Source organism: Enterococcus sp. JNUCC 77 (assembly GCF_054819945.1).
This window is the reverse complement of the sequence record NZ_JBTHIG010000001.1, coordinates 1,832,057-2,616,578: the sequence shown is the minus strand read 5'-3', so window position 1 is coordinate 2,616,578 and position 784,522 is coordinate 1,832,057. Positions and strand designations below refer to the sequence as shown.

759 protein-coding genes, 1 other RNA gene, 7 pseudogenes, 3 riboswitches and 6 other annotated features (1 of these 776 only partly in view) are annotated in these 784,522 nt (G+C 35.6%); of the genes and pseudogenes, 609 read left to right on the top strand and 158 right to left on the bottom strand.

Annotated features, from left to right (window positions below; translation table 11 throughout):
• Window positions 1–503: 503 nt before the first annotated feature.
• From rpmH to jag, 4 genes are all read left to right on the top strand, one after another.
• The gene (rpmH, locus tag ACVWNY_RS12785; protein ID WP_002293121.1) at window positions 504–638 is read left to right on the top strand and encodes a 50S ribosomal protein L34; all 135 of its coding nucleotides are present in this window, start codon (window positions 504–506) and stop codon (window positions 636–638) included.
• Between the two features lie 140 nt (window positions 639–778).
• Window positions 779–1,114, top strand: coding sequence for a ribonuclease P protein component (gene rnpA, locus ACVWNY_RS12780; protein WP_218327402.1), 336 nt, complete (start codon window positions 779–781; stop codon window positions 1,112–1,114).
• 49 nt (window positions 1,115–1,163) lie between these two features.
• Window positions 1,164–1,955: a YidC/Oxa1 family membrane protein insertase gene (locus tag ACVWNY_RS12775; RefSeq protein WP_218327428.1), complete on the top strand. Its 792-nt coding sequence runs from the start codon at window positions 1,164–1,166 to the stop codon at window positions 1,953–1,955.
• 12 nt (window positions 1,956–1,967) lie between these two features.
• The gene (gene jag, locus ACVWNY_RS12770) at window positions 1,968–2,735 is read left to right on the top strand and encodes an RNA-binding cell elongation regulator Jag/EloR (RefSeq protein WP_218327401.1); all 768 of its coding nucleotides are present in this window, start codon (window positions 1,968–1,970) and stop codon (window positions 2,733–2,735) included.
• Window positions 2,736–2,756: 21 nt separating this feature from the next.
• Here jag and ACVWNY_RS12765 read toward each other — a convergent pair whose 3' ends face one another.
• Window positions 2,757–3,455 carry a CPBP family intramembrane glutamic endopeptidase gene (locus tag ACVWNY_RS12765; protein WP_454071477.1) on the bottom strand — a complete coding sequence of 233 codons (699 nt, stop codon included), beginning with the start codon at window positions 3,453–3,455 and terminating at the stop codon, window positions 2,757–2,759.
• A gap of 101 nt (window positions 3,456–3,556) precedes the next feature.
• Between ACVWNY_RS12765 and ACVWNY_RS12760 the strand changes: the two genes are divergently transcribed.
• From ACVWNY_RS12760 to mnmG, 3 genes are all read left to right on the top strand, one after another.
• Window positions 3,557–4,426, top strand: a complete 870-nt coding sequence (locus tag ACVWNY_RS12760; protein ID WP_454071476.1) for a helix-turn-helix domain-containing protein — start codon at window positions 3,557–3,559, stop codon at window positions 4,424–4,426.
• A 160-nt stretch (window positions 4,427–4,586) separates the two neighbouring features.
• Window positions 4,587–5,984 (top strand): tRNA uridine-5-carboxymethylaminomethyl(34) synthesis GTPase MnmE, encoded by a 1,398-nt coding sequence (gene mnmE, locus ACVWNY_RS12755; protein WP_438719141.1) that lies wholly within the window; start codon window positions 4,587–4,589, stop codon window positions 5,982–5,984.
• 20 nt (window positions 5,985–6,004) lie between these two features.
• Window positions 6,005–7,897, top strand: coding sequence for a tRNA uridine-5-carboxymethylaminomethyl(34) synthesis enzyme MnmG (gene mnmG / locus ACVWNY_RS12750; protein ID WP_438719143.1), 1,893 nt, complete (start codon window positions 6,005–6,007; stop codon window positions 7,895–7,897).
• Between the two features lie 37 nt (window positions 7,898–7,934).
• Here mnmG and ACVWNY_RS12745 read toward each other — a convergent pair whose 3' ends face one another.
• The gene (locus tag ACVWNY_RS12745) at window positions 7,935–8,888 is read right to left on the bottom strand and encodes a sugar-binding transcriptional regulator (RefSeq protein ID WP_438719144.1); all 954 of its coding nucleotides are present in this window, start codon (window positions 8,886–8,888) and stop codon (window positions 7,935–7,937) included.
• A gap of 137 nt (window positions 8,889–9,025) precedes the next feature.
• On the opposite strand from ACVWNY_RS12745, the gene ACVWNY_RS12740 reads away from it, so the two are divergent.
• From ACVWNY_RS12740 to ACVWNY_RS12720, 5 genes are all read left to right on the top strand, one after another.
• On the top strand, window positions 9,026–9,862 hold the full coding sequence (locus ACVWNY_RS12740; protein ID WP_454071475.1) for a class II fructose-bisphosphate aldolase: 837 nt from the start codon (window positions 9,026–9,028) through the stop codon (window positions 9,860–9,862).
• Window positions 9,863–9,878: 16 nt separating this feature from the next.
• Window positions 9,879–10,571 carry a triose-phosphate isomerase gene (locus tag ACVWNY_RS12735; RefSeq protein ID WP_454071474.1) on the top strand — a complete coding sequence of 231 codons (693 nt, stop codon included), beginning with the start codon at window positions 9,879–9,881 and terminating at the stop codon, window positions 10,569–10,571.
• A gap of 4 nt (window positions 10,572–10,575) precedes the next feature.
• A complete protein-coding gene (locus ACVWNY_RS12730) occupies window positions 10,576–11,094 on the top strand; it encodes a YjbQ family protein (RefSeq protein WP_218327394.1) in 519 nt (172 codons plus the stop codon).
• Window positions 11,095–11,160: 66 nt separating this feature from the next.
• A complete protein-coding gene (locus ACVWNY_RS12725) occupies window positions 11,161–11,583 on the top strand; it encodes a hypothetical protein (RefSeq protein ID WP_454071473.1) in 423 nt (140 codons plus the stop codon).
• Window positions 11,584–11,946: 363 nt separating this feature from the next.
• Window positions 11,947–13,008, top strand: coding sequence for a WxLIP family cell surface protein (locus tag ACVWNY_RS12720; RefSeq protein ID WP_454071472.1), 1,062 nt, complete (start codon window positions 11,947–11,949; stop codon window positions 13,006–13,008).
• Between the two features lie 275 nt (window positions 13,009–13,283).
• Here ACVWNY_RS12720 and ACVWNY_RS12715 read toward each other — a convergent pair whose 3' ends face one another.
• On the bottom strand, window positions 13,284–14,165 hold the full coding sequence (locus ACVWNY_RS12715; RefSeq protein WP_218327391.1) for a shikimate dehydrogenase: 882 nt from the start codon (window positions 14,163–14,165) through the stop codon (window positions 13,284–13,286).
• A 219-nt stretch (window positions 14,166–14,384) separates the two neighbouring features.
• Here ACVWNY_RS12715 and rsmG point away from each other — a divergent pair, with 219 nt between their 5' ends.
• From rsmG to ACVWNY_RS12645, 14 genes are all read left to right on the top strand, one after another.
• Window positions 14,385–15,101 carry a 16S rRNA (guanine(527)-N(7))-methyltransferase RsmG gene (gene rsmG, locus ACVWNY_RS12710; RefSeq protein ID WP_218327390.1) on the top strand — a complete coding sequence of 239 codons (717 nt, stop codon included), beginning with the start codon at window positions 14,385–14,387 and terminating at the stop codon, window positions 15,099–15,101.
• Window positions 15,102–15,235: 134 nt separating this feature from the next.
• Window positions 15,236–16,003 carry a ParA family protein gene (locus ACVWNY_RS12705; RefSeq protein ID WP_218327389.1) on the top strand — a complete coding sequence of 256 codons (768 nt, stop codon included), beginning with the start codon at window positions 15,236–15,238 and terminating at the stop codon, window positions 16,001–16,003.
• The gene (locus tag ACVWNY_RS12700; protein ID WP_218327388.1) at window positions 15,990–16,880 is read left to right on the top strand and encodes a ParB/RepB/Spo0J family partition protein; all 891 of its coding nucleotides are present in this window, start codon (window positions 15,990–15,992) and stop codon (window positions 16,878–16,880) included. The genes ACVWNY_RS12705 and ACVWNY_RS12700 overlap by 14 nt, the downstream gene beginning before the upstream one ends.
• A gap of 16 nt (window positions 16,881–16,896) precedes the next feature.
• On the top strand, window positions 16,897–17,082 hold the full coding sequence (locus ACVWNY_RS12695) for a DUF951 domain-containing protein (RefSeq protein ID WP_218327387.1): 186 nt from the start codon (window positions 16,897–16,899) through the stop codon (window positions 17,080–17,082).
• Between the two features lie 101 nt (window positions 17,083–17,183).
• Complete coding sequence (ychF, locus tag ACVWNY_RS12690) at window positions 17,184–18,284, top strand: redox-regulated ATPase YchF (protein WP_218327386.1); 1,101 nt, start codon at window positions 17,184–17,186, stop codon at window positions 18,282–18,284.
• A 17-nt stretch (window positions 18,285–18,301) separates the two neighbouring features.
• Window positions 18,302–19,009, top strand: coding sequence for a DUF1129 domain-containing protein (locus tag ACVWNY_RS12685; RefSeq protein ID WP_218327385.1), 708 nt, complete (start codon window positions 18,302–18,304; stop codon window positions 19,007–19,009).
• Between the two features lie 109 nt (window positions 19,010–19,118).
• Window positions 19,119–19,490 carry a GntR family transcriptional regulator gene (locus ACVWNY_RS12680; protein ID WP_218327384.1) on the top strand — a complete coding sequence of 124 codons (372 nt, stop codon included), beginning with the start codon at window positions 19,119–19,121 and terminating at the stop codon, window positions 19,488–19,490.
• Between the two features lie 2 nt (window positions 19,491–19,492).
• Window positions 19,493–20,338 carry an ATP-binding cassette domain-containing protein gene (locus ACVWNY_RS12675; RefSeq protein WP_218327383.1) on the top strand — a complete coding sequence of 282 codons (846 nt, stop codon included), beginning with the start codon at window positions 19,493–19,495 and terminating at the stop codon, window positions 20,336–20,338.
• Entirely contained in the window at window positions 20,335–21,000 is a 666-nt protein-coding gene (locus ACVWNY_RS12670) for an ABC-2 transporter permease (RefSeq protein ID WP_218327382.1), read from the top strand. The genes ACVWNY_RS12675 and ACVWNY_RS12670 overlap by 4 nt, the downstream gene beginning before the upstream one ends.
• A 25-nt stretch (window positions 21,001–21,025) precedes the next feature.
• Window positions 21,026–21,268, top strand: a complete 243-nt coding sequence (locus ACVWNY_RS12665; protein WP_218327381.1) for a hypothetical protein — start codon at window positions 21,026–21,028, stop codon at window positions 21,266–21,268.
• Window positions 21,269–21,354: 86 nt separating this feature from the next.
• Window positions 21,355–22,716, top strand: a complete 1,362-nt coding sequence (gene dnaB, locus ACVWNY_RS12660) for a replicative DNA helicase (protein ID WP_218327380.1) — start codon at window positions 21,355–21,357, stop codon at window positions 22,714–22,716.
• 75 nt (window positions 22,717–22,791) lie between these two features.
• Window positions 22,792–23,589: a helix-turn-helix domain-containing protein gene (locus ACVWNY_RS12655; RefSeq protein WP_454071863.1), complete on the top strand. Its 798-nt coding sequence runs from the start codon at window positions 22,792–22,794 to the stop codon at window positions 23,587–23,589.
• A gap of 71 nt (window positions 23,590–23,660) precedes the next feature.
• Window positions 23,661–24,083 carry an SRPBCC family protein gene (locus ACVWNY_RS12650; RefSeq protein WP_218327378.1) on the top strand — a complete coding sequence of 141 codons (423 nt, stop codon included), beginning with the start codon at window positions 23,661–23,663 and terminating at the stop codon, window positions 24,081–24,083.
• A 167-nt stretch (window positions 24,084–24,250) separates the two neighbouring features.
• On the top strand, window positions 24,251–25,543 hold the full coding sequence (locus ACVWNY_RS12645; RefSeq protein WP_218327377.1) for an adenylosuccinate synthase: 1,293 nt from the start codon (window positions 24,251–24,253) through the stop codon (window positions 25,541–25,543).
• Between the two features lie 23 nt (window positions 25,544–25,566).
• Here the strand turns inward: ACVWNY_RS12645 and ACVWNY_RS12640 are convergent, their stop codons facing one another.
• A complete protein-coding gene (locus ACVWNY_RS12640) occupies window positions 25,567–26,457 on the bottom strand; it encodes a LysR family transcriptional regulator (protein WP_246601567.1) in 891 nt (296 codons plus the stop codon).
• A gap of 98 nt (window positions 26,458–26,555) precedes the next feature.
• Between ACVWNY_RS12640 and ACVWNY_RS12635 the strand changes: the two genes are divergently transcribed.
• From ACVWNY_RS12635 to ACVWNY_RS12590, 10 genes are all read left to right on the top strand, one after another.
• Window positions 26,556–27,101: a prolyl-tRNA synthetase associated domain-containing protein gene (locus ACVWNY_RS12635; RefSeq protein WP_218327376.1), complete on the top strand. Its 546-nt coding sequence runs from the start codon at window positions 26,556–26,558 to the stop codon at window positions 27,099–27,101.
• A gap of 83 nt (window positions 27,102–27,184) precedes the next feature.
• Window positions 27,185–28,051, top strand: a complete 867-nt coding sequence (locus ACVWNY_RS12630) for a DegV family protein (RefSeq protein WP_218327375.1) — start codon at window positions 27,185–27,187, stop codon at window positions 28,049–28,051.
• Window positions 28,052–28,350: 299 nt separating this feature from the next.
• Window positions 28,351–30,426, top strand: coding sequence for a BglG family transcription antiterminator (locus ACVWNY_RS12625; RefSeq protein WP_218327374.1), 2,076 nt, complete (start codon window positions 28,351–28,353; stop codon window positions 30,424–30,426).
• A gap of 22 nt (window positions 30,427–30,448) precedes the next feature.
• On the top strand, window positions 30,449–30,757 hold the full coding sequence (locus tag ACVWNY_RS12620; RefSeq protein ID WP_218327373.1) for a PTS sugar transporter subunit IIB: 309 nt from the start codon (window positions 30,449–30,451) through the stop codon (window positions 30,755–30,757).
• Window positions 30,758–30,779: 22 nt separating this feature from the next.
• Window positions 30,780–32,063, top strand: coding sequence for a PTS sugar transporter subunit IIC (locus tag ACVWNY_RS12615; RefSeq protein ID WP_218327372.1), 1,284 nt, complete (start codon window positions 30,780–30,782; stop codon window positions 32,061–32,063).
• Between the two features lie 16 nt (window positions 32,064–32,079).
• On the top strand, window positions 32,080–32,499 hold the full coding sequence (locus ACVWNY_RS12610) for a tetratricopeptide repeat protein (RefSeq protein ID WP_454071471.1): 420 nt from the start codon (window positions 32,080–32,082) through the stop codon (window positions 32,497–32,499).
• A 22-nt stretch (window positions 32,500–32,521) separates the two neighbouring features.
• Entirely contained in the window at window positions 32,522–33,388 is an 867-nt protein-coding gene (locus tag ACVWNY_RS12605) for a class II fructose-bisphosphate aldolase (protein ID WP_218327370.1), read from the top strand.
• Window positions 33,388–34,002 carry an AAA family ATPase gene (locus tag ACVWNY_RS12600; protein WP_218327369.1) on the top strand — a complete coding sequence of 205 codons (615 nt, stop codon included), beginning with the start codon at window positions 33,388–33,390 and terminating at the stop codon, window positions 34,000–34,002. The genes ACVWNY_RS12605 and ACVWNY_RS12600 overlap by 1 nt, the downstream gene beginning before the upstream one ends.
• A gap of 306 nt (window positions 34,003–34,308) precedes the next feature.
• Window positions 34,309–34,608, top strand: a complete 300-nt coding sequence (locus ACVWNY_RS12595; RefSeq protein WP_218327368.1) for a helix-turn-helix domain-containing protein — start codon at window positions 34,309–34,311, stop codon at window positions 34,606–34,608.
• Window positions 34,592–34,783, top strand: coding sequence for a hypothetical protein (locus tag ACVWNY_RS12590; protein WP_218327367.1), 192 nt, complete (start codon window positions 34,592–34,594; stop codon window positions 34,781–34,783). Before ACVWNY_RS12595 ends, ACVWNY_RS12590 begins: the two co-directional genes overlap by 17 nt.
• A 41-nt stretch (window positions 34,784–34,824) precedes the next feature.
• Here the strand turns inward: ACVWNY_RS12590 and ACVWNY_RS12585 are convergent, their stop codons facing one another.
• Window positions 34,825–35,706, bottom strand: coding sequence for a LysR family transcriptional regulator (locus ACVWNY_RS12585; RefSeq protein ID WP_218327366.1), 882 nt, complete (start codon window positions 35,704–35,706; stop codon window positions 34,825–34,827).
• 210 nt (window positions 35,707–35,916) lie between these two features.
• Between ACVWNY_RS12585 and ACVWNY_RS12580 the strand changes: the two genes are divergently transcribed.
• A complete protein-coding gene (locus ACVWNY_RS12580; protein ID WP_218327365.1) occupies window positions 35,917–36,882 on the top strand; it encodes an AEC family transporter in 966 nt (321 codons plus the stop codon).
• A gap of 41 nt (window positions 36,883–36,923) precedes the next feature.
• Here the strand turns inward: ACVWNY_RS12580 and ACVWNY_RS12575 are convergent, their stop codons facing one another.
• Window positions 36,924–38,552, bottom strand: coding sequence for an ABC-F family ATP-binding cassette domain-containing protein (locus ACVWNY_RS12575; protein ID WP_218327364.1), 1,629 nt, complete (start codon window positions 38,550–38,552; stop codon window positions 36,924–36,926).
• Between the two features lie 130 nt (window positions 38,553–38,682).
• Here ACVWNY_RS12575 and ACVWNY_RS12570 point away from each other — a divergent pair, with 130 nt between their 5' ends.
• From ACVWNY_RS12570 to scrK, 8 genes are all read left to right on the top strand, one after another.
• Complete coding sequence (locus ACVWNY_RS12570) at window positions 38,683–39,060, top strand: PTS sugar transporter subunit IIA (protein ID WP_218327363.1); 378 nt, start codon at window positions 38,683–38,685, stop codon at window positions 39,058–39,060.
• 262 nt (window positions 39,061–39,322) lie between these two features.
• Entirely contained in the window at window positions 39,323–40,810 is a 1,488-nt protein-coding gene (locus ACVWNY_RS12565; RefSeq protein ID WP_438719167.1) for a BglG family transcription antiterminator, read from the top strand.
• Window positions 40,811–41,278 carry a PTS sugar transporter subunit IIA gene (locus ACVWNY_RS12560; RefSeq protein ID WP_218327361.1) on the top strand — a complete coding sequence of 156 codons (468 nt, stop codon included), beginning with the start codon at window positions 40,811–40,813 and terminating at the stop codon, window positions 41,276–41,278.
• Between the two features lie 4 nt (window positions 41,279–41,282).
• On the top strand, window positions 41,283–41,594 hold the full coding sequence (locus ACVWNY_RS12555; RefSeq protein WP_218327360.1) for a PTS fructose transporter subunit IIB: 312 nt from the start codon (window positions 41,283–41,285) through the stop codon (window positions 41,592–41,594).
• Window positions 41,595–41,613: 19 nt separating this feature from the next.
• Window positions 41,614–42,699, top strand: a complete 1,086-nt coding sequence (locus tag ACVWNY_RS12550) for a PTS fructose transporter subunit IIC (RefSeq protein ID WP_218327359.1) — start codon at window positions 41,614–41,616, stop codon at window positions 42,697–42,699.
• A 14-nt stretch (window positions 42,700–42,713) separates the two neighbouring features.
• Window positions 42,714–43,568 carry a class II fructose-bisphosphate aldolase gene (locus ACVWNY_RS12545; protein ID WP_218327358.1) on the top strand — a complete coding sequence of 285 codons (855 nt, stop codon included), beginning with the start codon at window positions 42,714–42,716 and terminating at the stop codon, window positions 43,566–43,568.
• Window positions 43,569–43,581: 13 nt separating this feature from the next.
• Window positions 43,582–44,481, top strand: a complete 900-nt coding sequence (locus ACVWNY_RS12540) for a ketose-bisphosphate aldolase (RefSeq protein ID WP_454071469.1) — start codon at window positions 43,582–43,584, stop codon at window positions 44,479–44,481.
• A gap of 88 nt (window positions 44,482–44,569) precedes the next feature.
• Window positions 44,570–45,448: a fructokinase ScrK gene (scrK, locus tag ACVWNY_RS12535; RefSeq protein WP_438719168.1), complete on the top strand. Its 879-nt coding sequence runs from the start codon at window positions 44,570–44,572 to the stop codon at window positions 45,446–45,448.
• A 42-nt stretch (window positions 45,449–45,490) separates the two neighbouring features.
• On the opposite strand, the gene spxB is transcribed toward scrK, so the two are convergent.
• Window positions 45,491–47,212 carry a pyruvate oxidase gene (spxB, locus tag ACVWNY_RS12530; protein ID WP_454071468.1) on the bottom strand — a complete coding sequence of 574 codons (1,722 nt, stop codon included), beginning with the start codon at window positions 47,210–47,212 and terminating at the stop codon, window positions 45,491–45,493.
• A gap of 193 nt (window positions 47,213–47,405) precedes the next feature.
• Between spxB and ACVWNY_RS12525 the strand changes: the two genes are divergently transcribed.
• Complete coding sequence (locus tag ACVWNY_RS12525) at window positions 47,406–48,224, top strand: ZIP family metal transporter (protein WP_218327354.1); 819 nt, start codon at window positions 47,406–47,408, stop codon at window positions 48,222–48,224.
• A 92-nt stretch (window positions 48,225–48,316) separates the two neighbouring features.
• Here the strand turns inward: ACVWNY_RS12525 and ACVWNY_RS12520 are convergent, their stop codons facing one another.
• The 3 genes from ACVWNY_RS12520 to ACVWNY_RS12510 form a co-directional block, all read right to left on the bottom strand.
• Entirely contained in the window at window positions 48,317–48,811 is a 495-nt protein-coding gene (locus ACVWNY_RS12520; protein WP_454071467.1) for a DNA-deoxyinosine glycosylase, read from the bottom strand.
• 16 nt (window positions 48,812–48,827) lie between these two features.
• Entirely contained in the window at window positions 48,828–49,988 is a 1,161-nt protein-coding gene (locus ACVWNY_RS12515; protein WP_454071862.1) for a site-specific integrase, read from the bottom strand.
• Between the two features lie 92 nt (window positions 49,989–50,080).
• A complete protein-coding gene (locus ACVWNY_RS12510) occupies window positions 50,081–50,836 on the bottom strand; it encodes a helix-turn-helix domain-containing protein (RefSeq protein ID WP_461211734.1) in 756 nt (251 codons plus the stop codon).
• Between the two features lie 127 nt (window positions 50,837–50,963).
• On the opposite strand from ACVWNY_RS12510, the gene ACVWNY_RS12505 reads away from it, so the two are divergent.
• The 23 genes from ACVWNY_RS12505 to ACVWNY_RS12395 all read left to right on the top strand — a co-directional run bounded on the left by ACVWNY_RS12505 (window position 50,964) and on the right by ACVWNY_RS12395 (window position 62,312).
• Window positions 50,964–51,152 carry a hypothetical protein gene (locus ACVWNY_RS12505; RefSeq protein WP_454071465.1) on the top strand — a complete coding sequence of 63 codons (189 nt, stop codon included), beginning with the start codon at window positions 50,964–50,966 and terminating at the stop codon, window positions 51,150–51,152.
• A 3-nt stretch (window positions 51,153–51,155) separates the two neighbouring features.
• On the top strand, window positions 51,156–51,863 hold the full coding sequence (locus ACVWNY_RS12500) for a BRO family protein (protein ID WP_454071464.1): 708 nt from the start codon (window positions 51,156–51,158) through the stop codon (window positions 51,861–51,863).
• A gap of 12 nt (window positions 51,864–51,875) precedes the next feature.
• Window positions 51,876–52,190, top strand: a complete 315-nt coding sequence (locus tag ACVWNY_RS12495) for a hypothetical protein (protein WP_454071463.1) — start codon at window positions 51,876–51,878, stop codon at window positions 52,188–52,190.
• A 109-nt stretch (window positions 52,191–52,299) separates the two neighbouring features.
• Window positions 52,300–52,887, top strand: a complete 588-nt coding sequence (locus ACVWNY_RS12490; protein ID WP_454071462.1) for a hypothetical protein — start codon at window positions 52,300–52,302, stop codon at window positions 52,885–52,887.
• Between the two features lie 140 nt (window positions 52,888–53,027).
• Window positions 53,028–53,192, top strand: a complete 165-nt coding sequence (locus ACVWNY_RS12485; protein ID WP_454071461.1) for a hypothetical protein — start codon at window positions 53,028–53,030, stop codon at window positions 53,190–53,192.
• Entirely contained in the window at window positions 53,192–53,731 is a 540-nt protein-coding gene (locus ACVWNY_RS12480; RefSeq protein ID WP_454071460.1) for a hypothetical protein, read from the top strand. The genes ACVWNY_RS12485 and ACVWNY_RS12480 overlap by 1 nt, the downstream gene beginning before the upstream one ends.
• On the top strand, window positions 53,724–53,897 hold the full coding sequence (locus ACVWNY_RS12475) for a hypothetical protein (protein ID WP_454071459.1): 174 nt from the start codon (window positions 53,724–53,726) through the stop codon (window positions 53,895–53,897). Before ACVWNY_RS12480 ends, ACVWNY_RS12475 begins: the two co-directional genes overlap by 8 nt.
• On the top strand, window positions 53,894–54,097 hold the full coding sequence (locus ACVWNY_RS12470) for a hypothetical protein (protein WP_454071458.1): 204 nt from the start codon (window positions 53,894–53,896) through the stop codon (window positions 54,095–54,097). Before ACVWNY_RS12475 ends, ACVWNY_RS12470 begins: the two co-directional genes overlap by 4 nt.
• Before the next feature lie 43 nt (window positions 54,098–54,140).
• The gene (locus ACVWNY_RS12465) at window positions 54,141–54,914 is read left to right on the top strand and encodes a hypothetical protein (RefSeq protein WP_454071457.1); all 774 of its coding nucleotides are present in this window, start codon (window positions 54,141–54,143) and stop codon (window positions 54,912–54,914) included.
• 4 nt (window positions 54,915–54,918) lie between these two features.
• A complete protein-coding gene (locus ACVWNY_RS12460; protein ID WP_454071456.1) occupies window positions 54,919–55,332 on the top strand; it encodes a hypothetical protein in 414 nt (137 codons plus the stop codon).
• Window positions 55,333–55,343: 11 nt separating this feature from the next.
• The gene (locus ACVWNY_RS12455) at window positions 55,344–55,664 is read left to right on the top strand and encodes a hypothetical protein (protein ID WP_454071455.1); all 321 of its coding nucleotides are present in this window, start codon (window positions 55,344–55,346) and stop codon (window positions 55,662–55,664) included.
• A 17-nt stretch (window positions 55,665–55,681) separates the two neighbouring features.
• Complete coding sequence (locus ACVWNY_RS12450; RefSeq protein WP_454071454.1) at window positions 55,682–55,840, top strand: DUF2292 domain-containing protein; 159 nt, start codon at window positions 55,682–55,684, stop codon at window positions 55,838–55,840.
• A 159-nt stretch (window positions 55,841–55,999) separates the two neighbouring features.
• Complete coding sequence (locus tag ACVWNY_RS12445) at window positions 56,000–56,245, top strand: hypothetical protein (protein WP_454071453.1); 246 nt, start codon at window positions 56,000–56,002, stop codon at window positions 56,243–56,245.
• Window positions 56,235–56,603 (top strand): phage replication protein, encoded by a 369-nt coding sequence (locus ACVWNY_RS12440; protein WP_454071452.1) that lies wholly within the window; start codon window positions 56,235–56,237, stop codon window positions 56,601–56,603. The genes ACVWNY_RS12445 and ACVWNY_RS12440 overlap by 11 nt, the downstream gene beginning before the upstream one ends.
• Before the next feature lie 6 nt (window positions 56,604–56,609).
• Complete coding sequence (locus ACVWNY_RS12435) at window positions 56,610–56,891, top strand: hypothetical protein (RefSeq protein ID WP_454071451.1); 282 nt, start codon at window positions 56,610–56,612, stop codon at window positions 56,889–56,891.
• A gap of 24 nt (window positions 56,892–56,915) precedes the next feature.
• Window positions 56,916–57,647, top strand: coding sequence for a hypothetical protein (locus ACVWNY_RS12430; RefSeq protein WP_454071450.1), 732 nt, complete (start codon window positions 56,916–56,918; stop codon window positions 57,645–57,647).
• Window positions 57,648–57,652: 5 nt separating this feature from the next.
• Window positions 57,653–57,895, top strand: a complete 243-nt coding sequence (locus ACVWNY_RS12425; RefSeq protein ID WP_454071449.1) for a hypothetical protein — start codon at window positions 57,653–57,655, stop codon at window positions 57,893–57,895.
• A 22-nt stretch (window positions 57,896–57,917) separates the two neighbouring features.
• Complete coding sequence (locus ACVWNY_RS12420) at window positions 57,918–58,091, top strand: hypothetical protein (protein ID WP_454071448.1); 174 nt, start codon at window positions 57,918–57,920, stop codon at window positions 58,089–58,091.
• Between the two features lie 19 nt (window positions 58,092–58,110).
• Window positions 58,111–58,314: a cold-shock protein gene (locus ACVWNY_RS12415; protein ID WP_454071447.1), complete on the top strand. Its 204-nt coding sequence runs from the start codon at window positions 58,111–58,113 to the stop codon at window positions 58,312–58,314.
• Window positions 58,315–58,970: 656 nt separating this feature from the next.
• On the top strand, window positions 58,971–59,216 hold the full coding sequence (locus ACVWNY_RS12410; protein WP_454071446.1) for a hypothetical protein: 246 nt from the start codon (window positions 58,971–58,973) through the stop codon (window positions 59,214–59,216).
• 352 nt (window positions 59,217–59,568) lie between these two features.
• Window positions 59,569–60,375 (top strand): hypothetical protein, encoded by an 807-nt coding sequence (locus ACVWNY_RS12405; protein WP_454071445.1) that lies wholly within the window; start codon window positions 59,569–59,571, stop codon window positions 60,373–60,375.
• Between the two features lie 179 nt (window positions 60,376–60,554).
• The gene (locus ACVWNY_RS12400) at window positions 60,555–61,058 is read left to right on the top strand and encodes a hypothetical protein (protein WP_461211733.1); all 504 of its coding nucleotides are present in this window, start codon (window positions 60,555–60,557) and stop codon (window positions 61,056–61,058) included.
• A gap of 690 nt (window positions 61,059–61,748) precedes the next feature.
• On the top strand, window positions 61,749–62,312 hold the full coding sequence (locus ACVWNY_RS12395; protein ID WP_454071443.1) for an STM3941 family protein: 564 nt from the start codon (window positions 61,749–61,751) through the stop codon (window positions 62,310–62,312).
• Between the two features lie 622 nt (window positions 62,313–62,934).
• On the opposite strand, the gene ACVWNY_RS12390 is transcribed toward ACVWNY_RS12395, so the two are convergent.
• Window positions 62,935–63,693, bottom strand: a complete 759-nt coding sequence (locus ACVWNY_RS12390; protein ID WP_218327353.1) for an SDR family NAD(P)-dependent oxidoreductase — start codon at window positions 63,691–63,693, stop codon at window positions 62,935–62,937.
• Window positions 63,694–63,891: 198 nt separating this feature from the next.
• Here ACVWNY_RS12390 and ACVWNY_RS12385 point away from each other — a divergent pair, with 198 nt between their 5' ends.
• Both ACVWNY_RS12385 and ACVWNY_RS12380 read left to right on the top strand, forming a co-directional pair.
• On the top strand, window positions 63,892–64,674 hold the full coding sequence (locus ACVWNY_RS12385; protein ID WP_438719170.1) for a C39 family peptidase: 783 nt from the start codon (window positions 63,892–63,894) through the stop codon (window positions 64,672–64,674).
• Between the two features lie 71 nt (window positions 64,675–64,745).
• Entirely contained in the window at window positions 64,746–65,510 is a 765-nt protein-coding gene (locus tag ACVWNY_RS12380) for a C39 family peptidase (protein ID WP_454071442.1), read from the top strand.
• 32 nt (window positions 65,511–65,542) lie between these two features.
• Here ACVWNY_RS12380 and ACVWNY_RS12375 read toward each other — a convergent pair whose 3' ends face one another.
• Complete coding sequence (locus tag ACVWNY_RS12375) at window positions 65,543–65,737, bottom strand: hypothetical protein (protein ID WP_218327350.1); 195 nt, start codon at window positions 65,735–65,737, stop codon at window positions 65,543–65,545.
• 140 nt (window positions 65,738–65,877) lie between these two features.
• Here ACVWNY_RS12375 and ACVWNY_RS12370 point away from each other — a divergent pair, with 140 nt between their 5' ends.
• Complete coding sequence (locus ACVWNY_RS12370) at window positions 65,878–66,450, top strand: TMEM175 family protein (protein WP_454071861.1); 573 nt, start codon at window positions 65,878–65,880, stop codon at window positions 66,448–66,450.
• Between the two features lie 1,005 nt (window positions 66,451–67,455).
• On the opposite strand, the gene ACVWNY_RS12365 is transcribed toward ACVWNY_RS12370, so the two are convergent.
• Window positions 67,456–67,692 (bottom strand): hypothetical protein, encoded by a 237-nt coding sequence (locus ACVWNY_RS12365; protein ID WP_454071441.1) that lies wholly within the window; start codon window positions 67,690–67,692, stop codon window positions 67,456–67,458.
• Between the two features lie 882 nt (window positions 67,693–68,574).
• On the opposite strand from ACVWNY_RS12365, the gene ACVWNY_RS12360 reads away from it, so the two are divergent.
• Both ACVWNY_RS12360 and ACVWNY_RS12355 read left to right on the top strand, forming a co-directional pair.
• Window positions 68,575–69,216, top strand: a complete 642-nt coding sequence (locus ACVWNY_RS12360; protein WP_461211732.1) for a GHKL domain-containing protein — start codon at window positions 68,575–68,577, stop codon at window positions 69,214–69,216.
• Window position 69,217: 1 nt separating this feature from the next.
• A complete protein-coding gene (locus ACVWNY_RS12355) occupies window positions 69,218–69,970 on the top strand; it encodes a LytR/AlgR family response regulator transcription factor (protein ID WP_461211731.1) in 753 nt (250 codons plus the stop codon).
• Window positions 69,971–70,038: 68 nt separating this feature from the next.
• On the opposite strand, the gene ACVWNY_RS12350 is transcribed toward ACVWNY_RS12355, so the two are convergent.
• Window positions 70,039–71,550, bottom strand: coding sequence for a helix-turn-helix domain-containing protein (locus ACVWNY_RS12350; protein WP_454071438.1), 1,512 nt, complete (start codon window positions 71,548–71,550; stop codon window positions 70,039–70,041).
• 158 nt (window positions 71,551–71,708) lie between these two features.
• On the opposite strand from ACVWNY_RS12350, the gene ACVWNY_RS12345 reads away from it, so the two are divergent.
• Window positions 71,709–72,365, top strand: a complete 657-nt coding sequence (locus ACVWNY_RS12345; protein WP_454071437.1) for an HAD family hydrolase — start codon at window positions 71,709–71,711, stop codon at window positions 72,363–72,365.
• 41 nt (window positions 72,366–72,406) lie between these two features.
• Here ACVWNY_RS12345 and ACVWNY_RS12340 read toward each other — a convergent pair whose 3' ends face one another.
• A complete protein-coding gene (locus ACVWNY_RS12340) occupies window positions 72,407–74,770 on the bottom strand; it encodes a phosphoketolase family protein (protein WP_454071436.1) in 2,364 nt (787 codons plus the stop codon).
• 495 nt (window positions 74,771–75,265) lie between these two features.
• Between ACVWNY_RS12340 and ACVWNY_RS12335 the strand changes: the two genes are divergently transcribed.
• From ACVWNY_RS12335 to ACVWNY_RS12255, 17 genes are all read left to right on the top strand, one after another.
• Entirely contained in the window at window positions 75,266–77,347 is a 2,082-nt protein-coding gene (locus ACVWNY_RS12335) for a BglG family transcription antiterminator (protein WP_454071860.1), read from the top strand.
• A complete protein-coding gene (locus tag ACVWNY_RS12330; RefSeq protein WP_438719175.1) occupies window positions 77,340–77,816 on the top strand; it encodes a PTS sugar transporter subunit IIA in 477 nt (158 codons plus the stop codon). The genes ACVWNY_RS12335 and ACVWNY_RS12330 overlap by 8 nt, the downstream gene beginning before the upstream one ends.
• A 15-nt stretch (window positions 77,817–77,831) precedes the next feature.
• The gene (locus ACVWNY_RS12325) at window positions 77,832–78,128 is read left to right on the top strand and encodes a PTS sugar transporter subunit IIB (protein ID WP_218327342.1); all 297 of its coding nucleotides are present in this window, start codon (window positions 77,832–77,834) and stop codon (window positions 78,126–78,128) included.
• 45 nt (window positions 78,129–78,173) lie between these two features.
• On the top strand, window positions 78,174–79,445 hold the full coding sequence (locus tag ACVWNY_RS12320) for a PTS galactitol transporter subunit IIC (RefSeq protein ID WP_218327341.1): 1,272 nt from the start codon (window positions 78,174–78,176) through the stop codon (window positions 79,443–79,445).
• A gap of 69 nt (window positions 79,446–79,514) precedes the next feature.
• On the top strand, window positions 79,515–80,576 hold the full coding sequence (locus ACVWNY_RS12315) for a galactitol-1-phosphate 5-dehydrogenase (RefSeq protein WP_454071435.1): 1,062 nt from the start codon (window positions 79,515–79,517) through the stop codon (window positions 80,574–80,576).
• On the top strand, window positions 80,573–81,631 hold the full coding sequence (locus tag ACVWNY_RS12310; RefSeq protein ID WP_454071434.1) for a zinc-binding dehydrogenase: 1,059 nt from the start codon (window positions 80,573–80,575) through the stop codon (window positions 81,629–81,631). The genes ACVWNY_RS12315 and ACVWNY_RS12310 overlap by 4 nt, the downstream gene beginning before the upstream one ends.
• Before the next feature lie 38 nt (window positions 81,632–81,669).
• Window positions 81,670–82,467: a sorbitol-6-phosphate dehydrogenase subunit gene (locus tag ACVWNY_RS12305; protein ID WP_438719180.1), complete on the top strand. Its 798-nt coding sequence runs from the start codon at window positions 81,670–81,672 to the stop codon at window positions 82,465–82,467.
• A gap of 16 nt (window positions 82,468–82,483) precedes the next feature.
• A complete protein-coding gene (locus ACVWNY_RS12300) occupies window positions 82,484–83,158 on the top strand; it encodes a fructose-6-phosphate aldolase (protein ID WP_454071433.1) in 675 nt (224 codons plus the stop codon).
• A 479-nt stretch (window positions 83,159–83,637) separates the two neighbouring features.
• Window positions 83,638–84,177 (top strand): YagU family protein, encoded by a 540-nt coding sequence (locus ACVWNY_RS12295; RefSeq protein ID WP_218327336.1) that lies wholly within the window; start codon window positions 83,638–83,640, stop codon window positions 84,175–84,177.
• A 589-nt stretch (window positions 84,178–84,766) separates the two neighbouring features.
• Window positions 84,767–85,873: a tyrosine-type recombinase/integrase gene (locus tag ACVWNY_RS12290; protein WP_454071432.1), complete on the top strand. Its 1,107-nt coding sequence runs from the start codon at window positions 84,767–84,769 to the stop codon at window positions 85,871–85,873.
• Between the two features lie 468 nt (window positions 85,874–86,341).
• Window positions 86,342–86,569, top strand: a complete 228-nt coding sequence (locus tag ACVWNY_RS12285; RefSeq protein ID WP_438719184.1) for a hypothetical protein — start codon at window positions 86,342–86,344, stop codon at window positions 86,567–86,569.
• Window positions 86,570–86,619: 50 nt separating this feature from the next.
• On the top strand, window positions 86,620–86,871 hold the full coding sequence (locus ACVWNY_RS12280) for a helix-turn-helix domain-containing protein (protein ID WP_218327734.1): 252 nt from the start codon (window positions 86,620–86,622) through the stop codon (window positions 86,869–86,871).
• Window positions 86,872–86,957: 86 nt separating this feature from the next.
• A complete protein-coding gene (locus tag ACVWNY_RS12275) occupies window positions 86,958–89,141 on the top strand; it encodes a hypothetical protein (RefSeq protein ID WP_454071431.1) in 2,184 nt (727 codons plus the stop codon).
• A gap of 311 nt (window positions 89,142–89,452) precedes the next feature.
• Window positions 89,453–90,070: a recombinase family protein gene (locus tag ACVWNY_RS12270; RefSeq protein ID WP_438720448.1), complete on the top strand. Its 618-nt coding sequence runs from the start codon at window positions 89,453–89,455 to the stop codon at window positions 90,068–90,070.
• 291 nt (window positions 90,071–90,361) lie between these two features.
• Entirely contained in the window at window positions 90,362–90,919 is a 558-nt protein-coding gene (locus ACVWNY_RS12265; protein WP_438719186.1) for a 5-bromo-4-chloroindolyl phosphate hydrolysis family protein, read from the top strand.
• Window positions 90,916–91,713, top strand: coding sequence for a hypothetical protein (locus ACVWNY_RS12260; protein ID WP_438719187.1), 798 nt, complete (start codon window positions 90,916–90,918; stop codon window positions 91,711–91,713). Before ACVWNY_RS12265 ends, ACVWNY_RS12260 begins: the two co-directional genes overlap by 4 nt.
• Window positions 91,706–92,515, top strand: coding sequence for a hypothetical protein (locus ACVWNY_RS12255; RefSeq protein WP_438719188.1), 810 nt, complete (start codon window positions 91,706–91,708; stop codon window positions 92,513–92,515). Before ACVWNY_RS12260 ends, ACVWNY_RS12255 begins: the two co-directional genes overlap by 8 nt.
• Before the next feature lie 415 nt (window positions 92,516–92,930).
• On the opposite strand, the gene ACVWNY_RS12250 is transcribed toward ACVWNY_RS12255, so the two are convergent.
• The 3 genes from ACVWNY_RS12250 to ACVWNY_RS12240 form a co-directional block, all read right to left on the bottom strand.
• Window positions 92,931–94,025, bottom strand: coding sequence for an ABC transporter permease (locus tag ACVWNY_RS12250; RefSeq protein ID WP_454071429.1), 1,095 nt, complete (start codon window positions 94,023–94,025; stop codon window positions 92,931–92,933).
• The gene (locus ACVWNY_RS12245) at window positions 94,022–94,750 is read right to left on the bottom strand and encodes an ABC transporter ATP-binding protein (RefSeq protein ID WP_454071428.1); all 729 of its coding nucleotides are present in this window, start codon (window positions 94,748–94,750) and stop codon (window positions 94,022–94,024) included. Before ACVWNY_RS12245 ends, ACVWNY_RS12250 begins: the two co-directional genes overlap by 4 nt.
• A gap of 155 nt (window positions 94,751–94,905) precedes the next feature.
• Entirely contained in the window at window positions 94,906–95,469 is a 564-nt protein-coding gene (locus ACVWNY_RS12240; protein WP_438719192.1) for a TetR/AcrR family transcriptional regulator, read from the bottom strand.
• Between the two features lie 541 nt (window positions 95,470–96,010).
• Between ACVWNY_RS12240 and ACVWNY_RS12235 the strand changes: the two genes are divergently transcribed.
• Together ACVWNY_RS12235 and ACVWNY_RS12230 are read left to right on the top strand one after the other, a co-directional pair.
• Window positions 96,011–97,027 (top strand): linear amide C-N hydrolase, encoded by a 1,017-nt coding sequence (locus tag ACVWNY_RS12235; protein WP_454071427.1) that lies wholly within the window; start codon window positions 96,011–96,013, stop codon window positions 97,025–97,027.
• Window positions 97,028–97,333: 306 nt separating this feature from the next.
• Complete coding sequence (locus ACVWNY_RS12230) at window positions 97,334–98,050, top strand: hypothetical protein (protein WP_454071426.1); 717 nt, start codon at window positions 97,334–97,336, stop codon at window positions 98,048–98,050.
• Window positions 98,051–98,305: 255 nt separating this feature from the next.
• On the opposite strand, the gene ACVWNY_RS12225 is transcribed toward ACVWNY_RS12230, so the two are convergent.
• On the bottom strand, window positions 98,306–99,334 hold the full coding sequence (locus ACVWNY_RS12225) for a hypothetical protein (protein WP_438719195.1): 1,029 nt from the start codon (window positions 99,332–99,334) through the stop codon (window positions 98,306–98,308).
• 752 nt (window positions 99,335–100,086) lie between these two features.
• Between ACVWNY_RS12225 and ACVWNY_RS12220 the strand changes: the two genes are divergently transcribed.
• The 5 genes from ACVWNY_RS12220 to ACVWNY_RS12200 all read left to right on the top strand — a co-directional run bounded on the left by ACVWNY_RS12220 (window position 100,087) and on the right by ACVWNY_RS12200 (window position 106,018).
• A complete protein-coding gene (locus ACVWNY_RS12220; RefSeq protein ID WP_438719196.1) occupies window positions 100,087–100,788 on the top strand; it encodes a potassium channel family protein in 702 nt (233 codons plus the stop codon).
• A gap of 861 nt (window positions 100,789–101,649) precedes the next feature.
• The gene (locus ACVWNY_RS12215) at window positions 101,650–101,904 is read left to right on the top strand and encodes a hypothetical protein (protein WP_438719197.1); all 255 of its coding nucleotides are present in this window, start codon (window positions 101,650–101,652) and stop codon (window positions 101,902–101,904) included.
• A gap of 62 nt (window positions 101,905–101,966) precedes the next feature.
• Window positions 101,967–102,269: a hypothetical protein gene (locus ACVWNY_RS12210; protein ID WP_218326705.1), complete on the top strand. Its 303-nt coding sequence runs from the start codon at window positions 101,967–101,969 to the stop codon at window positions 102,267–102,269.
• Window positions 102,270–102,535: 266 nt separating this feature from the next.
• On the top strand, window positions 102,536–103,879 hold the full coding sequence (locus ACVWNY_RS12205) for a hypothetical protein (protein WP_438719198.1): 1,344 nt from the start codon (window positions 102,536–102,538) through the stop codon (window positions 103,877–103,879).
• A gap of 363 nt (window positions 103,880–104,242) precedes the next feature.
• The gene (locus ACVWNY_RS12200) at window positions 104,243–106,018 is read left to right on the top strand and encodes an oleate hydratase (RefSeq protein WP_454071425.1); all 1,776 of its coding nucleotides are present in this window, start codon (window positions 104,243–104,245) and stop codon (window positions 106,016–106,018) included.
• A gap of 554 nt (window positions 106,019–106,572) precedes the next feature.
• On the opposite strand, the gene ACVWNY_RS12195 is transcribed toward ACVWNY_RS12200, so the two are convergent.
• Window positions 106,573–107,715 carry an FtsW/RodA/SpoVE family cell cycle protein gene (locus ACVWNY_RS12195; RefSeq protein WP_454071424.1) on the bottom strand — a complete coding sequence of 381 codons (1,143 nt, stop codon included), beginning with the start codon at window positions 107,713–107,715 and terminating at the stop codon, window positions 106,573–106,575.
• Between the two features lie 109 nt (window positions 107,716–107,824).
• Window positions 107,825–107,992: riboswitch (M-box (ykoK) riboswitch) on the bottom strand.
• A gap of 606 nt (window positions 107,993–108,598) precedes the next feature.
• A riboswitch (M-box (ykoK) riboswitch) is annotated at window positions 108,599–108,765 on the top strand.
• 96 nt (window positions 108,766–108,861) lie between these two features.
• Here ACVWNY_RS12195 and ACVWNY_RS12190 point away from each other — a divergent pair.
• The 7 genes from ACVWNY_RS12190 (at window position 108,862) to ACVWNY_RS12160 (ending at window position 116,134) form a co-directional block, all read left to right on the top strand.
• On the top strand, window positions 108,862–110,472 hold the full coding sequence (locus tag ACVWNY_RS12190; RefSeq protein ID WP_438719201.1) for a phosphatase PAP2/LCP family protein: 1,611 nt from the start codon (window positions 108,862–108,864) through the stop codon (window positions 110,470–110,472).
• 915 nt (window positions 110,473–111,387) lie between these two features.
• Entirely contained in the window at window positions 111,388–112,638 is a 1,251-nt protein-coding gene (locus tag ACVWNY_RS12185) for an NAD(P)H-dependent oxidoreductase (protein WP_438719202.1), read from the top strand.
• A 75-nt stretch (window positions 112,639–112,713) separates the two neighbouring features.
• Window positions 112,714–113,103, top strand: coding sequence for a transcriptional regulator GutM (locus ACVWNY_RS12180; protein WP_438719203.1), 390 nt, complete (start codon window positions 112,714–112,716; stop codon window positions 113,101–113,103).
• 12 nt (window positions 113,104–113,115) lie between these two features.
• Window positions 113,116–113,664 carry a PTS glucitol/sorbitol transporter subunit IIC gene (srlA, locus tag ACVWNY_RS12175; RefSeq protein WP_218326698.1) on the top strand — a complete coding sequence of 183 codons (549 nt, stop codon included), beginning with the start codon at window positions 113,116–113,118 and terminating at the stop codon, window positions 113,662–113,664.
• A gap of 12 nt (window positions 113,665–113,676) precedes the next feature.
• Entirely contained in the window at window positions 113,677–114,720 is a 1,044-nt protein-coding gene (gene srlE / locus ACVWNY_RS12170) for a PTS glucitol/sorbitol transporter subunit IIB (RefSeq protein WP_438719204.1), read from the top strand.
• Between the two features lie 27 nt (window positions 114,721–114,747).
• Complete coding sequence (locus ACVWNY_RS12165; protein ID WP_438719205.1) at window positions 114,748–115,104, top strand: PTS glucitol/sorbitol transporter subunit IIA; 357 nt, start codon at window positions 114,748–114,750, stop codon at window positions 115,102–115,104.
• Between the two features lie 67 nt (window positions 115,105–115,171).
• On the top strand, window positions 115,172–116,134 hold the full coding sequence (locus tag ACVWNY_RS12160; RefSeq protein ID WP_218326695.1) for a sugar-binding transcriptional regulator: 963 nt from the start codon (window positions 115,172–115,174) through the stop codon (window positions 116,132–116,134).
• A 63-nt stretch (window positions 116,135–116,197) separates the two neighbouring features.
• On the opposite strand, the gene ACVWNY_RS12155 is transcribed toward ACVWNY_RS12160, so the two are convergent.
• Window positions 116,198–117,115: an alpha/beta hydrolase gene (locus tag ACVWNY_RS12155; protein ID WP_438719206.1), complete on the bottom strand. Its 918-nt coding sequence runs from the start codon at window positions 117,113–117,115 to the stop codon at window positions 116,198–116,200.
• A gap of 110 nt (window positions 117,116–117,225) precedes the next feature.
• On the opposite strand from ACVWNY_RS12155, the gene rbsR reads away from it, so the two are divergent.
• The 12 genes from rbsR (at window position 117,226) to ACVWNY_RS12095 (ending at window position 127,151) form a co-directional block, all read left to right on the top strand.
• Window positions 117,226–118,230 carry a ribose utilization transcriptional repressor RbsR gene (rbsR, locus tag ACVWNY_RS12150; protein WP_438719207.1) on the top strand — a complete coding sequence of 335 codons (1,005 nt, stop codon included), beginning with the start codon at window positions 117,226–117,228 and terminating at the stop codon, window positions 118,228–118,230.
• A 94-nt stretch (window positions 118,231–118,324) separates the two neighbouring features.
• A complete protein-coding gene (gene rbsK, locus ACVWNY_RS12145) occupies window positions 118,325–119,233 on the top strand; it encodes a ribokinase (RefSeq protein ID WP_454071423.1) in 909 nt (302 codons plus the stop codon).
• An 11-nt stretch (window positions 119,234–119,244) separates the two neighbouring features.
• Window positions 119,245–119,640: a D-ribose pyranase gene (gene rbsD, locus ACVWNY_RS12140; RefSeq protein WP_438719209.1), complete on the top strand. Its 396-nt coding sequence runs from the start codon at window positions 119,245–119,247 to the stop codon at window positions 119,638–119,640.
• A gap of 18 nt (window positions 119,641–119,658) precedes the next feature.
• On the top strand, window positions 119,659–120,540 hold the full coding sequence (gene rbsU / locus ACVWNY_RS12135; RefSeq protein ID WP_218326688.1) for a ribose/proton symporter RbsU: 882 nt from the start codon (window positions 119,659–119,661) through the stop codon (window positions 120,538–120,540).
• 57 nt (window positions 120,541–120,597) lie between these two features.
• Entirely contained in the window at window positions 120,598–120,753 is a 156-nt protein-coding gene (locus ACVWNY_RS12130) for a hypothetical protein (protein WP_438719211.1), read from the top strand.
• A 3-nt stretch (window positions 120,754–120,756) separates the two neighbouring features.
• On the top strand, window positions 120,757–120,996 hold the full coding sequence (locus ACVWNY_RS12125) for a hypothetical protein (protein ID WP_438719213.1): 240 nt from the start codon (window positions 120,757–120,759) through the stop codon (window positions 120,994–120,996).
• 23 nt (window positions 120,997–121,019) lie between these two features.
• Window positions 121,020–121,328: a DUF5960 family protein gene (locus ACVWNY_RS12120; protein ID WP_218326685.1), complete on the top strand. Its 309-nt coding sequence runs from the start codon at window positions 121,020–121,022 to the stop codon at window positions 121,326–121,328.
• A gap of 264 nt (window positions 121,329–121,592) precedes the next feature.
• Entirely contained in the window at window positions 121,593–123,608 is a 2,016-nt protein-coding gene (locus ACVWNY_RS12115) for a BglG family transcription antiterminator (RefSeq protein WP_454071422.1), read from the top strand.
• Window positions 123,608–123,889, top strand: a complete 282-nt coding sequence (locus ACVWNY_RS12110) for a PTS sugar transporter subunit IIB (protein WP_218326683.1) — start codon at window positions 123,608–123,610, stop codon at window positions 123,887–123,889. Before ACVWNY_RS12115 ends, ACVWNY_RS12110 begins: the two co-directional genes overlap by 1 nt.
• Window positions 123,890–123,966: 77 nt before the next feature.
• A complete protein-coding gene (ulaA, locus tag ACVWNY_RS12105) occupies window positions 123,967–125,331 on the top strand; it encodes a PTS ascorbate transporter subunit IIC (protein ID WP_218326682.1) in 1,365 nt (454 codons plus the stop codon).
• 17 nt (window positions 125,332–125,348) lie between these two features.
• Entirely contained in the window at window positions 125,349–126,194 is an 846-nt protein-coding gene (locus ACVWNY_RS12100; protein ID WP_218326681.1) for a transketolase, read from the top strand.
• Window positions 126,195–127,151 (top strand): transketolase family protein, encoded by a 957-nt coding sequence (locus tag ACVWNY_RS12095; protein ID WP_438719216.1) that lies wholly within the window; start codon window positions 126,195–126,197, stop codon window positions 127,149–127,151.
• A gap of 80 nt (window positions 127,152–127,231) precedes the next feature.
• On the opposite strand, the gene ACVWNY_RS12090 is transcribed toward ACVWNY_RS12095, so the two are convergent.
• Both ACVWNY_RS12090 and ACVWNY_RS12085 read right to left on the bottom strand, forming a co-directional pair.
• The gene (locus ACVWNY_RS12090; RefSeq protein ID WP_281419034.1) at window positions 127,232–128,008 is read right to left on the bottom strand and encodes a CatB-related O-acetyltransferase; all 777 of its coding nucleotides are present in this window, start codon (window positions 128,006–128,008) and stop codon (window positions 127,232–127,234) included.
• 97 nt (window positions 128,009–128,105) lie between these two features.
• Entirely contained in the window at window positions 128,106–129,287 is a 1,182-nt protein-coding gene (locus ACVWNY_RS12085) for a NupC/NupG family nucleoside CNT transporter (protein WP_218326679.1), read from the bottom strand.
• A 200-nt stretch (window positions 129,288–129,487) separates the two neighbouring features.
• Here ACVWNY_RS12085 and ACVWNY_RS12080 point away from each other — a divergent pair, with 200 nt between their 5' ends.
• The 3 genes from ACVWNY_RS12080 to ACVWNY_RS12070 all read left to right on the top strand — a co-directional run bounded on the left by ACVWNY_RS12080 (window position 129,488) and on the right by ACVWNY_RS12070 (window position 133,216).
• Window positions 129,488–130,123, top strand: coding sequence for a GntR family transcriptional regulator (locus ACVWNY_RS12080; protein ID WP_218326678.1), 636 nt, complete (start codon window positions 129,488–129,490; stop codon window positions 130,121–130,123).
• A 170-nt stretch (window positions 130,124–130,293) separates the two neighbouring features.
• On the top strand, window positions 130,294–131,499 hold the full coding sequence (locus ACVWNY_RS12075) for a quaternary amine ABC transporter ATP-binding protein (RefSeq protein ID WP_218326677.1): 1,206 nt from the start codon (window positions 130,294–130,296) through the stop codon (window positions 131,497–131,499).
• Window positions 131,492–133,216, top strand: a complete 1,725-nt coding sequence (locus ACVWNY_RS12070; RefSeq protein WP_218326675.1) for an ABC transporter permease/substrate binding protein — start codon at window positions 131,492–131,494, stop codon at window positions 133,214–133,216. Before ACVWNY_RS12075 ends, ACVWNY_RS12070 begins: the two co-directional genes overlap by 8 nt.
• A 74-nt stretch (window positions 133,217–133,290) precedes the next feature.
• On the opposite strand, the gene proC (ACVWNY_RS12065) is transcribed toward ACVWNY_RS12070, so the two are convergent.
• Complete coding sequence (proC, locus tag ACVWNY_RS12065; protein ID WP_218326674.1) at window positions 133,291–134,094, bottom strand: pyrroline-5-carboxylate reductase; 804 nt, start codon at window positions 134,092–134,094, stop codon at window positions 133,291–133,293.
• Window positions 134,095–134,194: 100 nt separating this feature from the next.
• Here proC (ACVWNY_RS12065) and ACVWNY_RS12060 point away from each other — a divergent pair, with 100 nt between their 5' ends.
• The 3 genes from ACVWNY_RS12060 to ACVWNY_RS12050 all read left to right on the top strand — a co-directional run bounded on the left by ACVWNY_RS12060 (window position 134,195) and on the right by ACVWNY_RS12050 (window position 135,335).
• Window positions 134,195–134,506 carry a hypothetical protein gene (locus tag ACVWNY_RS12060; protein WP_218326672.1) on the top strand — a complete coding sequence of 104 codons (312 nt, stop codon included), beginning with the start codon at window positions 134,195–134,197 and terminating at the stop codon, window positions 134,504–134,506.
• Window positions 134,499–134,816 carry a nucleotide pyrophosphohydrolase gene (locus ACVWNY_RS12055; RefSeq protein WP_438719227.1) on the top strand — a complete coding sequence of 106 codons (318 nt, stop codon included), beginning with the start codon at window positions 134,499–134,501 and terminating at the stop codon, window positions 134,814–134,816. Before ACVWNY_RS12060 ends, ACVWNY_RS12055 begins: the two co-directional genes overlap by 8 nt.
• Before the next feature lie 204 nt (window positions 134,817–135,020).
• Window positions 135,021–135,335 carry a rhodanese-like domain-containing protein gene (locus tag ACVWNY_RS12050; RefSeq protein WP_218326669.1) on the top strand — a complete coding sequence of 105 codons (315 nt, stop codon included), beginning with the start codon at window positions 135,021–135,023 and terminating at the stop codon, window positions 135,333–135,335.
• 164 nt (window positions 135,336–135,499) lie between these two features.
• Here ACVWNY_RS12050 and ACVWNY_RS12045 read toward each other — a convergent pair whose 3' ends face one another.
• A complete protein-coding gene (locus tag ACVWNY_RS12045) occupies window positions 135,500–135,871 on the bottom strand; it encodes a MerR family transcriptional regulator (protein WP_218326667.1) in 372 nt (123 codons plus the stop codon).
• A 79-nt stretch (window positions 135,872–135,950) separates the two neighbouring features.
• Here ACVWNY_RS12045 and ACVWNY_RS12040 point away from each other — a divergent pair, with 79 nt between their 5' ends.
• The 5 genes from ACVWNY_RS12040 (at window position 135,951) to ACVWNY_RS12020 (ending at window position 141,977) form a co-directional block, all read left to right on the top strand.
• Window positions 135,951–136,310 (top strand): carboxymuconolactone decarboxylase family protein, encoded by a 360-nt coding sequence (locus tag ACVWNY_RS12040; RefSeq protein WP_218326666.1) that lies wholly within the window; start codon window positions 135,951–135,953, stop codon window positions 136,308–136,310.
• A 177-nt stretch (window positions 136,311–136,487) separates the two neighbouring features.
• Window positions 136,488–137,408: a peptidase U32 family protein gene (locus tag ACVWNY_RS12035; protein ID WP_218326664.1), complete on the top strand. Its 921-nt coding sequence runs from the start codon at window positions 136,488–136,490 to the stop codon at window positions 137,406–137,408.
• A 10-nt stretch (window positions 137,409–137,418) separates the two neighbouring features.
• A complete protein-coding gene (locus ACVWNY_RS12030) occupies window positions 137,419–138,672 on the top strand; it encodes a peptidase U32 family protein (RefSeq protein ID WP_218326662.1) in 1,254 nt (417 codons plus the stop codon).
• A 71-nt stretch (window positions 138,673–138,743) separates the two neighbouring features.
• Window positions 138,744–140,090 (top strand): glutathione-disulfide reductase, encoded by a 1,347-nt coding sequence (gene gor, locus ACVWNY_RS12025; RefSeq protein ID WP_218326660.1) that lies wholly within the window; start codon window positions 138,744–138,746, stop codon window positions 140,088–140,090.
• 126 nt (window positions 140,091–140,216) lie between these two features.
• Entirely contained in the window at window positions 140,217–141,977 is a 1,761-nt protein-coding gene (locus ACVWNY_RS12020; RefSeq protein WP_218326658.1) for a DNA-binding protein, read from the top strand.
• A gap of 38 nt (window positions 141,978–142,015) precedes the next feature.
• Here ACVWNY_RS12020 and ACVWNY_RS12015 read toward each other — a convergent pair whose 3' ends face one another.
• The 4 genes from ACVWNY_RS12015 to ACVWNY_RS12000 are packed head-to-tail and all read right to left on the bottom strand — an operon-like array spanning window position 142,016 to window position 143,630.
• Complete coding sequence (locus tag ACVWNY_RS12015; protein WP_218326656.1) at window positions 142,016–142,585, bottom strand: Asp23/Gls24 family envelope stress response protein; 570 nt, start codon at window positions 142,583–142,585, stop codon at window positions 142,016–142,018.
• Between the two features lie 18 nt (window positions 142,586–142,603).
• A complete protein-coding gene (locus ACVWNY_RS12010) occupies window positions 142,604–142,792 on the bottom strand; it encodes a DUF2273 domain-containing protein (RefSeq protein WP_218326654.1) in 189 nt (62 codons plus the stop codon).
• Window positions 142,793–142,802: 10 nt separating this feature from the next.
• The gene (gene amaP, locus ACVWNY_RS12005) at window positions 142,803–143,369 is read right to left on the bottom strand and encodes an alkaline shock response membrane anchor protein AmaP (protein ID WP_218326653.1); all 567 of its coding nucleotides are present in this window, start codon (window positions 143,367–143,369) and stop codon (window positions 142,803–142,805) included.
• An 18-nt stretch (window positions 143,370–143,387) separates the two neighbouring features.
• Window positions 143,388–143,630: a GlsB/YeaQ/YmgE family stress response membrane protein gene (locus ACVWNY_RS12000; protein WP_218326651.1), complete on the bottom strand. Its 243-nt coding sequence runs from the start codon at window positions 143,628–143,630 to the stop codon at window positions 143,388–143,390.
• Window positions 143,631–144,154: 524 nt separating this feature from the next.
• Here ACVWNY_RS12000 and ACVWNY_RS11995 point away from each other — a divergent pair.
• From ACVWNY_RS11995 to ACVWNY_RS11985, 3 genes are all read left to right on the top strand, one after another.
• Window positions 144,155–144,634 carry a DUF2798 domain-containing protein gene (locus tag ACVWNY_RS11995; protein ID WP_218326650.1) on the top strand — a complete coding sequence of 160 codons (480 nt, stop codon included), beginning with the start codon at window positions 144,155–144,157 and terminating at the stop codon, window positions 144,632–144,634.
• 91 nt (window positions 144,635–144,725) lie between these two features.
• Window positions 144,726–145,856, top strand: a complete 1,131-nt coding sequence (locus tag ACVWNY_RS11990; RefSeq protein WP_218326649.1) for an ABC transporter permease — start codon at window positions 144,726–144,728, stop codon at window positions 145,854–145,856.
• Between the two features lie 221 nt (window positions 145,857–146,077).
• The gene (locus ACVWNY_RS11985) at window positions 146,078–146,836 is read left to right on the top strand and encodes an EFR1 family ferrodoxin (RefSeq protein ID WP_218326648.1); all 759 of its coding nucleotides are present in this window, start codon (window positions 146,078–146,080) and stop codon (window positions 146,834–146,836) included.
• A gap of 55 nt (window positions 146,837–146,891) precedes the next feature.
• Here the strand turns inward: ACVWNY_RS11985 and ACVWNY_RS11980 are convergent, their stop codons facing one another.
• Window positions 146,892–147,872 carry a YeiH family protein gene (locus tag ACVWNY_RS11980; protein ID WP_218326647.1) on the bottom strand — a complete coding sequence of 327 codons (981 nt, stop codon included), beginning with the start codon at window positions 147,870–147,872 and terminating at the stop codon, window positions 146,892–146,894.
• Between the two features lie 99 nt (window positions 147,873–147,971).
• On the opposite strand from ACVWNY_RS11980, the gene ACVWNY_RS11975 reads away from it, so the two are divergent.
• Window positions 147,972–148,805, top strand: coding sequence for a LysR family transcriptional regulator (locus ACVWNY_RS11975; protein WP_218326646.1), 834 nt, complete (start codon window positions 147,972–147,974; stop codon window positions 148,803–148,805).
• A gap of 52 nt (window positions 148,806–148,857) precedes the next feature.
• Window positions 148,858–149,802: an aldo/keto reductase gene (locus tag ACVWNY_RS11970; RefSeq protein ID WP_218326645.1), complete on the top strand. Its 945-nt coding sequence runs from the start codon at window positions 148,858–148,860 to the stop codon at window positions 149,800–149,802.
• A gap of 195 nt (window positions 149,803–149,997) precedes the next feature.
• Here ACVWNY_RS11970 and ACVWNY_RS11965 read toward each other — a convergent pair whose 3' ends face one another.
• The gene (locus ACVWNY_RS11965) at window positions 149,998–150,966 is read right to left on the bottom strand and encodes an ABC transporter substrate-binding protein (RefSeq protein WP_218326643.1); all 969 of its coding nucleotides are present in this window, start codon (window positions 150,964–150,966) and stop codon (window positions 149,998–150,000) included.
• 322 nt (window positions 150,967–151,288) lie between these two features.
• On the bottom strand, window positions 151,289–151,585 hold the full coding sequence (locus tag ACVWNY_RS11960) for a DUF2316 family protein (protein WP_218326641.1): 297 nt from the start codon (window positions 151,583–151,585) through the stop codon (window positions 151,289–151,291).
• 127 nt (window positions 151,586–151,712) lie between these two features.
• On the opposite strand from ACVWNY_RS11960, the gene ACVWNY_RS11955 reads away from it, so the two are divergent.
• The 14 genes from ACVWNY_RS11955 (at window position 151,713) to ACVWNY_RS11890 (ending at window position 164,597) form a co-directional block, all read left to right on the top strand.
• Entirely contained in the window at window positions 151,713–152,132 is a 420-nt protein-coding gene (locus ACVWNY_RS11955) for a MarR family winged helix-turn-helix transcriptional regulator (protein ID WP_218326639.1), read from the top strand.
• Window positions 152,133–152,150: 18 nt separating this feature from the next.
• A complete protein-coding gene (locus ACVWNY_RS11950; RefSeq protein WP_218326637.1) occupies window positions 152,151–153,089 on the top strand; it encodes a cation diffusion facilitator family transporter in 939 nt (312 codons plus the stop codon).
• Between the two features lie 5 nt (window positions 153,090–153,094).
• Window positions 153,095–154,891 carry a glycerophosphoryl diester phosphodiesterase membrane domain-containing protein gene (locus ACVWNY_RS11945; protein ID WP_218326635.1) on the top strand — a complete coding sequence of 599 codons (1,797 nt, stop codon included), beginning with the start codon at window positions 153,095–153,097 and terminating at the stop codon, window positions 154,889–154,891.
• Between the two features lie 196 nt (window positions 154,892–155,087).
• Entirely contained in the window at window positions 155,088–155,594 is a 507-nt protein-coding gene (locus tag ACVWNY_RS11940; protein ID WP_218326633.1) for a dCTP deaminase/dUTPase family protein, read from the top strand.
• Between the two features lie 8 nt (window positions 155,595–155,602).
• Entirely contained in the window at window positions 155,603–156,973 is a 1,371-nt protein-coding gene (gene radA, locus ACVWNY_RS11935; protein WP_218326631.1) for a DNA repair protein RadA, read from the top strand.
• A 17-nt stretch (window positions 156,974–156,990) separates the two neighbouring features.
• The gene (locus tag ACVWNY_RS11930; protein WP_438719236.1) at window positions 156,991–158,133 is read left to right on the top strand and encodes a PIN/TRAM domain-containing protein; all 1,143 of its coding nucleotides are present in this window, start codon (window positions 156,991–156,993) and stop codon (window positions 158,131–158,133) included.
• Window positions 158,134–158,221: 88 nt separating this feature from the next.
• A complete protein-coding gene (gene gltX, locus ACVWNY_RS11925) occupies window positions 158,222–159,679 on the top strand; it encodes a glutamate--tRNA ligase (protein ID WP_438719237.1) in 1,458 nt (485 codons plus the stop codon).
• Window positions 159,676–159,877, top strand: a binding site (T-box leader). Its footprint overlaps the gene before it by 4 nt.
• 71 nt (window positions 159,878–159,948) lie before the next feature.
• A complete protein-coding gene (epsC, locus tag ACVWNY_RS11920; RefSeq protein ID WP_218326628.1) occupies window positions 159,949–160,482 on the top strand; it encodes a serine O-acetyltransferase in 534 nt (177 codons plus the stop codon).
• Window positions 160,475–161,884 (top strand): cysteine--tRNA ligase, encoded by a 1,410-nt coding sequence (gene cysS / locus ACVWNY_RS11915; RefSeq protein ID WP_438719239.1) that lies wholly within the window; start codon window positions 160,475–160,477, stop codon window positions 161,882–161,884. The genes epsC and cysS overlap by 8 nt, the downstream gene beginning before the upstream one ends.
• Window positions 161,884–162,282 carry a Mini-ribonuclease 3 gene (locus tag ACVWNY_RS11910; protein WP_218326626.1) on the top strand — a complete coding sequence of 133 codons (399 nt, stop codon included), beginning with the start codon at window positions 161,884–161,886 and terminating at the stop codon, window positions 162,280–162,282. Before cysS ends, ACVWNY_RS11910 begins: the two co-directional genes overlap by 1 nt.
• Window positions 162,272–163,096 carry a 23S rRNA (guanosine(2251)-2'-O)-methyltransferase RlmB gene (gene rlmB, locus ACVWNY_RS11905; protein ID WP_218326625.1) on the top strand — a complete coding sequence of 275 codons (825 nt, stop codon included), beginning with the start codon at window positions 162,272–162,274 and terminating at the stop codon, window positions 163,094–163,096. Before ACVWNY_RS11910 ends, rlmB begins: the two co-directional genes overlap by 11 nt.
• The gene (locus ACVWNY_RS11900; RefSeq protein WP_218326624.1) at window positions 163,093–163,617 is read left to right on the top strand and encodes an NYN domain-containing protein; all 525 of its coding nucleotides are present in this window, start codon (window positions 163,093–163,095) and stop codon (window positions 163,615–163,617) included. The genes rlmB and ACVWNY_RS11900 overlap by 4 nt, the downstream gene beginning before the upstream one ends.
• A gap of 68 nt (window positions 163,618–163,685) precedes the next feature.
• The gene (locus tag ACVWNY_RS11895; protein WP_218326623.1) at window positions 163,686–164,231 is read left to right on the top strand and encodes a sigma-70 family RNA polymerase sigma factor; all 546 of its coding nucleotides are present in this window, start codon (window positions 163,686–163,688) and stop codon (window positions 164,229–164,231) included.
• A 120-nt stretch (window positions 164,232–164,351) separates the two neighbouring features.
• Entirely contained in the window at window positions 164,352–164,597 is a 246-nt protein-coding gene (locus ACVWNY_RS11890) for a Veg family protein (RefSeq protein WP_218326622.1), read from the top strand.
• A 22-nt stretch (window positions 164,598–164,619) separates the two neighbouring features.
• Here ACVWNY_RS11890 and mscL read toward each other — a convergent pair whose 3' ends face one another.
• On the bottom strand, window positions 164,620–165,045 hold the full coding sequence (mscL, locus tag ACVWNY_RS11885) for a large conductance mechanosensitive channel protein MscL (RefSeq protein ID WP_218326621.1): 426 nt from the start codon (window positions 165,043–165,045) through the stop codon (window positions 164,620–164,622).
• 141 nt (window positions 165,046–165,186) lie between these two features.
• Between mscL and yfmF the strand changes: the two genes are divergently transcribed.
• The 6 genes from yfmF (at window position 165,187) to ACVWNY_RS11855 (ending at window position 171,367) form a co-directional block, all read left to right on the top strand.
• Window positions 165,187–166,446 carry an EF-P 5-aminopentanol modification-associated protein YfmF gene (gene yfmF, locus ACVWNY_RS11880; RefSeq protein WP_454071419.1) on the top strand — a complete coding sequence of 420 codons (1,260 nt, stop codon included), beginning with the start codon at window positions 165,187–165,189 and terminating at the stop codon, window positions 166,444–166,446.
• Window positions 166,443–167,735 (top strand): EF-P 5-aminopentanol modification-associated protein YfmH, encoded by a 1,293-nt coding sequence (gene yfmH, locus ACVWNY_RS11875; protein WP_454071418.1) that lies wholly within the window; start codon window positions 166,443–166,445, stop codon window positions 167,733–167,735. Before yfmF ends, yfmH begins: the two co-directional genes overlap by 4 nt.
• Before the next feature lies 1 nt (window position 167,736).
• Complete coding sequence (gene ymfI / locus ACVWNY_RS11870) at window positions 167,737–168,462, top strand: elongation factor P 5-aminopentanone reductase (RefSeq protein ID WP_218326617.1); 726 nt, start codon at window positions 167,737–167,739, stop codon at window positions 168,460–168,462.
• A gap of 13 nt (window positions 168,463–168,475) precedes the next feature.
• Window positions 168,476–169,339, top strand: coding sequence for a helix-turn-helix domain-containing protein (locus ACVWNY_RS11865; RefSeq protein ID WP_454071417.1), 864 nt, complete (start codon window positions 168,476–168,478; stop codon window positions 169,337–169,339).
• A gap of 20 nt (window positions 169,340–169,359) precedes the next feature.
• On the top strand, window positions 169,360–169,941 hold the full coding sequence (gene pgsA / locus ACVWNY_RS11860; protein WP_218326615.1) for a CDP-diacylglycerol--glycerol-3-phosphate 3-phosphatidyltransferase: 582 nt from the start codon (window positions 169,360–169,362) through the stop codon (window positions 169,939–169,941).
• A 265-nt stretch (window positions 169,942–170,206) separates the two neighbouring features.
• On the top strand, window positions 170,207–171,367 hold the full coding sequence (locus ACVWNY_RS11855; protein WP_454071416.1) for a Gfo/Idh/MocA family protein: 1,161 nt from the start codon (window positions 170,207–170,209) through the stop codon (window positions 171,365–171,367).
• 76 nt (window positions 171,368–171,443) lie between these two features.
• Here ACVWNY_RS11855 and ACVWNY_RS11850 read toward each other — a convergent pair whose 3' ends face one another.
• Genes ACVWNY_RS11850 through ACVWNY_RS11840 form a run of 3 tightly spaced genes read right to left on the bottom strand, consistent with a single transcriptional unit; the run spans window position 171,444 to window position 173,866 of the window.
• Window positions 171,444–172,451: a Gfo/Idh/MocA family protein gene (locus ACVWNY_RS11850; protein ID WP_454071415.1), complete on the bottom strand. Its 1,008-nt coding sequence runs from the start codon at window positions 172,449–172,451 to the stop codon at window positions 171,444–171,446.
• Window positions 172,452–172,468: 17 nt separating this feature from the next.
• Window positions 172,469–172,954, bottom strand: a complete 486-nt coding sequence (locus tag ACVWNY_RS11845; RefSeq protein ID WP_218326612.1) for a hypothetical protein — start codon at window positions 172,952–172,954, stop codon at window positions 172,469–172,471.
• Window positions 172,955–172,966: 12 nt separating this feature from the next.
• A complete protein-coding gene (locus ACVWNY_RS11840; RefSeq protein WP_218326610.1) occupies window positions 172,967–173,866 on the bottom strand; it encodes a helix-turn-helix transcriptional regulator in 900 nt (299 codons plus the stop codon).
• Window positions 173,867–174,032: 166 nt separating this feature from the next.
• On the opposite strand from ACVWNY_RS11840, the gene ACVWNY_RS11835 reads away from it, so the two are divergent.
• The 20 genes from ACVWNY_RS11835 (at window position 174,033) to ACVWNY_RS11740 (ending at window position 196,848) form a co-directional block, all read left to right on the top strand.
• Window positions 174,033–174,491, top strand: a complete 459-nt coding sequence (locus tag ACVWNY_RS11835; protein ID WP_454071414.1) for a hypothetical protein — start codon at window positions 174,033–174,035, stop codon at window positions 174,489–174,491.
• Between the two features lie 5 nt (window positions 174,492–174,496).
• On the top strand, window positions 174,497–175,468 hold the full coding sequence (locus ACVWNY_RS11830; RefSeq protein ID WP_454071413.1) for a Gfo/Idh/MocA family protein: 972 nt from the start codon (window positions 174,497–174,499) through the stop codon (window positions 175,466–175,468).
• Between the two features lie 24 nt (window positions 175,469–175,492).
• Entirely contained in the window at window positions 175,493–176,356 is an 864-nt protein-coding gene (locus ACVWNY_RS11825) for a sugar phosphate isomerase/epimerase family protein (RefSeq protein ID WP_218326605.1), read from the top strand.
• Between the two features lie 16 nt (window positions 176,357–176,372).
• Window positions 176,373–177,395 (top strand): Gfo/Idh/MocA family protein, encoded by a 1,023-nt coding sequence (locus tag ACVWNY_RS11820; RefSeq protein WP_454071412.1) that lies wholly within the window; start codon window positions 176,373–176,375, stop codon window positions 177,393–177,395.
• Between the two features lie 15 nt (window positions 177,396–177,410).
• Complete coding sequence (locus ACVWNY_RS11815) at window positions 177,411–178,658, top strand: ABC transporter substrate-binding protein (protein ID WP_454071411.1); 1,248 nt, start codon at window positions 177,411–177,413, stop codon at window positions 178,656–178,658.
• A 22-nt stretch (window positions 178,659–178,680) separates the two neighbouring features.
• The gene (locus ACVWNY_RS11810; protein ID WP_218326599.1) at window positions 178,681–179,640 is read left to right on the top strand and encodes a carbohydrate ABC transporter permease; all 960 of its coding nucleotides are present in this window, start codon (window positions 178,681–178,683) and stop codon (window positions 179,638–179,640) included.
• A gap of 16 nt (window positions 179,641–179,656) precedes the next feature.
• Entirely contained in the window at window positions 179,657–180,481 is an 825-nt protein-coding gene (locus tag ACVWNY_RS11805) for a carbohydrate ABC transporter permease (RefSeq protein WP_454071410.1), read from the top strand.
• A 36-nt stretch (window positions 180,482–180,517) separates the two neighbouring features.
• Window positions 180,518–181,624: an ABC transporter ATP-binding protein gene (locus tag ACVWNY_RS11800; protein WP_218326597.1), complete on the top strand. Its 1,107-nt coding sequence runs from the start codon at window positions 180,518–180,520 to the stop codon at window positions 181,622–181,624.
• A gap of 151 nt (window positions 181,625–181,775) precedes the next feature.
• Window positions 181,776–183,020, top strand: a complete 1,245-nt coding sequence (locus ACVWNY_RS11795) for a competence/damage-inducible protein A (RefSeq protein WP_218326596.1) — start codon at window positions 181,776–181,778, stop codon at window positions 183,018–183,020.
• Between the two features lie 103 nt (window positions 183,021–183,123).
• Entirely contained in the window at window positions 183,124–184,179 is a 1,056-nt protein-coding gene (gene recA, locus ACVWNY_RS11790; RefSeq protein WP_218326595.1) for a recombinase RecA, read from the top strand.
• A 233-nt stretch (window positions 184,180–184,412) separates the two neighbouring features.
• Window positions 184,413–185,969: a ribonuclease Y gene (gene rny, locus ACVWNY_RS11785; protein ID WP_218326594.1), complete on the top strand. Its 1,557-nt coding sequence runs from the start codon at window positions 184,413–184,415 to the stop codon at window positions 185,967–185,969.
• Between the two features lie 178 nt (window positions 185,970–186,147).
• Window positions 186,148–188,709 carry a bifunctional lysylphosphatidylglycerol flippase/synthetase MprF gene (mprF, locus tag ACVWNY_RS11780; RefSeq protein WP_218326593.1) on the top strand — a complete coding sequence of 854 codons (2,562 nt, stop codon included), beginning with the start codon at window positions 186,148–186,150 and terminating at the stop codon, window positions 188,707–188,709.
• A 120-nt stretch (window positions 188,710–188,829) separates the two neighbouring features.
• Window positions 188,830–189,681, top strand: a complete 852-nt coding sequence (ispE, locus tag ACVWNY_RS11775) for a 4-(cytidine 5'-diphospho)-2-C-methyl-D-erythritol kinase (protein ID WP_454071409.1) — start codon at window positions 188,830–188,832, stop codon at window positions 189,679–189,681.
• Window positions 189,682–189,767: 86 nt separating this feature from the next.
• Entirely contained in the window at window positions 189,768–190,475 is a 708-nt protein-coding gene (locus ACVWNY_RS11770; RefSeq protein ID WP_454071408.1) for an AAA family ATPase, read from the top strand.
• Between the two features lie 303 nt (window positions 190,476–190,778).
• On the top strand, window positions 190,779–191,735 hold the full coding sequence (locus ACVWNY_RS11765; RefSeq protein ID WP_454071407.1) for a metal ABC transporter substrate-binding protein: 957 nt from the start codon (window positions 190,779–190,781) through the stop codon (window positions 191,733–191,735).
• 60 nt (window positions 191,736–191,795) lie between these two features.
• Entirely contained in the window at window positions 191,796–192,476 is a 681-nt protein-coding gene (locus ACVWNY_RS11760) for a metal ABC transporter ATP-binding protein (protein ID WP_218326586.1), read from the top strand.
• A complete protein-coding gene (locus tag ACVWNY_RS11755) occupies window positions 192,449–193,279 on the top strand; it encodes a metal ABC transporter permease (RefSeq protein WP_218326584.1) in 831 nt (276 codons plus the stop codon). Before ACVWNY_RS11760 ends, ACVWNY_RS11755 begins: the two co-directional genes overlap by 28 nt.
• A 206-nt stretch (window positions 193,280–193,485) precedes the next feature.
• The gene (purR, locus tag ACVWNY_RS11750) at window positions 193,486–194,307 is read left to right on the top strand and encodes a pur operon repressor (protein ID WP_218326582.1); all 822 of its coding nucleotides are present in this window, start codon (window positions 193,486–193,488) and stop codon (window positions 194,305–194,307) included.
• Between the two features lie 107 nt (window positions 194,308–194,414).
• A complete protein-coding gene (gene glmU / locus ACVWNY_RS11745; protein WP_454071406.1) occupies window positions 194,415–195,782 on the top strand; it encodes a bifunctional UDP-N-acetylglucosamine diphosphorylase/glucosamine-1-phosphate N-acetyltransferase GlmU in 1,368 nt (455 codons plus the stop codon).
• A gap of 97 nt (window positions 195,783–195,879) precedes the next feature.
• On the top strand, window positions 195,880–196,848 hold the full coding sequence (locus ACVWNY_RS11740) for a ribose-phosphate diphosphokinase (protein ID WP_218326580.1): 969 nt from the start codon (window positions 195,880–195,882) through the stop codon (window positions 196,846–196,848).
• A gap of 82 nt (window positions 196,849–196,930) precedes the next feature.
• Here ACVWNY_RS11740 and ACVWNY_RS11735 read toward each other — a convergent pair whose 3' ends face one another.
• Window positions 196,931–198,427 (bottom strand): helix-turn-helix domain-containing protein, encoded by a 1,497-nt coding sequence (locus ACVWNY_RS11735; protein WP_218326579.1) that lies wholly within the window; start codon window positions 198,425–198,427, stop codon window positions 196,931–196,933.
• Between the two features lie 176 nt (window positions 198,428–198,603).
• Between ACVWNY_RS11735 and ACVWNY_RS11730 the strand changes: the two genes are divergently transcribed.
• Window positions 198,604–199,203, top strand: coding sequence for a TMEM175 family protein (locus tag ACVWNY_RS11730; protein ID WP_218326578.1), 600 nt, complete (start codon window positions 198,604–198,606; stop codon window positions 199,201–199,203).
• A gap of 269 nt (window positions 199,204–199,472) precedes the next feature.
• On the opposite strand, the gene ACVWNY_RS11725 is transcribed toward ACVWNY_RS11730, so the two are convergent.
• Together ACVWNY_RS11725 and ACVWNY_RS11720 are read right to left on the bottom strand one after the other, a co-directional pair.
• The gene (locus ACVWNY_RS11725) at window positions 199,473–200,216 is read right to left on the bottom strand and encodes an amino acid ABC transporter ATP-binding protein (RefSeq protein ID WP_218326577.1); all 744 of its coding nucleotides are present in this window, start codon (window positions 200,214–200,216) and stop codon (window positions 199,473–199,475) included.
• Window positions 200,217–200,264: 48 nt separating this feature from the next.
• Window positions 200,265–201,863 carry an ABC transporter permease subunit gene (locus ACVWNY_RS11720; RefSeq protein WP_218326576.1) on the bottom strand — a complete coding sequence of 533 codons (1,599 nt, stop codon included), beginning with the start codon at window positions 201,861–201,863 and terminating at the stop codon, window positions 200,265–200,267.
• Window positions 201,864–202,260: 397 nt separating this feature from the next.
• Here ACVWNY_RS11720 and ACVWNY_RS11715 point away from each other — a divergent pair, with 397 nt between their 5' ends.
• The 5 genes from ACVWNY_RS11715 to ACVWNY_RS11695 are packed head-to-tail and all read left to right on the top strand — an operon-like array spanning window position 202,261 to window position 205,216.
• A complete protein-coding gene (locus ACVWNY_RS11715) occupies window positions 202,261–202,953 on the top strand; it encodes an NAD-dependent protein deacylase (RefSeq protein WP_218326575.1) in 693 nt (230 codons plus the stop codon).
• Between the two features lie 12 nt (window positions 202,954–202,965).
• Window positions 202,966–203,802, top strand: a complete 837-nt coding sequence (locus ACVWNY_RS11710; RefSeq protein ID WP_218326573.1) for a chorismate mutase — start codon at window positions 202,966–202,968, stop codon at window positions 203,800–203,802.
• On the top strand, window positions 203,802–204,326 hold the full coding sequence (locus tag ACVWNY_RS11705) for a transcription repressor NadR (protein WP_218326571.1): 525 nt from the start codon (window positions 203,802–203,804) through the stop codon (window positions 204,324–204,326). Before ACVWNY_RS11710 ends, ACVWNY_RS11705 begins: the two co-directional genes overlap by 1 nt.
• A gap of 40 nt (window positions 204,327–204,366) precedes the next feature.
• Window positions 204,367–204,801, top strand: coding sequence for a GNAT family N-acetyltransferase (locus ACVWNY_RS11700; protein ID WP_425514617.1), 435 nt, complete (start codon window positions 204,367–204,369; stop codon window positions 204,799–204,801).
• On the top strand, window positions 204,794–205,216 hold the full coding sequence (locus ACVWNY_RS11695) for a GNAT family N-acetyltransferase (RefSeq protein WP_218326570.1): 423 nt from the start codon (window positions 204,794–204,796) through the stop codon (window positions 205,214–205,216). Before ACVWNY_RS11700 ends, ACVWNY_RS11695 begins: the two co-directional genes overlap by 8 nt.
• Before the next feature lie 119 nt (window positions 205,217–205,335).
• Here the strand turns inward: ACVWNY_RS11695 and def are convergent, their stop codons facing one another.
• Window positions 205,336–205,899, bottom strand: coding sequence for a peptide deformylase (def, locus tag ACVWNY_RS11690; protein ID WP_218326568.1), 564 nt, complete (start codon window positions 205,897–205,899; stop codon window positions 205,336–205,338).
• A gap of 237 nt (window positions 205,900–206,136) precedes the next feature.
• Between def and rpsO the strand changes: the two genes are divergently transcribed.
• From rpsO to ACVWNY_RS11675, 3 genes are all read left to right on the top strand, one after another.
• Window positions 206,137–206,406 (top strand): 30S ribosomal protein S15, encoded by a 270-nt coding sequence (gene rpsO / locus ACVWNY_RS11685; protein WP_218326566.1) that lies wholly within the window; start codon window positions 206,137–206,139, stop codon window positions 206,404–206,406.
• A gap of 334 nt (window positions 206,407–206,740) precedes the next feature.
• The gene (pnp, locus tag ACVWNY_RS11680; protein WP_218326564.1) at window positions 206,741–208,867 is read left to right on the top strand and encodes a polyribonucleotide nucleotidyltransferase; all 2,127 of its coding nucleotides are present in this window, start codon (window positions 206,741–206,743) and stop codon (window positions 208,865–208,867) included.
• Window positions 208,868–209,085: 218 nt separating this feature from the next.
• Window positions 209,086–211,086: a KUP/HAK/KT family potassium transporter gene (locus ACVWNY_RS11675; RefSeq protein WP_490338465.1), complete on the top strand. Its 2,001-nt coding sequence runs from the start codon at window positions 209,086–209,088 to the stop codon at window positions 211,084–211,086.
• 22 nt (window positions 211,087–211,108) lie between these two features.
• Here the strand turns inward: ACVWNY_RS11675 and ACVWNY_RS11670 are convergent, their stop codons facing one another.
• On the bottom strand, window positions 211,109–212,497 hold the full coding sequence (locus tag ACVWNY_RS11670; protein WP_218326562.1) for an MATE family efflux transporter: 1,389 nt from the start codon (window positions 212,495–212,497) through the stop codon (window positions 211,109–211,111).
• A 152-nt stretch (window positions 212,498–212,649) separates the two neighbouring features.
• On the opposite strand from ACVWNY_RS11670, the gene ACVWNY_RS11665 reads away from it, so the two are divergent.
• Both ACVWNY_RS11665 and ACVWNY_RS11660 read left to right on the top strand, forming a co-directional pair.
• Window positions 212,650–213,459, top strand: a complete 810-nt coding sequence (locus ACVWNY_RS11665; protein ID WP_454071405.1) for a MerR family transcriptional regulator — start codon at window positions 212,650–212,652, stop codon at window positions 213,457–213,459.
• A gap of 13 nt (window positions 213,460–213,472) precedes the next feature.
• Window positions 213,473–213,985, top strand: a complete 513-nt coding sequence (locus ACVWNY_RS11660) for a ClbS/DfsB family four-helix bundle protein (RefSeq protein ID WP_218326558.1) — start codon at window positions 213,473–213,475, stop codon at window positions 213,983–213,985.
• Between the two features lie 48 nt (window positions 213,986–214,033).
• On the opposite strand, the gene ACVWNY_RS11655 is transcribed toward ACVWNY_RS11660, so the two are convergent.
• The 3 genes from ACVWNY_RS11655 to ACVWNY_RS11645 all read right to left on the bottom strand — a co-directional run bounded on the left by ACVWNY_RS11655 (window position 214,034) and on the right by ACVWNY_RS11645 (window position 216,552).
• On the bottom strand, window positions 214,034–214,999 hold the full coding sequence (locus ACVWNY_RS11655; protein ID WP_218326557.1) for an ABC transporter substrate-binding protein: 966 nt from the start codon (window positions 214,997–214,999) through the stop codon (window positions 214,034–214,036).
• Window positions 215,000–215,393: 394 nt separating this feature from the next.
• The gene (locus ACVWNY_RS11650) at window positions 215,394–215,720 is read right to left on the bottom strand and encodes a DUF960 domain-containing protein (RefSeq protein WP_218326556.1); all 327 of its coding nucleotides are present in this window, start codon (window positions 215,718–215,720) and stop codon (window positions 215,394–215,396) included.
• A gap of 214 nt (window positions 215,721–215,934) precedes the next feature.
• Window positions 215,935–216,552 (bottom strand): 50S ribosomal protein L25/general stress protein Ctc, encoded by a 618-nt coding sequence (locus ACVWNY_RS11645; protein ID WP_218326555.1) that lies wholly within the window; start codon window positions 216,550–216,552, stop codon window positions 215,935–215,937.
• Window positions 216,553–216,887: 335 nt separating this feature from the next.
• Between ACVWNY_RS11645 and ACVWNY_RS11640 the strand changes: the two genes are divergently transcribed.
• The 4 genes from ACVWNY_RS11640 to ACVWNY_RS11625 all read left to right on the top strand — a co-directional run bounded on the left by ACVWNY_RS11640 (window position 216,888) and on the right by ACVWNY_RS11625 (window position 219,466).
• Window positions 216,888–217,604, top strand: coding sequence for a 16S rRNA pseudouridine(516) synthase (locus tag ACVWNY_RS11640; RefSeq protein WP_454071404.1), 717 nt, complete (start codon window positions 216,888–216,890; stop codon window positions 217,602–217,604).
• Window positions 217,605–217,613: 9 nt separating this feature from the next.
• Complete coding sequence (locus tag ACVWNY_RS11635; protein ID WP_218326553.1) at window positions 217,614–218,300, top strand: YjjG family noncanonical pyrimidine nucleotidase; 687 nt, start codon at window positions 217,614–217,616, stop codon at window positions 218,298–218,300.
• Window positions 218,301–218,367: 67 nt separating this feature from the next.
• Complete coding sequence (udk, locus tag ACVWNY_RS11630) at window positions 218,368–218,994, top strand: uridine kinase (RefSeq protein ID WP_218326552.1); 627 nt, start codon at window positions 218,368–218,370, stop codon at window positions 218,992–218,994.
• A 76-nt stretch (window positions 218,995–219,070) separates the two neighbouring features.
• The gene (locus tag ACVWNY_RS11625; RefSeq protein ID WP_246601498.1) at window positions 219,071–219,466 is read left to right on the top strand and encodes a VOC family protein; all 396 of its coding nucleotides are present in this window, start codon (window positions 219,071–219,073) and stop codon (window positions 219,464–219,466) included.
• Window positions 219,467–219,606: 140 nt separating this feature from the next.
• Here the strand turns inward: ACVWNY_RS11625 and ACVWNY_RS11620 are convergent, their stop codons facing one another.
• Both ACVWNY_RS11620 and rpiA read right to left on the bottom strand, forming a co-directional pair.
• Window positions 219,607–220,293, bottom strand: coding sequence for a 2,3-diphosphoglycerate-dependent phosphoglycerate mutase (locus ACVWNY_RS11620; protein ID WP_218326550.1), 687 nt, complete (start codon window positions 220,291–220,293; stop codon window positions 219,607–219,609).
• A 115-nt stretch (window positions 220,294–220,408) separates the two neighbouring features.
• A complete protein-coding gene (rpiA, locus tag ACVWNY_RS11615) occupies window positions 220,409–221,083 on the bottom strand; it encodes a ribose-5-phosphate isomerase RpiA (protein ID WP_218326548.1) in 675 nt (224 codons plus the stop codon).
• 318 nt (window positions 221,084–221,401) lie between these two features.
• On the opposite strand from rpiA, the gene rpsL reads away from it, so the two are divergent.
• The 38 genes from rpsL to truA (ACVWNY_RS11425) all read left to right on the top strand — a co-directional run bounded on the left by rpsL (window position 221,402) and on the right by truA (ACVWNY_RS11425) (window position 244,838).
• Entirely contained in the window at window positions 221,402–221,815 is a 414-nt protein-coding gene (rpsL, locus tag ACVWNY_RS11610) for a 30S ribosomal protein S12 (RefSeq protein WP_218326546.1), read from the top strand.
• Window positions 221,816–221,870: 55 nt separating this feature from the next.
• Window positions 221,871–222,341, top strand: a complete 471-nt coding sequence (gene rpsG / locus ACVWNY_RS11605; RefSeq protein ID WP_218326544.1) for a 30S ribosomal protein S7 — start codon at window positions 221,871–221,873, stop codon at window positions 222,339–222,341.
• Window positions 222,342–222,419: 78 nt separating this feature from the next.
• Entirely contained in the window at window positions 222,420–224,507 is a 2,088-nt protein-coding gene (gene fusA / locus ACVWNY_RS11600) for an elongation factor G (RefSeq protein ID WP_218326543.1), read from the top strand.
• Window positions 224,508–224,672: 165 nt separating this feature from the next.
• Window positions 224,673–225,860 carry an elongation factor Tu gene (tuf, locus tag ACVWNY_RS11595; protein WP_218326541.1) on the top strand — a complete coding sequence of 396 codons (1,188 nt, stop codon included), beginning with the start codon at window positions 224,673–224,675 and terminating at the stop codon, window positions 225,858–225,860.
• A gap of 173 nt (window positions 225,861–226,033) precedes the next feature.
• Window positions 226,034–226,966, top strand: a complete 933-nt coding sequence (locus tag ACVWNY_RS11590; RefSeq protein WP_218326539.1) for a DMT family transporter — start codon at window positions 226,034–226,036, stop codon at window positions 226,964–226,966.
• Window positions 226,967–227,356: 390 nt separating this feature from the next.
• Complete coding sequence (gene rpsJ, locus ACVWNY_RS11585) at window positions 227,357–227,665, top strand: 30S ribosomal protein S10 (RefSeq protein ID WP_010756438.1); 309 nt, start codon at window positions 227,357–227,359, stop codon at window positions 227,663–227,665.
• A gap of 21 nt (window positions 227,666–227,686) precedes the next feature.
• The gene (gene rplC, locus ACVWNY_RS11580) at window positions 227,687–228,316 is read left to right on the top strand and encodes a 50S ribosomal protein L3 (protein WP_218326537.1); all 630 of its coding nucleotides are present in this window, start codon (window positions 227,687–227,689) and stop codon (window positions 228,314–228,316) included.
• Window positions 228,317–228,343: 27 nt separating this feature from the next.
• The gene (gene rplD / locus ACVWNY_RS11575) at window positions 228,344–228,967 is read left to right on the top strand and encodes a 50S ribosomal protein L4 (RefSeq protein ID WP_218326536.1); all 624 of its coding nucleotides are present in this window, start codon (window positions 228,344–228,346) and stop codon (window positions 228,965–228,967) included.
• The gene (gene rplW / locus ACVWNY_RS11570) at window positions 228,967–229,254 is read left to right on the top strand and encodes a 50S ribosomal protein L23 (protein ID WP_218326533.1); all 288 of its coding nucleotides are present in this window, start codon (window positions 228,967–228,969) and stop codon (window positions 229,252–229,254) included. Before rplD ends, rplW begins: the two co-directional genes overlap by 1 nt.
• A 36-nt stretch (window positions 229,255–229,290) precedes the next feature.
• Window positions 229,291–230,124 (top strand): 50S ribosomal protein L2, encoded by an 834-nt coding sequence (gene rplB, locus ACVWNY_RS11565; RefSeq protein WP_218326532.1) that lies wholly within the window; start codon window positions 229,291–229,293, stop codon window positions 230,122–230,124.
• A gap of 42 nt (window positions 230,125–230,166) precedes the next feature.
• Window positions 230,167–230,445 (top strand): 30S ribosomal protein S19, encoded by a 279-nt coding sequence (rpsS, locus tag ACVWNY_RS11560; RefSeq protein ID WP_010782058.1) that lies wholly within the window; start codon window positions 230,167–230,169, stop codon window positions 230,443–230,445.
• Between the two features lie 21 nt (window positions 230,446–230,466).
• Window positions 230,467–230,814, top strand: a complete 348-nt coding sequence (gene rplV, locus ACVWNY_RS11555; protein WP_218326530.1) for a 50S ribosomal protein L22 — start codon at window positions 230,467–230,469, stop codon at window positions 230,812–230,814.
• Window positions 230,815–230,827: 13 nt separating this feature from the next.
• Window positions 230,828–231,484, top strand: coding sequence for a 30S ribosomal protein S3 (gene rpsC, locus ACVWNY_RS11550; RefSeq protein WP_218326529.1), 657 nt, complete (start codon window positions 230,828–230,830; stop codon window positions 231,482–231,484).
• 2 nt (window positions 231,485–231,486) lie between these two features.
• Window positions 231,487–231,921 carry a 50S ribosomal protein L16 gene (rplP, locus tag ACVWNY_RS11545; protein WP_218326528.1) on the top strand — a complete coding sequence of 145 codons (435 nt, stop codon included), beginning with the start codon at window positions 231,487–231,489 and terminating at the stop codon, window positions 231,919–231,921.
• Window positions 231,911–232,102 (top strand): 50S ribosomal protein L29, encoded by a 192-nt coding sequence (gene rpmC / locus ACVWNY_RS11540; RefSeq protein ID WP_218326527.1) that lies wholly within the window; start codon window positions 231,911–231,913, stop codon window positions 232,100–232,102. Before rplP ends, rpmC begins: the two co-directional genes overlap by 11 nt.
• 21 nt (window positions 232,103–232,123) lie before the next feature.
• The gene (gene rpsQ, locus ACVWNY_RS11535; RefSeq protein WP_218326526.1) at window positions 232,124–232,390 is read left to right on the top strand and encodes a 30S ribosomal protein S17; all 267 of its coding nucleotides are present in this window, start codon (window positions 232,124–232,126) and stop codon (window positions 232,388–232,390) included.
• Between the two features lie 53 nt (window positions 232,391–232,443).
• Window positions 232,444–232,812, top strand: a complete 369-nt coding sequence (gene rplN / locus ACVWNY_RS11530; protein WP_218326525.1) for a 50S ribosomal protein L14 — start codon at window positions 232,444–232,446, stop codon at window positions 232,810–232,812.
• A 35-nt stretch (window positions 232,813–232,847) separates the two neighbouring features.
• Window positions 232,848–233,159 carry a 50S ribosomal protein L24 gene (gene rplX, locus ACVWNY_RS11525; protein ID WP_218326523.1) on the top strand — a complete coding sequence of 104 codons (312 nt, stop codon included), beginning with the start codon at window positions 232,848–232,850 and terminating at the stop codon, window positions 233,157–233,159.
• Between the two features lie 26 nt (window positions 233,160–233,185).
• On the top strand, window positions 233,186–233,725 hold the full coding sequence (gene rplE / locus ACVWNY_RS11520; protein WP_218326522.1) for a 50S ribosomal protein L5: 540 nt from the start codon (window positions 233,186–233,188) through the stop codon (window positions 233,723–233,725).
• 18 nt (window positions 233,726–233,743) lie between these two features.
• Window positions 233,744–233,929 carry a type Z 30S ribosomal protein S14 gene (locus ACVWNY_RS11515; protein WP_218326520.1) on the top strand — a complete coding sequence of 62 codons (186 nt, stop codon included), beginning with the start codon at window positions 233,744–233,746 and terminating at the stop codon, window positions 233,927–233,929.
• 34 nt (window positions 233,930–233,963) lie between these two features.
• The gene (gene rpsH / locus ACVWNY_RS11510) at window positions 233,964–234,362 is read left to right on the top strand and encodes a 30S ribosomal protein S8 (protein ID WP_218326518.1); all 399 of its coding nucleotides are present in this window, start codon (window positions 233,964–233,966) and stop codon (window positions 234,360–234,362) included.
• Between the two features lie 30 nt (window positions 234,363–234,392).
• Window positions 234,393–234,929: a 50S ribosomal protein L6 gene (gene rplF / locus ACVWNY_RS11505; RefSeq protein WP_218326517.1), complete on the top strand. Its 537-nt coding sequence runs from the start codon at window positions 234,393–234,395 to the stop codon at window positions 234,927–234,929.
• 45 nt (window positions 234,930–234,974) lie between these two features.
• Window positions 234,975–235,340: a 50S ribosomal protein L18 gene (rplR, locus tag ACVWNY_RS11500; RefSeq protein ID WP_343214720.1), complete on the top strand. Its 366-nt coding sequence runs from the start codon at window positions 234,975–234,977 to the stop codon at window positions 235,338–235,340.
• Window positions 235,341–235,361: 21 nt separating this feature from the next.
• Window positions 235,362–235,862: a 30S ribosomal protein S5 gene (gene rpsE, locus ACVWNY_RS11495; RefSeq protein ID WP_218326514.1), complete on the top strand. Its 501-nt coding sequence runs from the start codon at window positions 235,362–235,364 to the stop codon at window positions 235,860–235,862.
• Between the two features lie 15 nt (window positions 235,863–235,877).
• A complete protein-coding gene (gene rpmD / locus ACVWNY_RS11490; protein ID WP_218326513.1) occupies window positions 235,878–236,060 on the top strand; it encodes a 50S ribosomal protein L30 in 183 nt (60 codons plus the stop codon).
• 32 nt (window positions 236,061–236,092) lie between these two features.
• Window positions 236,093–236,533 (top strand): 50S ribosomal protein L15, encoded by a 441-nt coding sequence (rplO, locus tag ACVWNY_RS11485; protein WP_218326511.1) that lies wholly within the window; start codon window positions 236,093–236,095, stop codon window positions 236,531–236,533.
• Complete coding sequence (gene secY, locus ACVWNY_RS11480) at window positions 236,533–237,834, top strand: preprotein translocase subunit SecY (RefSeq protein WP_218326510.1); 1,302 nt, start codon at window positions 236,533–236,535, stop codon at window positions 237,832–237,834. The genes rplO and secY overlap by 1 nt, the downstream gene beginning before the upstream one ends.
• 79 nt (window positions 237,835–237,913) lie before the next feature.
• Window positions 237,914–238,558 carry an adenylate kinase gene (locus ACVWNY_RS11475; protein ID WP_218326509.1) on the top strand — a complete coding sequence of 215 codons (645 nt, stop codon included), beginning with the start codon at window positions 237,914–237,916 and terminating at the stop codon, window positions 238,556–238,558.
• A gap of 177 nt (window positions 238,559–238,735) precedes the next feature.
• Complete coding sequence (gene infA, locus ACVWNY_RS11470) at window positions 238,736–238,954, top strand: translation initiation factor IF-1 (RefSeq protein ID WP_010756460.1); 219 nt, start codon at window positions 238,736–238,738, stop codon at window positions 238,952–238,954.
• 33 nt (window positions 238,955–238,987) lie between these two features.
• Window positions 238,988–239,104 (top strand): 50S ribosomal protein L36, encoded by a 117-nt coding sequence (rpmJ, locus tag ACVWNY_RS11465; protein WP_034861773.1) that lies wholly within the window; start codon window positions 238,988–238,990, stop codon window positions 239,102–239,104.
• A 19-nt stretch (window positions 239,105–239,123) separates the two neighbouring features.
• Window positions 239,124–239,489, top strand: coding sequence for a 30S ribosomal protein S13 (gene rpsM, locus ACVWNY_RS11460; RefSeq protein ID WP_218326508.1), 366 nt, complete (start codon window positions 239,124–239,126; stop codon window positions 239,487–239,489).
• Window positions 239,490–239,512: 23 nt separating this feature from the next.
• Complete coding sequence (gene rpsK / locus ACVWNY_RS11455; RefSeq protein ID WP_218326507.1) at window positions 239,513–239,902, top strand: 30S ribosomal protein S11; 390 nt, start codon at window positions 239,513–239,515, stop codon at window positions 239,900–239,902.
• 85 nt (window positions 239,903–239,987) lie between these two features.
• Window positions 239,988–240,926, top strand: coding sequence for a DNA-directed RNA polymerase subunit alpha (locus ACVWNY_RS11450; protein ID WP_218326506.1), 939 nt, complete (start codon window positions 239,988–239,990; stop codon window positions 240,924–240,926).
• A 26-nt stretch (window positions 240,927–240,952) separates the two neighbouring features.
• Window positions 240,953–241,333 (top strand): 50S ribosomal protein L17, encoded by a 381-nt coding sequence (gene rplQ, locus ACVWNY_RS11445; RefSeq protein ID WP_218326505.1) that lies wholly within the window; start codon window positions 240,953–240,955, stop codon window positions 241,331–241,333.
• Window positions 241,334–241,586: 253 nt separating this feature from the next.
• On the top strand, window positions 241,587–242,423 hold the full coding sequence (locus ACVWNY_RS11440) for an energy-coupling factor ABC transporter ATP-binding protein (RefSeq protein WP_218326504.1): 837 nt from the start codon (window positions 241,587–241,589) through the stop codon (window positions 242,421–242,423).
• Window positions 242,399–243,262, top strand: a complete 864-nt coding sequence (locus ACVWNY_RS11435) for an energy-coupling factor ABC transporter ATP-binding protein (protein WP_218326502.1) — start codon at window positions 242,399–242,401, stop codon at window positions 243,260–243,262. Before ACVWNY_RS11440 ends, ACVWNY_RS11435 begins: the two co-directional genes overlap by 25 nt.
• Window positions 243,252–244,052, top strand: coding sequence for an energy-coupling factor transporter transmembrane component T family protein (locus tag ACVWNY_RS11430; protein ID WP_218326727.1), 801 nt, complete (start codon window positions 243,252–243,254; stop codon window positions 244,050–244,052). Before ACVWNY_RS11435 ends, ACVWNY_RS11430 begins: the two co-directional genes overlap by 11 nt.
• A gap of 33 nt (window positions 244,053–244,085) precedes the next feature.
• Window positions 244,086–244,838 (top strand): tRNA pseudouridine(38-40) synthase TruA, encoded by a 753-nt coding sequence (truA, locus tag ACVWNY_RS11425; RefSeq protein WP_454071403.1) that lies wholly within the window; start codon window positions 244,086–244,088, stop codon window positions 244,836–244,838.
• A 4-nt stretch (window positions 244,839–244,842) separates the two neighbouring features.
• Here the strand turns inward: truA (ACVWNY_RS11425) and ACVWNY_RS11420 are convergent, their stop codons facing one another.
• On the bottom strand, window positions 244,843–247,440 hold the full coding sequence (locus ACVWNY_RS11420; RefSeq protein WP_218326499.1) for a YfhO family protein: 2,598 nt from the start codon (window positions 247,438–247,440) through the stop codon (window positions 244,843–244,845).
• Window positions 247,441–247,890: 450 nt separating this feature from the next.
• Window positions 247,891–248,079, bottom strand: a complete 189-nt coding sequence (gene rpmB, locus ACVWNY_RS11415; RefSeq protein ID WP_071861708.1) for a 50S ribosomal protein L28 — start codon at window positions 248,077–248,079, stop codon at window positions 247,891–247,893.
• A gap of 249 nt (window positions 248,080–248,328) precedes the next feature.
• Between rpmB and ACVWNY_RS11410 the strand changes: the two genes are divergently transcribed.
• From ACVWNY_RS11410 to gshAB, 17 genes are all read left to right on the top strand, one after another.
• Window positions 248,329–248,691, top strand: coding sequence for an Asp23/Gls24 family envelope stress response protein (locus ACVWNY_RS11410; protein ID WP_218326498.1), 363 nt, complete (start codon window positions 248,329–248,331; stop codon window positions 248,689–248,691).
• 27 nt (window positions 248,692–248,718) lie between these two features.
• The gene (locus ACVWNY_RS11405; RefSeq protein ID WP_218326497.1) at window positions 248,719–250,401 is read left to right on the top strand and encodes a DAK2 domain-containing protein; all 1,683 of its coding nucleotides are present in this window, start codon (window positions 248,719–248,721) and stop codon (window positions 250,399–250,401) included.
• 376 nt (window positions 250,402–250,777) lie between these two features.
• Window positions 250,778–253,165, top strand: a complete 2,388-nt coding sequence (locus ACVWNY_RS11400) for a leucine-rich repeat domain-containing protein (RefSeq protein ID WP_218326496.1) — start codon at window positions 250,778–250,780, stop codon at window positions 253,163–253,165.
• Between the two features lie 293 nt (window positions 253,166–253,458).
• Complete coding sequence (licT, locus tag ACVWNY_RS11395) at window positions 253,459–254,292, top strand: BglG family transcription antiterminator LicT (protein ID WP_438719401.1); 834 nt, start codon at window positions 253,459–253,461, stop codon at window positions 254,290–254,292.
• Window positions 254,293–254,417: 125 nt separating this feature from the next.
• Window positions 254,418–256,271, top strand: a complete 1,854-nt coding sequence (locus tag ACVWNY_RS11390; protein ID WP_454071402.1) for a beta-glucoside-specific PTS transporter subunit IIABC — start codon at window positions 254,418–254,420, stop codon at window positions 256,269–256,271.
• 14 nt (window positions 256,272–256,285) lie between these two features.
• Window positions 256,286–257,692: a glycoside hydrolase family 1 protein gene (locus ACVWNY_RS11385; RefSeq protein WP_454071401.1), complete on the top strand. Its 1,407-nt coding sequence runs from the start codon at window positions 256,286–256,288 to the stop codon at window positions 257,690–257,692.
• A 175-nt stretch (window positions 257,693–257,867) separates the two neighbouring features.
• Window positions 257,868–259,895, top strand: a complete 2,028-nt coding sequence (gene recG, locus ACVWNY_RS11380; RefSeq protein WP_454071400.1) for an ATP-dependent DNA helicase RecG — start codon at window positions 257,868–257,870, stop codon at window positions 259,893–259,895.
• A gap of 42 nt (window positions 259,896–259,937) precedes the next feature.
• Window positions 259,938–260,939: a phosphate acyltransferase PlsX gene (gene plsX, locus ACVWNY_RS11375; protein WP_454071399.1), complete on the top strand. Its 1,002-nt coding sequence runs from the start codon at window positions 259,938–259,940 to the stop codon at window positions 260,937–260,939.
• 116 nt (window positions 260,940–261,055) lie between these two features.
• Window positions 261,056–261,301: an acyl carrier protein gene (gene acpP, locus ACVWNY_RS11370; protein ID WP_281419031.1), complete on the top strand. Its 246-nt coding sequence runs from the start codon at window positions 261,056–261,058 to the stop codon at window positions 261,299–261,301.
• 164 nt (window positions 261,302–261,465) lie between these two features.
• Complete coding sequence (locus ACVWNY_RS11365) at window positions 261,466–261,915, top strand: hypothetical protein (protein ID WP_454071398.1); 450 nt, start codon at window positions 261,466–261,468, stop codon at window positions 261,913–261,915.
• 11 nt (window positions 261,916–261,926) lie between these two features.
• Window positions 261,927–262,397, top strand: a complete 471-nt coding sequence (locus tag ACVWNY_RS11360; RefSeq protein WP_454071397.1) for a hypothetical protein — start codon at window positions 261,927–261,929, stop codon at window positions 262,395–262,397.
• Window positions 262,398–262,408: 11 nt separating this feature from the next.
• Entirely contained in the window at window positions 262,409–262,618 is a 210-nt protein-coding gene (locus ACVWNY_RS11355) for a helix-turn-helix domain-containing protein (protein WP_454071396.1), read from the top strand.
• Window positions 262,619–262,784: 166 nt separating this feature from the next.
• A complete protein-coding gene (gene rnc / locus ACVWNY_RS11350; protein WP_454071395.1) occupies window positions 262,785–263,477 on the top strand; it encodes a ribonuclease III in 693 nt (230 codons plus the stop codon).
• 11 nt (window positions 263,478–263,488) lie between these two features.
• On the top strand, window positions 263,489–267,079 hold the full coding sequence (smc, locus tag ACVWNY_RS11345; RefSeq protein WP_454071394.1) for a chromosome segregation protein SMC: 3,591 nt from the start codon (window positions 263,489–263,491) through the stop codon (window positions 267,077–267,079).
• Complete coding sequence (locus ACVWNY_RS11340) at window positions 267,076–267,882, top strand: Cof-type HAD-IIB family hydrolase (RefSeq protein ID WP_218326482.1); 807 nt, start codon at window positions 267,076–267,078, stop codon at window positions 267,880–267,882. The genes smc and ACVWNY_RS11340 overlap by 4 nt, the downstream gene beginning before the upstream one ends.
• Before the next feature lie 136 nt (window positions 267,883–268,018).
• The gene (ftsY, locus tag ACVWNY_RS11335) at window positions 268,019–269,503 is read left to right on the top strand and encodes a signal recognition particle-docking protein FtsY (protein WP_454071859.1); all 1,485 of its coding nucleotides are present in this window, start codon (window positions 268,019–268,021) and stop codon (window positions 269,501–269,503) included.
• Window positions 269,504–269,645: 142 nt separating this feature from the next.
• Window positions 269,646–271,910 (top strand): bifunctional glutamate--cysteine ligase GshA/glutathione synthetase GshB, encoded by a 2,265-nt coding sequence (gene gshAB / locus ACVWNY_RS11330; protein WP_454071393.1) that lies wholly within the window; start codon window positions 269,646–269,648, stop codon window positions 271,908–271,910.
• A gap of 41 nt (window positions 271,911–271,951) precedes the next feature.
• Here gshAB and ACVWNY_RS11325 read toward each other — a convergent pair whose 3' ends face one another.
• Window positions 271,952–272,356 carry a hypothetical protein gene (locus tag ACVWNY_RS11325; RefSeq protein ID WP_454071392.1) on the bottom strand — a complete coding sequence of 135 codons (405 nt, stop codon included), beginning with the start codon at window positions 272,354–272,356 and terminating at the stop codon, window positions 271,952–271,954.
• Between the two features lie 133 nt (window positions 272,357–272,489).
• Between ACVWNY_RS11325 and ACVWNY_RS11320 the strand changes: the two genes are divergently transcribed.
• The 10 genes from ACVWNY_RS11320 to ACVWNY_RS11275 all read left to right on the top strand — a co-directional run bounded on the left by ACVWNY_RS11320 (window position 272,490) and on the right by ACVWNY_RS11275 (window position 283,239).
• Window positions 272,490–273,389 carry a metallophosphoesterase gene (locus tag ACVWNY_RS11320; RefSeq protein WP_454071391.1) on the top strand — a complete coding sequence of 300 codons (900 nt, stop codon included), beginning with the start codon at window positions 272,490–272,492 and terminating at the stop codon, window positions 273,387–273,389.
• A gap of 16 nt (window positions 273,390–273,405) precedes the next feature.
• Window positions 273,406–274,749: a hypothetical protein gene (locus ACVWNY_RS11315; RefSeq protein WP_454071390.1), complete on the top strand. Its 1,344-nt coding sequence runs from the start codon at window positions 273,406–273,408 to the stop codon at window positions 274,747–274,749.
• Window positions 274,733–275,185: a YaiI/YqxD family protein gene (locus tag ACVWNY_RS11310; RefSeq protein ID WP_454071389.1), complete on the top strand. Its 453-nt coding sequence runs from the start codon at window positions 274,733–274,735 to the stop codon at window positions 275,183–275,185. The genes ACVWNY_RS11315 and ACVWNY_RS11310 overlap by 17 nt, the downstream gene beginning before the upstream one ends.
• 136 nt (window positions 275,186–275,321) lie before the next feature.
• A complete protein-coding gene (locus ACVWNY_RS11305) occupies window positions 275,322–276,386 on the top strand; it encodes a D-alanine--D-alanine ligase (protein WP_218326476.1) in 1,065 nt (354 codons plus the stop codon).
• A gap of 104 nt (window positions 276,387–276,490) precedes the next feature.
• Window positions 276,491–277,837, top strand: a complete 1,347-nt coding sequence (locus tag ACVWNY_RS11300; RefSeq protein ID WP_438719408.1) for a UDP-N-acetylmuramoyl-tripeptide--D-alanyl-D-alanine ligase — start codon at window positions 276,491–276,493, stop codon at window positions 277,835–277,837.
• A 307-nt stretch (window positions 277,838–278,144) separates the two neighbouring features.
• Window positions 278,145–279,710 (top strand): degradosome RNA helicase CshA, encoded by a 1,566-nt coding sequence (cshA, locus tag ACVWNY_RS11295; RefSeq protein WP_218326472.1) that lies wholly within the window; start codon window positions 278,145–278,147, stop codon window positions 279,708–279,710.
• Between the two features lie 170 nt (window positions 279,711–279,880).
• The gene (acpS, locus tag ACVWNY_RS11290) at window positions 279,881–280,234 is read left to right on the top strand and encodes a holo-ACP synthase (protein ID WP_218326471.1); all 354 of its coding nucleotides are present in this window, start codon (window positions 279,881–279,883) and stop codon (window positions 280,232–280,234) included.
• 17 nt (window positions 280,235–280,251) lie between these two features.
• A complete protein-coding gene (gene alr / locus ACVWNY_RS11285) occupies window positions 280,252–281,376 on the top strand; it encodes an alanine racemase (RefSeq protein WP_218326469.1) in 1,125 nt (374 codons plus the stop codon).
• A 13-nt stretch (window positions 281,377–281,389) separates the two neighbouring features.
• Window positions 281,390–281,749, top strand: coding sequence for a type II toxin-antitoxin system PemK/MazF family toxin (locus ACVWNY_RS11280; protein WP_218326468.1), 360 nt, complete (start codon window positions 281,390–281,392; stop codon window positions 281,747–281,749).
• A 44-nt stretch (window positions 281,750–281,793) separates the two neighbouring features.
• The gene (locus ACVWNY_RS11275; protein WP_438719411.1) at window positions 281,794–283,239 is read left to right on the top strand and encodes an AcpB/EbpR/MafR family transcriptional regulator; all 1,446 of its coding nucleotides are present in this window, start codon (window positions 281,794–281,796) and stop codon (window positions 283,237–283,239) included.
• Window positions 283,240–283,361: 122 nt separating this feature from the next.
• On the opposite strand, the gene ACVWNY_RS11270 is transcribed toward ACVWNY_RS11275, so the two are convergent.
• On the bottom strand, window positions 283,362–284,126 hold the full coding sequence (locus ACVWNY_RS11270; RefSeq protein ID WP_218326465.1) for a DeoR/GlpR family DNA-binding transcription regulator: 765 nt from the start codon (window positions 284,124–284,126) through the stop codon (window positions 283,362–283,364).
• A 160-nt stretch (window positions 284,127–284,286) separates the two neighbouring features.
• Here ACVWNY_RS11270 and ACVWNY_RS11265 point away from each other — a divergent pair, with 160 nt between their 5' ends.
• The 13 genes from ACVWNY_RS11265 (at window position 284,287) to ACVWNY_RS11205 (ending at window position 301,687) form a co-directional block, all read left to right on the top strand.
• The gene (locus ACVWNY_RS11265; RefSeq protein ID WP_218326464.1) at window positions 284,287–285,150 is read left to right on the top strand and encodes a ketose-bisphosphate aldolase; all 864 of its coding nucleotides are present in this window, start codon (window positions 284,287–284,289) and stop codon (window positions 285,148–285,150) included.
• Window positions 285,151–285,321: 171 nt separating this feature from the next.
• Window positions 285,322–286,737: an L-arabinose isomerase gene (araA, locus tag ACVWNY_RS11260; RefSeq protein ID WP_218326462.1), complete on the top strand. Its 1,416-nt coding sequence runs from the start codon at window positions 285,322–285,324 to the stop codon at window positions 286,735–286,737.
• 32 nt (window positions 286,738–286,769) lie between these two features.
• Complete coding sequence (locus ACVWNY_RS11255; protein WP_218326461.1) at window positions 286,770–287,234, top strand: RpiB/LacA/LacB family sugar-phosphate isomerase; 465 nt, start codon at window positions 286,770–286,772, stop codon at window positions 287,232–287,234.
• A 114-nt stretch (window positions 287,235–287,348) separates the two neighbouring features.
• Window positions 287,349–288,353: a dihydroxyacetone kinase subunit DhaK gene (locus ACVWNY_RS11250; protein ID WP_218326459.1), complete on the top strand. Its 1,005-nt coding sequence runs from the start codon at window positions 287,349–287,351 to the stop codon at window positions 288,351–288,353.
• Window positions 288,350–289,006: a dihydroxyacetone kinase subunit DhaL gene (gene dhaL / locus ACVWNY_RS11245; RefSeq protein WP_218326457.1), complete on the top strand. Its 657-nt coding sequence runs from the start codon at window positions 288,350–288,352 to the stop codon at window positions 289,004–289,006. The genes ACVWNY_RS11250 and dhaL (ACVWNY_RS11245) overlap by 4 nt, the downstream gene beginning before the upstream one ends.
• The gene (gene tpiA / locus ACVWNY_RS11240) at window positions 288,999–289,769 is read left to right on the top strand and encodes a triose-phosphate isomerase (RefSeq protein WP_218326455.1); all 771 of its coding nucleotides are present in this window, start codon (window positions 288,999–289,001) and stop codon (window positions 289,767–289,769) included. The genes dhaL (ACVWNY_RS11245) and tpiA overlap by 8 nt, the downstream gene beginning before the upstream one ends.
• Before the next feature lie 19 nt (window positions 289,770–289,788).
• On the top strand, window positions 289,789–291,684 hold the full coding sequence (locus tag ACVWNY_RS11235) for a PTS fructose transporter subunit IIABC (protein WP_454071388.1): 1,896 nt from the start codon (window positions 289,789–289,791) through the stop codon (window positions 291,682–291,684).
• Window positions 291,685–291,867: 183 nt separating this feature from the next.
• Window positions 291,868–293,610, top strand: coding sequence for an ABC transporter ATP-binding protein (locus tag ACVWNY_RS11230; protein ID WP_218326454.1), 1,743 nt, complete (start codon window positions 291,868–291,870; stop codon window positions 293,608–293,610).
• Entirely contained in the window at window positions 293,600–295,474 is a 1,875-nt protein-coding gene (locus ACVWNY_RS11225) for an ABC transporter ATP-binding protein (protein ID WP_218326452.1), read from the top strand. Before ACVWNY_RS11230 ends, ACVWNY_RS11225 begins: the two co-directional genes overlap by 11 nt.
• 67 nt (window positions 295,475–295,541) lie before the next feature.
• On the top strand, window positions 295,542–296,477 hold the full coding sequence (locus ACVWNY_RS11220) for an NADP-dependent oxidoreductase (RefSeq protein WP_218326451.1): 936 nt from the start codon (window positions 295,542–295,544) through the stop codon (window positions 296,475–296,477).
• Between the two features lie 3 nt (window positions 296,478–296,480).
• Window positions 296,481–296,798 (top strand): hypothetical protein, encoded by a 318-nt coding sequence (locus tag ACVWNY_RS11215; protein WP_218326450.1) that lies wholly within the window; start codon window positions 296,481–296,483, stop codon window positions 296,796–296,798.
• Window positions 296,799–296,943: 145 nt separating this feature from the next.
• The gene (locus ACVWNY_RS11210) at window positions 296,944–299,679 is read left to right on the top strand and encodes a YhgE/Pip domain-containing protein (protein ID WP_218326449.1); all 2,736 of its coding nucleotides are present in this window, start codon (window positions 296,944–296,946) and stop codon (window positions 299,677–299,679) included.
• Window positions 299,680–299,854: 175 nt separating this feature from the next.
• The gene (locus ACVWNY_RS11205) at window positions 299,855–301,687 is read left to right on the top strand and encodes an amino acid permease (protein WP_218326447.1); all 1,833 of its coding nucleotides are present in this window, start codon (window positions 299,855–299,857) and stop codon (window positions 301,685–301,687) included.
• A gap of 40 nt (window positions 301,688–301,727) precedes the next feature.
• Here ACVWNY_RS11205 and ACVWNY_RS11200 read toward each other — a convergent pair whose 3' ends face one another.
• The 5 genes from ACVWNY_RS11200 to ACVWNY_RS11180 form a co-directional block, all read right to left on the bottom strand.
• Window positions 301,728–302,381: an ABC transporter permease gene (locus tag ACVWNY_RS11200; RefSeq protein WP_218326446.1), complete on the bottom strand. Its 654-nt coding sequence runs from the start codon at window positions 302,379–302,381 to the stop codon at window positions 301,728–301,730.
• Window positions 302,382–302,385: 4 nt separating this feature from the next.
• Entirely contained in the window at window positions 302,386–303,303 is a 918-nt protein-coding gene (locus tag ACVWNY_RS11195) for an osmoprotectant ABC transporter substrate-binding protein (protein WP_218326445.1), read from the bottom strand.
• Window positions 303,304–303,942 (bottom strand): ABC transporter permease, encoded by a 639-nt coding sequence (locus ACVWNY_RS11190; RefSeq protein WP_218326443.1) that lies wholly within the window; start codon window positions 303,940–303,942, stop codon window positions 303,304–303,306.
• A 3-nt stretch (window positions 303,943–303,945) separates the two neighbouring features.
• Entirely contained in the window at window positions 303,946–305,124 is a 1,179-nt protein-coding gene (locus tag ACVWNY_RS11185; RefSeq protein WP_218326442.1) for a betaine/proline/choline family ABC transporter ATP-binding protein, read from the bottom strand.
• 218 nt (window positions 305,125–305,342) lie between these two features.
• Window positions 305,343–306,227 carry a VOC family protein gene (locus tag ACVWNY_RS11180; protein ID WP_218326441.1) on the bottom strand — a complete coding sequence of 295 codons (885 nt, stop codon included), beginning with the start codon at window positions 306,225–306,227 and terminating at the stop codon, window positions 305,343–305,345.
• Between the two features lie 124 nt (window positions 306,228–306,351).
• On the opposite strand from ACVWNY_RS11180, the gene queA reads away from it, so the two are divergent.
• Window positions 306,352–307,383 (top strand): tRNA preQ1(34) S-adenosylmethionine ribosyltransferase-isomerase QueA, encoded by a 1,032-nt coding sequence (gene queA, locus ACVWNY_RS11175; RefSeq protein ID WP_218326440.1) that lies wholly within the window; start codon window positions 306,352–306,354, stop codon window positions 307,381–307,383.
• A 551-nt stretch (window positions 307,384–307,934) separates the two neighbouring features.
• Window positions 307,935–310,577, top strand: a complete 2,643-nt coding sequence (locus ACVWNY_RS11170; RefSeq protein ID WP_218326439.1) for a calcium-translocating P-type ATPase, PMCA-type — start codon at window positions 307,935–307,937, stop codon at window positions 310,575–310,577.
• 62 nt (window positions 310,578–310,639) lie between these two features.
• Here the strand turns inward: ACVWNY_RS11170 and ACVWNY_RS11165 are convergent, their stop codons facing one another.
• Window positions 310,640–311,476, bottom strand: coding sequence for an AraC family transcriptional regulator (locus ACVWNY_RS11165; RefSeq protein ID WP_454071386.1), 837 nt, complete (start codon window positions 311,474–311,476; stop codon window positions 310,640–310,642).
• Window positions 311,477–311,631: 155 nt separating this feature from the next.
• On the opposite strand from ACVWNY_RS11165, the gene ACVWNY_RS11160 reads away from it, so the two are divergent.
• The 14 genes from ACVWNY_RS11160 (at window position 311,632) to adhE (ending at window position 329,229) form a co-directional block, all read left to right on the top strand.
• Complete coding sequence (locus tag ACVWNY_RS11160) at window positions 311,632–313,110, top strand: amino acid permease (protein ID WP_218326437.1); 1,479 nt, start codon at window positions 311,632–311,634, stop codon at window positions 313,108–313,110.
• Window positions 313,107–316,184 carry a beta-galactosidase subunit alpha gene (ebgA, locus tag ACVWNY_RS11155; protein WP_454071385.1) on the top strand — a complete coding sequence of 1,026 codons (3,078 nt, stop codon included), beginning with the start codon at window positions 313,107–313,109 and terminating at the stop codon, window positions 316,182–316,184. Before ACVWNY_RS11160 ends, ebgA begins: the two co-directional genes overlap by 4 nt.
• 160 nt (window positions 316,185–316,344) lie before the next feature.
• Window positions 316,345–317,490 (top strand): tRNA guanosine(34) transglycosylase Tgt, encoded by a 1,146-nt coding sequence (gene tgt, locus ACVWNY_RS11150; protein ID WP_218326434.1) that lies wholly within the window; start codon window positions 316,345–316,347, stop codon window positions 317,488–317,490.
• Between the two features lie 79 nt (window positions 317,491–317,569).
• Window positions 317,570–317,938, top strand: a complete 369-nt coding sequence (gene yajC / locus ACVWNY_RS11145; protein ID WP_454071384.1) for a preprotein translocase subunit YajC — start codon at window positions 317,570–317,572, stop codon at window positions 317,936–317,938.
• Window positions 317,939–318,316: 378 nt separating this feature from the next.
• Window positions 318,317–320,392: a BglG family transcription antiterminator gene (locus ACVWNY_RS11140; RefSeq protein WP_454071383.1), complete on the top strand. Its 2,076-nt coding sequence runs from the start codon at window positions 318,317–318,319 to the stop codon at window positions 320,390–320,392.
• A 72-nt stretch (window positions 320,393–320,464) separates the two neighbouring features.
• Window positions 320,465–321,487 (top strand): alcohol dehydrogenase catalytic domain-containing protein, encoded by a 1,023-nt coding sequence (locus ACVWNY_RS11135; protein ID WP_454071382.1) that lies wholly within the window; start codon window positions 320,465–320,467, stop codon window positions 321,485–321,487.
• 33 nt (window positions 321,488–321,520) lie between these two features.
• The gene (locus tag ACVWNY_RS11130; RefSeq protein ID WP_454071381.1) at window positions 321,521–321,982 is read left to right on the top strand and encodes a PTS sugar transporter subunit IIA; all 462 of its coding nucleotides are present in this window, start codon (window positions 321,521–321,523) and stop codon (window positions 321,980–321,982) included.
• 61 nt (window positions 321,983–322,043) lie between these two features.
• Complete coding sequence (locus tag ACVWNY_RS11125; RefSeq protein ID WP_454071380.1) at window positions 322,044–322,337, top strand: PTS sugar transporter subunit IIB; 294 nt, start codon at window positions 322,044–322,046, stop codon at window positions 322,335–322,337.
• Window positions 322,338–322,350: 13 nt separating this feature from the next.
• Window positions 322,351–323,715, top strand: a complete 1,365-nt coding sequence (locus ACVWNY_RS11120) for a PTS galactitol transporter subunit IIC (protein ID WP_454071379.1) — start codon at window positions 322,351–322,353, stop codon at window positions 323,713–323,715.
• Window positions 323,716–323,733: 18 nt separating this feature from the next.
• The gene (locus ACVWNY_RS11115; protein ID WP_454071378.1) at window positions 323,734–323,916 is read left to right on the top strand and encodes a hypothetical protein; all 183 of its coding nucleotides are present in this window, start codon (window positions 323,734–323,736) and stop codon (window positions 323,914–323,916) included.
• A gap of 2 nt (window positions 323,917–323,918) precedes the next feature.
• The gene (locus ACVWNY_RS11110; RefSeq protein WP_454071377.1) at window positions 323,919–324,920 is read left to right on the top strand and encodes a dihydroxyacetone kinase subunit DhaK; all 1,002 of its coding nucleotides are present in this window, start codon (window positions 323,919–323,921) and stop codon (window positions 324,918–324,920) included.
• 11 nt (window positions 324,921–324,931) lie between these two features.
• On the top strand, window positions 324,932–325,576 hold the full coding sequence (dhaL, locus tag ACVWNY_RS11105; protein WP_454071376.1) for a dihydroxyacetone kinase subunit DhaL: 645 nt from the start codon (window positions 324,932–324,934) through the stop codon (window positions 325,574–325,576).
• Entirely contained in the window at window positions 325,569–326,363 is a 795-nt protein-coding gene (rhaD, locus tag ACVWNY_RS11100; protein WP_454071375.1) for a rhamnulose-1-phosphate aldolase, read from the top strand. Before dhaL (ACVWNY_RS11105) ends, rhaD begins: the two co-directional genes overlap by 8 nt.
• A 262-nt stretch (window positions 326,364–326,625) precedes the next feature.
• Window positions 326,626–329,229 carry a bifunctional acetaldehyde-CoA/alcohol dehydrogenase gene (adhE, locus tag ACVWNY_RS11095; protein ID WP_218326431.1) on the top strand — a complete coding sequence of 868 codons (2,604 nt, stop codon included), beginning with the start codon at window positions 326,626–326,628 and terminating at the stop codon, window positions 329,227–329,229.
• A gap of 217 nt (window positions 329,230–329,446) precedes the next feature.
• On the opposite strand, the pseudogene ACVWNY_RS11090 reads toward adhE, so the two are convergent.
• The 3 genes and pseudogenes from ACVWNY_RS11090 to ACVWNY_RS11080 all read right to left on the bottom strand — a co-directional run.
• Window positions 329,447–329,560, bottom strand: a pseudogene (locus tag ACVWNY_RS11090) (recombinase family protein); the annotation flags it as partial.
• A 459-nt stretch (window positions 329,561–330,019) separates the two neighbouring features.
• On the bottom strand, window positions 330,020–331,258 hold the full coding sequence (locus ACVWNY_RS11085; protein WP_218326429.1) for an MFS transporter: 1,239 nt from the start codon (window positions 331,256–331,258) through the stop codon (window positions 330,020–330,022).
• A 200-nt stretch (window positions 331,259–331,458) separates the two neighbouring features.
• Entirely contained in the window at window positions 331,459–332,175 is a 717-nt protein-coding gene (locus tag ACVWNY_RS11080; RefSeq protein ID WP_218326427.1) for a MurR/RpiR family transcriptional regulator, read from the bottom strand.
• 206 nt (window positions 332,176–332,381) lie between these two features.
• On the opposite strand from ACVWNY_RS11080, the gene ACVWNY_RS11075 reads away from it, so the two are divergent.
• The 14 genes from ACVWNY_RS11075 (at window position 332,382) to ACVWNY_RS11010 (ending at window position 344,299) form a co-directional block, all read left to right on the top strand.
• Complete coding sequence (locus tag ACVWNY_RS11075; protein ID WP_218326426.1) at window positions 332,382–333,869, top strand: FAD-binding oxidoreductase; 1,488 nt, start codon at window positions 332,382–332,384, stop codon at window positions 333,867–333,869.
• A gap of 32 nt (window positions 333,870–333,901) precedes the next feature.
• On the top strand, window positions 333,902–334,687 hold the full coding sequence (locus tag ACVWNY_RS11070; RefSeq protein WP_218326424.1) for an electron transfer flavoprotein subunit beta/FixA family protein: 786 nt from the start codon (window positions 333,902–333,904) through the stop codon (window positions 334,685–334,687).
• Complete coding sequence (locus tag ACVWNY_RS11065; protein WP_218326422.1) at window positions 334,687–335,610, top strand: electron transfer flavoprotein subunit alpha/FixB family protein; 924 nt, start codon at window positions 334,687–334,689, stop codon at window positions 335,608–335,610. Before ACVWNY_RS11070 ends, ACVWNY_RS11065 begins: the two co-directional genes overlap by 1 nt.
• A 19-nt stretch (window positions 335,611–335,629) precedes the next feature.
• Window positions 335,630–336,406 carry an SDR family NAD(P)-dependent oxidoreductase gene (locus ACVWNY_RS11060; RefSeq protein WP_246601494.1) on the top strand — a complete coding sequence of 259 codons (777 nt, stop codon included), beginning with the start codon at window positions 335,630–335,632 and terminating at the stop codon, window positions 336,404–336,406.
• Window positions 336,407–336,422: 16 nt separating this feature from the next.
• Window positions 336,423–337,865, top strand: a complete 1,443-nt coding sequence (locus ACVWNY_RS11055; protein ID WP_218326420.1) for an FGGY-family carbohydrate kinase — start codon at window positions 336,423–336,425, stop codon at window positions 337,863–337,865.
• Between the two features lie 60 nt (window positions 337,866–337,925).
• Window positions 337,926–339,038 (top strand): ABC transporter ATP-binding protein, encoded by a 1,113-nt coding sequence (locus ACVWNY_RS11050; protein WP_218326419.1) that lies wholly within the window; start codon window positions 337,926–337,928, stop codon window positions 339,036–339,038.
• Window positions 339,039–339,047: 9 nt separating this feature from the next.
• The gene (locus tag ACVWNY_RS11045; RefSeq protein WP_218326417.1) at window positions 339,048–339,674 is read left to right on the top strand and encodes an ABC transporter permease; all 627 of its coding nucleotides are present in this window, start codon (window positions 339,048–339,050) and stop codon (window positions 339,672–339,674) included.
• A complete protein-coding gene (locus ACVWNY_RS11040) occupies window positions 339,675–340,586 on the top strand; it encodes an osmoprotectant ABC transporter substrate-binding protein (RefSeq protein WP_218326415.1) in 912 nt (303 codons plus the stop codon).
• Window positions 340,583–341,200 (top strand): ABC transporter permease, encoded by a 618-nt coding sequence (locus ACVWNY_RS11035; RefSeq protein WP_218326414.1) that lies wholly within the window; start codon window positions 340,583–340,585, stop codon window positions 341,198–341,200. Before ACVWNY_RS11040 ends, ACVWNY_RS11035 begins: the two co-directional genes overlap by 4 nt.
• A 645-nt stretch (window positions 341,201–341,845) precedes the next feature.
• Window positions 341,846–342,064 (top strand): hypothetical protein, encoded by a 219-nt coding sequence (locus tag ACVWNY_RS11030; protein ID WP_218326412.1) that lies wholly within the window; start codon window positions 341,846–341,848, stop codon window positions 342,062–342,064.
• Window positions 342,065–342,250: 186 nt separating this feature from the next.
• Window positions 342,251–342,424 (top strand): hypothetical protein, encoded by a 174-nt coding sequence (locus ACVWNY_RS11025; protein ID WP_218326410.1) that lies wholly within the window; start codon window positions 342,251–342,253, stop codon window positions 342,422–342,424.
• A gap of 42 nt (window positions 342,425–342,466) precedes the next feature.
• Window positions 342,467–342,862, top strand: coding sequence for a BspA family leucine-rich repeat surface protein (locus ACVWNY_RS11020; RefSeq protein ID WP_218326408.1), 396 nt, complete (start codon window positions 342,467–342,469; stop codon window positions 342,860–342,862).
• Window positions 342,863–343,041: 179 nt separating this feature from the next.
• The gene (locus tag ACVWNY_RS11015; protein WP_218326407.1) at window positions 343,042–343,560 is read left to right on the top strand and encodes a hypothetical protein; all 519 of its coding nucleotides are present in this window, start codon (window positions 343,042–343,044) and stop codon (window positions 343,558–343,560) included.
• Window positions 343,511–344,299 (top strand): hypothetical protein, encoded by a 789-nt coding sequence (locus ACVWNY_RS11010; RefSeq protein ID WP_218326405.1) that lies wholly within the window; start codon window positions 343,511–343,513, stop codon window positions 344,297–344,299. The genes ACVWNY_RS11015 and ACVWNY_RS11010 overlap by 50 nt, the downstream gene beginning before the upstream one ends.
• A gap of 29 nt (window positions 344,300–344,328) precedes the next feature.
• On the opposite strand, the gene ACVWNY_RS11005 is transcribed toward ACVWNY_RS11010, so the two are convergent.
• The 5 genes from ACVWNY_RS11005 to mvk form a co-directional block, all read right to left on the bottom strand.
• Complete coding sequence (locus ACVWNY_RS11005; RefSeq protein WP_218326404.1) at window positions 344,329–345,675, bottom strand: MFS transporter; 1,347 nt, start codon at window positions 345,673–345,675, stop codon at window positions 344,329–344,331.
• Between the two features lie 170 nt (window positions 345,676–345,845).
• The gene (gene fni / locus ACVWNY_RS11000; protein ID WP_218326403.1) at window positions 345,846–346,889 is read right to left on the bottom strand and encodes a type 2 isopentenyl-diphosphate Delta-isomerase; all 1,044 of its coding nucleotides are present in this window, start codon (window positions 346,887–346,889) and stop codon (window positions 345,846–345,848) included.
• A gap of 1 nt (window position 346,890) precedes the next feature.
• A complete protein-coding gene (locus ACVWNY_RS10995; RefSeq protein ID WP_454071374.1) occupies window positions 346,891–347,964 on the bottom strand; it encodes a phosphomevalonate kinase in 1,074 nt (357 codons plus the stop codon).
• Window positions 347,961–348,956 carry a diphosphomevalonate decarboxylase gene (mvaD, locus tag ACVWNY_RS10990; RefSeq protein WP_218326401.1) on the bottom strand — a complete coding sequence of 332 codons (996 nt, stop codon included), beginning with the start codon at window positions 348,954–348,956 and terminating at the stop codon, window positions 347,961–347,963. The genes ACVWNY_RS10995 and mvaD overlap by 4 nt, the downstream gene beginning before the upstream one ends.
• Window positions 348,949–349,893 carry a mevalonate kinase gene (gene mvk / locus ACVWNY_RS10985; protein ID WP_218326400.1) on the bottom strand — a complete coding sequence of 315 codons (945 nt, stop codon included), beginning with the start codon at window positions 349,891–349,893 and terminating at the stop codon, window positions 348,949–348,951. Before mvk ends, mvaD begins: the two co-directional genes overlap by 8 nt.
• Window positions 349,894–350,171: 278 nt before the next feature.
• On the opposite strand from mvk, the gene ACVWNY_RS10980 reads away from it, so the two are divergent.
• Complete coding sequence (locus tag ACVWNY_RS10980) at window positions 350,172–350,837, top strand: deoxynucleoside kinase (RefSeq protein WP_218326399.1); 666 nt, start codon at window positions 350,172–350,174, stop codon at window positions 350,835–350,837.
• Between the two features lie 51 nt (window positions 350,838–350,888).
• Here the strand turns inward: ACVWNY_RS10980 and ACVWNY_RS10975 are convergent, their stop codons facing one another.
• From ACVWNY_RS10975 to ACVWNY_RS10965, 3 genes are all read right to left on the bottom strand, one after another.
• Window positions 350,889–351,590, bottom strand: coding sequence for a YoaK family protein (locus ACVWNY_RS10975; RefSeq protein ID WP_218326397.1), 702 nt, complete (start codon window positions 351,588–351,590; stop codon window positions 350,889–350,891).
• 82 nt (window positions 351,591–351,672) lie between these two features.
• On the bottom strand, window positions 351,673–352,926 hold the full coding sequence (locus tag ACVWNY_RS10970; RefSeq protein ID WP_218326395.1) for a cupin domain-containing protein: 1,254 nt from the start codon (window positions 352,924–352,926) through the stop codon (window positions 351,673–351,675).
• 19 nt (window positions 352,927–352,945) lie between these two features.
• Complete coding sequence (locus tag ACVWNY_RS10965; protein ID WP_454071373.1) at window positions 352,946–354,286, bottom strand: FAD-dependent oxidoreductase; 1,341 nt, start codon at window positions 354,284–354,286, stop codon at window positions 352,946–352,948.
• A gap of 379 nt (window positions 354,287–354,665) precedes the next feature.
• On the opposite strand from ACVWNY_RS10965, the gene ACVWNY_RS10960 reads away from it, so the two are divergent.
• Genes ACVWNY_RS10960 through ACVWNY_RS10950 form a run of 3 tightly spaced genes read left to right on the top strand, consistent with a single transcriptional unit; the run spans window position 354,666 to window position 357,115 of the window.
• Window positions 354,666–355,598 carry a PLP-dependent cysteine synthase family protein gene (locus ACVWNY_RS10960; RefSeq protein WP_454071372.1) on the top strand — a complete coding sequence of 311 codons (933 nt, stop codon included), beginning with the start codon at window positions 354,666–354,668 and terminating at the stop codon, window positions 355,596–355,598.
• A gap of 54 nt (window positions 355,599–355,652) precedes the next feature.
• On the top strand, window positions 355,653–356,207 hold the full coding sequence (locus ACVWNY_RS10955) for a hypothetical protein (protein WP_218326391.1): 555 nt from the start codon (window positions 355,653–355,655) through the stop codon (window positions 356,205–356,207).
• A gap of 2 nt (window positions 356,208–356,209) precedes the next feature.
• Window positions 356,210–357,115, top strand: coding sequence for a magnesium transporter CorA family protein (locus ACVWNY_RS10950; RefSeq protein ID WP_454071371.1), 906 nt, complete (start codon window positions 356,210–356,212; stop codon window positions 357,113–357,115).
• A gap of 101 nt (window positions 357,116–357,216) precedes the next feature.
• Here the strand turns inward: ACVWNY_RS10950 and ACVWNY_RS10945 are convergent.
• Window positions 357,217–358,026, bottom strand: a pseudogene (locus tag ACVWNY_RS10945) (Cof-type HAD-IIB family hydrolase).
• Window positions 358,027–358,133: 107 nt separating this feature from the next.
• Window positions 358,134–358,261, top strand: a sequence feature (ribosomal protein L20 leader region).
• Between the two features lie 22 nt (window positions 358,262–358,283).
• Here ACVWNY_RS10945 and infC point away from each other — a divergent pair.
• Genes infC through rplT form a run of 3 tightly spaced genes read left to right on the top strand, consistent with a single transcriptional unit; the run spans window position 358,284 to window position 359,444 of the window.
• Window positions 358,284–358,808 carry a translation initiation factor IF-3 gene (gene infC / locus ACVWNY_RS10940; protein ID WP_218326388.1) on the top strand — a complete coding sequence of 175 codons (525 nt, stop codon included), beginning with the start codon at window positions 358,284–358,286 and terminating at the stop codon, window positions 358,806–358,808.
• Between the two features lie 36 nt (window positions 358,809–358,844).
• Window positions 358,845–359,045: a 50S ribosomal protein L35 gene (rpmI, locus tag ACVWNY_RS10935; RefSeq protein ID WP_010747119.1), complete on the top strand. Its 201-nt coding sequence runs from the start codon at window positions 358,845–358,847 to the stop codon at window positions 359,043–359,045.
• A 39-nt stretch (window positions 359,046–359,084) separates the two neighbouring features.
• Entirely contained in the window at window positions 359,085–359,444 is a 360-nt protein-coding gene (gene rplT, locus ACVWNY_RS10930) for a 50S ribosomal protein L20 (protein ID WP_218326387.1), read from the top strand.
• 365 nt (window positions 359,445–359,809) lie between these two features.
• Here the strand turns inward: rplT and ACVWNY_RS10925 are convergent, their stop codons facing one another.
• The gene (locus ACVWNY_RS10925; protein WP_218326386.1) at window positions 359,810–360,466 is read right to left on the bottom strand and encodes a CPBP family intramembrane glutamic endopeptidase; all 657 of its coding nucleotides are present in this window, start codon (window positions 360,464–360,466) and stop codon (window positions 359,810–359,812) included.
• Between the two features lie 384 nt (window positions 360,467–360,850).
• The gene (locus tag ACVWNY_RS10920) at window positions 360,851–361,057 is read right to left on the bottom strand and encodes a hypothetical protein (protein ID WP_218326385.1); all 207 of its coding nucleotides are present in this window, start codon (window positions 361,055–361,057) and stop codon (window positions 360,851–360,853) included.
• A 304-nt stretch (window positions 361,058–361,361) separates the two neighbouring features.
• Here ACVWNY_RS10920 and ACVWNY_RS10915 point away from each other — a divergent pair, with 304 nt between their 5' ends.
• The 8 genes and pseudogenes from ACVWNY_RS10915 to ACVWNY_RS10880 all read left to right on the top strand — a co-directional run bounded on the left by ACVWNY_RS10915 (window position 361,362) and on the right by ACVWNY_RS10880 (window position 365,792).
• Window positions 361,362–361,868, top strand: a complete 507-nt coding sequence (locus tag ACVWNY_RS10915) for a hypothetical protein (protein WP_218326384.1) — start codon at window positions 361,362–361,364, stop codon at window positions 361,866–361,868.
• A 19-nt stretch (window positions 361,869–361,887) separates the two neighbouring features.
• On the top strand, window positions 361,888–362,544 hold the full coding sequence (locus ACVWNY_RS10910) for a hypothetical protein (RefSeq protein WP_218326382.1): 657 nt from the start codon (window positions 361,888–361,890) through the stop codon (window positions 362,542–362,544).
• A gap of 77 nt (window positions 362,545–362,621) precedes the next feature.
• Window positions 362,622–363,872 carry an oxalate decarboxylase family bicupin gene (locus ACVWNY_RS10905; RefSeq protein WP_454071370.1) on the top strand — a complete coding sequence of 417 codons (1,251 nt, stop codon included), beginning with the start codon at window positions 362,622–362,624 and terminating at the stop codon, window positions 363,870–363,872.
• A 67-nt stretch (window positions 363,873–363,939) separates the two neighbouring features.
• On the top strand, window positions 363,940–364,644 hold the full coding sequence (locus ACVWNY_RS10900; RefSeq protein WP_461211730.1) for a YoaK family protein: 705 nt from the start codon (window positions 363,940–363,942) through the stop codon (window positions 364,642–364,644).
• A 262-nt stretch (window positions 364,645–364,906) separates the two neighbouring features.
• Entirely contained in the window at window positions 364,907–365,158 is a 252-nt protein-coding gene (locus ACVWNY_RS10895) for a hypothetical protein (protein ID WP_425514616.1), read from the top strand.
• Window positions 365,152–365,381: pseudogene (locus ACVWNY_RS10890) on the top strand (transposase); the annotation flags it as partial. The gene ACVWNY_RS10895 and the pseudogene ACVWNY_RS10890, both read left to right, overlap by 7 nt.
• Window positions 365,378–365,551, top strand: a pseudogene (locus ACVWNY_RS10885) (transposase); the annotation flags it as partial. The pseudogenes ACVWNY_RS10890 and ACVWNY_RS10885, both read left to right, overlap by 4 nt.
• A 40-nt stretch (window positions 365,552–365,591) precedes the next feature.
• Window positions 365,592–365,792, top strand: a complete 201-nt coding sequence (locus ACVWNY_RS10880; protein WP_425514615.1) for a transposase — start codon at window positions 365,592–365,594, stop codon at window positions 365,790–365,792.
• 47 nt (window positions 365,793–365,839) lie between these two features.
• On the opposite strand, the gene ACVWNY_RS10875 is transcribed toward ACVWNY_RS10880, so the two are convergent.
• Entirely contained in the window at window positions 365,840–365,998 is a 159-nt protein-coding gene (locus ACVWNY_RS10875; RefSeq protein WP_218326380.1) for a type II toxin-antitoxin system PemK/MazF family toxin, read from the bottom strand.
• 184 nt (window positions 365,999–366,182) lie between these two features.
• Here ACVWNY_RS10875 and ACVWNY_RS10870 point away from each other — a divergent pair.
• Window positions 366,183–366,478 (top strand): annotated as a pseudogene (locus tag ACVWNY_RS10870) (hypothetical protein).
• 293 nt (window positions 366,479–366,771) lie between these two features.
• The gene (locus tag ACVWNY_RS10865; protein ID WP_218326378.1) at window positions 366,772–367,290 is read left to right on the top strand and encodes a GNAT family N-acetyltransferase; all 519 of its coding nucleotides are present in this window, start codon (window positions 366,772–366,774) and stop codon (window positions 367,288–367,290) included.
• 266 nt (window positions 367,291–367,556) lie between these two features.
• Here ACVWNY_RS10865 and ACVWNY_RS10860 read toward each other — a convergent pair whose 3' ends face one another.
• Together ACVWNY_RS10860 and ACVWNY_RS10855 are read right to left on the bottom strand one after the other, a co-directional pair.
• Window positions 367,557–367,946 (bottom strand): hypothetical protein, encoded by a 390-nt coding sequence (locus ACVWNY_RS10860; protein ID WP_438719445.1) that lies wholly within the window; start codon window positions 367,944–367,946, stop codon window positions 367,557–367,559.
• Between the two features lie 523 nt (window positions 367,947–368,469).
• Window positions 368,470–370,077: a DHA2 family efflux MFS transporter permease subunit gene (locus ACVWNY_RS10855; RefSeq protein ID WP_438719446.1), complete on the bottom strand. Its 1,608-nt coding sequence runs from the start codon at window positions 370,075–370,077 to the stop codon at window positions 368,470–368,472.
• A 333-nt stretch (window positions 370,078–370,410) separates the two neighbouring features.
• Here ACVWNY_RS10855 and ACVWNY_RS10850 point away from each other — a divergent pair, with 333 nt between their 5' ends.
• Window positions 370,411–371,100 carry an MgtC/SapB family protein gene (locus tag ACVWNY_RS10850; RefSeq protein WP_438719447.1) on the top strand — a complete coding sequence of 230 codons (690 nt, stop codon included), beginning with the start codon at window positions 370,411–370,413 and terminating at the stop codon, window positions 371,098–371,100.
• Window positions 371,101–371,141: 41 nt separating this feature from the next.
• Here ACVWNY_RS10850 and ACVWNY_RS10845 read toward each other — a convergent pair whose 3' ends face one another.
• The 4 genes from ACVWNY_RS10845 to ACVWNY_RS10830 all read right to left on the bottom strand — a co-directional run bounded on the left by ACVWNY_RS10845 (window position 371,142) and on the right by ACVWNY_RS10830 (window position 376,234).
• Window positions 371,142–371,876, bottom strand: a complete 735-nt coding sequence (locus tag ACVWNY_RS10845; protein ID WP_438719448.1) for a tyrosine-protein phosphatase — start codon at window positions 371,874–371,876, stop codon at window positions 371,142–371,144.
• A gap of 1,203 nt (window positions 371,877–373,079) precedes the next feature.
• On the bottom strand, window positions 373,080–374,207 hold the full coding sequence (gene glf, locus ACVWNY_RS10840; protein WP_218326372.1) for a UDP-galactopyranose mutase: 1,128 nt from the start codon (window positions 374,205–374,207) through the stop codon (window positions 373,080–373,082).
• On the bottom strand, window positions 374,208–375,527 hold the full coding sequence (locus tag ACVWNY_RS10835) for a GHKL domain-containing protein (RefSeq protein WP_438719449.1): 1,320 nt from the start codon (window positions 375,525–375,527) through the stop codon (window positions 374,208–374,210). It abuts the gene before it with no gap.
• Window positions 375,527–376,234, bottom strand: a complete 708-nt coding sequence (locus ACVWNY_RS10830) for a LytR/AlgR family response regulator transcription factor (RefSeq protein ID WP_438719450.1) — start codon at window positions 376,232–376,234, stop codon at window positions 375,527–375,529. The genes ACVWNY_RS10835 and ACVWNY_RS10830 overlap by 1 nt, the downstream gene beginning before the upstream one ends.
• A gap of 195 nt (window positions 376,235–376,429) precedes the next feature.
• Between ACVWNY_RS10830 and ACVWNY_RS10825 the strand changes: the two genes are divergently transcribed.
• From ACVWNY_RS10825 to ACVWNY_RS10810, 4 genes are all read left to right on the top strand, one after another.
• Window positions 376,430–378,832, top strand: a complete 2,403-nt coding sequence (locus ACVWNY_RS10825; RefSeq protein ID WP_454071368.1) for a beta-glucosidase family protein — start codon at window positions 376,430–376,432, stop codon at window positions 378,830–378,832.
• A 4-nt stretch (window positions 378,833–378,836) separates the two neighbouring features.
• Window positions 378,837–379,346 (top strand): GtrA family protein, encoded by a 510-nt coding sequence (locus ACVWNY_RS10820; RefSeq protein ID WP_218326367.1) that lies wholly within the window; start codon window positions 378,837–378,839, stop codon window positions 379,344–379,346.
• Window positions 379,347–379,354: 8 nt separating this feature from the next.
• Window positions 379,355–380,365, top strand: a complete 1,011-nt coding sequence (locus ACVWNY_RS10815) for a glycosyltransferase (protein WP_454071367.1) — start codon at window positions 379,355–379,357, stop codon at window positions 380,363–380,365.
• Window positions 380,366–380,583: 218 nt separating this feature from the next.
• On the top strand, window positions 380,584–383,490 hold the full coding sequence (locus tag ACVWNY_RS10810; RefSeq protein WP_454071366.1) for a glycoside hydrolase family 3 C-terminal domain-containing protein: 2,907 nt from the start codon (window positions 380,584–380,586) through the stop codon (window positions 383,488–383,490).
• Window positions 383,491–384,067: 577 nt separating this feature from the next.
• On the opposite strand, the gene ACVWNY_RS10805 is transcribed toward ACVWNY_RS10810, so the two are convergent.
• From ACVWNY_RS10805 to ACVWNY_RS10790, 4 genes are read right to left on the bottom strand one after another with little or no spacing between them, the layout of a single operon-like run.
• A complete protein-coding gene (locus ACVWNY_RS10805; protein ID WP_438719455.1) occupies window positions 384,068–384,826 on the bottom strand; it encodes a DeoR/GlpR family DNA-binding transcription regulator in 759 nt (252 codons plus the stop codon).
• A 54-nt stretch (window positions 384,827–384,880) separates the two neighbouring features.
• Window positions 384,881–385,519 carry an L-fuculose-phosphate aldolase gene (locus ACVWNY_RS10800; protein ID WP_218326361.1) on the bottom strand — a complete coding sequence of 213 codons (639 nt, stop codon included), beginning with the start codon at window positions 385,517–385,519 and terminating at the stop codon, window positions 384,881–384,883.
• Window positions 385,520–385,540: 21 nt separating this feature from the next.
• Entirely contained in the window at window positions 385,541–387,322 is a 1,782-nt protein-coding gene (locus ACVWNY_RS10795) for an L-fucose isomerase (RefSeq protein ID WP_218326360.1), read from the bottom strand.
• Entirely contained in the window at window positions 387,322–388,767 is a 1,446-nt protein-coding gene (locus ACVWNY_RS10790; RefSeq protein ID WP_218326358.1) for a rhamnulokinase, read from the bottom strand. Before ACVWNY_RS10790 ends, ACVWNY_RS10795 begins: the two co-directional genes overlap by 1 nt.
• 187 nt (window positions 388,768–388,954) lie before the next feature.
• Here ACVWNY_RS10790 and ACVWNY_RS10785 point away from each other — a divergent pair, with 187 nt between their 5' ends.
• Genes ACVWNY_RS10785 through ACVWNY_RS10765 form a run of 5 tightly spaced genes read left to right on the top strand, consistent with a single transcriptional unit; the run spans window position 388,955 to window position 393,554 of the window.
• On the top strand, window positions 388,955–390,265 hold the full coding sequence (locus ACVWNY_RS10785; protein ID WP_454071365.1) for an alpha-L-fucosidase: 1,311 nt from the start codon (window positions 388,955–388,957) through the stop codon (window positions 390,263–390,265).
• A 2-nt stretch (window positions 390,266–390,267) separates the two neighbouring features.
• The gene (locus ACVWNY_RS10780; RefSeq protein WP_218326356.1) at window positions 390,268–391,218 is read left to right on the top strand and encodes a PTS sugar transporter subunit IIAB; all 951 of its coding nucleotides are present in this window, start codon (window positions 390,268–390,270) and stop codon (window positions 391,216–391,218) included.
• Window positions 391,219–391,227: 9 nt separating this feature from the next.
• Window positions 391,228–392,037, top strand: a complete 810-nt coding sequence (locus ACVWNY_RS10775; RefSeq protein ID WP_218326354.1) for a PTS mannose/fructose/sorbose/N-acetylgalactosamine transporter subunit IIC — start codon at window positions 391,228–391,230, stop codon at window positions 392,035–392,037.
• Window positions 392,021–392,815 carry a PTS system mannose/fructose/sorbose family transporter subunit IID gene (locus ACVWNY_RS10770; protein WP_218326722.1) on the top strand — a complete coding sequence of 265 codons (795 nt, stop codon included), beginning with the start codon at window positions 392,021–392,023 and terminating at the stop codon, window positions 392,813–392,815. The genes ACVWNY_RS10775 and ACVWNY_RS10770 overlap by 17 nt, the downstream gene beginning before the upstream one ends.
• Before the next feature lie 34 nt (window positions 392,816–392,849).
• The gene (locus tag ACVWNY_RS10765; RefSeq protein WP_218326353.1) at window positions 392,850–393,554 is read left to right on the top strand and encodes an SIS domain-containing protein; all 705 of its coding nucleotides are present in this window, start codon (window positions 392,850–392,852) and stop codon (window positions 393,552–393,554) included.
• Between the two features lie 266 nt (window positions 393,555–393,820).
• On the opposite strand, the gene ACVWNY_RS10760 is transcribed toward ACVWNY_RS10765, so the two are convergent.
• Window positions 393,821–394,672 carry a MurR/RpiR family transcriptional regulator gene (locus ACVWNY_RS10760; protein ID WP_218326352.1) on the bottom strand — a complete coding sequence of 284 codons (852 nt, stop codon included), beginning with the start codon at window positions 394,670–394,672 and terminating at the stop codon, window positions 393,821–393,823.
• A 236-nt stretch (window positions 394,673–394,908) separates the two neighbouring features.
• Between ACVWNY_RS10760 and ACVWNY_RS10755 the strand changes: the two genes are divergently transcribed.
• From ACVWNY_RS10755 to ACVWNY_RS10710, 10 genes are all read left to right on the top strand, one after another.
• Window positions 394,909–395,922, top strand: a complete 1,014-nt coding sequence (locus tag ACVWNY_RS10755) for a D-isomer specific 2-hydroxyacid dehydrogenase family protein (protein WP_218326350.1) — start codon at window positions 394,909–394,911, stop codon at window positions 395,920–395,922.
• Window positions 395,923–395,966: 44 nt separating this feature from the next.
• A complete protein-coding gene (locus ACVWNY_RS10750) occupies window positions 395,967–396,803 on the top strand; it encodes a PTS mannose/fructose/sorbose/N-acetylgalactosamine transporter subunit IIC (protein ID WP_218326349.1) in 837 nt (278 codons plus the stop codon).
• A 24-nt stretch (window positions 396,804–396,827) separates the two neighbouring features.
• A complete protein-coding gene (locus ACVWNY_RS10745) occupies window positions 396,828–397,673 on the top strand; it encodes a PTS system mannose/fructose/sorbose family transporter subunit IID (RefSeq protein ID WP_425514621.1) in 846 nt (281 codons plus the stop codon).
• A 28-nt stretch (window positions 397,674–397,701) separates the two neighbouring features.
• Window positions 397,702–398,208 (top strand): PTS sugar transporter subunit IIB, encoded by a 507-nt coding sequence (locus tag ACVWNY_RS10740; protein ID WP_218326346.1) that lies wholly within the window; start codon window positions 397,702–397,704, stop codon window positions 398,206–398,208.
• A 27-nt stretch (window positions 398,209–398,235) separates the two neighbouring features.
• The gene (locus tag ACVWNY_RS10735; protein WP_218326345.1) at window positions 398,236–399,096 is read left to right on the top strand and encodes a hypothetical protein; all 861 of its coding nucleotides are present in this window, start codon (window positions 398,236–398,238) and stop codon (window positions 399,094–399,096) included.
• Between the two features lie 18 nt (window positions 399,097–399,114).
• Window positions 399,115–399,561 (top strand): PTS sugar transporter subunit IIA, encoded by a 447-nt coding sequence (locus ACVWNY_RS10730; RefSeq protein ID WP_454071364.1) that lies wholly within the window; start codon window positions 399,115–399,117, stop codon window positions 399,559–399,561.
• A gap of 21 nt (window positions 399,562–399,582) precedes the next feature.
• Window positions 399,583–400,653: a mannonate dehydratase gene (locus tag ACVWNY_RS10725; RefSeq protein WP_454071363.1), complete on the top strand. Its 1,071-nt coding sequence runs from the start codon at window positions 399,583–399,585 to the stop codon at window positions 400,651–400,653.
• Between the two features lie 21 nt (window positions 400,654–400,674).
• Window positions 400,675–401,301 carry a bifunctional 4-hydroxy-2-oxoglutarate aldolase/2-dehydro-3-deoxy-phosphogluconate aldolase gene (locus tag ACVWNY_RS10720; RefSeq protein WP_454071858.1) on the top strand — a complete coding sequence of 209 codons (627 nt, stop codon included), beginning with the start codon at window positions 400,675–400,677 and terminating at the stop codon, window positions 401,299–401,301.
• Between the two features lie 60 nt (window positions 401,302–401,361).
• On the top strand, window positions 401,362–402,075 hold the full coding sequence (locus ACVWNY_RS10715) for an HAD family hydrolase (RefSeq protein ID WP_454071362.1): 714 nt from the start codon (window positions 401,362–401,364) through the stop codon (window positions 402,073–402,075).
• A 298-nt stretch (window positions 402,076–402,373) separates the two neighbouring features.
• On the top strand, window positions 402,374–403,537 hold the full coding sequence (locus ACVWNY_RS10710; RefSeq protein WP_454071361.1) for an MFS transporter: 1,164 nt from the start codon (window positions 402,374–402,376) through the stop codon (window positions 403,535–403,537).
• Window positions 403,538–403,946: 409 nt separating this feature from the next.
• On the opposite strand, the gene ACVWNY_RS10705 is transcribed toward ACVWNY_RS10710, so the two are convergent.
• Together ACVWNY_RS10705 and ACVWNY_RS10700 are read right to left on the bottom strand one after the other, a co-directional pair.
• A complete protein-coding gene (locus ACVWNY_RS10705) occupies window positions 403,947–405,839 on the bottom strand; it encodes an Ig-like domain-containing protein (protein WP_454071360.1) in 1,893 nt (630 codons plus the stop codon).
• Between the two features lie 283 nt (window positions 405,840–406,122).
• Window positions 406,123–406,518, bottom strand: coding sequence for a RidA family protein (locus ACVWNY_RS10700; RefSeq protein WP_246601491.1), 396 nt, complete (start codon window positions 406,516–406,518; stop codon window positions 406,123–406,125).
• A gap of 254 nt (window positions 406,519–406,772) precedes the next feature.
• Between ACVWNY_RS10700 and ACVWNY_RS10695 the strand changes: the two genes are divergently transcribed.
• The 7 genes from ACVWNY_RS10695 (at window position 406,773) to ACVWNY_RS10665 (ending at window position 418,193) form a co-directional block, all read left to right on the top strand.
• On the top strand, window positions 406,773–407,624 hold the full coding sequence (locus tag ACVWNY_RS10695) for a VOC family protein (RefSeq protein WP_454071359.1): 852 nt from the start codon (window positions 406,773–406,775) through the stop codon (window positions 407,622–407,624).
• Window positions 407,625–407,890: 266 nt separating this feature from the next.
• Window positions 407,891–409,279: a tryptophanase gene (locus ACVWNY_RS10690; RefSeq protein ID WP_246601490.1), complete on the top strand. Its 1,389-nt coding sequence runs from the start codon at window positions 407,891–407,893 to the stop codon at window positions 409,277–409,279.
• Between the two features lie 372 nt (window positions 409,280–409,651).
• Entirely contained in the window at window positions 409,652–412,999 is a 3,348-nt protein-coding gene (locus tag ACVWNY_RS10685; RefSeq protein ID WP_454071358.1) for a MucBP domain-containing protein, read from the top strand.
• A 605-nt stretch (window positions 413,000–413,604) separates the two neighbouring features.
• A complete protein-coding gene (locus ACVWNY_RS10680; protein WP_218326332.1) occupies window positions 413,605–414,795 on the top strand; it encodes a glycine C-acetyltransferase in 1,191 nt (396 codons plus the stop codon).
• A gap of 53 nt (window positions 414,796–414,848) precedes the next feature.
• Window positions 414,849–415,850, top strand: coding sequence for an NAD-dependent epimerase/dehydratase family protein (locus ACVWNY_RS10675; protein WP_218326331.1), 1,002 nt, complete (start codon window positions 414,849–414,851; stop codon window positions 415,848–415,850).
• Between the two features lie 257 nt (window positions 415,851–416,107).
• Window positions 416,108–417,460 (top strand): APC family permease, encoded by a 1,353-nt coding sequence (locus ACVWNY_RS10670; RefSeq protein ID WP_454071357.1) that lies wholly within the window; start codon window positions 416,108–416,110, stop codon window positions 417,458–417,460.
• Window positions 417,461–417,644: 184 nt separating this feature from the next.
• Window positions 417,645–418,193: an ECF-type riboflavin transporter substrate-binding protein gene (locus ACVWNY_RS10665; protein WP_218326329.1), complete on the top strand. Its 549-nt coding sequence runs from the start codon at window positions 417,645–417,647 to the stop codon at window positions 418,191–418,193.
• Between the two features lie 89 nt (window positions 418,194–418,282).
• On the opposite strand, the gene ACVWNY_RS10660 is transcribed toward ACVWNY_RS10665, so the two are convergent.
• Both ACVWNY_RS10660 and ACVWNY_RS10655 read right to left on the bottom strand, forming a co-directional pair.
• On the bottom strand, window positions 418,283–418,723 hold the full coding sequence (locus tag ACVWNY_RS10660) for an acyl-CoA thioesterase (protein WP_454071356.1): 441 nt from the start codon (window positions 418,721–418,723) through the stop codon (window positions 418,283–418,285).
• A 3-nt stretch (window positions 418,724–418,726) separates the two neighbouring features.
• The gene (locus ACVWNY_RS10655) at window positions 418,727–419,560 is read right to left on the bottom strand and encodes an NAD(P)H-hydrate dehydratase (RefSeq protein WP_454071355.1); all 834 of its coding nucleotides are present in this window, start codon (window positions 419,558–419,560) and stop codon (window positions 418,727–418,729) included.
• 104 nt (window positions 419,561–419,664) lie between these two features.
• Between ACVWNY_RS10655 and pepV the strand changes: the two genes are divergently transcribed.
• Complete coding sequence (gene pepV, locus ACVWNY_RS10650; RefSeq protein WP_438719477.1) at window positions 419,665–421,074, top strand: dipeptidase PepV; 1,410 nt, start codon at window positions 419,665–419,667, stop codon at window positions 421,072–421,074.
• A 22-nt stretch (window positions 421,075–421,096) separates the two neighbouring features.
• On the opposite strand, the gene ACVWNY_RS10645 is transcribed toward pepV, so the two are convergent.
• Entirely contained in the window at window positions 421,097–421,447 is a 351-nt protein-coding gene (locus ACVWNY_RS10645; RefSeq protein WP_218326324.1) for a hypothetical protein, read from the bottom strand.
• A gap of 137 nt (window positions 421,448–421,584) precedes the next feature.
• Here ACVWNY_RS10645 and ACVWNY_RS10640 point away from each other — a divergent pair, with 137 nt between their 5' ends.
• The 4 genes from ACVWNY_RS10640 (at window position 421,585) to ytpR (ending at window position 423,736) form a co-directional block, all read left to right on the top strand.
• Window positions 421,585–421,902 carry a thioredoxin family protein gene (locus tag ACVWNY_RS10640; protein WP_218326323.1) on the top strand — a complete coding sequence of 106 codons (318 nt, stop codon included), beginning with the start codon at window positions 421,585–421,587 and terminating at the stop codon, window positions 421,900–421,902.
• 10 nt (window positions 421,903–421,912) lie between these two features.
• Window positions 421,913–422,371 (top strand): universal stress protein, encoded by a 459-nt coding sequence (locus ACVWNY_RS10635; protein WP_218326321.1) that lies wholly within the window; start codon window positions 421,913–421,915, stop codon window positions 422,369–422,371.
• Between the two features lie 41 nt (window positions 422,372–422,412).
• Window positions 422,413–423,054: an endonuclease III domain-containing protein gene (locus ACVWNY_RS10630; RefSeq protein ID WP_218326320.1), complete on the top strand. Its 642-nt coding sequence runs from the start codon at window positions 422,413–422,415 to the stop codon at window positions 423,052–423,054.
• A gap of 70 nt (window positions 423,055–423,124) precedes the next feature.
• Window positions 423,125–423,736, top strand: coding sequence for a YtpR family tRNA-binding protein (ytpR, locus tag ACVWNY_RS10625; protein WP_454071354.1), 612 nt, complete (start codon window positions 423,125–423,127; stop codon window positions 423,734–423,736).
• 158 nt (window positions 423,737–423,894) lie between these two features.
• On the opposite strand, the gene ACVWNY_RS10620 is transcribed toward ytpR, so the two are convergent.
• Complete coding sequence (locus ACVWNY_RS10620; protein ID WP_454071353.1) at window positions 423,895–425,184, bottom strand: S1C family serine protease; 1,290 nt, start codon at window positions 425,182–425,184, stop codon at window positions 423,895–423,897.
• 342 nt (window positions 425,185–425,526) lie between these two features.
• Here ACVWNY_RS10620 and rlmH point away from each other — a divergent pair, with 342 nt between their 5' ends.
• Complete coding sequence (rlmH, locus tag ACVWNY_RS10615) at window positions 425,527–426,006, top strand: 23S rRNA (pseudouridine(1915)-N(3))-methyltransferase RlmH (protein ID WP_454071352.1); 480 nt, start codon at window positions 425,527–425,529, stop codon at window positions 426,004–426,006.
• A gap of 633 nt (window positions 426,007–426,639) precedes the next feature.
• Here rlmH and ACVWNY_RS10610 read toward each other — a convergent pair.
• Together ACVWNY_RS10610 and ACVWNY_RS10605 are read right to left on the bottom strand one after the other, a co-directional pair.
• Window positions 426,640–428,130 carry a hypothetical protein gene (locus ACVWNY_RS10610; RefSeq protein ID WP_454071351.1) on the bottom strand — a complete coding sequence of 497 codons (1,491 nt, stop codon included), beginning with the start codon at window positions 428,128–428,130 and terminating at the stop codon, window positions 426,640–426,642.
• Window positions 428,127–429,173 (bottom strand): hypothetical protein, encoded by a 1,047-nt coding sequence (locus ACVWNY_RS10605; RefSeq protein WP_454071350.1) that lies wholly within the window; start codon window positions 429,171–429,173, stop codon window positions 428,127–428,129. The genes ACVWNY_RS10610 and ACVWNY_RS10605 overlap by 4 nt, the downstream gene beginning before the upstream one ends.
• 428 nt (window positions 429,174–429,601) lie before the next feature.
• Between ACVWNY_RS10605 and ACVWNY_RS10600 the strand changes: the two genes are divergently transcribed.
• The 4 genes from ACVWNY_RS10600 (at window position 429,602) to ACVWNY_RS10585 (ending at window position 434,615) form a co-directional block, all read left to right on the top strand.
• Entirely contained in the window at window positions 429,602–430,936 is a 1,335-nt protein-coding gene (locus ACVWNY_RS10600) for a reverse transcriptase domain-containing protein (RefSeq protein ID WP_454071349.1), read from the top strand.
• 157 nt (window positions 430,937–431,093) lie between these two features.
• Window positions 431,094–432,767 (top strand): DUF2075 domain-containing protein, encoded by a 1,674-nt coding sequence (locus tag ACVWNY_RS10595; RefSeq protein ID WP_454071348.1) that lies wholly within the window; start codon window positions 431,094–431,096, stop codon window positions 432,765–432,767.
• Window positions 432,768–433,067: 300 nt separating this feature from the next.
• Entirely contained in the window at window positions 433,068–433,586 is a 519-nt protein-coding gene (locus ACVWNY_RS10590; protein WP_454071347.1) for a YehS family protein, read from the top strand.
• Between the two features lie 270 nt (window positions 433,587–433,856).
• Window positions 433,857–434,615 (top strand): tyrosine-protein phosphatase, encoded by a 759-nt coding sequence (locus tag ACVWNY_RS10585; protein WP_454071346.1) that lies wholly within the window; start codon window positions 433,857–433,859, stop codon window positions 434,613–434,615.
• A 33-nt stretch (window positions 434,616–434,648) separates the two neighbouring features.
• On the opposite strand, the gene ACVWNY_RS10580 is transcribed toward ACVWNY_RS10585, so the two are convergent.
• Window positions 434,649–436,202 (bottom strand): AcpB/EbpR/MafR family transcriptional regulator, encoded by a 1,554-nt coding sequence (locus ACVWNY_RS10580; protein ID WP_218326310.1) that lies wholly within the window; start codon window positions 436,200–436,202, stop codon window positions 434,649–434,651.
• 283 nt (window positions 436,203–436,485) lie between these two features.
• Between ACVWNY_RS10580 and ACVWNY_RS10575 the strand changes: the two genes are divergently transcribed.
• From ACVWNY_RS10575 to hypD, 24 genes are all read left to right on the top strand, one after another.
• Window positions 436,486–437,730 carry an O-antigen ligase family protein gene (locus ACVWNY_RS10575; RefSeq protein WP_461211735.1) on the top strand — a complete coding sequence of 415 codons (1,245 nt, stop codon included), beginning with the start codon at window positions 436,486–436,488 and terminating at the stop codon, window positions 437,728–437,730.
• On the top strand, window positions 437,718–438,767 hold the full coding sequence (locus ACVWNY_RS10570) for a glycosyltransferase family 4 protein (protein ID WP_454071344.1): 1,050 nt from the start codon (window positions 437,718–437,720) through the stop codon (window positions 438,765–438,767). The genes ACVWNY_RS10575 and ACVWNY_RS10570 overlap by 13 nt, the downstream gene beginning before the upstream one ends.
• A gap of 104 nt (window positions 438,768–438,871) precedes the next feature.
• Window positions 438,872–439,456 carry a YveK family protein gene (locus ACVWNY_RS10565; protein ID WP_454071343.1) on the top strand — a complete coding sequence of 195 codons (585 nt, stop codon included), beginning with the start codon at window positions 438,872–438,874 and terminating at the stop codon, window positions 439,454–439,456.
• Between the two features lie 31 nt (window positions 439,457–439,487).
• Window positions 439,488–440,699, top strand: a complete 1,212-nt coding sequence (locus ACVWNY_RS10560) for a polysaccharide pyruvyl transferase family protein (RefSeq protein ID WP_454071342.1) — start codon at window positions 439,488–439,490, stop codon at window positions 440,697–440,699.
• Window positions 440,696–442,108 carry an oligosaccharide flippase family protein gene (locus ACVWNY_RS10555; RefSeq protein ID WP_454071341.1) on the top strand — a complete coding sequence of 471 codons (1,413 nt, stop codon included), beginning with the start codon at window positions 440,696–440,698 and terminating at the stop codon, window positions 442,106–442,108. Before ACVWNY_RS10560 ends, ACVWNY_RS10555 begins: the two co-directional genes overlap by 4 nt.
• The gene (locus ACVWNY_RS10550) at window positions 442,105–442,830 is read left to right on the top strand and encodes a WecB/TagA/CpsF family glycosyltransferase (protein WP_454071340.1); all 726 of its coding nucleotides are present in this window, start codon (window positions 442,105–442,107) and stop codon (window positions 442,828–442,830) included. Before ACVWNY_RS10555 ends, ACVWNY_RS10550 begins: the two co-directional genes overlap by 4 nt.
• Window positions 442,827–444,095, top strand: a complete 1,269-nt coding sequence (locus ACVWNY_RS10545) for a glycosyltransferase family 4 protein (protein ID WP_454071339.1) — start codon at window positions 442,827–442,829, stop codon at window positions 444,093–444,095. Before ACVWNY_RS10550 ends, ACVWNY_RS10545 begins: the two co-directional genes overlap by 4 nt.
• Window positions 444,073–444,765, top strand: a complete 693-nt coding sequence (locus tag ACVWNY_RS10540; RefSeq protein WP_218326299.1) for a winged helix-turn-helix domain-containing protein — start codon at window positions 444,073–444,075, stop codon at window positions 444,763–444,765. Before ACVWNY_RS10545 ends, ACVWNY_RS10540 begins: the two co-directional genes overlap by 23 nt.
• Before the next feature lie 285 nt (window positions 444,766–445,050).
• Entirely contained in the window at window positions 445,051–445,734 is a 684-nt protein-coding gene (locus ACVWNY_RS10535) for a sugar transferase (RefSeq protein ID WP_438719500.1), read from the top strand.
• 35 nt (window positions 445,735–445,769) lie between these two features.
• A complete protein-coding gene (locus ACVWNY_RS10530) occupies window positions 445,770–446,543 on the top strand; it encodes a YveK family protein (protein WP_218326296.1) in 774 nt (257 codons plus the stop codon).
• Between the two features lie 17 nt (window positions 446,544–446,560).
• Complete coding sequence (locus ACVWNY_RS10525; protein ID WP_454071338.1) at window positions 446,561–447,244, top strand: CpsD/CapB family tyrosine-protein kinase; 684 nt, start codon at window positions 446,561–446,563, stop codon at window positions 447,242–447,244.
• 64 nt (window positions 447,245–447,308) lie between these two features.
• The gene (locus ACVWNY_RS10520; protein ID WP_454071337.1) at window positions 447,309–450,143 is read left to right on the top strand and encodes an immunoglobulin-like domain-containing protein; all 2,835 of its coding nucleotides are present in this window, start codon (window positions 447,309–447,311) and stop codon (window positions 450,141–450,143) included.
• 16 nt (window positions 450,144–450,159) lie between these two features.
• Entirely contained in the window at window positions 450,160–450,642 is a 483-nt protein-coding gene (locus ACVWNY_RS10515; protein WP_454071336.1) for a DUF4352 domain-containing protein, read from the top strand.
• 166 nt (window positions 450,643–450,808) lie between these two features.
• On the top strand, window positions 450,809–451,915 hold the full coding sequence (gene wecB / locus ACVWNY_RS10510) for a non-hydrolyzing UDP-N-acetylglucosamine 2-epimerase (protein WP_454071335.1): 1,107 nt from the start codon (window positions 450,809–450,811) through the stop codon (window positions 451,913–451,915).
• 35 nt (window positions 451,916–451,950) lie between these two features.
• On the top strand, window positions 451,951–452,886 hold the full coding sequence (locus ACVWNY_RS10505) for an LCP family glycopolymer transferase (RefSeq protein WP_454071334.1): 936 nt from the start codon (window positions 451,951–451,953) through the stop codon (window positions 452,884–452,886).
• 285 nt (window positions 452,887–453,171) lie between these two features.
• Entirely contained in the window at window positions 453,172–453,312 is a 141-nt protein-coding gene (locus tag ACVWNY_RS10500) for a hypothetical protein (protein ID WP_454071333.1), read from the top strand.
• Window positions 453,313–453,490: 178 nt separating this feature from the next.
• The gene (locus ACVWNY_RS10495; RefSeq protein WP_454071332.1) at window positions 453,491–454,222 is read left to right on the top strand and encodes an alpha/beta hydrolase; all 732 of its coding nucleotides are present in this window, start codon (window positions 453,491–453,493) and stop codon (window positions 454,220–454,222) included.
• 197 nt (window positions 454,223–454,419) lie between these two features.
• Window positions 454,420–455,856, top strand: coding sequence for a cryptochrome/photolyase family protein (locus tag ACVWNY_RS10490; RefSeq protein WP_454071331.1), 1,437 nt, complete (start codon window positions 454,420–454,422; stop codon window positions 455,854–455,856).
• Window positions 455,846–456,226 carry a DUF1722 domain-containing protein gene (locus ACVWNY_RS10485; RefSeq protein ID WP_218326288.1) on the top strand — a complete coding sequence of 127 codons (381 nt, stop codon included), beginning with the start codon at window positions 455,846–455,848 and terminating at the stop codon, window positions 456,224–456,226. The genes ACVWNY_RS10490 and ACVWNY_RS10485 overlap by 11 nt, the downstream gene beginning before the upstream one ends.
• A gap of 302 nt (window positions 456,227–456,528) precedes the next feature.
• The gene (locus ACVWNY_RS10480) at window positions 456,529–457,227 is read left to right on the top strand and encodes a gamma-glutamyl-gamma-aminobutyrate hydrolase family protein (RefSeq protein ID WP_218326287.1); all 699 of its coding nucleotides are present in this window, start codon (window positions 456,529–456,531) and stop codon (window positions 457,225–457,227) included.
• A gap of 294 nt (window positions 457,228–457,521) precedes the next feature.
• Window positions 457,522–458,076 carry a helix-turn-helix domain-containing protein gene (locus ACVWNY_RS10475; protein ID WP_218326285.1) on the top strand — a complete coding sequence of 185 codons (555 nt, stop codon included), beginning with the start codon at window positions 457,522–457,524 and terminating at the stop codon, window positions 458,074–458,076.
• A 169-nt stretch (window positions 458,077–458,245) separates the two neighbouring features.
• Entirely contained in the window at window positions 458,246–459,046 is an 801-nt protein-coding gene (gene proC, locus ACVWNY_RS10470; protein WP_218326284.1) for a pyrroline-5-carboxylate reductase, read from the top strand.
• Between the two features lie 18 nt (window positions 459,047–459,064).
• Entirely contained in the window at window positions 459,065–459,844 is a 780-nt protein-coding gene (locus ACVWNY_RS10465) for a 4Fe-4S cluster-binding domain-containing protein (RefSeq protein WP_218326282.1), read from the top strand.
• Between the two features lie 22 nt (window positions 459,845–459,866).
• Window positions 459,867–462,269 (top strand): trans-4-hydroxy-L-proline dehydratase, encoded by a 2,403-nt coding sequence (gene hypD / locus ACVWNY_RS10460; RefSeq protein WP_218326280.1) that lies wholly within the window; start codon window positions 459,867–459,869, stop codon window positions 462,267–462,269.
• A 39-nt stretch (window positions 462,270–462,308) separates the two neighbouring features.
• Here the strand turns inward: hypD and ACVWNY_RS10455 are convergent, their stop codons facing one another.
• The 3 genes from ACVWNY_RS10455 to ACVWNY_RS10445 form a co-directional block, all read right to left on the bottom strand.
• Complete coding sequence (locus ACVWNY_RS10455) at window positions 462,309–463,079, bottom strand: ABC transporter permease (RefSeq protein ID WP_218326279.1); 771 nt, start codon at window positions 463,077–463,079, stop codon at window positions 462,309–462,311.
• On the bottom strand, window positions 463,072–463,989 hold the full coding sequence (locus ACVWNY_RS10450) for an ABC transporter ATP-binding protein (protein WP_218326277.1): 918 nt from the start codon (window positions 463,987–463,989) through the stop codon (window positions 463,072–463,074). The genes ACVWNY_RS10455 and ACVWNY_RS10450 overlap by 8 nt, the downstream gene beginning before the upstream one ends.
• A gap of 157 nt (window positions 463,990–464,146) precedes the next feature.
• Window positions 464,147–464,665, bottom strand: coding sequence for a type 1 glutamine amidotransferase domain-containing protein (locus tag ACVWNY_RS10445; RefSeq protein WP_218326276.1), 519 nt, complete (start codon window positions 464,663–464,665; stop codon window positions 464,147–464,149).
• A 361-nt stretch (window positions 464,666–465,026) separates the two neighbouring features.
• On the opposite strand from ACVWNY_RS10445, the gene ACVWNY_RS10440 reads away from it, so the two are divergent.
• The 5 genes and pseudogenes from ACVWNY_RS10440 to truA (ACVWNY_RS10420) all read left to right on the top strand — a co-directional run bounded on the left by ACVWNY_RS10440 (window position 465,027) and on the right by truA (ACVWNY_RS10420) (window position 474,095).
• The gene (locus ACVWNY_RS10440; protein ID WP_454071330.1) at window positions 465,027–471,110 is read left to right on the top strand and encodes a SpaA isopeptide-forming pilin-related protein; all 6,084 of its coding nucleotides are present in this window, start codon (window positions 465,027–465,029) and stop codon (window positions 471,108–471,110) included.
• 26 nt (window positions 471,111–471,136) lie between these two features.
• Entirely contained in the window at window positions 471,137–471,199 is a 63-nt protein-coding gene (locus ACVWNY_RS10435; RefSeq protein WP_454071857.1) for a hypothetical protein, read from the top strand.
• Between the two features lie 233 nt (window positions 471,200–471,432).
• On the top strand, window positions 471,433–471,939 hold the full coding sequence (locus ACVWNY_RS10430; protein ID WP_246601486.1) for a cell division protein: 507 nt from the start codon (window positions 471,433–471,435) through the stop codon (window positions 471,937–471,939).
• A pseudogene (locus ACVWNY_RS10425) lies at window positions 471,936–473,280 on the top strand (glycosyltransferase family 2 protein). Before ACVWNY_RS10430 ends, ACVWNY_RS10425 begins: the two are co-directional and overlap by 4 nt.
• A 77-nt stretch (window positions 473,281–473,357) precedes the next feature.
• Window positions 473,358–474,095, top strand: a complete 738-nt coding sequence (gene truA / locus ACVWNY_RS10420; protein WP_454071329.1) for a tRNA pseudouridine(38-40) synthase TruA — start codon at window positions 473,358–473,360, stop codon at window positions 474,093–474,095.
• A gap of 228 nt (window positions 474,096–474,323) precedes the next feature.
• Here the strand turns inward: truA (ACVWNY_RS10420) and ACVWNY_RS10415 are convergent, their stop codons facing one another.
• Window positions 474,324–475,502 (bottom strand): toxic anion resistance protein, encoded by a 1,179-nt coding sequence (locus ACVWNY_RS10415; protein ID WP_218326269.1) that lies wholly within the window; start codon window positions 475,500–475,502, stop codon window positions 474,324–474,326.
• Window positions 475,503–475,570: 68 nt separating this feature from the next.
• Window positions 475,571–476,221 carry a 5-bromo-4-chloroindolyl phosphate hydrolysis family protein gene (locus tag ACVWNY_RS10410; protein ID WP_218326267.1) on the bottom strand — a complete coding sequence of 217 codons (651 nt, stop codon included), beginning with the start codon at window positions 476,219–476,221 and terminating at the stop codon, window positions 475,571–475,573.
• Window positions 476,222–476,389: 168 nt separating this feature from the next.
• Here ACVWNY_RS10410 and ACVWNY_RS10405 point away from each other — a divergent pair, with 168 nt between their 5' ends.
• From ACVWNY_RS10405 to ACVWNY_RS10390, 4 genes are read left to right on the top strand one after another with little or no spacing between them, the layout of a single operon-like run.
• Window positions 476,390–476,962: an NUDIX hydrolase gene (locus ACVWNY_RS10405; protein ID WP_218326266.1), complete on the top strand. Its 573-nt coding sequence runs from the start codon at window positions 476,390–476,392 to the stop codon at window positions 476,960–476,962.
• 2 nt (window positions 476,963–476,964) lie between these two features.
• Window positions 476,965–477,246, top strand: coding sequence for a cell wall synthase accessory phosphoprotein MacP (gene macP / locus ACVWNY_RS10400; RefSeq protein ID WP_218326265.1), 282 nt, complete (start codon window positions 476,965–476,967; stop codon window positions 477,244–477,246).
• 34 nt (window positions 477,247–477,280) lie between these two features.
• Window positions 477,281–477,973 (top strand): 5'-methylthioadenosine/adenosylhomocysteine nucleosidase, encoded by a 693-nt coding sequence (locus tag ACVWNY_RS10395; protein ID WP_218326264.1) that lies wholly within the window; start codon window positions 477,281–477,283, stop codon window positions 477,971–477,973.
• A 25-nt stretch (window positions 477,974–477,998) separates the two neighbouring features.
• Window positions 477,999–478,544 carry a cysteine hydrolase family protein gene (locus ACVWNY_RS10390; protein WP_218326263.1) on the top strand — a complete coding sequence of 182 codons (546 nt, stop codon included), beginning with the start codon at window positions 477,999–478,001 and terminating at the stop codon, window positions 478,542–478,544.
• Between the two features lie 25 nt (window positions 478,545–478,569).
• Here the strand turns inward: ACVWNY_RS10390 and ACVWNY_RS10385 are convergent, their stop codons facing one another.
• Window positions 478,570–479,241 carry an HAD family hydrolase gene (locus ACVWNY_RS10385; RefSeq protein WP_218326262.1) on the bottom strand — a complete coding sequence of 224 codons (672 nt, stop codon included), beginning with the start codon at window positions 479,239–479,241 and terminating at the stop codon, window positions 478,570–478,572.
• Window positions 479,242–479,356: 115 nt separating this feature from the next.
• On the opposite strand from ACVWNY_RS10385, the gene crcB reads away from it, so the two are divergent.
• A complete protein-coding gene (crcB, locus tag ACVWNY_RS10380) occupies window positions 479,357–479,743 on the top strand; it encodes a fluoride efflux transporter CrcB (RefSeq protein WP_218326260.1) in 387 nt (128 codons plus the stop codon).
• Window positions 479,736–480,089: a fluoride efflux transporter FluC gene (locus ACVWNY_RS10375; RefSeq protein WP_218326259.1), complete on the top strand. Its 354-nt coding sequence runs from the start codon at window positions 479,736–479,738 to the stop codon at window positions 480,087–480,089. Before crcB ends, ACVWNY_RS10375 begins: the two co-directional genes overlap by 8 nt.
• Before the next feature lie 37 nt (window positions 480,090–480,126).
• Here the strand turns inward: ACVWNY_RS10375 and ACVWNY_RS10370 are convergent, their stop codons facing one another.
• The 4 genes from ACVWNY_RS10370 to ssrS all read right to left on the bottom strand — a co-directional run bounded on the left by ACVWNY_RS10370 (window position 480,127) and on the right by ssrS (window position 481,499).
• A complete protein-coding gene (locus ACVWNY_RS10370; protein WP_218326257.1) occupies window positions 480,127–480,393 on the bottom strand; it encodes a hypothetical protein in 267 nt (88 codons plus the stop codon).
• A 26-nt stretch (window positions 480,394–480,419) separates the two neighbouring features.
• Window positions 480,420–480,890, bottom strand: coding sequence for a universal stress protein (locus ACVWNY_RS10365; RefSeq protein WP_218326256.1), 471 nt, complete (start codon window positions 480,888–480,890; stop codon window positions 480,420–480,422).
• Window positions 480,891–480,951: 61 nt separating this feature from the next.
• Window positions 480,952–481,236 (bottom strand): hypothetical protein, encoded by a 285-nt coding sequence (locus ACVWNY_RS10360; protein ID WP_218326255.1) that lies wholly within the window; start codon window positions 481,234–481,236, stop codon window positions 480,952–480,954.
• A gap of 69 nt (window positions 481,237–481,305) precedes the next feature.
• Window positions 481,306–481,499, bottom strand: a non-coding RNA gene (gene ssrS, locus ACVWNY_RS10355) — 6S RNA.
• Between the two features lie 97 nt (window positions 481,500–481,596).
• Here ssrS and ACVWNY_RS10350 point away from each other — a divergent pair.
• A complete protein-coding gene (locus ACVWNY_RS10350; RefSeq protein ID WP_454071328.1) occupies window positions 481,597–485,073 on the top strand; it encodes a hypothetical protein in 3,477 nt (1,158 codons plus the stop codon).
• Here the strand turns inward: ACVWNY_RS10350 and ACVWNY_RS10345 are convergent.
• The gene (locus ACVWNY_RS10345; protein WP_218326251.1) at window positions 485,070–486,350 is read right to left on the bottom strand and encodes a replication-associated recombination protein A; all 1,281 of its coding nucleotides are present in this window, start codon (window positions 486,348–486,350) and stop codon (window positions 485,070–485,072) included. The two genes, ACVWNY_RS10350 and ACVWNY_RS10345, sit on opposite strands and share 4 nt — an antisense overlap.
• A gap of 110 nt (window positions 486,351–486,460) precedes the next feature.
• Between ACVWNY_RS10345 and ACVWNY_RS10340 the strand changes: the two genes are divergently transcribed.
• The 21 genes from ACVWNY_RS10340 (at window position 486,461) to metG (ending at window position 513,053) form a co-directional block, all read left to right on the top strand.
• Window positions 486,461–487,096: a DNA-3-methyladenine glycosylase gene (locus ACVWNY_RS10340; protein ID WP_218326250.1), complete on the top strand. Its 636-nt coding sequence runs from the start codon at window positions 486,461–486,463 to the stop codon at window positions 487,094–487,096.
• Between the two features lie 5 nt (window positions 487,097–487,101).
• Window positions 487,102–487,569 carry a DUF3013 family protein gene (locus tag ACVWNY_RS10335; protein WP_218326249.1) on the top strand — a complete coding sequence of 156 codons (468 nt, stop codon included), beginning with the start codon at window positions 487,102–487,104 and terminating at the stop codon, window positions 487,567–487,569.
• 37 nt (window positions 487,570–487,606) lie between these two features.
• Window positions 487,607–488,554 (top strand): 50S ribosomal protein L11 methyltransferase, encoded by a 948-nt coding sequence (gene prmA / locus ACVWNY_RS10330; RefSeq protein ID WP_218326247.1) that lies wholly within the window; start codon window positions 487,607–487,609, stop codon window positions 488,552–488,554.
• Window positions 488,554–489,309 carry a 16S rRNA (uracil(1498)-N(3))-methyltransferase gene (locus tag ACVWNY_RS10325; protein WP_218326246.1) on the top strand — a complete coding sequence of 252 codons (756 nt, stop codon included), beginning with the start codon at window positions 488,554–488,556 and terminating at the stop codon, window positions 489,307–489,309. The genes prmA and ACVWNY_RS10325 overlap by 1 nt, the downstream gene beginning before the upstream one ends.
• 84 nt (window positions 489,310–489,393) lie before the next feature.
• Window positions 489,394–491,607 (top strand): RelA/SpoT family protein, encoded by a 2,214-nt coding sequence (locus tag ACVWNY_RS10320; protein WP_218326244.1) that lies wholly within the window; start codon window positions 489,394–489,396, stop codon window positions 491,605–491,607.
• 34 nt (window positions 491,608–491,641) lie between these two features.
• Window positions 491,642–492,088 (top strand): D-aminoacyl-tRNA deacylase, encoded by a 447-nt coding sequence (gene dtd / locus ACVWNY_RS10315; RefSeq protein WP_218326242.1) that lies wholly within the window; start codon window positions 491,642–491,644, stop codon window positions 492,086–492,088.
• A gap of 502 nt (window positions 492,089–492,590) precedes the next feature.
• Window positions 492,591–494,909 (top strand): xanthine dehydrogenase subunit XdhA, encoded by a 2,319-nt coding sequence (xdhA, locus tag ACVWNY_RS10310; protein WP_218326240.1) that lies wholly within the window; start codon window positions 492,591–492,593, stop codon window positions 494,907–494,909.
• An 18-nt stretch (window positions 494,910–494,927) separates the two neighbouring features.
• On the top strand, window positions 494,928–495,797 hold the full coding sequence (gene xdhB / locus ACVWNY_RS10305; protein WP_218326238.1) for a xanthine dehydrogenase subunit XdhB: 870 nt from the start codon (window positions 494,928–494,930) through the stop codon (window positions 495,795–495,797).
• Between the two features lie 2 nt (window positions 495,798–495,799).
• Complete coding sequence (xdhC, locus tag ACVWNY_RS10300; protein ID WP_218326236.1) at window positions 495,800–496,288, top strand: xanthine dehydrogenase subunit XdhC; 489 nt, start codon at window positions 495,800–495,802, stop codon at window positions 496,286–496,288.
• A 26-nt stretch (window positions 496,289–496,314) separates the two neighbouring features.
• On the top strand, window positions 496,315–497,757 hold the full coding sequence (locus ACVWNY_RS10295; protein ID WP_218326235.1) for a uracil-xanthine permease family protein: 1,443 nt from the start codon (window positions 496,315–496,317) through the stop codon (window positions 497,755–497,757).
• 254 nt (window positions 497,758–498,011) lie between these two features.
• Window positions 498,012–498,452, top strand: coding sequence for an LPXTG cell wall anchor domain-containing protein (locus ACVWNY_RS10290; protein ID WP_484840039.1), 441 nt, complete (start codon window positions 498,012–498,014; stop codon window positions 498,450–498,452).
• Complete coding sequence (locus ACVWNY_RS10285; protein WP_218326232.1) at window positions 498,449–499,162, top strand: WxL domain-containing protein; 714 nt, start codon at window positions 498,449–498,451, stop codon at window positions 499,160–499,162. Before ACVWNY_RS10290 ends, ACVWNY_RS10285 begins: the two co-directional genes overlap by 4 nt.
• 54 nt (window positions 499,163–499,216) lie before the next feature.
• Window positions 499,217–499,960 (top strand): WxL domain-containing protein, encoded by a 744-nt coding sequence (locus ACVWNY_RS10280; RefSeq protein ID WP_425514612.1) that lies wholly within the window; start codon window positions 499,217–499,219, stop codon window positions 499,958–499,960.
• Window positions 499,961–499,977: 17 nt separating this feature from the next.
• Window positions 499,978–504,900: a beta strand repeat-containing protein gene (locus ACVWNY_RS10275; RefSeq protein WP_454071326.1), complete on the top strand. Its 4,923-nt coding sequence runs from the start codon at window positions 499,978–499,980 to the stop codon at window positions 504,898–504,900.
• Window positions 504,901–504,917: 17 nt separating this feature from the next.
• Window positions 504,918–505,670 carry a WxL domain-containing protein gene (locus ACVWNY_RS10270; RefSeq protein ID WP_218326229.1) on the top strand — a complete coding sequence of 251 codons (753 nt, stop codon included), beginning with the start codon at window positions 504,918–504,920 and terminating at the stop codon, window positions 505,668–505,670.
• 98 nt (window positions 505,671–505,768) lie between these two features.
• Entirely contained in the window at window positions 505,769–506,866 is a 1,098-nt protein-coding gene (locus ACVWNY_RS10265; protein WP_218326228.1) for a WxLIP family cell surface protein, read from the top strand.
• The gene (locus ACVWNY_RS10260; protein ID WP_218326227.1) at window positions 506,838–507,614 is read left to right on the top strand and encodes a class A sortase; all 777 of its coding nucleotides are present in this window, start codon (window positions 506,838–506,840) and stop codon (window positions 507,612–507,614) included. Before ACVWNY_RS10265 ends, ACVWNY_RS10260 begins: the two co-directional genes overlap by 29 nt.
• 2 nt (window positions 507,615–507,616) lie before the next feature.
• The gene (locus ACVWNY_RS10255; RefSeq protein ID WP_218326226.1) at window positions 507,617–508,057 is read left to right on the top strand and encodes a hypothetical protein; all 441 of its coding nucleotides are present in this window, start codon (window positions 507,617–507,619) and stop codon (window positions 508,055–508,057) included.
• Window positions 508,041–509,495 carry a helix-turn-helix domain-containing protein gene (locus ACVWNY_RS10250; protein WP_454071325.1) on the top strand — a complete coding sequence of 485 codons (1,455 nt, stop codon included), beginning with the start codon at window positions 508,041–508,043 and terminating at the stop codon, window positions 509,493–509,495. Before ACVWNY_RS10255 ends, ACVWNY_RS10250 begins: the two co-directional genes overlap by 17 nt.
• A gap of 102 nt (window positions 509,496–509,597) precedes the next feature.
• Window positions 509,598–510,968, top strand: a complete 1,371-nt coding sequence (gene fumC, locus ACVWNY_RS10245) for a class II fumarate hydratase (RefSeq protein ID WP_218326224.1) — start codon at window positions 509,598–509,600, stop codon at window positions 510,966–510,968.
• A gap of 54 nt (window positions 510,969–511,022) precedes the next feature.
• Window positions 511,023–513,053: a methionine--tRNA ligase gene (metG, locus tag ACVWNY_RS10240; RefSeq protein ID WP_454071856.1), complete on the top strand. Its 2,031-nt coding sequence runs from the start codon at window positions 511,023–511,025 to the stop codon at window positions 513,051–513,053.
• A gap of 46 nt (window positions 513,054–513,099) precedes the next feature.
• On the opposite strand, the gene ACVWNY_RS10235 is transcribed toward metG, so the two are convergent.
• Window positions 513,100–514,146 (bottom strand): glycosyltransferase, encoded by a 1,047-nt coding sequence (locus ACVWNY_RS10235; RefSeq protein WP_454071324.1) that lies wholly within the window; start codon window positions 514,144–514,146, stop codon window positions 513,100–513,102.
• Between the two features lie 83 nt (window positions 514,147–514,229).
• The gene (locus ACVWNY_RS10230) at window positions 514,230–514,754 is read right to left on the bottom strand and encodes a hypothetical protein (RefSeq protein ID WP_454071323.1); all 525 of its coding nucleotides are present in this window, start codon (window positions 514,752–514,754) and stop codon (window positions 514,230–514,232) included.
• Window positions 514,755–514,926: 172 nt separating this feature from the next.
• Between ACVWNY_RS10230 and ACVWNY_RS10225 the strand changes: the two genes are divergently transcribed.
• The 22 genes from ACVWNY_RS10225 to glf (ACVWNY_RS10120) all read left to right on the top strand — a co-directional run bounded on the left by ACVWNY_RS10225 (window position 514,927) and on the right by glf (ACVWNY_RS10120) (window position 537,021).
• Window positions 514,927–515,694: a TatD family hydrolase gene (locus ACVWNY_RS10225; protein ID WP_454071322.1), complete on the top strand. Its 768-nt coding sequence runs from the start codon at window positions 514,927–514,929 to the stop codon at window positions 515,692–515,694.
• Window positions 515,695–516,258 (top strand): ribonuclease M5, encoded by a 564-nt coding sequence (gene rnmV / locus ACVWNY_RS10220; protein WP_454071321.1) that lies wholly within the window; start codon window positions 515,695–515,697, stop codon window positions 516,256–516,258.
• Window positions 516,255–517,127 (top strand): 16S rRNA (adenine(1518)-N(6)/adenine(1519)-N(6))-dimethyltransferase RsmA, encoded by an 873-nt coding sequence (gene rsmA, locus ACVWNY_RS10215; RefSeq protein WP_454071320.1) that lies wholly within the window; start codon window positions 516,255–516,257, stop codon window positions 517,125–517,127. The genes rnmV and rsmA overlap by 4 nt, the downstream gene beginning before the upstream one ends.
• A 103-nt stretch (window positions 517,128–517,230) precedes the next feature.
• On the top strand, window positions 517,231–518,355 hold the full coding sequence (locus tag ACVWNY_RS10210; protein WP_454071319.1) for a DUF3089 domain-containing protein: 1,125 nt from the start codon (window positions 517,231–517,233) through the stop codon (window positions 518,353–518,355).
• Between the two features lie 123 nt (window positions 518,356–518,478).
• Window positions 518,479–519,438: an oxygen-dependent tRNA uridine(34) hydroxylase TrhO gene (gene trhO / locus ACVWNY_RS10205; protein WP_454071318.1), complete on the top strand. Its 960-nt coding sequence runs from the start codon at window positions 518,479–518,481 to the stop codon at window positions 519,436–519,438.
• A gap of 79 nt (window positions 519,439–519,517) precedes the next feature.
• A complete protein-coding gene (locus ACVWNY_RS10200) occupies window positions 519,518–520,126 on the top strand; it encodes a hypothetical protein (RefSeq protein ID WP_438719558.1) in 609 nt (202 codons plus the stop codon).
• A 156-nt stretch (window positions 520,127–520,282) separates the two neighbouring features.
• The gene (locus tag ACVWNY_RS10195) at window positions 520,283–520,489 is read left to right on the top strand and encodes a DUF1659 domain-containing protein (RefSeq protein ID WP_454071317.1); all 207 of its coding nucleotides are present in this window, start codon (window positions 520,283–520,285) and stop codon (window positions 520,487–520,489) included.
• Window positions 520,490–520,501: 12 nt separating this feature from the next.
• Window positions 520,502–520,714, top strand: coding sequence for a DUF2922 domain-containing protein (locus ACVWNY_RS10190; RefSeq protein WP_218326209.1), 213 nt, complete (start codon window positions 520,502–520,504; stop codon window positions 520,712–520,714).
• Between the two features lie 105 nt (window positions 520,715–520,819).
• Entirely contained in the window at window positions 520,820–521,422 is a 603-nt protein-coding gene (locus tag ACVWNY_RS10185) for an alpha/beta hydrolase (protein ID WP_454071316.1), read from the top strand.
• 77 nt (window positions 521,423–521,499) lie between these two features.
• The gene (locus ACVWNY_RS10180) at window positions 521,500–522,549 is read left to right on the top strand and encodes an aspartate-semialdehyde dehydrogenase (RefSeq protein WP_454071315.1); all 1,050 of its coding nucleotides are present in this window, start codon (window positions 521,500–521,502) and stop codon (window positions 522,547–522,549) included.
• A 515-nt stretch (window positions 522,550–523,064) separates the two neighbouring features.
• Window positions 523,065–525,434, top strand: coding sequence for an accessory Sec system translocase SecA2 (secA2, locus tag ACVWNY_RS10175; RefSeq protein ID WP_218326206.1), 2,370 nt, complete (start codon window positions 523,065–523,067; stop codon window positions 525,432–525,434).
• Window positions 525,435–525,479: 45 nt separating this feature from the next.
• Entirely contained in the window at window positions 525,480–526,694 is a 1,215-nt protein-coding gene (gene secY2 / locus ACVWNY_RS10170; RefSeq protein ID WP_454071314.1) for an accessory Sec system protein translocase subunit SecY2, read from the top strand.
• A gap of 21 nt (window positions 526,695–526,715) precedes the next feature.
• Window positions 526,716–528,317 (top strand): accessory Sec system protein Asp1, encoded by a 1,602-nt coding sequence (gene asp1, locus ACVWNY_RS10165; RefSeq protein WP_218326203.1) that lies wholly within the window; start codon window positions 526,716–526,718, stop codon window positions 528,315–528,317.
• Complete coding sequence (asp2, locus tag ACVWNY_RS10160) at window positions 528,310–529,905, top strand: accessory Sec system protein Asp2 (RefSeq protein WP_218326202.1); 1,596 nt, start codon at window positions 528,310–528,312, stop codon at window positions 529,903–529,905. The genes asp1 and asp2 overlap by 8 nt, the downstream gene beginning before the upstream one ends.
• An 11-nt stretch (window positions 529,906–529,916) precedes the next feature.
• Window positions 529,917–530,807: an accessory Sec system protein Asp3 gene (asp3, locus tag ACVWNY_RS10155; RefSeq protein WP_454071313.1), complete on the top strand. Its 891-nt coding sequence runs from the start codon at window positions 529,917–529,919 to the stop codon at window positions 530,805–530,807.
• Window positions 530,804–532,249 carry a glycosyltransferase gene (locus tag ACVWNY_RS10150; protein WP_454071312.1) on the top strand — a complete coding sequence of 482 codons (1,446 nt, stop codon included), beginning with the start codon at window positions 530,804–530,806 and terminating at the stop codon, window positions 532,247–532,249. Before asp3 ends, ACVWNY_RS10150 begins: the two co-directional genes overlap by 4 nt.
• Window positions 532,239–533,135, top strand: a complete 897-nt coding sequence (locus ACVWNY_RS10145) for a hypothetical protein (protein WP_218326199.1) — start codon at window positions 532,239–532,241, stop codon at window positions 533,133–533,135. Before ACVWNY_RS10150 ends, ACVWNY_RS10145 begins: the two co-directional genes overlap by 11 nt.
• Before the next feature lie 41 nt (window positions 533,136–533,176).
• Window positions 533,177–533,362 (top strand): hypothetical protein, encoded by a 186-nt coding sequence (locus tag ACVWNY_RS10140; RefSeq protein WP_218326198.1) that lies wholly within the window; start codon window positions 533,177–533,179, stop codon window positions 533,360–533,362.
• A gap of 20 nt (window positions 533,363–533,382) precedes the next feature.
• Window positions 533,383–534,384 (top strand): helix-turn-helix domain-containing protein, encoded by a 1,002-nt coding sequence (locus ACVWNY_RS10135; RefSeq protein ID WP_454071311.1) that lies wholly within the window; start codon window positions 533,383–533,385, stop codon window positions 534,382–534,384.
• Window positions 534,356–535,390, top strand: a complete 1,035-nt coding sequence (locus ACVWNY_RS10130) for a glycosyltransferase (protein ID WP_218326196.1) — start codon at window positions 534,356–534,358, stop codon at window positions 535,388–535,390. The genes ACVWNY_RS10135 and ACVWNY_RS10130 overlap by 29 nt, the downstream gene beginning before the upstream one ends.
• The gene (locus ACVWNY_RS10125; protein ID WP_218326195.1) at window positions 535,380–535,904 is read left to right on the top strand and encodes a hypothetical protein; all 525 of its coding nucleotides are present in this window, start codon (window positions 535,380–535,382) and stop codon (window positions 535,902–535,904) included. The genes ACVWNY_RS10130 and ACVWNY_RS10125 overlap by 11 nt, the downstream gene beginning before the upstream one ends.
• A complete protein-coding gene (gene glf, locus ACVWNY_RS10120) occupies window positions 535,891–537,021 on the top strand; it encodes a UDP-galactopyranose mutase (RefSeq protein WP_218326194.1) in 1,131 nt (376 codons plus the stop codon). The genes ACVWNY_RS10125 and glf (ACVWNY_RS10120) overlap by 14 nt, the downstream gene beginning before the upstream one ends.
• Window positions 537,022–537,184: 163 nt before the next feature.
• On the opposite strand, the gene ACVWNY_RS10115 is transcribed toward glf (ACVWNY_RS10120), so the two are convergent.
• A complete protein-coding gene (locus ACVWNY_RS10115; protein WP_218326193.1) occupies window positions 537,185–537,724 on the bottom strand; it encodes a hypothetical protein in 540 nt (179 codons plus the stop codon).
• A 104-nt stretch (window positions 537,725–537,828) separates the two neighbouring features.
• On the bottom strand, window positions 537,829–538,797 hold the full coding sequence (locus ACVWNY_RS10110; RefSeq protein ID WP_246601485.1) for an Ig-like domain-containing protein: 969 nt from the start codon (window positions 538,795–538,797) through the stop codon (window positions 537,829–537,831).
• A gap of 610 nt (window positions 538,798–539,407) precedes the next feature.
• Between ACVWNY_RS10110 and ACVWNY_RS10105 the strand changes: the two genes are divergently transcribed.
• From ACVWNY_RS10105 to ACVWNY_RS10070, 8 genes are all read left to right on the top strand, one after another.
• A complete protein-coding gene (locus tag ACVWNY_RS10105) occupies window positions 539,408–551,326 on the top strand; it encodes a pectate lyase-like adhesive domain-containing protein (protein WP_454071310.1) in 11,919 nt (3,972 codons plus the stop codon).
• 421 nt (window positions 551,327–551,747) lie between these two features.
• On the top strand, window positions 551,748–553,853 hold the full coding sequence (locus tag ACVWNY_RS10100; RefSeq protein WP_454071309.1) for a hypothetical protein: 2,106 nt from the start codon (window positions 551,748–551,750) through the stop codon (window positions 553,851–553,853).
• 13 nt (window positions 553,854–553,866) lie between these two features.
• Window positions 553,867–554,400, top strand: coding sequence for a hypothetical protein (locus ACVWNY_RS10095; protein WP_218327765.1), 534 nt, complete (start codon window positions 553,867–553,869; stop codon window positions 554,398–554,400).
• A 26-nt stretch (window positions 554,401–554,426) separates the two neighbouring features.
• Complete coding sequence (locus ACVWNY_RS10090; RefSeq protein ID WP_218327766.1) at window positions 554,427–555,032, top strand: hypothetical protein; 606 nt, start codon at window positions 554,427–554,429, stop codon at window positions 555,030–555,032.
• 21 nt (window positions 555,033–555,053) lie between these two features.
• Window positions 555,054–555,275: a hypothetical protein gene (locus tag ACVWNY_RS10085; RefSeq protein ID WP_438719577.1), complete on the top strand. Its 222-nt coding sequence runs from the start codon at window positions 555,054–555,056 to the stop codon at window positions 555,273–555,275.
• Window positions 555,276–555,726: 451 nt separating this feature from the next.
• The gene (locus ACVWNY_RS10080; RefSeq protein ID WP_218326942.1) at window positions 555,727–556,110 is read left to right on the top strand and encodes a hypothetical protein; all 384 of its coding nucleotides are present in this window, start codon (window positions 555,727–555,729) and stop codon (window positions 556,108–556,110) included.
• A 276-nt stretch (window positions 556,111–556,386) separates the two neighbouring features.
• Window positions 556,387–556,917, top strand: a complete 531-nt coding sequence (locus ACVWNY_RS10075; protein WP_218326941.1) for a hypothetical protein — start codon at window positions 556,387–556,389, stop codon at window positions 556,915–556,917.
• Window positions 556,918–557,156: 239 nt separating this feature from the next.
• Window positions 557,157–557,840 (top strand): winged helix-turn-helix domain-containing protein, encoded by a 684-nt coding sequence (locus ACVWNY_RS10070; protein WP_218326940.1) that lies wholly within the window; start codon window positions 557,157–557,159, stop codon window positions 557,838–557,840.
• A gap of 495 nt (window positions 557,841–558,335) precedes the next feature.
• Here the strand turns inward: ACVWNY_RS10070 and ACVWNY_RS10065 are convergent, their stop codons facing one another.
• The gene (locus ACVWNY_RS10065) at window positions 558,336–558,665 is read right to left on the bottom strand and encodes a helix-turn-helix domain-containing protein (protein WP_218326939.1); all 330 of its coding nucleotides are present in this window, start codon (window positions 558,663–558,665) and stop codon (window positions 558,336–558,338) included.
• A 330-nt stretch (window positions 558,666–558,995) separates the two neighbouring features.
• Window positions 558,996–559,430, bottom strand: coding sequence for a DUF3788 domain-containing protein (locus ACVWNY_RS10060; protein WP_218326938.1), 435 nt, complete (start codon window positions 559,428–559,430; stop codon window positions 558,996–558,998).
• An 829-nt stretch (window positions 559,431–560,259) separates the two neighbouring features.
• Between ACVWNY_RS10060 and ACVWNY_RS10055 the strand changes: the two genes are divergently transcribed.
• The 9 genes from ACVWNY_RS10055 to ACVWNY_RS10020 all read left to right on the top strand — a co-directional run bounded on the left by ACVWNY_RS10055 (window position 560,260) and on the right by ACVWNY_RS10020 (window position 566,138).
• Window positions 560,260–560,511: a hypothetical protein gene (locus tag ACVWNY_RS10055; protein ID WP_461211729.1), complete on the top strand. Its 252-nt coding sequence runs from the start codon at window positions 560,260–560,262 to the stop codon at window positions 560,509–560,511.
• Between the two features lie 376 nt (window positions 560,512–560,887).
• A complete protein-coding gene (locus ACVWNY_RS10050; protein ID WP_218326936.1) occupies window positions 560,888–561,151 on the top strand; it encodes a hypothetical protein in 264 nt (87 codons plus the stop codon).
• Window positions 561,152–561,339: 188 nt separating this feature from the next.
• Entirely contained in the window at window positions 561,340–562,203 is an 864-nt protein-coding gene (locus tag ACVWNY_RS10045) for a LysR family transcriptional regulator (protein ID WP_218326935.1), read from the top strand.
• A 105-nt stretch (window positions 562,204–562,308) separates the two neighbouring features.
• Complete coding sequence (locus tag ACVWNY_RS10040; protein ID WP_218326934.1) at window positions 562,309–562,677, top strand: MerR family transcriptional regulator; 369 nt, start codon at window positions 562,309–562,311, stop codon at window positions 562,675–562,677.
• On the top strand, window positions 562,674–563,222 hold the full coding sequence (locus tag ACVWNY_RS10035) for an NAD(P)H-dependent oxidoreductase (RefSeq protein WP_454071307.1): 549 nt from the start codon (window positions 562,674–562,676) through the stop codon (window positions 563,220–563,222). The genes ACVWNY_RS10040 and ACVWNY_RS10035 overlap by 4 nt, the downstream gene beginning before the upstream one ends.
• 11 nt (window positions 563,223–563,233) lie before the next feature.
• Window positions 563,234–564,079, top strand: coding sequence for an aldo/keto reductase (locus ACVWNY_RS10030; RefSeq protein ID WP_218326932.1), 846 nt, complete (start codon window positions 563,234–563,236; stop codon window positions 564,077–564,079).
• An 11-nt stretch (window positions 564,080–564,090) separates the two neighbouring features.
• A complete protein-coding gene (gene dmpI, locus ACVWNY_RS10025) occupies window positions 564,091–564,276 on the top strand; it encodes a 4-oxalocrotonate tautomerase DmpI (RefSeq protein ID WP_218326931.1) in 186 nt (61 codons plus the stop codon).
• A gap of 67 nt (window positions 564,277–564,343) precedes the next feature.
• Window positions 564,344–564,574, top strand: coding sequence for an aldo/keto reductase (locus ACVWNY_RS19285; RefSeq protein ID WP_484840040.1), 231 nt, complete (start codon window positions 564,344–564,346; stop codon window positions 564,572–564,574).
• A 217-nt stretch (window positions 564,575–564,791) separates the two neighbouring features.
• The gene (locus ACVWNY_RS10020) at window positions 564,792–566,138 is read left to right on the top strand and encodes an MFS transporter (RefSeq protein WP_218326930.1); all 1,347 of its coding nucleotides are present in this window, start codon (window positions 564,792–564,794) and stop codon (window positions 566,136–566,138) included.
• Window positions 566,139–566,218: 80 nt separating this feature from the next.
• Here ACVWNY_RS10020 and ACVWNY_RS10015 read toward each other — a convergent pair.
• From ACVWNY_RS10015 to ACVWNY_RS10005, 3 genes and pseudogenes are all read right to left on the bottom strand, one after another.
• Window positions 566,219–566,326: pseudogene (locus tag ACVWNY_RS10015) on the bottom strand (recombinase family protein); the annotation flags it as partial.
• Window positions 566,327–566,944: 618 nt separating this feature from the next.
• Window positions 566,945–567,598: a bifunctional 2-keto-4-hydroxyglutarate aldolase/2-keto-3-deoxy-6-phosphogluconate aldolase gene (locus ACVWNY_RS10010; RefSeq protein ID WP_218326929.1), complete on the bottom strand. Its 654-nt coding sequence runs from the start codon at window positions 567,596–567,598 to the stop codon at window positions 566,945–566,947.
• Between the two features lie 18 nt (window positions 567,599–567,616).
• The gene (locus ACVWNY_RS10005; RefSeq protein WP_218326928.1) at window positions 567,617–569,443 is read right to left on the bottom strand and encodes a glucose PTS transporter subunit IIA; all 1,827 of its coding nucleotides are present in this window, start codon (window positions 569,441–569,443) and stop codon (window positions 567,617–567,619) included.
• 311 nt (window positions 569,444–569,754) lie between these two features.
• Here ACVWNY_RS10005 and ACVWNY_RS10000 point away from each other — a divergent pair, with 311 nt between their 5' ends.
• Entirely contained in the window at window positions 569,755–570,954 is a 1,200-nt protein-coding gene (locus tag ACVWNY_RS10000) for an enolase C-terminal domain-like protein (RefSeq protein ID WP_218326927.1), read from the top strand.
• 48 nt (window positions 570,955–571,002) lie between these two features.
• Here the strand turns inward: ACVWNY_RS10000 and ACVWNY_RS09995 are convergent, their stop codons facing one another.
• Window positions 571,003–571,710 carry a GntR family transcriptional regulator gene (locus ACVWNY_RS09995; protein ID WP_218326926.1) on the bottom strand — a complete coding sequence of 236 codons (708 nt, stop codon included), beginning with the start codon at window positions 571,708–571,710 and terminating at the stop codon, window positions 571,003–571,005.
• Between the two features lie 665 nt (window positions 571,711–572,375).
• Here ACVWNY_RS09995 and ACVWNY_RS09990 point away from each other — a divergent pair.
• The 8 genes from ACVWNY_RS09990 to lepB all read left to right on the top strand — a co-directional run bounded on the left by ACVWNY_RS09990 (window position 572,376) and on the right by lepB (window position 579,976).
• Window positions 572,376–573,116 carry a GntR family transcriptional regulator gene (locus ACVWNY_RS09990; RefSeq protein ID WP_218326925.1) on the top strand — a complete coding sequence of 247 codons (741 nt, stop codon included), beginning with the start codon at window positions 572,376–572,378 and terminating at the stop codon, window positions 573,114–573,116.
• Between the two features lie 2 nt (window positions 573,117–573,118).
• Window positions 573,119–573,967 carry a class II aldolase gene (locus ACVWNY_RS09985; protein ID WP_218326924.1) on the top strand — a complete coding sequence of 283 codons (849 nt, stop codon included), beginning with the start codon at window positions 573,119–573,121 and terminating at the stop codon, window positions 573,965–573,967.
• Between the two features lie 2 nt (window positions 573,968–573,969).
• Window positions 573,970–574,434, top strand: coding sequence for a PTS sugar transporter subunit IIA (locus tag ACVWNY_RS09980; protein ID WP_218326923.1), 465 nt, complete (start codon window positions 573,970–573,972; stop codon window positions 574,432–574,434).
• Window positions 574,435–574,446: 12 nt separating this feature from the next.
• Complete coding sequence (locus ACVWNY_RS09975) at window positions 574,447–574,734, top strand: PTS sugar transporter subunit IIB (RefSeq protein WP_218326922.1); 288 nt, start codon at window positions 574,447–574,449, stop codon at window positions 574,732–574,734.
• A gap of 1 nt (window position 574,735) precedes the next feature.
• Window positions 574,736–576,136 (top strand): PTS galactitol transporter subunit IIC, encoded by a 1,401-nt coding sequence (locus ACVWNY_RS09970; protein WP_218326921.1) that lies wholly within the window; start codon window positions 574,736–574,738, stop codon window positions 576,134–576,136.
• Window positions 576,129–577,592 (top strand): FGGY-family carbohydrate kinase, encoded by a 1,464-nt coding sequence (locus tag ACVWNY_RS09965; protein ID WP_454071306.1) that lies wholly within the window; start codon window positions 576,129–576,131, stop codon window positions 577,590–577,592. The genes ACVWNY_RS09970 and ACVWNY_RS09965 overlap by 8 nt, the downstream gene beginning before the upstream one ends.
• Before the next feature lie 531 nt (window positions 577,593–578,123).
• Window positions 578,124–579,002 carry a sulfite exporter TauE/SafE family protein gene (locus ACVWNY_RS09960; protein WP_438719587.1) on the top strand — a complete coding sequence of 293 codons (879 nt, stop codon included), beginning with the start codon at window positions 578,124–578,126 and terminating at the stop codon, window positions 579,000–579,002.
• A 374-nt stretch (window positions 579,003–579,376) separates the two neighbouring features.
• Entirely contained in the window at window positions 579,377–579,976 is a 600-nt protein-coding gene (lepB, locus tag ACVWNY_RS09955; RefSeq protein ID WP_438719588.1) for a signal peptidase I, read from the top strand.
• A gap of 216 nt (window positions 579,977–580,192) precedes the next feature.
• Here the strand turns inward: lepB and ACVWNY_RS09950 are convergent, their stop codons facing one another.
• Window positions 580,193–580,570 carry a DUF1622 domain-containing protein gene (locus ACVWNY_RS09950; RefSeq protein WP_454071305.1) on the bottom strand — a complete coding sequence of 126 codons (378 nt, stop codon included), beginning with the start codon at window positions 580,568–580,570 and terminating at the stop codon, window positions 580,193–580,195.
• Between the two features lie 178 nt (window positions 580,571–580,748).
• On the opposite strand from ACVWNY_RS09950, the gene ACVWNY_RS09945 reads away from it, so the two are divergent.
• Window positions 580,749–582,428 (top strand): ribonuclease J, encoded by a 1,680-nt coding sequence (locus ACVWNY_RS09945; protein WP_218326916.1) that lies wholly within the window; start codon window positions 580,749–580,751, stop codon window positions 582,426–582,428.
• A 54-nt stretch (window positions 582,429–582,482) separates the two neighbouring features.
• On the opposite strand, the gene ACVWNY_RS09940 is transcribed toward ACVWNY_RS09945, so the two are convergent.
• Window positions 582,483–583,040 (bottom strand): chromate transporter, encoded by a 558-nt coding sequence (locus ACVWNY_RS09940; protein WP_218326915.1) that lies wholly within the window; start codon window positions 583,038–583,040, stop codon window positions 582,483–582,485.
• Window positions 583,041–583,586, bottom strand: a complete 546-nt coding sequence (locus tag ACVWNY_RS09935; protein WP_218326914.1) for a chromate transporter — start codon at window positions 583,584–583,586, stop codon at window positions 583,041–583,043.
• A 127-nt stretch (window positions 583,587–583,713) separates the two neighbouring features.
• On the opposite strand from ACVWNY_RS09935, the gene ACVWNY_RS09930 reads away from it, so the two are divergent.
• The 3 genes from ACVWNY_RS09930 to ACVWNY_RS09920 all read left to right on the top strand — a co-directional run bounded on the left by ACVWNY_RS09930 (window position 583,714) and on the right by ACVWNY_RS09920 (window position 586,236).
• Window positions 583,714–584,556 (top strand): LysR family transcriptional regulator, encoded by an 843-nt coding sequence (locus ACVWNY_RS09930; protein ID WP_218326913.1) that lies wholly within the window; start codon window positions 583,714–583,716, stop codon window positions 584,554–584,556.
• A gap of 80 nt (window positions 584,557–584,636) precedes the next feature.
• Window positions 584,637–585,854, top strand: a complete 1,218-nt coding sequence (locus tag ACVWNY_RS09925; RefSeq protein WP_218326912.1) for an FprA family A-type flavoprotein — start codon at window positions 584,637–584,639, stop codon at window positions 585,852–585,854.
• A gap of 1 nt (window position 585,855) precedes the next feature.
• Window positions 585,856–586,236 carry a VOC family protein gene (locus tag ACVWNY_RS09920; protein ID WP_218326911.1) on the top strand — a complete coding sequence of 127 codons (381 nt, stop codon included), beginning with the start codon at window positions 585,856–585,858 and terminating at the stop codon, window positions 586,234–586,236.
• Window positions 586,237–586,270: 34 nt separating this feature from the next.
• On the opposite strand, the gene ACVWNY_RS09915 is transcribed toward ACVWNY_RS09920, so the two are convergent.
• Window positions 586,271–588,031, bottom strand: a complete 1,761-nt coding sequence (locus ACVWNY_RS09915; RefSeq protein WP_454071304.1) for an ABC transporter ATP-binding protein — start codon at window positions 588,029–588,031, stop codon at window positions 586,271–586,273.
• An 18-nt stretch (window positions 588,032–588,049) separates the two neighbouring features.
• Window positions 588,050–588,742: a MarR family winged helix-turn-helix transcriptional regulator gene (locus tag ACVWNY_RS09910; protein ID WP_218326909.1), complete on the bottom strand. Its 693-nt coding sequence runs from the start codon at window positions 588,740–588,742 to the stop codon at window positions 588,050–588,052.
• Window positions 588,743–588,971: 229 nt separating this feature from the next.
• On the opposite strand from ACVWNY_RS09910, the gene rpsN reads away from it, so the two are divergent.
• The 4 genes from rpsN to ACVWNY_RS09890 all read left to right on the top strand — a co-directional run bounded on the left by rpsN (window position 588,972) and on the right by ACVWNY_RS09890 (window position 592,365).
• On the top strand, window positions 588,972–589,241 hold the full coding sequence (gene rpsN, locus ACVWNY_RS09905; protein WP_218326908.1) for a 30S ribosomal protein S14: 270 nt from the start codon (window positions 588,972–588,974) through the stop codon (window positions 589,239–589,241).
• 42 nt (window positions 589,242–589,283) lie between these two features.
• Entirely contained in the window at window positions 589,284–589,400 is a 117-nt protein-coding gene (locus ACVWNY_RS09900) for a putative metal homeostasis protein (protein ID WP_218326907.1), read from the top strand.
• A 12-nt stretch (window positions 589,401–589,412) separates the two neighbouring features.
• The gene (gene rpmF, locus ACVWNY_RS09895; RefSeq protein ID WP_218326906.1) at window positions 589,413–589,577 is read left to right on the top strand and encodes a 50S ribosomal protein L32; all 165 of its coding nucleotides are present in this window, start codon (window positions 589,413–589,415) and stop codon (window positions 589,575–589,577) included.
• A 316-nt stretch (window positions 589,578–589,893) separates the two neighbouring features.
• Window positions 589,894–592,365, top strand: coding sequence for an ABC transporter permease (locus ACVWNY_RS09890; protein ID WP_343214727.1), 2,472 nt, complete (start codon window positions 589,894–589,896; stop codon window positions 592,363–592,365).
• Window positions 592,366–592,441: 76 nt separating this feature from the next.
• Here the strand turns inward: ACVWNY_RS09890 and rarD are convergent, their stop codons facing one another.
• On the bottom strand, window positions 592,442–593,341 hold the full coding sequence (gene rarD / locus ACVWNY_RS09885) for an EamA family transporter RarD (protein WP_246601530.1): 900 nt from the start codon (window positions 593,339–593,341) through the stop codon (window positions 592,442–592,444).
• Window positions 593,342–593,778: 437 nt separating this feature from the next.
• Between rarD and ACVWNY_RS09880 the strand changes: the two genes are divergently transcribed.
• From ACVWNY_RS09880 to ACVWNY_RS09855, 6 genes are all read left to right on the top strand, one after another.
• On the top strand, window positions 593,779–595,668 hold the full coding sequence (locus tag ACVWNY_RS09880) for an endonuclease MutS2 (protein ID WP_218326904.1): 1,890 nt from the start codon (window positions 593,779–593,781) through the stop codon (window positions 595,666–595,668).
• Window positions 595,669–595,797: 129 nt separating this feature from the next.
• Complete coding sequence (locus tag ACVWNY_RS09875) at window positions 595,798–596,739, top strand: zinc ribbon domain-containing protein (RefSeq protein ID WP_218326903.1); 942 nt, start codon at window positions 595,798–595,800, stop codon at window positions 596,737–596,739.
• Between the two features lie 16 nt (window positions 596,740–596,755).
• Window positions 596,756–597,697: a serine hydrolase gene (locus ACVWNY_RS09870; RefSeq protein WP_246601529.1), complete on the top strand. Its 942-nt coding sequence runs from the start codon at window positions 596,756–596,758 to the stop codon at window positions 597,695–597,697.
• A 64-nt stretch (window positions 597,698–597,761) separates the two neighbouring features.
• Complete coding sequence (locus ACVWNY_RS09865) at window positions 597,762–599,183, top strand: zinc ribbon domain-containing protein (protein WP_218326902.1); 1,422 nt, start codon at window positions 597,762–597,764, stop codon at window positions 599,181–599,183.
• A 23-nt stretch (window positions 599,184–599,206) separates the two neighbouring features.
• Entirely contained in the window at window positions 599,207–600,355 is a 1,149-nt protein-coding gene (locus ACVWNY_RS09860; protein ID WP_218326901.1) for a glycoside hydrolase family 3 protein, read from the top strand.
• 92 nt (window positions 600,356–600,447) lie between these two features.
• Complete coding sequence (locus ACVWNY_RS09855; protein ID WP_218326900.1) at window positions 600,448–601,653, top strand: MFS transporter; 1,206 nt, start codon at window positions 600,448–600,450, stop codon at window positions 601,651–601,653.
• A 40-nt stretch (window positions 601,654–601,693) separates the two neighbouring features.
• Here ACVWNY_RS09855 and ACVWNY_RS09850 read toward each other — a convergent pair whose 3' ends face one another.
• Window positions 601,694–603,454, bottom strand: coding sequence for an ABC transporter ATP-binding protein (locus ACVWNY_RS09850; protein ID WP_218326899.1), 1,761 nt, complete (start codon window positions 603,452–603,454; stop codon window positions 601,694–601,696).
• 2 nt (window positions 603,455–603,456) lie between these two features.
• Window positions 603,457–605,169 (bottom strand): ABC transporter ATP-binding protein, encoded by a 1,713-nt coding sequence (locus tag ACVWNY_RS09845; RefSeq protein WP_218326898.1) that lies wholly within the window; start codon window positions 605,167–605,169, stop codon window positions 603,457–603,459.
• Between the two features lie 127 nt (window positions 605,170–605,296).
• On the opposite strand from ACVWNY_RS09845, the gene ACVWNY_RS09840 reads away from it, so the two are divergent.
• The 10 genes from ACVWNY_RS09840 (at window position 605,297) to ACVWNY_RS09795 (ending at window position 612,587) form a co-directional block, all read left to right on the top strand.
• Window positions 605,297–606,094 (top strand): putative ABC transporter permease, encoded by a 798-nt coding sequence (locus tag ACVWNY_RS09840; RefSeq protein WP_218326897.1) that lies wholly within the window; start codon window positions 605,297–605,299, stop codon window positions 606,092–606,094.
• A gap of 113 nt (window positions 606,095–606,207) precedes the next feature.
• Complete coding sequence (locus tag ACVWNY_RS09835) at window positions 606,208–607,383, top strand: 3D domain-containing protein (protein ID WP_343214726.1); 1,176 nt, start codon at window positions 606,208–606,210, stop codon at window positions 607,381–607,383.
• Window positions 607,384–607,498: 115 nt separating this feature from the next.
• Window positions 607,499–607,822, top strand: coding sequence for a hypothetical protein (locus tag ACVWNY_RS09830; RefSeq protein ID WP_218326896.1), 324 nt, complete (start codon window positions 607,499–607,501; stop codon window positions 607,820–607,822).
• Window positions 607,823–607,940: 118 nt separating this feature from the next.
• The gene (locus ACVWNY_RS09825) at window positions 607,941–609,047 is read left to right on the top strand and encodes a glycoside hydrolase family 73 protein (protein ID WP_218326895.1); all 1,107 of its coding nucleotides are present in this window, start codon (window positions 607,941–607,943) and stop codon (window positions 609,045–609,047) included.
• Window positions 609,048–609,269: 222 nt separating this feature from the next.
• Window positions 609,270–609,641, top strand: a complete 372-nt coding sequence (gene folB, locus ACVWNY_RS09820; RefSeq protein WP_218326894.1) for a dihydroneopterin aldolase — start codon at window positions 609,270–609,272, stop codon at window positions 609,639–609,641.
• Complete coding sequence (folK, locus tag ACVWNY_RS09815; protein WP_218326893.1) at window positions 609,634–610,119, top strand: 2-amino-4-hydroxy-6-hydroxymethyldihydropteridine diphosphokinase; 486 nt, start codon at window positions 609,634–609,636, stop codon at window positions 610,117–610,119. The genes folB and folK overlap by 8 nt, the downstream gene beginning before the upstream one ends.
• On the top strand, window positions 610,113–610,685 hold the full coding sequence (gene folE / locus ACVWNY_RS09810) for a GTP cyclohydrolase I FolE (protein ID WP_425514622.1): 573 nt from the start codon (window positions 610,113–610,115) through the stop codon (window positions 610,683–610,685). The genes folK and folE overlap by 7 nt, the downstream gene beginning before the upstream one ends.
• Complete coding sequence (locus tag ACVWNY_RS09805; RefSeq protein WP_218326891.1) at window positions 610,685–611,266, top strand: non-canonical purine NTP pyrophosphatase; 582 nt, start codon at window positions 610,685–610,687, stop codon at window positions 611,264–611,266. Before folE ends, ACVWNY_RS09805 begins: the two co-directional genes overlap by 1 nt.
• A 3-nt stretch (window positions 611,267–611,269) precedes the next feature.
• Window positions 611,270–612,049 carry a dihydropteroate synthase gene (gene folP / locus ACVWNY_RS09800; protein WP_246601528.1) on the top strand — a complete coding sequence of 260 codons (780 nt, stop codon included), beginning with the start codon at window positions 611,270–611,272 and terminating at the stop codon, window positions 612,047–612,049.
• Window positions 612,050–612,065: 16 nt separating this feature from the next.
• Window positions 612,066–612,587, top strand: a complete 522-nt coding sequence (locus tag ACVWNY_RS09795) for a GNAT family N-acetyltransferase (RefSeq protein WP_218326890.1) — start codon at window positions 612,066–612,068, stop codon at window positions 612,585–612,587.
• Window positions 612,588–612,701: 114 nt separating this feature from the next.
• Here the strand turns inward: ACVWNY_RS09795 and ACVWNY_RS09790 are convergent, their stop codons facing one another.
• Window positions 612,702–612,851 carry a hypothetical protein gene (locus ACVWNY_RS09790; protein WP_218326889.1) on the bottom strand — a complete coding sequence of 50 codons (150 nt, stop codon included), beginning with the start codon at window positions 612,849–612,851 and terminating at the stop codon, window positions 612,702–612,704.
• Between the two features lie 279 nt (window positions 612,852–613,130).
• Between ACVWNY_RS09790 and ACVWNY_RS09785 the strand changes: the two genes are divergently transcribed.
• The 15 genes from ACVWNY_RS09785 (at window position 613,131) to ACVWNY_RS09715 (ending at window position 632,118) form a co-directional block, all read left to right on the top strand.
• Complete coding sequence (locus ACVWNY_RS09785; RefSeq protein WP_218326888.1) at window positions 613,131–615,563, top strand: hypothetical protein; 2,433 nt, start codon at window positions 613,131–613,133, stop codon at window positions 615,561–615,563.
• On the top strand, window positions 615,560–616,282 hold the full coding sequence (locus ACVWNY_RS09780) for an ABC transporter ATP-binding protein (protein ID WP_218326887.1): 723 nt from the start codon (window positions 615,560–615,562) through the stop codon (window positions 616,280–616,282). Before ACVWNY_RS09785 ends, ACVWNY_RS09780 begins: the two co-directional genes overlap by 4 nt.
• Window positions 616,283–616,531: 249 nt before the next feature.
• Complete coding sequence (locus tag ACVWNY_RS09775) at window positions 616,532–618,388, top strand: beta-glucoside-specific PTS transporter subunit IIABC (protein ID WP_218326886.1); 1,857 nt, start codon at window positions 616,532–616,534, stop codon at window positions 618,386–618,388.
• 37 nt (window positions 618,389–618,425) lie between these two features.
• Window positions 618,426–619,889 (top strand): glycoside hydrolase family 1 protein, encoded by a 1,464-nt coding sequence (locus ACVWNY_RS09770; protein WP_218326885.1) that lies wholly within the window; start codon window positions 618,426–618,428, stop codon window positions 619,887–619,889.
• A gap of 25 nt (window positions 619,890–619,914) precedes the next feature.
• Window positions 619,915–620,748, top strand: coding sequence for a PRD domain-containing protein (locus ACVWNY_RS09765; RefSeq protein WP_218326884.1), 834 nt, complete (start codon window positions 619,915–619,917; stop codon window positions 620,746–620,748).
• Between the two features lie 89 nt (window positions 620,749–620,837).
• Window positions 620,838–620,963 (top strand): hypothetical protein, encoded by a 126-nt coding sequence (locus tag ACVWNY_RS09760; RefSeq protein ID WP_281419038.1) that lies wholly within the window; start codon window positions 620,838–620,840, stop codon window positions 620,961–620,963.
• A 15-nt stretch (window positions 620,964–620,978) separates the two neighbouring features.
• Entirely contained in the window at window positions 620,979–621,212 is a 234-nt protein-coding gene (locus ACVWNY_RS09755; protein ID WP_343214725.1) for an HIRAN domain-containing protein, read from the top strand.
• 197 nt (window positions 621,213–621,409) lie between these two features.
• Complete coding sequence (gene aspD / locus ACVWNY_RS09750) at window positions 621,410–623,002, top strand: aspartate 4-decarboxylase (RefSeq protein WP_218326883.1); 1,593 nt, start codon at window positions 621,410–621,412, stop codon at window positions 623,000–623,002.
• Window positions 623,003–623,061: 59 nt separating this feature from the next.
• Window positions 623,062–623,877 (top strand): bifunctional hydroxymethylpyrimidine kinase/phosphomethylpyrimidine kinase, encoded by an 816-nt coding sequence (gene thiD, locus ACVWNY_RS09745; RefSeq protein WP_218326882.1) that lies wholly within the window; start codon window positions 623,062–623,064, stop codon window positions 623,875–623,877.
• 140 nt (window positions 623,878–624,017) lie between these two features.
• Complete coding sequence (locus ACVWNY_RS09740; protein ID WP_218326881.1) at window positions 624,018–624,902, top strand: cation diffusion facilitator family transporter; 885 nt, start codon at window positions 624,018–624,020, stop codon at window positions 624,900–624,902.
• 16 nt (window positions 624,903–624,918) lie between these two features.
• Window positions 624,919–626,688 (top strand): glycoside hydrolase family 13 protein, encoded by a 1,770-nt coding sequence (locus tag ACVWNY_RS09735; RefSeq protein WP_218326880.1) that lies wholly within the window; start codon window positions 624,919–624,921, stop codon window positions 626,686–626,688.
• Entirely contained in the window at window positions 626,689–627,663 is a 975-nt protein-coding gene (locus ACVWNY_RS09730; RefSeq protein WP_218326879.1) for an AraC family transcriptional regulator, read from the top strand.
• Window positions 627,664–627,835: 172 nt separating this feature from the next.
• Window positions 627,836–629,155, top strand: coding sequence for an MFS transporter (locus ACVWNY_RS09725; RefSeq protein WP_218326878.1), 1,320 nt, complete (start codon window positions 627,836–627,838; stop codon window positions 629,153–629,155).
• A gap of 17 nt (window positions 629,156–629,172) precedes the next feature.
• Window positions 629,173–630,750, top strand: a complete 1,578-nt coding sequence (locus ACVWNY_RS09720; protein WP_218326877.1) for an alpha-L-rhamnosidase-related protein — start codon at window positions 629,173–629,175, stop codon at window positions 630,748–630,750.
• A gap of 15 nt (window positions 630,751–630,765) precedes the next feature.
• Window positions 630,766–632,118, top strand: coding sequence for an MFS transporter (locus ACVWNY_RS09715; RefSeq protein WP_218326876.1), 1,353 nt, complete (start codon window positions 630,766–630,768; stop codon window positions 632,116–632,118).
• A gap of 30 nt (window positions 632,119–632,148) precedes the next feature.
• On the opposite strand, the gene ACVWNY_RS09710 is transcribed toward ACVWNY_RS09715, so the two are convergent.
• Window positions 632,149–632,904: a helix-turn-helix domain-containing protein gene (locus tag ACVWNY_RS09710; RefSeq protein ID WP_218326875.1), complete on the bottom strand. Its 756-nt coding sequence runs from the start codon at window positions 632,902–632,904 to the stop codon at window positions 632,149–632,151.
• A gap of 198 nt (window positions 632,905–633,102) precedes the next feature.
• Window positions 633,103–633,948, bottom strand: a complete 846-nt coding sequence (locus tag ACVWNY_RS09705; RefSeq protein WP_454071303.1) for a MurR/RpiR family transcriptional regulator — start codon at window positions 633,946–633,948, stop codon at window positions 633,103–633,105.
• A 139-nt stretch (window positions 633,949–634,087) separates the two neighbouring features.
• Here ACVWNY_RS09705 and gnd point away from each other — a divergent pair, with 139 nt between their 5' ends.
• The 6 genes from gnd to ACVWNY_RS09675 all read left to right on the top strand — a co-directional run bounded on the left by gnd (window position 634,088) and on the right by ACVWNY_RS09675 (window position 641,567).
• Complete coding sequence (gnd, locus tag ACVWNY_RS09700) at window positions 634,088–634,978, top strand: phosphogluconate dehydrogenase (NAD(+)-dependent, decarboxylating) (protein WP_218326873.1); 891 nt, start codon at window positions 634,088–634,090, stop codon at window positions 634,976–634,978.
• Between the two features lie 12 nt (window positions 634,979–634,990).
• Window positions 634,991–636,520, top strand: coding sequence for a gluconokinase (gene gntK / locus ACVWNY_RS09695; protein ID WP_454071302.1), 1,530 nt, complete (start codon window positions 634,991–634,993; stop codon window positions 636,518–636,520).
• A 12-nt stretch (window positions 636,521–636,532) separates the two neighbouring features.
• On the top strand, window positions 636,533–637,885 hold the full coding sequence (locus ACVWNY_RS09690) for a gluconate:H+ symporter (protein ID WP_218326871.1): 1,353 nt from the start codon (window positions 636,533–636,535) through the stop codon (window positions 637,883–637,885).
• Window positions 637,886–637,948: 63 nt separating this feature from the next.
• Window positions 637,949–638,202 (top strand) — a binding site (T-box leader).
• A 66-nt stretch (window positions 638,203–638,268) separates the two neighbouring features.
• Window positions 638,269–639,375, top strand: a complete 1,107-nt coding sequence (locus ACVWNY_RS09685; RefSeq protein ID WP_454071301.1) for a 5-methyltetrahydropteroyltriglutamate--homocysteine S-methyltransferase — start codon at window positions 638,269–638,271, stop codon at window positions 639,373–639,375.
• A 25-nt stretch (window positions 639,376–639,400) separates the two neighbouring features.
• The gene (locus ACVWNY_RS09680) at window positions 639,401–640,672 is read left to right on the top strand and encodes an O-acetylhomoserine aminocarboxypropyltransferase/cysteine synthase family protein (protein ID WP_218326869.1); all 1,272 of its coding nucleotides are present in this window, start codon (window positions 639,401–639,403) and stop codon (window positions 640,670–640,672) included.
• Between the two features lie 4 nt (window positions 640,673–640,676).
• Complete coding sequence (locus ACVWNY_RS09675) at window positions 640,677–641,567, top strand: homoserine O-succinyltransferase (RefSeq protein WP_218326868.1); 891 nt, start codon at window positions 640,677–640,679, stop codon at window positions 641,565–641,567.
• A gap of 37 nt (window positions 641,568–641,604) precedes the next feature.
• Here ACVWNY_RS09675 and ACVWNY_RS09670 read toward each other — a convergent pair whose 3' ends face one another.
• Together ACVWNY_RS09670 and ACVWNY_RS09665 are read right to left on the bottom strand one after the other, a co-directional pair.
• Window positions 641,605–642,087 (bottom strand): Dps family protein, encoded by a 483-nt coding sequence (locus tag ACVWNY_RS09670; RefSeq protein ID WP_218326867.1) that lies wholly within the window; start codon window positions 642,085–642,087, stop codon window positions 641,605–641,607.
• 207 nt (window positions 642,088–642,294) lie between these two features.
• On the bottom strand, window positions 642,295–642,921 hold the full coding sequence (locus ACVWNY_RS09665; RefSeq protein WP_218326866.1) for an isochorismatase family protein: 627 nt from the start codon (window positions 642,919–642,921) through the stop codon (window positions 642,295–642,297).
• 254 nt (window positions 642,922–643,175) lie between these two features.
• Here ACVWNY_RS09665 and ACVWNY_RS09660 point away from each other — a divergent pair, with 254 nt between their 5' ends.
• The 3 genes from ACVWNY_RS09660 to ACVWNY_RS09650 all read left to right on the top strand — a co-directional run bounded on the left by ACVWNY_RS09660 (window position 643,176) and on the right by ACVWNY_RS09650 (window position 645,230).
• Window positions 643,176–643,331, top strand: coding sequence for a hypothetical protein (locus ACVWNY_RS09660; protein ID WP_218326865.1), 156 nt, complete (start codon window positions 643,176–643,178; stop codon window positions 643,329–643,331).
• 93 nt (window positions 643,332–643,424) lie between these two features.
• The gene (locus tag ACVWNY_RS09655; RefSeq protein ID WP_246601527.1) at window positions 643,425–644,384 is read left to right on the top strand and encodes an alpha/beta hydrolase; all 960 of its coding nucleotides are present in this window, start codon (window positions 643,425–643,427) and stop codon (window positions 644,382–644,384) included.
• A 114-nt stretch (window positions 644,385–644,498) separates the two neighbouring features.
• The gene (locus ACVWNY_RS09650; RefSeq protein ID WP_218326864.1) at window positions 644,499–645,230 is read left to right on the top strand and encodes a class I SAM-dependent methyltransferase; all 732 of its coding nucleotides are present in this window, start codon (window positions 644,499–644,501) and stop codon (window positions 645,228–645,230) included.
• Between the two features lie 159 nt (window positions 645,231–645,389).
• On the opposite strand, the gene ACVWNY_RS09645 is transcribed toward ACVWNY_RS09650, so the two are convergent.
• A complete protein-coding gene (locus tag ACVWNY_RS09645; RefSeq protein WP_218326863.1) occupies window positions 645,390–646,103 on the bottom strand; it encodes an AraC family ligand binding domain-containing protein in 714 nt (237 codons plus the stop codon).
• Window positions 646,096–647,247, bottom strand: coding sequence for an AraC family transcriptional regulator (locus ACVWNY_RS09640; protein WP_454071300.1), 1,152 nt, complete (start codon window positions 647,245–647,247; stop codon window positions 646,096–646,098). Before ACVWNY_RS09640 ends, ACVWNY_RS09645 begins: the two co-directional genes overlap by 8 nt.
• 112 nt (window positions 647,248–647,359) lie before the next feature.
• On the opposite strand from ACVWNY_RS09640, the gene ACVWNY_RS09635 reads away from it, so the two are divergent.
• From ACVWNY_RS09635 to ACVWNY_RS09585, 11 genes are all read left to right on the top strand, one after another.
• Window positions 647,360–648,337 carry an NAD-dependent epimerase/dehydratase family protein gene (locus ACVWNY_RS09635; RefSeq protein WP_218326861.1) on the top strand — a complete coding sequence of 326 codons (978 nt, stop codon included), beginning with the start codon at window positions 647,360–647,362 and terminating at the stop codon, window positions 648,335–648,337.
• Between the two features lie 200 nt (window positions 648,338–648,537).
• Complete coding sequence (locus ACVWNY_RS09630; protein ID WP_246601526.1) at window positions 648,538–648,930, top strand: GtrA family protein; 393 nt, start codon at window positions 648,538–648,540, stop codon at window positions 648,928–648,930.
• 3 nt (window positions 648,931–648,933) lie between these two features.
• Window positions 648,934–651,036, top strand: coding sequence for an ArnT family glycosyltransferase (locus ACVWNY_RS09625; protein ID WP_246601525.1), 2,103 nt, complete (start codon window positions 648,934–648,936; stop codon window positions 651,034–651,036).
• Between the two features lie 13 nt (window positions 651,037–651,049).
• Entirely contained in the window at window positions 651,050–652,042 is a 993-nt protein-coding gene (locus ACVWNY_RS09620; RefSeq protein ID WP_218326860.1) for a glycosyltransferase family 2 protein, read from the top strand.
• Between the two features lie 90 nt (window positions 652,043–652,132).
• On the top strand, window positions 652,133–654,715 hold the full coding sequence (locus ACVWNY_RS09615) for a sigma 54-interacting transcriptional regulator (protein ID WP_218326859.1): 2,583 nt from the start codon (window positions 652,133–652,135) through the stop codon (window positions 654,713–654,715).
• Between the two features lie 127 nt (window positions 654,716–654,842).
• On the top strand, window positions 654,843–655,259 hold the full coding sequence (locus ACVWNY_RS09610) for a PTS sugar transporter subunit IIA (RefSeq protein ID WP_218326858.1): 417 nt from the start codon (window positions 654,843–654,845) through the stop codon (window positions 655,257–655,259).
• A gap of 15 nt (window positions 655,260–655,274) precedes the next feature.
• Complete coding sequence (locus ACVWNY_RS09605) at window positions 655,275–655,766, top strand: PTS sugar transporter subunit IIB (protein ID WP_218326857.1); 492 nt, start codon at window positions 655,275–655,277, stop codon at window positions 655,764–655,766.
• A gap of 12 nt (window positions 655,767–655,778) precedes the next feature.
• Window positions 655,779–656,588: a PTS mannose/fructose/sorbose/N-acetylgalactosamine transporter subunit IIC gene (locus tag ACVWNY_RS09600; RefSeq protein WP_218326856.1), complete on the top strand. Its 810-nt coding sequence runs from the start codon at window positions 655,779–655,781 to the stop codon at window positions 656,586–656,588.
• The gene (locus ACVWNY_RS09595; protein ID WP_218326855.1) at window positions 656,585–657,403 is read left to right on the top strand and encodes a PTS system mannose/fructose/sorbose family transporter subunit IID; all 819 of its coding nucleotides are present in this window, start codon (window positions 656,585–656,587) and stop codon (window positions 657,401–657,403) included. The genes ACVWNY_RS09600 and ACVWNY_RS09595 overlap by 4 nt, the downstream gene beginning before the upstream one ends.
• Window positions 657,404–657,415: 12 nt before the next feature.
• Window positions 657,416–659,116 (top strand): glycoside hydrolase family 13 protein, encoded by a 1,701-nt coding sequence (locus ACVWNY_RS09590; protein ID WP_454071299.1) that lies wholly within the window; start codon window positions 657,416–657,418, stop codon window positions 659,114–659,116.
• A gap of 2 nt (window positions 659,117–659,118) precedes the next feature.
• Window positions 659,119–660,777, top strand: coding sequence for a glycoside hydrolase family 13 protein (locus ACVWNY_RS09585; RefSeq protein ID WP_218326853.1), 1,659 nt, complete (start codon window positions 659,119–659,121; stop codon window positions 660,775–660,777).
• Window positions 660,778–660,816: 39 nt separating this feature from the next.
• Here the strand turns inward: ACVWNY_RS09585 and ACVWNY_RS09580 are convergent, their stop codons facing one another.
• Entirely contained in the window at window positions 660,817–662,124 is a 1,308-nt protein-coding gene (locus ACVWNY_RS09580) for a sensor histidine kinase (protein ID WP_454071298.1), read from the bottom strand.
• Window positions 662,117–662,800 (bottom strand): response regulator transcription factor, encoded by a 684-nt coding sequence (locus ACVWNY_RS09575; protein WP_218326851.1) that lies wholly within the window; start codon window positions 662,798–662,800, stop codon window positions 662,117–662,119. The genes ACVWNY_RS09580 and ACVWNY_RS09575 overlap by 8 nt, the downstream gene beginning before the upstream one ends.
• A gap of 362 nt (window positions 662,801–663,162) precedes the next feature.
• Here ACVWNY_RS09575 and ACVWNY_RS09570 point away from each other — a divergent pair, with 362 nt between their 5' ends.
• The 4 genes from ACVWNY_RS09570 to ACVWNY_RS09555 are packed head-to-tail and all read left to right on the top strand — an operon-like array spanning window position 663,163 to window position 666,537.
• Complete coding sequence (locus tag ACVWNY_RS09570) at window positions 663,163–664,320, top strand: cystathionine gamma-synthase (RefSeq protein WP_218326850.1); 1,158 nt, start codon at window positions 663,163–663,165, stop codon at window positions 664,318–664,320.
• A gap of 1 nt (window position 664,321) precedes the next feature.
• Window positions 664,322–665,086, top strand: coding sequence for an amino acid ABC transporter substrate-binding protein (locus tag ACVWNY_RS09565; RefSeq protein WP_218326849.1), 765 nt, complete (start codon window positions 664,322–664,324; stop codon window positions 665,084–665,086).
• 50 nt (window positions 665,087–665,136) lie between these two features.
• Window positions 665,137–665,796 (top strand): amino acid ABC transporter permease, encoded by a 660-nt coding sequence (locus ACVWNY_RS09560; protein WP_218326848.1) that lies wholly within the window; start codon window positions 665,137–665,139, stop codon window positions 665,794–665,796.
• A gap of 12 nt (window positions 665,797–665,808) precedes the next feature.
• Window positions 665,809–666,537 carry an amino acid ABC transporter ATP-binding protein gene (locus ACVWNY_RS09555; RefSeq protein ID WP_218326847.1) on the top strand — a complete coding sequence of 243 codons (729 nt, stop codon included), beginning with the start codon at window positions 665,809–665,811 and terminating at the stop codon, window positions 666,535–666,537.
• A gap of 40 nt (window positions 666,538–666,577) precedes the next feature.
• Here the strand turns inward: ACVWNY_RS09555 and ACVWNY_RS09550 are convergent, their stop codons facing one another.
• Window positions 666,578–668,065 carry a helix-turn-helix domain-containing protein gene (locus ACVWNY_RS09550; protein WP_454071297.1) on the bottom strand — a complete coding sequence of 496 codons (1,488 nt, stop codon included), beginning with the start codon at window positions 668,063–668,065 and terminating at the stop codon, window positions 666,578–666,580.
• Between the two features lie 528 nt (window positions 668,066–668,593).
• Between ACVWNY_RS09550 and ACVWNY_RS09545 the strand changes: the two genes are divergently transcribed.
• The 15 genes from ACVWNY_RS09545 (at window position 668,594) to ACVWNY_RS09475 (ending at window position 680,841) form a co-directional block, all read left to right on the top strand.
• On the top strand, window positions 668,594–669,094 hold the full coding sequence (locus ACVWNY_RS09545; RefSeq protein WP_218326845.1) for a rhodanese-like domain-containing protein: 501 nt from the start codon (window positions 668,594–668,596) through the stop codon (window positions 669,092–669,094).
• Between the two features lie 358 nt (window positions 669,095–669,452).
• A complete protein-coding gene (locus ACVWNY_RS09540) occupies window positions 669,453–670,481 on the top strand; it encodes a sulfurtransferase (RefSeq protein ID WP_218326844.1) in 1,029 nt (342 codons plus the stop codon).
• Window positions 670,481–670,861 (top strand): hypothetical protein, encoded by a 381-nt coding sequence (locus ACVWNY_RS09535; protein WP_218326843.1) that lies wholly within the window; start codon window positions 670,481–670,483, stop codon window positions 670,859–670,861. The genes ACVWNY_RS09540 and ACVWNY_RS09535 overlap by 1 nt, the downstream gene beginning before the upstream one ends.
• 2 nt (window positions 670,862–670,863) lie before the next feature.
• On the top strand, window positions 670,864–671,214 hold the full coding sequence (locus ACVWNY_RS09530; RefSeq protein ID WP_218326842.1) for a 4Fe-4S dicluster domain-containing protein: 351 nt from the start codon (window positions 670,864–670,866) through the stop codon (window positions 671,212–671,214).
• A gap of 1 nt (window position 671,215) precedes the next feature.
• Window positions 671,216–671,971, top strand: coding sequence for a heterodisulfide reductase-related iron-sulfur binding cluster (locus ACVWNY_RS09525; protein ID WP_218326841.1), 756 nt, complete (start codon window positions 671,216–671,218; stop codon window positions 671,969–671,971).
• A gap of 9 nt (window positions 671,972–671,980) precedes the next feature.
• A complete protein-coding gene (locus ACVWNY_RS09520) occupies window positions 671,981–673,237 on the top strand; it encodes an ABC transporter substrate-binding protein (RefSeq protein ID WP_218326840.1) in 1,257 nt (418 codons plus the stop codon).
• Window positions 673,230–674,099: an ABC transporter permease gene (locus ACVWNY_RS09515; protein WP_218326839.1), complete on the top strand. Its 870-nt coding sequence runs from the start codon at window positions 673,230–673,232 to the stop codon at window positions 674,097–674,099. Before ACVWNY_RS09520 ends, ACVWNY_RS09515 begins: the two co-directional genes overlap by 8 nt.
• Window positions 674,089–674,865 carry an ABC transporter permease gene (locus ACVWNY_RS09510; protein ID WP_218326838.1) on the top strand — a complete coding sequence of 259 codons (777 nt, stop codon included), beginning with the start codon at window positions 674,089–674,091 and terminating at the stop codon, window positions 674,863–674,865. Before ACVWNY_RS09515 ends, ACVWNY_RS09510 begins: the two co-directional genes overlap by 11 nt.
• Window positions 674,849–675,841 (top strand): ABC transporter ATP-binding protein, encoded by a 993-nt coding sequence (locus ACVWNY_RS09505; RefSeq protein WP_218326837.1) that lies wholly within the window; start codon window positions 674,849–674,851, stop codon window positions 675,839–675,841. The genes ACVWNY_RS09510 and ACVWNY_RS09505 overlap by 17 nt, the downstream gene beginning before the upstream one ends.
• On the top strand, window positions 675,838–676,527 hold the full coding sequence (locus tag ACVWNY_RS09500; protein ID WP_246601524.1) for a TIGR04283 family arsenosugar biosynthesis glycosyltransferase: 690 nt from the start codon (window positions 675,838–675,840) through the stop codon (window positions 676,525–676,527). The genes ACVWNY_RS09505 and ACVWNY_RS09500 overlap by 4 nt, the downstream gene beginning before the upstream one ends.
• 2 nt (window positions 676,528–676,529) lie before the next feature.
• Complete coding sequence (locus ACVWNY_RS09495) at window positions 676,530–677,531, top strand: phosphotransferase family protein (RefSeq protein WP_218326836.1); 1,002 nt, start codon at window positions 676,530–676,532, stop codon at window positions 677,529–677,531.
• The gene (locus tag ACVWNY_RS09490; protein WP_218326835.1) at window positions 677,524–678,183 is read left to right on the top strand and encodes a TIGR04282 family arsenosugar biosynthesis glycosyltransferase; all 660 of its coding nucleotides are present in this window, start codon (window positions 677,524–677,526) and stop codon (window positions 678,181–678,183) included. Before ACVWNY_RS09495 ends, ACVWNY_RS09490 begins: the two co-directional genes overlap by 8 nt.
• On the top strand, window positions 678,180–679,061 hold the full coding sequence (locus tag ACVWNY_RS09485; protein ID WP_454071296.1) for a nucleoside hydrolase: 882 nt from the start codon (window positions 678,180–678,182) through the stop codon (window positions 679,059–679,061). The genes ACVWNY_RS09490 and ACVWNY_RS09485 overlap by 4 nt, the downstream gene beginning before the upstream one ends.
• Before the next feature lies 1 nt (window position 679,062).
• Complete coding sequence (locus ACVWNY_RS09480) at window positions 679,063–679,740, top strand: TVP38/TMEM64 family protein (protein WP_218326833.1); 678 nt, start codon at window positions 679,063–679,065, stop codon at window positions 679,738–679,740.
• A gap of 87 nt (window positions 679,741–679,827) precedes the next feature.
• Window positions 679,828–680,841, top strand: a complete 1,014-nt coding sequence (locus ACVWNY_RS09475) for a zinc-binding dehydrogenase (protein WP_454071295.1) — start codon at window positions 679,828–679,830, stop codon at window positions 680,839–680,841.
• Between the two features lie 179 nt (window positions 680,842–681,020).
• Here ACVWNY_RS09475 and ahpF read toward each other — a convergent pair whose 3' ends face one another.
• The 4 genes from ahpF to proB form a co-directional block, all read right to left on the bottom strand.
• Window positions 681,021–682,547 (bottom strand): alkyl hydroperoxide reductase subunit F, encoded by a 1,527-nt coding sequence (ahpF, locus tag ACVWNY_RS09470; protein ID WP_454071294.1) that lies wholly within the window; start codon window positions 682,545–682,547, stop codon window positions 681,021–681,023.
• Between the two features lie 9 nt (window positions 682,548–682,556).
• Window positions 682,557–683,120 (bottom strand): alkyl hydroperoxide reductase subunit C, encoded by a 564-nt coding sequence (ahpC, locus tag ACVWNY_RS09465; RefSeq protein WP_218326830.1) that lies wholly within the window; start codon window positions 683,118–683,120, stop codon window positions 682,557–682,559.
• Between the two features lie 177 nt (window positions 683,121–683,297).
• On the bottom strand, window positions 683,298–684,548 hold the full coding sequence (locus tag ACVWNY_RS09460) for a glutamate-5-semialdehyde dehydrogenase (RefSeq protein WP_438719658.1): 1,251 nt from the start codon (window positions 684,546–684,548) through the stop codon (window positions 683,298–683,300).
• Window positions 684,541–685,350 (bottom strand): glutamate 5-kinase, encoded by an 810-nt coding sequence (proB, locus tag ACVWNY_RS09455; RefSeq protein WP_454071293.1) that lies wholly within the window; start codon window positions 685,348–685,350, stop codon window positions 684,541–684,543. Before proB ends, ACVWNY_RS09460 begins: the two co-directional genes overlap by 8 nt.
• Before the next feature lie 153 nt (window positions 685,351–685,503).
• On the opposite strand from proB, the gene ACVWNY_RS09450 reads away from it, so the two are divergent.
• On the top strand, window positions 685,504–686,196 hold the full coding sequence (locus tag ACVWNY_RS09450; RefSeq protein ID WP_218326827.1) for an N-acetylmannosamine-6-phosphate 2-epimerase: 693 nt from the start codon (window positions 685,504–685,506) through the stop codon (window positions 686,194–686,196).
• 69 nt (window positions 686,197–686,265) lie between these two features.
• Complete coding sequence (locus ACVWNY_RS09445) at window positions 686,266–686,979, top strand: transaldolase (RefSeq protein WP_454071292.1); 714 nt, start codon at window positions 686,266–686,268, stop codon at window positions 686,977–686,979.
• 39 nt (window positions 686,980–687,018) lie between these two features.
• Here the strand turns inward: ACVWNY_RS09445 and ACVWNY_RS09440 are convergent, their stop codons facing one another.
• Window positions 687,019–688,206, bottom strand: coding sequence for a metal-dependent hydrolase family protein (locus tag ACVWNY_RS09440; protein ID WP_438719661.1), 1,188 nt, complete (start codon window positions 688,204–688,206; stop codon window positions 687,019–687,021).
• Window positions 688,207–688,469: 263 nt separating this feature from the next.
• Here ACVWNY_RS09440 and ACVWNY_RS09435 point away from each other — a divergent pair, with 263 nt between their 5' ends.
• Entirely contained in the window at window positions 688,470–689,645 is a 1,176-nt protein-coding gene (locus ACVWNY_RS09435) for a double-cubane-cluster-containing anaerobic reductase (protein ID WP_438719662.1), read from the top strand.
• Entirely contained in the window at window positions 689,636–690,400 is a 765-nt protein-coding gene (locus ACVWNY_RS09430) for an acyl-CoA dehydratase activase (protein WP_438719663.1), read from the top strand. Before ACVWNY_RS09435 ends, ACVWNY_RS09430 begins: the two co-directional genes overlap by 10 nt.
• 29 nt (window positions 690,401–690,429) lie before the next feature.
• Here ACVWNY_RS09430 and ACVWNY_RS09425 read toward each other — a convergent pair whose 3' ends face one another.
• Entirely contained in the window at window positions 690,430–691,068 is a 639-nt protein-coding gene (locus ACVWNY_RS09425) for a DUF998 domain-containing protein (RefSeq protein ID WP_454071291.1), read from the bottom strand.
• Between the two features lie 119 nt (window positions 691,069–691,187).
• Here ACVWNY_RS09425 and ACVWNY_RS09420 point away from each other — a divergent pair, with 119 nt between their 5' ends.
• Both ACVWNY_RS09420 and ACVWNY_RS09415 read left to right on the top strand, forming a co-directional pair.
• A complete protein-coding gene (locus tag ACVWNY_RS09420) occupies window positions 691,188–692,093 on the top strand; it encodes an ABC transporter ATP-binding protein (RefSeq protein ID WP_454071290.1) in 906 nt (301 codons plus the stop codon).
• Window positions 692,086–693,693, top strand: coding sequence for an ABC transporter permease (locus ACVWNY_RS09415; RefSeq protein ID WP_454071289.1), 1,608 nt, complete (start codon window positions 692,086–692,088; stop codon window positions 693,691–693,693). Before ACVWNY_RS09420 ends, ACVWNY_RS09415 begins: the two co-directional genes overlap by 8 nt.
• Before the next feature lie 55 nt (window positions 693,694–693,748).
• Here ACVWNY_RS09415 and ACVWNY_RS09410 read toward each other — a convergent pair whose 3' ends face one another.
• Window positions 693,749–693,955 (bottom strand): hypothetical protein, encoded by a 207-nt coding sequence (locus ACVWNY_RS09410; RefSeq protein WP_218326819.1) that lies wholly within the window; start codon window positions 693,953–693,955, stop codon window positions 693,749–693,751.
• A 290-nt stretch (window positions 693,956–694,245) separates the two neighbouring features.
• On the opposite strand from ACVWNY_RS09410, the gene ACVWNY_RS09405 reads away from it, so the two are divergent.
• The 17 genes from ACVWNY_RS09405 to rlmN all read left to right on the top strand — a co-directional run bounded on the left by ACVWNY_RS09405 (window position 694,246) and on the right by rlmN (window position 713,679).
• Window positions 694,246–694,617 carry a DUF1033 family protein gene (locus ACVWNY_RS09405; RefSeq protein WP_218326818.1) on the top strand — a complete coding sequence of 124 codons (372 nt, stop codon included), beginning with the start codon at window positions 694,246–694,248 and terminating at the stop codon, window positions 694,615–694,617.
• Window positions 694,556–696,628, top strand: a complete 2,073-nt coding sequence (locus ACVWNY_RS09400) for a DNA topoisomerase III (RefSeq protein ID WP_454071288.1) — start codon at window positions 694,556–694,558, stop codon at window positions 696,626–696,628. Before ACVWNY_RS09405 ends, ACVWNY_RS09400 begins: the two co-directional genes overlap by 62 nt.
• Before the next feature lie 152 nt (window positions 696,629–696,780).
• On the top strand, window positions 696,781–697,599 hold the full coding sequence (locus ACVWNY_RS09395; protein WP_454071287.1) for a hypothetical protein: 819 nt from the start codon (window positions 696,781–696,783) through the stop codon (window positions 697,597–697,599).
• A 176-nt stretch (window positions 697,600–697,775) separates the two neighbouring features.
• Window positions 697,776–700,451: a sigma-54-dependent transcriptional regulator gene (locus tag ACVWNY_RS09390; RefSeq protein WP_454071286.1), complete on the top strand. Its 2,676-nt coding sequence runs from the start codon at window positions 697,776–697,778 to the stop codon at window positions 700,449–700,451.
• Between the two features lie 115 nt (window positions 700,452–700,566).
• Window positions 700,567–700,896, top strand: a complete 330-nt coding sequence (locus tag ACVWNY_RS09385) for a PTS sugar transporter subunit IIB (RefSeq protein ID WP_218326814.1) — start codon at window positions 700,567–700,569, stop codon at window positions 700,894–700,896.
• Between the two features lie 21 nt (window positions 700,897–700,917).
• Window positions 700,918–701,235, top strand: a complete 318-nt coding sequence (locus ACVWNY_RS09380) for a PTS lactose/cellobiose transporter subunit IIA (protein WP_343214730.1) — start codon at window positions 700,918–700,920, stop codon at window positions 701,233–701,235.
• Window positions 701,236–701,240: 5 nt separating this feature from the next.
• A complete protein-coding gene (locus ACVWNY_RS09375; protein WP_454071285.1) occupies window positions 701,241–702,374 on the top strand; it encodes a GNAT family N-acetyltransferase in 1,134 nt (377 codons plus the stop codon).
• Window positions 702,375–702,402: 28 nt separating this feature from the next.
• On the top strand, window positions 702,403–703,653 hold the full coding sequence (locus ACVWNY_RS09370) for a PTS sugar transporter subunit IIC (RefSeq protein ID WP_218326811.1): 1,251 nt from the start codon (window positions 702,403–702,405) through the stop codon (window positions 703,651–703,653).
• Between the two features lie 68 nt (window positions 703,654–703,721).
• Entirely contained in the window at window positions 703,722–705,110 is a 1,389-nt protein-coding gene (locus tag ACVWNY_RS09365; protein ID WP_454071284.1) for a glycoside hydrolase family 1 protein, read from the top strand.
• Window position 705,111: 1 nt separating this feature from the next.
• On the top strand, window positions 705,112–706,203 hold the full coding sequence (locus tag ACVWNY_RS09360; protein WP_454071283.1) for a DUF871 domain-containing protein: 1,092 nt from the start codon (window positions 705,112–705,114) through the stop codon (window positions 706,201–706,203).
• Window positions 706,204–706,282: 79 nt separating this feature from the next.
• Window positions 706,283–706,509, top strand: a binding site (T-box leader).
• A gap of 157 nt (window positions 706,510–706,666) precedes the next feature.
• Complete coding sequence (locus ACVWNY_RS09355; protein WP_218326808.1) at window positions 706,667–707,308, top strand: amino acid ABC transporter permease; 642 nt, start codon at window positions 706,667–706,669, stop codon at window positions 707,306–707,308.
• A gap of 12 nt (window positions 707,309–707,320) precedes the next feature.
• Window positions 707,321–707,953, top strand: coding sequence for an amino acid ABC transporter ATP-binding protein (locus tag ACVWNY_RS09350; protein ID WP_218326807.1), 633 nt, complete (start codon window positions 707,321–707,323; stop codon window positions 707,951–707,953).
• Between the two features lie 29 nt (window positions 707,954–707,982).
• Window positions 707,983–708,819 (top strand): amino acid ABC transporter substrate-binding protein, encoded by an 837-nt coding sequence (locus ACVWNY_RS09345; protein ID WP_218326949.1) that lies wholly within the window; start codon window positions 707,983–707,985, stop codon window positions 708,817–708,819.
• A 75-nt stretch (window positions 708,820–708,894) separates the two neighbouring features.
• Window positions 708,895–711,240, top strand: a complete 2,346-nt coding sequence (locus ACVWNY_RS09340; protein ID WP_218326806.1) for a DNA translocase FtsK — start codon at window positions 708,895–708,897, stop codon at window positions 711,238–711,240.
• A gap of 125 nt (window positions 711,241–711,365) precedes the next feature.
• Window positions 711,366–711,686, top strand: coding sequence for a PadR family transcriptional regulator (locus tag ACVWNY_RS09335; protein ID WP_454071282.1), 321 nt, complete (start codon window positions 711,366–711,368; stop codon window positions 711,684–711,686).
• A 1-nt stretch (window position 711,687) separates the two neighbouring features.
• Window positions 711,688–712,524: a DUF1129 family protein gene (locus ACVWNY_RS09330; RefSeq protein WP_218326804.1), complete on the top strand. Its 837-nt coding sequence runs from the start codon at window positions 711,688–711,690 to the stop codon at window positions 712,522–712,524.
• A gap of 84 nt (window positions 712,525–712,608) precedes the next feature.
• Window positions 712,609–713,679 (top strand): dual-specificity RNA methyltransferase RlmN, encoded by a 1,071-nt coding sequence (gene rlmN / locus ACVWNY_RS09325; RefSeq protein WP_218326803.1) that lies wholly within the window; start codon window positions 712,609–712,611, stop codon window positions 713,677–713,679.
• A gap of 84 nt (window positions 713,680–713,763) precedes the next feature.
• Here rlmN and ACVWNY_RS09320 read toward each other — a convergent pair whose 3' ends face one another.
• The 4 genes from ACVWNY_RS09320 to ACVWNY_RS09305 all read right to left on the bottom strand — a co-directional run bounded on the left by ACVWNY_RS09320 (window position 713,764) and on the right by ACVWNY_RS09305 (window position 716,698).
• Complete coding sequence (locus ACVWNY_RS09320) at window positions 713,764–714,597, bottom strand: NUDIX hydrolase (protein WP_218326802.1); 834 nt, start codon at window positions 714,595–714,597, stop codon at window positions 713,764–713,766.
• 106 nt (window positions 714,598–714,703) lie between these two features.
• Window positions 714,704–715,738, bottom strand: coding sequence for a peptidylprolyl isomerase (locus ACVWNY_RS09315; RefSeq protein WP_218326801.1), 1,035 nt, complete (start codon window positions 715,736–715,738; stop codon window positions 714,704–714,706).
• 195 nt (window positions 715,739–715,933) lie between these two features.
• Window positions 715,934–716,248 carry a YtxH domain-containing protein gene (locus ACVWNY_RS09310; protein WP_218326800.1) on the bottom strand — a complete coding sequence of 105 codons (315 nt, stop codon included), beginning with the start codon at window positions 716,246–716,248 and terminating at the stop codon, window positions 715,934–715,936.
• Window positions 716,249–716,698, bottom strand: a complete 450-nt coding sequence (locus ACVWNY_RS09305) for an HIT family protein (protein ID WP_343214729.1) — start codon at window positions 716,696–716,698, stop codon at window positions 716,249–716,251.
• A gap of 182 nt (window positions 716,699–716,880) precedes the next feature.
• Here ACVWNY_RS09305 and ACVWNY_RS09300 point away from each other — a divergent pair, with 182 nt between their 5' ends.
• The 19 genes from ACVWNY_RS09300 to ACVWNY_RS09210 all read left to right on the top strand — a co-directional run bounded on the left by ACVWNY_RS09300 (window position 716,881) and on the right by ACVWNY_RS09210 (window position 733,284).
• Entirely contained in the window at window positions 716,881–717,618 is a 738-nt protein-coding gene (locus ACVWNY_RS09300; RefSeq protein ID WP_218326798.1) for an ABC transporter ATP-binding protein, read from the top strand.
• Window positions 717,611–718,819 carry an ABC transporter permease gene (locus tag ACVWNY_RS09295; RefSeq protein WP_218326797.1) on the top strand — a complete coding sequence of 403 codons (1,209 nt, stop codon included), beginning with the start codon at window positions 717,611–717,613 and terminating at the stop codon, window positions 718,817–718,819. Before ACVWNY_RS09300 ends, ACVWNY_RS09295 begins: the two co-directional genes overlap by 8 nt.
• Before the next feature lie 2 nt (window positions 718,820–718,821).
• Entirely contained in the window at window positions 718,822–719,691 is an 870-nt protein-coding gene (gene dat, locus ACVWNY_RS09290) for a D-amino-acid transaminase (protein ID WP_218326796.1), read from the top strand.
• 82 nt (window positions 719,692–719,773) lie between these two features.
• Complete coding sequence (locus ACVWNY_RS09285; RefSeq protein WP_218326795.1) at window positions 719,774–720,556, top strand: phosphotransferase family protein; 783 nt, start codon at window positions 719,774–719,776, stop codon at window positions 720,554–720,556.
• A 54-nt stretch (window positions 720,557–720,610) separates the two neighbouring features.
• Window positions 720,611–721,264, top strand: coding sequence for a tRNA (guanosine(46)-N7)-methyltransferase TrmB (gene trmB, locus ACVWNY_RS09280; RefSeq protein WP_218326794.1), 654 nt, complete (start codon window positions 720,611–720,613; stop codon window positions 721,262–721,264).
• Window positions 721,265–721,315: 51 nt separating this feature from the next.
• Entirely contained in the window at window positions 721,316–722,227 is a 912-nt protein-coding gene (comGA, locus tag ACVWNY_RS09275; RefSeq protein ID WP_218326793.1) for a competence type IV pilus ATPase ComGA, read from the top strand.
• Complete coding sequence (comGB, locus tag ACVWNY_RS09270) at window positions 722,208–723,215, top strand: competence type IV pilus assembly protein ComGB (RefSeq protein ID WP_246601522.1); 1,008 nt, start codon at window positions 722,208–722,210, stop codon at window positions 723,213–723,215. The genes comGA and comGB overlap by 20 nt, the downstream gene beginning before the upstream one ends.
• Window positions 723,215–723,484, top strand: a complete 270-nt coding sequence (gene comGC, locus ACVWNY_RS09265) for a competence type IV pilus major pilin ComGC (RefSeq protein ID WP_218326792.1) — start codon at window positions 723,215–723,217, stop codon at window positions 723,482–723,484. Before comGB ends, comGC begins: the two co-directional genes overlap by 1 nt.
• Window positions 723,481–723,933 (top strand): competence type IV pilus minor pilin ComGD, encoded by a 453-nt coding sequence (gene comGD / locus ACVWNY_RS09260; RefSeq protein ID WP_218326791.1) that lies wholly within the window; start codon window positions 723,481–723,483, stop codon window positions 723,931–723,933. Before comGC ends, comGD begins: the two co-directional genes overlap by 4 nt.
• The gene (comGE, locus tag ACVWNY_RS09255) at window positions 723,920–724,183 is read left to right on the top strand and encodes a competence type IV pilus minor pilin ComGE (RefSeq protein WP_218326790.1); all 264 of its coding nucleotides are present in this window, start codon (window positions 723,920–723,922) and stop codon (window positions 724,181–724,183) included. The genes comGD and comGE overlap by 14 nt, the downstream gene beginning before the upstream one ends.
• On the top strand, window positions 724,170–724,622 hold the full coding sequence (gene comGF, locus ACVWNY_RS09250) for a competence type IV pilus minor pilin ComGF (protein WP_218326789.1): 453 nt from the start codon (window positions 724,170–724,172) through the stop codon (window positions 724,620–724,622). Before comGE ends, comGF begins: the two co-directional genes overlap by 14 nt.
• Entirely contained in the window at window positions 724,606–724,884 is a 279-nt protein-coding gene (gene comGG, locus ACVWNY_RS09245) for a competence type IV pilus minor pilin ComGG (protein ID WP_343214728.1), read from the top strand. The genes comGF and comGG overlap by 17 nt, the downstream gene beginning before the upstream one ends.
• 133 nt (window positions 724,885–725,017) lie before the next feature.
• Entirely contained in the window at window positions 725,018–726,025 is a 1,008-nt protein-coding gene (locus tag ACVWNY_RS09240) for a class I SAM-dependent methyltransferase (protein ID WP_218326788.1), read from the top strand.
• A 28-nt stretch (window positions 726,026–726,053) separates the two neighbouring features.
• Window positions 726,054–727,250, top strand: a complete 1,197-nt coding sequence (locus ACVWNY_RS09235; protein WP_438719687.1) for an acetate kinase — start codon at window positions 726,054–726,056, stop codon at window positions 727,248–727,250.
• A 153-nt stretch (window positions 727,251–727,403) separates the two neighbouring features.
• On the top strand, window positions 727,404–727,973 hold the full coding sequence (locus tag ACVWNY_RS09230; protein ID WP_454071281.1) for an NAD(P)H-dependent oxidoreductase: 570 nt from the start codon (window positions 727,404–727,406) through the stop codon (window positions 727,971–727,973).
• A 40-nt stretch (window positions 727,974–728,013) separates the two neighbouring features.
• Window positions 728,014–728,074: riboswitch (Fluoride riboswitch) on the top strand.
• Window positions 728,075–728,154: 80 nt separating this feature from the next.
• A complete protein-coding gene (gene eno / locus ACVWNY_RS09225; RefSeq protein ID WP_454071280.1) occupies window positions 728,155–729,432 on the top strand; it encodes a phosphopyruvate hydratase in 1,278 nt (425 codons plus the stop codon).
• A 102-nt stretch (window positions 729,433–729,534) separates the two neighbouring features.
• Window positions 729,535–730,386 carry a DUF368 domain-containing protein gene (locus tag ACVWNY_RS09220; RefSeq protein ID WP_454071279.1) on the top strand — a complete coding sequence of 284 codons (852 nt, stop codon included), beginning with the start codon at window positions 729,535–729,537 and terminating at the stop codon, window positions 730,384–730,386.
• Between the two features lie 45 nt (window positions 730,387–730,431).
• Window positions 730,432–730,649: a binding site (T-box leader), on the top strand.
• A 57-nt stretch (window positions 730,650–730,706) separates the two neighbouring features.
• Window positions 730,707–732,146, top strand: a complete 1,440-nt coding sequence (proS, locus tag ACVWNY_RS09215; RefSeq protein WP_454071278.1) for a proline--tRNA ligase — start codon at window positions 730,707–730,709, stop codon at window positions 732,144–732,146.
• Window positions 732,147–732,324: 178 nt separating this feature from the next.
• The gene (locus tag ACVWNY_RS09210) at window positions 732,325–733,284 is read left to right on the top strand and encodes a D-2-hydroxyacid dehydrogenase (protein ID WP_454071277.1); all 960 of its coding nucleotides are present in this window, start codon (window positions 732,325–732,327) and stop codon (window positions 733,282–733,284) included.
• Between the two features lie 41 nt (window positions 733,285–733,325).
• Here ACVWNY_RS09210 and ACVWNY_RS09205 read toward each other — a convergent pair whose 3' ends face one another.
• Together ACVWNY_RS09205 and ACVWNY_RS09200 are read right to left on the bottom strand one after the other, a co-directional pair.
• Window positions 733,326–734,261: an aldo/keto reductase gene (locus ACVWNY_RS09205; protein ID WP_454071276.1), complete on the bottom strand. Its 936-nt coding sequence runs from the start codon at window positions 734,259–734,261 to the stop codon at window positions 733,326–733,328.
• Window positions 734,262–734,345: 84 nt separating this feature from the next.
• On the bottom strand, window positions 734,346–735,278 hold the full coding sequence (locus tag ACVWNY_RS09200; RefSeq protein ID WP_454071275.1) for an aldo/keto reductase: 933 nt from the start codon (window positions 735,276–735,278) through the stop codon (window positions 734,346–734,348).
• A gap of 416 nt (window positions 735,279–735,694) precedes the next feature.
• Between ACVWNY_RS09200 and hisS the strand changes: the two genes are divergently transcribed.
• From hisS to ACVWNY_RS09180, 4 genes are all read left to right on the top strand, one after another.
• The gene (gene hisS / locus ACVWNY_RS09195) at window positions 735,695–736,993 is read left to right on the top strand and encodes a histidine--tRNA ligase (protein WP_218326779.1); all 1,299 of its coding nucleotides are present in this window, start codon (window positions 735,695–735,697) and stop codon (window positions 736,991–736,993) included.
• Window positions 736,994–737,093: 100 nt separating this feature from the next.
• Window positions 737,094–738,866, top strand: coding sequence for an aspartate--tRNA ligase (gene aspS / locus ACVWNY_RS09190; protein ID WP_218326778.1), 1,773 nt, complete (start codon window positions 737,094–737,096; stop codon window positions 738,864–738,866).
• Window positions 738,867–738,969: 103 nt separating this feature from the next.
• Window positions 738,970–739,848 (top strand): YitT family protein, encoded by an 879-nt coding sequence (locus ACVWNY_RS09185; RefSeq protein WP_218326777.1) that lies wholly within the window; start codon window positions 738,970–738,972, stop codon window positions 739,846–739,848.
• 160 nt (window positions 739,849–740,008) lie between these two features.
• The gene (locus ACVWNY_RS09180) at window positions 740,009–741,886 is read left to right on the top strand and encodes an acyltransferase family protein (RefSeq protein WP_454071274.1); all 1,878 of its coding nucleotides are present in this window, start codon (window positions 740,009–740,011) and stop codon (window positions 741,884–741,886) included.
• A 28-nt stretch (window positions 741,887–741,914) separates the two neighbouring features.
• On the opposite strand, the gene ACVWNY_RS09175 is transcribed toward ACVWNY_RS09180, so the two are convergent.
• Entirely contained in the window at window positions 741,915–742,190 is a 276-nt protein-coding gene (locus ACVWNY_RS09175; protein ID WP_218326775.1) for a GIY-YIG nuclease family protein, read from the bottom strand.
• Window positions 742,180–742,914 carry a tRNA1(Val) (adenine(37)-N6)-methyltransferase gene (locus ACVWNY_RS09170; RefSeq protein WP_454071273.1) on the bottom strand — a complete coding sequence of 245 codons (735 nt, stop codon included), beginning with the start codon at window positions 742,912–742,914 and terminating at the stop codon, window positions 742,180–742,182. Before ACVWNY_RS09170 ends, ACVWNY_RS09175 begins: the two co-directional genes overlap by 11 nt.
• Window positions 742,915–742,994: 80 nt before the next feature.
• On the opposite strand from ACVWNY_RS09170, the gene ACVWNY_RS09165 reads away from it, so the two are divergent.
• Window positions 742,995–743,633, top strand: a complete 639-nt coding sequence (locus ACVWNY_RS09165) for a lysophospholipid acyltransferase family protein (protein ID WP_454071272.1) — start codon at window positions 742,995–742,997, stop codon at window positions 743,631–743,633.
• Between the two features lie 55 nt (window positions 743,634–743,688).
• On the opposite strand, the gene ACVWNY_RS09160 is transcribed toward ACVWNY_RS09165, so the two are convergent.
• Window positions 743,689–744,420, bottom strand: coding sequence for a DUF554 domain-containing protein (locus tag ACVWNY_RS09160; protein ID WP_438719696.1), 732 nt, complete (start codon window positions 744,418–744,420; stop codon window positions 743,689–743,691).
• A 155-nt stretch (window positions 744,421–744,575) separates the two neighbouring features.
• On the opposite strand from ACVWNY_RS09160, the gene ACVWNY_RS09155 reads away from it, so the two are divergent.
• The 3 genes from ACVWNY_RS09155 to ACVWNY_RS09145 are packed head-to-tail and all read left to right on the top strand — an operon-like array spanning window position 744,576 to window position 752,013.
• Window positions 744,576–745,712, top strand: a complete 1,137-nt coding sequence (locus ACVWNY_RS09155) for an exonuclease SbcCD subunit D (protein WP_454071271.1) — start codon at window positions 744,576–744,578, stop codon at window positions 745,710–745,712.
• On the top strand, window positions 745,712–748,840 hold the full coding sequence (locus ACVWNY_RS09150) for an AAA family ATPase (protein ID WP_454071270.1): 3,129 nt from the start codon (window positions 745,712–745,714) through the stop codon (window positions 748,838–748,840). Before ACVWNY_RS09155 ends, ACVWNY_RS09150 begins: the two co-directional genes overlap by 1 nt.
• The gene (locus tag ACVWNY_RS09145; RefSeq protein WP_454071269.1) at window positions 748,837–752,013 is read left to right on the top strand and encodes an SNF2 helicase associated domain-containing protein; all 3,177 of its coding nucleotides are present in this window, start codon (window positions 748,837–748,839) and stop codon (window positions 752,011–752,013) included. The genes ACVWNY_RS09150 and ACVWNY_RS09145 overlap by 4 nt, the downstream gene beginning before the upstream one ends.
• Before the next feature lie 12 nt (window positions 752,014–752,025).
• Here the strand turns inward: ACVWNY_RS09145 and ACVWNY_RS09140 are convergent, their stop codons facing one another.
• A complete protein-coding gene (locus tag ACVWNY_RS09140) occupies window positions 752,026–752,739 on the bottom strand; it encodes an HAD family hydrolase (protein ID WP_218326768.1) in 714 nt (237 codons plus the stop codon).
• A 761-nt stretch (window positions 752,740–753,500) separates the two neighbouring features.
• Between ACVWNY_RS09140 and spxA the strand changes: the two genes are divergently transcribed.
• The 4 genes from spxA to pepF all read left to right on the top strand — a co-directional run bounded on the left by spxA (window position 753,501) and on the right by pepF (window position 757,641).
• Complete coding sequence (gene spxA, locus ACVWNY_RS09135; protein WP_218326767.1) at window positions 753,501–753,899, top strand: transcriptional regulator SpxA; 399 nt, start codon at window positions 753,501–753,503, stop codon at window positions 753,897–753,899.
• Between the two features lie 154 nt (window positions 753,900–754,053).
• Window positions 754,054–754,698, top strand: coding sequence for an adaptor protein MecA (locus ACVWNY_RS09130; RefSeq protein ID WP_218326766.1), 645 nt, complete (start codon window positions 754,054–754,056; stop codon window positions 754,696–754,698).
• Between the two features lie 63 nt (window positions 754,699–754,761).
• Entirely contained in the window at window positions 754,762–755,757 is a 996-nt protein-coding gene (locus tag ACVWNY_RS09125; RefSeq protein ID WP_454071855.1) for a competence protein CoiA, read from the top strand.
• A 63-nt stretch (window positions 755,758–755,820) separates the two neighbouring features.
• Window positions 755,821–757,641 carry an oligoendopeptidase F gene (pepF, locus tag ACVWNY_RS09120; RefSeq protein ID WP_218326764.1) on the top strand — a complete coding sequence of 607 codons (1,821 nt, stop codon included), beginning with the start codon at window positions 755,821–755,823 and terminating at the stop codon, window positions 757,639–757,641.
• A 42-nt stretch (window positions 757,642–757,683) separates the two neighbouring features.
• Here the strand turns inward: pepF and ACVWNY_RS09115 are convergent, their stop codons facing one another.
• Together ACVWNY_RS09115 and ACVWNY_RS09110 are read right to left on the bottom strand one after the other, a co-directional pair.
• Window positions 757,684–758,325 carry a DsbA family protein gene (locus ACVWNY_RS09115; RefSeq protein WP_218326763.1) on the bottom strand — a complete coding sequence of 214 codons (642 nt, stop codon included), beginning with the start codon at window positions 758,323–758,325 and terminating at the stop codon, window positions 757,684–757,686.
• 23 nt (window positions 758,326–758,348) lie between these two features.
• On the bottom strand, window positions 758,349–758,936 hold the full coding sequence (locus ACVWNY_RS09110) for a CYTH domain-containing protein (RefSeq protein ID WP_454071268.1): 588 nt from the start codon (window positions 758,934–758,936) through the stop codon (window positions 758,349–758,351).
• Window positions 758,937–759,151: 215 nt separating this feature from the next.
• Between ACVWNY_RS09110 and yjbM the strand changes: the two genes are divergently transcribed.
• From yjbM to ACVWNY_RS09085, 5 genes are read left to right on the top strand one after another with little or no spacing between them, the layout of a single operon-like run.
• The gene (gene yjbM, locus ACVWNY_RS09105; RefSeq protein ID WP_218326762.1) at window positions 759,152–759,796 is read left to right on the top strand and encodes a GTP diphosphokinase; all 645 of its coding nucleotides are present in this window, start codon (window positions 759,152–759,154) and stop codon (window positions 759,794–759,796) included.
• 2 nt (window positions 759,797–759,798) lie between these two features.
• Window positions 759,799–760,596 carry an NAD kinase gene (locus ACVWNY_RS09100; RefSeq protein ID WP_218326945.1) on the top strand — a complete coding sequence of 266 codons (798 nt, stop codon included), beginning with the start codon at window positions 759,799–759,801 and terminating at the stop codon, window positions 760,594–760,596.
• Window positions 760,597–760,598: 2 nt separating this feature from the next.
• Window positions 760,599–761,492 carry an RluA family pseudouridine synthase gene (locus ACVWNY_RS09095; protein ID WP_218326761.1) on the top strand — a complete coding sequence of 298 codons (894 nt, stop codon included), beginning with the start codon at window positions 760,599–760,601 and terminating at the stop codon, window positions 761,490–761,492.
• Between the two features lie 10 nt (window positions 761,493–761,502).
• The gene (gene mgtE, locus ACVWNY_RS09090; protein WP_218326760.1) at window positions 761,503–762,870 is read left to right on the top strand and encodes a magnesium transporter; all 1,368 of its coding nucleotides are present in this window, start codon (window positions 761,503–761,505) and stop codon (window positions 762,868–762,870) included.
• A gap of 29 nt (window positions 762,871–762,899) precedes the next feature.
• Window positions 762,900–763,349, top strand: coding sequence for an NUDIX hydrolase (locus ACVWNY_RS09085; RefSeq protein WP_218326759.1), 450 nt, complete (start codon window positions 762,900–762,902; stop codon window positions 763,347–763,349).
• A 22-nt stretch (window positions 763,350–763,371) separates the two neighbouring features.
• On the opposite strand, the gene ACVWNY_RS09080 is transcribed toward ACVWNY_RS09085, so the two are convergent.
• On the bottom strand, window positions 763,372–764,007 hold the full coding sequence (locus ACVWNY_RS09080) for a copper homeostasis protein CutC (protein ID WP_454071267.1): 636 nt from the start codon (window positions 764,005–764,007) through the stop codon (window positions 763,372–763,374).
• 69 nt (window positions 764,008–764,076) lie between these two features.
• Between ACVWNY_RS09080 and ACVWNY_RS09075 the strand changes: the two genes are divergently transcribed.
• The 4 genes from ACVWNY_RS09075 to recD2 all read left to right on the top strand — a co-directional run bounded on the left by ACVWNY_RS09075 (window position 764,077) and on the right by recD2 (window position 768,787).
• The gene (locus tag ACVWNY_RS09075; RefSeq protein ID WP_218326757.1) at window positions 764,077–764,904 is read left to right on the top strand and encodes a methyltransferase domain-containing protein; all 828 of its coding nucleotides are present in this window, start codon (window positions 764,077–764,079) and stop codon (window positions 764,902–764,904) included.
• Between the two features lie 212 nt (window positions 764,905–765,116).
• Window positions 765,117–765,623, top strand: a complete 507-nt coding sequence (trmL, locus tag ACVWNY_RS09070; RefSeq protein ID WP_218326756.1) for a tRNA (uridine(34)/cytosine(34)/5-carboxymethylaminomethyluridine(34)-2'-O)-methyltransferase TrmL — start codon at window positions 765,117–765,119, stop codon at window positions 765,621–765,623.
• A 50-nt stretch (window positions 765,624–765,673) separates the two neighbouring features.
• Window positions 765,674–766,330 carry a histidine phosphatase family protein gene (locus ACVWNY_RS09065; RefSeq protein WP_218326755.1) on the top strand — a complete coding sequence of 219 codons (657 nt, stop codon included), beginning with the start codon at window positions 765,674–765,676 and terminating at the stop codon, window positions 766,328–766,330.
• A gap of 39 nt (window positions 766,331–766,369) precedes the next feature.
• Window positions 766,370–768,787 (top strand): SF1B family DNA helicase RecD2, encoded by a 2,418-nt coding sequence (recD2, locus tag ACVWNY_RS09060; RefSeq protein ID WP_218326754.1) that lies wholly within the window; start codon window positions 766,370–766,372, stop codon window positions 768,785–768,787.
• 17 nt (window positions 768,788–768,804) lie between these two features.
• On the opposite strand, the gene ACVWNY_RS09055 is transcribed toward recD2, so the two are convergent.
• Complete coding sequence (locus ACVWNY_RS09055; protein ID WP_218326753.1) at window positions 768,805–769,782, bottom strand: diacylglycerol/lipid kinase family protein; 978 nt, start codon at window positions 769,780–769,782, stop codon at window positions 768,805–768,807.
• 177 nt (window positions 769,783–769,959) lie between these two features.
• Here ACVWNY_RS09055 and ACVWNY_RS09050 point away from each other — a divergent pair, with 177 nt between their 5' ends.
• On the top strand, window positions 769,960–770,460 hold the full coding sequence (locus ACVWNY_RS09050; RefSeq protein WP_218326752.1) for a QueT transporter family protein: 501 nt from the start codon (window positions 769,960–769,962) through the stop codon (window positions 770,458–770,460).
• A 38-nt stretch (window positions 770,461–770,498) separates the two neighbouring features.
• Here ACVWNY_RS09050 and cbpA read toward each other — a convergent pair whose 3' ends face one another.
• The gene (cbpA, locus tag ACVWNY_RS09045) at window positions 770,499–771,131 is read right to left on the bottom strand and encodes a cyclic di-AMP binding protein CbpA (RefSeq protein ID WP_218326751.1); all 633 of its coding nucleotides are present in this window, start codon (window positions 771,129–771,131) and stop codon (window positions 770,499–770,501) included.
• Between the two features lie 162 nt (window positions 771,132–771,293).
• Here cbpA and rpmG point away from each other — a divergent pair, with 162 nt between their 5' ends.
• From rpmG to ACVWNY_RS09020, 5 genes are all read left to right on the top strand, one after another.
• Complete coding sequence (gene rpmG / locus ACVWNY_RS09040; protein WP_218326750.1) at window positions 771,294–771,446, top strand: 50S ribosomal protein L33; 153 nt, start codon at window positions 771,294–771,296, stop codon at window positions 771,444–771,446.
• A 126-nt stretch (window positions 771,447–771,572) separates the two neighbouring features.
• Window positions 771,573–771,743, top strand: coding sequence for a preprotein translocase subunit SecE (gene secE / locus ACVWNY_RS09035; protein WP_218326749.1), 171 nt, complete (start codon window positions 771,573–771,575; stop codon window positions 771,741–771,743).
• 96 nt (window positions 771,744–771,839) lie between these two features.
• Window positions 771,840–772,382 carry a transcription termination/antitermination protein NusG gene (nusG, locus tag ACVWNY_RS09030; RefSeq protein WP_218326748.1) on the top strand — a complete coding sequence of 181 codons (543 nt, stop codon included), beginning with the start codon at window positions 771,840–771,842 and terminating at the stop codon, window positions 772,380–772,382.
• Window positions 772,383–772,441: 59 nt separating this feature from the next.
• On the top strand, window positions 772,442–773,320 hold the full coding sequence (locus tag ACVWNY_RS09025; protein WP_218326747.1) for an alpha/beta hydrolase: 879 nt from the start codon (window positions 772,442–772,444) through the stop codon (window positions 773,318–773,320).
• A gap of 66 nt (window positions 773,321–773,386) precedes the next feature.
• Window positions 773,387–774,478, top strand: a complete 1,092-nt coding sequence (locus tag ACVWNY_RS09020) for a lactate oxidase (RefSeq protein ID WP_218326746.1) — start codon at window positions 773,387–773,389, stop codon at window positions 774,476–774,478.
• Window positions 774,479–774,519: 41 nt separating this feature from the next.
• Here the strand turns inward: ACVWNY_RS09020 and sdaAA are convergent, their stop codons facing one another.
• Both sdaAA and sdaAB read right to left on the bottom strand, forming a co-directional pair.
• Window positions 774,520–775,407, bottom strand: a complete 888-nt coding sequence (sdaAA, locus tag ACVWNY_RS09015; protein ID WP_218326745.1) for an L-serine ammonia-lyase, iron-sulfur-dependent, subunit alpha — start codon at window positions 775,405–775,407, stop codon at window positions 774,520–774,522.
• A gap of 12 nt (window positions 775,408–775,419) precedes the next feature.
• Window positions 775,420–776,094, bottom strand: a complete 675-nt coding sequence (sdaAB, locus tag ACVWNY_RS09010) for an L-serine ammonia-lyase, iron-sulfur-dependent subunit beta (RefSeq protein WP_218326744.1) — start codon at window positions 776,092–776,094, stop codon at window positions 775,420–775,422.
• 296 nt (window positions 776,095–776,390) lie between these two features.
• Between sdaAB and rplK the strand changes: the two genes are divergently transcribed.
• From rplK to ACVWNY_RS08985, 5 genes are all read left to right on the top strand, one after another.
• Complete coding sequence (gene rplK / locus ACVWNY_RS09005; RefSeq protein WP_218326743.1) at window positions 776,391–776,813, top strand: 50S ribosomal protein L11; 423 nt, start codon at window positions 776,391–776,393, stop codon at window positions 776,811–776,813.
• A gap of 95 nt (window positions 776,814–776,908) precedes the next feature.
• Window positions 776,909–777,598 (top strand): 50S ribosomal protein L1, encoded by a 690-nt coding sequence (gene rplA, locus ACVWNY_RS09000; protein WP_218326742.1) that lies wholly within the window; start codon window positions 776,909–776,911, stop codon window positions 777,596–777,598.
• Between the two features lie 44 nt (window positions 777,599–777,642).
• Window positions 777,643–777,768, top strand: a sequence feature (ribosomal protein L10 leader region).
• Window positions 777,769–777,802: 34 nt separating this feature from the next.
• Entirely contained in the window at window positions 777,803–778,303 is a 501-nt protein-coding gene (gene rplJ, locus ACVWNY_RS08995) for a 50S ribosomal protein L10 (protein WP_218326741.1), read from the top strand.
• A 51-nt stretch (window positions 778,304–778,354) separates the two neighbouring features.
• Window positions 778,355–778,726: a 50S ribosomal protein L7/L12 gene (gene rplL / locus ACVWNY_RS08990; RefSeq protein WP_218326740.1), complete on the top strand. Its 372-nt coding sequence runs from the start codon at window positions 778,355–778,357 to the stop codon at window positions 778,724–778,726.
• A 229-nt stretch (window positions 778,727–778,955) separates the two neighbouring features.
• Window positions 778,956–779,609 carry an MIP/aquaporin family protein gene (locus tag ACVWNY_RS08985; protein ID WP_218326739.1) on the top strand — a complete coding sequence of 218 codons (654 nt, stop codon included), beginning with the start codon at window positions 778,956–778,958 and terminating at the stop codon, window positions 779,607–779,609.
• Between the two features lie 42 nt (window positions 779,610–779,651).
• On the opposite strand, the gene ACVWNY_RS08980 is transcribed toward ACVWNY_RS08985, so the two are convergent.
• Both ACVWNY_RS08980 and ACVWNY_RS08975 read right to left on the bottom strand, forming a co-directional pair.
• The gene (locus tag ACVWNY_RS08980; RefSeq protein WP_454071266.1) at window positions 779,652–780,983 is read right to left on the bottom strand and encodes an amino acid permease; all 1,332 of its coding nucleotides are present in this window, start codon (window positions 780,981–780,983) and stop codon (window positions 779,652–779,654) included.
• A 181-nt stretch (window positions 780,984–781,164) separates the two neighbouring features.
• A complete protein-coding gene (locus ACVWNY_RS08975; protein WP_218326737.1) occupies window positions 781,165–782,103 on the bottom strand; it encodes a 2-dehydropantoate 2-reductase in 939 nt (312 codons plus the stop codon).
• 167 nt (window positions 782,104–782,270) lie between these two features.
• On the opposite strand from ACVWNY_RS08975, the gene ACVWNY_RS08970 reads away from it, so the two are divergent.
• Window positions 782,271–782,903: a VTT domain-containing protein gene (locus tag ACVWNY_RS08970; RefSeq protein WP_218326736.1), complete on the top strand. Its 633-nt coding sequence runs from the start codon at window positions 782,271–782,273 to the stop codon at window positions 782,901–782,903.
• Between the two features lie 10 nt (window positions 782,904–782,913).
• On the opposite strand, the gene ACVWNY_RS08965 is transcribed toward ACVWNY_RS08970, so the two are convergent.
• Together ACVWNY_RS08965 and pgmB are read right to left on the bottom strand one after the other, a co-directional pair.
• The gene (locus tag ACVWNY_RS08965; protein ID WP_454071265.1) at window positions 782,914–783,930 is read right to left on the bottom strand and encodes a LacI family DNA-binding transcriptional regulator; all 1,017 of its coding nucleotides are present in this window, start codon (window positions 783,928–783,930) and stop codon (window positions 782,914–782,916) included.
• Window positions 783,931–783,949: 19 nt separating this feature from the next.
• A protein-coding gene (pgmB, locus tag ACVWNY_RS08960) for a beta-phosphoglucomutase (protein ID WP_454071264.1) crosses the window boundary here: on the bottom strand, window positions 783,950–784,522 show its 3' portion. Its footprint extends 78 nt past the window's final position; the window shows 573 of its 651 coding nt (coding positions 79–651); its start codon lies beyond the right edge, outside the window; it ends in the stop codon at window positions 783,950–783,952.

Sequence of the window (784,522 nt, the reverse complement as noted above, 5' to 3'; positions counted from 1 at the left end):
AGATGTCGCCTCCTAATAAAAAAATTCAGACAGAATTACTTTATCATTTTTTTAAGAAGTTTTCCACAGACAAAGTAAGAAACACTAATATTTTTTAGTTATACACACAGTGGATAAGTTTTCAGTCAAGTTTTTCACAGTTGTAAAAAAAGAAAATGACTTTCTTTGTGGATAATTGTGGATAAAAAATGAATATACACATTTTTTTCACAACGTATAATATTTTATAAAGCCTATAAAGAAAGCACAAATAAAAGTTATCCACAAAAGTTATCCACCTTGTGTATAGATTATTCAGAGATGTTTTTCCTGAGGATAATTTTTCGGAAAAAGCTAAAAAAGAAAAAAATACTCGCTGATTTTTCCACAAAAAAATTTTTTTTATACCCAGAAAATGTGGATAAATCAATTATTTTTTCTGAAATTCTTGATTGACAAACCTCTATAAGAGTCGTTATACTACTATGGTATGTCTATGTACTGAAACAACGGAGGTGTAATTAATGAAAAGAACTTACCAACCAAATAAACGTAAACGTCAGAAAGTTCACGGTTTCCGCAAACGTATGAGCACAAAAAATGGCCGTCGGGTCTTAGCTTCACGTCGTCGCAAAGGAAGAAAAGTACTTTCTGCTTAAACCACTGCTGAATCAGTGGTTTTTTTTTGTATTTTTTGGATTTTTTAAGATCAAGGATTTCTATTAAAAAAGCTGATTCCTGAAATGGAAATATGGTATTATTGGGAAGTATTAGATTTAAGAGAAGTGAAGGAAACTAGATGAAAAAATCGTATCGTGTCAAAAAAGAAAAGGATTTCCAAAGAGTGTTCGATACAGGGGACTCGTGTGCAAATCGTAAATTTGTCGTTTATCGTCTAGCAGATTCTGATCAAACTCATTTTCGTGTGGGTCTATCGGTGGGCAAAAAAGTTGGTAATGCCGTCAATCGTAATCGGATCAAACGACAAATTCGGGCAGTGTTACAAGAATTAAAGCCTGAGATTGCATCGGTTGATTTTATTATTATTGCCCGACCTAGCACAAGAGATTTACATCATGAGGAAATCCGTTCGAATCTGATCCACGTCTTAAAACTAGCGAAAATAATTAAATAGGAAGGAAACAGAATTAGTGAAGAAAAAACACAAGAAAATAGTATTAGCGATGAGTCTATTAGCGCTAGTATTATTATTATCGGCCTGTGGAACTGGGACAGTCGATCAAAATAGTACTGGTATCTGGAGTCGTTACATCGTTTATTATTTTGGTGAAGCGATTAAAGGATTGTCATTTGGTAATGTCGGGGTAGGGATTATCCTATTTACAATAATCATTCGTATTATTTTATTACCATTAATGCACTTCCAAACAAAAAGTATGCGGAAGACCCAAGAGCTTCAGCCAAAAATTAAAGCATTACAAGAAAAGTATTCTGCCCGCGACACAGCAACACAACAAAAGATGCAAGCAGAACAGAAAAAATTATATGCCGAAAATAATGTTAATCCTTATATTGGTTGTTTACCATTATTAGTGCAAATGCCGGTAATGATGGCCTTGTATCAAGCCATTTTAAGAGTACCAGCTTTAAGCCAAGGACAGTTTCTATGGTTGAATTTATCTGAACACGATCAATTTTACATTTTGCCTGTTTTAGCGGCAGTTTTTACATTTTTAAGTACGTATTTATCAAGTATGAGTCAGATCGAAGTCAATGCTTCGGTGAAAATCATGAACTTTGCGATGCCAGTAATGATTTTTGTGATGGCGTTGAATTTAGCCAGCGGGCTAACTCTTTACTGGGTAATTTCGAATGCTTTCCAAGTGGTACAAACATTGTTGATTAACAATCCATTTAAAATTCGTCAAGAGCGTAGAGCAGAAGCAAAGCGAATTCGTGACAAGGAACGGGCTTTAGAAAGAGCCAAAAATCCTAAGAAGAAGAAAAAGAAATAAGGAGGGGTCTTGATGCCTGTCTATGAAGGACCAACTGTTGATGAAGCAATTATGCATGGGTTACGGTCTTTAGGATTGTCTAAAGCTGATGCAGTAATTGAAATTTTATCGGTCGGAAAGAAAGGTTTTCTAGGTGTTGGTAGAAAAAATGCGCAAGTCTCAATCGAACCAACGGTAGCGGAAGAAGTAGCAGAAGCGGTAGAAGAAGTCGTGGAAACAATTGTTGAAGCTGACAATGCCGTTAAAGATGAAATTCCAGTGGCGATTGAAGCTGCCAGTCAAAAATCAACCGCATCAGAGTTAACTGAACTAGAAGATAATGAAGCATTAACTGAATTGGCGCTATATTTAACAAATATTACTCGTGAAATGGGCGTTCCAGCTTTAGTTAAAGTAAAACATGAAAACAACGGTTTAATCGTAATGGATCTGGAAACAGATAAACAAGGGATGTTAATTGGTAAACACGGCAAGATTTTAAATGCTTTGCAATATTTAGCGCAAGTATTTATTCATCGAGCGGCTAAGAATAAATTGTCAGTGATAGTAAACGTTGGTAACTATCGTGAAAAACGGCAAGAAGTTTTGACTCGTTTAGCTAAAAGAACTGCTGAAAAGGTCAAAGAAACTGGTCGACCAGTTTTCCTAGAACCAATGCCAGCTTTTGAACGGAAAATGATTCATTCCGTTCTGGGCCAAGATGACTACATCAAGACCCACTCAGAAGGCGATGAACCTTATCGTTATTTGGTTGTTGAACCGGCAAAAAAATATTTCTAAAATGAAAAAGCGTTTGAGTCCTTAACGGGTGCTCAAACGCTTATTTTTTTGGGTTAATAGATAAATGATATAGCTAATGATTAATAAAGTAACAGCTAGTACATTCTGCTTAATTGAACCGGGGTTACTGATGATAGCCAATAAATTAAATAAAGTGTGGAATATTATACTTAGATAAATTGTTTTGCTACTGAGGTAAAGAACTGCAAAAACCAATCCTAATAACAATGCATTTATGACCTGTAAAACAACTAAAATCAGAGTAGTATCAGGATTTAAACTACTTGCAAAGTGTAATAAACCAAAAACTAAACTAGAAAACAAAAGATAAATTATGGTTCCTTTGGCTTGTAAATAATAATAAAAAATACCTCGAAATAAGACTTCTTCCACATAACCAACTAAAATCATTTGAAGTAACATGAGAACTAAAAGCGAAAAAGATAGTTTAGATTGTAGACCCAAAACAAGTGGTTGAATCAAAATAATTATGAACATGAACAGCCAATTTTTTCTAGCAATCTTCCTTTTTTGAAAACCAAAATTGGTTAATTTTCTTTTCTTCATAAACAATGTCAAAATAATAGCAGCTACTAGAAAAGCACCTATTTGACATAGAATTAAACCCGACTCACCGAATCCTAGAATGGCTCCTGATGCTGTAAAAATACTGATTAATAAAGTCAAACCAAATCCTGCACCAATTAATTTTAAATACATAATAAATTCCTCCAATTCGCTGTTTTTTTTAGATTACCATGGTGGTGATACTAAGATTTCGCTATAATTCCTGTATACCGGAATTTTGAGGAGTTGTAAGTGTGCAAGGGTCTATAATTAAAGAGATACGCAAGAAAAAAGGGTTAACACAAAAAGAAGTTTATTCAGGGGTGGTTTCAAAAAGTTTTTATAGTGATTTTGAAGCAGGAAAACATGATGTAACTGTTACAAAATTTGTTGGATTATTAAATAATTTGAACATCTCATGCCAAGAATTTGAGAACTTTCAGCAAGGAACTGCAGCAAATAAAGTGGATGAATTATATAAAAAAGGACAGTTTGAAGCTCTTTATCAATTTTATTTAGAAAATAGCGATAGCTCCCGAAAAGAAATTCGTTACGATGCCATTCATGCTTATTTACTGGTTTTGTTGACTCATACGAATTTTTATCGTTTTTCGCGAGATCCTTTTAGAGAAATAACAGCAGAACTAGAAAATGCTAAAATGTGGACCTTAAAGGAGATCAAACTAGCGAAATTAGTCTTATTATCGTTGACTGAAGGAGATAAGACAGATGCAAAAAAAATGTTTCACCGGATCAATCAAGAATTAGCCAAATACCTAATATTGGATAGAAAAATCTATTATCAAGAAAGTGCTGATTTGTATTTTAATCGTTTGCAAAGCTTACTTATTCTTAATGATTTAACTTCTGCAAAAGAAACCTTACAGGATTATCAAAAAATGCTGCGTGAGAGTGATGACTTATATTTGCTTTTACAATTAAAATTCATCACCAATTTAGTCAATCTTTATTTCGATTTTCCTAATTATCAAAAGAAGATTGAACAATTTATGTTAATGATGAGAGAAATTCCAACTTCGGAAACTCATTTTTATCAAATTATTTTAGATTTACATCTAGAAAAAGCCCGCAATTTTTATCAGCGACAACAAAAGCTTTCTTAAACAAAATAAAAATACTGGCGGCAATTCTTGAAAAGTAACAAAAATTATGCTAACCTAGCAACTGAATTTAATATGTAGCAGTCAAAGTGCTATCCAGCTCAATTGAGGGGTGGAGTGGGCACTTTTTTTGTGCCGTTAATTACATAAAAGGAGAAAGACAATGGCAGAGATTACTTTAGAATTCGATACAATTGCAGCAATTTCGACCCCGCCAGGTGAAGGGGCCATCAGTATTGTCCGTTTAAGCGGCGATGATGCGGTAGAAATCGCCAGTAAATTATATAAAAGTGGTAGTAAAAATTTACAAGAGGTAGCAAGTCACACGATTCATTATGGTCATATGATTGATCCGCAAACGAAACAAGTGGTAGATGAAGTCATGGTTAGCGTGATGCGAGCGCCAAAAACTTTTACCCGTGAAGATATTGTTGAAATTAATTGTCATGGCGGAATTGTGGTAGTGAATCAATTATTGCAGTTGATTTTACGTTCGGGTGCACGTTTAGCAGAGCCGGGAGAATTTACCAAACGAGCCTTTTTGAATGGTCGAGTGGATTTATCTCAAGCAGAAGCAGTTATGGATTTAATCCGTGCTAAGACTGATAAAGCAATGAATGTGGCAATTAATCAACTTGATGGTAACTTATCAAAATTAATTCGTACTTTACGCCAAGAAATTTTAGAAACATTGGCACAAGTGGAAGTAAACATTGACTATCCTGAATATGATGATGTAGAAGAAGTTACAACCCGATTATTATTGGAAAAAACGCAATATGTGGAACAACAAATTGAAGCGTTACTACAAAATGCCAAACAAGGAAAGATCTTGCGAGAAGGGTTAAACACTGCTATTATCGGTCGCCCAAATGTCGGCAAATCTAGCTTGTTAAATTATTTACTCCATGAAGAAAAAGCCATCGTTACTGAGATTGCCGGAACAACCCGCGACGTGATTGAAGAATATGTTAACGTACGCGGTGTGCCATTAAAATTAATCGATACTGCAGGCATTCGTGAAACTGAAGACGTGGTGGAAAAAATTGGCGTAGAACGTAGTCGTAAAGCGTTGAAAGATGCAGACTTGATTTTATTGGTTTTAAACCAAAGTGAAGCTTTAACCAAAGAAGATGAAGCGCTATTGATGGCAACAAAAGGCTTAAAACGAATTATTTTGTTAAATAAAACCGATTTGCCTAGTCAAATGGATCCCATTAACTTAGAAAATCTATTACCAACCGATCAAGTTTTTGCGATTTCTGTTTTAGAAAATGATGGTTTGGACAAACTGGAAGAAGCTATTTCAACATTATTTTTCGGTGGCCAAACAGGTGAAAAAGATGCGACTTACGTCTCTAACACTCGTCATATAGCGTTACTTGAAAATGCTCAACAGTCCTTAAAAGAAGTTCAAAATGGGATTGCCATGGGGATGCCAGTTGATTTGGTTCAAATAGATATGACCCGTTGCTGGGATTATTTAGGCGAAATTGTCGGTGATAGTGTCCAAGATGAGCTGATTACACAATTATTCAGCCAATTTTGTTTAGGAAAATAAGTTTATTAAAGGAGAAATCTATGGAATATCAAGCAGGCAAATATGACGTAATCGTAGTCGGTGCTGGACATGCTGGTTCGGAAGCAGCTTTAGCAGCCGCACGGATGGGCGCAAAAACGTTATTACTGACAATTAATTTAGATATGGTGGCTTTTATGCCTTGTAATCCATCTATCGGTGGACCAGCTAAAGGAGTGGTAGTCAGAGAAATTGACGCACTAGGCGGCGAAATGGGTAAAAATATTGATAAAACCTATATCCAAATGCGGATGTTAAATACTGGTAAAGGTCCAGCTGTGCGAGCTTTAAGAGCACAAGCGGATAAATATGCTTACGCCAATGAAATGAAACACACGATTGAAAAAGAAGACAATTTAACTTTGAAACAAGGAATTGTTGATCGTTTAATCGTCGAAGATAATGTTGTTAAAGGTGTAGTAACTTCAACTGGAGCATCTTATAGTGCCAATGCTGTGATTATTACAGCAGGAACGGCATTACGGGGTGAAATTATCATTGGTGATTTGAAATATTCTTCTGGTCCTAATAATTCTCAACCATCAATTAAGCTTTCGGATCATTTAAAAGAATTAGGCTTTGAAATTCATCGTTTTAAAACAGGTACGCCACCACGGGTGAAATCTGGTACGATAGATTACTCAAAAACAGAAATTCAACCTGGAGATCTGGCACCAAATCATTTTAGCTTTGGCACACCAGATAGTGCTTATAATCAAGAACAAGTTCCTTGCTGGTTAACTTACACAAATCCGATGAGTCATCAAATTATTCAAGAAAACTTACATCGTGCACCAATGTTTACTGGAATAGTTGATGGTGTGGGTGCTCGTTATTGTCCATCGATTGAAGATAAAATCGTTCGCTTCGCCGATAAAGATCGTCACCAATTATTTTTAGAACCTGAGGGTTTAAATACGGAAGAAGTCTATGTGCAAGGTTTATCGACTTCTTTACCAGAAGATGTTCAAAATGAAATGTTACATTCGGTAGCAGGTTTAGAGAATGCTGAAATGATGCGAACAGGCTATGCAATCGAATATGATATGGTAGCACCTCATCAATTACGTCCCACATTAGAAACTAAAGTAGTAGAAAATCTTTATACTGCCGGTCAAACCAATGGGACGAGTGGTTATGAAGAAGCGGCTGGACAAGGGTTGATTGCTGGCATCAATGCCGCTTTAAAAGTACAAGGAAAAGATCCGTTTACGATGAAACGTAGTGATGGATATATTGGTGTAATGATCGATGATTTAGTGACTAAGGGAACCAATGAACCATACCGTTTATTGACTTCTCGGGCAGAATACCGTTTGATTTTACGTCATGACAATGCTGATTTACGTTTAACCGAAGCTGGTCATGAGATTGGTTTAGTTAATCAAGCAGAATACCAAGCTTACTTAATTAAAAAAGCCAATGTTGAAGCTGAAATTGCTAGATTAAGTAAAACGAGAATCAAACCAACTGCAGAGGTACAAGCGTTCTTGGCAGAAAAAGGTAGTGCGCCATTAAAAGATGGTGTTTTAGCAGCTGATTTCTTACGTCGACCAGAAATTTCTTATGCTGACATTATGCAATTTATTGAAGCTAATGATTCATTAAATAACAAAGAAATCGAACAGGTTGAAATCCAAATCAAATATGAAGGCTACATTAAAAAGGCGCAAGAAAAAGTTGAAAAATTAAAACGGATGGAAGCTAAACGAATTCCTGAACGTATTGACTATGAAGCAATTAATGGTTTAGCAACTGAAGCTAAACAAAAATTACAAAAAATCCAACCAGAAACGATTGCTCAAGCAAGCCGAATTAGTGGTGTGAATCCAGCTGATATCAGTATTTTAATGGTATATGTTGAAAATGGTCGGATTGCAAAAGTCGAAGTTTAAAAAACGTTTCACATGAAACATCTAAAAAATCCAACGGTTAGTCCGTTGGATTTTTTGTTTGGTCTAAATAATCAGCAATCGTTTCATCAATAATTAAATCAGTCACAAATCCCATTTTTAAGAGTGTTTCAATACTCTCTGCTTTCTCTTCTCCAGTAGCAATAATAACAACTCTTTTTAATTTTAGAATATCCTCTAAAGAAAGACCAATCATTCTTTCAGATAAGTCAGTAAATACTGGAGCTCCATTTTTATCAAAAAATGTACTACCAATATCGCCAATGGCATTTTCTTTGGCAAGAATTTCGGTATCAGTTTGATCGATATAGCCTAACTGATGATAGGTAGAAGATAAAATTGGATTCCCAATCCCTAAAATAGCTAGATCGACATTTTTACCTGCTGTTAAAATTTCTTTCAGCATATTAGTTTTTAATAATGTTTCTTTAACTTCTAAGCTTTCCGCAATTGCTGGTGCATAAAAATATGAAACCTCAGAATGATATTTTTGAGATAACATAAAAGCTAAGTGATTAGAATGATATTTAACATGTGATAAACCAACACCACCTATTAAAGGGATGATTTTCATATCAGGTAAATTCAGATAATTGGCTTGTGACACATACTGATAAACAGTCGTTCCCCAGCCCAAACCAAGATTTTTAATTTTTGGCAATAAAGGCTCAATTAAGTTGGTACATAATTCTCCAGCAATGGCTTTAATATCTTTTTGATTACTATTTGTTAACGTAGCGATTTCTAAATTTTGCAAATGATATTTTTTCCGAATACTAGCTTGCTTTTGGAGTAAATCATGTTCGGCATGTTGAATCATGATTTTTACGATACCTTTTTGTCGAGCTTCTTTTAGCATACTGGCAACAGTCGGTCGTGATAAATTTAACATTTCGGCAATTTTACTTTGGGTGATTTCTTCTTCATAGTATAAAAGAGCAATTTTTAAAAGTAGTTCATCTCGTTCAGCCAATGACATCCCTGCTTTCTTTTTACATTTGTGAAATATGTTTATTTTTGTAAAAAAACAATTGACTTTTAAATTCTTCCACGTTATCATTTTATCAAAAGTAAATCAATTTTACAAATGTTAAAAAGGAGCTGGAGAATATGTTAGTAAATACAAAAGAAATGTTTGAACAGGCACGTAAAGGAAATTATGGGATTCCGGCAACAAATTTTATTGATTTGGATTCTGCTAGGACATTCGTGACAGTAGCACAAGAACAAAATAAACCGCTGATTTTACCATTTGCTCAAGCCCATAAAGAATATATTTCATTAGAAGAAGCCGCTTTAATCGGAAAATATTTGGCAGAAAAAGCCAACGTACCGGTTGCCCTTCATTTAGATCATGGTGAAGATTTTGAATTTATCAAACAAGCGATTGATTTAGGTTTTACGTCAGTCATGATTGACGCTTCCAAAGAAAGTTTAGCTGATAATATCGCTATTACAAAAAAAGTCGTAGCTTATGCGCATCCCAGAAATGTAACAGTAGAAGCTGAATTAGGACATGTCGGGGCAGGCACAAATTATGAAAATCATGAAGTGACCGATTCTATTTATACGGAAGTAGCTGATGTAGTGCATTTTGTTGAAGAAACTCAAGTTGATTCCTTGGCTATTTCAATTGGAACCGCTCACGGTGCTTATAAAGGTACGCCAGTATTGAATTTCCAACGATTGAAAGAAATTAGAGAAATGACGGAAGTGCCATTAGTATTACATGGTGGATCTTCTTCGGGTGAAGATAATTTAAATAAATGTGCCATTGGAGGCATTTCAAAAATCAATATTTTTACTGATTTCCTACAAGCGGCATATCAAACGATTGAATCAGGAGATCCGCAAGATTATATTCAAATAAAAAATTTAGCCAATCAAGCAATGGCAGATGTTTTGCGAAAATATTATCGAGTTTTTGAAACAGCGAGCATAAATTAAGAAAGGAAGAATACTGATGACTAAAATAAAAAAACCTTTTTTCGTGTTTAATCCAAAATCTTATCTGTACGGTGAAGAATTATTAAAACTGGCGCAAAAAGCTGATGAGATGGCAGCTAAATATCCAGAGATAACAGTGATGGTAACTGTTCCATTTGCTGATATTTCTAATGTTGCTAATCAGACAGAAAATATTATTGTGACGGCGCAACATATTGATGGGATTACGCCAGGACGAGGAATTGGTCATGTACTGCCAGAATCAGTTTATTATGCCGGTGCTAGAGCTGTCTTTTTAAATCATGCCGAACGTCCATTGACTTTGACGGAATTAACGAAAAGTATGCAGAGAGCACAAGAATTAGGGATTGAAACAATTGTCTGTGCCGATAGTTTGGCGGAGGCTCGCGCGATAGCAAATTTAAAACCTACAGCAATTTTATGTGAACCAACTGAATTAATTGGGACTGGTCAAACCAGTGATGAAAGTTATATTACGGCTACTAATCAAGTAATTAAAGAAGTGGATGAAAACATTTTAGTGATGCAAGCCGCTGGAATCAGTACACCTGAAGATGTTTATCGGACTATGAAATTGGGCGCAGATGGTACGGGGTGTACTAGTGGCATTACCAATGCTGATTCGCCTATTCAAATGTTAGAAGAGATGATTGTTACCCTAGATCAAGCTTATCAGGAAAGAGGTTAGACATATGAAAATCCAACACGAGCAATTACTATTAGAAACAGCTGCCGCAAAAGTGACTTATTTAAATATGACAGATCAAATTAAAGAAGTAATTGAAAAAGCTGGCATCAAAGATGGTTTATGTACAATAACGACTCCTCATACGACTTGTTCAGTAGTCTTTGAAGAATATGTTCATGATGTAGATTGGAAAGGGGATGAATTCTTACATGTTGATCAAAATCGCATTCTAGATAAAATCATTCCTCGCCAGTTAACAGAGTCAGATTATCTTTATCCAGGACCAAAACATGTGGAATTTTTAGTAGAATTGGCTGCTGAAGATCCTAGCTATGAAGCTGATCCAGTGACAATTTTAAATGCCGATGCCCATATTAAAGGAAGTTTATTTGGCGCAAGTGAGACAATTATTATTAAAGATGGGGTGCCACAAATTGGCTCCGTCGGTTATTTATACTTTATCGATTGGGATCAAAATCGCGAACGGACCCGTAAATGTAATTTGTTATTAATGGGAGAATAAAAATTGGTTCATTTTGTCAATTAGTTGTATCATGAGTAGAATCAATCAAGATAGAGGGTGTTTTCAATGTCACAATCTTACGATGAAATCAGTAATCAAGAACAACAAGATGCACTAGAATTAATTAAAAAATTACAACAGTCGATTAAAATGAGTCAAACTGATTTAAAGCAAACTACTGAACCAGAACGATTTTTTGAGTTGTATCAAACACTTCAAGCCGATCAGTTTGATTACGATGCATTGTTACGGGACTATCCAAATGAAGAAGAAAATTTTTTCAAAGAAGCAACCCAAACAATCGTGTCAGAATATTTAAAAACAAACTTTGAAAAATATTTAAGCCTTGTACAAGCAACAACAGATGCTACTGAAAAAAGTCAGCTAGCCAATCAATTTAAAGCAACTTTTTATCCGTATATTAATTTGTTAGACAATGGAAATGTTGTTGATTTAGCTGGAATGTACGAAGCGTTGACTTTATTTTAAAAGCGCGAATAGATTTAACTAATTAAAAATTATTTTAATAATGATCCTTTCAAGGGCTAGCCTTGGAAGGATTTTTTGTTTTAACAGGAGAAAAAGAAAGCTTGCGTAGCTTATTTAAAAAGGGTTTTCTAAGTAAAATTTTAAAACAAGGCAGTGATTTTCTGAATTGAAGGGTGTGCATTTTTTGTAGCTATAGCTATTCTCTATTTTTTCAATTTCCTACTTTGTTGGTGGAAGCCAAGCAAAGTGAAAGAAAAGTTGATTTTTCTGAAAATACTGCTCAAACAGGTAGTTTTTACATCTGTCATCAGATGGATCTTTACAGCAGATGCCAGTAGTTAATCCAAGAGGGGGAAATAAATAGTGAAATTATTGAAATTATTTTTGTCTTTAATATTAGGGCTTTTAACGCTAGTGGCACCAAATTTTACAAAAGCAGCTGATACAGGCGCAGGCTATAGTATTTCAAAAATTAAACCTCCGATTGAAGAAGCTAATTCAGAAAGCTCTTTTTTTGATTTAGTTGTTTATCCAGGGCAAGAATTTGTTATTCAAACCCAATTAAAAAACTACAGTCAAAACGAAAAAATAATCAAAAGTGAACCATATGCAACTTTTACTAATAGTCACGGAGAGATCAGTTATACTGCTCCTTTAAGTGAGAAAAAAAGAGATAAAAGTTTAAAGCTACCATTTGCTTCGGTTGCTGAAATTGAAGATGGTCCGCTCGTTATATTAAAGGGAAATGAAGAAAAAGTAGTCTCAATGAAAATAAAAATCCCTGCTACTGCTCAAAATGGAGTGATTTTAGGCTCTTGGTATTTTGAAAAAAAAGAGCAAGCAACGAATCAGCTAGAAAAAGAAAATAACACTCAAATGGATAATTGTTTTGCTTATGCTTTAGCCGTCAAACTGACAGTTAATCAAGAAATAGCGGCGCCCAATTTGAATCTACTGACAGTGGAGCCAGCCTTAGATAATTATCGAAAGGTGATTCATGCTCAAGTCCAGGCTGATCAAGCGGCGATTGTGTCAGAATTGGATTTTGAAGGCAGGATTACCCGTAAAGGAAAAACTGATACTTTATTTAACACACAATTAATTGATCGTACAATGGCCCCCAATTCTAATTTCAATATCCCATTTTATTTAGCCAATCAACAATTAGTAGCTGGAGAATATACCTTATATTTGACGGCTAAAACTACAGATAAAAAATGGGAAAAGGAAAGTTGGCGATGGACCAAAGATTTTAAGGTATCAAAAAATAACGCAGAAAAAATAAATCAAGCAGCGATTAATGATCCCGAACCAGAGAAAAATTACTTGAAATATATTTTGTTAGCTATCATCATATTGTTGTTTTTCACTATTTTATTCATGTGTTTAAGGAATAAAAGTAAGTTAAAAGTACTACGAAAATGAGGGTTAATGATGAAAAACTACTGATTTAAGTGTTATGTTTAAAGTCAAATAGAGATAGGTGTATTAATTATTTTTTCGAATGAAGAATCATCAATACTAGCATTCAAATAACTAAACTATTATAAACTGGCGAAATCTTGAATAGCTTTTACTCTTTGATTGGCTTATTTTTTAATTTTTCTGCTTTTCTTAATTAAAGAAAAGCAGAAAAAAATAGTGGCGCATCCGGCTAAAGATGTACCACTATTTTGCTCTATATCATTGAATGAATAATTTTATTCTTCGCTAAACAATAAATCTTTAATATAAGCTACGGGCATTTCTTCACCAGTAAACAATTTAAAGGCTGCTGCACCTTGATAAAGCATCATCCCTAAACCATTGATGGCTTTTTTAGCGCCGTGTTCTTTCGCAAAACGCAATAATTTGGTTTCTCTTGGCGCATATACTACATCAAAAATAACTAAATCAGGACGAATCACTTCAGGATCATTGATTAATGAAACATCTTCTAAAGGTTTCATACCAGCGCCTGTTGCATCAATGTAGATAGAACTTTCAGCAATCGATTGTTTGAAAGCTGCTTGATCGGCTAAGTCGGTAACAGTTGCTTTCGCATTGGTTTTTTCAGTAATTTTTTGGGCAGTTAATTTTGCATTTTCAAAGGCTTGATCGGCAATATTAAAAATGCGGATTTCTTTAGCTCCGTCAAAAGCCGCTTGTACCGCAACTGCTGTACCTGCGCCGCCAGCACCAGTCAATGTAATAACTGCGTCTTTTACCTCAACGCCTTCATCTTTTAAAGCTGCCATTGCACCGATACCATCAGTATTATAACCAACTAAATGACCTTTGCCCTCAAGATTTGTTACAGTATTTACTGCACCGATTAATTCAGCTTCTGGTGAAATTTCATCCAAATATTGGATAATTTCTTGTTTGTTAGGCATTGATACGTTCGAACCACGAATTCCCATTGCACGAATACCCTGAACGGCATCTGCTAATTCTTGATTGCCAACTTCAAAAGCTAGATAGGCATAATCTAATCCTAATTTAGAAAAAGCTTCATTGTGCATCGTTGGTGACATGCTGTGGCGAATCGGTGTAGCGATTAAACTAATTAATAAAGTGTGTCCAGATAATCTTTCTGTCATGATAGTTCCTCACTTTTTTCTATTTTCTTTAATTTTACCAAAATAAACGCTTAGGACTAATGTTTTATTTACATACTTTAGATAATTATTCTTCATAAGAATTCTTTTACTAAACTTTTGTGAAACGGGTAGAAAGCATTGCAAGAAAAGGCTTTTTGCGTTAAAGTAGAAGATAGTCTGTGAAACATTTTCTGTTTCACAAATTAGAAGGAGTTTTGTATGATACCAGAAGAATTCCAGAGAGAATTGGCCAAGTTAGAAATCGTCTTAAATCAACAACAATTGGACCAATTTGAGCGTTATTATCAACTTTTAGTCGAGTGGAATCAGAAGATGAATCTAACGGCGATTACTGATAAAAAAGAAGTTTATTTAAAACATTTTTTCGATTCAATTACGTTAAGCTTGTCGGCGCAATTTGAACCTACAGGCAGTTTATGTGATGTTGGATCTGGTGCAGGTTTTCCTAGCCTCCCACTAAAAATTGTTTTTCCAGAATTAAACATTACGATTGTTGATTCTTTAAATAAACGCATTACTTTTTTAACTACTTTAGTTGAAGAATTAAAGTTGGAAAAAGTCGCTTTATACCATGATCGAGCAGAAACATTTGGTCAAAATCCGCAGTTTCGTCAGCAGTTTGACTATGTGACAGCTAGAGCAGTGGCGCGATTAAATATTTTAACTGAGTTATGCTTACCGTTAGTAAAATTAGATGGGTACTTTTTTGCTTTAAAAGCAGCAAAAAGTGATGAAGAATTAGCAGAAGCCAAACCGGCCATTGCTTTATTAGGCGGAAAACTTATTTCAGCTGATGATGTTTCACTACCAAATGACGATACACGTCATATCATCACGATTCAAAAGAAAAAGACAACACCCAAAAAATATCCACGAAAACCAGGTTTGCCCAACAAGCAGCCACTAGTAAAATAAAATTTTATCACCTTAGTATGAAATAGGTGCCAGTTCTTCTTAAGCACTTTATAGAAGAATGGTATCCGTAATGAAAATCAGACTAAATTTTTGAAAAAGATTTATTACTTTAAAATGAATTAGGAGGAAAGCAAATGGCACGGATTATATCTGTTGCAAATCAAAAAGGTGGCGTAGGGAAAACAACCACTACCGTTAACTTAGGTGCTTGTTTATCGGCACTGGGCAAACGCGTCTTGATTATCGACAGCGATGCACAAGGAAATGCAACCAGTGGTTTAGGTATTAGAAAACCTGATGTCAAAATAGATATTTATGATGTCTTAGTAAATGAAGTTCCAATCGAAGAAACAATTTTGCCAACTGCTCGGGAAAATTTATCGATTGTTCCGGCAACATTGCAATTAGCAGGGGCTGAAATCGAATTGACTTCCATGATGGCTCGCGAGTCTCGCTTGAAAACAGCGTTGGCTGATGTGCAAGATAATTATGATTACATTTTAATTGATTGTCCACCATCATTAGGTCATTTAACGATTAATGCTTTTACCGCCAGTAATGCGATTTTGATTCCAGTTCAAAGTGAGTATTATGCTTTGGAAGGATTGAGTCAGTTGTTAAATACTGTTCGCTTGGTTCAAAAGCATTTCAATCCTGATTTAGAGATTGAAGGTGTGCTATTGACAATGTATGATGCACGAACCAATTTAGGAGCGGAAGTAGTGGAAGAAGTCCGGCGCTATTTTGCTGAAAAAGTCTATGATACGATTATTCCACGGAATGTCCGTTTGTCAGAGGCGCCTAGTCATGGGCAGCCGATTATTGATTATGATCCCCGTTCAAAAGGTGCAGAAATGTATGAAGCTCTAGCAAAGGAAGTGTTAGCCCGTGAGCAAGAATAAAGGATTAGGTCGAGGAATCGACGCAATATTTCAAGATTTACAAGGTATTGAGGAAGTTGATATGAAAAACGAACAAGTAGAAGAAATTCCCTTAAGTGAGCTCCGTCCCAACCCTTATCAACCACGAAAATCATTTGATGAGGGCAGTTTGCAAGAATTAGCCAATTCAATTGAACAATCTGGTGTATTTCAACCAATTATTGTGCGAAAATCGCAAGTTAAAGGCTATGAATTAATTGCGGGCGAACGACGTTTCCGCGCCTCTAAATTAGCGGGCAAGAAAACTATTCCAGCAATTATTCGCGACTTTGATGAAGAATCTATGATGCAAATTGCGGTATTGGAAAATTTACAGCGGGAAGATTTAAATCCGTTGGAAGAAGCCGAAGCTTACGAAATGCTAATGAAAAACTTGAAATTAACCCAAGCCGATGTAGCCGCTCGTTTAGGAAAAAGTCGTCCTTACATTGCTAATTATTTGCGCTTGTTGACTTTACCGAAATTAGTCAAAGAAATGGTCCAAGATGAACGTTTATCAATGGGTCAAGCCAGAACTTTATTAGGTTTAAAGAAAAAAGATCAAATTTTAAAATTAGCCAATCGTGCCGTTAAAGAGAACTTAACCGTTCGTCAATTGGAACAAATTGTGAACGAATATAACGAAGGCAAAACCAAAGAAAAGAAAAAAGCACCGCGCTTAACGAAAGAAAAACCGTATTATCTAAGAGAAAGCGAAGATCGTTTGATGGATAAATTCGGTACCGGTGTTGAAATCGTAGAAAATGATGGCAAAGGAAAAATCGAAATCGAGTACTTGTCACCAACTGATTTAACCCGTATTTTAGATATTTTAAATATTCATTTTGATGAAGAATAGATAATGGAGGAAACAGATGTACGATTTAGGCGATATTGTTGAAATGAAAAAGCCCCATGCTTGTAAAGCGAATCGCTGGGAAATTATTCGTATGGGTGCCGACATTAAAATCAAATGTACCAACTGTGGTCATATCGTAATGATGACACGGCGGGACTTTGAGAAAAAAATGAAAAAGATTTTAGAGAAGAAAGAAGCGTAATTTCAGCGAAATAGCTGATTCCTATGTTTTAATAGAATGATGAATTTTGAAGTTTTGTTTAACAAAGCTATCCTTGAAATGAAGAAAGAGTGAAGTAAATCATGGCCTTAACAGCCGGAATCGTAGGTTTACCAAATGTAGGTAAATCAACTTTATTTAATGCAATTACTAAAGCTGGAGCAGAAGCTGCCAACTATCCATTTGCGACGATTGACCCGAATGTAGGAATGGTGGAAGTTCCAGACTGGCGTTTGGATCGTTTAACAGAACTGGTTCAACCGAAAAAAACAGTGCCAACAACTTTTGAATTTACTGATATTGCCGGAATTGTAAAAGGTGCTAGTAAAGGTGAAGGACTAGGGAACCAATTTTTAAGTCATATTCGCCAAGTAGATGCGATTTGTCATGTGGTCCGTTGTTTTGACGATGAAAATATTACCCATGTCGAAGGTCGCGTTGATCCGATTGATGACATTGAAGTTATTAATTTGGAATTGGTGTTGGCTGATTTAGAATCAGTGACTAAACGTCATGCCCGAGTGGCGAAAATTGCGAAAACAAAAGAAAAAACGGCTGTTGCTGAATTAGCAGTTTTAGACAAATTAATTCCGGTATTAGAAGCAGGCAAATCTGCTCGCACCATCGAATTTTCAGATGATGAAGAAAAGATCTTAAAAGGCTTTTTCTTATTAACAGCAAAACCAGTTTTATACGTGGCAAATGTGGCAGAAGACACAGTCGCTGATCCAGATGATAATAAATATGTCCAAGAAGTTCGTAACTTTGCAACGACTGAAAATTCAGAAGTGATCGTTGTTTCTGCACAAGCAGAAGAAGAAATTGCTGAATTAGATGATGAAGACAAGGTAGAATTTTTAGAAGCTATGGGAATTGAAGAATCTGGTTTGGATCAATTAATTCGTTCAGCTTATGATTTATTAGGTTTAGCAACTTACTTCACTGCAGGTGTTCAAGAAGTACGAGCTTGGACATTTAGAAAAGGGATCAAAGCACCTCAAGCAGCTGGAATTATCCATACAGACTTTGAACGAGGCTTCATTCGAGCAGAGACTGTTTCATTTGAAGATTTGAATCATTATGGCAGTATGCATGCCGCCAAAGAAGCTGGTCGTGTAAGATTAGAAGGAAAAGATTATGTCGTGCAAGATGGCGATGTTATGTTATTCCGTTTCAATGTCTAAGGAAAAGGGGTAAAAGGATGGAAGAAGAATTATTGGCTCAACTGACACAAGAAAATGTCGAATTAGAAAGCCAATTAACTAAAAGAAATGAACAATATATTTTTGACTTAAAAAAAGCCCTGGCTGCGGCCAACTTTTCTCAAGAACAAACCACTACGGAATTAAACGAAATGTTAAGAGCCTTAGTGGAAGAACAAAAACGTGGGGTAACTGCCCGTCAGCTTTACGGTACGGTAACGGAACGGATGGAAGCAATTGTGAACAAACCCGTAGTAAAGGCAAAATCTACCCAACCATTTTTGATGTGGTTAGATAATTTCTTGATGTTCTTTGCATTACTTGCGGCTTTATCTGGGATCATGAGTTTCTTCATGCCAGCTGGACAATCAGTTAGTACTTATGGATTGACGGCGATTATTTTAGCAGCTGCTTTAGGTGGCGTGATTTTCTACATGATGTATCTATTTTTCTATCAATATGACGAACCCGGTGCTGATAAATCGAAGAAACCGAAAACTTGGAAATCGATTTTAATCATCGTAGTCGCATTTGTCTTATGGTATATCATTTTTAACGCGACAGTTTACTTACCAACAAGCTTAAATCCAATGTTAAATCCAATTGCTTTAATTATTTTAGCAGCGGCATCATTAGGATTGCGCTTCTTCTTGAAAAAACGTTTCGGTGTGGTTTCAAGCTTCTCAAGCCGTCCACCAAAGCGGTAAAAATATAAAAATGTACAACCAACAAATTTGTTGGTTGTTTTTTTTTTGAAAAATCTTGCAAAGTGTTAACCACTGTTATACACTGTTTATGAAAAGGAGGCTAAGATTTGTGCAAATAATTATTCAACATAATTCAATGGTGCCAATTTATGAACAAATTACTAATAAGATTAAAGCGGAAATTTTAGCAGGTCAATTAGCTGAAGGAATGGCCTTGCCTTCGGTGCGACAATTGGCAAAGGATTTAAAAATCAGCGCTTTAACAGTTAAAAAGGCCTATGATTTATTGGAAGAAGAAGGTTTTACCCAAACGGTTCATGGCAAAGGTAGTTTTGTTTTAGCAGTAAATGCGGACACGAAAAAAGAAGATCTTCTTTTTAAAACACAGGAAGAACTAGAAATAATAATCAAAAAAGCGCAACAGGCAGGAATTACCAATCAAGAAATTACTGAAATGATTCAGCTGATATTGGAGGGATAATTATGTTAAAGATGGAAAATGTTGTAGTGAAATATCCGCAATTTGAATTAAATTGCTCATTAGAAGTAGCCAATGGTCAGATTACTGGAATTGTAGGCGAAAATGGTGCCGGAAAAACTACTGCTTTTAAAGCAATCTTAGGTTTGACTGAGATTAGTAGCGGTAAGATTTTGATTGACGGACAGGAAAAAACAAAAGAATCTGCAAGCATGAATATCGGCACCGTTTTAGCAGAATCATTTTTCAATGAACTATACACAGTTAAAGATATCCGAATGATTTTGAAAAATTTCTATCCAACTTTTGATGCAACGTATTTTACAAAATTGTGTGACAATTTTGGTTTGCCTTTTAAACAGAAATATAAAGATTTTTCTAGTGGCATGAAGGCTAAATTAAAAACGATTAGCGCTTTGTCTCATGGCGCCCAGCTATTAATTTTAGATGAGCCTACCAGTGGGTTGGACGTTAGTGCGCGAAATGAGATTTTAGCCTTGTTGCAGGATTATTTAGACCAATACCCTGAGAGTGCGATTTTGATTAGTTCTCATATCTCTAGTGATCTACAACAAGTTTGCGATGATATTTATTATTTGAAAAATGGAAAAGTCTTATTACATGAAGAGACGGATATTTTGTTGGATCGTTATGGTATTTTAAAAGTTACGACGGAAGAGTATCCTCAGTTAGCACCAGAATTATTGTTATATCAAAAACAACAAGGCTATGGTTTTGATGTGTTAACCAGTCAACGAAATTATTTCTTGGAGAATTTTCCGCAAATGGTCGTGGAAAAACCAACAATCGATGAGATTTTATTACTGATGATGGAGGGGGAGAAAATATGAAAGGCTTATGGGTGAAAGATTTATTAATATTGGCTAGTCAGTGGAAGTTGTTAATTGGATTTATTTTGATTGCTGGTTTAAATGGGGTAATTAGTGGCGGTGGAAGTAATATCTTTGTCTTTTTCTTTATGGTTTTCTTTTTTATGTCCTTAGCAACTACTTTAATTGCTTATGAGCAACAAAATAATGGCTATGATTATTTATTTACACTTCCAATCAAGCGGAGTACGTATATCTGGGAAAAACAATTGATTATGGTTGCCTTGGCTGTTTTTGCTAGTGTAATTAGCATTATTGTGGTGTTTATTTTGAGTTTTTTAGAAACTTCAATCATTTTTAATCTAACGAATCTTTTATATTTAGCTTTTGGTGCTACTTTATTCGGTTGTTTCTATGGCGCATTAGCGATGCCGTTGATTATTCGCTTTGGTTCGGAAAATGGTCGAATTGTGATGTTTGGAATGGTGGCTCTGTTTATCGTTGGGGGCATATTAGTTGAGAAAACCAATCTATTTAGTGGCATTTTGCAAAGTGGCTGGTTCCAACAAATTACTCAGTTAACCATTCTTCCTTTTGCCGGCTTAATTCTCCTTTTAATGGCTTTAATTATTTTGATTTCGGCATTTGCCAGTCAGCGTAGTTTAAAAAGTGTTTTAACTTAGTTTTGGTAGTTTGGAGGGAATAGAAATGGATTCAGTAGTACTTATTTTATGTTGTATCTTATTTATTCTATCAGCCTATACTTTGGTTTTATTTGATCGAACGTTAAGTCAGATGTATCTGTCTTGTTTCTTTGCAATGGCTTCGATTGTTTTATATTATTTTTATTTTGCTGATGGCGAACCGTTTTATTTTACGGTTTTGTATTACGGCGTGGTCGTTGGTTCAGCGTTTATTTTTGCTTATTTTCAAAAGAAATGGCAAAAATAAATTAAGCTCCTTTATATCTTATTTTGTTCCCATTGTATTTATGAACTATATTTTGTAGAATTAGGGGATGTAAAGGAGCTAAAAAAATGAGTGAATTACTACAAGATCGCATCCCGCCGCAAAGTGTGGAAGCCGAACAAGCGACTTTGGGTTCGATTTTTTTAGATGCTGATGCGCTAATTACCGCGATGGAGTACATAACACCAGCTGATTTTTATCGTCGGAGTCATCAAGTGATTTTTCAGACGATGATTGCATTAAGTGATCGTAATGAAGCGATTGATGTCATTACAGTGAAAGAACTGCTGGAGCAAGATAATTTATTAGAAGATGCAGGCGGTGTCAGTTATTTATCAGAACTGGCGATTAATGTGCCGACTGCTGCCAACGTAGCTTATTATGCCAAAATTGTCGAAGAAAAATCCCTGTTGCGAAACTTGATTCAAACAGCGACCAATATTGTGACAGAAGGTTTTGAGCAAAGTGACGATGTTCAAACGATTTTAGATACCGCAGAGCGTAGCATCATGGAAGTCTCGGAACGCCGTAACAAAAGTGGCTTTTTGGCGATTTCTGATGTGTTAACTAGTGCGATTGAAAATATCGACCAACTGTCTCGTAATAATGAAGATATCACTGGTTTGCCGACTGGTTATGTGGCACTAGATAAAATGACCGCTGGTTTACAACCAGAAGAATTGATTATTTTAGCTGCTCGTCCAGCTGTTGGGAAAACCGCTTTTGCTTTAAATATTGCCCAAAATGTCGGAACCAAAACCGATCAATCAGTTGCTATTTTCAGTTTGGAAATGGGGGCGGAATCTTTAGTGAATCGGATGCTTTGTGCAGAAGGTTCGATTGATGCCAGCCATTTAAGAACCGGTCAATTATCAGAAGAAGAATGGCAAAGTTTGATTGTAGCAATGGGAAGCTTATCGCGAGCTAATATCTTTATTGATGATACACCGGGGATTAAAATTTCTGAGATTCGCGCAAAGTGTCATAAATTAGCTAAAGAAAAAGGTAATCTTGGTCTGATTTTGATTGATTATTTACAATTAATCGAAGGAACTGGTCGAGAAAACCGCCAACAAGAAGTTTCTGAAATTTCTCGTCAGCTAAAGAAAATTGCCAAAGAATTAAAAGTACCTGTGATTGCTTTATCACAGCTTTCTCGTGGTGTGGAACAACGACAAGACAAACGTCCGGTGTTAAGTGATATTCGTGAATCTGGTTCGATTGAGCAAGATGCAGATATCGTGGCTTTCTTATACCGTGAAGATTATTATGAACGTGAAGGCGAAGAGAGTGAAGACTCAGCAGCTAATCGTAACGTCATCGAAGTCATTATCGAAAAAAACCGAAGTGGCGCCCGAGGAACGGTTGAATTACTCTTTATCAAAGAATACAATAAGTTTTCTTCTTTAACACCAAGACAAGAATTTTAAGTCGATTTCAATTGAAGTCGGCTTTTTTATTTAAAAGGAGTTTGCGATGGATAAAAAAAAACCTTTGGAGCAACAATAAAACAAATCCGCAAAGAACAAAAGCTCTCTCAGAAAAATTTGGCTAATGGTTTATGCTCGCAGCCGATGTTGTCAGCGATAGAAAACGGCCAATATTTACCTAATAGCAAGTTACTGATTCAACTATGCCAACGATTAGGTATTCAAGCCGATCTGTTGGTTTTACAAGATCATTTTATGATTAGTCAAAATAAAAATTTTAGTCAAATAGCTGAAAAACTATGCAATCAACACCAGTATCAAGAGTTACAGGATTTTTTACTGAGTTCCGAAGTATTAGAAGCGATTGAAACAGCTGAAGAATATAGCGCTTATTATTATTATTTGGCATGTAGTTATTTTCATTTAGCAGCTGATTTGTCGGAATGTTTACAGGCTTTTAAATTGGCGTTAGCGGAAAATTCTACTGAAACGACTACCTTAGCCCGTTTAATTCAAGTTAGTTTGGGAGTAGTGTATGCTAAGCAGACGCAGAAAAAACTTAGTCATGATTTTTTAGCAGCCAGCATAAAAAATTTGACCCAAACCCCTTATGAAGAGAATCTAAATATCTTGTTTTATTTAAAGGCATTAGCAGAATTTGAGATGACTGAATACTTAGCAGCCGCTGCGACAATTAATCAGGGTATTTTATATATCACTGATCATTCTTCTACTTTTATGATTGCCAATTTATATTATTTAATGGCATTGATTGCAGAAGAAACGATCCAGTTGAATCAAGTGACAGAAGCAAAGAAACGCAGTGACATCTTTGCAGAATTGTATAAAGAGGCTGTATTTAAAGAAATATAAGTATGCTTATTTTTTTATTACTAGCTGATCCGCTATCCTATGTTTATCAAAACAAAGGAGGCGGTTTTTTTATGAAACCACTATTTATCAATCAAATAACTATTCAAGCAGAAGTAATGGCAGTCACTGATTATCTAATGGATGTGACCAATTTACCAGAATGGAATCCCTCAATTCAAGTCATCAAAATTAATGAAGATAATTATCAAATTATCCGTATGGAGCAGGCGATCAATCAAACGGAAACAGTAACCGTCAGCAAGGAATCACAGAAAGTTATTTTTCAAATTTATGGTGACATGTTACGTTATACTTTGACTTTTGACTTAGAAAAAAATGCAGAAAATACAAACGTAACGGAGAAATTAACTATCTTAGAAAATCACAAACTACACTTACCAATAGTATTTTATAAACCAATTGTGAAACAAGCATTTGCCAAAAATTTAACGTTCTTGAAGCAAAGATTTGCGAATGAAAATATAACTATTTAATCACTTTCAGCAAATTATAGTGAAAATTATGAATCATAAAAAAAATGTTCGGTTTTTACCTTGTTTTCAAAAATTATTTGTATAAATATTCGAATATTGATTGAATCCCCCTGTCATAATTGATACAATGTCGATGGAGCCAAAAAAATCTTAAACGAGGTGTTCAGATGTCATCTGTAGTAGTTGTAGGAACTCAATGGGGCGACGAAGGTAAAGGAAAAATCACGGACTTTTTAAGTGAAAATGCGGAAGTGATTGCTCGCTACCAAGGGGGAGACAATGCCGGCCATACCATTAAATTTGATAACGTCACTTATAAATTGCACTTAATTCCATCAGGGATTTTCTATCCTGAAAAAATCAGCGTGATTGGTAACGGTGTGGTGGTCAATCCGAAATCTCTAGTAGAAGAATTGGCTTATTTGCATGAAAAAGGCGTTGCAACAGATAATCTAAGAATTTCAGATCGGGCCCATGTGATTTTGCCTTATCATATTAAATTAGATCAATTGCAAGAAGATGCAAAAGGTGATAACAAAATCGGTACAACAATCAAAGGGATTGGTCCTGCATATATGGACAAAGCCGCTCGAGTAGGAATTCGGGTTGCCGATTTATTAGATAAAGAAATCTTTGAAGATCGCTTGAAAATGAACTTAGAAGATAAAAACCGTCAATTTGTAAAAATGTTTGACGACACTGAAATGGATTTTGAAGATATTTTTGAAGAATATTATCAATATGGTCAAGAAATCAAACAATATGTGACTGATACGTCAGTTATTTTAAATGATGCGTTAGACGAAGGTAAACGAGTTTTATTTGAAGGTGCCCAAGGAGTCATGTTAGATATCGACCAAGGAACATACCCATTTGTTACCTCTTCTAATCCAGTTGCCGGTGGTGTGACTATTGGTAGCGGTGTTGGACCAGCGAAGATTAATAAAGTCGTAGGTGTATGTAAAGCTTATACTTCTCGTGTCGGTGACGGACCTTTCCCCACTGAATTACATGATGAAGTCGGTCATGCGATTCGCGAAGTTGGTAAAGAATACGGTACAACAACTGGTCGTCCTCGTCGTGTCGGCTGGTTTGATTCAGTTGTGATGCGTCATTCTAAACGTGTTTCTGGGATCACAAATCTATCTTTAAACTCAATTGATGTGTTAAGTGGACTTGATACAGTGAAGATTTGTACAGCTTACGAATTAGATGGTGAATTAATTTATCATTATCCAGCAAGCTTGAAGGAATTAAATCGCTGCAAACCAGTTTATGAAGAATTACCAGGCTGGTCTGAAGATATTACTGAATGCCGGACTTTGGCAGAATTACCAGAAAATGCCCGTAACTATGTTCGTCGTGTTTCAGAATTAGTTGGTGTTCGTATTTCAACGTTTTCAGTTGGGCCAGATCGTAAACAAACCAACATCTTAGAAAGTGTTTGGGCACAAGTTTAATTTGAATGATGAAAGAGTTGTCGTTATGACAACTCTTTTTTGATGTTGGCAATAAACACTTTACTGGCTAAAGAAAGCGCGTCTTGATTTTTGTAGACTAAACCAATTTGGCGTTGTGCAAAGAAGTCTAGTGATCGAAGAGTGACTTGATAATTCAATTTATTTAAGATTAATTCAGGTAAAATACTGATTCCTAGATTATTTTCTACCATAGCTAAAATTGAATAGTCATCCCAAGTTCGATATTGGATTTTAGCGTTAATATGTTCTTGTTGGAAAAGTTCGATAATATCAGAATTGCCTTTTCGTTCTTGTAAAATGAAGGGATAGTTGACTAAATCATTTTTACTAATATTTTTCTTTAAAGTTAAAGGATGGTCATTGGGTAAGACAGCTAAAAAAGACTCAGTTTTTAAAGGGACACTTGTTAATGCCGGTAAGGTAGGTAGACGCAAGAAACCAAAGTCAACACGTCCTTCAATAATCCACTGTTCAATCTCCTGATAATCACCTAGCAACAATTCAAATTCGATAGCAGGATATTTTTGATTAAAATCGGCGATCCATTCTGGTAACCAGTGAGTAGCCACACTAGAAAAGTTGCCAATTCGAATCGTGCCGGTTTGCAGATCAGTTAATTCTTCTAAGCGATTTTGGAGATGCTGATATTTTTCACTGAGTTCTTCAGCTAAGGGAAAAATTTTTAATCCGTCAGAAGTCAGTCTTAAACCAGCACGGTTTCTCTCTAGCAAAGTCACGCCCCAATCTTTTTCCAAATCATGAATCATGCGACTAATTCCCGATTGAGAATAGTTAAGTAACTGAGCTGCTTTGGTAAAACTACCTAATTGAACGGTTTTAACAAAGGCAATATACTTTTGAATGTTCATATCCATATCATTTCCTACTTTCATCTGAAATCGTCATGTTAAAGATGCTAAAAATTCGTTTTTGTAATCTTAATAATTATGTTAACGTGTTTTTATCTTAGTAACAAGAAAAGAGTGAAGAAATGTTTTATGTAAGCGAGATAACAAAGGAAGCCCCACAAAAATTTTTGACGGAACTACAGAGAGAAACTTATCAAAATTTGAAAAAATTAGCGATTCCTTTTGAACGAGTGGAAACTGATGAAGCGATTACGATGTCAGATTGTCAGGTAATTAATCAAAAATTATCGATGGAGATGGTGAAGACACTATTTTTAACGAATCGTCAGAAAACGTCATTTTACTTATTAGTGACTACTGGTGAAAAACCCTTTAAAGCTAAAGAATTTAGTCAGGCTTTGGGTGTGGCACGGGTGTCGTTTGCTAGTATTGATTTGATGGAGGAAATATTGGGGACTAAAATAGGTGCCGCAACAATTTTCAGTGGCTTATTGGACTCTGCTAAGAATGTGCAAATTATTATAGATGAAGAAGTGACTCACCAAACTTTTTATGGCTGTAGTGATGGTACAACAACAAATTATTTAAAAATAGATACCCAAGATATTTTAGCAAAATATTTACCATCAATTAAAAATAAAGTTAAAATAATTGAACTTAATAAATGAAATAAAGTTTTTTAGCGTAATATTTTCCAATCCTGTTAATTATCGAGTAAAATAGAGATAGTTAAAAAGTGGGAGGGGAAAAAATGTATCAATTATTAACTGATTCATGTTGTGATATTCCTTATGAGATATTGAATGAACATCACGTTGATTTTATTTCAATGTATGTCAGCATAAATGGTGAAGAATTTGCCGATGATCTAGGTAAGACATTTAAGATTCAGGATTTTTACGAAGAAATCAGAAACGGCGCAATGCCGACAACCTCACAAGTAAACGTTGGCCGTTATGTGGAATTTTTCAAGAAATATGCAGAAATGAAGATGCCAATTTTGTATTTATGTTTTACTTCTGGAATGAGCGGCTCTTATCAGAGTGCGCTGCAAGCTGTGGAAATTGTTAAAGAAGATTTCCCCGAGGCGGAAATTCATGTATTTGATACTTTAGCAGCTAGCGGTGGACAAGGTTTAATGGTTTATGAAGCTGCCCAAAAAAAACAAGCAGGAATGACTCTATCAGATTTGTTAAGTTGGCTAAAAGAAAACCGATTGCGTTATCAACATTGGGTAACGGTGGATGATTTAAATCACTTGCAAAGAGGCGGTAGAATTTCAAAAACCAGTGCTGCAATTGGTGGATTGTTACACGTGAAACCAATCATCGATGTTGATACTGAAGGAAAATTACGTACTTTAGAAAAAATTCGTGGTAGAAAAAAAGCGTTACAATTTTTAGCTGACAAAATTATTTCAACAACTGAAAATTCGACTGAACAATCTATTTTTATTACGAATAGTGATGCGATGGAAGATGCTTTAACCTTGAAAGAAATGATCGAAGAAAAAATCTCGGTGAAAGAAGTTCAGATATTTCCACTAGGGACAACAATTGCCAGTCATACTGGATTAGGATGTATCGCCGTCTTTACACGAGGCGTCGAAAGAGTTTAAAAAAGAATCAAGCAGCCAGCGATGGCTGCTTATTTTTTTGTCTAAAAATAACAAACTAAAAAAATGACATTGATTAATAAAAGCATACGCTTCAATAAAATAGGTTTTTCTATTTTTTTAAGCGTTTTTTTAAAAGTATTTAAGTTGATATAAATAGTAAAATCTATATATGTTTATGTTATTAATTGACGCATTTTAAGTGTAGCGCTTACATTTTTGCAAAAATAAAGTGCAAACATATCTACTTATCAAGGAATATATAACGGCTATATAATATGGTCAGACAAGGGGATGACGCCATGAAAGAAAGAACACTTTCAATTTTGTCAGTATTTATTGCTTCAGACTATCCTTTAGAATTAACCAGTTTGGAAAAAGATTTCAAGGTAAGCATCAGAACTATTCGGAATGAATTAAAAGAAATCAATCAATTTTTAAAAGAGAAAAAAATATCTGAAATCAAAAGTATTCGTCAAAAGGGTTATCAACTTTCATTGTCTAAAGAAGAACGAAATCAACTAGGAATATATTTAAAAGAAGCCAGCGAAAATGAATATCTTGAAAGAGAAAATCGCATTTTTGATTTGATTTTAACTTTCACTTTAGGTCAGGAAAATACTTTTTTATACCAAAAGGAAGAGGAATATCAGATTTCTAAAAGCACTTTGGACGAAGATATGCGGCGTGTTCGAAGTGAACTGGAAGAATATGGAATCGAAGTCATGAGTGTTCCTAAGCAAGGGATTGTCTTAAGAGGTGCCGAGCGTTCGGTTCGCACCATGATTTATGACGTGATTAATCGAACTGTCGGAGTGCTTAATTTAACCAATATCGATAAAAAAGCCTCACTTAATCGGTTGCTATTAGATAAATATATTTCCAATCATTTGTTAAAAAAGCTAGATGATCTCTACATACAAACCGTCTCTTTTGTGGAGGATGATATTTATCGCAATCAGCTAATTATTTTCACAGCTGTTTGGTTAAGTCGCTATATGCGGCAAGATTTAATTGCTAGTACTGCTTGGGAGACGGCGGATGTACCGACAGGCGACATGAGAAATTTTGTCAACGCTGTTTGTGAGACTTTTCAAATTCAACCCCCCGAAATTGAGATTAAGTACATTGTCTTTATGCTAAATACCTTTAATTCTCGGGACATGAATAATTCAATCGAATGGGTGCAAGCACAATTACTATCGATTCAATTGATTGAATATGTGGAAAATGAAACAAAAATTCCCTTTACTCGCAAAGAAGAAGTTTTGCAAGAAGGATTGTACAAACACATTGCCGGATTAATCAATCGTGTAAAAAGTCAGATTCAAATTGTGAATCCTTTAAAAGAGAATATCAAGAAAAATTATTTTGGAATTTATCAAGCCATTCAAAATTTCATGAAAAAAAATCAATGGTGGGGTGAAAAAAAGGTTAGTGATGATGAAGTAGCTTTTCTAACTATTCATTTTTCCACTTCGGTTAGTGCAATCAATCAAGATTTGCATTATATCTACAAAGCAGTCGTGGTTTGTAATCATGGCGTAGCGACGGGAAAATTACTAGCTGAAAATCTTAAAGAGCTGTTTAATATTGAGGTTTTGGCAATATTGAGTTCTCGTGAGACTGAATTAATTGATAAGTTGGATGTTGATTTAGTTTTTTCATCCGTGGCACTTAATTATCAGAATCGTCCATTGTTAGAAGTCAATCCTATTATCCGCGAAAAAGATAAACAACGAATAATTGATTTTTTACAACAACATGCCAGTTTACGACGTTTGGTAAACAATACGGCTGATGCAACTGAGATGTTTTATTCACTGATAAATATTATTGAAGCCAGTGGTGGCAGTATCACAGGTGAGATTTATAGTCAGCTGGAAAACACATTTGATAAAAATAATTTAACTATAAACAAGAAGGAGATTCAGCCTATGTTAGAGGATGTCTTAAAAGACAGTCATATCTTATTAAACCAACAAGTGGATGATTGGCAAATGGCTATTCAACGAGTGTCAGAACCTTTATTAAAAGAAAAGGTGATTGAAGAAAATTATGTGACCGCCATGATTGATTCAGTCAAACAATATGGGCCTTACATTGTGATCGGAAAGCATCTGGCACTGGCTCATGCGCGACCAGAAGATGGCGTAAATAAATTAGGGGTGAGTGTCGCGACCTTAAAAGAACCGATTGTTTTTGGCAATCCCGACAACGATCCAGTAAAAATCATTTTTTGTTTAGCAGCAGTCGATTCATACTCTCATTTAAACATTATGAAAAATCTGATTGCTTTAATCAATGACGAAGAAAAACTAGATTATTTGTGTCAATTGGACTCAGTTGATGCTTTTAAAGATACATTATTTCAATAAAAAATAGAATGGAGAGAAAAAAATGGGTAAACAAGTCAGTATTTTATTCGTATGTGGTGCAGGTTTAGGAAGTAGTTTTGCGGCTCAAATGGCAGCTGAGGATGTATTAAATGCAAGAGGTGTTAATGCAAAATTAGATCACGTGGATATTTCAACGGCAGCGTCGGTTCAACCAGATGTGATTATTACAGCAACTAATTTCCAATCACAATTTGAAAAATTTTCAATTGATGAAAGCAAGACAGCTGTTGTCTTCTTAAAAAATATTGTTTCTAAAGCAGAGATTGAAGAAAAATTAATTCCAGTTTTAGAAGCAAAAGGCGCTATCTAATTTAAATTGAGGGGGAGTAATAATGGGCGTTATAACTTTTATTATTGAAAATATTTTGACACAGGCATCGATTACGATTGCATTAATCGCCATGCTTGGTCTGGTGTTACAAAAGAAATCAGTCGGTCAAATTATTTCAGGTACATTGAAGACGTTGCTTGGTTTCCAGGTTTTAAGTGCAGGTTCTAGTATTATTGTCGGAAGTTTAACTTATTTTGGTGAAATTTTCCAAGAAGGTTTCAAGATGCAAGGGATTGTCCCATCGATTGAAGCCATTAATGGTCAAGCCATGAACGAGCTAGGTTTAGGTCGCGATATCGCCTTAACATTTTTAGCAATTTTTGTTTTTAATATTTTAATTGCTCGTTTCACTAAGTGGAAATACATTTTCTTAACCGGGCAAGCCATTTTATGGATGGCTACCATGACGACTGTTTTTGGATACTTTGCAGGTTTGCGAGGGATTGCGCTAATTTTAGTCGGTGGTTTTATCGGTGCCGTTTTCGCAGTTGCTATGCCAGCGATTGCCCAACCAATTATTCGCCGTGTAACTGGTTCTAACGATATTGCTTTAGGTCATTTTTGTACGATTGGTTACTTGTTTGAAGCCGGTGTCGCTTATATTTTTGGTCAAAAAGGTGAAAATAAAAAATCAGCTGAAGATTTAAAATTACCTTCTTCATTTGAATTTTTACAAGATACGTATCTATCTGTGATGGTGGTAATGGTGCCACTATACATTATTACGGCTGCCTTTGCCGGTCCTGGTGTTGGTGACCATGGCGCGCAAAATTATTTGATGTTTGCATTCTTGCAAGCGATTCAATTTGTTGTGGGTGTCTATGTATTACTTGCTGGTGTCCGCTTATTGTTAGGTGAAATCGTTCCAGCATTCCGCGGAATTGCTATGAAATTAGTGCCAAATGCGATTCCAGCGTTAGATTGTCCTGTCTTTTTCCCATACGCACCGAACTCAGTTATTTTAGGCTTTATTACGACAACCATCGGAACCGTGATTGCCATGTTTGTTTTACCGATGTTTGGCTTAGCAATGATTCTACCTGGTATGTTAACCAACTTCTTTGCCGGCGGTACTGCTGGGATATTTGGGAATGAAATCGGTGGTCGTCGTGGCGCAATTATTGGTGGGATTGCCCATGGGTTCTTCATTACCTTACTGCCAGCATTACTAGTCGGAATTTTCAATAGCATGGGCTTCATTAATGCCACCGCAACCGATGTTGATACAGTGGCAGCCGCATTACTATATGCTTGGATCTTTAGCCCGTTACTAAAAATGTTCTAATTAAAGGAGAGATTCGATGTTTGGCTTTTTGAAAAAAAATAAAGAAAAACAGCCTGCTAAATCAGTCCCAGAAGAACCACAACTTTCTGAAACAGAACAGGAGCAGCTGAAAGATCAAATTGAAAGAATCAAGATTCAAGTCAAAGAACTTGAAGCCGCTGATCCTTTGCAAGATGCTGAATTAGCGAAACTTTATGAATCATTAGGTTTGGCTTATGAAAAATTAAGTCAAGTTGACGAAGCCATCCTTGCTTTAGAAAAAAGTTTGGACTTGAAATTAAGTATTGGTGATGGCTACAAGAAATTAATGAGTTTATACAATGCCAAAAGAGCAGAAGCTGCTAGAAATGGTGACGACGAAGGCATTGAAAAATATATGAACAAAATGGATGACATGCGCCAAATCGCTAAAAAAGTAACCGTTGGCGGAAAATAAAAAAGAAGAAGGTAATGATGATATGTATAAGAATTTAAAACAAGTAACTGAGACAGCAGAAGCGTTAAATATGACTATTGGGGCTTTTAATACTCATAATTTAGAAATGTTGCCAGAAATGATTCGTGCCGCAAAAGAAATGGGGGCACCAATTATTATTCAAACAAGTATCGATACAGCTAAATACATTGGCTACAAAGTGTTAGTTGCGGTCGTTAAAGAAATTGCTGAGGATGAGATGGTAGATGTGGTCTTACACTTAGACCATGCCCGAGATTTTAATGAAATCAAGGCGGCAATTGATGCTGGTTATTCAAGTGTCATGTATGACGGTTCTCACTTACCATTTAAAGAAAATATTGCGAAAACCCAAGCAGTAGTGGAATATGCGCATCCCCGTGGTGTGTCAGTCGAAGGTGAGTTAGGAACAATTGGTGGCACCGAAGAAGGTATTTCTGTTGCTGAAGATGATAAAGTTTATACTCGTCCTGAAGATGCGGTAGAATTTGTTAAAGCCACTGACGTAGATGCATTGGCTATCGCGATTGGAACTAACCACGGTCAATTTAAATCAAAAACCGAAGTCAATATTCCATTATTGAAAGAAATTCATGCCGTAGTTGATTGTCCATTGGTTATTCATGGCGGTACCGGTGTAAAAGAAGAAGATTATCCAGAATTAATTAATAACGGTATCCGTAAATTTAACGTCGGTACAGAGTTATTAGTAAATTGGACAAAAACAGCCAAAGATTCATTTGGTGAAACAGAAGTCAATAAATCTCTACGGCATAATGTTATCCCTGCGAATATCGCCGTAAAAAATATTGTGAAACACAAAATTGGCTTATTTATGAATGTAGAAAGTCCCATCAAACAAACAATCTAATGAAAAAATATTTGATTTTAATCGCAGGTAGCCCAGCAACGGGTAAGACTTATTTAATCGATCGAATCAAAGAAGTTATTCCTGATCCATTTGTCATTACACCTGATGAAGGCAAAGAAATTTTAGCTGATTCAGTCGGATTTGATAACCTGGCTGAAAAAGCTCAATTAGAAAAACACGTGTGGAAATTTTATTATGGTGTATTAGATTTATATATGGAAGCAGGAAAACGGGTCATTGTATCAGAATATCCCTTCAGCTATAAACAAGCCGATCGGCTAACTCACTTAGCCGAAAAACATGACTATCAAATCATTACGATTCGTCTGATTGCGGACTTTGATATTCTATGGCAGAGACGTAAAGTCCGTGATGTCGAAAATGATCGTCATTTAAGTCATATCATGAGCCAGTATCATTTTGGCGATGAATTAATTAATCGAACAGCAGCTGATAGTTTAATTACCGAAGAAGAGTTTAAGCAAGTCATCGAAAATAGAGGATACAATCATTTTCAATTAGGTGACTTGTATGAATTCGATGTATCTGATTTTTCTAAAGTTGACTATGATTCTTTTTTAATTGAATTGGCTGAACGAATCAATCAAAGATAAATTCTTAAACTAATCTAGACTGTAGACCATCTTCAAAAAAGGAAGATGTCTACAGTTTTTTTGTCTAAAGAAAAAAATCACCATATTCAATGACACGCAACTGATTTTTTGATTTGTTGAGTCGGGTAAGAAAGTAAGAAAAATTCCGTAAATCTTTTATGACGCATCTGATCATTTACTCTTGATTTAGCAACGATTCAACTCACCGTTGAGTTGGAAAAGTGCCCGTCAACAAAATAGTTACCCACATTTTATAGTAAATGAATAAACAAGCTTGCTATAATAAAATAAAAGAGGTGGCCGTAAATGATTCGAATTGGAGAACAGCTAAAATATTATCGTCAGCAAAAACAGCTTACCCAAAAAGAAGTGGCTGAAAAATTACACGTGACCCCTCAGACCATTTCCAAGTGGGAATTAGATAAAAGCTATCCTGATCTAGATCAGTTAAGTCGTTTAAGTCAATTATATGGAAAAAAAGTGGATGTGTTACTTGGTCAAGGAAAACCTAGCTTTTTTGATTATTTAATGGGTGCGGATAATTTTCGAAAAAGTTATGGGCTTCCGGCAAAGAGGGGAGTAGAAAAAGATGGTGAAAATCAATAGAATGATTGCTGTTTTGTATAATCTTTGCGGGGTAGCGTTACTGGCTTTAGCAGGCGGCGGTATGGCACCGCCTGTTGGTTATGTTCCTCCGTGGCTTTGGATCTCATGTAGTATTCCGTTTATTTTTTTACTGTTGGCTCATGTCTATCGTTGGCGCTTAGCCAAGCAAAATTAAAAAGCATGTACCGGTGAATTTTTTTCCGGTACATGCTTTTTTTAAAGCGCTAATTGGTTAATCAATCCAATTAATTCTTGTCTGATACTTGAACTGGTAGCCGTATCTCGTTGAACCAATGAAATCAAAAAATGCGGCTGCGGTGTGTCTTCGATCGGCAGACAAACTAAATGGTCTTCCTCGTTGACTGCGATTTCGGTCAGAAAACCGATCCCGACTTGCTCACGAATCATGCCTTTTAATATATTCAGATTGTTATTTTGATAGATAATAGTTGGTTCGAAACCGGCTTGTTGAGCCATCATCTTAAAGGCTTCTGGATGGACATAATGTTCATTTAAGATGACAAAGTTTTCAGCTTTTAATTCAGCAAAAGCAACACTTTTTCGTTGCGCCAGTGGATGTTGTGGACTAACAACAATCATAAAATTCTTTTCGATTAGTAAATGGCTATTTAACTGATGATCACGAATAGGAGAGATTGAGCCCAATAAGGCTAAGTCAATTTTTCCTCGTTGTAACATGGTAACCAAGTCAATTGAACCAGCATCCACTAAATTAATCTGATTCATTAAATCGTGTTCAAAAAGCTGCGTTGATAATTTAGGAAAATAATAGTTACCAATAATAGGGGGTAAACCAAAGGCGATCTTCTCGTCTTTTAAACGATTAATTTCCGTACTGGCAACATAAAGCTCATGTAGGATTGTGCTGATATGTTGTGACAATATTTGACCAGCAGGTGTAATGGTCAGCTGCTTATGACTTTGATCACGGTAAATTAATTTCGTCCCAAAAATCTCTTCTAATCGTTGTACGGCGTAGGTAACAGTGGGTTGACTTACTTTAAAGGCTTCTGCGACCTTTGTATAATTACGCTCTTTTACAAGGCGTTGAAAATATTCTAAATCTTTTAAATTCATAGAAAAGCTCCTCTTAAAATGTTCCGTTACTCATATAAAAATAGTTTATCATACTTCTATGTTTTGACTATATTAACAAATTACGACTAGAATAACTGTGCACTTAACGAACGGATATAAACAGCAAAAAAGCCAAAACAAGCTGAAAATGATACCGTCATATTAAGCGAAAGGTTTTTATCGAGAAGTGGATATTAGGAGGAGTGAATCATGGTTTTCTTTCAATCGATTGAAAGTGTTATTAGTATTATATTAATGATTGCTTTAGGTTATATCTTAAAGCGTCAAGGTTGGTTTGATGAAAGTTTTGGTAAAAGTATTTCGTCATTAATTACGAAAGTAGCTTTGCCGGCATCAATTTTTGTGTCAGTTTTAAAAAATTTGACAAAAGACAGTTTAATTTCCCTATCAGGTAGCCTGATTTATCCTGTCGGCGGTGTAATTATTTCCTATATCATTGCTTACATCTTAGTCAAAGTGTTAAAGATACGCCCTGGACGTCGTGGTATATTTATGAATGCTATCGCTAACGCCAATACAATTTTTATTGGTTTGCCGTTAAATATGGCATTGTTTGGTGATAAAGCCTTACCTTATTTCTTAGTTTATTATGTCACCAATACTATATCCACTTGGGCATTTGGCGTCTTCTTGATTTCCAATGATGATCCGACAAAAGTAAAAGGTGGACCAAAAGCCAAATTAAATTGGAAAAAATTATTGCCACCACCATTATTAGGTTTTATTGTTGCGCTAGTTTTCTTACTATTAAGTATTCCAGTGCCAGATTTTATTAACAATACCTTGAGTTATGTGGGTGGCATCGTGACACCATTATCACTACTTTATATCGGGATTGTTTTATATGATGCTGGTTTGAAGAGTATTAAGTTTGATCGTGATACGGTCGTTGCTTTGATCGGTCGTTTTGTGATTGCGCCAGCTGCGGTCATTTTATTGATTACTATAGGTAGTAATTTGTTTGGCGCAGATTTAGCACCATTATTACGTCAAACCTTGATTGTTCAATCAGCTACACCGATGTTAGCGGTCTTGCCTATTTTAGCTAATGAAGCCCATGGCGATGTAAAATATGCAACTAATTTAGTTACAACTTCAACGATTTTATTCGTGGTCGTGGTACCAATCTTAATGCAAATTATTCAATTTATTTAATCTAAAAAGGAAGTCGCTTGATTTAAGCGACTTCCTTTTTTTTAGTTTCCAGTAAATAAATGTTTCATTTTTTGTTGTACGTCAGGATTTTCTAAGAATTCATCATAAGTGGTTTCGGCGCGATCGACTAATCCACTGTCAGAAATAGCAATAATCCGATTAGCAATTGTTTGAATGAACTGATGGTCATGAGAGGCAAATAATAATGAGCCTTTGTAGGCCATCAAGCCATCATTCAATGCTGAAATGGATTCTAAATCCAAGTGATTGGTTGGATCATCTAAAACCAAGACATTTGATTTTGCTAACATTAATTTTGATAGCATACAACGAACTTTTTCACCACCGGATAAGACATTGACCGGTTTCAATACTTCATCACCTGAAAAGAGCATCCGACCTAAGAAACTTCGTAAGAAAGTATTGTCGTCTTCTTCTTTAGAAGCATATTGACGTAACCAATCTAAGATAGTTAAGTTTGTGTCGAATTCTTTACTTGGATCTTTTGGTAAATACGCTTGACTGGTAGTGACGCCCCAACGAACGGTACCGCGGTCAGGTGTTAAATCACCCATGATTACTTTGAATAAAGTAGTTGTGACTAAGTCGTTTTCAGCTACAAAGGCAACTTTATCGTCTTTATTCAAGGTAAATGAAATATTGTCTAAAATCTTTTTGCCATCAATTGTTACGCTAACATCGTCTACTTGTAATAAATCATTGCCGATTTCACGTTCAGGCTTGAATGCCACGAATGGATAACGACGAGAAGATGGCTGAATATCGTCAATCGTGATTTTTTCCAACATTTTTTTACGAGATGTTGCTTGTTTAGATTTTGAAGCATTGGCACTAAAACGTGCGATAAAGTCTTGTAATTCTTTGACTTGTTCTTCTTTTTTAGCATTTTGTTGTGATTGTAATTTTGCGGCTAATTGACTAGATTCTAACCAGAAATCGTAGTTCCCAACATATAGTTTAATTTTACCAAAGTCTAAGTCAGCCATGTGGGTACACACTTTGTTCAAGAAGTGACGGTCATGGGATACGACAATCACGGTATTGTCAAAGTTGATTAGAAATTCTTCCAACCAATTGATAGATTGGATATCTAAACCATTGGTAGGCTCATCTAGTAATAGTACATCAGGCTTACCAAATAATGATTGTGCCAGCAAGACTTTGATTTTTTGTCCGGCGGTTAGTTCACTCATTTTTTGTTGGTGTAATCCTTCTGGAATGTTTAGCCCTTGTAATAAGACAGCCGCTTCTGGTTCTGCTTCCCAGCCATCTAATTCAGCAAATTCGCCTTCAAGTTCAGCAGCTTTAATCCCATCTTCGTCAGAAAAATCTTCTTTCATATAAATGGCATCTTTTTCTTGCATCACTTGGTAAAGACGTTCATGGCCCATAATTACTGTTTGTAAAACAGTGTAGTCTTCAAAGTCAAAATGATTTTGCTTTAAGACAGCCATCCGTTCGTTAGGTCCTAAGGTTACGTTACCAGTGGAAGGTTGGATTTCTCCAGATAAAATTTTAAGAAAAGTCGACTTCCCTGCACCATTTGCGCCGATTAGGCCGTAGCAGTTGCCGGGAGTGAATTTAATATTTACGTCATCAAATAATTTACGGTCAGGAAATTGTAAACTGACATCACTTACTGTAATCAATGATTGTCCTCGCTTTTTATGTATTGGCGTAAAGCCTCCTTGAATTATAGCTACCAAATGAAGAAGTTTCAAGGGATGTTTGAGATTACTTGAGAAATAAGTTAGACTTATCTGTAAGGGAGGTTGGAAAATGATTGGTATAATTGTGGCGACCCATGATCATTTTGGCAAAGAATTATTAAAAACAGCTGAATCGATCGTTGGCACCCAAGAGGATGTCATCACTATCTCTGTGGCACCTGGCACGATTGGAATGAAAGAACATTTTGTCGAATTAGGCGAGGAAACATTAGAGCGTAATGATGAATTGTTGTGGTTGGTCGATATTTTTGGGGGCACCCCCTTTCGTTATGTGAGTCAGTGTGTTGTAGATGATGAACGACAACACTTAGTTACCGGCGTGAATCTACCGATGTTAATGGAAGCTTTAATGAACCGCAAAAAAACTGGTAGCGAGTTAGCAGAATTATTAGTAAGTGACAGCCAAACCGGTATTAGAAAAATGTAAATTTAAATAATTTTAAAAATAAATCGTCCATCAGCTGCTTAGTCATTGATCTGAAATGATAAGCGGCTGTTTTTTTGTTTGTTTTTAAATATTGAAAATCAGCACTTTTTGCGAATATTAATTGTTATCATAAAGGTCATATGTTCAAAATTTAAAAGTTGTATATTTTGTAAGCGTTATCTTTTTTGTCCGTAGATTAGGACAGTCTTTTAAATTTATGATTAAAATTTGAGCTTATAATTCAATTAAGGAGTTGGTTGACATGCAGCTTAGTAAAAAAGAGAGCAGTTTGATCGAGATTTTTCTTTCAACCAAAAAAATCTTAACTGCGCAAGAAATTGCTGACAATCTGAGAATTTCTACTAAAACTGTCTATCGACTAGTAAAAAAAATCAATGAACTAAGTAGCAATGGTCCAGTGATTGAAACACAAACAGGTAAGGGGTTGTCGTTAAATTACAAAAGGTATCTGAAAGTAATCAACGAACAAGAAAATACCCAAGAAGATAATGCTGAAGGGCGTCGTAACCGGATCTTATTAGAGTTGCTATTTAAATCGCCTCATCCCATGGATATTCAAACTTTATATGAAGGACAATTCGTCTCAAATGAATTGATTATTAAAGACATTGAAAAAATGCGGGAAACAGTTAAGCCTTATCAATTAGCAATAAAGAAAAAACGCAATCTAGTTTCGTTAGTTGGTTCGGAAAAAGAAATTCGTCATCTGAGTTATAAACTTATTTCAATGGGTTCTTTTTTAACAACTGAAACCTATGTCGTAAATGATGAGACGATGAACTCCTATGATGCGGATTTAATTACTTCATTATTGGAATACATTGAAAAAATGGTGGGGAACCCGATTCCTTATCCGTATAATGTCAATATTTTTTCTCACATTTATATTTTGTTGTCACGGTTTCGTAAAGGTAAAGTCGCCAATCCAGAAGTCAGTAAGTTGTCAGAACTAGATGGGGAAGAAAAAAACCTGATTCAACAAAATCAAGAAAAATTTGAAATCGCCAAGAAAATCATTCAACGAATTGAAGACTATCTAGTAGCTGAAATTGATGAGATCGAAGTGTTTTATTTATTTCAATATATTATGGCTTCAAGAGTTAGCACAAACGAAAACGCTCAAGCTATGACGAACGAATCGGAAGAAGTGACTATACTGGCATTGCACTTAGCCAAGTATTTAAAAGCTGAATTGAATTTTTCCTTCATTGAAATTATTGATGACGCCAGCTTTTTAGAACATCTACGCTTAATGCTTTACCGCAGTAAGAACGGCATTATTGTAAAAAATGAATTGATTCAAGATATTCGGCGAGAGTATAGCGAAATCTATGTGGCCTTGCAAAAAGCTTTGGATGATTTGTCGTCAGAATTTGAAAGTTTAAATATCTCAGATGATGAAATCGGTTTCTTGGTTTTGTATTTTGCCCAAATTTTAGAAAAGAAAAGATTCCAACGGAGAGTTTTAATCATGTGCAGTAGCGGCGTTGGTACCAGTGAATTATTAAAAATTAAGGTCCAAAGAGCTTTTCCTGATTTAGATATTGTCGATGTAGTGTCATTAAATCAATACAAGAAAAATTATGAAAAACTGGGAAAAGAAAGCTTTGATTTTATTTTGACGACAGTCAGTTTGGATAACAAAAGCAATGTGCCAAGTTTGTTAGTTAATTTCATGTTTACACAGCGCGACCAAGAAAATGTCGCTAAATTATTGGAGGGGTTATAAATGGATACGTTAGATATTAAAGAAGTTGTCAATAAGAATTTAATCATTACTGGATTGGAAGGAACTGACAAAGAAGCAGTCATTCGAGAATTAACTAAAAGATTACATGATCAAGGCTATTTATCAGATGAAGAAACTTTTGTCCAAGATGTTTTAGCTAGGGAAAAAGAAGGCATCACTGGTTTAGGTAATGGAATTGCGATTCCTCATGGAAAATCAGATGGTGTCAAAATCACAACCATCGCCGTAGGAACGACTAAGAGTCCCATCGAGTGGGAATCCTTAGATGATGAACCAGTCAATGTGGTTATTCTGTTTGCTGTCAAAAAAACAGATGAAACCACCACTCATATTAAATTATTACAAAAAGTCGCGATTTTATTAGCTGACGAAGATTTATTAACCAATTTAAGAAATGCTCAATCGAGTGATGAAATTTTTGAACTATTAACAGCAGAGGAGGAATAGGTTTATGAAAATTGTAGGAATTGCCGCATGTACATCAGGAATTGCCCACACCTATATTGCACGGGAAAAATTAGTTAAAGCAGGTGAAGCTTTAGGGCATGAGATTCACATCGAGACACAAGGAACCATCGGTACTGAAAATGAATTGACCAATGAGCAAATCAAAGAAGCAGATGTAGTCATTATCGCAGCTGACATCAAAATTGGCGGAAAAAATCGTTTTGACGGAAAAAAAGTTGTAGAAGTTCCCACTAATACAGTGATTAAAGCACCACAAGGATTGATTAAAAAAGTAGAACAATTAGTTAACACATAAATAATGAGGGGGAAGTTACATGTTAAAAAAATTAGAGTTGAAGAAGCACGCCCTAACAGCCATTTCCTACATGTTGCCAATCGTTGTTACTGCCGGACTATTAATCGCTATCGGGAATTTAACTGGCGGGGCAGTGATTGAAGATTACAGTGCAGCTTATTCAATTCCTGATGCCTTAGTTTCTTTAGGTGTACTAGGAATGGGATTATTGGCGCCAGTTATTTCCGGTGCGATTGCTTATTCAATTGCTGATCGACCAGGGATTGGACCAGGTTTATTCATGGGTTTGATTGCTAACAGTATCGGCGCAGGTTTCTTAGGTGGAATGCTAGGTGGTTATCTAGTTGGTTTCTTAGTAAAATTCATCATCAACAATTTGAAAGTACCAAAATGGGCAGAAGGTTTAATGCCGATGATGATTGTGCCATTAGTATCAACTTTAGTTATGGGATTATTAATGTATTTCGTGATTGGTGTGCCGATTGTCTGGGCGACAGTAGCTTTAACCAATTTCTTAAATAGTCTGCAAGGTAGCGGCCGCTTCTTATTCGGTGCTATTGTAGGCGGCATGGCAGCCTTTGACTTTGGTGGACCAGTCAATAAAGTCGCTTCATTATTTGCAGATGGTTTATTACTAGAAGGTGTTTTCGAACCAGAAGCAGTGAAAATTTTAGCATCAATGGTCCCACCGTTTGGCGTAACAATTTCATGGGTATTATCAAAAGTATTCCGCAAGAAAAAATATTCTAAAGGCGAAGAAGACAATATCAAAATCGCTTTTCCAATGGGTATTTGTATGATCACAGAAGGCGTTATTCCGATTGCCGCAGTTGATCCATTACGAGTAATTTTCTCTTGTACTGTCGGTGCTGCTGTAGGTGGCGGATTAAGCATGATGTGGGGCATTGGTTCTCCTGTTCCTTCCGGCGGACTGTTTATTGTTCCAGCGATGACTAATCCATTATTGTTCATGTTGGCATTATTAATTGGTTCAGCAATTACCGGTGTGCTCCTGTTTGTACTGAAAAAAGAACCGGTCGAAGAAGAACAGTTCGAAGCAGAAGAAGAGGAAGAAATGGACTTGTCAGATATTACTCTTTCTTAGGAGGACAGTAAAACATGTATGTTTCAATGAGAGAAATGTTGCAAAAAGCCAATCGTGAAAAGTACGCAGTCATGGCAATAAATTGTTTCAATTTAGAAACTGCTCAAGCCGTGATTCACGCAGCAGAAGAATTACAGGCACCGATTATCGTTGATTTATTACAAGAACATCTGGAAATGCATCTAGGATACGAATATTTAACTTTGCCTATTAAACGGATGGCAGAAAAAGCCAGTGTCGATGTAGCGATTAATTTAGACCACGGACAAGATGTCGCTTTTGTGAAGCAATGTCTGCATGAAGGATTCTCCAGTGTAATGATGGATGCTTCCATGTATGATTTAGCGGAAAATATTCGGATTACTAAAAATATGGTGGACTTTGCTCAAACTTATAATGCCAGTGTCGAAGCGGAAGTTGGGAATATGGGAGCGGTCGCTGGTGACAATTGGACCAACGATCAGATGTTTACTGATGTAGATGAAGCCATCCAGTTTATTAATGAAACGGGTGTTGATTGTCTCGCCTTATCTTATGGCTCTACTCACGGCGATTATCCAGAAGGTTTCGTGCCAGAATTTCGTTTTGATATCGTAGAAAAAATCAAAGCGGCAACCAATTTACCACTCGTGTTACATGGTGGTTCTGGTGCTGGTGAAGAAAATATCAAAAAATCTATTGAATTAGGGATTAACAAAATCAATGTCGGCTCAGATTTTATGGCAGCACAAGCAGCCTTTTTAACCGAAGAATTGGCTAAAGGGGAAAAAGTAGACTACCCAGCCTTGGTTCATCAAAGTATGGCTGCCGGAAAAGAAATGGTAAAAAAATATATTCGACTTTCAGGGTCAATAAATAAATCAAAATAGGAGCGTATTAAATATGTTATTAAACATGAAAGAATTATTAACCGTCGCACAAGAAAACAACTTTGCAGTAGGAGCCTTCAACGTGGCAGATAGCAACTTCTTCCGAACTGTAGTGGAAGCAGCAGAAGCAAACGATTCACCAGCGATTATTGCCGTTCACCCAACTGAATTGGATTTTACTAAAGATGACTTTTTCCAATATGTGATGACACGAGTAAAAAATTCTAGCGTACCTTTCGTAGTGCACATGGATCATGGCGATAGCTTAGCAAGTATCATGCGGGCGGTTCATTGTGGTTTTAGCTCAGTCATGATTGATGGGTCATTATTACCATTTGAAGAAAATATTGCTGTGACAAAAGAAGTGGTGGATGTTTGTCATAAGTTAAATGTTTCAGTTGAAGGAGAATTAGGTACGATTGGTAGTACCGGGACTTCGGTTGAAGGCGGCGTGAGTGAAGTTGTCTATACTAAACCAGAAGATGCTGAAATCTTTGTAAAAGAAACGGGTATCGACACTTTAGCGGTGGCAATCGGTACAGCTCACGGAATCTATCCAAAAGATGTAAAACCAGAATTGAAAATGGATGTTTTAGAAGAAATCAAAGAAAAAATTTCGATTCCATTAGTTTTACACGGAGGGTCTGCTAATCCAGATGAAGAAATTGCTAAAGCAGTTGCAATTGGTATTCAAAAAGTTAATATCTCTTCCGACTACAAATACGCTTTTTACAAAAAATGTCGTGAAATCTTAGCTTCGACAGAGCTTTGGGATCCGAATGCGATTTATCCAGATTGTATTGATGCAGCCAAAGAAGTAGTCACACAAAAAATGGGACTGTTTAACTCAACTGGTAAAGCAAAACTATATCGTGAAGCCAATCAACAACCATGGCGCAGTGATTTACAATAAACAATTGAGACAGGCAGTTGACAACTTATGTTGACTGCCTGCTTTTTTTCCCATATCATAAATAAAACGATTTCTATGAGGTGAAGAGATGACAAAATTTTATGGCAGTATCGAAGCTGGTGGGACAAAATTTGTCTGCGCCATTGGTGATGAAAATTTTAAAATCATTGAACGGGTTAGCTTTCCAACTGAAACACCTGAAGAAACAATGCCAAATGTGATTGCTTTTTTTCAGCAACATCAAACAGACTTAGCAGCTATCGGCGTTGGTTCATTCGGTCCGATTGATATTCACAAAGATTCAAAGACTTACGGATATATCACTTCTACGCCAAAACTTCCTTGGCAACATTATGATTTTATCGGCGAACTAAAAAAACATTTCTCGGTTCCAATGACTTGGACAACCGATGTAAATGCAGCTGTTTATGGTGAATACGTGGCGGGTAGCGGTAAAGGCTTAAATAGTGCCGTTTATTATACGATTGGGACCGGAGTTGGCGGCGGCGCAATTCAAGAAGGTCGTTTGATTGAAGGCTTTAGTCATCCTGAGATGGGCCACATGCAAGTCAAACCCCATCCAGAAGATGATTTTGCTGGCGCTTGTCCATTTCATGGAGATTGTCTTGAAGGAATGGCAGCTGGCCCAGCCATTGAAAAACGTTTAGGGAAAAAAGGTCAAGATTTAGCGGCTGATGATCCTTATTGGGAAATTGAAGCTTATTATTTGGCACAATGTGTTTATAATACGACGTTGCTATTACGTCCAGAAGTAATTATTTTAGGCGGCGGCGTGATGAAACAACAACAAATGATGAAAAATGTCCGTCAAGCCTTCACAAAATTAGTTAATGACTATGTGGAAGTACCAGCTTTAGAACAATACATTGTATTTCCAGCATTGGAAGATAATGCAGCCACTGTCGGTTGTTTTGCAATGGCGAAAGAAGCTGCTTTACACAATTAAAAAAATCGCCCGTCCAAATTAATGGGCGAGGCGATTTTTAGTTTATTTCAATAATTCATTTAAAGTTGGCATATCATGAACTTGATATTTTTCTTTGAAAGCTTGAATTTCTTCAGCGGAGAATTTTTCAGGATCTAATGTTAATTCTTCCACTGGTAAAGGTCGTGCATCTTCAATTTTAATATCAATCACAACAGGGCGTTTGCTAGCTTTTGCAGCAGTGAAAGCTGGTTCTAATTGATCGTAACTAGTAATTGTAAAACCATCAGCACCTAAAGCTTCGCCGACCTTACCAAAATCAGCATCATCTAAAAAGACACCAAATTTTTGTTGTTCAGTATCTTCTTGTTCAGCTTCGATGAAACCAAAGGCTTGGTTAGAAAATACGATATTGATAATCGGTAAGTTATATTTTACTTGAGTGATGATATCTTGCATTTGCATCGCAAAACCACCGTCACCATCTAAGGTAAAGATTTGGCGATCAGGATAAGATAATTGGGCAGCAATCCCACCAGGTACGCCATAACCCATCGTAGCAAACCAACCAGAAGTGGTAAATTTTTGTTTGCCGTTCATATTTAAATGACGAATGCTGTTGACTGTTACATTCCCTACGTCAGTTACAAAGATGGCATCATCTTCAGCAATACGGTTGATTTCTTTAAAGATTGGTTCAGGGCGTAAAGGTGTTTGTGCATCATTATCAAAGCTATGACGCCATGCATGCCAATTTTTAATATTTTCTTGGTTAGCAGCTAACCATTTATCAGCAGGACGTGCTTTTCCTAATGCGACTAATTTTCTTAAAGCATTGGCGCCATCACCTAAAATAGAGACATCTGTTTTGTGGCGACGACCAAATTTTGTTGCATCAATATCGATTTGTATGAATTTGGCTGCTGGATTAAAGAAGTAAGCAGCAAATGGAAAATCACTACCAACAAAAACAATCAAATCAGCAGCTGCTAAAGCTTCATTAGCTGGTTTTGTAGCTACCCGAGCAGCAAAACCTAAGAAGTTTTCATAAGCATCAGGAATAATTCCTTTTGCTAAAACAGCAGCTGCAACTGGCATTGAAAAATGTTCAGAAAATGCTTTAACGGCATCGAATCCACCACGAACGCCTTGTCCAACATAAAGAACTGGTTTTTGAGCGGCTTCAATTAATGGTAAAGCTTCTTTTAAATCAGTATCTTCTGGTTGTAAGACACCAGTTTTATGATTGGCAGCAGTCGAAATAGATAAATCTTCAATCTCAGCAAATCCAAAATCAACTGGAATTGTTACAACGGCAACACCATTATTTTGATAAGCTGCTTTAATAGCTTCATCGACTACGTGAGGCAAGCTTTCTGGCGTCATCACAGTCCGATTATAAACAGAAACATCCGCAAACATTGGATTTTCGTTTAGTTCTTGGAAAGAATTATAATTCATTTGAGTTGAAGCAACTTGACCTAATAAAGCAACCACGGGTACATGATCCATTTGTGCATCATATAAACCGTTGATCAGATGAGTTGCACCTGGTCCAGCGGAACCAAAAACAGCACCGACTTTTCCAGTTAATTTTGCATCAGCGGCGGCGGCAATTGCGCCAGCTTCTTCATGACGCACTTGAACATATTTGACTGAATCTCTTTCTTTATATAAGGCATCCATTGTTGAGTTGAAAGAACCACCAGGAATACCATAAATATGATCAATTCCCCAAGATTCAAAAACTTTTACCATTGCGACACCAGCATTAATTTTAGCCATCATTGTCACTCACTTTCTTTTTGTAAGTATTTTAATAATTTTTATTATACTCTTAATTATAATCACTACCAAAGAAAAGCTCTTGAGAGAGTTTGCAGGTGCACCTAAACTTATGATAAAATCATATTATAGTAAACGTTTTATTTTTATTGAATGATTATAATAAAATAGTAAAAGTTGGAAGGGGCAGAAAATGACGACTTGGTTATTAAGCTTAGCTGCTTGGCAGCAAGCATTAGTGGGTACTTTATTTACTTGGGGAATGACCGCATTAGGTGCGGGGATGGTTTTTTTCTTTAAAAATATTAATCGGAATGTTCTAAATTTAATGTTGGGTTTTGCTTCAGGTGTAATGATTGCTGCTAGTTTTTGGTCTTTATTAGATCCGGCGATTGAAGCAGCAACTGAAAACGGATCGATTCCTTGGCTAGTTGTCAGTATTGGTTTTGGTTTAGGTGGGGTCTTTTTATATATTGCTGATAAGACAATTCCTCACATGCATTTTGGACCAAATCATGAAAAAGAAGGGATTCCTAGTCATTTAAAAAGAACAATTTTATTAGTTTTTTCGATAACTCTGCATAATATTCCAGAAGGTTTAGCAGTCGGCGTTGCTTTTGGCGCAGCCAGTGAAGCAGCTAATCCAGCCGCTGCAGTACTAGCGGCCATCTCAGTTTCATTAGGAATCGGGATTCAAAACTTCCCAGAAGGTGCTGCTGTTTCGATTCCTCTACGACAAGAAGGTTTAAGTCGTACGAAATCATTTTTATATGGACAAGCTTCTGGTTTGGTAGAACCAATTGCTGCAGTAATCGGAGCATTATTAGTTACTCGAGTGGAACCATTATTACCTTATGCTTTATCTTTTGCAGCTGGAGCGATGATTTATGTAGTAGTAGAAGAATTAATTCCTGAGGCGCAAGCAACTACTGATAGTAAACATCATTCGGGCGTGCTTGGTGCGATGACCGGATTTATTATTATGATGATATTGGATGTTGCGTTGGGGTAAGTGATAAATATGGCTAGAAACCTTGTTATATAAAGCTTCTAGTTTTTTTATTTTGTCTTAAAATAGGTGGGGTCTGTGAAAAGGTCAGTGAGTTAAAGCAGTTTGCCTAAAAAGAAAGCTTTTCTCCAATCATTTTCTATTTGCTCCTGTGAAGCATACTTGTGACTACTACTAGTTGAATAACAGTAAAGTAAATACAAATTTGTATTAGCAACATACATTTTCATTTTGGTGTAAGGAATTTTCCCATTGCAAATGATTAGCTTAATTGAGGGGTTAAGTTTATTTAAATCATTTAATACAGCATTTTTAATTTTTTTATCCGTGCTACCATCTCGTTCGAATTCGCCATATATATCCCACAAACCAATATGATTTTTTAGTAAGCATTCCACTTTAGAATTATATGTCTTAGGCATTTCTTCTTCGGATAATCCTAAAGCTTTAAATACTACTCGCCAAAACCTATTACTTTTACTTGCATAATATTCTTGTTTATTTAATGATTCTTCTCCAGGAGCAGTACCCATTATCATAATTTTGGTTTCACTATTTTGGATAATTGGTAAACTTATTTTTTTATTCATAATTAAATATCTCCTCTTAAAAACCAACAAATTTAGCAAATCTATTTGCTGTTTTTTCTTTTTCTTCTGGCATGACATGAGAATAAATCCTATCAGTTACAGTCGTATCTTTGTGACCCAAACGTTCGCTTACTTCTTTCATAGGTATTCCTGATTGAAGTAGCAAGCTAGCATGAGTATGTCGGAAATTGTGTGGCGATATTTTTGGGAGCTTATACTTTTCAACGATGTATCTTAGCCATTCATTTGCTGCAGCTAAACCGTATAGCTGGTTATCATCAGTGGTGAAAATATATTGATTGTTGCTAGATGTATTAAACCCTCTGCCTAGATAATCGCTTCTTTGAATCATTCGCCACTTTTGCATGATTTTAAGTGTCTCATCATCGAGGCTTATAGAGCGATTACTACTTTTAGTCTTCGGTGATAATATCAGTTTGGTGTTTGTGGCACTTCGAGATAATGTTTTATTAATTGATACTGTGCTATTAGTAAAATCAATATCACCCCAAGTCAATGCGAATATCTCGCCCTTTCTTGCTCCACTAAAAGCCAATATCCGAAAGAAGGCAATCTGTTTATAGTTACCGTGATCTTCTAAACATTTGAAAAATTGTGCCAACTCATCTTTAGTATAAAATTGGAGTTTGGTTTCCTCTTCCTTTTTCCGTGGTGCAATAGTTTTAACCATAGGATTACTTTCCATATATTCCATTGCTACACCATACTTCATGATTTGAACCCCAAGCTTTCTCAGGTCACCATACATCTTTAAGCCGTTTTTAAACCACTTATCGACTAGTAATTGGCAATCACTCACTTTTATGTCTGAGAGGACAAAAGAGCCTAGTGTAGGCTTCAAGTGCGTTTTATAGAATCGTTCGTAGTTATAAGCAGTTGATTCTTTGATACTTAAACGATGATGATCTATCCATAAGTGATACAACTCATCAAAGGTTAGTTCCTTTTTCTTTTTATCTAAGCCGTTTTCTTCTATATCCTCTAATAACTTAGCCAGTGCAATTTGTGCTTGTTTCTTCGTTTTAAATCCTTGTCGTTTACGATAGACATTCTTCCCTTTTGAATTTAATCCAATATAAACATTAAACATGTAGGCGGTTGAGCCGTCTTTTTTTTGTATACTTCTTAATTTCCATTGTGTTCTCCTATCTACCACCAACGCCAATTAGAGTAGATATGTATAAAATGGATGATTAATTTTTCTCGTAGTGCCTAATATAGGGAAGATTATTTTAGATTGTTAAAAACCTAAACATCATCATTTCTATCACGTTTTATTTTTTTGAAATTTTCATTGATTTTCTTTTGGAAATTCTCGTTAAATTCTTTTTGCTTCTTTGTATCCTTATAGAAGTCTTCATAGGAATAATTGTCATCAATATCATTGAGAAAATCAGATATTTTAACATCATCACCAAACAGTTCTCTTGGATCTATAGTTATTTGAGAGTATTTTGGGATGTCATCAAGTGCGATATTTATAAAGTAGTCAACGGAATCATCTATCTCTTTTTTTTGTTTTAATAATTTTTTTATTATTTGAGGGTTTGATAAATAGTCTCCATTATCACCAAAAACAAAAACGTCTGCATCTTTTGAACTTAAAGTGATTAGTGCCTGGAGAATATTATTAAAAAATTCCAAAGCTTCTTGATTGTCTTTATTACGTTCTAAAAAACTAGAAAAATAAGAGATATTTCTTCTCAAAATTGGAGTTGTAGCACCGTTTTTTTCGACTAAATCTACTAAGTTACCAATTTTTTGTTCAAAAAACATATTTTCAACTTTGTTTCTTGCAGGACTAAAACCCATAATGAAAGGAACTGTAACATTAAAAAAATCAGCAAGTGTCTCCCAGGTTTCTTGCTTTGGCGTTTGTTCCTCTCTCTCATAGTTATTTAAAGAAGCACGTCCGATTTTTACTCCCTTTTCCGTTAAAAGAGCATCTTGAAGTTCTTTTAAACTTAACCCTCTTTCTTCACGCAATTGCTTTATTCGATTCAAAAAAACACCACCATTTCTAAACTCAGTATAAAGTATCATCTATTAAAAATAAACAATAATTTTTATTGACTATTTTAAATATACGAATTATAATTTGTTTATAAAAAATAGACAAGAGGTGAGAGTCATGAGAGCAAACCAAGAAATACGTGATCAGATTTTTATGAACCGATTACGAAATTGGGAAGTTGCAGAAAAATTAAATCTATCTGATAGTCGCTTTAGCGTTTGGTTACGGACGCCGTTACGCGAAGACCGTAAGCAACGTGTTGAAAAGGCAATTGACGAATTGCTGGCAGAACGGAAGGAGGCTTAAACTATGCAGGAATTAGTTTTAGCACAAGAAGAATTGTTTCAAGGCATTCATTGTGATTTATGGATGGATAGCAAACGTAATCCGTTTATGAGTATGGATCAGCTTGCTGAAGCACTTGAATACACTGACAGAAAAGGAATCGAAAAAATCGTTGAAAGAAATCCTTATCTGAAAGAGCAAGAATTTTCAACTACCGACAAACTGTCGGAGGTTGAAGGAGACAGAGTAGTTAAACGAGAACGTAGATTATTTACTCGTGATGGAATTATGGAAGTTAGTTTTTTATCTCATAAGCCGAAAGCTCGTGAGTTCAGAGCGTGGGCTAGAAAAGTCTTAACCGCTTTTATGGACGGTCAAATCGTTTGGAAAAGCGAGCGTGAAAAAGTCAAAGAAACAAGCGTAACACTCAGAGAGGCAATTAAGATCGCTGGCTACACGGGTAAATGGGATTACTCAAATTTCTACAATCTCATTTATAAAACGTCTATTGGATTTATCGCTAGACAGCTACGAAAAGAACGACATGCAAAACCGAAAGCGGTAGCGGCAGATTTTATGACAACTGAAGAATTAGTAGCCGTAGATGCCAGAGAAAAAGAAGTCATTACTTTGCTAGGACTGGGGATTTCTCGGGATGAGATGAAAGCGATCTTTGAACGTAAAGGCGTTTTATATCAAACAACGCTTAAAATGCCTGAAACGGCACGATAGGCGGGTGATTATATGGAAGCACAGCAAAAACTACAGGTAGAAGTAAGCCACACACTCGCGCAGGAGCAATTGAATGGCATTTATGACTCAGTATATGAAACAATTAAACAAGCCATTGAAGACGCTCGTAGGGATGCAGGAGTAGATAGCGACATCATGTATACAAAAGTAGAGTTAAGAAAATTTTTGAATAACTGTAGCTCTGAATATTTAGAAGAAGTGTTAGCAGATAAAACATTCCCACGAGGAAGAACTTTATCTGATAGAAAACAATGTTTTAGCAAAGCAGCTATCAAATTATGGTTATTAAACAATGAATCAAATTAAATCCACCAACGCCAAGTGGAGCACTCCTCAGATAATGAGGGCACATAAGTTGAAACGTCACAGAAGCCAATTCGAAAGTCGCCAAAATATTTTTAGGAGGAATGTATCAATGAAAGTTATTTATCCGCCACTCGTGGAACAGTCGTATCAATTTATTACTCAGCAAGGTATTAGAACTACGAAAGCAGAAGTTTATCAAATGATGGTTGCTGAAGGTATGTTGACACAAACAGGCGAGCCAACTAAGAAGGCATTAGAACAAGGAATTGTCACAGAGTACAAGCAGCAACATCGTACCTTGAAAGAATTTAAGAAAGAGTATCCGATATTTAAAAGTTATCCAGTCAAAGAGTTTACTCAGCAAGATGGTGTTTGGTATGTGTCGCAGAAAGTGATTGTAGATATTCAAGCGATTCTTGATGCAAATAATTGCGACATTGACATCTTCAATCAGATCAACATGTATTTCAATTTCAGAAACTATGATGATCCACACGAAAGCATTGCAGAAATAAAAGGTGTTTATCATCCGTTATACACGCCTTACGATGATTCGATGTTTGTGTTTGTGAATGGTCAAGTAGCAATTCCAAAAGAAGTCATGACAGACATTATACGGCGTTGTGATAAAGGTGAACTAGATGTTGATAGAGAGGTCGTAGAAGGTTTTAAGCAGTTATTAGCACAAATGGAGTAGGAGCAATCAATCATGAGAAGAAGACAGAAAAAAAGCCTTTGCTGTATAAACTTTGACGAGTTCAGAAAAAGGCACACAACTGGCTTAAAAAGCCTATTTCTGTCTTCATTCTACCACAAAAAAGAATGGAGCGTAAATCAATGAATAAGAAAATTAATTTAGTTTTAGCAACTTTTTTATTAAGCGGTATTGCAACACTTTTACCTACTGGATTGAAAATATGTTTATTTTCTTTGGTTGGACTATGGTTATTCATTAAATATGATGAATGGTCTTACAACCAAAGAACTGGGGGTGCTGAGTAATGAATGAAACGAATTTTGTAGAATCAGGAGAAAAATTACTAAATGAAATAAGTGATGTACTAGTTGATAGTTCGAATGATTTAGTCGATGTCCAAGAAACTTTATCTCTTTTGGATTTGCCACAATCTAGGATAATTAAGCAAACTATTGCAAATGTTAGTAATCGTTTATTAAAAGGAAATATGCTGATATTACAACAAACATATAAGGATGATGAACGAGATCAATATTTGGATAATTTAAGAGGCTATTTCAACGAGAAAACAGGGACTTGGTACGAACAAATTTGTGGAAATTTCAAAATGTTAACTGGTTTCAGTGCGAATAAATGGAATGCATTAACATGGACTATTCATTTATCACTAGGACATAGTACATTTGATTATTTATTGCATTCAGGATACATCTCCTTAGATCGAAGAGGAAAGGTTGTTATCGATTTAAGAAATGCCGAGGTATTTGGTTGGGATACCGAAAGAATTCAATATTTATTAGATACTGACTTTCAAGATTTGAAGACGGTGACTACAAATGATTAAAACAGGGGATTATTGTCGAGTAAAAAAATCTAAATATCTTGCTGCAGATTCTTTTGTTGAAATATTGATTGAGATACAACCAGGCATATTCTTGTGTGGAAACGAAGAAGGTAACACGATTGTGGTTGCTGAGAACCTTGAATTAGTCGGAGGTGCTGATAAATGATATTAGAAGAATGCCTTGGTAAAAAGTGTGCAGAAGCTGTAAAAAATATTTTTGCTTATGCGTTGAAGTCTGGTCAAGAAAATCGGGAAATCTTAGTAGAAAGCCTTCGTTATGAAGCAGATAAACAAGTGAATATCACTGCTAATGTCATTTTAATTCAAATAGCTACGCAAATTGAATCCATGGAGGTAACTGAATGACTCATGATGATTGATAAAATAGAGGTTAGGGTGGTCATTGTATATGGCGAATAGGAGAATGTTTTCTAAAGATGTGGTCGATTCAGATAGATTTTTGGACATGCCACCAACAACACAGAATTTATACTTTCATTTAGGGATTCAAGCTGATGATGACGGTTTTGTATCTAGTCCTAAGAAGGTTAAGCGTGCCTGTAGTGCAACTGATGATGATTTAAAACTACTTGAAGCTAAAGAGTTTATTATCTCATTTGAATCAGGCGTAATTGTCATAAAAGACTGGAAATTAAATAACTATATTCAAAAAGATCGTTATACACCAACAGTTTTTTTGAAAGAGAAAAATCATATATTAACAACAGAAAACAGGTCTTATGCGTACTTGGATACAGAACGTATCCATAACGTATCCAACTTGGATACACAGTATAGCATAGAGCAGGATAGCATAGGTCAGTTTAGCTTAGGTAAGGACAGGAAAGCAAAGGAAAGCAAAGAGCAAGGTAGTAAAGGTCAGTCTAGTCTAGAGGTATCTCATAACCAGAATAGTACGAGTGTTCAAGATTGCATTGAATATTATGAAAGTTATTATGGCGAAACAGGTCAATTTGATAAAAAGACGCTTATGAACTTGGCTAGTATCTACGGAATAGAATTTTTATATGAAGCTATCGACAAAACAGCTATTCGTGAAGATGTGAAATCACCATTAGGTTATACCACTCAATTGTTGAAAGAGTGGAAAAAGAAAGATTTTACAACGATAGCGGATATTGAAAACGAACAAGAAGAATTTAATAAAGCTTATGAGGAGTAATTAAATGACCATAGAAGAATTGCAAAAAACATTGGGTAAAGATCTGGCTATTCAAATATTGGCTGAGTATTCGAAGACGGACGATTATATGAAGATTATTGAGTCGGATAGATCATTTCATGAACAAAAGACTATTTTAGTATTGTCAATTTATGATCATGTTCAAAGAATATTATTAGATAAGCAAATTAAAGAATTGACAAAAAGCAGCAAAGAGACACTGATTAATAAACTGATAGATACCTTGAGAGACGTTCAAATGTTTGAGTCTAGTCTTTACGCAATGAAACGTTTAGACAATGACAGCGAACGGTTAGATAGTATTTTGAATGAGTATTATGGAATGCTACCTAACGAGAAATTGAATTTACTTGAAGCGATTGAGGAGATTGTCGAAATAAATACATTTGAGAGATAGGAGCAAACTATATGAACCAACTATCAATTATTGAACAAGCGGTCTTAGAATTAATCCCCATTGGTGGGGAACGGAAAATAAACATTGCAGACATTACAACTATTGTTGACTTAAACAGTAGAGAGGTCTATTCAGTCATTCAATCGCTTAGAAGTAAAGGAGTACCAATCGTAGCCACTCGTGGTAAAGAAGGCGGTATCTTTGTTGCCACAAATGAATCAGAGAGACTACAAGGCTTACATCCCCTTAGAATGCAACACATCACTACAGAAGAAACAATCCGAAATATTGAGCAAGCAGATTTAGATAACTGGAAAAAGCTATTAGCTTAATCGAAAGGAGCGATAAAATGGATAAAGTAACTATTGATAATAATCAACGATCGGAAGCAATAGAGTTACCGAACTATGGTGAAATAAAACTCATTGTAAAAGATGGTAAAGTGGTTCAATATTATACGACAGAATCACATCGTTTAGTAGAAAAACCGTTAATAAAACAGCATTAAAACAACGATGGAACGTATTGTTTTTAGTGTGAATATGGTATAATTATGGTAGTTGAATAACAGTATCTTACTAGGAAGAACCAGAGGATATGAGATGTACGCCGATTTACGGTGAATGTCTTGTGTCCTCTTTTTGTATATAAAAGGGGATTGGTAATTATGGTGAAGTGGCGATTATCTGACAGAGTGAAACGAATTGAACAAGGTTTAATGATTGATGATAGCGGTGTTCTATTTGTGGATGAAAATAGCGGTGGTACTTATGGGGAATCTAACATGACAAAAAAGCAATTAGAAAAGTATGCTGCAGAAAACAAATACAGCGTGATTATGATTGATGATATTTCCATAGTGTCTACGAAAAGCCTTAAATACCAACGGAAAGGAGAAAATAATGGCGATTGATTTAAATATTCGACAGGATCGTTTCTTAAAAGCTTTACTGGAAGCACCTAATATTGAGAAAGCCTGTGAGATGGCAAAGATTAATAAAACGACCGGCTACAAGTATTTGAAAGACGATAAGTTTATGAATGAATACCGAAAGCTTAGACGTGAAGCTATGCAACAAGTGACGGCTAGACTTCAAAAGAGTTCTGAAGAAGCTGTGGACGTGCTGAAAGAGATTATGAACGATAAGAAAGCCACTACCAGCGCCAGAGTTCAGTCAGCAAAGAATGTGCTGGAAATCGCTTATCGATCTATTGAGTTGGATGATATTCAAGAACGAATTGAAACGATTGAAAGTAGTATTGAGAGGTGATAAGTCGTGGGTCTAAGAGAAAAAATAGCAAAGTTAGAAAAGAAAGTTTTTGGTGAATCAGATAAAGAGTTTAAAACCACATTAGCGTATAGTTTGTTTCTGCAAGGTGTAGTGGACTCCTTAGAAGATTTACATGCCCCACTACTTACTTTACGTGAAATAGAGATTTTGATAGACGGGGCAACTTTCCCTGTAGATTTATTGAATCATGCAAGAAAAGAATTTCACAATACTAATTTCTTAAGTGATGAGACATTAAGCATGTGCAACAAATATTTAAAAAAGTAAGCAAAAAGAAAGAAGGAAGTAACAATGACAGAAATCACAAGACCAGAAACAATTGAAAAATTAAATGAGGTAATTTTAGCCAAAGTATTTAGTCAATTTAAAGGTATGGATGTGGAGTATAAAGCTATCATCGCTAAATACCGAAAGGCAGTTCAATCCAATCAATATAATCCAGATTATTTGCAACAACTAAGAAAAGAAAGCCTTAAAGCAATCCATGAATTAATGACCAATAGAAAAGCTTTGGCTGATGCAGAATTAACGGTTATTCAGGGGATGTACGATATTGATAAGGACAAAAAGCCTACGGATGTGGGATTAGCTGCAGGAGATCAATTACTGTTAGAAACACAACGAAATAATGCCTTAAAACTAATTGATGCTAAAGTAGATAGTTCCAAAGACTTGAAAGTTACTTATCTAGAATTGTATGAATTGTATAAAAATGATGAGTTCTTATTGTCTTATATGGATGCTTTGTCAGAAAAAATCCCAGAAACTGAAAAAGTATTGATCCAAAAATCCATTGATGAAATCAATAGTAATCCTTTTGAGAACGAGATTAATAAAATTCGTTTAAGCTTAGTTACCCTTTTATCTGAGAAAACAACTTTCTATCCATCATATTTAGAGAATGGCATTCATGCTAAAAATAAATATGTATTACGGAACTTTTCTGCTGATTTAGACTTAAATGACAGAATTAAAGAAGGCTGGAAGAATTCATACAATACAGATCAAAGCGAAGGGAAATAAAAGTAATGGGCATATTTAAAAAAGATATTGAGGGACTTAGAAAAGCAAGAGAGCAGCAACATGCACGACAGGAGAAGGAACATCAGGAGAAGGAACAACCTAATGATGAGGAAAAACTGTCAAGCATTGGAGAACGCGCCCAAATTAGTGGGATGTACAATGCTTCGATTACTGACGAAGAACGGTCATGGTTGTTTACAAATTATCCAGCAAAATGGGATGAATTTTCAAAAGGAACAATCAAATAGATTGAAAAAGGGGGAATGATCAATGATGAGTGAAGAAGTATCGAAAGTAACCAATAAAAAAGCAAAAGAAATCGAATCTGTAGAATCAGGAGTTATGTACACATACAGAGATCCTGCAACAGGACAAATAACCACAAAAACAGCATTTGAGCTTGTAAAGCTTTTAGCAAAGGAAATTCAAGAATTAACAAAGTAATCAGTAGGAGAGTGGGAACATGCAAAAAGGAACTGTAAAATGGTTTAACGGAGAAAAAGGCTATGGATTCATTGCTAACAAGGAAGATGGAACAGATATTTTTGTCCACTATAGTGAAATTGTCGGAGACGGTTATCGTAATTTAGATGCTGGCCAATCTGTTGTATATACAATCGGAAAGAACAGCAAAGGGAAAATAGCTACAAATGTCGTTGTAGAATAATTAAAGATGGTAGTAATTCTTCCAATACCTTTAAATGAGATGAGAGTTCATGGATAGTTAGTACAGTTTAGAACGTTACCTAATTATTAAAGATTATTTTTTGTGTTTGAAACAAAAAAAGAGAATCATTTAAAATAAATTGTATCAGCAAAATTTAGCTACCCATTTAGCTTATGATGAGCTGACTATCCATGTACAAGCACCTAAGATTGATTATCTAGTAGCGGACTGCTTAGTAGCTTGTAGGCTAATTGATAAGCGTATCATGCGGTAGCGTTTCCGTCAGAAATGTTTCAATCAATTCTTATCAAGTCTATCTGTAATTGAACGTAAGAGTCTTATACAAGGGATGGGGAAATAGAACGCTTCTTGATCGTGTGCATGATGAGATTAGAGAGATAGAATAGAAACCGCAATAGCATATAGGTATGGTTATGAACCGCCAGAAGAGAACATCGAAATAACAGACAATTTATTTTTGGATATTGATTTATTAGAGGAGGTATTGTGATGATTTTTCGTGCATCAGTAAGAACTAAATAATATCTAGCTTTATGGGCTGCTTTTATGGAATATCTTAACGAATTAAACAAACATGAAAAAATTTAGCGAGATTTTTTTAAGTCATTGTTTTTTTGGATAAAGAAGATGTATCATTGCTAGCGGAGAAGTATCTAAAAGGTGAACGCAAGATTCAATATAGCCCTGAACATGATGGCTACATGGGACGATTACCAATTACTGATAGCATACTGGACGATCGTGCAGAGAATCGTCTTAAGAAAAAGTTAGAACACTACACTGATGAAGTAGAAAAAATAATTAGGCAAGAGCTACCAAGTTATGTTTTACGAATGAATCGTCTGTACTTAAAGCGGTATGAGATTTGCAACTTCGACTAAGTCAAAGAAGAGCTTATCTTTACTCAGGATAAGTCACAAGCTAAGGTATTTGCGCATGAAAGTGAAGAAGGTAGGTGTCTAGCAATAGGGTTCAATCTAACCAAAGAAGAATCTGAAACGAGTAGCTTTTATTTAACTGAGAGGTGTATTTGTGAATAATGTTATCGCGAGAAATGTACTAGCGAATCAGCAAAGAATAAAAAATAGGTTACTGTTATCATTGAAGTCTAAGTCGTAAAGAATACATAAAAAATGATAATGGTATGAAGATAAATAGAAATCTCTGGAGATTGTAACCTGCTTTTTTTGTAAATGATATAATGAATTTACATTCAAGGAGGTGAACATCGCTATGATGAAGTGTTTAGTACTTGTTGGGGATTCAAAAGTGGTGACTAAACTTACCCCAAAAGATTATAACAACTTGAAATACTGCTTTAACAGCTTCCATGATTTTGAGGATATATATAATCTGAAAAGATTAGTAGATAGGGCATTTAATGATTATCAGAATTATGTTTCTCAAGCTCTTGAAAATAGTGATTTAGAATTAACAGATTTTTACTTTGAAGCTTTAGATAGAGCTCTAAAATATATATTTTATGCACGTATGTGTTTTGAAAATATCGGTGAAAAGGACACCATGTTTAAAGAAGTATTTTCATCTTTGGATCAAACAAACACGACATACAAAATGTTAAGATTATTGAGAAATTACGCGCAACATCACTCGTTACCATTAAAAAGTGCTATAGAGAAGTTGGAATACTCGGACGAGAGGTTTACGACGAGTAAGCAAATTTTTATATCGAAAAAAGATTTTTTGAGGAAACGACTAAAAAAATTAGATTTTCAATTTATTGAAAATAATTATGAAGAAAAAATTTATATTGATGATTTATTTGTGGAAATTCAAGGATTAGTAGAGGAATACTATGTTATGGCTTTTAAGAATCAATATAATAAAGTAAGGTTACAAATAATCGCTGTGGTTCCTAAATACAAATTTAAACTCTTTTCGAGGATTTTAAAAATAGATAAAGTAGGGGTCGCAAAAATTATTAGAAAAGGTCAATATGTACTTGAGAAAATCCATCCAGTCGATAGAGGAATGTTGGAAAAATTCCTTGAATATGCTCAAGAAAAAAAAGATATATAGTATCTTGAAACATTATTCATTTATAATAAGGCATAAATTTTTATAAACGTAAAAATTTAGAAGAAATATATTCGGCGTTGATTGTCTGTAATAACAATGTGTTAATAAATTACTGTACGTCCTCTATGGGCATTTTTGTTTTTGGTATGATTGATGAAAAGTATAAACGAGGTAATTCTATGATTTTGGCAATTAAAGAAATAATTAATGAGATTTTGGACAAGATGCAATATATTTTTGTTTTACTAACAGCGTTTTGTTTCTTTATTTCAATATTCTCTGTACCTAGTAATATCTCGAATCACCAGTATGTAGAATTTTTGTTTCCAGATAGCTTGTTGAGTAATTCCAATATAAATCTAATTCTATATTTTTTGAGCTTCCATGGATTTTTATGGATTATCTTCTGTATTATGGCAGCGATAAGTCATTATTTTCCATTGTTTTGCTTAAATTCTATTTTTCTATTGAAAAAAATTTTAGAATTTATAGGAAGTATTTTGATGATAGCACTAGAATATGGTTTTATATTTGCTGAAATTAGAGGGGTAAGTTTGGAGTCGATGGTGCATATGGTAGAGGGAATGAATCATCCATTTTTGATTTATATAGGACTAGCAATACCTGTAGCTTTATTGGGATTAACAATAGGTAGTATGATTTATGTTCCATTAAAGGAATAAAAGCCCCGCACATAACGAGTATTTTTGAAGAAAAAAATTATTTTGACAGGTTTTACTTCCACCTATGACCCTGCAGGGTCATAGGTTAATACAAATAAAGAAATAATGGATAAAACGCCCCACGTTATATGCAGAATTTTTATCGCATCTAAAGAAATATCTAGAGATTTTTTGTTTATAAGTGTTCTAAGTACCGATATATCAATGTTTCTGTAGTTCACAAGTTTACCTAACAGATTTAACCGGAAAGAGCGTGAGAAACTGGAATCTTGAGTCTAAGTCTTTCTACGATTTTCATAGAAGATTCCATTTAAACTAATTTTTAGCTGCATGATAAATACTGGTCTACAGTAACTGAGTGAACGTACTACTCTCTGTTTGTTGCGAAATTGCACTGGAAACATAAAGGTATTGTTATAGTGTCACCGTGAAGAAGTTCCCTAGTCTCTTCGCAAACTAGTTGCGAAATTCGCCAGACGTAGCGAATTAAAGTTATTATTGACGACCATATTGTAATAGGTGTGAGTATTTTTGCTCTAACGATACCGAAAATATCGATGTTGTTCGCCTATAGTGTAGAAATAAGTTAGAAGCCAGATGAAAGTTTGACTATTTTTTGTCTGACATCTTTTTTGAGGTGGCCTTTTTGGTATACTGTTACATGTTCAAATAATTTAGTGAGGTGAAAAAATGAAAAATGAGTATGTTGTGTATCAAAGCAAGGTTAAGCAAATTGGACTGTCATTATTAGGTATATTGATGGTATTTATGAGTTTCTTTATACTAATAATTGGAATAATGGAAGCTCGGTATTTATTTATGGGAATAGGGATAGTTGGTTTTTTATTTTTCGGAGCTTGTGAGATATACATAGTAAGGCAAGTTTTTTTGGGGAAGAAACTAGTTGTTTTAACTAAAATGGGTTTTTATGATTACAGTAGTGCTCTTGCTACAAAAGATATTATGATTTCGTGGGAACTAGTAGATAGAATAGAAAAAAAAAGCATGGTCAATCAATCGTTTGTTTCCGTATACTTAAAAGATCCAGAAAAAGTCTTGTCTAAGTTGTCTTCTATGCAGAGAAAGGCAATAGCTGCAAATGTAAAACTGGGCTTTGGTGAGGTGAATATAACTCTTCAAAGCGCAAAGCAGTGTACGGATGAGCAACTAATAGAAAAAATGAATAGTTTTGTAGAAGAGGTCAATCCTAACTTTAGTGTTGATCATACTAGAGAAGAACAGCCTCAACTATAAATTATGTAATGGCGTTGGTGGTCTGTGAAAAGGTCTGTGATTCTACAAAAAACTATGTGCTTTTATCCGATTTCTAATTTATAAGAATGCTGTTATATCAAGGATAAACGTATCTACTCTAAACAATAAATAACCCAGTCGTGCATTTGGATGTTGCGTTGGGGTAAATGATAAATATAGCTAGAAACCTTGTTGTGTGAGGTTTCTAGCTTTTTTGTTTAAAAGAGGTGAGGTCTGTGAGTTGGTTAAAACTGGGTCATTCGTTCTTGTTCAAACAGTCTAGCTTTTTTAAACATAGATGCTAATTCCATATTTCGCAGAAAATCCATTACTACTGATGAAATAATTATCAAGTATTAGGAGAATGAATTGTTAGTGTTATGCTAGCTATTGTTTATAGAACTTTAAAAAATATTTCTAGTTTTTGTAGAGTTTGCTACATTTACTCTGCTGACATAGATTAAATAATTCTATATTTATTTCTTTAATGGATTATATTCTTATAAAGAAAATCCTAATTCCCGTTTATCTAAAAATAAAAACGTAGTATTATTTAGCAAAAAAAAGACTTTGAGGAAATTTTTTCCTACAAAGTCTTTCATTTATTTTTAGGAGATAAGCATTACACCGCTGTCCAACCACCATCAATCGCAATGGTTTGACCAGTTGTATAAGCTGAATTTTCAGAAGCAAACAATAATAGCTGACCTAATAGTTCTTCGATTTTACCAGGACGGCCGACTGGTGCGCGGAATTTTAATAATTGTTCTACTGAGTCGTCCATAACCATCATTTCACTTGGGAACATTCCTGGTGCGATGGCGTTCACAGTAATATTATATTCTGCCCATTCTTGTGCTAAGCTGCGGGTAAAGTTTGGTACGGCACCTTTTGTGGCATTGTAGGCCAAGTTCGTCATGTGGAATCCGGCAATTAATCCAAACATAGAAGCTGTATTAATAATGCGACCGTAATTGTTTTCAATCATATGTTTACCGACTTCTCGAGCCATCAGGAAATAACCAGTTAAACTAACATCTACGACTTTTTGCCAATCTGCTAATGTTAATTCAACCGATGGTGTTACTTTAATTGCACCAGCATTATTGACTAAAATGTCAATTTTGCCAAAGTGATCTACGACTTTTTGAACAGCTGATACGACAGCATCTTCGTTAGATACATCCACTGGAACTGGCAAACATTCTCCGCCAGCGGCTTCAATTTCATTTTTTACTTCTTCTAAACGTTCGACACGGCGAGCCATAATGGCAACTTTGGCACCATTTTCAGCTAAAGCTTTAGCATATTCACGACCTAAACCAGATGAAGCTCCTGTCACGACTGCCACGTGACCAGTTAAATCTAAATAGTTTTTCATAATAAAATTCCTCCTTGATAGTATTTACTTTTATACCGTAGCAAATTGTAAGCCTTTTCTCAAATAAAATGGCTGAAATTATTACGATAATATAAGTTTATTCTTTAAATAAGAAGATTTTAGCCGTAAATTTGTCTTTATCCTTTCAATAAAACTTCAATTTTCTTCTTTAATATGACGTTATTGAGGAGTGAACGCATGAAATTACGAAAGAAGAATCTACTTTTGCTTATTAACTTGACGTTAGTAGCCATCGTTTATTATTTATATCTTTGTCCAGAAAATCCAAATGCTTCAGCAAAAAATGTCACCGCACTAACAGATGACGAGGTAGAAACTTATTCAGGAATAGAGGATTTAGACGATAGTGACGGAACAATCTTGATTGATGTACCGCTAGAAAATCAGTTTACTGATAGTGCGTTAGGAAATGGTTGTGAAGTGACCGCTTTATCGATGTTACTGAATACCTATGATTATCAAGTGGATAAGAATCAACTGGCAGATCAATTAACTTATGAACCATTGATTACTGCTTCAGGAAATTATGGCAATCCTCATGAAGGATTTGTTGGAAATATTTATGGAGGCACGCAAGCAATGGGTGTAGCGGTAGAACCGATTGCTGAATTGGCGGAAGAATTTGTTGATGAGAGTCAGTATCAAGTAATCAGCAGTAGTGAAGCAGATGTTATAGATATTTTGGCAGTCGTTGCAGGCGGGGATCCAGTTTGGACCATCGTGACCGCTGATTTGGTTGTACCGACAGCAGACGATTTTCGAACTTGGGAAACAGATGAAGGAACTTTTACCGTTAGTCCTTTGATTCATTCGGTGGTGATTACTGGTTATGATGAATCAGCAGAAGTGGTTTATTTAAATGATCCTTTTGGTTATAAAAACCGCGTAGTCAGTTATGATGATTTTGCAACAATTTACGAAGCAATGGGCAGTCAATCTCTCTATCTTGAAGCAGCTTAGCAAATATTTAAATACATAAATGAAGTCAACATGTTACTATACTATTACTGATAGGAAATAGAGGTTTAACGATGAAATTTTCCAAAAAAATAGTATTAGTGATGATCACTTGCTTGTCTATAATTAGCGTAATTGGTTATTTTTTGGCTGAAGATACAGCCACGCCAACGGCATCTGAAAAAGTCAAACAGCAACCGACGCCCACTGAAAATTCTTTGGATTCCGAAAAATCAATTGTATTAGATGTGCCGTTAGAAAATCAATTTGAAGATGATCCCTTAGAAAATGGCTGTGAAGTTACGGCTTTATCGATGTTGTTAAAGTTTTACGGCTATGATACGGATAAAAATCAATTGGCGGATGAACTTACGTATGTTCCTTTTACAACAGAATCGGATAATTATGGTAATCCCCATGAAGGTTTTGTTGGAGACATTGAAGCTGGTGAGTTGGCAATGGGCGTAGCAGTGGAACCTATAGCACAACTAGCAAAACGATATGTTGCAGACAGCTATCAAGTAGTTGCGGGAGATGGAAAATATTCTTTCGATGAGCTTTTACGGCAGGTTCAAAACGGAAAGCCAGTTTGGATTGTGGCGACCGTTGATTTGCAAGTGCCCACCGAAGAAGATTTTGAAGATTGGCCGACTGACGAAGGACTTCTCAGTGTGACGCCACTGGTTCATTCAGTTGTGCTTACCGGCTACGATCCAGCGACAAATGAGGTGTTCGTCAATGACCCTTATGGAATAAAAAATCGCAGCGTGGCTTACGATGAATTGGTAGATATTTACCAGCAATTAGGCCAACAGTCACTTTATCTAGATAAATTATAAAAGTCAGTCGAAAAATTTTCGACTGACTTTTTTTAGCGGTAGTTACTGCGGCGTCTATTTGTTAACCAATTAACCAAGAAATATGCAATAGCTAATGGAATAACTAATTTGAAGAACAAACTAAAGCCAACTGATAAAACAACACCTAAAAGTCTCAAAGCAATACTTGCAACAACAAAGAAACCAATGACCATTAATATTCTGACAACGATACTATTATTTTTCATATTTATTTCCTTCTTTCATCTTTACCCATAGTTTAGCAGAACAATTGTTACTTGAAATCCAACTTAAGACGGATAATTGACAATCAGAAAGATTACTGTTTAAATAATGGAGATTATTAATGGAAAGAAGGGGACAAGCGATGTCAAAATCACGAATTGAAGCTTTTACTGATGCAGTAATTGCGATTGTGATGACCTTGCTAGTGTTGGAGTTACCGATACCTAAAGACGCTAGCTGGGCAGCCTTAGGAGAAGACGGTCACAAGCTAGCAATCTATTTTATTAGTTTTATCTTTTTAGCTATTTACTGGAACAATCACCATCATTTATTTCAACTAGTCAAAAGAGTCGATGGTGTCGTTTTATGGGCCAACAACTTATTAATTTTGATGATGACACTTTTTCCATTCACCACTGCTTGGGTAGGAGAACATCCGTTAGCTTGGCCACCACAAGCATTATTCGGGATGCTTATTTTAGGGACAGATGTGGCCTACTACATATTAGTGAGAGCTTTAGTGAGAGTAAATGGTAAACAATCACCAATTGGTCAATTATTCAATCATTATCCTAAATTGAAATGGTCAATTGTATTACCAGTACTGGCTTTGATTGCTGGAGCATTAATTACACCACTTGCTGTTTTGATTGTGAATGTATTTGTGTTATTACTGTGGTTTATCCCTGAGAAAAAAGTTGAACAAACATTGTAACTTGCAATAAGAAATAAGCTATTTAGTTGCTGAAAATTCCAGTGACAAATAGCTTATTTTTTTTGGTGAATTTTTAATAGCAAACAATTTTTTATTGTGTTTGTTTGATATTTTATAGCGTACGTTTAAGTAATAATTTCGAACGATTAGGACATAAATTCAAAACGATTCTCCCTCTAAATTATAATAAGATAAAGTAGAAAAGTTGAAAAAAATAGTGGGAGGAGATCTATGAGAAAAAGATAAATCGGTTTGATTGGAACTTTATTCAATTATCAAAGCACTACCTCTCATAATAACAGGAGTACAATTATGAACTGAAAATAGCGCATTAAAAATGGTATGGAAACAAGATTTGATCGGTATAAGTCTGGTTATGGATTAAAGAATGTAATCAGGTGAATGAAGCATTATGGGGATTTAACAATGGGGTAATAATGAAAAAGTTAAAATAAAACAAGTTACTAGATTCAAATACAGGTCTTTAAAGCACAAAATAAACGAGGTGAATGATTGTGAAAAAAATTAAATCAGGACTAGGATTAATTTTTGGAATCGGGTTATTTGCATGTGGAGTGACAAACGTTAACACCGAGGAAACAATCTTTAATAATCTTTATTGTGCATACTAATAAAGACAAATATGATGAATTGATTAGTGTTGGCTGGATTAATGAGAATATTTAATTTTACACAATTTCAAGTTACAAACAACTAGAGGCTCAAATTGAGTACTGTAAAAAATATCCAGCAGCAATCAATAAAGTACAAGCAGTTTTGGAGAATTTCAGTTTTACAGAATAAGAATTATTAAATTAAGTAGATACTGAATTAAAGCAATTATTACTCTACACGATGGGGATTTTAGTGGGAGTAAAGAGTTTGTATGAGAGAGGTCAGTCAAACAATTGAAAAGTGTTTTAAAAAAGCAGGAGAGCCTAGTGTGATAGGCTTCTCCTGCTTTTATGTTGGTTGGTAAAAAAAGGTCCATTAGAATTGTTTGACTTAAATATATACGCCCATATACCCTCCACCAAATTTGTAATAGTCAATTCTTGTTTTTCCTTTATAGGTTTTAGGCGGTATCCCTTTAAACCAATAATTTGTTGTTACAGCTCGCTGCTCTGCGTTAACATTAGAACTTGAAATTTCTGGAATAGTTTCATTGGCAAAAACTTCTGAAGTAATGAAAGATGAAGAGATGAAAAACAATAATAGTAGAACACTTAATCTTTTTTTCATATTATTCCTCCTTGTTAATGATGCTTTTTCTAAAGTTAGTATATGGCAGGCTTATAATAATTTATCAAAAATGCCTTGTTCGGTGCCTATCTATACCTAAACGTGTTCTAAAAACTACATTTTAAATTAAAGTTTATTTCATTTATGCAGAAAAAACTTTTTGAGTAATTGTATCTTCAAAAATAATCATCTATACTTTTCATATAGATGGGGGGCGCAACATTGCTAAATTTATTTATTCAATACATTAGTCTCTCGCATTTACTAGTTTTTTCTTTTGCTTATTTTCTCTTAAACGACATCTATAAAAAGAAAACTGGGATTAAAGTAATATTTGTTTTAATTTTAGTCGTAGGGCTTTTATTAGGAAAAGGATTTTCTAATCTTGATTCATTGTTTTTATTAGTTTGTTACTTCCTACTTAGTTTGTATTCTACTGAAAAAAAATATAGTTCATCTGCTTTACTTTTTTCGGTCGTTCCCTATCTAATTCAGAGCATTTCGTCATTCGCTATCAGACCATTATTTTTATTGTTACTAAAAATAAATAGTGCAACAAAACAACTATTTTGGATGCTACTACTTTTAATGATCACTTTTTGTATTGTTATATTATCAGTACGATGTTTCAAAAAATTGATATATCCTTATATGGAAAAGAAAAAAATTACTGCTTATATATCTATTTTATTGACCTTACTCATTTTTATTTACAATACCTATTGGTTAGTTGTTAACTATGCAGAAAATCTTTTTCTAAAGTATTTAGTGATTATTTTTTATCTTTTTCTAACATTTTTTGTATTCAGCATTCTCTATTTCGAAAATAAAAATAACGCTTTAAAATATGAGATGAAGAGTAAAGAGGCTGAATATTTATTGATGAAAAAATATGAGGAAGAGACTGAGAGACAGTATAATGAGCTGCGGAGTTTTAGACATGATTATTTAAATATCATTTCTTCACTGGAATATTTTTTTACCAATGATGACATGGAGGGTGCCCACGAATATTTTGACAAGGTCATTCAACCAACCAGATCAATGTTTCAAAGTAATTTGCTAAAGCTAAATAAATTGAATCAAATAAAATCGCCAGAGCTAAGAAGTCTTTTCACTACTAAATTAAGTTTCGCTCAAAATAAAGGGATAGAGATTATTCTGGATATTCCTGAAGAAATTGCGATTAATCAGAAATTTGATTTTTTAAAGCTAACTCGTATCTTTGCCATTATTTTAGACAATGCGATTGAGGAATTGGCGGATTTAAAAGAAGGAAAATTAATTGTTCTTTTTTTGAATGAAGCAGATCATGTTGTGATTGTTGTGAAAAATTCTACACGAGCGGATCTGTTGCCTTTACATGCTCTTTCAGTGAAAGGTTATTCTTCGAAGGGTGCCAATCGTGGTTTAGGTTTAAGTAATTTGGAAATGCTAGTAGAATCAAGTGAGAACATATTTATTGATACTGAAATAGCCAATAATACTTTTTCACAAAAAATTATCTTAGAAAATGGAGATTGACATGCTTTCAATAATCATATGCGAAGATGACCAAATACAACGAACTGAGCTGAATAAAATCATTGAGAATTATGTGATGATTGAAGAATTAAATATGCATGTTCAACTCTCTACAGACAATCCAAATGAAGTGGTTCGTTATGTAGAAGAAAACAAAATAAAAAATGGTATTTATTTTTTTGATATAGATCTACAAGCATCGATGAATGGTATCGAATTAGCTGCAGAGATTAGAAAGCTAGACGGATTGGGAAAAATAATTTTTGTGACGACTCACGAAGAATTTGCGCCATTGACCTTCATTTATAAAACGGAGGCACTCGATTATATTCTTAAAGATGACGTCGCACATTTTAAAAACAGAGTAATTGAAGCACTTAATCATACAAATAAACAATATTTTTCTGAAAACAATACTCAAGAAATATTTTTAAAAATAAAAATAGGCAATCAAATCCAATTCATTCCTATTAAAGAAGTTATGTTCATTGAAACCTCTACTAATTCACATAGATTAAAGCTTCATTTGGAGAACAGGACGATTCATTTCTATGATAAGATCGAAAACCTAGATATTTATCCAGATTGCTTATACAGAACTCACAAGTCCTATTTAGTGAATATTAATAACATTGTTCTGCTGGATAAGACTGATCGGAGTTGTACATTTTCTAATGGTGAGAAGGCCTTCGTTTCTGTAAGAAAAATAAAAAAACTGGAACAAAAATTAATAAGTATTGGGAAAAAAGTTTGATTTTAAGTCCACCAAAGAAGCGTTGAAGGAAAATCCAGGGATTTTCCTTCAACGCTTTTTAATAGGACTTATTTTTCGATTTCTTCAATTAAATTTTCATCTGCTGGGCGTTCGTAATGAATTTTTTGCAGATAAAGTTTCCATAATTTATCAAATAATTCACTTTGGTATTCCTTGCTTGCTTCGATTGGTACGATAAAATAAGGTTTTTCTTCTGGCTCGAGTAAATCCGAGAAAGTTGTTAAATAACAGTCAGCAATAAAGTCGTTTGGTTGATGATAGTAAATTTCGACAAAATCTAAATGTTTTAAAAACATGATTAAATAATTAACCATGACAAAGTTAGGCGATGGCACCAAGGCAACCTTTAATTTCTCAGTCACCTTTTCATCCATTAAGAAAAGATAAACAATTTCACCTAAATCATCAACAAAGTCATCATGACAATCAACTAGCCATTTCAATTCTGGTTTTTCTTCAATAGCAGGCAAAATATCCGAAATAATTTCTTTGATATATTGATAATCTGGATGTTCATAATCCATTCGGGCGCTCATTTGATGAAAGATTGGTGTTGTACCATGTAAAATAGATAAGTTTAATAAAGCAGAAAAAATATTTGCTCGCATCAATTGCTCTTCTTCGATGGATAATTGTTGCCGCAGAATTTTATTGTTAATTTCTTTAGATAAATAATCTGTCGCTGTCGCCAAAGGATCTCCTTTGAATTGCAGCTTTTGATAGTAATAACTAATGACAGATAAGCGTTTGTCAGGATGATTTACAAAATGAGGGACATAAAGTAACATGTAACCGACAAAACGAACTTCTCTTACTAGCGTATTTTTATCTTCAATATAATCCTCTGCCACATCTTGAATTTCCCATAAAGCTTCAGGGAAAACTAGGTCGTCTAACAAACCATCTTCAATCAAGTGACCTTGCAAATAACGAATCCGCGAAATTGTCAGCACCATCCATTTTTCTTTGAAGACAATGTGGTCTAACCATTCGTTATTTAGTTTTTCTAAGAAAAGTTTTTCATTTTCTGGGTTTTCATATGTTGTTATTAAATCAAGACCAAATTTTCCAGTCCATAAGAAACAAAAATACAACATTCGGATACGAACTTCAGAACCAATTAAAGTCATTTTTGAAAGATTCATCCGAACGCCAAATTTCCGCACATAGCTACCAAATTTAGTTAAGCGTCGAGCTAGTGTAGCACGGCTAATCTGATGTTTTTTACAAAACTGATCGGTAGTTAATTTTGGTTCGATTAAAGTCGAAAGTAAAAATTGATAAGGTATCGAATGATGAACCAACAATTGTAAATAATTGTTGGGATTATAATTTTTAGGTTCCCAAAGAATTTTGTTTTGAGGGCTTAAGAAGGCACCGTATCCTAGTTCTTTAAAATCGCGGTGGACCCCATTGACTAACAATAAAGTTGCATCATAAGAAAAATTTAAGGCAGCGCTTAATTTATGAATCGTATATTGGCCCTCCGGCAATGTGCTTAAATAACCTACTAGAACCACTTTTTTTTGGGTGTTTTTATCAAATAAAATAGTGTTCAAAACGATCCCCTCCTTTTAATCAATATTATCAAAATATATTGCGTAAAGCGATAAATAATTTCAAAAAAATGCAATTTTATTTTTAATGAATTTAATTTTTTTACAATTAATTGCGTAATTTATATGGTAAAGTGAGATAAAGGTGAAGGAGGAAATAAATGATAACAGCTGTAATCTTTGATATGGATGGTGTTTTGATTGATTCTGAATATATTTATTTTGCTAGTAAGACACAGGTTTTAAAAAATGCCGGAATAACCGTGACTGAAAGCTATCATTATCAGTTTATGGGGACCACTAAGACATTTATGTGGCAAAAGATGAAAGAAGAGTTCAATTTACCAAAAGAGATCGACTTTTATATTACCGAAATGGATAAATTACGAACAGAACTTACGGAAAAAGATGGTGTGCGACCGATTCCTGGTGCGCAAGATCTGGTTCGTCGCTTACATCAAACAGGGGTAAAACTTGCAGTTGCCTCTTCTTCTTCACTCCATGAAATTAAAAGTAGTTTAGCCGCGCTTCAGTTAACAGATCTTTTTCAAGAAGTTGTCAGTACCGAAGAAGTACCTCACTCAAAACCTGCACCCGATGTTTATCAAGAAGCAATGAAACGTTTAGGTGTGACACCAGAAGAAACGGTTGGGATAGAAGATACTTTAAATGGTAGTCGAGCTGTCAAAGCTGCTGAAATGTTTTGTATCGGTTATGCTAATCCTAGTTTCCCAACGCAGGATTTAAGTGCGGCAGATGTGGTGATTAATGATTTAGCGATTTTAAGTCGCGAAAAAATTGAAGAATTAAGTAAGTAAAAAAAGCGTCGCAGATTTTTTCTGCGGCGCTTTTCATGTGTTTATTTTTGTAAATCTTCCCATTTCCAGTCTAGAACTTCTGGTGTATCCATTCCGTTTTGACGGATGTAATCATGGTGGAAGTTTAATTTGTCAGTCATTTGTTGATCGAAATCACTTGCTTTATCGCCAAGAACAGCATTTGCAGCAGCTTGAGCTAAGTGGAAGCGATCAAGTTCACTGAAAACACGCATATCAAACGGTGTAGTAATGTCGCCTTCTTCACGGTAGCCATGAATTAAAACATTATGATTATGACGGTCAAAGAAGATGTCACGAATCATTCCTTCGTAGCCATGGAATGCGAATAATACAGGTTTGTCAGTTGTAAATAAAGCATCGAATTGCTCATCTGTTAAGCCACGAGGGTCTACATTTGGATGACGCAATTTCAATAAATCTACGACATTAATGAAACGAATCTTCATGTCAGGAAAAGCTTTATTTAATAAAGTGACCGCAGCTAAGGCTTCCAAGTTTGGTTCAGTACCAGCAGCAGCAATAACTAAATCTGGTTCTTCATCATTATCGGTACTTGCCCAATCGATCACTTTTAATCCTTCGTTTACTAAAGTTTCTGCTTCATCGGCAGAATAAAATTGAGGACGAGGATGTTTAGATGAAACGATTAAGTTAATCACTTCTTCATCTTGCAATGCTTTGTCCATAACAGCCATCAAACTATTTGCATCAGCTGGTAAATATTCACGAATGAATTCAGGTTTCTTTTCAGCTAAGTGAGTTAAGATACCTGGATCTTGGTGAGTATAACCATTGTGGTCTTGTTGGAACACGGTAGATGTTGAAATAATATTTAATGATGGATAATCTTTACGCCATGCTTCATTTTTAGCTTTGCGCATCCATTTGAAATGTTGTGTCAACATTGAATCTACTACCCGCAAGAATGATTCATAGCTGGCGAAGAAACCATGACGGCCAGTTAAAACATAACCTTCTAAGAAACCTTCAGCTTGATGTTCAGATAATTGGCCATCAATTACGCGACCCACTGAATTTTGCCATTCATCATATGAACGTTTTGGTTCTAACCATTGACGATTGGTTGCTTCAAATACTTTGTTCAAACGGTTTGATTTGGTTTCATCAGGACCGAAAATACGGAAATTATTTGGATTTTCCTTGACTAAATCACGGGCTTGTTCGCCAAAGATAATCATATCTTGCGCTTCAACAGCACCTGGTTTAGAAGTGTCAATCGCATATTGTTTCCAGTTTGGCATGTTTAAAGGTTTTGGATCAATCCCACCATTGGTAATTGGGTTCGTAGACATCCGACGATCGCCTTTTGGTGCCATTTCTTTTAATTCATCAATTAGTTTTCCATCAGCAGTAAATAATTCTTCAGGACGATAAGATTTCATCCAAGAAACCAATTTGTCGATGTGTTCCATATGATCTGCATCTACTGGAATTGGCACTTGGTGGGCACGGAAAGTACCTTCAATTTTTTCATTATCCCAAACTTCTGGACCAGTCCAGCCTTTTGGTGTACGGAAAAGAATCACTGGCCAATGAGGCATTTCTGCATCTTCAGCTTTACCTGCACGTGCTTTTGCTTGAATATCTTTAATTTCTTCAATTACTTTATCAAGAGTTTCTGCCATGATTGGATGAACTTTTTCAGGATCAGTACCTTCTACAAAATAAGGTTTCCAGCCCATACCTTCAAAGTATTTAGTCAAGTCTTCATCAGATTTACGTGAAAGAATCGTTGGGTTAGAAATTTTTCCGCCGTTTAAATAAAGAATTGGTAGTACTGCACCATCATTTACAGGATTGATAAATGTATTTGAGAACCAACCTGCTGATAATGGACCAGTTTCAGATTCACCATCACCAATTACAGTGGCTGCGATCACGTCAGGATTATCTAAAATCGCACCTGTTGCATGAGATAAAGAATAACCTAATTCGCCGCCTTCATGAATTGAACCTGGTGTTTCTGGAGCTGCGTGAGAAGCAATTCCGCCTGGGAATGAAAATTGTTTGAACAAGTTTTTCATTCCTGCTTTGTCCGCCGAGATATTTGGATAAATTTCTGAGTAGCTGCCATCTAAATATGAATTTGAGACCATAACTTGTCCGCCATGACCAGGACCAGAAATGTAGAACATATTTAAACCGTATTTATTAATTACTCGGTTTAAATGAGCATAGACAAAGTTTTGTCCCGCAATTGTGCCCCAATGGCCGATTGGATGATGTTTTACATCACTTGCTTCAATATCGCGGTCCAATAAGGGATTATCTTTTAAGTATAATTGTCCAACAGAAAGGTAGTTAGCTGCACGCCAATACGCGTCAACTTTGTTTAAATATTCTTTTGATGAAAAGTCTGTCATGATAGAAAACTCCTTTTAAGTAATTTTTACTTTTAAAAGTACGCACTCATATTATACTGAAATGAAAAATTTGTAAACTAATTTAGGTATTTTCTACAAAAAAGATTTTTACAAAATCAAGCAAAAGCTCCATAGAACGCTTTCAAAACAAGGTTAATCAATTTTTTTATAGTTGTTTATTTTTTGAGTGGAAAAAGTGACAGATTGATGGAGAAATTCAATCTGTCTTTTCATTTGTGAAAAATGAAAAAATCAAATATTTCCATTTTTTTCGATAACACCATGTTGCAAAAATAAGTGCAAAAATTTTGGACTTAAGGTTTTTTAAATGCCTAAAAACAGCTATTTTTTGTTACTGTGATAAAATTATAGATTAGATTCAATTACATATTGAGTCTCATGTTGCAGAAAATGTATTGAATAATTTGTGAACAATGATAGTAGAATTGAAAGCGATTTCCAACTAAACTAAAGGAGTCAAAGGGAATGAAAAAAATGAATTTAACTGAGAGAACCAATCAAATTTTTGTAGAACTAATGACTGATCCACAAATTGCTAGTCGTGAATTATGTAATAAATATCAGCTAACTCGTGGACAGTTAAATTATGCATTGCAAAAAATCAATGATTCTTTACAAGCAGAAAATTTACCAAGTATTCAACGAACCAAAAATGGTCATTTTATCATTGCGCCAGCGGTCTTTAATTTTTTCAGAGGAGGACAGACTGAGACGCCTACTAAACGAGATGACTATGTTTTTTCCACTAAGGAAAGGGCTGATTTGATTCAGTTGATGTTGTTAAGTAAAGAGGAATATTTATCTCTAAATCATTTTATTGATGATTTGCAAGTCAGTCGTAATACCATCTTAAGAGATTTGAAAACAGTTGATAATCAGCTTCAGCATTATGATTTGACATTAAAATATACCCGTCAAAAGGGCTATTTTATTAAAGGGGATGAATGGAATAAACGACAACTGTTGGCAGACTTATTAAGTAATTTAGCTGACATGCATCACGGCATCCAATTCATTGTTCAATTTGCAAATCTAGACAGGCAGCAAATTGAAATTTTTAAAAATCGGGTGGAGTTGGTGGAAGAGGAATTAAATGTGCGTTTCACTGGTGAGCGCTTAAAAGTTTTACCGTTGCTCATGATTCTGCTCATTCGTAGAGCGCAAAAAGGCAAGCTGATTTCTTACAACTACAAGATTAATTATCGCGAATTGGCCGATACCAAAGAATATTTAGCAGCTGATCGGATGATTTGGGATGTAGATGGTTTGACGGAAAATGAGCGAGTGTATATGACATTGCTGTTGTTGACTACCAATCTTTCGCGAGGCGATATTTTATCGGCAAAAGAGATCAATAAATTGAAAGAAGCATTAGAGGCAGTGATTTCGAATTTTGAAAAGAGTGCTGGTGTCATTCTAGAGGAAAAATCTAAATTGTTAGATCGTTTGCTGATTCATATGCGTCCGGCTTATTACCGAATTAAATATCATTTGAATTTGCAGTCTAAGTTTTTTCAAGAAAATAAAGATGCCAGTCTCTTCTCTTTATTTTATTTAGTAAAAGAAGCCAGTGGTCCATTAGAAACCTTTTTTGAGAAGAAAATACCAGATGCTGAATTATTTTTAATTTCTTTGTTTATTGGTAGCCATATTGTTGAAAGTACCGAAATTATTCATCCGGAAAATCGTAAAAAAGCGATCATTGTCTGTCCAAATGGTGTTTCAATCGCTGTTTTACTGGAAAATACTTTAAGTAATCTATTTCCAGAGCTTGATTTCACTTTATTAGTTTCAGAAAAAGATTTCTATAAAAGTGATTATCCAGCCGATTTGATTTTTTCGGCAGTTCCGTTAAAGACCGATCGAAAAGTTTTCGTAGTCAAAAGCTTCTTATCAGAAAAAGAAAAAAGGCAATTACGAGAAAAGGTGATTCGTTCAACAGCGCTTATTCAGCAAGACCATATCACACCAGAAAAAATCATGGCGATTGTCAAAAAAAATGTTGATGTATCAGATGAAGCCAAACTTTACGATGATTTATTAGGTCTATTTAAAACCAAAGAAAATAAATTATTGGAAAAGAAGAAGCTGCGTTTGTTTGACGCATTGTCAGAAGATACGATTCAGATTTTTAATGAAGAGATTTCTTGGGCTGACTTACTAGATCAATTAGCCAAACCGCTGGAAGAAAAAGATATCGTTACAGCTAATTATGTACAAGCACTAAAAGAAGAAATGCCATTAATTCCAGCATACAGTGTTTTGAGAAATAAGATTGCTTTGCCGCATACTGTTCCAGAAGCTGGTGCCAAAGGTGTTGGGCTTAGCCTAGGGGTAGTCAAAAAAGGGGTAACTTCTGCAGATGGCATCAAGATTAAGACAGTCATTCTACTGGCGTCTAATGATAAAGAAGAACATATCGATTTGATATTTGAAATGATGAGTTTAACTGGTTCGGAAAAATTGGCAGATCTGGAAGCTGCTACTAGTTCTACTGACATTCGAAAGATATTACTAGCATTTAATCAAGAATATTGGGGGGAAAGCCATGAGTGAAAAAAATAGTTTATTAGATTACATCAAAGAACCATTGGTATTTGTAAATGCAACATTTGATTCTCATGGAGAGTTGTTTGAAGAGGTATATCAACAAGCAGTCAAAAGAGATTGGGTAACAACAAATTTTATCGACAAGATTAATGAACGAGAAACAACTTTTCCGACAGGTATCCAGTTAGAAAAAAGAGGAGCCGCCATCCCTCATACGGATCCTGAATGTGTCAAACAGGAGTTTATTGCGATTGTCACCAACCAAAAACCGGTCTCCTTTATGCGAATGGATGATGCCAACCAAAGTGTTGCCGCTGAGATAGTTTTTGTCTTAGGTCTAAATCAGCCTCATGCGCAATTAGAAATGTTGCAGTCGTTAATGGGTTTATTACAAAACGAGACTGTTTTAACCCAGCTAATCAATAGTCAGGATGTTCCATCATTAATTCAAATTGTTAAACAATATAGTTTGTAGAAAAGAGGAAAAATAATGAGAAAAATTAAAATTTTAGTCGCTTGTGGTGCCGGGATCGCCACTTCAACAGTAGTTATGAAAAGAATTGAGGATTTAATGAAAGACAATCATATTGATGCAGATGTGCAACAAATCAAAATTGCCGAAGCGACCTCAAAGCAAGCTGGTGCGGATATGTTAGTGTCTACAACAATCTTACCAACAGAATATGATATTCCAGCAGTCACAGCGTTAGGCTATATCACTGGTATTGGCGCAGATAAATTAGATCAACAGATATTAGAGACTGCCAAAGTAGCTGGCGAGAATTAATTGATATCAACAATAAAATTTAGATAAAACAAGGAGGATTTTTAAATGAAAGCTGTGAATGATGTCGTACAGTATATCCTGAATTTGGGACCGACAGTCATGTTGCCGATTATGATTTTAATTATTGCACTCATTTTTAGAGTACCATTCGGCAAAGCGTTACGTTCGGGATTAACGATTGGGATTGGATTTGTAGGGATTAACTTGGTTATTGGGGTGTTATCAGATAATTTAGGCCCAGCAGCCCAAGCAATGGTAGAAAGATTTGGTTTTCATTTAACTGTAATTGATACCGGTTGGCCCTCGGCAGCTTCTGCTTCTTGGGCATCACCAGTTTCAGCTGTATTGATTCCCATCTGTTTAGTAGTGAACGTCGTTTTACTATTGTTAAAAGTGACAAAAACCTTAGATATCGATTTATGGAATTATTGGCATTTTATCGCAGCTGGAGCGACTGGTTATGTTGTAACTAACGGAAATTGGGTATTCGCAATCTTATGTGCGATTATTTATGAAGTTGCTTGTCTATTAATTGCGGATAAGACCGCACCTTTAGTAGCGAAATTTTATGGTTTAGAAGGTGTTAGTTTACCAACAGGCTCAACTGCTGCTTTTGGTTTAATCGGGATTCCGATTGGGATGTTAATTGGTAAAATTCCTGGTTTGAATAAATTACATGCTGATCCAGATTCGATTCAAAAACGTTTTGGGATTTTTGGTGAACCAATGATGATGGGAATAATCATCGGGGCGGTTATCGCTGCATTAGGTGGTTATGATATTGGCGGTATTTTAACTATGGGTATCAATATGGGAGCGGTAATGTTCTTAATGCCTCGGATGGTTAAAATTTTGATGGAAGGTTTAATTCCGATTTCAGAATCTGTGCGGGATTACTTACAAGAACACTATGGCGATCGTGAAATTTACTTAGGTCTTGACGCTGCTGTAACAACGGGTCATCCAGCCAACTTAGCGACTGGGCTATTGTTAGTACCGATTACTTTATTTATCGCAGTTATTTTACCTGGTAATCGAGTATTACCATTTGGAGATTTAGCAACTATTCCGTTTTATGTGTCGTTGATTGTAGCCAATCGTAAAGGAAATATTATTCAATCTGTGATTACTGGTGCAATCGTGATTGCCTTAGCTCTTTGGATGGCAACCAACTTCGCACCGGTTCATACAGAAATGATGCGTGGCGTTTATGAATTCCCAGAAGGCGCAACAATGGTTTCTACCTTAGATATGGGTGGGAATTTCTTAAACTGGATTATTTTGAAATTCTCACAATTGGTAAGCGGTATTCTTTAATTTTTGAGTATTAATGAAGGAACATTATTCTAGTTCCTTCATGATGTTCAAATCAAAGGAGGAAAAATTTTGAAAGCGGCCTTATTAACAGATTTGAATCAGTTTGAAATAAATGAAATTACAAAACCGCAACCGGCAAAGGACGAAGTATTGGTTCAGGTAAAAGCAGCGGGGATTTGTGGCTCGGATATTCATAAAATGCAGAGCAGTTGGAAATATGAGTTGCCGATGGTTATGGGTCATGAATTCTCAGGTGTAATTGAAGCAATCGGAGAAAATGTTAAAGAAGTAAAGCTAGGTGATCGGGTAGCAGTCGCACCGTTGATTCCTTGTCATGAATGTGAATATTGTCGTGCAGGTAAATATCAACTATGTGAAAATTACACAATGATTGGCTCTCACCGCTATGGTGCTTTTGAAGAATATGTAACCGTGCCCAAAGAGAATATTATCAATATTGGCGACAAAATTACTTTTGAAGAAGCCGCTATGATTGAACCTTTGGCTGTTGCTGCTCATGGTGTTATGGGATTGGATCCCAAATTAGGAGATGTGGTGGCCATTTTTGGTTTAGGAACGATTGGAATTTTGACCGTTCAATGGTTGCGTCTAGCCGGAGTGAAGAAAATTATAGGCATTGATATTGATGCCAATAAATTAAGCAACTCTTTAAATTACGGGGTAACTGATACGATAAATTCTTTAGAAGAATCTCTTCAAGAAAGAATTTTTGAATTTACCAATGGTAGCGGGGTTGACATTGCAATCGAATGTGCCGGTTCTAAGATTACCGAAGAACAATGCCTATTAATTACAAAAAAAGGTGGTTTGATTGGTTATCAAGGAATCGCTTATAGCGATGTATTATTACAAAGAGAAGCTTTTGAAAATATTTTTAGACGAGAATACACTATCAAAGGTTTTTGGAATTCTTATTCAGCGCCGTTTCCGGGAGCAGAATGGTTTCATTCTGTGGATTTTATTGAACAAGGAAAAATTGATTTGAAAAGTCTAATTTCTCATCGTTTTGCTTTAGATGAGGTGCAACAAGCCTTTGATTTAACGGTTAATCGGGAAGAATCGTATAACAAAGTGATGATTTTTCCGGAAAGAAAAGAGGATTTACAATGACAAAAACAATGCAAGGTGTGTCAAAGCAAGCACCTGGTTATGATCAAATGAGTCTAATCGAGCTGCCGATTCCTGAAGCAACTGGCGACAAAGTATTAATCAAAGTTGCCTATACTGGCATTTGTGGTTCAGACATCCATACTTTTAAAGGTGAATACAAAAATCCAACAACTCCTGTTGTTTTGGGACATGAATTTTCTGGTGAAGTTGTCGCTATCGGTGAAGCTGTGAAGGAAATTAAAATTGGCGATCGAGTTACTAGTGAAACGACATTTTATGTTTGCGGTGAATGTGAGTATTGCCAGCAAAAGCAATATAATCTTTGCCCTTATCGTAAAGGATTAGGTACCCAACAAAATGGCAGTATGGCAAACTATGTCTTGGCAAGAGAAGAAAGTATTCATGTATTACCGGATCATTTAAGTTATCAAGGAGCAGCGATGACAGAACCATTGGCCTGCTGTGTCCATGCGATGTATCAGGAAAGTCAGTTGAAATTGCAAGATAAAATTATCATTATTGGCCCTGGTCCAATTGGTTTGTATCTATTGCAAATTGCGAAAGAAATTGGTTCTTTTGTTATTATGACTGGCATTACTCAAGATGCCCATCGTTTGGAATTAGCTAAAGAATTAGGAGCAGATGTGATTGTCGATACGATGAAAGAAGATCTAGCAGAAGTGGTGATGAAGCATACTGATGGTTACGGTGTAGACAAAGTGTATGATGCATCAGGTGCAGCAGTCGCTGTAAATCAGGCTTTGCCTCTAATTAGAAAAAAAGGACAATTGATTCAAGTAGGTTTGTTTGCGACAAAAAAAATTGAATTGGATACTGAATCAATTATTCAACGAGAAATCGAGTACATCGGTAGCCGCTCACAAAATCCTTTTGATTGGCCGATTGCGCTGCATTTATTGGCTAAAGGCGCTATTGCGATCGATCAAATGATTACAAAAAAATATGTCTTAGCAGACTGGCGTGAAGCTTTTGATAAAGTCATGGCAGGAAATGAAATTAAAGTAATGATTGAATCTAATCTAGGTGAAATTTAAGAGCAGATATTTCTGCTCTTTTTTAAGGAGGAGACTGTATGAGTTGGTTGGCTTTAAATGGTCGTGTAATTATTGTAACTGGCGGTTCTTCTGGCATCGGGCAAAGCATTGTTGAAAACTTACTAGTAAATGAAGCGATTGTCATAAATTTTGACTTGAAAGAAAATTCAGCTATTCAAGATGAGAATTATTTCTTTTACCCAACGGATGTCTCAAATAAAAAACAAGTGGATCAACAAGTGAATCAGGTATTTGATAAATTTCGCAGAATTGATGGTCTAGTGAATAATGCAGGGATTGCTTTACCGGGTATGCTAGTCAATCCTGATGGTAGTGGCAAACATCAACTGACAGAAGAGATGTTTGATCGCAGCATTGACGTGAATCAAAAAAGTGTCTTTTTAATGAGTCAGGCAGTTGCCAGTAAAATGATTAAAAATAAGTTTGGTGTGATTATCAATATGTCGACCGAAAGTGCTCATGAAGGTTCTATCGGACAAGGCTTTTATGTTGGTACGAAAGGTGCAATCAATAGTATGACAGTGACCTGGAGCAAAGAATTGGGTAAACATAATATCCGAGTCTTAGCAGTTGCACCAGGAATCATGGAAGAGACAGCTTTGCGGTCAGCGGCTTATGAAGAGACGTTAGCCTTTGTTCGTGGAACAACAGTTGAAAAGTTGCGGCAAAACTATCAAAAAGCTACCAGTATTCCTTTAGGTCGAGCCGGGAAATTATCCGAAGTAGCTGAAGTGGTAAGTTTTTATTTATCAGATCACGCTAGCTACGTCAGCGGTATCATTACGAACATCGCTGGTGGAAAATCCCGTGGTTAGTAAGGAGGAACATCAGATGGAATTTATGTTGGATACAACCAAGCTTAGTTTAATTGAAAAATATATGAAAGTTGCCCCAATTCAAGGAATCACCTCAACACCGAGCATCATCAAACGAGAAGGAAAAATTGATTTTTTTACCCATATGAAAAAAACATTGGAATTGATTGGTCCAGAACGCACCCTGCATATGCAAGTACCAGCAAAAAACAGTGAAGGAATGATTGCTGATGCCAATACAATTTGGCAAGAAATTGATCCAACTGTTTATGTCAAAATCCCTACGACTGAAGCAGGTTTTGTAGCTATCAATTATTTGAAAAGCCAACAGCGGGATTGTCGGATTACGGCTACTGCTGTCTACACCAAAATGCAGGCTTTTTTAGCGTTAGAATCAAAAGCGGATTATATTGCTGTCTATTCGAACCGTTCTGAAAATATCGGTGTGAACCCTTTTGACATTATTCATTCCGCTAGAAAATATGTTGACAGTAATCACTTAAAAACTAAAATTATGGCCTCCAGTATAAAAAATGTCAGTCAGGTTACCGAAGCAATCGACCACGGTGCTCATGCTGTAACTTTCGCTCCCGAAATTTTAGTCAGTAGCTTTAAGCTGGCTAGTGTAAAACAGGCAGTTGATGAATTTACGGCAGACTGGGTGGACTTATATGGGGAAGAGTGGATTTAATCATATTTAGGCAGATAAGAGACAACCTCTGGAGTACCGCCCCAGAAGTTGTCTATTTTTTTAATCATTATAGGTATATGGTTGATTTTGAATTCTACAAAGCGGGTAGAGAAAATTTGAGTTCATTTGCTGGAATTGTTGTTTCAGTAATGTGCTGTATTTTTAGATTGAGCAAATATTTTATTAGGATATACTCATAGGTAACATTTTTTGTTTTTTAGAGAATCCTAATCTACAAAATTTTTAGAAGCGCTAATTAATGTAACTTTTGAATGGATATTATATAGATCCTCTTAGTTAGAAGCATATTTAAAGAACGCTATATGAGCCTGATTAATTAAGTACGATACCATGTAACATCTTATCCCAAATGCTACTTATGTTAATATTCATTGAAAAAATTTAATTGCTAATCTAATATTGACAAAACGGTTTTAAAAGGCCTAAGATGTTAATCTAATAGCAAAAGGGGGTTGATTATGATTAAACTACAGAAACCAGTAGCTGATCTTAAAGAAATCATTGTTAAAAGCGTTTGGTTTGGATTTATTGCAGGTATGATATCAGGTATGGTAAAAATTGGATGGGAGAATATTTTGCCTCCAAGAACTATTGCACGAAATATGACAAATCCACCACAACATTTGGCTGAACAAATTGGTATTCCTTCCGATATAGTACACTCATTTTTCTATTATTCAGAAGACCAAAAAGTATTTTGGTTCACATTAATACTTCATTTTTCATTTGCGATTGGCTTCTCTATATTGTTTGTTTTCATTTCACAATACTGGTCAAAAATTGGACTTTGGCAAGGTACGTTATATGGGGTAGCACTGTGGGTTATCTGGCATATCATTCTAATGCCTGCACTTGGAACAATTCCCGCTCCATGGAACCAACCATTTGATGAACATTTATCGGAGTTTTTAGGTCACATTGTATGGGGTTGGTCTATAGCGTCAACTGTATACTATCTTATTGCAAAAGACAAAAAAGGAAATCTTGACAACATTTAAATTTTAACTAGTGATAAAAGTGTTACTTATGTATAGACGCATAAGTAACACTTTTTAGTATGTTTGCAGTGATTTTTGTTGTCACTTTTAAAATTATATTGCAATTTTTTCAACTACTAAATTGTACAAATGCAAAAAAAATTTCCTTTGTCATAATTTTATATCCTTATTTTTAATTGTTATTTAAAATAGTGTAAGATTTACGTTTGATTTTTATAAGTATTTTTGAAGTTGATTTATCACAATGGTTATTTAGTTAGCCTGTTTATAGGTACCATAGCTGCGAAAAAAAACTTGCACAGATATCTACTCTTTTCAGGAGAAGGTATTTGTACAAGTTTTTTATTTTTCTTCACTGCTTTTTAACTTGGTATAGTGAATACCAAGTTAAAAAGCAATATACGCTTATTAAAAGCGAATATAACGCTAGCTTATATTGGTATATTAACCAAAAATCATATTAATTTCAATCTTTTTTCAAATAAAAATAATTGTTAGTTGAAAATTAACAAATAAGTTTGATTTTTTTTGTTTTTTTAATATTTTTAACAACCGTCAATTAAGCCGTCAAAAAAAGGAGTGTTTTTTAATGCCTAAACGAGGCGAAAATATCTACAAAAGAAAAGACTTACGGTGGGAAGGCCGATATAAAAAAGGGATCAAAGAAAATGGGAAAATCCATTATGGCTATATTTATGGACGCAGCTATAAAGAAGTAAAGGAGAAGCTTTATTATTACAAATTGACTTATCAAAAGGTCTGTCAACAAAATGGGTTAAGTGCGCAATCCTATGAAGAATGGGTCTATCAGTGGCTAAAAGAACGAAGAAAGACGCTAAAGGAAAGTACCTATGCCACATATTTTTATAAGTTAAAGCGTTATGTCTTCTCTCATATAGGGAATATGCCTTTAAATCAGTTAACAAAAGAGAGTATTCAACAAGTTATTGATACCTTAAGTGACCAAAACCTTGGCGCTTCAACCATTCACGTTATCTATCAAATTGTTAAAAAGAGCTTACAAGATGCTCTTACAAAAGGAAAAATTAATCAACAACCTTGTCATCATATAGACTTACCAAAAAAACAAAAAAAGATGATTCGATCTCTGTCTACTGAGGAAGAAGAAAAGGTTGAAATTGCTGCCAAGCAACTACCCCTGTCTAAGGGATTACCTATTATTTTAGCGCTAAATACTGGGTTAAGGATTGGAGAAATATCAGCTTTAAAGTGGTCAGATATCGATTTTAAGGCAAAAACACTTCGTGTTACTCAATCTTACCAACGGGTTCCTTTACAACAGGAACAACAGAAAACAACTTTATTATTTACATCGGCAAAGAGTGAACAATCAATACGGGTTGTTCCTATCGGTCGAAATCTTTACAAATGGTTAAAAAAGGGTGCACGAAAAGCAACGGGACCTTACGTCTGTTCCTCTCGGGAACTACCTCAAGAGCCTAGGCAAATTACTTACTATTTCCACCAAATTTTAACGAAATGTGACTTGAAAAATATTCATTTTCACCAATTGCGTCATACTTTTGCTACGAGGTGTATTGAGGCTAATGCTAGTATCACAGCAGTAAGTGCAATTCTTGGTCATGCATCTACTCAAATGACCCTTGATGTCTATACTGATGCAAATTTAAAAAGTCGCCAACAAGCAATCTTAAAAAGAGAACAAATCGCTTAACGTCATTTTTCTTCAATATTCATTTAAAAAATGAAATGAGAAAACTGAGGGAGGGGCTTTTTTTGCTTTTTTCAGATTTTTCCTCTTTTAAGACTGTGACATTTTCCGTTTATATTATCGCTAGCTTTCAAGATAAAAAGCACCTCATTATTCCGTAATAGCCGTCAATGGTCGTCAATGAGCTTATTCAAAAACTATTGATATCAAGGTTTATAGTCTTGTGCTTGGTATTCACTATACCAAGTACAAATTAATATAAACGAATATGTTGATTATCTTTTTTAAGAATGAAAAAAATTGGAAAGGGGGGTGCAAAGGTGAGAGTCCTTATTATAACAAATAATATAGAAAATGAGATGACTCTTCATGAGCAATTAAATTGATTGAATCATGATATATATAACTCGTGATTTATATGTAAATTTGTTGCAGAGTGGAAGATTTCCATATTGGAACAGTAATTTTCCAATGATTGTTATTAGTGAAACAACTTCAAAAAAGGAAGCTCTGGAAATTCTTGAGTACATTATTAGTTGGGAAACTATCTGTTTATTAAAAACAGATGAAGTATTAACTATTGAGGAAGAAGGAATTCTATGTGATGGCGGCTTTGATGCTTGTATTTCAACTCAAGGATTTTTTTCAGAACTTAGAGAAACAATATTTAATTATTCGACAAAAGAAAAAAAGAGATAAATATTCAAAAAAAGCAGTTAATATTACCTTTTAAAAATTTCCAAGAGCAATTGGCTCCCAAATATCAACAAATTATTTCTGTATTATTAAAAGCTAGCGGTAGACCTATTAGTAAAAAAAAGTTGTCGAATGTATTGTGGCATAAATGTACAAATGCTGCTTTAAGTCAACTCTCATTACGAATAGGTAAAATTAATCAAAAGATTTCTAACGAATACGGTATTGAAATTGCTATCCAAACATTATGGGGTAAAGGGTATTACTTTAACGATTTATTCTACAACACTATAGTTAAAAATTGATACTTATAGTAGACATACTTGTATTTGATAGATTTTATATTGACAGTTATATTACTCGTCAAGAATATAAAAAAGGAGATTTTAAAATGAAGAAACAAATATTTTTATTTTCTACATTAGCATTCTTAGGAATCGCTGGTTCGCTTCCTGCAACAGCCTTAGAAACAAATCCCAATGAACAAACAAGTACTGAAACAGTATCTTCATCCAGCAATCGGGTATCAACAAATTTAGAAAGTTCTGACGACTCATCTATTCAACCTATGGAAGAAACAGAATCAAATTCTATAAAAGATTACACATCTGTTAATATGTTTTCAGAAAATATCAGTACTTTGGATAGTCCTTTTAGGCCTAATGATTCTAATAATAACATGTTAACTTACAAAACAGTATTGATTAATTCGAGTAATTCTGGAGAAGTGATTCCTGCAGGAACTAAAGTATCTATAAATTTTTCTTCTCCATCTGACAGTATAGCCCCTGTATCGTTTAGAGGTATTCAATCTAGTGAGTCTCTGAAGGGCTATTTCTCTATGTCAGGCAGCGGAAATTCCTATGAATTAACTATTAATCAAGACTTGTTGCCTGGTGAGTATAATATTTTTAGTTATTTCGCAATAAATAATCCAGGATGGAATTGGGATGGTCTGAATAATTCTTCCGATCCCGCAATTTTTACATCAGATGTTACCTCCAATTTAATCGACTCGCAAAACTCTATTGTTGCTAACGTCCCTATCACCCCAGCCACAATATATATAAAGCCTGTACCAAATTCTCCTGTGGGTGGTCTAGCAGGTTTTATGAATGGTGGATATAATAATACCAATGTAAACAGTGATGGAACTATAGGTGTTGAGAATGGTTACCCAACAAATTTCATAACTTATAACAATGGTGTAGAGTGGTTTAATCCATCTGTCGATAAGGTCAATGGTAAATATTATCAAACTTTTGTTGGAGCGTATTTACCTGCTCAATTAGGAGTAGGTAATCCAATCGGATTGAGTCAAGGACAAATAAGTTTTACCTTTGACAAACCTGTTGACCAAAATAGCCTACGTTTAAATTTAAGTTCATTCGATAAAGGTGATTCTAAGGATATAACGAAAGAACCTGGTGTCAATTTATCAATTAGTAATGATAAAAAAAATGTAACGGCTGAATTCAGTCAATATATGCAAAATAGCGCTCCATTTTTAATTAACCAATGGAGAACTGTAAGTTTAATGGTTGCTGTGCCAGTCGATGATATTAATACTATAGTAAATGGAACTTTTAACTTACAATACCCGAATGTTAATTGGAATTCCAGTTTTAAAGGTGCTTTTACTAATCCAAATAGTAATGACTCTAGTTATCCTTACTTTAGAGGAAATAATGCTACCGTCTATACTACAGATAATCCTTATAATCCATTGACTGATGTTAATTCTTACGTTGGATATAAAAATAACAATGATAACATGACAATCACAAATTTAAACGGATATCCCATTGATGGAGTAAGCCCTGATCCAGGAGTATATACGATTGAATATAAATCAACTAATAAGGATACTTCTGGAAAAGAATTCGACACTACTTTTTCACGAAAAATAACAGTTATAGAAGATAAATCGTCTATTTCGGGAGAAAATTATACAATGTTTATTGGAGATAAAGATGCCACTATATCTGATTTTAAGGCTTCAGCTACTGATAAAGACGGCAATGCTATTAATGTTACTGCGGATCTTTCTTCAATTGATTTTTCTAAAACAGGTTCATATGATATCATTCTTACAGCCTCAGATGGACAGACAAAGACTGTTAAATTGATTATTGAAGAAAAGGAGAATCAATTAGTCCCAATTTATAGAGCATACAATCCAAACGACGGTGATCACTTATATACTATTAGTGAAAAGGAATATGACTGGATTACAGGGCTAAAATGGTCTGCAGAAGGTATTGCCTTTAAGAGTGTCCTTTCTGACTATAAAGATGCTGTTACAATATATCGCTTATATAATTCAAATAGTGGCGAACATTTTTACACTTTAAGCGAAAAAGAATATAACAATGTTGCTTCTAAAGGATGGACAAAAGAAGGTATTGGATTCTATATGGTTCCTAAAGAAAAAGGAGAAGCTGTCTATCGAGTCTTCAATCCAAATGCAACGGGTCCGGGCTCTCACCTCTTTACTAGTAGTAAAGAAGAAGCTGCTTGGTTAGTTGGACTTGGTTGGAAAGATGAAAAAATTGCTTTTTATAGTCCTAAATAACCTCTATAAGTGATGTGATCTCGATTAATACTAAAAGCCCTGGATGCGTTTGCTACCAGGACTTTTCTTGTAAGTGCCAATTAGTCTAACAGATACTGAATCCATAAATCTTGAATTCTAAAGAATTGTAAATAGCTATATTTTGTGAAATGAAAATTTTGCAAGTAAGTCTTATTGTCAAGATCAACAAATTATTGCTGTGAAAAAAGCTATACTAATAAAAATATGTAGTGAAGGGTCAGAAACTTAAAAAGTTTTTGACCCTTTAATTTTTTCTTAATATACTTGATTTTGAATGGTGTCAAAAATTTATATTCAGAAAGAAAGTGGGAATTTTATCGATTTATGGGTATTCTAGAGTAAGTACTAGTAACCAAGACTATAAAACACAGATTGCAAAACTAGAAAAAGCTGGAGCAACTGAAATTTTCAGTGAAAAATATACTGGAACGAAAAAGGAAGGGAGAAAAGAGCTAGAAGAGTTAATTTCTGTTGTGAAAAATGGCGACCAAGTATTAGTCACTAAGATAGATCGTCTTGCAAGAAGTATTGTTGATTTGAATGAAATAATTTCTTCTTTCAATCAATCTGGTGTCACCGTCATATTCTTAGAAAATTCATTGATATTTGAACCCAATAAAAATGATTCCATGCAAACATTGATGATGAATATGTTTGGCAGCTTTGCACAGTTTGAAAGAGACTTAATTGTTACACGCACCCAAGAAGGAAAACAATGGCAACATGCGAACAACAAATATTACAAAGAAGGACGCCCTAAAAGAGTTATAACAGAACGATACAAGCATGCACTTGAGTTAATGGAATCAAATAGTATGAGAGAGGTTGAGAAGAAAACCAATATTTCATTGTCTACGCTAAAAAGGATTAAAAAGCAGGCAAGAGAAGAGGCTCTAAAAAATAAATAGTTTTTATAGAAAACTATTTATGATAAAAAAAGCTATTCTACTATATAACACGGAAAAATTTAGTAGAAGGTTGAATAGATGCAAATTGAAATCGGTGAATCGTATGACGTAAAAGATTTTTTTCTGAAAAATAATCAGAATTTAAAGATGTATCTTTATTATTAATTCCGGCTCAAACTTTTTTTCTTAAATAACAGATGCTAAAAAAATATTGAATAACTCTAAATAATATTAAGGTAAAGATTTTAATTTGGTATAATTTAAACAAGAAGTCTATTAGGATGTGATTGAATGGTAACGGTTGTTATTATATTGAATATGTTGGTTTTAGGAATTGTTTTTTTTATATGGATTGTAGTACGTACTTTAAGCAATTATAGTATAAACAAAGTTTTTATTGACCGACAAAAAAAATTTAAAACTGAACATCAAATGTCAGATCAAGATCTTCGTTTATTTCAACAAACTATGGAAGAATTAAAAAAACAAATTATATATATTGAACAAGTAACTAATATGAATAATCATTTAAAAAAAATAGAAAAAAAAGAAGCCGGGATAGTGTCAGCTAAACAGATTTTTCAAGAGTTAATGAATGAACCTAAAGATCTAACTAAGTATGGGGATTTCATCTATAAAAAATTACCTAGTATGGAACATGCTTGTTCCAAATTAATGAATATTGAAGACTCAAACCTGAATACACCCGAGATAAAAGACTCAAAGAATAATATTTTGCAGACCATTAATTTTATTTCGTCCAGTATTACCGATGATTATGAACGTTTAGTAGAGGAAGATTCTACAGAAATCGCATTATCTAAGAAAGTAATTGGTGAGAAAAAGTGAGTAAAAAAAATTTTCATAAAGAATATGATAATTTGTTCGATATGCAAGATAACAGAGCAAAAAAACAAAATCGTGTGTTCAAAATTATCTTGTCAGTAATACTAATATTAACTTTCGTAGAGTCGGTATTTGTAAAAATAGTTGAAAGTCACGATGATACTAACAGCGAGTACACATATACTTATCCATTAGAGGAGGCGGGCATAAAAACTACAGGAACAATAGATTACAGTAAGTCTTTATCAGCAACCATTAAGGATAATACATTTATTTTTAATCGAGGTTACCAACTAACTATAATGGGAGATTGGGATAATTCTACCAATAAAAAGGCTCTGTCTTTATTGCCTGAGGATAATGATGACCCGGATTATGTTGTCACTAAAACAATCGCTGACTTAACATTTTATGAAGGACGTTACGTTTCAGACTACGCCACGATTTCTCTTTCGGGCAATTTACTGCATTCATTTAGGTTTTCTGATCTATTCAACAAAAAATTTGTCAATATTTATCCCCAGAAAAATTTAGATGACGTTTTAACAGGATATATATTCTATTCTGAAAGTAAAGAAGATTCTACAATTTATCGTTACTTCTTATTTCCGGATAAAACAGGTATTTTGATAGAAGGTTTTACTGTTAATGAACCACTAAAAACGTTAACAAATAAAAGTAACTTTGAAGAATTTACAAGTGCTTTCCCTAAAGACTATAAATTTTTAAGTGAAGATTTTATATTTGAAAAGAGCAAGATACAGGTAACTTCTAGTGAGGTATTTGATAGTGAATAATAAGAATTTTCATGCTGAATATGATCAGATGTTTATCAAAAAAAAACTTAACAAGAGTAAAAACAAGTATCGGTGTGTTCTTATATTCTGCGTATTAGCCTTTTTGAATATGATACTTTTAATGGTTTTCAATAGTACTGGCAAAGAAGAGGCAACGCAAAATAAAGAGGCGAGTACCTCAAGTACAATAGAAAGCGATTTTAAATCTTATACAGTTCCAAAAGAGATATTCCTTTTAAAAGATAATAATATTCGACCGAATGGACCTATTGATTATAACCTTCCACTAAGTGTAACATTTCAAAATGAAACAATGATTTTTAACCGTGGTTATGAAGTTAAAGTTAATGGGGATTGGGATACCACATATACAGATAACGAACAATCTGTTCTACCAGGAGTTGATACTGACTCATTAGTGGATTTAGCAACCTTGACGTTCTATGAAAATAGAAATATGACATATATTGTAAATGTAAATATAACAGGGGATATGGTAAACGGTGTAGTTTCTTATGAACACTCGAATAAAGATTTTATGAAATTATATCCTCAAAATCAAATTGAAGATGTACTAACTGGCTATATTTGTAAATGTATGAGATCAAGTACATATGCTTATTACTTCATACAAAAATACTTTATTTTTCCCGACGGTACTGGATTTATGATAGCTATAAATATTTCAAGCGAACCGAATAAAAAAATAAATAAAGATAGCACTTTTAGGGATTGGAATAATGCCTTTAAAAGTGAATTTAAATTTATGGATAATACTTTTTTGTTAAGTAAAACAAATTAATAACTAGATGATCAATTAACTATAGATACAACGTCCTCATCAAAAATAGACAATCACTCACTACTCCCGTTTTAAACGAGAGTTTTTTTATTTCATACTAAAGAGGTATATCATTTAACTGAATATTTCCAGCATACTCATAGGTAACGCTTCTTTATTTTTTTTAAGACTAGTTTGAAAGGATTTTTCAAATCTCCGTCACTTTAAAAGGTAATTCACTAAAATTTTAAGTGATAAATTTCATAATAATAGCTCTTGCCTCATCAGAAACAAGAGCTGTTATTAGCGGGTTAATAGACTTTTATTCATCATAAAAAATAGACTACATAATGTTATACCAAGTAAGTCTCTATAAATTGAAGCCAAACTCAAAACAGGAATCTAACAAAAAACAGTTTACGGTTTTAATATTAAACTAAACTTTTCGGTACCTTTTCATCCCTATAATATTTACGAATGTAAAAACAATGATGAATACAGACAGAATACTTAAATCAAACCGAATATAGCTCCATCCTTGCCCCTTTAACATAACTGAAGATAAGGCGTCTGCTTCATAGGTTAGAGGGAAGATATAACTCAATCCTTTTACCCAACTAGCCATTGAATCTAGTGAAATAATGCCCGAGAAGAAGATTTGTGGAATGACTACAATTGGTAGAAATTGCATCATTTGAAATTCTGAGCTAGCAAATGTAGAGACAAAAATACCTAAAACTAATGCTGAAAAGGCAATTAGAATGTTAGATAAAAAGACCCAGCCAATGTTTCCAGCGACATGAATATTTAGGATATATAATGAGAAGGAGACAATTAGTAAAGTTTGTAAAATAGCAAAAACTCCGTATCCAGCTAAATATCCTAGAATAATTTCGCTTCTTCTGACAGGCGTTGCCAAAATTCGCTCTAATGTACCTGAAGTTCGTTCTTTTAAAAGAGCAATCCCTGAAATTAAGAATACAAAAAAGAAAACGAAGAAACCCATTAAAATTGGGAATATTTTATCAAAGAAACTAGTACTACTATTTCCATAGATATAAGAGTTATTAACTGAATAACTTGTGACAGAATACATTTGTCCTGTAACAAGAGCTGCTTGTCGCAGTTCGATGGTCATTTCTTTGATGGTATCCTTTGTAAGGACATTAGATAAAATAGTTTTGACTGCTGTGGTTTCACTGGGGTCACTATTTTCATAAGAGACTTTGATTGTAGAATTTTTTACACTGATAAAAGCAGATAGGTTATCCTCCGTTGCTTTCTTAGAGATATTCGTATCAGTATTATATTTTTTTATTTTTACATGGTCAGTTTTTTTTAAATTATCTGTAATAACTGTAGGGACGCTTTGATCAACACCAATTGTAACGGAAACATCACTACTGGAGGTAAATAAAACATTCATCAAGGTTAAAATGACTAAAGGGGCGATAAACATTAAAGCAAGTGTCCGTTTATCTCTGAACATTTCTTTTAATACTCTTAAAAAAATCGCTTTAAACCGAATCATTTTACTTTCACCTCTGCTTTTAAAAAGACATCTTCAATTGTATCTACGTTGAATTGTGCCTTTAATTCTGTAGGTGTCCCTATAGCAAATACTTGTCCATCAATAATAAGTCCTACTAAATCACATTTTTCAGCTTCGTCCATCACGTGAGTTGTAATAATGATTGAATTATCTTCACTCGCAATTTTCCGTAACTGATTCCAGATTTCAACTCTCAGGCTAGGATCAATACCGACTGTGGGTTCATCTAAAACTAGTAATTCTGGTTGAGCAAGTAACGCTGTTGCTAAGGAGAGTCTTCGCTTCATACCACCAGAGAAATTTTGAACTAAAACATTTTCAGAGTCAGTAAGATTTACTAAAGATAGATTTTCCTGGATAGCCACAGTGAGATTACTTTTTTTCAACCCCATAAGTTTGCCAAAAAATTGAAGATTTTCTTTGGCAGTTAAGTTTTCATAAAGGGCATCACTTTGCCCCATATATCCAATTTTTTCTAAAATTTTCCGATTAGGCATCGTGGTATTAAATATTTCTGTCGATCCTTTATCCAATTTTTCCATACCCATCATACATTTAATTGTCGTGGTTTTTCCTGCACCACTGGGACCAATTAACCCTACAATTGTTCCTCTTTCAACCACAATTGAGACGTCTTGTAATACGGTATATTTGTTAAAGCTTTTATGAGCATGCATCATTTCAGCAATAATTTCATTTGACATTTGCTTCCCTCCAATTTAATGAACACAGTGTTTATTATCTTGTGCTCCTTGAAGTATAAACTTATTAAATCGAATTTCAACTAACTAAATTGGATAATAGACATATCAAAAAAAGTGATTACTTACTATGAAAAAAATAACCGCTATGCGGTTATTTAGACTAAATCAAAATTCAAAAATTTATTGAGAATTAAAACGAGCTCCTCTGGAGAATCTTTCTGCCCATCATTTACCCATTCTTGTAAGAAGCCAAATAAAGCATTACTCAAAAAAGTGATAAAATATTTTCGTTCTAACTCAGTTTTGACCTGAAGACTTAAGTGAGGTAACACATTTTTTATGGCATTTTCTTTAAAAAGGTTCTTCACTTGCCGCTGTATGTCAGGAGATCCGTTATCAGAAATTAATAAGGCTAACAGTAAACCGTCTCCCTTAAGAAAGTTCATCATGTATAACATCAGTTCAGCTTTTGGCCGACCTTCTTCTGAAAATACTTTTAGCTGTTCGTTGGTGTGGTCTATTAATTCTAACTGATACTTTTCTACTAAATCGAATTTATCTAAATAGTGTAAATAAAAACCACTACGACTCACTTCAGCTTCTTTGCAAATATCCTTAACAGTAATTTGAGCAAAAGATTTACTTTTCAACAATGTAATCATAGCGCATATAATTCGATCTTTAGTGCGATAAAAACGAATATCCTTCTCATTCTTCATATTAGTATCTCCTTTTAGTGGGCAATTTAATAGAATTGTTCATTATACATTCCAGATTCTTAAAATATCTTTACATCTGTCTATACTGCAAAGGGTACAAAATAAAAAACACCGTGTCTACTAAAAGTACTTTGTAAAATATAGAGAGTACTTATCATTAAATTTATAACCAGTAATTGGCACTATGTTGATGCAGTTTTTTTTCTTTTTAGTTTTTAGATTAATTATATTTGGATAGTCTTTAGATTTTAGACAATAATAGAATTTATAAGAGATGATAAATTATGACTAAAAAATATTTTGTGTAATTTGGCGGTTGAAATAAGTGTAAAATAACTTTAAAAGTGACAGTAAAATAGGGTTCTTGAAAAAATATAAAGTGCCGCCCATGGGTATACCCACAGGTGCCGCTTTCATTTTTTTTTATTATTTTTATTGCTTTTTCTTTTGAAACAATATTTCAGATAAATTTTTTATAACCACTTAATATTTAACCAGTGTTATACTAAAAATATCCTTTAGTAAAGAGAGGCTGTTGAGAATGTGTACAAATATTAAATTAACCGCAAAAAATAATGATATTTTTTTTGGACGTACAATGGATTTAAATATGTCAATGTTTGGAGAAGATCCAGGAATAGATCTTGATGTAAAAATCGTATCTATGCCGAGTGGAACTACCGTAGAGAGTCAGCTAAAACCTTGGAAAAGTAAATATGCTACATTAGGTATATGTACCAAAGATACTGCCATCATGTATGACGGTATTAATGAGTATGGGTTAACCGGTGATTGCCAAGTATTAGTAGAAACAACTAGAAGTAAAACTTCTGAAATTGAATCTTTAGGGAAAATCCCCGTAATTGGCGAGGAGTTTGTAACATATATACTAACTAATTTTAAAAATGTACAAGAAATTCGGAATATATACTCAGAATTTATGTTGACAGAGCAATCATTTGTATATAAAGGAAATAACTTACAATTTCCTTTGCATTATGCTTTTATTGATAAAACAGGCGATGGCATCGTTTTGGAACCAGTAATATCTGGAGGTTTTAAATTATATGACTATATTGATGTGATGACAAATAGTCCTGAATATGATTATCATACTGTTAATATTAGAAATTATATAGGTTTAGAAAATACCGGAGTATCAGAAAAGAAGATCAATAATCAGTTGGCACTGAAACCTATCGAAAATGGCACAGGGTATGGTCTCCTAGGGATTCCTGGAGATTATACTTCACCGTCACGATTCATACGTAGTTTCTACTACAAGAATATGATAGATAGTTTCGATACAGACAAAGGTATCAATACTTTATACTCGATTTTTAGACCACTAATAATCCCTCGTGGATTAGAACACGCACATGAAGATAAACAAATGACAGATTATACGCGTTACTGGTCAGGATACGATGTTAATAATCAAACTGTTTATATACAAACTGGTGAAGGTTTGGCTATTACCTCAAAAAAAATGGATACATCATTAAAAGAAATAACTTATACAGATATTCAATTAGATGATCATGTATATATAAAATGATGAAATAATTGTCCGATAACTAGCTATTTTTTTCATGGATATCTCAAACCTTTAAGTGAATCCATGTAAATGTGGCAGCTCAAAGAAATTAATAGTTCTTATAGAATTGGTCTATTAATTTTTTTGGAAGGAACACTCAGAAGGAATTAAATCAGATAAACCAACGACAAGACAAATAGATGTGCCAGTTGAATTCGAAATTTTTTTCATTTAAAAGTGTTGATTTTGGGTGTTTATTATGTTGTTTAAGTACAAATAAATGAAGTATGTTATTATTATTATTAACGCTTACAAAGGAGGGGTTTTATGAAAAAGTTTGTATTAGGATTAGGACTGGTATTAGGATTAGGACTAGGTATAATTTATAGTTCACCAGCAGAAGCAGAAGAATTAGGGTTAGAAAATTTACTACTTAGAGTTTATAATCCAAATTCGGGGGAGCATTTTTTCACAGCTAGTTACGATGAAGCTAATTGGTTATCATCTCAAGGGTGGACTGGTGAAGGTACAGCTTGGGCAATCCCAGATAAAGGAGACGAAGTATATCGATTATATAATCCAAATGCAGGTGATCACTTCTACACAAAAAATTTAGTTGAATATGATTGGTTAAGTAAACAAGGATGGGTACAAGAGGGGAAATCATTTTTAAGTGATACACGAGACGATGTTCCAGTATATCGTAGTTATAATAAAAATGCTCTTGCTGCAGGATCACATATGTTTACTACTGAAAAATTTGAACATGATGGACTTGTTGCTGCAGGTTGGATTAATGAAGATGTTCAATTTTATGCAGAATCAGCATATTCCCGCCTGGATAAAAGAGTTGCTTATTGCGACGAATATATAAAAGAATCAGACTATGTAGCGTCTGATTATGCAGAATTTAAAGTTGCCTTAGATTCTAGTAAAACACTATTGAATGATTCCAATTCAACGGTAGATGATTTAAATCAAGCGGAAAAGGATTTATATAATGCTATTGTGAAATTAAGAGAATCGATAGCTATTGAGGAATAATCTATAAAAGAACTATCCATTTATTATGGATAGTTCTTTTTTGTTAGAAACTTTATTTGGAAAATATTTGTTGAATTTTTTTTAGTTTAAATTACATTTGACCAACGTTATACCACCATGTTGTGTAACGTTCATTGAAAGGGAATGATTTTGTTAAAAGTGACTAAGATAACTACCACTAATAATGAACTAAATAAAGCTAGCAGAAGGAAAAAAATACCGCATAAAATTTTATGTGGTGTTTTTTCTAGTTAATTATTTAGCACTGTAGAATGCGATACCTTCATCTTTCCATCCCTGGTTAATTAGCCAAGTTGATTCTTCTTTGCTAGCGGTGAATAAGTGAGATCCAGGACCAGTTGCATTTGGATTGAAAACACGATAGACAGTATTCCCTTTTTCTTTAGGAACCATATAGAATCCAACTTGTTCTTTTGTCCAACCTTTTAAGGCTACATTATTATATTCACTTTCACTTACAGTATAAAAATGTTCTCCAGAATGAGAGTTGTAAAGGCGGTATACTGGAATAGCACCTTCATAATCAGAAAGGACACTTTTAAATGCAGTTCCTTCAGCATTCCACTTCAACTCAGTAATCCAATTATATTCTTCTTGACTTAACGTGTACAAATGATCTCCATCATTTGTATTATATGACCTTAATACAGGTATTAACCTAGTACCTTCATCATTATTTTGTACCATAACATTCATAGTTTTATCTAAAACTGCACCTGAAGGATAATGCAAACGGTAGATCACTTTATAATGTCCTGGTTTAGAAGTATCTACATCATTGTAGATAGCAGTAAAGTCATTACCGTAAGGTACTTCTTCATTATCACGATAAGCAGTAGCATAATTTTCTGGATAAAAAATATCTCCAATATTTAAGGTGATACTGTCATTAAGCAAGTCTATACGATCATTATTTTGCACCATAACATTCATAGTTTTATCTAAAACTGCACCTGAAGGATAATGCAAACGGTAGATCACTTTATAATGTCCTGGTTTAGAAGTATCTACATCATTGTAGATAGCAGTAAAGTCATTACCGTAAGGTACTTCTTCATTATCACGATAAGCAGTAGCATAATTTTCTGGATAAAAAATATCCCCAATATTTAAGGTAATATTATCATTAGGCAAGTCTATAAAGTCTTTATTTTTATCGACTGTCCCAGAATCCAGTGTCTTTTGTTCTGCAAAAGCAGGAGTTGAAAAGATAAACTGTGGAAACAATAATACAGAAATCAAAAGAACATGTAAGTATTTCATAGCACACTTCCTTTCATATGATTAACATAATATAACACAAATAACGAAAATTATTTATTTATTTTCTTATAAATTCTTTCATTTAATGAAGTTTAAAAGATAGTCATATCTGTTAATGGATAACATTAATTTATTAATTTATATAAATTACGATAGATTGAGGAATTTTTTATTTTTTAAATAATAACTTCAGAATTATTTATTATTTAAATTTAGTATATGACAACTTAAAGTAATTCGATTGTGTTACAAAATTTTAAAATACATTAATTTAAAAACTAAAAGAACAAAATATAACCGAAAAACTTCTGAAAAAGAGATACCCCAACATTACACAAGTAAGTTGTGTTAACTACAGCCAAAATTATTGATTAATATATCAGCTGATTTATTAATCCTATTGACTATTTCTCAGTTCCCATTATACTTTTTGGAAACGTTTAAAAAAAGGAGTGTCATTATTATGGAAGAAACTTACAATAAAGAGTCAACCAAAAATATTGAACTATTCTTTTGGACAGAGTCGTTCAAATGTTAAATCGTGATTTCCCTGTATTCATGATTGTGTGAGAATTTTCTGTTTTGTTCCCAGTTAAACTAAGACTACAATAAAAAATAGAAATCAACAGGACCATGAATAAGAATAGTAAAGTAACTGGAAATTTTCTTTTTAATCTACCCGTGGTCGATTTGTTAAAATTTTTATACTTATTAAAGGACAATTTTTTGACAAAAATTTAGAGGAGGCGACAATGAAATCAAAACATTCTATTTATTCATTATTTGATTTTATTTTAACTATTTTTTGGATAATGCTTTTTATATTAAATTTAGCCAGAGTAATTGATTTAAGTTTATTCCCATACAATCTCTTAGACATGGTGATTACTTTATATTTTATTATTAGCTACCTTACTAGATTCTTGATGTCTGAGAAAAAAAAGGAGTTTTTTTTAGAAAATATATTTGATTTAGTTGCTATACTCCCATTTAATTTACTTACTGGCAATCTCTTATTCAGCACCAATAGAATTTTTAGAATCATTAATTTAATGCTTAAGTTAGGGAAAAAAAAGAATAGTTTTTTGTATGAAAATGTTTTTATATACGGACTTTATGCAAGTGCTTGTATTATATTTGTCGGTAGTGGTTTTTTTAGCTTTTTTGAAAATAAAAATTATGGAGAAAGTATTTGGTGGAGTATTGAAACAGTAACTACTTTGGGTTATGGAGATATTATTCCAAAAACAGCCTGGGGCAAACTAACTGCTTCAATAACTATGCTATTTGGATTAGGTTTTATCAGTTTGATTACTTCGACGATAACAAATTATTTTAGTAAAAATAAGATACACAAAAAACATTCTTCTGAAATAGAAAAATTGCATGAAAAAATTGATTATCTTACTAAGCAAGTTGAAATTCTAACAAATAGTAAAGAGAAAAAAGATTAACTGGTGGAGGATTGGTAGAACAATTTCAGCAATATGTTGGAGATTACGGAAGATACTTTAGACAAATCAAAATTAACAAAAATATAAGAATAGAATAAGCAAAGCTTTTCTTTACTCAGTCATTGTATTGGCATTAACGTAAGAGAGTTGAATTTGCCAAGAAAAACAATTCATGCCATTAAAGAAAGAAGCTACTAGTTATTAGGTGATATTTATGAATAAATTACTGAAAATGAGATTACTTACTGTTACAAATAGTAATCCCGATTGGTCAAGTAATAAAGAGGAATTACAAAAAATATAAAAATCTAGTTGAACTTTTATTTGATTCAAGTCATCCCCTTCCGTCAATTAAAAATGATTGGGCTAATTTCAAACGTAGTGATTTTCTGTTTTTATTGTCATTAGGTTATGATACAAAATATATACCAGAAATATATGTAGTAGGATCTCAAAAAATAAACCTTTGGAAAAAAATTAAGGTTTACATGGTAAAACAAAAGATGAAATGTATTCAGATGAAGTTGTCAAAGTGAGAAAGCAGAAAATACTTTCTGATTATGACATAAATGTTGGATGAGACAATATGCAAGCAACAGATTAAGGAACACATGTTGGCATTAATGGATCAAGATGAAATTAGATTAACAATAAAATACTAGTAAAGAAAATCTATTATTGACTGTTCTTCTCCACTTCCTAAGAATCAAAAAAATGGGAGAAACAAAGGATATCCGATTTTTTATTTTCAATTAAAAAATTACTTATTTAGCATGGTTACTAAGTAAATCCAATTATGATTAGACGTAAAAATTATTTCGGAGTATTATAGACCTACAAATAAAGAAAGCGGTGTTTATTATGACGGATTATGAAAAAAAAGAAGAAAATGTAGCCAATAATGTGACTGACACAGTAGTTAAATTAGATAGTGAGTTGGATAAACTTAATTCACTTAATGAAGATACTAGCAAGGAACATGAATTTAAGAAATGGTATGCAGAAAAGAAAGCAATTCATGAAATTAAACATATTTTATATGATGCTGGTAAATATGATAAATATGATGAAGATGAAATGAATAAAATCGATACTTTTTTTGAAAATTTGAAGTGACATTGAGCTATAAATGTTTACTTATACATTAATCATAGCTTTTTATAAAAGGACGGATGTTTATGAAAAACCGAACTAAAATTAGTATAGGAATTGGTTTACTGGCAATAACAGGGGCATATGCTACAGTTAATTTTTCTGAAAAAATATTAGGGAAAATTGAGAGTGAAGTAACTCGTTACAAAACAAAAAAAGTTGTCAGAGATAAATTTAACAATAATGAAAAATTATTAAATATTGTTGATGATTTATCTGATAGTGAATTAAATTCTCTTAACCAAATTGCTAAAGATGTAAAAAATAGTAGAGAAAAAGTAAAACAAATAGGAAAGAAAATTAAAGATACTACGGGAAATGTATTGTAATCATAAAAATTCAAATCTTTTTCGGAGTAGAGCATTCTACTTCGATTTTTTATTTTTCTATTGAATTTAATTCCAATTATCAATAGCAATTTATAACTAGTTACTTTAGCTATGTTTCAAAGCACAGCCTGTGATTATAAATGTAATAAGTTAGAAACTAACCGTTCAATATCACCTGGGAAAAATAGTCAAATTATCAGTTTCAATTTTATATTCTGAAATTTAAAAAATCAAATTAGAACATATATTACAAAAAAGGAGAAAAAATGAGAAGAAATTTGAATCTTATTGGACAATGTGCACTGTCTATTATTAGTACGACCATAATCATTATTCCATTTATGCTTTTTATTCAGTTAAGCAATGGATCTAACTGGAGTACTATACTTCCCTTCATTCTTTTTTATATTTTTAGGATGACAGGTATTTTTTTTATTCGTGGAATAAAAACTACGTTGAATAGTTATAGCCTTTTGAAAATCTCTTTGATAAGCGGGCTACTGGGATGTATTTTTAGTGTATTGGGTAGCACTTATTTTCCCATGTACATTTTAGGTGGATTTTTTTTAGGGCTAAGTGGAGCGTGGCTACCACCTTCAAATACAAGTTTAAATATTTATTTAAAAAAACAGAATGAAAAACAAAAAAGTAGCAATATTATATCACTGATTATGATTGCGATATTAGGCATTACTATGTTCTCACCCATAAACTTTCGTTATAGTTTGTGTTTCTCATTCTATGGTTTACTGTATATCATCTCATTATATATGGTTTATCAGTATTCAGGATATAAAATAGCATCCCACGATTTAGAAGAATCCAAATATAGCTATTTAGTTTTATTTTTTAGTTTCTTATTTCTATTATTTTTGTTACGATCTAGCAGACTAATGCTAAACTCAGAGGAATTTGATTATTTTATTTATGGATATATTTTTTTAATTATTTTAGGTGTTATAAGGTTATTTATTTTTAAATCTCACGAGGAAAAAAGACTACCGCGTTCTTTATCTTTTTTAACCATAATTAATGGATCATTGGGAAATTATTTATTTTTATTTTGTTCCTTATACGCTAGTGGATATTATGGAAGAGAGGCAGTAGCTTTTAAAGTGTATCTCCCTTATGTTTTAGGCATGTTTTTAAGTACTTCAACAAAAAAATTCATCTTTAAAAATATGAAAAATTATTCATTGTTAGGTGTGATAGTGGGATTGGTAACTATTTTAGCAACTCCCTTTTTTTCATTGGGAATTTTTTTAATTAGCTTATTTAAGAGTATTTTAAATTCTTGGTTGACAATCCAGTATAGTGAAACAGAGTCTCTACCTATGGATAAAAGAATATGGGTAAAATATACAATTCAAAATATTGGTAGTATATCACATCAGTTTATTTTAATGATATTAGCGTCTGTAATTTTGACCAGTGACAAAAAGACTGTAAAAGAATTTTTTATATATAGCAGCAGAGCAGTATCAACTCATAATAGTATGGTGATTATGCAATCGTGGAATCATATTGCCACTGCACTGATATTATTGCTAGTTGCTATGTATTATTTGATCATTTTAAAGATACAGTATTCTACAAAAGATATCCTTTAGTTTACGTCAAAAATTAAGTCAAATAGAAAGTCTATTTCATTGTTCAAATTAAAATATTAGCTTAATTTGAATTCCTTTAAATTTTTAATCAAATTAGTTGAAAAATCAAAAATATTAATATAGCAGTATTCACGAGTAGCTTAATCTCTCGTGGATACTGTTTTTTCAATAGTAACTATACGTCGAAAAACATTCCAATTTTAGACACAAAAAAATTGGATTTAGTTACTAGAATAATATATAGAAGTACTTTATATTTTGGACAAATCTCAATGTTTGTCTATTTAAAAAAATCGAAAAAAAATGTAAAGTACTCTTGTATCCAAGTCTAAAAAAATAATTCTTTTAAAGGAATGATGACAAATGTATTACTCAAATGGAAACTATGAAGCTTTTGCACGTCCAAAAAAACCTAAAAAAGCTGATAAGGTATCTGCCTACTTAGTTGGTTCTGGACTGGCTTCACTTGCAGCAGCAGCATTCTTGATTCGTGATGGTCGTGTGGCTGGAAATAGAATTCATATTTTCGAAGAATTGAGTCTTGCCGGAGGCTCATTAGATGGTATTTACAAGCAAGAAAATGGTTTCGTTATACGAGGTGGTCGAGAAATGGAAAGTCACTTCGAATGTCTTTGGGATCTCTACCGTTCCATTCCTTCATTAGAACAGGCAGATGCTTCTGTTTTAGATGAATTTTATTGGTTGAATAAAGAAGATCCCAACTCTTCGCATTGTCGTTTGATTCATAACCGGGGAGAACAAGTAGCTACCGATGGTCAATTTTTATTAAGTGAAAAAGCCATAAAAGAAATAATTGCACTTTGCTTAATGGAAGAAAGTCAGCTACAGAATAAAAAAATTAGTGAGGTCTTTTCTGATGATTTTCTTACTTCAAATTTTTGGGCTTATTGGTGCACAATGTTTGCCTTTGAAACTTGGCATTCAGCAATGGAAATGCGCCGTTATTTAATGCGGTTTATCCACCATATAGACGCTTTAGCTGATTTTTCATCATTAAAATTTACTAAATATAACCAATACGAATCATTAGTATTACCTCTGTTAAGCTTTCTAAAAAAAGCTGGTGTTCACTTCCAATATAATACGCAAGTGGAAAATATTTTAATTAAATCAGATAAAAGCGGTACAAAGCAGGCGCAACAAATTCTACTAAAAGTAGATGGATTTCCTGAAACAATCGATTTAACTGAAAATGATTTAGTTTTTATTACTAACGGTTCTATTACTGAAAGTTCAACATATGGCGATAATGATACTCCTGCACCTATTTCACATAAGCTAGGTGTTAGTTGGAACCTTTGGAAAAAACTAGCAGCGCAAGACATAACTTTTGGTAGACCAGAAAAATTCTGCGAAAATATTCCAGATGCTGCGTGGGTAGTTTCAGCTACCATTACTACATTGGATAAAAAAATTGCACCTTTTATTGAAAAAATAAGCAAGCGAGATCCTTATAATGGAAAAGTCGTTACTGGCGGAATTGTTCACGTAGAAGATTCAAATTGGAAATTAAGTTATACGTTAAATCGTCAACCACATTTTAAAGAACAACCAAAAGATCAACTAGTCGTCTGGTTTTATGCACTGATATCTGATACTGATGGAAACTATACAAAAAAAACAATCACTGAATGCACAGGTAATGAGATTGCAGCTGAATGGTTATATCACATGGGAGTTCCTAATGAAATGATCAACGATTTAGCGATTCATTCATGCAACACGATGCCTTGCTACATGCCTTATATTACTTCTTATTTTATGCCGCGTGCAAATGGTGACCGACCACTAGTTATTCCTGAAGGATCTAAGAATTTAGCCTTTATCGGAAATTTTGCAGAAACAAAACGAGATACTGTTTTTACTACTGAATATTCAGTTCGGACAGCTATGGAAGCAGTGTACGGTTTATTAGAGGTGGATCGAGGTATTCCTGAAGTTTTCGCTTCTTGCTATGATATTAGAACATTGATGAAGGCTACTTATTATTTAAATGATCAAAAGAAATTAATTGATCTAAAAGTTCCTTGGTTTACAAGTCTAGTGGAAAAGCATGAACTAAAAAAAATTAAAGGTACATTCATTGAAGAATTATTAGAAGACAGTGGTTTGTTATAATACTAAGTAATCTTTAGTGTATAAACAAGCATCGATGTGTCCTTCTATAAAAAAGATTACTATCTAAAAAGTAGATCAAAATGAACAACCGAGAAGGATTTTTCTTTTCGGTTTTTTTAAAAGTAACAGGGAATTTTTTTAAAAAAATTATTGATGGATTGGGCAGCCTCCCATGTATTTAACCATTCAAACTGTAATATTTTAATCTTCCACAGTTAAAAAATACAATCACATGATAGATTATTATTACTTTTAGTTCTCGTTTGAAACGAGAACTATTTTTTTCAAAACAAACATTAGTATACTTTTTCTAATTACAGTGGTTACCCTTCCCATTCCCAAAATTAACACTTTTTATTCCAAATAAAGCATTGCCAATACGGATTTATTCTATTCTCTACAATGTAACTCATAGGTGTATATTAAATAATAAGTAATTTCTCTTTTTTGTTCAGATTACTGCCATAGGAGACATTCAAAAAAGTAAGCTTTTAGAATTGAAACTACTGACTAGATTTCTAGAGATCTCTTATGGGTGATAATTATGGTTTATATTATTTTAGAAGATAGAGATTTTTGCGAGATATAATATTTAAACAAATACCCAAGGCAAAAGATAGGATTAAATAACTAGTTCCTCCATAACTTACGAAGGGTAATGGTACTCCTGTCATAGGAATTAATCCTAAGACGCTTGCGACATTGATACTAGATTGGATAAGTATCAGCGTCCCAAATCCAATAAGTACTAAGCTCAGTTGCTGATCTTTGCATTGAATGGATTTCTGAAAAATCCTTAAGCAAACTACAAAAATTAAAAATAAGACAAATATAGCGCCTAGCAACCCCAATTCTTCACTAATAATTGAAAAAATAAAATCTGTCTCTGCTTCTGGTAGATATCCCTGCTTAGTAAGACTATTGCCTAAGCCAAGTCCTAAAAAACCACCATTATATAAAGCATAGTAAGAATTAGCCATTTGATATCCGTATCCATGCTCATCTAAGAAAGGATTGTGAACTATAGAAATGCGATTATAAGCATGAGAAAAAAATGTTGGCAACAAATTGTTTTCGCCTAAAATTAATACAATAGTGGCTATTAAAATTATCCCCATTAAAAATAAGCCTATCCCTATTATTCCTTTTTCAACAGGAATTGCTGCCGCCCAAATGATTACTGCGACTATCACTATAATCATAAATGCTCCAGAAATTTTAGGTTGCAATAATACTAAGCCAGTAGCTAACCCTGTAATAATAAATGGTTTAGTCAATTTTACATTGGTAATATTTTTATTTTTAAAATAACTTGCTAAATATAAAATTAGAAATATAACAATGATTTCAGATGGTTGAAACTGAAATCCCCCTATCGAAATCCATCTCTGTGCGCCATTGACAGTTACAGCAAAAAAACCGACTTTTACCATAATTAAAAGGAGAAATGAAACTATTAAACCTCCCTTAATAAAAAGTGGGTGTAGCAAATACTCAAGCTTTATAAAAAAGGTTACCCCTATTATTGTCAAACTTATTATAATAAATATAAATTGCCGATATAATAAGCTTAGCGAGTATTCATCTGTGACCATCAGTCTATAAGAACTGGCACTATAAATTTCTAAAAGCCCAATTACAGATAAAATAAAATATGGAACTAAAATAACAATGTCAATTTTTCTATTCTTGATCATTCAATTTCTCCTCCTAAAACGATAGTTAGGTGGAATTGATAACCAATTCTACAAGTAACCCAAATAAAAAAGGCCTAAAACCTTTTTTGAACAGATTTTGACCTTTATAAGGTTGTCTCATCGTTCGAGTTTTAGCACTATGCAACGTAAAGAAAAAATATCTTAGTTATTTGAAAAAGCCTTAATTCGACAATTCCTGTTTGACCCATTGGTATCTTTCGATATTTCTGGGCAATAACCTATTTTTACATAGGAGCCTCACCTAACAAGTTTATTTAATTGCGTTCATATTAATTTATTTCTTTTGCCGATACAACGAATTGGAAAAATCTTAAAAAAAAGCTGATAAATTCTTATTAATTCTTTATTTAATCGGCTCTCCGTCAAATAGTGTTGCAAAGGGTTTTTATTTTTATATTAAGTTATGCTTTTCTATTAATTGCTATTACAATAAAATTTTTATTTTTTAAAAAAACTGGATATGGAATAAAAATTATAAAAACATAAATAAATGATCAAATAATAACAAAAAATGTTCTACAGACTTTAGATATATAACTGGTAATAACCATGAACTTGTTAAAAGATGAGAGTAAAGTAGTGACAATTCAGAATATAAGTGACCAAACAATTGATGATGTAAAATTCTTAGCAAAATTAAGTAATCGGAACTGTTTTACAGAATATTGAAGAACGTGAATGCATTCCCGTCAAAGTAAGTAACCATTTGTAAATATTTTTTTGGTGGACGGAAAATTGTTTTTTTCAATATATTCATTATTCTTTTCCAATAATACGATTGAAATAATTAAAAAAAAAATAAACTTACTCAAAATGATTGAAAGCAATACAACCTTAATTCTATACTTTTGGCAGTTAGATAAAATAACCTTGTTAGGTGAGGCTCCTATCCAAATATAGGCTATTGCGCAGAAATGTCGAAAGACACCAATGTGTAAAACAGGAATTGTCGAATTAAGGCTCTTCTAAAGATAGCTAAGAGAAATCTTTACGTTGGATAGTGCTAAAGCTCAGACGATGAGAACCGATTGATGTACTGTTTGCTTTTTTAGAAAGTAGCAATTGCTTATTTACGATCAATGCTGGCTTAGTCTCCTCTTTCAAGGAAAAAAGAAAGGGATTCTCATGCAAAGATCAGAAAAAAAAATTCCACGTTACACCATAACAACCATTTGTTTTACTTGCCTCACGCTATTAGTGGCTGCCAGTCCAAATTGGTTTCAACAAATAGACGAGGCAATCTATCACATCAAATGGCAATTAAATACGTCACTTTTAACGATTATCAATCTGATGGCGAAAACAGCAACGATTGGCCCAATGTCCCTGTTCTTCTTGTTACTTATGATTTATCTTTTTCAGAAAAAAGAAAAAGTTCTTGCCTTTTGGGCCGTTAGTAACCTTTTAATTGTAGGCTTTTTAGGGAGCGTCTTTAAACATATTATTGGTCGAACTCGACCAGATTTAGGTGCTTTAGTCGATCGAAGTTCCGCGAGTTTCCCTAGTGGGCATTCTCTGTTGGCGATGTGCCTTGTCTGTACGGTTTTTATCACTTTAACTTATCTTAAAGTTGAAAAAGCTAAAGGGATAAAAATTTTTTTAGTTGCTTATCTTGTTCTGATTGTTTTAGGAAGAATCCTTCTCCGCGTTCACTATCCTAGTGACGTAATTGCGGGTATGCTTCTAAGCTATAGCTGGGTAAACTTTTCGTTCAGTGTTGTGAATCAACGTTATTTACAAACTTTCGCAGAAGAAGACATCACGCAACGGAGTAGACGACATCATCGTAAAAGAAAAAGTTTACTCCTAGTGTTCAGTTTGACTCTTTTATTTTTAGGAACTCTTTCTATATCAGCTTACGGCGTCAGCATGTATCATAATTTAAAAAAAACAGCGAACACAATGTATAAACCACGAAAATCGTCAACTAAAAGTCCAGATTTGGCTAAAGGTGAACCTGTAAGTTTCTTAATTATGGGAATTGCGAATGATTCAAAACGGAAGACTGATTATCGCTCCAATGCTTTAATGGTGGTCACGGTTAACAATCAATTAAAAGAGACAACCATTACTAGTATTCCGCGAGATTATTATGTAGAAATTGCAGGCACTGATGGAGAATATAATAAAATCAATGCAGCCCACGTTTTCGGAGGTGCTGATATGCAAATTAAAACGGTAGAGAATATTTTACACATTCCTATCAACCATTACTTTTCTGTTGATATGGATGCCATGAAGGACCTTGGCGATGCTGTCGGTGGTGTTACCGTGAATAATGCCTTTGCCTTTGATGCTGAAGGTATCCATTATCCAAAAGGTAAGCAACATTTAGGCGGATGGGAAGCTTTGCAGTACGCACGTATGCGGTATGAAGATCCAGAAGGGGACTATGGTCGTCAACGTCGCCAACGAGAAGTTTTAATTCAATTAACAGACAAATTACTTTCTTTTAACAGCTTACTAAAGTATCAAGAAATTCTGGATGTTATTGGTGAAAATGGAGAAACTGATCTATCTTTTGACCAAATGATGTCCATGTTAAAACAATACACGCCTGCACTAAAAAATATCAAAACCGATCAATTAAAAGGCTACGATTTCACAGGTGATGGTGAGACTGGAATTGAAGGAATTTCTTATCAACTTGTAGAAGAAAGCGAACGCCAACGTGTCGAAAATGCCATCAAAGAGCAGATGGATATTGATACAAATCAGGATGAACAAAATCAATAATTATATTCCATAGAAGAAGCTATAACAAAAGCGTTCAATCCCGATACCTGATAAGGAATGGCTCTGTAATATGATTATAAATAATTTTATCGACATAACATATTAGAGAAATTTTTTATGATGATGACTAAAGATACAAGGTATTCTACTGAATTTAAGAAGGTTCTGGCTTCTTTAATTTCAGATAACTTACTTTAAAAAGGGAAATAAAATGAGAGTATTAACTATTAATAACTTGATTCATCGAGCTAATTTCACTCATGAGCTAACTATGGATGTAGGATATAGATTGAAGAGGGGCCAAAAATTTTGGCCTCTTTATTTCACACTAAAGGACTTACTTTATACTGGAGCCTAAAATTTGTATTCATTAGACAAAAATAATTTCTTTGAATTTAGATGTGGATTTTTAATAATAAAAATTTTATGCGTGTAAATTAATAATTTTGTATATCCCAAAGGCGGGCAATAAAATCAATCTAACTATATATGTAATTGTTGTATGCATATAGAGATTCTAAGAATAAACAAGATTTAGCAAATTGAATTATTGGAAAATATAAGGTAAAAAATACGTACAGAAATATACTGAATCTAAAAGTTAGACTTTTAAGGAGTGGAGAAATCCACTCCTTTTTTTACGATTTTTTAGTTTGAATTAAGGAAATAACATTAAAATATTCATTAATCATTTAAAAATCCATCAATATAAATAATAATTTTTTACAAACTAAAACCCATTGAAACCCTTATTACCATCGATTTTCTTCAAAAATTTATGGCTTCTAAAAAAAGTTTGTGAAAAAAATTTAAGAGAAAGCGTTGACAATATTTTTAACGATGTTATACTAATCCATGTAAAACACATATGACAAACATATTGACATATGACAAAATTAGTTGGAGGGAAATATAATGACACTTTATGGCAAATTACTTGAACGTGAAAAAAATAACAATCCTATTAAAGTAGGTGTAATCGGCGCAGGACAAATGGGATCAGGAATGATTGCACAAATTTCGACAATTCCTGGAATGATTGTTGCTGGAATCAGTGATATTAATTTAGATAACGCCAAACGTGCGGCTGAGGCTTACAATGCGAGTGCAGCTCAAAAAATTGATATTTTAACTACGACAGATTTTAAAGAAGTCATTCACTCTGATAAAGTTGAAATCATTGTTGATGCAACAGGTGTTCCAGAAGTTGGCGCACAAATTTCTTTTGAAACTTTAATTGCGAAAAAACATATTGTACTATTAAATGTTGAAATTGATATTACCATTGGCCCATTAATGAAAAAATTATATGATGCAGCTGGCTTAGTTTACACTGGTTCAGATGGTGACGAACCGGCAGTAACAACTCAATTATTTGAATTTGCTAAAACAATGGGTATGGAAGTTTTAGTTGCTGGTAAAGGAAAAAATAACGCGTTAAAAGTCAGTGCAAATCCTGATTCAGCTCAAGCAGAAGCAGATGCTAAAAAGATGTCTAGTCATATGTTGGCAGCTTTCCAAGATGGAACAAAAACTATGGCAGAAATGAATCTGTTATCTAATGCGATTGGATTTGTACCAGATAAAGTTGGAATGCACGGAATTTCAGCTGATTTAGATGGCACAGTAGAAAAACTTGATTTAAAAGAAAATGGCGGAGTTTTAGATAACTTTGGTGTTGTTGAATATGTCGATGGTTTAGCACCAGGTGTCTTCGTAATTGTGAAGGGTCAAAACGAAGGTGTGCGTCACGAATTAAGTTACTTAATGAAAAAAGGTGAACGGGATCATCACTTGTTATACCGTCCGTTCCACTTAGCTAGTTTAGAAACACCATTGACGATTGCTCGAGCAGTTTTAGAAAACGATCATGCAATTGTGCCAATGGGAGCACCAATTTCTGAGACAGTAGCGGTAGCGAAAAAAGATATCAAAGCTGGTGAAAGAATCGATGGTATCGGTGGTTATTGTGTCCGCGGTGTGCTAGAAACACATGCTGATATGAAGAAAAATGGAAATGTGCCAATCGGTTTAGTTGGCGGTAGTTCTGTAGCTAAACGTGATATTAAAGATGGTACGTTCTTAACTTATGATGATATTGAAATTGATGAATCAACTACTGTTTATCGTTTACGTAAAATGCAAGATCAAACCTTTGCAGAATAAAAATAAGTTGAATTTCTGGTGAAGCAGAAGTGATCATCGCTTCTGTTTCATTTTTTAAAAGAAAAGAGGAATGTCATGAATTTATTAATGGTCGTCGTGTTGCTTTTGATGGTGCTACAGTCACTTGCCAGTTTTATTCAAGTCCGCAATTATAATCGTTTTATTAGTAAAATTACTAAAGAATATGCTGGACAGACAGGTTTTGAACTACAGACGGATGTATCAAAGGGTTGGCTGTCAAAGACAATTGTGGCAATCGTAATAAATGAAGCCGGTACAATTGAACACTGCTATATTTGCCGCGGGTTGACAATCTTTGCAGGTTTTAGAGAAATGAAAAATTATCAAAATATGCATTTGAAAGATTTTTATGAAAAGCAACAGACAGTGAAACATCTATCTAAGACAGAGAATTTATTGGGAAACATCTACCTACGGAAAATGGAAGCGATTACTAATAATTAGGAGGAACAAATAATGAAGTATATTGAATGGTTCGGAACAAATTTTATTGGATTATTTGAAGCTGGCGGGGAGCAGTTTACAAGTTTTATGACGGGGATTGTTCCGTTATTGATTGTTCTACTGACTTTCACTTATTCAGTAATTGCCTTTATTGGTGAAGAAAGAGTCGACCGAGCAATTCGATTTTGTTCGAAATACATGGTGTTACGTTACTCAGTGATGCCGATTTTGTCAGTCTTGATGCTGACTAATCCAATGGCTTATACTTTTGGGAAATTTGTTAAAGAAGAAGAAAAACCAGCTTTTTATGACGCAGTTGTATCTTTTTTACATCCGGTAACAGGATTATTTCCTTATGCAAATGCTGGTGAATTATTTGTCTTTTTAGGTATTGCTAATGGGGTAACACAAGCTGGTTATAGTCAATCGACTTTGGCTGTTCGATATTTTATTGTCGGTGTCATCGTCGTATTTATGCGGGGTGTAGTCACTGAGCAAATCACTAAGTTTTTAATCTCTCGTGAATCGAAAAAAAATTCAGCCAAGAGTGTGGCTAGCTAGGAGGATCTTGACATGTTTAAAACAATTTTTGTGGAACCAGGAAGTAATGGTTGGGGTGTTGGATTGGAATTGACACCAACTGATCAGAAAAATAAAGTTGTTTCTGTAACGGGTGGCGGGATTCATCCAGTCGCGCAAGCAATTGCAGATTTAAGTGGGGCAGAAGCTTGGGATGGTTTTAAAAACCAAGTACCAGAAGAAGAAATGATGTGTGCTGTCATTGATTGTGGTGGTACAGCCCGAATCGGAGTTTATCCCATGAAACGGATTCCAACGGTTGATGTATTGCCTTCCTCACCATCTGGCCCTTTGGCAAAGCATATTACTGAAGATATTTTTGTTTCTGGTGTGAAGCCAAATAATATAAAATTAAGAGATAGCGCTACTGTAGAAGAAGTTCAAAGTGCTGGAATTGCCCAAGCCGAAAAAGAGATAGTTAATGCAGCGGCTGAAACTGAAGAAATTGAAGAAAAATTTGAAGAGAAATATGCAAAAGCAAAGGCAGATCACAAAGCTAATAACGAGAAGAAAGATGGCTTTTTAGTTCGTTTTTCTCGCGGAATCGGTGGCGTGATGGGTGTCTTCTATCAATCAGGTCGTGATGCGGTTGATATGCTTTTGAAAAATATTATTCCGTTTATGGCGTTTATCTCAATGATGATTGGGATTATCAACTACACTGGTATTGGTGATTGGATTGCAAATGTGCTTTCTCCTTTGGCGGGATCTCTACCAGGAATGTTGGCTTTAGCATTAATCTGTAGTATTCCAATCTTGTCACCAATCTTAGGACCTGGTGCGGTTATTTCACAGGTTATCGGTGTTTTGATCGGTACACAAATTGCAAACGGATCAATTCCTGTACAGTATGCATTGCCAGCATTATTTGCCATTAATGCTCATGTAGGTTGTGACTTTATTCCAGTTGGGTTAACATTAGGTGAAGCAAAACCTGAGACGGTTCAAGTCGGTGTGCCGGCAATTTTATATAGCCGAGTATTGACTGGTGTAGCTGCAGTAGCGATTGCTTATGTCTTCAGTTTTGGTATGTATTAAAAATTTAAAAGAAATTGAGGGATTCTCATGGTAAAAACAAAAGTAACTGAAATTGGTTCAATGGTAGAAGCATTTGCCGAAGAAAAATTGATTATTTTATTTGGCCCAGAAGCAACGGCTGAATTGAGAGATATTTGTGTCATTCATGAATTTGAAGAAAAACCAGAGGATGCCTTGAAAGTTGGTGGCCTTATTAAATTTGGTAGTCAAGAATATAAAATTGCCGCAGTTGGCTCTCAAGCTAATGCAAACTTCGAAGAATTAGGTCATATCTCGATTTATTTCCGTGATGAGATTGGCGAAATTTTACCAGGTGCGATTATTATTAGTCCAAGTAGTTATCCTGAAACAGTTGAAATTGGCGAAGTAATCGAATTTTTATAAAAGAAAATATGGTGAGGTGAGGCAATCGTTGTCTCACTTTTGCTGTTTTGGAAGGGGGTCAATAAAAATGAATGAACAAATGAATCGGGATTTAGTTAGAGTTGCCACAATGTATCATAAAGAGGATTTGAAACAGTCGGATATTGCCAAGAAAATGGGGATTTCTCGGTCGCTGGTTTCAAAATATTTGAATGATGCAAAAAAAGAAGGAATTGTTGACATTTACATAAAAAGTGAAAGTGCTTACTCAGCAGAGCTGGAATTAAGCTTAGAAAAAAAATTCGGGTTAAAACGAGCAGTCGTGCTAGACACAAACAATATCAGAGAAAATGAAGTCGAGAAAATTTTGGTGCAAACGGCTATTTCCTCCTTTAAACGAGACATTGATCAAGCAAATAAAATCGGTATTTCGTGGGGGAAAATGTTGCGGCGTTTTGTGGATGAATTCCCTTATGAAAATAGTCCTGAAACGATGATCGTGCCATTAATTGGTGGGATGGGTCCTGATCATGTTGATGTTCACTCAAATCAGCTGGCCTATGATTTGGCTCGTAAAATTAGAGGTCGTAGTCTGTATCTTTATGCGCCGGCTTTAGTTGATAATCATGAAGTCAAAACAAGTTTAATCGAGAATTCTTTAATTAAAGAAGTTTTGGCTGAAGGATGCAAGGTAGATCTTGCGCTAGTAGGGATTGCAGATCCTTTCTCAACTAAAAATACGATGACGGAAATCGGTTATTTAAATCCAGCTGCTTTGGCGGATTTAAAATCAGTCCATACAGTGGGAGATATTAATTCTCGTTTCTTTGATCGTAATGGCGAGGAAGTAGATAGTCGGATCAATGAAAATGTTATTGGCGTAAATTTAACAGAGTTGAAAAAAATTGATAAAATCGCTGCAATTTGTCACGAAGAATCTAAAAAATCAGCGCTTTATGTAGCGATTCAACATCAATTAATCAATATGATTGCCGTAACAACAGAAATAGCTGAATTTTTACTAGAAAAAACTGACAGCAGCGAAGAATAAAATTTGATTCTATTAACAAAAAACATTGAAGCTGCAATATATAATGCTAGCTTCAATGTTTTTTTATTTGACATATTTGGTTAAAAATTCTGCAACTGTTGCTTGATATTTTTCAGGTTTTTTTGAAAAGGCTTGTGCATGGGCAGCGCCTTTCACTACATATTTTTCTTTAGGACCTTTAGTTGCTTGGTAATTTTGGTCTAACATGGAAAAGGGCACAAATTTATCTGCATCACCATGGATAAACAACATTGGGCGTTCATTTTTAGCCAGTTGTTTAAGGGCATCAGCTTCACCAAAAAAATAGCCTGCTCTGACTTTAGTTACTAAACTAGTCACAGGGATTAGTGGAAATGCAGGTAGATTAAACATATCTTTCAATTGATAGCTCAATTCAGCATTAGTAGAAGTGTAACCACAATCCTCAACAAATGCTTTTACTTGCTGTGGTAATTTTTCGCCACTAGTCATCATGACAGTCGCGGCACCCATGCTGATGCCGTGAAGAACAATTTCTTGATCTGCGCCATTTTTTTTCAGAACCTGTTGAATCCACTGTTGGTAATCTTTTCGTTCGTCCCAACCGAAGCCAATATAATCGCCTGCGCTTTTACCATGGCCGCGAGCATCTGGGGTTAAAACATTATAGCCTAAATCATGGTACATCTTGGCATAGTCAGCCATGTCTTCAGCATTTCCCATATAACCATGGGCTATAATTGCTGTTTTTTTAGCATTTTCAGCTGGTAAGTAAATTGCTGAAAGTTTTAAACCGTCGCTGGCTTTTAATTGCCAGGTGGTTCGATTTTCTTTATTGTCAAACCATTTTTGTGAGTCGCTTACTTCAGTGCTACCGCTGCTTAAAAAATCTTTTTCTGAAGGAACGACAGCGTAATTGTAAAAGTAGTTTCCGGCGCCAATTAAAACGACAACAATCAATGCAACTAAACTAATTAAAATAATTTTTATCTTTTTTTTCATTCGATACTCCTTTATGCTTCTAGCAGTATAGAAGAAATACCATCTTTTGACAAGTTTACAGACAAGAATATTCATGCGAAAATAAGGAGTATTTTAAGCGAGGAGAAATCATGACTAATAAAAAAATCACTATTAAAGACGTAGCCAAACAATCGGGCGTTTCGATTGCGACCGTTTCCCAAATATTAAATGGCAACGATGATAAATTTAGTCCTAAGACGGTGGAAAAAGTTATAGCTGCCAAAAAAGCACTAAATTATGAACCAGATTATTTTGCCCGTCGGATGATTGTAAAAAAGAGTAAAACCATTGGTGTTTTGGTCCCAGACATTACTAATCCTTTTTTTGGCACTTTACTTTCAGGTATTGAAAAAATATTATATCGAGAAAATTTTGTAACGATTCTATGTAATGCCGATTCTGATGATCAGCGGGAAAGTGCTTATTTAGAAGAATTAAGTCGTCGTGGCGTAGATGGTTTTATTATTGCCAGTTCAGCCATTTCAAATGAAGCGATTAACCAAAATTTACGTCAAAAAAATCGACCTTTTATTGTTTTGGATCAAAAAAAAGCTGAAGGATTTAGTGATGCGGTCTTGTCGGATGATTTTACTGGCGGAAAAATCGCCGCCCAGCATTTAAAAGACTTAGGGCATCAGCAAGTAGCGGTCGTGTTGCCTAAAACAGCAACAGAAAATATCCAAACGAGGTTAGCTGGTTTTCGCTCCATTTATGGAACCAATTTGGAAGTGATTGATGCCAGTTTATCAAAGATCGGCGGACAAGCGGCTGTATCAAAAGTTTTAGCCAGCAAAGTGACCGGTATTTTTGCGATTAATGATGAGATTGCTTTTGGTTTATATTATGGCTTAAAGGAAGCCGGAAAAAAAATCCCTGACGATTATAGTATTGTCGGTTATGACAATATTGATATGGCGGCGTATGTAACGCCTGAATTAACAACTGTGGCTCAGCCCGTTTTGAAGATTGGCGAAACAGCTGCTCAATTATTATTAGAAAGAATTGCTCATTCAGATAAAGCCTGGGACGAAATAATGTTACCTGTACAATTAAAAATAAGAAAATCTACAGCACCCTTGAAATCGTTCTCTTGAAATTGTTTTCAAGGTGTGTTATATTTTTGGCAACGAATTAAAACGTTTTAATAAAACGTTTTAATTCAAACTAAATAAAGGTGGTTTTTACAAAATGAATACGATTACGGTAGTTGGAAGTATTAATTTGGATACGAATTTACGAGTGGACCATATGCCAAAACCAGGAGAAACAATTCATACCAAAGAATTATATACAGCCGGTGGTGGTAAAGGCGCTAATCAAGCTGTCGCAGCTAAACGTGCAGGAGCGAAAACTAATTTTATTGGTGCAATTGGCAACGATGCAGCCGGTACTGTTATGAAGGAACTTTTGTCTGAAGAAGAAATTGAATTAACTGGGGTACAAGTTTTGGAAAATCAAGTGACGGGTCAAGCTTTTATTACTGTTGATGAAACGGGAGAAAATAATATTATTATTCATTCTGGTGCCAACGATGCCTTTACGGCGGAAGATGTTCTAGCCCAAAGAGAACTGATTGAAGCAAGTGATTTCGTGATTGCCCAGTTTGAAAGCGCTGTAGAAAGCACTATTCAAGCTTTTGAAATCGCGCAAGCAGCTGGCGTGAAAACAATTTTAAATCCAGCTCCAGCGTTGGCAAAAGTACCGGAAAAATTATTAAAAGTTACTGATATGATTGTGCCAAATGAAACGGAAACAGAAATTTTGACGGGTATCACTATCACCGATGAAGCTAGCATGACTGAAGCAGCCAATCAATTACACGATTTAGGGATAGCTGTAGTGATTATTACTGTTGGCAGCAAGGGAGCTTTTTATCACTTTGATGGGAAAAGTGGGATTGTGCCAGCAATGAAAGTTAAAGCAGTTGACACCACCGCAGCTGGTGATACTTTTATTGGCGCTTTAAGCAGTATTTTGAAAAAGGATTTTAGTAATTTAGTCGAAGCAATTACCTTTGGAAACCATGCTTCAGCGATTACTGTGCAACGCTTTGGTGCACAGCCATCAATTCCATATCAAAACGAAATTGAGAAATAGGAGATTGAAAAATGAAAAAAACTAAAGTAATTAATTCAGATATATCACGAGTAATTAGTCAAATGGGTCATTTCGATACGTTAAGTATTGGTGATGCTGGGATGCCGGTCCCAATGACCACTGAAAAAATTGATTTAGCAGTAACCAATGGGATTCCAAGTTTTATGGATGTACTAGATAATGTCTTGGGGGAATTGGAAGTTCAACGAATTTATTTGGCTGAAGAAATTAAAACGGAAAATCCAACTGTGTTAAACCAAATCAAAGAACGCTTGCCTGAAATGCCAATCAGTTTTATTCCTCATAGTGAAATGAAGAGAAATTTACATCAAGTTCATGCCTTTATTCGTACTGGAGAAATGAGTCCGTTTGCCAATATTATTTTGGAAAGCGGCGTCGTCTTTTAAATTTAGGAGGAAATATTTATGAACACATTAGCAATATTAATTGGCTTAGGTCCGTTATTAGGTTGGGGACTTTATCCCACGATTGCTTCAAAAATCGGTGGGCGTCCTGTTAATCAAATTTTAGGTTCAACTCTGGGAACTTTAATTTTTGCCATGGTTTTTTCCTTAGTACAAGGGCTAGCTTTTCCAGGCGGTCGAGATTTATTTTTTGCAATTTTATCTGGTGTCGGCTGGGCAACAGCACAAATTATTACGTTCCAATCATTTAGGTTAATAGGTTCATCACGGGCGATGCCAATTACAACGGCATTCCAGTTGTTAGGTGCTTCTTTATGGGGCGTTTTTGCTTTAGGTGACTGGCCGGGAATGATGGCAAAAATCATTGGTGGTTTGGCTTTAGTAGTCATTATTGTGGGTGCTTATTTAACTGTTTGGTCAGAAGATCGGACTTCAGCAGATGCTGGTAAATTAAAAAAAGCAGTCATCATTTTATTAATTGGTGAAATTGGTTATTGGGCTTATTCAGCAGCACCTCAAGCAACTAACTTAGATGGGATGCATGCTTTTCTACCACAAGCGATTGGTATGGTGATTGTGGCAGTCGTTTATGCGATTTTCTTATCCTTTAAAGAAGAATCAGCTTTTAAAGAAAGTGTTTCATATAAACATATTTTCTCTGGCTTCTTCTTTGCTTTTGCAGCGTTGACGTATCTTATTTCAGCTCAACCAGATATGAATGGTTTGGCGACTGGCTTTATCTTGTCACAAACTTCGGTAGTCTTAGCGACACTGACTGGTATTTGGTTCTTAGGTCAAAAGAAAACCAAAAAAGAAATGCGAGTAACGATCATCGGGCTGCTTTTAATCTTGGCTGCAGCAGCGGTGACGGTCACGATTTAAAATTCAGCAGTTTTTCCTTCGATGATGCTATAATGACCATAAGAAAAGAGGGAATCTATGGAACTGACACTATCTTTCAATTTATTAGAAGCTGAATTTTTCTATGTTTCGCCTAAAAAACCTGTTTCAACAGTACCGTTAGTTTATTTGACATTTGCCTTTGATGAAGGACAAGTCGCTTATAATTTAAACAATCAAGCCAAACTAACGTGAAAAATGGAACGAATTGTCAAAACAATTTTAAAAAAATGGCAACAAGAAAATGCAGTCTATCAACAAGCATTAGATCAGGATTTAATTTTGATGCCCGATGAACACTTGGATTATCAGGCGGCTCTGGTCAAAAATTTGCTGATACTTTTAAAAGATAATGAACTTCCAGCGATTCGCCTAGAATTAGTCGGCAGTTGGCCTGTGTTTCAAACCAAAGACGGACAACTAGATTTAGCGAACTAATTAATATTTTAGGAGGAAAAACCATGATTTTAAATTATTTTGAAGGACAAGATGCTTTTTTTGAGGATTACAAAAAAGCAGTGAAAGAATTAAATTTCGATCAGCAAGCAGTGATTGATGATGTTTTGAAGCAGTTAAATGCAATTGATAATGCTGAAAAAGATGAATTAACTTATGTTTTGGAAGCTGATTTAACGATTAGTGGTAAAACAATTACTTTTCCTTTTAGAAAAGAGTTGGTGGCAAATGACATGGAAGCTTCTGTTTCCAACAAGTTTATTTACACTGGACAACCTTATGAAACGGATTTTGCAACAGAAGAACAATTATAATCATTGTATGACGGACTTTTGACGAGTCCGTTTTTTTTTTTGTGCAAAAAAACGTCTTTTTAAGTTAGTGAAAATAAGCTAAAATCACATTTGATGTGGCTTTTAAATTTAATAAATCAGTCATTTTTATGGTGAAAATTTTTCTTATTTATTAAATATTTTTATGTTCGGTACAATCTTTTGTTTTTTTGAAAAGCAATTTGTACTGAACAATCATCGAAATTCAACCGTTTCCATTTTATACTTACGTCAGGAGGTGAGGAGATGCATTACAAATTAAGTTATCTCCTATCCCAAAAAGCCAATTGTTACGTTACATTGAACGAAGCGCAAATTCAGACAGGCCTGTCTGCCAAAGAAGTTCAGCAGCAATTGAAGAAGTTACCAATTAAACAAGAGTCAACTGTAGAAGATAAATTTTTCGTACCAGCTGTCACACCAAGACAATGGGCAAATTTATTAAGCCAAGAACCAATGGAAGCTTACAGCGAGGAAGAACGGCGCTCTTTAATATTTTTAATGAGTTATTCCCAGTATGAAGAATTGTCGTTGTTTCACTTTCAAGACTTTCTAGAGATTTCCAAAGGGACAGCAATTGCTGATATAAAAAAATTGCGTAATCTATTGGAAAAGGAAAAATTGGCATTGACTTATTCTCGTAAAGAAGGATTTCTGGCTTCTGGTGAAGAAGAAGCAATTCGTCGTTTTGCCAAAAACTGTGTTGCCTTTTTATTACAAAGTAGCAGTGGTAAATTTGGCCTGCTGTATTGGCTGAATCAACAAGATTTAAGTCTTTATGCTGCTTGGCGCGATACCATTCAAGAAAAAAGTCAGCTAGTTGGTTTAGAAATCGTACCTAGTCGGATTGATGAAGTTGCTGTATTTTTAGCTTTTTCTGCTAAACGAATGGCTGATTCACAATTAGCACCTTTAACCGATCGGCAATTGGTGCGCTCACTGACTGCGTATCATGCCAGTGAACAAATTTATCAAAATTTTTTTGACCAAGCCCATTTAAACGAGCTTGATTATTTAACCATTATTTTGATGACTGTCACTCAGGGCGAAATTCAAGACATTCAACTGGATCAATTATTAAGTTGCTCGGCTGAAATCATTCATCGGATGGAAAATTTATCAGCGATTGGTTTTTCAAATTTTCGCGAATTGTTGATGAATTTGTTTTATCACTTGGTACCAGCATATTTTCGTATCAGAAATGGGTTTTATTTACCAAATGTCTTAATTGAAAATATTCAAATGGAATATGCAGAAATCTATCGTTTTACTAAAGAAGCATTGCTACCACTAGAAAAATTAGCAGAAAGAGAAATACCTGAAGAAGAGGTTGGCTTTTTCTCGATTTTATTTGGTGGTGAAGTAGCTCGACAGAAAGAGGAAGCGGTTCAAGAAGAAATTCGTGGCTTGATTGTTTGTCCTAATGGCATCAGTTCTTCATTAATTTTGCAGACAGAATTAAATAAAATGTTTCCAACGATTCATTTTAAAGCATCCAACTCAGTCGATCAGCTGCAAAGTATTTCAGAAGAAAGTTACGATGTGATTTTTTCGACGATAAATATTGAAAGCAACAAACAAGTTTATGTCGTTAAACCTTTAATGTCGCAACTGGAAAAAAATCAATTGATCAATCGGGTGCAACAAGAATTATTGATTCCTGGTTTTTCACTACCTAGTGCAAAAGAAATTGTGGATGCGTTACTACCTTATATTGAAATCAAAAAAGGAGTAACCAAAGAAAAATTATACAAGGTTTTAAATAAAAAGATGAATCGAATGATTGAGAAGAAGGAGGACCGCCGCCCTATGTTAACAGAATTAATTACCGAAGACATGATTCAAATCAGTGATCAGCCATTAGGATGGGAAGAAGCGATTCGCTTAACGGCAGAACCATTATTAGAGAAAGAAAAAATTGAGGAAAGCTATATTACCGCAATGATTGATAAGGTAAAGCAATATGGACCTTTCATTCACATTGGTAAAGGTATTGCTTTACCCCATGCTCGTCCTGAAGATGGCGTGAAGGAAATCGGGATGTCTTTATTGAAAGTCAAAGAACCTGTTTTACTTGTCGATGATGAAAAACATGCGATTCAATTGTTCGTTTGTTTAGCTGCTGTTGATAACGAAGCTCATCTGCGGGCACTATCGAGTTTGACCAAACTATTGTCAGACAAAGAAAACTTAGAAGCTTTATTAAATGCCGAAACAAAAGAAGAAATACTAACTATTTTAGCAAAAGGAGAGAATGAATAATGAAATTTGCAGCAGTTTGTGGGTCCGGATTAGGATCAAGTTTTATGGTAGAAATGAATATTAATTCAGTATTAAAAGATTTAGGTGTTGATGGTGTGGAAGTATCTCACTTTGACATGGGTAGTGCGTCACCAGATATGGCAGATGTGTTCTTTGTTGCTAGTGATTTAGCTGACAGCGCGCAACATTTAGGCGAAGTTGTTGTTTTAGACAGCATCATCGATATGGATGAATTAAAAGAAAAAGTTCAAAAAGTAGTAACAGAAAAAGGCTTGCTTTAAAAATTAAGTAGGCTTGAGACGGCAGAAGTCCCAAGTCTATTTTTTTAGGAAAAAAACCAAACTTAGGAGGAAAAAAGATGAATGGATTTTTAGATATTTTAATTGATATCGCCAGTACCCCAGCTTTGTTGGTAGCACTGATTGCTATTTTAGGGAATGTCCTGCAAAAGAAAGATATCGCTTCAACCGTTAAAGGTGGGATTAAAACTTTTGTTGGTTTCTTAGTAGTAACTGCCGGCGCTGGTGTAGTTGAGGGATCGTTGGCACCATTTGGTGAAATGTTCCAAGCTGCTTTTAACATGCAGGGGGTTGTGCCAAATAATGAAGCCATCGTAGCGTTAGCTTTGACTAAATTCGGAACGTATACAGCACTTATTATGTTAGCAGGAATGGCTTTCAATATTTTAATCGCCCGCATCACTCGTTTCAAATACATTTATTTAACTGGTCACGCAACTTTATATATGGCTTGTATGATTGCGGTAATTTTAAGCGTAACTGGTATGGGAACAGTACCTTTAGTTTTATTTGGTGGTTTAGCTTTAGGTTTAGCCAATACCATTTTCCCAGCAATCGCTCAACCGTTTACCCGTCAAATTACTAAAAATGATACTGTGGCGTTAGGTCATACAGGTAATTTTGGTTATGCATTAAGTGGTTTAATCGGTAAATATGTCGGTAACAAAGAAAAATCAACCGAGGATATTAATTTCCCTAAAGGGTTATCTTTCTTAAGAGATTCAACTGTAAGTATTACGATCACAATGGCGGTTGTTTACGTGATTGTGGCATTATTTGCCGGAAATGATTATATAACGACTAACTTAAGTGATGGCACTAACTACATCATTTATTCATTACAACAAGCAGGTTCATTTGCAGCAGGTGTATTTGTTATCTTAGCGGGTGTTCGTTTAATCTTGGCAGAAATCGTACCAGCTTTCAAAGGGATTTCAGAAAAATTAGTACCAAATTCTATTCCAGCCTTAGACTGCCCAATTGTTTTCCCATATGCACCAAATGCAGTATTAATTGGGTTCTTAACTAGTTTCGTTGGTGGGATTGTCAGTTTAGTTATCATGGTCTTCGCAGGAACAACTGTAATTATTCCAGGAGTTGTCCCTCATTTCTTCTGTGGTGCGACAGCCGGTGTTTATGGAAATGCAACTGGTGGTTTGCGTGGCGCATTAGCCGGTTCATTTATCCACGGAATTATCATCAGCTTTATGCCGATTTTATTAATGCCTGTTATGGGTGATCTTGGCTTCCAAGGTTCAACCTTCTCAGATACAGATTATGGTGTAACGGGAATTTTCTTAGGAAACTTAGCTAACTTTGGCGGACAAATTGCAGCAATTGCTGGAATCATTGCAGTTTTAGCTGTTTTAATCGGCTTAACTATTGCTTTCAAAGGCAAAGACACAAAAGCAGCAGCTAAATAATGGAGGGAAATCATAGCATGGAGAAAGAAATGCTTGGCAAATTAGAGCGCTTAGCCGCTGAAATTCGCATCAACAGTATTGAAGCGATTCGTAAAGTTGGCGCAGGTCATATCGGTGGCTCGTTATCAATCGCTGATTTATTAGCAGTTTTATACGGTAAACAAATGAAATTTGATCCAAAAAATCCTCAATGGGAAGATCGAGATCGTTTAGTTTTATCAAAAGGACATGCGGGTCCAGCATTGTATAGTACTCTTTCAGCAGTTGGTTTTTTTGACAAGAGTTGGTTGGGTACTTTAAATGAAGGAGGTACAAAATTACCTTCTCACCCTGACCGCACAAAAACACCTGGCGTAGATGCTACAACCGGTTCATTAGGTCAAGGAACTTCGGTGGCCGCTGGATTAGCGACTGGTTTAAAAATGCAGCAAAAAGATAATTATGTTTATTTAATTGTCGGAGATGGCGAATTAAATGAAGGTCAATGTTGGGAAGCATTCCAATACATTGCCCATTTTAAATTAAACAATTGCATCGTTATCATCGATGAAAACAAAAAACAATTAGATGGTACAACCCAAGATATCCTAAATCCATTTGATATTGAAGCAAAAATGCAAGCTTTTGGTTTTGCGACACAAAAAGTTAAAGGTGATGACTTAGTGGCCATTGACGAAGCAATCAACGCTAGTAAAACAGTGACTGATCAAGCAGTTTGTATCGTATTGGATTCAATTAAAGGTCAAGGGGTACCATTCTTCGAAGAAATGGAAGCCAATCATTCAGTCAAATTTGATAATGCTGACATTCAAAAAGCAACGGACGAAGCTTTAGAAGTATTAAGAACAAAGGAGCGTGGCTAGATGTTTACATTAACTGATGATAAAAAAGTAGGTAAAGAACTACGCGCAACCGTTGTAGATGCTCTAAAAGACGTTATGGCTGAAAATGATCAAGTAATTGCTTTAGATGCTGATCTTGGTGGCGCAAGTAAGTGGACTGATATCGCAAAAACGCATCCTAATCGTTTTATTAATGTGGGAATTGCTGAAGCCAATATGGTTGGTGTGGCTGCCGGTTTAAACTTAGCAGGCTTTACGCCATTCATTCATACCTTTGGTCCATTTGCTACCAGACGTGTGTTAGATCAAATTTATCTATCAGGTGCTTATTCTAAAAATACGATTAATATTTTTGGTTCAGATCCTGGCTTTGCAGCTGGACACAATGGCGGTACGCATACAACTTGGGAAGATATGGCCTTACTTCGCTCGATTCCCGATGTAGTGATTTGTGATGGAGCTGATGAAGTTCAGTTAGATTGGATTATTAAAGAATTTAGCAAAATGACTGGCGTCCATTATGTTCGCGGTAATCGTAAAGGTGTTAAAAATGTTTATCAAGCAGGTTCAACCTTTGAAATTGGGAAAGGAAATCTTTTACGAGAAGGCTCAGATTATTTAATCGTTGCAGCTGGTCAATTAGTTTCAGAAGCATTAGAGATTGCTGATCAATTAGCAGATAAAGGCGTAATGGTAGATGTGATTGATATGTTTACAATCAAACCTTTAGATGAAGAATTATTGTTGGAACGTTTGATTGGTAAAAAAGGCGTGATTACGATTGAAAATCATTCGATTATTGGTGGTTTAGGTAGTGCCGTAGCAGAAGTAATTGCTGAAAATGGTATTGCAGTCCCACTTAAACGTATCGGGGTTGATAATCGTTTTGGACAAGTTGGTACACCTGAATTCTTGCAAAAAGAATTTGGTTTAACAACTGAAACAATGCTAGAGCGTTTGAAAAACTTTATTAAATAAAAACGAAGCGATGAACTGTGGAAGGCTTCCTAAAAGTTGGCATAACTAACTTTTGGATTACTTCCTCAGTTCATCGTTTTTTAATCTGTATAGTTTGACATATCCTCTGCCGTGACTATTTCCGGATGATATTCACTAATTTCTCCGGTAATAATCTTATGTTGTAATTTATCAATAAAAGATTCAATCTGTTCATCAGCTGTAATGCTAGAAAATTTCCAAACAGGATAATTCCACCACTTTAAGATTAATAATTGTTCAATAATTTTAAAGGGATACCGATAACGAATAATTTTTGCCGGCGAACCTGCAACAATAGCGTAAGGTGGTACATCCTTAGTGACAATTGAACGAGCACCAACAACTGCACCATCACCAACCTTTATATTTTTTTTGAACAAAACTTCTTGTCCTAACCAAACATCGTTTCCAAGAATAATTCCATCATTCATTTGCTGATCGTACGGGACTTGTTTGAATCCACCGATTTGACAGGCATCAGAAAAACCGAAAGAGTCTGACACACTTGTACCAGAGATCATAACAGACGAGGTGGTAAAACGATCTAATGGATGTTGAGCTGACATAAATGAAATATCTGAGGCGATAGAGCAATAACGTCCAATTTGTGACTGTGTTGGAAACATAGTAGCAGAATAACTATGTGTACCGATAGTAGGCAAAGTTTTATCAAAAGACGATACTGTGTATAAGCAATTGTTTTCTAAAATAGTTGAATCATCAATGGTTAAAATACAATTATCAGCTAAACCATCCTGACGATTGACTGCAAAATAAATTTTCTTTGATAATAAAAATTGCCTAAGTTCAGGTGTTATTTTTATTTTTTTAATCATCATGTACTCCTTATTTTCTGATTTTTCATCAGTTATAAAGATATTTTACTATGATTTTTAGATGTAAGAGATATTCTCCCAGATATGGGAGAATGGTTTAATAAATCAATCCAGTAATAATGCCGCTTAAAAAACTAACCAAGGTAGCACTTAATAAAATTTTCAATCCGTGTTTGGCGACTAAATTGCCTTTTTCCTCGTTCAAACCTTTCATGGCACCAGAAATAATTCCAATTGAAGAAAAATTTGCGAATGAGACTAAAAAGACAGAAACAATCGCCGTTGTACGGCCAGAAAAATGAAAGTTGCCTTTAGCTAATTCTGTCATAGCAACAAATTCGTTTGTGACTAATTTAGTCGCCATTAAGCTACCAGCACTCACCGCTTCATTCCGCGAAATACCACTGAGAAAAGCCAATGGAGCAAAAATATAGCCTAAAATCTCTTGAAAACTTAAGCCTGTTACTTTAGCAAAAATAAAATTAATCATCGCAATCAAAGCTACAAAACCAATCAGCATGGCGGCAACAGTAATAGCCACGTGAAAACCATCCAAAATGTATTCTCCCAGCATTTGGAAGAAGGTTTGTTTTTGATCTTCTTCAATCGCTAATAAATCTTCTGTTTCCGAAAGTTTATAAGGATTTACGATTGCTGAAATAATATAACCGCCAAAAAGATTTAAAACTAATGCAGTAATAACATAACGAGGCTGTAATAAAGCCATGTAAGAACCTACAATTGACATTGAAACTGTCGACATGGCCGAAATACTCATAGTAGTAATTCGTTGTTCACTCAAATGAGGTAGCTCTTTTTTGATCGAAATAAAAACCTCAGACTGTCCTAAAATGGCTGAAGCCACGCCATTATAGGATTCTAATTTACCTAAGCCGTTTATTTTACTTAAAGCTAGTCCAACGCCCTTCATAAATAATGGTAAAATTTTGATGTAGCGCAAGATACCGATGATGGCAGAAATAAAAACAATCGGCATTAAAACATTTAAGAAAAATGGTGCACTGCCTTTATTAGCGATCCCACTAAAAACAAAAGCGACACCTGAGGCAGCAAATTTTAATAATGCATCAAATACTGCTGCTAAGGCCGAAACAATTACTGTACCAACAGACGTCCGCAATAATATAAAACCCAAAATAAACTGCAAAACCAGCATAAAAATAACACGTTTAAAAGCTATATTTTGACGTTGACTACTCATGCTAAACGCAACCAGTAAAACTATAATAAAACCAATTAATCCTACAAAATAGTGCATATACTCACTCCTTCAAAAATTCCTGATTCAGCATAGCGAATGTAGTGGAAAAAAACTAATAATAAGTTCATTATCCGACTAATTTTTAGACATTTCTCTTAAAAAAAACACTAACAAATTCATTTTAATAAAAATCTTTTCATCACCTTTTAGTAAATTTTGTGCTATGCTAAAAAAAATAACTTGAAGGAATGTAGCAAATGGAATCCAATAAAAAAACAGTTTCCTTACCGCGTTATCAGCAAGTAGCGGTTGAAATTGCTGAACGTATCGCTGAAGATCGCTATCGAGTAGGAGAAAAAATCCATGCTCGTTCAACTTTAGCTAGCAACTTTAATGTTTCACCAGAAACAGCTCGAAAAGCAATTAATGTGTTAGTTGATTTAGGGATTATGGAAGTTCGGCATGGCAGCGGTGCTTATGTCTTATCCAAGGAAAAAGCACAAGCATATTATGAACAGTACCAAGACGTCCAATCAATTCAAGAAATCAAAAATGAAATAGTGTCGAGTATTCAACGTCAACGAAACGAACTAGACGATATTAGTCAAAAATTGAACCAGTTGGTTGCCAAAACAAAACGGGTTCACCATTCGGCCCCCTTTGTTCCTTATGAGCTCACTTTAACTGAAAATGCGCAACTTTTAGGTCAAACGATCAATCAATTAAATATTTGGCACGAGACGGGCGCCACTATTGTCGCATTGCAAAAAGGCGACAATTTGGTGCTATCTCCGGGACCATATGCGAAATTAGAAGTTGGAAATATTTTATTTTTTGTCGGCAATGAATTAGGTTTCCAACGGATGCAAAATTTGTTTTATCCTGATAAATAAACAAAAGACCATGAAATTGAGGTAGTATTTTCATGGTCTTTTTATTATTCATGAAAATTTTTGAAAGTTTCTTTTTGACAAAAGTGAACACACGATGTTAGTATGATATGGTCACTTTTTTATCGTTTCGAGGGAATTGAAACGAAGAAAAAACAAGGAGGAACTTACAAGTGAGTAAAGTAAAGGTTGAACATTTAACCAAAATCTTCGGTAAAAAGCAGCAACAAGCTTTAGCGATGATTAAAGAAAATAAAAGCAAAACAGAAATATTAGAAAAAACCGGCGCAACGGTTGGGGTTTATGACGCTAGTTTTGAAGTCAACGAAGGAGAAATTTTCGTTGTGATGGGACTTTCCGGTAGTGGGAAATCTACCATGATTCGTCTATTGAACCGTCTGATTGATCCAACTTCAGGTGAAATTTATATTGATGGCGAAGATATTGCTAAGATGAATAAAGATGAACTGCGGGAAGTTCGTCGCCACAAAATTAACATGGTTTTCCAGAACTTTGGTCTATTTCCACATCGAACTATTTTGGAAAATACTGAATATGGTTTAGAAGTTCGCGGTGTGTCAAAAGAAGAACGACAAGCAAAGGCAGAAAAAGCTTTAGAAAATTCTGGACTGCTTTCATTTAAAGATCAATATCCAAATCAATTATCCGGTGGGATGCAACAGCGGGTTGGTTTAGCGCGAGCATTAGCAAATGATCCAGAAGTTTTGTTAATGGATGAAGCTTTTTCTGCGTTGGATCCGTTAATCCGTCGAGAAATGCAAGACGAGTTATTGGATTTACAAGCAAGTGTCCAAAAAACAATTATTTTCATTACCCATGATTTAAATGAAGCATTGCGTTTAGGTGATCGGATTGCTTTGATGAAGGATGGACAGATTATGCAAATTGGTACGGGAGAAGAATTCTTGACTAACCCTGCTAATCAATATGTTCGTGATTTCGTTGAAGATGTGGATCGCTCGAAAGTCTTAACGGCACAAAACATTATGGTACCTGCTTTGACAACAAATATTGAAGTCGATGGACCAAATGTTGCCTTAAATCGGATGCGGAAAGAAGAAGTCAGTATGTTGCTGGCGGTAGACCGTAAACGTAAACTAAAAGGTAGCTTGACAGCAGAAGCTGCTTCGGAAGCTCGTAAGAACAGTCTTACTTTAAAAGAAGTACTAGACAAAAATGTTAGAAAAATTAAACCAGATATGCTGGTTACAGATATTTTCAATCTGATTTTTGACTCACCGGCACCACTTGCGGTAGTTGACGATGATGATAAATTAATTGGCGTAGTCATTCGCGGGAGTGTAATCGAAGCATTAGCTGGTGAGCACGAGGAAGAAGAGGTGGCAATCAATGAATAATTTTTTAACAAATAGTTTGCCAGTTGCTGATTGGGTAGAAAACTTTACTAGTTGGTTAACCAGTACTTTTTCTGGCTTATTCTCAGTTTTACAAAGTATCGGTCAATTTATCATGGATGGCATGACTGCTTTATTAACAGGTATTCCTGCTTTACTATTCATTGTAATTTTGACGATTGCCGCATTTATGATCTCAAATAAAAAATGGGGTCTGACTTTCTTTACGTTAATTGGTTTACTCTTTATTTATAATCAAGGCTTATGGCCGGACTTGATGAGTACGATTACGCTAGTTGTATTATCTAGTGTGATTTCAATTATTATCGGGGTACCATTAGGAATTTGGATGGCTAAAAGTGATCGAGCAAAAAGTATCATTACGCCGATTCTAGATTTCATGCAAACAATGCCTGGTTTCGTTTATTTGATTCCAGCCGTTGCTTTCTTCGGAATTGGGATGGTGCCAGGGGTATTTGCCTCAGTAATTTTCGCTTTACCACCGACCGTACGTTTTACTAATTTAGGGATTCGTCAAATTCCAACTGAATTAGTCGAAGCATCTGATTCATTTGGTGGTACTGCTAAACAAAAATTATTTAAATTAGAATTACCATTAGCTAAAGGAACTATTTTAGCCGGAATCAACCAAACAACAATGTTAGCTTTATCAATGGTAGTAACAGCTTCAATGATCGGTGCACCTGGTTTGGGTCGCGGCGTCTTGTCAGCTTTACAACGTTCACAAGTAGGTAATGGTTTTGTTAATGGTTTAGCATTGGTTATTTTAGCGATTATTATTGACCGTTTCACACAAAACTTAAACCGACCAAAAACTGAAAAATCAGCGCAACCAATGTCTAAAAAGAAAAAAGCTGGGATTTTAGCAATGGCAGCTGTATTAATTGTTTCTTCAATTGGTGGTGTGGTTTACAATAATGCTCAAAACACCTCAAAAGGAACAGTAAACTTGGCTTATGTAGAATGGGATTCTGAAGTTGCTTCAACCAATGTGATTGCCCAAGTCTTAAGAGATCAAGGATATACCGTTAACGCGACACCGTTAGATAATTCAGTTATGTGGGAATCTGTTGCCAATGGAGAATCAGATGCATTAGTTTCTGCTTGGCTACCGACGACTCATGCGTCGCAATATGAAAAATACAAAGAAAACTTAGTTGATTTAGGTCCTAACTTAGAAGGGGCAAAAACAGGCTTAGTTGTGCCAGAATATATGGACGTCAATTCGATTAGTGATTTAACTGATCAAGCTGGACAAACCATTACCGGAATTGAACCAGGTGCCGGGATTATGAACTCAACTGAAAAAGCCTTGAGTGATTATTCAAATCTATCAAGTTGGAGTCTAGAAAGTTCTTCATCAGGTGCTATGACAACGGCGCTAGCTCAAGCAATCAATAATCAACAAGAAATTATTGTAACGGGCTGGACACCTCACTGGATGTTCCAAGAATATGATTTGAAATATCTAGAAGATCCTGAAGGAAGCTTTGGTGATGTTGAGTCCATCCATACAATGACTCGTAAAGGTTTAGAAGAGGATAACAAAGAAGTCTATGATATTTTAGATAAATTTGATTGGACGACTGACGACATGGAAAGCGTGATGCTAGCCGTTCGTGATGGTAAAGATCCGCAAGCAGCTGCACAAGATTGGATTAAAGCCAACAGTGATAAAGTTGCTGAATGGACAAAATAAGTTTATTGGAGAGTCGCTTGTGAGCGGCTCTTTTTTATGAAACAAAAAAGAGGACTTTTTCAGTCCTCTAAAAATTACAATTCTTTTTCACGGGCAATTGTGTCATCAACAGCTTTGACAACGGTTGCTAAGAAACGATTGTCTTCCAAGCTGACAACTCCAGCCACTGTTGTGCCACCAGGTGAGCTGACTTGATCAATTAAGCCCCAAGCATTTTCGGATGATACAGCTAAAGTTTCTGCGCTTCCTAGCACAGCCTGAGTGGCCATTTCGGTAGCTAAATCTTTTGGCAAGCCATTTTTTACTCCTGCTCTAGCCAAGGAATCAATATAAAGGAAAGTAAATGCGGGTGAACTTCCTGCAATTGCTGCAAAAGTTGAAAACTGTTCTTCTGGTAATTCCCAAGCTTTACCAATCGCTGCAAACAATGCGATTATTTCCGCAACTTGTTCTTTAGAAGTAAATTGATTGCCGCAAACTGCAGTTGCGCCTTGACCTACCATGGAATTCATATTTGGCATTACGCGAATAATACTGACGGCTTGCTCGGTTTCCAAATAATCATAAAGAGTCGCCAAATCTTTTCCAGCTGCGATAGAAACTAGCAGTGACTTTTTCGCTAAAATGGTTGTTCGAATTTCATTTATCACACTTTCAATAATTGGGGGCTTAACTGCCAATACAACTGTGTCAACTGCTTCAACCAATTGATTGACCTCTTCAACTGCATGGATACCTAATTGATCTGCTAAATTTTGGGCTTTTTCAAAATGGATGTTGTATAAATAGACATCTTCTGCAGAAACAAATTTTTGACTGATAATCCCTTCTATAATCGCCCGTGCCATATTACCGGCACCAATAAAACCAATTTTCATTTATTTTCCTCCTAAAATCTGTCTTCAATTGAATTATACGTTTTTTTTAATCACTTGAAAAATATTACAGCACAAGCTAAAGTTAAAACGAGGTGAGTCGATGTACGAAGAATATTTTAAAGAGGTTGGATTAACAGTGGTAGAATTACCTGTGGAATTGGAAAATAATTTACCGGTATATCGTGGATTAATTAAAGAATTGTCGTTTATTACAGCTGAAGCGATTTCGAAAAAAGCGATGTACGCTAAATTGTCAGAGCAATACCAGGTTTATCGCAAAGAAATTTTGGCGCAACAACAAGCAGTTGACGAAGAAAAATCTGCTTTGTCGTTGGAAGAGATGCTGCGTTATTATGACGGCGAAATCTTTGCGGATTTTTCTGTAAGTGATTTGGAGGATGAGCATGAATAGTATGGAGAAAATTAATCAATTTCGAGATGAAAGAAATTGGCGGCAATTTCATAATGAAAAAGACTTGGCTTTATCTTTGACGCTAGAAGCCAGTGAATTGTTGGAACTATTTCAGTGGAAGACGTCAGAAGAAGCCAAAGAAAAGCCAGAGCGACTAAAAGAAGAACTGGCAGATGTTTTGATTTATGCTTATATGTTAGCTGATAATTTAAATTTCGATATTGACCAGATTATTGCTGAGAAACTGGTCAAAAATGCACAGAAATATCCAATTGAAACGAGTCGTGACAGTCGAGAAAAACCAAAATAAGTAAATCTTTATTATTTCAATACCATTCGTTCACAAAAAGTTCATAAATATTGTTTATAGTATGCATATACCAACAAACAACCCTAACACTTTTTCATTTTTAACTCCTTGCCTGTCGGACCCCACCGACAGGCATATTTTTTTGCTTTAATCTAAAAGAGATGGTACAAATAGATTGAATAAATTTAAATTGGAGATGGCGCTATGTTTGGATTTTTTGAAAAAATGGATACGATATTACCTGCTGACTTAGAAAGACAGCTGAAAAAAAATAAATTAACAGTTTTAGATGTACGGGATACAAACGAATATGCTTCTGGACATATTCCCAATGCGATTAATTATCCTTTGGCAGATATCGAAAACTATCAAGGGGCTAAAGATCAACCAACTTATGTCGTTTGTCAAGGTGGCGTTCGTAGCAAAAAAGCTGCAAAAATTTTGCAGGCCAAAGGATATCAAGTGGTAAATGTAACCGGTGGTATGAATTTGTGGCAAGGATCTCTTTCAAAAAAATAGCATCAAATGTTTTTGAATTTCCCATAAATTCTTCAAAGGTTCTTCAAATTCTCTCGGTATTATATATTCATACCAACAAACAACCCTAACACTTTTTTTCATTTTTAACTCCTAGCCCGCTAGTTCCCCGACTGGCGGGCATCCTTTTGTCTTCAAATAGGTTCTTATAGATTTTGCTCCTTGATTAAATGGTAATGGGCCTTTTTAGCTTGTAAGAAATCAATATGATCTTGGAGCTTTCTTTTTTCGAATTCCAATAATTGTTCTTGTTCTTCCAAAATGGCAATGCGTTGATTGATCGTGGTGATTCCTTGTTCTCGTAGCTTAGAATACTCAATAATTTTTGATAATTGCATCCCAGTGTTTTTGGCTTTTTGGATAAATTCAATCCAGTCCAAATCTTTTTTTGTAAATAGGCGATAATTATTTTCTGATCGTTTAGGCTGAAGTAAGCCTAATTCTTCATAATATCGTAAAGTGGGTATTGATAAATTTGTCAGTCGGGCTACTTCGGAAATTTTATAATTTTTAGTCATTGCTGTCCTCATAAATTTTTTCTTGCTATCAAGTAAGCTTGATAGTTTATGCTCATTGTATCAAAGAGGAGGATGTCATATGAATAATTATCAACGAGGATTAGAAATAAGAAAACAAGTTATTGGTCAAGAAGCTAGTCGTGCTGTATCGGAAAGTCTGAAAGAAATTGCACCAGTTTTAGATGAATACACTTTACTGGTATTCGATGAAATGGAAAATCGCAAAATTTTAGACTTAAAACAGCGAGAAATGATTACCATCACAACTTTATTAACTCAAGGAGATACTGCACCGCAATTAAAAATTCATATTCAAGGTGCTTTAAATGTGGGTTTATCGCAAGCTGAAATTATTGAGACCTTTATCCAATGTTTACCATATGTCGGTTTTCCAAAAGTTTTAAATGCTATTGCAGTTGCTAAAAAGGTATTTGAATAATAAGATTACGTCCAGATGATAACAAATTCTGGTCGTTTTTTTATGTAAATATTTACCATAAATTTCGATTATTTAAAGTAATTTAGAGTAAATTCAAATAGATAATTAGAATAACCTGTGATAGTATAAAAACGTCAAAATAAATGGTAGTTTAATAACTATCTTGGAGGAAACAAAATGATTGAAATTATTGCGACAGCAGAATCAATGGCACAGGCCTATGATTTGTTAGCTGCTGACGTCGATACTTTGTATATTGGGGAAGAAAACTTTGGTTTACGTTTGCCCTATTCCTTTTCTCGAGCTGAACAGCAGGAATTAATCGAAGCGGCTCATCAACAAGGAAAAAAAATAAATATCGCTTTAAATGGTATTATGCATCCAGAGAAGATGAAAGAAGTACCAGAATATTTAGCTTTTCTTAGTCAGGTCAAACCAGATCGGATTGTGGTAGGCGATACAGGTGTGATTCATTTATTACGCAAAGGAAACTATGGTTTAGATTTTATATATGATGCTCAAACTTTAGTCACTAATGCACGTCAAATAAATTTTTGGCATAAAAAAGGCGCTAGTGGCGCAGTATTAGCCCGGGAAGTTCCTTTTGATGAGATGAAACTATTGAACACCGAAGTAGAAGTACCAGTGGAAGTTTTGGTTTATGGTGCTACTTGTATCCATCAGTCCAAACGGCCATTAGTTGAAAATTATTTTAATTATACAAAACAAGATAGTAAAAAAGATAAAGAGCGAGGCTTGTTTATTTCCGAACCACGTAAAGATGAAACCCATTATTCAATCTATGAAGATCAACATGGCACTCATATTTTTGCCAATAATGATATCGATTTGTTACCGCAGTTGCAGGAATTAGTTGCGGCGGGATTTACTACCTGGAAGCTGGATGGTATCTTCACTCCCGGGGAAAATTTTGTGGAAATCGCCAAGCTTTTTGTAACAGCAAAAAAAATGTTAGAAGAAGATAATTGGCAAACAGCAGATATTCAAAAATTAGCTGAACAATTACAACAACTTCATCCTGAAAATCGCGAATTAGATACAGGATTTTACTATTTTGATCCAGCCAGCATTAAATAAGGAGAACATTATGCAAAAAACAGCTTTAAAACGTCCTGAGGTGTTAGCACCAGCTGGGACTTTAGAAAAATTGAAAACAGCGATTCATTATGGTGCGGATGCTGTTTATATCGGTGGCGACGCCTACGGTTTGCGTTCACGGGCCGGAAACTTTTCATTTGAGGAAATGGCAGAAGGCGTAGCTTTTGCCAATGAGCACAAGGCAAAAGTTTATGTAGCAGCGAATATGGTTACTCATGAAGGCAATGAAAAAGGCGCCGGCGATTTTTTCCGTACGTTACGAGATATCGGTATTTCAGCGGTGATTGTTTCTGATCCAGCCTTAATTGAAATTTGTGCGACAGAAGCACCCGGCTTACCGATTCATTTATCAACACAAGCTTCGGCAACAAATTATGAAACGTTAGAATTTTGGCGTGAAGAAGGCTTGGAGCGGGTCGTGTTAGCTCGAGAAGTCTCGATGGAAGAGTTGGCGGAAATTCGTAAAAATACGTCTATTCAAATTGAAGCATTTATTCATGGTGCTATGTGTATTTCTTATTCCGGTCGTTGTACTTTGTCTAACCACATGTCGATGCGCGATGCCAATCGTGGCGGTTGCTCGCAGTCTTGCCGTTGGAAGTATGAATTATTCGATATGCCCTTTGCGAAAGAACACCGTTCATTAACTGAAAATGGAGAAGTGACAGAAGAATTTTCTATGAGTGCGGTGGATATGTCGATGATTGAACATATTCCTGATTTAGTTCAAAATGGTGTAGATAGTTTAAAAATTGAAGGTCGGATGAAATCTATTCATTATGTATCGACTGTGGCAAATGTATATAAAACAGCAATCGATAGCTACATGGCTGACCCTGAAAATTATGTACTAAAACAAGAATGGGTGGATGAACTTTGGAAAGTGGCACAACGAGAACTTTCTACTGGTTTTTATTACCATACACCTACGGAAAATGAACAATTATTTGGCCCAAGACGAAAAATCCCAGTCTATCAATTTATCGGTGAAGTCTTGAGTTATGATGAATCTAGTGGGATTGCCACCATCCGCCAAAGAAATCATTTTTCTGTGGGAGATGAAATTGAATTTTATGGTCCTAATTTCGAACATTTCCACCAAAATGTAATGGAAATGAAAAATGAAGACGATGAATCAATTGATCGCGCACCAAATCCAATGATGATTGTGACGATGCCGGTTGCTCAAGTAGTAAAACCAGGAGATATGATTCGCCGTAAAAAGCCTGAAGTGACGAAATAATCTTAAGTCGAGACAATTTGTCTCGGCTTTTGTTATGATGAGGGTGAAGCTTTGAATGAGGAGGAGAATAAATGCAAGAATATGATTATATCGTTGTTGGCGGTGGCAGTGGCGGCATTGCTTCAGCCAATCGCGCGGGTGAACATGGGGCAAAAGTTCTATTAATAGAAGGAAATAAAATCGGTGGTACCTGTGTCAATGTAGGCTGTGTACCAAAAAAAGTTATGTGGCAAGCCAGTACCATGATGGAAATGCTGCAACGGGATGTTTCCGGCTACGGTTTTGATGTAACGATTAACCAATTTGATTTTACCGCTTTAGTAGAAGCGCGGGAAAAATATATTGATTTCTTGCACGGCGCTTACAATCGAGGATTGGATCACAATAAAGTAGAACGAATTTCTGGTTATGCTACTTTCCAATCAGATCATGTGATTGAAGTGAACGGAGAAACTTACACCGCACCCAATATATTGATTGCAACTGGTGGTTATGCGGGACCAATGAATGTTCCTGGTGGAGAATATGCTCTAGATTCTGACGATTTCTTCGCTTTAAAAACCCAGCCAAAATCAGCAATCATGTTAGGTGCTGGTTATATTGCTGCAGAATTAAGTGGAGTGATGCAAGGCTTGGGAACAAAAGTTGACTGGGCTTTTCGTCATGAATTGCCATTAAGAACTTTTGATAAAATGTTAGCGGAAAACTTGCTAGAAATCTATCAAGATAATCACATGGGCATCCATCCTAATTGCGTTGTAGAAAAAATTGAGAAAAATGGTGAGGCCTTCACTGTTTATTTTGAAAATGGCCAAACTTTAACGGCAGAAAAAGTTTTCTTTGCTGGTGGACGTAAAGCCAATACTGAAAAAATCGGATTGGAAAATACCCAAGTGGAATTAGATGATAAAGGTTTTGTCAAAGTTGATAAATACCAAAATACAACCGCTGACGACGTATATGCTGTGGGAGATGTTATCGGAAAATTTGGCTTAACTCCTGTGGCAATCAAGGCGGGACGCCAGCTTTCTGAACGACTATTCAATGGTCAAACGGAAGCTCATTTAGACTATGAAAATATTCCAACCGTGGTGTTTACTCACCCAACAATGGCAACAGTTGGTTTATCAGAAGCCGAAGCAATTGAAAAATATGGCGAAGGTAAAATTAAAGTGTATCGTTCCCGTTTTACTCCGATGTATTTTGCTTTAGGGGAATACCGTCAAAAATGTGAAATGAAATTAGTTTGTCAAGGTGAGAACGAAAAAATTATTGGTTTACATGCTATTGGTGTCGGTGTTGATGAAATGCTACAAGGGTTTGCAGTAGCAATTAAAATGGGCGCAACCAAAGCTGACTTTGATAATACAGTGGCAATCCATCCAACTGGCAGTGAAGAATTTGTAACTATGCGCTAATCAAAATAACTGTGATAGAAAGAAATTTCTATTGCAGTTTTTTTGTGTAAATCAGTCGGAATACCTATTATTTACAATTGAATTCTTGCTATAATAAGCTATTACATCAAAAAAAGGGGAAGTGTCATGTTTTTAAATTTGTTAGGGATTACATTTATCTTTACAGCCTTAGGTTTATTACCAATTATTTATGATATTGTGCGGCGGAAAGGGCAAGGCGTAAAAAAAGGAATGATCATTTATCTTTTCTTCTTTATATGTTCCTTCATTTTTGTCTATTGGATGACGCCTCCGCAAAATTTAAGCTCAATTATTTCTAGTAATTTGACGGTCGCTTTTTTAATTAGTTTGGTGCTATTTTTTTCTTCACCGATAGAAAAAATAGCTGGACCAATCAGTGGTAAAGGAGTTAGAAATTTTCAATTTAAAGGCTTTGGCTTTCCTGCCAAAATTCCGGTACTTATTTTAGTCATCGGTATATTATTTGCGGCAGCCAGTGCTGTTTTACGAATCACTAGTATTAATAATGTTTACGATACCATCCAAGTAAAAAAAGTTAGCAAAACTGAAGAGCTTCGTTCGACTGAAGAAACGCCAATTGCTATCTCAACAGCCAGTGCACGCAATAAAATGCGTAAAATGATGAGTGTTGTGCCTAATAGCAATGTCTATGATCTAGGGACAATTACCGCGCAAAACGTTGATGGAGATTATGTTTATGTTGCCTCATTAGAATTTAAAGGATTAACAAAGTGGTTTAAATTCCGAGAATCACCCGGGTATTTGATTATCTCAGCAACCGATATTAATGCCCAACCGAAATTTGTTAAAAGTAAAATGAAATATATTCCAACGGCTTATTTAAATTATGATGCTGGTCGAAAGATATACTCTGAGGCGACACAATATGCCAATGTGGGTGCGGTGAACTTAGAAATCGCTAATGATGGCACACCTTATTATGTGCAAACTTTGACGAAAGAATACGGGATTAGCGGAATTACTTATTTTAATCGTTACAAAGTTGCTTTATTAAATGCCGTTACTGGTGATGTGAAAGTCTATGATTTAAAAGATGTGCCAAAATTCGTGGATGCGCCATTAACTAGTAAAGTTGCTCAAGAAATGAATCAATTTTATGGAAAATATGGCGATGGCTGGTGGAATTCTTTCTTTGGCCAGAAAAATGTCAAAGAACCAACTGATAATGGTATTTATTCCAATGGTGCGGTGACGCCTTTGTTAGATAAAAAAGATAATTTGTTGTATTTCACTGATTTCACTAGCCCAGATTCTTCTCAAGATTCGGCGTTAGGTTATAGTTTGATTAATGCTCGGACCGGTGTTTTACAATATTATCGTGATAAAAAAGGAATGATGGATAGTGATGGGGCGATTAGTGTCGCTTCGAAGATTTATCCAGAGAAAAAATGGAAGGCTCGTATGCCGATTTTATATAATGTTTCGGGAACGCCAACTTGGGTGATTTCTTTACTAGATTCCAATGGGATCTTCAAAAAATATGTTTATCTCAGTGCGATTGATAGTGATATTTTAGTAGATGGTGATACAGCCCAAGGAACATTGGACGCTTATCGAACACAGCTAGCGACAACTGATTCCAGTAATAACAATGTTGCAGCTAGTGATTTAACCGAATTTTCTGGTGTAGTTCGCAGAGTGAATCTCAATACGAATGGTACGACTACGACTGTTTCTTTCCTATTAGAAAATGACGAAACAATCTTTATTATGAATACCAGTAATAATTTATACTCGATCTTTTTAGAAGTTGGCGATACAGTAAGCTTTAAAGCCAATGTAATTAAAGGACAAACTACCGCAACAGTGGAGGATTTAACGATTCAAAATGTGACACCAGAATAAAAAAAGGGCAATGGTCAGCTGACCATTGCCTGTTTTTGTTATTGAACGCGAGGTTCTTTTGCTTCATTAATAGAATTTTTTGCTTTGTTACCAGTACGATTCATTGCTGATTTTGCTTTATCTGTTTGACGAGAAGCAAATTCACCAGTTGATTCAGCAGCGTCACCAACACGATCTTGGACTGTGACTGAATCTTCTTCATATTGTTCACGTGTTTTTACGTCAACCACATTTACATTGACTTCAATCACATCAAGACTAGTCATTTTGTTCATTTCTTCAGAAATAACTTTTTTGATTTGTTCATAGATATCAGTAATATCTTTACCGTATTCAGCCACAATATCTAAGTCAACAGCTACTTGTTTTTTTCCAACTTCTACATCAATTCCAGAAGTTACGTTATCAGTATTGACTAATTTTTCAGCTAAGTTAGAGAAAAATCCGCCATCAACAGTTAATAAACCATCAATTTTTTCTAAAGCAATCCCAACAATCTTTTGAATCACTTTGTCGTCAAAAGTTAGGTCACCTTTGATATTATGATTCTTTTCTGACATATCTGGTGTTGCCGGTGTTACTGGTTTGTTCATTTCTTTCGTATCCATAGTTCTCGTCCTCCTATTTTAATATCTTTTAAACTGATCAAAAAAACCAATTGACTGTAAATAATAGCCAAGATAACTTCCTATTAAGGTAAAGATGACCAGTAAAATTGTTTTTAAAAATCCAACTGTAATGAATAGAATCGCTAAAATTAAGCCAATCCCGCCAAAAATCAGTGGATACTTATAGCGCTTTAAAAAATTTTCCATAAGCTCCTCCTTATATCACTCGAGGTTGCTCTTGAGTTTGCGTTTTATTTGTCTTGAAGTTCTTAAAAGTGACCTCAGTAAAAACCTTCTCATTTGGACCAATTAAAGTAGTAATTTTATCTTTGATTTCGGCTGCCAACTGTTCCTGTTTAGTAGTGGCATGAAACATATTGCGCATTTTACCCTGTACTTTAATTTTAATTTTCTTCTTTTTAATCTTTACCTTTACATTTGGTTCAGATATATAAGGTTCTTGTTGAACGGTGGTCAATACAAAATTCTCCAGGGCTTTAGCTTGTACGATTAAAGCACCATCACTTTTTTCAAAGTGGAGCTCTTTACTCACATTGGGGAAGAAGATAATAACTAAAAGACCTATCAATAAAAGAATCATGAAGCCAAGACTAACCCAAAATAAAAATTCTGGGATATATTCACCAATTAAGGGATATTCTTTCATCGGTAAAAAGTTTAATTTTACCGGAGCAACATTTTGGTTTTCAATTATATTAAAAAAAAGTGGGAAGAAAAGTAAAATTAGCGCTAGAATTCCGATTATTTTCGTTAGTTTTCGCATCTAATTCATTCCTTCCTTTTATCTTTTACCTAGGAAGAATGAAACCACTGCAACTAGGATAATTGCACCAATGATTGAAGGAACAATTGCCATGCCGGCAAGTGATGGTCCCCAACTTCCTAAAATAGCTTGTCCAAGAGCTGAACCAACTAAACCAGCAATTATATTTGCAATGATTCCCATTGAAGAACCTTTCTTAGTGATTGCACCTGCAATAGCGCCAATCACACCACCAACGATTAATGACCATATAAGACCCATCGTAATCTCTCCTTTTTTATTTTAGATAGTAAATACCTAATTTTTTTGAGATGCTTATTCAATTCTTTTTCTGATTCTGATGTTTTTCGCATCATTCGGCGGGCCCTGCCTGTAAATGAAGCATACGACAATTACGGCTGGAAACGGTAATAATAAGACTTAAAAATACTATCAATTATTTATATATACAAAAATTTCTGATTGATTTTTGATTACTTCCTATTATATATACGGAAAAATATTTATTTTTTGTTCCAGAGTAATCATTTGATTTTTGACAAAAAATGTTTTTTTATTTATTTATTTAATTACATGGATAAAAAACAAGCAATAGTGGCCTTTAATTTGTGGAAGATTGAAAACTAAAAAACAGAAGATTCTTTAGTCTGAAAAATTATTTTACTAAAATCGAAAAAAATGCTTACGAAGAATTTTTTTCTGTGCTACCTTAATCAATGTGCTGAAAAATATTTCGTAACTTTTCAGAAAATATAATTCAGTCAAACAAAAAAGGAGTGGATGTAATGCCCAAAACAAAAACAGAAGGATTGCTTTTTACAACGATGATGTGTTTCATGATGGTCTTAGGAATGAGTACTTATAATTTAATTGTACATGGTGCTTTTTCAATAATGGCATTATTGACTGGCTTGATTCCCGGATTTGTTGTTGCATTTATTTTAGATGTATTTATCGTCGGAAAAGTGGCAAAATCGGTTGCTTTTAAATTACCAATCAACCAAGAAAAAATGTTGCATAAAATTTTAGCAATTTCCGGTTGTATGGTGACGGGGATGGTTTTATGTATGTCATTTTACGGTGTGATTTATGAACAAGGATTTAGTAGTCAATTTTTAGCTATGTATGGTCGGGCAATTTTAACCAACATCGTGATGGCTTTACCTTTACAACTATTAATAGTGGGTCCTATTTCAAGAAAAGCTTTAGCAACATTTCAAAAAATCTCAGAAAAAAATCGTTCAGTAGATGTAACACTAGATTAATTTTTCGGCACTTTCTAACACGGAGGTGTCTTTTTTTTGGACTATCATCAGAAAACCTTCTAGAATGTATGAGAAGGGACTGATTCGAAAAATGAAGGGTGTCAAACAGACCTATTTGAAAAATATTAAAAGCGGTAGTTTTATTTTATTGTTGTTACTGCCTTTTTTATTAGTAGCTATTTTTTTCGCGGCAGAAAAAATTTATGAAGACAATTATGATATTGAAACGATTGGTGTTGTCAGCAATCTACCTGCTACCTTTAAACAATTAAAAGAAATCCCTCAAGAAGAATTTCATTTCGAAAAAATTACCACTAAAAAACAAGCCAAAAAACGTTTAATGAATAATAAAATCGACGCGTATATTGTTTTAAATACTTCTAGCACCAGTGTTGTGCGGGCCAAGCTGTACAGCAAAATTCCAGTAGGAATTAATGTGGAGGATGAGGTTTCGAGTATTGCTAGTGAGCTGCAGAGAAATTTGCGGGCTGAAGCGATTGATTTAGATGGTAGTTTGGTAGATCAAATTATTGTTCCTGCCCGATTTTCATTTCATCGAGTCGGTTTTCAAGGGCGTCGCATGGAAGTGATTCGTTCAGGCTCAGCAGGCTTTAAGTATTTGGTTTATTCTTTTACTACTTTGACGTTATTCATCTTTTTAATTCTATTTATCCCAATAACTACCGGAGAGTTTAGCCAAAAAGATCATCGTAGTTATCTAAGTAAGTTAATGGGAATTGCATTAGTAGGTTTGACCCAATTCATTGTTTGGAGTGGCGTGGGTATTGGCTTTTATCAACTGTTTAAGGAATCAGAATTATTAAGCTATTTTGTTTATTATGAACCAGTTAAAATTATTCTTGATGGTGATTTTCTAGCGCTGATCCTATTGATGTTGTTAGGCTTTTTACTATTTATTACTCTCGCGTCATTAAATGGTTTGATTGGTAAAAAAATAAATGAACAACCTAGCGGACAAACGGTAGTAATTTTAATTATTGCGGCTTTTGCAGTAAATCGTATTTTAGGCGAAGTTGATGCGGGAAATCAAATTACTGCGATTAGTTCCTATATTCCTTTTCTTTCGCAATTTAGTATGCCGTTAAGAATCGCTTCAGATGCGGTTACGACAAATGGCGCGCTTAGTGCCGTAGTGATTCTATTGGGTAGTTGGTTGTTGTTAACCGGCTTTGGTAGTTGGTGGGGAAAAAATAAACTTTGAGTTTTGTTAAGTAAAAAAGAAAATTTTTGCTAGAATTTCTTCACAATTGATTCATAATTTGTCGGTATTATCTATGTATACCAACAAACAACCCTAACACTTTTTCATTTTTAACTCCTAGCCCGCTAGTTCCCCGACTAGCGGGCATCCTTTTTTTAAAAATAAAATAAAATTCTTAAATTCCCGTGGTACACTTACTTTATAATAAAGGAGGCGCTATCATGGGGATTTTTTTATTACATTTTAGTCCTACAGGTTCTAGTAAAAGGGTCGGAAAGCTCTTAGCCAAAGTTTGGAAAGAGCCAGTGAAAAGAATTGATCTAACGAAACAAAATTTTGAATATGCTCATACTTTTAATCAGGAAGATGTGTGCTACTTCGCGGTTCCGGCATTTGGCGGTCGGGTACCGGCACTAGCCTTGGCACATTTGACAGAAATCCGTGGAAAGGAAACACCTGCTATTTTAATTGCTACGTATGGCAATCGAGCCTTTGACGATTTATTTTTAGAATTACAAGATTTCTTATCGCCAAAAGGGTTTGTAGTAAATGCTGCTGTTGCCAGTGTGACGGAACATTCAATTGTCGGTGAGTTTGGAACAGGACGACCCAACGAAGCTGATATAGCTGAGTTGAATGATTTTGCCAAAAAAATCCAGATCAAAATCCAAGCCCAACCGAGTGAAATATCTGCTCTTGGAAACAAACCTTATCGTTCTTATCAAACAGCCGACTATCGTCCGTTGACCAGTGATGCCTGCACCGATTGTAAATTATGTGCTGAAAAATGTCCGACTTGTGCGATTCCTTATGAAAATCCGCGAGAAACTATTTTTGAAAAATGTATTTTATGTATGCGTTGTATTCATATCTGCCCAGAAAAAGCTCGTTATGTAGATCCCACAGCCATCGCATCACTAAAAAATCATTTACAAGAAGTGGCGACGGGACATAAAGCCAATCAACTTTTCTTGAAATAAAAGAATGACCACGAAAAAATAATTTTTCGTGGTCATTTTGAATTTCATGAGAGAGCTATATTTTTAATAAATAAATGAAGGCAAGAGCCGCTATAGTTTGAACAATTCCGACGGATAAGCCGTAGATTAAAAAGCGCGGTCCTTCTTTAATAAACTTGCGAAAATCGAGCCGTAAACCGATGGCAGCTAAAGCAGTTGTTTCAAACCAAGTACTGATGAAATGTGCACCATCAGAAAAAAGTGTTGGTAGATTAAAAAAGCTATTCAGGATACAAACTCCTAAAAAAGCTAACACATACCAAGGCACCGGAAATTTTTTAGTCGTTTGTAATGTTGTTGGTGAAAGTTTTTTGGTTCTTTGTTGGAAGATAAAAACTACCACGACTAAAAATAAAATACGGGTAATTTTAAACAGCATGGCATAACTAACAGTTTCTTGATTGATTAGGCTAGCACCTGCTACTACTTGTCCGACTGATTGTAACGTACCACCTAATAAAGCACTACTGGTTAATAAATTCTTTCCTAATAGGGTGACGGCTAATAAAGGCAAGGCCAGCATCATGACAGTTCCTAATAAATTCACTAAAGTAATCACTTGGCCTTTTTCTTCATCATCGGCTCCGATGCTTGGCGCAATCGCACCAATCGCGGAAGATCCACAGACGGCATTTCCGCCGGCCATCATCATTGCCATCTTATCAGAAAAACCTAATTTTTTTCCTAGAAAAATTGCCGCAATAATTACAGTAGCCATCATGCAAATAATATAAAGCAAACCGTTAACACCTAAATGGCTAATGGTTTGAAAAGTTACAGTAAAACCTAATAGAACAACAGAATATTCTAGTAGACGACTTTCGGCAAATTTTGTTCCCATGGCCAAAGTGTCTTGTTTAAAAAATGTATTTCCTAAAATAATACCTGAAAATATCGCTATTGTTGCTCCGCCTAAGCTTGGAAAGAAAATCGCTAATAGTTTAGCAATGATTGCTACCCCAATCGATAAACTCAATCCTGGTAAAATCTTTTTCATAATGTCCCCTCTTTCTTTCCATATTATAAAGGATAACTACCATTATTATTATTAATTGATATAATAGCTTTAATTAAAATATTTGATGGAAGGGTTCACATGTTTAAATATCTAGAAACATTCAAAGTTGTATACGAAACCAAAAATTTCTCCAAAGCAGCAGAACTTTTATTTGTTGCCCAACCAACCGTCTCAGCTCAAATTAAACAATTGGAAAATGAGTTAGGCGTTACGCTATTTATCAGAAATGGTCGCAAAGAAATTTTGACTACGCCACAAGCAGAGCTTCTATATGAAAAAGGGTTGATGTTGTTAGAAGATTGGGAGATTTTGACGGAAACCTTGAAGCAACAAGAAAACCATCAGCTGCGAGCAATTATCGGCGCTTCGCATACCTTTGCCGTCTATCTGTTGCCTGATTTATTGATGCAATTAAAAAAATTGTTTCCTAAAATAAGCTTTACTATTAAAATGATGAACTCATTGGAAGTTATTCAAGCCTTGGAGCATCATGAAATTGATTTTGGCTTCATCGAAAAACCTTTGTCAGCAAAAAATCTGTTGCGCTTTCCTTTAATTGAAGATCAATTAGTTGTGGCTGGGGATCTAGAGCAGGGTCCTTGGTTAGTACGAGAAAAAACTTCAGGGGTGGCCTATTACACACACCGTTTTTTAGCAGAAAATGATATCCAACAGGAACAAATAGTTATCGAAAGCAATGAGGTTATCGTGTCTTTATTGAAAAAAGGCTTTGGTTGTTCGTTGATCTCTAAGCGAGCTGCAGCTGATCTGAATTATGAAAGCTTGTCTGAAAAATACATTCGCCATTTTTATTTAGTAAAAAGAGAACCACCATTACCGATAGACTTAAATAAAGTGTTTGACTGGATTAGGTTGAGAGGATTCGCTGAAAATAAATTGACAGAAAATTAAGGACTCTCTACAATGAACAAGAGTCATAGTAAGTAAAGAAAAGGAGAATAACATGAAACAAATTAAAATCGGCAGCACGAATTGGGAAGCTTCTAGCGTCATTTTAGGCATCATGCGGATGAGTAAAGTTTCTGCAAAAGAGGCGGCGACAGCTGTAGCAACTGCTTTTGAAAATGGGATTAATTATATTGATTCTGCAGACATGTATTCAGATGGTCAAGCAGAGATAGTTTTCGGTCAAGCGTTAAAAGATTCTGGTGTGAAGCGAGAAGATTTGTGGCTGCAATCTAAGGGCGGTATTATTCCAAGCAAAGAACAAGATAGTTTATATGGTGGACGCTATGATTTTTCTAAAGAACATCTATTGTCATCGGTGGATGGAATTTTAAAACGAATGGATGTTGATTACTTAGATGCTTACTTACTGCATCGCCCAGATCCTTTGATGGAAGTTGATGAAATCGCTGAGGCTTTTGATCTATTACAAGCAAGTGGAAAAGTTCGTCACTTTGGTGTTTCTAATTTTAACCCTGAGCAATTTAAATTGTTGCAAAGCGGTTTGAAACAACCATTATTAATTAACCAATTACAATTTAGTATTATGCACACAGGCATGGTTGATTTCGGTATGCATACCAACATGACAGACGCCCGCTCAATTAATCATGATGGTGGGTTGCTGGAATTTTCTCGCCGTAAAGGGGTAACAATTCAAGCTTGGTCACCATTCCAATACGGTTTCTTTGACGGCACTTTTATTAACAATGAAAAATTCCCTGAATTAAATCAATTGTTAGCTGATCTAGCTGAAAAATATGGGGTAGGCAAAAATGCCATTGCAACTGCTTGGATTTTAAGACATCCAGCCAATATGCAAGTTATTTTAGGAACGATGAATCCTGAAAGAATTGCTGACTCAGCCGCTGGAGGAAATGTAGTCCTAACAAAACAAGAATGGTATGACATTTATTACGCAGCTGGTAATGATATGCCCTAAAATTTTGAACGAGCTTTTTGCTCGTTCTTTTTTATGGACAAAAAGGATGCCCACTGGTCGGGGAACCAGTGGGCAAGGAGTTAAAAATGAAAAAGTAATAGGGTTGTTTGTTGGTATACTCATATAATAATCGCAAAAGATGAAAAAGTTAAGAATATTGCTTGAAAAAAAATTATTTTTATTCGAAAGATAAATTTATTCTGGTTTTTTTATGCTATTTGGATCAATGCCCAAAGCCTCTGCCATTTCTGGATTCACATAAAATTCTAGATTTTTAGCATGTTCGACTGGAATATCAGCTGGTTCAGCTTCGCCATTTAAAATTTTGGCTGCCATTTTTCCAGTTTGGACTCCCAGATCATGGTAGTTGACGCCGTAACTAGCTAAACCGCCTAATTTGGTTTCACTTACTGCACCGTAAACAAGTGGCACTTTTGCTTCCTTAACAACATCACCGGTAATTGTCGCTGCACTTGCCATTGTATTGTCTGTTGGAACGTAGATGCCATCACAAGAAGCAGCGACTTTTTCAGCGACCTGTTGCACATCGTTGGTGCTGGTGACGGTTTTTATTTCGTAATCGACACCCTTCTCATCTAATACTTCTTTAGCAATATCAATCTGAACTTGAGAATTAATTTCGCCGGAATTGTAGATCATACCAATTTTTTTAGCATCCGGTACAATTGATAAAAGTAACTCAATCTGTTTTTTCACAGGAGATAGATTACTGGTTCCAGTAACATTTCCCCCTGGTTTTTTATAATTATCAACTAATTTTGCTGTTTTCAAATCGGTCACAGAAGTTACTACAATCGGAATATCGCTAGTCATAGTTGCCAAACTTTGAGCTGCTGCTGTTGTAATTCCTAATAACAAATCTGGATCTTCTTTGATTAGATTTTCAGTCATGGAACGCAGATTGTCTTGATTGTTTTGGGCATTTTGATAATTGATTTTAATATTTTCGCCATCGACAAAGCCTTCTTCTGCTAAACCATCGACAAAACCTTCGTAAGATTGATCCAAAGAATCGTGTTCCACTAATTGTAAAACGCCGATTTCTTTGACATCATCCTTTTGACTGTCGGCACTACTATTTCCACAAGCCGCCAAAGTCAGTAAACCTAGTACGCTTAAACTACATAACAACATTTTTTTCATAAATATCTTCCCCTTCGTATAAAAAAAGTCATCCACCTATTTCTAAGTGGATGACGAAAATACAAAGACAAATTTATTTTGCCTAGCCACTTAGAAAAAATCCTACGTGGCCACGCCGAAACGCTACAGCCATCATAGATACATGTCGTCTGCATCCACAATGTCTGGTTGCAAACTTACCTAAAATAGCTATAGTAATATTGGTTATTCAGTTGTGAGTGTTTTTGTAATGTCATGAAAAATCCCTCCAACTTTTGTTAAAGATGAGTATACAGTAAGAAAAATGAGATGTAAATAATAAAATGAAAATAATTCACATGTTTTAGCCAATGAGTCTATGATCGATTTTTTGACTATTTAAAAACCATAAACGATGGTAATCTCCGACTAATACTGTAAATTCAGCTTTTTTTCCTATTTCTGCTAGCTTTTCAGTCAAATAATTTCGTAAAATCCAAGGCTCTTCGATTGATTCTATTTTAAGATTTAAAATATTTTCGATTCGCGCTGGTGTGGTCATTAAATCATTAGCGACTTGTTCTAGGGTTAATCCAGATAAAGTAAAATTTCTTTTTAAATCATCAATTGTCTGCTGTTGTTCTGTTTGATTGAGCGACATGTAATTCCCCTCCATAGTTGTATTTACAACTTAATCTGCGATGAGTTTACGCTGATAAGATTTGTTTGTCAATTAAATAGTTGTAAATAAAACTGTTTTTCGTTAAGTTTAATTGGAGGTGATTAGCGTGGAGAAAAATCTTGATTCATTAGCAGAGAAAGTTCATCATTTGGAAAGTTTACAGCAAAGATTTGTTCATAAAGAGTTAAAAAAAATAGGGTTAAATATGTTGCAAGCTCGAACCCTAGATTTTTTAGCGGTTTATCCCAATGTAATTCAAACTGATTTAGCCGATTATTTAGGAAAACAAAAAGCAACAGTCACGAATTTATTGAAAGTATTAGAAAATAAGAATTTAGTTGAACGTAAGCAGTCCACCGATAATGCTCGCCAAAAAAAACTTTCTTTAAGCACCTCCGGTAATCAAAAGGTTTTGTTGATTCAAGCAATTTTTGCTAAGCTAGACAAAAAACTAACGGGGAATTTAGCGACATCAGAAATAGACGAACTCAATCAACAATTTGCTCGTTTAATCGATGCCTTTTAATAGAAAGTAGGCTAGGTAATGGAAATCAAAAAATCAGGGTCAACAGCGGTATTTGCCGCACTAGGAGCCAATATTTTAGTAGCGATCAGCAAATTTATTGGATTTTTACTTAGTGGGAGCGCCGCTATGATGAATGAAAGTATCCACAGTGTAGTGGATTGTAGTAATCAAATTTTGTTATTATTTGGCAACCAAAGGGCCGGTCGAGGTCAAAGTGATTTGCATCAATTCGGCGAAGGTCGGGCGAAATATTTTTTCAGTACAATCGTCGCCACGATGCTGTTTTTTGGTGGTGGTGCATTGGGCGTAATGGAAGCTTTTCAAAAGCTAATTCACCCCAATCATGCAGTTGAAAACCCGGTGATCGTTTTAGTCATTTTAGTCTTTGGTATATTGGTGGAAGGGAGTTCTTTGCGAGTAGCTTTCAAAGAAATCGGTGAGTTGAATCGTGAAAAATTACCTTTATTTAAATTTTTAAAAGAAAGTCGCTATAGTGAAATTTTGATTATTTTTACAGAAGATTTTTGTGCTGTTTTAGGATTGATTTTAGCGATTGTTGGAACGATTTTAACAATGGTAACAGAAAATCCAATTTTTGATGCATTAAGTGGGTTGTTGATTGGTTTAATGCTAATGTTTGCTTCTATTTTTCTAGCGCGCGAATTTTACAGTTTGATGATTGGCGAGAGTGTCTCGAGTCAAGACTTAACCAAGATAAAAACCGCTTTTCAACGGCCAGAAGTTAAACGTTTAATCGACATCAAAACAGTCCATTTAGCACCGACGGAAATTATGATTGCTGCAAAAATTGATATAGCTGATGATTTTGAAGAAATCAGTTATGATGTTGTCAATAATATTGAAGCGGATATCCGTCAAAATCTGTCAGATAAAAAGGCTTATATCTACATTGAGACTGATGAGTATGATCCTAATTATCAACAATCAAAGGACTGAAAATAATGCCAGCAATTCGATTTTTTTTCACGTATTCAAAAGAATTTTTACGTCGTTGGGGTAGTTATACATTATTGATTATTGGAACAAATTTGGCATTGACCTATATAGCGATTCCAGTGTTTCAATTTTTGACAGCGGAAATTTTAAAACTAGGAAATATCCCTTATGTTTCAAACACCAATATTTTAAATATTCTTACCAAACATCCTGCCGTTTTGGCGGCTTTGTTATTATTGATGCTCCTTATTTTTGCTTTAATTTTCTGGCAATTTACTTTTCAACTGCTGGGGATTCGGGTATTACAAACGAATAGCCAAGAATCGTTTTGGCGGAATTTTAAAACAGCTATCTTGCAAATGCGGTATTTACGCCCGGGAACATTTTTCTTCTTCATTTTTTATTTTATTTTGATTTTGCCTTTCGCAAATGCTGTTTTCAGAACCCCTTTATTGAGCAAAGTGACAATACCGGTTTTTATTTTAGACTATCTAGCGAATAATTGGGCTGTGTCGCTACTATTACTGTTGTTATCTGGAATCGTATATTATATAGGGATCCGACTGTTGTTTGTTTTACCCTTGATGATTTTTAAACAATATCGAGCGTGGGCGGCGGTTAGAGAAAGCTGGCAGTTAACGGCGAAACATTTTTGGCGCTACGTTCTTCAAATTTTCTTTCTTTCATTCGTATTGTCGCTTATTTCAGGAATAGGCTTTGAAGTAAGCTATTTGTTGCAAGTTTTATTTGATCAACTACCAGGAAAGCTACCGCTAATCTTTGCCATGTTAAATTTAACTGGCGTCCAGATGTTTAGTCAATTTATGATTGGTTGGACAAGTGTCTTATATTTTAGTTTACTAGTGCAAAAATTTTATCCATTGGTAGTTAATGAAGAAAACGCATTGAAAATAAAATGGGTTTTGTGGACGCGTTTAATAGCCGGTGCAGTTATTCTAATTTTTGGTGGCTCTGCTTTGATTGCTAATGGATTGTATTTGGCCGGTCTTTATCCATTAGAACCTTTAGTTATTTCCCATCGTGGTGTGGACAATCAAAATGGTGTGCAAAATACCATTCCTGCTATGACAAAAACCATGAAAATCAAGCCAGATTATATAGAAATGGATATTCATGAAACAAAGGACCATCAATTTGTCGTGATGCACGATGAGAATTTAAAAAAATTAACAGGTGTAAATAAAGCACCTTATCAATTAACATTAGCAGAATTGACTGAATTAACCGCTCATGAAAATGGCTATAGTGCCAAAATTGCCAGTTTTGATGACTATCTAGCTTATGCGAATCAGCACAAGCAAAAATTATTAATTGAAATCAAAACAACCTCTCATGATTCAAAGGATATGTTGGAGCGATTTATTCAGAAGTATCAACAAAATATTTTAACCAATCAACATCAAATTCAATCACTAGATTACCAAGTTGTCAGCGGCTTAAAAGAAAAAGCACCAAAATTATTTGTCAGCTATATTTTGCCGTTCAATCTAACTTTTCCTCAGACAGTAGCCAACGCCTATACGATGGAAGAAACTACTTTAACCAGTGAATTCATTGAGCAAGCCACTAGCGCAAATAAGCAAGTTTATGCTTGGACAGTAAATGACAGTGACAGTATGGATCGTATGATGTTTATGGGTGCTGATGGGATTATTACTGATAATATTACATTGTTAAAAGAACAAATAAAAAATTTCCAAGACAATCCTAGTTATGCTAAAAGAATTGAGCTTTACATTAACCGATTACCAAGCTTTGATGGAAAACCGCAAGAAAATTAGTAGAATACTTAAATATCCAGCAATTTTTAGTTAACCTGACTAAATTAATCAATGGTTATGTTAAAATAGCAATAGCTTTCACAAGGAGTTAGGATACATTATTTTATTGTGTTTGCTCAGGTAATCAAAAAACGATTGAAGTGAAAACAGCAAGAAATGATAATATAAAACATTGATGTTTAGAGGGAGCGTTTAGATGAGAAAAAGAGGCTTTGAAGTAGTTTCAGCTTTCAAGGATCAAAATATTCAATTACCGCAGCGAGCAACTGAAAATGCCGCTGGTTATGATTTTGAAGCCGCCGAAGATATTGTTATTCCAGCAGTTTGGAAACAATTAATTCATCATTTTGTTAGTAATAAAACGGTCGATGAAAAGTTAGTAAAACCTGTATTAGTAGCAACTGGAATCAAGTCTTACATGGGCGAAGATGAGTATTTACAATTAGCTAATCGCTCCAGTAATCCATTAAAACGCTTTTTAGTGTTAAGCAATGGTGTCGGTGTGATCGATAGTGACTATTATAATAATCCAGACAATGAAGGACATATTATGTTCCAATTTTCTAATTTTGGATTAACTGATGTCAAAATAAAAAAAGGTGAACGGATTGGGCAAGGTATTTTCTTACCATTCTTAAAAGCCGATAACGATGTGGCAAATGAAAAACGCACCGGCGGTTTTGGTTCATCTGGTAAAGAGTAGGTGATTCAATGGCAAAAAAAGCAAAAGTTCAATTTGTTTGTCAAAACTGTGGTTACGTTTCACCTAAATATTTAGGACGATGCCCACAGTGTGGCAAATGGAATACTCTAGTTGAAGAAATTCAACAAGACACGGAAGATCGGCGTAATCGCGTAAGTTTAACCGGTGAAAAAGCGCAGCCTACAAAATTAAAAGATGTTGTCTTCACAAAAGAAACCAGAATTCAAACAGAATTAGCTGAATTAAATCGGGTTTTAGGAGGCGGTGTTGTTCCAGGATCATTGGTTTTAATTGGTGGAGATCCCGGGATTGGGAAATCAACATTACTTTTACAGGTGTCTCATCAATTAGCTGCGACTGGCGGGAAAGTATTGTATGTTTCCGGCGAAGAAAGTGCCCAACAAATAAAATTGCGGGCAGAACGATTGGGTTCTAGCGATACTGATTTTTATTTATATGCAGAAACAGATATGGCAGAAATTACTCATGCGATTGAACAACTTAAACCAGATTATGTGATTATCGATTCGATTCAAACCATGACGCAACCAGATATTACTAGTGTTGCTGGTTCAGTCAGCCAAGTCCGAGAAACCACTGCCGAATTAATGAAGATTGCAAAAACCAATGGAATTGCGATTTTTATTGTGGGGCATGTAACTAAAGAAGGAAATATTGCTGGACCGCGCATGTTGGAGCATATGGTGGATACAGTGCTTTATTTTGAAGGCGAAAAACACCACAGCTTCCGAATTTTGCGGGCAGTTAAAAACCGTTTTGGTTCTACTAATGAAATTGGCATTTTTGAAATGCGAGAACGGGGACTGGTAGAAGTTGCTAATCCTTCACAAGTATTTTTAGAAGAACGCTTGGCTGGTGCGACTGGTTCAGCAATTGTCGTAGCTTTAGAAGGCAGCCGACCAATTTTGGTTGAGATTCAAGCTTTAGTATCACCGACTGTTTTTGGTAATGCTAAACGGACCACTACAGGGTTGGATTTTAATCGCGTTTCATTAATTATGGCAGTTCTGGAAAAAAGAGCAGGATTATTATTGCAAAACCAAGATGCCTTTTTAAAAGCAGCAGGTGGCGTAAAATTAAATGAACCAGCGATTGATTTGGCTTTAGCAGTTGCAATTGCTTCAAGCTATGAAGAAAAAGGCACCGCATCCAATGAATGTTTTATCGGTGAAATTGGTCTAACTGGTGAAGTACGACGCGTTTCTAGTGTTGAATCACGGGTAAAAGAGGCGGCAAAATTAGGTTTTAAAAAGATTTATCTACCTAAGAATAATCTAGGTGATTGGACGCCGCCAAAAGGTATTGAATTAGTGGCAGTTACAACATTAGCTGAAACATTGAAAAAAGTATTTAAATAAAAGGAGGCGAGAAACACATGCAAAAAAGAATTTTAGTGGTCATTATTACGTTAGTGGGAATGAGCTTAGGCATTTCCTTTTTACCACTAGCGTGGATGGCCCTAAGACAAGGTGGCAACATGTGGTTGAATAATACCTTCACCAATGGCTTAATCGGTGCAATTATTTTCTTCTTATTATCTTTAGTCATTGCTGATCCTATCTCAACTGGATTAAAAACCATCGAAAAACGGTTAAACGAATTTAGTCTGACTTATTTACTATTTGGTGCAATTGGGACCATTCTAGGTTTGACACTAGGTTTGATTGTAGCAACACCATTAAATCGATTACCGATTCCTTTTGTCAATAGTGCGTTACCAGTATTGTTGATGATTTTATTAGGTTACTTTGGTTTTCGTGTGGGAACGACTCGAATTGATGAGTGGCGAAAAATTTTCTCTACTAAGAAAAAGACTGAAGAGAGCAATGAAAACAAGGTTTTAGAGCGAAAAGCGGGAGACAATTTCCGTAAATATAAAATCTTGGATACTAGCGTGATTATCGACGGACGGATTTATGATATTGCACGAACAGGATTTTTAGAAGGTGTCTTGATGATTCCTAATTTCGTGTTATATGAGTTACAATATATCGCCGATTCTGGTGATAGTTTGAAACGTGTCAGAGGTCGTCGTGGCTTGGATATTTTAAATGCTTTGCAAAAAGAAGAAGATATTCAAGTGGAGATGTACGATGGTGACTTTGAAGACATTAGTGAAGTTGATAGTAAATTAATTAAATTGGCTAAATTGTTAGATGGGGTCATCGTTACTAACGATTACAATTTAAATAAAGTATCAGAATTTCAAAATGTGGCTGTTCTAAATATTAATGCCTTAGCGAATGCTGTTAAACCAGTGGTCATTCCTGGAGAAACGATGAATGTATTGGTGGTAAAAGCTGGAACAGAACGTCAACAAGGTGTTGCTTATCTTGATGATGGTACGATGGTAGTCGTGGAAGATGGCCAACACTATATGAACGAACATATTGAAGTTGTGGTCACCAGTGCGTTGCAAACAGCAGCTGGTCGAATGATTTTTGCAAAACCTGCTCATTCGAGTCGCAACATTAAAGATGATAGTCCTGAGAAAAAAATTGAGTTTCAAGGAAAATAGACCTACTGTCCTTTACTAAATTGGACTTTGATTGTAAAATTTGGGAATAAGGCAAAAAATCTTTGTTACCTGGGAAAGAGGAAAAGACATGTCAAAAATTCGTGTACGCTACGCACCAAGTCCAACAGGACACTTACACATTGGAAACGCTAGAACAGCTTTGTTTAATTATTTATTTGCTCGCCATAACGATGGTGAATTTATTATTCGGATTGAAGATACAGACCAAAAACGAAATATCGAAGATGGTGAAAAATCTCAATTAGAAAACTTAGCATGGCTAGGTATTGACTGGGATGAAAGTCCAGAAAAACCAGGAGAATACGGTCCTTACCGCCAATCTGAACGTAGTGACATTTACCAACCACTAATCGATCAATTATTATTATCTAATCTTGCTTACAAATGTTATTGTACGCCAGAAGAATTAGAAGAAGAACGTGAAGCGCAACGTGCACGCGGCGAAATGCCTCACTACTCTGGGAAATGCGCGCATTTAACGCCAGCAGAACAAGCAGAAAAAGAAGCCGCTGGTTTGAAACCAGTCATTCGTTTCCGTGTACCTCGCAATGAAACGTATACTTTTAACGATATTGTGAAAGGTGAAATTAATTTTGAATCAGATAATGTTGGTGGCGATTTTGTCATTCAAAAACGGGATGGCATGCCAACTTATAATTTTGCAGTAGCAGTAGATGACCACATGATGAAAATCACTCATGTTTTACGTGGCGATGATCATATTGCCAACACGCCAAAACAATTAATGATTTATGATGCTTTTGAATGGAAACGACCACAATTTGGTCACATGACTTTAATTATCAACACTGAAACAGGTAAAAAATTAAGTAAACGTGATGAAAGTATTTTACAATTTATCGAACAATACCGTGATTTAGGTTATTTGCCAGATGCGATGTTTAATTTTATTGCGTTGTTAGGTTGGTCACCAGTCGGCGAAGATGAAATCTTTTCGAAAGAAGAATTAATCAAGATTTTTGACACTGCTCGTTTGAGTAAATCACCAGCTTCATTTGATGCTAAAAAGCTAGAATGGGTCAACAACAGTTATATTAAAGCTATGGATTTAGATGATTTGACAGATTTGGCATTGCCATTTTTAATCAAAGCCGGTAAAGTAGAAGAAAATCCAGATGCTGACAAAAAAGCTTGGGTGAAACGTGTTGTGGCATTATATCAACCACAAATGAGTTATGCAGCCGAAATCGTCGAAGTATCCAATCTTTTCTTTGAAGAACATCCAGTTTTAGATGAAGCAGCACAAGCTGTGTTGGCAGATGAAACAGTACCAATGGTCTTAGCCGCTTTTAAAGAACAATTGTCTGCATTAAATACAGTTGACGCAGCTAGTGTTTTAGCAGCGATTAAAGCTGTGCAAAAAGAGACAGGTGTAAAAGGAAAAGCTTTATGGATGCCGATTCGGGTAGCAGTAAGTGGCGTAACACACGGACCAGAACTACCAGAAACTGTTGAATTATTAGGTAAAGAAAAAGCTTTAGCACATTTAAATCAAGTCATTTAAACACGTTGATAAGAAAAAGTAAGCAAATTTTATTTTCCAGAGAGGTTGCGGTAGCTGAAAGTAACCAAATAATATTTGACGAAATGCATCTTGGAGTGGTTTTAGCGATAAGTAGCTAAAAACGGTCGCAGCCGTTATTTGCTTGAAGGCAGAAGAATCTGTAAAGAAAAGTGGAACCACGCAAAGCGCGTCTTTTGAGTTATACTCGAAGGACGCGCTTTTTTTACATATTAAAAAAATGAGTTGAATCAAAAAGGGAGTTGAAGGGAATGAATTGGTGGCAACAAGCTTTAAAAGTAGCAAAGAAAAATGATCCAGCCGTAAAATCCAGCATTGAAGTTATTTTGACTTATCCAGGGTTTCACGCGTTATTTTTCCATCGACTATCGCATTTTCTATATCGTCATCGCTGGCATTTGTTGGCACGGATAAATTCACAATTTTGGCGTTTTTTAACCAATATTGAGATTCATCCGGGTGCAAAAATAGCACCTGGAGTTTTTATTGACCATGGAGCGGCTGTAGTGATTGGTGAAACAGCGGAAATTGAGACAGATGTGGTAATGTTTCATGGTGTGACATTAGGTGGTACCGGAAAAGATTCTGGTAAACGCCACCCAACTGTTCGCAAAGGAGCATTCATTTCAGCCCATACACAAGTTTTAGGACCAATCGAAATTGGCGAATATGCAAAAACCGGTGCTGGTTCAGTCGTGCTACACAATGTTCCTGCTCACGCAACAGTAGTAGGCGTACCAGCTGAAATTGTTCGATTAAATGGAAAGAAGGTTCATCATGATTAAAATTTACAATACTTTAACGCGGGAGAAAGAAAATTTTGTTCCGATTAAAGAAAATGAAGTCCATATGTATGTCTGCGGACCAACAGTTTATAACTATATTCATATTGGAAATGCCCGCAGTACGATTGCTTTTGATACGATTCGTAGGTATTTTGAATACCGCGGATTCGATGTCAATTATGTCTCAAACTTTACTGATGTTGACGATAAAATTATTCGAGCAGCAAAAGAATTAAAAATTTCAGCTCCAGAAGTGGCGGATCGTTTCATTGCTGCTTTTGAAGAAGATACTAATGCTTTAAATGTCAAAAAAGCGACTTTACATCCTCGCGTGATGGATCATATTCCCGACATTATTGCATTTATTGAAGTATTGATTGCTAAAGAATACGCCTACGAGGTGAATGGGGATGTTTATTATCGAACCCGCAAATTTACTCATTATGGTGAATTAAGTGATCAAAGTATTGATGAATTAGAAATTGGTGCCAGTCAACGAACTGGTGCTGAACAAAATATTAAAGAAGATCCATTAGATTTTGCTTTATGGAAAAGTGCTAAACCAGATGAAATTTCATGGGAATCTCCTTGGGGTGCTGGTCGTCCGGGTTGGCATATTGAATGTTCTGTGATGGCGACTAAACATCTAGGTGACACGATTGATATTCATGGTGGTGGACAAGATTTGGAATTTCCCCATCATGAAAATGAAATTGCCCAAAGTGAAGCTAAAACAGACCAAAAATTTGCTAATTATTGGATGCATAATGGTTACGTTACAGTCGGTGAAGATGATGTGAAAATGAGTAAATCTTTAGGGAACTTTACGACCGTTCATGACATTATTAAAGAAATTGATCCACAAGTTTTGCGCTTTTTTATGGCAACAACTCAGTATCGTCGACCGATTCGTTACAGCGAAGGGACAATGAAAGATGCCCAGGTGAATCTGCAAAAAATAAAAACAGCATTGGAGAATACGGAGTTTCGCTTCACTTCAGCTGTTGAAAAATTAAGCGATGATGCAGTAAAATTTGCAGAAATCGCTGAATTGAAATCTCGCTTTATGCAAGAAATGGACGATGATTTTAATGCTGCTAACGGAATCACTGTCGTTTATGAATTTGTTAAGTGGTTGAATACTTATAGTGAACAGACTGAAGTTTCGATAGCTGTTTTAGAAGTAGCTCTGTCTGAATATAAAGCAATGTTAGAAGTATTTGGCATTATTTTCGCAGCGGAAAATTTATTGGATCAGGAAATTGATGATTTGATTAATGAACGAAATCAAGCTCGCAAAGATAAGGATTTTGCTCGTAGTGATGAAATTCGTGATTTGTTGAAGGAACAAGGAATTGTCTTGGAAGATACCCCACAAGGCACGAGATGGAGACGGGAATAATGGCAGATTATAAACAGTTAAATGGGTTAGCTTTGGCTTATGTCGGCGATGCAATTTACGAGACTTATATTCGTGATTATTTGGTGCGGCAAGGCCAAACAAGACCCAATAAATTACATCATATGGCGACTCATTATGTCTCCGCTAAAGCACAAGCATTTTTAATTGAACAAATGGAAGCAGAAAATATGTTATCAGAAGAAGAAGCAGGTATTTATCGGCGAGGGCGTAATGCCAAAAGCTATACTTCTGCGAAAAATACTGATATTATGACGTACCGCAGATCAACTGGCTTTGAAGCCCTGATGGGTTATTTACATCTGTTGGAAAGAAAAGAGCGCTTGGAAGAATTGATTTCTTGGTGCATCAAAAAAGTAGGTGAAACCAATGAAAGATAAACGGCGCAATTACAAAGAAAAATTTCCCAAAAATAAAAAAAGACCGGCTCAAACAACTGAATCAGAGCATTTGCAAGAAGCAGATGATAATTTTGTTTTTGGTCATCATGCTACAGTAGAGGCTTTGCAAGCAGGTCGCGGTAATAAATTATTTATTCAAGAAGATGCTCATAGTGACAAAATTGATCAATTAAAAAGCTTAGCGAAAGAACACGCGGTGCCTTTAAAATGGGTACCTAAACAAAAATTAGATACTTTAAGTGACGGCGGAGTTCATCAAGGAATTATCCTAGCAATTACCCCTTATGAATATTTGAGTTTAGATGAATTATTAGAAAAAAATCCTAAAGAATCTGAACCGTTCTTCTTAATTTTAGATAGTTTGGAAGATCCTCATAATTTTGGATCGATTTTACGAACAGCTGACGCTAGTAATGTCAGTGGTGTGATTATTCCAAAACATCGTTCCGTAGGGATCACACCGGTGGTTACCAAAGCATCAACTGGTGCCGTGGAATATGTACCAATTGCAAGAGTGACCAATCTTTCCCAGACAGTTCAGCAATTAAAAGATGCTGGTTTTTGGATTTTTGGTACCGATATGGAAGGCACTGATTACCGAAAATGGCAAGTCAATGGTCCAATTGCTTTAATTATTGGCAATGAAGGTCGTGGAATGAGTGCTGGTTTGAAAAAAGAGGTTGATGAAATGTTAACCATTCCAATGGAAGGACATGTACAAAGCTTGAATGCCGGCGTTGCGGCTAGCTTATTAATGTATGAAGTGTTGCGGAAAAGAAGTGATTTGACATGAAAAAGCAAATTTTGATTGTCGATGGCTATAATATGATTGGTGCCTGGCCTGAGCTTGTTAGCTTGAAAAACCAAGATCGACTAGAAGAAGCACGGGAAGATTTGCTAAATCAGTTATCTAATTATGCTAAATATGAAGGATTAGAAATTATAGTTGTTTTTGATGCCCAATTTGTCCCTGGGATTACCCAAAGTTTTTCAAAATACCAGTTGACAGTAGTTTTTACTAAAGAAGATGAGACGGCGGATAGTTATATTGAACGAACCGCTGGAGAATTGAATACGCGTCTGACGCAGGTTACGGTAGCGACTAGTGATATGGCAGAACAATGGACTATTTTTTCTCAAGGAGCCTTGCGAACATCGGCGCGAGAATTATATAAAGCGATTGAAACAACTGAAAAAGCAATTGCTGGAAAAACTGCAGATGTTTTTTTTCAAGATTATCGGCGAAATTCTCCGTGGGATGAGAGGCAGTTGCAAAAATTGTCTAAAAAAAGGGACGAATTGAGCCAAGATTAGTCAAATTCGTGTAAAGCACTCCTCTTATTTCAAAAAGTTAGTATCCTCTAGTTAAAGGAGGAGAACAGATGAAATCAGAGAAGGACGCGATCAAGGAAAGTGATTGTTTTGAAGAATTATTTGATAAGTATTCACCGGTTATTTTTCGAATGCGGACACGCTATTATATTCGTGATTTTGAGTCTGACGATTGGCTACAAGAAGGACGTTTAGCTTTATTAAAAGCAATTAAAACTTATAAAAAAGACCAAGGAACGACTTTTGGATTATATTATAAGACAGTTTTAGAAAATCATATTTGCTCTTTATTAAGGAAACAAGAAGCTAAAAAAAGAAAAGCGTTACATCAGTCAATTTCAATTGAAAATAGCGGCTTAGAATTATTTACTGATTATCTTTTTTATAATGAGTATATCGAAGAGCAAGTGTCCATCTGTGATCAGTTTGATCATAATAGAATTCAACTGTCTGATCTGGAACGTCAAACACTCCATTACTATATTCAAGGTTATAATCTAGATGAAATCAGTTCGATGGTTGATCAAGAAGAAAGAAAGGTCAGTAATGCGCTGAATCGAGTAAAAAATAAAATTAAAACAGAAATCACCTTTTAAAATGATGAGTATTTGTACGCTTAATTATTAATAAATATTTCTTGCAATGAAATTTCTCTTATGATACTATTGTTGACTTGTATAATTTGTGTTATAGTATAACCTGAGGTGAACTGTACAATGCCAACAACTTTAGCAACGATTAAGAAAAATTTGGAAGACCGGATCGGTAGCCAAATTATGCTTGTAGCGCAAACAGGCAGAAAACGTCAAACACAACGCAAGGGAATCTTAACTGAGACTTATCCATCTGTGTTTGTAGTTGATTTGGATCCAGAGGAAAATTCTTTTGAACGTGTTTCATACAGCTACTCAGATGTATTAACACAAACCGTGGAAATCGAATTTTTAAGTGAAGCAATATAAAAATAAAAAAACTATGGAAATTTTATTCCATAGTTTTTTTATTTTGATCTTTTAACAAGTCGCGAATTTCTGCTAAATAGTCTTCAGCAGTAGGCGCAGCAGGAGCCGCTTCTTCGGCGGTTTGTTTTTTGTTTAAATCTTTGGCTTTATTAGCAAATTTTACGATTAAGAATAAAACAAATCCAGTAATGATAAAAGTAATAATGGCGCTAGCTAAATCACCAAAAGCAAAAGTTACTCCTTTGACAGGTGTCCAATCTAGGACAGAAGTTGCATCATCTAATTTTTGGCCATTTGTTACTAGAGAGACAAACCACCCAATTAATGGTGTAATCACACCATTGACTACATTGGTTACGATGGCGGTAAAAGCACTCCCAATAACGACCCCAACAGCCAAGTCTAAAACATTCCCACGCATTAAAAAGTCACGAAATTCTTTAAGCATATTTTTCATCCTCCTTCAACATCTTTTAGTATATCGAAAACTTAGAAATTTTTGAAATTTGCGAACTGTGAGAAGGTGCTAGATCACTGAATCTAGTTCTCTATGCTATACTTGAAATGTTAGACAAAGAAAAGGAGTGTTATGATGCTGGAATTAAAAAAAGGTGTAAGAGTACATATTTTACCAACAAAGAAATATAAAACAATCCAAATTTATGGTCGTTTTACAACAGCTTTGAATACTGAAACTGTGACGAAACGCGCATTATTATCTAATTTATTAGAAACCAACTCCTTAAATCATCCTGATCAAACCCAATTAAGTGCCCGCTTAGCGGAGCTTTATGGCGCTAGTTTTGGTTCAAATGTCGGCCGCAAAGGTAATTTACATTGGTTAAATGTAGGTATCTCGGTGGTAAATGGAAAATACGTAAATGATGATCAATTATTACCGCAAATAGTGGATTTTCTAAAGGAAATTTTATTCTTCCCAAATATTAAAGATGGCGCCTTTGATCTACAAACTTTTGCGATTGAAAAAGAAAACATGCAGAGTTATTTGGAAAGTTTAACTGAAGATAAGCAAACCTTGGCTTCTTTGGCTTTACAAGAAACGTATTTCAAAGAGGAAGCACAAAAGAAACCTAGCTTCGGTAATTTAGCTGATTTAAAACCATTAACCAGTGAAATAATTGCTGAATACTATCAGCAAATGATTGCTGAAGACCAAGTGGATTTATTTGTAGTGGGTGACGTTGAAGAAGAGGAAGTAATCAAACTTTTACAATTATTACCTTTTGCTGATCGAGCTGTAAACAGCCCAGACATTTACTATTCACAAACAATCAGCAATGTGATTGCTGAACGTCAAATGCAAGATTCTGTTCAACAAGGGAAACTAAATTTGGCTTATTCAACAGATACTTATTATGAAGATGTTGACCGTTTTGCGTTGATTGTCTTTAATGGTTTATTTGGTGGATTTCCTCATTCGAAATTATTTATGAATGTCCGGGAAAAGGAAAGCTTGGCTTATTATGCTTCTAGCTCTTTTGATACCTTTAGAGGATACATGCAAGTCCAAACAGGAATTGAAAGTAGTAATCGTGAAAAGGTTTTACGACTAATTTCTGAGCAGTTGATAGCTCTACAGCATGGTGATTTTACTGATTTGGCTTTTCAACAAACCAAAGCAATGCTGAAAAATCAGTATTTATTAGGACTTGATCATGTGCAAAATTTAATTGAAACTCATTACTTGGCGCAATGGTTACCAAAAAGTCAATTAACAGATGATGAGTGGCTAGCACGTTTAGCAGCCGTGACCAAAAAAGATGTTGAAAAAGTCGCTCAAAAAATTACTTTACAAGCAATCTTCTTTTTAGAAGGAGGAGACAAATGATTAAACAAGAATATCAAACAATTAATGAAACCTTATATAAAGAAATTTTGCCCAACGGTTTGACAGTTTATTTATTACCAAAAGCTGATTATCATAAAACTTATGCTTTATTTAGCACCAATTATGGTTCGATTGATAATGAGTTCGTTCCGCGGGGGGAAACGGAATTTGTGAAAGTACCAGACGGAATTGCCCATTTTTTAGAGCATAAAATGTTTGAAAAAGAAGATGGTGATGTCTTTCAAAAATTTGGTGAACAAGGCGCTTCTGCCAATGCTTTTACCAGTTTTACCCGAACCAGTTATTTATTTTCCACCAGTGATCAGTTGGAGTTGAATTTGAAAACACTGTTGGATTTTGTGCAGACCCCTTATTTTACAGAAGAGTCAGTAAAAAAAGAACAAGGTATTATCGGCCAAGAAATTCAAATGTATCAAGATGATGCGAATTGGCAACAATTTTTCGGGATTTTAAAAAATATGTATCCTAAACATCCGCTACATATCGATATTGCTGGAACGATTGATTCAATTGCTGAAATCACAGCAGAAGATTTATACACTTGCTACAATACCTTTTACCATCCTAGCAATATGACTTTGTTTGTTGTGGGAAACTTAGAACCAGAAAAATTGATGGACTTTATTCGAGACAATCAAGCCAGTAAGACATTTTCAGAACCAACTGAGATTTTACGCCGTTATCCTGCAGAAGATAGCCAAGATATTCAAAAATTGCGAGAAGAAAAAATGAACATTTCTATTCCTAAAGCTTTAGTAGGTATTAAAGGTGTAAAAGAATTACCGCAAGATGATCGCGAACGATTGGTCTTTAAATTATCTGTTGATTTATTGTTCCAATTACTACTGGGTAATACATCACAAAACTTCTTGCGCTTGTATAATGAAGGCTTGTTAGACGATAGCTTTGGCTATGAATTTTCTTTAGACCGAACTTTCTATTTTGCTGACTTTGGGGGCGATAGCGAAACACCAGAAAAATTAGCCGACCATATTACAGCTATTCTGATCGGTTACCGTAATGACCCTGAAATTAATGAAGCGAATCTGGAATTGTTGAAGAAAAAAATGTTAGGAAAATATTTCCAGTCACTGAATTCATTAGAATATGTAGCTAATCAATTTACGACTTCTTTATATGGCGAGTGGACTTTATTTGATATGCCAGAGATTATTCAAAACATTACTTTGACTGATATTTTGGCAGCAGGGGAACAATTTATTCAAGCGGATAATTTCAGTCGTTTTTATATGTTGAAGGAAGATTAAGATGACAACAGCTTTAATTATGGGGGCCAGCGGCGATATTGGGATGTCAATTTGTGAAGAATTGGCATCGGCCGGCTGGTCATTATATTTGCATTATTATCAACAAGCAGAAAAAGTTATAAATTTTGCTTCAGACTTACAGGAACGTTATCCTCAGCAGGATTTTTTTGTGGTATCCTTAAACATGCTAGCGGAGAATGATCTTGCCGCTTTTTTTAAAAATTTATTTCAAGTTGATGGCATTGTTTTTGCAGCAGGCTTTACTTATTATCAATTATTGCCAGAAATGCAAGGACAACAGATCGATAACTTATGGCAAATACATGTAAAAACACCTTTGTTAATATTACAGGCCTTACAAGAAAAACTCGCCCGCAGTAAAAGAGGACGTGTTATTTTTATCGGCTCAGTATATGGACATCGCGGTAGCAGTATGGAGACTGTTTACAGTGCTGTGAAAGGTGCACAAGAAGGCTTTGTTAAAGCTTATGCAAAAGAAGTTGCAACTTTAGGTATTACTGTCAATGTTGTTGCGCCAGGAGCGGTCAAAACAGCGATGAACCAGAATTGGCAAATGGAAGAATTAGCTACTTTAACAGAAGAAATTCCCTTGGGACGATTAGCTGAACCAAAGGAAATTGCCAATGCCTGCAGTTATTTATTTATGAAAGAAGCTAGCTATATTACCGGAATCATCTTGCCAATAGCCGGTGGTTGGATGGAATAAGGAGTAGAAGTCTGTGGCTATAAAAAATTTAGGAGAAACATTACGGGACGCCCGTTTAAGTGAGAATATAAGTCTTGATGAATTACAACAAATCACCAAGATTCAAAAAAGATATTTACAAGCGATTGAAGAAAATGATTATGGTCAAATACCAAGTGAATTTTATGTACGTAGATTTTTAAAACAATATGCGGATGCAGTAAAATTAGATGGTCGATATATATTAGCTGTGTATGATGGGAAGGATCAGATTTTACCAACCTATCCAAAAGTTGAAGAAATAGAAAGTCAACGAACCAATAAATATAAAGAAAAGAAAGTTCGGCGTCGCTTAATCGCGACAATGCCGATGATTATTTTAGGTTTAGTAGCGCTTGCGATTGTCGTAATTGTTGGATATGTTAGTTATTTAGACAACAATGATCAGCCTATTTTAAATGCTAGTTCAGTAGAAGTTGAGCGTAATTCTAGTAGTAGTACTTCAGAAACCGAAAGCAGCAGCTCAACGGAAGAAACAACTGAAGCTTCAACCTCGGAATCGGTTGAAGCACCGACAATGAGCCAAAATGTAACCAGCAATTCCAACAGTACCGCCGCGGTCACACTAGATCAAGTAGCTGCGCCTTTAAAAATTAAATTTAATGCGCAAAATCGTGTTTGGGTAGGTCTGTCAGTCAACGGCAGCTTGAGTTTCCAACAAACAATCGAAGCAGGCCAATCGGCTGAGTTTGATTTGCCAGAGGGCACAACTTCTGCCAGTATTTCAGTTGGAGTTGCTAGTTATTTAACAATCCAAGCAAACGATACCGATCTAGATTTTCAAGCGAACAATTCAGAACGTTCGAAAACAATTGATTTAACAATTAACTATACGTAATAAGAAAGAGGGATTGACCCGTGAATTTACCAAATAAGCTGACAGTGGTCCGAATATTTATGATTCCACTGTTTATGATTGTTGTCTTAGCACCTATTGATTTAGGAACGTTAACTGCCGGCAACGCCCAACTCCCAGTGACACAATTAATTGGCGCAATTATCTTTGCAGTGGCTAGTTATACTGACCATCTCGATGGAAAGATTGCCCGCGCCAGAGGTTTAGTTACTAATTTTGGGAAATTTGCTGATCCTTTGGCAGATAAAATGCTTGTGATGACTGCTTTTATTATTTTGGTAAGCCAAGGAAAAGCACCTGCATGGGTCATTGCGATTATTGTTTGTCGAGAGCTAGCAGTCACTGGTTTGCGAACCTTAATAGTTGAACAAGGCGGTGGCGTGATGGCTGCTGCAATGCCTGGAAAAATCAAAACTGTGACACAAATGGTTGGAATTATTTTATTGTATCTTAATAACATACCTTTTAATTTTATTGGTATTCCAATGGATCAAATCATGCTTTATGTATGTCTGTTCTTTACGATTTATTCTGGCTATGATTATTTTGCAAAGAATGCGCATTTGTTCAAGGGGTCAATGTAAATTTTATTAAGAGGACGTTTGTATCAAACAACGTGCTCTTTTTTTGTGCTCAAAATAGTTACAAAAAAAGCCTTTTTTCAAAAAAAGAGATTTATTGTAATGGCGCTATTTGATGACTTGAAGTTAACTAAATGTGAAAGATAATTTGCAAAAAAAGCTACATAAAAGGGATTTGGCAAACTAAGAACGCTACTAGTTATCTTGCTTTTTTTTATTTCCTTTTCTAAAATGAGACGAGAAACATGGAGAATTAGGAGGGATGAGGATGACAATTAGATTTGGGATAATTGGTCTTGGTAATCGAGGTTATAAATATGCTTTACGGACAATTATGACTAGTAAAGATTGTGAAATAGTCATGGTCTGTGATGCTCTTGGAAAAAATTTCGATCTGTTTCCAGGTATTGCCAATACAATAGATTACCATGATGTTCTGGATAACCATCAAGTGGATGCTGTTTTTATCGCTACACCAGATGATACCCATGCGGAAATTATTTTGGCTGCCGTAGCTCAGGAGAAACATATATTATGTGAAAAGCCATTAGAAGTCAGCCGCGAAAAAATTGCTGAGCTTCAAGAAGTGCTAAAGGATTATTCGAAAGTATTTGAAGTAGGCTATGTTTTACGTTATGCTAGATCTTTTCAAAAAGTCAAAGAACTATTAGTTAGCGGCGCTATTGGTGAAGTAAAAATGATTAATGCTATCGATCATATTCAATATGGCGGTTATGCATATTTTCATGACTGGCATCGAACGCGAGCAAAATCGACGAGTTTATTATTGCAAAAAGCTACACATTCATTAGATATTGCGAACTGGTATATTGATAGTGTTCCGCAAGATGTAGTTGCTTTCGGTCGACTTTCAACTATGGGGAAACCAGGTGCATTAAAAAAAATTGGTCATGAAGTTTCACCAGATTTACATTGTCGGATTTGTACCATCAGTGACACTTGCGAGGAGAGTATTCAAAATCTAGCAAAAGAAAAGAGAATCCAGTGGTCGGATCAGTGGCCAGATAGTTGTGTTTTCAATAGTGAAATTGATGTCGATGATCAAAATAGTGTAATGGTTCAGTATGAGAATGGTGTGCAACTTTCTTATCAATTATGTTTGTTTGGCGCTTACTATAAAAGAGCATTTCAGATCTTCGGATCTATGGGTGAGTTAACTTTTGATGATGTAACTAATGAAATTAAAGTTTATCATCGTTTGAAGGATGAAGTGATGATTTATCAAAACAATCATGAAGAAATTCAAATGGAGCCAGGAGATGAAGAACAGTTAGCTGATTTTATTTTAGCAATTCAGACTGGAAAAGAGCCGATCTCGAATTTAAGGTCCAGTACATTAGCGTCTTTATTAGCATTAGATGCACAGGATTCAATTGACCAGCATAAAATGATCAAACAATCAAAATAAAAAAAGACCTACAACTGAAGTGAAACCTAGCTAGTTTTTACAAGAACTACCAGGTTTCACTTTCAGTGGTCTTTTTTTAATTATAAGAAATATTTTGGCGCAGTAGCTCATCAAATTCATGACGGTGAATGACTCGATTTTGTTTAAGAGAAAGATAGGCAAGTGTGGCAATTTGAATCGTGTAAAGACCGTCCGCGCCACTGACTGGCTCTGGTAAGTCTTGATCGATTGTTGCAATAAAGGTTTGAATCATCCGCTCATCCATGTCTTTTTCATAATTTAAAAAGTTATGAATTTGATTATCTGCATAATAATTAATTTTTCGACCAATTGCATCAATAAAGGTGAAGCCACTTTCGCTAATAATTTCCAAATAAACATCTCCCCAGACAGGATAGTTTAATGGACGGTTCCAAGAAGTATCGAGACTTAACATAGCACCATTAGTAAAAGTAATATTAATTAATCCAGAATCTTCAATGTCACTACCCTCTTGCTTTTGAGCACGGGCTAAAATTGAAGCAATTTCAAAATCAAATAACCAGCGAGACAAATCTACTAAATGGACCATATGATCTAATATGGCTCCACCACCTGCTAATTCCTTATCTAAAAACCAGCCTCCAGGATTTTTTCCTCGATTGGTACAATTCAATGCATATATTTCTCCAAATTTCCCAGTTTGAAAATGTTCTTTCAAATCAATAATAGTTTGAGAAAAGCGAATAGGATGGGCGACTAATAATTTTACCTGTGCTTCTTGGCAAGCCACCATCATGTGTAGCGCTGCTTTTACAGTTAGGGCTAAAGGTTTCTCCACAATAATATTTTTTTTATGAATAGAAGCTGCTAGGGCATAGTCATAGTGAAGTGAATTTTCTGAACAAATCAATACTGTATCAATTGAAGTTGCCAAAATTTTATCTAGACTTTTAAAAAAAGTGAGTCCCATTTCTTTGGCAAATTGATTACCCCGCAATAAGTTTTGGTCAAAAATCCCCACGATTTCCACATTCTCTTGTTTGAAAATATTGGCATAAATTTTTGCTTGCATATGGGCACAACCGATTATTCCAAGTTTCATTCGTTTCCTCCTAAGTTTTATTGAATTAATTGATTATTACGGATGCTTAATTCTATTTCTCGCAATAATTCATTTAACCAAATATTGTCGACGGGAGAAAATTCCGTCTGAGCTTGATAGGATCCTTGATTTAAAAAATTTGATGAAAAAGAATGCTTTTGTTGAGAATCATATTGGTAAATTCCGCGAGTACCTGCAATTTCAAAATTTTTTAAATAATTATCAGAATCTTGGTAAGAAAAATCCAATAATATATTTGCCAACGAATGATTGAAAAATTGCAAAGAGATCAGATAAACTGCGGCTGATTTATGACAAGTGGCATACAGAGTATCGATCCGATCACGATGTATAGCGCGAATAAAATCTAGCACTTCTTTCATAATAGCTTCTTTATCACTAATAGTTTTGCACTGAGTAGCCAAAGTTAAACGAGTAAAATTAACTTGACCAATTTTTCCTGCAGAAACTAACGAAAGAGCATGCTGGTTTTCCAGATGCATGAGAAACAACTCCTAACTAAAATAATTAATTTTCTGTTTTACAACATCAATAGACTGTTTATAACGTGAAGGACTGAGACCTGTGTACTTTTTAAAGGTGTTGGAAAAATGATGAATGCTGTCATAACCCAAAGACAAACCAATGTCTGTAAAGCTTAAGTCTTCGTTTTGAATTAGTTCTTTAGCTCGCTCCATTTTTAAAGTTTTGTAGTAATTGATCATACTGTAGCCAGTGTGTTCTTTAAAAATTTTCTTAATGTAAGAAGGACTGATGAAAAAATGATTGGCTAGTTCTTCCACGGAATAATTTTTATCTAAATGTTCTTCCATAAAATGTAAAATATCTGACACCATTTCTTGTTTATTATTTTTTCGATGCTTATTGTTATCACAGGCTTGATTTCGTTGAAAGTTTTGCGCCATGGTATAAAGCAATTCAGCGAAATGTAAATACAGAATGCGTTCATCAAAAGGGTCTGACTGAGTATTTCGGCTCTGTAAATCATAGCTTTGATTTGACGATTGGACGTATAACAATTGAGTTTTAGCCAGCACATCTTTGATTAAATTTTTTTGTGTTTCGGCTAGGCGTATTTTCTGTTTAATCACAGGTTGAATGGTCGTATCCTCAGAAAAAACATTAAAGGTGATAGCAGCTAGACTAGCGGATTCGCATTTTTCATTGATAAAATGGAAATTATTTTTACCAGTTAAAATAATACTCTCACCAGCTTGTAAAAAAAGCTCTTCTTCTTTTGTAATAAGTTTCACATTTCCTGTTTCAATATAGTAGAGAACTAATTGAGGATAACCACTAAATTGATAGGTCTCTTTTTTTTGCAGAATAAATAAGTGCAATCGATAAATTCTTTTAATAGGTAAAACACTGATATAATGGGAATTTAGTTCCAAAAATGGGCACCTCACAGACTTTTAAAAATGTGATGATAGAAAATAGATGAGCGGGAATAGTGTCTTAATTTGCAAATAAATAGGTTTTTTTTCTAAATAAACTAGGCTTGTCATCAAGTATTCTTATTGTAATAAATGAAAGCGGATTCTTCAAGGGGTGGAAAAGATGTTATTTGCAAAAAAAGTCATGAAAGTTTGCGATATTAATAAATTAACGCAAGCGACATTCTTGAGATTAAGCTATTATCAAGCGGAAAATCAGGATTCTTCAGAACTTATACTGGAGAAAGGGTTGCAATTTATTTTCGAAATAAAAAAAGCTTTATCAGCAAATTCGTTTGAGGTAAAAGATTTAGTTTTACAAAGAAATCAAAGTACACAAATTATCAATGGTCAGTTTAGTGATGATTCGTTGTTTAATATTGCGTTGGCAACTTATTCATCTGTGCAAGAACCTTATTTTAAGGTTGAAGTGGTAGCTAAAGATAATATGGTGCAATACGATAGTTCAGCTGACAGTGCTTTTAGTGGATTTGACTATCAAGCAGATTATTTTGTCAGTGATCATGATGATATAGCCGTTAGCGAGATTTTAAAAAAGTTTCAGTTAATAGGAGGTGAATAGTTAGCATGAAAGTCGGTATTTTAGGCGTTGCCCATATGCATGTTGAAAGTTATTTTCGAGAATTAAAAAGAGCAAATATTGAAATCACTGGTGTTTATGATCACTGTGAAGTTGCAGCGAAAGAGTTTTGCAATGATAAAAAAATTCCTTGGTTTTTAACGGTAGCAGAAGTTTTAGCAACTGACTGCGACACGATTTTAGTTTGTTCAGAAAATGTTTTCCACAAAGAATTGGCTTTGCAATCATTTAAAGCGAAAAAGCATGTAATTGTTGAAAAACCAATGGCGTTAAGTGTGGCTGATGGTGAAATGATGATTCAGGCAGCTAAAAAGAATCAAGTGAAATTAATGGTGGCTCATCCAGTTCGTTTTAGTCAACCTGTTCAAGATTTAAAAAGAATAATTGCTGAGCGCGATTACGGTCCAGTATTGGCAATTAACTCATCTAATCACGGGAAAAACCCTGGTGACTGGTTTGTCGATCCGGCATTATCTGGCGGGGGCGCTTTAATTGATCATACTGTTCATATCAGCGATTTAGTTAACTATTTATTTAAAATTACTCCAGAAAAGATATCCGCTTTTATCGGTAAAAGTGACGCGGAGTTAGCAGTTGAAGATATTGGATTAGTTAATATCCAATTTAAAGAAAAAACTATCATGTCATTAGATACATCTTGGAATCGTCCGATGATTTATCCAATCTGGGGAGATGCCATTTTAGAAGTTGTTTTTGAAAAAGGCTACATCATTATTGATGGATTTGGTCGAAAGATGCAGGTTTATTCTGACAATCAGCAAAAAATTAAAGATGTTTATTATGAAGATGATATGGATCATTTAATGATGCAGGCATTTATCGAGGCAATTGAAAATGATTTACCAGCACCGGTTAGTGGAGAAGATGGGTTATACACAGTGTTGATTACGCAAATGGCCTTTGAGGCAGCTCAAAAGAAACAGCCCATTACCGTATAGAAAAAAGTAGTAGGAGGAATCATTGTGAAAAAAGGAATGAACGTCTGGTCGTTACCAAGTGATCTTTCCCTGGAAGAACAATTCAAAGTTACCAAAGAAGCTGGTTTTGACACAATTGAATTAAATGTCACTGAAAATATCGTCAATGATTCAATTGTTACTAATGACTTGGCATTGGCAGAAAAGTTGGATTTGACTTTAGAGGCTGATGAAGAAGTTTTAAATCAAATTCTTCATTTAATGGAAAAATATCAATTACCTATTTCTAGTCTATCAACGGCGCTTCATTGGACTTATCCGTTAAACAGTAATGATGAGAAAATTCGGGAAAAGGGAAAAGCAATTGTTTGCAAGATGATTGATTTTTGTCAAGTTTTAGGAGGGGATACTGTTTTAGTAGTTCCGGCTTTAGTAACTACGGAGCAACCATATGATCAAGCGTATGAGTTGGCTAAAGCAGCTTTGTCAGAGTTGGCACCTTACGCTCAAGATAAAAAAATTGTCATCGGGATAGAGAATGTTTGGAATAAATTCTTATTGTCACCGCTGGAATTTCGTCAACTATTAGATCAAGTGAACAGTGATTATGTTGGAGCATATTTTGATATTGGTAATATTTTACAATATGGTTTTCCAGAACAATGGATCAGAATACTAGGGAATAAAATTGCAAAAATTCACGTGAAGGATTTCAAGCAAAGCATTGGCAGTATTCAAGGCTTTACTAATTTACTACAAGGGGATGTCAACTGGCAGTCTTGTGTGAAGGAATTAAACAGAATTGGTTATGATGGGCCGTTAACTTGCGAGTTATCGCCGTATAAAGTCAATGGACAACAACTAGCACTAGATACAGCCGGTGCTTTAAGTTATATTACAAAATTATAAATTGGAGGAATCGGAGATGTTAAAAGTTGGTTTGGTCGGCTTAGGATTTATGGGAAGTTCACATTTGGGAATTTATAAAAGATTGATGGATGAAGGCTTTCCAATTAAATTGGTGGCCATTTGCGATGTCAATGAAGAAAAAAGAACAGGTAAGTTAACTCAAGGAAATATTGATGTCAGTGATAAGAATATTGATTTTACACAGTTTAATTTCTATACCGATATGGAAGAAATGATTGCTAACGAAGAATTAGATTATGTTGATTTATGTTTGCCAACATTTATTCATGCTCCTTATGCAGTTAAGGCTATGTCGTTAGGTTTACATGTTTTTTGTGAAAAACCGATGGCTATTTCAACTGAAGCCTGTCAAGAAATGATCGATGCTAGCAAAAAATTCCAACGCTATTTAATGATTGGACAAACATTACGATTTTTCCCTTCTTATCGTTATATCAAAGAAACTATCGATAGTGGACGATATGGCGCTCTAAATGAAGTTGCCTTGTTTAGAGGTGGCACAACGCCACTTTGGTCTTGGGATAATTGGTTGTTGGATCGCGAGCGTTCTGGCGGATGTCTATTAGACCAGCATATCCATGATGTTGATACAATTAACTGGCTGTTGGGGACTCCAGAAGAAGTGAATACTACTGGAAAAGTCTACTACGAAGGTAGTGGCTACGATATGGTTTCTACTAATTATAGTTTTGATAATGTTGTAGTCAATGCGCAAGACAACTGGACAATCAATAATGATGATTTTGGTTTTGAAATGCGTTTTAGATTCTCATTTGAAAAAGGAACGATTATTTTAGAAAATAAAAAATTTACTGATTACCCTAACAACCAATCAAGTTTTACTCCTGATATTGATGAAGAAAGTGGCTATTATATTGAAATTAAACACTTTGCTCAATCAATCATTGATGATGTCGATCCACAATTAGCTTGTCCGTTAGAAAGTACGATGGAGACAATTCGTATCGCAGAAGCTGAAGTTCAATCAGCGGATCAGAAGAAGACAATTAAATTATAAAAGGAGAGAAAATAAATGAAAAAAATTCTTTTAGGTATGGCGAGTGTGTTGGCGCTTGGTTTGTTGGCAGCATGTGGTGGCTCAGATAATAGTAGTAGCGGTTCAGGTGATGAAGTAACGATTAATTATGGGCTGTGGGATAAACAACAAGCACCTGTTTATGAAGAAATTGCCAAAGATTTTGAAAAAGAAAATCCTAACATAAAAATAAAATTTCAAGTGACTCCATGGGCGCAATATTGGACTAAATTAGAAACTGCAGTGACTGGTAAAAGTGCACCAGATGTATTTTGGATGAATATTCCTAGAGCGATTGATTATATCGATAATGGTGTTTTAGAGCCAATGGATGATGTGAAATTTGATAAGGATAAAATTCCAGAAATTTATCAAGAGTCTTATACACAAGACGGTAAGTTATATGGCGTACCAAAAGATTTTGATACCAATGCATTATGGTATAACAAAAAAATGTTTGATGACGCAGGTATTGCTTATCCAGATGAAACTTGGGATTGGGCAAAACTACAAGAAGTGGCTAAGCAATTAACAAATGAAGAAACGGGGGTTTACGGACTAGGTACACCTCCAGTTTGGGAAACAGGTTATTATCAAGCAATATATCAAAATGGCGGAAGACCATTTAGCGATGATGGCAAAAAATCTGGCTTTGGTGAAGATGCAACAATTGACGGTGTAAAATATTGGCACAGCTTTATCGAAGATGGTTCAGGTACGCCAATTGATTTAACCAATAGTGCGCAACAACCCGAACTACTGATTGCTGGAAAAGTAGCGATGATTGTTGATGGTTCTTATCAAGCACCAGTAATATTTAAAGATGAATATGGAAGAGAAAATATTGATATTGCACCGTTACCACAAGGTAAAGAAAGAGCAACGACGTCTAACTCATTATCAAATGTAGTCTATGCAGGTTCTGAACATAAAGAAGAAGCGAAAAAATGGGTTGAATTTTTATCTGAGAAAAAACAAATGGAGACAGTTGCTGAATCAGGTGTAGTTATTCCTTCTTATGAAGGTTCAGCTGAAGCTTGGGTGGATGCCTATCCTGAGAAAAATCTTCAAGTTTTTCTTGATGCAGTAGATTACGCAGTGCCATTTTCTAATTATAAAAATTCTTCTGCTGCAACGGCTATCGAACAAGATATTATGAATGAAGTTTGGTCAGGTGATAAGACAGTCGAAGAAGGTTGTAAAGAAATTGAAACGAAGGCAAACGAGATTCTAGCTAAAAACTAACTGACTTGAGGAGGTCGCTAGTATGGATGAGAAACAAACTAGAAAAAAAATCGACCCTCAGAATAAGTCGCGAAAAAAATCACCAAACGTGATCTTCAAAAAATATAAAAAAGATCAAGTGTATACAGCGGGGCTTTTTATAGCCCCTCTGTTTATAGGGATTTTAGCGTTTTATCTGATACCCATGTGTCAAAGTATTTTTTATTCATTTACTAAATGGGGAATGTTCGGCGGCTACGAAATGGTTGGTTTAGAAAACTATAAACGATTGCTGACTGATGCGGATTTGGTACAAGCACTAAAAAATACATTAATTTATGCAGTTTTTACGGTTCCGGTAGCAATTGTTATTTCTGTTTTTATAGCCGTTTTACTTAATTCTAAAATACGCGGTAAAAGTTTTTATCGTGTCATCTATTTCTTACCAGCGGTTACCATGACTTCAGCGGTAGCGATGATTTGGAAATGGATGTTTAATTCGGAATATGGGATTATTAACCAAATATTAGCTGTTTTCGGGATTGATGGGCCAGGCTGGATTACAAATCCTGATTGGGCAATGGTAGCTCTAATAATTGTTGGCGTTTGGAGTTCATTAGGGACCTCCATCGTAATCTTTTTATCCGGGCTACAGGGTATTCCCAGCACATATTATGAAGCGGCAGATATTGATGGCGCAGGACCTATTCGTAAATTTTTTAGTATTACAGTTCCGTTATTAAGTCCGACTGTCTTTTTCCAATCAATCACGTCACTAATTACTGCACTGCAAGTTTATGATTTGGTTTACATGATGTATTCAGAAACCAATCCGGCTTTACGGAGCGTCCAATCAGTAGCCTATCTGTTCTATCGTAATTCTTTTGTCTTTAATGAAAAGGGTTATGGCGCAGCAATTGTCGTTGTTTTGTTAATCCTTACGTTAATTATTACCGTAATCGAATTTGCTTTACAGAAAAAATGGGTACATTACTCATACTAAAAAAGGAGTCAGTCAGATGAAAAAAACTCGTAATACGAATCGTATCTTTGTCCATCTACTGTTAATCCTTGGATCAGTAATGATGGTCTTTCCATTTGTTTGGATGATTATTACCTCATTGAAAACTAAAACTGAAGCAATCAGAGTACCACCAAATATTTTGCCAGATGTGCCTCAGTGGGAAAACTATAAAAGAATTTTTGAAATTTTCCCATTTGGAAATTTCTATTTTAATACGATTGTCAGTACTTTAATGATTGTAGTCGTACAAACATTGTTGTGTGCACTGGCTGCTTACGCTTTTGCACGACTTAGCTTTCCTTTTAAAAATGCATTGTTCATTTTACTTTTATCAATCTTGATGGTACCAAGTCAAATATTCTTGATTCCACAATATTTGTTGGTTCAAAAAATGGGCTTAATTAACACGATTCCAGCGCTATTTTTACCAGGTTTATTTTCAGCTTTTGGAACGTTCTTGTTGCGCCAATTTTTTATGACGATACCAAAAGAGGTAGAGGAAGCCGCGATTATCGATGGTTGTTCGCGGGTTCGCATCTTTTTTACCATCATTTTACCGTTATCTAAATCAGCTTTGATTTCTCAAGGGATTTTTGCCTTATTATATGGCTGGAATTCGCTATTATGGCTGCTAATTATTAATACATCAACAGATAAGATGACTCTCACTTCAGGATTGGCAACTTTAAACGGCCAATACAGTGCGGACTATCCTTTGATGATGGCGGGGTCCTTTTTAGCTTGTATTCCGTTAATCATTGTTTTCTTGATTTTCCAAAAACAATTTATCGAGGGAATTGCCCTATCTGGTGGGAAATAAATTTGTCGAAAAGAATTTAAAAAAGGATGAGATGCAATGACGCAACTTACACTCAATCACATTTATAAGAAATATGACAATGCCGATAGTTATTCGGTAACTGATTTTAATTTAGAAATTGATGACAAAGAATTTATAGTTTTTGTCGGGCCATCAGGTTGTGGGAAATCAACAACTTTACGAATGATTGCTGGCCTAGAAGATATTACTGATGGTGAATTAAAGATTGGTGAAAAAATTGTCAATGACGCGCCACCCAAAGACCGCGATATCGCAATGGTTTTTCAGAATTATGCCTTATATCCTCATATGTCTGTTTATGATAATATGGCTTTTGGTTTAAAACTAAGAAAATACGAAAAAGAGGAAATTAAAAAACGAGTTGAGAATGCGGCAGAGATTCTAGGTTTATCAGAATACTTGCAAAGAAAACCCGCAGCTTTATCAGGGGGACAAAGACAGCGGGTTGCATTAGGTCGTGCGATTGTACGAGATGCGCAAGTTTTCTTAATGGATGAACCATTATCAAATTTAGATGCCAAATTACGAGTATCGATGCGGGCTGAAATTGCTCGCCTACATCAACGCTTAGGGACTACCACCATTTATGTGACCCATGATCAAACTGAAGCGATGACGATGGCTGACCGCATTGTAATTATGAAAGATGGCTTGATCCAACAAGTCGGTACGCCACAAGAAGTTTATGATACGCCAACGAATGTTTTTGTGGCCGGATTTATCGGTTCGCCTGCTATGAATTTTTTCAATGTTCGCTTGCAAGATGGTGTTATTAGTGATGGCAAGGGTCTGCATTTAACAATTGATCCCCAACAAAAAAAGGTTTTAGAAGAAAAAGGTTACAATGGTCAAAATTTAACTTTTGGTATTCGACCAGAAAATATTCATGCCGATGAAAGTGCTGAAGGATCATTAGTAAAAGCTGAAGTTATGGTTTCAGAATTATTAGGATCAGAATCATTACTTTATTCAAAATTGGGGGATACTGAATTTGTCTCAAAAGTAAATGCCTTTGATTTTCATAAACCAGGCTCTGAAATTACCTTGAATTTCAATGTAGCAAAAGGACATTTTTTTGATAAAGAAAATGAAAAGGTAATTCCAATTTTATCAATGGGATAAATCAAATGCGTGTTATTAATTTTAAATTATAGAAGAGGCTGCGGGTTTTAACTTGCAGTTTTTTTTGTATTCTAGACGAAATGACAAGTTTTTTAGACTTTTTTTGGTATGATAGACTCAAATGGCGTATTTTAAGAAAGAAGTGAAGAGAATGAAAGCAGAGATTATTGCAGTAGGAACAGAACTTTTGTTAGGACAGGTTGTTAATACAAATGCGACTTTTATTTCTGAAGGATTAGCTGATTTAGGAATTGAAGTTTATTATCATACTGTTGTGGGAGATAATCCAAAACGTTTAGAAGAGTTATTGGTTTTAGCGGATTCAAGAAGTGATTTAATTGTTTTATGTGGTGGTTTAGGACCAACTGATGATGATTTGACAAAAAATGTTTTGGCTGACCATTTAGGAATTCAGCTCGTTCGAAATCAAGCTGCATTGGACCATATGAATGAATTTTTTGGTAGTCGTGATCGACCGATGACACCGAATAACATACGACAAATTGAAACGCTTGAAGGCGGGATTCCTCTGCCAAATCGAACCGGTTTAGCAATTGGTAGTTTGTATCTAGGAGAAAAAAATAACTATATTATTTTACCTGGACCGCCAAGTGAATTAAAACCTATGTTCAGTGAACAAGCGGCGCCATTATTGGTAGAAAAATTTGGTGTTCATGAAAAACTAACTTCTCGCGTTTTGCGTTTTTATGGAATTGGTGAGTCACAAATTGTGACAGATTTAGCAGAAATGATTGAAAATCAAACCAATCCAACGATTGCACCTTATGCTAAACCAAATGAAGTGACCTTGCGCATTACTGCAAAAACCGAAGATGATGCTTCTGCAAAAACCTTGCTAGATCAGGTGGAAGCTGAGATATTAGCAGTTGAAGGAGAATACTTCTACGGGTATGGTGACGACAATAGTTTAGAAGAAACGGTCGTAAATTTATTAAAGGAACATCAAAAAAGTGTCACAGCCGCTGAAAGTTTGACGGCAGGAGCATTCCAAGCTCGTCTAGCGGACGTTCCAGGGGTTTCTGAAGTCTTTCCGGGAGGATTTGTGACTTATTCCAATGAGACCAAAGAAAACTTCTTAGGAATCGATTCAACGTTAATTGAAGAATATGGAGTAGTTAGTAAAGAAATTGCAGGTGTCATGGCTGAAAAAGCTCGAGAATTAGCAAATACAGATTATGCAGTAGCCTTTACTGGCGTAGCTGGTCCAGATCCATTAGAAGGTCAGCCTAAAGGAACTGTTTTTATTGCAGTAGCACAAAAAGATGGCGAAACAGTTATTGAACAGAAAGCTTTTAGTCGAGATCGCGCCTACATTAGACAAAGTTCTGTCATGAAAGGTTTAGACATGTTGCGCCGCGCAATTTTAAATAAATAATTAAATACGAATGTTTGTTCGCTTTTTGCTTGCATTTCTCACTTTAAACCGCTAAACTAATCATGTTGACTGACGGAAATTATAATATCAAGGAGGATTTTTCTTGGCTGAAGATCGTAAAGTAGCATTAGACAATGCTTTAAAGAAAATAGAAAAGAATTTTGGTAAAGGCTCCATTATGAAATTAGGGGAAAAGGTTGATACACAAATCTCAACTATTCCTAGTGGTTCACTAGCGTTGGATGTCGCATTAGGTGTCGGCGGATATCCTCGTGGTCGGATTGTAGAAGTTTATGGACCTGAAAGTTCTGGTAAGACGACAGTCGCATTACATGCGATTGCTGAAGTCCAAAAACAAGGCGGAACCGCTGCATTTATTGATGCGGAACATGCCTTAGATCCACAATATGCTGAAAAATTAGGCGTAAAAATTGATGATTTATTATTATCACAACCAGATACTGGTGAACAAGGTTTAGAAATTGCAGATGCGTTAGTTTCATCTGGTGCAGTTGATATTATCGTTATTGACTCGGTGGCTGCTTTAGTACCTAGAGCAGAAATTGATGGTGAAATGGGAGCTTCTCACGTTGGTTTGCAGGCTCGTTTGATGTCGCAAGCGCTACGTAAATTATCAGGTTCAATCAATAAAACGAAAACAATCGCAATCTTTATCAACCAAATTCGGGAAAAAGTTGGCGTAATGTTTGGGAATCCAGAAACAACACCGGGTGGACGTGCCTTGAAGTTTTACGCAACTGTTCGTTTAGAGGTACGCCGAGCAGAACAGTTAAAGAGCGGTACGGATATTATTGGTAACCGGACGAAAATTAAAGTAGTTAAAAATAAAGTAGCACCACCTTTCAAAGTTGCTGAAGTAGACTTGATGTATGGTCAAGGAATTTCACAAGAAGGCGAATTACTAGATATGGCTGTCGAAAAAGATATCGTAGATAAAAGCGGTGCTTGGTATGGCTACAAAGACGAACGTATCGGTCAAGGTCGAGAAAACGCAAAGAATTATATGCGGGAACATCCTGATATGATGGCGGAAGTTTCTCAAAGAGTTCGGGCAGCTTTTGGGATAGGCGAACCGGGTAGTGAAGGCGAAGAAGTTGAAGTAGCTGGTCAAGAAGAACTACCTTTAGAAGATGAATAAAAAGCAGAGAGTTGCGATCAATTTATTTTGGCCGCAACTTTTTTTGTTTTTTAGTCATTTCTCTGTAAAGGCTTGTTAACAAGCCAAATTAAGTTGACACACTATCAGACAAAAAGTAAAATATACTTGTGCGTATTTCGCACGTATGCAAGTTAGGCATATTGATAATTTTAATGACGTTTATCAAGAAAAACTACAGATAACTATAATACGATAGTACGGAGGTGGATTTCATGTTAGTTCCTATTCTCCTCGCTATCATCTTTTTAATTGTCGGTCTTGGTTTAGGGTTTATGGTGGCAAAATCGCGCCATGATAAAGAGATTGAAGGTGCTCATACTTCAGCAAGAGGCATCATTAATCAAGCCAATAAAGAAGCAGAAACACTAAGAAAAGAAGCTTTGTTAGAGGCCAAAGAAGAAAACCAGCAGTATCGCGCACAAATTGAAAGTGAGTTGAAAGAAAGCAAACAAGAATTAAAACTACAAGAAAATCGCTTGCTTCAAAGAGAACAGTCGATTGATCGTAAAGACGACTCTCTAGAGAAGCGTGAGCACTCACTGGAAGACAAAGAGACAAGAATTAGTGCTAGACAGCAATTAATTGACGAGCGAGAACAAGAAGTAGAACAACTGATTGAGAAACAACAAGTAAAACTTGAACAAGTTGCTTCGTTGACTAAAGATGAAGCCAAAGAGATCATCATGCAGACGACGGAAGAAGAATTAAATCAAGAGTTGACCATTATGGTGAAAGAATCAGAACAAAGAGCCAAAGAAGAAGCGGATCGTAAAGCGAAAAACTTATTGGCGATGGCGATTCAACGTTCTGGTGCTGATGCTGTTTCAGAAACAACTGTTTCAGTAGTTAACTTACCAAATGATGAAATGAAAGGTCGGATTATCGGTCGTGAAGGTCGAAATATTCGTACCCTTGAAACATTAACTGGGATTGATTTAATTATCGATGATACACCAGAAGCAGTTGTATTGTCAGGCTTTGATCCAATTCGTCGGGAAATTGCCCGTATGACGTTGGAAAAACTGATTCAAGATGGTCGGATTCATCCGGCTCGTATTGAAGAGATGGTTGAAAAATCTCGAAAAGAAATGGATGAACGGATTCGTGAGTATGGTGAACAGGCAGCCTTTGAAGTTGGCGCCCATACATTACATCCTGACTTAATTAAGATTTTAGGTCGTTTGCACTTTAGAACAAGTTACGGCCAAAACGTCTTAGATCACAGTGTCGAAGTTGCTCGCTTGACCGGTATTCTAGCAGCTGAACTGGGCGAAAATGTCCAATTAGCCCAAAGAGCCGGCTTGCTACATGATATTGGGAAAGCGTTGGATCACGAGATTGAAGGCTCTCACGTTGAAATTGGGGCCGAGTTAGCAGCGAAATACAAAGAAAATTCAACGGTTATCAATGCTATTGCTTCTCACCATGGAGATACTGAAGCGACTTCAGTTATTTCTGTTTTGGTAGCAGCTGCCGATGCAGTTTCAGCAGCGCGACCGGGTGCCCGTAGCGAATCATTGGAAAACTATATTCGTCGCTTAGAAAACTTGGAAAATATTTCCAACGGTTTTGAAGGGGTCGAATCAAGCTTCGCCGTTCAAGCTGGACGCGAAGTTCGAGTAATGGTTAAACCAGAAGCAATCTCTGACTTAGATGCCGTTCGTTTAGTTCGTGATATTCGTCGTAAGATTGAAGATGAGTTGGATTATCCAGGACACATCAAAGTAACTGTTATTCGAGAAACCCGAGCAACAGATTACGCGAAATAAGTAATGTTACTAAGACATCAATCGAAATTGGTTGATGTCTTTTTCTTTGAAAAAAAATTAAAAAAACATCATATCAAGTTGGCAAATACTTCAGCTTAAGCTACCATAAAAGAAAATACAGTTGTTACTTCAAAATTTTTTAGAGATATTGAACTAATCAAAAAGAGGAGCAAGAAAAATGAGAAAGCTCAGTCAGTGGCTAAAGAAGCATGCTACCTTAATTAAAATTATCTTTTTTGGCATCGTCTTGTTCTTCGTTGCCAATCAAGTCCGCAATATTGCTCATGGAATGAGCTTTCAGGATATTTTACTGCGCATCAAAGGGCAAAACCGCTGGGCGTTATTAGGAATGCTTATCGCTGGACTAGCGGGACTTTTGCCAATGGTCTTATATGATCGGGTGGCTGAAAAAAGTTTGGTAAATATGGGCAGTCAAAAATTAACTAAGCGAGATTTTTTAGTTGCCGCTTGGACGACAAATACAATTAATAATTTAGCTGGTTTTGGTGGAGTGATTGGGGCGAGTTTGCGAGCTAATTTTTATGGTAAAGGCTTGGAACGAAAAAAAGTGATTGCTACGGTGTCCAAAATTGCTTTGTTTATGCTCAGTGGGCTTTCACTGTTAGCTTTAGTAACTTCCTTAGATTTAATTGCATTCCGGCATAATAATCCTTTTTATCATTATCGTTGGTGGCTGTTATTAGGTGGTTTTTTCGCTCCTGTTTTATTGACGTTTATTTATAATCGTCGAAAAACTTTGTTTAAAGAATTTCGCGCGCGTTGGTTGGCCGAGTTAGTTGCCGCTTCGACTGGCCAATGGCTAGGAGCCTTGTCGGTCTTTTTAGTTGTCGGCTATTTGATGCAACTAGATTTTTCAATAGTTGATGTTTATCCCATGTTTGTGATTGCGACTGGATTAGGCATGCTGACGATGGTTCCTGGTGGTGCGGGAACTTTTGATGTCATGATGATTTTAGGGTTAGGACATTTAGGGTTAAGTCAAAGTAGTGCCGTGGTTTGGATTTTGTTTTATCGGATTTTTTATTATTTCATTCCTTTTGTAACGGGTATTATTATTTATTTAACCAATACTAGTGTGAAATTAAATCGTTATTTTGACAATTTGCCGCGGCTTCTATCACAAAAATTTGCCCACACTTGTTTAGTCGTTGCGGTATATTTTGCTGGAACTATGATGATTTTGTTATCTACCTTTACGAATCTATCTAATCTGAGCCGTTTATTTGAAATTGTCTTGCCTTTTTCTTTTAATTTCTTAGATCAGACGTTGAATTTATTAATTGGTTTTTTATTATTAGGATTGGCGCGAGGTATTTCACAAAAGGTTGAGAAAGCCTTTTGGCCCACCATCGCTTTGCTGATTTTTGGGATTGTAAATACGGTCTCTCGAACAGCTTCGGTTCGATTGATTACTGTATATGTAATTATTTTATTGATTGTCTGGGCTTCGCGCAAAGAATTTTATCGGCAAAGCTTTGCTTATTCTTGGGGAGCAATTGTGACGGATGGTTTGCTATTTGGTATTCTGTTAGTTATTTACGCTGTGGCGGGCTATCATAGTGGCCAAATTTGGAGCAGTCAGGCTTTTGCTAGTAAATATTTTGCTTTTCCTTCTGAAGATATTTGGATTTCTGGCATGTTAGGTGTCGTTTTATCCATTATTTGTTTAGCCACTTTATATCAATTTTTGACGACTAAAAAAGAAATAGTTGGTGAGAAATGGGACGAAGAACGGTTCAATCATTTGCAAAAACTGTATGGTGGAACGGCAGCCAGTCATTATTTACGTCTGTCAGGCTATAGCTATTTTTATTATCAAGAAAATGGTGCGGATCAAATGATGTTTGGTTTTCAACCGCGAGCAAATAAGTGCTTCGTTTTAGGTGATCCGTTAGGCAATCCTGAAAAGTGGCAAGCTGCCACGATTGCCTTTATGGAATATGTCGATAAATTAGGCTATCAATTAGCTTTTTATAAGATTTCAGAAGAATATGTTTTGCTGTTACATGATTTAGGTTTTCACTTTGACAAAATTGGCGAAACTGGCGTAACTGATTTTTCTCGTCATCATCAAGAAGTATTTTCAGACCGCTTTGGTTTTGAGCGTTTGGCTAAATTAGGCTATCAATTCCAATATTATCAACAACCAACAGATGCCTTATTGTCGGATTTGGTGAAAATTTCTGATGAGTGGTTAAATGGTGAAAAGGAAAAACACTTTTCAGTAGGTCGTTTCGATAAACAGTATTTAAAAACTAGCGGTATTGGAGTGGCTTTAAATCCTGAAGGTGAGCTAGTCGGTTTTATTAGCCAACAACCAATTACAAAAGAAATTGTTTCTTATGACTTGCTGCGCTACAAAAAAGATTTGCCTAATGAGCTGTCTACCTTTTTGAAGTTGCATTTAATGGATCAATTACATCAAATGGGTTTTAAGGAAGTTTATCAAGGTATGGCTCCGTTAGCAAAAGTGGGAGAAACTTCTTTTGCTTTCTTAGGTGAAAGAGTAATGAACTTGATTTATAAATACGGGCATTCATTTTATGATTTCCAACAAGTTACAGAAGAAAAAAATCCTTACGTTGATTATTGGCGACCGCGTTATTTTGCTTACATGAAATCCAGTAGTTTTGTTTTTTCTGCCAGTCAACTACTGATTTTAATTGGCCGTGGAAAAGATAAAGCAACACCATTGTCAGAAGAAATGATTGAATTATAAGGAGGTTCTGATAGATGAGCGTTGCTCATTTTTATCAGACCTTTTTTATGGAGGCCGAACTATACTTTTTTAGGAGGCTATGCTAAAATTTTCTAATGATAAAATTAGACAGGTGAGAAGATGGAAATCATTGAAAAAGCACCAGCAAAAATAAATCTGGGTTTAGATATTTTAGGTAAACGTCCAGATGGTTTACATGAATTGTCGATGGTGATGGCTTCGATTGATTTAGCAGATCGGTTATATTTAGAAGAAATTGCCGAAGATAAAATCGTGATTGAAACCAATAAGGCATTTTTGCCAACCGATAAAAAAAACCATGTCTATGAAGCCTTGGAGTTAGTTAAAGACCGATTCCAAATTCAGACTGGTCTACATGTGAAAATTCAAAAAAAGATTCCCGTTGCAGCTGGTTTAGGTGGCGGATCAACAGATTCGGCAGCAGCTTTGCGCGCAATTAATCGTCTGTGGTCGTTGAACTTGACGACAGCAGAATTGGCGCAGTTAGGAGCTGAAGTAGGTTCAGATGTGCCATATTGTGTCTACGGAAAAACTTCTTTAGTAGAAGGTTTTGGTGAAAAAGTGACTGTTTTGTCGCCGATGCCGCAATGTTGGGTAGTGGTAGTGAAACCGCGGATGAGTGTATCGACGCGAACGGTTTTTTCACAAATCGTGATGGATCAATTACATCATCCCGATATTTCAGCTTTAGTGGCGGCGATTGAAGCCAATGACTATCAAGCAATGACGGAAAACTTAGGTAACTCGATGGAAGCTGTCACTATCAAAAAGCATCCGATTATTCAGCAAATCAAAGACCGTATGGTGAAATATGGCGCTGATGCCGCTATGATGAGTGGATCAGGTCCGACCGTTTACGGCTTATGCCATAAATATTCTCGGGCGCAGCATGTCATGAATGCTTTAAAAGGCTTTTGTGATGAAGTTTATTTAGTTCGAACCTTAAAGTAAGCTTGGGGATTTCCTCAAGCTTTTTTATCATTGAGAATTGATAGCTATGGATAGGCCATGGAGATAAAATTTTTAGGAGGCATTTTATGTTCATTGATGAGATCAGACTTCAAACTAATTTTTCTAATGAATATCCTTACACTTTACCAGTTGTCCAAGCACTTAGTAAAAATTCGTTGAAGCTCAATCAACCAATTAGTTTTTTTGCTGGTGAAAATGGCTCTGGAAAATCAACGTTATTGGAAGCTATTGCGATTTCTTTCGGGATGAATCCTGAAGGTGGGACAAAGAATTTCAACTTTTCCACTTATGACAGCCACTCTGAACTCCATGAATTTCTGACTTTAGTCCGAAAAGGGCTAATTCCCAAAGTTAGCTTCTTTTTACGAGCAGAAAATTACTATAATCTTGCTTCAGAAGTAGAAGAATTAGGATTATCTACTTATTATGGAAAAACAGCCTTACACAAAATGTCTCATGGTGAAGGAATGCTGTCTATCATTACCCATCGCTTTGGTCCCAACGGTCTGTATATTTTAGACGAGCCGGAGTCTGGACTTTCGGTATCTAGACAGATGACGTTACTAAGAGAAATTCTTTTATTGAGTAAACAGAACTGTCAATTTTTGATTGCCACTCATTCACCTGTTTTATTGGCAGCATCGGGAGCAACCATTTTTGATGGCAATAATGAAATGAAGAAAATTGATTACCAAACTACTGATGCTTATAAAGATATGAAGCTTTTTTTGGATAATCCTGAGCGCATGACTTTTTATTTGGAGCAAGAATAAAATTTTTTATTTATCTCCGATAAAAGTCCATAACAATTTCAAATTTTATTAAAATATGCTGAGTAGTAATTTTCTTTAAATTTTAAAAAAATGATTAAGGATCTGCTGAGATAGCTTAATTATCTTTATTAAAATAACGTAAATACGATTACATGTTTATCTGTTTATATGAATAATAAAACATATAAATTACGATTTATCAGTGTTTATGAGTTTCAAAACGTAAATTTTACGATTTGAGTTGACGAATAAGAAAACGTCTGTTAAATTATTCTTTGTCTAAAAGATAAGGATGGGTGAATAATGAAAAAACATAAAGGATTTCTTTTTTTATTACTTGTGATAGTATCATTAGTGCTGACTGCCTGTGGTGCGCAAGAAAATAGTCAAAATAGTGATGGAAGTAAATTAAAAATCATCGCGACTTTTTATCCAATGTACGAATTTACCAAGGAAGTAGCTGGTGACAAAGCAGATGTGGAATTATTAATTCCGGCGGGAACAGAACCTCATGATTTTGAACCCTCCGCTAAAGATTTGGCTAAAATTTCAGAAGCCGATGCTTTTGTTTATAACAGTCCTGAGTTAGAAACATGGACGGATCATTTAACTGACAGTGTTGACACGAAGAAAACAACCGTGATTGAAGCTTCTAAAGGAATCGATTTGATGGAGGGCTCGGAAGAAGAGCATGATCATGAAGGTGAAGCAGCTGATCATGAAGAAGAGCATCAACATGATTTAGACCCACACGTTTGGTTAGATCCTGTTTTAGCCATTAAAGAAGTCGAAAATATTCAAGCTGAATTAAGTAAAAAAGATCCTGACAACAAGTCAGCATACGAAAAGAATGCTGCTGCTTATATTGAAAAATTAAATCAATTAAATACTAAATATCAAGATGCTTTTCAAAATGCTAGTAACAAAACTTTTGTTACCCAACATGCGGCCTTTGGTTATTTAGCAAAACAATATGGCTTAACCCAAGAAGCTATTGCCGGAATTTCCCCTGATCAAGAACCTTCACCAAGTCGTTTAGGTGAGTTGAAAGATTATGTAGAAGAACACAATGTTAGCGTGATTTATTTTGAAGAAAATGCTTCCTCAAAAGTGGCGGAAACCCTCTCCAATGAGACTGGTGTAAAACTAGCTGTCTTAAATCCGCTGGAAAGTTTAACTAACAAACAAATCAAAGCTGGCGAAAATTACATTTCAGTCATGGAAGAAAATTTAGCTGCCTTACAAGAAACAATTAAATAAGTAGTTTTACCGGTGTTTCCATCAGGGAATACCGGTCTTATTTACAGAAAGGATAAAAAAATGTCATACATAGAAGTTGAAAATTTGTCGTTTTATTATGATGACGAACCCGTTTTGGAAAATGTCTCTTATCATGTAGACCCAGGAGAATTTGTCATTCTAACAGGAGAAAACGGGGCAGCGAAGTCTACGTTAGTGAAAGCGACCTTAGGAATTTTGAAACCCCATAGCGGAAAAGTCACAATTGCTAAAACCAATAAAGATGGAGGCAAACTTAGTGTTGGCTACATTCCCCAACAAGTAGCTTCCTTTAATGCAGGTTTTCCTAGTACTGTCTACGAATTAGTCAGCTCTGGTCGTTATCCTCAAGGCAAATGGTTTAAAAAATTAAGTGCCAGAGACCATGAACATACTAAAAAAGCCTTGGAATCTGTTGGCTTGTGGAATATGCGTCACAAACGAATCGGCGAATTATCTGGCGGACAAAAACAACGGATTAATATTGCCCGCATTTTTGCGAAAGATCCTGATTTATTTGTCTTAGATGAACCAACTACTGGAATGGATGAAAGTTCACGCAATGATTTTTATGCGTTGCTAAAACATGCAGCTCATCGTCATGATAAAAGTATTTTGATGATTACCCACGACCATGAAGATACTAAAAAATATATTGATCGCCAAATACGTTTGGTGCGAAAGGAGGATTCTCAATGGCGTTGCTTTCATATGAGTTCATGAGAAGAGCCTTTTTGGCGGCGATTTTTATTGCTGGGATTGCGCCAATGTTGGGGGTTTTTCTAGTCATTCGCCGCCAATCTTTAATGGCGGATACTTTGTCTCATGTATCTTTAGCTGGTGTGGCATTAGGCTTTTTCTTTAATTTAAATCCTACAGTAACAACGCTATTAGTTGTCATTATTGCAGCCATTTTGATGGAATACTTACAAAGCATGTACCGAGGTTATTCCGAAATTTCGATTGCTATTTTGATGGCCTCAGGTTTAGCTTTGGCGTTAGTTTTAATGAGTTTGGCACCAGGTAGTTCGGCTGTGAGTATTCAATCATATTTATTTGGCTCAATTGTCACATTGACTTGGATGCAAGTAGTTTTCTTAGGAGTTTTATTAGTAGTTATTGGTGTATTATTTATTTTGTTTAAACGTCCGATGTATGTGCTAACCTTTGACCAAGATATTGCGGCTGTCGATGGTTTACCAGTTGTAAAAATGTCGATGATTTTCAATATTGTAACGGGGATTGCGATTGCAGTAATGATTCCGATTGCCGGTGCTTTGTTAGTTTCAGCGATTATGGTCTTACCGGCAGCGACCGGAATGCGGATGGGAAAAAGTTTTAATGCGGTTATTTTCATTAGTATTATTATTGGCTTTATCGGAATGGTAGGTGGATTAACTTCTTCTTATTATTTAGATACACCGCCGGGAGCAACGATTACTTTGAGTTTTGTCTTCTTATTTTTACTGATGTTAGTGGTACGTCGCGTAAAAATTTTGTACCAACGTAAACAAAAGCAATATTAAATAGTCGATGAAAAGTTTCCAACAAAATAGGTTGGAAGCTTTTTTTATAGGTGAAAATGAGAAGAAAACGAAAGATTTCCTGATATTTTTCGTTCATTATTAATAAATTACGAACTTTGTATAAATTTATCTCGCTATTTCTCGCTTTTTTTCATCAAAACCCTTATAATGAGAAACGATAAAAAATTGAACAGGAGTGACAATGTGTGAAAGTTCGTCGTAGTGAACGATTGATCGATATGACTCAATATTTATTAGAACACCCCCATGACTTGATTCCCTTAACTTTTTTTGCGGAGCGTTATGGTTCAGCCAAATCTTCAATCAGTGAAGATTTAGCGATCGTCAAAAAAACATTTAAAGAGCGGGGTAATGGCTATTTAGCTACCATTCCTGGTGCAGCCGGCGGAGTCGTTTATACGCCTAGCATTAGCGAAGAGGAAGCTAGCCAATACATTGCTTCCTTAGCGGAAACTTTGTCAGAGGAAGATCGTTTATTACCTGGTGGTTATGTATATTTATCTGATATGTTAGGACAACCAGATTTATTACGGATGGTTGGTAGAATTATTGCCGCGCAATACATCAACGAAGATGTGGATGCAGTAATGACTGTAGCAACTAAAGGTGTACCGATTGCTCAAGCAGTTTCTTATTATTTGAACGCACCTTTTGTGATTGTCCGTCGTGACTCAAAAATTACTGAAGGCGCAACTGTTAGCGTCAATTATGTATCAGGTTCTTCTGAACGGATTGAAAAGATGGAATTATCAAAACGCAGCTTGCGGCGTGGTTCAAAAGTATTAATCGTAGATGACTTCATGAAAGGCGGCGGGACCGTCAACGGTATGAAGAGTTTAATTGAAGAATTTGAAGCAGAATTAGTGGGTATCACTGTTTTTGCTGAATCTAAATTCAAAGGGGAACGAGCTATTTCTGATTACCGCTCGTTACTTTATGTAAAAGATGTTGATACTGCAACAAAAACTATTACAGTTGTCCCTGGCAATTGTTTTTCAAAAGAATAAAGAAATAGAGCAGGGACAAAAGTTCACTGCTCTTCTTTTAGTTAATTGAAAAAACGGATTATCTAAGCTAAACTGAAAGAAATAGAAAATATTTAGGAGCGATTATTTTGGAAAAGCGATACACGATTATTTTAGCGGCCGGTAAAGGAACCCGCATGAAATCGAAATTATATAAAGTTTTACATCCAGTAGCTGGTAAGCCGATGGTAGAACATATTATTGAACGAGTAATCGAAACAAAACCGTCAGAAATTGTGACCGTCGTTGGTCATGGCGCAGAAAAAGTCAAAGAACAATTAGGCGATCGAACTGAGTACGTGGTTCAAGAAGAACAATTGGGTACTGGTCATGCAGTGATGCAAGCGGCTGAATTTTTAAAAAGGAAAAAAGGGACGACTTTAGTCATTAGTGGAGATACACCGCTATTGACTAGTCAAACTATTGATCACTTATTTGATTATCACCAAGGAAAAAAAGCTAGCGCAACAATTTTGACGGCCCATGCCGATGATCCAACTAGCTATGGTCGTATTATTCGCGATCACGTGGGAATTGTTGAAAAAATCGTGGAGCAAAAAGATGCTACGCCAGAAGAAATTCGTATCCAAGAAATTAATACTGGGACTTATTGTTTTGACAATGAAGCCTTATTTGATGCTTTAGAAAAAATCGGAACAAATAATGCCCAAGGAGAATACTACTTAACTGACATTATTGAAATTTTAAAAGCCGATGGCAAAACCGTTGCGGCTTATCAAACGGAAGATTTTGAAGAATCAATTGGGGTGAATGATCGATTGGCATTAGCTGAAGCCAATCGGATTATGCGCCGCCGTATTAATCAGATGCATATGGTAAATGGGGTTAGCTTTATTGACCCAGCGACGACTTATATTGATGCGGGGGTTGAGATTGGTTCTGATACAATTATTGAAGCTGGCGTACAAATTCAAGGAAAAACAGTGATTGGTTCTGATGTAGTTATAGGTGCCCATTCGAAAATTGTCGATAGTATTGTTGAAGACAACGTTGAAATCAAACAGTCTGTAATTGAAGAAGCGATTGTCCGGAAAAATGCTGATGTTGGTCCTTATGCACATTTACGTCCACAGGCTGAAATCGGTGAAAAAGCCCATATTGGTAATTTTGTTGAAATTAAAAAAGCCAAAATTGGTGAAAATACCAAAGTCGGTCATTTAACTTATGTGGGAGACGCTGTTTTAGGAGAAGATATTAATGTCGGTTGTGGCGTTGTTTTTGTCAACTACGATGGGAAAAACAAACATCAAACGGTTATTGGAGATCACGTCTTTATCGGCTCAAGTACTAATTTAGTAGCACCATTAATGATTGAAAAAAATAGTGTGGTTGCGGCTGGCTCGACGATTACCGAAGATGTCAAGGAAGGCGATTTAGCAATTGGTCGGGCTCGACAAGTCAATAAGAGTGGTTATGCTAGTCATTTGCCTTTTTAGGTAGAAAAAACATTTTTGATTTTTAAAAATAGGCTAGTTTTTTAGCCGCAATAGTTTATAATCGTATTCGTATGCATAATAGAAAGTGGAGGTTCCCATGTCAAAACATTATTTTGATCCAAGATTGAAAATTTTCGCTTTAAGTTCTAACCGTCCGTTAGCCGAAAAAATTGCGGAAGAAGTCGGTGTTGAACTAGGTAACAGCTCTGTTACGAAATTTAGTGATGGTGAAATTCAAGTTAACATTGAAGAAAGTATTCGTGGCTCACATGTCTATGTGATTCAATCAACGAGTGCCCCTGTCAACGATAATTTAATGGAACTTTTAATCATGATTGATGCTTTAAAACGTGCCAGTGCTAAAACGATTAATGTCGTAATGCCATATTATGGTTACGCTCGTCAAGACCGTAAAGCGCGTGCCCGTGAACCGATTACAGCTAAATTAGTGGCAAATATGATCGAAAAAGCTGGTGCAACTCGCCTATTAACATTAGACTTACATGCCTCTCAAATTCAAGGTTTCTTTGATATTCCAGTGGATCATTTAATGGGTGCACCATTAATTGCTAACTATTTCTTAGAAAAAAATATTTGTGGTGACGATGTAGTTGTTGTTTCTCCCGACCATGGTGGAGTGACTCGTGCCCGAAAATTAGCAGAATTTTTGAAATCACCAATTGCGATTATTGATAAACGCCGACCAAAAGCCAATGTGGCAGAAGTCATGAATATTATCGGTAATGTTGAAGGTAAAACTTGTGTGATTATCGATGACATGATTGATACTGCAGGAACGGTAACTTTAGCAGCCAATGCGTTAAGAGAAGCCGGCGCAGTGAGTGTTTACGCTTCATGTACACATCCTGTTTTATCAGGTCCAGCAATGCAACGAATTTCTGATTCAGCCATCGAACATTTAGTTGTAACAGACTCAATCTTTTTATCAGATGAACGCAAAATCGACAAAATCGATGAAATTTCTGTGGGTATTTTAATGGGAGATGCAATTAAACGCATCCATGAAAACAAACCAGTTAGTCCATTATTTGAAAAGAAATTCTAATAAATTATTTACTCTGTCAGATGCCTGGCAGAGTTTTTTTGACCAAAAAAATCGACTGCCAGAAAGACAGTCGATCATAAGATTATTTATTGACAAAATTTTTCTCATCGTAGATTTTACGTAGATTCATGTAAAGTGGCACTAGATCTTCGTTGGTGTAATCAATTTGGAAGATCTTTAGATTTGGTTTTTCTTTTTGTAAAATAGAAGAAGAAGTAATAATCAAATCATAGTCATCGCGAGCTGAAGTATCATAAGCTTCGGCATCAACAAAACGTAAATCTTCTAAAAACTGATAAATGTCTCGGACAAAGATGGCGTTATGCTCTAAGGCAACTGCAACTTTTAAATTGTCCGAATATGGAAATTGATTAAAGTAAGGTAGTAATAATTGTTTAAATGATTTTCCTAATAAACCGTGAATTGAGTTTATAAAGTTAAAGCTTGGATTTTCAGTAGCACTTTGCATGAAATTCATGATATTTTGTTCTAAGACATAACCACCTTGGGTTTGATTTTTAGCAGGCGCAAAAACCAAGCTAGTAATATTTGGAAATGGTTGGCGGTAAACAAAGAAAGTAAAGGTAATATTTAATAAATTACCAATAATCAAAGGATCATCCATGACGCCAGGTTTATCTGGGAACAAGACTTTTTTAGCAAAGGAACGAAATTCGTTTACAAAATCATTGACTGCGTTTGGTCGTGCAGAGAAATCGTGAATCGCTTGTTTTAAGCTACTATCTTCTCGAATAGTGTAGAAAGGTGCATAATGAGCAATGAAGTAAATAAAACTTGATTCCCCTTTTAATTGTCTAGGAGTCATTTCAAAATTCACTAAATCTTTTAATGAAGAGAAATCATAATAAGGATTGTCTTTCATCAAGAAATTATAACGAGGATCATACTTGGCAAAGTTTTGCTTGCTGACCCGGGCTAAGAATAGAGCACCAAATAAACGCAATTCCCGTGTACCAAAATAAGTCCGTGATAATGGGAAATAATGACTATAGTGATTAATTAATGAATCTAATATTTCTGTATCTATATTAAGAGGAATATCAATTCCGCGAGTCCCTAACCATAAAATATCAAATAAAGCCATTCGGATGAGACGTTCGTCACCTGACATACCCGCTTCCGTATAGGTAAAACGAATATTGAAATGTTTTAGATGTTTTTTTAAATTGTCGATTTTACGGGAAACAGTTGAGCGACTAACGAAGTATTTTTCACAGAATTTTTCAATGGTAGGCTCTTCTTCATTCAAGAAATATAAGATATACTGAAAGGGTACCGCTTTTTTAAGCAAGTGATAACGATATTCGTCAACCGATATTTTGATGTTTTGAATGTTGACTTTACCAGCTCTCATCATGATCTCTTTATGATCAGATTCAATTTCTTTCAATTCTTCTTCAATCTCGTTTAATTCAATAACGCTTTGTTGATAGTTTAGCTCCATGTCTTCAGACAATTGACTAATGGATAGAACGGGTTTTTCTGTTTTCAGTAAGTATTTGAAAATGTTGAATCGTAATAAGAGCGATGGATCCAACATTAACTCTTCGTATAACATATAGTATCCTCCTTGATATGTGTCACTAAATAATAACCATATTTAATTTAGTAACATTGTACTGTATTTTATATAAACTGTCTTGTTTAACACTTATAGAATAATGAATTATCAGTAATATTCTGATAAAAAAAATGGAATTGTGACTTTGTAATTTTAAGAAAGAAGATGAACCGATGACAAAAGCCCGTCTAGAGGCATTTACAGATGGTGTGGTAGCGATAGTTTTAACTGTTTTAGTGTTAGATATTCAAATTCCTGATTCACCATCTCTTTACTCAATATTAAATATTAGTAATACTTTATTAGCATATACGGTCAGTTTTATTTTTGTAGCTGTTATTTGGGTGAACCATCATCGGATGATGCAGATGGCCGAAAAAATAAATTATTCCGTCATTTGGGCCAATATTTTTTGGCTATTTTGGCTGACTTTGTGTCCAGCAGTGACTAGTTGGGTTGGCCGCAATCCAAATCGCTTTTGGCCTGAATTTTTCTACGTTGTTGTCTACATGATGTGGAGTTTTTCCTATGGAGTACTTTCAAAAAGAGTGGTCAAAGCTAATGACCCAAATAGTCATGTGGCCATCGTTTTATCTCGTGATCGTCGTAGCCAAATATCGATGATTATTAATCTTATTATTCTGGTAGGAGTGTTTTTTTATCCGCCATTAGGAATGATTGGACGTTTTTTCGTATCGGCAATTTGGATTGTTTCATATCGCACCGCAAACAAGTATTTTCAAAAAGTTCGAGGGTTATTTTTTAAATCATAAAGAGTCGGAAAATGTAGTTTTTTAAAGCAAAAAATAACGAATAAAGACTTTTAAATCAGCATTTTCTCGAAAAAATAAATAAGGTCATTTTTACTTATTTGACTTCAATTAGTTCCCATTTTATGACTCAATCTTTATTTTATAATTATGGAAAAACACGACAATTGCGCAATATACTTCAAAAATTTAATGATTAAACAGGGAACAAAAGAAAAACTGACGACATTCGATCTTAATCGAATGTCGTCAGTTTTTAGTTTATTTATTGTTTATGGTTCCGGATGTAGTACGCGATGTAGAAATTCTTTAGTACGAGCTTCTTTCGGATGAACAAAAATGTCTTCTGAGGTACCTTCTTCAGCGATAACACCTTTATCCATAAAGATTACCCGATCAGAAACTTCTTTGGCGAAAGCCATTTCGTGGGTCACAATGACCATTGTTAACCCTGATCCAGCTAAATCTTGCATAATACTCAAGACATCGCCGACCATTTCCGGATCTAGCGCAGAGGTAGGTTCGTCAAACAACATCACCTCTGGATTCATTGATAATGCGCGGGCAATGGCTACCCGCTGCTTTTGGCCACCAGATAATTGCGCAGGACGCGCATCAATAAAGCGGCCCATCCCAACTTTATTCAAGTTTTCAATGGCAATTTCTTTAGCTTCATTTTCTTTTCGTCCTAGGACTGTCATTTGACCCGTCATACAATTTTGTAAAACATTCATATTGTTGAACAAATTAAAGCTTTGGAATACCATCCCTAGATGTGTGCGATATTTTGGTAAGTTATAACCAGGTGCTAGGACGTTTTCGCCATTATAAATAATTGCACCACTGGTGGGTGTTTCTAGTAAATTGATACAGCGTAAGAAAGTACTTTTACCAGAGCCAGAAGCGCCGATGATGGTCACAACTTCTCCTTTGTTAACAGTTATGCTGATATCTTTTAAGACTTCATTATCGCCAAATTTTTTATTTAGATGTTCAATTTCGATAATACTACTCATAAGAACCTCCTACTTCATATTAATGTAATAAATTTCTTAAACAACGACCTATTTATCTGCTTCGATGGCAACATCAGTATCTTCTAAGCGAGTATAAGCATCAGGACCATCCATTTTCTTTTCAACTAAGCGCAATAGACGTGTTGCACTGAAAGTTAGAACAAAATAAATGACACAGATGATAAAGTACGTTTGGAAGAACAGGTAGTTGGTTCCGGCAGCACTTTTACCTTGGAAGAATAATTCGGTTACTGAAATGATACTTAAAACTGAAGTATCTTTAATATTGATAACTAACTCATTACCAGTTGCTGGTAAAATATTTCGCAATACTTGTGGTAAAACAACTTTGCGCATGGTTTGACCGTGAGTCATACCGATAGCGTGAGCTGCTTCAAATTGTCCATTGTCGACAGAGAAAATTCCTCCACGTACAATTTCAGACATGTAAGCTCCAGTATTAATGGAAACAATAAATAAAGCAGCAGCAATTCGATTCAAATCAATACCAAAAGCCATAGCAATTCCGTAATAAATCACGGCAGATTGAACGATCATTGGGGTGCCTCGGAAAATCTCGATATAGGCACTTAGTAACCAGCCAAATAATTTTTGGAAGAAACGATTTAATTTGTTTTTAGCTTCTGGCAATGTCCGGAAGACACCGACTAGTAATCCGATCAAGGTACCAACTGTTGTACCAACAATCGCTAAGAGTAAAGTGACACCAGTTCCCCGTAAGAACATACCGCCATTTTGACGTAAGATTCGGACAAAAACATTTTCTTTTTTACCGGATGAATTAGTCGCTACTTCTTCAGCTGCTGGTTGATCTTTGATGGCTTGATCCATTATTTCAACCCGTTCATCTTCAGGAATTTCAGCTAAAATTTGATTGACTTGCGCAATTTCTGAATCACCTTTACGCATTCCGACAGAGACTTGTGTATCTTCTGGATTGGTTTGGAAACCATTGGCAGCAGAAAATTCTACCATGTGTAATTCAGGATTGACACTTTCCGCAGTTACGCCTTCAGGTCGTTCGCTGACATAGCCGTCAATAACGCCAGATTCTAAAGCCACACGCATAGCTGGAAAATTATCCATCGCTTCTTGCTTGTTCACATCTGGAATTTGGTCCACTACATCATAATGGAAAGTTCCCAGCTGAGCAGTAATTTTGGCATCTTTAAAATCTTCTAATGAAGTTGCTTGGGCATATTTTGTATCATTTCGGGTAACGATTACTAGCTGTGATGTGTAATATGAATCAGAAAAATCAATTTCTTTGGAACGTTCAGCAGTTGGGGACATCCCTGCGATGATAGCGTCAATTTTGCCAGATTGTAAAGCCGGTAGTAGACCATCCCATTCAGTTTTGACAATCACTAGTTTGCGATTCATCTTATCGGCAATTTTTTTCGCCATTTGGACATCGTAACCGCCAGCGTAGGAGTCATCACCTTGAATTTTTACGGCACCTTTACTATCATTATTTTGTGTCCAGTTAAAAGGTGCGTAACCAGCTTCCATGCCGACCCGCAATTCTCCTTCAGGTGTTTGTGCATCTGCATGGGTTACATTTGGTAAAATGATTAAACTTAAAAACATAGCAACAAAGGCAAATAATGTTATTCTTTTTTTCATATTTTCTCCCTTTCCTTAAAGCTACGAGATGAGCCCAACAAAAAAAGCCGCCAAAAAGTTAAAGGCCGCCTGCAAATATAAGAAGATGTTCCTCTCACAAAAACATAGCGCAACTTAGCTCGATGCTAAGACAGTCCGCAAGTACGTTAGCTTGCGTCCCAACATACGAAGTGAGTAGATTCTTCGTACATTTCGGCGAAAACATCCTAGACCTATTTCAATGCGTCTATCCGCTCCATAGGGTTAATAAGTTTCGCGACCTCTACCTCATTGTATGAGGTATCTCGTATTCAGTTAGTATGGCTACTAGTCTATAATCTTACTAAACAAATGTCAATCACTCTGGCCGATAAATTGTTATTTCGTTTATAATAAAATAGATAATGAGGTGATTATTATGGACAGTCAAACGGCTGCAAAAAAAATATTGCAAGCAGATAAGCTGACTTTTTTAACGGGTGCTGGTGTTTCCACTCCATCTGGTGTACCCGATTATCGTTCCTTAAAAGGAGTGTATCAAGGACTTTCTTCGCCAGAGTATTTATTGAGTCATCAATGTATGATCAAGGAGCCAGCTAAATTCCATGATTTTGTCAAAAAGATCTATCATCCTGAGGCAAAACCCAATGTAATTCATCAAAAAATGGCGGAGCTAGCACAGACAAAAGAGGTTTGGGTGGTTTCGCAAAATATTGACGGCTTACATCAAGCAGCAGGCAGTCGGCAACTCATCAATTTCCACGGTTCTTTATATGATTGTTACTGTCGTAAATGTGGGCAAACCATTCCTTGGCAAAAGTATTTACAGACAGATCAGCATGAGGAGTGCGGCGGACAAATTCGGCCTAAAATTGTTTTATATGGCGAAGGTTTTACTGAAGAAACGATGATGGATGCTAAACAAGCGGTCTTCAATGCTGATTTAATTGTAATTGTTGGAACTAGCTTTCAAGTTCATCCATTTTGTGATTTAATTTATGATAAGAAAAAAACAACTGAAATATTAATAATTAATCAAACAGCACTGCATATTCCGATGATTCATGACTTTGTGGAAGCCGATGGCGTAACGGTGTTTGAAAAATTATAAAGGGAGAGAATTATGGTAACGGAAAAAGAAAAGATGATTGCTGGTCAATTATATTTTGCTTCAGATGCAGAATTAGTAGCCGACCGAGCTATCGCCAAAAAATTAGCCCAAGCAATCAGTCAAACAGAGGATAAACGAGCACGAGAAGAATTAGTTAAAGAAGCTTTTGGAAAAACTGGTGAACGGGTATATATTGAACCGAATATCAATTTTGATTATGGCTACAATATTTTCGTTGGCGAGAATTTCTATACGAACTATAATAGTATTTTATTAGATATTTGTCCGATTACAATCGGTAATAATTGTATGTTTGGTCCCAACGTTCAATTATACACGGCCTCTCATCCATTGAAACCTGGCAAACGTAACAGTGGGCTTGAATTAGGCAAACCGATTACGATTGGTGACAATGCTTGGCTTGGCGGGGGCGTTGTGATTGTTCCAGGGGTTACATTAGGGGATAATGTCGTGGTGGCTGCCGGTAGTGTAGTAACAAAATCATTTGGCGATAATGTGGTGCTCGGTGGAAATCCTGCAGGAGTGATTAAAACAATTGAAGAAGAAAAAACAACTGATTTGTTAGCAGAAGCACGCAAACAAATTGATACAGTTGATCAGCAACTTGTGCAGTTGTTAGAAAAACGGATGGCGGCTGTTTCTCTTGTGACAGAAGCAAAAGCAGAAAGTGGTCAAGCTGTATTTGATAGCAGCCGTGAAGCAATTGTTTTAGAAAAAATTGCTCAAAAAATTGAAAATCCAGATTTTCAAGTCCCTATCATTGAAACTTTCAAAGCAATCATGGAACAATCGAAAGATTATCAAAGAAAAAAATTAGGTGATAAATAATGTTAAGCGGTCCAGAACGAAGAGAAAAAATCTTAACAGCTCTACAAGATACAGAAAAGCCGATCTCGGCTAGTGCTTTCGCAAAAGAATTTGGCGTCAGCCGTCAAATTGTTGTAGGGGATGTCGCTTTATTGCGAGCCAGTGGTGTCGAGGTGATTGCGACTGCTCGCGGCTATTTAATTGCAGGGATAAACGAAAAAAAAGTCAGTAAAATTGTTGTTCAACACACACGACAAGAAACAGCACTTGAATTACAAACGATTGTTGAAAATGGTGGCGAGATTATTGATGTCATCGTAGAACATCCTTTATATGGTGAATTAACTGGACAATTGCATATCGAAAATCAAGCTGAAGTAGTTGATTTTATAACGGAATATGAAAAATCAAATGCCAGTCTGTTATCTGAATTAACGTCAGGGATTCACCTGCATACAATTGCTTACAAAGAAGCTGAAGATTTGGAAAAAATTAAAGCTGCGTTAAAAAAAGTTGGTATTTTATATGAAGCAAAGGAACATTAATTTTTATCGTTTTTACTGATTGGAGAAGAGGGGAAAAGTAGTGGAGATTGAAGTGAAAAAAGCGACTGAAATGGCACAAACAGAATTAATTGAAATCTTTCAAGAACGGGTAGCCGTTTTTGTCGTGGAACAAGAATGTCCATATCAAGAAGTGGATGAATATGATGCGGTAGCGTGGCATGTTTTGTTGAAGGATGAAGGTAAATTAAAGGCTTATGCCCGTATCATCGAAAAAGAAGATCATGTAACTTTTGGTCGGGTCTTAGTAGTTAAAGCTTATCGCGGTGAAAAATGGGGCAAAAAAATAGTAGCAGCTGCGATTGAAGAAACCAAAAAACGTTTTCCCGATAGAAAGATCCAAATTTCAGGACAGGCCTACTTGAAAAAATTCTATCAGTCGTTTGGTTTTGAGATTGTATCAGATATATATTTAGAGGATGGTATTCCTCATTTGGAGTTAATTTTAAATGATTGAACTTTTGAATGCAGAATATATGACGGCGGTGATGACTATTTGGTTGGAAAGTAATCTGGCTGTCCATAATTATATCCCAGCAGTTTATTGGTGGAACAAGTTTGATGACGTAAAGAGCACATTGAAAGAATCGGAAGTTTATATCTATCGTCAAGCAGATGAAGTCCTTGGCTTTGTAGGTGTACAGGAAGATTATTTGGCTGGGATATTTGTCGATAAAGAACATCGTAGTGAAGGAATCGGTCAGCAATTATTAAATGAAATGAAGCAAAAGCATTCACAATTATTACTGAATGTTTATCAAAAAAATCAAAGAGCAATCGATTTTTATTTGCGTGAAGGATTCCAAAAGATTGAAAAGCAAATAGACGAAGTAACCGGTGAACCAGAATGGTCGATGCAATGGGAGAAATAGTTTAACACACCTCATTATTGAAAGTGAGGTGTTTTTTTGTTGTGGTGGCTATTTATTAAACGAAAAATCGATAAAAGGTTGTTACAAAAAAACGACCGAGTCGGCTCGGTCGTTTCTTACTATTCAATAATCAAGACGCCATCTTTAATGCTTAATGGATTCTTTTCGTTGATGTGGTCATAGAACATTACGCCATTCAAATGATCAATTTCATGCTGTACCACGATGGCTTGATAATTTTTTAAGCGAATTTTATGTTTTTCCCCTTGTTCGTCAAAATAAGTTAGGGTAATTCTGGCTGGACGTACCACATATCCGGGTACTTCACGGTCAACAGATAGACAGCCTTCGCCTTCACCTAGAGCTGCTTCTTGGACAGAATGGCTCAAGATTTTTGGATTATACATCACAACACTGAGTTCGTCCTCTGATTTTTCGGGGTCGATGCTGGGTACATGGACAGCAATGATTCTTTTAGAAATATCTAGCTGTGGTGCGGCTAAACCAACGCCACCGCGTAAATGCATTTCTTTAGATTTTTCTGGATCTTGGCTATTTTTTAGAAATTGGATCATTTCCGCTCCTAGTTTTATTTCTTCTTCACTAGGTGGAAGTGGAATTTCTTTGGCTACCGCTCTTAAGGTAGGATGGCCTTCTCTAATAATATCATCCATTGTAATCATGGATCTGACTCCTCTCGAATGTTTTTCACCAATCTAGTTTAGCACAAAACTGAATCGGCGCCAAAAACTTCTTTTTATAGGGGAAAAATGTTGATTCCATTGGGCACTAGCTTGCATTTTCATATTAAATCAAGTAAAGTATTAGAGTGTGCGAAAGCACCGCTGCCTATCACTTGGTTGGACGATTCACCAACGTTTTACTCAGTCATAGGAAAAAATCAGAAAGAGGTGAAAAACATGGCATTTTCAAAAGAACGCAAAAACGAAATCATCAGTGAATATGCACGCCATGAAGGAGACACTGGTTCTCCAGAAGTACAAATCGCTGTATTGACGGCAGAAATTAATCATTTGAATGAACACGCACGTGTCCACAAGAAAGACCACCATTCTTACCGTGGTTTGATGAAAAAAGTTGGTCATCGTCGTAACTTGTTAGCTTACTTACGTAAAACTGACGTTCAACGTTACCGCGAATTAATCCAACGCTTAGGACTACGTCGTTAATTTTAAGCCAATTAGGAGTGGAAGCAATAATTTTTATTGTTTCGCTCCTATTTCATTATTAAAGTAATAATTTTTCAAAGAAAAATTAATCTGATTTTCAAACGGATACCATTCTACTAAGGCGGAGAAACGCCAAGAAGAACTGGCACCTATTTCATTATAATGAAGCCAATTTTAAAAAGACCATTTTTCTTCTATTGTAGAAGAATCAAAATATAAACATCCTTTCACTGATGATCGAACTTCTACTAACCAAATGAAAGTCGCGAAAGTTTCGCCGTTTCCATTTGTTTAGTAGATCCCATGAGTGCAGAAGGAAAAAAAGGAGAAATACATGTCATCAGAAAAACAAGTTTTTAAAACAACTTGGGGCGGACGTCCCTTGGAAGTTGAAGTTGGCCAACTAGCAAAACAAGCCAACGGTGCTGTCTTAGTACGTTATGGGGATACAGTCGTTTTGAGTGCCGCAGTTGCCTCAAAAGAAGCGAAGAACTTCGACTTTTTCCCATTAACGATTAACTATGAAGAAAAAATGTATGCAGTTGGTAAAATTCCTGGTGGATTTATCAAACGTGAAGGTCGTCCAAGTACCGATGCGACATTAACTGCGCGTTTAATTGACCGTCCGATTCGTCCAATGTTCGCAGAAGGATTCCGTAATGAAGTCCAAGTAACCAATATTGTAATGAGTGTGGAGCAAGATAACTCTCCAGCCATGGCAGCGATGTTTGGTTCATCTTTAGCTTTAGCAATTTCTGACATTCCTTTTGAAGGTCCGATTGCTGGTGTTGAAGTAGGTCGTGTCGATGGTGAGTATGTCTTGAATCCAACAACGGATCAAGCGGCTGCATCTGATATTGATTTAACCGTAGCTGGTACTAAAAAAGCCATCAACATGGTGGAATCTGGTGCTAAAGAAGCTTCAGAAGAAGATATGCTTGGCGCATTATTATTTGGTTTTGAAGCGATTAAAGAAATGGTTGCTTTCCAAAGCGAAATCGTAGCTGCTGTTGGTCAAGAAAAAATGGAAATTGATTTATTACAAGTCAATCCTGAATTGAAAAAAGAAATCTTCGACGAGTATTACCAAACAATGAAAACGGCTGTATTAACAGAAGAAAAATTAGCTCGTGAAGATGAAATTCATAAAGTCAAAGAAACAGTTATCGAAGTTTATGCAGAAAAATTTGCAGAAGCTGAAGATGTAGAATCATTGGCAAAAGAAGTGAAACAAATTGCTGAAGACCTTGAAAAAGATGTTGTGCGTGAATTAATCACGATCGACAAAATTCGTCCTGATGGTCGTAAACTAGATGAAATTCGTGCTTTAGATGCAGAAGTTGGTTTATTACCACGGGTTCACGGTTCTGGTTTATTTACCCGCGGACAAACTCAAGCATTATCAGCTGCTACTTTAGCACCATTAGGTGAGCATCAAATTATTGATGGCTTAGGTGTGGAAGATAGTAAACGATTCATCCATCATTATAATTTCCCACAATTTTCAGTGGGTTCAACTGGTCGAGCTGGCTCCCCTGGTCGTCGTGAAATTGGTCACGGTGCTTTAGGTGAACGTGCGTTGGCACAAGTAATTCCAAGTGAAGAGGATTTCCCTTATACTATTCGTTTAGTGGCGGAAGTTTTAGAATCAAATGGTTCTTCTTCGCAAGCAAGTATTTCAGCTGGGACTTTGGCTTTAATGGATGCTGGTGTGCCGATTAAAGCACCAGTTGCCGGAATTGCGATGGGACTTGTTTCTGATGGTGAAAATTATACAATCTTGACTGATATTCAAGGTTTAGAAGATCACTTAGGCGACATGGACTTTAAAGTTGCTGGAACAAAAGACGGAATTACAGCCTTACAAATGGATATTAAAATCCAAGGAATCACGGAACAAATCTTAAAAGAAGCTTTGGACCAAGCGAAAAAAGCTCGTTTTGAAATTTTAGAAGTGTTAACTGAAACAATTGCTGAACCTCGTAAAGAGTTAAGCCCATATGCACCGAAGATTGAAATGATCAAAATTGATCCAGCCAAAATCAAAGATGTTATCGGTAAAGGTGGCGACACAATTAACGGCATCATCGAAGAAACTGGCGTGAAAATTGATATCGATCAAGAAGGTAATGTAAGTATCGCTTCAGCTGATGCTGATATGATTAAAAAAGCCATCAAGATCATTGAAGAATTAACTAAAGAAGTTAAAGTTGGCGAAGTATACTTAGGTAAAGTTGTCCGCATTGAAAAATTTGGCGCCTTCGTGAACTTGATTAAAGGCAAAGATGCTTTGGTTCATATTTCTCAACTGGCAAACGAGCGAGTTGGTAAAGTTGAAGATGTGGTGAAACTTGGCGATGAAGTCTTAGTGAAAGTCACAGAAATCGACCGTCAAGGCCGTGTGAATGCTTCTCGTAAAGTCTTATTAGAAAAAGACGAAGAGAAGAAAGAAGACAAATAAGAATATTCTCTCATATCGCTTAATTTTCTTTGACAAATGGCAAAATTACGGTGATAATACATTGTGTTTTAGGGGAGTAGCGACATAGTTTTGACTATGCTTTTAGATCAACAATATCAAGTGTGATTACCACACTGGTCTAGAGGAGCAATTTGCAAGACCTAAACAAGCAGCCTGCTGTTTGTTTAGGTCTTTTTTTATAATCGAGGAGGAAGATTATTTTGGAGAAAACAAATCATAGCCAGAAGAAAAAGCTTTCCGTTGCGGGACTTTTGATTGCGATGGGTGTGGTATACGGTGATATTGGAACGAGCCCACTCTATGTAATGAAAGCAATTTTAAATGAACAGGGCGGCCTTGGTAGTGTCACCAATGACTTCGTAATTGGTGTTGTTTCACTAGTCTTTTGGACAGTCATGTTATTAACGACTGTAAAATACGTGATTATTGCTTTGAATGCAGATAACCATGGTGAAGGTGGGATCTTCTCTCTCTATGCTTTGGTTAGAAAAGGCGGAAAATATTTAATTGTACCTGCTATGATTGGTGGCGCCGCTTTGTTGGCCGATGGTGTCTTAACACCAGCAGTAACAGTCACGACAGCGATTGAAGGTTTGCGGGGAATTCCAGAATTTTCGGCGCACTTCGGGATGGATCAAAATATTATTGTCGTGATTACTTTGGTGATTTTATTGGTCTTATTCTTTATTCAACGTTTTGGAACTGAATTGGTAGGTCGTGCTTTTGGACCGATTATGTTGTTATGGTTCACTTTTTTAGGCGTGATGGGCTTGATGAATATTCCGTATGATTTTTCCGTGGTTAAAGCCATCAATCCTTATTATGCTCTTCATTTATTGTTTAGCCCGGATAACAAAGCCGGCATCTTTATTTTAGGTAGTATTTTTCTAGCAACTACGGGTGCGGAAGCTCTGTATTCAGATATGGGACATGTAGGCAAGAAAAATATTCGTTTTAGTTGGCCATACGTGATGGCGTGTTTGACTTTAAATTATGCTGGTCAAGCGGCTTGGATGATTCATTCAAAAGGAAATGTGAATCTTTATCAAGTAGAAGAATTAAATCCATTTTTCCAAATTCTACCAGATGGTTGGATTATTTTCGGGGTTGTTTTTGCGACGATTGCGGCAATTATCGCCTCTCAGGCCTTGATTTCTGGATCTTTTACCTTAGTCTCTGAAGCGATCAAATTAAAATTATTACCTCGTTTAAAAATTATGTATCCCGGCTCGTCGATCGGACAGATGTATATTCCAGCGATTAATTTGATTTTATGGTTGGCTTGTTCGTTGATTGTAGTGACCTTTAGAACTTCTAGTCACATGGAAGCGGCATATGGTCTATCGATTACAGTAACAATGTTAATGACAACTTTCTTGTTGTATCATTATATGCGGCAAAAAAATGTTTCTCGTTTATTGTCTTATTTAATGATTGTTTTCTTTGGTACTCTGGAAGGCTTCTTCTTTATTTCTAGTATTACTAAGTTTTTCCACGGTGGTTTTGTTGCTGTTGGTATGGCAGGTATAATTTTAATGGTAATGTATATCTGGCATCGTAGTAATCAAATTCAAGAAAACAATGCCGAAGAGGTTTCGTTAAAAGATTACTTACCGCAATTACAAGAATTGAAAGATGATAAACGTATTCCATATTACCAAACCAATGTCGTTTTCATGGTACCAAAATTAGAAAATGATCAGATTGGCAATCAATTTATTTATTCGATTTTAGATAAGCGTTTGAAGCGGGCAAAAGTTTACTGGTTTGTTAATGTGGAAGTAACCGATGAACCTTATACTAGAGAATATAGTATTGATATGATGGGTACAGATTTTATTGTCCAAGTGAAATTGTATCTAGGCTTTAGAATCTCTCAAGATGTGAATGTTTACTTGCGACAAATTATCCATGATTTAATGAGACAAGGGCGCTTAGATAAACAACCACAACATTATTCCTTGACACCAGGACGCCAAGTGGGGGATTTCCGATTTGTCTTGATTCAAGAAGAATTATCGACGGTAACCAATATTCCAAAATGGGATCGACAAATTATGCAGGCTCGTTTAGCAATTAAACGTTATGCCGTTTCACCAGAACGTTGGTTTGGAATTGAATATAGTGATGTTACTTACGAAACAGTACCGTTGGTTTTAGGTCAAGCGCGCAAAACTTGGTTGAAAGAACGGACATAAAAAAGATGCACAGTCTCTCTGATTATTCTTCAGAAAGACTGTGCATTATTTGTTTTTCAGCATGTTCTTGATTTTGTTCTTGATCTAATTTTTTTAAATGACGCATGGCTTTAAAATAAGAAGCTAGTAAAACAGCTACTGAACCCATCCAAGCTAGCGGAGGTGCAAAAGCAGCACCAGTATAACCAAATAATGGTGTTAAAATTAGAGCAGCAAAAGAGCGCATTATCAACTCCATAATTCCAGCAATTGTCGGTACTTTCGCTTGTCCCAAGCCTTGTAAGGTATAACGTAAAACAAAGAGAATCGCTAAAATCCAATAAAGAGAACCACTAATATTAAAATAGATTTGGGCTAATTGGAAAACTTTGACTTCACTACGGGCGACAAATAAATTAACTAAATGATCTCCAAAGAAAATCACGCCTAAACCAGCAAAAATACTAAAGCCAATGGTCATTATCAAACATTGTTTCACGCCTAATAAAATACGATCATATTTTTTTGCGCCAAAGTTTTGTGCAGTAAAAGTCGCCATTGTAATTCCAAAAGACATCATTGGTAAAATCGCAAACTGGTCAATTCGACTAGCTGTAGCTTGAGCCGCTACGACATTCGTACCTAAACTATTTAAAGCTGATTGTAAAATAACTGCTCCGATAGCAATAATTGATGATTGAAAACCCATCGGTAAAGCAGAATTTAAATGGATTCGAATTTCTTCTTTATCCCAAGTAAAATGTTTGCGACTAATTTGTAACAAGGGGATTTTCCTTTTGATGTAAACCACACACATTAAACTTGCAAAAACTTGGGCAATCACAGTGGCAAAACCTGCACCGGCTACGCCCATATGAAAATGAATAATAAAAATTAAATCCAATACAACATTCACCACTACTGCAATCGCTAAGAAAAATAGTGGGGTGCGGCTGTCACCTAAAGCACGAATCATATTAGACAGTAAGTTAAAAGCCATTGCCGCAAAAATTCCGGCTAAAATAATAGAAATAAATTGTTGCGCCTGGTCAATAATTTCTACCGGCGTCTGCATAAGCAATAATAAGGGCCGTAAAAAGATTAAGCTTAAAGCGGTTAAAACTACGGTCACGATCAGACTAATAATCACCGACGTAGCAAAACTTTTCCGAACAGCTAACGGATCTTTGGCCCCAAAACGCTGGGCTGTAATAATCGAAAGCCCTGCCGTTAAGCCTTGAGCAAAACCAATAATCAAAAAGTTTACCGATCCGGTAGCGCCAACTGCAGCCAATGCATCTTTGCCTAATGTTTGTCCGACAATTATCATATCCACCATACTGTAGAACTGTTGGAAAATATTTCCTACCAGCAAAGGTAAAGCAAAAAATAAGATTAATTTGGCAGGATTGCTATGGGTAAGATCTTTCATTATCTACTCCTTTTTGAGTGAAATCATTTTTGGTTCTACTGATATTACCACAGACTTTTCTGAATGCAAGGGTTATGAAAAAGTTTTTGAAAATTAATTGACATTAACACAGTGTCAACGTTTACAATAGAATAAACAAAGGGGGAAGCGTAATGTTTAAGATTAAACAATTTTCAAAACTGTCAGGAACCAGTAGTCGTATGTTACGTCATTATGAAAAAATGGATTTATTGAAACCCGCTAAAATTGATCCTGATAATAACTATCGTTATTATCAGGCAGAACAATTAACCACCGTCAATAAAATCAAGAAGCTCCAGTCATTTGGTTTTTCGCTGGCTTTAATCAAGGAAATTTTAAACCAAGAAAATCCGGTTGATCTTGAGAAATATTTATACACCCGACAGCAAGAGTTGGCAGAGGAATTAGCAGTCATTACCCAGCAAAAAGATAGTTTGGCTCAAATTCAAGCAGAGTTGGATGACCGTCAAAACTTACTAGATTACCATGTGGTCTTAAAAGAATTACCCGCTCGTAAAGTCATGAGTATTCGAAAAGTCATTGCAGATGCCAGCGGTGAAAGCGAATTGTGGCAAACACTTGGAGCAGCTGCTGAAGCTCAAAAAGTTCAATTTAGTTCACCGCCGGTGGGGATTAGTATCTATCACGACGAAGAATACCAAGATCAACAGATTGATTTAGAATTGCAAAGTACGGTTGTTGGTGACTATTCAGATATGGAAGAAGTCAAATTTTTTGTAGCTCCAGCCATAAAAACAGCTTCGGTAACATTTCAAGGATCCTATGGACAAATGCCACAAGTAATGAATGCATTGGCTCGTTGGTTGGAAACCCAGGATTACGAAATGGCTGGACCGATGTTTAATACTAATCATGTCTCCCCTGCGCAAACGCCTGATCCAGAAAAATGGGTGACAGAAGCCTGTCTCGTTTTAAAATAAAGGAGGAAAAATAATGGCAAGAGCACGTACAAAATCAGAATTACTTAGCTTTTCTCAAGAGAATTACGACAAACTATTTACTTTGATTGACAGTCTGACGCCAGCAGAGCAAGTAGGCATTTTCCCATTCGAAGATCGCGATCGTAATATTCGCGATGTCCTAATTCATCTCTATGAATGGCACCAATTATTGTTGACTTTCATTGCTGAGAATCAAAAGAGCGAGCAGGTGGTTCCCTTTTTACCCGCTCCTTATAATTGGAAAAATTATGGTGAAATGAATCTGGTCTTTTGGGAAAAACACCAAACGACTGAACTGGCGGATGCCAAGAAAATGCTGTCGAAGAGTCACCAAGCGTTGATGGACTTGGTAGCGAATTTTTCTGAAGAAGAACTATTCACCAAAAAATATTTTTCTTGGACCGGTAGCACTTCGTTAGGTAGTTATTGCGCGTCTTCCATGAGTAGTCATTATGAATGGGCTTTGAAGAAAATTCGCCAGTATAAAAAAACTTTAGCTAAGTAATAGATAAAGCCAATGAAATCTGTTCAATAAGATTTCATTGGCTTTTGTTTATTTTGGTTCTTTGATACTCTCAGGATCGATGCCTAAAGCCGCAGCCATGTCTTTATTAACATAGAACGCTAAATCTTTAGCAGACTCTACTGGCATATCTTCAGGATTCGCTTCACCATCTAAGATTTTTGCAGCCATTTCACCTGTTTGGTAGCCTAATGAAACATAATCTACGCCTAAAGTTACTAAGCCGCCTTCTTTAACTTGGTCAACGGAACCGGCAACTAACGGAATTTTTTTCTCTTTAACAACTTCGCCAACTACGGCAGCCGCACTGGCAAAAGTACTGTCAGTTGGGATGTAAATACCATCAGCATCATTGGCTACAGATTCTGTTGCTTGTTGGACATCGTTGGTATTTGATGCAGTCTTGATAGTAGTTTCGATACCCAATTCTTTTAAATATTCGGTTGCGACATCAATTTGCACTTGTGAGTTCACTTCACCGGAATTGTATAATAAGCCAATCTTCTTAGCATCAGGAACGACTGATAGCAATAGATCGATTTGTTTTTTGATGGGTGATAAATTAGTAGTTCCAGAAATGTTGGTACCAGGTTTGTCGTAACTTTTCACTAATTTTGCGGTTTTTAAATCTGTTACAGCAGTAACTAAAGTCGGAATATCTTGTGTTGCTGTGGCTAAACCTTGACCAGCTGGTGTGCCGATACCTAATAATAAATCAGGCTGGTCGGAAACTAATTTTTCGCTCATACTTTGTAAGTTTCCTTGATTACTTTGAGCATTTTGATATTCGATTTCTAGATTTTCACCTTCTGTATAGCCGTTTTCAGCTAATCCTTGGATGAAGCCTTCCCGTGATTCATCAAAAGAACCGTGCTCAACAGTTTGTAAAATACCGATTTTTTTAACTTCGCTTTTTTCATCGGCTTCACCTTGACCACAAGCTCCTAATACTAATAAACTTAACAATCCTAACCCCATTAACATTTTCTTCTTCATATACTTCTCTTCCTCTCCATAAAAAAATCACCCACTTAGAAAAACTAAATGGGTGATGAATCGACGAGAATAGATCGTACATGTTCAGCCATTTAGAATTTCTTCTACGTGGCTGGTGGTACGTTAAAATCCTTTAGCCATCATAGATAGATACAAAACTTCGGTAGTCTGCATCCATCTTGATGAATACAAACCTATCTAAAAAAGCTAAAGAAAAAGCGGTTATTCAGTTGTGAGTAGATTCTGTTTGTCATAAGAATGACCTCCAACTTGTAATTGCTCACTAGTATACATGATAAAAAATGAGATGTAAATAAGAAAAATGGAAATATTTTAATTTTAAACACAGAAAAACGACAACAGAATGAAACTTCTGTTGCCGTGGCTAATTGTTTTATCCTCTTTGGCGAATTTCGCTAGGTAATAAAATGGTTTGTCTAGTACCATCATCGTAAGCATATACTTCACTAGGAAATTCAGTTGAATACATAAAAGGTAAGTCGACGCCCATCTCAACACTATCATCATCTTGCGAAAAATGCATCGTGACATGGCCATTATTATTAATTACACCAAAAGAAAGCATATTGTTTAAAGGGATTACGCCTTTGATGTCTAAGTCAATAATATACCAGATACTATCGATTAATTCGCCAGGTAGACTGGATACAACTCCGACTGAGGCATAACGGCTGCGATTAGAATCAAATGTTTCAAACATTTTGTATCCTCCTTTGGATTAAATTTCTTTTCCAGAAATTTAATCAGATTTTTCAATGCGGATACCATTCTGAATGAGACGAACGGGTACCTTCATCTGCAAAAATTACTTATGTAGTGATTAATTTTATCCTGTTTAAGTAGAAAAAACAAATTTTTGGTTTCCAAATATAAAAAAAGCAGCTATCAAAAATGATAACTGCTTGGACTTTAAATTATTCAGCTTCTGTTGCGCCGATAACTTCTGGTTCAGCTGCTTCTGCTGGTGCATCAACTTCTTCAGCTGCTTGTGCTTCACTGATGTTTGCGATTTGTTCTTCAGGATCAGTAACCACAGTGTAGTCTGCATCCTTAGGTAGATCAGCAACAGTAATTGATTGGCCAATTTCTAAGTTGGTAATATCTACTTCAATGTTTTCTGGTAAGTTTGCTGGAGTAGCTGAAACAATAACTGTGTATGAAGTTTGGTTCAAGACACCGCCAGCTTTCACGCCAGCTGCTTCGCCGACTAAGCTTATTTCAGTTTCAACTTCAGTTTCTTCAGACATATTTACTGATAAGAATTCTGCGTGAGTTAATACACGTGTGAAAGTATCAGATTGTGTCGCATGTAATAAAGTGTTGATTTTTTTGCCGTTTAAATCTAAAGCAAAAACGGTATTCCCACCATTTTCTCTTAATGCTTTTGATAGTTCAGCTTCATCAATTGAGATTGATGTGCTTTCTACTTGGTAACCATAAACGACTGCTGGGATCTTACCTTCGTGACGTAGTTTGTTACGTAGGGAACGGGGACGAGTTGCTCTTTCTTCAACTTTCAATGTTACTGCCATAACCAAATTCCTCCTTAAAATAGACTGCCTGCTGGTTTGTCAGACAGATTTTTTAAGTGACGGTTATTCTCAGCACGTTGGCTTTGCGAGAACGCAAAAAGACAGCTTTTTACAGCTGCCTAAAAAAAGTCTAAATTCAACTTTCTCCACCAGGTCATTACGCTGTGTATGAGAAACCTTTGACATAATTATGTCGATTCACTTAAGATACAAAGTTAATTTCTTCGTATTAATTAATGTTAGGACACTTTGAGGTATTTTGCAAGGATAAATTACTCACTTTATTTTTTAAACCAGAAAAAAAGAGTTATAATAAAGCAAAAAAAGGAAGACCCATGCGTTTAGATAAAGTTATAGAAGAACAATTGCAGACGACTCGTAAAGCAATGAAGCGTTTGTTTTTAATGCATAAAGTTATAGTTGACGGTCAAATTGAGTGTAATCCAGCTCGCAATGTCGATAGCCAGCTGCATGAAATAATCGTTGATGGAGAAAGATTAGTCACCCAGCAGGTTTATTATTTGTTAAATAAGCCATTCGGTGTAGTGACGGCTAAAAAAGATGGGCAATTTCAGACAGTTACTGAGTTGGTGGCACCGATAGATTTTAGAGCCGAGCTTTATCCAGTGGGACGCTTAGATCGTGATACTACTGGTTTATTATTGCTGACGGATAATGGACAACTAGGCTATGATTTATTACAGCCAGGCTTAAAAGTGAGTAAAACCTATCAAGCAGAAATTAATGAGCGGGTTACTGAGGCTGATATTGCTGCTTTTGCTGAAGGGATTATTTTTGATGGCGGCATTGTTTGTCAGCCGGCAAAGTTAAAAATTTTGGCAACAACTGAAAAGTCCAGTAAAGTAGAATTAACGATTCAAGAAGGTAAGTTTCACCAAGTCAAAAAGATGTTTTTAGCACGTGGAAAAAAAGTTACAGCTTTAAAACGTGTGGCGATGGGACCTCTAGTCTTGCCGGCTGATTTAGCACCCGGCGATTACCGCAAGTTAACTGTGCAGGAGTTACAACAATTAAAAATATATTTTAGATAGAGGGAAAAAATGAAATACAACACATTATTATTTGATATCGATGACACATTGTTAGATTTTAAAGCTACTGAAGAAAAAGCCTTGAATCAATTATTTACAGAGTTAGAAGTGAGAAACTTACCGCAAGATAAAGCGGCATACAAATTGATGAACCAAGGATTTTGGCGGGATTATGAATTAGGAAAAATTACCCGTGAAGAATTATTAGCTACCCGTTTTAGCCGTTTCTTCAAAACTATTGGTCGAGAAATAAACGGTCCAGCAACGGAAGATCGCTACCGCCAATTATTAAACGCCGGACATGATTTAATGCCAGACAGTTTGACTGTCGTAGAAAAATTAAGTCAAACTGAAGCACTCTACATTGTGACCAATGGTGTCTCGACAACCCAACGGCAACGTCTAAGTGAATCAGGCTTAGAACCGTATTTTAAAAAGGTATTTATTTCTGAAGAATTAGGTACTCACAAACCAGAAAAAGCTTTTTTTGATCACGTATTTAATGAAATTCCACAAATTGATTTAACCAAAACGGTGATCATTGGCGACTCATTAACTTCTGATATTAAAGGTGGACAAATGGCAGGCATCGATACAATTTGGTTAAATAATTGGCAAGACTCTGCTGAAACAATTAAGCCAACTTATGAAATTACGCGCCTAACAGAACTTTATCCGCTTTTAGACATGAATTGATAGTAGTAATTCTTTATATTTTCGTTATAATAGATAGAATGAAAAAAACGAAAGAGGTTTTAAGTAGATGAGTACAAGGCCAATTATCATCGGGGTAACCGGCGGATCAGGTAGTGGAAAGACCAGCGTCAGTCGGGCAATTTACAATCATTTTCCCGATCATTCCATCATGATGTTGGAGCACGATTCTTATTACAAGGATCAAAGTCATTTAAGTTTTGAGGAGCGGTTAAAGACAAACTACGACCATCCTTTTGCTTTTGATACGGATTTATTAATCACTCATTTAGAAAAATTATTGAAATACGAAGCCATCGAAGTTCCCGTCTATGATTATGTGAACCATACTCGTTCGGAAGCAACCATTGTGGAAGAACCGAAGGAAGTCATTATCTTAGAAGGCATCTTAATTTTAGAGGACGAACGTTTACGAGATTTAATGGACATTAAAATCTATGTTGATACAGACGACGATATTCGGATTATTCGCCGAATCAAACGCGACATGGAAGAACGAGGACGGACACTAGATTCAGTCATTGGACAATATTTAGGTGTCGTCAAACCAATGTATCACCAGTTTATCGAACCTACCAAACGCTATTCTGATATTATTGTGCCAGAAGGCGGCGAAAACCATGTTGCGATTGATTTGATTGCAACGAAAGTAGCTACCTTTCTAAATCACGATTAGTCGAGAGAATTCTCGGCTTTTTATTTTGACTGTATTTTTGATTCATGAGATAGTACTTCAAAAAGGAAGTGCCCTTATGACAATGGTTTTTACGAATTTTCCAGTTAGTGATTTACAGAAATCTATCACTTTTTATCAGAAGTTGGGATTTAAATTGAATGAAGACATGCAAAACGAACAATCAGCTGCTATGATGTGGGACGATAATTTCTGGGTCATGTTATTGTCACACGAATTTTATCAACAATTTATCGGTGAAAAAAAATTGATTGATACCAAACAATACAATACTTCAATGACTGCTTTTAGCATGGATAATGTAGCGGAAGTAAAACAATTTGGAAAATTAGCTGCTGATAATGGCGGCAGTACTTTTCACCTAGAATTAGGTTTTTCTGAAGAACAATTGTATCAATTAGAAGTAGAAGATTTAGATGGTAATCAATTACAGCCCATTTGGATGAAAGTTTAATCAAAGGAAACACCTGACAAAGGTGACGATTCAAAGGAGTTAGATCAAAAAGCTAACTTATTAAGGTCGCTACAAAATTGTCAGGTGTTTTTTATAAAAAAACGATTCAGCCAAAAGACTGAATCGTTTAAGAAAATATCTTATAGGTAATATTTTTTAGCAACTGTTAAGTCATCGTTTAATTCATAAACTAAAGGTTGACCAGTTGGAATTTCTAAGTCCATGATGTCTTCATCAGAAATACCTTCAATATGTTTAGCTAAAGCGCGTAATGAATTACCGTGAGCTGCTACTAAAACAGTTTTGTTGTCTTTTAGAGCTGGAGCAATTTCATCTTGCCAGAAAGGTAAAGCTCTTTCTAAAGTAACTTTTAAGTTTTCGCCACCCGGCACGTCACGAGGATCTAAGTCAGCGTAACGACGATCGTTTGCTGCAGAACCTTCGTCAGTTGCTTCCATTAATGGAGGTAATACATCGTAAGAACGGCGCCAGATGTGTACTTGTTCATCACCATATTTTTCAGCAGTTTCTTTTTTGTTAAGACCTTGCAATTTACCATAATGACGTTCGTTTAAGCGCCAAGATTTAACAGTTGGAACCCAAAGTTGATCAGATTCTTCTAAAATATAGTTACAAGTTTTGATGGCACGAGTTAAAACTGAAGTATAAGCAATATCAAATTCGATACCCGCTTCTTTAATTTTACGTCCGCCTTCTTTTGCCTCTTCAACACCTTCTGGAGCTAAGTCAACATCTGCCCAACCAGTGAATTGATTTAATTTGTTCCATTCGCTTAATCCGTGACGAGAAAATACTAATTTTGGCATGGATAAATCTCTCCTTGTGTAATTTATTTCTGAAATTTTCATACTACCGCTACATTGTACAATTTTTTTGGTGAATTTGCTATTAATCTTAACAACTTAAATTTAAAAAAAGTTTTTATGGGACTTCAATTGTTTTTGGTCCGTCAGGTGTACCAACAATCACGCGAGCAATCATATCTAAGAACAATCCATGTTCGACTACGCCAACTGTCTGATCCAATTCATCTGCTAAAGCATGAGGATCTTCAATCACTTCAAGATTTAAGTCAATAATATAATGCCCACCGTCAGTTGTTAATATCTCACCGTTTTCTGTCCGACGCCAACCAGGATGATAGCCCTTATCTTGAAAATGGCGGAATAAGTTTTCACTACCAAAAGGAACAACTTCAACTGGTAACGGAAATTTACCCAATTGATCTACCACTTTACTCTCGTCAACAATCCAAATGACTTCATTAGAATAAGTTGCGACAATTTTTTCGAATAAAAGAGCGGCACCGCCACCTTTAATCCCATGAAAGTCTGAACTAATTTCATCAGCGCCGTCAATTACTAGGTCAACATGATCAACATCATCGATGGCTTTTAAAGGAATTCCCAACTCCAAAGCATGTTCTTCTGTTTTCAATGAAGTAACCACACCAATAATATTTAAACCTTCTTCTTTAACCCGACGTCCCAATTCTTTCACCATGTAATAGGCGGTTGAGCCAGTACCTAAACCGACAATCATGCCGTCCTTAACATATTTGGCACTTTCAAGGCCTACTAATTCTTTCAAGTTCATTTGAAAAATCCCACTTTCTATACGTTTTCCTTATTGTAACCGCTGTTACATGAAAAAAAAAGGAATACTTTCATTAAACAAGTAAAAAAATATTTTTCAAACTAAAAAAAAGCAGCAGAGCTTGTTGACAGCTAAAATGTCCCATGGTATGCTATCAAAGGTGCTTTGTGAACAGGTCTCTCAGAAAGAGACGTGCTGACTGTGTCAAGGTACGTTTGATAATGGATGCACAGATGATGCATTATTTTTTATCGCCAAAAAAGAACCACCTGGATGTGTGGGTCTAGTCATGGCGAATCGAGGAAGGAGGAACAAGGAATGCCTACAATTAATCAACTAGTACGTAAACCTCGTAAATCAAAGGTGGAAAAATCTAATTCACCAGCATTGAATAAAGGATATAACAGCTTTAAAAAAGTTCAAACGAATGTCAATTCACCTCAAAAGCGTGGGGTAGCAACTCGTGTCGGCACTATGACACCTAAAAAACCTAACTCAGCGTTACGTAAATATGCTCGTGTTCGTTTATCAAACTTAATCGAAGTTACAGCTTATATTCCAGGTATTGGTCACAACTTACAAGAACATAGCGTGGTATTACTACGTGGTGGACGTGTAAAAGACTTACCAGGGGTACGTTACCATATCGTTCGTGGTGCACTTGATACTGCCGGTGTTAACGATCGTAAACAAAGCCGTTCTAAATACGGTACTAAACGCCCTAAAGCGTAATTATTCGAACTAAAAAAATTGAACATATTTCTCGTAAGAAGGAGGAGAGTTATTCATGACTCGTAAAGGTGCAATTGCAAAACGCGATGTTTTGCCAGATCCTATGTACAATTCTAAGTTAGTAACTCGTCTGATCAACCGAGTAATGGTTGACGGCAAACGTGGTACTGCTGCGAATATCGTATATAGCGCATTTAATACAATTAAAGAATCTACAGGAAATGATCCATTGGAAGTTTTCGAACAAGCAATGGAAAACATCATGCCTGTCTTAGAAGTAAAAGCTCGTCGTGTCGGAGGTTCAAACTACCAAGTCCCTGTTGAAGTACGTCCAGAACGTCGTACAACATTAGGTCTTCGTTGGGTAGTTAACTATGCTCGTCTACGTGGCGAACATACTATGGAAGAACGTATGGCTAAAGAAATCATGGATGCAGCTAACAATACTGGTGCTTCTGTTAAAAAACGTGAAGACACTCATAAAATGGCTGAAGCCAACCGTGCGTTCGCTCACTATCGTTGGTAAGATCCTCTTTTGTAGACAACGTCAATCAAAAGACAAGACGCAATTTTTATTTCAATTAAGAGGGGAGAAACAAAAGAAATGCCAAGAGAATTTTCGCTAGAAAACACTCGTAACATCGGTATCATGGCCCATATTGATGCAGGTAAAACAACTGCAACAGAACGTATCTTATACTACACTGGTAAAATCCATAAAATTGGTGAAACGCATGAAGGTGCATCACAAATGGACTGGATGGAACAAGAACAAGAACGTGGTATTACGATTACTTCTGCAGCAACAACTGCACAATGGAAGGGTTATCGTATCAACATCATCGACACTCCTGGACACGTGGACTTCACTGTTGAAGTTGAACGTTCATTACGGGTATTAGATGGTGCGGTTACTGTCCTTGATGCACAATCAGGTGTAGAACCACAAACAGAAACTGTATGGCGTCAAGCGACTACTTACGGTGTTCCACGGATCGTATTTGCTAACAAAATGGATAAAATCGGTGCAGATTTCTTATACTCTGTAGAAACTTTGCATGACCGTTTACAAGCAAATGCTCATCCAATTCAATTACCAATCGGTGCAGAAGATGATTTCGAAGGTATCATTGACCTAGTCAAAATGAAAGCTGAAATGTACACAAACGATTTAGGTACTGAAATTGAAGAAACTGACATTCCTGCTGATTATGTAGATTTAGCAACTGAATGGCGCGAAAAATTAGTGGAAGCTGTAGCTGAAACTGATGAAGAACTAATGATGAAATATTTAGAAGGCGAAGAAATCACTGAGGAAGAATTGGTAAACGGTATCCGTCAAGCGACAGTTAACGTTGAATTCTACCCTGTATTGTGTGGTTCTGCTTTCAAAAATAAAGGGGTACAATTATTGCTAGATGCAGTACTTGCTTACTTACCTTCACCATTAGATATCGAATCTATCAAAGGAATCGATCCTAAAACTGAAGAAGAAGTTGAACGTCCAGCCGACGACAGCGCACCTTTCTCAGCTTTAGCATTTAAAGTTATGACTGACCCATTCGTAGGTCGTCTAACATTCTTCCGTGTTTACTCTGGTGTTTTACAATCAGGTTCATACGTACAAAACGCTACTAAAGGCAAACGTGAACGTGTTGGTCGTATCTTACAGATGCATGCTAACTCACGTTCTGAAATCTCTGAAGTTTACGCTGGAGATATCGCTGCTGCAGTTGGTTTGAAAGACACTACTACTGGGGATACTTTGTGTGATGAAAAACAACAAGTTATTCTTGAATCAATGGAATTCCCTGAACCAGTTATCGAAGTTGCGATTGAACCTAAATCAAAAGCTGACCAAGATAAAATGGGTGTCGCTTTACAAAAATTATCTGAAGAAGATCCTACTTTCCGCGCTGAAACAAACGTAGAAACTGGCGAAACGATCATCGCTGGTATGGGTGAACTTCACTTAGATATCATCGTTGACCGTATGCGTCGCGAATTTAAAGTAGAAGCTAACGTTGGTGCACCACAAGTATCTTACCGTGAAACATTCCGTCAAGGTACGCAAGCTGAAGGGAAATTTGTCCGTCAGTCTGGTGGTAAAGGTCAATACGGTCACGTATGGATTGAATTTGAACCAAACGAAGAAGGTGGCGGATTCGCATTCGAAAACGCAATCGTCGGTGGTGTGGTTCCTCGTGAATACATTCCTGCCGTTGAAGCTGGTTTGAAAGATGCTATGGAAAATGGTGTCTTAGCTGGTTACCCAATCGTAGACGTAAAAGCAAAACTTTATGATGGTTCATACCATGATGTCGATTCAAATGAAACTGCCTTCCGTGTAGCTGCTTCTATGGCACTACGGGCTGCAGCTAAAAAAGCAAACCCAGCAATCTTAGAACCAATCATGGCTGTTGAAGTAGTTATTCCAGAAGATTACTTAGGTGATGTAATGGGACACGTAACTGCTCGTCGTGGTCGGGTTGAAGGTATGGAAGCTCGTACTGGTGGCTTACAAGTCGTCCGTGCAATGGTTCCATTAGCTGAAATGTTCGGCTATGCAACTACTTTACGTTCAGCTACTCAAGGTCGTGGTGTCTTCACTATGACATTTGACCATTATGAAGCTGTACCAAAAGCTGTTCAAGAAGAAATTATTAAGAAAAACGGCGGAAAAGCTGAATAATTCTTAGAAATTTCTAGGAAAACAGTTGAATTTTGTCAAGAAAGCATTGCTTTTTTGCAAGTTTCAGATAAAATCTATAAATGATGATACGGGCTCACGCTGCTAGTCAGCGTGGACTTATCAGATAAAAAATATTATACATTCATCTAGGAGGAACATTTTTAAATGGCTAAAGAAAAATTTGACCGTTCAAAACCCCATGTAAACATTGGTACTATCGGACACGTTGACCATGGTAAAACTACTTTAACTGCTGCAATCACAACTGTACTTGCTAAAAAAGGCGGCGCAGAAGCAATGGATTACTCTCAAATCGATGGTGCTCCAGAAGAACGCGAACGTGGAATTACTATCAACACAGCTCACGTTGAGTACGAAACTGACGCACGTCACTATGCACACGTTGACTGCCCAGGACACGCGGACTACGTTAAAAACATGATCACTGGTGCTGCTCAAATGGATGGCGCGATCTTAGTAGTATCTGCTGCTGATGGCCCTATGCCTCAAACTCGTGAACATATCTTGTTATCTGGCCAAGTTGGCGTACCTTACATCGTTGTTTTCTTAAACAAAGTTGATATGGTTGATGACGAAGAATTATTAGAATTAGTTGAAATGGAAGTTCGTGACTTATTAACAGAATACGACTTCCCAGGTGATGACACTCCTGTTATCGCTGGCTCAGCTTTGAAAGCTCTTGAAGGCGAAGCTTCTTACGAAGAAAAAATCTTAGAATTAATGGCTGCTGTTGACGAATATATCCCAACACCAGTTCGTGATACTGACAAACCATTCATGATGCCAGTCGAAGATGTATTCTCAATCACTGGTCGTGGTACTGTTGCTACTGGACGTGTTGAACGTGGACAAGTTCGTGTTGGTGACGAAATCGAAATCGTAGGTATCGCTGAAGAAACTGCGAAAACAACTGTAACAGGTGTTGAAATGTTCCGTAAATTATTAGATTACGCTGAAGCTGGCGATAACATTGGTGCGTTATTACGTGGTGTTGCCCGTGAAGACATCCAACGTGGTCAAGTATTAGCTAAAACAGGTACAATCACACCTCATACAAAATTCTCTGCTGAAGTTTATGTATTGAGCAAAGAAGAAGGTGGACGTCATACACCATTCTTTACTAACTACCGCCCACAATTTTACTTCCGTACGACTGACGTAACTGGAGTAGTTGAATTACCAGAAGGAACTGAAATGGTAATGCCTGGCGATAACGTAACAATGGAAGTTGAATTAATCCACCCAATCGCTGTAGAAAATGGGACTAAATTCTCAATCCGTGAAGGCGGACGTACAGTTGGCGCTGGTGTTGTAACTAAGATCGAAGCTTAATTCTGTAAAACAAAGCAACATTATACTCGGACGCAAGATCGCTGATTTTTTCAGCGATCTTTTTTTTCGCTTGAAAAAAAATAAGGCAAGCTAAATAATTTTTATGAAAACGCTTGTATTTTTCGTTAATCCATTGTCTAATTAAATTATATGAAGGACGATGAGGTGTTTTTATGAACATATTAGTTTTATTTCCAATACTAATGGGTGCTGGACTAGGCATGCAAACAGCTGTAAATGCGAAATTGAGAACTTTTGTTGAATCTCCCTATTTAGCATCGGCAATTTCATTTACAATTGGCACGATTTTTTTATGTCTGATCACACTCATTAGCGGAAGTGATTTATTAGTAACGGCAAGTGTTTTTCGAGATAATCCAGCTTGGATTTGGATTGGTGGATTATTAGGGACGATCGGCTTAACGATTAATCTTTTATTATTTTCAAAATTGGGTGGTATTCAAGCAGCGGTATTACCAATTTTCGGACAAATAATTATGGGCGTAGTCATCGATCAGTTTGGTCTTTTCAATGCACCGCAATCGATTTTAACTGTAAAACGTGGATTGGGATTGATGCTGGTAGTTATCGGTGTCTTTGTAACTATTGGTATGATGAAGAGAAATAAATTAGTTAAAAAGCCAAGAGAACAACAATTGTTGCCTTGGCAAATCATTGGGGTTGCTGGCGGTATGCTAACAGCTTTGCAAGCTGCGATTAATGGGCAATTGGGCACTGTTCTTGGTTCCCCGATTCAGGCTGCAGCAATTTCATTTACGATTGGAGCGATAGTATTAATTATCGTCTCAATTATAACAAAAGCTGACTTTAATAAAATTCAATCTACCATTAAAAATAGTAAAGATAGTTGGTGGATTTGGATTGGTGGATTCTTAGGTAGCATTTATGTTTTCGGGATGGCATGGCTCGTTCCTAAAATTGGTACTGGACAAGTGGTAGTGATGGCTTTATTTGGTCAGTTATTATTTAGTGCATTGGTTGAAAATTTTGGTTTATTTCGTTCAATTAAAATACCCATCAATTCCTCTAAAGTAATGGGATTAGTAATTATGCTAACGGGGGTCTTGATCGTTCACTTTTTATAAACTGAGATTGAAGGAATAAAAAGATAATCAAAATGTCTATATAATAGAAGAAAAAATAGTTCTCTTTATAATTGTGTAAGAAAATTATCTAGAAGTTGTCTGGTAAGGGCAACTTCTTTTTTTGAAAAAAAGTTGATTGAGTTCCAAATTTCAGAAAAAAGCAATGAAAACACGATTTAACAAAGAAAAACCTTGCAATAGCAGTCGAATTATAATATACTCATAAAGGCGCTGTTTACGAAAGTGAAACAGCACTGGGGGTTCCGTTTGGAATCTACCGGCTTTGAAACGAGAGGTTGCGACACGCCCGGACGCTTTGCCACGGAAGGGCATGACGGAGATTTTCGTGGAGCTATGTCTACTTTTAAAATAGGCGAGGAGGGAAACAAGATGGCAAAACAAAAAATTCGTATCCGTTTAAAAGCGTATGAACATGGTATTTTAGACCAATCAGCGGATAAAATCGTAGAAACTGCAAAAAGAACTGGTGCTAGCGTGTCTGGTCCAATTCCATTACCAACTGAACGCAGTCTTTACACAGTTATTCGTGCGACTCATAAATACAAAGATTCACGCGAACAATTCGAAATGCGTACTCACAAACGTCTAATCGACATTGTGAACCCTACACCAAAAACAGTTGATGCTTTAATGAAGCTAGACTTACCATCAGGTGTAAACATTGAAATCAAACTATAATAAGAAATCGGAGGTGTAATCATGACCAAAGGAATCTTAGGGAAAAAAGTGGGAATGACACAAATCTTTACAGAATCTGGCGAACTAATTCCGGTAACTGTTGTTGAAGCAACACCAAACGTAGTTTTACAAGTAAAAACTATGGAAACAGACGGTTACGAAGCTGTGCAATTAGGTTACCAAGATATGCGTGAAGTTTTGTCTAACAAACCTGCGAAAGGTCATGTTGCAAAAGCAAACACGGCTCCTAAGCGCTTCATCAGAGAATTCAAAGATGTTGAGCTAGGAGACTATGAAGTAGGACAAGAAGTGAAAGTTGATACTTTCCAAGCTGGAGACATCATTGATGTTACCGGAACGACTAAAGGTAAAGGATTCCAAGGCGTTATCAAACGTCACGGACAAAGCCGCGGCCCAATGGCCCACGGTTCTCGTTACCACCGTCGTCCTGGATCTATGGGTCCTGTTGCACCAAACCGCGTGTTTAAAAATAAAAAATTAGCTGGTCGTATGGGCGGCAACCGCGTAACAATTCAAAATCTTGAAGTTGTTCGTGTGGATGCTGAACGTAATGTTATCTTAGTTAAAGGTAATGTACCAGGCGCGAAAAAATCATTAATCACTATCAAATCTGCTGTTAAAGCAAAATAATTGTTAAAGGAAAGGAGGAACTAAGGGATGCCAACTGTAGCATTATTTAAACAAGATGGAACTCAAAATGGAGACATCACTTTAAACGAAGAAATCTTCGGTATTGAACCAAATGAAAGTGTTGTTTATGATGCAATCATCATGCAACGCGCTTCATTAAGACAAGGAACACACGCTGTGAAAAATCGTAGCGCAGTATCAGGCGGTGGCCGTAAACCATGGCGCCAAAAAGGAACTGGACGTGCTCGTCAAGGTTCAATCCGTTCACCACAATGGCGTGGAGGTGGCGTTGTATTTGGACCAACACCACGTTCATACAGCTACAAACTTCCTAAAAAAGTTCGTCGCTTAGCAATTAAATCTGTCTTATCAGAAAAAGTTGCTGAAAATAACTTAGTTGCTATCGATGCATTGAGCTTCGAAGCACCAAAAACCAAAGAATTTAAAGAAGTGTTAGCTAACTTATCAATTGACGCTAAAGTATTGGTAGTTGTTGAACCTGACAATGAGTTCGCTCAATTATCAGCTCGCAACATTCCAAACGTAGCAGTTGTAACTTCAGATAACGTAAGTGTTTTAGACGTTGTTTCTGCAAGTAAAGTCTTAGCAACACAAACTGCTCTTACTCAAATTGAGGAGGTGCTTGCATAATGGAATTATTAGACGTAATCAAACGCCCAGTTATCACTGAAAAATCTACTTTAATGATGGATGATAAAAAATACACTTTTGAAGTAGACGTACGTGCTAACAAAACATTAGTGAAACAAGCAGTAGAAGCTGCTTTTGATGTGAAAGTTAAAAACGTGAACATCCTAAATGCGAAACCAAAAGCTAAACGTGTTGGCCAATATCAAGGCTTCACGAAAAAACGTCGCAAAGCAGTTGTGACATTAACAGAAGATTCTAAAGACATTCAAATTTTCAGCGCTGAATAAGCCTGAAAAAAATCTCATTATAGGAGGGACATAGACGTGGCGATTAAAAAGTACAAACCTACCACAAATGGCCGTCGTAACATGACAAGTTCTGATTTCGCTGAAATCACTACTTCAACACCGGAAAAAACATTGTTGCAACCATTGAAAAACAATGCCGGTCGTAACAACAACGGTCGTATTACTGTACGTCATCAAGGTGGCGGTCATAAACGTCAATACCGTGTCATCGATTTCAAACGAAATAAAGATGATATTGTTGCTAAAGTTCAAACGATCGAATATGATCCGAACCGTTCAGCAAATATTGCATTAGTTCATTATACAGACGGAGTAAAAGCTTACATTTTAGCTCCTAAAGGCTTAGAAGTTGGCATGACTGTCGTTTCTGGACCTAACTCAGATATTAAAGTAGGTAACGCATTACCACTAGAAAACATTCCAGTTGGTACAGTTATTCACAATATCGAAATGAAACCTGGCAAAGGCGGACAATTAATCCGTTCTGCTGGTACAAGTGCACAAGTACTTGGTAAAGAAGGTAAATACGTTTTAGTTCGTTTGAACTCAGGCGAAGTTCGTATGATCTTAGCAACAGCTCGTGCAACAATCGGTTCTGTTGGTAATGAACAACACGAATTAATTAACATTGGTAAAGCTGGCCGTTCTCGTTGGATGCGCAAACGCCCAACAGTTCGTGGTAGCGTAATGAACCCTAACGATCACCCACATGGTGGTGGTGAAGGTAAAGCTCCAGTTGGACGTAAAGCACCAGTATCTCCATGGGGTCAACCTGCATTGGGTTACAAAACACGTAATAAAAAGGCTGCTTCAGACAAACTTATCGTTCGTCGTCGCAAAACTAAATAATTACATTGACCGTGTGTCGTATATTTTGAGAGGAGGTACACCATGGGTCGTAGTTTGAAAAAAGGACCTTTCGCGGATGACCATTTAATGAAAAAGGTCGAAGCGCAACAAGGTGTTGAAAAGAAAAAAGTTATTAAAACTTGGTCTCGTCGCTCAACAATTTTTCCTAATTTTGTAGGATTTACTATTGCTGTTTATGACGGACGCAAACATGTACCAGTTTACATCCAAGAAGATATGGTTGGACATAAATTAGGTGAATTTGCACCATCTAGAACTTATCGCGGACATGCTGCTGACGATAAGAAAACAAGACGTTAATTTTGAGGGGAGGAAATCATCATGGCAGAACAAATTACATCAGCTAAAGCAATTGCGAAAACAGTTCGCACTTCTCCTCGTAAATCTCGTTTAGTTATCGATCTTATCAGAGGAAAAAGCGTAGCAGAAGCAATTTCAATTTTAAAATTCACGCCTAACAAAGCGGCAGGAATTATTGAAAAAGTTTTAATGTCTGCAGTTGCTAACGCAGAAAATAACTTTGACTTAGACGTTGAAAACTTAGTGGTATCAGAAGCATTTGTAAATGAAGGACCAACAATGAAACGGTTCCGTCCAAGAGCAAAAGGTTCAGCATCACCAATTAACAAACGTACAAGTCATATCACCGTAGTAGTATCAGAAAAATAAGGAGGTATAATCAGTGGGTCAAAAAGTTAATCCTATCGGAATGCGTGTAGGCATCATCCGTGATTGGGATGCTAAATGGTATGCTGAAAAAGAGTATGCCGAATTTCTACACGAAGATTTAAGAATTCGTAAATTCATCGCGTCAAAACTTGCTGATGCTTCTGTGTCGACAGTTGAGATCGAACGTGCAGCAAATCGCGTGAACGTTTCAATCCACACAGCGAAACCTGGTATGGTTATCGGTAAAGGCGGATCTGAAGTTGAAAACTTACGTAAAGAATTAAACAAACTAACTGGCAAACGAGTTCATATCAATATTATTGAAATCAAAAAACCAGATTTAGATGCAAAATTAGTCGGCGAAGGAATCGCACGTCAATTAGAAAACCGTGTGGCATTCCGTCGTGCACAAAAACAAGCTATTTCTCGTACTATGAGATCAGGCGCTAAAGGAATCAAAACACAAGTTTCAGGTCGTTTAAACGGTGCTGATATTGCGCGTTCTGAAGGCTATTCAGAAGGAACTGTTCCTTTGCATACATTGCGTGCCGACATCGACTACGCTTGGGAAGAAGCAAACACAACATACGGAAAACTAGGAGTTAAAGTGTGGATTTATCGTGGAGAAATTCTTCCAACTAAAAAAAACGCTGAGAAAGGAGGGAAATAATCATGTTAGTACCTAAACGTGTAAAACACCGTCGTGAATTCCGCGGAAAAATGCGTGGGGAAGCTAAAGGCGGTAAAGAAATCGCATTTGGCGAATACGGTTTGCAAGCGGTAGATTCTCATTGGATCACTAACCGTCAAATCGAAGCTGCCCGTATCGCAATGACTCGTTACATGAAACGTGGTGGGAAAGTATGGATTAAAATTTTCCCTCACAAATCTTATACTGCCAAAGCAATTGGGGTACGTATGGGTTCTGGTAAAGGGGCTCCTGAAGGCTGGGTATCACCAGTAAAACGCGGTAAAATCATGTTTGAAGTTGCCGGTGTTCCTGAAGAAGTCGCTCGCGAAGCATTACGTCTTGCTTCTCACAAATTACCAGTTAAAACTAAGATCGTAAAACGTGAGGAAATGGGTGGTGAATCGAATGAAGGTTAAAGAAATCAGAGAATTAACCACTGCCGAAATGCTTAATCAAGAAAAGCAATTAAAAGAAGAATTGTTTAATTTAAGATTCCAATTAGCAACAGGTCAATTGGAAAACACTGCACGTATTAAAGAAGTACGTAAATCGATTGCACGCATTAAAACTGTATTGCGTGAACAAGCTGACAAATAGTGGAAGGAGGCCTTTTCTCGCATGACTGAAGAAAGAAATCAACGTAAAGTTTATCAAGGTCGCGTGGTTTCCGACAAAATGGATAAAACCATCACTGTTGTCGTAGAAACACAAAAGAATCACCCAATCTATGGTAAACGTATGAAATATTCAAAAAAATATAAAGCGCACGATGAAAACAATGAAGCAAAAACTGGCGACATCGTGAAAATCATGGAAACTCGTCCATTATCAGCAACTAAACGTTTCCGTCTAGTTGAAATCATTGAAAAAGCAGTGATTATCTAATCATCGAGATTTTCCTATAGATGTTCTTTTAAATCTGAAAGGAGGATACACTTGTGATCCAAACAGAAAGTCGTTTAAAAATTGCGGATAACTCAGGTGCCCGCGAAATTTTAACTATTAAAGTTCTTGGCGGATCTGGCCGTAAAACTGCTAACATCGGTGATATTATCGTTGCTACGGTTAAACAAGCAACGCCAGGTGGGGTTGTCAAAAAAGGTGAAGTCGTTAAAGCCGTAATCGTTCGGACTAAAACAGGCGCTCGTCGTGCTGATGGTTCTTACATTAAATTTGATGAAAATGCAGCTGTTATCATTCGTGATGACAAGAGCCCAAGAGGAACACGTATCTTTGGACCTGTCGCTCGTGAATTACGGGAAGGCAACTTCATGAAGATCGTTTCATTGGCACCAGAAGTACTATAATTGGAACTTTTAACCAAAGGAGGTGCGCAACAGTAATGTTCGTTAAAAAAGGCGATAAAGTAAAAGTTATTTCTGGCAAAAGCAGAAATAAAGAAGGCGTCGTATTAGAAGTCTTTCCTAAATTAGACAAAGTCGTTGTTGAAGGCGTCAATGTCGTGAAGAAACATCAAAAACCTTCTCAAACTTCCCCTCAAGGTGGAATCGTTGAAGTAGAAGCGCCAATCCATGCATCAAACGTTCAAGTAATCGATCCTTCAAACGGTGAAGCTACTCGCGTAGGATATAAAGTGGTTGACGGTAAAAAAGTCCGTTTTTCTAAGAAAACCGGCGAAGTTATCGATAAATAAAAAGCTAAGAAAGGAGGACTTCTTAAATGAACCGCCTAAAAGAAAAATATTTAAATGAAATTACACCATCATTGATGGAAAAATTTAACTATAATTCAGTAATGCAAGTTCCTAAAGTTGAGAAAATCGTTGTCAACATGGGTGTTGGCGATGCGGTATCAAACGCAAAAAACTTGGACAAAGCTGTTGAAGAATTAGCTTTGATTACTGGTCAAAAACCTATTATCACAAAAGCTAAAAAATCTATCGCTGGTTTCCGCTTGCGTGAAGGTATGCCAATCGGTGCGAAAGTAACACTACGTGGAGAAAGAATGTATGAATTCTTAGACAAATTAGTGTCTGTATCACTTCCACGTGTACGTGACTTCCATGGTATTAGCAAGAAAGCCTTCGATGGCCGTGGTAACTACACTTTAGGTGTGAAAGAACAATTAATCTTCCCAGAAGTTGATTACGATAATGTTGATAAAGTACGTGGTATGGATATCGTTGTCGTTACAACTGCTAACACTGATGAAGAATCTCGTGAATTATTATCACAACTTGGAATGCCATTCCAAAAATAATCAAGGAGGCGAAATAAATTGGCTAAAAAATCAATGATTGCTAAAAACAAACGCCCTGCTAAATTCTCAACTCAAGCATATACTCGTTGCGAACGTTGCGGACGTCCACATTCAGTTTATCAAAAATTTCATCTTTGCCGTATTTGCTTCCGCGAACTTGCCTATAAAGGTCAAATTCCCGGCGTGAAGAAAGCTAGCTGGTAAAAACAACAAGCGCAAAAAGGAGGTAAATAGTTCAATGGTCATGACAGATCCAATTGCAGATTTCTTAACTCGCATTCGTAATGCCAATATGGTAAAACACGAAGTAGTTGAAGTACCTGCTTCAAAAATTAAACATGACATCGCCGAAATCTTGAAAAAAGAAGGTTTCGTCCGTGATGTTGAATATATCGAAGATGACAAACAAGGCATGATCCGTGTATTTCTTAAATACGGTAAAAATGACGAACGTGTTATCACAAACTTAAAACGTATCTCTAAACCAGGCTTGCGTGCTTACGTTAAAGCTGACGAAGTGCCAAAAGTATTAAATGGTTTAGGTATCGCGATTATCTCTACTTCTGACGGTGTAGTCACTGATAAAGAAGCGAGATCTAAAAATGTGGGCGGCGAAGTGCTAGCTTACGTTTGGTAATTCTATAAAATTACAAGGAGGTGTCTTTAAGTGAGCCGTATTGGTAATAAAATTGTCGTTTTACCTGCAGGAGTTGAAGTAACTCAAAAAGGTAATGACGTAACTGTTAAAGGTCCTAAAGGTGAATTAACTCGTACGTTCTCTTCTGATATTACAATGAATATCGAAGGTAGCGAAGTGACATTTACTCGTCCTGATGACAGCAAAGAAATGAAAACAATCCACGGAACAACTCGTGCCAACTTCAACAACATGGTAGTTGGTGTATCAGAAGGGTTCCAAAAAGCTTTAGAATTAATCGGGGTTGGGTACCGTGCACAATTACAAGGATCAAAACTTGTTTTAAGCGTTGGTTACTCACATCCAGTCGAAATCGTAGCACCAGAAGGAATTACGATTGAAGTTCCGGCAAACACTCAAGTAGTGGTTAAAGGTTCAGATAAAGAAGTAGTTGGTGAAGTTGCAGCGAAAATTCGTGGCACTCGTCCACCAGAACCATACAAGGGCAAAGGTGTTCGCTATGTTGGTGAATATGTACGCCGTAAAGAAGGTAAAACTGGTAAATAGTAGGTCGTACCTACAACATGCGGCTTAGGCCAGCTTAAATTAGAGGTGAAAATTGTGATTACAAAACCAGATAAAAACAAAACACGTCAAAAGCGCCACATGCGTGTACGTAAACAAATCTCTGGTACTGCTGAGCGCCCACGCTTGAACGTTTTTCGTTCTAACAAAAACATCTACGCGCAATTAATTGATGACGTAGCGGGTGTAACGCTAGCAAGTGCCTCTGCCTTAGATAAAGATATTTCAGGTGGAAACAAAACAGAACAAGCAAGTGCAGTTGGTAAATTATTAGCTGAACGTGCTATTGAAAAAGGTATTAAAGTCGTTGTCTTTGACCGTGGTGGATACCTTTACCATGGCCGCGTACAAGCTTTAGCTGAAGCTGCTCGTGAAAATGGACTAGAATTTTAGGGAAAAGGAGGAATACCATTCATGGTTTATATCGATCCAAAACATTTGGAATTAGAAGACCGCGTTGTTTCGATTAACCGCGTAACTAAAGTTGTTAAAGGTGGACGTCGTTTACGTTTTGCTGCTTTAGTCGTTGTTGGCGATAAAAACGGACATGTTGGCTTTGGTACTGGTAAAGCACAAGAAGTACCTGAAGCAATCCGTAAAGCAATTGAAGATGCTAAGAAAAACCTTGTGGAAGTACCAATGGTTGGTACAACACTTCCTCACGAAGTCATCGGAGTATTTGGTGGCGGACGCATCTTGATGAAACCTGCAGTAGAAGGTTCTGGAGTTGCGGCTGGTGGACCAGTTCGTGCCGTACTAGAATTAGCAGGTGTTGCTGATGTAACTTCTAAATCTTTAGGTTCAAACACACCAATTAACGTTGTGCGTGCGACAATCAAAGGTTTAACAGAATTGAAAAAAGCAGAAGATGTAGCACAATTACGTGGCGTCTCTGTTGAAAACTTTGCAAGATAAGGAGGACGAAAAAACATGGCTGAATTAAAAATTACTTTAAGACGATCAGTGATTGGACGTCCTCAAAACCAACGTGACACTGTTAAAGCGTTGGGTCTTGGAAAAGTGAACTCTACAGTTGTAAAACCTGCCAATGATGCAATCAAAGGTATGGTTAACACTGTGTCTCACTTAGTGGACGTAGAAGAAGTTAAATAAAGTGAAATTTTGAACTAAGGAGGTGCCAATCAATGAAACTTCATGAATTAAAACCAACAGAAGGTTCACGTAAAGTGCGTAATCGCGTTGGACGTGGTACTTCATCTGGTAACGGCAAAACAGCTGGACGCGGTCAAAAAGGACAAAACTCTCGTTCAGGCGGTGGCGTACGTTTAGGATTCGAAGGTGGACAAACACAATTATTCCGTCGTTTACCAAAACGTGGATTTACTAACGTAAATCGTAAAGAATATGCTGTTGTTAATTTAGATGTATTAAATCGTTTTGAAGACGGTGCTGAAGTAACACCTGTTGCTTTAGTTGAGGCTGGTTTTGTGAAAAACGAAAAAGCTGGAATTAAAGTCTTAGCTAATGGCTCATTAGAGAAAAAATTAACAGTTAAAGCTGCGAAATTCTCTAAAGCTGCCGAAGAAGCAATTAAAGCAGCTGGTGGATCAATCGAGGTGATTTAATGTTCAAGCTTTTAAAGGATTCTTTCAAAGTTAGAGACATTCGATCACGGATCTTTTTCACTATCATCATTTTATTAGTTTTTAGACTTGGTGCACAAATTACGGTACCTGGAGTAAATGTTAGTGGTTTGCAACAATTGAGTGATTTACCATTTTTCAACATGTTGAACTTGGTTAGTGGTTCAGCGATGCAAAACTTCTCAATTTTCTCAATGGGTGTTTCACCATATATCACCGCATCAATCGTGATTCAATTATTACAAATGGATATCGTACCAAAATTTGTTGAGTGGTCAAAACAAGGGGAAGTTGGTCGTAAAAAGTTAAATCAGGCAACGCGCTATTTAACTTTAGTATTAGCTTTTGTTCAGTCTGTTAGTATTACAGCTGGTTTTAACTATTTCGCATCTTATGGTTTCGTACCCGAACAAAATGTTCAAACATTTGTAACAATTGGAGTTATTCTAACTGGCGGAACAATGTTTGTTACCTGGTTAGGAGAACAAATCACCGATAAAGGGATCGGTAACGGTGTTTCAATGATTATCTTTGCGGGGATCATTTCTCGATTGCCAGAAAGTATTCAGGAAATTGCGGAACGTTACTTTATTAATATTGATCAAAGTGATTTATGGAAATCAATTATTTTTATCGCAGTCTTATTGATCGCGATTATTGCAATTGTCGTATTTGTAACTTTCTTTCAACAAGCTGAAAGAAAAATCCCAATTCAATATACTAAACAAATTGTCGGTGCGCCTACTAGCAGTTATTTACCATTAAAAGTAAATGCCGCTGGTGTTATCCCTGTTATCTTTGCCAGCTCGTTTATTGCAACTCCCAATGCAATTTTGCAAGCTTTAGCAAGTAGTTATCAAGCAGAAGATTGGTATTCAGTATTGCAAGACTTATTTAGTTACAATACAGTACCGGGTGCGACGATTTATACAGTTCTGATTGTTGCTTTTACTTTCTTCTATGCTTTTGTTCAAGTGAACCCTGAGAAATTAGCGGAAAACTTGCAAAAACAAGGAAGTTACATCCCTAGTGTAAGACCAGGTAAAGGAACAGAAGAATATGTATCATCTATTTTAATGCGACTAAGTGTAGTCGGAGCATTGTTCTTAGGATTAATTGCTTTACTACCAATCATTGCACAAATGGTTTGGGACTTACCTCAATCAATTGGTTTAGGTGGTACCAGCTTATTGATCGTAGTGGGGGTTGCATTAGAAACAGCAAAACAATTACAAGGACTTATGTTGAAACGACGTTATGTTGGTTTCATGGACGAAGACTAAACGGCATTGTTGAGGATTTCCTCAACGTCCGTGGTCTCTTCTTAAATAAATTCTTTGAAACAATCTAGGAGGGAATGCAATGAACCTCATCTTAATGGGGCTGCCAGGTGCAGGTAAAGGAACACAAGCAGAAAGAATTGTTGCTACATACGGTATTCCACAAATTAGTACTGGAGACATGTTCCGGGAAGCAATTAAAAACGAGACTGCTCTCGGTTTAAAAGCTAAATCATTCATGGATGCAGGCGATTTGGTTCCAGATGAAGTAACAAACGGCATCGTAAAAGAGCGTCTAGCGCAAAAAGATACTGAAAAAGGTTTCTTGTTAGATGGTTTTCCTAGAACATTAGATCAAGCAGAAGCTTTAGAAGCTATGTTAAAAGATCTAAACAAAAAAATCGATGCTGTAATTGAAATTCAAGTTGCAGAAAAAGTCTTAATCGAACGACTTGCCGGTCGTTATATGTGTCGTAATTGTGGCGCTACTTATCATAAAATTTTCAATCCAACAAAAGTTGAAGATACTTGTGATCGTTGTGGTGGCCATGAGTTCTATCAAAGAGAAGATGACAAACCTGAAACTGTTAAAAATCGTTTAGCAGTAAATATGGAAGCTAGTGCACCAATTTTAGACTTCTATAAACAAGCAGGGTTGTTACATTCGCTTGATGGTGACCGTGACATTGACGAAGTCTTTAGTGACGTAGAAAAGATTATTGGTTAATAATTTGACTACCGACTTGAAATGCAGTTTTTCTTGCCAAGTTCGTTAATTTGTGATAGACTATGTCAGTCCGACTTCTGGCTTTACAGAAGTAACGTCAAGAATTAAGGTGGGAACTGCAGGTTTCCGCCATTTTATCGTGTGAAAATGCGAAACAATAACAAGGAGGTACTCTGCGTGGCAAAAGATGATATGATCGAAATCGAAGGGACAGTCGTCGAAACTTTGCCGAATGCAATGTTTAAAGTCGAACTAGAGAATGGACATGAAGTTCTTGCTCACGTTTCTGGAAAGATTCGAATGCACTACATTAGAATTCTGCCTGGCGACAAAGTGACTGTGGAACTTTCTCCGTACGATTTGAGTCGTGGTCGCATTACCTATCGCTTTAAGTAAATTGTACTCCGTAAAACTTCAGGAGGTATTATCATGAAAGTAAGACCATCAGTAAAACCAATGTGTGAACATTGTAAAGTAATTCGTCGTAAAGGACGGGTTATGGTGATTTGCTCAGCAAATCCAAAACATAAACAACGTCAAGGATAATTTGGAGGTGTAATTAAGTATGGCTCGTATTGCAGGAGTAGATATTCCTCGTGAAAAACGCGTAGTAATTTCTCTTACTTATATTTACGGTATCGGAAATACTACTGCTAAACAAGTTTTAGCCAACGCTGGCGTGTCTGAAGATGTTCGTGTTCGTGATTTAACGAATGAACAAGAAGACGCTATCCGTGCTGAAGTTGATAAATTAAAAGTTGAAGGGGATCTTCGTCGTGAAGTGAACTTAAACATTAAACGTTTGATGGAAATCGGTTCATACCGTGGTATCCGTCACCGTCGTGGTTTGCCAACTCGTGGACAAAACACTAAAAATAATGCGCGTACCCGTAAAGGCCCAGCAAAAGCTATTGCAGGTAGAAAAAAATAATTAGTGAAGGAGGTTAAATCTTCATGGTAGCAAAAAAAGTTAATCGTAAACGCCGTGTGAAAAAGAATATCGAATCAGGTATTGCTCATATTCATTCGACTTTTAACAATACAATCGTCATGATTACCGATGCTCAAGGAAATGCTTTAGCATGGTCTTCTGCCGGTGCATTAGGCTTCAAAGGAAGCAAAAAATCTACACCATTTGCTGCACAAATGGCTGCTGAAACAGCATCTAAAGCTGCAATGGAACATGGTTTGAAAACTGTTGATGTAACTGTTAAAGGACCTGGTTCTGGTCGTGAAGCAGCTATTCGTTCATTGCAAGCAACTGGTTTAGAAGTAACAGCAATTCGTGACGTAACTCCAGTGCCTCATAATGGATGCCGCCCTCCAAAACGCCGTCGTGTTTAATGAGTGCCCCAATACATGAGTTTGATTTACCGGAAAACGTCATTGAACAAGACACTTTTCGTTTTGAAAGGGGTAAAAACTAAGAATGATTGAATTCGAAAAACCAAGAATCACAAAAATTGATGAAGACAGAGATTATGGCAAGTTCGTTGTTGAACCTTTGGAAAGAGGTTATGGCACTACCTTAGGTAATTCTCTACGTCGTATTCTACTTTCTTCTTTACCGGGTGCGGCTATTACCAATATCCAAATTGATGGTGTGCTTCACGAATTCTCCACTATCAAAGGTGTTAGAGAAGACGTCGTACAAATCATTTTGAATATTAAAGGCCTAGCTTTGAAATTATTCGCTGAAGAAGAAAAAACCCTTGAGATCGATATTACTGGACCAGCTATCGTAACTGCCGGCGATATTATCGTTGATAGTGACGTTGAAATCTTAAATAAAGATTTGTATATCTGTACTGTTGCTGAAGGCGCGACTTTCCATGCTCGTCTAACAGTAAGACCTGGTCGAGGCTATGTTCAAGCAGACGAAAATAAAAAAGAAGAAATGCCAATTGGCGTTCTTCCAGTCGATTCTATCTATACGCCTGTACGTAAGGTCAACTATCAAGTTGAAAATACTCGGGTTGGTCGAAGAGATGATTTTGATAAATTAACGATGGAAATTTGGACTGATGGTTCAATCATCGCCCAAGAAGCATTGTCTCTAGCTGCGAAAATTCTTACTGAACATTTAGACATCTTCGTAAATCTTACTGATGAAGCGAAAAATGCCGAAATCATGGTAGAAAAAGAAGAAACGCAAAAAGAAAAAATGTTAGAAATGACCATTGAAGAACTTGATTTGTCTGTACGTTCATACAATTGTTTGAAACGTGCTGGGATCAATACGGTTCAAGAATTAACTAACAAGTCTGAACCAGAAATGATCAAAGTTCGTAACTTAGGCCGTAAATCACTTGAAGAAGTGAAAGCCAAATTACACGATCTTGGATTAGGACTACGTAAAGACGATTAATATTGTAACAAAGGAGGGAAACCTACGTGAGTTATCGTAAATTAGGACGCACATCTAGCCAACGTAAAGCGATGTTGCGTGATATCACAACTGACTTAATTATCAACGAACGTATCGTTACGACTGAAGCTCGTGCGAAAGAAGTTCGTTCAACAGCTGAAAAAATGATTACTTTAGGCAAACGCGGGGATCTTCATGCACGTCGTCAAGCAGCACGCTTTGTACGTAATGAAGTCGCTGATGTTCGCGAAGAAAACGACGATATCGTTGTAGAAACAGCGCTACAAAAACTATTTTCAGATCTTGGACCTCGCTATGCAGATCGCCAAGGTGGATACACTCGTATCTTGAAAACAGAACCTCGTCGCGGCGACAACGCCCCTATGGTAGTTTTAGAATTTGTATAATCACTCTTCACTTTATAGATGATTCAATTAGAGTGTTATGATGTTGGAGAAGATTCTCCGAGTCTAGCTCAGATCTGCTCCTCATGTATTTGAGGAGCAGACACTCTCATCATAAAGTGTTTTTTTATACCTAAATGATATGTCTTGACATTCAGTATAAAAAAGCATTTTAATAAAAAGCCGACTACTTGATTGAAAATAGTTGGCTTTTTTGCTAGTCTAAGAACAGATTTAAAAAGGATAAGGTGCTGTAATGGAGCCAATTATTGAAATCAATCAAATTGAATATAGTTATCAAGAAGATTTACCTACAGCTTTAAAAAATGTTAGTCTTTCGATTGAAAAAGGCGAGTGGCTAGCCATCGTTGGTCATAATGGGTCTGGGAAATCAACGTTAGCCAAAACAATTAACGGTTTACATCTGCCACAAAAGGGCGAGGTTAAAGTTGGTGGTATGTTGCTCTCAGAAGAAAATGTCTGGGATATTCGAAAAATGGTGGGGATGGTGTTTCAAAATCCTGATAACCAATTTGTTGGGGCGACGGTGGAAGATGATGTTGCTTTTGGACTAGAAAATCAAGGTATTCCTCGAGATGAAATGTTGATTCGAGTCAAGGATGCTTTAGAAACTGTTAAGATGTCTAAATTTGCAACACGCGAACCTGCCAGATTGTCCGGTGGTCAAAAGCAACGGGTAGCCATCGCAGGTGTTGTTGCTTTGCGCCCTGATATTATTATTTTGGATGAAGCAACTAGTATGTTGGATCCAGAAGGTCGGCGGGAAGTGATTGAAACCATTCACCAGATCAAAGAAGAAAGTAATTTAACGGTTATTTCGATTACCCATGATATTGACGAGGCAGCCTCTGCAAGTCGTATATTAGTTATGCAAAAAGGCGAGTTAGTTCAAGAAGGAACTCCTGAAAAAATTTTTTCTGAAGGCCCACGTCTGGTGTCATTAGGATTAGATTTACCATTTCCTGAAAAATTAAAAGCAGCTTTAAAAGTGCGAGGCATTCAGGTACCAGAAAGCTATTTAGATGAAGAAGGGATGATGAACTGGTTATGGACATCCGTTTTGAAAAAGTAAGTTACGTTTATCAACCAAATACACCCTTTGAATCTCGTGCTTTATATGATATTGATTTAGAGATTAAAGAAGGTTCTTATACAGCATTAGTCGGTCATACCGGTAGTGGGAAATCGACACTCTTACAGCATTTGAATGTTTTATTAAAACCAACTGAGGGTGTCGTTAATATTGGTGATCGTAAAATTACACCAGAGACTGATAATAAGAATTTGAAACCTGTCCGGAAAAAAGTTGGGATTGTATTTCAATTTCCTGAAGCACAATTATTTGAAGAGACTGTGGCTAAAGATATTGCTTTTGGACCACAAAATTTTGGTGTGAGTACAGAAGAGGCACTGGAATTAGCCAAAAAGAATCTTGCTTTAGTTGGTTTAGATGAAAGTTATCTGGAGCGATCACCTTTTGAGCTTTCTGGCGGGCAAATGCGGCGAGTAGCCATCGCAGGTGTGTTGGCGATGGAACCAGAAGTTTTAGTCTTAGATGAGCCAACAGCAGGCTTAGATCCCCTTGGTCGTAAAGAGATGATGGAAATGTTTTGGCGTTTGCACAAGGAAGAAAATATTACCATTGTTTTGGTGACCCATTTGATGGATGATGTGGCAAATTTTGCTGACTTTGTTTATGTTTTAGAAAAAGGTCAAGTGATTGAAGGTGGCTCACCACAAGTTGTGTTTCAAAAAGTTGATTGGTTAAAGGAAAAGCAACTAGGTGTGCCGCAAGCAACGGATTTTGCAGAAAAAATGCAAACAAATGGTACGCACTTTGCTCATTTACCACTGACAGCTGAAGAATTAGCTGATTGGATTGTCGAGGAAGGGGCGAAGAATCGTGGATAAATTGATTTTTGGCCGTTTTATTCCCGGAGATTCTGTGATTCATCGGATGGACCCTCGAGCGAAATTAGCAGGTAGTTTTTATTTTATTGCGATTGCTTTTTTAGCAAATTCTTGGCCTAGCTTTTTATTTTTAGGAGCAGTAGCCATTTCCGGGGTATTGTTATCTAAAATTGATTTACGCTTCTTTTTAAAAGGAGTACGTCCATTAATTTGGTTAATCATTTTTACAGTTGCCTTACAGATGTTGTTTACGCGTGGTGGTACTATTTATTGGTCGTGGGGTATATTTAGTTTGTCGCAATATGGCGTTCAAAATGGTTTGTTCATTTTTTGCCGCTTTATGCTGATTATTTTTACTTCTACCTTGGTGACTTTAACTACACCGCCGTTATCGATGTCAGATGCGATCGAGTCATTATTAAACCCGTTAAAAAAAATTCACGTACCGGTGCATGAAATTGCTTTGATGTTATCGATTGCTTTGCGTTTTGTGCCCACTTTAATGGATGAAACGGAAAAGATTATGAATGCCCAGCGTGCTCGTGGAGTGGATTTTGGTGCCGGAAGTATTATTCAAAAGATTAAAGCGATTGTGCCATTACTGATTCCTTTGTTTGTTTCTAGTTTTAATCGTGCCGAAGAATTAGCTACGGCAATGGAGGCGCGTGGATATCGTGGTGGCGAAGGTCGGACAAAATATCGGCGTCTAAAATGGGGCAGAAATGACTCTATTTTGGTAGTTATATTTGCAATCGTTACAGTTGGTTTATTATTTTTACGGAAGACTTAGCGTTTACTAAGTCTTTTTTTATGAGGAGAATTTATGAGATATAAAGCGATTATTGCCTATGATGGAACCAATTTTAATGGCTTCCAACGACAACCAAATGGACGAACTGTCCAAGAGGAGTTTGAAAAAACTTTGCAGAAAATTAATCACGGGGAACCGATTATGATTCATGGTTCTGGTCGAACAGATGCAGGTGTTCATGCTTTAGGACAAGTGATTCATTTTGATTATGACGATCCGCGTCCGCTGGAAAAGCTGCGTTTTGCTTTAGATACACAAACACCAGACGACATTGCGGTGCGCTCGGTGGAGCGTGTGGCGGAGGATTTTCATGCCCGTTATCATGTGGTAGAAAAGACGTATCATTACAAAGTACAAATTCAAAAACCACGTAGTCCTTTCAGAAGATATTACGCCGCTTACTATCCTTATCCTTTGGACTTGGAAAAAATCCGTCAGGCATTACCAGCTTTGCTAGGAACCCATGATTTCACTTCTTTTTGTGCTTCCGGTAGTTCAGTTGAAGATAAAGTACGCATGATTTATCAAGCTGATCTGGAAGTTAATGGGGATGGCACTGAACTGACTTTTATTTTTCGAGGTAATGGTTTTTTATATAAAATGATTCGCATTTTGGCAGGTACTTTGCTGAAAATAGGGAATGATCGTTTAGCAGTAGATAGTATACCAGTAATTATTGCCAAAAAAGATCGTAATGCAGCTGGACCAACTGCTCATCCAGAAGGACTTTATTTAGCAGAAGTAAAATATGCAGAAAATCCGTAAAGCGTTAAGCTCTACGGATTTTTTTTGGTCGTTTTAAGAATAGATAGAGAATGAACAGGGTTAGTGAAGCCAAACTAATAAGTATTCCTGGAATAAGTCCCGTTGGTAGATAACTAAAGGTTATTTCATGCTGACCTTTTGGTACATGGATACTTATAAAAGCATCTTGGAAGGCTTTTATTTTAGTTTCTTTGCCATCAATTTTGGCTGTCCAACCTTCATCGTATGGTATCGTAGTGACTAATGTTTGGGCTTGATTGATATCAACGGAACCACTGGCACTGTGTTTACCGACTTTTAAATCAACGCCATTTTCTTTTATTTGATCAGTAGCAAATTGGAAAGCCATCGTGTCTAAAGCTAAAACTTGTGGGCTTTGGAAACTTACCGATTTAGTACCGGAAAAACTGGCAGTGAAAGTCACGTTGGTTGCGTTTTGATAGTAGCCAAGATCATAGTATTGACCGGTAATATTTATTTGGGCTTCACGAGTTTGACCATTGGTAGTCACTGTTGCTGTCGAACTCTCTAAAGCACTAAAATCAGTTGGATATAAGCTTAAATAAGCTTGTGTGTTAGCCGGGACAGAAACTTGATAAGAAACTGATTTAACCCCTTCAGAATCGCCATCAGCGGTAATCGTCGTTGTCGTACCTGCCGTAGATACTTTGGCATTTGACGTACTGATTTCACGCATAGGTAAAAAGGTATAGTAGGTGTAATCAGAACCAGCTAAGGCGTTGTAAAGTTTTGTTTGGGTGCCTAAATTATCATTACTCATTTTCTTCAACTGATCAATTGATGGATCAGCGGTAAAAGCTAAAGGTAAAGCATTTTGATTTTCATATAAAAAATAATCGCCGGAGGCATCTTCTTGAGTGAAACCATATTTACCTAAGTTTTCAGTTTTAGCCAAATTATATTTGATTCCAGTAAAAGCATCCATTAGTAAAGTATTGTTTTGATAACGAATATTTAAGTTGGTTCCTTGTGAACGAAAACCTAATTCGTTTAAATAAGCAGACGAATGACGATTACGAACAGAAGAAAACATGCTGATACCGCTGTAGCCATAATTTAATCCGTCATTTGCGGAAACAGGGTCCAAGTTCTCTAAACGATAAAACGACTGATTTTCAGCCTTGGTTTGATCTACCAGTGTCTTAATTGGTGTTGAAGGCTTAGTATAAAGACTGCGGGAAGCATAATTCCAATCGTCTAAAATCCCTCGCAACATATAATTGCTGTTAATAAAACTTTCGCAAGAAACAATCAGTAATAATAAAAGTGTCACAGTTTTAACCGGGACTTTATTGAAATAGCGTCCTGTAAACACGAGTGCATATAAACCCAAGAAGCAAATCGATAAGATAAAATTATAGGTTTTCAGATAAGTATAGTCTTTGCCTTTAATTCCCCAAAAAATCGAGAAGGCAGCGATTAATAGTAAAAAGATAGCCACCAATTGCAGCACATTTTGCCGATCTAATTTTTCCCAGCCCCAAGCAGCTAGCGTAATGACTAAGAAAGAAAGTAAATAGGCATAGCGAAATAAAAACATATTGGGTGCGTGCATTCCATGCCAAAATAGATTTAACGGAATGATATAAAAACTGGCTACAATTAATCCACCGACTAAGCCATAAAGCACTTTGTTTTTCCAAGGAATCTTACGATTGATAAAGTAAAAAATACATAAAGCTAAAGGTAAGAGACCAATATAAATAAAGGGAATTGAGCCATATTTTGTCGTATCATAGACGCCAATCATATTTTTAGCCAATAAATCAAACCAACTAGTAGCTTCTGTTTTAAAACCACTGATGGTGGTCAGCTGTTCGCCATTGGCACGTAAATCTAAAATGGCCGGTAAAATCATCACCATTGAAGTGCCGCCAGCTAAAAAGGAGGTAATTATATAGGAAACAATACTTTTTTTGTACACTTTAAAATTGGTAAACAAACGAGCCAAATAATACAGAACTGAAAAAATGCCAACCATAAAGCCCATATAATAACTAGTGAGAAATAACATTAAATAGGAAATAAATAATACTTTTGGTTTTTTATCATCCATTAAACGATTGACACCTAAAATAATCAGTGGTAAATAAACAAAGGTATCTAACCACATAATAATTTCAGAATGGGCAATCGCAAAAGACATCAAGGCATAAGTAACACTCAAAGCGACCGTATTCCAATTGCTGAGTTTAAAACTATTCTTGGCATAAAACCAAAAAGCTAAACCAGCGGCACCAATTTTTAAAAGAGTAATAAAATATAACGCATCAGGCATCATATTATTAGGGAAAAAGATCACCAGTGAGGTAAAAAATCCACCTAAATAATAGGATACCAAAGATAAATAGTTTAAGCCTAAAGAGGCATTCCAAGTATAAAAAAAGCCTTGCTTACCTAACAACATATTACGGAAGCTAGCATGAAAGTTTGAAAATTGAGAAAAGGCATCGCTGGCTAAAACACTGCGAGAACTGCCAGGATAGATACCGATGGTTAAATAAGCAATCACCATTAAGCTTAAGGGAATCAAGAAACTCGCCAGCATGTACCAGCGGTTTTCTTTCAGGAATTTCTTCATAATATAAAATCACCATTCTTCTTTCGAATTCTATTCAAATTTTACCATAGAAGATTTTAATTAAGTATGAAGAAGCTGTGAAAATAACTGAAAGTGTAAAACTCTTAAAGAATAATTTCAAAATAAAAAGCCTATGACTGATTGCCACAAGCTTTATGATAATTAATTTTAACGAGTTTTTTTAATTTTGTTAAACTGTTATCTAAATTTTCTTTGCGCTAATTTTTTGAGCCTAATCTTAAGAAAGGATCATTGGTATAGGAGTTGCTAATCCGTAGATCACCCAGCTTTTTTATGATGAGTGAGCAATTCGGGGTCTACTTCTATTGTTAAGATATCAAAAGGATCATTCAAACTTTTTGTCACCTAAAAAAAATATACCTTTTTCAATAGAAGAAAAAAACCACTGATCATAGCGATCAGTGGTTTTTGAAATATGTTTGGTTGAATTTAAACGCGCTCAACTTTTCCAGATTTCAAAGCACGAGTTGATACCCAAACTTTTTTAGGTTTGCCGTCGATTAACACACGAACTTTTTGCAAGTTAGGTTTAACTGTGCGTTTTGTAGCGTTCAATGCGTGTGAACGGTTATTGCCGCTGCTTGTTTTACGACCAGTGAAATAGCATACTTTTGCCATGTTTTGTTTCCTCCTTCGCCTTGATTGTTGGAGCGCTTCTTTGGCTCATACTAAAATAATTTATCACAAAGGAGTTAAAAAAGCAACTGCATTTTCTCAGAAAGATTGACAATTCAGTCATAAGCAGTTAAATTATAGAATGTTGGGCTCGACTGACCAAAGAATCTTTCTTTGAAAAGTTAGTGGGCTATGATAAAATGTTATAGTAGAAAAAATGGGTCAGAAGGCTCGTTTAAGGAGGCTAATACTATGGCTGTCAAAATCAATACACAAGCAGGCACAATTGAAATCTCAAATGATGTGATTGCTACAGTCGTCGGTGGTGCGGTAACAGATGTATTCGGCATTGTCGGTATGGCTAGCAAAAGCCAGATTAAAGATAATATCACTGAAATTTTAAGAAAAGAAAATTATTCTCGCGGTGTCGTGATTCGTCAAGAAGAAAACGGGATTGCTGTGGATGTTTACACGATTGTTAGTTATGGGACAAAAATTTCTGAAGTGTCGCGTAACGTACAAGAAAAAGTGAAATACAACTTGGAAACCTTGTTAGGTGTTAAAGCCAATTCGGTAAATGTTTTTGTCCAAGGTGTGCGTGTCCTGCCTGATTAGGGTAGATTTTAAGGAGGATAATCTTAAGTGAAGATCACAGAGATCAGCGCAAGTCAATTCCAAGAAATGGTGGAAGCTGGCGCTAAACGTCTGCAAGCAAATGCAGAATTTGTTAACTCATTAAATGTATTTCCAGTACCAGATGGCGATACCGGAACAAATATGAATTTATCAATGACCAGTGGTGCAACTGCTGTAGTCAATGCACCAAATGAAAAAGTTGGCGAATTGGCCAATATTTTAGCTAAAGGGTTGTTGATGGGCGCGCGGGGAAACTCTGGCGTTATCTTGTCACAACTATTCCGTGGCTTTTCAAAAGAAATTCCTGATGAAACAACTTTATCTGCACAGCGCTTAGCTGATGCATTGGTTCACGGCGTAGAAACAGCTTATAAAGCGGTGATGAAACCAGTTGAAGGAACGATTTTAACGGTTGCTCGTGAAGCAGCCAAAGCTGGTGAAAGAAAAGCTCGCCAAACGGATGATGTAATTGAAGTAATGACTGCGATTGTGAAATACGGTCGTCGTGCATTAGATAAAACACCAGAAATGTTGCCAGTCTTAAAAGAAGTTGGCGTAGTTGATAGTGGTGGACAAGGTCTATTATTTATTTATGAAGGCTTCTTAAGTGCTTTAAATGGTGAATTTGTTGCAGATGAAAGCTATGAGCCAAGTCCAGCTGAAATGGATGAAATGGTTAATGCTGAACATCATCGCAGTGTACAAGGTCAAATGGCAACAGCAGATATTCATTTTGGTTATTGTACTGAGATCATGGTTCAATTAGGTGAAGGTCCAACGGTTGATAGCCAATTTGATTATGAAACTTTCCGTAACTATTTAAATGAGCTAGGTGATTCTTTATTAGTGGTCAATGATGAGGAAATCGTCAAAGTCCATGTCCATACAGAACATCCCGGCGAAGTAATGAACTATGGTCAAAAATTTGGTTCATTAGTTAAAATTAAAGTCGATAATATGCGTTTACAACACGAAACAATCTTAGAACATGATGAACAAGTCGCTGAGTTTGAAGGCGTGAATGCTGAGCGTAAACCTTATGCGGTGATAGCCATTGCAGCAGGTAGCGGCGTGCAAGAATTGTTCAAATCATTAGGTGCTTCGTATATTATTTCTGGTGGACAAACCATGAACCCAAGTACTGAAGATATTTTGAAGGCAGTTAGAGAAGTCAATGCTGACCAAGTTATTATTTTACCGAATAATAAAAATATCTTTATGGCGGCCGACCAAGCTGCTGAAGTGGCAGATGTCCCAGTGGTAGTAGTACCAAGTAAAACTGTTTCTCAAGGGATGACAGCGATGTTAGCCTTCAACGAAACACAAAACTTAGACAACAATAAACAAGCCATGACAGACATGCTAGATTCTGTTGTTAGCGGACAAGTCACTAATGCTATTCGGGACACTGCCATTGACGGCGTGGAAATTCACGAAGGTGATTATCTAGGTATGATCGATGGTAAAATTGTTTTATCAGAAAAAGATTTATACCAAGCCTCACTGGATACTTTAAAACAAATGATCAATGACGATATCGAAATCGTAACAATCATTTTTGGCGAAGAAGGCAATCAAGCCGAAGCTGAAAAAATCAGCAAGGTCTTAACAGAAACCTATCCTGATTTAGAAGTGGAAATCCACGAAGGTAATCAACCAGTTTACCCTTATTTATTGTCAGCTGAATAATAAAGATAAATAAAAACCATCTCTTTTTGAAGGAGATGGTTTTTTTGTCGTTGTTTATAGAAAAATTCCCAAAAAAGGTTAAATTTTTGGAAATAATTAGTTATTTTTTGATTTGTGGTTTTGTAAAAGAAAAATTATTTTAACTGAAAATAGACTTATCAAAAGAAAAGAATTTCTGTGAAACACAACTATTAATATTAATAGTAATAGCCGTGTTTCGCTAAAAATATTCATTTTATTTATTTGTAAGTAATATTTTTTGTTTAACGTTCGATTGTAAAAACTTCTCAAATTTTAATAAATGTACTATAATTTATTTTGAAAATTGGGTTATTTTATAACTTAATTTGAAATAATGTTTTTTTGGGAGGATTATATGAAAAGAAAAATGATGTTTTTTGCTGTTGCTTTACTATTAGCACCACAAGCAATGATGCCAATCACCAGTCTTGCTGTTACTGATGACGAGAGTAGCTCGGTTGTTGCAGCTGATGCGACACAAGATAGTTGGATGCCAGATAAAAATTTGCAAAAGATTGTTGGAGATCAGTTAAGCAATCCAGATTTTACGCAAGCAGATATGGCTAATTTGACTAATTTATCAATTAGTAATGCTGAAATTACAGATTTGACAGGTATTTCTTATGCTACAAATTTAACAAGTTTAGATATAAACAATACGGATTTGTCTAATACTAAGAATCTAGCGGAAATTGGCACACTAAGTAAATTGCAAACATTGACTGCTACAAATGACAATTTATCAGATGTCTCACTTTTGCAAAATAGTCAATTGACAAGTTTGGAGCAAGTGAATATCTCAAATAATTCATTTACTAACATGGATAGTTTTGAAGGCTTAGAACTACCGGCTTTAAAAGAAATTAATCTCTCTAACAATCAAATTGAAAATGTAAATGGAATTACAAAAATAAAAGTACCAGTCATTGAAAAGATTGACATTTCTAATAATAAAATCTCAGATGCTTCACCACTGCTTTCTACCGATGCGATTAATTCAGTCAAAGAAATGAATGTATCCAACAATTTATTTACTTCTTTAAGTAGTGTAACGGGTATTAATTTGCCTAATTTAGAAAAAATTGATATTTCTCACAACCAATTAAATGATGTTTCAATCTTGCAAAGTGCCCATGTCCCTGCATTAAACTATATCGATGCCTCTTACAATCAAATTAGTGACATTTCACCAATTGCAAATTCATCTATCACTAGTTTGACAACTTTGATTGCCAGTCATAATCAAATCAAGGATGTTGATGCATTTGCAAACTCTTCTTTTACTAAATTAGAAAGCTTAGATGTCGCGTATAACCAAATTGGTGACATCTCTGTCATGGAAAATTTAGTAGCAAAATATCCTAGTCTGCATACTTATATCGTTGATCATAACAATATTAATAATATTCAATTTATGGAAGGCTATGATCTAAGTTCTAGTACTTCAGCAAGAGATCAAGACTATGAAGAAAATGTAACCTTGGTTAAACCAACAAGTGCAAGTGGAGAAGTAGCTAGTCCAATCTTGTCAACGGATTTCCGTTATGATGATAGTTCTGGTTATTACCATGGCTATTCAGACCCAGAAGGAACAACACTTTCAATTAGTTCGATCACTGGAATCACTGGTGTAAAAAAATATGATGACTCAACAGTTACAGCTGCAGAATTAGATGGTGGATCCGTTCAAAGTGTTAAAAGTTTTATGGTTGATCCAGCAAACTTACCAAGTGAAATTACCTTTAACTGGAATGGCGCACAAGGCCAATTTAGTGGAACAGGAAAAATAAATATTACTTGGGTGGATGCACAAGCGCCAACTATTGAAGCAAGTGATCAAACCGTTAAAATGGGTACTGATTTTGATCCAAAAGCTAATGTTACAGCGTATGATCAACAAGCAGATGGTTCTGAAAAAGTTGATTTGACTAGTGGCATCAGTGTGATTAATAATACTGTAGATACTTCTCAAGCAGGCAATTACTCAGTGGAATACAGTGTAACTAATTCTTATGGTGTAACGACAACAAAAACAATTCAAGTCACTGTTGCAAAAACTTATACGGTTACTTTTGCTGCCGGTAAAGGTGGTTCATTGACAGGAAATACAAGTGTTGAAGTTCCTGAAGGGACAAAATTAACCGATCTACCACAAACAGTTGCTGACGAAAGCGATGTGGAAGATATTTTCTTCTTAGGTTGGTATCAAGGAGAAAAAGCGGTGAACCCTGCTGATGTAACGATTGATCAAGATACTACCTTTACAGCAAAATTCGGAACCGCTGTTTATCGTTTGTATAATAAAAACAACGGGGATCACTTGTTGACTAAGAATAAAAATGAAAAAAATGATATTGAAGCACAAGGTTGGGTAGTAGAAACAAACCCTGCAAATGAATATGGCAGAGCGGCGTTCTATGTACCAGTTAAAGCAGATAGCGCTAGCAAAAATAAAGTTTATCGGATTTATAACCCAAATACTGGTGAGCATTTTTATTCTACTAATAAAAAAGAATGTGACGCAGCAGTCAAGGCAGGTTGGAGACAAGAAACAGATCCTAACTATACCTGGGTTTCTGAAGGCGATGTAAAAGTCTATCGTGAATTTAATCCTGATGTACACACTGCTGGTAGCCATAATTTCACTACGAATTTAGCTGAGCATGAAAATGTGGTTAAAGCAGGCTGGTTAGATGAATCAAAAGATACATCTCTATGGACTGTTTTAAAAGCTGGATTTTAGAATAAAATAAGAAAACAGTCAGGTAAATTATTTTTTACCTGGCTGCTTTTTTACTAACTAAAAAGATTTGATTAAAATAAAATGAAATTTTGGATTGACACCGGTTTCAGTCGATGCTATACTTTGGCAAGTGGTCAGATGTTATTACTTCGGGTAAGCATGACTGACTGGATTATTTAAATGATGGATGTTATCACTTGATGTGAGCATGACCTGTTTACCACACGAATTGTACGTGTTTGTAAATAGGCTTTTTTATTTCCATCGATTGCCATCGTTAGTGGGGAAACTTTATGATCATAAAACGAGTACTAAATAATAATACGGTTATCTCAAGCAACAGCAAAGGCTTAGATGTCTTACTGATGGGTCGTGGGATAGCTTTTGGAAAAAAGAAAGGCCAACCAGTTGCAATTGAACAGGTTGAAAAAACTTTTATCCTTCATGACAGAGATACACAAAATAAATTTACTGAACTGATGATTAATGTGCCAATGGAGCAAATTATGGTGGCTGAAAAAATTATTAATTTTGGTAAAATTAAACTAGGCAAAGGTTTAAACGAAATTCTTTATGTCAATCTGACGGATCATATCCATTCGGTGATTGAAAGATACAAAGAAGGAATTATCTTAAAAAATCCTTTACGTTGGGATATTGCAAGATTTTATCCTGATGAGTATGCAGTAGGAGAAAAAGCCTTAGAAATCATGCGCAGTGAATTAAAGCTTGAGCTGGAAATCGATGAAGCGGCTTTCATTGCGACACACTTTGTGAATGCTGAGACTGATCAGACCAATGATTTGGCTTATGAAATTGCAGAAATTACTAAAAAAATTGAAACAATCGTCAAAGATTTTTATCATACAGAATTTGATGAAGCTTCTCTAGACTATTATCGATTTATTACCCATGTGAAATTTTTTGCCCAACGGCTATTAACAGGTGATCATTATGATGATGAAGACAGTGAGCTACTAGAAACGCTGAAGAAAAAATATCAGAATGAGTATCAAGCCGCTTTAAAGATTAAGGAGTTTGTCATGGAGACTTTTGATTATGAACTGAGCTCTACTGAGATTCTCTATTTAACGACACATATTAGACGAATAACAAAGAACTTATAATAGGATTGTTATCCCAAAAGGAGCATGACCTAGAACACCACTATTTTTAGGGGGTTTTAGGTCATTTTTTATTTCTAGAAAAATATGAATTAAGAAAATAACAAATGATAATTGGAGGAACAAAAATGAATTACGCAGATTCAGCGAAAAAAATATTAAAAGAGATTGGCGATCAAGCTAATGTACAATCAGCTACTCATTGTATGACCCGTTTACGTTTTATTTTGAAAGATGAAAGTATTGTAGATGATCAAGCCGTAAAACAGATTCCCGGTGTGATGGGTGTTATGAAAAAAGCAGGTCAATATCAAATTGTGATGGGAAATGATGTGGCAGATTACTATCGTGCTTTGAATAAATTAGGAGATTTTGGTTCAGCTACAGATGTCGAAGGAGGACCTAAGAAAAACTTATTTGATACTTTTGTAGATGTGATTTCAGGCTGTATGTCTCCTTTGATTCCAGCTTTGATCGGCGGTGGTATGATCAAAGTAATCTTAATTTTATTACCATTGTTAGGTTGGATGAGTGATAGTTCTCAAAGCTTCCAAGTGTTGACTTTCTTTGGTGATGCACCATTTTATTTTATGCCAGTGATGTTAGCATACACGGCTGCCCAAAAATTTGGTGTGACCCCGATGCTAGCAGTTACGATTGGTGGCATTATGCTACATCCTAATTTTGTTAGTATGGTTACAGCCGGCGATCCGGTGAGTATTTTTGGCTTACCGATTACTTTAGCTACTTATAGCTCATCAGTGATTCCTATCCTATTAATGGTTTGGATAATGAAATATATTGAACAATTTTTTGATCGAATCATTCCGACTGTATTGAAGAGTTTCTTGAAGCCTTTATTAATTATTTTGATTTCAGGTGTTTTAGCACTTGTAGTAGTTGGACCTTTAGGAACTTACGCCGGACAAGGTTTGTCAGCATTGGTTTTATGGATTCAAAGTAAGGCTGGTTTCTTAGCTTTAGGATTGATGGGAGCATTGATGCCGCTAATTGTTATGACTGGGATGCATTGGGCATTTTCACCAATTTTCTTAATAGCATCAATTCAAAATCCAGATGTTTTAATTTTACCAGCCATGTTAGCTGCTAACTTGGCTCAAGGAGCAGCGTCATTAGCGGTTTCCTTCAAAGCAAAAGATAAAAATTTAAAAACTTTAGCAATGGCTGCTGGGATTTCAGCGCTATTGGCAGGGGTAACAGAACCAGCTTTATACGGAATTACGTTGAAATATAAAAAACCTTTATATGCAGCGATGATTGCTGGTGGAATTTGTGGTGTTTATATGGGCTTCACTGGCTTATCGGCTTATGCCTTTGCCGTACCATCATTAGTCGCGTTACCTCAATTTGTTGGGCCGAATGGAAATGCGAATATTATTAATGCGATTATTGTCGCAATTGCTTCAATGGTGATTACATTTATTTTAACACTGGTCTTTGGTTTTGATGAGGAACCGATTGTTGCTGATCAAGAAGCGTTAGAAGTGGTTGAAGCAGGTAGTCATGACCCGAAAAAAGTTTTTGCGCCCGTAAAAGGACAAGTCATCCCTTTAGAGAAAGTCAATGATTCAGCTTTTTCTAGCAAAATGATGGGAGAAGGAATTGCGATTATCCCAGAAGAAAATACGATCGTTGCCCCTTTTAACGGTAAAGTTTCTGCCCTTTTTCCAACGAAGCACGCTATTGGATTAACTAGTGACAGTGGTATGGAATTATTGATTCACGTGGGGATTGATACTGTTGAATTAGGCGGTAAGTATTTTGAAAGCTTTGTAGAAGCTGGTGACCATGTGAAGAAGGGGCAGCCATTATTAAATGTTGATTTTGCTGCTGTAAAAGCTGCTGGATATGATATTGTAACACCGATTGTTGTTACGAACTATGATCAATATATCGATGTGGTAGCTAAAGATGAAATGAATGAAACAACAGCTGATGATGCAGTATTATACGTTGTATAGAAAGGAAACGATCAATGAGTAAATTTCCAGAGAATTTTTTATGGGGTGGCGCGATTGCTGCCAATCAAGCAGAAGGTGCTTATAACGAAGATGGTAAAGGCTTGAGTGTGCAAGATGTTGCACCTCATGGTTGGAAAGACCGACCGACTGAGGTACCGACGGAGGACAATTTAAAACTTGTAGGAATTGATTTTTATCATCGCTACAAAGAAGATATCAAATTATTTGCTGAAATGGGTTTTAAGGTTTTCCGACTATCGATTGCTTGGTCAAGAATTTTTCCAAAAGGAGACGAAAAAGAGCCAAATGAAGCTGGCTTAGCTTTTTATGATAAGGTTTTTGATGAATGTGCAAAATATGGCATTGAACCATTAGTTACTTTGTCACATTATGAAATGCCGCTACACTTATCCAAGAGTTATGATGGCTGGCGCAACCGAAAAATGATTGATTTTTTTGAGCATTATGCACGTACCGTTTTAACCCGTTACAAAGACAAAGTAAAATATTGGTTGACATTTAATGAGATTAATTCAATTGGTCATGCGCCGCTATTAAGTGGAGGGATTTACACGCCATTGGCAGAATTGACTAAACAAGATATCTATCAAGCGATTCATCATGAGTTGGTTGCTAGTGCGAAAGCAGTGAAAGCTTGCCATGAAATTATTCCAAGTGGGCAAATTGGTTGTATGATCCTAGGAATGCCGGTCTATCCATTGACCCCCGCACCTAAAGATGTCTTGCAATCGTTAGCGACAGAAAGAGAAAACTATTATTTTTCCGATATTCAAGTTCGGGGGTACTACCCAACGTATACCAAGCGCTTCTTCAAAGAAAATGAAATTCAGTTAGAAATCACCAAAGATGATTTGGCTAGCTTAAAAGAAACCGTTGATTTTGTTTCCTTTAGTTATTATATGTCTACTTGTGAATCAGCAAATCCAGATAAAGAAACTGGTGAAGGCAATATTTTAGGTGGTGTTCCCAATCCTTACTTAAAAGCCAGTGAATGGGGTTGGCAAATCGATCCTGAAGGACTACGTTATTATCTAAATAATCTGTATGATCGCTATCAAAAACCAATTTTTATCGTAGAGAATGGTTTAGGAGCAATAGATGAATTAGTTGAAATGCCTGATGGGACAAAAACAGTGATTGATGACTATCGGATTCAATATATGAATGATCATTTAGTCCAAGTAGCGGAAGCAATCGAAGACGGAGTGGATATTATGGGATACACTTCATGGGGCTGTATCGATTTGGTCAGCTTCACGACTGCTGAATTGAAAAAAAGATATGGTTTAATCTATGTAGATCGTCATGATGACGGCAGTGGTAGTTTGGAACGCTATAAAAAGAAAAGTTTTGATTGGTACAAAGAAGTTATCACGACAAATGGTGCTTCGTTAAAATAAAATATAAACCGTGAGATGAAATGTTCAATTCTACCTCACGGTTTATTTTAGCATTCAAATAAAAGAGACAATTTAAAATGAATATCTCCATTAAAAATTGAAAAAAACTATATTAACTCGTACAATATACAGATAATAAGGAAACGACAATACATAGAACAAATGAGGTAAAAAGATGATAACCCAATCAGTCAGTGTTTTACCTGGCGTAGGCGAAAAGCGCCAACAAGTCTTGGCGAGTCTGGGAATTTTCACTATTGAAGATTTGCTGACTTACTATCCTTTTCGCTATGAAGATATTCAAGAACGTAATTTATTAGAAATTAACGATCAAGAAAAGGTGACTTTAAAAGGTGTGGTTGTATCAGCACCGGTCGTTAGTCGTTTTGGCTATAAAAAAAGCCGGATGCAATTTCGCATGATGCAAGAGCATGCTGTCTTTAATGTGTCTTTTTTTAATCAAAGCTATTTAAAAGATAAAGTCGAAGTTGGTGAAGATATCGCCGTTTATGGTAAATGGGATGCGAAACGAAAATCATTATCTGGTATGAAAATTTTAGCCAGTAAGCAAGAAGAAGATTTTGCCCCAATCTATCATGTGACGAAAGCGATTCGCCAAACGACTTTAATTGAATTAATCAAAGTGGCTTTTGAGAAATTTGGTAACCAAATCGAAGAAAATCTGCCGAATCATTTAATTGAGAAGTATCGCTTGATGCCAAGAAATGAAGCCGTTCGAGCGATGCATTTTCCTAAAGATCCAAAGGAAAATCAATTGGCGAAACGCCGGGTTGTTTTTGAAGAGTTTTTTATGTTCCAAATGAAAATGCAAGGTTTAAAACAAAAAGAACATAGTGAAAAAAATGGCATTAGCGTGTTGTATGATGTTGAACGGTTGAAAAATTTTACTCAAAGCCTGCCGTTTGAATTAACTGAGGCTCAAAAAAGAGTCACCAATGAAATTTGTCGTGATTTGCGCAGCCCAAGACATATGCAACGCTTGTTACAAGGAGATGTGGGGAGCGGGAAAACGGTGGTGGCAGCCATTGCTTTGTACGCTACCATGACCGCTGGTTTTCAAGGGGCTCTAATGGTACCAACAGAAATTTTGGCCCAGCAGCATTTAGAAAGTTTGAATCAATTATTTGATCCGTTGGAAGTATCGATCGCATTACTAACTGGTTCAACCAAAGCTAGAGATCGACGTGCGATTTTGACAGGCTTAGCTAATGGAGAAATTGATATTATTGTCGGCACCCATGCGTTAATTCAAAAAGATGTGGAATTTAGCAATCTTGGTCTAGTGATTACCGATGAACAGCATCGTTTTGGTGTGAATCAACGGAAAGTCTTGCGGGAAAAAGGCTGGCATCCAGATGTTCTATTCATGACAGCCACTCCGATTCCACGAACCTTAGCAATTACGGCTTATGGCGAGATGGATGTTTCTATCATTGACGAAATGCCTGCGGGAAGAATTCCAGTGAAAACTTCTTGGATTTCCCAAAAGCAATTTGATTCAACTTTAGATTGGGCCCAGGCTGAATTAAAAAAAGGCCACCAAATGTATGTTATCTGTCCTTTAATTGAAGAATCAGAAGCCTTAGATGTCAAAAACGCGACGGAAATTTATGAGCATTTAGCGGCTTATTATGCACCGGATTATAAAGTCAGCTTACTTCACGGCAAGATGAAAAATGCTGAAAAAGAAACAATTATGGAAGAATTTAAAGATGCTGGCAGTCAGATTTTAGTATCCACTACCGTAATCGAAGTTGGGGTCAATGTTCCTAATGCAACAGTCATGTTTATTATCGATGCTGATCGTTTTGGTCTGGCTCAGCTACATCAATTGAGAGGACGGGTTGGCCGTGGCTCCGATGCTTCTTATTGTATTTTGGTAGCCAATCCTAAAAATGAGATGGGTAAAGAACGAATGAAGATCATGACGGAAACCAATAACGGCTTTGTCTTGAGTGAAAAAGATTTAGAATTACGGGGACCAGGTGAAGTTTTTGGCTTCCGTCAATCAGGCTTGCCCCAATTTTTGATTGCTGATTTGGTGAATGATGCCAATATTTTAGAAGTGGCACGTGATGAAGCAATGGCGGTTTGGCAAATCAAGGATTGGCAAATTTTACCAGAGTTTTCTAGTCTAGCCAAAGTGGTTCAGCCAGATGCGGGTGAAACCTATTTCGATTAATGCTATACTGCTAAAGTAAACTTTTAAAGGAGCGATGTTTGAATGAAAATTGCAGTCGATGCAATGGGTGGCGATTTTGCCCCTAAAGCGATTGTTGAAGGCGTTATGTTAGCAAAACAAAAACATCCTGAAATTGAATTTCAATTATATGGAAAAGAAGACGCGATTCGAGAATTTATTACCGATGAAAAAAATATTACAATTATCCATACAGATGAAAAAATTAACTCTGACGACGAACCTGTTAAAGCTATTCGCCGGAAAAAGACCGCATCTATGGTCTTAGCGGCGCAAGCAGTCAAAGAAGGGAAAGCCGATGCGATTTTTTCTGCAGGAAATACTGGCGCCTTATTAGCGGCTGGCCTATTTATTGTTGGTCGTATCAAAAAAGTCGAGCGCCCTGGTTTGATGTCGACTTTACCAGTTTTAGGTGAAGGTCCTGGTTTTGATATGTTAGATTTAGGAGCTAACGCTGAAAATAAACCAGAACATTTACATCAGTATGCCATTTTAGGTTCTTTTTATGCCAAACACGTTCGTAAAATTACCAATCCACGAGTGGGTTTATTAAATAATGGAACGGAAGAAACCAAAGGCAGTGAATTAACGAAAGAAGCCTATAAATTATTAAATGCCGAAGAAAGTATCAACTTTATCGGTAATGTCGAAGCCCGTGATTTATTAGATGGTGTGGCTGATGTCGTGGTCACTGATGGCTTTACTGGCAATGCTGTCTTAAAAACCATTGAAGGTACAGCTTTAGGTTTAATGACTTTATTAAAAGGCAGTATCACTGACGCAGGTACCAAAGGAAAATTAGGTGCTTTAATGTTGAAAGATACTTTATATAGCTTAAAAGACAAATTGGACTACTCTAGTCATGGCGGGGCTGTTTTGTTTGGTTTAAAAGCACCAGTCATTAAAACTCACGGCTCTACTGGTCCTGAAGCAGTTGCAACTACAATTGATCAGATTGCAACCATGTTAGATACAAATGTGGTGGGTCAATTGGTTCAGTTCTTTGAAACAGAAGATCATCAGTAAAAACCGATGATTTCTAGTCAATTTGTCTGAAAAAGGTAGACAAACTAGATGAAACTCAGTAAAATAAACGTGACCTTCTAGGTGAACGCAAGATAAACAAGCGGAGGTGAATGTTCTTGACTCGTGAGGAAGCTTTTAATAAAGTAGCAGAAATTATTTCGAATCACTTTGAAATTGATAAAGAAAAAGTGACACCCGAATTGAGTATTAAAGATGACTTGAATGCAGATTCAATCAGTATCATGGAGTTCGTTTTAGAATTAGAAGACGAATTTGGCACAGAGATTTCTGATGAAGATGCAGAAAAAATCGAAACAGTAAGTGCAGCTGTAGATTATATCATGGCTAGCGAAAAAGCTTAGTGGAACAACCGCGTGAGGATTTTACCTCACGCTTTTTTATTGTTTAAAAATACATAATTAAATTAAAACGATAACTTTTTATCGAAAAACGATAAATTTTTATTGACTTTCATTATTTGGTGGTTTATGCTTAGTTCATCAAATAAATGAAAGAGGTTGTTCAAATGAAAAAGGAAAGTTTATTTAAGGGATTGAAATGGTTATTTACAGGGTTGATGGTTGTAACGGGATTTGCAGTCAGCAGTATTCTGATGGTGGCAGTTTTATTACATGGTTTGGATGTTAGCCAATTTACAGTTGAAGGGGCTGAAGTATTTAGTTCACCATTATTTACTGGTTTGATGGTTTTAAATTACAGTCTCTTCACAACTATTTTTTACTTGGCTCGTCGTCTATTTAAAAACTTCCAGTTAGGTGAAATTTTCGGATTAGAAAATCAAAAATTAGCTAAAATTTTGGCAGGATTATTAGCCGTCTTAACTTTTACAAACGGTGTACCGGATCTAGCTTTTCATAGTTATACATTGAATCTAAACTATTTAATTATCGGGATTGTTATTTGGATTGTTGCAGAAAAATTCATTGCTGTTGAACAAACAAGCAAATTTGCATAGGAGGGATCGTCATGAATCGTGAAAAAATGGTCTTTAAAGCTTTGAAATGGTTATTTACCTTTTTCGTCGTAGGGATTGGCATTTCAATCGTAGGTACTGCATTTATGTTTATTGCTTTGCGGTTTATCAATGTAGAAAGTTTAGGCTTGACTGCTACTGAGATGGGCTTTGTTGATTCGCCGATTTTTCTAGGATTATTGATAATCAATTTAGTCTTAATCGGCTTGTTATTTTATTATGTACGAACTTTCTTTAAAAATTTAGAATTGGATCAAATCTTTGTGATAAGTAATGTGAAAATGGCTAAGAAAATTAGTTTACTACTATTAATTTTAACCTTTACAAATGGGCTACCAGATCTATTTAAAGAAGCTTATACTTTAGAATTAACTTATTCACTGGCGGTAGCTATTATTTGGGCATTGAGTAAAATTTTAGAAAAAGCCAATATGATTGCCGAAGAAAATCAATTGACGATTTAGGAGGGTGCCGAATGATTCAAGTAAATTTAGACGTCATGCTAGCGAAACGTAAGATTTCTTCTGGTGAATTAGCTAAAAAAATCGGCATGACCAATGCCAACATATCGATTTTGAAAACAGGAAAAGCCAAAGCTATTCGCTTTTCAACGCTGAATGAAATTTGTAAAGTTTTAGCCTGTACACCAGGCGATATTTTAGAATATATAGAAGATGAAGTATAAGATCACCTAGTAAGATTTCGTTAAGAGATTTTACTAGGTGTTTTTAATTATTAAAAATTTAGCGCTTTTAGTAAAGATAAACAAACAATCTCGCTAAGTTCGTTTAAAAATAATTGAAAAAACAGTATAATGAAACATGAATCTGTAAAAAAAGGACTGTAAGCCAATGGATATCGGATTGATCAAAGAATTGAAAGAAAATTACCAAATCGTTTTTCATGATATAAATTTATTGGAACAAGCATTCACCCATTCTTCTTATGTCAATGAGCACCGCAATTTACAAATTTCTGATAACGAGCGTTTAGAATTTTTAGGCGATGCGGTATTAGAAATTCAAGTATCAGATTATTTATTTCGACAATATCCGAACTTGCCAGAAGGAAAATTAACCAGACTGCGTTCGGCAATTGTACGAGAAGACAGTTTATCGAAATTTGCCAAAGAGTGTCATTTTGATAAATATGTGTTATTAGGCAAAGGAGAAGAAAATTCTGGTGGCCGTAACCGCGCTTCTTTATTATGTGATTTGTTTGAATCATTTTTGGGATCATTGTATTTGGATCAAGGCTATGGGGCGGCATTAAAATTCATCGAAGCAGTCATTTTTCCTAAAGTTGCTGCCGGTGATTTTACTCGAGAATTAGATCATAAAACCAAATTGCAAGAAGTCTTACAAAAAAATGGCGATGTGTCGATTGAATATCGTTTAGTCGCTGAGGTTGGTCCTGCCCATGAACGAATTTTTAGTATTGAAGTCTACGCCAATGGCAAATTGATTGGCGCAGGTGAAGGAAAATCAAAAAAATTAGCTGAACAAGATGCTGCTGCTAAAGCCTTACAGGACTTGGAAGCTTAGGAGAGAAATACGTGCATTTAAAACGAATTGAAATCGCTGGATTTAAATCTTTTGCGGATCGGACAAAAATTGAATTTGAACCGGGCGTTACCGCGGTGATTGGGCCAAACGGCAGTGGGAAAAGTAATATTACTGAAGCCATTCGCTGGGTATTAGGTGAGCAATCTGCTAAGAGTCTGCGGGGCGGGAAGATGCCAGACATTATTTTTGCTGGATCAGAGACTCGTCAACAATTAAATATCGCTGAAGTGACGGTTATTTTAGACAATAGTGATCATTATTTGCCGTTAGATTTTAGTGAAGTCAGTGTCACTAGACGCTATCGTCGAACGGGAGAAAGTGATTTTTTCATTAATAAAAAAGCTTGTCGTTTGCGGGACATCCAAGAATTATTTATGGATTCTGGTTTAGGGAAAGAATCTTTTTCGATTATCTCACAAGGGAAGGTTGAAGCAATTTTTGCCAGCAAACCAGAAGATCGACGGGGAATTTTTGAAGAAGCAGCTGGTGTGTTGAAGTATAAGCAACGCAAGAAAAAAGCTGAGCAAAAATTATTTGAAACAGAAGACAATTTAAATCGAGTGGAAGACATCGTCTATGAGTTAGAAGAACAATTGACTCCTTTAGCAGCTCAAAGTGAGGCCGCTAAGGAGTTTTTAGTACTCAAAGAACAATTGAAAAATAAAGATGTTAGTTTGACGGTTGCCAGAATTCTGACTAGTAAAGAAACCTGGGAAGAAACAAAAACTGATTTTGAGGGTTTATCGGCTGAGATTGAACAAAAGAATACGCTGATTCAATCGACTGAAAAACAACTGGGAGAGCTACGGCAAAATCGTGGTGTGCTAGACCAGCAATTAGAACAAGGTCAGCAACAATTACTACACCTAACAGAGAGCTTAAAACAAACAGAAGGCCAAAAAGAACTATTGTTGGAACGCTCAAAAAATGCTAAAAAATCTAGCAGTGAATATCAAGCTAGCTTAGCCCAAACCAATAGTAAAATAGAAGAAACCGAAAACCACATTCAACAATTGGAAACGGAACAGACTGAAAAATTGGTCGAACGCAATCAATTAGTCGAAGCTATCAAGATGAAAACAGCTGAGAGTGCCAAATATCAAAAGTCTACCAAAGAACTGATTGAAGATTTGCGAGGCAACTATGTTGAATTGATGCAAGAACAAGCCAATGTCAGCAATGATCTAAAATACTTGGAGCGTCAATATCAACAGGAAACAGCTAAAAATCAACAAAGTGCGACTCGCTTTGAAAGCTTGAAACAAGAATTGGCTGAATTAAAAGAGCAACAAGCTAATGCGCTAGAAAAAAGCGGACAGCTGGAAGTTTTGCTGAAAACCCAACAAACAGACTATAAAGATTTATTGATGCGTAAAAATCAATTAGAGACAAACATTAAGCAAGAACAAAATACGATGTACGATTTGATGAGCCAAGTCCAACAAGCCAAAGCCCGTCAAAAAAGTATGCAAGAAATCAAAGAAAATTATAATGGTTTCTACCAAGGTGTTCGTAGTGTCCTGCAACATCGCAAGGATCTTTCTGGAATTGTTGGTGCAGTGGCAGAATTAATAGAAGTGCCAGACCAATATACTTTAGCGATTGAAACAGCTTTAGGGGCAGCCGCCCAACATATCGTGGTGGAAAATGAACACGACGCTCGCAATGGGATTACTTATTTAAAAGAACATCGTTTAGGTCGCGCGACTTTTTTACCATTGACGACGATTAAAGCCCGTAGTTTAGCCGTTAATCACAAAAGTAAAGGGGAAAATCTACCAGGATTTATTGGCACAGCCAGTAGTTTGGTAAAATTTGATGATCGGGTCAGTAATATTGTTGAAAACTTATTAGGTGGCATTGTGATTGCAGAGGATTTAACGAGTGCCAACCAAATTGCCCGTGCACTAAATTTTCAAGTCCGTGTGGTTTCTTTAACTGGTGATGTGATGAATGCTGGTGGTTCGATGACTGGTGGCGCAAATAAACAAGGCCGCAATAACCATTTATTTAGCCAAGGTCACGAATTAGAAAAACTTACGCAGCAAGCTGAAATGATTCAGCAAAAATTACAGGTCAAAGAAAAGAATGTCGCGGACTTGCAACAACAATTAGCTGATTTAAATCAAGCATTGGAAAACTTGCGAAATCAAGGAGAAGAAACCCGACTAGCTTTTCAAGAAGCACAAAATCTAGCGGAAAGCTTAACTAATGATTTCACTCGCTTAGAAAAAGAACAAAGCTTATTTGCTTATGAAGCCAAAGAGCTGGAAACTTTCCTGGCTGATTATGAAAAACAAAAAAAGGAACTAACAGCTAAACAAATTGATCTGAAAGCACAACAAACCAGTGTTGATCAAGAAATCAAACAGCTGAATGAAGAAAGTGATTTGCTGGAAGAAAAACGCCAAACTTTAGCGAGTGAGCTTAGTCAATTACAAGCCAATCAAGCGGTTTTAGCAGAACAAAGCAATCATTTAATGAGCCAAAAGAATCAATTAAATCAAAGCTTGATGGAATTGCAAACCGAGCAACAACGTTTAGAAAATCAAATCGCGGCTTTATCTGACGCTTCTTTAAATCATGAAGAAACCGATGAAAGCTTAGCCCAACGCTTGGCTGAATTTACGGAAAAGAAAAGCGCTTTGGAAACTGACTTGGCTGATTGGAAAACCAAACGACAAGCCATTCAACTGCAAGTGGATCAGTTGGATGAAGCCTTGACTACCAATAATCGCCTGCAAAAACAATTGCTAGCACAACAATCGCAAGTCGATGTGCAAAAGAACCGTTTGGAGTTGCAGTTAGATAATGAGTTGGCCTATTTGCAGGAAGAATATAATTTAACCTTCGAAGCAGCTGAAAATCAAGCTGATCAAATTGAGAATTTGGCTGAAGCTCAACAAACAGTGACACAATTGAAACGCAAGATTGAACAGTTAGGACCAGTCAATTTAAATGCGATTGAACAATACGAACAAGTTTCAGAACGCTATGACTTTTTGACGACGCAAAGAGATGATTTGCTATCGGCTAAAGAGCAGTTGTTTGAAACAATGGATGAGATGGACGATGAAGTGAAAAAACGCTTCTATCAAACATTCAAAGGTATTCGAGATAAATTCCAAGTAGTTTTCCCGAATATGTTTGGTGGTGGGAAAGCCGAATTAATTTTGACTGACCCCGATGATTTATTAAATACCGGTATCGAGATTGAAGCCCAACCGCCAGGAAAAAAATTGCAAAACTTATCTTTATTATCTGGTGGTGAACGTGCTTTAACAGCGATTGCTTTACTATTTTCGATTATCCAAGTGCGACCTGTACCTTTCTGTGTCTTAGATGAAGTCGAAGCGGCACTAGATGAAGCCAATGTTGCGCGATTTGGTCGTTATTTGCGAAACTTCCAGAATGATACTCAATTTATCGTTGTGACTCATCGTAAAGGTACGATGGAGGCGGCCGATGTTTTATATGGCGTGACGATGCAAGAGTCGGGTGTCTCTAAAATAATTTCTGTACGACTAGAAGAAGCCAATGAAGGTGGAAATTTTACCCCAAAGAAAGAGGAAGCTAAATGATTAAATTGATTGCGATTGACTTAGATGGGACATTGTTAACCAACGAAAAAACCATTTCGGAAAGAAATAAAATAGCACTGCTGAAGGCCAAGGAAAAAGGAGTTAAAGTCGTTTTATGTACTGGACGACCACTAGTTTCTGTCCAAAATTATTTGCAGGAATTAAACTTATTGGATGCCGAAGATTATTCAATTACTTATAATGGTGGCTTGGTGCAAGCGAATACTGGAGAAGTTTTGGGAAAAACCGCTTTTAGCTTAGCTGAAGTGAAAGATGTGATTGAATTATTGAAGAGTCTAGATTTACCGACGGATATTTTATCAGGCTCTTCTTCATTACAGATTGAAACTTCTAAAGATCATCCTTCAATTTATCCATCAATTAACCAATTTGTAACTTACTTTGATAAAAAGGAAGCTGACTTAACTGAAGAAATTTTATACAATAAGGTTCTTTCAGCAACGGAAGAAGATATCTTAAACAATAAAATTGCTAAAATTCCAGCCGCATATTATGATCGATATGAAATCTTTAAATCACGCCCAATTTTACTAGAATTTATGCCTAAAGGTGTGACTAAAGCTTTTGGTTTAAGTGTTTTAGGTAAAGAATTAGCGATTGAGGCCAGTGAAATGATGACCTTAGGTGATGAAGCCAATGATCTTTCGATGATTGAATACGCAGGACTTGGTGTAGCGATGGGAAATGCCACTGAAGAAGTCAAGAGTTTAGCGAATTATATTACTGGGACAAATCAAGCTGATGGTGTCGCCCAAGCAGTCGAAAAATTCGTCTTAAATTAAGGAGAGAATCAAGATGGGCTTATTTGATCGAATAAAAAATGCTTTTAAAGCAGAACAAGTAGAAAAAACTGAAGTAACAGAAGAAAATACACCAGTCGAAGAGGCTACAAATCAAACCTCTGAAGAAAATACAGTTATGCCAGTAGGGGTTGCAAGTAATGATGAAACTGAAAAATCTCTGACACAAGAAGCTTTAGAATTATCAGCGGAAAAAAATGCTGGTGCGGCAGAACCAGTAGTTCCAGATGAAAATCTGACAGAGACGGCAGGACCAATTGAAACAACTGAAGAAGTGAATGCAGAAAATGAAGCGATTGAATCAACAGAAACGCCATCAATTACAGAAGCGTTAGAATTATCAGCTGAAAAGAATGCTGGTGCGGCAGAACCAATAGCACCGGAAGCCGAGTCAGTAGAAACACTCGATAATGCAGAAATAACAGAAGCACCGAAGAAAACTTTTGTTGATGAAGTATTGGAAAGAGTTTCAGAAAAAAATGCTGATGAAGAACCCATTGTACCAATTGAAGAAACGGTTGAAGTTGAAGAAACGCCTGTCACGATGGCAGAGCAAGAAAATACAGCTGAGATTACTACTGACACAGAAATTGATTTGCCAGTTGAAACTGTTGCAGAAGCAAATAATCAACCAGAAATAGTCGAAGAAGCTGAAACAGCGGAAGAAATTCAAAATAAATACGACAAAGGTTTGGAAAAAACGCGTAAATCTTTTGGTCAACGGATGAATGAATTATTCGCTCGTTTCCGCCGTGTCGATGAAGAATTCTTTGAAGATTTAGAAGAAACTTTGATTGGCGCCGATGTTGGCTTTGATACGGCATTAAAATTAACTGATGCTTTGCGTCAAGAAGTTAAGTTGCAGAATGCTAAAAAGCCCGCACAAATTCAAAATGTTATTATTGAAAAGTTAGTGGATATTTATGAAGCAGAAGGCGTAGATGAAAATAACCAAATTAATTTGCAAACAGATCAATTAAGCGTGATTTTATTTGTTGGCGTCAACGGTACAGGTAAAACAACCAGTATCGGGAAATTAGCTCATCAATATAAAAATGAAGGCAAAAAGGTTTTACTAGCAGCGGCAGATACTTTCCGGGCTGGAGCGATTGACCAGTTAATTGTTTGGGGCGAACGCTCTGGAGTTGAAGTGGTTCGTGGGAAAGCGGGTGGCGATCCGGCAGCAGTTGTTTTTGATGCGGTCAATCAAGCAAAAAATGGCGATTACGATGTTCTATTGATTGATACAGCAGGTCGTTTGCAAAATAAAGTCAATTTGATGAACGAGTTGGAAAAAATCAAACGAGTGATCCAACGGGAAATTCCATCAGCTCCTCATGAAGTGCTATTGGTAGTTGATGCTACAACTGGTCAAAATGCATTGAGTCAAGCCCGTCAATTTAAAGAAACCACGGACTTAACTGGTTTGGTTTTAACAAAACTAGACGGGACTGCTAAAGGTGGGATTGTTTTAGCCATTCGTAATGAATTGCAATTACCGGTGAAATTAGTTGGATTAGGCGAAGGTATCAATGATTTAGAAGTCTTTAATCCTAATGATTTTGCGATAGGTTTATTTAAAGGATTATTACAAGCGGAATAAATTGAAGTCTTTCCCCTAAAAATTGGCCATTCTGTCCAGTTTTTAGGGGTTCTTCATTTGAACGAGAAATTTTAGGGTTTTAAGCAATTATTTTTTGATTCCTGAACTTTTTTTTATATAATGAGCGGGGGAGGAAGAATCCATGAATATTAAAAAAATGATGCAAGCAGATAAAGTGATTCCTTATTTACTGCAGGCACGTTTTGGCATTGAAAAAGAAAGCCAGCGTGTCAATTTAGCAGGTGAATTAGTCACATCAGATCATCCTAAGACTGTAGGTGATCGTTTGTTTCATCCGTATATCCAAACAGATTTTGCAGAAACGCAATTAGAATTAGTAACACCAGTTGCCGAAAATATTACTGATGTACTGGCTTATTTAGAAGCGATCCATGATGTGACTCAAAGAAGTATGCCTGAAAATGAAATGATGTGGCCGCTATCAATGCCGCCAGCATTACCAGAAAATGAAGATGAAATTGATATTGCCAAACTTTTCCGCCACGAGGATGTTTTATATCGTCGTTTTTTAGCGCGAGTTTATGGTAAAAGAAAACAGATGGTTAGCGGGATTCACTTTAATTTTGAATACGGTGAAGATTTAGTCAAGCAACTATATCGTCAACAAAATGAAGTAGTGACATTAGAAAAATTCAAAACAGAATTGTATATGAAAATTGCCCGCAATTATTTGCATTATCGTTGGCTGATTATTTATTTATTTGGCGCAAGCCCTTTAAGTGAAGCTCGATACTTTTATGACGATGATCGTCCAGACGAGCCAGTCCGCAGTATTCGTAGTAGCCGTTTTGGCTATGTGAACAAGCCAGATGTGGTGGTTTCTTATGAAAGCTTAGAAAAATATAACGAAGACCTATTAGAAAATGTTGAGCGGGGACGTTTATCTGAAGAAAAAGAATACTACGCACCGGTTCGTTTACGCGGTGGGGAGCGGGTCTCTGATTTAATTAATCACGGTATTCGTTATGTAGAGCTGCGCAATATTGACTTGAATCCATTTGATCGCATCGGAATTAACTATCAAGAAGTTGAGTTTTTACAATACTTTATGCTGTATTTATTGTGGACTGATGAAGGCGAAAATGCTGATGAATGGGTGGCAGAAGGTGCTGTCCGTAACGAAGAGGTCTCATTAGAACATCCTTTGAAAGAAACGACTTACTTAGCAGAAGGTCAAAAGATTTTCGCTGAGATGTTAGAGATGGCGGATAATTTAGATTTAGACCGTCAAATAATCGAAGAATTTGCGACTTGGTTAGAGCAGCCAGAGAAAACAATTGCCGCCCGAGTTTTAACGGCTGATAAAAAAGAGGGGCAAGCGGCTTTTGCCACTGACTTAGGAAAAAAATATTATGATCAGGCTTATGAAAAACCTTATCAATTAGCTGGCTTTTCCGAGATGGAGTTATCCACCCAAGCATTATTATTTGATGCGATTCAACAAGGGATTGGCGCAGAAGTGTTAGATCGTAGTGATCAATTTGTTCGTTTGCAACATGGCGACCATTATGAGTATGTAAAAAATGGCAATATGACTAGTCGTGATACGTATATTTCGCCGTTATTAATGGCCAATAAAACTGTTACTAAAATGGTCTTGGCCCAAGCAGGCTTCCGAGTGCCTCAAGGGGAAACCTTTAGCAGTTTGATGGAAGCTAGAAAAGCCTATCCAAAATTTGCCCAACAAGCTTTTGTGATAAAACCTAAATCAACCAACTATGGAATCGGGATCACTATTTTTAAAGGCGAAACAGCTTTGGCGGATTATCAAACTGGTTTAGCCTTGGCTTTTAAAGAAGATCAAGAAGTGATTGTTGAAGAATTTATGGTGGGAACAGAATACCGGTTCTTCGTAATTGATGGAGAGGTCACTGCTGTTTTATTGAGAATCCCAGCCAATGTCGTTGGTGATGGCAAAAAAACAGTTAAAGAATTAGTGACTGAAAAAAATCAAGATCCATTACGAGGCAGCGATCATCGGGCTCCTTTAGAAATTATTCAATTAGGCGAATTAGAACAGTTGATGCTGAAAGAACAAGGCATGACCATCCAAACTGTCCCAGCTGAAGGTCAGCAAGTATTTTTACGGGAAAACTCTAATATTTCTACTGGTGGCGACTCGATCGATATCACTGATGAAGTCGATGAAAGTTACAAAAAAATTGCGGTTGATGCAGTAGCTGCTTTAGGAGCAAAAATTAGTGGGATTGATTTGATTATTCCAGATATTCATAAACCTTATGAAAATGAACAAGATTATGGAATTATCGAAGCAAACTTCAATCCAGCGATGCATATGCATATCTTCCCATATGCCGGACAAGGTCGCCGCTTGACTCAAGACGTGCTGACTTTACTCTATCCAGAAATGCAAATTAAACGCTAAAAAATGTGCCGTAAGTGATTTTTACACTTGCGGCACATTTTTTAATAGGCAAAATCATCAATTTTGATGGTCTGTTTTCTTTCTTCAACAGTTAAGCCAGTTTTTTCTTCCCACCATTTTTTTAATTCTTTTTCGTAGGTACAAGGGAATTGCTTGGCTACTTCTAACAAAGATTCTCCTTGCATTTTGGCATAAGGAAAGTTGAAAGCAAGATTGTATTTTAGCTCGGTCAATAAGCTATAATATTGGAACATCAAATACATCATTTCTTCCTCATCGTGCACAGCTAAAACGGTTGGTGCACGATCTAACATAAAACCAAAACTGCGCATCATAAATAAAACAGCTGGTAAATGTTCACTTTCGATGTCTTCCACTTCTTTTAAAATATCAATATGCAAGTCTAAGGCTGTAAGTAAATCTTTTTGCAATTCATCATAAGTCATAACAGACACCTCCTGATTGTTTAATTATCTTTAGTATAGCATAGCGCTTACATGAGAATTACTAAGAATTTGCATTTCACTGGGAAAATTGGTTTAATTTCCATAGAGCAATGTCGAAGGAGGCGTTTAAAAAATGGGAAAATTAGCGATCATCAGTGATTTGCACGCCGACATTAATCATTTTGAAACGATTGAATTAAATATATTATTGAATGTTTTGAGAGAACACGAAGTAACCTGGGTGCATTTTGCCGGTGACAGCGCCAATAAAATGCAGCGCACCTTGGAAATAAATCAAATTTTTCGTTTGTCTGGGATTGAAACGACTTTTAATTTAGGCAATCATGAAATGGCTGATATTCAAGGAGAAGAAATGATTGAGCATTATCCTGACAGTCATTTTTTAAATTTACGTTATTTACCTTTAAATGATAAAAAAGTTTTACTGGGCTTAAATGGCTGGTACGACTATGGCTTTTCTCAAAATCAAGATGTCGTAGAAAATATTGCTATCAAAAATCGCTATTGGTATGACCGAATGATCACACGAGATGGCAACGATCAGGAAGTTACCCAAAGAATCTTGAAGGAATTAAAACCAATTTTAGATGAATTAGCTGAAAAAAATTATCAAGTGGTGATAGCGACGCATTTTGTACCTCAATCGGTGTTTATTGTCCAGATGACTGGTGAATATGCTGTTTGGAATAAAATGAATGCTTTTTTAGGAGCCGCCTCATTAGGAAAACTCCTAGACCAATATGATAATATTGAACAGGTTGCTTTTGGTCATACCCATCGGCGTTTTCACGATAAGACAATTCACGGCACAAATTATAGTTGTCGACCTTTTGGTTATTTTTATGAATGGCAATTAACCCGCAATTTTATTTTGAGCAATCAATTGGCCGATAGTTTTGTGCCCATGAAAATGCGGCGAATTATTCGTGATCATCAAAAGGCTTTTAATCAATATAAGCATCGTTATTTAGCCGAAGAATTTGCGGCTTGTTTAACTTTTGTCGATTATTAAGTAGGAAGTGAAAAACATGCAAAAAGTTCGTAAAATAGTATCAGCAGCAGTGGGAACCACCCCTTTTCTACTTAGTAATTTGATTACGATAATCCCTTATTTTATGTATATTCATTTGTTAAACGGCCGACAAGTTATATCTGTCTTGCCGTTCGTTTTATTTTATACTTTTCGTATGACAGGGATATTTTTATTAAAAGGGCTGAAGGAACCAATTGAAAAATATACGCTAATGATAGTTGCGCTACTAATCGGTAGTTTAGGCAGTATTTTTAGTTTGCTAGGAGAAGTTTATCCAACATTTTATTTAATCGGAGGAATTGGCTTAGGACTTTGTGCCGCTTGGTTGCCACCAGCCAATGTCAGTGTCCATTTTTATGAGAAAAAACAGGGTCAGGCGAAGATGCCTAACTGGCAATATTTATTGGTATTGCTATTATTAATTCCTTTGTTCTGGGGACTGACATTGCCATTAAGTAAGCAAATGTTGATTGTTCCAGCAGTATTGACAATTTATTTTATTGCTGCTTATTATGGGATTCGTCGCCATCCTGATTATCAACTGGATTTTAAACATCTGTCACGGCAAATGTTTTCTCTTAGAGAATTTATTTATTTTGCGCTATTTTTTGTCATTTTATTTCTATTACGCAGTGGGCGATTAATGTTCAATGAATTTTATTTAAATATCGCGATTTTGGGGTTTACGCTGCTTTTTCTAACGCTTATTTTCAGTTTACAACGCAAGTATCAGCAGTGGGTATTGCCCCTTTGGCAAAATCTTATAACCTTTCTCAATGGAATCTTTGGTAATTTTATTATATTGTTTGGTTCATTTTACGTATCCGCTGTTTATGGTCGAGCGCAATTGGTTTATATGTTGTTTATTCCTTATGCGGTCGGTATGATTTTGGCTAGTTTGTTTGGTGAAAAAGTTCGGCGTAAGACAAATAAATCATTGCATAGTCAGTTGTTTGGTTTAGGAATCGGCTTATTATTAATGCTTATCCCGAGTTTCTTTTCATTAGGGATTTTTGTACTGACTTTCTTTCAAAAAAGTATCAATCAGTGGTTGAATCAACTTTACGATGAGAGCGATAAGATTCCAGCTAGTCGAAAATTTACGGCAAAATACGCTACTGCAAATTTAGGCAGTATTTTTCATCAATTTATGATGATGGTAGGCATGACTTTGGTGCTGTATTTACGCCATGATCCGTTACAAAGTATTCTATTGTATCAACAACAGCCAGTGGATTTTGTAGCTGTGATGACAATTATCAAACAAGTTTCAATTATTTGCTTGTTAATTGCTTTAATAATAGTGGAAAGGATTGAAAAACATGCGGTTAATCATTGATGGTGACGGTTCACCAGTTAAAGATACGACCATCGAAATTGCTGAAAAATATCAGTTGCCGGTGGTAATTGTCACCAGTATCGATCATTATTCCACCAAAGAATATCCTGAATTTGTTACCTTCGTGTATGTTGATCGAGGACAAGATTCAGCTGATTTCAAAATCGTTTCAGTCATCCAGTCACCGGATATATTAATTACGCAAGATTATGGCTTGGCTTCATTAACTATCAGTAAAGCTTTTGCCGTCTTGCATCAATCAGGGATGCGCTACACCAAAATGAATATCGATTCTTTATTGGAGCAACGATTTTACGGCGCACAAATGCGAAAAGCGAATAAGCGTACTAAAGGGCCAAAAGCCTATACTGAAGAAGATCGACAAATGTTTCGAACAAATTTAGAAAAAATAATTCTAGAAAATGAAAGTCACTAGCTTAATTTAAAAAGGGAAAATCCTTACTAGCGCTAAGCAGACACGAAAAGTAACGAAGATAAGCAAAAAAAATTTATAGTCTAAGGTGATTTTGTGCTAAAATAGACAGGATCGAAAAAGTAATGGAGGATATGTTTTGAAAATAGTATTACTATACGGAGGAAAAAGTCCGGAACATGATGTGGCAATCTTATCTGCTTTTTCTGTAATTTCAGCAATTTATTTTGATTATTATCAAGTGCAACTGGTGTATATCTCCCGTGAGGGTCAATGGATCAAAGGACCGTTACTTACGGAGGCTCCTACAACAGATCAAACTTTACGTTTGTCTTGGGATCCTTCTGGTAATGAAACGATTGGCTTTAGCGGAAAATTAATCGCACCTGGCGATATCAAAGAAGAAGATGCGATTGTCTTTCCAGTTTTACATGGACCAAACGGTGAAGACGGTACGATTCAAGGTTTCCTAGAAACAATTGATATGCCTTATGTCGGAGCCGGTGTCATGACTAGTGCCAATGCCATGGATAAAATTATGACTAAATACATTTTACAAGCTGCTGGCATTCCACAAGTTCCATTTGTTCCTGTTTTAAAAAATCAATGGAAAGAAAATCCTAAGCAAGTGTTTGATAAGTGTGAAGGTACTTTGTTGTATCCAATGTTTATTAAGCCAGCTAACATGGGTTCTTCGGTAGGTATTACCAAAGCAGAAAATCGGGAAGACTTACAAAACGCTTTAGAAGAAGCTTACCGATTTGATTCACGGGCATTAGTTGAACAAGGTATTGATGCGCGAGAAATTGAAATTGCGATTTTAGGTAATGATGATGTTCGCACGACTGCACCTGGTGAAATTGTTAAAGAGGTCGCTTTCTATGATTACAACGCGAAATACATTGACAATAAAATCGAAATGGTTATCCCAGCTGATGTGCCAGCTGAGGTGGTTGAGTCTACCCAAAAATATGGTAAATTAGCCTACACTATGTTAGGTGGTAGTGGTTTATCTCGCTGTGATTTCTTTTTAACAAATAAAAATGAACTCTTTTTGAACGAATTAAATACGATGCCTGGATTCACTGAATTTAGTATGTATCCTTCTTTATGGGAGAATATGGGACTAAAATATGGTGATTTAGTTGAAGAATTGATTCAATTAGGTTTAAAACGCTATCGACAAAAAGCGAATTTCGAATAAAAAGTTGGCAGTTGTTTTTTTAACAATTGCCAATTTTATACATAAGAATAAGTCAAAAGGCAAATGGTTTAATCGCTTTGAGCGGTTGTTTTAGGAGGACAAGCATGAATTTTACAGTCAAGATTGTGGCGACGGCTGTTTTAGGTGAATTAGTCGGTGACGAAGAAACTAGAGTAACTGGAGCAGAGTTTGATTCGCGAAAGATCACTCAAGGAAATTTATTTGTCCCGTTGCAAGGAACAAATGACGGTCATGATTTCGTCGATAAGGCGATTGAAAATGGTGCTAGTGCCGTTTTATGGAGTAAAGATGCCAGTTTAGCGCCATCAGAAATTGCTGTTATCTTAGTAGAAGATGTGTTGAAGGCTTTTCAGTCGTTAGCTAGTTATTATTTATTGGAAGAAAATCCTGATGTGATTGGAATTACCGGTTCAAATGGTAAAACAACCACCAAAGATATGACCGCAGCTGTTTTGAGCCAAAAATATCAGACGTATAAAACTCAAGGAAACTATAATAATAATATTGGTTTGCCTTACACTATTTTGCATATGCCTGAAGGAACCGAAAAATTAATATTAGAAATGGGCATGGATCATGCTGGCGAGATTGATATTCTTTCTGAGTTGGCCCAACCAGACGTTGCGGCAATCACGATGATTGGTGAAGCCCACATCGAAAATTTAGGTTCTCGTGAAGCAATTGCAGAAGCAAAATTAGAGATTGTCCACGGTTTAATCGATGATGGCTTGTTAGTCATTCCTGCAGAAGATGCCTTATTGAGTACCCGAGTAGAAAATTTTGTCCAAAAAGTTGAAACTTTTGGGATTGGAGCTGGTGACCTTTCAGCAAACATTGTCGAAGAAACAAAAAATCACACTGTTTTTGAAGTTGATCAAGCTACCTATCAAATTCCGATGCCTGGTAGTTACAATGTCAAAAATGCGTTAATCGCACTTGCTATTGGACGCTGGTACGGACTAGCTGCTGAAGAAATTAGCCGTGGTTTAGCTTTAGTAGAAATCACTCAAAATCGGACTCAATGGTTGAAGGCGACAAATGGTGCGGATATTTTATCGGACGTTTACAATGCGAATCCAACTGCAATGGGCTTGGTTTTAGATACATTTAGTAAATTACCAACAAATGGTCGAAGAATAGCTGTTTTAGCTGATATGTTGGAATTAGGACCAGATACCAATCAATTACATGCTGAAATGGCGAATCATATTAATGAAGCGTATCAAGTACTTTATTTATATGGTGCTGAGATGATTCATTTAAAAAACCGTTTGGCTCAAACTCAGCCTAGCTTAACCGTGCATTATTTTACTAAAGAACAAAAGGCTGAAATGATTGCCCAAATTTTACAGGATTTACAGCCAGAAGATAGCATTGTTTTAAAAGGTAGTAACGGCATGGGGTTGTTAGAAGTGATTACAGCTTTGTAAAATAATAGTGTAAACTTGCAGAAAGCGAGAATTTGTGCTAATATTTTATAGCCGAAAGATGAAGTGATAATTATCATTCAAATAAATTTTTTGGAGTGAGATGACTAACTTGTTGTCTCACTCCAATTGTTTGCAAGATAGATTTGTAGATAAAAAGGTGGAACAAACTCATTTGTCCTGCCTAGTTGACTTCTAGCGATTTTTCGGTGGTATCACAAGGAATTGACTGATGGGACCAGTCAGTGCGTTGGTTAGATACGACAAATACGCTGAAAAAAAGAGTCAAAATTATTAGGAGGATTTATATTTGAAATTTACAGAATTACAGTTACCAGATACGTTACTAAAAGCGATTGAGCGCGCTGGCTTTGAGGAAGCAACACCGATTCAAGCCCAAACCATTCCATTGGCTTTAGATGGCCGTGATGTAATCGGTCAAGCCCAAACAGGAACTGGTAAAACAGCTGCTTTTGGTTTACCAATGTTAACTAAAATCGATGCCAGTCGTCAAGAATTACAAGGATTAGTGATTGCTCCAACTCGTGAGTTGGCTATCCAAACACAAGAAGAATTATTCCGTTTAGGTCGCGACAAAAAAATTAAAGTGCAAGCTGTTTACGGTGGTGCTGATATTGGTCGCCAAATTCGTGGCTTGAAAGATCGTCCACATATTGTTGTGGGTACACCAGGTCGGATGCTTGACCATATCAAACGTCATACGCTAAAACTTGAAACTGTTGAAACATTAGTTTTAGATGAAGCTGACGAAATGCTAAACATGGGCTTTTTAGAAGACATCGAAAGCATTATTAGTAAAGTCCCAGCGACACGCCAAACCTTATTGTTCTCAGCTACAATGCCTGATGCAATTAAAAAAATCGGCGTGAAGTTTATGAAAGACCCAGAACACGTAAAAATCAAAGCCAAAGAAATGACAGCTGACTTAATTGATCAATATTACGTACGGGCAAAAGATTATGAAAAATTTGACATCATGACTCGTTTATTTGATGTTCAAACACCTGAATTAGCCATTGTTTTTGGCCGGACAAAACGTCGTGTAGATGAATTGGCACGTGGTTTAGAAGCTCGTGGTTACCGTGCTGAAGGTATCCATGGTGATTTATCACAACAAAAACGGATGAGCGTTTTACGTTCATTTAAAAATGGAGACTTAGATATTTTAGTGGCAACTGATGTGGCTGCCCGCGGATTAGATATCTCAGGTGTGACACACGTTTATAACTATGATATTCCTCAAGATCCAGAAAGTTATGTTCACCGCATTGGTCGGACTGGTCGTGCTGGTAAAGGTGGGATGTCAGTAACTTTCGTAACACCAAACGAAATGAGTTACTTACATGTTATCGAAAACTTAACGAAAAAACGCATGACAGCTTTACGTCCACCAACTGAAAAAGAAGCATTCAAAGGTCAATTAGGTGCAGCGATTGAAGAAATTGAAAAACAAATGGAAGAAAAGCATAATGATTTAGAAAAATATGCTGACTCTGCCAAAGATTTGTTAGCTACTTATTCACCAGAAGAATTAACTGAATTGCTACTTAAAGTGATGGCTAAAGATCCATCCGATGCTGTTCCAGTTAAAATTACACCAGAACGTCCATTACCAGCCAATAAAAAAGGCGGTGGTGGAAACTATCGTGGCAAACGCAACAATAGTGGTGGTAATCGTAACCGCGGTGGCGGCAGTGGTGGTGGCAACAAAGAAAACTACCGTAAAGATCGCAAAGATGGTTTCAAAGACCGCGATCGCAAAAATAAAAATTATTCAAATCGCAAACCTAAAAGCAACAATAATCGTCCCAACGATAAAAAACGTGGCTTTGTGATTCGAACAAATAACGATTAATCAAGAAGCTGTGCCATTTATTTGGCACAGTTTTTTTTATATAAGTGACACTTTTGTCATAAGTTCAGATTAATTTTGCTAGGAGATTTAATTTGAGGTAAAATGAAACATAGTATTTTAAAGAGTTTTTATGACAGACTAGTGATAACCAGTTAGAAAGGTTAGAATAAATGATTAAAGGTATTGGTATTGATGCTGTCGAATTAGCAAGAATTGAAAAAATTATTGAACGACGGCCGCATTTTATTTCACGAATTTTAACACCAGGAGAAATCGAATTATTTGATGCCCACATTAAACAACGCCAAGTTGAATTTCTGGCCGGTCGTTATGCTTGTAAAGAAGCTTTTTCAAAAGCTTGGGGAACAGGGATTGGTGAAATCAGTTTTCAAGATTTAGAAATTTTAAGAAATCAAAAAGGCTCCCCGATCTTTACTAAATCTCCCCATCCTTTGGATCAAGTCTTTGTGACGTTGACTCATACTGAAGAGATTGCGATTGCGCAAGTTTTATTGGAGAGATAGAAAGAAGGTCAAACAATATGGTAGTCACCTATCATCGGCCAACACGGGCAATTATTCACCGTAAGGCAATTTTTGAAAATATAAAAAAAGAAGTCAAACGATTACCAGCAGGAACCGAGATGTTTGCGGTAGTTAAAGCCAATGGCTACGGACACGGTGCGGTTCCAGTGGCTCAGGCAGCACTGGCAGCTGGCGCGGCAGGTTTTTGTGTCGCAACTTTAGATGAGGCAATTGAATTAAGAGAATCGGGCATTATTGAACCGATCTTAATTTTAAGTGTAGTTTTTCCTAGTTATTTATCGGTGGTTTTAGATTACGATCTATCGATTACCGTAGCGACTAAAGAATGGTTAGTGGATGCTCAAGATATATTAGAAACTTTTGGTGAAAACCATCCTGTTAAAATACATCTAAAAGTTGATAGCGGCATGGGAAGAATTGGTTTTCGTGAAGAGCCTGATTTAAAAGAAGCCATCGACTTGCTAGAATCTTCTGATAAAATGGAATGGGAAGGTATTTTTACTCATTTTGCGACTGCTGATGAAGTTGATCAAAGCTATTTAAAAAAACAAGCCAGTCGTTTTAAAACAATGCTAGAAAATTTAACAAAAATGCCTCGTTACATCCACGCTAGTAACAGTGCCACCACTTTATGGCATGAGGATGAAATGTTGGGTAATGTCATTCGCTATGGGGTAGCAATGTATGGATTAAATCCTTCTGGTGATGTTTTAACGGAACCTTATCATTTGAATCCAGCTTTAGAATTAATTTCTGAAGTGATTCAAGTCAAAGAGTTACCAAAAGATGAAGGTATCGGTTATGGTAAAACATATACGACAAAAGAAAGTGAATGGATTGGTACAGTTCCAATTGGATATGCCGATGGTTGGGTCCGCAAAATGCAAGGATTTTCATTGTTGGTAGATGGTCAAGCTTGCGAAATTGTCGGTCGGGTGTGTATGGATCAATTAATGATTCGTTTGCCAAAGAAATATCCAGTGGGTACAAAAGTAACGTTAATTGGTAAAAATGGCGGTAAAGAAATTACCATGCAACAAGTTGCCGATTATTTAGAAACGATTCATTACGAGGTTGCTTGTCTGCTTTCAGAACGTGTACCGAGGATGTATCGAGAATAGGGGGTTAGGGTTAATGGTTAAACGCGGCGACATTTATTTTGCTGACTTGTCTCCAGTAGTCGGTTCAGAGCAAGGCGGCATTCGTCCAGTATTAGTTATTCAAAATAATTTAGGCAATCATTTTAGTCCGACAATTATTGTCGCGGCAATTACTGCAAAAATGGCTAAACCAAAATTGCCAACACATATCGGCATTGAATCGGATGGTACAGGCATTGAAAGAGATTCAGTCATCTTATTAGAGCAGATTCGGACAATTGATAAATGTCGATTGAAGGAAAAAGTATGTCACTTGGAAAAAGAAGTGATGGAAGAAGTCGATGCAGCATTAAGAATCAGTGTCGGTATTGAAACAATGACAGTTTTACCATAAGAATATATACATAGTTTAAAATAGTGAGATAAAGGAGGGTTTATGTGAAAAATTTATTGAAAACTTCAGCTCAGCGACGCATTTCAATTATTGGTATTTTACGAGATTTTCATGATTGGCAAGATCCTAATCTACTGGCAAATTTATTAGATTGTACACCGAAAACGATTTTGACTGACGTCGATGCGATTAATAGTGATTGGGGCGACAAAATCGGGATTGAATATTCTAAAGCAAAAGGCATTCGTTTGGACAGTACGATGCAAAATAAGATTCGCCCATTGGCCCATGATATCATGGAGGAATCTGAAAGTTTCCAATTTTTAGAAAAAGTATACTTTGAACCGGAACAAGATGCTGAATACTGGATGCGAGAACTATTCGTCAGTGAAGCGACTTTTTATCGAATGATTCGCCAAATTGATGATGTTTTAGAAAAACGAGATTTGGTATTGGAACGCAAACCATTTCGCATTACTGCTAAAGATGAGCGTTGGGTCCGAATTTTTTACACACAAGTTTTTATTGAAAAATATGGCTTGGATAAATTTCCTTTTGACCTAGATATGCTGAAAGTTCTAGATTTTGTTACGGCAGCAAGCGAGACTTTTAATGTGCATTTAAGTGATCGCAAAAAAATGGAGTATGGATTCTTGGCAGCCGTTGGAATTATTCGAACAGCACAAGGCTTTTATAATCAAAACAAAGAAGTATTCACCGATGAAGTAATGTCAGCACTAGAACCACTACGTCCTTTAGCCGAAGCAGCGATCGCAGATTCTCGTTATCATACTGACGATAATTGGTATACAGAGGTCAGCCACTCACTCTTTTTAGATTACTTTATCACTTGTCACGATGGTGGCAGTATGAAAAAAGATGCAGATGCTTTTGTTAATCAATTAGTCGAATTTTTTGGCACACCAATTAGTGAACAAAGCCGCACGAAAATTGTGCAAAGCTTTGCTCAGATAAAGCGCTCTTACGATATATATCCCCATAGTCGAATGATTTTATTTAATGACGATGCTTTCTTTTCAAGAACCGCACAAAACTATTATCCTCACTTTTCAAAATTGGTTCAGCAGTTACTGAGTGACTTAGAAAAAAATACCATTTTTCCATGGTTCACTAGTTTTTATTTTAAAATTTTACGGGTCGTCTTTACCGATTGGGGAGAATTGACCCATCATCTAGATGTTTATGCTACCAAAGCCAAAATTTTAGTGGTTAGCGATTCTGGTAATGAACATGGGCAAATGGTGATGGAATTAATCAAAAGCCGTTTTTATTATCGGGTAGAGCTAAATTTATATGAAGGTTCTGTTTGGGAATTTGCGGAAGAATTGGCAAAAGCTGAAAAATACGATTTAGTTGTTACAAATTTTGTAGTGAAGGATTATCCTTATGAAAATAGCTTGATGGTAGATGATTTTTTAACAGAAGTTGACTTTGAGCAGATTAATGAAGTGATTAAACAGGTGAAATAGCAACAATATTAAAACCGATTATCAATATTATTTAACACTGTAACAAATGGAAATTGATCATAGTCAGAAACCATAAAAATAAAAGGCTTTACAAACATCGAACTGTTTGTAAAGTCTTTTATTTATTCTGCGGGTAATATAACTTCGATATCATTTTCTAGGCAAGCTTTTTCAAGATCTAACGGTAATTTTGCATCGGTTATCAAGACATCTATTTGATTTAATGTTAAAGCTTCACAAAAGAAAGCTGTTGAAAATTTTGAACTATCTACTAATAAAATCGTTTTTGCTGTTTTTTTGTGGAAACTCTTTTTGACTAACGCTTCTGACTCAGTCAAATCGGTGATGCCATGAGTATTTATTCCTTTGCAAGATAAAAAGAGTAAGTCGGCATTGTGTTCTTCAATATATCTTAAAGCGTGATAGCCATTTACACTGGATCTTTTAGAATAGACTTCACCACCCGTTGAAAAAATTCGATTATTGGTTTCTTCAGATAACATGTGAGCAGTCAACAATCCGTTAGTTACAATGGTGAGATTATTGAAATAGCTTAATTTTTGCGCTAAGTAAAAGCAAGTGCTGCTGGAATCTAAGAAAATAATTTGATTTTCAGAAATATAATCCAGTGCCAGTGCAGCGACGATTGCTTTTTTGTCGCCATTATCTAAATTGGTGACGGAAATAGGCCGTTCAAGATGGGCATCTTTTACATAAAAAGCACCTCCGTTGACTCGCTCGACATCTCCTCTTTTTTCTAACTGAGTTAGATCTCTCCGAATAGTTGCTTCACTGGAAAAAAATTGTTTGGCTAAGGAAGAAACAGTTTGAAATTTCTTTTTCGCTAAAACGTCTAGTATTTCTTCTTGTCTTTTGTGTAATTTCATCCGCTAGACCTCTTTTTAAACTATTATCCCAAACCACTTGTTCAATATCAATCAAATAAGCAAATAAAAATGCTCGAATAGCAACTTTACGGGAGGATATTGTTTATATGTTTGCAAAGGATATACTTTATTTGTAAATAAAATTTTGGAGGTAGATACGATGCTTTATACGATGAAAGACTTATTAAAGGTGGCAAAGGAGAATAAATTTGCCGTTCCAGCATTTAATATCAGCAGTTTTGATATTTTAAAATCGATTATTGAAACGGCTGAAGAAACAAATTCTCCGGTGATTTTAGAAATTCATCCGTTGGAGATTGATTATGTTGGCGATAATTTTGTTTCAGTAGTTCAAGAATATGCTTTAAGAAGTCAAGTTCCTGTGGTTATTCATTTAGATCATGGTGCTGATATAGAAAATGTGACACGAGCAATTAAAAATGGTTATACATCTGTGATGATTGATGCTTCCCATGATTCACTTGAAGACAATATTGCAATTACGAAAAAAGTTGTTGAGATGGCGCATTCAGTTAATGTTTCAGTAGAAGCTGAAATTGGAACGATCGGAAATAATGGTAGCTCTGAAGGTGGCAGTTCTGAAATTATTTATACTGATCCAGAACAAGCAATTTATTTTGTGAAAGAAACTGGCATCGATACATTAGCGGTAGCAATAGGGACGGCCCATGGTTTATATCCAAAAGACGTAACGCCAAAATTAAATATTCAATTGTTAAAAGAACTAAATCAAAAACTGGATATTCCATTTGTTTTACATGGTGGATCAGGAAACCCTGACGCAGAAGTTTCTGAATCAGTGAAATACGGGGTTGCAAAAGTAAATATTTCTAGCGACGTCAAAAGTGCTTTCTTTGCTGAATTAAGTAAACAGTTGGTAGAGAATCCAGATGTTTATGAACCATTTGAGGTTTATACTTCTGCCAATGAAGCAGCTAAAAAAGTTGTGAAACATAAATTTACGGTGATGAATACAATTGGTGCAGCAAAATATTATAAATAATCTATGGAGAAGTCTTTTTGCAAAGAGACTTCTTTTTTTGCTCCAAAATGTTCGTAATCGAAAAAATGACCACGCTTTCTTGATTGCCATTCAACATTCGCGCCGTATATTGATTGGCAATGAACAAATATATAAAATCAAACTAGATAAAAACAAGGAGGATTTAAAATAATGCAGAATGAATTTTGGTTTATCGTAGGTAGTGTTGAATTTTACGGCGAAGAAGCCTTATCACATGTTCGCGCTCATGCTGAAGAAATGGTTGATTATTGGAACAGTAATCAAGTTTTTGAATTTCCTGTGAAATTAAAAGAATTAGGTATTTCCTCCAGTAATATTGAGAATCTTGTATTAGAAGCCAATTATCGAAAAGAAGTCAAAGGTGTCATTTTTTGGATGCATACTTTCTCTCCAGCTAAATCTTGGGTGAAAGGCTTAAAAAAATTGCAAAAGCCAATGTTGCATTTAGCTACTCAATATAATGAAGAATTGCCATGGCAAACAATTGATATGGATTTTATGAATTTAAATCAAAGTGCCCATGGTGACCGCGAATTTTCTTTTATCAATAAAAGGTTAGACATGAAAAATAAAATTGTTGTCGGTTATTGGCAGGATGAAACAGTGATTGAACAAATCAATTGTTGGATGAACTTAGCAGAAACGACGGCTGTTTCTGAAAATATTAGAATTGCTCGTTTTGGTGATAATATGCGAAATGTTGCGGACACTGAAGGGGATAAAGTTTCTGCTTTAATCGATCTTGGTTGGGAAGTTGATTATTACGGTGTCGGTGATTTAGTTGCTGAGATGGAGCAAGTATCAACAGCAGAAATCGATCAAGTATATCAAGAATATTTAACAGAATATGAAATATCTGATGAAAATAAGCAGTCTGAATTTTTTGAAGAACATACAAAAGAGCAAGCTAAAATGGAAATTGCTTTAGAAAAATTTCTTATTAAAAATAATTATCAAGGATTTACTTCAAATTTTGAAGATTTACATGGTTTGAAACAATTACCTGGTCTGGCTGTTCAACGATTGATGGTCAAAGGATACGGATTTGCTGGCGAAGGTGATTGGAAAACTGCTGCTTTGACATATTTACTTAAACATTTAGCAAAAAACAATCAAACAGGATTTATGGAAGATTATACTTATAACCTCAATAAAAATAACGAATACATTATGGGAGCCCACATGTTAGAAGTGGATCCAGTGTTAGCAAATGAAAAACCAATTTTGGAAGTGGCACCTTTAGGAATTGGCGGCAAGGAAGACCCTGCTAGATTAGTTTTTGGTGGAAAGGCAGGTTCGGGAACAGTCACTTGCATGATTCACAATGGAAATGAATACGAAATAATTATAAACAAGATTGAAGCAATTAATTGTAAAGCAGCTGATTCCCCTAATTTACCTGTAGCTTGTGTTTTGTGGAAACCATTACCAGATTTCAGCCAAGGAGTTCGAAAATGGTTAGAAGCAGGTGGTGGTCATCATACAGTTTATTCTTTAGCTTTAAATGCAGAGCAAATTACTGACTTATGTGATTTGCTAAATCTTAAATGGACGCTGATTAAATAAAACTGACTAAATAAACGAAGGAGCATGGCAAAATGAAAATTGGTATTGGATCAGATAGTAACGGCATCGCTTATCGTGATGATTTATTAAAATTTGTGAATGAATTAGGACACGAGGCAGAAGTTGTCTTGTTACAAGAAAATGAAGATTATCCAGATGTGGCTGTCGCATTAGGAAAGAAAATATTAAATCAAGAGTTTGATCGTGGCATTTTAATTTGTGGTACTGGGATTGGCATGGCAATTGCCGCAAATAAAGTCCCTGGCATCCGTGCGGCGAATATTACTGATGCTTACTCGGCTGAAAGAGCGGAGTTGAGTAATCATGCACAAATCATTACTTTTGGGCAACAAGTTTTAGGTTTTAATCTAGTAAAAGAATTAGTAAAAATCAATCTAGGTGAAACATTTGTCGATGGTCGATCAACACCAAAAATTGAACGCATCATGACTTATGAAAAAGAATTAAAAAATATTACGGTTAGCGGGATTAATTAATGACAACATTATGATTGCGTCGTTTAAGAAACCGGTATCAGATGACGGTGACTAATAAATATATCGGTCTGTTGATTGTAAAAAAATTGATATCAATCTGAAAGGATTATCGTTATGAAAAAAATAATGAATCATCCAGAAAACCTTGTGGCTGAAATGATTGAGGGAATTGTTTTATCTTTTCCCTCCGCTTACGAGCGCATTAATGATCAAAATGCGCTGCGTTATATTAACAGAAACGAAAAAAAAGTGAGTATCGTAGTTGGCGGTGGTAGTGGGCATGAACCAATGTTTTTCGGCTTTTTAGGAAAAGGTTTGGCGGATGCAGTAGCTATCGGAAATATGTTTACGGCACCAAATCCGTTGTTAGTTGTTGAAACAGCTAAAGCAGTCGACAATGGTGCAGGGATTCTTTTTCTATATGGTAATCATTCTGGCGATCTTTTAAATTTTGGTATGGCAACTGATTTATTGAGACTTGACGGTGTTGAAGTTGAAAATATCGTCGTTTCTGATGACATCGGCTCTTCCGATAATATGAATAAACAAGAGCGACGGGGCGTTGCTGGAATTGTTTTTGTCATAAAAATTTTAGGTGCCGCAGCTGAAAGAGGTTACAGCTTTTTAGAATGTTTACGTATCGGAAAAAAAGTCAATCAGCGACTTTATTCGTTAGGTGTTGGAATTAATCCGGGCATCAATCCATTGACTGGAAAACCTAATTTTGAAATAGCTGAAGATAAATTGGAATTTGGGATTGGTGTCCACGGTGAACCAGGAAAAAATCTAATCGATCTAATGTCGGCAGAAGAATTAAGCCGGTTGATTGTACAGAATCTTGGAAAAAATGAGGCTTTTAAAGAAAATGCCAAGATTGGAATTTTAATAAATGGGTTAGGTTCGTTCACTTTGATGGAAGAATTGTTGATTTCAAGAACCATTCTTCAAGAAACGCAAAAGATGGGCTTATCAATTGTTGATGTAGTCATTGGAAATTATTTCACGACCAATGATATGAATGGATTTTCGGTTTCAATTCTTGAGATGGATGATGAATTGATTGATCTATACCACGATGACTATTCGATGCCTTTTCAACAAATTGGAGGCAAAAAATGAAAACGATAACAATTAACCAATTAAAAGACATGCAGATATCCGTGGCAGATACAATTATTGAAAATCGAGAATATCTTGGTGAAATTGATCGGAAAATTGGCGATGGCGATCATGGAGAAGGGATGTATGTTGGGTTTTCAGCGGTAAAAAAGATGCTAGCACAAAATAAAAAGTATGAGACGGTTAGTGATTTTTATAAAGACATGGGCATGGCTCTCTTGTCTTCAATGGGCGGAGCTTCCGGCGTTCTTTTTGCCAGTATTTATATTTCTTTAGCAGAAGAAACAAAAGATGCGACACAATTAGAAGTGAATCAACTAATCAAAGGCTATAAAAAAGCGGTTGAATGTATAAAAAAACGTGGGGGTGCCTCAGCGGGCGATAAAACGATGGTTGATGCGTTAGAACCGGCAGTTAAGGCGATGGAAAAGAATTTTTCAAGAGAAGCTGATTTTGTGACGATTCTATCGACGGCAACCACGGCTGCTGAAACGGGGGTTTTGGCGACCAAAGAAATGGTTTCAAAACATGGACGCTCAAAAAATCTCTACGAAAGAACATTAGGCTTTCAAGATGCCGGAGCTACTTCGGTCGCATTAATTTTCGCGACAATGTTGGAATATGTTAGCGAGGTGGAAAATAATCGTGAGTAAGATTTATCTAGGCACTAATCTGAAAATGTTTAAAGGTTATCAAGAAACGCTTGAATACATTAAAAGGGTGAATGAAATCACCCAAAATATTTCCTCGGACATTCAAGTATTTGTGATCCCTTCTTTTTTAACAATTAGTGAAGCTATCGAAAAAACACAACAAAAAAATTGTTGGATTGGTTCGCAAAATATGGCTAGTATAGCAGAAGGTGCGTATACCGGCGAAATTTCGCCAAAACAATTAAAAGAAATTGGCGTCACCATCAATGAATTAGGACATTCGGAAAGAAGACAATTTTTTGGCGAAACCGATCAAGAGTTAGCTAAGAAAGTTAAAGCTTCCGTCGATTTTAAGATGCGTCCACTTTTATGTGTTGGTGAAAATGCATTGGAAAAAGACAGCAATGCTAGCTCTGCCACTGTCTTACGACAATTACAAATTGGTTTGGCAAAACTGACTGTTGAAGAACTAAAAAATGTCATGATTGCTTATGAGCCAGTCTGGGCCATCGGTGAAAATGGTGTACCAGCTGAACCAACGTATGTGGAAGAAATCCATCAAGTAATGCGTGATTGTTTAATGACTTTGGCTGGAGAAATCGGACAGGAAATTCCGTTGCTCTATGGCGGCAGTGTGAATTTAGCGAATTACCAAGAGCTTTTATCTAAAAAAAATGTCGATGGTTTATTTATTGGTCGAACAGCTTGGGAAATTGAAAAATTTAAAGAAATTATTTTATTCGCAAATAAAAATTATGTTTAAAACATAAGGAGGAAAAAAGATGGAATTACATGAAATGACCAGTCAAAAGCTTATTTTAGTCAATCAAAAATTGATCAGTAAAGAGGCAATCTTGAAGGAAATGATCGAGTTGTTTTTTGCTCAAGGAATTGTCGCTGATAAAAAAGCTTTTTTGGATTCAGTCCTGCAAAGAGAAGAAGAATCTGCTACCGGGATGGAAAATGGTTTAGCAATTCCCCACGGAAAAAGTTCAGCAGTTTTAAAACCAGCTTTTGCGGTGATGACTTTAGAAAACCCTTTGACAAATTCTGCTTGGGAATCTGTCAATCAAGAAAATCAAGTTGAAACTATTTTTCTTTTAGCAGTACCGGCAGATAAAGCTGGCAGCACTCATTTAAAATTACTTTCTGAATTATCTGTTCAATTAATGGATCCAAATTTTATCCAATCGATTCATCGAGCAACAACAGCGCAAGGAGTTTACACGATTCTACAAGATCGCGATCAAAAAAAATCTGAAGAAGATGCGGAACCAGTGGTTGCTACGGATAAATTTATTGTCGGTGTAACTGCCTGCACGACGGGTATCGCCCATACGTATATGGCTGCCGAAGCTTTGGAAGAAGCTGGAAAAAAATTAGGCGTCAAAGTGCATATTGAAAAGCAAGGTGCCAGTGGTATTGAAGATAGGTTAACCAAGGAAATGATTGCCCAAGCGGACGGCGTAATTTTTGCGGTAGATACTAACGTAAAAGAAAAAGAACGTTTTGCCGACAAACCTTTTGTTGAAGTAAAAGTTGCGGTGCCGTTAAAAAAAGCCGAATCATTATTAACGGAAGTTTTAGAAAATCCGCAAGGTAAAGTTAAAATTGCCAACAAAGTCACGGACTCCAGTAACGAGTCACAAGAAGAGAAAAAAGGCATCTATACGCACTTTATGACTGGTGTTAATTTTATGTTACCGTTTGTCATTGCCGGTGGAATTATCACAGCGTTAAGTTTTGCATTTGGGATTGAAGCCAGTGATCCAACGAGTGCATCTTATAATGTTTTAGCTGCTGCTTTAAATGAAATCGGTGGCGGAACAGCTTTAGCTTTAATGGTACCAATTTTAGCTGGTGGGGTAGCTTATTCCATTGCCGGACGTCCCGGGATTGCACCAGGTGTGATTGGCGGAATGTTAGCAAGTACAAGTGGCGCAGGATTTTTAGGCGGATTAGTCGGCGGGATGTTCGCTGGTTATCTGACAGCTTTTATTGTAAAACATTTAAAAGTACCAAAATCAATTCAAGCGTTATCAAATCTAATTATTGTCCCGTTACTTTCAGTTTTAATCACCGGACTAGTAATGAAATTTTTAATTGGTCAACCAATTGCAACCTTAATGAATTTCCTTAATGATTGGTTAAATTCATTAGGTACAACGAATGGCGTACTATTTGGCATATTAATTGGCTGCTTCATGGCGTTTGACATGGGTGGACCGTTAAATAAAGCAATGGCAACATTTGCGATGGGGATGATGGCTAATGGTGTGTACGAACCAATTGCCGCTTGTATGGTGGCAGGAATGACGCCGCCGTTAGGAATTGCTTTGGCAACTGTTTTATTCAAAAAGAAATTCTCGCAAAAAGAAAGAGAAGCAGGAATGTCTTGTTGGATTATGGGTGCGTCATATATTACTGAAGGCGCAATTCCTTTTGCAGTCGCAAATCCCTTCCGAATCATTCCGAGTTTGATGGCGGGTTCAGCAGTCGCGGCAGCTATTTCAATTACTGCAGGTTGTGCTTCAAGAGCACCACATGGTGGAATTTGGGTAATGTTTATTCCAGGTGTAATGAATAATTTATTGATGTATATTGTTGCAATTGTTGCTGGTACGGTTGTAACCGGATTATTAGTAGGATTAGTCACAAAAAATCCTAACAAAGTATAAAAAATAAGTTAAACGATTACCGTAAAAATAAATTCTGTTTATCATAAACTATTCTTCTAAAATTGAAGGGTAGTTTTTTATTTTGTAATTTCTTATTTTAGAGGGAAAATATTAGAATTATGGGCAATAAAAATTTATACTAGGTAAGAAAGTATAATTATTATTTTGAAAGGAAGTGAAGGAATGCTGAAAAAACTATTAGCCAATGTTGGAGAGTATAAAAAACAATCGTTATTAACGCCGTTATATACCTTTGGTGAAGTCTTGATGGATGTAATAATGCCCTTAATTATGGCGGCCTTAATCGACCAAGGAATTCAAAAAAGTAATAGCGGGAAAATACTTGAATTTGGTGGACTTTTATTTGTTTGTGCTATTTTTGCTTTATTTTCGGGAACTTTAGGCGCTCGTTCGGCTGCCAAAGCGTCAGCGGGTTTTGCTAAAAATTTACGCCATACCTTGTTTGAAAGAATTCAAGGCTTTTCATTTTCCAATATTGACCGTTTTTCTGGCTCCAGTTTGATTACACGGATGACCACCGATGTCACCAATGTTCAAAATGCCTATCAAATGATTATTCGAATCTTGGTGCGTTCACCCTTGATTTTGATTTTCTCTTTGATTATGACATTTTATATTAACCGTGATTTATCATTGATTTATGTAGTGGTGGTACCGATTCTAGGGATTGGTTTAGGAATTATTGTCCATTTTGCCCATCCAATTTTTATGAAAGTGTTTCGTACATACGATCGGTTAAATCAAGTGGTTAATGAAAATTTACAAGGCATTCGAGTTGTAAAAGCTTATGTGCGAGAAGATTTTGAAGAAAAGAAATTTAGCGATGTTTCTCAAACGGTTTATAACAATTTTTCGAAAGCGCAAACGATTGTAGCTTTTAATATGCCGTTATTACAAATGGCGATTTACACTTGTATGTTGTTGCTTTCTTGGTTTGGTGCTCGTTTTATTGTAGATGATAGCTCATTTTCTACAGGTGAACTAGTGAGTATGTTCAACTATACGATGCAAATTTTGATGAGTTTAATGATGTTATCAATGACATTTGTTCAATTGATGACGGCGCGTTCTTCTGCTGAACGGATTACCGAAGTGTTGGATGAAGAAAGTGATTTGAAAAATGGTGCCAATCCATTGATGAGTGTCTCAGATGGTTCGGTCGTTTTTAAAGATGTCTGCTTCAGTTATCAAGATGACATGGATAAGCTAGTTTTAGAAAATATTAATTTATCGATTCAATCGGGTGAAGTAATCGGGATCGTCGGTGGAACCGGAAGTTCAAAATCTTCTTTGGTTCAATTAATTCCACGGCTGTATGATGTAACTCAGGGACAGGTCTTAGTTGGCGGAAATGACGTACGGGATTATGATTTGGAAACCTTACGAGATCAAGTTGGCATGGTTCTGCAAAACAATGTTTTATTCTCTGGTACAATTTATGAAAACTTACGCTGGGGAAATCCTCAAGCAACAGATGAAGAGGTCCAAGCTGCAGCTAAAGTTGCCCAAGCCGATGAATTTATCAATGAATTTCCTGATGGCTATAATACGATGATTTCTGAAGGTGGGAATAATGTTTCTGGTGGACAAAAACAGCGTTTGACAATCGCTAGAGCGTTACTGAAAAAACCAAAAATTTTGATTTTGGATGATTCTACTAGCGCAGTAGATACTAAAACAGATCGTGCGATTCGTGATGGCTTGGAAAAAGAAATTCCCGGGACTACTACCTTTATTATTTCTCAACGGATCAGCTCAATTCAAGATGCCAATCGAATCATTGTGCTGGACGACGGTAAGATAAATGGCGTTGGTACCCATGATGAATTGATGGGAAACAATCAAATCTATCAAGAAGTCTTTAATTCTCAAGAGAAAGGGTTTGGTGAAGCACATGAAGAATAAAAAAATGCCCACTAACCCGATGAAAACTTTAAAGCGCTTGTTAGGTATTATGATCAAGCAATATAAATTCCGTTTAATGATTGTTTTTGTCATGATTTTATTTAGTGCTTTTGCTAATGTGCGGGGCTCATTATTCTTACGAGTAGTTATTGACGATTACATCACACCATTGATTGGTTCGAGCAATCCTGATTTTAGTGGTTTGTTAAAAGCAATTTTGACGATGGCTAGTATTTATGTGGTTGGAATTCTAGGAACTTTAGGATACAACTTAATCATGGTGCGGGTTTCTGAAGGTACGCAAAAGAAAATTCGGGATGAGATGTTTGATAAGTTGGAGCAATTACCGTTAAATTATTTTGATTCCAACTCTGACGGCGATATTATGAGTCATTTTACCAATGATACTGATACCTTACGACAAATGATCTCACAAAGTATCCCCAATTTACTGACCGCTTTAGTGACTTTTATTTCTGTCTTTGTTGCGATGATCAGTTTGAGCATTCCATTGACAATATTTGTGATGATTTCAGTTACTGCCATGATGTTTATGATTCGTTTTATTTCTCAAAGAAGTGGGCGTTTCTTTGGTGCGCAGCAAAAAAATATTGGTCTCGTTAATGGTTATATTGAAGAAATGATGCATGGTCAAAAAGTGGTTAAAGTATTTAATCACGAAGCCGCTTCGATTGCTGAATTTGATGAAATTAATGAAAAACTCAAAGAAAGTGCGACAGATGCCAACAGTAATGCCAATATGTTAATGCCCATTATGATGAACTTATTAAATATCCAATATGTTTTGGTAGCAATTATTGGTGGCTTACTAGCGGTTTACAATGTATCTATTTTGACAGTAGGGATGATTGCTTCTTTCTTACAATTAAGTCGTTCATTAAACGGTCCTATCAGCCAAATTTCCCAACAAATTAATTTCGTTATTATGGCGTTAGCTGGTGCGGATCGGATTTTTGAATTGATGGATGAACAGCCAGAAACAGATGATGGTTACGTTACTTTAGTAAACGCCAAAGAAGAAAACGGTGTGATTACTGAAACTACTGATCGGACTGGTATGTGGGCGTGGAAACATCCTCATGAAGACGGTACGACTACCTATACAAAATTAACTGGCGATGTCCGCTTTGAAGATGTTGACTTTAGTTATGATGGTAAACATGTTGTCTTGCATGATATTAATTTATATGCAGAGCCAGGACAAAAAGTTGCTTTTGTTGGAGCAACGGGTGCTGGTAAGACGACAATTACTAATTTAATCAATCGTTTTTACGATATTCAAGATGGAAAAATCCGTTATGATGGCATCAATATCAAAAAAATCAAAAAAAATTCCCTACGAGGTTCTTTAGGAATGGTTTTACAAGATACGCATTTATTTACCGGGAGTATCAAAGAAAATATTCGTTACGGTCGTTTAGCAGCGACTGATGAAGAAGTCTATGCAGCTGCAAAATTATCAAATGCTGATATGTTTATTAAACATTTGCCGCAAAAATACGACACGATCATTACAGGTGATGGTGAAGGCTTGTCACAAGGGCAACGTCAATTATTAGCAATTGCTCGCGCTGCAATTGCAGATCCGCCAGTAATGATTATGGATGAAGCGACTTCTAGTATTGATACGCGAACAGAAAGTATCGTTCAATCTGGAATGGATCGATTAATGGAAGGTCGCACCGTTTTCGTGATTGCCCATCGCTTATCTACTATTCAAAATTCTGATGTGATTATGGTAATGGATCACGGTCAAATCATTGAACGGGGAGATCATGACAGCTTATTAGCCGAACATGGGTTATACTATCAACTATACACAGGTAAAGTTGAACTGGATTAAATAAAAAGACAAGACACTGTGTAGTTGCTGCATGGTGTTTTTGTCATTTAAAGAAAGGATGAATCAAATGAAAAGATTTGCAATCAAAGATTATGGAAAAGCTGCTGATGTATTTGAAGAAATTGAGGCGAGTTCCCGAGAAGTTGATGCTACCCATGTCAGAGTGGAAGTGAAAGCTTTTGGCGTAAATCCTTATGATGTGTCGGTTCGTTTAGGAAATATGAAAAGTTTCCGTCCTTTGAAATTTCCTTATGTCTTAGGCAATGATTCGGCTGGGATTGTGACAGAAATTGGTGCAGATATCAAAAATGTGGCGGTAGGAGATGCAGTCATTGCACATTCTGTCGGAGGTGCTAATGGTGAAGAATTAGTTTTACCAGGACATAAATTAATTAAAAAACCTGAAAAAATGTCATTTGCACAAGCTGCTGGTTTCGTGACACCATGGATTACGGCATATAACATGGTGACTCATTTATTAGGAAATCAAATTGGTGAAATAGTCATGGTACAAGGAGCTTCAGGTTCAGTTGGCTCTTTATTGGTTCAATTATTAAAAGCCAACGGCAAAAAAGTTTTGGCGACTGCGTCAAGTCGTAATGAGGCTTATGTGCGTGAATTAGGGGCGGATGAATTTTCTGCTTACGACAAAGAAGATGCCGGTGAAAGATTTGCTGAGACAGCTGACACTGTGATTGACGGAACAAAGGGTGGTCGTAGCAGTGCTTCAGGTGTGAAAATTATGAAAACTGGCGGCAATTATGTGGCCTTAAATCAGTTGCCAGAGGATCAAAGTAAGGCTGGAAACTACTTACATTTTGGTCCTTCAAAAGATTATTCAGATCTAGAAGCCTTAGAAAAATTAGTAGCATTGTATGAAAAAGATGCTATACAAATCAAGATGGCTGATAGTTTACCTTTTACTTTGGCAAGCGTGATTAAAGCCCACGAAATGTTAGAAGGTCATCCACCAGCTGGAAAAATTGTAATTGAAAGGGTGTAAGGGATGAATCAAGAAAAATGGCAGATGGTTTTAGCGAATTTTGATGAGTTGAGTTTTATTGATACCGGCTTCTATCGTATTAGAGAAACCGAAAATGGTTATAAAATTGCTTATTTAGCTCCCGGACCTTGTGGTGAAAAAGTTCAGAATCCCGAAATTACCCTAGAAAAAAATTCTGATGGAGTCAATCCCGTTAGTCTGATTGATTTGGAAAGTACACCGATTGTTCGCCTGCAAGCAGCCGATCAAGAACAGCTGTTGGTAGCGACTGATGCACTGTTAGATAAATTTTTACAGGCAAAGGCGTTAACTTTTTCTTAATAAAATTTACCAAGAAAAGGTTTTCAATTTTGACAAAATAAAATAATTGTCGCATTTTGGCCTCCAACAAAAGTCGCTAGGATTGAATTGTAGGGAAAAAGCATGCTACATTAAATAAGCGAAATTATGTGAATGGGTGAATGCAATGAAAATTTTACAGTCATTAAAAAATACCTTTAAATTATTTATCTTAGATTGGAAACGAATCGGGAAAAACCCGATTGCCGTATTCTTGATGATTGCACTAATGGTGATTCCATCACTGTATGCGTGGTTTAATATAAAAGCCTTATGGGATCCATATTCTAATACTAGTGAATTGCCGATTGCGGTATACAGTAATGATGCTGGGACAACTTTTCAATCGCAGGATGTAGAAATTGGTCAGCAGGTGATTGAAAATCTGCATCAAAATAAACAACTTGGCTGGCGCTTTGTAGATTCGAAAAAGGAATTAACAGAAGGCGTCAAGTCAGGCAAATATTATGCAGGTATTTATTTACCAAAAGAATTTTCCAGTGATTTAATGAGTTTTACTACTGGTGATATCAAGAAACCAAAAATTGAATATTATCTAAATCAAAAGATTAATGCGATTGCGCCTAAAATTACTGATAAAGGGGCCACCTCCATTCAATCAGAAATCAGTACCGAATTTATCGGAACTGCTAGCGACACCTTGTTGAAGGTTTTCAATCAAGTAGGGTATGACATCGATAGTAATCTGGTATCGATCAATAAAGTCAAAGATCTGATTTTAACAACCAATGATAATTTAGACGAAATTGATAAATACACCCAAGAAGTAGTGGCTCTGCAAGGGAAAATGCCAGAATTAAAAGCTAAACTTGCCAAAGCTAATGAATTGACGGCTTATCTACCTGAAATCGATCAAATGGGACAAAAGCTAGTAAAATTAAATCAACAAATGCCGACGATTCAAAAGCAAGCCGGCGTAATTTTAACGATTCAAGATAAGATTCCGGAAATCCAACAAGCCGCTGGACAATTAAATCAAGTGGACAGTGATTTTGCAAATATTCAACAAACGATGACTGACGGTATTAACGATGCTAAACAAGGATTACAAGTTATCCAACAAGTGCAAGCAATTTTACCGGATGTTGAAAAATTAGGAAACCAAGCTACTGATTTTGCTGATGCCACTAAAAAGGGTGCCGAACAATTACAAGCTGCGATTCCTAATATTTCTAACAGCGTTCAAGTCACGTTGACTTCGATAGGTGAAGTAGCTAATACTACTAGCGCGATTAGTAGCCAAATTTCAACCTATCTAACAGATCACCAATTAACTGATCAAGAAAAAGCAGATATTAATCGATTGATAACCGATTTTCAAAGTAACATTGCGAATCAACAAACTGCAATTGATGGTCTAACCAATTTATTAGATCAATTAAAAACAGCCGCCGATCAAAATGGTTTGACTGAACAAAGCCAAAAGTTGGCTACTCTGATTAGCCAATTAACAAATTTGAAAGATGTATTGACCGATATAAACAATCGTCTGACTTCATTAAACACGGCTGTCCAAAATGGCAATGTTGATGAAGCCACTCAGCTGTTGGATCAAATTACAGCTGCCGCAAATAATATTTCAACCTTAGTTGGTAGTATTGATGTTAATGCTGCTAGCGGTATTGTGGAAAATGTGCTGACAAAACTAATCACTACGATTGATACGGCACAAGGAGTCTTAACCCAAGCCCAACAAATTGATTTTAATTCATTGCTGAACTCAACGGCTAAAACAGTCAATCAAGCTGTGACGATTTTAGAAAAATATCAAGCTCAAATGCCAGCAATTGGCCAAGAAATTCACGATGCCAATACATTGCTAAGTGGTCATATGACTGAAATTGTCGGGGGTATCAATACGGCGGCAGATTTATATCAAAATGAACTGCCAGTGGTAGCAGATAAATTAAACACCGCTGCTAATTTTGTCCAAAACGATTGGCCTGGAGTGAAAAGTGATTTAACTAATGGCTTGAATGTCGCAAATCAAAAATTGCCTGATGTCGAAAATGCGCTAAATCTGGCGACTGATTTAATTAATAATGATTGGCCTAGTTTAAAAGCAGGTATTCAAAAGGCTGCCACCGCCATCAATCAAGGAGAAAAAACAGTTGACTTAGGCGAGATTGTAAAATTACTGAAACTAGATGCAACAAAAGAAAGTGATTTCTTCGCTAGTCCTGTCGAATTGAAAACAAATACTTATTATCCGATTGAAAATAACGGCTCAGCCAGCACACCTTTTTATACAGCATTGTGTTTATGGGTGGGGGCAGTATTATTTTCAAGTGTCACAACCACCAGTTTTGCTTTAGATAAAAAAGATCGCGGGCGTTACACTAAACGAGAACAATATGGTGCACGTTTAGGAACTTATTTAGTTGTTGGCACGATTCAAGCTTTAATTGTAACGCTGGGAAATTTATTTATTCTCGGTGTTTACACAAAAGATCCAGTGGAAAGTGTCATCTTTGCAGTTTTAGTTGCACTGGCCTTTACTATGATTGTATACACCTTGGTTGCGCTATTTGGAACAGTAGGAAAAGGGATTGCGATTATTATTTTAGTACTGTCGATTTCTGGCGGAGGCGGAAATTATCCAATCCAAGTTTCTGGGAAATTTTTCCAAGCGGTAAATCCATGGTTACCTTTTACCCACGCAGTGAATCTATTACGGGAAAGCGCCGGCGGAATTTATTGGCCGAATGCTACACCAGCGATCTGGATTTTGATTGGCTTATTCGTTGGTTTTGGCGTGATCGGAGTATGGATGTATCCGGTGTTAGAACCGCATCTAAAAAAACTTACAAAGGTTGCCCATGAAAGTAAAATTTTCCATTGATAAAGAGTAACGAACGACAGTTATTTTTGACTGAAGTTCGTTGCTTTTTTTTGCTGAAAAAATAACTTATATTTTTTTGAAAATAAGCTTTTTAATGATTGAAAAAAATGATTGACTTTTCACATGGAGGCGAGTAATATTGCGCTTGTTTGCAGTAATTAGAGGAGTGGAAAAAGTGGATTATCTTAAACGTTTATTAGTGGGACGCCCATTAAAATCTTCGGAGGACGAAGGCCAAAGTTTATCCCGTTTTGCAGCACTTGCAATGCTGTCTTCTGATGCATTATCATCAGTCGCTTATGGAACGGAGCAAATTGTTGTTGTGCTGGTCACTTTATCAGCAGCTGCAATTTGGTATTCTTTACCGATTGCTGCAGTCGTTTTAGTTTTATTAACATCTTTAATTTTATCTTATCGACAAATTATTCATGCCTATCCCCATGGCGGTGGCGCTTATGTCGTGAGTAGTGAAAATTTAGGAAAGAACGCCGGTTTAATCGCTGGTGGTTCACTTTTAATAGATTATATGTTGACGGTGGCAGTTTCTGTGTCAGCTGGAGCTGAAGCAATTACTTCAGCCATTCCGTCGCTGTATGCTCACCGAGTCGCAATTTCGATTGTGATTGTTTTGTTAATTATGCTGATGAATTTACGCGGTTTGCGAGAATCAGCTGGATTTTTAATGTTTCCGGTTTATACCTTTATTGCAGTGATTACGATTTTAATTTTATATGGCATCTTTAAAGTTGTTACCGGTATGGATGCTTATCATGCGACAGCTGCACCAGGAGCGCTGGTACCGGGTGTTACGATTGCTTTATTGTTAAGAGCCTTTTCATCTGGTTCTTCTTCTTTAACAGGGGTAGAAGCGATTAGTAATGCTGTTCCATTTTTCAAAAAGCCAAAAGCTAAAAATGCTGCCGGCACTTTAGCGATGATGGGTTTAATCTTAGGATTTTTCTTTACGGGGATTACTTTTTTAAACTACTGGTATGGAATTGTTCCTACAACAGAAGTAACCGTCTTGTCGCAAGTTGGTTCAGCAGTTTTTGGTGGTCAAGGAATCATGTATTATTTGTTACAGTTTTCCACCGCTTTAATTTTAGCAGTTGCAGCCAATACTGGCTTTTCCGCTTTTCCAGTCTTAGCTTATAATCTAGCCAAAGATAAATACTTACCTCATAATTATCAAGACCGAGGTGATCGTTTAGGTTATTCCAACGGGATTATAACTTTGGCATTGGGTTCAATTGTTTTGCTTTTGATATTCCAGGGATCAACAGAACGTTTAATTCCTTTGTACTCAGTCGGCGTATTTATTCCATTTACCTTGTCACAAACAGGGATGGTTTTAAAATGGCGCAAAGAAGGCAAAAATTGGTTTAGAAAATCGATTGCTAATATCATTGGGGCTGCGATTTCTTTTTCAATAGTGGTAATTTTATTTGTTTTCCGCTTGCCTGATATTTGGCCATTCTTTATTATTATGCCTATTCTGATGTATATTTTTTATCGCATTCATACCCATTATAAAAATGTGGCGGAGCAATTACGGATTGCCAATGATGAACCGATAAAAATTCATGAATATGACGGAAATACAGTGGTGGTTTTAGTCGGGAATGTTACCCAAGTGAATGTTGGCGCCTTAAATTATGCTCAGTCAATTGGGGATTATGTGATTGCGATGCATGTCTCGCTAGAGGAAAATGAAGAGAAGGAAAAAGAAATTCGAGCAGAGTTTAAAAAACATTTTCCAGATATCCGTTTCTCTGTTGTTCGATCACCGTATCGTTCAATTATTAATCCAGTTACCCGCTATGTTAAGCGGATTAGTAAAACAGCTAAAGAAAGAAATTATACTACGACGGTCTTAATTCCTGAGTTTGTTCCTAATAAAGCTTGGAAACGTTCGTTGCATAATCAGACGGCGCTACGTTTACGTTTGAAATTAGCTTATCGCGATGATATTATCATCTCAACTTACAATTATCATCTGAAAAAATAAAGAAGACGACTATCAATTTTTTTGATAGTCGCCTTTTTGTTTATCGGTTGGTAGGATCTAGTCTTCTTTCGACAATACCTAATAACCAGTCGGTAATAATTGCCATTAAAGCGGTAGGTAACGCACCAGCTAAAATAATGGACGTGCCATCTGTGGCATTGGTTCCGCGAATAATAATATCGCCTAAACCACCGGCACCAACGAAGGCACCAATCGCAGTAATTCCGATTGCCACGACTAAAGCATTTCGAATCCCTGCCATAATGACTGAAACAGAAAGAGGCAGTTCAATCATGTAAAGTCTTTGCCAAGCGGTCATTCCCATGCCTTTACCAACATCTAGTGCATTGCGATCGACTTGTCGCATACCAGTATAAGTATTTTTGATAATCGGTAACAAAGAATAAAGAAATACTGTCAGAATAACAACATTTACCCCTAAACCTAAGCCCAACATTAAAATAGAAATCATCGCTAGTGAAGGAATCGTTTGAATAATATTTGCAATTCGAATGATCCAGTTGGCTAATTTAAAGTGCTTAGAAATAAATATCCCAATCGGAATCCCCACAAGTGCCGCAAACAACACACCATAAATAGAAATCAAAAAGTGACGAGTGAACTGGGAGAAGACATAAGCACCATTGGTTTGGAAATAGTAGAAAAATTGTTGGAATGTATTCATGTTTTCCATCTCATCACTTCCCTTCAAAGTAGTTGTTTTCTTTTAGAAACTCTTCAGCTACAACAGATGGTTCAAGTAAATCATTATCTGCCCGATAATTTAATTTTTGCATTTGTTCGGTATCAATCGTACCACTTAATTTATTCATGGCTTCTTTTAAATCTGGATGTTCCTTTAATAAACGATCAGTGACCACCGGCGCGGCATCATAAGGTGGAAAGAAACTCAAGTCATCTTCCAGCATCACCAAATCATAACTAGCAATCCGGCCATCAGTCGAATAGCCTAAAACGATATCCATTTTTCCAGCATCCACAGCATCATAAACTAAACCAATCTGCATCGGTAAAATAGAATTAAAGGAAAAGCCATAGGTTTCTTGGAAGCCATCATAGCCATCACCTTCACGGGTAATCCAAGCGGTATCAACACCGGCTTTTAACTCACCAGCCATATTTTTTAAGTCACTTACTTTAGTTAAATTATATTTTTCAGCCGTGTCTTTTCTAACTAGAAAAACGTAGGTATTGTCAAAACCATAAGAAGGAAACCAAGTTTGATCATAGCGTTTTTGAAATTCATCACTGACAATCTCAAAAGCTTTTTTAGGATCTTTTTCAGCTGGTAAACCTAAAGTAGTTGTTACATCGGTTCCAGTATAACGAGCCGCTGAAATAGAGGCATCGCCATTGATCATTGCTTGGTGATTAATCGTTGTGGTAGCTAAATTATTTATGGTAGTTGTATTTAAATCAGTATAATGTTCAACCATACCACTGACAATGCTGGCTAAAATTTGTGCTTCTGAGGTGATGCCACCCGTAATTGCTACTGTATCTTCAGTATTATTAGAGGCTAATCCAGGAAAAGAACAACTGCTAAAAAGTACCAATGAAGCCGTTAAAATGAATAAAAGTTTGATTTTCTTCATTTATTCCACCTCCTGTTTTAAAGCAGTCGGTGTCAATTTGTTTTCCAATAATCCGAGTAGAAAATCAGAAAGCAAAGCAATAATAATAACTGGTACAGTCCCTGCGATAATTAATGGCGGTTGGAAATTATTTAGTCCACTAAAGATTAAGTCTCCCAAGCCACCGGCACCGATATATGAAGCCAAAGTCGCCCAAGCGATAACATAAGTTGCGGCTAAACGAATCCCAGCCATGATGGTTGGCATGGCAATCGGTAATTCGACAGAAAAAATTGATTGTAAATTGGTCATCCCCATACCTTTGGCCACATCACGATAATTCCAATCGACATTTTTCATACCGATATACGTATTACGTAAAATTGGCAATAAAGAATAGATAAATAGCGCAATGACTGCCGGTAATTTACCCACGCCAAAGAAAGGAATCATTAAGGCCAATAAAGCTAAGGAAGGAACCGTCTGTAAAACTGAAGCCAAACCGATCACAAAAGAAGAAATTTTTTGAAATCTAGTTAAAACAATGCCCAACGGTACAGCTACCAAAATTCCTAAAGCTAAGGCCAGTGCAGAAATATAAATATGCTCGGCACTTTTCGTTAGAATTTGTCCGCCGTATTCATTAATAAATGCTTGCACAAGCTACGCCCCCTCTCCATTGGTGGCAACACTTTCGGCAGCTTCAGCAAAGGAATCTTCTTCGCCCCATAAAACATCGTAAATAATATCAACTAGCGATACCCTTGTCAGAATACCCACTAAACGGTCGTCATCGTCAACTACCGGTACGTATTTAACACCACGTTTTAAAATTCTTTGTAAACTATCTCGCACCAAAGCAGATTTCTTCACATAAAATACTTTTGGATTATAAATTTCACCGATACTAATATTTTTGCCAGTTCGACGCATTTTATCAATCGTTTCAACATCGACAAAGCCTTTCAAGACATTGTTTTCATCGACAACCAATAAAGTATCTACCCGTTTTTCTCGCATCAGTGAGATAGCGCTTTGCAAGCTTTTTTCTGATGTGATGGAAATTGCTCGATCGGTCATTAATTCACCAACCGTTGTTGTGTCAGGTTTGGCTTGTAATAAGCGATCTTCGCCGATTAATTCTTCAACAAAAGAATTAGCAGGATGTTGCAAAATATTTTCGGGAGTATCATATTGAATGACTTTTCCGTGATCCATTATTGCAATGCGATTGGCTAATTTTAGCGCTTCATCCATATCGTGGGTAACAAAGACAATTGTTTTTCCAAGACGTTCTTGTAAATCCTTCACCAAGTCTTGAAGTGAATCTCTCGTAATCGGATCCAAGGCACCGAAAGGCTCATCCATTAAAATAATATCTTGATCTGCCGCAAGCGCTCTCACTACACCAATCCGTTGCTGTTGACCACCGGAAAGTTCATTAGGATAACGATCCAGCATTTCTCGAGGCAACTCGACTAAATCAATCATCTCTTCGGCTGTTTTATTACGTGTTGCTTGATCAACTTTTAGTAATTTTTGGACCAAAGTAATATTTTCACGAATAGTCATATGGGGCATTAAGCCAATACTTTGAATCACGTAGCCAATTTGACGGCGTAATTCGACTGGATTTTTTGTTTTGATATCTGCCCCATCAATTGTGATCGTTCCTTTAGTTGGATCAATCATTCGATTAATCATCCGCATCGTTGTTGTTTTACCACTACCACTAGTACCAATAAAACAAACGAATTCACCTTGGTTAATCGTTAAATTAACATCTTCAACGGCAACTTTATTTCCGTTGTAAACTTTTGATACATTCTCAAAATGAATCATTTTTCCACCTCTTTTTTTAATCAAAAATAATGAGTTCATTAAATTAAGTATGAGGTTAATTGGAAAAAAATGCAAATTTGGTGTGAATAATAAAGAAACGACAGCGTTTTTTCAACTATGGAAAGCGATTAAAAGAACAATCTTTTTTTTCAAAAAAACACCTAAAATAAATTGTCATACTACAAAAAAACGACTTGAGTGAATTCAAGTCGTTGACCTTATTTATCTGGATATAAATGAGCCTCAATTTCAGTACGTTGATCAGCTAAAAAAGGAGGCAAAGCCAAAGTTTCGCCTAAATGCTCCAAGTCTTCATCTAAAGTAAATCCTGGTTTCAACGTAGCAAATTCTACACGAATCCCACCAGGCTCACGAATATAGAGACTTTTGAAGTAGCCGCGGGTAATTAATTTTTCTACCTGCCAATTTTGTGAGAGAGCCTTTTGGTGTAAAGCTTCTAACGACTCATCATTTTCTACAGCAAAAGCAATGTGATCGATACTGCCACGACCCATACGGGTTTTTTCAGTCGATTGACTTTGGAGAATCGCAACATAATGATTTGCTTGAGGCTCATAACGATTATCAACAAAAGACCAATCCAATAATTTTTCAAAAAAATCGATTGTTGCTGCTGGATTTTCCACATAAAAATGAATGGCACGAATATCGATGATTTGCCGATCGGCGGGGATCTCATTTAAGACCAATTTATTTTTTTCTAAACTAGATATTTGAGTTTCAGTTAAAGTAATTAAAACATCATCTGGATCATGTAAAATAATCGTATTTTCTTTCGCTTCATACGAGACGCCAAATTTTTCTATTCGTTCTTGCCAATATGACAAACTATTTTTCGGTAGATTCAAACCAATCTCAGCCAAATACTCACGGTTGTCATAGCGATGGCCTAAATGGGGTACGGCAAAAAAAGTGATTACTGAACCGGCAGATCCTTGATAATCGCCGTAAAATAAATGTGGCATTCGATAATTTTCTTGATTAACGGTATTTTTAACGAAACGTAAGCCAAGAATTTCAGTATAAAAGTGAATGTTTTCTTCCTTATGACGCGTTAATAAAGATATATGATGATACAACATAAAATTCTCCTCTTTTCTTATTTAAAGTAAGTATATCTCAAAAGAAAAAGAAGGCAAATAATCAACCTGACTTTAATCAAAAGTCAAAGCGTGATAAGATAGCTGATGGAAAAGAGGAGAAGAAATGCTAACAACAGAAGATTTTGATTTTGATTTACCAGAAGAATTAATTGCCCAAACCCCTCTAGCAAAAAGAGACAGCTCAAAACTATTAATATTAAATCGCGAAACAGGCGAGGTAAAAGACACCCATTTTGATCATATTATTGATGAGTTGCAAGCTGGAGATGCTTTAGTGATGAACGATACACGTGTTTTACCAGCGCGTCTGTATGGAGAGAAACCAGAAACCGGTGGTCATCTGGAAGTTTTACTATTAAACAATATTAATGGTGACGAATGGGAAACGTTAATTAAACCAGCCAAAAGAGCCAAAGTTGGCACAGAAATTTCTTTTGGCGATGGACGCTTAAAAGCAGTCGTGACAAAAGAGTTAGACCATGGTGGGCGTATTGTTGCGTTTTCATATGAAGGCATCTTTTTAGAAAATCTAGAATCCCTAGGTGAAATGCCGCTACCACCTTATATCAAAGAACGCCTAGAAGATCCTGAGCGTTACCAAACAGTTTATGCGAAGGAAAATGGGTCAGCCGCTGCACCGACAGCAGGGCTACATTTTACTCCTGAATTATTAAAAAAAATTGAAGCCAAAGGTGTAAATTTAGTGTACTTAACTTTACATGTTGGTTTAGGTACTTTCCGACCAGTCAGTGTCGACAATATTGCGGAACACGAGATGCATAGTGAATTTTACCGTTTAACGGAAGATGCTGCTGAACAATTAAATCAAGTTCGTAATAATGGTGGAAAAATTGTTGCGGTAGGTACCACATCGATCCGTACTTTAGAAACAATCGGTACAAAATTTAATGGTGAAATTAAAGCCGATAGTGGTTGGACCGATATTTTCATTACACCAGGTTACCAATTTAAAGTTGTCCAAGCTTTTTCTACCAACTTCCATTTACCAAAATCAACTTTGGTGATGTTAGTCAGCGCCTTTGCTGGGCGTGAAAACACTTTGGCCGCTTATCAACATGCGATTGATGAAAGATATCGTTTCTTTAGTTTTGGCGATGCAATGTTTGTAAAATAGCACAAGAAAACCCCAGGCGCTCGATTCGCCTGGGGTTTTTAGATATCGGAAGGATAAGATCATTCGAAATGTTATTACTTTGATTATACATGTAAAGTATGACATGAATTTCTTGATGATAAACATAAATATTTGTTTGTTGTTACATTTTCACATAAATCTTCGATACTCTTTACGCATTTTTTTTAATTCTAATTTTGATCAACTACTCAACTGCTAATGCGCATTCACTATTTATAAAATGATACTTCACACATATATTCTATTCAATTTTCGCACTTTGGTGAATCTGGTACTACTAACAATTTTTACTGTTTATAATATTCTACTTCTTACCGAGAAATTCTTCGAATGAACTTTGTTTCCTCCTTCCTTGTATCTATAATATAGCATAATTAGTTAGAAAAAGAAAGCGATTACAATCATAAAATTAAAAAAAATTATTCACCTCTTTTGAGGGAAATACGAATCACATTCTTTGAATCTGTTAGAAAAACTGTGTTATAGTTAAATCATATGATAACTTATCTAACATTTAAAGGAGGAATTTGATGGCAGATTATCGTAAAAATATTGAAGAAGTAGAGGAGGAATTTGCAACAAATATTCAAAGTGGATTAACCGAAACGGAAGTTAACGAACGACTTAAAAATAACGGAAAAAATAAATTTGATGAACCACCTAAGGAATCACTGGTAAAAAAATTCTTAGTTAGTTTTAGTGATTTTACCACCCTCGTTCTAATCGTCGCAGCAATCATCTCGCTTTACACTGCAATCGCCACCGACCACGGAGATTATTTCGAAGCCTTTCTAATTATCGCAATCGTGATTATCAATGCTGTATTAGCAATTGTTCAAGAAGGTAATGCTGAAAAAGCCTTAGCAGCTTTAGAAGATATGAATAAGCAGACTGCAAAAGTCATACGAGATGAGAGAACGATCGATGTAGATGCAGAAGATTTAGTTGTGGGAGATATTTTAGTCTTAGAATCTGGTGCCATGATTGCAGCGGACGCTCGAATTGCAGAAGGCTCACAGTTAAGAGTAGAAGAATCAGCTTTAACTGGTGAAAGTGAGCCAGTTGAAAAAGACCCTGACTTTATTCCAGAAGATGAAGCACCTTTAGGCGATCGATTAAATATGATCTTCAAAGGCTCAACAATTGTTAATGGTCGTGGGAAAGCAATCATTACAGCGGTCGGAATGCAAACTGAAATGGGTAAGATTGCCGGTTTGTTAAATGATGACCATAATCAAAAAACACCTCTGCAAAAACGATTAAATCAGCTTGGTAAAAGAATTAGTTTGATCGCTTTGGCAGCTGCGGCTTTTGTGTTCTTCATTGGTTATTTACAAGGTGAACCTTTATTAGAAATGTTCATTACAGCAATTTCATTAGCTGTAGCGGCTGTTCCAGAAACGTTAGCCGTAATTGTTACCTTAACTTTGGCTTATGGTGTTCAAAAAATGGCGAAGAAAAATGCCATTATCCGTAAATTGCCAGCAGTGGAAACTTTAGGCTCGGCCAATGTCATCTGTTCTGACAAGACGGGTACATTAACTCAAAATAAAATGCGGGTTCGACGTGTTTGGACTCATGGTGATAGTGTTGTTGATACTGAAGAAGGTATGACGGATGAAGCGATGGAAGTATTATCAGTAGCCGCTTTATGTAGTGATGTCTTAGTTGAAAATGATGACAATGAATTAGTTATCAAAGGAAATCCAACGGAAGCTGCAATTGTACGAGCAGTGGAAGAAAATTATCATACCAAAGCTGAATTAGAAGAAAAACATCCCCGAGTGGGAGAAATTCCTTTTGACTCAGAACGTAAAATGATGACGACCATTCACAAATGGGGTAAAAAATATTTATCAATTACTAAAGGCGCTTTTGATGTCCTATTGCCAAAATTCCATTATGGTGATGTTGATCAAGCAGCGATTGTCAATGACCGTTTTGGTAAAAAAGCTTTACGAGTGATCGCTGTCGGGTATCATTTGCATGATGAAATGCCAACTGAAATTACTTCAGAAGCTTTAGAAAAAAATCTAACACTAATGGGCTTAATCGGGATGATTGATCCGCCTCGCCCTGAGTCAAAAGGCGCTATCAAACGAGCGAAAAAAGCCGGAATTAAGACAGTTATGATCACCGGTGACCATGTTGTAACAGCAGGGGCGATTGCCAAAGAATTGGGAATCATGAAATCTCGCAAAGAAGCTATCTCTGGCGCTGAATTACAAAAAATGAGTGACGATGAGTTAGATGGACGCGTAAAAGATTTATCTGTCTATGCTCGGGTAACCCCTGAAGATAAAATTCGGATTGTTCAATCTTGGCAAAGATCAGGTGCCGTTGTGGCTATGACAGGTGATGGTGTCAATGATGCACCCGCACTTAAGGCCAGCGATGTTGGTTGTGCGATGGGTATCGCCGGAACCGATGTAGCTAAAAGTGCAGCGGATATGATTTTAACAGATGATAATTTTGCAACGATTGTTGATGCAGTGGCGCGGGGCCGTTCGGTATATCAAGGGATTCGTAAAGCGATTAATTTCTTATTGAGTTGTAATATCTCGGAAATTTTTATCGTATTAATTGCTATGTTATTAGGCTGGGGTGCACCATTTACCGCCGTTCAACTATTATTTGTTAACGTTGTGGCTGATGGACTTCCAGGTTTTGCATTAGGCCGTGAACCGGCTGAAGCGGGCATTATGGATGAACCACCGATTCCACGGAATGAAAGTATTTTTGCTCGTGGATTATGGCAAAAAATTGGTTTAAATGCGTTGATGTTTACTGTGGTTGCTTTAGCGGCCTTTTACATTGGTGCGTTTGTACCTTCGATTAGTTATTTTGTCCAACCAAGTTTTGAAGTTGCACAAACCTGTGCTTTCTTAGTATTGGCGTTTTCTTCTATCTTACATGTCTTTAATGTCAGAAGTTCTCGCTCAATCTTCCGAGTAAACCTATCTACTAATAAATCATTGGCTCAAATGGCCTGGTTAGCGATTGGAATTACAGCAGCAATTGCGATTATTCCACAGACCCAAGAATTATTTAGTTTAGTGTCTATTAGCTTTAACCACTGGATTATTGTGGTACTACTTTCATTTGTACCGATTATTATTAATGAAATAATTAAATTCCACAAAGCACCAGAAGTTGATCCAGAGGAAATTTAAAAAAATCTAAAAAGAAAACACAAATGACTCGATATCTTTATCGACGCATTTGTGTTTTTATTTTAAGTTGAAATAAATTGATTACGGTATTGAAGCGGAGTAACTTTCATATTAGCAACAAAAAATTTGGAGAAGTAAGAAGGCGATGAAAAACCCACTTCATAACTAATATCAGTTATATTTAATGAACTTTTCCGTAACAAGGAACAAGCTTTTTGTAAACGAAGCTGTTGTATATAGTTACTGGGACTGATTGCCTTATGTCTTTGAAAAAGTTTAAAGAGATAGGTTCGATCGATTTTGTGTTCTTCAGCAATTTGCTGGATAGAAATATTTTGGGTGTAATGCTCGTCAATATAGTACAGAATATTTCGAAAAACTTGTTCACTTTGACTTAAAATTTGATTGGTTGAGAAGCTTTCTAACAGGTAATCTAATAGGGCATAGGATTTACTCATACTTGAAAATTGATTGCCTTTTTTAAAAGAATCGTAGATCTCTTCAAACAAAATATTTATCTTTGTATCAAAAGAGCCTTTAATTACACAATGCTGCGTATTGAGATTAATTTGATCTAATAAAGACGCTACCTTACTTCCAGAAAAACCAATCCAGCGGTAACTCCAAGGATTCTCTTTTTTGGGAAAATACATATTTTTTGAATTCGCTGGAATCATAAATAAGTCTCCAGCAGTAATGTGCTCCTCACTGATTTGAGGAGTAGAAAAATACCCTTCACCAGCGACACAATAATGCAATACCCAGTAATCGATTGGCGAATACTCGGAAGGTTTTGTCGGACGACAACGCTCATAGCCCACTTCATACAAATGAAATTCTTGGCTACTTTTTGCTTCATTTACTAAGATACTCACATCGTTTTTCATTTGGATATCCATAAGGGCACCCCTTTTTGACTATAAGTAAAAAGGAATGAAAAGTCAACATTAGTACAATAAATTGGAAACATCAGTTGTTTTCATTTTTTTTGAAAGCGCTATATTATTTAAGCATAGCAATTGCATAAAAACTAACACTTGAAAGGAAGTATCTTATGGATAAATCGAGAGAACGTTTAGGTTCTGTAGCGCTCATGCTAATGACCTTTTCAGCTGTATTTGCCTTTCCCAGTATTGTCAATAACAGTATCCAGATTGGTTTAGCGACAATACCAGGTTATTTGTTCGGAACTATTTTTTACTTTTTACCATTTATTTTAATGATTGCTGAATTTGCTTCAGCCAATTCTAAAAAAGAATCGGGGGTGCATAGTTGGCTCGAATCTGTTTTAGGACCTAAATGGGCTTTTCTAGGCGCCTGGTCATATTTTTTCGTTAACTTATTTTTCTTTTGTTCATTATTACCTAATACCTTAATTTATGGCTCTTATGCTTTTTTAGGTAGAAATGTTTTTGAAGGAAACAATAGTACAATTATCATTGCAATTATTTCGATTGTTTTGTTCTGGATAATGACTTGGGTCTGTATCAAAGGGGTTGCTTGGATCTCTAAAGTGACTAGTTTTGCTGGTAGTGCTCGTTTATTTATGGGTGTTGCCTTTGTGGTACTGGCATTTATCGTTGTCTTCGGATTTGGTCATGAACCAGCACAAGATTTTAACTTTTCATCGATTGCACCTAAGTTTAACTGGACCTTCTTCATGACGATGGCTTGGATCTTACAAGCTGTTGGCGGAGGAGAAAGTATTGGCGTATATATCAAAGACGTAAAGGGTGGTAATAAAACCTTTGTTAAAACAATGATTGGCGCAACAATTATTGTGGGTGTGATGTATATTTTGGGCGCAGTGGCAGTTGGTTTTGTTGTACCAGCTGATGTATTGACTGGTAATTTTTCTAACGGAATTTTTGATATATTCAAGATTTTAGGTAATTTTTTCCATATTCCTAGTGGTGTGATGGTTCGCTTAGTCGGCGTAATTTTATTTATTGGTAGCCTGGGTTCACTGGCATTGTGGACAGCAGCACCGGTAAAAGTGTTTTTCTCTGAGATTCCTGAAGGCGTTTTCGGTAAATGGTTAGTTAAAACAAATGAAGAAGGGAATCCGACAAATGCTTTGTTGGTCCAAGGAGTGATCGTAACGATTTTATTAGTTATTCCTGCCTTGGGAATCGGAAATATGGATAGCTTTTTAGAAACATTGATTAATATGACCGCTTCAACATCATTGTTACCAGTCCTATTCTTATTGATTGCATATATTGGATTACGTTGGAAAAAAGACGATATGGAGCGAAGTTTCAGGTTTGGTAACCGAACTGTGGGTTTAACTGCTGGAATTTTATTATTGGCAATCTTTGTCTTTGTCTTCTTCATGTCCACTGTGCCAGATCCACAATTAATTATCGCTGAATTGAATGGTACTTTGGCAAAAGGTACAGCGAGCCCGATTGGCATGTTGGTTTATAATGTCGCCGGCTTAGTTATTTTCATGGGCTTTGCGTGGCTTTGTTGGGCACGATATGAACGAAAAAATAAAAAAATTATGCAAGATAAGGTGGCTGTAAAATGAAAGTTTGGGAAAATTATCAAGTAGATAGCGTTAACCGTTTAGCACCGAGAGCTCATTTTTTGAGTTTTCCATCAATTGAAAAAGCTAATTTAGGCGACAATAAGTACACTCACGCCTTTAAGAATCTAAATGGACAATGGAAGTTCATGTTTTTGGCTGCTCCAGAATACAGTCCACTAGATTTTTATCAGAAAGATTTTGATACACAACAGATGGACGATATTACCGTGCCAGGAAACTGGCAAGTTCAAGGATATGGGAAGATGCATTATTCAGATTTATGGTATAACTTTCCAATTAATCCACCTTATGTACCAACTGAAAATCCGACAGGTATCTATAAAAGAACTTTTGAAGTAGATGAAAGTTTTAGAAATCAAAAAATTATTTTACGTTTTTGTGGTGTTGACTCAGCTTATCACGTTTGGGTGAATGGACAAGAAGTTGGCTATAGTAAAGGTGCCCGCAATGAAGCGGAATTTGATATTACTGACTTAGTAGATTTTGATAGTAGCAATGATTTAACAGTCCGTGTTTACCAGTGGTCTGATGGGACTTATTTAGAAGATCAAGATATGTGGTGGCTCAGTGGGATTTTCCGTGATGTTGAACTGATTGGTGTTCCTCAGACTGGGATTGAAGATTTCACAATCGTGGCTGATTTGACGGATGATTATGAAACAGGATTACTAGATGCAAAAATTCGTTTAAGAGAAAACAACGGTCAAAAAGTTTCACTTCAGTTAGTAGATGCTGCTGGAAATATTGTTTTCCAAGAACAGCAAACAGCTGAAGCAACCGATATTCATTTTATGAAACAATTGCCACAGATTCGTCACTGGACAGCTGAAACACCGTACCTTTATCAAATAATGATCACTGTGGAGAAAGATGGACAATTAATAGAAGCAATTCCACAAAAAGTTGGTTTTAGAAATATTCGTGTAACTGGAGAAACATTCTTGGTCAATGGTGTGGCAATTAAGTTTAAGGGTGTCAATCGTCATGATTATAATCCTAGAAATGGTCGAGTCGTAACCAAAGAAGAAATCGAGAAAGATATTGTATTAATGAAACAATTCAATATTAATGCAGTTCGAACAAGTCATTATCCAGCATCTTATTACCTATATGAATTATGTGACGAATACGGGATGTATGTCATTGATGAAACGGATTTAGAGTGCCATGGCTTTGAATTAACTAACCGCTATGATTGGATTAGTGATGATCCTAAGTGGGAGACGGCATATGTTACTCGCATGGTACGCATGATTGAACGTGATAAAAATCATCCTTCAATTATTTTCTGGTCACTGGGAAATGAATCTTCCTTTGGTCATAATTTTAGAAAAATGGCTGAGGTAGCCAAACAAATGGATCCAACTCGTTTGGTTCATTATGAAGGAGACTTTGAAGCCGAAGTTACCGATGTTTATTCTACGATGTATACATGGTTAGAGCATCCGACAAGAGAATTATTGATGAAGAATATCATTGAAGATTCGAAAAAACCTCATATTTTATGTGAGTATGCTCATGCAATGGGGAATGGACCAGGTAATTTTAAAGAATATCAAGATTTATTTTATGCTCATGATAAGTTGCAAGGGGGATTTGTTTGGGAATGGTTTGACCACGGCATTGAATCCTATGATGAAAATAATGAAAAGTATTACCGTTATGGCGGGGATTTTGGTGATGACCCTAGTAATAAAGACTTTTGTATCGATGGCATGCTGATGCCTGATCGGACACCTTCTCCAAGTTTATATGAGTTTAAAAAAGTGATTGAACCAGTAGAAACTACTGAAAAAGATTTAGCAAAAGGAGAATTCACTTTATTAAGCCGTTTTGATTTTGCTAATTTAGATCAATTTAAAGTGGTTTACAATTTAATGGAAGATGAAACAATTTTAGTGAGTGGTGAGCAGAATTTACCAAGTATTCCAGCCAGAAATCAAGGAACATTGAGTTTAAATTATGCTTATCCTGAACATCCTAAAGCAGGTGCACATTATTTCTTAAACTTATCCTATCAGTTGAAGGGAAATACTGAGTATGCGAACGCTGGTCATGAATTAGCGACGGCACAATTTATTTTGCCACTACAAGTTCCTGGTATGACAGTCGTACCTACAGGGAAAATGCAAATTTCAGAAAGTTTAGCCGAGTTGCAGATTACTGGTGCTAATTTCAAAGTTGTTTTCGATACAGTCCGCGGCACTATGACAGAACTGGAAAGAGATCATCAAACAATTATTTCTAAAGGACCAAGTTTTACTTTCTGGCGGGCGCCGATTAGTAATGATATGGAAATTATTGATGAGATGAAAAAAGTTCAATTCTTACATTTAGAGCACGATAATGTTAGAAGCTTTAACTATCAAGATCACCAAGACTTTATTCAAGTAGAAGTAGAAGTCATTCACGGTACTACTAATAGTTCTTGGCATTACCAATGCTGCTACCAATACAAGATTTTCCCAAGTGGCGATATCTTATTTAATCTAAAAGCTACTCCTGGTGGGAAAATTGATATGGCACCGGATATGTTGCCGCGTTTAGGGGTAACAATGCATTTAGATAAAAATTTAAATCAAGTCAGATATTTGGGACAAGGACCGTTAGAAAATTATGCCGACTCCCGTGAAGCAGCACAACTAGGAATCTATCAAAGTACAGTGGACAATATGTTTACAAATTATGTCGTACCACAAGCAAATGGTAATCATATGGAGACTGAATGGGTATCTCTAACAAATGATCGCGGCCAAGGATTGTTGGCTTCAACCAATCAAAGTTTTAATTTCAGCACTTCTTATTATGACGAAGCTACTTTAGATGTAGCTAAGCATACGAATGAATTGCAAAAGAGCGATCACGTCGTGCTGAACATTGATTACAAGCAAAATGCTTTAGGTAGTTATGCTTGTGGACAGTGGCAATTAGAGAAATATCGGACGAAATTTGAAGCCTTTGAATTATCTTTCCGATTAACCGCTTTTAACAATAAAGAAGTCACTGATTTGAATTTAGCAAAAGAGAACATTCAAGTTAGTACTAAAGACTAATTATTATAGCTGAGTCATAAGTTATCATAACTGTGACTTAGCTTAATTTTTGTTTATCGGAAGCTAAGGAATCTTGCAAAAGCAAATCAAAACAAGTATCATTGTACAAGTTGCAAATATGGCAATATTACATAGATAAAAAAGAAAGTAGGCACGACTTATGACTGAACCAGCGATTAAATATCGTCTGATAAAGAAAGAAAAACATACTGGTGCTCGTCTGGGAGAAATTATTACACCTCACGGTACGTTTCCGACACCGATGTTCATGCCAGTAGGAACTTTAGCTACGGTTAAAACGATGTCACCAGAAGAACTAAAAACGATGGGTGCAGGGATTATTTTAGCCAATACTTATCACTTATGGTTACGCCCAGGTGAAGACTTGGTAGAAGAAGCCGGTGGATTACATAAATTCATGAATTGGGATCAACCAATTTTAACCGATTCCGGTGGCTTCCAAGTTTTCTCATTGGCTGATATGCGTAATATTGAAGAAGAAGGTGTGCACTTTAAAAATCACATCAATGGTTCAAAAATGTTCTTATCGCCAGAAAAAGCTATCAATATCCAAAATAAATTAGGTCCCGATATTATGATGAGTTTTGATGAATGTCCACCTTATGATGAATCCTATGATTATGTTCAAAAATCGGTGGCACGGACTTCTCGCTGGGCAGAACGCGGATTAAAAGCTCACGCCAATCCAGATCGCCAAGGACTGTTTGGAATTATTCAAGGGGCTGGTTTTGAAGATTTACGTAAACAAAGTGCCAAGGATTTAGTCAGCTTAGATTTCCCTGGTTATTCTATCGGAGGATTATCGGTAGGTGAACCAAAAGCTGAGATGAATCGGGTATTAGAATTCACGACACCTTTGATTCCAGAAAACAAACCACGCTATCTAATGGGTGTAGGCGCTGCAGATTCACTAATCGATGGCGTCATTCGCGGCGTCGACATGTTCGATTGTGTCTTACCAACGCGAATCGCTCGTAATGGGACAGTCATGACTTCACAAGGTCGTTTAGTAGTGAAAAATGCGAAATTTGCTCGTGATTTCAGACCACTAGATGAAAAATGCGATTGCTACACTTGTAAAAATTATAGTCGGGCGTACATCCGCCATTTGATTCATAGTGATGAAACATTTGGTATTCGCTTAACTTCTTACCATAACCTGTACTTCTTAATTAACTTAATGAAAAATGTTCGTCAAGCAATTATGGACGATAATTTATTAGAATTTCGTCAAGCATTCTTTGAAGAATATGGTTTTAACAAAGAAAACGCAAAAAGTTTCTAATTTTACTAGAAAAGACTAGTTAAACCTTTTAATCTTTGTTAGAGTTGATATGGATACTTATAATGTGAGGAGAATTTTAATGGGTAATTTATCGATGATTATTTTATTAGTTGTGATGGTTGGGATGTTCTTTATGATGAACCGTTCTCAAAAGAAACAACAACAACAGCGTCAAAATCTTTTAGACTCTATGAAAGCTGGCGACAATGTCGTAACTATTGGCGGTTTGCACGGTGTGATTTCTGAAATCAACAATGCAGACAAAACAATCACTCTTGATTGTGAAGGCATCTTTTTAGTATTTGATCGCGCGTCAATTAAATCAGTTACACCTGCTGCAGGTGCAACTGTAGCACCGGTTGCCTCAGTTGAAGAAGAAGTGACTGTTGTGACACCAGAAGAAACACCAGCTGAAGCAGATGACACTGCTAAGACAGACGAAAAATAATTCAGATTTATATTAATAAAAATTGATATAGTGTGAATGAAAATTAAAAAAAGGATTATAGATTGACTAGCCTGCTAGTGGATTTATAATCCTTTTTTTTATTATGTTTGTCTGCTTATAGCACTTCTGATTGTTTTATTATTATTTTCTTTATTGAGTGCTATTTAAGGCGAATCATTTTAAGTGTATTTTTTTTGTTTTTTTATATTTTTTAAAAATGTTGATAGGGAATAGGGAATTCTAGATAATATATTAAGAAGCTTGATTTAATAATAAAAGTAAATCCCATTTTTTAGTAAGCGCTTTCCGAAACTTGGGATGAAAGTTCATTTACTTTTTCTTTGCGCGTTATATAATAAATTTGTAAGGAGGTATGACATGTTTATTGATTTAAGAAGTACTTGGATATTAGAAGAGCTTGTTACATTTCAGGGTCATGTTTCTATTAGTTTTATTATGGACAAATATTCAGTAAGCGCCCGGCAAATCGATTATTCATTAAATAAAATTAATGATTACTTATCTCAAACAAATGGCAATACAATCAAAAAAAGCAATGGAGAATTAGTTTCTAATTTTGATGTTCAAGCCTTCTATTTAACCGTAAAAAATAGTAAGCAAAGTGTTTATATCTTTTCGGAAGAAGAACGGTCAATCATGATGATTTTGTTGCTTGTTGGTCAGACACATCAAATATCCTTGCAAGACTTTATTATTGACTTAAATATAAGTAAAAATACTGCCTTGAAAAGTTTAAAAAGCGTAAAAATAATGTTAGAAACTTATGGTTTAGAACTTAGATATTCCCGTGCTCAAGGGTATCTAATATTAGGAAATGAGTATCAGACGCGGTTGATGATTCGAAATTTAGTCGATGCTATCTTGAAAGATGAATTCAAGAAAAATTTTGTACTGTCTCTTTTGGATATCTCTTTCGAGGCGGAAAATATTTGGCAAAAAATTAGTTCCTTAGAAGAACGATTGGGGACGGTTTATACAGATGGTCGACGCTACTCTGTTGCTTTGCTTATGGCTATTTTTTTGAGACGTATTAATAAAGGTTTAATTTTAATTAATTTTTCTGATGTAAGTGATATTAAAGATACGCTAGAGTATCAAGAAATTACCGATTTGTTTTTTGATAAAGACAATGTCCCTAGTATTGAGTTAGCATATTTAACCTTGTGTATCTTATCTATCGACATTTCAAAAATGAATGGCTTTTCTGATGTGGAAATTCCTGAATTACGGAGTGCTATTTTAAAAGTAATTGCTCTTTTTGAAAAGAAAGCTTGCGTGTTTTTCTCAGATCATAGTTCACTCATAGAAATATTACTACAACATTTAAAGCCGGCTTATTATCGAATGCGCTACTCATTGAATCTTTCAAAAAGTTTTGACGAAACGTTGTTAAAAGAAGCAGCAGATAAAGAATTTAGTGAAGTATATCAGATGGTAGAAGCTAGCTTAGAGCCGCTAGAAAGCTTTTTTGAAAAGAAACTACCGACACAAGAAATTAGACTGCTTACTTTGATTTTTGCTGGCGAACTTAAAAAGAAAAAAATGAAACCAAGTAAAAAAATTAGAGCAGCAGTTATTTGTTCAGAAGGTATTTCTGTATCAAGAATTTTATACATTACTTTGTCACAATTGATTCCAGAAATCGAATTTTTGAAACCGTTATCTATTAAGGAGCTAAGTGAGCTAAAAGATAATGAATATGAGTTAATTATTTCACCTTTTTATATTGCGACAGCCAAAAAATTGGTGGTCATTGATCCTTTAATTACTAGAAGAAATGGCCTTTTAATTCGAGAGAAAATTTTAAGCGAAATATATGATCTCAGTAGCAACCAAGTGAATGTAGATGAAATTCTAAATATTATAAGACAATCGGCCACAGTGAGTAATGAACAAAAATTACGATCGCAATTAAGTAACTATCTGTACATGCCATCCCAAGAAATTAAAAAGTCACATAAAAATATAAAAAAAGTGAATCATGAGAGTCCTAATATTGCTGAGCTTATCTCAAAAGGAAGGATTCAAAAAATAAAAAAAGTGGCGGATTGGCAAGAAGCATTACAGATTGTAGCTAAGCCTTTAGAAAATGAAAAAATTATTGAGTCAAAATATGTGGAAAGAATCATTAATAATTATCAACAAAGCGTTCCCCATATTGTCTTTGGTAAAGAAATTGCTATCCCTCATGCAAACTACGAAGAAGCGGTTAAGGCTGTGGGGATGAGTATGTTAATTATTGAAGAAGGAGTTACTTTTTCAGAGACACAACATGTTCATATAGTTATTTTACTAGCAACCCCAGATAAAAGTAGTCACTTAAATGCAATGCTTCAACTTTTAGATTTATCAGTTACTGATGATGATGTAAATCAAATGATGCAAGAGTCATCAGCTAACCATATATTAAGTATTTTAGAGAAGTATCATTAATTTAAGATACTTTACTAGCTAGGTCTAGGCGAATGACGATTCGCAATTTAAAAAAACTTTGGAGGAAGAAAAATGAAACAAATTGTCTATTACGGTATTGAGGATGTTCGGTTAAAAGAAGTTGCTATTCCTACCCCAGCTGCGGGTGAAATTGTTGTTAAAAACAAAGTTACTTTAACTTGTGGAACTGATGCCAAAATGTTTATGAGAGGATATCGTTATGACCCACCACATTTAATAGGACATGAAGCAGCTGGTGATATCGTTGCGGTGGGCGAAGGCGTTACTAAATTTAAAATTGGTGATCGAGTGGTTGCTCACAATACCGCACCTTGTCATAAATGCTACTGGTGTAAAAAAGGACAGCACTCTATGTGCGTCGACTTACCATCTAACTTAGGTTCTTATGCAGAGTATCAATTAATTCCAAAAAATATTGTAGAAGAGAACACTTTCTTATTACCAGATGAGATGAGTTATAAACAAGCAGCGTTAACAGAGCCCTTATCTTGTGCTACGTACGGAATTGATCAAGTGGAAATTGAACAAGGTGATAGTGTAGTTGTAAACGGTTGTGGACCAATCGGATTGATGTTTATTCGGCTAGCCTATTTGAAAGGTGCACGGGTAATTGCTTGTGACAATAAACCGAATCGCTTGGAATTAGCAAAAAAAATGGGAGCAATGCATCTAATTAATATCAATGAAGTTGATCAAGTACAAGCGGTACGTGATTTAATTGAAAACTCTCGTGGTGTAGATGTAGCAATCGAAGCTGCAGGGCTTCCAGAAGTTTGGGAAATTGCTTTTAATCAAGTTCGTGCTGGAGGTCAAGTTTTATGTTTTGGTGGGACTAAGAAAGGAACAAAGGTTGAATTTGACTGTACCCGCATGCATTATGAACAAATTACCGTCAAAGGTGTTTTCCATACAACGCCAATCCACGTAAATGCAGCTTTTGAATTGTTGAAAATGAATGCCATTTCTGCAGATGATTTTGTTGAAAATGAATATACAATTGAAGAAACCGAAGCAGCGATTAGAGAACATGCTGCAGGTAAAGTGATCAAAAATTGTATCATCTATGAAGATTAATTTTTTTATTTTATAAATGTAGGAGGTGAACGTATGCAGGAATTAATTTCCAAAAAATATATTTTTGTAGATAAAGACTACGAATCTCAAGATCAAGTATTTGAAGATTTAGGAAGTGTTTTAATCAATGATGGCTATGCAACAGTAGAATATATCGAAGCATTAAAAGAACGCGAAAAAAAATTTCCTACTGGATTACCTACAAATTATATAAAAATTGCGATTCCCCATACAGAACCACGATTTGTTAATAAGCCATGTATTCTTGTGGCGAAGTTAGCTAAGCCTGTAACGTTTAATGAGATGGGTAAGTTTGATTCGCCAATTGATATTGACATGATTATAATGTTAGCACTAAATGACGGGAAAACACATTTAAACACTCTTCAAAAGGTGATGGATATTATTAGTGATCAAGAAATATTAGGACGCTTAAAGACTGATAATACATGCGATGGTATTTATGAAACATTTCAAGTCGCTCTAAATAAATAATTCTGACCATTCCGTTACTTGATAACGGAATGGAGGTTTTTAAATAATGAGGAGGATATATATGAAAACGATTATTGTAGCTTGTGGTGGAGGGATTGCAACTTCTCAAACGGTTGCTGTTAAATTAGGGAATATGTTACAAGAAGCGGGAATGAGTAAAAGTGAGTTTGCTATTGAGGCCATCAATATTAATTCATTACCATCTTATGAAAAAGTAGCAGATATTTATGTATCAATTTCTCCAATTGGAGAGAAGCAATATGATATTCCAACATTTAGCGGTATTCCATTTTTGACTGGAATGGGTTCTAAAGAAGAATTGGAAAAAATTATGGTTGAACTAGCAAAGAAATAGGAGGAAGTGACGAATGGAAATTATTCAACAGATATTTCAGAATCTAATAGATCTTGGAGCTTCTGTCTTTTTACCAATCATTTTGACAATAATTGGTGTCATTTTGGGAATGAAATTATCTAAAGCATTCTCAGCTGGATTGATTTTAGGTGTTGCTTTAGTTGGAATGGGTATGGTGATGGATTTCATGACTGCCAATGTTGGAGCGGCAGCTGAAGCTTTTGTACAAAATACTGGCGTAGAATTGAAAGCGCTTGATATGGGGTGGGCACCTGCTCTTGGACTTGTCTGGACCTGGGAATATGCATTTTTAATGTTTCCTATTCAAATCGTGGTGAATATTATCATGTTAGGTTTCAAGTTAACGGATTGTTTAAACGTCGATATGTGGAATGTTGGGAATAAAGTTTGTACGGCTTTCTTGGTTTCTTACGTAAGCGGCAATGCTCTTTTTGGTTTCGCTTTTGCAATTATTCAATGTATTTTGGAGTTGAAAAATGCAGATAGCACTCGCTACCGATTAGAAAAACTAACTGGAATCCCCGGTGTTTCTATGCCTCATCCAATGTTTTTATCAGGAATCTGGTTCTATCCTTTCACACATTTAATGGATATTATTTTACCAGAGAAGGCTAATATTGATGCACAAAAAATTCGCGATAAAATTGGTATTTTTGGAGAAAATCATATTATGGGCTTCATTGTAGGATGTTTCATTGGTATTTTTGGCGGTTATGATATTTCAGCAATTTTAACTCTAGGTGTGCAGGCAGGAACTGCTTTGACACTATTTCCAATGGTAGCCAAATTGTTTACTACTTCATTGACACCAATTAGTGAAGGGGCAACTGAATTTATGAAGAGAAGATTTTCTGGAAGAGAATTTACTATTGGACTAGATTGGCCCATTATGGCAGGTAGATCTGAACACTGGTTGTTAATGATTTTAGCAATCCCGGTAATTTTCGTATATGCCATTTTCTTACCTGGAAATATTGTATTGCCATTTGGTGGTTTAATGGAAATTTGTTTAATTGTCCCGCTATTTTATTTAACAATGGGAAATATGCTTAAGATGGCTATTGGCACGCTGATCGGTTTGCCTGTTCATTTATATGTAGCTTCATATTTTGCACCATATTTTACAAAATTAGCAGAAACAACTGGCGGTGCCACAGTTCCTAAGGGACAAATGTTGGCTTGGCTTGGTATGGATATCTCAGAACTGCGTTGGATATTTGCAGCTTCTTCTGAGGGGAATATGATTGCAATTGCTTTATTGATCGTGACCATTCCGTTGGCTTTTTATTATTTCAGATCAATCAAAAAAGAAGATATGAAATATGCGGAAGAATTAGGTTATGAAGTAAGTAAATAAAGAAAATAGGTGGAAAAAATGGCAAAGAAAATTTTTATCTCATTTGGAATCCTTCTTTCAGCAATTTTTTTAATTATTAGTGTCATTTCTTGGAACTTGTACTTGGGTGGGTGCGCCTTTGTGATGGCCATTGGCTTGACTCGTTTTTTAGAAAAAGATAGCTATGTAAGAGTAACGAGAAAAAAATTGAAGGAGGGCTAATTTTGACTAAAAAAGTAATGAACGATCCCAATGATATTGTAGAAGAAAGTATGGCGGGACTCATGAAAGCTTATCCTGGTTATTATCAAAAAAGTAAAAAAAATTGTGTGCTCTATAAGTCACCGGAGCGTGATAAAGTTTCTTTAGTATCAGGTGGAGGTAGTGGACATGAACCAATGCTAACGGGTTTAATTGGTGAAAATATGTTAAGTGCCGTAGCTGTGGGAAATGTTTTTACTTCACCAGATCCTAAAACTATTTTGGATGCAATCGAAGAAGTAGGCGGCGATAAAGGCGTTTTAAACTTAGTTTGGAATTATGATGGAGACCGAATGAATTTTGATGCAGCTAGTGAGTTTGCTGAAATGAAAGGTCTCATTGTAGACACAGTAATCGTAAATGATGATATCGCTTCAGCTCCAAAAGATCGAGGGCAAGACCGTCGTGGTGTAGCTGGAATATTGTTAGTGACAAAATTGGCAGGAGCTAAAGCTAGTGAAGGCGCTAGTTTACCTGAAGTTAAAGCTGTCGCTGAAAAAGCTGTTGCAAATACAAGAACTATAGGAATTGCATTAACACCCTGCTCAATTCCTGGAAAGCCAGAAAACTTTGAAATAGCCGATGATGAATATGAATACGGTATGGGGATCCATGGAGAACCAGGAATGCAAACAGAAAAAATGACGGACGTTAAAACAATTGTGAAAAAAATGATGGACCAACTACTGACAGAGTTTGAAGAGAGAGAGCTTCATGAAAAGGAAGTTATCTTATTCATTAATGGTATGGCGGCGACAACATCGCTTGAAATGTTTTTAGTGAATGAGGAAGCTAATCAATATCTAGCTGACAAACAGATTAAAATTTACGACAATATAGTTGGAAAATATTGTTCTTCATTAGAAATGGCTGGTATTTCTATCACTTTGATGGTAGTTGATGAAGATCAAAAACCCTTATATGATCTAGTGGCGAAAACACCATTTTATTCTCGTTATATTTAAGGAGGAAGCTTATGAATTGTTTATCTGTTAATCAAACTGAAGAAATGATTACTTACATTGCAGAAAATATGATTAAAAAAGAAGCTGAGCTTTGTGAATTAGACGGGAAAATTGGCGATGGCGATCATGGAATTGGCATTGCTAGAGGATTCCGAAGTGTCTTAGCAGAGATGGACAATACTCATGACGATGTAAAGGCAGTCTTTGCGAACGCTGGATTCGAAATGATGAATTCAATGGGTGGTGCATCAGGCATTGTTTTTTCATCAATTTTTTTAGGAGCAATGACTGAAAGTCCCGTTGATTCACTAACTGTTTCAAATTTAAAAAACTATTTGGAGAATGGATTAGCTAGAGTTAAGAAAAAGGGAGGAGCGCAATGGGGTGACAAGACCATGATTGATGCTTTCGAACCAGCAGTCGAACAATTAAAATCCTACACTGGTGAAGATTTAGTAGAAGCTTTTTCAATTTTAGCTAAGGCAGCCGATCAAGGAGCTGAAAATACAAGAAATTATGTCGCTAAATTCGGTCGAGCAAAATTCTTGGGAGAGAGATCACTTGGATCAGTAGATGCTGGTGCAGTATCCGTTTCGTTAATTTTCAAATTCGGGAATGAATACTTGTTGAAAAGCAAGGAGGAAAGCAATGTCTAAGATACTTAAATCAAATGTACTACAAGAAGCAATGGAAATTTGTCATTATTTTTGGAAATCAGGTTGGGGAGAGTTTCATGCTGGGAATATGAGTTATTTGCTAGATGAAACTCAAATCCAAGAGTTTGAAGAGGAACTAACTGGAAATAGAGAAATTCCTGTAGATTTTTCAACACAGGGACTTGCTGGGCGAGTCTTCTTAGTCACTCGGAGTGGAGCAGTTTTTAGAAATATACTAAAAAATCCTATTCAAGATTTTGGGATTTTAAAAGTACGAGAAAAATCTCTAGAGATACTATGGGGATTTGAAGGGGACAAGTTACCAACAAGTGAATTATCGGCCCATTTACTATGTCATAGTAAAAGATTAGCAAGTAATGATCAAAACAAGATTGTTTTGCATTGCCACCCGACTTATACAATTGCAATGACCTTCGATCATGAACTTGATGAGAAAAAATTGACAGACACTCTCTGGAAATTAAATTCTGAATGTGTGTTAGTTTTTCCAGATGGAATTGGATTGTTGCCTTGGATGGTTTGTGGCGAATCCAATGGTATTGGAGAAGCAACTGCCGAAAAAATGTTGACACATCGAATTGTTATTTGGCCGTATCATGGAATGTTCGCGGCAGGTAATGATTTTGATGAGGTAGTCGGGTTAATAGAAACCATAGAAAAAAATGCTCAGGTTTATATGTTAACAAAAAATAAAAAGAATCCTGGAATTTCCGATAGTCAACTAATAGATTTAGCTCAAGCTTTCGGAGTAGAGATGCATGATTAGAATTAAGAGCAAAAGTTTTCTTTTGCTCTTTTTTTCGGCTTTTTTGTGAATAAAGTTCTAATTAAAAATAACTCATATTTGAGTGTTTAAAATGATTGCAAAGGAATATACCAATATTAAGACCTTTATATGAAGGAAAAAATATTTTTTATTTGGTGTGAAAAAAATCACAAAAAAACTATTTACAAATAAAAACCGTTGATGTATGATATGAATGTGAAATGATTAACAAATAATTTTTAGCAAATTTAGGAGGCTAATAATGGTTAAAACAGTAGAAAAGGAAAACACAAAGGAAATCAGTGTTGAAGAAATGATTGATGATTTAGCAGTCAAAGCCAACGTTGCATTGGACGCAATGGCAGACTTCACACAAGAACAAGTTGACCATATCGTACACGAAATGGCAATGGCAGCATTAGATAAACATATGCTTTTAGCAAAAATGGCAGTTGAAGAAACTGGTCGTGGTGTAGTCGAAGACAAAGCGATCAAAAATATGTATGCTTCAGAATATATCTGGAACAACATCAAACATGATAAAACTGTAGGTGTCATCGGCGAAGACAAACAAAAAGGTATCATCGAAGTTGCTGGACCAGTTGGTGTTATCTGTGGGGTTGTACCAACAACTAACCCGACATCAACAACTATTTTTAAAGCGATGATCGCTTTAAAAACAGCAAATTCAATCGTCTTCTCATTTCATCCATCAGCACAAAAATGTTCAATTGAAGCTGCACGTATCGTTCGTGACGCTGCGATTGCTGCTGGTGCTCCTGAAAACTGTATCCAATGGATTGAAACACCATCAATCGAAGCTACTCAAGGTTTGATGAATCATCCAGGCGTAGCCATCGTATTAGCAACTGGTGGACCAGGCATGGTTAAATCTGCTTACTCTACTGGTAAACCTGCTTTAGGTGTAGGTGCTGGTAACGCTCCTGCTTATATCGAAAAAACAGCTAAAATCAAACGTGCAGTTAATGACTTGTTTGTATCAAAAACATTTGATAACGGCATGATCTGTGCTTCTGAACAAGGAATCATTGTTGATAAAGAAATTTATGATGAAGTGAAACGCGAATTCGAAAAGCATCAAGCATACGTTGTGAAAAAAGCTGAATTGAAAAAATTAGAAGACGCTGTAATGAATGAAGGCAAATCTGCTGTTAACCCAGCAATCGTTGGTCATTCAGCAATGGATATTGCACAACGCGCGGGTATCAAAGTTCCTGAAGGGACTAAAATGATAATCGCAGAACTAGATGGCGTTGGCGCAGACTATCCATTATCTCGTGAAAAACTTTCTCCAGTCTTAGCAATGGCTAAAGCAAACAGTCAAGCAGAAGCATTAGATATGTGTCAAATAATGTTAGAACTAGGCGGACTAGGTCACACTGCTGTTATCCATACTGAAGATGAAGACTTGCAAGTGAAATTTGCTTTGCGTATGAAAGCTTGCCGTATCTTAGTAAACACACCATCTGCTGAAGGTGGTATTGGTGATATCTACAACGAAATGATCCCATCATTGACTCTTGGTTGTGGTTCATACGGTAAAAACTCTGTATCTAAGAACGTATCTGCTATTAACTTAATCAATGTTAAAACTATGGCGAAACGGAGAAATAATATGCAATGGTTTAAATTACCACCAAAAATCTTCTTTGAAAAAAATTCATTATTATATCTAACTAAGATGCAAAATGTTGAACGAGTTATGTTAGTTTGTGACCCAGGTATGGTTCAATTCGGTTATGCTGACATCGTTCGTGAAGTATTAGGCCGTCGTAAAAATGACGTGAAAGTTGAAGTATTCTCAGATGTTGAGCCTAACCCTTCAACTGATACTGTTTACAAAGGTTTAGAAGTATTCAATGAATTCCAACCTGATACTGTAATTGCATTAGGTGGTGGTTCTGCAATGGATGCGGCGAAAGGTATGTGGATGTTCTTCGAGAACCCAGACACTTCATTCTTCGGCGCGAAACAAAAATTCTTGGACATCCGCAAACGTACTTACAAAATTGCTGATCCTAAGAAAACACAATTCGTATGTATTCCAACTACTTCTGGTACTGGTTCTGAGGTTACACCATTTGCCGTTATTACAGATAGCGACACTCACGTGAAATACCCATTAGCAGATTACGCATTGACTCCAGATGTAGCGATTATTGACTCTCAATTTGTTATGACTGTGCCACCTTCAGTAACTGCTGATACTGGTATGGACGTATTAACTCACGCAATTGAGTCTTATGTATCTGTAATGGCTTCTGACTACACTCGTGGATTGAGTTTACAAGCAATCAAAATGGTATTTGAAAATCTTGAAAATTCAGTTGAAACTGCTGACCCAGATGCACGTGAAAAAATGCATAATGCATCAGCGATGGCAGGTATGGCCTTTGCCAATGCATTCTTAGGAATTTGTCACTCAATCGCCCATAAAATTGGTGGAGAATATGGTATTCCTCACGGACGTACAAATGCAATTCTATTGCCACACATCATCCGTTACAATGCCAAAGATCCTCAAAAACATGCGATGTTCCCTAAATATGACTACTTCCGTGCAGATGCTGACTACGCAGACATCGCTCGTTACCTAGGATTAAAAGGTAACACTGATGCAGAACTAGTTGAAGCTTTAGCAACAGCTGTTTACGATTTAGGTGTTAAAGTGGGCATCAACATGAACTTGAAAGCTCAAAACTTATCTCAAGCAACTTTAGATGCAACTGTTGATCGCATGGCAGAACTTGCTTACGAAGATCAATGTACAACTGCTAACCCTAAAGAACCATTAATCAGTGAGTTGAAAGAAATCATCATTACAGCTTACGATTACAAAGCTTAGTCACACTAAAAAATGTTATGGGAGTAACCATAAGCAATCTTTTGGCTACTATTAACCATAGTCTTCCTAATTGAACCTCCACTTTTTGTGGAGGTTCTTCTTTTTTTGTTCTGGAAACCATGCATTTCGCTGGTGGTTCTGGGGTCTCTGTAGCATCCAGTCATAAGTATTTTGTTCATGAAATGCCTGGTAATCGTATCGACTGCTAATTATTTGTGTCAGCAACACTTAACAGTGTTAGAGTAATCATTCTGCCCATTGAAGCGTTCTCAATCGTTCCAAGATTGAAAACTTTAGTTGTCACATTATCATCTAATAATGGTTCAATAACGTAAAAACTAAACCAAACGTATGTTAGTTTAGCAAATAAGAATGTTGCAAGAGATTCTAGCAATCTCAACACATTTAATCACTTCTAAAACAGTTTTGTAAGAGGTGATACCAACACCTGAATTGTCTAAGCTAAAATATACTGAAGTCAAGGATTTTGACTTTATTCAGTCGCTTTTGTGTTGCACATAGAGTGCAAATTCAAGTGAAAATAAAAGAGCTAAACTCGCTATTCATAATTAATGAGAAAAAATCAAGCTTGTCATTATGGCATTTGATAAAAGATAAACTGTTATAGCAATTCTAAAAGTCTTACGCTCATGACAAAAAGACCCTAAATAATAGAGAACTGATATTTTTCTATCAGTGTCTGTTATTTAGGGTATCTTCTATATTTATATTCTTTTGTCTGTTTTTGAAGTTTGAAAGCTCACATTAACTATTTTGGAGTAAGCTTTATTTATTCTTCGACTTTATTTTTTTGAATAACCTTTGCTAGTACCAGACAAGCAATAATACAGCCAACAGCCATCACAATTGCATAGATGAACATCATGTTAAAACCTGTTTTACCGCTGTTATTGTCTAACCAACCACCAATCATCGTATACATAAAAACATCTGGTAAATAACCTAAGCAAGAAACGATTCCAGAAACGCGGCCAGTTTTTGAAACCGGGATACCTGCATCATCGATAATCGCAAAATATTGACTACGAATTAAATAGATAAAGAACATACCGGCAACGAAATTTCCTAAAATAATTGTTAACAGACCTTTATCTGCAGGTAAAATTAGGAAAAGTCCGTATGACAGAGCCGTCAAAGTAGCACCACCGACAATCACTTTAATTCGAGAGCCGATTTTGTCAGCTAAAAGTCCACCAATAATTCCGCCGAAAGCTTGAATCACATAACGAGTGCCACCTAATGTAGCACCACCAGCAACTGATAGTCCGTAAATATTGATAGCTAAAGTATTAATATAGCCAAAAATACCATATAAACTATAGCCAAAGAATACGATCATCACTAATAACCAAACACGAGGAATCGCCAGCTGTTTGAAGGTACCGATAATTACTTCAGAGAAAGACTCAGCATTTTCTTCCTTGTCAGTGTCTTCAATAATAAACCAATTTAAAATACCAATAATAATTACAACAATCGCACATGTCCGAATTGCCCAAGCTGTCCCTAAGATTTCATTTGCAAAACGACCATAGACTGCAGTCATTCCAAATACCAAAATAGCATTTAAAATTCCCCGTAAACCTTCTTGTAAACCAAATAATCGACCTTGTTCCGAAGAATCACCTAACATCCGAGTTGCTTTAATCATTGCAGACCAATAGGTAATAATAGTTGAAATTCCCATCAAAACAAAAATTAGTCTAGCTGTATTGAAAGAAGGGAAGGTTGAAAACCAAATACCTAACAAACCAGTTGCCAAAAATGAAATAGTTAACAATTTTCGTGCAGAAAACTTATCGGCCACAATCCCACCAATAAAATAAGAAACAGTCGCCATAGTGGCATAGCCAGAGGATAGCATTCCCATTTGAGCATTACTTAAATTCATCGCTTGCTGAATTGGTACATAGAACGTTTCACGAATATAAGGTAATTGGAAAATGATTCCGGCGCCAGCGGCTAAGAGTAATAGGGTCCCGTATTTTTTAACAGATGCTTTGTTCATTAAATAACCTCCATTTTATCTAATTGTCAAAAATAAGTCCATTGACACACTATTCTCTCTAGTAACGGTTTTAGTGTAAAGGCTTTCTTTAAGCTTGTCAATTACTTTTTATAATAAAAATCTCATGAAAAAATTATCAAATTGACGATTGTATGAATAAAAAATGGAAAATATGGAAAATGAAAAATCTTCTACGAAAATTAAGTAGAAGATTTTTTATTTTGATTTAGCTTCTGAATAATTTCTTCAATAACTAAAAAAAACACTGTTCGAGTTTTTTCGTGTGAATTTAAGGATTCAGACTGATGAGATTTTGTTAAATAGATCGTTTCGTGATTCTCTAAATTAATTTCAGTATTCAGTTCTTCTAGGATTAATAATACCTTAGCCTTTTTCTTTGCAGCTTCTTGGAACAAATAGTCAAATTGCGCAAATTTTCCAGCAACTGAAAATATTAAGAGTAATGTCTTATCACTTATTAAGCTAGGGATAAGCGATTCTTGTGTAGCTAAAATAATATTTTTATCGACAGTATAGTTTAATTTATATTCAAAATATTCCAAGGCAATATGAGTAGGACCATAGCCGAAAAGAATAATTTTATCATAGGTGTCGATAAGTTCAGCAATATATTCAGCATTGTCTTCTTCAAAGTTTTCCATAAAGTCTTGTATTCTAGTGAATTCGTTATTCATTTTTTTTTGCTTAACTAGTTCTTTTCCAGATAAGAAACGTGCATATTCTTTATAACCTGAGAAGCCTAGTTTTTTAACAAACTTAGATATTTTAGAAGGAGATACACCAGCAATTTCGGCAGCTTCCGTAATGGTTAAACTTGAGTGCTCCTTGCTAGCAGCCAGCAAATTTTGATGTATTTTTAGTTCTAAGCTATTTAATCTATCTATATGAACGTGCATATTAAAGCCTCCTAGATTTTATAAGTCAATGATACCATAGCAGAAAAAAAAAACCTATCTCCTGTGGAAAATTTTCCGTTTTTGATTAAAAAAATCAAATTTTATTGGAAAAATTAATCAAATTTTAATGTAAAGTAAAAAAAAACTCTGTATACTCTGAAACAAGAAAACGTTTTATAAATTTCAAAATGAATGGAGTTATTTCAATGAATTCAGACACTTTAGTTAAAGAGAGTATCATTAATGATGTTAAAAAACTTGTTCCAGCTGCCCAAGTTCTGACTGATTATGAAACTTTGTATGATGCTTCTTCGGATCGCTATCGTAAATACGCAAAAGCAAAAAGAGTTTTGGATAATCCAATACCTACTGCAGTAGTGCTACCTAATAATACTGAAGAAGTTAGAGAATTATTAATGTACGCAAATGATAATGATATTAATGTCATACCTAGAAGTGGGAAAACGGCGACTGAAGGGGGTCTTGAAAACTGGAAAGATTTGGCTCTAGTGATTGATGGCTCTAAGATGAATCAGATTTTAAAAATTGATTCTTATAACATGCAAGCAACCGTTCAAGCTGGGGTGAGATTGCAAGATCTTGAAGATGAACTAAGAAAAATTGGCTATACCACCGGACATTCACCACAATCAAAACCAATCGCTCAATACGGTGGACTTGTTTCTACTCGTTCAATCGGACAGTTTTCTACTTTATATGGTGGAATTGAAGATATGGTCGTTGGGTTAGAATGTGTCTTTCCTAATGGTCATGTTTCAAGAATTAAAAATGTTTCTCGTCGAGCAGGTGGCCCTGATATTCGTCATATTGTGATTGGGAATGAAGGAACATTATGTTATATCACTGAAGTCACTGTAAAAATCTTTAAATATTATCCTGAGAACAATAAATTCTTTGGCTATTTAGTAGATGATGTTGAGACTGGAATTAAAGTCTTGCGTGAAGTCATGACTAATGGCTATCGTCCATCTGTAGCCAGAACGTATTCATCTGAAGATGCGAGACAACATTTCTATCATTTTTACGAAGAAAAATGCGTCTTGATTTTCATGGCTGAAGGACCAAAAGGCATTGTTGAGGCAACAGGCGTAGGAATTGAAGAAGCGGTTGAGAAATTCAATGAAGGAGTTTATAAACAAGTCGATAGCCAGCTAATCGAAAATTGGTTTAATCAATTAAATTGGACAGAACAAACCATTGATGATGAAGTGCAAGGTATGATCGACAATGACAAACATGATGGTTTCACAACAGAAATTTCTGCCGATTGGGAGACAATTCCTCAAATCTATAATAATGTAATTGATCGGATTCGTAATGAATTTCCGCGGGCTCAAGATTTAACTATGCTAGGAGGACATTCATCCCATAGTTACATTAATGGAACCAATATGTACTTTGTTTACAATTATAATATCAACTGTGAACCAGAGGATGAAATGAAACTTTACCATCACCCTATTCAAGCCATTATTGTTGAAGAAACTTTAAAACTTAATGGTTCTATGTGTCACCACCATGGTATTGGCAAGTATCGCAATGAATGGACAAAAGAGGAACATCAATCAGCATATTATATGTTAGAAAGCTTGAAAGAAATCTTTGATCCAAAAGGAATTATGAACTTTGGGAATATTTATCCAGTGCAAGAGGGATATAAATATCAAAAATAGTCTCATTTATTTAAAGTTAGGATGCGTGAAAAATGAAAATCATTTGTTTAGTCAAATTTGTACCTGATGCTGAAAAATTCGAATATGATGAAATAAATGACCGAATTAATCGAGAAACATCTTGCTTAGTTTTAAATCCTGATGATAAAAATGCTTTAGCTTGGGCCCTTCAAGCAAAGAAAACTGATAAGAATGTGAATGTTGAAGTAGTGTCGATGGGACCTAAAAAAATTGAAAAAGAGTTAAAAGATTTTGTCCGCTTAGGGGCAAACAAAGCCACACTCATTTGTGACAAAGCATACGCTGGGAGTGATTCTCTAGCTACCAGCCGTGTTTTGGCTAAGTATCTTAGTGAACAAAATTATGATTTGCTTTTGACTGGAACCCATACTTTAGATGGTGGGACTGGCCACATCGGTCCCCAAGTCGCTGAATTATTGGCAATTGATCAATTCTCTAATGTTAAAAAAATTGACTGCTTTGATGGCTATACAATTGTAGAAGCATTACAAGACAATCAAATACTCCAGTTAAAAATACCGTTTCCTTGCTTAATTAGTATCATCAGTCAAATCAACGTACGCTTGGGTTTCGTTAGATATGAAAACATCGATAAAAACGTCGATGAACAATTCTCTCTAGTAACAAACGAAACCTTAGTGTTAGATGAACATTTGATTGGGAGAAAAGGTTCACCTACAAAAGTAAGAAAAAATATTTTTATAAAACCTGAAAAAAAAGATCATCAAACTATGCAGGTAGATGATGAAGGAATCGAAACTGTAGTAGCTTTTTTACAAGAGAAAGGATATCTATAATGTTTAAAGCATTAGTACTATTAGATGAAGAACAATTAAACTATTCTCTTGATTTGGTGGAAGTCGCGAGTCAACTAGCTGGTGAAGAAGAAGTTGCGCTTTATGGTCTAGGAATAAATTTATCAAATAAAGAGCTTAAAGGATTGGATTATTTGCTGACAATCGAGACACAAGAATCCCTAAAAGATAGTCGGATTGTTGCAGGATTGATCCAACAGGTTCAGACGACATATCAATTTGATACGATTATTATCTTAGCAACTGATTTTGGCCGGATGGTTGCGCCGAGATTGGCTATGAAACTAGAAGCTGGGTTAGTTGCTGATATTACTGCAATTGAGGTTGATGAAAAAGGCAGAAAACTAATTCGTCCAGCCTTTGCAGGAAATATGTTAGCAAGTATTGTTTGTGACTCGACACCAATTATGGCAAGTGTTCATCCAAATGTTTTTCATCCAGAGCTATTGACTAAAGAACCGAAAGTGATCACGTTTTGTCCAGATGGAATGAAAGCGTCCACAATTGAAATAATTAAAATTGAAAATCAACCAGAACTAAAAGATATTCGTGAAGCAAAAGTTCTGGTTTCTGCGGGAGCAGGTTATGAAACGGAAATAGAGAATTTAGTACCCCTGGCTAAACAATTAGCTGGCTTGGTTTCTGTTTCAAAAGAAGTAGTTGAACGAGGTAAAGCACCACGAGAAATTCAAGTTGGTCAATCCGGTAAAACTGTTAGTCCTGATTTGTACATTTCCTTAGGGATTTATGGATCGATGCAGCATGTTGAAGGATTGAAGAAGGTAAAACACTTAATTTCAGTAAATACAGACAAAGGTGCACCGATGAATTATTTAGCAGATTTAACGGTTATTGGTGACGCGGCAACTTTTGTTGAAAAATTAACTATGCGTTTAAAAAAATAAAAATAAAGAAGGTATAAACATGGAAATTAAAGACTTCAAAATGGATTTATTTAATATTAAGGGCAAAAACGCAATTGTAACTGGTGGGAATACAGGACTAGGTCAAGCATTCTCTTTAGCTCTAGCTGAGGCTGGCGCAAATATTTTTATGGCTTCAATTATGCCTGATGATGAAGCGTTTAACAAAACATTGGAAGAACGTGGCGCGAAAACTTTCTATATGTATGCTGATATTACTCAAGATGGTGTAGCGAAAGAAATTATTGAAAAATGTGTTGCTGAATTAGGTTCAGTTGATATTTTAGTAAACTGTGCTGGTATTTGTCCGGTAGATGATGTTTTAAGTTATGGCAGAGATAAATGGGATCCAACCATCGCGATTAATTTAACGGCGGCCTTTGATTTAAGTCATGAAGCGGCGAAATTTATGATTCCACAAAAGAGCGGAAAAATCATCAATATTTGTTCATTGTTCTCGTTCTTAGGTGGTCAGTGGGCACCAGCATATGCGGCCTCTAAACACGGAATAGCTGGCTTAACTAAAGCATATTGTGATGAGTTAGCGCAATATAACATTCAAGTAAATGGCATCGCGCCAGGTTATTTCAAAACACCAGTTGCAAAAGCTTCTATTGAAGATCCTGAAAGAAATAAATGGATTGTTGATCATACTGCTGAAGGCCGTTGGGGAGATGTGGCAGACTTAATGGGTGCGACAGTCTTTCTAGCATCAGAAGCCTCTCATTTTGTAAATGGTCACATCTTAACTGTTGATGGTGGTTTTTTAGTCCGCTAATTGAAGGAGAACTTTGATGGGAAAAAAATATATTGTAGGTATTGATGGTGGGAGCCAAAGTACAAAAATTGTTGTTTTTGACTTAGAAGGAAATATCATTGCTGAAGGGAGAGAAAATCTACGACCAATGCACTTGGATGATGGCGGTGTCGTTGAACATCCTGGTGATGATTTGTGGGATTCCCTTTGTATTGCGGCAAAAAAAGCCATGGGGCAATTTGGTATTCGGAAAAATGATATTATTGGGATTGGCTTAGGTTCGATTCGTTGTTGTCGGGTACTTTTGAAAAAAGATGGCTCATTAGCACAACCGGTGATTAGTTGGATGGATAAGCGAACAGCTACTCCTTATACTAGAGATAATCCAGAAGTTCAGTATGTAACATCTACAAATGGTTATTTAACCCACCGCTTAACCGGTGAATTTAAGGATAATATTGGTAATCACTTTGGTCAGTGGCCAGTGGATTACGAAACCTGGGATTGGTCAACTGACGAAAAAGTCTTAGAACAATTCAATTTATCCCGAGATATGTTATTTGATGTTGTTAAACCAGGCGATATTTTAGGTCACATTACTGAAGAAGCCAGTCAAAAAACGGGGTTTCCCGTAGGACTTCCGTTAGTAGCGACTACTAGTGATAAAGCAGTGGAAGGTTTAGGGGCTGGTTTAATCCATGATTACTCAGCTTTTGTTTCTTTAGGAACTTATATTAGTAGCATGGTCACCGGAAAAGATATGCCAAAAGATTCCACAAATTATTGGGGCATTATGTCTTCAATCCCAGAGAAATACGCCTATGAAGGTTACGGCATCAGACGTGGTATGTGGACAGTTTCTTGGTTTAAAGATTTATTAGGTGAAAAAATTAGTATTCGAGGAAATTATCAAGATATTTCTGAAGAAGAATATTTGAATGAACAAGCACAAAATGTCCCTGCTGGTAGTGATGGCTTAATGACTGTATTGGATTGGCTAGCTAATCCTTGGGAACCTTATAAACGGGGGATGATGATTGGTTTTAATGCCCATCATGATTATCGCTACATGTATCGTTCAATTTTAGAAGGCATTACTTATACAATGAAAAATAATGTGACTAATATGACCAATGAACTTGGTAAGGAAATTAAAGAAGTCATCGTAACTGGTGGCGGTTCAAATAGTGATTTGTTAATGCAAATCTTCGCTGATGTTTTCAATCTGCCAGTAAAAAGAAATGTTGTTAATGGAAGTGCCAGTGTTGGAGCAGCCATTAATACCGCAGTTGGCCTAGGTGTCTATAAATCATATGAAGAAGCCGTTGATAAGATGGTAAAGGTGAAAGATGTATTTACTCCTAAAGCTGATAATGTTGCGATCTATCGCCGGCTAAATGAAGAAGTGTATCAACAAATAGCTACGCATATTGATCCAGTTTTAATGAAGTCTTACGAAATTTTACACCCAGAGAATTAGCAAAAAAAGCCGTTGAAATACACGGCTTTTTAGAGTTTTAACTAAAGTGAGGGAAGACAGATGATTGAATTTACTGAGATAACAAAAAATTATGGCCCTTCAGCAGTTGCCGTCGAGAGACTAAATTTAAAGATTGAAGACCACCAATTTATCTGCGTGATCGGGACAAGTGGCAGTGGTAAAACGACATTATTACGGATGATTAACCGAATGATTGAACCTTCAAGTGGTGATATTGAAATAAATGGCCAATCAATTAACGATCTCGATGGTGATACATTAAGAAGAAAAATAGGTTATGTTATTCAAAATATTGGTCTATTTCCCCACATGACAATTAAAGAAAATATCATGATTGTGCCTAAGCTGTTGAAATGGTCAGAAGAAAAAAAATCCGGTATCGCTGAAAGATTAATTAAGAAGGTGGAACTCCCTCAAGATTATCTGGATCGTAAACCAGCAAATTTATCTGGTGGTCAACAACAAAGAATTGGCGTAATTCGTGCACTAGCGGCAGATCAAGATATTATTTTAATGGACGAACCTTTTGGCGCATTGGATCCAATTACCCGTGACGCTTTGCAGGAAATGATTAAACGCCTACAGCAAGAAATGGGAAAAACAATTGTTTTTGTCACCCATGATATGGATGAAGCGATTAAATTAGCTGACAAAATTATTATTATGGATCATGGCAAGGTCATTCAATATGATACCGCTGATGAAATTTTACGTAATCCTGCCAACGATTTCGTGGAAGAATTGATTGGAAAACGTAAGAAGAACAAACATATCGACAATCAAATTTTTGTTCAAGATTTAATGGGAACTGAGATTGCTAGTATCTCCTTAAGTAAGACGTTAGTTGAGGCGGTTAATCTGATGACTGAAAAAAAAGTGGACTCACTTTTAGTTGTTGATGAAAGTAATCGTTTAAAAGGTTTTATTGATATTAATGATGTCGATTGTGGATTAGATGACTCAGTCAATATTTATGAAATTATGCAGACAGAAACTGCCAGTGTAAATCAGAAGGAAAAAGTGGTTGATGTCATCGATCCATTATTAAATATGGAATTAAAATACTTGCCAGTTGTGAATGATGACAATCACTTAGTGGGAATTATCACACGTTCGTCGTTGGTTTCATTGATTTACAAAGAGTTGAAGTAGGTGAATAATATGATTAATTTTTGGAATCAATATGGTGCGGAAATTCTTTTTAAACTTTGGGAGCATCTGTATATTTCTTTTGCGGCAATTTTTTTAGGGATTGTTGTGGCTGTTCCATTAGGAGCTGGATTAACGAGACTAAAAAAAGGCTCAAACACGATTATTAATATTGTTGGATTTTTTCAAACGATTCCTTCGATGGCGTTGCTGTCGATTATGTTACCGATTTTTGGGATTGGGAAAGTACCAGCAATTATTGCCCTTTTTCTATACTCACTATTGCCTATTTTAAGAAATACATATGTCGGGATTCAATCAGTTGATGCTATTTATTTAGATGCGGCAAAAGGGATGGGGATGTCAAAATGGCAGCAACTTTTTCAAATAGAATTTCCATTAGCAGCTAGTGTCATCATTTCAGGTATCAAGGTTTCTGCTGTTTATGTTATTTCTTGGACAACCTTGGCAGCTTACATCGGGGCTGGTGGCTTAGGAGATTTTATATTTAATGGCCTTACCTTATATCGCATTGATTTGATTATGATGGGAACTATCCCAATTACTTTGTTGGCCTTATTAACAGATGCTGTACTTAGGTTTATTGAGTCACGAGTTACTGTGGGACGGGGTGAGTAGATGAGAAAGAAAATAATTGTTTTAACCATATTTTTTTGTACCTTTCTTGTTTTTGTGGGCTCAACTTTTTCTAAGAAAAATGACACGATTACGGTTTCTGGCGGAGTTACTTCAGAATCACAGATTTTAGGAAATATCGTGGTGCAACTATTAGAACACTACACGGATAAGAAAATTGTTTTTTTCAATAACCTAGGCTCCGCAAATATGATGCAAGCAGCCATGGAGCGAGGAGATTTAGATATTGCTTCTCCACGTTATACTGGAACCGATTTAGTGGGGACTTTAAAACTCGCGCCAGAAAAAGAGCCTGATAAAGCTTTAAAAATCGTTCAAGAAGAGTTTCAAAAACGTTATAATTTTGATTGGTTTCCTAGTTACGGCTTCTCCAATCAATTCACCTTTATGGTGACAAAAGAAACTGCCGAAAAGTATCATTTGAAAAATGTCAGTGATCTAAAACAATATGCAGCTGAATTAACTTTAGGAACCGACCAAACTTGGTATAAACGAGAGGGAGACGGCTATCAAGCCTTTACTGAAGAGTATGGCATGAAATTTCAGCGGGTCTTTCCGATGCAAGTAGGTTTATTGTACGATGCACTGGTAGCAAATGAATTAAATGTCATCCTGGGTTATTCTACCGATGGACGTGTAGGTAGTTATGAATTGGTGATGCTAGAAGATGATCGCCAATTTTTCCCACCCTATACTTGTAGTTTAGTGGCTAGCGATAAAATTTTAAAAGAAAATCCTGGATTAAAGGAAATTTTGAAGAAGTTAGATGGAACCATTGATACAGAAATGATGCAGAAAATGAATGATGCTTCAGATACTGAATTATTAGAACCAGCCTTAATTGCACGTCAGTTTCTAGAAAAAAATAATTATTTTGAGGAGGATAGCAGATGATTGATGGATTAATAAATTATCTCAGTGACAACTCTTCTTATATCATTAGTCAATTATTTACTCACTTATATATTTCGATTGTTAGTGTTGTTCTAACATTCTTAATTGGGTTTCCGATTGGTATTTTTCTTTCAGATAATAAAAAAATCGCGGGTATTGTTATAGGAATCATTAATGTTATTCAAACAATTCCCTCAATCGGTATGTTGACTATCTTGTTAATTCTATTAGGATTGGGCAAAAATACAGTAATTGCCACCGTAATCCTGTACTCCCTCCTACCAATTGTCAGCAATACTTATGTTGGTCTAAATAATGTGGACCCGACGTATGTTGATAGCGCCAAGGGAGTAGGTATGAGCCGCTTCCAAATTTTACTGATGGTAAAGATTCCGTTAGCCTTACCAGTTATTTTGGCCGGTGTCAGAAATGCTTTAGTGATTGCTGTCGGTATCACTACAATTGGTTCATTTGTCGGAGCTGGTGGCTTGGGAGATATTATTTTAAGAGGGATAAATATTACCGAAGGCGGACCGATAATCCTAGTAGGCGCTATATTATGCGCATTTGTTGCTTTATTTTTGGATCGTCTATTTGCTTGGATCATCAAGTAAAAAGCTGAACTTCTTGAAAACCATAAAATGAACCTCAAATCAAAGACATTTAATGAAAAACCATGTAGAAATATGAAAAGATATGTTTGATGCATCAGAAGTAATAACATGACGCTAAACCTGTACTGAGATAAAGAGTGCAGTTTTTTTCGGATTAGCTTGCAAAATAGTTAGGATTAAGCGCAGCATATGGTTGATTTTGTCTATCGATTGTTGGTGATTTTCATCATTTGGTAGTCTACATAAATTAACAGGTTTATAAGCAATCTGCTAAAACTCTACCAGGTGTTAGTATTCATTAGATAGTATACCGTAAGTACTGATAAAAATTCTTGGCTGATTTCAGAAGGTTGAATAGTAGAAGGTACTAGCTTTTACGGAAAATAAATGAATCAAGCAGGTTTTGAAGTAGAAAAACTTTGAGACCTGCTTTTTTATGTTTGAAATCTTAAGAAATCCACCCGTTTTTGGTGGGTTAGATCGTTGAAGGACACCAGCTGCTGAAAAAGTCTATCTGCTTAGTTAGTTTCTTTGTGCTATTGGAATTATTAGTCTTAAAATTAAAGAAATAATCAATTTCAAATTATTTTTTAGTGGATAAAAATAATGTTTTTTGGAATTGTGCTTATTTGAAGGAGTGAAAAAATGAAAACGGAACAAAAATTTAAGCGGATAAAATGGAATAAGCAACTGATTAGCATAATGGCAGGGATATTATTAGTAGTACAACTCGGCTTAGGCAGCTTGCCAGTCTTGGCAGAAACTCATCAGGAAAGCACAGATGAGACCCAAGTGCTGGAAAATTCGTTACTGGCAGCTGATGAAATTTTGGAAGAAGCCAACTGTGTCGAAAAAAACCGCTGAAGTAAAAGAAGTTGTACCAACTGTCGCAGCTCAGGTAGATAGTTTCGGTACCAAGAAGAAAATATTTTTACATGGGACACTTTAGGACCAGTAGCAACAATAACTGGGCTTTTATCAGGTGCTGTACTTGAAGAAAAAGATATCAGGATTCCGGCAGAATATGATAGTAAACCAGAGAAAATAAACTTGGCAGAAGTTTTTGGCGATCATCTAACTGCAAGTTCTAACTTATGGAAATTAAAAAGCTTCACGATTGAAAACTCTGCTGAGAAAACACCTGTTAAAATTTTAGATGATGATCTGACGGAGTTGTTTGGCCGGTATGACAATGGTGGTGGAAGTGGAAGACCAATTATTTAATCGATTGATTTTGGGAATGTAAATATTGAGAATGTGAAGAGTATGGCGAGACTTTTTTTTGGTTGTTCAAATTTGAAGATGATTAATTTGATCGGGGTAGACACTAAAAATGTCATAAATATGCGTGATATGTTTTACAATGTCAGCAGTTTAGAAAGTTTAAATCTTAGCAATTTCAACACAGCCAAAGTGATAAATATGTATTATATGTTTTCCGGAACCAGCAGCCTAGAAAGTCTAGATTTAAGTAATTTTAAAACAGGTAATGTGCTAGATATGTATTATATGTTTTCCGAAGTCAGCAGTCTAAAAAGTCTAGACCTTAGTAATTTCAAAACAGTCAAAGTGACAAATATGTCTGGTATGTTTAACGGAGTTAGCGCCCTTACCGAATTAAAACTTTCTAGCAATTTCAAATTTAAAGCTCACCTAACCTAAGGACACCAGACGGTACACAAAGATGGATCAATGATACTGAAATATTTGATTATGATACTGCTTTAACCACTTATCATAATGGGCTAACATCTGAGACACCAACAGTGACGTATCAAGTGCTAGATAACCCAGTAAAAATTACTTTTGATGTAAATCAAGGAGAGTAGGATTTTGACCCTGTGGAAGCTATTATCATCAATGGAAGTGAGGGACTAGCAGATCCAAAACTAGTTACCAATAATGGTAATTATGTGCCAACAGGATGGACATATAACAAGGGTGATGGCGATAAAGAAATGGTATTTGGCACAACGATCTTCACTAAAAGTGCGACATTTAAAGTGAAGGATTGGCGCAAACGAAATTATACTGTGATTCGTTATAGCGATGGTAATAAGACAGAGTTACAAGAAAATACGAAAGATTTTGATGAAGAATTACAACTTTCTGGGAATTTTGAAAAAGCTGGCTACACTTTGAGTAGCTGGAAAGATACTGATGGGAAAATTTATCCAATGAATGGACTTTTTTCTGCCGATGGAGTATCTGATGGCGCAACTATCGAACTATTTGCCCAGTGGAAACGTAAGCCTGTCACATTAACCAAAAATAAACTCATAGTATCTTTACCAACCGATAGCTCTTATGATGGACAAAGCCGTTCGGCAAGTGACGGATCCTATCACGATAGCAGCTGAATTAGTTATGGCAATCGCCAATGCGACAGGTGGGACTGAAAGTGATCTTGTGGAGATTATTTTTTGGGATACGATTACTTTAGATAATCCGATTGTCGTATCGAAAAGTACGAGTCATGTTTTACTAAAATCCCAGAATGGCAGTACTATTATTAGTCGAAACGCTGAAAATACACAAGAAATTTTTTCGGTAAATGATGATGCCGGCTTAACTTTGGAAAGTATAACGGTGGATGGTGGAAATAATTACACAGTCGAATATGTTTCAGGAAGTTTGACGGTAAATCCAACGACAAATCCAGACCCAGATCCGAATCCCAGTGATCCAGACCGTCTGCCACTTTATCGAGTATATAATAAAAATGATGGGGAACATCTATACACGCTGAGTCGACCAGAAGCACAAGGTCTGATTAATCTAGGTTGGCAAGACGAAGGCATCGGTTGGTATGGTGGGGAAACAACAGGCATTGCAGCTTATCGTCTTTACAACCCGAATTCTGGGGAACATTTTTACACTTTAGATAGAGCCGAATATGATTCGGTGGGACAAGCAGGTTGGAATAAAGAAGGGATTGCTTTTTACGCTGCAGAGAATACTGAGATTCCCATCCATCGCTTGTTCAATCCAAATGCACGAGATGCAGGATCCCATCACTATACTTTGAGTCTAGCGGAGAATGCGCATTTGATTCGTGAGGGATGGCGCTCTGAAGGTGTTGGATTTTTCGGGAAATAAATACGGCTTTAACGAAAACACGTCTCTACTTATAAAAGAGGAGACGTGTTTTTTCGATAGGTTTGTACAAAAAATAGAAAACCTAGTGCGAGGACAATAAAGAGTAGAATAAAGCCGTTTCTACTCCCAAATACCTCTGGCGTAGCAATGTTTTTTGGTACAGCAATAAATAGATGAGCGACCACGGTGGTGGATACTGCACCGGAAAATTGTTGTAAAGTATTTAAAATACTATTGCCGTCATCTTGTTGGTAGTCGTCTAATTGTGTTAGTGCTAAGGCCATGACATTGCTGACAGCCAAACCAAGTCCTACCATATAAAGAATCGTTAAACTTAGAAATAATGGGATATTATTTTGACCGATCAAAAAGATGAGCAGAAATAGGGCTAATGAAGATAAGAAAAAGCCACTGGCAATTGGTTTAAATGGACCAATTTTGTCCAGTAATATTCCAGCAATCGGTGCAACGACCGCTACTGTAATCGCACCAGGAAACATAAATAGACCAGCTTCTGTAGCAGTTTGCTGCAAACCTAATTGTAAAAAGTTAGGAAAGATAAATGAAATACCCAATGAAGCCGCTTGAAAAGCCAACGATCCATACATGAAATAGAAAAATTTCTTATTTTTAAAAATCGATAAATCCAGTAGATGATTCTGACGGTTAAAATAATAGAAGGTTAGTAAGCTGGCAATCGCTAATATCAACCAGAGCAGTGAAACTCGTTGGATGGCAATCAAGAGACTGGCCAAACCAACAGCTAAACCTAGGAAACTTTTTAAATTGAATTTTTCGTGCTTGCTGACTTTTTCCATCGACATCGCATAATAGCCTAAAACAAAGGAAAGAATAACTAATGGAATCAACAAAAGAAAAATCATACGCCAGCCAAAACTAGTTGCAATTATACCGCCGTAAGTTGGTCCAACTGCTGGAGCTAACGATGTTGTCATGGTGGCTAGTCCAATCAGTGTGCCACGTTTGTTTTTAGGTGCTTTCGTTAACACAATGTGATACATCAAAGGCATGGCGATCCCAGTTCCAGTTCCTTGGAAGATCCGTCCTAGTACTAAAACACCAAAACTAGGAGCAAGAAAACAAGTAATGACCCCTAATAAAAAGAGTAAATTCGCCGTAATAAATAATTTCTTCACCGCAAAGTTTCTCATTAAAAAGGCAGAAACAGGTACAGTAATGGCGAGAGCTAACAAGTTACTGGTGGTAATCCATTGTACAGTTGTTGTGTTAATCTGGAATAAACGCATCAAGGTGGGAAAGGTGACATTCATTGAAGTTTCGATTAACACCCCGACAGAACTCATAATTGCAGTGGCGATCACGGCTGGTAATAGCCGCCATTTTTTTGTTTCCATAATAAACTCCTAACTAAACTAAAAATCAGCAAAAAAAAGCTGATATAACAGGGAAAATGACTATTAAATAATTAGTCTTTTCTGTTCTTTGGCTGTTATCTTAGCTTGGTTTTAGTTCGGGGTCAATCAATTTGATTACAAAAAAAGTCAACGAAATAGGTTCGTTGACTTTAGCGTTGCGCGTATTGTTTTAAATCAATTCCTCGCAGCTCGGCCCATTCTCTTGGCTGACCGGAAATAATCACTGGACTTTTAATTAAATCAGCTGTTTTTTCACAGTTGGTTAAGACATATAAGTGTTTCAACTCATTTTTCCAACTTTCGATCATGGCGATGGTTTCATCGACCCCTTTTGACATTAATTTGTCTAAAAATGTCGCTGAGATACCGACAGATTGGGCGCCAAGGGTCAGAGCTTTAAAGATGTCAAAGGCATTGCGAATGCCGCCAGATGCTAGAATATGTCCATCGTGAGAAAAACTTTTGGCTTCTAGTAGGGAGATCACAGTGGATTGTCCCCAATTGTCTAAATAATCAAATTCTCTTTTTTTGCGGCGGGTGTTTTCAATCTGTGTAAAACTGGTACCACCATTGCCAGAGACGTCAATATTTTTAGCACCTAAGGCTAATAATTGCTGAATCGTTTCACGGGTCATACCAAAACCAACTTCTTTAATAATAATTGGTTTTTTGATAGTGGTAAGAATTTCTTTTAGATTGTCTTGCCAATCACTAAAATCCCAATCACCCTCCGGCATGACAATTTCTTGTGGCACATTTAGATGGACTTGTAGACCGTCTGCTTGCATCATGTCGATGACTTTTTCAGCATCTTGGGCATTTCGACCTGCACCAACATTGGTTAGTAAGAGTCCATCAGGGTTTTCTTTGCGGACCACCGAGTAGGAATCAGCTACGGCTGGATCTCTTAAAGCAGCAGAAGCTGAGCCAGTCGCCATCATTAAGCCGGTTTCTCTAGCAATAATAGCCAAATTTTGATTGATCTCTTTGGTTTTTGGACTACCACCGGTCATAGCATTAATGTAAAAAGGAAAGTCTAAATGGAAGCCAGAAAATTCAGTCGAAAGATCAACATTTTCCAATTTAGCTGAAACCAATGATTGGTGAACAAAAGAGACTGCGTCAAAATCATTATTTGTTTTTGTGTGGTAAAAAGCTTTCGCTAAGGATACGTGTTGGTCTTTTCGATTCATCTTATTCTCCTAAATGATAGACATGTAACGGTAACGGTGTGATGCCAGCTTTTTCCCAAGCACTCATTAAGGGTAAAATACCGGCTTTTTTATCGACAATCACGATGCCGCAATCACCGCCGCCAGCACCAGAAGATTTAGCTGCACCATGATATTTTTCAGCTAAGTCGCAGAGCTTTTTCAGTTCTTCTGTTTCGATCACAACGTTACTAATCGTAGTTAATTGGGCTAATAATCTTCGGTTTTCCCGAATTTTTTCTTGAACAGCTTCGATATCACCTTGTTGGAAGTTTTCAATCATGGCAGTCACACAAGCGTTGCTGTCTTTTAGAAATTGTTGATAGGCATTTTCTTTTTCTTCCCGGGACTGATGAACTTGATCGACCAAGTCAGAAGTTGAAGCAGGAGAGCCAGTCCAACCAATCAATAAGCGCAAATCTTCCGGTGCTTCTAACGGCTCGATCCGCAAGCAAGGCCAGTCGCTGGCAATTAGATCCGTAATTTTTTGCTGTTTCAAACGTTCTAAGACCCAATCATGATCAAAGGTTGAGAAGGCTAACCAACCACCATAAACGCTAGCGGCAATATCACCACAGGAACCATTTCCTTGAACGTTTAAGTGAGCCAATGTGGCTAACTTGAATAATTCTAAGTTAGATAATTGTAAATCATAAAATGCATCTAAGGCTTTAACAGTGGAAACTGTCACGGCACCACTAGATCCTAGACCATATTTTCGTCCATTGGAATTATCCAACTCGCTAATCACTTTCAAATCAAAGAAGGCTAGTTCTTTGCCTTTTTCTAGGGCATATTTTTCGGTAAAGTGAATCGCCGCTAAAATATAATGGAAGGGATTGTCTCGAATATCTAAAACTAGTTCGCCTTTACGACGAGTCCAACGAATCGGCATATCACTATATTGGGCAGATTGAATAGAACCACTTTTTTTAGCGGCCTCAATTGTAACAGTGATAAATTGATCGATTGCTACAATAATCGCCGGGTGACCTGGTTCCACTACAGCATATTCACCAGCTATGTAAAGTTTTCCTGGTGCAGAAACTTCAATCATGGGTTCACGTCTTCTTTCGTTAAAATTTCAATTCCTGGCCCTGCATGGGCGACAACTAATTGTTTTTCTGGAAATTTTTCTTTTAAGGTCGCGATTAATTGTTCTTCATTTTTTCTCTCCAGTAAAATTTTTACATTTGGTCCAGCATCCATGGTTGAATAACAAGCAAAGCCTTCAGCTCTTAACTGTTGGACAAATTGCATGATGCGCAAACTTTCAGATGACCAATAAGTAAAAGGTGGATTTGCTGCTAAAGTAGTGCCATGCATTTTTAAAGAACTGGCTTCGGTCACTTCACCGAGGGCGGTAAAATCTTTTTCATGGATGGCTTTTTTAGCTTTGGCTAAATCATGAGGGACTGAATCCAACCAACCTTGATAAAAGGCTGAAGTTTCAACTGTTCTTTGCATGCCATCACGACTAGAAACGGCTTTTTCTTGGTCGTCAACAATCATAAAAAGCATTGTTAATTCATTCTCCCAATGATCAGAGGCAATCGGAACAGCATAAGAAGTTTGATCATCTGTGCCTTGCAGCCATTCAGCAAAACCGCCATAAATACTGCGACTGGCTGAACCAGATCCGCGTCTTGCTAGTCGAGACAATTCTTGGCTAGACAAATTTAAATTTAAAGCTGCACTGGTAGCGCCAGCTAAAGCAGCCAAGCCACTAGCAGAAGAAGCTAAGCCAGCAGCTGTAGGTACGAAGTTTTGACTTTTGATTGTTGCAAACTGTTTTACTTGGTGTTTATCTCGTAAAACATCTAAAAAATTACTGATCTTTGCGGTTGCTTTTTGATCTTGTAACTTTTCATCTAAATAAAACTGATCAGCTGGGAAATCATCTGAAAAAGTCACCGTTGTTTCAGTGTAAAAAGCATCTAATGTTAGCGATAGACTATTATTCATTGGCAGGACCAAAGCTTGATCTTTTTTCCCCCAATATTTTATCAGGGCAATATTCGTATAAGCGCGAGCTGTTCCACTAGACATGGGCATAGGCTCCTAATCCTTCTACCCAAGTATTATTGGCACCGGCAGAAAGTAATGTTTCTTGTAAACGATGGGCACTTACCTCATCTTGCGCCAGCGCGATCATACAGCCACCGCGACCGCCGCCAGTTAATTTTGCTCCTAATGCACCATGGGTCAATGCCGTTTCAATCAAATGGTCTAAGGCTTGATTACTTGTTCCTAAAGTTGTTAAAACATGCTGTGCTTGATTCATATAATCTCCTAAACGTTCTGGAGAATTAGTTAAAATGGCTTGTCGGGCTTGTTTAGTTAGTGAACCTAGTTTATGAATATGCGTGCCGATTTTTTTAGGCATTTTTTCCATTAAAGTTGCAACATCTTTGACAGCTTTACGGGTTTGTCCTTTGATACCAGTATCGGCTACAACTAAATAAGCATCCATGTTTAACTCAAATGGTTCGATCCCGATTCTTTTTTGATAAAGAATAGGTGATACGCCGCTGATAGTGGTAGCGTCGATCCCACTAGGATTACCATGAGCAATTTTTTCAGCTTGATTAACAAAATATAAGACATTTGCTTGTGTTGCCGGGATGTCTAACAAATCGAAAAATGCCCGGGTAATTGATACTGCCACAGCGGCACTTGAGCCCATCCCACGTTCTGCTGGTACAGTGCTATCTATTTTTAAATAAAAAGGTTGTTGGATTTTAAATTGTTTGATCATTTGCCAAATAAGCACTTTGACACTGTTCATGCTGTCAGGTGCTTGACCGATTGGTCCGGTAAAAAAGCTGGACTCAATCCAAGACTCGTTTACGGGATGAAAAGAGATAGTAGTTTGAATACCAGTCCCACTAAAAGGTAAAGCAATGGCTGGTTCCCCATAAACGACTGAATGCTCACCCATTAAAATTATTTTTCCACTGGCATAGCCGTGACCATTTTTTTTCATAATCATTCTCCTAGAAAATTGGCAAAGCTGCTTACCAATTATTTATGTTGAGAAGTCCTCTCAATAAATGCAATCTATCCTATTTTACTCATAGTTTGCGAACAAGTAAATGAAAGCTTCTTATAGAAGTAGTAAACTGAAAAATTTTTTAAACATTTCCTTAAAATATTGTAACAATTTTATTGATTGTTAAAAATTGACACCACTAAATGTTGGGGGTATATTAGATAAGTTGAAAGAAGAGACACTATATTTTGTATGAAACGAGTTGGAGGTTCATGAGTGTGATAGTATTAGCTGGAACGATTGGTGCAGGGAAATCAAGCTTAACGGAAATGGTTTCAAAACATTTAGGGACAGATGCATTTTACGAATCAGTCGATGATAATGAAGTCTTGCCATTATTTTATGCCAATCCTGAACAATATGCCTTTTTGTTACAAATTTACTTTTTAAATAAACGATTTGATATGATAAAAAAAGCGATGCAAGCAGATCATAATGTTTTGGATCGTTCGATTTACGAAGATTCTTTATTATTCCATCTAAATGCCGATCTTGGTCGAGCAACAGATACGGAAGTAAAAGTGTATGATGAGCTATTGAAAAATATGATGGAAGAATTGCCTTTTGCTGCCTACAAAAAGCATCCTGATTTGATGGTTCATATCAAAGTTTCCTTTGAAACAATGTTAGACCGCATTGAAAAACGGGGACGGGAATATGAACAATTAAGTTTTGACCCGACTTTATATGATTACTACCAAGAATTAAATAAACGTTATGACCAATGGTTTGATAATTACAATGAAAGTCCAAAAATTCAAATTGATGGTGATGCCCTTAATTTTGTCGAAAGTAAAGAAGCCGAAAAAATGGTTTTAAAAATGATTGATCAAAAATTAGCCGAAATTGAAAGTGCTGAGTGGGCAAAAGAAGCATAAAAAAGTCGTTGAAATTCATTTTAGAATTTCAACGACTTTTTGTTTGAATTATTATGCAGCTGGATTTAATTTTAGTTTGTCATTACTTTTCTTTTCTAAATGCTTACCTTCAAGGTAAATGAGCGCAAAGATAATAATCGGGAACCACAAAGCTTTATTACCAAAATTAGAGGTTAATAATGTACCTAGCCAACCACCAAAACCGAACCCTAATAAAATTAGAGAATATAAAGCTGATTTTTGGAAGGCCCCAGCTTGTTTAAAGAAGCCCTTCATAAGATAGCTAAAAGCATTTTGAACAACTAATGTCACGGCAACATTACCATAAACTAAGTCTTGACCAAATTTATGGAACGCATTGCCTTGCATACCAGATATGAAGGAAATGATTATACAAATTGTCATAGTCGATAAATTGCTTGTTGTGATATTTAATGATAGTAAAAATAAGATAATAATTTCAATAATTAAAACTTTAAAAGACCAGTCTTTGGAATCTTCTCTTTGGATAACTGCTGTAATCGCTGCGCCAATTCCAAAAGCTAGAATAGTTGCTGCAACTGTAAAGAAATGCGACCAGTTTTTAGTTGCTAATGTTTGTCCTAATAAGATAATGTTCCCAGATTGAACAGTACTAAAGACTTTTCCAATAAAGTACGTATAGCCATCCATACCACCAGCTGCTACCGCAAGTAAGAATGCAATAATAGGGAAAGACATGTAAGGTTCGTTATTGTGTATATCGTTATTCATTTTGTTGATGTCCTTTCTTTGTCAAAAATATTTACGCTGACCTTAGTTACTAAAGCCAGCGTAACAAAATGAGCCACTTTTTTTAAAAGACGTCTTTGGCGTTTAAGCCGTTGCTATCTTCTGATTCGAAAGGATTGTTGCTGGTATGTTTTTTGACCTCTTGATTAATTTTATCTTGATCAAACCAAATAACTGGGCTTGGTGTTTCTTCTTGTGGCAAGCTTTCGACAAACTCTTTGGTTAAGTTCAAATGATCAGCCACGATTTGTGAAGGTGTAGTAGCTATCCATTTGTTTAGAGAAATATCTGAGTACTCAGGAATTTTAAAGACTTCTACAAAGATTAATTTTTCAGTTCCGGTATTTTGAACATAATGTCCTGCAACTGTTGGGACATAACCAACATCACCAGCACGATAGTCATAAGTTCTAGCTAATCCATTTGAATTGAAGACGGTCATCCGAGCTTCTCCTTGAATATAATATTGCCATTCAGCGCCTTTTGGATGCCAATGTAATTCCCGCATTGCACCAGGTTCTACTTCAACAATGGCTGCTGAAATTGTTTGAGCAGCTGGGAAAACTTTTGAATCGACAATCCAAACTCTTCCAGCTTCAGATTCAATTGGTTTTAATGAATCCATATGGAAAGTCAATGGTAGTGGTGTTTCGCCATTGTTGTTAGGACGTTTAACTTCTTCAATTGGTTTTGGTACTTCGGCTTTGAAAATATATTTTTCTTTTTTAGGTAAGCTTTCCAATTCAGAAACTTTCTTTTTAAAGTTTGCTGCTACTACTTCTGGTGGAGTATGAGCCAACCAATCAGTAATAAGCATCGTATTATTTTCAGAAAAATCTGGTTCGCTGAAGATCAGTAAAAATTCAGTTCCTTGATCTAGCCCTTGAATAGAGTGAGCCACACCTGCTTCAAAGTTCCAGATGTCACCAGCTTTTACGTCATCGATAAAAGATTTACCATTTTCATCAATGGCAGTTACGCGGGCATTTCCGTAAAGCATTAAACCCCATTCAGCTTCTTTATGCCAATGCATTTCCCGATAAACACCAGGTGCTAAGTTCATATCAACGCCGGCAACTTGATCAGATGCTGGAATTTCACGGTTCGTAATTTCTCTGGCCCAACCACCATCTTCTAGACGGTTACGAACATCATCGTAGCTAAAGCGCATATTTGGTAAAGTACCGTGGTCAGTTGCTGGAGGAGTTAAAAAATCTGGTCCTTCAATGTCACGCATGGTATCGTGTGGGCCACGATTGTAATAACCTTTGCCATCTGATTTACGAATTGGTTGTGGTGCATTTTCTTCATTGTTCATAGTAAAACACTCCTTTTTTTTAGAAAATTTTAGAAAAATCGCTTGCTAAGGAAGGATAAGCTAAGATCGTTTCCCGCAATTCCTGCTTGGTCATTTTCATTTTTAATAACAGGGTAAAATAATTAATGAATAAATCGGCTTCATTGCTTAAACTAGTGACACCGACAATTTGTTGGTCCGCCTTACGGATCACAATTTTTGCTTTGGCAATTGGTTCATTACTGCGATGATAGTTTAACCATTGATGCATATCGATTTCTTCAATTGAATAAATGTCTGGTTCCTTTAAAGCATCATTTACAAAGACGCCTGTTTGAGCAATTTTTGGATTACTAAAAACCGACATGGAGGCGATAGGATATTCGATCGGTTGTATTTTTTCATTAAGAATCAAATCAGCAACATAATTGCCTTGAAACTCTGCATAATTTGTTAGTTTTGGTGCGGTTGAATCATTGGAATCGCCAATGGCATAAACATTTGGATTAGTGGATTGTAAATATTCATTGACCGCGACTCCGTGAGGACCATAGGTGATACCAGCTTTTTCTAATGCTAAATTTTCAACATTAGGTATCCGACCAGCCACACAATAAATGACATTGGTTTCAAAAGTTAAGCCTTCTTCGGTAGTTACTTTAAATAAATCATCTTGTAGCTTTTCAATTTTTTTAATCGTATTGTCGAAATGATAATCCACACCACGTTGTCTTAGTTGATTGATTAAATCACCCACCAGCTCTTGGTCAAATGCTGCAAGAGCCCGATGATTATGCTGAAGCACATGGACTTGATCACCAATAACACTGGCAATATTAGTAATGGCAAAAGCGATAATACCGGCACCAATAATCGTGATGGAAGAAGGAAGGCTTTCTGCATTTAGAAAATGAGAACTGTACTGTAGATATTCTTTACCCTCAATCTCTAACTCTCGTGGTCTAGCGCCTGTAGCTAAAATGATTTTTTCACCATGGTAATCAACACCGTCCACGGTTACAGTAGTCGCATCCTTGAACTTGGCGCCACCATAGATGGTGGTGATTCCCCGTTCTACTAAATCTTGTTGAATCACCTTTGAGGTGTCTGCGATTTGTTTGTTTTTGAACGTCATTAGTTGTTGCCAATTAATTTCTGGGACTGTATCAAATCCCTTGCCTAAATGACCTTCGACAGCTTGTTTGGTTTCAACGGCAGATAATAAATATTTCTTTGGGGTACTACCGTGATTTGGCGTAGTGCCACCCCATTGATAAAATTCGATGATTGCTACGGATAAGTTTTTTTCTCGCAATCTTTTGGCAGTAGTTAGACCTGCGATACCACTACCAATAACTAATACATCAAAATAATTTTTCATTACGACCTCCAATCTAGCTTTAGTTCTAACAACAAGTCCAGTATAATCCTTTAAAAAAAAAACACTAAACGAAAACCATTTTAATTAAAATCTATTATATTTTTGAATTATATTTAACTTTTAAAAGCTATTTCAAAGAAAAATTGTGCAGCTTCTTTCATTGACTTTAAAAATGATAAATGCTAATTTTTATTCGAGGAGTGGAGGTGCAACATGGCAAATAGGCAATTATTAACTACAGTCTGTTGGACTATGGTACGCACAAAGTAGCATAGTTATTTATCATGTCTGTTACCCACATTCGAAGTAAAAGGTAGTTTTTACTAGCGGTGCTGATGGATAAGTCAGCACCCTTTTTGTTTAATAAAGGAGGAATAAAATGATTGTCAATCAAGTAGAACAATTAATTGGGAATACACCGCTGTTTGAATTTGCTGCGGAAGATTTTGGTGGCTATTACGGTACGAAGATATATGCTAAATTAGAATACTTGAATCCTGGCGGTAGTATCAAAGACCGCTTGGGAGAATATTTACTAAAAGCAGCAATGAAAGCTGGAAAAGTTCAGTCTGGTACGACTATTATTGAACCAACTGCTGGAAATACGGGTATCGGTTTAGCATTAGCCGCCATTCCATTGGGGTTGAAGGTCATGGTGGTGGTCCCTGAAAAATTTAGCCTTGAAAAACAACAATTAATGACTGCTTTAGGAGCAGAAATAGTTCATACAAAAACAGAAGATGGCATTATTGGTGCGATTGCTAAAGCACAGGAATTAGCAAAAGAGATCAAAAATAGTTATGTCCCGCTACAATTTGAAAATTTTGATAATCCGGCAGCATATTATCAAACACTAGGCCCAGAAATTTTTTCAGAATTGGCTGGTGAGCTGACTAGTTTTGCAGCTGGTATCGGTAGCGGTGGTAGTTTTGCTGGGACGGGAAAATTTTTGCAAGAAAATAGTATGAATCTCCGGTTAATCGGGGTAGAACCAGAAGGCTCGATCCTAAATGGTGGACCAGCTGGCAGTCATGAGATTGAAGGCATCGGTGTGGAATTTGTGCCGCCATTTTTAGCAGAACTTCCCGTCAATGAAATTTATACAATCAGCGATTTAACGGGTTTTACTTATACAAGAATGTTAGCTCAAAATTATGGATTATTGGTAGGTAGCTCTAGTGGTGCAGCGCTGGCAGCCGCGATTGAAGAAAGTAAAAAATTACCGGCTGGCAGTAAAATCGTGACTATTTTTCCAGATGCAGGTGACCGCTATTTATCAAAAAATATTTATAGTCCAACTTTATTTGATTAATTTTTTAATAGAAATTGGTATAATTAATGATGAAGAGAAAAGGGGTGGGAAATTTTGGGTCAAACAATTTTAATTGTCATCATGATGTTATTTTTTATTCGCGAACAAACAAGACTATCAAAAGTCTCCCGCTGGCAATTTTTCATCTTACCATTGTTTTCTGCTTACTTATTTTTCAATCACTTAACTACGACTATTCACTTAGGTGCGTTTTTAGGCATTGCGGTAATAAGTCTGATGATTGGCTTTTATCAAAGTCGCAGTTTAGTGGTGCGAATAGTTAATGAAAACAGATATTTTTTTGTGATCGATGGTAGAGAAAGTCCGATGTATCAGAAAAATCTTTATAGTAAGAGTGGTCGAACATATTTGATCGGTTGGCTGCTAGCATTTGCTTTTCAAATAGTTATAGCAATCTATTTTCACGGATTCAATCGTGGTTTCTTTTATGAATTGGCTGATGTTTTCAGCTTAACTGGGACAAAAGCTGTTTGGTATGCTTGGGAGATTTATTTTGTCTCAAGTTTCAGTTATTTATTGTTTGCTATTAGTAAATCTAAACGTTTAAAAAATGCCCTATTGAAAATTAATCAAGAAGTTGGAGAATAATGATGGAAGTCAAACAAACATTTAATGCCGAAAAATGTTCTTGGATCAATATCGATACAACTAAAGCCCATGAAGTGGAAAATTTAAAAAAAGCTTTGTCGATTAGTAATGAGATGTTGAACTATTCATTGGATAAAAATGAACGGGCGCGAGTGGAGTATGACGCTGAAGATGAAGCGCTGTTGGTGGTTTTCAACGTGCCACATTTAACAAAAACTGATAATCATTACGAGACTAGTCCGATGTCTTTTATTATGAAAGACAGTTATTTTATTACCTTTGTTAATGAACGAACTGATTATGTAGAAAAAATCATTGAGGATTTATTAAAAAAAGATAGTCAGCAAACTACGGCCAGCTTGTTATTTCATAGCTTGTTTATGATTTCCGATAATTACTTTCCATTAATCGATGAAGTCAACAATCAAAGAGTGGCTCTAAATAAAAAATTACGCCAAAAAACCACTAACAAAAATTTGTTAGAAATGTCCGACTTAGAAATTGGTTTGGTGTATTTAGTAACTGCGACCCGACAAAATACAGTTTTATTAGAACAAGTCAAAGCCCAAACGATTTACCAAGCTTTCAATGCCCAAGAAAAAGAAGAGTTAGATGATGTATTAATCGAAGCGCGCCAAGCGGTGGAAATGACTCGCTTAGCTAGTGACATTTTAGATCAATTGTCTGGAACCTACAATAATTTGTTAAACAATAATTTGAATGACACGATGAAAATATTGACTATTTGGTCTTTACTACTAACGATTCCTACTATTGTAAGTGGTTTTTTCGGAATGAATATGCCGCTGCCGTTTGAAAATTCAGAAGCTGGTTGGATAATTTCACTAGTGATCAGCTTAGCGTTGTCAGCATGGTTGATTATTTTATTGTGGCGCAGAATTAAATAAAACAGCACGTTTTTCGGCGATTATGTACCGATTCCCCAAAGTTTAGACCAAAAATCTAATGTTTTGGGGGTCACTACATTTTCCGAAAATGTGCTGTTTTTTTATAGAATAAATTTTTCAATCATTTCAGCAATCGCACTTTGATTGTGGTCTGCCGTGGTAGTAAATGTTGCTAATTTTTTAACTTCAGGAACTGCGTTAGCGACTGCTACACCTAAGGCTGCAGTTTCCAGCATACTCAAATCATTGATATTGTCACCAATCGCAATGGTTTGATCCAAAGGGACGTCTAAATGCTGCGCTAATTTTTTCAGCGCCGCTCCTTTGGTTACACCAAGAGGATTAAATTCCATGTAACGATTTGAAGAATAACTAATGTCTAGTTGTGCTTTTAAATCTGCCGGAATAAGCTTTTCTAGTGATCGTAAATAAGTAACATCACTATTTTGAAAAATTATCTTGTAACAGGTTTGATTTTTTTAATTCGAAATATCAGGTGCCGCTAAAAGATGGTGCTGGGGACTATTGTTGTAGAAGTCCAGCATTTCACTAGCATTATAAATATACGACATCTCAAAAGTATTAACATGGATAGCCACATTTAAATCTTTGCCGATCTCAAATAAAGCTTGAATCATTTGAAAATCCATTGACGTTGAATCAAGTAATTTGGCCCCATAATTTTCCATGATGATGCCACCGTTGAATCCGATCATGTAATGTTCCTTTTGGTTTAAAGCTTGCAATTCAGTTAGAGTAGGTTCAATAGAACGATAACCCCGACCGGTTGTAGGGACGAAATAGACACCTTTTTCTTTTGCAGCAGCAATGGCTTGTCGATTTCTTTCAGAGACTTGTCGCTGGCTATTTAATAAAGTTTCATCGAGGTCACAAGTAATTAAACGATACATAGTTGAGCTCCTTTAGTCGATTGGATAAATTTATTATAGCAGAAACAGAGAAGTCTTTTAGGTCTTGACATAAAGGTTAATACCCTGTATAATTGAAAAAGTTGAGAAAATGAAAGCAGAAGCACCCGCTTCTCGCCTTACGCGAAAACATCGCTGGGCTAGATAGGAAGTCTTATTCTTAGGAGTAAGTACGACTATGTGCGGGTTCGTAAAGAACTCGTTTTTTTTCGCTTTCTCTCAAAAAAATTCGGAGGTGAATGACCATAGCAAAGGATATGATGGTAAACGACGGCATTCGTGCAAGAGAAGTACGATTGATTGATCAAGACGGCGAACAATTAGGTGTAAAATCTAAAGTTGAAGCTTTACAAATTGCTGAAAAAGCAAATCTTGATGTAGTTCTAGTCGCTCCTGGCGCAAAACCACCAGTAGCAAGAATTATGGATTACGGAAAGTACCGCTTCGAACAACAGAAAAAAGACCGTGAATCACGTAAGAAACAAAAAGTGATTAACACAAAAGAAGTTCGTTTAAGTCCAACAATCGATATTAATGATTTTAATACAAAACTTCGTAATGCTCGTAAGTTCTTAGAAAAAGGTGACAAAGTGAAAGCTTCGATCCGTTTCAAAGGCCGCGCCATTACCCACAAAGATATTGGTCAAAAAGTTCTTGATCGCTTAGCTGAAGAAACAACTGACATTGCGACAGTTGAGCAAAAAGCGAAGATGGATGGACGTAGCATGTTCTTAGTGCTGGCACCGAAAGAGAAAAAAGACTAGCAAGTCACGAAAAGATTTTGAGGAGGAAAATTAGTCATGCCAAAACAAAAAACACACCGCGGTTTAGCAAAACGCGTAAAACGTACTGGTAAAGGCGGTTTGAAACGTTTCCGCGCGTTTACAAGTCACCGTTTCCACGGAAAAACTAAAAAACAACGCCGTCAATTACGTAAAGCAAGCATGGTATCAAAAGGCGATTACAAACGTATCCGCCAACAACTTGCTCGCATGAAGTAAAACTAAAAATCAAGATGAACTATTTAGGAGGAAATCAACATGGCACGTGTTAAAGGTGGAACAGTAACTCGTAAACGTCGTAAAAAGACTTTAAAATTAGCTAAAGGTTACTACGGTTCTAAACACACTCTATTTAAAACAGCTAAAGAACAAGTAATGAATTCATACAACTACGCATATCGCGATCGTCGTCAAAAGAAACGCGACTTCCGTAAATTATGGATTGCACGTATCAACGCTGCAGCTCGTATGAATGGCTTAAGCTACTCAAAATTAATGCATGGCTTAAAAGTTGCCGGTATTGAAATCAACCGCAAAATGTTAGCTGATTTAGCAGTTAACGATGCAGCTGCTTTCACAGCACTAGCTGACCAAGCTAAAGGATCTTTAAGTAAATAATTTTTAAACATTGATTTAACAATGTTAAGCCCACTATTTTTAGTGGGCTTTTTTTGTTTTCTAATAATTTCCCTTAGTTCTTGATACCAATCGATAACTGATGATGAATTATAAAGAGCAGAGCCGTAGTTAAGCTTATTTTAATTTTTATGAAAAAGAATCTAATGTAACTCTTACCTTCACCTGTACTTGAAAGTGTATAGTTTGTTCTATTCAATTTAACTTTGGTGAAATATTGGAAAGATGGCTGTTCACCATGGTAGCTATTGTTGTGATTGGACTGTCATTAAACCAAATAAAAAAAGGTAGAAATGTAAAAAAATAGCTTAGTCGGCTATTTTTTTTGGGATGAAATAATATTAGATTTAAAAAATTAAAAGTGCTAAATCCCAAAGCATGTGAATGACGATTGGGACGAGAATATTTTTACTTTTTAAAAATGTAACTGAAAAAATAATACTCAATATCAAGACATTAATGAAGCCACCGGAAGCAAAATTTTGAATGAAACTTCCTGTTTTAACCCAAATAGGAAAATGAATACATAAAAACAAGACCGAAGAAATAAGAACCGCAGGGATCGTTGTAGTTTTTAATAACAACGCATTCAGCAACCAACCTCTAAACACCATCTCCTCGGTAATTCCCACAAATAAGAAGACACCAATTAAATCAGTTGCATTAAAAGAATTGCTAAATTGCAAGCTGCCATGTTCAACCCATTCTCCCAAAATAATATAACTAATCATCAAAAATGTAATCAAAATATAAGGTGCGACACGAAATTTATTTGTAAAAATTTTATCAAAGGGTACATATAAAGAATCGTGATATTTTTTCATCAAAAGAAAAGCTGGAACAGTCCAAGTCGCAAATTTAATTAATGAACCAGATAATGCTTGCGGGAAGGGTGTGGCAAATAATTGAAAGCCAGATAATTCATAAAAAGACCACCATAAAAAGAAAATCACGAGATAAATGCCGATTATTTTTGTGGGCACTTGTTTTTGGAGGTTTGTCATAGAAAACTCCTTTGTATATTTTCTGAAATAATTCTATCTCAAATACAAAAGGAATAAAAGAAAATATTCCCTCACCAAAGTGTTTTTTTCACCGACCAATAAATCATGCTCAAGACGATGAAAATCAGTCACCCAAGATCATACAAAAAATTGACCATTATTTCAGCTGCTGAAGTTGCAGAGTGAGCACTTCTATATTAATCGGTGTCGTTTTGTTAAAGACTAATTCATCCAAACTTATACCAAAAAATCGAGCCAGAGCTACCAATTTTTCTAAATCAGGTGTCGTGTCTCATAATTCTCATTTTGAAATTGTCTGTCGCGAGATGTAAAGTTTGTCGGCAAGAAATTCTTGCGAGATTTTTTTTTATCAAATTAATTAATTTAGCTTGAAATTCGATAGTCAAATAAGAAGTGATGTTTTACGACTAATTGATAAATTCGTTCTTCAATATCTGTGAGTGTAGAAAAATTTCGAGTGCTATTTCGATAATAAATACTTCTAGAAATACCGAATAAAGAGGTTAAGCGAGTAATAGCTAGCTTTTCAGTGTGTTGATTGATGAAACGAATAATGTTTTCCGCGGTCACCACCTTTCCTGGTAGAAAAAATTATTAAAGGTGCATGGGTTCATTTAATAGATTACAGTGAATAACTTGTCTACATTTACATTACAGAGTTAAACACCTCAATAGGTTTTTCAAACAATGTATCTGGACTTAAATTTTACCCAATCAACGTATAGTCAGAAATTAACACCTATTAAAAAAAAATGAATAAAAGCTTTCATTAAGGGGTTCATAGCCGATTTTAATTCTCTTTTTTTCCCTCTTTTTTTTACAAATAAAGCCGAGGCAATTAAGATGACTTTACTGAAAAGAAAGAAGGAATTTTATGAAAAAAGTAGCATTAATTACTTATAATGAAAAAGCTGTTAATTATGAAGCCTTTTCTCGTTTAAAAGAATTATCAAATGGGAAAACACTGGTCATTAAACAGGCTGCCATTATAGAAAAAGATCGTTCTGGAAAAAAAGTCTCTATTAGAGACGGTGTTGATTATGAAAGCACGGATCGAATTTTACGTGGCGGATTAATCGGTATGATTATTGGGATACTAGCAGGTCCTTTAGGTATCTTATGTGGGTGGATTATTGGTGATGTTGCAGGAATGGGCTCAAATTATATTAAAGCAAAAAAGACAACAACTATATTTGATTCCATTAGTCAAGTATTAGACGATGGTTCTGTGGGCTTACTTGTATATATGAATGAATCAAATGAAGACATTATTGATACTATGCTAGTTAAAGACCTTAATGGAGTGATTGTAAGATTCAATTATGAAGAAGTAGAAGCAGATATTGAGCTAGCTAAACAGCATGAAAATACAAAAGCATAGGAAGTGGATAGTAATGAATATGAGAAAAAAGGTAAGTCTTAGTATTGTAACATTAGCAGCAATTGCGACATTAGGTGCATGTGGTACAACAAAAGAAAAAGTAGATAATGTTTATGGAGATTCTAGTTCACAAAAAACAAATAAGGAAAAAGATGGTGTTGTTGAAACTGAAACAAACGAAAAGCTAAAGTATGATGGTTACTTCAAAGACATAGTGACACATGATGTTGATCCTCGAATTGAGACAAAACTGTCTTACGATACTGATTACGAAAACACAGACTGGGATAATATCACATTTAAAGTAGATCATGCAAAATTTGTTACTGTTGATCACTATAAGGACACAGATGGCACACCTTATAAAACGTTAGCATCGCTTCATTACAAACTTGAAAATGAAGACTCATCTGATAAACATATTACACCAGATACTGCTGAATTGGTGATGAAAGATGGAGAACATGTCAAGGCTGAAATCTTTATGAATGTTTGGGATGACGAAGTTTTAACTTCACACAAACATAAAGATGGCTACATGCATTTTAAAGTAGCAGATGAGAAGAAATTGGAAGAAATCAAAGCTATCGATATTACCTTTAAAGCTAAAGATAGCGAAGGAAATGAAGTGACGCATACTTATACTGTAAACATGCCTATAGATGCTGAAAAATAGAATTATGGTCAGATGTGATTACGATACGCTCATTAATGGTAGTGATATCTCAAAATTAAAATGTAAAGGATGTTTTTATGATGAAAAAAGAAAATAATGCACCACAACCAATTCGTAAAAAAGATGGAAAGGGATGGCTAGATTTTGGCCCTCGGGACATTCAAAGGGATATTGAAGGACCTGATTTTTTAATTCCCCCTGCAACTGATCACGGAACATTGCCTAATATGCGTTTTAGTTATAACGATGTTCGTAATCGACTGGAAGATGGTGGTTGGGCACGAGAAGTTACCAACCGAGAAATGCCTGCATCTGATAAGGTCGCAGGAGTTAATATGAGTTTGGCGCCTGGTGCCTATCGTGAAATGCACTGGCATAAAGAAGCTGAATGGGGATTGATGTTATATGGAAATGCCCGCGTAACAGCTATTGATGAGAATGGTAAGACTTATATTGATGATGTAAAGGCTGGAGATATTTGGAATTTTGAAGCTGGTGTTGCACATTCTATTCAAGGTTTAGATGAAGGTTGTGAATTTTTATTAGTTTTTAGCGAGCCTGATTTCTCTGAAAATAATACGTTACTAATTACAGACTGGTTAGCTCATACACCACCTGAAATTGTTGCAGCTAATTTTAAAAAGAAACAATCTGAACTGGAAAGCTTACCGGATAAACAAAAATATATTTTTAGAGCAGATGTACCAAAAGCTATTGATGAGGTCTCTCGTCCAAATAAAAATGGAGAGGTCCCAAACCCTTTGACCTTCCATATTGATACATTGGATCCAATTGAATCAGAAGCAGGACGTGTGTGGATTGTTGATTCGAAAGTATTTCCTGGCTCTCCAACTATATCTGCTGCAATTGTTGAAGTTGAGCCTGGTGGTATGCGGGAATTACACTGGCATCCTAAAGCTGCTGAATGGCAATATTATATTCAAGGCGATGCGCGCATGACTGTATTTAATTCTAATTCATTAGCAAGAACGTTTGATTATCATGCAGGCGATGCTGGGTATGTACCTATGGTGGCTGGTCATTATGTTCAAAATATTGGTAGTGAAAAGCTAATTTTTATTGAAGTATTTAAAAATCCTGATTATTCAGATATTTCTTTAAATAAATGGTTAGCTACGATCCCATCTCAAATAGTGGCAGACCATCTCAATCTCACTAAAGATTTTGTCGAAAGCTTACCACAAGAAGAATCTCCTTCTCCAGTTATTTGGTTTGATCAAGATAAGATTGATGAAGCTTTAAAAAATCCTGATAAAGATTCCATTAATAAAAGAACCCCGGGATTAAACGCGACAGATATTTTTTAAATTCAATTTCCCCTTTGATTCTATGATTGAAGGGGATTTTAATATAATGAAAAGAGATGTTTAAATAATGATGAATAAAGAAATTAAAAGTGGAGAACCCTATATGGAGTTTCCCATGATTGCTTTTTTCTTAGCTGTAGCAGCTGGAAGTATGAGTGGATATACTTATTTTATAGGAAAAGCATTTAGTACAGTACAATCAGGAAATATTATTTTATTAGGTCAATCATTGGCGGAGAAAGATTGGTCACATTTTTTTACTGTGGCGTTAACAGTACTAGCTTTTGGTATCGGAGCTGCAATCACAGCAATCATTCAAAAAGATAGCCCTAAAAACTGGTCGTTCAATGTCATTATTATAGAAGTTATTGTTTTATTCTTATTGTCATTAAACTTGATAAATTCGCAATTACAAACCGTTCATATTTGTATGATTATCTCTTTATTAGCAGGAATGCAAGGAAATGCTTTCCATAGGTTTGGTAAAGATTTAGTTTATGGAAATGTTGCAGTAACTTTGGTTGTACAAAATGCTTTTAGCTTTTTAATGAAATCATTCTTTAACCAATCTGGAGCTGCACATAAAGCTTTTCTGTACTTTAGCATTTTGGTAGGCTTTGGATTTGGAGGTTTTGCGGGAACATTATTGACAAGTAATTTCAATGATAAAGCTTTATTTCTACCGATTATTGTTCTATTGGTAATATATACTTTAGGTAAGAATATAGAATCTAAAACTAACCAAGCTATATCTGTTAACCCACAAGGTTAATATTTAAAGAGTAGATCAAAATTAATAACCGAAGAGGATTTTCTTTTCGTTTTTTTAAAAGTAACAGGGAAAAATTATTAATGGATTTGACAATTCCTTATGTATTTAACCATTTAAACTGTAATTTTTTAATAGTAAAGTCGTTTCTTATTATTATGGAAAACTAAGAGTGTAAAAAAACCGTGTGAGTAACCGTTATTCTAGATATGGGTTGCTTCACGGTTTTTCTTTTTCTGAAGTAAGATGAAGAGGTGATTACAAAATGTCTAATAAGAAAAGAAATTCTGAATCGGTGAAGTTAGCTGAATCCAGTCTTAATACTTACCAGCCAGAATTTGTAAAAGATACGCAAGATGTTTTGAAAGGCGTATTTGGTTCGTTGTTTGAAAAAATGCTACAGGGAGAACTAAACAATCATCTAGGTATAAATTCCATTCTAAAGAGCTTAAGGAACATGAAAATCGTTGGAATGGTTATGGGAATAAAACACTCAAAACAAGTTTTGATGAAGTAAATATTGATGTTCCCAGAGATCGAGATGCTTCTTTTGATCCTGAGCTAGTCCCTAAAAGAAACCGTATGTCTCCGACATTGAAGAAAAATTTCTTTCTATGTACCCTCGTGGAATGAGTCAACGAGATATTGCCACGACGATTCAGGACACCTATAGGTTTGATATCTCTCACGAAGTGATCTCTGATATTACAGATGCACTTCTTCCCGAATTAGAGGAATGACAAGCGCGCCTATTAGCCAAATGTTACGCCTTTTATTTGTCGATTGTATGTACGTCACTTTACGAGAAAACTACGAAGCAAAGAAATCTGCAGTCTATACAAACCTTGGTTACGATTTGAACGGTAATAAAGATATTTTAGGTTTATGGCTACATCAAACTGAGTCGAAAAATCGCTGGATGCAAGTATTTGATGAACTAAAATCACGTGATGTTGAAGACGTCTTTTTTTATCTCCATGGATGGTGTTTCTGGCCTCGAAAAAGGCACAAAAACGATTTTCCCTTTAGTGGTTGTTCAACTTTGTATGGTTCATCTTGTTCGAAATACATTACGCTATATTCCAAGTAAAGACTATAAAGAAGTGTGCAGAGATATGAAAAAATTCTATGGTGCTTCCTTCTTCACTTAAAGCTGCTCACGCTGCAGTTTCTTAGGGTAAATCTTGTTGTACCTAGTTTAACGATAGCAAATCACCACCAATAATGTGGATTGATTAAATTGATTATTTGAGATGACTAATCCAGGTCGTCTTTTTTTGTTTTCTTCCGTTGAACCTACTTTAGGATTTATCCAAATAATATCTCCAGTATTGGATGATGCAAAAGGATTTTCCACTTTCTGAATTAATTTAATAGAACCATCTTTTTTAGATTAACTTTTAACATTACATATTACTGAATGTAATGTAGTTAAGTAACGTTGGCAGGAGTTGGTAAAATAAAGACTATTTCATCTATTCGAGAAAAAAAGAGAGGATATGAAAAAATTTTCGCTTAGCAATCAATAGGGAGAACGAAATATTTTATTACTTTATATTGGCATAAATACTGAGTATAGAATTTCTGATTTACGTCAATTAAAGTCATTTGATGTTTTAGGAATTTCTCGTGGTCAAATTGTTGTTTAAGAACTGAAACAATCCACTTAAAAAATATTGGTTCTCGGTCTATTAGAAAGTCCTTCAGTTATTTATTATGTAAACAAGGAATAAAAAAAGAGATTATTCAATCTTTATTAAAACATCCTTCACAGAGGGCGGTCTTGCGATATATTGATATCACACAGCAAGATAGAGATGTAGCTGTTAGGAGCTAGGAACTTTAAATTACCATGCTGTTCCACCTTTTTATAGTACTTATGAATTTGGAAAGACTTTTATAGAAAAAAATCAAGGAACTTCTATGGTTATCCAAACTTCCGACAATGTAAATATACAATAAAAATAAAAAGTGAGAAATCATTCTAAAGTATAGAGTAAGCTGTTTAATGTAAAAAAAGACAAAAAAACTATAATTTCTCTGATAACATTGATTTCTTTGAATTTTAGCTCATTAGATACTATATAATGTGTTTAGGGTAAGAATATTAATTTTAAGGAGTATAAAGATATGGACACAGAAATCAAAGTTACTTACAGAAATCCTACTGAGGACGATGCAAAAAATATCGTTGATTTTTATAATTTAGTTGGTGGTGAAACGACGTATTTAAGTTTTGAAGAAAATGAGTATCCTTTAAATGTGAAAGAAGTAAAAGAATTAATCATTAATACAAATCACCAGATAAATTCTACGATACTTTTAGCACTCATAAATGGAAAAATAATAGGTATCGGAACGGTGAGTTCTGGAAATAAAGTTAAATCAAAACATTGCGGTGAACTTGGTATAGTGGTAACAGAAAAATTCCAAAGCATAGGTATTGGAAAGGAAATTATTTACCAGCTATTAACTTGGGCAAAGTCTAATGGTGTGACTACCAAAATTCAACTAGATACCCGTGTAGATAATAAAAAAGCCGTAAAACTATATAAAAAATTCGGATTTAAAATAGAAGGTAAGCTCGAAAATACTACTATAATAGAAGGTAAGTACTATGATTTATATGTGATGGGGCTGATGTTATAGTCTATAAAACTGTCATTGGTGAAAGCAATATAAGTTGAAAAAATAAATAGTTAATAAAAGAATATTATCAAGTAATACTTCTGTTTTTTGAATATGTCTTTTACGCACTCTTTTCTTTATTTCTAAAAATGCAATCTATGAGTGTACCAAAAGATAAATTAATTATCTCTTAGTAATTTAACAATTATGTAACTATAATTTCAAATGAGGTGTCACTTTTTTATTTTTATAAAAAAAAAATTCTTCTTGTAAAGGCTGTAAAAATACTATTCAAAATTATTATTGAAGTAATTGATTATGTGAGGAACTATAATACGAACATAAATCCACATGAATGAAAAAATTGTAGCTGATATAAATACATTGACTGGCCATGTAATTTCTTTTTTTAAACGAATATGATTGATAATATAAACGATATAATAGCTACAGAAAAAACTTAACATTAATTCTTTGAGGTAAAAAATTCTGAGTTTCAACTTTTGATTAATTTTTTTATTATATCGTATTTCATAATTCTCAGGATTTATAAATAATGTGATGATTGTTCCAATAATGCCAACCTTTCCTGTTTTATCAGCTGCTAAAATCAGTAGAAAAAAGCAACAGATGAAAGGAATAAAAATGACCATATCTCTTAAATCACGCTTTATCAAATAGACACTTCCTTTGTGAAAGGATTTTTATAATATATGTAGAAGAAAAAATATCAAGTCAGTGAAATTATGTACTAGTATTTTCCAAACTATTGAACAATTTTATTGCTTAATTCCTAGTTTTTATTATATTTTATGAAACGGTAAAAAAATCAGGGATTATATGAAAAAAAATAATATTGGATATGTATTCAGATGAAATTATCAAATATGGAGGCCAAATAATTTTTGGGGTTATGGCATACCCTCATAAATGTTCGATGGTCATAATATGCAAGCAAAAAATAAAAAACCATACACAAAGAAATGTTAGCACTAATGAATCAAGATCAGGATTAGATGGAAATGGACTACTCATAAATGTAATAAAAAAATTAGCTCAACTTTTGACAGTAGCTCCCCACCTTTGCTACCATTTCCTAAGAATTATAAGAAATGAGACAAGCTGAGAAAAGTATTTTTCAAGGTTACAACATTGTCGATATTGTCCTTAACAACTGTCAAAAGATAAGCAAATCAATTTTTAGTTATTTTTTTGTTTGTATAGTCCAAATGTTAGAAAGAAACTAATCAGTATAACAATAGATGAAATACCTATTGTTTTTACTAAACTATTTGTAAAGTTAATATCTAATTTTACAACCATATTATTTCGCATAGTTTCTGTTATGTTCAATATCTTTGGATTGGATACTTTTAATGCATGAATAGCTGATCCTGCACTATTTATCACACTTGATTCCAATGAATGCTGCATTTTTGCTGATATTCCTAAACCATCAAGAGTATGGGGAATGTCATTTTGTAGTTTTGAATTAAATATTGTTCCGATAATAGCAACACCTAATGCAGATCCAATTTGTCGTGTAGTGGATTGAATACTTGATCCCTGTCCTGACTGAATAGGTGGGACATCCTTTAATACAATGGATGTTAACTGGGCTGAAGCAAATCCAAGTCCTATACCGTAAATAATAAGCCAGATAACAATCCAGGCTAAACTATTATTGGGATTTACAGTTTTGAAAAAGCCAAAAAATCCTAAAGTTTCTAAAAATAAACCAAGAGATACAACAAAAGATGCTGATGTTTTTTCAACAATAAATGTAGCCATACCACCTGCTAAGAAAGCTCCTAATCCCATCACTGAAAGTATAATTCCAGACTTTATTGGACTAAGTACTAAAATATTTTGCAAGAATAATGGTAATAAAAATAAGAGTCCAGATTCTCCGATAGCAACGATACCAGCAATAATATTTCCTAATGAAAAACTTTTAAACTTAAATAGTGATACATCTAGTAAATGAGATTTATTTTGTTTGTTCAGACGCGATTCCCATACTATAAATAATGAAAATACTAATATACCAATGGCAATTAATGTAGGTATAATGGATAAATTAAAGAACGTTGGATAGCCATTATTGGCATGCCACCAGCCGTATGTACGACCTTCTATAACTCCGAATACAAAAGAAATTAAACTTATCGTAGAAAGTAAAAAACCGATAAAATCAAATTTCCCTACTATTTTTTCACCATAAGTTTCGGGTAAATATTTTAATGCTGAAATAATGATGAAAACACCAATTGGAAAATTAATCCAAAAAATCCAGTGCCAAGATAAGTAAGTTGTCAAATACCCACCTAATAATGGACCGATTGCTGCCATACCAGCAATTACTGATCCCCATACTGCAAAGGCAACAGTTCTATCCTTTCCAAAAAACAATGAATTTACAACTGATAAAGTTGTTGGTAAAATAGATGCTCCACCGACTCCTTGTATCGCTCTAGCAGTTAGCATAAAAGTAATATCTTTTGAGAAGCTTGCCAATATTGATCCGAACAGAAAAATTATAATTCCTATAATTAATATTTTTTTTCGACCAAAATTATCTGCAAGTCGTCCCATGGTAATGAGCAATGAAGAAAAAAGCAGAGAATACAGAGTAATAATCCATTCGGCATTTGTAAAAGATAATTTCAAATCCTTCATTATGACTGGTAATGATACATTCACAATTGTGCCATCGATAATAACTAATGATACGGATAACGCTAATATTGTTAAAACCCACCATTTGTGTTTAACAGTTTTAGTATAAGTATTTGTTACATTTAACATTTTGCACCTCTTTTTTAATTTGATAATATAATGTGCTTTCAGATTACCGCATTACCTGTAAAAGACTAATCAAATAAAAATATTTCTATTTTTAAATAACTTAAATTTATCAATAAGTGTCATTAAAAAAGAGTATAATTGTCATAAAAAAACTATATCCATTTTTTTAAAAAAAATAAAAAAATGAATTATAAATTAATGGCTATTTTTAGGTTAAACACTAACTAACTCATAGGATCTAATAGTAAAACATATAGGTCTCAGTTAACTACCGCATGATTTTTCTAAATAAATTACTACCGTTTCAACAAAAATATATTTGTGAGGTAAATGATGAATTTAATTAATATTTTAGAACCTTTATTATTTAGTATACTTGTATCTTCTATGATTGGTTATAATAGAGAAACCAAAAGTAGTCCTGCAGGAATGAGAACTTATAATTTAGTTTGTTTGGGTGCAGTCATTTTGACAATCATATCTAAAGAATTATCTGAAGCTACTGCTCAAGCAGTGATCACTAACCCTGAATTAAAGGGAATCATCAGTGCTGATTCTAGCAAAATCATTGCTCAAATAGTTAGTGGTATTGGTTTTTTAGGTGCTGGAACAATTATTGTCTCTCAAAAAAGAGTAAAAGGTTTGTCGACAGCATCTTCTTTGTGGGTAACTGCTGCTATAGGGATCGCTGTAGGATTAGGATACTACCTGCTAGCTTTATTTAGTTCATTATTAGTGGTAGTTATCTTAGCAACTTTTAACAAAATCATTCCCTTTCAATCTTTAAAAAATTTAGCCATAACTATTTCATCAGTGGAGACAGAAAAAATGATTACAGAATATTTTAAAAATAACCAAATAACTGTTAAAAATTTAACAACAAAAGTATACACAAATGAAGATAGGAAATACTATACTAATGTGTACACTATCAAACCTCATCATGTTACAGACATGCATCACCTTATTATTGATTTAGCAAGAATAGATGATATCAGTTCAATAGAAATACTCGATGTGTAGGAGGCTCTTACGACAAGCCTCTCACACATCGAGTATTTTGTTTATTTTTGTATATAAATTTTTTGAAATTGTTCAACATAATCATCCTGCAATTTAAGACCAGATGTTAAGTAATTATCCAAACTACCAAACTGTTTAATTAATATTTCCTTCGCATGTTCTAAGTAAGAAGAATCTACAACTAAAGCAACCTTTAAGTCATTTATTTGAGAAGCAGACAACTTGCCATCTAATGAATTGAGAATTGACTGATTAGCAATCTTTCGAGATTCATTTGTTTTCAAATAGTCCTTCATAATTTGTTCATCAGAGGCACCTGAAATTTTTAATATCAAAGCAGCGGCGAATCCTGTTCTATCTTTTCCCGCAAAACAGTGAAATAATATAGGCTGTTTTGTTTGTAAAACTTCTGTTAGAAATTTTGAGTAACCATTTAACGCTGACTGACTTGTTACAATCTCGGTATAAGTTTCTAACATAGATTTATGAATATCAGAATTACTTAGCATACCTTCTAAAGAAGCACCGTTAGCTGTAATAGAGGCTAAAATATCAATATTGCTTATTTCTATACCATTAATTTTTAAATCTGGATTTTTCTTTATTTCATCAGCACTTCTAAAATCATAGACTTTTTTTATTTCGCATTTATTTTTTAAAAAATTTATATCAGATTCATTTAGTTCCGTGAGTTCTCCACTCCTGAAAAATAGTCCGCTTTCTAATTTTCCTAATTGCGTAGTTATATCACCAATATCTCTAAAATTTGTTATCATAAAATGTATCCTCCAATTTTGTTAATGGATTTATTGTACAATTTTTTTATCAAATAAGAAATTTTTAAGACATAATTTTCTGTTGCTTATATTTTTTTAATTCAGATTACTGTTAGTATGCCCATTAATAACACTTTTTATTTTCCAAAAAATTTTATTTTACTGAATCCTTTGGAACGTTTGATAAGGTGGTTATTATGTTGTAAACGAATTAGACACAAATAAATGAGATATGTTGTTATTAATAATAATGATTACAAAGAAGAAATATTTTAAAAAAAAATTTAGGTTTGTGACTGGGTGTGTTTTATAGTCATACGCTGAAGCAGAAGAACTAGGGTTAGAAACTTTATTTCTTAGAGTTTATTACTCAAATTTGGGTATTTTTTCACGGTTAATTATGATGAAGGAAAGCACCGCTCGGGCAATCTCAGATAAAGGGATTGTAAAATCGTGGGTTCCATGTATACAAGAAGAAAGTTCAACCCTTGATTCGAAAGCGGGAGATTGAAGTCCACTCATCCATGAGGAAAACTTACCGTTATCAGTCTCATCGGGGAAAATCGAATTCATCAATGCTTTATACACAAATGTGTGTTATCAAAAAATCACGACAGATACAACAGCAAGATTATCTCTTATCGAATTTCAGGGATGCTGAATATATTGGTAATCAAGGAGGATTTATAAGAGGTAATCTACGTAATGGAAAACAGCATCTAGTATCGAACCTTGGATGAGCCTACCATATGAACGTCTATACTTACAAATTAAAAGAGCATAAGATTTTCCAAAATAAGTCCCGTAAAAAAATTTATTTAGATAATTCGATCATTGAGAATTTCTTTAGTCTAATAAAGCAAAAAATCTATAATGTAAGAGAATATCACAGCTTTGAGAAATTGAAATAAGAAATTGATTACTATAATTATGAGCTTATGAAGGGAAAACTAAATTGGCTGAGTCCAGTGAATATAGAGAAGTGACATTAAAAGCTATCTAAAGTCATCAATAAAAGCACAGAAAAATGGAGTGGATTTCTCCACTCCCAAAAAGTCTAACTTTTTTGATCGCTACACCCACTAATTTTGGTGGACTTTTTTTATAGAGTTATACTCTTTAATGTCATAGAAAAATAGTACAAATTTTAAAATACTCACTGACTTTTGAGCTGTGTCTTAAAAGTCGGTGGGTATTTTTGTATCAATTAAATTCTTTTTGCACCACATGTAAGGCGGCGCTGATTACTTGGTCCATATCGTAATATTTATAATTACCCAAGCGTCCACCAAAAATTACTTGTGGCAGTTGTTTGGCTTTGGCGCGGTACTGTTTGAAAAGTTGATTATTTTTTTCATCATTAATCGGATAATAGGCCTCTTTTGTTTCATCCCAATCTTGAGGAAACTCTTTGGTAATTAAAGTGATATTATCTTCCCCCTGACCATCAAAATGGCGCCATTCCATGCTGCGAGTGTAAGGCGTTTTGCTGTCAGTGTAATTAATCACAGCATTGCCTTGAAAATTTGCGGTAGGCTCTGCAACTGTTTCAAATCGCAGTGAGCGATATTCTAAAGGACCATATTCAAAATCAAAAAAAGCATCAATCATTCCTGTATAAATGGTTTTAGGAAATTCAGCTAAATAAGTTGATTTATCCGCAAAAAAATCAGTGTTCAATTGAACATCAATGAGTTCGCTTGCCAGTAATTTTTCAAAAATTGTCGTGTAACCACTAACAGGAATTCCTTGATAGCGATGATCAAAATAATTATTGTCAAAGGTAAAACGAGTCGGCAGGCGCCGAATGATAAAACTTGGGAGTTCTTTAGGATCTTTGCCCCATTGTTTTTGCGTGTAGCCTTTGATTAGTTTTTGATAGATGTCAGTACCAATAAGGCTAATGGCCTGCTCCTCAAGGTTTTTAGGGGAGCCAGTCAGACCGGCAGCTTTTTTTTGTTGAGCAATTTTAGCTTGCGCTTCTGCTGGCGTTTTCACTCCCCACATTTGATAAAAAGTATTCATATTAAAAGGTAGATTATACAATTGGCCTTGATAGTTAGCGATGACTTGATTGATATAATTATTGAACTCTGAAAATTGATTAATGTACTGCCAAATTTCTAAGCTATTCGTGTGAAAAATATGGGCACCATAATCATGGACATTAATGCCATGCTCTTGGTGTGTCGCTAAGTTTCCACCGATTTGAGGACGTTTTTCGATAACTAACGAGCGTTTATTTCTTAGCGCCGCTTCATAGGCAAAAATTGCACCAAATAGACCAGCGCCGACAATCAAGTAATCATAATTTTTTTGGTTGATTTTCATTTAAATACCTTTCTTTTGTAAAGGAATCAAAACATTTAATTTAAACCAGTTGTCCTCCAATTTCACAGTCAAACTGCCATTATACTTTTCAGCAATATATGCGCTGCTTTTTAATCCGTAGCCGTGATATCGCTGATCTTCTTTAGTAGTTTGTGGCAGACCATCTTCAAAATGAAGGGGCGTCTCTGAATAATTTTCTAGACTATACATGACAAAATTAGCTTTTTTGGATACGCGTAAATTAATCAAGCGTTTTTCTGTACTTGCTAAAGCCAAGGTGGACTCAATCGCATTGTCTAAAGTATTTCCTAGTAGACTGACTAAATCCATTGTATTCATAAAGCTTAACAGAGCACCATCAACAATACAGGTGAAAGTGATTTGATTTTCAATACAATAAATATTTTTTCGTGTGACAATCACATCAATAATTGGATTGCCTGTTTTAATATTGGTTTGATATTTTTCAATATCTTCTTTGAGTTGATTGACATAGCTAAGACGTTTGTTTTCGTCTGGCTCCATTTCAATAATCGAGAGCTGATGTTTGAGATCGTGAAATTTTCGATTGATAATCTGGTTACTTTCACGATAGGCTTCATATTGTTCATACTGAGACTGAAAGACATTGTTCATCGCAGTTAATTCCTGTCGCAGATTATTTTCATAACGAGAATTTTCTTGAATATAAATCAGAAAAATCCCACAAAGATTAATCAAGCTACGAAAAATAAAAATTGCAACAGAATCCCCAATCGCAAAGTTTGTACTTGAAAGAATAAAACCGATATTACTCATAGTAAAAATTATGACAGCTGTCAAAATAACTTCCAACGTATCTTTGGGTTGGATATTTTTCAGTAACAGTTGGTGGTTGCTCTTTTTTTCAATTGCAAAATAGATCCAGGCTAGTAATAAGTAGCTAATCAGCATAAATGCAATCTGTAATGGGATGATTTCTTCAAAGCGATTATAAAATAAATAACAATAAAGCTGCCAAGTCAAGGATGCAATAAATTCAGCGAAGATGAAAGCCTTGCTGACATTGTATAGGTTACTGAGGGCTCTTTGATTAACCAATACCATAAAGGTTAAAAGCATCCAACAGACATTGATAATCATACCAGGAATCCAAAAAAACAAAGGCCAAGTACCTACCCAAAGTTGCAGACAAATTTGACCAATGAGCAAGGCAATAGCCTTTAAATAAAAAAAGTTTTGTCGTTTTTCTGGTACGATGGCCATTATGAGAGCGATACAGGCAAGCCACTCAGAAATTGCTGTATAAATACGGGGAATATTTGGAAAAATGTCATTCATCAATTCATATCAGCTCCTAAATAGTTGGTTAAAGCCTGCATAAAATCTTTTTTGCGGGGCCGACTGATAATTAATTCATATTTATCCAGGTACAGCATATTGCCATCAATCGATTTAACGTGTTTCAAGTTGACCAAATAACCATTATTAGAACGGAAAAAGTCTTTGTCTTTTAATTGATTTTCAACATTTTTCATCGAATCCAACACAGTATAATCACCAGAGACACTGTGGAAATGCAAATAATGCCCCTCGCTTTCAACAAAAAATAAATCATCTAGAAAGATTTTCCGAATGCCACTGTTCGTTTTTAAGGTATAGCTTTCTTTAGGACTTTGATTCAGACGTTCTAGCACTCGTTTAAAATGTTCTTGAAAATTAAATCGGGTGATGGGCTTTAATAAAAAGTCAGCCGCCTCCACTGCATAACCTTCAATGGCCCATTGAACATAATTTGTCAAAAAAATAATGATTACATTAGTATCTACCTTGCGAATTTTTTTTGCAGCGGTCATACCGTCCATAATCGGCATTTCTACATCAAAGTAAATCACATCATAATTGCCTTGATAATTATCCACAATTTCAATGCCATCACTAAATTGGATTAATTCTAACGAGATATCTTGTTCATTACAAAAATTCGTGATTAAACGAGCAAGGGTTTGACTGGCCTCTGGACTATCTTCAACAATTGCGATTTTCATTTCAGGCCTCCGTTTCTTTAAATACTCCCTTATTATAGAAGAAGGCGGATAAATATCAAATAAAATCTGTTTAAATTTTTTTCAGCGACAAGTTATGCTGTAATTTTATCAGGTTATGTAATTTAGGTTTGCGAACGCTTACTTTGTTGTTAGAGTATTTTTAAGAAGCATGGAAGAATAAAGGTGGGGGAACTTATGAAACATGAAAATATTGTAAAGCAGTTGAATTTAGGTCAAAAGGCAGCAATGATGTCCGGCAAAAATACGTGGGAGACTCAAGATATCAAAGGTCTAATCCCATCAATGTTTTTATCTGACGGGCCTCATGGTTTGCGTAAACAGCTAGGTAGCTCCGATCACTTAGGCTTAAATGAAAGCGTACCAGCAACTTGTTTTCCGACAGCAGCGACTTTGGCCAATAGTTGGGATGAGAAGATTTTAACAGAAGTTGGTTATTGTTTAGGTGAAGAGGCACAAGCTTTAGATGTGCAGGTGGTTCTGGGACCGGGTTTAAATATTAAGCGTAATCCTAAATGCGGCCGGAATTTTGAATATTATAGTGAAGACCCTTATTTAGCTGGAAAGTTGGCAGCGGCTAGCATTCGTGGTATTCAAACAAATGGTACGATCGCAAGTCCGAAGCATTTAGCAGTTAATAGTCAAGAAAATAGAAGAATGGCCTCAGATTCGATTGTTGATGAACGAACATTACGGGAAATTTATCTGACTAATTTTGAAATCGCGGTAAAAGAAGGACAGCCAAAATCGATTATGAGTTCTTACAATTTGATTAACGATGTTTACGCTAATGAAAATTCTGAACTTCTTCAAGATATATTAAGAAAAGATTGGCATTTTGACGGCTTTGTAGTTTCCGACTGGGGTGGTGATAATAACCATGTAGCAGGCGTGAAAAATGGTAGTCATTTAGCAATGCCTGGACAAGCAATGACAGGGCCGTTAGAAATTTATCGTGCTGTCAAAAACGGACAACTTGATGAAGCAGTACTTGATGAGCGAGTAGATGAGTTAATTGACGTGATTTTCCAATCGACCGCTGGAAAAAATGATAACGTGACGATTGATTGGGACCATCATCATAAGGTTGCCAAAGAAGCAGCAATGCGTAGTGTCGTTTTATTAAAAAATGACAATGTCTTGCCTCTTGCCAACAATCAAAAGGTAGCAGTCATTGGTGATTTCGCTCAAAATCCGCGCTATCAAGGGGCTGGATCATCAGTAGTCAATCCTAAAAACTTGGAATCAACAATGTCCGTCATTGATGGTTATCCGTTGGACGTGGTCGGCTACGCGCAAGGTTATACCCGTGGTGGCGTTATTCAACCAGAATTGGAAGCAGAAGCTTTGTCACTAGCAGAAAAAAGTGATGTTGTTTTATTGTATGTTGGTTTAGATGAAATTTTTGAAAGTGAAGGCATGGATCGAAGTAGTCTTAGCATGCCTAATAGTCAACAGCAATTGATTGAAAAGTTGGCAGCTCTTGATACGAAAGTTGTGGTAATCTTGTCCGCTGGTTCGGCTATTGAAATGCCGTGGGTGGATCAAGTTGACGGCATTTTACATGGCTATTTATCTGGGGAAGCTGGTGCGAGTGCCATGCTGGAAGTTATTTGTGGGCATTACAATCCTAGTGGGAAATTAAATGAAAGTTATCCTATGACTTATGGAGATGTTTACTTCGGTGAAAACTTTCCAGCCACTAGCCGTTACTCATATTATCAGGAAAGTCTTTTTGTTGGTTACCGTTACTATGAAGCTGCAAAAAAAGCAGTTAGATTTCCTTTTGGTTTCGGTCTTAGCTATACGACTTTTGATTATTCTGATCTACAAGTGAATGATACATCTATTGAGATGACAATTACGAATACAGGTGACGTTGAGGGTGAAGAAATTGTTCAACTATACGTTGGTAAAAAAGATAGTCAGCTGATTCGTCCAGTCAAGGAGTTGAAAGGCTTTAAGAAGATTGCCTTGCAAGCGGGAGAAAGTCGTACGATAACGATTGATTTTGATGATAAAACCTTCCGCTACTATGATGTCGATGAAAAAAATTGGCAAACTGAGGCGGGGGAATATCAAATTTACGTTGGAAAAAATGTCGCTTCAATTGAATTGCAGGGAAATGTGACAGTTGCTGGTGTTGAAGTGAGGAACCATAATCACGAGAATTATCAAAAGCATTCTTTCGAAAAAATTACATTATCGGATTTTGAAGAGCTGTATGGCAGAGCTTTACCGCGAGAATCGCAAGAAAATCAGATGGTGTTACATGAGAACAATGTCATTTCAGAATTAAAATATGCGAAAAGTTGGATTGGTCGTTTTGTTTATGGTCGTCTGCATAGTATGTTGAAAAAAAGTGAGGCTAAAGGGGAACCGGATTTGAATATCCTGTTTATCTATAACATGCCTTTCAGAGCAATAGCTAAGATGACTAATGGAATGGTTAGTATGGAAATGGTTGAGAAAATTTTATTAGCAGTTAATGGCCATTTTTTCAAAGGCGTGGGTGGTTTGATTGCCAGCTTTTTCCGCAACCGTAAAGAACAAAAGATTAATATATTGGAACAGGAGTGAGTAGATGGCTGAAAAAAATCAAGCAACCGGTGTCTTAAAAAAATTCAAACAGAATCATCCCGATTTATTTGAATTTATTCTATTTAATATTATGAGTAACGTTGCAACAATCACTAACTTTATCGTTCTGTGGATTGGTACTGGCTTTTTATTTACCAGCTTTGCTAATCGCAGTTTTAACTGGTTCATTTTTAATTACGGTATTGATCAAGGTGGACTGGGTGGATTTTTAAGCTTTTTACTCGCTTATATATGTGCCCAAATTGTCAATTTCATCGTACAGCGAAAAGTTGTGTTCTCAGCCAACGTAAAAATTGCTAAAGTGTTGCCGTGGTATGTTTTAACAGTAGTGGTGGCAGGTTTGATTTCGATTTGGTTGCCACCATACATCATATCGATTTTGACTCCTTATGTTGGGGGTTGGGCTGCTACAATTGCAAATGCTGTTAATATTGTCATTCAGGTTGTGATAAACTATCCTATGATGAAATTTGTAATTATGAAAAAGGAATGATAGCAAACATGAAAATTTTAAGTATAATCGTTCCTTGTTATAACTCGGCAGAATACATGGAACGCTGTATCAATTCTCTTTTGCTTGGTGGGGAATTGGTGGAAATTATTCTTGTGAATGATGGATCTAGAGACAATACCCCTCAAATTGCTGATCATTATTTGGAAAATTTTCCAACTCAAGTGAAAGTTGTGCATCAAAAAAATGGTGGTCACGGACAAGCGATTAATTCTGGGTTACAAATCGCGACAGGGAAATTTACGAAAATTGTCGATAGCGATGACTGGGTGGATGTCCAAGCTTATCGAGAAATTTTAAATTTTTTAGAAACTAAAGCAGACGACTTAGAGATTGATATGTTGATAAGTAATTATGTTTATGAAAAGCAAGGTCAAAAAAATAAAAAGGTCATGAACTATCGCCGTTTTTTACCGACGGACAAAGCATTTACTTGGCAAGATGTGAAATTTCCTTTTGGCAAATATTTGTTGATGCATTCTGTCATTTATCGCTTGGAAGTATTGAAAGAATCGCATATTCAATTGCCGCAACATTCTTTTTATGTGGACAACCTTTATATTTTCGAGCCGTTACCAATCGTGGAGAATATGTATTATTTAGATGTTGATTTCTATCGTTACTTCATTGGACGAGAGGATCAATCGGTGAATGAAAAAGTTATGATTAGCCGTATCGATCAACAAATTGCAATAAATAAAACGATGATTGCTTATTATTCTGACACGCAAGGAACAGAGAATAATGTGCTGACTTATATGCGACGTTACCTAGAAATTATTACAGCAGTTTCATCGATTTTGTTGATTAAAGAAGGTTCATCAGAAAGTTTGGAGAAGAAAAAAGAGCTATGGCAATTTATCCGTAGCCAGGATACGCATTTGTATTATCGTCTGCGTCTCGGGCTTCTAGGAATAGGCCTGCATTTGCCTGGTAAGGTGGGTCGCAAGACGACAGTCGGCGTTTACCATATGGCACAACGAATTTATGGATTTAATTAAAATTGCGTTCAGTTGAAGTCATTTTAGATTTCAACTGATTTTTTTGTGACGCTTTAAAAATAAAATGAAAGCCTGTTCAAGTTATGTAGAATAAATGACAGATTATGCAGCATAAATATATTTTTTGAAATTCGAAAGGTATACTAAAAAAAGTAAGAAACCCCTTACAAAGCTAGGGTTGCAGTTTAAGGGGTTAAAACAATTTAAGGAGGATTCATATGAAGAAGTATTTAAAAATAATTATTCCCATTGTGATTGTTTTGGGGATTGTTGGCGGAGGGGCATTCTTTCTCAACAAACTGAGTCAAGATGGTACGTTGAATATGGAAGATGTATATGCCACAATTGAAACCGTTTCAGTTTATTTTATACCAACTGCAATTTTATTAGTTGTAATTATTATTGCTTTAATTGTATTCCGTAAAAGAAGTCGAACTTTTAAGTTTTGGCTAAAGGCAGAATCTGTTATTGCCTTATTGGTAGCGGTTGCTATCACTATAAATGTGGTAGTTTTTGGTCCGATGGCTAGTTTGTTTAATTTGAACTATGCAAAACTAAATGAAATCAGTGCTGCTACGCTTGACGATAGTGCCGCACTAACAAATAAAATTGCAGATGAAGGAACAGTCCTACTAAAAAATACTGATAATTACCTACCTTTAGGGACAGATACAAAAAATTTAAATGTTTTTGGCTGGGCCTCTACTAATCCAGTCTATGGTGGAACTGGTTCAGGGAATGTTGATACGAGTAGTGCAGTTAACTTGTTAAACGGTATAGAAAATGGTGGCTTTAATCTAAATACTGAGCTTTCTGATTTCTACACTGATTATCGTAGTGATCGTCCAGAAGTTGGTATGTGGGAGCAGGATTGGACATTACCAGAACCGACTGCAAAATCCTATTCTGACAAATTAATGCAAAATGCCAAAGATTTTTCTGATACTGCCGTTGTTGTAATTGGTCGTGTCGGAGGCGAAGGTGCTGATTTACCGACAGACATGAATGCTAAAGGAATCACTTATGATGGTAATGAGGGTGATTTCACTGATGGTCAACATTTCTTAGAATTATCACAAACTGAAAGAGATATGGTTGATCTTGTAACGAATAATTTTGAAAATGTAGTAGTTGTAATTAATTCAGCAAACTCAATGGAATTGGGTTGGTTAAACGATTATGAAAATATCAGAGGTGCCCTTTGGATGGCAGGTCCTGGAACAACTGGATTCAATGCGTTGGGATCAATTTTAAATGGTGATGTTAATCCTTCTGGAAAAACTGTAGATACTTATGCTTATGATTTAACAGCAACGCCTACTTGGAACAACTTCGGTGATTATCAATATGACGATAGTGATTACACCTATATTAATTATGTTGAAGATATCTATGTTGGTTATAAGTTCTATGAAACTTATTACGAAGCAAATGATGAAAGTTATGACGCAGCTGTGCAATATCCATTTGGATATGGTCTGAGTTATACAAACTTCACCCAAGAAATGACACCAGTTACAGTCGCTAATGATGGTAAAATGTCCTTTGATGTAACTGTCACAAATGTTGGTGATGTTGCTGGTAAAGATGTCGTACAGAGTTATTTCACACCACCTTATACGAATGGTGGCATTGAAAAAGCAAGCACGAACTTGATTGCTTTTGAAAAAACTGACACTCTAGAACCTGGTCAAAGCCAAACCTTAACAATTACTTTTAATCAAGAAGATATGGCTAGCTACGATTCTACAGGGACAGGTGCTTATGTTCTGGAAGAAGGTCAGTACGCAATTCAATTAAAAGCTGATTCTCATACAGTGTTAGCTGAGCAAAACTATACCTTAGGAGCAACAATTATGTTTGATGAATCAAACAAACGCTCAACCGATGAGATTGTTGCCACGAATCAATTCGATTATGCAGAAGGCGAAGTAACTTATCTTAGCCGAGCAGACGATTTTGCCAACTATGAGACAGCGACAGCAGTTCCTGAATCTCGAGCTCTAACAGAGGCAGAAAGTAATGGTTTGATGAACTCTAGTAATTACGAATTAACCGATGACAGTGATGCAGAAATGCCAACAACTGGTGCGGATAATGGCGCTACTTTGTCAGATTATGTCGGCGTAGATTACGATGATGATTCTTGGAATGATCTACTGGATCAATTAACAATTGATGATATGAGTAACGTCATTAGTTACGCTGGCTACCAAACTGTTTCTGCTGATTCAGTAGGCAAGGCACAAACTTATGATTTTGATGGTCCAGCTGGAATAAGTAGTTTCTTTGTCGCAACAAACGGATCAGCTTTTCCAACGGCCGTGATGATTGCTGCAACTTGGAATAAGGACTTAGCTAATCAACGAGGAACTGCAGTAGGAACTGAAGCCAGTGAATTAGGTATTTCAGGATGGTACGGTCCTGCAATGAATATCCACCGAAGCGCTTTTGCAGGTCGAAACTTTGAGTATTATTCAGAAGATGCTGTAATGTCAGGCTTTATGGCTGCTAATGAAATTGCCGGTGCAAATACACAAGGTGTTTATTCTTACATGAAACATTTCGCTTTGAACGACCAAGAAACTAATCGAACAGACTTATTGTTAACTTGGTCGAGAGAACAAGCAATTCGTGAAATCTATTTAAAACCATTTGAAATGGCTGTTAAAGAAGGTGGCGCAACTGCTGCAATGTCAGCTTTTAACTACATTGGTAATAAATGGGCTGGAGCTAACTCAGATCTAATGAACACTGTGCTACGTGATGAATGGGGCTTTGATGGATTTGTTTCCACTGACTATTTTGGTGGATATGGCTACATGGAAGCTGATATTGCTATTCGTAACGGGAATGATACCATGCTTTCAACAACTGGTGAGAATGGTGCAACTTTAGAAGATACAACAAGCGCAACTTCCGTTTCAGCAATGCGGACAGCTGTTCATAATGTTTTGTACACTGTTGTAAATAGTCGCTCATACTCTGATGGGCAGACTGAAAACCAATTACTTCCTTGGGAACAAACAGTTCGAAACATCGACATTGCGGTTGGTGCAGTTATTCTAATCATACAAGGTTTGATTGTTCTACTATATGTAAAACGAATTAAGAAGAAGGCTTAGAATACAATAAATTTGTTACCGAAGTAGGTAATTTTTTAGAGGCATAAATGAATAGTTTATGATGAAAAATACGGAGAAAGTGCGTTTCCTGAAAAAAGGAAGCGCACTTTTTGATACACACTCATTTAAAAAAAGTGAAGCTTGTTTACTTTAAATATTTCAATAGAGATGAACACAGCGAGTTGAATATGTAGAGGATCTAATCAGTGGACCTGTTCCATAAAATCGACAAATTTTAAAGTGGCAAAAAAAGTCCCATTAGTTTTATTTTTTGAATTAGATGTATTTTGAGTTGAGTGTCCTTAATTTATTAAAAACCTGATTTAAAGTCTATCGTTTATGTTTTACTAAGAACTATTAAGTTTTAAATTTGGCTGATCCAGCGGAAACTTCATTGGCTAAATAATGAACAAAAGGAACCTCTACTATTTTCAGTAGAGGTTCCTTTTGTATTTAATGTATAACTAAAAGAAGTTAATGATAAACCTATTTTCATTGATGTCATAGCATATACAATATAGCATTTTTCGAAGATCATTTTCTTGGAAATTTACAAATAAAATTCAAAAAAATATATTTAATATAAAATTTCTGTATCGTATTTTTTAGCAATAGCTAGATATTCATCATCGGGTTGCTGATCAGTGATGACATATTCAAAAGAAGCCCAGTCTGAAAATTTATAAGCGTGTTTTTTCCCAAATTTAGTGTAATCTGCTAACAGTAAACTTTTACCGCCCATAGCCATAGCCTTTTTTTTGACTAACGCTTGCGCAAAATTAGCCTCGTAGATGCCAAATGAATCAATACCAGTAGAACTGAAGATACATAAATCTATTTGAAATAACTCTAGAAATGAGTTGCCATAATCACCAACGACACTCTCTGCATCTTTAATTACTTCACCAGCAATCATAAAAATTTTAGAATCTTCTGTACAAACATGGGAAAATTCATACGCAATTTTGAGACCATTTGTTATAACAACTAGTTTTGGAGTATTTGCTAAATATGGAAGTAATCTTTTAACGGTAGAGCTTGAATCAATAAAAATGCTCATTCCGGGACCAATAAAAGTGCTAGCTATTTCAGCTATTTTTTCTTTTTCAGAGATCATGACATTTTCTCGGTAATTAGTGGAAATAACATGGTTTTGTTCCACTTCTAAAACAACTCCCCCGCGGTATCGGCGAATAACTCCTTCCTTTTCAAGAATGAGTAGTTCTCGTCTCAAAGTAGAGTATGAACAAAATAACATTTTTTCGAGTTCGTAATTATCTAATTTCTTATATTTTTTTAATAAATTTACTATCTGATCTCTTCTAGAATCACTCATAGATGTACCTCCTCAATCACTGACAATGAATGATTTAAGTGTACCATAGGGCTGTTATTTTTGTCCGTAGGTTTCAAAACGGATCGCCATGTTTGCCATCTCATCATCAGTCATAACTGTAGGAATTCCCACAGTTGACGCAATGATATGAACTTTTGAGCAATATTCTAACTCTTCTAGGACCGCGAAGGCTTCTGCCATTGTTTTTCCACCTGTGAGAACTCCGTGGTTTGCTAATAAAACAGCTTTTCTATCTTTCATTGCTTCAAAAGCATTAATCGCCAATTCTTCAGTTCCAAATGACGCATATCTGGCACAGCGTACATTTTTCCCAGCGGTAGCAATCATATAGTGAGAGGCTGGAAGTGGTTTTCCAAGTAAGGCTAAAGCAGTCGAATAAATAGTGTGGCCATGAATAATACAATTTAAATCATCACGTTTCTCATACATTATGCTATGCATGCGCCATTCACTTGATGGTAGTCGTGTTCCTTCAACAATAGTGCCATTAAGTTCCATAGTAACTATATCTTTTAGTTCAATTTTATCGAAAGGTATTCCTGATGGTGTGATAAGCATTAGATTGTCTTGACGAATAAAAGAGCTTAGATTTCCTCCTGTTCCTAAAGTATAGCCATCTGAAATTAATTTATTTCCGTAATCAATCAGTTCTTGTTTTTGTGATGAATACATGGAGATCCTTCTTTCTCAATATTATTTATAAAATGGTCCAAAAGTTTGACAGGCTTTGAAATCTGAAGACTCTGTGTCTTTTGTTCCAAATCCAGAAAAGACATGCGGTCTAAATATTTTTTTACTTGGGACATTGTGAAGAGACACTGGGATTCGTAACATACTAGCTAAAGTTAATAATTCTGCGCCGATATGTCCATGAACACTAGCACCATGGTTGCTTCCCCAATTATTCATCATTGTATAAACATCTTCAAAACCAGTTTCACCTAGGTTTGGAGCAAACCAAAGTGTTGGCCAAGTCTCGTCGGTCCGTTTATTCAAAATATCGTGAACATGTACTGGTAATTCACAAGAATAACCTTCAGCAATCTGTAGGGTTGGTCCAACCCCATCAATAATATTCAACCGAATCAAAGTCAATGGTAGTTCAGCTTGTAAATGATATTGACTTGAAAAGCCGCCACCTCTGAAGTATTCATAATTAGCTCGACACCATTTAGTTTTACTAAGACAGCTATCAATGTCTTCTTCGGTCATATTCCAAAATTCTTTCATAGTTGGTTGTCCATTTTCATCAAGACTGCCACCACTACCATCCAAAGCACTAGCACCTGAATTTAATAGATGAATTAATCCATTCTGAGCTTTACCGGTCAAATCATAACCTGTGATTCGTTTAATTGATTCAGTGCTCCAGTAGGTTCTGACATCAGAAAATATTGGTGCTTTATTCGTTAGAAGAGAACCAAAGAGCATAGCAGCAGCATTACAAGTGTCGTTTTCTGTAGCAAAAGAAATCGGTTGTTTTGGTCCGTTCCAGTCAAATGTGCTAGTTAAGATTGATTCCATAAAGTCGCCATTAGGTAACCAATCTGTCCATTGGCGTTGACCTTGAAAGCCTCCCGAAATAGCATTTCTTCCTTTAGCTTCTTCTAACCATCCTAATTGAGCTAACTTAGGGTTGCCAAATAAAATATCACGAACGATTAAGGTTTGCTTTGCAATAAAATCCCACTGATCATTATCAGAAATATAGCGGGATTTAGTAATTATTTTCGGAAATTCTTTCCCTTCATTAATATCAATCCCTTCTTGACATTTAGTGTCAATCCACTCTCGAATAACTTTGTATTCGTTAGGGTCAAAAATTTCCAATTCGATGCGACGTAAGATTTCTGTCATATCAACATACTCAATGTGCATACCTAAATATTTTTCAAAGAATTCTTGATTAATCTGACTTCCGGCAATCCCCATTGAAGAAGAACCAATGTTAACGTAAGATTTATTTTTCATTTCCCCAGCAGCAATGCTAGCACGAGCAAATAGTAATATTTTTTCTTTAACATCTTCTGGAATAGCTTGATCATCGTTGTCTTGAACTTCTTTACCATAAATTTTGTACGCAGGAATTCCTTTTTGAGCATAGCCGCTCATTGCAGCTGCTAAGTATACAGCCCCGGGTCTTTCGGTTCCGTTGAACCCCCAAATAGCTTTAAAAGTACCTGGTCGTAAATCAATCGTTTCAGTACCGTAACACCAACAGGGTGAGACAGTTAAAGTTGCAATAACATCCTGCTGTGCAAAAGAATCATCTACTTTGCTAGCGTCAGCATAGCCTCCAATTGTGATATCTGGAACGATACATTCTACCGGTGATCCATCCATATAATAAAGTGATGATTCTATTAACTTTTTCGCTTTGAGTGCCATCTCCATAGTTTGTTGTTCTAGTGATTCTCGGACACCTCCTTGTCTACCATCGATTGCAGGTCTAATACCGATTTTAGGATAATTCATTAGTAGTTCCTCCTCATAAATTGTTTATATTGGTTATAACTATTATTGAACTCTTCTGATTTTTCCGGATAAAAATAAATAGGGGGATAATTTTCATTGACAATGCTTACTAATTCAACACGATTTTGAATTGTTTCAATGGCTAAAAATTGGGCCAATGCGTTTCCTAATGCGGAATTTTCAGAATAACAGACAGCTATGGGTGATTGAATTAAATCAGCAGTCAATTGATTCAAAAATTTTGATTTACCGCCACCACCAAATAAAAAAAGAGTACTTAATGGCGTGGATTGAGCTAAATTTTCTAAGACAGTAGCATATTTAAAAGCTAGATTTTGATAAATAATCAGAAAAATTTGGTGTGGTTCATCGATAGATGGAAACTGATGGAATTCTCCATATTTTTTTAATTTTTCCACGAATTGTTCCTGATTTATCAAATCAGAATTTTGATTATCAAAGAAAAAATCAATGGGACTGCAGTTAATTAACATTTCTTGAATTTGTTGGATGGTTATTGATTGAGATTGATTAACAAAATTTAATGCTTCTTCAATAAACCACATACCTAGCAAATTTTTCAGTTTTAATATTTTTCCATCACCGGCTTGTTCATAAGAGTAATCAGAATTAAGTGGTTGATTTACCAAAATACCCCTTTCTGATTTTTCTCCTAGTACAGACCATGTTCCTGAAGATAAAAAGAAACAAGAATGATCATTTGAAGGTAACGCAAAAATAGCACTAGCTGTATCATGTTCCATGACTGAGTGAACCAATATTTTTTTATTGTTTAATTCGATTTCTCCGATTTGAGTGTAAGGCAGAACAATTGTTGAAAATAAAGAAGTAGAGACGCCTAATAGTTCTATCAAATCTAATGCCCACTGATGCTTATCTATATCAAATAGCTGACTTGTTGAAGCGATTGATGATTCTGTCCAAATTGCACCGGTTAATAGATACTGAATTAAATCAGGCATCATTAAAAGGTGGTTAGCTTTCTTTAAAACTTCAGGATAAAAATCTTTTAAAAAGAGTAGCTGTGAACTGGTATTAATAGATGCATTAGCGATCCCTGTTCGTTCTTGAAACACGTTAGGTAAGGACATACCATAATGTAAATACTCAGCTTGTAACATGGTTTGATAACATAAAGGAAGCATTAAGAGATTTCCGTTTTCATCTAATAAACCAAAATCACATCCCCAAGTATCAAATCCAATGCTTTCAATAGAATATTCAGTTGAAGCAAGAACGATGATTTGTTTGATTTCAGATATAATTTTATCTATATTCCAATAAATTTGATTTTTTGTAGAATCGATTAATTGATAGTCTTTAAATCTATAAATTTTTTCTTCTGTAAGTTTTCCATTATTTAAAGAAAAAACCACACCTCGGCCACTTGTTGCACCTAAATCAAAGGATAAAACTGTGGACATTTCATATACCTCCCAATCTAATTACATAATCCATATTTCAATAATAATCATACATTAGAACGCTTCCATTTTTTTAGATGGCGTATTTTTTGAAGAATTGCCAACAAACTTTCCAACTATGGAAACGTTTTTATGCAAACGCTATAATTTATTTAAATAAAATAAAAAAACTTTACAGGAGGAAAAAATGACAGCAAAAAATGGACGCAAGTGGTTTTCAGAAAGTAGATATGGTTTGTTTATTCATTTTGGCTTATATTCAGTTGCCGGAAGACATGAATGGGTTCAGACTTTAGAAGAAATCAGTGTTGAAGGTTATAAAAAGTATTTTGATCATTTTAATCCTGACTTATTAAACCCTAAAGAATGGGCACAAAATGCTAAAGATGATGGGTTTAAATATGTGATTATTACTGCGAAACATCATGATGGTTTTTGTCTGTGGGATACTAAAGAAACTTCATATAATGTAATGAATTCGCCTTATCAAAGAGATTTATTAGGTGAACTTATTGAAGAATTTAGAAAAGTTGGTATTAAAATTGGTATTTATTATTCATTGTTAGATTGGTACCAGCCTGACTTTTTAGTTGATGGTTACCACCCAATGAGAAACAACAAAGAGTATATTGATAAAAATCCTGGTGACATGAAGAATTATAGACAATTTTTAACTAATCAAGTGAAAGAAATATTAACAAATTACGGAACGATTGATTATTTATGGTTTGATTTTTCATATAAAAGTAGAGACTGGGGAACTTCGGTTGGTAAAGGTGCTGCTGATTGGGGAAGTGTCGAGCTTGAAAAAATGATTTATGAAATTCAACCTAATATATTTATTAATGACCGTTTAGATCTTAATAGAGGCGTGCTTACACCAGAACAGTTTGCACGGAACAATGCTATGGAAAACGAAGAAGATGTCTGGGAAACAGTCCAAACCTTGAATAATAGTTGGGGCTATGATCGGGATAATTTGAACTTCAAAACAAGTGAAATGGTAGCTAAACAATTAGTAGATACAGTTTCTAAAGGCGGCAATTTCACAATGAATATTGGGCCAAATGCTCGAGGAGAATGGGACTCGACTAGCGATGAGATTTTAGAAACTGTAGGAGAATGGTTACGAAAACACGGAGATTCTATCTATGGAGCTACATTGTCTAAGTTTAAAGCACCCTTAGATTGTCGCTATACTCAAAAAGGGAATAAATTATTTTTACACATTTTTAGTTGGCCATATAGAACAATTTTATTACCAGAGTTAGGCGGAAAGATCTCGTTTGCAAGACTGTTAAATGATGGTTCGGAAATTCGGTTTACAGATACAAAAAATTTAGGAGGAGATAGAAAAGCGACCACTAATTTATACAAAGAGATTACAGAAGTTCATGTAAAAGAAGCACTTGATCCAAGCATGTTGATGCTAAATATTCCAGTCAGAAGACCAAATGAACTAATTCCAGTGATCGAACTAACATTAAAGGAGGGGTAAAAATGAGTGTGGGAATAATTATCGCAAGTCATGGTGATTTTGCTCTAGGTGTTAAGCAAACAAGCGATATGATTTTTGGGGAAAAAGAAAAAGTGGAAGTATGTATTTTAAAACCTGAAGATAGTTTAGAACTATTTCGTGAAAAATTAGATAAAGTATTAACTAAATTTGACTCAGATGATGAGCTATTATGTTTAGTTGATTTATGGGGAGGCACACCATTCAATCAATTAAATCAATTAAAAGAAGAAGAGACGAGACCGATTGAAATAGTTTCAGGTTTAAATATCCCCATGATATTAAGAGCGTATAGTGATAGATTCAATCCAAATGAAACGGCGGCTAGTATTGCAAAATCTATTATGATAGAAGGATCAAATGGGATTAAAACATCAGCTAGTAATAATGAAGAATTAGTACACAAACAATCTAATCCAATGGATCTCCCAATATCTGAAAGTAAAATGATTAATCTGGGAATCAGACATGTAAGGTTAGATGAACGTTTGATTCATGGTCAAGTTGCAACACTTTGGTTAGGGTCTTTGGGAGCTACAAGAGTGATGATTGTCGATGATGAGGTAGTTAATGATCCTATTGCCAAAGCTTCATTAAAAGCTGCTGTTCCAGGAGGCATTAAGTTAAGTATTTTAAAAACTGAAACAGCCGCACGACGAATAAAAGAAGATGCCTACCATGGACAAAAGGTAATGTTAATTGTAAAAAATATCAAAACGATTTTTCGTTTGATTGAATTAGGGGTGCCAATTAATAAGTTTAATTTAGGCAACTCTAGTCCCAAAGAAGGTACAAAACAAGTGACCAAATCAGTATTTCTATCAGAAGAAGATGTGCATAAAATTTTAGAATTAGAAAAAGATGGAGTTGTTGTGACGGCTCAGATGGTTCCAATGGAGGAAGAGAAATCGTTCTCACAATTTTATGGGAAGTAGGGAAAAAGAATGAATATTGAAATTTGGCAAATTGTAGTCTTATCATTATTAGGGTTTTATGCAATTGTAGAAAATTTAGGTATTAATGTTATTGCTAATCAAGCATTAATCGTTGGGACGATTACTGGGTTAGTTATGGGTGATATAAAGATGGGGTTGGCAGTAGGGGCAACCTTACAATTGATGGGATTAGGAATTCAAGCTTATGGTGGAGCCAGCGTACCAGACTATATGACAGCATCAATTGTAGGTACGGTATTTGCAGTGATAAGTGGTAAAGGTGTGGAATTTGGTATTGGTTTAGCAGTACCAGTTGCATTGTTAATGATTCAGTTAGATATTTTTGCTCGTTTTTGCAATGTTTTTTTCCAAAAGAAAATTGATAAAAGTATTGAAGAAGATAATGTTAAAGGAATCAAAATGTACCACTTAATGGGGACAATAAGTTGGGGTCTTTCTCGTGGATTACCGATTTTTATCGTATTTAGTTTTGGTGATGGTGTAATTAAATTTGTTTCAGATGTTATTCCTGAGTGGCTAACTGGCGGACTCTCAGTGGCAGGTGGGATGCTACCAGCAGTTGGTATTGCTATTTTATTGCGATTTTTACCTGTTAAAAATTTCATAACATATTTAATGATTGGCTTTTTAGCAGTGGCTTATTTAGAAATACCAATGTTTGGCGTGGCGCTTTTAGGTCTAGCATTAGCTATTTTAGAGTTTAAAAAATTAATCAGTAATCAAAACACATCTGAAAATACAGTACCAGTTAATGTAAATGCAGGAGGGGGACTAAGTGACGATGAGTACGAAAATTAATCAAAAAGATCTGGATAAAGTAAGTTTGAATTGGTTGGTAGGTAGTCAATTGTCCTGGAACTATGAACGAATGATGGGCGGAGGTTATCTATTTTCAATGCTTCCTATTCTAGAGAAGCTGTACGGAAAAGATAAAGAGACAAAAAAAGACATGATGCGTATGCAAAGCCAATTTTTTAATACTACTCCTCATATGGGTGGATTTATTTTAGGAATGGATATTGCAACAGAAGAAGCTGAAGGTAAAAATTCGAAAGATACGGTATCTAGTTTAAAAACCGGATTAATGGGCTCCTTTGCTGGTGTTGGAGATACAATTTTTGGAGTGCTTTTTCCAACAGTTTTTGGTTCAGTAGCATCATATTTAGCCTTAAAAGGAAATGCGATTGGTGTCATCATCTGGTTGCTAGTAAATATTTTAATATTAATATTTAGATTTTTTTCTGTAAGAATAGGTTACAAACAAGGTGTTAAATTAGTAACGAGTATGTCTGGACATTTAAATGCTCTAACAACTTCAGCAACACTATTAGGAGTTACAGTTATTGGTGCAATGATACCTTCAGTTATAAATGCTAAGATTGCTTGGACTTTTAAAACTGGAGATGTTGAACTGAATATTCAAGATACACTTGATCAAATTATGCCAATGATGATCCCAGCTATCTTGGTAGGTGTCATCTATTGGTTGTTAGGTAAAAAACATTTTAATTCAACAAGAGCAATTCTTTCGATTATTGTACTGTCTATTATTTTAAAAGTATTAGGAATCATGTAGAAGTTTACACGAGATTTAAGAGAGGGTGTTCATTATGTCATTAGAATTTTTTGATGAATGTAGAAAACTTACTGAAATACTTGAAAAGTATGAAGCAGCAAATATTACAAAAGCGGCTGAGATCGTTGCGGAAGGAATAATGAATGGCGGTATCACACAATCTTTTGGAAGTGGTCATTCGTATGCTGCGGCGCTCGAAATCAGCGGGCGCGCAGGAGGGTTAATACCATCGAAATTAATTATGGATCCTGCCGGTGGTATGTATGAACAGAATCACGGGGTAGGTAAAACATTAATGCATAAAGTTTTAGTTAGTCCAAATGATATTTTTTTCTTAGTTTCAAACTCAGGACGAAATCCGATGATTATTGAAATGGCTGAAGAAATAAAGAAACATGACAATAAATTAATAGTTGTAACTGCACTTGAATCATCTAAGGCGTCAACTTCTCGACATGAGAGTGGTAAATTATTGTATGAATTTGCTGATGTAGTTTTAGATAATCATTCAGTTTATGGTGATGCGGCATTGAATATTAGTGGATTGGAAACAAAAGTATGCGGCACATCCTCCTTTGCAGCTACACTGCTATTACAGCAAACGATGTATGAAGCAATTAAAATAATGGTATCTAAAGGTTTTGAACCACCGGTGTATTTAAGTGCGAATATTGATGGTGGTCATGAAAGAAACTTGAAAATAGAAAATCAATATGCAGAAAGAATTTTCCATATTTAATTTTATGAAATAGCCCTATCTATCCTAGATTCCTTATTAAAGATATAAAGTAGCTAATTTCTTAAAATGTTGATTTTAGTTATTTTTAATAGTGAAAAAAATCTGAAGTTAGAAATAATTAGACTACTTTATGAAGGAAGTTCAGTCAGTAGACAAAGTTCATGTTTTGGCTACTGTCTACAGTATTTTATTTACGACAAATTTCAAATAACGAAGGACTCAGTAATCATCATTGCCGATTACTGAGTCCTTTTTTATTTAAATGATTATTCTTTAATTTTGTTGATGACTTCTCGAATTTTTCCAATCGAAGTTTGCGAACCAGCTGCATTTCTGAACATCAAAATGGTGAAAATAGCGTCTAAAATGCTTAACTGAGAAATTCGTGACGCCAGTGCTTCAGACCGAAAAGCAGTTTCTTCAGAAATCGAGGTGAACACAATATCTGCTAGTTTAGCTAACTGGGATTGGATTTGGCTGGTGACCACAATAATTTTTGCACTATTTTTTTTAGCTACTTCTGCTAACTGAATGGTTTCTTTTGATTTACCAGTGTGGCTTATCAGCAAAGCACAGTCTTTTTCCGTCATCATGGAAGCTTCCATTAATTGGATATGATAATCAGCGTTGTGAACAACATTTACTGGGCTACGAAGAAATTTATGATAGGCATCTGAAGCAACAATTTCCGATCCTCCCACACCAAAGAAAAATAATCTATCGGAATGATCAATGAAGTCAACAGCATCTTTTAATTTCTGCTTATCCAAAAGTTTCTTGGTATCTAGAAGAGTTGAAATATTTGAGTCGAAGATCTTATAAGCCATTTCAAGTTCGTCGTCGTCTTGTGTAATGCCTTGATGGATCGTTGTCATCGAATTTTGATAATCGTCACTAGTTAATAACGCCATTTTAAAGTCTTTAAAGCCTGAAAACCCTAGTTTTTTAGTGAATTGAAAAAAAGTGGAATCAGCGATGTTTAAATCGTTAGCTATATCACTGATTGAGCTATGGCTAACTTTTTGCGGCTCTTTCAAAATATAATCAGCAATCGATTGCTCTTTAGGCGTTAAATTTTTGTAGATGGATTTTATTGTTAAACGAATAGAAGTAGCCATGATGATTAATCTCCTTAATTATTTATATTTCTAAAACTATATCATGCATAGAAGTTTATTCAACCTGTATTTTACATGATAAGTGGGAGAAGAACAAAAATCAATAAAAACTTTTTTTCTTAAATCTATTTACAAAAAAATATTTTTTTGTATAATAAGAGTATGAAATGAATACGCTATCATTATTTATGGAAAAGGCTGTTGAAAAATCGAGTGGTTTAAAATGGAGGAAGAAAATGACAAAATACAAAATTGGTATTGTAAATTCAAGTAGTTTTGGAAAAGTTTTCCCTAAGCATTTGGAACGGTTAGAAAAAATTGGACAAGTCCAGCACATTAATGTTGATTCGGAAATTGGAGGAAAGGAGTTGGCTGAGACTTTACAGGGAATCAATATTGTCATCGCCAGTGTAACGCCATTTTTTACTGAAGAATTTTTCCAGCATAAAGATGAACTGTTGATGATTTCTAGACATGGAATTGGTTTTAACAACATAGACTTAGCTGCAGCAAAAAAACACGATACAGTAGTAACGATTATACCTGCTTTGGTTGAACGAGATGCTGTAGCAGAAAATAATGTGACGAACTTATTGGCTTTAATGAGGCAAACAGTTCAAGCTCACAATCGAGTTGCCGATAATCGTTGGGAAGATCGGGCAAGTTTTGTCGGCCACACACTTTTTAATAAAACAGTTGGTGTAGTTGGAGTCGGTAATACTGGTAGTTGTGTCGTAGAAACCATTCGAAATGGATTTCGGTGTGAAGTATTGGCTTATGATCCTTATAAATCAGCCCTGCATATTGAAAGTTACGGTGCCAAAAAAGTTGAATTTGATCAATTGTTAGAGCAGTCGGATGTGATTTGTTTATGCGCTAGTTTAAATGATGGTAATTATCATATCATTAATGAAGAGACAATCGCTAAGATGAAAGAAAGCGTTTATATCTCTAATAGTGCAAGAGGGGCATTAATTGAAGAGGCAGCGATGGTCGCAGGTTTAAAAAGTGGGAAGATTGGTGGCTTAGCGACAGATGTTTTAGAAGAAGAACCTGGTCGAAGTGATCATCCTTATCTTAAGTTTGAGAATGTCATTATGACACCGCATACTTCAGCTTATACAATGGAATGTTTAGAATCGATGGGCGAAAAATGTGTGGAAGATGTTGAAGCTATTATTGCCGGTCAGTTGCCGGAGAGGGCCGTACAAGCCGAAAGTAAATATTTAAAAACGAATGTTTTAGTATAAAAAATTAAGCATTGATTGATATTAAAGATTCAGAGGGAGGACTTATGGAAACATTAAATGTATTACAAAGTTTATTGATTGCCTTATGGGTTGCAGCAATTATGTCACGTTGGCTAGGTGGTGGGGCGACTTTAACCTTACGTTTTTCACCTTTAATGACTGGTTTAGTTGTTGGGATTATTATGGGAGATGTACCACAAGCCATGATTGTTACTGCCGCATTGCAAATGATTTATATGGGGGTGTTTTCTCCTGGCGGTTCGATGCCAGCAGAACCATCTATTGCAGCAGCGATTGCTGTACCCGTTGCGTTACTAGGTAATTTAAAACCAGAAGCAGCGATTGCAGTAGCTGTACCCGTTGGACTTTTAGGAAGTTATTTGTATCAATTCCGTTTCTTTATCAATACATTCCTTGGAAAATATACCGATAAAGCCGTGGATGATTTAAATGATAGTGCTATTAGACGGTCAATTATTTGGTATCCAACAATTGCTTCTTTCTTATTATTCGTACCATTGGTATTCTTCGCATTGTATTTAGGGGCACCAGTAATTGCAGATATTATTACAGCTTTAGAAGGTACCGTAGTTATTCATATTTTAGAAGTTGTCGGTGGTGGTTTAGCCGCGATTGGTATTGCAACAACGGTCTATGTTATTGGTCGAAAAGATTATCTAGTATTTTTCTTCTTAGCATATTTCTTAAGTGTCGTGTTCAAATCGTTAGAAATCACTATGGTAACTTATGCAATCTTTGGTGTGTTAATTGCCTTGATTTTTGTTCAATCACAAAAAGGGAAATTGGCGCCGGCACCTGCACAAGCTAGCAGCTCCAGTACTTTAGATGATGACGACGATGATTATGATGATGGATTTTAATAAGGAGGAAAAAAGATGAGTGAAATGACTGAGACAACCCAAGCGCCAGAAGAAATTACAAAAAAAGACGTAACAAAAGCCTATCTCCGTTGGCATTTTGCAAACGAGATTCCTCACTCTTTTGAGCGATATTTAGCACCGTCACTACTATACGGGATGATGCCGATTCTACGAAAACTATATAAGGATCCGGAACAATTAAAAGCAGCGTACAAACGTCAATTATTATTCTTCAACACTCAGTTAAGTTGGGGTGGTGGGGTCATCACTGGTTTGATGTCTTCGATGGAACAACAACGAGCAGAAGAAGAAAGCCAAAATAAAGAAATTATGATGCAAGATGATTTAATGTACAACACAAAAGCGGGTTTGATGGGTGCTTTAGCTGGGATTGGTGATGCAATTGATTCAGGCACGGTTCAATATATTTTTATCGCGATTGCTGTTCCATGGGCACAAGAAGGTAGTGCTTTAGGTGCAATTTTCCCATTTGTTTGTTTTGCTTTATATCAAGCAATTTTAGGTGTGTTTTTTGCAAGACAGGCTTTTACAATGGGACGAAGTGCATCAGGTTTAATGCAAAGTACTGGAGTTCAGACAGCAATTGAAACATTATCCGTTTTAGGGTTGTTCATGATGGGGATTTTAGCAGGTAACTATGTAAATGTCTCCTCAGCATTGAAATTTGATATTTCAGGTCGAGAATTTGTTATTCAAGATATTTTAGATCAGATTGCACCAGGTATATTACCGCTAGCGGTTGTAATGGGTGTGTACTGGTTCTATACGAAAAAAGGGTTAAAAGTAACCCAAGCATTACTCTTGCTGACTGCAATCTTAATTGTATTGGCAGCAATCGGAATTTTATAAATCTGAAACATAAAGGAGAAAATAAAAAATGGGTAGAGTTAATTTAGCACGCGTTGATGAACGATTGATTCATGGTCAAGTAATGGTGACCTTATCACAAAAAAGTGGTGTAAATTCAATTTTTGTTGTTGATGAAATAGTAGCAAAAGATAAATTTATGAGAGATTTATATAAAAGTGCTGGTGGCCGAACAGGTCAAAAGACCATTGTGATTACACCAGAGAAAGCTAAATTTTACTGGGATGAATATAAATTTAAAGATTATGATTGTATTTTGATTACTAAGACTGTCAGTGTTATTTATGACTTAGTGAAGCATGGCTTACCAATGGAGGAATTAAATATTGGTGGGATTGCGCAAAAAGATCCTGAAAAAGATTTGCTAGTAACGAAATCAGTTTATTTGAATAAAGAAGATGCAATAAAATTAAAAGATTTAAACGAAAACTATGGTGTGAAAGACATCTATTTCCAAGCAACACCATCGGCACCTAAGTCTAGTTTAAAAGATGTATTAAAACAGTTTGATTTATAGAAACTCATCTTATTAGGAGGTCATGAAATGGCAGCAACAGAAAAATTTAAAGATTGGCAATTTCGCTACCAATATATGTACGCAACTCGCAGAAGTGAAAAATCTAAAAAACGTTTCATTGGTGCCTTAGTGACCGACTTGTCTGAGTTGGGTGTTGAACCGAAAGTGATTGAATTTGATCAACAAAAAAAGGGTGCATCTCGTAATATTTATGTCGGTGATTTGAAGCGGGCGAAAAAAATTATTTGTACCTATTATGATACCCCGCCAAATTTTTTTGGTGATTATGTCTTATTTGATCGTCAAGCTCAGTCTCGTAAAACAATCTTTTTTATTGTTTTAACAACCATCATTTCAATAGTCATAGGTTTAGCTGGTCTGTCATTGTTTATGCAAAATAATTTATTTGCCTTTGATTTTAGTCAGTTGAAAACATATGTTGGGATTGCAGCAATACTGCTTTTCTTTCTGATTTTCGGTAAAGTCACAAAGGGTTTGTCAAATCGGAAAAATTTGGTAAGAAACACTTCAACGATATTGATGATGTTAGCTATGATCGAAGAAAATAAAAATGCCGATATCGCTTATGCTTTTATTGATGAAGGTAGTTATGGCGAAAGAGGACTAGAAGTGTTAAAAGAGTCTACTAAAAAAACAACTCCTATTTATTTTATGGATTCAGTTGGTGCTGAAACACCATTGTATTTTAAAGGAGATAAGACTGAAAGCTTTTCTAAAACAGCAGTTGATACTAAAACAAAAAGACAGATGAATTATATTTTTTGTGGTGAATCAAAAGATACTACATTTTATTTATCAAAGGATATATTGAAAAGAAAAGAAATTAACATGGCAAACATTAATCAATTAATAGAAGCTTTTTCATAAAAAAATGGAGGTTTTGAAATGTTAGGAATCGTAATTGCCACTCATGGAAAGTTAAGTGATGGTCTCAAAGATTCAGCAGAAGTCATTATTGGTGCGACTGATAATATTGCAACAGTAAATCTGAATCATGGTGAGGATATTCAACAATTAGGTGCCAAAATTTCTGAAGCTACTCAAAAAGTTGATCAAGGAGATGGCATTATTATTTTAACCGATGTTATTAGTGCTAGTCCGTATAATCAATCCTTAATGGTTGTAAGTCAGATGAACGAAGACGTACAAACCAATACGTATGTTATCGGTGGTGTTAATTTACCAATGTTATTGGAAACAATCAACCATCAAATTCTATCAACACCTGTTAATAAGGCAGCAAAAGCAATAGTAGATCAAGGTGCTGTCAGTATGAGCCTCTGGCATGCTTCAATGGTGGCAGATGATGAAGACGAAGAAGATGAATTCTAAAATCAGAAAGGAAGTAAGTCTATGAAATGGGGCTTTAGATGGTATGGTACAGAAGGTGACCCGATTCCAATCCAACATGTGAAACAAATTCCTGCGATTGATGGGATTGTTGGCACTTTACTAAATAAAATGCCTGGAGATGTCTGGGAAATTGACGAAATTAAAGAATTAAAAGCTGAAGTTCAAGCAGGAGATTTGGAATTATTAGGTATTGAAAGTGTTGCGATTCACGATGCGATTAAAGCTGGAACGGATGAACGAGATCAATATATTGATAACTATATTCAAACCATTCGTAATTTAGCAGCGTGTGATGTTCGTTTAATTTGTTATAGCTTTAAACCGATTTTTGGATGGTTTAAAACAAATATGAATTACGAATTACCAGATGGCAGTACAACCTTGCAATTTGATCAATCCGTAATTGACGAATTGGAACCTCAGGATTTATATAAACGCATTGCCAGTCAGTCAAAAGGGTTTCAAATTTCCGGCTGGGAAGAAGAACGATTAGCTAAATTCAATGGATTAGTAGCCATGTATGATGGCGTGACGGAAGAAATCTTATTTGAAAATCTAAAATATTTTCTAGAAAAAGTTATTCCTGTTTGTGAAGAAGTTGATGTTAAAATGGCTATTCATCCAGATGATCCACCATGGGAAATTTTTGATTTTCCACGTATTACAAAAAATCTTGCTGATTTGAAGCGGATTATCAATGCAGTTGATTCACCCTATAATGGACTAACTTTTTGTACTGGCGCATTAGGTGCTGATCCAAATAATGATATCCCTCAAATGATTCGTGAAGTCGGTCATCGAATTAATTTTGTTCATTTCCGTAATGTTGGCTTTTTAGGAGAGCAAAATTTTATCGAGACAGCTCATTTATCGACAGAAGGTTCATTAGACATGTATGCTATTATGGAAGCATTAGTAGATGTCGGCTATGAGGGACTTTTGCGACCAGATCATGGACGAACTGTTTGGGATGAAGTTGCCCGACCAGGTTATGGATTGTATGATCGTGCGATGGGCTTGACTTATACTCAAGGCTTACATGAAGCGATTACAAAAGCCAAAAAGAAATAGGAGGGTCATTAATTGTTTGATATGAAACAGCACCCAGTTTATTTAAAGATGAAAGAAGCAAGACTATTACCGCTTTACACGGCTACTGATTTAACTTATTTACCAATAGTTGAAAAAATTTTAGTAGATCATTCACTACCACTTATTGAAGTAACCTTTAGAAGTGATTTGGCGGTAGAAGCGATTAAACAACTTTCAGCATCGGGTGATTTGATGGTTGGTGCCGGAACTGTTAAGACAAAAGAACAAGCCGTTGCAGCAATTGAAAACGGTGCACAATTTATCGTATCACCAGCGATTGTGCCAGAAGTAGTCCTTTATTGTAAAGAAAAAAATATTCCAGTATTTCCAGGAGTTGCTACCCCCGGGGATCTTCAACGAGCACTGGAACTAGGATTAGATGTTGTGAAATTTTTCCCTGCGGATATTTATGGGGGTTTAAAAGCTATTAAAGCATTAAGTGGGCCTTATTTTGAGATGTCATTTGTACCAACAGGGGGGATCAACAAAAATAATCTAGCTGAATATCTTTCGTTTGATAAAATTCTAGCTGTAGGCGGATCGTTTATTCTTTCTGAAGATGTCGTGAAAGAAGATAATGGTGAAAAAGCCGGCTTAATCTTAGACGAGTTGATGAAAATAAAATAATCAAGAAATAGTGTGGTTGATTTTTTGCCATGCTATTTTGTTATGTAGGGAGGAATGAGTATGGAAAAAGTGGAATTACTAATATTTGATATGGATGGTCTGATGTTTGAAACAGGGCGCTTAGCTTATCGTTCATATCTTAAATCGGCTGAAAAGTATGATTATGAAATGAATCATAATGTTTATTATTATTTAACTGGTCGCGTAGAAGAGGCGATCCTTAATGAGATGGGCAATCTTTATGGTGAAGAGGTTCCTTATCCAGAATGGCGTGAAGAAATGAAAGCAAGCAAAAGCCGGATTTTTGCAGCTGAAAAAAGAGTCTTTAAGAAAAAAGGACTGGAGAATCTACTGAAATACGCTAAAGATAGTCAAAGAATGGTTGCCGTCGCTTCTTCTAATTTTCTGCACAATATTGAGGAATATTTGGAGATTGAAGGAGTGATCCAATACATCGATTTTATTATTTCGGGTGATGAAGTAACAAATGGAAAACCTGATCCAGAAATTTTTCTGAAAGCCTGCGAAAAAGCCAATGTTTCACCAGAAAACGCGGTCGTTCTTGAAGATTCTAGAGTGGGAATAAAAGCCGCAAAAGCCGCAAAAATTCGTGCATTCTTAGTAGAGGATGAAATTACCGACCTGCCAATAAATATGGGGAAATATAAATTGTTAATGGATTTATCCCAATCTTTGGCCTATGAGGTGAAACCGGATGTAAGCTTCAAAGATCTTGATGAAGTGGTTGATTATTTAAAAAATGAGAAGATTTAAGTAGTAATACGGAGATCTAGGCACCCATATAAAAGAATAGAGCGGATAAATAAACAAAATAAGTATGTTTAACCTCACTTTAACGAGTGGGGCTTTTTGTTTGTATTTACTTCCTGAAATATCTTGAAGTAGTTTTACAGATAATGCTATACTTTTATAATTATGTTACAAAAGTTTTTTTATTAAATAATGCAACAAAATAAATCAATTTGATTTGTTAATGTTTTTTAAAATAAGGAGGAGTTATAAAAGATGGAAATACTAGTTGATATAAAAAATGTTAAGTGGACAGTGTTAAATGAATAAAAAATTGATATTCTTATTGATTATTTATTTAACCTTTATAAGTTTGGGATTACCAGATTCTTTATTGGGAGTTTCTTGGCCAGAAATGGCTAGAAATTTCTCTGTTCCTTACAGTGCTGCTGGGATTATCTCTATGACGATCTCAATTTGTACGATTCTTTCAAGTCTTTCAACGATGAAATTGGTGGCGAAATTAGGAACGGGCAAGTTAGTTTTATTAAGTGTATTGGCGACGGCTATTGGAATAGTAGGAATTGGCTTTACTCAAAACTATGCTTTTTTAATTTTCTTTGCCTTGCCAATGGGGCTAGGTGCAGGGGCAATCGATACTTCATTGAATCAATATGTGGCTTTGCATTTTAAAGCCCATCATATGAATTGGCTGCACGCTTTTTGGGGAATCGGCGCTACTTTAGGCCCGATAACGATGGGGGCTGTGATGCGAGGAGGTCATTCATGGCGATTTGGCTATTGGATTATTGGTGGAATCCAGTTGTTTTTAGTTGCAGTACTTTTTTTCAGCTTGCCCTTATGGGAGGAGGAGAAAAGAACTGGGAAAAATAAATCAAACCAATCCAATCTAAAATTTGTCGATGCGTTCAAAATACCAGGAGTTCCGTTTGCATTGCTTTCCTTCATATTTTATGTGGGAACTGAAGCAACTATTGGTTTATGGGGTAGTAGTTTTCTAATTGATATAAAAGGAATTTCAGTAAGTTCGGCCAGTTTTATAGTTTCCATCTTTTATGCTAGTTTAACTGTTGGTCGGATTCTTTCTGGTTTCATAACTTTTTGGCTTTCTAACAAAAAGTTGCTTATTATTAGTGAATTATCTTTGCTAGTAGGAATCATAATTATCGGAATAGGTTCTGGAAGTATGCTTTATCTTGGTTTTGGATTAATTGGTTTGGGTTGTGCTGCTATTTTTCCAACAATGCTTCATGAAACACCCAAAAGATTTGGTGATCAAAATTCTGGTGTTATCATGAGTTTACAATTGGCACTGGCATATGTGGGAACCACCTTATTGCCTCCTTTATTAGGTGTACTTACTCAAACTTATAGCATGTCATTATTTCCAATCTTTCTTTTTATCTATGGCATAATTTTATTGACAGCAACAATCATTATTGAAAAACTTCAAAAGTCGAGATAAGGTGAATTTATTTGCTTAATGCACAACCGAAAGATATTAGAACATAGGATGAAAAAAATGATACTAAGTTTTTATACCTTAAAAACGTAACAGATAGTCTGGAATATAGGCCGAACGTTCTGGTGAAAAAAATTTTAAAAAGAAAAATCAGTTAAAATAGATTCCTAATTTGAAAAGTGACGATGTCGGCATTCCTTAAAGTTTATCGGTACTTTTCATGAAGGAATCTGATATCAAAAAAATGTAGAAGATGCTTATCAAGATGTTTGTACTGGAGAAAATCCAAGAGATGCAAGCGAGGAAGAAATTATTGAATTGTATCAATCAATGTTATAGACGATAAAATCCCTTGACTCACAGTCAAGGGATTTTCTATTTGAAATCTGTAATAATGAAATATTCATATTGATTATTTTGTTTGATTCACACCGTACCAGCCAATACCTTCATCTTTCCAACCAATTGAAAGTAAACTACGATGTTCGCCAGTGTTAGTTGTATAATTGTGATTCCCTGTTAATGCATTTGGATTATATGAGCGATATAACGGCACTGTTTGGTTGACATCTGAATACCAGCCGATACCTTCGAAAACCCAATTATTAAAGACTAAGAAATCTCTTTCGACTACATTTGAAGTATAATGATGATCGCCTGAAACGGGATTGTACATACGATAGACCGCATTTCCAACTTCGGGTGCATACCAACCGATTTGTTCATAGCGCCAGCCAAAATCAACTAGTACATTTTTTTCATCTGAACTTGCTGTAAAGAAGTGTTCACCAGTATTCGGATTATACAAACGGAACATTGCTATGGATTTTTCCGGTGTAGGTTCTTCATCTTTTGCTACATTAATAATGCAAGTCCCAATTTTGTCGCCATCTTTACTTGTCGCGGTGATTAAAGCTAGACCAGCTTTTTTAGCAGTTACTAATCCTTTAGCAGAAATACTCGCTACTTCCGGCGTATCGCTGCTCCAAACGTATTCTTGGTTAGATGCATTTGCCGGAGAAATTTCAGCATCTAGTAAAAAAGTTTCTCCAATCGCCAAATCTTTTGTTTTTGTTGTCACAGTAATACTGTCAACACTAATAATTTTAGGCCCAATTTTTACAACAGCGGTTCCAGTGATGCCGCCATCTTCAGTGGTGGCAGTTATTGTGGCAACACCTTCACTGATACCAGTAACTTTTCCATCAGCATCAATCGTTGCAATTGATTCGTCAGAAGAAGACCAACTGATATTTGGATTTTCAGCGTTTGCTGGCAAAACTTCGGCAGTAAAAGTTTCTTCTTGTTCAATGGTTAATTCACGATAAGACGGGCTAACGAGAACATCACTAGGATGAACTGTTCGATCTTTGACAGTAATTGTTGCTGTCGCTTCGATGTTTGTGCCATCTTGAGTGATTGCAGTAATCACTGCTGTCCCAGCTTTTTTAGTCGTAATCAAACCAGTATCAATTTCAACGCTGGCGATATCAACATTGTTACTGTACCATTTTAGATTCCGATTGGTTGGATTACTTGGTTTGAATTCTGGTAATAATTGCCACTGTTCATCAACAAATAATTCTTTTGTACCAGGATGAATGTTTAAACCGGATACCAGAACATCAGCCGGAGCAGTTGCATCTTCTTCTTGCGGTTTAGCATCAATTACAATGTAGGGAAATTCAGATGTTAAACCAAAAATAAGGACAACTCCGTTTTCCAGAGAACCTAAACCAAGAGCATCTAGTATTTGATCTATAATCGTATCAATTATTTTTTCGATTGTATCACCGATGATACCTCCGATACCTGGAATCAAGGAAACAATTGTTTTAAGAATTCCCTTAAGGACACCAATTGATCCACCCAAAAGTAATTCACACATACTTTGACTTAAATACAATTTTACCAAAGTACCTTCAAAAACAATTCCAGTTACCCCACCAGCAGGAACGGCAATTCTTGATGCTGGTGTATTTGGTGTAATCTTTAACATATTTCCTTCAGCACTGACTGAAAATTCATTGCCAAGTTCTGCTTGCGTTTCCGCAACATAGGCCTGTGTTACTTGCAGCTCACCCGTATTTGTTTCTGCTAAGTAGCCAGCATCAAGTAAATTATCAATAATTTTCTCCGAATCCATTTCTTTTAGAACTTGATTCACTACTTGTTGCTCTTCTGGCGTGACTATTTCTGTCTCAGTTTCAGGAGTTATTTCTGCTACCGCGACAATACTAGGTATTGAAACGCTACCAATTATTAACCCCGTCATAACTAACAAACCTATCTTTTTCAAATTCATGACACACTTCCTTCCAAATAATTGTAGATTTTGTTGCTAAAGATTAATGATTTTTATTAATCTTTAAAGATATATTCTTGCCTTTAAAAATAACTAAAAACATTAACTTTATTACATTATATTATATGTCGTTGATGAATTCAATTTGAATTGGAATAATTTGAAATTGCTGGGCTATAGCGAAAGAATTAACTTATTTTTTTTTCGTATAATCATTAATTTTATAAAAAAAGCCAGTCAAAGCTAGATTATTTCTAACTTTGACTGGCATAGATAATTTGATTTAATTTCCTTTTGAGGCAATGACTTCGATTTCAATCAAGGCACCCAATGGCAAGTTTCCAACTTCATAAGCGGTACGAGCTGGATATTCACCATCTTCAAAATAAGCGGCATAAATATCATTTACTTTTGCAAAATCACTAACATCATCCATAAAAATATTTGTCTTCACAATATCTTTCATTTCCATATCTTCATGGGCTAGTAAAACACGGCAATTTTCTAAGGATTGTTTTGCTTGGGCTTCGATTCCTTCAGGCATTTTTCCAGTTTTTGGATCAATTGGTAACTGTCCAGAACTAAATAAGATACCATTAATCATCGATCCATGCACATACGGACCTACTGCTGCGGGTAATTCCTCGCTAATAATTCTTTTGATGGCTTTTTTACTCATTAACATCAACTCCCTAATATTTATTCTTTTTCAGCTATAGCCATATATCTGAAAAAGATATCGAAAACAGTTTATCATCAATATGCATTTTTTTCATGGGGGTAGACCAAAAAGTCGCTTAACAATAGATGAGCATTATTTGGTTTCTCTTTGAAATAAATTGAATAATAAAACTAAAGTATCACAAACGGATGATTTTACAGACAATATAGAAACCGCTAAGATGAGAAATATAGTCAATTTGGAGGTAAATAATGCATAAATTTAAATTATTAGACGGCGATGGTATTGGTTTCGTTGTCTTGAAAGTAAAAAATTTTTCGGAAATGGTGGCATTTTATCATAACGTCTTAGGTTTAGAAGTCATTCAAGTAGAAGAAGACACAGCCTCATTAGGTGTAAATCAACGAACGCTGTTAATGTTACAGAAAGTTTCGAATGGAGTAGCCAATCCAGCTGCAACGGGTTTGTATCATTTGGCATTCTTATTACCAACAAGAAAAGATTTAGCCAATATTCTTCAGTATCTCCTAGTTAATGATATTCCTTTAACTGGTGGTGCTGATCATGGGTATAGTGAGGCACTTTATTTAAATGATCCTGAAGGAAATGGTGTCGAGATTTATTGGGATAAGCCGATATCTGAGTGGGATATTCGTGAAAATGGCGAGGTCGTTGGTGTCACCGAGCCAATGGATGCTGAAGGCCTAATTCAATTGAGTGATGAGAACTGGCAGGGATTTCCTGTGGCTAGTAAAATTGGACACGTCCATCTAAAAGTAGCTGATTTAGTCAAGACACAAGAATTTTACGAAGATATGCTAGGTTTTTCTTTGAAATATAATTTTGGAGAACAAGCGAAATTTCTATCTAGCGGCACTTATCATCATCACATCGGCGCCAATACATGGTCAGGAAAAGATTTACCAGCGATGAAGGATATAGATTTAGGTTTGGCATATTTTTCAATTGAGCTACAAACTGAAGAATTTGAATTATTGAAACAGCATTTAGCTAAAAATAATCAAAAATTTGATAATTCTGCATCTGATCAAATTTGGATAACGGATCCAAATGGTATTAACATTTTAATTAGTCACCTTTAACCTTTTATATTATATAGAAGGTTTTTTTATTTTTAGGAAATTATCATCTTATTTTTAGCTAATTATCTTTGTTTTATTTATGCATTGTGAAAATTATTGCTTGATTTTAATGAATGTAAAAACGCTTTCATGTTAAACTGACAAAAGAATGTGAACGATTTTCAACTTCACCAGATTTAGGAATGATTCATCCTTGGTATTATACTGTCCGCTCATCATCTATCGATAACCGGGGTATTGTATAAATATATGTAGGAGGTTTTTTGATGGAGAAGAAATATGTAGCAGAACCATTCAGAATTAAAGCAGTAGAGCCTTTGAAAATGTTGACTCGCGCAGAACGTGAGGAAAAAATTCAAGCCGCTAAGTACAATCTTTTCAATTTAGCTGGGGAAGATTGTTACATTGATCTACTGACTGATTCTGGAACAAATGCTATGAGTCAAGATCAATGGGCAGGCATTATGCGAGGTGATGAGGCATATGCTGGTTCGTCCAGTTATTACAAATTAATGGATGCTGGCAAAGATATTTTTGGTTATGGTTTTATTCAGCCCGTGCATCAGGGCAGAGCAGCCGAAAAAGTGTTACTACCACTATTTTTATCAGAAGGGAAATTTGCAATTTCTAACATGTTCTTTGACACGACTAGAGCGCATGTGATTCTAGCAGGTGCCCGACCAATTGACTGTGTGGTAGAAGAAGCAAAAGATCCCAAAGTTCGCGCCAAATTCAAAGGTAATATGGACGTACGTAAACTAGAAGAAACTATTAACGAAAAAGGGATAGAAAATGTTGGTCTAGTAGTTATGACTATCACCAACAATTCTGCCGGTGGTCAGCCAGTTTCGATGGAAAACTTGCGAGCAGTTTCAGAAATTTGTAAAAAATATGATTTACCAATGTGTATTGATGCCGCTCGATTTGCCGAAAATGCTCATTTTATAAAACGGGATGAAGATGGCTACCAAGATAAAGAAATCAAAGAAATTATTCGCGAAATGTTTAGCTACGGTGACATGTTTACTATGTCAGCGAAAAAAGATGCCATCTTAAATATCGGTGGATTGTTAGGAATTAAAGACGGCGATTCACCACTAGTACTTGATGTAAAAGCTAATTGTATCAGTTACGAAGGATTCTTCACTTACGGTGGATTAGCTGGACGTGATTTAGAAGCGATGGCAATTGGTTTATATGAAGGCATCGAAGAAAATTATTTAGAGTACCGAATTGGACAAATGGAATATTTAGCCGCTCGTTTAGATGAAGCTGGGATTGCTTATCAATCACCAGTTGGCGGTCACGGTGTGTTTATTGATGCAGCAGATATGTTTCCAGATATTCCTTATTATGAATTCCCAGCCCAAACTTTATGTATCGAATTATATAAAGAAGCAGGAATTCGGACCTGTGATATTGGTTCATATATGCTAGGTAATGATCCAGATACCAATGAACAATTAAAAGCTGATTTCGAGTTTTCTCGACTAGCAATTCCACGCCGAGTGTATACACAGGCTCACTTAGATATTATGGCCGATGCATTAATTGCTATTAAGGAAAGAGCAAGTGATGTGAAAAAAGGTTATCGAATTACTTGGGAGCCGCCAATTTTACGTCACTTCCAAGCACATTTGGAACCAATTGAATAAAAAATACATTTGTAAGCAGCAATGGAGAAAATCCATTGCTGCTTTTTATTTTAAAAAAATGATATACATTTATTTTTAATTGTTAATAAAACGATTAAAAATCACATATCAATAAAATAATATCTAAAAAATCATTAAAATGAAATTTTATTGTAATTTAAGAAAATAATTTATATTTTTTTTAGATATAAAACAAACAAATCCGAATTAACCCAAATAATATATACATATTTTTTTATTTTAATAACATAAATAGTTTTAAAATTATTGTTTTTGGTTTAATAATACAAATGTTTATAAAAAATGTTTTGCATTATATAATTAATTAATGAAAATAATTTAAAAATAAATAATTTGTATGAGGTGAGAACAATGAAGAAGTGGACATTAGTACTTAGCGTATGGCTGAGTATAATTTTTATAGGAGGATTTTCGACGAAAGCGCTTGGTGCGTCTGTTAATTCAATCGATCAGTTAGAGAGCGCTGTAAATAATGCGAAAGGTAATGATACGATTACTTTGAGTGAGAGTTTTCCAGAAGTAATTGATCGAACAATTAAACTAAAAGAAACAGCCAATCAAATAATAATCGATGGAAACGGACAAACTTTTAAAACTGAACTTGGAAAAAATGTTGAAATATTTTCCTATGGTAGTGGCAATGGCAATGCGACATCTACTTTGACACTACAAAATATGAAGCTTGTGGGAAATGGGACTTCCGATAGAAGTAAGGCTCTATCTACTAATGATTATTCGGGAACATTTATTTTAGATAACGTATTAATTGATAGTTTCAATGGAGGAGGACATGGAGGGGCAATTTATTTGTCTGCTGATACTATTATTAAAAATTCTACTATCTCGAATAATCAACAACTAGATCATGGTTATTCAGGCGGAGCGATTGGAACAAAAGATGGCTTTAGCAAAAAAGTTGAAATAACAAATACTAAATTTATCAATAATTGTACACCAGATGTTCATGGAGCAAGTGTCGGTGGTGAAGGTGGTGCTATTCATTTTCACCAACCAACAGCTAGTGCGGTAATTGAACTAACGGACAATTACTTCGAAGGGAATTCCGCAGCAAAAGATGTAGATGCTAGTAATGAAAAATCTCTTTTAGCTGATGGAGGTGCCATTTCTTTTTGGAATATAAAAAAAGGAGTAACTATAGATTTAGAGGGGAATACTTTTGCAAATAATATTGCTGGAGATGACGGCGGAGCGATATTAATTCAAGGTAATGACACTATATCAAGCGGAATAAATTTTATTGACAACACCTTTTATGGTAATGAGGCAAAAGGGAGAGATTCAAGTTCAAACAGTGGTGGAGCAATTCAAGTTTTTGCGGTCGGTTTTAAATCTGTAAGTGTAAATTATATCAATAATAGCTTTATTAATAATACTGCTACTCATAGTGGAGGTGCAATCGGGAATAGTGGAACTTATAATCTTGCAACGGGAAAATTTTATAATAATTTATTCATAGGTAATACTTCTGAATCTTCACAACCTGACGATAAGAGTAATAATATCGCTGGAGGATCTTCAGAGTCTAAGAAAGATTCAAATGTCGGATTTGCTGACAATAAAGTTAAAATGAAAGACGTCTTTGGTTTTGAAACAATGAACCTTTCTGAAAACTATAGTACAGTTATGGCTGGAGCAACAGTTGATGGATCGGCAGCAATTATTCCAACAATACCAATTGCCCCTGAAAAAGTAGCTGATGATAAAATTGATAATTTTGTGACGGGAATTGATTCTGTATTGGATCAAAGAAATCGACCACGACCAAGCGAAACCGATATTAATACTAACGGCTTAAAATCAGATATCGGAGCTGTGGAAATTAATTGGATTAAATACGATGCTAATGGTGGCACATTTGAAATGAATAATGAATTAACTTCCTATGATGGAAAAATTTATTATGAAGGTGCCAATCCAACTGAGTATTATCAAGTTGGTTACGATAAACTATCAGAAACAGTTGTAGATGGAAAAAATACACTCAGTGCCACTCCTGATGATCCTGAGTCAGAATTTTTGGGTTGGTCAAAATATAAAAATGCAACAGAACCAGATGAAGGATTAGAAGCTGGGACAACAATCACGATACAAAAAGGTAATGAAATCTTGTATGCTGTTTATCAAAAGAAAGCTGCTGCAGGTGTTACGGTTCGGTATATTGAGATAAATGAAGATGGAGATGAAGTTCAAGAATTAGGTAAAAAAATTCTAAAAGGGAACATTGGTGGAGAGTATAAAGCACCATTCCAAGAATTTGAAGGTTATAGATTAACAGAAATCAGAGATAGTGAAGGAAATATAACTCAAACACCGACAGGAGTATTCACTGATGAACCGCAAACCATTATTTTTAAATATCGTAAAGAAAAGTCTTCAAAAGGTACGGTATTAGTTCATCATGAAGACGAGTCTGGAAAACCAATAGCGAAATCTGAAGTTCAAACGGGAGAAGTGAACGCACCATATACTACCTCTGCTAAATCAATTAGTGGATATACTTTAAAAACAACACCAGCTAATGCAAAGGGCTCTTTTACTGATGGAGTGATTGAAGTTACTTATGTTTATAGTAAAGACCCAGTCGGTCAAGGAAAAGTGATTGTGAAATATCAAGATGAAACTGGTAATAATCTTCTAACAGATGGTAGAGAATCGGTAGAATTAACCGGCGATATTAATAGTGTTTATGCAGCTGAATTGAAAGAGTTTGAAGGATATACTATAAAGACAATTCCTAATAATTTTTCTGGTCTATATACAGATAAAGAACAAGAAGTAATTTTAGTTTATAGAAAAGGTGAAGCTGGTCAAAGAAACGGTGTAGTATTGGTTCACCACGTAGATGAACAAGGCAATCCCCTGGTAAAAAGTGAAGCAACTCTAGGTGAAATTGACGAATCATACACTACTAATCCTAAAACAATTTCAGGATATGAAGTAGTGAATCGAACACCAACTAATTATCGAGGCACGTATAGAGACGGAATCATTACTGTCACTTATGTATACAAAAAAACAGCCATTGAAACTGGGAATGTTACTTATCATTATCAAGATGAAGCCGGTAATAAATTAGCAGATCCAAAAATAATTTCTGGAGAAGTAGGTGCGAGCTATCCGGGAGCAAATGATAGCATCTTACGAAATTTTGATGGCTACTATTTAACAGATATCGAAGGAGAATATGCTGGCTTATTCACTGTAGAAGACAAGAAGGTAACTTTAATTTATGCTGAACAAACTGTTCCGACAATTAAACAAGGTCTAGTCATTGCTAAATATCAAGATGAAAATGGCAATGAAATAGATGATACAGTCTTTTCTTTAGGAGATATCGGTAGTAATTATACGACTGAACAGAAAGAAATTGACGATTACACTTTCAAAGAAGTCAAAGGAAATCCGATAGGAAAGTATACCGACGAAACTATTACAGTAACTTATGTTTACACAAAAAATACTGAAGTTGGTGGCGGAGTAACTGGAACGAATAACACTGGTACCACAAGCAGAGGTAGTACCTTACCTGTGACCAGTAGCGGCAATAATGCAACTACTAAAAATTTACCACAAACTGGTGAAAGTAAAAGAATGGCTACAATCTTAACTATTTTAGGAGTAATTGTCTTAGCTGGCTTGGCTTTTATCGTATATCGTCGTAGAGAGCAAACAAAATAATTAACGTATCGTCTAAAGACTAGAGATAGTTTTTAGACGATTTTTTGTGAAAACATTCAAGAATCTTATCAATCGCATCAATTAAATCAATAATTTGTGAGAAATTTTTCCACTAAAATGAGAGAATGGAAACGATTTATAAAAAAATCGGTTTTATTTATATTGATTTAGAAATAAGAATGAAAAAAATTTTTTTGTGAGGTATTAAACGATTAAAATCTGTTTATTATCGATAAATAAGTAGCTTAAACAGGGGAATACTCTGCAATAATCTAATAAAAGATCTATTAATTGTGAATAAAAAAACTTTATAATTGCAAGAAAAATATTTTGATTTTAAGGTTTTTGTTGATTAAATCATAATGAAAGATAGAAGTAAATTTACTGAAGAATTGATTTAAATTAAAATTTTTTTCATCAAAATTATAATTCAAACAATTTGAGGTGAGATTAATTGAAAACGTTAACAACCAGTTATATACTAAGCATGTAATCAAATGAAAGCGGTAATATCAATCATTCTTGCCCATATTAAGAATTATAAAAATTTATAATATAACAGAATGAGAAATATTTACACTTTCAAATTAATGGGAGGAATTATAATGAGTTCAAAAGTACTTGATCAGTTCTTAGAAACAAACTTGAATGACCTAAAAGAAAAAGGTTTGTTCAACACAATTGACGTGTTAGAAGGAGCAAATGGTCCAGTCATTACTGTTAACGACAAAAAAATGATCAACTTAGCTTCTAATAACTATCTAGGATTTGCTACAAATCCTGAAATCGTTGAAGCTGATGTTGAAGCAACTGAACACTATGGAGCTGGTGCTGGTGCGGTTCGTACAATTAACGGAACTTTAGATATCCACCAAAAATTAGAAGAAAAAATTGCTGAGTTTAAAGGAACTGAAGCTGCAATTGCTTTCCAATCAGGTTTCAACTGTAACATGGGTGCCATTTCAGCAGTAATGAAAAAAGGCGATGCAATTTTATCAGATGAATTAAATCATGCATCTATTATTGATGGCTGTCGTTTATCTGGAGCAAAAATTATCCGTGTAAACCATCAAGATATGGCAGATTTAGATGCTAAAGCAAAAGAAGCGACTGAAAGTGGCGAATACAACAAAGTTATGTACATCTCTGACGGTGTATTCTCAATGGACGGCGATGTTGCGAAAATTCCTGAAATCGTTGAAATTTGCGAAAAATACAATGTTATCACTTATATTGATGATGCTCATGGTACAGGTGTTATGGGTCATGGTCACGGAACAGTTAAACATTTTGACATGCAAGATCACATTGACTTCCAAATGGGTACTTTGTCTAAAGGTATCGGTGTTGTCGGTGGATATGTTGCAGGTTCTAAACAATTAATTACTTGGTTGAAATCTCAAGCACGTCCATTCTTATTCTCAACTTCATTAACACCAGGAGCTGCTGGTGCTTGTATTAAAGCGATTGATTTAATCGAAACACATCCTGAATTTGTTGATAAATTATGGGATAACGCTAACTACTTCAAACAAGAATTAAAACGTATCGGTTATGATATTGGCGTTTCAGAAACACCAATCACACCAGTAATTGTGGGCGACGAAAAAGTTGCACAAGAATTTTCTAAAAAATTATTAGAAAACGGTGTATACGTTAAACCAATCGTATTCCCAACTGTGCCATTAGGAACAGGTCGTGTTCGTAACATGCCAAATGCTGGACATACAAAAGAAATGTTAGACGAAGCAATCACTGTTTATGAAAAAGTAGGTAAAGAATTAGGAATCATCTAAAAAAAGGTAAAAAGTTTCACACTATAAAATGTTATTCAGAAAGGGAGAACAACATGAAAAAAGTAATGATTACCGGAGCATTAGGACAAATTGGATCAGAATTAGCTGAAAGATTACGTCGTGACTTAGGTGTAGATAATGTAATCGCAACAGATATCCGTAAACCTGAAAATAACCCAACAGTTGAAAATGGACATTTTGAAATATTAGATGTTCAAGACTATGATAAATTCTTAGAAATTGCTAAAACAAACAAAGTAGACACAATTATTCACTTAGCAGCTTTACTTTCAGCAACTGCTGAACAACGTCCTGCTTTTGCATGGAATTTAAATATGGGCGGATTAATGAATGCATTAGAAGTTGCTCGTGAAGTAGGGGAAGGAACTAAATTCTTCGCTCCTTCATCTATCGCAGCATATGGTCCAGATGCACAACCAGATAACACACCTCAAGATACTGTTATGCATCCAACAACTATGTATGGTGTAACAAAAGTTTCTGGTGAAATGTTAGAAAATTATTACCACGATAAATATGGTGTAGATACTCGTTCCGTACGTTTCCCTGGTTTGATTTCTTATAAAGTTGAACCTGGTGGCGGTACTACTGACTACGCTGTAGATATTTATTATGAAGCATTGAAAAACAAATCTTACAAATCATTCATCGACAAAGGTACTTACATGGATATGATGTACATGGACGATGCAATCGATGCAATCGTTAAGTTGATGAACGCTGATCCTTCTCGTTTGGTTCACCGTAATGCCTTCAATATTACTGCAATGGCATTTGAACCAGAACAAATCGCAGCTTCAATCAAACGTCGTATTCCAGACTTTGAAATGGGCTATGATGTAGATCCAGTTCGTCAAGGAATTGCAAACTCTTGGCCAAATGCGATTGATGCTACAGATGCGAAAACAGAATGGGACTTCTCACCTAACTATGATTTAGATAAAATGACTGACGAAATGTTAGTAAGACTTTCTAAAAAATTCGCTGAAGAAGGCGTAGAAACTAAAGTATCATTTGATACAGTTGAAAGCTAATTCACTAGTTTAACAGAAACATCACAAGTTAAGAATGTCAGGAAGGTAACATTAGAAAAAGGTAAATGTTAAAAATAACATTCACCTTTTTCTGCCTTCATGGTAGAATAAGCGAGGAATAAAAATAACGTACTAGAGATACATATTTTAGAATAGAACTTCTGAAGGATGGCAAAAAAAGCTAGTTTATTTTTATTATTCCAAAACAAGTTAAGAAGTGCACAAGTAGAGGTGCGTACTTCTGAAGGAGGAGAAAAATGGCTTCAAACGAGAACAATACAGCTACTCCAAATGGCGGCGGCGAATTACAACGGACGATGACTTTCTTCCCAGCACTTTCGACAGTTATGGGAACGGTAATCGGAGCCGGCGTATTCTTTAAGGCAGCCAGCGTAGCACAAAATACAGGGTCAACAAGTATGGTTATGCTTTCGTGGTTCTTGGGAGGATTAATTAGTGTCTGTGCTGGATTAACTGGGGCAGAACTAGCAGCAGCTATTCCTGAAACAGGCGGTATGTTACGTTATATCGAACGAGCATACGGAAAATTTGCAAGTTTCTTACTAGGTTGGGCACAAGTTATTATTTATTTCCCAGCTAACGTAGCGGCATTATCTATTATTTTTGGTACACAATTTAAGAACTTATTCGGTTTATCAGATGGGACTGTAGTTCCAATTGCAATCGTCGCTGCGATTTCAATTATGTTAATCAACTTTTTAGGCTCAAAAGCCGGTGGTATGCTTCAATCAGTTACTTTAGTATGTAAACTATTGCCACTTGCTGCAATCGTAATCTTTGGGTTATTGCGCCAAGGAGATGTTTCAGTTAGCTTGTTCCCAGTTCAAGCTGGCGCAAGTGCTGGTGGTTTTGCTCCTGCATTAGGTGCTGGTTTACTAGCAACAATGTTTGCTTATGATGGCTGGATTCACGTAGGTAACATTGCTGGAGAATTGAAAAATCCTGCCCGTGACTTACCTCGAGCAATCGCTGGTGGTATCTTAGGGATCATGGTTGTTTATTTATTAGTAAACTTTGCTTATCTACGTACTTTGCCAATTGATCAATTAGCAGGTAATGAAAATGCATCAATGGAAGTTGCCGGTAGAATCTTTGGCGGCATGGGCGGTAAAATTGTAACTATTGGTATTTTAATTTCTGTATATGGAACAATTAATGGTTATACTATGACAGGTATGCGTCTTCCTTACACAATGGGTAAAGAAAAAACATTACCATTCTCTAACCAACTATCTAAATTAAACAAAAACTCAGTTCCTTATATTGCGGGTGTTTTAGAATTAATTATTGCTATCATCATGATGCTAGTTGGTGGTTTCGATATGTTAACAGATATGTTGATTTTCGTAATCTGGATTTTCTACACACTAGTATTTATTGCAGTTATCAAACTTAGAAAAACTGAGCCAGATTTGGTTCGCCCGTACAAAGTACCTTTATACCCAGTTATTCCAACTATTGCTATTTTAGGTGGCTTGTTCATCTTAGTAATGACCTTACTTACTCAATTCACATTAGCAATGATCGGTATCTTAATAACTGCAATCGGTATTCCTTTCTACTTCTTCATGCAAAGTAAAAATAAATAATTGATTCAATTGACTGAAGTAGCTTTTTAGCTGCTTCGGTTTTTTTATGTTTCAAATAGTTTTCATTGCATTTTGAAAGTTAACATTATAATATGGTTAGTGATTCCTTTGCAATCTTAATATAATTATTAATCGAAATTATTTCATCTTAAGTAGGAGTCAATCATATTTTAGGAGGAAGAAAATGAATAAAGGTTTTTCAGTTAAAACAATTGTTGCGATCGGAATTGGCGCGGCAGTATTTGTTATTTTAGGACGTTTTGTTACAATTCCAACCGGTATTCCTAATACGAATTTACAAACAACATATCCTTTCTTAGCTTTGATGTCTGTTTTATTTGGTCCAATTGCAGGTGGTTTGATTGGGCTAATTGGTCACACACTCGTTGATTTTACAACTTATGGTCCTTGGTGGAGTTGGATTATTTGTTCAGGTGTGATGGGAATTATTTTTGGTTTAGCTGGTCGTAAAATTGATTTGCAGCATGGTGTTTTTGGTAAAAAAGAAATGATTAGTTTTAATATTTTCCAAATTATCGGAAACGTTGCCGTTTGGGCAGTTTTAGCACCAATTTTAGATATTTTAATTTATAGCGAACCTGCTAATAAAGTATTCACCCAAGGAATTGTTTCTGCAATCTTAAATGCTCTATCAGTAGCAATTATTGGAACAATTATTATGAAAGCTTATGCAGCTACGCAAACAAAACAAGGTAGTTTGACAAAAGATTAATTTAAAAAGCACAAAAAGTTTAATGTACCGCCCCTAAAAATGTTAGATTTTGGGGGGCGATACATTAGTTAAAAACTTTTTGGGCTTTTTTATTTGCCGGTTTCATTTTTGGTTAAATCAAAATAGGTTTCAAATAATTGATGTAATTCAGGTTGTGACTTTTTTAGTTGTACTAAGCGATTGGTTTCGTAAGACATGAAACAATGTTGACTGGTTCCAGTTGTGACTAACTTATCATTTTTAAAAATTTGATATTCAAAATTTAAGCGCGTCCCCGTATATTTACTGACATATGGGTGAATGACAATCTCATCGCCGAAATAAATCATTTCCTTATAATTACAGCTCACTCCTAAAACAGGTACCATGATGCCCATTTCTTCAATTTTTTCAAAAGGATACCCTAAAAAAGTTAGGACGTCGACACGGGCCTCTTCAAACCAGCGAATGTAGTTGGAGTGATGAATAATCCCCATTTTGTCAGTTTCATAATAAAAAGGTTTGCGTGGATAGCCAGGATATTTTTCCATTGTTTAGTTCCTTTCTGTGGCGTATTTTTTCATATATTTTGGTAGCTCATGGCTAATATTGGTGGGCAAAACAACATAATTATCTACTGCTAAGTCATCAGCAATTTTACTATGAAGATAAACAGCCGCTGCAATTGTTTCCGTATTTTTTTCAAATTGGGCTAAAAAGCCAGCAATCATACCTGCTAAAGTGTCACCCATTCCACCAGTCGCCATAGCAGGATTACCGGCTGTATTGTGATAGATTTCTTTTCCATCGTAAATCTTGGTGCGGTGACTTTTTAAAACAATTGTTGCTTGGAGAGCTTGTTGTTTAATTTGATTATTTGCATCATCTTGTTGAGCTATCGGTAAACCACTCAATCGTTGCCACTCCATTTGATGAGGGGTAAAAACAGTGTGTTCTGGATAATTTAAAGCCAAAGTATGATTAGCAAATAAGGTAATCGCCGAGCCATCAATAATTAGCCATTGGTTTTCTTTTTGTTTGCTTAAAATTTCTGATAATAGTGCCAAGCTTTCATATTCAAGACCTAACCCGGGACCAATTAAGATGACGTCTGTCTTAGCTAATAATTCTTTTTGCAAAGAAATTTCTCGAAAGTTTAGAACCATTGCTTCTGGCAGTCTGGCGTGTAAGGCACTGTGATTTTTTTCATCGGTCACAACAGTCACTAGGCCTGCACCTGATTGCAGACAACTTTCGGCACTCATGATAATGGCGCCACCATATTGTCGGTTGCCGCCAAGTAATAATGCCCGCCCGTAAGTTCCTTTGTGGGAATCGGCCGCTCTTTTTTTGATAACTTCAGTTAAAATATCTTCAGTTATATTCAAAAATATCCACCTTCTTTCTACCCTCTCATTATACCAGAGTTATCAGTTTTCAATTAAAATCGAAAGTGCTATCATTAAATTGACATCAAGAAGGAGGAACTTTCATGAGTATTGATTGGAAAAAAGAAGTTGAGGCACGTAAGACGGATTTATTTGCTGATTTAAATGAATTATTACGGGTGAAAAGTGAACGAGATGACAATCTTGCAACAAAAGAAGCACCCTTTGGTCCTGGTCCTAAAGAAGCTTTAGAAAAAGTTTTAGCGATGGCTGAACGAGATGGCTTTGCAACTAAAAATGTTGATAACTATGCAGGTCACATTGACTATGGTGAAGGTGATGAAACTTTAGGTATTTTTGCTCACGTTGATGTCGTGCCAGCTGGTGAAGGTTGGGATACAGATCCTTATGAACCAGTAGTAAAAGATGGAAAACTTTTTGCTCGTGGCTCTAGTGATGATAAAGGTCCAACAATCGCGGCTTATTATGGAATGAAAATTATTAAAGAATTAGGCTTACCAGTTTCTAAAAAAATTCGTTTTGTTGTCGGAACGGATGAAGAAAGTGGCTGGGCTGATATGGATCACTACTTTGAAAAAGAACCAAAACCAGATTTTGGTTTCTCACCGGATGCTGAATTTCCAATGATTAATGGAGAAAAAGGCAATGTAACTATGATTCCTCATTTTGATGGGACAAATGGCACAAGCTATGTATTGGTGAATTTCGATGCAGGCCTACGTCAAAATATGGTACCAGGAAATGCTAAGGCGATTGTCAAAGTTTTGGATAATACTGAAGCTGCTAAATTAGCACATGAATTTGAAGATTATGTTATTAATAATCCAGTTAGTGGAACTGCAAGTGTGGATGGCAATTACGTTACATTAGACTTAGAAGGAAAAGCTGCCCACGGTGCAAGCCCGCAATTAGGGACCAATGCCGGAACATTTTTAGCCGTCTTTTTAAATAATTTTGACTTTGATGGTGGTGCCAAAGCCTTTATCGACTATTCTGCTAAATATATTCATGAAGATGTTTATGGTAAAAAATTAGGTGTTGCTTTCCGTGATCCTAAAATGGGTGAGGTAACAATGAATGCTGGTATCTTTAGCTTCAAAGATGGCGAAAAAGATAATTATATTACCTTGAATTTCCGTTATCCAAAAGGAACAACAGCGGACGCAATCAAAGGGAAACTAGCAGACTTATTTGGTAAGGATGCAAAAGTAACGCAAGATGGCCATCATATGTTGCCACATTATACACCATTAACGGATCCATTAGTTGCGAATTTAATGGCTACTTTTGAAGATCATACTGGTCTAAAAGGGGAAGAAAAAATTATTGGTGGCGGCACATTTGGTCGCTTATTAGAACGCGGCGTGGCTTATGGCGCTCAATTCCCAGGCTATACCGATACGATGCACCAAGCCAACGAATTTATGCCAGTTGAAGATATTTTACGGGCAACAGCAATTTATGCAGATGCCATTTATCGTTTGGTGAAATAAAGAAAAAAAGCTATGCCTTGGTTTAATCCAAAGCATAGCTTTCTTGTTGTGCACGATTAATTGAAAGTACAGTACCGGTTTTAGCATCTGCTAAAAATTCATACGCAACTAAAGTACCATCTTCAATTCGAGTGATGCCGCCTTCAACCGTTTCAATGTTGATTGCAAAACGTTGCATCGGTTTGGTTTCAAAAGAAATCCAAGATCCTTCAATCGGACCTTCATTGGTAAATGAGTGTTTTACTTTGTTTAAAATTGCATCTGGAGATAAGTTTTGTTTATTACGATACCAGCGAGTACCAATAACGCCTAAAGCGAGTCCTAACGCTGAACCAATTGTTAATCCACGTGAAAATTCTTCAAAATTTGCCATCTACTCAACTCCCACTAGAAATGTTGACTTTATTTTAACATACAACCGTCTCAAACCCACGGAAAAATCGCTTTGATTATCGCTTATTTGAAAAAAAGAGTATAATTAAGACAATAATAGAAAAGGTTGTGACGGTTATGATTATTCCTAAAAATATAGAAGAACTAGCAAGTTACGCTGAAAAAGGAAAAAATGTGTTCTTTTTTACGGCGGACTGGTGTGGAGATTGTAGTTTTATTAAACCGCAAATGCCTGAAATCGAAGCGGATTTTCCGCAATTTAACTTTATCCAAGTAGATCGCGATCAATATATTGATGTTGCAGCAGAATGGAGTATTTTTGGGATCCCTAGTTTTGTTGTCACTAATGACGGTGAAGAATTGGGTCGCTTAGTCAATAAAAATCGTAAGACAAAAGAAGAAATTAGCGGCTTCTTAAAAATGGTAGAAGGGTAGGCGAGAGCGGATGTTTGCACAAACATATCAAAATATTTTAGTTGGAACTGACGGTAGTGAGCAAGCGATGGAAGCATTCAAAAAAGCAGTAGCAGTTGCTAAACGAAATGACGGAACTGTTTTTGTTGCAAATGTGATTGATCATCAATTATACAGTTTTATGGGCTACTCACCTTTAAATGAAAGTATTATTGACCAACAAACCGAAGATGCCAAAAAATTAATTGAAGAATGTAAACAAGTCGCTAAAGATATGGGCTATGATCGAATCGAAGGGATTGTTGCCTACGGATCGGCCAAAGAAGCGATGGCTCGTACCTTGCCAGAAAAATACGATATTGATTTAGTGATGGTAGGTCAATCTGGTTTAAACGCAGTGGAGCGATTTATGACTGGAAGCGTGGCTAGTTATACTATTAAAGAAGCGGTCTGTGATGTCTTGATCGTTCATCCAAGTGTTGAAAAATAAAGCAAAAGCTGGTGGGAGCCAGCTTTTTTAATGGAGAAAAGATGGATAAATTATTTCAACAGTTAGAAAATCATTATGGTCAACAAAAATGGTGGGATGTCCATAATCAACTTTTTTCAGTGACTGAAATGGTGTTGATTCAAAATACGAACTCAGTCAATGTGGAAAAAGCGATGGTGAATTTACGTCCGTATTTAACTGATTTAGAGACGGTATTATCGTTACCAGAAGATAATTTAGCAACATTAATTCGACCTAGCGGCTATTACAAAATCAAAGCCAAAAGACTGCGAGCAGTTTATCAATGGTTAGTCGAACATTCGAAAGAAATAGTTGAAAAAATACCCACTGAAGATTTGCGAATCGAACTGTTAAATATTTATGGTATTGGTAATGAAACAGCAGATGTAATGATGCTTTATTTATATAATCGCCCCGTTTTTGTAGCAGATAATTATGCCCGACGTTTGTTCGAACGCTTAGGCTTTGGAAAGAATACAGACTACAATAAGATGAGGAATATATATCAACCAGAGGTTAACCAATGGCCAGCTAATCAAGCCAAAGAATTTCACGCGTTAATTGATGAACACTGTAAAGCGCATTGTTTGAAAAAACCTCACTGTAAAAATTGTCCGTTGTTGGAAACCTGTCAATATCCAGATAAAGATTTAACTAGATGAAAAAAATCTCATGCACAAGCTACAGAGTTTTTGGTAAGATTATCTGTTGTGTAGAGAAGGAGGATGCAAAGTGATTTTTGCTTATAATAAACAAAATGTCGGTGATACTTTAATGGTACTCATTGCAGATGATCATCAAATGGATAATATTTCTGAAAGAAAAGGCAATGTTGCCCGAATTAGTATTCCTGACGGCACAACAGTTGCTTGGAATTTCTTTGATATTTCAAGATTAATGATTTTTAAAGAAGATGGACAACAATTTTTATCGGAAAAAGAAATTGATTTACTAAATCAAGAACTAAAAAATGCAGGTTTTGAAGAACGTTTACCTGATGATAATGAACCCAAATTTGTTGTAGGCTATGTTAAAACAAGTGTTGACCATCCGGATTCAGACCATTTACATATTACTGAAACAGAAATTGACAATGGACAAGTATTACAAATTGTCTGCGGAGCAAAAAATATTGCCGCTGGTCAAAAAGTGGTCGTAGCTAAACCTGGTGCTATGATGCCAGATGGCATGATGATTTGGCCAGGGAAATTACGGGGCGTAGAAAGCTTTGGTATGATTTGTTCAGCAGCAGAATTACACTTACCTGACGCAAAAACAGGACAAGGAATTTTAGTTTTACCAGAAGATACGCCGACTGGTGAAGAGTTCCCGATTGGAAAATAGATTTTAAGAGGCTGTGACATCAGTCTTTTTACAGATAAAAAATGATATCTAGCAGTTTTTAATGAGTGCTGTATCAATATTTTGAATCTGTTTTGGCTGATGTTGCTGCCTCTTTTTGTGAAAAAAAGAAGACCGTCAAAGGACGATCTTCAAAAAACTTATTGATTTTGATTACTTGCTGATGAAGTAAGTTGTGAAGCATCCATAGTTAATTTCGCTTCAGCTGTTTCTTCTTTTCCATCGCGATAGTAAGTAATTTTCACGGTGTCACCAATTTTATGTTTGTATAAAGCTGATTGTAATTCAACACCTGTGTCTACTTCAGTGTCACCAATTTTTGTAATGACATCATATTGTTTCAAACCAGCTTCATCAGCAGGAGTACCAGCAGTCACGTTAGCAACTACGACACCTTGAGTCACTGATTCAGGAAGATTCTTCAAGAATTGTGATTGTTGTTCGCTAGTGATATTTGCTAAATCAACCATCGAAACGCCGAGACCAGGACGACTAACAGAGCCGCTAGTTTCAATTTGATTAATTACTGAGACAACATCATTACTTGGAATGGCAAAACCAATTCCTTCTACGCTGACACTTGATTCAGTTTGAACAATTTTACTTGAGTTAATGCCGACAACTTGACCTGCTGCATTTACTAGTGGACCACCAGAGTTCCCAGGATTAATCGCTGCATCTGTTTGGATTGCATTGATATTTACTGTTTGACCTTCTTCATTTTGGCTAGTTACTTGACGATTCAATGAAGAAATAATCCCAGAAGTAACTGAATTAGCATATTGAGAACCTAAAGGAGAACCAATCGCAATCGCAGTTTCACCCACTTTTAAGTTGTCCGAATCACCAAATGTTGCTGGCGTAATATCTTTTACTTTGTCAGAATCAACTTTCAAAACAGCTAAGTCAGTATAAGAATCTGTTCCGACTAACTCAGCCGTCACTTTACTACCATCAGATAGCAATACTTCTAAACCATTTTGTCCTTCAACTACGTGATTGTTTGTTACGATATAAGCAGTATTGCCCTCAACTTTGTAAATCACACCAGAACCTTCAGAAGATTCCTCCAAATCACCACTACTATCGCTAGAATCACTTTGGCTATTGCCACCACCAAAAATACTTGACCAATCAGAATTTGATTGCGCATTTTGTAAATTAACAACTGAAACAACTGCATCTTGTGCTTTTTCTACTGCCTCAGTAATATCTGAGCTAGAATCTACTTTTACATTGCTAACTTGTGTCGATCCAGCAGAAGGCGAGCCACTCGTGTTATTCGATGAACCCAGCCCATTAGCAAAATAGAATATTCCTAAAATTACTCCTGCACCAACCACACCCCCGGCCACACCTGTCAAAAAGCGTTTCAAGCCATTGCGGGGTTTTTTAGGACTAGGGGTAGGGATAAAATCTTTTTCTTCCATGTTTAATTTCCTCCAACTATTATTAATCTTATTTAAAGTATAGTATCTTTGTATGAGATTAGTCTACTACGTTGATTTGAACTTTTTATGAAGAAGATTGGGAAAAATTTCTGTAAATAGTAAAATAAGGTATAAATTTGTCCACAAGGGTAAGTGGAAAAACTATGAATAACTAAAAAAATCAAAACAAATAGTTATCCACAAATCTGTGGATAAAGGGGATAACTCTGGGGAAAACATATGTTTGTATCCAAAAAGCTGGTAAAAAAGGCAAAATAATCCAAATTTTTGTGGATAAGCCTGTGATTAATGTGGATAAAAAAGTGGAAAAGAGGAGACAAAATGAATATCAAAATTATTTCAGTGGGGAAACTAAAAGAAAAATACTTAATTCAAGGGATTGCCGAATACACCAAACGACTATCTAAATATGCCAAAATTGAATTAATAGAAGTACCCGACGAAAAAGCACCAGAAAAACTAAGTGATGCAGAAATGCGTCAAGTCAAAGAAAAAGAAGGCCAACGAATCTTAGCCAAGATAAAAGAACAAGAATACGTCTGCGCCCTAGCAATAGAAGGAAAAAATCCCAGCAGCGAAAGCTTTGCTGCCGAAATCGATCGCCTACAAGTCAGCGGCAAAAGCCAATTTGTCTTTGTCATCGGTGGATCATTAGGCCTAAGCCAAGAAGTAATCAAAAGAAGCAACACGCAAATCTCGTTTGGTAAAATGACTTATCCCCATCAATTGATGCGCTTGATTTTAGTTGAGCAGATTTATCGGGCTTTTCGGATTAATTTTGGGGAGCCTTATCATAAGTGAAAATATTTTTATGAAGAAGGTTAAATGACTGAAAATACCAGATTTTAGTTAAAAAATCAGAAATTGGAAAAGAAAAGTTAAAAAATTGATCGATGGAAAACTTTCAACATGATTGTATAGTTAAGACTATTAGAAGAATATTATAGAGACTATATGTAATTAAGAAGCTTATTTTTTTACCCATTGTTTAGAAAATATATTATAACGTCAGGGATATAAGCGATTAACCATGCAGGCGTTAATAGGTGTCTAAGATTCTTAGAAATAAACGTTGGATGAGTTAGGTGAAGCCTTACTATTTTAAAGATATGGATTTTTTAAAAGGATATTTTACATTCTCAAGTAGTTGCGAATTATAGAGAAATACTGGGGTTTTTACGATAATACCTTAGCTGCAGTCGAGAAGGTCGAGTTCTTGTCAGATGAATTAGCGTTCAAGAATGCAAATGATCATAAAGAATTCGACTTAGTCTCATGTTCTGAAACGATTTACAGTAAGATATGAATGATGGATTAGATAAGATTGAAGAAGTTCAAGCGATTAATAATTCTGTATATTCAACTAAAGCATCAATTCCAGTACATGGAATTGATGCTTTTTCTTTGTATATAGAGTTATAAAAACTAGAGTTGTCACGTTAGATGATTAGTCTTAATTTCTAGGTCATCTAATGTGATAGTTTTTTCAGAAAATATTTTATCTATAAGCTCAATAGTTTCTAAAGGTTTAAAATTATTGTATTTGTAAATTGAAGCGACGATAATTTGATTTTCACTAAAATCTTCATTTAGTATATCAAATGTTTCTTCGACATTTTTTTGATCAACTTCCCTACCACTAGGAGAATCTAAAACTATAGGAAGTTTATAACCTAAATAATTTTGCAATTCAATAATATAGGCCATCTTAAATGAAAATACAATCTTATGTAAGATAGCCCCACTTAAGGATTTCAAATCAGACGTAAAAATATAATTTTTTGATTGGTCAATATATTGATCAACGCCCAATTTAGTAGCATATTTCATGATACTGAAATGTAAATTATTTAGTGTCTTATTACTAACTGAAAGTTTTTCTTTCATTTCATTTGTAAGAGATTTTTTTTTCTTTCTTAAGGAATCAAGTGTCTGTATTAACTGCTCATAAGGAACACTTACTTGCGAAATCAAATTATCGGCCTTGTCTATTTCACTTTGTAGTGAAAAAAGATTATTACTTTTTTGAATTTCTAACATGATTTCTCTAATATCTTTTTCAACGTAGGATTGTTCTCTTTTCAGCAAGGAAACTCTAGCATTAATATACTTTTGGTTATCATTAAAATGAACTATAGTATCTTCTTTTACAGGAATTTCAATACCAGAATCTTTATCCTTAACTACAAGATCCATCTTTTCAATGTAATTAATAAATTGCTTATTTTCCTGTAGACTATCCTCTAGATCACTAATTTTAGTTTTAAGTTCCTCACTTCGTATCTTTTTTAGTTGGAGTTTACTTTCTAATTCGGAAACATAGTCAGATGAAAAAATAGAATCGTCATTTAACTGTGATAAGTGATTCTTGTATTCAATTATATTTAATATCTGGGAGTATTTTTTTATTTCAGCATTTATATTTTCTAGCTCAGTTTTTTGTTCAGATAGATCTCTTTCTGAAACTCCTTCAATTAAATCCTCTACTTTGAATTTGATACTACCGATCACTGTCCCCCTATTAAGTAAAGTCCAGCCTTTTTCCTGATCCATGTAAATAGAGCCAAGAATACTTTTCAATACATTCTCATTTTTTGTGTTCCAAATTGCAGAAATTACTAAGCCTTCGTCAGTAGGTAGATTATATTCAAGACTAGAATCATCTTCATAAATTAAGACTATTTTATCATTAGTCCTTTCTACAAACTCTAAGCCTATCAGTGTTTTTAAGGAAAGGCGGGTTTTTACTTTTTTAAATGGCAACCTTTTAGTTTGGGGAATACTGTAACCCATTGAATATAATAGCAATCTTAGTAAGGTGGATTTTCCAGCACTATTTTTAGCGCTATGAATTAATGTTCTCGAATCTAAGTTAAAAGTTTTTTTAATTCCGTTGTATTCCAAATCTAGCTGGTTCAATCTCATAATCCTACCTCCTTATCTAGTCTCTCAATCAATTTTATTTTTTTCAGTATTTTCCATATTATAAACTTAGTGACTGCGTTAGAGGTATCGTTAGATTCTGAAAAGAATAATTTTTTCTCGTAGTAGTCAGCGCATTCTTCTATGAAGCTCTTTGGAGCAGTTCTTTTGCTAGTGTATTTTTTACTTTTAAGATAATCACGGTACTGTTGAATTACTTGATTAATAAAAGGAAAATCAATCAATTTTCTTTCAATGAAGTCAGAATAGGTATTTTCAATAGCATCTTCTTCGCCCATATCTAAATCGAACTCTTCAAAAAATTCATCACTCACTGGGTCTAAAGCAAAAATAACGATAGGCCATGTCAAATCTCCTTTTTCCAAGGCAATAGATTTAGATGGATTTTTTGCAAAATCTAGTTGATAATTTTCAAATATTCGAGTTGCTTGCGCGTTATTTAATCCAATACTAGTTAAAAATGCAATAACATTTTCTTTTATAAATCTGTACCTAGTTTGATCATCATCGCCGAAAAAGGGAAGAGTCCTAATTATGAGACGGTTAATATCAAAATTTGATACATCTAGTTTTTCTTTTTTAGCTACTTTGACAACGTAAGAATGTATTTTATCCTTTATTTTGTCTGGTAATTCTGAAAAAGAGTATTTTGTAGGGCTATTGGCAAACATAGTTGAGAATTTCTGGAAAACAAAAGGATTAGCAATATTTGTTCCGTAAACTAAAGAGGCATAACTATTGTTTTGAGAAGCATTAATTAGTGTCTTCAAGGCATCTTGTAAGTATTTATTAGTATTACTGCTACTATAAGGATCACGTTGGGATTTGGCTTGAATATAAATCATCTCTTGATTTTCATACGAGATTTCAATGTCTTCTGTTTTGCCTTCTACCTTAATGCTTTTTAAGTCTTTTAAGTCTTGTGACACAATAAAAAGAGCTAGGCTGCTTTGAAAATCCCAACCAAAAGCAGAAGCTTGAGCATTCGTATCAATGATATTTTGTTTTTCTTTTTTGTTTTCCATATAGACACCTAAACACCTTATTCTTAGAAGTAAATTTATGATTCCATTATAAACTATTTCCAATATATTAAAAGGTACGTTCGTTTTTACCACGCTGACATATCAACTGAGATATGATAAAATTAATTTGCTCTATATGTAGTTATAGAGGGATAATGTTTGCTAAAGTCAAGCACCAGCAGTATTACAACAAGTAGTCGGTCTGTGTGGTACAAAGTTGACATAGGTCTGAACAGGCTCATAGCCGCTTCAACTCCTTTCGTTAATTCAATGGCTTTACTAATATTATACAGGAACAGTTTGATGTTCTTTGGGCGCTGTGAGTATAGAACTATACCACTTGTAAGGTTTGCGTGCAGGAAGAGTAGTACCCCATTGGCCCTAAATGGTACTTTTCCTCATCCAAGAAATGAAAAGGAGATGTAGTTTTGGAAGACTTTATCACAAAATCTTATCTTCATTTTGACTATAGAACAAGATATAATTCTGTAAAAGACTATGTAGAAAATCCGCAAAGGATTATTAAACATGGTTTTTTTCCTTTTATACACAAAAAGAAAGTGTTAGTAAAGTATAAGGCTACTGGTGCAGGGGAGAGGCCTGTCAAGATTAAACCGCGTGAACTTTTTAGAGCCTCGCATTTAGATTCTTGCATTTATAGATACTACGCCGATCGTCTAAATAAGGATTATGAAAGAGTAGCAGAAGTAAGAAATATAGATGAAAACGTCGCTGCTTATAGGACCGAAAAAGGTAAATCGAACATAGATTATGCGGCAGAAACCATGGATTTCATCAAAAGAACCAACGGTGGTTGTTTTATTTTTTTAGGGGATTTTGAAAATTTTTTTGATACTCTGGATCATGAATATCTAAAGTCCAAGCTAAAAGAAGTCTTAAACACAAATAAATTAACTGAAGATTGGTTTAAAATATTTAAAACATTAACCAGTTTTTCTTGGGTTGAACAAAAAGATTTAAATGACCTATTTGGTTCAGAAAAAGAACAATACAAGAATAGTTTGAAAACTTATTTTGAAACTTGGGAGGAATTTAGAAGTTTTAAAGCTGACGGTCATGTGCATAAAAATACTAAGTCTTTTGGGATTCCCCAAGGAACCCCAATAAGTGCTTTATTATCAAATATTTACATGATAGATTTTGATGATTGGTTAAATAGATTATCATCTAGGTATGAAGGGAAATATTTAAGATATGCGGATGATTTCATTTTGATACTGCCCTTTAGTACAACCTCTAAAGACGTTTATCTTGAAATTGTTAATGAGATTCTGCAATATGCATCCGACGTGACTAAGTTGAAGATTGAGAAGAATAAAACAGAGAAGTATCTTTTTAAAAACGATAAAATTTATTTATTTGAGTCTAATAAAACTGACACTTCAAGTTTAATAAAATCAAAATTGGATTATTTGGGATTCGTATTTGATGGCCGTAGTGTAAAAATGAGGCAAAAAAGTGTTTCAAAATTTTATAGAAAAGCTGACAAAGCTGTAAGAACGGCTAGAGAAAAAAGTCGAATTAGAAAATCGAGTTACCTAATTGGTAAAAGGCACATTTATAGATATTTTTTTGATGTGGGTGCAAGGGATGGTAGAGGGAGTAAATTTGGGAATTTTATTTCCTATGCTAGAAGATGTCAAAAAAAATTTGATCAAATATCTCCTATGACGGAGAATTTAATGATGGAACAAATAAAAAATAGACGAAAAAAATTTTTAAAAAAAATGCATAAAAGTTAACGATCAATTTTTTTGATTGAAAACTTTTTTAAGTGCGAAATAGAATAGTATGTGGAGCCTTATCATAAGTGAATTTTTTGGATATATTGTTTAATATAGTGAGCTTTTCAAAGTTTTATAATCGAGGGAAATAAATAAAAATAGGTAGGTACTCAAAATGACCAAAATGGTTTTTGAGGAATATAAATTTTTAAAGGGTGAACTTTCACACATTACTACAGCTTATATTGATCAATACCCAATTGTTTATATTCTATACAATCGAAATATGAGACAGCGCCCAACTGCGTACATTGGACAAACAGTGCAAGTGGATAGACGTATGAAAGATCATTTGAAAAACTCAAAAAGAAAAGGTTTGACTGATACTTTATTAATTGGAAATGAAAAGTTTAATCAATCGGCAACTTATAATATAGAAACAAACTTAATAAATCACTTTATTGGCGATGAAAAGTTTAAGCTACAGAATATTAGTCAGACTAGAAATGTACAAATGCATGGATATTACGAGAAAAACTATTATGATACAGTTTTGTTTAATGAGATTTGGGAATATCTTAGAGAAAACGGATTAGCTGAAAATTCGACAGATGTCATTCAGAACAAAGATATTTACAAAATTTCACCTTACAAAGAATTATCACCAGATCAGTTGGATATTAAGTCAAAAATTATTGATTATTGTGAAAGAAATATAAAGAAAGCAAAACAAAAAGTATTTATGATTGAAGGAGAAGCTGGGACGGGGAAAAGTGTTGTATTGGCTTCACTTTTCAACACGTTACAGGACCTGTCAAAAGATGAAACTTCTTCTCTTTCAGGAGCGGATAATTATCTCTTAGTAAATCATGGAGAAATGATTAAGACATATCATTCAATGGCTGATAGTTTGCCAAACCTGAAGAAAAATCATATTTTAAAACCGACTACTTTTATCAATCAAATGGATAAATTAGATAAAAAAGTGGATGTTGTGTTAGTTGATGAGGCGCATCTACTTCTAACAAAAGAGGATCGATATAATAATTTTGAATATAAAAATCAATTGGATGAAATTATTAAACGTGCAAAAATTACGATATTCATTTTTGATTCTAAACAAGTACTTCGTACAAAAAGTTATTGGGACAAGACACTAGTTGATAAATTAAAAAACAAATATCAGGCTTATCATTATCCATTGAAGGATCAGTTTAGGATGTTAAGCTCAAAACAAACATTGAGATGGATTGATCATTTCGTTGAAAAGCAAATTATTGATTTACCTGAACCTACAGAAAGTTTTGAACTTGAAGTAATTGAAACAGCAGAAGATTTTAAGAAAAAAATTAAAGATCGTGACGATGAAGTGGGATTAGCTCGGATGGTAGCAACGTTTGATTATCTGCATAAAAAAGATGGTGGTTCTTATATTGTAGATGAAGACGGAATCAACCTTCCATGGAATACAACTGATTCTAAGATAACGTGGGCAGAACGGTCTGAAACAATCAATGAGATTGGTTCAATCTATACTGTGCAAGGTTTTGATCTTAATTATGTTGGAGTTATCCTGGGGCCGTCTATAGATTATGATAAAGCTACAAATTCTTTAATCATCGATGTTACAAAATATCAAGATACTGGTGCTTATTTAGGACGGGATGATTTAACTGAGAAGGAGCTGCTTGAAACTAAAGAGAAAATTATTTTGAATTCAATAAATGTACTTATGAAACGTGGAATTTATGGCTTATACATTTACGCGGTAAATGATAATCTTCGTAGTCATTTACTGGAGTTACAAAAGAAGCGTAATGATAAAGATTTTATGGATGAATTAAATTAAATTTCAGGTGAAGTAATATCTAAAACCAATGTTAGCTATAATAAGAATACTCCAAGGAAAAAATTGAAAATCTGTGATGAAATCGAATAACTATCACAGGTTTTTTTAATTGTTTATTACTATAACTATGTGTTGATTGATGGGGAATCTGCACCATCAATAATTATAGATTACCTAATCCATGCTACAATAACTGAAGATAAGTTTGTTAGTATTTTCGTAAATGATAGATGGTTTGCCGTATCATAAGATAAAAAAAGTACTGATAAATGAAATATCAAATAATAAGGAGCCTCCTCAATGAACAACAACGACAGATTACTACGACTAAGATATGCAATAGATATAAAAGATAATGATCTAATGAAAGCTTTTGAATTAGGTGGTTTAACTGTAACGAAAGAAGAAATGCGAGATATGTTAACTAAGGTGGGAACACCTAAAGAAAATGAAAACAATACTTATGCCAAAGCCATCAATAATGAAATGCTGGATAAATTTTTAAATGGTTTCATTATACTTAAGCGTGGTGAACAAGAGAAGAAAACAGAAGGTGTAGCACAGCCAAAAAGTAAGGATATTAAAAACATCAATAATGTCCTTTTAAAGAAATTGAAAATTGCTTTGTATTTAACAAGTGATGATATGTTAGCAGTTTTTGCCGAAGCTGGCGTATATCCTTCAAAGGGAGAGCTGGGTGCGATTTTGAGAAAAGAAGATCATCGTAATTTTAAACCTTGTGGGGATAAATATGCTCGCAATTTCTTAAAAGGATTAGGTTTGGTCTATCGGAGTCAAGAAAATCGTAATAGTCGATGATTTTTTGTAATATAGAGGATTAAAAATAGGCTGAATTAGTATGATACCTTAACTAAGATTTTATTATTTCTTTGTCTTAGCTGGGGTATCATATCATTTTTTATCAAAAAGTATACAAATTCTGACATGAACATTTCTAGTATTTTGTTAAAATGATAAGAACAAAAAAATACTTATTAATTTTATTTGGTAAAATGGAATATTTTTTAAAATCGTTAAAACTTGATAAGTAAATTGTTGCAGTCTAATCAATGATTTGGAGTGATATTTGTGATCGACTTACATTGTCATATTTTGCCTGGGATAGATGATGGTCCTCAAACATTGGAAGAGAGTATAGCTATGGCTCATGAAGCGATCCGACAAGGGATTAACTATATTTTATGTACCCCTCATCATGATAATGGTCATTATAATAACCCTGCTTCAAAAATTATCCCAGCTGTTCAAGATTTACAACAACAATTAGATCAGCGTAAGATTGAGTTAACTTTGTTTGAAGGTCAAGAAATACGTTTAACTAGTAATCTGATGAAAGAAATTCAACAAAAAGACATTCTATTTGTTGATTTAGCGAATCAATATTTATTGATAGAGTTTCCAACAATGGAGGTACCAGCTTATGCTGAACAGTTATTTTTCCAACTGATTGAACAAGGGCATGTACCGGTAATTGTGCATCCTGAACGCAATGCTATTTTTTCTCAAAATCCAAATCGCTTACTCCCCTTTTTAGAGATGGGTACACTAACTCAGTTGACAGCACCTAGTATTGTTGGTTTTTTTGGTAAGAAAATTCAAAAGGCAGCCAAGATAATGCTGGAAAATAATTTGGTTTATATGGTGGCTTCTGATGCACATAGTATTAAAGACCGTGGTTTTTATTTAAAAGAGGCTTATCAGGAAATTGAAAAAATGTTTGGTAAACAATATGCGAGGGACATGGAACAGATGTCAAAGGATTTGTTGAATGGTGATCCAGTGCAACGACCAGCCTTTAGAAAAGTAAAACACAGTTTTTTTAAATGAATAAAATAAAGCACGAGTAGTTAAAATATTATTTTAACTACTCGTGCTTTTTAGTTCGGGTAATTTTTTTTGTTGATTTTTTTTGAGATAAAGACTGCTTAGTATTTTTTCTAAAGTATAAAAATCGAGCTTCGTTGGTTCTGTTGGAATGACGATATTTGGTGTTAAAGATTGCTCTGCTACAGAAATTTTTTTAGTGGAAAGAAATAAATCCATTGATCTGCTCTTAAATAAACAATCATTATGGGTGTAAATTTCTAATTTATATTTATCAATAAACTCATTTTTGATTGTTTTAATGAGTTTTTTTTCTTCTAAACTTGATAGATCCGATTCAAAAAAAATCTGCAAAGGTTCTTCGATTTTTGAAAGCAGCGTGAGGGACTCTAGTAATAGTGAATAAACTGAACGTAAAAAGTTGGTTTCTTTAAAAAGTGGGAAACCCGTCTCACTATACAGTAAAGAAATCAAAGTTTCTGAAAGACTCTTTAAATGAATGGGTAGCTGCTGGTTTGAAACATCAAATAAGCCATTTAGGTTGGTTGCCGTCTGATTTTCGTTATGAAATATTTGTGCGCATAAATGTGCACTGTATAAACTTTGACTAACCAGTTTAAGGTCATCTTTTTGAATGAAAAGATTTTGGTTATCCAATAAAATTTTTTTAAATGCTTCGACCGATTGGAATAACTGTGTCTTTCTTTCATAATGAAATGTCGTGAACTTTTTTAAAATGTAACTGTCATTAAACACCTCATCTTTTGTGAAGATGTATAAAAAAAGAAATCCGATTTCTTCTCGATGATAAAATTCTTTTGGTAAAACATCCTTCAATTCATAAAAAAAATGATCAAATAAGTCATTTTTCTCAATATTTTCCTTTAATTCTTTCGATAAAGTGATGTACTTTCCCTGTTTTGTCCGTTCAATGCCTATTGCAATCATGCAAAAGAGCTTTTTATACCCAAAGTCTGACAGACATAAATGAAAGAAAGGAATAACTTTATTAATAATTTTTTCCACTTTTAATTTTGTTGTACTGCCATAAAGCCAGGTGTCTTTGGTATAGGAATGAAACAAGAGCGATAGACTTAATCGACGAATTTGGATTTCACTACCAATTAGTTCCAGAGAACGTCGTTCGATTGAAATCCCCTTAGGTAAAAGTTTTTTTCTGAATTTATTAATCATTCGCCACAAAGAAGATTCACTTACGTAATATTCATGTGAAAACTGGATAATTGAAGGGATTTTTGAAAAAAAAATTTTCATTAGAAGCTGATAATTAATCGTTTCTTCAATAATTTTAAAGACTAAATCTTCTAAAGCAGTCTCAAAGTCATAATCTAAAAAAAAGCCTTTTTTACTATGACTTTTAATTACGATTTCTTTGTTTAAGGAGAAAGTATCAATGTCTTCTTCAATAAATGTTAGGTACTTTGAAATTGTCCGTTGATTAATCTCCAATGTCAATGACAATTCATCTACAGAAACCCAAGTTTTTTTTTCCATAAAGAAATAAATGATTTTAATTTTTGTGACTGTTTCTTTATCAAACAGATCAGCAAGTTGATTAATTGGAATCATTTTGCATGATAATCTCCTTCCAATAAGTCAATGACTTATTTTTAATGTAGTAAATATTTTAAAAAATTATAAATTCGAAAAAAATAAGGACTTGTTAATTTAAGTTTTAATAATAAACACACTTATAAGTATATATGTTAAAGATAAAGTTATTCTGTCAGAAAAATGCTAAAAACTAACAAAAAAAGATGTTTATTAACTAACTAGATAGAATAATATTAATTATATTTGTTGTGACAATTTGTTAATTCTAATGTAGGGGAGAAACATTTTGATTGATCGAATGAAGGCGCAAGGCTTTTTATACTTAATAATGATTTTTCCATTAATTGATATTTTTAATGGGGTTTTTATATCTTATGGGCATAATATTCCTTTAGGAACAGCTTATCGAATATTTTTTATTGTATACATAATATACGGTGTTTTATCAAAAGGCATAAAACTTAATGGTAGTTATGCTCTACTAATTATTTCACTCTTTTTATTTATAATACTCTGTATTGTTCAAACTATTTTTTTTGAAACGACTATTTCTTTATTAATAGAAGAATTTTCTTATGTTATTCGTTTTTCATTGTGCTTGTTGATTCCTTTTTTTGCTAATCAATTTGAAGAATATTTGTCAATTAAAAAAATTATGAACGTAGCCATCTCCTTAAATGTTCTATTAATTGGGGGCTTAATTATCCCTTATTTTCTTGGTTTAGGGAATAGCACATATGATGATACAGCTGGTTTTAAAGGTTTTTATTTTGCAACGAATGATATCGCTTATGCTTTTTTAATTATGCTTTTTTTCATGGGCTGGCTGCTTATTCAACGAAAAAGAAGATCGATCCCTGCCGGTTACTTATTGATTCTTTATTTTCTTGATATGTATTGTTTATTGATTTTAGGAACAAAGTCAGGATTGTTGGCTGGTTTGATCTATTCTATTTATTTGATTTTCCATTTTCTTTATCGCTATCGAAGTCAAACATTATATGAACAATTTTTTGTTTTTGAATTTTTGTTAGCTATGCTTTTTTTTCTATTAGTAAAAGGAAAAGAGTTCATATTAGGATCTCTATCTGGAGTGCTACAACGATTTGCTTATTTTAGAACACTGTATCAAGACGATTGGGTAAGGCTATTTATGAGCTCTCGAAATGTCTATCTTAAAGAAGCTGTAGATAATTTTTTACAATTGCCTGATAATCAATATATTTTTTGGTTCGGCCAAGGTTTTGAAAACCGTTGGAATTGGTATGGAAGAAGAGGCGGATTAGTCGAAATGGATTTTTTTGATATGTTTTTTTCTTATGGAATTATCGGAACTATGATTCTTATAGCAGTGATAGTTTATTTTTTAAAAGTAGCCTTGTATCAAAAAGCGAATAAATTCAGCATTTTTTTATTAGTTTTTACCATTATATATAGTCTTTTAGTGGGACATGTATTTTTCTCAGCATTATCGGCAACGGTGTTTGGTTTTATGTGCATGTTTATCCAAGAAGTAAAGAAGGAGCAAGTATGTCAAGAATAATTATGGTAGGACCAGAAAGTACTGGCAAGGGTGGGATTTCAACAGTTATTAAAAATTTCATTCAATATTTCCCCGAAAATAATAATTTGCAAATAGATTATCTATTTTCTTGGCATGAAAATTGCAAATTACGCTATGCTTTACAGTCGTTTGGACAACTATGGCACAAAACCCATGCCAAAAAAATAGCAATTGTTCATTTTCACGTGTCGCAAGATGCTAGTTTTTACCGAAAATCTGTTTTGTTAAAAGCAGTCAAAAAAGGAACAAAAACTATTTTTCATATGCATGCACCAAATTTTGAAAAATTTTACCAACAAGCATCTGAAAAAAAGAAACAATATATTCGTAAGATATTGGATCAAATCGATTTAATTGTGGCTCTTAGTGAAGAGTGGGCTGTGTATTATCAGTCTTTGACAAAGACAGAAGTAATCGTGATTCATAATGCTGTTTATGTACCACAAGATAATCATTATCAAGCTCAATCAATGAACATTCTTACTTTCGGTCGAATCTGTGAACGAAAAGGCAGTCAGGACATTGTCACAATTGCATCAAGACTTGAAAAAAAAATACCAAAACTACGATTTCATCTTTTCGGTGATACTGATGAAACGACAGTTAATATTATTGCAAAAATAAAACAACTTGATTGCAAAAATATTGAGCTGCATTCTTGGACAACAAATCAACAAGATCTTTTAGCTGATTGTGCTTTACACTTACTGCCCTCTTATCATGAAGGTGTTCCAATGGCTATTTTGGAAACGATGGCTTTTGGGGTTCCTAATTTGGCAACTGATGTTGGCGGGATTAAGCAAGTCTTAGAGGACAAGAAGAATGGTTTTTTAGTTGTACCAGGTGACGTTGATCAAATGGAAGAAGATATCTTGAACTTTTTTTCTAATGTAGAAAAACGAAAAGACTTTTCTGTTCATGCCAAGCAAAAAATTGAAGACCATTTTTCTATTTCAGCTTATTTTTTAATTTGGGAAAATGTATATGAATCATTATCTGAGACAGGAAAGGAGTAATCATGTATTCATTTAAAGATTTCATATATTTTCTTTGGTTACACAAGAAAAGTATTGTGATAATGACATTTTTATTCACGGTGATAGGTTGTGCAGGCTTTGCCTTGACAAAGGGTTTTCAATATTCTAATCATGTTTCTTTTTTATTGTCAGCAACAGATGAACAGACTGAAAAAAATTCTTTTGAAGGGGAAGATGAACAAGAAATTGAAAATAGAATCATCAACAGCAATATCAAACTAGTGGAAACATACAAAGAAATGGTTAAAAGTGACACCATGATTCAACAAATTCAAAAAGATAATCCTCAAAAAAATTGGTCAGAAATTTTGAATGCTCTGACAGTCAACAGCAGTATCAATTCACAAATATTCACTGTAGTTGTTACTACTGATAGCCCTGAGCAAAGTCAAAAAATAGCTAGATCAATAGGGAAAAACTTTCCAAAAGTAGTTGGAAAAAATCATTTACCGCGAGAAGTTTTTGTTCTTGCAACAGAATCAACTGAGACCAGCCGTTCGCCTAGTTTTTCTAAATTATTAATTGAAGCTCTGTTACTGAGTTTTATTTTAAGCACTTTTTGTAGTTTTATTTGGGACAATTTATATAAAAGAAAATACATTCAAAACTCGGAAACCGTCCAGTCCCTGATCGGGGTAGAAGTTATCGGAGTTATTGATTATTACTAAATACAGAAAATATGAAAGTAGAGTTTAACAAATGAAAGCAATATTAGTAAGTTTCATTGACAGTACAAATATAGGGGATCGTTTGATAGCCGAAGTTTTATCTAAAGAGTTATTGACTGGTATTGAGACACGTAAATTTAGTTACAAATTGCTTGAGGATTCTCAAATTAAGCTAGATAAAAATTTAGTTCGTCGATCGGAAGTTCATAACATCTATTATAAGTACTTTCGTCAATTACCTTTTGTAAAAAATTTGGTCAGCCACAGTAAGTGGCTAAAATCTCGCAAAAAAATGTATGATCCGGAAAGTATCCAACGATTTGAAGAGGCTTTGAAGCAAACCGATCTTTTAGTAATTGGAGGTGGGAATGCGATTTTTGATTTATCACCAGTTACGTTATCTGCGCAACGGTTTGATCAAGTAGTGACTTTGGCAAAACAATATCAAGTGCCGATATTTGTAAGTTCAATTGGTATTGGTCCCTTTTGTACTGAAAAACAAAAGCAAGCGGCTGTTGAGACATTAAAAAAATGTGACTATATTACTTTTCGCGATTATCGATCTTGGCAATACATGAATGGTTCTCATCATCCTGCAGTTTACCCTTCAGTTGACCCAGTGTTTCTTTTACCAGCAGAAAAATCTTTCGAGCAATTAAAAGCTCAACGCGATGGATTCCAGCGTATTGGTATTTGTGTGATTGATTACCGGATTACTGGTTGCTCACAGAAAGAATATTTACGGTACTTAAAAGATTTAACAGCTTTAATTCAACGTCTAGTTGACCAACAAAGAGAGATAGTTTTATTTTCTTCTGAAGTTCAAGATTATGAAACAATTGAAACTATTTATAGTGAGTTTCAAAGACAGCCGCAAGTAAAATTGGTTCCTATTAAAGATAAAGAGGAGTTACTCACGTTATATCAAACTTTGAATCTAGTAATTGGTACTAGGATGCATTCGATGATTGTGGCAGTTTCACAATATATACCTATTATCGGATTATCTTGGCAACAAAAAGTTGTTGAAATGTTTAAAAATCTTAGCATTGAGAATGATGTTTTTCCGATAGAAGAATTACATGTAAACACGGAACTATTAATAAAAAAAGTAGATGAAAGATTAGACAATAATCAGCAAATGATCAATCAGGTGAAACAAGGTAAAGAAGACATGCAAAGTGCTTTTACAATTAATTATCAGATCATGAAAACTATTCAGAACAGTTTGACAGACCTATGAATCAATATAAAAAATTATTCAATGATTCGCTGATTTTTGCTATTGGTAGTTTTGGGAGCAAATTAATTACCTTTTTTTTAGTAGGTTTTTATACCTACTATCTAACTAAGGCACAGTATGGAACTGCTGATTTATTGATAAATACAATTAATCTTTTACTTCCAATTGTTAGTTTAAGTGTCTCAGAAGGTGTATTGCGTTTTGTATTAGATAGTAAAAGCAAAAAAGAACAGATGAACTGGTTATCAGTAGCTTTACGAATTAATTTGATAGGTCTTGCTTTTTCGGGAGTTTTGCTATTAATTGTCTATTTATTAGGGCTACATTGGACAATCTCTTCAAGTATTGGGTTGTTAAGTTTTGTTCTATTAACAATTCAATCATTTCAATTAATTCTTATGCAATATATCAAAGCGGTTGGTAAATTAAAAATCTATGCAGCAAACGGCATTATTCTTTCATTGCTGACTTTACTTTTTGGCATTCTATTCTTTCGGCAAATGAATAACAAATTGGTAGCTTATTTCTTGTCATTAGTAGTTGCCAATAGTTTCTCATTAATTTTTTTAGTTCTTAATATTTCTTGGAAGGATATGTTCTTTAAAAAGTCGGCAAGCAGTTTTCAAAGCAAACAAATTATTAAGTATAGTTTGCCACTAATTCCAAATTCTGCAATGTGGTGGATATTGACTACCTCTAGTCGTTTTATTATGACCTTTTTCTTAGGGGTAGCAAGTAATGGAATGTACGCTGCTGCAAGCAAAATACCTAATTTATTATCGGTGCTTGGTGCTATTTTTATGCAAGCTTGGCAGTTATCCGCAGTTGAGCAATATCATAAAAAAGATGCGGGTCTCTTTTTTCAAAAAGTATTTAATCACTACAGTACCTTTTTATTGTTTTCTTCAGGTATGATCTTACTATTTTTGGATCCATTAGCAGCCGTTTTATTGTCTAAAGAATTTTATTTTGCTAAAGCGTACATTCCTCTTTTATTGATTAGTAATTTTTTCTCCTGTATTTCAGGTTTCTTTGGCACTACTTATATAGTAGTGAAAAAAACAAAAGGAATTTTGACTACTTCATTAATCGGAGCAGCAGTGAATTTGGTAGGTAGCTTATCATTAATCCCATTAATTGGCATTAATGGAGCGTCTTTAGCTTCTAGCTTAGGTTTTTTCATCATTTTTTATTTACGTAAACGACAAACTAATCATTTAATGGACAGTCAATTAACTACTGGAACAATGTTTTTACAATTGGGTTTATTAATTGTTCAGATCATGTTGAAACAGTGGGGAGGATTCTCCAAAATATTCCTGTTTACCAGTCAAGGATTAATTATTTTTTTGATTGTTCTAATTGGATTATACCGTAGTAATTCAGGTCAGAAAGGGGCGTTAAAATGAAAAAAATAAAATTATTTGACCTCCTAATAGATAATGGAAATTTGCAGGAAACTGTTGAGGAAATGGTGGAGAGAATCAAAAATAACGAGGTAATTGAACACATTGGGGTGAATTCTAATAAAGTAGTTCTTTGTCAAAAAGATCCTAAAATAAAAAAAATTATTCAACAAGCCGACATGGTGAGTGCCGATGGTTATTCGATTGTATGGGCTTGTCGGTGGCTTAAAAAAATGAAAATTGAACGAGTTACCGGCATTGACACCATGACAGAATTACTTAAAAGTGCTGAAAAAAATGGTTTGAGTTTATATTTTTTGGGTACTAAAGAACGCATCTTAAAACAATTATTAATAGTACTCAAACAACAGTATCCAAATTTGAATATTGTTGGTGCTCAAAATGGGTACTTCAAGGATGAGACAGCTGTAGTAAAAGAAATTGCTGAGTGTCATCCGCAAATTTTATTCATTGGAATGACTTCTCCTTACAAGGAAGAATTTGTTGCTAAGTATAAAAGGAAGTTCAATGCTAATTTACTGATGGGAGTAGGCGGTAGTTTTGATGTGTTGGCAGGAGAAATTTCACGAGCGCCTACATGGATGCAACAAAGTGGCCTGGAGTGGCTACACCGGTTTATGAAAGAACCGAAAAGACTTTATAAACGCTATGTTTTTGAGAATATTTATTTCATTTACTTAGTGATAAAGGAGAAATTTAAATGAAGAAGCTTCGGGTAATGTTACTCACTTATGGGAAACTGCCTATTCCAGCAGTAAAAGGCGGTGCTGTTGAAACTTTATTAGATTCTTTAATTGAGGAAAATGAGAAACATCAATTATTAGATTTAATCATAGTATCTAAAGATGATGTGGCCATTACCGTTTTTAATAAAACTCACAAGTTTAGTAAGGTGATCGCAGTCAAAACAAAAGAACGTCCTTTAAGATGGTTCATGCAAAAAGTTTTGAATAAAGTGTGGTTCATGTTAACTGGGAAAAAAAAGAATTTGATTCCCTACCCAGAGATAATGACTAAAGCTCAAGATTATTTGCAGAATACTGCAGTCGATTGTCTAGTGGACTTAAATTGTCCTGAAAGAATTCCCATTATTCGGACATTTTTTTCAGGTAAATTAGCGGTCTATTTACACAATGATTATTTAAATGACCAAACTATGAATGGAAAGGAAATTTTACAACAGTTAGATGGAGTCATGTCAGTCTGCGATTTTTTAGCTAAACAAATAAAGAAAATCCCCAAAGTCAAAGAAATGCCACCATTTTATCGAGTAAACAATGGGATTAAATTAGAAGATTATCAAATGGCAAGCCCGATTGAGAAACAAACACTTCGGTCGGAATTAAGTCTAAAAAAAGACGATTGTGTCATTGTATTTTCTGGGCGAATTACGGAAACCAAAGGAGTACATTTACTGCTAGCAGCCTTAGATAAAGTTAAATTTAAAAAAAATGTGAAAGTTCTAATACTAGGTGGTACAACTTATAGCGCAATTAAAAAGGATAACTACTTCAAAAAAGTCATGGCTCAAGCAGAACAACTACCGATCGAAGTAAGATTCACCGGCTATATAAAAAAGACAGAGGTTCCTTCTTATTTAAAAGCAGCCGATATTTGCGCCGTTCCATCAATCTTTCATGAAACTTGTTGTCTTTCGGCTGTCGAAGCACAAGCAATGGGGATACCAGTAATTGTCACTAGAATTGGTGGAATTCCAGAATATATCAGTGAAGATAGTGCGCTTCTAATTGATTATGATAAAAATTATATAAATAATTTCGCCAAAGGGTTAGATCGATTAATTCATGATGATAAATTTCGTAAGCGATTAAGTGATCAGGCAATAAAAGGAAGAAACCGACATTCACAAAAACGCTACTATGAGGAATTTGTTAGGAGTATAGAACAATTAACTGAAACCGAACAGTTAAAGAAGGAGGAAAGTCATGAAAATATTAATCTTGACTAAAAATGTATTAGCTGAATCAAGTTTCCAAAATAAACTACAACAATTAAACCATGAAGTTTTTTGTAGTACTTGTCTGATAAGCGATTTTCATTTGATGGCGAAAAAAACTACGCAATTAGTTACTTGTTTTGATGCAGTAATCTTAAGTGAAACTATTTCTTACCAAGAATTGGATGAACTAATGTTCAATATTCGTAATCAAGTTCCTGCTATTTTCAGAAAGTATGAAAGTAAATTTGCAAAAAATTACGAAGAAGAACGAACAGAGTACAGTATAGATCAATGGATCAAAAGTGATGCTTCATTGGAAGAGATTCGAGAATTGTGCCAGACAGTTCTCCAAACAGAAATCGCAGAAATAGATAAAGGAAATTATAAAAAGAAATATCATTTTTATAGTTTTGGCTTATCAAAAAAAGAAAGTTTACTTTTGAATTGTTTGTATGAATATAAAGGACTGTACGTTTCGAGACAAGAACTGATTGAAAAAATTTGGGGAAAAGAAGAAGTTACTAATTCAAGACTATCTGCTTTGTCCACCTGTGTCCGTAACATCAAAGAAAAAGTCGAAAAAAGTGGGCTATATTGCAACCCGATTGATACCTCATGGGGGAAAGGATATAAAATTTCAGATGACTTCTATCAATTAATTGAAAATAAGGCAGGTTAGCTGAAAGTTATATAATATTAATTTTTATAGAGAATTTTTAATTAAAAATCTAAAAAAAACGAAAAATTAACAAAAAAAGAAAGAAACTTGCATTAAATATCATTCTGATTTAAAAAAATAGTGTTTTTTGAATATAAAAATTCAAAAAAGAGACAATTAATTGATGGTTCATTAATTCCCTTCTGTTTTATTATTACTTTGTTAGCTGTAATGACTTTAAAGAGCAAGGTCTAATTAATAAAGAAAAATATATCGGTAATTTACCGATCATTTGGAAGTGAAAAGATGAATAACATTTATGAGAATAATCCTGCAATAGGAAAATTTGATTTAAAAAACAAAACAAGTTTGGCTTATTCCGACTTTTTGGGAAGTAAAACCAAAAGACTTATCGATATTATTATCAGTTTTGTAGGGCTCATTGTTCTTTTAATTCCTTTTGCTTTAGTGAGCTTGCTGATTAAAATAGAAGATCCTAAAGCACCTGTTTTTTTTAGTCAAAAGCGAGTTGGTCAAAATGGGAAGTATTTTATCCTATATAAGTTTCGGACGATGTCTGTGAACGCAGAAAAACGTTTGGCAGACTTGACTGAAAAAAATGAAATTCAAGGCCCAATGTTCAAGATAAAATGTGACCCGCGCATTACTCGTGTTGGTCATTTTTTACGAAAGTTTAGTATTGATGAATTTCCTCAATTATTAAATGTATTAAAGGGAGACATGTCGATTGTGGGACCACGACCAGCTCTACCTAAAGAGGTTGATCAATATTCGGCTTATCATCGTTTAAGATTACTTGTAAAACCTGGATGTACCGGTCTTTGGCAAGTAAGTGGACGGAATAAACTTCATTTTGAAGAAATGATCCGCTTAGATATAAGCTACATAAATAAAGGGAGTTTTCTTTTTGATTTAAAAATCATGCTAAAAACTTTTTTAGTCATTATCACCCATGACGGAGCTTATTAGACCAGTACATAAATTATCGGAGGCAACAAATTATTATGGATGAAAAATTCAATTTCACCTTTTTACTTCAAACAATTAAAGAAAAACTACCCATTATTATTTTTTGTAGTATCACGGGATTATTGATTGGTGGGTATATTTCTTTTTTCTGGATTACACCAAAGTACAGTTCGCAGACTCAAATGATTGCTGCGACCAAAACGACTGAAGAAAATATTTCAAATGAAATTACTGCCAATTTACAATTAGTAAAAACTTATAAAGAACTGGTATTAAGTGACTTAGTTTTAGGCGAAGTGCAACAAGAGCTGCAATCTGAAGAAAATCAGAATATGTCTATTAGTCAATTAAGAGAAGCAATCACGCTGGAACAACAGCAGGAGTCGCTTTTTTTTTCCATTCGAGCAGTTAGCGATCGTCCTAGGTTGGCTTCTTATTTAGCCAACACAACTTCTGAGGTATTTCAGGAAGCACTGGAAGATAGTCAGATACCAGGTGAAATTTCGATTACAAGTAAAGCAACAGCAAGTCGAAATCCTTTTTCACCAAATCATAAATTAAATTTAGTGTTGAGTTTATTTATTGGAGGAATGGTTGGATTTTTATTTGTCCTGTTACGAGCTAGCCTTGATCAAACAATAAAAACTGAACAAACAGTCTTTGAAATTTTTGGTACCAGTGCACTAGGAATTATTCCTCATACGACAAATGTAGATATGAAAATGTCTGCTAAAGATAAAGATCTTTTGAAAAGAGATCTCACAGGCACTTCAAACAGTGTTTCAAGAAGAAGAAGAAAAAGAGTTTAAATTAGGAGTAGCGAACAATGAGAGAAAGAGAAAACCGATTAATTGCGATTGAAAACAGATTTTCACCAATTACCGAGCAATATCGCAACGTACGAACAAGTATTCAATTTGCTGCTTCATCTGGAAGACCAATGAAATTACTTTTGGTTACATCAACTGAACAGGAAGAAGGAAAAACGACCTTGGCTTCAAATTTAGCGGTCGTCATGGCAGAAACCAATATAAAAGTACTATTGATTGATGGTGATTTACGCCGAGCAACTGCTGGGAAAATTTTTAATTTACGTACTGGCACAGTTGCTGGTTTAAGCACATTGTTAAGTAATGTTGGTAGTTCACTTGAAGAGGCTATTCAAAGAACACAAATTAAAAATTTAGATTTTTTACCTGCAGGACCGATTCCTTCTAATCCTTCAGAGCTGTTAAATTCAAATCGTTTAAATGAAATTTTTCAACAGGTGGAGGAAAAATATGATTTTATTATCGTCGATTCACCACCGCTTTTAGTAGTAACAGATGCTCAAATTTTCTCATCGAAAGTTGATGGCGTTGTTTTAGTGGTTCGAGAAAATCGTACGAAACGAAATAATTTAATAAAATGTAAAACCCTACTAGAGCGATCGAAAGCACGCTTAATCGGCGTTGTTTATAACGGTGCCAAATCTCTGAGTGCTGGAAATTATAATTATTATAAGTATTAGGGGGTGATGAATGATTAGGTTGAGATTCAATTCATAAAAGGAAAAAAAGAGAGGGGAAAAAAGAGTGAAGAAAAAGAAATTATTAACTATTGGTGCTAGCAGTTTAATGTTATTGAATGCAGGATTACTTCCCGTCGTATCGTTAGCTGAAGAAAAAACAGCGGGGACTGAGGAAGTATCGCCGGAATTAGCTGAAAGTTTAGCTGACAATAACTTGCCAGAAATTAATGCTGAACAACCAGCACCAGCGGAAGAACCAGCTGAATCTGCTGTAGTTGAAAATACAGAGGAAACGACTGAACAAAATGCTATTCAACCACTAGATGTTGGTTTGGTTGCTTGGGGAGAAATCGGTTTGAAGATGTCAACCGATAAAAATTTAGTTATCAACAACCAAAAAACAGAAGGTATTTTAACAGTTGATTTAAATGTTAGACAATTAGCTAACATGTCATACAACGACAAAACTTTTTATCAAGTAAAATTGCCTAATGAGTTTAAACCGTTGTTACAAGATCCGCGTTTCATCAATTATTTATCAGGTGAAATGAAAGCTTATAACTTTGGTATTCAAATTAAAGCTCAAAATTATACTTCAGCTGATATTAAAGTAGATCCAGATAGTTGCTCTTTAATTATTCAAAATCCAACAATTTCTACAATTATCGGGATTTTACCACGGGTTTATTGTTCAATTAACATCGATTTAGGTGGCTTCGTAACTGATACAGAAATTCGCGTGCCAAATTCCCTAGATGGAAAATATCACTTTAACACAGCTCTAACTCAAGACAACAACATTATTGATTGGACTGTTGGTGGCGGAAAAGAATCTAGTGGCTTCTTAGAATATGCTCAATTAGATCCAGCATACGGAACTGAAAAACCTGTTTTAACTGCTGAAGATCGAAAAATTATTTTAGGTGAAGACTTTACTGGTTCATTTGCTATGAGAGGTGTCTCTGCAATTGATAAAGAAGATGGCGATATCACTAAAAATGTAGTCATAATTGATAATCCAGTACAACCAAATGTACCAGGTGTTTACCCTGTAACATACAAAATCACAGATAGCCACGGGTTAACTGCTACTAAGACAATCAACGTAACAGTAGGTGAGAATGTATTACCGGTAATCAATGCCGAAAATAAAATTATTGAAAAAGGTGAACCTTTTAATCCATTAGAAGGTATTACCGCGCATGATGAAGAAGATGGGGACTTAACTTCAAAAGTCATCATCAAATCAAATAACGTCAATACTAATGTCGCTGGGAAATACTTTATTACTTATTCAGTAGAAGATAGTCATAGAGGAATTACCACTAAAGATATTGAAGTTGAAGTGAAAGAAAGTATTCATGGTATTACAGTGAATGATTATACTGTGGGCCAAGGGCTTATCACTGGTAACTATGAAGGTGATGTTTCTTATCTTGAATTTTATGTTGATGATAATTTGGTCTCTAAAGGTGGGACATTGAAAGATGGTAAATTCACCTATGAAGTGAGCAGTGGACTAATCAAGAAAAATTCAAAAGTTGTGCTAGTTGCTTATGATAAAGATCAAAAGAAATTAGATGAAAAAACTGTCAAAGTTCTATCTAATTATACTGGCACAATTTCCGCTTATGATTATACAGTTGGTGATGAGTACATTCGTGGAACGTACACAGGTGATGTGAAAAAAGCAAAAGTAATCGTTAATGGAAAAGTACTTTCTTTAGGTGGTTCTTTCAAAGATGGTGAATTTAGCTATTGGGTTGGTAAAAACGCAATTAAACAAGGTAACAGCGTATTAATTAACGGTTACGATGTTGATGGTGATGTGTTAAGCCAAAACAATAAAGTGACTGTAATTGCTGCACCTGCAGCAGCTGGAACTATTACACCAAATAATTTTTCAGTTGGAGCGGTCGAAATTACTGGTTCTTACACAGGTGATGTGAAAAAAGCTAAATTGTACGTTAATGATAAATTAATTTCACAAGGTGGAACATTTAGAAATGGTACTTTCACTTATTATGTAGGTCAAAATGTAATCTCTAAAAATTCAAATGTACGTTTAGTTGCTTTAGATTCTGAAAACAAAGAATTAGATAGTAAAACAGTCCGTGTTGAATCTAATACTTCAGGGACTATGCTAGCAAGTGATTATACAGTTGGAGATGAATACATCACTGGGGTTTACAGTGGAGATGTGAAAAAAGCGAAAGTAATTGTTAATGGAACTGTTTTATCACTCGGTGGTAATTTTGCTAATGGACGCTTTACTTATTGGGTAGGAACATCAAGAATTAAAGCTGGAGACAGTGTGATGATTAATGGTTATGATCAAAATAATTCGTTGTTGACTCAAAATAACCCAGTTACTGTCAAACAAGCGCCTGCAAAACAAGGTTCAATTTCTCCAAATAGCTATACTATTGGTAATGGTGAAATCACTGGAACATATAGTGGAGATGTACGCAAAGCTCGCTTATCAGTGAACGGAAATGTTATTTCTTGGGGCGGAACTTTTAAAGATGGACGCTTCAATTACTATGTGGGTAATGCTATTAAAGAAGGCGATAATGTTACTATGAACGCTTATGGAACAGACGATGTCTTACTGCAAGAAAACGTAAAAGTATCTTTTGCAAATTCATCTTATAATGGCAACATTTCTCCTAATGTATACAACGTTGGGGCAATTGAAATTTCTGGAGTTTATTCAGGTGATGTAAAACAAGCTTATCTTTATATAAATAATAGCTTGGTTTCAATTGGTGGAACATTTAGAAATGGATCCTTCACTTATTACGTTGGAAATGCCATCAAAAAAGGTGATATTGTCAATTTAGTCGCTTATGGTCCTGATGGAAAAGAATTAGATAGAAAAACAGTTCAAGTGAACTAATGAACGGAGATTTTGCATGAAAAAATTTTTATTGAGTATGATCGCAGTTGGTTTTGTTTTAACTGGGTGTAATTCTAACACTAACAATAAAACAGATGACAGTGGTAATAGCTCTGCTTCAATTGCTAAAGTGGAAGTAAAAGATGGTTTAAATGTGCCTTTTACAGCTGACGGTATTGAAATGAAAATCACTGAAGTATCCAGCAGCGAATCTGTAAATGAAGCTGAAAAACCTAAACAATTAATTACTTTTTCAGTCGAATACAAAAACATTGGTACCCAAGATAAAGGTATGGGAGCAATCGATTTTCAATTAGTAACGGATAAGAAAGATAAAACCTACAATGTAACAGAAGAAATGGAAGCTTTTGGTGGTGTGTTAAAACCAGAAGAATCAGCGACTGGTAAATTGTATTATCTAATTGGAACTGGAGAAAAACCAACAAAATTGGAGTATGCACCAACTGATAAAACTCTAAAAACATGGGACCTACAATAATAGATTTTTTCATTGTCCGTTATAACAAAAGAATGGTTTATGAATCAGTAGATTTAAGATTGTTTATTTTATGTAGAAAATGAGGGGTTTTGAAGGAGAGTGGCGGATTTCTCCTTCAAGACCTTTTGTTATAAATTGTGAATTTTTTAATAAAAGGGAGATACATATGTCGATAAAAGTAATGTCGATTTTTGGTACTAGACCGGAAGCAATCAAGATGGCACCAGTAATAAAAACTTTAGAGAGGGATCTACGTTTTCAATCAAGAGTTGTCGTTTCAGGTCAACATCGTGACATGCTGGATCAGGTATTGAATTTCTTTAAAATAACTCCAGACTTTGACTTGAATATTATGAAAAAAAAGCAAAGTTTAAGCGAAATGACAACTCATATTATTGATAAATTGACGCCCGTACTAGAAGCGAATATGCCGGATGTTGTTTTGGTTCATGGTGATACGACAACGACTTTAGCAGCAGCTTTAACAGCTTATTATCTAAAAATTCCGATTGGACATGTTGAATCAGGGTTACGTACTTGGAATAAATACTCTCCATTTCCAGAGGAAGTGAATCGTCAATTAGTTGATGCTTTGTCGGATATTTGTTTTGCTCCAACAAAGGAGAGTGCCGTTAATTTGATTAAAGAAAACCATCGACAAGAGCAAGTATTTGTTACTGGAAATACAGCGATTGATGCAATGACATATACGATAGATAAAAAATATACTCACCCCAATTTATCAAACGAGAGAAAGAAAAGACTTTTAGTCACGATGCATCGAAGAGAAAATTTAGGACAGCCAATGATAGAAGTATTTAAAGCATTGGCGCAGATAGCAAAAGAAAAAGATGATGTAGAAATTATTTTTCCGATGCACAAAAATCCGCTTGTTCGTGAACTGGCTGAAAAAGAACTTGGAAATTTAAAAAACATACAATTAATCGAACCGCTTGATTTATTTGATTTCCATAATTTTGCACAACATTCAGATTTAATTTTGACTGATTCTGGTGGTGTTCAAGAAGAAGCGCCCTCACTGGGGATTCCAGTTCTTGTATTACGTGATACAACAGAGCGTCCAGAAGGAATAAAAGCGGGTACTTTAAAACTTGTTGGTACAAATCAAGCAACAGTCTATCAGGAAACGATGAAGTTATTAGAAGATCCGATAGCTTATCAGAAGATGTCTGAGGCAACTAATCCCTATGGTGATGGTCATGCGAGTGAACGGATAGCTGATATATTAGCACAGTCTTTTAATGATTTTTGAAAGAAGACATGCTAGATGGATAATGGAGTGAGTATATGAGAAATAAGGGAAGAAGACCAAGTGGAAAGCTGAAAAGAACCTTAATTTTACTAGTAAGTATTTTATTAGTTTTGGTTGGCTTGATTACTGCTACAGCAGCAAAAGTGCTTTATGATGTAAAAGGAGTCACTGATGAAGTATATGAGCCAGCAAAAAAAACTCAACCTCTTGATGAAGTTAGCTTAAATCAGAAAAAATCATTTAGCGTATTATTATTAGGTGTTGACACAGGTGCTTTAGGTCGAACAGAACGAGGACGTTCTGATACGTTAATGGTAGCAACCGTTAATCCAAATACGAAAAAAACCGTAATAGTAAGCATTCCTCGAGATACTTATACAGAGATTGTTGGACATGATACGATGGATAAAGTTAATCACGCTTATGCTTTTGGTGGTGTTGATATGGCTGCGGATACTGTTGCTCAATTATTAGCTATACCAATCAATTACTATGTTGTTATCAACATGAAGGGGATCGAGACTTTAGTTGATTCAGTTGGGGGAATTGAAGTAAATAATCCATTTGCTTTTACCTATGAAGAAACTGAATTTCCGTCTGGTTCACAGTATTTAAATGGGAATAAGGCATTAAAATACGTTCGGATGCGCTATGATGATCCAGAAGGAGATTATGGCCGTCAAGGAAGACAGCGAGAAGTAATAGCTGGAATTTTGAAACAAATGGTTAGTATTAAATCGTTAAGAAATTATCATAGTATTTTAAATAGTCTAGGAGATAATTTACAAACAGATATTACCTTTAATGATATCGAATTATTATTTAGAAACTATCGTGAAGCGTTTAATCAAGTGGATTCAGAACAAGCAATGGGTGAAGGTTTTATGCTAGATGAAATTTCTTACCAAAGTATTCCATTGGACGAACTTATTAGAATTCAAACGTTATTAAAAGAACAATTAGCCAATTAAAATTAGTGTAATAAAATGTAGATTCCATTTTAGTGAGGTATTAGATTACAAAAATACTTTGTTAAAATGGTTTTTTTATACGGTTTGATTTACGACATTTACCATTAGAAAGTTTTAGATATGTCCAGAGAAAATGCACAAGAATATTTAATTTCAACTAGAGAGTTGTGCTGGTAGATTTGATCCATTATGTGGGCCTACAGTCCTCAGATAGGGACTTCTGATGATATAAATGTTGTTGAACGTTTGTAAAACGAAACCTCTTTAATTTATCCGCTAGTAGCTATGAGTTTTTATGTTTCAACGGTACCAAATCATCAAGTTGGTCGAATAACTAGTTTGAAAATTAAAGAAATCATCGCTCAACAAGGAAATTTTTATGATGAATTAAATTTAGGCGGTCATTTTTTTATGGGCGAGAGTTAAAAAATACTGGCTTGGGTTTACTAAAATCTGCAGGTGATTGCTTCAGTAGTCAGTGGATATTTACAATCGAAAATAAGAAATAGTAAAATTTGTTGAGTTGCTTTGCCTTTTCATTTAACGTCTAAAAAAATTGTTCTTTTTCCTGTCTTCTTCTACAATGAACAGCAGGAGGGACGAAATGAAACGATTAAAAAGATGGCAAAAGATAGCATTAGGTGTAATTATTACTCTGGCTCTACTAGTATCCGGTGGGTTAATTTATCTAAATTCACTGACCTATCCGCCAGCAGAAAATGCAGTGAGTGCAGCAAAAGTTAGCCAAAACGATGCGGGTTATTTATTATTTGAGGCACCAGAAGAAAGTCAGACAAATTTAATCTTTTATCCAGGTGCGTTAGTAGATGCTGAAAGCTATAGTGTGTGGGCAAAAGAGGTCGTAGCAGCTGGTTACAATGTTTATATTGTAAAAATGCCGTTGGATTTAGCCGTTTTAGGCGGCAATAAAGCTGAGGAAATTATCGAACAAAAGCCACAGCAAAAATATATCTTAGCTGGACACTCTTTAGGCGGTGTGATGGCCAGTCGGTTTGCAGCTGAACATGCTAATCAAGTTGCTGGCATGATTTTTCTAGCTAGTTATCCTGATGAAAAAGGCAGTCTTAAACAAACTGAGCTGCCAGTCTTATCGATTACAGCTAGTAATGATAAGGTGTTAAATTGGGACAGCTATGATGCTGCAAAAAAATATTTACCAAAAAATGCTGCTTATACTACGATTGAAGGTGGAAACCACGGTGGATTTGGTAGCTATGGTAAGCAAAAAGGTGACGGTAAAGCCGAAATCACCAATGATGCGCAACAACAAGAAGTTAGTCAAAAAATAGTTGATTGGTTGAAAGAAATTAATTAAAATAAATCCAAAATTAAGTTGAAAAGCACGTTGTAGATACCTGTTGCAACAAGTTTTTTTCAACTTTTTTATTAACAGATTTGTCTAAAGATTGAAAGCTTTTTACCTTGTTGAATAAGTTGCAAACATATCCAATGCATCACTTTTAATAGTGTGATACCTTGAAATGAATCAACTGGGAATAGTGAGGTAAGAAGATGAAAACAGTTATGTGGTTTCGCAGAGATTTACGAATTCAAGATAATAAAGCGTTATATTATGCTTGTGAAAATTTAGGTTCAGATGATTTAGTCTTATTATTTCAAGCAAATCCAAATCAATTTATCCAAAATAGCCCCAATCATCAAGCGTTTTTTTCAAGTGTTCAGCATTTTAAGGAAACAATTGATCAACAAGCCCATTTACAAATTCAATATGGTGAACCGCTGGAGTTATTTGAACGGCTGAAAAACGAGTTGAAGGATTGGAATAAGATTTATTTCAATGAAGATACTAGCGGCTATGGCGCGGTTCGTGATCAAGAGGCAATTAAATTCTTTCATGAAAATGAAATCGAAAGTTACGCATATCAAGATGCTTATCTTCATGGGGCCAAAGAAATCAAAAAAGATGATGGCGACTACTATAAAGTCTTTACGCCTTATTATAAAAAATGGTTGGAAATGATCAAAGAGACACCTTTGAAAGTAGCTTACGACGCGAAAGCCGTCTATAAAAAAGTCTTGTTTTCAAAAGACGAAGAAAAATTCAAAAAAATGATTGAAAAGATTCCTGAACAACAAATTTCCTTTGGTGAAGAAGCTGCTGAAGAACGTCTTACAAAGTTTATTCAAGCTGATTTAGAAGAATATCAGCAAGCTAGAGATATTCCTAGCTTAGACCAGACTAGTCATTTGTCACGTTTTTTACGGACAGGAGAAATTTCGATGCGAACTGCTTGGGAAAAGGTTCAAAAGGTTAATAAATCTCAAAGCAGGACAACCTTTCAAAAAGAACTTTGTTGGCGGGACTTTTACAATATGATTTACACTTCTTTTCCAAAACAAAAAGATGAACCGATTCAAGCGAAGTTTAAATTTGTGGAATGGGAAAATGACCAAGAAAAATTTGAACGTTGGCAAACGGGAAAAACTGGTTATCCAATTGTGGATGCTGCGATGCGGCAACTAAAGGAAACTGGTTGGATGCATAATCGGTTGCGGATGATCGTGGCCTCCTTTTTGACTAAAGATTTGTTAATCGATTGGCGCTGGGGAGAAAAATACTTTCAACAGATGTTGATTGATTACGATCCTGCCAGTAACATCGGAGGTTGGCAGTGGGCAGCATCTACCGGAACAGATGCAGTACCATACTTTAGAATTTTTAACCCCACCACACAAGCTGAAAAATTTGATAAACATGGGGATTTTATTCGAGAATATCTACCAGAATTGGCAGATTTACCGGATAAATATATTCATCAACCAGAAAAAATGACTATTGAACAGCAAGAAGAATACGGGGTCATACTTGATGACACTTATCCTAAACCAATCGTTAACCATAAAGAACGTCGCAAAAAAGCTTTAGCAACTTATGAATCCAGTAAAGAATATGCCCAAGAAACTTTTGGTGAGTCAGATGGAAAATGATTTATTAAAAGATTTTCAACAGTCCTGGGCCAAACATAAATATTGGGTGATGGCACGGAATCAGAATGCTTATAACGAGATTCGTTTATTAGCTAAAAATAATCAATGGGATGCAATGAAACAAGCACAATATCAAAAGCTATTAACTGAATTGGAAACAGTAGAACCGACTGAAAAAACTTTACGAGTGGCTTATCAACATATTTGGGGCTATTTCAAAAAGCAAGCTACTAGTGAAGAAAAAGAAAAGTATGCCTTATTGACAGAAAACATAACCCCAGATAGTCATGACTTAGATCATTTCTTTCAACATTTAATAACGAAATATCAACAACCCTATTTATTACAAATGCGTTGGATAAAAGATTGAGAAATAGGTTGTAACCGACTCAATAACTTTATTTTAAATATAAAGAACTGATATGCGAAATCTTCTCCAGCAAATCAGCTCTTTTATTTTTATGAAATAAATTAAAATTTTTTATATTTTTAAGTTAGTTATGAGTCATTTTCTCACTGTTGCTACATCTAGCTATAAAAAAGGTTTAATTTCTAGATGATATACTAAATCTATTGCGGCTAAAAATGATTTGCGGATTATAAAAAACGTTTGAAGAAATACATACCATTATACGAGGGTATTAACAAAATAAACAACACGGAGGACGAATTATGAAACCAGTAATCGGCGTGATGCCATTATTTGATAATCAGAAAGATAGTATTTGGATGTTGCCAGCTTATTTAGATTTACTAGAAAAGTATGGAGCGATTCCGTTAATTTTACCTTTTACTACAAATCAAGAAAACTTAGATTACTTTTTAGGACAATGTGACGGATTTTTGTTTACTGGTGGTCAAGATGTTTCACCAGAATTATACGGCACATTGCCAAGTGAGCTTTCTGGGGAACCTTGTTTAAAAAGAGATAAGATGGAAATTTATTGTATGCAAAAAGTTATTGCGATGGACAAGCCATTATTAGGTATTTGTCGTGGGATTCAAGTGTTGAATGTTGTCAATGGCGGGACGCTTTATCAAGATATTGCAGCAGAATATTCAACCCAGATTGCCCACGATATGACAGCACCTTATGATCGCGTTCAACACTCAGTTAAACTTTTAAAAGAAGGGCCTCTCTTTCAATTACTAGAAAAAGAAAATCTAGGTGTCAATAGCTATCATCATCAAGCAATTAAAGACTTAGCACCAAATTTAGAAGCGACCGCACTTTCTGCCGATGACTTAATTGAGGCAGTTTATATGCCAGATAAAAAATTTGTTTGGGCAGTTCAATGGCATCCAGAATTTTTTGGAACAGATACAGTGGTAAATGAACGACTATTTAAGGCTTTTATAGCCAAATGCTAAAAAAAACACTTACGATTGGAAGGAAACTTTCGACCGTAAGTGTTTTTTTATTCGCCATATAAGAAGTCTTTATAATTTTCACGATTTTCTTTTGAAAAGTCTGCTAACGAATCCCATTTTGTTGTGGCATAAGAAACTACTTTATATAAGATTGATTTGAAGAATAAACTAATACCTAAAATACTATTATATACACTTTACAAAATAAATATCAATATAACTGAAAGTTAGTACTTTTTAGTTATTAATAATTCGGTATAATATGAATGAATACTGAAGGGAAGGTGTTTACTTTTGGAACTGGGTCAGCAAATCAAGAAATTACGTAAAAATAAAAAAATTACTATTAAGCAAATGGCTGCGTTAACAGGACTTTCAACGGGATTTATCTCTCAATTTGAAAGGGGAATTACTACAATAGATGTGGACCATCTGAATGAAATGGCACAGATACTTGAAACAGATGTAGCTGATTTTTTTAGAAATAATGGCAAAGCAGCCGAAAATTTTGAAGATGAGATTGTTGTACGTGGCTATCAACGACCTTATTTGCAAAATTTGAATCAATCGATTCATTTCAATTTAAGTCAGATTTCTCCTCAAGCAGTGATCCGACCAGAATATATCGAAGTCATGCCGCGCGAAATTAAGGAAAAACCGACTATTTATACTCATGAAGGTGAGGAATTTATTTTTGTTCTGGAAGGAATATTGACTTTTTATTGGGATGATCAAGTTACAAAACTTTATCCCGGTGATTCTGCTCATTATCATGCGGAACATCCCCATAACTGGGCGAATTTGAGTGATTCAGTAGTTCGTTTACTAGTGGTTCACGTTCCAGAATAAATCGAATGAGCAATCATGCTTTTTTTATATCATAAAAATGAAATTGTTGTTGAAAAAATTCATTTGAGTGAATATAATGGAGTTGAAAAAGAAAATATTTTTTTAAATTATTTTGTGAAAAAAGTTCAAAGAAAAAACAGATAATAAAAAACTTGAGGAGTGACGATGCATGGCAAAAACGATTGGATTTTTCGGAACAGGGAATATGGGCAAGGCAATGATTCGTGGTTTGGTGGAAACAAAAAATTATCAACCAGAAAATATTTGGATTTATGATGTTTATCAACCTGCCATGACGGCGCTAAAAGAAGAATTAAATGTTTCAGCAGCGACTGATCCCAAAGAATTAATTCAAAATAGCCAGATGATTATTTTTGCAGTGAAACCTTATGTACTACCTAACCTGTTAACTGAATTAAAACCAACATTATCGAAGGAAAAAATTATTGTCTCAATTGCGGCTGGAGTGACGATTGAAACGATTGAAAATGCACTTTCGACAAGTCATAAAATTATTCGGGCCATGCCGAATACACCTGCATTAGTCGGTGAAGGAATGGCAGCGTTTTGTCGCAATCAACAAATTACCGATGATGAAACTGAATTGGTAGCCGCGGTCTTTAATAGCTTTGGGAAATGCGAAGTAGTGGAAGAAAAATTAATGTCGGCAGTTGTCAGTCTTAGTGGATCAGGTCCAGCTTATGTTTATATCTTTATCGAAGCTTTAGCTGATGCAGCCGTTTTAGAAGGAATGTCTAGAAATCAAGCTTATAAATTTGCTGCTCAAACTGTCTTAGGTAGTGCGCAAATGGTTTTAGAAACTGGGAAACATCCAGGAGAATTGAAAGATATGGTCACTTCACCAGCAGGAACAACAATTGCGGCAGTGAAATCGTTAGAAGATCACCATTTTCGTAGTGCAGTGATGAATGCAGTTCAAGCGGCAGCTATTCGAGATAAAGAAATGTAGTTTGCGGGAGGCAATTTGATGAAAACACCGACAGTTTTTAACATTCAAAAATTTTCTACCCATGATGGTCCTGGTGTACGGACGACGATTTTCTTTAAAGGTTGTCCAATTAGATGTCTCTGGTGTCATAATCCTGAAAGTCAAAATTTTAAGCCAGAAATCATGCTAAATAAAGATGGCAAAGAAGAATTGATTGGTCAAAATTATTCCATTAAAGAATTAGTCAAAAAAATTCAAGCTGATCAAATTTTTTATGATCAATCAGGTGGTGGCGTGACTTTTTCTGGCGGTGAAGTGATGGCCCAACCGCTAGATTATGTGGTGGAGCTGGCCAAAGAATGTCAACGTGTCGGTGTCTCAGTGTTGATTGATACCTGTGGCGTAGCACCAACTGAGCATTATCAAAAGATACTGCCTTATGTAGATGGTTTTTTATATGATTTGAAATTTTTGGATTCTTCATTGCATCAGCAATATACCGGTGTTGACAATCAATTGGTTTTGAAAAACTTATTGTATTTATCCGATCAGGGAGCAGAGATTGATCTGCGTTTAATTTTATTGGATGAAATTAATACTGATAACCAGACAGCTGAAAATATTCTTGCTTGGTTAAAAAAAGAAGCAGTGCGGGTCGCAAAAATTTCTCTGTTGCCTTATCACAATTTTGGACAAGACAAATATCGTCGCTTAAAGCGAGAATGCACGCAACATTTTATTGAGCCAAGTCAAGCAAAATTAGCAGAAATTCAGGCGTTGTATCAAGCTGCTGGGTATCAAGTTTCCATTGGCGGCTAGTCAGTATATAGGAGGAAAAGAAATGCCAGAACTAACTTTAGAACCAACACGCAGAGGAAGCACTGAACGAATCAAACATTTGCGGGAGCGTTCAGAAAAAGAATGCCAGCCGAAAATTTCGATTGAACGAGCTGTATTGTTAACAGAAGCCTATAAAAAATGGGAAGGCAAAGTATCTGCGCCTGTTTTACGGGGCTTAGCTTTTAAGTATATTATGGAAAATCGAACCAATTATATTGAAAAAGGCAGTTTGATTTTAGGTGAAAAAGGTCATGAACCATGGGCTGCACCAACATTTCCTGAATTGTGTTGTCATACGATGGCAGATTTTGAAAATATGAACAATCGTGAAAAAGTCTTCTTCAAAGTGTCTGATGAGGATCGTCGAATTCAAGAAGAAGTGATTATTCCTTATTGGCAAGATAGGGCGATGATGACTCGCATGAATAAATTGTTACCAGAAGAATGGCATTTATTATTTGATGCTGGTTTATATACAGAATTTTTAATGCAACGAGGACCCGGCCATACCGTTGCTGATGGCAAAATGTATCAAAAAGGCTTTGCTGATTTTAAAGCGGAAATTGAAAAAGAAATCGAGCAATTGGATTTCAACAATGATATGGAAGCTTTAAATAAAAGAGAAGAATTAGAAGGCATGAAATTAGTCTGCGAAGCAATGATTATTTTTGGTCATCGTTACGCGGCACAATGTCGCGAATTAGCTGAAAATGAAACGGATTTAAAATGGAAACAAGAATTGTTAGAATTAGCCGAAGTCTGTGATGTAGTCCCAGAACATGCACCGCAAACTTTCCGCCAAGCGCTACAAATGTACTGGTTTGTGCACATTGGTGTGACTGTAGAAATGAATAACTGGGATGCCTATTCTCCTGGGAAGTTAGATCAACATTTAGAACCATTTTATGAAAAAGATCTAGCTGAAGGACGCCTAACGCGGGAAGAAGCCAAAGAATTATTAGAAAACTTCTGGATTCAGTTTAACAATCAACCGGCACCGCCAAAAGTGGGCATTACTTTAAAAGAAAGTGCCACTTATACAGATTTTTGTAACATTAATACTGGTGCTTTACGACCTGACGGGACAAGTGGTGTCAGTGATGTCAGCTATCTGATTTTAGAAGTTATGGATGAAATGAAATTATTGCAGCCGAGTTCTAATATCCAAGTCTCTAAAAAATCACCAGAAAAATTTTTACGGGAAGCCCTAAAAATTTCTCGCCGAGGCTGGGGCCAACCGGCAATTTATAATTCGGAAGCAATTTTAAACGAGTTGGCCTATTTAGGAAAATCAGTGGATGATGCCAGAGAAAGTGGTATTTGCTCTGGTTGCGTGGAAGTTGGCGTCGCCGGTAAAGAAGCCTATGTATTAACCGGCTATTTAAATGTTCCGAAAATTTTTGAGTTAGCAATGCATCGTGGTTATGATCATTACACGAATAAACAAGTGGGTATTGATGTCGGTGATTTTAATGAAATGACTAGTTATGAAGAAGTTTTTAAAGCATTTTATGAAGAATTAAAATATGTGGTGGATATTAAAGTTGCTGGCAATAATTTGATTGAAAGAATGTACATGGAAAATATGCCGGTTCCTTTATTGTCAGTGATGACCGATGATTGTGTTCGAGATGGGAAAGATTATAACTGTGGCGGTGCCCGTTACAATACAAGCTATATTCAATGTGTCGGTATTGCGACTATTACTGATTCTTTGGCAGCTATTAAGCATCATATTTTTGAAGAAAAAACTATGACGATGGAAGAACTAATTACTGCTTGTAACGATGATTTTGTTGGGCATGAAGCTATTTATGAAGCCGTATATAATCAAGCACCGAAATATGGCAACGATGAAGATTATGCTGATGACTTATTAAAAGATGTCGCCGAATCTTTACAAGCGGTGATTGCTGGTCGATCAACACCAAAAGGTTCTAAAACGGTGGTAGAATTTTTACCGACAACTTGCCACGTTTATTTTGGGCAAGTGATGGAAGCTTCACCAAATGGCCGTCACAAAGGAATTCCTTTGCCAGATGGGATTTCTCCAGAAAAAGGTGCCGATTGTAACGGACCAACAGCGGTGATTAAATCTGCGTCTAAAATTGATCAAACCAAAACAGGTGGTGCCTTGTTAAATCAAAAATTCACACCAAGTGTCGTCGCAGGTGAACAAGGAATTAGTCATATGGCAGCACTAGTCAGAAGTTATTTTGCATTAGACGGTCACCATATCCAGTTTAATGTCATTGATCGAGAAGTTTTATTAAAAGCGCAAAAACATCCGAAGGAATATGAAAACTTAATTGTGCGGGTGGCAGGTTATAGTGATTATTTCAACAATTTAGATAAAGCGTTACAAGATGAGATAATCAATCGGACAGAGCAGTCGTTTGGATAACGAAAAAGTCGATGAGTGAAAAATCACCCATCGACTTTTTTAACTTCTTAATCCCCGTCCTCGGTCAATAAAATACCAGCAGACAGAATATAAAACCACAATAAAACCAACTAAAATAATTAAAGAAACTACAATTGAGACATCTTCTACCCCTAGAAACCCATAACGAAAGCCTGAAATCATATAAACAATTGGATTTACTTTAGAAACGGCTTGCCAAAATGGTGGCAACATTGAAATAGCATAAAAGACACCACCAAGATAAGTTAAAGGTTGTAAAACAAAGGTTGGTACAATTGATACATCGTCATAAGATTGTGCAAAAACTCCGTTTAACAATCCTGCTAGTGAAAATAGTGTCGAAGTCATTAATAAAGTAACTATTATAATAATCCAAGAATGTACTTGTAACGGGACAAAAAATAGTGAAACAATCGTCACAAAAGTTCCGACAATCAAGCTTCGACCTAAACCACCAATTACAAAGCCCCACATAATAATATGAGTTGGCACTGGAGCAATCAGCAATTCTTCAATATTTTTTTGGAATTTTTGTGAGAAAAAAGATGAAGAAACGTTGGCATAAGAACTGGTGATGACTGACATCATGATTAAACCAGGAACAATAAATTGCATATAAGAAAATCCCGCCATGTCACCAATTCGTCCACCGATTAAATTGCCAAAAATAATGAAATACAATGAAGTAGTAATCACTGGTGGAACTAAAGTTTGGACCCAAATCCTTAAATAGCGGTTGGTTTCTTTGACAGCCAGACTTTTTAAAGCTGTATAATATAGACTAAACATGTTTATCCTCCGTAATTTTCAAAAACAGTTCTTCCAGACGGTTGGATTTGTTGCGCATGGAAAGAACTTTGATTCCTTGTTCGCTTAACTGATGAAAAATTTCATTGACGCCTTGATCGCGATGGACTTCCACAGCTAATGTTTGTTCATCTTCTAATTCACTTCGATAGCCAGAAATTTCTGGTATTTTGCTAGAAGGTTCTAAATCAAAGATAAAGGTTTCAAATTGTAATTTTGAAAGTAAATTCTTCATACTAGTATTTTCAATTAATTCACCTGATTGAATAATACCAATATGGCGACACAACATTTCGGCTTCTTCTAAATAATGAGTAGTTAAAATAATCGTTGTGCCAGCTTCGTTTAATTCCCGTAAAAAGTGCCACATTTCACGACGTAATTCAATATCGACCCCGGCAGTTGGTTCGTCTAAAATTAATAATTTTGGCTCGTGCATCAAGGCGCGAGCAATCATTAATCGACGCTTCATTCCACCAGAAAGCATCCGTGCTTTTTCATGTCGTTTTTCCCATAAATCCGACTGTTTTAAATATTTCTCGCTGCGTTCCATGGCTTCTTTACGAGGGACACCATAGTAGCCCGCTTGATTAACAACAATTTGTTGGACTGTTTCAAATGGATTGAAATTGAATTCTTGTGGCACTAGTCCGATTTGTTGTTTGGCTCTGACTAAATCACGATCGATATCGTAGTCAAAAACTTTTACAGTACCGCCAGATTTGTTAACTAGTGAAGTAATAATACCTATAGTAGTAGATTTTCCAGCGCCATTTGGTCCTAATAGTGCATAAAAATCGCCTTCTTCAACAGTTAAGTCAATCCCTTTTAAGGCTTCTACACCTGTGGCATAGATTTTTTTAAGATCTTTTATTTCTAGTGCATAAGTCATTTTATCTAAATCTCCTTGTTACAATGTGATTATTCATTCTATCATTAATTTGTTCGTTTACAAACTGCAAAGATTGGTTAAATTCATATATATTTTTTCAATAGAAAGACAAAAAAAGTTGTGACTAAAGTGAGTAATCACTTCAATCACAACTTTTTTAGGCATTAGCTAAAACTTCTAAGATACCACGATTAAAATCAGGTAGATCATCGGGGTTTCGACTAGTGACTAAACCTCGATCAATGACTAAGGATTGATCTTTTAGGTTAGCTCCAGCATAAATTAAATCTGGCTGAACACTAGTATAAGCCGTCATAGTCCGACCTTCTGTTAATCCTGTTTGAATAAATAATTGAGGGCCATGACAAATCGCGAATAAAGGTAAGTCATTTTCTAAATAGTACGTAACAAAATCAACAAAACGTTGATCAGAACGTAATTGATCAGGTGAAAAACCACCAGGAATTAAAAGTCCCGTAAAATCGGTAGGTGCTACATCATCAATTGCTTGATCAATGATAAAAGTTGTTCCTTTTTTTCCTTCAATCTTTTTACCAGCTTCTTTTTCAATTAGAACCAATTCATAACCAGCATCTTCTAAAGCTTTTCTAGGAGAAGTTAATTCTACATCTTCCACTAAATCTGTCACTAATACGGCAATTTTATTGTTGTTCATTATCTCTCATCCTACTTTCTTTAGTCTCTTCTAACAACCTTCAGAGTAAAAGTAATTATCTAAAAACTCAAAGATTTCACTTTTGAATACTTTAGAATTGATTTGAATAAATGTTATTTTAAACTACAAAAACAGTTCTGTGAAAGCTTTTAAATATGCTCAATCAAAATAAATTATCATAGAAAAAAAAAGATTCTAAAATAAAAAAAAGATGAATAAACTTGATAAATTCAATTTTATTGTATTCAAATTCATACAATATAGACTGATATAATGCGGTTTTACAGCCAACATTTTTCATAAAAATGAAGAATTTTGATAGCATGACCCTGAAGCGATAAGACGTTTAGGAGGAATTATAATGAAACAGGGGAAAAACAAATTTATTTATTTAATGATGCTAATGACAATTATTTTATCAAATATTTTACCACTAACAGTGTTAGCTGAAGGGGAAACGACTGATGGTATCGTTCAACTAAAAGATTTTATGATTCAAAAAGCACCAACTGAGGAGATAGAAGGGGATTTAAGCCTTCAAATTTCAAATACACAGACCACTTTCAGTGAAAAAATTATTTCATTAAATGAAGGAATTAAAATAAACACAGCTGAAATTTCTGAAAAAAATCCAGGAATTGTCGTGGAAAAAAGTGGCGAACCTTCTAGTTTAACTGCTGTGGCGACAACAAACGCTTCATCAGATGAACTAAGAGAATCACCCATTCAACCAACTACGCCAACATCGATTAATCAAAATCAATTGCGTATAGTTATTCAGCCAAATGTAAAAGAGGATATTTCGTTAAAGCTAAGTTTGACGACAGACCAGACTTCGATCACAGCGACATTGGATAAACAACAACTATCAGCCAGTTTACCTGTAGTAGAAAGTTCAACTACTGAAGCGACTGATACTAAGGAAGAAACTAGTGAACCTAAAAGTTCTAGTGAAGAAACTACTCAAAGCCAATCTTCAAGTGAGGAAACAACAGAAAGTAGCACTGCTACATCTGGAAATAAACTAAAAAAGCAACAAAGAGTAACGACTTTACGAGCAGCGGCGAACATTGGTGATTTAATTGACCAATATTCACCTGGTGATCGGTTTGTTACTAATGTTGTTGCCGATATTCCTAATCCGGCTATTATTTCTCAACCTAGTAGTTTGAAAATTAATTTTGCTGTACCAGAAACGGTGCGTACCCAGTTACAGATTGGTGATTATTATGAGTTTCCATTACCAGACGGTTTAACCGTGGAAAATTTCATTGATGAACCATTAGTTGATCCTGATAATCCGAGTCTGACTTTAGGGAAATATACGATTGATCCGGTTACTAAAATGATTCGCATTACCTTGACTGATACTACTGGTGGGACAACTGGAACTTTTGAACCTTTGCAGTCTGGCGAAATTAATGTGGCAACTAAATTTGATCGTCAAGTGATTACCCAACCAGGAATAAATCAACTTATATTTCCGACAGAATACCAGTTACCGCCGATGTCAATTATGATTCAACCAGAAACGGCAACCTCGGTTTCTAAAGCGGGGAATTTTGATAAACAAATTAACCCAGAGAAAATTATTTGGTCGGTAGATGTGAATAAGGATTTGTCGACACTAACTGATCCAGTGGTCAATGAAACTTTTCCGACTGATACAACTTTTGAATCAGCTCAAGTTTTTCCAGTGCAGTTAGATTTTTCTGGCAATGTAACAAGTGTTGGCAATACAGCATTAACTGCTGATCAATATCAAATTGATAATAATGGCAATATCAAATTTAATGGCATGATTAATCAAGCTTATCGAATTGTTTATCAGACAAAAATTAATGATGAAGCGAAACCGGCTAACGGCGGTAATGCGACTTTTACCAATAACGTAACTTTTAATAATTTACCCGCTAGTGCGTCAGTAACGGCAAGCTATGGCAAGTTAATTGAAAAAGTTCAATCAAATTATTCTGCTAGTAATCAGCAATATTCATGGACTATTCGCTACAATTATGGGCAAAAACAAATTGCCAATGGTGCTACTGTGACAGATAATTTTTCTAACAATATGGATGTGACCGCAGATGATGTCAAACTTTATTATATGATTGCTAACCCAAATGGACAGTTTTCTAGAGGTCAACTGGTCCCAGATAATACCTACGAAGTAAATGTTACATCAGGAAGTCCCACCAATAAATTGACTGTAACTTTTAATGATCAAATCATGCAAAATCAAGCGATTGACATCGTTTATACTTCAAAAGTGAATGGGATTGTATCTGATGACAGTCAACCGAAAATTACCAACACGGCTGAAACAAATGGGCTAACGACTACACCAAATATTTCACAACCAGTTCAACAAGCAGTTATAAAAAATGCACCTTCAGTTGAAGTCGGGTCAAAAATTGCTAATTGGTCGGTAGATATTAACCGCAATCGCTATCAAATAAAAAATGCCACCTTTACTGACACGTTGACTCAATCAGAAAAAGGATATGTTTCATTTCCTCAATATCAAGTTGATGGAGAAAGTATTGCTGGTGTGGAAATCGTAGATAATCAGACTGGAGAAACATTAAACAGTCAAGTTTTGTTGAATGGACAGTATATTTTTGGTGATGATGATCCAGATTTTGAAGTAAATATTGTTACTGGACAAGATCAGTATAGTGATACGTATCAATATTTTACTGTGAAATTTTTGAATAAGTATCTTACAACCGATCATTCCTTCAGTATGAAATATCAAACTTATTATAATCAGTTTTCCAGTAGTAATCCGCCTACGCCACAAAGATTGAATTACAATAATGAAATTGAAATGAAGTGGACGGACCAAAACAATAATGATCATGAAGCAAAATCAAACAACGGTTTTGAAACCACTACCGAAGAAGCCAATCAAGGAGAAAAATCTGGTAGCTACAATCCAGTTACCAAAGAAATTACTTGGACCATTGTGGCAAATTATAATAATCAACTAGTTAATCAATTTGATTTCAATGATCCGATTACTGGTAATCAAGTTTATCTGAAAGATTCTTTAACAATCACTAGAGGGATCATCGATAATAATACAGGCCGCTTTGAAGCCACTGACGATTCGCTTTTTGCTGGGGAACAAAAAAATAGTTCTTATATTACTTCATCGGAACCAACAGAAAATAATAATCAATTAGCTATCTCAATCGGGAACAATCAAACAAGTATTCCTGGTGGTAGCAATTACGATACGCCAAAGGTTTTTCAGATTCAATTTAAAACTAGCTTGAAGAATCAGATTATTCAAGATCAAAGCAGTTACAAAAATACTGCGGATATTACAATAAATGGGCTTACCGAAAGTTTGCCAGCTTCAGTTTCAATTGAGTACAGCAATGAAATCGTTAATAAGTCGGTTAATTACAATGCCTCAACCAATACGATTAATTGGGGTTTGTGGTTAAATCGCAATCAATCTTTATTGGTGGAACCAACGATTACTGACATGCCTTCTAATAATCAAACAATTGACCCAGCTTCAATTAATATTTATCAAGGTACAGTGACGGAAAATGGCAATGTCAATCAAACCAGTCAAACTTTGAGACAAGGAACAGATTACACCTTAAATATCACTACCGATAATGTTTCTGGACAGCAAAAAATGGTTATTGCCTTTTCAAAAGATTATTTGGAAGAAGGACAATCTCAAACAGGTTTTATAGAAAAACCTTATTATATTTCATATCGTTCAAGTCCTAACTTTACAACTGCGCGGGAACAGGTTAGTAATATGGTGAATGTGACTACCAAAGAAGGTGTCATTCCTCATCCAGATACCCAACAATCGCAAACCATCCAGATTACCAATACAAGCGGTACAGCAATTGGTGAAAAAGGTTCGGTAACTGTTCAAAAAAATAATGACGAGGGGGCTGTTTTGGCTGGCGCCAAATTAACTTTGACTCGTGTATTTAATAATGAAACGATTCCTGAGCAAAAATTATACGAAGTTACGACTGATCAACAAGGTCAAGCAACTTTCGGTAATTTAGTTTATACCAACACCGACTCAGTAAATGGCTTTCGCTATATATTAAAGGAAACGCAAGCACCAGATGGGTATACGATTAGTGATGAATTAATGCAGGGAGTTGAATTAAGAGTTGATCGAAACTCCTCGCAAGAAAATGAGATTGAAAAGATTATTAATCAGCCTGTTTCACTGACTTTTAATAAAGAAGATGCAAGTGGACAAAAAATTTCAGGGGGATTGTTTGCTTTAGAAAAGGAAAATGAGCAGGGCATTTTTGCAGCCTATGGGAGACCGTTTGCAGCTGAAGAAAATGGGAAAAAGTTAACTGGTTTAACTGATGGCAATTATCGTCTATTTGAGATATCCTCACCAACAGATGCAGCAGGGAACTTACAATATTTATTAAATCAAAAACGATTACCTTTTAGTGTGAATATGAATGATACTGGTCAACGTCAAGTAATTGTTGATGGTGCTCCAGTGACTTCTTTAACACTGACGAATTATCGAGGAAGTGCTCGACTTTATAAAACAAATGAAGCCAAGGAGCCAATTGCAAATGCAACATTTTCAGTAGAATGGGCACCGTTAGATACAAATGATTTTAGTGAATATCAGCCGACAACTAACTTTGTAACGGATGAAGCAGGGGTGCTTAACCTAACTGATTTACCACCTGGAAAATATCAAGTGAGAGAAAGCGCTGCTCCGACAGGTTACTATTTCAACAATCAAATCTTTAGTTTTGCAATTCAAGGCGATGCTAGCGACCAAGCACCTGCACCAGTAGAATTAAATACTGCTGAAGATCCTTTAATAGATTATTTAGGTAACGCACGTTTTACTAAAATTGACGGCAGTTTATTTGCTGAAACTGGTGAACAAAAAATATTAGCTGGCGCCAGTTTCCAACTTTATAGTGAAGATGGTGAAACGCCAATCGGTACGCCGGTTACTTCAGGTGAGGACGGTTATTTCACCTTTGAAAACTTAACTGCTGGGACAACGTATCAGTTCAAAGAAATTAGTGCGACAACTGGCTATCTCTTAAATCAAGAGGTGGTTCGGTTTACAATGCCAGTATCAACAGAGGGTTCACCAGTTTATGTTAGCAACCCGACAGAAAAAATTGTTTATAATGAAGTGACACCATTTAAAAATTATCAAGGTAGCGCCCAAATCCAAAAATACAGTGAGGTGGACGGTCAAGACGTTGGTTTGGCTGGAGCAGTTTTTGCTGTTGTTAATGCAGCGGGTGAAGTGGTAGCGGAAAATATTGTCAGCCAAGCAGACGGTATCGCCACAGCTACTGGTTTAGCACCAGGAACTTACCAATTTAAAGAAACCAAAGCACCAGATGGTTTTATTTTAAATCAAAATTTGTCAGAAAAATTTACGATTGAGGATGCGACAGTAGGTCAACCAGATATCATTCAAGTAGGTAGATTTATCAATTTTAAAGGAACTATTGAGCTAGAAAAAGTGAATGACTCTGATCAGCCTTTAGCTCAGGCGCAATTTAAATTGTGGAAGATAGCTGGTAGTAATAAAACCGAGGTCCAACAAGTAGTCTCTGATTCACAAGGAAAAATAAATATTACTGGTTTGGCACCAGGTGATTATCAATTGCAGGAAATAAAAGCACCTGATGGTTATATCGTTAATGATAAGACTGTGAACTTTACAATCGACTCGTCAGCAGTGGAGCAAAAAGTTCAAAAGTTAGGCAAATTTATTAATTATCAACAATCAGTTAAATTCGTTAAAGAAAATGCGAAAGGTAATCCTTTGGCTGGTGCAGAATTTGTATTACTGGATCAAGCAGGAAATATGCTTGATGGAACAACTAAATGGCGCTCTGATAAAAATGGTGAGGTAACAATCGATCATTTAGCACCAGGCGATTATCAGTTAAAAGAAGTCAAAGCACCAACCGGTTACTTGTTAGATACACAAATAAAAAACTTTACGATTGCTAATAACCAGTCAGGAAAACCAGAAACGAAAAGTTTGCCTGTCTGGAAAAATTATCAAGGGTCAATTCAACTAACGAAGGTTAACCCAAAAGGTGAAAAATTAGCTGGCGCGACTTTCCAATTATTGGATGATAATAAAAAGGTAATCAAAGATAATCTAACTACTAATCGTGAAGGTCAGCTGGATCTGGCAGATATGGCACCAGGCAGTTACTTCTTTAAAGAAGTGACCGCTCCCGAAGGTTATCAAAAATCAAAAGATTTATATCCGGTAGTCATTGAAAAAGAAGCGGCTGGTGAACCTGAAAAAGTACTGTTAACGGTAAGCAATCAACCAATCTCAACGCCACCAAATCATTCAAATCAACCCAATAATCTAATCATCCAAAAAATACTAGGTTTGGATCTAATAATATCCGCTATCCCCAAACCAATGATCTGAATTCACCAATTCTTTGGATCAGCGGGATGTTACTGGTAATTTTGGCTGGTGGAGTTTATTGGTATCGTAGAAAAAATAATGAATCTTGAAGAATTTAAGCCATAATTTTTCCTAAAGCAGAAAAAAGCTGCTTTAGGTTTTTTTAAATTTTAAATTAGAAAAGGGTTTATTAAGATCATTTTAAAATAATTAAATAATTAATAATAACTATTCTTAAGCAATTTATTGAAAATGAAAATAAGTTTGAAAATCAGTGTATATTATTTCTTATTTCAGAAAAAAAAGAATAGAATGATCTCAGTCAGAAATGGAGTGAAGAATTATGAAGAAAAATACCCGTGAAGATGTTGCCTCTTTCTTAGTAAAAGATAAATTTTTCGAGAAAGGGCATCTCGGTTTGAAAATTTTTCAAACGGTGATTGGATCGATCGGCTGGCTAGGTGTATTTTTACCATTTGTTTGGATTTTTACACCAATACTTTTCCCCAAGTTAAATATTAGCCAATACTTCCACAGTTACTCAGAAGAAATTCGTTCGTTGATGTTTTTAGTTTTATTTTTAGCAGTCGCCTTTTTAATCATTTTAGTAACCTATGTTGCCTTAACTTTATGGAACAATCACCGTTTTGGTGGATTGTTACGCAAGGAAAATACTTTTGATGAAGAACGCTTAAATAAGCGTCGTAACTTATTAAATAATTGCTACACTGATCGTTTTGGTGATAAAGATTTTCGTCACACGGTAAAATATTATGCAGTTAAAGAAGAACAAAATTTGGATACACATTTTATCTCGGACTTGTTTAAAGAAAATGGGGTGGGCTTATGAACGTGATGTTTCATACAGGAAATATGGTAGTCGATGTAGTTTTGACCTTACTATTTTTAATTTTATTGACTTATCCAATTTTAGGCGGATTCTCTTGGTTTATCGGTGTCTTTTGTTATCGATTTATTTTCAAGTATCGACAAAAGGATTTAGGGGATATTCCGATTGAAATTGAACCGTTTGTCACCATCATGGTACCGGCTCACAATGAAGAAATTGTGATTGAAAATACCATTAATTATTTGATGAATGAGTTGAATTACCGGAATTATGAAGTATTGGTGACGGATGATGGGTCAACAGATGATACTCCTAATATTTTGGCCCGATTAATGGAACAATATGATAATTTACGGGTGATTAGGATTGAAAAAAATAAAGGCAAAGCTCATGCTTTTGATATCGGTGTTGGTTTTGCGAAAGGTGAACTGATTCTAAGTAATGATGCTGATACGGTACCGGAACCAGACGCACTAAATCAATATATCAATTATTTTTTACGAGAAGATAGTACCAATATTGCTGCTGTTACAGCAAATATGGATGTTCAAAATCGTAGTCGATTGATAACCAAATCGCAAACCGTAGAATTTTCTAGTATCGTCGGTATCATTAAACGAACTCAAAAAGGTGTTTTTGGTGGTCTGTATGCTTATAGTGGTGCCAATACAATGTATCGCAAAGATGCGTTAGTTGATGTTGGGTTGTTCCGTCAAGATCGTGCAACCGAAGATATTAGTATCGCTTGGGATCATCAAATGGATGGCTGGTTGTCTTTATTTGCACCTGGAATCATGTTCTTTTATGGAAGTTCCAGAAACTTTACGGATGCTATATCGTCAACGTCAACGCTGGGCAAAAGGCGGGACAGAAGTCTGGCTAACAAATTTCAAAAAAGTATTGTTACATCCTTTTAAAAATATTGGTCGTACCATTATGTATGTTGATCAAACTTTAAGTATTCTATGGTCATTTTGTTTCTGGTTGTTTACTTTTTGGTTTGTCGGATTATTTTTCTACTTTTTAAGCCAAGGCAATTATGAAAGAATTTATCATATGTTTACGATGGCTTTTGTGTTTGTCGTTTTTGAGATGATTTCAGGTTTCTTCCAATTATTTGCGGCACTTTTAGCAGATGATCATGGTCGGAAGATGAAATATATATTCTTTGCACCTTTATATATGTTGTTTTATTGGATGATGAATGCCGTGACGATTGTGACAACCTTTATCCCAGCTGTTAAAACAATTCTTGGTTTTGGTTCCGGTACTTGGAAAAGTCCTGATCGTAGACGAGATGAGAAAAAAATTCAAGAAGAACTATCTAAAGATATTATGTAAAAGTTGAAACTACGCCTTTATTAGACGTGGTTTTTTTATATGGTAAAATGAAGGCAAATGAGTTTGAGGAGCACACAATGAAAAATATAAAATTAACGATTGAGTACGATGGACGACGCTACCTTGGTTGGCAGCGATTGGGAAATTCAGAAAAAACAATTCAAGGGAAAATTGAGAAGGTCCTCCAACAAATGACTGGTGAGGAAATTGAAATCATTGGTTCCGGTCGAACTGACGCAGGCACCCATGCTCGCGGGCAAATTGCCAATTTCAAGACCCAGTCAGAATTGACCCCACCAGAGATGATTGATTTTTTAAATCGTTATTTGCCAGGTGATATTGTAGTTAAAGCAGCAATAGAAATGCCCGATAGATTCCACGCCCGCTACAATGCCAAAGGAAAAAAATATACGTATTATATTTGGAATGCCAAGATTCCATCAGCATTTGAACGGTATCGTAGTTTTTATTTTCCTCAAGAATTAGATTTGGAAAAAATTAATCAAGCTTGTCAAAAGTTAATTGGGACCCATGATTTTATTGGTTTTTCCGCACTAAAGAAAACCAAAAAATCAACTATTCGGACAATTGAGGATATTTCAATTGAACAAAACGGACATTTAGTAGCCTTTACTTTTGTTGGGAATGGTTTTTTGCATAAGATGGTGCGCATCTTGATGGGCACGATTTTAGAGATTGGGACTGGGAAATTACCATTAGAAACAATTGATGAAGTATTAGATCACAAAATAAGAGAGGCCGCTGGTGAAACTGCACCAGCACAAGGTTTGTTTTTGGATGATGTATATTATTAAATCGTTCACGGAGTAAGTTTTTTCAATCAATGGAAAAACTTAACTTTTTTTGAAAACGGATACAAGGAATGTAATGGAGAAATTTATGGATGATACAAGAAAAGTATTGAAAAAATTTAAAAGACCGATTGGCGTATTTCTTGGTTTGGGAATCGTTGTTTCATTTTTGTCGGCTTTGATGGTACAAAAAAAGAGAATTTTGAGTTTGATCTCAAAATTCTCTTATTATTATTCTTGTGAAGTCAATTCCATCAATTTAGTTTTCAATTCATTTTCCATATGACCGATTTCTAGTTCGGCTGCTTGGCGACGTTCTTTACCTTCTTTTTGAATACGTAAGGTTTCTTGCAAGGTTTCGATTAAATCATTTTGAGTCTGTTGCAAGGTTTCTAAATCAACAATGCCACGTTCATTTTCTTTGGCAGTTTCAATAGTAGAAATTTTCAACATTTCAGCATTTTTCTTCAACAAGTCATTAGTAGTTTCCGAAACTTGTCGTTGTGCTGTAGAAGCATCTTTTTGACGTAATAAGGTCAAAGCAATCGCTACTTGGTTTTTCCATAAAGGAATTGCTGTGTTGATTGAACTTTGGATTTTTTCGGCTAATGCTTGGTTGGTATTTTGAATTAAACGAATTTGCGGTGCTTGTTGAATCGTAATTTGACGAGCTAGTTTTAAATCATATGTTCGTTTGTCTAGTCGGTCTAAAAATTGAGAATAATCATTTACGATTTGGACATCCATTTGATCGCCAGTTGTCCGTGCCTTTTCAGTTGCTTCAGGAATGGTTACTTTTTGTAATTCTTCAATTTTTAATTCTGCGGCAGCAATATAAATATTTAACGCGTCAAAATAGTCTTTGTTTTTATTGTAGAGTTGTTCCAACATTTGATTGTCTTTTAATAAGCCGTCTTTTTCCATCGTTAGTTTGGCAGCAATTTTATCAATTTGGGCACCAATTTTTTGATATTTAGTGGTGATTTCATAAATCGATTGTTTTACTTTACCGAAAACTCTTTGGAAAAGATTGCCCTCACCAGCTCTTAATTCATCAGGATTGGCTTCTTGTAGACGGTACATTAATTGATTTAATGAATCGCCGATCGGTCCAATGTCTTGAGCAGAGACAGTAGTCAGCATAGATTGCGAGAATTCACTTAATTTTGTTTGGGCAGTAGCACCATAGGCAATTACCGCCTGTGAGTCATTGACATCAATTTTTTTTGAAAGCTCTTGGGCTTGCTTTTGACGTTCCTCCGGTAATTTATCAAATAATCGCGGCGCTTGCTCCTGCGCTTGTAAATGTGAAATTTCATCTTTTTGAATAGGGGTTAAAGCATTGCTATCAAAAGGATTCGCAAGTAAATCATCAAGTGTCGTATCGACAGTTTTATTTTCTGGTTCCAACAAAATTCCTCCTTTAACTTTTAAAAAAAGTCGTCTCCAATGGTGTCCATTTGAAACGACTATCCCACTTATTTAGTTTGAAAATCTGGATCGTTTTCGATATGTTCTTTCGCTAAATTCATATCAGCATCTAAATCTTCTAAATCATTTGAAACGAAATGTTGATAATCCTTCACGATCAAAGCAGCCATTTGATCAATAATCCGACTACTTTCTTCTAGTTTACCATAGACTTCTTTTGATTTGACCTGGTGTTCATTAATTTCAACAAAATGGTTGGTTAAGTCAACTAAGTTTGGCAAGTGTGTGTAAAGAAATTGACTGGCTTCAGGTAGACGAGTAGGTTCTTTGGTCAATTCTTTAAATAAAGCCTTACTAGTTTTCAAACAATCATGTCTTAAATCAATTGCTTTTAGTTTAGCATTATTGGCAATATTTTTTTGCAATTGTAAAATTTGCTTTTTGGAACTGTTCATTGTATCCCTAAACAAATTGATTTCACTTTCTGACATACCTAGATCTTTATAATAGGTTTCTTTTTCTTTCGTCAAGAAAGGTGTTTCTTCCGTTTTTTTCTTCTTCCTACTAAAAATACCACGGTAAATCAAATAGCCGCCTCCGATTAATAAGATATATGGGATTAAGCCATCTATGCCATCTTCCATAAAGGCCAGAAGTCCAACGACAACTGCAATAATCGGGAGAATTTTTTTTATCATAATGGGGCCTCCTAACACTATTTTAAAGTGTGTTCATTTCTATGAGCTAATCATAGCACGAAAGTCTTTAGAAATAGTATCGGGCTAAAGATGGATTTTTAAGATTTAGAAAAAACATAATAATTTTCTGTGATACAATAGGAAAAACATCAGTAGAAGAGGTGCAATATGTTAGATTTTCAAGATTTTGAAGAAAAAACCATCGAACGAAAAGAAATTTTCAAAGGACAGATTATCGATGTTTATGTAGATCAAGTTGCTTTACCGACAGGTGGCACGGCAACAAGAGAATTAGTTTTTCACAATGGCGCAGTAGGAGTCATTCCAATTACCACTGAAAATAAAATTATTTTAGTTAAACAATTTCGTAAACCATTGGAAAAAGTTATTTTAGAAATTCCGGCTGGTAAAATTGAAAAAGGTGAAAATCAAGATCCTTTAGCAGCTGCTAAAAGAGAGTTAGAAGAAGAGACAACTTATCAAGCAGATAATCTGAGTTACATCAACTATATGTATGTCTCACCAGGTTTTTCTAATGAAAAGATTTACCTGTATGAAGCAACTGGTTTAACCAAGGTCGAGCATCCCTTACCGCAAGATGAGGATGAAGTGCTAGAATTATATCAGTTGACTTTAGACGAAGCCAAACAAGCAATCAAGGATGAATTAATTTGTGATGCTAAGACGATCTTTGCTGTGAGTTATTTTGAATTATTGTTGTTGAAAAAAGGAGAGATTTAATTATGAGTCGTTCCCCTTTAGTAACCCGTAGTGAAATCAGGCGACGTAAGGAAGCACAAGAGCGGCTAGCAGAAGAACAGGCGGAAGCCAAAGCTGAACTTGAAAAAAAAGAGCGAGAAATTGCGAATGTCTATCGCAAAGAGCTAAAAAAAAATAAACCTTTAGTAAAAAGTCGCAGTAATGAAAGGCAAAAAGAAAAAAAGCGCAGTACTTTTTTGAACAAAGCAATTTTTATTGTTGCATTACTATTAATCATTGTTATTTTGGCAGTATTATTTATTTAAAAGAGTATCTTATTTAACAGGAGGAATTTTAGTTATGAAAATCGGTATTATCGGTGCAATGGAAGAAGAAATTAAAACGTTACGGGACAACTTAGACCACCCATTATCTTGGGAACAAAATGGTGCTTTATTTATTTCAGGCGCGATGGGCAATCATGAAGTAATTGTTGTTCGTTCAGGGATTGGTAAAGTCTTAGCCTCAATTACAACTTCCGTTTTGATTCAACAATATAAAGTCAACATGGTGATTAATACTGGAACAGCTGGCGGGATTGGCGGCGGTGTTAAAATTGGTGATTTGGTGGTTGCGGATAAAGTAGCTTATTTTGATGTGGATGCAACAACTTTTGGTTATAAAATCGGTCAAGTACCTGGAATGCCGTTATATTTTAACAGCTCTACTTATTTAAAAACCGAAATGTTGGCAGCAGCAGAAAAAATGAATCAACCTGCTCATGTAGGATTAATTGTATCAGGAGATACTTTTGTTTCTAGTGTTGCAAAAATCAATGAAATTAAACATAATTTTCCAGATGCTGTGGCAAATGAAATGGAAGGCGCAGCAGTCGGACATACAGCTTCTCAATACGGTATTCCATTTTTAATTGTCAGAGCAATTAGTGATACGGCTGATGAAGAAGCAACGGAAACCCATGAAGAATTTGTTGCCCGGACAGGCGCTGCTTCAGCAGAATTAGTGATGACTTTTGTAAAAAATTTAAAATAAATATTTTAATCTAGGAGGCAGTAATATGCGGGCTTTACTATCGATTGATTACACTAATGATTTTGTAGCAACTGATGGAAAATTAACAACCGGTGAAGCGGGACAAGCGATTGAAAAAGATTTAGTAGCTATCACTAAAGAATACTTCAATCAAGCTGATTTTGTTGTTTTTGCGATTGATGGTCACGACCCTAGTGATCAATATCATCCAGAAAATAAATTGTTTCCAGCACATAATGTCATTGGTACCGAAGGAAGAGACTTATACGGTTCACTTGCTGATTTTTATCAAGAAAATAAAGCAGAGAAAAATGTATATTGGATTGACAAACGTCACTATTCGGCTTTTTCTGGGACTGATTTAGATATTCGTTTACGAGAACGAGGGATTACTGAATTGTGTTTAACGGGTGTGTGTACGGATATTTGTGTGTTGCATACGGCTGTAGATGCCTATAATTTAGGTTATCAGTTAGTGATTCCTGAAAAAGCGGTAGCCAGTTTTGATGCTACTGGTCATACTTGGGCGCTTAGTCATTTTAAAAATACTTTAGGGGCAAAAATAATTTAAGTCAGCGAGATTCTCGCTGACTTTTTTAGATATATTTTTCAACGAATCCGTCAAAATCTTCAATAATGCCATCAATTCTAAGCTGTTCTTTGGCAAATTGTTCACGATTTTTCCCTAATGGATCAATCGCAATAATTTTGCCGATCTTTGCATTTTCAGCAGATTGGATACCAGAATAAGAATCTTCAATAACAATGGCATCAGCTGGCGAAACCCCAATTTTTTCAGCGGCGATTAAAAAGATATCTGGTGCCGGCTTGCCAGGGAATGTTCCATTATCAACCACAACTTTTTCTGGATCAAACCAACAATTTAAATCAAACAAATCAAAATAAAAATCCATATTGCGTCTTCGTGAGGCAGAAGCGATAGTCATAGGGATTTTTTGTTCTTTTAAAGCATCTAAAGTAGCAACCATTCCTTGAGTCATCTGTTGATGGTCGGGACTATCTCTTACCATTTGGCGATAGATTGCTTCTTTTTCATCAGATAATTTCTCAATTTCTTGATCCGTCAGTTGATCACTTAAAAAATGACGTAAGACAACGGGATTTATTTTTCCGTGAAGGTTTTTTAAAATATCTTCTTCAGTTAGTTGTCGGTCACTGTATTTTTTTAGCATTGTAATCCAAGCTGCTTCGTGAAGATCAGAATCTTGAAACATGGTACCGTTAAAATCAAAAATAATTCCGGTCATTAAACCACCTACTTTTTTTCTTTAGTATACCATGTTTGAATATTTTACAAATTGTTTGTCAAAAATTCGTGTTAGGCATATATTGATAAGGAAGTTTTTTTCAGGAGGATTTGTAATGTTAGATTATTTAGTGATTGCCTTTTTTGCCTTTTTCGGAGGAATAGCCCGCTATTTATTGGGTGCTTATTTACCTTCAATGGGAGATTTTCCAATCGGTACTTTAGCGGCAAATTTGATTGGCTGTTTTATTTTTAGTTGGTTAGTTAAACAAGTCTTGGATGATTTAGATGTTTCGGGACGCTTAGTGCTTGGTTTAGGTGTCGGCTTTTGCGGTGCTTTGACGACTTTTTCATCCTTTGCATTAGATGTCATGAAGTTATTTTCAGCAGGAGAGTTTTTCTTAGCGTTGATTTATTTGATCGTGTCTATTGTTGGTGGCTTTTTAATGGTAATAATTGGTGAAAAAATCTATCATAAAAAGGCGGTGACGCCAGATGATTAGTTCAATTTTAGTGGGTAGTGGTGCAGCGCTAGGGGCTATGATTCGTTTTACTTTAAATAATTATTTTGAATCCCGAACCAAACGATTACCCAAATCGACTTTTTTTATTAATTTAACTGGTAGTTTTATTTTAGGCTGTTTATTTGGCGCAAAGCTTTCTCCTGAATGGTTTTTATTTTTAGGGACAGGAATAATGGGAGGCTATACGACTTTTTCAACTTTTAATTTTGAATTGTTGATTTTAATGAAAGATGATCGTCCAATGTTCTATCGCTATTTCTTTCTGACGTATGTAGTAGGTTTAATTTCAAGTTTTTGCGGCATTCTAATAGGTAGTTTCATCTAAAAAAGGTATCCCTTGCTAGTTTAGGGATACCTCTTTTTTATGCTTCATCCAAGATGATTCTTATGACTTCATTTAAAAATTGTGCTTCTGTTTGTTCAGGTTCTTCAACAACTTTAGTTTCTTGGTTTCCATCAGTCAAGCTGTATACACCATTTTGATCCTCGAATAGGTAATAAACGTATTCTCCTTCAATTTGGAAAGCAGCTTGTTTTGCTGGAAATTCAATACTGACATCAATCACAGTAATTCCACTAATTCTGTTAGTTAAATAATCTTCAACTTGTTTCAATGTAAATTTTTTCATAGTAAGACCTTCTTTTAAATTTTCAACTAGTCCTTTTCAGTTGGTAGTTGATTGTTCAAATCAGTTCTGACAATTAAAACATCGCAACTAGCATTGCGAATCACGTATTCTGAGACAGAACCGATAAATAACCGTTCCACAGCATTTAACCCAGTCGCACCAAGCATAATTAAATCCACATCGTATTTTTCTGGAATTTGAGTTGCGATGGTAAGTTTAGGGGCACCATACTCAATCACTTGGCTAACTTCAGTGACACCAGCTGCCCGAGCATCTTTTTCATAATCACTTAACGTTTGTTTTGCCATATCTGTTGCTTGTTCAGCTAAGACATTATCAAAAGAAGAAACTGTTTGGAAAGCGCGAGTATCAATTACATGTGCTAAAACTAATTCAGCTTGGTTCCTTTTTGCTACGTTGACAGCTTTTTTAAAGGCTAATTCAGCTTCTTGTGAGCCATCGACAGCCACCATAATTTTACTATATTGTTGTTCCATCTTCTTCATCTCCTTTTAACTACATCTTTATTTTAAATCAAAATAAGCAAAATTGGTATCATTATCCTTTGTCTATAGTTATTTTTTTTGCCAGTCGAATACCAAAGAAAGAGGCAACTATAAAAACTAAAAAAAGATAGATAAATGTTGGAATGCGGTGGTTAATGATGGCTAGTAATATACCACTGACACCTAATGCAGCATAAATCAAACCAAAGTGACGCAAGAATTTTAAATTTTCAGGATTGTTTTTAATTAGTGCTAAAAAGCCTTCATTCTTCATTAATAAATAATAACTGACCGCAAAAAGTAATACTGCAAAAATGATTAATCCGATTCGAATCATTTGAATCCTCCTAATAAATAAAAGAAAAAGCAATTTGCCTGAGCAAATTGCTTTTGTTCCAAAAAAATGGAAAACTCCGTCGATGCCGTTATTCGCCCGGTAGTATTGATCCCGCAAAATACAGCAGGTGGGTTCCATGGTCTAAGCATCGAACTACCAAAAGAAAAGGCATGTTACCAACTTTGACACAAGACGGATCCCAAAGTATCAATAAAAATGTTCGGTCAACACTTAAGTGGGCAACGCGCACATCACAGAATTTCCACTCTTATAATAGCATAGTAATTATTTAGAAGCAATAAATCGAGTTTTCAATAAATTGGCTTCTTTGTACGTATATTGTATAAAAAGGAGGCACTTATGTCAAAGAAAATTTCTTATTTTATGGCAATTATTTTATTTTTCTTCTTACTTTTTGAAAACGTTACAACTGTTGATGCATCACAGTTGATTTTATCTCCAAATATTGACAACAAAACTTATGAATCATCACCATCAGGTATAAAGGAAATTTTACAAGATATTCTTTCGACTCCAACAAAAGATGCTTTTACGATTCAAATGTCAGGAAATTTAGATTTATCTAAGGCCGCAAATTTGACCAACGATGAAAAAACCGAGAATCCTGATCAAATCAACTTTGTCAGTGTTAGCAATCCAATTTCCTTTATTGGTGCAGAAGATACTGAAATTATTTTACCGAAAGAGACATATTTTGGTAGTTCACTAACATTGTCTAATATGAAATTAACAGGGGAAGCTATTTTTGCCAATGGACATCCTTTGAAATTTGAAAACGTTCGTCAGATGGGAAAAGTTCAAATATTTGGTGGAGGAAAACAATTTTGCCAAGGCAATAGTTCTTTATCCTTCAAAAATGTTCAAGGAGAAAATTTTGAAATCATTGGTGGCAATCAAACAGGAACGTTTATTGGAAATAGTCAGACAAATATTGAAAAGTTAACGGGAAATCTAAAATTAGTTGGTGGTAATCAAACAGGGTCTTTTGAAGGAGATATTGTCAATCAGATTCACTTCGTCGATGGCAGACTAGATCTATTTGGTGGTGGTGAAGGGACAGAAGCTACACCTGTTGAGGTAACAGGCACTATTAATAATCGAATAAATAGTCAAAGTAGCGAAATGATATTAAATCAATATGTCGGCGGCGTTTGTTATGGGAAAACTGGGGGAATTACAAATAGTATCACTGGTTTGGGTCAATTTGATTCAGTTGAACCATTAATCGGTGGTTCTTTAACCGGGGGAATTATCAGTCAAAGTGATGCTATAAAAAATACTATCGATACCCGTAATTTTTCAAAGGGAGAAAAAATTTTTGTTGGTGGAAATCGATATAAGGGAAAAATTATTGGACATATTACCAATCAAATTCAAGCAGGTAAAGTAAACAGAGGAAGTTTTTCCTGTATTAGCGGTGCTGGTGGTTTAAATATTATAAAAGCGCCCTTAACCAATAGTCCGAAGCTAATACCCTCAGTCGATCGTTCTAATTTCCAAAATCTAACTGAAGAAGAACGGCAGTACGATCAGATGTCAACTAACCAGCGTTTTCAACTAGCCAAAGAAAAAACCAATTTTTTGGTTGAAGGTAATGTCAGAACTGAATTATTAAATGGCTGTGTTTCCTCCACCAATAACCCGATTCGAGCTGGTACAAATGCGGGAGTAATCAAAGGAAATACAGAAATCATTGTTGGTGAATATACTGGTGAGCTTGGCGGCGAAGGATTTGTTTATTCTAAAGAACGAGCATTAGAAGCTGAAAATGAAGGGAAAACATCTTCTAATTTTTTGGTTTCTGCTAAAGATTTAAGTATTACCGGTGGAAATGGAAATTCAGGGGATGATCTTACTTTTTCAACCAGCTGTTATCAACTAGGTAATCAATCAGTGAAATTAAACAATAGTCTTGTTAAAAAATTATTAGGGGCAAGCTATTCTGGAGTAATCGAAGGAGATAGTTTGGTGCAAATTTACCAAGGCCAAACTGAACAAGTATCTGCTGGAGGAATGGCTTGCTACCGTCATTATGGAAGTAGTCTTGTGGAAATGAAAGGTGGGAGCAATACAAGAGATCTGTATGGTGGAAGTGAAGGCAATAGATTGCAAAAAGGAGACGCGCAAATAAAAATTTATGATGGAGAGTTTTTTGGTGATATTGGCGCTGGTAGTGGGAGATTTAGGGGAAACCAGTTGCAAGCAGACAGTGATGTTCAAATTTTTGGTGGCGTGTTTAACCCAGAAGCAAGAATCTTTGGAGGTTTTGAAAATAAAGGCTTTATCAATGGGAACACCAACGTGACAATAGATGTTCCGAAAGAGAATAACTTTTTTTTAGCTCCTGGATTAAAAATTATTGCTGGAAGACCACAAACTATGTCTAATGATCAAGAGATTGGAAATAGAACCTCCAGCAGCCAATTGATATTAAAGACTTATAGAAAATTTGAGGATCTTTCACTTTTTATAGATGAACATGAAGATTATTCACTTTTTAGAACAAGAAAAAATAAAATAATAGTAGATGCGCCAAATGGTAATTTTGAATCTATTAATGGTGTTGGACAAGCAGTTTCTATCTATCGAATTGAGTTAGACTTAAAAATAAATAGTTGTGAACAGTTAATTCCCGCTAAAGAATCATTGAATAATAATGTTCATAGTGAGGATGCCAGCAAAATTACCTTGCGACAAAGCTGCAGCATTGAAAATATAAGTAACTTTACCCAACTAAATCTCTGTGAAGGTGTGACACTTTCAACTGAAACTATTTTGAATTCTTCTGCAGCTACCGATGAAAATTTTAAAAAAAGCTATGCTAATTTTGGGGTGCTAAATTTATCTGCTGGTAGTCATTTGAGCTGTAATAATTTAAAAACACAGTTAATTCGGATTATTGAGAGTGCTAAAATAACGAGTCCTTCTGGTGTAAATAAATTGATGCTAAAGGAATTAGCCATTGAGCAGCAACTTTTTTGGCAGGAAAAAGCTAAAGAAGCATTGAATGAAGATGAAAAGGGTGGGCGGATTTTTGGTGAACAAGCTGGTGTGGATATTTTTACCTTCGTGGAGCAGCCAATTGAGAATAGTCTGAATCCAACAAATTTTATTGGTTTTAGTTTCGATGGGACTAGCTTAACTGGTGATACCAGTAATCAATTTGGTAGAGGAATTAGAGCACTGATTGTCGATGGAAAAGTGCAGTCTGGATTAGGGGATATTCAATTGAAAAGTTTTGATTGGCAGGAAGAGTTGTGGGATGGTTCTCGGCGGTTTGTACAGTTGGAAAAAAATGTTGAGGATCCTGAGATAGTATTTAGCGAGAATTTTTTAAAAGCTCGAATTCAGATGAATCAATTAGAGTACGAAACCATTACTGATCAATCATGGAAGATTCCTAAAATAGCTTACTATCAAGTTTTTGCTGATTTTAGTCAAAATACAGGAGAGCTTTTATTAGTGGAAGTTCCAACGCAAATTGATTTTGGTAAGCATGTACTCTATCAAAAAGAAAAATTTACCCCAACAGTCACTGGTCAAATAAAAATTAAAGACAAGCGTCTTTTGCAGACAGATTATCAACTGCAACTAAAAGTAAAAGAAAACCAAATAGGTAGTTTTTTTTATCAGACAGAGGAACAACTTTATAATTTAAGTGAAGACACAACCATTTTAGCTGGACAAGGAGATTTTGTGACTGGATTTCCTGAAACAAAAGCTGCTGTGTTTTGTGAAATACCAAAGAATAAACAAAAAGTTGGACAACATTCAACCATTTTTCAATGGACATTAGTAGAAAATCCCGAAAATTAATTTTCGGGATTTTTTTTCCATTCTTTAATGCGATAATATTGCTGACCTAACGCTTGTTCATATTTCCCTGTGGCTTTAGGTTGGTAGTATTCGGCATTTTTTATTTTATCTGGTAAATATTGTTGGTCAACCCAAGCATTTTCAAAATTGTGGGGATATTGATAACCGATCCCACGATTTAAGGCAGCAGCTCCTTTATAATGACTGTCACGCAAATGATCGGGAACTTCACCAACATTTCCTGCTTGAATATCTGCCAAGGCCGCATCAACAGCTACGTAGGCTGAATTTGATTTGGGCGACAAGCATAAATCGACAACAGCATCTGCTAAAGGAATTCTAGCTTCTGGTAATCCCAATTTTTCAGCTGCTTGAACCGCTTGGACCGTTCTTGCTGCAGCTTGCGGATTAGCTAAGCCGATATCTTCATAACCCATCACCATCAAACGCCGACAAATTATTGGTAAATCGCCCGCTTCAATTAAACGTGCTAAATAATGTAAGGCGGCATTCACATCGCTACCGCGGACTGATTTTTGTAACGCAGATATCACATCGTAATGGGCATCGCCATCTTTATCATGGGTGAGGGCTTTTTTTTGTAGACATTCTTCAATAATCGACAAAGTTAAATGAATCTTACCATTTTCTTCAGGCGTAGATTTTGTGGCTAATTCTAACGCATTTAAAGAACTGCGCAAATCACCATTGGTAGCTCGGGATAAATGCAATAATGCATTTTCATCCAATTTCACCGGATAATTTCCTAGTCCTCTATCTTTGTCAGTCAAAGCATTTTTTACAGCCACTTGAATATCTTCTTCCGTTAAAGGTTTGACTTCAAAAATCTGTGTTCGTGAACGAATTGCGGGATTAATCGTTATGTAGGGATTTTCTGTGGTGGCACCAATCATAATAATTCGGCCACTTTCTAAATGAGGCAACAGAAAATCTTGTTTGGTTTTATCCAAGCGATGGACTTCGTCTAATAGTAAAATGACGGTGCCACTCATTTTGGCTTCTTCGGCTACGACTTGTAAATCTTTTTTGGTATCGGTCGCAGCATTTAACATTCGAAAAGCATAATTTGTGGAGCCGGCAATAGCACTTGCAATACTAGTTTTTCCAGTTCCCGGCGGACCATATAAAATCATGGAAGAAAGCATTTTAGCTTCTACCATTCGACGAATAATTTTTCCAGGTCCAACTAAATGCTGTTGACCAACGACTTCATCTAAATTTCGTGGGCGCATTTTATAAGCTAAAGGTTGTTGCATAGGAACCTCCTTCTTAAATAGAATATATGTTCTATTATACCATGTTTTGACTTTCCTTGATATTTGAGGGATTGTCATAGTCAGAGCCAAGAAATTTGTGTATCATAAAGATGGTGAAAAAGATGGAAGAAATAAAAAAAATATTTGCTCAAGAAAAAACAACCGAAATTGCAGCATCACTTTTAGGTATGTATTTGGAACACGATACGCCTAATGGAAAAATAGCTGGCTATATTGTTGATTGTGAAGCCTATCTAGGACCAGAAGATGAGGCAGCCCACAGTTTTTCTATGCGTAATACGCCACGACTGGCAGCTATGTATCAAAAAGCGGGTACTATTTATTTGTATACAATGCATACCCATTTAATTTTAAATTTGGTAACGCAAAAAGAGGGTTTCCCTCAAGGGGTAATGATACGCGGAATTGAACCCATAAAAGGGATTGAACAAATGCAGATCAATCGCGGTGGCAAAACGGGTTCGGCTTTAACTGATGGTCCTGGTAAATTAGTTGCTGCTTTAGGTATTACCAAGGATTTGTACGGTCAGTCGATTTTTTCCAGTTCATTACATTTAGTTGCAGAAAAAAGTCGCATTCCTAAAAAAATTGAACGTTTGCCACGAATTGGGATTCCCAATAAAGGCATTTGGACCGAGGCCCCACTCCGCTATGTAGTTGCCGGCAATCCTTACATTAGTAAACAAAAGAAAAATCAAATTAGACCGGATCACGGTTGGAGGTAAATATTATGGCAAAAATGACAATGACAACTTATTTGGACAATTATTTAAATAAGACAATCCCTGATTACGAAATTGCTTTAGATTGGGATACGAAAAATCATACGATTGAAATTATTTTTAGACTATACGCTGAAAATAAAGAACAAATTGAAATTAGTGATGTTGACGGGGTCGCCAGTGATGAAATCATTGAATTTGAAGATGGAATCTTATTATACGATCCTAAAAAATCACAATTTGATGCCGAAGATTATTTAGCTACTATTCCTTATGAAGGGAAAAAAGGGCTACCGGAAAATCAATTAAGAGGGATTGTGGATTATTTAAAAGAGGTTTTAGATGATGGTCAAAGTGACCTATTAGACTTTTTAACAAGTGATGCGGAAGTATTTGAATTAACATGGAATACTGAAAAATATCAATCTTATATTAAAGGGGATGCAAATTCATATATCCCTTACCCAAGTTATTAAAACAGTAGTGAGTGAACGTTAGAAGGAGTAAAATCGAATGAAATGGAATGAAGTAAAAGTTACAACTGCCAGCGAGGCTGTAGAAGCAGTTTCTAACATTTTAATGGAAGCTGGTGCAGCAGGGGTGGCAATTGAAGATGTATTAGATATTGAAAATTATCAAAAAGATCCTTTTGGTGAAATTTTGGATAAGGAAACTTTTACTACTTTGGCTGAAGGCGCGATTGTGGCAGCGTATTTCCCTGAAACAATTTTTTTACCAGAAATCTTGCCTACGATTAAGGACCGCATTACAAAATTACCGGAATACGGTTTAGCAATCGGTGAAAATATTGTGGTGGTTAGTGAAGTAGAAGAAAGCCAGTGGGCAACCGCTTGGAAAAAGTATTATCATCCGGTTAGAGTGACCCGTTATTTGACGATTGTTCCAAGTTGGGAAAAATATACACCGGCTTTTGCTGATGAAAAAATTATCACGCTAGATCCCGGGATGGCTTTTGGTACTGGAACGCATCCTACGACTAATTTAACTTTACAGGCACTAGAAACCGTCATCCGTGGCGGAGAAACAGTTTTAGATGTTGGAACGGGTTCAGGTGTATTAAGTATTGCCAGTTCTCTTTACGGGGCGAAGGAAATTTTTGCTTATGATTTAGATGAGGTGGCTGTTCGTAGTGCGCAAGAAAATATTGATCTGAATGCCCAGATGGAAAATGTTCACGTTGCTGCTAACGATTTGCTTAAAGGAATTGATAAAAGAGCTGATATTATTGTAGCTAATATTTTAGCGGATATTATCAAATTAATGTTACAGGATGCGTGGCGTTTACTAAAAGATGATGGGACGTTTATTATTTCTGGTATCATTGAAGACAAAAAATTGATGATTCTAGCGGAATTAGCAGAAGTTGGCTTTGTCGTTGATCGTATTTTCCAACAAAAAGATTGGTTTGCGATCATTCTAAAGAAACCTGAGGCAGAATAATGCAACGCTATTTTATTGACGAAAATTATCAACCAACTGTTCATTTAACTGATGAAAATTACCATCACATTGTACGAGTCATGCGAATGAAAAATGGACAAGAAATTTTTGTGGTATTTGCTGACGAAATGGCGATCAAGGCCGAAATTACAGATATCACTGAAGAATCGGTAATTGTGACGGAAATTGAAAAAGAAACGTTCCAGCGGGAATTACCGATCCACATTACAATCGCTTCTGGCTTTCCTAAAGGAGAAAAATTAGAATTGATTGCCCAAAAAGCGACTGAATTAGGAGCTTTCAATTTTTTCGTATTTCCAGCTGAAACCTCAGTAGTGAAATGGGACCAAAAAAAGCAAGGGAAAAAGGTTGCTCGCTTAAACAAGATTATTCAAGAAGCAGCTGAACAATCTCATCGCCAGCATTTACCAAGATTGGAAAGTATTTCGCCTAAGGAACTAGTCAATCACTTTTCAGATTTTGATGCCGTTTTGATTGCTTATGAAGAGTCAGCTAAACAAGGAGAACAAGCACAATTAGTTCAAACTTTTCAGCAACTAACAGCCGGGCAAAAATTATTAGTCATTTTTGGACCAGAAGGCGGATTGACACCTAAAGAAATTGAAAATTATCAACTAGCAGGTGCTAAGTTAGCTGGTTTAGGACCAAGAATTTTAAGAACTGAGACGGCTCCTTTGTATTTGTTGAGTGTGGCAAGTTTTTATTATGAATTAAGCTCAAGTACTGCCCATTGAAAAAGCTGGAAGTACTTTGTATAATGGGAACAATTATTTTCAGTAAAGGAAGAAATGTGTGCATAAATTAGAGGAGGACGTCTCATGGCAAAAGATATAGAATTAACTGGACCAGATGTCATCAATTTGGTTGCTGAATACATGGGTAAAGAACATGTGGCGTTTGTTGAAAAAGCCTATAACTTTGCCTTTGAAGCCCATAAAGAACAAGTCAGACAATCAGGAGAACCCTACATTATTCATCCGATTCAAGTGGCGGGAATTTTAGCGGATTTACATATGGATCCCCATACAGTTGCGACCGGATTTTTACATGATGTAGTCGAAGATACCGAAGTCACCTTAGAAGATTTGAAAAATGAATTTGGTGCAGACGTAGCCTTATTAGTTGATGGCGTGACAAAACTAGGGAAAATTAAATATAAATCTCATGAAGAGCAATTAGCTGAAAATCACCGCAAAATGTTATTAGCGATGGCACAAGACTTGCGTGTAATCATGGTAAAACTGGCTGACCGTTTACATAATATGCGGACTTTGAAATTTTTACGAGATGATAAGCAACGCCGAATTGCCCGGGAAACATTGGAAATTTATGCTCCATTGGCAGATCGTTTAGGGATGAGCCGGATTAAATGGGAACTGGAAGATACTTCTTTACGCTATTTAAATCCGAAACAATATTATCGGATTGTTCATTTGATGCAATCAAAGCGGGAAGAACGAGTTTCGTATGTCGATGAAGCTGTTGAAGAAATAAAAAAAGCTACCAAAGAATTAGGTATTGAAGGCGATATTTATGGTCGCCCCAAACATATTTATTCAATCTATCGGAAAATGCGAGATCAAAAGAAACAGTTTGAAGAAATTTATGACTTGTTAGCGATTCGAGTAATAGTTGATTCCATCAAAGATTGTTACGCTGTACTTGGTGCGATTCATACCCAATGGAAACCAATGCCAGGTCGTTTTAAAGACTATATTGCGATGCCAAAAGCTAATATGTATCAATCTTTGCATACAACGATTATCGGACCGAGTGGCAATCCAGTCGAAGTGCAAATTAGAACCCATGAAATGCATCAAATTGCTGAGTTCGGGGTAGCGGCGCACTGGGCTTATAAAGAAGGAAAAACTGATAAGCAAGAAGAAAATAACGACAATCGTCAATTGGATTGGTTCAGAGAAATTATTGAACTACAGGACGAAAGTTATGATGCTTCTGAATTTATGGAAGGCGTTAAAGGCGATATTTTTGCTGATAAAGTTTATGTCTTCACACCAAAAGGTGATGTAACTGAATTACCAAAAGGTTCAGGACCACTGGACTTTGCGTTTAGTATTCATACCGATGTTGGGAATAAAACAACTGGTGCTAAAGTAAATGGCAAGATGGTGCAATTGGATTACAAATTGAAAAACGGCGATATTATTGAAATCATGACTTCACCAAATTCCTTTGGTCCAAGTCGTGACTGGTTAAGCATGGTGAAAACTAGTAAAGCCAGAAATAAAATCAAACGATTCTTTAAAACCCAAGACCGCGAAGAAAATATTATTAAAGGTCATGATGCCGTTTTAAAATGTATCGCAGAGTTAGGTTTCAATAGTAAAGAAATGTTAACGAAAGAAAAAATGGCTGTAGCTTTGGATAAGTTCAATTTCCATAGTGAAGATGATTTGTATGCAGCAGTCGGTTTTGGTGAAATTAGTCCACTAACCTTTACCAATCGTCTGACGGAAAAGGAACGCCGTGAACAACAGAAACAAAAACAACGAGAAACTGTAGATGAAATTGTAAATAATCCACCGAAAAAAGAACCAGAACGAATCAAGGTGCGCCATGAAGGCGGCATCGTCATTCAAGGGATTGAAAATCTATTGATTCGGATTAGCCACTGTTGTAATCCAGTTCCTGGTGATCAAATTGTTGGCTACATTACCAAAGGTCGAGGAATATCGATTCATCGTACCGACTGCCCGAACATCACGAACCAAAAAGATGTTCAGGAACGGTTAATTGAAGTGGAATGGGAAGATACTTCTAATACGGTACAAGAATATAATGCTGATCTAGAGATTTACGGCTTTAATCGAGAAGGCTTGCTAAATGATGTCTTAAATATTGTTTCCGGCTTAACGAAAAAATTAGTCAGCGTAGAAGCCAAACCAACCAAAGATAAATTAGCCATGATCAAATTAACTTTCAAAATTCAAAACGTGACTCACTTATATAATATCGTGGATAAAATTAAAACTATTCCCGATGTATATAGTGTGAAGCGAACAAATGGCTAAATCTTGTCATGAAAAATGAATGAGGAGGAAAGAGATGCGGGCAGTTATTCAACGAGTCAGTCAAGCTGAAGTAGCGATTGACGGTGAAACAGTTGGAAAAATTGGTAAAGGCTTTATGATTTTACTAGGTGTTCATCAAGAAGATACGAAAGAGGATGCCGATTATTTAGTCCGAAAAATTTCAACTTTAAGAGTATTTGAAGATGACGAAGGTAAAATGAACTTGGGATTGAAAGATGTTGGTGGTAGTATCTTAAGTATTTCACAATTCACCTTACATGCGGATACAAAAAAAGGAAAAAGACCAAGCTTTGTCAAAGCAGCTCGTCCTGAGACGGCGATTCCTTTATACGAATACTTTAATGAAGGACTTCGTAATGCAGACTTAACTGTTGAAACGGGAAAATTCGGGGCGGATATGGCAGTTTCTTTAATCAACGATGGACCAGTCACGATTCTTTTTGATACCCGAGATAAATAAAAATTTAATTGCGTTATAGCTGAAAAAGATAGCTATAATGCAATTTTTTTTATTTGAGAATAATTCTCTAATAACTATAAAAATTTTTCAATAACTAAATAAAAAATTAGTAAGTAACATTTTGTCATTGCGAAATAAGATTTCTAAAAATAAAAAAATGGTTATTGAAAGCGTTTTTAAAGCGGTCGTTTTAAAATATGATCCGTAATTTAATTAGTCGGTTTAACAAATGAATTAGAAAAAATAACATCAGAATCCCTGTTAATTCAGTTTTTTTAATTGATTTATTTTTAATAATTAATAATTGTTGAAAATAAATCGTTATCTATCACCATTCTAAAATCAATTGTTTTTAAAGAAAAGCCATGATAAAATTTATTTGTAGAAAAAATATTATTTTTATCAGGTACAGTTGCAAATGTACCTATTATTTTTAACTTCGTCCCTAAAAATTTTTTTTTTGAAATTCAAAATATTGTGATTGAGAATGGAGGAAACGATAATGGAGAAAAAAGGTGCGATTGGGCAATCTGAGACACGTTGGGATGCGATTTCCAAAGTCAAAGGAACAGCAATGTTTACAGCTGATTTTCCAGTTCAAAATATGTTGCATGGAAAAATTGTTCGTTCAACAATTGCCCACGGCCGAGTGCTGGAATTTGATATTTCTGAAGCAGAAAAAATGCCTGGTGTGGTGAAAATTCTTTTACCTGAGGATATGCCGCAAAATCAATTCGCTACTGCTGGACATCCTTACAATATGATTCCAGAAAAGCGTGATGTTGCTGACCGTTTAATTTTAACTAGAGATGTTCGTGTGTATGGTGAAGAAATAGCAGCGGTGGTTGCGAAAACAGAATTACAGGCGGTTCAAGCAGCTGAAAAAATTAAAGTCACTTATGAAGAGTATCCAGTTTATCTATCACCAAAAGAGTCAATGGCAGAAGGCGCAATGCGGATCCATAAAGAACGCGATAATGTAATCGCTAACACAAAAGTTGGTTTTGGCGATGTAGAAGAAGAGTTAGCTAAAGCTGATTATGTCTTAAAGGAACATTTTAGTACAGGTGTTCAGCAACACGTTCATATGGAGAACCAAGTGGCGATTGCTTATCAGAGTGAAGATCAACGTTGGACTTGTATTAGTTCCACGCAAATCCCTCATATTTGTCGCCGAATTATTGGTGAAGCAATGGGCATGCCCTGGTCACAATTCCGAGTGAAAAAACCATTCATCGGAGGCGGTTTTGGGAATAAACAAGACGTTACGATTGAACCATTAGCAGTAGCGATGACGATGGCTTGTGGCGGACGTCCCGTTCAATTAGCGATTACTCGAGAAGAATCTTTGGCCTTTACTAGAACACGCCATGCGATTGATTATGATGTGCAAATCGGGGTAAATAAAGATGGTCATATTACTGCGATAGATTTTGATGTTTATTCAAATCAAGGGGGGTATGCCTCTCACGGACATTCAATTGGTGGTAAAGGTGGGACCTTTATCCATGCTTTATATAAATCAGATGCTTTAAGATATGCAGCAAAAACAGTTTATACAAATATTGCCACTGCTGGTGCAATGCGTGGATATGGAATTCCACAAGTTATGTACGCATTAGAATCAATAATTGATGATGCGGCAGAAAAAATCGGAATGGATCCGATTGAATTTAGAATGATGAATGCTCAGCCAGATAATTTCAAAAATACCATCAGTAAAATCAAACAGAAAAATTTCTTGATTGAAGAATGTTTGAAAAAAGGCCGGGAAGCATTTGAATGGGATCGAAAATTAAAAGATAGTTTGAATTATAAATCTGGTTCAAAACGTCGTGGTGTTGGTGTTGGTAGCTTCTCTTACGGCTCAGGAACTTATCCTTTTGGGTTAGAAGTTTCAGGTGCCCGCCTAATCTTAATTCAAGATGGACGTTTTAAACTAATGCTAGGTGCAACAGAAATTGGTCAAGGTGCCGATACAGCCTTTTCTCAAATGGCAGCCGAAATTTTGGGCGTACCAACAAATCATGTAATTCGTGACTTCATGACCGATACGGATGTAGATCCTTTTGATACAGGCGCTTATGCTTCTCGTCAAAGTTATATTACGGGATTTGCTGTTCGTGAAGCGGCAGAAGAAATGAAACAAAAAATTGTTGAAAGAGCTTCAGACATTTATGATGTTCGTCCAGAATATTTAGATATTGTTGATTCACAAATTATTTATGCTTATGACGGTGAAGTAGTTACTAGCTTAGCTGACTTAGCATTAGCATCGTTTTATGACATGCAGCATGGTCAATCAATCGTTGCAGAGTCTGCTGTAAATATTCATCATAATGCATATGCTTCTGGTTGTACCTTCGCGGAAGTAGAAGTCGACGTAGAAACTGGTAAAGTTGATTTATTAAGTGTTATGAATGTCCATGATTCCGGAAAAATTATTAATCCAAAATTAGCTGGTGGGCAAGTTGAAGGCGGTATGGCGATGGGAATTGCTTATGGTTTAAGTGAAGGACTGCGCTACAACGAAAAAGGCAAACCACTGAACAATAATTTATTGGATTATAAAATTCCGACTACGATGGATTTACCAGAATTAGACTTTGAATTTGTAGAAGAAATGGATCCATTGGCACCGTTTGGCAATAAAGCTTTGGGGGAAAACCCAATGAACTCACCAGCACAAGCGATTCGAAATGCCGTTAAGAATGCGACAAATGTTGCAATCAATGACATTCCATTGTCGACACAAAGAGTATTTGAACATATGAAAGAAAACAATGTCATTACAGTCAAAAATCAAGCAGACGCTAAATAGAAAAGAGGGGAAAGCGAAATGTATGACATCACTGGATACCATGAAGCAACTAATTTGCAAGATGTTTTTGAAATAACTAAACAAGATCCTAACGCGCGAATTATCGCTGGCGGCACAGACGTTTTAGTAAAATCTCGTGAGCGTAAAGAAGATTTTGTTAATACACAGTTGATTGGCGTTACTCGAATTGAAGAAATGCAAGGTGTTTATTTAGATGAAGAGGAAACTTTAGTAATCGGTGCCTTAAATTCTTTTACTCAAATTGAAAAAAATCCAATCGTACAAAAATGCGCACCGCTCTTAAGCTATGCTTGTTCAACTGTCGGAGGTCCGCAAACTAGAAATGCGGGAACGATTGGTGGGAATGTCTGTAATGGTGCGACCTCGGCTGATAGTGCACCGACGCTATTTTGCCATAATGCCATTTTGGAAATCCATTCCCTTGATGGCGTGAAAAATGTGTCAATTCATGATTTTTATAAAGGTGCTGGCTGGGTGGATTTAAATCCTGGTGAAATCTTAGTAAAAATCAAAATTAAAAAAGAAGATTATGCTGGCTATTTAGGTGGCTATACAAAATTTGCTCAACGAAAAGCTTTAGATATTGCGAATTTAAGCTGTGCAACCATCATTAAGCATGATGCTGGTGTAATCGAAGATGTTCGCATTTGCTTTGGTGTTGCTGGACCAACACCAATTAGAATGCGCCAAGCTGAAGAATATGCTAAAGGAAAAGAAATTACCGATGAGGTATTAAAGGAAATTGGAGAAAAATGTCTGTTAGATGCCAAAACGAGAAATTCTTGGCGGGCTTCTAAAGAGTACCGTGATTTCTTAATCACTATTTTACCTGCTCGCAATATTGTTGAAGCGTTGAAAGGGGAATAATTATGAATAAAGAAATTTCATTTACTTTAAATGGTGAAGAAGTCACGTTGTTTGTTGATGTAAGAAAAAGTTTATTGGAAATGCTACGAGAAGATTTCTCCTTGATTGGAACAAAAGAAGGCTGTGGTGTAGGTGAATGTGGTGCTTGCACGGTAGTTGTCGATAATGTTACGCTAGATTCATGTTTAGCAATGGCTGTTTGGGCGGATGGTAAAAATATTAAAACAATTGAAGGCGAAGCACAGATTGATGGGACATTATCTGATGTACAAGAAGATTTTGTCGAAGCTGGAGCAGTCCAATGTGGATTTTGTATTCCAGGGATGGTAATGTCGGCTTCAAATTATTTGGGGGAAGTAGATGAACCAACAAGACAAGAAATTAAACGAGCACTTTCTGGAAACATGTGTCGTTGTACTGGTTATTCTAAAATTGTTGATGCAGTTGAAAATACTGCTGCCAAAAGAGCTGCCGCAAAACTTGCCAATTAGTTAAGCCAAGTAGGAGGAAATCTCAAATGGAAAATGATAATATTTCGAAAGTAGATGAGAATGTAAAGTCAGATGTTGCAGCAGAGAAGCCTGAACATGAGTTAAAGCAAGAAGAAATTCCTGAAATTCAAGCCAGCGTAATTTCTGATGTCGATGAAAAACTTCCGTTAAGTAAAAGCATACCATTGGGGTTCCAACATACCGTAATCGCTGTGTTAGCAGCGATTCCGGTTCCATTAATTATTGGATCAAATGTTGGGTTGAGCCCAGAGCAATCACGTTATTTTGTTAGTGCAATTATTTTTACCGCCGGAATTTCTTCAATTCTAGCGGCTGTTGGTGTTATTCCTCGGACAAGTCCTAAAATTCCGATGATTATGGGTGCCAACTTCGCAGTTATTACCGTAGTAAGTAGTGCTTTGTCAAATGCGCCAACGATTAGCCAAGGTTTCCAAGTTGTCGCTGGATCTACGATGGTTGCCGGATTATTCTGTTTCTTGATTTCTGGTTTCTGGGCAAAACTACAACGCTTTTTCCCACCGATTGTTGTTGGGACTAACCTGATGGTATTAGGGACAGCTTTATTACCAAATACTTTCCACTGGATGATGGCAGATAATGCCTATAATCCCGGTGCAGCAATGGAACCAAGAGTTTTAGGCTTAGCCTTCGGTGTGTTCTTATTCCACGTAATTATCTCAAAATATTTAAAAGGTATCTTAGGAAATTTAACTTTGCTCATTGCTTTATTGGTGGGAACAATTGCCGCAGGATTTATGGGAATGGTGGATTTTTCAAGTGTTAGTTCAGCACCATGGTTTGGTTTGATTTTACCTTTCCATTACGGTGTGCCAAGAGTGGAATTGCAAACAACTCTAGCCTTCCTAATCGTTATGATTCTTGGGATGGTAGAGGTATCTGGAACATCGATGGGGATTCACGATATTGCCAATAAAGAAATGACTCATAAACAGTTCGGTCGTACATTAAAAACTTTAGGGATTAATACTTTTGCTTCTGGTTTGTTTAATGGTGTACAACCAACGGCCTTTGTTCAAAATGTTGGGGTATTGGATTTATCTAAAGTAACAAGTCGTTTTACTACCGCAATTGCTGGGGGAATGTTACTGCTAATTGGTTTAGTACCAAAATTCTCAGCGTTGATTTCGGCGATTCCAAAACCAGTTTTAGGTGGATTAGGATTTGCTATTTTCGGTATTATTATTGGTAGCGCAGTAAACTTATTAAAACAAGTTGATTTTAATGGCAATCAAAATATGTTAATTATCGGGATTGCTGTTGGAATTGGTATGTTACCAGAAGTTTATCCAAGTTTTTACGCAAACTTCCCCGAAATGGTCCAAATGATTTTAGGTAGTGGTATCTTATCTGGTGCCTTAGCGGCAATTTTATTGAATATGTTCTTTAACTTTAAGGATATTATTAAGCCGGAAAAAGTAGATAACTGATGAAATAAAAAAATAATTTTCAGGATTCGAGAAACTAATTTTTAGTTTCTCGAATCTTTTTTTGCTTAATGCAGCAATTTTACCAGCGTTAATTATAAATAAAAAAATAATTTTAATAGAAAGAACAGAAGGCAAGTTAATTTAAAATAATGTTATTTTTAGAAAAAGTGAAAACTGTAGTTCTGGCTAGTTCATTATTACTTTTTTTCTTTCAAATCAAAAATTAGTAATAGAAATGGTTTGTTGATAACGATATTATATCGTTAGCAGAGTTATGTTTATATGTATTCTTATTTAAGGAGGGGGAAATTACGAGAAAAAAGCGGTGTATTTTTTCGATAATTTTGTTATTTACAGGTTTGTTGTTAACGAGTGGAAAACCAAACTATGCTCAAGAAACGAGGAGTAGTGATGAAACACATGGAGTGGCTACTTTTTATGGTGAGTACAGTTATCCCAGTTCTTCAACAGATCAAAGTACTAATCAAAATCAAATAAATAAATCACTTGATGACCATCAATTGGCTTATGTCTCGAACAACGGACAAACACCCAGTTACTCTGCAAATGGCGCTGCCATTATTCCAAAAACTGGAGACAATAATTTTTTTATGTTGCAGTTAATTGGTATGGTGTTTTTATTATTTAGTTTAAGTTTATTCATTTATAAAAGGGAAAAGGGAGAAAACATATGAAAAAGACAACATTATTTTTATCAACAGCAATTTTATTAGGGATTGGAATAAATACAAGTCAAGCTTTTGCAGCGGATTATACGACCGATGGGACAATCAATTATAAGGCGGGGAGCGCTGTTATCCCTCCTGTTGATCCAACTAATCCTGACCCAACTAATCCAGTTGATCCTGTAGATCCTCCACAACCTGGTACTGGTGGTGCCTTATCAATTGATTATGCATCAAAAATCAATTTTGATACGCAAGAAATTACCAGTATTGATAAAACTTACAATGCCAAACTGGACCAAATGAAAGATGGTTCCGAAAAACCTTTGTATGTTCAAGTTACAGATCAAACTGGAACTTTAGCTGGTTGGAATTTAACTGCAAAACAAAATGCTCAATTTAAAACAACTGATGGAGATGAACTAACTGGAGCAGTTCTAAAATTATCAAAAGCTTCCGTAGCTTCAAATGTTGATAAAAAGTACACACCTGGAACCGTAGCTACGGATGTGACGTTAAAACCAGATGGTTCTCAATTACCTGGTATTACCGCAGCTAAAGGTCAAGGGGCAGGTACTTGGGTTTATCGTTTTGGAGATACTAATACGAATGCAGCCGATGCGGTCACTTTAGCAGTACCAGGTTCAACTGTTAAATTAGCCAAAGAATACAAAACTACGATTACTTGGACACTTCAAAGTACCCCAACTAACCCATAAAAGGTGATTAAGATGAGAAAAAGTAGCTGGCTTTTCACTTTTGTAATAGGAGTCATGAGTTTTTTTAGTTTAACATCGACTACTTATGGTGCAGAAAGCACAGCAAACACTGCTAAAGGTGTGGTTGAATTTGTACCTAATTCTGATCCAACGAATCCAGTCGATCCAGAAAATCCTGATCCGAATAAGCCGGTTCAACCAATTGATCCGACGAATCCTGGTGGAAAACCCAATGAAGGAACAGCTGGACCACTATCGATTGATTATGCTTCTTCGTTTGATTTTGGAAAAAATAAAATTTCCAATCAAGATCAAATTTATTATGCCAATGCGCAGCGTTATAGTGACGGACATTCAGATACGGCTAATTATGTTCAAGTAACTGACAACCGCGGAAATAATGCGGGATGGCAATTAACGGTTAAGCAGACCAATCAATTAACGGCTACTTCACCAACTCTAAATAAAATATTGACCGGTGCGCAAATCACTATTGAAGAGTCACATGTTGCATCAGTTGCAAAAAGTAAAGCACCGGTTGCAGCAGCTAAAATTACTTTGAATCCTAGTGGTTCCGAATCAATGGTAATGTCAGCGAAAGTTGAGAGTGGTAGTGGAACCTGGGTAGATTATTGGGGGAAAGTTGAAAAAACAACTGTATCAAATGAAAATAATCAAAAAGAGGCAGTAAACATTACAAAAGCTGTTTCTCTCAGTGTACCAGGTATAACGCCTAAAGATGCCGTCAAGTACCAGACCAATCTTATTTGGACTTTATCTGATACACCGGCAAACTAACAGAAAAGAGGTGAATGATGTTGTGGCGTAAAATATTGGTAATTATTTTTGTAATGAATTTCTTTCTTTCAAGTGCGCCCGTTTTGGCTGCTACAACTCAAGATTCAACTACTTCAACCTCTAGTGAAGTGTTTCCTTCTGAGAGTTCAGAAACAGTCAACCAAGCGGACTCTTTGCCAACTCAAAGCACTGATCCGATTGAACAAGCTAGCCAATCTGATGATTATTCAACAATGGCCGATCCACAGATATATACGGTCATATTTGAAACTGATACAGCCCATTTGTTTTCTAATCAGTCTTTTCAAGCAAGTATAAAATTGAATCAGGGAGATTTGTTAACGGATTCTCAAATTCCGATTTTTGAAGAAAGTGTGCAAGATGATTTTGAAGGTTGGAAAATCGGGGACAAGTTATATAGTAATGAACAGTTAAAACAAATGGAAATTGACCAAAATATTCAAGTAGTGGCACAATTTAAAGAAAAAGCGCAAATGACTAGACAAAGCTTGGCAGTCAATCAATCAATTAAAGATATTATTGCCTCTGCTAACCAAAGCAAAGTGATTGTGGTGCCTAGTCCAACAGGTGATGGTAATCCTTATCATGAGTATGATGCTAATGAGAATGGTGTAAAGCAAGGATTGTTTGATTTGTATACCAATGGTCATAATAACGACTTTGTCATGTATTTTGGTAGCAATGTGACATTAGGAGCAGCTACGATGGCAAAAGCTGTACCCACAGCTGTCAGTGCAGCAAATGTTACTTTTACAGCATTAACTGGTAAGGTGAACCAACTAACAATTACAGGAGTCAGCAATGATCCTATCTCAAATGATACAACTTCACCTACTGGCGCAAAAACTTTGTCACTACCAGCTGATAGTTTTTTTGGAAATAATATTATTTTGCGAAACATTCGCTATAGCGGTAGTAGATACTATATGAATGGTTACAATTTGAATTTAAATGGTGGCTCTTACGGAACAAGTACAAGCAGCATCTTCGGTGGAACTGATAACGGTGATGTAACAGGAAATCCAATTATAACGGTGAATAGTACTGGTAGTGGTTATTGGGATTTTTATGGTGGTAATGATTCTGGTGGTACATTAAATGGAAGCACAACTTTAAATTTTAATAATTCTAGTGGTAATCTACGAAATCTAGCCGGTGGTGCAAAAGTCGGCACAATTAACGGAAATACGGCTGTGACAATTAATAATTTAGGTGGAGAAATTACTGACAGCTATTATGGTGGTGGAGTCGGAAATACTGCTTCAGCAACAGCCAATGTAACAGGAAATGTTGTGACTAACATGGATGTCCAAGATCAAAATACTAAATTTAAGCTAAACAGTAATGTTATCTACGGCGGCGTTCAGTATGGAAATATTAACGGAACAATCACAACGACGATTGCTGGTTATGGTGCTATTGATGGTAGTAATACTGGGGGGCTAACTACCTATCCAGGTTTTATCGGTGGTTCTCGTGAAGGAAATATTGGATCTGATCGACAAAAAGTTGCGATAACCAATAATATTGATTTCAGTAAATATTCAGCAGGTGTCACACCGTTTTCTGGTGGAAATAATGTAAAAGGAACGATTACTGGGTCAATTAAAAATACAGTTCGCGCTGGCCAAAGAGATAAAGGTGCTCTGGCAGGCGTTTACGGTGGCGGTAGTCGAAATATTACTACATTAAGTGCAGCTAAGCTTGGAACTTCAAATGCAGTTATTAATAGTGCAAATGATAATTTTGATAGTTTAACTAAGGAACAACGTAAAGCAAAGGCAGAATCTGCTGCTGACTTCAAAGTATACGGGAATATTGACTTGAATGTTCTAGGCGGTTGCGTCAGTTTAGACACTGATCCTAGTTATACTAGAGCAGCCGGTTATGGTGGATATATTGAAGGAGACACTTCTGTTACTTTAGGAACACTCACTGCTGATAAAAGTGTTGGAGGAGATGGTTTGGTTTATTCAAACTATACGGCAGCCTATAACTTAAATAATTTGTCATATGACAAAACAAAAAATACAAGAAGCTATTTTACTGGCTATGATGTAGTCGGTGGTGGTGGAACTCCTGGAGATAGCTGGTCTATCTACATCTACGGTCATACAAAAGTAACAATGAATAATGTAGTTGCACGTTGGACATACGGTGGAAACTTTTCTGGTGTAGTCGATGCACCAACAAATAGTAGTAACTATGCTTCAGAATATGTGATGAATGCCGGAATTGCCGATACTACCGAAGGAACTGGCTATATCGCACAGAGAACTTACGGTTCTTCCCATACGCAAATTAATTATGGACAAGTCGACTGGTTTACCTCTGGTGGTGGCTGGGGTGACTGGAAGCAGTATGGTGATGCTTCTGTTGAATTTGTCAGTGGTATCCATAATGGGACAGTTGGGGGTACTTATGGCTATTCTGGCGTTGCCAACCATGTGATTGATGGCAATGTTTCAGTATCGATTTTAGGCGGCGATTTTTCGGGAAGCCCAAGTCATACCAGCGATAAAGCTTTCTCAGCAGGTCCATCTAATCAGGGGACAATTACTGGTGATGCCACGCTGACTTTAGATTTGCGAACAGTCAATGGAAAAACTTTTGTTCCACCACCTAAAGTCGAAATTACTGCTGGTCGTCACGCCAGTGCTATTAATAATTATATTAAGTTAGGAAAAACTGGCAGTAAGGTTAACTTAAATATCTATGCTAATAAAGATTCAGGCGATGTATTGAAAGGTGCAACAATTTTTGGTGATGGTGGAAATACAGCCAGCGATAGCCAAATGTCTGATGTGAATATCAATATTGATGCCCCTGATTCAACAATTGGAACTTTATACGCAACACAATATAGTAATGTTGCTAGCGATGCGTTATTACGCAACGTGAATGTCAAAATCCAAAGAATAAAATCAATCAGTGGTATTTCAGGTGGGAATCAAACTGATAACATCACCAACTTAGTCGCTAGCAACAGCGCAGCCAAAAATATTCATTCAAATTTTCAAATTGGTCAACAAGTTTCTGATACGAGTGAATTTCAAACAACGCCTATTTTGATAAGCGGTGTAGGTTTAATTAATTTTACTAGTTTGGATATTGATAATAAAACCATTTTAACTGCGACTACTGGAAATATAAAAAATGGTGCCAATGCAACTGTGGCAAGTCATAGTACTACGTATAACAACTTTGGTGATATTACTTTACATGATGGGTCTGGTTTAGGAATTTTGACAAATACAGCCTTCATTTCAGCGGGGAAATTATCCATTAACGGAGAAAATTCTTTGGAGTCACCTGAAGGTAAAGGGAAAGTTAATATTAGCGATATTAACTTTAGTGATCCTACTAATGCACGACTTACATGGATTAAGAATTCAACCACCAACACGATGACTACTCAAACAGGTAGCTGGTTTGGTAAACAAAGTTCCTATCAAGTATTAACAATTAATCCGACGGGAAAAAATGCTGAAAAAATTTCTCCATTGAATTTCAAAGGTATTGAAAAAACAACTGGTAAAACTTTTATTGGTGATAATGACATTACAAATTCTCAAGAAGGTTATGGATTGATGCTTCCTGGAGCAGTGTATGACTATCAAGTGAATACGCCAATTGCTGAGGGAAAAGGATTTATTGAGCACAATGTTGCACAAGTAACAGCTGATAATAAACCTATTTTACAAGTTTGGGGTTCTGAGGTGGCAAACACACCTGTAACTAAAGGAAGATTGGTAGTTCCAGCAGTAAATAAAATATTGCCGACGTTAACTTTTTCACCAGATAAGAGTTCGTTTTCTTGGCTGTATAGTGGCGAAGTTGTTTCTACAAAAGTTGGTAGCAGTAGTCAAATTTTTACTGAACAAAAAAATAGTGATCCTGTTACTTGGACATCAGCCGATGGTGAATATAGTTACACAATCAATATAAATTACTCAAATAAGGCTGAAGTGACTGCTAAAAATGCAATTATCACAGAGAAACAAGCAGCTGCAATTCAAACAAAAGAGGATGTTGTTAAATTAATGACAGCTAGTGGGCGCCCTAATTTACAAAGTAATTTGGATGATCAACTTCTGGCATTGATCAAGCAGCCTCTTGCACAAGATCAATTGAGTCGTGTGCATGATATTCGTTTTTCAACTGGTACTTCAACAGTCAACCAAGCTACACAGGATGTGCAATTGACTGTGGTAAAAGATGATAGTTCGATTGCTCCAGATGGCTCTTTTGCAATTGTTGCTCAAGACATTCAGTTAAAACTAGTGGATGCGAATAATTTGGCTAATCTTGAGGCACTGAACCAATTAACTAAAGCTAGTGTAATTTTTGCTGATGGACGTAGCAGTCAGGTGCCTAGCCTTCCTCAAGCAACTTTTGACGAAGTGAAAGGCGCCAGTGATGCAAAAACCGTCATTGCTAATTATACTTTTAGTAATTCAGGTCAAAGTGCAACCAAAGATGTAAATATCAGCATTTTAGGTACATTATCTTTAAACGAGGTACCTTCTAAAGTTGATTTTGGTGCCCAAAAAGTAAGTAATACGGTTAAAACTTATACACCAACTGTTACAGGTGCATTAAAAGTTAAAGATACTCGCGGTGTGGACAAACAACCGTGGCGATTAACTTTAAGAGAGTCAGATAAATTAGCCGATGGTAGCAATGATTTAAGTGGATTATTTAACTACACGAACAGTCAAGGGACCGTTCAAATAACCGATCAAAATATACCGGTCGAAGAAAGATCAGCTCAATCAAATGATGTAATTGATATTACCCAACAGTGGGATGCTTCTTATGGTTTGCATTTGACTGTACCGGTAGAAAAACAATTAATAGGTGATTATCAAGGAACATTAACATGGAGTTTAGAAAATGTTCCTGGAAATAATCCATAATAAAGGAGATTTTAAAAATGAAAAGAACAGCAAAATTATTATTAGCATCTATGGCTTTAGGTGCAGTTGTAGTGGCACCGATTAGCACTTTCGCAGCAGATGGTGGAAATTATGATTCTAAAGGAACAATCACATTTCAACCTGGGACGGATCCAACAAATCCAGTAGATCCAACGAACCCAACAAATCCTGTGCAACCGACAGATCCAACTGATCCAACTGGTCCTAAACCAGGTACAAATGGACCTTTGTCTATTGATTTTGCTTCAAGTTTTGATTTTGGTACACAAAAAATTACTTCTCAAGACAAAACTTATAACGCTCAAGCCCAAAAATATTATGAAATAGACAGTGATGGGAAAACTTCTACTACAGTTAAAGAAGGTCCGAACTATGTTCAAGTTTCTGATAATCGTGGAACTGAAACTGGTTGGAGCTTGAACGTTACTCAAGACGCTCAATTTACTTCAAGTAACAGTCATGTTTTAGAAGGTGCAGTAATTACACTTAATAACGGAAATGTTGTGAGTGCTTCAAAATCAGCTAAACCAACTGGGACTACAAAAGTGAGTTTGACACCTGGAGCTGCTTCAACAATGATGTCAGCTAAATTAAACGAAGGTGCTGGAACTTATTTATTAGATTGGGGAACGGATGCGACTACTGGAGCAGAAAGTGTTCAATTGAAAGTTCCAGGATCAACAACCAAATATGCAGAAAAGTATAATACAACATTAAAATGGGCACTTTTAGACACACCAGGAAATTAAAAGTGTCAATGAACTAATTATTTTGAATATAGGTGGACGTAGGAATTAAATTTTTAATTTATTTCCCACGTCCCTTTGCTGTAAGGAAGGACAAATTCATGAAAAAGAAAAATATATTGTTGACTCTATTTTTATTTGTTTCGGTATTGATGTTAAATACTGTGAAATCGTATGCGAATGAATTCGGTTTTGCAGTTGAACCACAAATTCCTGAAAATCAAATAGATAAATCAAAAACATATTATGATTTGCAACTAGATCCAGGACAAACGCAACAATTAAGTGTACACCTAGTAAATGATACGGACAATCCAGTCAAAGTGGAGGCCACTATCAAAAGTGCGACAACTAACTCAAACGTAGTGGTTGAATATGGCCCAAACAAACTTAAAGCTGATAAAAGTTTAAAATATAATCTGGCTGACTATGCAAAAATGCCCAATACCATAGATATTCCAGCCAAAAGTACTTTAGACGTACCGATTGATGTGACAATGCCGAGTGAAAATTTTGATGGGGTCATGGCGGGTGGTATCACCTTTAAAGAAATTAAAAAGGATAATAAAACAGCCGATAGCAGTAATGATAAAGGGCTGGCTATTCAAAACGAATATTCTTATGTAGTAGCTTTATTGTTAAGAGAAAATACGAATGAAGTAGCTCCTAACTTAAAATTACATACAGTAAAAGCAAGTCAAGTCAATGCCAGAAATGTTATCTTGGCTAATGTTCAAAATGATCAGGCAACCTATATTAATCAAGTAGCGATTGATGCCCAAATAACTGAAAAAGGTAAATCAAAAGTTTTATATAAAAAAAGCGCAGAAAACCTACAAATTGCCCCAAATACTAATTTTGATTTTCCGGTACCTTTAAATGGAAAATCACTAAAAGCTGGTACTTATCATTTAAAAATGATTGTGAATGGCAATCAACTAGCAGAAGGCCAATTTGTTAGAACTGGCGAAGATAAAAAAGAAGTTCACTACAGTAATCAATGGATTCTTGAAAAGGACTTTACTATCAAAGCTGAAACTGCTAAAAAATTGAATGCTAAAGATGTCTCCATCAAGAAAGATTACACATGGCTTTATATTTTAATTGGTATTTTATTGCTGTTACTTGTAATTATCCTTATTTGGGTGATTCGGAGAAGGAAAAAAAAGAATGACGAAGAAGCAGAAAAAGTCGAATAATTTATATAAAATAATTATCCTGTTGTTGTTATATGTAGGTACTTTTATGTTGTTTTTTCCGCTGTTTAAAAAAAGTTTTATTGTATATGAAGCTACGACGGCTCAGTTTAAAGAGGTGACGCAGCTAACTAAAGTTGCTAAAATCCCTTTTGAACCAGTAGATGCAATTAGTTTTAAAGAAACTTTAGCTGCAGTGAATCAGCCGGACTTTTCTTCAATTGGTAGTCTGCAGATTGATTCATTGCAGTTAACTACACCTATTTTTGCAGGATTAGATCAGACGCAAATGATTTATGGAGCAGGGTCCATGTATCCGGCCCGCAACCCAGCAAAAGAAAATTTGGTTTTGCTGGGTCACCATTTAGGTGTTGGTGATATTTTATTCGGTCGATTGAATAACATTAAAAAAAATGCTGAGATTCGGCTGCGATATTTAGGTAAAAATTATACTTATCAAGTTTTCGAAAAAAAAGAAATTAATGAAACAGATTTAAATGTATTAAAAACGCAAAACAAAGCAATGCTGACACTGATTACTTGTGATCAGCCGACAGCAACGAATAAAAGAATAATTGTCCAGGCCAAACTTGTAAATAATAAGAAAAATACCATTAAAAAAATCGAAAAGAAAGCAAATAAATGGAAATTAATCAGAAAAAACGTTAAATTCAAATGGGTTTGGTTGCCGATGATTGTTTTTTTTGGAATCAATACAATTTTAAGCTGGTTCATTATAAAGAAGGTGTAAGGTTGATTGGCAAAAAAAAATTTTTATTAAGTGGTTCATTGCTACTTTTATCTTCACTAATATTAGGTTCACAAATTTCAAAGGCTGAAAATAATATTTATAGTCCAGATGATCCAAATCAAAAAGTGGTTCCTATAGAGCCGACACAACAATCAAATACAGCCGAAACTAGTGACACCTCAGAAGTGGTTCCTTATGTCGAAAAGGAAACTGCTGCAAAACAAAAGAAAAAAGTAAAAAAAACAAAAATTGCAAAGAAGCAGCGAAGAAAAACAGAAAATCAAAAAAAATTATTGTTAAATCAAGCTTTCTTCTCAGACAAATATCAAGCCACTTCGGCGCAACCTAGTTTTGGTGGTGGACAAGATGGTGTAGAGGAGCCGCAATTAATCAAAACAGTTCAACTATTAACTGGAATTGCATTTTATGGGAGAAAGAAGTGAACGAACGTTGAATTTTGAAGTTTTTTTAAGTAAAGACAATACAAGAAAATATCAATTTCTGAGATTTATTGAAGAATCCACTGATTTAGCGGCAAAAAGTTCTTTAATTCAAGAAAAGTTAGGTATATCTAATTTTTTATATGATAAAACATTAGGAGAATTGCAAAATGATTTTATTGAATTTAATTTAGATGGTTTTTTTGAATTGGTTACTGATAAAGAACAAGTACAATTGAATGAAAGTCAGGAAGCTGTTTCTGATTTAGTTTTACGGGAATATTTAAATGATTCTTTGGATATTGCGATTCTATTGGATTTACTTAAAGGAAATTTTCAATCGATTAATGACTTTGCTAACCAACATTTTATAAATTATCGGATTGCTTATGAAAAAGTTAAAGAAGTAAAGAAAATTTTGGCTTCTTTTGGAATTGGGATGAATAAAAATCATCAGCTAACGAGTAGTAATCAAAATATTTTTTTCTTTTTCACTAAAGTGACTTCTTTTCTTTTTCAAGAGGATTTTTCATTTTATGGTCAACAGATTGAGGAAAAAATTAATGTAATTAGCCAAAAATTGAAGGATCAGGAAATCTTTATACCGTTAACTAGGCAACGTCGATTAGAACATTTTTTAGGGGTATTTTTCTTATTAAAAGATCTTAAAATCGATCAAAATAAAAATAAAAAGACAGTTTTGCAAAGCCTGAGAAAAAGTTTTCCTGGAGAAGAAAACTGTCTGAAGGAACTTGAATTACCAATAGAATTAGAAGATGATATATTTTCATTTTTGTATTTAGAAGGTATATTGACAGAATCTACAATAGAAAAAAACATAATTGGAAAACGAATTACTCGATTGAACGATCGCTTTATTTCTGCATTTGAAAAAAATTTTTATCAACTAGATCCACAAAAAGAAATTGTATTATTCAATGAATTGAACCGTCTCCATTTTGAGATGTTATATTTCCCTTTTCGCTTGTTCGATGGTTACGATAATATTGATATCAGCTTTTTTGAAGAAACCTATACCGAGTATTTCTTATTTTGTCGCAAATATTTAATGGATCAAAGCTACATAAAAAAAGAGGGCATCATAGACTACCGAAATGTATTATTTTTGACTTATTTGCTGATTTTGGTTGAAAATATTTCTTTGTCTGAGGTAATCGAACAAATTAATGTGTACATTGATTTTAGTTTTGGCCAAAAGTACAATCGCTTTATTGCGAATAATTTGTCGATATTCTCTCATCTAAATGTTGTGACGCAAGACAAGCTAAGTGAGGAAACCGATTTGGTTATTTCTAACATTAGTGAGTTATACCATTCCAATTTAATTGAAAATATTATTTGGCTTGACCCGCCCCGTCCAACTGACTGGGCAAATCTAGGGAAAACATTGCTACAAATTCGAGCAAAAAAATTTAATTAGTCGCTTTTATCAGACTCTTGCTAAGTTTGATAAAAGCTTTTTTGTCTTCATTTTTCATTTGATTTAAGCGATAATGTAAAAAAAGATGAAGGAGCTATGCAAATGAATACCAGAACTGAACATGATTCATTAGGAGCAATTGAAGTACCAGAAGACGCACTATGGGGCGCACAAACTGAAAGAAGCCGTCAAAACTTTAAAATAGGTGGAGAAAAGATGCCACCAGAACTATTGGAAGCTTTAGTGACTATTAAAAAAATGGCTGCTATTGCAAATCATCAAGTTGGGAAATTATCCAGCCAAAAAGCGGAAGCCATTAAGAATGCCTGTGATCAATTACTAACACAAAAAAATTGGTCCCAGTTTCCTTTAGTCATTTGGCAGACTGGCAGCGGTACTCAAACTAACATGAATGCCAACGAAGTAATAGCTCATCTAGCAAGTCAAGAAACGCCGATTCATCCTAATGATGATGTTAATATGTCTCAAAGTTCTAATGATGTTTTCCCCACAGCGATTCATTTAGCAGCAACTATGACCATCGAGAAAAATTTATTACCGGCGATTCACCAAACGATTGCAACTTTGGAGGATTTAGAAGAAGAAAATCAAGATGTGATCAAAATTGGTCGAACTCATTTACAAGATGCGACACCAATTACCTTTGGACAAGAAATTAGTGGCTGGAAAGCGGGCTTTGAACATAATGAGAATATGCTGATTGCTACATTGGCAGAGTTAAAACAATTAGCAATTGGTGGAACTGCAGTCGGCACTGGCTTAAATGCATCAAAAATATATGAAGAAGCTTTCATTGTGGCATTGAATAAAGCGACAGGTATTCATTTTATGAGTGAAAGCAATAAATTTCACGCATTAGCCAATCGAGATGCTGTCGTTTTTGCTAGTGGTGCTTTAAAAGCAACAGCAGCTAATGCTATGAAGATGGCTAACGATATTCGCTGGTTGGCAAGCGGACCGCGAAGCGGAATTGGTGAAATTACCCTACCAACAAATGAACCTGGTAGCTCGATCATGCCAGGAAAAATAAATCCAACTCAATCTGAAGCATTAACTATGGTGGCCTTGCAAGTAATGGGAAATGATGCAACGATTGGGATGGCAGCTTCTCAAGGGAATTTTGAATTGAATGTTTATTTGCCATTGATTGCCTATGATTTATTACAGAGCATTCGTTTATTGACAGATAGTTTGCATTCTTTTAGAGAAAAATGTTTAGTTGGTATCACTGTTAATCAAGAGCGAATGACTGAATTATTGGATAATTCCTTAATGCTAGTGACGGCATTAAATAGCCATATTGGTTATGATAAAGGCGCTGAAATTGCTAAAAAAGCCCATCAAGAAGGGACGACTTTAAAAGCAGCAGCATTGTCTTTAGGTTACCTGACTGAAACAGAATATGATTTGTGGGTACGACCGGAAAAAATGATTGGTGAGATTGACAGATAGGACTTGTCTGGAACAAAGAAAGTCCAGTGAAATTGTGGTATACTAACAAAGAATATTTTTTTAAGGAGGAGTAAGATGTCAGAAAAAGAGACATTTTATATTACGACACCGATTTATTATCCAAGTGGCAAGCTCCATATTGGAAATTCTTATACAACAATTGCTTGTGACGCGGTGGCTCGTTATAAACGTTTAATGGGATTTGATGTGTTCTACTTAACTGGTACCGATGAGCACGGTCAAAAAATTGAGAAAAAAGCTGAAGAATTAGGTATTGAACCACAAGAATATGTGGACGAAATGGCGGCGGATATTAAAAAACTTTGGAAAACTTTAGATATCAGCTATGACAAATTTATTCGGACAACAGATGATTATCATGAAGCTGCTGTTCAAAAAATCTTTGACCAGTTATTAGCACAAGGGGACATTTATTTAGGCGAATACGAAGGCTGGTATTCAGTTTCTGATGAAGAATTTTTCACTGAAAATCAAATGGCGGAAGTTTATCGCGATGATGAAGGAAAGGTCATTGGCGGAAAAGCACCAAGTGGACATGAGGTGGAATTGGTCAGAGAAGAATCTTATTTCTTCCGGATGAGTAAATACGCGGATCGCTTGTTGCAATACTACGAAGACCATCCAGAATTTATCCAACCAGAATCTCGTAAAAATGAAATGATTAATAATTTCATCAAACCAGGTTTAGAAGATTTAGCTGTATCACGGACGACCTTTACTTGGGGAATTCCTGTGAATGCCAATCCTGAACATGTCGTTTACGTGTGGATTGACGCTTTAACTAACTATATTACAGCGTTAGGCTATGGTTCAGATGACGATAGTTTGTATCAAAAATACTGGCCAGCAAATGTTCATATGGTTGGGAAAGAAATTGTGCGTTTCCATACGATTTATTGGCCAATTATGTTAATGGCGTTAGACTTACCTTTACCGAAGAAAATCTTTGGCCATGGTTGGTTAATGATGAAAGACGGAAAAATGTCTAAATCTAAAGGAAATGTAGTTTATCCTGAAATGTTAGTTGAACGTTTTGGTTTAGATGCTTTGCGTTATTATTTATTGCGGGCTGTGCCATTTGGTTCAGATGGTGTATTTACGCCGGAAGATTTTGTGGCTCGTGTAAATTATGATTTAGCTAATGATTTAGGGAATTTATTAAATCGGACAGTGGCCATGATTAACAAATATTGTGGTGGGATGGTTCCTAAATATCAATCAAAAGTGACACCATTTGATAGTGAATTATCGACTACTGCCGCAAACGTAGTTTCTCGTTACCGTGAAGCGATGGAAAAAATGGAATTTAATACTGCTTTAGCAGAAGTTTGGACTTTGGTTTCTCGAGCAAATAAATATATTGATGAAACTGAGCCTTGGATTTTAGCAAAAGATGAAGAAAAACAGGCTGAATTAAATAGTGTAATGGTTCATTTAGCAGAAGTCTTGCGGATTGTAGCAATTTTATTACAACCAATTATGACTGAAACGCCAACGAAAATTTTTGAACAATTAGGCTTGAACACTGAAATGATGAATTTAGCAGATATTCATTTCGGCGAATTTCCAGAAAATACTAAAGTGATTAGTAAAGGTCAACCAATCTTCCCTCGTTTAGATATGGAAGAGGAAGTAGCCTATATCAAAGAAAAAATGTCTGAAGGTGTAGCGCCAGAACCTGAAAAGGTTAAATGGCAACCGGAAGAAACAGAATTGGTTTCGGTGAAGGATAAAGAAATCAAATTTGATGTTTTTGATAAAGTTGAATTGAAAGTGGCAGAAGTCATCGATTGTAAAAAAGTCGAAGGCGCAGATAAATTGTTACAATTTAGACTAGATGCTGGCGACAAAGCAGACCGTCAAATTTTATCAGGAATCGCTGAATATTATAGTGATCCAGCTAGTTTGATTGGTAAAAAAATAATCATTGTAGCTAATCTAAAACCTCGTAAAATGCGCGGAGAAATTAGCCAAGGGATGATTTTATCAGCCGAAGCCGCAGATGGCAGTCTGAAAGTAGTTGAAGCACCAAAAGGAATGCCGAACGGATCGGTAGTAGGTTAAAGCTAAAAGAGGTGTTTAAAATCTTAGGATTTTAAACACCTCTTTTTTATTTGACTAATAGTTTGTCTTGAATATCGAATAAAGCTTTTTTAAACCAAAAGCCTTCTCGAACCAATTGTCCAATTCTAATTACGTTTTGGTACATTTCTTGATAGTCTTCCTCAGTAAAAGAATCCAGTAACTTAGGAAGCTCTTCTAAATTAGAAATCGTCCGTCCTATATTATTTTTTACAATGAAATCAGCTTCAGCTGATTGATCCCATACAATTACTGGTTGATTAGCTGCTAAGTAAAGAGATAGTTTGTGGGGCATATTGTATTTTTCATAAAGACCATAGCTTCCTGTAACTTCAGGATAACTATCAGACGTCCAGCTTAAACCAAAGCTACCATTTAGTTGGAAAGGGATTGATTCAGGGTCATAACTGCCACCCAGAGTAATATTTGTAGGCAGTTCTAAAGTTGGTTCATTTAAGTTAGAAAAAACAGTCATGCTCACAGATTCAGGAATATGAGTTAAAAAATTAGATTTACTAAAAGATCCTGCAAAATCAATATTTCGACTAAATGAGCGAGATTTTCCATTTAAATAAGCAAGTTTATAACCAAATAAACCTTGAATAACCATTTGAGCCTCTTTTTTTACTTTATATTGCTGGATAATTTGTTCCTGCATTGCCGGTGAATGAAATATAAAACCATCTGCATTTTCGAATTGAAAATTTGATTTCGCTTGATGATCATTCGACTCTCTCCAGGCTGCAATATCATGAATAAAAAGGACTATTTTCGCACCCATCAACTTCGCCCGAGAAAAAAGCAATTTTCTATAGCGCTCACTACCTAAAAATGGGTACTGAATAATGATAATATCGTTTGTTTTAATTCCGCTTAAAATGCCATCAATTCTAGATGATTGTGCAGCATTTGTTTCATTTGTATCATTGTATTCATAGAAATCTAAATCTTTACCACCAATTTCTCTTGTAAATTCACTGATATCATAATGTGCTTTACCTGATGCGCCTAGATGCCAGTAGGCAAAGCTATATGGGATAGTGTTAGAATGAGTTTTTGAACAATATATAGTCATAAGTCCTCTCCTTTATTTATAATTTAAATATAAATAAATTATATCATTATAAATAGGGGAAATATAAAAATAATAAATAAATTTTATATTTTATGTTCAGGACTCATTTTAAACTTTCTGGTAATTTTCTTTGGCAAAGCCAATAACAATATTTCAAAAGGAGTAGCTAAAACAGTCCATGCAACCTGACGAACATTTTGGTGAACCAAATAAGCTTTATTCAAAAGAAACATGAGAACGACAATTCCTAGTATCCAAAAAATAATTAATTGCCATTTTTGCTGCCAGTCTAAAAAATAAATCATTCCGCTAACGACAAAAGGATAAAGATAGAACCAAGAACTAACCATATTTACTCGCCAACTTTTCGTTAATAAATGTAAATTTAATAAAAAAAAGATGGTGGTTAAAACAACACCTAATGGTGGAAATAATGAAATCAAAAATGTATAAATCGCTCCCCAAACCAATAGACCAGGTCCTTTTATTAAAGCAACTATTAATAATAGTAAAGCAATCAGTAAAAGTTGTTGACTAAAGCTGGCCACCACGAATAAACTAAACAGGCAGATAAGTAACCAGTGCCAACGATTTTGTTTGTTTTCCATAGAATCACCTCGTGGCTCCATTATAAATAGTTTGTCAAAAAAAACATCGGACTAATGATGGAGATGTAAGCTGGTCTTAATATTTAGAAATATATTTATAATATAGCTGAATAAAGATATGTGTTAAGGTAGTAGTTGTCCTAAAAAGAAACAAATGACAGGAGGAGACAAAATGATTTTTGACTCTCATACGCATTTAAATGCGGAGCAATTTAACGACGATATACCTGAAACTGTCGCTCGGGCGAAAGAACTTGGCGTCACAGAAATGGCAGTTGTTGGTTTTGATACAGAAACGATTACTAAAAGTTTACAATTAAATCAGACTTATGAAGGAATTTATTCGATTATTGGCTGGCATCCAACTGAGGCTGGCAGTTATACAAAAGAAATTGAAACGGATTTGATTGAAAAACTAACTTTACCAAAAGTTGTGGCTCTAGGAGAAATCGGCTTAGATTATTATTGGATGGAAGATCCCAAAGAAGTCCAAGCTAAAGTATTTCAACGACAAATTGCGATTGCAAAAGAAATGAATTTACCAATCAGTATTCATACTCGAGATGCGATTGAAGATACTTACAAAAAATTAAAAGAAGCAGATATTCGTGAGATTGGCGGTATTATGCACAGTTTTTCTGGTAGCGATGAATGGGCCAAACGCTTTTTAGATTTAGGGATGCATATTTCTTTTTCTGGCGTAGTGAGTTTTAAAAAAGCCACCGATGTTCAAGCGGCAGCAAAAATTGTCCCTTTAGATAAATTGTTAGTCGAAACCGATGCACCTTATTTAGCGCCGGTTCCTTATCGAGGCAAACGAAATGAACCAGGCTATACACGTTACGTAGTAGAAAAAATTGCGGAGCTACGAAATTTACCATGGGAAGAGGTCGCTGAAATAACGCGCAACAATGCCCATCAACTATTTAGGATTGATTAAATGAAAGAACGAATTGAAGAAATTATTGTTGTCGAAGGAAAAGATGATACAAAGCGGCTTAAAGAAGTTTTCCATGTGGATACGATTGAAACCCGAGGCTCGGCAATTGATGAAGAAATTTTGAGCCAGATTGAACATGCTGAAGAAACCCGTGGTGTGATTGTTTTTACTGATCCAGATTTTTCTGGAGAGAAGATTCGCAAGACGATTATGGAAAGTATTCCTAGTGCCAAACATGCCTTTTTAGCTCGTCGAAAAGCCGCACCACAAAAAAGAGGCAGCAGTTTAGGGGTAGAACATGCTAGCGATGAAGCAATTATTGAAGCCTTGGAAAAAGTTGTGACACCTTCCACTGTTGACGATCTACCTGAAATTCCTAGACAAACTTTGGTGGCCTATGGTTTAATAGCGGGAGCTTCTGCCAAAGAAAAACGAGAACTTTTAGGAGAAGAATTAAAAATAGGCTATACCAACGGCAAACAATTAGCCAAACGTTTGAAAATGTTTCGCATTACCGAAGAAGAATTAAGTACCGCTATTAAGAAAGTCGAGGAAAGACTGTGAATAAAGATATTGCAACACCTTCTAGAACAAGAGAAATTTTAAAGGAACACGGATTTTCCTTCAAAAAAAGTCTAGGACAAAACTTTTTAACTGAACCGAATATTTTACAAAAAATTGTTGAGACTGCTGATATCACTTCAGCTGACAATGTGATTGAAATTGGTCCCGGCATCGGTGCATTGACTGAATATTTGGCTCGTAGCGCCGGAAAGGTTTTAGCTTTTGAAATTGATGACCGTTTGATTCCGGTTTTAGCAGATACTTTAAGTCCCTATGACAATGTAAAAGTGGTGCATGGCGATATTTTAAAAGCCAATGTACCAGAAGAGATTGCTTACTTTGATACAGCCGGTCCTTTAAAAGTCGTGGCAAATCTGCCCTATTATATTACGACACCGATTATGATGTCTTTATTGGAAAGCCAGTTGCAGATTGATCAGATGGTAGTGATGATGCAACGGGAAGTAGCTGACCGCATTAGCGCTCAACCAGGGACAAAAGCATATGGATCTTTATCGATTGCTGTTCAATATTATATGGAAGCTGAAACAGCTTTTATCGTACCGAAAACGGTTTTTATTCCCCAACCCAATGTTGATTCAGCGATTTTAAAATTGGTTCGCCGAGAAAAACCTGCGGTGACTGTTACAAACGAAAAAGAATTCTTTAAATTAACCAAATCAGGCTTTAATCAGCGTCGTAAGACTTTATGGAATAATTTATTGAACACTTATGGGAAAGATGAAGAAACGCGTGCTTGGTTAGAAAAAAGCTTGATTCAAGCCGAAATTGATCCCAAACGACGAGGAGAAACCTTATCACTACAAGAATTTGCTAATTTATCCAATGCGCTGGAAGCCAATCGTTAAGTTGAAATAGTTGAACCAAAATAATTTCTCGTTTTACTTTTTGCTATCAGTAAAACGAATCAGTTGATATGAAACCAAAGATTTTAGTTTTAGGAGGATTTACGTGAAAAAAATAATTGCCGCTCTTTTAGTTGTTGCTGCTGCTGTAGCTCTTTATTTTGCTTTTTACTCTGGTGATGAGCAAAGAAATGATCAGACTGCAACGAGTACAACCGCTTCAGTTAATAAGCCCAAAAAAGCCGGAGACGATATTAAAGCTACGGATTATAGTAAAGCAACAAATTGGCTAGAACAAGGAGAAGACAACGGAAAAACAACCGATGTCTTTATGTTATATCCGACTGCTTACGCACAGAAAGAGAAAAAAGATTCACCAGTTTCTACTATTTCAAATGCCAGCATGCAAGCTGGTGCCCAAGTGTTTATGGCAACTCAAGGGTCTGCTTTTGAAGCTAGTGGAAATGTGTATGCTCCTTATTATCGTCAATTAGATGCGACATGGTGGTTAAGTAAAGACAAGAGTGAACAGCAAGATTACATTCAAGGTGTTCCCAAAGCCGATGTATTAGCCGCTTTTGACTACTATATCAATAATCTAAATAATGGCCGACCATTTATTTTAGTTGGTCACTCTCAAGGTGCCGCGATGGTCAAAGAAATCTTATTTGACTATATGAAAGAACATCCTGAATTAAATGATCGATTAGTAGCCGCTTATGTTTTAGGACAATCGGTTACCCAAACTGAAATTGATCAAAATCCAGGTATTCATTTTGCTCAAGGTGCTGATGATAACCAATCGATTATTTCCTATAATACTGTTTCACCAAACTTTACCGGTGAATTAAGTACTTGGGAAGAAGGGTCTTTAGCCATTAATCCATTAAACTGGACAACTGATGGAACGCCAGCCGATGTTACTCAAAATTTAGGTTCGTATGTTAGAAATAGTGAGACTGGCGAGTACGAAAGAGTTGATAATTTGGCAGATGCAACCGTTGATACGACTCGTGGCTTATTAATTTGTTCAAGCGTCGATCAGGCAACTTATGAAATGCCAAAATCAGCACAAAAGATTTTCCCATCTGGGTCTTACCATAATAACGACATTAGTTTTTACTATTATAATTTACAAGCCAATGCTGAAAACCGGGTGGCTCAATACCTAGCGCTACATCCAGAAGCAGCAACGGTCGCCCCTGCAACAACGGATGCAGCAGCTGAATAAAAGTCTTTAAGCTATCGAAGTTCGATAGCTTTTTTTGTACAAAAATAGACAAGCATAAATTTCGCGCTAGTTATGAAATTTCTATATTATAGTAAGATAGGAATTTTTTAGGAGGAACAACAAATGGATTATCGCGTTTTGCTTTACTATAATTATACAGAAATTACTGATCCGGAAGTTTTTGCTGCTGAACATTTGGCTTTTTGTAAAAGTTTGGATTTAAAAGGTCGTATTTTGGTGGCCAACGAAGGAATTAACGGAACTCTTTCAGGAACGCTCGAAGCGACAGATGCGTATATGGAAATGATGTTAGCTGATGAACGTTTTAAAGATACATATTTCAAAATGGATGAAAGTGAAGGCCATGCCTTTAAGAAAATGTTTGTCCGACCTCGTCATGAATTAGTCGCATTAAACTTAGAAGATGACATTAACCCATTAGAATTAACTGGAAAATATTTAGAGCCTCAAGCTTTTAAAGCTGCTCTATTAGCTGAAGATACAGTTGTAATCGATGCTCGGAATGATTATGAATATGATTTAGGTCATTTTCGTGGTGCAGTTCGTCCGGATATTCGTAATTTCCGTGAATTACCTCAATGGATTCGCGATAACAAAGAAAAATTTATGGATAAAAAAGTTGTGACTTATTGTACTGGCGGTATTCGTTGTGAGAAATTTTCTGGCTGGATGGTAAGAGAAGGCTATCAAGATGTGGCACAATTGCATGGTGGTATCACCGCTTATGGAAAAGATCCTGAAGTTCAAGGGGAACTATGGGATGGGAAAATGTATGTCTTTGATGAGCGGATCAGCGTAGATATCAATCAGGTGGATAAAAAAGTAATCGGGAAAGAATGGTTTGATGGCACGCCCTGTGAACGATATATTAACTGTAGCAATCCCTTCTGCAATAAACAAATTTTAGTTTCTGAAAGCAATGAAGAAAAATATCTTGGTGCATGCTCATATGATTGTGTGACCAATGAAAAAAATCGTTATGTTGTAAAACATCAATTGACTGAAGTAGAACGAATTGAAAAATTGACAGCGTTAAGAGAAGAACTAGCGTTAGCAAAATAACTATTCGAAACTGTCTTGACACATCTCTGTGATTTCGATAAACTAGATTTCATTGAGTGTGTCAAGACAGGAGAGTAAAATGAAAACCAATTTAAAACATTTAACTATTTCAGCTTTATTAATCGGATTAGGCGTATTGATTCCAATGGTGATGCCTAAAGTAATGATTCCTCCGGCATCCTTTACTTTAGCGAGTCATGTCCCCGTCTTTATTGCGATGTTCTTTGCGCCGTGGGTTGCGGTAGCTGTTTCATTAGGAACCGCTTTTGGCTTCTTTATTTCAACCTCACCAATCATCGCTTTGCGGGCATTGTCCCATGTTGTTTTTGCTTATTTTGGTGCAAAATATTTGCAGAAGCATCCCGAGATTGTTTTAAAAAATGGCAAATTTACTTTTGCTAATGGTCGTTTCCAATTGTTTAATTTGGTGATTGGTATCATTCATTCTGTTTGTGAGTTAGCGGTGGTCAGTGCTTTTTATTTCATGGGAAATATGCCGGATACTTATTACTCGCAAGGGTACATCTATACGATCTTTATTTTGATGGGTGTAGGTGGATTGATTCATAGTTTAGTAGATTTCAATATCGCTTACTTTGTTGCCGGTGCTTTATATAAGCAGTTTGATTTACCGATTTTCTCATCAGCAGTGAAACAAGCGAAAGAATTAAAAAAAATATTGGTCTAACAAAAATCTTCAAAGGTTGATGCAATCAGCTTTTGGAGGTTTTTTATTCTGCTTAAAAAAAAGATTCCATTTCTTTTGCACTTTTTGCCAGAAACTTTCGTTATTAATAGTGTAGGCAGTCGCGACACCTATAACAAATCAAGAGGAGGCAATACCATGATTCAAAAAGTGAGTACAAAATTACAAGTTCAACTAACCCAGGCAGGCAGGAAGGAACTAAAACGAGTTAATTTTAGTAATGTTGTTGATGAGCCCACAGAAGAAGAGATGTTAATTTTAGGCGATGTGATGAAAGCCTTAGGACAAAACGAATCAGCACTAGATGGCGTATTAATGACTGTTCAATCAAAAGTAACGAAATAAGGAGGAAGTTAAATGTTAAAATTAAGTGCCGTATTTAAAAATAGTGTAGGTAAAAATCATACTTGGTCATATAATGAACCAAATAAAGATTTAACTGCTGACGAGATCAAAAATGAGTTAGTTAAATTATCAACTTTGGGAATTTTTGAAAAAGACGATGTACGGCTTTTTAGTGAAGTTGTTGAAGCAAGTTTTGTTGAAACGATCGAAACACCTATTTTTTAAAGATATTAAGTCTGTAGCAAATTCGCTGCAGGCTTTTTTAATTGCTATCTTTTTAAGAACATGCTAACTTTGTACTAACAAAAAGTAAGTAACGGAGGGAATCAAATGAAATCACTTTACGATGCTGGACAAGCGGACGGAAAAAATTTATTACTACTTCACGGAACTGGCGGAGATGAAACTTCTTTAGTGGATGTTGCCCGATTTTTAGATGGTAGTTGCCGCATTCTTTCTTTTAAAGGTGAAGTTAACGAAGATGGGATGAATCGATTCTTTAAAAGAAATGGCTTAAATCAATTTGATTATGAAAGTTTGGAAGAAGAAACCGATAAACTATATGAAGCAATTAAGCAAGAAAGTGAAGATAAAGGCGTTGATTTAGCTGATTGGGTTTTAGTTGGATATTCGAATGGTGCCAATATTGCCGCTCATTTATTATTGGAAAGAGATACACCTTTGCGTTATGGTATTTTTTTCCACCCAATGTCATTAGAAGTCCATACCAAAACTTCTGATTTGTCTGACAAGCGTGTCTGGATGTCCTACGGCGGCGTGAATGATCCGATAGTCAGTGAACAAGCTTTTGATGAATTGGAACGGGCTTTTGTTGCTAGAAATGCCAATGTTGTGGTAGATCGGACTGAACATGGTCATCAATTAAGTATGGATGAATTAAAATCGGCCCGCGCCTTTTTATATCAGCTTTAATCAAAAAAACTTCTATTTGTATTTAAAGGTATTTGTGATAAAATATTAAAAAAATATGAAGTGGAAGAGTGATATTGATGAGAAAAATCAACGTTGCCGTTGTGGGAGCAACTGGTGCTGTCGGGACCCAAATGATTAACATGTTAACAGAAACGAGTTTACCAATTAATCAAATTAAATTTTTAGCTTCGAAACGTTCTGCAGGAAAGACCATTAATTTCAAAGGCCAAGAATTTACGATTGAAGAACTTGTACCGGAATCTTTTGAAGGCGTTGATTTAGCACTGTTTTCTGCTGGTGGTGGTATTTCAGAAAAATTTGCCCCCGAAGCTGTTAAACGTGGCGCCATTGTAGTAGATAATACTAGTCATTTTCGGATGCAAGAAGGGGTACCTTTAGTAGTTCCAGAAGTGAATCCAGAAGCATTAAAAACACATCAAGGGATTATTGCCAATCCAAATTGTTCAACGATTCAAATGATGGTGGCTTTGGAACCAATCCGCCAAGCTTATGGGTTGAAAAGAATCATCGTTTCAACTTATCAAGCTGTTTCTGGTGCAGGAAATTTGGCTATGGATGAATTAAAACAACAAACTCAAGCTTTTCTTGACGGTGTACCAAAAGATGAAATTCCAGCTAATATTTTGCCAGCCGGCGGCGATAAGAAACATTATCCATTAGCATTCAATGCGTTGCCACAAATCGATGTCTTTGCTGAAGAAGGCTATACTTATGAAGAATGGAAAATGGTTAATGAAACGAAAAAAATCATGGAAGACAGCCAAATAAAGGTATCAGCTACTTGTGTACGAATTCCCGTTTTAACTGGTCATTCGGAATCGATTTATATTGAAACTGAAAAACCGGCTACTGTATCAGAAGTGCAAGAAATCTTAACAAATGCAGCTGGCGTCACTTTAGAAGACGATCCCAGTCAACAAATCTACCCACAAGCTTTAAATAGTGTCGGAAGTAAATCAACCTTTGTTGGTAGAATTAGAAAAGATTTAGATGAAGAGAAGGGCATCCATATGTGGGTCGTATCAGATAATTTATTAAAGGGTGCTGCATGGAACTCTGTCCAAATTGCAGAAAAAATGTTTGAGATGGATCTTTTAGGAAAATAAATCAAGTTAACAGGAAATCAGTTGATTTCCTGTTTTTTTTTGGAAATAAATAGCTAAAAAACAAAATAGTCTTATGAATATTTAATTAAAAAAATCATAAAAAAGATAATTTTTATGCATTTAGTCCTGGTATTTCTACAAGGGCTTTTTCGTTTTTAAATAAAAAAAATCTATATTATAAAAAAATATGCAAGAAATAATCGCTATTATAACAAGATAAATATCTATTTTTTCTCAAATTAATTATTTTAAATAACGATGATATGAAAATGATTTTAAATAAATTAGATAAAACGATAATAACTAAATGAAGTTAAATTTATTTTAGGTTTATGTTTTTAAAAATACCAAAAAATATAATTTATATTGATTATAAATAAATTATATTGTAAAATTTTATTAGATAGTCATGACATAAATAAATAATAATTTTTATTTTAATATTAATATTAATTTGAATTAGTTAATAAATACATTTGTAGATTTTTGATTTTATGTAAAAGGGTGAATGTTTTATGAAGAGTCCTAAGCTTAGAAAGTATCGTCGAATTGCGAGAAAAGTTCAGCAGTTGGCTGATAAATACGCAAATTATTCAGATGAAGAGTTAAAAAGTCAAACAGTCAAGTTTCGCCAGCAATTAGCAAAAGGTAAAAAATTAGAACATTTGTTGGTGGAGGCTTTTGCAGTAGTTGTTGAGGCAGATCGAAGAGTTGTTGGCTTGAAACCTTATTTTGTTCAGATTATAGGTGGAATCGCTTTATTTTATGGAAACGTTGCCGAGATGAAAACTGGAGAAGGGAAAACATTAGCGGCTACTATGCCGCTTTATTTACGCGGTTTAACTGGGAGTGGCAACTTTTTGATTACAGCAAACGATTATTTAGCATATCGTGATGGGCATGATGTCGGTCGTGTGTATGAATGGTTGGGTTTGACTGTAGGCGTGGGAGCAGAAGAACATGAAGGGGATGAAACGGTGGATAAAGAAGCTGTATATGCTTCTGATATTGTTTACACTACCCACAGTGCTCTTGGATTTGATTATCTGATTACAAATCTAGCAACAGTTCCCGAAAAACAATATGTAAAAAACTTTAATTACGCTGTTGTTGATGAAATAGACGCCGTTTTATTAGACTTGGCACAGACACCATTGGTAATTTCCGGCGCGCCTAAAGTTCAGTCAAATTTATTTGAGGTATCCGATTGGTTTGTAAAAAGTATTGAGGAAGATATAGATTATGAAATCAGCGAGGACCAGAGAAGTGTTTGGTTTACTGAGGATGGGATCAAAAAAGCAGAAAGATATTTTGATATCGAAAATATTTTAAGTGAAGAATGGTATCAAACGTATCGTCATTTGGTCTTGGCTTTAAGAGCAAATTTTATTATGAAGAATAATCGAGATTATGTAATCAGTAATGATGAGCTTTTTTTACTAGATGAAGCCAATGGTCGCAAACTGGTCGGAACAAAATTACAAGCTGGATTACATCAAGCAATTGAAGCAAAAGAGCAAGTAAAAATTACTATTGAGACAAAATCAATGGGTGTGATCACTTATCAGAATTTATTTAAAAAATTCAAAATTTTATCTGGTATGACTGGAACGGCGATGACCGATGCTGAAGAATTTCGTACAACTTATCATGTTGATGTGGTAGAAATTCCTACTAATGTTCCAATGATCAGAAAAGACCATGGAGATGAAATTTTTATTACGAATAAAGCCAAGATTATGACCTCTCTTAAAGCGGTAAAAGAAGCCATGAACCATGGCAGACCTGTTTTAATTGAAACAGGATCAGTTAGCATGTCGGATTTATATTCTATGTTGTTGTTAGATCAAAAAATTCCTCACAACTTATTAAATGCGACTACTGCAGCAAGAGAATCTTGGATCATTCGAGATGCAGGTCGAGCAGGAACGGTAACTGTAGCGACCTCGATGGCAGGACGTGGAACAGATATTAAGTTGAATCCAGCAGCCAGAGACAATAATGGTTTGTTAGTTGTCGGAACTGAGCGGATGACTAGCGAAAGAATAGATAATCAATTAAGGGGTCGGGCTGGTCGACAAGGGGATCCCGGAGACAGCGTCTTTTTTGTCTCTCTGGAAGATAAGATTGTCATTGAAAGTGCACCAAAATGGGTAGCGAAATCAAGAAAGAAACTTCATGGAGAAGTTGATGAAGAGAAAATGATTGATCCCCAACTATTAGGAAAGAAATACAAAAGTGTCATAAAGAAAGCGCAAAATAGTCGGAAAAATCAAGAGTTTCAAACAAGAAAAAATACTGTTGATTATGATGAAATTGTCAGTATTCAACGAGAAAAAATTTACGATACCCGTAATCACATCATGGATGCGTCAATGGAAGAGTTAGATGAAATTATTGCTAAATGCACCATTCAAGCCATCCAGGTATTCGTTGAGGAAAAAGAAAATTTAGATTTCAAATATATTATCAATTTCATTTTTAATAATTTTAATTATAACTATGACGTAGATGCCTTAAATATGACGATGGAACTTAGCAAAAAAAATGTGACAGATTTATTGCTGGAAATAGCAGCAGAGCAAAAAGAGCGGATTAAACAAATTATCCCTGATTTTTTCCAAATGACCTATTACAAACGGGTAATTATCTTAAAAGCAATTGACATGATGTGGGTCGAACAATCAAATAATTTGCAACAGCTTAAAACAGTTGTCAGCAGCCGTAGCTGGGGACAACATCGACCGATTTACGAGTATCAAATCGAATCGAAACGATCATTTTTAGAGATGAAGGATCACATATGGGTGGAAATATTACGTAATTTCTTACTTTCTGACTTAATACCACAAGAGGATGGAACAATTGATATTGAATTTCCATAACCAAAAAAATGATTGAACTTTTGAATAAATTAGAAAGGCGATTTTATGAGAAATTATAATGAGCTAATTAGGCGCTGTTTATGGGCCTTTATCTTAATCCTTATTATGCAACTCGGACGAAATATTTACCTGCCAGGCTTTGTTTATGAATCGAATAATATAGATGGAAGTTTATTAGATCAGTTTTTGTCTAGTGTTACAGGAGGAAATTTTACTAGACCTAGTATCTTTACTTTAGGAATTGGACCATACATGACAGGATTAATTATTTGGACCATGGTTTCTATGATAGATATCGATGCAATTAACAATCTATCGCAACGCAAACGTAGTGCTATTCAAAAATCAATTATGTTCGTTTTTGCTATCGCACAGGGAATTGCTGTGATGTTGAGATTTAGAACGATGATTGACGAGGGCTTTTTCCCAGGCTTATCAAATTTTCAAATAATAGCCATGAATGTCTTTCTTTTGTCTGCGGGTGCCATGTTTGTTTCTTGGCTCGCTGATCAGAACTGTGAAAAAGGAATCGGGGCACAGATGGTGTTCATCATCCCAGGATTGATTGGTAACTTACCTAGAATGTTAGTTACTGGTCAAACGCAAGAAGTTAGTGTCAACGCAGGAATGATCGCTGGATTAATTGTGATCACGTTGATCTTTATTTTTATGACTTTGTTTTTATACAAATCAGAAGTCCGTATTCGGATTGAACGAACAGGGATCGACAGTGAATTTAACAATTCCTACATCCCAATTCGATTATTAACTGGTGGCGCAATGCCGTTTATGTTTGCTATTACTATTTTTTCAATTCCGCCATTATTTCTATTGATTAAAAGCATTGATAATACAATTTTTTCTTATTTTTTAACCACTTATTTTACTTTTACCACAATTCAAGGAATTTTGATGTATGGCGTAATTGTTTTTGGTTTAGGAATAGGTTTTAGTTTCATGAATGTACGCCCCCATGATATCGCAAAAAATCTGAAAAAATCAGGTGATTACATATTTGGTATACCGCCGGGGGATCGAACAGAAGAATATATTAAAAAGAAGCTTTATCGAATCTGCTTTGTTGGGAACTGTTATATGGTTTTAGTTTCATGGATTCCATTGTTTATTGGATTAAAAGTACCATTGGTCACCAATTTGGCTTTTTATTTCGGGAGCTTACTAATGTTAGTTGTGATTTTGGATACATTAGTTCAAGAAGTGAAATTTATTTATTTTAAGAGTCAATATGATCTATTTTAGATAGAAATTAGAGGTGTTTTGATGAATTACTTTATACCTGATTGGAAACAAACAGGCGGTAAATGGAAAGATGAACGGACATTAAACATTATTAAATTATTTATGGAAAATGAGATAGATTACCAATTAGTTTTAATCCATTATTTACCCTTTTTAAGATATAAAGCCATGGAGCATAGTATTTATCCTAAAAATTATTGGCGTATTTATGATACTTTACAAAATATTCAGATCCAAGATGGCCATCCGATTGCCTTAAAAGAATTGGATTTACCAGAAGATGCACAACAAGTTTATACCCCACATGGCGTGTTGTTACTGAAAAATGAAGAGATTCGTGGAGAAATTGTTTTTAATGAATTTGCTTTTGTTAATCATGTTGTGGATCATTTTGGCGATATGCCGGGATACTATATCTACTTTTTTGACGACCGTGGTTTTATCTCATCGAGGCAATATATTACTGAGCAAAACTATATTGGGCGAATCGATTATTACAATGAATTTAGCGAAATTACTTTGACTGAATACTTTGGTAATGATGAACGAGTAGTTGTTAGTGATCAAGGCAATCCCGATTTTGACCATCGAGAGTATCCCAATATGTATGCGTTGATTGCAGAAGTTTTAAGAAAAAAATTTAAAGCGTTTCAATCTGAAAAAGATAGTTTAGTTACAGTTACTGAAAAAGAAATCATGACTTTGACAAATATGCTTCAAAAAGAACATAAAATTATTCGTATTTTCGATGATGATCAAAATATTAGCGACTTTGAGCAGCAATCCTTAGTAACAATGATGGAGAAAAGCTTATGTGTTGTGACGGATTCTGAGAAAAAGAAAAATGAATTAGAAGAGTTTTTAGAAAATAAAGCAAGTACACCAGTAAAAGTTGTCAACATTCCTTTATATACAACTGACTTAACTTTAGGAGTCAGTAACTCTGTTCCTCATTTGACTATTTATTGGAAAGCCAATCAATCATTTGAAGAAATGGCAGTGTCTCAAAAATTATTAATAAAAAAAATAATAAAAGATGACAAACTAGCTTTAATGATTGAAGTGGCCGATGAAGAGATGCAAGAAGAACTAGAGGAAGCCCAACGAGATATAGTAGACGCTTATTTTTCAATTGATAGTTTATCGGAAGATTTTAAAAATACCGCCACTTATCTCTACGCTAAAAGAATAAAAAAATTGTATAAGGAACAAGAAAAAGCTGTGGAGCAGCTTAAAGAAACAGAGCAATGGGCAGACTTAGTTGCTGCTTCAGAAGTATATGAACGCATTGGCTTTAGTGTGGCGCCAAACTTAACTCAGCTGAAGAAAAATCTTCATCGAGCAAGAATTTACCTTGATTTCAATGAAAATAGTGATATCCAAACTCATGCTTTGACTGTTAGTGCAGGCATACCGATGATTATTAAGACTGAAAGTGATTACTTAATAGATGGAAAAAACGGAACAGTATTAAAAAAAGTAAGTGACTTTAATGAAGTACTAGATTTTTATCTTTATGAATTGGACAACTGGAATAATGTTTTAGTTGAAAATGTTCAATTAATTGAAGAATTTGGTTCCGCTGCAACAATGGATAAATGGAGGCGAATTTTTTATGGATGAGGTAAAGCTTAAGATAACTAAAGTCTTTCACATTGGGAGAAGACCCTTTCATAGTGAAGTTTTAAACGATAACTTTCAATACAAGTGGGTACCCTCAGATTACGACTTTGTAGCGGATCAATTATTATTGAAGGTCTTAAAAGATGGAGAACTTAACCCTAAAATGTTGCGAGCTGTCTTTATTTTTTCTGAAGATGCCAAATTGTTACATGGACAGGATGACTTATTAATAAAATTCCCAGCGCATCAAATTATTTGTGAAAAAAATACAGATTTGACAACTGAAACACAAAGAATACTTGATCTGAAAGGGGCAACGATCTTCGATTTTAAAGAGGAAGCTGCACTTTTCCAATTTATCAATGAACAATTTACTAACCGGCAAGAAGGTTACAAATCCAGTCCTGATTACCTTGAAATCCATAAAAGTTTTCAAGGAGAAGTCGTAAAACAAGGGGAGGTTTTCACTGAACTGACCGGTGAATTTGGTGAAGATTTTAAACAATCGTTGACCTGGAAAATGACTTCGAATGTGATGAAAGGGGAACGCTTTGAGATTTATCCAGAATTTGAGATTGTCTCAGGCGATATTGAACTACTATTTAAATTGGTATTAATCGAAAGCGGCGGAAGAGAAATCTCCAAACAATATGAAGTGACCGGTGAAGAAATCAAAAAAAATAAAGGCATCGTTATTCAAGGAGATTCAAGACACTCAGTCTTAGGCACTACCTTATATGTCAAAGGAAATGGAAAACTTAGAATCGGACAGTTTCATATTCGCCGAGCATTAGCAAAAGGAAATGTAATGATTCCTGGTGGTAGACGGATCATTGATCACCAAGGAATGAATCAAGAATTGTTCTATTATTTCAATGCTGGTGATTTAAAACCACCGTTGAGCATTTATTTCTCTGGTTACCGTTCGGCTGAAGGATTTGAAGGACGCAATATGATGACTCGGATGAAAAGTCCATTTATGTTAATTGGTGACCCAAGATTATTAGGTGGTTGTTTTTATTTAGGGAACCCCGAATTGGAGCAACGACTAGTCGATGTCATTTTAGCAACATTAGACCGATTAGGATTTAAAAAATCAGATTTAATTTTATCAGGCTTATCCATGGGTACCTATAGCTCTCTGTACTATGCTTCTAGTCTAGAACCCCATGCTATCGTTGTTGGAAAACCTGTAACAAACATTGGAACCATCGTACTGAATGAACGAGTGATTCGACCAAATGTTTTTCCAGCGGGTTACGATATGCTCTATAACGTCATGGGTGAATTATCGGTTGCGGCAGCTGAGGAGATTGATCGAAAATTTTGGGAGAAATTTAAAAAGGGTAATTATAGCCATACAACTTTTGCGTTCGCTTATATGAAACACGATGATTATGATGTGAATGCTTTTCCAAGATTATTTGAAACAATCAAAGAGAAAGATCCGAAAACAAAAGTTTTATACAAAGGTTTAGTCGGACGACACAATGATAATTCAGATGGCATTATCAATTGGTTTTTAAAACAATATCTAAACATTTTGGTGAATGACTTTGGTCGGGAACCAATTGTTATGGATTTCTAAGGTGGGAGAATATGAGCAATGTCTTTTTAATAAGGTGGGGACATGATTTTAAGGATATCAATCCTTCCGGTGCAACCGTTAGATTTTTACCAGATGGTAAATATGAGTATTCGTCAAAATATATGTCGATAAGTGCAGTCCTGAAAACTTGGTATTCACGTTTTATTTATCAAACAAGACGTAAATCACCACTACTGCCACTTCTGATTCAAGAGAAAGCCTATGATATTTCAATTGTAGGAACTTTTGATCCAGATAAAGATATTCAGCTGACAATTGTTTTTTTTGATAACGAAAATGAAATTATTGACGAGATTTATTTTAAAAAGTTGCAGGGGCATTTTGTCTATCCTGCCGATGCCATTAGTTATGAGGTTCGCATTCAAAACAAAAGTCATCAGTCATTCATATTTAATTATTTGATGATTGCTGAAGCTGATATCAACGAACATTTTATTTTAGATATTAAAGATAACCTTCATGTAGTGAGCTTTTTGAATCAAGAATCAACCAAAAAAAACGAAATAACTATCTTAAACAGTGGGAAAAACACACTGACATTTCCAGTAAAGACTGATGAGCCTAAAAATTATTTTTTCATTTTATTAGATGAGGACAGTCAAGCATTGGATGAGGTGAGTTATGCCTATAATTTAATAACAAACAACAGCTTAGAAGCAGAGGCAGAATTTTCAATTTTTCGCGGAAATCAATATCAAAAAGTTGCCCAAAAATTTCCTTATTTACCGCAACTATTCCAAGCGTTATTGCCTGATGTGGCAAGCGAGTATTGGTTTGTTGAGGCAGAAACGGAAACGGAAAAATTAATTCAAAAGCTACAAATCAATGAGTATGCCAGTGAAATATTAGCGAATGATCGTGTGGGAGGAAATGAACGATGAATTTTTTTGTAAACAAGGCGATGGGGATTGGAAATTCAGGTGTAGAGCATGCACAATTTTATCGAGCAAAGTGTTTTGACATTGCAGGAATACCGTACAAATTTGTCTTTACTGAATTGGTTAGAAATTTACATGAGGCTATGGAAAAGTGGCATTTAGCCGATGATCAAGTAATCAATTTATGGGAAACATTTGTCCTTGGAGGAGATTACGTTTACAACGGAGCCGCAAAAAAATATGAGCATAAGACAACCATTGATATTGATTTTACTAAGACACATCGCTTGAAAAGAACGGTAACATCTTCAGGTTTATTAATTGTAGAGCACATGGAAAAATCCCTTAGCAAAAAAAATAAAGAGATGTTGTTGGTGTCTGAATATCAAGTCGAGATTTATAACTATCAAACAATGGAAAGAAAAATAATCTTTGAATGGATCGATCATCCTAATCGTGAGAAATTAATGCAAAATATTCATATTTACGATTTTGAAGGAGAAAATCTTTTCTTTAGAAATGAAGTCTTATTACAGCGCTTCTTTTTCCATTATTTAGATGCAAAATTCGAAGGAAGCTCAAACTTTTTCATTGATCGTGGACAAGAAACTGAGTCAGCATTAATTCATAATCGACCTGAGCATAGTCATTTAATCGAGATTATTCATGCTGATCATTTGTCTGATCGAGATGAACCTAGCGCGCCCCTTTGGAATAATTTCTATGAGTACTCGCTAAATCGGGCACGAATGCTAAATAAATGGATCATTTCGACTGAGCTACAAAGACAAGATTTACTGGTGGATTTTCCTGGCGAAGAAAATCGGTTTGTAACGATTCCAGTAGGGGGCATTCGTGATTATGATGAGACGGAGATTGAGAAACTTCCTGCAGACAAAAAACCAACGAAGTTCATTACTGCTTCAAGGTTAGCAGGAGAAAAACATATTGATGTTTTAGTCAGAGCGATGCACCAGCTTCACGAAGAATATCCAGAAAATATTTTAGATATTTATGGTCAGGGCGGTGAAGATATAAAAATCAGAAAAGTGATTGAAGAATTAGACGCTGGAGACTACGTAAAATTAAAAGGCCATTCTGACAATTTAGAAGCGGTTTATCAAGAATACGATGTCTTTTTATCAGCTTCATACTCAGAAGGGTTTGGCTTAACCTACATTGAGGCACTAAATGCGGGGTTACCAATTGTTACTTTCAATGCTCGTTTTGGTGCACTTGAATTAGTGAAAGAGGGAATCAATGGTTTCCTAAAAGATTATTCACGGACTGACGAGACTTTCAGTGTAAACAAAATGGCTGAGGGCATTCAGCAAATGATGAAGGCTGATTTTTCAGAATTACAAGCCAACACGCGGAAGTCCGTCAGTCAGTATCAAGATTCAGTCATAGCTAATGAATGGAGGGAATTAGTCGATGCACTATGAGATTGTGGGAACGATTCTACCAGATCATCCCGTTTGGAAAAAGCAAAAAGAGCGCTTGCTAGAAACTGATGGAAAAATAATTAGTGTCTTACCAAGTTTAGAATTTAAGAAGAATCTCTTAAAAGAAGAAGTCAACGGCATCAATATTTTAGATGAAGTGACTAAACGAAGCCATGATCCAGAAAGCTTTTTATTCTTCAGTAAAATTCCGACAGCTTCCAATGCAGAAGTATTTGTTAATGGAAACTGGACGATCTCTATTATTTGTGATGGTGATGAAATCGGTACGGTAAGCTTATATCCGAATACTCGGCGCCATGTTAAAGAAGTGAGATATACCAACACAGATGGCTCCCTTGATTATATTGAGGAATATGCCTCTGACGGCAAACTTTTTAGTATGATTTTTTATCATAAGGGTGAAATCCAAGAAATCGCTTATATGAATGATCAAAAAATTCCGATTGTTAATAACTATTTTTATGATAAACAAATGAACTTTGTGACTGTGACGAACCCTCAGACATTTGAAGTAACTGAAAAATATAATAATTCTCTTGATTTTACAGCTCAGCAGGTCGCAAACATTGTCACAGAAGAAGATGTTGTCAATTTTTCTTTTATGGGGGTGGAATTGCTGTCTCTATCAAAAACTAATTCCCACAATATTTTGCATTTGGAAGAATCACCATTTGATGAAAACGGAAATGTAAGAGGAAATCTGCTAGGTATTTTAGAAGACCGAATCAATTATGTCCAAGAAGTTCGAATGAAAAAAGAATATTATGATGCACTAAAGGCGCAAAACTTCCCAATAAACAAGGTTGAAATGTATGAAGAACCTTATGTAGAAGAAATTCCAGATTCATTAGCCACTCGCGAATAAGACAAGTTTATTGACTAGACAAACAATAATGAGGTGGTCTTATGGAAAAGAATCAACTATCAAAAGAAATCGATAAACGGTTTGAAACAGAAGAAAATAAAGTTGTGGATAATACAGAAGAGGATTCTAAAAAAGAAAAGTTTTTTAGAGTGATACTAACGTGTATCATGTCGGCTGTAGTGATTGGCTCATTAGCGTATTCGTTAATCACTGCAATACTCCAATAAGTAAAAAGGAGGGAACAGCTATGCAAAAAGATCTATTAAGTATTAACCGAATGATTAACAAAAAAAACCCCGGACTAAAAGAACCACAAATGTCGGTTGTAGCTGTCAATCTCAGACGTGAAGAATTAGAAAACATTCGTAAGAAAAAAGGGATTCCAGTCAGGGTTTTTGAAAAAAAGATTAATTTATCGAAATCTCGCTACTATCGCTGGCTACAATATCAGGTTGATTTGCCGATGGAGATGATTATCGGACTAAAGAAAGTCTTGAATATCTCAGACATTGAACTGCTGCAACTAGTTGTCTCATCAACGGATGAACAGCTCCAGCTACTGACATTGTTAATTTATACTTCATTGTCAGACGAGCAAGCTGAATTCGCACAATTTATTCAAATCAAAAATAAATTAGAGAAATATCGGAAAATCGGTGATGATAATACCCCTTATTTTCTGATGCTGACCTATGCCGATTTAGTAATAAATTCTTTGCAAGAAGAGAGTGCAGCCGTCTCACTAGAAAAAATTGAGAGCTATTTTTTAAGTATTGATTTCTTAAGTATCTTTGATATTTTACTCTATTTAGGAACTTTAAAAATCAAACAAAAATTTGATTTACCAGAAAGCTCGATGGAAAAAGAGATGCTGTTGCTGGAACACGAAACCTTACGGAAGCTGGCTTGTGAATACAATGACGAAAGTATCTCAATTTTGATTGGCTGCGTCGTAGATATCACCATGTTTTATTCAGTTATCTCGCCAGAAAATACAAAGCCGCTAATTATAAAAGCGATTGAAATTTTAGCGGATAATTATCGATTAGATTCATATACCGAAAATATTTTAGTATTCTTAGACAATCTTTTAAACGAAGAGCATCGAGATGAAGCCTTCATCGCTACTTTTAGGAAAAATTTTGAGGAAAGTCGCTGGTGTCTACCAAAATGTGAAACTGATTTTTTTGGCGATTTAATTAAAGAGGAGGAGTATTTTTTTGAAAAAATGGTTAACCCACATCATTGAGGGAGCGTCAGTGGATGCTGTCTCAAAATCAAGAGGAGATATCGGTGAGATTGGTAGATCGGTTGGTTATGATCCGCTGTATATTTACCGCTACCAAGATCCCAATGAAACGCTGGATGCACTAAAGTCAAGAATTGACGGTATTACTGCGGCAGCCAAACCGGGTGATTTACTGATTTATCAATACCCTAATTACAACGGTGGTCTTTTTGAAGAAACTTTTATTAACCGGATGAAGATGAGAAGAATGCATGTCGCTATTTTAGTTCACGATTCAGAACTCATCCGCGGATCTAGCTACAACGATGAGAAAAAACTTTTCAATATGGCGGATGTTTTAATTGTTCATAACCAACGAATGGAAGATGAATTAAGAGCATTTGGTGTGACCACTAAAATGATTCACAAAGAATTGTTTGATTACTTAGTCCCAGATTTAGTAGGAAAACCTGTAAATACCTTAAATAAAAAAATTGTTTTTGCTGGAAATGTACAAAAATCTTTATTCTTAAGAGAATGGGATGCTAAGACAAAAATGATTGTTTATGGACGCAAAGGAAAAGTTGAACTAAGTGAGCAGATCGATTACCAAGGTGAATTTTTGCAAGACGAATTGTTACGCATGTTGCCAAATGATGGTTTTGGTTTGGCTTGGGATGAAGACATTCCAGATGGTGGTTTTTACGGTCGCTATACTAAATACAACGCGCCTCACAAAATTTCACTATATTTGTCTTTAGGTATGCCAGTGATTGTTTGGGAAGAATCTGCTGCAGCAATCATGGTAAAAAAATACGGGCTAGGCTACACGATATCTGCTTTAGATGAAATCGATGACTTGATGGTTTCGATCGATGCACAAGAGCTAATCTCTGTAAAAAATAGAGTGATTAAATTCAGTAAAGTTTTGAGAGAAGGCATGTTCACAAAAAATGCCATCAATCAATTTGAAAATTATATTCTATTTCCTGAACCAAAAGAAGTGATCGAAGATAATGAAAAATAGAATAGCTAAAAAAAAACGTAAAAAAGAAAAAATGATTGCCCAAGATCAAATAGATCAGAAAGAAAAAAGAGACAATCCGTCACTATCCATCCGCCCATTAACACTGCGACTAGAAAAAATTGAGCAACGCTTGGAGGCTTTAAAAAAAGGCGCACCGGTTTTAATCGACACAGAAGAAACTGCAGCTAATACCGAGTTATTAATGATTGTTAAAAAAATGAGTAAAACAGAATTAGCTGAAACAGAGGAACGTTTGTCGAATCAAAGACATGATATCCAAGCTATCTCAAAAAATTATTTTCAATTGGCTCGTGATAAAAAAGTTGAAGCTGCGAAATTGGCAGAAGAAGCACGACAAGCTAAAATTCTGGAGGAACAAACAGCGCTACAAGAATTAAGAGCAATTATAAAAGAACGTGCTGAAAAATCACCAAAATCCTTTAAATTAAAAAGATCAAAATCAGGTTCAGAAGATCATTTGGAAGATGAGGAAAAAGATAATGAATTTGAATAAGCATGATTATGATTATCTCATCGTTGGTTCAGGCTTTTTTGGTAGCATCTGGGCAAGAGAAGCTGCTGAAACAGGAAAAAAAGTCCTGTTAATCGAACGACGAGACCACATTGCTGGAAATATGTATACTTATTCTGAAGAAGGAATCACAATTCATCAGTACGGGCCGCACATTTTCCATACTGATAATCAAAAAGTATGGGATTATGTTAATCGTTTTACGACTTTTAAAAACTATATCAATCAAGTAGTGGCAAACTATCGGGGCGAGCTGTACAACTTGCCCTTCAATATGAATACCTTTTACCAAATGTGGGGCGTCAAAACACCAGCAGAAGCCAAACTAAAAATTCAGCAACAACAAAAAGCTGGTCAATTGAAGCAAGAACCGCAAAATTTAGAAGAACAGGCGATTCATTTAATCGGTCAAGATATCTATCAAAAGCTCATCAAAGGCTATACCGAAAAGCAATGGGGCCGAAAAACAACTGAACTTCCACCATCGATTATTAAAAGATTGCCGGTGCGTTTCACTTTTGATAATAATTATTTTAATCATCAGTATCAAGGAATACCGGCAAATGGATATACGGAATTATTTGAGAATTTGCTGGATCATCCAAATATTGATGTACAAATCAACACAGACTTTTTCGATCAACGAAAAGAATATATCAAGGAATTTCCTAAGATTATCTTTACTGGCATGATTGATCAATTTTTTGATTATCAATTTGGACATCTAGAATATCGCTCTGTTCGCTTTGAAAATGAACTGGTGGAAAGTGACAATGTTCAAGGAAATGCGGTGATTAATTACACCGACTTTGAAACACCTTTTACACGCAGTATCGAATGGCGTCATTTTGATAAAAAAGGGAATCAAAATAAATCGATTCTATCAAAAGAATATCCAACCGAGTGGACACCAGAAAAAGAAGCCTATTATCCAGTCAATGATGAAAAAAATACTCAGATGGTAAATCGCTATCGCTCACTAGCAGAAGAATTCCCACAATTTATTTTTGGTGGACGACTAGGAGAATACAAGTATTATGATATGGATCAGGTGATTGCCAGTGCGCTGGCATCAGTTGAGAAGCATTTGAAGGAGTAAAATATAAAAAATTATTCATTAAGATGAATGTGAAGGACTGTAAAATAGTCTTTTGTGTTTGTCTTTTTTTTTGATGATTTTAGTAATCGGCTAACCACCAAGATAGCAGAAAACTCAGCTCAATCACCAAAATAAAAGAAAAAATGTATGTTTAGAATAGCATTCAGACTTTTTTGTCTTTTTTATTAATTATTTTGAATAACGATGCAGCTATTAAAATAGTAAATATATCTCTTATTAATTTTACTACTTCGAAAGGAGAGATTAAAACGAAAGTCATAATAGAAATTGCTAACCAGAACATAATAAATTTTTTACTCATAAGTTTAATTTTAAGATGCTTTTTATTTGCATAAAACCAAACGAAAAATGTCATATAAGCAACATAAACAATTATAAAACTAATTATCATTATAAATCCAAATAAGATTACAAATGGTAAAAACTCTATAATAATTTGATAGAACCTTAATGAATCAAAGCTTGAAAAATCAAGATTTGGAAAGGGAAAACTTATGAATACTTTGATAATTGAACCAACTGATGAACTTATAGAAATTAAGTAAACTATTGTGAAAATTCGAAGCAGCCAAAGTTCACTGTTATTAATTTTGATGAAGTGATTTTCATCTGCTCTTTCAGAATATAAGTGAGCTAAAATGAAAAAACAAGAAATAAAGAGTATGTCTACTAGAAAAAGCATTTCAATTCTCCTTTTTTATAAATTATATCATAAGAAAATTTAAGTAACTCAGCCTTTTATGGAAAATAAAATCCCTCACCTTGATTAGTGAGGGGAAGTATTAATTATTCAACTGTAACTGTTGACGTTGCAGAAAGACCATCTTCAGTTGTAGCAGTGATTGTTGCAGTACCAGCGGAAACCCCTTGAACTTTACCATTACTGAACACTCTGGCTATTGATTCATCAGAGCTAGACCAAGTAATTTTTGGAGTTTCTGATGGCTCAGGTGTAATTGTAGTTTTTAGGATTTTTGTTTTACCAATTTGTAAATTAAAAGTTTCTGGAGATATTGACAATTGAATATCATTGGATTTTTCAACTATTACTGGAACCTCTATTACATGAGTAATAGGCCATGCATCACTAGGAGGTTCACCAGGTGTTCTATTTCTATCGCTCATAAGGTAAAGTTCTGCTTTATATATGCCAGGATTTGTTACATCGAAAGAATAATAATTGAAACTAGATACTCTATATGGGAAACCATAATTATCAGTTCCATAAATGTGATCAGTTCCGAATACTGTGTCCATAAGTTCTGAATATTCAGGGGTTTCTTTGAATGCGCTAAATTTTATTGGTTTTATAGGAATTGAATTATCCATTATTATTATTGGAAATTCTGTTTCAATGTTAGTTTCAGGGTCTAAATAACCATCCTCTTGTTTTTGAGCAAGTGTGAATTTGGTGATATATGTTCCTTGCGTTTCCCAATCAACGTTACCGTAACTACCGTCCCAACCATTTATATATAAAGGTTCATTATCTAAAGTGTATGCGAAGACGTTATCTCCATCTGGTTGAGTATACGCATAATCAAAATAGTGAGGGTAAGTTGGTCCTTTATGACTTGCAGGATAGTAGGCAGGTTTAACATTCTTAATTCTAGGGTCAGTGCTTACCGATTGATTAATATCTAAGGTTGATTCTGTAGCTTGCACAGTTTCATTATCAGCAAATGAAGAACTTCCAATTAACAGCACAGTAGACAGGAGAGACAGAACGACAAACAACTTAGTAAATTTTTTCATAGTGAAACCCCTTTCTTAGTTATGAGAAAAGGATATCATGAGAATCAAATTTATAAATAAAAGGTCTCATTTTTGGGACGTAATTGTCTGCTAACGTCAGCTATTGCAAACTAAAAAGATATCTAATCCATTTAACATATCAATTTCGATAAATTTTGACAGTCAGAAAACATTTTTTAATAAAAAATGAAATAATTTCATTTGTTTTTTATATTTTTAAAAATAAAAATTGAATTATTGTTAATAATTCCGATGAAATTAAAATAAAAAACCCTGTAAGTTGAAAAAAATTATCAATATAACTAATAAAATAAATGTAAAACAGTGTTTATCGACATATTAAAGTCTGTAAACACTGTTTTTTAGCGTTTTTATCATTTTTATTATTTAAAATAATTGTTTATAAATAATTTGTCCCATTTTCGGCACAAATATAACAAAATATAAAATTTTATGAGAAAATTATAAATGACGATGACTGCTATTTCTTAATTTAGTAAAGAAATAGTAAAAAAACGTTAATCAAAAGAAAGGGGATAATAAGAGATATATGAGCCGTAAAAATAATTTAAAAAAGCTGTTAGAATCTAACAAAAAAGAGCACTACAAGATGTACAAAAGTGGCAAACATTGGATGTATGCCATGATTACGGCTGTTGGTGGTGTATTAGGGATTAATGCCTTTGCTTCGCAATCGTATGGTGTTCCTGATAACACACAAGCCGATGCTGGTAAAGAAGCGGATACCAGTGACCTCTTAGCCAATCAAGAGAGGACTACCATACCCGCAGCTGAAAATAATACAACAGCGGAAGATTCTTCAGCAACAAAACCGGCAATATCTGATGCATTAGGCACTGACCAGAAATTAAATGAAGCGGCAGCTAGCCAAGATGCACAAGTCGATCATAATTCAGACACCAATGAATTAAACATCGGATTAAAAGATGGATTGACACCAAGTACCGATCTAATCGAAGCCGCAGCGGAATACTCCGCAAAGAACAATTTAGTCACGAACTTTACGTCACGTTCAGCTTATGCTCTAGCTGAATTTGGAACTGTTGCAAGTGATGCAGATGGAGGAGTTGAAAACGGGAGAACAGATTTTGATAATGAAATTGCTGATCCTACACCTGTTCCTAAACCAACATCTATAACAGTAGATGTTCCGGATACAATTGCTAATATTGATACTTATCATGCTGATGCGGAAGCTGCAGGAACCTTAAGGACAGTTACAACGTGGCAAGAACTTCAGTCTGCGTGGCAAGATACTACTGTTAAATTTATTGATATTACACAAGATTTTGATGCACCTACTTCAGCAGTCAGTACTAGTATGTTGAGGAATGTTAGTACAGCAGGAACGGATGTTATTGTTAATGGGAACGGTCATAATGTTAATTTATGGCAATCTAAATTTGCAATGACTAAGACTGCTCAAATGGCAAGAAATACTGTTCAGGTCACCATTACGGATTTGAACGTACAACAGGGGGATAGTGCGGACTCTAGAATTTCAAGTTATGCAGGATATAATAGAGCATTAATAGATGTAAATGACTATAGGACTGGTGTTACAGTTAATGTTAATAATGTTAATTTAACACCGAGAACGGATCCTAACACTAACGGTGTATATGCTCAAACTGCAGTATCTCCACGTCTTGTTAATAACGTTGGAGGTGACGTATATCTATCTGGTAATATTTATGCAGAGACTGATCATGAATTTGTACAGGTTGGTAGTCTATCGATTGCCAATAATACTAACATAAAAACAGCAAGGCCTAATACACCCGCCTATAGTCAATATTCAGCTGTTTACTTTTATGATATAAGCATTCCAGGTTGGTCCCATGCTGATCGCTATTTTACGGTTGGAGATGGTGCAACGCTAGACTTTAATGAAAATCCTAATGTAACAGCTAATGATTATCCTGCAGTATTCTCCGATTACGGTAGATGGGACGTGGGGGATGATGTAACTTGGAATCAAGACGGATTTAGACGATTGATTGATGATACTTATTGGTATACAGGAAGAAGAACTATTACTTTTGGTCAAAATCTTAACATGACAGCCTCAAGAACTACTGGTATTTACGCTTTTTACCTTACAAAAGGAAGTACGGTTGTTTTCAATGCAAATACAACTTTAAATCTCGAACAATGGAATTCTAATAACGTTGTCCGACTTGAAGGTGGTTCACTATTAAACTTTATTTCTCCGAAATCTCTTCATATTGCTAGGTTAAACGGTTCAGGAGCTCCTGCAGAGGGGCAAGCTTTTTATGTTGGAGGGTCAGGTAACGGTAGAAGCAGTGAGTTTAGGATGAATAATTCTTCCATAAACTCATGGGAGAGTAATTATTCAGGAAATCTTCCAGAAGGTACAGCTAGAGATAAATTCGTTACTTTGTCGTATTATGGTGGACAATATTCAACGCTGACGTATGCTGATGGGAATTCTATAAACTATTCGAATGTAATTACTAATAAGACCAGAGAAATTTTAACTAATGCAATTGACCCAGGTGCAATAAAAGTCAACTATATTTTATCAGATGGCTCAACAGCTCAAACAGTCGATGTACCGATTACACCAGAAAATAATTATATTGGTCAGTTTATTCAACTAAGAACTGAAGAGTATGTGAACCAAATTCCTGAAAACTACATGTGGGCACTTGGAAGTCAAATACCAACCGGTGCTAACCAAGATGGTGGCGACCCAACAAGTACGGAAGATGATGGTGATAATGGACAAGCTGGTGTAGCAATTGTTCCAATGGAGAATGAAGAATACACTTACAATATTTATCTGTATGGTAAACCAAATCCAAATATTCATTATGAATATGTTGATGTTGAATCTGGTGCTGTTATACAAAGTGATTATGTTACACCTTCATTAGAAGCTTCAGGTACAAACTTGCTTCCAGCCAATTACGGAAATACGATTGATTGGACAAATGATTATTATACGAAATCACCATTTGAATCAGGTGGTCAAACCAACTTACCAAACGGTACTCACTATGCAACTGGTGATGAGTTAATAAATTCAAGTAGACAAACATTTACCCAACCAACTAGTACGGTTGTACCCGAAGATACAGTGACTCCTGATACAGTTCAAATTTATGTCGTTGCAGATATGCAACAAGTAAACGTCACTTTTACAAAATCTGACGGTCTTGGTATGGATAATCCGGAACAGGCAACTAGTAAAACGTATACGGGTAAAACAGGTCAACAAATCAGTCTTGAAGATCTAGTTGGTGCAGATATCATTGAACCAGGCTACCATATAGATCCAGCAGCTGAAGCATTCGTATATGATAATACGCCAAATGGTGCAAGTGCAACGCAAGATGGTACTCCGCAAAATATAACAGTGGAATTAATCCCTGATTATCAAATTGCAGGAATCACCTCAACAAATGAACCACTGCACAATCCTGGTGATGATACTGAATTATATGGACCAATTCCAAATAATATTGGTGAAGATGCAGGATTTAGTGTGGCAGGAAGATCTAATGAAAATATTGTACTTCCGAAAACCGATGCAGATTTAGAAAGATACGGATTCATTTATACTGTTAAAGGGCCAAATGATACGGATTACAACACATTAGCTGAAGCTTTAGCAGCCAATTCAACATTTGATACAACCAGTAATGGTGTTCAACAACAAGATGCTACACCACAGATCTTTGAAGTTACCTATGCTGAAGAACCTATTTCAGCTTCAGAATCAGCATCAATTAGTGAATCAGAAAGTGTTTCGGAATCTATTTCTTTATCCGACTCTGAATTAGTTTCAGAATCTAAGTCATTATCTGATTCAGAAGTAGAATCAATCAGTAAATCTATCTGGGAATCAGAAAGTGCTGAAGTTTCTGATAGTGAATTACAAGAATCAATGAGCTTGTCCATGTCAGAAGAGATATCAGATAGCATTTCAGATTCAATTTCAGACAGCGAAGAGATTAGTGATTCATTTTCTTTATCAGAAAGTATCTCTTCCAGTTTTGAAAACAGTGAATCGATATCAGCAAGTAAATCCTTAGAAGAAAGTATTTCTGATTCAGAATCTGAATATGAGGAATCTATCTCAATTTCCGAATCTCTTATTATTAGTAACTCTATCTCGGATTCGTTGATAGATGATTCAGTATCGATTTCAGCATCAACTTCAGATTCATTGATAGACGATTCGTTATCATTTTCAGCGTCAAGTTCAGATTCATTAATAGATGATTCGTTATCAATTTCGGCATCAAGTTCAGATTCGTTGATAGATGATTCATTATCAATTTCAACCTCAGTTAGTATGTCTAATTCTGATTCAGAACTAGAAGAATCTCTCTCAGCTTCCGAATCAATCAGTACATCCTACTCTGATTCAGAAGTAAGTGAATCTTATTCGACATCAAGAAGTGTCAGTACGTCGGAAAGTATCGAAGAATCAGAATCCTTATCTATTGTAGTAAGTGAATCAGAATCAAGAAGTCGCTCAGTCAGTGCTTCAGTAAGTCAATCGATCTCCATTTCTCGAAGTGATAGTAATGAAATTTCTGAAAGTAAGAGTGTAGAAGAAAGTCTAAGTTACAGCACAAGTAACTCGATTAGTGCAAGTAATTCCGAAAGTGATTTTAATAGTCGCTCAGTGAGTGCAAGTATTTCTGATGTTGTTTCAGATAGTTTATCAGACGAACAATCACTTAGCCGTTCAATCAGTGCAAGTCTATCGGATAGCACATCGGATAGCGTATCAGATGAAGAATCATTAAGCCGCTCGATTAGCGCAAGTTTATCGGACAGCACATCAGATAGCTTGTCAGATGAAGAATCACTAAGTCGTTCAATAAGTGCGAGCCTATCAGATAGTAATTCGGATAGCGTATCGGATGAAGAATCGTTAAGCCGCTCGATTAGTGCAAGTTTATCGGATAGCACATCAGATAGCGTGTCAGATGAAGAATCATTGAGCCGTTCAATCAGTGCGAGCCTATCAGATAGTAATTCGGATAGCGTGTCGGATGAAGAATCGTTAAGTCGCTCAGTTAGCGATAGTAATTCAGACAGTGTGTCAGATGAAGAATCGCTAAGTCGTTCGATTAGTGCGAGCCTATCGGATAGTAATTCGGATAGTGTGTCAGATGAGACATCGTTAAGCCGTTCGATCAGCGCAAGTTTATCGGACAGCACATCAGATAGTTTGTCGGATGAAGAATCACTAAGCCGTTCGATCAGTGCAAGTCTATCGGATAGTAATTCAGATAGCTTGTCGGATGAAGAATCGTTAAGCCGTTCAATCAGCGCGAGTCTATCAGATAGTAATTCAGATAGCGTGTCAGATGAAGAATCATTGAGTCGTTCAATAAGTGCGAGTCTGTCAGATAGTAATTCAGACAGCTTGTCAGTTGAGGAATCGCTAAGTCGCTCAATCAGTGACAGTAATTCGGATAGTTTATCGGATGAAATATCGTTAAGCCGTTCAATCAGCGCGAGTCTATCGGATAGTAATTCAGATAGTTTGTCGGATGAAGAATCGTTGAGTCGTTCAATAAGTGCGAGCCTATCAGATAGTAATTCGGATAGTTTGTCAGTTGAGGAATCGCTAAGTCGCTCGATCAGTGATAGTAATTCGGATAGTTTGTCGGATGAAATATCGTTAAGCCGCTCAATCAGCGCAAGTTTATCGGACAGCACATCAGATAGTTTGTCAGACGAAGAATCATTGAGTCGCTCAATCAGTACAAGTGTTTCAGACAGTAATTCAGATAGCTTGTCGGATGAAGAATCGCTAAGTCGTTCGATCAGCGCGAGTCTATCAGATAGTAATTCAGATAGCTTGTCAGTTGAGGAATCGCTAAGTCGCTCAATCAGTGACAGTAATTCGGATAGTTTATCGGATGAAATATCGTTAAGCCGTTCAATCAGCGCGAGTCTATCGGATAGTAATTCAGACAGCCTGTCGGATGAAGAATCATTGAGTCGCTCGATAAGTGCAAGTTTATCGGATAGCACATCGGATAGCGTATCAGACGAAGAATCATTGAGCCGCTCAATCAGTGATAGTAATTCAGACAGCTTGTCAGTTGAGGAATCGCTAAGTCGCTCAATCAGTGATAGTAATTCGGATAGTTTGTCGGATGAAATATCGTTAAGCCGCTCAATCAGCGCAAGTTTATCGGACAGCACATCAGATAGTTTGTCAGACGAAGAATCATTGAGTCGCTCAATCAGTACAAGTGTTTCAGACAGTAATTCAGATAGCTTGTCGGACGAAGAATCGCTAAGTCGTTCAATCAGCGATAGTAATTCAGACAGCATATCGGATGAAGAATCATTAAGCCGCTCAATCAGCGCGAGTCTATCGGATAGTAATTCAGATAGTTTGTCAGATGAAGAATCGTTGAGTCGTTCAATAAGTGCGAGCCTATCAGACAGTAATTCAGATAGTGTATCGGATGAAGAATCGTTGAGTCGTTCAATAAGTACGAGCCTATCAGATAGTAATTCGGATAGTTTGTCAGATGAAGAATCGTTGAGTCGCTCAATAAGTGCGAGCCTATCGGATAGTAATTCAGATAGCGTATCTGATGAAGAATCGCTAAGCCGCTCAATCAGCGATAGTAACTCAGACAGCTTATCAGACGAAGAATCGCTAAGTCGTTCGATCAGCGCGAGTCTATCAGATAGTAATTCAGATAGCGTGTCAGATGAAGAATCATTAAGCCGTTCGATCAGTACAAGTATTTCAGACAGTAATTCAGATAGCATATCAGCTGAGGAATCGCTAAGTCGCTCAATCAGTGATAGTAACTCAGACAGCTTGTCAGACGAAGAATCATTAAGTCGTTCGATTAGTGCAAGTCTATCGGACAGCACATCAGACAGTTTGTCGGATGAAGAATCATTGAGTCGTTCAATCAGTGCGAGCCTATCAGATAGTAATTCGGACAGCGTATCAGATGAAGAATCATTAAGTCGTTCAATCAGTGCAAGCTTATCGGATAGTAATTCAGATAGCGTGTCGGATGAAGAGTCGTTGAGTCGTTCGATTAGCGCGAGTCTATCGGATAGTAATTCGGATAGTTTGTCAGACGAAGAATCATTGAGCCGCTCGATAAGTTCGAGTCTGTCAGATAGTAATTCAGATAGCATATCAGCTGAGGAATCATTAAGTCGTTCAATCAGTGACAGTAATTCGGATAGCTTGTCTGATGAAGAATCGCTAAGTCGTTCAATCAGCGCGAGTCTATCAGATAGTAATTCAGATAGCGTGTCAGATGAAGAATCGCTAAGTCGTTCGATCAGCGCGAGTCTATCAGATAGTAATTCAGATAGCGTGTCAGATGAAGAATCATTGAGTCGTTCAATAAGTGCGAGTCTGTCAGATAGTAATTCAGATAGCGTATCAGACGAAGAATCATTGAGTCGTTCAATAAGTTCGAGTCTATCAGATAGTAATTCAGATAGTGTGTCAGATGAAGAATCATTGAGTCGCTCGATAAGTGCGAGCCTATCAGATAGTAATTCAGATAGCGTGTCAGTCGAGGAATCACTAAGTCGTTCGATCAGTGACAGTAATTCAGATAGTTTGTCAGATGAAATATCATTGAGTCGTTCGATCAGCGCGAGTCTATCGGATAGTAATTCGGATAGCGTGTCTGATGAAGAATCATTGAGTCGCTCGATAAGTGCGAGTCTATCAGATAGTAATTCAGATAGTGTGTCTGATGAAGAATCGCTAAGTCGTTCAATCAGCGATAGTAATTCAGACAGCTTGTCAGTTGAGGAATCGCTAAGTCGCTCGATCAGTGACAGTAATTCGGATAGTTTGTCAGATGAAATATCGTTAAGTCGTTCAATCAGCGCGAGTCTATCAGATAGTAATTCAGATAGTGTGTCAGATGAAGAATCGCTAAGTCGTTCAATCAGCGATAGTAATTCAGACAGCTTGTCAGTTGAGGAATCGCTAAGTCGCTCGATCAGTGACAGTAATTCGGATAGTTTGTCAGATGAAATATCGTTAAGTCGTTCGATCAGCGCGAGTCTATCAGATAGTAATTCAGATAGCGTGTCAGATGAAGAATCGTTGAGTCGTTCGGTCAGCGCGAGTCTATCGGACAGCACATCAGATAGTTTGTCGGATGAAGAATCATTGAGTCGCTCAATCAGTGACAGTAATTCAGATAGTTTGTCAGATGAAGTATCACTAAGTCGTTCGATAAGTGCGAGTCTATCAGATAGTAATTCGGATAGCGTATCAGACGAAGAATCATTGAGTCGCTCAATTAGTACAAGTATTTCTGATAGTAATTCAATCAGTCTATCAGCTGAAGAATCATTAAGCCGTTCAGTTAGCGACAGTATCTCTAACAGCATCTCGGATTATGAATCGTTGAGTCGCTCAATCAGCGCAAGTATCTCAGACAGTAATTCCGATAGTGTTTCAGATTATGAATCGTTAAGTCGTTCTATTAGCGCAAGCATTTCTGATAGCAATTCCGATAGCCTGTCAGATCAAGAATCATTAAGTCGCTCAATTAGTGCAAGTATTTCTAATAGTAATTCAACAAGTGTTTCCGATTACGAATCACTAAGCCGTTCAGTTAGCGATAGTATCTCCAACAGCATTTCGGATTATGAATCGTTGAGCCGCTCGATTAGCGCAAGTATTTCAGATAGTAACTCAGATAGTACTTCGGATTATGAATCGTTAAGTCGTTCTATTAGCGCAAGTATCTCAGACAGTAATTCCGATAGTCTTTCGGATCGTGAATCACTAAGTCGCTCAATTAGCGCAAGTGTTTCTGAAAGTAATTCAGATAGTCTTTCAGATCAAGAATCATTGAGTCGTTCGATCAGTGCTAGCATTTCAGATAGTAATTCAACAAGTGTTTCCGATTACGAATCACTAAGCCGTTCAGTTAGCGATAGTATCTCCAACAGCATTTCGGATTATGAATCGTTGAGCCGCTCGATTAGCACAAGTATTTCAGATAGTAACTCAGATAGTACTTCGGATTACGAATCACTAAGTCGTTCGATTAGCGCAAGTGTTTCCGATAGTAATTCCGATAGTCTTTCGGATCGTGAATCACTAAGTCGCTCAATTAGCGCAAGTGTTTCTGAAAGTAATTCCGATAGTCTTTCAGATCAAGAATCATTGAGTCGTTCGATCAGTGCTAGCATTTCAGATAGTAATTCGACAAGTGTTTCTGATTACGAATCACTAAGCCGTTCAGTTAGCGATAGTATCTCTAACAGCATTTCGGATTATGAATCGTTGAGCCGCTCGATTAGCACAAGTATTTCAGATAGTAACTCAGATAGTACTTCGGATTACGAATCACTAAGTCGTTCGATTAGCGCAAGTGTTTCCGATAGTAATTCCGATAGTCTTTCAGATCGTGAATCACTAAGTCGCTCAGTTAGTGCAAGTGTTTCAGATAGTATGGATTCCTTAAGTCGTTCAGTTAGCGCGAGTGTATCGGATAGTATTTCGAATTACGAGTCATTAAGTCGTTCAATTAGTACCAGCATTTCCGATAGTAATTCCGATAGTCTTTCAGATCAAGAATCATTAAGTCGCTCAATTAGTGCAAGTATTTCTAATAGTAATTCGACAAGTGTTTCCGATTACGAATCTCTAAGCCGTTCAGTTAGCGATAGTATCTCTAACAGTATTTCGGATTATGAATCGCTGAGTCGCTCAATCAGTGCAAGTATTTCAGATAGTAACTCAGATAGTACTTCGGATTACGAATCCCTAAGCCGTTCAGTTAGCGATAGTATCTCTAACAGCATTTCGGACTATGAGTCACTAAGCCGCTCGATTAGCGCAAGTATTTCAGATAGTAACTCAGATAGTATTTCTGATTACGTATCACTCAGTCGTTCGGTTAGTACCAGCTTGTCTAATAGCTTGTCAGAACAAGAGTCACTAAGCCGTTCAATTAGTACAAGTATTTCCGATAGTAATTCAGATAGTTTATCTGATTATCAGTCCTTAAGTCGTTCGATCAGTGCTAGCGTTTCCGATAGTAATTCAGATAGCATCTCAGATCGTGAATCACTCAGTCGCTCAGTTAGTGCAAGTGTGTCAGATAGTATGGATTCCTTAAGTCGTTCGATTAGCGCGAGTGTATCGGATAGTATTTCGAATTATGAGTCACTAAGTCGTTCAATCAGTACAAGTATTTCTGATAGTAACTCAGATAGTAATTCAGATCGTGAATCGTTGAGTCGTTCGATTAGTGCCAGCATTTCTGATAGTAATTCGGATAGCATCTCGAATTACGAGTCACTGAGCCGCTCAATTAGTGCAAGTATTTCCGACAATAATTCTGATAGCCTTTCAGATCAAGAATCCTTAAGTCGTTCGATCAGTGCTAGCGTTTCCGATAGTAATTCAGATAGCATCTCAGATCATGAATCGCTAAGTCGCTCAGTTAGTGCGAGCGTATCAGACAGCATGGATTCCTTGAGTCGTTCAATTAGCGCAAGTGTATCAGATAGTATTTCGAATTATGAATCCTTAAGTCGTTCGATTAGTACAAGTGTTTCCGATAGTAATTCAGATAGTATTTCGGATTATCAATCGCTAAGTCGTTCGATCAGTGCAAGTATTTCAGATAGTAATTCAGATAGCCTTTCAGAATACGAGTCATTAAGTCGTTCAGTTAGTGATAGCTTATCGAACAGTATTTCAGATCAAGAATCCTTAAGTCGTTCGATTAGTATGAGTATTTCGGATAGCTTGTCAGATCAAACTTCATTAAGTCGCTCGATCAGTGCAAGTATTTCCGACAGTAACTCCGATAGTTTATCTGATTATCAGTCATTAAGTCGTTCGATCAGTGCTAGCGTTTCTGATAGTAATTCCAATAGTGTTTCGGATTACGAATCATTAAGCCGTTCAGTTAGTGCGAGTGTATCGGATAGTATGGATTCCTTGAGTCGTTCAATCAGTGACAGCATATCTGATAGTATTTCAGACTATGAATCATTAAGTCGCTCGATCAGTGCAAGTATTTCTGATAGTAATTCCGATAGTGTTTCGGATTACCAGTCACTAAGTCGTTCGATTAGTATGAGCATCTCTGATAGCTTGTCGGATCAATCGTCATTAAGTCGTTCAATCAGTGCAAGTATTTCTGATAGCAACTCAGATAGTCTTTCAGACTACGAATCTCTGAGCCGCTCAATCAGCGCCAGCATCTCTGACAGTAATTCAGATAGTATCTCGGATCATGAATCACTAAGTCGCTCAGTTAGTGCGAGTGTATCGGATAGTATGGATTCCTTGAGTCGTTCGATTAGCGCCAGCGTATCTGATAGTATTTCGAACTACGAGTCACTCAGTCGTTCAATCAGTGCAAGTATCTCTGATAGTAACTCAGATAGTCTTTCGGACTACGAATCGTTAAGTCGCTCAATTAGCACAAGTATTTCTGACAGTAATTCAGATAGTATCTCAGATCAAGAATCACTGAGTCGCTCAGTTAGTGCGAGTGTGTCAGATAGTATGGATTCCTTAAGTCGTTCAATCAGTGCCAGTGTCTCTGATAGTATTTCGAATTATGAATCACTAAGTCGTTCGATCAGCACGAGTGTTTCTGATAGTTTGTCAGATCAATCATCCTTAAGCCGTTCGATTAGTACGAGCATATCTGATAGTCATTCAGATAGTGTTTCAGATTACGAATCACTGAGCCGCTCAATCAGTGCAAGTATCTCAAACAGTAACTCTGATAGTATTTCGAACTACGAATCGTTAAGTCGCTCGATTAGCGCAAGTGTGTCTGATAGCGTCTCAGACCAGTTGTCCTTAAGTCGTTCTATCAGTACAAGTATTTCCGATAGTAACTCAGATAGCATTTCGGATTACGAATCACTCAGCCGTTCGATTAGTGCAAGTATTTCTAATAGTAATTCAAATAGCTTGTCTGACCTCGAATCGTTAAGTCGTTCGATCAGTGGAAGTATCTCGAATAGTCTTTCAGAAACGGAATCGTTAAGTCGCTCGATCAGTGCCAGCATTTCTAATAGCCTTTCAAATGCTGAATCACTTAGCCAATCAGATAGCACAAGCGTGTCGGAAAGTCGGTTCATCAATGAATCGCTTAGCAATTCGACTAGTGCATCGATTAGCGAATCAATCAGTGCCAGCAATAGTGATAGTGCATTAGCGGCCAGCATCAGTAATTCGCTTTCTGAAAGTATCAGTAATTCAGGATCTACTACCCAATCGCAAAGTACTTCTGGTTCAAGAAGTTCATTATTACCAACCACTGGTAATAGATCGAATGGGACTGGCGGATCAGGTGGTACAACGGCAGCAGGGAATACCAGTACTGCAGCATCAAGTAAAGGTACCCTGCCACAAACTGGTGAAGCACAAAATGCACAATTAGCTATGTTAGGTGGATTCATTGCTGTAGGATCTGTGTTACTAGCATTAGCCAAAAAGAAAAAAGAAGATGACAGTGTGACAGATTAATGGATGCTCACTCTTCAAGCTTCTGAGAATCAAATAAGAAACCGTGTGAAGTATAAAACTTCACACGGTTTCTTTATTTTTAAAATAAAGAATTTTCTGATTGAGAATGACTAAAAATAATCATTATAAAATCCAAAAATAACAATAGTATTATTATTAGGGAAAGTGTATATGGCGAAAAAGCCTTATGAATCGGTGTATCAACCTCCTCTTAATAAAAAATTAACGATTGTCTCTTTTTATTAAATAACGATTGGAATCAGCTAATATAATCACGTTTTTTTGTGTTAAGAAATAAGAAATTCACACAATATTTTGTTCAAAACGAATTATTTTAGACTTTTTATTTGAAAATAATGATTAAAGATTATACTATTTCGGGACTGGTTAAGAACCAAATTTGTTGTGGAGGGGTTGAACTTTGAAGAAACTTATTAACTTATTTTTATTATTTGTAATCTTGATGTCTTTATCGCCGGTTCAATCACTTGCTGCAGATACGTCAACGGTAGAAAGTTCCGAGACAACAGATACTTTACCAGAATCTAAGGATGCGATAACGAGTGACACAACAGAAAGTACGGCATCTTCATCTGATGTAGCTTCATCTAATACGGCTTCATCAGAAAATGAAGAAGTAGTGGCAGAAACTTCTGACGAACCTCAAGTAACAGTTGCGGATGTGACCCAAACAGGAAGCAGTACAGCACCTTTTCTAGTTTCCAATGCCAGTGAGCTATCCAGTGCTTTGGCTAATGCTATTCCAAGTGGATCTGATGCATTGTACATAAAGTTTTTAAACAATATCGACTATAACTTTACTGGGCAAGTGATTAATAAGAATACAGTGATTGATGGTGGAAATTATAATCTGACCTATACTGGGACAGCTTATACAGCTATTCATTTTGTTGTCCGACTAAATAATTTGAACATAACCTTAAAAAATATCAATTACAAAAATGCTAGTAGTTATTACGGGATCCTTACTGTTGCCAGCAATGCCACAGGAAATCAGGTAAATATTGAAAATGTCACCTACAATGTCAGTCGTGGGGGTCAGCCCTTTTATTCAGATGTGGGGAATAATACTTTGAATTTCAGTGGAACGAATGATTTTTATGTTGATAGTTCAGGTGGTGATAACCAAGAATTTTCCGAAGGCTTTAGCAATATCAATTTTAAAAAGGACAGTGTCACTAAGATCCATCAGAATACCTCTAGTAGCGAGGGCGTGTTCTGGATGAAAAGTAATGGCACGATGAATCTGGAAGAGAATGCTCAAGTCAATATTGAATCTGGAAAATATGGATTGTTTTATGTCAATGGTTCGATGAATTTGAATGTCGGGAAAAGTGCCCAGTTTAATTTTAATCGCATCAATGGATTTCAACCTACCTATAACGATCTGATTCGAGTGCAATCAACGATGAATATTTCGACTGGTGAAGATGCGGAAGTGAATTTTTCCACTGAGGCGATGGGCATGAATGTTAAAACAGTAAATATCTATGCCAATAAAACGAGTCAAGTTGCATTTCGTTCTACTGGTTCCCAAGCCGCGATTGCACAAGGGACAGCAAATTTTTTGAGGCAAGATGATTCTAATAGCTTGTACCAAATTAACTCAGAAGCAAATGGTGTGACGACGACTTTAGTGGATAAGGTTCCTTACAATCAATGGCAGACAGTTAATTCCACTAGTTACAGCGGAAAGTCAGCGATTATTTATGAAAGAATGCTGTCTTTAGAAGGAATTACTGCTGCAGAAACGGTAGGTCGTGGCGTCAGTCGAATCGATGCCAATACTTCCGGCTATAAAACAATGAAGAGTCGGAATAATTCGATGCGCTATTTATTAAGTAGCCAACAATTGACGACCCAGGCTGATATAAAAACAGCTTATGATCAAATGCTGACAACCAATCCGAATGCTGCTAAGGAAATCACTAGTTCAGCTGTGCCAGATGCGCCACTGAGCTTTAGTAATTTGCCGGCGGGAAATTACTATGTCTATGGTCAAGCAGTCGCAAGTACGACTGGTGCAACTGCGACAACGGATTGGGTACAGGCGACCGTCACTGTTCCAGAGTATAAGGATTTATCTATTGTTTCTACGATTGATTTTTGGGCCTTCAGACCGAAGATTACCAAAGAAGACAATCTGGACTTTGCCAATTATCAAGTGATTAATTACGGGAATACTACCCGCAGTTTGTCATTGAATAATTTAACCGTGAATAGCGGCTCTGCTAGTGACGTTACTTTGGTGGATCAATTAACTGAAGGAAAAGACAGCCAGCTGGCACTTTCATTAGTTGCCCAAAAAAATGATTCCCAAGATGAAGTCAAGTGGGGACCGTTGTTAGCAAATAAAGGCAGTACCGCAAGTTTGAGCCTGACTCCTTATTGGCAGACAGATCATGGTGCAGATCTTTATGTGACTGGGAATTTTTCTGGTCCTTATGATGTGATAAAAAATGTCAGTTACACGTTGCATTTTGATATAGCGACCGTGACTAGCTAGAAAGGAGAACAAGATGGAAGAAACAAAACCCCAAGAAGAAAAGAAAAAGAAAAAATGGTTGTTGTTACTTTTGTTGCTATTGTTGTTAATCGTTGGTGGATACTTTATCTACGATAGGTTTATCAAAAAAGACGAAGTACCTGTTACCGTGATTGCTGGTGATTTTTTACCAGAGGGCAAAGATGCCTCTAAGATGTCAGATAAAGAACTGGCAAACTTGGCACAGCAAAATGTCGATGACAGCCAATTTAATATGATGATTACATCAGAAGCCACCTTCAATAGTGACATGACTGGCAACTTACAAATTAAAAATCCCGACAGTAACCATAATCCCGTCAACGTGGTAGTGACGTTAGATAGTAGTGGTGATGTCGTTTATAGTTCTGGTGCAATTCAGCCAGGTGAGGAAATTAAGCAGGCTACTTTAGAGAAAAAATTAAGTGCCGGTAATTATCCTGCTACCGCAACTTTTAATTTATATGATCCGGATACCAATAAAAAAACCGGAGAAGTCGCTTCAGCAGTAACCTTAATGGTGCAATAAATAGATAGAAGAAAGAGGAGAACAAAATGAAGAAAAAAATGATGGCAGGTTTATTAGTAGCAGCTTTTGGCGTAGTAGGATTTAGTGGAACAAGTTTAGCAGATGAAACATCAACAATTGATGGTCGGGATAATGGAAAAGATACTGCAGATATCACAATTAACGGGAACTTAGCCGCTGATAATACTGATCCTGATTCAGGCTTACCAGAAGGCGATCCAGTTTGGGTCAATGTGACAGTGCCAACTGTGACAAGTTTCTGGAATACACCTACTCAAGCAGCTTTCCAATCACCAAATTACACGATTACTAATAACTCAGGACGTCCTGTGACGCTAGCAACAACAGCTTTCAAACAAAATGACTCTGTGACATTACCTAATGATTTCAGTTTAAATGCTGTCTTAAATGGAACAGATATCAAACTAGCTGAAGCTGGTAGTTTAGCTTTTTCTGCAAATGACAACTTGATGACTTTAGCAAATAAAGATGGCAAAATGACATCAGCTGCATCAGCTGTTACAGATTCTAACAAAGCTAGCTATAAATATACTGGTTCAGCAACTGTTTCTAGTAGCTTAAAACCACAATTCCAATTAACGATGAAATTCACACCAGTTGTTTGGAACTAGTGATAGAAAGGTTCGCTGCTGATGGAAAAAGATATTCAAATCAACGGCAATTTGACTGTTGAAAGTACGACAGATACGAATCAGTCGCCAACAACAGACACAACTACACAAAAATTAGTTATCACACAAGAACGCCAAGGTCGTTATCCGCAAACAGCAGATTTAACGAATATGGACTGGGTATTTCTAGGTTTACTATTATGTCTGATCGTCATTGTTTCCCGCAAGCTAATAAAAGATTAAGCTGGAGAAACAAAGAATCTCTGATCAATCCCACCAGTCTTACTTGGAATATCATGATGGATAACTAAAATAATCGAAAATTTAACTGCCGACAACATTAAAAAAGATGTTGTCGGCAGTTTTTTTGTCTGGAAAAATTTTCAGTAAGTCAGCTAAAAAACTTAAAACCGCCAAAATTCCAGCACAACTTGTTGGGATTTTTTTATTTTGTAAAAAATCGCCAAGTTCAATGACACTGAACAGATTTTTTAATCTACGACATTTGTTTTTAAAGGCTTTAAATCAAGGTCTTTTAGCTGAAAAATAAAATAGGATTTTTCTCATGTCGTGGATTTTTAAAACAGTTGAGTGTCCTCTGGAGGACGGAAAAAAATATTTTTAAGATTTTTTGGACTTTTTCACCAAAACTTTCGTTATTAGAAATAAGAAGAAAAAATGAGGAGAAAAAATTATGCAAAAACATCCTTTTACTTGCCGCCAGCTATTAAACCGCGACTATCGAAAAATCCAACGACAAGTGACGAAATACTATAGAAATACGACGAATCTAGTTTTGTGTCTGAAAATCATCCAAGCGCTATTAATCCGCCGAAACCTTGCGGCAGAGAAACTAGATTTACCACTAGTGGAAATCGTTAGAGAAATCTATCAAAAAAATCCAGCTACCCCTGATATAGCTGCGGAAATTTATCAATTTGGCGAGTATTTCACCGCGAGAGAAAGGCATTTGTTAATGGGAAAGTATAAACAACTAGTCCGTTTATTTGTGCTGGTGAGAATTCTTGGAGAGCGCTTGCTGCATATTCGCAAAAGAGGATTATTTTTGAGTGGCTAATGAAAAAGTGACTATCTTTAAGCTTGAAAAATTGTTTGAGATAAAAGAACCGACAGAAATCGTTAATTTACGATGGCTAAAACTGTTAATATTTCTTTGTTCTCAGAATTCGTTGTTATTTATAATTAAAAATCTATATTATTAATTATTAAGTTAACACTATGTGTATAAGTTATTGTATTATTTTTAGTCTATTAAATGACGAAAATGCCACAATTAAAGGATTCGACCTGTTATAATTAGATGAATGTGGTTAAAAGTCAAGGAGGATTAAAAATGAAAGAAGGACAGAAATTTAAATTAATCAAGTGGAATAAACAATTAATCTCAGTCGCCACCGGAATATTATTAATCAGCCAATTAGCAGTCGGACCAGTCCAAGTTTTAGCGGAGACGACAGATAGTGCATCACCAAATAGTTCCGAAAATATTGATCAAGAAAATCAACTAGATGTCGGGATGTCTGGTGAATTATTTACAGAAGAAAAGCAAAATTCTGATGGGAATACTGGAGGCGAGAGTCAGGCATCAGCCAGTAAAGAGACTACCAGAAATGGTGCGAGTCCACAAATTGGTGAAGTGACAACGGAACAAGGACTAAAGGATGCTATAGCGAGCGCTTCAACTACTGGTGCAGAACCTATTGTTTTATCTGGCACAATCGAGATTAGTTCTGTAATTGCTTTTAGCGGAAAAGATATCACTCTGACATCCACAGATGGTGCTACTTTAAAAAGAGTAGGTAGTTATACTGGTGGTGTTCTGACTGTACAATATCAGCTCATTTCTACAAATATCACGAATTGATCAAAATAAAATGACAATAATAAACACTGGCCTATTAATCAATGGAACACTGATAATAAAGAATTATTAGAACGAAAGTTATTTCTACTTAATTGATCACTATTTATTCTTTTTAATAGGTGAATGAGATTAGGGATATATCAATATTTAGATAGTCAAAATTAATTATTTTCTAAATTGAACGACTGGGGGAGTATAAAAACTCCCTCTATACATATAGGAAAAGAGAGGTGTTAGGTATGTCTCGTATTTTATATTTAACGAGGAACGTTTATGCAGAACAACAGTTGGAGTCACGGATTCGCAAATTGGGACATGAAGTCTTATGTAGTCAAACGCTGTTAAAAGAAATAAGAAATAAAAAAGTATCACAGAATTTTTTTACGGAATTTGAAGTAGTGCTATTAAGTGATACATTGACAAAAAGCGATAGTGAAAATATCTTACCGGAAATCTCCCAACAGGAACCACTAATTATTAAAATAATTGAGACAGAAGAGGAAGTCAGCCAGCAATCACAGATTCAAATTTATTTATCTCCTGAAACTTCTTTAGAAACGATACGGGAAGTCTTGAGTGTGGAAAAGAAAGAGGATCCTCAAAAAGAACCTCAAAAAGAACACAAATTATTGAACCCATCTTTATGGGAGTGGCGTGATGAATTGATTTTTCAAAAAGTAACTTTTACAAGAGTAGAACAAAATATTTTGAAGGAATTATTAAAAGCTGAAGGAGAACCATTAACCCCAAGAGAATTGGCTCATTTGGTTTGGGGAACAGAATATAGACCTGCCATCCAAAGTCATCTGTCGGCGACTGTTGGCCGCATGAAAAAGAAGATCCGAGACTGTGGCTTTGGCAGTGCCTATTTACAAACCGTTTGGGGAAAAGGCTATGCATTCAAGCTGGAGCAGCAGGATTAGAATAGTGGAGGACCAGGTAATGAAAATTTGCTGGTTTTTTACTATAATCATTGGTTAAAACTCTGCTTTTCTTACGCCAATCTGTTAACTTACAATAATTATTAAACTTTCTAAAGAAACAACTAAAATAGCCGACCATCTAGCTTGAAGAATGGTTGGTTATTTAGAGGACTAATAAAAATTAAAAGCACTATACTTTCAGCTGTATTTTTAGCATTTAATCTTGACTTTATAGGTGTACATCATAAGAAAAATAAGGCATAACTCCATAAGGCTACGAGAAAAATGAAAATCGCCAACCAAACTAATTTTCCGATTAAACTATTGGGATTTATCGATAACCCTACGCCATAAACTTTAGGGATCCATAAAGGTTGGGGCAAATTAGGGTCAGAGTTAAAATGAGTTTTATAAAGTAGATAGCTGATCACTTGCAGTGGTATACATAGAGTAAGGATAGACAGAGCAACCCACTTTTCAGATAGAATATGTTGATTACGCAGTGCAACACCAGCCACTGTAGTCAGCATGATAGCAATCGTCAGACCAGCAACTATTCTGCCTAATTTTTTGAGCCCGTCTTTCTCTTTTTATTAAGGCATAATCCTTTTCCACTTTTTTCATATAGTTCACGTCTTCCTTGAGTAAGTAATCTAAGGAAAGATCCAATTGATCGCTAATTTGAATAAGTGTAGGAATATCAGGAAAGTTTTTTTCATTCTTCCAATTAGAAATAGTTTGACGCGTGACAAAGATTTTATCTGCAAAATCTTGTTGGGTCCAACCTAGTTCTTTTCGCCTTTCTTTTATCAAATCACTAAACAAAGTCTCTCCTCCTTAGTTATTTCTAACTTACCAAAAGTACATCTAAATGCTAGCAAAACTCTTTTGTATCAACAAGCAAGAGATTCTTGCAACCTGATTAAATTAGACTTTTTAAAAGGAGAAGAGATTATTTTTTACTTGGAATAGTGGGAGTTAGTTTGGCAGCGAATCTCCTAATTCCTGAAGTCATATTGATCATAAAAAAAGAACTTCGATTTAGAAGTTCTTTTTTTTGTTTGTTCTAGTTCGAATACAATGATAAATTAATCAACTTTAGATCTGCTAACCAAATGAAATCCTGCAGTAAAGTTAGATAGTTTTTTTGACTTACTACCCACGAACTCTCAAAGAGATAATTTGTTTAATATCTTTGACAGTACTTTCATTTCGAATGTTTAACGGCAATGATTTTCCAGTATGGCCAACCTTGGTATTATTATAGATTTCTTGAGTCTCATGGGAAAGTGTCGGTAAAAGTATTTCTGCTTCTGCTAATTCCTTATGATTTAATGGTAACAATGCTAAAACATATCCTTCTTGAGGATAGAGGGTACAAATAGTACGCCCCTTTTTACGATATTTAATATTCCATCCCTTCCAAATCCCTTGATCCATGGAACAACCACTATAAGCTTTTTTCGCTTTTATTTCATAAGTATCTTGTAAATAATGATCTAATTCTTCAAACATAGGGTTATTGATAAAGTCCTTGACTTGTTGTGGGGTTGGTTCAACATCTTTGGTATATTTTTCACTCCATAGCATTTATATCCATCCTCTCTTTGTCGCAAACTACTCAACAGCATCCGTACCTTCGACCTATTTTTTTAATACATCAATTTTACCAGATTTCTATTTAGGTCGCTTGTCTATCAGTGCTATTTTCCAGAAAAATGGAAACGATTACGACGCTTGCCTTTAATTGAGTACACTAAACTCTGATTTTATCTATTCATAATCGAGCTTGAATTCATTCTTTTACTCGATATTATTATGTCTTCTTGTAGCTAAGTAATGATTTCTTCGGACTTTTGTCTCAAGTTCTGCTTCCTAGTTAGTCGAATATAACAAAAAGCAAAGTTTTTTTATGAAATCAGTTCATTTTATCTGTAAATTTTGAAAAATAGTGCAGATGTGACTAATCTTGTCCACTTATGCTTAATTTTAAAAAAGTCGTCTTCAAAATTAGTATGATTTAAAAAGAAAGATCATGAACTATGAAGATGTTTTCTAAATGATCTTGATTACGGTAAAAACTGAGGTGGTTTTCAATGAGAAAGGTTCATTTTGATTAAGGAAAGGAGTGTCCGTCTTCTATGAGTGAAGAAGATCGTGCCAGACAATAATAAAGACAACGATTAAATGCTGCGAAACGTACGCTAGAAAAGGAAAAGTCTAACTTTACTAAATAAATAGTCAGCAAAATGGCTTAGGAATATGCAAGAAAGAAGTTGGGAAGATAACTCTGGCGATGCACAATTCATTGAGGATGGAATTAAAGATTATAAATAAAGACAGGTGAAAAAATAATGTATCATTTGCAAAAAAAATACTCCTATTTTTTTCAGGATCAATTTTAGCAGTAGTAGTATTTATGGGTGTTCTTGTGCTTATGAATGAAACTAAAATTTTATCAAGCTTGAACTATACGAAGATGAAACCTAATCAAGAAATAAAATTAGAGGTAAAACCAAATATTGATCATCTTGAATACTATTCAACTTTGGTTATTGATAATCCAGATGGTTTGAAATTACAAATGAGTAGCAATACAAATAAAACTATTTGGCGAAATAAAACAGATGATGAATTTTACGATATAATAAATAAAAAAAAATTACCTTAGTTGATAAAAATGGAGAAATTATTGAGTTAGAGGAGGATATTCCAGATAATTATCCAGTTGATTTTTATCAAAATAAATTAGTAACATGGTTTAAAGAGGAAAAAACATATGGTGTGACAAACAATAAGTATTATTCTATAACAATAAAAAACATATCTAACCGTTCAGGAAAAGTATCTGCATCTGTATATAATTATTGAAAATTAAATAAAAGATAGTTATTTAACGGTTAGGGAAACATGACCTGCAGCCCACCAAGCGTTTGGTGGGCTTCTTTTGCTTCAAAATTAGCTAAGGTGCTAATACGTTTAAAACAGTAAGTAAGGCTACATCAGTTAGCAAATTAGGAAAAGTAACTAGCATATTAGATAAAACTATGAAGTATGGAGATGATGCAGCAAAAGCATTAGGGAATAAACTGAGCAAGATACCAATTCCAGTCGTTGATGAATTTGTGGACTCTAATGGGTATTTAACAAAAGTAATAGGTAAAGGTGATCTTGGAGACTATTCTAAAATACTCAAATCTGATATTGCTAAAGGAAAGAATGTTGGTAAATATAAGAAAGCCAGTGGGGCTAAACTGAAAGTAGAGACAACTATGAATAGTAAAATACCTATTTTTCATAGGTTTAAATGACTTATCACTTCTAAAAAAATGACGTTGAAATATTTCATCTGTAATGAATAAAAACCTAGAGTAATTATATTCCAAAACCATATTTGATTTTACAACGTCTTTATAGTTAATTATAATGAGCTATAAAATCTGTTTAAAATGACTTAAAAATTTTTGTGACGGTTAAAATTAACGGCAGGAGTAAACTTATGGAATTAAGAGTTTTGAATTATTTTTTAGTGGTTGCTAGAGAAGAAAATATCACACGAGCGGCAAGTATTTTACACATTACTCAGCCTACCTTATCCCGCCAATTGCTACAGTTAGAAGATGAACTAGGTGTGAAACTATACCAACGCAGTAAGCACCGTATTATTTTAACTGAAGAAGGGAATCTTTTGCGTCGTCGGGCGCAAGAAATTTTACAACTAACTGAAAAGACCAAGTCAGAATTAGTCCAAGCTGATGAAAATGTAGTCGGAGAAATCTCGATTGGTTGTGGCGAGTTATTGAGTATGGAACAAATAGGAAATTTAATTCAGGGCTTTAAAAAACTATATCCACTAGTTACCTTCCATATAATAAGTGGCATGAATGATTTTATTAAAGAACAAATCGAGCAGGGTCTAATGGATTTTGGTTTATTGATACAACCTGTGGAGATAGAAAAATACCAGTTTATCCGTATGAAGCAACAGGAGAGATGGGGGATTCTAGTCAAAGAGACTGATCCATTGGCTCAGAAGTCAAGGGTCACCCCGCAAGATTTATTTGGGAGAGATTTAATAGTTACAGACAGTCATCCTATTCAAAATGAATTAGCTAGTTGGTTTAATCAGAATGATGCAGAATTAAAAATCGTTTCGACTTATACTTTATTGAATAATGCAGCGGTGTTAGTTAATAGTGGGGTAGGTTTAGTCCTCTGCATAGAGTTACATGTTCGTTACCCAAATCTTAAGTTTATTCCTTTTGAGCCCGACTTAACTTTACATTCCGTGTTGGCATGGAAAGCCAATCAAGTATATTCAGAAGCTACTCGAGCGTTTATTGAATTCGTTAAAAATGCTTAAAAAGCATTTGTTTGCATTTAATATAAGTATTAGACATTTATTGTTCTAGACACGATAATGAATCGTGTTGAGAGGAATAGATGTCTTTTTTTGTGAGGTGAAAAAATGAAACAGAGTGAAGTTAGCCAACAATATCATATCCCAGTGGAAGTTTTAAAAGAATATGAAACATGGGGCTTATGTGATTCCGTCAAAATTGTGATGGGAGCTTGGCAATACGATGATCAAGATTTAGAACGACTTGGAAAAATTATGGCTCTCCATGATATTGGTTTTGAAAATGATGAAATTAAAACCTATATGCAATTGAATATTTTAAAACCAGATTCTCAAGTTGAACAACTACGTTTCTTAGAGAAAAAGCGTGGTCAAAAATTAAATCAAATTCACTTAGAAGAACAAAAAATTGAACGAATTGATTATCTACGACAAGAAATTAGAAAAGCTGAAAGAAAAGGAAGTAAATTTAAATGAAAACAACGGTATTAGTATTTCACCCTGATTTATCAACATCAAACGTTAATGCAAAACTAGCTGAAGCAATCAAAGATCTAACAGATATCGAAGTGCGTGATATGTACCAACTGTATCCTGATTTTAAAATCGATGTGGCGGCTGAACAAGCTGTCTTGGAAGAGGCAGATCGGATCGTTTTACAATTTCCTATGTATTGGTATTCAAGTCCGGCTTTAGTTAAACAATGGGAAGATGCCGTCCTAGACTATGGTTGGGCTCATGGTAGCGCAGGTGATAAATTACACGGGAAAGAATTATTGTTAGTTGTTACTCCCGGTGCGCCAACTGAATTATATGGTCATGGAAATGATTTTAAATACACTGTAACTGAGTTATTACGCCCGTTCCAAGCTACTAGTAATTTAATTGGGACTGATTTTATTACGCCGTTTATCTCAACTGGTGCTTCTCGAATGGACGATGCAGAAATTGCTGAGCGAGCAGCAGCATACAAAGCGTATTTAAGTACAGAAGATTTAGTAGTTTTAGCAGATTTTGAATAGGAGGAATTGTAATGGAATATGTAACTTTAAGTAATGGCGTAAAAATGCCAAAATTAGGTTTTGGCGTTTTTCTAATGAACGAACCAGGAGAAGCAGAAGAAGCGGTCACTAACGCTTTAAAAACTGGCTACCGCTTAATTGATACAGCTTCAAGATATTACAACGAAGAAGAAGTAGGGGCTGCCTTGAAAAAAAGTAGCATTCCTCGGGAAGAATTGTTTATTACCACAAAACTTTGGTTTAAAGATGCTGGATATGAAAATACCAAAAAAGCTTTTAACGTTTCTTTAGAAAAACTAGGACTGGACTATCTGGATTTATATTTAATTCATCAACCTTTTAATGATTATTATGGTTCATGGCGGGCGATGGAAGAGTTATATCAGACAGGAAAAATTCGAGCAATTGGTGTCAGTAATTTCTATCCTGACCGTTTGAAGGATTTAGTCATGCATAATGACATTGCACCAATGGTGGATCAACGAGAAACACATCCGTTGAATCAACAATGGGAGGCAGAAGCTTTGATGAAGGAAGCCGGTGTTCAACTAGAAGCCTGGAGTCCTTTAGGTCGTGGAGGAAAAGACATCTTGACCCATCCAGTTTTAATGGAAATAGCAAAAACCCATCAAAAATCGGTAGCACAAGTAATTTTACGCTGGTTTATGCAAAGAAATGTAGTCACTATCCCCAAAGCAAGTCATCTAGAAAGAATGCAAGAAAACTTTGAGATTTTTGATTTTGTTTTATCGGCTGAAGAAATGGCTTTAATCAAAGCGATAGATCAAAAAGCACCGTTGGGTGGTACGACACATGATGACCCTCGCATGTTAGATATGTTAAGTCAATTCGAATAGGAGAGAAAAATATGCCAGTGATTACATTTGAAGCAGGAAAATTAACGAAGGAACAAAAACAAATTTTAGCTAAAGAATTCACTACGACCGCAGCCCGTGTATTGGGCGCACCTGAAGCAGCCTTTTATGTTTTTTTAAAGGAAAATAATGCAGATAATGTCGGTGTTGGTGGGAAGTTACTGAGTGACAGAGACTAAAAAACTGTTTCTTATAATTATAGTCGTAAGGTATACTGGCGAGAAAATGATTAGTGAGGTATTTTAAATCGATCACCGGTCACTTGATACCGATCAAATTTACGGAAATGCTGTCAGAAAAAAAGGGTGTCCTAGAGAAGAATTTTTCACGACTTCAAAACTTTGGATTTACAATGATGGCTATGGAAAAACGAAAGTTTCCATTGACGAATCACAGCGTCTTTTACGAACAGATTATCTTGATTTAATCCTTATTCACCAACCATTAACAATTATCATAATAGTTATCAGGCAATGAAAACAGCTCGCAAATCTGGCAAATCAAAAGTAATCGATGGAGTAATTTTTATCCCGATCGCTTTATTGATAGTGCCCTTACGGTGAAATTAAGTAGAAACGCATATGATTAGATCAAAAAGAAAATTTATTTTTTTTAACAATGATTCCGAAACAGTTAATTTTTTGACTAGTTTTAAATAGTCAGATCTTATTTTGAAAGGAAGTTTTTTTAGATAATGGAAACAATAGCTGTAAGAAAAACTGATTGGATTTTACCAATTATTTTGATTAGTTACTTTATGATTTTGCTGGATAATTCAATCGTTTTTACCGGTTCCGTACGGATTGCCGCAGATTTAAATCTAAATGCGATTCAACTAACTTGGGTAAGTAATGCTTATGCGTTAACTTTTGGCGGACTCCTACTTTTTGGTGGTCGTGCTGGAGATATTTTTGGACGTCGCCGGGTGTTTATATTAGGTATGGTAATCTTTGCTATTGGTTCCTTGTTTGTAGGTACGGCAACTTCAGCAACACATATTATTGTCGCTCGTTTCTTTCAAGGAGTAGGCTCAGCAATTTTAGCACCCTCGACTTTGGCGCTAATTTTAGATAATTATAAAGATAAGAGCAGAGTCAAAGCGATTGCTCTATACGGAGCTACTGCTGGAGTGGGTGCTAGTATTGGTTTAGTTTTAGGCGGCTTTTTTGCTAGTGTCTTTAGTTGGCGCGATGGTTTTTTCATCAACATTCCGATTGCAATTTTGTTAATCCTTGCAACACTTAAATTTATTGGTGCTAGCCAAAAAGTGAAAGCTAAAATGGATATTATTGGTAGTCTTTTATCCATTTTAGGTATGTCAGCTTTGATTTATGGTATTTCAGCAGAAAATTTTCAAGTGCCAATCATTATTGGTGCAATCATGGTTTTAGGAATATTTATTTTAGTTGAACGAAAAATTTCTACACCGTTAATTCCATTGTCTTTGTTTCATGACAAGCGTCACTCTGGCGCTTATCTTGCACGGTTTTTATTTACTGGTGCCAGCTTCACCTACTGGTTTGTAACGCCTCAACTATTACAGACACACTTTGGTTTTTCGCCTTTAGTTACTGGCTTTGCATTTTTTCCTTTAACGATAGCGGTATTTATTTTTTCTTATCAAACAGCTCGTTTGACAGAAAAATATGGAAATACAAAAGTTTTGATAACTGGATTAGCTATCTCTATTGTTGGTTACGCTCTGACAGTTATCTTAAATACTGGAGAAAGTTATTTTATTGGAATTGCAATTCCGATGATTGTAATTGGGATAGGACAAGGATTGACCTTAAGTCCACTCACTTCTTTAGGTGTTGTAGATACAACAGAAGGGGAAGCTGGTTCTGCATCAGGTTTGGTCAATACGATACATCAAATGGGTGGATCAGTAGGGTTGGCGCTAATTACAGCGTTAGCCAGTCATATTTCTGGAAATCTTGCAACGTATCATTTTGAAGTTATTTTGAGTACTATCATTTTGGTCATAGCGCTAGTAGTAACATTGGTAGTCATTTATCCTGTTGATTCAAAAAGCAATTAGAATAAATTTTAGATGATATAAGAAGGAAGAATCAATAAAAGGTTTGTACAAGAAAACTACGCTCTTAACTCAGGGAAGCATCGTATTTTAGATTCAGTCCTTTCTTGTTCTGCTATCATAACAAGTATCTGGATGATTAAAGCTTTGATGAAACGATCTAAAAGCGGATTACCAATTGCTTCTGCCATAAATGTATCTTCTTTTCAAATAAAGTTTAATGCTTTAAAAAAAAATCGGACGCTGCTCAATTGCGGTGTCCGATTTTTTTTAAAATTTTTTTTTGTGACAAATTTTAATCGATTGTTGAAACTCTCGCATATGTAACTTCAAAATATACCTTTTAAAGTGTTTTTTATACACTGAAAAATAGTTATTCCAATATATTTCTAGTGTCTATTTTAGATGTGCTTTAAATGAACGATAATTAAATATATGAAAGGAGATAAAATTATGATAAAGGACAAATATTTTGGGGATTTTCAAAATAAAAAAGATGTTAATACTATTTAAAATTATTCCAACATATCTAGAGTATTGAAAATTAATCATCTAAATGAAATAGCAGGAGAACTAGTTGATATCTAAAGAGAACTATTAATTATTCGGATAAATTTTGTAGCTAGTGCAATTTAACAGTTGAAATAATGCAATATGGCGCTAAAAGTGACAAGAACACATAGTTATAAAAAATTAAAATAACAGTCACTTGTCTTCTATAATAGATAGCAAGTGACTGCCGTATTTTTTATCTAGTATTATCACTAATCATGAACTGCACCACTGTGTCCCCAGTTAGACAAGGCACTTTAGTCATGATTAATGCCTCTAATTTCATCTAGTTTTGCAGCATACTGCTGAGCAATTACTGTTACCTTGGAAAAATCACCTTCAGCCGCTGGGGCCAGCAAATTACCACCGACACCGACAGCTACTACTCCAGATTCAAACCAGATAGCCATATTTTCTAGACTTACTCCGCCTGTTGGCATCAAATTAATGTGTGGTAGGGGTGCTTTAACTGCTGAAACGATACTTGGGCCATAAGCACTTCCTGGGAATAGCTTAATAATATCCACACCGCTCTTTAAAGCCGTTTGCATTTCAGTAACGGTCATGCAACCTGGTAAATAAGGAATCTGGTACAGGTTGCAAAGTTCAGCCGTTTCAGCATTGAAGCTAGGGCTGACAATAAATTCCGCCCCAGCCATAATAGCCAAGCGTGCGGTCACTGCATCCAAAACAGTTCCTGCTCCGATTACGACATCTTGTCTCCGATACGCATCGGTCAATTCCTGAATAGCCAACTGAGCGTTCGGGATCGTGAAGGTAACTTCGATTCCGATTACTCCGCCTTCAATGATGGCTTGACTAGCTTTGATTGCTTCAGTGTGATCTTTGCCGCGAACAACGGCGATGACACCGGCTTTTTCTAAACGTGCTAAAATTTCTACTCGTTTCATTTAAATGTCTCCAGTCTATTAGTTAAGAACAGCCCGCTCTAGTAATGTTCCTGCTGAATGTTGCCCTTCTAGATCACGCATACCTGAAAATGACAGGACACGATCCATATTAGTAATAACCACAATAACCATGGTTTCTTTACCTTGATTGCGAATATAAGCTAAATCCATTTGTGCCAGTTTGGTTTCGATCGAGACTTGATCGCCTTCTTTAACAAACACTTCAAAGCCTTGTCCGTTTAAAGCCACCGTGTCAATTCCCATGTGAACTAGCACTTCTACACCATTACTGGTTTTAATACCAATCGCATGCTTAGATGGGAAAACCGTTGTTACAGTACCAGCTACTGGTGAGAACACAGCACCATCCGTTGAGTTAATGGCAAACCCTTCACCCATCAATTTTGTTGAGAAAACTTCATCTGGTACATCTTCTAATGGAACATAGTCTCCTTTTGAAACCGCATGTAAATCAACTTCATTGGTTAATTCAGTATCTTCATCCATTTCTTTTGGCACTAGCATGTAGGTTAAAACAAAGGATAGAACCAAGGCAATGATGATGCCTAATACGGCAAAGATAAAGTACTGCCCAATGTAAGCTGGTAAACTGAAAATACTTGATAAAATGTAGCCATAAATCCGAACCCCGAAGAAGCTGATAAAGGCTGATGCAACTGAGCTTCCGATCGTAGCAGCGATAAAGGCTTTTTTGTATTTAGACAAAATACCGAATAATGCTGGCTCGGTAATTCCTAAAATACCTGATACAGCCGAAGATAAAACAATTGATTTTTCTTCTTTGGTTTTTACTTTAGTGTAAATTGCTGCTGTAGCACCAGTGATGGCCATGTTTGCCATAAACATCATAGGCATTAACATGTCATAGCCTTGATTAGCAAAGTTCTGCAACGCAATTGGTGTCATCGCATGGTGCAAACCAGTGAAGATCGCAATTGGACGAATCGCACCTACGACAACACCGGCTAAAACTGGTGAAATGGTAAATAGTCCAGCCACACCAGTAGCCAATAGGTTTCCTAGATGGATACTGATTGGCCCGATAATTGTTAAAGTAACTAACCCGGCGACAAACAACGAAATTGTTGGAGTAAATACCGTTCGTAAAACTTGCGGTAAGACTTTATCTACCCAGCGATAAATGTAACTCAAAGCTAAGACCGCGAATATAATCGGAATGACTGTTCCTGCATAGTTAAAAACTGGAACCGGCACTAGGCCGAACAATTGGAACGCTGAAACATTTCCTTCAGCTACTGCATTAGTCATAGTCGGAAACTGTAATGTAGCCGCAATAGCAATCGCCAAATATTGGTTCGTTTTGAAAATACGGGCAGCAGAAGCGGCAACGAAAAATGGCAAGAATGTAAATACACCGCTGGCAATCATATCAATCACTAAATAAGTATCGGTTTGGTTAGAGATGACATTTAAAGCCACTAAACCAGCCATCAATCCTTTGATCATTCCGGCTCCAGCAATCGCAGGTACGATTGGTCCGAACACCCCAGATACAGTATCCATAAATAAGGAAACGGCACCTTTTTTCTCAGTGCTTCCCTGTTGGCTGCTTTCATCTAAGTCCAATTCTTTAGCAAGTGGCGCAAAATAATCAGCTACATCAGTTCCGATAACGACCTGTAATTGATCGCTTTGATATTTAGTACCTACTACTTTGGGAATCTTATCTAAAGACGCGTAATCGACTTTCTTTTCATCCTTTAGATTAAAGCGTAAGCGGGTCATGCAATGCCATGCATTGTTAATGTTGTCTGCTCCGCCGACATCTTTGATAATTTGTTTTGCAATATCTTCATGTTTCATTTTTTGGTATCCCTCCTTAGTTCATACGGAACAAGTAATTCAGGCTTGGACCAGTCAGTTTCGCCTGCATCACGTGATTCCGCTTTCACATCCACATATTAGCATGATATCTTAAGCTTGTAAAACCAGTCCTTTTCACTTATTTGCAATAATAAACAGCTTTAAATAAGCGTTTTTTAATAAATTGAATATAAATTGGACTGGTTTTATATCAAAAAAATAGTGTTTTTCAGACCAAATTGACACTGTCAGTGTATCCGTGTTTCAATGAGTGTGGGAATGATTTGTATTACAAAATTGGAGTGAATAGAATGACACCAACGATTATTACTGACATAAAAAGTTTTGCGATTAAGCCTGATCGCCACAACCTATTAGTTGTTAAAGTTGAAACCAATAAAGGGGTATCCGGTCTGGGTTGCGGCACGTTCCAGTTTCGCCCATTAGCTGTTCAAACAGTGGTTGAAGAGTACTTGAAACCACTGTTAATCGGACGTGATGCTAACCAAATCGAAGATATCTGGCAAGTAATGAACGTAAATTCTTACTGGCGTAACGGGCCCATCACCAACAATGCGATCTCTGGTGTAGACATGGCTCTGTGGGATATCAAAGGTAAATTGGCAGATATGCCCTTGTATCAGCTATTAGGTGGAAAAGCTCGTACAGCAATTCCAGCTTATACTCATGCAGTTGCTGATAATTTAGACGACCTTTATGGAGAGATTGATAAATTCTTAGCAGAAGGTTATCGTTATATCCGTTGTCAGTTAGGTTTCTACGGGGGCAACCCTGAGAATCTGCAAACACCCGAACATCCGATGAAAGGTTCTTATTTCGACCAAATGGATTATATGCAAACAACCTTAAAAATGTTTAAAGCGATCAAGGAAAAATATAACAACCAATTTCAAATGTTGCATGACGTGCATGAACGCTTGCATCCGAATCAAGCGATTCAATTTGCAAAAGCTACTGAACCATACAATTTATTCTTTTTAGAGGATATTTTGCCACCAAACCAAAACGAATGGCTGGCGCAATTACGCAACCAATCAGCAACACCGATTGCGACAGGCGAGCTGTTTAACAACCCGATGGAATGGAAGGAACTTGTGCGTAACCGTCAAATCGATTTTATGCGGGCTCATGTTTCTCAAATCGGCGGGATTACACCAGCCTTGAAGCTGGCTCACTTCTGTGAAGCGATGGGTGTGCGAATTGCTTGGCATACCCCCTCCGATATTAGTCCAGTGGGACTGGCAGTGAATACTCATTTGAACATTCATCTGCACAATGCAGCAATTCAAGAAAACATTGATATTCCTGAAAATACACGCAGCCTGTTTGGTAATATTCCAGCACCTGAAAAAGGCTTTTTCTATCCAATTGAGCAAAGCGGAATCGGTGTGACTTTTAATGAAGAATTAGCCGGACAATATCCAGTAGTTTATCGTCCACATGAATGGACCCAAAGCCGGACACCAGACGGAACCATTGTAACGCCATAATAAAAAACCTCACGGGACCTCAAGTAAATCCTTGAAGTTCGTGAGGTTTTAGTCTATTCTTGAACGATGAATCTCCCGATCAAAGGGTCTTATATAAGTCACCGAATAATCAATTGCAATAATACTACTGTATTCGTAGACCTGACCATTCTCCAAGATGGCTCGATTGGTAATTTGCATTGCTGGCGTGCCCCGTTTGCATAATAGCAAGTTGGATTGTTCCTTATTGGTAGTAATCGGATCATAGCTGGTGATGTAGTGAGAAATGCGGTAACCCTGCTTTTCGACATAGTTTTGAATCGAATGCTCCACGACCTCCCGAGATAAATCCGGAAACATTGAAACCGGCAATTTAGAAATTTCCAGCTGCTCAATCTTATAGTTCACAATCCGAATTCGTTCAAAGGACCAAACTTCCTCCTGTTCACCAATCTGGAAAATTTTCTGTTCCTCCAGAGTTGCTGATGCTCTCTTCAAATCAATCATTTTAGAATCAATGCGATCATAAGGTGTTCGAGTCAAAGAATTGAAAATCAGCGGATTCTTCACCCACTTCTCATGAACGAAAATTCCCGAACCTTGAACTACCCGAACAATCCCAATTTCCTCCAGATTCTTGATCGACTGTTGAATTGTGAAGCGCGATACCCCATAAATCCGTGCCAACTCCCGCTGATTCGGCAGTTTACCGTTTCTAAATTCTTCTTGATATATTTTACTAAGCAAATCTTGCACAATGAATTCGCGTTTTTTCATAAAGAAACTCCTTTGAATCGTTTAATACTATTACTATACATGGAATTCTGAGAAAAGTTAATAAGTATATGACTTACGTTAAACGAACGAAACTGCAGCATGTTCTGTCTGGTGGGACACCGAGTTTTTGATTGCTGAATTCCACAGCCAATAGACTGCCCACTCAGCTAATGTAATGCTCGTTTTGTGCGATTATTCGAAATTTCTGATCGACCATCAGAAGGAATTATAGTAAATGAATCCAAAGCTACTTTTTAAAAAAAACTCCTTAGTTTTCCAAAAAATACAACTTAGTAATTAAATAAATTCAGAGTTGCTTTTTGGTAATTATTTAATTAAACAAATTAATATAAAAAAAATAATCTTAAAATAGCTCTTGTTTTAATAAGACAAGAGCTATTTTTATACATTTTATCCATTGGAATTTATGCGAAATAATTTAAAAGTGATAACAAAAAAAGTGAATCCTTTGAAGTAGAGGGTCTGCTTATATCTTCTACTAGTTTAATGTTTTTAAATAGAAATATAAAAAAAACTTTACTTTTCCTCTGTTAACGGTTACAATTCACTTGTACTTGCTTGTACACTCTAGTTCTATGTTGTACACACAGTTATATGCTTGTACACAAGCTAGTGATACAAGACGATTGAAGGAGGTGTTTAAGATGATTATTAATAGAGATGTTTCAAAACCAGTTTATCTTCAAGTAGCAGATTACCTACGAAATAATATTTACTCTGAGGAATGGGGAAAGGGGGAACAAATACCGTCAGAGAATCAAATAATGAAACAACTAGAAATAAGCAGAGGAACTGTAAAGAAAGCAGTAAGTTTGCTGGTTAAAGAAGGTCTACTTTATCAAATCCAAGGTAAAGGAACGTATGTTGCAGAGGATAATATTTCATATTCTTTGGGTAAAGGATTACTTTCATTTGCGGAATCGTTAGAAGGCCAAGAATTGAATTTTGAGACACAGGTTATCACCTCTGAATTTCGAAGTGCTACAAAAGAGATTGCTTCAAGGCTAAATTTAAATGTTGGCGATGAGTACCTGTACATGAAACGAATTCGATCGGTTGAAGGCGAGAAAGTAATGCTGATTGAAAATAGAATTAACAGTAAATTCTTTCCAAATATTCAAACCCATGATTTTAACAAAGAAAGTTTGTTTACTGTAATGGAGAAAATCAGTGGTAAAAAGATCGCTTATTCTGAAAGTAGATATGCCGCAAGAGTTGTTGGAGAGAAAAGAGGAAAAGAATTAGAAGTATCTTCCGATGCGCCAGTTCTCCATTTAGAACAGCTAGTGTATTTAGAAGGAGGGATACCTATAGAATTTGGTAATGTATGGCTAAAAGCTAATAAATACTACCTTGGAACAGTACTTCAAAGGGAGGAAATTTAGAAATGCCATTAGTAAATGGATTTACATTATTAGACATTATTAAGGAAAGAAAAGTAGTTGCAGGAGCTTTCAATACCACTAACTTAGAAACAACAGTTGGGATATTGAAAGCTATTGAAGAGAGCGGTATTCCGACCTTTATTCAAGTAGCACCAACAAACATTACTTTGGCTGGCTATGATTATATTGTAGATATGGTTTCTCGTTACGCTAAAAACATGGATACACCAGTTGCCTTACATTTAGATCATGGGAAAAGTTTTGAGGATGTAAAAAAAGCGACACGTGCTGGTTTTACATCCGTAATGATTGATGGCGCTGCTTTTGATTTTGAGGAAAACATTGCTTTTACAAAGAAGGCTGTTGATTTTGCTAAAGGTTATGGGATTCCTGTCGAAGCAGAATTAGGCGCTATTTTAGGTAAAGAAGATGATCATGTTAGTGAAGCAGATTCTAAGACAAACCCAGAACAAGTCAGAGAATTTGTAGAGCGAACCGGTTGTGATATTTTAGCTATTTCTGTAGGAAATGTTCATGGATTAGAGGATGAGCCTAAAATAGATTTTGAACTTTTGAAAGAAATTAATGAAGTATCGCCAGTTCCCCTAGTAATCCATGGAGGTTCAGGAATTCCAGATGAACATATTCAAAAAATGGTAGAGTTTAATGTAGCGAAAATTAATATTGCTAGTGACTTGAGACAAAGTTTTATCAGAAGTGTCGGACAAGCATATGAAGAAAATAATAATGAAGCAAACCTAATTAAAGTTTTGCAAAATGCTGAAGATAAGGTGTTTGAAACAGTTTATTCAAAAATTCTTAGTATGAATGCTGTCACAATGGAGGTTTAATAATGAGTGATTCATTAACAAATATGAAAAATATTTTTGTTGGTGTGGATGTAGTTGATTTTCCAGAGTTGATCAATCTAATTGCGCAACCTCTGATTGAAGATCAAGATGTTGTATCTGAATTTCCTATGCAAGTAATTAAACGAGAAGAGAGTTTCCCAACAGGATTACCAACAGAACCGATAGGAGTGGCTATCCCTCATACCGATGCAAAGTATGTTAATAATAACCGCGTAACAATTGCCACATTAAAAAATCCAATAAAAATGGACATTATGGGTGGTATGGATGATGAAAAAATTGATGTTTCAATTGTCTTTTTGTTGGCTTTAGGACAATCGAATAAGCAATTAAATATCCTACAAAAATTAATGAGTATTCTGCCTGATGCTGAACTATTAGAAAACATTAAAAAGGGTAATCAGAAAGAGATTTATCGAATTGCAAAAGAAGAAATCGGACTTTAGGAGGAAAATATAATGGCTAAAAATTTATTATTTGTATGTGCGACTGGAATTGCAACTTCAACAGCGGTAACGGAAAAAGTGTTGGAATTTTTAAAAGAAAAAGAAATGACTGATATAAACTATTCACAAACAAATGTAGCATCTGTTCAAGCAAACTCAGAGGATGCGGATTTAATTGTATCAACAACTAAGATTCCTTATGAATTAGACACACCAGTTATTAACGGTTTAGCTTTAATCACAGGAATCAATGAGGAAAAAGTCTTAAATGCAATTTATGATCAATTAAAAGGAGAATAATATGTCTAATATTTCGCAAACTTTATACGATGTTGTTCAATATATTTTAGGATTTGGACCTACTGTAATGTTACCTTTAGTATTATTTATACTTGCGTTGGTATTTAAAATCAAACCTGCAAAAGCACTAAGAGCTTCTCTGACTGTAGGTATTGGATTTGTCGGAATTTATGCAATTTTTGATATTTTAACTAATAATGTTGGACCTGCTGCGCAAGCAATGGTAGAACAGACAGGAATTAACCTTCCAGTAGTTGACTTAGGTTGGCCGCCTTTATCAGCAATTACTTGGGGTTCTCCAATTGCACCATTTGTAATCCCGTTGACCATGGTAATCAATATTGCTATGTTAGCTCTTAACCAAACAAAAACAGTTGATGTAGACATGTGGAATTATTGGCATTTTGCGCTAGCAGGTACACTAGTATATTATAGCACAGGAAGTTTTTGGTTGGGAATATTAGCATCTGCTGTTATTGCTATTATTGTTTTGAAGGTGGCAGACTGGGCAGCACCTATGGGAGAGAAATATTTCGGTTTAGAAGGTATGTCTTTTCCTACTGTTTCAGCGATTACCTTTTTCCCAATCGGTTTAATCGGAAATAAAATTATTGATATGATTCCTGGGATTAGAAAAATCGATATTAATCCTGTAAGCATTCAAAAACGTTTTGGTATTTTTGGAGAACCAATGATGGTTGGAACAATTTTAGGTATTCTTTTAGGGATTGCTGCAAGATACGATTTAAAAGGTATCTTAACGATGGGTATCAGTATTGGTGCGGTAATGTTTATTTTACCTCGGATGGTTCGAATCTTAATGGAAGGTCTGTTACCAATTTCTGAGGCAATCAAAAAATTCTTGAATAATCGTTATCCAGATCGTGATGATTTATATATTGGATTAGATATCGCAGTTGCTGTTGGAAATCCAGCGATTATTTCAACGGCTTTATTATTAACACCAATTGCGGTTATCTTAGCTTTTGTTTTACCGGGAAATACAGTTTTACCTTTAGGTGATTTGGCTAACTTAGCTGTAATGGCCTCGATGGTTGTCCTATCTACTAAAGGAAATGTATTTAGAGCTGTATTGATTGCAATTCCAATTATGATTGGTGATTTATACATTGCTTCAGCGATTGCACCATTTATTACGGGAATGGCAAAAGATGTTAACTTTAGTTTTCCAGAAGGATCTAGTGGCTTAGTTTCAAGCTTCCTAGATGGCGGTAATCCGTTAAGGTATTGGTTACTTGAAATCTTCAACGGGAATATGATTGCGTTAATTTTAATTCCAATTATTGGTATTGCAGTATTTTGGTTGTACAAAGCAACTTATAAACAAACCCATTTAATTGATGATACTGCTACAACAGAGAGGGAGTCATTAAATGGCTAAGAATCTTTCCGTGACGATTGACATCGGAACGACCAATTCTAAAGTCTCTCTTTTTGAAATATCCACTGGAAAGCTTGTATCACGTAAAAGTTTTCAAACAGAAAAACAAGTTGATTCATTTGGTGATTTATTTGATATAAAAGATATTTGGTCACAGTTAGTAAATATCTTACAAGATTTTGTTTCTAAATATATTGGAAAAATCGATTCCATAAATATTTCTAGCGTAGGAGAAGCTGGTGTTCTGATAGATTCTAATGGTGAGATTGTTACTCCAATGATTGCATGGTATGACCGACGAGCTTTCGAGTACATTAATCGATTAACGGATGATCAAAAATTACGAATTTATGAAATTACAGGTCTTCCTGCGCATTCAAATTACAGTGTTCCAAAAATAAAATGGTTAGTGGATCATTTAAAGCTATCGAAGCAAAAAAAATATACTTGGTTGAATGTTCCAGATTTGTTAGCTTATTTTTTAACGAACCAGATTAAAACCGAATTCTCTATGGCAAGTAGAACTATGGGATTTGATTTAAATAAGCGTACTTGGTCTGAGGAAGTTTTGGAAATTTTTGATTTAGAAAATATGATTGAATTTCCTGAAGTGATTAACTCAGGTGACATTGTCGGCTATACTTCTTCTGATAGTGTACAAGAATTAGGAAATGAAAAAATTTCTGTCAGAATTGCTGGACATGACCATATGGTAGGCGCTTTAGGCATTGATTTAAAGTCAGGTGATCTACTTAATTCTACTGGAACAACTGAAGGGCTTTTGTTGATTAATAATTATCCTTTTCTAAATAAAAAAAATTTTGAGGAATCTCTGTCTAATGGGATATTTACCAACTCTCAGTATTACACACTATTTTCATCGATGCCGACTGGGGGTAATGCTTTTGAGTGGTATCAGAATTTTTTCAATATTAGCCAAAATGAGTTTGAAAAGGACTGTTATGGGATCTATCAACAATATTTGGATAATGAGATTGAATTAGACGATCCAGTTATTCTGATTCCTCATTTGAACGGTTCCGGTGCACCATTTAAAAATGGTAAATCTAGAGGACTGATGTATGGAATTAGTTTAAGCACTCGTCGAGAAGATGTTCTGCTAGGTATTTTTTTAGGTCTATGTTTAGAAATGAAATACGTAGCAAATTGTTTCCCAATGGAACATGTGAACAAAATTATTGCAATTGGACCCGTTGTTAAAAATCCATTATGGGTACAATTAAAAGCAGACGCACTTAATAAAGATATTGAAGTTGTAAATATGGAAGAGTCTGTATCCTTTGGGGCACTAAAAGCAGCGTATCCTACTTTTGACTATGAGATCAACTATAGAAAAGTTAAGCCAATTCAACAACATGTTACTTCATTCGATCAAATGCTGGATAAATATTCTTATCTATATGAATCAAAGCAAGTGTTAATTGATAATAAATAAAAGACAAGTAGTAATGGCATTAATACTTTAAAAAAGCAGCAATCACGCATTTCTTTCGACTAGGTCAATTGAATTTTTACAATTGATTTTACTGAAAGATGCATGATTGCTGCTTCTTTGTAGAATGGTTGATATGCTGATTTTTATATTTTATTTGTTTTAAATAGATTAATGTCTACTCACTTTTTATATTTATTTTAGATTATAGCTGTTGAGCTAAATAAATTAAAAAAATTGCCTTTAAATCTAAAAGGTACAGGATACCTTAGTATGATCAAGAAATTAAAAAAATTAACCGTCTCCAGATTTTTGGAATATTGTTTAGAATGCATTTCATAAGAATCTTTGACAATTAGTTATTTTTATTAGTTCTTGATTTTTATTGAAACGCTATAAAATTCAGTCAGTTTTGCTTCTTTGTCGTATGAATGGATTAGTTTTATTGCGTATTTATTCACAAAAAGCATTTTTTTGTAGATTGTTCTAGCTTTTTCTTGTTATAATTAGAAAAAATGAAAAGAGGATGAGTATTTGGCACAAATTATTTTCTACATTCTAATTATTTGGATGCTTTTTCAAGCGGTAATTTTATTGCAGGATGTCTTTAAACACCGAAAAGATTTGGGTGATAGTAGCTGGCTAATTAACGGGGTAATTGGTTTTATTGCTGATTTTGCTGATACATTAGGAATTGGCAGCTTTGCTTTAACTACCTTGATGTTAAATGCTACCAAACAGTTGAAAGACGATCGATTGTTACCCGGTATCTTAAATGTCGGACACGCAATTCCTGTAATTACTGAAGCAATTATCTTTGTGACTGTTATCAAAGTCGACGTAATTACCTTAGTTTCTTTAGTTTTAGCAGCAATTATCGGATCATTTTTGGGCTCTAAACTAGTACCAAAACTATCTGAAAAAAGTATCCGTAAATGGATTGGCTGGGCTCTAGTGGTAACAGCAATCTTAATGTTTTTGCGACAAACAAATATGATTGCCTTGCTAGGCGAAGGCAATACCGCCACCTCACTAACGGGAACTAAACTAGTTATTGGCATCATTGGAAATTTTATTTTTGGGGCGTTAATGACTTTTGGTGTTGGACTATACGCACCGTGTATGGCAATGGTTTATATGTTAGGCATGACTCCTTTAGCGGCATTTCCCATTATGATGTGTTCTTGCGCAGGCTTACAACCTGTAGCCAGTTTTAATTTTATTCGCGAAAAAGCTTACGATCGTAAAATCAGCTTAGCTATTACTATCGGAGGTATTCCTGGCGTTATTATTGCTTCACAATTTTTGATAAATCTAGATATTTCTGTTATTTCCTATCTAGTTATCCTTGTGATTATTTACACAGGTATTCAATATATCATTAAGGGTATGTCTAAAAATGGAAATAAATAAAAATTCTTCCCTCTATACATGATATACCAATCGCTAAAGAGTTTTTTTATGACCAGATTAAATAATCACTGAAAAAAATGGCTTAGAAGATCATATCACAAATTGTATCTCTTTCTTTTTGATGGCTCAATCTTATGTGGCTTTGGGATAATTTACATATTATCTTAGCTACATTTTTTAATATACATTATGACAAATTTTCTTTGCCGTAGTCATCAAACCAGTTTCCAAATGATGTGTATGTCACTGCCCATTACCACATAACTGTCATCACTAGTCTTTTTTTTAATTATTACTTTACAATCCACCTTATGAAGTTGGTTGATATGTTATATTTGTAGGTAAATACAATATAAAATAAGGAGAAAGTATTCATGAAGGTTAAAAAATTTTTAAAAGAATGGATTCCAAGCATACTTTTTGTAGTTATATTCGTCATTCTTTTTAATTTTTTTGTAGGGAGTGCAAAAATTGTTGGGGATTCTATGGATCCTACTCTCGCAAATGGCGAACGAGTGTTGGTGTCTAAAAAATCTACCATAAAAAGATTTGATATTGTAATTGCAAAAGAACCAGGAGATGTATCAACTACAATAGTAAAAAGAGTAATCGGATTACCTGGTGATAAAGTTTCTATGAAAAATGACACTCTCCGTGTTAATAATAAAGTTATTGAGGAGGACTACCTAGATAAGTATAAGAAACTTTTTGAGAATAATGAATTAGATACAGTGGAGCAAAACTCTTTTTCACAGCTTATTGAAAATCAACCTAATTTTACAAGCACATTCGAAACAGTTGTTCCTGATAATGAATATCTTCTTTTAGGCGACAACAGAATTATTTCTAAAGATTCCAGAGCATTTGGTTGTGTCTCTGAAAATTTAATAGAAGGCAAATGCATTCTAGTATTTTGGCCTTTTTCAAACTTTCAGATGTTAAGTCTTAATTTACCACTTAAATTTACATTTTAAGTGCAACACAAAAATGACTCATAACTGAAATCCAGATAAAATAGGTCTATCGAGAACACTATTAGGAGGAAACGGTTAGGAATCACTATAATCATTTAAACTAGAAGAATGAAGTATTGTATTTGGTTTGATAATTCAAGCGGGAAATAAAAATACTCCTAACTAAGACAAAATTAATCTTAGTCAGGAGTATTTTTTGTATGAAAATGAAATCAATTATTTTTTTAGATCGGTTTGTCCTTCTTGAATTTCTCGGCTTAAGAAATAGGAAATCACCGTTCGAATGATTACGATTAGTCCTAAGCGGAAAATATCTTGGAAAGTCGGATTAATAATTGAGTCAATAATATCTGCCACAATCAATAATTCTAAACTTAATAAGACGTAGCTACCTAAAAATGCTTTGATTAGACGATTTTGTTGGATGACATCTAAACGATCGAATTTTTGAGTTAATAAATGGGTGAAAAAATCTTTTGATGCTACGACAGCACCGATAATTAAGATCAGGATGGAAACGATATTTAATAGCGAAGAAATCAATTCAAAAATGGGAAAAATAAATGCATCTAATTGCTGATGTAAATCGGCCATAACTGTCACTCCTTATTTTTATATTTTACCATAATCAATAGAATAGTTTTAAGATGACGTCAGAGAAATGTCTTTTCAGAAAAAATCATGTATAATGAATAGGAATATGCACAAACCGAACTGTTACGGGGTTTGAGAAAGCTATTGTAGATAAATAAAATATGAGAGGTGGACTGTTTTGAGTACAGTAAAAATTATTCCTTTCAGTGGCGTACGGGAAAATGGTAAAAACATGTACGTTGTGGAAGTGGATGAAGATATTTTTGTGTTGGATTGCGGCCTGAAATATCCAGAAAATGAATTGTTAGGAATTGACGTAGTGATTCCTGATTTTACCTATTTAGTTGATAATGCCGATCGCGTTGCGGGGGTCTTTTTGACTCACGGACATGCGGATGCCATCGGTGCTTTACCTTATTTGGTTTCCCAAATCAATGTGCCTGTTTTTGGAACGGCGCTAACGATTGAATTAGCCAAATTAAGTGTCAAAGACAACGATGAAAGTAAAAATTTTAAAGATTTCCACGTGATTGATGAGCATGCTGAAATTGATTTTGGTAAAGCCGTGATTAGTTTCTTTAGAACGACTCATACGATTCCGGATTCTGTCGGAATTAGTTTGAAAACGGACGAAGGTCATGTTGTTTATACGGGTGATTTTAAATTTGATCCGACAGCAATTCCTATGTATGCCACAAACTATAAACGTTTGGCAGAAATTGGTGGTGAAGGGGTTTTAGCCTTATTAAGTTCTTCATCAAATGCTGAAAATCCGTTACAAGTGGCTTCAGAATTAGAAATTGCTGGAGAAGTCTTTGATACCATCAATGACTGGGACGGCCGAATTATTGTGGCTTCCGTAGCAAGTAATCTGCAACGGGTCCAACAAGTGTTAAATGCAGCTGAAAAATCTGGTCGAAAAGTAGTTTTAACTGGACAAGATTTCGAGCGGGTAATCCGAACAGCGATGCAATTAGGCAAGTTAGAAGTTCCAGAGGATATCATCATTACCTTAAAAGAAATGAAAAAATACCAACCTGATGAGCTGTTGATCTTAGAAACTGGTCGGATGGGTGAGCCAATTAAATCGCTTCAAAAGATGGCGAATGGCTCTCATCGTAATTTGCACATTACTAAAGGTGACTTGGTATATATCGTAACGACACCAACGATTGCGATGGAAACAACAGTAGCCAAGACTGAAGACATGATTTATCGTGCCGGTGGGATTGTAAAAAGCATTTCTGAAAATCTACGGGTTTCGGGTCATGCCAACCCACGTGATTTACAGTTAATGATTGAATTTATGTCACCAAAATTTTTCATTCCGGTTCAAGGAGAGTATCGTCAATTGGCGGCTCACGCTGATTTGGCTCATGAACTTGGAATGGGCTATAAAAATATTTTTATTACCGGTCGTGGAGATGTGCTGGAATATAAAAATAATCACATGAGTGCTTCTGGTAGCGTGCCTGCTGATAATGTCATGATTGATGGTATTGGTGTGGGCGATATCGGTAATATCGTTTTACGAGATCGGAAAGTCTTGTCAGAAGATGGTATTTTTGTGGTAGTAGTAACAATTGATCGCAAAGGAAAAAGAATTGTTTCGGCACCACAGATTACTTCGCGAGGTTTTGTATATGTCAAAGCCAGTCGTGATTTGTTGAAGGAAAGTGGCGAAATGACGAGTGAAATCGTTGAAAAGCACTTGCATTCTGATGATTTTGAATGGAGTAAGCTAAAAACGGAGATTCGCGATACGTTAAGTCGTTATTTGTTTGATCAAACTAAACGCCGTCCGGTTGTTTTACCAGTAATTATGGAAGCAACACAACGTAGAAAACGTAAAAAATAAAACAGAAAACCGCTAAAGAGTCAGCTATAAAGGCCGATTCTTTAGCGGTTTTTTTTAATATACGAAAAAGCCAAAAACACCGGCTAGACAAAGCAATAAAATCGGATGAATTTCAAAGCGTTTTAATAAAAACCAAGAGCCAATAAAAATAATGACTGCGCGAATGTCCAACATGGAAAGTCCAGTGATTTGTGAAAATTCTGAAGTAGTGAAAAACGTCAATAAAATAATGGTTAAAGCTGCAGAGGCGATTAAACCTGCTGATGAAGCTTTTAAGCCTTGTAAAATAGTTGATACGACTTTAGATTCTTGATGACTTTGAAAGAAATTAAATAGTAGTAACGAAATAATAACCCCAGCGATAACGGCGCCAATCGTTGCCACCAACGCCCCACTGATCCCAGCGACTTGCATCCCAACAAAGGTAGAAGTATTAATCGCTAAAGGTCCAGGAGTCATTTGCGAAATGGTAATGACATCGGTAAAGACTTTTTGGGTAAGCCAACCTTGTTGCTCGACGACTTCAGCTTGAATCAACGGAATAATCGCATAGCCGCCACCGAAACTAAATAAACCAATCTTAAAAAAGCGCCAAAATAATTCTAATAACATTTATTTAGCCTCCCGTTTAAGATTTAGTAACATTAAAATACTAGCAACAACTAAAATTAAAACAACATTGACTTGTAAAATCGCATTGGCAATAAAACTACCAACCAAAATAATCAGCAATAAACTTTTTTTCTCCAAACGAATGACTTTCACCATGTCCACCACGACTTCAAGGATTAATGCTGCAACAGCAGCCTGCATGCCTAATAAAACTGCTTGAACGATTTTATTAGCGGCAAAAGCGACATAAAACTGTGAAATGACACCGATAATGACTAAAGGTGGAATAATTCCACAAATAAAAGCAATCCAAAAACCTATTTTACCGTAGGCTTTTTTTCCGGCTAACACACATAAATTTAAAGCAATTGCCCCAGGGGAAGACTGAGCAATCGCCGCCATTTCTAATAAATCATCTTCTGTGAAGAAGCGCCCCACATAGTATTTGCGAATCATTGGAACGACTACATAGCCGCCACCAAAAGTGAAAGTACTGATTACTAAATTAATCCGAATCAGCCATAAAATTTCTTGATATTTTTTCATTCTATCTACTCCTGTACGCTTTTTTACAAAATACCTGATCATTTCATTTTACTGGTATTTTTAGGGAGTGTGAAATGATAATATAAGGGTGTAGACATGAATTTGAATCATGGGAAGGAGAGTTTTTTTGAATTTTAATCAATGCGTGATTTTTTATCATGTGTGTCGTGAGTTGAACTTTACTAAAGCTGCCAAGAAATTATTTATCACCCAGTCGGCAGTTTCTCATGCTATGAAAGAATTAGAGAATGAAGCTGGTTATCCTTTAATTGAACGTTTGCATAGGGGAGTTAAGATCACACCAGCAGGTTTAGAATTTTATCATTCAGTTATTCCTTTAATAGAAGATTTTAATAAGTTGAATCAGCAACTGCCGCGTTTAGCTAAAAAAGTTCCTATGAAAATCGCTGCTTGTATGACCTTTGCGGAAAATGACTTAGCTACTTTTATTCAGGGTTTAAGCCAGCAAGGTATTTTGACGGAAGTCCAAATTGCCAAAGCTGATGAAGTCCTCTCATTACTGGAAAATGGGGAGGCAGATTTAATCTTTTTAGAAGGGCCAGCTCCATCAGGTACTTTTTTACAAAAGGAAATCAAAAGTTATTCGTTAGGTTTTTTTACCAATCAAGCCGTCGCACAAAAATTGCCAGCTAAAATGAAATTAGCCAATATACTGCAGGAAAATTTATTGGTACGGGAACGGGGAAGTGCTGTACGAGAGCTATTGGAAGCAGCTTTAGTGTTGAACCATTTGGCGTTACATCCTAGCTGGCAAAGTAATGACTCGGCTGGTTTAATAGCAGCTGCGAAAGCTGGCTTAGGGATTGCTTTTTTGCCGAAAGTTTTAGTAGAGACGAGTGATTTAGTAGAAATAAAGGTCACTGACTTAGCATTGGAAAATCCCGTGATTGCCTTGATGCGAAAAACAGCAGAAAATTCGCCAGTTTATCAAGTTTGGAAAAATTTATAAGTGGTTGACGAAAGTAAGTGAAAAACGTAACATTATATAGAGAACGCTTACTTAATTTGGAAATTAAAGGAGTTAGAACAATGCAAAACATTAGAAAAGTAACAGAAGACATTTATTGGGTGGGGGCTTCTGATCGGCGCTTGGCGCTATTTGAAAATCTATTTCCAGTCAATCGCGGGATTTCCTACAATTCATTTGTCATTTTAGATGAAAAAACAGCTTTAATGGATACTGTGGATTCGTCGATAACTGATTTGTTTTTAGAAAATGTCGAGGCTGCTTTGGCTGGTCGGACCCTGGATTATTTAGTGATTCATCATATGGAACCAGATCACTGTGCCAATATTGAAGAAATCGTACGCCGTTATCCAGAAGTAAAACTAGTTGGGAATAAATCAACTTTTAGTTTCTTTGAACAGTTTTATCCAATGGATGCTTCTAAAAATTATTATCCTGTTAAGAAAAATGACGAATTGAATTTGGGTGCCCATACTTTGAAATTTACGATGACACCGAATGTTCATTGGCCCGAAGTGATGATGTCATATGATTTGAAGGATAAGATCTTGTTTTCTGCTGATGCATTTGGTTGTTTTGCGCCAATTGATGGAAATTTATTTATGAATGAATTAGATTTTGACCAACGAATTTTAGCGGAAGCTCGCCGTTATTATGTAAATATCGTTGGACACTATGGGAAAAATGTTTTGTCTGCTTTGAAAAAGCTATCTGCATTTGAGATTGATATGATTTTACCTTTGCATGGTCCTGGTTATTCTGGTGAATTGATCGAAAGAATGCTTCACTACTATCAAACTTGGGGTGCCTATCTACCAGAAGAAAAAAGTGCTTTGCTTCTTTATGGCTCAATGTATGGTAACACCGAAAATGCCGTTGATATTTTAGCTGGAAAATTAGCAGAAAAAGGTGTGGCAAATATAAAAATAGTCGACATTTCACGGACGGATCCCTCTTATATTATGGCGGATATTTTTAAGTATTCCAATTTAGTCTTTGCTGGCACCAATTACAATACAGGTTTGTATATTAAAATGGATAATGTTATTCGCGAAGCCTTACATCTAGAAATAAAAGACCGCAAGATTTCTTTCATCAGGAATGGTACTTGGGGTGGAAAAGCTCTAGAAATTATGCAGAATTATTTCAGTGATGAAAAACGTTTTACGATTGTTGGTGAACCGGTAGAAATCCATTCTTCAGTGAAAGATGGCGATTTAGCACCTATTACTGAATTAGCGGATGCAATTGCAGCTTCAATATTAAAGGAAGAGGAATAAGATGAGAATTGAACATATTGCTTTATGGGTAGATGATTTAGAAAAAGTTAGTCAATTTTATCAAAAATATTTTCAAGTAGAAAAATCTGAAAAATATCAGAATCCTAAGACGGGTTTTAGTTCTTATTTTCTTAGCTTTGCCAGTGGAAGTCGCTTGGAACTGACTAATAAAAAATATTTGAGTCCCCGCATTGCTGATAGTTTGGGTTATGGTCATATCGCAATTGCAGTAGGTGATAAAAAAGCTGTCGATCAGATGGTGGAAAGATTTCTTGCCGATCATTTTCCATTATTAAGTGGTCCTCGGACAACTGGAGACGGCTATTATGAAGCAGTGATTCAAGATCCTGAAGGAAACTTGATTGAATTAACGACAGATTAAAAAAACGTACGCCAAATTTTTTGGCGTACGTTTTTTAATTGACCACTTGCTCTCTAACATATTCAGCGTAAAGTGGATGATTGTTGATTAATTCAGTGTGGGTCCCATGACCGGTGACACTGCCTTTTTCAATAAAATAAATTTGATCAGCATCTACAATAGTTGATAGCCGATGGGCGATGACCAAAGTGGTTCGCCCTAACATTAAATCATCTAAAGCCCGTTGCACTTTTTCTTCTGATTGGGAGTCAAGACTAGCAGTTGCTTCGTCTAACATCAAAATTTTAGGATCTCTTAAAAAAGCGCGAGCAATCGCAATCCGTTGTTTTTGACCGCCAGATAATTTTACGCCCCGTTCACCAATTTCAGTTTCTAATTCCTTAGGAAAATCCTTCACAAATTGGTCTGCATAAGCTAGCGACAAACCATGCCATAACTCTTCATCACTCAAAATACGGTTAAGACCATATTGCAGATTATCACGAATACTACCAGCAAAAACAGCACTATCTTGTGAGACATAACCGATTTGGGCGCGCCATTCTTGTAAATCAATCGCTTGAATATTTTGCTGACCAATTTTTATGGCTCCGCTAATTGGTTCGTAGAATCTTTCAAGTAAAGAAAAAATAGTTGATTTTCCGCCACCACTTGGCCCAGCGAATGCAATGACTGAATTAGGTTTGGCTTCAAAAGAAACATCTTTTAAAATAGGATGTTCTGCTGAATAACTAAAAGATAAGTTTTCAGCAGTAATAGTTTGCCCGACCACATCGATTGTTTCACCAGCACCAATTGGTTCAAGTTCCGTTTGAAAAATTTCTTGAATCCGTTCAGTTGAGCCCATTGCCTTTTGAACTTGTGAGAAAAAGGTCGCGAAGGTTGCAGCGGGTGCAATAATATTAAATAGATAAAGTAAAAACGCAACTAATGAGCCACTAGTTAAAGTTCCTGCTTGCACTCGGACAGCCCCGTAGCCTAAAATTCCAACGAATAAACCTAACATCGCTGTCATCATAATCGGTTGTACAACAGCTTCAATCTTGGCATCTTTCACGCCCAAAGTGAAGATTTTTTGAATAAAGTTTCCACCAGAAGTGACTTCTGCTGCTTCACCATTACTGGCTTTGATTAATCGAACCTCAGATAATTTTTCACTAGCATCAGCATTAAAATCGGCAGTAGCTGCTTGTAGTTGACGACCAATTTTTGACATGATTTTTCCAATTGGCAGCATAATCAAAGCAATAATAGGAACAGCGCTAAAGATTAAAGCCGCCATCTTCCAATCCATTAAAAATAAAATAATCATCGAGCCAATTAGTTGAATCCCACCAGTTACGAAATTGGGAAATTGTGATGTCACCAAGTCTTTGATGACTGAAGTATCGTTGACTAAACGCGAACTGCTTTCACCAGATTTATGATCATCGAAATATCCAACGGGTAACTTCAATAAATGGGCCCATAATTTTTCTCTTAAGGTTTTGACGGCGGTTTCTCCTACATAGCGAAGCAAAAAGCCACCGATTGTACCAAATCCAAGCTGCGCAATAAAGGCCAAGGCTAAAATAATAAGCATCTTACCATCAATTTTAGCCAAGTTTGAAGTGTCGACTAAATTTTTAGTTAATTGCGGCACAATCAGACTGGCACCACTAGTAATCAGACTCAATAGCATGCCTAAAATAAATAAGCCTTTTCGAGGATTAACGCTATTGATTAATTTGATAAAATCCTTGAATTTAAATTTTCCGCGTACTTTTGGTAATTCAGGTGCAAAACGTTGATCCATTAACATATCCTCCGTAAATTAAAAATCGTGCCATTCATCATGATCTTTTTGGTCAAAAGGCGGACGTCCAAAATTTCTGCCACCAAAAGGAGGTCGTCCGCCAAAGCTGCCGCGATGACCAAAAAAGCCTAGCTCTTTGAAATTTTCCCGCATTTCTTTTTTTAATTTTTTTATGTCTTCGTGGGACATATCACGCCAATCACCATATTGATCTAGATAACTCTCTTTTAACGCTTGAATGGCTTGCATACGATCCATCGGGTCTACGAATTTCTCAGCTTGTTTTTTCATTTCAGATTCCCAACCAGCGGGAATCTTCCCTAAAAGTTGGCTAAATTCTGCTTGTTCCGCTTCATTTAAACCAGCAAAAAAATCATCACTGGCATTTTTCTCACCAGATGCTGCATTTTGTTCCGCTTTTTTTCGTCCGGTTTCCGTTAAGTAGACGCGTTTAATTCTTTTGTCATTCTCATCTTCTTTTCGTAAAATGTCGTGACTGTTTTCCATTTTTTTTAATAACTCAGCTAAAGAACTGGGGCGTAAATCTAACACTTCAGCTAAATAGCTTTGAATTAAACCATCTTCTACAGCTAAAATTGCTAAAACTCTTTGTTGTCCTGATAAATGTTGCTTGTTTTGACGCATAAAAGCATTACTAGCTTCACTTATGAAACGAAATTGTTTCATTAAATCATCAGTAAATTGACTCATATTTATTTCCTCATTTCATCTATTTTTTTAAATAATTCGGTACCGAACTTTATTTCGATTTTGATTATAGTTCGGTACCGAACGGTTGTCAAGAATTTTGTAGCAAAATTTTTTTATTGACAATTTAAATAAATCCTGATAAATTTATTGAGGTTAAATCATAACCATTACGATTTGTTGTGGAGAAATTGTAAAATTAATCATATTAAAAATAAATGGAGGAACCAAAATGGCAAAGAAATCAAAAATTGCAAAAGCCAAAAAGCAAGAACAATTGATTGAACAATATCGAGAAATTCGTGCTGAACTAAAAGCCAATAAAGATTATGCTGGTTTGGCTAAGCTTCCGGTGGATTCAAATCCTAATCGTTTAAAAAATCGTGACAAGATTGATGGTCGCCCCCGCGGCTATTACCGTAAGTTCGGTCTGTCTCGGGTTAAATTTCGCGAGCTAGCCCATAAAGGTCAAATTCCTGGCGTGAAAAAAGCCAGCTGGTAATAACTACTGAATCATCAAATTATTTGTATAGGAGAATGACAGATGGAAAAAAATAACTTAGCAAGTGCTTATCGTAGATTGAAAAGTCCCAATATCCGTACTAAAAAACGAGCATTGAAAATTATCAAAGCAGCAAAGAGAACTAAAAAAGGGATTTAAGGAGGAGTTATCGTGGCTGTACCAGCAAGAAAAACATCCAAAGCCAAAAAACGCCTTAGAAGAACCCATCAAAAATTGAATTTCCCAGAAATTTCAGTTGATGAAGCGACGGGAGATTTTAAACGAAGCCATCATGTCTCTCGTAATGGCTTTTATAAAGGACGTAAAGTGTTATAGACAAAAAGAGATTGACCTCACGGGTCAATCTCTTTTTTTAGATTAAATTGCTAATTATTTGGTAGAATTGATGTGCAACGAATAAAATGATTAGTTCATAAGCGATATCTTTTGAGACGGTTTGCCATTTCTGTTGGATTAAATTTTTCATAGGCCTCTTCCTCTCTACTTTTTATAAGCTTAACTAGAAAATATGAATGAACTGTTGTGAAAATTTGCAGAAAAAATAAAAGTTTTATTAGGATTAAGATTCCACAAGATTGCAGGAACGAATGATAATTATTATACTGACTGTAAAAGTCACTAGATAAAGTAGGTGAATAAAATCAAAAATGTGTATTTAAAATCAATTTATCGCGATATTAAAGCTTCTTTTGGCCGTTTTATTTCCATCGTGTTAATTATTTTTATGGGTGTCATGCTATTTGTCGGTATTAAATCGGTTGGACCTGATTTGGAAGCGACAGTTAATCAATTTATTAAACAAAATGAGTTGTCAGATGTCCAGATTGTGTCTTCTGCTGGTTTGACGAAGGAAGATCAGAAAGCCGCTGAAGAAATTAAAGGGGTACAAGCAGAATTAGGTCATAGTTTTCCAGTGACATTAAAGCAGCAAAATATTCAATTGTATTCCTACAGCAATAATCAAGCGAACAAATTAACTCTGACTGCCGGTCATTTACCAAAAAAGAAAGATCAGGTTGTTTTAGATGAAAAATTAAGAAATGACTATCGAATGGGCGACCAATTCACGATTGACAATCAGCAATTGCGGCAACAGGAATTTACAGTCGTTGGTTTCGTGACCTCTCCGATTTATGTGGATGAAAGAGAACGAGGAACGACTACCATTGGTGATGGAGAATTGGCTGGCTTTATGTATCTGCCAGAAACAGCTTTTGATGATCAGAATTTTTCGATTCTTTATATTAGTTCTGATCGCTTGAAAAGTATTGATTACTTTTCTAAAAAATATGAGAATCGTTTAGAGAAATTAGACGAGCAATTGACTGAAGTTTTTACTCAACAAGGAATAGCACGTCAGGAACAGTTGCAATCAGTTGCTGACCAACAAGCATTAGCGAATGGGCTGGAAGCTGGTACGATGGAAATCGCAACACCAAATTATATGATTAATCCCCGTAACAGTAATCCAGGCTTTACTGAATACACTAGTCTCTCTGATCGAATTGATGCAATAGCAAATGTCTTTCCGGTCTTTTTCTTTTTCATAGCTGTCTTAATCACCTTTACAACTATGACACGAATGATTGAAGAAAATCGAAAAGAGATTGGTACCTTAAAATCACTCGGTTATCGTAAGCGTGAAATAGCCAGTAAATATATTTTATATGCTTTGTTAGCGGCATTGATTGGGACAGTTTTTGGCGTGGTCATCGGCACATTGGTATTACCGAAAATTGTTTTCCATCTATTGAGTGATCAGTATATTTTTACGAACTATCAATATCATTTTATTTTTTGGCCAATAGTTTTAGCTGTTATTGTGGCATTGATAGCGACTTTAGGTGCTTCTTTATTAACTTTAATGAAAGAATTGCGGGAAAATGCGACGACTTTATTAATGCCTAAAGCACCAAAAGCCGGTAAACGGGTTTTTCTGGAAAGAATCAAACCGATTTGGCGGCGAATGAGTTTTAATCAAAAAGTGACTTATCGCAATCTTTTTCGCTATAAAGCGCGGATGATTTTGACCATCGTTGGCATTGCTGGTTGTACAGGATTAATGCTGGCTGGCTTTGGTCTACAAGACTCCATCAGTGCACCAGTAGAAAAACAATTTGTAGCCTTAACGAAATATCAAGGAATCGTTACTTTAAACGGGACTGTACAAACCGAAGCGGAAAAGGTTTTGACGGAAAACCCACAAGTTACTGCGGAATTGCCAGTTTACACCGATACGGTAACATTCAATCTTACTGGACACAGTAAACAAACGGCGACACTTTATGTCAGTGATCAACCAGAAAAATTTAGCCAATATGTTGCCTTAAAAGATGAAAAAACAAAAGCACATATTTCGCTATCTAATCAAGGAGCATTAATTTCCCAACGATTAGCCAAGATTTACCAAGTAACCAAAGGTGATCAACTGACTTTTGAAGACAATGATGGCAAAAATTATCAAATTAAAGTGGCGGGAATCGTTGAGAATTATTTGGGTCATAATCTTTATTTAAGCAAAGAATATTATCAGGAAATTTCTGGCCAAACTTTCACGCATAACAGCTATTTAATTAAGACGAAAAAAATGACTAATTCCCAAGAGAAAAAATTAGCAGAAGATTTGCTGCAAACTGGTGAAGTGTTAACCACGACTTATACCAGCAATCAGATGGCTAAACAAGAGGCGGCCACTGAAAATCTAGGCTCAATTGTTCTGATTTTTATTGTTTTATCAGGCACATTGGCTTTTGTTGTTTTATATAATCTCACCAACATTAATATATCTGAGCGGGCACGAGAATTAGCGACGATTAAAGTTTTGGGCTTTTTCAACCAAGAAGTAACGATGTATATTGTGCGGGAGAATATTATGTTCACTTTGTTTGGGATTCTATTTGGTTTCGGGATTGGGAATTTACTGACTCGTTTCATCTTAGCGATGGCATCATCAGATATGATTGTTTTTCCTTTGGTGATTTCATGGCAAGGATATGTCATATCAGCGGTAATGACTGTTGTGTTCTCTGTCATTGTAATGGGCGTGACCCATTTTAAACTAAAACAAATAGATATGATTGCCGCTTTAAAATCAAACGAATAAAAAAGGCGTAACTGTGATGAGGAAATCCTTAAAAGATCAGATTAAAAATCTAATCTTTTAAGGATGCTCCATCCAGTTACGTCTTTCGGTATTTTAGGCCAGTTTTAACGCTGCCATATACAAAAATAAGAATCCCTAGCCAAATAAATGAAAAGGCGATAAATTGCTGTAATGTGTATGTCTCATGAAAAAGAAAAATTGCCATGATTAACATGATTGTTGGATTGATATATTGAATAAAGCCTAAGATAATAAATGAAATCCGCTTAGCAGCTTCAGCAAATAATAACAATGGAATCGAAGTAATTGTACCTGCGCCGAATAATAAAAGATTGGTGCTCCAGTCATATTGTAAAAAGCCATCAGGAGCGAAAAATAAAAGATAGGCTAAGGCGAAAGGAAAAATCACTAAGGTTTCCAAGGTTAAGCTCGTCGCCGAACCGAGAGCTAAGCCTTTTTTGATGAGTCCATAGATACTAAATGAAGCGGCCATCACTAGTGAAGTGACCGGTAAATGTCCCGTTTGAATGGTCAGTAAAATGACACCGATTAAACCAAAGACACAAGCGATTTTGGCTGTACGGGAAAGCTTTTCCTTTAAGACGAGCGTACCCAGTAAAACATTTGCTAATGGATTAATATAATAACCCAAACTGGCTGCTGTCACATCACCGATTTGAACACTATAGATAAAAGTCCCCCAATTTACAGTGATAAAAATTGCTGCTAAAATAATTGCGAGAATTTTTTTCTTTTCTTTTTTCAGCATAGCAACATCTTTAAAAAAAACTTTTCGCTGTGATTTAACGACTAATAAAAATAAAACCATCGTGACAAAAGACCACACGACTCGATTAAATAATAAACTGACTGCTGGTACTTCTCCTAAAAGCTTCCAGTAAAGTGGAATAATACCCCACAAGACATAGGCAAAAATTCCTAGTGTAATCCCCTTTTTTTCTTCATTTCTCTCCATAAATACTTCCCTCATTTTTTCGTGAATGGCTTATTATAGCACAAAAAAAAGTTGTTTTTAGCGATAAAAAGACAAAATAACAGGGGTATGATTGTGCAAAAGTAGCAATTGACTTCAATTTTTAAAATGTAGATGAATAATGAATCTTGTAAAAGAGAAATTGACATCGGACATGTAAATTGGTATAGTCAAATTGAAAAATAAATTAAACCAGTCCAGAATGGGGAATATTTGTGAGTGTAACAGGTAACTAATTCGTAAGTCGAATAGCTAGAAAAAATGCGAGCTGTCGCAGTTTATTTAGCATGCTTATTAGTGATACCTGTCGAAATAGTTTACGATGCTAAAAGACGATAGTATGACTGTCGTCTTTTTTGTGTCGATTTTTGGTCTAATTTATTTTTACCGTCAGGTGTCCTTTTCAAAAAGGAGAAGAAATGAATACAGAAACTTTTAAACAATTACAATTTGATAAAATTCAAACCGAAGTTCAAAAAAGGGCGATTGGTGATTTAACCAAAGAAAAAATTGCCCACTTAGCACCGCAAAGCAATCTTGCAACTGTCACAGTCTGGCAAAAGGAAACACAAGAAGCCCGATTGATGATTGATTCTGGTCAACACGTGCCTTTTATGGGGTTAGTCAGAATCAATCAATTGAATCAACAAATAAAAAAAGGCTTGATTTTAAATCCAGCTGAATTAACTGAAGTAGCTGATTTTTTACGGAGTAGTCAGCTGATGGTGAAATTTTTTGATAAAAATCGCTATCAAGCACCAACTTTAGCTAGTTATAGTCAGAATTTACCTGATTTTAGTAGTATGACTGAAACAATCTATCAAAAAATCCAACATCATAAAGTAAGCTCTGAAGCCAGCCGCTTCCTGCGTAAAACCCGGCGACAAAAAAGTGAGACGGAATCAGAAATTCAAGAAAAATTAAACAAGTATTTACGTCATCCAAATAATAAAAATTGGATTCAAGACAGTATCATCGTCAAAAAAGGTGAACACTTTACCATTCCGATTAAAGCCAGCTATAAAAATAAAGTCGACGGTACAGTGATTGAAGAATCAGGAAAAGGTCAAACGGTCTTTGTTGAACCTAGTACAGTTAGTAAATTAAATGAAAAATTGAGTTTCTTAATAGCTGATGAAGTGGCTGAAGAATATCAAATTTTAGCTGAATTGACTGGTGCACTAGCTGAAAATCAAGATTTGATCGATTTTACGATTGAAAGTATTAGTGGCTTTGATTTAATTTTTGCTAGAGGGAAATATAGTCGAGAAATGAATGGGATAACGCCAAAAGTTAATAAAAATGAAGTGATTAAAATTATTGCGGGAAAACATCCATTTTTGAGCCAAGAAGCAGTACCATTAGATTTTGAATTGGGTGAAAATTATCGTGGATTAGTAATTACTGGTGCAAATGCTGGAGGCAAAACGGTGGTACTTAAAACAGTCGGTTTATTTAGCTTGATGGCAATGTTTGGTTTACAAATACCGGCAGCAGAAGGTTCAGAAATAGCTGTCTTAAATGATTTATTTGTCGATATTGGTGATCAACAAAATTTAGAAAATGCCTTGAGTACTTTTTCTGGTCATATGAAAAATATTGCTGAAATTTTACGCCAAGCAAAACGCCATAGCTTGGTTTTACTGGACGAAATTGGGAGTGGAACAGAACCAAACGAAGGGGCAGCTTTAGCCATTGCCATTATGGAAACTTTGTATCAATCAGGCGTGTTAATCGTTGCCACGACTCATTACGGTGAAATTAAGCGATTCGCTGAAACCCACGAAGATTTTGTACCAGCCGCAATGGCTTTCGATCGTGAGAACTTGACTCCTAAATACCGTTTGCAAGTCGGTAAGACTGGTGACAGCCAAGCGTTATGGATTGCCAAAAAAATGCATATGGCGCCAGCATTAATCCAGCAAGCCGCAAATTATATTTCTGATAAAAACTATCTAACTGAGAAGAAAATTTTTCATTCAGTCAAAGAAACTTCTCAAATAGAAAAACGATCAGAAGAACGTTTTAATCAAGGAGATCAAGTTATTTTAACTGAAACCAATCAAGTCGGCTTGGTTTATCAAGATGAAGGCAAAGCCGAAGTGACAGTTTATTTGGAAAAAGAAATGATTCCTATTTTACGAAAAAGATTGAAATTAAAAATGACCGCGCAAGAATTGTATCCAGCAGATTATGATTTAAGCAGCTTATTCGTGGACTTTCATGAACGAAAAAGAGAAAAAGATTTGGCCCGTGGATCGAAAAAAGCTCATAAGGAATTGGATAAAGAGATGCGTTTAAGAAGATGATATAAATTGAACACCGACTGAAGAGTCGGTGTTTTGCTTATATTCCAACTTTTTTCTTAAGATAATCTAAGTTATAATATAAGTAATAATTTTGTTTGTTGGGATTTTTTAAAGGGAGAAGGGGTATTGATGAAAATTTGTCCAAATTGTCATTATGAAAATGAAGAAACTGCATTATTTTGTGAACATTGCGGTAGTAAGCTTTCAGTTGAGCGAACTGAACTGGGGAGCCGATCACAAATGAACCATTCAAAAACACAAGCACGAGAAAATTTCGTCATAAATAAACAGCCGAAAGCACCAAAACCTAAATGGCCTATCATTATAGCTGCTTTGGCAGTTGTCGCTGTTGTTGGAGGAGTAGCTTTTGCTGTTGTGGGAAATAATCAGCCAGATTCGGTAATTAAGACGACCACCACGACTTCTTCTGATGATCCAACTAAGTATGATGATGTGATTGCTGAAGCCAAAGCTTTAACAATTAACGGGGATTTCAAAGAATCAAATCGTAAATTAGCAACCATCTCTGCCAGCGATTTAGGGAAAACCATTTATTCTCCGATTAAAGATGAAGTCGATCGGTTGACTAAAGAAAACGATGAGGGAATCGAAGAAGAAAAAGAGGATGAACGTGAAGAAAAAGAAACCGATAATAATCAAGGAGACAGTCGTTCTGAATCTTTACCAAGTGGGAGTGCTTTTACTGGTAGCTATGGTAAATGGGCTAATACTTATAGTTTTTACTACAATCAATCTAGTCAAAAACATCAAACATTAAAAATTAGTGCCAATGGTGCAGTCACACAGACGAATGCTGGAGGTTCACAATATTTTGGAACAGCAACAATTACTGGTGCAAGTGGAGATATTTTAAGCTATGAAACAAATGAGCAGTATCCAAGTTCGATGCCGGAAACTAAAACGATACATCCAGATGTGAAAATCACTGTGACTTGGGAAGGTGGCAGTAAGCAAGTATATTATGGCTATCTTTCTTATTCATCTCGTTTGGCATTAACTGATGGCTCCCACAAAGGTAGCGGCGTCAACGAAGTTTGGTTGACTTACTAGGAAAGGATGTATCAATTTGGGTCGAAGAGAATTGCGGAAAAAAAATAAAAAGCAATATCCGATATATCTAGGCATTGCTTTAGGTCTTTGTTTATTAGCTGGCGGATCGTACTATGCCACGACGCGAATCTTTCAAGAAAATAAAACATCAGAAACAAGTGAAATAATCAAAGAAAGTAGTACCGAGTCCACTTTAAATACAATAGAATCGACTGTCAATAGTAGTGACGAAAAGACAACTGCAACGACTGAAGAAATACAATCAGTTCAATTAGATGCTAGTCAATTGGAAGCAAATGCCAGTCAAGTTGCGTATGGTGCCTACTATTTTGATTCTGGAAAAACAATTTCAAATGACAATACTCAGCCGATGATAGCAGCTAGTATTATCAAAGTATTTGTGATGGATTATGCTTACAGTCAAATTTCAAATGGTAGTTTAACAACTGAGACAATGATTCAAGGAGCTACTTTAGATTCCTGGATATATCCAATGATTCAACAAAGCAGCAATGAAGCAGCCAATGTATTGATTGATTATTTTGGAATGGAACAATTAAATTTTTATTTTCAAACACAAGGTTATACCAATACTCGGATAGAGCGAAAAATGTTAGATTATACTGCCCAAGGTGCAGGGAAAGAAAATTATACCTCCTTAAATGATTGTCTGGCATTTTTGAAAAAGATTTATACCAATCAAACCACTTATCCATCTAGTCAGATGCTAACTATTTTAAAAGGACAAGGGATTCAAACCAAAATTCCTAGCAAATTACCAACAGGAACAGTAGTCGCGAATAAAACTGGTGAGCTGGCAGGAGTAGAAAATGATATTGCTTTGGTTTTTAGTGAAAAAGCCCCCTTTGCGCTAGTTGTGTTAACCAATAGTGTGATTAATTCTGAAGGCTTGCGAAGTGCCATTGGCGACTTTGCTTTAGCTTGTTATCAAGCGTAAATCTAAAATAACTCAAAACATCGTTACTAATAAAGTTGCGATGTTTTTTTTAGGAGAGATGATCATGAAAATTTGTCCGAACTGCAAATATAAAAATACTGAAGATGCCCACTTTTGTGAGAATTGTGGCCATTCTTTAGAAAACATAAATCTTGATACTCAAATTATACCTTCAGCTTCGAAGCAAAAAAAATCCATCAATCAACATTCAAAAATTTTTATCGCTTTATTCAGTGTAATTGCTGCTATGCTAATCGGCGGCCTCTTTTTTGGAAATTATTATTATAACTATCATCGTCAAATGAATCGAATCGCTGATGCGTTTGAAGCCGGAGATAGTGAAAAATTGACTAAGATGGTTATTTCTGGCGAAGAAGATTATCAGATTTCTAGTAAAAAATTAGACAGATTGGTTGATTATTATCAGCTTTCAAGCCATGAGAAAAATTTCACTGATTTTATTGAATCATTACGCACCAATCAGGTGGAACTGCAAGATTTTAACATAAAGCAAACTGGGAGATACTTTGGATTATTTAAAAAATATCAGTTAGAATTGCTACCGGTTTATTTAAAAATCTCGACCGATCAAGCAGGCACGGAAATTTTTCTTGATGGCAAAAAACAGGGAACTTCCAAAGGTGATGACTACCTACTAACTTTAGGTCCGCTGACACCTGGTCGATATGAATTAAGCGGTCGTTTGGAGGGTCAAGAAAATCAAGCGAATTTGGATTTGGTTCGTTATAAAAATAATGATTTTGAAAAAAATAGTAACGTACACTTAGATTTACATCGAATTTCTTTTAAAGTTACATCAAATATCGATGGTGCTCAAGTTTATTTGGATGATGAAGCTGTAGCGACTATTGATGAAGGCTTTGCCGAAATTAATGATTATGTCTGGCATCAAGGATTGACTCTTGAATTACGTTATCAATTGGATGATGAAGAGCTGAAAACGAGTTCACGGAGAATTGATGATGATGAATATTTAGCTGAAGATTACGAGGCTAATGATCTCCAGTCGATGATCACGCTGGATTTTTCTGAAGTTCAAACCAGCAATGATGTGCAAAATTTTTTAACTGAGCTATATGATGACTTATCTGACTATACTAGTGAATATGTTACTTTTGAGACCCCTCAAAAAAATGATTTTGGGAAATATTTTGTAAATGCTAGAGAAAATTCTGATGAACAAGACTTTGAAAAATTTATTAATGAAATTCGAGATGATAATGGACGAAACAGAGTGAAGGCACAACCGGAAGTAGAAAGTGTGACGATGACTTTAGAAAACCAATATACTGTTCAATACTTAATTCACTATGATACGGTTTTTAATGATCGTAATCTAGACGAAATCAAGCAGGTTTTTCGTTACAAACAAGCAACCTTGAAGTATAATACCGAAGATGGTCAACTGCAGATAGACAATCTTGGAGGAATAGAAAATTTTGAGACAGTTGATGAAGGTTCTTAAAATGATCAGATTAGGTGAGAAGATTGGTTAAAAAGAAATGCTTATGGTTAGTAATCGGAATATTTGGTTTGTTTTTATTAGCTGCTTGTAGACAGCAAAATAAGACAACGACAACGACTGAAAAAAATCAAATCAGTAGCAGTACGACTACCGTTGAAAGTTCACAAGAAGAAAGTCAGGTGGAAAAGTTGTTGCAACAAATGACTTTGGAAGAAAAAGTGGGCCAGTTATTTCTCGCACGGGTTCCTGAAGAAGGTGCGATTGAAGATCTTCAGAATTATCATTTAGGTGGATATTTGCTATTTGATCGAGATATGGCTGGTCTTGGGCAAGCCGACTTGAAACAAAAAATTGCTGAATTTCAAGAAAATAGTCCAACGCCATTATTTATTGCTTCTGATGAAGAAGGTGGAACGGTCAGCCGTTTGAGTCGGAATAAAATTGTTTCGCCACCTTTTGAAAACCCACAAGAATTGTATCAAAAAGACGGATTTGATGGGATTGTTCGTGACATTGATCGAAAAGCTGCGATTTTTAATGAGTTAGGCATTCAACTGGGGATGTCACCTGATGCGGATGTCTCTACTGATCCAGAATCATTTATTTATGATCGGACGATTGGTTTAGATGCTGCCGGGACCAGCGAATATGTGGCAAAAAGTGTTGGTGAAATGTCTAAGGAAAAAATCGGCTCGACTTTAAAACATTTTCCTGGTTATGGTAACAATCGTGACTCTCACACTGAAATTGTAACAGACGAACGAAGTCTAGAAGAGTTGCAGACTACAGATTTTCAGCCTTTTATTGCTGGCATTCAAGCAGGAGCAGATAGTATTTTAGTTTCCCATAATATTGTGAATGGGATAGATAGCAGTCAACCGGCATCGATTTCGCCGGCAGTTCATGAAATTTTGCGTGATCAGTTGAATTTTAAAGGTGTGATTATGACAGATGATATGGATATGGCTGGTCTGGCAGAATTTATTTCGCAAGAAGAAGCTGGATTGAAAGCCTTGCAAGCAGGTAATGATTTAATCTTATCATCTAGTTATCAGACACAGATTCCTTATGTTATTCAGGCAATTCAAAATGGTCAATACAGTGAAGACGCGTTAAATCAATCAGTTTTACGGATTTTGAATTGGAAAGAAAAGTTAGGCTTAATTAGTTAGTAAAAGGAGGGAATAATGATGTGTGCATCGATGCGTTTGAAAAAAGATCTTGTCAAACTTACTAAAAAATAAATTTTGACAAGGAGTATGGCATGGAAAGCTCTTGGAAGAAAAAATATTTAACAATTTTATCAGGACAGACAGTTTCATTAATCGGTAGCTCCGCCGTCCAATTTTCATTGATTTGGTGGCTAGCGAGTGAATCAGATTCAGCAGTAATGCTATCAATTGCAGGATTGTTTGCTTATTTGCCTCAGATGTTTCTGGGTCCTTTTGTTGGCGTATGGTTAGATCGATTAGTTAGAAAAAATGTTGTTATTATGGCTGATTTATTCATGGGTGGAGTGGCTTTGGTTTTGTCACTGTGGTTTCTTTTGGGAAATCCAGGTTATTATATCGTTATTTTTGCGATGTTCTTACGAGCATTAGCAAATGTTTTTCACACCCCATCGATTCAAGCAATCGTACCATTATTAGTGCCTGAAAAGGAATTGGTGAAAGCCAATAGTTGGAGTCAATTTTTGCAATCCGGTGCTTTTATGTTAGGTCCTGTTATCGGTGCAGCAATGTTTGCCGCGATGCCGTTGTGGCTAATTCTTCTAACTGACTTGCTGGGTGCTTTGGTAGCATCATTTGCTTTATGGATTGTTCAAGTGCCGAATCCACCACGAACTGAACTAACATCAGAGCCTAATTATTTAAATGAATTAAAAGCAGGTCTTGCAGTTTTTAAGGCAGATAAAGCAATGTTGATTGTCTTAATCATCTCATTTATTTCAATGGTGTTCTTTTTACCATTAGGGACCCTATTTCCTTTAATGACCAGTTCTCATTTTCAATTGTCCGCTTGGTATGCAAGTTTTGTGGAACTGGCTTATGCTGCAGGGATGTTAGTTAGTGCATTTTTAATTGGTTTGAAGAAACATTGGCAGAAAAAATTATTGGTAGCTCAATTTGCTATGTTGGCTTTAGGTAGTGCTACGTTTGCAAGTGGTTTGGTGCCTACTAGTTTATTAGGTTACTGGCTATTTATAATTTGCTGTATTTTGTTAGGGAGCTTTGGCAATTTGTACAACATACCCTTTACAGCCTATATTCAAGAAACGGTAGCACCTGAAAAATTGGGGCGAGTATTCTCAGTTTTAGGTAGTGTGTTGTCAGCTGCCATGCCTATTGGTTTAATATTGGCCGGACCGATTTCAGAACAGATTGGGATCGCGGCATGGTTTTTATACTCGGGTATTTTTATGGTTGTGGCTAGCATATTCGGTTTTTTATTTTATAAAAAATATCGTTAAAAAAGAAGGTGAGCTGTTTAACGCAGCTCGCCTTCTTTGTTTAATTTTCTTCAGTAAATTGCGCATGATACAAACGATAATAATAACCGGTTTGTTCTAACAATTTTTCGTGGGTACCAATTTCAACAATTTGACCTTGATCTAAAACCAAAATTTGGTCGGCATTTTTTATTGTAGACAAGCGATGAGCAATAACGAAACTAGTGTGACCTTCCATCATGGTTAAAAAGGCTGTTTGAATATTTTTTTCCGTTAAGGTATCCACCGAGCTGGTGGCTTCATCTAAAATCAACATAGGCGGTTGACTAATCATGGTGCGCGCAATCGTCAATAATTGTTTTTGTCCATCTGACAATTTTAAGCCGGTTACACCCACAATTGTATCTAATCCTTCAGGTAAATTCCGTACAAAATCGTCCATATAAGCGGCTTTTAATGCTGCGAAAATTTCTTCATCATCAGCATTTGGCTTGCCATAGCGCAGATTCTCCCGTAAAGAAGCTTCCATTAACCACGTCTCTTGTAAAACCATACCAAAATGGCGGCGCAAATTATCGCGGGAAATTTTTTGGATATCATTGCCATCGATTGTAATTTTGCCAGCGTCAACTTCATAAAAACGCATCAGCAAATTCACTAAAGTTGATTTTCCAGCACCAGTTTTTCCAACAATAGCAATCGTTTCTCCCGGTTTTACTGTTAAGTTAAAATCTTGGATTAAAGGGCGATCTTTTGAATAACTGAAAGATACATGTTCAAAAACGACTTCTCCAAAAACATCTGTTAAAACAAGAGAATTTTTCCCATCGGGTGCTTCTACTGGCTGATTTAACAAATCAAACGCACGATCTAGACCGGCAATAGCCGTTTGAATTTGGGTAGTAATACCAGATAAATCAATAAATGGTTTAGTAAATTGACTGGCATAAATAGTAAAGCTGGAAATAATTCCTACAGTAATATCTGTCCGCCCATTCAACGCTAATAATCCACCTACTAATCCTACTGATAAATAAGCCATATGATCAATAAAGCGTGAGCCTGGATTTGTTAATGAAGAGGCAAACTGAGCTTTTTGACCACGATAATAAAGTTCTTGGTTTAAGGTTTCAAAATTTTGTTGATTGACAGTTTCTCGTTGAAAAGCCTTCACAATTTTTTGATTTCCGATCATTTCGGTTATAAAGCCGGAAATATCACCTGTTAATTTTTGTTGTGCAGAAAAATATTTTTGTGACGTACGAGAAAGTATATAGGTCACTAGAAAAATAATTGGCGTAGCCGCTAAAACGATTAGCGCTAATGTCGGGCTGAGATATAGCATAAAAATCAAGGCAATAATAACTACGGTCATCCCGGCAAATACTTGGTTGAAAACCGCAGAAATGGCAACTGAAATATTATCCATATCATTGGTAAAACGACTAACGATGTCACCTTTTGTTGTCTGATCATAATAACTTAACGGCAGCTGATTTAAATGGGTAAAAGTTCTTTCTCGTAATTGTGCTACTGAATCATAAGCTACAAAATTACCTAAACGGGCAATCAAATATTGGCTGACAACTGTGACTAAAAAAATACCGACAAATAAGGTAAGAATTTTTGTAAGCTGTGAAAAGTTGACACTTCCTGTACCCACCATTTGATCAACAGAAACTCCGATTAAATAAGTCATCGTAACTGAAGTGACACCACTGGCAATACCTAAAATAATTGCAGCAATTAGCTGTTTTGGATAGGCAGTCAGGTAAGGAAAGAATAATTTTAAGGAGGTTAAAAAGCTTCTTCGTCGATTCATTATTAGGCCTCCTCCTGTGATTCTGCAAGCTTTCGATATTCAGCTGATGATGATAGTAAATTTTGATGGGTCCCACTGGCAATAATTTTCCCTTTTTCTAGCAGAAGAATATTTTGAGCTTCTTGTAAGGACCGCAAACGTTGAGAAATAATAATGACCGCAGAAGTCAAATCCTTCTTTAAAGCTTTCCGTAAATCTAGATCAGTTTGGTAATCTAGTGCAGACAAAGAGTCATCTAAGATTAATAGTTTTGGTCGTGCGATAATTCCTCGAGCAATGGTTAAGCGTTGTCGTTGACCGCCGGAAAAGTTTTTCCCATTTTCTAAGATTACCGTATCTAATTGTTGTGGCAGTTGGCGAACAAATTCTGTTGCTTGTGCAGTATCTAAAGCTTGCCAACATTCCTCATCGGTTGCATCAGCTTTTCCCCAACGTAAATTTTCTCGAATAGTTCCACTAAATAAAACGGCTGTCTGAGGAACCAGAGCGATTTCTTGACGTAAATGAGCAAGTGACCAAGCTTTGACATTGGTGCCGGAAAAGAAGAGATTCCCAGCGCTAACATCATAAAAGCGTGGAATCAATTCAATCAAGCTAGACTTTCCGCTACCTGTCCCACCGGTAATACCTAATGTCTCTCCACTTTTTAAAGCAAAGGAAATATTTTTTAAAACTAGAGCCCAATCTTCACGATAACGAAAATCCACATTTTCAAATTGTACCACCGGAACTTCTTCAAGCGTTTCAGTCACTTCACCAGTATCGGCTAAATTAATTTCAGTATCAAAAACTTGATTGATCCGGCTAGCAGAAGCTGCTGCGCGGGTAAATAAAACCACTAAATCGGAAACAATAATTAAGGCTAACAACATTTGATTCATGTAATTTATCAAAGCCAAAATCTGTCCTTGCTGTAAATGACCGATGTTAATATTGATACCACCTAAATAAAGTAAGCTAGCAACCCCGATATTCATAATTAAGGTTGTTGCCGGTGATAATAAGGAAGAGATATTGGCTACTCGGCGATTGACTTTTGCTAAGTCGTCAGTTTGTTGATTAAATGTTTGTTGTTCTTTTGGCGTTCTAGCAAAGGCACGTATGACCCGAATACCAGTTAAGTTTTGACTAACTAATAAGTTTAAACCGTCTAATTTTTGTTGCACGATTTTGTATAAAGGAACGGAAAAACGAATAATAAAAAATAAAACCAAACAAAAAATTGGTAAGATCAGTAAAAATAAAAAGCCAATTCTTGTGTCAATATAAAAAGCCATAATGACTGAACCAATACTCAAGAAAGGCGCCCGAATAACTAAACGAATAAACATTGCTAAGGCCCATTGCACTTGATTAATATCACTAGTCATGCGAGTGATTAAGGTATCTGTCCCAAAAATATTTAATTCATGATGGGAAAAGCTTTGAATTTTCGCTAACAGTTTATTTCGTAGGACGGTACCAAAACCTTGAGAGGCTACTGATGCAAAATATTGGCAGACAAAAGCACACAGCATTCCCACAATCGACAGCAACAGCATCCAGCCAGCCATCTCTATCACTTTGTTGCTATTTCCTTTGACAATCCCTTCGTCAACTAAACGCGCCATAATTAAGGGCAATAATAGCTCGAAAAAGGCTTCTAGAAATTTGAACACGGGTCCAAGGATGACTTGTAGGCGATATTTTTTGGCATAACGTAATAATGAAATCATGAAATCGTCCTTTCAAAAAACAATTACTCTTATTATAGCTGTTTGTTATATCAGAAAATAGTGAAAATTTTTTCGTATTTTAAAATTATTTGTTACACTTAGACAAAAGGTTCTAAAGGAGGGAATTATGGAACAAGAATTTTCATTAGTAGTGCTATTATTTTTTTCATATTCATTTATTGGTTGGCTGTGGGAAACAGTCTATTGCGGCATTAAAGCCCGTCACTTTGTTTATAGAGGTTTCTTATTAGGTCCCATTACACCAATTTATGGTTTCGGCGTGATCGGCGTTTTATATTTAATTGATCCTTTTCAAAAAAATATTTTTTTATTATTTGGTTTGTCATTTATATTGTGTACTATCTTAGAATATATCACGAGTTTTTTATTAGAAAAAATATTTCATCTGACTTTGTGGGATTATAAAAAAGTACCGCTAAATATTAATGGGCGAGTGGCGGTTCCTGTCTCGATTTTTTGGGGGGCAGCCTGTGTCTTTATTGTCCGGGTGCTTAATCCCCACTTGATGACTATATTAGAAGGATTGTACGCACGATTTAGTATTTTTTTACCGGTTCTTTTATTGATGCTTATTAGTGCCGATACTGGTTTTACACTGGCCAATGTGTCTTCATTAAGAAGAAGAATGACCGAACTCAGTGGAGCCATTCAAGAAAAGAAAACCCAATTACAAACCGATGTCAATCAACGCTTAGATACTTTAAAAACAGAGGCAAAGGAACGACAAACGGAAAGAAAAGAGTGGTTGGAGGCTTTCAAGGATCCCGAAACTCGCAAAAAGTTGCCAAAATTAAATTTACAAGAACGACGTTTCTTAAATGCCTTTCCTACAATGAAATCATCTGATTTAAAAAGTAGCTTGCCAGATATTCGTCAAGTAGTTAAAACATTGCGGGAAAAATAAGAGTAAATGCTTTTTGCTTCGGCGAAAAGCATTTTTTTGTAATCAGATAGTCATCTGATTGAAACATTTAACCAGCTTTTTTTTCGTATAATGTTCTAGAAGGGTGTGAGTTTGTGTTAAGGAAGAAATTTGGTATTTTATTTAGTGGTCTCTTGATGATGCAATTAGTAGCGCCAACTATTGCAGCGGCTGAAAGTGTCGAAAAATTAGATCAAGAAACAACTACATTAACAAAACAAAGTGAACAAATAAATGGAGATATTCAGTTGGCTTTAAATGCCGCCAACCAACAATATCAAAGTGTGGCAACTATAAAAGAAAAAATTGTGGATAATCAATCCACTTTAAAAGCAACTAAAACTGAAATAAAACAAACCAAAGAAACTATTGAAAAGCGGAAAAAAATCGTAGCTAAGCGCTTAAAAGAAGTCCAAGTCAATCGTTTCCATGAAAAATCGATCATTGCATTATTAGATTCAAAAAGTATTAACCAGTTTGTTAATCGGGCTTTTGCTTTAAGTACGATTCAAAGAGCAGAACAAAACAAAGTCACTGACTTAACTAATGCTCAAGAAAAACTAGTTGACTTAAAAGCGACACAAGAAAAGACCCAAGCAGATCTAGTGGAGCAAGAAAGTAATCTAACAACTGAAGCGGGACAATTAGATACGAAACTAACTGATTTAAAAACAGAATTAGCCAATAACCAGTCAAGTTTACAACAAATTAGTCAAGCTAAAGAGGTCGAAGCAGCTCGTGTTGCTGCAGAAGCTGCACAAACTGAGGAGAAAGCAGCTGAAGCTGAAAAAAATTCCGCGACAGTTACTTCAAGTCAGACAACAGAAAGCACAACAACTACAGAAAGTACAAAAGCTACAGAAGATACCACAACAGTAGAAAGTACCACAAGTTCTTCATCAACTGAAACAAGTGAAAGCCAACCAGCGCCAACAAATAATACGCCAACACCGGCACCAGTTGAAACACCGATAACTAATACTGGTGGGAAAACCATAACAATGCAATCAACTGCTTATTCTTTCGCAGAATCTGCCAATACTTTTTGGACAGCCACTGGGATTGATTTACGGCAAAATCCTCAAGTAGTAGCAGTAGATCCTAGTGTCATTCCATTAGGTTCAATGGTGGAGGTTTCGGGTTATGGTATCGCGATTGCCGGAGATACTGGTGGTGCCATCAAAGGAAATATTATTGATTGCCATTTTGCAACTGTTGGAGAATGCATTCAATGGGGACGTCGAAGTGTGACAGTAACAATATTAAGTTAATATTTAGTCAGCAGCAAATGGAGTTCATTTTTGTTGTTGGCTTTTTTTCATGCCGGTAATATAAGTAGTGATATCTGTGATAAAATAAAAATTAAGTTTTAAGGAGGCGTTTTTATTGTCAGAGACGATTGAGTTTCAAGAGTTAACATTAACACCAGTTAAATTAAAATTCACTGAAGAAGAATTAAAGAAAAAAATCACGTTTAAAGGCGCGATTTCCTCTGAACATTTAAAGGGACAGGATTTCCATTATTATCTGATGCCTAAAAGAGATTTAGAAGAGTTATTGAAAAAAACTGGTCGGACAACGAGCATGGATGATCAAAAACTTTATCATATTACGGGCTTTTTAGTTACTAGCACACTGAAACATGAATCAGTTAACGGCTACTACATTCCAACTCAGTGGGGATTTGTCCAAGTCCAGGTGTTCGATTAAAAATAATACGTTTGTAACATAACTGAAACGATTTCTTCAATTTATCAAGGTAAAATGAATTGAACTGTAAATATTAGCTGAAAAAAATGACAATCTAGCTAATCTTTAGGAGGAAAAAATGAAAATTCAAAAACTATTATTTAGCGCAGTTGTTTTGAGTACTGTTGCAGCGAGCCAAACGACCGTTTTTGCTGAAGAAATTCTTGATGACACAAACGTAGAAGAAGCGACTGAACAAAATTCAATTATTGTTGGTGAGACGACTGAAAATCCTCTAACAAATGGAGAAAATATAGAAACAACCCATCCAGCAAATGTTTTGGGCGCAACATCAAATACACGAGCAGCAAGTTCTTATCAACAAGTGTTTATTGATAGCGTGGCACCTTCAGCTAGAACTTTAGCTGCTGAAAATGATATGTATGCATCAGTAATGATTGCTCAAGCCATTATTGAAAGTGGCTGGGGTCAAAGTGCGTTAGCAGCAGCACCAAATTATAATTTATTTGGAATTAAAGGTAATTATAACGGTCAATCGGTGACCTTTAAAACCCAAGAATACGTTAATGGAGAATGGATTACAATTGATGCAGCATTTAGAAAATATCCCTCTTATGCGGAATCTTTATTAGACAATGTTAAAGTTATTAAAACGACTTCTTTTAGTAGTGGCGTTTATTTTTATGCAGGAGCATGGAAAAGTAATACAAATTCTTACAAAGATGCAACAGCCTATTTGCAGGGGCGTTACGCAACTTCGCCTACTTATGCTAGTACCTTAAATAGTGTAATTGAAAGTTATAATCTGACTCAATATGATAATACAAATTCAAATTCCATGTATCGTTTGTACAATCCAAATAGTGGCGAGCATTTTTACACGAATGATGCCAAAGAAAAAAATTGGTTGGATTCTGTCGGTTGGAATTATGAAGGTGTTGAATGGCAATCTCCTAAGTCTGGTTCTGAAGTTTATCGTTTATATAATCCAAACTCTGGCGATCACCATTATACTTTGGCTGCCGACGAAAAAGATCATTTAGTAAAATCTGGCTGGAAATATGAAGGTCGTTGTTGGTACTCTGGCGGTTCAACCACTCTTTATCGTTTGTATAATCCAAATGCAAAGACTGGAACCCACCATTACACCAAAAATACGAATGAACATAACAATTTAGTAAAACAAGGTTGGCGTGATGAAGGTATTGGCTGGTATGGTCAATAAACAATTGTTTGCCATGATCTAATTGAAATAGCTGATCTATTAAAAATCGGTCCTTTAATATATGCTTATCGTCAAGGTTTGCATCTAAGGGATACCGTTCTTTAATAGATCTTTTTTTTATTAGAAGAATATTTTTGATTCTATTTACTCTTTTAATGGTCGGAATCTAGTAGTTTTGCTATGATTAGCGTACATGCTATTTTTTTAAAGGAGTTAATTGAAATGGATAAGATTCGAATTAAAAATTTACGTTTTTATACCTATAATGGTGTTTTACCGGAAGAAAAAAAATTAGGGCAACAAATTGCTTTAGATATTGAAATGCAGACGTCCTTAAAAAAAGCAGGAAAATCAGATAATGTTGCAGATACAGTTAGTTATGCTGAAGTAACTGAAAAAGTTAGTAGACTGGTTCCATCAAAAAGTTTTGATTTAATGGAAGCCTTGGTTTCGGCAATTTTAGATGTCATTGAAGAAAATTTTGGCGGACAATTGACTAAAGCAATAGTCAAGGTACGCAAATATTCAGTACCGATGCCGGGAAATTTTGATCATATTGAGATTGAAATGGAAAGAGAGTTTAATCATGCTTAGTTATTTAGCTTTTGGTAGCAACCTAGGTGATTCTTTAGCTACCTTAAAAAAAGGTCGAACACTACTGGCAGAAAGATCCGACATTTCTTTATTGGCCTCTTCTAAGTTATACGAGACGAAACCTTATGGAGATGTGGTGCAAGATGATTTTCTAAACGGTGCAATTTTGGTGGAAACGAGCTTAACACCTGAGGAATTATTGACAGCTATTCATCAAGTGGAGGCAGACTTGGGACGTCAACGGATGATTCATTGGGGACCACGAACGCTAGATATTGATATTTTATTATACGGTGATGAAAAGATTGATCTACCGATATTGAAAATCCCCCACGTGGAATTAACTAAACGTTCTTTTGTTTTAATTCCTTTGAAAGATATTTATCGAGAAAAGAACCTCTTGGGAGAACCGATTGATTATTGGATTAACGCATCAGGCAATCAAAATGAAGTGAAACTAAGCACAAAGGAATGGTAGAGATGGACAGCGAAAAAGAACAAATTATTGAAAATGCAGTGAAAGAAATATTAACAGCTATCGGTGAAGATCCAGAACGGACTGGTTTATTAGAAACTCCGAAACGGGTAGCAAAAATGTATCAGGAAATTTTTAGTGGACTGATGACACCAGCATTTGATGACTATAAATTGTTTGATAGCAAAAATGAAGACGATATGGTTTTAGTGAAAAATATTCAGTTTTATTCGATGTGTGAGCATCATTTGTTACCATTTTATGGCAAAGTTCACTTAGCCTATGTTCCAGCTGGTGGCAAAGTGATTGGTCTAAGTAAAATTCCGAGACTAGTGGATTATTGCTCAAAACGTCCAAGCGTCCAAGAAGATTTGACTGTGATGATTGCAGAAAAATTGGCTGCTAATATTCCTAATCAAGGTATCGCCATTGCAATTGAGGCTGAACATATGTGTATGACTATTCGTGGCGCAAAAACGCCCCATAGTTTGACGAAGACTTACCATTATACTGGAATTTTTAAAGAAGATCGTGATTGGAAACAAGATTTTTTACAGGCGCTTAAGTAATGGAAATAATAGTCGCTACCAATAATCAAGGAAAATTACTAGAGATGCAGCAAGGCATTTATGATTCAAATATTTCCTTAGTATCTTATCAAAAATACTCGCAGATTGCTGAAAAACCACAAGAAGCAGGACAGACTTATTTTGAGAATGCCTACTTAAAAGCCAAGTTTTATCAAGCGAAACTGAAACAACCAGTTTTAGCGGATGATGGTGGTTTAGAATTGGTCGCCTTTCCTGAAATTTTAGGCTTGAAGACGCAGCGTTTTTTCAAAAGTAGTGATCCGTTAGATCAAAATCAAGAAATTTTGGCTTTATTTCAAAATACGAAAACTTCAAAAAAAGTCACATTAAAAGCCACACTGGTTTATTTAATGGATGAGAGCAATTATCTGACCAGTGAAGCCAGTCTAGTGGGAGAAATCGTCCCACCAAAAGGGACTATGGGCTATGGTTTTGATTCGATTATAAAAATTCCTGCACTAAATAAAACTTTGGCTGAAATGACCGACTTTGAAAGAGCACATTATAGTCCAAGAATTCAAGCGCTAAAAAAAATATTGCTGAAAATCAAAGGAGATTGATCAATGGATTTTACAAAAAAAGATCAAATTATGGGGATTGTGAATGTTACTCCAGATTCATTTTCTGACGGTGGAAAATATAGTGATGTGGCTGCGGCCATTGCCCACGGGAAGCAATTAGTAGCTGATGGTGCAGATATTTTAGATATTGGTGGTCAATCGACTCGCCCGGGATATCAGGAAGTGTCGCCAGAAATTGAATTAGCGAGAATTATACCTGTAATTGAAGGATTAAAAAGTTTGGCGGTACCAATCTCAGTGGATACTTATTTTCCTGAGGTTGCTAAAGGGGCTATTCAAGCAGGAGCAAGCATCATCAATGATATAAAAGGTTTGGATACGCCTGATATGGCAGAAACCTTAGCGAAATATCCTGAAGTCAAAATAATTATTATGCATTCGAGAAAAAGAAATTCACAAAGCTTGGCTGTAGGATTGGCTGATTTTTATGCTGAGAAAATTGCATTATGCGAAAAAGTCGGGATTTCACTGGCGAATATTTGTTTTGATCCCGGTGTGGGTTTTGGCAAATCAGCGGCAGAAAATATTGAGTTGGTGCGGTACCCTGAAAAATATCGTTTTGAAAATTACCCTATCTTGTATGGGATTTCTCGCAAACGGACGATTGGTCACTTGACGGGAGAAGAACAAGCAGATCAGCGGGATTTTGGTTCAGTGACGGCTTCACTCTTTTTGTTAAATCAAGGGATCGAAATTGTCCGAGTCCACAATGTGTTTGGGATGAAACAAGCTTTGAAAACATGGAGAAGTCTAGTGGATTAATTTTGGGGGAATCAGTATGACAAAAAAACTAAAAAAAATGACAGTTTCAGATGTGAAGATTTTACAAGAACTAAGTATAACAACCTTCACTGATACTTTTGCTGCAGGAAATACTGCTGAAAATATGAAAGCTTATCTGTCTGAAGCTTATACAATTGAAAAATTGACGGATGAATTGACTAATTCTGAGTCAACTTTTTATTTTATATATTTTGAAGAACAGCTAGCTGGCTATTTAAAATTAAATGTTGGCTCTACTCAAACTGAAAGCATCCTAGATAATGGCTTAGAAGTGGAACGAATCTATATTTTAAGTCAATTTAAACGTCACGGCTTAGGACGCTTTTTAATTGAAACAGCAATTGATATGGCACGAAAACAAGGAAAAGAAATTATTTGGTTAGGAGTATGGGATCAAAATCCAAAAGCTCGGGCCTTTTATGAGTCACTAGGATTTGAATATTTTTCTGCCCATACTTTTGTAATGGGGGATGATCCGCAGACAGATTTAATCATGGTGAAAAATTTAGTAAAGTAAAACTGTCAAAATTATTTGGCAGTTTTTTTTGGACAACAAAAAAGGCATCTACCGCTAGTCTTCAGTAGATGCCTTTACATAGAACTGGAATCGTTCATGTGAGAATTACACTCCTTATGCGATTTTTTTTAGTTCTTGTACTGCTTGTTCGATAGTAACACCAGTCGCAAATTGGTTTGCGTCAGCTTCATTAAATACAATAAATAGATTTAAATCAGTATTTAGTGTTACTCGATATTTTAATTCAGTGTTATAGAATGTCATATTCATTCTCCTTTCTTGATCTAAACGAAAGGCAACTATTACGCTGATAACGAAATTCCATTGTTATTATGACACAAATTAAAAAATTTAGCTATTCTTTTTACTTATGATTTTTGAGAATCTTAAGATTTCAGCTATTTGCCTTCGTTGTTTTCAGTATAAAGTAAGTATGTAATTTTTTAGTAAAAATAAAGTTAAATGTAGGTAAAATACCATTTGTTTTAATAAATTTACGTGGTAAGCTCATAGTGAAAGCGTTTCCTGTGAGGAGGGGAATGAGTGGGCAAATTAATGAGGAAAATAGCAATTGTTAATGGTTATCTATTATTTGTTTTAGGGTTATTTTTACCAGTGATAAATGGTAATACTGGGAAATTTACTTTGATTGGTTTATGGACAGAAAGTCTAACTAGTGGAAATTTCTCGCATTTTTGGACAACGCAATTTCCAGTAGGAATCGAGGCAGAGATTGGCACGGGTTTTTTAATATTGGTGATTATAGCCAGCTTTTTGGATGCTGTTGTTTTGACTTTTAGGAAAAAAACTAAAATCTTACCGATGATAAAAAATGTTGCTTTATTTTTTGCCATCTTTTTCCTAGGACAATTTTCATTCTTTACAGCTAGCCCGGGAGTTTTGCCAATGCCGATTTTGGCGTTATTAGAATTTCTCTTAATGCGTTATCTGGAAGGAAAAGAAGAACGAGATCAGCAATATGCTGAGCAAACCCGTAAAAATAAAGCAGAAAAACTGGATAAAGAACAACGATTAGCCTTTAAAGGAAAATATCCCAGTTTGTTTAAACAGATTATTAATAAAAATCTTTTCTTTTACCGCCAAAATCTATTGATCTTGTCAGCGGCTAATTTTGTTTCGTATCTTTCAATTGCATTGTTAATTTTTTCGTACCGTTCTTTTTCGGCGGGACAAAGTCAGCAAAGTATATTTGATAAAACTGGGTTATTGCCGATTTTTATTGAGTCTGGTGGTATTTTGGTTTTATTATTGATTATATTTTTAACCTTTATCAATGGGATGTATTTAACCTTTAAAGAAAATCATGGAGAATTATGGTTTCTTTTAGGGATCCGCCGTAAAACCTTTTTGTGGATGTTGATTCGAGAGTATTTGATTTGTGTTGGTGTTTCAGTTGTTGTTGGTATAATTGTAACCCTTCCTTTGATTCGTTTGGATTTTTGGACGTATCTTTTAGCAATTTTGATTCAACTTTTTTTGGCAGTTATAACTTTGGGTTTTCATCAAGAAAAGACCTTACGATTGTTACAATTTAAGCCTAAAAGTACTCAGAAGGTAGCACGCATTAATTTTCGTGGGAAAATAATCTGGTTATTGATTGGTCTGCTTTTTTTAGGTATTACTTTTTGGTGGTTTGCCCGGCGAAAATCAGCCGAAACATACTTAGTACTGATTACTTTAGCGATTGGGCTAATCGGCTTGGTGAATGGCTTGTTAAAAATTTTTATTGCATGGTTACAAAAACGCCGAGACTATTTACAGCATTTTTTAACCTTCAATGATTTTACTTACCGCTTCCGAAAAAGTGCAAACTTGATTATTATCTTAATTTTGTTACAAGTCTTTAGCTTAGGTTTTTTGTTACCACGACTGATTACTGGTGAAATGGTGCAAGTGGATCAATTATTTCCTTATGATATTGTGGCGAAGATTCATAATGAAGAATTGCCCCAACTTGAAAAAATAAGTCAAAAATATCAAGGAAATCTACTGACTTTTCCGATGGTACCGATCACTTCAGTTGATGGAGATTCTGATCCAGAAATCTATGGTGTCGCCCGACCGATTATGTATATTCAAGGGCAGCAGATAGGAATTTCAGAAACAACTTATCAGAAATTAAGGAAATTGGTTGGTGAAAAAGAACAACCTTTAAATTTAAAAAGGAACCAGTGGCATGTGGTTTATCAGCAAGGAATAAATGTCTCAGCACAACCAATTGATTGGGATCCTGGTAGTAAAGAACCGCGGCTAAGAATCGGGACACCATTAGATTTTTATGATACCAATGATATTGATCGAATCTTTCCAATGCGGGATATTAAAAGTCAGGAACGAAATATTCTGACGGGTATGTTTCAACGGGGATTACAAGAAAATCTAGTTGTTTTAGCCGATGAGGCATTTCCTAAAACACAACAGAAATTGGTACTTATTCAAACCAATCACGGGAAGAAAATGGTTGATGAACTACAATTTATCGATCAAAAATATGCATCAGACCGACGTTGGGATGAAAAAATCCAACCTTATTATTGGAAGGATCAACAAGAGATAGATGTAAAAAATGAAAATAATCTAGAAATGATTGTGCTAGTCTTCTTATTAGTTATCAGTTTGTTATTGAGCTTTAGTTTGTTGTTGACCAAGTATTTAGGTGAAAAAGATTTCTGGACTGAAAAGCAAAACTTACTACTACTTTTAGGAGCAAGAGAAAAAGAACGGCGAAAAATTTTGAATCAACAATTGCGTTTATTTTTCTGGCTACCATTAATTATGGCGGGGCTAATTGGCATAGTGTTCATTTTCATTATGACCAATATTAGATTTTTTAATCAACAAGAAAGTCTGCAATTTTTCTGGCGGATAATAATCGTTGATAGTTGTTACGCCGCCGTTTGGTATCTAGTCTATCGAGTGTTTGGCAATCAAATAATGAAGTGGGTGAGTAAATGACAGCAATTATCACAGCCAAAGAAATTTTTCATCATTATGATCAGCAGGAAGTTTTAAAGGGCATAGATTTAACGATTAATGAGGGTGATTATATAAGTATTATGGGTCGCTCCGGTTGTGGGAAGACTACCTTAATGAAAATTCTAGGCCTAATCAATTTTCCCTCCAGTGGTGAAGTCTTTTTTGAAGGAAAAAATACTTGGAGTCTCTATCAAGACGAATTATCAGATATACGCCGAAAGAAATTAGGTTTTGTCTTTCAGGATTTTCAGTTGATGGAAAGTATTACCGTTCGGGAAAACATGTTGCTCCCGGCGATTCTAGATAAACGTTCACCAGAAGAAGCTGAAAATTATCTAGCTAGTTTGATTGATACACTGCGTTTGCGACCACTATTGAATAAATTTCCTCAAGAATTATCTGTAGGTGAAAAACAGCGAACAGCCATTTGTCGCGCTCTAGTAAATCAACCTAAGATTATTATGGCAGACGAACCTACGGGAAACTTAGACAGCAATGCTGGCGCAGAAGTTTTAGCAATTTTCAAAAAAATCAATCAAGAATTAGGTGTCACTATCTTAATGATTACCCATGATAGTAAAGTTGCCAACAGTGCAAAAAAAGTAATCTTTTTAAAAGACGGCAAAATTTATTCTGATTTGGAGACAGCCGGAATTGAAACTGAAGGAATGATTGCGGAAAAAATGTTAGAAGTGTAAAAGGGATGGCATGTGAAAATCATGTGCCATTTCTTTTTTGATTTATTTCAAAAAAACTGTTTGCGTTTTCAAAAAATCCATGCTAATATACAGACATTGATACAGGCATGTGACTGGTAATGCAGGCAGGACCTAAATAAGTTGTTATTACGTTTCTTTATGGGCGTAATGTCGATTTATTTAAGTTCTGCCTTTTTTGTATTCATTCGGCCAAGTGAATGCAATAAAATTTAGAAATGAGGGAATCGTATGAATTACCAAGAAACCGCAAAAGAAATCGTTGAAGAAATCGGCGGCAAAGAAAATGTTGCCCATTTAGAACATTGTTCTACAAGATTACGTTTTACGTTAAAAGATAAAAGCAAAGCCAATGAAGAAGCGTTAGGAAAAATTGATGGCGTTATGGGTGTTCGCCAAAACGTTCAATTGCAAGTAATTATTGGTAACGAAGTAGTAGAGGTTTTTGATCAAGTTAAAAATTTAATCGGTGACGGTGCAAGTACAACCGGTAACGATGACGGACCCAAAGAAAAGCAAAAAATTGGCGCAGTTATCTTAGACTTTATTATTTCCGTTTTCCAACCATTAATTCCAGCTATTGCTGGAGGTGGGATTTTACGTTCATTACTATTGTTGGCATCACTTGTCGGCGTAATGAGTGATCAAAGTCAAACTTACCAAGTATTATACCAAATCGGAGGTGCACCACTTTATTTCTTACCGATTTTAGTAGCCATTACAACAGCACGGAAATTGAAGGTTAATGAACTGGTGGCTGTTTCGGTCGTTGGTGTCATGATTTTACCTAGTTTGACTGCTTTAATTACTGAAGGCACGTCATTATTGTCTTTTGGGATAGAAAACATTGATTATGGTTCACAAGTTTTTCCAGCAATTTTAACCGTTTTATTTTATGCAGTAATGGAAAAATTCTTTACTAAATACTCTTTCAAATCAATTCGAATTTTCTTTGTACCAATGATGAGTTTATTAATTACTGCACCGGTGGCTTTATTAATTTTAGGCCCATTAGGTTTTAATATCGGGACAATTTTCTCTGGTGTGATTGTCGCTTTATACAATCAACTTGGTTGGGTAGCAACTGGATTATTAGCGGCCGTTTTACCATTAATGGTTGTTACTGGGATGCACAAAGCAATGATTCCTTATGCTGTCTCTTCAATGAGTGAGTTAGGAATGGAATTACTATATTTACCAGCATCGTTAGCTCATAATATTTCTGAATCAGGTGCTAGTTTTGCTGTTAGTTTAAGAACCAAAGACAAAAAACTAAAAGCTACAGCAGTTTCAGCTGGGATTTCTGCTTTGTTTGGGATCACTGAACCGGCGCTTTATGGAGTTACCATTTTACACAAACGGGTATTATATGCTGTGATGGCATCCAGTTTAATCGGCGGTGCAGTTGCTGGGTTAACAGCAATTCGAGCTTTTGCTTTGGTGGGACCCGGACTTGCTAGTATCACAATGTACGCTGATCCTTCTGATGCAATGAATTTAGTTTGGGCCTTTGTTGTTTTAGGATTGTCCTTTGTGTTGTCATTTGTCATTACTTTAATCTTCTTTAAAGATGCAAAAGTGGAAGAAACAGTTGAAAAAACTGAAATGCCAACAAATTTATCTTCAGATTATACTGAAACGTTAGCAAGTCCTTTAACTGGTAAAGTGATTCCTTTAAGTGAAGTAAAAGATGAAGTTTTTTCTAGTGGTATGGTAGGCAGCGGTGTCGGTATTCTTCCTGAAGAAGGAAAGTTGTATGCACCAGCTGATGCGGAAGTTACAATGGTTTTTGAAACAGGTCACGCACTAGGCTTACGGTTAGATAGTGGTGCTGAAATTTTATTTCATATTGGGATTGATACAGTTCAAATGCAAGGTGATGGCTTTACGCCAAAAGTTCAAGCAGGTGATCAAGTGAAAAAAGGTCAATTGCTAATTGAATTTGATATTGCAAAAATTGAAGCTGCAGGTTTTGATCCAACAGTAATTTATGTAGTCACCAACCATGATAAATTTAACGTGGCTTCTTTAGAGACAGAAAAAGAAGTAACCAATGAATCAGATTTATTGGCAATCAGTTTAGCTTAAGATTAAAAAATAGTGTAAAATATAAAGGAGCTTTTTTATGACAAACAATGCATTTCCAGAAGGATTTTTATGGGGTGGCGCGGTAGCTGCTAATCAAGTTGAAGGAGGCTGGAACGTCGACGGTAAAGGAATGTCGGTGGCTGATATTGCTTCTTACAAACCAAATATCGATAATACAAATTATGCTGCTCATTGGGAAGTTTCAACAGAATCGATTGAAGCTGCCATCGCTGATCAAACAGATAAAGATTATCCAAAACGTCGCGGAATTGATTTTTATCATCGTTATAAAGAAGATTTGGCTTTGTTTGCTGAAATGGGATTTAAAACTTTACGTTTATCGATTGCTTGGACAAGATTATTTCCAACTGGTGAAGAGTTAGAACCAAATGAAGCGGGTGTCGCTTTTTACGAAAATGTCTTCAAAGAAATGGAACGTTTAAATATTGAACCAATCGTCACTTTGTCCCATTATGAAATGCCTGTATCATTAAGCTTAAAATTTAATGGTTGGGTTGATCGTCGTGTCGTAGATGATTTTGTTCGTTTCTCAAATGTTTGTTTTGATCGATTTGGAAAATATGTTAAGTATTGGTTGACGTTTAATGAGATTGATAGTATTCACCGTCATCCTTTTACTACTGCGGGAATTATTCCTGATAAAAGTGCCGAAGGACGCTATATTGCTGATGTTTATCAAGCGTTGCATCACCAATTTGTGGCAAGTGCCCTTGTGACAAAAGATGCCCATGAAAAAATTCCTGGTAGTCAAGTTGGTTGTATGCTAACCAAACTAATGACTTATCCCTTAACATGTGCACCTTTAGATGTAGAATTAACTTTAAAGAAAAACCTGGAAAATGATTTTTATGCCGACGTTCAAGTTTTCGGTGAATATCCACGAATGATTATCAAGGACTTAGAAAAACGCAATTTGATGCCAGAAATGGTTGAAGGCGATAAGGAAATATTGAAAGAACATACTGTTGATTTTGTGTCATTTAGTTATTATATGTCGATGGCAGAGTCAGCAGATCCAAATGCTGAAAGAACACCAGGAAATACTGTTTTAGGAGTGAAAAATCCCTACTTACCATCAACTGAATGGGGCTGGCAAATTGATCCTAAAGGGTTAAAAATTTCCTTGATTGAATTATATGATCGCTACAATGTGCCATTAATGATTGTTGAAAATGGTATGGGTGCAGTAGATAAAATTGAAGATGGAAAAATCCATGACGATTACCGGATGGAATATTTCACTGCTCATTTTAAACAAATGAAAGAAGCCATTGATGAAGGCGTTGATTTAGTTGGCTATACTAGCTGGGCGCCAATCGATTTAGTCAGTGCGGGGACTTCTCAAGTGTCTAAACGCTACGGATTCATTTATGTTGATGCCGATGATGAAGGCAATGGCACTTATGATCGGATGCGCAAAGATTCTTTCTACTGGTATCAAAAAGTAATTCAAACAAATGGCGCTTCTTTAGCTGAATAATTTTTGATAAAAGGGGAAGAGGCTTGTGAGCGTAATCAAAAAAGTATTAAATTCGAGTGTCGTGTTAGTTGAAAAAGATGGGCAAGAAATGATTGCGTTAGGTAAAGGGATCGGCTTTGGGAAAAAAGCTGGTGAGCAGCTTTCTGATGAACAAGTAGACAAAATCTTCTTGGAAGCAACTGAACAAAAATCTTCGCAAATTGCTGAATTAGTGAGTGAAGTTCCTTTCGAATTCTTTCAGCTGACACGAGATATTATTGATGACGCAAAAAAACAGTTAAACAAAGAATTAAATAATAATTTATATCTGAGTTTGACTGATCACTTGCACTTTGCGGTTGAACGAGCTAGAAGCGGGATGCAGATTACCAACCGACTCCATTGGGAAATTAAAAATTATTATCCTAAAGAATTTCAAGTATCATTAGCAGCCTTAGAAAAACTAAATCAGTTGTATCAGATTGATTTACCAGAAGAAGAAGCGAGTAATATCGCGTTTCACTTAATCAATGCTGAAAATAATGAACAGACAGATAGTTTTCGCTCAGCAAAAATGATTGGCGAGATTGTCAATCTGGTACGCTATTCAATTCAAAAAGAAGTTGATGTTCATTCGTTACATTATAATCGTTTTATTACCCATGTACGTTTTTTTGTCGAACGATTTTACACGGATGGTTTATTACAAGAAGGCGAGGAAGCCTTACATGGTCAAATGTGGACCTTATTTCCTGAAGCCGCTGAAATTGCCGTGAAAGTCCGAGATTATCTAGAAAAAAGCTACGAACGTCGGATTCCAGATGAAGAAACTTTTTATTTGGCGGTGCATATTAACCGTCTGATGAAACACACAAATTAATCCATGACTGTCGAAGGGTACCATTTTCGACAGTCATTTTATGTTAAAATTATTGTAAGCGTTTAATTAATTAGGAAGCTGGTGATGATATGTTAAACAAAGAAGAATTATTAAAATCATTGCAAGATCATAGTTATGAAAAAAGTCGTCATTTAATGGACTTTCACGTTGCTGGTTTTGCTTACGGTGAGGGTCTGGAAGTGATTGAAGAATGATCTTTAGGCAAAGAAGTGATTTTAATAGCAGAATCAGACAATCCCTATGATCCAGAAGCTGTTGCAATCTTTTATCAGGATCGAAAAATTGGTTATGTACCAAAAGATCGCAATACTTTGTTAAGCAAATTGTTGTATTTTGGTCATGGGGATTTATTTGAATCACGCATTCAATATGCAAATCGTGAGAGCCATCCAGAAAGACAATTCCGCGTAGTAGTAAAAATTAAAGATAATCGAAAAAAATAAAAACTCTCATCTGACAACTGGATGTTACAAATTAAAAATAAGCTTAGTTTTTTTTAAATTATCAGAATATTAGCAATCATTTTATCCTGCAAAGAAAACAATAAGTTTCCTCTTAAATAGGCGACTTCTTACTTGAATTACAAGCGTTATGGCGTTCAAATAGAGGTATCAAGAGAAACATATGGAGGACGAGTAAAATGATTGTAAAAGATGAAGCCAAAGAAAAGTTGAGTCCTTTTGAATTGAGCTTATCTTTAGAACAAGAACTAATCAAAAATGGCCAAACTCAAGGATTATTAAATGCCGGACGAGGAAATCCAAACTGGACAGCGCCAACCCCCCGTGAAGCTTTCTTTTTATTAGGTCAATTTGCGACTAGCGAAACCTTACATGCAGACGGCAATTATACGGCTGGTCAAATTTACCAAAGTGAAAATCGCAGTCAACGTTTTGAAACCTTTTTAGCAGGTCAAACTTCAAAAGGTGCTAACTTTTTGAAAAAAATCTGGTACTCGGATAATAATTTCCTTGGTATGCCGCGAGAAGAATGGTTAAGCCAAATGTTAGATTATATTATAGGCGACAACTATCCTAATCCAGTTCGATGTTTACCCGCAGCTGAAGGTCCGATTAAAAAATATTTGAACCAAGAATTATTTTCTCATTCTACAATTCCCTTTGATATTTTTGCGGTTGAAGGCGGAACAGCAGGAATTTGTTATTTATTTGATAGTTTAATGAATAATTTCTTGTTGAGTAAAGGTGATCGGATTGCTTTAATGTTACCAACCTTTGCGCCATATTTGGAGATTCCCGAGTTACCTCAATATCAATTTGATGTAGTGAAAATCCATGCCAAACAAACTGTGATGGAAGGAAAGAGCACTTACCAATATGCCACGAGTGAAATTGATAAATTAAAAGACCCAACGATTAAAGCAGTCTTTGTAGTGAACCCAAGTAACCCAACTGCAAATGCTATGTGTGGCAGTACAATCGATCAAATTAAAAAGATTGTCGCTGAAGATCATCCCCACTTAATGGTTTTAACTGATGATGTTTATGGCACTTTTGTTCCTGATTTCACTTCTTTATTCAGTGAGTTACCGTATAATACGGCTTGTATTTATTCTTATTCAAAATATTTTGGTGCAACAGGCTGGCGTATTGGTACTATTGCAGTCGCTCAAGAAAATATTTTTGATGAATTGATTCGCAGCTTAGGAGATAAAAATCGTAAGAGTTTAAATGCTCGATACGCATCAGTTTCTCCCGAGCCTGAAAAAATTTCTTTCATTGACCGGATTGTGGCTGACAGTCGAGACGTTGCTTTAAATCATGCAGCAGGCTTGTCTTCAGTCCAACAAGTGATGATGACGATGTTTAGTCTATATTCTTTACTAGATGAAGGTGAGGCTTATAAAGCTGAAGTGATGGCGATTTGTCATGAAAGAGAAAAATTACTTTATAAAACGTTAGGTTTGGATGAACCGTTAGAATCTTTAGATACAGCTTATTATTGTGAAATTGATTTTAATAATTGGATTAACACTCGTTATGGCAAAGATTTTTCTGACTATTTAAGAAATAATTGGACCATTACTCAATTATTAACTTCTTTAGCTGAAAAAGAACGCTTGATGTTACTTAAGGCTGACGCATTTGGTAGTAGTGATTGGGCGGTCCGGGTTTCATTAGCTAATTTACCAACGGATCAATATAGTGAAGTTGGCAAACGAATGATTCGCTTGGTAGAAAATATTCGCCAAGACTGGTTAAAAATTAAATAATTCGACAGGGATTTTTAACGCGGTATAATTTTTCCAAATAGTTTTTTAGGAGGAACATTATGGCAAACGAATATCCCCAAGCATTAACCATAGCAGGTTCAGATAGTGACGGTAGCGCAGGTATGCAAGCTGATTTACACACTTTTTTTGCAAGGAAAGTGTATGGTACGTCTATTATGACAGCTTGTGTCGCCGGTAATTCTTACGGTATCGCTGCCCAAGTTCTGTTACCTACAGATTTTATTTCAAAGGAATTTGAATTATTGGCAGCAGATTATCAGATTCGTGCCAGTAAAACAGGTATGTTGGCAAATACTGAATTGATTGAGACAGTTGCCGAAAATTATCTAAAATATGATTTTGGTCCGTTAGTTGTTGATCCAGTGATTATGACTAAACACGGGAATATGTTGTTAGAAGAAGCAGCTTTTGAGTCCTTAAAAAAATTATTGGTTCCATTAGCAACAGTCATTACTCCTAATTTTTACGAAGCACAAAAGCTAACCAATCTAAACATTCAAACTGAAATCGATTATGTCAAAGCAGCAAAACAGCTACAAAAATTAGGTGCCAAAAATGTCATGATTAAAGGACGTCACGACGATCCACAACAAGCCAGAGTAAATGATTATGTGTTATTAGCCGACGGCAAAGATTTTTGGTTGAGTGAACCTTATCATCATACCGATCGAATTAATGGCACTGGTGATACCTTGTCTGCATGCATCGCGGCAGAAATTGCAAAAGGGACTGATATTGAAACTGCCATTCGAATTGCTAAAAAGTTTGTCAATGCGGCAATTGAAAAAGAAATCGCTGTTGGTCATAAATTCGGACCGATTAATCATTGGCAAGCCGAAGATAATATTGAATAATTTGCGACCTCTCGTTGATTCGAGAGGTTTTTTTGAATTAATTATTTAAGGTGAAAATGGTCTGTGTTGATTCAATTGTATTCTTTGATTTTCGGTGGTATCATATGAAAAAATAATCATATGAAAAAGAGGCAGAAAAAATGAATCATCATGGTCAACAAAAAATCAATCGCGCATTTAAAATAGGTATGTTAATAAATTTAGTTTTCGTAATCGTTGAAGCAACTATTGGCTTCACTGCAAATTCTTTGTCATTAATTGCTGATGCGGGTCATAACTTAAGTGATGTGTTAGGTTTATTAGTAGCTTGGGTGGCCTTGATTTTAAGTCAACGGACCCGTGATAATTATCGAACGTACGGTTATAAAAGGAGTTCTATTTTAGCTGCTTTATTTAATGCAGTCTTTTTATTGATAGCTGTTGGCGGTATTTTATTAGAAGCATTTCAACGATTGGGAAATGTGCAACCGGTTCAGGAAAATAGTGTGATGCTAGTTGCGGGGGTAGGAATCTTAATTAATGGTTTTACGGCTTTTTTATTTATGAAAGATCAAGCTCATGATTTAAATGTTCGCGGCGCTTTTTTACACATGGCAGCAGATACTTTGGTTTCAGTTGGTGTGGTAGTAGCCGCTTTTATTATTAAATTTACAAATTGGTATTGGTTGGATCCAGTTATTAGCATTGCTATAGCTGTGATTATTTTTGTTGGTACTTGGCGTTTATTGAAAGAATCATTGGATTTATCTTTAGATGCAGTACCGAAGTCTGTAAATTATACTGAAGTTGAAAAATTTATTTTACAGCAACCAACTGTTAAAAGTATTCATGACCTACACATTTGGGCTTTGAGTACTACAGAAAATGCTTTAACTGTGCATATCATCCGAGAAAACCTTGACAATTACAATCAATTTATAGAAGAATTAGATCATCAACTAACTGAAAATTTTCCTTTGAATCATGTCACTATGCAAATTGAATTAGGAAAAATTACTGACGAATCAGTTAGTCACAGCATTTAATATAAGGAGGTTATTTATGAACCAAGCTGCAATTTATCATCGACCAGAGAGTGAGTTTGCTTACTTATATAAAAAAAATCTGATGCATATTCGGCTACAAACCGGCAAAGATGTTGCTGAGGTTTGTTTATTACATGGTGATCCCTATGAATTAGAAACGAAGAGATGGTTTAAAAAAAGTATTTCCCTAGATAAATGGTTAAGCACCGAGAGCCATGATTTTTGGCAAATTGAAGTGACTGCTCCTTATAAGCGACTAAGTTATGGATTTCTTGTTAAAGGCATTGATGGTTCGGAAATTCTGTATAACGATCAAGGGATTTTTTCGGTGGAGGAAAAATACTTGTTAGAAGGCAATATGTATTTTCGGATGCCTTATTTTCAGGAAATTGATCGCTTTAAAGCACCTGACTGGGTAAAAGAAACTGTTTGGTACCAAATCTTTCCTGAACGTTTTGCCAATGGTGACTTACAGAATGATCCTGTAGGAACCTTAAAATGGGGAAGTAAAGAACATCCTGATCGTACTGATTTTTATGGTGGCGATTTGCAAGGCGTGACTGATCATTTGGATTATTTAGTAGATTTAGGAATTAATGGGATTTATTTTTGCCCAATTTTTACGGCCCATTCTAATCACAAATATGATACGATTGATTATTTTCAGATTGATCCTGCCTTTGGTGATACGGAAACTTTTAAAGAATTGGTAGCTGCTTGTCATCAACGTGGGATTCGTGTGATGTTAGATGCCGTTTTTAATCATTTGGGGGATCAATCCCCACAATGGCAAGATGTTGTTAAAAATGGCGAGCATTCTCGCTATAAAGATTGGTTCATGATTGATTCCTTTCCAGTGAGCTATACAGAAACCAATGATTTTGAATTTGCTAGTGAGAAAAATTATGACACCTTTGCATTTACTCCCCATATGTCAAAATTAAATACGGCTAATCCTGAAGTCCAAGATTTTATTTTAGAAGTAGCAAGTTATTGGATCAAAGAATTTGAAATTGATGCTTGGCGTTTAGATGTCGCCAATGAAGTGGATCATCATTTGTGGAAAAAATTTCATGAGGTTTGTTTTAATTTGAATCCAGATTTTTATTTATTAGGCGAAATCTGGCATAGCGCCCAAAGCTGGTTGCAGGGAGATGAATTCACCGGAGTGATGAATTATGCTTTCACAGATGCAATCATTGGCTATTTTTTAGATAAAAAAATTTCTTTGACGCAGATGGTCAGCAAACTTAATCGGCAATTGACCATGTATCGTAAACAGACGAGTCAAATGATGATGAACGTTTTGGATAGCCATGATACACCAAGAATTTTAACAGTTGCCAATGGTGATAAAGCTTTAATGCGCCAAGCCGAAGCATTTACTTATTTACAAACTGGTTCGCCTTGTCTGTATTATGGTGACGAAATTGCTATGACAGGAGAAATGGACCCTGATTGCCGCAAATGTATGGTTTGGGAAAAAGAAAAGCAAGATTTCGCGATGTTGGCTTTTTTTAAAGAGCTGATTATTTTTAGAAAAAAATATGCAACTTTATTGAGTGAAGGTAGTATAGTATGGGAAAAAATTGATAAAGTATCAGGTGAGCTGATATTAGTACGAGAGTTTGCAGGAGTGGAGCTGCAAGCAGTTTTCAATACAGGTGAAAATGAATTGACACATCAATTTTCAGGTGAGGTATTATTACAGCAGCTGACGAAGAAATCAAAAGATTGTTTATCAATTGCGGCAAAAGGGTTTGTCATTTATCAAAAGGAGAGTTAAATGAACTTCCAACAGCTAAGAGCATTTTTATTTGAAGATAATGCGATTGAAGTAGCACAAAAACTGGATGGTCATAACATCAATGATCAAAATTTACCCTTTGACCAAGTCGATGTCCCTAAAATGCCGGGAGAACATTTTTTTAGAGAAGGGAATATTTTTATTAATAAACATCATCGTTATTCAGAGATGCCGGCCCATACCCATGAATTTGTGGAATTTAATTATATGTTTTCCGGAAGTTGTACCCAATATGTTGATGATAAAGAAATATTTCTCCAAGAAGGTGAGTTGATTTTACTTGATCGAGAAACCATTCAGCGAATTGATCCCTTAGCAAAAAATGATATTCTTATCAATATCTTGTTAAGAGAAGAATCTATCACAACTGATGTGGTGGCGAATATGGTAAAGTCCAACGGCCTTGTTAACGAGTTTTTATTAAATGCTTCTCGTTCTGGAAGTAATCACAATAATTTTATCCACTTTCATTGCGGTGATAACCAAGATGTTCAACAGTTATTACATAAAATGGTTTTGGAGTACTATAATAAAGAAAACTATTATATGCGTGGGATTAATTTAATCTTGTCTTTATTGTTGATTGAACTGACGCGAGACTTAGAAAAGGAAAATCGACAGCAATCTCAGGGAAATCAAGAGTTGATTAACATTTTGCAATACATCGATAGTAATTATAAAACATTGACACTGGATTCTTTAGCTAGCCAGTTTGGTTATAATTCAAATTATTTAAGTAACAAATTAAAAAAGGAAACTGGACGCTCCTTCCAAGGTTTGATTAATTCTTTGCGCTATAAGGCAGCGTTAGAATTGATGGAGGAAACGGATAAAAATTTTGAAGAGATTTCTTATGAGATTGGCTTTGAGACAGTTCCTTCCTTGTATAAACTATTTGCAAAATTTAGTGATTTGACGCCAAAAGAGTTACGTGAAAGTATTTTGAAAAAATGAAAAAATAATTGTAAACAACAAAGTCAGAGAAATTTCTCTTGCTTTTTTTGTTGTTAATCTGTGAATTGGATAATTAAATTCTGTTTTTTTGCTATGTTGCCTTTTTGTAAAGGCGCTTACAATACAAATATAGAAAAACGGAAAGCGTTTAACTTATAAAGGAGTGTTTATAGTGAGTAAAGAAAATAATTCAAATTCAGCTTTGGTGAAAGAATATTCACCACTAGCAACAGCAGCCGGTATCGGTTCAATGTTAGGTTCAGGATGTATTGTTGGTTTGTCTGCCACAATTCCTGTCTGGCAACAAGGTTTAAATTTAACAACGGGGCAAGTTGGTTTAATTTCTGGGGGGTTAACTTTTGCGATTGCCTTTGGTTCATTGTTTACTGGACAAATTTCCAAAATCTTCGGTTTGATTCGTTCATTTAATTGGTTGAACTTATTTTATGCCATTGGTGCAGCTATCTGTCTTTTGGCAAATAGTTTTCCGATGTTATTAGTTGGTGTCATCGTGATGGGTTTTGCCTCAGGTGCAGACTTACCTATTAGTTTAACTGTTGTTTCTCATGATGCACCTGATGAACGAACTTCAGCGCAGTTAGTTTCATCAACCCAAATTTTTTGGCAGGTCGGGGTATTTATTTCTTATATTTGTTCGTTTTTATTATCAGGTATTTCCGGAGTCTTAGGTGCTAGAATAGTTTTTGCAATTTTATTTGCATTCTCAGTTTTTGCTTGGTTATGGCGACTACTTTCTCCTAAATTTAGAAAATTCCACGAAGCAGGTACAGCTCGTCAAGCAGCTAAAAAACAAGCGACAGGTACAAGCAGCGATGTTTCTTTTAAAACAATTTTATTTGGTCAAAACAAAAATAAATATCTTGGTTTCTTTGCGGCTATTTTAATTTTCTATGTATGCTGGAATTTACTAGCAAACACTTGGGGACAGTTCCAAACTTATGCTTTAACTAATGCTGGTGCTTCTCAAACGCAAGCAACTGGATTAGGGATTGTTTTAAATCTTGTTTCTTTAGCAACGACGATTGCTTTTACTTCTGTTGCCGGTGGAAAATATCGTAACAAAGCTTTCTTCATCGGTGCCTTTGTTCAATTTGCAGCTATGATGGGTATGGCTTTAATCGGTGGTGGCGCAGGATTTATTGCTTTAGCAATCACCATTGCTTTTTATAATTTTGGTAATCCTTTGGCTGGCGAAGCTATTTATAAAGTTTGGACGCAAGAATCTTTTCCTTCTGAGGCACGAGCTTCATTGCAAGGGTTTATTAATGGTTTTTCACGGATGTGTTGTGGCTTGTTTGCCTTTGTAACTCCTTACTTAGTGGCACCAGGTAGAATTCAAACTTCAATGTTTGGTTTTGCGGGGATTGTACTAATTGCAACTATTGCAGGGGTGATTATGATGCATTTACAAAAGAAACACAAAATTAATGATGATACGACAGATATGACTGTTGGTAAACAAGTAGCTTAAAAATTGGAGGAGATCACATGGCTTTTACATTTCAAATCAATGACGACGTAAATTGGAATCATGATGAAAAATTACTAAAAAAAGCAGAAGAAAATCTACCGGAAATTATTGAAACAACTGTCGTTCCGGTGGCAATTGCGGATGTAGTAGCAGATCAAAAGGGTGCGAATGGATACGTTGCAAAAATTAGTGACAAAAATATTACGAAATTAGCAGATTATACTCTAGGACGAGACGAAAGTATCGTCTTAGACTTAGGTGATCATTACGTTGGCCATTTTACGTTGGCCATTAACTCGGTGGGTTCACCAATGGATGCACCTTTATATTTACAGTTAAAATTTGCTGAAGTTCCTGCCGAAATCGCTGCAAAATCTAGTGATTACGATGGTTGGCTGTCAAAGTCTTGGATTCAAGAAGAATACATTCACTTAGATGTTTTGCCAGCTACTTTAAGTTTGCCACGCCGTTATAGCTGTCGTTATATCGAATTAAAAGTGATCGATACTTCACCAAAATGGAAAGCTAGTTTTTCTCAACCGGTATTTACTGCTGAAAGTAGTGTTTCCATGAATCAATTAGCACCCTATGAGATTGATGATCCAGAACTAAAAGATATTTACAATGTGTCAGTTAAAACACTTTTAGATTGTATGCAAACTGTTTTTGAAGATGGACCAAAGCGTGACCGTCGCCTATGGATTGGTGATTTGCGTCTGCAAGCTTTAGCCAACTATGCAACTTTTGGTGATTTAGCTTTAACAAAACGTTGCTTGTATCTATTCGGGGGGATGACAACAGAAGAAGGAAAAGTTCCGGCTAATGTGTTTACAGCACCAGAATTAATTCCTGATGACACATTCTTATTTGAATATAGTATCTTTTTCGCCGCAATTCTAGCTGATTATTATTATGAAACTAAAGATTTAGAAGTTTTAAAAGATTTATATCCGATGGCAAAAAAACAGATGGATTTAGCGATGAAATTAGTCGATGACGAAGGAAGGCTAAATCTTTTAGAGGAATGGCCAGCATTTATTGATTGGTCTAATGAATTTGAAAAAGACACTGCTGGTCAAGGAACGATGATTTATGCCTTACGTCGCTTTATTATTATCGCTAAAGTGATGGAAGAAACAGCAATTGAAACTTATGAAAGAGTTTTAGCAGACATGATTCATTTCTCTCGAGAAGTTCTTTTTGATACAAAAGAGCAACAATTTATTGTTGAGAAAAATCATGAAATAAATGTTGCTAGTCAAGTCTGGATGGTTTTAGCGGAAGTTTTTGATCAAGAAAAAAATAGTGAAATTATGACAACCACCGTAGCCACTCAATTCCCAATCACTGGGATTGCTACACCTTATATGTACCATCATGTGGTGGAAGCATTATTTTTAGCCGGTTTAAAGGAAGAAGCAATCATACTAATGAAAAATTACTGGGGCAAAATGATTGATCTAGGTGCAGATACTTTCTGGGAAGCATTTAAACCAGAAGAACCAGATTTTTCACCGTATGGTAGTCCGATTATGAGTAGTTATTGCCATGCATGGAGTTGTACACCAGCATATTTAATCAAGAAATACCTTTAGAAAAGAGGAAGAAACATGGAATCAGCAAACATGAGGAAGGTAGAAAAGCCCATCTCAAAATGGCGTCAAAGAATTGGTTATGGTGTTTCAGATTTTGCTTGTAATTTAATTTGGCAGATGATTTCTTTGTACTTACTATTTTTTTACACAGATATTATGGCTTTGAACGCTGCATCAGTCAGTCTAATGTTTTTACTTACTCGTTTTTTCGACGGCGTTACTGATTTGTTGGTAGGCTATTTAATTGATCATACCCATACCAGATGGGGGAAATCGCGACCATATTTTTTATTTGGCGCGATTCCTTTTGCTCTGTTTGCTTATCTGTGTTTTAATGTACCCGGCTTTTCTAATAATGGAAAATTAATTTATGCTTACATCACTTATTTTGGCCTATCTCTTTCTTACACGATTGTGAATGTGCCAATGGCTTCAATTTTGCCTAGTCTAACCAACGACACCGATGAACGAACGGCCTTGTCTACGACACGAAAGTTCTTTGCTTTTTTAGGCGCAACGGTTGTCAGTGCCACCGCCTTAAGTCTGGTAAATTATTTTGGTAAAGGTAATCAGCAAACCGGTTTTAAAATTTTAATGATTATCTTTGGTTTGATTAGTTGCTTGTTATTCTTCTTTACCTTTTTTAATACTAGAGAGTTACCAACTAAAAGTACCAGTGTTTCATTGAAAAAAGTAGCGAGTTCTTTAGCACAAAACCGTCCATGGAAAATTTTTGCTGTCAATATTTTATTTATGTGGACTGGCTTTTTCATGCAGACAGCTGCGTTAGTTTATTATTATACGGTAGTGGTGGGGAGCCAAGCACTATCGGTTACGGTGGCAACCATTATGTCAGTGGTACCGATGGTGGCAAACTTTTTAGTTCCAAGTCTAGCGAGACGCTTAGGTAAAAGAAACCTGTATGTGATTTCTGCTATTATTCAAGGCCTAGGGATTGTGTTTATTTTATTTGCCCAAGCAAACCATCCTTTTATTTTAGTTGGTGCGGCCATTTCAGCGGTGGGTTATGGCATGAAAGAAAGTATTTATTTTTCTATGCAGGCAGATCCAGTCGATTATGGTGAGTGGAAAACAGGCGTGAATGTTTCAGGTTCGTTATCAGCCATTAATGGTTTTTTAGGAAAAGTTGCGCAAGCGATTTCAGGTGGGATTGCTGGTATGTTACTAGCTTGGGGGAATTACCAGCCAGGTGGTGCCAGTCAAAGTGGCAAAGCTATTTTTGCCATTCAATTAATGTATGGGTATTTACCATTGGTTTTAATTGTGCTGTCAGTTGTAACCATGCTATTTTACAACCTAGATAAGATGTATCCACAAATCAAAGCCGAATTAAAAGCAAGAGAATAAAGAAAAGCCGTTGAGATCTTTCTCAACGGCTTATTCTATGATTTGGTTACGTTTGGTAATTCCTTGAGTAAGAATGTTTTTATAATCCGTTTGATGTTCTTTCACGTAAGCTTTTAAATATTTTTGCTTTGCTTGACTATAGCTGCCATTAATTTCTAGTACATTTAAATCCTTATCAACAATAACTTTACCGGAATACTTAGCGGAAGTGTCGTTGTCTTTTGCGATGGTTAATTCGATATCTTTATCATTATTAATCTGAGCTACTAAATGTTTAGTATCGTTACGGACGATGATATCTAAATTAGTATAAGAACTTGGGAGAGTAAATGTACTGATTGGGAAAACTTGGGTCCAAAAGTACAGACCATTTTCTTTTAATTCATATTGTGGAATCCATCTTGCTGTTTGACCATCAACGACCGCGCTCCAATTATTACTGACTAAATTTTCTTTATATCGATTCTCATCTACCCGCAACTTCAAATTCAAACCCACATACACTACGATTAAAAACGTCAGTACCCCTAAAATAATTTTGTAAACCTTGTTCATCTTGATTTTCTTCGAGACATTCTTCGCCATCTCCTTGTCCTCCCTTAATAATTGGTCAAGAGAGATACCAAATAAATCGCTGATGGCTACAATCGTCACCAAGTCGGGATAATTACGACCAACTTCCCAACTGGAAACAGCTGAGCGTGAGACGTTTAAAAGTTCAGCTAAGTGCTCTTGCGTCCATTCTTTTTGCAAGCGTTGTTGTTTTATTTTTTCACCGATATTCACTGATATCACCTCCTAGTTTTATTATTAAGTTTGACCGAAAAAAAAGGTAGCTGGGATTTGTATCATAGGTAAAAAAACTATGACACATATCGTATCATGCTGGTTTAATAGGCTTTTTAAATCTAGTCTTATTATCGCAATTTTTGAAACCAACGTCTAGTCTCAAAAAAATCCGACTAAAATTTTAGTGGGAGAAAATTAGATGCGTGTTTTTTTAATAGTTTGTCGGATGCGTTTACGAGCCAGATTATTTTCGGCACCATTAGATACTGAATAGAGCATAAATAAAGTATCGATTAAAGTAAATTGAGATTGTATCGCTGACATCGCTTCTGAACGATAAGCTGTTTCTTCAGCCAAAGCAATCAAAGCAACTTCAGAAACTTTAGCTAAAGGTGATCCGGCATAACTCGTTAAACAAATGATCGGCACTTGATTTTCTTGCAAAATTTTACACAGTCGCAAAATTTCTTGGTTTCGTCCAGTATGGGAAATAACCACCGCACAATCTTCCTTGGTTAATTTGGTCGCTAACATTAATTGTAAGTGATAATCACTTTGACATTCCGCTTCCAAGTTTGTTCGCATAAATTTATGGTAAGCATCTAGAGCAATTATCTGTGAACCGCCAATGCCGAAGAAACCTGTCTTATTGGCCTTGGTTAATAAATTTATGGCTGTTTCTAAAGTAGTTTCATCTAAGAAATTTGCTGTATCCTTTAGAGAAGCAATATTTGCTGCAAAAACCTTTTGAGCTAAGGTTAATAAGTCATCGTTTTGGTTTAAGTCACTAAAGAATTCATCAGCGTTTGTTTCTGATGGAATATTCAAAGCGATTTTTAGTTCTTGAAAAGATTGATAGCCTAAACGTTTAGCAAAACGGGAGAGTGTCGCTGTGGAAACTTGAATTGTTTGACTTAATTCTTTAATGGTTAACTGGGCAGCTGAATCACGTTGATCCAATAAATAATCAGCTATTTTTTTTTCAGTGGGACTTAAATCTTGGGAAAAACTATTGATAACTTGTCGAATATCTTTTGCCATAAATTGTTCTCCTTAATAATTTCAAATTTATTGTAGCACAATTGAAACCGTTTTTGTAAATTATTTACAACTTATAGGTTGTAAAATGTAAAAAAATATCATAAAATGAAACCGTAAACAAAACGGAGGTTTTTTAATAATGGAAATTGGCATGATTGGTTTAGGAAAAATGGGTTTGAATTTAGTAAATAATTTATTGGCGCACGAAATTGCAGTAACGGTTTTTGATTTAAATTCAGCATTGGTAGATGAAGCTGAAAAAATAGGTGGTAAGGGAATCGGTTCACTAAAGGAATTTACTCGTTTAGATTCTCCCAGAATTGTTTGGTCGATGGTGCCAGCTGGTGCTCCCACTGATGAAACGGTTAAAGCATTAGGTAACATTTTATCTGCTGGTGATATTGTCATTGACGGCGGTAATTCTCATTATGGAGAGTCGATTCGACACTATCAAGAGTTAAAAGAAAAAGGGATTCACTTTTTTGATGTAGGTACTTCAGGCGGTATGAATGGTGCAAGAAATGGTGGGAATTTCATGATTGGTGGTGATCGTGAAACTTTTTCAATGATCGAACCAATTTTTAAGGCAATTGCTGAGGAAAATGGCTATCTTTATACTGGTGAAGCGGGCAGCGGTCATTATTTGAAAATGGTTCATAATGGGATTGAATATGGCATGATGCAAGCAATTGGTGAAGGCTTTGATTTATTGGAGCACAGTCCTTTTAATTATGATAATCAAGCCGTCGCAAAAGTTTGGAATAATGGGTCAGTTATTCGCAGTTGGTTAATGGAATTAGCTGAAGAAGCTTTTGTCGCTGACCCTCATTTGGATCAATTGAAAGGAACCATGTATTCTTCTGGCGAAGGGAAATGGACGGTTGAAGAAAGTTTAGAACGTCAAGTACCGATGCCTGTGACTACGTTAGCTTTACAAATGCGTTATCGTTCATTGGAAGAAGATACTTTTACTGGAAAAGTTGTGGCATCATTGCGAAATGGTTTTGGCGGACACACAGTCAATAAATAAGGAGAATAGCAGATGGAATATATTATTGGAGCGGATATTGGAACAACTAGTACCAAAGCAGTCTTATACGATCAAAAAGGCAATGTTTTAGAGTATGCCAATGTTGGTTACCCATTGTATCAAGATGAGCCGGACATGGCTGAACAAGATGTCGAAGAAATTTTTGAAGCGGTGGTCGATGCGATAACACAAGTCGTGCGTAAATCTGATGTTGCAGCCAAGAATATTCGCGGCGTATCATTTTCTTCAGCGATGCATAGCTTGATTTTATTAAACCAAGAGATGGAACCTATCACACGTTCAATAACTTGGGCGGATAATAGAGCGGCAAAATATAGTGAAGAACTCAAAACAAATGGCTTAGGTCAAAAAATTTATGAAAAAACTGGTACGCCGATTCATCCAATGGCACCATTATCTAAGTTAATTTGGTTAAAAACTGAAAAGCCAGAACTTTTTAATCAAGCTCGTTATTTCATTGGTATTAAGGAATATGTATTATATAAATTCTTTGGTGAATTAAAAATGGATCAAAGTATCGCTTCTGCAACTGGTTTGTTTAATATTTTTGATTTAACTTGGGACAATCTAGCTTTAGAGACAGTAGGTATTACGGTGGATTTATTACCTGAAGTAGTTGCCACTGATTATCAATTCCAAGGCATTAAAAAATCTTATGCTGAAGTAATGGGTTTGCCAGAAGATATTAAATTTGTGATTGGTGCCAGCGATGGCGTGTTATCAAATTTAGGCGTGAATGCGGTCGATGAAGGGGTCTTGGCGTTAACAATTGGTACTAGTGGCGCTATCAGAACAGTGGTTGATCAGCCTGTAACAGATCCAAAAGGTCGACTATTTTGTTACGTGTTAAGTGAGGGTAAATATGTTTTGGGTGGTCCAGTCAATAATGGTGGGATTGTTTTCCGCTGGGTACGGGATCAATTATTTGCACCAGAAAAAGAAACTGCTGCCCAAATGAAAATTGATAGCTATGATATTTTAACTGAGATGGCCAGTACAATTCCAGCTGGCTCAGATGGGTTGATTTTCTTACCTTATTTAGGTGGAGAACGGGCACCTTTATGGGATGCAAATGCACGAGGAACTTATTTTGGTTTAAATCGTAATCATACAAGAGCACACATGCTGCGGGCAGCTTTAGAAGGCATTGTTTTTAATTTATATACTGTTTTATTAGCACTAGAAGAAGTTTCTGGTTCACCAAAATCAATTCAAGCAACAGGCGGTTTTGCCAGATCAGCTTTATGGCGCCAGATGCTGGCTGATATTTTTGAGACTGATGTGACAATTCCAGAAAGTTTCGAAAGCTCTTGCCTAGGTGCTGCAGTTTTAGGAATGGTTTCACTTGATATGGCGAAAGATCTAACTGTGGTAAAAGAGATGATTGGTGTAACTAATGCTCATCATCCAAATGAAAAAAATTACACAGCTTATCGTGATTTATTGCCAATCTTTATTCGCTTAAGTCGTCAGTTAAGTGGTGAGTATAAAGCCATTGCTGATTATCAGCGAACACATTAGGAGGAATTAATTATGGAATTATTCATTGTAGTCATTGGTGTGGCCATTCTACTTTTCTTAATTGCAAAAGTAAAATTGAATACATTTGTTTCTCTTGTGATTGTCTCTTTTATCGTCGCCATTTTATTAGGAATGCCTTTGGGGGAAATACCAGCTGCGATTGAAGAAGGAATTGGCTCTCAACTAGGTCATCTAGCACTAGTTTTTGGTTTTGGTGCCATGTTAGGACGTTTAGTAGCTGACGCTGGTGGCGCTTTTCGAATTGCAAATACTTTAATCGAAAAATTTGGTCGTAAGAAAATTCAAATTGCGGTTGTCTTGGCGTCGTTCATTATTGGTATCGCTTTATTTTTTGAAGTTGGTTTAGTTTTATTATTACCAATTATTTTTGCTATTGCAGCTGAATTGGGCTTATCTATGATGTATTTAGGACTATCGATGGTGGCGGCTTTGTCTGTGACCCATGGTTTTTTACCACCACATCCAGCACCAACAGCGATTGCGGGGATTTATGGTGCCAATATTGGGATGGTTTTACTCTACGGATTAATTTTAGCAGTGCCTACAGTTTTGATAGCGGGCCCTTTGTATACTAAATTTGCCCAAAGAATAGTTTCTTCGGCGTTTAAACAATCAGGAAATTTATCAGCCGTTGGTGATTTTAAAGAATTCAAACTAGAAGAAACACCTAGCTTTTTAGCAAGTACGGTGACCTCTTTATTTCCGGTTATTTTAATGGCCGTATCAACTTTATATAATATGATTTTACATGGCGGAAAAACGCCCACTCATCCAAGTATGTTAGACAGTATAATTAATTTTATTGGTTCACCGGGAGTTGCGATGCTGATTTCTTTATTAGTGGCAATCTACACGATGGGAATTAGACGAAAGATTCCTATGAATACATTGATGGGTTCGATGGAACAAGCGGTTAAACAAATTGCGATGATGTTATTAATTATTGGTGGCGGTGGTGCCTTCAAGCAAGTTTTAATTGAAGGTGGTGTTGGTGATTATGTAGCTAATTTATTTGCCGGCAGCAGTTTGTCGCCATTAATTTTAGCTTGGCTAATCGCTGTTGTTTTACGCTTAGCCTTAGGCTCGGCGACAGTTGCTGCATTGACAGCCGCAGGCTTGGCTGCACCGTTGATGGCAGCGACCGGAACTGATCCAGCTTTGATGGTTATTGCGACAGGTGCCGGCAGTGTCTTTTTCTCCCATGTGAATGATGCAGGTTTTTGGATGTTTAAAGAATATTTTGACTTGTCAATCAAAGAAACGGTCTTAACATGGTCAGTAGTAGAAACATTGATCGCCGTAGTTGGGTTAGTCGGTGCATTGATCTTAAATATATTTGTTTAATAAATTTATAGTTGACAATCAATATTTTAAAGTTTATGATTATAAAAAATTAAATATAGATAACTAAACGCAGAGAAAAAGAAAGTAAAATCATGTGGAATTTCTAACAGAGAGTCTCGGAAGCTGAAAAGAGATGAAAGAAAACAGATTTGAAAATGGCTTTTGAGCGGGTACTTCGAAAAAAATTTTTAGAGGTACACGGATATTCCCGTTACAAGAATCCCATTATCACACAGATTGTGTCGTATTGGAGCAGAGGTAAAAGCAGATGCTTTTATAAAAATAAGGTGGTACCATGTAGTCCATACATCCTTAGGAGAGTTTATACTCTTCTGAGGATTTTTTTTACCTCGAATTTAGTTATCGAAATGGAGGAAATTATTATGTGTAAAGTAAATCGTTATGAAATCGTGGGAAGTTTTTTAAGACCGGAAGTATTAAAAGAAGCGCGAGCAGCATTTGAAGCAAAAGAGATTACGCAAAATGAATTGACTGAAGTGGAAAATACTGAAATAAAAAAATTAGTTGAAAAACAAAAAGCAGCAGATTTAAATGTTTTCAGTGATGGCGAGTTCCGCCGAAGCTATTGGCACCTAGATTTTTTCTGGGGTTTAAATGGTGTTGAGCATAATGTGAGAGACCAAGGCTATTTATTTCAAGGAGAAGAAACACGGGCCGATTCTGCTCGCTTAGATGGGAAGATTGCTTTTAATCCTGAACATCCAGTTTTTGAAGAATTTTCTTTTCTAACGGAATTGGTACCGGCTGAAAAAATCCGTCACAGTATTCCAGCACCAGCACAGCTTCATTCAGAATTGGTTCGAGGTGATAATGCCGATAAAATCGCTGAATTTTATGACGAGGAAGAAGATTTATATCAAGATATTGCCAAAGCTTATCGTGAAACCATTCTTCATCTATATGAATTAGGTGCTCGCCAAATTAAGTTAGATGATTGCACCTGGGGAATGATTGCTGACGAAAATTATTCGAAAACTAAATATGCAGAAGGTTTTGATTTAGAGGGCTTGAAAAAATTGTATGTTCGCTTAAATAATGACGCGATTGTCGATTTACCAGAAGATTTAAGCATTACAACTCATGTCTGTCGTGGAAATTATCATTCGACTTGGGCAGCTTCTGGTGGTTACGAAGCAGTTGGTGAAACTTTATTCGGTCAAGAAAATGCTGATGCTTTCTTTTTAGAATATGATGATGATCGCTCAGGAGATTTTGCACCGTTACGCAATTTACCAGCAGATAAGAAAGTTGTTTTAGGACTAATTACTAGTAAAAATGGTCAATTAGAAGATAAACAGACGATTATTGATCGAATTAAAGAAGCTAGCCAATATGTTTCATTAGACCGTATTAGTTTAAGCCCTCAATGTGGTTTTGCTTCGACAGAAGAAGGCAATATTTTAACTGAAGAAGATCAATGGAAGAAATTGCAACTGGTTAAAGAAATTACTGAGGAAATTTGGGGCTAAAGATTTAAAAAAGGAGGAATGGACAATGACAGATAAATTTGAAACGATTCAGTTACATGGCGGACAAACGGTTGATGCGGACACAGGAAGTCGGGCAGTACCCATTTATCAAACAACATCCTATGTTTTTGAAGATGCTGATCAAGCGGCAGCTCGTTTTGCTTTAACCGATGCCGGTAATATTTATACCCGAATTACAAATCCAACCAATGATGTATTGGAACAACGATTAGCATTATTGGAAGGTGGCGTAGGAGCGTTAGTTACGGCCTCTGGTTCGGCGGCGATTACTTATGCGATACAAAATCTCGCTGTAGCAGGCGATCATATTGTTTCAGCAGCGAGTATTTATGGTGGCACATATAATTTATTTGCACATACGTTGCCTGAATTTGGGATTGAAACGACCTTTGTTGATTCAGATGATCCACAAAATTTTGCAGAAGCGATTAAAGAGAATACTAAAGCTATCTTTGTGGAATCATTAGGAAATCCAGATATTACGATTGTTGAACTAGATAAAATTGCTGAAATTGCCCATGCCGCAGGAATTCCTGTGATTGTTGATAATACTTTTGCGACAGCCTATTTATTTAAACCGTTTGAATTTGGTGCCGATATTGTCGTGTATTCGACTACAAAATATATTGGTGGACATGGGGCGGCTCTTGGTGGTGCTATTATTGATTCCGGGAATTTTGATTGGACCAATGGTAAATTTCCTCGTTTAGTTGAGCCTGATCAAAGCTATCACGGGATTTCTTGGGTGGAAGCAGCTGGTAAAGCGGCGTTTATTACACGAGCAAGAACAATTTTACTGCGAGATACTGGAGCGGCGGCCTCTCCATTTAATTCTTGGGTGATTTTATTAGGACTTGAGACCTTATCATTACGTTTAGAACGTCATGTGGAAAATGCGCAGAAGGTTGCGGAGTATCTAGAAAATCATCCGAAAGTGGATTGGGTCAATTATCCAGGGCTGAAAAGTAGTAAATATTATGACCTAGGACAAAAATACTTTCCTAAAGGTGCTAGCGCTATCTTTACTTTTGGCGTATCGGGTGGTAGCGATGCTGGGAAAAAATTGATTAATCAAACCAAGTTATTCTCTTTATTAGCCAATGTTGGCGATGCAAAATCCTTGATCATTCATCCAGCTTCAACCACTCATTCACAATTAAATGAAGAACAATTAGTCGAAGCCGGCATTAAACCAGAAACGATTAGGCTGTCGATTGGTTTAGAAAATATTGCTGATTTGATTGCTGATCTAGACCAAGCATTGCAAGGGATTTAAGGCGATGCCAGTGAAAATTTTAGCTGGTTTGCCCGTCAAAAAAATGTTGGCCGCCGAAGGTATTTTTACGATGGACAAGGAGCGGGCAAGCAAACAGGACATCCGCCCTTTAAAATTTGCGATTGTGAATCTGATGCCAAAAAAAATCGAAACTGAATTACAATTACTCCGATTAATTTCTCAAAGTCCATTGCAAATTGAAGTAGACTTTGTTCAGATGGCCTCCCATCAAGCAAAAAATATTAGTGCCAGTTATTTGGAAACTTTTTATCTAACTTTTCCAGAAATGAAAGAAAATTATTATGACGGCTTGATTATTACTGGTGCACCAGTGGAAAAACTGCCTTTTGAAGCGGTGGATTATTGGCAGGAGTTAGAAGAAATCATGGCGTGGAGCCAGAGTCATGTTACTAGTAATTTGCATATTTGCTGGGGTGCGCAGGCGGGATTGTATCACCATTACCAAGTGGAGAAAACTAATTATCAGGAAAAAGTTTTCGGAATTTTTGAAAATCAAATTCAAGAAGATGACCGTTTGATTCGTGGGTTTAGTGACTGCTTTTTTAGTCCGCAATCCCGGTATACCGGTGTAAATGCTACACAAATTGCAGAACAACCATTAAAAATTGTGGCCAATCACCCAGAATTAGGACCGTTGATTCTGGTTTCAGAAGACCGTAAAAATGTTTTTGTGTTAGGTCATTTGGAATATGATACCGACACTTTAGAACAAGAATATTTGCGGGATAAAGCAAAAGGTTTGGCTACTAGAGCGCCAGTGAATTATTATCAAACAGGAAATGAAATAAAAAATTCTTGGCGCTCGGAAGCTTGTTTGTTTTATCATAATTGGGTCAATGAAGTCTATCAACGCACACCTTATGAATGGGTATAAAAAAACTGGAGATAAAAATCTCCAGTTTTTTGCTGTTTTAATGGGTTACATATTCAGGATCTAATTCTGGTGCTTTACCAAGTTTAGCTTGAATCATCCAAACTTTCTTTTCAATATCGGTTTTGTTAGCGATGAAGATATCTTGGGTTGAATCGTCGCCTTCATCACCAGAAATTTCGATACCTTTTTGATAAAGGTCAGCTAAATAACGATAGCCTTTAACTAAAATTTCCATTCTTTCAGGAATTGTGCGACTGAAAGTACCTTTTTCATCGGGAATACCAGTGTTTTCAGCGAATTCTTTTAAGGTTGAGTAAGGAGCACCATCTAAGGTAATTAAACGTTCAGAAATGACATCAAGTTGGTCGTTAATTTCATCCATATAGTCATCCATTAATGGGTGCAAAGTCAAAAACTCAGGTCCACGCATATACCAATGGGTTTGGTGAATCACGACAGAAAATTGACTCAAGTCAGCAACTAATTGATTTAATACTTCTTTTGTTTTTTCATACTTCATATTGAATTCCTCCTTATAACTATTACAATTAATATTAAACCATATTCAGCAGAATAGTTGAAATTAAACGCCTTAAATGAGAAAGATAATCATTAATTGAAAATGAAAATAGGAGTGGATATTTATTTTTCTTCTTGCGGCTGTCCCTTTTTAGAAAAAAAGTCTAAAAAGTATATTTAGACTTTCTCTTTAAAAAGAATCAACTCATTAATTAGCACTTTCAGTTTGAGGGAAAGCTCCTGAATCAACCAAAGCTTTTACAAAACCAGGAACAGTTTCTGAACGATTCCAATCCCGTTGTAATTCACAGGCCAATTGCGCGATTGAAGTTAATTGCGCACCAGCTTGTTCGACACGACGTAGAGCAGTTTCATGGGCTAAAGGAGAAGTACCACCAACAGCGTCAACAACTGGGAAAACTTCATAACCTTCTCTTAAAGCATCTAACGTTGGGAAAGTTAAACAAGCTTCTGTCCATAAAGCTAAAATAATTATTTTTTTGCGGCCAGTTGCTTTAATTGCTTCATTAAATTCTTTGTCTTCCCAAGCGTTAATGGAAGTTCGATCATAAGATGGTACATCTTCACCAATCATTTTTTTCAAAACAGGGACAGTATCTTGATTGCGACCAGTTTTTACGTTAACTGTTGATAAAACAATAGGAATATTATAGGTATTCGCTAATTCAATCACGACTTCGGCATTTTTAACCAATTGAGAATTGTTCATGGAGTTGATTGAATTTACTTGCGTTGGTTGATAGTCGATAACAGCTAAAACCATATCATCTGGGGACATTAATTGATCTTCAATTCTTTTTGCATAACTTGTCATAATAAACACTCCTTTTCTTGAAATGAATTGTACGCCTAAAAAAATAAATAGAGAAACAATTAGTTTTACCAACTTATATTTTTAACAAAACTCTTTTTATCTTTAAATTGACGAGTAAATTGTATGCTAATTAAATATTTTCTATTTATATAATAATAAAGTGAAAATTAAAAATTCGTTCCGTGGGTTGTTCTCGACTAAAAAATATGTCAAAATGGTTTTGCAATGTTTTAACAAGACAAGGGGTATCAATCATGAAAGAAGCACTAATTATTTTGCTACTGCTAGGCTTTATTGGTTTTTTGTTTAAAGATGGCGAAAAAACTTTTTATAAAGAACGGAAAGCTGGCAAAGGTGTCATGGCATCGGCATTATCAAGTATTCGAGTCGGCTGGTTACATCTATTTTAAAAACATTTGTATCCCTCAGTATATTCAATTGAGGGATATTTTTTAGGTTATAATCAACAAAATAGAAAGCGCTTAAAAAAGGAGTACCATAACATGTTAAAAATTATCGTTGGAATTATTCTGTTATTCATCATCGCGGACTTTTTAGTTGCCTATAAGCTATTTAAAATTGCTTTTGTAAATACAACTAATCGTAGCCAAGCCATGTCAGCCGAACACAATGTGATTCCTACAGCTGATGATGAAGCAGAAAAAAACTTACAAAATACTAAAGAAAATTGGTTAAATGAGACTATCGAAAAAAAAGTTTATATCACCAGTCATGATGGTCTAAAATTAGTTGGTTTCCAATATTTTACAGAGTCTTTATCAAATCATTGGGCTATTTTGATTCATGGGTTTGACAGTCAACATCAGGAAATGTTTGACAAGGCGCCCTTTTTTCAAGCTTTAGGGTTTAATTTATTATTGCCAGATGCGCGGGCCCATGGGGAAAGTGATGGAAAATACATTGGTTTTGGTTGGCCGGAAAGAGAAGATATCAAGCAATGGATTGATTTTATTCTTAGTCAAGATACCGATGCTGAAATTATTTTGTATGGCGTCTCGATGGGGGGCGCTACTGCTATGATGACTGCTGGTGAAAAGTTACCGAAGCAAGTCGTGGCCGTAATTGAAGACTGCGGTTATTCTTCGGTTGCTGAAGAATTGGCCTATCAATTAAAACAGTTATTCAATCTGCCAGCCTTTCCACTGATTCCAACAGTTTCAATCATTAATTATTTTCATCAAGGTTGGTGGCTAAGAGAGGCTAGTTCAACGAAACAATTAGCAAAAACACGCCTGCCAGTTTTATTTATTCATGGGACTGAAGATCGTTTCGTTCCTTTTGAAATGATGCAAGAAAATTATTTGGCAACGCCCACTGCCAAAAGAGTATTGACTGTTGAAGGCGCACAACATGCAAAGGCAGGAGTAACGGCTGGTTCTGTATACTGGGAGACAGTAAAAGAGTTTTTAACTGAAAATACAGATATGAAGAATCTTGACTGATGAATGTGTTAAGCTTAACGTATAAAAAAGATTGGAGCTGGTGAAATGATCGCTCATAAAAGGGATGTTCTCCGTGTAGTTTAGGTAAATAAAAATTACATGGAGGAATTTAAAATGAAGAATATTTACGATAACGAAGAATTTTTTAAACAGTATAGTCAGATGGATCGCAGTAAAAAAGGGTTAGCGGGTGCAGGTGAGTGGCAGACATTAGAAAAATTATTGCCGAATTTTCAAGATAAGTCAGTTTTGGATCTAGGTTGTGGCTATGGTTGGCACTGTATTTATGCCGCAGAACATGGCGCTAAAAAGGTTCACGGTGTGGATTTATCAGAAAAAATGATTACTGTGGCACGAGAAAAAAATCATTTCCAGCAAGTCACTTATCAACAAGCGGATATTGCGACAGTTGATTTTCCAGAAAATAGTTTTGATATTGTCATGAGCTCATTAGCTTTTCATTATTTGCCTGATTTTGCAGGTATTGCGAAGAAAGTCCACCATTATTTGAAACCAGATGGTATTTTTGTTTTTTCTGTAGAGCATCCGATTTTTACGGCTGCAGGTAGTCAAGATTGGTACTATAATGAAAATGGAGAAATTTTGCATTTTCCAGTAGATAATTATTTTTATGAAGGTGAACGTAAAGCCCATTTCTTAAATAGTCAAGTGGTGAAATATCATAAAACCCTAACAACTTATCTGGATGGCTTATTGCAAAATGGTTTTATGATTGAACGCATTGTAGAACCGACACCGGCTGAAGATTTATTAGATTTACCGGGAATGAAAGATGAACTCCGTCGTCCGATGATGTTAATCGTTAGAAGTAAAAATCAAATTTAAAGTCGAGCCTGTTACAAATTAGTTTTGTGACAGGCTTTTTGATTTGTTGTCTTATAAAAATATATTGAATATCTGGTTTAATTTTTTTCTCAATGTTTAATAGATAGTTGATTATACAAAATTTGAATATCAGCATGAAAACCACCTGCCAACTTAAAATTAAGCATTGTATCCATTATTGCTTCGTAAATTGTTTGAAAAGCGGGAAAAACTCAGACCAGTATTTTCTTTGATTATCCGCTGGACCTCAACAGAGCTTATTCCTAAAGCTTGACTAACCTGAACTACTGATGGTTTTTTGGAATAGTTTTGTTGTAAGTAATTAAGAACTAAACCAGCTAAGGTCTTATTTTTTTGAATAGTTTGCGCATTTTTTTGGTTCCTGTCATAAAGATAAACACAGTAAGTTAGCAAAGCAATAACCAGATTTTGATTATTTGTAGGATTAGCATGTTGTAATTCTTGACAATAAAACATTAACAAGACCTGATTTTGTGCGGGAATTTGAGTAATCGGTAACGGTTGGTCCAAATGCTTTAAGTCATCAAAGAAAGTATGTCCTTCTGTTGAAGCAACCAATAATAACCGTAAAGGAAAACGCATTTGGTAGTATAGTAAATTTTCTTGCTGATTTACGATAAAGCGATGAGCTTGATTAGGTAAAACCGCGATTAAGTTTCCTTTCTCCAACTCAACATAGTGTTGACCAAACTGAAATTTGGCTGAACCATCAATCATAAAATAAAAAATGAAATCCTTTTGGATCAGGTAGTCACTAGATTGATTCATAGAATATTTTCGTAAAACTAGTCTGTCACTAGAGAAATCCTTTCTTAAATAATCAAGACTTGTATATGGAAAATGCTCAGTCATTAAGATGCCTCCTTTGTGCTGGTGACTCATGATAATAGCTTTGATAATTTCGAGCAAAGGTATGATAATCGACAAAACCCACGAGTTCACCAATTTTTTCCGCTGATAAGTCTAAAGAAATCAATAAAGTATGGGCCATTTGTAAACGAAAAATTGTCAATAAAGCCTTAAAAGATAAGCCAAAATATTTTTGTAATGTTTGATTGATTTTTTCCTTTGAATAATTGGTTGCAGCAACTAAGTCCTTCAACAATAAAGGATGCTGACAGTTTTCTAACATATAACTGACAATTTCCCAAGCATCTAAAGAATCAATTGATTGATTTTTGTGATTGAGCTGACTGCGATAAGCCTGAGGTGTCATTTGCTGAACCAGTTTGAATTGTTTATAAAAATTGGCTTCATTTTGATAACCACAAATTTTAGCAATTTGATTAATCGATAAATCAGAAAATTGCAGTAATCCACTGGCGTTTCTGATTCGAACTTGGTTTAAAATTTGTCCAAAAGTAAAGCTAGTCAATTTCTTAATGCTGGCTTTTACTTTCTCTGGAGAAATCGAAAACTCTTGAGCAACTTTTTCAGGTGTTAATGATTCTTGATGGAAAAATTGAAGATATTGAATCAACTGCCAAGTAAGTTGAAAGTCAGGCATTTTCTCAGTGGGCTGACTGGTGAATAAGTGACTAATATAGGAAACCAGAGAGAGATTTAATAAGCGTAAAGTGGAATCTTCAGATTGGGCGTCAGCGATATGGCTTTCTAGTAAGAGTTTTATATGCTGTTGCTGCGTACTGGACAATTGAATATAGGGAACGTTGTGCTGTAATTTTTTTAAAACAGCTAAGTAATTTTCTTTATTTGTAGCAGTTAATAAAAATAGACCTAAGGAAAAATAAATTCGATAGACAGTAACTGTTGAACTGAGTAATTGAATGTTACGGACGTGGTAAGGCATTAATTGTAAAAGACAGCCTGCATGTATTTGAAAAGGCTCATCATTAATAGAAATAGTAAAGGAACCTTCAATCACCAATAAAAGTTCAACTTCATCGGTAAAATAATTGTTTTGATCTTCTCGCCAAGTTTCTAAAGTAATGGATAATTGGCTGGGATCAAAATGCTGTGAAAAATAATTAACCATAAAAACACTCCTAAGTTAGTGGATAGCTTTTTTTTGAACAGTTTTTGTTAATCGATTTTATTATACTATAAATAAAGATATGTGAAAAAATATACAAAAGGAGTGGTTTATAATGTCAAAAGTTTTTATTTTAGGCGGTACCGGCTTTTTAGGTTATTACACAACGAAGGAATTACTGCGACGCGGTTATCAAGTGAAAACCATCGCGTTGCCACCACTACCAACGGATGATCTATTGCCTAAAGAGGTTGAATATACTTTAGGAAATATCAACGAACTAAATGACCAAGACATTATTCAATTATTGTCTGACTGCGAAGGATTCATTTATGCTGCAGGTGCTGATGAACGGGTAACACCAGAAAAACCAGCGATGAAATTTTTCTATGAAGCCAATGTGCTACCAACACAGCGATTGGCTCGACTAGCAAAACTTGCTGGTGTTAAAAAGTTTGTGGTCTTTAACTCTTATTTTGCTGAATTTGCTGAACGTTTGCCGGAATTTCATCTGCGGGATCAGGCTTATCCTAATACACGTTTGTTACAAGAACAGGTTGCTTTTGCTGAAGGCGAAGGTGAAATGACTGTTAGCTCATTACGTCTGCCATATATTTTCGGCACAATGCCAGGACGGATGCCTCTTTGGAAAATGTTTGTTGACCAAGCGAAAAATCAACCAGTTTTTCCAGCAGCTCTTGGCGGGACAGCAATGGTAACTGTTGAACAAGTTGCAGAAGCAGCAGTTGGTGCATTAGAAAATGGCAAGCATCGTGGGACTTATGCGATCTCAGCTTTAAATATGAAATATCAAACCTTCTATCAAATGATTGTTGAAGCATTAGGTCAAACAGAAACTACTCAAGTTCCTGTCCTTTCTTATCAAGAATTAGGACCTGCTTATGAAGAAATTGATCGTCAGGCAGATGCTGAAGGAGTAGAACATGGTATTCACATGGCAGTCAGCTTAAAATTACAAATGGAAGATTTATATTTAAATCCGAACGATACAATGCCACTATTAGGTATCAAAGAGCATGATGTTCTAGCATCAATCAAAGAAACTTTAGCAAAATGTGTGGCTGCTGAATAGATTATTTATTTTAAAGAGGAAGAAACTTTTTTATCGAAGTTTCTTCCTCTTTTTTTCATGTTTAGATTTTTTCCTCAAACAATCTTCACAGAGGTAAATAATTTAATAATCTTAAAAATAAAAAAAAGGACAAAATAGCTGTTTTAAGTTTGAGTTAAGCTAGTAATTGATAATGAAAGACAGAGAAGGGATGTGAGTTGATGCAATTACCACTTCAACCAAATCAACGGCAATTTATTCAATTTAGTTTAGTTGGATTTTTGAATACAGTTTTAACCTGGATAATTTATTGGTGCCTGATTTTAATTATTCCGGCAACGTTGGCAATTGCCTTTGGTTATCTTGTAACATCAGTCATTGGTTTTATTTTAAATCAGAAAAAAGTTTTTAAAAGTACCTCGACAGCAAAAAATACCTATTGGAAGTATTATTTATTGTATGGAGCGACATTGCTATTAAGCATGGGATTAACTTATGTGTGGACTACTAGTTTCCAATTGTCTCAACTAACAGCACCAATATTTACAGTGGCCTTTACTCTGCCAATTAATTTTTTATTTAGCAAGTTTTGGGTATTTAAGAGGAGTCGATGATTAATGAAAAGAAAAATAGATATTTATTTAGCAATTATTTTAATACTAGCTTTATTTTTATATGCTTGGGGAATTTGGGATGCTGGTTCAGCCAATTCATATTATACTGCCGCAGTCACTAGTATGGTTCAAAGCTGGCACAATTTTTTCTATGGGGCTTTTGATGCTGCTGGATTTATTACAGTGGATAAACCACCGGTAGCTTTATGGTTTATGGCTATTTCAGCCAAAATTTTTGGTGTTCACGGCTGGAGTGTGGTTTTACCGTCGGTTTTATTTGGTGTTGGGTCGGTCTACTTAATGTATCGCTTAGTAAAACCAAGATTTGGTGTGCTTGCCGGAAGAATAGCGGCTTTAACCATGACCTTAACGCCGATTGTTGTAGCGAATTCACGAACCAACAATATGGACGCTACTTTAGTTTTTTTCATGTTACTAGCTGTTCGTTACGTATTTAAAGCAGTTGAAGTAAAGAAACAGAGATATTTATGGATTGGCTTTGCATTGATAGGTGTGGCTTTTAACGTAAAAATGTTACAAGCATTTATGATCTTACCAGCGCTTTACTTATTTTATTTCTTTGCTTCGTCAGTCAGTTGGAAGAAAAAAATTGTTCATTCCGCTGTAGCTACGATATTTTTAGCTGTCTTTACTTTAGCTTACCCAGTCTATGTTGATCATGTATCAGCAAGTGACCGTCCTTATATTGGCAGTTCACAAACCAATTCTTTATTAGAGTTAGCCTTTGGATATAACGGGACAGAAAGACTTTTAGGTCAGTCAACTGGAACGGGTGGTACTTTTCCCGGCATGGGAAACAGTGGGGAAAATAATACCCAAGATGGACAAATGCAACCGCCTAGTGGAAATAACAGTGAGCAAGGAATGACACCCCCTACTGATGGTGGCAATGCCAATCAAATGCCCAGCAATAATACTTCTATGGAAACCTCTCAAGGAGATGGTTTTGATGGAGAAAGACAAGGTGGCGGACCTGGAGGAACAGGTGGTGGAGGCGGTGCTTTTAATATCGGGAGTGCAGGACCTTTACGCTTATTCCAATCTGAATTAGGGCCACAAGTTAGTTGGCTGTTACCATTAGCATTAATCAGTTTGGTTGCTTCCTTTTTCTATTTTAGAAATAAGAAAAAATGGTATCGTCTTACTAAAAAACAAGCCCATATTATGTTTTGGGGTGTTTGGTTAGTAGCGGTTGGCAGCTTTTTCAGTATTGCTTCCTTTTTCCATCCTTATTATTTAATTATGTTAGCACCACCAATTGCTGCTGGTGTTGGTATTGGCATTGCTAGTTTATTTAAAAAAGATTTATCTGGTGGCAAAAAAATTATTGTGGGAATTGCTGGATTAAGTACGGCTGGTTTGCAGGCATATTTCCTAGCTTCTTACAGTTTATTAGCAGCTGGTTTAGTAGTTGCAGCAACGATTATTTTGATTGGCTTATTGTTTATCTCAAAATTGAAAGTCCACAGTAAAAAAATAATTTATGGCTTATTAACAGTTTTATTTATTGCACCAGCATTTTGGTCTTTGACACCGACATTAGCGCATCAGTCGGCAGCAATTCCAACAACTGGACCGGAATTACTCAGTCAAGGTGGCGCAACTGGAGGTCTAGGTTCTGAATCGGTCAATGAACAATTATTGGCTTACTTAGAAGAAAATCAAGGATCAGCTGAATATTTATTTGCAACAACTGATTCTAATTCAGCTTCACCTTATATTATTGCTTCTGGTAAGGCAGTGATGGCGATCGGTGGATACAATGGAACTGATCCAGCGATTACGCTAAAACAATTCAAGCAATTAGTTAAAGCAGGAAAGATTAAGTATTTCTATGCTAGTGGCAATAAAAATAGCACGTCTGATATTGCAGAATGGGTGGCAGAAAATGGTACCGAAGTGGACGCCAGTGAATATGGTGGACAAACTACAACAGAAGAGACAAATTCACAGCCTGAAAACGCCAGTGATTCAACAGAAGGAACGATTCAATCTAATCAAATTGGATTAATGCAAGGTGCCGGTATGGGCGGTGGTATGGATAGCGGTACCCTGTACCAATTATCAGCAGATTCAGTTAATTAAGGAGGGAAAGTTTATGGAGCAGCAACCTTTAATTTCGATTGTTTTACCAGTCTTTAATGAAGAAGAAACGCTGAATGAAACAATCTTACAAATTCAACATTATATCAATAGTCAACCAGCAACATTTGAAGTGATTTATGTGGATGATGGTTCAAATGATGACAGTGTTGAATTGATTCGGGCAGCAATTCAACAGTATCCATCTATCCGGCTGGTTCAGTTTTCAAGAAATTTTGGTCATCAAATAGCAATCTCTGCAGGTATTCGTTATGCCTCAGGTGATGCAGTAGTAGTAATGGATGCAGATTTACAAGATCCACCGGAAGTGATTACTCAAATGATTGAAAAATGGCGGGAAGGCTATGATGTGGTCTATGGTAAACGACGTTCTAGACAAGGGGAGAGCTATTTCAAAAAAATTAGTGCTCAGATATTTTATCGTTTGCTTTCAAAAATGACTGATACGGAAATACCTTTAGATACTGGTGATTTTCGTTTAATGGATAAAAAAGTGATTACTCAATTAAAGAGAATGAATGAAACTCAACCATTTGTGCGAGGCATGGTTAGCTGGGTGGGATTTAAACAAACGGCAGTTATGTATGAACGGCATGAGCGTTTTGCAGGAGAATCTAAATATCCTTTGAGAAAAATGTTGTCACTGGCTTTTGATGGCATAACATCATTTTCAGTCGTTCCATTAAAGTTAGCCAATTATTTTGGCGGATTGTTGTTAGCAATTGATTTTTTATATTTGGTCATACATTTATTAATTGGAAATATGACGACCGACCATTGGATTATTGTGAATTTGTTAGGAATCGGCGGCGGTTTATCAATTGCAGTTGGAATGGTGGGCATTTATTTAGAACGAATTGTTAGCCAAAGCAAAGACCGGCCGTTGTATATTATCGATGAATTGATTGGTTTTCCTTATCAATCAAAGATTACAAAAAAAAATTTAGTAAAAAATGCCCATGGTATCCGCCAAAGCGCCAATGGTTGAGCCTGAAAAAAGATCAATCGTCTTTTTAAAGATGATTGGTCTTTTTTGATTTGTTATAATTAAATGAAGAGATTTGGAAGAGGTGAGAAAATGAAACGTTCACGCTATGTCGTGCTGGATCATTTAAAAGAGTTGGCTGAACAAAAAGAAAATATATCGACCCAAGCAGTTGCTGAAAATATTAATTTAAGTCGTAATGTTGTGACGACTTATTTATCTCAGTTATTAGAAGAGGGTTTAGTAGAAAAATATGGCACCCGCCCCGTCTATTGGCGACCAAAAACTGAAAAAAAAGATGCTTTTTCAGCTTTTATTGGTGCGAATGGAAGTTTAAAAGAAGCGATTGATGAGTCTAAAGCAGCAGTGACTTATCCGCCAAATGGGTTTCCAATTTTGATTACGGGAGAATCTGGTGTCGGTAAAAGTTATTTGGCGGGCTTGATTCACCAATATGCGATTCAACAAAAAGTCATTGGAAATCATGCCAATTTTGTGACGTTAAACTGCGCAGATTACGCTAATAATCCAGAATTGTTGTCTTCAGTTTTATTTGGTTATCGTAAAGGGGCTTTTACTGGAGCAAATGAAGATACTGATGGTTTGGTGCAACAAGCCGATGGTGGTTTTTTGTTTTTAGATGAAGTGCATCGTTTAAATAGTGAAAATCAAGAAAAACTATTTACTTTGTTAGATTTAGGGCAGTATTATCCATTAGGAGAAAAAGAGCAACCAATAGAAGTTAATTTGCGATTTATTTTTGCGACAACTGAATCGTTAGATGATACCTTATTACGAACTTTTCGTCGACGGGTTCCTATGAGTATTCAGTTGCCTGCTTTTCATCAAAGACCGATTCACGAGCGGTTAGAAATTACTTTTAACAATTTCATCACTGAAGCAACTAGTTTAAAAAAAGAAATGCAGGTAGGCTTAAGTGAAATTTTTCAACTAGTCAATCAGCATTATAAAGGTAATTTAGGAGATCTAAAAAATAATGTCCGCCTGTTAGCTGCCCGAGCATTGATGGAACAGCCAGAAAAAGTCGAACTGCAAATAGGAGATATGAGTCTTGGCAGTGTCACACTCAGTCAAGGTACCCAATCCACTAGCTTGACCAATCGGTTGTTTGCGGAAACGCTAGAACAATTAATCGCGACTGTTTTTGTTTCTGATAAGATTGCCGAGATGAACGAAACTCGTTTTTCTGTCCGCACAGAAATAAAAAAATTGCGGCGGCATTTTAATAATTCGGATTTAAGTGAATTATTAGTAGATAGCTTTTCCCAAATGTTGACAGTTAAAATGCAAACTTTCAAACAGAAATACGGTATTTTTAATCAAGTTTCAGCCAATGAAATAAATGAAGCGGGAATTTTAATTTATTTGTTGATGGAAGCAGCTGAAGTACCGGCACTTCCCCAAAATATCTTGACGATGATTAAAGGAAAATATTCCTGTTCTTATTATTTAATGGGAGAATTTGTCACTTTATTAAAAGATGATTTTGCGATTTCTGCGGAGCAAGCTGAGTTGTTGCAAGCATTATTGTTATTTGTTCTGATCGGTGAGGAGTATCAAGAAATTGAAAAAGTCCCTTTTTTTTGCTTGCTATTGTCTCATGGAAACATGGCTTCCAGTATTCAAAAGGTAGTCAATGGTTTGTGTCAGACGTATCTCTTTGAAGCTTTTGATATGCCGATTGATGCGTCGATGTTGGCAATCAGTAAAGAAGTTGAGAAATTTTTATTAAAACAAAATAAACCTGATCAAGAAGTGATTCTGTTGTTTGATATGGGTTCATTGAGTCAGATGTACAAAGAAATCAAGAAACAATCGGATGCTGATTTAATGGTAATCAATAATTTGACTACCTCAATGGCATTAGATATTGGTTTACAAGTTCAGCAGCAGCGGCCTTTTAAAGAAATTGCAAAAAAAGCTGAGAATTACAGTCAATTAACAAATGTTCAATATTTTGAAGGTCTTTCACAAAATCGAAATATTATTGTTTCTTGTATGTCCGGTGTCGGTTTATCGGAAGAAATCAAAAGTATGATGAATAAATGTTTACGGGAAGACACTGAAATTATTACGATGGATTATAAAGATTTGAAAACCACGTTGAATTCCCATGACTTAGATTATTTTTCCAATACCCAAATGATTTTAACGACAACCGATATTGATTCTTTTGACGAAATTTCAATTATTAATATTTATGATGTGATGGAACCAGAAGGTGCAAATCTAATGAAACAATTACTGGTAGAAAACGGTGAGTCAGTTAGCGCGACCGATGAATTACTAGATCAGTTTCTAGCCTTCTTTACGATTGAAGGAATCGCTGCGCGCTTACAGTTTTTAAATCCCGAAATTGTCATTAAAGAAGTCCAAGAAATCATTGAAAAATATGAACAGTATTATGAGTTAACCTTAAGTGGTCGAGATAAGCTGAATTTATATATGCATATCGCGTTAATGATTGAGCGAATGATGGTGAGTTCTCGTAAAGGTGAAGAAATTGTCAGTTTGGAAGAAGATTTAGATAGTGAGAAAAAAGAATTTTACTCAGTATCTAAAAATATTTTCCATAATGTCGAAACCAAATATAATATCCTTATTGACGAATATGAGCTGTCATTAATGTATGAACTGCTTAAAACACGTTTCTAAATTGAATGCTTAAAATAGTGCCCGAAATATTGAGCACTATTTTTTTGTGCTTAAAGGAGTACTCATATCAATGAAATTAAAGTTGGCACGCTAATTGCTTTTATAAAAGTGAGAAGGAGGTTGTGAGATGACAAAATTTGCAATCGCAACACATGGGAATTTTGCTAAAGGCTTAGAAAGTACGTTGGAATTATTTGTTCCCAATCAAGATATTACTTTTCTTTCAGCTTACGTTGAGGATCTTCCGCCAATCGAGCAGCAATTGGAAGATTTCTTTGCAAATTTAGATAATGAAGAATTAGTTGTTGTATTTACCGACTTATTCGGAGGAAGCGTCAATCAAAAAGTACTATTAGGTAGTGAAGGGAAAAATATTCAGATTATTGCCGGCTTTAATTTGCCAATTGTTTTAGAAATTATTTTGAATCAAGAAGATTTAACAACTGAAAAAATACAACAATTAATCGAAGCAAGTCGCGAAGCACTTCAAATAGTCCCACCAATCAATCAAATAGAAGAAAATGAAGAAGAGTTTTTTGCATAAAAGGAGAAGATGAAAATGATTAAAGCTTTACGAGTAGATGAAAGATTAGTCCATGGACAAATTGCGATGGTATGGTCGAAAGATTTGAAATTAGATGGCTTAGTAGTAGCAAATGATGAAACAGCTGCTAATCCTACGCAACAAATGGCTTTAAAAATGGCAGTACCTTCAGGTATAAAAATTATTATTAAAAGTGTTGATGATGCCGCAGCCTTAGTAAAAAATCCTAAAGCTGGGAATATGCGGCTGATGGTACTAGTCAGGACCGTTGCAGATGCAGTAAAATTCGCCAGTCAAGTCGATGATATTGAATATGTCAATGTTGGAAATGTTGGCAAAACAGTTGGTGAAGATAAAAAAACTATTACCAAGTTTGTCATGTTGACAGATAGTGAAATTGCTAGCTTAAAAGAACTAGTAACTATTTATCCAGAAACAGCTTTTCAAGTGATTCCAAGTGATGAAAAAACGTTAGCATCAGAAATTATTAGTAAACAAGGACTATAAGGGGGAACTTAAATGTTAAATGCATTAATTGTAGCAGGAGTTGTATTTTTCTGTTTGTCCATGAATGAGTTAATTGGATTTAGTTTATTATGGCGACCGATCGTGGTTTCTCCATTAGTTGGTCTACTAATGGGCGATCTGCAAACTGGATTGATTGTAGGCGCATCTTTAGAAACAATCTTTATGGGAATTATTAATGTCGGCGGTGCTTCGGCAGCCGAGCCTGGTTTAGCAGCTGCATTAGCTACAGCCTTTTCGATTCAAAACGGAAGCGGTGTTGAAGCAGCGATCGTATTAGCAATTCCGATTGCTATTTTAGGACAACAAGTGAAAACATTGATCTATATTTTTTGGAATGGTGCCTTTACTGAAAAATTCACTAAATTAGCTGGAGAAAATAAGCAAAAAGAATTTGTTCGATTACATTTCTTTGTTTGGTTCGGCTGGTGGTTCTTATATGCATTAGTACCGTTTTTCGCTATGTATTTTGGTTCGACTGCAGTAGAAAGTGCTTTGAATGCTATTCCAGAAGTAATTATGAACGGGTTAAATATTGCCGGTGGACTATTACCAGCAGTCGGGATGGCAATGCTATTGAAAATGCTTTGGTCTACTGAGATTGCAGTCTATTTCTTCTTGGGCTTTGTATTGATTGCTTACTTTGAATTACCACTAATTGCTGTTGCCGTGATTGGTTTTATTATCGCCATCATTTTTGCACAAATTGATTTCCACTTTAATAAAATTTCTAATCGAACTGCACCAGCTGCAGTTGTTGAAGATGATGGATTATCACAAGAAGAGGAGGATTTCTTCGCATGAAAATAACTAAATTACCTCAAGAGGAAAAGAAATTAGTCAAAAGTATGTTTTGGCGTTCACTAACTTTATATGCTTCTGTTAATCCAGCAAAACAAGGTGCTAATGGTTTTGCTTACTCAATGTTGCCATTTATCAATCACTTTTATAAAACAGAAGATCAACAAGCAGAAGCATTTTTACGTCACAATGTTTATTTCAATACAACGGTTCCGATGGCTTCCTTTGTAATGGGGATTGCAGCTTCAATGGAAAAAGAAAACAGTGAGAAACCTGATTTTGATGTTTCTTCAATCACTGCGATTAAAACCAGTTTGATGGGACCTTTAGCCGGAATTGGTGATTCTATTTTCATGGGTGTATGGCGCGTATTAATTGCTGGGATCGCGATTAGTTTAGCGCAATCTGGCAATATTATTGCTCCAATTTTCTTCGCTATCGGTTTTAGCTCATTACCTTGGGTTGTTCGTTACTATGGTGCATTTTTAGGCTATTCTTTAGGCTCAAAATATATTGAACGACTGTATTCAGAAGGCTTAATTTCGATTCTTTCAAAAGCTGCCAGTATTGTTGGATTAATCATGGTAGGTGCTATGACCTCATCAATGGTGATGTTTGATACAAAATTGGATTTTAAAATTCAAGGTGAATCTGTTTTAAATGTACAGGAGATGTTAGATTCATTATTTGTCGGTATTGTGCCACTATTATTAACCTTGCTTTGCTTTAAATTATTAAACAAAAAAATGAGTGTCACCGTTCTAATGGTGCTAATTATTGTTTTAGGAATATTGTTGTCAGTTTTAGGTATTGCTTAAAAGGAGTATGTGATGAATTCAGAATGGTGGAAACAAAGTGTTGTTTATCAAGTCTATCCAAAAAGTTTTTATGATAGCAACCAAGATGGATCAGGAGATATTCGAGGAATTATTGAAAAACTGGACTATTTAAAGAAATTAGGTATCGATGTAATTTGGCTTAATCCATTGTATCAGTCGCCATATGTGGATAATGGCTATGATATTTCTGATTATTATCAGATTAATCCTGATTTCGGAACGATGGCAGATTTTGACGCGTTATTACAAGAAGCCCATCAACGAGATATTAAAATCATTATGGATTTGGTAGTCAATCATACTTCTGATCAACATGAATGGTTCAAAAAAAGTCAGCAAGTGCCCAAAAACAAATACCGTGACTATTATATTTGGAAAGATCCTGTAGAGGGTCACGAACCAACCAATTGGGGCTCAAGTTTTGGCGGCTCCACTTGGGAATTTAACGAAGAAATTGGGCAATATTATTTACATTTATTTGCGAAAGAACAACCGGATTTAAATTGGGAAAATCCAGAAGTCAGACAAGAAATTTATAAAATGATGCGTTTTTGGTTAGATAAAGGGATTGACGGTTTTCGAATGGATGTGATCAGCTTACTCTCAAAAAAACCTGATTATCCAGATGGCCGTGTGATTCAAAATAGAAAATTAGGAACCTATTATGACGGCGCCTCAAATGGACCGCGAGTCCATGAATTTTTACATGAAATGTATCAAGAAGTTCTGTCTCATTACGATGTTTTAACAGTTGGTGAAACGCCTAACACGAATGCAGATCAAGGTGTTTTGTATTCTGATCCAACACGGGAAGAATTAAATATGGTTTTTCATTTTGAGCATATGCATGTGGATTATGGTAAATATGGTAAATATTCCAATGCTAGCTTTAAATTAACAGATTTGAAAAAAGTTTTAACTGAATGGCAAGAAAAACTCTATCAAAAAGGCTGGAATAGTTTGTATTGGAATAATCATGACCAAGCGCGGGTGATTTCAAGGTTTGGTGACGATCAAGAGTATCGCGTAACCTCTGGGAAAATGTTAGCGACATTATTACACTTTATGCAAGGAACTCCTTACATTTATCAAGGAGAAGAAATTGGTATGACCAACGTGAAGTTTCCGGAATTAACTGACTATCAAGATTTGGATGTATTTAATACTTACAAAGAATTAACAGAGATGCATCAATTGTCCCATGAGTTTGCAATGGAAGCAATTCATGCCAAATCACGTGATAACGCTCGTACACCAATGCAATGGAGTGAGGAAAAGTTTGCCGGATTTTCAAAAGTTAATCCATGGTTAGCGGTCAATTCAAACTATCCAGCAATCAATGTTGAAAAAGCTTTAGAAGACCCTAATTCCTTATTTTATTACTATCAAAAATTGATTCAGTTAAGAAAAGAGTATGAAATCATCACAACTGGTCGTTATCAATTGCTAGCTGCTGATTCGGAAAAAATTTATTATTATACACGAGAAACTGACGATCAAATCTTAGTTGTTGTTTGTTCGTTTTCAAACGAAACCGAAGAATTTATTTTAGAAAATTATTCAGATTTGGCAACTCACTCTGAAGCTAAATTGTTAAGTGGCAACTATCTAGAGGCTAGTCAAGTAGCCTCAGAAATGATTTTAAAACCATACGAGGCAGTGGCCTATTTGTTTGATAAGAAAGGAAAGTGAATATGAGTCAAGCTTGGTGGAAAAAAGCCGTATTTTATCAAATATATCCGAAAAGTTTTAATGATACCAACAACGATGGGATTGGAGATTTAAATGGTATTCGAGAAAAATTACCTTATTTAAAAGAATTGGGTATCGACGCTTTGTGGATCAGTCCCGTTTATTTATCGCCACAAGTAGATAATGGTTATGACATAGCTGATTATCGTCAAATAGATCCAATGTTTGGCACCAATCAAGAGATGTATGACTTAATCGAAGAAGCCCACGAACAGGAAATTAAAATTGTGATGGATTTCGTGGCAAATCACACTTCTGATGAATGTCTATGGTTCAAAGAAAGTCGTAAATCAAAAGATAATTTCTTTAGTGATTTTTATATTTGGGAAGATGCTAAGGCTGATGGTTCAGCACCTAATAATTGGGGCTCGAGTTTTGGCGGTTCTGCTTGGAGTTGGGATGATTCCCGGCAACAATACTATTTACATTATTATGCCAAAGAGCAGCCGGATTTAAATTGGGAAAATCCGATGGTTCGGGAATATATTTATGACATGATGCGTTTTTGGAAAAGTAAAGGCGTTGATGGTTGGCGGATGGATGTAGTAACATCTATCTCAAAAGATTTGGCTTTTCCAGATAATCCACGAGCTTTTACTACTGAAAATCAACAAAATGGTCCAAGAATGCATGAATTTATTCATGAAATGAATCAAGAGGTTTTGAAACCTTTTGAGATGATGAGTGTGGGCGAATCGCCAGCAGCAAAATCTTCCGACGCGCATTTACTAGTTGATCCTAAACGGGAAGAATTGGATATGATTTTTACTTTTGAGCATATGCATGTGGATCGTAAAAAAGGCGATGTCAATGGACGTTGGGCACTTAAAAAAATGGATTTACCTCAATTGAAAAGCATTTTGGCTTCTTGGCAGATTGAATTGCGCGACAAAGGTTGGAATGCTTTGTATTTTGAAAATCATGATCGGGCGCGGGTAATTTCTCGTTGGGGCAATGATCAAAAATTTCGTTATCAAACAGCGACAGCTTTTGCGACAGTTTTACATGGATTACAAGGAACGCCCTTTGTTTTTCAAGGGGAAGAAATCGGCATGACCAATCCAAAATTTGAGTTGGAAGAGTACGAAGACATTGAATTACGAGGGAATTATCAGTTTTATGTTGAACAGCAAAAAACTATGAATAAAGAAGTTTTTTTAGCAGCGGTTCACAAAATTTCTCGCGACAATGCCCGTACACCTATGCAGTGGGACGCATCAGAAAATGCTGGTTTTAGTCAAGCGGATCCGTGGTTCAAGTTAAATCCCAATTATCCAGAAATCAATGTTGAAAATGATCGAAAAAGTGAACAATCAGTCTTTAAATATTATCAAGCATTAATCGAATTACGACATAATGAAGCTATTCTGACAGAAGGCAGTTTTGAATTATTATATCCAGAAGATGAAGCCTTGTTTATTTATAAACGACAATACGCAGGAAAAACTTGGTATGTGGTTGCCAATTTTTCAGAAACAAAGCAAGAAATACCTAGTGAAGTAAACGGTTTGACTGGAAAAATAATGATTAAAAACAATCTTCAGCGTGCAGAGCTTTCAAACAGTTTAGCGCCTTATGAAGCTTTTATTATTGAAGTGTAAAAAAGTACTCGTCTGTATAGTTTTTCAGACGAGTACTTTTTATTTAGTTAAAGGAATTTTTATTTGAAATATGATTCCTTGCGGCTGTAGATCAAGGGTTTTTATTTTTCCATGATGCAAATGGACAATTTGCTGGGCAATTGCAAGTCCCAAACCATAGCCACCAGTTTGTTTGCTGCGAGAAGTATCTTCGCGGTAAAAACGGTCAAAAAGTTTTTGCTGAGCAGATTTATCAATCGATGGTCCTGTATTAGCAATTTCCAACAACCAATCATTGCCGCTTCTTTTTGAAGTAACTGAGATGGTATCACCGGATGTGGTGTACTTTAAAGCATTGTCCAACAAAATAACGAATAATTGATGGATTTTTTCTTTGTCGATCATAACTAATTGAGAAAGTGTGTTTGTTAAAATCAAAGTCTTTTGCTCTTTTTCAGCTATTTCTCTAAATGGAGTGACTAACTGATTTAAAAATTCTTGACTATTAACTTCTATTAGGTCTAGCGAATACGTATTTGTTTCCCCGCGAGCAAGCGTTAATAAATCATTGGTTAGGATTGATAATCGGCGGGTCTCATTTAACGCTAAAGCAATCGATTCGGCTTCATCAAGAATAGTTTGATCAGGATGCTGAAAGACACTTTGCAATTTATTTTGAATAATTGTTAACGGCGTGCGCAATTCATGAGAGGCATTCTCGACAAAATCCTGCTGTTTTCGCCAAGCTTTCATAATCGGTCGCATCATGAGAGCCGATAAATAATAACTAATAAATAACGAGATGATCCATGAAATAAACATTGCAATAATCAAGCCAGTTTGAAAAGTTTTGACAGTTTGGGTGACTTGATTGGTATTGACTAAAAATTCTACATAAGCAATCTGATTATTATCTGAATTCGTATATTTTTTCGTTATCGAATGGAAAGAAAAGCGCCCACTACCGCTTTCTGAAGAAACTTCTAAAGAATTTACTGTGTTTAAATTACTTTTGTCTAATTTCAACTGAGTAAGTTGTGCTAGACGACCATTGTTCTCATCATTGTTTAAAATGGTGCCATCCTTTGACCATAAAATAATCTGGCTATTAAAAAGATTTTCACCAGTTGGATCCGGTGGAGGTGTTTGAGTGAGGTTATTGTCTTTTCCTGAAAGTCGATCAATTTCTTGTTGAATCAAGTCATCTTTTTCGCTCATATTTATTAAACTTTGATCGGTTTCTTTATAAATATTAGTGGTAACTAAGCGAATCATGACGATTCCTAGAGTCAAAAAAATTATAGCAAACGCTAGCATGTTCATTAGAAAATAGCGGATCCGTTGTTTTTTTAGTAGCGTATTATTCATGGCTTTGCTCCTGCAATAAATAACCCGCATGTCGAAGTGTCTTGATTTTATTTTCCAAATCAGTTCCTTTTAAATGTTTGCGTAAATGACTGACATATACTTCGACAACCGTCAAAGTGGTTTCAGAATTGTAGCCCCAGATCCGATCAAAGATTTGTTCTTTGGTTAAAATAGTACCGGCATTTTGAATAAAATAGACCAATAGATCAAACTCTTTTCCCTGTAGCGGTATTTTTTCTTCACGAAAACTTACGCTGTTAGCATGGAGATTACAAATAACTTCTCCATATTGCAATGTGGCATCATCAAATAAGCCGATTGACCGTTTTAATAAAGCTTTCACCCGCATCAAAAGTTCTTCACGATAGAAAGGTTTCGTCAAATAATCATCGGCGCCTTTTTGAAAACCTTCAATCTTATTGGGTAATTCATCTTTAGCGCTAACGACTAGCACCGGAAGTGCGCTTTTTTTCTGTTTAAGAGTAGATAAAATCTCAAAACCATTTTTCCCAGGCAGCATGATATCTAATACTAACAAATCATAAATAGCACTTTCCGCTTCAAATAAACCTAGTTCACCATCATATACTTGAGTGACTTCACCAATCTCTATCAATATTTCTTTGATACTATCGGATAATTCATAATCGTCTTCGACTAACAATATTTTAACCATGTCAACCTCACTTTAATTGTTTTTAAGATTAGTATAAAGAAAATGTTAGAAATAAATTGGAAGATTTTACGAAAGTCTTGTTTTTATTTTCAAGAAATAATCGGCAAATTTGAAACAAATCCTTTGACTTTATGAAATACAAATGATAATTTTAATACAATCTTTTAAGGAGGTACAGAAATGATGACACACAACAAGCAGATGACAATGGAAAATACTTGTTGTTGTATGGTGCAAAAATGCAGCATACGAATTTGTCATGTCTATTAATCTGTATCTATCTTGATAATTTATTTTATTGAAGATTGAAGAGCTGCAGGAAATAGCCTGTAGCTCTTTTTTTTATTTTTAGGAGGGAAAAAATGGATATTCAAACAAAAATGATTCATGGCGGTATTAGTGAAGACGCAACAACTGGTGCTGTAAATGTACCAATTTATCTAACTTCGACCTTTAAGCAAGACGGAGTTGGTAAACCTAAAGAATATGAATACTCTCGATCAGGTAATCCAACTCGAGCAGCTCTAGAGGAATTGATTGCCGATTTAGAAGGCGGCGTAAAAGGTTTTGCTTTTTCTTCTGGTTCAGCTGGTACCCACACAGTCTTATCAATGTTTAAACGAGGCGACCATATTATTTTAGGCGATGATGTGTATGGTGGAACTTTCAGAGTGTTGGATAAAATTTTCCGTCAATTAGAAATTGAATTTACTTTGACGGACGTGACCAATCCAAAAGCGATCGAAGAAAGTATTCAAAGTAATACCAAAGCGCTGTTTCTTGAATCACCTAGTAATCCATTGTTAAAGATCACTGACATTGAAGCCAGCGCCAAAATTGCAAAGGCCCACAACATTTTAACAATTGTGGATAATACTTTTGCAACGCCCTATTTACAACAACCGTTAAGTTTAGGAGCGGACATTGTTTTGCATAGTGGAACAAAATATCTTGGTGGACACAGTGATGTTGTTTCAGGATTGGTTACCACCAATAGTCAAGAATTAGCTGAAAAAATTGGTTTCTTACAAAATGCAATTGGCGGGATTTTAGGTCCTCAAGATAGTTGGTTAGTTCAACGAGGCATTAAAACTTTAGCAGTTCGGATGGATGCGCATCAAAAAAATGCTGGTATTTTAGCTGAATACTTGGCAAATCAACCTCAAGTAGCCAAAGTATATTATCCTGGTTTAGCTGATCATCTTGGTTATGAGATTGCAAAAAAACAAATGAATGGTTTTGGTGGAATGATTTCATTTGATTTAAAAGATGAAAGTAAAGTCAATCAATTTGTGGAGAGTTTGAAGATATTTACTTTAGCCGAAAGTTTAGGTGGGGTGGAAAGCTTAGTTGAAGTACCGGCACTAATGACTCATGCGACGATTCCTAAAGCTGATCGGGAAAAATCTGGGATTAAAGACGGATTGATTCGTGCCTCTGTCGGAATTGAAAGCAGTCAAGATTTATTAAATGATTTAAAACAAGCCTTTGCGGCAATTCAATCGGAAAAGGAAGATTAAAATGAAAAAAAAATTATTAGCAGTTGCAAGTTTAGTATTAATTGGTATTTTTGCATTAAGCTTAAGTGAAAATGATCAAGCAGCCAGCAACAAAACTTTAAGAGTCGGAACTGAAGGAACTTATGCACCGTTTTCTTATCGTAATGATAAAGATAAATTGGTTGGGTACGACGTTGATGTGGCAAGAGCTGTTGCCAAAGAAATGGGTTACAAGGTTAAATTTGTCGAAGCACCATGGGATTCAATGTTAGCAGCTTTTGATGCTGGTAAATCTGATGTTGTCTTCAATCAAGCTAGTATTACGCCTGAGCGTAAGGAAAAGTATGCTTTTTCAACCCCATACACTGTTTCTCATGCTGCTTTGATTGTGAATAAAGATAATAAAGATATCAAAGATTTTTCTGATTTAAAAGGAAAAAAAGCAGCTCAAAGTTTGACTAGTAACTATGCAACGATGGCAGAAGATGATGGTGCAACAATTGTTTCTGTAGATGGTTTCAGTAAAGCGGCTGAATTAGTTAATTCTGGTCGGGCCGATGCAACCTTGAACGACGATGTAGTTTATTACGATTATGTAAAACAACAAAATGACGATAGCTTAAAAATTGTCGCAACTTCAAAAGACGAAACAAAAATGGCTGCTATGGTCCAAAAAGATGACAAAGCTTTATTGAAAAAAATTAACAAAGCCATGAAAAAATTAAAAGACAATGGCACTTTATCAAAACTGTCTGAAAAATATTTTGACAAAGACATTTCTAAATAATGAATTAAAAATAAGACTAAAAAAACGATCGTCTTAGTGAGGAGAATCAAATGGATCGAAGTATTGAAATTATTCAAAGTTCCATCTTGCCGCTTCTGACCTCTTTAATTCAAGTGACCATTCCTTTAACGCTGATTGCTTTTGCGTTGGGGATGGTTCTTGCTTTAATTACGGCTTTGGCGCGAATATCTAAAAATAAAATTTTAAATGGTATTTTTTATTTCTATGTCTGGGTCTTTCGCGGAACACCTTTATTGGTGCAATTATTTATTGTCTTTTTTGGCTTACCATCGATTGGCGTTGAATTAGATGCTTGGACAGCAGCGATTATTACTTTTTCTTTAAATACAGGTGCCTATGCTTCTGAAAATATTCGTTCAGCAATCTTAGCAATTCCAGAAGGACAATATGAATCAGCGGCCTCTTTAGGCATGAGTCAGTGGCAAATTTTTTATCGTATCATTGCCCCCCAAGCTTTTAAGATTGCTTTACCACCTTTGTCAAATAATTTTATCAGTCTAGTAAAAGATACTTCGTTGGCAGCTTCAATTACGATTGTTGAAGTCTTTATGACAGCGCAAAGAATTGCTGCTAGAACCTATGAACCCTTATTATTATATTCTTTAGTTGCTGTTTATTATTTGGTCGTTTGTACTTTTTTAAATTGGCTTCAGACTTATCTAGAAAAGCGCATGTCGTATTTTTCATAAAGGAGACACATTATGCTAACAATAAAAAATTTAACCAAGTCATTTGATCAAACTGTCTTGGAAGATTTAAATATTCAATTTATTCCCGGGGAAACGACCGTTATCTTAGGACCTTCGGGATCTGGAAAAAGTACGTTATTGCGGACCATTGATTTGTTAGAAACACCTGATAAAGGTACGATCGAAATATCAGGAGAAAAATTAACTTTCCCACGGAAAATGTCATTTCCAGAATTAAAAGCTCATCGTCAACATTTCAGTATGGTTTTTCAACAGTTTAATTTATTCCCTCATTTAAGTGTCTTACAAAATGTTATGGAAGGTCCCGTTCAAGTAAAAAAAGTAAACAAAGAAACCGCTCGTAGAGAAGCTATTTTATTACTGGAAAAAGTTGGTTTAGCTGACAAGCAAAATGAATATCCTCAACAACTTTCTGGAGGTCAAATGCAGCGAGTAGCAATTGCGAGAGCTTTGGCGATGGAACCAGAATTTATTTTATATGATGAGCCTACTAGCGCGCTAGATCCAGAATTGGCACAGGAAGTTTTACAAGTGATTCAAAAAATTGCCCAAGACAAAAAAGGCCAAATCATTGTGACGCATCACATTGAATTTGCCCGTAAAGTTGCTGATCGGATTATTTTTTTGGAAAATGGTCAGATTTATTTTGAGGGTCCTGCAGCTGATTTTTTTGATAGCTCAGCAGAGCGAATTCAAAAATATGTTCAACAATTTGTCTAAGAAAGTACGTCACATTTTGTGTAACGTACTTTTTAGCTAATTACATGCTCTCAACTTTTTCAATATATTGTTCTTGTAATTTAGAAAAGAGTAACACACTCTCTTCCCGACTCAAGCCTTCATTTCGAATCAAGAAGAATCTTTTTTCTCCTGGAGGAATGGCAGCTTTTGTTTCGGCTACATAAAAATCAATACTTGGATCAATCGATTGTCCTTCTTGATAGACAGGAATCATCCGGGTTTCAATAAAAGTTAAAAATGAAAAGAAATTTTGCAAATCATAAATCGGTACAAATTGTTCTAAGCCAACAATACCAACAATCAAATTTTTATCGTCTAACTTTTCTTTCCATAGCGGTAAAAGCAACATTGAAAAATAAGTCGTTATTTCATGGATACTATTTTTTAAATACATAAAACGTTTACGACGAGTTATTTTAATAAAGAAAGCATAGATTTCTTGATAGAGTCTTGATTTTGGATTAATTTTTCCTTCCATTTCCTCCTCCATATACTGAGGGAAGAGTAGGAAATTACTTTTAATCACTGAAAAATTCATTAGCGCTGACAGTAAGTTCGCTTTAATCATCATTAATTCATCATCATTTAAACTGATAGCATCATCTGCTAAAAATTCATCTAGAAATTCTATCACTAAACTTGTTAGTGGCAGCGTGGCTTGCTTATTCTCAAATTGTGCCATTTTTATTTTTAAACGCGGATCTTTAGTAGAAAAGGTGTAGGGCAAATAATAAAGAACATAGACTAAAGAAGAAATATCCCATTCAGCCTTGCTTAAATCAAATGATTCAGCGAAATATTCCTCTAAGTAAACTACCTCATCGGGTTGAATTAAATGTTTAAATGGATAGTTCGTAATGAACTGTTTCTGCTCCATCCTCAACTTAGCAATAAAAATTCCCATAAAAGTATAATCATAATTAAAAAATGGTGGTGTATCTAATGACAAATGAGAAAATAGCTCTTTTTCTCTATCTCCGACACTAACCGCGTCAATTAAATCCTGTCCACTGGACCCTAACCATAATACTGATCCAAACAAGATTCGGATAACAAATTCATCACCGGTGATTTTTAGGTTTGAAATACTGATTTTGATTGGAAACTGGCTCAAATAGTCAAAATAAGGACGTAAAGCACGGCGGACTGTCGACAAACTTAAGAATAAATAATCACTGAAGTCTGCTAAATCAGCATTTGGATGTAATAAAGTATACAGGGTAAATTTATAAGGCAGAGAATTTTTAATCAAATATTTTAAATAGCGATTGTGGTCATATTTTTGCTTATCCCAATGGATTAATGAGTTATCAGAAAAAAAAGTTTCATTAAATAGCTTGATAAAATCTTTTGAAATGGAAACCAAAATATTTTGTACGGTTGTAAATGAATAATTTGTTAAAGCTTTCACTTGATTAATTGTATAAACATTTGAGTCCATTTTTTGAAGCGCATGTATAATCGTCAATTTTTTTTTCGCATCGGCACTTAATAATATTTGTTCCATCGCTCACACCCCACTTTAAATAACGACTTAATTATATCATATGAATTATTTATTTTAATAAAAAATGGTAAAATAGATAAACAAAATAGCCTTAAGATTAAAAAAATCTTTCTTTAATTTCCATAAAAATTAAAGGTTTAATAAATAAATGAGAAAAAAGAAATATTTTTAGCTCCCCATAAAAAAAGTATTGATAAAAATATTTCTTTAGTGTAAACTTTAAGTTTTACTAGTTTGTTTCTATTATTTTTGTTATTTATTTTTTTACATACTATTGAAAAAATCTGAATGTATCTATATAATATAATAAATGAACCCGTTTACAAATAATTAAGGAGGGAATGTTATGCTTAGCGTTTGTTATCGAAAATGATTTAGTGATCAAGCAAAACTTAGCGTGTCTAAGGAAAGTCAAGTTAACATTGTCGACCAATTTTTGCTGGGTTCACTGGAATTGTCATAAAAAAATAGAAAATTCGGCAGTTAACTTCACTTCAACCTAATTTAAAGGAAAAAGGATGGAATGAAATGAAGAAAAATTTACGTGTATTATTAGTGGGACTTTTGGCAGTAGTTGGATTAGTTATTTTCGCTGGCTGCGGATCAAACGATGGAGGAACTTCAGGCAGTAGTACTGCTGATCGGGCAGAAGCAGATATTGATTGGCAATTTATTTCACCGGCTGATATGAAAAAAGTCGTGGAAGACGAAGACGCTGAAAGTTATCACGTAGTAGATATCCAACCAGAAGCAGATTTTGCCAAAGGGCATTTGCCAAACTCGATTGAGTTGGCTGCATATCCAGTAGATACAAAAGAATTAGAAGATATCGTAACTGATTCAGCAGATCAAATGTCAGATGATGAAAATCCGATTTATGTAATGTGTCCTGGTGGCGGTGCTGGAGCGAAAAGAACGATTTCAGTTTTAATCGATGCTGGAATTGATGAGTCTCGCTTATATATTATTGAAGATGGTGCCAAAGGCTGGCCATATAAAGACGATGCGGATATTTGGGTGCAAAGCTAATTAACTAAATATGATAACAGGACCGCAAGAATTTTCTTACGGTCCTAAAGTTTTTTCTGATTTTTAAAGATTGAAAAGGAATTTGTGATTAGTTATACTTAATTAGAAAGAGCGGACTTACTGAATGATGGGAGGGATATTTTATGCAACATAAACATACTAGTTTTTGATTGAATCATGAAAAACTTAGAGTTTCTAAGCATGAAAAAAATATTCTTCCCTTCATTATGTTTAGTTGTGGGTAAATAGTCACTACTAATATTTCAAGGGGAGCATACTGTCTAAAACAAGTATGTTTTTTTGTTGTGGACAAAATTAGTTCGTCACTTCAAAAAAAGAAATCGAGGAGAATTTATTTATGAAAAAAGCAACTGTATTTATCGGCTGTCTGTTAATGGTGGCACTAGTTTTTGGTGCAAAAACAGAAGAAGTCTTAGCAGCAAAAAGTGATTCTAAAGAAACACATTTGGTTAAAAGTAATAAAATTAAAGACACTGATTTTTTTGTTGACGCTAAATGGGTAAATCAACACCGTGATGATGACAATACTGTGATTATTGAAGCTTCTTATGGTGAAGGAAAAGATTTTAAAAAAGGCCATCTTCCTGGATCTGTTCACATGGATACGATGGAGATCGAGACTGAAGAAAACAACTGGAATATTTTACCAGCAGAAACTTCTCGAGATGCCTTTTTGACAAAAGGTGTGAATGCTGATAGCACAGTGATTGTTTATGGTAATGATATTAATGCAGTTGGTCGGATTGCTTACGTTGCTTATTGGTTAGGTGTAAAAAATGTCAAAATTTTAGATGGTGGTTATGATGCTTGGACAGCAGCCGATTATAAAACTGAAAAAGGCAATGTAACGCCAAAAGCTGCGAGTGATTTTGGTGCAGAAGTACCTGGACGTGATGATACTTATATTGAAACAAGCGCTGATTTAGTTAAAGCAAAAGAAGCCAATCCTGAATTAATTGTTGCTTCAACACGTAGCTGGAAAGAATTTACTGGTAAAACTAGCGGCTATTCTTATATTGAAAATGCTGGAGAGCCAGAAGGTGCAGTATGGGCAAAGGCTAGTAAATCTAGTTCCGATGTAGCTTATTTAACTAATAAAGATGGCACCATGAAAGATCCAAAGAAACTTTTTGCAGCTTGGGAAAAATGGGGAATTACAAAAGATTCTGATGTAGCTTTTTATTGTGGAACTGGTTGGAGAAACACGGTAGTCTTTTTCTTAGCAAAACAATCTGGTTTTGAAAATGCTAAGATGTGGGACGGCGGCTGGTATGACTGGGATTTAGCACATCAATCAGATCCAAGTACTTATCCAGTTCAAGTGGGTGATCCTCGTGATGCCGACAAATTAGTAATCGAAAACTAATGAATAAGTTTACTTATTTAATTGTTCATCTGCTGCAAATTGTCTGTCTCTACTTTATTTATGTCTTCAATGATTTCTATCATAATCGTTTAGGATTTATGCGAAATACCGCTTATTTTCAAGAGAAATTTGCATCGAAATATAGTTCTTTCTTATGGTTAATACCAACCTTGTTCTTATTATTAGCCATTATCTTTGTAGTCAGGAAGAAAACCCTAGAAAGTTTGATATTTTTAATTGAAAGTCTGTTGTTTGCTGGTTGGATTTTCTTCTTTTCGCTGGAACAATTTGAGATTTATTTTTTGATTGCTGGAATTTTCACATTAGTTTTGATTTTACAATTGGTTTTGGTTTCGTTGCAAAAACGAAAGGTGGCGTAAAAATGTATTCCCAAAAAACCATCGATTTGGCAAAAGAAATTGCAGAAACATGTACTGAATGTGATCGCTGTATGAAGGATTGCGTCTTTTTGCAAACTTATTGTGAAAATCCCAAAATTTTATTTGAACAATTTTTAGCAGAGGATTTAGCAGCAATTGTTCCCTACTCTTGTACTTTTTGTGGCCGTTGTACGGTTGTTTGTCCGCTACAATTAAAATTAGCTGATGTATTTTTAGCGATACGCCAAGATTTAGCTGCTGAAAAATTGCCATTAAAGCAATTAAGCGGTGCAGTTTGGCATCAACGCTTGTCTTGTAGCCGGATCTTTTCTGGTTTGAATCGGGGGAAATGAGATGAAATATGGATTTATGGCCGGTTGTTCATTAAGTTCAACGAGTCCTCAAAGAGTGGCTGATATTATCGAGTATTTGAAAAGCTTTTATCCCGATTTAGCGACTATTCAAGGTTGCTGCGGCAAGCCGACGAAAATGATTGGTCAGCAAGAGTTGTTTGAAAAAAGATTTCATTCATTGGCTGAAATGGTAGCAGAAGCCGAAATTGATGAGTTAATTGTGGCCTGCCAGGGATGTATTCGTGTGATGACTGATGAAAATCAATTTAAAACCAGTTCTTTTTGGGTAAAGCTGGCAGAATTAGGTTTACCAGCAGAATTAAAGGGTAAAGCAAAAGATAGTGATGCAATATTGTCGATTCATGATTCTTGTCCTACCAAAGAAATGAGCGAAATTCATCAGGCAATTCGATTCATTTTGGAAGAATTGGGTTATCAAGTTAAAAAGCATCGCTTGTCTGGTAAAAATACAATGTGCTGTGGAATGGGCGGTATGTGTGGTGTCAGTAATCCGCCAATGGCTAAAGAAATTGCTAATAAAAGAGTAACTGATTTTAAAACCGATCAAATTGTTACTTATTGTGCTAGTTGTACTTCCGCCATGATTTTAGGTGGTGGGAATGCTTGGCATTTGTTGGATTTAATTTTTGGTCCGGTGATTCAAAAACAGGATGAAACGGTGGATCATCCTTTACAGCACTCTTTAAAAGCATGGGGGAATCGTTACAAATCAAAAAGAATGATTATGAAAAATTAGGAGGAAAAAATGAAAAAGAAATTATTAGCTGGAATCGCGCTATCTTTAGCATTATTATTGACCATTACTGGTTGTAAAACGAATAATGAAAGCAGTAGTAACAATGAGCCAGCTGAAACAACGGAAATTAAAAATTTCGAAGATGCTGTTGAGCAGGCCAAAGGAAAAACAGTTACTTTCTATGGATACGGTGGGGATGAAAAAGCCAATGCATGGGTAGATGAAGTGGTGACCCCTGCCATGAAGGAAAAATATGATGTTACTGTAAAACGAGTGGCGATGAGTGCAGAAGATTTCATGAATAAAATGGTCACCGAAAAAGAGGCAGGCACAAAAAAAGGTGATATGGATGTTTTGTGGATTAATGGTGAAAATTTCTACACGGCTAAACAAGCCGATCTTTTATTCGGCCCGATTCAGGACAAAGTGGAGAGCTTTGAAAAATTAATGGACACAGAAGGGCACAATTCAAATTATGATTTTGGTGTGCCGATTGATGGATTGGAAGTTCCCTATGGTTCTGCGCAATTAGTTTTTGGTGGGAACACCAATGATTTTTCCGATGGTTTCCCGACGAGTTCAGAAGCTTTGTTAGCATATGCTAAAGATAATCCTGGAAAAATTACTTATACAGCGTTACCTGAATTTACCGGCAGTGCTTTTGTTAGAAATATTATTTGTGACATTATCGGCTATGATGCGTTGGAAGCAGCTCCTGCTGATAAAGATAAGTTGTATGAAGTAATTAAACCGGGTTTAGATTATTTGAACGAGCTTAAACCTTATTTATGGCAAGAAGGGAAAACTTATCCTGCGACAACGGCTGAATTAAATGAAATGTTTGCGTCAGGCCAAGTTTCAATGACTTATAGCTACTCACAAATGCATGTTGCTGAAAAAATTGCCGACGGTGAGTTTCCAGAAACAACTGATGCTTTCTTATTTGATAAAGGTACGATTGCAAATGAAAGCTATTTAGCCATTCCTGAAACAGCACCGCAAAAAGCAGCAGCGATTGTTTTAATTAATGAAATGACGAGCGAATCTGCTCAACTAGAAAAAGCAACAGCCAAGTATGGATACTCGATTCCACCATTCGATGAAACAAAATTGTCAGAAAATGCCAAAGCAACATTAAATAGTTTGTATGAAGAGCCAGGAGCTTTATCATTGGCAGAATTAAATGAAAAACAAATTCCTGAAGTACAAGCCGAAAAAATTCCAATCATCGAAGAATTATGGAAAGAACATGTCTTAAATGAATAAGAAATCAATTTTTTTAATTGTTCCTTTTTTACTTTTAAACAGCGTTGTTATTATAGCAGCGCTGTTTAAAGCTATTCAGGTAAGTTTTGGTTATTATCCAGTGGTGGGGATGACAACTTGGACGACTGAATATTTTCAACAAGTACTCACTAGTCAATATTTTCAAAGCTCTATTTTTTATAGTTTATATTTGGCTATCACCGCTACCGTATTTTCAATTGTGTTCGGTTTAGCATTAGCATTTATAATAATGAAATCAAAGTCTAGATGGTTCCAAAAAATACTGCAGATACCAATAGCAATGCCTCATCTAATTGTGACCTTAATGGTAATGCAAATGATTAGTCAATCAGGAATCATTTCACGGATTTTTTTTCAAATAGGTGTGATTTCTGATATTAATCAATTTCCGCTGTTGATTCATGATCAAGGAGGCTTTGGTATTTTATTAGTATTTCTATATAAAGAAATTCCTTATGTCGCAGTTGCAACTTTAGCAATTTTAAAACAAATGCAATTTGGTTATTTAGAAGTTGCGAAAAATTTAGGTGCTTCCCCGCGACAAGCTTTTTTTAAAGTGACTTTGCCGTTGATTCAACCAACCTTAGCAACACTTTATATTATCTTATTTTGTTTTGTTTTTGCTTCGTTTGAAGTACCCTACTTATTAGGTAGTCCGCGTCACGAAACAATCGCAGTGACCGCCTATCAATTATTTAACCAAGTTGATTTGACGACGCGTCCTCAAGCCTTTGCTTTAAATTTAATCATGTCTGCCATTTGCTTGTTGGTTTCATTTTTAACTTTATTGGTCAGTCGCCTTTTACCAGGAGGTCATGGAGGTGGTCTGAATGAAGAATAGTATAAAATTTATAGTTGGTTTTATTATTATCTTGCCAGTGGCTGTTTTAGTTTTATGGGCGCTGGGTAAGGATTGGTTGTACCCACAAATTGTTCCTGCTGAGTTTAGTTTAAAATTTATCCAGCAAATGGTTAAGGATCCGAACTTTATAGCTGCTTTATTAAATAGTGTTTATATTGCTTTTGCAGCAACTTTTTTGACTTTAATTATCGCACTGCCGGCTGCTAAGTTTTTAGCTTTTCAACATTTTTTACCTCGCCGTTTTGTCGAACTAATTATATATCTGGCACTGATTTTACCAGGGATTGCTATTATCACATCTAGTCAAACAGTTTTCTTACAATTACGACTAACTGGAACTTTTACGGGGCTTATTTTAATACATAGCTATTTCATGTTGCCTTATGCCTTACAAATATTGCTGGAAAGTTATCGCAAAATGGGCTTTGGTTATAGTGAAACGGCAAAAGTTTTAGGCGCAACGAACTGGCAAACGTTTACTTCGGTGACGTTTCCCCTACTCAAACCGGGGATCTTAGCGGCTGGTAATTTAATTTATTTTGTTTCTTTTAGTCAGTATTTACCGACATTTTTTATTGGCGGTGGCAGAATCATTACTTTACCAATGCTATTATTGCCTTATGCAAATAACGGTCGTTTCGGAATAGCTTCTAGTTATAGTCTATTATTTTTAGTAGTCTCTTTAATCGCAGTTGGTTTAATAAAAAAAGGTATTGGAGGGAAAAAAGATGGGCTTACAACTTAAAAATATCGACCTCCAGTATGGGAAGCAATCAGTTTTAAAAAATATCTCCTTCACCATTAATGAAGGGGAAATTGTCACTCTCTTTGGGCCTTCTGGTGTTGGTAAAACTAGTTTACTGAAAATGATCGCAGGCATTCAGCCAGCAGCTGCTGGTGAAATAATATTTGATGGGTTTAAACAAGAGGAAGTTCTTTTAGTTTTTCAAGATTTTTGGTTGTTTCCTCATATGACGGTGTTGGAAAATATTGCTTTTGGTTTAAAGGTTCGCCGTAAGGATAAGCAAGTGATTGCTGAGAAAGTGGCAGAGATGCTTCAGATTTTTGATTTAAAAGAGTTGGCAAAACAATACCCTAGCCAACTTTCAGGCGGACAAAAACAACGAGTAGCATTGGCACGCGCCTTAATTTTAGCACCGCGATTATTGTTATTAGATGAACCTTTTTCAAACTTAGATAGTCATTTACGTTTAAAGATGCGCGAGTACTTGCTGAAACTGCAAAAAGAATTTCAATTTAGCGTATTACTAGTTACTCATGATCAAGAAGAAGCTTTTTTATTATCGGACAAAATGGTGATCTTATTGGATCAGGAAGTGCAACAAATTGCCTCACCAAAAGAAATATATTATCAGCCAAAAAATAAAAAAGTAGCTAATTTTATCGGTGAGATGAACTATTTATCTGGAATGATTGATGGCAATATTTTTCAAATTGGTGATCAAGAGATTTTGTTGAAAAATGAAGCAAAAATAAAAGGAATCAGCGAAATTTTAATTCCTTATGCTAGCCAAGTTGATCTTGTTGAAGTTGGTGTTGAAGCAACTGTCGGAAAAGTATTCTGGCGACCAAATGGCTATCAAGTTACGTTCAGTGTAGCAGGACAATCGTTGATTTTGAATAATTTATCTGTGGAATTAAAAGCTGGACAAACAGTTTATTTAGAATTTCCTAGAGAGTTGCAGGTCATAGCCTTATGATGATTTCCATTATTATGCCGATCTTAAACGAAGCAGAAAATTTAAAAAGAATATTGCCTCAATTAAAACAAATTAAAAGCAGTTTACCCTATGAGCTTATTATAGTGGACGGTGGCAGCCAAGATGGGTCGCAAGAGATTGCTGGGAAATATGGGACAGTTTATCATTTCCAAGAAAAAAATCGTGGCGCACAATTACGCTATGGAGTCAGCCAAGCAAAAGGAGAAATCTTGTGGTTTTTACATGCTGATAGTTGGTTTGAAGAGGATTTAACTAATCTGTTTGAAAAGATGGTTTCAATCTTAAAACAACCGAATGTCAGTGCTGGTTTTTTCCGAATTACTTTTAAAGGAAAAGGTTGGTTCTATCGGTATTTAGGTTTTTCTTCTCACCTGAGAGCCTTACATTTAGGTCTAATTTTTGGCGATCAAGGAATGTTTATTAGTCGAGAAATTTATCATCAAGTAGGTGGCTTTGAAGCGATTCCTCTAATGGAAGATTTTGATTTAAGTCGCAAGCTAGCAAAAATTGGGAAATTTGTTCCGCTTGGTTTAAGGATTTTTTCTTCAGATCGCCGCTTTGAAGGACAAAAATTTCGTGTTCACGTTAAGATGCATTGGTATCAATGGCAATATCTACATGGAAAAACCCCTGAAGAATTAGTAAAAAAGTACTATAAGGAGTAAAAATGATTGAAAAAATAGCGGACTACTTAAAACAAAAAAAGCTACTTAATCGGTTAAAATTACAAGATGATTTTACAGTCACATTTTTAGCACAAGGAGAATACAATCAAAACTTTCTCATTTCAGATGGTCAAAGAAAATATGTGTTTCGATTGAATTATGGCAGTCAATTACAATTAACTAATCAAATTAGCTATGAATATCAAGCGTTAGAATGGTTAGAAAAATCTCAACGGACACCTAAGGTTTATTATGTGGATGATCAGCGACAAGATTTTTCACAAGGCTTATTAATTATGGCTTTTTTAGAGGGAGAACCATTAGATTATCGTAAAGATTTATTGACAGCAGCTGATATTTTTAGTGATATCCATCAATTAGCAATTGATACGACGGCAGAAAAGTATTTCGTCACCGAAAAGGAAAATATACTAGCTGCTCGAATTGAAGAATGCCAGGTTTTATTGAACCCCGTCTTTAAAAGCTCGGTAATCACTGAACGTGCAAAGCATCTTTTAGCCACAGCTTTGGAAGAAAATAAAAAAAATGTTCATCAACAGGATTTTTTTGATCAACAAAAATTATGGTCAGTTAATAACACAGAAGTTAATTCTCATAACTTTATTATTGGCGAAAAGGGTTATTTAATTGATTGGGAAAAACCAGTGATTAGTCATCCGGTACAAGATATCTCCCAATTTTTAGCCAGCACAACAACATTGTGGCGGAGTAATCTAAAACTGACTTTAACGGAAAAACAGGAGTTTTTAACTCGTTATCTAATGAGAACTTCTTTTGATCCAGCAGCCTTTTTTAAAGCGTTACAGATTTATCACCCTTATTTGATGTTACGGGCCTTATCTTGGTCGGCAATGGCGTATGATAATTATTTAACAGGCGACAAAGCGTTAAAAAATCAAGAGATCTTTGAAAAAGTCAGCCAATATTTAGAACCAGAATTCTTAGCAAAGGCATTGAGAGAAGATGTGCTAAAAGATGAATAAAAAAGCTTATATTTTATTTACCCGCATTCCCACGGTTGGAAAAGTGAAAACACGTTTAGCAAAAACGCTTGGCGACCAGTTTGCTACCGAAGTACAGGCGGTGATGTTAGAAGATTTGTACCAACACTTTTCTGATCTGTCTAAATCAGGAATTGATCTTTTTATTGCCTATTCTGATGAACAGGCACCGGAAGCTTTTCTAAAACAATTACCGCCAAGTAGTCATAGTTTCTTACAATCAGGAAAGACTATCGGCGAACGAATGTGGCGAGCGATGAATCATGTTTTTGCTTTAGGTTATGAAAAAGTTATTTTAACAGGTAGTGATTTACCAGAGCTTTCAAAAGAATTAATTGAACAAGCCTTTAAACAATTAAAAGAAGTTGTGATTGGCCCGTCAAAAGATGGAGGTTACTATTTAATAGGTAGCTGCCGTAATGTTGACTTAAAGCCTATTTTTTTAAGTGATTTACAGTGGGGAAGGAACTCAGTTTTAGCGGAAACCTTACTTTTATTGAAGAATTATCAAGTGAGTCAAGTGGAAGCTTTACAAGATATTGACGAAGAAAAAGATCTACGGGAAGTCAGCCGAAGTTTAAGTAAAGCTAGTCAATTGAAAAAATGGCTAGTTGAAAATGGAGAAAATAAATGAAAAAAATTATTCTAGACTGTGACAACACTTTTGGCATGGACCAGAAGGATGTAGATGATGGTTTGACTATTCTTTACCTATTAGGACAAAAAAATCTAAAGCTTTTAGGGGTAACATTAAGTCATGGCAATGGGAGTTATGCTGAAGTATTATCAGCTACTCAAAATTTTATTCAATTGCTTGAATTGAAAATAGATATTTATCCTGGCCATCAGCAAATTGAAAAAAATCAAGCTGCGCAATTTTTAGTGGATTCTGTGAATCATTCACCAAATGAAGTGACTATTTTAGCCATCGGTGCTCTAACTAATTTAGCGCAAGCTGCTACAATCGATCCAACTTTTTTTAGTAAAGTAAAAGAAATTGTTTTAATGGGCGGAATTACTCAAGATTTAATCATCTATGGACATCAGGTGAATGAATTAAATTTTTCAGTCGATGCAAAAAGTACTGACGTGGTTTTGCATGCTAAAACACCACTGACAATTATGAACGGCCATATGACAGCCGGTGCTTTCTTTTCTTTGACTGAAAAAAATCAGTTACTTGAAGAAATCGCACCATATACTAGTCAAGCTGCCCAAGAATGGCTAGCTGATACTATCTCAAGTTGGGTGAGTGTAAATCAATACTTTACTGGAGTTGCTGGCTTCTGTAACTGGGATATGACAACAGCGATTTATTTAAATCATCCTGAATTGTTTTCAACTGAAAGTTATTATTTAGCAGAAAACTTAACTGAGTTAACAAAAGGGAAATTAACCTTTGCTGAGCAATCTGATTATCCACTTGTTATGCCAGCAAAAATTTTAGATTTAAAACGGTTTAATCAATTGATGATTCGAGGAATTGTGAAGGGGTTAAAAAAAGAGGGATAAAATGAAAAAAATTCTACTGTTTATAGCAGCCTTAATAATTGTCGGTGTTTTGGCACAACAATTTGGTTGGGTGCATTTTTTAACTGATGTTCAAAGTTTACGGCAAGTGTTAGAGGATTTTGGTTGGTGGGGTTATCTCATTTTTATTTTATTATCAATATTAGTCGCGGTTTTTTTATTGCCGGGACAATTTTTGGCAATTGTCGGTGGATTGGTTTATGGTGGTTTTTTAGGGGGTGCCTTAACGGTTATAGGCGCTTCAATTGGTGCAACGATTTCTTTTATTTTAGGAAAATACATTGCTCGGGACTATGTGTTAAAAAAGTTTGGCAATAGTGAGACCTTTAAAAAAATTGAAAAGGGCGTGAAAGAAAATGGGGTTTCTTTTTTAATTTTTACTCGTTTGGTGCCAGTTTTTCCTTATGCGATTCAAAGCTACGCCTATGCGATGACTCCTATGACGGTAAAAAAATTTAGTCTCATTTCTTTTTTAACAATGTTACCAGCTAGTTTTATCTACGCCTTCATGGCATCAGAAATTGCTACAAAAGGTGTTTCTATTAAATTACTATTTGAATTTACGATTGCGGGTATATTATTGGCTTTACTGGCATATTTACCAAAAAAATTTAGTCATAAAATCAATCGTTTAACTAAAGAATACAAAAAAAACGATTAAAAGGTGGAGACTTTTATTTGCTAAAAATTTACGGTAGAATAAGGATGTTATCGGGAATGTTGTTATAGATGGTTAGGAGCGTTTAAGATGATCTCAGAAGCTATTGCTTTTCAAAAAAAATTTTCTTTAGCTGAAGGCAATCAATTTGAACAATATCAAATTTTGATGCCGAAGTTGAATGAAAGGGATTTATTAGTAAAAACGGTTGCGATTTCTATTACCCAAATTGATACGATCTTAAGAGAAAAAATCAAGGGACCAAATCGACCTTATGTTTTAGGTTTTGGCGGTGTCGGGGTGATTACTAGAAAAGGTAGCGAAGATATTCCTTTTAGCATTGGTGATCGAATTCTTTATGTCAACAAGGTAGGAAAATATGGGAGTTACAGTGATTTTCAGGTAATTGATAGTCGATCAGCGGTGAAATTACCAGAAGATTTTAGTAGCGAGGATGGCGCAGCTTTTTCTTACTGTTTTTTACTGGCTTACCATGCGTTATTCGATAAGTTTAATTTAATTTCAGAAAAAAACAAAAATCAAGGGAAGATGCTAATTGTAAATTCGTCAGGTGGTGTTGGATCGATTGCAATTCAGCTAGCAAAATGGGCCGGTTTAGAAGTAATCGCTGCAATTAATGAAAGTAACTCAAAAATTTGGATTGAAAAAATGGGTGCAAAAATTGTGATTAACCAACAAAATAATCTATCTAGCGAACTAAGAAAAGTTGAAGTCGATCACGTGGATTATGCACTACACATTAATACAGACAATAATAAAATTAAACAAACCTTTGATTATATGGGAGACAAGGGCGATTTAGTGGCAGTGACCGTCACGAAAGACAAAAAAAATCCTAAACCAGATGCTCAATTGAAAGTCATTAATGCTGAAGAATATTTTGATGAGTCAGCTAAAGAAGTTGAAAAAATAAGCGAAAATCAAAAGCATCTGCAATTTTTATTAGACTTGTGGGCACAAGAGGAAATTCAATCAATTATCACGGCACAAGTCAGTGAATTCACACCTAAAGTTATTTTTGGGGCACATAAATTAATCGAAACCAATCCCAATTTCAGACATATTGTGGTTTCTAACAAGTGAGAAAATAAAAACTTTCTCCTTTTTTAAGCTTGGAATGTTTTAAAAAAGGATAACTAACTGTTCAATAGGTTGATTTATTATAAATTGGCATTCAGAAATAATTTAGACATTTTAAGAGAAATATACTTTTAAAAATTAAAATGGTGCGACTAGTTGATTTAGACTAATCGCACCATTTTTTAGTTTCTAATTGAGTAATCGAAGGCTCCTAGGGCGGCTGTAGCACCAGACCCCATCGAGATAATAATTTGCTTGTAAGCACTGTCAGTGCAGTCACCTGCAGCAAAAACACCAGGAATATTTGTTGCTCCTTGTCTATCTACAATAATTTCCCCTCGAGAGTTTAAATTGACACTATCTGTTAACCATTCGGTATTTGGCATCAAACCAATTAAAATAAATACGCCAGCAACATTAATAGTGGTCTCTTTTTCGGTTGCTCGATCAACATAAGTCAAAGCTTCAACTTGATCGGTACCAGTAATTTCTTTAGTAGCCGCATTTAAGACTACTGTGACATTGGTTAAAGTTGCTAATTTTTTCTGTAAAACTTGGTCGGCTTTTAATTCAGGTAGAAATTCAATGACATAGACATGCTTAGCTAATCCAGCCAAATCAATGGCTGCTTCAATTCCTGAATTCCCGCCGCCAATTACAGCCACATCTTTTCCTTTAAATAAAGGACCATCACAATGAGGACAATAAGCAATCCCTTTATTTTTGAATTCTTTTTCACCAGGAACGTTGATACTACGCCAACGAGCTCCAGTTGCTAAGATAGCAGTCTTTGATTTTAAAACAGCACCGTTTTCTAATTCAACTTCAATCAGTTCGTTGCGGCGAATATCTTTTGCTCTTTGACCTTTCATAATATCAACTTCGTATTGATTAACATGTTCTTCTACTTGATGCATCAGTTGTGGTCCTTCTGTATAAGGTGTACCAATCATGTTTTCAATTCCTAAAGTTTCCAATACTTGTCCACCAAAATTGTCAACGACCATGCCAGTTTTAATTCCTTTTCTAGCAGCATAAATAGCTGCACTACCACCAGCTGGCCCACCACCGACAACTAAGACATCAAAAATATCTTTATTTTCAAATTGATCTGCAGATAAAGGACCAACAACTTTTTCAAGAATTTGTTCAATCGTCATGCGACCGCTGGAAAATTCTTCGCCGTTTAAGAAGACTGTTGGGACAGCCATCACCTTTTTCTGATCAACTTCGTCTTGATACATACTACCTTCAATCATGGTGTGAGAAATACGAGGATTTAAGACACTCATAATATTTAAAGCTTGAACGACATCTGGACAATTATGGCAAGTTAAACTGACATAAGTTTCGAAATGTGCCGATTTTGTCACTTCTTTTATCTTATCAATAATAGGTAATTCGACTTTAGGCGGTCGTCCACTAACTTGCAGTAGAGCCAAGATGAAAGAAGTAAATTCATGTCCCATTGGTAAACCGGCAAATGCGATGCCACTTTTACCGTCAGCAGGATTAATTTCGAAGCTAGGTGTTCGTTCCAAACTAACTTTTTCTAGTGTAATTTTATCAGATAGTTCAAGGACTTCATTTAAAAATTCAGCTACTTTTTTTGAATTGTCATCTTCAGCTAGACTGGCACTGAAAATAATATCAGTTTCCATCAATTCTAAATATTGTTTTAGTTGTGCTCTGGTTTCGTTATCTAACATTGCATACTCCTAAATTTTTCCGACTAAGTCAAAACTAGGTTTTAGCGTTTCGCCATCTTCTTTCCATTTAGCAGGGCAAACTTCGCCTGGATGAGAACGCACATACTGTCCAGCGCGGATTTTGTCTACTAGGATACTTGCGTCACGGCCGATACCATCTGCATTAATTTCAACAGCTTGAACAATACCGTCTGGATCAATGATAAAAGTTCCTCTTTGGGCTAAGCCTTGTTCTTCATCCAAAACATCGAAAGCACGAGCAATTTGATGGGAAGGATCACCAATCATTGTATATTTAATTTTTCCAATAGCATCTGAAGTGTCATGCCAAGCTTTGTGGGTAAAATGCGTATCAGTTGAGCATGAATAAACTTCTACTCCTAAGCCTTGTAAAGTATCATATTGTTCTTGTAAATCCTCTAATTCAGTTGGACAAACAAATGTAAAGTCAGCAGGATAAAAACATAAAACAGTCCATTTACCTTTAAAATCTTCATTTGTTACTTCACCAAATTCACCATTGTGATAAGTTTGGGCTTTAAATTCTGCGATTTCTTTTCCGATTAGTGACATGTAAATACCTCCGTGTTGTTATTGAGAAAATCTTCTCTAATTGAAAATGATTAATAAAAAAGATTGGGAAAACTAAATTAATTTTTCTCTCAATCTATAATTATTATAAACAAAAAAGAGTAATCATGTAAAGATATTTTTAAACAAAAAAATTGATGTCCGAAGACACCAATTGATTTATTCTCTAATTTGTCCATTCCCATAAATTATATATTTGGACGACGTTAAGGCCAATAAGCCCATTGGTCCTCTGGCGTGAAGTTTTTGCGTAGAGATCCCAATCTCAGCACCAAAACCAAACATAAAGCCGTCAGTGAAACGAGTAGAAGCATTGACGTAGACAGCAGCAGCGTCAACTTCATTTAAAAACCTTTGGCTGGCTTGATAACTGTCAGTCACAATTGCTTCAGAATGTTTTGTGTTGTAATGATTAATATGATTAATGGCTTCATCTAAAGATGAAACTACACGAATTGCTAAAATATAATCTAAAAATTCCGTCTGCCAATCTGCTTCAGTTGCAAGTTGTCCATCAGAAAAATATTGTAAGGCTGTCTCATCGGCATGAACTTCCACTGCATTTTTTTTCAATTCAACAGCTAACAATGGTAGAAAATCATCAGCAACTTCTGTATGAACTAAGATGGTTTCAATCGCATTGCAAACTGATGGACGTTGTGCCTTGGCATTAATCACGATTTGGACTGCCATTTCTAAATCAGCAGCGTGATCAACATAAACGTGATTATTTCCGGTACCAGTTTCGATTACTGGCACTGTTGCTGTTTGTTTTACTCGTTGAATCAGACGATCACTGCCACGAGGAATTAACACATCTAAATAATCTGTCAATTGCATCATTTGATTGGCAACTTCATGACTTGTATCTGAAACAAACTGAATGGCTTCTTTCGGTAAGTCACAAGCTAGCAATGTTTCTTGCAAAATATCGACTAAGGTTTGGTTAGAATAAAAAGCTTCCTTACCACCACGTAAAATGACACAATTACCTGTTTTAAAACATAAACTTGCCGCATCTGTTGTAACATTTGGGCGAGATTCAAAAATAATACCGATTACACCTAGAGCCACACGTTTTTGACCAATCGTTAAGCCCTCTGGTGTTTGCCACATTTTTTCGACTTCACCGATCGGGTCTGTCAAAGCCGCAACTTGTTCGATGCCAATCGCCATATCTTCAATCCGCTCTGCGGTTAACTTCAAACGGTCGATCATCGTTGGTCGAATGCCGTATTCAGGAGCTTTTTCCAAATCTTTTTGATTAGCTGCTAAAATCCGTGGAACATTATTGCGTAAAGATTCAGCCATTTTTAATAAAGCAGTATTTTTTTCAGGAGTTGATAAATTTCCTAGTTGTCGACTGACTTTTTGCGCTGCTTGACCTAAGTTGGTCATTAAATTACTCATGTGCATCCTCCTTAAATAACGTGCCCACTTCATTTCCAGCTAAAATATCAAAAATAATTCTAGGCGGTTTTCCATTAGCTAAAACCATAGCGCTTTGAGATTTTAAGATCCGTTCAGCGGCTTTTAGTTTGCTCACCATACCACCAGTACCAAAGGAGCTGACTGTGCCACCTGCTTTGGCCATCACTGCTTCGTCAATTTTATTGATACTTTTATATAGAACAGCTTTTTTATTTGTATAAGGGTTTGCTGAATAAAATCCATCAATATCTGACAACATGATTAATAAATCTGCTTCGATAATTTCAGCAACAATCGCAGATAATTGGTCGTTGTCACCAAATTTTGTACTGTGATCCATCTCGTCAACTGCGACAGTATCATTTTCATTAATTATTGGAATAATACTCATCTTTAAAAGTTCTTCCAATGTATTAATGACATTTTTGCGACTTTCGGGAAACTCGACAATATCTCTGGTCATTAAAACTTGCGCGGTTTGCTGATTGTAAGCAAAAAAGCGTTGATTGTAATAATGCATTAATTCAAATTGCCCAACAGCAGCAATTGCTTGTTGCGCTGGAATCTCACTTGGTCGTTTTGGTATTTGTAGTTTGTCTAAACCTACACCAATTGCTCCCGATGAGACTAAAATAATTTCTTTGTCTTGATTAGTTAAGTCGGTCAAAACAAAAGCTAATTGATCTATCCCAGAAAAATTTACTTTGCCATTAGGATGAATCAGAGAGCTGGTCCCAATTTTTATAACGATTCTTTTGACATCTTTTAAAAATGTTCTCATACTTTCACCTCAAAATTGTGCCACCAGTTTTAAGAGTGTGATTTTTATTGTACAGGATTTTAATTTAATTTTCACTACTTTGTTATTATTTTTTTAAAATTTATAGTCCTAACTAAGATGAACAGGTAAAATATAGGAAAAAAGAGGTGACCTATGGAAGCGAAAAAATTTTTAGAAATAATCCAACAGGGTCTGATTGTTTCTTGTCAGGCTTTGCCGGGAGAACCGTTATATACTGAAGCTGGCAATATTATGCCTTATTTGGCTTTAGCGGCAAAAGAAGCCGGAGCAGTGGGTATTCGTGCCAATTCAGGCAGAGATATTTTACAAATTAAAGAACTGGTCGATTTACCGATGATTGGAATTATAAAAAGAGATTATCCGCCAGAAGCACCATTTATCACAGCGACTATGGTGGAAGTAGATCAGTTAGTTGAAACCGGGGTTGAAGTAATTGCGCTAGATGCGACTTTACGTAAACGGCATGATGGAAAAACGATTCAACAATTTATTAAGGAAATCAAAACAAAATATCCACAGCAATTATTAATGGCAGATATTGATACTTTTGCAGCAGGCATGAACGCTTATCAAGCCGGTGTGGATTTTGTGGGGACAACTTTGGCTGGTTATACCGCGGAAACGACTGGGCAAAAAGGACCAGCGATTGAATTAATGCAACAGCTGATTGCAGAAAAGATTCCCGTCATTGCTGAGGGACAAATTCACACACCAGACGAGGCTAAGCAGATTCAAGCACTGGGAGTTGCTGGAATTGTCGTCGGTGGGGCGATCACACGACCAAAAGAAATCGCAAAAAGATTTATCGATGCATTAGAAAGTTAACAAAATAATTTTCAAATGGTTATAAAAGCGTTATCATAAACTTGTAGAAAATGAAAGGAGTTTCCATTTATGACCAATCCATTTAAAATTGCGATTTACTCTGACGGTGCCCAGTTAGAAAAGATGAAAGCCAGCTTAGCAACTGGTTTTGTTTCAGGATTCACAACGAATCCTTCACTAATGAAGGCAGCTGGTATTACTGATTATTGGGCATTTGCCAAAGAAGCGGTAGCAACATTTCCTGATTCTCCCTTATCTTTTGAAGTTTTTGCTGATGATTCAGCGACTATGAAGAAAGAAGCGTTGAAGTTAACTGAACTAGGTGAAAATGTTTTTGTAAAAATTCCGGTCTTGAATACAGCAGGAGAAAGTTCCGGCCCATTAATCAAAGAACTATCAGAAGCGGGTGTTCAATTAAATATTACAGCGATTACTACCACCGCACAAGTTAAGGATGCGGTTGAAAACTTTGCCGCAAATACAACTAATTTGGTGTCAATTTTTGTTGGTCGCTTAAATGATGTAGGGATTGATACAACTGCTTTTGTAAAAGAAAGCCGTAAACTATGTGATACTAAACCAGGTTCACTATTATTGTGGGCTTCTACTCGAGAAGTCTGGAATATTTTTGAAGCTGAAAAACAAGGCTGTGATATTATTACAGTGCCACCTGGAATTATTGATAAGCTGGCTAAACTTGGAACGACTGCGGAAGAAGTTGCCTTAGATACAGTCAAAACTTTCCAAAAAGATATTGATGATTTAGGCTTTTCAATTTTATAAAAAATAAGCAGATCGAATAATTTCGATCTGCTTATTTATTTACTGGACAGCTTTTCCTTTTTTATAAACTTTTTTTGCTTGTTGTAACACCGTAATATCTGTTAAAGGATTATTGTCTAAGATGATAAAATCGGCAAGCTTTCCAACTGCAATTGAGCCAGCATGATCATTTATTTTTAGTAAAGCGGCAGCGTTAATTGTCGCAGCCTGTAAAGCTTGTAAAGTTGTTAAGTGAGAATTAGCTACTAATAATTCTAACTCCTTAGATGATTGATTGTTGAAATTATTGTAGGCCGTTCCAGAATCAGTTCCTAGGACAATTTTTACGCCAGCTTGAGCTGCTTTTTCAATACTTTCAATATGGGCTGCTTGAATTTCTCGCGATTTTTTTATCATAAAATCTGGTAAATTAGTCGCGTATTTTTCCATTGACCAAGGTGCACTTAGGGTCGGTACTAGAAATGTATCATGTCTAAGTAATAGATCAATCGCTTCATCATCTAAATAAACGCCGTGTTCGATTGAATCTACCCCAGCTCGAATCGCATTTTTTATTCCTTCGTTTCCTTGGGCATGGGCGGCAGCAGTTTTTCCTTTATGGTGGGCTTCTTCAATGGCTGCTCGCATTTCTATTTCAGTCAGTTGAACATCTTCTGGCCGTTCGCCGCTGAATGAGACGCCACCAGTAGCCATTAATTTAATATTGTCGACGCCTTTTTTTAAAAGAATACGGGCATATTTTCTCGTTTCATCGGGACCATCCACTTCGTAACTACCCTTATATAAATGTCCGCCAGTCATTGCCAAAGACTTTCCTGAAGCAATGATTCCTGGAGCGTCGGTTAAGTCACCTTGTCTTTCTAACTTTGCTAATTCGATATCAATATCAAACGTTGAACCAACATCGCGAATATAAGTCACACCATCTCGTAAAATTTGGGAAAGGTTTCTGAGTGCCATAAAAGTCGAAGCGGCGGCAGTGGATTTATCTGCGCCTAATTTTGAAATTTTTTCATATGGATCAGCAACAATATGCGTATGGGCATTGATTAACCCCGGGATGACAAATTTTCCAGCTAAGTCTACTTCTGTGTCAAACTGAGGGGATGGTTCCGTCGATACGTGATAGAAGTTACCTGTTTTTTCATCAACAATGAAATTTGTCTTTTCAAAAGAATCGTTGTCACCAATAAAAACTTGGGCATTTTTGTATAAAGTTTTAGTCATAAGAGGACTCCATTCGTTAAATTTTAATCATATTATAATCTTTAAGAAGCCTGATGGGTAGTCTTTTTCTGCCAAATTTAATTTGCGATGGTGTTTGTGATTGGTTATACTAATCATTGAGAGCGTTTGCAAAAAAAAGGGGGGGAGGATATTATGCTGCGTCGATGACAAGTAAAAAACTTAGAGGCTCTAAGCAAAAAAATATCTTTCTTCCTAACTAGTCAGGTTTCTAGTGAGGTGGAAAACTAGAGGAGATTTGACTGATGAAATTAAAAACAGAATTGCCAGAGATCTTTGATGAATTTGGAGAAGCTCGTAAAAACGGTTTTATGGCAGTGAAAGAATTGAAAGAAACAGGTCAACCAGTGGTGGGTGTGTATTGTACCTTTATGCCAGAGGAATTGGTCTTAGCTAGCGGAGCGGTTCAAATAAGTTTGTGCTCTACTTCAGATGAAACAATTGGAGCAGCTGAAGAAGATTTACCACGAAATCTTTGTCCATTAATTAAATCTAGCTATGGTTTTGGCAAAACCGATAAATGTCCTTATTTTTATTTTTCAGACTTAGTTGTGGGGGAAACGACTTGTGATGGAAAGAAAAAAATGTATGAATACATGGCCGATTTTAAAGATACCTATTTGATGCAACTACCACACAATCGTGATAGCGATGCTAGCAAACAATTATGGTATTCAGAAATTAAAAGCTTCAAAGAAAAATTGGAAGATTTTTTTGGTGTAGAAATTACCGAAGAAAAAATTCATGAAGCAATTCTATTAAAAAACCGTGAGCGCAAAGCCAAACAAAATTTTTATCGTTTGGGTCAATTGAATCCACCTGCGATTACTGGAAGTGAAATCTTCCAAGTGATGTATGGTTCCCAGTATAAATTTGATAAAGAAGAAGTCATTGAAATGTTAGAAACAACGACTGCAAAAGTAAAAGAAAAATACGAAAACGGGGAAAGTTTAACTAAAAAGCCACGAATCCTAGTAACAGGTTCCCCAATGGGTGGAGTTACCGAAAAAGTGATTCGAGCGATTGAGGAAAATGGTGGTATTGTAGTGGGGTACGAAAATTGTACAGTGGCAAAAGCAGTTGAACGGCTAGTCGATGAAAATGAACAAGATGTTTACCAAGCCTTAACCGATAAATACATTAATATCGGCTGTGCATGCATGTCTAACAATCAGCCCCGTAAGGAATTATTGAGCCAAATGATTGATGATTACCAAGTAGATGGAGTGATCGATATGGTGCTCCAAAATTGCATTCCATTTTCTGTCGAATCATCTCGAATGAAACGCTACTTAAATGATGAAAAACAAACACCTTATCTTTATTTAGAAACAGATTATTCAACCTCTGATATCGAACAAATCAATACGCGGGTGACTGCTTTTATTGAGATGTTGGAAGAAGAGCAAGTATGGATATAATTGGTTTAGATTCTGGTTCGACAACGACAAAAGGTGTATTGTTTTCCGATCATCAATTAATTGATCAATATTTATTGCCTACCGCAGGAAACCCCAAAGCTGCGATGGCTGAAGTGGTAGCTTATTTGTCCGATAATCATGATTTAAAAGAATTTAAATTAGTGACAACTGGCTATGGCAGAAAATTAATTGACAGTGATTTAGCGGTGACTGAAATTACCTGTCATGGAAAAGGTGCTGAATATATCGCCCCTGGAGTGAAAGAAGTAATTGATATCGGTGGTCAGGATTGTAAAACCATTTCTTTGAATGGAAAAGGCTCAGTCGTAGAATTTAACATGAATGATCGCTGTGCTGCCGGAACTGGTCGTTTTGTTGAAGTAATGATGAGAACTTTAGGCGAGGAAATTACGATCATTGACCAGTTTGTTGAAAATGCGCAACCGGTAAAAATCAATAGCATGTGTACGGTTTTTGCTGAATCAGAAGTGATTGGTTTGATTGCAAAAGGTGAAGAACGAGAAGATATTGCCTTAGGTGTTTTGCATTCGATTGCTAAAAGAATTAGCAGTCAATATTCTAAATTACGACCAAAAATAGGTGAAGAAATTTTATTTACCGGAGGTTTGTCTCATAGTCGAGCATTTTCTGAAGTATTATCAGAATATGTTCATGCACCAGTAAACACCAATCCGTTATCCCAATATGCGGGAGCGATTGGTGCAGCTCAAATTGGTTTAAAAAAACTAAGTTAAAAAAGCGGGTCTTATAAAAAAGACCTGCTTTATTTTTGCCGAATTTGAATCAAAGCCATAGCAATCGCTGGCAAGTATAAAAAAATCAATGAGAGTCTTTGCCATAGACCATGTGTGGAGACTAAATACTTTCCAACAATCGGTAAATAGTAAGAAGCAAATAGAATTAAAGTAATGATTGCGCCAATCAAACAAATAATAAAAAATAATACTGGAAAAAGATTACCAATAATATATGCTCGTCCAGCTAAAATTAACGGAACAAGTAGCATCCCAATCATAGCAATAGCCGTAAAGCCTGCGTGAAGTAGATAAGTAGGGTTGCGAAAGTTTTCAGCAGCCGGATCTAATTGGATTAAGCTAGATAAAATACAATCACCAATGCCATAAAGAGCAATTGCAGCAGCTAAAATTTTGGCGAACAAACTAGATTCCAGACTGAAAAATTGATAGATACCAATACTAGATAAAACAAATAGACTACCTGTTATAATTGAACCGTGGTTAAATATCTGCTGTACTGGACTAGATTTTTCTCCTAGTTGACTAATCAGCATCGTTTTTTGATTAAATCCGGGATAAGCACTGCCCAATAAATAAGGTAAAGAAAAATCTCCTAGACAAGCCAGTAATAAAAAATAAGGGGATAAAGTTTTTAGTAGATGCATATGAACAGTCCTTTCCTAATTCATTTTACCTAAATTTATAGCAATTGAAAATAATAAAGTGATAGATTGACCAAGCGATCAAAGGAGCGTATCTTTTGAAATAAAGAGGAGTGAACAAAATGCCAGCAGTAATTGAACTAAATCAAATAAGCAAAAAATTTGGGAAATTTGAAGCATTGAAAGATGTGAGCTTTACTTTAAAACAAGGGGAAGTAATGGGCTTTATTGGACCTAATGGCGCTGGTAAATCTACCACTATTCGAATTTTATTAGGAATGTTAAAGAAAACTAGTGGTGAGGCGACTATTTTTGGTGAAGATGTCTGGCATGAAGATACTAAAATACATCAACGGATTGCTTATGTGCCTGGGGATGTCTATCTATGGCCAAACTTAACTGGTGGAGAAATCATTGATTTATTATTACGCCTAAACAATCAAGAACGGAATCAAAAAACGACCGAATTAATTGATCTTTTTCAGTTAGATCCTAAGAAAAAAGCCCGTTCTTATTCGAAAGGCAATCGTCAAAAAGTTGCTTTAATAGCAGCTTTATCCCAAGAAGCTGATTTATATATTTTTGATGAGCCCACTTCTGGATTGGATCCTTTGAATGAAAAAACTTTTCAAAATGAAGTAATGAAATTAAAAGCGGCGGGGAAAAGTATCTTGCTTTCCAGTCATATTTTGTCAGAAGTCGAAAAAATGTGTGACCACATTACGATTATTCGTGAAGGTGAAATTATTGAATCTGGAGATTTAGCCAGTATGCGACATTTAACTTTCTTACAAATTACGGTGGAAACAAAAGAAAGTCTGGCTGATTTGAAAGATTTTACAGGTGTAGAAAAAATTTCTATTAACGAAGATGACAGAAAAGCGGTGCTATCTGTTAATAATGATCAACTCAATTTAGTGTTAGCAGAATTAACTAAAAAAGAAATTATCACTATCACAACGGCACCACCTACATTAGAAGATTTATTCCTGCAGTATTATCGAAAAGCAGGTGAATCTGATGACTAATGGAAGTCACACGATTTATTTATTGAAAGCCAATATACGTCAAAACTTATTTAGACATCTATTGTGGTTGGTTATTTTAGTAGGGATGTTTGCGGCAATGGCTGGACAGTTTAATAATTTATTCGGGACGACAGCCGAAATAACAACAATTATGACGACTTTGAAAACACCCGCGCTGGTTAGTTTATTTGGTGAAGTAACAGCCACAAAACCTTATACCACTGCCGATGTTTTTTCTTCGGAAATGGTAATCTTTATGGGAATGTTTATGATATTCATGAATATTTCGCTAGCAGTCAGAAATACTCGAAGTCAGGAAGATTCTGGGTTGTTGGAAATGATTCGATCACGAAAGGTCGGCCGAGTTGCGCCAATTTATGCCACATTGATTGAAATACTTATAATAAACAGTTTGATGGGTGGTTTATTCATTTTAAGTTTAGCAGTTGGGAAATTAAATGGGGCGACAATTGCTGGTGATGTGTTGATGGGGGTTAGTTTTGCAGTTGTTGGTATTTTATTTGGTTGTATCAGTATTTTTTTAGCACAATTAACTAGTAGTAGTCGAGGAGCATATTTTTTTAGCTATGGTTTATTCGGTATTTTTTATTTACTGCGGATGCTGACTGATATGACAAACCCTAAATATACTTGGCTTTCACCAGTCGGCTGGATTCAAAAGACCGAAATTTATACTAATAATAATTGGCTACCAATTTTTGTGATGGTGTTTAGTAGTTTCATCTGTTTATTTGCTGGAATAAAAATTGCTAGTAGGAGAGATATTGGTAGTGGTATTTTTACACCTCATTCGGGTCGAAGTCAGGCTAGTTGGTTTTTAAATTCGCCTCTTCGGTTACTTTTAAAAATTGAACGAAATAGTATGCTTGGCTGGATGCTAGGGGGTCTTATTTTAGGAGCAGCTTATGGCTCGGTATTTAATTCCATTGGCGATATTATTGGAACGAATCCTACGTATAAAAAGATTTTAGGTGTTTCTGCAATCAATGATGCTAATCGGGATTTATTGCTTAATTATTTGAATATGTTGGCGTTGTTTTTCGTGGCAATTGCAGCAATCAGTGGTTTAATTGTGATATTTCGATTGAATAGTGATGAAAAAAAAGGCTATTTAGAAATTTTACATTCAAAAGCGATAAGTAAAACAAAATTAGCCAATAGTTATTTTTTAATCGGGATTGGATTGAGTAGTTGTGTCTTTATTTTAACTTTAAGTGGCGCTTTTTTTATTGGGAATGCCACCATATCTGAACCTTTAGCGCTTAAATATTTTTGGCAGATGTTAATCGGCTATTTACCAACAGTTTTATTTTTTATTGGAATTGGTATTTTCTTCTGTGGTGTAGCTCCTAAGTTATCATTGATTGCTTGGTTGTATCTATTAGCTGGTTTATTAGTGAAAATGTTTGGTCCATTATTAAATCTTTCAGAAAAATTTGAGAATTTCTCTCCTTTAGGTTGGATGGGGAAAATTCCAGTGGAAGAAGTTAATTATCCTTTAGCCGTTGGATTATTGGCGGCATTTCTAGTGATGATTACATTAAGCTTAATTGCTTATAATAAACGAGATGTGATTTAGATTTGCAATAAAAAGCAGTGGCAAAAGTAAGTATGCTTTTGCCACTGTTTTGTCGTTATAATAATAAAAATAAACTGTCCTCAAGCACTACACCAAAAAAAATTACCAGCGAGTCTACTAAAAGGACACCCATATTAGTGCCAAACATAATAGCTAGACGTTCTAGTTGGTCAATAATTTTTTTCTCTTTGAAATAGACTTTAAATAAATAAATATTTGCACCATACAAAATGATGGTCGCACAAATAATTCCCCAAATCATTTTAAATTCCTCCCAATTTCCTTCCTACTTATTGTACCTCTAAATACTCTTTTTTGGAAACGTTTCATCAAAAAATACTTTAGATTGATAGTTGAATAAAAAGGTAAAAAAATCATAATTTTTATAAAAAATGAATAATAAGAGCTAGATTTTTTAGCAGGTGATTTATGATATAATTGGTGGAAACGCAAGAATTCAAGGTTTTTTAACTGATTTTGTACTTTTCAAACAGATTTCTTGAAATTTTATTTTAAGGTGCTTATGATGAAGGTGGAAAGAAGGGATTTTTTATGTTCCAAGTTTACACTTTACATGGCGACAATGAACCGTGGTGGTTCTTTGAAGATTGGGAAGCTGATGCGACGGATCTGAAAGCTTTCGATACTTTTGAAGAAGCAGAAGGATATTATTACCAACAATTTGAAACTTTAAATTCAGATTATACATATCATAATAAAAAAAATAATTTTTTAAGTGCATTTTGGGATGAATCAGATGAACGTTGGTGTGAAGAGTGTGATGACTTTTTACAACAATATTGGGGACTTGCGTTGTTAGAAAACAAACAGCCAGTTAAACTGGAAGAACGGAAGGAACTTTATGAAACAACTAATTCTAGCGGAAAAGCCAAGTGTTGCAAGAGATCTCAGCAAAGTGCTTAACGCGAATCAAAAACATAAAAACTATTTCGAAGGTGACAAGGTAATTGTTACTTGGGCATTAGGACATTTACTTAGTCTAAAAATGCCAGAGGATTTGAAACCTGAATGGAAAACGTGGCAAATTGATACTTTGCCCATGATTCCCAAATACATTGGTATTAAACCATTACCCAAAACCCGTGGACAATTAAAAACCATCGGACAACTAGCTAAGCGCAAAGACATTTCTGAAGCGGTCATCGCTACTGATGCCGGTCGAGAAGGCGAACTAGTTGCTCGGTGGATTTTAGAGTACGTAAAATTTGATAAACCTGTGAAAAGACTTTGGATTTCATCGCAAACCGATAAAGCGATCAAAGAAGGTTTCTCTAAGTTAAAACCGGCTAAAGAGTATGATAACCTTTATCAATCAGCTTTGGCTCGCTCAAAAGCCGATTGGTTGGTGGGTCTAAATGTGACTCGCGCATTGACAGTTAAATATGAAGATAATTTATCTGCCGGTAGGGTACAAACCCCTACGTTAGCTTTGGTGCGGCAACAAGAAAAGAAAATCGAGAAATTTCGACCACAAAATTATTTTGTGATTTCTTTGGACGTTGCTGGTCAAACAGCTAAATTAAATCAAAAAAACCCTTATGGCATCACTGAACGTGAAGACGCTGAAAAACTTGCAAAAAAAATGAGTCAGCAAAAAGGACAAGTCACCAATATCACTGAAAAAGAAAAAACTGAACCGGCACCATTGCCTTATGATTTAACGGAAATTCAGCGAGAAGCCAATAGCCGTTATCAATACTCAGCCAAAAAAACCTTATCGTTGGTTCAAAGTTTATATGAAGTTCATAAAATAGTGACTTATCCGCGTACCGATAGCAAATATCTAACACAAGATATGAAGGCAACTATGAAGGAACGGTTACAAGCCATTAGTGACTTCTCTCCTGAAGTAAAAACCTATATTAAAAATGGTGGTAAAGTAATTCAAAATAAAGTTTTTCAAGATAGCAAAGTAACGGATCATCATGCTTTAATTCCGACAGAACAACGCCCTCGTTATGAAAAACTATCCAATGATGAACAGCGGATTTATACGATGATTGTTGAAAGATTTTTGGGATTATTTGCCGAGGCTCATAAAGAAAGCCAGCAAAAAGTAACGGTTGCTTTTGGAGAAGAAACGTTTACTTTCAGACAAAATAAAGTGTTGGTGGCTGGTTGGAAAAAAAGTGAAGCAGACAAACCAACTATTTCTTGGCAAAAGGATCAACGTATTCAACCAAACTTTACGGTAGAAAAAGCATTGACTTCACCGCCGAAACCTTTGAGTGAAGGAACTTTGTTGGCAAATATGGAAAAACATAGTCTGGGCACACCGGCAACACGCGCTGAGATCATCGAAAAATTGATTAAATCAGAACTAATGGAACGAACAAATAATGGCTTACAAGTTTCTCCTAAAGGTAAACAATTGCTAGAATTGGTCAATCCCGCATTAGTAACGCCAGAATTAACTGAAAAATGGGAACGGCAATTAGAAGCAATCGCGAATGGGAAATTTTCTAGCCAATCCTTTATTAAAGAAATTGAAAAAGATACCGCATCCTTAGTTAATGAAGTGAAACAAAGCACTAAGAAGTATCAAGATTTTTCAATCACAACTAAAAAATGTCCAGTCTGTGGCTCTAGCCTGAGAGAAAAAAATACGCGAGACGGAAAAATTTATATTTGTACCAATCCTGAATGTGATTACCGTCGTCGCAAAGATCCTAAAGTTTCCAACCATCGCTGTCCACAATGTCATCGTAAAATGGAAATTATCGATGGAAAAAATGGTGCTTACTTCCGTTGTAAATATGATGGTACTACTGAAAAAATGTTAGACCAAAAAGCCCGTAGCAAAAAAATGACCAAGCATGAAGAACGTCGTTTGTTGAACAAAGTCAACCAAGAAGCTGAACCACAAGAAAGTGCGTTGGCTCAAGCGTTGAAAGCAGCGATGGAAAAAGATTAATTGATAACCAGCAAAATCTCAAAATGATTTTGCTGGTTTTTTTGTAAAAAATAGTATAATTATTATTTTTATTAAATAAAATATATCTTGCATAAGTTTATTGTGTATAATTAATAAGGAGAGATTTAAATTTTATTATAGGAGGATTTATTATGAAAAAGAAATGGTTAGGGTTGATTGCTGGGGCAGGTTTATTTTTGTTTGTTGGATGCGGTGGAAATCAAGAAACAGCAGAGGAGACACCTGTCACGAATGATTCTGAACAAGTATCAGTAAATCAAGACGAACAGGCCGAAAAAGATGCAAAAACGTTGTTGAACTTTTTATATCAGGGGAAACGGTCTGAACAGTTGAGAGATGTAACGAATCAAAGTGCAGATAGTATCGACTCTTATTTAGTTAGTGAACTATCGAAAAAACAGGATGAAATGTTTGCTGAAAATGAAAATCGAGATGACTATTATTTAGTGATTGATGATTCAAATTATTATGCTTCAGATATTGTAAAAGACTATGCAGAGGCTTATTTAAAACAAACAAAAAGAATATCCTTCGATATTCAAAATGTAAATGTTTCAGGAGATGAAGCCACAGTGGTAGCTTCTTATTATCCAATTGCTGGACTGCAAGAAGCAAATCCGATTGGGGCTGCTCGGACTGAACTATTTGGAGGAATCGATGAAGATACTTTTATTCGTAAATCTCAAAATAAAGATTTAAAAACTATTAAATCTTTAATTACTTTAAAACTGTATGCAATCTATTATGGGGAATTAGATTATGATGCAGAAAAAGTATTAAGTCCGGTTGAGTTGGAATTTACATTGACTAAAAAAGGTGATCATTTCATGGCCAATGATGATGTCATTTACCAACTAGTAAAAGAATCTCGAATTAGCACATATCAAGATAACTCATCTGATTCTGAGACGACAGAATCCTTAATTGAAGAAAGTGCTAGTGAGTACTAAATAAAGATAAACTAGCAATCATCAGAGACTGAACAATTTAAATTGTTCAGTCTCTTTTTTGATAAAGTTGGAAGTACAAAATTCTACAGCAAAATGAAAACGATTTCTAAAAACTGGAATTTTGTTTTTTTATAGCGTATAATGATTTTGGTTTATACCAATTGAGAGGTGTTTGAATGAAAGCAAAAGAACAAGTGTTGGCTTTTTTGAAAGATCATCCGCAAGAATTTACAGCGCAACAATTAGCCGATGAATTAAAAAGCGACCGCACCAATATTAGTCGGTACTTAAATGAATTGACTAAATCTGGTGATGTCAAAAAAATTGATGGTCGGCCAGTCAAATTTCAAGTAATTATCAAGGCAAATGAAGAAAATATTACTTTTGAGAACTTAATTGGTCGTGATGATTCACTAAAAAGTCAAATTCAAAAATCGAAAGCGGCAATTTTATACCCGCCTCGGGGTTTACATACAATTATTTTTGGAGAAACAGGTACGGGGAAAACAATGTTTGCTGAATGCATGTATCATTTTGCAGTTTCCTCCAAAGTCTTACAGTCTAGCGCCCCCTTTATTACTTTTAATTGTGCTGACTATGCTCAAAATCCGCAACTGTTATTTGGTCATATCTTTGGTGTGACAAAAGGTGCCTTCACTGGTGCTGAAGAAACGAGAGATGGTTTAGTGGCGCAGGCAGACGGAGGTATTTTATTTCTAGATGAAATTCATCGACTACCACCAGAAGGTCAAGAAATGTTGTTCACTTTTATTGATAAAGGTGTCTATCGACCGTTAGGTGCCAATGAAGAACAAAATGCCTCTGTTCAGATTATCGGTGCCACAACAGAAACGAGTGCTAGTTTTTTATCCACTTTTAATCGGCGGATTCCTATGCAAATTGAATTGCCGCCATTAAGAGAACGCTCGATGGACGAACGTTTAGCGATTATCAAAACTTTTTTACAACAAGAAGCCAATCGTTTAAATGAAGAAATTTCCATTGATAAAAGAAGCTTGCTAGGATTTTTATTATATCCAGCTGAAGGGAATATTGGGCAACTAAAACGAGATTTGAAACTGGTTTGTGCCAAAGCTTTCCTTCATTATCAAGCCAATGATGGTCATGAAAAATTGATGGTTACAGAAGAAGATTTACCGTTAAATGTTCAAAAAGGTTTGTTATATATGAAAGATGTTCCCGATACTTTAGGACCTTTAATGGATAATAAAAATTTATATTTAAATTTAAAACCCGGAACAGAAGAAGTTGTCTGGCGACAAGATCCCACTAAAGACATGGAGGTCTATCATTCGATTACTTATAAATTGGACAAATTGGGTCGGGAAAACCTTTCAGAAATTGATTTAGAAAGATTGATTAGTCAAGATGTGGATCGCTACTTTGAAAATTATGTGGACGAATTATCTCATGCTAACATTTATCGGGAAATCATATCTGATGATTTATGGCAATTGACCAATCAACTATATGAAATGGCCGCAAAAAAATTAGATCGTAACTATGATGAAAAAGTCCGTTTTGCCTTTGCGTTACACATTAGTTCAACAATTGAACGAATTCGCGCTGGCCAATTCATCAGCCATCCTAATCTAAACGAGGTTCGTCGAAAGTATTCTAAAGAATTTCAATTAGCTATTGAATTTTCTATCCAAATTGAAGAAGCCTATAATGTTGAAATTTCTATGGATGAAATTGGATTTATCACTATGTTTTTAACCCAGGATGTACGAGAGAAAAATGCTTTTCAACAAAAACAAGTTGGCGTCTTTGTGGTGATGCATGGACGTTCAACTGCTTCAAGTATGTTAGAAACAGTCCAAGAATTATTGGGTACCAATGCTGGTGTTGCTTTTAATATGCCATTAACGATGAATACTTCTGAAATGTATCGTCAAATTAACTATTATTTAGCTCAAGAAAAAGCCAATTATTCAGAAGGCATTATTTTATTGACAGACATGGGCTCACCTAATAATTTTGGAAATTTACTTTATCATGAAATGGGTATTCGTACTCGAGTAATTTCAATGGCTTCTACGATGTTGGTCTTGGAATCTTTGCGTTTAGCAACGTTAGGACGCAGTTTGGAAGAAATTTATCATAGTGTGATGACGATGTTTATCAACATGGTTCAACTAGAAGAAACACCTGAAAAAGATGGGCATAAAGTAATTGTAGTGGCTTGCTTTACTGGAGAAGGTGTGTCGAAGCGCTTAAATCAAGTGGTTAGCCAAATTGTTGATCCAAAAGAGTTTGAAATTATTCAGTTGCAATCTTTAGAGCGAGAGAGTTTCAAGCATCGCTTAGATCAATTAGTGACCCATAAAAATATTGTGGCTATTGTGGGGACGTTGGAGATTCAATATCAGCAAATTCCTTTTTTCCCAGCCTTAAATATGTTTCAACGAGAAAAAATTATTGAATTTCAAAATTTCTTAGGAAGTGATGTGGCTCTTCCACAAATGGCCGAATCTTTGACGCAAGACTTTTCTAATGAAATTGATACGCAAAAACTTTTCTTGTTAATTGATGATGCGCTGCAAAATATCCGAAAAAGCCAAGCAATGATTATTGAGAATAATGTCTTACAGGCTTTACTTATTCATATCGCTTTTTTAGTTGATAAGATAAAAAAAGATGAAGCACGACCAGCTTTTAAGGAAGTAAAATATTTCCATCTGCAAAATCAAAAGCTGTTTGAAACAGTAAAAAATGAACTTCAAAAAATCAGTGATACTTTTGAAATTCGTTTCAATGATGATGATTTAGCATACATTGTAAAAACACTTTTAGATAATCAAATTGAACTAGGATTGCACACTGTGTAATCCTTTTTCTTTTGTGTGTAAATCAAAAAGCTGGTTAAATCAAGGGATTTCACAGTAAATAGTTGGCACGCAAATTGCTTTTATAAAGATGAATACAAATTAAGGAGTGACAAATATGAAAAGAATTATGTTAGTTTGTTCGGCGGGCATGTCAACGAGTTTATTAGTAACAAAAATGGAAAAAGCTGCTGCCGATCAAGGAATTGAAACGGATATTTTCGCAGTCTCTGCCTCAGAAGCTGATGACAAAATTGAAGATAAAGCAAATCCTATTGATGTTTTGTTATTAGGACCGCAAGTTCGTTTTATGAAAGGTCAATTTGAACAAAAATTAGCCGGTACAAATGTCCCTTTAGACATTATTGATATGAAAGATTACGGCATGATGAATGGCGAAGCAGTATTGCAAACAGCGATTAATTTGATTGAAGATAAAGATAAGTAAGGAGTGATTTTTATGGCAGAAATGAGTCAGGAACAATTAGAAGCAGCCATGGGATTAATTATTAATTCTGGAAATGCAAAAAGTGATGCAATGGAAGCAATCCAAGCTGCTAAATCTGGTGATTTTGGACTAGCTGATGAAAAATTAGCGACTGCTAGTCAATCATTGGTTGAAGCCCATCATGCCCAAACTAATTTATTAAAAGAAGAAGCTAGTGGCAATAATATGACCGTGACATTATTAGCCGTTCACAGTCAAGATCATTTGATGACTAGTATGACTTTTAATGATTTAGCTAAAGAAGTAATTGATATTTATCGTCGCCTTGATGCGGAGTGATTTAAATGAAACTGGGCTCGACAGCTGAAAATAAACAAGCAATCACAAAATTAATTGAATACGCCTTCAATAAACAAACACCGATTATTGAGGATTCATTATTTTTAAGTCGTTATCAGCACAGTGATGTTTATGGTACTTATTTTAAACATCAATTAACGAGTATGGTGATGAGCAATCATTTCAAAGCCAAATTTTTTGGTTCAACAATTAAGATGGCCGGGATTGGATATGTAGCAAGCTTGCCAGAATATCGTGGCACTGGCGGAATAAAAGACATCATGACTGAATTATTAATCGATTTAAAACAAGAGGGTTTTATTATTAGTCAGTTGGCTCCTTTTTCTGAAAACTTTTATCGCAAATTCGGTTATGAAAATACCAGTTGGCAAAAAAGATATCAAATTCCGGCAGCTGCTTTCAATCATCTTGAAGATGAAAAAACCGGATCAATAGTCAGAGACAGTTGGGAAAGCTTAAAACCAGAAATTTTAACCTTATATCAACAATTTCTAACTACTCAAGAAGTCGGTACTGTCGTGCGAGAAATGTGGTGGTGGGAACGGCTCAATCAATATTATCAAGGAAGATTTTATGCTGTTTGTTACGACGACTCTGGACAGCGAGCTGGTTATTTAATTTATCGTTTGCAAAAAGAAACTTTTATCGTTGATGAGTTGGTTTATCAGAACAATTTTGCTTTGCGGAAATTATTAACTTATTTAAAAGCCCATACCGCTTCTTTTAGTCAGTTTACTTATGATGCCTCAACAAGCGAAATTTTAGAGAACTGTTTCAATGAACAACAAGAAATCCAAATTCAAATAAAACCTTATATGATGAGTCGCATTATCGACTTTTCTAGTTTGCTAAAAATTTTACCAATAGAAGAAAAAGCTATTATTTTTGAAGTCAGCAGTGATGACTATTGTCCAGAAAATATTGGTTGCTTTAGAAAAACTGGAGAAACAGTCGAAAAAGTTACTGGGGAGAGCGATATCAAAGCTTCGATTGAAGCATGGAGTGAGTTACTTCTAGGAAGAATGACTCTACAAGAAGGAATTTTATTAGAAAAAATTGAAGTATCTAAGGAAATTAATATTCCTAAGGGACAGCAAAGTTTTTATGATTATTTTTAAAAGAAGGAAAAAATAGGAGGAATTGTACATGAATGCATTTATCGATTTTATGGAGAAACACTTTATTCCCGTAGCATCAAAAATTGGTGCTCAGCGCCATTTAGTAGCGATCAGAGACGCTTTTATGGTAACTATGCCACTAATGATTTTAGGATCTTTCGGGGTATTAATTAATAATTTACCGATTCCTGGCTTCCAAGAATTTATGACTAATATTTTTGGAGGAGAAGCTTGGAAAGGTTTTGGTGGTGCAGTTTGGAACGGAACATTCGGTGTTCTTTCGGTCTTTATTGCTTTTCTAGTCGCTTATAATTTAGCACATACTTATGGAAAAGATGCGGTGGCAACTGGAGTTGTTTCAGTCGCAACTTTCTTTACACTGGGTGCAGCTTTAACAGGAATGAATTCAAGCGGTTTGTTCGTTGCATTAATTGTAGGTATTTTAGTAGCAGAAATCTTCACACGTTTAGTTGGTAATCCAAAATTAATTGTTAAGATGCCTGATGGTGTACCGCCAGCAGTTGCTCGAGCTTTTGCTTCATTATTCCCAGCGATGATTACGATTTCAATTTTTGGTTTAATTACAGCAATTCTTGCTGGCTTTGGGATTGAAGATATGTTTGCATCATTCTATGAGCTAGTTCAAGAACCATTTATGGGCTTAGCAAACTCTTATCCTTCAGCATTATTAATTGCTTTTATTACACCATTCTTATGGTTCTTTGGTTTACATGGTGCCAACATGATCGATCCTTTTATGCAAACAATTAATGCACCAGCAATTGAAGCAAATGCAAACGCAATTGCAAAAGGTTTGGACGCTCCTTACATTGTAAACAAACCATTTATCGATTCATTTGTAAACTTAGGTGGTACAGGGGTAACTTTAGGTTTAGTAATCGCGATTTATTTAGTCGGTCGTAAAAATAAACAGTTGATGGTCGTAAATAACTTGGCAGCAGCACCTGGACTTTTCAATATCAATGAACCTTTACTATTTGGTTTCCCAATTGTCTTGAACCCAATTATGTTTATTCCATTTATTTTAGCACCAATGATTACAGTAACGATTGCTTATTTTGCAACTAGTACTGGTTTAGTACCACCAGCAACAGCGATTGCTCCTTGGGTAACACCGCCAATTATCGGTGGCGCATTAGTAACGGGAAGTATTTCTGGTGGGATTTTAGCAGCAATTAACTTAATTATCTCAGTTGTTATTTACATTCCATTTATTATTATGATTAATATTCAAGAAGCCCGTAAAGCAAATATTTAAAAAATAAAAAAGGATTTGCCGGTAGCAATACTGTTGCGAATCCTTTTTTTAATCAAAGGAGAAAACCAATGAAAAAATTCCCGAAAAATTTCTGGTGGGGTGCTGCTACATCTGGCCCACAAAGTGAAGGTCGTTTCCATAAGAAGCATGCCAATATTTTTGACTATCATTATCAAATAGAACCAGAAAAATTTTATAATCAAGTCGGACCAGATACAGCTTCTAATTTTTACAATGATTTTGCCAATGATTTAGCTTTAATGAGCAGTATTGGCATGAATAGTTTACGAACAAGTATTCAATGGAGTCGTTTAATTGATGATTTAGAATTAAATACCGTAAATAAAGATGCTGTAAATTTTTATAATAATGTCATTGATACCATGCTGACAAAAGGACTTACACCAGTGATGAATTTGCATCATTTTGATTTGCCAGTAGAGCTGTATGATAAATATGGTGGCTGGGAGAGTAAAAAGGTCGTAGATTTATATGTCGGTTTTGCGACAAAATGTTTTGAATTATTTGGTGATCGGGTGAAATATTGGACGACTCATAATGAACCGATGGTAGTCGTGGAAGGGGAATATCTTTTCCAATTTCATTATCCCAATGTTGTTGATGGAAAAAAAGCAGTTCAAGTTGCTTACAATTTAAACTTGGCGTCAGCTAAAGCAATTGCCGCTTTTAAAAAATTAAATCTTACTGATGCGCAAATTGGAACGGTTTTGAATTTGACGCCGACTTATGCTGCAAGTGATAAACCAGAAGATTTGGAAGCCGCTAGAATTGCCGAGCTTTGGAACAATAAAATGTTTTTAGAACCAGCAATATTCGGTCATTTTCCGGCTGAGTTGGAAGCATTATTGGAAAAAGACCAAGTAATTTGGGAAACTTCAGCTGAAGAAGCTGAAATTATTAAAAATAATACTATCGACTTTTTAGGTGTCAATTATTATCATCCTAACCGAGTAAAAGCACCAGATGTTGCACCAGATTCAGTGGGTGAATGGATGCCAGATCGTTATTATGATAATTTTGATATGCCGGGAAGAAGAGTCAATCTTGATCGTGGATGGGAAATTTATCCTGAGGCAATTTATGATATTGCCCTGAATATTAAAGAAAATTACGGCAATATTCCTTGGTACGTTTCGGAAAATGGAATGGGCGTTTCTAATGAAGAACGTTTTAAAAATACAGATGGTGTAATTCAAGATGATTACCGAATTGACTTTTTGACAGAGCATTTAAGTTATCTACATCAAGGAATTGAAGCAGGTTCAAATTGCTTTGGTTATCATATGTGGACACCAATTGATTGTTGGTCTTGGTTAAATGCCTATAAAAATCGTTATGGTTTTATTTCTAATAATATCCACACGCAAGAAAAAACAATCAAAAAATCTGGCTATTGGTTTAAAGCCGTAGCTGAAAGAAATGGTTTGGAGGATTAATATGAAACGGGAAATCGGAATTTCTTTATATCCTGATCACAGTGACGCTGAAAAAGACCGTGAATATATTCAAAAGGCGGCAGACTTAGGTTATTCTCGCATCTTTATGAGTATGCTGGAAGTAACTGAAGGAAAAGAAAAAGTAGCTGAGAAATTTAAAGGGATTATTGGATTTGCTAAAGCTCAAGGATTTGAGACGATTTTAGATATTGCGCCGTCAATTTTTGATGAATTACAGATTTCATATGATGATCTAAGCTTTTTTGCGGAACTTGGTGCAGATGGCATTCGATTGGATGAAGGCTTTGATGGCAATAAAGAAAGTATGTTGAGTTTTAATCCCTTTGGTTTAGCGATTGAGTTAAATATGAGTAATAATGTTGCTTATTTAGAAAATATTTTATCTTACGAAGCCAACCGACCATTTATTTATGGTTGTCATAATTTTTATCCGCAAAAAGGTTCTGCTTTACCCTATGATTTCTTTATTAGTTGCAGCCAACGATTTAAGCGTCAAGGGATAAAAACGGCCGCTTTTATTACGAGTCATCAAGGAACGCTGGGACCATGGGATGTAAATGATGGTTTGCCAACTTTAGAAATGCATCGAGAATTACCAATTGATTTACAAGCCCGCCATATGTTTGCGACAGGATTAATTGATTGTGTGATTATTGGAAATGCCTATGCAAGTGATGAAGAGTTAGAAAAAGTTGCGGCAGTCAATCGTTACAAATTAAGTTTAACTATTGATTTTGAAAAAGATACGAGTGAATTAGAAAAGCTAATTGTCGCAGATCCAGCGCACTTTAGGCGGGGAGATATCTCAGCTGAAGCGGTGCGTTCAACTATGCCGCGAGTAAAATATAAAAATGAGAACAATCCACCGCATGACAATCAATTTGAGTTTCAAGTTGGTGATGTGGTGATTGGTAACGATGATTTTGGTAAATATAAAAATGAAATGCAAATTATTTTAACGCCTCACAGTGATCCAAGAAAAAATTTAGTTGGGAAAATTCCTCAAGAAGAGCATATTTTATTAGAATTTTTACGTCCTTGGAGCAAATTTCAGCTAGTATCTGAAAACTAACTGGGAATTAAATTAAAAAAAGATGAACTTTTCAATTGACAAAGTGTCTCTCTCGGTGTAAATTTATACCTAACTTATAGAATTGACATTGAAAAGAAGAGTAACGATTGATTGTTTAAAGAGAGTTTCTGGTTGGTGAAAAGAAACAGCAAGTTAATTGTGAACCACATCTTGGAGTCGATTGGCTGAAAATTAAGTAGGCGAATCCGGGAATGCCCGTTACAGCTGCGGTCATGTTGACCAATGGAGTGTGTTGCTGTGAAGCAACACAAAAAAAAGGTGGAACCACGTTTATACGTCCTTTAGCTATGATAGCTAAAGGACTTTTTTATTTCTCCAAACAACATAACCGGTAGAGGTTTTTCTCGTGAGAGAAAAACGAATCTGAGGTGGAATCACGTCTATACGTCCTCTGACAAGTTATTTGTCAGGGGCTTTTTTTATGTCTATGGGAGGAAAGCAAATGAATTATTTAATTGATGTGATGCCACAACTTTTAGCTGGTGCAACAACAACAGTAAAACTATTTTTATATACAATTGTTGGTTCGTTACCTTTAGGAATTATTTTGGCTTTTGGATTAGTTAGTCGCTTCAAACCGTTGCAATGGATTATTCAACTTTATGTTTGGGTGATGCGGGGCACGCCACTTCTTTTACAATTAATTTTAGTTTTTTACGGATTACCGATTATCGGAATTGTATTTGATCGTTTCCCAGCAGCATTATTTGCATTTATTTTAAACTATGCAGCTTATTATGCAGAAATTTTCCGTGGAGGGATTCAGTCAGTACCGGTTGGTCAATATGAGGCCGCGCGTGTAATTGGTTTAACGCCAGGCCAAACCATTACTAAAATTGTTATTCCACAGGTTACTAAAATTGTGTTGCCATCTGTTGGAAATGAAGTGATTAGTTTAGTTAAAGATACTTCATTAGTTTATGTTTTAGGTTTATCTGATGTCATGCGGGCCGGACGGATTGCGATGGAACGAGACACAACTTTGATGCCATTGATTGGTGTAGCTATCATTTATTTAGTTATGACCGGTATTACAACATTAATCATGAAGCAATTAGAACGACGGATGAATTATTATCGTTAGGAAGGTGAGAAAATGATTGAATTAAAAGATATTAACAAGTCTTATGGTAATAAAAAAGTGATTGATCATTTAGATCTAATTATTCCCGATGGACAAATTTTAGCCATTGTCGGACCTTCTGGTGGAGGAAAAACAACCTTATTAAGAACTTTAGCAGGCTTAGAAACAGCTGAAAGCGGCACATTTTTGTTGGATGGTCAGCCCTTTGATCCTAGCGATACGAAACAAGATCAAGTGGTGGGCGTTGTGTTTCAAGATTTTCAATTATTTCCCCATTTAAGTGTCTTAGATAATATTACAATTGGTCCACGTTTGGTTTTAAAAGAAGACAAAGAAACTTATCTAAAAAAAGCTCGTAATTTAGCTAGTTTATTAGGGATTGAAGAATTGTTAGATAATTATCCTTTCCAATTATCAGGGGGACAAAAACAACGCTTAGCAATTGCACGGGCGATGGCAATGGATCCTAGGGTTTTGGCGTATGATGAACCAACTAGTGCGCTAGATCCAGAATTACGGCAACAAGTGGAAAAACTAATTTTAGATTTAAAAGCTGATGGGGTCACACAAATTGTGGTAACTCATGATTTAGTTTTCGCAGAAAATATTGCTGACGAATTATTGAAGGTAGAGCCAATTTCATAAGTGATTCAAAAAATAGAAAAAATGGAGGAATTAAAATGAAAAAATTTTTATTCGGGTTTTTAGCGGTAATTAGTATGGTCACTTTAGCAGCTTGTGGATCAAGTAATGATTCAACTAGTGATTCAACAGATAGTTGGAAAACAATTGAAGAAAACAAAAAAGTAGTGATTGGTTTAGATGATACTTTTGTACCAATGGGATTTAAAGATGATGATGGAAAAATTGTTGGTTTCGATGTGGACTTAGCAAAAGCCGTATTTGATGAATATGGTATTACTGCTGAATTTCAACCAATTGAATGGTCTATGAAGGAAAATGAATTGCAAAACGGGACGATTGATTTGATTTGGAATGGTTACACTGTAACCGATTCACGTAAGAAGAAAGTTTCGTTCTCACAACCTTATTTAACTAATGAACAAGTCTTAGTAACTAAAAAGTCTAGTAACATTACAAGTGATGCAGACATGAAAGACAAAGTACTAGGAGCGCAAGAAGGGTCTTCTGGTTATGAAGGTTTTACTAGAGAGCCAGAAAAATTAATGGATATCGTAAAAGACAATGATGCGACTCTATATGCTGGTTTTAATGAAGCGTTTATCGATTTAAAAAATGATCGGATTGATGGCTTACTGATTGACCGTGTATATGCAGATTATTTCTTAAAACAAGATGGCACGATGGATGATTACAATATTTTCAATGCTGGTTTTAATGAAGAAGATTTTGCTGTTGGTGCAAGAAAAGGTGACAAAGAATTAGTTGATAAAATCAATGAAGGCTTTGACAAAATTCAAAAAGATGGCAAATTTGCTGAAATCACCCAAAAATGGTTTGGTGAGGAATTGAGTATGCCAGAAAAATAATCTTAAAAAGGGCGAACAAAACTTTTGTTCGCCTTCTTTTTTTTGTATAATGGGTAAGATGAAAAGAGGGATGACATGGCGCAAAAAAAGCGTAAAAAAAGAAAGACGACTAAAAAACAAAAACAGCTACAGGAACAACGATTAATTATTGTTATAGGACTAATTTTTATCTTATTAGCTGTCTTTGCGTTATTCCATTTAGGGTTTCTAGGGAACTTAATGGCCAACGTCCTACGGATAATTGGTGGGAATACTTACCCAGTTTTAGCAACAGCACTAATCATATATGGACTCTTGTTAGTTTTTAAAAATAATAAATTAAAAATCACCAAAGGGCGTCGCTGGTTAGGGATGCTAGTGTTTTATTTAGGTATTTTATTGTTCTTACAAGCGAGATTATTTGCTAATGTCGGGCAAGAACCAAATATTTTTGAAACCACGTGGGAGATTTTGAGACAGGATTTTGTTGCTAATCAAATTACTCAAAACGTTGGTGGTGGAATGATTGGCGCTAGCTTATATAGTTTAACTTATTTTCTGGTTTCCCAATGGGGCAGTTATTTAATTGCCGTTTTATTTTGGCTAGTAGGGATTTATTTATTTACAATGGTGAAATTAGAGAATGTCTTAGACTTTTTCAGTAACACCGGAGCAGTGCTTCAAGAAAAATTTGCTGAATCGGATGAGAAAAAGGGCTTAAGACAGGCCAAACGAGCCGAAAAAAAAGCTGAGAAGCAGAAAGAACAAGCTGAAAAAAAAGCTGCTGAAGCGGAGAAAAAAAATCGTGTAAGACCATTATCTGAAGGTGAGAAGCTAGCTAAAGCCAGTAAAGAAGAACCAGAAGAGCCGGTTTATGAACAATTACGAATTCCCATCGAAGGCTTTCAAGAAAATATCGAAAAATCAGTACCACAGCCTAAGCCGGAAGAAGAAACAACTGATATCGGTGATTTAGAATTTGAAATCAGTGCCGAGCCGGAGGATCATGATTATCAATTGCCACCGGTAACTTTACTGGATCAAATTCCACCAGCTGATCAAAGTGATGAATACAAACGAATCGAAGAAAATATTGATGTGTTAGAAAAAACATTTGATAGCTTTGGCGTAGATGCTAAAGTTGTGCGGGCTTCTTTAGGACCAGCCGTGACCAAATTTGAGATTCAACCGGCTGTCGGTGTAAAAGTTAGTAAAATTGTTGGCTTAACCGATGATATCGCTCTATCTTTAGCTGCCAAAGATGTCCGGATGGAAGCGCCGATTCCTGGAAAATCTTTAATTGGTATTGAAGTACCAAACAGCACTGTCAGCACTGTTTCCTTTAGAGAAATCATCGAAGCACAACCGAACCATCCAGATAAATTATTAGAAGTACCACTAGGAAGAGATATTTCGGGGATTGTACGGACAGCTGATTTAACGAAAATGCCCCATTTACTGATTGCAGGTTCTACTGGTAGTGGTAAGTCAGTTGCGATTAACGGAATTATCACAAGTATTTTAATGCGAGCAAAACCAAATGAAGTTAAACTAATGATGATTGATCCGAAAATGGTGGAATTAAATGTCTATAATGGTATTCCTCATTTATTAACACCTGTTGTAACTAATCCGCGAAAAGCAGCACAAGCACTGCAAAAAGTGGTGCAAGAAATGGAAGAACGGTATGAAAAATTTGCCGCAACAGGCGTCAGAAATATTTCCGGCTTTAATGAGTTAGTAATTCAAAAAAATCTGGAAGACGGACAAAATCGCCCTATCTTACCATTTATTGTTGTCATTGTTGATGAGTTAGCCGATTTAATGATGGTGGCTAGTAATGAAGTGGAAGATGCTATTACTCGTTTGGCTCAAATGGCACGAGCGGCAGGAATTCATATGATTTTGGCAACACAACGTCCAAGTGTTGATGTTATCACCGGAATTATTAAAGCCAATGTGCCATCAAGAATTGCTTTTGCGGTTTCTTCAGGAACCGATTCAAGAACAATTATTGATAGTAATGGAGCAGAAAAATTATTAGGTCGGGGTGATATGTTATTCTTACCGATGGGAGAAAATAAACCGATTCGTGTGCAAGGTGCATTTATTTCTGATCACGAAGTGGAACAAATTGTTGAGTTTGTGACTGACCAACAAGAAGCCCATTATGAAGAAAAAATGATGCCAACAGAAGAAGTAACCTCGTCACCTAATGAAGTTCCGCAAGATGAACTTTATGAAGAAGCCAAAGCATTGGTGATTGAAATGCAAACGGCAAGTATTTCACTGTTACAAAGACGATTTAGAATTGGATACAATCGTGCGGCCAGAATTGTTGATGAATTAGAAGCCAATCAAGTTATCGGTCCATCAACGGGTAGCAAACCACGAGAAGTTTATGTGGAAAAAATTGAAGAAGAACCAACCATCGAAGAATAGCTGAGGAAATCATTTTCCTCAGTTTTTTCTTTGAAAAAAATTAGCTAGTGAGCTTTACAAACTAGTTGAATTTCTTTATACTTTAAAACAGCTAGTAAGTAATACAAATTAGTTAGGAAGATTAGATGAAAAAAACTCAATTACTAAAAGGTGTTTTGGCTGGTTGTGTTTTAAAAATTATTTCTGAGAAAGAAATTTATGGCTATGAACTGGTTCAAATATTACAACGAAAAGGTTTTACTAGTATAGTGGGGGGCACAATTTATCCGTTATTACAAAAATTGGAAAAACAAGAATTAATCGTCGCAACTTTTAAATCCTCGCCAGAAGGACCTGATCGTAAATATTTTAAAATCACAACAAGTGGCGAAAACGCACTGAAAGAATTTGAACTTGAATGGCAGGAATTGGTTACAAATGTCGCGAATTTATGGAAGGACAAATAAAGTGAAGCAAGTGGAACAATACCGCAAGCAAAGAGAAGAGCTAGAAAAACAAATCAAACCGGAAAATCGGATGTATTACAAAAATTTGACAAGTTATACAATGTTTGCTGGATTTACTCATGATGAGACAGAATTAGAGGAGCAATTATTGATGATTTTAAATGATATTATCAAAGCTCAAGAGGATGGTATTTCGGCAGAGAAATATTTTGGTAAAAATCCACAAGAATCAGCAGATCAGATTATTGCGAATCTCTCAAAGAGTTCGTTTAAAGATCGCAGTACGCTAGTTATGATTATCGTAGGGATTGTTTGGATTTGTAAATTCATTGCCGATGTGAATCAAGATAGTGTGATGCAAATAAACTGGCTGACTTATTTATTGGAAGGTGCATTTTCAGTTGGGTTTATTTTTATTGTTTTCAAATTTTTCCAAAAAATGGTGTATCAAGAAAATCGTTGGTTAAAAGATCAAAGAGTTCAATTTGCTATATTATTTTTAGTGATCGTAGCTTGGTTAGCGGCAAGTATCTCAATGGCAATCTTTATGCCAATGTTTTATCCGATCACGATTCCTTTCCCATTTGATCTTGTCATTATCGGTGTATTGATGTTGGCGGCTTTGATCTTTGTTTTAAGATTAAAAGAATCAGTTTTTTATTCAATGATATTTTTATTTGAAGCCTTGGGTATCTTAGGGATTTTACAACGTCTATCAGCGAATGGGATTATTGCCAAAGTTCCTGCATCAGTGACTTTATTTTTCTTGATGGCGGCCTATATGATTTATACTTTTTGGACGATTCGAGAAACGCGAAAATTAAAAAGAAAAAATTGAGTTTTTGAAAAATTTTAACCAAGTAATTGTTTTATCCTGTGAAATCAGTTATAGTATGAATCGACTATTTTAGGAGGACTTTACTTGAAACCATCAATTTACGGCTTACGCAAAGAAAATTTAATCGATTGGTTGGCAGAACACGGTGAAAAAAAATTCCGGGCCACCCAAATTTGGGAATGGCTCTATCAAAAACGAGTAACTGCATTCGACCAAATGACTAATCTATCAAAATCGATGATTGCTTTATTAGAAGAAAATTTTATGATTAATCCTTTGAAACAAATGGTAGTGCAAGAAGCAAGTGACGGTACTGTTAAGTATCTGTTTGAACTACCAGATAAAAATATGATTGAAACAGTGTTAATGCGCCAAGAATACGGATTGTCTGTTTGCGTAACAACGCAAGTTGGCTGTAGTATTGGCTGCTCATTTTGCGCGTCAGGTTTATTGAAAAAAAACCGTGATTTAACTGCAGGTGAAATTGTCGCACAAATCATGCTAGTGCAACATTATTTTGATGAACGAGGTTTAGATGAACGAGTATCTCACGTAGTAGTAATGGGGATTGGCGAACCTTTTGATAATTATGACAATGTGATGGACTTTATTCACGTGATTAATGATGCCAAAGGTTTAGCGATTGGCGCTCGTCACATTACTGTTTCCACATCAGGTTTGGCACCAAAAATTAGACAATTTGCTGATAATGGCCTACAAATTAATTTAGCTATTTCTTTACATGCGCCAAATAATCAAGTACGAACATCTATGATGCGAATTAATAAACAATATCCGATTGAAAGATTAATGGATGCGATTGATTATTATTTGGATAAAACCAATCGTCGCATTACCTTTGAATATATTATGCTATCTGGGGTAAATGATCATGTTGAACACGCCAAAGAATTAGCCGACTTGTTAAAAGACAAGAAGAAATTAGTTTACGTTAATTTGATTCCTTATAATCCAGTAAGTGAGCATGACCAATATTCTCGTAGTGGGAAAGCGGATGTCTTGAAGTTTTATGATGTCTTAAAGAAAAATGGGATCAATTGTGTGATTCGTAAAGAACATGGAACCGATATTGATGCCGCTTGTGGACAATTACGTAGTAAGCAAATGAAAAAAACTAAAAAAGTAACTGCTTAGCCTTGAGGAATTTTTCTCAAGGTTTTTTTATATAAAAAGCGAAAGACAGAAAATAGCAAGCTATCTAATGTCTTTCGCTCTTATTTAAGTAGCAGTTTCTTCTCCGACTTGATCTTTTAACCGATAAATTTTTGACGGGCGACCGATCCCCACAGGTCTTTCCCCAATTTCATCGAAAAACTGTAACATGGCTTTTTTAAAATTGGAATGATCCATCGTACGATAATCAATGCCCATAAATTTAGCAAAGACTTTGCGGGCTTCAGTAATAGTAAATTCATCACCTAAAACTTGCAAAATTAATGGGTCATGATCCATCTTGTTAGCCACGCGGTTAAATGCTTTACAAATAATTTGGTTATGGTCAAAGGCGAGAGTATCTTTTCCTAAAGAATCGCCAGTTTTTAAATCAATTTCGATGGAAATATCATCGCTAGTTAAGAAGATATTATTGCCAATTCTTTCCATGTTAAACCAGCGAGCATCTTGGGTATCATCTCCAGCTTGTAAAGGAACTTGCCCTAAAAAAGCAATGTAGCTGACGGTAATTACCCAGCCGCGAGGATCACGATTTGGTGAGGAAAAAGTGTGTAATTGTTCGACATTTTTCCGACCTATCGTTAGGCCTGTCTCTTCCTGAGTTTCTCTGCGGACACTGTCATTTGTTGATTCATTGCGCTCAATAAATCCACCAGGCAAAGCCCAAGAATTACGATAAGGGTTTCCTCGTCGTTGAATTAAAAGAACTTTCAATTGATCTTCGACTTTGTTATAGCCGATACTGACAACATCTACCGTCACCGATGGTTTGTCGTATTCAGGATGGTCTTGTTCTTTATACCATGCCAAAAATTCTTCTTCAGAGGCAACATGCTCGTAGTAATCCTTTTCAGCTGCTTTGGAAGAAAATTCTTTCATATTGGTTCACCTATCTTTTAAAAGTATTATGTACTTTATTGTAGCATGAAAAAATAAAAAAAGGGAATCCCCATAGGAATTCCCTTGAAATGTTATCTTGTTTTAATTATTCAGCGGCTGAACTATCAGTAGCGGCTGTACTTTCGCTGGTTGCTGTACTTGATTCAGTTGTACTTTCAGCAGTTGAACTTTCACTTTCTGAAGTGGATGAAGATTTTTTCTTAGAAGATGATTCTGATGTACTGCTTGAAGTTTCTAAGAAGTCAGACAATACGCTGCTGAAACCATCATCTTCAATCTTCACATTTGCTTTTTTCAATTCTTTACGAATGACTTTAGTAGTAAAAGTAGAATCGCTTGTTTTTGTTGCGCGGGCAATTTTACGTAATTCTTTTTTGTATTTGTCCATGTCGTTGCCTTTAGAACTTTGTTTTTCCATTTTCACAATGTAGTAGCTAGTTGAATAGGTAGAAGAATCAGTTGATGAAATCACATCTGATACTTGATCATTTTCAAGACTGAAAGCTGCTGTTTTTACTTCATCTGGCACAGTTGTAGATTGTGAATCAAATTTAATTTTGCCACCATCTTCAGCCGTAGTAGTATCTTCTGATTTACTTTTCGCTTCTTCAGCAAAATCAGCGCCGCCATCAACTGCTGCCTTGATTTCATTGGCATCATCTTCGCTACTTACTTTAATGATTCGAGCAGTAACTTCTGGATGGAATGACTCCCAAGCAGTTTTTAAATCTTTGTCGGTTAACTTAACATTTGCATTTAAGCCTTTTTGGAAGGCCAATGATTGTCTTAAGTAATCTTTATAAGTACTCTTAGTGTAGCCAGCTGATTTTAACTGACTCTCAAAAGTTGAACCATATTGTTTTTCTTGGCTCTTGTATTCTTTGTCGACTGCTTTATCAGAAACTTCATCTCCATAAGCATTTTCAAATACTTTATAGATAATCATGTTACGGACCAAAGTTTGGTTAGTCGATTCTTTTTTCGCTTCATCGTAAAAATCTTCTACAGTGATTTTTCCGCCTTTCATTGTAGCGATGTCTGCGTTTGAACCGCCAGAACAAGCTGCTAAAACGACTGTACTTAGTAAGCCGACTGCGGCTAAAAGAACTTTTTTCTTCATAAAATTTTGACAACTCCTGTATTTATAATTTATATGTGTAATTATTTCCTTAATCACTATACCACAAGCAAATTTGGAAAATAAAGGTTTTTACAATAGTTTTCAACAATATTCATAATTTAGACACATTTGCTTTAAATATAGAAGCAAATCAAAAAAACAAGCGAACTTTTTTCATAAAGTCCGCTCTCATTGCTAATCGATCGAAAGATGATCGATGGTTTCTTGAATTTGTTTGATGCGTGGTTCTGCTTGAAAATTAAAATCCTCAATATCTTTTTTTACCCCAGAAGTAAATTCTGGTACTAAGGCATCAAAGGTTGTCTTCAAATCAATCACGGCCGTCCGAAAGTTTTTCAGGCTTTCATTCAATTCATCTGTTCGTTGTACGATGTCACGAACATCATCAATCATTTTTTCTTGGGTCTTACTACCTTTTCTTGGTGCTAATAACAAGCCAACTGCTGAGCCCACACCGACACCAAAAAGAATTCCTTTAAAAAAGCTCATTTATTTCACCTGCTCCTTAATAGCGTTAGCAATTGCAGTCATTTCTTCTGTCGAATATTTGCCAGTATGATCACCAAAATGAATCGAAAAGTCATCCTTCTTCGAATAGCGTGGGATCAGGTGAATGTGGGAATGGAAGACAGATTGGTAAGCTAATTCTTTATTATTATTCATAATGTTTAGGCCTTCCATCTCAGGAAAAGCTTTCTCGATTGCTTTGGCAATTTTAGGAATACGAGCAAAAACTTTTGCTGCCAAGTCTTCTTCGTATTCAAAAATATCTGCAACGTGTTCTTTCGGTACAACTAAGGTATGGCCTTTAGTTACTTGAGAAATATCTAAAAAGGCATAAACCTTTTCGTCTTCATAGACTCTATAGCTAGGAATCTCTTGATTAATAATTTTACAAAATATACAATTTTCCATTCTAGCACCTTCTTTTGAATTGATTAGTTTTACTTTACCATAAGTTATACTTTCTGGGTATGTTTCCAAAGCTTTCGCGTGAAAAAGTAAAAGACTTTGGTATAATTGACAAGAAAGAAATGGCAACTATCTTTAATATATGATAAAGACAAAGTTAAATCAGACTTAAATAGCCAAAAAGTCTGAAATTTAGGAGGAATTTTTCAATGAGTTTAGCGATTCAGCAAGTGACTGGTGGTTACGGTCATCTACCAGTTTTAAAAAATATCAGTTTCGATGTAGATAACGGGGAAATGATTGGTTTAATCGGTCTTAATGGTGCTGGTAAATCAACAACTATTAAAAATATTATTGGATTACTGACGCCAACGAAAGGTTCGATTACAGTCGATGATTTGACGCTACAGACATCACCGGAGGATTATCGAAAAAAAATTGGTTATATTCCAGAGACACCCTCTTTATATGAAGAATTAACTTTACGAGAGCACATCGAAGTAACTGCTATGGCTTACGATATTTCAAAGGATATCGCTTTTGAACGAGCAGAAAAATTGTTGAAAACCTTTCGTTTAGAAAACCGAATGGAGTGGTTTCCAACCAATTTTTCAAAAGGAATGAAACAAAAAGTGATGGTTTTATGTGCATTCTTAATTCAACCAAGTCTTTATATTATCGATGAACCTTTTTTAGGATTGGATCCGTTAGCGATTAATGCATTATTAGAATTAATGGTGGAAATGAAAAATGCAGGCGCGGCAATTTTGATGTCTACCCATATTTTGGCAACCGCAGAAAAATATTGCGACCGTTTTGTGGTTTTACATGAGGGTGAAGTCCGCGCACAAGGTACTTTGGCTGAATTACAGCAAGATTTTAAAATGCCAGAAGCTTCTTTGGATGAAATCTACATTGCTTTAACAAAGGAGCAGGCTCATGGATAACTTTTTTAAAGAGCGCTTGGCTCGTCATCAAAAAAAGATGATGCGTTATATGCGCTATGTTTTAAATGACCATTTTGTTTTGGTTTGCTTATTTTTAGTCGGTGGTTTAGGTTTCTATTATTCAAATTTATTAAAACAATTGCCAGCTGATTTTATATGGAGTTTGCCAATTGTAGGAGTGGTTTGGTGGTTTATTTTACCTTTTGGTAGTTTAGCTACATTAGTTGAACCAGCGGATATGACTTTTTTATTACCGAAAGAAACTGAAATGACTGGCTATTTAAATAAATCTTTGCGTCATTCATTGCCTTTTCCTTTTTTAGTAGAAGGATTAATATGTGGCGCGCTTATGCCACTAGTTGTTTTAGCACAAAATAGTTCTTTCAATCGATTTTTCCCATATTTAATTATGCTGTGGGTATTGAAATATAGTCTTTTAACGATTGAAAAATTTGCTAGCTATCAAGAGACAGCAAGTTTAGTCAAAAAAATAAAAATCGGCTGGTTTTTGTTAAGTGGTGGAATTATTTTTGTTAGTTTATATATTGGTGCTATCATTGGTATGATTACTGCATTAGCATTAATGGCTGGACTGATTGGTTGGTTAAATGGTCATCACAGATTATTAGATTGGACCTTTCTAATTAATCGTGAAAATCAGCGATTACATCGAATTTATCAATTCATTAATCTATTTACCGATGTACCAGAAATTGAAGCTAAGGTGAAACGTCGTCGTTATCTGGATCCTTTTTTAAGCAAGATTTCTTTCAAACAAGAAAATACGTATTTGTATTTATTTGCTAGAAGAGCTTTTCGTGGTTCGGAAATAAGTGGGTTGTTTCTACGTCTAATCGTCTTGGGTAGCGTAATTATTTTCTCGTTAAATGATTTTATTTTCTCCGCCGGGGTTAGTGCTTTATTTATCTATTTAATTGGTTTTCAGCTGATACCTTTGTATGGTCAGTTTGATTATGTAACGTTGACACAATTATATCCAGTAGCGAAAAAAACCAAAGAAAAAGCTCTACAAAAATTAATTGCTGTCTTGTTAGCGACAGGTGCGGTTATTTTTAGTTTGTGTACTTTAGGGCGAATTAGTTTGTTAGAAAGTGCCTTAGTTTTTGGGATATTAGTGATTGAGATTACTGTCTTTAGTTTGATTTATTTACCAATTCGAGTGAAAAAAATGGAGGCTTAGTTATGAAAGTTTTGTGGAATGAAGAAATTGTTGATGAAACAGAGGTACAGATTGATTTAGAGGATCGCGGCTATCAGTTTGGCGATGGCTTATATGAGGTCATTCGGATTTATGACGGTCAATTTTTTATGGAAAAAGAACATTTAGATCGATTGTGGGCGTGTGCAGATAAAATTCGTTTAACTTTGCCTTTTGAACGTGCAGAATTTAGTCACCGTCTACACCGTTTTGCTGAAGAAGTTGGGATTAAAGAAGGACGTTTATATTTCCAAGTGACTCGCGGTGTTTGCAAGCCTCGTCTGCATGATTTTCCTGATCCTAAGGAAGTCAAGGCTGTATTGACTGCTGACATTCAACCAGCAAGTCGACCTTTAGTGAAACAAAAAAATGGGATTCATTGTGGTTTTGTAGCTGATAAACGTTGGCTTCATTGTGATATCAAATCAATTAGTTTGTTAGGAAATATTATGGCGTTAGATGAAGCCAAGCAAAAAGGTTTTGAAGATGCAGTTTTAGAACGAGATGGTATAGTAACAGAAGCTTCTGCATCAAATTTATGGATGGTCAAAAATCAAAAATTATTTACTCATCCTGATGGTGAATTGGTACTGCCTGGGATTACTAAAATAAAATTACGAGAAATTGCTCAAGCTTTAAATATCGAGTTAATTGAAGAACCATTTACGACCACAGAATTGTTACAAGCAGATGAATGTTTCAAAACCAGTTCTGTGGCAGAAATTATGCCAATCGTTTCGATTGATCATCAAAAGATTGGTACAGGTGAAGTTGGTACGATAACCAATCGTTTGCTAAAGGCTTACAGCGAGGTTATCAAAATGACTGTGCAAGAAAATAAAAGCGAAATCTAAAAAAACGAACGTATATGCCCTTGACGAAGTGAGTTCAGGTGGCTAGAATAAGGATTACTGTTAATTGTTAGGGGGGACAAGGATGGAATTTCAGTTAGATAGCGACTGGCGTTTGCAACCGATAAAAGGTGATACTGGAAAAACTTATATTGGTTACAAAGCAGACGAACGAGTTTTTATCAAACAGAATACAACGCCAATGCTGGCTGCCTTGTCACAAGAAGGAATTGCACCAAAATTAGTTTGGATTAAAAGAACTGGCAATGGCGATACGTTAACTGCCCAAGAATGGTTAGATGGTCGTCTTTTAGAAGCCGATGAAATTACACAACGTAATGATGTAATTGATGTTTTGTATCATTTGCATCATTCTGAATCATTAAAAACTATGTTAAAAAAAATCGGCGGCCAACAAGTTTCACCAGAGCAACTATTAGCATCCTATGAAGCCGATTTACCAAATGAGTTGAAGGAAAACGAATTTGTAGAAAAAGTCCATGGTTATTTAACTACTCATCTACCAAAATATCCGAAAAAGAAATATACTGTTGTCCATGGTGATGTCAATCATCGAAATTGGCTAGTTTGTCGAAATTATTTATATTTGGTGGACTGGGATTCAGTTATGTTTGCTGATCCGGCTTTAGACATTGGTACTATTTTAGGGAATTACGTTCCGCTTTCTAGTTGGGGAACATGGCTCCTGAGATATGGGATTCAACCAACTGATGCCAATATTGAACGGGTGTATTGGTATGCTTTAATGAGCATTCTACTTGAAATTTCTCGCTTTTATATGCGAGGAGAAATCCATCATATGAATCGAACAATTTTACAATTAAAACGTATTTTTGCCGGAAGCTGAACATCTTAGTTCAGCTTTTGTTGTGAATAACGATATGAAATTAGGAGGAACAAGATGCGTGTTAGAAATCGTCCTGGAGCTGCTGAGTTAGTTGCAGCTCATCCAGAATATATCCCAAATGAGCCAAAAAAATTAAAAGGCCATTGGCAAGAACGATTCAAGAATAGTAACCTTATTCAGATTGAAATTGGAACTGGAAAAGGTCAATTTATTGTGGGGATGGCAAAAGCACACCCAGAAATAAATTATATCGGGATTGAAATGCAGTTAAGTGTGGTGTCTTTAGCGCTAGATAAATTAATTGCAGAAGAGTTACCAAATTTACAACTGTTGCATGTTGACGGATCTGATTTAACAGATTATTTTGCCGAAAATGAAGTAGATCAAATTTATTTAAATTTTTCCGATCCATGGCCTAAAAAAAAGCATGAAAAACGCCGCTTAACTTTTAAAACATTTCTAGCAATTGACGAAGAAATTTTAAAACCTAACGGAGAAATTCATTTTAAAACTGACAATCAAGGATTATTTGAATACTCGTTAAGTAGCTTTTCTAAATACGGCATGGTGATTGAACAAGTGTGGTTGGATTTACATCAATCAGATTATCAAGGCAACATTATGACAGAATATGAAGAGAAGTTTTCCAATAAGGGCCAACCGATTTATCGAGTAGAAGCGCGATTTATTTCCAAAGCGAGAGACTAAATTTTAGTTTTCTCGCTTTTTTTTGCGTATTTTTTTATAGAGGTGAAGCAAATGTCAGTTGAACTTTATTCAGATGAATTGATTGCTTATGGTACAGATAACCAAATGCAAGATTTTTACATTAAACCTGGTAACGACTATTATGAAATTTATTTTCGCAAAGGTCCTTTTTATTTTAATCGAGAAAAAATTTCTCTAGATCAAGGCAAACAATTAATTAGTCGCTTTAAATACATTGGTGAAATGGACGTAAGTGAGCATCGTAAAACACAATTTGGGGCAACTACTTATCCTTTATTGAAGGGTCCGCAGCGCTTACGGTTGTCTAGTGTCGGCGATTATCGTCAAAGGGAAAGTTTAGTGATTCGCTTTTTGCATACTTTTGGGGTGAGCCAAGAAAATTATTGTGTGCCGGAACAATTAACGATCATCCAACAACAAATTGCCGGTCGCGGTTTATTTTTATTTAGTGGACCAGTTGGCTCAGGAAAGACCACTTTAATGTATAAACTAGCCCAAGAAATGGAGGGACAGGTGATTACGATTGAAGATCCAGTAGAGATCGAAGTGGATCATTTTCTACAGCTTCAAATTAATGACAAAATCAATCAAGACTACGATGAATTAATCAAACTATCCTTGCGACACCATCCAGATATTTTAATTATTGGAGAAATTCGCGATACTAAAACGATTCAGGCAGCTGTTCGTGCCGCTTTGACAGGACATTGTGTTTTTGCCACGATTCACGCCAAAGATTTAGCAGGAGCAACTGCCCGTGCATATGAATTGGGTGGGGAAACCGATCTGTTAAAAGAGGTGTTAAAAGGAGTTGTTTATCAGGAATTATTGCCAATAGCAACAAATGAAGTCGGCTTAATGTTGGCTTATGAGTTTTTAAACACTGGCGTTGCTGCATCTTGGGTGGAAGGACTGAAAGCTTTTGAAACAAAAAATGACTAAAAAAGATCAAAAAAAATTTGTTCTACTTTTAGGAGAATTATTGAACAATGGCTTTAGTCTGTCTCAGGCCTTAGGTTTTTTTCAAACAGGTAAATTGTTTGATTCTAAGTTAATTACAAGAGTCGAGGCAGATTTAAGTGCTGGTGAATCACTGGCGAGTATATTAAATCAATTATCTTATAGTAAAGATCAACTTTTACAACTAGAATTGGCTCAAATTCATGGCGATTTACCTGCTACATTGATTGGTATTGGTCAACAAATGGATTTACTAGAAAAACAGCGAAACAATTTTATTAAAGCAATTTCTTATCCACTATTATTATTACTTTTCTTAGTTTTGATTCTTTTAAGTATGCGTTTTTTCTTATTACCTGAGTTATTGGCTAGTGGCATGATTCAACAAGGTAGTCTAGCAGTCTTATTTATTCATGATTTTCCAATATTGATTTTCGTTATTATATTTTGTGGCTTTTGCTTTACATTATATTTTAGACAGAACAGAAAAAAACAAAGTTATTTAGCCCGTTATACTAGATTATCGAAATTTCCGCTAATTGGTAGTTTGCATCGAGATTATTACTCAGCATATTTTGCTTTAGAGTGGGGGAAATTATTTAATCAAGGTTTGGAACTAATTCAAATCATTCAATGTTTATTGGTAACCGATCGTGATTCGCTGATGAAAGATTTAGCCGAAGATTTACAAACTGCTTTAAATAACGGCCAGTCGTTACCGGAACAAATAAAAAAATATCCGTTTTTGACACAAGAATTTAGTCAAATCATATTGCAAGGACAAGCCCGTGGAAATTTAGGTAAGGAATTATTGATTTATAGTGAAATTATTTGGCAACGGTTATTTAGTCGTATTGAATGGATGATTTCCTGGTTGCAGCCACTAATTTTTTTGTTTGTTGCTGTGTTGATTGTCAGTATTTATGTGGCTATGTTATTACCTATAACTAGCGGATTGGAGGGTTTTTAGTGAAAAGAATACAAAAAGGCTTTACGCTTTTAGAAATGTTGGTTGTTTTATTTGTGATCAGTCTATTATTGTTACTGTTTGTACCAAAAATCATGGAGCAACGAAAAATGGCTGAGGAAAAAAATAATGCTGCGGTTGTAAAAGTAGTGGAAACACAAATTCAGTTATATGAAATGGAACATGATGGTCAGAGTCCCAGCGAAGGTGATTTGGTCCCTAATTATGTGGATGCTAAGCAGTACAAAATTTATCAGGAAAATAAGAAATGATTAAGCGTCAAGGTTTTACTTTATTTGAGATGTTACTGGTTTTATTTGTTGTAACCAGCTTTGTCTTGTTACCAACTTTAGCGATTGGAAAATGGCATAGTAAGCTCACACAAAATTTCTTTTTTTATCGGATTGAAAAATCCCTTTTACATTTTCAACAATTGGCCATTACCCAGGGAACTCGATCATCCGTTTATCTTTCCAAAGAGAACCAAGAACTCATTTTCATGATTGCCAACGATCCAGAAGCTAAAAAAAATATCAGTTTACCCGAGGATATTCGGTTATTAAATAATAGCTATACCATCTATTTTAAAAGCGGTACAGGAAACATTTCAATTTCTAAAAGTCCCGGCAGTTTTTCGAATATTATTTTTAAACAATTAAGCACGGATAAACAAATCATTTATCAATTCATGCTAGGAAGTGGACGTTTTGAAAGGAAGTAAGGGTTATATTTTAATAGAAAGTGTCGTTGCTTTAGGGATTCTTTGTGTAATTGTCTTTGGTTATTTGGATTTATCAGTCAAGCTTCAGATAAATCAAGAATCTCAAATGCAGCAGTTGGCAGATTATCGCAGTCTTTATATGGCGAGTCGTCGTTTGCGTATTACCGGAGAGGTAGGAGATGACAATGTCCAAGGTTCAGCAGAGAATTGTTGGGTGGAAAAAGGGACAGCTAAGATTGGCAAAGAATAAAGGATTCACTTTGATAGAATGTTTAGTGGCACTTTTGATGTTGAGCGGTTTATTACTTTTAATCAGTGGCTTGTTTAAGCATGTCCAACAAACTGAAAAAGTTGTCTCCAGTCATAACGAAAGAGAATGGCAAGTTTTTTTGTTACAGCTGGAAAATGAATTGGAAGAAGTTGAAATTAATCGTGTTGAGAGAAATCAAATTTTGGGAATGGAGGAAGAAAAGAGCGTCAAAATTTATTTGGTAAATAAAAAAATCGCCAAAAGTAAAAATAATGGTCATCAGCCATTACTGACTGACGTAAAAAAATTCACTTGCCAACAAGAAGGAGCGGAGATATTCTTTGAAGTCACATTTACAGACAATTTGGTCAAAAAGGACAGTTACATCATATCCCGGAGGTATTCTGCTGACGGTGATGCTGGTGCTTTTCTTGTTTAGTTTTTTAGCTTTACAATTACTAACTAGTTACCAAGAAACGATAGATTTTAATCATCAAAGTCAAAAACTGTATCAAGGAAAAACGGCAAAAGAATTATTTTTAATTGATTATCCTAATTTGCCACAAGAAAGTGGAGAATGGCCTTTTAATCTGGGGGAACTTGTTTATCATAGGAACGGACAAAAACTAGTAATCGTAGTAAAATTAAAAGACAAACAATATCTTTTTTACGAGGCTGTATCGAATAATGCAGAAAATTAGTATAGTCTGTTTAACAGATTAAACAGGAAAGAAACTTTTATTTAACAATCAAGAAAGCGATTGATATTTTTTGAAAACTCAGCTAAAATAAAACAGGTATCGAAGGTGTTATATATTTTTTGTGAGGTGTAAGATGGATACAGAAAAAATTGAGCAGGCTTTTGCTTTGATGGAAAGCACAATTTCTCAGTTGCAACAAGGATTAGACACTTCTTTTTTTGACGCCTATATCGAAAATGCAGAGAATTTGGTAGACAATGCCAAAGTCCGAATAGTGGACGGCCAACCTAATGCAGAAATTGTTTCGCAGGTTGAAAAAGTTTATCAAGAAATTTTAGCGTTGGATTTAAGTAGTGAGGAATGGCGTAAGTTAAGTCAATTATTATTGTTAAAAGGTGCTAGAGGGGAACAATTACAACCTAATCATCAGTTAACACCTGATAGTATTGGGTTTTTATTTGTGTTTCTGATTGAGCAGTTAACAAAAAATAAAGCAGAAAACTTGCGGGTGCTAGATGTTGCCGTTGGTATGGGAAATTTATTGTTAACTATTTTGATTAATCTACAATTAGCACAGTACAATGTACATGGTATTGGGGTCGATATTGATGAAACTTTATTGGCTATCGCAGCTTCTGACAGTTTGTTAAGCGAAACTGAGTTGGAATTATTTCATCAAGATAGCTTGCAAGACTTATTGGTGGACCCAGTTGATTTTGCTGTGGCAGATTTGCCCGTTGGATTTTATCCACACGATGAAAAGGCAGCATCATTTATCACTCATGCCACGAAAGATCACAGTTATGCCCATCATCTATTGTTAGAACAAGGGATGAATTATGTGAAAGACAATGGCTATGGTTTGTTTTTAGTTCCAAGTAACTTTTTGGAGGCAGAACAAGGCCCATTGTTACAGAAATGGCTGAAAGAGAAAGTTTATTTACAAGGTATTATCCAATTACCAGATGAATTATTCCAGTCAGTCCATTCAAGAAAAAGTATTGTTATATTGCAAAAACCAGGAGCGTTAGCAGAACAAGCCAAAAAAGTCTTGTTGGTAAAATTACCTACGCTAAAAGATCCTGCCAAAGTGTCACAATTTTTCAGCGAATTCGAGGAATGGAAATCCTCTAATTTATAGTAAAAAAACAAAGGAGAGTTTACTTAAAATGTCAAAGACAATTGCAATCAATGCCGGAAGTTCTAGTTTGAAATGGCAGTTATACCAAATGCCTGAGGAAACCGTAATCGCCAAAGGAATCGTCGAAAGAATTGGAATCAATGATTCAATCTTCACAATCAAATATGGCGAAGGTGAAAAATTTAATCAAACACTAGATATTAAAGATCATGAAATTGCTGTTCAAATGCTGTTAGATAAACTAATTGATTTAAAAATCATTGGTTCATTTGATGAAATTACTGGCGTTGGCCACCGTGTCGTAGCAGGTGGAGAATACTTTAAAGATTCAGTCGTAATTGACGACGATGTCTTAGCAAAAATCGAAGAATTAAGTGAATTTGCTCCATTACACAACCCAGCCAATGCAATGGGAATCAAAGCTTTCAGAAATATTTTACCAAACATTACAAGTGTGGCTGTGTTTGATACATCATTCCACGCAACAATGCCTAAAGTAAATTATATGTACAGCTTGCCAAAAGAATATTATGAAAAATACGCTGCTCGTAAATATGGTTTCCACGGAACAAGCCATCGTTATGTGTCCGAAAGAGCGGCAGAATTATTAGGCAAACCTTTGGCAGAAACTAAAATTATCACAGCACATATCGGAAATGGTGGTTCAATCGCTGCTGTTTTAGGTGGAAAATCTGTCGACACTTCAATGGGCTTCACGCCACTTGCAGGTTTAACAATGGGAACTCGTTCTGGTGATGTGGATGCTTCTCTATTACCATACATTATGGAAAAAGAAGGCATTGCTAACATTAACGAAATGATCGATATCTTAAATAAAAAATCTGGTGTTTTAGGAATTACTGGTTTATCAAGTGATATGCGTGATATCGAAGATGCATACGCTGAAGGAAATGAAGATGCCATTTTAGCAATGGAAATTTATACTGATCGGATTCGTAAATATATTGCGCAATATATTTCAGTAATGGATGGTGTAGATGCAATCGTCTTTACTGCTGGCGTTGGTGAAAATGCTGACTTAGTTCGCGACATGGTTACAGCAAATATGTCTTGGTTTGGTGTTGAAATCGACAAAGAATTAAACAAAAAAATCCATGGTAAAGAAGCAGAAATCTCAACAGCTGACTCTCGTGTAAAAGTTTACGTGATTCCGACTGATGAAGAAGTAATGATTGCCCGCGACGTAGAACGTTTAAGCAAATAAGCAACGAATCATTCAATATTGTATTTAAGAGTGTTAAACTGAAATAAAGTTTAACACTCTTTTTTTGTAAAATTAGTATTATGTAAATGAAAAAAATTTTAAATTTGGAACAGACTTTTATAAAAATATTTCCATTATGTAGGAGGCGTCATGATGACAACCACAATCTTAATTGATCATCCTTATCAAAAAAGTTTTAATCACCAAATCAAAGAAAATTTAATCAGCCATTTAATCACTGATAAAAAAGATTATCAAGTAATTGACCTAAATGCTGATCGGTTTAATCCTGTTATGACAGAAAATGAGTTGGCTGTTTATCAAGCAGGAAAAGTATTAGATCCATTGATTGAAAAATACATGGAAATATTGAAAGATACACAGCAGTTAATAATTATTTTTCCTGTTTGGTGGTATGCTACACCAGCAAGTTTGAAAGGTTTTTTAGATAAGATTTTGCTAAATCAATTTGCTTTTTATGATGAAGGAAATGGAATTCAGCCGCTATTGAAGATTGATTCAGCAGTTGTATTTTCAACATCAGAACAATCGACTGAAAGTCTGAAAGAACGTTGCAATGATAGTTATCGTCACCAGCTGATTACTACGCTAAAGGATGTGGGTGTGAAAAAAGTAGCTTGGCATCATTTGGATTTAATTGGTACGATTTCTTCAGAGGAACGGCAAGAATTCCTGAATCGTGCCTACAAAAATTTAAAATAGTTATTATTTGATTGTTTTTTGAAATAAGTGTATATTCTTATTTAATCAAAGGGATGGTGTTCCCCTATAACCGCTGCAAAGCTGATGACACCTATTGCAAGTTAAATTTTTTTGCCTGCTTACAAAAAAATTTACCTTTCGATAGGTGTTTTTTTGTTTGCAAAAATAAGGAGGAATTATCATGTCAACAGTTATTGAAAATGTAAAAGCTCGGGAAATTTTTGATTCAAGAGGAAATCCAACTGTCGAAGTCGATATTATATTAACAGATGGGACGTTAGGTCGTGCTGAAGTTCCTAGCGGTGCCTCAACTGGGGACCGTGAAGCAGTTGAATTAAGAGATGGCGGTAGTCGCTTGCAAGGTAAAGGTGTGTTAAAAGCCGTAGACAATGTAAATACAGAAATTAAAAATGCTTTGATCGGTAAAAGACCTTTTGATCAAGCTGTAATTGATCAAATTATGATTGATCTGGATGGAACGGATAACAAAAGTCGTTTAGGTGCTAATGCGATTTTAGGTGTATCAATGGCAGTAGCTAGAGCTGCAGCAGCGAGCAAAAATATTCCTCTATATCGTTATTTAGGTGGAGTAGATTTAGAACTACCACAACCTTTTTTTAACGTAATTAATGGTGGGGTTCACGCAGATTCAGGAATTGATGTGCAAGAATTTCTAATTACGCCAGTAAAACGTGAAAGCTTTCGCGATGGTGTGGAAAAAATTGCTAATATTTATCATACTTTGAAAGCTATTTTAGCTAATAATGGTTATGAAACAGCGGTTGGTGATGAAGGTGGCTTTGCTCCTAAATTACCCTCAACTGAAGTAGCCATTGAAACATTGATTAAAGCAATTGAAACGGCTGGCTATACACCAATTGAAGAAATTGCCATAGCGATTGATCCAGCATCCAGTGAATTTTACGATGATGCTAGCAAAAAATACAAATTCGAAGGCAAAGAATTATCTTCTGCTGAAATGTTGACTTATTACCAAAATCTAGTTGCAAAATACCCGATTATTATTTCAATAGAAGATGGTTTTTCTGAACATGACTGGGACGGTTTTAAATTAATGACGGAGGCAATGAAAGATAAAATTCAATTAGTAGGCGATGACATATTTGTCACCAATCCGAAGATTTTTGCAGACGGAATTAAAAATGGTATTGCCAATTCTATTTTAATTAAATTAAACCAAATTGGAACAGTATCTGAATCAATCGAAACGATTCGGATGGCACGGGAAAATGGCTATACTACTATGATTTCTCATCGTTCTGGCGAAACAGGAGATACATTTATTGCTGATTTTGCTGTGGCTTTGAGTGCTGGCCAAATCAAAACGGGTTCAATGGCGCGTAGTGAACGCGTAGAAAAATACAATCAATTCTTACGGATAGAAGAAGAACTTGAAGGACAAGCTATACTAGCTCATTTTCCTAAAGAAAGCTTATAGAATTTTATAAAAAAATTAAACCAACTAAAAAATAACTTGTCTCCTCCTTTCTTTATCGTTAAACTATTTTAGATGACGAAGAGAGAAGGAGATTTTTATTAAATGGAAAAGCAGGCACGGTCTGAAAAAAATGTAGGTAGTTGGATATTACGTTTTGTTAAAGGGATGTTTATCGGTTCAGGTTTTATTTTACCGGGAATCAGTGGCGGGGCATTGGCGGCAGTTTTTGGTATTTATGAACGAATTATTTCTTTTTTAGCCCATATAACGCGAAATTTTAAAGAAAATGTTTTATTTTTTATTCCAGTAGGTTTAGGTGGCTTGACTGGGGTTTTTGTTTTATCTTTTGCGGTCAGTTTTTTACTCGGTTCCTTTGAGACTATTATGCTATGGTTTTTTGTGGGTTGTATTATTGGAACTGTGCCGGCATTGTGGAAAGAAGCGGGGAAAAAAGGTCGCGATACGAAAGATATGATTATTTTAGTCGTGAGTTTTGTAGTTGGCTTTTTATTTTTATGGCAAGGCTCTAGCTTATTTGGGGAAGTGGATCAAAACTTTTTCACTTGGATGATTGCTGGCGGCTTGATTGGTTTAGGTTTAATTGTACCTGGACTGAGCCCTTCAAACTTTTTAGTTTATATGGGGATGTATAAAGCGATGGCTGATGGTTTTAAGACAATTGATTTAGGCGTGATTATTCCGATTGGTATTGGTGGATTAGTCGTGGTACTAAGTCTATCTAAAGTAATGGATTGGGTTTTTGCGAGATACTATGCACCGATGTTCCATTTTATTCTAGGAATTGTTTTTGCATCGACAGTAATGATTGTACCGACAAATTATGCAGGATTTAGCTTTTTGGCCTTCTTTGCCTGTGGTGTATTGTGTATTTTAGGTGCTGGTTTAGGCTGGTGGATGAGCCGTTTAGAAGAGCGTTATGTTCCTGAAGATTAAAAAAAATTTATTTTTCTCTTGCAATTTTAAATAAATCTAGTTAGTATAAGAACAAGCATTTGGATTAGTAATAAATTTTTACGGTAGCAGAGAGTTGATTCACCGGCTGAAAGATCAACACACCCACTGAAATTTATGAACCTACCAAAGAAGCCTATTGTGAAAACAATACGTGACTCTAGCGTTAATAGAGCTGAAAGTTGGATCAAATAAGTTTTGATCAAGCAAGGTGGTACCGCGAAATTATCCGTTTCGTCCTTACATTTACGTGAGGACGGAGCGGTTTTTTTATTGGCAATTTTATTTTAGGAGGAGACAATATGTCAGATTTACAAAGAGAAGATTTTTCAAAATGGTATTTGCAAACTATCCAAAAAGCTGATTTGATGGATTATTCACCTGTTCGAGGATGTATCATTTTTAAACCAGATGGTTTTGAATTGTGGCAGCATATCCAAGATGATTTCAACAAATATTTACGGACGCAAGATATCCGCAATGTTTATTTTCCAATGTTGATTCCTAAACATTTCTTAGAAAAAGAAGAAGAACACGTGGAAGGTTTTGCACCAGAACTACCATGGTTAACTCGTGTTGGTGATGAAGAATTAGAAGAACCTTATGCGTTACGTCCAACTTCTGAAACGTTAATTGGTGATGCTTTTTCCAATTGGGTGAATTCTTATCGTGATTTACCATTAGAAATTAATCAATGGGCCAATGTTTTCCGTTGGGAAAAGAAAACTATGCCATTTTTACGGACCTCTGAATTTTTATGGCAAGAAGGTCATACAGCTCACGAAACTGAAGAAGATGCGCGTCGTCGGACAATGTCAATTTTAGAAGCTTATGCAACTTTGATTGAAGACACGTTGGCTATTCCAGTTTATCGTGGTCAAAAAACGCCATCTGAACGATTTGCTGGTGCGGTGGATACTTATTCTGTTGAAGCAATGATGCGAGATGGTAAAGCAGTTCAAGCAGGAACGTCACACTATTTAGGTCAAAATTTTGCGGAAGCTTTTGATATTAAATTCTTGAATCGTAATAACGAACATGATTTTGTTTATACAACATCATGGGGTATTTCTACTCGTTTAATTGGCGCATTAATCATGGTTCATGGAGATGAGCAAGGCTTGGTATTACCACCAAAAGTGGCACCAACTCAAGTTATTTTAGTTCCAGTTGGTCCTTGGCAAAAAAATCCAGCAATCTTAGATAAATTAAAAGAAATCAAAACTCAATTACAAGATACAGGATTACGTGTGAGAATTGATGAAACTGATAATACACCAGGTTATAAATTTAATGAGTGGGAATTAAAAGGTGCACCATTACGAGTAGAATTTGGCCCTAGAGATTTAGAAAATAATCAAGTTGTCGTGAAAATGCGTGATTTGGCCGACAAAGAGTCAGTTTCTCTAAATGAGTTAACAAATTACGTAACAGAACAATTAGATATTATGCAAAAACGGTTATTTGAAAGTGCTAAAGTTCGTTATGCTGAAAATGAGCATACTGATGTAGATACTTTAGATGAATTAAAAGCCCACATTGAAAAATCTAAGACAGCTGGTGAAACACCAGGATTTGTGTTAATTGGTTGGGATGGGACAGAAGAAACCGAAGCCAAAATTAAAGAAGAAACAGGTTTTACAACACGAAATATTCCATTCAATCCACCAGTTGAAAAAACGGTTGATATCGTTTCTGGCAAACCAGCGAAACATACGGTTTGGATTGCTCGGGCGTATTAATAAATCTGTCGCTTAAAAATACTAAATGATGAGCATCGCTAGAATACGGAAATCAGCCACCAGTTAGCAGATGTGAAGAGTTTTTAACAGGAAAGGTAATTTTAAGCTAGGAAAAAGAGTTTGAGCCGAGTGCTTTAAACTCTTTTTTTGTTATAATAAACCAAAAAGAGGTTTGAGTATGAAAATTATTGTATTAGATGGCCATGGACTAAATCCAGGCGACTTAAGTTGGGCCGGCTTTGAAAAATTAGGTGAGGTGACGATTTATGATCGCACACCACAAAATGAGCAAATTATTTTAGAGCGAATCGGGGATGCAGAAATAGTCCTAGTAAATAAAGTGATTTTATCTGCAGAAGTGATTGAAAAAGCCTCTCATTTAAAGTACATTGGCGTCAACGCCACAGGATTTAATGTGGTAGACATTGAGGCCGCACGCAAGAGAAATATTCCAGTGACCAATATTCCGACTTACGGAACAGATGCTGTCGCACAATTTACTTTTGCTTTATTATTGGAGATTGCAAGTCGTGTAGGTTTACATGATCATTCCGTTCATCAAGGAGATTGGCAAAAAAGTTTAGATTTCACTTATTTTTTAGCGCCCACTTTAGAGTTAAGTGGGAAAACTATTGGAATTATCGGTTATGGGGCAATTGGTCAAGCCGTGGCGAAAATTGCTCATGGTTTTTCAATGGAAGTTATTTATTATAATCATCGTGAAAAGACACCTCAAAATATTGGTGATCGACAAGTGTCTTTAGCCGAATTATATAGTAAAGCAGATATTGTTAGTTTGCATGTTCCCCAGACTCCTGAAACCACTCAGATGATTAATACTGCAGCGATTGACCAAATGAAAAATGATGTAATTGTGATTAATACAGCTCGGGGTGGTTTGTTGGATGAACAAGCGGTAACTGAAGCTTTAAATACTGGAAAAATCTCTGCGCTCGGTGTGGATGTTGTTTCTAGTGAACCAATCCAAGCAGATAATCCATTATTAAAAGCCAAAAATGCGGTAATTACGCCGCACATTGCTTGGTCACCAACTGAAGCTCGCAAACGGTTGATGGATATAGCTGTCGACAATCTAGATAACTTTTTAAAAGATACGCCAAAAAATGTAGTCAATTAAAAAATAGCGATGACGTTCAACTTTTCGTCATCGCTATTTGCTTATTTAAATAGTTGGTTGATTTTATCAAAATCAGCCTGTGATAAATGCAAGTCAACAGCTTTTGCATTGGCTTCAACTTGATCAGGTGTCTTAGCACCAGGAATCACGATACCAATTTGTGGATGTTTCATATACCAAGCTAAAACAAGTTGTGTAACTGTGGCATCGTAGTTTTTTGCGATTGGTTTTAATTGATCTACTTTAGTAATAATTTCTTTAAAGCGTTCTCCTCTGAAGTCGGGATTTTTACTACGTAAATCACTCGCAGGAAAAGTTGCTTCTTGATCATATTTTCCAGTAAGCAAACCAGAATCTAACGGATAGTAAGGGACAAAACTAATATGGTGTTTTTCTAAATAGGGGAATAAATCTTTCTCGTGTTCTCGATGTATTAAACTGTAACGGTCTTCAACAATATCTACATAGCCATTAGTATTGGCTTCTTTTAATTGTTCTAGAGAAAAGTTCGAGACACCAATGGCGCGGATTTTTCCGGCTTCTTTTAATTCATGCAAGGTTTTAACTGCTTCACGTTTATCGGTGTTTTCATCTGGAAAATGAATATAAAAGATGTCTAAATAGTTTGTTTGCAATCTTTGTAAAGCTTCTTCTACAGCATTTCTTAAAAATTCTGGACTATTGTTAAATTTGAAATCTTGTTTGGGATCGTGGGCTGCTTTGGTAGCAACGATCGCCCGGGCACGATCAAATTCTTCTTCTTGTAGGACTTCTCCAATTAATTCTTCAGAGTGTCCGTGACCATAAGAAAAAGCAGTATCTAATAAAGTAATTCCATTACGTAAAGCTACTCGAACCACTTCTTTTCCTGTTTCGTCACTCAAGTTAGGATACAGGTTGTGTCCCCCAACCGCATTTGTACCTAAACCTAAATCTGAAGCATAAACCTGAGATTTACCAATTTGAATATCTGCCAAAATTATCAGCTCCTTTTTATAATAGTTTAATCGAAAGTCAAAAAAAAAGCGATTCAAAATCATTTCGAATCACTTTTACTTGTATTATTGGAACAATTGATTGATTAAATCGTAGTCGATATTTGATAAACGAATATCCACGGCTTGGGCATTGGCTGAAACTTGTTCCGGTTTTTTAGCACCTGGAATGACAGCAGCAATCGCTGGATTTTTTAAATACCAAGCCAAAACCAATTGTGCAACAGTTGCATCATAATTTTTGGCAATCGGTTTTAGTTGGTCAACTTTGGAAACAATCTGTTGGAATCTTTCACCTTGAAAGTCAGGATTACCGTTCTTACCATTTTTAGCAAAAGTATCTGTTTGACTATATTTTCCCGTTAACAATCCTGAGGCCAATGGAAAGTAAGGAATAAAAGCGATGTTTTTTTCTTGTAAATAAGGAAGAACTTCATTTTCAAGTTCTCGATGAACCAAATTATAATGATCTTCGACGACATTTACATGACCATCTAAGTTAGCTGCTTTAATTTGTTCCAAAGAAAAGTTAGACACACCGATGGCTCGAATCTTACCGGCCTCTTTTAATTCATGTAAAGCTGCAACTGCTTCACGCTTATTGGTTGCTTCATCAGGGAAGTGGATGTAAAAAATATCGATATAATTGGTTTGTAATCTTTCTAAAGCTGATTCAACAGCGTTGGTTAAAAATTCTGGTGAGTTATTTGGCGCACCGTCTTGTGATAAATCTTGTGCAGCTTTGGTAGCAATGATTACTTTTGCTCGGTCGAATTCAGCTTCTTGTAAAACCTCACCAATTAATTCTTCTGATCTACCAAGACCATAGATAAAAGCTGTGTCCAGTAACGTCAAACCATTTCGTAGCGTAGTTCGGACCACTTCTTTACCAGTTTCATCAGCTAAACCCTTAAATAAATTATGACCACCGACTGCATTGGTTCCTAAGCCTAAATCCGTTGCATAAACACGAGATTTTCCAATTCTAACATCTGTCATTTTTAAAACGCTCCTCTTTATTTTAAAATATATATTTAGTTGTTAAATTAATTCTATGTTGGTCAGTTTAAAATGAAGTTGAAAAAAAAGAAACTATCTTGCTTTTTATTAATGAGAAACCTTGACTTTCTCATTTTTTTTTAGTAATTTAAACTTTGACAGTTCAATTTCGATGAAGGAAAAAGTAAGTGACGTGGTGTTGTAAAGAAATGATTGCCTTGGCTGAAAGTAATCACACATCTGGCTGCTGAAAGACATTCTGGAGATGAGTAGTGAAAAGCTATTCCGTTTAGCAAGCGTTAATTGTTTGAGAAGAGGAAACTCTAAAAAATAGGTGGTACCGCGATATTTCGCCCTTGTTCATTTGAACGAGGGCTTTTTTTGACTGCATATGTAAAGAAGGGAGCAAATAAAAGATGAGTTATCAAAGACCAAAAGGCACCAATGACATTTTACCAGGTGAAAGTGACAACTGGCTGTTTATTGAGGAAACGGCCCGATTATTATTTAACGATTACCAATATCAAGAGATTCGGACACCAATATTTGAACATTATGAAGTTATTGCTAGAAGTGTCGGGGATACTACGGATATTGTTTCAAAAGAAATGTACGATTTCTATGATAAAGGGGATCGGCATGTCACATTACGACCAGAAGGAACGGCACCCGTTGTCCGTGCATTCGTAGAAAATAAATTATTTGGACCAGAATATCAAAAACCCTACAAAGCATTTTATATGGGACCAATGTTTCGTTATGAACGCCCCCAAAAAGGTCGCTTGCGTCAATTTCATCAAATTGGGGTTGAAGCGCTGGGAAGTGAAAATCCAACTTTAGATGTTGAAACAATGTCAATGGCGATGGATTATTTTAAACAGTTAGGTTTAAAAAATATTCGACTGGTGATTAATTCTTTAGGTGATAAAGAAACGCGTCAAAATTACCGTCAAGCATTGATTGATTATCTTTTGCCACACGAAAATGAACTGAGTGAAGATTCAAAACGTCGACTACATGAAAATCCTTTACGAGTATTAGACAGCAAAGATAAAAAAGACCAAAAGTTTGTAACGGATGCGCCAAGTATTTTGGATTACTTGAGTCCTTATGCAAAAGAATATTTTGAACAAGTTACGAAAACACTGGATCATTTAGGCACACCATATGAGATTGATCATCGCATGGTACGTGGCTTAGATTATTATATGCATACTATCTTTGAAATTATGAGTGATGCACCGGGAATGGGGAGTCAATCGACTATCTGTGCTGGTGGCCGTTACGATGGTTTAGTAGAAGAGCTAGGTGGACCACAAACACCAGGAATTGGTTTTGCGATGGGTGAAGAAAGAATCTTAATGACATTAGCACAAGAAGATGTTTTGATTCCAGTAGCGAAACAATTAGATGCTTACGTTGTTGGTATAGGTGCTTTAACGAACATAGAAAGCTTAAAAATTGTACAGTCCATTCGTAATTTTGGTTTCTCTGCAGATCGTGATTTCATGGATCGCAAGGCAAAAGCGCAATTTAAATCAGCTGATAAAGCTGGAGCTAAGTTAATTTTAACGCTAGGAGAAGCGGAATTAGAAAATGGCACAATCAATGTGAAATCTTCAGCGACACGAGCTGAAAAAACTTTCCCATTGACTGAAATATATCATCACTTTGATGAAATTTACGATGAAATGATGACACCAGTTTTTGATTAATATCTTCGTTCAGAGGTTCCTTAACTGATGTAACGAGACATTGTCAAAACTTACTTAAAAAAATGAATATTAAACAATTGGTTAAAGGAGAAAAACAAAGATGGCAAAAAGAACAGTTTATGCGGGACTAGTTTCCGAAAAATATTTGGATCAACAAGTTACTTTAAAAGGTTGGGTCCAAAAGCGACGTGACTTAGGTGGCTTAATTTTTATTGATTTACGTGACCGTGAAGGAATTGTCCAAGTAGTCTTCAATCCAGAAGAATCAAAAGAAGCTTGGGAAGTTGCAGATCAATGCCGCAGTGAATTTGTCGTTGAAATTACTGGTAGAGTAATTAAGCGGGATGAAAATTCTGTTAATTTAAAAATGGCAACTGGATTATTCGAAGTGAAAGGTGAAGACATCACTATTTTAAATAGTGCGAAAACTCCTCCATTTTCAATTGAAGATGACCAAAATATTAGTGATGAAGTCCGTTTGAAATATCGTTATATGGATTTACGTCGTCCGAAAATGACTAGTAATATTAAATTACGTCATAATTTGACTAAATCAATTCGTCATTTTCTAGACAATAATGACTTCTTAGATATTGAAACACCAATTTTGGCAAAATCAACGCCAGAAGGTGCCCGTGATTATTTAGTGCCTTCACGGGTTCATCCAGGACATTTTTATGCCTTACCTCAATCACCACAAATTTTAAAACAATTATTGATGACTGCTGGCTTTGATCGTTATTATCAAATCGTTCGTTGTTTCCGTGATGAAGATTTACGGGGCGATCGTCAACCAGAATTTACCCAAGTCGATATTGAAACTAGTTTTTTAACGGCAGAAGAAATTCAAGAATACACGGAACAATTAATTGCTCAAGTGATGAAAGATATTAAAGGAATCGAAGTGACGTTACCTTTCCCACGGATTACTTGGGATGAAGCGATGACTCGTTACGGTTCAGATAAACCTGATACTCGTTTTGAAATGGAATTAATCGACGTGACTGAATTAGCTTCAGCAACAGATTTTAAAGTATTCCGTATGGCAACTGATAATGGTGGCGTGGTAAAAGTGTTAAATGCTAAAGGAGCCGCTGACAAATATTCTCGTAAAGAATTAGATCGTTTAAGTCAATTTGTCAGTCAATTTGGTGCGAAAGGTTTAGCTTGGATGAAAGTTGACGAAGCAGGCGAATTAACTGGACCAATCGCTAAGTTTGTTGGTAATATCGCAACTGATTTGAAAGAAGTAACCAACGCAGAACCTGGTGATGTCTTAATGTTTGCAGCAGATCAATTTTTAACTGCAGTAACTGCTCTAGGTGCTGTACGTTCAAAAGTTGGTAAAGAATTAGGTTTAATCGATGAAGATAAATTTAATTATCTTTGGGTCGTGGATTGGCCACAATTTGAATTTGATCAAGAAGCAGGACGTTATGTGTCTGCCCACCATCCATTTACGATGCCAAATGAATCGTCTATTCCAGATTTAAAAGACCATCCGGAAAAAGTGTATGCGCAAGCTTATGACATTGTTTTAAATGGTTATGAATTAGGTGGCGGATCACTACGGATTCACACACGAGAATTACAAGAACAAGTTTTTGAAACATTAGGTTTTTCAAGAGAAGAAGCCAATGACCAATTCGGATTCTTGTTGGAATCATTAGATTATGGTTTTCCGCCAATTGGTGGTTTAGCTTTAGGGTTAGATCGTTTCGCGATGTTACTAGCGGGCGAAGACAATATTCGTGAAGTAATTGCCTTTCCAAAAAATGGGAAAGCCGCTGATCCAATGTCTGATGCGCCAAGCACAGTGTCTCCATTACAACTTTATGAATTAAGCATTAACACAACAAACATCGAAGAATAAGAAATTCCTAAAGAAAGCACAGACTTATCCAGTTGGTGCTTTCTTTTTTCAAATAAACTCCGTATAATGTGAGTGACTTTTGATGAAAGAGGCGTTTAATTACATGTTAAAAAAGATAGCGGATTGGCCCTATCATGATTATGCAACAAGATTATCGGTGGCAGTTGTTTATGCTTTTATAGCTGCCATTGCGGTGAATTTTTTCTACCAACCTGGAAATATTTATTCCAGTGGGATTACTGGTTTCGCACAAATTTTGACTACTTTGTCTAAACAATTTGTCGGACACACAGTCCCAGTTTCAATTACTTTATTTGCTTTAAATATTCCGTTATTTGTTTTAGCTTGGTTTAAAATTGGTCATAAATTTACTTTCTTTACTTTTATTACCGTATTCTTAACATCCTTTTTCATTCATATTATTCCCGAAACGACTTTATCAACAGACCCGATTATTTGTGCGATATTCGGGGGCGCAATTTCAGGTGTAGGAATTGGCTTTGCCTTGAAAAATGGCTTGTCATCTGGTGGATTAGATATTTTAAGTATCACCATTCGTAAACAAACTGGTCGCTCAGTTGGGTCGATTTCGATGATTTTTAATGTAATGATTATGTTTGTGGCGGGACTTTTATTTGGTTGGCCTTACATGTTTTATTCGGCCTTTGCTATCTTTATGAGTGGGAAATTGACTGATGCATTGTATACGAAACAACGAAAGATGCAAGTCATGATTGTTACAAAGCAACCCGATAAAGTTATTGAAGCGATTCAAGATAGTATGCGACGGGGGATAACAATAATTAATGAAGCAGAAGGTGCTTATAAGCATGACAAACAGACGATTTTGTTTACTGTTGTCACTCGTTTTGAATTACCGGCATTAGAAGCCATTATGCGAGAAACTGATCCGTTGGCATTTGTTAGTATTTCAGAAAATGTTCGAATTTTGGGTCGTTTTTACGAAGAATCGATGGACTAAATTTAATCACTGCAGAGTAAGTGAGTGTCACTTGCTTTGCAGTTTTTTAATTTTAAATGAGGAAAAAAAATTATTTGTTAGTAAATGTTGCACTTTTAAGCAATAACTTTTAAGCTATATAAGTAGCTTTGATTATAGAAAGAAAAGATGGAAGAAAAAAATGGAGAAGAGACTTAAAACAAGTCGCTATATTACTGGATTTGATGGATTACGATCGCTTGCGGTAGTTGGTGTCATTTTATATCATTTATTACCTAATACAATGCAAGGTGGATTCTTAGGGGTACCGGTATTTTTTGTTGTCTCCGGTTATTTGATTACGGATTTATTACTACAAGAATATCGTCAAAATGGTCGGATCGCGGTTAAGCAATTTTATTATCGGCGCATGCGTCGTTTATATCCGGCTTTAGTCACGATGTTGATTTTCGCTTCGGCTTATATTACTTTATTTCAGCGTAATTTATTGAATAATTTGCGGGGAAATGTCTTGAGCAGTTTGGCTTATGTTAATAACTGGTGGCAGATTAATCATGGCATGTCTTATTTTGACCGCTTTGCTGCGGAATCTCCTTTTACGCACATTTGGTCATTGGCAGTTGAAACACAAAATTATTTAATTTGGCCAATCGTTTTTATCTTATTGATGAAGTTTGTTAAAAATCGAGGAAAAATGTTTTTAACAGTTACAGCATTGGCGATTTTATCAGCCATATGGATGGCGATTTTATATGTTCCTGGACAAGATCCAACAAGAGTATATTATGGAACTGATACGCGAATTTTTTCAATTCTTTTAGGAACAGCACTCGCATATATTTGGCCCAGTTCTCGTTTAAAAATGACAATTCCTCCCAAAGCTAAACGAACCCTAAATATTATTGGTTTTGTTTCATTGGCTTTGCTAATTCTTAGTTTCTTCACTATTTCAGATGGGACCACCTTTTTGTATTATGGAGGGATGTTCTTAATTAGTTTGTTAGTAGTCATTTTAGTGGCGATTACAGCTCATCCAGGCGCTAGTTTGAATCGGTTCTTAACCAATCCAGTTTTTGCTTGGTTAGGAAAAAGAAGCTATGGTATTTATTTGTATCAATTTCCAATTATGATTTTTTATGAGGCTAAGATAAATATTGCCAACCATGTATATTTACACGCTTTAATTGAAATCATTTTGATTTTAATTGCTACGGAACTTTCTTATCGTTTGGTAGAAAATCCTTTACGAAAATTCCAGTATGCAAGAACTTTTTCAGTTGTAAAAAATTGGGTGATGGCTCCGATCAAAAGTAAACAAAAAATTGGCTTGATCGCCGGAAGTCTAGTGTTTATTATTTCATTAGTGGGATTAATTATTGCTCCAACAAATCAAGTCGATGCCAATCAACAAAAATTGCAAGAACAAATTAAAAATAATCAAAAAGCAGCGGAAGAAAAACAAACTGCGGAGACAAAAACTAGTGACAGTTTGGAATCAGAAACAAAAGACAGCACCGAAGCTTCTGGCGAAATCAGTTTGGCTGAAAAATATAACTTGACCAATGCAGAAGTAAATATTGCTAAACGAATGAACGTTACAGCATACGGGGATTCCGTTTTATTGGCTGGTTCTAACGGTTTAACCTCATTGTTTCCTAAAATGACGGTGGATGGTGAAGTTGGTCGCCAATTGGCTGATGGAATTGAACAATTACAAACGATTAAAGACGATGGTAAACTGGAAGACACGGTATTATTAAGTTTAGGAACTAATGGTGCTTTCACTGAAGATGACATTGCACAAATTATGTCGATTATCGGGAAAAAACGAAGAGTTGTTGCAATCAATGTTTACGTTCCAACTCGGCGTTGGCAAAATGAAGTGAATCAATTATGGGATGTTTCAGCCCAGAAATATAAGAATCTGACTGTCATTGACTGGTATGATTATAGTAAAGATCATCCTGAATGGTTTTATGAAGATCAAGTCCATCCAAATGAAGAGGGCGATATCTATTACACTAGTCTTATCACGAAAGCCCTAGTAAAAGGACAATAAAATAAAAACGTTTTGTGAGATAAATTTTTCACAAAACGTTTTTTTGTTGATTAGATTGTAAATAGATATCCTTTTTTTGCCGATTTAATTTTTTAAAGGCAAATTCAGCTTTCATAGCGGCACTTTTACTGTCAAAAACTTCAGCATGAACCATTTGAACGGGCCGACGACTAAGTGGATGAGTATACTTAGCACCTTTTCCACTATTATGCTCTTTTAGACGACGAGACAAATCAGTAGTATAGCCGCCATAATAAGTTTGATCACGACACAACAGAACATAAAAATACGCATTAGTTGCCATAAAGCATATCCTTTAACGGTGGAGAATAGTTTCCCTGATCATCATAAGTAATTAATGGTGGTAAGAAACGTAGACCATCATTTTTTCCATCTTTAATGGCTTCTATTAATAAAATATTGGCTTCTTTATCAGCTTTAGGATAGACAAATTGAATTCTTTTCGGGGCCAAACGATTGGCCCGCAAGCAATCCAGTATTTCTAAAAAACGATCGGGGCGATGAACCATTGCAAAGCGACCATTGGTTTTGAGTAAATCTGCCGACATTTTGATCACCTCAGCTAGATTTGTTTCGATTTCATGTCGGGCAATTGCTAGATAAGGATTAGGGTTTTTTTGACTGAGAGGCAATTCCTTAAAATAAGGTGGATTGCAAACAACCAAATCAAAGGCATCTTTTCTAAAGATACTCAATGTATCTTTTAAGTTCAGTTGATGCATAGTCATTTGATTTTCTAAATGGTTGAGTAAAATACTTCGTTGGGCCATTTCGGCAAGACGTGGTTGAATTTCGATTTGTTCGATTTCAGCTGCTGTTTTTTGACTAATAAAAAGACCAACGGCACCATTTCCGGCACATAGATCCATAATTTTTCCTTTTTTCGGGACACGGGCAAAATTAGCTAATAAGACCGCATCAATTGAAAAAGAAAAAACTTCAGAGCTTTGAATAATTTGAATACCTTCAGCAAAAAGTTGATCAATTCTTTCTCCATTTTTTAACAATTGTTAAATCCCCCTTAAAAAAATCACGCCTATGTATTATACTACGTTTAGTACGCTTTAGGAACAGAGGAGAAAAAAGAATGTTTTTTAGATTTATTCGTGGCTTTGTAAGAATTTTTTTAGGCTTAATTAATGGCAATGCCCATTATCAAATGCAAGAAAATTTACCAAAAGACAAAAACTATATTTTAGTAGCCCCCCATCGGACTTGGTGGGATCCTTTTTACTTGGCGCTAGGAGCATCGCCGAAGCAGTTTGCATTTTTAGCCAAGGAAGAATTATATAAAAATGCTGTTATTCGTTATATTTTGGTTCATTTGAATGCATTTCCGGTGGATCGTGATAAGCCCGGGCCAAGTGTTATCAAACGACCAGTAAAATTGTTAAAGGACTCCGACAAAGGCTTGATTATGTTTCCTAGTGGCACGCGGCATTCGTCGGATTTAAAAGGTGGAATGGCCCTGATTGCTCGTTTAGCAAAAGTTCCGATTGTACCAAGTGTTTATCAAGGACCAGTAAAGTTTTCTGATTTATTTAAACGTCGTTCTGTTTACGTTCGTTATGGTGCACCGATTGATATTTCAGATATTAAAAAGCTTGATACAGCTGGATTAGCAGAAATTGAACGCAGAGTACAAACTGCCTTTAATCAGCTGGATTATGAAATCAATCCAGATTATAAATATTTGCCAAATAAAAAAGGTAGTGAACAAGATTAGTTCACTACTCAAACTGTAAACAAAATCCAAAATTTGGAGATTGTTTACAGTTTTTTTATTGCAGAAAGGGCAGGACATAAGTCAACCAAACCCAGCTGATGGGCATCACTAAAATCATCGCTGGTATCATATCAGCAGTAGGAAACATCCTAATTTTACTCATACGAAAGCCAGTCGCTAACATTAAGAAGCCACCACAAGCTTTAAAATCCAGAATCATTTCTGGTGTAGTCATTGGAAAAATCACGCCGGCAAATAAAAATAAGGCAAAAAAGATAACAAATTGTGGCAAGGCAATTACAGATACGACATAGCCTAAATTACTAGCAAAAATAACTGCTGTGAAGAAATCTAAAACAGATTTGGCGATTAAGATCGTATGATCACCAGTCATGCCAGCCGTCAAACTGCCGTATATACCTGTTCCGCTAGCGCAGAATAATACAATTGCTGTAACTAAACTATTGATAAATTCATCATGGGAAATTGCTAAGTTTTCGTGAGGAAATATTTTTCCAATCGGTCGTTGCATTAAAGCAGCGACTTTTTCAATTTGCTGACCAAAATGGAAAACCAAACCTAAAGTAGTACCGACAACGACTGCTAAGATGACGGCGGGCATATTGGCCATTTGAGTAATACTGGGAATTCCCATGGCGATGGCACAAATGCCAAAGACACCATTTAATTCATATTTTATTCTTTCAGTAGCTAAGTGTCCGAGTAACCCTCCGATGATACCACCTAATATAATCACGATTGAGTTAACGATAATTCCAATTGGCAAACTAAGACCTCCAAATCCATTCTTTACTTCCTAATGTTAACGTATCTTTCATGAAATAAAAAGATGATTTTCAGGATTGATGGAGCATAAAAGGTAAATAAACATTAATTCTGTTATAATATTGGGAAGGACTATTTTTAGAAAAAGGTGATGACGTGAAGTTTTTACATACCGCAGATTGGCATTTAGGGAAAAAATTGCATGGTTATGATTTGTATGACCAGCAAAAAGACATTTTACAAAAAATAGTTGCCCTAGCTTTGTCAGAAAAAGTGGATGCTGTGGTGATTGCGGGTGATATTTATGATCGTTCGATTCCGCCAGAAACCAGTGTAACATTATATAATCAAGTGATTGCTGAAATTAATTTAGAAGCAAAATTGCCGGTGTTAGTCATTTCTGGGAACCATGATAGTGGCACGCGTTTAGGTGCAGGGTCTATCTGGTTTAGCCAGACTCAATATGAATTAAAATCTAGGTTAGCTGAAAGCTTTGAACCAATCACGATTGATCAAACAGATTTTTATTTGTTGCCATATTTTGAACCAGTAGATGCACGAATTTATTTTGAAGATGAATCTATTCGATCGATTCATGATGCAATGCCAAAAGTGATAGAAAAAATTGTAGACAGCTTTGATCCAACAAAGAAACATATTCTGGTTAGCCATTTTTTTGTGACGGGTGCCAGTAAGACAGATTCGGAAACAAAAATAGAAGTGGGCGGCTTAGACGGGATCGATGGTCATCTATTGGCTCCATTTGATTATGTAGCATTGGGACATTTGCATCATAAAAATGCTTTGCAATTACCAAATGCTCGTTATAGTGGCTCGCCATTAAAGTATTCTTTATCGGAAAAAGATCAGGCAAAAGGTGTTTTTATTGTAGATACTAGCGACAAAGTAAGCTTTGAGTTTAAAACTTTGGCACCGTTATACGAAGTTGTTGAAATAACTGGTAGCTTTTCAGAATTAACAGATCCAAAATTTTATCAATCAATTAAACGGGATGATTATTTATCGATATTATTGACAGATCGTGCCATCATTCCTAATGTAATGAACCAATTAAAAGAAATTTATCCTCATATCTTACAAATAGAACGAGCTACTGGACGAGAAAATAGCGTAAAAAATCAAAAAAAAGCCGCTCGCATAAAAAGCAAAGGGCCGCAAGAATTAGTCATGGACTTTTTTACTGAGGTGACAGAAGAAAATCTTTCAGCTAAACAAATTGAATGGATTCAAGCGGAATTATCACAAGCCTTGAAAGAAGGAGGCGAAAAATAATGGTACCTAAAGAACTAAAGATGGAAAATTTTGGCCCCTTTTTAAATGAAACCGTTGATTTTGAAAAACTACAATCGTCGCCACTTTTCTTGATCAGTGGGAAAACGGGTGCTGGAAAGACTACTATTTTTGATGCTATCACTTTCGCTTTGTTCGGTGATCCGTCGGGGGATTTGCGCAGTGCTGAAGAAATCCGGTCTATCTTTGCCAAAAGTACCGACTTAACAAGAGTGGTATTTACTTTTGTCCATCATGGTAGAACTTATCAAATTGAACGTCAGCCGAAACAGACGATCGCCAAAAAAAACGGCAAGGGAAATACGATTAAAAATCAAAAAGTGCAATTAACGATTTTTGATGAAAATAATCGAGAAATTGAGAGTTATCAAAAAATTGATCGTGTGCGGGAGTTCTTAAGTCAACTATTACATTTGGAAAAAGAACAATTTCGCCAAATTGTGATGTTGCCCCAAGGAGAATTTCGCAACTTTTTAATGGCCAATAGTACCGAAAAAGAGTCTTTATTAAGAAATATTTTTGGAACCGGTTTTTATCGCCGTTTTACCGAAAAATTGAAACAAAAAAGACAGGCCTATGATCAAGAAGTTGCAGAAACGATGGTACTGATTGATCAATTATTTGAACAAATAGAAAGTGAAAAAGGCTTAAGTTATCAAGAATCATTAAATAATACTCATCTGTATTTAACTATTGAAAAGAAAAAATTGTCTGACCAAGAAATTAGTTTAACTAGATTGCAAAAAGAAGTAATTGAAAAACAAACGATTTTTAATGAAGCTCAGCAGTTGGCGGCTTATTTTAAAGAGTACCACCAAACGAAAGTCGTTTTAGCAGAACAAAACCAAGAATTACCTGAAATTGCAGCAATAAAAGAACAGTTAATCATCGCTGAAACAATTGAAAAAATCCAACCTTTCATGGATGAAGAAATCAAGCAGCAAAGTATCTTAAAAACTCTTCGAGAAGAATTTATTAATAATACTAATGAAATTGAAAAAGTAGAAACTCAACAAGCTACATGGGAAACAACAGAAGCAACTTTACAGTTGGAAACTGAAGAATGGAAAGAGCGCCAACAACAGCTTCAACGATTAGAAAATATCTTACCGTTATTAGAACAGCAACACACATTGCAAACGGAGCAATCAGAGCTGCTAACTAAACAACAGTCAAAAGCAGATGAATTGGAAAAATTTAAGCTTGAACGCCAGCAACGACAAGAAAAAATCGCTAATCTAAAAGAAAAATTACACTCTGAAAAAGAATTTCAAGAACGTCGTTATCAAGAAGTACAATTTCAGACAATCTGTACTGAGTTAACTAGAAAACGACAGCGTGAATTTGAGCTACAAGAGTTAGAAGAAGATCAGCAAATCGAATTAGCAAAACTAATCGAAAAGACTTCTCGCTTAAGTAATCAAATGACTAGCGCGACTGCTGAATTTCAACAAATTCAGCATCGTTGGGCGAGCTTAGAAATCGCTCGTTTAAGCATGCAACTGATTCCAGGTGAGGCTTGTCCTGTTTGTGGCTCTCCAGAACATCCTAATCCAGCAAAACATGCAGAAATTTCTCTAATTGAGCTACAAGCATTACAAATTGAAATGGAAGAAAAAGAAGCCGTTTTAAAAAATTTGCAGATTGAAAAAGAAAAAACACAGGCTGTTTTTGAGAATCAACGGGTCAGCTTTAAAAAACTACAAGCTGAACGTCAGCAAATTCAAGAACAGCTACTTGAAGAAGAGACAGACTTCCTTAAAGAATTAACTGCTTTTTATCAAATCTCTATTTCTCAAGTTGAGATGGAAGATTTTCTTGCCAAAAAAATAACCGAAACTACTACACAATTGGCAGAGTTGAAAAAAATAGCTGAAGAAGTGGCTGAATTAAGTTTTACTGAAAAAGATTTAGAGTTGCAGGAGCAAACTTTGGTTAATCAATTAGCAGAAATAACAGCTGCTTTACAACTTTTAGAAGGTCGTTTGGCAGTTTTAAATGAACAAACTGATGATTGGCAACTAGAAGAGCTCATAGAAAAAATTACCATTGAAAAACAAGCTGTTTCAGGATATTTAAGTAAGATTGAAAGTCATCAGAAAATGGGTCAAGAATTAAAAACGCAGGTTACCTTATTAACAGAACGAAAAAAACAACTAGACCAATCAATTACTAATCAAGAAATACAACTTGCTGAAAAAACAGCAATAGTGAATGATGGTTTAAGACAAGCCGATCTGATGCGAGAAGCATTTAATTCATTGATAGAAAAAAATTATGTTGCTGCCGATTTGAAGGCACGGATACAAGACTTCGAAAATCGTTGTTTGATTTTACAAGATCGAATAAAAGTTTTGAGCAATCGCTTAGAAAATCAAAGAGAACCTGAACTAGAAATTTTAGCGGTAGCTTTAAAAACTATACAAGATAGACTAGAAGAAGCCCGTAAAATATATTATCAATTAGAAAATCACATCCGGCAACAACAACAGCTAGTTGATAAAATTGAAATTTTGCATGCTGAAAGTCAACAGCAATTAAGTGAACAGCAAGAAATTTCACAACTTTTTAATGTCATGAATGGGGACAATCCTAAAAAAATTGGATTGGAACGATACGTGTTAAAATGGTATTTATATGAAGTTTTAGCTAAGGCCAATCAGCAGTTTACGTTGTTGACTAACAATCGTTATCAGTTTGAATTAAATGAAACTGTTGGAAGTTATAAGGGTAGTACGGGTTTAGAAATCAATGTTTATGATGATCATGCCGGTCAAGTCCGTAGCGCGCAAACTTTATCAGGTGGTGAGAGCTTTATCGCTGCTTTATCGCTAGCATTGGGATTGGCAGAAGTAATCCAAAATCAAGCCGGTGGTGTTGCTATTGAAACACTCTTCATCGATGAAGGTTTTGGTTCACTAGATGAAGAGGCTTTGGAGATGGCCATGACTGCCTTAGAAAGTGTTGATAATAAAGGTCGTATGATTGGTATTATCAGTCATGTTAAAGAATTAAAAGAGCGTATCCCACAACAAATTATTGTGAAAACGAATGGTTCTGGTCAAAGCAAAATAACTTATCAGTTAGAAGAAAGAAGTGAAGTCAGATGAGATGGAGTATACCAGAAAAAGTAATCGATCGTGGACGAACTTATTTAAAAGAGGGTCGGGTGCTATCTGTCGTAGCGGATACTGCCAATCGGGTCTGGCATGCAGAAGTTTTAGGTAGCGAATTATACTTAGTAGATCTAGATGGCAGTGGTAAAGAAAATGATATTTGTGAATGTCCTTATTGGGAGGAACACAGTTATTGTAAACACACGGTAGCTGTTGAACTTTATCTACGGGAAAAAAATATGTCACGTGTGATTACACCGCAAACTTCTCAGGTTCAGACAGTCCAACAAACTGTTTCTTTTGCCGATTTATTGAATCAAGGCTTTACTCGACTTGAAAAAAATGAAGAGCAAGTGGAACCATTGACGATTGAATTTGTGGTTGAGGCAATTCCTACCAATCCGTATCATACCGAATTGGACTTATTAGCTGTTTCCTTAAAAATTAGTAATGATCCGAATGGGCGCAGTTATATTGTAAAAAATATCTATGATTTTTTACACGCATATCAAACGGAAACGACATACACTGTAAATAAACAATATCGTTTTCAAATAGAAGCTGGGGCATTTAATCCCGGCTGCCGTGATATTATTGAAGATTTAGTTGGTGTCAGTGAAACTTATCAATTGCTAGGAAAAAGTGGCTTACAAGTAAAAGGAAAACTGGATAAGCGCTTCTTGTTATTGCCTGTGCACCGTTTGCAGAGTTTATTAAAAGCCATGGAGGCAACTGATAACTTAACAGTTAAGATTGGCGAAAAAACGTATCATCAATTGTCCGAAGCACAAGAATTACCTTTACTATTCAAATTGGATAAAGTAGAGAATCATTATGAGTTGACGATTGAAGATCGAATGACCAATTATTATAGTAATTATTTCTTAGGCTTTAAAGATGACCAATACTATTTATTGAGTCACGCACAACAAGATACCTATTTAACATTGAAGCAATTAATGAAACGTTTAAAAGAACCTGTGATTACCTATGAACAAAGACAATTATCTCATTTATTCACAGATGTTTTACCGCATTTAAGAAGAATTGGTCAAGTAATTATCGCACCAGAAGTTTCGGCAGTAATGAAGGAAGAACCTTTGCGGGCAGTAGTTATTTTTCGACGGATTAAAGGAATGATTAAAGCAGAAGCAGAATTTCATTATGGCAATGCTTATTTTTCAACCAATGAAGAGCATCAAGGGAAAATTCCAAATAACGTTGAAATTCTCCGAGATCGTAAAAGAGAAGGCGAAATTTTGGCTTTATTTAACCAGTTCCGTTATACAAAAATTGATACAGGTTTTGAGAAAAAAATCCCAACAAAAGAAAATTTGTATTATTTCTTTAAAATTGAGATTGAAGCATTTCGACGTTTGGCAGAAGTGAAGATGGGCAAAAAATTACGCCAATTATTTTTAGATGGCGATGAGTATCAGCCAACAATCGAGGTTGATCAAGGCGGCACATGGCTAGATATTCATTTTGATATTAGTGGGATTAATAATAGTGAAATTGATCAAGTGTTAGACAGTTTACTGAGAAATGATCGCTTTTATACTTTGGAAAATGGCGAAATTATCAGTTTTGATTCAGAAGCTTTTCAAGAAACAAGTGCGATGATTGGTGACTTACGGGAAAGAATCAATGCAGAAAATGGCGTTATTCGCTTACCTAAAAGCCAAGGGATTGTGCTAGAGGGAAAATTAAGAAACAATCCCCAAGCGCAATTTAGCGAGAGTTTTAAAAAAATGGTTCAAGATTTAACTCATCCTGAAGATTATCCGGTAGAAATACCGCAAGAACTTGAAGCGACGTTGCGTCCTTACCAAGTAACTGGTTTTAAATGGCTGACTATGCTGAGTGATTATGGCTTAGGCGGTATTTTAGCTGATGAAATGGGTTTAGGTAAAACAATCCAAGTTATTACTTTCTTGTTAGCAAAAAAAGAAAGTGAAGCAATTAAGACGGTTATAGTTGCACCAGCAAGTTTAGTTTATAACTGGCAAGCAGAAATCAAAAAGTTTGCGCCAACTTTAAGTGTTGTAGTGGTTTCAGGCAATCGGACTGAACGAGAGCAGCAGTTAGCAGAAACGGTGGATATTGTTGTCACTTCTTATGCTAGCTTGCGCCAAGATCTTGATTTACATCAGGCTCAAAACTATCAATATTTGATTTTAGATGAAGCCCAAATGGTTAAAAATGCCAGCACAAAAACATCATTAGCTTTACGGCAATTAAAAATTCCTCATCGTTTTGCTTTAAGTGGGACGCCGATTGAGAATAATTTGGAAGAGTTGTGGTCATTATTTTCAATTGTGATGCCAGGGTTTTTCCCAACGATTGGGCATTTCCGCCAGCTACAAGTTAGTGAGATTGCCAAAATGATTCAACCCTTTGTTTTACGCCGTGATAAAGCGACAGTACTGCAAGATTTACCAGAAAGAATCGAATCAAATGTTTTAAGTGTCTTAACAGAAGAACAAAAAACGGTGTATTTAGCTTATCTACGGAGAATGAAACAAGAAGTTGATCAGATGGATTCGGCCACCTTCCGTAAGCAAAGAATTAGTATTTTAGCTGGTCTGACTCGTTTACGCCAGATTTGTGATGACCCGCGTTTATTTATGGAAGATTACCAAGGAGGCTCTGGTAAACTTGACCAAGTCAAAGAGTTAATCCAACAAGCCAAAGAAAATGGTCGGCGAGTATTATTGTTCTCACAATTTACTGGAATGCTTTCTTTAATGGAAGAGGAATTCGCTGAAATTGGGATTAGTAGTTTCTATTTACGAGGCAGCACTAAAGTTAAAGATCGGCTTGATATGGTGGATGCTTTTAACGCTGGTGAGAAAGATGTCTTTTTGATTTCTTTAAAGGCTGGTGGAACAGGTTTGAATCTTACTGGTGCTGATACAGTTATTCTATATGATTTATGGTGGAATCCTGCAGTGGAAGAACAGGCTGCCGGTCGAGCTCATCGTATCGGTCAAAAGAAAGTCGTCGAGGTTTGGCGGATGATTGCTGAAGGGACGATTGAGGAACGGATGAATCAATTACAACAAGAAAAACGTGAGCTGTTCCAAAAAGTTATTCAAGGAAATGAAGAACAAGTTAGCAAGTTAACTGAAGATGATATTCGCATGATTTTAAGTTTCGGCGAATAAAAAAAGGCCTCGCTAAAAATTTAGCGAGGTAATTTTTTTAGACATGTCAGAAAAGGTGTTGATCTCCAAATCAAAAAATGGTAGTTGGTCCTTTGTCAGTTTCCTGTTCTGGTGATTAAACCACCAAACTTTGAAGCCAGCATTTTTTGCACCAATCACGTCATTTTCATAACTATCACCGATATAGAGAATATTATCAGCTGGGAGTTGCAATTGTTTAGCAGCTAAACTAAAAATTAATTCATCAGGTTTTGAACTACCAACTGCCCCAGAAATAAAAATAGCTTCTGGAGAAATAAATTCAGTTACTTGTAAAGAATCAATTTTTTTCTGTTGATGTTCTTTTGGTCCGTTGGTAATGATACCAAGTGGGATTTTTTTTTCGTGTAGAAAGGATAAAGCAGATTTGATTTCTGGATCTAGCTTAATAGCTCTTAGCTCTTTTTCATAATTGTTTTGAAAAGTTTTTGCTAATTCTGGATTGATATCTTTGAAGTCTAAATCATTCAAAGCTGCGGTTATTCGTTCTTCTCGCATTTTTTCTAAAGACCAAATACCTGTGACACTTTTCTCAAAGTGTAGATCACTGTGATAACGAAAGCGGATAAATAATTTCGGTACGGTATTTATGTCAAAAGACGGAAAAGTTTTCATGATTGCATTTTTAAAAGGTTCGACTTGTTGGTAAAGAGTATCATCAACATCAAAAACGAGCGCGTTTATCATATTTTGCCTCCTTCATTTAGTAATAAAACTAGTATATCAGAAAAGAAAAGAGATCGATTAAAAAGTCAAATATTAAAAAAAAAAGAATGCTCTTGTTATATTAAAAAATTGCTGAACAAAGAAAAAAAACATCAAAAAACTTCAATCAAAAAAATTGAGCCTTTTTAAAATAATGATTGATAACAAAAAAAGTGGAACAATAGTATGATGAAAAAAAATCACATTTTTTGTTAAAAGTTTCCATTATTCTTAAAAAACATCATATTTACTTTTAACCTGAAGAGCACAAATAAACTCTAAATAGAACAGATATTCTCCCATAGATTAAATTTAAAATAACTAAATGTTAGTTATGAATATAAGAATAAAAAAACTGCTATCAGCAAAATTGTAAATAAATTCATCTATTCATCAACCTAGAAGGCGATTTCAACCAATGATGAAGAACATAATAAATTATTCTTTTTATTAAAATAGTAACTAGAAATAAATATTTTATAATAAAAGTATAACAGTTTTTAATCCTGTTCAATAATACAGGAAAATGATAAAAAATTAATTCGAAATAATTCACATATTTCAAATCCGCGCGGTCAATGGCATAAGAAAAGATGGAAAATTAAATAACACTAATATTTACTAAAAAAATGTACTCCTCCTCTTTTTTTTGTTACGTTTTTTATGTATAATAGTAAACAGATAGAAGCAAATGGCCTTCTGTTATAAAATTAACATTGGTCAAGAAAAGGAGTGATACATGTATGTTGACACTATATACTTCCCCTAGCTGCACATCATGTCGGAAAGCACGTGCTTGGTTACAAGAACATGAGATTCCTTACGTTGAACGGAACATTTTTTCTGAACCCTTGAATATCGACGAATTAAAGGATATTTTGCAAATGACTGAAGATGGAACTGAGGAGATCATATCAACTCGTTCAAAAGTATTCCAAAAGTTGAACATGAATTTAGATGATTTATCATTAAAAGAATTATTAGATTTAGTAAGAGAAAATCCAGGACTTTTACGTCGACCAATTATGATCGATGAAAAACGTCTACAAGTTGGATTTAATGAAGACGAAATTCGTCGTTTCTTACCAAGAGTTGTTCGTCAATACGAATTACGCCAAGCACAATTAATGGCGGGATTATAATTAATTAAAGTTTAAAGACTAAACTAGCCGGTCCAGATTGGATTTTCGGCTAGTTTTTTAATTTTTTCATCATAAAGTAAACGTGCTTTCTTTACATTTTGTTGGAATCAGTTACAATAAGGTTATATATCTAAATGAAATGAGGTGTGTTTAGATGGAGATGGAGCACATCAATGAAAATACCATTCGAGTCTTGATTGGTAATGAAGATCTAGCAGATCGTGGCATTACTTTTTTAGATTTGTTAGGTAACCATCGTGAAATTGAATCATTCTTTTATTCCATTTTAGAAGAAGTGGATGTAGAAGACGAGTTTAAAAGCAGTGAGGCAGTAACATTTCAAGTGTTACCGAAAAAAGACGGGCTTGAATTATTCATTAGCAAAAACATGTCTCAAGAAGAATTTAACAAAGCTGCGGATGCCTTGGAGTTAGAGTCAGGTGATTTTGATCAATTGATGCAACAACAGATTTTGTCTTCAACTAAAAGTTATGGCGGAAAAGATGATGTAGAACGCGTCAGAGTATTTGCTTTAGATAGTTTTGAAAATTTGATTGAGTTAGCCAACTATCATTTCTTAGATGATGCATGGTGTGATTTATATCAATTTAACGGACAGTACTATTTATTAGTGTTCTTTGATCCGGAATATTTCGGTGATTTTGCAGTGACCGACATTATTTCTGAAGTTTTAGAATATACCCATAGCACGACTGTTTCTCCAGAAGTTCTTGATGAATACGGAAAAATGTTGATGCGGCAAGATGCCATTGAAACAACGCGAAACTATTTTAAATAATTATTGAAAGATGATCTTTTTGGATCATCTTTTTTTTGCGTATCTTTTTTAAGGGTGATAAAAATGCTCTTTGGTTTTGATGAAAATAAAAAGCTTGTTAAAGCATCGACTACACAAAAAGATCGGACCATCTATTGTCCAGATTGTGGTGAAAGATTAATTTGTAAAGTAGGTATGATAAAAATTCCACATTTTTCTCATTTAAAAAATAGTCAATGTTGTAGTTTTTCAGAAGGAGAATCAGCGGAACATTTAGCGTACAAAGAAGGTTTTCAAAAATGGGGAAGGATTTTTGAGGAAGATTGGGAAATGGAAGCTATTTTGCCAGAAATTCCTCAGCGTCCAGATTTACTATCACAAAAATTAGTGATTGAAGTCCAGTGTTCACCTTTAAAAATAAGTCGTTTAGTAGAAAGAATTGCCGGTTATCATAAATATCAATACGAGGATTGGTGGCTTTTGGGTCCGAAGTTGACTCCGGAGAAAAAACTGACGCAATTACAAAAGGCTTTTTGCAGCTTTTCATCTGACAAGGGTTTGCATCTGTGGCTAGTGAATCAGCAAGGTGTTTTTTTATATTATTTTTTACGAGAAATCAATGGTGCACTGTTTGCTGATCGTCATCAGTGGATGCCATACTCTGTTTCTTTAAAAGAAATCTATCAGACAAGTTTTCAAAATCAACAACCGCTGATCCATCTGCGAAAAACAGATGCATCCAACTGGAAAAAACGATTGAATCAGCAATTGATAAAGAAAGATCCTTATATTTTACGTTTGCAAAAATATTTTTATCAAGCAAAGACACACTTATTATACTTACCAGAATGGTTTTATTGGCCTAGTTGGTATTTTATCTTTTATCAAGCAGATATATTGTTGTTTCGTTATTTAGTACAAGAAATTAGTGAGTATTCGATTGTGATGGAAGTATTTAAAAAATACTTACTTGATGAAAAAATTCTTTGGGGATTCCCTAGAATTAAACAACAGGAGATTTTGGATAAATTGTGGCAAGAAAGTATTTTTTTACTGAAAAAAAGCGAGAAATCTATTTAGAAACCATCTTTTAAAAAAATATGGTAAGATGAATCAACTAGAAGTAAAAGGAGTGTGCAATTCATGAATCAAGCAAAACAATTACCGACTAGAACGGAAGTACCTGAGGCGTTAACTTGGGACTTAACCCAGATTTTTCCCAGTGAACAGTCTTTCGAAACAGCTTTTGAATCATTAGCTAGCGAATTAAAAAATGCTGATCAAGTAAAGGGAACTTTAAAGATAAGTGCAGAAAAATTTCTTGCCGGAATAGAATATATTTTAGATATTTATCGTAAGGCCGAAGTTATTTATGTTTATGCACATTTAAAAAATGACCAAGATACTGCAAATACAACTTATCAAGGTTTATATGCCCGCGCATCAAGCTTAATTGCTCAAACTAGTGAAGCAGTTAGTTGGTTTGAACCTGAGGTCTTGTCTTTATCAGATGAAACGATCTGGGATTACTTTGAACAAGAACCTAAATTGGCAGTATATCGTCATTTTGTAGAACAAATCTTAGCTGAAAGAGCCCATATTTTGCCGGCAGAGCAAGAAGCATTATTAGCCGGTGCTAGTGAGATTTTTGGCAGTGCATCAGATACTTTTAGTATTATGAACAATGCAGATTTGAAATTTCCGATTGTTAAAGATGAAAATGGTGATGAGGTTCAATTAACTCATGGTATTTATGGACAACTGATGGAGAGTACTAATCGAAATGTCCGCAAAGCTGCTTTTGAGGCACTATATGAAGTCTATCATCAATTTAGAAATACTTTTGCCCAAACTCTTAGCTCACATGTCAAAGGACATAATTACAAAGCTAAAGTTCGTGGTTATAAGTCTGCTAGAGAAGCAGCCTTAGCAAGTAATCATATTCCAGAAAATGTTTATGATACCTTGATTTTAGTTGTTAACCAATATTTACCATTATTGCATCGTTATGTTGAGCTACGTAAAGAATTATTAAGTGTATCACAATTGCATATGTATGATATGTACACACCTTTACTTGCTGAAGCGCCGGTTAAATTCACATATGAAGAAGCCAAAGCGAAAACCTTGATTGCTTTACAGCCTCTTGGTGAGGAATATTTAGCGATTGTTGAAGAAGCTTTTGAAAATCGTTGGATTGATGTGGTAGAAAATCAAGGAAAACGCAGTGGCGCATATTCATCGGGTGCATATGATACCAATCCATATATTCTATTAAATTGGCATGATCAATTGAATGAGTTATTTACTTTGGTGCATGAAATGGGACATAGTGTGCACAGCTACTTTACACGTCACAATCAACCTTATGTGTATGGTGACTATTCAATTTTCTTAGCAGAAATTGCCTCGACAACGAATGAAAACATTTTAACGAGCCATTTATTGGAAACCGAAAAAGATCCAAAAGTGCGGGCGTATATTTTAAACCATTATTTGGATGGATTTAAAGGGACAATTTTCCGTCAAACACAATTTGCGGAGTTTGAGCATTTTATTCACACTGAAGATGCTGCTGGCAAACCTTTAACGAGTGAACATTTGAGTACGTATTATGGAGAACTAAATAAAAAGTATTACGGTTCTGTAATTGAAGATGATCCGGAAATTAAAGATGAATGGGCAAGGATTCCACATTTTTACTATAATTATTACGTTTATCAATATGCAACAGGTTTTTCTGCAGCTAGCGCCTTAGCGAAAAAAATTGTGGCAGAAGATAAGTCAGCTTTAGAAGCTTATTTAAATTATTTAAAAGCTGGTAGCAGTGATTATCCGATTGAAGTGATGAAAAAAGCTGGTGTTGATATGACTAAACCGGAATATATTGAAGATGCGATGGAAGTTTTTGCGAATCGTTTAGATGAACTGGAAACTTTAGTAGCAGAAATTAAAGGGCAATAAAAAAATAGGCTACCTAAAATTAATTTTAGGCAGCCTATTTTTTTATAGTAAAGATAAATGTTCATTGCTGGCTTTTTGATAAACTTGCCCGCAATGTGATTCAAATAATTGTCTTAAATTTTTAGTGCTTTCACATTGATCCATTAATAATTCTAGCTCTTCGCATCCTTGTGCTTTGACGCCAATTTCCATCTCACCAGAACAATTAAAGATGACTGCTGATGGGTGTGATTGAATAGCCATCTCTTGTGCCAATTGTTGATCTAACAGAAAAGCTTCTTTTACAAAACTTGATTGACGATCTTCTAAAAACATTTCCAAATCACCAGAAGTTCCTTGAAAGATATCTAAGACGAGTTCTTCAGAATAATTTTTTTTCTTTTGACCAATTTCTTCTTGAATCTTTAATAAAAAATCTCGACCACATTTTTTTCCTTGCATTTGTGCAGCTTTTACATCAATAGCTGTTTGATACATTATATTTGTGAGTTGATTTCTTAAGTTAAGGTCGTTCTGATTGCCTTCAAGGCTATCTATGTAATTTGTGACAGTTGTTAAATTTATCAAGGGCACTAAACGTAATTGAAATTTAACTTCACTGCGCTTGATAATACTTAAGAGTCTTTGTTCAATTTTTCGACATTTTATACCGATGGGGTTAACAAACAAAAAAACTTCCAGCAACGTGTAGCCTCCTCATGATTTTTTTAGTTCGAAATACTCTGAGCTGAAATAGCACGGAGTATTTTATTTTTGGCAGGTTGAAAATAGATACCTGCTTCCTTTAATAATGTTAAAAATTCTGCTTCGCTAGTCTGACTATCTTGGACTTCCAGTTCTAATTCAAAATCATGAAGACCTGCATACCAACTTTCATCAAGTGCCAATTTGCCAACAGCAATCGTTTGCTCAATCCGTTTAGTCGTTAGGCTTGCCAATAGTTGCAAATTATTCACTATAACACCATTTTTTTGCAGTTGTTCCTGGATTGCAGGTGTATTTTTAGGAAAAGCACCTGTTTCTTCAGCATTTTTAGCTTCAATTAAAGTAAGTTTGTCAGTAACCTCCAATAAGCCCACATTTTGTGGGATTTTCAAGGTTGCTTCAGCAGCATTTTGAAAATAGCGCACTCGTAAGCCACAATGTTGATTCTTTAAGTCAGAAGCTGCTGTATCAAAATATAGATTGGTTTGAGTGAAAGCAGCAACATTTTCTAAACCAAATTTATTTATAGCTAATTGATATTCAGCTTCAGTTAACATTGTTTTGTATTCAATCTCTAATTCCTGCGCCAAAAAAAATGCTCCTCTATATACAATCTGCAGGGTAAAAATCTCCCTAAGGTATATTGACACATAACCTTTAGTCGCGTCAAATGTTAAGTAATTATTCCATAAAAATGTAAATAAACTGTAACAATTAAAGATTTATCAGAAAGTGGAAGTTAATTTTGCATTGATTAAGTTTGTGATAATATAGGATAGAATGGAAAAAGAAGCGAGGGATTTGCATGGATAGAGACTGGGAAGCATTTCTTGCCCCTTATGAACTTGCCGTAGCAGAATTGAAAATTAAATTAAGAGGTCTGCGTAAACAATATCGTGAAAAAGAAGACCATGTACCAATTGAGTTTGTGACTGGTCGAGTAAAGCCAGCTGAAAGTATTTTAAATAAAGCCAAATTACGAGCCATCCCACTGGAACGCCTAGAAGAAGAAATGTCTGACATTGCTGGTTTGAGAATCATGTGCCAATTTGTTGAGGATATTCATCAAGTAGTCGAAGTTTTGCGGAGTCGTAAAGACATGAAAATTGTCCAAGAACGAGATTATATTACGAATCGTAAAGCAAGTGGCTATCGCTCGTATCATTTAGTGATCGAATATCCGGTGCAGATGTTAGAAGGCGAAAAAATCATTTTAGCAGAAATACAAATTAGAACATTGGCAATGAATTTCTGGGCAACAATCGAGCATTCTATGAATTATAAATATCAAGGTGAAATTCCTGATGAAATTAGTGATCGTTTGTTTCGTGCAGCTGAGGCAGCCTATCAATTAGACGAAGAAATGTCTAGTATCAGAGATGAGATTCAAGAAGCGCAACATGTCTTTTCTTATCGTAAATATCGAGAAAAAGGGAGTGACGAAAAATGAGTTTGCGGATTGGAATCATTCATAACAACGAGGCAGATTCACTAAGAGTTTTTCGTGATTTAAAACCTTTATTGAAAAAAAAAGGCGGGATTGAAATTGTCGAGCGTGATCCTGAATTAGTCATCTCAATTGGTGGAGATGGGACATTACTTTCAGCTTTTCATCGTTATAGTCATCAATTGGATCGCATTCGTTTTTTAGGAGTCCATACTGGCCATTTAGGTTTTTATACTGATTGGCGGGATTATGAATTACCAGAATTGGTAGATTCATTATGTAATGACAATAAGAACAGCGTAAATTATCCTTTATTAGATGTGATTGTTAATTTTTCAGATGGAAAGAGTCAACATTTTCTAGCATTAAATGAATCAACAATTCGAAAAGGCACTCGCACGATGGTTTGCGATGTTTATATTAAAGATGAACTATTCGAACGTTTTCGTGGAGATGGGCTAGCCATGTCGACACCAACTGGTTCAACGGCCCACAATAAAAGTGTCGGCGGTGCTGTTGTACATCCGAGTATTAATGCCATGCAATTAGCTGAGATCGCTTCATTAAATAATCGTGTCTTTAGAACATTGGGTTCACCAAGTATTTTAGGACCAGATGACTGGGTGGAAATCAAAGTAAAAAGTGCGGGTCAGCATTTAGTAACGATTGATCAACTAGATATTAGTGGTCAAGATATCGCTTCGATTCAGTATCGGATTGCGACAGAAAAAATTCAATTTGCGGCTTATCGCCACATGCATTTTTGGCGGCGTGTGAAAGAGGCCTTTATTCGTGAGGACTAACTTTGAAATTTGAATGGACTTATCAAGATGATGCATCAGTATTACTACGTACTTTTTTAAAAAAACAAGGGATCTCAAAAAAATTATTAGCAAAAATTAAATTTCAAGGCGGCGAAATTTACGTGAATCAGTCAATCGAAAACGTCTTGTATTCTTTAAAACCTTTTGATAAGGTAGCAGTTGTGATTCCTAACGAACTGCCCCATGAGACCTTGTTATTAGATGAAACGCCAATCGAGATTGTTTTTGAAGATGAACATCTTTTGATTGTTAACAAGCCCGCTAACGTGGCGTCGATTCCGGCGCAGTATCATCCTAATGGAACAATGGCTAATCGGGTAAAGGCTTATTATGTGCAACAAAATTATCCCGATCAAGTTGTCCATGTAGTCACTCGTTTAGATCGTGATACAACTGGGTTGATGTTATTTGCAAAGCATGGTTTTGCCCATGCGAAATTAGATCAAGCGTTACAAAACAAAACGTTGATCAAAAAATATCAAGCTTTAGTTAGTGGCAAAATAAATCATTTGAAGGATCATGAGATGATTGATTGCCCCATTGGACGTGACCTGTCTTCTTTATTGAAAAGGCAAGTAATTGAAAATGGACAAACTGCCTTAACAGAATATTGGTTAGAAAAGAAAAATGCAATTGTGGCATTAGTAGATATCCAATTACATACAGGAAGAACACACCAGATTCGCGTGCATTTTAGCGAGTTAGGTTGTCCGTTGCTAGGTGATGAACTCTATCACGGTAATCTTGATATGGGTATCAAACGTCAAGCATTGCATTGCTATTATTTAGCTTTTACCCATCCTTTTAGCAATGAAGAGCTAACTTTTAAATTACCCTTGCCATTAGACATGGGAGAAGTCGTAGAAAAGATTTGAGGTGAGTATAATGGATGAAAATCAAGAAGAACTTGAACAACATTTCCAACAGCTTAGAACTGAGTTACATCAAAATCAGTTACAGGATTTCCGTGAGCATTTTTTAGATTTACATGTTTATGATCAAGGGCAGTTTTATCAAGGTTTATCAGCTGACGAACGTCATTTGGTTTATGCTTATCTGTCTCCTGACGAGTTGGCTGACATGTTTGACGTGATTGAAGAAGACGATGAACATGTGGAAGAATATTTAACTGAGATGCGTCCACGATATGCCGCTGAAATGTTATCTCAAATGTACACCGATAATGCGGTGGATTTGCTAAATGAATTAGACAAAAAGTTGGTGCCCCAATTTTTAAGCTATATGGATAGTGAACATGCCAACGAGATTCGTGAATTATTACATTACGAAGATGAAACAGCCGGTTCATTAATGACGACAGAGTATGTCTCTATCGTAGCGAATCAAACGATGCGCTCCGCAATGTATGTCTTGAAATCTGAGGCTGAATTGGCAGAAACCATTTATTATACTTATGTAGTAAATAATGATAATCAATTAGTCGGAGTTATTTCTTTAAGAGATTTAATTATTAATGATGAAGATGCGATGGTAGCAGACGTCATGAGTGAGCGGGTAATTTCCGTTCACGTCGGTGATGATCAAGAAGATGTGGCGCAGACTTTTCGGGATTATGACTTTCTTGCCTTACCAGTTACAGACTATGAAGATCATTTATTAGGAATCGTGACAGTTGATGATATTATTGATGTCATTGATGATGAAGCAGCCAGTGATTACTCTGGTTTGGCGGGGGTTAACGTTGATGAAATCAGCGAAAATCCTTTAAAAGCTGCTTCAAGACGATTGCCTTGGCTGATTACTTTACTATTTTTAGGGATGACGACAGCAACTTTAATTAATCACTATGAAGCTTTGGTTAGTAAAGCGAGTATTTTAGCAGTATTTATTTCTTTGATTACCGGAACGGCCGGAAATGCTGGTACCCAATCTTTAGCAGTAGCCGTTAGAAGGTTAGCGATCTCTGATGATGAAGATAAAAGTTTTGGGCAATTAATTCTCAGTGAAATTTTAACAGGTTTGGTAACAGGTTTAGTGACGGGTGTTACTATTTTTGTTATTGTGGGTATTTGGAAGAGTAATTTTATTTTAGGGTTTGTCATTGGTACGGCTATGATGGCAGCGATAACTGTTGCCAATTTAGCAGGAAGTTTTATTCCGATGTTGATGGAAAAATTAGGTTTTGATCCAGCAGTAGCTTCTGGTCCATTTATTACGACTTTGAGCGATTTGACCAGCGTGCTGATTTATTTTAATATTGCTAGTATGTTTATGGATCGCTTTATTAATTAACTTCAAAAAAGAAAACACGGGTGAATGAAATGAAAAAAGCCTATGGAATTATTATTCGAAATGGATTAATTTTATTAGTGCGAACACCGGGGATACCCATCTGGGATCTACCAGGCGGTGTGTTACCGGAAAAAATCGGTGAACGAGAAGGTTTGCAACAAATTATTTATGAAAATCTTGATTTTGAAGCAAAGGTTAAAGAGCTGATTGGCATTTATACGAAGGAATATTCTGATGATATTACTTACATTTATAAAGTAGAAGAAGCAAAATATCAAAGTAAAATGGATTCTGATGTATATAGTGCCTATAGTTTTTTTGATATTGATAGTCTACCGCTAAATTTATACGGAGATCGCCGTAAGCAGATAAAAGATTTTCAAACTGGTCGTTATCCGATTCGTTTGCGTTTTAAGAAGAATAAATGGATTCATAGGGTTGAATCCTTTATCAAAGAAAAGAAGCCAAAACAACTTTGATAATGGTTGTTTTGGCTTCTTTTTAAAATGTCACAATCTTCGTTCCATGAGCTTCTTTTACGCCGAGAAATTCGGTAATTTTATCAATATTATTTGCATTAATTCCGCCTCCTGGCAAAATAATGATACGACCATCTGCGTAATCAACTAATTCCTTTAAGTACGGCAGACATTCATCAATTGTCTGAGTCGCTGGACCTCCGTGAGTTAAAATCCGGTCAATCCCTAATTGTACAAACCAATCAATTGTTTTCAGCTGTTCTTCATGACTTAATTCATCGAAAGCCATATGAAAAGTTGTTTGTAATCCGCTACTGTTGCCTAAAATCATTTCAACGGCTTCCTCATCAACTTCATTTTCTGCAGTTAGACAGCCAAATACGATGCCATCTATACCAGCATTTTTTGCATGAATTAAATCATTTTCAATAATCTTAAGTTCAAGATCATTATAAACAAAATTGCCGCCACGGGGGCGAATCATGGTCATAATCGGTACGTGTTTTTCACTAGCATAAGCCATTGCTTCTTCAATTACACCCAGGCTTGGTGTTGTTCCACCGACAGCTAGGTTATCACAAAGTTCAATCCGACTAGCGCCAGCAGCGATTGCTTTTGGTAAATCGGTAAAGTTTTCGGCACAAAATTCTTTAATCATTTTCCTACCTCCCTCAGATAGTGTAACATAGGAGTCAACAGATTAAGGATTAGAAATTGAGGAATAAAAATGTTGAAAAAAATTGATCTTGCTGAGAAATTTCTGAAGGAACATGGTGGCTATTTCCGCTGTCCAAAATGTCACCATCAGATGTCAGCTGTTGAAAAAAGTTTGATTTGTAAAAATAATCATCGTTTTGATCTAGCTAAAAAGGGCACTCTTTATTTTTTAGATCATCAAATTAAAACGGAATACCAAAAAGAGATGTTTGTCCCGCGAGGTAAAATGATTGCTTCTGGAATGTATCAACCTGTAATTAATCAAATCAGTGAATGGCAAAAAGGCGACAATATCTTAGATGTCGGCTGTGGTGAAGGAAGTTTTTTAAATCAATTGTCTCAGTTAAAAGAGATTCCGACGAAAATTGGCTTTGATATTTCTAAAGAGGGTATTTATTTAGCCACCAATCAACTAATAAAGGCTTTTTGGTGTGTCGCTGATTTAACCAATTTACCTTTTAGTGATGATTCTTTTACGACCATCTTAAATATATTTTCACCTTCACAATATAGTGAATTTCGGCGGGTATTAAAAAAAGGTGGGCAAGTTTTAAAAGTCGTCCCACAAGAGAACTATCTGAAAGAGTTGCGGGAAAAAGTCTTCCCTGATGGTAAACCCTATTCCAATCAAGCAGTGATTGAACGCTTCAAAGAAGAAATGTCTGATGTTAGACAGCGTCGTGTCACTTATGAATTTGACATTCCAGATAAATTACAATTAGATTTTCTAGAAATGTCACCTTTGGAATGGCAGGCGACAGCAGAAATAAAAGCCCAGTTAATCGCCAATCCACTGAAAAAAATTACGATTGATGTAGAGATCTTAGAAGGTTATTAGAGATAGCGTTTTCAGCAAAACTTTGTTGGTTTTCAGGGTTGATTTTCTTACTTCATGGTGGTATAGTACAAACAAGTTGTTTTTCATTGGTTTTTATCAGGTTCCTGTTCTGATAAAAGATAGTGAAAAGTGCTTCACTAACGTAGCAGCTCGCCGTGCAAGACACCGAGTTGATACGTTCTTTTTTTTGTCTAAATCAAGGAGGCCATCAAATGACAAATCATATCGTACTTTTTGAACCACAAATTCCAGCCAATACCGGCAACATTGCTCGTACTTGTGCTGCTACTAATTCACCCTTACATTTAATTGAACCCTTGGGATTTTCAACTGATGATAAACATTTAAAACGTGCAGGCTTAGATTATTGGCATGAGGTAAACATTACCTATCATGAAAATTTAGCGGCTTTTTTAACTTATGTGGGAGAAAATCCTTTGCATTTGATTACTAAATTTGCCAATCAAGTATATTCTGAAGTCAACTACCAAGATGAAAGAGATCATTATTTCATGTTTGGTAAAGAAACAACTGGCTTACCTGAGACTTTCATGCGTGAAAACGAAGAGAAATGCCTACGTATTCCTATGAATGACCAGCATGTGCGTTCGTTAAACTTATCCAACACGGTGGCGTTAGTTGTTTATGAAGCGTTAAGACAACAAAATTTTCCAGCTTTAGAGTTACAACATCATTATGAGCATGATAAATTAGATTAAAGTTTTTAATCTCATATTTGTCTTGAAACTATTTAAACTAGGAGGATTTCATGAAATTATATTTTACTCGTCATGGTAAAACACAATGGAATCAAGAAAAAAGATTTCAAGGAATGATGGGGGATTCTCCATTATTACCAGAAAGCTTTGCGGCGATTGAAGCTTTAGGAAAAACTTTAAAAGACATTCCTTTTGAAAAAATATATACCAGTAGTCAAAAACGTGCTTATTTGACCGCTGAAGGAATTAGCCAACATTTAGAACAACCTGTGCCGATTGTCAAAACCGATGATTTACGAGAATTAGGGTTAGGTAGTTTAGAAGGACAATTAATTGAAGAAATGCGGGAAAAATACCCAACTGACTTAGATAATCTACGACATCATTTGGAAAACTATCATCCGGAAGCTTTTGGTGGCGAACCGATTGAAGATATGTTGGCTCGAGTAGATGGGCTAGTTGGTGAAGCTGTTTTAGAAGCTAAAGAAGGTCCGCTATTATTTGTTGGTCATGGTGCAGCTTTAACCGCAGCTATTCAATCGTTAACGGGCAAACCTTTGTCTCAATTAAGGGAACAGGGTGGTTTGTTTAACAACAGTCTAACAGTTTTAGAAACTGATCATTTTGAACCGCCTTATAAAATGGTAAAATGGAATGATGTTAGTTTTCTAGCAGGTGTTAATCAGCAAATTGATGCAATGTTATAATTTTTAATAGTAGCTATATTTTTACGGGAGGTGAAACAATTGTCTGAGGAAATCTATCTTAAAGGGCGACTAGAAGCTATTTTCTACCAGAATCCTAGTAACTTTTACAAAGTTTTGTTGATAAAAATTACAGAGACCAATAGCGATTACTTGGAAAGTGAAATTGTCGCCACTGGTAGTTTTGGTGATCTTCAAGAAGATGAAGAATATCGTTTTGTCGGACAATTTGTGGATCACCCTAAATATGGCAAGCAATTTCAAGTTGAGCGTTATGAACAAGCCCAGCCTACTTCTACTAATGGGATTATCAATTATTTATCAAGTGAAAAATTTCCTGGAATCGGAAAGAAAACAGCAGAAAAAATTGTTGAAATCTTAGGAGAAGGTGCTATTGATGCCATTAATCAAAATCCCGACAACTTAAATCAGATTCCCAACCTAAACCAAAAGAAAAAAGCCCAAATTGTCGAGACTATTCGTAAAAATTATGGGATGGAACAAGTGATTGTTGGCTTAACAAAATATGGCTTTGGTAGCCGATTATCCTTTGCAATTTTTCAGATGTATCGCCAAGAAGCTTTAGATGTAATTCATGAAAATCCTTATCGCTTAGTGGAAGATATTGAAGGAATTGGCTTTAAAAAAGCTGATAATTTAGCTGAACAATTAGGCATAGCGGCTGACAGTAAGGCAAGAATTCGGGCAGCTATTTTACATCAGGTTAATGAAGATGCTAATCAAAGCGGCGATACTTACGTAGAAGCACAAGAATTATTAAACGAGACCTTGAATTTATTAGAAAATTCTCGTCCCGTGGAAATATCTCCTAATCAAGTAGCCGATACTATCATTGAATTAGTTGAAGAAGATAAAATTCAGCAGGATGCCACCAAAATATATGAGAATACCTTATTCTTTAGTGAGTGGGGCATTGCTTCTAGCATCGAACGATTATTGGCCCGTAAAAAAGAGATTAGTTATGATAAAAAAGAAATCACAAAAAAGTTACGGGTGATTGAAAAACGCTTAAAAATTACTTACGGAGATTCACAGGATCAAGCAATCCAAAAAGCAATCGCTTCACCATTATTTATTTTAACTGGTGGTCCAGGGACAGGAAAGACCACTGTAATTAATGGTATTGTACAATTATTTGCTGAATTGAATGATTTATCATTAGATCCTAGCGATTACACGCAAGCCATATTTCCAATTCTATTAGCGGCACCCACCGGACGGGCAGCCAAACGGATGAATGAAACCACCGAATTGCCAGCTAGTACGATTCATCGGTTATTGGGGTTAAATGGACGAGAAAAGACTCCTGAGATAGAAGCCAAGGATTTAGAAGGTGGCTTATTAATAGTCGATGAAATGTCGATGGTAGATACTTGGCTGGCTAATACGTTGCTAAAAGCGATCCCCAATAATATGCAAATTATTTTAGTTGGCGATAAAGATCAGTTGCCATCAGTTGGCCCAGGACAAGTCTTTCATGATTTATTACAAGTTGAAGATATTCCTAAGATGGAGCTAACAGAAATTTATCGTCAAGGTGACTCTTCTTCTATCATCCCATTAGCTCATGAAATTAAGGATGGTCGTTTACCTAAAGATTTTCAACAAAATCAAAAGGATCGTTCTTTTATTGCTTGTAATGCTTTTCAAATGGAACAAGTCATCCGCCAAATTGTTGAGAAGGCGAAGCAAAAAGGTTTCTCAGCTCAGGATGTACAAGTTTTGGCTCCAATGTATCGAGGACCAGCAGGAATTGATGCAATTAATAAAATGATGCAAGAGATTTTTAATCCTAATCCCGATGGTAAGAAAAAAGAAGTGAGTTGGAACGAAAATGTTTATCGAATTGGCGATAAGGTTTTACAATTAGTTAATGAACCAGAATTAAATGTTTTTAATGGCGATATGGGCATTATTGTCGGAATTATTCCAGCTAAGGAATCAGAAGATAAAGTCGATGAATTAGTGATTGCCTTTGACAGCAATGAAGTCAGTTACAAAAGAAATGATTGGAATAAAATTAAGCTTTCTTATTGTTGTTCTATTCATAAAGCGCAAGGTAGTGAGTTTGAGATGGTGTTGTTACCGATGGTACGGCAATACCAGCGAATGCTACAACGAAATTTATTATATACTGCAGTAACACGCAGTAAAGATCGGCTCATTTTGTTAGGAGAAGTGGAAGCTTTTGAAGTTTGCGTTTCGAAGGAATCAGCTGTAAGAAAAACAACTCTGATTGAGCGAATTACTCATGGCGAGCAAGCCGTAACACAAATGGAAAAAGTGAAGAGTATGGAAGCGCCTTTTGAAGAAGAAACAACTGAAAAAGTAGTTGAAGCTGCTTTTGGTCCTAAGATATTAACGAAAGCCTTAATTCAAACTCAAACAATTGATCCATTAATTGGAATGGAAGACATTCGTCCAGAGATGTTTATGTAAAAAGAGGAGTCCAACGATTAGTTGAGCTCCTCTTTTTCAGCATACCAGATATGTTGCGAACTAGTTGCAAAACTAATATCAAATGAACGTTTACCCATGTCCTCACCATCTGATTGTCCTTCTTGTGGTTGAACTGAGACAATTCGGATTTTTGAACTGGTAAAATGTTTAAAGTGACGATTGTTCGTATGTTTTTTCATAAGTAATTGGATAAAGAAACGTAATATAGCAGGGAAACTAGGTCGCTCCACGATGACTAAATCAATCGTTTCTTTTTTTGGATCAGCCATTGGTGCAATGGCAAAACCACCACCAAAATAAGGAATATTCGTAGTAGTGCATAAAAAAGTTCTTTGAAAAGTTTCTTGGTGACCATTTAGCTCAACTAGAATCGGAAACGGCTTTTGCTGAAAAACGGCTTTAACCAATGAAAATAAATAAGCTGCTGAACCTAAATGATATTTATTTAAAACTTTTTTTGCTGTTGAGGCATTGGTAGTTGAGACAATCAGGGCATCTAATCCAATCCCAACATTGTTTAGAACTAAACCAAATTCTTCATTGATTTTTTCTTCGTAAGTTAAAACATTAATTTTTTGCGGAGCCTTAGCTGCTAAAATTTGCTCTAAAGCTACTTTTGGATTTGCGGACAGTCCTATACCACGAGCAAAATCATTGCCAGAGCCGGCTGGAATATAGCTCACAGGAAAGTCGTGGGCAGACAAATAAAATTGATTAACGACTTCATGTAGAGTACCATCGCCACCGATAATAATTAAAAGATGAAAGACTTCATATTCAGTATCAGCTTCCCAGGTAGATAATAAGGGCATAATTTTATTGACGATGTCTTTTTCTTCGCCGGCAAAATTAGTGTAATAAGGCGTATAAGTTATATTCTTTTCGTCTAGAAGATCAATAATGATTTGGGCTTTTTTAGCTGCGTTTCCAGATCCTGCTGCCGGATTTATTAATAAATGATAGTGAAAATTCATGAATTTGCCATCCTCTCCAAGAAATGATTATAACAGAGGATAGCTAAAAGCGGCACCAGAAAGTTTAGTCTTTCATAGAAACCTTGACAATTAGGTGTAAATTTTTTATCCTTAATAAGTTGTTTGCGGTTCATCAACCATCCCGCATTATCAAAACTTGGAGAAAGAAGGGGAAACATGCATATTGCACAAAAACAGAAAACAAGAGTGGTCGTAACTAACGGAATCATCATGGCATTATACTTAGCATTAACCATTTTAGTGACACCCGTTGCCAGTGGCGCAATTCAATTTCGAATTTCTGAAAGTCTGAATCATTTAGTTGTTTTTAATCGGAAATATTTATGGGGAATTTTAGGTGGCGTTGTTGTTTACAATGCGATTTTTGGCATGGGTTGGCCGGATGTCGTTTTTGGGGGTGCCCAAACGTTGTTGGCATTGGCCTTAACAAGTGCCTTACAAAAAGTTGTTCCAAACGTCAAAGTTCGTTTGGCCTTAAACACATTATTCTTCACTGTCAGCATGGCATTGATTGCTGCAATGTTAAATATTACCGTGGCCGCACCATTTTGGCCGACATATGGCTGGACTGCTTTAAGTGAATTTATTATTATGGCAATCTCAGCACCATTAATGTACTTTATTAATCGTGGTGTTGATTTTGGTGATCGAATCTAAATAAAAGGCCTGAAACTTTTTGGTTTCAGGCTTATTTTTTATCTCATGGTTAACGCTTCGACTTCAGCAACTTCAAAATGTTTACGCTCAAGATGATCAATAATATTATTTAATTTTTTTTCATCAATGCCAGCAGGTAAAGTAAATAAAGTCCGGCGACTGTCTTTACCGACATCTAATGTGATACAGCTAGCCAAGCTAGTAAATCGCGCGATGGCTTTAGTCATAGCTGCCAGATCTCCTTTTTTTCCTTCTGAAACAACAGTTAATACATAGCTGCCAGTCCGGAAATTCCAAGATTCAGATAACATATTTAGTAAAGTACTGTGAGTCAATATACCGTAAAAATGATTGTTCTCATCTAGTACTGTAATATACGGTAATTCTTTGATACTAAAGAAAACTTTAAAAAAAGAAGTGTCTAATGAAATAAATTTTGTAGCATTTTTTAACAAATGTGTGACTGGTAAATTTAGATCACCACCATTGGCTTTATGGCGATAAATATGCATTTTATAAATATTTCCACGAAAAATTTGTTTACTCTCATCTAAAATAGGTACACAACGAAAACCAGTACTTTCTAAGATATCCAGCGCTTCCTGTAATGTGGTAGATTCGGTAATTGTGGTCAAGTTTTCTTTTGGATAAACCAAACTTTCTAATAACATTAAAGTTACCCTCCAATAATAGGCTTCATTTCTTCATTATCTTATCATACTATTAATCCTAAGAGCATTATTTTTATGAAACTTTTTAAAGCGTCAGAGACAATTGACAGCCCGCATCTTTGATGATAATGTTATCATTGAATTAGTTCGAGGAGGATTCAGATGGCGACAAAAAAAGCAGCCTTGGCCTGTACAGTTTGTGGTTCTAGAAACTACACAAAGAGTATTAGCGAAGGAAAAAAAGGCGAGCGGTTAGAAATCAATAAATTCTGTAAACATTGCCAAAAATATACGTTACATAGAGAAACAAAATAATATTTTCTAAAGAAGAAATTTAATACCATCATATGAGCTAGGTATCAGTTTTACTAAAAGCAATAAATAAGTAGAAGGGTATCTACAGTGAGAATAATATTAAATTACAAACTAGGAGGAAAAACCGTGAAATTTTTACGTAGCGTAGTAGCTGAAATGAAAATCGTAACTTGGCCTTCACGTAAACAATTACGAAAAGATTCGTTAGTAGTTATCGAAACAGCCATTATCTTTGCCTTGATGTTTTATGTCATGGATACAGCGATTGGTTTGCTATTTAAATTTATTATTGGGTAGTAGGCAAGTATTTAAAAACATGCTATAATGTGAATGAGAAAAAACCTTGGAGAACTAAGGTTTTTTTATTTTAGAACGAGGAGCCGATTAATTAAAATGGAGTCTTTTGAAAAACAATGGTATGTCTTACACACATATTCCGGCTATGAAAACAAAGTAAAAGCAAATATTGAATCCCGTGCCCAAAGTATGAGAATGGAAGATTATATCTTCCGTGTAGTCGTTCCTGAAGAAACTGAAACAGAAGTCAAAGGTGACAAAGTTAAAGAAACAGTTCATAAAACTTTCCCTGGTTATGTCTTAGTTGAAATGGTCATGACAGATGATTCTTGGTATGTTGTGCGTAATACGCCAGGAGTAACTGGTTTTGTCGGCTCACACGGAGCAGGAAGCAAGCCTGCACCATTAATGCCAGAGGAAATCAACCATATTTTAAGAACAATCGGTATGAGTACACGTCAAAGCGATTTAGAAGTAGAACTTGGTGAAACTGTAAAAATTATCGAAGGAGCTTTTGCAGGTCTTGAAGGTGTGATTACTGAAATTGACGAAGAAAAAGAAAAATTAAAAGCCAATGTTAATATGTTCGGTCGGGAAACAAGTACCGAATTAGATTTTGATCAAGTGGATAAAATTTAAAAATCGAAGCTAAAGTATGAGATCACTCTACTTTAGCTTTTTTTAATCGAGGAGCTAAGATGAAAAAAGTCTTTTTATTTGTTGTTCTGCTGATTGTCATTGTTTTTGCAGCCGGATGCACACAACAGAATAAACAACCCCAACCTAAAACAAACGAAACTAGTCAAACCAAGAAAAATGGACAAGATACTTATGAAAAAAGTAATGTTCCGACTGTTTATTTTCATGGTTACGGTGGTACTTATCAATCATTAGGTGGCATGATAGACCGTTTGGAAAAGCAAGAAATTACTAAAAGAGAAATGGTTATTCGTGTAGCTGTAGATGGTCGTTTATCCATTGATGGAGCATTAAGCAGTCAAAATAATAATCCGAGTATCCAAGTTTTATTTGACGATAATCAAAACAATGAATGGAATCAAGCAGAATGGATACATAATGTTTTTACTTATTTAAAAACTCAGGGAGTTAGTCAAATTAATGTTGTTACTCATTCGATGGGTGGTGTCAGTTTAGTCAGAAGTCTAGCCACTTATGGGCAAACAGATGAAGTAGTCACAATCAATAAATTTGCTTCCATTGCAGCCCCGTACAATAATTTTTTAGATACATCCAGTCAGCAAATAGTCAAAGAATTATTGCGTAATGGGCCAGCTGAAGAATCAGATCGATATATTTTTTATCGTGATCATCTAGATAATATTCCGACAAATATAAACATTAAGATGATTGCTGGGAAATTAGATAAGCAAACATTTACCGACGGGACGGTACCAACAACTAGTGCTTTGGCTTTGTTCAGTTTACTAAAAGCACATAATGATACTGTTTCGTATGAAGTATTTACCGGCGCCAACGCCCAACATAGTCGTTTACATGAAAATCCAAAAGTTGATCAATCTGTAGCTAAATTTTTGTGGGGAATCAAAGCAAGCTAAATTTCTTGCCGCCTTTTCATTACAGATGTATGATGCCAAAGTAATCAAAAGAAAGAAGGATTTATAATGGCTTATATTACTAGTAATGAAGAACATCCAATTGATATTGTTAACATTCAATCATTAGAAGGACGGGTCAAAGCACAAATGGACAAAGGTGCGTTTGGTTATATCAGCGGCGGTTCTGAAGATGAAATAACATTAAGAGAAAATACTAGTGCCTTTAATAAGAAAAAAATTGTGCCTCGTGTGTTACAAGGAATTGAAAAACCAGATTTGTCGACACAGCTTTTTGGGATTGATTTAAAATCACCAATCATCGAAGCTCCGTCTGCAGCACAAGGTTTATCTCATTCAAAAGGTGAAGTGGCTACAGCGATTGGCACGGCAGAAGCTGGCTCGATTTTTACCATAAGTACTTATGCGACAACCTTAATTGGAGATGCAGTTGTAAAAAATGCACCACAGTTCTTACAATTATATCTTTCGAAAGATGAAGGCTTTAATCAATATATTTTAGAAGAAGCTGTCAAAGCAGGCGTCAAAGCAATTGTATTGACGGCCGATTCGACTTTGGGTGGTTATCGTGAAGCTGATATTGTCAATCAATTTCAATTTCCTATTCCAATGAAGAATTTAGCAGCCTACAGTGAAAAAGATGGTCGTGGCGATGGTGAAGGAAAAGGGATTGCGGAAATTTATGCTGCTGCTAAACAAGCTATTGCACCTGATGATATTCAAAAAGTAAAAGATTTGACCGGATTACCTGTGATTGTCAAAGGAGTACAATCGCCTGAAGATGCTGTTGTAGCAATCAGCGCAGGAGCAGACGGTATTTGGGTATCCAATCATGGTGGTCGTCAATTGGATGGAGGACCTGCTTCATTTGAAGTCTTGCCAGCAATTGCTTCAGCTGTCGCAAAACGCGTTCCAATTATTTTTGATAGTGGAATTCGACGTGGGGAACATATTTTTAAAGCTCTTGCAAGTGGAGCAGATGTTGTTGCAATTGGTCGACCAATTATTTATGGTTTAAATCTTGGTGGATCAGCCGGTGTTAAGTCTGTTTTTGATCATTTTAATAAAGAATTGACAATCACTATGCAATTAGGTGGCGCAAGAAATATTGAAGATGTAAAAAATACAAGTTTATTGTAAAAGAAAAGGATTGACTCTTTTTGAGCCAATCCTTTTTTTGCTTATACAGGTTGTGTTTCTTTTTCTTCACCGTAAACTTGACGTTTTAAGCGGAGACCAGTAGGAGTAGTTGCAACGCCACCTTCTGCTGTTTCTTTAAAGATTTGAGGCATTGCACGTCCAACTTGGTACATTGCTTCCACTACTTCATCTGGTGGAATGACACTGCGAATACCGGCTAACGCCATATCGGCTGAGATAAATGCTTGTGAAGCGCCCATAGCATTTCGTTTCACACAAGGAACTTCTACCAAACCAGCTACTGGGTCACAAATTAAGCCCATTACATTTTTTAAAGTAATCGCCAGAGCATTAGAAGCAGTTTCTGGTGAACCCCCATTTGCCGTAACTAAAGCCGCAGCCGCCATTGCGCTAGCAGAACCAACTTCAGCTTGACAACCACCTTCAGCTCCAGAAATAGAAGCATTGTTGGCCATCACTAAGCCAAAAGCACCAGCAGTAAATAGAAAATCCAATTGTTCTTCGTGATTTAAGTTTAGTTTGTCGCGAGCCGCCATTAAGACACCAGGTAAAACTCCAGCACTTCCGGCTGTAGGAGTTGCGCAAATTAAGCCCATTTTGGCATTGACTTCATTGGTAGCAATTCCGTTTCGAACGGCTCTCAAAATTGTATCTCCACTCATGAATTTACCACTTTCAATGTAGTCATTCATTTTTTTGGCATCGCCACCAGTAATACCAGTAACAGATTTTACTCCGGCAATTCCTTCGTCGATTGAGTTTTCCATCACTTCTAAGTTTCTTTCCATTAAACCAATGATTTCTTCTCTGGTACGATCAGTCAATTCCATTTCAGTTTGGATCATTAGTTCTCCTACTGAGGAGTAATCTTTGGATTGTTCAACAAGCTCTTGAATAGTATAAAACATGTTTAGTCCCCCTTATTTGTAGTAGGTAACGCTAATGACGTTATCCACGGATTTAAGATCTTGACGCAGTTGTTCCGGATTTTCTGGTGTATCATCAACTTCTAGTAAAATGATTCCGTTGTCACCCTTGGTTTGACGAGTCATAGTCGCTTTACCAATATTTAAACCTTGAGCCAAGAAAATAGTAGAAATTTTAGCTAATAGCCCTGGAACATCTTTGTGCATAATGATATAGGTTGGTACACCAGTTGAAAGTGAAATACTATAACCATTTAATTCTGTAATCTCAATGTTACCACCACCAATTGAAACCCCAGTGATCGACATTTTGTAATCGCCTTTGATCATGGTAACGGTAACAGTATTTGGATGATTTGAAATTTCTTTTTTTGGTACAAATAAAACTTCCATGCCACGTTCATGAGCAATTTTCAATGAATCAGACAGGCGTGGGTCATCAGGATCCATACCTAAAATTCCACCAACCAAAGCAACATCGGTACCGTGACCACGATAAGTCTTAGCAAATGATTCATATAGATCAAACTCGATGGAATCAGGTTGTTCACCATAAATCATACGGGCAACCTTTCCAATTCTAGCAGCACCTGCTGTATGTGAGCTACTTGGACCAACCATAACGGGTCCGATAATATCAAAAACACTTCGGAATTTTAATACTTCCATTACAATAACCCTCCTTATTTCTTGTGAAAAAACTCATTTGACTTCATAAATAGTGTAACATAGGAATTTTTTGCAATAAAAAATTTTAAGAAAAATATTTTGTTATTCTAATAGTTATTAAAGGGAGTATGAAGCATATTATTATTGTCTAAAAATTTAAACAATATAAATTTGACTTGATTTTAAAAATATCTTTTGCTATCATGTTCAAGTGTGCATTTACGCACGCTGTTTTAAGTGGGAGGAGAAATCTTGATCTCCATTAACCACATCACGGACCCAAGGAGGTATGTCTCGTGGCAAAAAAAGTAGAAAAACTTGTTAAATTACAAATTCCTGCAGGAAAAGCAACTCCAGCACCCCCAGTAGGACCAGCTTTAGGTCAAGCCGGTATTAACATCATGGGCTTCACTAAAGAATTTAACGCACGTACTGCTGATCAAGCAGGTTTAATTATCCCAGTTGTGATTTCTGTATACGAAGATCGTTCATTCACTTTCGTAACAAAAACACCACCGGCAGCTGTTTTATTGAAAAAAGCAGCGAACATTGAAAAAGGTTCAGGCGAACCAAACAAAAATAAAGTTGCTTCAGTAACGAAAGCACAAGTGCAAGAAATTGCTGAATTGAAAATGGAAGACCTAAACGCTGCAAACGTAGAATCTGCAATGCGCATGGTTGAAGGAACTGCAAGAAGCATGGGGATTACAGTAGACTAATTCCTGATTTAGAACGCTTCTGAAGTTGGCTCTTGATTGAAAGATCAGAACACGTGGGAGGTTCTACCGTTATAACCACATAAGGAGGAAACAAAATGGCTAAAAAAAGCAAAAAAATGCAAGATGCATTGAAAAAAATTGACGCAACTAAAGCATACGCAGTTACAGAAGCTGTCGCTTTAGCAAAAGAAACAAACTTCGCAAAATTTGACGCAACTGTTGAAGTTGCTTATAAATTAAGCGTTGACCCTAAAAAAGCAGATCAACAAATTCGTGGGGCTGTTGTATTACCAAACGGAACTGGTAAAACTCAAACTGTTTTAGTATTCGCTAAAGGCGATAAAGCAAAAGAAGCTGAAGCAGCTGGTGCAGATTTCGTTGGTGACGACGATTTAGTTCAAAAAATCCAAGGTGGATGGTTTGACTTTGACGTTGTTGTAGCAACTCCTGATATGATGGCGACTGTAGGTCGTTTAGGACGTGTCTTAGGCCCTAAAGGTTTAATGCCTAACCCTAAAACAGGTACTGTAACAATGGACGTAACAAAAGCTGTTGAAGAAGTTAAAGCTGGTAAAGTAACTTACCGTGTTGACAAAGCTGGTAACATCCACGTGCCAATCGGAAAAGTTTCTTTCGACGATGCTAAATTAATCGAAAACTTTAACACAATCAATGATACTTTATTACGTGTGAAACCTGCGACTGCCAAAGGTCAATACATCAAAAATATCACAGTGACTACTACATTTGGTCCTGGGATCCATGTTGATCAATTTTCATTCTAATAAATACTTGACTCAGACACTTTATCTATGATAAGGTGTCTGAGGTTAATAATTTAATCGTACCGAAGACAGTAGGTGGCATTGCCTTAATTTCCTACCGAGGACATTTATTGAGAACATTCAATAGTCCCTCTATGTCTACGGTGGCATAGGGTTTTTTTATTGAAAAAATCCATCCATCAAAATCAGGAGGTGAAACATAAAATGAGTGAAGTAGCAATCGCAAAAAAATCAGCAATCGTTGATGAAGTTGTTGAAAAGTTTAAAGCAGCATCATCTGTTGTAATCGTGGATTACCGTGGTTTAACAGTTGAAGAAGTAACAAACTTACGTAAACAATTACGTGACGAAAATGTTGAAATGAAAGTTATCAAAAACTCTATCTTAAGCCGTGCCGCAGTTATTGCTGGTCTAGATGGTTTAGGTGAAGTATTTACTGGTCCTACAGCTGTAGCATTCAGTAATGATGATGTTGTTGCACCAGCTAAGATTATGGCTGAGTTTGCAAAAACTGCTAATGAATTAGAAATCAAAGGTGGTATTATTGAAGGAAAAGTAGCTTCTATCGAAGAAATTACTGCTCTTGCAAAATTACCAAACCGCGATGGTCTTCTATCTATGCTATTGTCTGTATTACAAGCGCCAGTCCGCAACGTGGCTTACGCTGTCAAAGCAGTCGCAGAAAAAGAAGAAGAAGTGGCTTAATTGCTGCATAATATAAAAAAATAAAACTTACTTATATGGAGGAAATTTAAAATGGCATTGAACATTGAAAATATTGTCGAAGAACTAAAAGGCGCGACAATCTTAGAATTAAACGACTTAGTAAAAGCTATCGAAGAAGAATTTAACGTAACAGCTGCTGCTCCTGTAGCTGCTGTAGCTGGCGGCGCTGCTGCTGGTGCTGCTGAAGAACAAACTGAATTCACAGTTGAATTATCAGCAGTTGGCGATCAAAAAGTTAAAGTTATCAAAGCAGTTCGTGAAGCAACTGGCTTAGGCTTGAAAGAAGCTAAAGCTGTAGTTGATGGCGCTCCTGCACCAGTTAAAGAAGGTATCTCTAAAGACGAAGCTGAAGCATTAAAAGCTTCTTTAGAAGAAGTTGGCGCTTCTGTAACTGTAAAATAATCATTTTAATCTGGCTAGTCATCATTAGATGGCTAGCTTTTTTGTTATTTCTAAATGAAGTGGTAAAGTAATGACTCTCACAATAAAGTGATATAAAGGCTTTCATTTCACTATATCTAGCTTTATTTTTCACATAAAATGATTATATTTTTAGAAAAGTGTTTTTACTTTACAAGTATGGTTCTGTTATATTATCTTAACTTATCAAATAAAGAAAGAAGTTTAAAAGATGAGAAAATATGTAGCAGAATTTTTAGGTACATTTATGTTGGTCTTTATAGGGACTGGGAGTGTTGTTATTGCAAAAGGAGGGACTTTGACGATTGGCTTGGCCTTCGGTTTGGCAATTACCATGATGGCTTATGCGGTTGGTGGCGTGTCAGGAGGGAATTTTAATCCTGGTGTTTCGATTGCAATGATGATTAATAAGCGCCTTGAAATAAAGGATGGTATTTTTTATATTATTGCCCAAGCTTTAGGTGCAATTGTTGCTTCAGCAATTATTTCTATTTATGTGAGTGCTTTGGGGTTGCCAACTGACAGCCTAGGTCAAACAGATTTTCCTAATATCACTGTTGTTCAAGCATTCGGATTTGAAACTTTAATTACATTTTTATTTGTACTGGTCATTTTGATGGTTACTAGTAAAAAATATGGTAATAGTCAGATGGCACCATTAGCAATCGGAATCACATTGGGATTTTTAATTATTGTCGCATTGAATTTAACAGGCGGATCTCTAAATGCCGCTAGAAGTTTAGGACCAGCTCTATTTGCTGGTGGTTCAGCGTTAAGTCATTATTGGGTGTACTTATTGGCACCAACTTTAGGAGCGATTATTGCTGCTTTTGTCGGTCGATTTATGGGTAGTGAAGAAGTATAAACAAATCATGGGTTAGTGTCCAAACTAACTCATGATTTGTTTTTAATTATTTGGCAATGTATGTTTTTGCTTTTTTTGAAAACTTAAAAAGATGACACAGTATAAGATACCTGTGAAGAGCGTAACTCCCCAGTTATTGTTTGCAATAATTCCAATTAGAATTAAGCTTAAGGCAACAATTGCAAATCCGCTAGAAAAAATATCCTTTGATGAATGTTTCCTATGGGCCAATACAAAGGCTCCAATGCTAATCAACATCCAAGTCAGTAAGACAGAATATGAAATTGACCCTACTAAATAATTAAACAAATTGTTGCCTAAAAAATACGACAGAATAACGCCAATATATAAAGTTCCGGTACAAAATAAAACAGCTTTTTGAGGGACTTGATGCTTGTTCAATCCAGCTAATTTTTTAGTAAATCCATGATTATCTTTTAATCGAAAGTAAAGGGTTCTTGATGATGCGTACACTCCTGAATTAATTGATGAAAATAATGCTAATACAATAACGAAATTAACGATATCCGATGCAAATGGGATATTCACTTTCTCAAAAACCAAGACAAATGGGCTAATGTTAGTTTGTGCCAGAGTTTGCCAATTATAAATAATCATAAGTAAAATCATTGGTACAATGTAAAAGGAAATAATTCGTCCCATGACCCCTTTGATAGCTTTAGGTATCGCAATTTTTGGATTTTCAGTTTCACTTACAGTGATGGCAATTAATTCCGATCCACCGTAAGAATAGATAACAACCAATAGAGAACTAATTAAATCTTTTATTCCGTGAGGTGCAAAACCTCCATGACTATTCATTTTCGCAAGGGTCGCGCTAAAGCCTATATGAAAAACTTCATTGGCAACCAGATAGCCACCTAGTGCAATCAAAATTAAAATAATGGTAATTTTCGCAAAAGCGAGCCAATACTCAGTTTCAGCAAATAAAGTCACTGAATATAAATTAATCATGGTGGTTAAAATTGCTAAAAACAAGACAAATATCCAGGCGGGTACATGAGGAAACCACAGCTGTAAAAAAGTTGCGGCAGCTACGGCTTCAGCGATAATATTAACCATCCACAAGGACCAATAGAGCCAATCAATAAAGTCCGCCGCGTGATCTCCTAAATAAGGTTGAACAATTCCTGACAGACCATGAACATTTTCTTGGTCTAAAATCAATCGACCTAGTCCACTCATGACGATAAAAAGTATCATACCACCAATTAGAAAAGCTAATATGACTGATGGGCCGGCAATGCCGATAGCTTCTCCACTACCTTTAAATAAACCAGCACCAATTGCACCACCTAAAGCCAACATTGTGATGTGGCGAGCGGTCATTTTCTTTTGTAAATTCGTTTCCATAAGCTCTCCTTATATAATAAGTAAATTTGAAATATTCAGATAATTCTAAATAATAATAGCAGAAAAGAATTATTCAGCCAGTATTATGAACTTAGTTTTATAAATCATTCATAAAAATTAAAAACATGAAAAATTTTTCGATAAAATAAATACCACTGTTTACAATAAACAGTGGCATTTTTTATTTAGCATTTAACAATTGTTCTTTGCCATGAATTAATTCTGTTAGGAAGGCACAATAAGGAGTAGGAATTTCCAGACGCTGTCCTTTACGCCAAACAGCACCGTTGATATAGTCGATCTCAGTTTTGCGCTGGCTTTTAATTAAATCTTGATACATTGATGGATAATGTCTGCCTTGAGTTTCGGGATCGTAGGTAGCTTCAATGGCTGCAATGACCGACGCTTGATCAAGGTGAATACCTTCTTGCTGACTAACCGTGGCAAATTCAGAAACAATTGCCGTAATTAAATCTTTGGTGACAGTTAAATTTCCAAGTTCACCGACGTTGCAATCTAAAATCGTGCATAAACCATTTAAAGTACCGTTGATGCAAGCTTTTTTCCAAATGGAGTAGCGTACATTGTCACTATACACAGGATTTAATTTGGCTTTTTTAAAAACGTCAACTACCTTTAAAGTAAATTCTTTACCTGAAGGTTCGATGTTTTCCATCTCAATTGCACCTGTACCAGTTAATTCAGCATAACCAGGACCTTTTAGACCAGCTGTCCAGGTAGTCGTTCCAAAGATAATGTTTTCTTTAGGGACGTATTTCTCTAATGTATCTTCATGACCTAAGCCGTTTAGTAAGGACAAAACATAAGTTGTTGGATGAATTAGTGACTGAATCATTTGAAACATTTGATCTAATTGCATCGATTTGGTTAAAGCGACGATTAAATCTACTTGTAAATCAGCAGGTAATTCGGTCGGGCTATAAATAGGCAAATGGGCTACAGCTTCTTGACCATTTAAGTTTGCAAGTAAACCTTTTTCTCTGATCGCTGCAATATGAGCAGGCCAAGTATCAATTAAAATTACTTGATTCCCAGCAGCGTGTAACATTAAACCAATTCGGCTACCCATAGCTCCGGCGCCCGCAATGGCAATTTTCATAAATATCACTCCTCGTAAAGTCAGTATACAAAAAAGATAGAGAATCAGAGAAGTGATTTGATTGGTAAAAACTAAAAAGTTATTTTTCTCTTTAGAAAAATGAAATACCTTTTAATTTTCAGAAAAAATCGTATGATTAATTTAGAAAATTCGAAGGAGTAAATGAAATGGCATTGATTGATTTTATTTTGCATATTGACGCCCATATGCAAATGTTGGTAGCAACATATGGATTAGGTATTTATCCGATACTATTTGGTATTATTTTTATTGAGACAGGTGTCGTTGTTTTTCCGTTTTTACCAGGGGATTCTTTTTTATTTGCGGCAGGAGCTTTAACTGCTTTAGGCGGAAGTGTTTTACATTTACCATATGTGATTTTAATCTGTATTGTAGCAGCTATTTTGGGTGATACGATGAATTATTGGCTGGGGCATAGTTTAGGAGTCAAGGCGCTCTATCATTCACCAATTAGTCGATTTATTAAAGAAGATAAAGTGCGAGAAGCGGAGAATTTTTTTAATGAACGAGGGAAGTGGACGATTTTTCTAGGTCGCTTTATGCCGTTTGTGCGGACTTTTGTACCATTTATTGCTGGCTCTAGTAAAATGCATTGGCCAACTTTTTCTTTTTTCAACATTTTTGGTGCGATTGTTTGGGGATTAGCTGGGACCTTAGCGGGTTATTTTTTAGGAAATATTCCAATTGTCAGCCAACATTTTTCGTTGATTATGCTAATGATAGTCTTTGTCTCTTTAGTACCGATGGTTCTTCCGTATTTGAAACAAAAAAACGCTTGATTGTTTTCAATCAGGCGTTTTTTCGTGCTATAACTGTTTCTCTTTGAATTAATTCGTGAGGGACAACCAGCTGACTTCCATGAACTGGTTTTTGCTGAATTTGATCAATTAATTTTTCGGTAGCCAAATGACCAAGATCGGTAATATCCACATCAACAGTCGTTAAATAAGGATGAACCAAAGTTGCAAAGATGGAATTGTTGAAACTGATCAGCGATAAATCATCAGGGACAACAAGACCGTGTAGATTTGCCAATTGAATAATTCTAAGGGCAAAGACATCATCAATTACCACTAAAGCTGTAGCTTCGGTTTCTTTGATTAGGTTTGGAAAATTGGTGAAATCCTCAGTTTTAGTGAAAGTTGCGGCAGGAAAAGTCGTAAGTCCCGCCCGCATCAAAGCTTCTTGATAGCCAAAATAGCGTTCAAAAAAGAGTACTTCTTGGTCAACGTTAGAAGCAAATAAAATTTTCTGATGTCCTTTTTGGATCAAAAATTCTGTGGCTTGCTTGCCTAACAATTGATTGTCGTTATCGATATAAGTAACTGCGGATTCTTGTTGTGCTGGTCGACCGATTAAAGTGAAGGGAATTTTGTTAGCAATTAAATATTCTGCAACAGGATCACGATTCTCAGAATAACTTAAAATAAAACCATCGACTTGTTGTTGGCGATACATTCGCATCACGCTAGCTAACAAAGCCTCTATAGTTTTTGCAGAAGCGACCGCTGTTGTTACTTGATATTCGTGAGCCGCTTCATTGACGGTATTAATCAATTCTAGATAAAAAGGATTGCCAATCCGTTCCTTAGAATCTAGTGGCGGTAAAATGACCGCAATTGCATTAGCTTTTTGTTTGCCAAGATTTCTAGCGGCTGCATTAGGGAAATAATTCATCTCCTGCATGATTTTTCGAACTTTTTCTTTCGTATCATCTGAAATACTAGGATGATCATTGATTACACGTGAGACAGTTGAAGGAGAGACATTGGCTTTTTTAGCGACGTCTTTTACTGTAGGTTTCACATTCATCTCTCCTTTTAATTTATTTCCATTGTTCTTTTAGATAATTAAAACTCAATTCGTCGGTAGATGCAACAGTTGGTACATCACCTAATATTTTTTTCGAACCAACACCGATTGGTTGCGCACCACTAGCGATAATAGCACTAATGCCAGCCTTAGCATCTTCAATTCCTATACATTCTGCTGGTTTTAGATCAATTATTTCTGCTGCCAATTCAAAAATATCGGGTGCTGGTTTACCATGAGCGACTTTACTAGGATCGGCAATCCCATCGAAATATTCAGTTAGGGCTAATTGCTTCAGTAAAAAAGGCCCATTTTTACTAGCAGAAGCTAGAGAAATTCTTACCTGATGCTCCTGTAATTGCTGCAACAAAGCTAAAATACCTGGATAAACATCCTTAGGTGAGATTTGTTGAATCATTTTTTGGTAGTTCTCATTTTTTTCCTTAGCTAATGCGATAAATTCTTCTGATGAAATATTTGTCTTGTTGCCATGTTTTAACAACAAGGTCAGGGAATCTTCTCGACTTACCCCTTTTAGTTGCTCATTAAAGGCTCGATCAATTGTAAAGCCGAGTTTTTCTGCTAA

Excerpts from the sequence above, each read along its gene's own strand:
- rpmH (WP_002293121.1), top strand. The coding sequence starts at position 504 with ATGAAAAGAACTTACCAACCAAATAAACGTAAACGTCAGAAAGTTCAC.
- rnpA (WP_218327402.1), top strand. The coding sequence starts at position 779 with ATGAAAAAATCGTATCGTGTCAAAAAAGAAAAGGATTTCCAAAGAGTG.
- ACVWNY_RS12775 (WP_218327428.1), top strand. The coding sequence starts at position 1,164 with ATGAGTCTATTAGCGCTAGTATTATTATTATCGGCCTGTGGAACTGGG.
- jag (WP_218327401.1), top strand. The coding sequence starts at position 1,968 with ATGCCTGTCTATGAAGGACCAACTGTTGATGAAGCAATTATGCATGGG.
- ACVWNY_RS12765 (WP_454071477.1), bottom strand. The coding sequence starts at position 3,455 with ATGTATTTAAAATTAATTGGTGCAGGATTTGGTTTGACTTTATTAATC.
- mnmE (WP_438719141.1), top strand. The coding sequence starts at position 4,587 with ATGGCAGAGATTACTTTAGAATTCGATACAATTGCAGCAATTTCGACC.
- mnmG (WP_438719143.1), top strand. The coding sequence starts at position 6,005 with ATGGAATATCAAGCAGGCAAATATGACGTAATCGTAGTCGGTGCTGGA.
- ACVWNY_RS12740 (WP_454071475.1), top strand. The coding sequence starts at position 9,026 with ATGTTAGTAAATACAAAAGAAATGTTTGAACAGGCACGTAAAGGAAAT.
- ACVWNY_RS12735 (WP_454071474.1), top strand. The coding sequence starts at position 9,879 with ATGACTAAAATAAAAAAACCTTTTTTCGTGTTTAATCCAAAATCTTAT.
- ACVWNY_RS12730 (WP_218327394.1), top strand. The coding sequence starts at position 10,576 with ATGAAAATCCAACACGAGCAATTACTATTAGAAACAGCTGCCGCAAAA.
- ACVWNY_RS12725 (WP_454071473.1), top strand. The coding sequence starts at position 11,161 with ATGTCACAATCTTACGATGAAATCAGTAATCAAGAACAACAAGATGCA.
- ACVWNY_RS12715 (WP_218327391.1), bottom strand. The coding sequence starts at position 14,165 with ATGACAGAAAGATTATCTGGACACACTTTATTAATTAGTTTAATCGCT.
- rsmG (WP_218327390.1), top strand. The coding sequence starts at position 14,385 with ATGATACCAGAAGAATTCCAGAGAGAATTGGCCAAGTTAGAAATCGTC.
- ACVWNY_RS12705 (WP_218327389.1), top strand. The coding sequence starts at position 15,236 with ATGGCACGGATTATATCTGTTGCAAATCAAAAAGGTGGCGTAGGGAAA.
- ACVWNY_RS12695 (WP_218327387.1), top strand. The coding sequence starts at position 16,897 with ATGTACGATTTAGGCGATATTGTTGAAATGAAAAAGCCCCATGCTTGT.
- ychF (WP_218327386.1), top strand. The coding sequence starts at position 17,184 with ATGGCCTTAACAGCCGGAATCGTAGGTTTACCAAATGTAGGTAAATCA.
- ACVWNY_RS12685 (WP_218327385.1), top strand. The coding sequence starts at position 18,302 with ATGGAAGAAGAATTATTGGCTCAACTGACACAAGAAAATGTCGAATTA.
- ACVWNY_RS12675 (WP_218327383.1), top strand. The coding sequence starts at position 19,493 with ATGTTAAAGATGGAAAATGTTGTAGTGAAATATCCGCAATTTGAATTA.
- ACVWNY_RS12670 (WP_218327382.1), top strand. The coding sequence starts at position 20,335 with ATGAAAGGCTTATGGGTGAAAGATTTATTAATATTGGCTAGTCAGTGG.
- ACVWNY_RS12665 (WP_218327381.1), top strand. The coding sequence starts at position 21,026 with ATGGATTCAGTAGTACTTATTTTATGTTGTATCTTATTTATTCTATCA.
- dnaB (WP_218327380.1), top strand. The coding sequence starts at position 21,355 with ATGAGTGAATTACTACAAGATCGCATCCCGCCGCAAAGTGTGGAAGCC.
- ACVWNY_RS12650 (WP_218327378.1), top strand. The coding sequence starts at position 23,661 with ATGAAACCACTATTTATCAATCAAATAACTATTCAAGCAGAAGTAATG.
- ACVWNY_RS12645 (WP_218327377.1), top strand. The coding sequence starts at position 24,251 with ATGTCATCTGTAGTAGTTGTAGGAACTCAATGGGGCGACGAAGGTAAA.
- ACVWNY_RS12640 (WP_246601567.1), bottom strand. The coding sequence starts at position 26,457 with ATGAAAGTAGGAAATGATATGGATATGAACATTCAAAAGTATATTGCC.
- ACVWNY_RS12635 (WP_218327376.1), top strand. The coding sequence starts at position 26,556 with ATGTTTTATGTAAGCGAGATAACAAAGGAAGCCCCACAAAAATTTTTG.
- ACVWNY_RS12630 (WP_218327375.1), top strand. The coding sequence starts at position 27,185 with ATGTATCAATTATTAACTGATTCATGTTGTGATATTCCTTATGAGATA.
- ACVWNY_RS12625 (WP_218327374.1), top strand. The coding sequence starts at position 28,351 with ATGAAAGAAAGAACACTTTCAATTTTGTCAGTATTTATTGCTTCAGAC.
- ACVWNY_RS12620 (WP_218327373.1), top strand. The coding sequence starts at position 30,449 with ATGGGTAAACAAGTCAGTATTTTATTCGTATGTGGTGCAGGTTTAGGA.
- ACVWNY_RS12615 (WP_218327372.1), top strand. The coding sequence starts at position 30,780 with ATGGGCGTTATAACTTTTATTATTGAAAATATTTTGACACAGGCATCG.
- ACVWNY_RS12610 (WP_454071471.1), top strand. The coding sequence starts at position 32,080 with ATGTTTGGCTTTTTGAAAAAAAATAAAGAAAAACAGCCTGCTAAATCA.
- ACVWNY_RS12605 (WP_218327370.1), top strand. The coding sequence starts at position 32,522 with ATGTATAAGAATTTAAAACAAGTAACTGAGACAGCAGAAGCGTTAAAT.
- ACVWNY_RS12600 (WP_218327369.1), top strand. The coding sequence starts at position 33,388 with ATGAAAAAATATTTGATTTTAATCGCAGGTAGCCCAGCAACGGGTAAG.
- ACVWNY_RS12595 (WP_218327368.1), top strand. The coding sequence starts at position 34,309 with ATGATTCGAATTGGAGAACAGCTAAAATATTATCGTCAGCAAAAACAG.
- ACVWNY_RS12590 (WP_218327367.1), top strand. The coding sequence starts at position 34,592 with ATGGTGAAAATCAATAGAATGATTGCTGTTTTGTATAATCTTTGCGGG.
- ACVWNY_RS12585 (WP_218327366.1), bottom strand. The coding sequence starts at position 35,706 with ATGAATTTAAAAGATTTAGAATATTTTCAACGCCTTGTAAAAGAGCGT.
- ACVWNY_RS12580 (WP_218327365.1), top strand. The coding sequence starts at position 35,917 with ATGGTTTTCTTTCAATCGATTGAAAGTGTTATTAGTATTATATTAATG.
- ACVWNY_RS12570 (WP_218327363.1), top strand. The coding sequence starts at position 38,683 with ATGATTGGTATAATTGTGGCGACCCATGATCATTTTGGCAAAGAATTA.
- ACVWNY_RS12565 (WP_438719167.1), top strand. The coding sequence starts at position 39,323 with ATGCAGCTTAGTAAAAAAGAGAGCAGTTTGATCGAGATTTTTCTTTCA.
- ACVWNY_RS12560 (WP_218327361.1), top strand. The coding sequence starts at position 40,811 with ATGGATACGTTAGATATTAAAGAAGTTGTCAATAAGAATTTAATCATT.
- ACVWNY_RS12555 (WP_218327360.1), top strand. The coding sequence starts at position 41,283 with ATGAAAATTGTAGGAATTGCCGCATGTACATCAGGAATTGCCCACACC.
- ACVWNY_RS12550 (WP_218327359.1), top strand. The coding sequence starts at position 41,614 with ATGTTAAAAAAATTAGAGTTGAAGAAGCACGCCCTAACAGCCATTTCC.
- ACVWNY_RS12545 (WP_218327358.1), top strand. The coding sequence starts at position 42,714 with ATGTATGTTTCAATGAGAGAAATGTTGCAAAAAGCCAATCGTGAAAAG.
- ACVWNY_RS12540 (WP_454071469.1), top strand. The coding sequence starts at position 43,582 with ATGTTATTAAACATGAAAGAATTATTAACCGTCGCACAAGAAAACAAC.
- scrK (WP_438719168.1), top strand. The coding sequence starts at position 44,570 with ATGACAAAATTTTATGGCAGTATCGAAGCTGGTGGGACAAAATTTGTC.
- spxB (WP_454071468.1), bottom strand. The coding sequence starts at position 47,212 with ATGGCTAAAATTAATGCTGGTGTCGCAATGGTAAAAGTTTTTGAATCT.
- ACVWNY_RS12525 (WP_218327354.1), top strand. The coding sequence starts at position 47,406 with ATGACGACTTGGTTATTAAGCTTAGCTGCTTGGCAGCAAGCATTAGTG.
- ACVWNY_RS12520 (WP_454071467.1), bottom strand. The coding sequence starts at position 48,811 with ATGAATAAAAAAATAAGTTTACCAATTATCCAAAATAGTGAAACCAAA.
- ACVWNY_RS12505 (WP_454071465.1), top strand. The coding sequence starts at position 50,964 with ATGAGAGCAAACCAAGAAATACGTGATCAGATTTTTATGAACCGATTA.
- ACVWNY_RS12500 (WP_454071464.1), top strand. The coding sequence starts at position 51,156 with ATGCAGGAATTAGTTTTAGCACAAGAAGAATTGTTTCAAGGCATTCAT.
- ACVWNY_RS12495 (WP_454071463.1), top strand. The coding sequence starts at position 51,876 with ATGGAAGCACAGCAAAAACTACAGGTAGAAGTAAGCCACACACTCGCG.
- ACVWNY_RS12490 (WP_454071462.1), top strand. The coding sequence starts at position 52,300 with ATGAAAGTTATTTATCCGCCACTCGTGGAACAGTCGTATCAATTTATT.
- ACVWNY_RS12485 (WP_454071461.1), top strand. The coding sequence starts at position 53,028 with ATGAATAAGAAAATTAATTTAGTTTTAGCAACTTTTTTATTAAGCGGT.
- ACVWNY_RS12480 (WP_454071460.1), top strand. The coding sequence starts at position 53,192 with ATGAATGAAACGAATTTTGTAGAATCAGGAGAAAAATTACTAAATGAA.
- ACVWNY_RS12475 (WP_454071459.1), top strand. The coding sequence starts at position 53,724 with ATGATTAAAACAGGGGATTATTGTCGAGTAAAAAAATCTAAATATCTT.
- ACVWNY_RS12470 (WP_454071458.1), top strand. The coding sequence starts at position 53,894 with ATGATATTAGAAGAATGCCTTGGTAAAAAGTGTGCAGAAGCTGTAAAA.
- ACVWNY_RS12465 (WP_454071457.1), top strand. The coding sequence starts at position 54,141 with ATGGCGAATAGGAGAATGTTTTCTAAAGATGTGGTCGATTCAGATAGA.
- ACVWNY_RS12460 (WP_454071456.1), top strand. The coding sequence starts at position 54,919 with ATGACCATAGAAGAATTGCAAAAAACATTGGGTAAAGATCTGGCTATT.
- ACVWNY_RS12455 (WP_454071455.1), top strand. The coding sequence starts at position 55,344 with ATGAACCAACTATCAATTATTGAACAAGCGGTCTTAGAATTAATCCCC.
- ACVWNY_RS12450 (WP_454071454.1), top strand. The coding sequence starts at position 55,682 with ATGGATAAAGTAACTATTGATAATAATCAACGATCGGAAGCAATAGAG.
- ACVWNY_RS12445 (WP_454071453.1), top strand. The coding sequence starts at position 56,000 with ATGGTGAAGTGGCGATTATCTGACAGAGTGAAACGAATTGAACAAGGT.
- ACVWNY_RS12440 (WP_454071452.1), top strand. The coding sequence starts at position 56,235 with ATGGCGATTGATTTAAATATTCGACAGGATCGTTTCTTAAAAGCTTTA.
- ACVWNY_RS12430 (WP_454071450.1), top strand. The coding sequence starts at position 56,916 with ATGACAGAAATCACAAGACCAGAAACAATTGAAAAATTAAATGAGGTA.
- ACVWNY_RS12425 (WP_454071449.1), top strand. The coding sequence starts at position 57,653 with ATGGGCATATTTAAAAAAGATATTGAGGGACTTAGAAAAGCAAGAGAG.
- ACVWNY_RS12420 (WP_454071448.1), top strand. The coding sequence starts at position 57,918 with ATGATGAGTGAAGAAGTATCGAAAGTAACCAATAAAAAAGCAAAAGAA.
- ACVWNY_RS12415 (WP_454071447.1), top strand. The coding sequence starts at position 58,111 with ATGCAAAAAGGAACTGTAAAATGGTTTAACGGAGAAAAAGGCTATGGA.
- ACVWNY_RS12405 (WP_454071445.1), top strand. The coding sequence starts at position 59,569 with ATGATGAAGTGTTTAGTACTTGTTGGGGATTCAAAAGTGGTGACTAAA.
- ACVWNY_RS12400 (WP_461211733.1), top strand. The coding sequence starts at position 60,555 with ATGATTTTGGCAATTAAAGAAATAATTAATGAGATTTTGGACAAGATG.
- ACVWNY_RS12395 (WP_454071443.1), top strand. The coding sequence starts at position 61,749 with ATGAAAAATGAGTATGTTGTGTATCAAAGCAAGGTTAAGCAAATTGGA.
- ACVWNY_RS12390 (WP_218327353.1), bottom strand. The coding sequence starts at position 63,693 with ATGAAAAACTATTTAGATTTAACTGGTCACGTGGCAGTCGTGACAGGA.
- ACVWNY_RS12385 (WP_438719170.1), top strand. The coding sequence starts at position 63,892 with ATGAAATTACGAAAGAAGAATCTACTTTTGCTTATTAACTTGACGTTA.
- ACVWNY_RS12380 (WP_454071442.1), top strand. The coding sequence starts at position 64,746 with ATGAAATTTTCCAAAAAAATAGTATTAGTGATGATCACTTGCTTGTCT.
- ACVWNY_RS12375 (WP_218327350.1), bottom strand. The coding sequence starts at position 65,737 with ATGAAAAATAATAGTATCGTTGTCAGAATATTAATGGTCATTGGTTTC.
- ACVWNY_RS12370 (WP_454071861.1), top strand. The coding sequence starts at position 65,878 with ATGTCAAAATCACGAATTGAAGCTTTTACTGATGCAGTAATTGCGATT.
- ACVWNY_RS12365 (WP_454071441.1), bottom strand. The coding sequence starts at position 67,692 with ATGAAAAAAAGATTAAGTGTTCTACTATTATTGTTTTTCATCTCTTCA.
- ACVWNY_RS12360 (WP_461211732.1), top strand. The coding sequence starts at position 68,575 with ATGAAAAAATATGAGGAAGAGACTGAGAGACAGTATAATGAGCTGCGG.
- ACVWNY_RS12355 (WP_461211731.1), top strand. The coding sequence starts at position 69,218 with ATGCTTTCAATAATCATATGCGAAGATGACCAAATACAACGAACTGAG.
- ACVWNY_RS12345 (WP_454071437.1), top strand. The coding sequence starts at position 71,709 with ATGATAACAGCTGTAATCTTTGATATGGATGGTGTTTTGATTGATTCT.
- ACVWNY_RS12340 (WP_454071436.1), bottom strand. The coding sequence starts at position 74,770 with ATGACAGACTTTTCATCAAAAGAATATTTAAACAAAGTTGACGCGTAT.
- ACVWNY_RS12335 (WP_454071860.1), top strand. The coding sequence starts at position 75,266 with ATGAATTTAACTGAGAGAACCAATCAAATTTTTGTAGAACTAATGACT.
- ACVWNY_RS12330 (WP_438719175.1), top strand. The coding sequence starts at position 77,340 with ATGAGTGAAAAAAATAGTTTATTAGATTACATCAAAGAACCATTGGTA.
- ACVWNY_RS12325 (WP_218327342.1), top strand. The coding sequence starts at position 77,832 with ATGAGAAAAATTAAAATTTTAGTCGCTTGTGGTGCCGGGATCGCCACT.
- ACVWNY_RS12320 (WP_218327341.1), top strand. The coding sequence starts at position 78,174 with ATGAAAGCTGTGAATGATGTCGTACAGTATATCCTGAATTTGGGACCG.
- ACVWNY_RS12310 (WP_454071434.1), top strand. The coding sequence starts at position 80,573 with ATGACAAAAACAATGCAAGGTGTGTCAAAGCAAGCACCTGGTTATGAT.
- ACVWNY_RS12305 (WP_438719180.1), top strand. The coding sequence starts at position 81,670 with ATGAGTTGGTTGGCTTTAAATGGTCGTGTAATTATTGTAACTGGCGGT.
- ACVWNY_RS12300 (WP_454071433.1), top strand. The coding sequence starts at position 82,484 with ATGGAATTTATGTTGGATACAACCAAGCTTAGTTTAATTGAAAAATAT.
- ACVWNY_RS12295 (WP_218327336.1), top strand. The coding sequence starts at position 83,638 with ATGATTAAACTACAGAAACCAGTAGCTGATCTTAAAGAAATCATTGTT.
- ACVWNY_RS12290 (WP_454071432.1), top strand. The coding sequence starts at position 84,767 with ATGCCTAAACGAGGCGAAAATATCTACAAAAGAAAAGACTTACGGTGG.
- ACVWNY_RS12285 (WP_438719184.1), top strand. The coding sequence starts at position 86,342 with ATGATTGTTATTAGTGAAACAACTTCAAAAAAGGAAGCTCTGGAAATT.
- ACVWNY_RS12275 (WP_454071431.1), top strand. The coding sequence starts at position 86,958 with ATGAAGAAACAAATATTTTTATTTTCTACATTAGCATTCTTAGGAATC.
- ACVWNY_RS12265 (WP_438719186.1), top strand. The coding sequence starts at position 90,362 with ATGGTAACGGTTGTTATTATATTGAATATGTTGGTTTTAGGAATTGTT.
- ACVWNY_RS12250 (WP_454071429.1), bottom strand. The coding sequence starts at position 94,025 with ATGATTCGGTTTAAAGCGATTTTTTTAAGAGTATTAAAAGAAATGTTC.
- ACVWNY_RS12245 (WP_454071428.1), bottom strand. The coding sequence starts at position 94,750 with ATGTCAAATGAAATTATTGCTGAAATGATGCATGCTCATAAAAGCTTT.
- ACVWNY_RS12240 (WP_438719192.1), bottom strand. The coding sequence starts at position 95,469 with ATGAAGAATGAGAAGGATATTCGTTTTTATCGCACTAAAGATCGAATT.
- ACVWNY_RS12235 (WP_454071427.1), top strand. The coding sequence starts at position 96,011 with ATGTGTACAAATATTAAATTAACCGCAAAAAATAATGATATTTTTTTT.
- ACVWNY_RS12230 (WP_454071426.1), top strand. The coding sequence starts at position 97,334 with ATGAAAAAGTTTGTATTAGGATTAGGACTGGTATTAGGATTAGGACTA.
- ACVWNY_RS12225 (WP_438719195.1), bottom strand. The coding sequence starts at position 99,334 with ATGAAATACTTACATGTTCTTTTGATTTCTGTATTATTGTTTCCACAG.
- ACVWNY_RS12220 (WP_438719196.1), top strand. The coding sequence starts at position 100,087 with ATGAAATCAAAACATTCTATTTATTCATTATTTGATTTTATTTTAACT.
- ACVWNY_RS12215 (WP_438719197.1), top strand. The coding sequence starts at position 101,650 with ATGACGGATTATGAAAAAAAAGAAGAAAATGTAGCCAATAATGTGACT.
- ACVWNY_RS12210 (WP_218326705.1), top strand. The coding sequence starts at position 101,967 with ATGAAAAACCGAACTAAAATTAGTATAGGAATTGGTTTACTGGCAATA.
- ACVWNY_RS12205 (WP_438719198.1), top strand. The coding sequence starts at position 102,536 with ATGAGAAGAAATTTGAATCTTATTGGACAATGTGCACTGTCTATTATT.
- ACVWNY_RS12200 (WP_454071425.1), top strand. The coding sequence starts at position 104,243 with ATGTATTACTCAAATGGAAACTATGAAGCTTTTGCACGTCCAAAAAAA.
- ACVWNY_RS12195 (WP_454071424.1), bottom strand. The coding sequence starts at position 107,715 with ATGATCAAGAATAGAAAAATTGACATTGTTATTTTAGTTCCATATTTT.
- ACVWNY_RS12190 (WP_438719201.1), top strand. The coding sequence starts at position 108,862 with ATGCAAAGATCAGAAAAAAAAATTCCACGTTACACCATAACAACCATT.
- ACVWNY_RS12185 (WP_438719202.1), top strand. The coding sequence starts at position 111,388 with ATGACACTTTATGGCAAATTACTTGAACGTGAAAAAAATAACAATCCT.
- ACVWNY_RS12180 (WP_438719203.1), top strand. The coding sequence starts at position 112,714 with ATGAATTTATTAATGGTCGTCGTGTTGCTTTTGATGGTGCTACAGTCA.
- srlA (WP_218326698.1), top strand. The coding sequence starts at position 113,116 with ATGAAGTATATTGAATGGTTCGGAACAAATTTTATTGGATTATTTGAA.
- srlE (WP_438719204.1), top strand. The coding sequence starts at position 113,677 with ATGTTTAAAACAATTTTTGTGGAACCAGGAAGTAATGGTTGGGGTGTT.
- ACVWNY_RS12165 (WP_438719205.1), top strand. The coding sequence starts at position 114,748 with ATGGTAAAAACAAAAGTAACTGAAATTGGTTCAATGGTAGAAGCATTT.
- ACVWNY_RS12160 (WP_218326695.1), top strand. The coding sequence starts at position 115,172 with ATGAATGAACAAATGAATCGGGATTTAGTTAGAGTTGCCACAATGTAT.
- ACVWNY_RS12155 (WP_438719206.1), bottom strand. The coding sequence starts at position 117,115 with ATGAAAAAAAAGATAAAAATTATTTTAATTAGTTTAGTTGCATTGATT.
- rbsR (WP_438719207.1), top strand. The coding sequence starts at position 117,226 with ATGACTAATAAAAAAATCACTATTAAAGACGTAGCCAAACAATCGGGC.
- rbsK (WP_454071423.1), top strand. The coding sequence starts at position 118,325 with ATGAATACGATTACGGTAGTTGGAAGTATTAATTTGGATACGAATTTA.
- rbsD (WP_438719209.1), top strand. The coding sequence starts at position 119,245 with ATGAAAAAAACTAAAGTAATTAATTCAGATATATCACGAGTAATTAGT.
- rbsU (WP_218326688.1), top strand. The coding sequence starts at position 119,659 with ATGAACACATTAGCAATATTAATTGGCTTAGGTCCGTTATTAGGTTGG.
- ACVWNY_RS12130 (WP_438719211.1), top strand. The coding sequence starts at position 120,598 with ATGGAACTGACACTATCTTTCAATTTATTAGAAGCTGAATTTTTCTAT.
- ACVWNY_RS12125 (WP_438719213.1), top strand. The coding sequence starts at position 120,757 with ATGGAACGAATTGTCAAAACAATTTTAAAAAAATGGCAACAAGAAAAT.
- ACVWNY_RS12120 (WP_218326685.1), top strand. The coding sequence starts at position 121,020 with ATGATTTTAAATTATTTTGAAGGACAAGATGCTTTTTTTGAGGATTAC.
- ACVWNY_RS12115 (WP_454071422.1), top strand. The coding sequence starts at position 121,593 with ATGCATTACAAATTAAGTTATCTCCTATCCCAAAAAGCCAATTGTTAC.
- ACVWNY_RS12110 (WP_218326683.1), top strand. The coding sequence starts at position 123,608 with ATGAAATTTGCAGCAGTTTGTGGGTCCGGATTAGGATCAAGTTTTATG.
- ulaA (WP_218326682.1), top strand. The coding sequence starts at position 123,967 with ATGAATGGATTTTTAGATATTTTAATTGATATCGCCAGTACCCCAGCT.
- ACVWNY_RS12100 (WP_218326681.1), top strand. The coding sequence starts at position 125,349 with ATGGAGAAAGAAATGCTTGGCAAATTAGAGCGCTTAGCCGCTGAAATT.
- ACVWNY_RS12095 (WP_438719216.1), top strand. The coding sequence starts at position 126,195 with ATGTTTACATTAACTGATGATAAAAAAGTAGGTAAAGAACTACGCGCA.
- ACVWNY_RS12090 (WP_281419034.1), bottom strand. The coding sequence starts at position 128,008 with ATGATTAAAAAAATAAAAATAACACCTGAACTTAGGCAATTTTTATTA.
- ACVWNY_RS12085 (WP_218326679.1), bottom strand. The coding sequence starts at position 129,287 with ATGCACTATTTTGTAGGATTAATTGGTTTTATTATAGTTTTACTGGTT.
- ACVWNY_RS12080 (WP_218326678.1), top strand. The coding sequence starts at position 129,488 with ATGGAATCCAATAAAAAAACAGTTTCCTTACCGCGTTATCAGCAAGTA.
- ACVWNY_RS12070 (WP_218326675.1), top strand. The coding sequence starts at position 131,492 with ATGAATAATTTTTTAACAAATAGTTTGCCAGTTGCTGATTGGGTAGAA.
- proC (WP_218326674.1), bottom strand. The coding sequence starts at position 134,094 with ATGAAAATTGGTTTTATTGGTGCCGGTAATATGGCACGGGCGATTATA.
- ACVWNY_RS12060 (WP_218326672.1), top strand. The coding sequence starts at position 134,195 with ATGTACGAAGAATATTTTAAAGAGGTTGGATTAACAGTGGTAGAATTA.
- ACVWNY_RS12055 (WP_438719227.1), top strand. The coding sequence starts at position 134,499 with ATGAATAGTATGGAGAAAATTAATCAATTTCGAGATGAAAGAAATTGG.
- ACVWNY_RS12050 (WP_218326669.1), top strand. The coding sequence starts at position 135,021 with ATGTTTGGATTTTTTGAAAAAATGGATACGATATTACCTGCTGACTTA.
- ACVWNY_RS12045 (WP_218326667.1), bottom strand. The coding sequence starts at position 135,871 with ATGACTAAAAATTATAAAATTTCCGAAGTAGCCCGACTGACAAATTTA.
- ACVWNY_RS12040 (WP_218326666.1), top strand. The coding sequence starts at position 135,951 with ATGAATAATTATCAACGAGGATTAGAAATAAGAAAACAAGTTATTGGT.
- ACVWNY_RS12035 (WP_218326664.1), top strand. The coding sequence starts at position 136,488 with ATGATTGAAATTATTGCGACAGCAGAATCAATGGCACAGGCCTATGAT.
- ACVWNY_RS12030 (WP_218326662.1), top strand. The coding sequence starts at position 137,419 with ATGCAAAAAACAGCTTTAAAACGTCCTGAGGTGTTAGCACCAGCTGGG.
- gor (WP_218326660.1), top strand. The coding sequence starts at position 138,744 with ATGCAAGAATATGATTATATCGTTGTTGGCGGTGGCAGTGGCGGCATT.
- ACVWNY_RS12020 (WP_218326658.1), top strand. The coding sequence starts at position 140,217 with ATGTTTTTAAATTTGTTAGGGATTACATTTATCTTTACAGCCTTAGGT.
- ACVWNY_RS12015 (WP_218326656.1), bottom strand. The coding sequence starts at position 142,585 with ATGGATACGAAAGAAATGAACAAACCAGTAACACCGGCAACACCAGAT.
- ACVWNY_RS12010 (WP_218326654.1), bottom strand. The coding sequence starts at position 142,792 with ATGGAAAATTTTTTAAAGCGCTATAAGTATCCACTGATTTTTGGCGGG.
- amaP (WP_218326653.1), bottom strand. The coding sequence starts at position 143,369 with ATGCGAAAACTAACGAAAATAATCGGAATTCTAGCGCTAATTTTACTT.
- ACVWNY_RS12000 (WP_218326651.1), bottom strand. The coding sequence starts at position 143,630 with ATGGGTCTTATATGGTCATTAATCGTTGGTGGTGTGATTGGCGCTATT.
- ACVWNY_RS11995 (WP_218326650.1), top strand. The coding sequence starts at position 144,155 with ATGCCCAAAACAAAAACAGAAGGATTGCTTTTTACAACGATGATGTGT.
- ACVWNY_RS11990 (WP_218326649.1), top strand. The coding sequence starts at position 144,726 with ATGAAGGGTGTCAAACAGACCTATTTGAAAAATATTAAAAGCGGTAGT.
- ACVWNY_RS11985 (WP_218326648.1), top strand. The coding sequence starts at position 146,078 with ATGGGGATTTTTTTATTACATTTTAGTCCTACAGGTTCTAGTAAAAGG.
- ACVWNY_RS11980 (WP_218326647.1), bottom strand. The coding sequence starts at position 147,872 with ATGAAAAAGATTTTACCAGGATTGAGTTTATCGATTGGGGTAGCAATC.
- ACVWNY_RS11975 (WP_218326646.1), top strand. The coding sequence starts at position 147,972 with ATGTTTAAATATCTAGAAACATTCAAAGTTGTATACGAAACCAAAAAT.
- ACVWNY_RS11970 (WP_218326645.1), top strand. The coding sequence starts at position 148,858 with ATGAAACAAATTAAAATCGGCAGCACGAATTGGGAAGCTTCTAGCGTC.
- ACVWNY_RS11965 (WP_218326643.1), bottom strand. The coding sequence starts at position 150,966 with ATGAAAAAAATGTTGTTATGTAGTTTAAGCGTACTAGGTTTACTGACT.
- ACVWNY_RS11960 (WP_218326641.1), bottom strand. The coding sequence starts at position 151,585 with ATGTCGCTCAATCAAACAGAACAACAGCAGACAATTGATGATTTAAAA.
- ACVWNY_RS11950 (WP_218326637.1), top strand. The coding sequence starts at position 152,151 with ATGGAAATCAAAAAATCAGGGTCAACAGCGGTATTTGCCGCACTAGGA.
- ACVWNY_RS11945 (WP_218326635.1), top strand. The coding sequence starts at position 153,095 with ATGCCAGCAATTCGATTTTTTTTCACGTATTCAAAAGAATTTTTACGT.
- ACVWNY_RS11940 (WP_218326633.1), top strand. The coding sequence starts at position 155,088 with ATGAGAAAAAGAGGCTTTGAAGTAGTTTCAGCTTTCAAGGATCAAAAT.
- radA (WP_218326631.1), top strand. The coding sequence starts at position 155,603 with ATGGCAAAAAAAGCAAAAGTTCAATTTGTTTGTCAAAACTGTGGTTAC.
- ACVWNY_RS11930 (WP_438719236.1), top strand. The coding sequence starts at position 156,991 with ATGCAAAAAAGAATTTTAGTGGTCATTATTACGTTAGTGGGAATGAGC.
- gltX (WP_438719237.1), top strand. The coding sequence starts at position 158,222 with ATGTCAAAAATTCGTGTACGCTACGCACCAAGTCCAACAGGACACTTA.
- epsC (WP_218326628.1), top strand. The coding sequence starts at position 159,949 with ATGAATTGGTGGCAACAAGCTTTAAAAGTAGCAAAGAAAAATGATCCA.
- cysS (WP_438719239.1), top strand. The coding sequence starts at position 160,475 with ATGATTAAAATTTACAATACTTTAACGCGGGAGAAAGAAAATTTTGTT.
- ACVWNY_RS11910 (WP_218326626.1), top strand. The coding sequence starts at position 161,884 with ATGGCAGATTATAAACAGTTAAATGGGTTAGCTTTGGCTTATGTCGGC.
- rlmB (WP_218326625.1), top strand. The coding sequence starts at position 162,272 with ATGAAAGATAAACGGCGCAATTACAAAGAAAAATTTCCCAAAAATAAA.
- ACVWNY_RS11900 (WP_218326624.1), top strand. The coding sequence starts at position 163,093 with ATGAAAAAGCAAATTTTGATTGTCGATGGCTATAATATGATTGGTGCC.
- ACVWNY_RS11895 (WP_218326623.1), top strand. The coding sequence starts at position 163,686 with ATGAAATCAGAGAAGGACGCGATCAAGGAAAGTGATTGTTTTGAAGAA.
- ACVWNY_RS11890 (WP_218326622.1), top strand. The coding sequence starts at position 164,352 with ATGCCAACAACTTTAGCAACGATTAAGAAAAATTTGGAAGACCGGATC.
- mscL (WP_218326621.1), bottom strand. The coding sequence starts at position 165,045 with ATGCTTAAAGAATTTCGTGACTTTTTAATGCGTGGGAATGTTTTAGAC.
- yfmF (WP_454071419.1), top strand. The coding sequence starts at position 165,187 with ATGATGCTGGAATTAAAAAAAGGTGTAAGAGTACATATTTTACCAACA.
- yfmH (WP_454071418.1), top strand. The coding sequence starts at position 166,443 with ATGATTAAACAAGAATATCAAACAATTAATGAAACCTTATATAAAGAA.
- ymfI (WP_218326617.1), top strand. The coding sequence starts at position 167,737 with ATGACAACAGCTTTAATTATGGGGGCCAGCGGCGATATTGGGATGTCA.
- ACVWNY_RS11855 (WP_454071416.1), top strand. The coding sequence starts at position 170,207 with ATGACAATTAGATTTGGGATAATTGGTCTTGGTAATCGAGGTTATAAA.
- ACVWNY_RS11850 (WP_454071415.1), bottom strand. The coding sequence starts at position 172,451 with ATGAAACTTGGAATAATCGGTTGTGCCCATATGCAAGCAAAAATTTAT.
- ACVWNY_RS11845 (WP_218326612.1), bottom strand. The coding sequence starts at position 172,954 with ATGCATCTGGAAAACCAGCATGCTCTTTCGTTAGTTTCTGCAGGAAAA.
- ACVWNY_RS11835 (WP_454071414.1), top strand. The coding sequence starts at position 174,033 with ATGTTATTTGCAAAAAAAGTCATGAAAGTTTGCGATATTAATAAATTA.
- ACVWNY_RS11830 (WP_454071413.1), top strand. The coding sequence starts at position 174,497 with ATGAAAGTCGGTATTTTAGGCGTTGCCCATATGCATGTTGAAAGTTAT.
- ACVWNY_RS11820 (WP_454071412.1), top strand. The coding sequence starts at position 176,373 with ATGTTAAAAGTTGGTTTGGTCGGCTTAGGATTTATGGGAAGTTCACAT.
- ACVWNY_RS11815 (WP_454071411.1), top strand. The coding sequence starts at position 177,411 with ATGAAAAAAATTCTTTTAGGTATGGCGAGTGTGTTGGCGCTTGGTTTG.
- ACVWNY_RS11810 (WP_218326599.1), top strand. The coding sequence starts at position 178,681 with ATGGATGAGAAACAAACTAGAAAAAAAATCGACCCTCAGAATAAGTCG.
- ACVWNY_RS11805 (WP_454071410.1), top strand. The coding sequence starts at position 179,657 with ATGAAAAAAACTCGTAATACGAATCGTATCTTTGTCCATCTACTGTTA.
- ACVWNY_RS11800 (WP_218326597.1), top strand. The coding sequence starts at position 180,518 with ATGACGCAACTTACACTCAATCACATTTATAAGAAATATGACAATGCC.
- ACVWNY_RS11795 (WP_218326596.1), top strand. The coding sequence starts at position 181,776 with ATGAAAGCAGAGATTATTGCAGTAGGAACAGAACTTTTGTTAGGACAG.
- rny (WP_218326594.1), top strand. The coding sequence starts at position 184,413 with ATGTTAGTTCCTATTCTCCTCGCTATCATCTTTTTAATTGTCGGTCTT.
- mprF (WP_218326593.1), top strand. The coding sequence starts at position 186,148 with ATGAGAAAGCTCAGTCAGTGGCTAAAGAAGCATGCTACCTTAATTAAA.
- ispE (WP_454071409.1), top strand. The coding sequence starts at position 188,830 with ATGGAAATCATTGAAAAAGCACCAGCAAAAATAAATCTGGGTTTAGAT.
- ACVWNY_RS11770 (WP_454071408.1), top strand. The coding sequence starts at position 189,768 with ATGTTCATTGATGAGATCAGACTTCAAACTAATTTTTCTAATGAATAT.
- ACVWNY_RS11765 (WP_454071407.1), top strand. The coding sequence starts at position 190,779 with ATGAAAAAACATAAAGGATTTCTTTTTTTATTACTTGTGATAGTATCA.
- ACVWNY_RS11760 (WP_218326586.1), top strand. The coding sequence starts at position 191,796 with ATGTCATACATAGAAGTTGAAAATTTGTCGTTTTATTATGATGACGAA.
- ACVWNY_RS11755 (WP_218326584.1), top strand. The coding sequence starts at position 192,449 with ATGGCGTTGCTTTCATATGAGTTCATGAGAAGAGCCTTTTTGGCGGCG.
- ACVWNY_RS11740 (WP_218326580.1), top strand. The coding sequence starts at position 195,880 with ATGTCAAAACATTATTTTGATCCAAGATTGAAAATTTTCGCTTTAAGT.
- ACVWNY_RS11735 (WP_218326579.1), bottom strand. The coding sequence starts at position 198,427 with ATGTTATACGAAGAGTTAATGTTGGATCCATCGCTCTTATTACGATTC.
- ACVWNY_RS11730 (WP_218326578.1), top strand. The coding sequence starts at position 198,604 with ATGACAAAAGCCCGTCTAGAGGCATTTACAGATGGTGTGGTAGCGATA.
- ACVWNY_RS11725 (WP_218326577.1), bottom strand. The coding sequence starts at position 200,216 with ATGAGTAGTATTATCGAAATTGAACATCTAAATAAAAAATTTGGCGAT.
- ACVWNY_RS11720 (WP_218326576.1), bottom strand. The coding sequence starts at position 201,863 with ATGAAAAAAAGAATAACATTATTTGCCTTTGTTGCTATGTTTTTAAGT.
- ACVWNY_RS11715 (WP_218326575.1), top strand. The coding sequence starts at position 202,261 with ATGGACAGTCAAACGGCTGCAAAAAAAATATTGCAAGCAGATAAGCTG.
- ACVWNY_RS11710 (WP_218326573.1), top strand. The coding sequence starts at position 202,966 with ATGGTAACGGAAAAAGAAAAGATGATTGCTGGTCAATTATATTTTGCT.
- ACVWNY_RS11705 (WP_218326571.1), top strand. The coding sequence starts at position 203,802 with ATGTTAAGCGGTCCAGAACGAAGAGAAAAAATCTTAACAGCTCTACAA.
- ACVWNY_RS11695 (WP_218326570.1), top strand. The coding sequence starts at position 204,794 with ATGATTGAACTTTTGAATGCAGAATATATGACGGCGGTGATGACTATT.
- def (WP_218326568.1), bottom strand. The coding sequence starts at position 205,899 with ATGATTACAATGGATGATATTATTAGAGAAGGCCATCCTACCTTAAGA.
- rpsO (WP_218326566.1), top strand. The coding sequence starts at position 206,137 with ATGGCATTTTCAAAAGAACGCAAAAACGAAATCATCAGTGAATATGCA.
- pnp (WP_218326564.1), top strand. The coding sequence starts at position 206,741 with ATGTCATCAGAAAAACAAGTTTTTAAAACAACTTGGGGCGGACGTCCC.
- ACVWNY_RS11670 (WP_218326562.1), bottom strand. The coding sequence starts at position 212,497 with ATGAAAGATCTTACCCATAGCAATCCTGCCAAATTAATCTTATTTTTT.
- ACVWNY_RS11665 (WP_454071405.1), top strand. The coding sequence starts at position 212,650 with ATGTTTAAGATTAAACAATTTTCAAAACTGTCAGGAACCAGTAGTCGT.
- ACVWNY_RS11660 (WP_218326558.1), top strand. The coding sequence starts at position 213,473 with ATGGCAAGAGCACGTACAAAATCAGAATTACTTAGCTTTTCTCAAGAG.
- ACVWNY_RS11655 (WP_218326557.1), bottom strand. The coding sequence starts at position 214,999 with ATGAAGAAGAAAATGTTAATGGGGTTAGGATTGTTAAGTTTATTAGTA.
- ACVWNY_RS11650 (WP_218326556.1), bottom strand. The coding sequence starts at position 215,720 with ATGTTTGAAACATTTGATTCTAATCGCAGCCGTTATGCCTCAGTCGGA.
- ACVWNY_RS11645 (WP_218326555.1), bottom strand. The coding sequence starts at position 216,552 with ATGGCAGTAACATTGAAAGTTGAAGAAAGAGCAACTCGTCCCCGTTCC.
- ACVWNY_RS11640 (WP_454071404.1), top strand. The coding sequence starts at position 216,888 with ATGCGTTTAGATAAAGTTATAGAAGAACAATTGCAGACGACTCGTAAA.
- ACVWNY_RS11635 (WP_218326553.1), top strand. The coding sequence starts at position 217,614 with ATGAAATACAACACATTATTATTTGATATCGATGACACATTGTTAGAT.
- udk (WP_218326552.1), top strand. The coding sequence starts at position 218,368 with ATGAGTACAAGGCCAATTATCATCGGGGTAACCGGCGGATCAGGTAGT.
- ACVWNY_RS11625 (WP_246601498.1), top strand. The coding sequence starts at position 219,071 with ATGACAATGGTTTTTACGAATTTTCCAGTTAGTGATTTACAGAAATCT.
- ACVWNY_RS11620 (WP_218326550.1), bottom strand. The coding sequence starts at position 220,293 with ATGCCAAAATTAGTATTTTCTCGTCACGGATTAAGCGAATGGAACAAA.
- rpiA (WP_218326548.1), bottom strand. The coding sequence starts at position 221,083 with ATGAACTTGAAAGAATTAGTAGGCCTTGAAAGTGCCAAATATGTTAAG.
- rpsL (WP_218326546.1), top strand. The coding sequence starts at position 221,402 with ATGCCTACAATTAATCAACTAGTACGTAAACCTCGTAAATCAAAGGTG.
- rpsG (WP_218326544.1), top strand. The coding sequence starts at position 221,871 with ATGACTCGTAAAGGTGCAATTGCAAAACGCGATGTTTTGCCAGATCCT.
- fusA (WP_218326543.1), top strand. The coding sequence starts at position 222,420 with ATGCCAAGAGAATTTTCGCTAGAAAACACTCGTAACATCGGTATCATG.
- tuf (WP_218326541.1), top strand. The coding sequence starts at position 224,673 with ATGGCTAAAGAAAAATTTGACCGTTCAAAACCCCATGTAAACATTGGT.
- ACVWNY_RS11590 (WP_218326539.1), top strand. The coding sequence starts at position 226,034 with ATGAACATATTAGTTTTATTTCCAATACTAATGGGTGCTGGACTAGGC.
- rpsJ (WP_010756438.1), top strand. The coding sequence starts at position 227,357 with ATGGCAAAACAAAAAATTCGTATCCGTTTAAAAGCGTATGAACATGGT.
- rplC (WP_218326537.1), top strand. The coding sequence starts at position 227,687 with ATGACCAAAGGAATCTTAGGGAAAAAAGTGGGAATGACACAAATCTTT.
- rplD (WP_218326536.1), top strand. The coding sequence starts at position 228,344 with ATGCCAACTGTAGCATTATTTAAACAAGATGGAACTCAAAATGGAGAC.
- rplW (WP_218326533.1), top strand. The coding sequence starts at position 228,967 with ATGGAATTATTAGACGTAATCAAACGCCCAGTTATCACTGAAAAATCT.
- rpsS (WP_010782058.1), top strand. The coding sequence starts at position 230,167 with ATGGGTCGTAGTTTGAAAAAAGGACCTTTCGCGGATGACCATTTAATG.
- rplV (WP_218326530.1), top strand. The coding sequence starts at position 230,467 with ATGGCAGAACAAATTACATCAGCTAAAGCAATTGCGAAAACAGTTCGC.
- rplP (WP_218326528.1), top strand. The coding sequence starts at position 231,487 with ATGTTAGTACCTAAACGTGTAAAACACCGTCGTGAATTCCGCGGAAAA.
- rpmC (WP_218326527.1), top strand. The coding sequence starts at position 231,911 with ATGAAGGTTAAAGAAATCAGAGAATTAACCACTGCCGAAATGCTTAAT.
- rpsQ (WP_218326526.1), top strand. The coding sequence starts at position 232,124 with ATGACTGAAGAAAGAAATCAACGTAAAGTTTATCAAGGTCGCGTGGTT.
- rplX (WP_218326523.1), top strand. The coding sequence starts at position 232,848 with ATGTTCGTTAAAAAAGGCGATAAAGTAAAAGTTATTTCTGGCAAAAGC.
- rplE (WP_218326522.1), top strand. The coding sequence starts at position 233,186 with ATGAACCGCCTAAAAGAAAAATATTTAAATGAAATTACACCATCATTG.
- rpsH (WP_218326518.1), top strand. The coding sequence starts at position 233,964 with ATGGTCATGACAGATCCAATTGCAGATTTCTTAACTCGCATTCGTAAT.
- rpsE (WP_218326514.1), top strand. The coding sequence starts at position 235,362 with ATGGTTTATATCGATCCAAAACATTTGGAATTAGAAGACCGCGTTGTT.
- rpmD (WP_218326513.1), top strand. The coding sequence starts at position 235,878 with ATGGCTGAATTAAAAATTACTTTAAGACGATCAGTGATTGGACGTCCT.
- rplO (WP_218326511.1), top strand. The coding sequence starts at position 236,093 with ATGAAACTTCATGAATTAAAACCAACAGAAGGTTCACGTAAAGTGCGT.
- secY (WP_218326510.1), top strand. The coding sequence starts at position 236,533 with ATGTTCAAGCTTTTAAAGGATTCTTTCAAAGTTAGAGACATTCGATCA.
- ACVWNY_RS11475 (WP_218326509.1), top strand. The coding sequence starts at position 237,914 with ATGAACCTCATCTTAATGGGGCTGCCAGGTGCAGGTAAAGGAACACAA.
- rpmJ (WP_034861773.1), top strand. The coding sequence starts at position 238,988 with ATGAAAGTAAGACCATCAGTAAAACCAATGTGTGAACATTGTAAAGTA.
- rpsM (WP_218326508.1), top strand. The coding sequence starts at position 239,124 with ATGGCTCGTATTGCAGGAGTAGATATTCCTCGTGAAAAACGCGTAGTA.
- rpsK (WP_218326507.1), top strand. The coding sequence starts at position 239,513 with ATGGTAGCAAAAAAAGTTAATCGTAAACGCCGTGTGAAAAAGAATATC.
- ACVWNY_RS11450 (WP_218326506.1), top strand. The coding sequence starts at position 239,988 with ATGATTGAATTCGAAAAACCAAGAATCACAAAAATTGATGAAGACAGA.
- ACVWNY_RS11440 (WP_218326504.1), top strand. The coding sequence starts at position 241,587 with ATGGAGCCAATTATTGAAATCAATCAAATTGAATATAGTTATCAAGAA.
- ACVWNY_RS11435 (WP_218326502.1), top strand. The coding sequence starts at position 242,399 with ATGGACATCCGTTTTGAAAAAGTAAGTTACGTTTATCAACCAAATACA.
- truA (WP_454071403.1), top strand. The coding sequence starts at position 244,086 with ATGAGATATAAAGCGATTATTGCCTATGATGGAACCAATTTTAATGGC.
- ACVWNY_RS11420 (WP_218326499.1), bottom strand. The coding sequence starts at position 247,440 with ATGAAGAAATTCCTGAAAGAAAACCGCTGGTACATGCTGGCGAGTTTC.
- rpmB (WP_071861708.1), bottom strand. The coding sequence starts at position 248,079 with ATGGCAAAAGTATGCTATTTCACTGGTCGTAAAACAAGCAGCGGCAAT.
- ACVWNY_RS11410 (WP_218326498.1), top strand. The coding sequence starts at position 248,329 with ATGGCTGTCAAAATCAATACACAAGCAGGCACAATTGAAATCTCAAAT.
- ACVWNY_RS11400 (WP_218326496.1), top strand. The coding sequence starts at position 250,778 with ATGAAAAGAAAAATGATGTTTTTTGCTGTTGCTTTACTATTAGCACCA.
- licT (WP_438719401.1), top strand. The coding sequence starts at position 253,459 with ATGATCATAAAACGAGTACTAAATAATAATACGGTTATCTCAAGCAAC.
- ACVWNY_RS11390 (WP_454071402.1), top strand. The coding sequence starts at position 254,418 with ATGAATTACGCAGATTCAGCGAAAAAAATATTAAAAGAGATTGGCGAT.
- ACVWNY_RS11385 (WP_454071401.1), top strand. The coding sequence starts at position 256,286 with ATGAGTAAATTTCCAGAGAATTTTTTATGGGGTGGCGCGATTGCTGCC.
- recG (WP_454071400.1), top strand. The coding sequence starts at position 257,868 with ATGATAACCCAATCAGTCAGTGTTTTACCTGGCGTAGGCGAAAAGCGC.
- plsX (WP_454071399.1), top strand. The coding sequence starts at position 259,938 with ATGAAAATTGCAGTCGATGCAATGGGTGGCGATTTTGCCCCTAAAGCG.
- ACVWNY_RS11365 (WP_454071398.1), top strand. The coding sequence starts at position 261,466 with ATGAAAAAGGAAAGTTTATTTAAGGGATTGAAATGGTTATTTACAGGG.
- ACVWNY_RS11360 (WP_454071397.1), top strand. The coding sequence starts at position 261,927 with ATGAATCGTGAAAAAATGGTCTTTAAAGCTTTGAAATGGTTATTTACC.
- ACVWNY_RS11355 (WP_454071396.1), top strand. The coding sequence starts at position 262,409 with ATGATTCAAGTAAATTTAGACGTCATGCTAGCGAAACGTAAGATTTCT.
- rnc (WP_454071395.1), top strand. The coding sequence starts at position 262,785 with ATGGATATCGGATTGATCAAAGAATTGAAAGAAAATTACCAAATCGTT.
- ACVWNY_RS11340 (WP_218326482.1), top strand. The coding sequence starts at position 267,076 with ATGATTAAATTGATTGCGATTGACTTAGATGGGACATTGTTAACCAAC.
- ftsY (WP_454071859.1), top strand. The coding sequence starts at position 268,019 with ATGCCAGTAGGGGTTGCAAGTAATGATGAAACTGAAAAATCTCTGACA.
- gshAB (WP_454071393.1), top strand. The coding sequence starts at position 269,646 with ATGAATATTAAAAAAATGATGCAAGCAGATAAAGTGATTCCTTATTTA.
- ACVWNY_RS11325 (WP_454071392.1), bottom strand. The coding sequence starts at position 272,356 with ATGACTTATGATGAATTGCAAAAAGATTTACTTACAGCCTTAGACTTG.
- ACVWNY_RS11320 (WP_454071391.1), top strand. The coding sequence starts at position 272,490 with ATGGGAAAATTAGCGATCATCAGTGATTTGCACGCCGACATTAATCAT.
- ACVWNY_RS11315 (WP_454071390.1), top strand. The coding sequence starts at position 273,406 with ATGCAAAAAGTTCGTAAAATAGTATCAGCAGCAGTGGGAACCACCCCT.
- ACVWNY_RS11310 (WP_454071389.1), top strand. The coding sequence starts at position 274,733 with ATGCGGTTAATCATTGATGGTGACGGTTCACCAGTTAAAGATACGACC.
- ACVWNY_RS11300 (WP_438719408.1), top strand. The coding sequence starts at position 276,491 with ATGAATTTTACAGTCAAGATTGTGGCGACGGCTGTTTTAGGTGAATTA.
- acpS (WP_218326471.1), top strand. The coding sequence starts at position 279,881 with ATGATTAAAGGTATTGGTATTGATGCTGTCGAATTAGCAAGAATTGAA.
- alr (WP_218326469.1), top strand. The coding sequence starts at position 280,252 with ATGGTAGTCACCTATCATCGGCCAACACGGGCAATTATTCACCGTAAG.
- ACVWNY_RS11280 (WP_218326468.1), top strand. The coding sequence starts at position 281,390 with ATGGTTAAACGCGGCGACATTTATTTTGCTGACTTGTCTCCAGTAGTC.
- ACVWNY_RS11270 (WP_218326465.1), bottom strand. The coding sequence starts at position 284,126 with ATGAAATTACACAAAAGACAAGAAGAAATACTAGACGTTTTAGCGAAA.
- ACVWNY_RS11265 (WP_218326464.1), top strand. The coding sequence starts at position 284,287 with ATGCTTTATACGATGAAAGACTTATTAAAGGTGGCAAAGGAGAATAAA.
- araA (WP_218326462.1), top strand. The coding sequence starts at position 285,322 with ATGCAGAATGAATTTTGGTTTATCGTAGGTAGTGTTGAATTTTACGGC.
- ACVWNY_RS11255 (WP_218326461.1), top strand. The coding sequence starts at position 286,770 with ATGAAAATTGGTATTGGATCAGATAGTAACGGCATCGCTTATCGTGAT.
- ACVWNY_RS11250 (WP_218326459.1), top strand. The coding sequence starts at position 287,349 with ATGAAAAAAATAATGAATCATCCAGAAAACCTTGTGGCTGAAATGATT.
- dhaL (WP_218326457.1), top strand. The coding sequence starts at position 288,350 with ATGAAAACGATAACAATTAACCAATTAAAAGACATGCAGATATCCGTG.
- ACVWNY_RS11235 (WP_454071388.1), top strand. The coding sequence starts at position 289,789 with ATGGAATTACATGAAATGACCAGTCAAAAGCTTATTTTAGTCAATCAA.
- ACVWNY_RS11230 (WP_218326454.1), top strand. The coding sequence starts at position 291,868 with ATGCTGAAAAAACTATTAGCCAATGTTGGAGAGTATAAAAAACAATCG.
- ACVWNY_RS11225 (WP_218326452.1), top strand. The coding sequence starts at position 293,600 with ATGAAGAATAAAAAAATGCCCACTAACCCGATGAAAACTTTAAAGCGC.
- ACVWNY_RS11220 (WP_218326451.1), top strand. The coding sequence starts at position 295,542 with ATGAAAAGATTTGCAATCAAAGATTATGGAAAAGCTGCTGATGTATTT.
- ACVWNY_RS11215 (WP_218326450.1), top strand. The coding sequence starts at position 296,481 with ATGAATCAAGAAAAATGGCAGATGGTTTTAGCGAATTTTGATGAGTTG.
- ACVWNY_RS11210 (WP_218326449.1), top strand. The coding sequence starts at position 296,944 with ATGAAAATTTTACAGTCATTAAAAAATACCTTTAAATTATTTATCTTA.
- ACVWNY_RS11200 (WP_218326446.1), bottom strand. The coding sequence starts at position 302,381 with ATGGAAAACATGAATACATTCCAACAATTTTTCTACTATTTCCAAACC.
- ACVWNY_RS11195 (WP_218326445.1), bottom strand. The coding sequence starts at position 303,303 with ATGAAGAAAATCAAACTTTTATTCATTTTAACGGCTTCATTGGTACTT.
- ACVWNY_RS11185 (WP_218326442.1), bottom strand. The coding sequence starts at position 305,124 with ATGATTCATTTTGAGAATGTATCAAAAGTTTACAACGGAAATAAAGTT.
- ACVWNY_RS11180 (WP_218326441.1), bottom strand. The coding sequence starts at position 306,227 with ATGTTGTATCATCATATATCTTTATTAACGCGTCATAAGGAAGAAAAC.
- queA (WP_218326440.1), top strand. The coding sequence starts at position 306,352 with ATGCTAACAACAGAAGATTTTGATTTTGATTTACCAGAAGAATTAATT.
- ACVWNY_RS11170 (WP_218326439.1), top strand. The coding sequence starts at position 307,935 with ATGGCAGATTATCGTAAAAATATTGAAGAAGTAGAGGAGGAATTTGCA.
- ACVWNY_RS11165 (WP_454071386.1), bottom strand. The coding sequence starts at position 311,476 with ATGGATATCCAAATGAAAAACGATGTGAGTATCTTAGTAAATGAAGCA.
- ACVWNY_RS11160 (WP_218326437.1), top strand. The coding sequence starts at position 311,632 with ATGGATAAATCGAGAGAACGTTTAGGTTCTGTAGCGCTCATGCTAATG.
- ebgA (WP_454071385.1), top strand. The coding sequence starts at position 313,107 with ATGAAAGTTTGGGAAAATTATCAAGTAGATAGCGTTAACCGTTTAGCA.
- tgt (WP_218326434.1), top strand. The coding sequence starts at position 316,345 with ATGACTGAACCAGCGATTAAATATCGTCTGATAAAGAAAGAAAAACAT.
- yajC (WP_454071384.1), top strand. The coding sequence starts at position 317,570 with ATGGGTAATTTATCGATGATTATTTTATTAGTTGTGATGGTTGGGATG.
- ACVWNY_RS11140 (WP_454071383.1), top strand. The coding sequence starts at position 318,317 with ATGTTTATTGATTTAAGAAGTACTTGGATATTAGAAGAGCTTGTTACA.
- ACVWNY_RS11135 (WP_454071382.1), top strand. The coding sequence starts at position 320,465 with ATGAAACAAATTGTCTATTACGGTATTGAGGATGTTCGGTTAAAAGAA.
- ACVWNY_RS11130 (WP_454071381.1), top strand. The coding sequence starts at position 321,521 with ATGCAGGAATTAATTTCCAAAAAATATATTTTTGTAGATAAAGACTAC.
- ACVWNY_RS11125 (WP_454071380.1), top strand. The coding sequence starts at position 322,044 with ATGAAAACGATTATTGTAGCTTGTGGTGGAGGGATTGCAACTTCTCAA.
- ACVWNY_RS11120 (WP_454071379.1), top strand. The coding sequence starts at position 322,351 with ATGGAAATTATTCAACAGATATTTCAGAATCTAATAGATCTTGGAGCT.
- ACVWNY_RS11115 (WP_454071378.1), top strand. The coding sequence starts at position 323,734 with ATGGCAAAGAAAATTTTTATCTCATTTGGAATCCTTCTTTCAGCAATT.
- dhaL (WP_454071376.1), top strand. The coding sequence starts at position 324,932 with ATGAATTGTTTATCTGTTAATCAAACTGAAGAAATGATTACTTACATT.
- rhaD (WP_454071375.1), top strand. The coding sequence starts at position 325,569 with ATGTCTAAGATACTTAAATCAAATGTACTACAAGAAGCAATGGAAATT.
- adhE (WP_218326431.1), top strand. The coding sequence starts at position 326,626 with ATGGTTAAAACAGTAGAAAAGGAAAACACAAAGGAAATCAGTGTTGAA.
- ACVWNY_RS11085 (WP_218326429.1), bottom strand. The coding sequence starts at position 331,258 with ATGAACAAAGCATCTGTTAAAAAATACGGGACCCTATTACTCTTAGCC.
- ACVWNY_RS11080 (WP_218326427.1), bottom strand. The coding sequence starts at position 332,175 with ATGCACGTTCATATAGATAGATTAAATAGCTTAGAACTAAAAATACAT.
- ACVWNY_RS11075 (WP_218326426.1), top strand. The coding sequence starts at position 332,382 with ATGAATTCAGACACTTTAGTTAAAGAGAGTATCATTAATGATGTTAAA.
- ACVWNY_RS11070 (WP_218326424.1), top strand. The coding sequence starts at position 333,902 with ATGAAAATCATTTGTTTAGTCAAATTTGTACCTGATGCTGAAAAATTC.
- ACVWNY_RS11065 (WP_218326422.1), top strand. The coding sequence starts at position 334,687 with ATGTTTAAAGCATTAGTACTATTAGATGAAGAACAATTAAACTATTCT.
- ACVWNY_RS11060 (WP_246601494.1), top strand. The coding sequence starts at position 335,630 with ATGGAAATTAAAGACTTCAAAATGGATTTATTTAATATTAAGGGCAAA.
- ACVWNY_RS11055 (WP_218326420.1), top strand. The coding sequence starts at position 336,423 with ATGGGAAAAAAATATATTGTAGGTATTGATGGTGGGAGCCAAAGTACA.
- ACVWNY_RS11050 (WP_218326419.1), top strand. The coding sequence starts at position 337,926 with ATGATTGAATTTACTGAGATAACAAAAAATTATGGCCCTTCAGCAGTT.
- ACVWNY_RS11045 (WP_218326417.1), top strand. The coding sequence starts at position 339,048 with ATGATTAATTTTTGGAATCAATATGGTGCGGAAATTCTTTTTAAACTT.
- ACVWNY_RS11040 (WP_218326415.1), top strand. The coding sequence starts at position 339,675 with ATGAGAAAGAAAATAATTGTTTTAACCATATTTTTTTGTACCTTTCTT.
- ACVWNY_RS11035 (WP_218326414.1), top strand. The coding sequence starts at position 340,583 with ATGATTGATGGATTAATAAATTATCTCAGTGACAACTCTTCTTATATC.
- ACVWNY_RS11030 (WP_218326412.1), top strand. The coding sequence starts at position 341,846 with ATGAAAACGGAACAAAAATTTAAGCGGATAAAATGGAATAAGCAACTG.
- ACVWNY_RS11020 (WP_218326408.1), top strand. The coding sequence starts at position 342,467 with ATGGCGAGACTTTTTTTTGGTTGTTCAAATTTGAAGATGATTAATTTG.
- ACVWNY_RS11010 (WP_218326405.1), top strand. The coding sequence starts at position 343,511 with ATGGACAAAGCCGTTCGGCAAGTGACGGATCCTATCACGATAGCAGCT.
- ACVWNY_RS11005 (WP_218326404.1), bottom strand. The coding sequence starts at position 345,675 with ATGGAAACAAAAAAATGGCGGCTATTACCAGCCGTGATCGCCACTGCA.
- fni (WP_218326403.1), bottom strand. The coding sequence starts at position 346,889 with ATGAATCGAAAAGACCAACACGTATCCTTAGCGAAAGCTTTTTACCAC.
- ACVWNY_RS10995 (WP_454071374.1), bottom strand. The coding sequence starts at position 347,964 with ATGATTGAAGTTTCTGCACCAGGAAAACTTTACATAGCTGGTGAATAT.
- mvaD (WP_218326401.1), bottom strand. The coding sequence starts at position 348,956 with ATGTCTAGTGGAACAGCTCGCGCTTATACGAATATTGCCCTGATAAAA.
- mvk (WP_218326400.1), bottom strand. The coding sequence starts at position 349,893 with ATGAAAAAAAATGGTCACGGCTATGCCAGTGGAAAAATAATTTTAATG.
- ACVWNY_RS10980 (WP_218326399.1), top strand. The coding sequence starts at position 350,172 with ATGAGTGTGATAGTATTAGCTGGAACGATTGGTGCAGGGAAATCAAGC.
- ACVWNY_RS10975 (WP_218326397.1), bottom strand. The coding sequence starts at position 351,590 with ATGAATAACGATATACACAATAACGAACCTTACATGTCTTTCCCTATT.
- ACVWNY_RS10970 (WP_218326395.1), bottom strand. The coding sequence starts at position 352,926 with ATGAACAATGAAGAAAATGCACCACAACCAATTCGTAAATCAGATGGC.
- ACVWNY_RS10965 (WP_454071373.1), bottom strand. The coding sequence starts at position 354,286 with ATGAAAAATTATTTTGATGTATTAGTTATTGGTAGTGGTATCGCAGGT.
- ACVWNY_RS10960 (WP_454071372.1), top strand. The coding sequence starts at position 354,666 with ATGATTGTCAATCAAGTAGAACAATTAATTGGGAATACACCGCTGTTT.
- ACVWNY_RS10950 (WP_454071371.1), top strand. The coding sequence starts at position 356,210 with ATGGAAGTCAAACAAACATTTAATGCCGAAAAATGTTCTTGGATCAAT.
- infC (WP_218326388.1), top strand. The coding sequence starts at position 358,284 with ATGACCATAGCAAAGGATATGATGGTAAACGACGGCATTCGTGCAAGA.
- rpmI (WP_010747119.1), top strand. The coding sequence starts at position 358,845 with ATGCCAAAACAAAAAACACACCGCGGTTTAGCAAAACGCGTAAAACGT.
- rplT (WP_218326387.1), top strand. The coding sequence starts at position 359,085 with ATGGCACGTGTTAAAGGTGGAACAGTAACTCGTAAACGTCGTAAAAAG.
- ACVWNY_RS10925 (WP_218326386.1), bottom strand. The coding sequence starts at position 360,466 with ATGACAAACCTCCAAAAACAAGTGCCCACAAAAATAATCGGCATTTAT.
- ACVWNY_RS10915 (WP_218326384.1), top strand. The coding sequence starts at position 361,362 with ATGAAAAAAGTAGCATTAATTACTTATAATGAAAAAGCTGTTAATTAT.
- ACVWNY_RS10910 (WP_218326382.1), top strand. The coding sequence starts at position 361,888 with ATGAGAAAAAAGGTAAGTCTTAGTATTGTAACATTAGCAGCAATTGCG.
- ACVWNY_RS10905 (WP_454071370.1), top strand. The coding sequence starts at position 362,622 with ATGATGAAAAAAGAAAATAATGCACCACAACCAATTCGTAAAAAAGAT.
- ACVWNY_RS10900 (WP_461211730.1), top strand. The coding sequence starts at position 363,940 with ATGATGAATAAAGAAATTAAAAGTGGAGAACCCTATATGGAGTTTCCC.
- ACVWNY_RS10895 (WP_425514616.1), top strand. The coding sequence starts at position 364,907 with ATGTCTAATAAGAAAAGAAATTCTGAATCGGTGAAGTTAGCTGAATCC.
- ACVWNY_RS10880 (WP_425514615.1), top strand. The coding sequence starts at position 365,592 with ATGTTGAAGACGTCTTTTTTTATCTCCATGGATGGTGTTTCTGGCCTC.
- ACVWNY_RS10865 (WP_218326378.1), top strand. The coding sequence starts at position 366,772 with ATGGACACAGAAATCAAAGTTACTTACAGAAATCCTACTGAGGACGAT.
- ACVWNY_RS10855 (WP_438719446.1), bottom strand. The coding sequence starts at position 370,077 with ATGTTAAATGTAACAAATACTTATACTAAAACTGTTAAACACAAATGG.
- ACVWNY_RS10850 (WP_438719447.1), top strand. The coding sequence starts at position 370,411 with ATGAATTTAATTAATATTTTAGAACCTTTATTATTTAGTATACTTGTA.
- ACVWNY_RS10845 (WP_438719448.1), bottom strand. The coding sequence starts at position 371,876 with ATGATAACAAATTTTAGAGATATTGGTGATATAACTACGCAATTAGGA.
- glf (WP_218326372.1), bottom strand. The coding sequence starts at position 374,207 with ATGAAAATCAACCAAAAAAATTATGATTACTTGATTGTCGGCGCTGGT.
- ACVWNY_RS10835 (WP_438719449.1), bottom strand. The coding sequence starts at position 375,527 with ATGAATGACATTTTTCCAAATATTCCCCGTATTTATACAGCAATTTCT.
- ACVWNY_RS10830 (WP_438719450.1), bottom strand. The coding sequence starts at position 376,234 with ATGAAAATCGCAATTGTTGAAGATAGTCCAGAGGCCAGTCAAACCCTT.
- ACVWNY_RS10825 (WP_454071368.1), top strand. The coding sequence starts at position 376,430 with ATGAAACATGAAAATATTGTAAAGCAGTTGAATTTAGGTCAAAAGGCA.
- ACVWNY_RS10820 (WP_218326367.1), top strand. The coding sequence starts at position 378,837 with ATGGCTGAAAAAAATCAAGCAACCGGTGTCTTAAAAAAATTCAAACAG.
- ACVWNY_RS10815 (WP_454071367.1), top strand. The coding sequence starts at position 379,355 with ATGAAAATTTTAAGTATAATCGTTCCTTGTTATAACTCGGCAGAATAC.
- ACVWNY_RS10810 (WP_454071366.1), top strand. The coding sequence starts at position 380,584 with ATGAAGAAGTATTTAAAAATAATTATTCCCATTGTGATTGTTTTGGGG.
- ACVWNY_RS10805 (WP_438719455.1), bottom strand. The coding sequence starts at position 384,826 with ATGAGTGATTCTAGAAGAGATCAGATAGTAAATTTATTAAAAAAATAT.
- ACVWNY_RS10800 (WP_218326361.1), bottom strand. The coding sequence starts at position 385,519 with ATGTATTCATCACAAAAACAAGAACTGATTGATTACGGAAATAAATTA.
- ACVWNY_RS10795 (WP_218326360.1), bottom strand. The coding sequence starts at position 387,322 with ATGAATTATCCTAAAATCGGTATTAGACCTGCAATCGATGGTAGACAA.
- ACVWNY_RS10790 (WP_218326358.1), bottom strand. The coding sequence starts at position 388,767 with ATGTCCACAGTTTTATCCTTTGATTTAGGTGCAACAAGTGGCCGAGGT.
- ACVWNY_RS10785 (WP_454071365.1), top strand. The coding sequence starts at position 388,955 with ATGACAGCAAAAAATGGACGCAAGTGGTTTTCAGAAAGTAGATATGGT.
- ACVWNY_RS10780 (WP_218326356.1), top strand. The coding sequence starts at position 390,268 with ATGAGTGTGGGAATAATTATCGCAAGTCATGGTGATTTTGCTCTAGGT.
- ACVWNY_RS10775 (WP_218326354.1), top strand. The coding sequence starts at position 391,228 with ATGAATATTGAAATTTGGCAAATTGTAGTCTTATCATTATTAGGGTTT.
- ACVWNY_RS10770 (WP_218326722.1), top strand. The coding sequence starts at position 392,021 with ATGAGTACGAAAATTAATCAAAAAGATCTGGATAAAGTAAGTTTGAAT.
- ACVWNY_RS10765 (WP_218326353.1), top strand. The coding sequence starts at position 392,850 with ATGTCATTAGAATTTTTTGATGAATGTAGAAAACTTACTGAAATACTT.
- ACVWNY_RS10760 (WP_218326352.1), bottom strand. The coding sequence starts at position 394,672 with ATGGCTACTTCTATTCGTTTAACAATAAAATCCATCTACAAAAATTTA.
- ACVWNY_RS10755 (WP_218326350.1), top strand. The coding sequence starts at position 394,909 with ATGACAAAATACAAAATTGGTATTGTAAATTCAAGTAGTTTTGGAAAA.
- ACVWNY_RS10750 (WP_218326349.1), top strand. The coding sequence starts at position 395,967 with ATGGAAACATTAAATGTATTACAAAGTTTATTGATTGCCTTATGGGTT.
- ACVWNY_RS10745 (WP_425514621.1), top strand. The coding sequence starts at position 396,828 with ATGACTGAGACAACCCAAGCGCCAGAAGAAATTACAAAAAAAGACGTA.
- ACVWNY_RS10740 (WP_218326346.1), top strand. The coding sequence starts at position 397,702 with ATGGGTAGAGTTAATTTAGCACGCGTTGATGAACGATTGATTCATGGT.
- ACVWNY_RS10735 (WP_218326345.1), top strand. The coding sequence starts at position 398,236 with ATGGCAGCAACAGAAAAATTTAAAGATTGGCAATTTCGCTACCAATAT.
- ACVWNY_RS10730 (WP_454071364.1), top strand. The coding sequence starts at position 399,115 with ATGTTAGGAATCGTAATTGCCACTCATGGAAAGTTAAGTGATGGTCTC.
- ACVWNY_RS10725 (WP_454071363.1), top strand. The coding sequence starts at position 399,583 with ATGAAATGGGGCTTTAGATGGTATGGTACAGAAGGTGACCCGATTCCA.
- ACVWNY_RS10720 (WP_454071858.1), top strand. The coding sequence starts at position 400,675 with ATGAAACAGCACCCAGTTTATTTAAAGATGAAAGAAGCAAGACTATTA.
- ACVWNY_RS10715 (WP_454071362.1), top strand. The coding sequence starts at position 401,362 with ATGGAAAAAGTGGAATTACTAATATTTGATATGGATGGTCTGATGTTT.
- ACVWNY_RS10710 (WP_454071361.1), top strand. The coding sequence starts at position 402,374 with ATGAATAAAAAATTGATATTCTTATTGATTATTTATTTAACCTTTATA.
- ACVWNY_RS10705 (WP_454071360.1), bottom strand. The coding sequence starts at position 405,839 with ATGAATTTGAAAAAGATAGGTTTGTTAGTTATGACGGGGTTAATAATT.
- ACVWNY_RS10700 (WP_246601491.1), bottom strand. The coding sequence starts at position 406,518 with ATGAGTAAAAAAGCCATCAAAAGAATTATTAGCGAGGAATTACCCGCA.
- ACVWNY_RS10695 (WP_454071359.1), top strand. The coding sequence starts at position 406,773 with ATGCATAAATTTAAATTATTAGACGGCGATGGTATTGGTTTCGTTGTC.
- ACVWNY_RS10690 (WP_246601490.1), top strand. The coding sequence starts at position 407,891 with ATGGAGAAGAAATATGTAGCAGAACCATTCAGAATTAAAGCAGTAGAG.
- ACVWNY_RS10685 (WP_454071358.1), top strand. The coding sequence starts at position 409,652 with ATGAAGAAGTGGACATTAGTACTTAGCGTATGGCTGAGTATAATTTTT.
- ACVWNY_RS10680 (WP_218326332.1), top strand. The coding sequence starts at position 413,605 with ATGAGTTCAAAAGTACTTGATCAGTTCTTAGAAACAAACTTGAATGAC.
- ACVWNY_RS10675 (WP_218326331.1), top strand. The coding sequence starts at position 414,849 with ATGAAAAAAGTAATGATTACCGGAGCATTAGGACAAATTGGATCAGAA.
- ACVWNY_RS10670 (WP_454071357.1), top strand. The coding sequence starts at position 416,108 with ATGGCTTCAAACGAGAACAATACAGCTACTCCAAATGGCGGCGGCGAA.
- ACVWNY_RS10665 (WP_218326329.1), top strand. The coding sequence starts at position 417,645 with ATGAATAAAGGTTTTTCAGTTAAAACAATTGTTGCGATCGGAATTGGC.
- ACVWNY_RS10660 (WP_454071356.1), bottom strand. The coding sequence starts at position 418,723 with ATGGAAAAATATCCTGGCTATCCACGCAAACCTTTTTATTATGAAACT.
- pepV (WP_438719477.1), top strand. The coding sequence starts at position 419,665 with ATGAGTATTGATTGGAAAAAAGAAGTTGAGGCACGTAAGACGGATTTA.
- ACVWNY_RS10645 (WP_218326324.1), bottom strand. The coding sequence starts at position 421,447 with ATGGCAAATTTTGAAGAATTTTCACGTGGATTAACAATTGGTTCAGCG.
- ACVWNY_RS10640 (WP_218326323.1), top strand. The coding sequence starts at position 421,585 with ATGATTATTCCTAAAAATATAGAAGAACTAGCAAGTTACGCTGAAAAA.
- ACVWNY_RS10635 (WP_218326321.1), top strand. The coding sequence starts at position 421,913 with ATGTTTGCACAAACATATCAAAATATTTTAGTTGGAACTGACGGTAGT.
- ACVWNY_RS10630 (WP_218326320.1), top strand. The coding sequence starts at position 422,413 with ATGGATAAATTATTTCAACAGTTAGAAAATCATTATGGTCAACAAAAA.
- ACVWNY_RS10620 (WP_454071353.1), bottom strand. The coding sequence starts at position 425,184 with ATGGAAGAAAAAGATTTTATCCCTACCCCTAGTCCTAAAAAACCCCGC.
- rlmH (WP_454071352.1), top strand. The coding sequence starts at position 425,527 with ATGAATATCAAAATTATTTCAGTGGGGAAACTAAAAGAAAAATACTTA.
- ACVWNY_RS10610 (WP_454071351.1), bottom strand. The coding sequence starts at position 428,130 with ATGAGATTGAACCAGCTAGATTTGGAATACAACGGAATTAAAAAAACT.
- ACVWNY_RS10605 (WP_454071350.1), bottom strand. The coding sequence starts at position 429,173 with ATGGAAAACAAAAAAGAAAAACAAAATATCATTGATACGAATGCTCAA.
- ACVWNY_RS10595 (WP_454071348.1), top strand. The coding sequence starts at position 431,094 with ATGACCAAAATGGTTTTTGAGGAATATAAATTTTTAAAGGGTGAACTT.
- ACVWNY_RS10590 (WP_454071347.1), top strand. The coding sequence starts at position 433,068 with ATGAACAACAACGACAGATTACTACGACTAAGATATGCAATAGATATA.
- ACVWNY_RS10580 (WP_218326310.1), bottom strand. The coding sequence starts at position 436,202 with ATGATTCCAATTAATCAACTTGCTGATCTGTTTGATAAAGAAACAGTC.
- ACVWNY_RS10575 (WP_461211735.1), top strand. The coding sequence starts at position 436,486 with ATGAAGGCGCAAGGCTTTTTATACTTAATAATGATTTTTCCATTAATT.
- ACVWNY_RS10570 (WP_454071344.1), top strand. The coding sequence starts at position 437,718 with ATGTCAAGAATAATTATGGTAGGACCAGAAAGTACTGGCAAGGGTGGG.
- ACVWNY_RS10560 (WP_454071342.1), top strand. The coding sequence starts at position 439,488 with ATGAAAGCAATATTAGTAAGTTTCATTGACAGTACAAATATAGGGGAT.
- ACVWNY_RS10555 (WP_454071341.1), top strand. The coding sequence starts at position 440,696 with ATGAATCAATATAAAAAATTATTCAATGATTCGCTGATTTTTGCTATT.
- ACVWNY_RS10550 (WP_454071340.1), top strand. The coding sequence starts at position 442,105 with ATGAAAAAAATAAAATTATTTGACCTCCTAATAGATAATGGAAATTTG.
- ACVWNY_RS10545 (WP_454071339.1), top strand. The coding sequence starts at position 442,827 with ATGAAGAAGCTTCGGGTAATGTTACTCACTTATGGGAAACTGCCTATT.
- ACVWNY_RS10540 (WP_218326299.1), top strand. The coding sequence starts at position 444,073 with ATGAAAATATTAATCTTGACTAAAAATGTATTAGCTGAATCAAGTTTC.
- ACVWNY_RS10535 (WP_438719500.1), top strand. The coding sequence starts at position 445,051 with ATGAATAACATTTATGAGAATAATCCTGCAATAGGAAAATTTGATTTA.
- ACVWNY_RS10530 (WP_218326296.1), top strand. The coding sequence starts at position 445,770 with ATGGATGAAAAATTCAATTTCACCTTTTTACTTCAAACAATTAAAGAA.
- ACVWNY_RS10525 (WP_454071338.1), top strand. The coding sequence starts at position 446,561 with ATGAGAGAAAGAGAAAACCGATTAATTGCGATTGAAAACAGATTTTCA.
- ACVWNY_RS10515 (WP_454071336.1), top strand. The coding sequence starts at position 450,160 with ATGAAAAAATTTTTATTGAGTATGATCGCAGTTGGTTTTGTTTTAACT.
- wecB (WP_454071335.1), top strand. The coding sequence starts at position 450,809 with ATGTCGATAAAAGTAATGTCGATTTTTGGTACTAGACCGGAAGCAATC.
- ACVWNY_RS10505 (WP_454071334.1), top strand. The coding sequence starts at position 451,951 with ATGAGAAATAAGGGAAGAAGACCAAGTGGAAAGCTGAAAAGAACCTTA.
- ACVWNY_RS10500 (WP_454071333.1), top strand. The coding sequence starts at position 453,172 with ATGAGTTTTTATGTTTCAACGGTACCAAATCATCAAGTTGGTCGAATA.
- ACVWNY_RS10495 (WP_454071332.1), top strand. The coding sequence starts at position 453,491 with ATGAAACGATTAAAAAGATGGCAAAAGATAGCATTAGGTGTAATTATT.
- ACVWNY_RS10490 (WP_454071331.1), top strand. The coding sequence starts at position 454,420 with ATGAAAACAGTTATGTGGTTTCGCAGAGATTTACGAATTCAAGATAAT.
- ACVWNY_RS10485 (WP_218326288.1), top strand. The coding sequence starts at position 455,846 with ATGGAAAATGATTTATTAAAAGATTTTCAACAGTCCTGGGCCAAACAT.
- ACVWNY_RS10480 (WP_218326287.1), top strand. The coding sequence starts at position 456,529 with ATGAAACCAGTAATCGGCGTGATGCCATTATTTGATAATCAGAAAGAT.
- proC (WP_218326284.1), top strand. The coding sequence starts at position 458,246 with ATGGCAAAAACGATTGGATTTTTCGGAACAGGGAATATGGGCAAGGCA.
- ACVWNY_RS10465 (WP_218326282.1), top strand. The coding sequence starts at position 459,065 with ATGAAAACACCGACAGTTTTTAACATTCAAAAATTTTCTACCCATGAT.
- hypD (WP_218326280.1), top strand. The coding sequence starts at position 459,867 with ATGCCAGAACTAACTTTAGAACCAACACGCAGAGGAAGCACTGAACGA.
- ACVWNY_RS10455 (WP_218326279.1), bottom strand. The coding sequence starts at position 463,079 with ATGTTTAGTCTATATTATACAGCTTTAAAAAGTCTGGCTGTCAAAGAA.
- ACVWNY_RS10450 (WP_218326277.1), bottom strand. The coding sequence starts at position 463,989 with ATGACTTATGCACTAGAAATAAAAGATCTTAAAAAAATCTATGCCACA.
- ACVWNY_RS10445 (WP_218326276.1), bottom strand. The coding sequence starts at position 464,665 with ATGAACAACAATAAAATTGCCGTATTAGTGACAGATTTAGTGGAAGAT.
- ACVWNY_RS10440 (WP_454071330.1), top strand. The coding sequence starts at position 465,027 with ATGAAACAGGGGAAAAACAAATTTATTTATTTAATGATGCTAATGACA.
- ACVWNY_RS10430 (WP_246601486.1), top strand. The coding sequence starts at position 471,433 with ATGAAGAAAAATACCCGTGAAGATGTTGCCTCTTTCTTAGTAAAAGAT.
- truA (WP_454071329.1), top strand. The coding sequence starts at position 473,358 with ATGAAAAATATAAAATTAACGATTGAGTACGATGGACGACGCTACCTT.
- ACVWNY_RS10410 (WP_218326267.1), bottom strand. The coding sequence starts at position 476,221 with ATGATAAAAAAAATTCTCCCGATTATTGCAGTTGTCGTTGGACTTCTG.
- ACVWNY_RS10405 (WP_218326266.1), top strand. The coding sequence starts at position 476,390 with ATGTTAGATTTTCAAGATTTTGAAGAAAAAACCATCGAACGAAAAGAA.
- macP (WP_218326265.1), top strand. The coding sequence starts at position 476,965 with ATGAGTCGTTCCCCTTTAGTAACCCGTAGTGAAATCAGGCGACGTAAG.
- ACVWNY_RS10395 (WP_218326264.1), top strand. The coding sequence starts at position 477,281 with ATGAAAATCGGTATTATCGGTGCAATGGAAGAAGAAATTAAAACGTTA.
- ACVWNY_RS10390 (WP_218326263.1), top strand. The coding sequence starts at position 477,999 with ATGCGGGCTTTACTATCGATTGATTACACTAATGATTTTGTAGCAACT.
- ACVWNY_RS10385 (WP_218326262.1), bottom strand. The coding sequence starts at position 479,241 with ATGACCGGAATTATTTTTGATTTTAACGGTACCATGTTTCAAGATTCT.
- crcB (WP_218326260.1), top strand. The coding sequence starts at position 479,357 with ATGTTAGATTATTTAGTGATTGCCTTTTTTGCCTTTTTCGGAGGAATA.
- ACVWNY_RS10375 (WP_218326259.1), top strand. The coding sequence starts at position 479,736 with ATGATTAGTTCAATTTTAGTGGGTAGTGGTGCAGCGCTAGGGGCTATG.
- ACVWNY_RS10370 (WP_218326257.1), bottom strand. The coding sequence starts at position 480,393 with ATGAAAAAATTTACATTGAAACAAGTTGAAGATTATTTAACTAACAGA.
- ACVWNY_RS10365 (WP_218326256.1), bottom strand. The coding sequence starts at position 480,890 with ATGGAACAACAATATAGTAAAATTATGGTGGCTGTCGATGGCTCACAA.
- ACVWNY_RS10360 (WP_218326255.1), bottom strand. The coding sequence starts at position 481,236 with ATGATTCGAATCGGATTAATCATTTTTGCAGTATTACTTTTTGCGGTC.
- ACVWNY_RS10350 (WP_454071328.1), top strand. The coding sequence starts at position 481,597 with ATGTCAAAGAAAATTTCTTATTTTATGGCAATTATTTTATTTTTCTTC.
- ACVWNY_RS10345 (WP_218326251.1), bottom strand. The coding sequence starts at position 486,350 with ATGCAACAACCTTTAGCTTATAAAATGCGCCCACGAAATTTAGATGAA.
- ACVWNY_RS10340 (WP_218326250.1), top strand. The coding sequence starts at position 486,461 with ATGGTGAAAAAGATGGAAGAAATAAAAAAAATATTTGCTCAAGAAAAA.
- ACVWNY_RS10335 (WP_218326249.1), top strand. The coding sequence starts at position 487,102 with ATGGCAAAAATGACAATGACAACTTATTTGGACAATTATTTAAATAAG.
- prmA (WP_218326247.1), top strand. The coding sequence starts at position 487,607 with ATGAAATGGAATGAAGTAAAAGTTACAACTGCCAGCGAGGCTGTAGAA.
- ACVWNY_RS10325 (WP_218326246.1), top strand. The coding sequence starts at position 488,554 with ATGCAACGCTATTTTATTGACGAAAATTATCAACCAACTGTTCATTTA.
- ACVWNY_RS10320 (WP_218326244.1), top strand. The coding sequence starts at position 489,394 with ATGGCAAAAGATATAGAATTAACTGGACCAGATGTCATCAATTTGGTT.
- dtd (WP_218326242.1), top strand. The coding sequence starts at position 491,642 with ATGCGGGCAGTTATTCAACGAGTCAGTCAAGCTGAAGTAGCGATTGAC.
- xdhA (WP_218326240.1), top strand. The coding sequence starts at position 492,591 with ATGGAGAAAAAAGGTGCGATTGGGCAATCTGAGACACGTTGGGATGCG.
- xdhB (WP_218326238.1), top strand. The coding sequence starts at position 494,928 with ATGTATGACATCACTGGATACCATGAAGCAACTAATTTGCAAGATGTT.
- xdhC (WP_218326236.1), top strand. The coding sequence starts at position 495,800 with ATGAATAAAGAAATTTCATTTACTTTAAATGGTGAAGAAGTCACGTTG.
- ACVWNY_RS10295 (WP_218326235.1), top strand. The coding sequence starts at position 496,315 with ATGGAAAATGATAATATTTCGAAAGTAGATGAGAATGTAAAGTCAGAT.
- ACVWNY_RS10285 (WP_218326232.1), top strand. The coding sequence starts at position 498,449 with ATGAAAAAGACAACATTATTTTTATCAACAGCAATTTTATTAGGGATT.
- ACVWNY_RS10280 (WP_425514612.1), top strand. The coding sequence starts at position 499,217 with ATGAGTTTTTTTAGTTTAACATCGACTACTTATGGTGCAGAAAGCACA.
- ACVWNY_RS10275 (WP_454071326.1), top strand. The coding sequence starts at position 499,978 with ATGTTGTGGCGTAAAATATTGGTAATTATTTTTGTAATGAATTTCTTT.
- ACVWNY_RS10270 (WP_218326229.1), top strand. The coding sequence starts at position 504,918 with ATGAAAAGAACAGCAAAATTATTATTAGCATCTATGGCTTTAGGTGCA.
- ACVWNY_RS10265 (WP_218326228.1), top strand. The coding sequence starts at position 505,769 with ATGAAAAAGAAAAATATATTGTTGACTCTATTTTTATTTGTTTCGGTA.
- ACVWNY_RS10260 (WP_218326227.1), top strand. The coding sequence starts at position 506,838 with ATGACGAAGAAGCAGAAAAAGTCGAATAATTTATATAAAATAATTATC.
- ACVWNY_RS10250 (WP_454071325.1), top strand. The coding sequence starts at position 508,041 with ATGGGAGAAAGAAGTGAACGAACGTTGAATTTTGAAGTTTTTTTAAGT.
- fumC (WP_218326224.1), top strand. The coding sequence starts at position 509,598 with ATGAATACCAGAACTGAACATGATTCATTAGGAGCAATTGAAGTACCA.
- ACVWNY_RS10235 (WP_454071324.1), bottom strand. The coding sequence starts at position 514,146 with ATGACTATATATTGTTCAAAAACTCATTCTAACACTATCCCATATAGC.
- ACVWNY_RS10230 (WP_454071323.1), bottom strand. The coding sequence starts at position 514,754 with ATGGAAAACAAACAAAATCGTTGGCACTGGTTACTTATCTGCCTGTTT.
- ACVWNY_RS10225 (WP_454071322.1), top strand. The coding sequence starts at position 514,927 with ATGATTTTTGACTCTCATACGCATTTAAATGCGGAGCAATTTAACGAC.
- rnmV (WP_454071321.1), top strand. The coding sequence starts at position 515,695 with ATGAAAGAACGAATTGAAGAAATTATTGTTGTCGAAGGAAAAGATGAT.
- trhO (WP_454071318.1), top strand. The coding sequence starts at position 518,479 with ATGGATTATCGCGTTTTGCTTTACTATAATTATACAGAAATTACTGAT.
- ACVWNY_RS10200 (WP_438719558.1), top strand. The coding sequence starts at position 519,518 with ATGAAAACCAATTTAAAACATTTAACTATTTCAGCTTTATTAATCGGA.
- ACVWNY_RS10195 (WP_454071317.1), top strand. The coding sequence starts at position 520,283 with ATGATTCAAAAAGTGAGTACAAAATTACAAGTTCAACTAACCCAGGCA.
- ACVWNY_RS10190 (WP_218326209.1), top strand. The coding sequence starts at position 520,502 with ATGTTAAAATTAAGTGCCGTATTTAAAAATAGTGTAGGTAAAAATCAT.
- ACVWNY_RS10185 (WP_454071316.1), top strand. The coding sequence starts at position 520,820 with ATGAAATCACTTTACGATGCTGGACAAGCGGACGGAAAAAATTTATTA.
- ACVWNY_RS10180 (WP_454071315.1), top strand. The coding sequence starts at position 521,500 with ATGAGAAAAATCAACGTTGCCGTTGTGGGAGCAACTGGTGCTGTCGGG.
- secA2 (WP_218326206.1), top strand. The coding sequence starts at position 523,065 with ATGAAGAGTCCTAAGCTTAGAAAGTATCGTCGAATTGCGAGAAAAGTT.
- secY2 (WP_454071314.1), top strand. The coding sequence starts at position 525,480 with ATGAGAAATTATAATGAGCTAATTAGGCGCTGTTTATGGGCCTTTATC.
- asp1 (WP_218326203.1), top strand. The coding sequence starts at position 526,716 with ATGAATTACTTTATACCTGATTGGAAACAAACAGGCGGTAAATGGAAA.
- asp2 (WP_218326202.1), top strand. The coding sequence starts at position 528,310 with ATGGATGAGGTAAAGCTTAAGATAACTAAAGTCTTTCACATTGGGAGA.
- asp3 (WP_454071313.1), top strand. The coding sequence starts at position 529,917 with ATGAGCAATGTCTTTTTAATAAGGTGGGGACATGATTTTAAGGATATC.
- ACVWNY_RS10150 (WP_454071312.1), top strand. The coding sequence starts at position 530,804 with ATGAATTTTTTTGTAAACAAGGCGATGGGGATTGGAAATTCAGGTGTA.
- ACVWNY_RS10145 (WP_218326199.1), top strand. The coding sequence starts at position 532,239 with ATGCACTATGAGATTGTGGGAACGATTCTACCAGATCATCCCGTTTGG.
- ACVWNY_RS10140 (WP_218326198.1), top strand. The coding sequence starts at position 533,177 with ATGGAAAAGAATCAACTATCAAAAGAAATCGATAAACGGTTTGAAACA.
- ACVWNY_RS10135 (WP_454071311.1), top strand. The coding sequence starts at position 533,383 with ATGCAAAAAGATCTATTAAGTATTAACCGAATGATTAACAAAAAAAAC.
- ACVWNY_RS10125 (WP_218326195.1), top strand. The coding sequence starts at position 535,380 with ATGAAAAATAGAATAGCTAAAAAAAAACGTAAAAAAGAAAAAATGATT.
- glf (WP_218326194.1), top strand. The coding sequence starts at position 535,891 with ATGAATTTGAATAAGCATGATTATGATTATCTCATCGTTGGTTCAGGC.
- ACVWNY_RS10115 (WP_218326193.1), bottom strand. The coding sequence starts at position 537,724 with ATGCTTTTTCTAGTAGACATACTCTTTATTTCTTGTTTTTTCATTTTA.
- ACVWNY_RS10110 (WP_246601485.1), bottom strand. The coding sequence starts at position 538,797 with ATGAAAAAATTTACTAAGTTGTTTGTCGTTCTGTCTCTCCTGTCTACT.
- ACVWNY_RS10105 (WP_454071310.1), top strand. The coding sequence starts at position 539,408 with ATGTACAAAAGTGGCAAACATTGGATGTATGCCATGATTACGGCTGTT.
- ACVWNY_RS10095 (WP_218327765.1), top strand. The coding sequence starts at position 553,867 with ATGGAAGAAACAAAACCCCAAGAAGAAAAGAAAAAGAAAAAATGGTTG.
- ACVWNY_RS10090 (WP_218327766.1), top strand. The coding sequence starts at position 554,427 with ATGAAGAAAAAAATGATGGCAGGTTTATTAGTAGCAGCTTTTGGCGTA.
- ACVWNY_RS10085 (WP_438719577.1), top strand. The coding sequence starts at position 555,054 with ATGGAAAAAGATATTCAAATCAACGGCAATTTGACTGTTGAAAGTACG.
- ACVWNY_RS10080 (WP_218326942.1), top strand. The coding sequence starts at position 555,727 with ATGCAAAAACATCCTTTTACTTGCCGCCAGCTATTAAACCGCGACTAT.
- ACVWNY_RS10075 (WP_218326941.1), top strand. The coding sequence starts at position 556,387 with ATGAAAGAAGGACAGAAATTTAAATTAATCAAGTGGAATAAACAATTA.
- ACVWNY_RS10070 (WP_218326940.1), top strand. The coding sequence starts at position 557,157 with ATGTCTCGTATTTTATATTTAACGAGGAACGTTTATGCAGAACAACAG.
- ACVWNY_RS10060 (WP_218326938.1), bottom strand. The coding sequence starts at position 559,430 with ATGCTATGGAGTGAAAAATATACCAAAGATGTTGAACCAACCCCACAA.
- ACVWNY_RS10055 (WP_461211729.1), top strand. The coding sequence starts at position 560,260 with ATGGGTGTTCTTGTGCTTATGAATGAAACTAAAATTTTATCAAGCTTG.
- ACVWNY_RS10050 (WP_218326936.1), top strand. The coding sequence starts at position 560,888 with ATGAAGTATGGAGATGATGCAGCAAAAGCATTAGGGAATAAACTGAGC.
- ACVWNY_RS10045 (WP_218326935.1), top strand. The coding sequence starts at position 561,340 with ATGGAATTAAGAGTTTTGAATTATTTTTTAGTGGTTGCTAGAGAAGAA.
- ACVWNY_RS10040 (WP_218326934.1), top strand. The coding sequence starts at position 562,309 with ATGAAACAGAGTGAAGTTAGCCAACAATATCATATCCCAGTGGAAGTT.
- ACVWNY_RS10035 (WP_454071307.1), top strand. The coding sequence starts at position 562,674 with ATGAAAACAACGGTATTAGTATTTCACCCTGATTTATCAACATCAAAC.
- ACVWNY_RS10030 (WP_218326932.1), top strand. The coding sequence starts at position 563,234 with ATGGAATATGTAACTTTAAGTAATGGCGTAAAAATGCCAAAATTAGGT.
- dmpI (WP_218326931.1), top strand. The coding sequence starts at position 564,091 with ATGCCAGTGATTACATTTGAAGCAGGAAAATTAACGAAGGAACAAAAA.
- ACVWNY_RS10020 (WP_218326930.1), top strand. The coding sequence starts at position 564,792 with ATGGAAACAATAGCTGTAAGAAAAACTGATTGGATTTTACCAATTATT.
- ACVWNY_RS10010 (WP_218326929.1), bottom strand. The coding sequence starts at position 567,598 with ATGAAACGAGTAGAAATTTTAGCACGTTTAGAAAAAGCCGGTGTCATC.
- ACVWNY_RS10005 (WP_218326928.1), bottom strand. The coding sequence starts at position 569,443 with ATGAAACATGAAGATATTGCAAAACAAATTATCAAAGATGTCGGCGGA.
- ACVWNY_RS10000 (WP_218326927.1), top strand. The coding sequence starts at position 569,755 with ATGACACCAACGATTATTACTGACATAAAAAGTTTTGCGATTAAGCCT.
- ACVWNY_RS09995 (WP_218326926.1), bottom strand. The coding sequence starts at position 571,710 with ATGAAAAAACGCGAATTCATTGTGCAAGATTTGCTTAGTAAAATATAT.
- ACVWNY_RS09990 (WP_218326925.1), top strand. The coding sequence starts at position 572,376 with ATGATTATTAATAGAGATGTTTCAAAACCAGTTTATCTTCAAGTAGCA.
- ACVWNY_RS09985 (WP_218326924.1), top strand. The coding sequence starts at position 573,119 with ATGCCATTAGTAAATGGATTTACATTATTAGACATTATTAAGGAAAGA.
- ACVWNY_RS09980 (WP_218326923.1), top strand. The coding sequence starts at position 573,970 with ATGAGTGATTCATTAACAAATATGAAAAATATTTTTGTTGGTGTGGAT.
- ACVWNY_RS09975 (WP_218326922.1), top strand. The coding sequence starts at position 574,447 with ATGGCTAAAAATTTATTATTTGTATGTGCGACTGGAATTGCAACTTCA.
- ACVWNY_RS09970 (WP_218326921.1), top strand. The coding sequence starts at position 574,736 with ATGTCTAATATTTCGCAAACTTTATACGATGTTGTTCAATATATTTTA.
- ACVWNY_RS09965 (WP_454071306.1), top strand. The coding sequence starts at position 576,129 with ATGGCTAAGAATCTTTCCGTGACGATTGACATCGGAACGACCAATTCT.
- lepB (WP_438719588.1), top strand. The coding sequence starts at position 579,377 with ATGAAGGTTAAAAAATTTTTAAAAGAATGGATTCCAAGCATACTTTTT.
- ACVWNY_RS09950 (WP_454071305.1), bottom strand. The coding sequence starts at position 580,570 with ATGGCCGATTTACATCAGCAATTAGATGCATTTATTTTTCCCATTTTT.
- ACVWNY_RS09940 (WP_218326915.1), bottom strand. The coding sequence starts at position 583,040 with ATGTTATTAGAATTATTTTGGCGCTTTTTTAAGATTGGTTTATTTAGT.
- ACVWNY_RS09935 (WP_218326914.1), bottom strand. The coding sequence starts at position 583,586 with ATGAAAAAATATCAAGAAATTTTATGGCTGATTCGGATTAATTTAGTA.
- ACVWNY_RS09925 (WP_218326912.1), top strand. The coding sequence starts at position 584,637 with ATGCAAAACATTAGAAAAGTAACAGAAGACATTTATTGGGTGGGGGCT.
- ACVWNY_RS09920 (WP_218326911.1), top strand. The coding sequence starts at position 585,856 with ATGAGAATTGAACATATTGCTTTATGGGTAGATGATTTAGAAAAAGTT.
- ACVWNY_RS09915 (WP_454071304.1), bottom strand. The coding sequence starts at position 588,031 with ATGGATCAACGTTTTGCACCTGAATTACCAAAAGTACGCGGAAAATTT.
- ACVWNY_RS09910 (WP_218326909.1), bottom strand. The coding sequence starts at position 588,742 with ATGAGTCAATTTACTGATGATTTAATGAAACAATTTCGTTTCATAAGT.
- rpsN (WP_218326908.1), top strand. The coding sequence starts at position 588,972 with ATGGCAAAGAAATCAAAAATTGCAAAAGCCAAAAAGCAAGAACAATTG.
- ACVWNY_RS09900 (WP_218326907.1), top strand. The coding sequence starts at position 589,284 with ATGGAAAAAAATAACTTAGCAAGTGCTTATCGTAGATTGAAAAGTCCC.
- rarD (WP_246601530.1), bottom strand. The coding sequence starts at position 593,341 with ATGGAGAGAAATGAAGAAAAAAAGGGGATTACACTAGGAATTTTTGCC.
- ACVWNY_RS09880 (WP_218326904.1), top strand. The coding sequence starts at position 593,779 with ATGAATACAGAAACTTTTAAACAATTACAATTTGATAAAATTCAAACC.
- ACVWNY_RS09875 (WP_218326903.1), top strand. The coding sequence starts at position 595,798 with ATGAAAATTTGTCCAAATTGTCATTATGAAAATGAAGAAACTGCATTA.
- ACVWNY_RS09865 (WP_218326902.1), top strand. The coding sequence starts at position 597,762 with ATGAAAATTTGTCCGAACTGCAAATATAAAAATACTGAAGATGCCCAC.
- ACVWNY_RS09855 (WP_218326900.1), top strand. The coding sequence starts at position 600,448 with ATGGAAAGCTCTTGGAAGAAAAAATATTTAACAATTTTATCAGGACAG.
- ACVWNY_RS09850 (WP_218326899.1), bottom strand. The coding sequence starts at position 603,454 with ATGAATCGACGAAGAAGCTTTTTAACCTCCTTAAAATTATTCTTTCCT.
- ACVWNY_RS09845 (WP_218326898.1), bottom strand. The coding sequence starts at position 605,169 with ATGATTTCATTATTACGTTATGCCAAAAAATATCGCCTACAAGTCATC.
- ACVWNY_RS09840 (WP_218326897.1), top strand. The coding sequence starts at position 605,297 with ATGGAACAAGAATTTTCATTAGTAGTGCTATTATTTTTTTCATATTCA.
- ACVWNY_RS09825 (WP_218326895.1), top strand. The coding sequence starts at position 607,941 with ATGAAAATTCAAAAACTATTATTTAGCGCAGTTGTTTTGAGTACTGTT.
- folB (WP_218326894.1), top strand. The coding sequence starts at position 609,270 with ATGGATAAGATTCGAATTAAAAATTTACGTTTTTATACCTATAATGGT.
- folK (WP_218326893.1), top strand. The coding sequence starts at position 609,634 with ATGCTTAGTTATTTAGCTTTTGGTAGCAACCTAGGTGATTCTTTAGCT.
- folE (WP_425514622.1), top strand. The coding sequence starts at position 610,113 with ATGGTAGAGATGGACAGCGAAAAAGAACAAATTATTGAAAATGCAGTG.
- ACVWNY_RS09805 (WP_218326891.1), top strand. The coding sequence starts at position 610,685 with ATGGAAATAATAGTCGCTACCAATAATCAAGGAAAATTACTAGAGATG.
- folP (WP_246601528.1), top strand. The coding sequence starts at position 611,270 with ATGGATTTTACAAAAAAAGATCAAATTATGGGGATTGTGAATGTTACT.
- ACVWNY_RS09795 (WP_218326890.1), top strand. The coding sequence starts at position 612,066 with ATGACAAAAAAACTAAAAAAAATGACAGTTTCAGATGTGAAGATTTTA.
- ACVWNY_RS09790 (WP_218326889.1), bottom strand. The coding sequence starts at position 612,851 with ATGACATTCTATAACACTGAATTAAAATATCGAGTAACACTAAATACT.
- ACVWNY_RS09780 (WP_218326887.1), top strand. The coding sequence starts at position 615,560 with ATGACAGCAATTATCACAGCCAAAGAAATTTTTCATCATTATGATCAG.
- ACVWNY_RS09775 (WP_218326886.1), top strand. The coding sequence starts at position 616,532 with ATGAATTACCAAGAAACCGCAAAAGAAATCGTTGAAGAAATCGGCGGC.
- ACVWNY_RS09770 (WP_218326885.1), top strand. The coding sequence starts at position 618,426 with ATGACAAACAATGCATTTCCAGAAGGATTTTTATGGGGTGGCGCGGTA.
- ACVWNY_RS09760 (WP_281419038.1), top strand. The coding sequence starts at position 620,838 with ATGTTAAACAAAGAAGAATTATTAAAATCATTGCAAGATCATAGTTAT.
- aspD (WP_218326883.1), top strand. The coding sequence starts at position 621,410 with ATGATTGTAAAAGATGAAGCCAAAGAAAAGTTGAGTCCTTTTGAATTG.
- thiD (WP_218326882.1), top strand. The coding sequence starts at position 623,062 with ATGGCAAACGAATATCCCCAAGCATTAACCATAGCAGGTTCAGATAGT.
- ACVWNY_RS09740 (WP_218326881.1), top strand. The coding sequence starts at position 624,018 with ATGAATCATCATGGTCAACAAAAAATCAATCGCGCATTTAAAATAGGT.
- ACVWNY_RS09735 (WP_218326880.1), top strand. The coding sequence starts at position 624,919 with ATGAACCAAGCTGCAATTTATCATCGACCAGAGAGTGAGTTTGCTTAC.
- ACVWNY_RS09730 (WP_218326879.1), top strand. The coding sequence starts at position 626,689 with ATGAACTTCCAACAGCTAAGAGCATTTTTATTTGAAGATAATGCGATT.
- ACVWNY_RS09720 (WP_218326877.1), top strand. The coding sequence starts at position 629,173 with ATGGCTTTTACATTTCAAATCAATGACGACGTAAATTGGAATCATGAT.
- ACVWNY_RS09715 (WP_218326876.1), top strand. The coding sequence starts at position 630,766 with ATGGAATCAGCAAACATGAGGAAGGTAGAAAAGCCCATCTCAAAATGG.
- ACVWNY_RS09705 (WP_454071303.1), bottom strand. The coding sequence starts at position 633,948 with ATGGCAAAAGATATTCGACAAGTTATCAATAGTTTTTCCCAAGATTTA.
- gnd (WP_218326873.1), top strand. The coding sequence starts at position 634,088 with ATGGAAATTGGCATGATTGGTTTAGGAAAAATGGGTTTGAATTTAGTA.
- gntK (WP_454071302.1), top strand. The coding sequence starts at position 634,991 with ATGGAATATATTATTGGAGCGGATATTGGAACAACTAGTACCAAAGCA.
- ACVWNY_RS09690 (WP_218326871.1), top strand. The coding sequence starts at position 636,533 with ATGGAATTATTCATTGTAGTCATTGGTGTGGCCATTCTACTTTTCTTA.
- ACVWNY_RS09685 (WP_454071301.1), top strand. The coding sequence starts at position 638,269 with ATGTGTAAAGTAAATCGTTATGAAATCGTGGGAAGTTTTTTAAGACCG.
- ACVWNY_RS09680 (WP_218326869.1), top strand. The coding sequence starts at position 639,401 with ATGACAGATAAATTTGAAACGATTCAGTTACATGGCGGACAAACGGTT.
- ACVWNY_RS09675 (WP_218326868.1), top strand. The coding sequence starts at position 640,677 with ATGCCAGTGAAAATTTTAGCTGGTTTGCCCGTCAAAAAAATGTTGGCC.
- ACVWNY_RS09670 (WP_218326867.1), bottom strand. The coding sequence starts at position 642,087 with ATGAAGTATGAAAAAACAAAAGAAGTATTAAATCAATTAGTTGCTGAC.
- ACVWNY_RS09665 (WP_218326866.1), bottom strand. The coding sequence starts at position 642,921 with ATGACAAGTTATGCAAAAAGAATTGAAGATCAATTAATGTCCCCAGAT.
- ACVWNY_RS09660 (WP_218326865.1), top strand. The coding sequence starts at position 643,176 with ATGAAAGAAGCACTAATTATTTTGCTACTGCTAGGCTTTATTGGTTTT.
- ACVWNY_RS09655 (WP_246601527.1), top strand. The coding sequence starts at position 643,425 with ATGTTAAAAATTATCGTTGGAATTATTCTGTTATTCATCATCGCGGAC.
- ACVWNY_RS09650 (WP_218326864.1), top strand. The coding sequence starts at position 644,499 with ATGAAGAATATTTACGATAACGAAGAATTTTTTAAACAGTATAGTCAG.
- ACVWNY_RS09645 (WP_218326863.1), bottom strand. The coding sequence starts at position 646,103 with ATGACTGAGCATTTTCCATATACAAGTCTTGATTATTTAAGAAAGGAT.
- ACVWNY_RS09640 (WP_454071300.1), bottom strand. The coding sequence starts at position 647,247 with ATGGTTAATTATTTTTCACAGCATTTTGATCCCAGCCAATTATCCATT.
- ACVWNY_RS09635 (WP_218326861.1), top strand. The coding sequence starts at position 647,360 with ATGTCAAAAGTTTTTATTTTAGGCGGTACCGGCTTTTTAGGTTATTAC.
- ACVWNY_RS09630 (WP_246601526.1), top strand. The coding sequence starts at position 648,538 with ATGCAATTACCACTTCAACCAAATCAACGGCAATTTATTCAATTTAGT.
- ACVWNY_RS09625 (WP_246601525.1), top strand. The coding sequence starts at position 648,934 with ATGAAAAGAAAAATAGATATTTATTTAGCAATTATTTTAATACTAGCT.
- ACVWNY_RS09620 (WP_218326860.1), top strand. The coding sequence starts at position 651,050 with ATGGAGCAGCAACCTTTAATTTCGATTGTTTTACCAGTCTTTAATGAA.
- ACVWNY_RS09615 (WP_218326859.1), top strand. The coding sequence starts at position 652,133 with ATGAAACGTTCACGCTATGTCGTGCTGGATCATTTAAAAGAGTTGGCT.
- ACVWNY_RS09610 (WP_218326858.1), top strand. The coding sequence starts at position 654,843 with ATGACAAAATTTGCAATCGCAACACATGGGAATTTTGCTAAAGGCTTA.
- ACVWNY_RS09605 (WP_218326857.1), top strand. The coding sequence starts at position 655,275 with ATGATTAAAGCTTTACGAGTAGATGAAAGATTAGTCCATGGACAAATT.
- ACVWNY_RS09600 (WP_218326856.1), top strand. The coding sequence starts at position 655,779 with ATGTTAAATGCATTAATTGTAGCAGGAGTTGTATTTTTCTGTTTGTCC.
- ACVWNY_RS09595 (WP_218326855.1), top strand. The coding sequence starts at position 656,585 with ATGAAAATAACTAAATTACCTCAAGAGGAAAAGAAATTAGTCAAAAGT.
- ACVWNY_RS09590 (WP_454071299.1), top strand. The coding sequence starts at position 657,416 with ATGAATTCAGAATGGTGGAAACAAAGTGTTGTTTATCAAGTCTATCCA.
- ACVWNY_RS09585 (WP_218326853.1), top strand. The coding sequence starts at position 659,119 with ATGAGTCAAGCTTGGTGGAAAAAAGCCGTATTTTATCAAATATATCCG.
- ACVWNY_RS09580 (WP_454071298.1), bottom strand. The coding sequence starts at position 662,124 with ATGAATAATACGCTACTAAAAAAACAACGGATCCGCTATTTTCTAATG.
- ACVWNY_RS09575 (WP_218326851.1), bottom strand. The coding sequence starts at position 662,800 with ATGGTTAAAATATTGTTAGTCGAAGACGATTATGAATTATCCGATAGT.
- ACVWNY_RS09570 (WP_218326850.1), top strand. The coding sequence starts at position 663,163 with ATGGATATTCAAACAAAAATGATTCATGGCGGTATTAGTGAAGACGCA.
- ACVWNY_RS09565 (WP_218326849.1), top strand. The coding sequence starts at position 664,322 with ATGAAAAAAAAATTATTAGCAGTTGCAAGTTTAGTATTAATTGGTATT.
- ACVWNY_RS09560 (WP_218326848.1), top strand. The coding sequence starts at position 665,137 with ATGGATCGAAGTATTGAAATTATTCAAAGTTCCATCTTGCCGCTTCTG.
- ACVWNY_RS09555 (WP_218326847.1), top strand. The coding sequence starts at position 665,809 with ATGCTAACAATAAAAAATTTAACCAAGTCATTTGATCAAACTGTCTTG.
- ACVWNY_RS09550 (WP_454071297.1), bottom strand. The coding sequence starts at position 668,065 with ATGGAACAAATATTATTAAGTGCCGATGCGAAAAAAAAATTGACGATT.
- ACVWNY_RS09545 (WP_218326845.1), top strand. The coding sequence starts at position 668,594 with ATGAAGAAAAATTTACGTGTATTATTAGTGGGACTTTTGGCAGTAGTT.
- ACVWNY_RS09540 (WP_218326844.1), top strand. The coding sequence starts at position 669,453 with ATGAAAAAAGCAACTGTATTTATCGGCTGTCTGTTAATGGTGGCACTA.
- ACVWNY_RS09535 (WP_218326843.1), top strand. The coding sequence starts at position 670,481 with ATGAATAAGTTTACTTATTTAATTGTTCATCTGCTGCAAATTGTCTGT.
- ACVWNY_RS09530 (WP_218326842.1), top strand. The coding sequence starts at position 670,864 with ATGTATTCCCAAAAAACCATCGATTTGGCAAAAGAAATTGCAGAAACA.
- ACVWNY_RS09525 (WP_218326841.1), top strand. The coding sequence starts at position 671,216 with ATGAAATATGGATTTATGGCCGGTTGTTCATTAAGTTCAACGAGTCCT.
- ACVWNY_RS09520 (WP_218326840.1), top strand. The coding sequence starts at position 671,981 with ATGAAAAAGAAATTATTAGCTGGAATCGCGCTATCTTTAGCATTATTA.
- ACVWNY_RS09515 (WP_218326839.1), top strand. The coding sequence starts at position 673,230 with ATGAATAAGAAATCAATTTTTTTAATTGTTCCTTTTTTACTTTTAAAC.
- ACVWNY_RS09510 (WP_218326838.1), top strand. The coding sequence starts at position 674,089 with ATGAAGAATAGTATAAAATTTATAGTTGGTTTTATTATTATCTTGCCA.
- ACVWNY_RS09505 (WP_218326837.1), top strand. The coding sequence starts at position 674,849 with ATGGGCTTACAACTTAAAAATATCGACCTCCAGTATGGGAAGCAATCA.
- ACVWNY_RS09500 (WP_246601524.1), top strand. The coding sequence starts at position 675,838 with ATGATGATTTCCATTATTATGCCGATCTTAAACGAAGCAGAAAATTTA.
- ACVWNY_RS09495 (WP_218326836.1), top strand. The coding sequence starts at position 676,530 with ATGATTGAAAAAATAGCGGACTACTTAAAACAAAAAAAGCTACTTAAT.
- ACVWNY_RS09490 (WP_218326835.1), top strand. The coding sequence starts at position 677,524 with ATGAATAAAAAAGCTTATATTTTATTTACCCGCATTCCCACGGTTGGA.
- ACVWNY_RS09485 (WP_454071296.1), top strand. The coding sequence starts at position 678,180 with ATGAAAAAAATTATTCTAGACTGTGACAACACTTTTGGCATGGACCAG.
- ACVWNY_RS09480 (WP_218326833.1), top strand. The coding sequence starts at position 679,063 with ATGAAAAAAATTCTACTGTTTATAGCAGCCTTAATAATTGTCGGTGTT.
- ACVWNY_RS09475 (WP_454071295.1), top strand. The coding sequence starts at position 679,828 with ATGATCTCAGAAGCTATTGCTTTTCAAAAAAAATTTTCTTTAGCTGAA.
- ahpF (WP_454071294.1), bottom strand. The coding sequence starts at position 682,547 with ATGTTAGATAACGAAACCAGAGCACAACTAAAACAATATTTAGAATTG.
- ahpC (WP_218326830.1), bottom strand. The coding sequence starts at position 683,120 with ATGTCACTAATCGGAAAAGAAATCGCAGAATTTAAAGCCCAAACTTAT.
- ACVWNY_RS09460 (WP_438719658.1), bottom strand. The coding sequence starts at position 684,548 with ATGAGTAATTTAATGACCAACTTAGGTCAAGCAGCGCAAAAAGTCAGT.
- proB (WP_454071293.1), bottom strand. The coding sequence starts at position 685,350 with ATGAGAACATTTTTAAAAGATGTCAAAAGAATCGTTATAAAAATTGGG.
- ACVWNY_RS09450 (WP_218326827.1), top strand. The coding sequence starts at position 685,504 with ATGGAAGCGAAAAAATTTTTAGAAATAATCCAACAGGGTCTGATTGTT.
- ACVWNY_RS09445 (WP_454071292.1), top strand. The coding sequence starts at position 686,266 with ATGACCAATCCATTTAAAATTGCGATTTACTCTGACGGTGCCCAGTTA.
- ACVWNY_RS09440 (WP_438719661.1), bottom strand. The coding sequence starts at position 688,206 with ATGACTAAAACTTTATACAAAAATGCCCAAGTTTTTATTGGTGACAAC.
- ACVWNY_RS09435 (WP_438719662.1), top strand. The coding sequence starts at position 688,470 with ATGAAATTAAAAACAGAATTGCCAGAGATCTTTGATGAATTTGGAGAA.
- ACVWNY_RS09430 (WP_438719663.1), top strand. The coding sequence starts at position 689,636 with ATGGATATAATTGGTTTAGATTCTGGTTCGACAACGACAAAAGGTGTA.
- ACVWNY_RS09425 (WP_454071291.1), bottom strand. The coding sequence starts at position 691,068 with ATGCATCTACTAAAAACTTTATCCCCTTATTTTTTATTACTGGCTTGT.
- ACVWNY_RS09420 (WP_454071290.1), top strand. The coding sequence starts at position 691,188 with ATGCCAGCAGTAATTGAACTAAATCAAATAAGCAAAAAATTTGGGAAA.
- ACVWNY_RS09415 (WP_454071289.1), top strand. The coding sequence starts at position 692,086 with ATGACTAATGGAAGTCACACGATTTATTTATTGAAAGCCAATATACGT.
- ACVWNY_RS09410 (WP_218326819.1), bottom strand. The coding sequence starts at position 693,955 with ATGATTTGGGGAATTATTTGTGCGACCATCATTTTGTATGGTGCAAAT.
- ACVWNY_RS09405 (WP_218326818.1), top strand. The coding sequence starts at position 694,246 with ATGTTCCAAGTTTACACTTTACATGGCGACAATGAACCGTGGTGGTTC.
- ACVWNY_RS09400 (WP_454071288.1), top strand. The coding sequence starts at position 694,556 with ATGAAACAACTAATTCTAGCGGAAAAGCCAAGTGTTGCAAGAGATCTC.
- ACVWNY_RS09395 (WP_454071287.1), top strand. The coding sequence starts at position 696,781 with ATGAAAAAGAAATGGTTAGGGTTGATTGCTGGGGCAGGTTTATTTTTG.
- ACVWNY_RS09390 (WP_454071286.1), top strand. The coding sequence starts at position 697,776 with ATGAAAGCAAAAGAACAAGTGTTGGCTTTTTTGAAAGATCATCCGCAA.
- ACVWNY_RS09385 (WP_218326814.1), top strand. The coding sequence starts at position 700,567 with ATGAAAAGAATTATGTTAGTTTGTTCGGCGGGCATGTCAACGAGTTTA.
- ACVWNY_RS09380 (WP_343214730.1), top strand. The coding sequence starts at position 700,918 with ATGAGTCAGGAACAATTAGAAGCAGCCATGGGATTAATTATTAATTCT.
- ACVWNY_RS09375 (WP_454071285.1), top strand. The coding sequence starts at position 701,241 with ATGAAACTGGGCTCGACAGCTGAAAATAAACAAGCAATCACAAAATTA.
- ACVWNY_RS09370 (WP_218326811.1), top strand. The coding sequence starts at position 702,403 with ATGAATGCATTTATCGATTTTATGGAGAAACACTTTATTCCCGTAGCA.
- ACVWNY_RS09365 (WP_454071284.1), top strand. The coding sequence starts at position 703,722 with ATGAAAAAATTCCCGAAAAATTTCTGGTGGGGTGCTGCTACATCTGGC.
- ACVWNY_RS09360 (WP_454071283.1), top strand. The coding sequence starts at position 705,112 with ATGAAACGGGAAATCGGAATTTCTTTATATCCTGATCACAGTGACGCT.
- ACVWNY_RS09355 (WP_218326808.1), top strand. The coding sequence starts at position 706,667 with ATGAATTATTTAATTGATGTGATGCCACAACTTTTAGCTGGTGCAACA.
- ACVWNY_RS09350 (WP_218326807.1), top strand. The coding sequence starts at position 707,321 with ATGATTGAATTAAAAGATATTAACAAGTCTTATGGTAATAAAAAAGTG.
- ACVWNY_RS09340 (WP_218326806.1), top strand. The coding sequence starts at position 708,895 with ATGGCGCAAAAAAAGCGTAAAAAAAGAAAGACGACTAAAAAACAAAAA.
- ACVWNY_RS09335 (WP_454071282.1), top strand. The coding sequence starts at position 711,366 with ATGAAAAAAACTCAATTACTAAAAGGTGTTTTGGCTGGTTGTGTTTTA.
- ACVWNY_RS09320 (WP_218326802.1), bottom strand. The coding sequence starts at position 714,597 with ATGAAAGAATTTTCTTCCAAAGCAGCTGAAAAGGATTACTACGAGCAT.
- ACVWNY_RS09315 (WP_218326801.1), bottom strand. The coding sequence starts at position 715,738 with ATGAAGAAAAAAGTTCTTTTAGCCGCAGTCGGCTTACTAAGTACAGTC.
- ACVWNY_RS09310 (WP_218326800.1), bottom strand. The coding sequence starts at position 716,248 with ATGAGCTTTTTTAAAGGAATTCTTTTTGGTGTCGGTGTGGGCTCAGCA.
- ACVWNY_RS09300 (WP_218326798.1), top strand. The coding sequence starts at position 716,881 with ATGAGTTTAGCGATTCAGCAAGTGACTGGTGGTTACGGTCATCTACCA.
- ACVWNY_RS09295 (WP_218326797.1), top strand. The coding sequence starts at position 717,611 with ATGGATAACTTTTTTAAAGAGCGCTTGGCTCGTCATCAAAAAAAGATG.
- dat (WP_218326796.1), top strand. The coding sequence starts at position 718,822 with ATGAAAGTTTTGTGGAATGAAGAAATTGTTGATGAAACAGAGGTACAG.
- ACVWNY_RS09285 (WP_218326795.1), top strand. The coding sequence starts at position 719,774 with ATGGAATTTCAGTTAGATAGCGACTGGCGTTTGCAACCGATAAAAGGT.
- trmB (WP_218326794.1), top strand. The coding sequence starts at position 720,611 with ATGCGTGTTAGAAATCGTCCTGGAGCTGCTGAGTTAGTTGCAGCTCAT.
- comGA (WP_218326793.1), top strand. The coding sequence starts at position 721,316 with ATGTCAGTTGAACTTTATTCAGATGAATTGATTGCTTATGGTACAGAT.
- comGD (WP_218326791.1), top strand. The coding sequence starts at position 723,481 with ATGATTAAGCGTCAAGGTTTTACTTTATTTGAGATGTTACTGGTTTTA.
- ACVWNY_RS09240 (WP_218326788.1), top strand. The coding sequence starts at position 725,018 with ATGGATACAGAAAAAATTGAGCAGGCTTTTGCTTTGATGGAAAGCACA.
- ACVWNY_RS09235 (WP_438719687.1), top strand. The coding sequence starts at position 726,054 with ATGTCAAAGACAATTGCAATCAATGCCGGAAGTTCTAGTTTGAAATGG.
- ACVWNY_RS09230 (WP_454071281.1), top strand. The coding sequence starts at position 727,404 with ATGACAACCACAATCTTAATTGATCATCCTTATCAAAAAAGTTTTAAT.
- eno (WP_454071280.1), top strand. The coding sequence starts at position 728,155 with ATGTCAACAGTTATTGAAAATGTAAAAGCTCGGGAAATTTTTGATTCA.
- ACVWNY_RS09220 (WP_454071279.1), top strand. The coding sequence starts at position 729,535 with ATGGAAAAGCAGGCACGGTCTGAAAAAAATGTAGGTAGTTGGATATTA.
- proS (WP_454071278.1), top strand. The coding sequence starts at position 730,707 with ATGTCAGATTTACAAAGAGAAGATTTTTCAAAATGGTATTTGCAAACT.
- ACVWNY_RS09210 (WP_454071277.1), top strand. The coding sequence starts at position 732,325 with ATGAAAATTATTGTATTAGATGGCCATGGACTAAATCCAGGCGACTTA.
- ACVWNY_RS09200 (WP_454071275.1), bottom strand. The coding sequence starts at position 735,278 with ATGACAGATGTTAGAATTGGAAAATCTCGTGTTTATGCAACGGATTTA.
- hisS (WP_218326779.1), top strand. The coding sequence starts at position 735,695 with ATGAGTTATCAAAGACCAAAAGGCACCAATGACATTTTACCAGGTGAA.
- aspS (WP_218326778.1), top strand. The coding sequence starts at position 737,094 with ATGGCAAAAAGAACAGTTTATGCGGGACTAGTTTCCGAAAAATATTTG.
- ACVWNY_RS09185 (WP_218326777.1), top strand. The coding sequence starts at position 738,970 with ATGTTAAAAAAGATAGCGGATTGGCCCTATCATGATTATGCAACAAGA.
- ACVWNY_RS09180 (WP_454071274.1), top strand. The coding sequence starts at position 740,009 with ATGGAGAAGAGACTTAAAACAAGTCGCTATATTACTGGATTTGATGGA.
- ACVWNY_RS09175 (WP_218326775.1), bottom strand. The coding sequence starts at position 742,190 with ATGGCAACTAATGCGTATTTTTATGTTCTGTTGTGTCGTGATCAAACT.
- ACVWNY_RS09165 (WP_454071272.1), top strand. The coding sequence starts at position 742,995 with ATGTTTTTTAGATTTATTCGTGGCTTTGTAAGAATTTTTTTAGGCTTA.
- ACVWNY_RS09150 (WP_454071270.1), top strand. The coding sequence starts at position 745,712 with ATGGTACCTAAAGAACTAAAGATGGAAAATTTTGGCCCCTTTTTAAAT.
- ACVWNY_RS09145 (WP_454071269.1), top strand. The coding sequence starts at position 748,837 with ATGAGATGGAGTATACCAGAAAAAGTAATCGATCGTGGACGAACTTAT.
- ACVWNY_RS09140 (WP_218326768.1), bottom strand. The coding sequence starts at position 752,739 with ATGATAAACGCGCTCGTTTTTGATGTTGATGATACTCTTTACCAACAA.
- spxA (WP_218326767.1), top strand. The coding sequence starts at position 753,501 with ATGTTGACACTATATACTTCCCCTAGCTGCACATCATGTCGGAAAGCA.
- ACVWNY_RS09130 (WP_218326766.1), top strand. The coding sequence starts at position 754,054 with ATGGAGATGGAGCACATCAATGAAAATACCATTCGAGTCTTGATTGGT.
- ACVWNY_RS09125 (WP_454071855.1), top strand. The coding sequence starts at position 754,762 with ATGCTCTTTGGTTTTGATGAAAATAAAAAGCTTGTTAAAGCATCGACT.
- pepF (WP_218326764.1), top strand. The coding sequence starts at position 755,821 with ATGAATCAAGCAAAACAATTACCGACTAGAACGGAAGTACCTGAGGCG.
- yjbM (WP_218326762.1), top strand. The coding sequence starts at position 759,152 with ATGGATAGAGACTGGGAAGCATTTCTTGCCCCTTATGAACTTGCCGTA.
- mgtE (WP_218326760.1), top strand. The coding sequence starts at position 761,503 with ATGGATGAAAATCAAGAAGAACTTGAACAACATTTCCAACAGCTTAGA.
- ACVWNY_RS09085 (WP_218326759.1), top strand. The coding sequence starts at position 762,900 with ATGAAAAAAGCCTATGGAATTATTATTCGAAATGGATTAATTTTATTA.
- ACVWNY_RS09080 (WP_454071267.1), bottom strand. The coding sequence starts at position 764,007 with ATGATTAAAGAATTTTGTGCCGAAAACTTTACCGATTTACCAAAAGCA.
- ACVWNY_RS09075 (WP_218326757.1), top strand. The coding sequence starts at position 764,077 with ATGTTGAAAAAAATTGATCTTGCTGAGAAATTTCTGAAGGAACATGGT.
- trmL (WP_218326756.1), top strand. The coding sequence starts at position 765,117 with ATGACAAATCATATCGTACTTTTTGAACCACAAATTCCAGCCAATACC.
- ACVWNY_RS09065 (WP_218326755.1), top strand. The coding sequence starts at position 765,674 with ATGAAATTATATTTTACTCGTCATGGTAAAACACAATGGAATCAAGAA.
- ACVWNY_RS09055 (WP_218326753.1), bottom strand. The coding sequence starts at position 769,782 with ATGAATTTTCACTATCATTTATTAATAAATCCGGCAGCAGGATCTGGA.
- ACVWNY_RS09050 (WP_218326752.1), top strand. The coding sequence starts at position 769,960 with ATGCATATTGCACAAAAACAGAAAACAAGAGTGGTCGTAACTAACGGA.
- cbpA (WP_218326751.1), bottom strand. The coding sequence starts at position 771,131 with ATGTTATTAGAAAGTTTGGTTTATCCAAAAGAAAACTTGACCACAATT.
- rpmG (WP_218326750.1), top strand. The coding sequence starts at position 771,294 with ATGGCGACAAAAAAAGCAGCCTTGGCCTGTACAGTTTGTGGTTCTAGA.
- nusG (WP_218326748.1), top strand. The coding sequence starts at position 771,840 with ATGGAGTCTTTTGAAAAACAATGGTATGTCTTACACACATATTCCGGC.
- ACVWNY_RS09025 (WP_218326747.1), top strand. The coding sequence starts at position 772,442 with ATGAAAAAAGTCTTTTTATTTGTTGTTCTGCTGATTGTCATTGTTTTT.
- ACVWNY_RS09020 (WP_218326746.1), top strand. The coding sequence starts at position 773,387 with ATGGCTTATATTACTAGTAATGAAGAACATCCAATTGATATTGTTAAC.
- sdaAA (WP_218326745.1), bottom strand. The coding sequence starts at position 775,407 with ATGTTTTATACTATTCAAGAGCTTGTTGAACAATCCAAAGATTACTCC.
- sdaAB (WP_218326744.1), bottom strand. The coding sequence starts at position 776,094 with ATGGAAGTATTAAAATTCCGAAGTGTTTTTGATATTATCGGACCCGTT.
- rplA (WP_218326742.1), top strand. The coding sequence starts at position 776,909 with ATGGCTAAAAAAAGCAAAAAAATGCAAGATGCATTGAAAAAAATTGAC.
- rplJ (WP_218326741.1), top strand. The coding sequence starts at position 777,803 with ATGAGTGAAGTAGCAATCGCAAAAAAATCAGCAATCGTTGATGAAGTT.
- rplL (WP_218326740.1), top strand. The coding sequence starts at position 778,355 with ATGGCATTGAACATTGAAAATATTGTCGAAGAACTAAAAGGCGCGACA.
- ACVWNY_RS08985 (WP_218326739.1), top strand. The coding sequence starts at position 778,956 with ATGAGAAAATATGTAGCAGAATTTTTAGGTACATTTATGTTGGTCTTT.
- ACVWNY_RS08980 (WP_454071266.1), bottom strand. The coding sequence starts at position 780,983 with ATGGAAACGAATTTACAAAAGAAAATGACCGCTCGCCACATCACAATG.
- ACVWNY_RS08975 (WP_218326737.1), bottom strand. The coding sequence starts at position 782,103 with ATGAAAATTGCCATTGCGGGCGCCGGAGCTATGGGTAGCCGAATTGGT.
- ACVWNY_RS08970 (WP_218326736.1), top strand. The coding sequence starts at position 782,271 with ATGGCATTGATTGATTTTATTTTGCATATTGACGCCCATATGCAAATG.